Source organism: Micromonospora matsumotoense (assembly GCF_050951065.1).
GTDB classification, from domain to species: Bacteria; Actinomycetota; Actinomycetes; order Mycobacteriales; family Micromonosporaceae; genus Micromonospora; species Micromonospora matsumotoensis.
The window spans coordinates 5,494,080-6,408,530 of record NZ_CP192025.1 but is presented as its reverse complement, the minus strand read 5'-3'; the positions used below and the strand labels follow the sequence as shown (position 1 = coordinate 6,408,530).

At 73.1% G+C, this 914,451-nt stretch carries 795 protein-coding genes, 9 tRNA genes, 3 rRNA genes, 1 other RNA gene, 22 pseudogenes and 2 riboswitches (2 of these 832 running past the window's edge); of the genes and pseudogenes, 479 read left to right on the top strand and 351 right to left on the bottom strand.

Annotated features, from left to right (window positions below; genetic code table 11):
* The 9 genes and pseudogenes from valS to ACQP1S_RS27245 all read right to left on the bottom strand — a co-directional run.
* Positions 1-141: the 5' portion of a valine--tRNA ligase gene (gene valS, locus ACQP1S_RS27285; protein ID WP_432900514.1), read on the bottom strand. It extends 2,475 nt beyond the left edge of the window; only the first 141 of its 2,616 coding nucleotides appear in the window; its start codon is at positions 139-141; its stop codon lies off the left edge, out of view.
* A 227-nt stretch (positions 142-368) separates the two neighbouring features.
* Positions 369-1,943, bottom strand: coding sequence for a trypsin-like peptidase domain-containing protein (locus tag ACQP1S_RS27280; protein WP_432900512.1), 1,575 nt, complete (start codon positions 1,941-1,943; stop codon positions 369-371).
* A 146-nt stretch (positions 1,944-2,089) separates the two neighbouring features.
* Positions 2,090-3,982 (bottom strand): ABC transporter ATP-binding protein, encoded by a 1,893-nt coding sequence (locus ACQP1S_RS27275; RefSeq protein WP_432900510.1) that lies wholly within the window; start codon positions 3,980-3,982, stop codon positions 2,090-2,092.
* Positions 3,979-5,787 carry an ABC transporter ATP-binding protein gene (locus tag ACQP1S_RS27270; RefSeq protein WP_432900508.1) on the bottom strand — a complete coding sequence of 603 codons (1,809 nt, stop codon included), beginning with the start codon at positions 5,785-5,787 and terminating at the stop codon, positions 3,979-3,981. The genes ACQP1S_RS27275 and ACQP1S_RS27270 overlap by 4 nt, the downstream gene beginning before the upstream one ends.
* Before the next feature lie 37 nt (positions 5,788-5,824).
* Positions 5,825-6,337 carry a methylated-DNA--[protein]-cysteine S-methyltransferase gene (locus ACQP1S_RS27265; protein WP_432900506.1) on the bottom strand — a complete coding sequence of 171 codons (513 nt, stop codon included), beginning with the start codon at positions 6,335-6,337 and terminating at the stop codon, positions 5,825-5,827.
* Positions 6,334-6,702 (bottom strand): annotated as a pseudogene (locus ACQP1S_RS27260) (DNA-3-methyladenine glycosylase family protein); the annotation flags it as partial. The gene ACQP1S_RS27265 and the pseudogene ACQP1S_RS27260, both read right to left, overlap by 4 nt.
* Before the next feature lie 258 nt (positions 6,703-6,960).
* Positions 6,961-7,986 (bottom strand): annotated as a pseudogene (locus ACQP1S_RS27255) (bifunctional transcriptional activator/DNA repair enzyme AdaA); the annotation flags it as partial.
* An 8-nt stretch (positions 7,987-7,994) separates the two neighbouring features.
* Positions 7,995-8,747, bottom strand: a complete 753-nt coding sequence (locus ACQP1S_RS27250) for a hypothetical protein (RefSeq protein ID WP_432900504.1) — start codon at positions 8,745-8,747, stop codon at positions 7,995-7,997.
* Positions 8,744-9,253 carry a SigE family RNA polymerase sigma factor gene (locus ACQP1S_RS27245; RefSeq protein WP_432900502.1) on the bottom strand — a complete coding sequence of 170 codons (510 nt, stop codon included), beginning with the start codon at positions 9,251-9,253 and terminating at the stop codon, positions 8,744-8,746. Before ACQP1S_RS27245 ends, ACQP1S_RS27250 begins: the two co-directional genes overlap by 4 nt.
* 141 nt (positions 9,254-9,394) lie before the next feature.
* Between ACQP1S_RS27245 and ACQP1S_RS27240 the strand changes: the two genes are divergently transcribed.
* The 3 genes from ACQP1S_RS27240 (at position 9,395) to ychF (ending at position 11,911) form a co-directional block, all read left to right on the top strand.
* Positions 9,395-9,856 carry a hypothetical protein gene (locus ACQP1S_RS27240; protein ID WP_091241602.1) on the top strand — a complete coding sequence of 154 codons (462 nt, stop codon included), beginning with the start codon at positions 9,395-9,397 and terminating at the stop codon, positions 9,854-9,856.
* Between the two features lie 165 nt (positions 9,857-10,021).
* Positions 10,022-10,756 carry a peptidase E gene (locus ACQP1S_RS27235; RefSeq protein ID WP_357891363.1) on the top strand — a complete coding sequence of 245 codons (735 nt, stop codon included), beginning with the start codon at positions 10,022-10,024 and terminating at the stop codon, positions 10,754-10,756.
* Positions 10,757-10,825: 69 nt separating this feature from the next.
* Positions 10,826-11,911 (top strand): redox-regulated ATPase YchF, encoded by a 1,086-nt coding sequence (gene ychF / locus ACQP1S_RS27230; RefSeq protein ID WP_432900499.1) that lies wholly within the window; start codon positions 10,826-10,828, stop codon positions 11,909-11,911.
* 45 nt (positions 11,912-11,956) lie between these two features.
* Here the strand turns inward: ychF and ACQP1S_RS27225 are convergent, their stop codons facing one another.
* Together ACQP1S_RS27225 and ACQP1S_RS27220 are read right to left on the bottom strand one after the other, a co-directional pair.
* Positions 11,957-12,538 (bottom strand): Uma2 family endonuclease, encoded by a 582-nt coding sequence (locus ACQP1S_RS27225; RefSeq protein ID WP_432900497.1) that lies wholly within the window; start codon positions 12,536-12,538, stop codon positions 11,957-11,959.
* 114 nt (positions 12,539-12,652) lie between these two features.
* Positions 12,653-13,264: a nucleotidyltransferase domain-containing protein gene (locus ACQP1S_RS27220; protein WP_432900495.1), complete on the bottom strand. Its 612-nt coding sequence runs from the start codon at positions 13,262-13,264 to the stop codon at positions 12,653-12,655.
* Positions 13,265-13,433: 169 nt separating this feature from the next.
* Here ACQP1S_RS27220 and ACQP1S_RS27215 point away from each other — a divergent pair, with 169 nt between their 5' ends.
* Positions 13,434-13,904 carry a GNAT family N-acetyltransferase gene (locus tag ACQP1S_RS27215; RefSeq protein ID WP_432900491.1) on the top strand — a complete coding sequence of 157 codons (471 nt, stop codon included), beginning with the start codon at positions 13,434-13,436 and terminating at the stop codon, positions 13,902-13,904.
* Between the two features lie 102 nt (positions 13,905-14,006).
* On the opposite strand, the gene ACQP1S_RS27210 is transcribed toward ACQP1S_RS27215, so the two are convergent.
* From ACQP1S_RS27210 to ACQP1S_RS27200, 3 genes are read right to left on the bottom strand one after another with little or no spacing between them, the layout of a single operon-like run.
* Positions 14,007-14,393, bottom strand: a complete 387-nt coding sequence (locus ACQP1S_RS27210; protein WP_432900489.1) for a hypothetical protein — start codon at positions 14,391-14,393, stop codon at positions 14,007-14,009.
* A gap of 20 nt (positions 14,394-14,413) precedes the next feature.
* Positions 14,414-14,935, bottom strand: a complete 522-nt coding sequence (locus ACQP1S_RS27205; protein WP_432900487.1) for a GNAT family N-acetyltransferase — start codon at positions 14,933-14,935, stop codon at positions 14,414-14,416.
* A 50-nt stretch (positions 14,936-14,985) separates the two neighbouring features.
* The gene (locus ACQP1S_RS27200) at positions 14,986-15,909 is read right to left on the bottom strand and encodes an NAD(P)-dependent oxidoreductase (protein ID WP_432900485.1); all 924 of its coding nucleotides are present in this window, start codon (positions 15,907-15,909) and stop codon (positions 14,986-14,988) included.
* Between the two features lie 60 nt (positions 15,910-15,969).
* Between ACQP1S_RS27200 and ACQP1S_RS27195 the strand changes: the two genes are divergently transcribed.
* Positions 15,970-16,335, top strand: coding sequence for a MerR family transcriptional regulator (locus ACQP1S_RS27195; RefSeq protein WP_432900483.1), 366 nt, complete (start codon positions 15,970-15,972; stop codon positions 16,333-16,335).
* 56 nt (positions 16,336-16,391) lie between these two features.
* On the opposite strand, the gene ACQP1S_RS27190 is transcribed toward ACQP1S_RS27195, so the two are convergent.
* The gene (locus tag ACQP1S_RS27190; RefSeq protein WP_091241571.1) at positions 16,392-16,754 is read right to left on the bottom strand and encodes a PH domain-containing protein; all 363 of its coding nucleotides are present in this window, start codon (positions 16,752-16,754) and stop codon (positions 16,392-16,394) included.
* Between the two features lie 111 nt (positions 16,755-16,865).
* Between ACQP1S_RS27190 and ACQP1S_RS27185 the strand changes: the two genes are divergently transcribed.
* On the top strand, positions 16,866-17,990 hold the full coding sequence (locus tag ACQP1S_RS27185; RefSeq protein ID WP_432900481.1) for a septum formation family protein: 1,125 nt from the start codon (positions 16,866-16,868) through the stop codon (positions 17,988-17,990).
* Between the two features lie 183 nt (positions 17,991-18,173).
* Here the strand turns inward: ACQP1S_RS27185 and ACQP1S_RS27180 are convergent, their stop codons facing one another.
* Positions 18,174-18,482 carry a 4a-hydroxytetrahydrobiopterin dehydratase gene (locus ACQP1S_RS27180; protein ID WP_091241564.1) on the bottom strand — a complete coding sequence of 103 codons (309 nt, stop codon included), beginning with the start codon at positions 18,480-18,482 and terminating at the stop codon, positions 18,174-18,176.
* A gap of 182 nt (positions 18,483-18,664) precedes the next feature.
* On the opposite strand from ACQP1S_RS27180, the gene ACQP1S_RS27175 reads away from it, so the two are divergent.
* Positions 18,665-19,105: a (deoxy)nucleoside triphosphate pyrophosphohydrolase gene (locus tag ACQP1S_RS27175; RefSeq protein WP_091242658.1), complete on the top strand. Its 441-nt coding sequence runs from the start codon at positions 18,665-18,667 to the stop codon at positions 19,103-19,105.
* Between the two features lie 233 nt (positions 19,106-19,338).
* On the opposite strand, the gene ACQP1S_RS27170 is transcribed toward ACQP1S_RS27175, so the two are convergent.
* From ACQP1S_RS27170 to ACQP1S_RS27145, 6 genes are all read right to left on the bottom strand, one after another.
* Complete coding sequence (locus ACQP1S_RS27170; protein ID WP_357891387.1) at positions 19,339-20,427, bottom strand: succinate dehydrogenase/fumarate reductase iron-sulfur subunit; 1,089 nt, start codon at positions 20,425-20,427, stop codon at positions 19,339-19,341.
* Positions 20,427-22,340, bottom strand: a complete 1,914-nt coding sequence (locus ACQP1S_RS27165; RefSeq protein WP_363667888.1) for a fumarate reductase/succinate dehydrogenase flavoprotein subunit — start codon at positions 22,338-22,340, stop codon at positions 20,427-20,429. The genes ACQP1S_RS27170 and ACQP1S_RS27165 overlap by 1 nt, the downstream gene beginning before the upstream one ends.
* 13 nt (positions 22,341-22,353) lie before the next feature.
* Positions 22,354-23,160 (bottom strand): hypothetical protein, encoded by an 807-nt coding sequence (locus ACQP1S_RS27160; RefSeq protein ID WP_091241554.1) that lies wholly within the window; start codon positions 23,158-23,160, stop codon positions 22,354-22,356.
* A gap of 298 nt (positions 23,161-23,458) precedes the next feature.
* Positions 23,459-24,874: a TldD/PmbA family protein gene (locus ACQP1S_RS27155; protein ID WP_432908379.1), complete on the bottom strand. Its 1,416-nt coding sequence runs from the start codon at positions 24,872-24,874 to the stop codon at positions 23,459-23,461.
* A gap of 5 nt (positions 24,875-24,879) precedes the next feature.
* Positions 24,880-26,316, bottom strand: a complete 1,437-nt coding sequence (locus tag ACQP1S_RS27150) for a TldD/PmbA family protein (protein WP_432900477.1) — start codon at positions 26,314-26,316, stop codon at positions 24,880-24,882.
* Between the two features lie 32 nt (positions 26,317-26,348).
* Entirely contained in the window at positions 26,349-26,897 is a 549-nt protein-coding gene (locus ACQP1S_RS27145) for a Uma2 family endonuclease (RefSeq protein WP_432900475.1), read from the bottom strand.
* Positions 26,898-27,163: 266 nt separating this feature from the next.
* Between ACQP1S_RS27145 and ACQP1S_RS27140 the strand changes: the two genes are divergently transcribed.
* From ACQP1S_RS27140 to ACQP1S_RS27115, 6 genes are all read left to right on the top strand, one after another.
* Positions 27,164-28,270 (top strand): ABC transporter ATP-binding protein, encoded by a 1,107-nt coding sequence (locus ACQP1S_RS27140; RefSeq protein ID WP_432900473.1) that lies wholly within the window; start codon positions 27,164-27,166, stop codon positions 28,268-28,270.
* A gap of 53 nt (positions 28,271-28,323) precedes the next feature.
* The gene (locus tag ACQP1S_RS27135) at positions 28,324-29,424 is read left to right on the top strand and encodes an ABC transporter ATP-binding protein (RefSeq protein WP_432908376.1); all 1,101 of its coding nucleotides are present in this window, start codon (positions 28,324-28,326) and stop codon (positions 29,422-29,424) included.
* Positions 29,421-30,443, top strand: a complete 1,023-nt coding sequence (locus tag ACQP1S_RS27130; RefSeq protein WP_091241539.1) for an ABC transporter permease — start codon at positions 29,421-29,423, stop codon at positions 30,441-30,443. The genes ACQP1S_RS27135 and ACQP1S_RS27130 overlap by 4 nt, the downstream gene beginning before the upstream one ends.
* Positions 30,444-30,455: 12 nt before the next feature.
* On the top strand, positions 30,456-31,442 hold the full coding sequence (locus tag ACQP1S_RS27125; protein WP_432900471.1) for an ABC transporter permease: 987 nt from the start codon (positions 30,456-30,458) through the stop codon (positions 31,440-31,442).
* Between the two features lie 156 nt (positions 31,443-31,598).
* Positions 31,599-33,341, top strand: a complete 1,743-nt coding sequence (locus ACQP1S_RS27120) for an ABC transporter substrate-binding protein (RefSeq protein WP_432900469.1) — start codon at positions 31,599-31,601, stop codon at positions 33,339-33,341.
* 7 nt (positions 33,342-33,348) lie between these two features.
* The gene (locus ACQP1S_RS27115; RefSeq protein WP_432908373.1) at positions 33,349-33,594 is read left to right on the top strand and encodes a type II toxin-antitoxin system RelE family toxin; all 246 of its coding nucleotides are present in this window, start codon (positions 33,349-33,351) and stop codon (positions 33,592-33,594) included.
* 91 nt (positions 33,595-33,685) lie between these two features.
* On the opposite strand, the gene ACQP1S_RS27110 is transcribed toward ACQP1S_RS27115, so the two are convergent.
* Positions 33,686-34,054, bottom strand: a complete 369-nt coding sequence (locus ACQP1S_RS27110; RefSeq protein ID WP_432900467.1) for a peptidase inhibitor family I36 protein — start codon at positions 34,052-34,054, stop codon at positions 33,686-33,688.
* Between the two features lie 434 nt (positions 34,055-34,488).
* A pseudogene (locus ACQP1S_RS27105) lies at positions 34,489-34,955 on the bottom strand (XRE family transcriptional regulator); the annotation flags it as partial.
* 242 nt (positions 34,956-35,197) lie between these two features.
* Here ACQP1S_RS27105 and ACQP1S_RS27100 point away from each other — a divergent pair.
* The 3 genes from ACQP1S_RS27100 (at position 35,198) to ACQP1S_RS27090 (ending at position 37,974) form a co-directional block, all read left to right on the top strand.
* Positions 35,198-36,436, top strand: coding sequence for a helix-turn-helix domain-containing protein (locus ACQP1S_RS27100; protein ID WP_432908370.1), 1,239 nt, complete (start codon positions 35,198-35,200; stop codon positions 36,434-36,436).
* 190 nt (positions 36,437-36,626) lie between these two features.
* Positions 36,627-36,794 carry a hypothetical protein gene (locus tag ACQP1S_RS27095; protein WP_432900465.1) on the top strand — a complete coding sequence of 56 codons (168 nt, stop codon included), beginning with the start codon at positions 36,627-36,629 and terminating at the stop codon, positions 36,792-36,794.
* Complete coding sequence (locus ACQP1S_RS27090; RefSeq protein ID WP_432900463.1) at positions 36,784-37,974, top strand: helix-turn-helix domain-containing protein; 1,191 nt, start codon at positions 36,784-36,786, stop codon at positions 37,972-37,974. Before ACQP1S_RS27095 ends, ACQP1S_RS27090 begins: the two co-directional genes overlap by 11 nt.
* Positions 37,975-38,142: 168 nt before the next feature.
* Here ACQP1S_RS27090 and ACQP1S_RS27085 read toward each other — a convergent pair whose 3' ends face one another.
* The gene (locus ACQP1S_RS27085; RefSeq protein ID WP_432900461.1) at positions 38,143-38,577 is read right to left on the bottom strand and encodes a DUF5980 family protein; all 435 of its coding nucleotides are present in this window, start codon (positions 38,575-38,577) and stop codon (positions 38,143-38,145) included.
* A 149-nt stretch (positions 38,578-38,726) separates the two neighbouring features.
* On the opposite strand from ACQP1S_RS27085, the gene ACQP1S_RS27080 reads away from it, so the two are divergent.
* The gene (locus tag ACQP1S_RS27080) at positions 38,727-39,044 is read left to right on the top strand and encodes a hypothetical protein (RefSeq protein ID WP_432900459.1); all 318 of its coding nucleotides are present in this window, start codon (positions 38,727-38,729) and stop codon (positions 39,042-39,044) included.
* Between the two features lie 161 nt (positions 39,045-39,205).
* Here ACQP1S_RS27080 and ACQP1S_RS27075 read toward each other — a convergent pair whose 3' ends face one another.
* Positions 39,206-41,350, bottom strand: a complete 2,145-nt coding sequence (locus ACQP1S_RS27075) for a prolyl oligopeptidase family serine peptidase (RefSeq protein WP_432900457.1) — start codon at positions 41,348-41,350, stop codon at positions 39,206-39,208.
* 86 nt (positions 41,351-41,436) lie between these two features.
* Here ACQP1S_RS27075 and mshB point away from each other — a divergent pair, with 86 nt between their 5' ends.
* From mshB to ACQP1S_RS27060, 3 genes are all read left to right on the top strand, one after another.
* Complete coding sequence (gene mshB / locus ACQP1S_RS27070) at positions 41,437-42,360, top strand: N-acetyl-1-D-myo-inositol-2-amino-2-deoxy-alpha-D-glucopyranoside deacetylase (RefSeq protein ID WP_432900455.1); 924 nt, start codon at positions 41,437-41,439, stop codon at positions 42,358-42,360.
* A 17-nt stretch (positions 42,361-42,377) separates the two neighbouring features.
* Positions 42,378-42,821: a hypothetical protein gene (locus tag ACQP1S_RS27065; protein ID WP_432908367.1), complete on the top strand. Its 444-nt coding sequence runs from the start codon at positions 42,378-42,380 to the stop codon at positions 42,819-42,821.
* An 81-nt stretch (positions 42,822-42,902) separates the two neighbouring features.
* A complete protein-coding gene (locus tag ACQP1S_RS27060; protein WP_432900453.1) occupies positions 42,903-43,367 on the top strand; it encodes a hypothetical protein in 465 nt (154 codons plus the stop codon).
* A 375-nt stretch (positions 43,368-43,742) separates the two neighbouring features.
* On the opposite strand, the pseudogene ACQP1S_RS27055 reads toward ACQP1S_RS27060, so the two are convergent.
* A pseudogene (locus tag ACQP1S_RS27055) lies at positions 43,743-44,824 on the bottom strand (GNAT family N-acetyltransferase).
* 97 nt (positions 44,825-44,921) lie between these two features.
* Between ACQP1S_RS27055 and fdxA the strand changes: the two are divergent.
* The 5 genes from fdxA (at position 44,922) to ACQP1S_RS27030 (ending at position 48,833) form a co-directional block, all read left to right on the top strand.
* On the top strand, positions 44,922-45,248 hold the full coding sequence (gene fdxA / locus ACQP1S_RS27050) for a ferredoxin (protein WP_007072862.1): 327 nt from the start codon (positions 44,922-44,924) through the stop codon (positions 45,246-45,248).
* Positions 45,249-45,316: 68 nt separating this feature from the next.
* Complete coding sequence (gene dapC / locus ACQP1S_RS27045) at positions 45,317-46,480, top strand: succinyldiaminopimelate transaminase (RefSeq protein ID WP_432908364.1); 1,164 nt, start codon at positions 45,317-45,319, stop codon at positions 46,478-46,480.
* A 12-nt stretch (positions 46,481-46,492) separates the two neighbouring features.
* Positions 46,493-47,506 (top strand): prephenate dehydrogenase, encoded by a 1,014-nt coding sequence (locus ACQP1S_RS27040; RefSeq protein WP_432900450.1) that lies wholly within the window; start codon positions 46,493-46,495, stop codon positions 47,504-47,506.
* Positions 47,507-47,553: 47 nt separating this feature from the next.
* Positions 47,554-48,192, top strand: coding sequence for an SIMPL domain-containing protein (locus ACQP1S_RS27035; protein ID WP_357891441.1), 639 nt, complete (start codon positions 47,554-47,556; stop codon positions 48,190-48,192).
* Complete coding sequence (locus ACQP1S_RS27030; protein ID WP_432900448.1) at positions 48,192-48,833, top strand: nucleoside/nucleotide kinase family protein; 642 nt, start codon at positions 48,192-48,194, stop codon at positions 48,831-48,833. Before ACQP1S_RS27035 ends, ACQP1S_RS27030 begins: the two co-directional genes overlap by 1 nt.
* Here the strand turns inward: ACQP1S_RS27030 and ACQP1S_RS27025 are convergent.
* Both ACQP1S_RS27025 and ACQP1S_RS27020 read right to left on the bottom strand, forming a co-directional pair.
* Complete coding sequence (locus ACQP1S_RS27025) at positions 48,816-51,389, bottom strand: hypothetical protein (protein WP_432900447.1); 2,574 nt, start codon at positions 51,387-51,389, stop codon at positions 48,816-48,818. The genes ACQP1S_RS27030 and ACQP1S_RS27025 overlap by 18 nt on opposite strands.
* A gap of 92 nt (positions 51,390-51,481) precedes the next feature.
* On the bottom strand, positions 51,482-52,039 hold the full coding sequence (locus ACQP1S_RS27020) for a sugar O-acetyltransferase (RefSeq protein WP_432900445.1): 558 nt from the start codon (positions 52,037-52,039) through the stop codon (positions 51,482-51,484).
* Positions 52,040-52,178: 139 nt separating this feature from the next.
* Here ACQP1S_RS27020 and ACQP1S_RS27015 point away from each other — a divergent pair, with 139 nt between their 5' ends.
* Positions 52,179-55,541, top strand: coding sequence for a S8 family serine peptidase (locus ACQP1S_RS27015; RefSeq protein ID WP_432900443.1), 3,363 nt, complete (start codon positions 52,179-52,181; stop codon positions 55,539-55,541).
* A 130-nt stretch (positions 55,542-55,671) separates the two neighbouring features.
* Here the strand turns inward: ACQP1S_RS27015 and dapD are convergent, their stop codons facing one another.
* Positions 55,672-56,628 (bottom strand): 2,3,4,5-tetrahydropyridine-2,6-dicarboxylate N-succinyltransferase, encoded by a 957-nt coding sequence (gene dapD / locus ACQP1S_RS27010; RefSeq protein ID WP_091241486.1) that lies wholly within the window; start codon positions 56,626-56,628, stop codon positions 55,672-55,674.
* Between the two features lie 81 nt (positions 56,629-56,709).
* Here dapD and dapE point away from each other — a divergent pair, with 81 nt between their 5' ends.
* Positions 56,710-57,783, top strand: coding sequence for a succinyl-diaminopimelate desuccinylase (gene dapE / locus ACQP1S_RS27005; RefSeq protein WP_363667831.1), 1,074 nt, complete (start codon positions 56,710-56,712; stop codon positions 57,781-57,783).
* A 328-nt stretch (positions 57,784-58,111) separates the two neighbouring features.
* On the opposite strand, the gene ACQP1S_RS27000 is transcribed toward dapE, so the two are convergent.
* Positions 58,112-58,279, bottom strand: a complete 168-nt coding sequence (locus ACQP1S_RS27000; RefSeq protein WP_176738871.1) for a hypothetical protein — start codon at positions 58,277-58,279, stop codon at positions 58,112-58,114.
* Positions 58,280-58,434: 155 nt separating this feature from the next.
* On the opposite strand from ACQP1S_RS27000, the pseudogene ACQP1S_RS26995 reads away from it, so the two are divergent.
* From ACQP1S_RS26995 to ACQP1S_RS26965, 7 genes and pseudogenes are all read left to right on the top strand, one after another.
* A pseudogene (locus tag ACQP1S_RS26995) lies at positions 58,435-59,256 on the top strand (TIGR00730 family Rossman fold protein); the annotation flags it as partial.
* A 280-nt stretch (positions 59,257-59,536) separates the two neighbouring features.
* A complete protein-coding gene (locus ACQP1S_RS26990) occupies positions 59,537-60,082 on the top strand; it encodes a TIGR00730 family Rossman fold protein (protein WP_091241479.1) in 546 nt (181 codons plus the stop codon).
* A 145-nt stretch (positions 60,083-60,227) separates the two neighbouring features.
* Complete coding sequence (locus ACQP1S_RS26985) at positions 60,228-64,085, top strand: ATP-dependent helicase (RefSeq protein ID WP_432900439.1); 3,858 nt, start codon at positions 60,228-60,230, stop codon at positions 64,083-64,085.
* Positions 64,082-67,638 (top strand): annotated as a pseudogene (locus ACQP1S_RS26980) (ATP-dependent helicase). The gene ACQP1S_RS26985 and the pseudogene ACQP1S_RS26980 overlap by 4 nt, the downstream one beginning before the upstream one ends.
* 200 nt (positions 67,639-67,838) lie before the next feature.
* Positions 67,839-68,042, top strand: a complete 204-nt coding sequence (gene cspE / locus ACQP1S_RS26975; RefSeq protein WP_007464836.1) for a transcription antiterminator/RNA stability regulator CspE — start codon at positions 67,839-67,841, stop codon at positions 68,040-68,042.
* Between the two features lie 222 nt (positions 68,043-68,264).
* The gene (locus ACQP1S_RS26970; RefSeq protein ID WP_432900436.1) at positions 68,265-69,587 is read left to right on the top strand and encodes a DEAD/DEAH box helicase; all 1,323 of its coding nucleotides are present in this window, start codon (positions 68,265-68,267) and stop codon (positions 69,585-69,587) included.
* 376 nt (positions 69,588-69,963) lie between these two features.
* Positions 69,964-70,164: a hypothetical protein gene (locus ACQP1S_RS26965; protein ID WP_091242641.1), complete on the top strand. Its 201-nt coding sequence runs from the start codon at positions 69,964-69,966 to the stop codon at positions 70,162-70,164.
* 180 nt (positions 70,165-70,344) lie between these two features.
* On the opposite strand, the gene ACQP1S_RS26960 is transcribed toward ACQP1S_RS26965, so the two are convergent.
* The 4 genes from ACQP1S_RS26960 to ACQP1S_RS26945 are packed head-to-tail and all read right to left on the bottom strand — an operon-like array spanning position 70,345 to position 73,624.
* The gene (locus tag ACQP1S_RS26960) at positions 70,345-70,905 is read right to left on the bottom strand and encodes an RrF2 family transcriptional regulator (protein WP_432900433.1); all 561 of its coding nucleotides are present in this window, start codon (positions 70,903-70,905) and stop codon (positions 70,345-70,347) included.
* Position 70,906: 1 nt separating this feature from the next.
* On the bottom strand, positions 70,907-71,791 hold the full coding sequence (locus tag ACQP1S_RS26955; RefSeq protein ID WP_432900431.1) for an ABC transporter permease: 885 nt from the start codon (positions 71,789-71,791) through the stop codon (positions 70,907-70,909).
* Entirely contained in the window at positions 71,781-72,560 is a 780-nt protein-coding gene (locus tag ACQP1S_RS26950; protein WP_091241457.1) for an ABC transporter ATP-binding protein, read from the bottom strand. Before ACQP1S_RS26950 ends, ACQP1S_RS26955 begins: the two co-directional genes overlap by 11 nt.
* Entirely contained in the window at positions 72,557-73,624 is a 1,068-nt protein-coding gene (locus tag ACQP1S_RS26945) for an ABC transporter substrate-binding protein (protein ID WP_432900428.1), read from the bottom strand. Before ACQP1S_RS26945 ends, ACQP1S_RS26950 begins: the two co-directional genes overlap by 4 nt.
* A 188-nt stretch (positions 73,625-73,812) precedes the next feature.
* Here ACQP1S_RS26945 and ACQP1S_RS26940 point away from each other — a divergent pair, with 188 nt between their 5' ends.
* From ACQP1S_RS26940 to nudC, 4 genes are all read left to right on the top strand, one after another.
* A complete protein-coding gene (locus ACQP1S_RS26940) occupies positions 73,813-74,898 on the top strand; it encodes an LLM class flavin-dependent oxidoreductase (protein WP_091241449.1) in 1,086 nt (361 codons plus the stop codon).
* Positions 74,899-74,952: 54 nt separating this feature from the next.
* On the top strand, positions 74,953-76,263 hold the full coding sequence (locus ACQP1S_RS26935; RefSeq protein WP_091241446.1) for a M16 family metallopeptidase: 1,311 nt from the start codon (positions 74,953-74,955) through the stop codon (positions 76,261-76,263).
* A 115-nt stretch (positions 76,264-76,378) separates the two neighbouring features.
* A complete protein-coding gene (locus ACQP1S_RS26930) occupies positions 76,379-77,704 on the top strand; it encodes a M16 family metallopeptidase (protein ID WP_432900426.1) in 1,326 nt (441 codons plus the stop codon).
* Positions 77,701-78,648: an NAD(+) diphosphatase gene (gene nudC, locus ACQP1S_RS26925; RefSeq protein ID WP_432900424.1), complete on the top strand. Its 948-nt coding sequence runs from the start codon at positions 77,701-77,703 to the stop codon at positions 78,646-78,648. The genes ACQP1S_RS26930 and nudC overlap by 4 nt, the downstream gene beginning before the upstream one ends.
* A gap of 132 nt (positions 78,649-78,780) precedes the next feature.
* Here the strand turns inward: nudC and ACQP1S_RS26920 are convergent, their stop codons facing one another.
* The 3 genes from ACQP1S_RS26920 to ACQP1S_RS26910 form a co-directional block, all read right to left on the bottom strand.
* A complete protein-coding gene (locus ACQP1S_RS26920) occupies positions 78,781-79,050 on the bottom strand; it encodes a hypothetical protein (RefSeq protein ID WP_432900422.1) in 270 nt (89 codons plus the stop codon).
* Between the two features lie 235 nt (positions 79,051-79,285).
* A complete protein-coding gene (locus ACQP1S_RS26915; protein ID WP_432900420.1) occupies positions 79,286-79,504 on the bottom strand; it encodes a DUF397 domain-containing protein in 219 nt (72 codons plus the stop codon).
* Positions 79,505-79,580: 76 nt separating this feature from the next.
* Positions 79,581-80,555 carry a helix-turn-helix domain-containing protein gene (locus ACQP1S_RS26910; RefSeq protein WP_432900418.1) on the bottom strand — a complete coding sequence of 325 codons (975 nt, stop codon included), beginning with the start codon at positions 80,553-80,555 and terminating at the stop codon, positions 79,581-79,583.
* A 237-nt stretch (positions 80,556-80,792) separates the two neighbouring features.
* On the opposite strand from ACQP1S_RS26910, the gene ACQP1S_RS26905 reads away from it, so the two are divergent.
* Positions 80,793-82,070 (top strand): MFS transporter, encoded by a 1,278-nt coding sequence (locus tag ACQP1S_RS26905; RefSeq protein ID WP_432900416.1) that lies wholly within the window; start codon positions 80,793-80,795, stop codon positions 82,068-82,070.
* 72 nt (positions 82,071-82,142) lie between these two features.
* On the opposite strand, the gene ACQP1S_RS26900 is transcribed toward ACQP1S_RS26905, so the two are convergent.
* Complete coding sequence (locus ACQP1S_RS26900) at positions 82,143-82,385, bottom strand: mycoredoxin (RefSeq protein ID WP_091241421.1); 243 nt, start codon at positions 82,383-82,385, stop codon at positions 82,143-82,145.
* A gap of 89 nt (positions 82,386-82,474) precedes the next feature.
* On the opposite strand from ACQP1S_RS26900, the gene ACQP1S_RS26895 reads away from it, so the two are divergent.
* The 3 genes from ACQP1S_RS26895 to ACQP1S_RS26885 all read left to right on the top strand — a co-directional run bounded on the left by ACQP1S_RS26895 (position 82,475) and on the right by ACQP1S_RS26885 (position 85,533).
* The gene (locus ACQP1S_RS26895; RefSeq protein WP_432900414.1) at positions 82,475-84,655 is read left to right on the top strand and encodes an ATP-dependent DNA helicase UvrD2; all 2,181 of its coding nucleotides are present in this window, start codon (positions 82,475-82,477) and stop codon (positions 84,653-84,655) included.
* Positions 84,656-84,779: 124 nt separating this feature from the next.
* Entirely contained in the window at positions 84,780-85,037 is a 258-nt protein-coding gene (locus ACQP1S_RS26890) for a hypothetical protein (protein ID WP_432900412.1), read from the top strand.
* 130 nt (positions 85,038-85,167) lie between these two features.
* Entirely contained in the window at positions 85,168-85,533 is a 366-nt protein-coding gene (locus ACQP1S_RS26885) for a WhiB family transcriptional regulator (protein WP_091241415.1), read from the top strand.
* A gap of 301 nt (positions 85,534-85,834) precedes the next feature.
* Here the strand turns inward: ACQP1S_RS26885 and ACQP1S_RS26880 are convergent, their stop codons facing one another.
* The 3 genes from ACQP1S_RS26880 to ACQP1S_RS26870 all read right to left on the bottom strand — a co-directional run bounded on the left by ACQP1S_RS26880 (position 85,835) and on the right by ACQP1S_RS26870 (position 88,776).
* The gene (locus ACQP1S_RS26880; protein WP_091241412.1) at positions 85,835-87,166 is read right to left on the bottom strand and encodes an ABC1 kinase family protein; all 1,332 of its coding nucleotides are present in this window, start codon (positions 87,164-87,166) and stop codon (positions 85,835-85,837) included.
* A 108-nt stretch (positions 87,167-87,274) separates the two neighbouring features.
* Positions 87,275-88,354, bottom strand: a complete 1,080-nt coding sequence (locus ACQP1S_RS26875) for a TOMM precursor leader peptide-binding protein (protein ID WP_432900409.1) — start codon at positions 88,352-88,354, stop codon at positions 87,275-87,277.
* Positions 88,355-88,608: 254 nt separating this feature from the next.
* A complete protein-coding gene (locus ACQP1S_RS26870) occupies positions 88,609-88,776 on the bottom strand; it encodes a DUF5679 domain-containing protein (protein WP_007464795.1) in 168 nt (55 codons plus the stop codon).
* A 511-nt stretch (positions 88,777-89,287) separates the two neighbouring features.
* Here ACQP1S_RS26870 and ACQP1S_RS26865 point away from each other — a divergent pair.
* Together ACQP1S_RS26865 and ACQP1S_RS26860 are read left to right on the top strand one after the other, a co-directional pair.
* A complete protein-coding gene (locus tag ACQP1S_RS26865) occupies positions 89,288-89,818 on the top strand; it encodes a M48 metallopeptidase family protein (protein ID WP_091241402.1) in 531 nt (176 codons plus the stop codon).
* A 152-nt stretch (positions 89,819-89,970) separates the two neighbouring features.
* Positions 89,971-90,573, top strand: a complete 603-nt coding sequence (locus ACQP1S_RS26860; RefSeq protein WP_432900406.1) for a hypothetical protein — start codon at positions 89,971-89,973, stop codon at positions 90,571-90,573.
* Positions 90,574-90,986: 413 nt separating this feature from the next.
* Here the strand turns inward: ACQP1S_RS26860 and ACQP1S_RS26855 are convergent, their stop codons facing one another.
* The gene (locus ACQP1S_RS26855) at positions 90,987-92,285 is read right to left on the bottom strand and encodes a zinc-dependent metalloprotease (protein WP_432900404.1); all 1,299 of its coding nucleotides are present in this window, start codon (positions 92,283-92,285) and stop codon (positions 90,987-90,989) included.
* A gap of 113 nt (positions 92,286-92,398) precedes the next feature.
* Between ACQP1S_RS26855 and ACQP1S_RS26850 the strand changes: the two genes are divergently transcribed.
* The 6 genes from ACQP1S_RS26850 to ACQP1S_RS26825 all read left to right on the top strand — a co-directional run bounded on the left by ACQP1S_RS26850 (position 92,399) and on the right by ACQP1S_RS26825 (position 98,037).
* A complete protein-coding gene (locus ACQP1S_RS26850; protein WP_432900402.1) occupies positions 92,399-93,412 on the top strand; it encodes a YlbL family protein in 1,014 nt (337 codons plus the stop codon).
* Between the two features lie 116 nt (positions 93,413-93,528).
* Positions 93,529-96,525: a UPF0182 family membrane protein gene (locus ACQP1S_RS26845; RefSeq protein ID WP_432900400.1), complete on the top strand. Its 2,997-nt coding sequence runs from the start codon at positions 93,529-93,531 to the stop codon at positions 96,523-96,525.
* 147 nt (positions 96,526-96,672) lie between these two features.
* On the top strand, positions 96,673-97,119 hold the full coding sequence (locus ACQP1S_RS26840) for a sigma factor (protein WP_432900398.1): 447 nt from the start codon (positions 96,673-96,675) through the stop codon (positions 97,117-97,119).
* Between the two features lie 58 nt (positions 97,120-97,177).
* Positions 97,178-97,251, top strand: a tRNA-Met gene (locus ACQP1S_RS26835).
* Positions 97,252-97,557: 306 nt separating this feature from the next.
* Positions 97,558-97,631, top strand: a tRNA-Met gene (locus tag ACQP1S_RS26830).
* A 136-nt stretch (positions 97,632-97,767) separates the two neighbouring features.
* Entirely contained in the window at positions 97,768-98,037 is a 270-nt protein-coding gene (locus ACQP1S_RS26825) for a hypothetical protein (protein ID WP_432900396.1), read from the top strand.
* 4 nt (positions 98,038-98,041) lie between these two features.
* Here ACQP1S_RS26825 and ACQP1S_RS26820 read toward each other — a convergent pair whose 3' ends face one another.
* Positions 98,042-99,373, bottom strand: a complete 1,332-nt coding sequence (locus tag ACQP1S_RS26820; protein WP_432900394.1) for an ABC transporter substrate-binding protein — start codon at positions 99,371-99,373, stop codon at positions 98,042-98,044.
* Between the two features lie 146 nt (positions 99,374-99,519).
* On the opposite strand from ACQP1S_RS26820, the gene ACQP1S_RS26815 reads away from it, so the two are divergent.
* Complete coding sequence (locus tag ACQP1S_RS26815; protein ID WP_432900392.1) at positions 99,520-100,353, top strand: phosphoribosylaminoimidazolesuccinocarboxamide synthase; 834 nt, start codon at positions 99,520-99,522, stop codon at positions 100,351-100,353.
* A 49-nt stretch (positions 100,354-100,402) separates the two neighbouring features.
* Here the strand turns inward: ACQP1S_RS26815 and ACQP1S_RS26810 are convergent, their stop codons facing one another.
* A complete protein-coding gene (locus tag ACQP1S_RS26810) occupies positions 100,403-101,287 on the bottom strand; it encodes a hypothetical protein (protein WP_432900390.1) in 885 nt (294 codons plus the stop codon).
* A 264-nt stretch (positions 101,288-101,551) separates the two neighbouring features.
* Between ACQP1S_RS26810 and ACQP1S_RS26805 the strand changes: the two genes are divergently transcribed.
* Positions 101,552-101,713 carry a hypothetical protein gene (locus ACQP1S_RS26805; RefSeq protein ID WP_432900388.1) on the top strand — a complete coding sequence of 54 codons (162 nt, stop codon included), beginning with the start codon at positions 101,552-101,554 and terminating at the stop codon, positions 101,711-101,713.
* 737 nt (positions 101,714-102,450) lie between these two features.
* Here ACQP1S_RS26805 and ACQP1S_RS26800 read toward each other — a convergent pair.
* The gene (locus ACQP1S_RS26800) at positions 102,451-103,509 is read right to left on the bottom strand and encodes a WXG100 family type VII secretion target (protein WP_432900386.1); all 1,059 of its coding nucleotides are present in this window, start codon (positions 103,507-103,509) and stop codon (positions 102,451-102,453) included.
* A gap of 251 nt (positions 103,510-103,760) precedes the next feature.
* Between ACQP1S_RS26800 and ACQP1S_RS26795 the strand changes: the two genes are divergently transcribed.
* The 11 genes from ACQP1S_RS26795 to ACQP1S_RS26745 all read left to right on the top strand — a co-directional run bounded on the left by ACQP1S_RS26795 (position 103,761) and on the right by ACQP1S_RS26745 (position 119,059).
* Positions 103,761-104,120 carry a WXG100 family type VII secretion target gene (locus ACQP1S_RS26795; RefSeq protein WP_432900384.1) on the top strand — a complete coding sequence of 120 codons (360 nt, stop codon included), beginning with the start codon at positions 103,761-103,763 and terminating at the stop codon, positions 104,118-104,120.
* A gap of 100 nt (positions 104,121-104,220) precedes the next feature.
* Positions 104,221-104,511, top strand: a complete 291-nt coding sequence (locus ACQP1S_RS26790; protein WP_363667774.1) for a WXG100 family type VII secretion target — start codon at positions 104,221-104,223, stop codon at positions 104,509-104,511.
* 115 nt (positions 104,512-104,626) lie between these two features.
* Complete coding sequence (locus ACQP1S_RS26785) at positions 104,627-105,028, top strand: YbaB/EbfC family nucleoid-associated protein (protein WP_432900382.1); 402 nt, start codon at positions 104,627-104,629, stop codon at positions 105,026-105,028.
* Entirely contained in the window at positions 105,021-105,392 is a 372-nt protein-coding gene (locus ACQP1S_RS26780; protein ID WP_432900380.1) for a hypothetical protein, read from the top strand. Before ACQP1S_RS26785 ends, ACQP1S_RS26780 begins: the two co-directional genes overlap by 8 nt.
* Before the next feature lie 48 nt (positions 105,393-105,440).
* The gene (locus tag ACQP1S_RS26775) at positions 105,441-115,559 is read left to right on the top strand and encodes a hypothetical protein (protein WP_432900378.1); all 10,119 of its coding nucleotides are present in this window, start codon (positions 105,441-105,443) and stop codon (positions 115,557-115,559) included.
* Positions 115,556-116,326, top strand: coding sequence for a hypothetical protein (locus ACQP1S_RS26770; protein WP_432900376.1), 771 nt, complete (start codon positions 115,556-115,558; stop codon positions 116,324-116,326). The genes ACQP1S_RS26775 and ACQP1S_RS26770 overlap by 4 nt, the downstream gene beginning before the upstream one ends.
* 52 nt (positions 116,327-116,378) lie before the next feature.
* Complete coding sequence (locus ACQP1S_RS26765) at positions 116,379-116,888, top strand: hypothetical protein (RefSeq protein WP_432900374.1); 510 nt, start codon at positions 116,379-116,381, stop codon at positions 116,886-116,888.
* A 49-nt stretch (positions 116,889-116,937) separates the two neighbouring features.
* Positions 116,938-117,618: a hypothetical protein gene (locus ACQP1S_RS26760; RefSeq protein WP_432900372.1), complete on the top strand. Its 681-nt coding sequence runs from the start codon at positions 116,938-116,940 to the stop codon at positions 117,616-117,618.
* A 108-nt stretch (positions 117,619-117,726) separates the two neighbouring features.
* Entirely contained in the window at positions 117,727-117,957 is a 231-nt protein-coding gene (locus ACQP1S_RS26755) for a hypothetical protein (protein WP_363667760.1), read from the top strand.
* The gene (locus ACQP1S_RS26750) at positions 117,954-118,514 is read left to right on the top strand and encodes a hypothetical protein (protein WP_432900370.1); all 561 of its coding nucleotides are present in this window, start codon (positions 117,954-117,956) and stop codon (positions 118,512-118,514) included. Before ACQP1S_RS26755 ends, ACQP1S_RS26750 begins: the two co-directional genes overlap by 4 nt.
* Entirely contained in the window at positions 118,511-119,059 is a 549-nt protein-coding gene (locus ACQP1S_RS26745) for a hypothetical protein (protein ID WP_432900368.1), read from the top strand. The genes ACQP1S_RS26750 and ACQP1S_RS26745 overlap by 4 nt, the downstream gene beginning before the upstream one ends.
* 53 nt (positions 119,060-119,112) lie before the next feature.
* Here ACQP1S_RS26745 and ACQP1S_RS26740 read toward each other — a convergent pair whose 3' ends face one another.
* Positions 119,113-119,583, bottom strand: coding sequence for a lipoprotein (locus ACQP1S_RS26740; protein ID WP_432900366.1), 471 nt, complete (start codon positions 119,581-119,583; stop codon positions 119,113-119,115).
* Positions 119,584-119,711: 128 nt separating this feature from the next.
* On the opposite strand from ACQP1S_RS26740, the gene ACQP1S_RS26735 reads away from it, so the two are divergent.
* The 3 genes from ACQP1S_RS26735 to ACQP1S_RS26725 are packed head-to-tail and all read left to right on the top strand — an operon-like array spanning position 119,712 to position 123,203.
* On the top strand, positions 119,712-120,806 hold the full coding sequence (locus tag ACQP1S_RS26735) for an SseB family protein (protein ID WP_432900364.1): 1,095 nt from the start codon (positions 119,712-119,714) through the stop codon (positions 120,804-120,806).
* The gene (locus ACQP1S_RS26730; RefSeq protein ID WP_432900362.1) at positions 120,803-121,783 is read left to right on the top strand and encodes an SMI1/KNR4 family protein; all 981 of its coding nucleotides are present in this window, start codon (positions 120,803-120,805) and stop codon (positions 121,781-121,783) included. Before ACQP1S_RS26735 ends, ACQP1S_RS26730 begins: the two co-directional genes overlap by 4 nt.
* A gap of 19 nt (positions 121,784-121,802) precedes the next feature.
* Entirely contained in the window at positions 121,803-123,203 is a 1,401-nt protein-coding gene (locus ACQP1S_RS26725; protein WP_432900360.1) for a S8 family serine peptidase, read from the top strand.
* A gap of 134 nt (positions 123,204-123,337) precedes the next feature.
* Here ACQP1S_RS26725 and eccB read toward each other — a convergent pair whose 3' ends face one another.
* Both eccB and eccD read right to left on the bottom strand, forming a co-directional pair.
* Positions 123,338-124,732, bottom strand: coding sequence for a type VII secretion protein EccB (gene eccB / locus ACQP1S_RS26720; RefSeq protein ID WP_432900358.1), 1,395 nt, complete (start codon positions 124,730-124,732; stop codon positions 123,338-123,340).
* A gap of 7 nt (positions 124,733-124,739) precedes the next feature.
* Positions 124,740-126,149: a type VII secretion integral membrane protein EccD gene (eccD, locus tag ACQP1S_RS26715; protein WP_432900356.1), complete on the bottom strand. Its 1,410-nt coding sequence runs from the start codon at positions 126,147-126,149 to the stop codon at positions 124,740-124,742.
* A 185-nt stretch (positions 126,150-126,334) separates the two neighbouring features.
* Between eccD and eccCa the strand changes: the two genes are divergently transcribed.
* Entirely contained in the window at positions 126,335-130,282 is a 3,948-nt protein-coding gene (gene eccCa, locus ACQP1S_RS26710) for a type VII secretion protein EccCa (protein WP_432908360.1), read from the top strand.
* Between the two features lie 95 nt (positions 130,283-130,377).
* Here eccCa and ACQP1S_RS26705 read toward each other — a convergent pair whose 3' ends face one another.
* Positions 130,378-130,593, bottom strand: coding sequence for a hypothetical protein (locus tag ACQP1S_RS26705; RefSeq protein WP_432900354.1), 216 nt, complete (start codon positions 130,591-130,593; stop codon positions 130,378-130,380).
* Between the two features lie 202 nt (positions 130,594-130,795).
* On the opposite strand from ACQP1S_RS26705, the gene ACQP1S_RS26700 reads away from it, so the two are divergent.
* Both ACQP1S_RS26700 and ACQP1S_RS26695 read left to right on the top strand, forming a co-directional pair.
* Positions 130,796-132,022 carry an epoxide hydrolase family protein gene (locus tag ACQP1S_RS26700; protein WP_432900352.1) on the top strand — a complete coding sequence of 409 codons (1,227 nt, stop codon included), beginning with the start codon at positions 130,796-130,798 and terminating at the stop codon, positions 132,020-132,022.
* 70 nt (positions 132,023-132,092) lie between these two features.
* Entirely contained in the window at positions 132,093-132,848 is a 756-nt protein-coding gene (locus ACQP1S_RS26695) for a hypothetical protein (RefSeq protein WP_432900350.1), read from the top strand.
* Here ACQP1S_RS26695 and ACQP1S_RS26690 read toward each other — a convergent pair.
* From ACQP1S_RS26690 to glpK, 8 genes are all read right to left on the bottom strand, one after another.
* Positions 132,799-133,449 (bottom strand): hypothetical protein, encoded by a 651-nt coding sequence (locus ACQP1S_RS26690; protein ID WP_432900348.1) that lies wholly within the window; start codon positions 133,447-133,449, stop codon positions 132,799-132,801. The two genes, ACQP1S_RS26695 and ACQP1S_RS26690, sit on opposite strands and share 50 nt — an antisense overlap.
* 472 nt (positions 133,450-133,921) lie before the next feature.
* Complete coding sequence (locus tag ACQP1S_RS26685; RefSeq protein ID WP_432900346.1) at positions 133,922-135,157, bottom strand: type VII secretion protein EccE; 1,236 nt, start codon at positions 135,155-135,157, stop codon at positions 133,922-133,924.
* A gap of 276 nt (positions 135,158-135,433) precedes the next feature.
* Positions 135,434-136,432, bottom strand: a complete 999-nt coding sequence (locus tag ACQP1S_RS26680; RefSeq protein WP_432900344.1) for a glycoside hydrolase family 26 protein — start codon at positions 136,430-136,432, stop codon at positions 135,434-135,436.
* The gene (locus ACQP1S_RS26675) at positions 136,429-138,165 is read right to left on the bottom strand and encodes a glycosyltransferase family 2 protein (RefSeq protein WP_432900342.1); all 1,737 of its coding nucleotides are present in this window, start codon (positions 138,163-138,165) and stop codon (positions 136,429-136,431) included. The genes ACQP1S_RS26680 and ACQP1S_RS26675 overlap by 4 nt, the downstream gene beginning before the upstream one ends.
* A complete protein-coding gene (locus tag ACQP1S_RS26670) occupies positions 138,162-139,736 on the bottom strand; it encodes a glycosyltransferase family 39 protein (RefSeq protein WP_432900340.1) in 1,575 nt (524 codons plus the stop codon). Before ACQP1S_RS26670 ends, ACQP1S_RS26675 begins: the two co-directional genes overlap by 4 nt.
* Positions 139,737-139,741: 5 nt before the next feature.
* Positions 139,742-141,418 (bottom strand): right-handed parallel beta-helix repeat-containing protein, encoded by a 1,677-nt coding sequence (locus tag ACQP1S_RS26665; protein WP_432900338.1) that lies wholly within the window; start codon positions 141,416-141,418, stop codon positions 139,742-139,744.
* Between the two features lie 90 nt (positions 141,419-141,508).
* Positions 141,509-142,186: a hypothetical protein gene (locus ACQP1S_RS26660; RefSeq protein WP_432900336.1), complete on the bottom strand. Its 678-nt coding sequence runs from the start codon at positions 142,184-142,186 to the stop codon at positions 141,509-141,511.
* A gap of 807 nt (positions 142,187-142,993) precedes the next feature.
* Positions 142,994-144,478, bottom strand: coding sequence for a glycerol kinase GlpK (glpK, locus tag ACQP1S_RS26655; RefSeq protein WP_432900334.1), 1,485 nt, complete (start codon positions 144,476-144,478; stop codon positions 142,994-142,996).
* A 63-nt stretch (positions 144,479-144,541) separates the two neighbouring features.
* Between glpK and ACQP1S_RS26650 the strand changes: the two genes are divergently transcribed.
* A complete protein-coding gene (locus ACQP1S_RS26650; protein WP_091241297.1) occupies positions 144,542-145,480 on the top strand; it encodes a ribose-phosphate diphosphokinase in 939 nt (312 codons plus the stop codon).
* A gap of 91 nt (positions 145,481-145,571) precedes the next feature.
* Here the strand turns inward: ACQP1S_RS26650 and ACQP1S_RS26645 are convergent, their stop codons facing one another.
* On the bottom strand, positions 145,572-146,006 hold the full coding sequence (locus tag ACQP1S_RS26645) for an ATP-binding protein (RefSeq protein ID WP_363667716.1): 435 nt from the start codon (positions 146,004-146,006) through the stop codon (positions 145,572-145,574).
* A 122-nt stretch (positions 146,007-146,128) separates the two neighbouring features.
* Here ACQP1S_RS26645 and macS point away from each other — a divergent pair, with 122 nt between their 5' ends.
* The gene (macS, locus tag ACQP1S_RS26640) at positions 146,129-147,259 is read left to right on the top strand and encodes a MacS family sensor histidine kinase (RefSeq protein WP_432900331.1); all 1,131 of its coding nucleotides are present in this window, start codon (positions 146,129-146,131) and stop codon (positions 147,257-147,259) included.
* Positions 147,256-147,924: a response regulator gene (locus ACQP1S_RS26635; RefSeq protein WP_091241288.1), complete on the top strand. Its 669-nt coding sequence runs from the start codon at positions 147,256-147,258 to the stop codon at positions 147,922-147,924. The genes macS and ACQP1S_RS26635 overlap by 4 nt, the downstream gene beginning before the upstream one ends.
* A 19-nt stretch (positions 147,925-147,943) precedes the next feature.
* Here ACQP1S_RS26635 and ACQP1S_RS26630 read toward each other — a convergent pair whose 3' ends face one another.
* A complete protein-coding gene (locus ACQP1S_RS26630) occupies positions 147,944-148,516 on the bottom strand; it encodes a DUF5709 domain-containing protein (RefSeq protein WP_091241285.1) in 573 nt (190 codons plus the stop codon).
* A 73-nt stretch (positions 148,517-148,589) separates the two neighbouring features.
* Positions 148,590-149,297 carry an ATP-binding protein gene (locus ACQP1S_RS26625; protein WP_432900328.1) on the bottom strand — a complete coding sequence of 236 codons (708 nt, stop codon included), beginning with the start codon at positions 149,295-149,297 and terminating at the stop codon, positions 148,590-148,592.
* Between the two features lie 414 nt (positions 149,298-149,711).
* Between ACQP1S_RS26625 and ACQP1S_RS26620 the strand changes: the two genes are divergently transcribed.
* Entirely contained in the window at positions 149,712-151,031 is a 1,320-nt protein-coding gene (locus tag ACQP1S_RS26620; RefSeq protein ID WP_432900326.1) for a glycosyltransferase, read from the top strand.
* A 25-nt stretch (positions 151,032-151,056) separates the two neighbouring features.
* Here the strand turns inward: ACQP1S_RS26620 and ACQP1S_RS26615 are convergent, their stop codons facing one another.
* The 4 genes from ACQP1S_RS26615 to aroA all read right to left on the bottom strand — a co-directional run bounded on the left by ACQP1S_RS26615 (position 151,057) and on the right by aroA (position 155,409).
* Positions 151,057-151,911 carry a hypothetical protein gene (locus tag ACQP1S_RS26615; protein WP_245722389.1) on the bottom strand — a complete coding sequence of 285 codons (855 nt, stop codon included), beginning with the start codon at positions 151,909-151,911 and terminating at the stop codon, positions 151,057-151,059.
* A 59-nt stretch (positions 151,912-151,970) separates the two neighbouring features.
* Positions 151,971-152,789, bottom strand: a complete 819-nt coding sequence (gene hisN / locus ACQP1S_RS26610) for a histidinol-phosphatase (RefSeq protein WP_091241269.1) — start codon at positions 152,787-152,789, stop codon at positions 151,971-151,973.
* 217 nt (positions 152,790-153,006) lie between these two features.
* On the bottom strand, positions 153,007-153,942 hold the full coding sequence (rsgA, locus tag ACQP1S_RS26605) for a ribosome small subunit-dependent GTPase A (RefSeq protein WP_091242609.1): 936 nt from the start codon (positions 153,940-153,942) through the stop codon (positions 153,007-153,009).
* 165 nt (positions 153,943-154,107) lie between these two features.
* Entirely contained in the window at positions 154,108-155,409 is a 1,302-nt protein-coding gene (aroA, locus tag ACQP1S_RS26600) for a 3-phosphoshikimate 1-carboxyvinyltransferase (RefSeq protein ID WP_432900324.1), read from the bottom strand.
* 102 nt (positions 155,410-155,511) lie between these two features.
* Here aroA and ACQP1S_RS26595 point away from each other — a divergent pair, with 102 nt between their 5' ends.
* The 5 genes from ACQP1S_RS26595 to rsrA all read left to right on the top strand — a co-directional run bounded on the left by ACQP1S_RS26595 (position 155,512) and on the right by rsrA (position 158,832).
* Positions 155,512-156,210, top strand: a complete 699-nt coding sequence (locus tag ACQP1S_RS26595) for an SOS response-associated peptidase (protein WP_432900322.1) — start codon at positions 155,512-155,514, stop codon at positions 156,208-156,210.
* A gap of 200 nt (positions 156,211-156,410) precedes the next feature.
* On the top strand, positions 156,411-156,803 hold the full coding sequence (locus ACQP1S_RS26590; RefSeq protein ID WP_091242605.1) for a WhiB family transcriptional regulator: 393 nt from the start codon (positions 156,411-156,413) through the stop codon (positions 156,801-156,803).
* Between the two features lie 26 nt (positions 156,804-156,829).
* Positions 156,830-157,441, top strand: a complete 612-nt coding sequence (locus ACQP1S_RS26585; RefSeq protein WP_091241261.1) for an alpha/beta hydrolase family protein — start codon at positions 156,830-156,832, stop codon at positions 157,439-157,441.
* Positions 157,442-157,721: 280 nt separating this feature from the next.
* Positions 157,722-158,543 carry a sigma-70 family RNA polymerase sigma factor gene (locus ACQP1S_RS26580; RefSeq protein ID WP_432900319.1) on the top strand — a complete coding sequence of 274 codons (822 nt, stop codon included), beginning with the start codon at positions 157,722-157,724 and terminating at the stop codon, positions 158,541-158,543.
* Between the two features lies 1 nt (position 158,544).
* On the top strand, positions 158,545-158,832 hold the full coding sequence (rsrA, locus tag ACQP1S_RS26575; protein WP_091241255.1) for a mycothiol system anti-sigma-R factor: 288 nt from the start codon (positions 158,545-158,547) through the stop codon (positions 158,830-158,832).
* Positions 158,833-159,026: 194 nt separating this feature from the next.
* Here rsrA and ACQP1S_RS26570 read toward each other — a convergent pair whose 3' ends face one another.
* Positions 159,027-159,101 (bottom strand): 50S ribosomal protein bL37, encoded by a 75-nt coding sequence (locus ACQP1S_RS26570; protein WP_369752275.1) that lies wholly within the window; start codon positions 159,099-159,101, stop codon positions 159,027-159,029.
* A 250-nt stretch (positions 159,102-159,351) separates the two neighbouring features.
* Between ACQP1S_RS26570 and ACQP1S_RS26565 the strand changes: the two genes are divergently transcribed.
* Positions 159,352-159,567 (top strand): biotin/lipoyl-binding carrier protein, encoded by a 216-nt coding sequence (locus ACQP1S_RS26565; protein ID WP_091241253.1) that lies wholly within the window; start codon positions 159,352-159,354, stop codon positions 159,565-159,567.
* Positions 159,564-160,097, top strand: a complete 534-nt coding sequence (locus ACQP1S_RS26560) for a GNAT family N-acetyltransferase (protein ID WP_432900317.1) — start codon at positions 159,564-159,566, stop codon at positions 160,095-160,097. Before ACQP1S_RS26565 ends, ACQP1S_RS26560 begins: the two co-directional genes overlap by 4 nt.
* Positions 160,098-160,270: 173 nt before the next feature.
* On the opposite strand, the gene ACQP1S_RS26555 is transcribed toward ACQP1S_RS26560, so the two are convergent.
* On the bottom strand, positions 160,271-160,456 hold the full coding sequence (locus ACQP1S_RS26555) for a DUF397 domain-containing protein (protein ID WP_432908356.1): 186 nt from the start codon (positions 160,454-160,456) through the stop codon (positions 160,271-160,273).
* Positions 160,453-161,220 (bottom strand): DUF5753 domain-containing protein, encoded by a 768-nt coding sequence (locus tag ACQP1S_RS26550; protein ID WP_432900315.1) that lies wholly within the window; start codon positions 161,218-161,220, stop codon positions 160,453-160,455. The genes ACQP1S_RS26555 and ACQP1S_RS26550 overlap by 4 nt, the downstream gene beginning before the upstream one ends.
* A gap of 401 nt (positions 161,221-161,621) precedes the next feature.
* Between ACQP1S_RS26550 and ACQP1S_RS26545 the strand changes: the two genes are divergently transcribed.
* Positions 161,622-161,903, top strand: coding sequence for a hypothetical protein (locus ACQP1S_RS26545; RefSeq protein ID WP_432900313.1), 282 nt, complete (start codon positions 161,622-161,624; stop codon positions 161,901-161,903).
* Positions 161,900-162,154, top strand: coding sequence for a flavin reductase (locus tag ACQP1S_RS26540; protein ID WP_432900311.1), 255 nt, complete (start codon positions 161,900-161,902; stop codon positions 162,152-162,154). The genes ACQP1S_RS26545 and ACQP1S_RS26540 overlap by 4 nt, the downstream gene beginning before the upstream one ends.
* Positions 162,155-162,222: 68 nt before the next feature.
* Here ACQP1S_RS26540 and ACQP1S_RS26535 read toward each other — a convergent pair whose 3' ends face one another.
* A complete protein-coding gene (locus ACQP1S_RS26535) occupies positions 162,223-162,789 on the bottom strand; it encodes a TetR/AcrR family transcriptional regulator (RefSeq protein ID WP_432900309.1) in 567 nt (188 codons plus the stop codon).
* Positions 162,790-162,900: 111 nt separating this feature from the next.
* Between ACQP1S_RS26535 and ACQP1S_RS26530 the strand changes: the two genes are divergently transcribed.
* On the top strand, positions 162,901-164,490 hold the full coding sequence (locus tag ACQP1S_RS26530; RefSeq protein ID WP_091241245.1) for an MDR family MFS transporter: 1,590 nt from the start codon (positions 162,901-162,903) through the stop codon (positions 164,488-164,490).
* Positions 164,491-164,671: 181 nt separating this feature from the next.
* Here ACQP1S_RS26530 and ACQP1S_RS26525 read toward each other — a convergent pair whose 3' ends face one another.
* Positions 164,672-166,498 (bottom strand): tetratricopeptide repeat protein, encoded by a 1,827-nt coding sequence (locus ACQP1S_RS26525; protein WP_432900308.1) that lies wholly within the window; start codon positions 166,496-166,498, stop codon positions 164,672-164,674.
* A 189-nt stretch (positions 166,499-166,687) separates the two neighbouring features.
* Here ACQP1S_RS26525 and ACQP1S_RS26520 point away from each other — a divergent pair, with 189 nt between their 5' ends.
* The 5 genes from ACQP1S_RS26520 (at position 166,688) to ACQP1S_RS26500 (ending at position 173,732) form a co-directional block, all read left to right on the top strand.
* Positions 166,688-167,719, top strand: a complete 1,032-nt coding sequence (locus ACQP1S_RS26520; protein ID WP_432908353.1) for an SIS domain-containing protein — start codon at positions 166,688-166,690, stop codon at positions 167,717-167,719.
* Between the two features lie 52 nt (positions 167,720-167,771).
* Positions 167,772-169,295: a sensor histidine kinase gene (locus ACQP1S_RS26515; RefSeq protein ID WP_091241232.1), complete on the top strand. Its 1,524-nt coding sequence runs from the start codon at positions 167,772-167,774 to the stop codon at positions 169,293-169,295.
* A 257-nt stretch (positions 169,296-169,552) separates the two neighbouring features.
* Complete coding sequence (locus ACQP1S_RS26510; protein ID WP_432900305.1) at positions 169,553-171,205, top strand: glycosyltransferase family 2 protein; 1,653 nt, start codon at positions 169,553-169,555, stop codon at positions 171,203-171,205.
* Positions 171,202-172,200: a glycoside hydrolase family 26 protein gene (locus ACQP1S_RS26505; protein ID WP_432900303.1), complete on the top strand. Its 999-nt coding sequence runs from the start codon at positions 171,202-171,204 to the stop codon at positions 172,198-172,200. Before ACQP1S_RS26510 ends, ACQP1S_RS26505 begins: the two co-directional genes overlap by 4 nt.
* On the top strand, positions 172,197-173,732 hold the full coding sequence (locus ACQP1S_RS26500; protein ID WP_432900302.1) for a glycosyltransferase family 39 protein: 1,536 nt from the start codon (positions 172,197-172,199) through the stop codon (positions 173,730-173,732). Before ACQP1S_RS26505 ends, ACQP1S_RS26500 begins: the two co-directional genes overlap by 4 nt.
* An 18-nt stretch (positions 173,733-173,750) precedes the next feature.
* Here ACQP1S_RS26500 and ACQP1S_RS26495 read toward each other — a convergent pair whose 3' ends face one another.
* Positions 173,751-175,346, bottom strand: coding sequence for a glycosyltransferase family 39 protein (locus tag ACQP1S_RS26495; RefSeq protein WP_432908350.1), 1,596 nt, complete (start codon positions 175,344-175,346; stop codon positions 173,751-173,753).
* 607 nt (positions 175,347-175,953) lie between these two features.
* Between ACQP1S_RS26495 and ACQP1S_RS26490 the strand changes: the two genes are divergently transcribed.
* Genes ACQP1S_RS26490 through ACQP1S_RS26475 form a run of 4 tightly spaced genes read left to right on the top strand, consistent with a single transcriptional unit; the run spans position 175,954 to position 179,427 of the window.
* The gene (locus ACQP1S_RS26490; RefSeq protein ID WP_363667669.1) at positions 175,954-177,675 is read left to right on the top strand and encodes a nitrite/sulfite reductase; all 1,722 of its coding nucleotides are present in this window, start codon (positions 175,954-175,956) and stop codon (positions 177,673-177,675) included.
* Positions 177,672-177,830 (top strand): IS1 family transposase, encoded by a 159-nt coding sequence (locus ACQP1S_RS26485; protein ID WP_141723017.1) that lies wholly within the window; start codon positions 177,672-177,674, stop codon positions 177,828-177,830. Before ACQP1S_RS26490 ends, ACQP1S_RS26485 begins: the two co-directional genes overlap by 4 nt.
* Positions 177,827-178,606, top strand: a complete 780-nt coding sequence (locus tag ACQP1S_RS26480) for a phosphoadenylyl-sulfate reductase (protein ID WP_432900301.1) — start codon at positions 177,827-177,829, stop codon at positions 178,604-178,606. The genes ACQP1S_RS26485 and ACQP1S_RS26480 overlap by 4 nt, the downstream gene beginning before the upstream one ends.
* 56 nt (positions 178,607-178,662) lie before the next feature.
* Entirely contained in the window at positions 178,663-179,427 is a 765-nt protein-coding gene (locus ACQP1S_RS26475) for a sirohydrochlorin chelatase (RefSeq protein ID WP_432908347.1), read from the top strand.
* A gap of 138 nt (positions 179,428-179,565) precedes the next feature.
* Here ACQP1S_RS26475 and ACQP1S_RS26470 read toward each other — a convergent pair whose 3' ends face one another.
* Together ACQP1S_RS26470 and ACQP1S_RS26465 are read right to left on the bottom strand one after the other, a co-directional pair.
* A complete protein-coding gene (locus ACQP1S_RS26470) occupies positions 179,566-179,823 on the bottom strand; it encodes a WhiB family transcriptional regulator (RefSeq protein ID WP_067311984.1) in 258 nt (85 codons plus the stop codon).
* A gap of 441 nt (positions 179,824-180,264) precedes the next feature.
* The gene (locus ACQP1S_RS26465) at positions 180,265-181,215 is read right to left on the bottom strand and encodes a diacylglycerol/lipid kinase family protein (RefSeq protein WP_091241208.1); all 951 of its coding nucleotides are present in this window, start codon (positions 181,213-181,215) and stop codon (positions 180,265-180,267) included.
* 42 nt (positions 181,216-181,257) lie between these two features.
* Between ACQP1S_RS26465 and ACQP1S_RS26460 the strand changes: the two genes are divergently transcribed.
* Positions 181,258-181,647, top strand: coding sequence for a hypothetical protein (locus ACQP1S_RS26460; RefSeq protein ID WP_357891736.1), 390 nt, complete (start codon positions 181,258-181,260; stop codon positions 181,645-181,647).
* A gap of 83 nt (positions 181,648-181,730) precedes the next feature.
* Here ACQP1S_RS26460 and ACQP1S_RS26455 read toward each other — a convergent pair whose 3' ends face one another.
* Genes ACQP1S_RS26455 through sodN form a run of 3 tightly spaced genes read right to left on the bottom strand, consistent with a single transcriptional unit; the run spans position 181,731 to position 183,093 of the window.
* A complete protein-coding gene (locus ACQP1S_RS26455) occupies positions 181,731-182,135 on the bottom strand; it encodes an ATP-binding protein (RefSeq protein ID WP_363667661.1) in 405 nt (134 codons plus the stop codon).
* On the bottom strand, positions 182,132-182,692 hold the full coding sequence (locus ACQP1S_RS26450) for an N-acetyltransferase family protein (protein WP_432900300.1): 561 nt from the start codon (positions 182,690-182,692) through the stop codon (positions 182,132-182,134). The genes ACQP1S_RS26455 and ACQP1S_RS26450 overlap by 4 nt, the downstream gene beginning before the upstream one ends.
* Positions 182,689-183,093, bottom strand: a complete 405-nt coding sequence (gene sodN, locus ACQP1S_RS26445; RefSeq protein ID WP_088645999.1) for a superoxide dismutase, Ni — start codon at positions 183,091-183,093, stop codon at positions 182,689-182,691. The genes ACQP1S_RS26450 and sodN overlap by 4 nt, the downstream gene beginning before the upstream one ends.
* Positions 183,094-183,252: 159 nt before the next feature.
* Here sodN and ACQP1S_RS26440 point away from each other — a divergent pair, with 159 nt between their 5' ends.
* The 3 genes from ACQP1S_RS26440 (at position 183,253) to ACQP1S_RS26430 (ending at position 185,888) form a co-directional block, all read left to right on the top strand.
* Positions 183,253-183,528: a S26 family signal peptidase gene (locus ACQP1S_RS26440; RefSeq protein ID WP_091242575.1), complete on the top strand. Its 276-nt coding sequence runs from the start codon at positions 183,253-183,255 to the stop codon at positions 183,526-183,528.
* A 147-nt stretch (positions 183,529-183,675) separates the two neighbouring features.
* Positions 183,676-184,854, top strand: coding sequence for an NAD(P)-dependent malic enzyme (locus ACQP1S_RS26435; protein WP_432900298.1), 1,179 nt, complete (start codon positions 183,676-183,678; stop codon positions 184,852-184,854).
* 71 nt (positions 184,855-184,925) lie between these two features.
* Positions 184,926-185,888 (top strand): zinc-binding dehydrogenase, encoded by a 963-nt coding sequence (locus tag ACQP1S_RS26430; RefSeq protein WP_432900297.1) that lies wholly within the window; start codon positions 184,926-184,928, stop codon positions 185,886-185,888.
* Between the two features lie 91 nt (positions 185,889-185,979).
* On the opposite strand, the gene ACQP1S_RS26425 is transcribed toward ACQP1S_RS26430, so the two are convergent.
* The 4 genes from ACQP1S_RS26425 to pta form a co-directional block, all read right to left on the bottom strand.
* Positions 185,980-186,945: an alpha/beta hydrolase family protein gene (locus ACQP1S_RS26425; RefSeq protein WP_432900295.1), complete on the bottom strand. Its 966-nt coding sequence runs from the start codon at positions 186,943-186,945 to the stop codon at positions 185,980-185,982.
* Positions 186,946-187,084: 139 nt separating this feature from the next.
* The gene (locus tag ACQP1S_RS26420) at positions 187,085-187,969 is read right to left on the bottom strand and encodes an alpha/beta hydrolase family protein (protein ID WP_432900294.1); all 885 of its coding nucleotides are present in this window, start codon (positions 187,967-187,969) and stop codon (positions 187,085-187,087) included.
* Positions 187,970-188,057: 88 nt separating this feature from the next.
* Positions 188,058-189,179: an acetate/propionate family kinase gene (locus ACQP1S_RS26415; RefSeq protein ID WP_432900292.1), complete on the bottom strand. Its 1,122-nt coding sequence runs from the start codon at positions 189,177-189,179 to the stop codon at positions 188,058-188,060.
* Positions 189,176-191,251: a phosphate acetyltransferase gene (gene pta / locus ACQP1S_RS26410; protein ID WP_432900290.1), complete on the bottom strand. Its 2,076-nt coding sequence runs from the start codon at positions 191,249-191,251 to the stop codon at positions 189,176-189,178. Before pta ends, ACQP1S_RS26415 begins: the two co-directional genes overlap by 4 nt.
* 283 nt (positions 191,252-191,534) lie before the next feature.
* Between pta and ACQP1S_RS26405 the strand changes: the two genes are divergently transcribed.
* The gene (locus ACQP1S_RS26405; protein WP_432900289.1) at positions 191,535-192,122 is read left to right on the top strand and encodes a hypothetical protein; all 588 of its coding nucleotides are present in this window, start codon (positions 191,535-191,537) and stop codon (positions 192,120-192,122) included.
* On the top strand, positions 192,115-194,304 hold the full coding sequence (locus tag ACQP1S_RS26400; protein WP_432900287.1) for a bifunctional polysaccharide deacetylase/glycosyltransferase family 2 protein: 2,190 nt from the start codon (positions 192,115-192,117) through the stop codon (positions 194,302-194,304). The genes ACQP1S_RS26405 and ACQP1S_RS26400 overlap by 8 nt, the downstream gene beginning before the upstream one ends.
* 12 nt (positions 194,305-194,316) lie before the next feature.
* Here the strand turns inward: ACQP1S_RS26400 and ACQP1S_RS26395 are convergent, their stop codons facing one another.
* The 5 genes from ACQP1S_RS26395 to ACQP1S_RS26375 form a co-directional block, all read right to left on the bottom strand.
* Positions 194,317-194,496, bottom strand: a complete 180-nt coding sequence (locus tag ACQP1S_RS26395) for a DUF6104 family protein (RefSeq protein ID WP_091241170.1) — start codon at positions 194,494-194,496, stop codon at positions 194,317-194,319.
* Positions 194,497-194,572: 76 nt separating this feature from the next.
* On the bottom strand, positions 194,573-198,340 hold the full coding sequence (locus ACQP1S_RS26390; protein WP_432900285.1) for a multifunctional oxoglutarate decarboxylase/oxoglutarate dehydrogenase thiamine pyrophosphate-binding subunit/dihydrolipoyllysine-residue succinyltransferase subunit: 3,768 nt from the start codon (positions 198,338-198,340) through the stop codon (positions 194,573-194,575).
* A 288-nt stretch (positions 198,341-198,628) separates the two neighbouring features.
* Positions 198,629-199,453: an ABC transporter permease gene (locus tag ACQP1S_RS26385; protein WP_091241163.1), complete on the bottom strand. Its 825-nt coding sequence runs from the start codon at positions 199,451-199,453 to the stop codon at positions 198,629-198,631.
* Positions 199,450-200,382 carry an ABC transporter ATP-binding protein gene (locus ACQP1S_RS26380; protein ID WP_091241159.1) on the bottom strand — a complete coding sequence of 311 codons (933 nt, stop codon included), beginning with the start codon at positions 200,380-200,382 and terminating at the stop codon, positions 199,450-199,452. Before ACQP1S_RS26380 ends, ACQP1S_RS26385 begins: the two co-directional genes overlap by 4 nt.
* 151 nt (positions 200,383-200,533) lie before the next feature.
* The gene (locus ACQP1S_RS26375; protein WP_432900282.1) at positions 200,534-201,199 is read right to left on the bottom strand and encodes a hypothetical protein; all 666 of its coding nucleotides are present in this window, start codon (positions 201,197-201,199) and stop codon (positions 200,534-200,536) included.
* Between the two features lie 245 nt (positions 201,200-201,444).
* Between ACQP1S_RS26375 and ACQP1S_RS26370 the strand changes: the two genes are divergently transcribed.
* From ACQP1S_RS26370 to ACQP1S_RS26335, 8 genes are all read left to right on the top strand, one after another.
* A complete protein-coding gene (locus tag ACQP1S_RS26370; protein WP_432900280.1) occupies positions 201,445-202,224 on the top strand; it encodes a GNAT family N-acetyltransferase in 780 nt (259 codons plus the stop codon).
* Positions 202,221-203,147 carry a lysophospholipid acyltransferase family protein gene (locus ACQP1S_RS26365; protein WP_432900278.1) on the top strand — a complete coding sequence of 309 codons (927 nt, stop codon included), beginning with the start codon at positions 202,221-202,223 and terminating at the stop codon, positions 203,145-203,147. The genes ACQP1S_RS26370 and ACQP1S_RS26365 overlap by 4 nt, the downstream gene beginning before the upstream one ends.
* A gap of 669 nt (positions 203,148-203,816) precedes the next feature.
* Positions 203,817-204,650, top strand: coding sequence for a DUF4097 family beta strand repeat-containing protein (locus ACQP1S_RS26360; RefSeq protein WP_432900276.1), 834 nt, complete (start codon positions 203,817-203,819; stop codon positions 204,648-204,650).
* Entirely contained in the window at positions 204,647-205,264 is a 618-nt protein-coding gene (locus ACQP1S_RS26355) for a PadR family transcriptional regulator (protein ID WP_091241140.1), read from the top strand. Before ACQP1S_RS26360 ends, ACQP1S_RS26355 begins: the two co-directional genes overlap by 4 nt.
* A gap of 77 nt (positions 205,265-205,341) precedes the next feature.
* Complete coding sequence (locus tag ACQP1S_RS26350; protein WP_091068807.1) at positions 205,342-206,043, top strand: response regulator transcription factor; 702 nt, start codon at positions 205,342-205,344, stop codon at positions 206,041-206,043.
* Positions 206,040-207,599, top strand: a complete 1,560-nt coding sequence (locus ACQP1S_RS26345) for a sensor histidine kinase (RefSeq protein ID WP_432900273.1) — start codon at positions 206,040-206,042, stop codon at positions 207,597-207,599. Before ACQP1S_RS26350 ends, ACQP1S_RS26345 begins: the two co-directional genes overlap by 4 nt.
* Before the next feature lie 84 nt (positions 207,600-207,683).
* Positions 207,684-209,420 (top strand): trypsin-like peptidase domain-containing protein, encoded by a 1,737-nt coding sequence (locus tag ACQP1S_RS26340; RefSeq protein WP_432900272.1) that lies wholly within the window; start codon positions 207,684-207,686, stop codon positions 209,418-209,420.
* Between the two features lie 192 nt (positions 209,421-209,612).
* On the top strand, positions 209,613-210,722 hold the full coding sequence (locus ACQP1S_RS26335) for a glycosyltransferase family 4 protein (protein ID WP_432908343.1): 1,110 nt from the start codon (positions 209,613-209,615) through the stop codon (positions 210,720-210,722).
* A gap of 123 nt (positions 210,723-210,845) precedes the next feature.
* Here ACQP1S_RS26335 and ACQP1S_RS26330 read toward each other — a convergent pair whose 3' ends face one another.
* Positions 210,846-212,570: a serine/threonine-protein kinase gene (locus tag ACQP1S_RS26330; protein ID WP_432900270.1), complete on the bottom strand. Its 1,725-nt coding sequence runs from the start codon at positions 212,568-212,570 to the stop codon at positions 210,846-210,848.
* A 190-nt stretch (positions 212,571-212,760) separates the two neighbouring features.
* Here ACQP1S_RS26330 and ACQP1S_RS26325 point away from each other — a divergent pair, with 190 nt between their 5' ends.
* The 3 genes from ACQP1S_RS26325 to cutA are packed head-to-tail and all read left to right on the top strand — an operon-like array spanning position 212,761 to position 214,983.
* Positions 212,761-213,591 carry a patatin-like phospholipase family protein gene (locus ACQP1S_RS26325; RefSeq protein WP_091241126.1) on the top strand — a complete coding sequence of 277 codons (831 nt, stop codon included), beginning with the start codon at positions 212,761-212,763 and terminating at the stop codon, positions 213,589-213,591.
* Positions 213,591-214,610 (top strand): 1-acyl-sn-glycerol-3-phosphate acyltransferase, encoded by a 1,020-nt coding sequence (locus tag ACQP1S_RS26320; protein WP_432900268.1) that lies wholly within the window; start codon positions 213,591-213,593, stop codon positions 214,608-214,610. Before ACQP1S_RS26325 ends, ACQP1S_RS26320 begins: the two co-directional genes overlap by 1 nt.
* Positions 214,611-214,662: 52 nt before the next feature.
* Positions 214,663-214,983, top strand: coding sequence for a divalent-cation tolerance protein CutA (gene cutA, locus ACQP1S_RS26315; protein WP_091241121.1), 321 nt, complete (start codon positions 214,663-214,665; stop codon positions 214,981-214,983).
* 362 nt (positions 214,984-215,345) lie between these two features.
* On the opposite strand, the gene ACQP1S_RS26310 is transcribed toward cutA, so the two are convergent.
* Together ACQP1S_RS26310 and ACQP1S_RS26305 are read right to left on the bottom strand one after the other, a co-directional pair.
* Positions 215,346-215,789 carry a hypothetical protein gene (locus tag ACQP1S_RS26310; RefSeq protein WP_432900266.1) on the bottom strand — a complete coding sequence of 148 codons (444 nt, stop codon included), beginning with the start codon at positions 215,787-215,789 and terminating at the stop codon, positions 215,346-215,348.
* A gap of 48 nt (positions 215,790-215,837) precedes the next feature.
* On the bottom strand, positions 215,838-216,038 hold the full coding sequence (locus tag ACQP1S_RS26305) for a hypothetical protein (RefSeq protein ID WP_432900264.1): 201 nt from the start codon (positions 216,036-216,038) through the stop codon (positions 215,838-215,840).
* Between the two features lie 234 nt (positions 216,039-216,272).
* Between ACQP1S_RS26305 and ACQP1S_RS26300 the strand changes: the two genes are divergently transcribed.
* The 3 genes from ACQP1S_RS26300 (at position 216,273) to ACQP1S_RS26290 (ending at position 221,526) form a co-directional block, all read left to right on the top strand.
* Positions 216,273-218,975, top strand: coding sequence for an SCO7613 C-terminal domain-containing membrane protein (locus tag ACQP1S_RS26300; protein WP_432900262.1), 2,703 nt, complete (start codon positions 216,273-216,275; stop codon positions 218,973-218,975).
* 118 nt (positions 218,976-219,093) lie between these two features.
* Positions 219,094-220,245, top strand: a complete 1,152-nt coding sequence (locus tag ACQP1S_RS26295) for an FHA domain-containing protein (RefSeq protein ID WP_432900260.1) — start codon at positions 219,094-219,096, stop codon at positions 220,243-220,245.
* A 228-nt stretch (positions 220,246-220,473) separates the two neighbouring features.
* Positions 220,474-221,526, top strand: coding sequence for a fatty acid desaturase family protein (locus tag ACQP1S_RS26290; RefSeq protein WP_432900258.1), 1,053 nt, complete (start codon positions 220,474-220,476; stop codon positions 221,524-221,526).
* Between the two features lie 66 nt (positions 221,527-221,592).
* Here the strand turns inward: ACQP1S_RS26290 and rocD are convergent, their stop codons facing one another.
* The 3 genes from rocD to ACQP1S_RS26275 form a co-directional block, all read right to left on the bottom strand.
* Positions 221,593-222,807 (bottom strand): ornithine--oxo-acid transaminase, encoded by a 1,215-nt coding sequence (rocD, locus tag ACQP1S_RS26285; RefSeq protein ID WP_091241109.1) that lies wholly within the window; start codon positions 222,805-222,807, stop codon positions 221,593-221,595.
* Positions 222,804-223,619 carry a dimethylargininase gene (gene ddaH, locus ACQP1S_RS26280; protein ID WP_432908340.1) on the bottom strand — a complete coding sequence of 272 codons (816 nt, stop codon included), beginning with the start codon at positions 223,617-223,619 and terminating at the stop codon, positions 222,804-222,806. The genes rocD and ddaH overlap by 4 nt, the downstream gene beginning before the upstream one ends.
* 353 nt (positions 223,620-223,972) lie before the next feature.
* Positions 223,973-224,881 carry a thrombospondin gene (locus tag ACQP1S_RS26275; RefSeq protein ID WP_432900256.1) on the bottom strand — a complete coding sequence of 303 codons (909 nt, stop codon included), beginning with the start codon at positions 224,879-224,881 and terminating at the stop codon, positions 223,973-223,975.
* A gap of 161 nt (positions 224,882-225,042) precedes the next feature.
* Here ACQP1S_RS26275 and ACQP1S_RS26270 point away from each other — a divergent pair, with 161 nt between their 5' ends.
* The gene (locus tag ACQP1S_RS26270; RefSeq protein ID WP_432900254.1) at positions 225,043-225,849 is read left to right on the top strand and encodes an Fpg/Nei family DNA glycosylase; all 807 of its coding nucleotides are present in this window, start codon (positions 225,043-225,045) and stop codon (positions 225,847-225,849) included.
* A gap of 1 nt (position 225,850) precedes the next feature.
* Here the strand turns inward: ACQP1S_RS26270 and ACQP1S_RS26265 are convergent, their stop codons facing one another.
* From ACQP1S_RS26265 to ACQP1S_RS26255, 3 genes are all read right to left on the bottom strand, one after another.
* Positions 225,851-226,717, bottom strand: a complete 867-nt coding sequence (locus ACQP1S_RS26265; RefSeq protein WP_091241095.1) for an aminoglycoside phosphotransferase family protein — start codon at positions 226,715-226,717, stop codon at positions 225,851-225,853.
* Between the two features lie 73 nt (positions 226,718-226,790).
* Positions 226,791-228,161, bottom strand: a complete 1,371-nt coding sequence (locus tag ACQP1S_RS26260; RefSeq protein WP_432900252.1) for an FAD-dependent oxidoreductase — start codon at positions 228,159-228,161, stop codon at positions 226,791-226,793.
* Positions 228,162-228,305: 144 nt separating this feature from the next.
* Positions 228,306-229,445 carry a carboxylate-amine ligase gene (locus ACQP1S_RS26255; RefSeq protein WP_432900250.1) on the bottom strand — a complete coding sequence of 380 codons (1,140 nt, stop codon included), beginning with the start codon at positions 229,443-229,445 and terminating at the stop codon, positions 228,306-228,308.
* 209 nt (positions 229,446-229,654) lie between these two features.
* Here ACQP1S_RS26255 and lysX point away from each other — a divergent pair, with 209 nt between their 5' ends.
* The 6 genes and pseudogenes from lysX to ACQP1S_RS26225 all read left to right on the top strand — a co-directional run.
* Complete coding sequence (gene lysX / locus ACQP1S_RS26250) at positions 229,655-233,014, top strand: bifunctional lysylphosphatidylglycerol synthetase/lysine--tRNA ligase LysX (RefSeq protein ID WP_432900248.1); 3,360 nt, start codon at positions 229,655-229,657, stop codon at positions 233,012-233,014.
* Positions 233,011-233,799 (top strand): DUF998 domain-containing protein, encoded by a 789-nt coding sequence (locus tag ACQP1S_RS26245; RefSeq protein WP_432900246.1) that lies wholly within the window; start codon positions 233,011-233,013, stop codon positions 233,797-233,799. Before lysX ends, ACQP1S_RS26245 begins: the two co-directional genes overlap by 4 nt.
* Positions 233,800-233,924: 125 nt before the next feature.
* Positions 233,925-234,752: an alpha/beta fold hydrolase gene (locus tag ACQP1S_RS26240; RefSeq protein ID WP_432900244.1), complete on the top strand. Its 828-nt coding sequence runs from the start codon at positions 233,925-233,927 to the stop codon at positions 234,750-234,752.
* A 10-nt stretch (positions 234,753-234,762) separates the two neighbouring features.
* The gene (locus ACQP1S_RS26235; RefSeq protein ID WP_432900242.1) at positions 234,763-235,071 is read left to right on the top strand and encodes a DUF6412 domain-containing protein; all 309 of its coding nucleotides are present in this window, start codon (positions 234,763-234,765) and stop codon (positions 235,069-235,071) included.
* Between the two features lie 128 nt (positions 235,072-235,199).
* On the top strand, positions 235,200-235,940 hold the full coding sequence (locus tag ACQP1S_RS26230; RefSeq protein ID WP_432900240.1) for a YidC/Oxa1 family membrane protein insertase: 741 nt from the start codon (positions 235,200-235,202) through the stop codon (positions 235,938-235,940).
* 121 nt (positions 235,941-236,061) lie between these two features.
* Positions 236,062-236,493 (top strand): annotated as a pseudogene (locus ACQP1S_RS26225) (carbohydrate-binding protein); the annotation flags it as partial.
* Positions 236,494-236,512: 19 nt separating this feature from the next.
* Here the strand turns inward: ACQP1S_RS26225 and ACQP1S_RS26220 are convergent.
* The gene (locus tag ACQP1S_RS26220) at positions 236,513-237,184 is read right to left on the bottom strand and encodes a DedA family protein (protein ID WP_091241067.1); all 672 of its coding nucleotides are present in this window, start codon (positions 237,182-237,184) and stop codon (positions 236,513-236,515) included.
* Positions 237,185-237,288: 104 nt separating this feature from the next.
* Positions 237,289-237,903 (bottom strand): DUF1349 domain-containing protein, encoded by a 615-nt coding sequence (locus ACQP1S_RS26215; protein ID WP_091241065.1) that lies wholly within the window; start codon positions 237,901-237,903, stop codon positions 237,289-237,291.
* A gap of 76 nt (positions 237,904-237,979) precedes the next feature.
* Here ACQP1S_RS26215 and ACQP1S_RS26210 point away from each other — a divergent pair, with 76 nt between their 5' ends.
* Both ACQP1S_RS26210 and fabG read left to right on the top strand, forming a co-directional pair.
* Positions 237,980-239,632: an alpha-amylase family protein gene (locus ACQP1S_RS26210; RefSeq protein ID WP_432900238.1), complete on the top strand. Its 1,653-nt coding sequence runs from the start codon at positions 237,980-237,982 to the stop codon at positions 239,630-239,632.
* A gap of 109 nt (positions 239,633-239,741) precedes the next feature.
* Positions 239,742-240,500 (top strand): 3-oxoacyl-ACP reductase FabG, encoded by a 759-nt coding sequence (fabG, locus tag ACQP1S_RS26205; RefSeq protein WP_432900236.1) that lies wholly within the window; start codon positions 239,742-239,744, stop codon positions 240,498-240,500.
* 136 nt (positions 240,501-240,636) lie between these two features.
* On the opposite strand, the gene ACQP1S_RS26200 is transcribed toward fabG, so the two are convergent.
* Both ACQP1S_RS26200 and ACQP1S_RS26195 read right to left on the bottom strand, forming a co-directional pair.
* Entirely contained in the window at positions 240,637-241,128 is a 492-nt protein-coding gene (locus tag ACQP1S_RS26200) for a hypothetical protein (protein WP_432900234.1), read from the bottom strand.
* On the bottom strand, positions 241,121-241,516 hold the full coding sequence (locus tag ACQP1S_RS26195; protein WP_432900232.1) for a hypothetical protein: 396 nt from the start codon (positions 241,514-241,516) through the stop codon (positions 241,121-241,123). Before ACQP1S_RS26195 ends, ACQP1S_RS26200 begins: the two co-directional genes overlap by 8 nt.
* 302 nt (positions 241,517-241,818) lie before the next feature.
* Here ACQP1S_RS26195 and ACQP1S_RS26190 point away from each other — a divergent pair, with 302 nt between their 5' ends.
* Together ACQP1S_RS26190 and erm are read left to right on the top strand one after the other, a co-directional pair.
* Positions 241,819-242,721 carry a Gfo/Idh/MocA family protein gene (locus tag ACQP1S_RS26190; protein WP_432908337.1) on the top strand — a complete coding sequence of 301 codons (903 nt, stop codon included), beginning with the start codon at positions 241,819-241,821 and terminating at the stop codon, positions 242,719-242,721.
* A 1,342-nt stretch (positions 242,722-244,063) separates the two neighbouring features.
* Entirely contained in the window at positions 244,064-244,894 is an 831-nt protein-coding gene (erm, locus tag ACQP1S_RS26185) for an ErmE/ErmH/ErmO/ErmR family 23S rRNA (adenine(2058)-N(6))-methyltransferase (RefSeq protein ID WP_432900230.1), read from the top strand.
* A gap of 146 nt (positions 244,895-245,040) precedes the next feature.
* Here erm and ACQP1S_RS26180 read toward each other — a convergent pair whose 3' ends face one another.
* The gene (locus ACQP1S_RS26180; RefSeq protein WP_091241051.1) at positions 245,041-245,232 is read right to left on the bottom strand and encodes a DUF2795 domain-containing protein; all 192 of its coding nucleotides are present in this window, start codon (positions 245,230-245,232) and stop codon (positions 245,041-245,043) included.
* Positions 245,233-245,346: 114 nt separating this feature from the next.
* Between ACQP1S_RS26180 and ACQP1S_RS26175 the strand changes: the two genes are divergently transcribed.
* Positions 245,347-246,603 (top strand): erythromycin esterase family protein, encoded by a 1,257-nt coding sequence (locus ACQP1S_RS26175; RefSeq protein WP_432900228.1) that lies wholly within the window; start codon positions 245,347-245,349, stop codon positions 246,601-246,603.
* Positions 246,604-246,736: 133 nt separating this feature from the next.
* Here ACQP1S_RS26175 and ACQP1S_RS26170 read toward each other — a convergent pair whose 3' ends face one another.
* Both ACQP1S_RS26170 and ACQP1S_RS26165 read right to left on the bottom strand, forming a co-directional pair.
* Positions 246,737-248,941, bottom strand: coding sequence for an MMPL family transporter (locus tag ACQP1S_RS26170; protein WP_432900226.1), 2,205 nt, complete (start codon positions 248,939-248,941; stop codon positions 246,737-246,739).
* Positions 248,942-248,954: 13 nt separating this feature from the next.
* On the bottom strand, positions 248,955-249,542 hold the full coding sequence (locus ACQP1S_RS26165; protein ID WP_091242553.1) for a TetR/AcrR family transcriptional regulator: 588 nt from the start codon (positions 249,540-249,542) through the stop codon (positions 248,955-248,957).
* Positions 249,543-249,799: 257 nt separating this feature from the next.
* Here ACQP1S_RS26165 and ligD point away from each other — a divergent pair, with 257 nt between their 5' ends.
* Positions 249,800-250,759 (top strand): non-homologous end-joining DNA ligase, encoded by a 960-nt coding sequence (ligD, locus tag ACQP1S_RS26160; RefSeq protein WP_432900224.1) that lies wholly within the window; start codon positions 249,800-249,802, stop codon positions 250,757-250,759.
* Positions 250,760-251,303: 544 nt separating this feature from the next.
* Here ligD and ACQP1S_RS26155 read toward each other — a convergent pair.
* From ACQP1S_RS26155 to ACQP1S_RS26140, 4 genes are all read right to left on the bottom strand, one after another.
* Positions 251,304-251,375, bottom strand: a tRNA-Arg gene (locus ACQP1S_RS26155).
* 263 nt (positions 251,376-251,638) lie between these two features.
* Entirely contained in the window at positions 251,639-252,334 is a 696-nt protein-coding gene (locus ACQP1S_RS26150; RefSeq protein ID WP_432908334.1) for a winged helix-turn-helix domain-containing protein, read from the bottom strand.
* A gap of 243 nt (positions 252,335-252,577) precedes the next feature.
* Positions 252,578-253,246, bottom strand: coding sequence for a DUF305 domain-containing protein (locus ACQP1S_RS26145; protein ID WP_432900222.1), 669 nt, complete (start codon positions 253,244-253,246; stop codon positions 252,578-252,580).
* Between the two features lie 10 nt (positions 253,247-253,256).
* The gene (locus tag ACQP1S_RS26140; RefSeq protein ID WP_432900220.1) at positions 253,257-254,072 is read right to left on the bottom strand and encodes a DUF3105 domain-containing protein; all 816 of its coding nucleotides are present in this window, start codon (positions 254,070-254,072) and stop codon (positions 253,257-253,259) included.
* 97 nt (positions 254,073-254,169) lie between these two features.
* Between ACQP1S_RS26140 and argS the strand changes: the two genes are divergently transcribed.
* The 7 genes from argS (at position 254,170) to ACQP1S_RS26105 (ending at position 265,750) form a co-directional block, all read left to right on the top strand.
* Entirely contained in the window at positions 254,170-255,834 is a 1,665-nt protein-coding gene (gene argS, locus ACQP1S_RS26135; RefSeq protein WP_432900218.1) for an arginine--tRNA ligase, read from the top strand.
* An 88-nt stretch (positions 255,835-255,922) separates the two neighbouring features.
* On the top strand, positions 255,923-257,308 hold the full coding sequence (gene lysA, locus ACQP1S_RS26130; protein ID WP_091254304.1) for a diaminopimelate decarboxylase: 1,386 nt from the start codon (positions 255,923-255,925) through the stop codon (positions 257,306-257,308).
* An 8-nt stretch (positions 257,309-257,316) separates the two neighbouring features.
* Positions 257,317-258,630, top strand: a complete 1,314-nt coding sequence (locus ACQP1S_RS26125) for a homoserine dehydrogenase (RefSeq protein ID WP_176739259.1) — start codon at positions 257,317-257,319, stop codon at positions 258,628-258,630.
* Positions 258,631-258,744: 114 nt separating this feature from the next.
* On the top strand, positions 258,745-259,794 hold the full coding sequence (thrC, locus tag ACQP1S_RS26120; RefSeq protein ID WP_357891899.1) for a threonine synthase: 1,050 nt from the start codon (positions 258,745-258,747) through the stop codon (positions 259,792-259,794).
* Between the two features lie 211 nt (positions 259,795-260,005).
* Complete coding sequence (locus tag ACQP1S_RS26115) at positions 260,006-263,278, top strand: efflux RND transporter permease subunit (RefSeq protein ID WP_432900215.1); 3,273 nt, start codon at positions 260,006-260,008, stop codon at positions 263,276-263,278.
* Positions 263,279-263,648: 370 nt separating this feature from the next.
* On the top strand, positions 263,649-264,494 hold the full coding sequence (locus tag ACQP1S_RS26110; protein WP_432900213.1) for a polysaccharide deacetylase family protein: 846 nt from the start codon (positions 263,649-263,651) through the stop codon (positions 264,492-264,494).
* Between the two features lie 11 nt (positions 264,495-264,505).
* Positions 264,506-265,750 (top strand): MFS transporter, encoded by a 1,245-nt coding sequence (locus ACQP1S_RS26105; protein ID WP_091254319.1) that lies wholly within the window; start codon positions 264,506-264,508, stop codon positions 265,748-265,750.
* A gap of 47 nt (positions 265,751-265,797) precedes the next feature.
* Here the strand turns inward: ACQP1S_RS26105 and ACQP1S_RS26100 are convergent, their stop codons facing one another.
* Positions 265,798-266,337 (bottom strand): hypothetical protein, encoded by a 540-nt coding sequence (locus ACQP1S_RS26100; protein ID WP_432900211.1) that lies wholly within the window; start codon positions 266,335-266,337, stop codon positions 265,798-265,800.
* 108 nt (positions 266,338-266,445) lie between these two features.
* Here ACQP1S_RS26100 and thrB point away from each other — a divergent pair, with 108 nt between their 5' ends.
* The 4 genes from thrB (at position 266,446) to prfA (ending at position 271,827) form a co-directional block, all read left to right on the top strand.
* Positions 266,446-267,390: a homoserine kinase gene (gene thrB, locus ACQP1S_RS26095; protein ID WP_432900209.1), complete on the top strand. Its 945-nt coding sequence runs from the start codon at positions 266,446-266,448 to the stop codon at positions 267,388-267,390.
* Between the two features lie 296 nt (positions 267,391-267,686).
* Positions 267,687-269,849, top strand: a complete 2,163-nt coding sequence (rho, locus tag ACQP1S_RS26090; RefSeq protein WP_432900207.1) for a transcription termination factor Rho — start codon at positions 267,687-267,689, stop codon at positions 269,847-269,849.
* 549 nt (positions 269,850-270,398) lie between these two features.
* Complete coding sequence (rpmE, locus tag ACQP1S_RS26085; RefSeq protein WP_432900205.1) at positions 270,399-270,623, top strand: 50S ribosomal protein L31; 225 nt, start codon at positions 270,399-270,401, stop codon at positions 270,621-270,623.
* Positions 270,624-270,738: 115 nt separating this feature from the next.
* Entirely contained in the window at positions 270,739-271,827 is a 1,089-nt protein-coding gene (gene prfA, locus ACQP1S_RS26080; RefSeq protein ID WP_432900203.1) for a peptide chain release factor 1, read from the top strand.
* Between the two features lie 75 nt (positions 271,828-271,902).
* Here the strand turns inward: prfA and ACQP1S_RS26075 are convergent, their stop codons facing one another.
* On the bottom strand, positions 271,903-273,444 hold the full coding sequence (locus tag ACQP1S_RS26075; protein ID WP_432900201.1) for a GGDEF domain-containing protein: 1,542 nt from the start codon (positions 273,442-273,444) through the stop codon (positions 271,903-271,905).
* Between the two features lie 75 nt (positions 273,445-273,519).
* On the opposite strand from ACQP1S_RS26075, the gene prmC reads away from it, so the two are divergent.
* The 4 genes from prmC to ACQP1S_RS26055 all read left to right on the top strand — a co-directional run bounded on the left by prmC (position 273,520) and on the right by ACQP1S_RS26055 (position 278,026).
* The gene (prmC, locus tag ACQP1S_RS26070; RefSeq protein WP_432900199.1) at positions 273,520-274,467 is read left to right on the top strand and encodes a peptide chain release factor N(5)-glutamine methyltransferase; all 948 of its coding nucleotides are present in this window, start codon (positions 273,520-273,522) and stop codon (positions 274,465-274,467) included.
* Positions 274,467-275,111, top strand: a complete 645-nt coding sequence (locus ACQP1S_RS26065; protein ID WP_091254410.1) for an L-threonylcarbamoyladenylate synthase — start codon at positions 274,467-274,469, stop codon at positions 275,109-275,111. Before prmC ends, ACQP1S_RS26065 begins: the two co-directional genes overlap by 1 nt.
* Positions 275,112-275,723, top strand: a complete 612-nt coding sequence (locus ACQP1S_RS26060) for a phosphotyrosine protein phosphatase (protein ID WP_432900197.1) — start codon at positions 275,112-275,114, stop codon at positions 275,721-275,723.
* Positions 275,724-275,905: 182 nt separating this feature from the next.
* Positions 275,906-278,026 (top strand): transglycosylase domain-containing protein, encoded by a 2,121-nt coding sequence (locus tag ACQP1S_RS26055; protein WP_432900195.1) that lies wholly within the window; start codon positions 275,906-275,908, stop codon positions 278,024-278,026.
* 21 nt (positions 278,027-278,047) lie between these two features.
* On the opposite strand, the gene ACQP1S_RS26050 is transcribed toward ACQP1S_RS26055, so the two are convergent.
* Positions 278,048-279,508: an SDR family oxidoreductase gene (locus tag ACQP1S_RS26050; protein WP_091254413.1), complete on the bottom strand. Its 1,461-nt coding sequence runs from the start codon at positions 279,506-279,508 to the stop codon at positions 278,048-278,050.
* Between the two features lie 138 nt (positions 279,509-279,646).
* Between ACQP1S_RS26050 and ACQP1S_RS26045 the strand changes: the two genes are divergently transcribed.
* The 12 genes from ACQP1S_RS26045 to ACQP1S_RS25990 all read left to right on the top strand — a co-directional run bounded on the left by ACQP1S_RS26045 (position 279,647) and on the right by ACQP1S_RS25990 (position 289,416).
* A complete protein-coding gene (locus tag ACQP1S_RS26045) occupies positions 279,647-280,072 on the top strand; it encodes a hypothetical protein (protein WP_432900192.1) in 426 nt (141 codons plus the stop codon).
* Between the two features lie 178 nt (positions 280,073-280,250).
* A complete protein-coding gene (locus ACQP1S_RS26040) occupies positions 280,251-280,487 on the top strand; it encodes an AtpZ/AtpI family protein (RefSeq protein WP_208568404.1) in 237 nt (78 codons plus the stop codon).
* A gap of 11 nt (positions 280,488-280,498) precedes the next feature.
* Entirely contained in the window at positions 280,499-281,296 is a 798-nt protein-coding gene (gene atpB, locus ACQP1S_RS26035; RefSeq protein WP_091254360.1) for a F0F1 ATP synthase subunit A, read from the top strand.
* Positions 281,297-281,396: 100 nt separating this feature from the next.
* Complete coding sequence (locus ACQP1S_RS26030) at positions 281,397-281,630, top strand: ATP synthase F0 subunit C (protein WP_091254364.1); 234 nt, start codon at positions 281,397-281,399, stop codon at positions 281,628-281,630.
* 27 nt (positions 281,631-281,657) lie between these two features.
* Positions 281,658-282,197: a F0F1 ATP synthase subunit B gene (locus ACQP1S_RS26025; RefSeq protein WP_091254367.1), complete on the top strand. Its 540-nt coding sequence runs from the start codon at positions 281,658-281,660 to the stop codon at positions 282,195-282,197.
* Positions 282,197-283,018, top strand: coding sequence for a F0F1 ATP synthase subunit delta (locus ACQP1S_RS26020; RefSeq protein ID WP_432900189.1), 822 nt, complete (start codon positions 282,197-282,199; stop codon positions 283,016-283,018). The genes ACQP1S_RS26025 and ACQP1S_RS26020 overlap by 1 nt, the downstream gene beginning before the upstream one ends.
* 87 nt (positions 283,019-283,105) lie before the next feature.
* Positions 283,106-284,749, top strand: coding sequence for a F0F1 ATP synthase subunit alpha (gene atpA, locus ACQP1S_RS26015; RefSeq protein ID WP_363667530.1), 1,644 nt, complete (start codon positions 283,106-283,108; stop codon positions 284,747-284,749).
* A gap of 9 nt (positions 284,750-284,758) precedes the next feature.
* The gene (locus ACQP1S_RS26010) at positions 284,759-285,688 is read left to right on the top strand and encodes a F0F1 ATP synthase subunit gamma (protein ID WP_091254377.1); all 930 of its coding nucleotides are present in this window, start codon (positions 284,759-284,761) and stop codon (positions 285,686-285,688) included.
* Positions 285,688-287,145: a F0F1 ATP synthase subunit beta gene (gene atpD / locus ACQP1S_RS26005; protein WP_432900187.1), complete on the top strand. Its 1,458-nt coding sequence runs from the start codon at positions 285,688-285,690 to the stop codon at positions 287,143-287,145. The genes ACQP1S_RS26010 and atpD overlap by 1 nt, the downstream gene beginning before the upstream one ends.
* A gap of 247 nt (positions 287,146-287,392) precedes the next feature.
* On the top strand, positions 287,393-288,535 hold the full coding sequence (locus ACQP1S_RS26000; protein WP_432908330.1) for an LCP family protein: 1,143 nt from the start codon (positions 287,393-287,395) through the stop codon (positions 288,533-288,535).
* A gap of 134 nt (positions 288,536-288,669) precedes the next feature.
* Positions 288,670-288,948 carry a F0F1 ATP synthase subunit epsilon gene (locus tag ACQP1S_RS25995; RefSeq protein WP_067312863.1) on the top strand — a complete coding sequence of 93 codons (279 nt, stop codon included), beginning with the start codon at positions 288,670-288,672 and terminating at the stop codon, positions 288,946-288,948.
* A 12-nt stretch (positions 288,949-288,960) separates the two neighbouring features.
* Positions 288,961-289,416 (top strand): DUF2550 domain-containing protein, encoded by a 456-nt coding sequence (locus ACQP1S_RS25990; RefSeq protein ID WP_357771306.1) that lies wholly within the window; start codon positions 288,961-288,963, stop codon positions 289,414-289,416.
* A 64-nt stretch (positions 289,417-289,480) separates the two neighbouring features.
* On the opposite strand, the gene ACQP1S_RS25985 is transcribed toward ACQP1S_RS25990, so the two are convergent.
* Both ACQP1S_RS25985 and ACQP1S_RS25980 read right to left on the bottom strand, forming a co-directional pair.
* Positions 289,481-289,903 carry a VOC family protein gene (locus tag ACQP1S_RS25985; RefSeq protein ID WP_432900184.1) on the bottom strand — a complete coding sequence of 141 codons (423 nt, stop codon included), beginning with the start codon at positions 289,901-289,903 and terminating at the stop codon, positions 289,481-289,483.
* Positions 289,879-290,451, bottom strand: a complete 573-nt coding sequence (locus tag ACQP1S_RS25980; RefSeq protein WP_432900182.1) for a cob(I)yrinic acid a,c-diamide adenosyltransferase — start codon at positions 290,449-290,451, stop codon at positions 289,879-289,881. Before ACQP1S_RS25980 ends, ACQP1S_RS25985 begins: the two co-directional genes overlap by 25 nt.
* On the opposite strand from ACQP1S_RS25980, the gene murA (ACQP1S_RS25975) reads away from it, so the two are divergent.
* Both murA (ACQP1S_RS25975) and ACQP1S_RS25970 read left to right on the top strand, forming a co-directional pair.
* On the top strand, positions 290,450-291,889 hold the full coding sequence (gene murA, locus ACQP1S_RS25975) for a UDP-N-acetylglucosamine 1-carboxyvinyltransferase (RefSeq protein ID WP_432900180.1): 1,440 nt from the start codon (positions 290,450-290,452) through the stop codon (positions 291,887-291,889). The two genes, ACQP1S_RS25980 and murA (ACQP1S_RS25975), sit on opposite strands and share 2 nt — an antisense overlap.
* Positions 291,890-292,048: 159 nt before the next feature.
* Positions 292,049-292,897: a 3-hydroxyacyl-CoA dehydrogenase family protein gene (locus tag ACQP1S_RS25970; protein WP_091254400.1), complete on the top strand. Its 849-nt coding sequence runs from the start codon at positions 292,049-292,051 to the stop codon at positions 292,895-292,897.
* 195 nt (positions 292,898-293,092) lie between these two features.
* On the opposite strand, the gene ACQP1S_RS25965 is transcribed toward ACQP1S_RS25970, so the two are convergent.
* The gene (locus ACQP1S_RS25965; RefSeq protein WP_432900178.1) at positions 293,093-293,935 is read right to left on the bottom strand and encodes an ABC transporter permease; all 843 of its coding nucleotides are present in this window, start codon (positions 293,933-293,935) and stop codon (positions 293,093-293,095) included.
* Positions 293,935-294,837, bottom strand: coding sequence for an ABC transporter ATP-binding protein (locus ACQP1S_RS25960; RefSeq protein WP_091254403.1), 903 nt, complete (start codon positions 294,835-294,837; stop codon positions 293,935-293,937). The genes ACQP1S_RS25965 and ACQP1S_RS25960 overlap by 1 nt, the downstream gene beginning before the upstream one ends.
* A 58-nt stretch (positions 294,838-294,895) precedes the next feature.
* On the opposite strand from ACQP1S_RS25960, the pseudogene ACQP1S_RS25955 reads away from it, so the two are divergent.
* A pseudogene (locus ACQP1S_RS25955) lies at positions 294,896-295,121 on the top strand (protein meaA); the annotation flags it as partial.
* Between the two features lie 24 nt (positions 295,122-295,145).
* Here ACQP1S_RS25955 and ACQP1S_RS25950 read toward each other — a convergent pair.
* Positions 295,146-295,442: a DUF1540 domain-containing protein gene (locus ACQP1S_RS25950; RefSeq protein ID WP_091254407.1), complete on the bottom strand. Its 297-nt coding sequence runs from the start codon at positions 295,440-295,442 to the stop codon at positions 295,146-295,148.
* A gap of 542 nt (positions 295,443-295,984) precedes the next feature.
* Between ACQP1S_RS25950 and ACQP1S_RS25945 the strand changes: the two genes are divergently transcribed.
* On the top strand, positions 295,985-296,587 hold the full coding sequence (locus ACQP1S_RS25945; RefSeq protein WP_432900175.1) for a hypothetical protein: 603 nt from the start codon (positions 295,985-295,987) through the stop codon (positions 296,585-296,587).
* Between the two features lie 66 nt (positions 296,588-296,653).
* Here ACQP1S_RS25945 and ACQP1S_RS25940 read toward each other — a convergent pair whose 3' ends face one another.
* Positions 296,654-297,271, bottom strand: coding sequence for a DUF4126 domain-containing protein (locus ACQP1S_RS25940; protein WP_091250731.1), 618 nt, complete (start codon positions 297,269-297,271; stop codon positions 296,654-296,656).
* 71 nt (positions 297,272-297,342) lie between these two features.
* Here ACQP1S_RS25940 and nucS point away from each other — a divergent pair, with 71 nt between their 5' ends.
* Positions 297,343-298,002 (top strand): endonuclease NucS, encoded by a 660-nt coding sequence (gene nucS, locus ACQP1S_RS25935; protein ID WP_091250735.1) that lies wholly within the window; start codon positions 297,343-297,345, stop codon positions 298,000-298,002.
* Positions 298,003-298,192: 190 nt separating this feature from the next.
* On the opposite strand, the gene ACQP1S_RS25930 is transcribed toward nucS, so the two are convergent.
* Positions 298,193-299,692: an aldehyde dehydrogenase family protein gene (locus tag ACQP1S_RS25930; protein ID WP_432900173.1), complete on the bottom strand. Its 1,500-nt coding sequence runs from the start codon at positions 299,690-299,692 to the stop codon at positions 298,193-298,195.
* Positions 299,693-299,885: 193 nt separating this feature from the next.
* Between ACQP1S_RS25930 and ACQP1S_RS25925 the strand changes: the two genes are divergently transcribed.
* The 4 genes from ACQP1S_RS25925 to ACQP1S_RS25910 all read left to right on the top strand — a co-directional run bounded on the left by ACQP1S_RS25925 (position 299,886) and on the right by ACQP1S_RS25910 (position 303,796).
* Positions 299,886-300,353, top strand: a complete 468-nt coding sequence (locus ACQP1S_RS25925) for an FHA domain-containing protein (protein ID WP_432900171.1) — start codon at positions 299,886-299,888, stop codon at positions 300,351-300,353.
* A gap of 274 nt (positions 300,354-300,627) precedes the next feature.
* Positions 300,628-302,448: a 3-hydroxyacyl-CoA dehydrogenase family protein gene (locus ACQP1S_RS25920; RefSeq protein WP_432908327.1), complete on the top strand. Its 1,821-nt coding sequence runs from the start codon at positions 300,628-300,630 to the stop codon at positions 302,446-302,448.
* Positions 302,449-302,561: 113 nt separating this feature from the next.
* The gene (locus tag ACQP1S_RS25915; RefSeq protein ID WP_363667515.1) at positions 302,562-302,888 is read left to right on the top strand and encodes a hypothetical protein; all 327 of its coding nucleotides are present in this window, start codon (positions 302,562-302,564) and stop codon (positions 302,886-302,888) included.
* Between the two features lie 59 nt (positions 302,889-302,947).
* Positions 302,948-303,796, top strand: a complete 849-nt coding sequence (locus ACQP1S_RS25910; RefSeq protein WP_432900168.1) for an alpha/beta hydrolase — start codon at positions 302,948-302,950, stop codon at positions 303,794-303,796.
* A gap of 25 nt (positions 303,797-303,821) precedes the next feature.
* Here ACQP1S_RS25910 and ACQP1S_RS25905 read toward each other — a convergent pair whose 3' ends face one another.
* The 4 genes from ACQP1S_RS25905 to mce form a co-directional block, all read right to left on the bottom strand.
* Positions 303,822-305,093 (bottom strand): AI-2E family transporter, encoded by a 1,272-nt coding sequence (locus tag ACQP1S_RS25905; RefSeq protein WP_432900166.1) that lies wholly within the window; start codon positions 305,091-305,093, stop codon positions 303,822-303,824.
* A 160-nt stretch (positions 305,094-305,253) separates the two neighbouring features.
* A complete protein-coding gene (locus tag ACQP1S_RS25900; RefSeq protein WP_432900164.1) occupies positions 305,254-307,593 on the bottom strand; it encodes a hypothetical protein in 2,340 nt (779 codons plus the stop codon).
* A 177-nt stretch (positions 307,594-307,770) separates the two neighbouring features.
* Entirely contained in the window at positions 307,771-309,036 is a 1,266-nt protein-coding gene (locus tag ACQP1S_RS25895; protein WP_091250312.1) for a DivIVA domain-containing protein, read from the bottom strand.
* Positions 309,037-309,490: 454 nt separating this feature from the next.
* Entirely contained in the window at positions 309,491-309,967 is a 477-nt protein-coding gene (gene mce / locus ACQP1S_RS25890) for a methylmalonyl-CoA epimerase (protein ID WP_091250314.1), read from the bottom strand.
* A gap of 62 nt (positions 309,968-310,029) precedes the next feature.
* Here mce and ACQP1S_RS25885 point away from each other — a divergent pair, with 62 nt between their 5' ends.
* The 6 genes and pseudogenes from ACQP1S_RS25885 to ACQP1S_RS25860 form a co-directional block, all read left to right on the top strand.
* Positions 310,030-311,223, top strand: a complete 1,194-nt coding sequence (locus ACQP1S_RS25885) for an acetyl-CoA C-acetyltransferase (protein ID WP_432900162.1) — start codon at positions 310,030-310,032, stop codon at positions 311,221-311,223.
* A gap of 274 nt (positions 311,224-311,497) precedes the next feature.
* The gene (gene meaB, locus ACQP1S_RS25880; RefSeq protein ID WP_432908324.1) at positions 311,498-312,433 is read left to right on the top strand and encodes a methylmalonyl Co-A mutase-associated GTPase MeaB; all 936 of its coding nucleotides are present in this window, start codon (positions 311,498-311,500) and stop codon (positions 312,431-312,433) included.
* An 88-nt stretch (positions 312,434-312,521) separates the two neighbouring features.
* Entirely contained in the window at positions 312,522-312,923 is a 402-nt protein-coding gene (locus ACQP1S_RS25875; RefSeq protein WP_091250320.1) for an Asp23/Gls24 family envelope stress response protein, read from the top strand.
* Positions 312,924-313,176: 253 nt separating this feature from the next.
* Positions 313,177-314,865, top strand: a complete 1,689-nt coding sequence (locus ACQP1S_RS25870; protein WP_091250322.1) for an acyl-CoA mutase large subunit family protein — start codon at positions 313,177-313,179, stop codon at positions 314,863-314,865.
* Positions 314,866-314,966: 101 nt separating this feature from the next.
* Positions 314,967-315,890 (top strand): tetratricopeptide repeat protein, encoded by a 924-nt coding sequence (locus ACQP1S_RS25865; protein ID WP_357771248.1) that lies wholly within the window; start codon positions 314,967-314,969, stop codon positions 315,888-315,890.
* Between the two features lie 65 nt (positions 315,891-315,955).
* Positions 315,956-316,970: pseudogene (locus ACQP1S_RS25860) on the top strand (arginase family protein); the annotation flags it as partial.
* A 338-nt stretch (positions 316,971-317,308) separates the two neighbouring features.
* On the opposite strand, the gene ACQP1S_RS25855 reads toward ACQP1S_RS25860, so the two are convergent.
* Complete coding sequence (locus ACQP1S_RS25855) at positions 317,309-319,270, bottom strand: penicillin-binding transpeptidase domain-containing protein (RefSeq protein ID WP_432900159.1); 1,962 nt, start codon at positions 319,268-319,270, stop codon at positions 317,309-317,311.
* Positions 319,271-319,608: 338 nt separating this feature from the next.
* On the opposite strand from ACQP1S_RS25855, the gene ACQP1S_RS25850 reads away from it, so the two are divergent.
* Entirely contained in the window at positions 319,609-324,684 is a 5,076-nt protein-coding gene (locus tag ACQP1S_RS25850; RefSeq protein ID WP_432900157.1) for an NAD-glutamate dehydrogenase, read from the top strand.
* A 94-nt stretch (positions 324,685-324,778) separates the two neighbouring features.
* Here ACQP1S_RS25850 and ACQP1S_RS25845 read toward each other — a convergent pair whose 3' ends face one another.
* Together ACQP1S_RS25845 and ACQP1S_RS25840 are read right to left on the bottom strand one after the other, a co-directional pair.
* Positions 324,779-325,516 (bottom strand): class F sortase, encoded by a 738-nt coding sequence (locus tag ACQP1S_RS25845; RefSeq protein WP_432900155.1) that lies wholly within the window; start codon positions 325,514-325,516, stop codon positions 324,779-324,781.
* Entirely contained in the window at positions 325,503-326,543 is a 1,041-nt protein-coding gene (locus tag ACQP1S_RS25840) for a hypothetical protein (RefSeq protein ID WP_432900153.1), read from the bottom strand. Before ACQP1S_RS25840 ends, ACQP1S_RS25845 begins: the two co-directional genes overlap by 14 nt.
* Before the next feature lie 534 nt (positions 326,544-327,077).
* Here ACQP1S_RS25840 and ACQP1S_RS25835 point away from each other — a divergent pair.
* A complete protein-coding gene (locus ACQP1S_RS25835) occupies positions 327,078-328,880 on the top strand; it encodes a glycoside hydrolase family 6 protein (protein ID WP_432900151.1) in 1,803 nt (600 codons plus the stop codon).
* A gap of 215 nt (positions 328,881-329,095) precedes the next feature.
* Here ACQP1S_RS25835 and ACQP1S_RS25830 read toward each other — a convergent pair whose 3' ends face one another.
* The 5 genes from ACQP1S_RS25830 to ACQP1S_RS25810 all read right to left on the bottom strand — a co-directional run bounded on the left by ACQP1S_RS25830 (position 329,096) and on the right by ACQP1S_RS25810 (position 333,499).
* Positions 329,096-329,479: a hypothetical protein gene (locus tag ACQP1S_RS25830; RefSeq protein ID WP_091250341.1), complete on the bottom strand. Its 384-nt coding sequence runs from the start codon at positions 329,477-329,479 to the stop codon at positions 329,096-329,098.
* Positions 329,480-329,555: 76 nt separating this feature from the next.
* The gene (locus tag ACQP1S_RS25825; RefSeq protein ID WP_432900149.1) at positions 329,556-329,861 is read right to left on the bottom strand and encodes a hypothetical protein; all 306 of its coding nucleotides are present in this window, start codon (positions 329,859-329,861) and stop codon (positions 329,556-329,558) included.
* 32 nt (positions 329,862-329,893) lie between these two features.
* Positions 329,894-331,552, bottom strand: a complete 1,659-nt coding sequence (locus tag ACQP1S_RS25820) for a sodium:solute symporter family protein (RefSeq protein ID WP_432900147.1) — start codon at positions 331,550-331,552, stop codon at positions 329,894-329,896.
* A 287-nt stretch (positions 331,553-331,839) separates the two neighbouring features.
* Positions 331,840-332,892 (bottom strand): hypothetical protein, encoded by a 1,053-nt coding sequence (locus tag ACQP1S_RS25815; RefSeq protein ID WP_432900145.1) that lies wholly within the window; start codon positions 332,890-332,892, stop codon positions 331,840-331,842.
* A gap of 13 nt (positions 332,893-332,905) precedes the next feature.
* On the bottom strand, positions 332,906-333,499 hold the full coding sequence (locus ACQP1S_RS25810) for a hypothetical protein (protein WP_432900143.1): 594 nt from the start codon (positions 333,497-333,499) through the stop codon (positions 332,906-332,908).
* A gap of 423 nt (positions 333,500-333,922) precedes the next feature.
* Between ACQP1S_RS25810 and ACQP1S_RS25805 the strand changes: the two genes are divergently transcribed.
* The 7 genes from ACQP1S_RS25805 to ACQP1S_RS25775 all read left to right on the top strand — a co-directional run bounded on the left by ACQP1S_RS25805 (position 333,923) and on the right by ACQP1S_RS25775 (position 342,449).
* Positions 333,923-336,265: a nitrate- and nitrite sensing domain-containing protein gene (locus ACQP1S_RS25805; protein WP_432900141.1), complete on the top strand. Its 2,343-nt coding sequence runs from the start codon at positions 333,923-333,925 to the stop codon at positions 336,263-336,265.
* Positions 336,265-336,687 (top strand): roadblock/LC7 domain-containing protein, encoded by a 423-nt coding sequence (locus ACQP1S_RS25800; RefSeq protein WP_091250357.1) that lies wholly within the window; start codon positions 336,265-336,267, stop codon positions 336,685-336,687. Before ACQP1S_RS25805 ends, ACQP1S_RS25800 begins: the two co-directional genes overlap by 1 nt.
* Positions 336,677-337,066 (top strand): DUF742 domain-containing protein, encoded by a 390-nt coding sequence (locus ACQP1S_RS25795; protein ID WP_091250360.1) that lies wholly within the window; start codon positions 336,677-336,679, stop codon positions 337,064-337,066. Before ACQP1S_RS25800 ends, ACQP1S_RS25795 begins: the two co-directional genes overlap by 11 nt.
* Positions 337,047-337,649 (top strand): GTP-binding protein, encoded by a 603-nt coding sequence (locus ACQP1S_RS25790; RefSeq protein WP_091250362.1) that lies wholly within the window; start codon positions 337,047-337,049, stop codon positions 337,647-337,649. The genes ACQP1S_RS25795 and ACQP1S_RS25790 overlap by 20 nt, the downstream gene beginning before the upstream one ends.
* Positions 337,650-337,799: 150 nt before the next feature.
* A complete protein-coding gene (locus ACQP1S_RS25785; protein WP_432900136.1) occupies positions 337,800-338,831 on the top strand; it encodes a lactonase family protein in 1,032 nt (343 codons plus the stop codon).
* A gap of 169 nt (positions 338,832-339,000) precedes the next feature.
* The gene (locus tag ACQP1S_RS25780; RefSeq protein WP_091250367.1) at positions 339,001-340,743 is read left to right on the top strand and encodes a substrate-binding domain-containing protein; all 1,743 of its coding nucleotides are present in this window, start codon (positions 339,001-339,003) and stop codon (positions 340,741-340,743) included.
* A 218-nt stretch (positions 340,744-340,961) separates the two neighbouring features.
* Positions 340,962-342,449 (top strand): sugar transferase, encoded by a 1,488-nt coding sequence (locus ACQP1S_RS25775; protein ID WP_432900133.1) that lies wholly within the window; start codon positions 340,962-340,964, stop codon positions 342,447-342,449.
* Positions 342,450-342,523: 74 nt separating this feature from the next.
* Here the strand turns inward: ACQP1S_RS25775 and ACQP1S_RS25770 are convergent, their stop codons facing one another.
* Positions 342,524-343,657: a PP2C family protein-serine/threonine phosphatase gene (locus ACQP1S_RS25770; protein WP_432900131.1), complete on the bottom strand. Its 1,134-nt coding sequence runs from the start codon at positions 343,655-343,657 to the stop codon at positions 342,524-342,526.
* Positions 343,658-343,750: 93 nt separating this feature from the next.
* Between ACQP1S_RS25770 and ACQP1S_RS25765 the strand changes: the two genes are divergently transcribed.
* On the top strand, positions 343,751-344,263 hold the full coding sequence (locus ACQP1S_RS25765) for a MarR family winged helix-turn-helix transcriptional regulator (protein ID WP_432900129.1): 513 nt from the start codon (positions 343,751-343,753) through the stop codon (positions 344,261-344,263).
* Between the two features lie 95 nt (positions 344,264-344,358).
* On the opposite strand, the gene ACQP1S_RS25760 is transcribed toward ACQP1S_RS25765, so the two are convergent.
* Together ACQP1S_RS25760 and ACQP1S_RS25755 are read right to left on the bottom strand one after the other, a co-directional pair.
* Complete coding sequence (locus tag ACQP1S_RS25760) at positions 344,359-346,035, bottom strand: SpoIIE family protein phosphatase (RefSeq protein ID WP_432900127.1); 1,677 nt, start codon at positions 346,033-346,035, stop codon at positions 344,359-344,361.
* Between the two features lie 129 nt (positions 346,036-346,164).
* Positions 346,165-347,427: an ROK family protein gene (locus ACQP1S_RS25755; protein ID WP_432900125.1), complete on the bottom strand. Its 1,263-nt coding sequence runs from the start codon at positions 347,425-347,427 to the stop codon at positions 346,165-346,167.
* Positions 347,428-347,500: 73 nt separating this feature from the next.
* Here ACQP1S_RS25755 and xylA point away from each other — a divergent pair, with 73 nt between their 5' ends.
* The 3 genes and pseudogenes from xylA to ACQP1S_RS25740 all read left to right on the top strand — a co-directional run bounded on the left by xylA (position 347,501) and on the right by ACQP1S_RS25740 (position 351,761).
* Positions 347,501-348,688, top strand: coding sequence for a xylose isomerase (xylA, locus tag ACQP1S_RS25750; RefSeq protein WP_091250381.1), 1,188 nt, complete (start codon positions 347,501-347,503; stop codon positions 348,686-348,688).
* Positions 348,689-348,699: 11 nt separating this feature from the next.
* A pseudogene (xylB, locus tag ACQP1S_RS25745) lies at positions 348,700-350,195 on the top strand (xylulokinase).
* Between the two features lie 153 nt (positions 350,196-350,348).
* A complete protein-coding gene (locus tag ACQP1S_RS25740) occupies positions 350,349-351,761 on the top strand; it encodes an MFS transporter (protein WP_432900123.1) in 1,413 nt (470 codons plus the stop codon).
* A gap of 69 nt (positions 351,762-351,830) precedes the next feature.
* Here ACQP1S_RS25740 and ACQP1S_RS25735 read toward each other — a convergent pair whose 3' ends face one another.
* The 5 genes from ACQP1S_RS25735 to ACQP1S_RS25715 form a co-directional block, all read right to left on the bottom strand.
* The gene (locus ACQP1S_RS25735; RefSeq protein ID WP_432908322.1) at positions 351,831-353,501 is read right to left on the bottom strand and encodes a glycoside hydrolase family 13 protein; all 1,671 of its coding nucleotides are present in this window, start codon (positions 353,499-353,501) and stop codon (positions 351,831-351,833) included.
* A 47-nt stretch (positions 353,502-353,548) separates the two neighbouring features.
* Positions 353,549-354,622 carry a LacI family DNA-binding transcriptional regulator gene (locus ACQP1S_RS25730; RefSeq protein ID WP_432900121.1) on the bottom strand — a complete coding sequence of 358 codons (1,074 nt, stop codon included), beginning with the start codon at positions 354,620-354,622 and terminating at the stop codon, positions 353,549-353,551.
* A 69-nt stretch (positions 354,623-354,691) separates the two neighbouring features.
* Complete coding sequence (locus tag ACQP1S_RS25725) at positions 354,692-355,657, bottom strand: carbohydrate ABC transporter permease (protein ID WP_091250392.1); 966 nt, start codon at positions 355,655-355,657, stop codon at positions 354,692-354,694.
* A gap of 1 nt (position 355,658) precedes the next feature.
* Complete coding sequence (locus ACQP1S_RS25720; protein WP_432900118.1) at positions 355,659-356,708, bottom strand: carbohydrate ABC transporter permease; 1,050 nt, start codon at positions 356,706-356,708, stop codon at positions 355,659-355,661.
* Between the two features lie 74 nt (positions 356,709-356,782).
* Positions 356,783-358,123 (bottom strand): ABC transporter substrate-binding protein, encoded by a 1,341-nt coding sequence (locus tag ACQP1S_RS25715; RefSeq protein WP_432900115.1) that lies wholly within the window; start codon positions 358,121-358,123, stop codon positions 356,783-356,785.
* Positions 358,124-358,401: 278 nt separating this feature from the next.
* Here ACQP1S_RS25715 and ACQP1S_RS25710 point away from each other — a divergent pair, with 278 nt between their 5' ends.
* Positions 358,402-359,175 (top strand): M23 family metallopeptidase, encoded by a 774-nt coding sequence (locus ACQP1S_RS25710; RefSeq protein ID WP_091250402.1) that lies wholly within the window; start codon positions 358,402-358,404, stop codon positions 359,173-359,175.
* 76 nt (positions 359,176-359,251) lie between these two features.
* Here the strand turns inward: ACQP1S_RS25710 and ACQP1S_RS25705 are convergent, their stop codons facing one another.
* The 5 genes and pseudogenes from ACQP1S_RS25705 to ACQP1S_RS25685 form a co-directional block, all read right to left on the bottom strand.
* A complete protein-coding gene (locus tag ACQP1S_RS25705) occupies positions 359,252-359,746 on the bottom strand; it encodes a TspO/MBR family protein (protein WP_432900112.1) in 495 nt (164 codons plus the stop codon).
* 184 nt (positions 359,747-359,930) lie between these two features.
* The gene (locus tag ACQP1S_RS25700; RefSeq protein WP_007464364.1) at positions 359,931-360,074 is read right to left on the bottom strand and encodes a GPGG-motif small membrane protein; all 144 of its coding nucleotides are present in this window, start codon (positions 360,072-360,074) and stop codon (positions 359,931-359,933) included.
* Positions 360,065-360,839, bottom strand: a pseudogene (locus ACQP1S_RS25695) (metallophosphoesterase family protein). Before ACQP1S_RS25695 ends, ACQP1S_RS25700 begins: the two are co-directional and overlap by 10 nt.
* Before the next feature lie 10 nt (positions 360,840-360,849).
* Positions 360,850-361,116, bottom strand: coding sequence for a hypothetical protein (locus tag ACQP1S_RS25690; protein WP_091250410.1), 267 nt, complete (start codon positions 361,114-361,116; stop codon positions 360,850-360,852).
* A complete protein-coding gene (locus tag ACQP1S_RS25685; RefSeq protein ID WP_091250413.1) occupies positions 361,113-361,718 on the bottom strand; it encodes a nucleotidyltransferase in 606 nt (201 codons plus the stop codon). The genes ACQP1S_RS25690 and ACQP1S_RS25685 overlap by 4 nt, the downstream gene beginning before the upstream one ends.
* 156 nt (positions 361,719-361,874) lie before the next feature.
* Here ACQP1S_RS25685 and ACQP1S_RS25680 point away from each other — a divergent pair, with 156 nt between their 5' ends.
* From ACQP1S_RS25680 to ACQP1S_RS25665, 4 genes are all read left to right on the top strand, one after another.
* The gene (locus ACQP1S_RS25680; RefSeq protein WP_432900104.1) at positions 361,875-362,618 is read left to right on the top strand and encodes a dTMP kinase; all 744 of its coding nucleotides are present in this window, start codon (positions 361,875-361,877) and stop codon (positions 362,616-362,618) included.
* A 150-nt stretch (positions 362,619-362,768) separates the two neighbouring features.
* Positions 362,769-363,683 (top strand): MurR/RpiR family transcriptional regulator, encoded by a 915-nt coding sequence (locus tag ACQP1S_RS25675; protein WP_091250419.1) that lies wholly within the window; start codon positions 362,769-362,771, stop codon positions 363,681-363,683.
* Between the two features lie 71 nt (positions 363,684-363,754).
* Positions 363,755-364,654: an N-acetylmuramic acid 6-phosphate etherase gene (locus ACQP1S_RS25670; RefSeq protein ID WP_432908319.1), complete on the top strand. Its 900-nt coding sequence runs from the start codon at positions 363,755-363,757 to the stop codon at positions 364,652-364,654.
* A gap of 496 nt (positions 364,655-365,150) precedes the next feature.
* Positions 365,151-366,140: a sigma-70 family RNA polymerase sigma factor gene (locus tag ACQP1S_RS25665; RefSeq protein ID WP_176739103.1), complete on the top strand. Its 990-nt coding sequence runs from the start codon at positions 365,151-365,153 to the stop codon at positions 366,138-366,140.
* A gap of 140 nt (positions 366,141-366,280) precedes the next feature.
* Here ACQP1S_RS25665 and ACQP1S_RS25660 read toward each other — a convergent pair whose 3' ends face one another.
* A complete protein-coding gene (locus ACQP1S_RS25660) occupies positions 366,281-367,264 on the bottom strand; it encodes an NlpC/P60 family protein (RefSeq protein WP_432900099.1) in 984 nt (327 codons plus the stop codon).
* A 482-nt stretch (positions 367,265-367,746) separates the two neighbouring features.
* On the opposite strand from ACQP1S_RS25660, the gene ACQP1S_RS25655 reads away from it, so the two are divergent.
* Complete coding sequence (locus tag ACQP1S_RS25655; protein ID WP_432900097.1) at positions 367,747-368,262, top strand: DUF6232 family protein; 516 nt, start codon at positions 367,747-367,749, stop codon at positions 368,260-368,262.
* Positions 368,263-368,299: 37 nt separating this feature from the next.
* Here ACQP1S_RS25655 and ACQP1S_RS25650 read toward each other — a convergent pair whose 3' ends face one another.
* Positions 368,300-368,626: a DUF3817 domain-containing protein gene (locus ACQP1S_RS25650; protein ID WP_091250426.1), complete on the bottom strand. Its 327-nt coding sequence runs from the start codon at positions 368,624-368,626 to the stop codon at positions 368,300-368,302.
* Between the two features lie 24 nt (positions 368,627-368,650).
* Positions 368,651-369,082: a hypothetical protein gene (locus ACQP1S_RS25645; RefSeq protein WP_432900093.1), complete on the bottom strand. Its 432-nt coding sequence runs from the start codon at positions 369,080-369,082 to the stop codon at positions 368,651-368,653.
* Positions 369,083-369,211: 129 nt separating this feature from the next.
* On the opposite strand from ACQP1S_RS25645, the gene ACQP1S_RS25640 reads away from it, so the two are divergent.
* From ACQP1S_RS25640 to ACQP1S_RS25630, 3 genes are all read left to right on the top strand, one after another.
* A complete protein-coding gene (locus ACQP1S_RS25640) occupies positions 369,212-369,532 on the top strand; it encodes a DUF6158 family protein (protein WP_432900090.1) in 321 nt (106 codons plus the stop codon).
* Complete coding sequence (locus tag ACQP1S_RS25635; RefSeq protein WP_432900087.1) at positions 369,532-369,849, top strand: hypothetical protein; 318 nt, start codon at positions 369,532-369,534, stop codon at positions 369,847-369,849. The genes ACQP1S_RS25640 and ACQP1S_RS25635 overlap by 1 nt, the downstream gene beginning before the upstream one ends.
* Positions 369,850-369,913: 64 nt before the next feature.
* A complete protein-coding gene (locus ACQP1S_RS25630; protein ID WP_432900084.1) occupies positions 369,914-370,456 on the top strand; it encodes a DUF1360 domain-containing protein in 543 nt (180 codons plus the stop codon).
* A gap of 62 nt (positions 370,457-370,518) precedes the next feature.
* Here the strand turns inward: ACQP1S_RS25630 and ACQP1S_RS25625 are convergent, their stop codons facing one another.
* Genes ACQP1S_RS25625 through ACQP1S_RS25615 form a run of 3 tightly spaced genes read right to left on the bottom strand, consistent with a single transcriptional unit; the run spans position 370,519 to position 372,140 of the window.
* A complete protein-coding gene (locus ACQP1S_RS25625; RefSeq protein WP_432900081.1) occupies positions 370,519-370,728 on the bottom strand; it encodes a hypothetical protein in 210 nt (69 codons plus the stop codon).
* Between the two features lie 28 nt (positions 370,729-370,756).
* Positions 370,757-370,999 (bottom strand): hypothetical protein, encoded by a 243-nt coding sequence (locus ACQP1S_RS25620; RefSeq protein WP_432900078.1) that lies wholly within the window; start codon positions 370,997-370,999, stop codon positions 370,757-370,759.
* A 37-nt stretch (positions 371,000-371,036) separates the two neighbouring features.
* A complete protein-coding gene (locus tag ACQP1S_RS25615) occupies positions 371,037-372,140 on the bottom strand; it encodes a 3-deoxy-7-phosphoheptulonate synthase (protein ID WP_432900075.1) in 1,104 nt (367 codons plus the stop codon).
* Positions 372,141-372,453: 313 nt separating this feature from the next.
* Between ACQP1S_RS25615 and ACQP1S_RS25610 the strand changes: the two genes are divergently transcribed.
* The 9 genes from ACQP1S_RS25610 to ACQP1S_RS25570 all read left to right on the top strand — a co-directional run bounded on the left by ACQP1S_RS25610 (position 372,454) and on the right by ACQP1S_RS25570 (position 382,360).
* On the top strand, positions 372,454-373,611 hold the full coding sequence (locus tag ACQP1S_RS25610; protein ID WP_091250447.1) for an alkaline phosphatase PhoX: 1,158 nt from the start codon (positions 372,454-372,456) through the stop codon (positions 373,609-373,611).
* 231 nt (positions 373,612-373,842) lie between these two features.
* Positions 373,843-374,058, top strand: coding sequence for a hypothetical protein (locus tag ACQP1S_RS25605; protein ID WP_091250450.1), 216 nt, complete (start codon positions 373,843-373,845; stop codon positions 374,056-374,058).
* 319 nt (positions 374,059-374,377) lie between these two features.
* A complete protein-coding gene (locus ACQP1S_RS25600; protein ID WP_432900071.1) occupies positions 374,378-375,670 on the top strand; it encodes a M16 family metallopeptidase in 1,293 nt (430 codons plus the stop codon).
* Positions 375,667-377,013, top strand: coding sequence for a M16 family metallopeptidase (locus ACQP1S_RS25595; RefSeq protein ID WP_432900068.1), 1,347 nt, complete (start codon positions 375,667-375,669; stop codon positions 377,011-377,013). The genes ACQP1S_RS25600 and ACQP1S_RS25595 overlap by 4 nt, the downstream gene beginning before the upstream one ends.
* Before the next feature lie 353 nt (positions 377,014-377,366).
* Positions 377,367-378,392, top strand: coding sequence for an aspartate-semialdehyde dehydrogenase (locus ACQP1S_RS25590; protein ID WP_091250754.1), 1,026 nt, complete (start codon positions 377,367-377,369; stop codon positions 378,390-378,392).
* Between the two features lie 64 nt (positions 378,393-378,456).
* Positions 378,457-378,873 carry a CBS domain-containing protein gene (locus tag ACQP1S_RS25585; RefSeq protein WP_432900063.1) on the top strand — a complete coding sequence of 139 codons (417 nt, stop codon included), beginning with the start codon at positions 378,457-378,459 and terminating at the stop codon, positions 378,871-378,873.
* 210 nt (positions 378,874-379,083) lie between these two features.
* Entirely contained in the window at positions 379,084-379,455 is a 372-nt protein-coding gene (locus ACQP1S_RS25580) for an SCP2 sterol-binding domain-containing protein (protein WP_091250463.1), read from the top strand.
* Entirely contained in the window at positions 379,455-381,515 is a 2,061-nt protein-coding gene (locus ACQP1S_RS25575) for an amylo-alpha-1,6-glucosidase (RefSeq protein ID WP_432900060.1), read from the top strand. Before ACQP1S_RS25580 ends, ACQP1S_RS25575 begins: the two co-directional genes overlap by 1 nt.
* Before the next feature lie 95 nt (positions 381,516-381,610).
* On the top strand, positions 381,611-382,360 hold the full coding sequence (locus ACQP1S_RS25570; RefSeq protein ID WP_363667420.1) for a lysophospholipid acyltransferase family protein: 750 nt from the start codon (positions 381,611-381,613) through the stop codon (positions 382,358-382,360).
* A 49-nt stretch (positions 382,361-382,409) separates the two neighbouring features.
* On the opposite strand, the gene ACQP1S_RS25565 is transcribed toward ACQP1S_RS25570, so the two are convergent.
* The 8 genes from ACQP1S_RS25565 to ACQP1S_RS25530 all read right to left on the bottom strand — a co-directional run bounded on the left by ACQP1S_RS25565 (position 382,410) and on the right by ACQP1S_RS25530 (position 388,703).
* The gene (locus ACQP1S_RS25565) at positions 382,410-383,138 is read right to left on the bottom strand and encodes a hypothetical protein (RefSeq protein ID WP_432900057.1); all 729 of its coding nucleotides are present in this window, start codon (positions 383,136-383,138) and stop codon (positions 382,410-382,412) included.
* Positions 383,139-383,213: 75 nt separating this feature from the next.
* Positions 383,214-383,930, bottom strand: a complete 717-nt coding sequence (locus tag ACQP1S_RS25560; protein ID WP_091250478.1) for a response regulator — start codon at positions 383,928-383,930, stop codon at positions 383,214-383,216.
* Positions 383,900-385,093, bottom strand: coding sequence for a hypothetical protein (locus tag ACQP1S_RS25555; protein ID WP_432900054.1), 1,194 nt, complete (start codon positions 385,091-385,093; stop codon positions 383,900-383,902). The genes ACQP1S_RS25560 and ACQP1S_RS25555 overlap by 31 nt, the downstream gene beginning before the upstream one ends.
* Positions 385,083-386,282, bottom strand: a complete 1,200-nt coding sequence (locus ACQP1S_RS25550; protein WP_432900051.1) for a sensor histidine kinase — start codon at positions 386,280-386,282, stop codon at positions 385,083-385,085. The genes ACQP1S_RS25555 and ACQP1S_RS25550 overlap by 11 nt, the downstream gene beginning before the upstream one ends.
* A 240-nt stretch (positions 386,283-386,522) precedes the next feature.
* On the bottom strand, positions 386,523-387,356 hold the full coding sequence (locus ACQP1S_RS25545; protein ID WP_432900048.1) for an alpha/beta fold hydrolase: 834 nt from the start codon (positions 387,354-387,356) through the stop codon (positions 386,523-386,525).
* Positions 387,357-387,465: 109 nt separating this feature from the next.
* Positions 387,466-388,005, bottom strand: a complete 540-nt coding sequence (locus ACQP1S_RS25540) for a DUF4240 domain-containing protein (RefSeq protein ID WP_432900045.1) — start codon at positions 388,003-388,005, stop codon at positions 387,466-387,468.
* A 209-nt stretch (positions 388,006-388,214) separates the two neighbouring features.
* Positions 388,215-388,418, bottom strand: coding sequence for a DUF397 domain-containing protein (locus ACQP1S_RS25535; RefSeq protein ID WP_432900042.1), 204 nt, complete (start codon positions 388,416-388,418; stop codon positions 388,215-388,217).
* Between the two features lie 60 nt (positions 388,419-388,478).
* Positions 388,479-388,703 (bottom strand): GntR family transcriptional regulator, encoded by a 225-nt coding sequence (locus ACQP1S_RS25530; RefSeq protein WP_432900039.1) that lies wholly within the window; start codon positions 388,701-388,703, stop codon positions 388,479-388,481.
* A gap of 221 nt (positions 388,704-388,924) precedes the next feature.
* Here ACQP1S_RS25530 and ACQP1S_RS25525 point away from each other — a divergent pair, with 221 nt between their 5' ends.
* Both ACQP1S_RS25525 and ACQP1S_RS25520 read left to right on the top strand, forming a co-directional pair.
* The gene (locus ACQP1S_RS25525; RefSeq protein WP_432900036.1) at positions 388,925-389,263 is read left to right on the top strand and encodes a hypothetical protein; all 339 of its coding nucleotides are present in this window, start codon (positions 388,925-388,927) and stop codon (positions 389,261-389,263) included.
* An 8-nt stretch (positions 389,264-389,271) separates the two neighbouring features.
* The gene (locus ACQP1S_RS25520) at positions 389,272-389,613 is read left to right on the top strand and encodes a hypothetical protein (RefSeq protein ID WP_432908316.1); all 342 of its coding nucleotides are present in this window, start codon (positions 389,272-389,274) and stop codon (positions 389,611-389,613) included.
* A 7-nt stretch (positions 389,614-389,620) separates the two neighbouring features.
* On the opposite strand, the gene ACQP1S_RS25515 is transcribed toward ACQP1S_RS25520, so the two are convergent.
* Positions 389,621-390,574, bottom strand: coding sequence for a ketopantoate reductase family protein (locus ACQP1S_RS25515; RefSeq protein ID WP_432900033.1), 954 nt, complete (start codon positions 390,572-390,574; stop codon positions 389,621-389,623).
* Positions 390,575-390,650: 76 nt separating this feature from the next.
* On the opposite strand from ACQP1S_RS25515, the gene ACQP1S_RS25510 reads away from it, so the two are divergent.
* Positions 390,651-391,241 (top strand): TetR/AcrR family transcriptional regulator, encoded by a 591-nt coding sequence (locus tag ACQP1S_RS25510; RefSeq protein ID WP_432900030.1) that lies wholly within the window; start codon positions 390,651-390,653, stop codon positions 391,239-391,241.
* A gap of 99 nt (positions 391,242-391,340) precedes the next feature.
* Here ACQP1S_RS25510 and ACQP1S_RS25505 read toward each other — a convergent pair whose 3' ends face one another.
* The gene (locus ACQP1S_RS25505) at positions 391,341-392,762 is read right to left on the bottom strand and encodes a hypothetical protein (protein WP_432900027.1); all 1,422 of its coding nucleotides are present in this window, start codon (positions 392,760-392,762) and stop codon (positions 391,341-391,343) included.
* Positions 392,763-392,990: 228 nt separating this feature from the next.
* Positions 392,991-393,626, bottom strand: coding sequence for an NAD(P)-dependent oxidoreductase (locus ACQP1S_RS25500; RefSeq protein WP_432900024.1), 636 nt, complete (start codon positions 393,624-393,626; stop codon positions 392,991-392,993).
* 246 nt (positions 393,627-393,872) lie between these two features.
* Between ACQP1S_RS25500 and ACQP1S_RS25495 the strand changes: the two genes are divergently transcribed.
* On the top strand, positions 393,873-394,274 hold the full coding sequence (locus ACQP1S_RS25495) for an NUDIX domain-containing protein (RefSeq protein WP_432900021.1): 402 nt from the start codon (positions 393,873-393,875) through the stop codon (positions 394,272-394,274).
* 95 nt (positions 394,275-394,369) lie between these two features.
* Here ACQP1S_RS25495 and ACQP1S_RS25490 read toward each other — a convergent pair.
* A tRNA-Arg gene (locus ACQP1S_RS25490) sits at positions 394,370-394,442 on the bottom strand.
* Positions 394,443-394,592: 150 nt separating this feature from the next.
* On the opposite strand from ACQP1S_RS25490, the gene ACQP1S_RS25485 reads away from it, so the two are divergent.
* Positions 394,593-395,282 (top strand): hypothetical protein, encoded by a 690-nt coding sequence (locus tag ACQP1S_RS25485; RefSeq protein ID WP_141723172.1) that lies wholly within the window; start codon positions 394,593-394,595, stop codon positions 395,280-395,282.
* A gap of 289 nt (positions 395,283-395,571) precedes the next feature.
* Here ACQP1S_RS25485 and ACQP1S_RS25480 read toward each other — a convergent pair whose 3' ends face one another.
* Both ACQP1S_RS25480 and ACQP1S_RS25475 read right to left on the bottom strand, forming a co-directional pair.
* Complete coding sequence (locus tag ACQP1S_RS25480; protein ID WP_432900017.1) at positions 395,572-396,624, bottom strand: alpha/beta hydrolase; 1,053 nt, start codon at positions 396,622-396,624, stop codon at positions 395,572-395,574.
* Between the two features lie 137 nt (positions 396,625-396,761).
* Positions 396,762-397,190 carry an HPF/RaiA family ribosome-associated protein gene (locus ACQP1S_RS25475; protein ID WP_091250525.1) on the bottom strand — a complete coding sequence of 143 codons (429 nt, stop codon included), beginning with the start codon at positions 397,188-397,190 and terminating at the stop codon, positions 396,762-396,764.
* 441 nt (positions 397,191-397,631) lie between these two features.
* Here ACQP1S_RS25475 and ACQP1S_RS25470 point away from each other — a divergent pair, with 441 nt between their 5' ends.
* The 3 genes from ACQP1S_RS25470 to ACQP1S_RS25460 all read left to right on the top strand — a co-directional run bounded on the left by ACQP1S_RS25470 (position 397,632) and on the right by ACQP1S_RS25460 (position 401,211).
* On the top strand, positions 397,632-398,516 hold the full coding sequence (locus tag ACQP1S_RS25470; RefSeq protein ID WP_432900013.1) for a single-stranded DNA-binding protein: 885 nt from the start codon (positions 397,632-397,634) through the stop codon (positions 398,514-398,516).
* A 155-nt stretch (positions 398,517-398,671) separates the two neighbouring features.
* Entirely contained in the window at positions 398,672-399,673 is a 1,002-nt protein-coding gene (locus tag ACQP1S_RS25465) for a cobalamin biosynthesis protein (RefSeq protein ID WP_432908314.1), read from the top strand.
* Positions 399,670-401,211, top strand: coding sequence for a cobyric acid synthase (locus ACQP1S_RS25460; protein ID WP_432900010.1), 1,542 nt, complete (start codon positions 399,670-399,672; stop codon positions 401,209-401,211). Before ACQP1S_RS25465 ends, ACQP1S_RS25460 begins: the two co-directional genes overlap by 4 nt.
* A 119-nt stretch (positions 401,212-401,330) precedes the next feature.
* On the opposite strand, the gene ACQP1S_RS25455 is transcribed toward ACQP1S_RS25460, so the two are convergent.
* Positions 401,331-401,732 carry a rhodanese-like domain-containing protein gene (locus ACQP1S_RS25455; RefSeq protein ID WP_432900007.1) on the bottom strand — a complete coding sequence of 134 codons (402 nt, stop codon included), beginning with the start codon at positions 401,730-401,732 and terminating at the stop codon, positions 401,331-401,333.
* Between ACQP1S_RS25455 and ACQP1S_RS25450 the strand changes: the two are divergent.
* The 4 genes and pseudogenes from ACQP1S_RS25450 to ACQP1S_RS25435 form a co-directional block, all read left to right on the top strand.
* Positions 401,667-402,529: pseudogene (locus tag ACQP1S_RS25450) on the top strand (uridine kinase family protein); the annotation flags it as partial. The gene ACQP1S_RS25455 and the pseudogene ACQP1S_RS25450 sit on opposite strands and share 66 nt — an antisense overlap.
* Positions 402,522-403,874, top strand: coding sequence for a dipeptidase (locus tag ACQP1S_RS25445; protein WP_432908312.1), 1,353 nt, complete (start codon positions 402,522-402,524; stop codon positions 403,872-403,874). The pseudogene ACQP1S_RS25450 and the gene ACQP1S_RS25445, both read left to right, overlap by 8 nt.
* A gap of 77 nt (positions 403,875-403,951) precedes the next feature.
* Entirely contained in the window at positions 403,952-404,158 is a 207-nt protein-coding gene (locus tag ACQP1S_RS25440) for a hypothetical protein (protein ID WP_091250538.1), read from the top strand.
* Positions 404,159-404,357: 199 nt separating this feature from the next.
* Positions 404,358-405,980, top strand: a complete 1,623-nt coding sequence (locus tag ACQP1S_RS25435) for an ATP-dependent DNA ligase (RefSeq protein WP_432908309.1) — start codon at positions 404,358-404,360, stop codon at positions 405,978-405,980.
* A gap of 217 nt (positions 405,981-406,197) precedes the next feature.
* On the opposite strand, the gene ACQP1S_RS25430 is transcribed toward ACQP1S_RS25435, so the two are convergent.
* Both ACQP1S_RS25430 and ACQP1S_RS25425 read right to left on the bottom strand, forming a co-directional pair.
* Positions 406,198-407,025 (bottom strand): hypothetical protein, encoded by an 828-nt coding sequence (locus ACQP1S_RS25430; protein WP_432900004.1) that lies wholly within the window; start codon positions 407,023-407,025, stop codon positions 406,198-406,200.
* A gap of 144 nt (positions 407,026-407,169) precedes the next feature.
* Entirely contained in the window at positions 407,170-407,988 is an 819-nt protein-coding gene (locus ACQP1S_RS25425; protein WP_432900001.1) for an SURF1 family cytochrome oxidase biogenesis protein, read from the bottom strand.
* A 179-nt stretch (positions 407,989-408,167) separates the two neighbouring features.
* On the opposite strand from ACQP1S_RS25425, the gene ACQP1S_RS25420 reads away from it, so the two are divergent.
* Positions 408,168-409,544 carry a cobyrinate a,c-diamide synthase gene (locus ACQP1S_RS25420; protein ID WP_432908306.1) on the top strand — a complete coding sequence of 459 codons (1,377 nt, stop codon included), beginning with the start codon at positions 408,168-408,170 and terminating at the stop codon, positions 409,542-409,544.
* 123 nt (positions 409,545-409,667) lie between these two features.
* Here the strand turns inward: ACQP1S_RS25420 and ACQP1S_RS25415 are convergent, their stop codons facing one another.
* A complete protein-coding gene (locus ACQP1S_RS25415) occupies positions 409,668-411,800 on the bottom strand; it encodes a transglycosylase domain-containing protein (RefSeq protein ID WP_432899999.1) in 2,133 nt (710 codons plus the stop codon).
* A 136-nt stretch (positions 411,801-411,936) separates the two neighbouring features.
* On the opposite strand from ACQP1S_RS25415, the gene cobC reads away from it, so the two are divergent.
* Genes cobC through cobA form a run of 3 tightly spaced genes read left to right on the top strand, consistent with a single transcriptional unit; the run spans position 411,937 to position 415,636 of the window.
* Positions 411,937-413,163: an Rv2231c family pyridoxal phosphate-dependent protein CobC gene (gene cobC, locus ACQP1S_RS25410; RefSeq protein ID WP_432899996.1), complete on the top strand. Its 1,227-nt coding sequence runs from the start codon at positions 411,937-411,939 to the stop codon at positions 413,161-413,163.
* On the top strand, positions 413,163-414,350 hold the full coding sequence (locus ACQP1S_RS25405; RefSeq protein WP_432908304.1) for a nicotinate-nucleotide--dimethylbenzimidazole phosphoribosyltransferase: 1,188 nt from the start codon (positions 413,163-413,165) through the stop codon (positions 414,348-414,350). The genes cobC and ACQP1S_RS25405 overlap by 1 nt, the downstream gene beginning before the upstream one ends.
* A complete protein-coding gene (gene cobA, locus ACQP1S_RS25400; protein WP_432899993.1) occupies positions 414,347-415,636 on the top strand; it encodes a uroporphyrinogen-III C-methyltransferase in 1,290 nt (429 codons plus the stop codon). The genes ACQP1S_RS25405 and cobA overlap by 4 nt, the downstream gene beginning before the upstream one ends.
* Before the next feature lie 136 nt (positions 415,637-415,772).
* On the opposite strand, the gene otsB is transcribed toward cobA, so the two are convergent.
* The gene (otsB, locus tag ACQP1S_RS25395) at positions 415,773-418,334 is read right to left on the bottom strand and encodes a trehalose-phosphatase (RefSeq protein ID WP_432908301.1); all 2,562 of its coding nucleotides are present in this window, start codon (positions 418,332-418,334) and stop codon (positions 415,773-415,775) included.
* A gap of 41 nt (positions 418,335-418,375) precedes the next feature.
* Positions 418,376-419,776 (bottom strand): alpha,alpha-trehalose-phosphate synthase (UDP-forming), encoded by a 1,401-nt coding sequence (locus ACQP1S_RS25390; RefSeq protein WP_091250558.1) that lies wholly within the window; start codon positions 419,774-419,776, stop codon positions 418,376-418,378.
* Between the two features lie 326 nt (positions 419,777-420,102).
* Here ACQP1S_RS25390 and ettA point away from each other — a divergent pair, with 326 nt between their 5' ends.
* The 4 genes from ettA (at position 420,103) to ACQP1S_RS25370 (ending at position 423,633) form a co-directional block, all read left to right on the top strand.
* Positions 420,103-421,779 (top strand): energy-dependent translational throttle protein EttA, encoded by a 1,677-nt coding sequence (gene ettA, locus ACQP1S_RS25385; protein WP_091250561.1) that lies wholly within the window; start codon positions 420,103-420,105, stop codon positions 421,777-421,779.
* A 2-nt stretch (positions 421,780-421,781) separates the two neighbouring features.
* Positions 421,782-422,228, top strand: coding sequence for an acyl-CoA thioesterase (locus ACQP1S_RS25380; protein ID WP_091250566.1), 447 nt, complete (start codon positions 421,782-421,784; stop codon positions 422,226-422,228).
* A complete protein-coding gene (locus ACQP1S_RS25375) occupies positions 422,201-422,920 on the top strand; it encodes a hypothetical protein (protein ID WP_432899988.1) in 720 nt (239 codons plus the stop codon). Before ACQP1S_RS25380 ends, ACQP1S_RS25375 begins: the two co-directional genes overlap by 28 nt.
* A 131-nt stretch (positions 422,921-423,051) precedes the next feature.
* Positions 423,052-423,633, top strand: coding sequence for a YbjN domain-containing protein (locus tag ACQP1S_RS25370; RefSeq protein ID WP_091250570.1), 582 nt, complete (start codon positions 423,052-423,054; stop codon positions 423,631-423,633).
* A gap of 30 nt (positions 423,634-423,663) precedes the next feature.
* Here ACQP1S_RS25370 and ACQP1S_RS25365 read toward each other — a convergent pair whose 3' ends face one another.
* The 3 genes from ACQP1S_RS25365 to ACQP1S_RS25355 form a co-directional block, all read right to left on the bottom strand.
* On the bottom strand, positions 423,664-424,086 hold the full coding sequence (locus ACQP1S_RS25365; RefSeq protein WP_363675032.1) for a globin: 423 nt from the start codon (positions 424,084-424,086) through the stop codon (positions 423,664-423,666).
* Between the two features lie 51 nt (positions 424,087-424,137).
* Positions 424,138-425,505, bottom strand: a complete 1,368-nt coding sequence (locus ACQP1S_RS25360) for an MFS transporter (protein WP_091250576.1) — start codon at positions 425,503-425,505, stop codon at positions 424,138-424,140.
* Between the two features lie 510 nt (positions 425,506-426,015).
* Entirely contained in the window at positions 426,016-427,110 is a 1,095-nt protein-coding gene (locus tag ACQP1S_RS25355) for a mechanosensitive ion channel family protein (protein WP_432908298.1), read from the bottom strand.
* Positions 427,111-427,486: 376 nt separating this feature from the next.
* On the opposite strand from ACQP1S_RS25355, the gene ACQP1S_RS25350 reads away from it, so the two are divergent.
* Entirely contained in the window at positions 427,487-428,032 is a 546-nt protein-coding gene (locus ACQP1S_RS25350; RefSeq protein ID WP_091250588.1) for an HNH endonuclease, read from the top strand.
* Positions 428,033-428,110: 78 nt separating this feature from the next.
* On the opposite strand, the gene ACQP1S_RS25345 is transcribed toward ACQP1S_RS25350, so the two are convergent.
* From ACQP1S_RS25345 to ACQP1S_RS25335, 3 genes are all read right to left on the bottom strand, one after another.
* Entirely contained in the window at positions 428,111-428,980 is an 870-nt protein-coding gene (locus ACQP1S_RS25345; protein WP_432899983.1) for a class F sortase, read from the bottom strand.
* A 12-nt stretch (positions 428,981-428,992) separates the two neighbouring features.
* The gene (locus ACQP1S_RS25340) at positions 428,993-429,517 is read right to left on the bottom strand and encodes a hypothetical protein (protein WP_432899980.1); all 525 of its coding nucleotides are present in this window, start codon (positions 429,515-429,517) and stop codon (positions 428,993-428,995) included.
* 87 nt (positions 429,518-429,604) lie between these two features.
* A complete protein-coding gene (locus ACQP1S_RS25335) occupies positions 429,605-430,075 on the bottom strand; it encodes an Lrp/AsnC family transcriptional regulator (RefSeq protein WP_357771000.1) in 471 nt (156 codons plus the stop codon).
* Positions 430,076-430,219: 144 nt separating this feature from the next.
* Here ACQP1S_RS25335 and ACQP1S_RS25330 point away from each other — a divergent pair, with 144 nt between their 5' ends.
* Complete coding sequence (locus tag ACQP1S_RS25330; RefSeq protein ID WP_432899975.1) at positions 430,220-431,122, top strand: tryptophan 2,3-dioxygenase; 903 nt, start codon at positions 430,220-430,222, stop codon at positions 431,120-431,122.
* 51 nt (positions 431,123-431,173) lie between these two features.
* On the opposite strand, the gene ACQP1S_RS25325 is transcribed toward ACQP1S_RS25330, so the two are convergent.
* Entirely contained in the window at positions 431,174-432,121 is a 948-nt protein-coding gene (locus tag ACQP1S_RS25325) for an alpha/beta hydrolase (RefSeq protein ID WP_432899972.1), read from the bottom strand.
* A gap of 377 nt (positions 432,122-432,498) precedes the next feature.
* On the opposite strand from ACQP1S_RS25325, the gene ctaJ reads away from it, so the two are divergent.
* Complete coding sequence (gene ctaJ, locus ACQP1S_RS25320) at positions 432,499-432,798, top strand: aa3-type cytochrome oxidase subunit CtaJ (protein WP_432899969.1); 300 nt, start codon at positions 432,499-432,501, stop codon at positions 432,796-432,798.
* On the top strand, positions 432,785-433,198 hold the full coding sequence (locus ACQP1S_RS25315; RefSeq protein WP_357894446.1) for a DUF5130 family protein: 414 nt from the start codon (positions 432,785-432,787) through the stop codon (positions 433,196-433,198). The genes ctaJ and ACQP1S_RS25315 overlap by 14 nt, the downstream gene beginning before the upstream one ends.
* Before the next feature lie 145 nt (positions 433,199-433,343).
* Here ACQP1S_RS25315 and pepN (ACQP1S_RS25310) read toward each other — a convergent pair whose 3' ends face one another.
* Positions 433,344-435,890, bottom strand: a complete 2,547-nt coding sequence (gene pepN / locus ACQP1S_RS25310) for an aminopeptidase N (RefSeq protein WP_432908296.1) — start codon at positions 435,888-435,890, stop codon at positions 433,344-433,346.
* Between the two features lie 221 nt (positions 435,891-436,111).
* Between pepN (ACQP1S_RS25310) and ACQP1S_RS25305 the strand changes: the two genes are divergently transcribed.
* The 3 genes from ACQP1S_RS25305 (at position 436,112) to ACQP1S_RS25295 (ending at position 438,656) form a co-directional block, all read left to right on the top strand.
* Entirely contained in the window at positions 436,112-436,735 is a 624-nt protein-coding gene (locus ACQP1S_RS25305) for a mycothiol-dependent nitroreductase Rv2466c family protein (RefSeq protein ID WP_091250612.1), read from the top strand.
* Positions 436,736-436,850: 115 nt separating this feature from the next.
* Entirely contained in the window at positions 436,851-438,053 is a 1,203-nt protein-coding gene (locus tag ACQP1S_RS25300) for a DUF1015 family protein (protein WP_432899965.1), read from the top strand.
* A 117-nt stretch (positions 438,054-438,170) separates the two neighbouring features.
* On the top strand, positions 438,171-438,656 hold the full coding sequence (locus tag ACQP1S_RS25295; RefSeq protein ID WP_432899962.1) for a ribose-5-phosphate isomerase: 486 nt from the start codon (positions 438,171-438,173) through the stop codon (positions 438,654-438,656).
* A 50-nt stretch (positions 438,657-438,706) separates the two neighbouring features.
* Here the strand turns inward: ACQP1S_RS25295 and ACQP1S_RS25290 are convergent, their stop codons facing one another.
* Entirely contained in the window at positions 438,707-439,039 is a 333-nt protein-coding gene (locus ACQP1S_RS25290) for a hypothetical protein (RefSeq protein ID WP_091250622.1), read from the bottom strand.
* A gap of 121 nt (positions 439,040-439,160) precedes the next feature.
* Between ACQP1S_RS25290 and ACQP1S_RS25285 the strand changes: the two genes are divergently transcribed.
* Together ACQP1S_RS25285 and ACQP1S_RS25280 are read left to right on the top strand one after the other, a co-directional pair.
* The gene (locus ACQP1S_RS25285) at positions 439,161-439,700 is read left to right on the top strand and encodes a hypothetical protein (RefSeq protein ID WP_432899959.1); all 540 of its coding nucleotides are present in this window, start codon (positions 439,161-439,163) and stop codon (positions 439,698-439,700) included.
* 329 nt (positions 439,701-440,029) lie between these two features.
* Complete coding sequence (locus ACQP1S_RS25280; RefSeq protein ID WP_432899957.1) at positions 440,030-440,827, top strand: S1 family peptidase; 798 nt, start codon at positions 440,030-440,032, stop codon at positions 440,825-440,827.
* 241 nt (positions 440,828-441,068) lie between these two features.
* Here the strand turns inward: ACQP1S_RS25280 and ACQP1S_RS25275 are convergent, their stop codons facing one another.
* From ACQP1S_RS25275 to ACQP1S_RS25265, 3 genes are all read right to left on the bottom strand, one after another.
* Positions 441,069-442,295, bottom strand: a complete 1,227-nt coding sequence (locus ACQP1S_RS25275) for a PQQ-binding-like beta-propeller repeat protein (RefSeq protein WP_432899954.1) — start codon at positions 442,293-442,295, stop codon at positions 441,069-441,071.
* On the bottom strand, positions 442,193-443,863 hold the full coding sequence (locus ACQP1S_RS25270) for an Hsp70 family protein (protein ID WP_432899951.1): 1,671 nt from the start codon (positions 443,861-443,863) through the stop codon (positions 442,193-442,195). The genes ACQP1S_RS25275 and ACQP1S_RS25270 overlap by 103 nt, the downstream gene beginning before the upstream one ends.
* 128 nt (positions 443,864-443,991) lie before the next feature.
* Entirely contained in the window at positions 443,992-444,840 is an 849-nt protein-coding gene (locus ACQP1S_RS25265) for a DUF3152 domain-containing protein (RefSeq protein WP_432899948.1), read from the bottom strand.
* Positions 444,841-444,980: 140 nt separating this feature from the next.
* Here ACQP1S_RS25265 and ACQP1S_RS25260 point away from each other — a divergent pair, with 140 nt between their 5' ends.
* Positions 444,981-445,478: a SigE family RNA polymerase sigma factor gene (locus ACQP1S_RS25260; RefSeq protein WP_432899945.1), complete on the top strand. Its 498-nt coding sequence runs from the start codon at positions 444,981-444,983 to the stop codon at positions 445,476-445,478.
* Complete coding sequence (locus tag ACQP1S_RS25255) at positions 445,475-446,215, top strand: hypothetical protein (RefSeq protein ID WP_432899942.1); 741 nt, start codon at positions 445,475-445,477, stop codon at positions 446,213-446,215. The genes ACQP1S_RS25260 and ACQP1S_RS25255 overlap by 4 nt, the downstream gene beginning before the upstream one ends.
* A 207-nt stretch (positions 446,216-446,422) precedes the next feature.
* Here the strand turns inward: ACQP1S_RS25255 and ACQP1S_RS25250 are convergent, their stop codons facing one another.
* The 5 genes from ACQP1S_RS25250 to ACQP1S_RS25230 are packed head-to-tail and all read right to left on the bottom strand — an operon-like array spanning position 446,423 to position 450,810.
* Entirely contained in the window at positions 446,423-447,628 is a 1,206-nt protein-coding gene (locus tag ACQP1S_RS25250) for an OmpA family protein (RefSeq protein WP_432899939.1), read from the bottom strand.
* 2 nt (positions 447,629-447,630) lie between these two features.
* Entirely contained in the window at positions 447,631-448,689 is a 1,059-nt protein-coding gene (locus ACQP1S_RS25245; RefSeq protein WP_432899936.1) for a hypothetical protein, read from the bottom strand.
* Between the two features lies 1 nt (position 448,690).
* Entirely contained in the window at positions 448,691-449,170 is a 480-nt protein-coding gene (locus ACQP1S_RS25240; protein ID WP_091250642.1) for a hypothetical protein, read from the bottom strand.
* A 14-nt stretch (positions 449,171-449,184) separates the two neighbouring features.
* Complete coding sequence (locus ACQP1S_RS25235) at positions 449,185-449,958, bottom strand: hypothetical protein (protein ID WP_091250646.1); 774 nt, start codon at positions 449,956-449,958, stop codon at positions 449,185-449,187.
* 45 nt (positions 449,959-450,003) lie between these two features.
* Positions 450,004-450,810 (bottom strand): vWA domain-containing protein, encoded by an 807-nt coding sequence (locus tag ACQP1S_RS25230; RefSeq protein ID WP_432899931.1) that lies wholly within the window; start codon positions 450,808-450,810, stop codon positions 450,004-450,006.
* 471 nt (positions 450,811-451,281) lie between these two features.
* Between ACQP1S_RS25230 and ACQP1S_RS25225 the strand changes: the two genes are divergently transcribed.
* The gene (locus ACQP1S_RS25225) at positions 451,282-451,782 is read left to right on the top strand and encodes a Pycsar system effector family protein (protein WP_091250654.1); all 501 of its coding nucleotides are present in this window, start codon (positions 451,282-451,284) and stop codon (positions 451,780-451,782) included.
* 28 nt (positions 451,783-451,810) lie between these two features.
* Here the strand turns inward: ACQP1S_RS25225 and ACQP1S_RS25220 are convergent, their stop codons facing one another.
* Positions 451,811-452,497: a Crp/Fnr family transcriptional regulator gene (locus tag ACQP1S_RS25220; RefSeq protein WP_432899928.1), complete on the bottom strand. Its 687-nt coding sequence runs from the start codon at positions 452,495-452,497 to the stop codon at positions 451,811-451,813.
* Positions 452,498-452,762: 265 nt separating this feature from the next.
* On the opposite strand from ACQP1S_RS25220, the gene ACQP1S_RS25215 reads away from it, so the two are divergent.
* The gene (locus ACQP1S_RS25215; RefSeq protein ID WP_432899925.1) at positions 452,763-453,887 is read left to right on the top strand and encodes a hypothetical protein; all 1,125 of its coding nucleotides are present in this window, start codon (positions 452,763-452,765) and stop codon (positions 453,885-453,887) included.
* Positions 453,884-455,836, top strand: a complete 1,953-nt coding sequence (locus ACQP1S_RS25210; protein WP_432899922.1) for a hypothetical protein — start codon at positions 453,884-453,886, stop codon at positions 455,834-455,836. The genes ACQP1S_RS25215 and ACQP1S_RS25210 overlap by 4 nt, the downstream gene beginning before the upstream one ends.
* 45 nt (positions 455,837-455,881) lie before the next feature.
* Here the strand turns inward: ACQP1S_RS25210 and ACQP1S_RS25205 are convergent.
* Positions 455,882-455,955, bottom strand: a tRNA-Gly gene (locus ACQP1S_RS25205).
* Positions 455,956-456,191: 236 nt separating this feature from the next.
* Here ACQP1S_RS25205 and ACQP1S_RS25200 point away from each other — a divergent pair.
* The 6 genes from ACQP1S_RS25200 (at position 456,192) to ACQP1S_RS25175 (ending at position 462,201) form a co-directional block, all read left to right on the top strand.
* Positions 456,192-456,265, top strand: a tRNA-Pro gene (locus ACQP1S_RS25200).
* A 160-nt stretch (positions 456,266-456,425) separates the two neighbouring features.
* Complete coding sequence (gene tig / locus ACQP1S_RS25195; protein WP_091250711.1) at positions 456,426-457,778, top strand: trigger factor; 1,353 nt, start codon at positions 456,426-456,428, stop codon at positions 457,776-457,778.
* A gap of 172 nt (positions 457,779-457,950) precedes the next feature.
* Positions 457,951-458,592 carry an ATP-dependent Clp protease proteolytic subunit gene (locus ACQP1S_RS25190; protein WP_091250714.1) on the top strand — a complete coding sequence of 214 codons (642 nt, stop codon included), beginning with the start codon at positions 457,951-457,953 and terminating at the stop codon, positions 458,590-458,592.
* Between the two features lie 10 nt (positions 458,593-458,602).
* On the top strand, positions 458,603-459,265 hold the full coding sequence (locus tag ACQP1S_RS25185) for an ATP-dependent Clp protease proteolytic subunit (RefSeq protein ID WP_091250718.1): 663 nt from the start codon (positions 458,603-458,605) through the stop codon (positions 459,263-459,265).
* 213 nt (positions 459,266-459,478) lie between these two features.
* Positions 459,479-460,774 (top strand): ATP-dependent Clp protease ATP-binding subunit ClpX, encoded by a 1,296-nt coding sequence (clpX, locus tag ACQP1S_RS25180; protein ID WP_091250721.1) that lies wholly within the window; start codon positions 459,479-459,481, stop codon positions 460,772-460,774.
* A gap of 629 nt (positions 460,775-461,403) precedes the next feature.
* Positions 461,404-462,201 carry a carbon-nitrogen hydrolase family protein gene (locus ACQP1S_RS25175; RefSeq protein WP_432899916.1) on the top strand — a complete coding sequence of 266 codons (798 nt, stop codon included), beginning with the start codon at positions 461,404-461,406 and terminating at the stop codon, positions 462,199-462,201.
* 193 nt (positions 462,202-462,394) lie between these two features.
* On the opposite strand, the gene ACQP1S_RS25170 is transcribed toward ACQP1S_RS25175, so the two are convergent.
* Complete coding sequence (locus ACQP1S_RS25170; RefSeq protein ID WP_091250728.1) at positions 462,395-462,619, bottom strand: hypothetical protein; 225 nt, start codon at positions 462,617-462,619, stop codon at positions 462,395-462,397.
* Between the two features lie 682 nt (positions 462,620-463,301).
* Here ACQP1S_RS25170 and ACQP1S_RS25165 point away from each other — a divergent pair.
* The 3 genes from ACQP1S_RS25165 to rrf all read left to right on the top strand — a co-directional run bounded on the left by ACQP1S_RS25165 (position 463,302) and on the right by rrf (position 468,532).
* Positions 463,302-464,816: ribosomal RNA gene (locus ACQP1S_RS25165) — 16S ribosomal RNA — on the top strand.
* Between the two features lie 397 nt (positions 464,817-465,213).
* A 23S ribosomal RNA gene (locus tag ACQP1S_RS25160) occupies positions 465,214-468,322 on the top strand.
* A 93-nt stretch (positions 468,323-468,415) separates the two neighbouring features.
* A 5S ribosomal RNA gene (gene rrf / locus ACQP1S_RS25155) occupies positions 468,416-468,532 on the top strand.
* Together the 16S, 23S and 5S rRNA genes form the textbook arrangement of a ribosomal RNA operon.
* Positions 468,533-468,768: 236 nt before the next feature.
* On the opposite strand, the gene ACQP1S_RS25150 is transcribed toward rrf, so the two are convergent.
* On the bottom strand, positions 468,769-469,452 hold the full coding sequence (locus tag ACQP1S_RS25150) for a hypothetical protein (protein ID WP_357893593.1): 684 nt from the start codon (positions 469,450-469,452) through the stop codon (positions 468,769-468,771).
* A gap of 70 nt (positions 469,453-469,522) precedes the next feature.
* Here ACQP1S_RS25150 and ACQP1S_RS25145 point away from each other — a divergent pair, with 70 nt between their 5' ends.
* The 3 genes from ACQP1S_RS25145 to ACQP1S_RS25135 all read left to right on the top strand — a co-directional run bounded on the left by ACQP1S_RS25145 (position 469,523) and on the right by ACQP1S_RS25135 (position 474,020).
* Positions 469,523-472,138 carry a valine--tRNA ligase gene (locus ACQP1S_RS25145; protein ID WP_432899912.1) on the top strand — a complete coding sequence of 872 codons (2,616 nt, stop codon included), beginning with the start codon at positions 469,523-469,525 and terminating at the stop codon, positions 472,136-472,138.
* Between the two features lie 92 nt (positions 472,139-472,230).
* The gene (locus tag ACQP1S_RS25140; protein ID WP_432908293.1) at positions 472,231-473,502 is read left to right on the top strand and encodes a bifunctional folylpolyglutamate synthase/dihydrofolate synthase; all 1,272 of its coding nucleotides are present in this window, start codon (positions 472,231-472,233) and stop codon (positions 473,500-473,502) included.
* Positions 473,499-474,020, top strand: coding sequence for a DUF4233 domain-containing protein (locus tag ACQP1S_RS25135; protein WP_432899909.1), 522 nt, complete (start codon positions 473,499-473,501; stop codon positions 474,018-474,020). The genes ACQP1S_RS25140 and ACQP1S_RS25135 overlap by 4 nt, the downstream gene beginning before the upstream one ends.
* A gap of 6 nt (positions 474,021-474,026) precedes the next feature.
* On the opposite strand, the gene ACQP1S_RS25130 is transcribed toward ACQP1S_RS25135, so the two are convergent.
* Complete coding sequence (locus tag ACQP1S_RS25130; RefSeq protein ID WP_432899906.1) at positions 474,027-475,376, bottom strand: VOC family protein; 1,350 nt, start codon at positions 475,374-475,376, stop codon at positions 474,027-474,029.
* A 141-nt stretch (positions 475,377-475,517) separates the two neighbouring features.
* On the opposite strand from ACQP1S_RS25130, the gene ndk reads away from it, so the two are divergent.
* On the top strand, positions 475,518-475,943 hold the full coding sequence (gene ndk, locus ACQP1S_RS25125) for a nucleoside-diphosphate kinase (protein WP_432899903.1): 426 nt from the start codon (positions 475,518-475,520) through the stop codon (positions 475,941-475,943).
* A gap of 17 nt (positions 475,944-475,960) precedes the next feature.
* Here ndk and ACQP1S_RS25120 read toward each other — a convergent pair whose 3' ends face one another.
* A complete protein-coding gene (locus ACQP1S_RS25120; protein ID WP_432899900.1) occupies positions 475,961-478,453 on the bottom strand; it encodes a glycogen debranching N-terminal domain-containing protein in 2,493 nt (830 codons plus the stop codon).
* A 138-nt stretch (positions 478,454-478,591) separates the two neighbouring features.
* On the opposite strand from ACQP1S_RS25120, the gene ACQP1S_RS25115 reads away from it, so the two are divergent.
* On the top strand, positions 478,592-479,377 hold the full coding sequence (locus ACQP1S_RS25115) for an alpha/beta fold hydrolase (RefSeq protein WP_432899897.1): 786 nt from the start codon (positions 478,592-478,594) through the stop codon (positions 479,375-479,377).
* A 51-nt stretch (positions 479,378-479,428) separates the two neighbouring features.
* On the opposite strand, the gene ACQP1S_RS25110 is transcribed toward ACQP1S_RS25115, so the two are convergent.
* The 3 genes from ACQP1S_RS25110 to ACQP1S_RS25100 are packed head-to-tail and all read right to left on the bottom strand — an operon-like array spanning position 479,429 to position 482,045.
* Positions 479,429-480,217 carry an ABC transporter permease gene (locus ACQP1S_RS25110; RefSeq protein WP_091238671.1) on the bottom strand — a complete coding sequence of 263 codons (789 nt, stop codon included), beginning with the start codon at positions 480,215-480,217 and terminating at the stop codon, positions 479,429-479,431.
* A gap of 50 nt (positions 480,218-480,267) precedes the next feature.
* On the bottom strand, positions 480,268-481,038 hold the full coding sequence (locus tag ACQP1S_RS25105; RefSeq protein ID WP_245722271.1) for an ABC transporter permease: 771 nt from the start codon (positions 481,036-481,038) through the stop codon (positions 480,268-480,270).
* The gene (locus tag ACQP1S_RS25100; protein ID WP_432899892.1) at positions 481,035-482,045 is read right to left on the bottom strand and encodes an ABC transporter ATP-binding protein; all 1,011 of its coding nucleotides are present in this window, start codon (positions 482,043-482,045) and stop codon (positions 481,035-481,037) included. The genes ACQP1S_RS25105 and ACQP1S_RS25100 overlap by 4 nt, the downstream gene beginning before the upstream one ends.
* 319 nt (positions 482,046-482,364) lie before the next feature.
* On the opposite strand from ACQP1S_RS25100, the gene ileS reads away from it, so the two are divergent.
* Both ileS and ACQP1S_RS25090 read left to right on the top strand, forming a co-directional pair.
* Positions 482,365-485,508: an isoleucine--tRNA ligase gene (gene ileS, locus ACQP1S_RS25095; RefSeq protein WP_432899889.1), complete on the top strand. Its 3,144-nt coding sequence runs from the start codon at positions 482,365-482,367 to the stop codon at positions 485,506-485,508.
* A gap of 161 nt (positions 485,509-485,669) precedes the next feature.
* The gene (locus tag ACQP1S_RS25090) at positions 485,670-486,362 is read left to right on the top strand and encodes a lysophospholipid acyltransferase family protein (protein ID WP_091238659.1); all 693 of its coding nucleotides are present in this window, start codon (positions 485,670-485,672) and stop codon (positions 486,360-486,362) included.
* A 51-nt stretch (positions 486,363-486,413) separates the two neighbouring features.
* On the opposite strand, the gene ACQP1S_RS25085 is transcribed toward ACQP1S_RS25090, so the two are convergent.
* A complete protein-coding gene (locus ACQP1S_RS25085; protein WP_432899886.1) occupies positions 486,414-487,451 on the bottom strand; it encodes a hypothetical protein in 1,038 nt (345 codons plus the stop codon).
* A gap of 17 nt (positions 487,452-487,468) precedes the next feature.
* Between ACQP1S_RS25085 and ACQP1S_RS25080 the strand changes: the two genes are divergently transcribed.
* From ACQP1S_RS25080 to ACQP1S_RS25040, 9 genes are all read left to right on the top strand, one after another.
* Complete coding sequence (locus tag ACQP1S_RS25080; protein WP_432899883.1) at positions 487,469-487,840, top strand: hypothetical protein; 372 nt, start codon at positions 487,469-487,471, stop codon at positions 487,838-487,840.
* Between the two features lie 768 nt (positions 487,841-488,608).
* Positions 488,609-490,639 carry a TIGR03960 family B12-binding radical SAM protein gene (locus ACQP1S_RS25075; RefSeq protein ID WP_432899880.1) on the top strand — a complete coding sequence of 677 codons (2,031 nt, stop codon included), beginning with the start codon at positions 488,609-488,611 and terminating at the stop codon, positions 490,637-490,639.
* 225 nt (positions 490,640-490,864) lie between these two features.
* A complete protein-coding gene (locus tag ACQP1S_RS25070; protein ID WP_245722269.1) occupies positions 490,865-491,560 on the top strand; it encodes a TIGR03936 family radical SAM-associated protein in 696 nt (231 codons plus the stop codon).
* A gap of 131 nt (positions 491,561-491,691) precedes the next feature.
* Positions 491,692-494,817 (top strand): Rne/Rng family ribonuclease, encoded by a 3,126-nt coding sequence (locus tag ACQP1S_RS25065; protein WP_432899876.1) that lies wholly within the window; start codon positions 491,692-491,694, stop codon positions 494,815-494,817.
* Between the two features lie 116 nt (positions 494,818-494,933).
* Positions 494,934-495,428, top strand: coding sequence for a hypothetical protein (locus ACQP1S_RS25060; protein ID WP_432899874.1), 495 nt, complete (start codon positions 494,934-494,936; stop codon positions 495,426-495,428).
* A gap of 224 nt (positions 495,429-495,652) precedes the next feature.
* The gene (rplU, locus tag ACQP1S_RS25055) at positions 495,653-495,967 is read left to right on the top strand and encodes a 50S ribosomal protein L21 (protein ID WP_067312477.1); all 315 of its coding nucleotides are present in this window, start codon (positions 495,653-495,655) and stop codon (positions 495,965-495,967) included.
* Positions 495,968-495,978: 11 nt separating this feature from the next.
* Positions 495,979-496,230 carry a 50S ribosomal protein L27 gene (gene rpmA, locus ACQP1S_RS25050; RefSeq protein ID WP_088647594.1) on the top strand — a complete coding sequence of 84 codons (252 nt, stop codon included), beginning with the start codon at positions 495,979-495,981 and terminating at the stop codon, positions 496,228-496,230.
* Between the two features lie 154 nt (positions 496,231-496,384).
* Positions 496,385-497,860, top strand: coding sequence for a GTPase ObgE (obgE, locus tag ACQP1S_RS25045; protein ID WP_432899869.1), 1,476 nt, complete (start codon positions 496,385-496,387; stop codon positions 497,858-497,860).
* Between the two features lie 70 nt (positions 497,861-497,930).
* Entirely contained in the window at positions 497,931-498,380 is a 450-nt protein-coding gene (locus ACQP1S_RS25040; protein WP_091238632.1) for a GNAT family N-acetyltransferase, read from the top strand.
* A gap of 16 nt (positions 498,381-498,396) precedes the next feature.
* Here the strand turns inward: ACQP1S_RS25040 and ACQP1S_RS25035 are convergent, their stop codons facing one another.
* A complete protein-coding gene (locus tag ACQP1S_RS25035) occupies positions 498,397-499,056 on the bottom strand; it encodes a DUF6766 family protein (RefSeq protein WP_432899866.1) in 660 nt (219 codons plus the stop codon).
* 419 nt (positions 499,057-499,475) lie between these two features.
* Here ACQP1S_RS25035 and ACQP1S_RS25030 point away from each other — a divergent pair, with 419 nt between their 5' ends.
* The 3 genes from ACQP1S_RS25030 to ACQP1S_RS25020 are packed head-to-tail and all read left to right on the top strand — an operon-like array spanning position 499,476 to position 501,398.
* Positions 499,476-500,255 (top strand): hypothetical protein, encoded by a 780-nt coding sequence (locus ACQP1S_RS25030; RefSeq protein ID WP_432899863.1) that lies wholly within the window; start codon positions 499,476-499,478, stop codon positions 500,253-500,255.
* A 31-nt stretch (positions 500,256-500,286) separates the two neighbouring features.
* On the top strand, positions 500,287-500,751 hold the full coding sequence (locus ACQP1S_RS25025) for a phage holin family protein (RefSeq protein ID WP_432899860.1): 465 nt from the start codon (positions 500,287-500,289) through the stop codon (positions 500,749-500,751).
* A complete protein-coding gene (locus tag ACQP1S_RS25020; protein WP_432899857.1) occupies positions 500,748-501,398 on the top strand; it encodes a DUF3618 domain-containing protein in 651 nt (216 codons plus the stop codon). Before ACQP1S_RS25025 ends, ACQP1S_RS25020 begins: the two co-directional genes overlap by 4 nt.
* 137 nt (positions 501,399-501,535) lie before the next feature.
* Here the strand turns inward: ACQP1S_RS25020 and ACQP1S_RS25015 are convergent, their stop codons facing one another.
* Together ACQP1S_RS25015 and ACQP1S_RS25010 are read right to left on the bottom strand one after the other, a co-directional pair.
* Entirely contained in the window at positions 501,536-502,618 is a 1,083-nt protein-coding gene (locus ACQP1S_RS25015; RefSeq protein ID WP_432899854.1) for a glycosyltransferase, read from the bottom strand.
* A gap of 250 nt (positions 502,619-502,868) precedes the next feature.
* On the bottom strand, positions 502,869-504,116 hold the full coding sequence (locus tag ACQP1S_RS25010; protein ID WP_432899851.1) for a cytochrome P450: 1,248 nt from the start codon (positions 504,114-504,116) through the stop codon (positions 502,869-502,871).
* A 231-nt stretch (positions 504,117-504,347) separates the two neighbouring features.
* Here ACQP1S_RS25010 and ACQP1S_RS25005 point away from each other — a divergent pair, with 231 nt between their 5' ends.
* Positions 504,348-504,740 (top strand): hypothetical protein, encoded by a 393-nt coding sequence (locus ACQP1S_RS25005; protein WP_091238625.1) that lies wholly within the window; start codon positions 504,348-504,350, stop codon positions 504,738-504,740.
* A gap of 114 nt (positions 504,741-504,854) precedes the next feature.
* On the opposite strand, the gene ACQP1S_RS25000 is transcribed toward ACQP1S_RS25005, so the two are convergent.
* Positions 504,855-505,073, bottom strand: coding sequence for a DUF397 domain-containing protein (locus ACQP1S_RS25000; RefSeq protein ID WP_067312494.1), 219 nt, complete (start codon positions 505,071-505,073; stop codon positions 504,855-504,857).
* A gap of 66 nt (positions 505,074-505,139) precedes the next feature.
* Here ACQP1S_RS25000 and pepN (ACQP1S_RS24995) point away from each other — a divergent pair, with 66 nt between their 5' ends.
* The 9 genes from pepN (ACQP1S_RS24995) to ACQP1S_RS24955 all read left to right on the top strand — a co-directional run bounded on the left by pepN (ACQP1S_RS24995) (position 505,140) and on the right by ACQP1S_RS24955 (position 515,835).
* Positions 505,140-507,656: an aminopeptidase N gene (pepN, locus tag ACQP1S_RS24995; protein WP_432899846.1), complete on the top strand. Its 2,517-nt coding sequence runs from the start codon at positions 505,140-505,142 to the stop codon at positions 507,654-507,656.
* 57 nt (positions 507,657-507,713) lie between these two features.
* Positions 507,714-508,310, top strand: a complete 597-nt coding sequence (gene nadD, locus ACQP1S_RS24990; protein ID WP_091238619.1) for a nicotinate-nucleotide adenylyltransferase — start codon at positions 507,714-507,716, stop codon at positions 508,308-508,310.
* 110 nt (positions 508,311-508,420) lie between these two features.
* On the top strand, positions 508,421-508,825 hold the full coding sequence (rsfS, locus tag ACQP1S_RS24985) for a ribosome silencing factor (protein WP_091238615.1): 405 nt from the start codon (positions 508,421-508,423) through the stop codon (positions 508,823-508,825).
* A complete protein-coding gene (locus ACQP1S_RS24980) occupies positions 508,822-509,451 on the top strand; it encodes a histidine phosphatase family protein (protein ID WP_432899841.1) in 630 nt (209 codons plus the stop codon). The genes rsfS and ACQP1S_RS24980 overlap by 4 nt, the downstream gene beginning before the upstream one ends.
* A 48-nt stretch (positions 509,452-509,499) precedes the next feature.
* Positions 509,500-510,351: a DegV family protein gene (locus ACQP1S_RS24975; protein WP_432899838.1), complete on the top strand. Its 852-nt coding sequence runs from the start codon at positions 509,500-509,502 to the stop codon at positions 510,349-510,351.
* 280 nt (positions 510,352-510,631) lie between these two features.
* Positions 510,632-511,633, top strand: coding sequence for a helix-hairpin-helix domain-containing protein (locus tag ACQP1S_RS24970; protein WP_432899835.1), 1,002 nt, complete (start codon positions 510,632-510,634; stop codon positions 511,631-511,633).
* 101 nt (positions 511,634-511,734) lie between these two features.
* Positions 511,735-514,116, top strand: a complete 2,382-nt coding sequence (locus ACQP1S_RS24965) for a ComEC/Rec2 family competence protein (RefSeq protein WP_432899832.1) — start codon at positions 511,735-511,737, stop codon at positions 514,114-514,116.
* Between the two features lie 223 nt (positions 514,117-514,339).
* Positions 514,340-515,320 (top strand): DNA polymerase III subunit delta, encoded by a 981-nt coding sequence (gene holA, locus ACQP1S_RS24960; RefSeq protein WP_091238606.1) that lies wholly within the window; start codon positions 514,340-514,342, stop codon positions 515,318-515,320.
* Between the two features lie 77 nt (positions 515,321-515,397).
* The gene (locus ACQP1S_RS24955; protein ID WP_432908290.1) at positions 515,398-515,835 is read left to right on the top strand and encodes a hypothetical protein; all 438 of its coding nucleotides are present in this window, start codon (positions 515,398-515,400) and stop codon (positions 515,833-515,835) included.
* 244 nt (positions 515,836-516,079) lie between these two features.
* Here ACQP1S_RS24955 and rpsT read toward each other — a convergent pair whose 3' ends face one another.
* Together rpsT and ACQP1S_RS24945 are read right to left on the bottom strand one after the other, a co-directional pair.
* Entirely contained in the window at positions 516,080-516,346 is a 267-nt protein-coding gene (gene rpsT / locus ACQP1S_RS24950; protein WP_091238600.1) for a 30S ribosomal protein S20, read from the bottom strand.
* 163 nt (positions 516,347-516,509) lie between these two features.
* Positions 516,510-517,622 (bottom strand): phosphotransferase family protein, encoded by a 1,113-nt coding sequence (locus ACQP1S_RS24945; protein WP_432899828.1) that lies wholly within the window; start codon positions 517,620-517,622, stop codon positions 516,510-516,512.
* A 40-nt stretch (positions 517,623-517,662) separates the two neighbouring features.
* On the opposite strand from ACQP1S_RS24945, the gene ACQP1S_RS24940 reads away from it, so the two are divergent.
* The 8 genes from ACQP1S_RS24940 (at position 517,663) to ACQP1S_RS24905 (ending at position 525,394) form a co-directional block, all read left to right on the top strand.
* Positions 517,663-518,199 carry a DUF4240 domain-containing protein gene (locus tag ACQP1S_RS24940; RefSeq protein WP_432899825.1) on the top strand — a complete coding sequence of 179 codons (537 nt, stop codon included), beginning with the start codon at positions 517,663-517,665 and terminating at the stop codon, positions 518,197-518,199.
* 87 nt (positions 518,200-518,286) lie between these two features.
* Entirely contained in the window at positions 518,287-520,164 is a 1,878-nt protein-coding gene (gene lepA, locus ACQP1S_RS24935) for a translation elongation factor 4 (protein WP_432899822.1), read from the top strand.
* 340 nt (positions 520,165-520,504) lie between these two features.
* Positions 520,505-520,792, top strand: a complete 288-nt coding sequence (locus ACQP1S_RS24930; protein WP_091238591.1) for a GlsB/YeaQ/YmgE family stress response membrane protein — start codon at positions 520,505-520,507, stop codon at positions 520,790-520,792.
* Positions 520,793-521,015: 223 nt separating this feature from the next.
* Positions 521,016-521,303: a GlsB/YeaQ/YmgE family stress response membrane protein gene (locus tag ACQP1S_RS24925; RefSeq protein ID WP_091238589.1), complete on the top strand. Its 288-nt coding sequence runs from the start codon at positions 521,016-521,018 to the stop codon at positions 521,301-521,303.
* Positions 521,304-521,603: 300 nt separating this feature from the next.
* Positions 521,604-522,893 carry a sugar ABC transporter substrate-binding protein gene (locus tag ACQP1S_RS24920; RefSeq protein WP_432899817.1) on the top strand — a complete coding sequence of 430 codons (1,290 nt, stop codon included), beginning with the start codon at positions 521,604-521,606 and terminating at the stop codon, positions 522,891-522,893.
* Positions 522,890-523,876 (top strand): carbohydrate ABC transporter permease, encoded by a 987-nt coding sequence (locus tag ACQP1S_RS24915; protein WP_432899815.1) that lies wholly within the window; start codon positions 522,890-522,892, stop codon positions 523,874-523,876. Before ACQP1S_RS24920 ends, ACQP1S_RS24915 begins: the two co-directional genes overlap by 4 nt.
* Positions 523,873-524,703 carry a carbohydrate ABC transporter permease gene (locus ACQP1S_RS24910; protein ID WP_432899812.1) on the top strand — a complete coding sequence of 277 codons (831 nt, stop codon included), beginning with the start codon at positions 523,873-523,875 and terminating at the stop codon, positions 524,701-524,703. The genes ACQP1S_RS24915 and ACQP1S_RS24910 overlap by 4 nt, the downstream gene beginning before the upstream one ends.
* A 49-nt stretch (positions 524,704-524,752) precedes the next feature.
* Complete coding sequence (locus ACQP1S_RS24905; protein WP_432899809.1) at positions 524,753-525,394, top strand: MOSC domain-containing protein; 642 nt, start codon at positions 524,753-524,755, stop codon at positions 525,392-525,394.
* Positions 525,395-525,424: 30 nt separating this feature from the next.
* Here the strand turns inward: ACQP1S_RS24905 and ACQP1S_RS24900 are convergent, their stop codons facing one another.
* Together ACQP1S_RS24900 and ACQP1S_RS24895 are read right to left on the bottom strand one after the other, a co-directional pair.
* On the bottom strand, positions 525,425-526,288 hold the full coding sequence (locus ACQP1S_RS24900; RefSeq protein WP_432899806.1) for a hypothetical protein: 864 nt from the start codon (positions 526,286-526,288) through the stop codon (positions 525,425-525,427).
* Between the two features lie 208 nt (positions 526,289-526,496).
* Complete coding sequence (locus tag ACQP1S_RS24895) at positions 526,497-527,306, bottom strand: enoyl-CoA hydratase-related protein (RefSeq protein WP_432899803.1); 810 nt, start codon at positions 527,304-527,306, stop codon at positions 526,497-526,499.
* Between the two features lie 19 nt (positions 527,307-527,325).
* Here ACQP1S_RS24895 and hemW point away from each other — a divergent pair, with 19 nt between their 5' ends.
* The gene (hemW, locus tag ACQP1S_RS24890; RefSeq protein ID WP_432908287.1) at positions 527,326-528,549 is read left to right on the top strand and encodes a radical SAM family heme chaperone HemW; all 1,224 of its coding nucleotides are present in this window, start codon (positions 527,326-527,328) and stop codon (positions 528,547-528,549) included.
* A gap of 38 nt (positions 528,550-528,587) precedes the next feature.
* Here hemW and ACQP1S_RS24885 read toward each other — a convergent pair whose 3' ends face one another.
* Positions 528,588-529,190: a DUF4870 domain-containing protein gene (locus ACQP1S_RS24885; RefSeq protein WP_091238573.1), complete on the bottom strand. Its 603-nt coding sequence runs from the start codon at positions 529,188-529,190 to the stop codon at positions 528,588-528,590.
* A gap of 237 nt (positions 529,191-529,427) precedes the next feature.
* On the opposite strand from ACQP1S_RS24885, the gene hrcA reads away from it, so the two are divergent.
* The 13 genes and pseudogenes from hrcA to ACQP1S_RS24820 all read left to right on the top strand — a co-directional run bounded on the left by hrcA (position 529,428) and on the right by ACQP1S_RS24820 (position 541,355).
* A complete protein-coding gene (gene hrcA / locus ACQP1S_RS24880) occupies positions 529,428-530,450 on the top strand; it encodes a heat-inducible transcriptional repressor HrcA (protein ID WP_432899800.1) in 1,023 nt (340 codons plus the stop codon).
* Between the two features lie 73 nt (positions 530,451-530,523).
* On the top strand, positions 530,524-531,669 hold the full coding sequence (gene dnaJ, locus ACQP1S_RS24875) for a molecular chaperone DnaJ (protein WP_176738819.1): 1,146 nt from the start codon (positions 530,524-530,526) through the stop codon (positions 531,667-531,669).
* Positions 531,670-531,885: 216 nt separating this feature from the next.
* A complete protein-coding gene (locus tag ACQP1S_RS24870; protein ID WP_432899797.1) occupies positions 531,886-532,620 on the top strand; it encodes a 16S rRNA (uracil(1498)-N(3))-methyltransferase in 735 nt (244 codons plus the stop codon).
* Between the two features lie 317 nt (positions 532,621-532,937).
* Entirely contained in the window at positions 532,938-533,297 is a 360-nt protein-coding gene (locus ACQP1S_RS24865) for a histidine triad nucleotide-binding protein (protein ID WP_432899794.1), read from the top strand.
* Between the two features lie 98 nt (positions 533,298-533,395).
* Entirely contained in the window at positions 533,396-534,736 is a 1,341-nt protein-coding gene (locus ACQP1S_RS24860) for a serine hydrolase domain-containing protein (RefSeq protein ID WP_432908284.1), read from the top strand.
* 138 nt (positions 534,737-534,874) lie between these two features.
* A pseudogene (locus tag ACQP1S_RS24855) lies at positions 534,875-535,621 on the top strand (PhoH family protein); the annotation flags it as partial.
* A gap of 213 nt (positions 535,622-535,834) precedes the next feature.
* Positions 535,835-536,320, top strand: a pseudogene (locus tag ACQP1S_RS24850) (PhoH family protein); the annotation flags it as partial.
* Between the two features lie 327 nt (positions 536,321-536,647).
* Positions 536,648-537,007: pseudogene (locus ACQP1S_RS24845) on the top strand (PhoH family protein); the annotation flags it as partial.
* A gap of 18 nt (positions 537,008-537,025) precedes the next feature.
* Positions 537,026-537,499 (top strand): rRNA maturation RNase YbeY, encoded by a 474-nt coding sequence (ybeY, locus tag ACQP1S_RS24840; RefSeq protein WP_091238559.1) that lies wholly within the window; start codon positions 537,026-537,028, stop codon positions 537,497-537,499.
* Positions 537,475-538,857 carry a hemolysin family protein gene (locus ACQP1S_RS24835; RefSeq protein WP_176738798.1) on the top strand — a complete coding sequence of 461 codons (1,383 nt, stop codon included), beginning with the start codon at positions 537,475-537,477 and terminating at the stop codon, positions 538,855-538,857. Before ybeY ends, ACQP1S_RS24835 begins: the two co-directional genes overlap by 25 nt.
* A complete protein-coding gene (locus ACQP1S_RS24830) occupies positions 538,850-539,236 on the top strand; it encodes a cytidine deaminase (RefSeq protein WP_091238555.1) in 387 nt (128 codons plus the stop codon). Before ACQP1S_RS24835 ends, ACQP1S_RS24830 begins: the two co-directional genes overlap by 8 nt.
* The gene (era, locus tag ACQP1S_RS24825) at positions 539,233-540,129 is read left to right on the top strand and encodes a GTPase Era (RefSeq protein WP_432899789.1); all 897 of its coding nucleotides are present in this window, start codon (positions 539,233-539,235) and stop codon (positions 540,127-540,129) included. The genes ACQP1S_RS24830 and era overlap by 4 nt, the downstream gene beginning before the upstream one ends.
* 143 nt (positions 540,130-540,272) lie before the next feature.
* Entirely contained in the window at positions 540,273-541,355 is a 1,083-nt protein-coding gene (locus ACQP1S_RS24820) for an acyltransferase family protein (RefSeq protein WP_432899786.1), read from the top strand.
* A 14-nt stretch (positions 541,356-541,369) separates the two neighbouring features.
* On the opposite strand, the gene ACQP1S_RS24815 is transcribed toward ACQP1S_RS24820, so the two are convergent.
* On the bottom strand, positions 541,370-542,146 hold the full coding sequence (locus ACQP1S_RS24815; RefSeq protein ID WP_432899783.1) for a DUF4097 family beta strand repeat-containing protein: 777 nt from the start codon (positions 542,144-542,146) through the stop codon (positions 541,370-541,372).
* Between the two features lie 101 nt (positions 542,147-542,247).
* Here ACQP1S_RS24815 and recO point away from each other — a divergent pair, with 101 nt between their 5' ends.
* From recO to ACQP1S_RS24800, 3 genes are all read left to right on the top strand, one after another.
* Entirely contained in the window at positions 542,248-543,096 is an 849-nt protein-coding gene (gene recO, locus ACQP1S_RS24810; RefSeq protein WP_432899780.1) for a DNA repair protein RecO, read from the top strand.
* Positions 543,093-543,905 (top strand): isoprenyl transferase, encoded by an 813-nt coding sequence (locus ACQP1S_RS24805; RefSeq protein ID WP_091238538.1) that lies wholly within the window; start codon positions 543,093-543,095, stop codon positions 543,903-543,905. Before recO ends, ACQP1S_RS24805 begins: the two co-directional genes overlap by 4 nt.
* A gap of 78 nt (positions 543,906-543,983) precedes the next feature.
* A complete protein-coding gene (locus ACQP1S_RS24800; protein ID WP_091238535.1) occupies positions 543,984-544,172 on the top strand; it encodes a hypothetical protein in 189 nt (62 codons plus the stop codon).
* Between the two features lie 175 nt (positions 544,173-544,347).
* On the opposite strand, the gene gndA is transcribed toward ACQP1S_RS24800, so the two are convergent.
* The gene (gene gndA, locus ACQP1S_RS24795; RefSeq protein ID WP_091238532.1) at positions 544,348-545,793 is read right to left on the bottom strand and encodes an NADP-dependent phosphogluconate dehydrogenase; all 1,446 of its coding nucleotides are present in this window, start codon (positions 545,791-545,793) and stop codon (positions 544,348-544,350) included.
* 371 nt (positions 545,794-546,164) lie between these two features.
* Here gndA and ACQP1S_RS24790 point away from each other — a divergent pair, with 371 nt between their 5' ends.
* Entirely contained in the window at positions 546,165-546,416 is a 252-nt protein-coding gene (locus ACQP1S_RS24790) for a hypothetical protein (protein ID WP_432899774.1), read from the top strand.
* Between the two features lie 270 nt (positions 546,417-546,686).
* On the opposite strand, the gene ACQP1S_RS24785 is transcribed toward ACQP1S_RS24790, so the two are convergent.
* The 3 genes from ACQP1S_RS24785 to ACQP1S_RS24775 are packed head-to-tail and all read right to left on the bottom strand — an operon-like array spanning position 546,687 to position 549,541.
* Complete coding sequence (locus tag ACQP1S_RS24785) at positions 546,687-547,487, bottom strand: energy-coupling factor transporter transmembrane component T family protein (protein WP_432899771.1); 801 nt, start codon at positions 547,485-547,487, stop codon at positions 546,687-546,689.
* Positions 547,484-548,911, bottom strand: a complete 1,428-nt coding sequence (locus tag ACQP1S_RS24780) for an ABC transporter ATP-binding protein (protein ID WP_432899768.1) — start codon at positions 548,909-548,911, stop codon at positions 547,484-547,486. The genes ACQP1S_RS24785 and ACQP1S_RS24780 overlap by 4 nt, the downstream gene beginning before the upstream one ends.
* A 33-nt stretch (positions 548,912-548,944) precedes the next feature.
* Complete coding sequence (locus tag ACQP1S_RS24775; protein ID WP_091238991.1) at positions 548,945-549,541, bottom strand: ECF transporter S component; 597 nt, start codon at positions 549,539-549,541, stop codon at positions 548,945-548,947.
* Positions 549,542-549,616: 75 nt separating this feature from the next.
* A riboswitch (TPP riboswitch) is annotated at positions 549,617-549,722 on the bottom strand.
* 111 nt (positions 549,723-549,833) lie between these two features.
* Here ACQP1S_RS24775 and ACQP1S_RS24770 point away from each other — a divergent pair.
* Complete coding sequence (locus tag ACQP1S_RS24770; RefSeq protein ID WP_432899765.1) at positions 549,834-550,664, top strand: alpha/beta fold hydrolase; 831 nt, start codon at positions 549,834-549,836, stop codon at positions 550,662-550,664.
* A gap of 131 nt (positions 550,665-550,795) precedes the next feature.
* Positions 550,796-551,299, top strand: a complete 504-nt coding sequence (locus ACQP1S_RS24765; RefSeq protein ID WP_432899762.1) for a DUF6328 family protein — start codon at positions 550,796-550,798, stop codon at positions 551,297-551,299.
* 121 nt (positions 551,300-551,420) lie between these two features.
* Here ACQP1S_RS24765 and ACQP1S_RS24760 read toward each other — a convergent pair whose 3' ends face one another.
* Complete coding sequence (locus ACQP1S_RS24760; protein WP_432899759.1) at positions 551,421-551,588, bottom strand: hypothetical protein; 168 nt, start codon at positions 551,586-551,588, stop codon at positions 551,421-551,423.
* Positions 551,589-551,848: 260 nt separating this feature from the next.
* On the opposite strand from ACQP1S_RS24760, the gene ACQP1S_RS24755 reads away from it, so the two are divergent.
* On the top strand, positions 551,849-553,111 hold the full coding sequence (locus ACQP1S_RS24755; RefSeq protein WP_432899756.1) for a cellulose binding domain-containing protein: 1,263 nt from the start codon (positions 551,849-551,851) through the stop codon (positions 553,109-553,111).
* A gap of 121 nt (positions 553,112-553,232) precedes the next feature.
* On the opposite strand, the gene ACQP1S_RS24750 is transcribed toward ACQP1S_RS24755, so the two are convergent.
* The 7 genes and pseudogenes from ACQP1S_RS24750 to ACQP1S_RS24720 all read right to left on the bottom strand — a co-directional run bounded on the left by ACQP1S_RS24750 (position 553,233) and on the right by ACQP1S_RS24720 (position 558,783).
* Positions 553,233-554,723, bottom strand: a complete 1,491-nt coding sequence (locus ACQP1S_RS24750; protein WP_432899753.1) for a cellulose binding domain-containing protein — start codon at positions 554,721-554,723, stop codon at positions 553,233-553,235.
* Between the two features lie 147 nt (positions 554,724-554,870).
* Entirely contained in the window at positions 554,871-555,476 is a 606-nt protein-coding gene (locus tag ACQP1S_RS24745) for a hypothetical protein (RefSeq protein WP_363669583.1), read from the bottom strand.
* Between the two features lie 67 nt (positions 555,477-555,543).
* Positions 555,544-555,846: pseudogene (locus tag ACQP1S_RS24740) on the bottom strand (ArsR/SmtB family transcription factor); the annotation flags it as partial.
* Between the two features lie 43 nt (positions 555,847-555,889).
* Positions 555,890-556,756 (bottom strand): metal ABC transporter permease, encoded by an 867-nt coding sequence (locus tag ACQP1S_RS24735; RefSeq protein ID WP_091238500.1) that lies wholly within the window; start codon positions 556,754-556,756, stop codon positions 555,890-555,892.
* Between the two features lie 3 nt (positions 556,757-556,759).
* On the bottom strand, positions 556,760-557,521 hold the full coding sequence (locus ACQP1S_RS24730; RefSeq protein WP_432899748.1) for a metal ABC transporter ATP-binding protein: 762 nt from the start codon (positions 557,519-557,521) through the stop codon (positions 556,760-556,762).
* Positions 557,518-558,471, bottom strand: a complete 954-nt coding sequence (locus ACQP1S_RS24725) for a metal ABC transporter substrate-binding protein (RefSeq protein WP_432899745.1) — start codon at positions 558,469-558,471, stop codon at positions 557,518-557,520. Before ACQP1S_RS24725 ends, ACQP1S_RS24730 begins: the two co-directional genes overlap by 4 nt.
* Positions 558,472-558,525: 54 nt before the next feature.
* On the bottom strand, positions 558,526-558,783 hold the full coding sequence (locus tag ACQP1S_RS24720; protein ID WP_091238494.1) for a DUF6703 family protein: 258 nt from the start codon (positions 558,781-558,783) through the stop codon (positions 558,526-558,528).
* 27 nt (positions 558,784-558,810) lie between these two features.
* Here ACQP1S_RS24720 and ACQP1S_RS24715 point away from each other — a divergent pair, with 27 nt between their 5' ends.
* The 6 genes from ACQP1S_RS24715 to dusB all read left to right on the top strand — a co-directional run bounded on the left by ACQP1S_RS24715 (position 558,811) and on the right by dusB (position 565,235).
* On the top strand, positions 558,811-559,152 hold the full coding sequence (locus ACQP1S_RS24715) for an antibiotic biosynthesis monooxygenase family protein (RefSeq protein ID WP_091238490.1): 342 nt from the start codon (positions 558,811-558,813) through the stop codon (positions 559,150-559,152).
* A 171-nt stretch (positions 559,153-559,323) separates the two neighbouring features.
* Entirely contained in the window at positions 559,324-559,797 is a 474-nt protein-coding gene (locus ACQP1S_RS24710; RefSeq protein WP_091238983.1) for an Rv0361 family membrane protein, read from the top strand.
* A gap of 117 nt (positions 559,798-559,914) precedes the next feature.
* The gene (locus tag ACQP1S_RS24705; RefSeq protein ID WP_432899740.1) at positions 559,915-561,294 is read left to right on the top strand and encodes a glycine--tRNA ligase; all 1,380 of its coding nucleotides are present in this window, start codon (positions 559,915-559,917) and stop codon (positions 561,292-561,294) included.
* A 113-nt stretch (positions 561,295-561,407) separates the two neighbouring features.
* Positions 561,408-563,123: a hypothetical protein gene (locus ACQP1S_RS24700; protein ID WP_432899737.1), complete on the top strand. Its 1,716-nt coding sequence runs from the start codon at positions 561,408-561,410 to the stop codon at positions 563,121-563,123.
* 22 nt (positions 563,124-563,145) lie between these two features.
* Complete coding sequence (locus ACQP1S_RS24695) at positions 563,146-563,943, top strand: hypothetical protein (RefSeq protein WP_432899734.1); 798 nt, start codon at positions 563,146-563,148, stop codon at positions 563,941-563,943.
* Between the two features lie 200 nt (positions 563,944-564,143).
* Positions 564,144-565,235 (top strand): tRNA dihydrouridine synthase DusB, encoded by a 1,092-nt coding sequence (gene dusB, locus ACQP1S_RS24690; RefSeq protein ID WP_432908281.1) that lies wholly within the window; start codon positions 564,144-564,146, stop codon positions 565,233-565,235.
* 102 nt (positions 565,236-565,337) lie between these two features.
* On the opposite strand, the gene ACQP1S_RS24685 is transcribed toward dusB, so the two are convergent.
* Together ACQP1S_RS24685 and ACQP1S_RS24680 are read right to left on the bottom strand one after the other, a co-directional pair.
* Positions 565,338-565,991, bottom strand: a complete 654-nt coding sequence (locus tag ACQP1S_RS24685) for a C39 family peptidase (protein ID WP_432899731.1) — start codon at positions 565,989-565,991, stop codon at positions 565,338-565,340.
* A 1,052-nt stretch (positions 565,992-567,043) separates the two neighbouring features.
* Positions 567,044-568,858 (bottom strand): beta-N-acetylhexosaminidase, encoded by a 1,815-nt coding sequence (locus ACQP1S_RS24680; protein WP_432899728.1) that lies wholly within the window; start codon positions 568,856-568,858, stop codon positions 567,044-567,046.
* A gap of 312 nt (positions 568,859-569,170) precedes the next feature.
* On the opposite strand from ACQP1S_RS24680, the gene ppdK reads away from it, so the two are divergent.
* The 6 genes and pseudogenes from ppdK to ACQP1S_RS24650 form a co-directional block, all read left to right on the top strand.
* Positions 569,171-571,873, top strand: coding sequence for a pyruvate, phosphate dikinase (ppdK, locus tag ACQP1S_RS24675; RefSeq protein ID WP_432899725.1), 2,703 nt, complete (start codon positions 569,171-569,173; stop codon positions 571,871-571,873).
* A 240-nt stretch (positions 571,874-572,113) separates the two neighbouring features.
* Entirely contained in the window at positions 572,114-573,427 is a 1,314-nt protein-coding gene (locus tag ACQP1S_RS24670) for a deoxyguanosinetriphosphate triphosphohydrolase (RefSeq protein ID WP_432899722.1), read from the top strand.
* A 38-nt stretch (positions 573,428-573,465) separates the two neighbouring features.
* Positions 573,466-574,299, top strand: coding sequence for a siderophore-interacting protein (locus tag ACQP1S_RS24665; RefSeq protein WP_432899719.1), 834 nt, complete (start codon positions 573,466-573,468; stop codon positions 574,297-574,299).
* Between the two features lie 59 nt (positions 574,300-574,358).
* Entirely contained in the window at positions 574,359-575,999 is a 1,641-nt protein-coding gene (locus ACQP1S_RS24660; RefSeq protein ID WP_432899716.1) for a BCCT family transporter, read from the top strand.
* A 91-nt stretch (positions 576,000-576,090) separates the two neighbouring features.
* Positions 576,091-577,965 carry a DNA primase gene (gene dnaG, locus ACQP1S_RS24655; protein WP_432899714.1) on the top strand — a complete coding sequence of 625 codons (1,875 nt, stop codon included), beginning with the start codon at positions 576,091-576,093 and terminating at the stop codon, positions 577,963-577,965.
* A 377-nt stretch (positions 577,966-578,342) separates the two neighbouring features.
* A pseudogene (locus tag ACQP1S_RS24650) lies at positions 578,343-578,795 on the top strand (hypothetical protein); the annotation flags it as partial.
* Positions 578,796-579,008: 213 nt separating this feature from the next.
* Here ACQP1S_RS24650 and ACQP1S_RS24645 read toward each other — a convergent pair.
* The gene (locus ACQP1S_RS24645) at positions 579,009-579,203 is read right to left on the bottom strand and encodes a flavin reductase (protein WP_432899711.1); all 195 of its coding nucleotides are present in this window, start codon (positions 579,201-579,203) and stop codon (positions 579,009-579,011) included.
* A gap of 493 nt (positions 579,204-579,696) precedes the next feature.
* Here ACQP1S_RS24645 and ACQP1S_RS24640 point away from each other — a divergent pair, with 493 nt between their 5' ends.
* From ACQP1S_RS24640 to ACQP1S_RS24550, 19 genes are all read left to right on the top strand, one after another.
* Positions 579,697-580,500: a helix-turn-helix domain-containing protein gene (locus tag ACQP1S_RS24640; protein ID WP_432899709.1), complete on the top strand. Its 804-nt coding sequence runs from the start codon at positions 579,697-579,699 to the stop codon at positions 580,498-580,500.
* Positions 580,491-580,682, top strand: a complete 192-nt coding sequence (locus tag ACQP1S_RS24635) for a DUF397 domain-containing protein (protein WP_432899706.1) — start codon at positions 580,491-580,493, stop codon at positions 580,680-580,682. The genes ACQP1S_RS24640 and ACQP1S_RS24635 overlap by 10 nt, the downstream gene beginning before the upstream one ends.
* A 166-nt stretch (positions 580,683-580,848) precedes the next feature.
* A complete protein-coding gene (locus ACQP1S_RS24630; protein WP_432899703.1) occupies positions 580,849-581,943 on the top strand; it encodes a YihY/virulence factor BrkB family protein in 1,095 nt (364 codons plus the stop codon).
* A 362-nt stretch (positions 581,944-582,305) separates the two neighbouring features.
* Positions 582,306-583,484, top strand: a complete 1,179-nt coding sequence (locus tag ACQP1S_RS24625) for an ROK family transcriptional regulator (RefSeq protein ID WP_432899699.1) — start codon at positions 582,306-582,308, stop codon at positions 583,482-583,484.
* A gap of 55 nt (positions 583,485-583,539) precedes the next feature.
* Positions 583,540-585,123, top strand: a complete 1,584-nt coding sequence (locus ACQP1S_RS24620) for a sugar ABC transporter ATP-binding protein (protein ID WP_432899696.1) — start codon at positions 583,540-583,542, stop codon at positions 585,121-585,123.
* A gap of 31 nt (positions 585,124-585,154) precedes the next feature.
* Positions 585,155-586,276, top strand: a complete 1,122-nt coding sequence (locus ACQP1S_RS24615; RefSeq protein ID WP_091238440.1) for an ABC transporter permease — start codon at positions 585,155-585,157, stop codon at positions 586,274-586,276.
* Between the two features lie 126 nt (positions 586,277-586,402).
* Positions 586,403-587,458, top strand: coding sequence for a substrate-binding domain-containing protein (locus tag ACQP1S_RS24610; protein WP_091238437.1), 1,056 nt, complete (start codon positions 586,403-586,405; stop codon positions 587,456-587,458).
* 53 nt (positions 587,459-587,511) lie between these two features.
* Positions 587,512-588,687 (top strand): Gfo/Idh/MocA family protein, encoded by a 1,176-nt coding sequence (locus ACQP1S_RS24605; RefSeq protein ID WP_432908278.1) that lies wholly within the window; start codon positions 587,512-587,514, stop codon positions 588,685-588,687.
* Between the two features lie 470 nt (positions 588,688-589,157).
* Positions 589,158-590,306 carry an inositol-3-phosphate synthase gene (locus ACQP1S_RS24600; protein WP_432899691.1) on the top strand — a complete coding sequence of 383 codons (1,149 nt, stop codon included), beginning with the start codon at positions 589,158-589,160 and terminating at the stop codon, positions 590,304-590,306.
* A complete protein-coding gene (locus ACQP1S_RS24595) occupies positions 590,303-591,376 on the top strand; it encodes an SCO3242 family prenyltransferase (protein ID WP_432899688.1) in 1,074 nt (357 codons plus the stop codon). The genes ACQP1S_RS24600 and ACQP1S_RS24595 overlap by 4 nt, the downstream gene beginning before the upstream one ends.
* Positions 591,291-592,304, top strand: a complete 1,014-nt coding sequence (locus tag ACQP1S_RS24590) for a sugar phosphate isomerase/epimerase family protein (RefSeq protein WP_432899685.1) — start codon at positions 591,291-591,293, stop codon at positions 592,302-592,304. Before ACQP1S_RS24595 ends, ACQP1S_RS24590 begins: the two co-directional genes overlap by 86 nt.
* Before the next feature lie 37 nt (positions 592,305-592,341).
* Complete coding sequence (locus ACQP1S_RS24585; protein ID WP_432899682.1) at positions 592,342-592,944, top strand: EboA domain-containing protein; 603 nt, start codon at positions 592,342-592,344, stop codon at positions 592,942-592,944.
* 1 nt (position 592,945) lies between these two features.
* Complete coding sequence (locus ACQP1S_RS24580; RefSeq protein WP_357777731.1) at positions 592,946-593,800, top strand: TatD family hydrolase; 855 nt, start codon at positions 592,946-592,948, stop codon at positions 593,798-593,800.
* Entirely contained in the window at positions 593,800-595,038 is a 1,239-nt protein-coding gene (gene eboE / locus ACQP1S_RS24575) for a metabolite traffic protein EboE (RefSeq protein WP_432899679.1), read from the top strand. Before ACQP1S_RS24580 ends, eboE begins: the two co-directional genes overlap by 1 nt.
* A gap of 64 nt (positions 595,039-595,102) precedes the next feature.
* A complete protein-coding gene (locus ACQP1S_RS24570; protein WP_432899676.1) occupies positions 595,103-596,623 on the top strand; it encodes an alkaline phosphatase family protein in 1,521 nt (506 codons plus the stop codon).
* The gene (locus ACQP1S_RS24565) at positions 596,620-597,687 is read left to right on the top strand and encodes a polyprenyl synthetase family protein (protein ID WP_091238412.1); all 1,068 of its coding nucleotides are present in this window, start codon (positions 596,620-596,622) and stop codon (positions 597,685-597,687) included. Before ACQP1S_RS24570 ends, ACQP1S_RS24565 begins: the two co-directional genes overlap by 4 nt.
* Positions 597,688-598,363: 676 nt before the next feature.
* Positions 598,364-601,225, top strand: a complete 2,862-nt coding sequence (locus tag ACQP1S_RS24560; protein ID WP_432899673.1) for a carbohydrate-binding protein — start codon at positions 598,364-598,366, stop codon at positions 601,223-601,225.
* A gap of 60 nt (positions 601,226-601,285) precedes the next feature.
* Complete coding sequence (locus ACQP1S_RS24555; protein WP_091238406.1) at positions 601,286-602,998, top strand: ThuA domain-containing protein; 1,713 nt, start codon at positions 601,286-601,288, stop codon at positions 602,996-602,998.
* A gap of 395 nt (positions 602,999-603,393) precedes the next feature.
* The gene (locus ACQP1S_RS24550) at positions 603,394-604,404 is read left to right on the top strand and encodes a sugar phosphate isomerase/epimerase family protein (RefSeq protein WP_091238403.1); all 1,011 of its coding nucleotides are present in this window, start codon (positions 603,394-603,396) and stop codon (positions 604,402-604,404) included.
* A gap of 54 nt (positions 604,405-604,458) precedes the next feature.
* Here ACQP1S_RS24550 and ACQP1S_RS24545 read toward each other — a convergent pair whose 3' ends face one another.
* Entirely contained in the window at positions 604,459-604,842 is a 384-nt protein-coding gene (locus tag ACQP1S_RS24545; RefSeq protein WP_432899668.1) for a hypothetical protein, read from the bottom strand.
* 292 nt (positions 604,843-605,134) lie between these two features.
* Here ACQP1S_RS24545 and ACQP1S_RS24540 point away from each other — a divergent pair.
* The 5 genes and pseudogenes from ACQP1S_RS24540 to rox all read left to right on the top strand — a co-directional run bounded on the left by ACQP1S_RS24540 (position 605,135) and on the right by rox (position 610,777).
* A tRNA-Asn gene (locus tag ACQP1S_RS24540) sits at positions 605,135-605,207 on the top strand.
* A gap of 186 nt (positions 605,208-605,393) precedes the next feature.
* The gene (locus tag ACQP1S_RS24535) at positions 605,394-607,520 is read left to right on the top strand and encodes an MMPL family transporter (RefSeq protein ID WP_432899665.1); all 2,127 of its coding nucleotides are present in this window, start codon (positions 605,394-605,396) and stop codon (positions 607,518-607,520) included.
* Positions 607,510-608,752 (top strand): annotated as a pseudogene (locus tag ACQP1S_RS24530) (NAD(P)/FAD-dependent oxidoreductase). Before ACQP1S_RS24535 ends, ACQP1S_RS24530 begins: the two are co-directional and overlap by 11 nt.
* A gap of 154 nt (positions 608,753-608,906) precedes the next feature.
* Positions 608,907-608,980, top strand: a tRNA-Ile gene (locus ACQP1S_RS24525).
* Between the two features lie 363 nt (positions 608,981-609,343).
* Complete coding sequence (gene rox, locus ACQP1S_RS24520) at positions 609,344-610,777, top strand: rifampin monooxygenase (protein ID WP_432899662.1); 1,434 nt, start codon at positions 609,344-609,346, stop codon at positions 610,775-610,777.
* A 136-nt stretch (positions 610,778-610,913) separates the two neighbouring features.
* Here rox and ACQP1S_RS24515 read toward each other — a convergent pair whose 3' ends face one another.
* A complete protein-coding gene (locus tag ACQP1S_RS24515) occupies positions 610,914-612,302 on the bottom strand; it encodes an extracellular catalytic domain type 1 short-chain-length polyhydroxyalkanoate depolymerase (protein WP_432899659.1) in 1,389 nt (462 codons plus the stop codon).
* A gap of 301 nt (positions 612,303-612,603) precedes the next feature.
* Between ACQP1S_RS24515 and ACQP1S_RS24510 the strand changes: the two genes are divergently transcribed.
* Positions 612,604-613,596 (top strand): PaaX family transcriptional regulator, encoded by a 993-nt coding sequence (locus tag ACQP1S_RS24510; protein WP_432899656.1) that lies wholly within the window; start codon positions 612,604-612,606, stop codon positions 613,594-613,596.
* A gap of 29 nt (positions 613,597-613,625) precedes the next feature.
* Here the strand turns inward: ACQP1S_RS24510 and ACQP1S_RS24505 are convergent, their stop codons facing one another.
* From ACQP1S_RS24505 to ACQP1S_RS24480, 6 genes are all read right to left on the bottom strand, one after another.
* Positions 613,626-616,871 (bottom strand): ATP-binding protein, encoded by a 3,246-nt coding sequence (locus ACQP1S_RS24505; protein ID WP_432899653.1) that lies wholly within the window; start codon positions 616,869-616,871, stop codon positions 613,626-613,628.
* Positions 616,868-617,518 (bottom strand): hypothetical protein, encoded by a 651-nt coding sequence (locus ACQP1S_RS24500; RefSeq protein WP_432899650.1) that lies wholly within the window; start codon positions 617,516-617,518, stop codon positions 616,868-616,870. The genes ACQP1S_RS24505 and ACQP1S_RS24500 overlap by 4 nt, the downstream gene beginning before the upstream one ends.
* Positions 617,505-618,536: an endonuclease domain-containing protein gene (locus ACQP1S_RS24495; protein WP_432899647.1), complete on the bottom strand. Its 1,032-nt coding sequence runs from the start codon at positions 618,534-618,536 to the stop codon at positions 617,505-617,507. The genes ACQP1S_RS24500 and ACQP1S_RS24495 overlap by 14 nt, the downstream gene beginning before the upstream one ends.
* Before the next feature lie 205 nt (positions 618,537-618,741).
* Positions 618,742-619,707: a hypothetical protein gene (locus ACQP1S_RS24490; protein ID WP_432899644.1), complete on the bottom strand. Its 966-nt coding sequence runs from the start codon at positions 619,705-619,707 to the stop codon at positions 618,742-618,744.
* Positions 619,704-621,059 carry a hypothetical protein gene (locus tag ACQP1S_RS24485; protein ID WP_432899641.1) on the bottom strand — a complete coding sequence of 452 codons (1,356 nt, stop codon included), beginning with the start codon at positions 621,057-621,059 and terminating at the stop codon, positions 619,704-619,706. Before ACQP1S_RS24485 ends, ACQP1S_RS24490 begins: the two co-directional genes overlap by 4 nt.
* Complete coding sequence (locus ACQP1S_RS24480) at positions 621,056-621,361, bottom strand: DUF6403 family protein (protein ID WP_432899638.1); 306 nt, start codon at positions 621,359-621,361, stop codon at positions 621,056-621,058. Before ACQP1S_RS24480 ends, ACQP1S_RS24485 begins: the two co-directional genes overlap by 4 nt.
* 191 nt (positions 621,362-621,552) lie before the next feature.
* Here ACQP1S_RS24480 and ACQP1S_RS24475 point away from each other — a divergent pair, with 191 nt between their 5' ends.
* The 3 genes from ACQP1S_RS24475 (at position 621,553) to ACQP1S_RS24465 (ending at position 623,493) form a co-directional block, all read left to right on the top strand.
* A complete protein-coding gene (locus ACQP1S_RS24475) occupies positions 621,553-621,969 on the top strand; it encodes a hypothetical protein (RefSeq protein WP_432899635.1) in 417 nt (138 codons plus the stop codon).
* A 217-nt stretch (positions 621,970-622,186) separates the two neighbouring features.
* Entirely contained in the window at positions 622,187-622,456 is a 270-nt protein-coding gene (locus tag ACQP1S_RS24470) for a hypothetical protein (RefSeq protein ID WP_363669490.1), read from the top strand.
* Entirely contained in the window at positions 622,456-623,493 is a 1,038-nt protein-coding gene (locus ACQP1S_RS24465) for a hypothetical protein (protein ID WP_432899632.1), read from the top strand. The genes ACQP1S_RS24470 and ACQP1S_RS24465 overlap by 1 nt, the downstream gene beginning before the upstream one ends.
* 13 nt (positions 623,494-623,506) lie before the next feature.
* Here the strand turns inward: ACQP1S_RS24465 and ACQP1S_RS24460 are convergent, their stop codons facing one another.
* Complete coding sequence (locus ACQP1S_RS24460) at positions 623,507-624,037, bottom strand: SRPBCC family protein (RefSeq protein WP_432899630.1); 531 nt, start codon at positions 624,035-624,037, stop codon at positions 623,507-623,509.
* Between the two features lie 2 nt (positions 624,038-624,039).
* Positions 624,040-624,345 (bottom strand): ArsR/SmtB family transcription factor, encoded by a 306-nt coding sequence (locus ACQP1S_RS24455; RefSeq protein WP_432899627.1) that lies wholly within the window; start codon positions 624,343-624,345, stop codon positions 624,040-624,042.
* A 134-nt stretch (positions 624,346-624,479) separates the two neighbouring features.
* On the opposite strand from ACQP1S_RS24455, the gene ACQP1S_RS24450 reads away from it, so the two are divergent.
* Complete coding sequence (locus ACQP1S_RS24450; RefSeq protein ID WP_091238358.1) at positions 624,480-625,409, top strand: LLM class F420-dependent oxidoreductase; 930 nt, start codon at positions 624,480-624,482, stop codon at positions 625,407-625,409.
* Between the two features lie 75 nt (positions 625,410-625,484).
* On the opposite strand, the gene ACQP1S_RS24445 is transcribed toward ACQP1S_RS24450, so the two are convergent.
* On the bottom strand, positions 625,485-625,859 hold the full coding sequence (locus ACQP1S_RS24445; protein ID WP_432899623.1) for a hypothetical protein: 375 nt from the start codon (positions 625,857-625,859) through the stop codon (positions 625,485-625,487).
* Between the two features lie 81 nt (positions 625,860-625,940).
* Between ACQP1S_RS24445 and ACQP1S_RS24440 the strand changes: the two genes are divergently transcribed.
* The 3 genes from ACQP1S_RS24440 to ACQP1S_RS24430 all read left to right on the top strand — a co-directional run bounded on the left by ACQP1S_RS24440 (position 625,941) and on the right by ACQP1S_RS24430 (position 628,852).
* The gene (locus ACQP1S_RS24440; protein ID WP_432899620.1) at positions 625,941-626,660 is read left to right on the top strand and encodes a hypothetical protein; all 720 of its coding nucleotides are present in this window, start codon (positions 625,941-625,943) and stop codon (positions 626,658-626,660) included.
* Positions 626,657-627,904: an FAD-binding protein gene (locus ACQP1S_RS24435; protein ID WP_432899617.1), complete on the top strand. Its 1,248-nt coding sequence runs from the start codon at positions 626,657-626,659 to the stop codon at positions 627,902-627,904. Before ACQP1S_RS24440 ends, ACQP1S_RS24435 begins: the two co-directional genes overlap by 4 nt.
* Before the next feature lie 84 nt (positions 627,905-627,988).
* Positions 627,989-628,852 (top strand): AraC family transcriptional regulator, encoded by an 864-nt coding sequence (locus ACQP1S_RS24430; protein ID WP_432899614.1) that lies wholly within the window; start codon positions 627,989-627,991, stop codon positions 628,850-628,852.
* Between the two features lie 120 nt (positions 628,853-628,972).
* Here ACQP1S_RS24430 and ACQP1S_RS24425 read toward each other — a convergent pair whose 3' ends face one another.
* Positions 628,973-630,112: a site-2 protease family protein gene (locus ACQP1S_RS24425; protein ID WP_432899611.1), complete on the bottom strand. Its 1,140-nt coding sequence runs from the start codon at positions 630,110-630,112 to the stop codon at positions 628,973-628,975.
* Between the two features lie 201 nt (positions 630,113-630,313).
* Here ACQP1S_RS24425 and ACQP1S_RS24420 point away from each other — a divergent pair, with 201 nt between their 5' ends.
* The 8 genes from ACQP1S_RS24420 (at position 630,314) to ACQP1S_RS24385 (ending at position 637,973) form a co-directional block, all read left to right on the top strand.
* Entirely contained in the window at positions 630,314-632,419 is a 2,106-nt protein-coding gene (locus tag ACQP1S_RS24420) for a prolyl oligopeptidase family serine peptidase (RefSeq protein ID WP_432899609.1), read from the top strand.
* Positions 632,420-632,610: 191 nt separating this feature from the next.
* Positions 632,611-632,811: a hypothetical protein gene (locus ACQP1S_RS24415; RefSeq protein ID WP_432899606.1), complete on the top strand. Its 201-nt coding sequence runs from the start codon at positions 632,611-632,613 to the stop codon at positions 632,809-632,811.
* A 1-nt stretch (position 632,812) separates the two neighbouring features.
* On the top strand, positions 632,813-633,352 hold the full coding sequence (locus tag ACQP1S_RS24410; RefSeq protein WP_432899604.1) for a DUF6879 family protein: 540 nt from the start codon (positions 632,813-632,815) through the stop codon (positions 633,350-633,352).
* A 93-nt stretch (positions 633,353-633,445) separates the two neighbouring features.
* The gene (locus ACQP1S_RS24405) at positions 633,446-635,611 is read left to right on the top strand and encodes an ATP-binding protein (RefSeq protein WP_432899601.1); all 2,166 of its coding nucleotides are present in this window, start codon (positions 633,446-633,448) and stop codon (positions 635,609-635,611) included.
* Positions 635,604-636,008, top strand: coding sequence for a hypothetical protein (locus ACQP1S_RS24400; RefSeq protein ID WP_432899599.1), 405 nt, complete (start codon positions 635,604-635,606; stop codon positions 636,006-636,008). The genes ACQP1S_RS24405 and ACQP1S_RS24400 overlap by 8 nt, the downstream gene beginning before the upstream one ends.
* A 689-nt stretch (positions 636,009-636,697) precedes the next feature.
* Positions 636,698-637,180 carry a hypothetical protein gene (locus ACQP1S_RS24395; protein WP_432899596.1) on the top strand — a complete coding sequence of 161 codons (483 nt, stop codon included), beginning with the start codon at positions 636,698-636,700 and terminating at the stop codon, positions 637,178-637,180.
* Positions 637,181-637,527: 347 nt separating this feature from the next.
* Positions 637,528-637,809: a hypothetical protein gene (locus ACQP1S_RS24390; protein ID WP_432899593.1), complete on the top strand. Its 282-nt coding sequence runs from the start codon at positions 637,528-637,530 to the stop codon at positions 637,807-637,809.
* A complete protein-coding gene (locus tag ACQP1S_RS24385; RefSeq protein ID WP_432899590.1) occupies positions 637,806-637,973 on the top strand; it encodes a hypothetical protein in 168 nt (55 codons plus the stop codon). The genes ACQP1S_RS24390 and ACQP1S_RS24385 overlap by 4 nt, the downstream gene beginning before the upstream one ends.
* A 68-nt stretch (positions 637,974-638,041) precedes the next feature.
* Here ACQP1S_RS24385 and ACQP1S_RS24380 read toward each other — a convergent pair whose 3' ends face one another.
* Together ACQP1S_RS24380 and ACQP1S_RS24375 are read right to left on the bottom strand one after the other, a co-directional pair.
* Positions 638,042-638,242 carry a DUF397 domain-containing protein gene (locus ACQP1S_RS24380; RefSeq protein ID WP_432899587.1) on the bottom strand — a complete coding sequence of 67 codons (201 nt, stop codon included), beginning with the start codon at positions 638,240-638,242 and terminating at the stop codon, positions 638,042-638,044.
* Positions 638,235-639,113: a helix-turn-helix domain-containing protein gene (locus ACQP1S_RS24375; RefSeq protein ID WP_432908275.1), complete on the bottom strand. Its 879-nt coding sequence runs from the start codon at positions 639,111-639,113 to the stop codon at positions 638,235-638,237. Before ACQP1S_RS24375 ends, ACQP1S_RS24380 begins: the two co-directional genes overlap by 8 nt.
* Positions 639,114-639,475: 362 nt before the next feature.
* Here ACQP1S_RS24375 and ACQP1S_RS24370 point away from each other — a divergent pair, with 362 nt between their 5' ends.
* Both ACQP1S_RS24370 and ACQP1S_RS24365 read left to right on the top strand, forming a co-directional pair.
* Complete coding sequence (locus ACQP1S_RS24370) at positions 639,476-639,790, top strand: DivIVA domain-containing protein (protein ID WP_432899584.1); 315 nt, start codon at positions 639,476-639,478, stop codon at positions 639,788-639,790.
* Entirely contained in the window at positions 639,787-640,041 is a 255-nt protein-coding gene (locus ACQP1S_RS24365) for a hypothetical protein (RefSeq protein ID WP_091238959.1), read from the top strand. The genes ACQP1S_RS24370 and ACQP1S_RS24365 overlap by 4 nt, the downstream gene beginning before the upstream one ends.
* 69 nt (positions 640,042-640,110) lie before the next feature.
* On the opposite strand, the gene ACQP1S_RS24360 is transcribed toward ACQP1S_RS24365, so the two are convergent.
* Positions 640,111-640,956 carry an alpha/beta hydrolase gene (locus ACQP1S_RS24360; protein WP_432899581.1) on the bottom strand — a complete coding sequence of 282 codons (846 nt, stop codon included), beginning with the start codon at positions 640,954-640,956 and terminating at the stop codon, positions 640,111-640,113.
* 235 nt (positions 640,957-641,191) lie between these two features.
* Complete coding sequence (locus ACQP1S_RS24355; RefSeq protein WP_432899578.1) at positions 641,192-642,079, bottom strand: L,D-transpeptidase; 888 nt, start codon at positions 642,077-642,079, stop codon at positions 641,192-641,194.
* 277 nt (positions 642,080-642,356) lie between these two features.
* Here ACQP1S_RS24355 and ACQP1S_RS24350 point away from each other — a divergent pair, with 277 nt between their 5' ends.
* The 4 genes from ACQP1S_RS24350 to ACQP1S_RS24335 are packed head-to-tail and all read left to right on the top strand — an operon-like array spanning position 642,357 to position 647,168.
* The gene (locus tag ACQP1S_RS24350) at positions 642,357-644,162 is read left to right on the top strand and encodes a hypothetical protein (RefSeq protein ID WP_432899575.1); all 1,806 of its coding nucleotides are present in this window, start codon (positions 642,357-642,359) and stop codon (positions 644,160-644,162) included.
* On the top strand, positions 644,159-645,625 hold the full coding sequence (locus ACQP1S_RS24345) for an NADH-quinone oxidoreductase subunit NuoF family protein (protein WP_091238291.1): 1,467 nt from the start codon (positions 644,159-644,161) through the stop codon (positions 645,623-645,625). The genes ACQP1S_RS24350 and ACQP1S_RS24345 overlap by 4 nt, the downstream gene beginning before the upstream one ends.
* Positions 645,626-645,684: 59 nt before the next feature.
* Positions 645,685-646,314, top strand: coding sequence for a redoxin domain-containing protein (locus tag ACQP1S_RS24340; protein WP_432899571.1), 630 nt, complete (start codon positions 645,685-645,687; stop codon positions 646,312-646,314).
* The gene (locus ACQP1S_RS24335; RefSeq protein WP_432899568.1) at positions 646,314-647,168 is read left to right on the top strand and encodes a cytochrome c biogenesis CcdA family protein; all 855 of its coding nucleotides are present in this window, start codon (positions 646,314-646,316) and stop codon (positions 647,166-647,168) included. The genes ACQP1S_RS24340 and ACQP1S_RS24335 overlap by 1 nt, the downstream gene beginning before the upstream one ends.
* A gap of 181 nt (positions 647,169-647,349) precedes the next feature.
* On the opposite strand, the gene serS is transcribed toward ACQP1S_RS24335, so the two are convergent.
* The 6 genes from serS to ACQP1S_RS24305 all read right to left on the bottom strand — a co-directional run bounded on the left by serS (position 647,350) and on the right by ACQP1S_RS24305 (position 653,929).
* The gene (gene serS, locus ACQP1S_RS24330; protein ID WP_432899565.1) at positions 647,350-648,636 is read right to left on the bottom strand and encodes a serine--tRNA ligase; all 1,287 of its coding nucleotides are present in this window, start codon (positions 648,634-648,636) and stop codon (positions 647,350-647,352) included.
* Between the two features lie 710 nt (positions 648,637-649,346).
* A complete protein-coding gene (locus ACQP1S_RS24325) occupies positions 649,347-649,784 on the bottom strand; it encodes a pentapeptide repeat-containing protein (RefSeq protein WP_432899562.1) in 438 nt (145 codons plus the stop codon).
* A gap of 201 nt (positions 649,785-649,985) precedes the next feature.
* Complete coding sequence (locus tag ACQP1S_RS24320; protein ID WP_432899559.1) at positions 649,986-651,077, bottom strand: MerR family transcriptional regulator; 1,092 nt, start codon at positions 651,075-651,077, stop codon at positions 649,986-649,988.
* 55 nt (positions 651,078-651,132) lie between these two features.
* Positions 651,133-652,314, bottom strand: coding sequence for a saccharopine dehydrogenase family protein (locus tag ACQP1S_RS24315; protein ID WP_432899556.1), 1,182 nt, complete (start codon positions 652,312-652,314; stop codon positions 651,133-651,135).
* A 29-nt stretch (positions 652,315-652,343) separates the two neighbouring features.
* A complete protein-coding gene (locus ACQP1S_RS24310) occupies positions 652,344-653,516 on the bottom strand; it encodes a zinc-dependent alcohol dehydrogenase (RefSeq protein ID WP_432899553.1) in 1,173 nt (390 codons plus the stop codon).
* Entirely contained in the window at positions 653,513-653,929 is a 417-nt protein-coding gene (locus ACQP1S_RS24305) for a hypothetical protein (RefSeq protein ID WP_432899550.1), read from the bottom strand. The genes ACQP1S_RS24310 and ACQP1S_RS24305 overlap by 4 nt, the downstream gene beginning before the upstream one ends.
* Positions 653,930-654,155: 226 nt before the next feature.
* On the opposite strand from ACQP1S_RS24305, the gene ACQP1S_RS24300 reads away from it, so the two are divergent.
* Positions 654,156-657,182, top strand: a complete 3,027-nt coding sequence (locus tag ACQP1S_RS24300) for a LuxR C-terminal-related transcriptional regulator (protein ID WP_432899547.1) — start codon at positions 654,156-654,158, stop codon at positions 657,180-657,182.
* Positions 657,183-657,356: 174 nt separating this feature from the next.
* Here ACQP1S_RS24300 and ACQP1S_RS24295 read toward each other — a convergent pair whose 3' ends face one another.
* Positions 657,357-657,923 (bottom strand): DsbA family protein, encoded by a 567-nt coding sequence (locus tag ACQP1S_RS24295; protein ID WP_432899544.1) that lies wholly within the window; start codon positions 657,921-657,923, stop codon positions 657,357-657,359.
* Positions 657,920-658,417: a redoxin domain-containing protein gene (locus ACQP1S_RS24290; RefSeq protein WP_091238268.1), complete on the bottom strand. Its 498-nt coding sequence runs from the start codon at positions 658,415-658,417 to the stop codon at positions 657,920-657,922. The genes ACQP1S_RS24295 and ACQP1S_RS24290 overlap by 4 nt, the downstream gene beginning before the upstream one ends.
* Before the next feature lie 184 nt (positions 658,418-658,601).
* Here ACQP1S_RS24290 and ACQP1S_RS24285 point away from each other — a divergent pair, with 184 nt between their 5' ends.
* From ACQP1S_RS24285 to ACQP1S_RS24275, 3 genes are all read left to right on the top strand, one after another.
* Positions 658,602-660,368 carry a hypothetical protein gene (locus ACQP1S_RS24285; RefSeq protein WP_432899541.1) on the top strand — a complete coding sequence of 589 codons (1,767 nt, stop codon included), beginning with the start codon at positions 658,602-658,604 and terminating at the stop codon, positions 660,366-660,368.
* Entirely contained in the window at positions 660,290-660,685 is a 396-nt protein-coding gene (locus ACQP1S_RS24280) for a hypothetical protein (protein ID WP_432899538.1), read from the top strand. The genes ACQP1S_RS24285 and ACQP1S_RS24280 overlap by 79 nt, the downstream gene beginning before the upstream one ends.
* Before the next feature lie 176 nt (positions 660,686-660,861).
* Entirely contained in the window at positions 660,862-663,627 is a 2,766-nt protein-coding gene (locus tag ACQP1S_RS24275; RefSeq protein WP_432899535.1) for a cellulose binding domain-containing protein, read from the top strand.
* A 442-nt stretch (positions 663,628-664,069) separates the two neighbouring features.
* Here ACQP1S_RS24275 and ACQP1S_RS24270 read toward each other — a convergent pair whose 3' ends face one another.
* Entirely contained in the window at positions 664,070-664,468 is a 399-nt protein-coding gene (locus ACQP1S_RS24270; protein WP_091238261.1) for a hypothetical protein, read from the bottom strand.
* Between the two features lie 198 nt (positions 664,469-664,666).
* Positions 664,667-664,810 carry a hypothetical protein gene (locus ACQP1S_RS24265; RefSeq protein ID WP_357777625.1) on the bottom strand — a complete coding sequence of 48 codons (144 nt, stop codon included), beginning with the start codon at positions 664,808-664,810 and terminating at the stop codon, positions 664,667-664,669.
* 333 nt (positions 664,811-665,143) lie between these two features.
* Here ACQP1S_RS24265 and ACQP1S_RS24260 point away from each other — a divergent pair, with 333 nt between their 5' ends.
* Positions 665,144-665,506 carry an STAS domain-containing protein gene (locus ACQP1S_RS24260; RefSeq protein ID WP_091238258.1) on the top strand — a complete coding sequence of 121 codons (363 nt, stop codon included), beginning with the start codon at positions 665,144-665,146 and terminating at the stop codon, positions 665,504-665,506.
* A gap of 97 nt (positions 665,507-665,603) precedes the next feature.
* Entirely contained in the window at positions 665,604-666,071 is a 468-nt protein-coding gene (locus ACQP1S_RS24255; protein ID WP_432899530.1) for an SRPBCC family protein, read from the top strand.
* Between the two features lie 144 nt (positions 666,072-666,215).
* Here the strand turns inward: ACQP1S_RS24255 and ACQP1S_RS24250 are convergent, their stop codons facing one another.
* The 4 genes from ACQP1S_RS24250 to ACQP1S_RS24235 form a co-directional block, all read right to left on the bottom strand.
* Entirely contained in the window at positions 666,216-667,274 is a 1,059-nt protein-coding gene (locus tag ACQP1S_RS24250; protein WP_432899527.1) for a coiled-coil domain-containing protein, read from the bottom strand.
* A gap of 4 nt (positions 667,275-667,278) precedes the next feature.
* Positions 667,279-667,410: riboswitch (cyclic di-AMP (ydaO/yuaA leader) on the bottom strand.
* 196 nt (positions 667,411-667,606) lie between these two features.
* Positions 667,607-668,521 (bottom strand): cation diffusion facilitator family transporter, encoded by a 915-nt coding sequence (locus ACQP1S_RS24245; RefSeq protein WP_432899524.1) that lies wholly within the window; start codon positions 668,519-668,521, stop codon positions 667,607-667,609.
* 116 nt (positions 668,522-668,637) lie between these two features.
* Positions 668,638-670,755 (bottom strand): HelD family protein, encoded by a 2,118-nt coding sequence (locus ACQP1S_RS24240; RefSeq protein WP_432899521.1) that lies wholly within the window; start codon positions 670,753-670,755, stop codon positions 668,638-668,640.
* A 208-nt stretch (positions 670,756-670,963) separates the two neighbouring features.
* Entirely contained in the window at positions 670,964-671,944 is a 981-nt protein-coding gene (locus ACQP1S_RS24235) for an alpha/beta fold hydrolase (RefSeq protein ID WP_432899518.1), read from the bottom strand.
* Positions 671,945-672,312: 368 nt separating this feature from the next.
* On the opposite strand from ACQP1S_RS24235, the gene ACQP1S_RS24230 reads away from it, so the two are divergent.
* A complete protein-coding gene (locus ACQP1S_RS24230; RefSeq protein WP_432899515.1) occupies positions 672,313-672,879 on the top strand; it encodes a carbonic anhydrase in 567 nt (188 codons plus the stop codon).
* Between the two features lie 113 nt (positions 672,880-672,992).
* Here the strand turns inward: ACQP1S_RS24230 and ACQP1S_RS24225 are convergent, their stop codons facing one another.
* Entirely contained in the window at positions 672,993-673,322 is a 330-nt protein-coding gene (locus tag ACQP1S_RS24225; RefSeq protein WP_091238244.1) for a hypothetical protein, read from the bottom strand.
* Positions 673,323-673,661: 339 nt separating this feature from the next.
* Here ACQP1S_RS24225 and ACQP1S_RS24220 point away from each other — a divergent pair, with 339 nt between their 5' ends.
* The gene (locus tag ACQP1S_RS24220) at positions 673,662-674,150 is read left to right on the top strand and encodes a DUF3145 domain-containing protein (RefSeq protein WP_091238241.1); all 489 of its coding nucleotides are present in this window, start codon (positions 673,662-673,664) and stop codon (positions 674,148-674,150) included.
* Between the two features lie 921 nt (positions 674,151-675,071).
* Entirely contained in the window at positions 675,072-676,802 is a 1,731-nt protein-coding gene (locus ACQP1S_RS24215; RefSeq protein WP_432908272.1) for a glycoside hydrolase family 3 protein, read from the top strand.
* Between the two features lie 137 nt (positions 676,803-676,939).
* On the opposite strand, the gene ACQP1S_RS24210 is transcribed toward ACQP1S_RS24215, so the two are convergent.
* A complete protein-coding gene (locus tag ACQP1S_RS24210) occupies positions 676,940-679,633 on the bottom strand; it encodes a sugar-binding protein (RefSeq protein ID WP_432899510.1) in 2,694 nt (897 codons plus the stop codon).
* 416 nt (positions 679,634-680,049) lie between these two features.
* On the opposite strand from ACQP1S_RS24210, the gene ACQP1S_RS24205 reads away from it, so the two are divergent.
* From ACQP1S_RS24205 to ACQP1S_RS24170, 8 genes are all read left to right on the top strand, one after another.
* On the top strand, positions 680,050-681,213 hold the full coding sequence (locus ACQP1S_RS24205; RefSeq protein ID WP_091238233.1) for an ROK family protein: 1,164 nt from the start codon (positions 680,050-680,052) through the stop codon (positions 681,211-681,213).
* A gap of 48 nt (positions 681,214-681,261) precedes the next feature.
* On the top strand, positions 681,262-682,305 hold the full coding sequence (locus tag ACQP1S_RS24200; RefSeq protein ID WP_091238230.1) for an extracellular solute-binding protein: 1,044 nt from the start codon (positions 681,262-681,264) through the stop codon (positions 682,303-682,305).
* Between the two features lie 196 nt (positions 682,306-682,501).
* Positions 682,502-683,575, top strand: a complete 1,074-nt coding sequence (locus tag ACQP1S_RS24195; protein ID WP_432899505.1) for an ABC transporter ATP-binding protein — start codon at positions 682,502-682,504, stop codon at positions 683,573-683,575.
* Positions 683,572-685,353, top strand: coding sequence for an ABC transporter permease (locus ACQP1S_RS24190; protein WP_432899502.1), 1,782 nt, complete (start codon positions 683,572-683,574; stop codon positions 685,351-685,353). Before ACQP1S_RS24195 ends, ACQP1S_RS24190 begins: the two co-directional genes overlap by 4 nt.
* On the top strand, positions 685,341-686,363 hold the full coding sequence (locus tag ACQP1S_RS24185; protein ID WP_432899499.1) for a creatininase family protein: 1,023 nt from the start codon (positions 685,341-685,343) through the stop codon (positions 686,361-686,363). Before ACQP1S_RS24190 ends, ACQP1S_RS24185 begins: the two co-directional genes overlap by 13 nt.
* Complete coding sequence (locus ACQP1S_RS24180; RefSeq protein WP_432899496.1) at positions 686,360-687,370, top strand: amidohydrolase family protein; 1,011 nt, start codon at positions 686,360-686,362, stop codon at positions 687,368-687,370. Before ACQP1S_RS24185 ends, ACQP1S_RS24180 begins: the two co-directional genes overlap by 4 nt.
* A gap of 9 nt (positions 687,371-687,379) precedes the next feature.
* Positions 687,380-688,831 carry a lyase family protein gene (locus tag ACQP1S_RS24175; RefSeq protein ID WP_432899493.1) on the top strand — a complete coding sequence of 484 codons (1,452 nt, stop codon included), beginning with the start codon at positions 687,380-687,382 and terminating at the stop codon, positions 688,829-688,831.
* A gap of 100 nt (positions 688,832-688,931) precedes the next feature.
* The gene (locus tag ACQP1S_RS24170; RefSeq protein ID WP_432899489.1) at positions 688,932-689,852 is read left to right on the top strand and encodes an ROK family protein; all 921 of its coding nucleotides are present in this window, start codon (positions 688,932-688,934) and stop codon (positions 689,850-689,852) included.
* 88 nt (positions 689,853-689,940) lie between these two features.
* On the opposite strand, the gene ACQP1S_RS24165 is transcribed toward ACQP1S_RS24170, so the two are convergent.
* The 9 genes from ACQP1S_RS24165 to ACQP1S_RS24125 all read right to left on the bottom strand — a co-directional run bounded on the left by ACQP1S_RS24165 (position 689,941) and on the right by ACQP1S_RS24125 (position 698,936).
* On the bottom strand, positions 689,941-690,570 hold the full coding sequence (locus ACQP1S_RS24165) for a lipoprotein (protein WP_432899486.1): 630 nt from the start codon (positions 690,568-690,570) through the stop codon (positions 689,941-689,943).
* Positions 690,571-690,740: 170 nt separating this feature from the next.
* Positions 690,741-691,967, bottom strand: a complete 1,227-nt coding sequence (gene fabF, locus ACQP1S_RS24160) for a beta-ketoacyl-ACP synthase II (RefSeq protein ID WP_432899483.1) — start codon at positions 691,965-691,967, stop codon at positions 690,741-690,743.
* Between the two features lies 1 nt (position 691,968).
* The gene (locus tag ACQP1S_RS24155; protein ID WP_067313076.1) at positions 691,969-692,208 is read right to left on the bottom strand and encodes an acyl carrier protein; all 240 of its coding nucleotides are present in this window, start codon (positions 692,206-692,208) and stop codon (positions 691,969-691,971) included.
* Positions 692,209-692,284: 76 nt separating this feature from the next.
* On the bottom strand, positions 692,285-693,229 hold the full coding sequence (locus tag ACQP1S_RS24150; protein ID WP_432899479.1) for a beta-ketoacyl-ACP synthase III: 945 nt from the start codon (positions 693,227-693,229) through the stop codon (positions 692,285-692,287).
* Positions 693,226-694,395, bottom strand: coding sequence for an acyltransferase domain-containing protein (locus ACQP1S_RS24145; RefSeq protein ID WP_432899476.1), 1,170 nt, complete (start codon positions 694,393-694,395; stop codon positions 693,226-693,228). The genes ACQP1S_RS24150 and ACQP1S_RS24145 overlap by 4 nt, the downstream gene beginning before the upstream one ends.
* Before the next feature lie 135 nt (positions 694,396-694,530).
* A complete protein-coding gene (locus ACQP1S_RS24140; RefSeq protein WP_176738813.1) occupies positions 694,531-695,715 on the bottom strand; it encodes a PucR family transcriptional regulator in 1,185 nt (394 codons plus the stop codon).
* Between the two features lie 121 nt (positions 695,716-695,836).
* Positions 695,837-696,916: a cellulose binding domain-containing protein gene (locus ACQP1S_RS24135; RefSeq protein ID WP_432899473.1), complete on the bottom strand. Its 1,080-nt coding sequence runs from the start codon at positions 696,914-696,916 to the stop codon at positions 695,837-695,839.
* 158 nt (positions 696,917-697,074) lie between these two features.
* Positions 697,075-697,740, bottom strand: a complete 666-nt coding sequence (locus ACQP1S_RS24130; protein WP_176738789.1) for a response regulator — start codon at positions 697,738-697,740, stop codon at positions 697,075-697,077.
* Positions 697,737-698,936, bottom strand: coding sequence for a sensor histidine kinase (locus ACQP1S_RS24125; RefSeq protein WP_432899469.1), 1,200 nt, complete (start codon positions 698,934-698,936; stop codon positions 697,737-697,739). Before ACQP1S_RS24125 ends, ACQP1S_RS24130 begins: the two co-directional genes overlap by 4 nt.
* Positions 698,937-699,124: 188 nt before the next feature.
* On the opposite strand from ACQP1S_RS24125, the gene ACQP1S_RS24120 reads away from it, so the two are divergent.
* Together ACQP1S_RS24120 and ACQP1S_RS24115 are read left to right on the top strand one after the other, a co-directional pair.
* Complete coding sequence (locus tag ACQP1S_RS24120) at positions 699,125-699,664, top strand: hypothetical protein (RefSeq protein ID WP_432899466.1); 540 nt, start codon at positions 699,125-699,127, stop codon at positions 699,662-699,664.
* Positions 699,665-699,767: 103 nt separating this feature from the next.
* Complete coding sequence (locus ACQP1S_RS24115; protein WP_363669395.1) at positions 699,768-700,112, top strand: hypothetical protein; 345 nt, start codon at positions 699,768-699,770, stop codon at positions 700,110-700,112.
* A 120-nt stretch (positions 700,113-700,232) separates the two neighbouring features.
* Here ACQP1S_RS24115 and ACQP1S_RS24110 read toward each other — a convergent pair whose 3' ends face one another.
* The gene (locus tag ACQP1S_RS24110; RefSeq protein ID WP_091238190.1) at positions 700,233-700,895 is read right to left on the bottom strand and encodes a hypothetical protein; all 663 of its coding nucleotides are present in this window, start codon (positions 700,893-700,895) and stop codon (positions 700,233-700,235) included.
* 222 nt (positions 700,896-701,117) lie between these two features.
* On the opposite strand from ACQP1S_RS24110, the gene ACQP1S_RS24105 reads away from it, so the two are divergent.
* Positions 701,118-701,720 (top strand): copper resistance CopC family protein, encoded by a 603-nt coding sequence (locus ACQP1S_RS24105; RefSeq protein WP_432899461.1) that lies wholly within the window; start codon positions 701,118-701,120, stop codon positions 701,718-701,720.
* A gap of 60 nt (positions 701,721-701,780) precedes the next feature.
* Here ACQP1S_RS24105 and gltX read toward each other — a convergent pair whose 3' ends face one another.
* The 3 genes from gltX to ACQP1S_RS24090 all read right to left on the bottom strand — a co-directional run bounded on the left by gltX (position 701,781) and on the right by ACQP1S_RS24090 (position 705,934).
* Positions 701,781-703,190 (bottom strand): glutamate--tRNA ligase, encoded by a 1,410-nt coding sequence (gltX, locus tag ACQP1S_RS24100; protein WP_432899458.1) that lies wholly within the window; start codon positions 703,188-703,190, stop codon positions 701,781-701,783.
* A 144-nt stretch (positions 703,191-703,334) separates the two neighbouring features.
* Entirely contained in the window at positions 703,335-704,612 is a 1,278-nt protein-coding gene (locus ACQP1S_RS24095) for an MFS transporter (RefSeq protein WP_091238182.1), read from the bottom strand.
* Positions 704,609-705,934 (bottom strand): GH1 family beta-glucosidase, encoded by a 1,326-nt coding sequence (locus ACQP1S_RS24090; protein WP_432899454.1) that lies wholly within the window; start codon positions 705,932-705,934, stop codon positions 704,609-704,611. Before ACQP1S_RS24090 ends, ACQP1S_RS24095 begins: the two co-directional genes overlap by 4 nt.
* A 182-nt stretch (positions 705,935-706,116) precedes the next feature.
* Between ACQP1S_RS24090 and ACQP1S_RS24085 the strand changes: the two genes are divergently transcribed.
* A complete protein-coding gene (locus ACQP1S_RS24085) occupies positions 706,117-706,563 on the top strand; it encodes an SRPBCC family protein (protein WP_091238177.1) in 447 nt (148 codons plus the stop codon).
* Positions 706,564-706,706: 143 nt separating this feature from the next.
* Here the strand turns inward: ACQP1S_RS24085 and ACQP1S_RS24080 are convergent, their stop codons facing one another.
* The gene (locus tag ACQP1S_RS24080; RefSeq protein ID WP_432899450.1) at positions 706,707-707,327 is read right to left on the bottom strand and encodes a TetR/AcrR family transcriptional regulator; all 621 of its coding nucleotides are present in this window, start codon (positions 707,325-707,327) and stop codon (positions 706,707-706,709) included.
* 230 nt (positions 707,328-707,557) lie between these two features.
* Between ACQP1S_RS24080 and ACQP1S_RS24075 the strand changes: the two genes are divergently transcribed.
* Positions 707,558-709,174 (top strand): carboxylesterase/lipase family protein, encoded by a 1,617-nt coding sequence (locus tag ACQP1S_RS24075; protein ID WP_432899447.1) that lies wholly within the window; start codon positions 707,558-707,560, stop codon positions 709,172-709,174.
* Positions 709,175-709,239: 65 nt separating this feature from the next.
* Here ACQP1S_RS24075 and aceE read toward each other — a convergent pair whose 3' ends face one another.
* Positions 709,240-711,984 (bottom strand): pyruvate dehydrogenase (acetyl-transferring), homodimeric type, encoded by a 2,745-nt coding sequence (gene aceE / locus ACQP1S_RS24070; RefSeq protein ID WP_432899444.1) that lies wholly within the window; start codon positions 711,982-711,984, stop codon positions 709,240-709,242.
* A 253-nt stretch (positions 711,985-712,237) separates the two neighbouring features.
* Between aceE and ACQP1S_RS24065 the strand changes: the two genes are divergently transcribed.
* The gene (locus ACQP1S_RS24065; RefSeq protein WP_432899441.1) at positions 712,238-712,642 is read left to right on the top strand and encodes a YjbQ family protein; all 405 of its coding nucleotides are present in this window, start codon (positions 712,238-712,240) and stop codon (positions 712,640-712,642) included.
* Positions 712,643-712,752: 110 nt separating this feature from the next.
* Here the strand turns inward: ACQP1S_RS24065 and ACQP1S_RS24060 are convergent, their stop codons facing one another.
* Positions 712,753-714,420: an alkaline phosphatase D family protein gene (locus ACQP1S_RS24060; RefSeq protein ID WP_432899438.1), complete on the bottom strand. Its 1,668-nt coding sequence runs from the start codon at positions 714,418-714,420 to the stop codon at positions 712,753-712,755.
* Positions 714,421-714,598: 178 nt separating this feature from the next.
* Between ACQP1S_RS24060 and ACQP1S_RS24055 the strand changes: the two genes are divergently transcribed.
* From ACQP1S_RS24055 to ACQP1S_RS24030, 6 genes are all read left to right on the top strand, one after another.
* Positions 714,599-715,078 (top strand): MarR family winged helix-turn-helix transcriptional regulator, encoded by a 480-nt coding sequence (locus ACQP1S_RS24055; protein WP_432899435.1) that lies wholly within the window; start codon positions 714,599-714,601, stop codon positions 715,076-715,078.
* A gap of 64 nt (positions 715,079-715,142) precedes the next feature.
* The gene (locus ACQP1S_RS24050) at positions 715,143-718,322 is read left to right on the top strand and encodes a thiamine pyrophosphate-dependent enzyme (protein WP_432899432.1); all 3,180 of its coding nucleotides are present in this window, start codon (positions 715,143-715,145) and stop codon (positions 718,320-718,322) included.
* A 113-nt stretch (positions 718,323-718,435) separates the two neighbouring features.
* Entirely contained in the window at positions 718,436-718,873 is a 438-nt protein-coding gene (locus tag ACQP1S_RS24045; protein ID WP_091238156.1) for a DUF3052 domain-containing protein, read from the top strand.
* Between the two features lie 102 nt (positions 718,874-718,975).
* Positions 718,976-719,443: a peroxiredoxin gene (locus ACQP1S_RS24040; RefSeq protein ID WP_091238154.1), complete on the top strand. Its 468-nt coding sequence runs from the start codon at positions 718,976-718,978 to the stop codon at positions 719,441-719,443.
* Positions 719,444-719,580: 137 nt separating this feature from the next.
* A tRNA-Val gene (locus ACQP1S_RS24035) sits at positions 719,581-719,655 on the top strand.
* Positions 719,656-719,884: 229 nt separating this feature from the next.
* On the top strand, positions 719,885-720,679 hold the full coding sequence (locus ACQP1S_RS24030; RefSeq protein ID WP_432899427.1) for an alpha/beta fold hydrolase: 795 nt from the start codon (positions 719,885-719,887) through the stop codon (positions 720,677-720,679).
* A gap of 139 nt (positions 720,680-720,818) precedes the next feature.
* Here the strand turns inward: ACQP1S_RS24030 and ACQP1S_RS24025 are convergent, their stop codons facing one another.
* Positions 720,819-721,733, bottom strand: coding sequence for an aminoglycoside phosphotransferase family protein (locus tag ACQP1S_RS24025; protein ID WP_432899424.1), 915 nt, complete (start codon positions 721,731-721,733; stop codon positions 720,819-720,821).
* A 351-nt stretch (positions 721,734-722,084) separates the two neighbouring features.
* Between ACQP1S_RS24025 and ACQP1S_RS24020 the strand changes: the two genes are divergently transcribed.
* Positions 722,085-723,233, top strand: a complete 1,149-nt coding sequence (locus ACQP1S_RS24020) for a polysaccharide pyruvyl transferase family protein (RefSeq protein WP_208568804.1) — start codon at positions 722,085-722,087, stop codon at positions 723,231-723,233.
* A gap of 117 nt (positions 723,234-723,350) precedes the next feature.
* On the opposite strand, the gene ACQP1S_RS24015 is transcribed toward ACQP1S_RS24020, so the two are convergent.
* Entirely contained in the window at positions 723,351-723,548 is a 198-nt protein-coding gene (locus ACQP1S_RS24015; RefSeq protein ID WP_432899421.1) for a hypothetical protein, read from the bottom strand.
* Between the two features lie 119 nt (positions 723,549-723,667).
* Between ACQP1S_RS24015 and ACQP1S_RS24010 the strand changes: the two genes are divergently transcribed.
* The 3 genes from ACQP1S_RS24010 (at position 723,668) to ACQP1S_RS24000 (ending at position 728,677) form a co-directional block, all read left to right on the top strand.
* Entirely contained in the window at positions 723,668-724,153 is a 486-nt protein-coding gene (locus ACQP1S_RS24010; protein ID WP_432908267.1) for a DinB family protein, read from the top strand.
* Between the two features lie 160 nt (positions 724,154-724,313).
* Positions 724,314-727,556 (top strand): SNF2-related protein, encoded by a 3,243-nt coding sequence (locus ACQP1S_RS24005; RefSeq protein WP_432899418.1) that lies wholly within the window; start codon positions 724,314-724,316, stop codon positions 727,554-727,556.
* Positions 727,553-728,677 (top strand): SWIM zinc finger family protein, encoded by a 1,125-nt coding sequence (locus ACQP1S_RS24000; RefSeq protein ID WP_432899415.1) that lies wholly within the window; start codon positions 727,553-727,555, stop codon positions 728,675-728,677. Before ACQP1S_RS24005 ends, ACQP1S_RS24000 begins: the two co-directional genes overlap by 4 nt.
* Before the next feature lie 520 nt (positions 728,678-729,197).
* Here ACQP1S_RS24000 and ACQP1S_RS23995 read toward each other — a convergent pair.
* Complete coding sequence (locus ACQP1S_RS23995; protein ID WP_091238129.1) at positions 729,198-729,455, bottom strand: DUF3040 domain-containing protein; 258 nt, start codon at positions 729,453-729,455, stop codon at positions 729,198-729,200.
* Positions 729,456-729,979: 524 nt separating this feature from the next.
* Here ACQP1S_RS23995 and ACQP1S_RS23990 point away from each other — a divergent pair.
* From ACQP1S_RS23990 to ACQP1S_RS23970, 5 genes are read left to right on the top strand one after another with little or no spacing between them, the layout of a single operon-like run.
* Entirely contained in the window at positions 729,980-731,995 is a 2,016-nt protein-coding gene (locus ACQP1S_RS23990) for a DUF1800 domain-containing protein (protein WP_432899411.1), read from the top strand.
* 20 nt (positions 731,996-732,015) lie between these two features.
* Positions 732,016-733,407, top strand: a complete 1,392-nt coding sequence (locus ACQP1S_RS23985) for a DUF1501 domain-containing protein (protein ID WP_432899408.1) — start codon at positions 732,016-732,018, stop codon at positions 733,405-733,407.
* Entirely contained in the window at positions 733,404-734,825 is a 1,422-nt protein-coding gene (locus ACQP1S_RS23980) for a ferredoxin reductase family protein (RefSeq protein ID WP_432899405.1), read from the top strand. The genes ACQP1S_RS23985 and ACQP1S_RS23980 overlap by 4 nt, the downstream gene beginning before the upstream one ends.
* A 13-nt stretch (positions 734,826-734,838) precedes the next feature.
* The gene (locus ACQP1S_RS23975; RefSeq protein ID WP_432899402.1) at positions 734,839-735,435 is read left to right on the top strand and encodes an FMN-binding protein; all 597 of its coding nucleotides are present in this window, start codon (positions 734,839-734,841) and stop codon (positions 735,433-735,435) included.
* A gap of 47 nt (positions 735,436-735,482) precedes the next feature.
* Positions 735,483-736,205: an FAD:protein FMN transferase gene (locus tag ACQP1S_RS23970; protein ID WP_432908265.1), complete on the top strand. Its 723-nt coding sequence runs from the start codon at positions 735,483-735,485 to the stop codon at positions 736,203-736,205.
* A 419-nt stretch (positions 736,206-736,624) separates the two neighbouring features.
* On the opposite strand, the gene ACQP1S_RS23965 is transcribed toward ACQP1S_RS23970, so the two are convergent.
* Positions 736,625-737,296 (bottom strand): bifunctional DNA primase/polymerase, encoded by a 672-nt coding sequence (locus tag ACQP1S_RS23965; protein WP_432899399.1) that lies wholly within the window; start codon positions 737,294-737,296, stop codon positions 736,625-736,627.
* A 250-nt stretch (positions 737,297-737,546) separates the two neighbouring features.
* On the opposite strand from ACQP1S_RS23965, the gene ACQP1S_RS23960 reads away from it, so the two are divergent.
* The 7 genes from ACQP1S_RS23960 (at position 737,547) to mctP (ending at position 744,401) form a co-directional block, all read left to right on the top strand.
* Positions 737,547-738,773, top strand: coding sequence for a helix-turn-helix domain-containing protein (locus ACQP1S_RS23960; protein WP_091238111.1), 1,227 nt, complete (start codon positions 737,547-737,549; stop codon positions 738,771-738,773).
* Positions 738,774-738,789: 16 nt separating this feature from the next.
* Positions 738,790-739,371 (top strand): flavoprotein, encoded by a 582-nt coding sequence (locus tag ACQP1S_RS23955; protein ID WP_432899395.1) that lies wholly within the window; start codon positions 738,790-738,792, stop codon positions 739,369-739,371.
* A gap of 55 nt (positions 739,372-739,426) precedes the next feature.
* The gene (locus tag ACQP1S_RS23950) at positions 739,427-740,293 is read left to right on the top strand and encodes a Nif3-like dinuclear metal center hexameric protein (protein WP_432899392.1); all 867 of its coding nucleotides are present in this window, start codon (positions 739,427-739,429) and stop codon (positions 740,291-740,293) included.
* Positions 740,290-741,027: a zinc ribbon domain-containing protein gene (locus ACQP1S_RS23945; protein ID WP_432899389.1), complete on the top strand. Its 738-nt coding sequence runs from the start codon at positions 740,290-740,292 to the stop codon at positions 741,025-741,027. Before ACQP1S_RS23950 ends, ACQP1S_RS23945 begins: the two co-directional genes overlap by 4 nt.
* Positions 741,028-741,031: 4 nt before the next feature.
* Complete coding sequence (locus ACQP1S_RS23940; RefSeq protein WP_432899386.1) at positions 741,032-742,243, top strand: bifunctional RNase H/acid phosphatase; 1,212 nt, start codon at positions 741,032-741,034, stop codon at positions 742,241-742,243.
* Between the two features lie 198 nt (positions 742,244-742,441).
* On the top strand, positions 742,442-742,687 hold the full coding sequence (locus ACQP1S_RS23935) for a DUF3311 domain-containing protein (RefSeq protein WP_357776916.1): 246 nt from the start codon (positions 742,442-742,444) through the stop codon (positions 742,685-742,687).
* A 58-nt stretch (positions 742,688-742,745) separates the two neighbouring features.
* Positions 742,746-744,401, top strand: a complete 1,656-nt coding sequence (gene mctP, locus ACQP1S_RS23930; RefSeq protein ID WP_432899383.1) for a monocarboxylate uptake permease MctP — start codon at positions 742,746-742,748, stop codon at positions 744,399-744,401.
* Between the two features lie 249 nt (positions 744,402-744,650).
* On the opposite strand, the gene ACQP1S_RS23925 is transcribed toward mctP, so the two are convergent.
* Entirely contained in the window at positions 744,651-745,130 is a 480-nt protein-coding gene (locus ACQP1S_RS23925; RefSeq protein ID WP_432899380.1) for a MarR family winged helix-turn-helix transcriptional regulator, read from the bottom strand.
* A gap of 70 nt (positions 745,131-745,200) precedes the next feature.
* Here ACQP1S_RS23925 and ACQP1S_RS23920 point away from each other — a divergent pair, with 70 nt between their 5' ends.
* The gene (locus ACQP1S_RS23920) at positions 745,201-746,433 is read left to right on the top strand and encodes an MFS transporter (RefSeq protein ID WP_432899377.1); all 1,233 of its coding nucleotides are present in this window, start codon (positions 745,201-745,203) and stop codon (positions 746,431-746,433) included.
* A gap of 16 nt (positions 746,434-746,449) precedes the next feature.
* Here ACQP1S_RS23920 and ACQP1S_RS23915 read toward each other — a convergent pair whose 3' ends face one another.
* Positions 746,450-747,211 (bottom strand): sulfite exporter TauE/SafE family protein, encoded by a 762-nt coding sequence (locus ACQP1S_RS23915; RefSeq protein WP_432899374.1) that lies wholly within the window; start codon positions 747,209-747,211, stop codon positions 746,450-746,452.
* Positions 747,212-747,352: 141 nt separating this feature from the next.
* Here ACQP1S_RS23915 and rnpB point away from each other — a divergent pair.
* An RNA gene (gene rnpB, locus ACQP1S_RS23910) (RNase P RNA component class A) lies at positions 747,353-747,771 on the top strand.
* Positions 747,772-747,955: 184 nt separating this feature from the next.
* Here rnpB and ACQP1S_RS23905 read toward each other — a convergent pair.
* Positions 747,956-748,330 carry a hypothetical protein gene (locus tag ACQP1S_RS23905; RefSeq protein ID WP_432899371.1) on the bottom strand — a complete coding sequence of 125 codons (375 nt, stop codon included), beginning with the start codon at positions 748,328-748,330 and terminating at the stop codon, positions 747,956-747,958.
* A gap of 356 nt (positions 748,331-748,686) precedes the next feature.
* Here ACQP1S_RS23905 and ACQP1S_RS23900 point away from each other — a divergent pair, with 356 nt between their 5' ends.
* Positions 748,687-748,920 carry a hypothetical protein gene (locus tag ACQP1S_RS23900; RefSeq protein WP_432899368.1) on the top strand — a complete coding sequence of 78 codons (234 nt, stop codon included), beginning with the start codon at positions 748,687-748,689 and terminating at the stop codon, positions 748,918-748,920.
* Positions 748,921-749,063: 143 nt separating this feature from the next.
* Entirely contained in the window at positions 749,064-749,423 is a 360-nt protein-coding gene (locus ACQP1S_RS23895) for a tyrosine-type recombinase/integrase (protein ID WP_432899365.1), read from the top strand.
* Positions 749,424-749,610: 187 nt separating this feature from the next.
* Here the strand turns inward: ACQP1S_RS23895 and ACQP1S_RS23890 are convergent, their stop codons facing one another.
* On the bottom strand, positions 749,611-750,084 hold the full coding sequence (locus ACQP1S_RS23890) for a hypothetical protein (RefSeq protein ID WP_432899362.1): 474 nt from the start codon (positions 750,082-750,084) through the stop codon (positions 749,611-749,613).
* A 558-nt stretch (positions 750,085-750,642) separates the two neighbouring features.
* Entirely contained in the window at positions 750,643-751,929 is a 1,287-nt protein-coding gene (locus ACQP1S_RS23885; RefSeq protein ID WP_432899360.1) for a hypothetical protein, read from the bottom strand.
* 529 nt (positions 751,930-752,458) lie between these two features.
* Here ACQP1S_RS23885 and ACQP1S_RS23880 point away from each other — a divergent pair.
* Positions 752,459-753,646, top strand: a complete 1,188-nt coding sequence (locus tag ACQP1S_RS23880) for an L-histidine N(alpha)-methyltransferase (protein WP_432899357.1) — start codon at positions 752,459-752,461, stop codon at positions 753,644-753,646.
* A 38-nt stretch (positions 753,647-753,684) separates the two neighbouring features.
* Entirely contained in the window at positions 753,685-754,251 is a 567-nt protein-coding gene (locus tag ACQP1S_RS23875; protein WP_432899354.1) for a hypothetical protein, read from the top strand.
* A gap of 67 nt (positions 754,252-754,318) precedes the next feature.
* Here the strand turns inward: ACQP1S_RS23875 and ACQP1S_RS23870 are convergent, their stop codons facing one another.
* From ACQP1S_RS23870 to ACQP1S_RS23860, 3 genes are all read right to left on the bottom strand, one after another.
* A complete protein-coding gene (locus tag ACQP1S_RS23870; RefSeq protein ID WP_432899351.1) occupies positions 754,319-754,807 on the bottom strand; it encodes a roadblock/LC7 domain-containing protein in 489 nt (162 codons plus the stop codon).
* Positions 754,804-755,175, bottom strand: a complete 372-nt coding sequence (locus ACQP1S_RS23865) for a hypothetical protein (RefSeq protein WP_432899349.1) — start codon at positions 755,173-755,175, stop codon at positions 754,804-754,806. The genes ACQP1S_RS23870 and ACQP1S_RS23865 overlap by 4 nt, the downstream gene beginning before the upstream one ends.
* Positions 755,176-755,378: 203 nt before the next feature.
* A complete protein-coding gene (locus ACQP1S_RS23860) occupies positions 755,379-756,839 on the bottom strand; it encodes a hypothetical protein (RefSeq protein ID WP_432899346.1) in 1,461 nt (486 codons plus the stop codon).
* Between the two features lie 73 nt (positions 756,840-756,912).
* Here ACQP1S_RS23860 and ACQP1S_RS23855 point away from each other — a divergent pair, with 73 nt between their 5' ends.
* Both ACQP1S_RS23855 and npdG read left to right on the top strand, forming a co-directional pair.
* Complete coding sequence (locus tag ACQP1S_RS23855) at positions 756,913-758,343, top strand: RNB domain-containing ribonuclease (RefSeq protein ID WP_432899343.1); 1,431 nt, start codon at positions 756,913-756,915, stop codon at positions 758,341-758,343.
* Between the two features lie 135 nt (positions 758,344-758,478).
* Positions 758,479-759,177 (top strand): NADPH-dependent F420 reductase, encoded by a 699-nt coding sequence (npdG, locus tag ACQP1S_RS23850; protein ID WP_432899340.1) that lies wholly within the window; start codon positions 758,479-758,481, stop codon positions 759,175-759,177.
* Positions 759,178-759,462: 285 nt separating this feature from the next.
* Here npdG and ACQP1S_RS23845 read toward each other — a convergent pair whose 3' ends face one another.
* The 3 genes from ACQP1S_RS23845 to ACQP1S_RS23835 all read right to left on the bottom strand — a co-directional run bounded on the left by ACQP1S_RS23845 (position 759,463) and on the right by ACQP1S_RS23835 (position 763,164).
* A complete protein-coding gene (locus ACQP1S_RS23845; protein ID WP_432899337.1) occupies positions 759,463-759,966 on the bottom strand; it encodes a hypothetical protein in 504 nt (167 codons plus the stop codon).
* Between the two features lie 286 nt (positions 759,967-760,252).
* Positions 760,253-761,098, bottom strand: coding sequence for a 3-methyl-2-oxobutanoate hydroxymethyltransferase (gene panB / locus ACQP1S_RS23840; RefSeq protein WP_432899335.1), 846 nt, complete (start codon positions 761,096-761,098; stop codon positions 760,253-760,255).
* A gap of 305 nt (positions 761,099-761,403) precedes the next feature.
* Positions 761,404-763,164: an NAD+ synthase gene (locus ACQP1S_RS23835; protein WP_432899332.1), complete on the bottom strand. Its 1,761-nt coding sequence runs from the start codon at positions 763,162-763,164 to the stop codon at positions 761,404-761,406.
* A gap of 245 nt (positions 763,165-763,409) precedes the next feature.
* On the opposite strand from ACQP1S_RS23835, the gene glnA (ACQP1S_RS23830) reads away from it, so the two are divergent.
* From glnA (ACQP1S_RS23830) to ACQP1S_RS23815, 4 genes are all read left to right on the top strand, one after another.
* Entirely contained in the window at positions 763,410-764,759 is a 1,350-nt protein-coding gene (gene glnA, locus ACQP1S_RS23830; protein ID WP_067306034.1) for a type I glutamate--ammonia ligase, read from the top strand.
* A gap of 273 nt (positions 764,760-765,032) precedes the next feature.
* The gene (locus ACQP1S_RS23825) at positions 765,033-765,458 is read left to right on the top strand and encodes a DUF350 domain-containing protein (protein ID WP_091237879.1); all 426 of its coding nucleotides are present in this window, start codon (positions 765,033-765,035) and stop codon (positions 765,456-765,458) included.
* Between the two features lie 115 nt (positions 765,459-765,573).
* Positions 765,574-766,266, top strand: coding sequence for a helix-turn-helix transcriptional regulator (locus tag ACQP1S_RS23820; protein ID WP_432899327.1), 693 nt, complete (start codon positions 765,574-765,576; stop codon positions 766,264-766,266).
* A 202-nt stretch (positions 766,267-766,468) separates the two neighbouring features.
* A complete protein-coding gene (locus ACQP1S_RS23815; RefSeq protein ID WP_432899324.1) occupies positions 766,469-766,843 on the top strand; it encodes a VOC family protein in 375 nt (124 codons plus the stop codon).
* A 102-nt stretch (positions 766,844-766,945) separates the two neighbouring features.
* On the opposite strand, the gene ACQP1S_RS23810 is transcribed toward ACQP1S_RS23815, so the two are convergent.
* Positions 766,946-767,440, bottom strand: coding sequence for a hypothetical protein (locus ACQP1S_RS23810; RefSeq protein WP_432899321.1), 495 nt, complete (start codon positions 767,438-767,440; stop codon positions 766,946-766,948).
* A 248-nt stretch (positions 767,441-767,688) separates the two neighbouring features.
* Positions 767,689-768,564 (bottom strand): S66 peptidase family protein, encoded by an 876-nt coding sequence (locus ACQP1S_RS23805; RefSeq protein ID WP_432908262.1) that lies wholly within the window; start codon positions 768,562-768,564, stop codon positions 767,689-767,691.
* A 209-nt stretch (positions 768,565-768,773) separates the two neighbouring features.
* Between ACQP1S_RS23805 and ACQP1S_RS23800 the strand changes: the two genes are divergently transcribed.
* Positions 768,774-769,538, top strand: coding sequence for a type 1 glutamine amidotransferase (locus ACQP1S_RS23800; protein WP_357899509.1), 765 nt, complete (start codon positions 768,774-768,776; stop codon positions 769,536-769,538).
* A gap of 1 nt (position 769,539) precedes the next feature.
* A complete protein-coding gene (locus ACQP1S_RS23795; protein WP_432899318.1) occupies positions 769,540-772,659 on the top strand; it encodes a bifunctional [glutamine synthetase] adenylyltransferase/[glutamine synthetase]-adenylyl-L-tyrosine phosphorylase in 3,120 nt (1,039 codons plus the stop codon).
* Positions 772,660-772,691: 32 nt separating this feature from the next.
* Here ACQP1S_RS23795 and ACQP1S_RS23790 read toward each other — a convergent pair whose 3' ends face one another.
* Positions 772,692-773,312: a class I SAM-dependent methyltransferase gene (locus ACQP1S_RS23790; RefSeq protein ID WP_432908259.1), complete on the bottom strand. Its 621-nt coding sequence runs from the start codon at positions 773,310-773,312 to the stop codon at positions 772,692-772,694.
* Between the two features lie 72 nt (positions 773,313-773,384).
* Positions 773,385-774,551, bottom strand: a pseudogene (locus tag ACQP1S_RS23785) (NAD(P)/FAD-dependent oxidoreductase); the annotation flags it as partial.
* 290 nt (positions 774,552-774,841) lie between these two features.
* On the opposite strand from ACQP1S_RS23785, the gene ACQP1S_RS23780 reads away from it, so the two are divergent.
* Positions 774,842-775,465, top strand: a complete 624-nt coding sequence (locus ACQP1S_RS23780) for a helix-turn-helix domain-containing protein (protein WP_245722252.1) — start codon at positions 774,842-774,844, stop codon at positions 775,463-775,465.
* A 165-nt stretch (positions 775,466-775,630) separates the two neighbouring features.
* On the opposite strand, the gene ACQP1S_RS23775 is transcribed toward ACQP1S_RS23780, so the two are convergent.
* Positions 775,631-777,520, bottom strand: coding sequence for a hypothetical protein (locus tag ACQP1S_RS23775; RefSeq protein ID WP_432899315.1), 1,890 nt, complete (start codon positions 777,518-777,520; stop codon positions 775,631-775,633).
* Positions 777,521-777,564: 44 nt separating this feature from the next.
* Here ACQP1S_RS23775 and mptB (ACQP1S_RS23770) point away from each other — a divergent pair, with 44 nt between their 5' ends.
* Both mptB (ACQP1S_RS23770) and mptB (ACQP1S_RS23765) read left to right on the top strand, forming a co-directional pair.
* Positions 777,565-778,998, top strand: coding sequence for a polyprenol phosphomannose-dependent alpha 1,6 mannosyltransferase MptB (gene mptB / locus ACQP1S_RS23770; protein ID WP_432908256.1), 1,434 nt, complete (start codon positions 777,565-777,567; stop codon positions 778,996-778,998).
* 37 nt (positions 778,999-779,035) lie between these two features.
* Positions 779,036-780,535 carry a polyprenol phosphomannose-dependent alpha 1,6 mannosyltransferase MptB gene (gene mptB / locus ACQP1S_RS23765; protein WP_432899312.1) on the top strand — a complete coding sequence of 500 codons (1,500 nt, stop codon included), beginning with the start codon at positions 779,036-779,038 and terminating at the stop codon, positions 780,533-780,535.
* 15 nt (positions 780,536-780,550) lie between these two features.
* On the opposite strand, the gene glnA (ACQP1S_RS23760) is transcribed toward mptB (ACQP1S_RS23765), so the two are convergent.
* On the bottom strand, positions 780,551-781,975 hold the full coding sequence (gene glnA / locus ACQP1S_RS23760; RefSeq protein ID WP_091237847.1) for a type I glutamate--ammonia ligase: 1,425 nt from the start codon (positions 781,973-781,975) through the stop codon (positions 780,551-780,553).
* A gap of 320 nt (positions 781,976-782,295) precedes the next feature.
* Here glnA (ACQP1S_RS23760) and ACQP1S_RS23755 point away from each other — a divergent pair, with 320 nt between their 5' ends.
* Entirely contained in the window at positions 782,296-782,703 is a 408-nt protein-coding gene (locus ACQP1S_RS23755; protein ID WP_432899309.1) for an RDD family protein, read from the top strand.
* A gap of 120 nt (positions 782,704-782,823) precedes the next feature.
* On the opposite strand, the gene ACQP1S_RS23750 is transcribed toward ACQP1S_RS23755, so the two are convergent.
* The 3 genes from ACQP1S_RS23750 to lipA form a co-directional block, all read right to left on the bottom strand.
* A complete protein-coding gene (locus ACQP1S_RS23750) occupies positions 782,824-783,513 on the bottom strand; it encodes a DUF4191 domain-containing protein (RefSeq protein ID WP_091237844.1) in 690 nt (229 codons plus the stop codon).
* Between the two features lie 89 nt (positions 783,514-783,602).
* Positions 783,603-785,129: an NAD(P)/FAD-dependent oxidoreductase gene (locus ACQP1S_RS23745; protein ID WP_432899306.1), complete on the bottom strand. Its 1,527-nt coding sequence runs from the start codon at positions 785,127-785,129 to the stop codon at positions 783,603-783,605.
* Between the two features lie 215 nt (positions 785,130-785,344).
* Positions 785,345-786,394, bottom strand: a complete 1,050-nt coding sequence (gene lipA / locus ACQP1S_RS23740) for a lipoyl synthase (RefSeq protein WP_357776820.1) — start codon at positions 786,392-786,394, stop codon at positions 785,345-785,347.
* Positions 786,395-786,754: 360 nt separating this feature from the next.
* Between lipA and aspS the strand changes: the two genes are divergently transcribed.
* Positions 786,755-788,041 carry an aspartate--tRNA(Asn) ligase gene (gene aspS, locus ACQP1S_RS23735; RefSeq protein ID WP_432908254.1) on the top strand — a complete coding sequence of 429 codons (1,287 nt, stop codon included), beginning with the start codon at positions 786,755-786,757 and terminating at the stop codon, positions 788,039-788,041.
* Between the two features lie 632 nt (positions 788,042-788,673).
* On the opposite strand, the gene ACQP1S_RS23730 is transcribed toward aspS, so the two are convergent.
* The 10 genes and pseudogenes from ACQP1S_RS23730 to lpdA all read right to left on the bottom strand — a co-directional run bounded on the left by ACQP1S_RS23730 (position 788,674) and on the right by lpdA (position 798,407).
* Positions 788,674-789,066: a VOC family protein gene (locus ACQP1S_RS23730; protein WP_432899302.1), complete on the bottom strand. Its 393-nt coding sequence runs from the start codon at positions 789,064-789,066 to the stop codon at positions 788,674-788,676.
* A 4-nt stretch (positions 789,067-789,070) separates the two neighbouring features.
* Complete coding sequence (gene lipB, locus ACQP1S_RS23725) at positions 789,071-789,688, bottom strand: lipoyl(octanoyl) transferase LipB (RefSeq protein ID WP_432908251.1); 618 nt, start codon at positions 789,686-789,688, stop codon at positions 789,071-789,073.
* 114 nt (positions 789,689-789,802) lie between these two features.
* The gene (locus tag ACQP1S_RS23720) at positions 789,803-791,626 is read right to left on the bottom strand and encodes a DUF2079 domain-containing protein (RefSeq protein ID WP_432899299.1); all 1,824 of its coding nucleotides are present in this window, start codon (positions 791,624-791,626) and stop codon (positions 789,803-789,805) included.
* A gap of 151 nt (positions 791,627-791,777) precedes the next feature.
* The gene (locus ACQP1S_RS23715; RefSeq protein WP_091237825.1) at positions 791,778-792,677 is read right to left on the bottom strand and encodes a TIGR01777 family oxidoreductase; all 900 of its coding nucleotides are present in this window, start codon (positions 792,675-792,677) and stop codon (positions 791,778-791,780) included.
* A 94-nt stretch (positions 792,678-792,771) separates the two neighbouring features.
* Positions 792,772-793,047: pseudogene (locus ACQP1S_RS23710) on the bottom strand (aldo/keto reductase); the annotation flags it as partial.
* 28 nt (positions 793,048-793,075) lie between these two features.
* Positions 793,076-794,014, bottom strand: coding sequence for an LLM class flavin-dependent oxidoreductase (locus ACQP1S_RS23705; protein ID WP_432899296.1), 939 nt, complete (start codon positions 794,012-794,014; stop codon positions 793,076-793,078).
* 149 nt (positions 794,015-794,163) lie between these two features.
* Positions 794,164-794,757 carry a hemerythrin domain-containing protein gene (locus ACQP1S_RS23700; protein WP_432899293.1) on the bottom strand — a complete coding sequence of 198 codons (594 nt, stop codon included), beginning with the start codon at positions 794,755-794,757 and terminating at the stop codon, positions 794,164-794,166.
* A 77-nt stretch (positions 794,758-794,834) separates the two neighbouring features.
* Complete coding sequence (locus ACQP1S_RS23695) at positions 794,835-795,008, bottom strand: hypothetical protein (protein WP_432899290.1); 174 nt, start codon at positions 795,006-795,008, stop codon at positions 794,835-794,837.
* Between the two features lie 94 nt (positions 795,009-795,102).
* Positions 795,103-796,908 (bottom strand): 2-oxoglutarate dehydrogenase, E2 component, dihydrolipoamide succinyltransferase, encoded by a 1,806-nt coding sequence (gene sucB / locus ACQP1S_RS23690; RefSeq protein ID WP_432899287.1) that lies wholly within the window; start codon positions 796,906-796,908, stop codon positions 795,103-795,105.
* Between the two features lie 71 nt (positions 796,909-796,979).
* Entirely contained in the window at positions 796,980-798,407 is a 1,428-nt protein-coding gene (gene lpdA / locus ACQP1S_RS23685) for a dihydrolipoyl dehydrogenase (RefSeq protein WP_432899284.1), read from the bottom strand.
* A 142-nt stretch (positions 798,408-798,549) separates the two neighbouring features.
* Here lpdA and ACQP1S_RS23680 point away from each other — a divergent pair, with 142 nt between their 5' ends.
* Positions 798,550-798,879: a hypothetical protein gene (locus ACQP1S_RS23680; protein ID WP_091237814.1), complete on the top strand. Its 330-nt coding sequence runs from the start codon at positions 798,550-798,552 to the stop codon at positions 798,877-798,879.
* 86 nt (positions 798,880-798,965) lie between these two features.
* On the opposite strand, the gene ACQP1S_RS23675 is transcribed toward ACQP1S_RS23680, so the two are convergent.
* Positions 798,966-800,537, bottom strand: a complete 1,572-nt coding sequence (locus tag ACQP1S_RS23675) for a leucyl aminopeptidase (RefSeq protein ID WP_432899280.1) — start codon at positions 800,535-800,537, stop codon at positions 798,966-798,968.
* 161 nt (positions 800,538-800,698) lie between these two features.
* Here ACQP1S_RS23675 and gcvT point away from each other — a divergent pair, with 161 nt between their 5' ends.
* Positions 800,699-801,829, top strand: coding sequence for a glycine cleavage system aminomethyltransferase GcvT (gcvT, locus tag ACQP1S_RS23670; protein WP_432899277.1), 1,131 nt, complete (start codon positions 800,699-800,701; stop codon positions 801,827-801,829).
* A 156-nt stretch (positions 801,830-801,985) separates the two neighbouring features.
* Here gcvT and ACQP1S_RS23665 read toward each other — a convergent pair whose 3' ends face one another.
* From ACQP1S_RS23665 to ACQP1S_RS23655, 3 genes and pseudogenes are all read right to left on the bottom strand, one after another.
* On the bottom strand, positions 801,986-803,281 hold the full coding sequence (locus ACQP1S_RS23665) for a DUF2314 domain-containing protein (RefSeq protein ID WP_432899274.1): 1,296 nt from the start codon (positions 803,279-803,281) through the stop codon (positions 801,986-801,988).
* 65 nt (positions 803,282-803,346) lie between these two features.
* On the bottom strand, positions 803,347-804,120 hold the full coding sequence (gene cobS, locus ACQP1S_RS23660; RefSeq protein WP_432899271.1) for an adenosylcobinamide-GDP ribazoletransferase: 774 nt from the start codon (positions 804,118-804,120) through the stop codon (positions 803,347-803,349).
* Positions 804,110-806,217 (bottom strand): annotated as a pseudogene (locus ACQP1S_RS23655) (bifunctional adenosylcobinamide kinase/adenosylcobinamide-phosphate guanylyltransferase). The gene cobS and the pseudogene ACQP1S_RS23655 overlap by 11 nt, the downstream one beginning before the upstream one ends.
* A 171-nt stretch (positions 806,218-806,388) precedes the next feature.
* Between ACQP1S_RS23655 and ACQP1S_RS23650 the strand changes: the two are divergent.
* Positions 806,389-806,589 (top strand): hypothetical protein, encoded by a 201-nt coding sequence (locus ACQP1S_RS23650; protein ID WP_357776771.1) that lies wholly within the window; start codon positions 806,389-806,391, stop codon positions 806,587-806,589.
* On the top strand, positions 806,589-807,386 hold the full coding sequence (locus tag ACQP1S_RS23645) for a site-2 protease family protein (RefSeq protein WP_357891235.1): 798 nt from the start codon (positions 806,589-806,591) through the stop codon (positions 807,384-807,386). Before ACQP1S_RS23650 ends, ACQP1S_RS23645 begins: the two co-directional genes overlap by 1 nt.
* Before the next feature lie 48 nt (positions 807,387-807,434).
* On the opposite strand, the gene ACQP1S_RS23640 is transcribed toward ACQP1S_RS23645, so the two are convergent.
* Positions 807,435-808,433 (bottom strand): aldo/keto reductase family protein, encoded by a 999-nt coding sequence (locus ACQP1S_RS23640; RefSeq protein ID WP_363669223.1) that lies wholly within the window; start codon positions 808,431-808,433, stop codon positions 807,435-807,437.
* Positions 808,434-808,484: 51 nt separating this feature from the next.
* Positions 808,485-811,412 carry a WG repeat-containing protein gene (locus ACQP1S_RS23635; protein ID WP_432899266.1) on the bottom strand — a complete coding sequence of 976 codons (2,928 nt, stop codon included), beginning with the start codon at positions 811,410-811,412 and terminating at the stop codon, positions 808,485-808,487.
* A gap of 2,131 nt (positions 811,413-813,543) precedes the next feature.
* On the opposite strand from ACQP1S_RS23635, the gene ACQP1S_RS23630 reads away from it, so the two are divergent.
* Genes ACQP1S_RS23630 through ACQP1S_RS23620 form a run of 3 tightly spaced genes read left to right on the top strand, consistent with a single transcriptional unit; the run spans position 813,544 to position 816,213 of the window.
* Positions 813,544-814,392 carry an ABC transporter permease gene (locus tag ACQP1S_RS23630; RefSeq protein ID WP_432899263.1) on the top strand — a complete coding sequence of 283 codons (849 nt, stop codon included), beginning with the start codon at positions 813,544-813,546 and terminating at the stop codon, positions 814,390-814,392.
* Entirely contained in the window at positions 814,385-815,236 is an 852-nt protein-coding gene (locus tag ACQP1S_RS23625; RefSeq protein WP_432899260.1) for an ABC transporter permease, read from the top strand. Before ACQP1S_RS23630 ends, ACQP1S_RS23625 begins: the two co-directional genes overlap by 8 nt.
* The gene (locus ACQP1S_RS23620) at positions 815,233-816,213 is read left to right on the top strand and encodes an ABC transporter ATP-binding protein (protein WP_091237789.1); all 981 of its coding nucleotides are present in this window, start codon (positions 815,233-815,235) and stop codon (positions 816,211-816,213) included. Before ACQP1S_RS23625 ends, ACQP1S_RS23620 begins: the two co-directional genes overlap by 4 nt.
* A gap of 90 nt (positions 816,214-816,303) precedes the next feature.
* Here the strand turns inward: ACQP1S_RS23620 and ACQP1S_RS23615 are convergent, their stop codons facing one another.
* The 3 genes from ACQP1S_RS23615 to nadA form a co-directional block, all read right to left on the bottom strand.
* On the bottom strand, positions 816,304-816,948 hold the full coding sequence (locus ACQP1S_RS23615; RefSeq protein WP_091237786.1) for a DUF3043 domain-containing protein: 645 nt from the start codon (positions 816,946-816,948) through the stop codon (positions 816,304-816,306).
* A 134-nt stretch (positions 816,949-817,082) separates the two neighbouring features.
* On the bottom strand, positions 817,083-818,438 hold the full coding sequence (gene murA, locus ACQP1S_RS23610; RefSeq protein ID WP_432899255.1) for a UDP-N-acetylglucosamine 1-carboxyvinyltransferase: 1,356 nt from the start codon (positions 818,436-818,438) through the stop codon (positions 817,083-817,085).
* Positions 818,439-818,676: 238 nt separating this feature from the next.
* Complete coding sequence (nadA, locus tag ACQP1S_RS23605) at positions 818,677-819,876, bottom strand: quinolinate synthase NadA (RefSeq protein WP_432899252.1); 1,200 nt, start codon at positions 819,874-819,876, stop codon at positions 818,677-818,679.
* 94 nt (positions 819,877-819,970) lie between these two features.
* Here nadA and ACQP1S_RS23600 point away from each other — a divergent pair, with 94 nt between their 5' ends.
* The 4 genes from ACQP1S_RS23600 to ACQP1S_RS23585 all read left to right on the top strand — a co-directional run bounded on the left by ACQP1S_RS23600 (position 819,971) and on the right by ACQP1S_RS23585 (position 823,277).
* Positions 819,971-821,107: a glycerate kinase family protein gene (locus tag ACQP1S_RS23600; RefSeq protein WP_432899249.1), complete on the top strand. Its 1,137-nt coding sequence runs from the start codon at positions 819,971-819,973 to the stop codon at positions 821,105-821,107.
* 194 nt (positions 821,108-821,301) lie between these two features.
* Positions 821,302-821,670 carry an iron-sulfur cluster insertion protein ErpA gene (gene erpA / locus ACQP1S_RS23595; RefSeq protein WP_091237771.1) on the top strand — a complete coding sequence of 123 codons (369 nt, stop codon included), beginning with the start codon at positions 821,302-821,304 and terminating at the stop codon, positions 821,668-821,670.
* A 111-nt stretch (positions 821,671-821,781) separates the two neighbouring features.
* On the top strand, positions 821,782-822,759 hold the full coding sequence (locus ACQP1S_RS23590) for a carbohydrate kinase family protein (RefSeq protein WP_091237767.1): 978 nt from the start codon (positions 821,782-821,784) through the stop codon (positions 822,757-822,759).
* Positions 822,756-823,277 carry an AAA family ATPase gene (locus ACQP1S_RS23585; RefSeq protein WP_432899245.1) on the top strand — a complete coding sequence of 174 codons (522 nt, stop codon included), beginning with the start codon at positions 822,756-822,758 and terminating at the stop codon, positions 823,275-823,277. Before ACQP1S_RS23590 ends, ACQP1S_RS23585 begins: the two co-directional genes overlap by 4 nt.
* On the opposite strand, the gene ACQP1S_RS23580 is transcribed toward ACQP1S_RS23585, so the two are convergent.
* From ACQP1S_RS23580 to ACQP1S_RS23570, 3 genes are all read right to left on the bottom strand, one after another.
* A complete protein-coding gene (locus ACQP1S_RS23580; protein ID WP_432899242.1) occupies positions 823,265-823,444 on the bottom strand; it encodes a DUF397 domain-containing protein in 180 nt (59 codons plus the stop codon). The genes ACQP1S_RS23585 and ACQP1S_RS23580 overlap by 13 nt on opposite strands.
* A 62-nt stretch (positions 823,445-823,506) precedes the next feature.
* Entirely contained in the window at positions 823,507-823,722 is a 216-nt protein-coding gene (locus ACQP1S_RS23575; RefSeq protein ID WP_432908249.1) for a sulfurtransferase TusA family protein, read from the bottom strand.
* A gap of 140 nt (positions 823,723-823,862) precedes the next feature.
* The gene (locus ACQP1S_RS23570; protein ID WP_432899240.1) at positions 823,863-825,014 is read right to left on the bottom strand and encodes a cysteine desulfurase family protein; all 1,152 of its coding nucleotides are present in this window, start codon (positions 825,012-825,014) and stop codon (positions 823,863-823,865) included.
* A 171-nt stretch (positions 825,015-825,185) separates the two neighbouring features.
* Between ACQP1S_RS23570 and ctaC the strand changes: the two genes are divergently transcribed.
* Together ctaC and ACQP1S_RS23560 are read left to right on the top strand one after the other, a co-directional pair.
* Positions 825,186-826,157 (top strand): aa3-type cytochrome oxidase subunit II, encoded by a 972-nt coding sequence (gene ctaC, locus ACQP1S_RS23565; RefSeq protein ID WP_432899237.1) that lies wholly within the window; start codon positions 825,186-825,188, stop codon positions 826,155-826,157.
* 10 nt (positions 826,158-826,167) lie between these two features.
* Positions 826,168-826,596: a cytochrome c oxidase subunit 4 gene (locus ACQP1S_RS23560; RefSeq protein WP_357776734.1), complete on the top strand. Its 429-nt coding sequence runs from the start codon at positions 826,168-826,170 to the stop codon at positions 826,594-826,596.
* Between the two features lie 575 nt (positions 826,597-827,171).
* Here ACQP1S_RS23560 and ACQP1S_RS23555 read toward each other — a convergent pair.
* From ACQP1S_RS23555 to ACQP1S_RS23535, 5 genes are all read right to left on the bottom strand, one after another.
* Complete coding sequence (locus ACQP1S_RS23555; protein ID WP_432899232.1) at positions 827,172-827,609, bottom strand: VOC family protein; 438 nt, start codon at positions 827,607-827,609, stop codon at positions 827,172-827,174.
* A 131-nt stretch (positions 827,610-827,740) separates the two neighbouring features.
* Entirely contained in the window at positions 827,741-827,947 is a 207-nt protein-coding gene (locus tag ACQP1S_RS23550) for a hypothetical protein (RefSeq protein ID WP_091237743.1), read from the bottom strand.
* Positions 827,948-828,203: 256 nt separating this feature from the next.
* Entirely contained in the window at positions 828,204-829,250 is a 1,047-nt protein-coding gene (gene trpD, locus ACQP1S_RS23545; RefSeq protein WP_363669193.1) for an anthranilate phosphoribosyltransferase, read from the bottom strand.
* 85 nt (positions 829,251-829,335) lie between these two features.
* On the bottom strand, positions 829,336-829,731 hold the full coding sequence (locus tag ACQP1S_RS23540; protein WP_091237737.1) for a hypothetical protein: 396 nt from the start codon (positions 829,729-829,731) through the stop codon (positions 829,336-829,338).
* Positions 829,732-829,905: 174 nt separating this feature from the next.
* A complete protein-coding gene (locus tag ACQP1S_RS23535; protein WP_432899227.1) occupies positions 829,906-830,892 on the bottom strand; it encodes a cytochrome c oxidase assembly protein in 987 nt (328 codons plus the stop codon).
* Positions 830,893-831,000: 108 nt separating this feature from the next.
* Here ACQP1S_RS23535 and ctaE point away from each other — a divergent pair, with 108 nt between their 5' ends.
* The 5 genes from ctaE (at position 831,001) to ACQP1S_RS23510 (ending at position 836,181) form a co-directional block, all read left to right on the top strand.
* A complete protein-coding gene (ctaE, locus tag ACQP1S_RS23530) occupies positions 831,001-831,600 on the top strand; it encodes an aa3-type cytochrome oxidase subunit III (protein ID WP_067314692.1) in 600 nt (199 codons plus the stop codon).
* Between the two features lie 72 nt (positions 831,601-831,672).
* The gene (gene qcrC / locus ACQP1S_RS23525; RefSeq protein ID WP_091237731.1) at positions 831,673-832,506 is read left to right on the top strand and encodes a cytochrome bc1 complex diheme cytochrome c subunit; all 834 of its coding nucleotides are present in this window, start codon (positions 831,673-831,675) and stop codon (positions 832,504-832,506) included.
* A 67-nt stretch (positions 832,507-832,573) separates the two neighbouring features.
* On the top strand, positions 832,574-833,659 hold the full coding sequence (qcrA, locus tag ACQP1S_RS23520) for a cytochrome bc1 complex Rieske iron-sulfur subunit (protein WP_432899222.1): 1,086 nt from the start codon (positions 832,574-832,576) through the stop codon (positions 833,657-833,659).
* Positions 833,656-835,281: a cytochrome bc1 complex cytochrome b subunit gene (gene qcrB / locus ACQP1S_RS23515; protein WP_432899219.1), complete on the top strand. Its 1,626-nt coding sequence runs from the start codon at positions 833,656-833,658 to the stop codon at positions 835,279-835,281. Before qcrA ends, qcrB begins: the two co-directional genes overlap by 4 nt.
* 222 nt (positions 835,282-835,503) lie before the next feature.
* Positions 835,504-836,181 carry a DUF4142 domain-containing protein gene (locus ACQP1S_RS23510; protein ID WP_432899216.1) on the top strand — a complete coding sequence of 226 codons (678 nt, stop codon included), beginning with the start codon at positions 835,504-835,506 and terminating at the stop codon, positions 836,179-836,181.
* Between the two features lie 223 nt (positions 836,182-836,404).
* Here ACQP1S_RS23510 and ACQP1S_RS23505 read toward each other — a convergent pair whose 3' ends face one another.
* From ACQP1S_RS23505 to ACQP1S_RS23480, 6 genes are all read right to left on the bottom strand, one after another.
* The gene (locus ACQP1S_RS23505; protein ID WP_091237714.1) at positions 836,405-836,692 is read right to left on the bottom strand and encodes an Lrp/AsnC family transcriptional regulator; all 288 of its coding nucleotides are present in this window, start codon (positions 836,690-836,692) and stop codon (positions 836,405-836,407) included.
* A gap of 899 nt (positions 836,693-837,591) precedes the next feature.
* The gene (locus ACQP1S_RS23500) at positions 837,592-838,206 is read right to left on the bottom strand and encodes a hypothetical protein (RefSeq protein ID WP_432899213.1); all 615 of its coding nucleotides are present in this window, start codon (positions 838,204-838,206) and stop codon (positions 837,592-837,594) included.
* Positions 838,207-838,229: 23 nt separating this feature from the next.
* Complete coding sequence (locus ACQP1S_RS23495; RefSeq protein ID WP_432899210.1) at positions 838,230-839,087, bottom strand: sugar phosphate nucleotidyltransferase; 858 nt, start codon at positions 839,085-839,087, stop codon at positions 838,230-838,232.
* The gene (locus ACQP1S_RS23490; RefSeq protein ID WP_357776702.1) at positions 839,084-839,605 is read right to left on the bottom strand and encodes an NUDIX domain-containing protein; all 522 of its coding nucleotides are present in this window, start codon (positions 839,603-839,605) and stop codon (positions 839,084-839,086) included. The genes ACQP1S_RS23495 and ACQP1S_RS23490 overlap by 4 nt, the downstream gene beginning before the upstream one ends.
* A gap of 66 nt (positions 839,606-839,671) precedes the next feature.
* Positions 839,672-841,459: a RelA/SpoT family protein gene (locus ACQP1S_RS23485; RefSeq protein ID WP_432908246.1), complete on the bottom strand. Its 1,788-nt coding sequence runs from the start codon at positions 841,457-841,459 to the stop codon at positions 839,672-839,674.
* 128 nt (positions 841,460-841,587) lie between these two features.
* On the bottom strand, positions 841,588-843,345 hold the full coding sequence (locus ACQP1S_RS23480) for a DEDD exonuclease domain-containing protein (RefSeq protein WP_432899207.1): 1,758 nt from the start codon (positions 843,343-843,345) through the stop codon (positions 841,588-841,590).
* Positions 843,346-843,598: 253 nt separating this feature from the next.
* On the opposite strand from ACQP1S_RS23480, the gene ACQP1S_RS23475 reads away from it, so the two are divergent.
* Positions 843,599-844,954, top strand: a complete 1,356-nt coding sequence (locus ACQP1S_RS23475; RefSeq protein WP_432908243.1) for an NYN domain-containing protein — start codon at positions 843,599-843,601, stop codon at positions 844,952-844,954.
* 144 nt (positions 844,955-845,098) lie between these two features.
* Here ACQP1S_RS23475 and ACQP1S_RS23470 read toward each other — a convergent pair whose 3' ends face one another.
* Both ACQP1S_RS23470 and ACQP1S_RS23465 read right to left on the bottom strand, forming a co-directional pair.
* Positions 845,099-845,896: an FAD-binding oxidoreductase gene (locus tag ACQP1S_RS23470; RefSeq protein ID WP_432899204.1), complete on the bottom strand. Its 798-nt coding sequence runs from the start codon at positions 845,894-845,896 to the stop codon at positions 845,099-845,101.
* Positions 845,893-846,246 (bottom strand): hypothetical protein, encoded by a 354-nt coding sequence (locus ACQP1S_RS23465; RefSeq protein ID WP_432899201.1) that lies wholly within the window; start codon positions 846,244-846,246, stop codon positions 845,893-845,895. The genes ACQP1S_RS23470 and ACQP1S_RS23465 overlap by 4 nt, the downstream gene beginning before the upstream one ends.
* A gap of 437 nt (positions 846,247-846,683) precedes the next feature.
* On the opposite strand from ACQP1S_RS23465, the gene ACQP1S_RS23460 reads away from it, so the two are divergent.
* The 8 genes from ACQP1S_RS23460 (at position 846,684) to ACQP1S_RS23425 (ending at position 853,792) form a co-directional block, all read left to right on the top strand.
* Positions 846,684-847,928, top strand: a complete 1,245-nt coding sequence (locus tag ACQP1S_RS23460; protein WP_432899198.1) for an IS256 family transposase — start codon at positions 846,684-846,686, stop codon at positions 847,926-847,928.
* Between the two features lie 59 nt (positions 847,929-847,987).
* A complete protein-coding gene (locus ACQP1S_RS23455) occupies positions 847,988-849,175 on the top strand; it encodes a helix-turn-helix transcriptional regulator (RefSeq protein WP_432899195.1) in 1,188 nt (395 codons plus the stop codon).
* The gene (locus ACQP1S_RS23450) at positions 849,172-849,681 is read left to right on the top strand and encodes a flavoprotein (RefSeq protein ID WP_432899192.1); all 510 of its coding nucleotides are present in this window, start codon (positions 849,172-849,174) and stop codon (positions 849,679-849,681) included. The genes ACQP1S_RS23455 and ACQP1S_RS23450 overlap by 4 nt, the downstream gene beginning before the upstream one ends.
* 64 nt (positions 849,682-849,745) lie before the next feature.
* A complete protein-coding gene (locus ACQP1S_RS23445; protein ID WP_432899189.1) occupies positions 849,746-850,078 on the top strand; it encodes a hypothetical protein in 333 nt (110 codons plus the stop codon).
* Between the two features lie 137 nt (positions 850,079-850,215).
* Positions 850,216-850,596, top strand: coding sequence for a transposase (locus tag ACQP1S_RS23440; protein WP_432899186.1), 381 nt, complete (start codon positions 850,216-850,218; stop codon positions 850,594-850,596).
* Positions 850,597-850,983: 387 nt separating this feature from the next.
* Positions 850,984-851,193, top strand: coding sequence for a hypothetical protein (locus ACQP1S_RS23435; RefSeq protein WP_091237684.1), 210 nt, complete (start codon positions 850,984-850,986; stop codon positions 851,191-851,193).
* 203 nt (positions 851,194-851,396) lie between these two features.
* Positions 851,397-852,656: a M48 family metallopeptidase gene (locus ACQP1S_RS23430; RefSeq protein WP_432899183.1), complete on the top strand. Its 1,260-nt coding sequence runs from the start codon at positions 851,397-851,399 to the stop codon at positions 852,654-852,656.
* Entirely contained in the window at positions 852,653-853,792 is a 1,140-nt protein-coding gene (locus ACQP1S_RS23425) for a glycosyltransferase family 4 protein (protein WP_091237677.1), read from the top strand. The genes ACQP1S_RS23430 and ACQP1S_RS23425 overlap by 4 nt, the downstream gene beginning before the upstream one ends.
* 92 nt (positions 853,793-853,884) lie before the next feature.
* On the opposite strand, the gene ACQP1S_RS23420 is transcribed toward ACQP1S_RS23425, so the two are convergent.
* The 5 genes from ACQP1S_RS23420 to ACQP1S_RS23400 form a co-directional block, all read right to left on the bottom strand.
* Positions 853,885-855,645, bottom strand: a complete 1,761-nt coding sequence (locus ACQP1S_RS23420; protein ID WP_432899179.1) for a putative bifunctional diguanylate cyclase/phosphodiesterase — start codon at positions 855,643-855,645, stop codon at positions 853,885-853,887.
* Positions 855,638-856,447, bottom strand: coding sequence for an SAM-dependent methyltransferase (locus ACQP1S_RS23415; protein ID WP_432899176.1), 810 nt, complete (start codon positions 856,445-856,447; stop codon positions 855,638-855,640). The genes ACQP1S_RS23420 and ACQP1S_RS23415 overlap by 8 nt, the downstream gene beginning before the upstream one ends.
* A gap of 208 nt (positions 856,448-856,655) precedes the next feature.
* Positions 856,656-857,324, bottom strand: a complete 669-nt coding sequence (locus ACQP1S_RS23410) for a response regulator transcription factor (protein WP_007072219.1) — start codon at positions 857,322-857,324, stop codon at positions 856,656-856,658.
* Positions 857,325-857,331: 7 nt separating this feature from the next.
* On the bottom strand, positions 857,332-859,023 hold the full coding sequence (locus ACQP1S_RS23405; RefSeq protein WP_432899167.1) for a GAF domain-containing sensor histidine kinase: 1,692 nt from the start codon (positions 859,021-859,023) through the stop codon (positions 857,332-857,334).
* 14 nt (positions 859,024-859,037) lie between these two features.
* Entirely contained in the window at positions 859,038-860,837 is a 1,800-nt protein-coding gene (locus ACQP1S_RS23400; protein ID WP_432899164.1) for an AMP-dependent synthetase/ligase, read from the bottom strand.
* Between the two features lie 190 nt (positions 860,838-861,027).
* Between ACQP1S_RS23400 and ACQP1S_RS23395 the strand changes: the two genes are divergently transcribed.
* The 6 genes from ACQP1S_RS23395 (at position 861,028) to ACQP1S_RS23370 (ending at position 866,466) form a co-directional block, all read left to right on the top strand.
* Positions 861,028-861,480 (top strand): SRPBCC family protein, encoded by a 453-nt coding sequence (locus ACQP1S_RS23395; protein ID WP_091237664.1) that lies wholly within the window; start codon positions 861,028-861,030, stop codon positions 861,478-861,480.
* Positions 861,481-861,517: 37 nt separating this feature from the next.
* Positions 861,518-862,201 (top strand): hypothetical protein, encoded by a 684-nt coding sequence (locus tag ACQP1S_RS23390; protein ID WP_432899161.1) that lies wholly within the window; start codon positions 861,518-861,520, stop codon positions 862,199-862,201.
* Positions 862,202-862,274: 73 nt separating this feature from the next.
* Positions 862,275-863,222, top strand: a complete 948-nt coding sequence (locus ACQP1S_RS23385) for an ROK family glucokinase (RefSeq protein ID WP_091238868.1) — start codon at positions 862,275-862,277, stop codon at positions 863,220-863,222.
* A gap of 167 nt (positions 863,223-863,389) precedes the next feature.
* Positions 863,390-864,073 carry an endonuclease/exonuclease/phosphatase family protein gene (locus ACQP1S_RS23380; RefSeq protein WP_176738810.1) on the top strand — a complete coding sequence of 228 codons (684 nt, stop codon included), beginning with the start codon at positions 863,390-863,392 and terminating at the stop codon, positions 864,071-864,073.
* Between the two features lie 162 nt (positions 864,074-864,235).
* Positions 864,236-865,642, top strand: a complete 1,407-nt coding sequence (locus ACQP1S_RS23375; protein ID WP_091237654.1) for a flavin-containing monooxygenase — start codon at positions 864,236-864,238, stop codon at positions 865,640-865,642.
* On the top strand, positions 865,639-866,466 hold the full coding sequence (locus ACQP1S_RS23370; RefSeq protein ID WP_432899156.1) for an alpha/beta hydrolase: 828 nt from the start codon (positions 865,639-865,641) through the stop codon (positions 866,464-866,466). The genes ACQP1S_RS23375 and ACQP1S_RS23370 overlap by 4 nt, the downstream gene beginning before the upstream one ends.
* A gap of 81 nt (positions 866,467-866,547) precedes the next feature.
* Here ACQP1S_RS23370 and ACQP1S_RS23365 read toward each other — a convergent pair whose 3' ends face one another.
* The 3 genes from ACQP1S_RS23365 to ACQP1S_RS23355 form a co-directional block, all read right to left on the bottom strand.
* Positions 866,548-867,966, bottom strand: coding sequence for an alpha,alpha-trehalose-phosphate synthase (UDP-forming) (locus tag ACQP1S_RS23365; protein WP_091238864.1), 1,419 nt, complete (start codon positions 867,964-867,966; stop codon positions 866,548-866,550).
* A gap of 200 nt (positions 867,967-868,166) precedes the next feature.
* Positions 868,167-869,009, bottom strand: coding sequence for a DUF308 domain-containing protein (locus ACQP1S_RS23360; RefSeq protein ID WP_432899152.1), 843 nt, complete (start codon positions 869,007-869,009; stop codon positions 868,167-868,169).
* A 648-nt stretch (positions 869,010-869,657) separates the two neighbouring features.
* Positions 869,658-873,353, bottom strand: coding sequence for an AAA family ATPase (locus ACQP1S_RS23355; RefSeq protein ID WP_432908240.1), 3,696 nt, complete (start codon positions 873,351-873,353; stop codon positions 869,658-869,660).
* A 138-nt stretch (positions 873,354-873,491) separates the two neighbouring features.
* Here ACQP1S_RS23355 and ACQP1S_RS23350 point away from each other — a divergent pair, with 138 nt between their 5' ends.
* Complete coding sequence (locus ACQP1S_RS23350) at positions 873,492-873,758, top strand: hypothetical protein (protein WP_091237645.1); 267 nt, start codon at positions 873,492-873,494, stop codon at positions 873,756-873,758.
* Positions 873,759-873,883: 125 nt separating this feature from the next.
* Here ACQP1S_RS23350 and ACQP1S_RS23345 read toward each other — a convergent pair whose 3' ends face one another.
* Entirely contained in the window at positions 873,884-874,576 is a 693-nt protein-coding gene (locus ACQP1S_RS23345) for a Crp/Fnr family transcriptional regulator (protein ID WP_043967208.1), read from the bottom strand.
* A gap of 311 nt (positions 874,577-874,887) precedes the next feature.
* Here ACQP1S_RS23345 and ACQP1S_RS23340 point away from each other — a divergent pair, with 311 nt between their 5' ends.
* The 5 genes from ACQP1S_RS23340 to ACQP1S_RS23320 all read left to right on the top strand — a co-directional run bounded on the left by ACQP1S_RS23340 (position 874,888) and on the right by ACQP1S_RS23320 (position 879,172).
* Positions 874,888-875,391 (top strand): polyadenylate-specific 3'-exoribonuclease AS, encoded by a 504-nt coding sequence (locus ACQP1S_RS23340; protein ID WP_091237639.1) that lies wholly within the window; start codon positions 874,888-874,890, stop codon positions 875,389-875,391.
* A 204-nt stretch (positions 875,392-875,595) separates the two neighbouring features.
* Positions 875,596-876,099 carry a pyridoxamine 5'-phosphate oxidase family protein gene (locus ACQP1S_RS23335; protein WP_091237636.1) on the top strand — a complete coding sequence of 168 codons (504 nt, stop codon included), beginning with the start codon at positions 875,596-875,598 and terminating at the stop codon, positions 876,097-876,099.
* A gap of 178 nt (positions 876,100-876,277) precedes the next feature.
* On the top strand, positions 876,278-877,306 hold the full coding sequence (locus ACQP1S_RS23330) for a 6-phosphofructokinase (protein ID WP_091237634.1): 1,029 nt from the start codon (positions 876,278-876,280) through the stop codon (positions 877,304-877,306).
* 81 nt (positions 877,307-877,387) lie between these two features.
* Complete coding sequence (gene proC, locus ACQP1S_RS23325) at positions 877,388-878,206, top strand: pyrroline-5-carboxylate reductase (protein WP_091237632.1); 819 nt, start codon at positions 877,388-877,390, stop codon at positions 878,204-878,206.
* A gap of 12 nt (positions 878,207-878,218) precedes the next feature.
* Complete coding sequence (locus tag ACQP1S_RS23320; protein ID WP_432899145.1) at positions 878,219-879,172, top strand: aminoglycoside phosphotransferase family protein; 954 nt, start codon at positions 878,219-878,221, stop codon at positions 879,170-879,172.
* A 41-nt stretch (positions 879,173-879,213) separates the two neighbouring features.
* Here ACQP1S_RS23320 and ACQP1S_RS23315 read toward each other — a convergent pair whose 3' ends face one another.
* A complete protein-coding gene (locus ACQP1S_RS23315; protein WP_432899142.1) occupies positions 879,214-879,810 on the bottom strand; it encodes a 5-formyltetrahydrofolate cyclo-ligase in 597 nt (198 codons plus the stop codon).
* A 134-nt stretch (positions 879,811-879,944) separates the two neighbouring features.
* Here ACQP1S_RS23315 and ACQP1S_RS23310 point away from each other — a divergent pair, with 134 nt between their 5' ends.
* The 4 genes from ACQP1S_RS23310 (at position 879,945) to ACQP1S_RS23295 (ending at position 881,832) form a co-directional block, all read left to right on the top strand.
* Positions 879,945-880,190 (top strand): hypothetical protein, encoded by a 246-nt coding sequence (locus tag ACQP1S_RS23310; RefSeq protein ID WP_432899139.1) that lies wholly within the window; start codon positions 879,945-879,947, stop codon positions 880,188-880,190.
* Entirely contained in the window at positions 880,132-880,623 is a 492-nt protein-coding gene (locus ACQP1S_RS23305; protein WP_432899136.1) for a helix-turn-helix domain-containing protein, read from the top strand. Before ACQP1S_RS23310 ends, ACQP1S_RS23305 begins: the two co-directional genes overlap by 59 nt.
* Before the next feature lie 10 nt (positions 880,624-880,633).
* Positions 880,634-881,203, top strand: coding sequence for a PIN domain-containing protein (locus ACQP1S_RS23300; RefSeq protein WP_432899133.1), 570 nt, complete (start codon positions 880,634-880,636; stop codon positions 881,201-881,203).
* 275 nt (positions 881,204-881,478) lie between these two features.
* The gene (locus tag ACQP1S_RS23295; protein WP_091237621.1) at positions 881,479-881,832 is read left to right on the top strand and encodes a DUF2203 domain-containing protein; all 354 of its coding nucleotides are present in this window, start codon (positions 881,479-881,481) and stop codon (positions 881,830-881,832) included.
* Positions 881,833-881,965: 133 nt separating this feature from the next.
* Here the strand turns inward: ACQP1S_RS23295 and ACQP1S_RS23290 are convergent, their stop codons facing one another.
* Both ACQP1S_RS23290 and ACQP1S_RS23285 read right to left on the bottom strand, forming a co-directional pair.
* Positions 881,966-882,661 (bottom strand): class F sortase, encoded by a 696-nt coding sequence (locus ACQP1S_RS23290; protein WP_432899130.1) that lies wholly within the window; start codon positions 882,659-882,661, stop codon positions 881,966-881,968.
* A complete protein-coding gene (locus ACQP1S_RS23285; RefSeq protein ID WP_432899127.1) occupies positions 882,658-883,521 on the bottom strand; it encodes a DUF4397 domain-containing protein in 864 nt (287 codons plus the stop codon). The genes ACQP1S_RS23290 and ACQP1S_RS23285 overlap by 4 nt, the downstream gene beginning before the upstream one ends.
* A 147-nt stretch (positions 883,522-883,668) precedes the next feature.
* On the opposite strand from ACQP1S_RS23285, the gene ACQP1S_RS23280 reads away from it, so the two are divergent.
* Positions 883,669-884,163 carry a GNAT family N-acetyltransferase gene (locus ACQP1S_RS23280; RefSeq protein WP_091237616.1) on the top strand — a complete coding sequence of 165 codons (495 nt, stop codon included), beginning with the start codon at positions 883,669-883,671 and terminating at the stop codon, positions 884,161-884,163.
* Positions 884,164-884,166: 3 nt separating this feature from the next.
* Positions 884,167-884,715, top strand: coding sequence for a GNAT family N-acetyltransferase (locus ACQP1S_RS23275; protein WP_432899124.1), 549 nt, complete (start codon positions 884,167-884,169; stop codon positions 884,713-884,715).
* Between the two features lie 101 nt (positions 884,716-884,816).
* Here the strand turns inward: ACQP1S_RS23275 and ACQP1S_RS23270 are convergent, their stop codons facing one another.
* Entirely contained in the window at positions 884,817-885,509 is a 693-nt protein-coding gene (locus ACQP1S_RS23270; RefSeq protein WP_432899121.1) for an NADPH-dependent F420 reductase, read from the bottom strand.
* A gap of 227 nt (positions 885,510-885,736) precedes the next feature.
* On the opposite strand from ACQP1S_RS23270, the gene ACQP1S_RS23265 reads away from it, so the two are divergent.
* Both ACQP1S_RS23265 and ACQP1S_RS23260 read left to right on the top strand, forming a co-directional pair.
* Entirely contained in the window at positions 885,737-886,540 is an 804-nt protein-coding gene (locus ACQP1S_RS23265) for an SGNH/GDSL hydrolase family protein (protein WP_091237610.1), read from the top strand.
* Positions 886,541-886,744: 204 nt separating this feature from the next.
* Positions 886,745-889,018 (top strand): glycoside hydrolase family 44 protein, encoded by a 2,274-nt coding sequence (locus ACQP1S_RS23260; protein ID WP_432899117.1) that lies wholly within the window; start codon positions 886,745-886,747, stop codon positions 889,016-889,018.
* Positions 889,019-889,228: 210 nt separating this feature from the next.
* Here the strand turns inward: ACQP1S_RS23260 and ACQP1S_RS23255 are convergent, their stop codons facing one another.
* Complete coding sequence (locus ACQP1S_RS23255) at positions 889,229-889,717, bottom strand: glutathione peroxidase (protein WP_432899114.1); 489 nt, start codon at positions 889,715-889,717, stop codon at positions 889,229-889,231.
* A 181-nt stretch (positions 889,718-889,898) separates the two neighbouring features.
* Between ACQP1S_RS23255 and ACQP1S_RS23250 the strand changes: the two genes are divergently transcribed.
* From ACQP1S_RS23250 to ACQP1S_RS23235, 4 genes are all read left to right on the top strand, one after another.
* Positions 889,899-891,518 (top strand): glycosyl hydrolase family 18 protein, encoded by a 1,620-nt coding sequence (locus ACQP1S_RS23250; RefSeq protein WP_432899111.1) that lies wholly within the window; start codon positions 889,899-889,901, stop codon positions 891,516-891,518.
* Positions 891,519-891,740: 222 nt separating this feature from the next.
* Positions 891,741-892,217: a hypothetical protein gene (locus ACQP1S_RS23245; protein ID WP_432899108.1), complete on the top strand. Its 477-nt coding sequence runs from the start codon at positions 891,741-891,743 to the stop codon at positions 892,215-892,217.
* A gap of 67 nt (positions 892,218-892,284) precedes the next feature.
* Positions 892,285-893,691: a class II 3-deoxy-7-phosphoheptulonate synthase gene (locus ACQP1S_RS23240; protein WP_357776607.1), complete on the top strand. Its 1,407-nt coding sequence runs from the start codon at positions 892,285-892,287 to the stop codon at positions 893,689-893,691.
* Between the two features lie 166 nt (positions 893,692-893,857).
* Positions 893,858-894,832: a threonine aldolase family protein gene (locus ACQP1S_RS23235; RefSeq protein ID WP_432908238.1), complete on the top strand. Its 975-nt coding sequence runs from the start codon at positions 893,858-893,860 to the stop codon at positions 894,830-894,832.
* A 142-nt stretch (positions 894,833-894,974) separates the two neighbouring features.
* On the opposite strand, the gene ACQP1S_RS23230 is transcribed toward ACQP1S_RS23235, so the two are convergent.
* Positions 894,975-895,835, bottom strand: a complete 861-nt coding sequence (locus tag ACQP1S_RS23230; protein ID WP_432899104.1) for a deoxyribonuclease IV — start codon at positions 895,833-895,835, stop codon at positions 894,975-894,977.
* Complete coding sequence (gene pknB, locus ACQP1S_RS23225; protein ID WP_432899101.1) at positions 895,832-897,820, bottom strand: Stk1 family PASTA domain-containing Ser/Thr kinase; 1,989 nt, start codon at positions 897,818-897,820, stop codon at positions 895,832-895,834. The genes ACQP1S_RS23230 and pknB overlap by 4 nt, the downstream gene beginning before the upstream one ends.
* A gap of 143 nt (positions 897,821-897,963) precedes the next feature.
* Here pknB and ACQP1S_RS23220 point away from each other — a divergent pair, with 143 nt between their 5' ends.
* On the top strand, positions 897,964-898,353 hold the full coding sequence (locus ACQP1S_RS23220; protein ID WP_091237593.1) for an Rv2175c family DNA-binding protein: 390 nt from the start codon (positions 897,964-897,966) through the stop codon (positions 898,351-898,353).
* Between the two features lie 160 nt (positions 898,354-898,513).
* Here the strand turns inward: ACQP1S_RS23220 and ACQP1S_RS23215 are convergent, their stop codons facing one another.
* Positions 898,514-899,596 carry a polyprenyl synthetase family protein gene (locus tag ACQP1S_RS23215; protein ID WP_432899098.1) on the bottom strand — a complete coding sequence of 361 codons (1,083 nt, stop codon included), beginning with the start codon at positions 899,594-899,596 and terminating at the stop codon, positions 898,514-898,516.
* 34 nt (positions 899,597-899,630) lie between these two features.
* Entirely contained in the window at positions 899,631-900,185 is a 555-nt protein-coding gene (locus ACQP1S_RS23210) for a helix-turn-helix domain-containing protein (protein ID WP_432899095.1), read from the bottom strand.
* A 252-nt stretch (positions 900,186-900,437) separates the two neighbouring features.
* Here ACQP1S_RS23210 and metF point away from each other — a divergent pair, with 252 nt between their 5' ends.
* Both metF and ACQP1S_RS23200 read left to right on the top strand, forming a co-directional pair.
* Entirely contained in the window at positions 900,438-901,355 is a 918-nt protein-coding gene (metF, locus tag ACQP1S_RS23205) for a methylenetetrahydrofolate reductase [NAD(P)H] (RefSeq protein ID WP_432899092.1), read from the top strand.
* A 44-nt stretch (positions 901,356-901,399) separates the two neighbouring features.
* Positions 901,400-902,089, top strand: coding sequence for a CDP-alcohol phosphatidyltransferase family protein (locus tag ACQP1S_RS23200; RefSeq protein ID WP_091237585.1), 690 nt, complete (start codon positions 901,400-901,402; stop codon positions 902,087-902,089).
* 345 nt (positions 902,090-902,434) lie between these two features.
* On the opposite strand, the gene ACQP1S_RS23195 is transcribed toward ACQP1S_RS23200, so the two are convergent.
* From ACQP1S_RS23195 to ACQP1S_RS23170, 6 genes are read right to left on the bottom strand one after another with little or no spacing between them, the layout of a single operon-like run.
* A complete protein-coding gene (locus tag ACQP1S_RS23195) occupies positions 902,435-903,922 on the bottom strand; it encodes a phytoene desaturase family protein (protein WP_432899089.1) in 1,488 nt (495 codons plus the stop codon).
* Between the two features lie 12 nt (positions 903,923-903,934).
* The gene (locus tag ACQP1S_RS23190; RefSeq protein WP_432908235.1) at positions 903,935-905,059 is read right to left on the bottom strand and encodes a glycosyltransferase; all 1,125 of its coding nucleotides are present in this window, start codon (positions 905,057-905,059) and stop codon (positions 903,935-903,937) included.
* A gap of 34 nt (positions 905,060-905,093) precedes the next feature.
* Positions 905,094-905,960, bottom strand: a complete 867-nt coding sequence (locus ACQP1S_RS23185; RefSeq protein ID WP_425413122.1) for a carotenoid biosynthesis protein — start codon at positions 905,958-905,960, stop codon at positions 905,094-905,096.
* On the bottom strand, positions 905,957-906,526 hold the full coding sequence (locus tag ACQP1S_RS23180; RefSeq protein WP_357891010.1) for a GNAT family N-acetyltransferase: 570 nt from the start codon (positions 906,524-906,526) through the stop codon (positions 905,957-905,959). Before ACQP1S_RS23180 ends, ACQP1S_RS23185 begins: the two co-directional genes overlap by 4 nt.
* 10 nt (positions 906,527-906,536) lie before the next feature.
* Positions 906,537-907,256, bottom strand: coding sequence for a monooxygenase (locus ACQP1S_RS23175; protein ID WP_432899084.1), 720 nt, complete (start codon positions 907,254-907,256; stop codon positions 906,537-906,539).
* Positions 907,253-907,741, bottom strand: coding sequence for a YbaK/EbsC family protein (locus ACQP1S_RS23170; RefSeq protein ID WP_432899081.1), 489 nt, complete (start codon positions 907,739-907,741; stop codon positions 907,253-907,255). Before ACQP1S_RS23170 ends, ACQP1S_RS23175 begins: the two co-directional genes overlap by 4 nt.
* Positions 907,742-908,343: 602 nt before the next feature.
* Between ACQP1S_RS23170 and ACQP1S_RS23165 the strand changes: the two genes are divergently transcribed.
* The 3 genes from ACQP1S_RS23165 (at position 908,344) to ACQP1S_RS23155 (ending at position 911,437) form a co-directional block, all read left to right on the top strand.
* Complete coding sequence (locus tag ACQP1S_RS23165) at positions 908,344-908,793, top strand: SAV_6107 family HEPN domain-containing protein (RefSeq protein ID WP_432899078.1); 450 nt, start codon at positions 908,344-908,346, stop codon at positions 908,791-908,793.
* Positions 908,794-908,930: 137 nt separating this feature from the next.
* Positions 908,931-909,671, top strand: a complete 741-nt coding sequence (locus tag ACQP1S_RS23160; protein ID WP_432899075.1) for a hypothetical protein — start codon at positions 908,931-908,933, stop codon at positions 909,669-909,671.
* The gene (locus ACQP1S_RS23155) at positions 909,668-911,437 is read left to right on the top strand and encodes a DNA polymerase Y family protein (RefSeq protein ID WP_432899073.1); all 1,770 of its coding nucleotides are present in this window, start codon (positions 909,668-909,670) and stop codon (positions 911,435-911,437) included. Before ACQP1S_RS23160 ends, ACQP1S_RS23155 begins: the two co-directional genes overlap by 4 nt.
* A gap of 58 nt (positions 911,438-911,495) precedes the next feature.
* Here the strand turns inward: ACQP1S_RS23155 and ACQP1S_RS23150 are convergent.
* Positions 911,496-911,660 (bottom strand): annotated as a pseudogene (locus tag ACQP1S_RS23150) (pentapeptide repeat-containing protein); the annotation flags it as partial.
* A 52-nt stretch (positions 911,661-911,712) separates the two neighbouring features.
* The gene (locus tag ACQP1S_RS23145) at positions 911,713-911,889 is read right to left on the bottom strand and encodes a hypothetical protein (RefSeq protein ID WP_432899071.1); all 177 of its coding nucleotides are present in this window, start codon (positions 911,887-911,889) and stop codon (positions 911,713-911,715) included.
* 313 nt (positions 911,890-912,202) lie between these two features.
* Between ACQP1S_RS23145 and ACQP1S_RS23140 the strand changes: the two genes are divergently transcribed.
* A protein-coding gene (locus ACQP1S_RS23140; RefSeq protein WP_432899069.1) for an error-prone DNA polymerase crosses the window boundary here: on the top strand, positions 912,203-914,451 show its 5' portion. It continues 1,297 nt past the right edge of the window; the window shows 2,249 of its 3,546 coding nt (coding positions 1-2,249); its start codon is at positions 912,203-912,205; its stop codon lies off the right edge, out of view.

Below are 914,451 nucleotides of genomic sequence, written 5' to 3'. Positions count from 1 at the left end.
GCGACCCGCTACGGTCGCCTTCTCCCGGTCGAACGCGTACGTGCCCTCCTCCTGCCAGCGGTGCGCCCAGCGCTCCTCGATGCCGTCCAGGGTGGGACGTTCGGGAACACCGGCGCGGGCCGTCCTCGCCGTATCAGTCATCGGTCGATCGTAGGCAGCCACCGACCTCCCGACCACCGGCTTTACCCGGCGTGCCGGCTGCCTCGCGCCGGGTGCCCGGCACGTCCTGGGTCGTGGCGGGCCGGGTGTGCGGTGCGACGTGGGGCGGGCCGGGCGCGGTGACCGGCCGGGCCCGCCGACCTACCGCTTCGAGGAGCCGACCGGACCGGGCGACCTACCGGTTCGGGAAGCCGGCCGGACCCGGTGGGCTACCGGTTCGAGGAGCCGACCGGCGGGGTGAGCAGCGGCCCCTGGGTGGCGATCTGGAAGCCGAGCCCGGTGCGGCCGTTGACCCGGTCGAGGATCACCGAGACCGGCGCGTAGGTGTTCTTCTCGTCCGGGTTGGTGCAGGGACCCTCACCGGGGTCGCCGTTGTTCAGGATGCCCAGCGCCCGCCCGTCGGACTCGGTGAACAGCGGACCGCCGCTGTCACCCGGCCGGGCGCACACCCGCACGTCGATGCCGCCACTGGCCTTGCCGATGACCTCACCGCAGCGGGTGCCCGGCAGGTAACCGGCCCCGGCGCCCGAGTCGACGTACTGCTCGCCGGCCTTCGGGGTGTACGCCGAACCGGTGGCGCAGACCACCCAGCCGGCCTGCACCGCGCCGTACGGCGTGACGCCGGTGATCGGCACGTCGCGGCTGCCCTTGCTGGCGCAGGCCGGATTGTCCGCCACGCACCAGTAGTTGACCAGGCTCGGGGCGTTGCCCACGGTCCGCCTCGGGTACGCCCAGCGGGTCGTCGCGCCCTTCGCGTACGGCAGGACCGCGTAGTCGTTGGGGAAGGCGTTCTCGGCCAGCACCGGATTGGTCGACTCCAGGCCCACCGGCACCTTCGGCCCGAGGAACTGGTGCCAGGTGTCGTCGACGCGCTGGTGCCGGCCGCCGACCACGCAGTGCCCGGCGGTCAGCACGTAGTACTGCCCGGACTTCGCCCGGACGTTGAAGCCGGTGGTGCAGCCGCCGACGGTGCCGTCGTCGCGGGGCACGTCGAGCCGGATGCCGCCGCGCATCGGCGCCTTGGCGCAGTAGCGCGGGTCGCACGCCTTGGGGATCGCGGAGTCGTCGAGCCGGGCCCGGGCCCGCACCGGCACCCCGGCCGCGTCGAGCGTGCCGGCCAGCCGGGCGTCGTCGGCGGGCACCGCGTCGCCGGTGAGCACCAGCACCTCGTTGGCCCGCTCGTCGACCAGCACGTCCCGACCGGCGGTGACGCCCAGCGTCCCGGCCAGCCGGGCCGCCGCCGCGTCGAGGTCGCGCCGCGAGTGGCGGACCGGCACGACGGTGACGTGCCGGGCGTCCGGCAGGCCGGCGACCGCCTCGGTGACCGGTGCCGGATCGGTGGCGGCGATGGTGAGCATTCCGCCACCGGCCTGGTCCAGCCACATCCCGGCGTACGAGTCGGGGAAACGGGCGGCCAGGGTGTCGGCCAGCGGCGCGGACAGCTCCTGGAGGGCCAGCCGGCGGGCGGCCTCGCCCGGGGCGACCCGGTAACGGTCGCTCAGGTAGCTCACCGAGGCGGGGGCGGCCTGCGCGACCTGGGTCGCGGGGCGGGTCACCACCGGCGCCGGGCGCCGGGCGGCAGGTGCGGCGACCCGGCCGCCGGTGCCGGCTCCGGCCGCCGCGCGGACGTCCTCGGCGGCCGGGACCGCCCCGGCCGACCAGGCGCCGCCGGATGACCCGGTGGCCGGACCGGCGTCCCGGTCCACGGCCAACGCCACGCCCGTCGTCCCCACCGTGCTCAGCGCCAATGCCGCCGCCAGGACCACTCGTCCACGAATCCGCACGCCGTGCCCTCCCCCGTATGCCGGCGATGCGATCGACCCCGCCGCGCCCGCCCGACCGGTCGGAGCGGTCGGCGGGCGGCGGGGCCCATCAATGCGCAGAGAGTCTAGCCGTCCCGTGCACCACCGGCCGCCCCGGACGGCCGAGGTCAGATCAGCGAATCGCGCCACTGCCGGTGCAGTGCGGCGTACCGGCCGCCGGTGGTGGCGAGCCGGGCCGGTGAGCCGTCCTCGACGATCCGTCCGGAGTCGACGACCAGCACCCGGTCGGCGGTCTCCACGGTGGAGAGCCGGTGCGCGATCACCAGCGCGGTGCGGTCCCGCAGCACGGTGGCCAGCGCCCGCTGCACCAACCGCTCGGTCGGCACGTCCAGCGACGACGTCGCCTCGTCCAGGATCAGCACCCGGGGGTCGGCCAGGAACGCGCGGGCGAACGCGACGAGTTGCCGCTGCCCGGCGGAGAGCCGGCCGCCGCGCCGGTGCACCTCGGTGGCGTACCCGTCGGGCAGGGCGGCGATGAAGTCGTGCGCGCCGATCGCCCGCGCCGCCGCCTGCACCGCCGCGTCGGTGGCGTCCGGCCTGCCGAACCGGATGTTCTCCGCCACCGAGCCGCCGAACAGGTGGTTCTCCTGGGTCACCAGCACCACCGCGCGCCGCAGCTCCGCGTCGGACAGCGCCCGCAGATCGACGCCGTCCAGCTCGACCGTGCCGTCGTCCGGGTCGTGGAAGCGGGCGAGCAGCTTCGCCACCGTCGACTTGCCGGCACCGGTCGGGCCGATCAGGGCCACCGTCTGCCCGGCCGGCACGGCCAGGCTCAGCCCGGTCAGGATCGGTGTCTGCGGCCGGTAGCCGAAGGACACCGCACGGAACGTCACCGCACCCCGGCCCGGCCCGGCCGGCAACGGCACCGGCGACGCCGGCTCGGGCACCCCGGGCTGCTCGTCCAGCACCCCGGCGAGCTTCTCCAGGGCGGCGGTCGCCGACTGGAGGGAGTTGTAGAACTGGCTCAGCTCCTGCATCGGCTCGAAGAACCGGCGCAGGTAGAGCAGGAACGCGGCGAGCACCCCCACGTCGGTGTGGCCGCCCAGCACCCGCCAACCGCCGTACCCGAGCACCAGCGCCACGGTGACGTTGCCGATCACCTTGATCGCCGGCGAGTACGTGGCGATCAGCCGGAAGCCGTGCTGGCTGGTCCGCCGGTACTCGTCGTTGACCGTCACGAAGATCTGCTGGTTGCGCGGTTCGCGGCGGAACGCCTGCACCGCGCGGATGCCGCGCAGCGACTCCACGAAGTGGACGATCACCAGGGCCACCGCCTCCCGGCTGTGCCGGTAGGCCTGTGCCGAGGCGCGGGCGAACCAGCGGGACAGCCAGAACAGGAAGGGGAACGCCAGCAGGGTCACCGCCGCCAGCGGCAGGTCCAGCCAGAGCAGGATGGCGGCGACCGACAGCACCGACAACGCGGCGGCGGCCAGGGTGTCGATCCCCCCGTCGACCAGTTCGGCGATGGAGTCCACGTCGCTGGTGAGCCGGGACACCACCCGACCAGAGGTGTAGCGCTCGTGGAAACCGACCGAGAGGGTCAGCAGGTGGCCGTACACCCGCTGGCGGAGTTGGAGCAGGACGGCCTGGCCGATCCGGGTGGAGCGGGTGAGGTAGCTGCGCCGGGCGGCGTACTCGGTGACGGCCGCGACGGCGAACGCGCCCGCGACGGCCGCCAGCGGACCCGGGTCGCCGGCCCGCAGCGGCGGCACCGCCCGGTCGATGCCGAGCATGACCAGGTACGGCCCGGCCATCGCGGCGGTGTTCTGGACGAGCAGCAGGGCCACCGCCGCGCCGAGTGGCCTGCGGTGCGGGCGGAGCAGGTCCCGCAGCAGCACCCGGCTCCGCCCGCGCAGCCGGGCCACCGCCTCGGGCGAGTCGTCCTCGGCGCGGCTGCGGTCGGCGTCCGGGTCGGTGGCCAGTCCCCGCCAGTGGGACAGCTCGGCGGCGGGCCGGCCGTCGCCCCCGGTCGGGGGGTGCTGTCGGGGCGGGCGGCTCACGAGCGCACCAGGCCCGGCGTCGGCGAGGGTTCGGCGGCGAGCACCGCCCGGTACGCCGGCACCGTGGCCAGCAGTTCGGAGTGCCGGCCGACGGCGGTGATCCGACCCCCGTCGAGCAGGGCCACCCGGTCGGCCAGCGCGACGGTCGACGGCCGGTGCACCACCAGCAGCGCGGTGGTGTCCCGCAGCACCCGGCGTAACGCCGCCTCGACCAGCGCCTCGGTCTGTACGTCCAGGGCGGAGAGCGGGTCGTCGAGGACCAGCAGCTTCGGCCGGCCGAGCACCGCCCGGGCCAGCGCCAACCGTTGCCGCTGCCCGCCGGAGAGCGACAGGCCCTGCTCACCCACCCGGGTCGCCAACCCCCACGGCAGGTCGTACGCGAAGTCGGCCTGGGCCAGCGCCAACGCGGCCCGGACCTGGTCGGCGTCGGCGTCCGGGCAGCCCAGGGTGAGGTTCTCCCAGATCGACATGGAGAACAGGGTCGGCTCCTCGAAGGCCACCCCGACCAACCGGCGCAGCGCGTCCAGGCGTACCTCGCGCAGGTCGTGTCCGTCCAGGGTGATCCGGCCGCCGGTCACGTCGTAGAGCCGGGGGACCAGGGAGAGCAGGGTGCTCTTGCCGCAGCCGGTCGCCCCGACCAGGGCCAGCGTCTCGCCCGGCTCGACGGTCAGCTCGATCTCCCGCAGCACCGGTTCGGCGCTTCCCGGGTAGCGGAACGACACCGCCTCGAAGCGGAGCCGGCCGCGGACCGCCGACCGGGCCAACGGCACGGCACCCGGGGCATCCACGATGGACGGCGGGGTGTCCAGCACCTCCTGGATGCGGTCGGCGGCGGTCGCCGCCTCCTGCCCGTTGGCGATGATCCAGCCGAGCGACTGCACTGGCCAGATCAGCATGAGCTGGAGGCTGACGAACGCGACCAACTCGCCGATGGTCAACGCGTCCCGGGCGACCAGAGTCGCGCCGCCGACCAGCGTCACCCCCAGTGTCAGGTTGGGCACCAGGTCGAACAGCGCCGAGGCGCCGGCCAGCAGGACGCCCTTGCCGACGCCTGTGTCGTGCAGCGCGCGGGCCCGCCCGGCGAACCGGTCGGCCAACTCCGGCCCCCGCCCGTACGCCTTCATGGTGCGCAGCCCCTGCGCGGTCTCCTCGACCAGGGTGGCCACGTCGCCCTGCTGGTCCTGCATCCGGCGGGACGCGGCGTGGTAGTTCCGGCCGAACCGGCGGCTGATCAGGAACAGCGGCACCGCGCTGGCCGCCACCAGCAGCCCCAGCGGCCCGTGCAACCGGAGCAGGAGGATCACCACGGCGACGTAGGTGACCATGTTGAGCACCAGGAAGAGCAGCCCGAAGGAGAGGAACCGGCGCAGCACCGACAGGTCGCTGATGGCCCGGGACAGCAGTTGCCCGGACTGCCAGCGGTCGTGGAAGCCGGCCGGCAGGCGTTGCAGGTGGGCGTAGAGGTCGGCGCGGATGGTCGCCTCCATGCCGACCGAGGAGGAGGACTGGCTCCACCGCCGGATGAAGATCAGCACCGCCTCGACGAGCCCGAGCAGCAGGGCCAGCCCGCCGAGTCGGAGCAGCCCCGCCTCGTCGTGCCGGGCGATCGGCCCGTCCACCACCCGCTGCACCACCAGCGGTACGGCGAGACCGGCCCCGGTGGCGGCCAGCGCGGCCAGCAACAGCAGCACGTACGCGGCGGCGTACGGGCGCAGGTAGCGGCGCAGCCGCCAGAGGTTGCGCAGCGACCGGACCCGGCCGTCCGCCCTCGGGGTGGCCGGGTCGCCGTCGCACTGCGCAGGCACTACCCGACGGTAGCGTCGAACGGCGTCGATGCCGCTGTCAGGTTGCCGTCAGCCCGCGCTCATGACCGAGCAACCACTGCTTCACCGCCAACCCGTACCGGTAGCCGCCGAGGGTCCCGTCGGTGCGCAGCACCCGGTGGCAGGGGACGAAGAGGGCGACCGCGTTGCGGGCACAGGCGGCGGCGGCCGCCCGGACCGCGGCGGGCCGACCGGCCAGCGCGGCGTACCCGGTGTAGGTGATCGGCTCGCCGGGCTTGACGTCCCGCAGCACGATCCAGGCGTGGGTCTGGAACGTCCCACCGCTGTGCTGGGTCACCGGCACCTCGTCGATCGCGGTCAGCTCACCGGCGAGATAGGCGTGGACGGCGGCGGTCACCGGACCGAGGTCGGCGTGCTGCCGCAGCGGGCCGCGCAGGCTCGGGTGCACCAGCGGCAGCAGGCTCTCCGGGTCGGCGGTGAACCCGGCGGCCCGGATCGCGCCGTCCGGGCCGGCCAGCACGCTGAGCGGGCCGGTCGGGGTGTCCATGGTGGTGGTGTCGATGGTCGTCATGCCGCTCTCCAGAGTCTGATCGCCGCGTACGACCGCCAGGGCCGCCAGCGGTCCGCGTACGCGTCGAGGGTGGTGGGGGTGTGGGGCAGGCCGAGGGCGGCGGCGCCCCGGCGTACCGCGAGGTCGGTGGGGAGTAGCACGTCCGGGTCGCCGAGGGCGCGCATGGCCAGGTAGCCGGCCGTCCACGGGCCGATCCCGGGCAGCGCGGTCAACCGCCGTACGGTCTCCGTCCGGTCCCCGCCGGGTTCCAGGTCGACCTCCCCGGCGGCGACCGCCCGGGCCAGCGTCCGGATCGTCTCCCGCCGCGCGACCGGCATCCCGAACGCCGCATCCGGCAACCCCAACACCTCCTCCGCCCCCGGAAACCCCCGCACCACCCCCCACGCACCCCCCACCCCACCCCCCTCTCCACGCACGCCGCGCGCTCCGTGTCCGCCGCGCGCTCCGTGTCCGCCGCGCGCTCCGGGTTCGCCGTGCGCTCCGTGTCCGCCGCGGTGATCAAGAGGTTTGGGACGCCGGGAAGCGCTCTCCGTGACGCAAACCTCTTGATCACCGGAGCCGGGGCGGCCGGTGGGGGGAGGGCAGGGGGAGGGGGTGTGGGGAGGGGAGGGGGTGTGGGGGTGGTGGAGGAGGCGGGTGAGGGTGGTGGTGGCGGCGCGGAGGGAGATCTGTTGGCCGATGATCGCGCGCAGGGCCAGCTCGAAACCGTCGACCGCACGGGGGAGGCGGACGCCGGGTTCGGCGGCGACGATCCCGGCGAGGGCCGGGTCGGCGGCCAGCGTCTGGTCGACCGCCTCCGGGTCGGCGTCCAGGTCGAACAGGCGACGGCAGCGGGCCACCGCCGGGGCCAGGTCGCGCAGGTCGGCCAGCCTCAGCGTCGCCGCGACGTACCCGGCGACCGGGGTGAGCGCGATCTCCGCCGGGCCGTGCGGCAGCCGCAACCCCCGGCGGTACGTCCCGTCGACCACGTCCTCCACGCCGGGCAGCACCCGGGCGGCCAGGTAGTCCAGCAGCGCGGCGGCGTGCAACGGCGGCCGGTACGCCAACCGGAGCGTGATCGTGCCCGCCCCGTCCGGTGCCGGCCGGCCGCCCTGCGCGGTGCGCAGCTGGGACGGCACGGTCCCGTACACCTCGCGGACCGTGTCGTTGAACTGCCGCACGCTGCCGAAACCTGCCGCGAACGCCACCTCCGCCAGGCCCAGCCCGGTGGTCTCGATCAGCGTCCGGGCGGTCTGTGCGCGTTGCGCCCGGGCCAGCGCCAACGGGCCGGCCCCCAGCTCCGCCCGGAGCATCCGGTGCAGGTGCCGTTCGGTGTAGCCCAGTCGGGCGGCCAGCCCCGGCACGCCGTCCCGGTCGACCACCCCGTCGGCGATCAGCCGCATGGCCCGGCCCACCACGTCGGCGCGGACGTCCCACTGCGGTGAGCCGGGCGCGGCGTCCGGCCGGCACCGGCGACAGGCCCGCAGCCCGGCCCCCTGTGCGGCGGCTGCCGACGCGAAGAACCGGACGTTGCGTCGTTTCGGCGTCATCGCCGGGCAGGACGGCCGGCAGTAGATCCCGGTCGACGTGACGCCGGTGTAGAACCAGCCGTCGAACCGCTGGTCACGGCTGTCCACGGCCCGGTAGCACCGTTCGAAGTCCAACTCCACGCCACCGATCATGCCCGCAGCTCAGCGGCGGTGGCTCGCGGAAATCGGACCTCAGTGTGCCGCTTTCCGGGGCGACCCCCGGGGACCGGCAACCCGCCCGGACGCTGGCGACCGCCCCGGGCCGACAGGTCAGTGGTTGGCCCGATGGCTGCCCGCCCCCGGGCCGACAGGTCAGTGGCCGGCGCAGCGACCGCCCCCGGGCCGACAGTGCATGGCCGGCCCGGGGGCGGTCGCTGGGCGTCAGCGCCCGGGCGCTCCTGCCGGCGCCGCCGGTGCCGGTGCGGCGATCCTGCCGGTTCGGGGCTGGTCGACGGGGGTGCGGTGACGGCGGGGGCCGGTGCGGCCGGATTGCCGGTCCGGGGCTGGTCGAGGGGCGGCGCGGTCTGGGCCGGAACGGGTGCCCCGGGTGCCGCCGGAAGGGGCAGGACCGGTGGCTCGGGCGCGGCGGTCCGGCCGGTCAGGGGGGCCGGGTCGGCGGGCGGTGCGGTCCGGGCCGGCGCGGGGGCCGGCGCGGCCGGTGGGCCACTCGGCGTCGAGGCCGGCACGGCGGGCGGGGCGTCCCGGCCACCGCTGGCGGCCATCGCGATCGGGGCGGCGATCAGCACGGCGGCGAGGGCGCCCACCGCGCTCATCGTCACCGTGGCGCGGCGTCGGGTCCGGGCCCGGTGTTCGGCCCGGGGCAATTGGTCGTGCACTGTCGGTGCCTCCTCGGCAAGGTCGGTGAGGGTGGCGCGGATGAGGTTCTCGAAGGGCGTGGTCACCGCCGTACCTCCAGCAGTTCGATGTCCGGCAGGAGTTGCCGCAGCCGGGCCACGGCCCGGTGGGTGCGGCTGCGTACGGTGCCGACCGAGCAGCCGAGCGCGGCGGCCACCTGGGTCTCGGTCAGGTCCTCGTAGTAGCGCAGGACCACGACCGTGCGCTGGGCCGCCGGCAGCGCCCGCAGCGCGGTCCGCATCGCCAGCCGTACGTCGGTGCCGCCGCTCGGATCGGTACCGGCCCGTTCGTCGGCGCCGGTGAGCAACGTCTCCCGGTACCGGCGCAGTCGCCGCCACCAGCTCACCTGCTCCCGGTACATGACCGCGCGCAGGTAACCCTCCGGGTCGGTGTGCCGCAGTTCGCGCCACCTCGGAATGGTCCTGGCCAGCGCCGACTGGAACAGGTCCTCGGCGGTGTGCCGGTCCCCGGTGAGCAGGTACGCGACCCGCATCAGGGCCGGCGTCCGGCTGGCCACGAAATCGGCCAGTCGGGCCCGGTCGTCCTCGTCCACCCGCCCTCCCCGATGTTGGCTGTCACAGATACAGACGCCCCAGCTCGTCGCAGCTATCCCGGTGGCCGGACGGAGTTTCCCGCCGGAAAGTGTCGGTAGTGGTCGGTAGCGTCCCGGCACCAACTCCAGAAGGGTGCGGCGATGGCGAGCGTGACCGGGCGTGGGGACCCTCGGTCAGGGCGGACGCGGCTGGACGATGCTGTGGCGCAGGGCCTCTACGACCGGATGCGGGTGGTCGCGCCGGCCGCCTTCGGCGCGATCGAGCGGGACCGGGCCGACGACCCGGCGCGGCCGTTCGCCGACACCGCCTGTGGTCGGCTGGCCGGGTCCCTCGACGCGGCCGGCCTGCGGGCGCTGGGCATGTGGGCGCACCACTGGTGCATGCGGTTCTACGACGACGACACCCGGGTCGGTCGGCGGCTGGTCCGGGAGATCGCCGGCCGGCGGGGGCTGGGCTGGACGGTCGACGAGGTCCGCTGGATGCTCGGCGAGTCCGAGCGGGCCGGCCCGACCGCGCGGGACCGGTTCACCCTGCCGCTCGCGGCGGCCGGTGAGCTGCCCGGGGTGACCGACGGCGGGGCGGGCTGGCGGCTGGCCGGGTGACCCCGCCCGGCGGCCGGGGCGGGCCGGCGGTCGGGGCGACAGTGACCGGGACGACAGTGACCGGGGCGCGGTCCCGGTCGGGCGGGACACAGCCGGGGTGTGACGGTGGTCGGGGTGTGACGGTGGCGCAGGATGGGGGCGGAGCCAGCCGACGAGAGGACCAGCATGCCCGCCAGCGAACCGACGATCGTCGCCACCAGCATGGGTTTCACCAGCCGTGGCCGGGGGCCCTGGGACGCCGACCCCGGGCCGGTCTTCGACCTGATGGCCGGGTTGGCGCAGGCCGACGAGCCGAGGATCTGCTACCTCAACCAGGCCGTCGGCGACCAGCCCACCTCGCTGACGGTCTTCCACGGCGCGTTCGCCGGCACCCGTTACCGCCCCTCGCACCTGGCGTTGTTCCCGATGCCCAACGTCGAGGACGTCCGGGCCCACCTGCTCGGTCAGGACATCATCTGGGTCGGTGGCGGCAGCGTGGCCAACCTCTGCGCGGTGTGGCGGGTGCACGGCCTGCCGGAGATCCTGCGCGAGTGCTGGGAGGCCGGGGTGGTGCTCGGCGGGGTCTCCGCCGGCTCGATCTGCTGGCACGTCGGCGGCACCACCGACAGCTTCGGCCGGAAGTTGCGCGCCTACACCGACGGTCTGGGCTGGCTGCCGTACGGCAACGGGGTGCACTACGACAGCGAGGCCGAGCGCCGGCCGCTGCTGCACCGGCTGGTCGCCGACGGCACCCTGCCGGCCAGCCACTGCACCGACGACGGGGTGGGGCTGGTCTACCGGGGCACCCGGCTGGCCGAGGCGGTCGCCGACCGGCCCGGGGTGGCCGCGTACGAGGTGGTGCCGGACGGTGCGGGTGGGGTCCGGGAGACCCGGATCGAGCCCCGGCTGCTCACCGCCTGAGCTTTTCCGGTGACGCCGACGGGGGCTGCCTGCCGGGTACCGGGGGTCGACGGCGTAAGCTGGCCCGTCGTGAGTCTCACCATCGGCATCGTCGGCCTGCCCAACGTCGGCAAGAGCACCCTGTTCAACGCGCTGACCAAGAACGACGTGCTCGCGGCGAACTACCCGTTCGCCACCATCGAGCCCAACGTCGGGGTGGTGGGGCTGCCGGACGAACGGCTCGGCAAGCTTGCGGAGATCTTCTCGTCGCAGAAGGTGCTGCCCGCGCCGGTGTCGTTCGTCGACATCGCCGGCCTCGTCCGGGGCGCGTCGAAGGGGCAGGGCCGGGGCAACGCGTTCCTGGCGAACATCCGGGACGCCTCGGCGATCTGCCAAGTGGTGCGGGCCTTCTCCGACCCGAACGTGGTGCACGTCGACGGCAAGGTCTCGCCGGCCGACGACATCGAGACGATCAACACCGAGTTGATCCTGGCCGACCTGCAGACCCTGGAGAAGGCGCTGCCCCGGCTGGAGAAGGAGGCCAAGCTCCGTAAGGACCGGGCCGCCGCCGTCACCGCCGCGAAGCAGGCCGTCGAGGTGCTCGACGGTGGCATTACCCTGTACGCCGGGGCCGCCGCCGCCAAGATCGAGCTGGAGCACCTGCGGGAGCTGCACCTGCTCACCACCAAGCCGTTCCTCTACGTCTTCAACGTCGACGAGGCCGAGCTGGCCAACGCCGGTTTCCTCGACGAGCTGCGCGCGCTGGTGGCCCCCGCCGAGGCGGTCTTCATGGACGCCAAGATCGAATCCGAGCTGGTGGACCTGCCCGAGGACGAGGCCCGCGAGCTGCTGGAGTCCATCGGGCAGCACGAGCCGGGCCTGAACCAGCTCGTCCGGGTCGGCTTCCGCACGCTCGGGCTCCAGACGTACCTCACGGCGGGTCCGAAGGAGGCGCGGGCCTGGACCGTGCCGGTCGGCGCGACCGCCCCGGAGGCCGCCGGGGTGATCCACAGCGACTTCCAGCGCGGCTTCATCAAGGCCGAGGTGGTCTCCTACGGCGACCTGGTCACGGCCGGATCGATGGCGGCGGCGAAGGCCGCCGGCAAGGTCCGGATCGAGGGCAAGGAGTACGTCATGCAGGACGGCGACGTGGTCGAGTTCCGCTTCAACGTGTAGCGACGGACGGCCTCTGGCGAACATCGGCCGGGTGCCCTGCCCGGTCTAGCTGTTGCGGCCGGGCACCAGCCCATCCAGATCGATCCTGATCGCGAACGGCGTCGTGGTGAGCAGCTGGTGTCGATGGATTCCGGTCGGCGCGTACGACCGGGTGGGCTCGTCGAGTTCGTAGGCGTGGACCACAGGTGATCCGTCCTCGTCCTCGATACGCCAGTAGCTCGGGATGCCGGCTTCCGCGTACTTGCGCAGCTTGACGTTGCGGTCCCGGTGCGCCGACTCCGGCGAGACCACCTCCACGACCAGAAGGGTCTCTTCCGGCGTGTAGAAGGTACGGGACGGATCGTAAGGTGCCGTCGTGGCCAGGAGATCGGGCTCGGGACGATTCCACCTGTCGAGTCGGATCGTGATTTCCCGGTCCACCTCGATGCCTGCCGGGGCCTGGCCGCTCAGGGAGTTCACCAGCGCGGTGATCATCCTGGCGTGCCAGACCCGCTGGGGAGACATCATGAAGACGAGTGCTCCATCGATCAGCTCGGTGTGACGCGGCGCTTCGGAAAGGTGGTCGAGGTCGTCGGCGTACCACCCCTCGGGGCGGGGCGGCCGCATCCACTCGGGCACCGCAGTCATGCCGTCACCGTAGCATTCGGTAATGACCGCCTGGCCTGCTGCGCGCGGGCGTTCGGCTGTCGCACACCGACGGGTCGGGCTTCACCATCTCGCCGGTTCCGGCTCCGGAGCGGGTCAGTGCGGTGCCAGTCGAGGGTCGTCGGCCCACGGTGAGCGCGGGTGTGCACGGCGGACGGCCTCGCCCAGCCACCGGCGTTGCTCGGGACTCAGCAGACCATGGGCGATGTCCAGGTCGTGTTCGTCCCGAGGGCGCGGGTCTCGCGACTTCCACAGTAGTTGGGTGACCGGCGCCCCGGTCGGCACGGAGTCGATGGGCGTGACCGCCGAACCCCACGGGAGCGTGATTCGTGGATCGCGGCGGTAGCGCCAGCCTGCCCCGTCGCCGTCCTCCAGATTGATCTGGAGGACGAAGCGGTCCCGATCCGGGTCGTGTACCCAGATGTTGTGCAGCCGGTGGTCGCCGAGCTGCCCTGCCAGGGGGAGCAGGTGCCCGCTGATGGCCGCGTACGGCCGCAGCTGTGCCGGCAGGTCGTCGAGGAGGCCGGACAACGCCGGCCGGAGGGTGCTGACGTCGATGTCGCCGTGCGCCCGGCTCGGCCTGCCGAGCCAGTGGTCGATGGCCCACCCGCCGGAGAGCCACCAGCGCGCCGGGCCGCCGGTGAACAGCGAGCGCACCTCGGCGACGGAGAGCGCCGCCCAGATGTGCCGGTGGGGGTCGTACCGCACGGACCCAGCCTGACAGCGGTCCTTCTCGGGCACCAGTCGTTGCCCTCGTCTCGGGTGCGCCGCCTCGGGGGAGGGGCGTCCAGCAGCGGGCGGGCCGGGTGACCTGCGCGCTTCCCGGCCACGGGTGGCGGGGCAGCGGGCCGGGACGGTGCTGGCCTACCGTGGCGGCGTGGCGACCTTGAGGCTCGAACCGATGACCGACGAGCAGTACCTCCGCTACCGGGAACGCGCCGAGGAGGACTACGCGCAGAACATCGCCGCCTCCGGGGCGATGCCGCTGCCGGAGGCGCAGGAGAAGGCCCGCCAGCAGTACCAGGAGTTGCTGCCCGACGGGTTGGCCACCGAGGGCCACCGGCTCTGGACGGCGTACGACGACGCCGACGAGGTCGGCATGCTCTGGCTGCACCTGGAGCAGAAGTCCGACGGCCTGCACGCCTTCGGCTACGACTTCGAGGTACGCGAGGAGTTGCGCCGCCAGGGCTACGGCCGGGCGATCATCGAGGCCGCCGAGCGGCTCTGCCGGGAGTGGGGCGTGGTCGCCATCGGGCTGAGCGTCTTCGGGTTCAACTCCGGCGCGCGGGCGCTCTACGAGCAGATGGGTTTCGAGGTCACCGCCATCCGGATGGCCAAGCGGTTGTGACGTGCGGATGCCGGGCCTGAACGAGCGCCCCGGGAACGGGCGACGGCGTGCCGGCCCGGCCGGGGTCGGGACGCTCGCCCCGACCCCGGCCGGGCCACCGGGTCAGCGACGGTAGACCGAGATGGGCGATCGGCTGCCGTCGTCGAATGGTCGCCGGTGCCAGTCGGCGTACCGCGCGACGAGCCGTAGCCCGGCCCGCCCGGCCAACTCGTCGATCTGTTCCGGCCAGCAGTAGCGCATCGCGAAGGGCGCCAGGTGCACCCCGTCGCGGTCGAAGGTGATCGTCTGCCGGACGAAGGTCTGCGCGGCCCGGTCGTACTGGTGCAGCCGGATGGTGGCCGAGTCCTCGGTCACCGATCGCATGTGTACCTGCTCGTCCCGGTCGAAGTCGGCCGGGTCGGGCACGAACGCCTCGATGACGAACTCGCCACCGGGGGCCAGCACCCGGGCCACGTTGCGGAAGCAGTCCTGCTGCCGCTCCGCGTGCACCCAGCCAAGCAGCGGGCCCGTCAGCGGGGCAACCCGGTTTCCGGCCGTTCGGGTGGGCGGGCCAGCTCCAGCGTCCAGTGTCGGGTGCGGATGACCTGGTCGTTGAACTCGACGTCCTCCTCGCCGCGCAGGGTGAACCCGAGCGCCCGGCAGATCCCGTTGGACGGGCCGTTGGTGACCGCCGGGAACGCGTGCACGGTGTCCCCCCGTCCCGCGGCGCGGGCCTGGTCGAGCAGTGTCCGGACGCCCTGCTTGGCCAGGCCCCGGCCCTGGAACTCGGGCAGCACCATCCACCCGATCTCGGCGGCCGTCCCGTCGTCCGGTGCGGGCCGCCAGAGGGTGACGGTCCCGGCGACGGCGTCGTCCACCACGATCATCTTGATCAGCGCGGTGCCGTCGGCGGCCAGTTGGGCGTCCCGACGGACCTGTCGCGCCACGTGGGCGGCCGGCAGCGGCCCGCCCAGCTCGGCCATCATCACCGGGTCGCAGCGCATCCGCAGGTACGCCTCGACGTCGGTGGCCAGCACGTCACGCAGGAACACGCCGCACCTGCCCCCGTCGACCATGGTGGAGAGTCGTCCGCATGGCACGACTATTCCAGGGGTCGCCCCGATCCGGGGGGCCAGGCGGAGCGGGATGGGGTGAGGAACTGGGCCAGCCGGGCCAGGCCGTCCTCGCCGTGGCCGGCGGCGACGGTCCGCTCGATGACGGATCGGGCGGCGCGCAGCATCCCGGAGTCGATCCCGTGCGCGTCGGTGGCCTCGATGACGTGGCTGATGCTCGAGCCGACCGAGGCGACGGTGGAGTGGTCGCCGGGGAACCGGTCCTCGGCGATTTCGTCGGCGAAGCGGGCCGCCAACGCCGCGAGCGTCGGGGCGATTCCGGCGGCGTACCGGGCGAACGACCGGGGGTCGATGCCCTCGGCCGAGGCCAGCGCGAAGGAGTGGAGCAGGCCGGTGACCGAGGTGCCGAACAGATCGAACAGCGCCATTTCGTACGCCGCCGTCGCACCCGGCTCCGAGCCGAGGTAGGCGGGCGTGCCGCCGAAGGCCCCCAGGGTGGGCAGGACGGCCTCGACGGCGGACTGACTGCCGCACCAGAGCGTCACGGCGGCCGGTGTGCCGATCGTCGGCGTCGGGGTCAGGATGGCGCCCTTGACCAGGTCGACGCCGTTGCCGTCGGCCCAGTCCGCGAGCTTCCGCGCCTCGTCCGGTCGACCGGTGGTGACGTCGACGACGGTGTGACCGGCCCAGTCGTCGTGCGCGGCCAGCACGGAGTCGACCGCCGTCGGGTTTCTCAGGCAGGTGACCACGACGGTGGCGGCCCGGACCGCCGCGGTGACGGTGGGCGCGGCCGTCACGCCCCGGGCGACGAGGGATCCGGCCCGTTCCGGCGTACGGTTCCAGACGGTGGTCGGAATCCCGGCGGAGATCAGGGCGGTGGCGAGGGCCTGCCCCATCGGCCCCAGGCCGAGTACCGCCACCGGGTCGTGGTGCGTGAGTTGTCGGTCGCTCATGCCGGCGACGGTAGACGTTCACGTTGACGTGAAGGTCAAGTCCGCGTTCTCCTGTACCGCATGCGGATCGGTGAACTGGCCCGGCGGGCCGGGGTGAGCACCCGGGCCCTGCGCTACTACGAGGAACAGGGCCTGTTGCGCCCCGAGCGGCGGCCGAGCGGCTACCGCGACTACGGCGAGCAGGCGCTGACCACGGTGCGGCGCATCCAGCTGCTCCTCTCGGCCGGGCTCGGGACGACCGTGATCGCCGAGATCCTGCCCTGTGTGCCGGACGACACCACGGTGCTCGCCCCCACCTGCCCCGAGTTGCTCGACGCCCTCGCCGAGGAGCGGGCGCGGATCACCGCGTCCATGCAACGGCTCGCCGCGGCCCGGGACATCCTCGACGCCCTCATCGCCACCGGTGCCCCCACCCGCCTGCGGTGAGGCCGGGCGGCGGCGGTCGCCGCTGCGGGCCTGCGCGGCGGCGGGCGGGGCGGGGCTCAGGAGATGTAGTGCAGGATCACGTTGTGCACGTGGTGGCTCTTCTGCGCGCCCCGGAACTCCACCTCGTAGGTGTGGGTGCCGACGTGCACCGCGATGGAGCCGGTGGAGAAGAACTCCCCGCCCCACGACTTGTTGCTCACCACGCTCACGCTGGTGATCTTCGAGTACGGGATGCTGGTGATCGCGTACTTCTTTCCCACGAATGACCGGTCCTGGATGATCACCCGCCGGTCGGTCAGGCCGATGAACCCGGTGCCGGTGCCGACGGCGTCGTAGACGGCGATGATCTGTTCCCCGTCGAGCAGTCCACTCTGGATCTGCTGGAACTGCTCCTTGCGGTCGTACGTCGCATTTGCCATGGAATCCACGGTAGGAGGTGCCCGCCAGCGTCGGTGGTTCCCCGTCCGTCGGTCCGGTCGACTAGTCTCCCCATGCCTGGCCAGACGCGGGCGACGGGGGAGGGAAGCGGCGTGACCAGCGAACATTCCGAGACGCAACCCACCGATGAGGCCCGGCGTGAGCCGTCGTCGGCACCGACCGGTGGCGAGGACGCGGCCCCGTCCCGCCGAGCGGCCGGCACCGCCGTACCCGACTGGGAGCCGTGGCCGCAGCGGCCGGCCGTCCGGGGTCGACTGAACCGGCTGGCCGTCGTCACTTTCGTGTTCGGCCTGCTCGGCGGGGTGCTCGCGCCGGTCACCGCCGTGTTCGCGCTGCGCCGGATCAGGCGCAACGGCGAGCGGGGCAAGGGTCTGGTGACCGCCGGGCTGGTGCTCCTCGGCGGGTGGGTGCTGGCCGGCCTGGCGGTGTGGGGGTTCACGATGACCGGCGCCGACCCGGACACCGGGCTGCGCGGGTTGCGGGTGGGGGACTGCTTCCGGGTGCCCACCGACGCCACCGCCAGCCGTACCGCCCCCGAACAGGTCACCCGGGTGGCCTGTGACACGTCCCACAATGCCGAGTACGTCGACGACTTCCCCGCGTACGAACGCTCCGCCGACGAGCGTTACCCCGGCGCGGCGGTGCTCTCCCAGCGGGCGGAGACGCTCTGCCGGCAGCGGCAGCGCAGCTACGTGGTGGACCCGCTGGGGCTGCCCGCCGAGGTGCGGTTGAGCTGGTACCTGCCGACCCGGGTCGACTGGTCCACCGATCCCACCATCACCTGCTATCTGACCGCCCCGACCGCGCTGTCCCGACCGCTGCGGATGGACACCACGGTGCTCAGCCCGGCGCAGCTCGGCTACCTGCTGGCCAGCCGGGACTGGACCGAGGCGCGGGCCGCCCTGGTGGCCGGCGGGCCGACCAGCACCCCGGCGGGGCTGCGCGACGCGGTGCGGCGGGCCGAGGCCACCCACACCGACATGTGGTTCCGGTTGCGCCGGGAACCCTGGCCGGAGCCGGTCCGACCGGCGATGGAGCGGCTGCTCACCGAGATGGAGCAGGACGAACCGGCCTGGCGGGACGCCGACGGTGAGCCCGACCGGGGCAAGCTGCTCCAGGTCGTGGCGCAGGCCGGGCAGCACCCGGACCCGGCCACCGAGCTGGCCGTACGCCAGGCGCTGGGGTTGCCCACCGCGCAGGGCGAACCGATGCGCTGATCATCACCGACGGTGGTGTGCCGACCGCTCGGCGCGGACGGCTCGGACGTTCCGGGGATCAGGGCGGTTGCCGGCCGGCCCTAGGCTGGCGACGACGACGCGGTGGGGGACGAGGGGCCGACAAATGGCGGGGACGACCGCAGGCGTGCAGTCGCCGGGTGCGCGGTCCCTGCCGGGGCGCGTTCAGTCCGCCGTGACCGCGCGGTACGCGTCCTCGATCCGGGCGGCGAGCAGCACTTCACCCTCGGTGAGCGGTTCCCCGTCACCGTGCCCGACCCGGATGCGGGTCTCGGTGTCCCGGCGACTGATGTCCGGCCGCAACCGCAGCGCGTCCGCGACGACCTTGACCCGTTCGGTCAACGCCGCGTGCTGGGTGTCGTCCATCACCAGGGTGCGCCGGATCTGCTCACCGTCGCGGGTCCACCCGTGCAGGAGCGTGAGGGCGTCACTGAGATAGTCGTGCTTGGTTCGACTGGTGAACAGCGCGCGCATCACCGCACCTCCCAGGCGCCGTTGCCGGCTTGTGGCCAAATCGTCGCCATCCCGTGTCCTCGTGGTGTCACCAGTCTGTCGACCTGACGGCGGTGTGTCCACGCCCACACTTCCGTCTCTTATTGGCCTACCGGTCGAGCACGGTACCCAAACCGACGATTGATCTGGCACGCTGGATGCCCGTGCAGACCGAACGGTGTAGCGGTGACGGACAGGCCGACCGGCGTGAGCCGAGAGTGGTCGTGGGTGCGGCGATCATCTCCGCCGGGCGGGTGCTCGCCTGTGCGCGCACCGCGCCCCGCGAGGTCGCCGGCATGTTCGAGTTCCCCGGCGGCAAGGTCGAACCGGGGGAGAGCGAGACGGCCGCGCTGATCCGCGAGTGCGCCGAGGAGTTGGCCGTCCGGGTGGAGATCGGCGACCGGATCGGCCGGGACGTCCGGATGGCCCACGGCCGGTCGGTGCTGAAGGTGTACGCGGCCCGCCTGCTGCACAGCGACCAGCCGCGCGCGCTGGAGCACTCCGCGCTGCGCTGGCTCGCTGCCGGCGAGCTGCACACCGTCACCTGGCTCCCGGCCGATGTCCCCATCGTCGCCGCCCTCCGCCCGCTGTTGGCCGCCGACTGACGGAGCCGGCACCCGGCCCGGAACACGGACGGGGCCGACGGCTTGCGCCGCCGGCCCCGTCCGCCGTCGTGGTGCTCGCTCGGCGTGCATCGCGCCGGCTCGGTGCTGTCGTGCTGCGCGGGCCTGTCCGGTCCCGGCTCAATACCTGTCGTGCGGCAGTGCCTGTCGTGCGGCAGTGCGATCGGTCCCGGCCCGGTCGCCTGTCGTGCCGGCTCCGGGCCCGTCGCGCCGCGTCAGTGCTTGTCGCCCTCGCCTGCGGGCTTGTCGTCCTGGCTCGGGTGGGCGAAGTTGAGGTGCTCCGGCGGCAAGGGGAAGGTGACGTCGTCACCGAACGGCGACGGGGCCGCCGCCCGGTCGAAGGTCAGCTCCGTCAGCGGGAGCCGGCCCCGGTCGTCGACCGCCGGCATCGTCGGGTGCGGGACCTCGCGGTGCCAGTTCACGCCCTGCTGCGCCTGGGCCTCCGCAGCCGGATCGCCGGAGCCGCCGGCGTGCGAGTGGACCCCGGTCTGACGAGCGCCGCTGTGCACCACGGACCCCTTTCCCGCGCTGTTCGCGGTGCTCTGGGGCGTCTCGCCCCGACGGAAGATCTTGCTACCGAGCCATACCAGGGGATCGTACCTGCGGTCGACGACCCGTTCCTTCATGGGGATGATCCCGTTATCGGTGATCTTGATGTGCTCGGGGCAGACCTCGGTGCAGCACTTGGTGATGTTGCAGAAGCCGAGCCCCTGCTCCTCCTGCGCGTACTGCTTGCGGTCGGTCTTCGCGTCCAGCGGGTGCATGTCCAGCTCGGCGGCCCGGATGAAGAACCGGGGGCCGGAGAAGGCCGGCTTGTTCTCCTCGTGGTCGCGGATCACGTGACAGACGTTCTGGCACAGGAAGCACTCGATGCACTTGCGGAACTCCTGCGACCGCTCCACGTCGACCTGCTGCATCCGGTACTCGCCCGGCGCCAGGTCGGCCGGCGGGGCGAAGGCCGGCGTCTCCCGCGCCTTCTCGTAGTTGAACGAGACGTCCGTGACCAGGTCCCGGATCACCGGGAAGGTGCGCAGCGGGGTGACCGTGACGGTCTCCGCCTCCTCGAACGTCGACATCCGGGTCATGCAGCTCAGCCGGGGCTTGCCGTTGATCTCCATCGAGCAGGAGCCGCACTTGCCGGCCTTGCAGTTCCACCGGCAGGCCAGGTCCGGTGCCTCGGTGGCCTGGAGCCGGTGGATGACGTCGAGCACGACCTCACCCTCGTTCACCTCGACCGAGTAGTCCTGGAGGTCACCACCGGTCTCGTCGCCCCGCCAGATGCGGAACTCCCTCTTGCTTCCCATCAGTTCGCCTCCTCGGCGCGGGCGTCGAAGTCGGCCAGTTCCTCGTCGGTCAGGTACTTGGCCAGCTCGGTACGGTCGAAGAGGCCGATCAGCTCGGCCCGCATCTTCGGCAGCGGCTTGTGCTCCAGGCGTACGGCGTCGCCGTCCAACGCGCAGACCAGGTTGACCCGACGCCACCCGGGATCCATGGTCGGGAAGTCCTCCCGGGTGTGCCCGCCCCGCGACTCCTGCCGCTCCAGCGCCGCCTTCGCGGTGCACTCCGAGACGACCAGCATGTTGCGCAGGTCCAGGGCCAGGTGCCAGCCCGGGTTGTAGCGTCGGCCGCCGGCCGCGCTCACCTTCGCCACCCGCTCCCGCAGCTCGGCCAGCCGGGTCAGCGCGTCGACCAGCTCGCTCTCCCGCCGGATGATCCCGACCAGGTCCCCCATCACCGCCTGAAGGTCCTGCTGGAGGGTGTACGGGTTCTCCCCGGTGTCCCGCTGCAACGGCGCCAGCGCCGCTTCGAGAGCGGTCTCCACCGCGTCCACCGCCACCTTGGGCCGCGAGGCCAGCTGATCGGTGTACGACGCCGCGTGCCCGCCCGCCCGCTTGCCGAAGACCAGCAGGTCGGACAGGGAGTTGCCGCCCAACCGGTTGGAGCCGTGCATGCCACCGGAGACCTCACCGGCGGCGAACAGCCCCTGCACCGTGCCGAACGCCGCGCCGGAATCCGGGTCGACCTCGACGCCGCCCATCACGTAGTGACAGGTCGGCCCGACCTCCATCGGCTCGGCCGTGATGTCGACGTCGGCCAGCTCCTTGAACTGGTGGTACATCGACGGCAGCCGGCGACGGATCTCCTCGGCCGAACGCCGGGAGGCGATGTCCAGGTAGACGCCGCCGGCCGGCGTACCCCGGCCGGCCTTGACCTCGCTGTTGATCGCGCGGGCGACCTCGTCGCGGGGGAGCAGCTCCGGCGGCCGTCGGTTGTTGTCCGGGTCGGTGTACCAGCGGTCCGCCTCCTCCTCGGTCTCCGCGTACTGCTTGCGGAAGACGTCGGGGACGTAGTCGAACATGAACCGCTTGCCGTCGGAGTTCTTCAGCACCCCGCCGTCACCGCGCACCGACTCGGTGACCAGGATGCCCTTCACCGAGGGCGGCCAGACCATGCCGGTCGGGTGGAACTGGAGGAACTCCATGTTGATCAGCGTGGCCCCGGCCCGCAGGGCGAGCGCGTGCCCGTCCCCGGTGTATTCCCAGGAGTTCGAGGTGACCTTGTAGGAACGGCCGACGCCGCCGGTGGCCAGCACCACCGCCGGGGCCTCGAACAGGATGAACTCGCCGGACTCCCGGTAGTAGCCGAACGCGCCGGCCACCCGGTCCCCGTCGAGCAACAGCTCGGTGATGGTGGTCTCGGAGAACACCTTGATCCGGGCCTCGTAGTCGCCGAGGTCGCGCTTGTCCTCCTGCTGGAGGGAGACGATCTTCTGCTGGAGGGTGCGGATCAGCTCCAGGCCGGTCCGGTCACCGACGTGCGCCAGCCGCGGGTACTCGTGCCCGCCGAAGTTGCGCTGGGAGATCTTCCCGTCCTTGGTCCGGTCGAAGAGCGCCCCGTACGTCTCCAGCTCCCAGATCCGCTGCGGCGACTCCTTGGCGTGCAGCTCGGCCATCCGGAAGTTGTTGAGGAACTTGCCGCCGCGCATGGTGTCGCGGAAGTGCACCTGCCAGTTGTCCCGGCTGTTCACGTTCCCCATCGCGGCCGCCGCGCCGCCCTCGGCCATCACGGTGTGCGCCTTGCCGAAGAGCGACTTGGAGATGATCGCGGTCTTCTTGCCGGCGAGCCGGGCCTCGATCGCCGCGCGCAGGCCGGCGCCGCCGGCCCCGATCACGACGACGTCGTAGTGGTGTCGTTCGATGCGAGTGGTAGTGGTCATGTCGCCGCGCCCTCTAGTTGATGAACCGCAGGTCGTTGAACCAGCCGGCGGCGATGGCCATCACGTAGAAGTCGGTGAAGGCCAGCGTGCCGAGGGTGATCCAGGCGAGCTGCATGTGCCGGGTGTTCAGCTTGGACACGAACGTCCAGGCCCGGTACCGCACCGGGTGCGCGGAGAAGTGCTTGAGCCGGCCGCCGATGATGTGCCGGCAGGAGTGGCAGGAGATCGTGTACGCCCAGAGCATCACCACGTTGACCAGCAGGACGATGTTGCCCAGCCCGAAGCCGAAGCCCTGTGGGGAGTGGAAGGCCAGGACCGCGTCCCAGGTGTTGATCAGCGAGATGATCGCGGCGGCGTAGAAGAAGTAGCGGTGCAGGTTCTGCCCGAGCAGCGGGAACCGGGTCTCCCCGGAGTAGGATTTGTGCCCGTCCGGCACCGCGCAGGCCGGCGGCGACAACCAGAACGACCGGTAGTACGCCTTGCGGTAGTAGTAGCAGGTGAGCCGGAACAGCAGCAGGAACGGCAGGGTCAGCGCCGCGTCCGGGATGATCCACCAGCCGGGCAGGAAACTGCCGAAGTGCGAGGAGCCCTCGACACACCGGTCGGTCACACAGGGGGAGTAGAACGGGGTCAGGTAGTGGTACTGGTCCACCCAGTACCACTTGTGCATGAACACCCGGACGGTCGCGTACGCCACCCAGGCGCTGAGCCCGACGACGGTGATGAGGGGGGCGAACCACCAGCGGTCGGTCCGCAACGTCTTCGCCGCGATGGCGGCGCGCGCCCGCGCACCCCGCGGCTTCGTTGCCGTTGATGTCATTCGAGTCGTCTTCCTGACGGGACGGGCCCTCGCGGGCGGCGGTTCACGTTCCGTGCCGGTCAGTGGACCGGCCGGACCGTGTCCACTGCCGCGTCGTGCGCAAGCAGGCGGCCACGCCGGGACATCGGCGCAGCTAAGTGACACACGTTACGCCGATCATCACGGCCGGGCCGCGCAACGCAGTGTCCCGTGTGTCCCGCACCTTGGAAAGACCCGGGCCGTGATCAATCCTGACCGCTGCCGGGCTGCCGGGCTGCCGGGCCCCGCGCCCCGTGGCCCGTGGCCCGGCGGGAACCGGTCAACCCGAGGCGCCACCGGTGAAGTTCCACGAGGCCAGCCGCAACGACGGCCCCTCCCACCAGCCGCCGTCGGTCCGGTCCGGCTGGCGGACCGGCCGCCGGCCGAGGCCGAGCACCGCGCCCGGCCCCAACGCCCGGGGGTACGCCTCGGTGAAGCGCAGGTTACGCACCGCACGCACCGGCACGCCGTCCTCCACCAACCACACCCCGTTACGGGTCAACCCGGTGACCACCAGGCTCAACGGGTCGAGCACCCGGGTGTACCAGAAGTCGCTGACCAGCAGCCCCCGGGCCATCGGGGCGACCAGCGCGGCGGTGTCCGCATCCGCGACCGCCCCCGCGACCGCGCCGTCGGTCGGGGCCGGGCCGGTCGCCGGGTCGTCCGCGGCGGTGCTGCCGAGCAGGCGCACGTTGCGCGGGATCGGGCCGAAGGTGGACCCGTCGGGCGTCCCGTGACCGGTCGACGTGGTGCCCGCCCCGGCCGCGCTGCGCCGGTCGTGGGCCACCGCGCGGGTGGTGCCCGCCTCGACGAGGGTGAGCGCCCGGCACGGGGTGCCCTCCAGGTCGAACGGCATCGCGCCGCCGTACGTCGGGTCGTCGACCAGGGTCACCGCCGGGTCGAACTGGGCGGTGCCGGGGAGGGCGAACGACTGGCGTTCGGCGTGCCGCTTGCCGTTGAAGCCGTACCAGGCGAGGTTCTGCAAGAGGTCGGCCACGGCGGCCGGTTCGAGGACCACTTCGTACCGGCCCGGCGGCAGCTCGACCGGGTCGGCAGCGGCCCGTGCCTTGGCCGCGGCCCTGGTGCCCAGGGCCGCGCCGTCCAGTGCGTCGAGCCGGCCGGCGCAGAGCCGGGCCACCCCGTCCGCCCCACCGGCCCGGGCGATGCCGTCCATCGCCGCCTCGGTGGTCCGCCCCTGCGCCGACTGGCCGCGCGAGTTGACGAACGCCCCCGACCGGTACGAGGTGCGGCAGTAGCCGGCCGCCTCCAGCCCGCCCACCGCATCGACGAAGGCGCGAACCCGGTCGGCGCGGGCCGCCGGCTCGGCATAGGCGGTGGCCTCGTCGAGCAGGCCGTTGGAGTGCACCGACGACGGTGGGGTCAACCCCGGCCAGGCCGGGTCGGGCGGGCAGAGCCGCGCCGCGGCGAGGGTCCGGCCGACCAGGTCGCGCAACCCGTCCGGGCCGACCAGGCTGCCGCCACCGGCGGCCGTCCGACCGTCGACGTGCACCCGCAGCCGGACCGTCACCCCGGACTCGGCGACGTTCTGGTGGATGAACGAGTTGGCGAACCGGGTCAGCGCCAGGTCGTGCCGGACGACGGTGACCTCGGCCTCGGCGGCCGGACCGGCGATCTCCTGGACCAGCTCCACCACCCGGGCGGCGACGTCCAGCTCGGTCGCCCCGGCGTCCCGCAGGCCGGTCACGCGCGCACCCCTACCCGGACGCCCCGGAACCGGGCCGGCGCGGCCGGATGACCGGTGTGCCCGATCTGGCCGGGCTGGCCCTTGCCGCAGTTCGGGGTGCCCCACGGGACGATCTCGGAGGAGAGCATGTCCATCGACCGCCAGAACAGCGGCCCGATGCCGGTGTAGGTGGGGTTGCGCAGCATCCGGCCCCGCCGGCCGTTGCGCACCTCCCAGCCGATCTCACAGCCGAACTGGAAGTTGAGCCGTCGGTCGTCGATCGACCAGGACCGGTTGATGTCCATCAGCACCCCGTCGTCGGTGGCCGCGATGATCTCGTCGAGGGTGTGCGGGCCGGGCTCCAGACCCACGTTGGTCATCCGCACCATGGGCAGCCGGGCCCACCCGTCGGCCCGTACGCTGCCGCCGTGGTCCAGGCCGGCGACGGCGGCCGAGTCCCGGCCGGCGAGCACACCGACCCAGCGGCCCTCGCGTACCGCGTCGCGTCTGACCGCCGGGGAGCCCTCGTCGTCGAAGCCGAAGCTGCCCAGCGCGCCGGGGATGGTCGGGTCGATGGTGACGTTCATCAGCTCGGAGCCGTAGCGCAGCGACCCGAGCTGGGCCAGGTCGAGCCAGGAGGTGCCGGCGAAGGCCGCCTCCCAGCCGAGGATGCGGTCCAGCTCGATGGCGTGCCCGACCGACTCGTGGATCTGCAACGCGAGCTGCTCGTCACCGAGGATCAGGTCGGTCTCGCCGGCCGGGCACTCGGGCGCGGTCAGCAGCGCCCGGGACTCGTCCGCGATCCGGGCGGCGTGCCCGGCCAGGTCCAACGACTCGACCAGCTCCCACCCGGTGGTGCCGTACTGGCCCCGGTAGCTCGGCCAGGAGCGGCGCTGGGTCTCGTGCTCGCCGATCGAGGTGGCCGAGATCCCGCCACCGCACTCCCGGATGTGCTGGTCGATGCGGTGCCCCTCGCTGGAGACGAACCACTTGCGGGTGTCCCAGATCTGGTAGAGCCCCTGGGCCAGGTCGGCCCCGTGCCCCCGGGCCGTCTCGGTGGCCCGGACCAGCAGGTCGCCCTTGTCGGACAGCGCCACACCGAGCGGGTCGATCGCGCAGTCGGAGGCCCAGCTCGCCACCACCGGCTCGGCCGGGGTCAGCGTGATCGGTGGGCCGGGAACCCGGGCGCTCGCGGCGGCGACGGCCGCCGCCCGCCGGCCGGCTTCGCGCGCCGCCGCGTCGGACAGGTCGGGTACGGCGTGGAAGCCCCAGCCCGACCCGACCAGCGCGCGGACGCCCAGGCCGAGGCTCTCGTCCTGGGCCAGCTCCTCGATCTCGCCGTTGCGGGCGGACATCGACTCGGAGCGCAGGTGCATCACCCGGGCGTCGGCATACCGGGCGCCCGCGTCGAGGGCGGCCTGCACGGCGGCGGCCGCGGCGTCGAACTCGGTCATGGACCGACCCTAGGCCAGCCCACCGACATCCGTCAGGGCAGCAGCTCCTCGGGGCGAATGCGTACCCGGACCGGCGCGGTGAGGTCGAGCGTCTCCCCGACCTTGGCGACCGCCTGCTCCAGGTAGTGCCGACCGTGCCGCCGGTAGAGGTGCAGGTTGCCGTTCTGCTGCTCGATCAGTAGGTACCACTCGATCCCGGCGGCGGCGTAGTAGTGCATCTTGAGGACCTTGTCGGTCGCCGCGTTGCCGGGCGAGATGATCTCGCACACCAGGCGGACGTCGTGCGCCTCGATGTAGACCTCGTCGAAGTCGATCTCGCCGGTGACGACGAGATCGGGAATGGTGATCCGGCCCGGCTTGAGGCGGACGTTGACCGCCTCCAGGACCCGCAGGTGCGCACTGCGGGCCGGCTGCCGTAGCACGGCCCGGAGTTCGCCCGAGATGTTCTGGTGGCGGGGGGTGGGGGCTGGGGTCATGTGGAGGCTCCCGTCGAAGAGTTCGACGCGTTGGGACGTCTCATCGAGGGAGAGGTAATCCTCTTCGGTCCACGGTCCGTCGTGGCCGAACACCGCTGCGGTCATGGTCGGTCACCTCCACCTCGTGTCGCCGGGCATCCCCCACCGGGCACCATGGTCATGGTCGCACCCCGGGTGCGGCAGGCGGGTGACGACACCGCATGACGACGCGGAGCCGCGACGACGGCCGCGTCGGTTCGGGTCGGGCGGCGGGGGCGCGCGGCGGGGTCACCGGGTCGTTACGCTGTGGTCCGCTGTCAGCTCACGGTCCGTAGCTTATTTTCAGCCTCGACTCTTTGTTGTAGGTTCCCTACAACCCGAGGGAGGCGGTCGTGGACAGTCCGCAAGCAGCGCCGTCCGGCCCGCCGGACGCCGGCCCGGCCGTGCCGGGGCAGCGCGTCGACGACGAGCCGTACCTGCGGGTGGACGACCTGCGGGTGCGGTTCGACACCGCCGACGGCGTGGTGCGCGCGGTGGACGGGGTGTCGTTCACCGTGCGGCGCGGCCGGACGCTGGGCATCGTCGGTGAGTCGGGCTCCGGCAAGAGCGTCGCCTCGCTGGCCGTGCTCGGCCTGCACGACCCCCGGCGCAGCACCGTCAGCGGCACGATCACCCTCGGCGGCCGGCAACTCGTCGGCCTCCCCGAGAAGCAGGTACGCCGGCTGCGCGGCCGGGACGTGGCGATGATCTTCCAGGACCCGCTCTCCGCGCTGCACCCCTACTACCCGGTGGGGCGGCAGATCGCCGAGGCGTATCGGGTGCACCATCCCCGGGTGGGGCGGCGGGCGGCGCGGGCCCGGGCGGTGGAGCTGCTGGACCGGGTGGGCATCCCCCAGCCGGCCCGCCGTCACGACCAGTACCCGCACGAGTTCTCCGGCGGCATGCGGCAGCGGGCGATGATCGCGATGGCGCTGGTCAACGACCCGGCCCTGGTCATCGCGGACGAGCCGACCACCGCCCTGGACGTGACGGTGCAGGCGCAGATCCTCGACCTGCTCGCCGACCTCCAGGCCGAGTTCCGCACCGCGATCGTGCTGATCACCCACGACCTCGGGGTGGTCGCCCAGGTCGCCGACGACGTGCTGGTCATGTACGCCGGGCGGGTGGTCGAGCGGGGCAGCGTGGCGCAGGTGCTCCGCCGGCCGCAGCACCCGTACACCTGGGGGTTGCTCTCCAGCGTGCCGTCGCTGCACGGCGACCCGGACGCGGACCTGGTGCCGATCCCGGGCAACCCGCCCTCGCTGATCCACCTGCCGCCGGGCTGCGCGTTCCACCCCCGCTGCCGGTACGCCGACCACAACGGCGACCGCTCCCGCACCGAGATCCCGCAACTCGGCCCGGCCGGCGACGACGGCCACCTGGTCGCCTGCCACCTGGCTCGTGACGAGCGCACCCGCCTCTACCGCCAGCATGCCTCCCGGGCGGGGGTGACCCGGTGAGCGGGGAACGCGGCGCGGCGGAGTCCCACGGTTGGGAGCGGACGGCGGGCCCGGTGAGCGGCGAGCCGTTGTTGCGGGTGCGGGGGTTGACCAAGCACTTCCCGGTGCGGACGGGCTTCCGGTCCGCCGGGCTGGTCCGGGCGGTGGACGGGCTCGACTTCGAGGTGCGGCCCGGCGAGACGCTGGGGCTGGTCGGGGAGTCCGGCTGCGGCAAGACCACCACCGGCCGGATGCTGGTACGCCTGCTGGAGCCGACCGCCGGGACGATCGAGTTCGCCGGGCGGGACATCACCCACGCCCGCCGTCGTGCGCTGCGCCCGCTGCGGCAGGACCTTCAGATCATCTTCCAGGACCCGTACGCCTCGCTGAATCCCCGGCACACCGTCGGACGGATCGTGGCGATGCCGTTGCAGGTCAACGGGATCGACCCGCCCGGCGGGGTGAAACAGCGGGTACGGGAGCTGCTGGAGCTGGTCGGGCTCAACCCGGAGCACTACAACCGCTACCCGCACGAGTTCTCCGGCGGGCAGCGGCAGCGGATCGGGATCGCCCGCGCGCTGGCCCTGCGGCCGAAGCTGATCGTCGCCGACGAGCCGGTCTCCGCCCTCGACGTCTCGATCCAGGCGCAGGTGGTGAACCTGCTGCGGGACCTGCAACGCGACCTCGGCCTGGCGTTCGTGTTCATCGCCCACGACCTGGCCGTGGTGCGGCACTTCTGCCAGCGGGTGGCGGTGATGTACCTCGGTCGGATCGTGGAGATCGGCGACCGGGACGACATCTACCGGTCCCCCCGGCACCCGTACACCCGGGCGCTGCTGTCGGCGATCCCGGACGTCGGCACGCTCGGCCCGGCCGGGCGGATCAGGCTGACCGGGGAGGTGCCGACGCCGCTGGACCCGCCGTCGGGTTGCCGGTTCCGGACCCGGTGCCCGAAGGCACGGGAGGTCTGCGCCCGCGAGGAACCGGCGCTGGTGGTCCACGACGGCGGCCGGCAGGCCACCGCCTGCCACTTCCCGGAGACCGGACCGCTGACCCTGTCCCGCGCGGACGCGGTCGGACCGGGCGGTGCTGCGGTGGTGGGCGTGGCGGACGCGGCGCCTCCGGGCGACGGCGCGGATCGGGTGGACGGGAACGCCGGGGAGGTGGCGAGGTGAGTGTGTCCCCGGTCGATCCGGCGACGCTGGCCGAGGCGGAGGCCGAGGCCGAGACCCGGACGGGTGGTGACCGGCCCGGGACGGCGGGGCGGTTCGTCGGGCGCTCGCCCGGCCAGCTCGCCCGGGCCCGGCTGCGGCGCGACCGGACCGGCCTGGTCAGCGGCGGCATGTTGGTCTTCTTCGTGCTGGTGGCGCTCGCCGTCCCGCTGATCGAGTGGGCGTACGGGATCGGCCCCCGGGAGCAGTTCCAGTCCCGGCTGGACGGTTTCGGGATGCCGCTCGGGTATGCCGGCGGGGTGACCGGGGAGCACTGGTTCGGGCTGGAGCCGGGGCTGGGCCGGGACATCTTCATCCGGCTGGTGCACGGGCTGCGTACCTCGCTGTTCATCGCCGTGGCGGCGGCGGTGATCACGGCGGCGATCGGGGTCGTGCTGGGCACCGTCGCCGGCTACCTGGGCGGCTGGCTGGACGCGGTGGTCAACTGGGTCACCGACCTGACCCTGGCCATGCCGTTCCTGATCATCGCGCTGGCGTTGATCCCGACCCTCGCGCTGCGCTTCTACGGCCAGCGGGACGAGGTGCCGGCCGGGTTCCAGATCGGGGTGCTGATCGCGATCTTCGCGCTGTTCGGCTGGACGAGCACCGCCCGGCTGGTCCGGGGCCAGGTGATCGCGCTGCGCGAACGGGAGTTCGTGGACGCGGCGCGGGCCAGCGGCGCGGGGCTGGGACACATGCTGTTCCGGCAACTGCTGCCGAACCTCTGGGCGCCGATCCTGGTGTCCTTCTCGCTGGCCGTGCCGGCGTACATCACCAGTGAGGCGGCGTTGTCGTTCATCGGGGTCGGGCTGACCGACGCCACCCCCAGCTTCGGCCGGATGATCTACCGCAGCCTGGACTACCTCCAGACCGACCCGGCGTACGTCTTCTTCCCCGGCATCACGATCTTTGCGCTCGTGTTCGCCTTCAACCTCTTCGGTGACGCGTTGCGCGACGCGCTCGACCCGAAGTCGTCCCGGTAGGAGGGTGCGGCGGTGGCGCGGTTCCTGGTCAAGCGGCTCTTCTCGGCGACGTTGACGCTCTTCGCGGTCAGCGTGCTCAGCTTCCTGATGTTCTTCGCCCTGCCCCGGGACCCGGTCACCGGCATGTGCCCCAAGAACTGCGACCCGGAACGGTTGGAACGGGTCCGCCAGGAGTTGGGCCTGCGCGACCCGCTGATCAGCCAGTACGCCGGCTACATGAAAGGCATCGTCACCGGCCGGGATCTCGGCAGCGCCCAGGGCGGCCGGTGCGACGCGCCCTGCCTGGGCTGGTCGTACGTGTCCAACGAGGCGGTCTCGGACACCATCGCCCGGGTGCTGCCGGTGACGTTGAGCATCGTCGTCCCGGCGGCGGTGCTCTGGTTGCTGCTCGGGGTCGGCCTGGGCGTGGTCTCGGCGCTGCGCCGGGGCACCTGGCTGGACCGGGCGGCGATCGGCTTCTCGCTGGCCGGGGCGTCGTTGCAGCTCTACTTCGTGGGGGCGGTGCTGCTGCTGGTCTTCGTCTACACGCTGCGCTGGCTGCCGGTGCCGGGCTACACGCCGTTGCGGGACGACCCGGTGCGCTGGGCCAGTGGCCTGGTGCTGGCCTGGCTGGCGCTGGCGTTCCTGTTCTCGGCGATCTATGCCCGGCTGTCCCGGGCACAGATGCTGGAGACGCTGTCGGAGGACTTCGTCCGGACCGCACGGGCCAAGGGCCTCTCCCCACCCACGGTGTACGGCCGGCACGCGCTGCGCGCGGCGATCACCCCGGTGGTGACCATCGCCGGCCTGGACGTCGGCGGCGCGCTGGGCGGCACGGTGATCACCGAGACGACATTCGGCCTCAACGGCATGGGGCGGACGGCGGTCGACGCGGTCCGCTCCGGCGACCTGCCCACCATCATGGCGACCGTGTTGATCGCGGCGGTCTTCGTGGTGCTGGCGAACGTGCTGGTGGACCTGCTGTACGCGGCGATCGACCCCCGGGTACGGCTGCGCTGAGCCGCCGGTCTGCCGGTCGGTCCGGTGCCGCGGACGCCGGCCCGTCGGGCGACAAGAGTTGTCGATATCTGTTACACAGTCCGAAGTTTTTCTTCTTGACGATCCTCGCGACGTCGGCGTTCACCGCCCGACGGTGACGGGGTGGAGGAGGTAGGGATGCGACCACGCGCAGCAGCCGCCGTAGGCGGCGCGATCGCCCTGGTGGTGGCGTTGGGGGCCTGCTCGGAGAACACCGGCGAGGGCACCACCGTGGACACCGAACGGCAGCAGACCGGGGTGATTGCCACCGACCCGAAGGACTCGCAGGGCCCCGCCGCCGAGGTGGCCGGGGCGGTGAAGGGCGGCACCTTCACCGTCATCCGGGAGACGCCCATCTCGCACCTGGACCCGCAGCGGACGTACTCCTTCGCCGGTCTGATGGCCAACCCGCTCTTCGCCCGCTACCTGACCACCTGGAAGGACGACGGCAAGGGTGGTCTGGTCCTGGTCGGCGACCTGGCGCAGACCCCCGGCAACAACGTGAACAGCGACTGCCGGGTCTGGGAGTTCACCATCAAGGACGGGGTGAAGTTCGAGGACGGCAGCCCGATCACCGCGAAGGAGATCGCGTACGGCATCGCCCGCTCCTTCGACCCCGCCCTGACCGGCGGGCCGACCTATCTCCAGGAGTGGCTGGCCGACAGCCCGCAGTACGACACGAAGTGGGACTTCGCGAAGAACAAGACGTCGCTGCCGCCGGGGCTGACCGCACCGGACGCCAAGACGCTGCGGTTCGAGTTCGCCAAGCCCCGCTGTGACCTGCCGTTCGCGGTCTCGCTGCCGACGACCGCGCCGCTGCGGCCGGACCAGGACACCGGGGTCAACCTGGACCAGCGGCCGTTCTCCTCCGGGCCGTACAAGATCGCCAAGAACCAGGCCGGCGTGCAGCTCACCCTGGACCGCAACCCGCACTGGGACGCCGCCACCGACCCGGTCCGCCACCAGTACCCGGACCAGTTCGTCTGGACCTTCGGGCCGACCGCCGACGCGGCCGTCAACCGGGTGATCGCCGACAACGGCGCCGACCAGAGCGCGCTGGCCTGGAACTACGTGCCCGCCTCGCTGGTCGCCCGGGTCGCCCAGGACCAGGCGCTCAAGGCGCGGAGCATCCTGTCCCCGACGCCGAGCGCCAACCAGTTGGTGATCAACAACCAGCGGGTCACCGACCTCGCGATCCGGCGGGCGCTCAACTACGCCATCGACCGGGACGGCCTGGTCAAGGCGCTCGGCGGGCAGACCGTCGCCCAGCCGATGACCACCCTGATGCCGCCGTCCACCATCGGCTACCAGGCGTACGACGCCTATCCGGCCGGCGCCAACGGCGACATCGACAAGGCCAAGGAACTGCTCGGCGGGAAGACCCCGGAGCTGGTCCTCGGTGTCGCCGACAGCACCACCGAGCAGCAGATGGGCACCCAGCTCAAGGGCAACCTGGAGCGCGCCGGCTTCAAGATCACTCTGCGGAACATCCCGGACGACGCGAAGCTCGACGAGATCAAGAAGAAGAACAACCCGTGGGACCTCTACATCGGCAACTGGGCCGCCGACTGGCCCAGCGGCGCGTCGATCCTGCCGGTGCTCTACGACGGCCGCACCATCAAGGCCGAGGGCAACAGCAACCAGGCGTACTTCAACGACCCGGCGGTCAGCGCCGAGATCGACCGGATCCAGGCCATGCCCCCGGCCGACCAGGGGCCCGAGTGGGGCAAGCTCGACCAGCGGATCATGAAGGAGTACGCCCCGGTGGTGCCGCTCTTCGTGGACGTGGCCTACACGGTGCACGGGTCCAAGGCCGGCGGGGTCTTCATCTCCAGCGTCTTCGGCTACCCCTCCTTCGTCAACGCCCACGTCAGGCGGTGACCCCGTACTGAGCCGGACGAGGGCTCGCTCCCGGTCCTGGCGGGGAGCGAGCCCACCGGTTCTCACGTCGCCGCCAACGCCGCCCTGGCCTCCCAGGCCGCGCCCAGCCGAGGTCAGGGCGCTCGCCGGCCACCCCGGGCTGCTCCGCATCCGCGTCGGCAACCATCGGATCGTCTACACCGTCCGTGAGCAGGAGTTGATCGTCCCCGTGGTCCACCTCGGCCACCGCAGCGACGTCTGCGACACCCTCTGACGACGGAACGGCCCCCGTGGGGGCCGTTCCTGTGGCACGCGGCCGACCGTCGAGTGCACCCGGATGCGGCGATGCCGCATTCTGGCGCGGCTCAGGTGTCACGCAGTGAGGACACCTTGTTGGCCGCGGCGGCAATCACGTTGTTGTGGCCGACGTAGGGATCGGACTCCCACCTGGTCCCGGAGAATCCGATGCCGTCGAAGAGTTCCCAGGTGTGTCCGCTTCGATTCCAGATGCTCTCGATGTTGTTGTTCATCCCGGTCGGACCCGAGCTGTCCCCCAGGTTGCCGTCACCGGTCGAGAAATACGCAATGGCACCCGACCCATTCGTGCCGGTGAACACGCACATCTTGAAGTCCGGGCAGCGGTTGTACCCCGTCGCGGCGAATGCGGGTGATGCCGCGGTAACGACCATCGCCGCCCCGATCGCTGCGGAGACGAGCAGGCTCTTGATTCGCATAGGACTCCTCTTGAGCGTGGTGGGACTTGTGTACCCGTCAATCGGACACTATCAGGGTCGGGTTTGGCAGAACAGTCCGGCGACGGCGACCTGCGGCCAGTTCTGCGGCATTCGTTTGGTACTCGGAAGGCATGCAACTGCAATGACCTGGCGTTGATCGCCGATATTGACCGGCGGAATCCGCATCGAAGTTTGTGGTACCAGCGCAGCGCGTGAGCGCGACACATCACCAGTAATCGTCCGGCCGTTACGCTGGCGTGTCCGCTCGGTACACTCTCCGTAGTAGTAGGCTCTGACGGGCCGGTGATGGTGTGATGAGCGTCGATTCCCTGCCGATCGTTCGTTGGCAGACAAATCTGTGGAAACCGCAACAGCAGTCCTGCGCCGGCTGGCTGGCAGATTGGGCGGCCAGCGGGCGGGCGGGTCGAGCCGCTCTACGCGGGCGGCGTGTTGTACCGGTCGAGCGTCGCCTTGGATGTCGAGGCGTCCTGGAAGGTCAACTCCCACGGGCCGGTGTTGACGTCCATGTCCTTACCGAACCCGACCCACTTCCCGGCCATCCGGCGACCGGTCGGTTCCACCATCAACTGGATCGCGCCGTGGTAGCGGGCTCCCCGGTAGTGGCCGGCGGGGTCGGTCTGCTCCACCCAGGTCCGGTGACGACGGCACCGTCCACGCTGAGATCCAGCGACAGCGACGATGCCGCCGAGCCGGGCAGGCTGCGCACGGTCAACCGGTCGCCGTGCTGGAGCACGACCACGAAGTGCTGCCCGGCGAAGGACTCGCCCCGGCTGCTGGAGTGGTATTGATAGCGGCTCAGCCACACTCCCTCGTGGGAGCCGTGTACGGCCGCTGGTTTGGGCGTCGGGGTGGCCGGGTCGGACATGGGCGAGGCGAGGCCGTCGTCGCCGTGTTGCTCGTCGACGATGTGGCCATCGGGCATCTCGGCGATGTCGTCCCGCTTCATGCGCACCCGGTACGGACAGCCTGTAAGGCCGTGTTCGGGGCGGTCGTGCGCGCCACGCTGGCGCCGATGTCGCCGTGGTGTCGCCTCGGTCGCGACGGTTCGGTAGTTGTCTTGGCTCCGGCATCCGGCGACATTGCGACCTCATCGGGTAGACGGCGGCTGATGTTGCGACGGTGATGCTCAATGTACTGTGCGTAGTAAGGGGTCGAGATCCGGGTTGGTCCTGGCCGGAGGTTGGGGGCATCACCGTGCCGCAGGTCGATCCGCGTTTCGGTGCTCAACTGCGTGCGTTTCGGACCGAACGCGGCCTGTCCCTGCGTGCCCTCGGCCAGCTCGCCCACCGGGGCAAGAGCCACCTGCACGATCTGGAGACCGGCGCGAAGGCTCCCACCCCCGAAACGGCCCGGCACCTCGATGCCGTGCTGCAAGCCGGCGGGACACTCGCCCGGCTGGTGGAAGCGCCCGTCGACCACGACGCCGAGGCCGTCGAACTGTTGGCCCGGGTGCGTGCCAGCGACGTGAGCGCCGAAACGCTCGCGCGGATCGAGGCAGGCGTGGACGACCTGGCGAGCGCGTACGCGACGACCCGGCCGGTTGATCTGCTGCCGATGGTGCGGCGACAGTTGGCCCACGTGGGCCGGCTGCTCGACGGTCGGGGGACGTTGGCGCAGCGTCGGCGGCTCGTGGTCGCGGGTGGCTGGCTGGCGGTGTTGCGGGCCACGGTGCACATCGATCTGCGGCAACGGTCTGCGGCCGGCGCTCATCTGAGCACCGCCATGGCGCTTGCCGATCATGGCGGGCATCCGGAGATCCACGCCTGGTGCCTGGAAACGCAGGCATGGGAATGGTTGACCCGGGGCGACTACCGACGGGCTCTGGACCTCGCGCAACAGGCGCAGCGGGCGGCCCCTCGGGGAAGTTCGGCGCACATCCAGGCGACCGCCCAGGAAGCGCGGATATGGGCACGGCTGGCTGACGTGCGACGGACGCGGGCGGCCCTGGATCGTCTGGAGCGGTTGACGGCGAACCTGCCGGTGCCGGAGCGGGCCGAGCACCACTACCGGTACGACCCGACAAAGGCGTTGGCGTACACGGCGACGACGCTGTCATGGGCGGGCGACCCCGCCGCCGAGCAGCTCGCCCGGACCGCATTGGCCGAGTTGGATCCGCGTGGCGATGGCGGGGACCGGCCCCGGCGTTCCGCCTCCGCCCGGCTGGATCTCGCCATGGCACTACTGACCGCCGATCAACCGGAGGAAGCCAGTGTCGTCGCGACTGATGCGGTCCGATCGGGCCGGGTGGTGCCGTCGAACTGGTGGCGGGCGCGGGAGGTGCTTCGCCGGGTCGAGCTGACCGGGACAGCGGAAGCGGCAGCGTTCCGCGAGGCGTACGAGGCACATCGACCTGCTCGATAGCGGACAGCACACGCGACCAGCGGACACCAGTCAGCTTTCTGTCACCGTCTGTTCACCCGATGCTGTGAGCGAGGGGTAGGCGCAGCGCAATCAGCTCCACCGAGCGAGGCCGTCGCCTGCCCATGGCCCGGGTGTGGCGGTAGTGGTGCTTGGTCTGTACGGCCGTCGCACCCTGCCTGCGGAGGTGGGGATGAGCAGTCAGGACAACGCCGGTAAGCCCAGCAAGGGTGAGCAGGCCGACGCCGCCGAACGGGAGGCGGCGCGGCAGCGGATTCTGGCGCAGGCCGAGGCGGAGCGGATACCGGTGGAGGAGACGACCCGGGCGGTGCCGGATCGGCGGTGGCGTGGTGGGCGGTGACTCGCTGCCGATCGGCCGGCGGGTGGCGTACCTGCGGGTGCGACGGAAGCTGTCGCAGCAGTCGTTCGCCGACCGGTTGGGCAAGTCGAAGAGCTGGGTGGACAAGGTCGAGCGTGGAGTCCGCCCCCTGGAACGGATGTCGACCATCCGGGACGTCGCGGCGGCGCTGCGGGTGGACACCGCGACACTGCTCGGTCGGGACGTCCGACCCGCCGAAGTGGCCGAGCGCGACGCGGGCGTCGCCCGGATCAGCGCGGCGCTGTCGACGTACGAGATGGTTCTTGGTCGGGCGGCGGCGGGCCGGGAGGTGATGTCGGCGGATCGGTTGGCTCGGGACGTGGGGCATGCGTGGACGACGTACCAGCAGGCCCGGTATCCGCGCCTGGTGGAGCTGTTGCCGGGGTTGTTGACCGAGGTGCATCGTGCCCATGTGCGGGACCCGGAGGTGGGCCGGGCGGCGGTGGTGCAGGCGTACCGGGTGACGGCGGCGCTGCTGGTGAAGCTGGACGAGGGGAGTCTTGCCTGGCTGGCCGCTGATCGGGCGATGTCTGCCGCCGTCGGTGACCGGGTGTTCCTGGCGGGCGCGGCGGTGCAGCTCGGTCAGGTGTTGCGGGCGGCGGCGCGGGCACGGTCGGTGATGCTGGCCGTCGCGTACCAGATCGCCCCGACCGATCCCGACGGTGGTACGCCGCAGGAGTGGTCGCTGTGCGGGTCGTTGCTGGTGCAGGCCGCGCTGATCGCGGCGCGGGCGGGTGACGATCAGGTGGCCGGTGACCTGTTGGACGAGGCCACCGAGATGGCTGCCCGGGTGGGCGACGGTCACGACCACCACCGGACCGGGTTCGGGCCGGCAGCAGTCGAGGCGGGGCGGGTCACCGCCGCCGTGGAGTTGGGCGACGGCCCGCAGGCGGTCGCCCGGCACGAGGAGGTGATCGGGCGGGACGGCTGGCGGTGGCTGCCGATCGAACACCGCGCGGCGCACCTGGTCGACGCGGCGCGCGGGTACCTGCTGGCCGGCGATCCGGTGAGCGCGGCCCGGGTGCTGATCCGCGCCGACAGCATCGCGCCCGCCGAGGTCCGGCACCGCCCGGCGGTACGGGAGGTGGTCGCCCGGCTCGCCCGCGACCCGGACGCTCCCGCCACGATCACCCCGCTCGCCGTCAGCCTGGGGCTGCTTTGACGACGGCCGTCCCTGCCCGCCGGGTGGAACACCACTGACCGGGGGCGCCCGGCCGGCTTGATCCACTCCGTGGGGCCGATGTTGCGGTGTCCGAGCGACGGGACACCGCTAATTCGGCGACATTGAGTCGATCAAGCCGGGCGTGTCGATCGAGAACCCGTCCCGACCTCAGCAGGACGACCGGATGTCGAGGGTGACCGGGACGCTCTGCGTGACGGTGCCGTCCGTGGCCCGGAGTTGGGGGACGTAGTGGCCGAGCGGGGCACCGTGCAGCCGGAACGCGGCCAGGATCTGCACGACGTGGCCGTCCCCGGACCCGGGCGGGGTGCTCTGCGGGCTGTACACCTCGGTGCCGGCGGGCATCCCGGTGTAGCTGGCGGTGATCGTCGTCGACCACGTTCCGTCGAGGACGACGAAGTAGTACAGGGCGCGGGGGTCGTCGGGGGTGGCGCAGATCCGTTGCGGCAGGTCGACGAGGGTCCAGGCCGAGGTGGTGCCGGTGGCCGGCGCTGCCGATACCGGCGTGCCGCCGACGAGGGCGAGCAGCATCGTCGCCAGTACGGGGGCGGTGACCCGTCGGGCGGTACGGGAGAACTTCACCATCGACTCCTTACTCTCCGGCACTATTCAGTCACCGGCCACACTGGCAGGTCGATTTCAGAGGTCTCTGAGAAGACGGTCGGACAGTCGACCGCCGCAGCTCGCCGGTCCGCCCCGGAAGACCTGGCCGGTACACCTCGCACGGGGCCCACGTGGCGTGGACCAGGGGCGGGGCCAGGTCAGCACGAGGGGTCTGGGATCTGGATGAGCCACGCATCCGCCCCGACCGCAGCTACTTCGGCCGCTCGTTCGTCTGCGACGACGACAGCTTCCCGGCGCACGGGGCCGTCATGTGGCAATGGACGCTCGGGCGGATCGTCACCGCCGTGGTCGGTGCGGGCCTGGAGATCCGGCAGCTCGACGAGTACGCGGAGCCGTTCTGGCGGATGGGTGACATCGACGCGGCGGCCTTCCGTGGTCGCCTGCCGAACGCGTTCACCCTGGTGGCCCGCCGCCCCGCCGGGCGGTGAGCCGGCCACCCGCGCCGACCGGCCCGGCGCAAACGACCGGCAGTCCCGCGCCGACCGGCCCGAGGCGTCGACCGGCAGGCCCGCGGCTCCCGGCCCGACCGCGCCGGCCGGCAGGCCCGCAGCTCCCGGCAGGCCCGCGCCGGCCCGCAGGCCGCCACGGCTCAACCCAGGTGGGTACGGAGAAAGTCGAGTTCCAGGCGGAGCAGGCGTTCGGACAGCCCCCCGGCCGCCATGTGGGTGGCCCCGGGTAACGGCAGCACCGCGTGTGGCCGGCCGGTCGACAGCAGCGCCGCCGACAGCCGCAGGGTGTGCGCGGCCACCACGTTGTCGTCGACCATCCCGTGCACCAGCAGCAGCGGGCGGGTCGGCTCCCCGGGATAGAGCGGCTCCGCCGCCAGCTCCACCAGCGAGTGGTGGCCGTACACGTCGATGCCGTCGTCGGGCAGGCCCAGGTAACGCTCGGTGTAGGCGGTGTCGTACAACGCCCAGTCGGTGACCGGGGCGCCGGCGATGCCGCACCGGAACAGCTCCGGGTGGCGCAGCACCGCCAGGCCGGCCAGCCAGCCGCCGAACGACCAGCCCCGGATCGCCACCCGGTCCAGGTCCAGGTCGGGGTGTTTGCCGGCGAGCGCGGTCAGCGCGTCCACCTGGTCGGTCAGGATCACGTCGGCCACCCGCCGGTGGATCGCCTTCTCGAACGAGGGCGCGATGCCCGGCGTACCCCGGTTGTCGATGGTGACCACGGCGAACCCGCAGTCGGCCCACCACTGCCGTTCCAGCCAGGCCGACCGGGCGGCCACCACCTCCTGGTGGCCGGGGCCGCCGTAGATGTCCAGCAGCACCGGCAGCCGGGTGCCCTTGACGTGCTCGGTCGGGTACAGCACCGCCGACGGTAACCGGCGGTCGGTCACCCGGACCAGCATCGGCCGGGGCGCCGACGACGGCGTCGCCGCCAGCGACCGCAGCCGGGCCACCTCCCGGTCGCCGCGCCACACCGACCAGCTCGTCCCGGCCTCGTCCAGCGAGGCGGTGCCGACCACCAGGGTGTCCCCGCCGACCGCCGCCGTGTGCCAGCCCGGGGCGCTGCTCATCCGGCGGGCGTCCACCCCACCACCGATCACGGTACGGACCCGGTAGAGGTGCCGTTGGCTCGGTTCGCCCTCGCTCGCCTCCACCAGCAGGTCGGCCGGCCCGGGACCGGTGGGCAGCCGGCCCACCACCCGCCGCACGTACAGCGAGGGTGGGGTGAGCAGGGTGCCGTCGGCGAACAGGCAGCGGGCGTCGTACCCGTCGTGGGCCAGCTCGCCGCCGACCAGCACCCGGCCGTCCGGCAGGTGCGCCGGGGTGCCCGGGATCGGCTCCACCCAGCGCGGGTCGGCCAACTCGGCGTGCACCTGGGTCTCGCCGGTACGCGGGTCCACCGCCAGCACCAGGCCGTGCTGCTGCGACCGGCGCAGCACGGTGATCAGCGGGTTGCCGTCGGCCCAGTCGACCGACGCCAGGTACGGGTAGGTCTCCCGGTCCCAGTGCACGTCCACCCAGCCGTCGTCCAGGTCGAGCAGGTGCAGGCTGACCTCCGCGTTCGGCCCACCCGCCCGGGGGTACGCGACGGTGGTCGGCGGGGTCGCCGGGTCCGCCGGGTCGTGCAGGTGCCAGCGGGGCAGCCGGGAATCGTCGACCCGGGCGGCGAGCACCATCCGCCCGTCCGGGGCCCACCAGTAGCCCCGGAACCGGCCGAACTCCTCCGCCGCGACATGCTCGGCGAGACCCCAGGTCACCCCGCCGTCCTCGCCGGCCAGCACGGTGTCGGTGCCGTCCGGGGCGACCACCCGCAACTCGCCCCGGCGTACCCCGTCGGCGGTGTCGGTGACGTAGGCCACCCGCTGACCGGTCGGGTCGGGGCGCGGGTCGATCACCGGGCCGACGGTGGTCACCTCGATCACGTCGCCGTGCACCAGGTCGGCCCGGAACAGCCGACCCGCCAGCGCGAACACCGCCACCCGGCCCGCCCCGTCCAGGGCGTATGAGCCGATGCCGGCGGTGCTGAGCCGGCGTCGTTCGCGCAGCGCCCGCTCACCCGGGGCCAACACCACCGGATCGGCGTCGTCGCCGAGCAGCACGGCCGGGTCGGCGATCAGGCGTTCCTCGGCGGAGGCGGTCTCCAACGCCCAGAGCGCGTCGGCCGGGTCCTGCGGGCCACCCGAGCGGAGAAAGACCACCCGGGAACCGTCGTCGGTCACGGACACGGCACGCGGCGCCCCATGGCTGAACCGACGGGTACGGGCGGCCAGCTCGGGAAAGTCCACAACCCGGATCGTAGAGCGGTGCCGGGCGTGATGTGGCCGACCTGCGTGGACGCGTACGCCCCGGCGCGGACGGACCGCCGGTTAGAGTGACGGTCGTGACGACGCTGCCCGACCGACGCCTCCTACTGGTCCACGCGCACCCCGACGACGAGTCCATCGGCACCGGGTCGACGATGGCGCACTACGCCGCCGACGGCGCCCACGTCACGCTGGTGACCTGCACCCTCGGCGAGGAAGGCGAGATCCACCTGCCGGAGCTGGCGCAGCTCGCCGCCGCCGAGGCCGACCAGCTCGGCGGCTTCCGGATCGGCGAACTGGCCGCCGCCTGCGCCGCGCTCGGCGTCACCGACCACCGGTTCCTCGGCGGCGCGGGCCGCTACCGGGACTCGGGCATGATGGGGATGGCCACCAACGAGCACCCCCGGGCGTTCTGGGCGGCCGACCTCGACGAGGCGGCCGGTCAGCTGCTGGAGGTCATCCGGGAGGTCCGCCCACAGGTCGTCGTCACGTACGACCCGAACGGCTTCTACGGGCACCCGGACCACATCCAGGCACACCGGGTGACGATGCGGGCCCACGAACTGGCCGACGCGGAGGGCATCGCCCCGGACAAGGTCTACTGGACGGCGCTGCCGCGCAGCGTCCTGGACGCCGGCATGAGCCACTTCACCGAGTCGTCGGACAACCCGTTCGCGGGCATCGAGAGCGTCGACGACCTGCCCTTCGGCACCCCGGACGACCAGATCGCCGCCCGGATCGACGCCACCGAGCAGCACGCCGCCAAGGAGGCGGCGATGCGGGCGCACGGCACCCAGATCCCGGCCAACTCCTGGTTGTACGCGATCGCCGGCAACTTCGGCGCCGAGTTCATGGGGGTGGAGTACTTCACCCTGGCGGTGGGGGAGAAGGGCCCCGGCACCGGCCGGTACGGCTGGGAGGACGACCTCTTCGCCGGGATCGACACCGCCGCACCGACCCGGGTCGCCGCGGCGATGGCCGGACCCCGGTGACCCTGCCCGCCACGCCGATGCCGGTCGTCGAGGAGGAGGTCGCCGCCGTCCCACCGCCACCCAGTCGGACGGCACGCCTGTTCGACGTCGTGCTGCGGGTGGTCGGTGGGCTGGTCGCCGTGGCCGGTGGGGTGCTCACCGCCCTGATCGGCCTGCTGCTGTCCACCGTCCGGGCCGGCGGGCAGTTGATCGGCGTGTCGGTGGCGGTCACCATCCTGGGGGCGATCGCGGTGAGCTGGTTCGCGTACGCCACGGTCGGCCGGAAGTGGGCGGTGGCGCTGCCGGCGCTGCCGTGGTTCGTGCTGATGGCGGTGGCGGCGGTCCGTACCGCCGAAGGTGACCTGCTGGTCGCCGGGGACAACTGGGTCGGGCTGGCGATGATCACCGCTGGGGCGATGACCTTCGCGGTGATGGCGTTCCGGCAGATGCTCAGCCCGCAGCCACACCGCCACGACGGGTGATGACGACGCACCGCCGACGGTGGTAGATATTCCTGCCAGGAGACCCGTCGACGCGGCGGGCGGTACCGCAGGAGGCATGTGATGAGAGATCGGTGGCGGGCTGTCGGCGTACTCGCGGTGGCCCTGTTCGCGGTCAACGCGGTGGCCCGGGTGATCATCAAGCTCGGCTTCGACGGGAACGACACGGCCGCCGACCGGGTCTCGCTGGGCATGTTCATCGTGGTCGGGCTGGTCCTGGCCGGGGTGGTCTTCGCCTGGGGCCGGGTCGTGCCGGCCGCCCGGTGGGGGACCGACGTGGCTGCCGCGGTGACCGTGGCGCTGCTGCTGACCGTGCTCGTCGGCCCGTTGCTGGTCGGCAACAACCCGTTCGGCGGGGGCGTGGGGCTCTTCTTCGCCCAGATCTGGCTCTACCTCGCCGCCGCGGCAGCCGGCGTGGCGATCGGCTATCTGGTGCTCATCGCCCTCGGCCGCGACCACCGTTCCCGACAGCTCCAGCGGTACGCGGAGCGCAACGTGGGCAAGCCCCGCCGGGTCGTCCGCCGCTGACCCGACCCACCCACCCGCCTACCTGGCCTACCTGGCCCGCCCGTCCGGCCTGCCCGCCTGGCCTGGCCTGCCCGCCTGGCCTGGCCTGCCCGCCTGGCCTGCCCGCCTGGCCTGCCCGCCTGGCCTGGCCTGGCCTGGCCTGCCCGCCTGGCCTGCCCGCCTGGCCTGGCCTGCCCTGCCCGCCTGGCCTGGCCTGCCTGGCCCGCGCGCTCGCCCGCCACCGCCCCGTCCCGCCGCGTCGGGGCTTGATCAACTCATGGGGGCGCACATAGCGGTATCCGGACCGGTGGGATACCGCAACATCGGCCCACAAGAGTCGATCAAGGCGACCGGGCCGGGTCGGGCCGGGCCAGGTCGTGGGGTGGGTCAGGTGGGTCAGGTGGGAGGGGCGACACGGGTCAGGTAGGTGTGGTGGGTGGTGAAGCCGAGCTTGCGGTAGAGCGACACCGCCTCGGTGTTGCGCTGCTCCACCTGGAGGAAGGCGTGCGTCGCGCCCTCGGCCGCGCCCCAGTCGGCCAGCGCCCGGATAACCCGGGCGGCCAGGCCCTGCCGGCGTGCCGGCGGGGCCACCTCGATCAGGCTGAGCCCCAGCCAGCGGCCCTGCCCGGTGACCGTGCCCCGACCCGCCGCCACCAGCACGCCGTCGGCGTACACCTGGGCGAAGCGGACCTGGGACACGGCGGTCAGGATGTGTCGGGCGGAGTCCGGCAGGCCGCCCTTGCGGCCGGCGGCGACCGCGAGCCACTCCTCGGACGGTGCGACGGCGAGGACGACCGCCGGACCGCCGGCCGGGCCGTGTCGGCCCGCGTCGTGCGTCTGGGCAGCCGGACGGCCGGTCGGGCCGTGTCGGCCCGCATCATGGATCTCGGGCGGCGGGTCGCCGGCTGAACCGGCCCGGCCCGGCCGGGGGCTCGGTCCGCCGGCCCGGGGGGCGACGCCGCCGCTCGCAGGGTGGTCAGCGGAACGGTCTGGACCAGGGTGAGCGGCCGGGCGGTCCAGCCCCGGGCGTCCAGTTCGGCGCCGACCGGCACGGCCAGCGGCAGCGGCGTGTTGACCATGGCGGGTTGACCGCGTCCGGCGTACCAGCGTTCGATCGCGTCCACGGCTGCCGGCAGCGGGCGGTCCGGGTCGCCGACCGGCAGCGCCGAGTTGGCCCGTCCGGTCCAGCCGTCGGCGGAACGCAGCAGCCAGTCGCCGAGCCGACCGCGGACCGGCGCGGGCCACGCCTCGTCGGCGGCGAGTTCCAGTTCGACCACGGCGGAGGCGGTGGGCCGGCGGGTGGGGGGCACCCGCTTGGCCCGGTGCACCTCGGCCACCGGCACCCGGACCCGGCCCTGGGCGGTGGCGATGGTGAGATGGGTCTCGCTCAGCTCGACCAGCTCGCCGAGGGCGTCCGAAAAGAGGGGCCGGCCCTCGCGAATCCCCACAATGCGGCGAACCACGATCCGGTGTCCCACATCCTGCTGTCGGAGCACGATCGACCTCCTCCCCGGCGAGATACTAGGCTCTTAGCGTCGCGGGTGATCGCGACGAGTCTTTCGGAGGAGAAGACCGGTGACCTACATCATCGCCGAGCCGTGCGTGGATGTGCTCGACAAGGCATGCATCGAGGAATGCCCGGTCGACTGCATTTACGAGGGCAACCGGATGCTCTACATCCACCCCGACGAGTGCGTCGACTGTGGTGCCTGTGAGCCGGTCTGCCCGGTGGAGGCCATCTTCTACGAGGACGACGTCCCGGAGCAGTGGAAGGACTACACCGGGGCCAACTACGAGTTCTTCGAGGATCTGGGCTCGCCGGGTGGGGCGTCGAAGATCGGCAAGGTGGAGAAGGACGCGACGTTCGTCGCCGGCCAGCCGCCGCGCGGCGAGGGCCACTGAACCGGCCGGCAGCCGTGACACCGGGGTCGCCGGCCGGGCCGGACGTGGTGCCGGCCGGGTCGGCGACCGTGTCGGCCGGGCCGGCACCGGGGTCGCCGGCCGGGCTCGCACCGACGCCGGCCCGGCCGGTGCCGGTGTCGGCCCGGTTGCCCGAGTTCACCTGGGACACGCTGGACGCCGCGGCCACCCTGGCTGCGGCGCACCCGGACGGCCTGATCAACCTCTCCATGGGCACGCCGGTCGACCCGGTGCCCCCGGTGATCCGGCAGGCGCTGGCGGACGCCGCCGACGCGCCGGGCTACCCGCTGACTGCGGGCACCCCGGCGCTGCGCGACGCCATCGCCGGCTGGGTGGCCCGCGCCTGCGGTGCCGGTGTCGACGGACTCGGGGTGCTGCCGACGATCGGTTCCAAGGAACTGGTCGCCTGGCTGCCCACCCTGCTCGGGATCGGCCCCGGCGACGTGGTCGTGGTGCCCTCGGTCGCCTATCCGACATATGAGGACGGGGCCCGGCTGGCCGGTGCCACCACCGTCCGCGCCGACTCGCTGACCGCGGTCGGCCCCACCTCCCGGGTACGCCTGGTCTGGGTCAACTCGCCCGGCAACCCGACCGGTCGGGTGCTGCCCGCAGCCCACCTGCGCAAGGTGGTCGACTGGGCCCGGGAGCGCGGTGCCGTGGTGGCCAGCGACGAGTGCTACCTGCCGCTGGGCTGGACGGCCGACGCCGCGCCGGTGTCGGTGCTCGCACCGGAGGTCTGCGGCGGGTCGTACGACTCCGTGCTGGCGGTGCACTCGCTGTCCAAGCGGTCCAACCTGGCCGGCTACCGGGCCGGGTTCGTCGCCGGTGACCCGGCGCTCGTCGCCGAGTTGCTGAAGATCCGCAAGCACGCCGGCATGATCGTTCCGGCGCCGGTGCAGGCCGCGATGGTGGCCGCGCTCGGTGACCAGGCGCACGCCGACGCGCAGCGGGAACGCTACCGGGCCCGGCGGGAGACGCTGCTCGCCGCGTTCACCGGGGCGGGTTTCCGGGTGGACCACTCCGGGGCGGGCCTCTATCTCTGGCTCACCCGGGACGAGGACTGCTGGGACACCGTCGACTGGCTGGCCCGGCGGGGCATCCTGGTCGCCGCCGGGGCCTTCTACGGCCCGGTCGGGCAGCGGCACGTCCGGGTGGCGTTGACCGGGTCGGACGCGCACGTCGCGGCGGTCGCCCAGCGGCTCGCCCAGCCGTAGGGGGCGGGTGCGGTGGGTGACGAGGTGGGCCGGCCCCGGGTCGCCGTGGTCGGCACCGGCCTGATCGGCGGTTCGATCCTGCTGCGGCTGCACGAGGCCGGTGTGCCGGTGGCCGGTTGGGACCCGGACCCGGGCACCCGGGCCGAGGGCCGTCGCCGGGGCCTCACCTTTCCCGACGAGTTGGCCGACGCGGTCCAGGGCCGGGACGTGGTGTTCCTCGGTGGCCCGCTGCCGAGCCTGCCGCAGACCCTGCTCACCGTGGCCGGGCTGACCGACGACCGGTGTGTCGTCACCGACGTGGGCAGCACCAAGGCGGCCGTCGCCGAGTTCGCCGGGGCGCACGGGCTGACCGGCCGGTTCGTCCCCGGCCACCCGATGGCCGGTACCGAACGGGCCGGGTTGACGGCCGCGCTGGCCGGGCTGTTCGTCGACGCGGCCTGGGTGCTCTGCCCGAGCGCCGACGGGTTGGTGCCGTTCCGGTCGCTGGTCGGGCTGATCGTCGACGTCTTCGCCGCACACGTCGTACCGATGTCGCCGGGGGTGCACGACTCCGTGGTGGCGCTCTCCTCACACGTGCCGCATCTGCTGGCCGGCAGTCTGGCCGGGGCCGCCGCCGACTCGGCGGTGCGGGACGCGGTGGTCAGGCTCGCGGCGGGCAGCTTCCGCGACGGCACCCGGGTCGCGACGACCCCGGCCCGGCGCACCGCCGACATGCTGCTGGCCAACCGGGAGCAGGTGCTCCGGCAACTGGCCGAGGTGCGGGCCGCGCTCGACGGGCTGACCGAGGCGGTCCGCGCCGACGACCTGCCCGCGCTGGTGGCCCGGTACGAGCGGGCCCGGACGGTACGGCTGCCGTCGGACCACACCCGACCCGTCCGTCGGCGGTTCGACCTCGTCGGGGACCCCGCCGAGGAGTTGGCGTTCGTCCGGTCGGTCGGCGAGTCCGGTGGGCACCTCACCGGCTGCACGGTGACGGGGGAGACGGTGACGTACACCGGGCTGCGGCCCGCCGACGCCCCGGCCTGACCGCACGGAAACCGGCGGCGGGTCGGCTGCGCCGTTAGGGTGGGTGCGTGGCGGACGGACCGGTGGTGGCGGTACGCGGTGAGGCGTACCGGGAGGTGGCACCCGAGCTGGCCCGGTTCGAGGTGACCGCGACGGCCCGGGAACGGGACCGTCAGCTCGCCCTGACCCGGCTCGCCGAGCGGGCCGCCGCCGTCCGGGTGCTGCTCGACGAGCACGAACCGGCGGTGGACCGCCGGGAGGCCGGTGAGCTGCGGGTGCGACCCGAGACGAACCGGTCCGGTGAGCGGGTCGTCGGCTACCTGGGCAGCGTCTCCACCACGGTCACCGTCACCGACTTCGGCTCCCTCGCCGAGCTGATGCTGCGGCTGGCCGAGCTGGACCACGTCGAGGTGGCCGGCCCCTGGTGGTCGCTGCGCCCGGACAGCCCGGCCCACCGGGAGGCCCGGCACGAGGCGATCGCCGACGCGCTGCGCCGGGCCCGGGAGTATGCCGAGGCGCTCGGTGCCCGGGTGACCGCGCTGCTGGAGTTGGCCGACACCGACGAGGGGTTCGCCGGGGGTGGGGCGATGTACGCCCGCCAGGACCGAATGGCCGGCTCGCCGGAGCTGGAACTCGACCCCCGGCCGCAGTCGGTGCACGCGGTGGTGCGGGCCCGGTTCACCATCAGCGAGCCGGTCCTGACCTGATGCCCGAGGCGCGTCCGTTCTCCCTCGACGACCTGGTGGCCCGGGCCCGGTCGCTGGCCGACGCCGGCCCCCGGCAGTTGCTGGGCATCGCCGGTGCGCCCGGTGCGGGCAAGTCCACCCTGGCCGAGCGGATCGTCGCGGCGGTCGGCCCGACCGCCCGGCTGGTGCCGATGGACGGATTCCACCTCGCCCAGGCGGAGCTGGTCCGGCTGGGCCGGGCCGACCGCAAGGGCGCGGTCGACACCTTCGACGCCAACGGGTACGTGTCGTTGCTGCGCCGGTTGCGCCGGTTGGAGCCGACCGCCGTCTACGCGCCGCTGTTCCGCCGGGATCTGGAGGAGCCGGTGGCCGGGGCGGTGGAGGTGCCGCCCTCGGTCCGGTTGGTGGTGACCGAGGGCAACTACCTGCTGCTCGACGCTCCCCCCTGGGACGAGGTGCGGCAACTGCTGCACGAGGCGTGGTTCCTCGATCTGGACGCCGGGCTGCGGCTGCGCCGGTTGGTGGCGCGGCACCTGGCGTACGGGCGGTCGCCGGAGGCGGCGCAGGCCTGGGCGTACGGCAGCGACGAGGCGAACGCCGCGCTGGTGGCGGGCACCGCCGACCGGGCCGACCTGGTGATCCGGTCAACCGACCCGGGGTGACGGGACGCCACGCCGCAGCAGCCGGGCCACCACGGCCCGCTCCCGGTGGAACTCCAGCGCGTCCGGGTAGCCGCTGTGGTTGCGGATCGGCGGGTCGGCGACCTCACCCCCGCTGGGGTGCAGCGCCTCCGGATCGGTCACCGGCACGTCCCGTTCCCCGGCGCTGACCCGCCAGCCGAGGGGGTCGGTGTCGCGCCAGAAGTTGGTCCACGCGACGTGGCCGGAGGGCCAGGTCAGGTTGTCGGCGAGCACCCGGAGCCGGTCCGGTCCGAAGTAGGCGGGGAAGATCCGTCCGTAGAGCCGGGTGAGCTGGCAGCCGTACGACAGGAACCAGATCCGCCGCCGCCACCGGGCCGGGAGCTGGAGCAGCGTCGCCGCGCAGATCACCGTGCCCTGGCTGTGCCCGGAGAGGATCACCCCGTCCATCCGGCGTGGGTCCTGCTCGCTCAGCGCCAGGATTCCGGCGACCCGGGTCTGCAACTCGGGTACGGCCCGTTCCGCATAGCTGGGCGGGGCGAGCGGGTGCGCGGCGCGCGGCCAGAAGGTGCCGATGTCCCAGAGCACCCCGACGCTGCGCCGGACGGTGTCGTTGCGGTAGACGAGCAGGCCCAGGCCGGCGACCACCAGGGGGAGCCAGCCCAGCATGGTGTCGCCGAGGTCGGCGGCGGCGCGTACCAGACCCACCCAGCCCGACGCGCCGGCCGGTGCGGGGCGGGTACGGGTGAGCGCGGCCACGCAGGAGAAGGCCACCAGCACCGCCGCGACGGTGGCGTAGTAGCCGATCAGCCGTACCGCGTGTTCGCCGACCAGGCGGTGCAGCGCGCGGAAGGTGCTGACGTCCCGGCAGCGGCGCAGGTCGTGGGCGGAGAGGTCCCGCCGGCCGGCGGTGAGTCGGGTGTACTCGGCGCGACGCAGCCCGCCGAAGATCATTGCGGCGCGGATCAGCGTGCCGAGCAGGGCGGCGGTGGCGACGGTGAAGGCCAGGCCGGCCCAGATCACCGGCAACGGCGGCGCGATCGGGGAGAATCCGCTGGGTGAGGCGGGACCGTCGAGCCGGTCGGCGATCCAGTAGAGCAGGCCGGCGCAGTAGGCGATGGCCATCATCCAGCCGAAGCCGGCGATCACCGCCGCCCCCCGGCCGCCCCAGGCCACGTCGGTGTACGTGCCGAGCGGTTGCTGGTCGTCGTCGCTGCCGGTGCGCGGCAGCAGCAACCCGATGGCGGCGATCGCGATGGCCGGTGCGGCGAGCATCCAGATCAGCAGCCCGTCGGGGGCGGTGGGGAGGCCGGGCAGCCAGCCGTCGCGCCAGGCCATCCCGAGGGGCAGCAGCACGCCGACCGTGCCGGGGAGGAGCAGGGCGCGTCGTCCCGACCGGGCGACCGTGCCGATGGCGATCAGCAGCAGCACCTGGTAGGTGGCGAGCCAGGCGACGAGACCGTCGTAGCCGGGCAGGGAGTGGTCGGTGAGGCAGCCGGCGAGGCCCGGGTCACGGGCGCACCCGGCCGGCGGACGCCACTGCGCCAGCGGGGTGCCGGCGGGGCCGTCCGGCAGCAGCAGGAGGGTGAAGGTGCCGGCCAGGGCCAGGCCGGTGAGCACGCCGACGGCGAGGCTCCACCGGCCGAGCGGGGTGGACCCGCTGCGCCGGGTCAGCCAGGGCCGGCCCACCGCCACCACCGCGATCGCCACCACCACGACCAGGGCGGTGACGGTCGGGGCGGCGATCACGGCCCGTACGCCGCGGGCCGGGTCCATCACCAGCACCGCGCCGACGGGTACCGCGGCGGCGAGCGCCGCGCCGACGCACAGGTGCAGGACGGCGGCGCGGCGTAGTTGCCCCTCCCCGCTCCAGAAGGTGGGGTCCTGCAACGGGTTGGCCAGGCCGGGCCCGGCAGCGGCGGGTTGTCCCCCGTCGTCCGCCACCGGGGGGCGGGGGTCGGCGGGCATCTCGGCCTCGTACTGGTAGGTGCGCCAGGCGACGACGCCGAGCACCAGCAGCATGGACAACGGCACCAGCAGGCCGGCGGCGAGCGCGTGGGCGTCCGTACGCCACCAGCCCCGGCCGAGGAACTCCCACGAGCCGGGCAGTTGCCGCAGGCACTCCTGATCGATGCACTGCCAGGCGATCAGGTCGACCCCGATGCCGGCGGCGGCGAGCACCAGGGTGCCGGTGAGGCTCAGACAGAACAGCCGGATCAGCCAGGCGGTGATGCCGGAGCGGCTGCCCCAGCGTTCGGTGTCCGGGTCGGGCGGGATGCCGGGGCGGGCGTACAGGGCGACGTTGGCGAGGGTGAACGGCAGCAGCAGCGTCCACAGGGACCGCTCGACGTCGCGCGCGGTCCGCGCCCCCGACGTCAACTGCCCCCAGCTGTACGCCTCGACGACGACGGGGTCGTCCGCGGCGGAGTCGCTGGCGCGGTAGAAGCCGGTGACGTCGCCGCCGGAGACGAGCCGGGGTGGCGGACCGCCGCCGGTCGGGTCGGTGGGTAGGCCGAGGATCTGGTCGGGCGGGGTGTTGGACACGCCGTGCACCCGGAGTTCGAGTACCCGCTCGGCCATCGGTGCTCCCTGGTGACGTCGTCACTACCCAGAGTGCATCGGATTTCGTGATTCGCCCACCGATCTGGCTGACGTTTTCGCAGCTCAAGCTGTTATGGCAGGGTGCGGATCACTCGTGCGGGGTTACCCACGGCGACCACGTTGGGCGGCAGGTCGCGGGTCACCACCGCGCCGGCCCCGACCACCGTGTTCTCCCCGACGGTCACTCCGGCGAGGACGATCACCCCACCGCCGAGCCAGGCGTTGTCGCCGATGGTGATCGGCTGGGCGGCCTCCCACTTGGCCCGGCGTGGCTCCGCCTCGACGGGGTGGGTGGCGGTGAGCAGTTGCACGTTCGGTCCGATCTGGACGTCGGTGCCGATGGTGATCCTGGCGACGTCGAGCAGGACCGCGTTGAAGTTGACGAAGCTGCGGGCTCCGAGGTGTGTCTGCCAGCCGTAGTCGCAGTGCAGCGGTGGGCGTACCCAGGCGTCCTCGCCAACGGTGCCGAGCAGGTCGCGCAGGGCGGCGAGCCGGCCCTGCGGGTCGTCGGCGGGGCTGCGGTTGAAGCGCTCGGTGAGCTGCGCCGCGCGGTCCAGGTCGGCGTTGATCTCGGGATCGTTCGCGATGTACGGCTCGCCGGCGAGCATGCGTTCCCTCATGGACGTCACCAGCTGATGGTCGCCGATCGGGCGTCCCGACGCCGGGAACCGGGTCGGCCGTGTCTCAGCAATGTGTCCGGACGGTCACTATTCGGCCTTCTCTTTGCATACCGAGTATGTAATTCTGGGCGTCGATGTGACTCCAGTCATGAAGACGCTCCAGAAGGAGGATCCGTTGCACGGAAGCAGAAGAACCGCGGCCGGTGGGCTGGTGCTCGCCCTGGCCCTCGGCCTGCCGGCGACGAGCGCGGGTGCCGCGCCCGCCGCCCAGTCCACGCCCCGTCCCGCCGTGCCGGCCGTGGGTGCCACCACGGTCACCCTGATCACCGGGGACCAGGTCACCGTCACCCGCACCGGTGGCACCGCCGTGCGCCCCGGCGCCGGCCGTCAGCACCAGCAGTTCCTGGTACGCCGCGAACGCGGTCACCTCTCCGTGGTGCCCCGCGACGCGCTGCCGCTGCTCCGCTCGGGCCAGGTCGACCGGCGGCTGTTCGACGTCACCGGCCTGATCGCCGCCCGCTATGACGACGCCCACCGCGACAGTCTGCCGCTGCTGGTGTCGTACCGCTCGGGGCAGGCCCGGCGCGGCGCGGTCGCGTTGCCCGGCACCCGGGTGACCCGCGAGCTGCCGGCGATCCAGGGTGCGGCCCTGAGCGCCGGCAAGTCCTCGACCGGCGCGGTCTGGTCGACGCTCACCGACGGTGCCGGCAGTGCCCGACTCGACGCGGCAGGGGGCGTCGAGCGGATCTGGTTGGACGGTCGGCGCGCACTCTCCCTCGACCACAGCGTGCCCCAGATCGGCGCACCCGCCGCCTGGGCGGCCGGCTACACCGGTAAGGGGGTGACCGTCGCGGTGCTGGACACCGGCGTCGACGCCACCCACCCGGACCTGGCCGGCAAGGTGACCGAGGCGCGTAACTTCAGCGACGCGCCGGACCAGAAGGACGTCGTCGGGCACGGCACCCACGTCGCGTCCACCGTCGCCGGCAGCGGTGCCGCCTCCGGTGGCAAGTACCGGGGTGTCGCGCCGGACGCGAAGCTGCTCGACGGCAAGGTCTGCGAGGACTCCGGCTGCGCCGAGTCGGCGATCCTGGCCGGCATGCAGTGGGCCACGGTGGACAAGAAGGCCGCCGTGGTCAACCTGAGCCTCGGCGGCACGGACACCCCGGAGGTCGACCCGCTGGAGGAGGCCGTCCAGACGTTGACCGCCCAGACCGGCAGCCTCTTCGTCATCGCCGCCGGCAACGACGGCCGGGACGGCTCGGTCGGCTCACCGGGCACCGCCGACGCCGCGCTCACCGTGGGCGCGGTCGACCGGAACGACGAACTGGCCGAGTTCTCCAGCCGGGGTCCCCGGGTGGGTGACGACGCGCTCAAGCCCGACATCACCGCCCCCGGCGTCGACATCGTGGCCGCCCGCTCCGTCGACGGCCAGATCGGCGACCCGGTGGGGACGCGGTACGTCGCGCTCTCCGGCACCTCGATGGCCACCCCGCACGTCGCCGGCTCGGTGGCGTTGCTGGCCCAGCAGCATCCCGACTGGAAGGCCGGGCAGCTCAAGGCGACCCTGATGGCCGCGGCCAAGCCGCACCCCACGCAGACCGCGTACGAGCAGGGCGCCGGCCGGGTGGACCTGACCCGGGCGATCACCGAGCAGGTCACCACCGACCCGGTCAGCGTCTCGTTCGGCCGGGCCCTCTGGCCGCACGGCGACGACGCCCCGATCACCCGGACCGTCGCCTGGCACAACGGTGGGTCGGCCCCGGTCACCCTCGACCTGACCGTCGAGGTGAAGGGGTCGGGCGGGAAGGCCGCGCCGGCCGGCATGTTCACCCTCGGCGTCAACCGGATCACCGTCCCGGCCGGCGGCCGGGCCGAGACCACCGTCACCGCCGACACCCGGCTCGGCGTCGACGGCTACTGGACCGGTCGGGTGGTGGCCCGCTCGGGCAGCACGGTGGCGGTCACCCCGCTGGCGGTGCACCGGGAGGTGGAGAGCTACACCGTCACGCTCACCCACCTCGACCGCAGCGGCAAGCCCGGCGGCGACTACTCGACCGCCCTGGTCAACCTCACCGGGGGCGACCTGGTGGACGTCTCCGACTTCGACGGCGTCGCCGAGGTCCGGGTCCCCAAGGGCCGGTACGGGCTGAGCAGCGTCTTCTTCGAGCCGGGTCCGGACGAGGAGCCGGGCGGGCTGGCCCTGCTCGCCCAGCCGGAGCTGGTGGTCAACGGCGACACGGCGGTCACCATCGACCTGCGGAAGGCCAAGCCGGTGCGGATGACCGTCCCGCAGGCCGACGCGAAGGTCGTCCTGGTCGACGTCGCCGCCAACTTCCTCACCTCCGACGGCGGCAGCTTCGGCTTCGGCATCGTCTCCGACGCCTTCGAGGGGCTGTCCACCGGGCAGTTGGGCAAGGCGGTGTCGGACGAGCAGTTCGTCGCCACCGTCAACAGCCAGTGGGCCGACCGCGAAGCCGAGTACAGCCCGTACCTGTACGCGCTGGCCGAGACCGTACCGGGCAAGCTGCCCGGCGGATTCGTCCGCGACTACCGCCCGCGTGACCTGGCCACGGTGGTGCACAAGTTCCGTGACCCGTACCCGAAGATGGAAGCCGAGCGGCTGGTCTTCCCGAACAACGGCTACAACCTCGGCGGCTGGGCGGCCGGGCTCCGCACCGATGTGCCCGGCCAGCGGGTCGAGCACTACAGCACCAGGGGCGTGCGCTGGGAGTCCGAGCTGGACCTCGGCGTCCCCGACCCGGAGGGCTGGCTGGACGTGCAGGCGGTTCTCCAGAGCCTGCCCACCGCCTACCCGGCCGGCCGCCGGGTCACCGAGACCTGGGGGGCTGCGCCGCTCGGGCCGTCCCTGCCCGCTCCGCGCTGGCCGGAGGACGGTGTCACCCGGCTCGGGGACACCATCCTGGTGAGCGTGGCGCTGCACAGCGACGCGGCCGGGCACCCCGGCGGGTCGTTGACCGACAGCGCCCGTACCGCCCTGTGGCGCGACGGCAAGCTGGTGGAGGAGCTGGAAAACCCGGGGTACGGCGAGTTCACCGTGCCGAAGGGGGCCGCCGACTACCAGCTGACCGTCGGGGCCAAGCGGAACCTCACCGACCTCGGCACCGAGGTGGAGGCGAGCTGGACCTTCCGCTCGGGGCACGTGGCGGGTGACACGCCGAAGCAGCTGCCGCTGTCGGAGATCCGGTTCACCCCGCGGTTGAGCACCGACAACGCCGCGCCGGCCGGGCAGGTCTTCGCCGTGCCGGTGCAGGTGCGGCGGCAGGTGGGCGCCGGCACCGCCAAGCTGGCGAAGCTCAGCGTCGACGTGTCGTACGACGGCGGGAAGACCTGGCGGCGGGCGACCGTGGTGAAGGTGCCGGGCCAGGGCACGGTGGCGCTGGTCGACCACCCGGCCGGCGCCGGGTACGTGTCCCTGCGGGCCACCGCCCGGGACACCGACGGCAACACCGCGAGCACCCGGATCATCCAGGCGTACCGCCTGAAGTGACCCGACGTCCGGGCCCGCGACGGTGACGTCGCGGGCCCGGACCGGTGTTGTTCGGGATCGACCGACCGGGCCGGGCCGGGCGGTCGTGGGCGGGCCCGGTCGCCCTGCGGCGGGCCGGCGGCGGGCCGGTTCAGTCGTTGGCGTGCAGGGCGGCGTTCAGCACGATGCCCCGACCGGTGCGCGGCTTCGCCTCCAACGCTCCGGTCACCGAGTTGCGCCAGAACAGCAGCCCGTCGACACCGGACAGCTCACGGGCCTTGACCACCCGGCCGTCCGGCAGAGTGATCTTGGAGGCGGCGGTCAGGTAGCAGCCGGCCTCGACCACGCAGTCGTCGCCGAGCGAGATGCCGACGCCGGCGTTCGCGCCGACCAGGCTCCGCTCACCGATGCGGACCCGGTCGGTGCCGCCACCGGAGAGGGTGCCCATGATCGACGCGCCGCCGCCGATGTCGGAGCCGTCGCCGACCACCACACCCTGCACGATCCGCCCCTCGACCATCGAGGTGCCCAGCGTGCCGGCGTTGAAGTTGACGAAGCCCTCGTGCATCACGGTGGTGCCGGTGGCGAGGTGCGCGCCGAGCCGGACCCGGTCCGCGTCGGCGATCCGCACTCCCGACGGCACCACGTAGTCGGTCATCCGGGGGAACTTGTCCACCCCGTACACGGCCAGGTGGCGGCCGGCGGCCCGCTCGATCACCCGCAGCTCGTCGACCCGCTCCGGCGGGCACGGCCCGGCCGACGTCCAGGCCACGTTCGCCAGTTGGGCGAAGATGCCGTCGAGGTTCAGCTCGTTGGGCCGCACCAGGCGGTGGGAGAGCAGGTGCAGCCGCAGGTACGCGTCGGCGGCGTCCTTGATCGGTTCGTCCAGCGCGCCGATCACGGTGACCACCTGCACCGTACGCAGGCCGGGCAGGGCCCGCCCGCCGATCGCGCCGGGTGGCAGGTCGAGCACGTCGGCCTGGTCCTCGCCGGGGACCAGCGGCAGCTCGCCCAGGCCCAGCTTGCCGGTCGGGTACCAGGTGTCGAGCACCTGCTCGGCAGCGGTCACGGTGGCCAGGCCGATACCCCAGGCGGATTGGGACGTCACTGTTCTACCCTCTCGTTCGCGGCTGCGGGGGCGGTGGGCTCACCCCTCGCGCCCACCGTTCAGGACGGTACCGTGCGAACCATGGAGAACCCGCTCACCCCCGAGGTCCTGGCCGATCCGGTGGCGCTGACCCGTGCCCTGGTCGACATCGAGTCCGTCTCCCTCGACGAGAAGGCGATCGCCGACTGCGTCGAGGAGGTGCTGCGCCGGGTGCCGCACCTGAGCACCTTCCGGCACGGCAACACGGTGATGGCGCGGACCGACCTCGGCCGGGCCTCCCGGGTGGTGCTCGCCGGGCACCTGGACACGGTGCCGCTCAACGACAACTTCCCGTCGACCATGCGCGGCGACCTGATGTACGGCTGCGGCACCTCCGACATGAAGTCCGGGGTGGCCTTCGCGCTGCACCTGGCGGTGACCCTGCCCGACCCGCGCTACGACGTGACGTACTTCTTCTACGAGGCCGAGGAGATCGAGTCGCGGTACAACGGGCTCACCCTGGTCGCCGAGGCGCACCCCGAATGGCTCCAGGCCGACTTCGCGGTGCTGCTGGAGCCGACGTACGGCATCGTCGAGGTCGGCTGCCAGGGCACCATGCGGGCGGTCGTCACCCTGCCCGGCGAGCGGGCCCACGCGGCCCGGTCCTGGCTCGGGGTGAACGCCATCCACGGTGCGGGGGAGGTGCTGCGCCGGCTCTCGACGTACGAGGCGCGGCGGGTCACCATCGACGGCTGCGACTTCCGTGAGGGCCTGAACGCGGTACGGATCAGCGGCGGGGTGGCCGGCAACGTCGTCCCCGACCGCTGCGAGATCGAGATCAACTACCGGTACGCCCCGGATCGCGACCCGGCGGCGGCCGAGGCGCACCTGCGGGAGGTGCTCGCCGGCTACGAGTTGACGGTCACCGACGCGGCGGCCGGCGCACTCCCCGGGCTGAAGGCACCGGTGGCCCAGGAGTTCCTGGCGGCGGTGGGCGCGGCCCCGAGGGGCAAGCTGGGGTGGACGGACGTGGCCCGGTTCGCGGCGATGGGCATCCCGGCGTTGAACTTCGGCCCGGGTGACCCCAACCTGGCCCACCACAAGGACGAGCACGTCGAGCTGACCAAGATCCGCGACGGCGCCGCCACCCTCCACCGCTGGCTAACCCCCGCCTAACCCACCCCCACCCCGCCTCCCCCCACCCCGCCTCCCCCCACCCCGCCTCCCCCCGCCCCGCCCCACCCCGCCTCCCCCCGCCCCGCCCCGCCTCGGCCCGGCCCGGCCCGGTGATCAAGAGGTTTGCGTCACGGGGAGCGCTCTCCCGGCCCGCAAACCTCTTGATCACCAGCCGCAAACCTCTTGATCACCAATGCGGGGGAGGGGTGCGGGTGGGGTGTGGGCGCGGGGAGGGGTGGGGGATGCATGGTGGGGCCCCGGGATCGGGGACCGCCGGGGCCTTGGTGGGGCTGGGTGGGTGAGGCTCGGGTGGGGCGTTGGGTGGTCGTCAGACGGTGGTGAGGCGGGGATTGTCGGGTTCGGTGGGCTCGACGGGCTGGGCGGCGGGCTCCACCGGCACCTCCAGTTGTCGGGTGCGGCGGCGCTCGGCCACCACCTCGTTGATCCGTCGCTGCATCTGCCGGCGGATACGCATCCGCTCGTTGTTGCTGATCACGCTTGCTCCTCCCCCGAAGGCGCGCGCCGGGCCATACCCGGTATGTGAATAGTAAGACGTACGGGCGACAGAATTAGTTGCCCATGATCGCGAACTTTTTCTGCGACCCGTCGGCCGGCACCGCCCTGACGTGCGGCTCCACTACGGTGGCTGTCATGAGTCAGACGAACGGGCGGCAGCCGGGCCGCGATCCGGAGCGGCACCGGGGAGCGGTCACACTGCGTCGTGGCGCGATCCCCACCAGCACCGCTGACCAGCGGTTGTTGGATTCCCGGGGGCGCAGCGACTGGAAGACCAAGGACGCCTGGCGCGCGCTGCGGATCCTCTCCGAGTTCGTCGAGGGCTTCGACACGCTGGCCGACCTGCCGCCCGCGGTGAGCGTCTTCGGCTCCGCCCGTAGTAAACCCGACAGTCCGGAATGCCGGCTGGCCGAGGAGTTGGGTGCGGGCCTCGCCCGGGCCGGCTACGCGGTGATCACCGGCGGTGGCCCCGGCGTGATGGAGGCGGCCAACCGGGGTGCCAGAGAGGCCGGCGGTCTCTCCGTCGGGCTGGGCATCGAACTCCCCTTCGAGCAGGGGCTCAACGACTGGGTCGACCTGGCCATCGACTTCCGTTACTTCTTCGCCCGAAAGACCATGTTCGTCAAGTACGCCCAGGCCTTCGTCGTGTTGCCGGGCGGCTTCGGCACCATGGATGAGTTGTTCGAGGCGCTCACTCTGGTGCAGACCGGCAAGGTGACCCGCTTCCCGGTGGTGCTCATGGGCACCGCGTACTGGCGGGGGTTGCTCGACTGGTTGCGGGACAGCATGGCCGCCGAGGGCAAGATCGGCCCGGTGGACCTGGAGCTGATCTGCCTCACCGACGACGTTGACGCGGCGGTGCGGCACATCGTCGAGGCCGAGGCGGCGCTCGCCGCCGACCAGGAGGCGGTACGCGAGGAGGCGGTCGCCCGGACCGCCGCCGACCAGCAGGCCGCCCGCCGGGCCGCCGCCGTCGCAGACGCCGCCGACACGAAGTCCGGCAGCCCTGCGTCCGGCAGCCCCGCGTCGAGCCGCGCCGATTCCGGCAGCCCGCCGTCCGGCAGCTCCGCGTCCGGCAGCCCGGTGTCCGGTGAGACCAGGTCCGGTGAGACCAGGTCCGGTGAGACCAGGTCCGGTGAGACCAGGTCCGGTGAGACCAGGTCCGGTCAGGCCAGGTCCGGTGAGCCGGGGTCCGGTGCGGGCCGGGGCGTCATCGACGGTGGGGAGGGCTGAGACGGTGGCGGCGATCTGTGTCTTCTGCGCGTCCTCCCGTACCCTCGACCAGCGTTGGTTGGATCTGGCGGCCGAGACCGGGGCGGAGCTGGCCCGGCGCGGGCACACGCTGGTCAGCGGCGGTGGCTGCGTCGGCATGATGGGGGCCCTCGCCGACGGGGCGCGGTCGGCCGGCGGACGCACCGTCGGGGTGATCCCGCAGGCGTTGATGGACCTGGAGGTCTCCGACCTGGCCTCGGACGAGCTGCTCGTCACCGACAGCATGGCCAGCCGCAAGACCATCATGATCGAGAAGTCGGACGCCTTCCTGACCCTGCCCGGGGGCCTGGGCACGCTGGACGAGTTGTTCGAGGTCTGGACCACCGCCACCCTGGCCATGCACACCAAGCCGATGGTGCTGGTGGACACCGACGGCTTCTACCGCCCGCTGCTCGACTGGCTGGCCGCCATCACCGACCAGGCCTTCCTCAGGCCCGCCGGCCTGGAACTGCTCATGGTCAGCCCCACCGTCCCCACCGCGCTGGACGCCCTGGAATCTCGGCTGCCCTGATCCCGCACGCCCGGCTCTGGTCGGCACGCCCGGCTTCGGTCAGCACGCCAGGCTTCGGCCCGGTCCCTGGGGCTGGTCCTCGCGGCGGGCGACGGGCCGGGGTGGTGCGGTGGGTGGTGTCGTACCGGCGTGATGGGATATGGGGGTGCAGGGGTACCGGCTGGTGCGCCGACCTGCCGGATCGGGCCCGGAGAGCGGGCGGTCCGCCACGAGCGTCCGGGGGGACGGTCGGCACGGCGGGGCGACCGAGGGGCCAGATCGGGCCGGGTCAGGCGTCGAGGGGAGGCCGCGGCCCGGGGGGTCAGCGGGCGATGCTCCGTATCCCGAGGGGGGGCCACGACCCTGGGGGGCGACGGGCGATGCCACGCACCCGGGGGTGCGCCGGCACGATCCGCTCCAGGCGGAGGTCGTGGCGCATACCGACGGGCCGATGCTGGTCCTCGGCGGGCCGGGCACCGGCAAGACCGGCACCCTGGTCGAGGCGGTCGCCGCCCGGGTCGCCGAGGGGGTCGACCCGGAGCGCCTCCTGGTGCTCACCTTCAGCCGTCGGCAGGCCACCGAGCTGCGGCACCGGATCGAGGCCCGGATCGCCGCCGACGGCCACCGGGTGCTGCGCGAGCCGTTGGTACGCACCTTCCCGGCGTACGCCTTCGGCCTGTTGCGCCGGGCCGCCGCCGAGCGCGGGGAGCCGTCCCCCCGGCTGCTCACCGGCCCCGAACAGGATCTGATCATCCGGGAGCTGCTGGACGTCGTCGGCACCGAACCCGACGACGACCCGGTCGGCTGGCCGGACGACCTGCTCCCCGCCCTGCGTACCCGGGCGTTCGCCGCCCAACTGCGTGACCTGCTGATGCGCGCCGCCGAGCGGGGGGTCGGCCCGGTCGAGCTGGCCCGGCTGGGCGAGAAGCTGGGCCGCACCGACTGGCCGGCCGCCGCCCGGTTCCTCCGGGAGTACGTCGCGGTCCTCGCGCTGCGCGACGTCAGCAACCGGGGCTCCGTGGCGTACGACCCGGCGGAGCTGGTCCGCGCCGCCACCGGCATGCTCCTCGACGATCCGGAGCTGTTGGAGGCCGAGCGTCGCCGGCTGGCCCACGTCTACGTCGACGAGTTGGCCGACACCGATCCGGCCCAGCAGGACCTGCTGGCCGTCCTGGCCGACGGCGGCCGGTCCCTGGTGGCCTTCGCCGACCCGGACTCCTCCACGTACGCCTTCCGGGGTGCCGACCCGGCCGTGGTGACCGCCTTCCCGCACCGGTTCCGGACAGCCTCCGGGGCACCGGCGGCGCAGGTCACCCTCACCACCTCCTACCGGGCGGGCCCGGTGCTGCTCGGGGCCACCGGTCGACTGGCCCGGCGGTTGCGCGGTCCGGCCGGGCACCGACGGCTGCGGCCGCTGCCCGACGCGCCGCCCGGCAGTGTCGAGGTGCGGACCTTCCGCTCGGCCACCAGCGAGGCCGCCTGGCTGGCCCACGCGCTGCGCTCCGCCCACCTCCTCGACGGGGTGCCCTGGTCGGCGATGGCGGTGCTGGTCCGCTCGACCCACCTGCACCTGCCCTCGCTGCGCCGGGCGTTGCACACCGCCGGGGTGCCCACCGTCGTGCACGGCGAGGACCTGCCGCTGCACCTGCAACCCGCGGTCGCCCCGCTGCTGCTCCTGCTGCGCTGCGCACTCGAACCGGCCCGGCTGGACGAGGAGTCCGCGATCGCCCTGCTGCACTCGCCGCTGGGTGGGGCCGACCCGCTCGCCGAGCGGCGGTTGCGGCAGGGGCTACGGGCGCTCGCGCTGGCCCGGGGCGACCGGCGGCCCTCCGGTGAGCTGATCGTCGAGGCCCTGGCCGACCCGGCGGAGCTGGCCGGCATCGAGCGGCGCTGGATCGAACCGGCCCGTACGGTGGCGGAGTTGCTGGCCACCGCGCGGACGGCGGCGGCGGTTCCCGGCGCCACCGCCGAGGACGTGCTGTGGGCGGTGTGGAGCGCCAGCGGGCTCGCCGAACGGTGGGCGGGTTCGATCAACCGGGGGCGGGCGGCCACCGGCGAGCACGAGACCGCCCAGCGCTGGCGGGCCGAGGCCGCCGACCGGGATCTCGACGCGGTGCTGGTGCTCTTCGACGCGGCGGCCCGGTTCGTCGACCGGCTGCCCGGCGCGCGGACCGAGGTCTTCCTCGACCACGTCCTCGGCCAGGACCTGCCGGCCGACACCCTGGCGGCCAGCGCCGACCGAGGGGCGGCGGTCCGCCTGCTCACCGCGCACGCCGCCAAGGGCCTGGAGTGGGACCTGGTCGCGGTGGCCGGCGTGCAGGAGGGCGTCTGGCCCGACCTGCGGCTGCGGGGCAGTCTGCTCGGCTCCGAACGGCTGGTCGACGTGCTGGTCGGCCGGGCGGACGGCACCGGTGCCCGGGCCAGCCTGGTCGGGCAGACTTCCGCCCTGCTCGACGAGGAACGCCGGCTCTTCCACGTGGCGGTGACCCGGGCCCGGCGTCGGCTGCTGGTCACCGCCGTCGCCTCGGCGGCCGTCGGCGGCGACGACCACGAGGAACAGCCCAGTCGTTTCCTGCACGAGCTGGGGGTCCCCGGCCCGGCCGGGGAGGGGCCGGCCCCGGGCCCGTCCGACGGCGGCCCCGGCCCGTCCGCGCCGCCCTCCACCCCGCCCGGCCCCTCCACCCCGCCCGGCCCCTCCACCCCGCCCGGCCCCTCCACCCCGCCCGGCCCCTCCACCCCGCCCGGCCCCTCCACCCCGCCCGGCCCCTCCGTTCCCGCCTTACCGGGCCGGGCGGTTCCCGCCCCACCAGATCCGGGCAGGTCTGATCCCACCGCCACCGCCACCGCCACCGCCACCGCCACCGCCACCGCCACCGCCGGTGCCGGTGCCGGCGTGGCGGGTCAGGAGTCTCGGCCGGAACCGGCCCCCCAGGGGGCACGCTCCCGCCAGCAGCCGTCGGCCGGGCGGGGTGACGTGGAGGAGGCGGACGATGGCCTGCCCGGCGAGCTGCCGGTGGGCCGCCCGCCCCGGGCACTCACCCTGTCGGCGTTGGTGGCGGAGCTGCGTACCGCGGTCACGGATCCGGGGGCGTCGGTGGCCCGGCGGCGCGCGGCGGCGGCCGAGCTGGCCCGGTTGGCCGCCGCCGGCATCCCGGGCGCGCACCCGGACGACTGGTGGGGGCTGCGGGGCCTGTCCGACGACCGGCCGCTGGTGGACGAGGGTGAACCCGTCCGGGTCACCCCGTCGGCGATGGAGAGCGCGTTGCGGTGCAGCCTGCGCTGGCTGCTCGAACGGCACGGTGGCAGCGGCCCGGCCAGCTCCACCCAGGGGGTCGGCAACCTGGTGCACGCCGCCGCGATGCTGGCCGAGGACGCCAGCGCCGACCGGACCGCCCTGCTGGAGTACGTGGCCGCCCGGTTCGACGCGATCGAGCTGGCCGCCCGCTGGATGGTCGGCCCGGAACGGGAGCGCGCCGAGGCCATGGTGGACAAGCTGCTGCGCTGGCTGGCCGGCAACCCGCGCCGGCTGCTCGCCATCGAACACGAGTTCGCGGTCCGCCTCGACGACCCGGCACGTCCGATCGAGCTGACCGGCCGGGTGGACCGGCTGGAGGTGGACGCCGACGGCCGGCTCGTCGTGATCGACCTCAAGACCGGCAAGTCGACGGCGGTCACCGAGCGGGAGGTGGCCGAGCATCCGCAGCTCGGGGCGTACCAGGCGGCGGTGGAGGCGGGCGGCTTCGCCGAGTTCGGCGACGAGACCGGGGGAGCGGCGCTGGTGCAGCTCGGCACCGGAGCGAGGGACGCCCGCGAGCAGACCCAGGCCGCCGCCGGGCAGGGCCCTGAGGCCGGCTGGGCCACCGCCCTGGTCCGACGCACCGCCGATACGATGGCCGCCGCGACCTTCGCCGCTGTCGCCAACTCGAAGTGTCGGGTCTGCCCGGTGCGGACCAGTTGCCCGGTCTCCGGGCAGGGCCGTCAGGTCGTCGAGCCACCGGCTGTCGCGGACGAGGGGGAGCGGTGACCCAGCCGACCCTGTTCAGTGCCGCCACCCCCGTACCGCGGACCGCCGACGCCGGGCCGCGCTACACGCCGGTGGAGCTGGCCCGGTTGCTCCGGCTGCCCGCCCCCACCACCGAACAGGCCGCGATCATCTCGGCCCCGGTCGCGCCGCTGCTGGTGGTGGCGGGCGCCGGCTCGGGCAAGACCGAGACGATGGCCGCCCGGGTGGTCTGGCTGGTCGCCAACTCGTACGTCCGCCCGGAGCAGATCCTCGGGCTGACCTTCACCCGCAAGGCGGCCGGCGAGCTGGCGCACCGGGTGCGTACCCGGCTCGACCAGCTGGTCCGGCGGCTCGGGCGGCGGGCCCGCAACCCGCTGGACGATCCGCTGGCCGGCGAGCCCACCGTCTCCACCTACCACTCGTACGCCGGCCGGATCGTCACCGAACACGGGCTGCGGGCCGGCTACGAACCCACCACCCGGCTGCTCACCGAGGCGTCCCGGTGGCAGCTCGTCGACCTGCTGGTGCGCAACTACGACGGCGACATGTCCGAGGTCGACCGGATGCCCAGCACCATCACCGACGCCGTGCTCGCGCTGGCCGGCGAACTTGACGAGCACCTGGTCGACCCGGACGCGCTGGCCGCCTGGACGGGCCGGTTCTTCGCCGACGTGCAGTCCCACCCGGGGCGGGTCTACGCCGACGTCCGCAAGGCGCTCCAGCTCCAGCGGACCCGGCTGAAGCTGCTGCCGCTGGTGCGGGCGTACGCCCGGCGCAAGGACGACTTCGAGGCGATGGACTTCGCCGACCAGCTCGCCCGGGCCGCCCGGGTGGCCCGGGACCACCCGGCGGTCGGCGCGGTCGAGCGGGACCGCTTCCGGGTGGTGCTGCTCGACGAGTACCAGGACACCAGCCACGCCCAGGTGGTGCTGCTCAACCACCTCTTCGGCGGCGGCCACCCGGTCACCGCGGTCGGCGACCCCTGCCAGTCGATCTACGGGTGGCGGGGGGCCAGCGCCGGCACGCTGGACCGGTTCCCCACCGACTTCGCCCGCGCCGACGGTGCCCCCGCCGAAGCGATGAGCCTCACCACCAGCTGGCGCAACCGGCCGGAGATCCTCGGCGTGGCCAACGCGCTGTCGGTGCCGCTGCGGGCCGCCGGTGCCCGGGTGCCGGAGCTGCACGCCGCGCTGAGCGTCCGCGATCCGATCCCGCACCGCAGCCCGCGCGGCCTGGCCGCCGGCACCGTGCACTGCGCGCTGCTGCCCACGTACGTCGCCGAGGCGGACTGGATCGCCGGCAGCGTGCTCGCCGCCTGGCGGGGGGCGGCCCGGATGCCCGGCGCGCTGCCCGAGCACATCCCGGTGCCGCAGCGCCCCTCCACCGCCGTGCTGGTCCGGGTGCGCAGTCAGATCCCGGCGATCGAGGCGGCCCTGCGGGCCCGGGGGCTGCCGGTCGAGGTGGTCGGCCTGGGCGGTCTGCTGGACACCCCCGAGGTACGCGACGTGGTCTGCACCCTGCGGGTGCTCGCCGACCCGACCGACGGCGCGGCGCTGCTGCGCCTGCTCACCGGGGCGCGCTGGCGGATCGGGCCGCGTGACCTGGTGGCCCTGCACCGGCGGGCGCGGGTCATCGCCCGGGCCCGCCGGGAGCTGACCGGCGACGACGGGCCGGAGATCACCGTGGACGTGCTGGACGAGGCGACCCTGGTGGAGGCGTTGGCCGATCTGGGGCCGGCGCAGACGTACTCGGCGGAGGGGTACGCGCGGCTGCGGTCGTACGGGATGGAGTTGGCTCTGTTGCGGTACCGGCTGGACCAGACGCTGCCGGAGCTGATCGCGGACGTGGAACGCACCATCGGCCTGGACGTCGAGGTGGCGGTCCGGGCCGGCCGGGACGGCACCGGCGACGCCGGGCTGGCCCGGGGGCACCTGGACGCCCTCGGCGACGTGGCGGCCCGGTTCAGCGGCGAGACCCCGGCGGCGACGCTGGCCGGTTTCCTGGCCTACCTGGCCGCCGCCGAGGACGAGGAGCGGGGGCTCTCCCCGGGCGAGGTGGAGGTGGTGGAGGGCGCGGTGCAGGTGCTCACCGCGCACGCCGCCAAGGGGCTGGAGTGGGACGTCGTCGCGGTCGCCGGGCTGGTCCGGGGCGGCTGGCCCGGCCAGGTCCGCAACTCCGACCACTGGCTGGGCGGGCTCGGAGTGCTGCCCTTCCCGCTGCGCGGCGACGCCGACGGGCTGCCCGTGCTCGACCTCGCCGAGGTGACCGACCAGCGCGGGGTGGCCCGGGCGGCGGCCGACTTCACCGACGCCTGGCGGGCCCACGACGAGCGCGAGGAACGCCGGCTGGCGTACGTGGCGGTGACCCGGCCCCGGCGGCTGCTGCTCTGCTCCGGGTACTGGTGGGGGGAGGGGACCAAACGGTTCCGGGGCCCGTCGGTGCTGCTGCGCGAGGTCTACGACGCCTGCCTGGCCGGCGGGGACGGCCTGCTGGTCGACGAGTGGGCGCCCGAGCCGGCCGGTGACGCGGTCAATCCGACCACCGAGCTGGTGTTGCGGGCCGACTGGCCGGCCGACCCGCTCGGCCCGCGACGGCCGGCGCTGACCGAGGCGGCGGCGCTGGTCCGCCGCTTCCTCGCCGACCCCGACGCGGCGCGCCGCGAGCTGCTGCCCGACCCGCAGGCCGCCGCGCAGGCGTCGCACCGGCAGGCTGCCGCGCCCCGGCCGCCGCGCAGGCTGCCGCGCCCCTGGCCGCCGCGCAGGCGTCCGACCCGGAGGCTGCCGAGCAGGTGCCCGCCCTGCAGGCCGCCGAGCAGGTGCCGGGCCCGCAGGTCGCTGAGCCCGAGGCGGCGGAGTCGGAGGTGGTGCGCTGGCGGCGGGAGGCGGACCTGCTCCTGGCCGAGCGGGCGGAGCTGCTGCGGCAGGCCGAGGCGGTCGAGGTGGTGCTGCCCGGACACCTGTCGGTCACCCAGCTGGTGGCGTTGCGTCGGGACCCTGCGCAGCTGGCCCGGACGCTGCGCCGACCGATGCCCGCCCCACCCAGCCCGTACGCCCGGCGGGGCACCGCTTTCCACGCCTGGCTGGAGCAGCGCTTCGGGGCCGACCGGCTGCTCGACGTGGACGAGCTGCCGGGTGCGGCCGACGCGGATGCCGCGCCCGACGGGGCGCTGGCCGAGCTTCAGGAGCGCTTCCTGGCCAGCGAGTGGGCCGACCGGGTGCCGGTGGAGGTGGAGGTGCCGTTCGCCACGGTGCTGGCCGGTGTGGTGGTGCGGGGCCGGATGGACGCCGTCTTCTCCCGCCCCGGCGGCCGGTACGACGTGGTCGACTGGAAGACGGGCCGGCAGCCGACCGACGGCGAGGCCCAGGTGGTCGCGGTGCAACTCGCGGTCTACCGGCTGGCCTGGGCGGAGCTGGCCGGGGTGCCGGTGGACCGGGTGGGGGCCGCCTTCCACTACGTGCGGGACGGGGTGACGGTGCGGCCGGCGGACCTGCTGGACGCCGCCGGGCTGACCGAGATCATCGCCGGGTTGCCGGAAAATCCGGTGGGGGGTGGCGCGCTGGAAGATCCGTGGTAGGTTGTTCTTGTTGCAGTTTTGGTTTCCAGAGACTCTGTGTGCGCCTGGCGGATTGTAGCCCCAGGCGCTCTTTGTTGTGTCCGGAGCTCTCCGGGCGGGGCGACCAAAAACAACAGGCGATTCGCGCATCCCGCGCGGAGCGCTCCTCTTCGGGCCCGCAACAGGTGCGGGTTCGACGTTCCGTCAAGGAGACGAAACAGATGGCAATTGGCACCGTCAAGTGGTTCAACGCTGACAAGGGCTTCGGCTTCATCACCCCGGACGGCGGCGGCGCTGACGTCTTCGCCCACTTCTCGGCGATCCAGTCCTCCGGCTACCGGAGCCTGGACGAGAACCAGCGGGTCGAGTTCGAGGTGACCCAGGGCCAGAAGGGCCCGCAGGCGGAGAACATCCGCCCGCTCTGATCTTCGGATCGTCCCGGTAACACCCACCAGGTCCTCCGGACCCGGTGACGGACCGGTCCGCCGCGCCGCCCCCCGCTCCGGCGGGACGCGGCGTGCTGCGGCGGACCGGCCCGTACCCCATCGGTTCGTGCTTGTGAGTCCCCGACGGAGTGCTCCGTCGGAGACCGCGCCGACTCTCGGCGCCCTCCCTCGACACGTGCCGCGTCGAGGAAGGCATTTCGCATGACCATGACCATTCCCACCTTCGCCGCGACCGGCCTCGCGCCGGCACTGCTCGCCGAGCTGACCGAGCAGGGCATCACCGAGCCGTTCCCGATCCAGACGGCCACCCTGCCGGACTCGCTGGCCGGCCGGGACGTGCTCGGCCGGGGACGCACCGGCTCGGGCAAGACCCTCGCCTTCGGGCTCCCCCTGCTGCACCGCACCGCGGGCCACCGGGCCCGCCCGGGTCGCCCGCTCGCCCTGGTGCTGGTCCCCACCCGTGAGCTGGCCGCCCAGGTCACCACGGCGCTCACCCCGTACGCCCGGGCGCTGGGGCTGCGCTGCGCCACCGTGGTCGGGGGGCTCTCCCTCCAGCGGCAGGCGGACGCGCTGCGCGCCGGCACCGAGGTGCTGGTAGCCACGCCCGGCCGGTTGCACGACCTGATCAACCGGGGCGACGCCCGCCTCGACCAGGTCGCCATCACCGTGCTGGACGAGGCCGACCAGATGGCGGACATGGGCTTCCTGCCGCAGGTGACCAAGCTGCTGGAGCAGGTCGCCCCGAACGGCCAGCGGATGCTCTTCTCGGCCACCCTGGACGGTGGGGTGGACCGCCTGGTCCGCCGCTTCCTCAGCAACCCGGTGTCGCACTCGGTGGACCCGGGCACCGCCACGGTGACCGCGATGACCCACCACGTGCTGCACGTCGACGCGGCCGACAAGCCCACCGCGCTCACCCAGATCGCCGCCCGCGAGGGCCGCACCATCCTGTTCATGGCGACCAAGCACCGGGCCGACCGGATGGCCCGTCAGCTCCTCGCCAAGGGCGTCCGCGCCGCGGCGCTGCACGGTGGGAAGTCGCAGCCGCAGCGCACCCGGATCCTGGAGCAGTTCCGCACCGGCCAGGTGACCGCGCTGGTCGCCACCGACGTGGCGGCCCGGGGCATCCACGTCGACGGGCTGGACATGGTGGTCAACGTGGACCCGCCGACCGAGGCGAAGGACTACCTGCACCGCGGTGGTCGTACCGCCCGCGCCGGTGAGGCCGGTCAGGTGGTCACCCTGGTCCTGCCGGAGCAGCGCCGGGACGTCTCCCGGCTGATGAGCGTGGCCGGCATCAAGCCGCAGTCGACCCAGGTACGCCTCGACGACGGGGCGCTGGCCCGGGTGACCGGGGCCCGTGAGCCGTCCGGGGTGCCGGTGACGATCGTCGCCCCGACGCCCACCCCGGCCGCCCGGCCGCGTGCCGCCGTCGGTGGTGGCAACGGTGGCGGTGGGGAGGGTGGCCGGTCGCACCGGGCGTCGGGCCGGTCCCGTCGTCCGCGTCGCCCGCGTACCGCCTGACCGGCGGCCTGTCCGCCTGACCGGGCTGCTGTCCCGTCCGGGGGGCGGGAGTCCGTGGGGCGGACAGCGTGCTTGCCGTCGTGTTCGATCGAGATCGACTCAGTGGGGTCGATGTTGCGGTGTCATCGTGCCGAAGATGCCGCAACATCGGCCCACCTGAGTCGATCTTGTTTTGGGCGTGCGGTGATCGGGTCGCCGTCCCACTTGGTGGACGGTGTGGGGTCGGGTGTGAACTCTCAGTGATCATGCCGACGGGTGGGTCGGTTTGCCGGCTCTATTGCGTCCGATCGGTGACTGTTCCATCGGGCCCGGCTGGTCGAAGCTTGCTTCCGGGGGAAAGAGCCGGCCGGCACGGTCGGGCACGGGAGGGGTGACCATGGGGGGCGACGCTGAGTCGGGGGCGGGGCGCGAGCTGCTGGTGGTGTTAGCTGTGGCCGGCGCCGGGCTCCTGCTCGCCATGGTCGCGGCGTTCGCGCCCTGGCACCCGAGGCCGGGGCGGGCCGCCCCGGCCGGGCTGGTCGAGTTGCACAGTCCCGATGAGGGGCGTCCGCCGACGGTCGAGCTGACCGCCGGCTGAGTCGGCCCTGCGGGAGCCGGTGGGGGCGGCGGGTCCGGTCGTCCGTCCGACCGTCGAATCCTGGGGGGTCGACGGTCGGACGGACGTTACGGATCACCGGTCGGGTGCCGTCAGCAGGACGGTGCCGTCACCGCTCGGGCGCCGACAGTGGTCCGGTGGCCGTCACCGGTCGGGTGCCCGTCAGCAGGCGGGGGTCTGCTCCTGGTGGACCAGCAGGTCGGTGAGCGTGGTCCGGTCGACCACCACGGCGATCGCGCCGTCCACCGCGAGCCAGACGTCGCGCAGGCCGGTGGCCACCCCGTGGTAGCCGGCATCTCCGGCGGGCAGCCCGCGTACGGTGGTCAGTGATCCACCGACGGCGCGCAGCACGTCCCCGACGCTGATCCGCGACGCGGGCCGGGTCAGCGCGTAGCCGCCCTCGGTGCCCCGGTGACTGTGCAGCAGGCCCGCGCGGCGCAGGTCGAGCAGGATGCCCTGGAGGAAGCTCAGCGGGATGCCCTGCGCCTCCGCCAGGCGCGCGGCCTTGACCAGTTCTCCACCGCCACCGCCACCGCCACCGCCACCGCCACCGCCACCGCCACCGCCACCGCCACCGCCACCGCCACCGCCACCGCCACCGCCACCGCCACCGCCCTCGGGTCGGCCGTCCCCGCCGTCGGGTCGGGTGGGCTCGCCGTCGCCGGTCGCGGCGACGGCGAGCATGGCCCGGAGCGCGTAGTCGCTGCGCGCGGAGATGTACACGTCACTGACCAGCCTGGTCCAGTACGCCCCAGCGACGCCGGATGGTCCGGTCGGCAGCCCCGAAGGCAGCGTCTACCACCAGCCCGACGACCAGAATGACGATCATCGTGGCGAGCAGCCAGGGCGCGTCGGACAACTCCCGGGAATAGGTGAGTTGGGCCCCCAGCGAGGTCTGCGAGATGCCGACCACCAGCAGCTCACCGGCCATCAGGCTGCGCCAGGAGAAGGCCCAGCCCTGCTTGAGCCCGGCGACGATGGCGGGCAGGGCGGCCGGGGCGATGACGTACCGGTAGAGGTTCAGCCCGCGGGCGCCGAGGTTGCGGCCGGCCCGGACCAGCAGCGGTGGCACGTAGTCGACCCCACTGATCACCCCGTTGGCGATGGACGGCGCGGCGCCGAGCACCACCACGAAGAAGATCGCCTTCTCGCTCAGCTCGAACAGCAGGATGGCCAGCGGGAACCAGGCGATCGACGGCATCGTCTGCAACGCGGTGATCATCGAGCCGATCGCCGCCCGGAGCACCTTGGACCGGGCCACCGCCAGGCCGACCAGCAGGCCGACCGCGACGGAGAAGATGTAGCCGAGCGCGGCGCGTTGCAGCGTGGTGGCGAGCCCGTCCCAGAGTTGCCGTCCACCGGCCTGCCGGGCCAGCTCCTCGGCGACGGCGACCGGGCCGGGCAGCGAGTACGGCGGCTTCCAGCCACTCCAGACCACCACCTGCCAGAGCCCGATGGCGATGGCGAGCGCGGCGAGCTTGGGCCAGGTGGACGCCCAGAGCCGGGCCCCCCGGGAGACCTCCTTCTCGCGGCCGGCGATCTCCAGCGCGTCCAGCCCGGAGATCTCCGCGTCGGCGCGGGCCGCATCGGTCAGGGTGTCACTTGCCATGGCGGCCCACCTCCGTGCGCAGTCGGTCGGTGACCTCGGAGGCGATCGCGGACACCTCGGGGGAGTCGATGCGTCGGGGGCGGGACACGTTCACCTCGGTGGACCAGATGATCCGGCCGGGTCGGCTGCTGAGCAGGATGATCCGGTCGGCGAGCCGGGCGGCCTCGCGGACGTTGTGCGTCACGAACAGCACGGTGAGCTGCCGTTCCGTCCAGATCCGTTCCAGCTCGTCGTGCAGGATGTCCCGGGTCATCGCGTCGAGCGCGCCGAACGGCTCGTCCATGAGCAGCACCGGGGTGTCCAGGGCGAGGGTGCGGGCCAGGGCGACCCGCTGCCGCATGCCGCCGGACAGCTCGTGCGGACGCTTGCGGCCGAAGTCGGACAGGTGGACGGTGCGCAGCAGTTCCGCGACCCGTTCCCGGCGGGCCGCCCGGGGCAGCCCGCGCAGCTTCAACGGCACCTCCACGTTGGCCTCGACGGTCAGCCACGGGAAGAGCGCCGGCTCCTGGAACATCAGGCCGGGGTGGGCGTCGTCGGCCACCGTGATGGTGCCGCCCTGCGCGCGGTCCAACCCGGCGACGAGGTTGAGCAGTGTGCTCTTTCCGCAGCCGGACGCGCCGACGAGGCAGACGAACTCCCCGGGCCGGACGTCCAGGCTCACCCCGTCCAGGGCGAGGACGGCGTTCGTCCCGCGCCCGTACACCTTGGTCACGCCGGAGAGCGCGACTGCGGCGGTCGCACTCTCCGGCGTCGTCGTGGTCGACGTCACGGCTGGGTGACCTCGGCTTGACCCTGCGTCTTGAGCACCTCGTTGAGGTACTTCAGGTCGTACAGGCCGTCGAGGCTGACCGGCTGGGTCAGCTCGACTGCGACGGCGTGGTCCAGCCCGGTCTTGAGCGAGGACGCGATGGGGTCGTTGGTGAACAGCAGGCTCGGCCAGGCCTGCTTGATCAGCTTGAGGTCCAGCGGCTTGCCGGTGATCTTGCCGATGTGGTCGGAGATGGCCTGCTGGGCCTCGTCCGGCTTGGTGTTGACGAAGTCGTTCGCCGCGACCTGCCCCTCGACCAGCTTCTTCACCGCGTCGGGGTGGGCCTTGAGGAACTTGGTGGAGACGATCAGGTTGGTGATGACGAACTTCTTGTCCGGCCAGAGGTCCCGCTCGTCGACGAGGACCTTGCCACCGGCGTTGACCAGGCGGGAGACGAACGGCTCGGGCACCCACGCGCCGTCGATCGCGCCGCTGGTGAAGGTCTCCACGGTCTGGGCGTTCTCCTGCGGGACGATCTTGACGTCGCCGCCGCCCTCCTTGGTGGTCTTGAGGCCCTTCTCCTTGAGCCAGTAGCGGATGGCGACGTCCTGGGTGTTGCCGAGCTGCGGGGTGGAGATCTTCTTGCCGCGCAGCTGCTCGACCGAGGTGATCTCCGGCTTGACCACCAGGGCGACCCCGCCGGACGCGGCGCCGGAGATCACCCGGACGGCCTCGCCCTTGGACTTGGAGAAGGCGTTCACCGTCGGGTTCGGCCCGATGTACGTCGCGTCGAGCGCGCCGGAGAAGATCGCCTCGATGGCGGCCGGCCCGGCGTTGAAGGTCTTGGTCTCCAGCTTGATGTCGTTGCCGAGCTTGTCCTCGAAGATCTTCTTCTCCACCCCCACCACGGCCGGGGCGTGCGTGATGTTGGGGAAGTAGCCCAGCCGCAGGGTGACCGGGCCGGAGTCGCCGCCACCGGCGGCACTGTCGTCGTCACCGCACGCCGCGGTGGTCCCCAGCGTGGCCGCGCCGATGACGGCGAGGGTGGCGAGGGAGACCAACCGACGGAAGGGGAGCCGTCTCATCGTCTATCCAATCCGCAGTATTCCTATTTAGTTGGTAGGAAGAGTGGGCCAGGGGTCCGCCGGCGTCAAGCGCCGTCCGCATCATGGGATGCTCGGTCTCAGATATTCCTGGTTTTCCTACCTTCTTGATAGGTTTAACTGCCCCCGGCGACGTACACCGGGCGGGACACGGCGAGAGGGCTGCCGACATGACCTTCCACTGGTTCCTCCCCACCTCCGGCGACGGCGACCAGGTCGGCGCGGCCACCGTCGCCGCCGGCGCGGCCCGGCACGCGCGGGCCGCCACGATCGGATATCTGACCGAGGTGGCCCGGGCCGCCGAGGCGGGCGGGTTCCGCGCGTTGCTCACCCCGGTCGGCTCCGGCTGCCCCGACCCGTGGATCGTCTGCGCGGCGGTCACCCAGCACACCGAACGGATCGGCCTGCTGGTCGCCGTCCGCGCCGGTTTCGCCCTGCCCACCCTGGTCGCCCAGCAGGCCGAGGCGTTCCAGGCGGTCTCCGGCGGCCGGCTCGCGCTGAACATCGTCACCGGCGGCGACCCCACCGAGCAGCGGGCGTACGGCGACTTCCTCGACCACGACGCGCGCTACGCCCGTACCGGCGAATTCATCGAGGTGCTCCGGCGCTCCTGGCGCGGTGGGCCGTTCGACTTCACCGGCGCGCACTACCGGGTCGACGGCGGCGGGCTGGCCGCCCCGCTGGCCGATCCGCCGCCGGTCTACCTCGGCGGCGCGTCCCCGGCCGCCGAGGCGGTCGCCGCCCGGCAGGCCGACGCGTACCTGATGTGGGGCGAGCCGCCGGCGGCCATCGCCACCCGGGTGGCCCGGGTCCGGGCCCGCGCCGCCGAGCAGGGCCGCACCCTGCGCACCGGGCTGCGGCTGCACGTCATCGCCCGCCACACCGCCGCCGAGGCGTGGGCCGAGGCCGACCGGCTGCGGGCCGGGATGAGCCCGGACCGGATCGCCGCCGCCCAGGCCCGGTTCGGCCGGATGGACTCCGTCGGCCAGGCCCGGATGACCGCGCTGCACGGCGGCGGCAGCGGACGACTCGCCGTCGCGACGAACCTGTGGGCCGGCATCGGCCTGGTCCGCGAGGGCGCGGGCACCGCGCTGGTCGGCAGCTATGCCGAGGTCGCCGCCCGGCTCGACGAGTACGCCCGCAGCGGCGTCGACGAGTTCATCCTCTCCGGCTGGCCGCACCGGGAGGAGGCGGAGCGGGTCGGCGCCGAGGTGCTGCCCCGGGTCACCGCGCTGCCCGTCGCGGTGTCGCACTGAGACGCGGGCCGAGGACGCCCGTGTCCCGGGTGGCGACACGCTAGGGTCGATCACGTGCCGACCCGGAGAGCGAGAATCCCAGCGACGAAGTACCCGGTCGAGCGGTTCACCCTCGACAACGGCCTACGGGTGGTCCTCACCCCGGACCGCAGCGCCCCGGTGATCGGCGTCGCGGTCGTCTACGACGTCGGCATCCGCTCCGAGCCGGAGGGGCGCACCGGCTTCGCCCACCTCTTCGAGCACCTGATGTTCCAGGGCTCGGAGAACCTGGAGAAGCTGGCCCACTTCCGGCACGTGCAGGGTGCCGGCGGCACCTTCAACGGCTCCACCCACCTGGACTACACCGACTACTACGAGACGCTGCCCGGCAACGCCCTGGAGCGGGCGCTGTTCCTGGAGGCCGACCGGATGCGCGGCCCCCGGCTGACCGAGGAGAACCTGCGCAACCAGGTCGACGTGGTCAAGGAGGAGATCCGGGTCAACGTGCTCAACCGGCCGTACGGCGGGTTCCCCTGGCTGACCCTGCCGCCGGTCATGTTCGACACCTTCGCCAACGCGCACGACGGTTACGGCTCCTTCGACGACCTGGAGTCCGCCACCGTCGCCGACGCCGCCGACTTCTTCCGCCGCTACTACGCCAGCGGCAACGCCGTTCTCGCGGTCAGTGGGGACATCGACGTCACGGAGGCGACCGCCCTGGTCGAACGGCACTTCGGTGACGTGCCGGCCCGGCCCGCCCCGGAGCGCCCCGACTTCACCGAGCCGGACCTGACCACCGAGCGGCGCACCTCGTACACCGATCAGTTGGCGCCGTTGCCGGCGGTGGCCTCGGCGTGGCGGGTGCCCGACCCGGTCGGCGACTTCGCCGGCTACCTGCCCTACGTCGTCCTCGCCGAGGTGCTCACCGACGGGGACGCGTCCCGGCTGGTGGAGCGGATGGTCCAGCGCGACCGTAGCGTCACCGGCCTCGGCGGCTACCTCGGCTTCATGGGCGACCCGTTCGACGTCCGCGACCCCACCGCGCTGCTGCTCCAGGCGCACCTGCCGCCCGGTGGCGACGTGGACAAGGCGCTGCGCACCGTCGACGAGGAGTTGGAGCGGCTGGCCACCGACGGGCTGACCGACGGCGAGTTGGCGCGTACCCAGGCGCGGATGGCCACCCACCTGCTGCGGGACACCGACGCGGTGCTCGGCCGGGCGCTGCGGATGGCGGTCCTGGAACAGCAGCGCGGCGAGCCGGGCCTGCTCAACGACCTGCCCCGGTTGGTCGGCGAGGTCACCGAGGACCAGGTCCGCGCCGCCGCCGCCACCCTGCGCCCGGAACGCCGCGCCTCCATCGAGGTCATCCCCGGCGGTGCCCGGTGAGTGCGAGGAGTGAGCCGGGTTTGCGAGCCCCGCAGTCGCGAACGGAGGGCGGTTGGGTGAGTGCGAGGAGTGAGCCGGGTTTGCGAGCCCCGCAGTCGCGAACGGAGATGACGCAGTGACCGCCAACACCCGGGTGCTGCCACCGCTTGGTCCGACCCGGCGACTGAAGCTGCCCAAGCAGGCCGAGCGGCGACTTCCCAACGGACTCACCGTGCTCGCCGTACGTCGGCCCGCCGTCCCCCTGGTCGAGCTGCGGCTGTGGATGCCGTTCGGCCGTACCCACCTGGCCCGGGGGGCGATGCTCGCCGAGACGGTGCTGGCCGGCACCGGCGCCCTCACCGCCACCCAGATCGCCGCCGAGTTGCAGAAGGTCGGTGGTGGGCTCTCCGCCGGGGCCGACCCGGACCGGCTGATGCTCTCCGGCGCGGGCCTGGTCACCGGGCTGGACCGGATGCTGGAGATCCTGGCCGACGTGCTGACCGACGCCAGCTACCCGGCCGACTGGGTGCAGACCGAGCGGGACCGGCTGGTGGACCGGATCCAGGTGGCGCAGAGCCAGCCCGCCCATCTGGCCCGTACCGCGCTGCTGCGGCGGATCTACGGCCGGCACCCGTACGCGGTGCAGACCCCGGAGCCGGAGCAGGTCCGCGCGGTCCGTCCGGCGGCGCTGCGCCGGTTGCACGCCGAGCGGGTGCACCCGGCCGAGGCGGTGCTGGTGCTGGTCGGCGACGTGCAGCCGGAGCGCGCGTTGGACGCCGCGGAGAAGGCCCTGGCCGGCTGGACCGGGGACAGCCGGGGCGTCGACCTGCCGCCCGCGCCACCGCTGGAACCCGGCCCGCTGCTGCTGGTGGACCGGCCCGGTGCGGTGCAGTCGTCGCTGCGGATCGCGCTGCCGGCGGTGCCCCGCACCCACCCGGACCACGCCGCACTGCAACTGGCCAACCTGATCTTCGGCGGTTACTTCTCGTCCCGGTGGACGGAGAACATCCGCGAGGACAAGGGTTACACCTACGGCCCGCACTCGTCGGTCGAGCACTCCGTCGCCGGATCGGTGCTGGTCGCCGGCGCCGAGGTGGCCACCGAGGTGACCGGCCCGGCCCTGCTGGAGACGACGTACGAGCTGGGTCGGCTGGCCTCGGTGCCGCCCGGTGCGGACGAGTTGGCGCAGGCCCGCCAGTACGCCCTGGGCACCCTCCAGCTCGGCATCTCGACCCAGGCCGGGTTGGCCGCGTTGACCAGCGCGTACGCCGGCAACGGGCTGCGGTTGGACTTCCTCGCCGAGCACGCCGCCCGGCTGGCGAAGACCACCGTCGACGACATCGCCGAGGTCGGCGCCCGGTATTTCGCCCCGGCGCGGGCGGTCGTCGTGGTGCTCGGTGACGCCGAGCGGGTCGCCGGTCCGCTGGCCGCCCTCACCCCGGTCCGTACGGAGTCGGCGTGAGTGGTGAGACCGCGCCGCCGCTGGCCCGTTCCACGCTGGACCGGGCGGCGCACCGGCGTACCGATCCGCAGTGGTTGGCGCAGGCGTGGCAGCGGGCCCGGGTGCTGGTGCTGGATTCGACCCGGGACGGGCGGGCGCTGGTCCGCACGGAGGTGAATCCGCCGGTGCTGGTGCTGCGGGACGCCGCCGAGGTCGGCCCGCTGGGGGAGGCGTTCCCGCTCTTCCTGGGAGTGGAGCCCGACGGGGTGCCGGTCTTCGCGGTGGACGCCCCGCTGCCCGAGCTGCCGGGCACCCGGGAGGCCAACCTGCGGGAGATCGGCCACCTGCTCGACGATCGGGACGCCGGGATCTTCACCACGGCGCTCGCCCTGGTCAACTGGCACCTGGGGCACGGCTGGTCGCCCCGCACCGGGCACCGGACCGAGGTCGACGAGGGCGGCTGGTCGCGGGTGGACGGGGACGGCCGGCGGGCCTGGCCGCGTACCGACCCGGCGATGATCGTCCTGGTGCACGACGGGGTGGACGGCCCGGACGGTCGTTGCCTGCTCGGCAACAACGCCACCTGGCCGCGTACCCCGGGGCAGCGGCGTTTCTCCTGTCTCGCCGGTTACGTCGAGCCGGGGGAGTCGGCGGAGGCGGCCGTGCTGCGCGAGGTCCGCGAGGAGGTCGGCGTCGGGGTCGAGCGGATCATGTACGCGGGCAGCCAGGCATGGCCGTTCCCCGGCTCGCTGATGCTGGGCTACCTGGCCGAGGCGGACCCGGGGGAGCCGGTCCGGGTCGATCCGACGGAGATCGCGTACGCCCGGTGGTTCACCCGGCGGGAGATCGGCGCGGTGCTGGCCGGCCGGGCGGTGGACGCCGGGGACGGTGACCGGATGATCCTGCCCCCGCCGTCGTCGATCGCCCTCTTCCTGATCCACCGCTGGCTCGACGGGCACTGCTGACCGGTCGGGGGCGGCTACGGCCCCGGCCCGGACCGCCGTTGCCGCGACGGTCCCGGGCCGGGAACACGGGCCGTCGTGGGCGGGCGGCGGACGCACTCGGCGGGGAGCCGTTGCGGCCACGACGGACGTCGGTCAGCCGGGCGGGTGTTGCCCCCGGCGGCGTCGGCCGGGTTCGGCGAGCGGGAGCACCTTGACCCGCTGCCGGCCGGCGCGGACCGCGCCCACCGTGGACAGGGCACGGGCCAGCAGCAGGGCGGCGTCCCGGTCCTCGGCGTGCACGGTCTGTCGGCGGCACTCCGGGGTGGTGGTCTCGTTGCGCAGGCAACCACCGCCGGCCCAGGCGGCGGCGAGGTCGATGTCGGCGGCGGTGCGGATGTCGGTACGAACGATCAGGAAACGCATGGCTGTCTCCGGACGGACCGCGGGTGACCGGGTACGTTGTGGAACTTCCACGTCACTGAATCGTCATGTTACGCCCGCCCGGGGTCCCGGCAAGTGAAACGCGGCGATCGATCTGGTCCTGTCCGATCATCCGATGCCTGGTCAGACAGGTCGCCGTGCGGAGGTGACGGGTCCGGGGGCCCGTACGACGTGGGGCCGCCGGCAACCTGCCGACGGCCCCAACCCGGTCCCCGGATCAGTCCAGTGCGAACTGTCCGTTCTTCGTGCCCGCGAGGAAGCCGAGCCAACCGGCCCGCGGGAACAGCAGCACCGGGCCGTTCGGGTCCTTGCTGTCCCGCAGCGCCACCTCGGTCGTCGCGGTACGCAACTGGGCGACCTCCACACAGTTGGAGGTCTGGCTGCGGCTGCTCTTGTGCCAACGCGCGTCGGCGGGCACGGTCTGGATCTCGTTCATGGTTCTGCTCCTGCTTCCTGGAACTGCTTCGACGGAACGAGCGGCGGTCGCCCGGCCCCGACGGGGGCGGTGTGCGTCACCGTTCCGTCAGGCGCCCAGGTTGCCGGCGGCGTTGGGCCGGCGCTGCGGTCGGACCCGGAACCACCACGGACGAGGCCGCCGTGTCGGTCAGCCGTCCCGTCGCCGCGAAGAGCCAGGTAAGGGTGTCCGATGCGGAGAGCGCCGCCGAGCATAGCCACTCAAATACCACTTTATAGCGATTCACCGTGGATGCCTCGGTCGACATGACGTCGATGAAGCCTCCTTCGATCGCCAGCGTCTCCGGGTCCTGCGAATCGGCGAACCGGTAGAGCGAGAAGGCCGTCGGTGGCAGGTAGAACTCACCGATCCGGGTGTCCCGCAGCAACAGGTGCAGGGTCACGTTCGGCAGCATGGCCAGCTCGCAGAGGTGGGCGAGCTGCTCCCGCAGCACCTCCGGCGGGCAGGCCCGGCGGCCCAGCGCCGCCTCCTCCAGCACCGCCGTGTACCGGGGGCCGTCCGCCCGGTCCAGCAGGGACTGCCGGCCCAGCCGCGCCTTGACCTCGGTCTCCGGGTCGTCCCCGGACGGGTCGGCCGACTCCGCGGCGGCGGCCTCGGCGGAGAGGATCCGCAGCCGGGCGTATCCCTCGGTCTGCAGCAGCCCCGGCACCAGGACCGGGTTGTACTCGCGGATCTGGGCGCAGCCCGCCTCCAGCTCCGCCCACCCCAACTGCTGCTGGGTCATCACCGGGTACGACTTGCGCCAGGCACGCATGTCGCCGGCCTCGTCGGTGATGGCGAGCAGCTCGTCGCGCGTTGCGGGGGCGGCCCCGTAGAGGTCGAGCAGGACGCCGACGTCCTCCGGGTCGGGTCGGCTGCGGCCGTTCTCCAGCCGGGAGAGTTTCGAGGCCGACGCCCAGCCGATCCGGTCGATCACCTGGTCACCGGTGAGTCCCGCCGCCTCGCGCAGGCGACGCAGGTCATTGCCGAGCCTGCGCCGGCGCAGGATCGGACTCGGTACGGCTGGAGGCACGGTGTCCTCGATTCCGTCGACCGTCGCGAGACGCGACGGTAACTGTATGAAATTCGCCCCCCACGGTCAGTATGGACGTCGCGACCGGCGTCGGAGGTCCCGGCGAGGGCGTGTCTTGCGTCAAAAAGAGGACTGTGGAACGTGCCGGCCGAGCCTCGGGACGACGTCGTCCCTGCTGGCGGCAGTTCCTCCGTACGCGTCCAACCCGGGCGCCACCCCCCGCCGGAGGGAACCCCCATGCGCACCGTCCTGCGCCGCCCCGACTTCCGTCTGCTCTTCGTCGCGCTGCTGGCCAGCATGGCGGCCGAGTCGATGCTGCTGCTCGCCCTGGCCATCTGGGTCAAGGATCTGACCGGTTCCGACGGCATGGCCGGTGCCACGATCTTCGCGATCATCGCGCCGATGATCCTGGCCCCGCTGGTCGGCTGGGTCGTCGATCGCTACCGTCGTCGACCGTTCTTCGTGGTCGCCAACCTGGCCACCGCGCTGCTGCTCAGCCCGCTCTTCGTGGTCCGCGACCGGGCCGACGTCTGGATCATCTACGTGGTGGCCGCCTGCTACGGGCTGTCCTACCTGACGTTGCACGCCACCCTGAGCGGCCTGCTCCGCCAGCTCGTGCCGAGCGAACTGCTGGCCGATGCGAACGGGGCGTTGCAGACCGTGCGGCAGGGCCTGCGCCTGGGCGGCCCGCTGGCCGGGGCGGCCCTGTACGCGGCGGTCGGCGGCTGGCTGCTGACCAGTCTGGCGATGACCGGCTTCGTGGTCGCCGCCGCCGTGGTGGGGCTGCTCCGGGTGACCGAGCACGCACCGGCCACCGCGACCCTGCGCTGGCCCGCCGAGCTGGGCGCCGGACTGCGCCACCTCACCCGCGAGGCGGCCCTGCGCCGGGCCCTGCTCGGGTACGGGCTGGGCTCACTCGTGATGGGCTTCACCGAATCGTTGATCTTCGCGTACGTCGACCAGGGGCTGCGCCGGGACGCCGCCTTCGTCGGGGTGCTGATCACCGTGCAGGGGATCGGTGGCCTGGTGGGCGGGCTGCTCTCGCCGACAGTCGTGCGTCGGGTCGGTGAACTGGGGGCGCTCGCCGCCGGGGTGACCCTCTTCGGCCCGGCCGCACTGGCCCTGGCCTGGCCCGACCTGCGCCTCGGGGTGCTGGCCCTGCTGCTCGCCGGGCTGTCCCTGCCGCTGACCATGGTGGGGCTGACCACGCTGGTCCAGCGGCGTACCCCGCCGGGACTGCTCGGTCGGGTCACCGCGGCCTCGGAGGCACTGGTCAGCGGGCCGCAGGCGGTGTCCATCGGGACCGGGGCACTGCTCGTCGGGGTGTTCGACTACCGGCTGCTGTTCGTCCTCGTCGGGGTGGTCACCACGGTCGCCGGTCTCTGGCTCTGGCAGGGGCGTCGGCTCACCCCGCCGGGCCCGCGCACACCTCCCGCTTCGCCGCCCGCGGCCCGCATCCCGGCCCCCCGCCGTCCGCTCTCCGACCCCGCCGCCGACCGGCTCACCGGTCGATGACCGACGACCCGCCGACGACCCGCAGCGGCCGGCCCCGGTGGGGTCGGCCGCTGCGTCGGCGGGATGACCGGATCAGCCCGGGAGCGCGGCCAGGTGCTGCTTGACCTGGGTGATGGAGGGGTTGGTCAGGGCGCTGCCATCGGCGAAGCGCAGCGTCGGGACGGTCTGGTTGCCACCGTTGACCTTCATCACGAAGTCGGCGGCCTGCGGGTCCTGCTCGATGTCGACCACCTCGTACCCGATGCCTTCCCGGTCCAGCTGCGACTTCAGCCGGTGGCAGTAGCCGCACCACGGGGTGGAATACATGGTCAACATCGTCGGATCCTCCACGGTTCGCCGCGCCCGGCCCGGTCAGGCCAGGCTGACCGGTACAACGCCGGCCGGAGCTGAGATGATTCCTCGCTGTGGTGGTTCACTCAGCGGCGGAGTCGGTCCTCGCCGGGCTGGATCCGGAGCAGCGGTCGGCGGTGACCGCCCCGGCCGGCCCGGTCTGCATCCTGGCCGGCGCCGGCACCGGCAAGACCCGCGCGGTGACCTCCCGGATCGCCCACCGGGTGCTGACCGGGGGGATCGTCGGTCGACACGTGCTGGCGGTCACCTTCACCGCGCGGGCGGCCGCCGAGATGCGGGCCCGACTCACCGTGCTCGGGGTGCCGGGTGTGCAGGCGCGGACGTTCCATGCGGCGGCGCTGCGCCAGGTGCGCTACTTCGCGCCCCGGCTGCTGTCCGGCCGGGCCATGCCGGAGCTGCTGGACAGCAAGGTCCGGGTGGTCACCCTGGCCGCCGCCAAGGTCGGCCTGCGGGCCGACCGGGCCGCCGCCCGCGACCTGTCCGGGGAGATCGAGTGGGCCAAGTCGTCGCTGGTCGAGCCGGGGGAGTACGTGGTCGCCGCCGCCCGGGCGCTGCGCGAGACGCCGTACGAGCCGGCGAAGGTGGCCGAGGTCTTCACCGCGTACGAACGGCTGAAGCGTTCCTCCGGGGTGATCGACTTCGAGGACATGCTGCGGGCGGCGGTGTGGGGCATCGAGGAGCACCCGGACGTCGCCGAGCAGGTACGCGGCCAGTACCGGCACTTCGTCGTCGACGAGTACCAGGACGTCAACCCGCTCCAGCAGCGGCTGCTCGACGCCTGGCTGGGCGGCCGGGACGACGTGACCGTGGTCGGTGACGCCAGCCAGACGATCTACTCGTTCACCGGGGCCACCTCGGCGTACCTGATCGACTTCCCGCGTCGGCACCGGGCCGCGACCGTGGTCCGGCTGGTCCGCGACTACCGGTCCACCCCGCAGGTGGTCGGGTTGGCCAACGCGGTGATCGGGCAGGCCCGGGGCACCGAGGCGCGGCTGCGGCTGGAGCTGCACGGTCAGCGCCCACCCGGCCCCGAGCCGGAGCTGCGGATCTTCACCGACGAGCCGGCCGAGGCGGGCGCGGTGGCGGCCCGCTGCCGGACGCTGGTCGACGGGGGCACCCCGGCGAAGGAGATCGCCGTGCTGTTCCGCACCAACGCCCAGTCCGAGGCGTACGAGAAGGCGTTGACCGAGGTCGGCGTGCCGTACGTCGTGCAGGGGGCGGAGCGGTTCTTCGAGCGGTCCGAGGTACGCCAGGCGATGGTGGCGCTGCGGGCCGCCACCCGGTCGATCCCGGGCGACACCCCGCTGCCGATCGCCGTCCGGGAGGCGCTGACCGCGGTCGGTTGGGCCCCCGACGCCGCCCCGCCCGGCGGCGCCGCCCGGGAGCGCTGGGAGGCGCTCGCCGCCCTGGTCCAGCTCGCCGAGGAGTACGCGGCCACCCCCGAGGTGCTGCCGATCGGCGAGGCGGCGACCGTGGAGCGCCAGGCCACCCTGACGGACTTCAACGACGAGTTGGCCCGGCGGGCCGCCCAGCAGCACGTGCCGACGGTGGACGGGGTGACCCTGGCCTCCCTGCACTCGGCCAAGGGGCTGGAGTGGGACGCGGTCTTCCTGGTCGGGCTCTCCGAGGGCACCCTGCCCACCTCGTACGCCCGCACCCCGGAGCAGGTCGAGGAGGAACGGCGGCTGCTCTACGTCGGGATCACCCGGGCCCGGCAGTGGCTCTGGCTGTCGTACGCCTCGGCCCGCTCACCGGGTGGGCGGGCCCGGCGGCCGTCGCGGTTCCTGCCCCAACTGGACCGCAGCGGTGGCGGCGAGCGGGCCGGTGCGGGCCGGGTGGCCGGGCCGGGCGGTGCGAAACGGGCGGTGGAACGTCGGCGGACCCAGGTGGTCTCCTGCCGGATCTGCGGCGCGACCCTGCTGGCCGGGGCGGACCGCAAACTGGGCCGCTGCCCGACCTGCCCCTCGGACATCGACGAGAACCTGTACGAGCGGCTCTGCGACTGGCGGGCCCGGGTGGCCGGGACGCAGCGGGTCCCGGCGTACGTGGTCTTCACCGACGCCACCCTCGTCGCGCTGGCCGAACGGCGGCCGGGCCGGGTCGAGGAGTTGATCGCCATCGCCGGCATCGGCCCCCGCAAACTCGGCCTCTACGGCGAGGCGGTGCTGGCATTGGTGGCGGGCGCGACGGTGGACGAGATCGGCCCGGAGAAAACTCTCGAAATCTCGTCGTAAATTCGTTTGCCCTCGCCCCGTGGCGAGGAATAGCCTCAGGACGCACCTCGGGAGCAGCGCCATTACGGCTGCTCACGGGGGGTGAGTCCGAATCGGCACGAGGAACGTGAGGGAGGTGGCAACCGTGGAGATCATCACCTATGAGCGTCTGGCGGCGATGCCAGCTGCCTTCGCTCCGCTGTCGGCTGTCCGGGTGGCCCTTGCCGCTCCGCGACCGTCGAACCCGCAGGTGCACCAGGTCTCGGTTCAGGCCGAGCTGAACCTGACTGTTGCACCCACTGCGGGAGCCGAGGGGACCAGTGGCTTCACGGGTCTGGGCATTGATGTCGCCAAGAAGCGCATGGATGTCCGCGGCGTTCCACCTCGAGGTAGACCGGTCTGACACTCAGACCACCGGCTCACCTCGAGGCCGCGGAACCCGCTCACCGGGATCCGCGGCCTCAGTTTTTTGCCCGTCGAAGTACGTCGGAATGCGATCCAAGGGATCGAAGTGAGAGAGAGGTGACCGGGAGATGAGTCTGGCGTTGGCCCCCCTCGACGTGAGCGTCGAGCTGGAGGCGAACCTGCCCTGCCGGAAGTTCGACCCCGACCTGTGGTTCTCCGACTCGCCCACCGACCTGGAACTGGCCAAGACGCTCTGCGGGGACTGCCCGCTGCGCGTCGAGTGCCTGGCCGGCGCGGTCGAGCGGGCCGAGCCCTGGGGCGTCTGGGGCGGCGAGATCTTCGAGCGTGGCGCGGTCGTCCCGCGTAAGCGGCCCCGTGGCCGTCCGCGTAAGGAGGACCTCGCCCGCGACGCGGCCCTTCAGGTCGAGGCCGAGGCGCGGTTGGCGGCCAGTGGTGTGGCCACCTCGCGCAGTGCGGTCCGGCTGGCAGCCTGACCTACCCGATCCGTTCCACCCACCCGCCGATGATCATCGGCCGAGAGAGAGTTGACCCCGATGCTGCACCTGCCGAACGGAACCGAGATGCAACTACTCCACGAAGCGTTGTCCCGGGCTCGAATGCGCCGGCCTCAGGCCGGTCGTACCACCACGAGCACTGAGGCGCACCGTTCTGCCCGTACCGTCGCGATGAACAGCCGGAGCCAGTCGGCTCGCGACCTGGGCGTTCTCTGAGACCACCAGCGACACGTGGGGGCGGTGACCGGGTTCCGGTCACCGCCCCCACGTCGTGCGTCGGTCAGGCCACCGGCGCGAAACCGGGCAGCCACCGTTCCAGGATGCCCCGGTAGGGCGCCTTCGCCTCCAACTGGCAGAGCACCCCGATCGAGCCCAGCGTCACCCGGTGGATGAGCAGGTACGACGGCGGCAGGTTGAGCTGCCGGCTGAGCTGGAAGGCGGGCGACTTCGGGCTGGCCAGCCGGGTCGCCTCGGCGCGGAGCCAGGCCCGGGTGAACCGGAACTCCTCCTCGGCCACCGGGTCCAGCATGGGCCGGATGTAGTCCAGCAGCGCCTGGGCGTCGATCGGCTCGGTCGGGTTGACGAAGCCCTCCTCGCGCAGCCCGGCGACGACCGCGTCGGCGTCGCCGCGCAGCGACAGCCCGAGCAGCCGGCCGATCGGCTCCGGGGTGCCCTCGGGCATCCGGGCCACCGCGCCGAAGTCGATCACCCCGAGTCGGCCGTCGGGCAGCAACCGGAAGTTGCCCGGGTGCGGGTCGGCATGCAGCAGCCCGGCCCGGGGCGGGGCGGACAGGTGCAGGGTCGCCATCAACCGACCGGCGGCGTTGCGCTGCTCGTCGGTGCCCTCCCGGATGATGTCCGCCAGCGGTGTTCCCTCGATCCACTCGGTGACCAGCACCCGGGGCGAGGCGGAGAGCACCGCCGGGATGAAGATCTCCGGGTCGTCGGCGTACGCGGCGGCGAAGGCGCGCTGCGACTCCGCCTCCAGCTCGTAGTCCAACTCCTCGGTGATCCGTTCCCGCAGCTCGGCCAGGAGCGGCTTGACGTCCAGGCCGGGTTGGATGACCCGGAACATCCCGCCCAGCCGGGAGAGCTGCTTCAGGTCGGCGAGCAGCGCGTCCCCGGCACCCGGATACTGGATCTTGACGGCGGCGGTCCGGGACACCCCGGTCTCCGGGTCCCGCCACACGGCCCGGTGCACCTGGCCGATGCTGGCCGCCGCGGCGGGGGTGTCGTCGAACTCCACGAACCGGTCCCGCCAGTCCGGCCCGAGCTGCTCGGTCAGCACCTTGTGCACGCTCGCCACCGGCAGGGGCGGAGCGGCCTCCTGGAGCTTCGTCAACGCCTGCCGGTAGGGCGCGGCGATCTCGTCCGGCAGCGCCGCCTCGAACACCGACAACGCCTGGCCGAACTTCATCGCCCCGCCCTTGAGCTGCCCGAGGACGCTGAACAGCTGCTCGGCGGTGCGTTGCTGGATCTCGGCGGAGATGACGTCGGAGGCGATGCCGGTGACGCGCTTACCCATCCCGAGGACGGTCCGACCGGCGAAGCCGAGCGGCAGAGCGGCGAGCTTGGCGGTCCGGGACACGGCGCGGCGCGGGATGTCGGTCACCTGGCCATTGTTACCGACTTCCCGGCTCCGGTGCTGCGCCAAGCCGGGCTGGGTGGCCGCATACCCCTTCCGCGTGCCCCGCCCGGACTCCCACCGCGCTCCCGCACGTCACCCACGGCGACCGGTGCCGGAGCAGGAGCAGCCGGGGTGCGGGGCCCAGGCCCGACGTCGGAACCGACCGGCGGGCCCGATCTCCACCGCGCAGCCCACCGTTTCCGGGGTGCCGCCGTCGACCTGGGCCAGCGCCTCGGCGACCGCGTAGCCGACGGCGCTGAGCAGGGTGGCGGTGCCGCAGGACCGGCTGGCCGGGCCGGTGGCGAGCTGCGCGGCCAGTCCGGGCCAGCCCGGGTCGCGATCGGTGCGGTGCAGGTCGAGGCAGTGCAGGCAGGGGCCCACCGGCGGCCGGACCAGGGGACCCACCACCGGTGTCCCCTCCCGGAGGGTGACCAGCAGGTGCGGCTGGCGACGCCGGGCGTACCCGGTGGCGAGCAGGTCCGCCGGGCGGTCCGTGCCGAGGTGCACCACCAGTGCGGCCCGGCGGCGGCCGGCCGGGTGGGTCCGGGTGCCCGGGGCGGCGCGGGCGATGGCGGCCCGGACCGCCCCGGCCAGCGGTTGCCCCACGTCGGCTGCGGCCAGCCCGGTGCCGACCAGGTCGACCGGGTCCACCGGGCCGGCCAGCTCGGTGGCCACGTGCCCCACGCCGGCCTGGGCCAGGGCCACGGCGACGGGCGCGCCGAGCCGGCCCGCCCCGGCCACCACCACCCGGGCGACACGTCGGCGGCGGAGCACCTGGGCGGGAGTGCCGGGCAGGGCGGTGGAGGCCAGAGCGAGCGCACCGGCCTCCGCGGCGAGCCGGGCCCGGTCCGGGCCGGTCAGGTCCCGGGGAAGCAGGGTGTGCGCGGGTACGACCAGCCCGGCGGCGTGCAGCGTGTCGAGCAGCCCGCGCGCCTGGCCGGGGTCGACCCGGGCGTTCGCCGCGTCCGCCAGGATGCCGCGCACGCTCCGGGTGCCGTCGAGCAGGTCGAGCAGTCGGGTGACCCGTGAGTCGGTCACCTCCAGCAGCACGGCCCGGCCCGGACTCATCCCCAGTTGCAGGGTGTGCCGGTCGCGCCAGAGCCGGGTCAGGCCCGGTAACAGGGCGGGGCGGAGCAGCGGGGTGCGGGAGGGTGCGGGAGGGGATGGGGTCATGATGACGAATCGTGACCGAAACCCTGCGGTGCGTCGATCGTTGTCCACAGGTGCGCAGCGCCAGATCCAGCGTTGTCCACAGGACTTGGCGAGTTATCCACAGCTCACCGGGAGTCATGTCGGGCAGTTGACAGGGCGGGGCTGTCCGGCCACCCGACAGCGGCGACCGCCCGATCACCTGTCAGCGGCGACCGCCCGGACGTGCGGGAGGGGCGGCCCCACCGGCCGCCCCTCCCGCGTCGTACCCGGACGGGTCAGACCTTGGCCTTGCCCAGGATGCGGTTCACTGTTGTGCCGCACACCGGACACTTGCCCTTGGCCATGTTCATCCCGGTCTTCGAGACCTCGACGTGCCCCTCGAAGTCCCGCTTCTCCTTGCACTTCACGCAGTAACCGTTGTAGGTCTGGGCCTGGTCGGCCACGGTAGCCTCCTCGTCTCGTCCGCCGGGCACGTCGGCCCGGCGGTTCTCCCGGCGGCAGGCCACGCGGGGCACGGCGCCGGGTCCTTCTCCGCGGCCACCCACGTGACCGCCGGTTGGCGGACCCTACCCAGCTCTGGGCGGTTCCATGTCAGCTGTGCATCGACACTGTGAGCAAGTCGACGTCGAGAGTGTGCATCCCGAAATAGGCGGGATAAGTGAGTTTGCCGGGGACACGCCGTGTGGAGGCCTGTGGGAGGTCCCCCGGACGGGGGTGCGGCGGCGTCGGCGGGGCCGATCACCTACCGTGGAGATCGCGCCCGGCGTGGGCTGTCGGGGTCGCCACGAAGGGTGACGAGGGTCCAGCCTCATGGTCACCACCAGTTTTTTTCGGACTCCTTACTATCAACCACCATTTTCCGGGCGCGTGTCGGGGTGTTGACCCTTGCGGACCCCTGGTCAGTACGCATTAGCTTTCCCTCGTGGCAGGAAACCACGGCTGCGCGGCCCACTGATGGCGGCGGCGCGGAAGCCAGTCGTCGAGGTACGGCGCAGTCAGCGCCGGCGACGGACGGTGTCCGCCTACCGGGACGGCGAACGGGTCGTGGTGCTCATCCCGGACCAGTTCTCCCGGGCCGAGGAGAGCGAGTGGGTCGACCGGATGCTCGCCCGGCTCGCCGCCCGGGAGGGCCGGCTGGCCCGCAACGACAACGAGCTGCTCGACCGGGCCCTCCGATTGATCAACCTGTACCTGTCCGACCAGGGCGGCGAGACCCTGCCGGCCAGCGTCCGGTGGGTCACCAACCAGAACGGCCGATGGGGTTCCTGCACCCCCGCCGACCGGACCATCCGGATCTCGCACCGGCTCCAGGACATGCCCGACTGGGTGCTCGACTACGTGCTGCTGCACGAGTTGGCGCACCTCATCGTGCCGAGCCACAACACCCGCTTCTGGGCCCTGGTCGGCCGGTACGCCAAGACCGAACGGGCGCGGGGCTATCTGGAGGGGGTCGCCGCCGCCTCCGCCGTCCCGGTCCCCGGCTGAACCCCTCCCGCCGCCTCCGCCGCCCGGCTCCCCAGCCTGCCGAAGCTTGATCAACTCTTCTGGGCGCAGGTAGCGGGGTCCAGCGGGCGTCGATGGCACCATTTCGGCCCACGGGAGTCGATCACGGACGCCGCGCCCACTAGGGTCGGGGGATGGTCCGACGGGTGGTGGTGGCGTTGCTCGGTCCGGTTACCTGGTCGCCGCCCGGCGTCGAGCTGACGCAGTGGCGTACCGCGCTGGCCGAGGACGTGGTGGACCTGCTCGCCACCCTCGCCGAGGTGGAGACCGCGCTCGCGGTGACCCCGGCCGACCGCTGGCTGGCCGACGCGGTGCGCTGGCCCGACACCCCCGTGCACGAGGTGCCCGAGCCGACCGTGACCGCCGCGCTGGCCGCCCTCGACGGGTACGACCAGGCCGCCGTGGTCGCCGCCGACGCCCCCGACCTGCCGGGGCTGACCCTCGGCAAGCTGCTCCGACCGTTGACCAGCCGACCCGTCGCCGTCGCGCCGGTCGAGGGTAGCGGCGCGGGACTGCTCGGCGTGGCGTGCCGGTTACCCGTACCCGGCTGGCTGCCGGCGCTGGACCTGGACGTCGCCGGGCCGGCGGACCTGCGTCGCGCGGCACCCGCCCCGACCGACGTGGCGGTCACGCCCGGCTGGCACCGGCTGCGCGGCCCGGCCGACCTGGCCGCCCTGGACCCCGCGGTAGAGGGCTGGGAGGCCACCCGCGCCCTGCTCTCCGGCCACCGCCCCTGACCGGCCACCGCCCCTGACCGGCCACCGCCCCTGACCGGCCACCGCCCCTGACCGGCCACCGCCCCTGACCGGCCACCGCCCCTGACCGGCCACCGCCCCTGACCGGCCACCGCCCCTGACCGGCCACCGCCCCTGACCGGCCACCGCCCCTGACCGGCCACCGCCCCTGACCGGCCACCGCCCCTGACTGGCCACCGCCCCTGACTGGCCACCGCCCACCGCCCCTGGCGGCCATCGGCCACCGCCCCTGACCGGCGACCGGCCGCCCCTGACCGGCCGACAGCCGGGTTGCCGCCGCCCGACGTCGGCCTGACCGGTCACCGCGATCTACCGGCGACCGGCCAACGGCGACCGGCCGGACCTGCCCGGGGATCGGGCGGGTCCGGCCGGTGTCGCGGCTGGTCCGAAGCGGGTCAGGACCGGTCGGCGTCGCCGTCGGTGTCGTCGGGGCGGGGCCGGCTGCCCGGTGCCTGCTCCTCGGGGCCGCCGGGAGCGGTGAAGTCGAAGTTGGCCAGCTCGTCGTCGAGATCCGTCGAGGTGGTCGCGAAGGCCACCGGGTCGGCGAAGTCCGCGTCCGAGGGGAGCAGGTCGGGGTGGCCCCAGACCGCGTCCCGGCCGGCGATGCCCCGGTGCTCGGTCAGCGCCGCCCACAGCGCCGCCGCCTCCCGCAGCCGACGCGGACGCAGCTCCAGCCCGACCAGGGCGGCGAAGGTCTGCTCGGCCGGCCCACCGGCTGCCCGGCGACGACGGAACGCCTCACCGAGGCGGACCACGTTGGGCAGCCGATCCGTCGCGGCGCTGTCCACCACGTGGCAGACCCAGCCCTCGACCAGCGCGAGCACCGTCTCCAGCCGGGCCAGGGACGCCTTCTGCGCCGGGGTGTCCTCCGGGGTGAAGATCCCCTCCAGGGCGATCGCCTGCATCGACTCCGGGTCGGTCGGGTCGACCCGGCCCATCGCCTCCTCGATCGCCTCCCGGTTGACCCGGATGCCGGACGCGTAGTTCTCCACCGCGGCCAGCACGTGCCCGCGCAGCCACGGGACGTGCTCGAAGAGCCGCTGGTGGGCCGCCTCGCGCAGGGCGACGTAGAGGCGCACCTCGTCCTCGGGCAGCTCCAGACCCTCGCCGTACACCCGGATGTTGGCCGGGATCAGCGCGGCGGTGCCGGCCGGGCCGAGCGGCAGGCCGATGTCACCGGCGGAGAGCACCTCGGCGGCGAGCTGGCCGAGCGCCTGGCCGAGCTGGCCGCCGAAGAGCGCCCCGCCCAGGGTGGCGACCATCGACTGCATCGGACCGAGCTGGGCGCGGGCCTCCGGCGGGACCAGGTCGCCCATCGCGCCGACCATCCGGCTGGCCACCGGGTCGCAGAGCTTGCGCCAGACGTCCAGCGTCTTGTAGATCCACTCGTTGCGGTTCCACGCCACGGAGGTGCGGATGCCGGTCGGCCAGGCCGACGCCGGCTCCAACCAGAGGTCGGCCAGGCGCAGCGCCTCCTCCACCGCGTGCCGCTCGTACGGTGAGGCCATCGGGTCACCCGTGGCGGCGAGCTGGCTGGCGGCCACCTGGCGGGCCAGGTCCCAGTTGACCGGCCCGCTGCCCGGCGCGGAGAGCAGGTGCTGCAACTGCGACATGAACTGCTGCATCTGCGCGGGATCGTTGGGGTCTGGTGGTTGCCCACCCGGGAGCGCGAAACCGAACGGAATATCAGGCACGACGTCTACGGTACGCGCGCCGCGCCCCTGGTAGCCGCTGCCGGCGTTGCGCTGAGGGCGAAGTCCGCCGCAGCCTGCCGGTGTCGCCACCCCCGGTCGGTACGCTCTGCCGCATGAGACGTCGTGGCGTGACCGTCCTCCTCGGTGCTCTGCTCACCACCCTGCTGAGCATCGGCGTGCTCGGCGCGTCCATCCCGTACGTGGTGCTCGGTCCCGGGCCGACGGTGAACACCCTCGGCACCTCCGACGGCAGGGAGGTCATCCAGATCAGCGGCCGGGAGACGTCCACCTCCGCCGGTCAGCTCCGGATGACCACGGTCGGCGTGCAACCGACGGTGAAACTGCGCGCCGCGATCGTCGGCTGGCTGTCGAAGGACGAGGCGGTGGTGCCCCGGGAGCTGGTCTACCCGCCGGGCGAGTCGCAGGAGGAGGTCGAGAAGCGCAACGCCGAGGACTTCCAGAACTCGCAGAGCAGCGCCGAGACCGCCGCACTGGTCAAGCTCGGCTACCCGGTCGAGGTGGTGGCGAAGGAGGTGGCCGCGGACGGGCCGGCGGCCGGCGCGCTGAAGGCCGGTGACGTGGTCGCCACCGTCGACGGCGCGAAGGTCACCTCCGCGACCCGGCTGGTCGAGCTGGTCCGGGGCAAGCCCGCCGGCACCGCGCTGAGCATCGGGTACGTCCGCGACGGCACCCCCGGCACCGCCACCGTGACCAGCCGGGACCAGGACGGCCGGCCCCGCATCGGGGTGGTCCCCGACCAGCGGCAGCCGCACCCGTTCACCCTGAAGATCGACCTTAACGACATCGGCGGTCCGAGCGCCGGGCTGATGTTCGCCCTCGGCATCATCGACAAGCTCAAGCCGGAGGATCTCACCGGCGGGAAGGTCATCGCCGGCACCGGCACCATCGACGACGAGGGCCGGGTCGGCCCGATCGGCGGCATCGCCCAGAAGCTGGTCGGGGCGAAGAAGGCCGGTGCCAAGGTGTTCCTGGTCCCCGCCGACAACTGCGCCGAGGCGGTCCGCAACCCGCAGTCGGGCCTGCCCATGCTCAAGGTCGGTTCGCTGGACGACGCATTGACCGCCCTGGACGCGTTGCGCGCCGGTGGGGAGCCGATCCGCTGCTGAGGCGGGTGCCACCGGACCGACCCGCGCGACCTGACCCGAGACGTTCAGGAACACCCCGTACTCTGGGTGCCTGTCCGGAGCCGATCACATCGAGCGTGCGGAGCCAAACAGTGGCCATGCGTAGCAGCCCCCTGCCGAGGATGAGTCGGCGCGGACGCGTCACCATCGGGGTCCTGGTCGGGGTGTTCCTCCTGTTCACCCTGCTCGGCTGGGGGGTGCAGGCGTGGACCGACTGGCTCTGGTTCGACGAGGTCCGCTACACCCAGGTCTTCACCGGCGTGCTGCTGACCCAGGTGCTGCTCTTCCTCGCCGTCGGGCTGGGCCTGGCCGCGTTCGTGGGCGGCAACCTGTGGCTGGCCTACCGGCTGCGGCCGAAGCTGCGCCCGCACTCGCTGGAGCAGGCCACCCTGGAGCGGTACCGGATGCTGCTCGCCCCCCGGATCGGCACCTGGATCAGCCTGACCGCCGTGGTGCTCGGCCTGTTCGCCGGGCTCTCCGCGCAGGGCCGCTGGTCCCAGTGGTTGCTGTTCCGTAACGGCGGCGACTTCGGCGTCAAGGACCCGGAGTTCGGCATCGACGTCGGCTTCTACGTCTTCCAGCTGCCGTTCTGGCGCTACCTGCTCGGGGTCGGCTTCACCGCCGTGGTGCTGGCCCTGATCGGCGCGCTGGCGGTGCACTACATCTTCGGCGGGGTGCGCCTGCAGGGCGTCGGCGACCGGATGACCGGCGCCGCCCGGGCCCACCTGAGCACGCTGGTCGCGTTCTTCGTCCTGCTCAAGGCCATCGCGTACGTGCTGGACCGGCGGGCCATGCTGCTGGAGTACAACGAGGGCGCCAAGCTGTACGGCGCGGGCTACGCCGACGTCAACGCGCTGCTGCCGGCGAAGGAGATCCTGGCGTACATCTCGGTGGTGGTGGCGATCGCCATCATCGTCTTCTCCAACGCGGTGATGCGGAACCTGGTCTGGCCGGGCATCTCGCTGGCCCTGCTCGGGGTCTCCGCCGTCGCGATCGGTGGCATCTACCCGTGGGCGGTGCAGACCTTCGAGGTCAAGCCGAGCGCCCGGGACAAGGAGGCCCCGTACATCCAGCGCAGCATCGACGCCACCCGCGCCGCGTTCGACATATCCGAGGTGCAGGCCAAGGGTTACGCGGCCAGCAACCTGGTGCCACCGGCCAGCCTGGCCACCGACACCTCGGTGGTGCCGAACGTCCGGCTGCTCGACCCGCAGCTGGTCTCCGAGACGTACACCCAGCTCCAGCAGGTCCGCGGGTTCTACGACTTCGGCCCCAAGCTGGACATCGACCGGTACTCGGTGGAGAACAAGACCTCCGACTACGTGGTCGGGGTCCGGGAGATCAACTACGGCGAGCTGACCGACCAGCAGAACAACTGGATCAACCGGCACACCGTCTACACCCACGGCTACGGCCTGGTCGCGGCCCCGGCCAACCAGGTGGTCTGCGGCGGGCAGCCGTACTTCGTCTCCGGCTTCCTCGGCGAGAAGGCCCAGGAGGCGTGCTCCTCGCAGGCCGAGCAGATCCCGGCCAGCCAGCCGCGGATCTACTACGGCGAGCGGATGCAGGCCGACGACTACGCGATCGTCGGGCAGGCCGGCGAGGGCAAGAACGCCGAGTTCGACCGGCCCACCCCGACCACCGGCGGCGAGCAGTACTACACCTACACCGGTGAGGGTGGCGTCGAGATCGGCTCGTTCACCCGGCGGCTGCTCTACTCGATCAAGGAGCAGGAGACGAACTTCCTGCTCTCCGAGGCGGTCAACGACAACTCCAAGCTGCTGTACGTGCGTAACCCCCGGGACCGGGTGGAGAAGGTCGCCCCGTTCCTCACCCTGGACGGCGACCCGTACCCGGCGGTGGTGGGTGGCAAGGTCCAGTGGATCATCGACGGCTACACCACCTCGGCGACCTACCCGTACGCCGAGCGGATCAACCTCCAGCAGGAGACCACCGACGAGCTGACCAACCGGGGCACCTTCCAGCTGGCCCGGGAGAACGTCAACTACATGCGCAACTCGGTGAAGGCCACCGTCGACGCGTACGACGGCACGGTCCGGCTCTACGAGTTCGACGACGGCGACCCGGTGCTCAAGGCGTGGAACAAGGCGTTCGGTGGGGACCTGGTGCTACCCAAGAGCGCCATCCCGGCCGACCTGGCCGCGCACTTCCGCTACCCGGCCGACATGTTCAAGGTGCAGCGCAACCTGCTCACCAAGTTCCACGTCACCAACCCCGGCGACTTCTACTCCGGCCAGGACTTCTGGCAGGTGCCCAACGTGCCGGACGCGCCGGACAGCGGGCAGAAGCAGCCGCCGTACTACCTGTTCACCCAGTTCCCCAACCAGGACGCCCCGCGGTTCCAGCTCACCTCGGCGGTCACCCCGAACGGCCGGCAGAACCTCGCCGCGCTGATCTCCGGGTCGTACGTCGACGGGCGGCCGAAGCTGGAGGTGCTGGAGCTGCCGGACCAGACCCGGATCTCCGGGCCGGTGCAGGTGCACCAGCAGATGACCAACAACGCGACCATCCGGACCGAGCTGAACCTGCTCTCCTCCAACCAGGCGCAGGTGCAGTACGGCAACCTGCTGTCGCTGCCGTTCGGCAACGGGATGCTCTACGTCGAGCCGGTCTACGTCAAGAGCAACCAGCAGGACGCGTACCCGCTGTTGCAGAAGGTGCTCCTGTCGTACGGCGACGGCGGCTCGTACGTGGTGCTGGCCAACAACGTCAGCGACGGCATCAAGCAGCTCGTCGAGCAGGGCAAACGGGCCGGGCAGGGGAGCACCCCACCACCGAGCGGGGGAACGCCGCCCCCGCCGACCTCCCCCTCGGCCTCGCCCTCCGCCTCGCCCTCGGCGGGGGCGAGCAGCCCGCCGCCCAGCGGTGACCTGGCCGCCGCCGCGCAGCGGGTCCAGACGGCGATCGCCGAGGTCAAGGCCGCGCAGGCGTCCGGCGACTTCGAGCGGTACGGCCGGGCGTTGAAGGCGCTGGACGAGGCGATCACCGCCTTCCAGCAGGCTCAGCAGGGCAACCCGGCGGCCCCGTCCGGCGGCAACCCACCCGCCACGCCGTCACCGTCCTCCGGCGGCTGACCCACCCGCTCCCGCGCCGACGGAGCCCACGATCCGAGCCGGGATCGTGGGCTCCGTCGCTTCTCTGACCGGTTGTCCCGCAACCAGGCGGCCCCGCCCGCCGTCTCCAGTGCAGGTGGCACGGGACGGGGGAGACGTGGTGCGGACATGAGAGACGAGCAGAGTTTCGACGAGTTCTACCGGAGCACCTCGGCGCGAACGCTGCGTTACGGCCACGGCGTGGTGGGCGACCACGGTGAGGCGCAGGACCTGGTCCAGGAGGCGTACGCCCGGGCCTGGCGGCAGCGGGGCCGGCTGGCCGGTCACCCGGCCCCCGAGGCGTGGCTGCGCCTGGTGGTCAGCCGGCTGGCCGCCGACCGGTTCCGCCGGTTGCGGAGCTGGCGGACGGCGATCAGCCGGGCCGGCCCACCGCCGGACGTCCGGCAGGGTGACCCGGCCGGCGGGGGCGAGGTACGACTGGTCCGGGCGATCCGGCTCGGGGACGTGGTGACGGTGCTCTGGGAGCAGGGCTGGGAGGGTACGTCCAGTGATCGACCGCAGTTGGATGCCGACAGTCGGCGGGCGGTGGACGCGCTCCGCGAGTGGCTGCGCTGAGTGTCCCCGGGCCCGTTTTGCGGGCCCGGGGGTCGGTGCGCTACGGTTAACCAGGCGACGCGGGGTGGAGCAGCTCGGTAGCTCGCTGGGCTCATAACCCAGAGGTCGCAGGTTCAAATCCTGTCCCCGCTACTGTTCGAAAGGTCCCGGAGTTCATCTCCGGGGCCTTTCGCCGTTTCCCGCCCGGCCGCGACCGCGAGCGGCTGCGCTGATCCGGCCCGGCGAGGGTGGTCCCGCTCCGGCTGGCACGGTGGTCCCGAGTGGTCGGCGTGGTGGTCCCGCCCGGCCCGAGGCGGTGGTTTCCATTCCGGCCCGCCCGGACGGCTGTCGGGACGCTCCGTCGGCGGGGACCCGCACAGGTGGGCTGAGCTGGGCGGATGGTCGATCGGGGACCCCGCTGATCACCGTGGGGAGGATGGGTTAAGCTTATCGAGCCGACGCGGGGTGGAGCAGCTCGGTAGCTCGCTGGGCTCATAACCCAGAGGTCGCAGGTTCAAATCCTGTCCCCGCTACTGTTCGAAAGGTCCCGGAGTTCATCTCCGGGGCCTTTCGCCGTTTCCGGCCTCGGGCCGTCCGCCCCGGGCGGTGCGCGGCGCGCGGTGCGTGCTTCGGGATGCCGGACTTGCCGACCTCGGTCAGGATGAGGGCATGTCTAATGGGATCAACACGTCAACGAGGATCACATGGTGGGGCCGCCTGAGCGCGGTCCTCGGCGCGGTGGTTCTCTCGGTCTTCGTGCCCGTGGCCGCCTGGGCGTCCACCGGCACCGGTGAACTGGTGGTGGAGGCGGCCCGTCGGCGGTCGCGCGGTGGCGGGGTCGGCGTCTTCGGGCTGCTCTGCTGCCTGGTGGTGGTCGGCGGCATCGTCCTGCTGGTCGTCCTGCTGATGCGCAACCGGCGTAACCGCCCGCCCCGCTGACCCGTCACCTGGCCAGGGCCGCCTGGGCCCTGGCCATGAACTGTGTCGTCGCCGCCCGCGCCCCGGAGCGTCCCGCGCGGATGCTCCGGGCCGCCTCGGTGAGCAGGTCACGCACCTCGCCGTGCCCCTTCGGGGGCGGCGCGGGTGCCGGGCCGACCTGCTGGTGCAGCGCCTCACCGAGGGTGGCGACCTGCTCGGCCAGCGGATCGTCGAGGGTCTGGACGACCGCCTGGCGCACCGTCAGGCTGGCCGGCAGGCCCCGTTCCAGGCCGAGCAGCCGACCCACCTCGACGTTGCCGGTCAGGAAGTTGATCACGTTTGCGACCACTCCGGGATGACGGGTGCCCCGGAACCCGGCCCAGTACATCGACGCCCGGTCCCACTGGGCGGCCCGGGGGCCGGGGAAGCCGACCAGCGCCAACTCGTCCTCGGTATAGCGCTGGAGCTCGGGGAACTGGTGTGACCAGGCGAACGAGGCGGCGGTGTGCCCGGTGACCACCAGTTGCCGGGCCGGCTCGCCGCTGTCGGCCCGATCGACCAGCGCGGCGGCCGGGGTGGCCCGCTGGCTGCGGGCCCGTTCCCAGAACTCGAACCAGTCCAGCAGCGCCGCCGAGCCGAAACCCAACTGGCGTCCCTGGTAGAACTTGGTGCCCAACCCGCGCAGCCAGAGCCACAGCGCCCGGTGGTCACCCGACGGGTCCATCGAGCCGGCGACCCGGCCGCCGCTGGCCCGGGTCACCCGGGCAGCCCAGCTCAGGTAGTCGGCCCAGGTCATCGAGGTGGTCGGCTCGGGCACCCCGAGCCGGCGGAGCAGGGCCCGGTTGAACACCACGGCGGCGTGGGTCTGCGCGGCCGGTACGCCGTAGACCCCGTCGTCGATCTTTCCGTAGTCCACCAGGCCGGGCGGCAGGGTGTTCAGGTTGATCCGGCCGTCGTCGGCGTAGCCGCCGAGGTCGAGGACGATGCCGCGCTGGGCGTACTCGCCGAGCATCGAGTCGTCGATCTGGAACAGGTCGGGCACGTTGCCGCCCCCGGCCTGGGTGGCGAGCCGGTCGTAGTAGCCGCCCTGCCCCTGCCAGGTGATCCGGAAGGTGACCAGCGGATTGCGGGCCGAGTAGAGCCGCAGGGCCCGTTCGGTGGCCTCCGCCCGCTTCGTGCCGCCGTACCAGAAGACCGACAGTTCCACCGGGCCGTCCTGCGCCGGCGACTCCTCCTCCACGCCGCACCCGCTGAGCCCGCCGGTGGCCAGCACGGGCAGACCCAGTAGCGCACCGAGCAGCCGTCGCCGGGCCGGGTCGACGCCGGACCGGGACAGCGGGGGATGCGCAGGGGACAACGGGTGCTCCTGGGGACAGGCGGGCCGGTAGCCGGATCATTCACGCAGGTGGCGCGGGCGGGTGTCAACGGCCGGTCGGCCCGCCGTACGACGGCTGCCCGGGTGGGCGCGCCGGCCGGCGGCGCACCCGTGGTGTACTAGGGCGCGTGGAACTTCTGCACTCGGGCAAGGTCCGGGACGTCTACGCCGACGGCGACGACCTGATCCTGGTCGCCTCCGACCGGATCTCCGTCTACGACGTGGTGCTGCCCACCCCGATCCCGGACAAGGGTCGGCTGCTGACCGCCCTGTCGCTCTGGTGGTTCGGGCAGCTGGCCGACCTGGTGCCGCACCACGTCGTCTCGGCCACCGAGGTGCCCGCCGAGTTCGCCGGCCGGGCGATCCGCTGCCGCCGGCTGGACATGGTGCCCGTCGAGTGCGTCGCCCGTGGCTACCTCACCGGCGGTGGCCTCAAGGAGTACGAGCGCACCGGCGCGGTCTCCGGCGTACCGCTGCCGCGGGGCCTGGTCGAGGCGTCGATCCTGCCGGAGCCGATCTTCACCCCGTCGACCAAGGCGCCGGCCGGGGAGCACGACGAGCCGATCACCTTCGCCGAGGTGGTGGACAAGGTGGGGGCGGAGACCGCCGAGCGGCTGCGCCAGATCACCATCGACGTCTACCGGCGGGGTGCGGAACTCGCCGCCGACCGGGGCATCCTGGTCGCCGACACCAAGATCGAACTGGGCTGGGCGTCGGACGGCACCCTGGTCCTCGCCGACGAGGTGCTCACCTCCGACTCGTCCCGCTACTGGCCCGCCGAGTCGTACCAGCCGGGTCGCACCCAGTTCTCCTACGACAAGCAGTACGTCCGGGACTGGGCGACCAGCAGCGGCTGGGACAAGCAGGCCCCCGCGCCCGAGGTCCCGGCCGACGTGGTCGAGGCGACCCGGGCCCGCTACGTCGACGTCTACGAGCGGTTGACCGGCGAACGCTGGTCCTGACCCGCCGCTCCCCGGCCGGCGCGGTAGCGGGCCGGCCGGGGGAACAGGGTCAGTTGCCGCCCAGGGCGGTCTTCGGTTCGGCCCGGTAGGAGCGGTCCTCGGCCTGCTTGCCGAGGACGCCGCCGCCCGGGGTCTCCACGCTGAACGCCTGCTCGTCGGTGACGATCTCCGGGCCGTCGCGGCGCTCGTCCCGGTCGTCGCGCTTCGCGGCGGTGGTCCGTCGGGGGGCCAGCTCCGGTGGCACCGGTTGCCCACCACGGGCCGGCCGGGGTGCCGGCTCGGCCGACGGCCGGCCCCGCAACGAGGTCGGCACCTCCTCCAGCCGCGACACCCGCCCGCCGGACAGCAGCGGGGCCGGCGCGTCCAGCACCGGCGCGGTCGCCTCCGACCGGCCGTCGTCCAGCCACTCGCCGCCCGGCATCGCCGGGCGTGCCACGTCGGTCCGGTCGCGTCGCTTCGGCCGGGGCGTGCCGGGCGCACCGACGCCCCGGGCCGGGCTGCCCAGCACGGACGGGGCGGTGCCCGGCCGGCCCGGCGTCGCCGCGTCGCCGGCCCGCTCACCGGTCGCGCGGCTGCCGCCACCGGTCGCGCGTCGTCCGTCCGGGCGACGGCTCTGCAACACCGGTGCGGTGGTCTCGCCGGCCGGCCGGCCGAACAGGTCGAGGTCGCCGGCACCCGGGCGGACGGACCCGCGTCGCGCCTGGTCGTCCTGATCCTCGACGCCCGGCCGGCGGGTGCCCGGGGAGTGCGGCGCTCCCGTCGTCGAGGTGCCACCGGCACCCCGGCCCCCGGCGGCGACGCCGTCGACGAGGCGCCGGGGCCGCGCAGCCCGTTCGGTGGTGCGGCCCGGCCGCCGGTCGGTGGCGGGGTGGCGTTCGCGCCGGGGAACGCAGCGACGCCTGGGGTGGCTCGGCGACCCCGGGTGCGCCGGCACCGCCGCGCAGCACCCCGCTGCGCAGCCCACCGCGCTCGCCGGTGACCCCCTCCAGGCCCGGCGGACGGGCCAGCCCGGCCCGACCCGCCCCCGGCGCGGTGGCGTTCGCGCCGCCCAGGCCGGGGCGCCGGTGCGCAGCCCGGGGGTGGTGCGACCAGCGGTGGCGGCACCACCGGCGGCGGCGCCACGGCAGGACCCGCCGGGTTCCCGGTGCCGGGCGGCGGGGCCGGGGTGCCGGTCTCCGCCCCTGGTGGCGGCCGCAGGGTGTCCAGCACCTGCCGGGCCAACTGGTCCGGGTCGGTCGGCGTGGGCCGGGGCACCGCCCGGACCGACGCCGGGGGTTGGTTCGCGCCGGACCTCGGCGGGCGTACGCCGGGCGGCCCCACCGGCGGCGGCGTGCCCACCGGCCCGCGCCACGGCGGGTGACCGACCGGGTTGAGCACCGCGTCCATCGGGAAGAACGGCGGCCCGTGCCCGCCGCTGACCTTGCTCAACGTGCCGAAGTACTCGTTGGCGGTGCGTTCGGCCAGCTGCTGGGCCCGACGGTTGTACTCCTGCTGCTTCTGCTGCACCGCCTCGGCCTCGGCCGCCTGGATGCCCTTCTCGCCGTCGTACAGGCCCAGGGTGAAGCCCTGCTTGAAGCCCTCGGAGAACTGCGTCCAGCCGTCGGAGTTCTTCGCGTCGTCGATGGCGTCGCGGTATTCCGTCCAGAGGCGGTCCATCTCCGCCCGGGAGTCCCGCGCGATGCCGACCATCGCCCGCAGCGCGGTGACGTTGTGCTGGGCCGCGTCCATCCACTCGTCGAGGTACGCCAGCGTCTTGCCCGGCCCGGCCTTGAGGAACGCGTCGCGGGCCTGCGGCGACTTCCAGTGCTCGTCGTGCAGGGTCTGGCTGGCGGCCAGCAGTTGCTGGTGGATGCTCTGCAACAGGTGGTAGGCGTTCTGCCACTGGTCGGCCAGCGCCGAGATGTCCTCCGGATGCTGCCCCAGCACCTGTTGGCGGACCGCCTCGATGGTGGCCCCGCCCTCGTCACTCGGCGCCGGGGTGAACTTCAGGTCCGGGTTCTCCGGCGGCATGACGTACCGGGTGCCCTCGCCGCGCGGGCCACCGGACGGGTACGTCGCACGGGCGTCCCAGTAGTCGGCCATGGTGTCCTCCCCCGCTCAGATGCCGTAGTCGTGCCGCTTGATCTCGTCCAGCGCCTGCTTGGTGGGGGAGTCGGTCAGCTCGCTCGGGTCCACACCCTCGGTGTCCTGACCGATGTGCAGCTCCTGGGTGACGGTGCCCTTGCCGTCGGTCGTGGTGACCGTGCGCGTCCCGTCGGCGTGGTGCTCGTCGACCTTCTTCGAGGTCGGCTGCTCCTTGGCGTCGAGCTGCTCGCTGGTCACCGTGCGACCACCGTCGGCGGCGTACGACGTGGTCTCCCGGCTGCCGCCGGTGCGCCGGCCCTCGGCGTCGGTGGTCGTGGTGGTGACCACCGTCGAGTTGCCGGTGACGATCGTGCTGGTCCGGGTGGTGCTGCTGTCGAGCACCTTGCCGGTGGCGTCGGCGGTGGTGGTGACCGTCACGGTGCCCGTGCCGCCGGGCAGCGGCCGCTGGACCATGGTCCGGACCACGCCGCCGGGGCCGAGCGCGGTGTAGGTGATGCTGCCGTCCGGGGCGACCTGCGGCTTGCCCTGGTCGACGAACTGTTCGGGGGTCGGGGCGGTGCTGGTCTGCCCGCTCGACACCGTCTCGAAGTACTGGTCCCACCAGGTCTTGCCGGAGACGAACGGGGGTAGCCCGGCCGGTCGTGGCGCGTCGGTGTCGCCGAAGGCGAACCGGACCGCGTCCAGCGAGGCCGCCGACCAGCCGTCGGTGTTGGCGTAGGCGTCCGCCACCGTCTGCGCGGCCATGCCGATGTTGGTCAGCGCGACGCCGAGATAGGTGAGGTACTGCTGGAACTCGCCGTAGTTGAGGGTCAGCTGACCCCGGATGTAGGTGCCCTCCGGCAGCGCGTTGCCGTCCCAGGCGCTCTGCGGCAACTGGCCGAGCTGACTCAACCGGCCACTGTGGCCCTGTAGGTTTTCCTGGATGGTGACCATGTTCTTGCCGTAGTCGACCAGCCCGTCGGGATCGACGTCGACCGGCTTCTGGTCGGCGAGCCAGTCGGTGCGGGTGTTCTGGTCGGTCTCCTGCTGGTACGGGTTGGTGCCGCCCGTGCTGCCGTCGTCCTCCGCCACCGAGCCTCCCCTGGTGCGGCGGGCCCCCGCCCGAGTGTCGCCGAGAATCGCCCCGAGCCTAACGGCTCACGACCACCGCCGGGACCCGGTGTCCGCCGGTGCCGGCACCCCGACCAGCCACATCGGACATAGTGAGGTGGCCCGATTCGATGCGGGGCGCTACCGTCAGGACCGGCCACCACGGCCGCCACCACATCAAGGGGACGCTTCCCTGACCGGGGGGCGCAAGCAGAGGAGCGGGTGAGTCCACCTTGACCGACACTCCTGGACTGGGTCAGGTTCACGCCACCCAGGAACAGCTGAACCAGATGGCACAACGCTGCAACGACACCGGTGCGGGCCTCGCGCAGGGCATGGCACAGCTCATCGAGCGGGTGCAGACCCTGGGCGGCGGCGGCATGCGAGGCTCGGCGAACAACGCGCTTCAGGACGTCTCCATGCAGCTCAACGACGGCCTCAAGAAGATCATCTCGGCGCTCGACGAGCTGTCCGGCAAGATGACCAGCGCCGCCACCCAGTACGGCATGAACGACGACGACGCCGCGACCGAGATCCGCCAGGCCGCCGCCGAGACCGGCAACACCAGCGTGATGAGCATCCTGCGCGGCTGACGCCGGCATCCGGCGCGGCCCGCGCCGCCGCACGGGCGGCAGGCGCCGGCCGCATCCTGGGCGGCGCATGCCGCTGTGACCAGCGAAAGGTGACATTCCAGTGAGCAGTCCCATCACCTACAACTTCGGCCAGATCTCCGACGTGGCCACCGCGATCGGCACCTACCAGGGCCAGATGGACGGCAGCCTCCAGGAGCTCTACACCCAGTTCACCCAGCTCTTCGCCGAGGACTGGCAGGGCTCGGCGGGGCAGGCGTGCGACGAGGCCCGGCAGAAGTGGAACCAGGGCGCCACCGAGATCAAGGAGGCGCTGACCCGGGTCGGTGTGAAGCTCGGCGCGTCGGCCGAGCGGATGCAGCAGGTCGACCAGCAGATCGCCGCCGGCATGTGACGAGCCGGCCCGACGCCCCGGTGTCGAGGGTGTCGGGCCGGCCGCGCCGCCGGTGGGGCAGCCGGGGTCGTGACACCCCGGTTACGCTGCCGTCGGTGACCTCGGGGGAGGGACGATGGAGCAACGGCCGAACTTCGGCGCGCTGACCGCGATGATCGGTGACCTCAAGAAGGCCTGGTCCGGCATGGACGAGGTGCAGCGCCGGATGCTCCGGGTGACCGGCACGGCCTGGTCGGACGACCGCACCGTCAAGGCGGTCGTCGGCCCCCGGGGGCACCTGCTGGAGCTGGACATCGACCCACGGGTGTTCCGCAACCCCAACTCCAAGGCTCTCGCCGCCACCATCGTGGCGACCGTCCGTCTCGCCGTGGAGGACGCCGCCGAGCAGTCCAAGGAGATCCTCGACGGCAGCATCGCCCCCGACCTGCGGCGGATGGCACCCGGCGGGGCGCAGTTGGAGGATCTGCTGCACCGCCACGACGCCGACGTGCGGCTGAAGGGGGACGACGATGAGTAGCTTCGTCGAGATCAGGACGAGCGTCGCCGACATCCTCGGCATCGCCAACCGGCTGCGGTTCGCCGGGCAGTCGATGTCCACCACGATGGACGGCAAGCTCCAGGCGATCACCGCCCTGGAAACCGCCCCCGGGACGCTGCCGCCCGACGAGTTCACCGTGGAGTTCCTCAAGACGTACCACAAGTCGGTCGAGGTCTCCGGCGGCGGCGGGCAGCAGATGAACGAGGCCGTCAAGACCACCGTGCCCAAGCTCGGCGAGGCGATGGACAAGCTCGGCGCGTACGTGGCCGATGCGATGTGGAGCTACACCGGCACCGACGACGACAACGCCACCGACATCGACCGGGCCGGTGGCCGGCGCTGACCCGAGGGGGCCGACCGGGGATCCCGACGGTGCCGGGGAGGACTCCGCGTGAGCGAGAGTGACCACGCCCTGGCCGAGATCCTGGAGTGGTTCTCCGATCTCGAAGCCGCCATCCCGGGCGTCCGGTCCACCGTCGGTGAGATCCTCATCGGCAAGATCCCCGAGTCGGACATCGACGCCGTCTATGAACTCTCCGACGCCTGGGGTGCCGCCACCGAGGAACTCGCCGCCTTCTACCAGGAGGCGGTGCACGCCGCCGACGGCATCCTGGAGAACTGGTCCGGCGACGGCGCCGCCGAGGCGTTCACCCGGGAGTGGCTGTCCTATCTCCAGTCCCTCGCCGGCACGGTGGACACGCTCGCCTCCATGGAGGAGGCGGTACAGAGCTTCGGCCTGCAGATCGAGCTGATGAAGTTCATGGCCCTGATCGGCCTGATCATGCTTGCCGTCTCGCTGTTCATGCTGGTCGCCGCCGCCATCCCGTCACTCGGCCTGTCCACCGCCGGCATCCCGGGGGCATTCGCCGCCTGCCGGGCCGCGATCGGCGCCGCCGCCACCAACGCGGTACGCGCGATCGGCAGCATCTCCGTCCGCGCCGCCCTCGCCGAGGTGACCGCGCTGCTGACCCGTACCCTGCCGACCCTGGTCCGGACCCAGCTGCCGGCCATGGTGCGTACCCAGGTGCCGCGGCTGGTCACCACCCAGTTGCCGCGCTTCGCGCGTACCCAGGTCCCCGCCTTTGTCCGGCAGACCCTGCCGACGCTGGCCCGGCAGGGTGCCGGCAACCTGGCCCGGGGTGTGCTGCCGCGCAACGTCATCGCCCGGTCGGTCGCCGACCGGATGGCCGGTCAGTGGCTGCGCGGCGTCACCAACCGGGAGTTGCTGCGCCAGCTCGGCCGGGAGGCCGGGCTGGAGTCCCGGCGGCTGGCCGGGCGGAGCCTGCTCGCCGCCCGCAACCAGCTCGCCCGGGAGATCGAGGAACAGCTGCTGCACAAGTTCGGTGCCCGGGTCGGCACCGACCTGGCCGCCCGTGGTGGCGTCCGGATGGCCGGCACCGAGGCGTTCGAGCAGCTCAGCCGGGCCACCCTGAGCCAGTACGCGACCCGCGAGATCGCCGCCACCACCTTCGGCCGGGAGCTGACGAAGTACCTGGGCCAGCGGGTGGCGTTCGGGACGGCGTTCATGGGCGGCGGCAACCTGCTAGGCCAGCTGTACCAGATCGCCGGTGGCGAGCGGACCAGCCTCGACCTCGGCCAGCTCGGCATGTCCACCGTCCAGGGCGGGATCTTCGGCGCCTCGATGTTCGGTGGGATACCGGGCCACATCGTGGGCGGTGGGCTCGCCGGTGGGCTGGTGACCGGCGTGACCGACGCCGCCCAGGGCAAGTTCGACCTGCAGAACATGCTGCACGGCGGGGCGGAGGGCGCCAAGGCCGGCGCCGTCTTCGGCGCGCAGAACAGGCTGGACGCGGTCCGGGTCGGCGGGATGGACCTGCGGATCGGCCGGGACGTCATGGTGCTCCCCGAGGGGATGGCCGCCGTCGACCGCGCCGCCGGCCTGCGGGTCACCTACAGCGAACGCGGGGCGGTCTGGGCCCACGTCGACGGCGACGGCCAGCGGCTCGACGGCGGCGCGATCGCCGCCGACGGCAGCGTGCTCGCCCGTGACGGGGTGCGGTCGCCCGACCCCACGGTCGTCGACGGCGACGGCCCCACCCCCGGCGGCCCGCGTGACCCCCACCCGCCGCGACCCGAGCTGCCCCCGGCCGACCTGCCGCAACGCACCGACCTGGCCGGCGGCACCGGGGAGGGTGGCGGCGGTCCGCGCCAGCCCGCCCACCCCGCACCGGTGCGGACCCCGGAGGCGGGGACCCGCCTCGCCGACCCGGCCCGCCCGCCTGCCGACCCGGCCCGCCCGCCTGCCGACCCGGCCCGCCCGCCTGCCGACCCGGCCCGCCCGCCTGCCGACCCGGCCCGCCCGCCTGCCGACCCGGCCCGCCCGCCTGCCGAACCGGCCCGCCCGCCTGCCGACCCCGTCCGCCCCGACGTCGAGCCGGGACGCCGGGACGCCGAGCCGGGACGGCGGGACCCTGACGACGCGCCGCCCCCGTCGCCGGCCGGCCGCTCCGAAACACCGGTGACCACCCGGGACGACGCGACGGCCACCGGTGCCGACCGGACCGGGCCGGCCACCGACCCGACCGGGGTGACCCGGGCCGACCCCCGCCCGGACCACCTCCGGCCCGAGGACCGCCCGGCCGCCGACCGGCCCCCGCAGGACCCGCCCCCCGAGGATCGCGGGGCGGAGAACCGGGGGCCCGAGGACCGGGACGCCCAGACCGGCGTCTCGATCCGGCCCCGCGACGAGGTACGCGCCTGGGACTGGGCGGAACGGGCGTACGACCGCTTCCGGGCCGACGACCACGACCTGCCGGACATCGCCCGGCACCTCGCCGGAACCCCGCGCTCCAGCGGGGCGGTCGGCTTCTCGCCCACCGAGATCCGGCAGGTCAAACGGCACCTGATGGTGGACGAACACCTGCTCGACGACTACGAGGGTGGGCACCGGCGGGCGCGCTTCGACGCCAACCCGGACATCGCCGAGGCGTGGATCCGGCTCCGCGAGGGGCGGCACCTGCCCGAGGATCTCGTCCTGCTCGAACACGAGCTGACCGAGGCGGGCCACCTACGGGCGCACCCGGACGCCACGTACCGGGAGGCGCACGACGCGGCGAACGCCCGGTACAACTGGGAGAGCATCCGGCCGGGGCGGGTCGGCGAGGACCTGCACGCGTCGTGGGGCGAGGGGGCAAGGGATGGCGATCCTGCTGGACTTCGAACTGGTCCGGGAAGACAGACAGGAGGTGGAATACACCTTCGGTTACCCGACGATGGACCGCCGGCTGGTCATCCGGAAGGACACCGGCCAGGGCAGGCCGATCGACGGCCGGGAGGACGGGAACTACGCGGCGGTGTTCGTGAAGATCCTGCGGTTCCACCGCAGCGAGGCACGCTGGCCCCGCAAGGGCAGCTACGCGGCGTAGCGCCCGCCGAGGGGCACGTCCCGGTCGAGCTGGTGCCGGCCGGGTCGCACCCGATCGGGCCGTCGGTGCCGCTGCCCGAGGCGGTGCGGTCGACGTTCGACGGGCACATCGGGGAGCTGCTGGCGGGCCGGGAGGTCGGGCCGGTGGACCAGCCGCACCGGGCGAGCTGGGACGAGTCGCCCCGCCTACTCACCGTCGAGTACCCGGACGGGCTGCGGGTCGGGGTGGTGCTTCAGGTCAACTCGGCGCTGCCCCCCGGACAGCCGGTGGTGCTGCTGCCGGGGATGGCGGTCGAGCACGGGCAGTGGGTGCAGCGTGCGCCGGCCGGTGTCGTGCTGCCGGACCACCTGCCGGTCGACCCGACCGCGCGTACCGCCTTTGTCGGCCGGCAACTGGGCGACGCCTGGCGCACCCTGCACCGGGAGATCCACCAGGTGCTCGACCGCCCGGTCGAGCCCGCCCACCCCGTCGAGCCCGGTCGGTCCGTCGAGGCGGGACATCCGGCCGAGCCCGGTCGCGTGGCGGAGCCGGAGCGTACCGCCGAAGCCGCCGCGCCGGTCGGGTCCGGCCGGGCCGGGGTGCCGGCGGACGGCGTACCGGAGGCGGGGCGGGACGCGGTGGCGACGCCGGCCGGGCCGACGCGGCCCGCACCGGCGCGGGCGGAGCCGGAGCCGTCGCTGGCGGCGCTGGAGCAACCCGGGCGGCCCGACCCGCCGGTGCTCGACGTCGACGCGGTCGGCTTCCGGGACGCCACCGCGCCGCCACCGGTACCGCCCCGGCTGCTCACCCCGGACACCGTGCGTGGGCTGCTCACCGGCGACCCGGCGGCCCCCGGGCCGCTACGGGACTGGGCCCGGGAACACCTGGCGGTACGGCAGGAGGACGGCTCGTACCTGCCGCGCAGCCAGGCGGAGATCGACGCCGTGGTGGCCCGGCTGCGGGAGGAGACGACGGCGCTGGTCACGCAGCGGATACCGGCCGACCCGAACGCCGTGCCACCCGCGGCGCCGAAGCCCGCCGAGCCACCCGCCGCCACACCGCGGCCCGCCGAGCCGGACGCCGCCACACCGCGGCCGGTCGACCCGGACGCCGTCCCGCCCAGGCATGTCGACCCGGAGGCCGTTGACCCGGTGGTGCCGGCCGGGTCCGCACGGGCCGGCGACGAGTTGCCGATCAGCCAGGAACTCGCCCCCAGCAGCAACTTCCCCGCGCACCGGGCCAGGACCGGCGCGGAGCTGCCCGAGCAGGTGCACGAGCTGGTGGGCAGGGCGAAGGAGCACCTGCTCGCCCGGTACCCGGAGACGGCGGTGGCCGCCCGGCTCGCCGACCTCGACGCGGTCGGGCGGCAGGCCGACCGGTTGCAGTTGGCCGCCGACCGGGCCCGCGACGGCGGCCCGCTCGGTGACGTCGTGCGGGAGGTACGCGCGCTGAGCCGGGCGGTCGAGGGGTACGCCGACCGGTACCGCGACTGGCGGGACTTCTCCCGGGGCGGGGAACACGCCGACCCGGGCTGGCGGGACCTGGACGGGGTGGACCCGCTGCACTCCGTCGAGATGGCCCACCGGGTGGTCAGCGTGGACCCGGTCACCCACCGGTTCCACGTCATCGACCAGGCGATCGCGGTGGCGAAGATCGGCGACGTGCTCGGGCCGGCGTTCGAGCGGCACGCGGCCGGCACCTTCGAACGGCTGATCCCCAAGGACCCGGAGAGCGTCAAGGCGCTGCTCCCACCGGAGCTGCGCGACCCGGAGCTGAACGCCTGGATCGGCGGGCCGGCGCGCGGTGGCTTCGACACCCGGACCGAGATCCTCTATGTCGACCCCCGCGACGGCGCCACCAACCGACCGATCAGCGCGGTCGCCGCGACCGTCGTGCACGAGAGCATGCACCGGCTCCAGCCCAGCCCCGACGTGGTGGGCGACGTGCTGGCCCAGGGAGTCGCCGAGGGGCGCTACGGCGACGACATCTCCGCGCAGGTGCTGGTGCCGTTCCGGTTCGAAGGCGAGTTCCAGGCGTTCGCCGTCCAGCAGCACTTCCTCCGGGGGCTGGCCGGCTTCCGCGTCGCCGAGCACGGAGGCGACCCGCGCCTACCCCGCAGTGACGCCTACCAGGAGATGGCCGACTGGACCCCGCAGCAGATGCGGGACTACGTCCTCGACCGGTACGTGCTCGATCCGGCCGAGCGGGCCGTCCTGCCCCGGGAGTTGCTCGACCGGGCGGTCGACCAACCTGTCGCGCAGATCGTGGAACGCGCCCGACTGGCGATCGCCGAGGCGAACCACCCGATCCCCGGTGAGCGTCGTGGTGGCACCTTCCACGGCCCGCTGAGCCGGGAGATCGCCGCCCGGCACGGCCTCGACCTCGACGCGATCGGGCAGGAGCAGTCGGGACGGTCGCTGCCCGCGCTCCTCGACCGGCCGGCGGCCCCGGACGTGTCGGCCCCACCCCGCTCCGAGCCCGGTGCGCCACCGCTCGCCGAGTGGGGGCCACCACGCGACGGCGGACCGGCGGACCGGCCGGAGGTCCGACAGTCGGCACAGCCGGGGCCGGAGCGTCGCCCAGGGGTGCTGGGTCGGGCCCTGCACCGGATCACCGGTCTCCTCGGCGGTGCCGACCCGACCCCGGGCGCACCGGAGCGGGGAGCGGCACCCCGGCCGGTCACCCCTGAAGCGGGGACGCCGCGACCGGGCGAGGGGGCCGCCGGCCGGTGGGCGGCGCCGGAGCGGGCCGTGGACCACCAGGCGAGGACGCCGGAACCGGGCTGGCCTGCTCCGGAGCCGGACCGTTCCACGGGCCGGCCGGGTGCGGGGCGCGGGGCGATCGACGCGGTGGCTCCGGACGGCCGGACCCTGCTCGGGCTGACCGAGCGCCGGTGCGTCGTCGACGAACTGCGGGCGGCGACCGACCCGATCGACCAGGCCCGGCTCCGGGAAGACCTCCACCGGCTCGACGCCGACCTGGCCCGACGCGGCTACCCCGTGCACGAGCTGGAGCAGGTGCCGCAGGCGGGCGGGGCGGCACCGCCCGACGGGCGGGAGCATGCCCGCAACGACGAGTTCTGGTCCGACCCGCCGTGGCGGCAGGAAGACCGGCGTCCCTCACTCGACGAGCTGATCCCCGGCAGCCGGGAGGAGGCCGACGCCTGGGGCGGGGCCGTCCGCCGGGAGTTCGCCGACCAGTTGGACGGGCGCGAGTTCGCCGGGCTGCGGATCCGGGTGGACCTGGACGATCCGTACAGCGTCAGTGTGCACCGCAACGAGGTCGTCGTCCGCGCCGCCGTGCACGATCCGGACGGCGTGCACGTCGGTCGGGTGGTGCGGGCCTTCCACCGCGACCACGACGGCAGCCTCTTCGTCGAACACGTCTCGCTGAGGCTCAGCGAGCGGGTCCAGGGGCAGAGCTTCGCCCGGGAGTGGAACGGCCACCTCACCGACTGGTACCGGTACTCCGGCGTCGAGCGGGTCGAGGTGCACGCCGCCTCCACCGTCGGCGGGTACGCGTGGGCACGCGACGGGTTCGACTGGGCGCCGAACACCGGGCACCGGGCCGACGGCGTGCTCGACCGGCTCCGGGGTGAGCTGCGCGCGGTCGACGTCGACATCGCGCTGGCCCGCCGCGCGGCCGACGGCGACGGTTCCGTCGACGGAGATCGGCTCCGGGCACGCTACGACACCACCGATCCGGAGCAGGTGCTCAGCGAGGCGTACCGGCAGCGGGAGGCGGGACGGGAGATCCTGGACCGGGCCCGCAGCCACCCCTTCGGCAGCGGCCGGTACCCGACGCCGTTCGAGATCAGCCAGGCCGGCTGGGGGGAGCACCACCGGGGGCGGGACGCCTCCTGGATCGGCAAGCGGGCCCTGCTCGGCGCGGACTGGAAGGGCGTCAAGTCGATCAGCGACACCGGTCCGCTGCACCCCCGGTCGGCGTACACCGCCGGGCTGCCCCGGGTGCCCGACCCGTCGGCGATCCACGGCCTGCTCAGCGGAGGGGGCCATCCGCCGGTCACCGCCGCCCGGGTCCCCGACGCGCAGTTCCACGGGTACGGCCGGGAGGTGGCTGCGCCGGAGCTGGTACGCCAACTCGGCGACGAGGCGTTGCGCCGGCTCCTGGACCGGTTGCCGGCGGACAGCCCACTGCACGGCGTACGGCTGGACCTGACCGCCGTGCCGGCGGACGCCCTGCCCGACGGCGCGGTGGCCCGGTCGGTGCCGGTCGACCCGCACGGCCGGGACCTGCCGCACGGCACCGTCGCACCGGACGGGGGCGGTTGGCGGATCGAGCTGTCCGACCGGGCCGCCGACGTCGCCGTGGCGCGGGCCGTCGCCCACGAGGCGGCCGAGTTGGCGGCGATCAGGCAGCGGGTCGCCGGTGGGCTGGACCCGTTCACGCCGGACGCGCTCACCCCGGGCGCGTTGCCCGACGGCGTCGGTCCCAGCCCGCACGACCTGGGCCGGCTGGCCGAGGTGGAGGTGCTGGCCGACCTGTTGCGCGACCCGGCGCAGGCGACGTACGCCCGCGCCGAACTGCGGGCCCTGCGCGACCATCTCGGCCTGCACCCGGACGATCCCGGTGCGGCGGCCCGGCTGCGGCTGCTCGACGGGCGGCTCAGCGACGCCGGCCGGGACGCGCTGCTGGGCCGGGAGGGCCCACCGGGCGGGCGGGCCCGTCCACCGACCGACGGCCCGCCGGGGCGCGCCCGTGCCGACGGACCATCCGGCCGTACCCCCGCCGGCCTCGACCTGGCCGGACGTGGCCGGGAGGACGGGACGTCCCTGGCCGGGCGCGACCGCGAAGAGCCCGGTCCGGCCGCGACCGACCCGGCACCGACGCGCGCCGAGCGGGAACAGACGCGCGCCGAGCTGGCATCGGCGACCTGGCCGGCCCCGGTCAGCCGGGTGCCGTTCGAGTTCGCCAGGTTCCTGCACGACCCCCGCTGGTCGGCCGACGCGACCCTGTTCGAGCAGCGGCTCGGCGCGTACTACTTCCGCGACCCGCAGGTGCTGGACACGGTGCGCACGGCGCTGACCCGGATGCGGGACATCCTGGTCGAGTTGACCGGGCCGGCGCACCCGGGAGAGACCCGTGCCGAGGTGGTGGCCCGGGTGGAGGGCGCCTTCTTCCGCGACGACGAACCGGCCAGCGCCGGCCAGGTCGGCACCTCGGTCGGCTTCGACCGGCTGCTGGCCGAGGGAAACCTGCGCGAGACGATGACCGCCTTCTACAACGCGGCCTACTGCAACTGGAAGAACCCGCACACCCTGTCCCGCACCCTGCTGACGGTGCTCGACGAGGGCCGGTGGGAGCAGGCCCGGGAGGCGGGCCTCGACGTGGCGGCCGTCCGCCGGATGGGAGACCTGCTCGACGGCACGGTGAACCGGTTGATGCCGGACACCCTGCGGGACAGGCTGAAGTTCGGCCGGGACTTCTTCGCCACCGGCAACGTCGCGAGGAATTCGCCGCACGGCCTGCGGGACCTGACCGAGATGACGGCGAGCCAGTACGTCCGCCGCTCCCGCTCCGCCGAGGAACAGGCGGCACTGGCCAACACCCCCGACCACTACGCCCGGTGGGGTGCGCCGCTCGGTCGGCTCGAACGGGCCTACGTCGACCAGGTGACCAGGGAACGGGGCGATCCACTCGGCGACCACAGCCCGCTGCCGTGGCGGGAGGGGATCACCGCACACGACACCGACCACGGGCCGTGGGCCCGCTGGGTGGGTCGGGACGGCTTCCCGGTCGTCGACGGCGTCTCCGGCACCACGGCCCGGATGCTCACCGCTGCCCGGTTCGTCGGGCTCGACCGGTCCCAGGGTGAGCTGTTCCTCAGCGGACTGATGGGCTGGATGTTGCCCGCCCGGGACCACTCCCTCTTCGAGATCCTGCGCGGGGCGGAGATCGCCGGGATCCCCCGGGTGACGCTGCGCCCACCCGACGGCCACGTCACCGCGGTGGACCTCTACCGCAGCCTGCCCGACGTCGACCTGCCCACGCTGCGGGCCGAGGTGACGGTCGGCGGGCTGTTCCCGCACGAGGCCCGGTATCTGGAGCATGCCGTCGACCCGCACGGCTTCTCGGAGACCCAGCACAAGGTGCCGGCGATCGCGGACCGGCTCTGGCCCCAGTTGGCGAGCGGCCAGGTGCGCGACGTCGACCTCGCCAACTGGCTGCGGCGCAACGGCCTCGACCCGGCCGACGCCCCGGCGGTGCGGGAGCTGGGTCAGCGGCTGTCGAAGCCGCACGTGATGGCGCTGGCCGTCTACACCCGACACAGCCACTACCTGATCAACAACGTGATCCGTACCCACCTGTTCACCGGTGGGGTGGCGGAGCGGCCGACCCGGGAGGTCTTCGACCGTAAGGTCGCCGAACTGGTCCGGAACTACCTGGGCAACATCGCCGCCGGCACCAAGGCGTTGCCGTTGCCGCTGATGCTGCGTGCCGTGGTGCACGAGGGGCCGGGACACCTCACCGTCAAGGCGCCGCTCAGTGACCCGGCCGGGCGATGGGTGCAGGCGCAACGCCGCCTGGCGGCGGCCGAGGAGCAGGCGCGGCACAGCGACGGGGATCCCGTACGGCAGCGCCGCCCCGGCGGCGAGGTGCGAAGCGCCGATCGGGCGCGTGACGCCGCCTGGAGCGAGCTGACCAGCCTGCTCCGCGCGGTGTCACCCCGGCTCTTCGACGAGACCCGGTGGCATGCGGACATGGTCCACGACGCGATGATGCAACTGCCCGCCGTCGGCAGTCCGGACCGGCCGGTGCTCGCCTACCGGGGCGACTGGATCACCCCGGTGTACTCCCCGATCTATGGCAACTCGTGGTGGCCGACCGGCCGGGCGCGGGAGTTCCTCAGCGTGAGCCGCCGCCTCGACGTGGCGGTACGGTTCATGGCGGAGAACCCCGCCGCGGGCGGTAAAATCCTGGTGGTCTACCGGCTCACCGGGCAGCAGGCCCGCGACATCTCGGTGTTCTCGTCCTTCGCCGTGGACGAGGAGGCGGTCTTTCCGCCGCACTCGCGGATGCGACGCACCGCCGACCCCGGCCTCGCCGAACAGGTGCGGGCCCAGCTGCCCGCCGAGTTCCAGGACAACTGCGAGATCATCATCATGGAAGAGATGCGTCAGTGAACGAAGACCCGGTATGGGACGAGGCGGACGACCTGTTCGCCGCCGTGCACCGGATGCTGTTGCGGTTGGCGGGGCGGCTCCCGGACGAGGTGGTGGCCCAGCTACGGGAGTTCCTCGGCAACGGGGACCTGCGGCACCTTCCGGATGCGGTGTCGGTGGCGACCGTGCAGTACGCCGTGGCGGTGCCCGCCGCCGACAAGGAGTTGCTGGCGCGGATCCTGCTCACCCTGGGGGTGCCGGGCGGTGAGCCCGAGCGGTACGACGAGATACCGGTCGCCGACGAGGTGCCCCCGCTCGGTGCCTTCCGTTTCCTGCCGGTGCCGGCGGCGGTGGCCGAACGGGCCGGGGACCGGCTGCCGGTCCCGTTGGATCTGACCGGTGGCGGGGACCCGGAGGACCTCACCGTGCTGCCCGCCCGGCTCGGCCTTCTCGCCGATCTGGCGTACGAGTTGACCGACCGGATCGACGACCGGTGGATGGACAATGTCTCCCGCCATCCGGGTGTCCGGAGGATCTGGCGGGCTTGGCGGCTGGACGCCGGCAGTCCACCAGGGCAACGGCGGGTCTGTCTTGCGGAGTTGAGCCCCGGGGTGCGGGCCTGGGACATCACCCACGACGCGCAGCGTGCCCTTGCCGACAAGGGTGAGCAGGCGCCGCAGGTGGAGACGTTCTGGGCCGGTGAGCCGCTGCCGCCGTACCACCGGGCGGCGCTGGCGGGGGCGGCCCTGCTGTGGACACCCCCGGCGGCCGTACCCGAGCGGGGCTGACCGGTCAGGTGCCCGGTTGACGTGGTCGTCGTCCGGGGACGACAGTTGGCCGGTGGTCAGTGCCCGTCTGAAGAGCCTGGAGCGGTTACCCGATCCGGTGCGGTCCGACTACCTCCGGATCGTGGAGCGGACCATCGAAGAGGTGTCCACCCGCTGGTCGTCGGTGTTGTCGGTGCCGGTGCTCTGGTTGACCCTCGGTGCCGACGGCACCGACATCCGGGTGGAGCGGGTCGACCTCGACGGGTTGTACCGCGAGAACGGCTACGCCGAGCACTTCGACCACTGGGTGGAGTCGGCGGTGCGGCAGCGGATGGGTACGGGGCGCTGCGCCGCGCTGGCCTCGCACGACCGGATGGGCGGCCCCTGGCCCTATCCGACGGGTGCCCTGCTGCCGGGCCTGCCGGACGGGCACGTGCACCTGCACGCCGTGCACCGCGACGATCCTGGGGGATTCGCCGACACCTTCGCCGTCCGCAGTCGACCGTTGCGGCGCAAGCGGTTCGCACCCGAGGTGTACGAGCAGTTGGCGCAGGCCCGGGCGTACCCCGGCGCGGCCGGCTGATGCGGCGGCGGGGCGTCCCACTGTGGCAGGATGACGTGCGCTGACGGCCGTGACGGGGAGGTTGCTGGTGGACACGGAGCGGACGACCGAGGCGCTCCAGCGGTGTGTGCTGGACCCGGGCGAATCCACCGAGCGGGTGTGGATCGGTCCGGAGTCGGTGACCGTGCGGACCACCCGCCTGCGCTATCTGGCCCGCCCGGCGCAGTGGGCGGTGGCCGACGCGGAGTGGGTGGCCGACGCGGTCCGGGTGGTGGCGGCGCGGCAGCCGATGTTCGTCATCCACGGCCTGCTCCTCACCGCGTCGGGCGGGACGCTGCACCTCAACCGGCCCGAGGTGATGGCCGATCTGGGCCGTCGGGTGGGCGCCGGGCTGGACCCGCTGGCCTACGCGGAGCTGCTCGGTGAGCTGTACTCGGCGTGGGAGATCGACGGCCCGGTGGTACACCCCTTCTCGGTGACCGAGGGCGTCCGCGCCGGCTGGTTGGTCCACGATCCCGACCACTTCGCCCGGGTGCTGGCGGTGCCGGACGCTCCGGCGGTGACGCCCCCGACGTTCGTGCCGGGCCCGGACGGGGGTTGGACCCTGCGGTTCTTCTCGCACAACCACTACCTGTTGGAGATCCGCTCCGCGGTCGACGTGTACCGGTGGACGGTGACGGGCGGGCCGGACCGGGCGGCGACCTGGGTCCGGGAGACCGTCGCCGAGCGGGTGGAGCGTCCGCTGCCGTGACGGGTCGTGGTGTCGCACGCGCGGCGTACCGGCCAGGAGAGACCAGCCACGGTCGCCGGTCCGGGCGAGCGGTTCGCCCGTCGGCGGCCGGTGTCCGGAGGTGACCAGATGGCGATGAACGTCGATCCGGAGCGGCAACGCCGGCTGCGGGAGTTGGCCGAACTGCACGCCCGGTGGCAGGCCACGCACCAGGTGGACGACGTCGACTTCACCCCCGAGGGTGCCGACTCGACCCACCGCCGGTCGCCGTCGGCGCAGGCGCAGCGCGAATACATGCGCCGGGCCCGGGAGATCATGGGCCTCGACCCGGACACCGGCCACTACCGGGACGTCGAATGAGCCTGCTGCCCGCCGTCCGGACCCGGGACGAAGCCGATCTCTACCTGGAGCTGCACCCGTGCGGCCGGTGCGGGTCGATGGAGGCCACCTGGACCGGGACGGCGACGGCGCAGGGGAGCCGACCGGCCTACCGGTACTCCGGTCGGTGCGTCGAGTGCCAGGAGCAACGCGAGTTCGTCTTCGCGCTGCCCGACGGGCGGACGACGCCCGCCGATGCCGGCCCGCACCCCACCACCCGGTTCGGCGGTCCGCAGCCCTCCGCCCTGCTCGACCCCGGTGAGTGGTCGCTGGTCGCCGACTGGTGCGGGGAGGCGGCGGAGGTGGCCGAGCGGCAGGGTGACGACGCCGAGGCGGCGGGCCTGCGCTGGACCGCCGTGGCCGCGTGGGAGGAGATCGGCAAGTTCCTGCCCGATGGCGGCGACGCGGTGCCGGCGGCGGCGTTCTGGTCGACCCGGGGACGGGCGGTCTACGACCGTGAGCCGGGACGGTTCCGCCGCCGCCGCATCGAGGTCGTCCGGGACTTCCATCTGGACCACATGCCGTGGAGCCCGTCGTGACACCGCTGGTCGCCCGGTCCGCCCACGAGGCCCACCTCTACATGGACCTGCAACCGTGTGGCTGCGGGCAGGGGCGGTTCCCGCGCGGCGCGACGGTGCTCACCCTGCCCGACGGCGAGCTGGCCCGCCGCTACGCCGGCCCGTGCGAGGGGTGCGGCACGACCCGGGAGTTCCTGTTCCGGCTGCCCGCCGGGCCCGTCGAGGTCGAGCAGGGTTTCCGGTACGGCGGCACGGAGCCGTCCCGGCTGATCGACGCCGGCGAGTGGCTGTGGGTCGCCGAGAACCACGCCCGGGGGGTGCCGGCCGGGGTGGCGGGCCTGCCGGAGGCCGACCGCCGGCGCTGTCGGCTACGGCTGACGGCAGCGGTCGCCGCGCTGGACGAGGTGGTGAAGTTCGTGCCTGCGGGTGGTGCCCGGGTGCCGTTCACCGCCGTCTGGACGGCGCTGGGCCGTTCGGTCTACCAGCGTGAACCGGGCCGGTTCCGGGCCGGCCGCCTGGCGGCGGTGCGGTCCGCGTACGCCGGGGTGCTGCGTCGCCTGGACTGAGTGCCGATCGGCCGGCTCGCGCAGGACGAGGCACCTCAGCGGGACGGACGGGATCAGCCTGCGGTGCCGGTGGACGTCCGTGCGGGGGTGGGACTCTTCCCGACCGGTGGGGTGGCCGACAGGTTCGCGGTGCACGACGGTGAGGCGTTGGTCTGCTCCGCGACGATCCGGTCGTTGATCAGGACGGTGCAGTGCACCATCGGTGCGCCGTTGACGTACGCCAGCGATTCGGTCCCCGGCCGGGCCTCCGGTGCCGCCGACACCCACACCTGCGCGACGTCGGGGTAGCTGAGGGTCAGCGAGTGGGCCCAGGCCCAGGTCGGGCTCTTGGCCTGCTGATTCGCCAGCGCACTGTGCCCCCAGGAGACCGAGAGCCCGAAGAACCCTCCCCCGCCGCCGACCACCTCGACGGAGAACGTGACGACCTGCGCCACCGGCGTCGGCGTCGGCTCCGGCGCGGACGTGTCGGAGGAACAACCGGCCAGGGCCGCCACCAGGACGGCGATCGCGAGGACACGTCGCATGGAGCCTCCTCAGGGGACGTCGGCGGACGGCAACCGGCCCGTAGCGTAGCGTGCGGCGCTGCGGGGTCCCGCCCGTCGGCGGGGCATCGCTAGGCTCAGGTCGGCACCGGGCAGGGAGGAGACCCGTCGTGGACGAGTCGTGGCAGCCGGCCAACGACACCGAACGGGCACTGCTGCGTGCCGCGCGCGCCGACGACCGCCCGGAGTTCTTCCGGATCCTCACCCGGGCGGAGCTGTTCCTGCCGCAACTGCGCGACGACGACACCGATGACGGCAGTCAACGCTTCGTCACGATGGACCTCTTCGGACAGCCGTTCCTGCCGGTCTTCACCTCGCTGGAGGCGATGGTGCCGCAGGTCGCCGGGGTGGCCGACGCCTACACCGTGACCGGGTACGACGAGCTGTGTGCGCGGTGGCCGGTGGCCGGCTGGCGGCTGGCGGTCAACCCGGGCACCCCACTGGACGCGTACCTGCCGGTGGAGGCGGTGCGGTTGGCGGCGGACGGCACACTGGCCGTACCCGCCGGGGCGGAGTTGCTCACCGAGTTGGCCGAGGCGGCGGCTGACGACGAGATCGCCGCCGCGGCGGCCACCGGGCCTGCCGACCCGGCCGCAGGGCCCGCCGACCCGACCGACGGGTTCGCCGCTGCGCTGGCCCGAGCCGCTGCGCTGGCCCGGACCGCCGCCCCGGCCGGCGAGCCGGACACCGCCGCGCTGTTGCGGGACGCGGCCGAGCGGGGGGACTCCACCGGATACCTGGACGGGCTGCTCGACGCGCTGGTGGTGCTCCCCACCACCGGCCCGGTGGACGACCCGGCCCGGCTGGTCGACCCGGACTTCCCGTGGCGTGCGGTGGGGACGGGGGAGACCCCGGTGATCGAGGTGTTCACCTCCCCGGAACGCCTCGACCGGGCCTACCCGGACGGCACGCCGCGCCTGCGGGCGACGATGATCTCGCTGCTCATGGTCTGGCCGCCGGGGCACGCCCTGGCCGTCGACCCGGACTCGCCGGCCGGCATCACGCTCCCCGCCGACCAGGTACCGTTCCTCCTGCTCTGGCCCGCCCCCGGCGAGACCGCCCCCGGCGAGACCACCCCCGGAGAAAGCACCCCCGGAGAGACCACCTCCGGCGGGACCGCCCCCGGCGGGACCACGACCGGGAGGGTGGGTTCCGACCGGGAGGCGGACAGCGACCGGTCGGCCGGTGACCGGTGGGGCCGGTGAGCGGGGCAGCGCTGATCCCCGGTGCCCGGCACGCCTTCGGGGTGGTCCACCCGGTCGCGCCGATGCTGCGGGTCCGCTACCGGCAGGGTGTGCCGGTCGACCCGTACGGCTTTCCCGACTGGACGCCGTACGCGCGGGCGGTGGTCGCGCTGCCGCCGCTGCCGCCGGGGATCGGGGTGGATGAAGCCCGGGTGCTGGACGTGCTCACCGCCAACCTGGCCGTGCCCGACCCGACGGACCCGGACGCGTCGGGGCGTACCCCGGCGGGGTGGGTCTGGGCGCATCTGGCGCGGTGCCGGCGGGTCGCGCTGGTGCCGGCGGAGCTGCACGCGGCCCTGCGGCACCTCGGCGGGGTGAGCACCGGCGACGCCGACCCCCGGCGGCGCGGGCTGCCGGTGGACACCACCGCACCGCCGCCGCTGCGGTTCACCGAACGGCTCGCCCCGGCGGTGGTGTCCCGCATCGAGCAGCGGCTCGGCGCCGCGCTGCCGGCCGGCTACCGGGACTTTCTGGCCCGCACCAACGGCGGGTGGCCGGCCTGGCCGGCCGTCCACCCCCGGTTCGGCTTCGTGGTCGACCAGCCGCTGTTCGGGATGGCCCGCGCCGACTGGATGCAGGACCTGTGCCACGCCAACGCCTGGCTCACCGACCGGTTCACCACCGACTGGCTGGCCATCGGGCACGTGCAGGGCGGGCTGCTCGCCGTGCGGGTGGGCGGCGGCGACGAGGGGTCGGTCTGGTACTGGGACGACGACGACCCCCGGGCCCGCGACGACGACACCGCCGCCGACGTCGGTGACCGGCTCCTGCACCGCTGCGCCGACAGCTTCGGCGTCTTCTGGCACGACCTGCGGGCGGTGCCCGGGTCGCTGCGCGACCTGGCGGCGGGCGCGGTGGCCGGTGGCCGGGTCACCCGGGTCGAGGACGAGCGGACCGGGTCGGCGCTGCCGCCCGCCCGCCGGCAGCCGGCACCGTGAGGCCGGGACGGAGGAACACATGACGGGGTACGCGCCGGCGTGGCGACAGCGGGACGACCAGGTCGACCGGTTCGGTGTGGGTGGTCGCCCGGACCGTGCCGGGCCTGCCGCAGCGGCACCGACGATCGACGCGACCGGGCCGGACCGCCGCCGGATGACGGCGGGCGGCCGGACCAGGCCGGGTCGGCGTGCTGCGGCGGGCGGGCTCGTCGTCGGGCTCGTCGCCACCGCCCTGGTCTGCCCGGCGGTGCCCGCATCGGCGGCACCCGACTGCGCGCCGGCAGGTGGGCAGGTCAGCACGCCGTCCTGGGCCCAGCAGGTGCTCGCCCCGGAGCAGGTGTGGCCGTTCAGCCAGGGCGCCGGGGTCACCGTCGCGGTGCTCGGCTCCGGCGTGGACGGTCGCCATCCGCAGTTGCGGGGCCGGGTCGAGACCGGCTTCGACGCGGTCCGGGGCAGCGGCCCGGCCGACACCGACTGCACCGGTCAGGGCACCCGGGTGGCCGGGCTGATCGTCGCCCGGCAGACCGGCCCGTCCCCGTTCGCGGGGCTCGCGCCGAGCGCCCGGGTGCTGCCCGTGCGGGTGGTCGACGACCGGACGTTCGGTGACCGTCCGGTCGACCCCGGGGTGCTCGCCCGGGGCATCGACTGGGCGGTCGACCGGGGTGCCCGGGTGGTCGCGGTCACCGTCGCCGCCGACCGGGACACCGCGCCGTTGCGGACCGCGATCCGTCGGGCTGTCGACCGGGGCGTGCTGCTGGTGGCCGCCAGCGGTGACCGGGGTGGTGACGGCAACCCGGTCTCCTACCCGGCCGGCTACCCGGAGGTGCTCGCCGTCGGGGCGATCGGCCCGGACGGGCGGCGCTGGCCGAAGTCGCAGTACGGGCCGTACCTGGACCTGGTCGCGCCGGGCGTCGCCGTCACCACCACCCAGCGTGGCACCGGGCTGGTCGAGGCCGCCGACGGAACCGCCCTGGCGTGCGGCTTCGTCGCCGGTGCGGGCGCGCTCACCCTCGCCAAACGGGCCGGTGCGCCGCGCAGCGAGCTGGTCCGACTGTTGACGGTGACGGCGGTCCCCGGCGCCGACCGCGTCGAGTACGGCCACGGCACGGTCAACCCGTACGGGGCGATCAACGACCAGTTGCTGCCGCAGGCCCGACCGGCTCCGCTGCCCCGGTTCCGGCCGGCCGTCGACCGACCCGACCCGGCGCTGCGGGAGAGCCGGCGGATCGCACTGGCCGGTGCCGTGCTCGCCCTCGGCACCGTCCTGGTGATCTGTGCGGTCGCGCTGACCCTGCCCAGGTTGCGGCGTCGCCGCTGGCGGACCGCCGTGGCACCGGCACCCGCCCGGTCGGTGCAGCCGACCGAACCGGGCCCCCCGGTGCAGCTCTTCGACGATCCGGAGCCCGGCCCCGGGCGGTGAACCACCACCCTGACCGGTCGGCCCCCGCAGGCAGTCAAGGGACGGCCGGCCCGGTCGGGCTGCCCGGGACCGGCGGTCGGCTCGCCCGGGACCGGCGGTCTGCCTGGTCGGGTCCGGGGTCCGGTGCTGGCCGGTCAGTTGCCGGTGGTGATCGTGGCGGGTCGGACCGCGGCCCGGGGGTCCAGGGTCGGACCGGTCGGGATCAACATGGTCAGGCTCGGCGGGACCGCCAACGCCCCGTCCGCCGGGTAGCCGAGCAGACTCAGCGCCTCGGCGGACGGCACCGGGTAGCGGATGCCCAGGTCGGTGACGATGCTGAACGCGCCGGGACTGCCGAGCAGCCTCAGCACGGTGACCCGGCCGGCGGGGGCGGCGATCCGGTCGGCGAGCGGGATGCCGTCCGGGGAGACGGAACCGGTCGGCACGGCCCGGTCCGCGCCGGGCAGGGTGCCGCCCACGGTCAGCTCCGGCGGGGTGCCGGCATCGGTGGTGGCGGCGCAGATCTGCTGGCCCGGCTCCGGGCCGACCAGCTTCGGCGGGGTGGCGGGCGGCTGGCCCCGGTCCGGTGGGCGGGGGAGCCGCTGGCTCTTCGGCAGTGACGTGACGTCGGAGATGGCGACCGGCACCGGTTGCCGCCCCGACTGGCCGGCCTGGATAGCCTGCTGCACGGGGGTGATCGGGGCGATCCCGTCGGCGAGCACCAGGTAGTGCTGCGGACCGGAGGCGGTCTGGGTGACCAGCACGTCGCCGTTGCGCCGGCCGGACACCTCCCGGGACTGGCCGTTCCGGTCGGCGACGGGCAGGGCGGCGAGGTCCACCCCGGCCGGCAGCGCGTTCAGCCAGGCGGTGCCGACGGGAGTCGGGGTGACCGCCCCGAACAGGGCGGGGACGACCACCCGGGAACCCTGCACCAGGTGCCGGCGGCCGTGCCAGACCAGGTAGTTCATGCCCAGCGTGGCGTCCTTGACGAGCAGCCCGTCGTCGCCGACGCCCCGCCCGTCGACCGGCCGGGCGGCCAGCGCCAGGGTCACCGAGTCGACGGTGCGCCCGGTGTCGTCGAGGGCCGGGGTGGAACAGACCGTCCACGGCAGACCGACGCGCCGGTTCGCCGCCGGCAGCGAGGCGGGGGCGTTCGGGATGCCCATCGTCACGCCCCGGGGCACCGTGCCGAGGGTGCTGCCGGAGACTCGTACCACCGGGGTGCCGGGGCGGCCGGCGGCCAGCAGGGCGGAGGTGTAGTTGAGCGTGGGGTGCAGCCGACCGTCGAGATAGACGTAGGTGGCGCCGCTCTCCTTCTCGACCACCACCGAGCCGGGCTTGCGCCAACTGTCCCCGCCGACCTTGGTGAGCAGCCCGTAGATGCCCACCCCGGCGGCGACCAGGACGGCCACCATCAGGCCGCCGAACAGCGCGCCGATGCCCCGGCGCAGCGGTGACTGCTGCGGGTCGGTCTCGCGCATCACGAACGCGGACATCACCCGCTGGGTCATGAACTGGTAGGACTGGAGCTGGTCCCGCCGGGTCGTCATCCTCGCCTCACCCGCCGATCGAGGCGAACATTCCCCGGATCGCCCCGAACAGGCCGATGACCGCGCAGGCCAAGGGAATCAGCGCCATGATGGCGATCACGTCGGCGATGTCGGCGGCCCGGCCCAGATAGGGCGACGGCCGGCGACGGCTGTAGAGCAGGCCGGCGACCAGGGTCAGCGCCGCCGCGGCGACCACGCCGAGCCCGACCAGCATCCGGCCACCGCCCGGCGCGACGGCCAGCAGCGCGGCGACGGCCAGCGCCGACAGCCCCAGCAGGCCGCTGACCAGCAGTGGCACCCGTTGCGCGGCGGTGGGGAACAGCCGCCCGCGCAGCAGCAGCGCGCCGGCACCGCAGAGCGCCAGCAGCACCCCGGCCGGGGTGCGGTCCTCGGTCAGCAGGAACGCGATGGCGAGCGCGCCGCAGACCGCCGCGGACAGCAGCATGCCGGTGAGCAACTCGGTGGCCCGGGCCACGGTCACGAAGACCTTCGCCCGCTCGGGCACCGGCCGGTCCTTCAGGATCTCCTCCGGCCGGTCGGGCAGCTCCGGCACCGGCAGCTTGCCCAGCCAACCGGCGATCAGCGGGTAGCCGGGGAGCAGGCCGATCACGGTGGTCAACGTCGCCGCCGCCGACCCGGCCGGGGAGACCCCGCCGTAGCAGAGCAGCGCGGCGAGCACGCCGGTGAGGCCGGCGGACGACCCGGCCATGAACAGCCGCTGCACCCCGCCCACCGCCGCGTAGCCGACGATGCCGAAGACCAGCAGCGCAGCGGAGCCGAGCAGCAGGCTCGGCGCCCCCAGGTCGACGACCCGCGCGCCGTCCGGGGCGGCCAGCAGCGCGCCGCCGAGCAGGGCGTAGGGCAGGCCGGCGGCGGCCACCACGGCACCGGCGGTGGCGTCGGGCAGGGCCCGCGACAGCACCGGCCCGGCGACCGCCAGCAGCGCCGCGATCCCCAGCGCCAGCAGACCCGGGGTACGCCACGGCGAGCCGACCGCGAGCAACGCGACCAGCCCGAACCCGAGCAGCGCGGCGGTCACCGTCAACCCGGCCCGCCGGGTGGTGTCGTTGCTCCACGATCGACCGGTCCGGCGCGCGCCGCTGGCGATCACCTCGACCACGTCGTCGTACGCCAGCTCGGGCCACTCGTCGCGGCCCGGCGTGAGGTGCAGCAGTTCGCCGTCGCGGACGCCCTGCACGGCGAGGTTGCGGGTGGCTTCGAGCAGGGTGCCGGTGGCCCGTCGGAGCACCCAGCCGCCCTGCTGCTCGCCGACGTCGCCGAGGTCCTCCCCGGCGTGCCGGAGCAGGTGCGGCAGCAACTCCCCGACGAGCATGCCGTTGGGCAACGCCACGTCCATCCGCCGCTGGGGAGCGGCGATCGTCACCCTGGCCAGACTGAGACCGCCCGGGGCCGTCACGCTGGTCACCTCCCCGTGTGCCATGCGTCCGCGCGGTCGCCTCCTGGGCCCTCCGCGGCGGTCAAGGTAGCACGGTCGCGCCGCCTGTCGGGTGGCCGTCCGGCGGCGCAAGGCGGTCCCTGCCAGGGGTGACCGGTCGATAGAGTGGGCCGCCGGAGACCTATGTGGTGGGAGGTACGGGGGAGATGTCGTCGTTGGTGGTCGTCAAGCGTCCACCCCGCCGGCCGGCGCCCTCGCTGCCGACCGGGGAGGTGATCCTCGATCCGCCGCCGGAGGTGCCGGCGGCGGGCGGCCGGGGCTGGACCCGGATGCTGATGATCCTGCCGATGGCGGCCGGTGCCGCCGCGATGGGCCTGATGATGGGCATGCAGCGCGGCGGGGTGATGACCTATGTGGTCGGTGGCATGTACGGGGTCTCCATCCTCGGCATGATCGCGGTGATGGTGGTCAACCAGTCCGGGCCGGGCAAGCGCGAGATGATCGAGTCGCGCCGGCAGTACCTGCGCCGCCTCGCCCAGTTACGGGCCCAGGTCCGCAACACGGTCCGCCAGCAGCGGGAGGCCATCCACTACCGACACCCCGACCCGGACTCGCTGTGGTCCACGGTGACCAGTGGCCGGCTCTGGGAGCGCCGCCGGGGCGACGCCGACTTCAGCGTGGTGCGGATCGGGCTCGGCCCGCAGGAGGTCGCCACCCCGCTGATCCCGCCGCAGACCCGACCGGTGGACGAGCTGGAGCCGCTCTGCGCGCTGGCGCTGCGCCGGTTCGTCGCCACCTACTCGGTGGTGCCCGACCTGCCGGTGGCGATCGCGCTGCGCGACTTCTCCCACGTCCACCTGCGCGGCGCCGACGACGCCGTACGGGGGCTGGTCCGCGCGGTGGTGGCCCAGTTGACCACCTTCCACGCCCCCGACGACCTGCTGGTCGCGCTCTGCGTCGACCCCGACCGCCGGGCCGGGTGGGAGTGGGTGAAGTGGCTGCCGCACGCCCAGCACCCGACCAAACTGGACGCGGTCGGGCCGATCCGGCTCTTCGCCCCGACCGTGGTGGCCCTGGAGGCGATGCTCGTCGACGTGCTCGCCAACCGGCCGCGCTTCGACCCTACGGCGACGGCGACGGTCGCGCCGTACGTGCTGGTGGTGATCGACGGCGGGCAGGTCGCCGGCTCCGACCACCTGATGACCGAGGGCGGGGTCGCCGGGGTGACCCTGCTGGATCTCACCGGTCGCCCCCCGCGCCTGCTCGACGAGAGTTCGGTGGTGCTCGACGTCGCCGAGGACGGCACCATCTCGGGCACCACGATGGACGGCACCACCCGGGTCGGCCGGGCCGACACGCTCGACCCGGCACGGGCCGAGGTGCTGGCCCGGGAGCTGTCGCCGCTGCGGCTGTCCGCCGCGTCGTACGCCGACCAGCCGGCCGTCGCCACCGATCTGGGGCTGGCCGACCTGCTCGGCCTCGGTGACCCGTACGAGCTGGACCTGACCGACGCCTGGGGCAGCCGGCCCAACCGCAGCCGGCTGCGGGTGCCGATCGGGGTCAACGAGAACGGCCGGCCGATCGAGCTGGACCTCAAGGAGTCCGCCCAGGAGGGGATGGGCCCGCACGGGCTGCTCGTCGGTGCCACCGGCTCCGGCAAGAGCGAGCTGCTGCGCACGCTGGTGCTGGCGCTGACCGTCACGCACAGCCCGGAGATCCTCAACCTGGTGCTGGTCGACTTCAAGGGCGGCGCCACCTTCGCCGCGCTGGACCGGTTGCCGCACACCAGCGCCGTGATCACCAACCTGGCCGACGAGCTGTTCCTGGTGGACCGGATGCTCGGCGCGATCCAGGGCGAGATCACCCGCCGGCAGGAGCTGCTGCGCCGCGCCGGCAACTACGCCTCACAGCGCGACTACGAGCGGGCCCGCGCGGCCGGGGTGCCGCTGGCCCCGCTGCCCAGCCTGCTGATCGTGGTGGACGAGTTCAGCGAGCTGCTCAGCGCCCGGCCGGACTTCATCGACATGTTCGTGCAGATCGGCCGGGTGGGCCGGTCACTGGGCATGCACCTGCTGCTGGCCTCGCAGCGGCTGGAGGAGGGGCGGCTGCGTGGCCTGGAGACACACCTGTCCTACCGGCTGGGGCTGCGGACGTTCTCCTCGATGGAGTCGCGCGCGGTCCTCGGGGTGGCCGACGCCTACGAGTTGCCCCGCTCGCCGGGGCACGGCTACCTCAAGGCAGGCACCGAGGGCCTGATCCGGTTCAAGGCCGCGTACGTCTCGGGGGCGGTCCGGCAGCACGGCGGGGTGCCCACCGTCGGCGGCCGGCTGATCGACCCGGTACGCGACTACACCACCGACTACGTCCCGCTGGCCACCGACGACGCACCGGACGAGTCGACACCGGCTCCGGTGGACGAGCACGTCGGGGAGAGCCTGCTCGACGTGCTGGTGGCCCGGATGGAGGGGCGTGGGCCGGCGGCCCACCAGGTCTGGCTGCCGCCGCTGGAGGAGCCGCCGACGCTCGACGCGTTGCTGCCGCCGGTGCTGGTGTCCCCGCAGCGCGGCCTGACGATCGCCGCCGAGGACCGGCACGGCGCGCTGCACGGGGTGGCCGGCATCGTGGACAAGCCGTTGGAGCAGCGCCGCGACCCGCTCTGGCTGGACCTGGCCGGGGCGGCCGGCAACGTGATGGTGGTGGGCGCACCGCAGACCGGCAAGAGCAACCTGCTGCGCACCCTGGTCACCAGCCTGGCGCTGGGCAACACCCCGCGCGAGGCGCAGTTCTACTGCCTGGACTTCGGTGGCGGCACCCTGGCCGCGCTCGGTGGCCTGCCGCACGTCGGCGGGGTGGCCAGCCGGCGGGAGGTGGACAAGGTCCGGCGTACCGTCGCCGAGCTGCACGGGTTGATGCAGGCCCGGGACGCGTTGTTCAGCACGCACGCGGTGGAGGGTGTGGCGGCCTACCGGCGGGCCCGCCGGGACGGGCGGTTCCGGGAGGACCCGTTCGGTGACGTGTTCCTGGTGGTGGACGGTTGGGCGGCGCTGCGGGCCGAGTTCGAGGACCTGGAGCCCCTGGTCACCGAGCTGGCCAACCGGGGCCTGGGGTACGGCATCCACATCCTGGCCACGACCAACCGGTGGATGGACGTCCGGCCGGCGGTGCGGGACATGTTCGGCGCGAAGGTGGAGCTGCGCCTCGGCGAGCCGGCCGACTCGGTGATCAACCGGCGGGCCGCGGTGAACGTGCCCGAGCAGCACGGCCACGGGTTGACCCCGGACGGCCTGCACTTCCTCGCCGGCCTGCCCCGGCTGGACGGCCGGCCGGTGGTGGACGACCTGCCGGACGCGTTGGCCGACCTGGTCACGCGGGTGCAGCAGCACTGGACGTCGGCGGGTGCCCCGGCGGTCCGGCTGCTCCCCGCCGAGCTGCCCTACGAGGCGCTGCCCGCCGCGCAGGGTGGGCTGATCCCGATCGGCATCGCCGAGACCGACCTCCAGCCGGTACGCCTCGACTTCACCGCCGAGCCGCACCTGCTGCTCTTCGGGGACATCGAGTGCGGCAAGAGCACCTTCCTGCGTGGGCTGGCCCGCAGCATCGTCGAGGGCAACGACCCGGCGCAGGCCCGGATCATCCTGGTCGACTTCCGGCGCAGCCTGCTCGGCGCGGTGGAGTCCGAGCACCTGATCGGCTACGGCACCTCCCCGCAGGTCACCGCCGAACTGGTCACCCAGGTGGCGACGGTGATGAAGGAGCGGCTGCCCGGCCGGGACGTGACGGCCGAGCAGTTGCGCGACCGCAGTTGGTGGAAGGGCCCGGAGCTGTACCTGCTGGTGGACGACTACGACCTGGTGGCCGGGGCGGCGGTCAACCCGTTGGCGTCGCTGCTGGAGTTCCTGCCGCAGGCCCGCGACATCGGCCTGCACCTGGTGCTGACCCGGCGCATCGGTGGTGCCGGGCGGGCCATGTTCGACCCGGTGATCGGGCGGATCAGGGAGCTGGCCTCCCCGGGCATCATGATGTCCGGCCCGCGCGAGGAGGGCGCGCTGTTCGGCACCATCAAGCCGCAGCGGCTGCCCGCCGGCCGGGGCTGGCTCTTCACCCGCCGCCACGGCGCCCAACTCGTCCAACTCCCCCAGGTGCCACCCCACTGATTGCTACCACGGCAGTTGGCCTGCCTGGGGCGCGTCGAGGTTCATGATCGACTCAGTGGGGCCGATATGGCGGTGTCCGCGCCGCTCCGTTACCGCTACCTCGCCGCAATGGTTAGCCGTTCCACCGCCAACGGCCCCCGAGTCGGGCAGATGTCGACCCGGACCGGCCTGCCACCGCCCGGCAGGCGGCTGGCGACCACGTTTCCCCTGTCGTCCACCTGGTAGCCCCGCAGCCAGAGCCAGCCGTCACAGGTGTGCAGCTCGGTCAGCACCTTGATCACTTTGACGGCCACCGGCCGGATGAACTGCACGGATGCCGTCGTGCCGTCGACGGTCAATCGGGATGAACCGGCCGCCTGTCGAAGGCGTATCGCCGCGAGCGCCGGTCGGGGCGTTCTAGGCTGCGAGATGTGACGGCGGCGTGCCCAGGTCGACCCGGCACACCACTCGGCAGTCCCCTCACCTCATGATTCACCTCCGCGCGGCGTGAACTCAGGCAGAGAGGAAGCACCCATGGCGGTCAGGACCAGGACGCGACCCGGCACCACGGAGATCCGGCCGTTCTCGGTGGACATCCCCGAGGCGGACCTCGACGACCTGCGCCGACGTATCGGGGCGACCCGGTGGCCGGAGAAGGAGACCGTCGACGACCAGTCGCAGGGCGTTCCGCTGGCCACGATCCAGGCCGTCGCCCGCTACTGGGAGCGGGATTACGACTGGCGCAGGGTCGAGGCGCGGCTGAACACCCTGCCGCAGTTCGTGACGACCATTGACGGGGTGGACATCCACTTCATCCACGTCCGGTCGACGCACGAGGACGCGCTGCCGCTCATCGTCACGCACGGCTGGCCCGGATCGGTGATCGAACAGCTGAAGATCATCGAGCCGTTGACCGATCCCACGGCGCACGGCGCGAGCGCGTCGGACGCGTTCCACCTGGTGATCCCGTCGCTGCCGGGGCACGGCTTCTCGGGCAAGCCGACCGGGTCGGGCTGGAACCCGGAGAAGATCGCCACCGCCTGGACCGAGCTGATGACGCGCCTCGGCTACCAGCGGTTCGTGGCGCAGGGCGGCGACTGGGGTGCGGTCGTCGTGGACCAGATGGGTGTGCAGGCACCGCCTGAGCTGCTCGGCATCCACACCAACATGCCGGGCGCGGTGCCCCCCGAGATCGACAAGCTGTTCCAGGGCGACACGACCGGGGCGAACGACGCCCTGGGCTCGCTGCCGTCGGGCCTGTCCGACGACGAGATGCGCGCGGCCACCGAGCTGGACTACGTCTGGAAGCACGTCGCGTACGCCCTGATGATGGCGACCCGACCGCAGACGCTGACCGGCCTGGCGGATTCCCCGGTCGGCCTGGCGTCCTTCCTGCTCGACCACGACGCGCGCAGCCTGGAGCTGATCTCGCGGGTGTTCCAGGGTGCCACCGAGGGCCTCACCCGCGACGACGTGCTGGACAACATCTCGCTCTACTGGCTGACGAACACGGCGATCTCCGCCGCCCGGCTGTACGCGGAGAACAAGCTGTCCTTCTTCGCCGCCAAGGGGGTGTCCGTGCCCGTCGCGGTGAGCGTCTTTCCCGACGAGCTCTACGAGGCCCCGCAGAGCTGGGCCGAGCAGGCGTACCCCCACCTGATCTACTTCCATAAGCTCGACCAGGGTGGGCACTTCGCGGCCTGGGAACAGCCGATGGTGTTCGCCGATGAGTTGCGCGCCGCCTTCCGGTCGCTGCGCTAGTGCGGCGGCGACCGGGGCCGCCCGGGGCGGCCGGGCGACCCGCCGTGGGCGTCATCCGGGTTACGCTGCGATGGTGAACCGGCGTGACCAGTACCGGGTCGAGTTGCGGGGGTCCGATCCCGCGCGTTGGCCGGCCTTCCTGCGGGAGCACTCGGGGCTGCCGGGGCCACGGGCCAACCTTGAGCTGGCCCAGGCCGTCGCCGACGAGGGCGAGCCCGCCTCGTTCGATCGGCTGATCGCCACCGACGACGAGTATCTGGTGTTCTGCGGGGTGCTCGGTCTCGGCCGACTGCTGGCCGCAGGCGCGCGGACCCGGGCAGGCATCGAGGCACGCCTGCACGACCACGCAACCGACGCCCGCTGGCGGGTACGCGAGGCGGTGGCCCTGGCGTTGCAGCGTCTCGGCGACGCCGACCTGCCGCGTCTGCTCGACCTCGGCACGGCCTGGGTCGGGGACCCGCACCCGCTGGTCCGGCGGGCAGCCGTCGCGGCGGTGTGCGAACCGCGCCTGCTGGCCGTCCCGGAGGCCGCCGCCCGCGCCGTCGCACTGTGCGAACGGGCGACGGCGGGGCTGGCCGCCCTGCCGGCCGGCCGGCGTCGCGACGACGACGTCCGGGCGTTGCGTCAGGCGCTGGGCTACTGCTGGAGTGTCGCGGTGGCGGCCGATCCGACTGCCGGCCTGCCGCCGTTCCGGGCGCTGGCCGCCGCCGACGACAGCGACGTGGCCTGGATCGTCCGCGAGAACAGCCGGAAGAAGCGCCTGGCCGGCCTGCTCGTCAGCGGCGGGGTGCGCCCAGCAGGTGCTGCTCGACCGACGTCTGGCTGATCCACAGGTGCCGGTCCGTGCCGCCACCGACCAGGGTGAGCATGTCGTCGGCCATCACCTGCAGGAACCGGGCGCTGTCCGGAGGCAGCCGCAGCGCCTGCGCCGCCGCCACCGACTCGTCGGCGGAGAGCCGTTGCAGCACGCAGAGGTCGCTGTCGCGCAGGGCGGGCGCGGTGCCGGGGTCGAGCCGCCGCAGCACGGTCAGCTCGGTCTGCCACGCCCCGAGGGCCGCCGCCCCGACCGTGGCCGGGTCGTGAAGCGTCGATCCGGGCGTGGTCGATCCGGGTACGGCCGGGCGGGTCGCGCCGGGTGGTAGGTCGCGCACGATCAGGGTGGGCTGCTGCGCGGTCCCGGTGGCGGGCACCGGGCGGCCGTCGGCGCGTACCTCGACCTGGTCGGCAGCCCGGCCGAGCGCCGCCGGACCGAACCCGGCCCAGGTGGCGGGATCGGCGGTGAGCACGACGATCCGGGCCCCCAGGGCCAGCGCCCGGAAGGCGACGAGCTGACCCGCCCACACCCCGCCGACCAGGGTGACCCGGGTCGGCTCGGGGCGGAACAGCCGGATCGTGACCGCCGCCCGGCGGCGGTCCGCACCGAGCACCAGACCGGCCGGGAGCGGGGTGGGACTGAGCCGGGCGAGGGCCGCCGGGGAGACCGCGTGGGTGCCGATCCGCAGCCGGGGCAGCCGACCGGACGGCCCGCCACGACCGGGCGCGGCCTCGCCCCCGGGGCTGCGGGCCGGCGGTGGCGCGGGGGAGCGGGCGGGTGGCTCTCCGGGGCGGCCAGCGGACTGGCGAGGGCCCGGGTCAGCGGATCGGCGGTGGCCAGCGCGGTGGCGGTGGCGGTGCCGACCGCGTCGGCGTCGGCGTCGGTCCGGACGCCGGGCGCACCCCGCACCGGCGCGTCCGCACCGACCGGCGGCGCACCGACCGGCGGCGCACCGACCGACGGCGCGGTGACCGACGGCGCGGTGACCGGCGGCGCGGTGACCGGCGGCGCGGTGACCGGCGGTGGTACGGCGGCCGAGGCGACCGGTAGCGGCACCGCCGTGCGCCGCTCGTCACCCGGTCCGGTCATCCCGCGCCACCCCCCGTCGGCGTCGACGCGTACACCGCCGGGCCGTGTTCGCCGTCGAGCGGGAAGAGTTCCCCGCCCGCCTGTCGTACCCCGTCGACGGCCGGCCCGCACAGCTGCGGCAGCAGCTCCGCCGGCCCGGTGATCCGGACCAGGCCGCGCAGGTCGAGATCCTCCCCCGGCCCGTTCGAGGCCACCGTCAACGACACCGTCACCAACGAGGCCGGCAGGGTCTCCAGCCAACCGAGCATCGTCGCCGCCCGGTCGACCGGCGGCCAGCGGCGGATCCAGAACGAGCGGTGTGCGAGCGGGCCGCAGTGCCAGGCCGACCACTCCTCGCGCACGGGTGTCGCGTCGGCCGGGACGCCCGGGGTGAAGCCACAGGACCGACCGACGGCGGCGAGCAACTCGTGGGCGTCCAACAGCCGGTGCGCGACCCCGCACCGGCGCAGCGACTTGCCGACCTGGCGGGCCAGCGCGGCCACCACCGAGGGGGCGACCCCCAGGTCGACCGCGTAGTCGCCGATCGCCTCCGCCAGCGCGCGGGCGTCCAGCCGGACCGCCACCCAGGTCGCCCGCCCGGCCGGGACCGGGGTGCCGTCGAGGCCGGCCAGCAACTGCCGGTAGGACTCCCGGGCCGGGGCGGTCGGATCGTCGCCCGGCCCGCCGGCCGGGACGGTGCTGGTCACCACCTGGAGGACGGTGCCCGGCTGGCCGGAGTCGGCCAGCGCGGTGGCCAGCACGTCCAGCGGCAGGCCGGCCGGCGCGTCACCGGTCGGCCCGGACCCGCCGACGGCGGCCACCGCGAACCAGCCGGCGTCGTCGCGGGCCACCCCGATCCGGGTCCCGTCGGCCATCGCCACGGTGCCCACCGACAGGCCGGGGGCGAGTCGTTGCAGGGCGTCCAACCCCGCGTCGGCGGCGACCGGCACCGCCGCGGCGGCCCGCTGCCGCTGGTGCCGGGCCAGCGCCCGCTTCTCCAGCCACCAGCGGCCCCGCGAGCGCAGGAACACCACGGTCAGCAGGAGTACGCCGCAGAGCGCGGCGACGATCAGCACCGGCATCCCGAACAGTCCACTGGCGAGGACGCCGAGCAGCACCGCCTCCAACAGCAGCAGTTGCAGGATGTGCAGCTCACCGATCCGGCCGGGGCGTCGACGGGGGGCCAGGTGCAGGCGGGCGTCGGGATCGTCCGACCGGGATGCGACGCGTGCCGGTCGTGGTGCTCCGGTCATCTCCGGCTGCCCCCCAGACGCCTCGACCTGTGTGGCCCGTCCACGACGGACCGTCCTCATCATAGGAACCCGCCGCCGCCACCCGGGGCCCGTGGGGTCGGCGTGCCGGACGTCGCCAGGCCGCCGCCCACCCATCAACCGGCCCACCCGCCAACCGGCCCACCCGGCCCACCGCCAACCGGTTCGCCCATCAACCAGTTCACCCGCCAACCGGTTCGCCCGCAGGCCGGGTCGTGGAGCGCCCCGGGCCGGCGCGGTCGCCAGCCGGGACGGCTGTCAGTTCACCCGGAAGCCGAGCCGGCGGTCGGCGGCCGCCCCGGCCCGGTACGCGGCGACCGCCGGCCGGTCCGAGTCGATCACCCAGTCGCCGGAGCCCTTCTGGTTGAAGTAGACGAATCCGAGCAGGTCGGGCCGCTTGCGCATGGCGGTGAAGAGTTCCTCGACCGCGCGGCGGCGCATCGCGCCCGGCTCGGCCCCGGTCTCCACGATCAGCAGCGGCCGGGCGGTGAACTTCCGGATCTGGGTGATGGTGGGCGCGAACAGGGCGTCGAAGGTCTGCTCACCGCGCCGGGTGAAGTAGCCGTCGATGCCGACCCAGTCCACGTACGCGTCACCGGGGTAGAGCGGGGCGAGCTTCACCGACGGGACCGGGTTGATCACGTTCGGGGTCCAGGTCCAGATCACGTTCGTCGCGTCGGCGCGGGCGAAGACGGCGTGGATGTGCCGCCAGGCGGCGACGAAGTCCTTGGCGGTGTTGTCGTGCGCGCCCCAGGAGTACCAGTGGCCGTTCATCTCGTGCGCGATGGTGAGCGCGACCGGCAGGTTGAGCCGGCGCACCGCGACGGCGAACTCCACCAGGTAAGGGTCGTGCCGCCCGGCGGCGATGTCCTTCAGCTTCGCCTTGAACGGCTCCCAGCGCACGATCGGCAGCGCCCCGTACCGGTGGACCCGGCGGACCTCGGCGGCGGCGAACTCGTCGTCGAAGCTCTCGTAGATGGTGATGATGTTGGGCTTGCTGCCGACCAGGTCGGCGAACCGGTCGACCCGGCTCATGTCCTGCGGCGCACCGCTCAGCGCCACCCCGAGGTAGCGGCCCTGCGGTTGCGCCAACGGGCGGACGTCGTACGCCGGGGGCGGGCCGGTGGGCGAGGGGGAGGCGCTGGCCCCGGTGGCGAACCGGGCCGGGCGGCTGGCCGGGCTGGGCGCGAGCGCGGCGTAGCCGAACACCCCGAGCACGAACATCGTCACGATGGTGAACAGTTGGCGGGAGGTCACCGGGAACGCCCCGGCCGGATGTCCCGCGCCGGCTTCACCAGCAGCGCCTGCAACGCGACGGCCAGGTAGAACGCGCCCCCGAGGAAGGCGGGCGCGAAGGTCCACAGGTCGTCGCCGATCATCCGGTGCGCCGCCAGGCCGGTCCACAGTGCGCCACTGCCCGCGGTGCAGACGGCCATTCCCCACCACAGTCGACCCGTCCTGTTCTTCCGTCCCGTGCCGCCGGTGGGCTGCCAGCCCATGCTCTGCCCGCGCAGCAGGTCCCAGATCGCGAAGGCGTGCGACCAGCCGTAGACCATCTTGACTGTCCACGCCTCCACCCGGTAGGCGCACCGGTGCCAGAGCGGGAAGACCACCAGGTTGTAGATCAGGCTCGGCACGATCCACAGGTAGTTCGCCGGGGCCACCGACTGCGGGAACCAGGCCAGCAGCACGATCGGCACCAGCGGCCCGACGAAGGTGAACAGCGCCGTGTGCAGGTAGTAGCAGAACCCCGAGAGGTACGACAGCCGGGTGCGCAGCCGCATCCGGGTGTTCCAGAACTTCGTCGACCCGAGCAGGCTCATCGAGCCGGCGCACCAGCGGTACTGCTGGGTGAAGAACGAGCTGACGTCGGCCGGGCACAGGCCGGTGGCCAGCGGCACCGGCAGGTACCGCAGCCGCCAGCCGCGCCGCCGCATGTCGAACCCGGTGTGTACGTCCTCGGAGTGCTCGATCAGCGTGGAACCGCCGATCGCGTCGAGTGCCTCGCGCCGGTAGAGCGCGCAGCTGCCGACGCAGATCGCCGCCTCGTGGTGCTGCCGGGACACCTGCACCATCCGGTAGAACAGCTCCTGCACCGCCCCGGCGCCGCGCTCCAGCCAGCCCTGCCCGGCGTGCACCCGGAAGTACTGCGGGGACTGCACGATGCCGAGGTCGGGCTCGGCGGCCAGGTAGGGCACCATCTCGTCGAGCATGTCGTGCCGGGGGGTGAAGTCGGCGTCGAGCACCAGGATGTGCTCGCCCAACGTGCGCTGGTACGCGTACCGCATGTTGCCGGCCTTCTTGTACCAGCCCCGGTTGGGGCGGCGCTGGTAGACGAAGCCGAAGGCGAGCGCCATCGCCTCCCGCTCGTCGGTCGCCGAGTCGTCGAGCACGTAGACGTGCACCCGGCCCGGGTAGTGGTCGACCATCCGGCTGACGTGTTCCCAGGTGTTGCGGAGCACCTCGGTCGCCTCGCCGCACACCGGCAGGAAGACGTCGACCGACGGGTGGACGGGCGGCTGGAAGTCGCGGACCAGCCGCCGGTGCCGGTCCAGGTCGAACCCGGGCGTGCCGATGTTCACCGTCGCCGAGATCAGGTAGTAGAGGACGGTGAAGCCGAACAGCGGCAGCAGCACCAGCAGCCAGGGCGCCATCCGGACGAAGAGCAGCTGGCTGGTGAGCAGCCCGGTGAAGCTGACGAACGAGGCGATCATCAGCACCGGCAGCCGGCGGCGGCGGTAGGCGGCCTTCTCGTCGTCGTTCGGCGGCAACGGCAGCGACGGGTCGACGGTCGCCGGGCGGCCCAGCGTGGCCGGCGTCACCACCTGCCGCGCCGACGGTGCACGCGCAGTGGGCACCGCCGCCGGCTCGCGGGCCGCCGGCACCGCCACCGGTCGACGCGGAGTCGGCACCGCTGCCGGTGGGCCCGGTTCGCTCACCCGCCCCGGCCACGGCGGGGGTGCCGGGCCGCGCTGCGCCCGGGTGCTCACTTCGCCACCTCGGGCCTGCGCACCAGCAGCCCGATGCTGAAGCCCCGGACCCGCCAGGTGCGCTCGACCGCGTACGGCTTGAGCGCGGCCTCCTTCGCCGCGCCGATCCGCTGCACCGGGTTGTCGAACGCTCCCTTGCGGACGATCCACACCCGCGCCGGGCGACCCAGGCACACCGGGACGTCCCGGTCGGCGCACTCCCGCGCGCCCAGGGTGCCCTGCCGGCGGGCCGGAACGGTCATCAGCACGTCCCGGGGCCGCCAGCTCTCGTCGACGTACCGGTTCACCGCGTCCCGGCTGGTGCGCTGGTCACCGGCGTCGAACGGGCCGTACACGAGGATGTCGCCCGGGTTCGCGTGTGCCCGCAGCACCGCGGCGATCTCCTTGGTGCCCTGGCTGTGGCCGGTGACGCCGCGGATCTCCGTCTGCATCGGGATGCCGAGCAGCCCGATCGCCAGCATCGCGGCCGTGCCCCGCAGCAGCGAGCTGCGGCGCAGCGCCAGCGCGGCGACCAGCGCCCAGGCCGGCACCGTGAACAGCAGGTAGCGCGGCAGCCAGAGCGGGGTGAGCTGGGCGGCGGCCAGCAGGCCGAGGGCGGGCAGCACCAGCCAGGTGGTGGCCACCGCGGACCGCTCCCGCATCGACATGCCGAGGAAGGCCAGCGCGAGCACCGCGCCGGCGAGCAGCGGCCCACCGAAGAGCGCCTCCGGGGCATCGACCAGCCGGTCCAGGGTGACCGGCGGAATCCAGTTGATCTGCGTACCGGTCTGCTGACGACCGAACCAGAGCACCGGCAGGACGGGCAGCACGCCGGCCACCGCCGCGCCGAGCCAGCCGAGGAAGGTGCGCCGTCGGGCCGCCATCCGCCAGGCCACCACCGCGTGCGCGGCGAGCAGCAGCAACCCGACCAGGTGCAGCAGCCCGAGCAACGCCACCACGGCGGCGTAGCCCAGGTAGCGGACGAACCGGGGGCGTTCCAGCAGCCGGATCAGCAGCAGGGTGGCCAGCGCGGCGGCGCACACCGCGAACGCGTACGGCCGGGCCTCCTGGGCGTACCGGGAGGTGGTCGGCAGCACCGCGAACAGCACCCCGGCGACCAGCCCGACCCGCAGCCCGCCGATCCGCAGGCCGATCGCGGCGACCAGGCCGGCCGCCGCCGTCATGGCCAGCAGCGACGGCACCCGCAGCGCGACGTCGGAGCTGCCGGCCAGCGCCACCCAACCGCGCAGCAGCAGGTAGTACGGGCCGATGGAGGCGTCGACGTTGCGCAGCACCGCGACGAAGTCGTCGAACCCGACGGTGACCATGCCCCAGGTGGCCAGCTCGTCCTCCCACAGGCCGGGGCGGTTCAGCCCGATCGCGCCGAGGACGGCGACGACGGCCATCGGCAGCAGCCGGGCCAGCTGGCGCAGCCAGGGCGCGTCCAGCGGCTCCGGTGGGGCCGGCTGGTCGGCCTCGGTGGGCCGCCAGGGGGCGGTCGGGTCGGGCGGCACGTCCGGGACGCGGACGATCAGGGCGGTCGGCGCGTCGCTCCTGGCGCCGGTGCCGCCGGTGCCCCCGGTGGGCGACATCCCGGTCACCGGGTGGCGACGAGCAGGTCGTCCAGGACGAGGGTACGCAGGTCGTCCCGGCTCGGCATCCGGCCCAGCGCGCGCAGCCGCCCGGACTGCGCCTTGCGCATCCCCTCCAGCAGCTTGCGGGCCTCCCGGGCGTTGCCGAAGTTCTGGTCCCGTTCGATCTGGCCGAACCACTCGAGCAGACCGTCGGCTAGGCCGTCGGCGAGCAGGTACTCGTCGTTGCGGGCGATCCGCCCGACGATGTCGACCAACTGGACCGGGCTGTAGTTCTCGAACTCCAACGTCTTGGCGAACCGGGAGGCCAGCCCGGAGTTGGCGTCCAGGAAGGCGGCCATCTCGGTGGTGTACCCGGCGACGATCACCGCGACCTGGTCGCGGTGGTCCTCCATCAGCTTGACCAGGGTGTCGATCGCCTCCTGACCGAAGTCGCCGCCGGCGCCCCCGGCCCGGGACAGGGTGTACGCCTCGTCGATGAAGAGCACCCCGCCCAGCGCCTCGGTGAACACCGACGAGGTCTTCTCGGCGGTGTGTCCGATGTACTGGCCGACCAGGTCCCGCCGGGACACCTCGCGGAACTGGCCGTTGGGCAGCACCCCGAGGGCCTTGAGCAGCTGCCCGTAGACCCGGGCCACTGTCGTCTTGCCGGTGCCCGGCGCACCCGTGAAGATCAGGTGGTGGCTCACCGCGCCCACCGGCAGGCCGGCGTGGCGTCGCCACTCGTTGACCTGGATCTCGTCGATCAACGAGCGCACCTCGGCCTTCACCCCGGCCAGGCCGATCATCGAGTCCAGCTCGGCGAGGAGTTCCTCGACCTTCTGCGCGTCCTGCCCGACCGTGCCGCCGCCCCCGCTCACCCCGGCCAACGGCCGCCCGCCCGCCTCGGCCGCCCGGAACACGGTGGTCGACCCCTCGGCGAGCCGGACGCCCGGAGCGGCGGTCTGCTCGGTGTGGCTGCCCTCGATCGTCCCGCCGCAGCCCCGGCCGACGTCGATGCCGACGCCCCGGGTGTCGTGCACCCAGCAGTCCACGATGGTGGGGCTGCTCTGCAACGCCACCACGATCCCGGCGTCGCCGGTGCCGGAGACGTCACAGCGTTCGATGGTGGGCCGGGCCGCCTGGTAGACGTACACGCCCCGGAAGCCGGCGTTGCTGACGGTGCAGTTGCGGATGGTCGGATCGGCACCGAGCCGCACGATGATCCCGTCGTCGGTGACGTCACGGATTTCACACTGCTCGATCGTTCCGCCCGCGTCGGAGACGACCAGCCCGTGCTGTCCACCGGTGACGGTCACCTCGACGGCCTCGACCCGGGCACCGTCGCGTACCGACACGGCCGCCGCGTAGCCGGCGCTGACCTGGCACCTCTCCATCCGGAGCCGGCCGCCGGCCGCGTCCACGGCCGGGTGGTCGGCGGACTGGAGGACCAACCCCTGCAACAGCACCTCGCCGCCGGCGCAGGCCACCGTCGGCCGGCCGGTGGCCCGACCGTCCACGGTGACCGAACCGGCCTCGCCGGCGGCCACCAACCGGACCCGCCGACCGTCCAGCCGGAGCGCCTCGGCATAGACGCCGGGCTCGATCGAGACGACCGCGTCGTCCGGCGCGATCTCCAGTGCGTCCGTGATGGTCGGACAGGCACCGGCTCGGTCAGGGGAGACAGTCAGCATGCGCACCATGGTCCCGCTCGGTCGTGGAAGGACGGACCGGTTCGTCGTCGACGTCCGGTCGAAGGGTACCGGTCGACGGGGGGGCGACTCGCCCCCGCGTCAGATGGTGAAGGTGGCCGCGCGCACCGAGGCGGCCACCTTGCGTACCTCGTCCGCCCGGTCCAGGGGCGCGGTCATCCGGAGCACCAACTGCCGGTCGATCGCGTCCTCCGGCACGCTGCGCCAGTAGGAGAGGTAGACCAGCCCGTAGCGGGGCGCACCGTCCACCCGGGCGGTCTCGGCCCAGGTGGTGAACTCGCCGCTGCGTACCCACTGCAACCCCCATGCCTCCTCCTGCCGACGCAGCGCGGTGCGGCGCTCGTCGGTGCAGAGCCGGGGGCACTGCCGGACGACCAGGTCGCCACCGATGATCGACCCGTCGGCGGCCGGGATGCCGCACCGGTAGTGCGCCGAACCGCTGGTGCGGCCGGCCTCGGTGCAGCTCCAGCCGATGGGCACCCGGAAGCTGAAGTCGACCCCGGCCAGGCCGGTGATCTCCCGGGTCGGATCGGTGCCGGCGAAGGTGGGCGCGGCGGCCGGCCAGCCGCCGCCGATCGGTGGTTCCACCCCCGGCTGGCGCGGCGGGGTGCCCGGCAGCCCCAGGTCGGCGCTCGGGGTCGGCGTGGCCGTGCCGGCGACGACACCGGTCCGGCCGCCGTCGGACCGACCCGCGAGGCCGAACCCGCCGACCGCGCCGACCGCCGCCGCGACCAGGGCGACCACCGCGACCAGCGCCAACCACCATCCGGTATGACTCCGGCCGCGCGCCGTGACCGGCGGGTACGCCGGGTACCCGGCCGGCGCGGGTCGGGGCGTGACCGGTGGATGCGGGTACGGCACCACCTGGTGCGGGGCTGCCTGCGGCAGGGCCGGCAGCGCCTGCTGCGGCGTCGACGCCGCCCGGGGCGGGGCCGGCGGTTGCGGGGCGGGGAGGTCGGCCCCGACGGGCGGGGCGCACCGGTCGGTGGGGCGCTGCCGTCGGTGGCCGGCCCGGCGGAGAGGGCCGCAGCCATGGGCCCGCGCGATCCGTCCGCCGGGGCAGGTGACGCGCCACCGCCGGGCCGCCCGGTCGGGTGGTCGGTCGCCGGCCCCACGCCGGCCGCCCGGGTCGCCGGGGCGGGACCGGCGGGCGGGCCGACCCCCTGCGGTCCGGCCCCGGTCGGGGGCTCCCCGACCGGGGTGAGCCGCTGGCCGAGGGCGAGGAAGACGTGCGCGGCACCTGCGCCCTGCTCGGCGGCGCAGGCCACCCAGGGGACCGGGCCGGTGTGGTTGGCCCCGGTGATGGGCAGGCCGTCCGAGCGGGCCAGTGTGTTGGCCGCCGCGGCGAACGCCTCCCGCCAGCCACCCTCGGCGGCGGCGGGCGCGAGCACGGCCACGGTGAACGGCCGCTCCGCGCTGTCCCGCGCGGCCCACACCTCTCCCAGCTCGCACGTACTGATCCTGCGGTGCAGCGCGTACGGACCGACTGTCTGCATGTGGCATCCCCCCGGCCGATCGTATCGGTCGGGCGTCGGGAACCGATCGACCGGCGGGTCGCCGCCGGAGTCAGTCGACCCAGTCGAGCGTGCGGGTGACCGCCTTGCGCCACCGGCCCAGTTCCCGCTGCCGGTCCGCCGGGTCCATCCGGGACTCCCACTGCGCGTCGGAGCGCCACTGGGCCCGCAGGGTCGCCAGGTCCGGCCAGAAACCGACCGCCAGCCCGGCCGCGTACGCCGCGCCGAGGCAGGTGGTCTCGGTGATCCGGGAGCGGACCACCGGCACCTCCAGCACGTCGGCGAGGAACTGCATCAGCAGCCCGTTGGCGGTCATCCCACCGTCCACCCGCAACCGGCGCAGCGCCACGTCGGAGTCGGCGTTCATCGCGTCGACCACCTCCCGGGTCTGCCAGGCGGACGCCTCCAGCGCCGCCCGCGCCAGGTGCCCCTTGGTGATGTAACCGGTCAGCCCGGCGATCACCCCCCGGGCGTCCGGACGCCAGTGCGGCGCGAACAGCCCGGAGAAGGCGGGCACCACATAGCAGCCCCCGTTGTCGTCCACGCTGGCGGCCAACTCCTCGATCTCGGCGGCCGAGGAGATCAACCCGAGGTTGTCCCGCAACCACTGCACCAGCGAACCGGTCACCGCGATCGCCCCCTCCAGGGCGTACGCGGCCGGCTGGCCGTCGATCCGGTAGGCCACCGTGGTCAGCAGCCCGTGGGTGGACGGCACCGGACTGGCCCCGGTGTTGAGCAGCAGGAAGCTGCCGGTGCCGTAGGTGCACTTCGCCTCGCCGGGTTGGAAGCAGGTCTGCCCGAACAGGGCGGCCTGCTGGTCGCCGAGCGCGCTGGCCACCGGCACCCCGGCGAGCACCCCGTGGGCGGTCCCGTAGACCTCCGCCGAGCTGCGGATCTGCGGCAGCATCCCGGCCGGGACGCCCAGCGCGTCGAGCAGCTCCGGGTCCCAGTCGAGGGTCTCCAGGTCCATCAGCATGGTCCGGCTGGCGTTGGTCACGTCGGTGACGTGCCGACCGGTCAGCTTCCAGATCAGCCAGCTGTCCATGGTGCCGAAGAGGACCTCGCCCCGCTCGGCACGCCCGCGCAGCCCGTCGACGTGGTCCAGCAGCCAGCGCAGCTTCGGGCCGGCGAAGTAGGTGGCCAGGGTGAGGCCGGTCCGGGCCCGCAGCTTCTCCTCGCCGTACGACCCGGCCAGCTCGCGCAGCAGCGGACCGGTCCGGGTGTCCTGCCAGACGATCGCGGGGGCGACCGGCCGGCCGGTCGCCCGGTCCCAGACCACGGTGGTCTCCCGCTGGTTGGTGATGCCGACGGCGGCCAACCCGTCCGGGCCGGTGCCGGCGGCGGCCAGCGCGTCGCGGACCACCCGTTCGACGTTGGCCCAGATCTCCTCGGCGTCGTGCTCCACCCAGCCGGGCCGGGGGAAGATCTGCCGGTGCTCGCGTTGGGCGACGGCGACGATCCCACCGGCCCGGTCGAAGACGATGCAGCGCGACGAGGTGGTGCCCTGGTCGATGGCGGCGACGTGCTCTCCGGTCATTTCGGCACCGTACCGGCCGGCCGCGCTCCGGAGAACCGCGGTGGCTCCGTACGATCTCCAGACGTGCGCGACATCGCCGTGTTCAGTGGAACCGCCCATCCCGACCTCGCCGCCGAGATCTGTGCCCACCTGGGGGTGCCGCTGCACCCGGTGCGGGTGTCCCGGTTCGCCAACGACTGCCTGGAGGTGCAGTTGCAGGCGAACTGCCGGGAGCGGGACGTCTTCCTGATCCAGCCCCTGGTGCCGCCCGTCCAGGAGAACCTGGTCGAGCTGCTGCTCATGATCGACGCCGCCCGGGGCGCGTCGGCCGGGCGGATCACCGTGGTCCTGCCGCACTACGCGTACGCCCGGTCGGACAAGAAGGACGCCCCGCGCATCTCCATCGGGGCCCGGCTGGTGGCCGACCTGCTCACCTCGGCCGGCGCCCAGCGGGTGCTGGCGATGACGCTGCACTCGCCGCAGGTGCACGGCTTCTTCAGCGTCCCGGTCGACCACCTGCACGCCCTGCGGGAGTTGGCCGCCCACTTCCGGGGGTACGACCTGGGCAACACGGTGGTGGTCTCGCCGGACCTGGGCAACGCCAAGGAGGCGGCGGCGTTCGCCCGGATGCTCGGCACCCCCGTCGCGGCGGGGGCCAAGCAGCGGTTCAGCGACGACCGGGTCACCATCAGCACGGTGATCGGCGAGGTGGCCGACCGGGACGTGATCGTGCTGGACGACGAGATCGCCAAGGGCAGCACGGTGATCGAGCTGATGGCCCACCTGCGGGAGCGCAACGTCCGGTCGATCCGGCTGGCCTGCACCCACGGCCTGTTCTCCAGCGGCGCGTTGGCGCGGCTCAGCGCCACCGAGGGGGTACGCGAGATCGTCTGCACCAACACGGTGCCGATCCCACAGGAGAAGCGGGTGCCGGAGCTGACGGTGCTGTCGGTGGCCCCGGCGCTGGCCGAGGCGATGCGCCGGATCCACAACGGCGAGTCGGTCAGCGCCCTGTTCGGCTGACTCGGCCGCCGGCCGGCCCCGGTGCGGCGCCCCGGCTTCACCCGGTGCGGGCTGGCCGGGCCGGGCGGTCGGGCGGGGGACCGTCCGGTGGTCAGTCGGCGGCGGCGCTGATCCGGACGGTGGTGCCCGCCGGGCCGCTCTCGACCTGCATCGCGTCGCTGAGCTCCCGGGCCAACCAGAGCCCCCAGCCGCCGGCCGTGTCCGGGGCCGGCCGGCTGCGGTCGTCGAGCTGCTGCTCGCTCATGCCGTTGCCGTGGTCGGAGACCTCGCAGACCAGCTGGCCGGGGCGTCGCCAGAGCCGCAGCCAGCCCTGACCGCCGCCGTGCCGGACGGCGTTGGTGATCAGCTCGTTGACGGCCAGCACGAAGTCGTCGAGCCGCTGACCGGTCAGCCCGGCCGAGTGCGCGCAGGAGCTGACCGAGTGTCTCAGCTCGGTCACCTGTGCCTGGTCGAACGCCTCGGCGATGAGAAGGGAAGGTTCGATGGGCACCACCGTACGCGGTGTGGGAAGTTCTGCGTTCGTCATGGGGCCCTGTCCCGGCAGCGATCTCGGAGTCTTTCGCGCTGTTTCTACCGTACGTCAGGGTTGTCCGTGCCGCACCGGCCGGCCCGGCGGGTGACCGGGGCGGCTGTGGCATGGTGACGCCCATGCCGTCGTCCCCGCCGGGTGGTTTCGAGGTCCCGCTCTGGCGCTCCGTCGCGGTCTTCCGCTTCGCCTCCCTGGCGTACGTCGGGCTGCTGGTCCTGCGCGACGCCGACCGGTACGCCCACCCGCTCGCCGCCGGGGGCGTACTGCTGGTGATGCTGGCCTGGTCCGGGGTGACCGCGGCCGGCTACGCCCGGCCGGCCAACCGGGGCTGGCCGCTGCTCCTGGCCGACCTCGGCGTGGTCCTGCTGATCCTGGCCGTCACGCCGTGGGTGGTGGGCCGTCCGGCGCTGGCAGCCGGGGTGCCGGCCCTGGCCGTGGCCTGGCTGGCCGGGCCGGTGCTGGCCTGGGCGGTCTCCGGCGGGCGGCGGCGCGGCACGGTGGCCGCGTTGCTGGTCGGCGGCACGGACCTGGCCACCCGGGGCCGGATCGGCCCGTCCTCGCTGACCGGGGTGATCCTGCTGCTGCTCGCCGGGGTGGTGGTGGGGCACGTGGCCCGGTTGGCGGTGACCGCCGAGGAGCGGTTGCAGCGGGCGGTGGAGCTGGAGGCGGCGACCCGGGAACGGGAGCGGCTGGCCCGGGACATCCACGACTCGGTGCTCCAGGTGCTGGCGCTGGTCCAGCGGCGCGGGGCACACCTGGACGGGGAGGCCGGTGAGCTGGCCCGACTCGCCGGCCAGCAGGAGGTGGCGCTCCGCGCGTTGATCTCCGGGGCCCCGCCGGCGTCCCCCGCCGACCCGGTGGGGGAGGTGGACCTGCGTTCCCTGCTGGCCGGGTACGCCTCGGCGGCGGTGCAGGTCTCCGCCCCGGCCACGCCGGTGCCGCTGCCCACCCTGGTGGCCCGGGAGGTGGCCGCCGCGACGGCGGCGGCGCTGGACAACGTGCGGCGGCACGCCGACGGGCGGGCCTGGGTGCTGGTCGAGGACGAGGGGGAGACGGTGACCGTGTCGGTCCGCGACGCTGGTCCGGGTATTGCGGAGGGCCGGCTGGTCGAGGCGGCCCGGCAGGGGCGGCTGGGGGTGGCCCAGGCCATCCGCGGTCGGATAGCCGACCTCGGCGGCGAGACGCGGATCGTCTCGACACCGGGGGAGGGCACCGAACTCGAACTGATGGTGCCGAGGAGGAAGCGATGACCGGGATGCGGGTGATGGTGGTCGACGACCACCCGATGTGGCGGGAGGGGGTGGCCCGGGATCTCACCGAGGCCGGCCACCTGGTGGTGGCGACCAGCGGCGAGGGCCGCCAGGCGGTCCGGGTGGCCGCCGCCGCCCGACCCGACCTGGTGGTGCTCGACCTCCAGTTGCCGGACATCTCCGGGGTGGAGGTGATCCACGGGCTGCGCGCCGCGCTGCCCCGGGTCCGGGTGCTGATGCTGTCGGCCAGCGGCGAGCAACAGGGCGTCCTGGACGCGGTGAAGGCCGGCGCCACCGGCTACCTGTTGAAGTCGGCGGGCCCGGCGGAGTTCCTGGACGCGGTGCGCCGGACCGCGGCCGGTGAGCCGGTCTTCACCCCCGGCCTGGCCGGTCTGGTGCTGGGCGAGTACCGGCGGCTCGCCGCGGACCCCCCGGCCGGCGGGACGGCCGACGGCGGACACGACGCGGCACCCCGGCTCACCGAACGGGAGACCGAGGTGCTGCGGCTGGTGGCGAAGGGGCTGTCCTACAAGCAGATCGCCGGGCGGCTCGGGCTGTCGCACCGCACCGTGCAGAACCACGTGCAGAACACGCTGGGCAAGCTCCAACTGCACAACCGGGTGGAGCTGACCCGCTATGCGATCGAGCGGGGCCTGGACGACTGACGGGCCCGGGCGACCGGGGTCAGTGCGCCTCGGGCGGCCTGGTCTCGTGGATGGCCAGCTCCTCGGCGCTCGCGCCGCCGCCGGCCGCGCCCGCGTCGTACGCGACGTTGTCGGTCTCCTGGTCGGTGCGGGCGCCCTCGTCCGGTTCGACCAGGCGGCCCACCTGGGCGTCGGCGACCGTGCCGAGCTGACCGTGGTCATAGAGCGAGACCGGCGAGTTCGGGTCCGAGGTCGGGCCCGGGTCCAGCACGTCGGCGTCGAGCTGGGCCTGCGCGGCGGCCTCCTCGTTCTCCGCCTCGGCGGCGATGTCCGGGTCGACCGGGCCGGCCAGCGGGTCGTCGGCCCGCCGCTCGTACTGCTCGCGGGCGAGCTTGTAGTCCAGCGACTCGCCGTCGAGTTGCTCGTCGGCGGTGGTGCCGAAGCGGTCGACCGCCACCGGGGTCCGGTCGCCGGGCAGCTGGGCCGGGTCCGGGCCGTCGGCCTCCCGGCCGGTCAGCACGTCGTCGTTGGCGGTCGAGTCGTCGTCGGCGGTGTCGGGCAGGCCGAGCGCCTCGGGGTCGGACACGGGGGTCGGGAACTCGTCGTCGCGCATGGCTGAGCACTACCCACTGGCAGGGGTCGGGTAACCGGGTCCCGCTCCCCGGATCGGGATGAAAGAGCAGGAATCAGTCGTGGTGCCAGTGCGACTCCTCCTCGGTGTGCAACACGCACCAGATCACCTTGCCGTCCGGCAGCAGGGTGCTGCCCCAGCGGCGGGCCACCGTGTCGATCAGCAACAGACCCCGACCGCCGGCCGAGGTGAGCGGGGCCAGCCCCGCGTACCTCGGCTGCTGCCGGGAGTGGTCCCGGACGGCCAGGTGCAGGGTGTCGCCCCCCGGGGCCAACCGCAGCGTCATCGGGGTCGCCGCGTGCGCCACCACGTTGTTGACCAGCTCGGTGACCGCGATGCAGGCCGGTTCCGTCAGCTCCGGCATGCCCCACCGGTCGCAACCGTCGGTCACCAGCTCCCGGGCCCGCCGGGCCGCCCCGACCACCGGCGTCAGCTCCTCGGTCAGCACCGCCGCCATCGGCGTACGGGCCAGCGCGGCCGTCGCGTCGTCCGGGTGGGGATGGACCGCCAACTCCCCGGTGACCGCCCCGGCCGGGTCGACCACCAGCAGGTCTGCCGCCGGCCAGTCGCGCACCACCCGCCGCACCTCGGCCAGCAGCCGGCCGACGGTGGGCCTGTCGGACCGCAGCCCGCCCAGGTCGACCACGATCGGGCCGGGCCGTTCACCGAGCCGGGCGAGCAGGGCGTCCCGGACCCGGTCGTGCTCGGCCGGCTCCAGCACCCCACTGAGCCACACCAGCGCCGAGGATTCGTCGGCCGCCACCCGGCAACCCGCCTGCGAGGGGCGGACCGTCCCGGGGGAACCCGCCCCGGGACGCGTCGGGGGCAGTTCGGCGCGGCTCATCGTCGTGCCGCCCGTCCGGATCGGGAGGCGGGGTACGCCATGCCGGCGTCGATCCCGCCGGAGGCGTCGGTGACCACCATGGTGGCCTCGGCGAGGATGCAGGTCATCGGCATCCCTGGTCGGTACCCCCGGGCCGGCCGGGTCATGCCGAGCCGCGGCGACTGATCGTGGGGATCCGGCCGGCGGCGGTCCGGCTGGTGGCGGTTGCCGCCCCACGACCGCTCCGACCAGCCGCTGACCGCTTCCGATCTGCGAGGTTTCGGCTCGTGGAGCCCCGGTTAATGGGACGCTCTGACCGGATACCATCCCTCGCAGATCGCATGGAGGTGCACCATGCGCGTCGGCCTCGTCTGCGCGCACGCCGGGCCGTCCCGGTCCGCGGAAGGACCACCCGTCGGTACCCACGAACACGTCGCCCGGGTCGCCGGTGAGCTGGCCGGGCGAGGCCACGACGTCCGGGTCTACGAGCGCCGCGACGACCCGGCCCTGGCGGCCAACGTCGAGATCGACGGCTACCGGGTGGAACGGGTGCCCGTCGGCCCGGCCCAGCCCACCGCCACCGCCGAACTGGTCCCGTACGTCCCGGAGCTGGGCCGCTGGTTGGCCGAGCGCTGGGCCGGGGAGTGGACGCCCGAGGTGGTGCACGGGCACTACTGGATCGGGGGCCTGGCCGCCGCGCACGCGGTCCGCGAAACGAACATTCCGGTGGTGCAGACCTTCCACTCGCTCGGCGTCGAACAACGCCGCCACCTCGGCCGCCAGTACGCTGGACCGGGCGAGCGGATTCCGCTGGAGCGGGCGCTTCTGCGGGCGGTGGACGTCGCCGTGGCCCAGTGCAACGACGAGGTCGACGAGCTGACCCGGATGGGGCTGCGACGGACCTCGGTGGCGATGGTGCCGACCGGCGTGGACGTCGAGCGGTTCCACCCCGACGGTGAGGCCGCCCCCCGGGACCGACGGGCCCGCATCCTCTCCGTCGGCGGGCTCTCCCCGGGGCACGGGCAGGACGACCTGATCCGGGCGATGCGGCTGGTCGGCGACGCGGAGCTGGTGATCGCCGGTGGGCCGCCGGCCGACCAGTTGGCCACCCACGCGGAGGCCCGGCGGCTGCGGGAGTTGGCCGAGCGCACCGGGGTCGCCGACCAGGTCACGCTGGTCGGCGCGGTGCCGCACGACCAACTGGCGACCTGGTACCGCTCCGCCGACGTGGTGGCCTGTACCCCGCACTACTCCTGTGCGGGGCGGGTGTCGCTGGAGGCGATGGCGTGCGGCGTGCCGGTGGTCGGCTACGCCATGGGCGGGATCGCCGACGCGGTGGTCGACGAGGTCACCGGCCGGCTGGTGCCCCCCGGCGACGTCCGCACGCTGGGCATGACGCTGCGCCGGCTGCTCGCCGACAACGCGGGCCGGTTCGCGTACGGGCACGCCGCGGTGGACCGGGTCCGGTGCAGTTACACCTGGGAGCGGACGGCCGGCGCGCTGGAGCGGCTCTACGAGCGGGTGGTGGGTCGGCGTACGCCGGTCGAGGTGCCCGACGTGGTGCCGGTCGACGTCGATGCCGACCAGTTGGTCGAGGACGACGCCGCCACGGTGGCCGAGGCCGACACCGACGCCCCGGTCAAGGGCACGACCGCCGGCCCGGTCGGAGTCTGACCGCCCGGGTCGACGCCCGGCGCGCTCAGGCGCGCGGGACCGCGCCCACCATGGCGCGTTCCCGGGGCCGGGTCACCGCGTGGTGGTGCTGGGGTGCGGCGTACCTGGTGAGCCCGATCACCGAGGCGAGGGTGATCAGGAAACCGACGGCGGCCAGCCACTCCCGGCCCGGCCAGATCTTGTCGTTGAGCAGCAGCAGCCCGACGATCGCGGCGGGCACCGCACCGGCGGCGTCCATCGCGGCGACGGCGGCCGTCGTGGAGCCCCGCTGCATCGCCAGCCCGAGCAGCAGCTGACCCACCAGCGAGTGGGCGATCAGCAGATAGAGCAGCGGGTCGCGGACGAACGCCTCGGCCGACGGGGCGGAGGCCAGCGGTCGGGCGGCCACCGCGGCGGCGGAGAAGGCCATCCCGGCCAGGGAGCCGAGCACCACCGAACCGGGCGCCCCGTGCAGGCGTACCGCGAAGAAGCCGAGCAGCCCGATCCCGCCGAGCGCCACCGCCAGGCCGACCAGACCGGCGGTGCCGAGCCCCTTCGAGGGGGCCGGCTGGGCGGAGAGCACCAGCGCGGTGATCCCGGCGAAGAGCAGCACCAGCAGCGCCACCTCGGCGACGGGCAGTCGCCACTTGAGCACCACCACCCCCAGCAGGGCGGTCACCCCCAGCCCCGCCGCCACGCTGGCCTGGACCAGGAACAACGGCAGGTCGCGGCGGGCCAGGAAGGCCAGCACGAAGCCGGTCACCTGGCAGAGCAGCCCGATCAGGTACGTCCGGTGCCCGGCCAGCCGGAGCAGCAGACCCGGGTCGAAGGTGTGGTGCACGGTCGTCCGGGCGGCGGCGACCGACTGGAGCATGTTGGCGAAGCCGTACGCGACGATCATCGCCGCGAGGAAGCACCAGCCGGAGGAGACCACCAGGCGAGAATAGAGTGCCGATGGCCTCAGCGCGCGGTCGGCCGACCCAGCCGGGAGAGGACGTCGGCGTGCAGCGGCCCGTTGGTGGCGATCGCGCTGATCTCCCCGGACACCGTCCCACCAGGGGCGGGAGTGCCCTCCAGGGTGGTGATGGTGCCCCCGGCGGCGGTCACGATCGGCACCAGCGCGGCAATGTCCCAGAGCGACAATTCCGGCTCCACCATCACGTCCAGTGCCCCCTCGGCCAGCAACATGTAGCCGTAGAAGTCGCCGTACGCGCGACTGCGCCAGGTGTCCCGCATCAACTGGAGCACCGGGTCCAGCCGGCCGGCCGCCTCCCAGCCGGACAGCGACGAGTAGCAGAAGCTGGCGTCGGCGAGGTCGCGTACCCCGGAGACCTGGATCGGCTCGCCGGAGGCGGCGTCCGGGCCGGCGTACGCGCCCAGGCCGGGCGCGCCCCACCAGCGGCGGCCCAGCGCCGGGGCGGAGACCAGGCCGGCCACCGGGCGGTCGCCCTCCAGCAGTGCGATCAGGGTGGCCCAGACCGGGACGCCGCGGACGAAGTTCTTGGTGCCGTCGATGGGGTCGATCACCCACCGTCGGTCGTGCGGGCCGGTCGGCGGCTGCTCGCCGTACTCCTCGCCGAGCAGTCCGTCGCCCGGCCGGTGCGCGGTCAGCAACGCCCGGATCTCCCGCTCCACCGAGGTGTCCGCGTCGGAGACGGGAGTCAGGTCCGGCTTGGCCGTGACCCGCAGATCCATCGCCCGGAACCGGCTCATCGAAATGGCATCGGCGGCATCCGCGAGCCGATGAGCAAACTCCAGATCCCCCACAAACCCCGTCACCCCAAAACCCTAACCCCACCCACCCCCACCACCCCCAGACCCTACCCCCAACCGCCCCGCCCCTGCCCGCCCCCGCCCCGCCCCGCCCGCCCCCGCCCGCCCCCGCCCCGGTGATCAAGAGGTTTGGGTCATGGTGGGCGTTCACAGTGACGCAAACCTCTTGATCACCGGGGCCAGCCAGCCAGGGTGAGGGAGGGAGGGGGTGGGAAGGGTGGGGTTAGGAGGAGCCGGCGAGGGGGTCGCCGGGGTTGCGTTCGGGGTCGCGGGGGTCGACGTCGCCGGCCCGGGAGGCCAGCAGTCGGCGGTACGAGGCCAGTCGGCGCGGGTCGGCCTTGCCGGCGGTGACCCAGGCGTCCAGTGCGCACTCCGCCTCGTCCGGGGTGTGTGGGCAGTTCGGCGGGCAGTCCACCGTCCCCTCCACCAGGTCGGGGAAGCCGTGCAGCAGGCTCTCCGCCGAGACGTGGGCCAGCCCGAAGCTGCGGATTCCCGGGGTGTCCACGATCCAGCCCGGGTCGCCGTCGGCGTCCGGGGTGCGCGGCAGCCGCAACGCCACCGCGCTGGTCGAGGTGTGCCGGCCCCGGCCGATCGCGCTGACCACGCCGACCGCCCGCAACGCCTCCGGCACCAGCCGGTTGACCAGCGTCGACTTGCCCACCCCGGAGTGCCCCACCAGGACCGACACCCGGCCGGCGAGCAGGGCGCGCAGCGCGTTCAGGTCGGAGTCGGGCCGGACCAGCACGTACGGCAGTTCCAGTTCGGTGTAGTAGCCGACCACCTGTTCCGGACCGGCCAGGTCGGCCTTGGTCAGGCAGAGCAGCGGCTCGATGCCGGCGTCGTACGCGGCGACCAGGCAACGGTCGATGAACCCGGTGCGGGGTGGCGGATCGGCCAGCGCGCTGACGATCACCAGTTGGTCGGCGTTGGCGACCACCACCCGTTCCAGTCGCCCCTCGGCGGTGTTCTCGTCGTCGTCGGCGGTGCGCCGCAGCACCGAGCGCCGTTCGGCGATCCGGACGATCCGGGCCAGCACCCCGTCCGCGCCGGAGACGTCGCCGACCAGGTTCACCCGGTCACCGACCACCACCGACTTGCGGCCCAGCTCACGGGCCCGCATGGCGGTGATCGCCGCACCGTCCGGGGCGTCGGGGAGCACGCAGGTGTACCGGCCCCGGTCGACGGCGATCACGAAGCCGTCCACCGCGTCGTCGTGTCGGGGGCGGGTTCGGGTACGCGGACGCGAGGACCGGCCGGGCCGGACCCGTACGTCGTCCTCGTCGTACTCCCGTCGCTTGGTCGTCAGGACCTGCCCCCTCTGCCGTCAGCTCTTGCCGGTCACCATCGCCGACCATAGTGCCGGGAACTCCGGCATGGTCTTGGAGGTGCACGCCACGTCGTCCAGTTCGATGCCGGGGACGGCCAGCCCGACCACGGCGGCGGCGTGCGCCATCCGGTGGTCGGCGTACGTGCGGAAGGTGCCCCCGTGCAGTGGCCGGGGTCGGATCTCCAGCCCGTCGGCGGTCTCGGTCAGGTCGGCGCCGAGCCCGGTGAACTCCCGGGCCAGGGCGGCGATCCGGTCGGTCTCGTGCCCCCGGATGTGTCCGACCCCGGTGAAGGTCGACGGCGAGTCGGCCAGCATGGCCAGCGCCGTCAGCGCCGGGGTCAGCTCGCTGACGTCGGACAGGTCGGCGGACAGGCCGCGCACCGTGCCGGTGCCCCGGACGGTCAGCCCGGCGGTGGTCAGGGTCACCGCAGCGCCCATCCGCTGTAGCAGCGAGCGGAGCTGCTCGACCGGCTGGAGGCTGTTGTGCGGCCAGCCCTGCAACGTCACCTCGCCGCCGGTGACCAGGGCGGCGGCGAAGAAGGGGACCGCGCCGGAGAGGTCGGGTTCGATCTCCCAGCTCCGGCCGGCGAGCGGCCCGGGCGCGACCACCCAGATGTCGGGGACGCTGTCGTCGACGGCCGCCCCGGCGGCCCGCAGCATCTGCACCGTCATCCGCAGGTGTGGCGCGGACGGCACCGGCGGGCCCTCGTGCCGGACCACCACGCCCCGGTCGAAGCGCGCTCCGGCGAGCAGCAGGCCGGAGACGAGCTGACTGGAGGCGGAGGCGTCGATCACCACCTCGCCGCCGGCGACCGCACCGGTGCCCTGCACCACCAGGGGCAGGGAGCCGGTCTCCGGCGCGTCGATCCGGACGCCGAGCGAGCGCAGCGCGCCGATCAACGGGCCGAGCGGCCGGACCCGGGCGTGCGGGTCGCCGTCGAAGGTGACCCGCCCGTCGGTGAGGCCGGCGACCGGCGGGACGAACCGCATCACCGTGCCGGCGAGGCCCACGTCGACGTGGGCCGGGCCGACCAGCGGGTGCGGCCGGACCAGCCAGCGTTCGTCGTCGGAGACCGAGACGTGCGCGCCCATCGCGCGCAGCCCGCCCGCCATCAGTTCGGTGTCCCGGGCGCGCAGTGGCCCGTGCAGCGTGGACGGGCCGCCGGCCAGCGCGCTGAGCACCAGGGCACGGGCGGTCATCGACTTGGAGCCGGGCAGACGCAGCGTCGCCGTGACCGGGTCGCTGGCGGTCGGCGCGGCCCAGGGCTGTTGCGGACGGGTGGCGGTCAGGTTTCCCACGGTCACATTCTGCCAACCCGGCGACGACTTCGAGTCGACCGTCGGGCCGACTCCCGGTTGGCGGGACAGCCGTCAACGGTGCGGGGCGTTAGCGTGTGTGCCATGTGCGGCAGGTACGCGACGACCCGGAGCGCCGGGGACCTGAGCGCCGTCTTCGAGTCGTACGACGACACCGACGGCCGGCTCGGGCCCGACCACAACGTCGCGCCGACCGATCCGGTGCCGGTGGTCCGGGTCGACCCCGAGCAGGGCCGGGTGCTCTCGGTCGGCCGCTGGGGGCTGGTGCCGCACTGGGCGAAGTCGGCCACCGGGGCGGCCCGCATGATCAACGCGCGGGCCGAGACGGTCGCCACCAGCCGGGCGTACGCCGTGCCGTTCGCCCGTCGGCGCTGCCTGGTCCCGGCCGACGGCTGGTACGAGTGGGTGCGTCGGGCCGGTGGCGGCAAGCAGCCCTACTTCATGACCCCGCGCGACGGCTCGGTGCTGGCGTTGGCCGGCATCTGGTCCCGCTGGGAGACGTCGCTCACGTTCAGCGTGCTGACCACGGCGGCGGTGGGTGAGCTGGCCGAGGTGCACGACCGGATGCCGCTGCTGCTGCCCGCCGACCGGTGGGCGGACTGGCTGGCACCGGCCGACGATCCGGCGGCGCTGCTGGTCGCGCCGACACCGCAGTGGCTCGCCGGGCTGGAGATCCGTCCGGTCGGGCCGGCGGTGGGCAATGTCCGCAACAACGGCCCGGATCTGGTCGCGCGGGTGCCGGTGGACCGGGAACGCTCCCACGGGGAGAGCGCCCTGTTCTGAACGCGATAGGCGACATTGTCGCGTACGAATTGCCAGAGTTCCGGGCGAAACGTCGCTCGGACCTTTAGCCATCTTTCCGGCACACCCCTTGTCCCCGTAGCCAACAGTGCGATAGAACACAGCGCTGGCACTGGGAGCGTCTTCGCGCAGTGTGAACGACGCCCGTCGATCTTGCCGGTCCCACGGGGGAGGTGGGTGTGATGACCCGGGCGCGTATGCCCCGACCGCACGAGGTGGCCGCCGCACGACGCGATCCGCGACTGCTACGGGCGTTGCGGGACCGCCGTTCCGACGATGCCTGGCGGACCAGAGGAACCTGTCAGAGCGTGGATCCGGAGACGTTCTTTCCGGCACCCAACGAACCGGCCGACGCGGCGGTGGCGCTCTGCCGCAGCTGTGACGTCCAGGGCTCCTGCCTTGCCTGGGCCCTGGAGGTGGGCGACACCCACGGGGTGTGGGGTGGCACCACGCCGCGCGAGCGCCGGGCCATGCTGGTCGCCTGGCGCGGCGAGGTCGAGTCCGATCCCGATGCGGCCGACGACGCCGGCCCACCGGTGCGGGACCGGCTGCTCACCCTGGTGCCGCTGAGCTGACCCGCCGGGCGGCGCAGAATGACCGGGTGCCGCACCTCACGCCACTCGACACCCCCCGGGGTCCGGCCCGGGTCGACACCGACCTGCCGGCCGGTCCGCCGACGTCGCTGCTCGTCCTCGGACACGGCGCCGGTGGTGCGGTGGACGCGCCGGACCTGCTCGCCCTGCGCGACGCCGCCCGCGGTGCGGGGATGGTGGTCGCCCGGGTGACCCAGCCCTACCGGGTGGCGGGTCGCCGGGCTCCGGCTCCGGCCGGTCACCTGGACGAGGCGTGGACGACGGTGCTGGCCGTGCTGCGCCGTCGGCATCCCGAGGTGCCGCTGCTGGTCGGCGGGCGGTCCAGTGGCGCCCGGGTGGCCTGCCGGACGGCCCGCGCGGTGGGTGCGGCCGGGGTGGTCGCGTTGGCGTTTCCGCTGCACCCGCCCGGCCGGCCGGAGCGCTCCCGGGCCGCCGAACTGGCCACCGGGCTGCCGACGCTGGTCGTCAACGGTGACCGGGACCCGTTCGGGACGCCCGCCGCCGGTGGCCCGGTCGAGGTGGTGGTGCGCCGTGGCGAACGTCACGACCTGCGCCAGGACCCGGCCGGCACGGCCGAGGCGGTGCTCACCTGGCTGCGTGCCCACGGGTGGGCCCGCTGACCCGCCCGGCGGCGGTCCACCGGTCGCCCGCCGGCCGGCGGGCCGGCTCCGGACCAACGCGCTGACCACCCGTTTCCGCCCCGGCGGAGCCGTCGTTGCAACCGATGGTGTCGACCTCCGGTTCGGGTGGTCGGGACCGTCCCTCCCAGGCCCTTCCTGGTCCCAGTCCGCCGGTAGCCGACCGGTTGGCCGGGACCAGGAGCGGGAGGCCGGTGGAATGCCCGGCCCGCGACCGGGCGTTACGACTCCCGGACGAGGAATCTGGCGAGGGGGGTGACCGGTGCCGACCGAGACACGGAACCGGGAGCGGGACGAGCGGGACGCACGGCAGCTCAGACAGCTGCTGGACGGCCCGGACTGGCCGGCGGTGGGGGCTGGCCCCGGGGCGGTGAGCACCAGCACACCCGGCGGAACCCGAGCTGCGGACGGGTTCGTCCGCGTATCCTCGGCGGGACAGCATCCGACGCGAGGGGATGTGCGGTTGACCACCGAGAAGACGGACGAGCGCAGGGCCCGCTTCGAGCGGGACGCGATGCCCTTCGTCGATCAGCTCTACGCCGCCGGGCTGCGGATGACGCGCAACCCGGCCGACGCCGAGGATCTGGTCCAGGAGACGTACCTGAAGGCGTACGCCGCCTTCCACCAGTTCGAGCAGGGCACGAACCTGAAGGCCTGGCTCTACCGGATCCTGACCAACACCTACATCAACTCCTACCGCAAGCGGCAGCGCCAGCCCATCCAGGCGCCCACCGAGGAGATCACCGACTGGCAGCTCGCCGAGGCCGAGTCGCACACCTCCAGCGGGTTGCGGTCGGCCGAGACCGAGGCGTTGGACCGGCTGCCGGACAGCGACGTCAAGGAGGCCCTCCAGCAGTTGCCGGAGGAGTTCCGGCTGGCGGTCTACCTGACCGATGTCGAAGGCTTCTCGTACAAGGAGGTCGCCGACATCATGGGCACGCCGATCGGCACCGTGATGTCCCGGCTGCACCGCGGGCGTCGCAATCTGCGCAAGCTGCTGGAGCGGTACGCCGCGGAGCGTGGCTTCAGCACCGCGCAGCCCGCGAAGGGCTCGACCACCGCCGCTGCCAGTCGGGAGGTGTGACGTGAGCTGTGGGAAGCCGCACGAGACGGACTGCCGGGAAGTGCTCGCGGAGGTCTACCTCTACCTGGACCTGGAGTGCGCCGAGGAGCGCCGCTCGCTGATCCGTTACCACCTGGACGAGTGTGGGCCCTGCCTGCGGGAGTACGGCATCGAGCAGGAGGTGCGGGCGCTGGTGGCCCGCTGCTGCGGCAACGAGACCGCCCCCGACGAGCTGCGGAAGCGGCTGCGGGTACGCCTCACCGAGTTGGTGGTCTTCGAGGCCAGCGAGTCCCGCGAACTCGCCGAGTGACACCACCGGCGGCAGGCTGACGCCCCGGACCCGCCCGGCGGGCCGGCGTCGGCACCCACCTCGGCCGGACACCCGGCCCGTTACGGCCGGATGACGCACGCAGACCGGTGGCCCGGGTCGACTCGACCCGGGCCACCGGTCTGTCCGGCTCCGGGCCGGACCTGGCGTCGCGGCGGGATGCCCGCCGGGACGACTCAGGAGTTGGGACGCTTGCCGTGGTTCGCGCTGCTCTTCTTGCGGGCCTTCTTCTTGCGGGCCTTCTTCGCCATGCTGACCTCCTCGTGATGGGTCCGACCCCTGCTGCGGCGACCGTCGACGCCGGTGCACGCCACCGGTCCTCCCGGCGTCGGGGTCCGACCTGATGATGCTAGTGCGGCCGGCACCCGCCGTCGTGCGCCGGGGCGGCAGCGGTACGTCGGCGGGGTGTGGCCTGGTCGGTGTCGGCGCTCGCCGCCCGCCCGAGGTCGGTCCGTGATTGGATACCGACGCAGACACACCCGGTGGAGAGGGAGGGCCGTGATGGCCGAGGAGATCCGCGCCGAGATGGTGGCCAACGTGTGGAAGGTCGTGGCGTCGACCGGGGACACCGTCTCCGAGGGGGACACGCTGGTGATCCTGGAGTCGATGAAGATGGAGATCCCGGTCGTCGCCGAGTCCGACGGCGTGGTCGAGCAACTCGTGGTCAACGAGGGCGACGTGGTGCAGGACGGTGACCTGATCGCGGTGATCGGGTGAGTCCCGGCGACCGGTCGACCGGGCTGCTGGTCCGGCGGGCCGCGCCGGCCGAGTTTCCGGCGGTGGCCCGGCTGACCGTCGCCGCCTACGAGGCCGACGGTCAGCTCAAGGGCGAGAACGGCTACGGCGGGGTGCTGGCCGACGTGGCCGGTCGGGCGGAGCACGGTGAGATCCTGGTCGCCGTCGACGAGGCGACCGGTGCGGTGCTGGGCTCGGTCACCTTCGTGCTGCCCGGCAGCCCGTACGCGGAGGTGTCCGGGCCGGGTGAGGCGGAGTTCCGGATGTTGGCGGTGGACCCGGCCGCCCAGGGGCGGGGGGTGGGCGTGACGCTGGTCCGGGCCTGCCTGTCCCGGGCCGTGGCCCAGGGCTGCGCGGCGATGGTCATCTGCGTCCGTAGCGGGCTCGCCGACGCCGCCCACCGGTTGTACGCGGGGCTGGGCTTCGTGCGTACCCCGGAGCGGGACTGGTCGCCGCTGCCGGGCGTCGACCTGCTCGCCCTGCGGATGGCCCTGCCCGCCGCAGCGGCCTGACCGGGTCGCACCGGTCTGCCCGCCGCTGCGGCCTGAACTGCCCGCCGCCCGGCCCGCAGACGGCATCGCACCCTCGTGACGCCGGGCAGGGCCGCCGGGGTCGCCGCGTCACTGCGGCCCCGGACAGCAGGCGGCCCCCGGCCGCCGTCCGGCCGGGGGCCCCACCGCCCTGTTTAGCGGGATGCCTTCGCGAAGCTCACGAACCCACGCCACGCGCTGGGAGCGAACGTCAGCGTTGCGCCGTCGCGGTCCTTGGTGTCCCGCACGAGGACGACGCCGGGCAGATTGTCGGCAACCTCGACACACGCCCCGCCGTTGTCCCCGCTCCTCGTGCTCTTGCGCCACTGCGCACCGGTCATGTCCATGTCGCTGCCACTTTCCTCACGAGGTCGAGAGACTGTGCCCGGGGTAGGGCCTCGCCGACAATGCGAGCCCACCTACGTTCGAGGCTAGCAATTTCTGTCGCGTCGTCGGTGATGTGTGCCCTGGCCGGGCTGTCCTGGTGCGCCACCCGCGTGCCGTCCGGCAACTCGGCCAGGATGAACGGCCCGCCCATACCCAGGTAGATCGGCGTGTCGAGGGGTACGACGTGCACCTGCACGCACGGCAGTTCGGCGCAGGCCGCGATGTGCTCGCACTGCTCGCGCATCAGCTTGCCGTCGCGTCCTGCGCGCCGCCGGAGGGCCGCTTCGTCGATCACCGCGACGACGAGCGGCGGCTGTGGCCAGTGGAGAATCGCCTGCCGCTGCATGCGCGCCGTCACCAACTCGTCAACCTCATCGGTGGTGGGCGTCGCCAGAGCCAGCGTCGCCCGCGCGTACGCCTCGGTCTGCAGGAGACCCGGCACCCACGCCAGCTCGAACCATCGCAGCTCGACCGCCTCGCGCTCGATGTCCGCCCACCGCCGGAACCACGCCGGTTCGCGGCGCTTCAGCGCGTCCGGCCAGAGGTCGAGCACGTCCCGCCCGAGGATCGCAGCGACCCGCACCCGGTGCCGGGCGCGCGGGATGCGTCCGTGACTCACCCACCGCGCCGCTGTCTTCGGGTCGACGTCCACCTGAGCTGCCAGGCTTTCGGCGGTCTCGCCTGCTTCGAGCATCGCGACCTTCACCGCGTGGTTCATCCGCGTTACCCCTCTGTAGCGCACCCGAGACGTCCCGATGGTCCCGTTGCCATGATCTAACGCTGTGTACCCGTCCCGCAACTGCCTGCGAGAGTCGTACGCAGAGCGACGCCGCCGGCCGGAGAGGACACCGCCGGTCGCGTCTGCTGCGGGGGCCGTCTCCTTCGAGGGGTGGGAGGCGGCCCCCTTTCCACGCCACGACGTCAGAGGAGCACCGTGCCCGACAAGCCGAAGCCCACCGATCCGCCACCAGCGCCGGACCCGAAGCCGGCCGCCGACCCGCCGCCCGCGCGCCCGTACCTGCCGGGTCCGATCGGCCCGGTCATCCCGCCGTGGCGGGGTCCCGGACGCTTGGCGAACGTCACTCCCGAGCACCGTTGGCGGGAGCGGAGGCCCGCGCGGTGACCCCGCCGCTGGTTCGCTCCGGCGACGTGCTGCGGCTGTCCCGCGCCGCCAGCGTGCAGTTCGTCCGGCCGATCACGGTACGGGTCATCCGGGTGCTGACCGACTGGCACACGTACGACGGGTGGGTGTGGATCGACGCGTACGTGCTCGACGCCGCCGGCGACGCGGTCTCCCGGCGGACCCTGTTCCTCCAGCCCTCCGGCGCTCGGCGCCTGAAGGCCCCGGTCCGCAGGCCGGTGGCCCGCAGGCCGGTCGCGCGAAAGGTGTCGACCTCGTGACCGGTGTGATCCCGGGCTGGCACACGCCCCTACCCCCGACCTGGCTGTGCCGGGTGGACGCGCACCCGTGGCCCTGCGGGGAGGCGAAACTCGCACTGCTCGCGAAGTACGCCGACAACCGGCCCCGGCTGCTGACGCTGCTCGCGGGCTGGAAAGCGGAAGCGGAAGACCACCTCGCGTCTCTCGACAGCGGTCGCCCGGTCGACGTGACCGACCGCTTCCTCACCTGGGCCCGCCCGCCCACCGACTGACCCTTCTCCTCCCCGGGCCCGCCCCGGCGTCGCCGGCCGTCCGTGCGCCCCGGGTCTCGTCCGACCGGTCAGCTCTCGTCGATGCCGGTCAGCAACTCGTCGGCCACCTCAAGGGCGATCTTCTTGCGTTCGTCGTCGCTGATGTCCGGTGTCCGCACGGCGAACCAACTGCTGTGCACGGCGAACAGGACGAGCGTCGCCCGTAGCTGGGCCCGGGGTGAGTCGTCACCCTGGCAGATCGCGTCGGCCAGGCGGAACATCCGCTCGCGCATCTGCTGGCCGGCGACGAGGCTCTTGAGCACGGTCTGGTTCTGTTCGAAGAAGCGCATCACGACGGACTGCCCGGGGGCGAACATCGTGTCGGCGTACTGGCTGACCAGGGCCTGCCGGGTGGCCCGGGTGGCGGGTTGGTCGCGGGCCCAGTCGATCAGCTCGTCCATCCGGTGCAACCGGTCCTCGACGTAGCTGTTGACGATCTCGTCCTTGCTCTTGAAGTGGTAGTAGAGGGCGGCCTTGGTCACCCCGAGCCGCTCGGCGATCTCGCGGAGCGAGGTCTTCTCGTAGCCCTGCTCGGTGAAGAGCTCCAGCGCGACGGCCTGGATGCGCTCCCGCGTGCCGCCTGTGCTCTGACTCACCCTTACCACCCAATTCGCTTGACGGGTCCCGCTGTCCAACTTACCGTGCGGCTAGTAAGGTGACTAGCCGGGCGGCAAGTAAGTGCGACAGATCTCCGGGGGAGCTTACCCATGACTCAGGAAACCCAGGCGACGGTGAAACCCAACATCCGGGTGGTGCTGTTCGGTCTGATGATCGCGATGATGCTCGCGATGCTCGACAACATGATCGTCAGCACGGCGCTGCCGAGGATCGTCAGCGAGTTCGGCGGCGTCAACCACTTCACCTGGGTGGTGACCGCGTACGTGCTGGGCACCACCGTCTCCACCCCGATCTGGGGCAAGCTCGGCGACCTGTACGGCCGCAAGGCGATCTTCCTGACCTCGGTGGTCATCTTCCTGATCGGGTCGGCGCTCTGCGGGATGTCCGGTTCGGAGGTGCTGGGGGGCAGCGGCAACGGGATGGTCGAGCTGATCGCGTTCCGGGCCGTGCAGGGTCTCGGTGCCGGCGGTCTGATGGTCGGCGTGATGGCGATCATCGGTGACCTGGTGCCGCCCCGTGAGCGGGGCCGCTACCAGGGCATGATCGCCGGCATCATGGCGATCGCCATGGTCGCCGGCCCGCTGGTCGGCGGCTTCATCACCGACAACCTTTCCTGGCGCTGGGCGTTCTACGTCAACCTGCCGCTCGGTGGGCTGGCGCTGCTGATCCTGGCCACCCGCATGCACCTGCCGAAGTACCGCACCGAGCACCGGATCGACTGGCTGGGCGCGGCGCTGCTCTCCGTCGGCATCACCGCGATCGTCCTGGTCACCACCTGGGGCGGCAACGAGTACGACTGGGCATCCCCGCAGATCTTCGGCCTCGCCGTGCTGGCGCTGGTGAGCCTGGTGGCCTTCGGCCTCGTCGAGCGTCGGGTCGCCGAGCCGATCCTGCCGCTCGGCCTCTTCGCCAACCGCAACTTCGCGCTGATCTCGATGATCGGCTTCCTGCTCGGCTTCGCGATGTTCGGCGCGATGAACTTCCTGCCGCTCTACCAGCAGACCGTGCAGGGCGCCTCGGCCACCAACAGTGGGCTGCTCCTGCTCCCGCTGATGTTCGGCATGCTGGTGGTGTCGCTGGTGGTCGGCCGGACCATCACCAAGACCGGGCGCTACCGGATGTTCCCGATCGTCGGCGGCGTGGTGATGGCCGTCGGCATGGCGTTGCTGTCCCGGCTGGAGGTCGACACCGGCAAGCTCGCGTCGTCGCTCTACATGCTGGTCCTCGGTGCCGGCATGGGCTTCCTGATGCAGACCTCGATGCTGATCGCGCAGAACAGCGTGGAGCAGAAGGACCTCGGCGCGGCCAGCGGCGCGGCCACCTTCTTCCGCTCCATCGGCGGCTCGTTCGGCATCTCGCTCTTCGGTGCGATCTTCGCCAACCGGCTCGCCGGCTCGGCGGCCGGCAGCGCCTTCGAGGGTGGCACCGGCGAGGGCCAGGGGATGGACCTGACGAAGCTCAAGGAGTTGCCGACGCAGGCCCGTGAGGTGGTGCTCGGCGGCCTCTCCGACGCCATCTCGCACGTCTTCTTCTGGGCGATGATCATCACGATCGCGGTGCCGGTGCTCGCCTGGTTCATCAGGGAGATCCCGCTCCGCACGGCGAACGACGTCCCGCCGCCGGACGCCACGCCCGAGGAGCAGGCCGAGGTCGCCCTCGGCAAGGCCCCGATCTCCTGACCCCACCCGCGCGTCGCGGCCGGTCCGTCCCCATCCGGGGGTACGGGTCGGCCGCGCGCCGTTCCGCCTCTCCGCGCGCCATTTCCGCCTCTCCGCGCGCATGATCGACTCTCCTGGGCCGAAGTAGCGGTATCCGTCCGCACGGATCCGCTACTTCGCCACAAGGGAGTGGATCTTGCCGTCAGGGGCGGCGGTGGAGCCGGGCGGTGAGGCGACGCCAGGCGCGGGCCAGGCGACCGGTCCGGTGGGTCCGGACCGGGGTGGCGAGCAGCCGGTGGGCCAGCGCGGTGGTGTCCTGGTCCACGCTCGGGGTGGCCAGCGCCAGGTGCGCCAGGGAGATGGCGATCGGCACCGGTCGACCCTGCGCGACGGTCGCCACGTCGGCGAGGCGCTCGGCCACCAGCCCGGCCACGTCGGGGCGCACCTGCGGGTCCACCCAGGCGGCGGTGACCAGGGCGAACAGCGCCGCCTCGGTGATCCAGTCCTCGACGCCCCAGATGAGTTCCACCAGCACCCGACGGCGGGTCGAGGTGGCCCACGGTTCGTCGGTGCGGTGGTGCAGCAGGCCGAGGCAGGCCCAGACCTGGACGCAGCGCACCCACAGTGACGGGTCCTGGCCGGTGAGCACCCGGCCCAGTGCGGTCGGCGGTGCCTCGGGCGGGTGTACCAGCAGGCCGAGCAGGTCGGCCAGTTCCAGGGTGGCCAGCCCGACCGCCGCGTCGTAGGCGGCCGGCGGGTGGGGCCAGGCCGGGTGGGCGAGCTGGCGTACCCGGTCGGCGGCGACGGTGGACGGGGCCGGCAGGGTGGGCGCGGCCGTGCTGCCCTCGTAGTGCCAGAGCTGGTACTCGGTGGCCCGGCGCGGCTCGCGTGGGTCCGGGTCGGCGACCCCGGTGACCTCGACGTAGAGGCCGGGCACGGCGGCGGTGACGGTACGCATCGCGCTCGGCGGTTCGACCGTGTCGAGGCGTACCGCCGCGTCGGGGAGGCCGTCGGCGGCGAGCGCGCGGCGCAGCGCGTCGACCATCGCGCCGACGGCGGGGGTGACCTGCCCCAGCCAGGGGCGTCCCCGGCAGGACTCGGCGAGGTCGGTGTGCTCGTGGGTGTCGTCGGGGTGGTCCCGGGTGAAGTCGGCGAGGGCGACCAGGTGCCCGACGTCGCCGTCGCGCAGGAACCGCAGCCGGTGCGCGGTGTGCACCGCGCAGTCGAAGGTCGGGTCGCGGGCCAGCGCCCGGTCGGTCCAGCCGAGGGCCTCGTCGAGCTGACCGTGGTCGGCCAGGGTGCCGGCGATGTCCGCATAGACGGCGAGGTCGTCGGGGTCGTGCGCGACGGCCCGTTCCAGGGCGGCCAGGGCCTCCCGGGTGCGGCCGGCGCTGCGGTAGGCGTACCCGAGCCAGACCTCGCCGAGTTTGGACGGCGTCACGCGTACCCCCCGGCTGGCCCAGGTGACCGCGAGGGTGGCCTCGCCGAGCCGCCGGGCCAGCGCGGACGCCGCGCCGAGCAGCAGGGCGTGCCGGGGGTGCGCGGTGACCGCGTGTTGGGCCAGGGTGAGGTACGGCCGCAGGGGCGCCCGGCCGATCCGGGGCACCGGGTCGGGCACCGCGGCGCAGACCTGCATCAGGATCCGGGCGCAGCGGTCCGGGTCGAGCCGTTCGGCCAGCTCGGGGTCGGTCACCCAGGGCACCCCGGCCCAGTCGACGCCGGGGGCGTGGCCGGTGGCGGCGACGAGCAGGTCCAGTCCTTCGGCCGGGCGGCCGGCGGCGGCGAGCAGGTGGGCGCGGGCGACGACGGCCCCGACGTGTGCGCGGTGGCCGAGCGGGAAGAGGTCGAGATCGCCGCCGGCCGCGGTGGCGATCCGGGTGAGCGTCTCGTGGGTGTCGGGCAGGGTCGGTGCCAGCACCAGCGCGGCGGCGAGGTGGTCGGCGGCGTGGGCCAGGTCGCCCTCGGCGAGTGCGAGCCGGGCGAGGGCGAGTTCCTCCGCCGCGGTCAGCGCGGGTGGCTCCTCCGACACGTCGGCCTCTCGCTCGCAGGGGGGTTGCCAGGGCTGGGCAAGCGTAGGGGATGCCGGCAACAAGTGTGGATCTCCTGCGCGTTAGTGCTCGCAGCGTTGGTGAGAACGGCTCGATCGTGCAAGACTGAACATGAAACGCGCGCCAAACGCGCAGGGAGGGGGGTCTCCGTGACCCAGCCAGGGGCCGGAATGGCCGCCGACATCGCCGAGCAGCCCGCCGGTTACGCCCGGTTGCTCTCCGCCGAGCACACCGGGGCGATCGCCCGGGTCGCGGCGGCCGTCGCGCAACGCCGCCCCCGGCACGTCGTCTTCACCGCCCGGGGCACCTCCGACCACGCCGCCCTCTACGGGGCGTACCTCACCGAGATCCGGCTCGGGCTGCCCGCCGGGCTCGCCTCGCCGAGCGCGGTCACCGTCTACGGGGCCCGCCCCGACCTCTCCGACGCGCTGGTCGTCGGGGTCAGCCAGAGCGGCGGCTCACCCGACCTGACCGAGGTGCTGCGCACCGCCCGTGCCTCCGGCGCGCTCACCCTGGCGGTCACCAACAACCCCGACTCGCCGCTGGCGCAGACCGCCGAGCTGGGCCTCGACATCGCCGCCGGGCACGAGCGGGCGGTCGCCGCGACGAAGACGTACACCGCCGAACTGCTCGCCCTGCTGCTGCTGGTGGAGGGCGTCCGGGCCGGCGACGGCGGGCTGCCGGCCGACCAGCGGGCCGCCCTGGAACGCCTCCCCGAGCTGGCCGAGCGCACCCTCGCCGACCCCACCCCGGCCCAGCTCGCCCCGCGCTACCGGTTCGCCGGCCAACTCGTCACCACCGGCCGGGGGTACGCGTACCCGACCGCCCGCGAGGCGGCGCTGAAGCTGATGGAGACGTCGTACCTGCCGGCGCTGGCCTTCTCCGGCGCGGACCTGCTGCACGGCCCGCTCGCGATGACCGACCCGGACGTGCCGGTGCTGGCCGTGGTCGGCTCCGGCCCCGGCGGCCGGTCCATGGGCGAGGTGCTGCCCCGGCTCGGCGAGCGCCGCGCCGACGTGGTGGTGGTCGGCTCGGCCGAGGTCGAGGGGGCCACCCGGATGGCCGTGCCCGAGGTCGACGAGCGGTACGCCCCGCTGCTGGACATCCTGCCGTTGCAGCGCCTCGCGCTCGCCCTGGCGCTGGCCCGGGGTGAGGACCCGGACGCCCCGCGCGGCCTGAAGAAGGTCACCGCGACGATGTGAGCCGGGCCGGCCAGCGGGACGGGGCCGGGGTGGGCGTGGCACGCTGTGTCTCGTGTCCACGCTGCGCGACCTCGCCGAGGAGCACACCCAGCTCCGCCCGGCCGACATCGACCACCTGCACCGGATCGCCGGGGACTGGCAGTTGCTGTCCGACCTGTCCTTCGCCGACCTGCTGCTGTGGGTGCCGGTGGACGACGACGGCACGTTCCTCTGCGTCGCCCAGGTCCGCCCGACGACCGCCCCGACCGCCTACCTGGACGATCAGGTGGGGCGGATCGTGGGCGGGCCGGAGGTGGCCCACCTGGAGGTGGCCTACCGGCAGGGCCGGATCTGGCGGGAGGGCGACCCGGTCTGGTACGGCGACGTGCCCGCCCGGCACGAGGCGATCCCGGTCCGGTTGCGCACCGCCGACGGCGAGGCCGGCGAGGTGATCGCGGTGGTGGGTCGGGACACCAACCTCTCCACCGCCCGCACCCCCAGCCAGTTGGAGCTGAACTACCTCACCACCGCCGACGACCTGGCCCAGATGATCGCCGACGGCACCTTCCCGCCGCCCCGGCACCCGGGCGAGACCACCTCGGCGCCCCGGGTGGGCGACGGGCTGGTCCGTCTCGACGCGGGCGGCAAGGTCACCTACGCCAGCCCGAACGCGCAGTCGGCGTACCGCCGGTTGGGTTACGCCTCCCATCTGGTGGGCGAGGATCTGGCCAAGCTGCACCGTCGGCTGGCCACTGACCCGCTGGACGGCACCGAGGCGTCGAACGGCATCCTCGCCGCGCTGCGCGGCGAGGGCCCGCCCCGCCGGGAGATCGACGCCCGGGGGGCGACGATGCTCACCCGGGCCCTGCCGCTGATGCCCGCCGGGGTGCCGATCGGCGCGCTGGTCCTGGTCCGCGACATCACCGAGGTACGCCGCCGCGACCGGGCCCTGATCACCAAGGACGCCACCATCCGGGAGATCCACCACCGGGTGAAGAACAATCTGCAGACCGTCGCCGCGCTGCTGCGCCTGCAGGCCCGCCGGGTGTCGATGCCGGAGGCCCGGGTCGCCCTGGAGGAGTCGGTACGCCGGGTCGCCTCCATCGCCCTGGTACACGAGACGCTCTCCATGTCCAGCGACGAGGCGGTCGAGTTCGACGGCATCGTCGACCGGGTGGCCAGCGCGGCGACCGAGGTGGCCGCGACCGAGGTGAGCGTCGGGATGCGGCGCACCGGCAGCTTCGGGGTGTTGCCCGCCGAGATCGCCACCTCGCTGGTGATGGTGCTCAACGAGTTACTGCTCAACGCCGTCGAACACGGCTTTCCCCCGGCCGAGGAGGGGGTCGACGCACCGGAGCCGGAGGACCGGCCGGAGGTGGTCGTCACGGCGCACCGGCACCGCAAGCAGTTGCACGTCTCGGTGGCGGACAACGGGCGCGGACTGCCGGCCGACTTCGACGCCGCCCGGGGCGGGCGGCTCGGGTTGCAGATCGTCCGGGCGCTGGTCACCGGGGAGTTGCGCGGCAGCATCGAGCTGCGTCCCGGTCCGACCGGCGGCACCGAGGCGGTGCTGGTGCTTCCGCTGGCCAAGGTCTGAGGGTGGTCCACGCGGAACGGTTGCCTACCGGTGACGGCGGGATGAATGTGAGTAGAGCGACGTACGATCTGCGATCTGATGAGGCTTTCGGCTGATTCGGGGGCATTGACACCTTGCGGCCGACTGAATAGTTTTCTAGCTTCACCACCAAGCAGACACGGCCAGTTCACCGTGCCCGGCTTCCTGGACGCGTCCGGCGACATCCTGCTCGCCCTGTCGGGGAGTGCGTGCGGCCGGCGAACGGGGGAGACGAAGCGATGACCTCACCGCCTGCGGTCGATCCGGCTGCGGTGCTGTCGCCGACCGCGGAGTTCCGGGTGCCGCGTCAGGTGTCGAAGTGGACCCCCCGCAAGCCCCCCGACGTGGCGCACCGGCCCGCGTACGCCCCGGTGCCGTTGCCGCCGACGGACGCCGAGCTGGTCTCCTACCGCAAGCGGCGGCTGGCCGCGCTGATGGTGCCGTCGCTGGTCAGCTTCGGCTGCCTGATCACCAGTCAGCTGCTCTTCGTCCGGCTCACCCCGTGGCTCTGGCTGCTCGCCCCGCTGCTGTTCTTCACGGTCGTCTACTACCTCATCTCGCTGGCGGTGAACCTCTTCACTCCGGGCTTCGACATGGCCCGCCACCAGGAGCTGGTCCGCACCTGGCGGCCGGCCCGCTATCCGAGCGTCGACGTCTTCCTGCCGGTCTGCGGTGAGCCCCCGCACGTGCTGCGCAACACCTGGGAGCACGTCCGGACGATGGGCGGCCACTACCGGGGCGAGGTCACCGTCTATGTGCTCGACGACTCGCCCAACGAGGTGATGGAGCGGATGGCGCTCGCCTTCGGCTTCGTCTACCAGCGCCGACCCAACCGGGGCTGGTTCAAGAAGGCCGGCAACATGCGGTACGCCTTCGAGCGCACCATGAGCGACTTCATCCTGGTGCTCGACGCCGACTTCGTCCCGCGCCGGGACATGCTCGACCAGATGCTGCCCTGGTTCGACGCCGAGCCCAGGGCGGGCATCGTGCAGTCGCCGCAGTACTTCCGGGTGCACCTGGGGCAGACCTGGGTGGAGCGGGGCGCCGGGGCGGTGCAGGAGCTGTTCTACCGCTCGGTGCAGGTCTCCCGGCAGGCCCACGACTCGGCGATCTGCGTGGGCAGCTGCGCGATCTACCGCCGTGACGCGCTCTTCTCCATCGGCGGGTCCACCCTCATCGAGCACTCCGAGGACGTGCACACCGGCTTCGACCTGCGGATGCAGGGGTGGAACCTGCGCTACATCCCGGTCGTGCTGGCCGCCGGGCTCTGCCCGTCGGACGTGGACTCGTTCTTCACCCAGCAATATCGTTGGTGCGCCGGCTCGATGAGCCTGCTCGGGTCGAGGAAGTTCTGGTCGACGAAGCTGCGGCTGCGGTCCCGGCTCAGCTACATCTCCGGCTTCTGCTACTACCTGCACACCGGGCTGTTCACCTTTGTCGCGCCGATCATCCCGGTGCTGATGCTGAGCGCGTTCGCGCACCAGATCGCGCTCGCCAACTACCTGCTGATCCTGCCCAGCGTGGTCTACAACATGATCATCTTTCCGTTCTGGCACCGCAACCGCTACAGCCTGGAGAGCTGGACGGTCAAGATGATCTACGGCTGGGCGCACGCCTTCGCCATCATCGACATCATCCGGGGCCGGCGGATGGGCTGGCAGCCCACCGGCGGCACCGCCAAGAAGAGCAAGACCAGACGGCTGTGGACCGGGATGAAGGTCTGGACCGCCGGCACCGGCCTGGTCTGGGCCGGCGTCGCCGGCTGGCGCATGCTCGTCGAGCCGGCCCCGTGGATCTTCGTGCCGGCCCTGCTCAGCGCCGTGTTCTATCTGGCCGTCGTCGGGCAGGCGCTGCTGGTCGACCCGGAGAAGGACGTCGAGGTCGTCCGGTGAGGACGAAATACCTGATCACCTTCCTGGTGGTGCTCGCGCTGGCCTTCACCGAGGTCGCCGTGCTGCGCAGGGTCGACATCAAGGTCACCGGGTCCGGCGGCGGACCGGGCGGGGTCGCCGCCGCCCAGGAACAGATCCCGGCGTACGACGTCACCGCGCTGAAGTCGCCGAAGGGCAAGTACCTCGGCGTCACCGTGACCGGCGGCGCGGAGATGGGCCGGGTCCGGACGTTCGCCGAGGAGACCGGCAAGACCCCGAACCTGGTGGCGATCTTCGAGAGCTTCGACGACAGGTTCGCCGCCAGCAAGGTCCGTGAGCTGCACCAGTACGGTGCGCTGGCGGTGATCCGCTGGGAGCCGTACGACGTGCCGCTGCGGGACATCGCCGCCGGCAGGCACGACGCGTACATCAAGGAGTTCGCGACCGCCGTGCGCACCCTCAACCTGCCGATCGCCCTCACCTTCGCCCACGAGATGAACGGGCACTGGTACTCCTGGGGCACCCGGCAGACCAAGACTGCCGAGTACGTCGCCGCCTGGCGGCACCTGCACGACATCTTCACCCAGCAGGGCGCCACCAACGTGATCTGGACCTGGACCCCGAACGTCGTCAACTACCTGCGCAAGGTCAGCATCAGGGCGCTCTATCCCGGTGACGCCTACGTCGACTGGGTCGGTATGGACGGCTACTACACCAACCGGGGGCCGAAGACCTTCCAGGACCTCTTCGTCCCCACGATCACCCAGATCCGGACCTTCACCAGACGGCCGTTGCTGATCGTGGAGACCGGTGCCGAACCGAGCAGCCGACGGCCGGCCCAGATCACCGACCTGCTCACCAACGTGGCCCGACGCAAGGACTTCCTGGGGGTGGCGTACTTCAACATCAACGGCTCCGGGAAGTGGAACATCGACCGGGACGACGCCGCGCTGCGTGCGTTCCGCCGGTCCGCCGCGAAGGACACCTTCGGCTTCGACATCAGGACCGTCAGGTGACCGCGCCGGCGATCCAGTGGACCGGGCAGGCCGACCCGGCGGAGGTCGCCGGCCCGGCCGTACCGGTGCGGGCCGGGGGCCGGGGCGGCTGGTGGGCGCTGCTGCCGACCGTCGTCGCGCTCGGCCTCGGCTGGTGGCGGCTGGACGCCCGGGACCTGTGGAACGACGAGCTGGTCACCTGGCACGTCACGTCGCTCTCCGCCGAGCAGTTCCGGATGCTGGTCGGCAACATCGACCTGGTGCACGCCGGCTACTACGTGATCATGTCGGTGCTGACCACGGTGACCGGGGACTCGACGACCGCCCTGCGGCTGCCCTCGGTGATCGCGATCGGGCTCACCGCCGGGCTGGTCACCCTGATCGGGCGGCGACTCTTCGACACCCCGGTCGGGGTGCTGGCCGGCCTGGTCTTCGCCCTGCTGCCCACCGTCTCCCGGTACGCCCAGGAGGCCCGCTCGTACGCCCTGGTCACCCTGGCGGCGGTGGCGGCCACCTGGCTCTTCCTGCGCGCGGTGGACCGACCGACCCGGGGCCGCTGGTGGGCGTACGGCGTGCTGCTGGTGCTGGTCGGCTGGCTGCACTTCGTCGCGTTGCTGGTGGTGGTCGCGCACCTGTTCCACCTGTGGCGGTCGGTCCCCGGCGAGGAGCCGAGGTGGCGGTGGGCGGCGTCCACCGGCATCGCCGGGCTGTTCATCCTCCCGGTGCTGATCCTGGGCAGCCGACAGTCCGGGCAGATCTCCTGGGTGGAGAACGACGCCGACGCGGTGCTCCGCTTCCTGGCCAACCTGACCGGCACGACGGCCGCGTTGGCGCTGGTCGCGGCGCTCGCCGTCCTCGCGCTGGCGGTGGCCGGCCCACGCCGGCGGGCCACGGTGCTGATGCTGCTGATCTGGGCCGTGCTGCCCCCGGTCGCCGGTTACCTGACGTTCAGCGTGGTGCACCTCTTCCTGGCCCGGTACTTCCTGTTCACCGTCCCGGCGTGGGCGCTGCTCGCCGCGTTCGCGGTCTGCCGCACCGCCCGGCTGCTGACCCGGGACCGGTTGCCGGCGGCCTGGCTGGCCGGCGCGCTGGTGCTGCTGCCGATGCTGGCCTGGCAGACCCTGCCGGCCCAGGAGCGGGTGCGCTCCAACGAGGCCGACGGGCAGCCCCGCTACCTCGACGCGGTCCGCTACCTGGGGAAGCAGGTCAAGCCGGGCGACGGGGTCGCGTACAACGACGGGTTCGGGGGCTCCAGCGACGTGGCCCGCAAGGCCACCGACTACGGCCTGCGCGACCGGCTGCACCCCCGGGACGTCTTCGTGGCCGTCCCGGCCCGGCAGACCGGCTGGCTGACCGCCCGCGAGTGCCGGGAGCCGCTGCCCTGCCTCGGGGACACCCGGCGGATCTGGCTGGTGGAGACCGGCCACCTCGACGATCCGCTGGCCGGGCTGCCGCCGGCCCGGGAGGCCCTGCTGCGGCAGCGCTTCCTGATCCGGCACGTCGAGCGCTTCGACCGGGTCCGGGTGGTCCTGCTGGAGCGCAAACCGGCCTGACCGGTCTGGTGGCGCCGCTCATCCCCTGCGTACGAGCAACGCCACGGTGACCCCCGGCCGGGGCCGGACCTGGTCGACGGCGAACCCGGCCCGCAGCGCGTCGCCCTTGGCCCCGGGCACCGCGGCGAGCGGATCGTCGTGCCGCCCGGCGACCACCAGCCAGACCCGGTCCACGCCGGCCAGGCACTCGGCGGGCCGGGGGCACTCGTCGACCCACAGGTCGGCCCGGTCCCGCCGGCCCCTGGTGACCAGCACGTCCCGGGGTCGCATCCCGGCGGCGGACCCGCCGGCTGCCCGGTCCCCGGGCGTCCGGTCCTCGGTTGCCCGCTCCTCGGTTGTCCGGCCCTCGGCTGCCCGGGACAGGTGGTAGTCGATCCCGAGGTCGAGGAAGAGCCAACCGTCGCGGGGCGCGTAGACCACCGCGTCGCCGGGCCGTTGTCCGGCGGCGATCACCGCCGCCGCCCCCCGGTAGTCGACGGTCGCGCTGCGCGGCCAGCCGTGACTGTGCCGTACCGCCGCCTGGTCCGGCAGCCCGAGCAGCGCGGCCAGCACCATCACCACCGCTCCCGCCCGGGCCGTGGGCGGCGGCGCGGCGAGGGCGGCACCGGCGAGCAGGCAGGCGAAGGGCACCGTGAAGAACAGGTACCGCGGCACCCAGAGGGGCACGGCCAGCGCGGCGACGAAGACCAGGAGCACCGGCAGCAGTACGCAGAGACCCGGCAGCAGGCCCCGCCACCCCGAGCGGGTCGCCCCGAGCGCGGCGAGCCCGACGAGCACGCCACCCACCACGCCGCTCTGCGCCAGCGCACCCGGCAGGGCCGCCAGATCCGCCAGCCGGGCAGCGGCGACCCAGTCGAGCTGGTGGGACCGCTGCCGCTGCGCCGTGACCAGCAACGGCGCCAGCACCACCACGGCGGCCGACACGGCCAGCACCCACCCCTGCAGCCGTCGTCCCCACCACCTTCCGTCGCCCGGTCCGTCGGCACCCGGCCGGAGGCCGGCGGCTGCCTCGCGGGTGGAGCCGCTGGTGGGCGGGCCCCAGGCCGCGAAGGTCAGCACCGCCACGGCGTGCGCGGCGAGCAGGCTCAGGGCGAGCAGGTGGGCCAGGCCGAGCCCGGCGACGGCCGCCGCGTAGCCGGCCCAGCGCAGCCGGCCGGGACGGTCCAGGGCGCGGACCAGCAGCACGGTGGCCAGCATGGCGAGCAGGGTCACCAGCGCGTACGGCCGGGCCTCCTGCGCGTACCGGGAGGTGCCGGGCAGGACCGCGAAGAGCAGGCCGGCGAGCAGCCCGGCGGGTGCCCCGAACAACCGCCGCCCGAGTACGCCCGTGAGGCCGGCCGCCCCCGCCATCGCCAGCACCGAGGGCAGTCGCAACGCCGCCACGGAGTCGCCGAACACCCCGGTCCACCCGTGCACCACCAGGTAGTACGGCCCCGTCGCCGCGTCGACGGTGCGGGTGAGCCGGAGTAGGTCCCCGACCGGTCGGGTGGCCGCGCTCCAGGTGGCCAGCTCGTCCCGCCAGGGTTGGGCCCGGCTGATCCCCCAGCAACCGGCGATCAGGGTGACCAGCAGCGGAACCGCCCAGACCACCGACCCCGCCGTCGGCCCCGGCATCCGTCCCACGCGCGACCCTGCCGCTGCCGCCGGCCCAGCGTTCGGGCCCGTCGGTGCTGGCTCATGGAAACGCGGGTGCGCATCTGAATGCCCACCCGAATGCCCTTTTCCGGACATCGCACCCACGAGTCGAGGGTCCCACACCGGCTCCGGCGATACGGCCGGAGTCGGAGGTCACCAGGCGGCCCGCGGGCCGCTGGGCGGGCCGGTCGCCCTTGATCAACTCATGTGGGCCGATGTTGCGGTCATCGCCCGGTCGGATGCCGCAACATCGGCTCACTGGTCGCCGCACGACCCCGGTGACGGTGGGGATGCGGCCCGTGATGTGGGATGCCGCACGTGGTCATTGGCCGACCTCCGCAGGGTGTGCGAGCATGGCTGCATGACCGCCGCTGTCGTCCGCCGCTTCGTGGCCCGTCGCCACGTCGACTACGGCCGCGTGCGCAGCGCGATCTGTCCGGCCCACTGACGACGCCCGACCCATCCGTCTCGGGCGCGTGTTCCGCGCCGGCCGTTCCGACACCGTTGTCCTCGGCCCTTCCAGGGCCGGCCGCCGCCGCGTCCGCGCTCTCACCGAGGCACCGCAGAGACAACGGAGGACGCCGCGATGGCGGTCAGCAGCACCCCGGCCCGTCCCGGGACCCCGACGGCCACCGCCGTTCCCGCCACCCGCGCTCCCCGTCGTCCCCGTGGAGAGGGACAGTGGGCCCTCGGTCACCGTGAGCCGCTCAACCCCAACGAGCGGATCAAGAAGGACGACGACCCGCTGAACGTCCGGGCCCGGATCGAGAACATCTACGCCCACGGCGGTTTCGCCTCCATCGACCCGCAGGACCTGCGCGGCCGGTTCCGCTGGTGGGGCCTCTACACCCAGCGCAAGGCCGGCATCGACGGCGGACGCACCGCCGTGCTGGAGCCGCACGAGCTGGAGGACGAGTTCTTCATGCTCCGGGTCCGGGTCGACGGCGGTCAGCTCTCCCTGGCCCAGTTGCGCGTCATCGCCGACATCTCCCGGGAGTTCGCCCGGGACACCGCCGACATCACCGACCGGCAGAACATCCAGTACCACTGGATCCGGGTCGAGGACATGCCCGAGATCTGGCGTCGGCTGGAGTCGGTCGGCCTGCAGACCACCGAGGCGTGCGGTGACTGCCCCCGCATCGTGCTGGGCAGCCCGGTCGCCGGGGTGGCCGAGGACGAGGTGCTCGACCCGACCCCGGCACTCGACGAGATCGTCCGCCGGTACGTCGGCGACAAGGCCTACTCGAACCTGCCCCGGAAGTTCAAGACCACGATCTCCTGGCTGGTCGACACCCCGTACGAGGCGAACGACATCGCCTTCCTCGGGGTCGATCACCCGGAGCACGGCCCCGGCTTCGACGTCTGGGTCGGTGGCGGCCTCTCCACCAACCCGATGCTGGCCAAGCGGCTCGGTGTCTGGGTGCCGCTGGCCGAGGTGCCGGACGTCTGGGCGGGAGTGGTCGGCATCTTCCGCGACTACGGCTACCGCCGGCTGCGCAACCGGGCCCGGCTGAAGTTCCTGGTCGCCGACTGGGGCGTGGAGAAGTTCCGCGAGGTGCTGGAGAAGGACTACCTGGGGCGTACCCTGCTCGACGGTCCGGCCCCGCAACTGCCCGACAAGCCGGTCGACCACATCGGCGTGCACCGGCAGCGCGACGGGCGCAACTACGTCGGGGCCGCCCCGGTGGTCGGGCGGGTCTCCGGCGGGCAGTTGACCAAGCTCGCCGACGTGGTCGAGGCGCACGGCAGCGACCGGGTGCGGCTCACCCCGTACCAGAAGCTGCTGGTGCTCGACGTGCCGCCGGCGCGGACCGAGTCCCTGGTCGACGAGCTGCGCGGGATCGGCCTGGAGGCTAGGCCGTCGGCCTGGCGGCGGGGCACCATGGCCTGCACCGGGATCGAGTTCTGCAAGCTGGCCATCGTCGAGACCAAGGCGCGCGGCGAGGAGCTGGTGGCCCGGCTGGAGGAGCGGCTGCGCGACTTCGACGCGGACATCTCCATCCACATCAACGGCTGCCCGAACGCCTGCGCACGCACCCAGGTCGCCGACATCGGCCTCAAGGGTCAGCTGGTGGTCGGCCCCGACGGCCAGCAGGTGGAGGGCTTCCAGGTGCACCTCGGCGGCGGGTTGGGGATGGCCCAGGGCCAGACCGCCGGGTTCGGCCGCAAGCTGCGCGGCCTGAAGACCACCGCCGACGAGCTTCCCGAGTACGTGGAACGACTGGCCCGCCGCTACCTGGCCGGCCGGACCGAGGGCGAGACGTTCGCCAACTGGGTGATCAGGGTCGACGAGGAGGAACTCCGATGAGCGAAACCCGATCCGCGCCGCTGCACTGCCCGTACTGCGGCGAAGAGGACCTGCGGCCGAACGAGGCCGGACACGGCGCCTGGGAGTGCCACGCCTGCGCCCGGGTCTTCACCGTGAAGTTCAACGGCCTGCTCAGCCGGGCGGTGACCCGGTGACCGGCCTGCTGTCCGCCACGGGCCTGGGGCTGGTCGGCCCCGGCGGCCCGAAGCTGGCCGACCCGGCCCGCCGCGATCCCACCCGCCGCGACCCCGCCGAGCTGCGGGCGCTGGCCGAGCGGGCCGGCCGTGAGCTGGAGGGCGCCCCGGCGCTGGAGATCGCCCGCTGGGCGGCCGACACCTTCGGGGACCGGGTCTGCGTGACCAGCTCGATGGCCGACGCCGTGCTCGCCCACCTGGTGTCCCGGGTCGCCCCCGGGGTGGACGTGGTCTTCCTCGACACCGGCCTGCACTTCCCGGAGACGCTGCGGGTCCGCGACGAGGTGGCCCGCCGGTTGCCGGTGAACGTCCGGTCGATCCGCCCCCGGCAGACCGTCGGCCAGCAGGACGGCGAGTACGGGCCCCGGCTGTTCAACCGCTCGCCGGACGACTGCTGCCAGCTGCGCAAGGTCGAGCCGTTGGAACGGGCCCTGTCCGGCTACGACGCCTGGGCCGCCGGGCTGCGCCGGGACGAGTCGCCGACCCGGGCGAACACGCCGGTGGTGACGTTCGACCCCCGACGCGGCAAGGTCAAGGTGAACCCGATCGCCGCCTGGTCCCAGGCCGACGTGGACTCCTACATCTCCCGTTACGACATCCCGGTCAACGAGCTGCTCGGCCGGGGCTACGGCTCGATCGGCTGCTGGCCCTGCACCCGCCGGACCAAGGCGGGGGAGGACCCCCGGTCCGGCCGGTGGGCCATGTTCGAGAAGACCGAGTGCGGTCTGCACCTCTGACCGGGCCGGAGCGCGTTCCGGTGGCCGGCGTGGGAGTCACCACGCCGGCCATTGGTCTGTCAGGTGCCGCCGAGGTGGCGCGGCCCGGCTCCGGTGTGCCGGTGGTGCTGGTGGCGCACGGCAGCCGGGACCTGCGGGCGGCGGCGGCGACCCGGGCGCTGGCCGGTGCCGTCGAGGCCGCCCGGCCCGGCACCCGGGTGCTGCCCAGTTGGCTGGACCACACCGCACCGGGGCCGACGGAGGTGCTGCGCGGGCTGGCCGCCGCCGGTCACCGCGCGGCGGTGGTGGTGCCGCTGCTGCTCACCGCCGCCTACCACCGCCGGGTGGATGTTCCCGCTGCGGTCACGGCGGCCCGACAGGACGCGCCGGAGCTGACGGTACGGGTGACCGACGTGCTCGGGCCGGCCGACGGGACGGTGGACGCGGGGCTGCTGGCCGGGCTGGCCGGGCGGTTGGCCGAGACGCAACCGGGGCCGGTGGACGCGCTGGTGCTGGCGGCGGCGGGCACCCGGGACGCGCGGGCCCGGGGTTCGGTGGGGCGGGTCGCCGCCGCCCTGGCCGACGGCTTCGGGGTGCCCTGCACCGTGTCGTACGCCTCGGCGGCCCCGCCGACCACCGACGTGGCGGTGACCCGGCTGCGGGCGGCTGGCGCCGGCCGGGTGGCGGTGGTGGCGTACTTCCTGGCGCCGGGGCTGTTTCACGACTCGGTGGTGGTGGCGGCCGACCGGGCGGGCGCGGTGGCCGTCAGCGGACCGCTGAACGACTCGCCGGACCTGGTCGACCTGGTGCTGCGCCGGGTCGATGCGACGGGCGACAGGTGACGTGCGTCACCGCATCGTCATTACTCTCCGTTATTGCGCCGACACCGAGATTTTGGCCGCTTCGGTTACGGAGAGTGTGTAATGCAGAACGCCCCGGCGGGATTGAATCCGGCCGGGGCGAACAGCGTGTGATGGGATTCAGGCGGAGTGAGCGCGCAGCACCCGGAGGCCGCCACGGCGCTTGACCGCGCGGCGCTCCTCCTCGCTCATCCCGCCCCAGACGCCGGCGTCCTGACCGGACTCCAGTGCCCACTGGAGGCACTGGTCGGTCACGGAGCAGCGTCGGCAGACGGCCTTGGCCTGCTCGACCTGAAGAACCGCCGGGCCGGACGTCCCGATGGGGAAGAACAGCTCCGGGTCCTCGTCGCGGCAGACGGCATTGTGACGCCAGTCCATGGCGGCAACACTCCTCATTCTGGATGGATGGCAGATAACGCTGGTGCTTTTCTTATTTGCGTCCGCAGTGCCGGTCGTCACGGTTCGCGTACGACTATTCGGCATTGCGTGAGCAGACTCGTTCAGCGCCTGGGCCTGCTGGAAATGCTCTACCAGTCGAGTATCTCCAGGCAATGTCCCGGTAACTCAAGTTCGCTTGTGAATACTTTCACGAACGAACGCGATGTCAAGGGGTGACGCTCGGAAAAACTCCGCTCGGTGAGCAAGCTCACGACCCTTTTGTCGGGTTTTCAGGCTTCCCTGTTACCCGGCGTACCACAGTCGAGGATCAATATAGTACAGTCCGCGTGACATTGCTGACATTTCCGGCACTCCTCCTCGGTGTGGCGGCCTCCGGTCGTGCGGCGTCCCGACCGCTCGACCTATGGCGTTACCCGAGACCTAGCAGATTACTCTCAGTGCGCCGGAAACGGAGGTGAATCTGACTTTGTGTCGCTCGCCGAGGTAGTCCCCGTCCAGCTGGAAGGCCTGTGGACGGGCCGAGACCAGGGTGAACTCATCCAGATCGTGCAGCCGGAGCACCTGCTTGCCGCGCGGATCGGGGTGTCGGGACAGGAGCTGGGTCACCGTCCGTGTGGTGCTGGCGACGCGGAGCTGACGAAGCGCCATCACGTCCAGCCCGAGATCGAACGACGCCTCCGGGTTCGGGTTGACCTCCCGGTCGCCCAGGTACGTCCACGGCGCGGTGTTCTGGATGATCACCGTGCCCAGCTCGCCCTCGGCCGGCTCGCCGGGCCGCTCCAGGCTGATCGCCGGATGCCGGCGGTGCGAACCGAGGAAGTAGTGACTCAGGGTGGAACGGAAGTAGAGCGACGGTGAGGACACCCGTCCCCGTCGTCGGGCCTGCTCCACCCGGTTGATCACCGCCGCGTCCAGGCCGAAGCCGGCGCAGAAGGTGAAGTAGCGGTCGTCGGCCCGGCCCAGCCCGATCGTGCGGGACCGGCCCAGCCGTAGCCCCTCCAGGATCATGCTGGTGCCGTCCGCCCACTCCCGGGGCAACCCGAGCGCGCGGGCGAAGACGTTGGTCGAGCCACCCGGCACGGTGGCCAGCGCCGGCAACCGCTCCGCCGGGGAGCCGCCGGTGCGGATCGTCGGCGGATCGGCGGTCATCAGGCCGTTGACCACCTCGTTGACCGTGCCGTCACCACCGAGCGTGACCACCAGGTCGACGCCCTCCTGGGCGGCCTCCCGGGCCAGGTCGGTGGCATGGCCCCGGCGGCGGGTGTACCGCACCGACAGGTCTACTTGGCTGCGCAGCGCGCGGACCAGCACGTCCCGGCTGCGCTCGCTGGTGGTGGTGGCCTTCGGATTGACCACCAGGACGGCCCGCATGGGCGGCACTTTACGTGATCGGGCGGGGGTATCGTGGCCCGCGTGACGATCGACTCCGCGCCGGTTCCCGACACCCTGCGCTGGGCGGTACGCCTGCTGCGGGCCGAGGCCGTCGCGCTCGCGGTGCTCGCCGGCTGGTTGGTCTGGGCCGACCTCACCGCCACCCGGACCGACCTGGTCTCGGCACTCTTCGTGACCGGGTTCGCCATCGCCGGCGCGGTGGCGCTCTGGGCGTTGGGCGGCGCGCTGTCGCGCCGTCGGGCCGGTGCCCGCGCCCCGGCGATGGTGCTGGAGTTGATGCTGCTGCCGGTCGGCTGGTTCATGATCTCCGGCGGGCTGGGCTGGCTCGGCGTACCGCTGATGGTGCTCGGTCTCGGCGTCTGCGCGTTGCTGGTCAGCCCACCCACCACGAAGGCCCTGGGCTTCGGCTGATCCACCGGGGGGCGCCGACCGCCACCGCCCCGGGCGAGGTCACCGCGCGGGGCCGGGGGACACCCTCGTGCCCGGCGGCGGGTTCAGTAGCCGGAGCGGCGGGTCAACAGCGAGATGGTGGCCCGGCCGTCGGCCGACTCGGCCGCCGCCGCCGTGGTCAGCGCGGTGAGCACCTTCCAGGCGAACGAGGACTCGCCCGGAAGGGTGGCACCCCGCACGATCGGCACCGTCACCTCGACGGTCAGCGCGTCCTCGGTGACCGCGAAGCGGCACTCCAACTCGGCGTCGCGGGTGGCGATGGCGAGCAGCATCGCGCACGCCTCGTCCACCGCGATGCGTAGGTCTTCGATCTCGTCGAGGGCGAACTGGAGGCGGGCCGCGAGCCCCGCCGTGGCGGTGCGCAGCACGCCGAGATAGCCGCCGTCGGCGGGCACGGTGAGGTGCACCACGTCGTCGTCGGTCGCTGGCTGGCCGGTCAGTTGAGTCACGCCTCATCCCCCCGGTCCGGGACTCTACCCGGCCGGGCGTCCGGATGCGTGGTCGACGTCACCCCGGTGGCCGCGAGAGCCTCCAGGGCCGCCCCGCTGAGCCGGTACGGGACCCACTCGGTCATCGGCTCGGCCCCGATCGAGGCGTAGAAGTGGGCGGCCGGATTCCAGTCGATCATCCACCAGTCGAGCCGCCGGTAACCGCGCCGCACACAGAGTGCGGCGAGGGTGGCGAGCAGCGCCCGGCCGGCCCCGGTGCCCCGGTGGGCCGGGCGGACGTACAGGTCCTCCAGGTAGATGCCGTGCACGCCGGCCCAGGTGGAGAAGTTGAGGAACCACAGCGCGAAGCCGACGGGTAGGTCGTCGTCGTCCACCGCGACGTGCCCGAACAGGGCCGGGGCGGGGCCGAACAGGGCGGTGTCCAGCTGCGCCCCGGTGAGCCGGCACTGGTCGGCGGCCCGTTCGTAGTCGGCCAACTCGTGCACCATCGCGACGACGGCCGGCACGTCCCCAGGACGTGCCGGCCGGATCGTCGGTGCCGTGGCGGGCAGGGTCACGCCTGCTTGGTCTCCCAGAAGATCTTGGAGATCTCGTCGATCTTCTGGAGCAGCTCGTCGGCCTTGGCCGGGTCGGTCGCACCCTTGGCGCCGGCCGCGCCGGCCGCCTTGGTGGCCTCGTTGAAGAGCTGGTGCAGGTGCGGGTACTTCTCGAAGTGCGGCGGCTTGAAGTAGTCGGTCCAGAGCACCCACAGGTGGTGCTTGACCAGGTCCGCGCGCTGCTCCTTGATCAGGATCGCCCGGGTGCGGAACTCGGGGTCGGTGTTCGCCTGGTACTTCTCGCAGATCATTTTGACCGATTCGGCCTCGATCCGGGCCTGCGCCGGGTCGTACACGCCGCACGGCAGGTCGCAGTGCGCGCTGGCGGTCACACGGGGTGAAAGGATGCGGGGAAGTCGCATCAGGGTCCTCCATGGGATGTTTGCGATGATCCGAGCCGACACTACTCCTGAGGACGTCCCCGGCAGGGGCGGAGGGGAAACCTCGTGACGGTCGGCGGGTCCGGTTGCCCACCACGGTTGCCCGCCCCGCTCACCGCCGTGGGGGTGACCGGGCCGTCCATGTCACCGACCCTGCGCCACGGCGACGCCGTCCTGGTCCGCCGGGGCGGTCGGCCGGTCCGCCCCGGCGACGTGGTGGTGGCCGTCTTCCGGAGCCGCCCGGAACTGCTGGTGGTCAAGCGCGCCGTCCGCCCGCAGGACGACGGCTGGTGGTTGCGTGGCGACAACGCGCTGGTCACCGACGACTCCCGGGCGTACGGGGTGGCCGATGTGCTGGGCCGGGTGGTGTTCCGCTACTGGCCGCGCCCCGGCCGGTTGACGCCCGCGCCGATATGACCCTCCTCACAACCGGGTGCCGGCGGTCTGACTATGCTCGGGAGGTGCCCGGGTGACCCCCGAACCGCGTACCGCGTGTCGCCGCTCCGCCTCACCTCGCGCCCTCGCGCCGGCCGCTCCATCTGCTCGACAGATCCTGGAGTCACCATGTCTGCGTCCACCGTGGATCCCGCTGATCCCGTTTTCCGACTGCATCGTGGCGGCAAGCTCGCCGTCGCCTCGACGGTCCCGCTGACCAGCCGCGAGGACCTCTCTCTCGCGTACACCCCGGGGGTGGCCCGGGTGTGCGAGGCGATCGCCGCCGACCCGGCCCTGGCCGACGACTACACCTGGGTGTCGCACGCCGTCGCGGTGGTCACCGACGGCTCCGCCGTGCTCGGGCTCGGCAACATCGGCGCGCGCGCCGCGTTGCCGGTGATGGAGGGCAAGGCGGTGCTGTTCAAGCAGTTCGCCGATGTCGACGCGGTGCCGATCTGCCTGGACACCCAGGACGTCGACGAGATCGTGGCGACGGTGCGCGCCCTCGCCCCCTCGTTCGGCGGAATCAACCTGGAGGACATCAGCGCCCCGCGCTGCTTCGAGGTGGAACGGCGGCTCGACGAGATGCTGCCCATCCCGGTCTTCCACGACGACCAGCACGGCACCGCGATCGTGGTGCTGGCCGCGTTGCGCAACGCGGCGACCCTGCTGCACCGCAAGCTCGGCGACCTGCGGGTGACCGTCAGCGGGGCCGGTGCCGCCGGGGTCGCGGTCACCCACATGCTGGTCGCCGGGGGAGTGGACCCCGACCGGGTGGTGGTCTGCGACTCCCGGGGCGTCATCGGCCGGCACCGCACCGACCTGACCGAGACCAAGGCGCACCTTGCCGAGACCACCAACGCCGAGGGTCGTCGCGGTGACGTCGCCGAGGCACTGCGCGGCGCGGACGTGTTGATCGGCGTCTCCGGCGGGCGTATCCCCGAGGCTGCGGTCGCCGGGATGGCCCCCGGCGGCATCGTCTTCGCGCTGGCCAACCCGACCCCCGAGGTGGACCCCGAGGTGGCCGCCCGGTACGCCGCGGTGGTCGCCACCGGGCGCAGCGACTACCCCAACCAGATCAACAACGTGCTCGCCTTCCCCGGGGTGTTCCGGGGCGCGCTGGACGCCCGGGCCACCCGGATCACCGACGGGATGAAGGTGGCCGCCGCCGACGCGATCGCCGGGGTGGTCGACGGGTCGCTCAGCGCGGACGCCATCGTGCCGTCCCCGCTCGACCCCCGGGTCGCCCCGGCCGTGGCGGCGGCGGTCGCCGAGGCGGCCCGCCACGACGGCGTCGCCCGCGCCTGAGCCGACGGGCGGGTGGGAAGGGTCCGGGCCGACGGCCCGGACCCTTCTTGAACGATCGTTCCGCTGTTACGGTGCGGATCATGCGTGCCGCCTATGCCTCCCGGTTCGACGCCGACAACCCGCTCGCCGCGCTCACCGTCGGCGACCGTCCCGAGCCCGCCCACCCGGACGACGACTGGGTGACCGTGCAGGTCCGGGCCAGCTCGCTCAACCACCACGACCTGTGGTCGCTCAAGGGGGTGGGGCTCGCCGACGGTCAACTCCCGATGATCCTCGGCTGCGACGCGGCCGGCACCGACCCGGACGGCAACGAGGTGGTCATCTACCCGGTGCTGCCCACCCCCGGCGACCCGCGCGGCGTCTCCATCCTCTCCGAGCACTACCAGGGCACCCTCGCCGAGCGGGTGGCCGTGCCCCGGATGAACCTGCTGCCGCTGCCGACCGGCCTGTCGATGACCGACGCGGCCTGCCTGCCGACCGCCTGGCTCACCGCCTGGCGGATGCTCACCACCCGGGGCCGGGCTGCCGACGGCGAGTCGGTGCTGGTGCAGGGGGCCGGCGGCGGTGTCGCCACCGCGGCGGTCGCGCTCGGCCTGGCCCTCGGCAAGCGGGTGTACGCCACCAGCCGCGACGCCGCCAAGCGGGAGCGGATCGCCGCGCTGGGGGCGACCGCGGTGGAGCCCGGTGCCCGGCTGCCGGAGCGGGTCGACGTGGTGGTCGAGACGGTCGGCGCGGCGACCTTCGACCACTCGTTGAAGTCGGCCGCCCCGATGGCCCGGATCGTGGTCGCCGGCGCGACCTCGGGCCACCTGCCGGCGGTGAACCTGCGCCGGGTCTTCGCCATGCAGCTGGAGATCCTCGGCACCTCGATGGGCACCCCGGAGGAGCTGACCGAGCTGCTCGCCTTCTGCGCCGAGCGCGAGGTACACCCGGTGGTGGACAGCGTGGTCCCGTTCAGCCGGGTGACCGACGCCTTCGCCCGGCTGCACTCCGGCGAGGTCTTCGGCAAGATCGTCGTCGACCACACCGCCTGATCCGACGACGGCCGGCCACGCTGTCGGCCCGGCGGCCCCGACCGTGGCTGCCGGACCGGTGGCGGGTCGGCCGGCCCGACGGCCAATGCTGTCAGAGACGGTCGTCGAGGGTGGCAAGGCCGCTCCGGGCGGCCTCGGCCGGGAGCCGGTCCTTGGCGGCCTCGTCGCCGTAGAGGGCCCAACGGAGGAACTCGACGGTGGTGTCCGAGACCACCCGCAGGGCCGCGCCGTCGCCGAGCAGGGCCCGGCCGTGGTCGCCCTTGGGGAGGCTGAGCATGGCCTTCGGCCAGGGCACTGCGTCGTAGACGGCCTTGCCGGCGGCGTAGTCGACCACCTTGTCGGCTTGACCGTGCACGATGAGCTGTGGGGCGGCGGCCCCGGCGAAGGCGGTGCCCACCCCCACCCCGGTCCCGGCGAAGACCACCCCGGCGGCCAACCGCTTGTCGCGCCAGGTGGTGAACAGGCCGATGGTGGTCGCCCCGCCCGCCGAGTGCCCGGCTGCGGCCACCCGGTCGGTGGCCAACCGCCCGCGCAGCGGGTCACCGGCCTTCGCGTCCAGCGCCAGCACCTTGTCGAGCACGTACGACACGTCGGCGGGCTGGTTGAGCACGTCCAGGACGTTGCCGTCGGTGCCCTTGCCGGTGTGCGGGAAGGCTGGCGCGGCGACCACGAAGCCGGCCGCCGCCCAGCGGGTCAGCAGCGCCTGGTAGTCGGCCGGCCGACCGCTCAGGCCGTGGCTGAACGCCACCACCGGGAACCGCCCGGTCGCCGCCGTCGCGTTGCGCTGGGTCGCCTCGCCGGCGGTGCCCCGGGCCGGGTACCAGAGGGTCACCGGCAGCGGGCGGTCGCCGCCCCGGTTGAGCTTCAGCTGTCGTACGCCGACCGCGAACGCCTCGGCCGGCGCGGTGCCGGCGGGGACGCGCGGTGCCGGCGTGGCGACCTTCGGTGGCTCCGGCGGCGTGGTGGTGCCTGGGCTGGGGCCCTGCGTCGAACAGCCGGCAAGGCCGGTGGCGAGCAGCGCGGCGGTCAGCAGGACCGGGGTGCGGCGACGGAACATGAACTCGATTGTGCCCCGCCCCGGCAGGCCGCCCGCCCCGGGTTGGACGCGGAGTGGCCGGCAGCGGACAGCCGGTCGACCTGGCGGCATCCCCGGCGGGACCCACCGGCCGGTCGGCTCGCTCGGCCGGCGAAGGCGGTCAGCCGGTCAGGTGGTCGTCGAGGCTGGTGACGCCGGGGCGGGTGGCGTCGGTGCGCAGGCGGCGGCCGGCGTCCCGGTCGTCATAGAGGGTCCAGCGAAGAAAGTCGGTGGTGGTGGCGACGACCTCGTCGAAGCCGGGCCGGCCCGGGGTGAGGTATTCGCCGTGGCCCTGCCCGAGCACGCTGAGGAACGCCTTCGGGCCGGTCGCCCGCTGGTAACCGGCCTGGCCGACGGTCAACGGCACCACCGGGTCGGCGGTGCCGTGCACGAAGAGCAGCGGGGCGGTCGGCCCGGCGAAGGCGCCGGCCAGTCCGCCCCCGGCGATGATCACACCGGAGCGCAGCCGGGCCGAGTGGCCGGAGGTGAACATGCCGGCGGTGGTGAAACCGCCCGCCGAGTGGCCGGTCGCGGCGAACCGGCCGACGTCCAGGTGCCCGGCCAGCGGGTCACCGGCGCGGGCGTCCAGCCGGACCAGGTGGCGGATCACCCGCCACGCGTCGGCGGGCTGGTTGCGCACGTCGGCGCGGCTGAACCGGGCCGCCCGCCGGCTGGTGTACGGGTAGGTCGGCGCCACCACCACGAAACCGGCGGCGGCCCACCGGGTGGCCAGCGCGGCGTGCAGCTCGGGCAGGCTGCGCAGGCCGTGGCTGTGCACCACCACCGGGAACCGGCCGGGGGCGACCCGGCCGTGCGCGGTCGGGTACCAGAGCGTCACCGGCAGCGGGCGTGGCCCGGACGGGTCGACGATGAGGGTGCGGACCGCGACCGGTCGGACCTCGGTCGGGGCGTGCCGGGCCGGCGGCGCCTCGGTGGCGGCGGTGGCCGGGCCACAACCGGCGAGCAGCGCGGCCAGCACCACGGCGCACAGCCGTCTCGCCCCCATCCCTGCACGGTAGGTGTTCCGCTGCCCGGTCCGGCCCGGCTGTCCGGACCGATGCTGCTCACCACCCCGGTCGGTACGCCTCCACCGGTCAGTCCCCGTCGGCCAGCACCGCGCGGGTCTCCCGGGCGATCTCCCGCTCCTCGTCGGTGCCGACCACACAGACGCTGACCTGCGCGCCGGCCGGTGAGATCACCCGGTCCCCGGCACCGGCGTTGCGCTCCGGGTCGACGGCGATACCGAGCCGCTCCAGCCCGGCCAGGGCGGCGGCCCGCACCTCGGGGGAGTGCTCGCCGACCCCGGCGGTGAAGGTGACCGCGTCCGCCCCGCCCAGCAGCGCGTGGTACGCCCCGACGTACCCGGTGATCCGCCGGCAGTAGACGTCGAAGGCGAGGGTGGCGGCGGCGTCCCCGTCGGCCCGACGGGACAGCACCTCCCGCATGTCGTTGGCCCCGGTCAGCCCGAGCAGGCCGCTGCGGTGGTTGAGCAGGTCGTCGATCTCGTCGACGGTCAGCCCGCCCTCGCGGCGCAGGTGGAAGATGACCGTCGGGTCGAGATCGCCGCTGCGGGTGCCCATCACCAGCCCCTCCAACGGCGACATCCCCATCGAGGTGGCCACGCTGCGTCCGCCGTCCACGGCGCAGGCGCTCGCCCCGTTGCCCAGGTGCAGGCTGATCGTGCGCAGCCGGTCGTACGGCCGGTCGAGCAGTTCGGCGGTGCGCTGCGACACGTACGCGTGGGAGGTGCCGTGGAAGCCGTACCGCCGGATGTCGTGGCGGCGGGCGGTGTCCAGGTCGATGGCGTACGTGGCGGCGGCCTCGGGCAGGGTGTGGTGGAACGCGGTGTCGAAGACCGCCACCTGCCCGACGTCCGGCAGCAGCTCCCGGGTGACCTCGATGCCGGCCAGGTTGGCCGGGTTGTGCAGCGGGGCCAGCGGCACCAGCTCCCCGATCGCGGCGAAGACCGCGTCGTCGATCCGCACCGGCGCGCTGAACCGCCGCCCACCGTGCACCACCCGGTGCCCCACCGCGCTCAGCCCGGTCAGGTCGAGCCGGCCGAGGATGTCCCGCACGGCGGCGGCGTGGTCGGCCGGTCCGCCGCCCGGCTCGCCGACCCGCTCGACGGTGCCGGAGTCGACCACCGACTCTCCGTCGTAGAGCCGGTACTTCACCGACGACGACCCGCAGTTGAGCACCAGCACCCGGTCGGTCACGAACCCTCCTCCGGCGATCCGGCCGCCTGGATGGCGGTGATCGCCACCGTGTTGACGATGTCGGCGACCTTCGCGCCCCGGGACAGGTCGTTGACCGGTCGACGCAGGCCCTGCATCACCGGCCCGACGGCCACCGCCCCCGCCGACCGCTGCACCGCCTTGTAGGTGTTGTTGCCGGTGTTGAGGTCCGGGAAGATGAACACGGTGGCCCGCCCGGCGACCGTGCTCTGCGGCAGCTTGGTCGCCGCGACCTGCGGGTCGATCGCCGCGTCGTACTGGATCGGCCCCTCGACCAGCAGGTCGGGCCGGCGCTCGCGGACCAGCCTGGTGGCGGCGGCGACCTTCTCCACGTCGGCCCCCGCGCCGGAGTCCCCGGTCGAGTACGACAGCATCGCCACCCTCGGCTCGATGCCGAACCGGGCCGCGGTGTCGGCCGAGGAGATGGCGATGTCGGCGAGTTGGGCGGCGTCCGGGTCGGGGTTGACCGCGCAGTCGCCGTAGACCAGCACCCGGTCGGCGAGCAGCATGAAGAAGACGCTCGACGCCACCGAGACGCCCGGCACGGTCCGGATGATCTCGAAGGCGGGGCGGATGGTGGCGGCCGTGGTGTGGGTGGCCCCGGAGACCATTCCGTCGGCGTGCCCGGTGGCCACCATCATGGTGCCGAAGTAGTTGGGCTGCGCCACGATGTCGTGCGCCACCTCGACGGTGACGCCCCGGTGGGCGCGCAGTTGCGCGTACCGGGTGGCGAACTCGTCCCGCCAGGCGCTGCCGGCCGGGTCGACCACCTCCGCGCCGGTGAGGTCGATGCCCAGCTCGCGGGTGCGGCGGGCCACGTCGTCCGGGCGGCCGAGCAGGGTCAGCTCGGCGACCCCCCGGCGGAGCAGGATCTCGGTCGCCCGCAGGATGCGCTCGTCGGTGCCCTCCGGCAGCACCAGCCGGCGACGGTCGGCGCGGGCCCGGTCGATCAGGTCGTACTCGAACATCAGCGGGGTGACCCGGTCGGAGCGGCTGACCCGCAGCCGGCGGGCCAGGTCGACGGTGTCGACGTGCCCCTCGAACGCGCCGAGCGCGGCCTCCACCTTGCGCGGGTTGGCCGGGCCGGGCCGGCCCTCGATCCGGCTGGACGCCTCGACCGTGTCGTAGCTGTCGCTGGTCACCGAGAGCACGGCGAAGCCGGTGCTGAGCCGTTCGACCAGGCGCATGACCCGGGGGTCGGGCTGCTCGCCGAGGGTGAGCACCACGCCGGCCAGCGAGACCTGCCCGGCGACGTGCGCGGCGCTCGCCGCGACCAGCAGGTCGGCCCGGTCACCAGGGGTGATCACCAGGGCCCCCTCGGTCAGGTGGTCGAGCAGGATCGGCACGTGCGCCGCGCCGACCACGTAGTCGAGCACGTCCCGGCCGAGGGCGGCGTCGTCGCCGGCCAGCAGGGTGGCGTCGAGCGCCGCCGCCACCTCGGCCACCGTCGGCGCCGACACGCTCGGCACCTCCGGGATGGCGTACGCGGGCACCGGCAGCTCCGGCAGGGTCATCGTCCCGGTCACCCGGTTGGCGATCACCGCCAGCACCGTCGCGCCCAGGTCCGCCAGATCGTGGTACGCCCCGCGCGCCGCCGCCGTGATCGCCTCGGGTTGCTGCCCGAAGCCGTCCACCACCGGCACCACCACGCTGCCGAACTCGGTGGCCAGCCGGGCGTTGAAGGCCAGCTCACGGGGGCCGGCCCCGTCCCCGCCGTCGGCGAAGTCGCTGCCCACCACGATCACCGCCGGGCAGCGTCGTTCCACCGCCCGGTAGCGCTCGACGATCCGGGAGATCAGCTCCTCCCGCCGCCCGTCGGCGACCAGGGCCGCCGCCTCGGCGTACGTCGTGCCGGTCAGGTCGGCCTCGGGCAGGTCGATCCGGTAGCGGTCGTGCAGCAGGGCGAGGATCGGGTCGGTGCCGGCGTCGGAGACCAGCGGCCGGAACACGCCGATCCGTTCGACCTGCCGGGAGAGGAGTTCCGCGAGGCCGAGGGCGATGGTCGACTTACCCCCGCCGGACCCCACGCTGGTCAGGTAGACGCTGCGGGCCACGCCCCCACCCTAGGAGATCATGTCGTCCCCCGCCCGGGACCTTCGCCCTGAACCGGTGCCGCCCCACGGTGCCGGCCGGTGTCCGCCAGCGGCCGCCCGACGTCCACCGGTGCGACCCGAGTCTCATTCGTGGGACGCGCTGGGAGCTGAGTGATCCTCGTGCCTAGACTCGCATCCCATGACTGCCGACCGTCTGAGCAGGAAGAATGCGCCATCCGAGAGGTCGAAGCCTGCAGGCGCAATCGGCGGTCGGTCGGCTGCTGGTCCACATCGTACCGAGAGTGTGACGGGGCTCGATGGGCCGACCGTGGTGATCAGCCGCGCCGACGGGCCCACCGCGTCGATCGCCGCCGTGCCCCCACTGACCCCCGTCTTCGTCGACCCCAGCGGCCGACGACACTCCCGGCTGCGCTGGCTGGCGTACACCCTCGGGTTGGTGGGTCTGATCTACGCCGGGTTGGTGGGCGTCAGCTTCGCGGGCGGCATCGCGCCGCACGCGGTGCTGCCCTTCGTCGACGAGGTCGCCCAGCCCGAGCGGTCGCCGTCGCCGTCCTCGTCGCCGTCGCCGTCGCCCGAGGTGACCACCGGCGCTCCCGTCGCCACCGGTGCCGTGCCGCCGACCGTCGCCTCCCGCATGCCGGGGGCGACCGGACCCGTCGTCGTCCCGGGCACCCCGTCCGCGACGCCCTCCACCGCCACCCCCTCGCCGTCTCCGAGCGCCACCCGTTCGCCGAGCCGCAGCCCGGCCACCGCGTCGACGTCACCCCGGCCGACCCGCCCCGTCCCGGAGACCACGACGCCCCACCCGCCGGAGCCGACCGACGAGCCGCCGGCCCTGCCCGACCCGGTGCCCGGCGCGGTCGATGGCTGAGCCGACCCTCCGGGCGGGACGTCGTCGCGTCGTCGGGTCGGCCCGGCGTCGCCGGGCGGTGCCGCCGCCGAGCTGGATCCTGCTGAGCACGGTGCTTGCCCTGCTGGCCGGCGTGCTGCTCGTCGGGGCGTACGCCAACGCGTCCTTCGCCCCGGACCGACGACAGAACACCGACGGGCAGCGTGAGGTGCCCACCTCGGTGGTGACCGGTGGGCCGATCATCAGCGCGAGCAGCGAGACGGTCCGCTCCTACCGGCTGCCACCGCGCACCATCGCGTTGACCTTCGACGACGGCCCCGACCCGGTCTGGACCCGGGAGGTGCTGCGGGTGCTGGGCACCCACCAGGTCAAGGGCACGTTCTTCGTGCTGGGATCGCAGGTCGCCCGGCACCCCGGGGTGGCCCGGGAACTGACCGACGGCGGTCACCAGCTCGGTGTGCACACCTTCACCCACCCCGATCTCGCCGAGCTGCCGACCTGGCGGCAACGCCTGGAGTACGCCCAGACCCAGCTCGCCGTGGCCGGCGCCACCGGCCTGCGGACCTCGCTGGTCCGGTTCCCGTACTCCTCCCACCCGGGCGCGATCGACAACCGGGACTGGCCGGTGGTCACCACCGCCGGTGACCTGGGCTACCTGACGTTCCTCAACGACACCGACAGTCAGGACTGGTCGCTGCCCGGGGCCGACAGGATCATCGAGAACGCCGCCCCGGACGGCGACGCCGGTGCCGTCACCCTCTGGCACGACGCCGGCGGTGACCGGTCGCAGACCGTCGCCGCCCTCGACCGGTTCATCCCGATGATGAAGGAGCGGGGGTACCGGTTCGTCACCGCGACCGAGGGATTGAACCTCGCCTTCGCCGCCGCCGGGGTGGACCACCGGGTGGACGCCGCCGTACCCGCCACCGCCGCCGACCGGTGGCGCGGTCGGATGCTGATCTGGGCGGTGCAGGGGGCCGACACCGTGCTGACCGTGTTCGGTGGGCTCTTCGTGGTCGTCGGCCTGCTCACGGTGGGTCGTACCCTGGTGCTGTTCGTGCTGGCCGGGCGGCACGCCCGCCGCCGACGGGCCAAGGGGTGGAGCTGGGGGCCACCGGTCACCGCGCCGGTGTCGGTGATCGTCCCGGCGTACAACGAGAAGGAGGGGATCGCCGCGGCGGTCCGGTCCCTGGCCGGTGGCGACCACCCCGGCGGGATCGAGGTGGTGGTCGTCGACGACGGCTCCACCGACGGCACCGCGGACATCGTCGACGCGCTCGGCCTGCCCAACGTCCGGGTCGTCCGCAAGCCCAACGGCGGTAAGCCCAGCGCCCTGAACACCGGCCTGGCGCTGGCCCGGCACGACCTGATCGTGATGGTCGACGGGGACACCGTGTTCGAGCCCGACGCGGTCCGCCGGCTGGTGCAACCCTTCGCCGATCCCCAGGTGGGCGCGGTGGCCGGCAACGTCAAGGTCGGCAACCGGCGCAGCCTGATCGCCAAGTGGCAGCACATCGAGTACGTCATCGGGTTCAACCTGGACCGGCGGCTCTACGAGACCCTGCGCTGCATGTCCACGGTGCCGGGCGCGATCGGCGGGTTCCGGCGGGAAGCGCTGCGTTATGCCGGGGGGATGACCGACGACACCCTGGCCGAGGACACCGACATCACCATCGCCCTGGGCCGGGCCGGCTGGAAGGTGGTCTACGAGGAGACCGCCCGCGCCTGGACGGAGGCACCGGCGACCATCGGCCAACTCTGGAAGCAGCGCTACCGGTGGAGCTACGGCACCATGCAGGCGATGTGGAAGCACCGTCGCTCGGTGTGGGACCGGGGGGCGTCGGGTCGGTTCACCCGCCGGTGCCTGTTCTTCCTCAGCCTCTTCGGGGTGCTGCTGCCGCTGCTCGCGCCGGTGATCGACCTGTTGGCCCTGTACGGCCTGTTCTTCCTCGACCGCAAGGCCACGGCGGTGGCCTGGCTGGTGATGCTCGGGGTGCAGACCGCCACCGCCGTGGTGGCGTTCCGGCTGGACCGGGAGAAGCTGGGGGTGCTGTGGGTGCTGCCCCTCCAACAGTTCGTCTACCGGCAGCTGATGTACCTGGTGATGGTCCAGGCGGTGGTCACCGCGGTGACCGGCGGCCGGCTGGGTTGGCAGAAGCTGCGCCGCACCGGCCTGGAGCCCGCCGTCCGCAACGGCGGCTGACCACCACCGGGGTCAGTCCTCGTCGAGGTCGTCGAGGCGGGCCAGCCAGGTGGCGAAGCGTTCGATCGGCGTCTCGAACTCGGGATTGAGGTCGACGAAGTCGCGCAGCCGCTCCCCGAGCCACTCCAGGGTCACCTGCTCGTCGCCCCGCCGCTGCACCAGCTCCTCGATGCCACGATCGGTGAAGTACACCGGGCTCCTCGTTCCTTGCTGACGGGCCCGGCCCGCCCCCTGACAGGGGCGGGCCGGATGGGTCGGGATGGTCGGGTCAGGGGCGGGGGAGAGCGGCGTCGATCAGTCCGGTCTGCTCCACCTCGTGCATCTTGGCCGAGCCGACCGCCGGTGCGGCGGCGGCGGGGCGGGAGATGCGGCGCAGCCGGACGTCGGCCAGGTGCTCCAGCAGGTTGAGCGCGACGAAGCTCCACGCCCCCTGGTTGGCCGGCTCCTCCTGCACCCAGGCGAAGTCCTCCGCGTTCGGGTACGCCGCGAGCGCGTCGCGGATCTCCTGGACCGGCAGCGGGTAGAGCTGCTCGATCCGGATGATCGCGGTGTCGGTGACGCCCCGCTCGGCGCGGGCGGAGAACAGGTCGTAGTAGACCTTGCCCGAGCAGAGCAGCACCCGCTTGACCTGCTCCGGCGCGGGCGCGGCGGTGTCGGCCAGCACCGGGGCGAAGGTGCCGGTGGTGAAGTCCTCCACCGGGCTGACGCAGAGCTTGTGCCGCAGCAGCGACTTGGGCGTGAACACCACCAGCGGCTTGCGCTTGGGCGACAGCGCCTGCCGACGCAGCAGGTGGAAGTAGTTCGCCGGGGTGGTCGGGATGGCCACCCGCATGTTGTCCTCGGCGCACATCTGGAGGAACCGCTCCGGACGCCCGGAGGTGTGGTCCGGGCCCTGCCCCTCGTGGCCGTGCGGCAGCAGCAGGGTGACCGCGGAGCGCTGGCCCCACTTCACCTCGCCGGAGGAGATGAACTCGTCGATCACCGACTGGGCGCCGTTGACGAAGTCACCGAACTGCGCCTCCCAGGCGACCAGCGCGTTGACGTTCTCCACCGAGTAGCCGTACTCGAAGCCCATCGCGGCGTACTCGCTCAGCAGGGAGTCGTGCACGAAGAACCGGGACCGCTCGCCGTCGGCGGTGAGCGTCTTGAGCGGCAGGTAGTCGTCGCCGGTCTTCGCGTCGACGATCGAGGCGTGCCGCTGGACGAAGGTGCCCCGACGGGAGTCCTGCCCGGCGAGCCGGACGGTGACCCCGTCGTGCAGCAGCGAGCCGAACGCGATGATCTCGCCGTACCCCCAGTCGATGTTGCCCTCGGCGGACATCCGGGCCCGCCGGTCGAGCAACTGCTGGATGCGCTTGTGCGGGGTGAAGCCCTCCGGCAGGTTGACGTGCGCCTCGCCGATGGCCTTGACCACGGCGGCATCGGTGGCGGTCGCCACCTGCGGCTCCTGCTCGTCCTCCCGGCGCGGCCGACCGGCCTGGCGGGGGGTGGTGGCGGCGTCGCGGGTGGCCTTGAAGACCCGCTCCAGCTGCGACTGGTAGTCGCGCAGCAGCTCCTCGGCGTCCTCGACGGTGATGTCGCCCCGGCCGATCAGCTCCTCGGTGTAGAGCTTGCGGACCGAGCGCTTCGAGTCGATGATCTTGTACATCTGCGGGTTGGACATCGACGGGTCGTCGCCCTCGTTGTGTCCACGCCGGCGGTAGCAGACCATGTCGATCACGACGTCCTTGTTGAACGCCTGCCGGTACTCGAAGGCCAGCCGGGCGACCCGGACCACCGTCTCCGGGTCGTCGCCGTTGACGTGGAAGATCGGCGCCTGGATCATCCGGGCCACGTCGGTGCTGTAGAGGCTGGACCGGCTGTACTCCGGGGCGGTGGTGAAACCGACCTGGTTGTTGACCACCACGTGCACGGTGCCGCCGGTGCGGTAACCGCGCAGCTGGGACAGGTTGAGCGTCTCGGCGACCACGCCCTGCCCGGCGAAGGCGGCGTCACCGTGCACCGCCAGCGGCAGCACGGTGTAGCCCTCCAGCTTGAGGTCGATCCGGTCCTGCTTGGCCCGGACGATGCCCTCCAGCACCGGGTCCACCGCCTCCAGGTGCGACGGGTTCGCCACCAGGGAGACCTTGACCGAGTGGTCGCCGCCCGGGGTGGTGAACTTGCCGTTCTGCCCCAGGTGGTACTTCACGTCGCCGGAGCCCTGGGTGGAGCGCGGGTCCAGGTGACCCTCGAACTCCGAGAAGATCTTCTCGTACGGCTTGCCGACGATGTTGGCGAGCACGTTGAGCCGGCCCCGGTGGGCCATGCCGATCACGACCTCGTCCAGCCCGTCCTCGGCGGACGCCTCCAGCACCTCGCCGAGCAGGGGGATCAGCGACTCGCCGCCCTCCAGCGAGAACCGCTTCTGGCCGACGTACTTGGTCTGCAGGAAGGTCTCGAACGCCTCGGCGGCGTTGAGCCGGTTGAGCACGTGCTTCTGCTCGTCGGCGGCCGGCTTCTCGTAGCGCCGCTCGATCCGCTCCTGGATCCAGCGCCGCTCCTCCGGGTCCTGGATGTGCATGTACTCGATGCCGAGCCGACGGCAGTACGAGTCGCGCAGCACCCCGAGGATCTCGCGCAGCTTCATCCGCTGCTTGCCGGCGAAGCCGTTGACCGGGAAGGTCCGGTCCAGGTCCCACAGGGTCAGCCCGTGCTGGAGGACGTCCAGGTCGGGGTGCTTGCGGATGGTGAATTCCAGCGGGTCGGTGTCGGCCATCAGGTGGCCCCGCACCCGGTAGGCGTGGATCAGCTCGTGCACCCGCGCGGTCTTGTTGATCTGGCCTTCGGAGTCGACGGCCACGTCCCGCATCCAGCGCACCGGCTCGTACGGGATGCGCAGCGAGGTGAAGACCTCGTCGTAGAAGCCGTGCTCGCCGAGCAGCAGCTCGTGCATCACCTTGAGGAACTCGCCGGACTGCGCGCCCTGGATGATCCGGTGGTCGTACGTGCTGGTCAGCGTGATGATCTTACTGACCGCCAGCTCGGCCAGGGTCGCCTCGCTCATCCCCTGGTACGGCGCCGGGTACTCCATCGCGCCGACCCCGATGATCGCGCTCTGCCCCTGCATCAGCCGGGGGATCGAGTGGACCGTGCCGATGCCGCCCGGGTTGGTCAGCGAAATGGTCGTACCGCCGTGGTCCTCCATGGTCAGCTCGTTGCGGCGGGCCCGCCGGACCACGTCCTCGTACGCCTGCCAGAACTGCCGGAAGTCCATCTGCTCGCAGCCCTTGATGGACGGCACCACCAGGTTGCGGGAGCCGTCGGGCTTGGTCAGGTCGATGGCGATGCCCAGGTTGACGTGCTCCGGGCGGACCATCGCCGGCTTGCCGTCGACCTCGGCGAAGGAGTTGTTCAGCTCCGGGTGCTCGACCACGGCGCGGACCAGCGCGTACCCGATCAGGTGGGTGAAGCTGACCTTGCCACCACGCCCCCGGGCGAGGTGGTTGTTGATCACGATGCGGTTGTCCACCAGCAGCTTGGCCGGCACCGCGCGCACGCTGGTGGCGGTCGGCACGGACAGCGAGGCGTCCATGTTCTGCACGATCCGGGCGGCCACCCCGCGCAGCGGCGTGGTGCCCGCGCCGCTGGCCGTCGGCGCCTTCGCCGCCGGCTTGGCCGGGGCGGCCTTGTCGGTCGCCGCCGGCTTGGCGGTCGACTTGGTGGCGGGCTTCGCAGCGGTGGCCGGCTTCGCGGTGGCGGTCGGCTTGGCGTCGGCCGTCGGGGCCTTCGCGGGCGTCGGCGTCTTCGCGGCCGGGGCGGCCTTCGCGGCGGTGGCCGGCTCCCGGGGCGCGGCCGGTTCCGGTGTCGCGGCCTTGCCGTCGGCCGGGCGCGGGGTCGCGGCACCCGGGGCGGGTCGATAGTCGGTGAAGAAGTCGTGCCAGGCCGAGTCGACGCTTGATGGGTCGGCGAGGTAGCGCTGGTACATCTCCTCGACGATCCACTCGTTCGGGCCGAAACCCGCCAGTGGGTTCTCCTGCGAAGTCTGCTGGGTCGACACGGCCGGTAATCGCCTCTTTCACGCGGGTTTGTGTGTCACGCGGTGTCCGCCGTCGTTCGGAAGTGTGGAGGGACGGGAGACGGCTTCCAGGCTACGCCGTGAGAATACGATAGGCATTTCCACCTCGGATGGGTGGCCTGTTTCACAAACCATGCAGTTAGTCAATCAGCTCTTCGTGTTCCGTCGGCTCCGGAGCGGAGCGGTCGGGGCGACGGCACCCCTCCGAGAGCCGGAACGGCCCGGCGCGACAGTCGTCACGCCGGGCCGGGCCCGCCGGAGAGCGGTCGGTCAGGAGATGTCCCGCCGCCGCATGGTGAGCGTGCCGATCGCGCCGGCGACCACCGCGTACCCGATCAGGACCACCGCGCCCGCCCAGCGGGGCGGGTTGCCCGGGATCTCGGCCCCGCTGACCATCAGCGACGACGCCAGCGACGGCACCAGCACCTGCAGGTCGTTGATCCAGTCGCCCCACCGGGCGGCCAGGATGCTGATCGCGATGGCCGCGCCGACCGCGCCGCCCAGGTAGAGCAGGATGCCGGTGACCGTGGCGCCGATCTGGCTGCGGATCAGCACCCCGATCCCGACCCCGAGCACCGACCAGAGCAGGTACGCCAGGCCGTTGAGCGCGGTGGCCCGCCAGACCGCGCCGCTGCCGAGCTGGGAGCCCAGGTCGACGCTGCTCATCACCAGTGCCCCGAGGATCAGGTTGAACACGGTGGTGACCAGCCAGAACAGCACGGCCAGAATGGCCGCGGCGGCCAGCTTGGCCAGCATCACCGCCGTCCGGTGCGGCACGGTGAGGAAGGTGGTGGTGACCGTCTGGTGGAAGAACTCGCTGGTCACCACGATGATGCCGAGCAGCATCACGATCATCAGCCCGAAGAACTGCCCGTTGGTGTAGACGTTGGCGGCCAGGCTGTCCACCGACTGCACGGCCTGGATCTGGTCGGCCTGGTCGGCCGGCACGTCGCCGAAGTTGTTGTTGGCCAGCGCGTCGGTCTGCAACCAGTTGATCAGGGCGGTGAGCGCCCACAACGGCAGGGTGATCAGCCCGAAGATCCACCAGGTGCTGGTGGTACGGATCTTCAACAGCTCGGATCGGACCAGGTTCATCGGATGCCCGCCTTCCCGGCCGTCAGCTCCAGGAAGACCCGTTCCAGGTCGGGTCGTTCCGGGGTCAGTTCGTGCAGCTCGACCTTTGCCGCCAGCGCGACCCGGCCGATCGCCGGCGCGTCCACCCCGCTGACCAGCAGCACGCCGTGCTCGTCGGTCTCCACCGTCGCGGACTGCTCGCGCAGCGCCACGGTCAACTCCTCGGCCTGCGGGGTGCGCACCCGCACCCGGCCGCCCTGCGACATCGAGCCGAGCACCTGCTCGACCGGACCCTGCCGGATCAACTTGCCGGCTGCGATGATCACCACGTCGTCGGCGAGCAGCTGCATCTCGGACAGCAGGTGGCTGGAGACCAGCACGGTGCGCCCCTCGTGGGCCAGGCCCTTGAGGAAGCCACGCATCCAGCGGATGCCCTCCGGGTCGAGACCGTTAGCCGGCTCGTCGAGGATCAGCACCCGGGGGTCACCCAGCATCGCGGCGGCGATACCGAGCCGCTGCTTCATGCCCAGCGAGTAACCCTTGAACTTGCGCTTCGCCGCCGGGGTGAGCCCGACCAGGGCCAACGCCTCGTCGGCGCGGCTCTTCGGCAGGCCGGCCGCCGCACAGATCACCCGCAGGTGGTTGATGCCGGTGCGGCCCTTGTGCGCGCTGGAAGCCTCCAGCACCGCGCCCACGTGCCGCAGCGGGTCGGTCAGGTCGGCGTACCGCTGGCCGCCGATGGTCGCCGTGCCACCGGTCGGGGTGACCAGGTTCAGCAGCATCCGCAGGGTGGTCGTCTTACCCGCGCCGTTCGGGCCGAGGAAGCCGGTCACCCGACCCGCCTCGACCGTGAAGGACAGGTTGTCGACCGCCCGTACGTTCTTGTACTGCTTGGTCAGTCCGGACACGACGATCTGGCCGGTGCTGGGGCTCCACTGCCCGTCGGACATCGTTCTCCTCCCGTGCGGCGGCGCGTCGCGCGCCGCATTCTGCGGCGCCGTTGCGGAATGCGCCGCTGACCAGCCTGGCAAGCCTGGTCAAGATATGCCATCAGCCCGGGTCGGTAAGTCGTACTCCGTCTCAGGCAGGAGGCGGTCGTCCTCAGGGACGAGACTCGGGCGGCAACGCCACCCAGGTGGCGCGGGCCCGGCCGAGCAGTCCACCGGCGCTGCCGTAGAAACTGGTGTGCACCACCGCCAGACGCCCCTCCGCGGTGATCACCCTACCGGTGACCACGCACTCCTCACCCGGCTCGGGCAGCGCGTCGAGCGCCACGGCGATCCGGCCCAGCACGTACGGCCGGCCGGGAGCGATCACCGCCCAACCCCCGGGGCAGTCCAGCGCCGCCCAGGCGGTCGGCGCGGTCACCCGCTGCGGTGCCCGCCACGACGCGGCGGTCCGGCCGTCGGGCAGCCGGCCGGGAAAGATCCGCAGCCCGTCCGGGTGGTCCGGGCCGCAGACGTAACAGCCGGGAAAGGGGTGGTCCACCAGACCCGGGTAGCCGGCCGAGGCGGCACGCGCGGTCGCCGGGTCGACCGGGGGGACCGGGGCGGGCAGGTCGCCGGCCGGGCGTACCTCGGCGACCAGGTGCCCGTCGGGGTCGTACACGTCGCCGGCGGTGAGGGTGAGCGGGGTGTCCAGCGGCGGCGGGCGGCGCAGCGTCACCTCGACCGGCCGGTCCACGCCGTACGCCCCGGCGAAGACCCCGGCGCTCCAGCCGCCGTTGCCCGAGCCGGGCGGGCCGTTGTACCGGGATTCGATGATCATCGCCGCTCCGCCGCTTCGTCCGTCCGGCCCGGGTGGCCGGGTGCCCGCAGGCAGCCTCGCACGCCCCGCCCGCCCCACGAAACGCGGTGGCGGCCCACCCGTACCCCGCGGCCCGGTGGCCCCTGCCGGCCCGGCGGTCGCGTCCGTCCCGCAGGTCACGGTGGGGGACCGCCCGCCGACCGGCGTTCACCGGATCGACACCCGTCTCCGGGGGGCCGGCAACCCGGGCCCCCTACACAGGTCCCATGGCTGTTCTGCATGCCGCTGGCGCATCCCTGACGACCAGTGGATACACCCTGCTGATCGCCGACGACCCGACCCAGGTCGCGGCAGCGCAACGCCTGCGCCACGAGGTGTTCGCCACCGAACTCGGCGCGACCCTGCGTCCCGGCGTCGCCGGACTGGACGCCGACGACCTCGACGTCCACTGCGACCACCTGATCGTCCGCGAGGAGCGGACCGGCGAGGTGGTCGGCACCTACCGGCTGCTGCCACCGGGCCGCACCGACCGCCGGTACGCCGCCGGCGAGTTCGACCTGACCGCGCTGGACCCCCTGCGTGACCTGCTGGTCGAGACCGGCCGCTCCTGCGTCCACCCGGACCACCGCTCCGGCGCGGTGATCAATCTGATGTGGGCGGGGCTGACCCGCTACCTGCACCTGCGCGGCTCCAACTGGCTGGGCGGCTGCGCCTCCGTACCGGTCGACGACGGCGGTCGGGCCGCCGCCGAGGCGTGGGCGCTGAGCCGGGCCGGTCACCTGGCGCCCCCGCGGCTGCGGGTCCGCCCGTTGCGGCCCTGGTTCGCCGAGCCGGGTGCGGTGACGCCGGAGGTCGCCACCGGTGGCCCGGCCGGGCGGGCGGTGGTCCCGCCACTGCTGCGCGGCTACCTGCGGCTCGGCGCGTGGATCGCCGGTGAGCCGGCCTACGATCCGGAGTTCCGCTGCGCCGACTTCTACGTCCTCTTCTCGCTGGACCGGATGAACCCGCGCTACCTGCGGCACTTCCTGGGCGGGGTGGCACAGTGAGCGCCGAGTTGTGGCGGCCGACCGCCGGCTGTGGCCCGGACTGCCTGCCGGGAGCGCGGCGGGCGGAGGTGTCCCTCGGCCGGCGGGCGGCCCGGCTGCTGGGCCTGCTCGGCATGATGCTGGTCGGGGCCGGTCTGGTCGTACTGCTGCCGGTGTTGCCGGCGGCGGAGCGGGCGGCGGTGGTCCGGGGCTGGGCCCGGGGGACCGCCGGGGCGCTCGGGGTGCGGCTGGCGGTCCGCGGGCGGCCGCCCCGACGGCGGGCGTTGCTGGTCGCCAACCACGTCTCCTGGCTGGACGTCCTCGCGGTGCTGGCGGTCGCGCCGGCCCGACTGCTGGCCAAGCGGGAGGTGCGGAACTGGCCGGTGCTCGGGCTGCTGGCCCGCGCCGGGGGTGCGCTGTTCGTGGACCGGTCGCGACCCCGGGACCTGCCCCGCACGGTGGGCCGGCTCGCGACCACCCTGCGGGCCGGTCACCCGGTCGCGGTCTTCCCCGAGGGTACGACCTGGTGCGGCGTCGCCCCCTCGGCCGGTTGCCGGCCGCGCCGGGGATTCCGGCCGGCGGCCTTCCAGGCGGCGATCGACGCCGGGGCGCCGGTGGTGCCGCTCCGGATCAGCTACCGCTCTGCTGCCACCGGGGCGACGACCACCACCGCTGCCTTCCTCGGCGACGAGACCCTGTGGCGCTCGGTGTGCCGGGTGCTGGCCGCCCGGGACCTGGTGGTGGACGTCGTGGTGACCGCCGCCCTGCACCCGGCGCCCGGCGCGGACCGCCGGCTGCTGGCCCGGGCCGCCGAGTCGGCCGTGCACCTGCTCCCGCCCCGCCCGGTCGCCGGCCGTCCCACCCTGGCCGCCGTGCCCGTGGTGGCCCCGCCCGGGTCCGCGTCCGCGCCGGCCGTCGGGACGGGCCTCGGCCTGGCCGCCTGACCCGTCTCACCCGAGGGCCGCTTCGACGGCAGGATCGACTCGGGTGGGCCGTTGTTGCGGTGTCCTGGCGGCCGGGTTACCGCAACATCGACCCAGGTGAGTGGATCACGTCATCGAGGCGGCGATCTGGTGGTGGTGGTGTGCCCGTGGGCGGGACGGCAGGTCCGCCCGTTGTCGGGCGTGGGCAGGGCGGCCCGTTCTGGGGTGGGTGGTATGACGCTGCGGCATGAATATGACGGACAGGAATACTCGTCCGCCGGAGTGGGGGACGCCTCGGCTGACTGTGGGTCAGGTCGCCCGGCAGATACACCAGAGGACCGCTCGGCATCGCGCCGAGGGGTCCGCTGAGCGTTGGTCGGTCAGGACCGCCTGGCGAACTCCACCCGGACCACCCGCCGACCGGGATGACCGAACCCCCGGCCGGCGTGGTCGCCAGCCTGATCCACTCAGTGGGGCCGATGTTGCGCTATCCCGGGTGACCGGCTACCGCAAGATCGGCCCAAGTGAGTGGATCAAGGTGGGGCGTGGCGTCGGGCGAGTGGATCACGACGCCGGCGCGCGGGACGGTTCCGCGACACGCGACAGTCTTGTTCTATCGCGATGTATCGCGTTACGCTTCCTCCGTGAAGTGGCACGGCTGCCGGCCGTGACCCACCGGAGGGAGACGTCATGACCACCTGGACGGTCGACAGGCCACAGCAACTCACCATCGAGGAGCCGGTCACCCGGCTCGACGTCCGGCTGATCACCGGACGGCTCAACGTGGTCGGCACCGACGGACCGGTCCGGGTCGACGTCACCCGGATCAGCAGCCGGCCGGTCATCGTCGAACACCACGACGGCGTGCTCCGGGTCGGGCACGAGCGCCAACCGCGCTGGCCCGGGGTCCTGTGGTGGCTCGGGCAGCTCGGTCGCCGGTTCCGCGCCGAGGTGTCCATTGCCGTCCCGGCCGACGTCCTGGCCAACCTGCACCTGGTCAGCGGGTCGCTGGTCGCCTCCGGGCTGGTCAACGACACCACCGTGAACGTCACCTCCGGGCAGGTCACCCTGATGGGCCTGGCCGGGCGCACCAACGCGCGGATCGTCTCCGGTCCGGTCGAGGCGCTCGGGGTCGCCGGTGAACTCACCCTGGACACGGTCTCCGGCGAGGTGACCCTCGCCGACAGCGCGGCCGGCCGGGTGCACGCCAACACCGTCTCCGGGGCGATCACCTGCGACCTGGACAACCCCCGGCGCAGCGAGATCCGACTCACCACCATCTCCGGGCCGATCACCGTCCGGGTCCGCGAGGACAGCGACCTCTCCGTCCACCTGCACACCACCTCCGGCCGGATCACCAGCGGATTCCCCCAGGTCGGCAGCGGCGGCGTCGGATTCGGGCCGGTGAAGGACAGTCACGGGGTGCTCGGCGCGGGCGAGGGTAAGCTCTGGGCGTCCGCGACCTCCGGCAGCATCGCGCTGCTCGCCCGGCCGGTGGACGCCGACCAGGAGGAGCAGCCGTGACCGCCGTGTTCAGTCACGGGCGGCTGCGGCTCTATCTGCTCCGGCTGCTCGACGACGGGCCCAAGCACGGCTACGAGCTGATCCGACTGCTGGAGGAGCGTTTCCTCGGCCTGTACGCGCCCAGCGCCGGCACCATCTATCCCCGGCTGCAACGGCTGGAGGCCGACGGCCTGGTCACCCACACCGCCGCCGGTGGCCGCAAGGTCTACGAGATCACCGAGGCCGGCCGGGCCGAGCTGCGCCAGCGCGCCGACGAGGTGACCACCCTGGAATCCGACATCACCGCCTCGGTGGAGGATCTGTCCGCGCTGGCCGGCGAGATCCAGACCGAGGTACGCGGCTCGGTGCGCGACCTCAAGCGCGAACTGCGCGAGGCCACCCGGCAGACCCGGCAGACCCGCTGGGACCGGCCGGCACCCGCCCCGACGCCCCGCCCGGCGGCCCCCGCTCCGGGCGGGTCCCCCCTGCTGGCCGAGTTCGACCAGCGGCTGGCCGAGTTCACCGTCGAGGTCGGCGCGTTGGTCCGGGCCGGGCGGCTCAGCGACGTTCAGCTGCGTACCGCGATCCGGGTCCTCGACGGTGCGCTGGACGGGCTGCGCCGGCTGCTGCGCTGACAGCCGGACCCGGCTTCACAGGGATTTTGCAGGAACCATCCAGCGCTGGCGCAGCGACATCACGGATGATGGCCAGCATGGCCGCTACCCAGACTGAGGCGCGACTGCTCGTCGTCGAGGACGATCCCAACATCCTCGAACTGCTCTCCGCCAGCCTCCGCTTCGCGGGGTTCGACGTGGCGACCGCCACCAGCGGCAGCGCGGCCCTGCACGCGGCCAAGGACCACCGCCCCGATCTGGTCGTGCTCGACGTGATGCTGCCCGATCTGGACGGCTTCGAGGTCATCCGGATGCTCCGCGAGGGCGGCACGCGTACCCCGGTGGTGTTCCTGACCGCCCGGGACGCCACCGACGACAAGATCCGTGGGCTCACCCTGGGCGGCGACGACTACGTCACCAAGCCGTTCAGCCTGGAGGAGTTGACCGCCCGCATCCGGGCGGTGCTGCGACGCACCGCGACCGGCGAGCAGGCCCCGTCCCGGCTCACCTTCGCCGACCTGGAGCTGGACGAGGAGACCCATGAGGTGCACCGCGCCGGCCAGCGGGTGCAGCTCTCGCCGACCGAGTTCAAGCTGCTGCGTTACCTGATGCTCAACGCCAACCGGGTGCTGTCCAAGGCGCAGATCCTCGACCACGTCTGGAACTACGACTTCCGGGGCGACGACAACATCGTCGAGTCCTACATCTCCTACCTGCGCCGCAAGGTGGACAACACCCAGCCCCGTCTGATCCACACCCTGCGCGGCGTGGGCTACGTCCTGCGCAAGCCGGCGGCGTGAGCCCGCTCGACGAGGCGAAAGGGCGGATCCGAAGCATCCCGCTGCGGGTCAAGCTGGTTGCGGCGGTCCTCACCCTGGTCGCCGTCGCCCTCGTGGTGATCAGTTCGCTGACCACCTATTTCCTGCGTGAGTATCTGATCGGGCAGGTCGACGGCGAGTTGCAGTCGGCCAGCGTCCAGGTCGGCCGGGTGCTGCCGGACCTGGAGAGCGGACGGGCCAAGGCCGCCCTGCCCACCGACTACGTCGTCGCGCTCGCCGGGGAGGACTCCACCCGTTTCATCGGATACGACCGGGCGCTCGAACCGGACGACCTTCCCCCGGTCCCGGCGGACCTGCCCGGTTTCCGGGCCGAGGAGGGCGAGCCGTTCACGGTCCGCTCCCAGGACGGCCGGGAACGGTGGCGGATGCTCTATCGGGAACTGTCCGACGGTCGGGTGCTCGCCGTCGGGCAGCACCTCACCGACGTCGACCTGGCCGTCAAGCGGTTGATCTGGATAGACATGCTGGTCGGCGGGGCGGTGCTGATCCTGCTCGCCTCGGTCGGCGCGGCCATCGTGCGGACCAGCCTGAAACCACTGATGGAGATCGAACGCACCGCCGCCGCGATCGCTGGCGGCGACCTGACCCGCCGGGTGCCCGACCCGGAGGACGGGCAGGAGTGCGCCACCTCCGAGCTGGGCCGGCTCTCCCGGGCGTTGAACGCGATGCTGGCCCAGATCGAGACCGCCTTCACCGCTCGCGCGGCGTCGGAGATGGCCGCCCGTACGGCGGAGGCCGGCGCCCGGGACGCGGCGCACGCCGCCTTGGAGTCCGAGGCCCGCGCCCGACGGTCGGAGGAGCGGATGCGGCAGTTCGTCGCGGACGCCTCCCACGAGCTACGCACCCCGTTGACCACCATCCGGGGCTTCGCCGAGCTGTACCGGCAGGGTGCCGCCCGTGCCCCGGAGCAGACCGCCGACCTGCTGCGTCGCATCGAGGACGAGGCGGCCCGGATGGGCCTGCTGGTGGAGGACCTGCTGCTGCTCGCCCGGCTGGACCGGGAGCGCCCGCTGTCGCTGGCCCCCGTGGAGCTGCCGGTGCTCGCCTCCGAGGCGGTCGAGGCGGCCCGGGTGGTCGCTCCGGAACGGCGCATCGAACTGGAGATCGCGCCGGGCTCCGGCCCGCTGGTGGTGCACGCCGACGATGCCCGGCTGCGGCAGGTGATCGGCAACCTGATGACCAACGCGTTGACCCACACCCCGGCAGAGGCGTCGGTGACCCTGCGGCTGCGCTCCGAGGCCGGGAACCTGGCCGTGGTGGAGGTCGCCGACAGCGGGCCGGGACTCGCGCCGGAGCAGGCCGAGCGGGTCTTCGAGCGCTTCTACCGGGCCGATGCGGCCCGGACCCGCCGGGCCAGCGGGATCACCAGCACCGGGCTGGGACTGGCCATCGTCGCCGCGCTGGTCACCGCGCACCAGGGCACGGTGGAGGTGGACGAGACGCCCGGCGGTGGGGCGACCTTCCGGGTCCGGCTGCCGCTGCTGCCCGAGTCCGACGGTGACGGCGACGGCGAGTGATCCACCACCGGCCCCGGAGTGACTTTCAGAAAACTTCCAGGGGGGTTCCAGGCTGGTGACAGTGGCACGGGGAAAACTAGGGGCATGACCGAGTTCGAGACCGACCCGCAGCGTCGGCCGGCTGCCACCGACGCCGAGCCGTCGCACCCCTCCGCCGAGCCGTCCCGCGTCGAGCGCGGCGAGTCCGACACCACCGCCTCTCCGGGCGACCCCGCCGGCACCGCGGGGGCGCCGGCCGGCGCGTCCCACCCCGGATCGTCGTACGCGTCGCCGTCGTCGTCGTACGCACCGCCGTCCTCGTCGTACGCCCCGCCCTCTGCCAGCCCGTACCCGCAGTCGCCGTACCAGCCCGGCGCGGCCTCCGGAGACCAGGGCTACCGGCCCGGGTATCCGGCGTCCACCGGCTATCCGGGTCACCCGCAGGCGGGCCAGTACCCGTCGGCCGGTTACCAGCAGCCCGGCCAGCAGCAGTCCGGTTGGGCCGGCGGTCACCCCGGCCAGCACCGCCCCGGCACCCCGGGCCAGCCCGGCGCGGGTGCCCAGCCTGCGGGCTACCCCGGTCAGCCCGGCTCCGCCGTCGGTGGTCAGCCCGGTGGCGCCGGTTACCCCGGCCAGCACGGCACGGCCCTCGCGGGACAGCCGTCCGGCGGTTATCCGGGGCAGTCGTCCGCCAGCTACCCGGGGTCGGCCGGCCCCGGTGGTCCGGGCGGGCCGCAGCAGCCCGGCCAGCCGGTCCCGCCGTGGGCGTCCGGCCCGGCGCCGCAGGCCGGCAAGGTGGCCAAGTTCGTCGGCGCGGGGGTGGCGGTCTTCGCCCTGATGCTCGGCTCCGGCGTGGCCGGCGGGGCGCTCGCCCTGGCGGTCGACGGCGACCGGGGCGGCATCACCCGCAACTACTCGTCCGCGCCGGTGATCAACAGCGCCGACCTACCGAAGATCGCGGCGTCGGTGCAGGACAGCGTGGTCTCGATCATGACCGACAACGGCGAGGGGTCGGGCGTGATCCTCAGCGCCGACGGCTTCGTGCTGACCAACAACCACGTGGTCGCGTCCGCCTCCGGCGACACCGTCCGGGTGGTCTTCGCCAACGGCAAGTCCGCCCCCGCCAAGATCATCGGAACCGACCCGAAGACCGATCTCGCGGTGGTCCAGACCAGCGGTCTCGACAACCTCAAGGCGGCGAAGTTCGGCGACAGCGACGCCATGCAGGTGGGCGACCAGGTGCTCGCCCTGGGCAGCCCGCTCGGTCTGCAGGGTTCGGTGACGGCCGGCATCCTCAGCGCCCGGGACCGCACCATCCAGGCCGGCAGTGGCAACAGCCCGCAGCAGGCCCCGCAGGGTGGCGCCAGTTCGATCTCCGGCCTGCTCCAGACCGACGCCCCGATCAACCCGGGCAACTCCGGTGGCGCGCTGGTCAACACCCGCGGTGAGGTGATCGGCATCAACACCGCCATCGCCACCGCCGGGCAGGGCAGCACCGGCAACATCGGGGTCGGCTTCGCCATCCCGAGCAACAAGGCCAAGAACGTCGCCGAGAAGCTCCAGCGGCGCGAGAAGATCAGCCACCCGTCCCTCGGTGTCAGCGTCAACGCGGCCGAGGACGGCGGGGCCCTGGTGGCCGCCGTCACCGGAGGCAGCGCCGCCGAGAAGGCCGGCATCCAGCGGGGCGACGTGATCACCAAGTTCGGGGACAAGGTGATCAACGACTCCAACGATCTGGTCGGCGCGGTGCAGGCCGGCAAGGTCGGTGACCGGGTCCAGGTGACCTACAAGCGAAATGGTGTCGAGGCGACGGCAACCGTGACGCTCGCCGAGACGTCATAGTTCCCAGACCTACCTCCTCCGGGCGGCGGGCGGTGGGGCCAAGGGGGTTGGCTCCGCCGCCCGCCGCCGTACGCACCCCGGACGGGCCCACCCGACCGGGGTGCGTTTGACCGTCCGGCCAGCGGGAAACCGCCACCGATCCCGGGTCGGGACGAGGTTCCGTATCGGGACAACGGGGGAGGATTCGTGGCAGTGACCCACCGCTCGTCGGAACGCCCACCGTCCGGGCCGCCACTGCGGATCGCGATGCTCGTTCCGCCCTGGCTGTCGGTGCCGCCGCCCGGCTACGGCGGGCTGGAGCAGGTGGTGCACGGGCTGGTGGACACGCTGGCCGGGCACGGCCACGAGGTGACGCTCTTCGGCGCGGGCCGGCAGCACGGCACCGCCGCCGACTTCGTCTCCACCATCGACGAGGTGCAGTACGACCGGCTCGGTGAGTCGCTGCCGGAGCTGGCCCATCTGGCGCGGGCCAACCAGTTGATCTCCGCTGCCGACTTCGACGTGATCCACGACCACACCACGATCGGGCCGCTGGTCGCCGGCCGGCGTGCGGTGCCCACCGTGGCCACCGTGCACGGCAACCCGGTCGGCGAGTACGGCGCGGTGCTCAGCGACACCGACCACGGGGTGGGCCTGGTGGCGATCTCCCACGCCCAACGGCGGGCCAACCCCGGACTGCCCTGGGTGGGTACGGTGCACAACGCCCTCAACAGCCGGGACGTGCCGGCCAAGCGGGGACCCGGGCGGGGCCCGGTGCTCTGGCTGGCCCGGTTCAGCCCGGACAAGGGCCCCGACACGGCGATCCGGGCCTGCCGGGCGGCCGGCCTGCCGCTCACCCTGGCCGGCAAGTGCAACGAGCCCGCCGAGCACCACTACTTCGCCGAGGTGGTCCAGCCGATGCTGGGCGACGACGTCAACGTGATCATGAATGCCGACCGGGAGGCGACCCTGCGGTTGCTGGTCGACGCCCGCTGTCTGATCATGCCGATCCAGTGGGAGGAGCCGTTCGGCATGGTGATGGTGGAGGCCATGGCGACCGGCACACCGGTGGTGGCGCTGCGCCGGGGCGCGGTGCCGGAGGTGGTGGTCGACGGGGTGACCGGGCTGGTCCGCGACCGTGCCGAGGAGCTGCCCGCGGCGCTGCGCGAGGTGGTCCGGCTCGACCCGGCGGCCTGCATCACCCACGTGGCCGACAACTTCTCCACCGAGCGGATGGCGCGCGGCTACGAGGCGATCTATCGCGCCGTCGCGCTCGGGGTGGCCCCGCCCGTGCGTCGGCCGGTTCCACTGCACACCCGCTGAACCGTGCGTCGGCCGGTTCCACTGCACACCCGCCGGACCGGGCGGCGGCCCGTTCCGCTGCGTGGCCGCTGGAGCGGGCGGCGGGTCTGCGCGGCGGGCGGCGGTCCGTGCCGGCTCAGGCCGTCAGGTGGTGGCCGCGGCCAGTTCCCGGGCGGCGGTGTCGAGCTGTCGGCCGTACGCCGTGGTGATCCCGCCCTCGTCGATCCGGCGGGTGACTTTGTCGCGGAGCGCGGCGGCCTGCGCGGGCACGTCGGACCGGCCCTCGGCGGCGGCCCGGGTCAGGTTGGCGAGCACGTTGCGCAGGTCCAGGCCGACGTCCTCGCGGACCTCGCCGGTGCGGACCCCGTCGTCGATCAGCTGGCGCATCCGGTCGGCCGCCTCGGTCAGCCCGCCACCGCCCTGCCCACCGCCCGGGGAGGTGGGGGTGGGCTGTGGGCGGGGCGGTGTGGGCGTCGTGGTGGCCCTCCTGGGGGCCGGTGCCGAGGTGGGGTCCGCCGGCGGCTGGGTGCGCGGCGGCGACGGCTCGGTCGCCGGGGCCTCGGTCTGCCGGGCGCTCGGCGGGGTGTGGGTCCCCGGCTCCAGAAGTGGCGCGAGCAGGAGGACCGCCGCGACGGTGAACACCACCAGGGCGCCCACCGCCACCAGCGGCCGGCGCGACGGCGGCAGCTGCGGCTCGTCGGGTCCGCCGCCTGCGCCGTCACTTCCGGCGCCGCCGTTCGCTGCGGGCCGGTCCGTTGCCGGTCTGCCGCCTGCCGTGCCGTCGCCCGTCTTCGCGCCTCCCGCGGTGCCGACGGCACCGACCCGGCCGGCGCCGGTGCCGTCGCCGGCCGCGCCGCCGGGGACCGCTGCGGTGCCGGACGCCGTGCCGACGCCGGTCGCCGGGCCGGTCCCGGCGTCCGCCGTGACCCGGCCGGTGGCGGTGGTCCGGGCACCCGTGCCGGTGGCGTCGGCTCCCGCTGTGGCGAGCGCGGGCAGGGTGACCGTCGGGGCGAGCATGGTGGCCGCCTGCGGATCACCCGGCAGCAACTGGTCCCGCAGCGCGGTGGCGACCTGGTGCGCGGTCGGCCGCTCGTGCGGGTCCCGGGCCAGGCAGCGCAGGCAGACGTCCACCACCACCGGGGGCAGCCCCGGTACGCCGTCCAGCGACGGCGGTGTCTCGTCGACGATCGCGTCGGCGAGCTGTTCCCAGGTCTCCGCCGGGTACGGCGGCTGGCCGGTCAACGTCTCGAAGAGCAGCACGCCCAGGGAGTAGACGTCGGTCGACGGCTGGGCCGGCGCCCCGTCCAGCCGTTCCGGGGCCACGTACGCCGGGGTGCCGAAGGTGCCCCCGTCCTCGTCGTCGTCGGGGGTGCCGATCTGGGTGGCGATGCCGAAGTCGAGCACCTTCGCGCCGGTCCGGGTCATCATCACGTTCGCCGGGGTGATGTCGCGGTGCACGATGCCGAGCCGGTGCGCCGCCGCCAGCGCCTCGGCCACCTGGGCGCCCACCTCGACCGCCTCCGGCCAGGGCAGCGGTCCCTCGGACAGCCGGTGTTCCAGCTCCTCGCCGGTGAGCAGCTCCATCACCACGAATGAGGTGATCTCGCCGTCCGGGGCGAGCGCCTCGCCGTAGTCGTGCACCGCGGTCACGTGCGGGTGGACCAGCTGGGCGGCGGAACGGGCCTCCTCGCGGACCATGTCCCGGAAGCGGGCGTCGGCCGCCAGTGACGGCGCGAGCACCTTGATTGCGACGACCCGGTCCAGCACCTCGTCGCGGGCCCGCCAGATCACCGACATCCCGCCGGCCCCGATCCTGTCGAGTAGCCGGTACCTGCGGGCCAGCAACCTACCGGCGTTCAGGGCTGCCATCAGTGTTCGCACCTGCCTGGGGTTCGGGGTGGTGTCAGGTTGCGGGAATGTGTCCCCCCTGTCAACGGTTGTCCAGTTGCCCACTCACCCTCCGCAGTGGTGGTTTCGCCCGCCGCCACCGGTGCGGGTCGCCGCCGGTGACCAGCGGCTGCGCCGCAGGCACGGGCGGCGGCGTGCCAGGATGAACGACATGAGTGGCGGTCCGGTGGCGTTCGTGCTCGGCGGCGGGGGAGTGCTCGGCGCGGTCGAGGTGGGCATGCTGCGTGCCCTGTTCCGGGCCCGGATCCGCCCCGACGTCGTGCTCGGCACCTCGATCGGCGCGGTCAACGGCGCACTGGTCGCCGCCGACCCGTCCGAGGCGGTCACCGACCGGCTGGTACGCCTGTGGGCCTCACCGGAGGCGAGCGAGGTGTACGGCGACTCGGTCGCCCGGCAACTGCGCCGGTTCGCCGCCCGCACCCACCTGCACTCGCCCCGGCCGCTGCGCAAGCTGCTGGAGGGGGAGTTGGGGGCGCAGACCACCTTCGCCGACCTGAAGGTCCCGTTCCGCTGCTGCGCGGCCAACATCGAGCGGGCCGCCGAACACTGGTTCCACACCGGACCGCTGGTGCCGGCGGTGCTCGCCTCCGCCTCCGTGCCGGGGCTGCTGCCACCGGCGCAGATCGACGGTCAGCACTACATCGACGGCGGGATCGTCAACTCGATCCCGATCGGCGAGGCGGTCGCGGTCGGCGCGACGCAGATCTTCGTCCTCCAGGTGGGGCGGATCGAGCGGGAGTTGACGCCGCCCCGACGGCCCTGGGAGATCGCCCAGGTCGCGTTCGAGATCGCCCGCCGGCACCGGTTCGCCCGGGAGATGGCCGCCCTGCCCGAGGGGGTACGGGTGCACGTGTTGCCGACGGGTGGGTCGGAGCCGCGCGACGACAGCCCCTGGGCCTACCGGGACATGGCGGCGGTGGGGCGGCGGATCAGCCGCGCCTACACCGCCTCCCGGCACTACCTGGCGACCCTGGACCGCTGATGCCGTTACCCCCACGGTGGGTGCGCCGGCTGCTGTTCGCGCCCGGGGTGATCCTGCTCGCGGTCACGGTGCTGACCACCGTGCCGGCCTGGGCGCTGCTCGCGCTGGCCGTGTCGCCGTTCGTGCCGGGCCGGCTGCGCCCGTTGCGGCTGCTCTGGATCGGCTGCGTCTATCTGCTGTGGGACGCCGCCGCGCTGATCGCCCTCTTCGTGCTCTGGCTGGCCTCGGGGTTCGGCCGGTGGAAGCGGTCGCCGGCCTTCCAACGGGCGCACTACGTGCTCGCCGGCTGGTTCCTCCGGGCACTGTTCTGGCAGGCCCGGTGGACGCTGCGGCTGAGCATCGACGTGGTCGGCACCGACCCGGACACCGCGCTGCCCGGCCGGCCGGAGCTGGTGCTCTGTCGGCACGCCGGCCCGGGTGACTCGTTCATCCTGATCCACTCCCTGGTCAACTGGTTCCAGCGGGAGCCCCGGATCGTGCTCAAGGAGGCGCTCCAGTGGGACCCGGCGATCGACGTCCTGCTCAACCGCCTGCCCAACCGCTTCGTCGCCGCCGGTGACGGCCGGGACTCGGCGGTCCGGCAGATCGGCCACCTCGCCACCGGCCTGGACGACGACGACGCCTTCGTGATCTTCCCGGAGGGTGGCAACTTCACCCCCGGCCGACGCCTGCGGGCCATCGACCGGCTTCGCTCGCTCGGGCTGGAGCGGATGGCGCTGCGCGCCGAGCGGATGCAGCACGTGCTCGCCCCGCAGCCCGGCGGGGTGCTCGCCGCCCTGGAGGCCGCCCCCGAGGCCGGAGTGATCTTCGTGGCGCACACCGGCCTGGACCGGATGCTCACCGTCGCCGACGTCTGGCGGGAACTGCCGATGGACAAACGGATCGTGATGCGGTTCTGGTCGGTGCCCCCGGAGGACGTCCCGACCGGCCGCCAGGAGCGCATCGACTGGCTCTTCGACTGGTGGGACCGGATCGACCGGTGGATCGCCGCCAACCGCGACGGCGTAGCCGCTGAGTGAACGTAGCGTGACGGTCGACCGCTGCGACGCCATTCCCACGTAGGGTGCGCAGGTGGACCAGATCTGCGTGGTGACGACGGTGGTGGACTCGCGGTCCGTCGCGGACCTGATGGCGGCCGCCGCGGTGGCCGGACGGCTGGCGGCCTGCGCCCAGGTCGGCGGCCAGGTCGACAGCACCTACTGGTGGCGGGCCGGGGTGGAGACCAGCACCGAGTGGTCGGTGCAGTTCAAGACCGCGCCGGACCGGGCGACGGCGCTGGTCGGCCAGATCCGGGCCAACCATCCCTACGAGATACCGGAGATCCTGGTCACCCTGGTGGACAGCGGCGACCCGGCGTACGCGATCTGGGTGCACGAGACCACCCGTACCTAGGTACGGGCACTCTGGCCAGGGGTTGCCGCCCACCGGCAGGATGGCCGGGTGGAGAACACCGGTTACCCCTGCCCCCGCTGCGGTGCGCCCGCCGAGCTGACCCGCGGGTGCGTCGGTTGCGGGCTCGGGCCGTACCCGCCCGCCGCGCAGGTGGTCCGGCTGGACCGGGAGATCGTCTCGCTCGGCCGGGAGGTGGAGCGGGCCCGGGAGGCGTACCAGGGGCTCGGCACCCGACTGCTCGCGGCGCAGCGCCAGCGGGCGGAACTGGCGGCCCGGATCCGCCGCGAGATCCCCGCGCCGACCCCGGTCGGTGCGGTGGCCCGCCCGGTCCCACCCGCGGTCCGCCCGGTCGCGCCGGGTGCTCATCCGGTCGCGCCGGCCGCCCGCCCGGTGGTCCCGTCCGCGCGCCCGGCGACGCCGGTGCGCCCCGGCGGCGTCGTCCCGTCCGGCGGGTCCGTGCCGCCGGCCGGGTTCGGCACCCCATCGGCAGCGGAGGGTACGCCGGGCCGCCCGGAGACCTCGACCCGGACGATCCAGTGGCTGCTGTTCGTCCTCGGTGGCCTTCTGCTCGGTACGGCGGCGGTGGTCTTCACGGCGGTCGCCTGGTCGGCGGTGGGGGTGGCCGGCCGGGCGCTGATCCTGGCCGCGTTCACCGCGCTCGCCCTGGCGGTGCCGCTGGTGGCGAAGTGGCGCGGACTGCGCGGCACCGCCGAGACGTTCGCCGCGGTGGGCCTGCTGCTGGTGGTCCTCGACGGGTACGCCGCCTGGTCGGTGAACCTGCTCGGCACCGCCGACTGGCCGGGCACCCGGTACGCCGCCCTGGTCGCCGGGGTCAGCGCGGCGGTCGCGACCGGTTACGCCCTGCTCAGCCGGCTCACCGTGCCGTGGTTCGCGGCGCTGCTCGTCGTCCAACCGGTGCTGCCGCTGGCGGCGGCGGAGTCCCGGCCCGGTGCCACCGGTGGGACGCTGGTCTTCCTCGGGGTGGCCCTGATCGACCTCGCGGTGGTGGCGGTGCTGCGCCACCGGTCGCCCGCCCCGGTCGCTCCGGCGGCCACCGGCCCGACCGGCCCGGTGCCGGCCGGGCCGGAACAGACCCGCCCGGTGCCGGCCGGGCCGAATCCCGCTGCTCCGGTGCGGGCCGGAGCGGTGCCACCCGGGTGGGCTCCGGCCGTTGCGGGTCCGGGGGAGGGTGGTGGTGCCCGCCGGGGGTCGGGCGCCACCACCGTCCCGGCGGACGGGGGACCGGCGGTCGGCGGGGGCCGGTCGCCGGTCCGGCCGGCGTCACCGCCGTGCTCGCCGGCCGGGTGCTCGGCTGGCTCGGCTTCGGTGCCGCGTCGACGGTCGCCGCGAGCTGCGCGCTGGTGCCGCTGGCCCTGGGCCGGGCCGGTGGTCAGCCCCTGCTCGCCGGCCTGCCGCTGCTGCTCGTCGGCCTGGTCCTGGCCGGTGCGGCCCGGGTCTCGGGTGTCCGGGTGTTCCGCCAGCTCACCGCGGGGCTGCTGGTGCCGCTGCTGGCCACTGCCGCGCTGCGGCCGGTGGCCGAGCTGCGGGCCGGTTTCCTGCTGCTCGCCGCCGGTCTGGTCACGGCCGGCCTGGCCGGTGCCGTCCGGCTGCTGCCGCAGCGGCACCGCACCGGCCCCCGGGTCGGCGCGTTGCTGGTCGCGGCCGGGTCGGCCCAGGTGGCCGTGCTCGCCACCGGAGCCCTCGCGGTGCTCGCGGTGGGCCGGTCACTGCCCGCCTGGCAGGGGGCCGATGCCGGTCCTGATCTCGCCTGGGGCTGGCAACTCCCGTTCGTCGCCCTGCTCACCACCGGGGCCGGCCTGCTGTTGCTGCCGAGGGCGGCCCGTCCGGTGACCGTGCTGCTGGGGGTGGTGGTCACCGCCGCCGCGCTGCCGGCGGTGACGGTCACCCCGTGGCCGGCCACCCTCGCGGTCGACCTGGTCGTCGGGGCCGCGCTGCTGCCGCTCGCGGTGCTGCGGTGCCGTCGCACCTCGACCGTGCTGGTCGGTGCGTCGGGTGCCGCCGTGCTGCTCGGGCACGGGCTGCTGGTGGCGGCGGCGGACCCGGTGGGGATGCTGGCGGCGCTCGGGGTGGTGCTGCTCGTCGGGCTGGCGGTGGCGCTGCCCGCCCGCCCGGCGAACGCCGTCGCGGGCCGGGTCGCCGGGGTCGCGCTGTCGGTCGCCCTGCTCACCGCGCCGGCCGGCACGGCGGTCGCGCTGCGGGCCGCCGGGTCGCCGGCCTGGTGGCAGTTGCGGGCCGGGTTCGCCGCCGCCGCGCTGCTGCTGGTCCCGCTCCTCGTGCTGCGTCGCCGCCGCCCCGACCTCGACGGGTACGCCGGCACCGCGCTCGCCGTGGCGCTCGCCGCCGTGGTCACGCCGACTGTCGTACCCGGTGGGGAGTCGTTGGCGCTCTATGCCGCATTGGCGGTCGGGGTGCTGGTGCTGGCCGACCGGCGTACCGCGGCGGTGACGCCCAGCCGGGTGGCCGGCGTCGGGCTGGCCGGCCTGGCCCTGGTCGCCGCCGCTGCGGTGACCCTCGCCGCGCTGGTCGCCCCCTACGGTGGGCCGGTCCGGCCGTGGTCCGGGGTGCCGACGGGGGACGGTCCGGCCGGTGCCCTGGTGGTCGGGGTGGCGCTGCTGGTCCTGGCCCTCACCGCCGCGCTGCTCGGCCACCGGCACATTGGCCGGCGGTCCGGGGCGGCCGTGGGCGCGCTGCCGTTCGGGGCGGCGGCGCTGCCCGTGCTGCTGCTCGCCGGCCCCGCGCCCTGGCCGGTGGTGCCGGCGGTGGTCCTGCTCATCGGCAGTGCGGCGCTGCTCACCGCCGCCCTCGCCGGCTCCGGCGGGACCGGGCCGGCCGTGATCGATCCACGCGTGACCGCCCCGCCCGTCGCCGGGCACACCGCCCCGGGCGGGCACACCGTGCCGGCGGCCCCCGCCGCGCCTTCCGGTCCGGCTGCTCCCGGGGCTGGGGCCGCACCGGTCGCCGGTGGGGCGATGCCGGGTCGGACGGGTGGCGGGGCGCTGCTGGTGCCGGTCACCACCCCGATCGGTCTGCTGTGGACCGTCTTCGGTCTGGTCGGGCTGCTCGCCACCCGGGCCGGCACGTTGGCCGGGCTGGCGCTGCTGGTGATCGTGACGGCGGTGATCGGCACGGTCGGCCGGCGGCCCGGGGTACGGCTGCTCGGCTGCCTGACCACGGTCGCGGCGGCCACCTGCTTCGCGCTCACCGCACCCCTGGCCGCCGGCCTGCCGACCCGGACGGCCGGTTTCCCGGTGCTCGTGGTGGCGGTGGCGGTGTTGCTCGGCGCACCCCTGCTGGCCCGGCGCGGCTCACTCACCGTACGGGCGTTGGAGGCTGCCGCGCAGGCGGTGGCGGTGCTCGCCCTGCTGCTCACCGTCGGTGCGATCCGACACGCGGCGGTGATCTGCGTGCTCTGGGGGGCCGCCGCCGCGCTGCGGGTGCTGTACCCGGGTCAGTCGGCCGGCCGGCGGTGGGCCTTCGGGGCGGTGGCCGGTGGCAGTGAACTGCTCGGGGCGTGGCTGCTGCTGATCAGCGGCGAGGTCGTGCTGCTGGAGGCGTACACCCTGCCGGCGGCCGGGCTGACGCTGGTGGCCGGCCTGCTGGCGCTGCGCACCCGGCCCGGGTTGACCAGTTGGCTGGCGCTCGGTCCCGGGCTCGCCGCCGGGCTGCTGCCCAGCCTGGTGTCGGTGCTGGTGGCCCCGGACCCGCAGCCCTGGCGGCGACTGCTGCTGGGCGGTGCCGCGCTGGGCGTGGTGCTGGTCGGGGCGGTCCGCCGCTGGCAGGCGCCGGTGGTGCTCGGTGGTGGCAGCCTCGTCCTGCTCGCGCTGCACGAACTCGTCCGGGGCTGGGACCTGCTGCCCCGCTGGATCTACCTGGCCGTCGGCGGGCTGACGTTGATCACGCTCGCGGCCACCTACGAGCGGCGTCGACGTGACGTGACCCGGCTGCGGGCGGCGGTGGGCCGGATGGGCTGAGCCGTCCACCGGTAGGGTCGTGCCAAGGCAGCGCCTGCCCACCGCCGACCGGCGCGCAGGTGCTGGTCGGGCCGGCGGTGGCGGCCCGGCAGAGCGACGAGATCCTCCGGAGCGCGCGATGAGATTCGAGATCAGCAAGGTGCTGGACGCCATCGAGGGGCGGGTCTGCACCGACCCGTCCCTGGCCCGAGCGGTGCTGGACCTGGCCGAGGTGATCCGCTACCAGGATCTCGACGGTGGCCGTCCGGCCAGTCTGCTGCGGCTCGGCATGGTGATCGACGCCCTCTCCCGCGAGCTGGCCGAGGACAGCGTCCCGGTCTATGCGATCGTGCACCGGGCGCTGCTCTCCGACGCCGACCTCACCTCCAACGAACGGATGGTGGTCCGCCGGTGGGCCGACGACGGACTGGTCGAGGTGCTCGACCACCCGGGTGACCGGATGCTGGAGGTGGCCGACCTGCTCGGCCTGCCGGTGGTCAGCCGGGTCCGGTTCGACGGCTTGCGTGGTCGGTTCCCGTGGCTGGTGGAGCAGCCGGGGCGGGTGGTCGCCCCGGTGCCCGGTGCCGGCGGCCCGGCCTTCGTCGCGCACGTCGGTGGCGGGCACACCCCGGTCGAGGGGGACCGCTCCCCGGTCGGTGGGCAGCTGCTCGCCCGGCAGTGGCGGTGCCCGGAGCCGGGTTGCGCGCTCTTCGGCGGTGGTGGGGGCGGCGGGGCGTTCGCCGACCTGGCCCGGGTGGACCGCGCCCCGGCCGGCCAGCCGCCACCGGCCCTGCGGCAGGGGGTGCCGACCTGCCCCCGGCACGGTGCCCGGCTCTCCGACGCCGGGCCGCGCCCGCGTAGCGAGGTGCTGGCGGTCCGGATCGGTGGCCTGATCCGCCGCCGCTTCGTGCTCACCGAGGACCAGCCGGTGGTGGTCGGCCGGGCGCCCGAGGAGCCCGGCGGCGTGATGCTCGGCCAGTGGCTCAACGACGAGACGCGGCGCTGGATCAGCCGGGCTCACGTCCGGTTCGAGCTGCGGGTCGGCGAGGTGATCGTCACCGACGTGAGCACCAACGGCTCCGGTATCCGGCCGAACGGCTCGATGGCCGAGGCGGAGCGCGTCCCGCTGGCCCCGGACCAGTCCCGGGTGCTCGGCGGCGCGGACATGGTGGAGCTCTACCCCGGGGTGCAGGTCGGCCGGGCCCGGGAACTGCCCACCGGCGCGGCGTTCACCCCGACCTCGGTGATGGCCGAGGCCCCCACCATGGCGATGCGACTGCCCCGCAACTGATCCGGCCACCGCTGCGGGCGTGGCCAGCACGGCGGGCGTCAGGACGACGGTCCCGACGTCCGCCGTCGTGCCTGCGCCCGGCGGTGTTCCGTCGATCCCGGTCCCGTAGGGGTATCACCACCCCGGAATCGGGGTCTGGCAGGATCGCCCCGTGACACCAATGCCGCCAGGATGGTGACGGAGGGGTCGCACACCGCGTGTGGCCCACGACGCCGGAGGCGACATCACATGAGCTCATCGACGTTGGCAGCGTCGACCACCGGGCGGGGCAGCGACTACGCGCGCCTGTCCCGCCGGGTCGCTGAAGCGGGACTGTTGGATCGACGACCCAGCCGGTACGCGGTCCGAATCGTCGGCACCCTGGGTGCCTTCCTGGCCGGTTGGGTGCTGGTGGCGGTGGTCGGTGACTCCTGGTGGCAGCTGCCGCTGGCGGTCGCGATGGCGGTGGCCACCACCCAGGTGGCGTTCCTCGGGCACGACGCCGGGCACCGGCAGATGTTCCGCCGACGCGGGCCCAGCGAGGCGGCCGGCCTGATCGCCGGCAATCTCGCCGTGGGGCTCAGCTACGGCTGGTGGGTGGACAAGCACAACCGGCACCACGCCAACCCCAACCACGCCGACGAGGATCCCGACGTCGGCGCGGGCGCGCTGGTCTGGACGCACGAGCAGGTGATGGCGACCCGGGGCCTGGGCCGGTGGATGGCCCGCTGGCAGGCGTGGCTGTTCTTCCCGCTGCTCCTGCTGGAAGGGCTGGCGCTGCACGTGGCGAGCATCCAGGCGATCACCGGCCGGGAGTCCGACGGCAGGTGGCGGGTGCCGATGCGACACCGGGCGATAGAGGCATCGCTGCTCGTGGTGCACGCCGTCAGCTATGTCGGTCTGCTGTTGGCGGTGATGTCGCCGGTGAAGGCGCTGCTCTTCGCCGCCGTACACCAGGGGCTCTGGGGTTTCTACATGGGGTGCGCGTTCGCCCCCAACCACAAGGGCATGCTGATGCCCACCGGCGAGGACGACCTCGACTACCTGCGTAAGCAGGTGCTCACGTCGCGCAACGTGTCCGGCAGCTGGTTGGTCGACCTGGCGCTGGGCGGTCTGAACTACCAGATCGAGCACCACCTGTTCCCGAACATGCCCCGGGGCAACCTGCGCCGGGCCCAGCCGCTGGTCAAGGCGTACTGTGCCGAGCAGGGCATCTCGTACACGGAGACCGGGCTGATCGAGTCGTACCGGCAGGGGTTGGCGCATCTGCACGAGGTGGGCCGACCGCTGCGCGCGGGCTGAGAGCGACGCACCGGCGCAAGGGTGCCGGGACCATCGTGGTCCCGGCACCCTGCTCGTGGTACGGGGTCAGCCGGCCAGCACGGCGGCGAGCTGAGCCACCGCGTGGTCGATCTCGTCGGGGGTGATCACCAGTGGCGGGGCCAGCCGGATGGTCGAGCCGTGGGTGTCCTTGGCCAGCACCCCACGGGCCATCAGCCGCTCGCACGCCTGGCGTCCGGTCATCAGCGCCGGGTCGATGTCCACCCCGGCCCACAGCCCGCGCACCCGCACCGCCACCAGACCCTTGCCGAGCAGCCCCTCCAGCCCGGCCCGCAGCCGTTCGCCCAGCTCGGCGGAGCGGCGCTGGAAGTCGCCGGTGGCCAGCAGCCGGACCACCTCGGTGGCGACCGCGCACGCGAGCGGGTTGCCGCCGAAGGTCGAGCCGTGCTGGCCCGGCCGGAGCACGCCGAGCACGTCCGCGTCCGCGGCCACGGCGGAGACCGGCACGATGCCGCCGCCGAGCGCCTTGCCCAGCAGGTACAGGTCCGGCACGACGTCCTCGTGCTCGCAGGCGAAGGTACGCCCGGTCCGGCCCAGCCCGGACTGGATCTCGTCGGCGATGAACAGCACGTCGTTCTCGGTGCAGACCCGGCGTACGCCCGGCAGGTAACCCGCCGGCGGCAGCACCACGCCCTGCTCGCCCTGGATCGGCTCCAACAGCACGGCGACGGTGTTCCCGTCGATCGCCGCCTCCAGCGCCGCCAGGTCGCCGTAGGGCACCACGGTGAACCCCGGCGTGTACGGCCCGAAGTCGGCGCGGGCGTCGGAGTCGGTGGAGAAGCTGACGATGGTGGTGGTGCGGCCGTGGAAGTTACCGTCGGCCACGATGATGTTGGCCTGCCCCGGGGCGACCCCCTTGACCTGGTAGCCCCACTTGCGGGCCACCTTGATGCCGGTCTCCACCGCCTCGGCGCCGGTGTTCATCGGCAGCACCAGATCCTTGCCGCAGAGCGCCGCCAGCTCCCGGCAGAAGTCGGCGAACTGGTCGTGGATGAACGCCCGGCTGGTGAGGGTGAGCCGGTCGAGCTGCTCGTGGGCGGCCCGGACCAGGGTGGGGTGCCGGTGGCCGAAGTTCAGCGCCGAGTAGCCGGCCAGGCAGTCGAGGTAGCGACGGCCGTCCACGTCGGTGAGCCAGGCGCCCTCGGCGGAGGAGATCACCACCGGTAGCGGGTGGTAGTTGTGCGCGGTGTACCGCTCCGCGTCCCGGACGGCGGACGGGGTCCGCAACATGTCCTCGATCATTGGCTCGCCTCTCCCTGACGGAGTCGCAACGTGCAGCACTTCGGTCCGCCGCCGGCCTTGCGCAGCTCGGACAGGTCGACACCGATGGTCTGGTAACCCCGGTCGCGCAGTTTGGCGGCCAGCCCGGTGGCCTGCGCGGGCAGCACCACGTGCCGGCCGTCGCTGACCGCGTTGAGGCCGAGCACCTCGGCGTCGGCCATGGTGGCGTGGACCGCGTCCGGGTAGAGCCGGCGCAGCACCGCCCGGCTGCCGGGGGAGAACGCCTCCGGCAGGTACGCCACGGTCCGCTCGTCGAGGACGGTCAGCGCGGTGTCCAGGTGGTAGAAGCGCGGGTCGACCAGCTGCATGGTGAGCACCGGGTGACCGAACACCTCCTGCAACTGGGCGTGCGAGGCGTGCGCGGTGCGGAACCCGGTGCCGGCGAGCAGGTGGTCACCGACCAGCAGGACGTCGCCCTCGCCCTCGTTGACGTGCTTCGGGTCGTACACCTCGAAGCCGGCGGTCTCGAACCAGGCCCGGTAGGCGGGGGCCTCGTCGGCGCGCTGCGGGTCGCGGAACTGCACCGCCATCGCGCGGTCCCCGATGACCGTGCCGCCGTTGGCGGCGAAGACCATGTCCGGCAGGCCGGCGACCGGGTCGATCAGCTCGACGGTGTGGCCGAGGTCGAGGTAGGTGCGGCGCAGCTGCTCCCACTGCCGGATCGCCAGCGCGGTGTCGACCGGTGCGGTCGGGTCCATCCACGGGTTGATGGCGTAGTCGACGGCGAAGTACGTCGGCCGGCACATCAGGAAGCGCTGGCTGGTGGCGTCCATCGTCATTGTCCTGCTCCTGGGGTCGGGCGCGCCCGGCCTCCGTGGCCCACGGGCTGGCGCCGTGGGTCAACGGTATGCGGCCCGGGTGTGCGACAACCACCACCGAGACTTGCGTACGACAGTGGTTCGTTGCGTGTGGTCCGAGCGCGGCGGCGATCCGTTGCGTGGCTGCGCACAGCGAAGGGGCCGTCACCTCGGCGGAGGTGACGGCCCCTGTGCGCATCGGTGGCGGCGAACCGCTGCCACCGAACGATGGGGTGCCCGGCTGGTGAACCACCAGACTGGTCGGGCGGTGCCGGCGAACCGGCTGGTCCAACGTCGCCGGCGAACCGCCGGCGGGATCAAATGTGCCCTCAGAACCGGTCCACAAACTGTGAGTCAAGCCACTCCCGGAGCCGGCCCACCCAGTCGCCGTCGGTGGTCGGCCAGTCGAACTGCCCGGTGAAGGCGAGCACGCCCAGCACCACCGCGGCCAGGCCGACCAGCACGCCGATCAGCGCGTCCGTCGTGCCGGCCACGTGCCGACGCCGGGTCGCCATCAGGCCCAGCACCGAGAAGACCGCGCCGAGCGCGCCGAGCGCGATGCCGTACCCGGCCAGGGAGCCGGTGAGCACGAACGCCGCGCCCACCACCGAGACGATCAGGCCGAGGGTGGCGAGCAGGCTGGCCCTCGGCTTCGGACCGGCCACCACCGGCGGTTCCGGGCGGGCCTCGTCGGCGGCCACCCGGTCCCGGTCGGCGGGGCGGGTGGCGACGCCGGCGGTGGGCGTCGTCGGGTCGACGGGCGTCCTCTGGTCCCGGTCGGTCGGGCGGTCGGCGTCCACCGGGCGCGGTGCGGTGCGGACCGGGCCGGCGTCGGCGACCCGGATCGGGTCGGTCGGCGTGCGCGGCTCGTCGTCGACGGTCGAGGGCCGGGCGGCAGCGGCGCTCCGCGTGCCGTCGACGGCGCTGCGGGCGGTCGCCGCCCGCGCCAGCGCGCCGCGCTCCGCCGCCCGCCGCTCGGCGTCGGCGTCAGGCCCGGCGTCCACGGTGCGTTCGCCGGTCGGTCGGCCGCCGACCCCGCCCGCGTCGGCGTCGCGCTCGGCGGTGCGTCGCACCGCGTCGGCGTCGCGCTCGTCGTCGGTGGCCAGCGACCCGCTGCGGTACGTCGCCCGGTCGGCGTCCCGGTCGGTCACCACCGGCTGCCCGTCGCGCGCGTCGACCACCCCGTCACCGTTGCTGTCCTGCGCCGTACGGCGTCGCAGGAGCGAAGGAACGTTCACCACTACACCTCCTTGTCGATGCGTGGAGCCCTCGGAAGGGTCGGTGGCCGCCACGCGGGAACGACCGGTATGTACCCCGCGCGTCGATCGACCACACTCCGATCGGCAGGCCGTGGCACCGGCGTCGGTGGGGCCCGGCCGCCTGACTACCCTTGGCACCCGTGCCAGAGGGACACACCATCCACCGGCTGGCGGCCCGGCACGCCGAGCTGTTCGCCGGCGACAAGGTCACCGCCAGCAGCCCGCAGGGCCGCTTCACCGAGGGCGCCGCCCTGATCTCCGGCACCGTCCTCGACCGCACCGAGGCGTACGGCAAGCATCTGCTGCACCACCACGCCGACGAGCGGACCCTGCACGTCCACCTGGGCCTGTACGGCAGGTTCACCGACGGGGACGGTGAGCCGCCGGTGCCGGTGGGGCAGATCCGGTTACGGCTGGCCAGTGACCGGCACTGGCTCGAACTGCGCGGACCCACCGCCTGTGAACTGCTCACCCCGCCCGAGGTGGCGGCGCTGCGCGGCCGGCTCGGCCCGGACCCACTGCGCGCCGACGCCGACCCCGACCGTGCGTACGCCCGGATCCGGCGCAGTGCCACCCCGCTCGCCGCGCTGCTGCTGGACCAGTCGGTGGTCGCGGGCACCGGCCTGATCTTCGTGACCGAGGCCCTGTTCCGGGCCGGCCTGCGGCCGACGGTGCCCGGCCGGCAGCTCACCCCGGCCGGCTGGGCGGCGCTCTGGGCCGACCTGGTGGCGCTGATGACCCTGGCGGTGGCGCGCGGCCGGATCGACACCGTCCGCGACGCCCACCTGCCCGAGGCGATGGGCCGCCCGGCGCGGGTCGACCGGCACGGCGGCGAGGTGTACGTCTACCGCCGCGACGGTGCCCCGTGCCACGTCTGCGGCAGCCCGGTCAGCCGGGGTGGGCTGGCCGGCCGCAACCTCTACTGGTGCCCCACCTGCCAACCCTGACTCAGTGGCCGTCGACCAGCCAGCGGGCCACCTCGACCTGGGGGGTGAAGACCGTGTCGCCGTCCAGGCTCCAGGCGAGGCAGTGCGCGACCGTCCAGCCGGCCACCCGCTCCCGGTCCAGCCCGAGCGCGCCGCTGATCCGGTCGAGCCGCCGCCGTACCGCCTCGGGGGAGTGCCCCAGCTCGACGCCGCGCACGATCGGCACCACCGCGAACTCCCGCTCGCCCAGCAGTGGCTTCGGGTCGATCACCAGCCACGGTTCGCGGGTCGCCCGCAGCACGTTGCCGGCGTGCAGGTCCTGGTTGACCAGCACCTGCTCGCCCTGACTGTCGATCAACCAGGCGAGCCGGTCGAGGGCCGCGTCGACCAGCCGTCGCTCGTAGGGCCGGCCGGCCCGTTCCCACTTCTCGGGCAGCCGGTGCCGCCAGCCGGTGGCCTCCTCGGCGAGCGGGATGAACGGCCCGGGCGCCCGCCGCCAGAGCCGGGGCAGCAGGTCGGCCACCACGTCCACCGCCTCGTCGCAGGCGAGCTCGTGCAGGGGTGAACCGGGTCGGCACCGCTCCACCAGCAGCGCCCGCCGCTGCGGGTCGTGGGCGAGCAGCCGGACCGCCGCCTCGCCGTCCCAGTGCGCCAACGCGTCGGCCTCGTGCCGGCTGTCCGGGTCCGGGTACTGCAACTTCAGCACCGCCGGGGTGCCGTCGGGCAGGTCGGCCGGCATGGCCAGTGAGGCGAACGCATCCGGGAAGGGTGGACCGAGCCGCAGCGACCACTGCTGTGCGCACTCGTCCCGCCATCGGGGCAACGCCGCCAGCCACTCCCGCCCGTCCGGCCGCTGCCGCACCCACGACAACCCCGCCGGAAGCTCCACCCGCCCATTGTGGCGATCGTGGAGAGTTCTTGCCGCCCCGGCGACAAGAACTCTCCACAGAGGAGGTGGTGGGTCAGCGACCGAGGGCGTCGACGGCCTTGCGGGCGGCGATCAGCACCGGGTCCCAGACCGGCGCGAACGGCGGCGCGTAGCCCAGGTCGAGGGCGGTCATCTCGTCCACCGTCATCTCGTTCCACAACGCCACGGCCAGCGCGTCGATCCGCTTTGCCGCCTCGGAGCGGCCGACGATCTGTGCGCCGAGCAGCCGCCCGGTGGGTCGCTCGGCGATCAGCTTCACCGTCATCGGCTCGGCCCCCGGGTAGTAGCCGGCCCGGTTCGTCGACTCGGCGATCACCGAGACGAACTCGAATCCGGCCGCCGTGGCGTCCCGCTCCCGCAGCCCGGTACGCCCCACCTCCAGGTCGCAGACCTTCGTCACGGCGGTGCCGATCACCCCGGGGAAGGTGGCGTACCCGCCGCCGATGTTGATCCCGGCGACCCGGCCCTGCTTGTTGGCGTGGGTGCCGAGGGGGATGTGCACCGACATGCCGGTGACCCGGTGCAGGGTCTCCACGCAGTCGCCGGCCGCCCAGACGCCGGGCACCCCGGCCACCCGCATCCGCCGGTCCACCCGTACCCCGCCGGTGGGGCCGAGCGGGAAGCCGGCGGCGGCGGCGAGCGCGGTGTTGGGGCGTACGCCCAGGCCGAGGACCACGACGTCGGCCGGCACCGGGCCGGCCGGGGTGAGCACCGCGGACACCCGGCCGTCGCGCTGCGCGACCCCGCTCACCGTGGTGCCGGTACGGATCTCGACGCCCAGCCCGCGAATAGCCTCGGCGGCCAGGCCGGCCATGTCCTCGTCGACCGTGGCCATCGGCTGCTCGCCCCGCTCGACCAGGGTGACCGCGAGCCCGCGCTGGATCAGCGCCTCGGCCATCTCCACCCCGATATAGCCGCCGCCGACCACCACGGCGCGGCAGGGGGCGGGGGTGGCGTCCAGCCAGCCGCGCAGTCCCGCCGCGTCGTCCAGCGTCTGGATGCCGAAGATGCCGTCGACGTCACCGGTCGCCCAGTCCGGCAGGTTGGGGACGGAGCCGGTGGCGTACATCAGGGTGTCGAACCGTTCGCGCACCTCGCCGCCGTCGTCGAGCCGGCGGGCGGTGACCTCCCGGCGGTCGAGGTCGATGCCGGTGACCTCGGTACGCAGCCGCACGTCGATGGCGAAGTCGTCGCGGAAGGTGGCCGGGTCGCGGGCGATCAGCGCGTCCCGCTCCTCGACCAGCCCGCTGATCCAGTACGGGATGCCGCACGCCGAGTACGACGTGAAGTGCCCCCGCTCGAACGCCACGATCTCCAGGTCGTCGACGCCCCGGCGGCGACGGGCCTGGGAGGCCGCCGCCATCCCGGCGGCGTCCCCGCCGACCACGATCAGCCGCTCGGTCACGACGCCCAGTCTTCCACGCACCGGCCGTCCACGGGCCGTCCCCCGACACGCCGGCAACCCCCGGACCGGCCACCGACGGGCCGCCGGGCGGCACGCCGTTCACGCACGGTCCGGTCGTCCACGCGCCGGCCGTCGCCTCGGCGGTCAGCCACGGGTCTGCCGGGCCACCTCGGCGACCACGTCCTCCAGCCGGCCCGACCGGGCGAACACGGCCCGCTGCCGGGCCGCCCCGGTGCCGTGCCGACGCAACCCGGCCAGCAGGTCGGTGACCTCGGCCAGGTCGTCGTGCGCCTCCAGCGCCGGGCGGACCCGCTCGACCAGTTGGTCGACCAACTCCCAGGCCGGCCGCAGCTCGCCGGTGGCCAGGTCGACACCGTCGCCCTCCAACCCGTCGTGGGCGGCCCGCCAGTGGGCGGCGACCAGCAGGTGGTGGTCGGTGTTCACCGGCGGGCGGCCGGCGGCCACGTCGGCCATGGCGGTGGCGACCAGCGCCCGGACCAGCCCCGCCACCAGCACCGCGTCGTCCACGGACGGGCAGACGTCACCGATGCGGACCTCCACCGTCGGGTACTTCGCCGACAGCCGGGCGTACCAGTAGAGCATCCCCTCGTCGAGCATCACCCCGCTGGCGATCAACTGCCGGATCAGCCGCTCGTAGTGCGCGTACGACTCCAGGTAGGGGGTGGGGGCCACCGACGGCCAGCGCTCCCACTCGACCGACCGCCAGCTCGCGTAGCCGGTGTCGACGCCCGCGGAGAACGGGGAGTTGGTGGTCATCGCGTGCAGCACCGGCAGCCACGGCCGGATGTGGTTGAGCACCCGTACCCCGGTGTCCGGGTCCGGGACACCCACGTGCACGTGCATGCCGTTGTTGCCGGGGCCGGGCACCAGCAGCCGGAACCGTGCGATCATCCGGTCGAAGCGGGGCTTGTCCACCACCGGCGGCACCGGTCCCGCCACCGGGCCGGTGCCGATGGCCAGCACCCGTACGCCGGCCCGCTCGGCGGCGTCGGCCAACGCGCCGCGCAGCACGCCCAGCGAGTGCCGGATCGAGCTCAGCTCCAACCCGGGCGGGCTGCCGATCTCGATCTGGCTGGTCTGGAACTCCCGCTCCACCTGACCGCGCAGCTCGGCCGGCACCTGGGCCATGACCAGGTCGATGGCGGGCACCGCGGCACCGGTGTGCGGGTCGACCAGGAGGAACTCCTCCTCCACGCCCACCGTGAGCCGGTCGGGCCCGGTCCGCTCCGGAGCCATCGCCCCGGCCGCCACCCCACTGGTCATCGCCATCACCGTCCGTCCCGTCCCGTCCCGTCGCGGCGGTTCCGCCGCGGTGTTGTCCGGCGCATTACCCAGAGTGTCCGGCGGAGAAAACGCGACACGGCGTGCCATCGCGCCGGATGCTTACCATGACCCGGTCCTGCCGACCGGTGCGCTGCCGCACCCCCGCCCCGACCTGGGGTGGGTCGGGGCAGGGAGGTGAGGGAGGTCAGGTGACCCCGACGACGGTGCCCCGGGTGGCGCCCCCGACCCCGGCGCGGCGGCCCGGCGACGCCCGGCGGGTCGGCGCGGACTGGCGGCGGCAGGTGCCCCGGATGTTCGCGGCGCTGCTGTGGTTCATCGCCGCGATCTGCGCGCTGGCAGCGGTGAGCGGCGCGGCCAACGCCGAGTTCCAGCCGGTCCGGACCATCATCGACACGCTGCTGGTGCCCGCCCCCGCCAACCTGGCGTACGCGGTGTTCCTCGGCACCCTCGCCGCGGCGGTGTTGCGCCGCAAGCGGCTTGCGTACTGGGTGCTCGTCGTCTACTTCACCCTGAGCCTGGTCGTCGGCGCGCTGGCCGGCCTGCTGCTGGTGACCGTCGGCGTGGACCGGCTCACCGACGACGCCGGCCGGCGACTGTTCACCCTGATCGACACCGTCGGTGTCTGGGTGGGCATCGGCTTCGCCGCCGCCGCCCTGGCCCTGCTGCTGACCGCCCGGCGGGAGTTCTACGCTCGGGTCCGCAGCGGCAGCACCCGCCGCGCCCTCGGGGTGTTCTTCGGCCTCGCCGCGGCGGCCGTCGGGCTCGGCTACCTGCTGCTCACCGCCGTGCCCGGCAGCCTGCGCAGCTGGCTGGACCGGTTCGGGTACGGCATCGAGAAGGTCTTCGGCGGGGCGATCACCCTGGACGTCACCCGGCACGGCCAGGCCCCCGGCTGGGTCAACCTGCTGCTCGGCGGGATGGGTGCGGTCGCCTTCCTGGCCGGCCTGTTCACCCTGCTGCGCTCGCAGCGCGCCGCCGCCGTGCTGCACCCCGACGAGGAGCAGCGGATCCGGGAGTTGCTGGCCCGCTACGGCGACCGGGACTCGCTCGGCTATTTCGCCACCCGGCGGGACAAGGCGGCGATCTTCTCGGCCAGCGGCAAGGCGGCGCTGACCTACCGGGTGGTCAACGGGGTGAGTCTGGCCAGCGGCGACCCGGTTGGCGATCCGGAGGCGTGGGGGCCGGCCATCACCGCCTGGCTGGAGCAGGCCCGGGAGTACGCCTGGACCCCGGCGGTGATGGGGGCCAGCGAGGTCGGCGCGCGGGCCTACCACCGGCACGGGCTGAAGGTGCTGCAACTGGGCGACGAGGCGATCCTGCTGGCCCGGGAGTTCGACCTGGGCGGGCGGGACATGCGTCCGGTCCGGCAGGCGGTGCACCGGGTCGAGCGGGCCGGGCACACCGCGCTGGTCCGTCGGCACCACGAGATCCCGCCGGACGAGCTGGCCGACCTCGCCGCGCTGGCCACCCGCTGGCGGGACACCGAGCACGAGCGGGGTTTCTCGATGGCGCTGGGCCGGCTCGGCGACCCGGCCGACGGCGACTGTGTGCTGGTCGAGGCCCGGGACGGCACCGGCCGGGTGCGGGCGCTGCTGTCGCTGAGCCCGTGGGGCACCGACGGGTTGTCGCTGGACCTGATGCGTCGGGACCGCACCGCCGACAACGGGGTCACCGAGTTCATGGTGGCCGCGCTGCTCGGTGCGGCGCCCCGGCTGGGCGTCGAGCGGGTGTCGCTGAACTTCGCCGTGTTCCGGTCGGTCTTCGAGCAGGGCGCGCGGATCGGCGCCGGCCCGGTGATCCGGCTGTGGCGGCGTACCCTGCTGTTCTTCTCCCGCTGGTGGCAGTTGGAGTCGCTGTACCTGTCCAACGCCAAGTACCAGCCGCACTGGACGCCCCGCTACCTGTGCTTCGGGGAGCGGCGGGAGTTGGCCCGGGTGGGGTTGGCCGCCGCCGTCGCGGAGGGCTTCCTGGCGTTGCCCGGTGGCCGACCGTCCCCGCTGCACGGGGTGCCGCCGGCCGGTGGCGGGGTGGGGTTCGTGCCGCCGGAGGCGGGAGCGGTGCACGCGGTCAGCCCCGAACCGGTCCGCGAGCAGCTTCCCGAGCAGGTCCGGGTCCGCCGGGCGAAACTGGACCGGCTGCGGGCGCAGGGCGTCGAGGCGTACCCGGTGGGGTGGCCGCGTACCGACGGCTGCGCGGCGGTGCGACAGCGGCACGCCGGGCTGGCCCCGGACACCGGCACCGGGGAGACGGTGTCGGTGGCGGGCCGGGTGCTGCTGGTCCGCGACCACGGCCGGGTCTGCTTCGTCACCGTCCGCGACGGCAGTGGCGACCTGCAACTGATGGTGGAGAAGGAGTTGGACCGGTGGCGGGCCACCGTCGACATCGGCGACCACGTCGGCGCGACCGGCGAGGTGTACGCCACCCGGCGCGGCGAGGTGTCGGTCCGGGTGGCCGACTGGCGGCTCACCGCCAAGTGTCTGCGCCCGCTGCCGGACAAGCACCATGGCCTGGCCGATCCGGAGGCGCGGGTCCGCCGCCGCTACCTGGACCTGGCGACCAGCACCGAGGCGCGGGACCTGCTGCGGGCCCGCAGCGCCACTCTGACCAGCCTGCGCCACACCCTGGTGACCCGGGATTTCCTGGAGGTGGAGACGCCGATCCTGCAACGGGTGCACGGCGGTGCCAACGCCCGCCCGTTCGTCACCCACAGCAACGCCTACGACCTGCGGCTGACCCTGCGGATCGCCCCCGAGCTGTATCTGAAGCGGCTCGCCGTGGGCGGCGTCGAGCGGGTGTACGAGCTGGGCCGGGTGTTCCGCAACGAGGGTGTCGACTTCAGCCACAACCCGGAGTTCACCGTGCTGGAGGCGTACCAGGCGTACGCCGACTACCACGACATGCGGGAGCTGGCCCGGGAGTTGATCGTGGCGGCGGCGGTGGCGGTGCACGGTGCGCCGCTGGCCCGTCGACCGGGCACCGGTGAGCTGGTGGACATCGGTGGGCCGTGGCCGGCGCGTACGGTGCACGAGGCGGTCTCCGACGCGCTGGGCGAGGAGGTCACCGTCGACACCGACACCGTCGCGCTGCGCCGCCTCGCCGACGCGGCCAAGGTGCCGTACTCCCCGGGTTGGGAGCGCGCCGAGCTGCTGCTGGAGCTGTACGAGCGACTGGTCGAGGCGCGTACCGACGTGCCCACGTTCTATCTGGACTTCCCGACCGACGTCTCGCCGCTGACCCGTCAGCACCGGGCCGACCCCCGGCTGGCGGAGCGGTGGGACCTGGTGGCGTTCGGGATGGAGCTGGGCACCGCGTACTCGGAGCTGGTCGATCCGACCGAGCAGCGGCGGCGGTTGACCGCCCAGTCGCTGAAGGCGGCCGGTGGCGACCCGGAGGCGATGGAGCTGGACGAGGACTTCCTCACCGCGCTGGAGTACGCGATGCCGCCGACGGGTGGGTTGGGGCTGGGCGTGGACCGGCTGGTGATGCTGCTGACCGGCCGGTCCATCCGGGAGACGTTGCCGTTCCCGATGGTCCGCGAGTCCTCGTGAACCGCCCCGGCCCGGCCCGCCGGCCGCACCGGCCGGCCCGGCACCCGTCGGCCGGGACGCCAGGTGCGGCGGCGTCCGGCCCGGCCGCCCGGGGGGACGACCGCCACGGCGACGGGCGTCGGGCCGGTGCGGGCTCTCCGGCCGCCCGGACCGGGGCGGCGGTGGCGCTGGTGCTGGCCGCGGTCTGCTACGCCTCCTGGCTGCTCGGCCCGGTGCTCAACCCGGGGCTGCGGCCGGTCGAGAGCTACCTGAGCGAGCTGGCCGCCCGGGACCAGCCGTACCACCTGGTGTTCCAGTTCGGCGACCTGACGACCGGGCTCTGCGCGGCGGTCGCCGGGCTGCTGCTGGCCCGGTGGGCCCGGGACGTGCCCCGGCCGGCCTGGTGGGGGCTGCTGGTCTTCGGCGTGGCCACCGCCGTGGACGGCGGCTGGACCTCGATGGACTGCGCCCCCTCGGTGGACGCCCGCTGCGCGCGGCTGGAGGAGCTGGGCGACCTGTCCTGGCGGCACCAGGCGCACACCGTCACCTCGTCGGTGGCGGTGGCCGGCGCGCTGCTCTCCCTGGTGGTGATCCTCGCCGTGCTGCGTGGCCCGGCCCGCCGTCGGGCCGGGCTGGTGGTGGCGGTGGTGGTGGCGGTCGGCACGGTGGGGACGTTGGTCGCCGCGGTGCGCCCCGAGCTGGGCCTGGGCCTGTGGCAGCGGACCCAGCTGACCGGGCTGTCCGGTTGGCTGCTGCTCGCCGCCGTCGTCGCCCGCCGGGGCCCCCGCCCGGAGCAGCCCCGGTGACCGGCCGACCCGCCCACCGGCCCGCTGCCACCGACCGGCCCGCTGCCACCGACCAAGCAGCGCATAGTGATCAAGCGGCGTGCACCGGCCAAGCGACGCGCAGCGACCAGGCGGCGTGCAGCGACGTGGTCGGTCGGTCGGGCGGGGCCGGCGGGCCGGGGGTGCTGCTCTGCCCGGGGATGGGGGAGGGGGCGGAGACCTGGGACCGGCTGGTCCCCCTGCTGCGGGCCGCCGGGCATCGGGTGGGCCGGTTGGACCGGCCGGGGTCGGCGGACGGTCGCGCGCCCACCCTGACCGACGAGGTGGCCCGGATCGACGCCGGGGTGGCCGGGCTGGGGCGGCCGGTGCTGGTGGCGCACTCGGCGGCGGCGCTGCCCGCCGAGGCGTACGCCCGGCGGCACCCGGGGCGGCTCGCCGGGCTGGTGCTGGTGGACCCGAGCCTGGTGGACCCGGGCGGGACCCGGGCGGTCGGTTGGGCGCGCTGGTCGGCGTGGTCGGCGGGTGCGGTGACCACCGTCGCCCCGGTGCTGGTGGGAGTGCTCGACCGCTCCGGCCTGGCCCGTCGGTGCGGCCCGTGGGCCTGGCGTCGGGCGGTACGCCGGATGAGCGTCCGGCCACCCGACCCGGCGTCGGCGGTGCCGTACGGCTCGGGGACGGTGCTGGTAGGCGCGTTGGTGCAGTGGCTGGCGCATCCTGCGGTGGCGGCGGAGCTGGTGGCGTGGCGTGCCGTGACGCCCGCGCCGACGCTCCCGGTGCGGGTGCTGACCGTGCTCGGCGATGTGCCCACCGCGGCAGGCCGGGCGGCGTGGCGGGTCGGGCACGCCCGGCTGGCGGCGAGCTTCCCCGCCGGGCGGCAGGAGGTGTTCCGGGACGCCCGGCACCTGCTGCACGTGGACCGGCCGGCGGTGGTGGCCGACGCCGTCGCGGCGGTCGGACGTGACAGCGGGTCCTAGGCTGACGCGCATGTCGGGTCTGCGGTTGGTGACGGGTCTGTGGGCGTACGCGCTCATCGGGCTGACGTTGCTCGCGGACCGGCCGGGTGACCTGCTGGCCGGTGCGGCGGTGGCGGCGTTGCTGCTCGTCGTCGCGCTGGCGGCCCGGCCCCGACCGACGACCGGCCCGGGATGCGGGCGGCGGCGGGCGGTCGGGTTGCGGGACCGGGCCCGGCGTCGGCGCGTGCCCCGTCAGGTCGATCCGGACGCGGCGGGTCGACCCCGTCCCCGGGCACCCGGGGGTTCCCCTCCGGTCGGGTGGTCCCCGGTCGCGGGCTGAGTCCGCGCGCCGCCGGCCCCGACCGGTTCCGTCGTCATCCGTCCCATGGTGGACCACCGGCAGCCCCTGACGGGGGCCGCCGGCACCCGTCCCGTGCGGACTTCCGGAATCGGACCGAGGGGTTCCCCATGCTCGCCTTCTCACCTGTGCACGACGCGGCTGCCGCCGCGGGTTCCGTCGTCGGCTGGCTCGCCGAGTTGCTGACGCCGCTCGGCGGCGGGGTCGCCACCGCCGCCGCGATCGTGCTGTTCACCATCGCCGTCCGACTGTTGATCTCGCCGCTCACCGTCGCCCAGGTCCGCGCGGAGCGGCGTCGCGCGGCCCTCGCCCCGCAACTGCGTCAGCTCCAGCAGCGGTACGCGGGCGACCCGGCGACGTTGCAGTCGGAGATGTTCGCGCTCTACCGCCGGGCCGGGGCGTCGCCGGTGGCGGGGTGTCTGCCGGCGCTGCTCCAGGCGCCCTTCTTCCTGGTCATGTACCGCCTGTTCGGCACCGGTGACGGTGCCGGCGGGCTGCTCGACGCGCGGTTGGCCGGGGTGCCGCTGGGTTGGCACCTGGGCGACGGGTTGTCGCCGTCGGTGCTGGTGGTCTTCGGGGTGCTGCTGGCGGCCCTGCTCGGCCTGGCCCGGTTCCTGTCCCGGCGCGCGCAGCGGACGGCGGCGTCGGCGGGCGCCCCGACGGACCAGCCGGGGGCGGCGCTGCTGGCCCGGGTGATCCCGCTGCTGCCGTACGGCACGGTGCTGCTGGCGTTGGTGGTGCCGTTGGCGGCGGTGCTCTATCTGGTCACCACCACCGGGTGGACGGCCGCGGAGCACGCGTTGCTGCGTCGGCCGCAACCGGTGCCGGCCGGAGCCATCGACGAGCGTTGACAACTGGTGGGGCGGGGGCGTAGGAAAACCGCTCAGAGAGCGCTCTCTTGCTCCCGTCCCCCCAGAGAGGCATCCCGATGAACGCTGTCCCGGCGGCTCCGGTCGCCCCCACCGCCCCGCGCCGGCCCCGCCGCCGCCGTCCGGCACCGTGGACGCCTACGGCACGATCCAGGCCGAGGCGTTCTCCGGGCAGAACGGGGTGGCCGTCGAGACGTGCGCCGAGGGCGGTCAGAACATCGCCGCGCTGCGCAACGGCGACTGGGCCCGCTACGACAACGTGGACTTCGGCACCGGTGGGCCACGCGACTTCCTGACCCGGGTGGCCTCCGGGGCGGCGGGCGGGGTGAGCGGCCTGGTCGAGGTCCGGCTGGACAGCCCGACCGGGACCCCGATCGGCAGCTTCGCCCTCGCCGACACCGGCGGCTGGCAGAGCTGGCGGTCGGTGCCGGGCAACGTGTCGGCGGTGACCGGCCGGCACCGCGTCTATCTCGCCTTCAGCAGTGGCCAGCCGGCCGACTTCGTCAACGTCAACTGGTTCACCTTCCGCCGCTGAGGCGGTCCGGCGTACCCGGTCAGCGGCCGGCGGTCACCGACTGCCGGTCGCCCCGGTCCCGCCGGGTGCGGACCTTCTTCACCACCCAGCCCCCGACCATGACGGCGAAGACCGCGAAGATCGCATAGTTGAACCAGTCGCTGTACTTCTCCACGTCCTGCCAGCGCGAGCCCAGCGTGTAGCCGAGACCGACGATCAGTGCGTTCCACACCCCGCTGCCCAGCGTGGTGAGCAGGACGAATTCGCCCATCGGCATCCGGTTCGCGCCGGCCGGGACGGAGACCAGGCTGCGGACCACCGGCACCAGCCGGCCGATCAGCACCGCCCAGCGGCCGTGCCGTTCGAACCACCGGTCGGCCTTCTCCAGGTCCTCCCGGTCGACTAGCGGGATGTGGTCCAGCCAGCGCTTGAGCCGCTCCTCGCCGAGCGCGGCGCCGAGCCAGTAGAGCACCAGCGCGCCGACCAGCGAGCCGACCGTGGCGGCCAGCACGATCACCGCCAGGTGGAACCGGCCCTCGGCGGCGAGGTAGCCCGCCATCGCCAGCACGATCTCACTGGGGATCGGCGGGACGATGCTCTCCAGCGCCACCAGGCAGGCGACGCCGACCGCGCCGAGGGAGTCGATGACGCCGGCCACCCAGCCGGTCAGCCCGGTGAACCGGTTCGGGTCGACGTTCTGGGCGAGAGCCATGGGCGTCCTTCCACGAGCCGGGCGGGATCGGACAGTGGTACCCGCCCGGCCGCCACTTACACCTGTCGGTGAGCCGGGCCACCGCCTGCGGCCTGATCCGGGGCTCAGTCCGTCGGGTGCAGTTCCCGGTCCGCCGGCCCCTGCCGCCAGCCGGTGAACCGGACGGTCAGCCCGCCCCGCGAGGGTGAGCAGCAGAACGGCCCGGCCAGCGCGACCGCGTCCGGGGCGAGCGGGGCCAGCCGGACCAACCGCCACGCCTCGCCGTCGGCCCGGGCCCGGACCGTCAACGCGTCGCCGTCCCGGCTGACCCGCACGGTCACCTCGCGCCCGCGCCACTGTGGCACCGGCGCCACCGACCAGTCGGAGAACTCCCGGGTGACCACCGCGCCCACCTGCGGCAGCCCGTCACTGATCTCCACCCCGGCCTTCACCCAGTTCCGCTCGTCCACCCGGACCAGCACCCCGGCCTGGTCGAACTGTGCCGGATAGTCCAGCACGAAGCTCACCTCGACCGCGCCGGTGGCGGGCAGCGCGGCGAGCAGCGCCGGGGCGTCGTCGTGGACGAAGCCGTAGCTGGTGTGCCGCCACAGGTCGCTCTCCGCCCCGGGCTCCACCAGCAGGTCACCGTCGTCGGTCCGGTCCACCCGCACCGGGGGGTGCAGCCACCGGCCCTCGTTCCAGTCGACCGCGCGGGAGCCGTCCGTCGGATGATCAGCCATGTCGGCACCGTACCCCGGACCCGTCGGAGGAGGGCTCGCGTTTGCGGCGGCGGTGGATCGGAGACATTAGGCCGGCATGGGTGACAGGTGGTACTCCGAGGCGGTCGTCTACTGCCTCGACGTCGACACGTACGCGGACTCCGACGGCGACGGGGTCGGTGACTTCCGTGGCCTCATCGGCCGGCTCGACTACCTGGCGCGACTGGGGGTGACCTGCCTCTGGCTCAACCCGATCCACCCCTCGCCCAACCAGGACGACGGCTACGACGCGACTGACTTCTACAACGTCGACCCCCGGCTGGGGACCCTCGGCGACTTCGCCGAACTGCTGCACCAGGCGCAGAACCGGGGCATCCGGGTGATCATCGACCTGGTGGTCAACCACACCTCCGACCAGCACCCGTGGTTCCAGTCGGCCCGGTCCTCGCCCGACTCGCCGTACCGTGACTGGTATGTCTGGGCCGACCACGAGCCGGCGGACCGGCACCAGGGCATGGTGTTCCCGGGCGAGCAGCACGAGACATGGAGCTACGACCGGACCGCCAAGGCGTGGTTCTACCACCGCTTCTACACGTTCCAGCCGGACCTCAACATCGAGAACCCGAAGGTCCGCGCCGAGATCAAGAAGATCACCTCGTTCTGGCTCCAGCTCGGCGTCTCCGGGTTCCGGATGGACGCCGTGCCGTTCATCATCGAACAGACCGAACCGGGCAACCCGAACGCGTCCAAGGACTTCGACTTCCTCACCGACCTGCGCCAGCACGTGCAGTGGCGACGCGGCGACGCGGTGCTGCTGGCCGAGGCGAACGTCGAACCGGACCAGCTGCCGGTCTTCTTCGGCGACGGCAGCGGCTCGGGCAACCGGATCCACATGCTCTTCGACTTCATGCTCAACGGCCGGCTCATGCTCGCCCTCGCCCGGGAGGACCCGGAGGCGATCATCGACGCGCTGCGCGACACCCCGAAGCTGCCCACCGGCGGCCAGTGGGCGACCTTCCTGCGCAACCACGACGAGATCGACCTGTCCCGGCTCACCGCCGACCAGCGCAACGACGTGCTGGCGAAGTTCGGCCCGGACGAGAACATGCAGCTCTACGGTCGGGGCATCCGACGCCGGCTCGCCCCGATGCTCGGCAACGACCGCCGGCACATCGAGCTGGCGTACGCGCTCCAGTTCTCGCTGCGCGGCACGCCGGTGCTGCGCTACGGCGAGGAGATCGGGATGGGGGAGAACCTCGCGCTGGACGGGCGGGACGCGATCCGTACCCCGATGCAGTGGTCGTACAAGGAGAACGCCGGCTTCTCCACGGCGGACCCGGAGAAGCTGATCCGCCCGGTGATCGACCAGGGTGACTTCGGCTACCAGCAGGTCAACGTCACCGCCCAACGGGGCGACACGACGTCGCTGCTGGCCTGGTTCGAGCGGATGATCCGGACGCTGCGGGAGGCCCCGGAGATCGGCTCCGGCTCGACCTCGCACATCGATGTGCCGATGCCGGCCGGGGTGCTCGCGCACCGTGCCGACGGACCCACCGGCACCATGGTCTTCCTGCACAATCTCGGCACCGAGGACGTCGAGGTGGATCTGAGCACCCTGGCCGCCGAGGCGGACCTGCCGACAGACGTCCTGACCGACCGGGGTTACGGCGATGTCGGCAAGCTGGACAGCCTGAAGCTGAGCGGCCACGGCTACCGCTGGATCCGGCTCTGCCGCTCCACCGCCTACTGACCGTCGTACCCGCCGCCGGCCGGCCGTGGTGCCGGCCGGCGACCGGGTCGTCCGGCCTGCCGCTGGGTTAAGCTCCTCCGATCGAGCCACAAGTTACCGGGAGGTAATCGTGTCGGAGGAGCCCCGCGTCGCCATCGTGACCGGAGCCGCGCGCGGCATCGGCGCGGCCACCGCCCGTCGGCTGGCCGCCGACGGGATGGCCGTCGCCGTGGTCGACATCGACGAGGCGGCGACCGGACAGACCGTGGACGCGATCACCGCCGCCGGCGGCCGGGCCCTCGCCATCGGCGCGGACGTCGCCGACCGGGCCCAGGTGGAGGCCGCCGTCGCGCGGGTCGCCACCGAGCTGGGCGGGCCGACCGTGCTGGTCAACAACGCCGGGGTGCTGCGGGACAACCTGCTGTTCAAGATGACCGACGCTGACTGGGACACCGTGCTGGGGGTGCACCTGCGCGGCGCGTTCCTGTTCAGCCAGGCCGCTCAGCAGCACATGGTCGAGCGGAAGTACGGCCGGATCGTCAACCTCTCCAGCACCTCGGCGCTGGGCAACCGGGGCCAGGCCAACTACGCGGCGGCGAAGGCCGGTCTCCAGGGCTTCACCAAGACCCTCGCCATCGAGCTGGGGCCGTTCGGGGTGACGGTCAACGCGGTCGCCCCCGGCTTCATCGTCACCGACATGACCGCCGCCACCGCCGCCCGGATGAAGGTCGACTTCGACGACCTCCAGAAGCACGCCGCCGCCGAGATCCCGGTCCGCCGTCCCGGCCGGCCGGAGGATGTCGCGCACACCATCTCGTTCCTGGTCAGCGAGGGCGCGTCGTTCGTCTCCGGCCAGGTCATCTACGTCGCGGGCGGCCCGAAGGACTGACCGGTACGACCCGACACCGCCGTCCGGTCCGCACCGGGCGGTGGTGCCGGTCAGGCGGCCGGTCGGACGGCGGTGCCGGTCGGGCGGCCGGCCAGATGGTGGTGCCGGTCAGGCGGCCGTGCGGTGTCGGCGGCGGTCAGGCGGCGATGGGGGCGTCGGTGCCGGAACCGGTGCGGGTGCGGGTGCGCCAGAGCCAGAGCAGCCCCAGCACCGGCAGCACCAGCGGGATGTAGCCGTACCCGCTGCCGAAGCCGGACCAGACCGTCTCGTCGGGGAAGAGTTCGGCGTCGACCAGGCTGAGCACGCCGACACCGACCACCCCGGCCAACTCCACCGAGCAGCAGGCCAGCGCGACCCGGCGGCCGGTGTGCCCGGCCCGGGCCAGCCCGACCGCCGCCACGATGTAGATCAGCGCGGCCACCGCCGAGAGCAGGTAGGCCACCGGCGCCTCGTCGAACTTCGTGGCGATCTGGAGCCCGGCCCGCGAGGTGGCGGCGATGGCGAACAGGATGTAGACGGCGATCAGCAGCCGCCCCGGCCCGGCGTTGGTGGCGCGTGCCGGCCCGGCGTCGGTGGCGTGCGTCGGCTTGGCGTCGGGGGCGCGCCTCGACGGTTGGGGATCAACCACCGACGACCTCCCAGGTCTGCTGGAGCCGGACCACGACCACCGGGACGACCAGGCAGACCGCGCAGACGATCGCCGACCCCCAGCGGGTCGGCTCCATCCGGGCCAGCACCCAGGCCAGCGGGGGCAGGCAGACCAACGTCACCAGGTACCCGAAGAACGCGCCGGGCTCGCCGGCCCGTTCACCGCCAGCGACGGCGACCAGTGCCAGCACGGTCAGCGCGAGCAGCGCCACCTCCAGCAGGCCCAGGCCGATGAACTGCGCCAGGTTCGGCGGCCGGTGCCGGACCGCCGCCACCAGGCTCCACAGCGCGAGTACGAGCGACAGCCCGATCGTCACCGTGGCGAGTAGTCCGTCCACCGGCGAGCCGGCCGACGTCGCGCCGGTCATCGCGGGCATCCGATGGGTGTCTCGGTCACCGGCACAGCCTACTAACCGGCGTAGTAATCGCTGCCGTCCCGGTCCCCGGTCTGCCGTCGTTTCGGTTCCCGGCCTGCGGCCTGCCGTCGTTCCGGTTCCCGGCCTGCGGCCTGCCGTCCCTGGTCTCCGGGGGCTGCGGTCTGTGGCCCGTCGGCGTTCGCGGTGCTGGGGGGCGACGTCCGGCGGTGCGGGCTGCGGCGGTGCGGATGGGCGACTAGCGTGGATTACGGCCACGATCGGGCGTGGCCCGACGAGACCGGGGGTACCCCGTGCTGCGGTTCGGCCTGTTCGGCACCGGCCACTGGGCGGCGCAGACGCACGGCGCCGGGCTGGACGCGCATCCGCGCGCCGAACTGGTCGGTGTCTGGGGACGTCACCCTGACCGGGCCGCCGCGTTGGCCGCCCGGCACGGCGTACCGGCGTTCGACGACGTCGACGCGCTGCTCGACGCCTGTGACGCGGTGGCCGTGGCGCTGCCCCCGGACGTGCAGGCCGAGATCGCCGTACGGGCCGCCACCGCCGGCCGGCACCTGCTGCTGGACAAGCCCCTCGCGCTGAGCGTCGCCGAGGCCGATCGGGTGGTCGCCGCCGTGCAGGCCGCCGGGGTCGCCTCGGTGGTGTTCTTCACCCAACGGTTCCACCCCAACGTCAACGGCTTTCTCGCCGCCACCGCTGCGGCCGGCGGGTGGCAGCACGCCCGGGCCACCCAGTTCGCCTCGATCTACCAGCCCGGCAGCCCGTACGGCGACTCCCGCTGGCGACGGGAGCAGGGGGCGCTGTGGGACATCGGCCCGCACGCGCTGTCGATCGTCATGCCGGTGCTCGGCCGGGTCACCCGGGTCGCCGCGCTGGACGGCCCCGGGGGGATGGTGCACCTGCTGCTCACCCACGACGGGGGTGCGACCAGTGCGCTGTCGCTGACCCTGGACTCGCCGCCGACCGCAGTGACCCGGGACTTCGTCTTCTACGGCGAGAACGGCGTCGAGTCCGTCCCGCCCGGCGACGGCAACGCGCTGACCGCCTTCGGCACGGCCGTCGACCAACTGCTGGCGGAGATCGACTCGGGTGGCCGGGACCACCGGTGTGACGTCCGTTTCGGCCGTGAGGTGGTGGCCGTCCTGGCGGCGGCGGAGACCGCCCGCACCGAGGCCCGCACCGTCGACCTCCACTGCTGACCCCCCGACCCTTCCGGCATGTCGTGGGTCGGCCTTGCTGTGGCGTTGGGCCATCGTGTGCCGGAGCCCAGCGTTGGTAGGGCATGTCATTGGGCCCATCGTGCGTCGGCCCATCGTGCGTCGGCCCATCGTGCGTCGGCCCATCGTGCGTCGGGCCTATCGTGCGTCGGGCCTATCGTGCGTCGGGCATGCCGCCGGTCGGTCGGTGTCGTGTCGGGCGACCTTGTTGGTCGGGCATGCCGCTGGTTCGGCGTGGTCGCTGATCGGGCACGCGCTGTTGGCGTGGTCGCTGATCGGGCACGCGCTGTTGGCGCGGTCGCTGGTCGGGCATGCCGCTGGTCGGGCATGCGGCTGGTCGGGCGTGTGGTGTGTCGGGCACGCATTGGTCGGGCACAGTCGTTGGTCGCGCGCGCCGTTCAGTTGGGCTTGTCGTGTGTCGTGTCGTGTGCCGAGCGCGGTCGTCGGTCGGGTGTGTCGGCGGTGGGTCACTTGTGCGACGACGAACGTCATGCCTGGGTGGCATAAATATGCCCCCGCGTCATATTGATATGTGGGCAATGGGTGTCCTGTCGGGGTCACGCTGGGTAGTTGGCAGCCCCATGGTGCGCACTTGCCTGACGGCGGCGCTGGCCGGCACCGTCCTGCCCAGCACCGTCAGCGCGGCCGATCGTGCCGGGCCGGCGGGTAGTGGCACGGGTGCTTACCCGGTCAGGTGACGCGGGCCGGCGGGAACGTGGGCCGGGAGGTTGTAGGCCGGTGGGTTGTGGGCCGGCGGGAACGTGGGCCGGTGGGTTGTGGGCCGGCGGGATCGTGGGCTGGTGGGTTGTGGGCCGGCGGGATCGTGGGCCGGGAGGTTGTGGGCCGGTGGGGTTGTGGGCCGGTGGGGTCGTGGGGAACCGGTGTGGAAATGCCTTGCGGAACGTGGGGAGTGCGTTAGCGTGGCGGCCATGTGCATGCACGCCCTGATCACCGTGGCCGTCACGTCGGCCGCGCGGGGCCCCCTCCTGGTGGCCCGCCCGCGAGTCCGGCGTCCGGCCCTGGCCGGCCGGGACGCCCACCGCGCCTGACCTGATGACCGCCTCGGTCTGATGACCGCCTCGGTCTGATGACCGCCTCGGTCTGATGACCGCCTCGGTCTGATCACGCCCGCCCCTGCTCACGGCTTGACTGAGCAGGTCTACCGCCTGATCACCGCCTCGGTCTCATCGCCGCCTGCACCGTCACCGCGTCGCGTCCCCCGCCGATCTCCAGGGTCGTCCGAGTCCCGATCCACTCGGACAGGCCCGGCGTCGTGCTGCGCCTGTCCGTACCGTCGCCGAGCGGCGACAGACAGGACGAACCCGTGGCGCCCCGCCGAGACCGCACCACCGCACGCGACCGGTCCCGTCGCGTACTGTCCCAGAATTTCCTCGCCGACCCGGCCACCGTGACGCGGATGGTCCGGGCGGCCCGCACCGGCCCGGACGACCTGCTGCTGGAGGTCGGCGCCGGACGAGGTCAGCTGACCCGGCCGCTGGCCGGACGGTGTGGCCGGCTGATCGCCTACGAGGTCGACCCGACCGTCGCCCCCGAGCTGGCGGCGGTGTGCGCGGCGCTGCCGCACGTCGAGCGCCGGCAGGCCGACTTCCTGACCGCCGCGCCGCCCGACGAGCCGTTCGCCGTGGTCGGCAACATCCCGTGGTCGTTGACCGCGGCGGTGGTCCGCTGGTGCCTGGCCGCGCCCCGGCTGCGCGCGGCCACCCTGCTCACCCAGTGGGAGTACGCCCGCAAGCGCACCGGTGACCTCGGCCGGTGGAGCCGGCTGACCGTGTTGACCTGGCCGGAGTACGAATGGCGGCTCGCCGGCCGGGTGTCCCGCACCGCCTTCCGTCCGGTGCCCGCCGTCGACGGGGGCATCCTGCGGATCGACCGTCGGCCGGAGCCGCTGCTGGCCGTGGCCGGGCTCCCCGCGTACCGGCGGATGGTGGAGCTGGGGTTCGGCGGGGCGGGCGGGTCGCTCGCGGCCTCGCTGCGGGCGACCCATCCCGGTCGGCGGGTCGACGGTGCGCTGCGGGCGGCGCGGATCGACCCGGCCACTCCGGTCGGGCTGGTCTGGCCGGAACAGTGGCTGGTGCTGTTCCGGCTGCTGCACGCCCCCACGGCACCGGGCCGGTCCGGCGGTCGCCGCCGATGAGCGGTCCCGGGGCGGTGGGGGCAGGTCACCGGCCGCCGGTGAGCGTTCCCCGGGTGGTGGGCTCAGGTCCCCAGGCGGCGGGATCAGCCCATCGGGCGTGGGGGTCAGCTCACCAGGCAGCGGGCTCAGGTTCCCGGGCGGCGGGGTCAGGCGAGGGTGGTGAGGGCCTCGTTCAGGTCGGCCGGGTCGTTGAACTGCTCGGCGGGCAGAGCCCGCAGCAGTTGGAGCAACTCGGTGCTCGCCCCGTTCTCCTGACCCCACCGGACCAGATCCTCGCGGGAGACCGGGTAGTCGAGCCCGGCCAGGTACTCCTGCAACTGCAGCCCGGTGACGCTCATGCCGCCGGCTACCCGTTCCGTCCGCCGCCACACCGGCCGGCCGCCCCCGCCGCCGCCCGGCCCTGCCACCCCCATCGGCGGTTTGTCCGCCGACTCTGCCGGGTAGCCCTGCCCATGCTGGTACAGCGGCTCGGTACGCCGAGCGACTTCGACCCGCTGCTGGAGCGCGTCCGGGACGCCCGCGTGGTCATGATCGGTGAGGCGACGCACGGCAGTTACGACTACTACCGGTTGCGTGAGCAGCTCACCCGGCGGCTCATCGCCGAGCAGGGGTTCGACTTCGTGGCGGTGGAGGGGGACTGGCCGGACTGCGACCGGGTGCACCGGTCGGTGGTCGGCGCCCCCGGTGGCGCCCAGGACCCGCGGACCGCGCTGGGGCGGTTCACCCGCTGGCCGACCTGGATGTGGGCGAACGCCGAGGTGGACCGGTTCTGTCGCTGGCTGCGGGCGTGGAACCTGGAGCGTCCGGAGCGGGAACGGGCCGGCTTCCACGGGCTGGACGTCTACAGCCTGTGGGAGTCCATGCAGGCGATCTTCGACTATCTCGGCGAGGAGGACCCGAAGTCGATGGATGCCGCGCAGGACGCGTACCGGTGTTTCGAGCCGTACGGCGGGCGGGTGGAGGAGTACGGCGCGGCCAGCCGGTTCGTCTCGGCGCGCTGCGAGGAGGAGGTGATCCGGCTGTTGGCGCGTACCCGGGCGCATGTCGTCTCGGACGGCCCGGACGCCTTCGCGGCCTGGCAGAACGCGGAGGTGGTGGCCGGTGCGGAGCGGTACTACCGGGCGATGGTGCACGGCGGCCCGGATTCCTGGAACGTGCGCGACATCCACATGGCCGACACCCTGGACCGGTTGCTGACCCGCTACGGTCCGGGATCGCGCGGGATCGTCTGGGCGCACAACACCCACATCGGGGACGCCCGTGCCACCGACATGGCCGGCGACGGGATGGTCAACATCGGCCAGTTGGCCCGGGATCGGTGGGGCCGGGACGCGGTGGCGCTGATCGGTCTCGGCGGCTACCAGGGGACGGTGGTGGCCGCCCCGCACTGGGGCTCACCGGCCGAGGTGATGACGGTGCCGCCGGCCCGGGAGGGTTCGGTGGAGTGGCGGCTGCACGAGCTGCTGCCGGAGCGGGCGGTGCTCGTCTTCGGTGGCCCCGACCAGCCCGACTGGGTCACCGGGGTGGCCGACCACCGGGCCATCGGGGTGGTCTACGACCCGACCTTCGAGCGCTGGGGCAACTACGTCCCGAGCCGGCTGGCCGACCGCTACGACGCCTTCATCTGGTGCGACGACTCCACCGCCCTGCACCCGCTGCCCGCCCTGACCACCTTCGGTGAGTTGGCGACCTACCCCGCCGGCGTCTGACCGGTGTGCGGCCGGCCCTGGCCGTCATCGTCGCTGGTGGCCTGCGGTGGGGCGATGGATCACGGAGTGGTGGTGCCGGGCCGGGCGGCTGTCGCCATCCCTGCCCGGCACCACAATCCCACGATCGGCGGGGTCAGACCTTGACCGGCTGCTTGTCGAGGTGGGCGCGCAGGCCCTCGCCCTCGATGTCGACGTTGGGCAGCGCCCGGTCGAGCCAGCGGGGGAGCCACCAGGCCCTGGCGTTCAGCAGCGACATCACGGCGGGCACGATGGTCATCCGGACCACGAAGGCGTCGATGGCGACACCGACCGCGAGCGCGAAGCCCATCGACTTGATGACCGGGTCGTCGAGGAAGACGAAGCCCCCGAAGACCGACATCATGATCAGCGCGGCGGCGGTCACCACCCGGGCCCCGTGGCCCATCCCGTTGATGGTGGCCTGCCGGGCGGTGTCACCGTGCACGAAGTCCTCCCGCATCCGGGAGACCAGGAAGACCTCGTAGTCCATGGCCAGGCCGAACAGGATGCCGATCAGCAGGATCGGCAGGAAGCTGATCAGCGGGGCGGGGCTGTCCAGACCGACCAGGCTGGCGAGGTGACCCTGCTGGAACACCGCGACGGTGATGCCGAAGGTGGCGGCCACCGTGAGCAGGAAGCCCAACGCGGCCTTCACCGGCACCAGGATCGACCGGAAGACCAGCATCAGCAGCAGGATCGACAACCCCACCACCAGCAGCAGATAGACCGGCATCGCGGCGGAGAGCTTCTCGGACACGTCGATGCCGATCGCGGTCACCCCGGTCAGCAGCACCTCGGCGTTGCCGACCGAGCCGACCCGGTCCCGGATGTCGTGGACCAGCGTCTCGGTGGCGGCGTCGGTCGGCCCGCTCTTCGGGATCACCCCGAGCAGCGCCGTCCGACCGGACGGGTCGAGCTGCGGCGGGGCCACCGCCAACACCCCGTCGGTACGCTGGATCAGCGCCGCGACCTGCGGCACGGCGGTCGCGGTGTCCTGCGGGGAGTCCGAGGTGACCACCACGGCGAGTCGGCCGGTGAAGCCCGGACCGAAGCCCTCCCGGATCAGGTCGGCGCTGGTGCGGGCCGGGCTGCCCACGGCCGCGGTGCTGGCGTCCGGCAGGGCGATCCGCATGTCCTGGGCCGGCAGGGCGAGCAGCCCGAGGCCGAGCAGGCCGACCAGGATGACCGGGATGCGCAGCCGGGTCACCCACTGCGCCCAGCGGAACCCGAAACCGGAGCGGTCCTCGGCGGCCTCGGTGGCCGGGGTGCCCTCGGGGGCCGCCTCGGTGGCCGGTGCGGCCTCGACCTTGCGCAGCTTGCGGGGGAGGACCCGGCGGCCGGCGAAACCGAGCAGCGCCGGGGCGAGGGTGATCGCCACCAGCACCGCCACGCTGACCGTGCCGGCGGCGGCCAGACCCATCACGGTCAGGAACGGGATGCCGACGACGGCGAGGCCGGCGAGCGCGATGACCACTGTCGCGCCGGCGAACAGCACGGCGGAACCGGCGGTGCCGACGGCCCGGCCGACCGCCTCCTCCGGGGTGAGCCCTTCGAGCAGATGCTGCCGGTGCCGGGAGGTGATGAACAGCGAGTAGTCGATGCCGACCGCCAGGCCCAGCATCAGGGCCAGAATGGGTGCGGTGCTGGTCAGCTCGACCGTGCCGCTGAGGGCGAACAGGCCGGCCATTCCGACCCCGACGCCGATCAGCGCGTTCAGCATGGTCATCCCGGCCGCGACCAGCGAGCCGAAGGTGACGATCAGGACGATCGCGGCGACCAGTACGCCCAGCGCCTCGGTCGAGCCGACCTCCGGCTCGGAGTTGAGCACCTCACCACCGGGGGCGATCTGCCAACCCTGCGCCTCGGCCTGCGCGCCGACCTTCTCGTACGCCTCGCGCTGCTCGGGGGTGACGTCGTCCCCGCCGGTGGCGAACTGCACCTGGATCAGGGCGTACCGGCCGTTGGGGGTGATCGCCTGGGACTGGTACGGGTCGACCGCGCCGACCACGCCGGGCAGGGTCGCCGCCTCCTGGACGACCCCCTTGACCACGGACTGCCCCTCGGGGGTGGTCAACTGGCCGTCGCCGGGCGCCTTCACCGCGATGGTGCCGGTGGCGCCGCTGGCCGCCGGGAACCGCTCGGCGAGCAGGTCCAACGCCTGCTGCGATTCGGTGCCGGGCATGGTGAAGTTGCTGGCCGTCGGGCCCTTCAGGGTGGCTGCGGCGATGCCGAGGCCGACGAGTACGACGAGCCAGACGACGACGACGAGTCGCCGGCGGCGCAACGATGCCCGGCCTAGCCGGTACAGCAGGGTCGCCATCAGATCCTTGTCCTCAATCCTGGTGTTGGTGGTCGAGAGTTGGCCGTGGTGGCGGCGGTGCGGCAGTCACGAGCACCCGCTGGGCGACGGCCAGCAGGGCGGGACGCAGTTCCTCGTCGGGGATGTCGGCGAACGCGCCGCACCCCTCGGCGATGCCGGCGAGCAGCACCAGCGCGGCGACCCGCGCGTCCTGCCCGCCGTCGGGGCCGGTCATCGCCTCGATCAGCCGTTCCGAGATGCGCTGGATGTGGGCGAAGGCCGGTTGGGCGAGCAGTTCCGGGAACTCCCCGCGTAGCAGCGCGATCTCGCCCCGGAACCGCACCGCGAGGTCGACGAAGCCCTCCGCCGCCACCCGCTGCGCCGCTGCCCCGGTCAGCGCGGAGATCCGCTCGTCCAGCTCGCAGAGCACCGAGATCGGCCCGGCCATCAGCTCGGCGAGCAGGGCCTCCTTGCCGGCGAAGTGGTAGAGCACCGCCGCCTTGGAACAGCCCACCTCGCGGGCGATGTCCTGCAACGAGGTGCCCTTGTAACCGGTCACCGCGAACCGTCGGGCCGCCGCGGCGAGGATCTCGCCATGGGTGCGAGGGGTGCGACGGATCATGCGTTCCAGCATGCCTGACCGATCGGTCAGATCCTGACCGATCGGTCAGAGAAAGGCGGTGGCGTTCACCACAGGCCCGCCCGGCCCCGGGTCGGGCACCGACCTCGCCCACCCGGTCCAGCGCCTCGCGCAGCGTGCAGCCGCTGTCCCGCCTCCCGCCGGCACACCCGTCGCCGTCCCACCCCTCGCCGACCGGTTCCGTACCGGCCGCCCGTGTCGGGGTTGCGCCGGGCCGGCGAGGCCGGGAGGGTGGGTGGATGGCGGGGGCGCAGGAGACGCGGGACGGGGTCGGCCTGACCAACCTGGAGCAGTTGCTGCTCGCCGGTGACGAGGTGACCAAGCGGGACCTGGTCGACTACCTGGACACCGTGCACGACCGCATCCTGCCCGGCCTGCGCGACCGGCCGCTGTCGGTGGTCCGGCTGCTGCGCGGGCAGGAGCCGTTCATGCAGAAGAACCTGCCGAAATACACCCCGGAATGGGTACGCCGCACCGCGATCTGGGCCGAGACCTCCCACCGTCAGGTGTCGTACGCGCTCTGCGACGACCGACGTACCCTGCTCTGGTTCGCCAACCAGCGGGCGATCGAATACCACCCGGCGCTGGTCACCGCGACCCGTCCGGAGCAGCCCACCCATCTCGTGCTCGACCTCGACCCACCCGAGGGGGACGCCTTCGCGGCGGTGACCCGGGTCGCCGGGGCGGTCCGTCGGGCGCTGGCCGCCGTGGGGCTGGCCGGCGCGGTGAAGACCAGTGGCGCCAAAGGGCTGCACATCTTCGTCCCGGTGCACCCGGACACCACCGCCGAGGAGGTGGCCGCCGCCACCCGGGCGCTCGCGGTGCACACCGCACGCCTCGATCCGGAGACCGCCACCACCGCCTTCATCCGCGAGGACCGGGGCGGTCGGGTCTTCGTCGACCCGACCCGGGCCGGTGGGGCGACCGTGGTGGCCGCGTACAGCCCCCGGCTGCGTCCCGGGCTGCCGGTGTCGTTCCCGGTGGCCTGGGACGACCTCGACGGGATCACCCCCGGCGACTTCACCGTGCGGACGGTCCCCGCGCTGCTCGGTGACCGGGACCCGTGGGCCGAAGCGATGCCCGCACCGCAGCGGCTCCCGGCCGACCTGGTGGCCGAGGGGCGCACCATCCCGGTGCCCCGGGTACAGGCGATGCACGAGGGAAAACGCCGCGCCATGGCCCGCCGCGAAACCCCCTGACCCCCTGACCCCCTGACCCCAGCCTCCTGCCCCTCCGCCCTCCTGGCCCCCCTGTCCCGCCTCGCCCTGCCCTGCCCCGCCCCGCCCTGCCCCACCCCGCCTCGTCCTGCCCCACCCCGCCTCGTCCTGCCCCACCTCGCCCTGCCCCGTCCTTCCCTGCCCCGCCCCGTCCTGCCTCGCCCTGCCCCGTCCTGCCCTGCGCCGCCCGGCCCGCCGGCACTGCCCCACGATGATCCACTCCCGTGGGTCGAAATCGCGGTATCCCAGGGCCGCGACAGCGCCATTGGGGCGATATTGAGTTGATCATCGCCTCGCGTCAGCGCGCATTCGGCACGGCCGCCGCCAGGGCCGCTGGCGGCGTGACGCTGGTGGCGCGACCATTGGTGGCCTGGCCTGGATGCTGGTGGCGCGACCATTGGCGGCCTGACGACTGGGCGGCCTGGACGCTGGTGGCGGAACCGGGGTGCTGGAACGACGAAGGCCGCCGATCGGGTTTCCCCTGGTCAGCGGCCTTCGTGTGCGGGTCTTGGCTTCCTAGCAAGTGTGCCCCCGGCAGGATTCGAACCTGCGCCACCGCCTCCGGAGGGCGGTGCTCTATCCCCTGAGCTACGGGGGCTCAGCGACCCGAGAAGAGTAGCAAACCCCTCCGGGATCACCGAATCGCCACCCGGCCCCCACCGGCGCATCCCGCTGACCTGCGTGATCATGGTGACGGGGCGGGCCGGGGTCGACCGCGACGCCCGTCGGCGGCGGAACGTCACCGGCGGCCGGACCGGGCGGATCGGTCACCGGCCGGGCCGGGCGGGACGCCACCGCCACCGCCACCGCCACCGCCACCGGTCGGGCCGGTCGGATCGCTACCGGTGGCCGGATGGGCGGTCAGGCGGCGGCCAGGGTGCGGCCGCAGCTCGGCAGCGGGTGCAGGGCGATGCGCCGGGGGAGCCGGCGGGGCCATTCGTTGCGGGGCCAGGAGCCGTCCACGATCAGGTGCACCGGGTGCTGGTCGGCGCCGCTGAGCCGGAACACGAAGTCGCGGGGCAGTGGTGGGTCCACGCTGGGCGTGGTCACCATGAACCGGACCCGGCCCCGGGACGACACCGCCGAGATGACCTCGGCGGCCGGCATGGTGCCCCGCAGGCGTATCCGGCCGATCCAGTAGACCTCCGCGTCGTGCTCCTGGGCGGCCCGGGTGATGGCCGGGTACTCGCCGCGTACCCAGTGCTCGACCGCGCCGACGCAGAGCCCGCAGGCCCGCTCGCGCGGCTCCCGCGGACCCAACCCCCAGGCCCGCAGGTACGCCCCGACGGTGCCGGCGTCGATCGCCAGGTTGAAGTGGCGCTGGATCAGCGCGGCGAGGCTCTGCCGCGTCCACAACTCCTCGTCCAGCCCGAACTCGTCGGGGTGGACGCCCCGTAGTACGTCGATCAGTTCGAGTTCCTGTTCCCGGCTGAGCGCTCCCGACTCGCCCTGCCGGTGTCCGCGACGGGCGGCTGCCACCGCTCCGTCACCGCCGATGGTGTGGCGTCGGCACCAACTGGTGACCGAGCGCCGCGCGTCTCTGAGTGCAACCCCCACGTCCTGCGCAACGAGCACGAATCGCAACTGGTCACGATATGTGGGTAGAAAACTCTCGTAGACCCTCAAAGGTGCGGACCGCGCTAAAAATACAAATCGCCCATAACCTCCGTTACGGGTCTTCGCGCTCCATGTCGCCGCGTGCCGCCGGGTCCGCACCCGCGCCGGCGAGGGAGGCGGTGACGCGCGGAGGCCCGCGTCCGCCGGGGCGGGACGCGGGCCTCTCGACGCGCGGGGGCGGGGTCAGCCGCCCAGGCGCTTCAGGGCGTTCTGCAGGTTGGTCAGGTCCGTCTGCTGGGTGTTCTTCATGGTCTGGGCGACCTTGAGGACGTCGTCGTCGCCACCGGCGTCGAGGATGCCCTGGATCATGTGGATGCCGCCGAGGTGGTGCTTGATCATCATCTGGAGGAAGAGGACGTCCAGCTCGCGCCCCTGGGCGACGCGCAGCTTCGCCATCTCCTCCGGGGTCGCCATGCCCGGCATCAGACCGTTTTCGATCTTGCCGGTGCCGTCCGGCATCCAGGCCATCCGGGGCTGGTCACCGGTCGGGTCGAGCCCCCACGACCGCAGCCAGGTCTGCATGGTGCCGATCTCGCCCTGCTGGCCGGTGGCGATGTCGCCGCCGATCTGACGTACCTCCGGGTCGGTGCCCCGGTCGAAGGCGATCAGCCCCATCTCCACCGCCTGGGCGTGGTGGGTGGTCATGTCCCGGGCGAAGCCCGCCTCCGCCGAACTGTCGCCCGGTCGGGTCAACGTCGGGGTCAGCAGACCACCGGCGTACCCGAGGAGGAGACCGACCACGACGGCGGCGGCCAGGGCGAGCACGCCGTAGCGGCCGGCGGGCCGCCGGTCACCGGAGGTGGTGACCGAGGGCTCGACGGGCGGCGTGTCGGTCGTCGCGGGGGCGGTCATCGCCACGTCCTCACTGGGTCGGCTGCTGCTGTTGCTGCGGGACGTTGTCGCGCGGGGCGGTGCCGGTGGCCGTGATGCCCTGGTTGCACAGCGCCGTCGGACCCTCGACCGAGGCGTTCACCCGCAGCGTCTTGATGAACTCGTCGATCCGGCTGTCGTCGGCGTTGTCGACCTTGAGCTGGTAACCCCACGCCTGGAGCGAGATCGGCTTGTCCAGCCCCTCGAACGGGCTGAGCATGACCTTCTCCACGCCCTGCGTCTTGCTGCGGAGCTTGCTGACCTGGTCGGCCGGCAGGTCGGGGCGGTAGGTGATCCAGACCGTGCCGTGCTCCAGGCTGTGCACCGCGTGCTCGTTGGCGATCGGGGCGTCGTAGACGTCACCCATGCAGTTCTGCCAGGCCGGGTTGTGCGGGCCGGCCACCGGCGGGAGGACGTCGTACTTGATCGCCCCCTGCTGGTGCTGGCCACCCTGGACGAGTTTCTTGTCCTTGTCCCGGAAGTCGACGATGCCGTCGATGTCGGCGGCCCGCTGCTCCCACGACTTGGAACCCTGGAAGGCCGCGTACGCGCCGTAGCCGATGATCGAGACGGCGAGCACGCCGACGGCGACGAACAGGGCGATCGGGCCCCAGGACCGGCCCTGGCTCACCTTCACCGGCGTGATCGGCTTGCGGGGGCCCTTACCGCCCGACGTCTGCCGGGGCGCGGCCGCGGACTTGCCGGCCCCGGGCTTGGCGCCGGACGCGGGCCGGCCTGCCGCCGGCTTCTTGCCGGTGCTGACCACGGTCGGACGGCGCTCAGGGCCGCCCGGGGTGCTGATGCTCATCGTGCCTCGTCAGGTCGGTCGGTCAGGGGATGGGCGGGCCGGGTGACGCTCAGGGTCGCCGCCGAGTGCCCGAGTCTACCCCCGATAACATGGTTCGGTGACTCCCGCAGAACTCGCCGAGGTCGTCCTCTCCGCAGCCCACGCCGTTTTCACCGCGCGTGGGCTCGACCCCGCCGCGCTTCCGGCGCGTACGGCGGTGGAGCGACCGCGCAATCCCGACCACGGCGACTACGCCTCGACGCTGGCCCTCCAGCTCAGCAAGAAGGTGGGTGTCCCGCCCCGGGAGCTGGCCGCTGCGCTGGCCGAACAGCTCGGGCGGGCGGCCGGGGTCAAGTCGGTGGAGATCGCCGGCCCCGGGTTCCTCAACATCCGGCTCGACGCCGCCGCCGCCGGCCAGCTCGCCCGGGTGATCGTCGAGGCCGGCCCGGAGTACGGCCGCAGCGACCGGCTCGCCGGCCAACGGATCAACCTGGAGTTCGTCTCGGCCAACCCGACCGGCCCGGTGCACATCGGCGGGGTCCGCTGGGCCGCCGTCGGTGACGCGCTCAGCCGGTTGCTGCGGGCCACCGGCGCCGAGGTGGGCACCGAGTACTACTTCAACGACGCCGGGTCGCAGATCGACCGGTTCGCCCGGTCGCTGCGGTGCGCCGCGAAGGGCGAGCCGGCCCCCGAGGACGGCTACGGCGGGGCGTACATCGCCGAGATCGCCGCGCAGGTCCGGGCGATCCGGCCGGACGTGCTGGACCTGGCCGACGCCGAGGCCCAGGAGGTGTTCCGGGTCGAGGGCGTGACGTTGATGTTCGCCGAGATCAAGTCCTCGCTGCGCGGCTTCGGGGTGGAGTTCGACACCTACTTCAACGAGAAGGACCTGCACGACCGGGGCGAGCTGGAGCTGGCCCTGGACCGGCTGGGCGCACAGGGCCACCTGTATGAGGCCGACGGGGCGACCTGGCTGCGCACCACCGACTTCGGTGACGACAAGGACCGGGTGCTGCGCAAGTCCAACGGCGAGTGGACGTACTTCGCCGCCGACTGCGCCTACTACCTGGACAAGCGGGAGCGCGGCTTCGAACGGGTCGTGATCATGCTGGGCGCCGACCACCACGGCTACCTCGGGCGGATGAAGGCGATGTCCGCCTGCTTCGGCGACGACCCGGCGGTCAACCTGGAGATCCTCATCGGCCAGCTGGTCAACCTGGTCCGCGACGGCGTACCGGTGCGGATGAGCAAGCGGGCCGGCACCGTGGTCACCCTGGAGGACCTGGTCGACGCGATCGGGGTGGACGCCTCCCGGTACGCGCTGGCCCGCTACTCCAGCGACTCGCCGATCGACATCGACGTGGAGCTGTGGACCCGGGCCACCCGCGACAACCCGGTCTACTACGTGCAGTACGTCGCCGCGCGGACGGCCAGCGTCGGCCGCAACGCGGCCGAGGTCGGCCTGAGTCGGGGCGACGGGGCCGCGTTCCACCCCGAACTGCTCGACCACGACAAGGAGAACGAGCTGCTCAAGGCGCTCGCCGAGTTCCCCGCCGTGGTCGCCGCCGCCGCCGAGCTGCGCGAGCCGCACCGGGTGGCCCGCTACCTGGAGGACCTGGCCGGGGCGTACCACCGGTTCTACGACAACTGCCGGATCCTGCCGCGCGGCGACGAGGAGGTCACCGACCTGCACCGGGCCCGGCTCTGGCTCAACGACGCCACCCGCACGGTGATCGCCAACGGGCTGCGCCTGCTCGGCGTCTCCGCCCCGGAGAGGATGTAGCCGTGATGCGTACCCGAGGAACGGGCCTGCGTCCGCAGGTCGGCGGAGCGGGCCGGCGGTCGCCGCGGCCCCGGGGCGGAGGTCGCTGATGCGTGCCCACGAAGCCGGTGCGATGCACGGCGACATCGGTGACCGGGGGCCGGGCTGGCTGCGTCCGCCGGCCGACATCAACGCCCTGGTCCCGCAGCTCTGGCCCCGCCGGGTCGCGCGCGGCGCGGGCGGCGCGCTGACCGTCGCGGGCCTCGACGTCCGCGAGCTGGCCGCCGAGTACGGCACCCCGGCGTACGTCCTCGACGAGGACGACCTGCGCTCGCGCGCCCGGGACTTCCGGGCCGCCTTCCCCGACGCGGACGTCTACTACGCCGGCAAGGCGTTCCTCTGCCGGGCGGTGGTCCGCATGATCGCCGAGGAGGGCCTGCACCTGGACGTCTGCTCCGGGGGCGAGTTGGCCACCGCGCTGTCGGCCGGGATGCCGGCGGAGCGGATCGGCTTCCACGGCAACAACAAGTCGGTTTCCGAGCTGACCCGGGCGCTGGACGCCGGGGTGGGCCGGGTCATCCTCGACTCGTTCACCGAGATCGACCGGCTCACCGCGCTGGCCCGGGAGCGCGGGGTCCGCCCCGCCGTGCTGATCCGGGTCACCGTCGGGGTGGAGGCGCACACCCACGAGTTCATCGCCACCGCCCACGAGGACCAGAAGTTCGGTTTCTCGCTGGCCGGTGGGGCCGCCGCCGCAGCCGCCTTCAAGGTCATCGACGAGGGTGTGCTGGACCTGCGCGGGCTGCACTCGCACATCGGCTCGCAGATCTTCGACACCAGCGGCTTCGAGGTCTCCGCCCGCCGGGTGCTCGCCCTCCAGGCGCAGATCCGCGACGCGCGCGGGGTGGAGCTGCCCGAGCTGGACCTGGGCGGCGGCTTCGGCATCGCGTACACCACCCAGGACGACCCGGCCACGCCGGACGAGCTGGCCAAGCGGCTCCGCAAGATCGTCGACTTGGAGTGCGCCGCGGAGAACCTGGCCGTGCCGCGGCTGTCGATCGAGCCGGGCCGGGCCATCGTCGGGCCCGCCGTCTTCACCCTCTACGAGGTCGGCACCGTCAAGGACGTGGACGGGCTGCGGACGTACGTGAGCGTGGACGGCGGGATGAGCGACAACATCCGGACCGCGCTCTACGACGCCTCGTACTCGGCCACGCTGGCCGGGCGGGCCTCGACCGCCGAGCCGTTGTTGGCCCGCGTGGTGGGAAAGCATTGTGAGTCCGGGGACATCGTGGTGAAGGATGAATTCCTGCCCGCCGACGTGCAGCCCGGAGATCTTGTCGCCGTACCCGGCACGGGGGCGTACTGCCGGAGCATGGCCAGCAACTACAACCATGTGCCCCGACCCCCGGTGGTCGCGGTGCGTGACGGCCGAGCCCGGCTGATCGTGCGGCGGGAGACCGAAGAAGACCTGCTCGCTTTGGATGTGGGATGACGTCACCTGTGCGCTTGGCCCTGCTCGGCTGCGGAACGGTCGGTAGCGAGGTGGTCCGGCTGCTGCACACGCAGGCCGCCGACCTGGCCGCCCGGATCGGTGCTCCGCTGGAGATCGCCGGCATCGCCGTACGGCGGGTCGGCCGGGATCGGGGCGACCTCCCCGTCGACCCGGCGCTGTTCACCACCGACCCGCTCGGCCTGATCAAACGCGACGACGTGGACGTGGTCGTCGAGGTGGTCGGCGGCATCGAACCGGCGCGGAGCTGGCTGGTGGAGGCGCTGCGCGCCGGCAAGAGCGTGGTCACCGCCAACAAGGCGCTGCTCGCCGAGGACGGCGCGGCCCTGCACGACGCGGCGGCCGAGGGCGGAGCCGACCTCTACTACGAGGCGTCCGTCGCCGGGGCGATCCCGCTGCTGCGTCCGCTGCGCGAGTCGCTGCACGGCGACCGGATCAACCGGGTCACCGGCATCGTCAACGGCACCACCAACTTCATCCTCTCCGCGATGGACGCCACCGGCGCCGGCTTCGCCGAGGCGCTGGACGAGGCGACCGAACTGGGATATGCCGAGGCCGACCCGACCGCCGACGTGGAGGGCTTCGACGCCGCCGCGAAGGCGGCCATCCTGGCCTCGCTCGCCTTCCACACCCGGGTCACCGCCGCCGACGTGCACCGCGAGGGCATCACCGAGGTCACCGTTGCCGACATGGCCAGCGCCAAGGCGATGGGCTGCACCATCAAGCTGCTCTGCATCGCCGCCCGGGGCACCGACGAGGCCGGCCGGGAGACGGTCAGCGTCCGGGTGCACCCCGCGATGATCCCGCTGACCCACCCGCTGGCCAGCGTCGGCGACGCGTTCAACGCGGTCTTCGTCGAGGCCGAGGCGGCCGGGCAGTTGATGTTCTACGGCCGGGGGGCGGGCGGGGCGCCGACCGCCAGCGCGGTCCTCGGTGACGTCGTGGCGGTGGCCCGCAACCGGCTCGCCGGGGCGTACGCGGCCAGCGAGTCCGCGTACGCCGACCTGGCGGTCCGGCCGATGGGCGAGGCGCTGACCCGCTACCACATCAGCCTCGACGTGGTCGACCGGCCGGGTGTGCTCCAGGGGGTGGCCGGGGTGTTCGCCCGGCACGACGTCTCCATCGCCACCGTCCGGCAGGGGCCGGCCGGCGGCGGCCCGGCGGGTCGTGGCGAGGACGCCGACCTGGTCATCGTCACCCACGTCGCCCCGGACGCCGCGCTCGCCGCGACGGTACGGGAGCTGCGCGGGCTGGACATCGTCCGCTCGGTGGCGAGCGTGCTGCGGGTCGAGGGCGGCGCGTGACCCGGCGTCTCGCCTGATGGTTATCAGTGGGTGTGCCGGGGACCGGTCGGCGAGGCTGGTCCAGGCTGGCAGGGGCTCCGGCACGACCGGGGCGGCAGAGGCGAGGAGAGCGACATGTGGCGGGGTCTGATCGAGACGTACCGGGACCGGCTGCCGGTCACCGACGCCACGCCCGTGGTCACCCTGCACGAGGGGAACACCCCGCTGCTGCCCGCGCCGGCGCTCTCCGCCCGGCTCGGTGCCGACGTCTATCTGAAGGTCGAGGGGGCCAACCCCACCGGCTCGTTCAAGGACCGGGGCATGACGGTCGCCGTCTCCAAGGCGGTCGAGGCCGGCGACAAGGCGATCATCTGCGCCTCCACCGGCAACACCAGCGCCTCCGCCGCCGCGTACGCGGCCCGGGCCGGGATCACCTGCGCGGTGCTGGTGCCGCAGGGCAAGATCGCGCTGGGCAAGCTGGCCCAGGCGCTGGTGCACGGGGCCAAGCTGCTCCAGGTGCAGGGCAACTTCGACGACTGTCTCGCGCTGGCCTCGAAGCTCGCCCAGGACTTCCCGGTGGCCCTGGTCAACTCGGTCAACCCGGACCGCCTGCACGGCCAGAAGACGGCCGCGTTCGAGATCGTCGAGGCGCTCGGTGACGCCCCCGACATCCACTGCCTGCCGGTCGGCAACGCCGGCAACATCTCCGCCTACTGGATGGGTTACTCGGAGGACCTGCGGGCCGGCAACGCCACCCGCGCTCCGAAGATGTACGGCTTCCAGGCCGCCGGCGCGGCCCCGATCGTCAGCGGTCAGGTGGTGCCGGAGCCGTCGACCATCGCCACCGCCATCCGGATCGGCAACCCGGCGAGCTGGACCAAGGCGCTCGACGCCCGGGACGCCTCGCAGGGGCTGATCGCCGCCGTGACCGACCGGGAGATCCTCGCGGCCTACCGGCTGCTCGCCCGGGAGGTGGGGGTCTTCGTCGAGCTGGGCAGCGCGGCCAGCGTGGCGGGGCTGCTCCAGCAGGGCGCGGCGGGTCAGGTCCCGGCCGGCGCCACCGTGGTCTGCACGGTCACCGGCCACGGCCTCAAGGACCCGGAGTGGGCGATCTCCACCGCGCCCGCGCCGATCACCATCGCCAACGACGCCCTGACCGCCGCCCGCTCCCTCGACCTGGCCTGATCCCACCCCTGTCCGCCGCCCCGGCGACCGGTGCGGTGGCCACCCACCGCCTGACCGGCGCGGCCCCCGCCGCCCGGTCGATCCGACCGGCGGCGGTTTCCTGCGGTCGTCGGCCCCGACCGGGAGGCGGTGACCCCGTGCGGGGCAGGGGAGACCGGGTCGGGCAGACTTCGTAGACGCCTGTCCCCTCTCCCAGGAGTGAGCCACGCCGATGTCGCTGCTCGCCAGATCCAGCCTCGCCAACCGGGGGCTCGTCGCCCTGATCGCGGTGGTGACCGCGGCGTTCGGGGCGTTCGCCGTCCCCTCGCTCAAGCAGCAGCTGCTGCCGTCGCTGGAGTTCCCCGGCGCGTTCGTCGTCGCGGTCTACCCGGGCGCTTCGCCGGAGATCGTCGAGGCGCAGGTCACCGAGCCGATCGAGAACAGCCTCCAGAGCATCCCCGGGCTGGAGAAGGTCACCTCCACCTCGCGGGAGGGGTCGGCGACGATCGCTGTGGAGTTCGTCTTCGGCACCGACATCGACGACGTGGCCAACAAGATGCAGACCGCGCTGAGCCGGGTCGACGCGCAGCTGCCCGACGACGTGGACCCGCAGGTCATCACCGGCAGCACCGACGACCTGCCGGCCGTGGTGCTGGCCGCCACCGGCGGCGGTGACGAGCAGGCGCTCGCCGCGAAGCTGCGCGACACCGTGGTGCCCGAGCTGGAGGGGATCGAGGGCGTCCGGACGGTCGCCGTGACCGGCACCCGCGACCAGGTCGTGACGATCGTGCCCGACCCGGCGAAGTTCGCCGCCGCGAAGCTGAATCCGACCGCCATCGCCACCGCGCTGAAGACCAACGGCATCGCCGTGCCGGCCGGTGCGGTCGTCGACGGCACCAGCGCGCTGCCGGTGCAGGTGGGCGCCCCGGTCACCACCCTCGACGAGTTACGCGGCATCGCGCTCACCCCGACCGCGCCGAAGGCCGTCCCGGTCCGTCTCGGTGACGTGGCGACCGTCGAGCAGCAGCTCGCCCCGGCCACCGCGATCACCCGGACCAACGGCAAGGAGAGCATCGGCGTCCAGGTCACGGCGGCCCAGGACGGCAACGCCGTCCGCATCTCGCACGACATCCGGGACCGGCTGGACGACCTCAGGTCGGCCTCCGGCACCGAGCTGACCATCGTGTTCGACCAGGCCCCGTTCGTGGAGAAGTCGATCGAGAGTCTGACCACCGAGGGGCTGCTCGGCCTGCTGATGGCGGTCGTGGTGATCCTGGTCTTCCTGCTCTCGATCCGGTCCACCCTGGTCACCGCGGTCTCCATCCCGCTGTCGGTGGTGGTGGCGCTGCTCGCCCTCTGGGTCGGCGACTACTCGCTCAACCTGCTCACCCTGGGCGCGCTCACCATCGCGGTCGGCCGGGTGGTCGACGACTCGATCGTGGTGCTGGAGAACATCAAACGCCATCTGGAGTACGGCGAACCGAAACGGGACGCGATCGTCGCCGCCGTCCGCGAGGTGGCCGGGGCGGTCACCGCGTCGACGCTCACCACGGTCGCGGTGTTCGCGCCGATCGCCCTGGTGGGTGGCTTCGTCGGGCAGCTCTTCGCGCCGTTCGCGATCACCGTCACAGTGGCCCTGCTCGCCTCGCTGCTGGTGTCGCTGACGGTGGTCCCGGTGCTGGCGTACTGGTTCCTCAAGCCGCCGCGCGACGGCGCGGACGAGGCGGTCCGCCGGGCTGCCGAGGCCAAGGAGCTGCGCAGCCCGTTGCAGCGGGCGTACCTGCCGGTGATCGGGTTCGCCACCCGGACCCGCCGGACCCGGTGGATCACCGTGGCGGTGGGCGTCCTGCTGCTGTTCGGCACCTTCGGGCTGGCCCAGAAGCTGGAGACCAACTTCCTCGACGACTCCGGCCAGGACACCCTGAGCATCAGCCAGAAGCTGCCGGCCGGGTCGGGGCTGGCCGCCACCGACCAGGCGGCCCGCCTGGTGGAGGGGGTGCTGGGGCGTACCGACGGGGTCGAGACCTACCAGGTGAGCGTGGGCGGCAACGACCAGCCGTGGCTGGCGGGGGGTGGCAACAACACCGCCCGCTGGTCGGTGGCGCTCGGCGGTGACACCGACGCCAAGGAGATGAAGCAGGTCCTGCGCCGGGAGTTCGACAGGCTCGGCGCCGGGGCCGGTGAGCTGAGCTTCGACAACGGGCAGGGGGGCACCTCGGGCAACCAGTTGGAGGTGGTCGTCCAGGCCGCCGACACCGACACCCTGAACCGGGCCGCCGACCAGGTCCGGGGCGCGATGGCCGGCCTCTCCGGTGTCGAGGACGTCGCCACCAGCCTGGCCGACCGGGTGCCCCGGGTCGACGTCACCGTCGACCGGCTGGCCGCGGCCCGGGTGGGGCTGAGCGAGGCGGCGGTCGGGCAGTTGGTGTCGCAGGCGTACCGGGGCAGTCCGCTGGGCCGGGTGACGCTCGACGGTGGCCAGCAGGACGTGGTGCTGCGGACCACGGCCACCCCGCCGGCGACCGAGGAGCAGTTGCGGGCGTTGCCGGTGGGCCCGGTGAAGCTGGACGACATCGCCGACGTCACCCGGGGCGAGGGACCGCAGCAGGTCACCCGGATCGACGGTGAGCGCAGCGTGTCGGTGACCGGCACGGCCACCGGCTCCAACCTGGGCGCGACCACGACCGCGCTCAAGCAGCGGCTGGACGACCTGGACGTGCCGGGGGCGACGATCACCGTGGGCGGGGCGAGCGCCCAGCAGGAGGACGCCTTCGGCGACCTGGGCCTGGCCGTGCTGGCCGCGATCGCGATCGTCTTCCTGATCATGGTGGCGACGTTCCGGAGCATCATCCAGGCGCTGATCCTGCTGATCTCCATCCCGTTCGCGGCGACCGGCGCGATCGCCCTGCTGCTGGTCACCGGGACCCCGCTGGGCGTGCCGGCGTTGATCGGCGTGCTCATGCTGGTCGGCATCGTGGTGACCAACGCGATCGTGCTGCTGGACCTGGTCAACCAGTACCGGGCGCAGGGGATGAGCGTCAGCGAGGCGGTGGTCGAGGGTGGTCGACGCCGGCTGCGGCCGATCCTGATGACCGCGGTGGCCACCATCTTCGCGTTGCTGCCGATGGCCTTCGGGCTCACCGGGGAGGGTGGCTTCATCTCCCAGCCGCTCGCCGTGGTGGTGATCGGTGGCCTGCTCAGCTCCACCCTGCTCACCCTGGTCCTGGTGCCGACCCTCTACACGATGGTGGAGCACACCAAGGAGTCGCTGCGTGGGTGGCGGGCCGGCCGGCGGGGGAGGACCTCCGACGTCGACGCTCCGACCGGGACGCCCGCCGACCGGGACGCCGAGGTCCCGGCCCCGGTGGGTGCCCCGGCCGCCGAGGCGGCGACCGAACCGCCGGCCCGGCCGACCCCGTCGGCGGCCCTGGTGGACGGCACGGACCAGTTCGAGGTGCTGCGGCTGCCGAAGAGCCGCCGGTCACCGCTGCCACCGGCCGAGTAACTCCGCCCACGGGCGACTGCGCCCACCGAGTAGCTCCGTCGAGGGGTTAGCTCCGTCGATCGGTTCGGGCCGGCGACCGAGTGGCTCCGTCGACCGAACTGGCCGTCGACCGAATTGGGCCGTCGACCGAACTGGGCCGTCGACCGCGCCGCGACCGTCAGTCGGGTCGCGGCGCGGTCGACGCGCCAGGGCGTACCACGACCGCGACCGCGCCGGGCCAGGCCCGGCGCGGTCGTCGCCGTCCGACGCCCCCCCGGCCGGGACCACCTGCCGGGGGCGCGTCGTGCCGGGCCCGGGACATCGCGTCGACCGGGGGGTACGGTCACCCTGTGGTCATCTACCGTCGGTCATCGTCCATCCACCCTGGGTGATGGCGCGGGGTGAGGCAGAGACGACCGACCCGGACGGCGGGCGGTGGGGCCGACGGCGGGTGCTGGGCGGCGGGGCGCTGCTGGCCGGGGGCATCACGCTGGGCGCCGTCGGCATGTCGCAGGGGGCGGGGCTCGCCGACCGGCACCTGCCGCTCTCCGGCGGCCCGGCCAGCGCCACCGTCGGCAATCGGCGACAGGACGTCGGTGCGGGTGGACTCCAGGTGGTGTGGCACGTCCCGACCACCGAACGGCTGTTCGCGCTGACCTTCGACGACGGCCCGCTGCCGCAGTGGACGCCGACCGTGCTGGACATCCTGGACCGGCACGCGGTGCCGGCGACCTTCTTCCTGGTCGGCGCGCGGGTCCGCCGGCACGCCGGGCTGATCCGGGGGCGGCTGACCCGACACGAGGTGGGCAACCACAGTTGGCGGCACCGGGACCTGGCGAGGCTGGCCGCCACCGAGGTGCACGACGACCTGCGCCGGTCGCACGAGGCCATCACCGAGGTCACCGGGGTGCCGCCCCGGCTGGTCCGGCCGCCGTACGGGCACCTGGGCGGCGGGGTGCTGCACGCTGCCGTACGCCTCGACTACCGCGTCGTGCTCTGGTCGTTGCAGATGGTGGAGGGCGAGTTCCCGGACGACCCGGCCGGACACGCCCGACGGATCGTGGCCGACGTCGTGCCGGGCACCATCCTGCTCGCCCACGACGCGGGTTCGGAGAACCGGCAGGTGGCGGTGCGGGGCCTGGACGCGATGATCACCGGCCTGCGGGCCCGCGGCTACACCTTCGTCACGGTCTCCCAGTTGCTGAGCCGGACGAGCGGACCGCGCGTCGGCGGGTAGGGTCCGGGCACGTGTCCTCTCCGCTCTCCGTTCTCGTCCGCAACCGGGACTTCCGCAACCTCTTCCTGGCCGAGTTGGTGGTCTTCGGCGCCGACTGGTTCGTCATGGTGCCGCTGCTGGTGCTGCTGCCGCAGTTGACCGGCAGCGGCGTGTGGGGCGCACTGGTGCTGGCCCTGGACACCGGCGTGTTGGCGCTGCTGCTGCCGTACACCGGGACCATCGCCGACCGGTTCGACCGCCGGAAGGTCATGATGGCCGCGAACGGCGTGACCCTGCTCGGCGTGCTGCTGCTGCTCGGTGTGCGCGACGCCGGTACGGCCTGGCTGGCCATGGTGGCGATCGCGGCGGTGGCGGTCGGCAAGGCGTTCTACTCGCCGGCCGCGCAGGCCGCCCTGCCCAACGTGGTCGACCCGGCCGACCTGGCCGCCGGCAACGCCATCGCCGGGTCCGCCTGGGGGACGATGACGGTGGTCGGCGCGTCCCTCGGCGGCGTGTTGAGCGCGGTGGTGGGGCCGTACGCCTGCTTCTGGGTGGGGGCGGTCGGCCTGGTGCTGGCGGCGGGCCTGGCGGCGCTGATCCGCCGGCCGTTGCAGGCGGCCCGGGAGGTCGGCCGGCCGACGCCGCGCACCTGGCCGGCGATCCGTGAGGCGCTGGGGCACATCCGGCACCGGCCCCGGGTGCTGGCGCTGGTCACCGTCAAGTCGGCGGTGGGCCTGGGCAACGGCGTGCTGACCGTGTTCCCCCTGCTGGCCGCCGTGTACGGGGTCGGGCCGGTGGGCACCGGTCTGCTCTTCGCGGCGCGGGGGGCGGGGGCGCTGGTCGGGCCGATCCTGATGAGCCGGGTGCTGACCAACCGGGCCTGGCTGCTGCCCGGCCTGGCCCTGTCGATGTCGCTGTACGGGCTGGCCTACCTGGGCGCGGCGGTGGCGAGCTGGTTCCCGCTGGTGCTGCTGCTGGTCTTCGTGGCCCACTTCGGCGGCGGCAGCAACTGGGTGCTGTCGAACTTCGCGCTGCAGGGCGAGGTGCCCGACCGGCTGCGGGGCCGGGTCTTCGCCACCGACATGATGCTGGCGACCCTGGCGATCTCGGTCAGTCAGCTGGTGGTGGCCGGCGTGGTCGACCTGGTGGACGAGCGGGTGGTGCTGGCCGGCTGCGGCCTGGTCACCGTCGTCTACGCGGTGGGCTGGCGGATCGCCACCCGCCGGCTCTCGCTCACCGACCCGGCCACCGGCACGGACCCGCTGCCCGCCCGCTGACCGTCGCACCTGGCCCGGTCGGCGTGGTCCCACCGCGGCGGGGCGGCTCAGTTGGTGGGGTCGGCCTGCGGCGGGGCGGCCGGCGGCCGGTCGCTCCCGCCCCACGGCCCGGCGGCCTGGTGCGGCGTCACCGGGCCGACGCCCGGGTGGCCGGCGGCGAATCCCGGTGGGAGGCCACCGGTGGCGAGCCCGGTGGACGCGGCGCCGGTCGGAGGCGTCCAGGCGCCCCACGGCTGGCCCGGCGCGGGGGTCGCGGCACGGCCGGTGAACACGGCGGCGACGATGAGGCCCAGCCCGATCGGGTAGCCGATCCAGCCGACCGCGCTGGCGGCGAGGTTCATCAGCTCGAACTGCCGCATCCCGCCGGAGAGGGCACGGGACCGGATCAGCTCGGGCAGGGCCGCCAGCCAGGCGGTGCTGAACAGCTCCACCAGCAGCAGGACAGCGGCCCCGGCGAGCAGCAACGACCGGGCCCGGCCGGGCAGCCGGCGGCGGGCGGTGGCGGCGAGCACCAGGACGGTGAGCAGCGTGAGCAGTACGGGCAGGTGTCCCACCAACTGCGTGACCCGGTAACCGAACATTCCCACGTCGCCTCCTGAGCGGCTGATAGATGGGCGTCAGGCTAACCGAGGTGATCCAGTCCCACCGGCCGGGCGAGCGGGTGCCAGGTCAGCCCCGGGCCCTAGCATGAGCCGGTGCCGACGACTTTCGCCTCCGGGCCGGTGCGGGTGCGGGTGCCCGCGACCAGTGCCAACCTGGGCCCCGGGTTCGACGCCCTCGGGCTCGCCCTCGCCCTGCACGACGACGTGGCCGCCGAGGTGACCTCGGCCGACGTCCGGGTGGTGGTGACCGGTGAGGGGGCCGGTGAGCTGCCGCAGGACGACCGGCACCTGGTGGTGGTCGCCATGCGGGCCGCCTTCGACCTGCTCGGTGGGCAGCCGCCGGGGCTGGCGCTGGAGTGCGTCAACCGGATCCCGCAGGCGCGCGGCCTGGGGTCCTCCTCGGCGGCGATCGTGGCCGGGGTGCTGCTGGCCCGGGGCCTGGTCACCGGCGGCGCGCAGCGGCTCGACGACGACGCGGTGCTGCGGCTGGCCGCCGAGATCGAGGGTCATCCGGACAATGTCGCACCCTGCCTGCGCGGCGGGTTCACCATCGCCTGGACCGAGCCGGGCGGCGGCCGGGCGGTCTCGTTGCCGGTGGCGGCCGGGGTGCGCCCCACGGTCTTCGTGCCGGGGGAGCGGGGACTGACGGCCACCGCGCGGGCGGCCCTGCCGTCGACCGTGCCGCACGGGGACGCGGCGCTGAACGCGGGCCGGTCGGCGTTGCTGGTGCACGCGTTGACCGCCGAGCCGGCGTTGCTGCTGCCGGCCACCGTCGACCGGTTGCACCAGGATTACCGCGCGCCGGGAATGCCGCAGACGGCTGCCCTGGTCAGCGCGTTGCGTGCGGCGGGTGTGGCGGCCGTGGTCAGTGGGGCGGGCCCGACCGTGCTGGCGTTCACCGAGCTACCCGAGGGGTTCACCCCGGGAACAGAATGGGAAGTCTGGCGGTTGCCGGTAGAGGTGCGCGGAGCGACGGTCGCACGGGGTAGACTGGGACACGCCGAGCGGGACCCTGTTGCCGCAGGTCGGAAGAGTTGATTACGCTCTAGACTCAGCACAGCCGCGAAAGCACGCGATCTCTCTGCGGGTCGGCGCACCCCGAAGCTCTCGGCGGTCAGCCCGTCACCCCTGCCAAAGGCTCACGCCGCACCGCAGTTTCCGCAGGTCGCCGCAGACGGCGAGACCTGCTCACCGACGTTGGTGAGTTGGGAAACCGCCCGGCTGCTGTGCCACAGACTCCCGCGACGCGTCATGCGAGGCGGGTGCACCGAGGCCGCCCGGCCACCTTGCTTGTCGATCCCGGGCAGTCCCGGCCTATCGAGGGAAGGAATCCATTGAGCGACACCACCGACGTGACGTCGGATGTTTCCAACGTCGCTGGCGATGCCACCACCGCCGCCCCCGCCCGCCGTCGGCGCAGCGGTACCGGTCTGTCGGCGATGCTGCTGCCGGAGCTGCAGAGCCTGGCCGCGTCGCTCGGCATCTCCGGGACCGCCCGCATGCGTAAGGGCGAGCTGATCAGCGCGATCTCCGAGCGGCAGCAGGGCGGCGTCGCCACCGGCACCCCTCGACCGCGGGCCGAGGTGGCTGCTGCGGCTGCCCCCGTCCGGGAGGAGGTGCACGCCGAGGTGACCCCGGAGCGGACCACCGAGCCGGCGTCGGCGACCCCTGCCGCCACCGGTGAGACCGAGGGCCGGACCCGGACCCGGCGCACTCGGGCCAGCACCGCCGAAGCGCGGCCGGCCACCGAGCGGCCGGCCACCGAGCCGCCGATCGTCGAGACCCGTACCGAGGAGGCGTCGGTCGAGGCCGGCGACCGTCCCGAGCGGGCCGAGGGACGCGGCGGTCGGGACCGGGCCGAGCGGGCCGGCACCGACCGTGCCGAGCGGGGCGGCAACGACCGTGCCGAGCGGGCCGGTAACGACCGGGCCGGCGCTGACCGGGCCGGCAACGACCGGGCCGAGCGCGCTGACCGGGCCGGCAACGACCGGACCGACAACGACCGGGCCGGCCGTGCCGGCAACGACCGTGGCGAGCGGGCCGGCAACGACCGGGCCGAGCGGACGGGCGGTGACCGGGCCGAGCGCAGCGGCAACGACCGGGCGGAGCGGGGTGACCGCAATGACCGGGGCGAGCGGGCCGACCGTAGCGACCGGGGTGACCGCTCCGGCGAGCGTGGTCAGCGCGACAACCGCGACAACCGCGATGACTCGGACGACGACGAGGCTGGCGGCCGGCGGGGCCGGCGCAGCCGGTTCCGGGACCGTCGGCGTGGCCGGGGTGACCGGGTCGAGGGCAGCAACGACAGCGGTGGCAGTGGCAACGGCGGTCGCGAACCGCAGGTCGGCGAGGACGACGTGCTGGTCCCGGTGGCCGGCATCATCGACGTGCTCGACAATTACGCCTTCGTGCGGACCACCGGCTACCTGGCCGGCCCGAACGACGTGTACGTCTCGATGTCGCAGATCAAGAAGCACGGTCTGCGCCGGGGTGACGCGATCACCGGCGCCGTCCGGGCCGCCCGGGACAGCAGCGGCACCGGCGACCAGCGGCGGGACAAGTACAACCCGCTGGTCCGGTTGGACACCATCAACGGCATGGAGCCGGACGAGGCCCGACGTCGTCCCGAGTTCTACAAGCTGACCCCGCTCTACCCGCAGGAGCGACTGCGGCTGGAGACCGAACCGCACATCCTGACCACCCGGGTCATCGACCTGGTCATGCCGATCGGCAAGGGCCAGCGGGCACTCATCCAGTCGCCGCCCAAGGCGGGTAAGACCATGGTGCTGCAGGCGATCGCCAACGCGATCACCCACAACAACCCGGAGTGCCACCTGATGGTGGTGCTGGTCGACGAGCGGCCCGAAGAGGTCACCGACATGCAGCGGTCGATCAAGGGCGAGGTCATCGCGGCCACGTTCGACCGTCCGCCGCAGGACCACACCACGGTGGCGGAGTTGGCGATCGAGCGGGCCAAGCGCCTGGTCGAGCTGGGGCACGACGTGGTCGTGCTGCTCGACTCGGTGACCCGGCTCGGCCGGTCGTACAACCTGGCGGCGCCGGCCTCCGGCCGGATCATGTCGGGCGGTATCGACTCCACCGCGCTCTACCCGCCGAAGCGTTTCCTGGGTGCGGCGCGCAACATCGAGAACGGTGGCTCGCTGACCATCATCGCCACGGCGCTGGTGGAGACCGGGTCGATGGCGGACACGGTCATCTTCGAGGAGTTCAAGGGCACCGGTAACGCGGAGCTGAAGCTGGACCGGAAGATCGCCGACAAGCGCACCTTCCCGGCCATCGACATCAACCCGTCCGGTACGCGTAAGGAAGAGGTCCTGCTCGCGCCGGAGGAGCTGGCCATCATCCACAAGCTCCGCAAGGTGCTGCACTCGCTGGATTCGCAGGCGGCGATGGACCTGCTCCTCGACCGGCTCAAGCAGTCCCGCACCAACATCGAGTTCCTGATGCAGATCGCGAAGTCGACACCGGGGGAGTGACCCCTCCCGGGTGAGACCGCCACGTTGGGCACGGCCGCTCCGGCCGTGCCCAACGTCGTATCCGCCGTGCCGTGGTGGTCGGCGGCGGCTACATCCGGGAGTTTGTAGCTGGGAATCGCCGTTGATGGAATTTTCTTTCGGTGGGCTCGACAGCTCTTGAAAATTGTGTGCGCCGCCGGGTTGACTGGGAGCGCGGGTCACCGGTCGATCCGGCCGTGACCCGGCCACCGGAGGGCGGCGGAAGAAACCTGGGGAGGCGTCCGCCGCCCGGCGGCCCGGCCGGGCGGGCTCCTGAACCTGGGGGAGGAGCCCGCCCGGCCGGTCGGCGCGTCGGGAGGAATGGTGGGCGGGAGCGGCGGGAATGCGGTGCGGTGGGCCGGCGTTACCACTGCCGGACCGATCGTGCGGCCCGCCCGTCGGGTCGGCTCACGCCCATGGCACACTGGTCAATCGGCCACCGGTTCCGGTTCACGCCCGAGTCCGTCGCGCACCAGGCGGCGGGGGATCAGCGGCGACCCGGCGACCACCTGACGAAAGGACCGAGGCGACATGAAGCCCAACATTCACCCGCAGTACGCGACCACCGAGGTCAAGTGCTCCTGCGGCAGCTCCTTCACGACCCGCAGCACCGCCAAGGGCGGTTCGATCTCGGTCGAGACCTGCAGCGCCTGCCACCCGTTCTACACCGGCAAGCAGCGCGTCCTCGACACCGCCGGCCGGGTCGCCAAGTTCCAGCAGAAGTACGCCAAGGTTCAGGCGAAGAAGGCCAAGTAGCTTCACCGACGACGCCCGTGTCCGGCCCTGTGCCGGACACGGGCGTCGTCCGTTACGCCTACTTTCCCCCTCTGCGTACCGTCTCTGCACCGGACCCGTCGAAGGAGCATCCCCCATGAGCAGCGAGCGCCTGGCCGCCCTCCTCGACGAGTACGCCGAGCTGGAGAAGCGGCTGGCCGACCCGGCCATCCACGCCGACCAGAACACCGCCCGCCGGGTCGGTCGCCGCTACGCCGAGCTGGTGCCGCTGCACAAGGCCGCCGACGAGCTGGAGCAGGCCCGCGCCGACCTGGTCGCGGCCCGGGAGTTGGCGGCCGAGGACCCGGCGTTCGCCGAGGAGGCGGACTCGATCGCGGCGACCCTGCCGGCGCTGGAGGAGCGGCTGGCGGAGCTGCTGATCCCGCGGGACCCGCACGACGCCAAGGACGTGATCATCGAGATCAAGGCCGGCGAGGGTGGCGAGGAGTCCGCGCTCTTCGCCGGGGACCTGCTGCGGATGTACACCCGGTACGCCGAGCGGCACGGTTGGCTGACCGAGGTGATCGACGCGCAGGACTCCGACCTCGGCGGGGTCAAGGACGTCTCGTTGGCGATCAAGACCAAGGGGGTCCCGGACGGCGGCAACGGCGTCTGGTCCCGGCTGAAGTGGGAGGGTGGCGTGCACCGGGTCCAGCGGGTCCCGGTCACCGAGTCGCAGGGCCGCATCCACACCAGCGCGGCCGGGGTGCTGGTGCTGCCCGAGGCCGAGGACGTCGACGTCACCGTCGACCCGAACGAGCTGCGGATCGACGTGTTCCGCTCGTCCGGGCCGGGCGGCCAGTCGGTGAACACCACCGACTCGGCGGTACGGATCACCCACCTGCCGACCGGTGTGGTGGTCTCCTGCCAGAACGAGAAGTCCCAGTTGCAGAACCGGGAGCAGGCGATGCGCATCCTGCGGGCCCGGTTGCTGGCGGTGGCCCAGGAGCAGGCCGACGCCGCCGCCTCGGACGCCCGCCGGGCGCAGGTGCGTACCGTGGACCGTTCGGAGCGGATCCGCACCTACAACTACCCGCAGAACCGGATCACCGACCACCGGATCGGCTACACGGCGTACAACCTCGATCTGGCGCTCGCCGGGGAGTTGGACGGCGTCCTCGACGCCCTCGCCGGGGCCGACCGGACCGCCCGGCTGGCCGGCGACACCGAGCTGACCCGCCGCTGACCGTGCGGCGTCAGCACCGGTGACACCGGGACCGCCCCGGCCCCCGTCGATCCCGGGTCGCCGACCCGGGTGCGGTCAGGAGGCGCGGGTGCGGTTCTTGGCCCGCAGCATCTCCCGGTCGGCAAGCTCGAACGCGGTGCCGAGGGCGTCGCGCAGCGCCGTGCCGGTGCCGCTGACCTCGGCGAAACCGATGCTCACCCCGACCGGCGTGCCGGGCACCAGCGACTCCCAGTCCTCGGTGCGCACGGCCGCGTCGATCCGGCGGGCCACCTCGGCGGCTTCGGCCATGCCGGCCCCGGAGAGCACCACCACGAACTCGTCGCCGCCGTAGCGGGCCACGAAGTCGCCCCGTCGCATCACCCGGTTGATCACCCCGGCGATGCGTTGCAGCACCAGGTCGCCGGAGTGGTGGCCGTGGTGGGTGTTGACCGCCTTGAAGCCGTCCAGGTCGCAGACGCCGATCACCACCCGCTCGCCCTGGGACACCACCGAGGCGATGTGCCGCTCCAACTGACGCCGGTTGGGCAGCCCGGTCAGCGGGTCGGTCAGCGCCTCGCCCTCGTAGCGGGCCGCCTCCCGGCGCATCTCCTCGTGGTCGATGCGGGCCGCGATGCCGTCGATGTAGACGTCCCGCAGCCGGTCGTTGCGCTGCCCGGCCAGCCGGAACGCCATCCGGTCGGCGCGGTGGGCGGCGGCGTGGTCGCCGGCCCGGGAGAAGGCGATGCTGCGCAGCCGGGACGGCTCCGCCGCGCCGAGCGTCTCGGCCGACACCCGGGCCGAGTCCAGTCGGGTGATCGCCTCGATCGGGCGTCCGTCGGCGACCGCCAGGCAGACGTGGCCGAGTTGCCGCATGTCCCGGGCCCGGGCGCTGTCCCCGCTGTGGTCGAGCAGCCGGGCCGGCTCCGGGCCGTCCGGCGGATCGCCGAGCGCCGTCCGGCGGGCCGCCGCGTAGCCGTAGGCGGCGAGGCTGCTCGGCCGTAGCCGCTCGGCCCGGCCGTCGGCGACGAAACGGGCCAGGTCGGCGGCGATGTCGCGGAGCACCCGCAGGCAGCCGTCGCTGTCGCCGTTGTGGTCCAGGGCGACGGCGTTGCGCAGCCGGATGCCCGGGGCGGCGAAGGTCTCCTCGGGGATGCCGGCGGCGGCGCCGTGCTGGCGGGCTCGCTCGATCGCGCCCAGCGCATGCCCGTGGAAGCTGAGGTAGGAGTAGGCCATCGCCAGGTCGTGCCAGCCCCAGGCGGTGTCCCGGTCCCGGTCCTCCGCCGCCTTGAGCGCCCGCGAGGCCCGGACCAGGTGCATGACGCAGCGGTCCAGCGCGCCCTGGTGGTGCGCGGCGAGCGCGGCCAGCGCGTTGAGGTGCCCGTGCAGGTAGGGCTCGGGGAGGTCCCGGACGGCCCCGGAGGCCTCCTCGATGGCCCGGGTGAACTCGGCCGTCCGACCGAGGTTGATCAGCGCGCAGAGCCGCTGCACCAGCGCGTCGGCCTTCGTGTACGGGTCGGCGGTGGTGCGCAGCACCCGGTCGAGGACCCCGACCGCCTCGGCCGAGCGGCTGGCCTCCTGGAGGTCGCGGGCATGCGTCAGGGCGTCAACCTGGTCATCGACCCGGTCGAGCCACCCCACCTGGCGAACCTCCCGTCGGTGTGCGCCCGGACGCACCCACTCGTGGCGCGGCCGGCGACGCCTCATGATTATGGCGTGACCTCACTCCCGTGCCACCCGTCCGAAGGGACAGAACGCGAGCGGCCTTCTCCCGTGGTGGCCCGCGCCGCCCGTACCCTCGCCGCCGCCGGGGTGGCGTCGGCCCGGTCCGAGGCGGAGCAGCTCGCCGCGTATGTGCTGGAGGTGCCCCGGGGCCGGCTCGCCCTGGCCGACGGCTTCACCCGCGCCCAGCGGACCCGGTTCGACGCGCTGGTGGCCCGCCGGGCCGACCGCGAGCCGTTGCAGCATCTGACCGGCCGGGCCGGCTTCCGGCACCTGGAGTTGGTGGTCGGGCCGGGGGTCTTCGTGCCCCGCCCGGAGACGGAGCTGCTGGCCGGCTGGGGGATCGCGCGGGCGTTGACCCGGGACGCCCCGGTGGTGGTCGACCTGTGCAGCGGCTCGGGGGCGATCGCGCTGGCGGTGGCGCAGGAGGTGCCGGCGGCCCGGGTGGTGGCGGTGGAGCGGTCCCCGGCCGCGTTGACCTGGCTGCGGCGCAACGCCGCCGAGCGGGCCGCCGCCGGGGACCGGCCGGTCGAGGTGGTGGTCGCCGACGTCACCGACCCGGGGTTGCTCGCCGACCTGGTCGGCGCGGTGGACGTGCTGCTGTGCAACCCGCCGTACGTGCCGCGTGCGGTGGCGGTCCCGCCGGAGGTCGCCGGGTACGACCCGGACGAGGCGGTCTTCGCCGGGACGGACGGTCTGGCGGTGCTGCGGCCAGTCCTGCGCCGGGCGGCCGCGCTGCTGCGACCCGACGGTGAGCTGGGCGTCGAGCACGACGACACGCACGGCGCGGCGGTGCCGGCGTTGCTCGCCGCCGACGGTCGGTACGCGGCGGTGCGGGCCCACCGGGACCTGGCCGGCCGGCCCCGATTCGCCACCGCGTCCCGCCGGTCGGACGGCCCGCACGCCGTCCGGGCGTCGGCGTGGCAGACTGGCTCCTCGTGATGCTCTACGACTGTCGGTCGCCCGCCGACCGGGACCGCGGTGTCGCTGCGGCGATCGAGGCGGTCAAGAACGGCGAGCTGGTCGTTCTGCCCACCGACACGGTCTACGGGATCGGCGCGGACGCGTTCACCCCGTACGCGGTGAAGGCCCTCTCCGATGCCCGAGGTGGCAGCCAGCAGGCGCCGCCGGTGTTGATCGGTTCCCGGCACACCCTCGACGGCCTGGTCTTCTCGCTGCCCAAGGCGGCCCGTGACCTGGTGGAGGCGTTCTGGCCGGGGGCGTTGACCATCGTGGTGGAGCACTCGCCCAGCCTCGCCTGGGACCTGGGCGACGCCAGCGGGACGGTCGCGGTGCGGATGCCGCTGCACCCGGTGGCGCTGGAGGTGCTGCGGGAGACCGGCCCGATGGCGGTGGCCTCGGCCAACAAGGTGGGCCAGCCGGCGGCGCTGACCGCCGAGCAGGCCCGCGACCAGCTCAGCTACTCGGTGCGGGTCTATCTGGAGGCCGGGGCGTGCCCCGATCCGGTGCCGAGCACCATCGTCGACCTGACCGCTGAGGTGCCCCGGTTGCTCCGGGTCGGCGCGATCGACCTGGACCAGCTGCGTGAGGTGGCGCCGGACATCCTCGACGAGCGGGGAGCCTGAGTGCCGCCGTTCACCGTCCTGCACGTCTGCATGGGCAACATCTGCCGGTCCCCGATGGCCGAGCGGCTGTTGGTGCTCGCCGTCCGCGAGCGGCTGGGGCGGCTCGGCGTCGACCCGGCCGGCTCGGACGCGCTGCTGCACACCCACAGCGCCGGCACCGGCGGCTGGCACGCGGGGGAGGAGATGAACCCGCCCGCGGCCCGGCAGGTGCTGGGCCGCGGCGGCGACGTGGACGGGTTCGCCGCGCGCAAGCTCCGTTCCGACCTGATCGACGCCGCCGACCTCGTCCTCACCGCCACCGCCGACCAGCAGGAGTACGTGGTGGCGTTGCGCCCGGACGCGGCCGGGCGCACCTTCGTGCTGGGTGAGTTCGGTCGGCTGCTCGTTGCGGTGGACGCCGCCGCCCTGCCGCCGGCCCAGGCCACCCCGGACGCCGTGTACGACCGGGGGGTGGCCCTGGTGGCGGCGGTCGACGCGGCCCGGCAGGGGGCGACCCCGCTGCACTCCGACGACCTGGACGATCCGTGGGGCCGGGGTGACCAGTGCTTCAGCCGGGTGGCCGACGAGATCGAGGAGACGGTGCACCCGCTCACCTCGGCGCTGCTGCCCTGATCCTCAGGGTGCCCCGGGGTCTGCCGGCTGCCCGGTCTCCTGCGGGTGACCGGCACGGCGTGTCCCGCGCTGCGCGCCGTGTCCGCCCCACGAGCTTTCGCCGGTTTTGGGGAAAGATGAGAGTTCGGGCGGTTTTGCGGGTCATGCTGAGCGGGTCCTGACGACTCCTGCGGGGAGTACTGATGATCCGGACCCACCTCGACAAGGCGTTCACCGTGTTGATCGCCGGCGTGCTCGCCGGTCTGGTGCTGGCGGCGGCGGCCCTGCCGCTCGCCCTGGTGTTCGGCATCGGCTTCGGCGGGCTCGCGTCCTCCTATGCCGAGCTGCCCAACACGCTGCGCACCCCACCCACCGCCCAACGCTCCACCCTGTACGCGGCCGACGGCGTCACCCTGATCACCTCGTTCTACACCGAGGACCGGGTGGACGTGCCGCTGGCCAAGGTGGCCCCGGTGATGCGGCAGGCCATCGTGGCCGCCGAGGACGCCCGGTTCTACCAGCACCGGGGCGTCGACCTGCGGGGGGTGGTCCGGGCGTTCACCGTCAACCAGCGCGACGGCCGGGCCCGGCAGGGCGCCTCCACGCTGACCATGCAGTACGTCCGCAACGTGCTCAGCAACGACCCCCGGCTGACCAAGGAGCAGCGGAAGAGGGCCACCGAGATCAGCACCGCCCGCAAGCTCCAGGAGATGCGGTACGCCCTGGCGTTGGAGCGCGAGCTGACCAAGGACGAGATCCTCACCCGCTACCTCAACATCGCGTACTTCGGCGCCGGGGCGTACGGCATCGCCGCCGCGACCAAGCGGTACTTCTCCACCACCCCGGCCCGGCTGACCCTGGCCCAGGCGTCGCTGCTGGCCGGCCTGGTCCGCTCCCCGGACACCGACGATCCGATCAACGGCGACGCCGACGCGGCACTGACCCGCCGGTCGTACGTGCTGGACCGGATGGTGGCGCTGGCCCAGATCCCGGCGGCCGACGCGGCGGTGGCCCGGGACGCCCCGCTGACGTTGCGCCCCAGCCGGACGCCGAACGACTGCACCGCCGTGCCCGAGCAGCGCAACGACTGGGGGTTCTTCTGCGACTGGTTCACCCAGTGGTGGAGCGACCAGCCCGCCTTCGGCGCCACCGCCGCCGAGCGGCAGGACAACCTGCGCCGGGGTGGCTTCCGGATCGTCTCCTCGCTCGACCCGGCCGTGCAGCGGGCCGCCGTACGCCAGTCGACCGACATCTACGCCGTCGACGATCCCCGGGCGGCGCCGGTGGCGGTGGTCCAGCCGGGCACCGGGCGGGTGCTCGCCCTGGCGGTGAACCGGCACTACAGCGTCACCCCCAACCCGGCCGGGCAGCGGAACTATCCGAACACGGTCAACCAGCTGATCGCCGGTGGCAACGGCATCGAGGGATACCAGGCCGGCTCGACGTTCAAGCTGTTCACCCTGCTGGCCGCCCTGGAGTCCGGGCGGCCACTGGAGACGGGCTTCGTCGCGCCCAGCCGGATCGTGACCCGGTTCCCGACCGACGACGCCCGGGCCAGCTGCGGCGGCCGGTGGTGCCCGGTCAACGCCACCCCCGAGTGGATGGACGGTTACCGCACCATGTGGACCGCCTTCGGCCGCTCGGTGAACACCTATTTCGCCTGGCTGACCGAGCAGATCGGCGCGGACCGGGTGGTGGAGATGGCCGAACGGCTGGGCATCCGGTTCCGCGCCCCCGACGACGCCGAACTGGCCCGGTCCGGGGCCCGCGACTGGGGGGCGTTCACCCTGGGGGTGTCCTCCACCACCCCGCTCGACCTGGCCAACGCGTACGCCACGGTGGCCGCCGAGGGGACCTGGTGCGCGCCGCTGCCGGTCGTGTCGATCAGGGACAACGCCGGGAAGGAGGTGGCCGCCGGCCGGCCGGACTGCCGGCAGGTGGTCGACACCGAGGTGGCCCGGGCCGCCGCCGACGCGGCCCGCTGCCCGGTCGGCGACCAGTCGATGTACCGCCGCTGCGACGGCGGCACGGCGGAGAAGCTCCGCCCGGGGCTGGGTCGCCCGGTGGCCGGCAAGACCGGCAGCTCGGAGCGGAACGAGACCGAGTCGGTGGTGGCCTTCACCCCGCAGCTCGCGGTCGCCCAGATCGCCGCCAACCCGGACGATCCCCGCGACGCCGTCGGCGCGGCGGTCCAGTCCCGGATGGTCGACGCGGTGGGCCGCATCCTGGCCGAGGCCCTGGCCGACGCCCCGGTCCGGGACTTCGTCCCGCCCAACGAGTCGATCACCTACCGTCCCGTCCCCACCCCCCGCGACGGCAACTGACCCCGCCCCGGGGGCGGGGGATCAGCGGGTCGGGGCGTGGCCGGCGATGTTGCGGGCCATGCCGCCGAAGATGACGGCGTGGAAGGGCGCCACCGAGTGCCAGTAGAGGTGGCCGGGGAGGCCGCGGGGGAGGAAGACGGCGCGTTGGACGTACCGGCTGCGGCCCTCGCCGGCCGGCTCGGCGCGTAGCTCCAGCCAGGCGCGACCGGGCAGCCGCATCTCGGCGCGCAGCCGCAGCAGTTCGCCGGGGACGATCTCCTCCACCCGCCAGAAGTCCAGCGCCTCGCCGACCTGGAGGTGGTGCGGGTCGCGCCGGCCCCGACGTAGCCCCACCCCGCCGACCAGCCGGTCCAGCCAGCCGCGTACCGACCAGGCGAGCGGGAACGAGTACCAGCCGTGCTCGCCGCCGACGCCCTCGATGACCCGCCAGAGCGCACCCGGCGGAGCGTCGACCTCACGTTCCCGCACGTCGGTGTAGACAGTGCCGCCGGACCAGTCCGGATCCGACGGCAGCGGCTCGGCCGGCGCGTCCGGGCCGCTCGCGTTCGACCAGCGGGTCTCCACCTGGGCGTCGCGCACCTTGGTCAGGGCCAGCGCGACGGCGTCGTCGAAGCCGGTCAGCCCACCCGGCGGGTCGGGCAGCCAGCGGGCGACGTCGTGCTCGTGCGCCACCGCCTCGTGGATCAGGCTCTCCACCAGCGGGCGGGCGATCGCGTTCGGCACCGGGGTGATCAACCCCACCCAGTGCGAGGAGAGCGCCGGGGTCAGCGGGCGGACCGGCACGATGATCCGGCGGCGCAGCCCGGCGACCTGCGCGTAGCGCTGCATCATCTCCCGGAAGGTCAGCACGTCCGGGCCGCCGATGTCGAAGGCCCGGTCCACCTCGGGCGGCAGGGTGGCGCAGCCGACCAGATAGCGCAGCACGTCCCGGACGGCGATCGGCTGGATCCGGTTGCGGACCCACCGGGGGGTGACCATGGCCGGCAGCCGTTCGGTGAGGTAACGCAGCATCTCGAACGAGGCCGACCCGGACCCGATGATCACGGCGGCCCGCAGCACCACCGTGGGCACCTCGCCGGCCAGCAGGATCCGGGCCACCTCGGCCCGGGACCGCAGGTGCGGCGACGGCACCCCGCCGCCGGCCGCCGGCTCCGGCCCACCCAGGTAGACGATCCGGCGTACGCCGGCGGCCGCCGCGGCCGCGGCGAAGTGGGTGGCGGCCTCCCGGTCGGCGGCCTCGAAGTCGCCCTGCCCGAGCGAGTGCACCAGGTAGTACGCGACGTCGACGTCGGCGAACGCGGCCGGCAGCGTCTCGGGTTTGCGCAGGTCCCCCTCGGCCACCTCGGCGCGGGCCGCCCAGGGCACGTCGCGCAGCCGACCCGCCTTGCGGGCCAGACAGCGCACCTGGTGCCCCTCGGCCAGCAGCCGGGGCGCGAGTCGTCCACCGATGTAGCCGGTGGCGCCGGTGACGAGGCATCTCACGGTCACCAGTGTGCGGCTCCGTAGACTCTTTCGCTGTGGAGAACGTGAAGCAGACCTTGTGGGGGCCGGCCCTCGACCGGCTCGACGCCACTGGTCCGGGGCTGGTCCGGCTGGTCGTCGGCGGTCCGGTGGACCCGCGTGGCTGAGCCGGGGGTGCGCGCGCCGGTGGTGGCCGACGACCGGGGCTGGCGGTTGCGCCACCTGCCGGTGCTGCTGGCCGCCTCGGCGGCGTTGGGGGCGGTCGCGGCGGTGGTCGGCGGGCTGACCGGCGGCGGGGCCGCGGCGGCGGGCGCGGCGGCCGGGGTGGCGGTGACCGTGCTCAGCTACACCCTGACGACGGTGGTGCTGGCCTGGGCCGACGCGATCAACCCGCAGCTGGTGCTGCCGCTCGGGCTGGGCCTGTACGTCGCCAAGTTCACCCTGCTGGGGGTGGTCATGGTGGCGGTGGCGTCGACCGGGTGGGACGGGCTGGTTCCGCTCTGTGCCGGCATCGCCGCCGGCGTGGCGGTCTGGACCGGAGTGCACATCTGGTGGCTGACCAGCGGGTCTTCTCGCCGACCATGAGTCCGGCGTCCCACCTGGTGGACGGGTATGCGACTGTCGGCGTGCGGTCATTCTCTCACTGGCCTAAGGGGAGTAGCGTGCCCCCAGACGATGGAGCCCGCCCGACGCCCACACAACGACGGTTGTGCGGGGGGTGAGGCACAGCCTCGTCTCCCCGGCTGATATCGTTCGCCCCGTCATGGCTGGTGACCAAACCCCCCAACCCACCGGCGGTCCGGACGACGTTCCGACCGGCGCCGGTCAGGGCTGGACCGCGCTCTCGTACCTCATCGGGGGCATGCTCGTCTGGGGTTTCATCGGCTGGCTGGTCGACCAGTGGCTCGACTCCGGCGGCATCGCCACCGGGATCGGTGTCGTGCTCGGCATGGCCGGGGGGATCATCCTGGTCGTCCGCCGGCTCGGCACGCCTACATAGGAAGGGACGCGGTGTTCGGACAGGCGAACGTCCTGGCAGCGGGCCAGGCGGCATTCCCACCCAGCGTGGAGGACTTCTACCTGCCCAGCATCCTGCCCTGGGGTGCGCACGACTCGTACTGGTTCACCAAGATCACGGCGATGGTCTGGGTCGCCGTCGGCATCCTGATCATCTTCTTCCTGGCGACCTACCGGAAGCCGCAGCTGGTCCCGACCAAGAAGCAGTGGCTCGCCGAGTCGATCTACGGCTTCGTGCGCAACAACATCGCGGTCGACATGCTCGGGCACCGGGGGGTGCGGTTCGCGCCGTACTTCACCACGCTGTTCTGCTTCGTGCTGCTGACCAACCTCTTCGCGATCGTGCCGCTGTTCCAGATCTCGCCGAACTCGCACATCGCCTTCCCGGCGATCCTCGCGGTGATCAGCTACGTGCTGTTCAACTACATCGGCATCCGGCAACACGGCTTCGTGAAATACTTCAAGAACTCTCTGGTTCCGCCGGCGCCCTGGTTCATCCTGCCGCTGCTGATCCCGATCGAGATCTTCTCGACCTTCATCGTCCGGCCGTTCTCGCTGGCCGTTCGTCTGTTCGCCAACATGTTCGCCGGGCACATGCTGCTGCTGGTCTTCACGCTCGGTGGCTTCGCGATGCTCAGCGCCAACGCCTGGCTCGCACCGGTCTCGGTGCTGTCCTGGGTGATGACCATCGCGCTCACCTTCCTCGAGTTCCTGGTCATCTGCCTGCAGGCCTACGTCTTCACCGTCCTCACCGCAAGCTACGTGCAGGGCGCGCTCGCCGACGAGCACTGATCCACCGGGCGGGGGCTCGCCAGCGAGCACTGACCAGTCGCGTACCAACAGTTGTCGTACCGCGTGAGAGTCACGCGTGATAACCAGGAGGAACCCACTAATGGACATCTACGCCGCGGTAGAGGGCAGCACCGCCGCCATCGGCTACGGCCTCGCCGCCATCGGCCCGGGCATCGGCGTCGGCCTGGTCTTCGCCGCCTACATCCAGTCGACCGCCCGCCAGCCCGAGTCGTCCCGGATGACCCTGCCGTACGTCTGGATCGGCTTCGCCGTCATCGAGGCGCTCGCGCTGCTGGGCATCGCCTTCGGCTTCATCTGGGCCGGCGACATCTGATCCAGCCCCTCTGACCGGAGGTCTCTCATGTTTCTCCTCGCCGCTGAGGGTGGTGAGTCGACGCACAACCCGATCCTCCCGATCTGGCAGGAGATCGTGGTGGGAAGCGTCGCCTTCGCCGTACTCTGCTTCGTGCTGATGAAGTTCGTCTTCCCCCGTATGGAACAGACGTTCCAGGCTCGGGTCGACGCGATCGAGGGCGGTATCAAGCGCGCCGAGGCCGCCCAGGCCGAGGCCAACCAGCTCCTCGAGCAATACCGCGCGCAGCTCGCCGAGGCGCGCACCGACGCCGCGAAGATCCGGGACGACGCCCGGGCCGACGCGGAGGGCATCCGGCAGGACATCCTCGGCAAGGCACGTGAGGAGTCCGACCGGATCATCGCGGCCGGCAAGGAGCAACTCGCCGCCGAGCGGGCCACCATCGTGCGTGAGCTGCGCACCGAGGTCGGCACCATCGCGGTCGACCTGGCCAGCAAGATCGTCGGGGAGTCGCTGGCCGACGAGGCGCGCCGCAAGGGCACCGTGGACCGGTTCCTGAGCAACCTTGAGAGCACGGGGGCCCGCTGATGCAGGCCGCCAGCCGGGAGTCGTACGGGATCGCGGCCGAGCGCCTCGACGCGTACGTCCGCGGTGCGGAGCCGTCGGCGGTGGCCACCACCGCCGACGACATCCTCTCCGTCGCCGCCCTGTTGCGGGGCGAGCCGCGGCTGCGCCGGGCGCTGTCCGACCCGGCCCGCACCGGCGACGACCGCGCCGGGCTGCTCAACGGCATCCTGGCCGGCAAGATCGGCGCGGACGCGCTCGACCTGCTGACCGGCCTGGTCGCCGGCCGTTGGTCGACGCCGTCGGAGCTGCTCGACGGCACCGAGCGGCTCGGGGTGGAGGCGCTGCTGGCCAGCGCCGACTCCGCCGGCGACCTCGGTGAGGTCGAGGACGAGCTGTTCCGCTTCGGCCAGGTGGTCACCGGTCAGTCCGCGCTCTCCGCGGCGCTGGCCGACCCGATCGCCCCGGCCGGGCAGCGGGCCGCGTTGGCCCGGGAGCTGCTCGAGGGCAAGGCCCGACCGGTCACCGTCCGCCTCGTCGAGGTGGCCCTCGGCGGGTTCGGGGGACGCTCCTTCACCGGGGCGCTCACCCGGCTGGTCGAGCTGGCCGCCGATCGGCGGGACCGTCAGGTCGCGTACGTGACCGTGGCCGCCCCGTTGAGCGAGTCCGACGAGCGACGGCTCGGTGCCCGCCTCTCCGCGATGTACGGTCGAGAGGTTTCCGTCAAGCAGACGGTCGACCCGGAGGTGCTCGGTGGGGTGAGCGTGCGGGTCGGTTCCGACCTGTACGACGGCACCGTCCTGCGCCGCCTCAACGAGACCCGCAACGCGCTCGTGAAGCGCTGACCAGCGGCCTCGCCGCCCTTTGATCGACGCCATTCGGACCGGTCGGTACTAGGTATCCCGGGCCCCTGAATTTTAAGGAAGCAGAGGATGGCCGAGCTGACCATCTCGACGGAGGAGATCCGCGGCGCCCTGGAGCGCTACGTCTCCTCCTACTCGACCGACGTCTCCCGCGAGGAGGTCGGCACCGTCGCCGACACCGGTGACGGCATCGCCCACGTCGAGGGCCTGCCCTCGACCATGACCAACGAGCTCCTGGAGTTCGAGGACGGCACGCTCGGCGTGGCGTTGAACCTCGACGTCCGGGAGATCGGCGTCGTCGTTCTCGGTGACTCCGCCAAGCTGGAGGAGGGGCAGCGCGTCAAGCGCACCGGCCGGGTGCTCTCCGTCCCGGTCGGCGACGCCTTCCTCGGCCGCGTGGTCAACGCGCTCGGCCAGCCGATCGACGGCCTCGGCGACATCGCCGACGAGGGCTTCCGCGAGCTGGAGCTCCAGGCCCCGAACGTGATGTCCCGGCAGTCGGTCGACGAGCCGCTGCAGACCGGCATCAAGGCGATCGACGCGATGACCCCGATCGGTCGGGGCCAGCGGCAGCTGATCATCGGCGACCGGAAGACCGGCAAGACCACCGTCGCGCTGGACACCATCCTCAACCAGCGGGACAACTGGCGTTCCGGCGACCCCAAGAAGCAGGTTCGCTGCATCTACGTCGCCATCGGCCAGAAGGCCTCCACGATCGCCTCGATCAAGGGCATCCTGGAGGACGCGGGCGCGCTGGAGTACACCACCATCGTGGCCTCCCCGGCGTCCGACCCGGCCGGCTTCAAGTACCTCGCCCCCTACACCGGCTCGTCCATCGGGCAGCACTGGATGTACGGCGGCAAGCACGTCCTGATCGTCTTCGACGACCTGAGCAAGCAGGCCGAGGCGTACCGGGCCGTGTCGCTGCTGCTGCGTCGCCCGCCGGGCCGTGAGGCGTACCCGGGTGACGTCTTCTACCTGCACTCCCGCCTGCTGGAGCGCTGCGCGAAGCTCTCCGACGCGCTGGGTGGCGGCTCGATGACCGGACTGCCGATCATCGAGACGAAGGCCAACGACATCTCGGCCTTCATCCCGACCAACGTCATCTCGATCACCGACGGCCAGATCTTCCTGGAGTCCGACCTGTTCAACCAGGGCGTCCGGCCGGCCATCAACGTCGGCACCTCGGTCTCCCGGGTCGGCGGCGCCGCCCAGATGAAGCCGATGAAGAAGGTCTCCGGCTCGCTGCGGCTCAACCTGGCCCAGTTCCGTGAGCTGGAGGCGTTCGCCGCCTTCGCCTCCGACCTGGACAAGGCCTCGCAGGCCCAGCTGAACCGGGGTTCCCGGCTGGTCGAGCTGCTCAAGCAGCCGAACTACTCGCCGTACCCGGTGCAGGAGCAGGTCGTCTCGGTCTGGTCCGGCGTCGAGGGCAAGCTGGACGACATCCCGGTCGGCGAGGTCCGTCGCTTCGAGTCGGAGTTCCTCCAGTACCTGCGGCACAAGCACGAGGGCGTGCTGGCCTCGATCGCGGGCGGCAAGTGGGGCGACGACATCGCGGCCTCGCTCGACTCGGCCATCGCCGAGTTCAAGCAGGTCTTCCTCGGCAAGGCCGACGAGCGTCGGGTCAACGACGCGCCCGCCAAGCCGCTGGAGGGCGAGGCGGACCGGGAGACGGTCACCCGTTACGCCGGCGGCGACGCCGAGAAGCAGTAGGGCTGACTCATGGCGGCCCAGGTACGCGTTCTTCGTCAACGGATCCGTTCGGCGAAGGGGATGAAGAAGATCACCAAGGCGATGGAGCTCGTGGCGACGAGCCGCATCGCCAAGGCCCAGGCCCGGGTGACGGCGTCCCTGCCGTACGCCCAGGCGATCACCGGCGTGCTCACGGCGCTGGCCTCGAACGCCCGGATCGACCACCCGCTGCTCACCCCGCGCGAGCAGGTGCGGCGGGCGGGCGTCCTGCTGGTCACCTCCGACCGGGGCCTGGCCGGTGGGTACAGCTCCAACGCGATCAGGACCGCCGAGTCGCTGATCGCCCGGCTCACCGCCGACGGCAAGGAGCCGGTGCTCTACGTCATCGGGCGTAAGGGTCTGACGTTCTACCGGTTCCGCAACCGGGAGATCGCGGCGAACTGGACCGGCTTCTCGGAGCAGCCCACCTTCGCCGACGCCCGGGAGGTCGGTGAGACGCTGATCTCGGCGTTCACCGCCGGTGCGGACGACACCGACGGTGACGCCGGACCGGACGGCGTGCTCGGCATCGACGAGTTGCACATCGTCTACACCGAGTTCCACAGCCTGATGACGCAGAACCCGGTTACCAAGATCATTGGGCCGATGCAGGTCGAGGACCGGCCGCGCTCCGAGGGGCTGCTGCCGGCGTACGAGTTCGAGCCGGAGGCGGAGTCGCTGCTCGACGCGCTGTTGCCGAGGTACATCAACACGCGGATCTACGCGGCGTTGCTGGAGTCGGCGGCGAGCGAGTCGGCGGCCCGTCGGCGGGCGATGAAGAGCGCCACCGACAACGCCGAAGACATGATCGAGAAGTACACGCGTGAGATGAACTCGGCCCGCCAGGCCGGGATCACCCAGGAGATCAGTGAGATCGTCGGCGGCGCGAACGCGCTGGCCGCGTCGGGAAGTGAAGTGTGATGACTGTATCCGCAGTTGCCGGGGGACCGGCAGAGACCAGGACGGCCACCGGTCGCGTGGTTCGGGTCATCGGCCCGGTCGTCGACGCCGAGTTCCCGCGCGACGCCATGCCGGCCCTGTTCAACGCCCTGCACGTCGAGGTGAAGCTCTCCGGTGGTGAGAAGACGCTGACCCTGGAGGTCGCCCAGCACCTGGGTGACAACCTGATCCGCGCCATCTCCATGCAGCCGACCGACGGTCTGGTCCGGGGCGCCGAGGTGACCGACACCGGTTCGCCGATCACCGTACCGGTGGGCGACGCGGTCAAGGGCCACGTCTTCAACGCCATCGGCGAGTGCCTCAACCTCACCGAGGGCGAGACGCTCGACGCGGACGACCGGTGGGGCATCCACCGCAAGGCCCCGGCCTTCGCGGACCTGGAGCCGAAGACCGAGATGCTGGAGACCGGCATCAAGGTCATCGACCTGCTCGCCCCGTACGTCAAGGGCGGCAAGATCGGCCTGTTCGGCGGCGCGGGCGTGGGCAAGACGGTGCTCATCCAGGAGATGATCACCCGGGTGGCCCGGAACTTCGGTGGCACCTCGGTCTTCGCCGGCGTGGGTGAGCGCACCCGCGAGGGCAACGACCTCATCGCCGAGATGACCGAGTCCGGCGTCATCGACAAGACCGCGTTGGTCTACGGCCAGATGGACGAGCCGCCGGGCACCCGGCTGCGGGTGGCGCTGTCCGCGCTGACCATGGCGGAGTACTTCCGCGACGTGAAGAAGCAGGAGGTGCTGCTCTTCATCGACAACATCTTCCGCTTCACCCAGGCCGGTTCCGAGGTCTCCACCCTGCTCGGCCGGATGCCGAGCGCGGTGGGTTACCAGCCGACCCTGGCCGACGAGATGGGCGAGCTCCAGGAGCGGATCACCTCCGTCCGGGGCCAGGCCATCACCTCGCTCCAGGCGATCTACGTGCCCGCCGACGACTACACCGACCCGGCGCCGGCGACCACCTTCGCCCACCTGGACGCGACCACCAACCTGGAGCGGTCGATCTCCGACAAGGGCATCTACCCGGCCGTGGACCCGCTGGCGTCCTCGTCCCGGATCCTCGCCCCGGAGTTCGTCGGCGAGGAGCACTTCATGGTGGCGACCGAGGTCAAGCGCATCCTCCAGCGCTACAAGGACCTCCAGGACATCATCGCGATCCTCGGCATCGAGGAGCTGTCCGAAGAGGACAAGCTCACCGTCGGCCGGGCCCGCCGGATCGAGCGTTTCCTCTCGCAGAACACCTACGCCGCCGAGCAGTTCACCGGCGTGCCGGGCTCGACGGTCGCGATCGCCGAGACCATCGAGGCGTTCAAGAAGATCAGCGAGGGCGAGTACGACCACTTCCCCGAGCAGGCATTCTTCATGTGCGGTGGTCTGGAGGACCTGGAGCGCAAGGCGAAGGAGCTGATGTCGGAGGGCTGAGCCCCTCGACAGTCGTCCCACGAAGGCCACCCCGGTGCACCGGGGTGGCCTTCGGCCGTTGTCGTGGCTGGTCGCAGCCGGTGTCCGGTTGCCGGGTAAGCGGTTCCCAGGCGGGCGAGGTACCGTTTCGAGCGCGACGCCGGGAACGAGCGTCGATTCGGTGCAACTTTTCGACGGTGTCCGACCGTCTTCTGTTCGTGGACGTGACGAGTTTTCGTGACGCATCCTCGTGGCGCGACGAATGGAGCTGCTCGTGGGTAAGTCCGGCAAGGGCGGCGGCAAGTCGTCCATCTGGTCGGGGGTGCCGCGCTGGGCCCGGGTGTGCACCGCCTTCGGGGCGGTGCTGATGCTGCTCAGCGGCGCGGTCCTGGTGGGCTACGAGACCCTGCTGTCGCGTTACGAGGGCTCGGTGGGCAAGGCCGACCTCTTCGGTGACAAGGCGGCCGGGGCGCAGGAGCGCAAGAGCAACGTCAAGGGGCCGCTGAACATCCTGCTCGTGGGGATCGACCCACGGGACGCGAAGACCCCGCCACTGGCCGACTCGATCATGGTGCTGCACGTGCCCGAGTCGCTGGAGCAGGCGTACATCTTCTCCATTCCACGCGATCTCTACGTGGACATCCCCAAGTTCGACAAGGCCGGCTACCGGGGCGGCTCCGGCAAGATCAACGGAGCGATGTCGCACGGCAGCATCGTCGAGGGCAAGAACCCCAGCGCCCCGCAGGGCTTCGAACTGCTCGCCAAGACCGTGCAGAAGGCGACCGGGATCGAACGGTTCGACGCCGGCGCGATCATCAACTTCACCGGCTTCCAGAAGATCGTCGACGCGATGGGCGGCGTCGACATGTACATCGAGCGGGAGGTCAAGTCCGAGCACCGGGAGCCGAACGGCAAGCACCGCAAGGGCAACCCGTACGGCGAGGGCTACATCGGGCCGCAGGCGGTCTACAAGAAGGGCAACCAGCACCTCAGCGGCTGGCAGGCGCTGGACTACGTGCGGCAGCGCTACCCGAAGAACGGCGTCCCGGACGCCGACTACGGTCGGCAGCGGCACCAGCAGCAGTTCATCAAGGCGATGGTCACCCAGGCGTTCAGCGCCGACGTGGTGACCAACCCGATCAAGCTGGACCGGGTGATCCGGGCCGCCGGTCAGTCGTTGACCTTCAACGGCCGGGGCAGCAGCGTGGTCGACTTCGCCATCGCGCTCAAGGGCATCCGCTCGGAGAACGTCGAGCTGATCAAGCTGCCGGGGGAGGGGATCGGCACCGGCAACGGCTACCGGGGCGAGCGGCTGCTGCCCGCCGCCGACGACTTCTTCACCGCCCTCGGCAACGAGCAGTTGGACGCCTTCCTGCTGGAGCACCCGGAGTTCCGCAACAAGACCAGGTGATCCGCCCGGTGCCGACACCACCTCCCGGCCAGCCGACACGCCGGGTGGTGGTGCACGTCTCGGCACCCGCGTTGGGGTGTCCACCGCGCTCAGACTAGACTTTCGGCAATCCGTCGCCGCAGCAAGGAGACAGCGTGGCACAGCAGCTTCACGTCGACCTCGTAGCCGTCGAGGAGAAGGTCTGGTCCGGCGAGGCCGAGATGGTCGTCGCCCGCACGACCGAGGGTGAGCTGGGTGTGCTGCCGGGGCACGCGCCGTTGCTCGGCCAGCTCGCCGAGCCCAGCCAGGTCCGGATCAAGCAGGCCGGCGGCCAGCAGGTCGCCTACGACATCACCGGCGGGTTCCTGTCGGTCGGCGCGGAGAGCGTGACAGTGCTCGCCGAGAGCGCCACCCCGGCAACTCCGGCCCGCTGAGTCCACCCGCCGATGCAGATCGTCGAAGGGATCGGAATCGGCATCGCGGTGATTCTGGTCGCGGTCCTGATCCTCTTCGTCCGGCGCGCGTTGGTGACCCGTAGCGGTGGCATCATCCGGCTGAGCGTCCGGGTCACCACCGTCCTGGACGGCCGGGGCTGGTCCCCGGGCTTCGCACGGTTCGTCGGCGACCAGCTCCGCTGGTACCGGATGTTCAGCTTCGCTCTGCGGCCCAAGCGGGTGCTTTCCCGCAAGGAGCTGGTGGTGGAGCGACGGCGGCTTCCCGAGGGGCAGGAACGGCTCTCCATGCCGTCCGACTGGGTGATCCTCCGCTGTACCAGTCAACACGCACCGGTCGAGATCGCCATGGCCCGCTCCACGGTGACCGGTTTCTCCTCCTGGCTCGAGGCCGCCCCGCCCGGGGCGGCCTCGCCACGTATGGCGTCCCAGGACTGGCCGGCCGCCTGACCTGTGGCCTGCGGTGCCGGCCGGCACCGCGTCGGACGTGGGAGCCCCCGCCCGACCGGTGTTCCTACGGATCCGCAGCGGCGACCAGTTCGACCTCGTAACCCTGCCCGTCGGTGAGGTAGCCGGCGTAGCTGTCCGGGCCGCCGGCGTGCGGGTGACGGTCGGCGAACAGCAGTGTCCAGCCGTGGGCCGGCGCGGCGGCCACCAGCCGGTCCACCGCGTACGGCGGACCGGCGTGGAAGGCCAGGTGGTTGAGGCCCGGGGCGAGCCGGTCGTGGACCCGCCCGGCCAGCGCCGGGGACTCCTCCAGCACCAGGTACGTCGTGCCGTGCCGCCAGGACCGGCCGGCCGGCCAGTCCTGGTACGGCGTCCAGCCGAGTGCACCGAGCAGCCAGCCCCAGCTCCGCTTCGCGGCGGCCAGGTCGGGTACCCAGACCTCGACGTGGTGCAGCCCGCCCGTGCTCAGCGCTTGCCGCCCGGCACCCATAGCACATCGCCGCCCGGATTGGCCGTTCTTGACAGGATGAACAGCAGGTCGGAGAGGCGGTTGAGATACTTGGCCGGAAGGGAGCCGGTGCGATCCGGATCGTGGGTGACCAACGCCCAGGCCGCCCGTTCGGCGCGCCGGGCGGTAGTCCGGGCCACGTGCAGCAGCGCCGCGCCCGGGGTGCCGCCGGGGAGGATGAAGGAGTCGAGCTTGCTCAGACGTCCGTTGTACTCGTCGCACCAGCCTTCGAGGCGTTCGACGTACTCCTCGGTGACCCGCAGCGGCGGGTACGCCGGCTCCGGCTCGACGGGGGTGGCCAGGTCGGCGCCGACGTCGAACATGTCGTTCTGGATCGCCTCCAGCACGGCCCGCAGCTCGTCGTCGAGCTGGCCCAGGGCGAGCGCGACGCCGATCGCGGCGTTGCACTCGTCGACATCCGCGTACGCGGCGATCCGTGGATCGGTCTTCGGCACCTGCTCGTTGTTGCTCAGCCTGGTCATGCCGGCGTCGCCGGCCTTGGTGTAGATGCGCGTGAGGTGGACGGCCATGACGCACAGCCTACGGATACCGGACCTGACGATCCCGGCACGGCCGGACCCGACCGGCTGGCCGGTGGGGGTGGGGCCGGGTGACGCCGGTGCCCCGGCGGTCGACGACATCGATGTCATCCGGGTCGGCGGGGACGCCCGGCTGGCCGGCACCGTGCACGTCGTCGGGGCGAAGAACTCGGCCCTGAAGCTGATGGCGGCGGCCCTGCTGGCACCGGGGCGGACGGTGATCACGAACGTGCCCCGGATCACCGACATCGCCATCATGGGCGAGGTGCTGCGCCGGCTGGGCTGCGTGGTGCGCTTCGAGGCGGACGACCCGGTGGACCCGATGGTCGGCTACGGCGGGCAGGCCCGGTCCCGGTCGGTCGTCATCGACGTACCCGAGCAGCCCGGTGCGGACGCCGACTACGACCTGGTCCGCCGGCTGCGGGCCTCGATCTGCGTGCTGGGCCCGCTGCTGGCCCGCCGGGGGTACGTGCGGGTGGCGCATCCGGGTGGGGACGCCATCGGCTCCCGGGGTCTGGACATGCACATCGCCGGGCTGACCCGGATGGGCGCGGACGTCTCCGGCGAGCACGGCTTCGTCATCGCCGCCGCCCCGGACGGGTTGCGGGGCGCCGAGATCGTGCTGGACTTCCCCAGCGTGGGTGCCACCGAGAACCTGGTGATGGCGGCGGTGCTGGCCCGGGGCGTCACCGTGATCGACAACGCGGCCCGGGAGCCGGAGATCGTCGACCTCTGCACCATGCTCCACCGGATGGGCGCCCGGATCTCCGGCAGTGGCAGCTCCACCCTGCGCATCGTCGGGGTGCCCGCGCTGCGCCCGGTGCGGCACGCCACGGTGGGGGACCGGATCGTGGCCGGCACCTGGGCGTTCGGCGCGGCGATGACCCGGGGGGACGTGACGGTCACCGGGATCGATCCGGCCTACCTGGAGGTCGCGCTGGACAAGCTGGTGTCGGCCGGCGCGCTGGTGGAGACCCGGGGCGACGCCTTCCGGGTACGCGCCGACGAGCGGCCCGCCGCCGTCGACGTGGTCACCCTGCCGTACCCGGGTTTCGCCACCGATCTGCTGCCGATGGCGATCGGGTTGGCGGCGGTCAGCGACGGGGCGTCGCTGATCACCGAGAACATCTTCGACGGCCGGTTCATGTTCGCCAACGAGATGACACGGCTCGGCGCGGACATCAAGACCGACGGCCACCACGCGGTGGTACGGGGTCGGGACCGGCTCTCCGGTGCCCCGGTACGCGCCACCGACATCCGGGCCGGCGCCGGGCTGATCATCGCGGGACTCTGCGCGGACGGCTTCACCGAGGTCTCGCACGTGCACCACGTGGACCGGGGCTACCCGGACTTCGTCGCCGATCTGCGGGCGCTCGGCGTGGAGGTGGAACGCGGCACCGCCCCGGAGGCCCCCGAGCTGACCATCTGACCCGCGCCAGCCGACCCTGCCCCCACCGGTCCCGGGCCAGCCGACCCGCGCTGACTTCACCGCCCGACCTCGCCCGGCCGGGCGTCCGGGGCTTAGCGGTCGTTCAGGCTCGCCGACTAGGGTGCTGGCAGACACTCAATCGCAGCGAGGGAGAAGCAGATGGCGGGTCGACTCGCGGTCGTCGGGGCCGGGCTGATGGGTTCCGGCATCGCCCAGGTGGCAGCACAGGCGGGCTGGCAGGTGTCCCTGCGGGACGTCGACGACGCGGCCACCACCCGGGGGTTGGACGGCATCCGGAAGTCGCTGGCGAAGTTCGCCGAGAAGGGGAAGATCGACCCGTCCGAGGTCGAGGCGACCCTGGCCCGGATCACCCCGACCACCGAGCTGGAGGCGGCGGCCGACGCGGACGTGGTGGTGGAGGCGGTCTTCGAGAAGATCGAGATCAAGCACGAGGTGTTCCGCGCGCTGGACAAGATCTGCCGGGCCGACGCGGTGCTCGCGACCAACACCTCGGCCATCCCGGTGACCCAGATCGCCACGGTGACCGAGCGGCCGGAGTCGGTCGTGGGCACCCACTTCTTCTCCCCGGTGCCGATGATGAAGCTCTGCGAGCTGGTCCGCGGCTACAAGACCAGCGACGCGACCATCGCCACCGCGAAGGCGTTCGCCGAGGAGATCGGCAAGACGGTGGTGGTGGTCAACCGGGACATCGCCGGCTTCGTCACCACCCGGCTGATCTGCGCGCTGGCCATGGAGGCGGTCAAGCTGGTCGAGTCCGGGGTGATGTCGGCCGAGGACCTGGACACCGCCTGCAAGCTGGGCTTCGGTCACGCGATGGGCCCGCTGGCCACGGTCGACCTGACCGGCGTGGACGTCCTGCTGAACGCCACGAAGAACATCTACACCGACACCGCCGACGAGAAGTTCTTCCCGCCGGAGCTGCTCCAGCGGATGGCCACCGCCGGTGACCTGGGCCGCAAGACCGGCCAGGGCTTCTACTCGTACTGAGCCCGCCTGGCCTGCCCCGGTGGGTCGGTTCGCCATGTCGCCGATACTGCGGTATCCGCTGGTGGGGATACCGCAGTATCGGCACAACTGAGTCGATCATGGCTGGCCCGGGCGTGACCCGGGCCGGGCCGGCGTGACCCGGGCCGGGCCGGCGTGACCCGGGCCGGGCCGGCCGGCGGGACGCCGGGGCGGGGGTCAGCCGTCGCGCTTGGTGGTCCAGCGGAAGGTGGTCAGGCAGAGGGCCAGGCCGATCACGCACCACAGGGCGAGGACCAGGGCGACCCGGCCCAGCTCGAAGGAGCCGCCGGGCTCCTGGGCGCCGAAACTCTCCGGCAGGAAGACCGCGCGCAGGCCCTGGCACATCCACTTGAGCGGGAAGAGCGCAGCCAGCTGCTGCATCCAGGTGGGCAGGTCGGTGAAGACGAAGAACACCCCGGAGATGAACTGGAGCACCAGGGAGACCGGGGTGACCACGGCGGAGCCGCTGCGCGCGGTGCGGGCCAGCGACGAGATGGCGATCCCGCACAGGGTGCAGGCGGTCACCCCGAGCGTGGCGACCCAGCCGAAGGTGAACCACTTCGCGGCGGTGGCCGGCAGGTCGAGGTCGAACAGCGCCACGGCGACGGCCAGCAGCAGCGCGGTCTCGGCGATGCCGATCGCCACCACCATGATCACTTTGCCGGCGAACCAGACCCACTTCGGCATCGGGGTGCCCCGGTAGCGCTTGAGTACGCCCCGGTCCCGCTCGATCGGAATCCAGATGCCGAGGTTCTGGAAGCTCACCGTCATCAGGCCGGTGGCGATCATGCCGGTGATGAAGTACTGGGTGAACTTCACCCCGCCCCCGATCGTCCCGTCGAAGATCGACGCGAAGATCAGGATCATGATGATCGGGAAACCCATCGTGAAGACGACGGACTCCCGGCTGCGCAGGAACTGGGTGATCTCCAGCCGGCCCTGGCGCAGGGCGAGCGCGCCCGGCCCGATCCGTCGGCTGCCGGCGGCGGCAGGGGTCCCCGGCCTCGTGGTGGTCGTCATCAGTGTCCGATCATGCTCAGGTAGATGTCTTCCAGGGTCGGCCGGGTCACCGTCAGGCCGGGCACCTCGCCGCCGAAGCGCGCGGCCAACTCCGCCACCAGCGCCGTCGGCGTCGCGCTCTGCGCCGTCTCCGGTGTCCCGTCCGGGGTACGCCAGGAGACCGTCGCCAGGGCGTCCTGGCGGTTGCCGAGCAGGTTCGGTGGGGCCACCTCGATCACCCGGCCGGCGGCGATCACCCCGACCCGGTCGGCGAGCGACTCGGCCTCGTCCAGGTAGTGGGTGGTGAGCACGATGGTGGTGCCGGCGGCGGCGAGGTCCCGGATCAGCTCCCAGAATTCGCGCCGCGCCTCGGGATCGAAGCCGGTGGTGGGCTCGTCGAGGAAGAGCAGCTCGGGGCGGCCGATGATGCCCAGCGCCACGTCGAGCCGGCGTTTCTGCCCGCCGGAGAGGGTGTGCGTCCGGGCGTTGGCTTTCGCCCCCAGCCCGACCCGCTCGACGACCTTGTCCGGGTCGTCCGCGCCGGGATAGAACCCGGAGAAGTGCCGCACCACCTCGGCGACGGTCAGTTCGTCGAATTCGCCGGTGCCCTGGAGCACGATGCCGACCCGGGAACGCCAGTCGGCCGTCTGGCGTCGGGAGGTGGGTGCGGAGCCCGCCCGGGAGCCGCGCAGGCGCGACCCGAAGACCAGCCCGGGGTCGCTGCCGAGCACGTTCACCTGGCCGGCGTCGCGCTGCCGGTAGCCCTCCAGGATCTCCACCGTGGTGGTCTTGCCCGCGCCGTTCGGGCCGAGCAGGGCGAACACCTCACCCCGGTGGACGTCGAGGTCCACCCCCGCCACCGCGACATTGTCGCCGTACGCCTTGCGCAGTCCCCGTACGGAGATCGCGAGCTCGTCTTCCATGACGTCAAGTGTGCGACCAGCCCGACCAGGGCGGCGGCCGGGGGTGTGCCGGTGTCGTGCCGTGCGGGAGGACGACGACCTGGTCGACCCGTCGGTGCTCTCCGGGTCGCGCCTGGCGGCCGTGCCGGTGGTGCTGGCCGGGCCGCGCCGCCGGCCGGGGGTGCCCTGCCGGTGGTGGTCGGCGGCATCATCCCCCGGGCGACGCCGACGCTCTGTGGGCCGTCGGGGTGGCCCGGGTCTTCGCACCGAGGGACCTCGCCCCCACCGGCATCGTCGACGACCTGCCGAGCGGCCGGCGGCGGCGAGGGTCAGCGTCTCTGGTAGGTCATGCAGTCGGCCAGGTCGCTGTCGGGGCCGACCGTGATCGCCGGGGCCCGGCACTCCAGTTCCGCGTTGTGCCGGCAGTCCGCCCGGCTGCACGCGCCGACCTGGGCGATGAGCCGGTCGAGACCGCCGCGTACCGGCAGCTCGACGAAGGTGTGGCAGTGGGCGTGGTCGGCGCTGCCGATCGTGATGGCGAACGCGTGACAGTCGTTCGTGTGGTTGTAGGCGCAGGACGAGGCCGCGCACTCCTGAACCCGGGGCATTTCCATCGCTGTGGTCATGACAACCTCACTTTCGGTAGATATGCCACAAACGATAGGCATCTGGGGAGCGGGCGCGGGCCGTTCTGCCGCCGATCACCCTGTCGGGAAGCCCGGCCCCGCGTCCCCGGCCCCGCGTCTCGGGCGGGGTGGGCGGGCAGTGCAGGTCGTTCCCCCTGTCACCGGTTTCCCGGGTGTCCGCAGGTGTCCGGATCCGGCGGAACGGGCCCGTCACGGGTGTCCCGGTGGGGGTGGTCTCCGGTGGTGTGTCCGGTGACCGGCGGCACACCGACGGCGGAATCCCGGCCGGCCCGCAGTCGTTACACCCTCTGTACGACCGCAGCAGCACCCCGCCCGGCCAACCCGGAGGCGGGCAACGCCCCGGAATGATGCGGGGCCCCCGGTCGTTACCTCTGGTTCCGGCGTGAGCGGCAGGGCCCGCCGGACGGATCCCCCTCATGAGCGCCTCGTCGTGGTGCTTACGCCCCCGCCGCCGGCTACGGCCGGTGGTCCGGTCCCCCGACCGGCCGGGTGGCGTCGACCCCCTCGAAGGAGCATCCCCCATGAACACCACCATTCTGCGTAAGAGCGTTCTCGGTATCGCCGGTCTGGCCGTCGCCGGTGGTCTGGCCGCCGGCCCGCTGAACCACGGCGCCCCCGACACCACCACCCTCGACGCCCGTCCCGTCGCCGCCACCGTCCAGGCCGACAAGCCGGCCGTGGACAAGGGCAAGCTGATCCCGCACGGCGTGCAGGGCGACCAGTCCCGCATCGACCTGAACGACGAGCAGACCGGCAACGTCAAGGCGATCATCGCCGCGACCAAGAAGTCGGGCCTGGACGAGCGCGCCGCCGTCATCTCCATCGCCACCGCGTTGCAGGAGTCCAAGCTGGAGAACCTCGGCCACCTGGGCGACCGTAACGACCACGACTCGCAGGGCCTGTTCCAGCAGCGCCCGTCGTCCGGTTGGGGCACCGTGGAGCAGATCACCGACCCCGAGTACGCCACCACCGCGTTCCTCAAGGGCCTCAAGCAGGTCGACGGCTGGCAGGACATGCCCCTGACCAAGGCCGCCCAGACCGTCCAGGTCTCGGCGTACCCCGACCACTACGCCCAGTGGGAGCAGCAGGCCGCCGACCTCGTCGCCAAGCACTGGAACAGCTGACCCGTACGACAGCGATGGCCGGCACCCCCGGGTGGGGTGCCGGCCATCGGCGTCCGTGGCGGTGGGTCAGACCCGGTAGCCGGCGGCGCGGGCCGCCTCGCGTTCCTGGCGGCGGCCCCGGCGTCGACGCAGGAACCAGACCACGAATGCCGCCATGCCCAGCAGGAATGCCAGCACCAGCACCGGCAGGATGATCGCCACCAGGGACATCAACACGCTGGTCGCGTCCTCGGCGGTGCTGGCGACGGGTGCGCCGAAGCCTGCCGTGGTCGCGTTGACCACCGGCCGGGCTGCCGCCTTGAACAGGTGCACCCCGAGCGCGATGGCGACACCGGCGGCCACCGGCACCCACTGGTGGGAGGTGAAGAACCCGCCCGGGTCGCTGACCGTCACCGTCTCCGAGCCCGAACCCGCGCCGAAGGCGAGGCCACCGGCGGTGGGGCGGACCACCGTCTGCACGACGTCGTTGACGTGGTCGACCACGGGCACCTTGTCGGCGACGACCTCGACCGCGAGCAGCGCCGCGAGGATCGCCAGCACCCACCCGTTGCCGAGCCACTGCCAGCCGCTCGGCAGGTCGATCAGGCTGGTGTAGCGGGCGAGCAGACCCATGGTGAGCAGGGGAATGTAGGCGTTGAGGCCCGCCGAGGCGGCGAGACCGGTGCCGGTGAGGACTTCGAACACCATCTCAGCATCGCACCGGCACGCCAGTGCCGCTCGACGGTGACCGACCGGTCCTCGGCTACCCTCGTCGGGTGCGTCTGGTGATTGCGAAGTGCTCGGTGGACTACGTCGGACGGCTCTCGGCGCACCTGCCGCTGGCCACCCGCCTGCTCATGGTGAAGGCGGACGGGTCGGTGTCGATCCACGCCGACGACCGGGCGTACAAGCCGTTGAACTGGATGAGTCCGCCCTGTCGGCTGGAGGAGGCCCCCGGCGTGTGGCGGGTGGTCAACAAGGCCGGCGAGGAGTTGCGGATCAACCTGACGGAGATCTTCCAGGACACCTCGTACGAGCTGGGGGTCGATCCGGGGCTGCGCAAGGACGGCGTCGAGGCGCACCTGCAGGAGTTGCTGGCCGCCAACCCGGAAACCCTGGGGGAGGGCTTCACCCTGGTCCGGCGGGAGTACATGACCGCGATCGGTCCGGTCGACCTGCTCTGCCGGGACGCCAACTCCGGCGCGGTCGCCGTCGAGGTCAAGCGGCGGGGCGACATCGACGGCGTCGAGCAGCTCACCCGCTACCTCGAACTGATGAACCGGGACCCGCTGCTCGCCCCGGTGGCCGGTGTGTTCGCCGCTCAGGAGATCAAGCCGCAGGCCCGGGTCCTCGCCACCGACCGGGGCATCCGCTGCGTGGTCGTCGACTACGACCGGCTGCGGGGCATCGTGCGCGACGAGCTGACCCTGTTCTGACCCGCCCACCGGCGCGCTGCGGGCACCCCGCCCCGCCGGGCACCCCGCCCCGCCGGGCACCCCGGCATCGCGGCCCGCCCGGCATCGCGGCCCGCCGGGCACCGCGGCCCGGTGGTCGGCACCGCGCACCTGTGCGGCCCGGCACCGTCCCGCCGGCCGGTGCGGCCGACGTTCCGCGGTGCGGCCGGGGTCAGCGGCGGCCGTACAGCGCCTTGGTGACCTTGATGATGCGGGCCACGTCGGTCGGGGTCCGCTCGAAGGTCATCGAGGGCAGCAGCGACCGGGCCCGTCGCCTGGTGACCGACTTGGCCCGGCCGAACTCGCGCAGCCCGTCCTCGCCGTGGATCCGGCCGAAGCCGGAGTCGCCCACCCCGCCGAACGGCAGCGTGGACATCCCGGCAAAGGTGAGCGCCGAGTTGATCGACGCCATCCCCGACCGCAGCCGCCGGGCGATCGACACCGCGTCGCGCCGACCGAACACCGAACCCCCCAGGCCGTACGGCAGGGCGTTGGCCCGGCGTACGGCCTCGTCGGCGTCGGCGACCCGGCTGATGGTCACGGTCGGGCCGAACGTCTCCTCGCGGATGGCCGAGGCGGACTCGGGGACGTCCACCAGCACCGTCGGGTGCACGTACGGCGGCTGTACGGCGGCGGGGCCGCCCAGCACCGCCCGGCCCCCGGCGGCGATGGCCTCGTCGATGTGCCGACGGATCACGTCGAGCTGGCTCGGCATGGTGATCGGGCCGAGGTCGGCCCCGTCGGGGCCGACGGTCAGGCGTTCGGCGCGGGCGACCACCTTGCCGACGAACTCGTCGTAGACCGGTGCCACCGCGTAGACCCGTTCGATGCCGATGCAGGTCTGGCCGGCGTTGGTGAGCGCGCCCCAGACGCAGGCCTCGGCGGCGGCGTCCAGGTCGGCATCCGCGTCCACGATCATCGCGTCCTTGCCGCCAGCCTCCACCAGCACCGGCGTCAGCGACTCGGCGCAGGCCGCCATGACCTTGCGGGCGGTCGCCGTGGAACCGGTGAACGCCAGCTTGTCCACGCCCGAGCGGCACAGTGCCGCGCCGACGTCGCCCAGGCCGTGCACCGCCGTGAACACCGGCTGCTCCGGCACCACCTCGGCGAACGCGTCGACCAGCCACTGACCGACCACCGGGGTGTACTCGCTGGGCTTGAGGACGACCGCGTTACCGGCGGCCAGCGCGTACGCGGCGGAGCCGATCGGCGTGAAGACCGGGTAGTTCCACGGGCCGATCACCCCGACCACGCCGTGCGGCTGGTATTCCAGGTGGCCGGAGAACTCGGCCAGGATCAACCGGGACCGGACCCGGCGGGGCCCGAGCACCCGGCGGGCGTTGCGGGCCGCCCAGTCGATGTGCTCGATGGCGGTGAGGATCTCGACGACCGCGTCGCCGACCGGTTTGCCGCCCTCGACGTGGATCAGCTCGGCCAGTTCCTCGATCCGCTGGGCGAGCACGGCCCGCCAGCGCAGCAGCCGCGCCCGGCGGCCGTCGAAGCCGAGCCCGGCCCACCAGTGCCCGGCCGTCCGGGCGCGGGCGACCGCGCGCTCCACCTCCTCGACGGTGGCGACCGGCAGCCGGCCGGCTTCGGCGCCGGTGGCCGGGCTGGTCGAAACCAGCCGACCGTCGGCGATGACCGGGGTACCCGGGACCTGCACAGCCGTCATGGCGGAAGTCTAGACCCGGAAGCTACCCGCTGGTAGTTGTGAATACTGCTCGTCCATGGCTTCCGCCCGCCGCCTGTTCGGTGGACGCTGGGTGTCCGCCAGGGGTCGCGGAGGTGACCGGGTGGGTGGTGAGCTGGTCACGCAGAGCTGGCAGGCTGGGCGCGGGCCACGGTGGGTGGGGAGCTGACTGTCCATGCAGGATCATCCGGAACTGATGCCGCTGTTGACGGTGGCCGGCGGGCCGATGCGGGGGGCGAGTTTCCGCGTCCGGCCCCAACCGCAGGTGATCGGCCGGGCGCCGACCGCCGACATCCCGGTGGCGGATGCGCACCTGAGCCGGCGGCACGCCGAGGTGCGGCTGACCGAGGACGGGGTGGTCCTGGTCGACCTGGGGTCGACCAACGGGACCTGGCTCAACGACCGGCGGATCAGCGACGCCGAGCCGCTCACCGACGGCGACGTGATCCGGCTGGGCCGCACCGAGCTGCGCTACTTCGACCCCGGGCTGGCCACCACCGACCCGGTCGGCCTGCGGTTCACCGGGGGCACCGGCGGTCGCCGGGACTACCGGCCGACGCTGCCGCTGCCGCCGCGTGCCCCCGGCCCGACCGATGCCCCTGCCGGCCGCCCCACCGCCCCGGTGAGTGGCGTCGACGCCTGACAGTGGGGGACGGGCGGGGTCGCCCGGTCTGCTTCCAACCGGCGCAAGCTGCGGCCTGGCCGAGGTGATCGACACGAGCTGCGGGCCCGCCGAGGTGATCGGCACGCCCTGAACGGGCCGGCGGGGCAGTCCGGACCGGCGGCGCGGCCCCGGCGGGGTGCGGGAAATCTCCCAGGGCGTCGCGTCGTCGCGTCGGCGCGTGGCAGACTCCGACGGACAACCTTAGCGTTCGTTCATGTCCGCCACGGCGGAGTCAACCACGGGGAGGCCGGTCGTGGCGCGGGAGTTCACCAGGGTGGGCGTGGTGGGTCTGGGCACCATGGGTGCCGGCATCGTCGAGGTGTTCGCCCGCAACGGTGTCGACGTCGTCGCGGTGGAGATCTCCGAGGCCGCACTGGCGCGGGGGCGGGCCACCCTGACGCGGTCGACCGACCGGGCGGTGGCGAAGGGCAAACTGGCCGAGGACGACCGGGACGCCCTGCACTCCCGGGTCGACTTCCAGGTCGGGCTGGACGCGCTGCACGCGGTGGACCTGGTGATCGAGGCGGTCCCCGAGCGCCTCGACCTGAAGCGCCGGATCTTCGCCGAGTTGGACCGGGTCTGCCGGCCCGACACCATCCTGGCCACCAACACCTCGTCGCTGAGCGTCACCGACATCTCGGTCGCCACCCAACGGCCGCAGCAGGTCGTCGGCCTGCACTTCTTCAACCCGGCGCCGGTGATGAAGCTGGTCGAGGTGGTCCGCACCGTGGTCACCGCCGCCGACGTGGTCGACGACGTCGAGGCGCTCTGCGCCCGGCTCGGCAAGGTCGACGTCACGATCGACGACCGGGCCGGCTTCATCGCCAACGCCCTGCTGTTCGGCTATCTCAACCACGCGGTGAGCATGTTCGAGACCCGGTACGCCACCCGGGAGGACATCGACGTGGCGATGAAGCTCGGTGGCGGGCTGCCGATGGGCCCGCTCGCCCTGCTGGACCTGATCGGCCTGGACACCTCGTACGAGATCCTGAACACCATGTACCGGCACGGCGGGCGGGACCGTCGACACGCCCCGACCCCGCTGATCCGGCAGATGGTCACCGCCGGGCTGCTCGGTCGCAAATCCGGACGCGGCTTCTACACCTACGAGAAGCCGGGCTCACCGAAGGTCGTACCCGATGAGCAGACGCCGGCCGCGACGCAGCCGGCACCCGAGAGCACCGGCGGGAGCGCGGGAAGTGAGCTGGCGGGCCCGGCGGCCGTGACCACGGTCGGCCTGGTCGGGGTCGGTGCGATCGCGACCGGTCTCGTCGAGGTCTTCGCCAGGGCCGGCTACGAGGTGCTCTCGGTGGACGGCGGCACCGAGCCGTCCGCCGGGATCTCCGAGGCGGTCCGGGCCTCGCTCGACGAGGGCGTGGCCCGGGGCGATCTCAGCGCGGCCGACCGGGACGCCACCCTGGCCCGGATCACCTGGTCGGCCACCCTGAAGCAGTTGGCCGACGTCGACCTGGTGGTCGAGGCGGTGGCCGAGGAGGTGGGCGGCAAGCAGGCGTTGTTCGCCCGCCTCGACGAGATCTGTAAGCCGGGCGTGCTGCTCGCCACCACCACCTCCTCGCTGCCGGTGATCGAGGTGGCGATGACCACCCAGCGCCCCGCCGACGTGCTCGGCCTGCACTTCCCCGACCCGACGGCGAGGCGACCGCTGGTCGAGGTGGTACGCACCGTCCATACCTCGGCGGAGGCCACCGCCACCGCCCAGGCGGTCTGCGCCGCGCTCGGCCGGACCACGGTGGTCTGCGGCGACCGGGCCGGCTTCGTGGTCAACGCGCTGCTCTTCCCGTACCTGAACGACGCGGTGCGGATGCTGGAGGCCGGTTACGCCTCCGTCGACGACATCGACCACGCGATGAAGCTCGGCTGCGGTTACCCGGTGGGCCCGTTCGCGTTGCTCGACGCGGTCGGTCTGGACGTGTCGCTGGCCATCCAGCGGAGCGTGTACCGGGAGCAGCGTGAGCCGGGCCTGGCCCCCGCGCCGCTGCTCGAACACCTGGTCACCGCCGGTCACCTGGGCCGCCGGACCGGCCGGGGCTTCCGGGACCACACCGGGCGCTGACCGGGGCGACGGACGGCACCCCCGCCGGTCCGGGTGACCGGCCGCACCGGCGTCGGTCGGGGCGACGGACCTCACCCGGCCGGCGACCTGGCACTGACCGTAACCTTGGCAAGGTGAGCCCTCGTCGCAACCGTCCCCGCCGCGAGGACACCACCCAGTTGGACGCCGACCGGGCCCGCCACGGCGTGGAATCGGTGCAGCAGTGGCGCGACGGCGAGTGGCAGGTACGCGGGATCAGCGGCGGCGCGTCGGTCAAGACGTACCGCTGTCCCGGGTGTGACCAGGAGATCCGACCCGGGGTGGCGCACCTGGTGGCCTGGCCGGCCGACGGCGCGGGCGACCTGACCGACCGGCGGCACTGGCACAGCGGCTGCTGGCGGGCCCGGGACCGCCGGGGGCCCAACCTGATGCGCGGCCGGGGCGCGCCCCGCTACGGCTGACCGGTCCGGCGTGCGCTCCCGGCGGACCGGCTGCTGATCGAGCGATCTGGGCCGCCCGGTTGCGCCCCGGGCGCGCGAGCGCGACGACCTCGCGTCAGACTTGGGCGGTGAGCACACCGATCCGCGCGTCGTCGATCCTGCCCGGCCACCGGGAGGACATCGCGCTGCACACCGCCGACGGCCTGCGGCTCGTCGGCGAGCTGGCCCGGCCGGCCGACCGGGACCCGGTGGGCACCCTGGTCTGCCTGCACCCGCTGCCCACCCACGGCGGGATGATGGACAGCCACGTCTTCCGCAAGGCGGCCTGGCGGTTGCCCGCCCTGGCCGACCTGGCGGTGCTCCGGTTCAACACCCGGGGCACCAGCAGCATCCGGGGCACCAGCGAGGGGGCCTTCGACAACGCGGTGGGCGAGCGCTTCGACGTCGCCGCCGCGATCGAGTACGCCGAGTTCCACGAGCTGCCGAACATCTGGCTGGTCGGCTGGTCGTTCGGCACCGACCTGACCCTCAAGTTCGGCTGTGACCCGGCGGTGGCCGGGGCGATCCTGCTCTCCCCGCCGTTGCGGTTCTCGAAACCTGAGGACCTGGCCGTCTGGGCGGAGTCGGGTCGGCCGCTGACCGCGCTGGTGCCCGAGTTCGACGACTACCTGCGCCCCGACGAGGCCCGGGAACGCTTCGCGGCGGTGCCGCAGGCCGAGGTGGTCGGGGTGCCGGGGGCCAAGCACCTCTGGGTGGGCGACGCCGAACGGGTGCTCGACGAGATCGTCCGGCGGGTGAACCCGGCGGTGCCGCTGCCGCTGCCGACCAGCTGGGACGGCCCGATGGAGACCGGCGACGTCAGCGCTTACGCCGACCGTACGGTGGCTGCTTTCGCCGACAACCCGGTGCCGGGTCCCGCCGCCGGCTGAACCCCGCCGCCGTCCCCGCCGGCCCTCAGCGGCGTTCCTGGCGGGGGAGCACCACCTCGCGCAGGATCAACTGGAAGGCGGCGACCACCGGGATGGCGATCAGCGCGCCGACCACGCCCATCAGCGCCACCCCGAGCAGGGCGGCGAGCAGTGCGGCCACCTCGTTGACCTCCACCGACCTCCGCATGATCTTGGGGTAGATGAGGTAGTTCTCCACCTGCTGGTAGAGCACGAAGAAGACCACGCAGGCGATGCCGACCGGCAGCCCGGTGGCGAATCCGACCAGGCTGACGATCACCGCGCCGAGGGTGGCCCCGATCTGCGGGATCAGGTCGGTCACCGCCACCACCACGGCCAGCGCGAACGGGTAGGGCAGCTCGACGACCAGGGCGAAGACGAAGGTGGTCGCGCCGGCCAGCACGGCGATGCTCAGCGCCCCCACCATGTACGCGCCGACCTTGGTCAGGATCTCGTCGCCGATCAGGCTGACCCGTTGCCGGCGGGACCTCGGCACCAGCGCGTAGCCGAGGTCGCGCAGCTTGTCGAAGTAGGCCAGGAAGTAGATCGTCAGCACCAGCACGGTGAGCACCCGGAAGATGGTGCCGAAGATCAACTGGGCGCCGCCGAGCACCCCGCCGAGCGCCCGACCGACGGTGTCCGCGTTCGCGAACTCCTGCACCCGCTGCATCACGTCGTACCGCACCACCAGGTCGTTGACGGTGCGGTTGCGGCGCAGCTCCTCGACATAGCTGGGCAGTTGGTCGATGAACTGCCCGGTCTGGGTCACCACCGGCGGCACCAGTGCCACCAGCCCGGCGATGATCAGCAGCAGCAGGGTCAGCACCACCACCGTCACGGCCAGGCCGTGCGGCAGCCCCCAACGGCGCAGCCGGACCACCGCCGGGTTGAGCCCCACCGCCAGGAAGAGCGCGATCACCACCAGGACCAGGATGCCGCCGGCATTGCGAATCCCCAGGAACACGGTGTACGCCAGCAGCACGCCGAGCGCACCGGTGAAGCCGACCAGGAAGCTGCTGCGGCGCAGGGGCCGACCGGGCCGGCCGAACCGCCCCGAGCCGGTGGTGGCGGTGCTGTTGTCGGTGCCCTTGCCGGGGCCGGGGCCGGTGGGGGTGTCCGGTCCGGTGGGCGGACTCGCCGCAGCGGCCGCCCCGCCCGTGAGCCGGTCCGTCGCAACGGTGCGGTCCGCGGCCGCTCCCTGCCCGGAGCGGGTCACCGGTACGCCGGCAGGGGCCTCGTCCCCGGTCGCGTCGTCGCGTGCCGGGCCGTGCTGTGCCACCGAGCCTCCCCAGTCCGGCTCCGGCGTTACTCACACCGGAGTGGATCACACCATGCCCGTCCGGTGAACACCTACCGTACGGACCTCCGCCCGCAGGGTAGTGGGGCCCGACGTCGCCGGCCACCCCGGGCCACCCGGCACCGCACCCTCGGGTGCGGGGTCACTCGGACTCGACGGTCACCGTGCTGGGTGTGGCGCTGCGCTCGTCGGTGGTCGGCTTGGTGGGTCGCTTGCCGTTCTCACCGGTACTGGTGATCTTTGTCGGGGTGGCCCCCCGGCCGGCGGCACCGGGGACCGCGGCGACGGTCGGTTCCCCGTCCACCCCGGCGCTGGCCGTTCCGCCGTCCACCGTGGTCACCGGTTCCGCCTTGGGCTTCGCGCCGGTGCCGTCCGGGCGCTCCGTCGGTCGGGTGCCGTTGGCGGCCGGCCGGCCCGCCGGCTTGGTGACGGCCACGACCGAGTCCGACCTGGCCCCGGTGGCGGCGGACTTCGCCGTGGCCCCGGCAACGGCCGGGTCCTTCCGGCCGGCGTCAGCCGGGTTCACCGTGGGGCGGGTGTCAGCCGGATTCACCGTGGGGCCGGTGTCTGTCGGGTTCACCGCGGGGCCGGTGCCCGCCGGGCCCGGTCCGGCACCGGCCAGGGTCGGTGTCGGCCTACCGCCGGTGCCCACCGACTCCGCCGCCGGGCCGTCGGTGCCGCGGGTCGGCTTCGGCTTCGTGCCGTTGCCCCGCGGGCCCGCCCCGGGGCGGTCGCCGTCCGGTGTCGGTGCCACCGCGTCGAGGCCCACCGGTGCCGTGGCGCGCATCCGGAGTTCGGTGACCTCCCGCTGGACCTCGTCGTGCTCCTGCCGCGCCTGCCAGGTCTCCTGACGCAGGTCGGCGAGCTGCTGCTGGGCCTGGGCGATCTCCAGCATCACCCGGGCGAGCTGCTGCCGACCGGCCGCCGCCTCCTGCTGGGTGGCGGCGAGGTGCTGCTGGGTGGTCGCCAGGTGCTGCTGGGTGGTGGCCGCGTACTCGTCGAACTGCCGGCGCGAGGCGGCGACGTGCTCGTCGGCCTGGCGACGCTTGTCGGCGGTCTCCCGTTCGGCCCGGTCCAGCAGTTCGGCGGTCTCCTGTTCGACCCGCCGACGCAACTCGCCGGTCTCCTGCTCGGCCTGCCGGCGCAGCGTCGACGCGTCCGCCTCGGCGGAGCGGCGGATCTCCGCCGCGCCCTGCTCGATCTCGTCCCGCCGGGCGGCCCACTCCCGTTCCAGCTCGTCCTGCCGGGTCCGGTGCTGCTGCTCCAGCTCGTTGTGCCGGGTCTGGTGCTTGCGGTCCAACTCGTCGCGGTGCTTGGCGAACTCCTGCTCGGCGGCGGCGCGACGCTGGGCCAGCTCCCGGTCGGCGGCCTCCCGTCGGCCGTTGACCTCCTGCTCCACCCCCGCGCGCCAGGCCCCCAGCTCCTGCTGCGTCTGGGCGCGGGACTGCTGCACGTACGCCTCGGTCTCGGTGCGCATCCGCTGCGCGTACGCCTCGGCCTCGGCCCGGCTGCGTTGGGCCGCCTCGGTCGCCTCGGTGGTCAGCCGGTGCGCCTCCTGTTGGGAGCGGGTCCGGGTCGCCTTCGCCGCCCCCTCGGCGTCGTCGGTGACCTGCTTGGCCTCTTGGAGCGCCTTGGCGCGGGTGGCCCGGCTGGCCTCGGTCGCCGACTCGGTGAGCCGCCGCGCCTCCTGCTGCGCCTTGGTGTGCACCTCCTTGGCGGCCTCGCGCAGGTCGGTGGCCTCCTTCTGGGCCGTGGCCAGCGCCGCCTTGGCCGCCTCCCGGAGCTTCGCGGCCTCCTGCTGGGCCCGGGTGTGGATCTCCCGGGCGGTGTCGCGCAGCTGGGTGGCCTCCTGCTGGGCCCGGCTCAGGGCCTCCTGGGCGGTGGCCCGCAGCCGGTTCGACTCGTCCTCGGCGGTGGCCCGCAGCAGGGTCGACTCGTCCTTGGCGGTGGCGCGCAGCCGGGCGGCCTCCTCCTTCGCCGTACGCACGGCGGCGTCCGCCTCGGCCTTGCGGGCCGTGGTGTGCCGTTCCTCCTCGGCACGCCGGGCGGCGAGCGCGATCTCGAAGTCCTTGAGCGCCCTGGCGGCCTGCTCGCGGGCCTCGTCGATGATGTGCTCGGCGGCGGCCCGGCGGGCCTCGATCTCCTCGTTGGCGGCGGCCAGGATGGCGTCCGCCTGCTCCTCGGCGAGGGCGAGAATCTGCTCGACCCGGGGGCCGAGGTGCTTGAAGGAGGCCCGGTCCACCACGCCGATCTGCTTGCGCACCTGGGCGAGATCCCGCTGGAGGTGCTCGACCTGGCCGGCCAGCTTGTGGATCTGGGTGTACGCCTGTTCCCGCTCACCCGTCAGGGTGGTGATCTCGTGCTCCGCACGAGTGACGTACCGGTCGACCTGTCGTTTGTCGTATCCCCGCAGGGCGGACTCGAAGCTGGGCTCCGTCGTCACATCCCCGCCGAGAGCGAACAGTTCCTCGCCGTGCGACATGCCCCCATCCTCACACGCATCCTGCCCTCCGGGGGCGATACGGACGCCGCTGTGGGGAGCTGTTTCACTGTGGTCGCGCGACAGGGTGTCACAGGGCGGGAACGCGTACGGCGCGGGGGTCCACCGGCTACCCGGTGTCACCCCGCGCCGCGACACATGCCCCGTCTGCGCAGTCGGTCAGCTGGCGGTCTCCGCGGTGGCCCGCGACTCGGCGTCGGCCTTGGCCGGCTCCGCCTTGGCCGGCGCGGCGGCCGGCTGCTGGGCCGGTACGCCCGGCACGATCCCGGCCAGGCCGGACAGCATCTGCCCGAGCTGGGAGGTGACCGCGTCCTTCTGGCGGGTGAGGTCCTCCACCTCGCGGCGGGCCGCCTGGGTGGTCAGGTCCGCCTCGGTGCGCGCCTCGGTGAGCAGCCGCTTCGCCTCGGCCTTGGCCTCGTTGAGGGTCTTCTCGGACAGCGCCTTGGCCTTGTCGACGGTCTCGTTGGCGGTGCGCTCGGACTCGACCCGGCGGGCCTCGGCGCGCTGCTCGATCTCCTTGGCCCGCTCCTGGGCGGCCCGGGCCCGCTGCTCGGCCTCGCCGACCAGCTTCTGGGTCTGCGTCACCTGGGCGGCGTGCCGCTCCGACTCCTCGCGCTCGGCCTTCTCCCGGCGCTCGGCGAGCTGGAGTTCCAGGGCCTGGAGGTCCTTGTCCCGCTTGTCGCGGGCGTCGGTGAGCAGCTTGGTCGCCTCGGCGCGCTTCTCCTCGGCCTCCCGGGCCGCCTTCGCCCGCTGCTGGGTGATCTCCCGCTCGGCGGTGGCGCGCAGGGTGGCGACCTCCCGCTCGACGGTCGACTTCAGCTCGGCCACCTCGTGCGCGGTGACCGTACGCAGCTGCTTGGTCTCCCGGTCGGCGTCGGCGCGCAGCGTGTCGGCCTCCCGGCGGGCCTGCACCCGGGCCTCGGCGGCCTCCCGCTCGGCGGCGGTACGGACGGTGCCGGCCTCCCGCTCGGCGGTGGCCTTCATCGCGGCGGCCTCGGCGCGCGCCTTGTCGGTGATCTCCCGCGCCTCCAGCCGGGCAGCGGAGAGAATCCCTTCCGACTCGCGCTTGGCCTCGTTGCGGTGGTCGTTGGCCTGCTCCTCGGCCAGCCGGAGGATCTGCTCGACCCGGGTGCCGAGACCGGAAAGGGTCGGCCGGCTGTTCTCCTCGAGCTGCTTGTTGGTGTCGGTGAGCTTCTGCTCAAGCGCAGCCTGCCGCTGCTCGGCCTGGCGGAGCCGACGCTGGGCGTCGTTCATCCGCTGCTCGGCCTCGGCGCGCGCCTGCTCCGACTGGGTCAGCGCGGCCGTCATCCGGCCGAGGAAGTCGTCGACCTGGTGGGTGTTGTACCCGCGTAGGCCGACCGTGAAGTCCGGCTGCGAGTTCGCGTTATCGAAGAACGCGAGAGGGGAGGACTGCTGCTGGGGCATTGGGACATACTTGCAGACCCCCCGGGGTCGTTCGCAAGAGCGGTGCCGAGCTTTCGTGTCCTCTTTACGGGGTCCACCGGGTCGTCCCGCCGGTCCCGACCAAACGGCGATCTTGGCAGGTCCGGGCGGCCCCGCCGTCACCCGAAGTAACGAAAACCAGGCCCCCGCCACCCCTCCGTGTGTCTTTCCCCGACCACCCCCGAATGGCTGCCCCGCAATCCCCCACCACCCCTCAAAAACCCAATCCCCTCCCCTCCCACCCTCCACCCCGCCCACCCTCCCGCGCCCCTCCTCCGTCCGCCCCTCCTCCGCCCGCCCCGCCCGCCCCGCCCCGGTGATCAAGAGGTTTACGTCAGATCTGAAGATCAAAATGACGCAAACCTCTTGATCAACCTTGGAGAGCGGAGGGGAGGGGAGGGCCGGCGGGGAGGGGGAGGGTGGGAAGGGGTGGGGGTCAGTGGGGGGTGGGGGCGGGTTCCACGAGTTCGATGAGGACGCCGCCGGCGGCCTTGGGGTGGACGAAGTTGACCCGGGAGTTGGCGGTGCCACGCTTCGGGGTGTCGTAGAGCAGTCGTACGCCGCGTTCGCGCAGGGTCGCGCAGGCCGCGTCGATGTCGGCGACCGTGTACGCCACCTGCTGCACCCCGGGCCCGTTGCGGTCGAGGAACTTGGCGATGGTCGACTCCGGCGACAACGGGGCGAGCAGTTGCACGCAGCCCCCCTCGGCGGTCGGGCCGACGGCCAGCATCGCCTCGCGTACGCCCTGCTCGGTGTTGGTCTCCTGGTGTATGCAGCGCATACCGAAGGTGCGCTGGTAGAAGTCGATCGCGGCGTCCAGGTCGGCGACCGCGACCCCGACGTGATCGATACGGCGCAGCCCGATGTCTGTGATGTAGTCGGCAGCGGGCTCGACGGAGGAGTTTTCAGCCATGCCGTTAGTCTTGCCGAACAGGCGTTAAGGCGTACAGGCTGGTACCCCCCCGGAGGCAGGCAGTGGCATCGGTGATCGTCAGCGGCGCGCGGACCCCGATGGGCCGGCTGCTGGGCAACCTCAAGGACCTCCCGGCGACGAAGCTCGGCGGCATCGCGATCGAGGCGGCCCTGGAGCGCGCCGGGGTGGCCCCCGGCCAGGTGCAGTACGTGATCATGGGCCAGGTGCTCCAGGCCGGCACCGGGCAGATCCCGGCCCGTCAGGCGGCCGTGGCGGCGGGCATCCCGATGTCGGTGCCGGCGCTGACCATCAACAAGGTGTGCCTCTCCGGCCTCGACGCGATCGCCCTGGCCGACCAGCTCATCCGGGCCGGTGAGTTCGACATCGTGGTGGCCGGTGGCATGGAGTCGATGACCAACGCCCCGCACCTGCTGCTCGGCCAGCGCGCCGGTTACAAGTACGGCGACGTGACCGTGAAGGACCACATGGCCCATGACGGGCTCAGCGACGCCTGGGACTGCTGCTCGATGGGAGAGTCCACCGAGCGGCTCGGCGCCCGGCACGGCATCACCCGGGCGGAGCAGGACGCGTTCGCGGCGGCCAGCCACCAGCGGGCCGCCGCTGCGCAGAAGAACGGTCACTTCGCCGACGAGATCACCCCGGTGGTCATCCCGCAGCGCAAGGGCGACCCGCTGGTGATCAGCGAGGACGAGGGCATCCGGCCGGACACCACCGCCGAGTCGCTGGCCAAGCTGCGCCCGGCGTTCGCCAAGGACGGCACGATCACCGCCGGCACCTCGTCGCCGATCTCGGACGGCGCGGCGGCCGTGGTCGTGATGAGCAAGGCCAAGGCCAACGAACTGGGCCTGACCTGGCTGGCCGAGATCGGCGCGCACGGCAACGTGGCCGGCCCGGACAACTCCCTGCACTCGCAGCCGTCGAACGCCATCCAGCACGCCCTGAAGAAGGGTGGCCTGAGCGTCGAGGACCTCGACCTGATCGAGATCAACGAGGCGTTCGCCCAGGTCGGCATCCAGTCCGCGCGGGACCTCGGGATCAGCACCGACAAGATCAACGTCAACGGTGGGGCCATCGCGCTCGGCCACCCGATCGGCATGTCCGGCGCCCGGCTGGTGCTCACCCTCGCGCTGGAACTCCAGCGGCGCGGCGGCGGCACCGGCGCGGCGGCGCTCTGCGGTGGCGGCGGCCAGGGCGACGCCCTGATCATCCACGTACCGGCCGACGCCCAGAACTGACCGGCCACGTCGGCCCCGCTCCCCGCGCCTGGTGGGCGCGGGGAGCGGGGCCGGGTTCACACCCCGCAGTCGTGGTGCGGGGGTGGCGGATGTGAGCGCGAGGAGTGAGCCGGTTTTGCGAGCCCCGCAGTCGTGGTGCGGGGGTGGCGGATGTGAGCGCGAGGAGTGAGCCGGTTTTGCGAGCCCCGCAGTCGTGAGCGAAGGTGGCCCTGTGAGTGTCGAGAACGCCCCGGCTCCCGCCGCTGTCCCGGTTCGCCGCAGTCGGGACGTACCGATGCTGGTGGAAAGGGCGCGCGAGGGTGACCCACGGGCGGTGGCCCGGCTGATCACGCTGGTCGAGTCCGGTGACGAAATGCTGCCGCAGGTGGCGGCGGCGCTCGCACCGTACGCCGGGCAGGCCCAGGTGGTCGGGTTGACCGGCTCCCCGGGGGTGGGCAAGTCGACCACCACCAACGAGCTGGTCCGGGCGCTGCGGGCGGGCGGGCACCGGGTCGGGGTGCTGGCCATCGACCCGTCCAGCCCGTTCACCGGCGGGGCGATCCTCGGCGACCGGGTCCGGATGCAGGACCATGCGACCGACCCGGGTGTCTACATCCGGTCGATGTCCAGCCGGGGGCACCTCGGTGGGCTCTCCGCGGCGACCCCGCAGGCGGTCCGGGTGCTGGAGGGCGCCGGCTGCGACGTGGTCCTGGTGGAGACCGTCGGCGTCGGCCAGGCCGAGGTGGAGGTGGCCTCCCTCGCCGACACCACGCTGGTGCTGCTCGCCCCGGGCATGGGCGACGCGATCCAGGCGGTCAAGGCAGGCATCCTGGAGATCGCCGACGTCTTCGTGGTCAACAAGGCCGACCGGGACGGCGCGGACAACACCGTCCGCGACATCCAGGGCATGATCGCGTTGGGCGAGCGGGGGCCGGGGGAGTGGCGGCCGCAGGTGGTCCGGTCGATCGCCGCGCGCGGCGAGGGGATCGACGACATCGCCGCCGCGATCGACAAGCACCGTGCCTGGCTGGAGCAGCACGACCAGCTGCGCCGCCGCCGCGAGAAGCGGGCCGCCGCCGAGATCGAGGCGATCGCGCTGGGCACCCTGCGCGCCCGGATCGGTTCCCTGCGCGACGGTACGGAGTTGCCGGCGCTCGCCGCGAAGGTGGCCGAGGGTGCCCTCGACCCGTACGCGGCAGCAGACGAACTGCTCGCCCAGATCGGCACCTGATCCGTCCACAACGGAGCACTATCGGCTAGTACGCTCGCACCGCGCCACGGACCCGTGGGGCGGTGCGACGGCTTTCCGGGGGGCGACCATGGACCACGAGGCGACGCAGGAGTTGTCGGTGACGCCGGATGCGGTGGCGGGCGGGACGACACAGGTCTCCGACGAGGTGGTGGAGAAGATCGCGGTTGCCGCCGCGAAGTCCGTGCCCGGGGTGGCCGAGCTGGGTGGCGACGTGGCCCGGTTCTTCAACGCCGTCCTCGACAAGGTCGGGCTGGACCGGGTGGGCGATGCCCGGCGGGGCTGCTCGGCGCACGTCACCAACGGCGCGGCCGTGGTCAACCTGGTCCTGGTGATCTCCGCCGGCCACCCGGTTCCCCAGGTCACCGACGCGGTCCGGGCCGCCGTCACGGCAGCCGTCGAGTCCTACGGCCTCCGCGCTGACGAGATCAACATCCGCGTCGACGACGTAGCAGAACTCCCCACCCCCTGATCCCCCACCCCCACCCACACCCCGGCGCCCCCGATGGTCGCCGCGCCCGGTGATCAAGAGGTTTGCGTCAATTTCCGGGTTCGGGCTGACGTAAACCTCTTGATCACCGCCGTGGTTGGCGGCGCGGTGGCGCGGTGGCGCGGCGGGTTGTTGCCGTGGGTGGGTTACCGGTGGGTACGGGTTTCCTTAGCGATCGTTCAGGCTTCGTTCTACACTCGGGGTTCGGTCGAGGACTCGAGGAGGAGCCCCGCGGATGAACGCCGACGAGATCGCCGCCGGACGGGCACGCTGGCAGGCCCGGTACGACGCCGCGCGCAAGCGGGACGCGGACTTCACCACCCTGTCCGGCGCCACGGTGCAGCCGGTGTACGGGCCACCCGAGGGGACCGGCTACCCCGGGTTCGAACGGATCGGCTGGCCGGGCGAGTTCCCGTACACCCGGGGGTTGCATCCGACCGGTTACCGGGGGCGGGCCTGGACGATCCGGCAGTTCGCCGGGTTCGGCAACGCCCAGCAGACCAACGAGCGCTACAAGATGATCCTCGGCGCGGGCGGCGGCGGGCTCTCCGTGGCGTTCGACATGCCGACCCTGATGGGGCGCGACTCCGACGACCCGCAGGCGCTCGGCGAGGTCGGGCACTGCGGGGTGGCGGTGGACACGGCCGCCGACATGGAGGTGCTCTTCGACGGCATCGACCTGGCCGGCGTCACCACCTCGATGACCATCTCCGGCCCGGCGGTGCCGGTCTTCTGCATGTACCTGGTCGCCGCCGAGCGGCAGGGCGTCGAGCTGTCCAGGCTGGACGGCACGTTGCAGACCGACATCTTCAAGGAGTACATCGCGCAGAAGGAGTGGCTCTTCGACCCCGAGCCGCACCTGCGCCTGATCGGCGACCTGATGGAATACTGCGCCGCCGAGATCCCGCGCTACAAGCCGCTGTCGGTCTCCGGCTACCACATCCGCGAGGCCGGCTCGACCGCCGCGCAGGAGTTGGCGTACACCCTGGCCGACGGGTTCGGCTACGTGGAGCTGGGGCTCTCGCGCGGGTTGGACGTCAACGTCTTCGCCCCCGGGCTGAGCTTCTTCTTCGACGCGCACCTGGACTTCTTCGAGGAGATCGCCAAGTTCCGCGCCGCCCGCCGGATCTGGGCCCGCTGGCTGCGCGACGTCTACGGCGCCACCAGCGAGAAGGCCCTCTGGCTGCGGTTCCACACCCAGACCGCCGGGGTGTCACTGACCGCCCAACAGCCGGTCAACAACGTGGTACGCACCGCCGTGGAGGCCCTCGCCGCGGTGCTCGGCGGCACCAACTCGCTGCACACCAACGCCCTCGACGAGACCCTCGCCCTGCCCACCGACGAGTCGGCCGAGATCGCCCTGCGTACCCAGCAGGTGCTGATGGAGGAGATCGGGGTGACCAACGTGGCCGACCCGCTCGGTGGTTCCTGGTACGTCGAGGCGCTCACCGACGCCATCGAGGCCGAGGCGGAGGAGATCTTCGCCCGGATCCGGCAGCTCGGCGGCGAGGGCCCGCACGAGATCGGCCCGATGACCTCCGGCATCCTGCGGGGCATCGAGGACGGCTGGTTCACCGGCCACATCGCCGAGTCGGCCTTCGTCTACCAGCAGGCGCTGGAGAAGGGCGACAAGAAGATCGTCGGGGTCAACTGCCACACCAGCACGACCGCCAAGGAGTTGGAGATCCTGCGCATCTCGCACGAGGTGGAGCTGGAGCAGCGCCGGGTGCTCGCCGAACGCAAGGTCGCCCGCGACGACGCGGCGGTGACGGCGGCGGTGCAGCGCATGATCGAGGTCAGCCGCACCGGCGGGAACATGATCCCGCCGATGCTCGACGCCGTCCGCGCCGAGGCCACGCTCGGTGAGATCTGTGACGCCCTGCGCGCCGAATGGGGCACCTACCGCGAACCCGCCCGCTTCTGAACAGCACTGGCCAACCGGGCAATGAGCGGGAGGTGAGAGTGGCAACTGTGGGCGTTGCGGCGGAGCCGACAACGGTGGGGATCGTGCGAGACTAGGTAACCATGAGCGACCCACGGATCACCTCGTCGATCTTCACCCGCGGCGCGGTCGACCTCAGCGCGCTGCGCGGCACCGCCCCGGCCAGTTCCCGTCCCGCCACACCGAGCCAGACCGGCGCACCCACCGGTCTACCGGGCGGTCCCGCCACAGGTGGCGCCGCTGCCGCGCTCGACGTGACCGAGGCGAACATCCAGTCCGAGGTGCTCGAACGCTCGATGACCACACCCGTGGTGGTCTTCTTCGGCGCGGCCGGCTACCCGGACAGCGACCAGTTCGCCCCGGTGCTGGAGCGGTTGGCGGCCGAGGGCGCCGGCCAGTGGGTCCTCGCCCGGGTCGACGTCCAGGAAAACCCGCGGATCGCGCAGATGTTCCAGATCCAGGCGATCCCCACCGTTTACGCGGTCGTCGGCGGGCGACCGATCGACGCCTTCCCCGGCGTGATCCCCGAGCCGCAGCTGCGCCAGTGGCTCGCCGCCGTCCTCAAGGCCGGTGGCGTCAGCGTGGCCGAGCCGGAGGACCCGCGCCTCGACGAGGCCGACGACGCCCTGATGAGCGGCGACCTGGACGCCGCCGAGCAGGCGTACCGCAAGATCCTCGCCGAGTCTCCGGCGGACGCCGCGGCCGAGGCCGGGCTGGCCCAGGTCGGGGTGGCCCGGCGGGTCGCCGGCGCGGACCCGCAGGCCGCGCTCGCCACCGCGCAGGCCAACCCCGACGATGTCGACGCCCAACTGCTCGCCGCCGACATCGAGGTGCTCAGCGGGATGGCCGAGCAGGCGTACGCGCGGCTGGTCGGGCTGGTCCGGCGGACCGCCGGTGACGACCGGGACAAGGCCCGCCAACACCTGATCGCCCTGTTCAGCATCGCCGGCCCGGACGACCCTGCCGTGGCCTCCGCCCGACGCGCCCTGGCCAGCGCCCTGTTCTGAACCCCTGACACGCCCGCGCGGGCCGGCCCCCCGGCCGGCCCGCCACCCATCGAGGACGGGAGCCTGTGATGCGCCGAATCGCCGTCCTCGACGCGCCGACCAACCTGGGTCTGCGCCCACCCACCTCCACCTCGGTCCCCGGCTGCGGCAAGGCCCCCGGTGCGCTGCGCGACCACGGGCTGCTGGCCCGGCTGGGTGCCCGGGACGCCGGCTGCCTGACCGCCCCCCGGTACGACCCGGGCGACTGGCGGCCCGGCGACGGGGTCTGCCACGCGCGGGAGATCTCCGGCTATTCGACGGGCCTCGCCGATCGGATCGGCGCGATCATCGACCGGGGCGAGTTTCCCCTGGTCCTCGGCGGGGACTGCTCGGTGCTGCTCGGCTCGGCGCTGGCCATGCACCGGCTCGGCGAGGCGGTCGGTGGGCGGATCGGGCTGGTCTTCGTCGACGGCCACTCCGACTTCCGGCACCCCGGCAACGCCTCGTACGTCGGTGCGGCAGCCGGGGAGGACCTCGCCCTGGTGACCGGGCGCGGCCAGGCCGACCTGGCTGCCATCGAGGGGCGTCGACCGTACTTCCGGGACATCGACGTGGTGGTGCTCGGCATCCGGGCGCAGGACGAGTACCGGCTCGACCTCCAGGCCGCCGGGATCACCACCCGACCGGTGCCGGCCCTGCGCGCCGAGGGCGCCGCCCGCAGTGCCCAGTGGGCGCACGAGCAGTTGGCCGACTGCGCCGGTTACTGGGTGCACATCGACGTGGACGTGCTCGATCCGGCGGTGATGCCGGCCGTGGACGCCCCCGACCCCGGCGGGATCGCCTTCGCCGAGCTGGAGATCCTGCTCGCCGGGCTGGTGGACACCCCGCACTGCCTCGGCGTCGAGCTGACCGTCTTCGACCCCGACTACGACCCGGACGGTGCGTACGCCGCCGAGATCGTCAACACGATCGTCGCCGGACTGGCCCCGGTCGTCGCCCCGGACGCCCTCCCGCCCCGACTGCTGCCACCCAAGCCGCTCCCCGCTGACCCCGGATCGTCCACCTTCGGAGGAAACGTCCCCGGGACCTCCGTCTCCGGGGCCGCTGTCCCCAGACTGTCCGGCTTCGATACCTCCGCTTCTGGGGCGTCCGTCTCCGGGTCGTCCGTCCCCGGGACCTCCGTTCCTGGGTCGTCCGGTTTCGGGACCTCCGATTCCGGGTCGGCTGACGCACCTGGCCGCGCCGAGGAGCCGGTCGCCTGAGCATGATCCCCTCAATGGGGCCGATGTTGCGGTGTTCCGTCGCATGATCAACTCATCTGGGCCGATGTTGCACTATCCGTTGGACGGGATGCCGCAACATCGGCCCAAATGAGCGCGCCGGTCAGGGCGGGGCCGGCCAGGGCGGGCGGCGTGGCGGGCTGGGTGGTGGGCGACGGGTCAGGAGCGGGCGCGGAGGAAGCGCTCGACGATCGGGACGGCACTGGCCGTGCTCGATCCGCCCTGCTCGACGAAGACGGCGAACGCGACGTCCCCCCGCCAACCGACGAACCAGGCATGGGTGTGCGTCGGGTCGTTGTCGTACTCGGCGGTGCCGGTCTTGCCGTACACCGGGCCACCCGGCACGTCGGCCAGTGCCTTGCCGGTGCCGGCGGTGACCACCTCGCGCATCATCGTCCTGAGCCCCGCCACCGACTCGGCCTTCAGCGGCGGGCCGGCCTCGGCGGGCGCGGCCGGGGCCGGGTCGAGCACCAGCTTCGGCTGCTCCCAGCGGCCCCGGGCGACGGCGGCGGTGGCCCCGGCCATGGCCAGCGGGCTGACCACGGTGGTGCCCTGGCCGATCGCCGCGGCGGCCTGCTCGGTGGGGGCGCCACCGGTGGAGACCTTGCCGGTGAAGACGTCCGCGCCGAGATCCCAGTTGCCCTCCAGGCCCAGGGTACGGCCGGCGCCGGCGAGCCCGTCCGGGCCGAGTTGCGGGGCCAGCGCGACGAACGCGGTGTTGCAGGACTTGGCGAAGTCGGTCCGGAACGGCACCTTGCCCAGGACGAAGTCGTCGGAGTTCTTGAACGACCGACCGTCCACCGCGCGGGTCTTGGGACAGTCGACGATGGTCTGCGGGGTCACCGCGCCCTTGTCCAGCAGGCCGAGGGCGCTGACCATCTTGAAGGTGGAGCCCGGCGGCACCTGGGCGGTGAAGGCCAGGTTCTCCCCGGCCGCACCGGGACCGTTGGCGGCGGCGAGCACCGCGCCGTCGCTGATCCGCACCGCGACCAGGGCCGACCGCCGCTTCTCCGCCCGCAACGCGCCGTCGGCGGCGTTCTGGGTGGCCACGTCGAGGCTGGTGCGGACCGGCTGGCCGGCGGCCGGCTCCTGCCGGAACGCCTCGGTGACGACGGTGGTGCCGCCCTCGGGGGTGGGCCGGCGGATCTCCACGGTCGTGCCGGGAGCGCCGCGCAGCCGCTCGTCGTAGCGGCCCTGGAGGCCACCGTGGCCGACCAGGTCGCCCTTGGCGTACCGGTCGGGGTGGGCGGCCAGGTCGTCGGCCTGCGCCTGGTCGACCGTGCCGAGCAGGGCGCGGGCGAACTCTCGGGTGGGGGCCAGGTCGAGCTTCTCGGCCCGGAACTTCGTCCCCGGCAGGGTGTAGATCCGGGACCGGATCTGCCGGTACGCCTCGTCGCGCAACGTCACCACCTCGACGAAGGCGCCCGGATCGGCGTCGTTGAGCCGTCGCGGCAGGTCGCTGAGGTCGACCGGCGGGCTGATCGGCGGCGTGACCGCCTTGAACGCCGCGTCGAGCCGCGCCACCAGGGCCTTGGCGTCGGTGACCTCGCCCGGTTGCACCCCGATCCGGACCACCGGGCGGGGCGTCACGATCGGTTGCCCCGCGCCGTCCAGCACCCCGGCCCGGGGCGCGGCGGTCCGCCGCAGCGTCAGCCGGTCACCCTTCTCCAGTTGCTCGTGCAGCACCTGGGGCTCCCAGATCACCTGCCACTGGTCGTCGCCGCCGTTCTGCCGCAGCCGGACCGGCCGCTGGTAGGCCCAGGTCGCCCCGCCCGGCAACGCCCACGTGATGTCGACCTTCGTGGTGGCCAGGTTCTTGGTGACCTCGGCGTCCCCGGCGCGACGCAGGGTGGGCATGGTGGCGGCGAGGTCGCCGGAGAGGGCCTTGATCTCCTCGGTGACGTCTGCGGCGGGCACTCTCGCCCCGGTCGGGTCGACAAAGCCCACCTTGTCCAGGTTGCCGGTGCGCCAGCCGGCGAGGAACGCGTCCACGCTGCCCGCCAGTTCGTCGTCGCCGGAGCAACCGACGAGGGCCCCGGCCGCCAGCACCGAGGCGGCCAGGGCCGCGAGAGCCCGCCGTAGGGGAGTGCCGGGACGGTGGTACGGGTACGACAGGGGCATGGAGCTGGCACCTTCCGGGTGGCGGGCTGCCCTGCACGCTAGTACGGGGCGGCTGCCCGTACCGCCCCGCGTGGCCGGGCCGGGCCGCCGGGCTGGTGCGGTCGACGGCCGTACCGCCCTCGTGGGCAGCGCGAAGAGGTGGGCCCGCAGGTGTGATGAACATCCCGAGGCGGGGTACTCGGCAGCCGGCCGACGTGGATCTGCAACAGGTGAGAGGCCAGAGTCCCGAACCGGACGTCCGGCCGGTGGTCCGCCGACCGATGACCGAAACGGCAGGGCCTAAGGTGGGGCGGCAGAGTGACCCACAACGCGGTGGGTCGTCGAGGGGAGTGGCACCCATGGACCGGCGTCCGGCGATCAAACCGGGACCCGACCTCCGGCAGACTGAGACCGGCCGGGACGACAGCTTCGATTCGGCGACCGACGGGGACAGCCCGCCGATCGACGGGGACGGCTACGGTCGACTCGACACAGGAGTGACCGGGTTGACCGGTTCGAGCATCGACACCCTCTACGACCTGGGGCTTCCGATGGAAGCGCTCGGCGACGACGTGGAGGACGCCGAACTCGACGAGCCGGTGCCCAACGCGGAGCGCCTGGTGGCCCAGGCGGTGGCGTTGGCCGGTGACGACCACGACGCGGCGACCCTGGTGGGTCGGTTCTGGCGGTTCGCGCCGGACGAGGAACTGATCGGCTTCACCGCCGAGGAGATGCTCGATGCCGCCCGGGCGCACCGCGACCTGGCCCAGCAGCGGGTGCCGGGCGAGCTGAAGCTGCGCATCCACTCACCCGACGCCGACCAGCACCACACCGTCGTCGAGATCGTCACCGACGACATGCCCTTCCTGGTCGACTCGGTGACCGCCCTGCTCAACGCCCACCACCTCGACGTACACCTGCTGGTGCACCCGTTGGTGGTGGTCCGGCGGGAGCCGCTGGGCCGGCTGACCGAGGTCTCCGCCGACGTGGAGCCGGACGACGCGATCGCCGGTGACCTGGTCGAGAGCTGGATGCGGATCGAGATCGACCCGGTCCGCGACGCCGACCAGCGGGACAGGCTGCGCCGCGAGTTGCAGCGGGTGCTCACCGATGTGCGGGAGGCCGTCGAGGACTGGCCCAAGATGCGTCAGCGGGCCCTGGCGCTCGCCGACGAGTTGTCCGCCGCCCGGACGGCGGACGACCGCCCACCGGTGCCGGAGAAGGACATCACCGACTCGGTGGAGTTGCTGCGTTGGCTGGCCCACGACCACTTCACCTTCCTCGGCTACCGGGAGTACCGGCTGGTCGACTCCGACGGGCAGGACGGCCCGGCGCTGGAGGCGGTGCTCGGCACCGGCCTGGGCATCCTGCGGTCGGACTCGCCCGAGGCGCGCGCGCTGTCGTCGATGACGCCGGAGGCGCACGAGAAGGTGATGGAGAAGCGGCTGCTGATCATCACCAAGGCGAACTCCCGGGCCACCGTGCACCGCTCGGCCTACCTGGACTACATCGGCTTCAAGATCTTTGACGAGGCCGGCCGGGTGGTCGGCGAGCGGCGGTTCCTGGGCCTGTTCTCCACCGCCGCCTACCGGACCAGCGTGCGGGAGTTGCCGGTGGTCCGCCGCAAGGTGGCCGAGGTGCTGGACCGCTCCGGGCTGAGCCAGCGCAGCCACTCCGGCAAGGACCTGCTCCAGATCCTGGAGACCTACCCGCGCGACGAGCTGTTCCAGATCAAGACCGACGATCTTTACCACGCGGTGGTCGGCGTGCTGCGGATGGCCGGCCGCCGGCAGCTGCGGGTGTTCCTGCGCCGCGACGCGTACGGGCGGTTCATCTCCTGCCTGATCTACCTGCCCCGGGACCGGTTCACCACCCAGAACCGGCTGCGCATGCAGGACATCCTGCTGCGTGAGCTGAACGGGATCGGGGTGGACTACACCACCCGGGTCACCGAGTCGATGCTGGCCCGGGTGCACTTCATCGTCCGGACCGACCCCCACCGGCCGCCCGGGGAGATCGACGCCGACCTGCTCGCCGAGGAGTTGGCCGACGCCACCCGGCTCTGGGACGACGACTACCGGTTGGTGCTGGAACGCAAGCTCGGCGACGAGCAGTCCAAGCACCTGTTCATCCGGTATGCCGACGCGTTCCCGGAGGGCTACAAGGACGGGCACACGCCGTACGAGGCGATGAAGGACCTGGCCAAGCTGGAACTCCTGGAGGAGCCCGGCCAGCTGGAGATGCACCTGTTCCGCAAGCAGTGGGCGCCCCGGCCGGGGCAGCGCGACGTCGGCGCCGACGAGGCGATGGACGTCCGGTTCAAGGTCTACCGGTACGGCGAGCCGATGATGCTCTCCGCCGTGCTGCCGGTGCTGCACTCGCTCGGCGTCCGGGTGGTCGACGAGCACCCGTACGAGGTGGACCGGATCGACGGCCGGGTCTTCCTCTACGACTTCGGGCTGCGGCTGCCCGAGGGGCACCAGGAGCTGGCCGAGGTGCGCCCGCACGTGGAGAACGCCTTCGCCGCCGCCTGGCGGGGCGAGGCCGAGGTGGACGGCTTCAACGAGCTGGTCCTGCGCGGCGGGCTGACCTGGCGGCAGGTGGTGGTGCTGCGGGCGTACGCGAAGTACCTGCGGCAGACCGGTGCGGTCTTCTCCCAGGAGTACATGGAGCAGACCTTCATCGCCTACCCCAAGATCGCCGCGCTGCTGGTGGAACTCTTCGAGGTGCGGTTCGCCCCGGACGGGCGGAGCACCGCGCAGCGGCAGGAGCGCAGCGGCGAGCTGGTCGACGCGATCGGTGTCGCGCTGGACGACGTGGCCAGCCTCGACCAGGACCGCATCCTGCGCGCCTACCTGACGTTGATGCAGGCCACCCTGCGGACCAGCTTCTACCAGAAGCGCGCCGACGGGCGACCCAAGCCGTACGTGGCGTTCAAGCTGGACCCGCAGGCCATTCCGGACCTGCCGGCGCCCCGGCCCAAGTTCGAGATCTTCGTCTACTCGCCCCGGTTCGAGGGCGTGCACCTGCGGTACGGGCCGGTGGCCCGGGGCGGGCTGCGCTGGTCCGACCGGCGGGAGGACTTCCGTACCGAGGTGCTCGGCCTGGTCAAGGCGCAGATGGTGAAGAACGCGGTGATCGTGCCGGTCGGTGCCAAGGGCGGCTTCGTGCTGAAGCAGAAGCCGGGGGACCGGGACGAGGCGGTCGCCTGCTACCAGGAGTTCATCGGCGCGATGCTCGACGTCACCGACAACATCGTCTCGGGGGAGATCGTGCCGCCGGTGGACGTGGTGCGGCACGACCCCGACGACCCCTACCTGGTGGTCGCGGCGGACAAGGGCACCGCGACGTTCTCCGACATCGCCAACCAGATCTCGGCGGCGCACGGCTTCTGGCTGGGCGACGCGTTCGCCTCCGGCGGCTCCGCCGGCTATGACCACAAGAAGATGGGCATCACCGCCCGGGGCGCCTGGGAGTCGGTCAAGCGGCACTTCCGCGAGCTGGGCCACGACACCCAGACGGCCGACTTCACCGTGGTCGGCGTCGGCGACATGTCCGGCGACGTGTTCGGCAACGGGATGCTGCTCTCCGAGCACATCCGGTTGGTGGCCGCGTTCGACCACCGGCACATCTTCCTCGACCCGGACCCGGACGCCGCCGCCTCCTTCCGGGAACGCCAGCGGCTGTTCGACCTGCCCCGCTCGTCCTGGGAGGACTACGACCCGAAGCTGATCTCCGAGGGCGGCGGGATCTTCCCGCGGGGTGCGAAGTCCATCCCGATCACCCCGCAGGTGCGGGCGGCCATCGGCCTGGCCGACGACGTCACCCAGCTCAGCCCGCCGGAGCTGATGAAGGCGATCCTCACCGCGCCGGTGGACCTGTTCTGGAACGGCGGCATCGGCACCTACGTGAAGGCGTCCAGCCAGACCAACGCCGAGGTGGGCGACAAGTCCAACGACGCGATCCGGGTGGACGGCAGGAGCCTGCGCTGCCGGGTCGTCGGCGAGGGCGGCAACCTGGGCTGCACCCAGCACGGCCGGATCGAGTACGCGCAGACCGGTGGCCGGATCTACACCGACTTCATCGACAACGCGGCCGGGGTGGACTGCTCCGACCACGAGGTGAACATCAAGATCCTGCTCAACACGGCGGTCGCCGACGGGGCGCTGGACGTCCCCGCCCGCGACGAGCTGCTCGCCCAGATGACCGACGAGGTCGCCGAGCTGGTGCTGCGGGACAACTACGACCAGGCGCGGGCGATCAACAACTCGCAGGCCCAGGCCGCCTCGCTGCTGCCGGTGCACCGCCGGATGATCAGCGGGCTGGAGCGGGCCGGCCAGCTCGACCGGGCGCTGGAGGCGCTGCCCCCGGACGAGGAGCTGGCGGTACGCACCGAGTCCGGGCTGACCGCGCCGGAGTTCGCGGTGCTGCTCGCGTACGTGAAGATCTCGCTGGAGCGGGAGATCCTCGCCGAGGGCCTCGCGGACGAGGAGTGGACGACCGACGTCCTGGTCAAGTACTTCCCGACGCCGATGCGCGAGCGGTTCGCCGACCGGATGGCCCAGCACCGGCTGCGCCGGGACATCGTCACCACGGTGCTGGTCAACGAGGCGATCAACCGGGGTGGCATCTCGTTCGTCTTCCGGGTCGTCGAGGAGACGGCCGCGTCGGCGGCCGACGTGATCCGGGCGTACGTGGTGGTCCGGGAGGTCTTCGGGCTGCGGGAGCTGTGGGCCGCGGTCGAGGCGCTGGACAACCAGGTCTCGCCGGAGTTGCAGACCAGCGTCTACCTGGACACCCGGCGGCTGCTCGACCGGGCGGTGCGCTGGCTGGTGACCAACCGGCGCTCGCCGATCGACGTGCCGGCCGAGATCGAGCGGCTCCGCGACGGGGTGGCCCGGCTGCTGCCCGACCTGCAGGACCGGTTCCACGGCAGCGAGCGGGAGTCGCTGCGGGCGCACATCGACGCGATGACCGCCCGAGGGCTGCCGGCCGGCCTGGCCGAGCAGGCGACCCGGCTGATGTACAGCTTCGGGCTGCTGGACGTGGTGGAGACGGCGCGCACCAGCGGGCGGGACGTCGGCGAGGTGGCCTCGGTCTACTTCGTGCTCTCCGACCGGTTCCGGGTGGACTCGCTGCTGTCGAAGATCTCCCTGCTGCCGCGGGAGGACCGCTGGCAGACGCTGGCCCGGATGGCGTTGCGCTACGACCTGTACGCCGCGCTGGCCGCGCTCACCGGGGAGGTGCTCGAATCCACCTCGGGCGACCTGCCGCCACAGGAGCGGGTGCTCCAGTGGGAACAGTCGAACGCCACCTCGATCCACCGGGCGCACCGGGCGATGGGGGAGTTCGACGAGTCACGGGCGGACCTCGCCTCGCTGTCGGTGCTGCTGCGGCAGATCCGCACCCTGGTCCGGACGTCCGGCGCCGCCTGACCGTACGCCGACCGCGCCTGCGGCGGGACCGTCGTCCCGCCGCAGGCGCGGCACCGGTGCGGCCGGCAGCGGGGCACCGCCGGGCGCGGTCGGGTCAGGGTGTCAGCGAGGCGAAGACGATCACGTTGTCCTGGTAGCTGCCGACGCCCTGGTCGAACTGGCCGCCGCAGGTCACCACCCGCAGGCCGGGCCGGTCGTTCGGTCCGTACACCTGCTCGGTGGGGAACTGCGCCTTCGGGTACGCCTTCACCTCGTCGACGGTGAAGATGGCGACGACGCCGTCGGCCCGGGACACCGTGATGGTGTCGCCCGGCAGGAGCGCGCCGAGTTGGAAGAAGACCGCCGGCCCGAGCTTCGCCGAGTCGACGTGCCCGACGACCACCGCGTTGCCGGTCTCACCGGGGCTGACGCCCGGCTCGTACCAGCCGGCGCGCTGGGCCTGGTCCAGTGGGGGCACCTGCACCGTGCCGTCCGGGTTGGTGCCCAGCGGCATGATCTCCGCGTTGACCGCGATCCGGGGGATCGCGATGGTGGTGGGGGCGGACCGGGGCAGCGGATCGGGGCCCGGCGGCACGCTCGCGTCGGCGGGGACCTGGGCGTCCGGGTCGTCGACCGGCCCGGTGTCCTCGGCGGGGGTGGTCGCCGGGGCGGTCTGCGGCGCGGCCTGGGCCGCCGGTTGTGGGGGACGCGGCGGGGGCGTGGTGCGCAGGGACGCGCCGACCATGCCGGAGCCGGCCATGGCGAGCAGGACGACGACGGCCGCGCCGGCGGCACGCCACGGTCTCCCGTGACGGCCGCCGGCCCGTGTCGCCGTCGGGTCAGCCGAGCTCATCGGCCCGACGCCGACGCATCAGCACGATGCCGCCGAGGGCTGCCGCGCCGATCATGCCCGCCCCACCGGCGACCATGCTCCGGTCGGCACCGGTGGTGGTCATCCCACCGTCGCCGCCGTCGACGTGCCCCTTCGGCAGGACGACCAGTTCGCCCTCGCCGCACGAGCCCTCCAACTCGTACTTGCCCGGACGGGCGTCCTCGGAGACCTTGGCCTCGCCGTAGTAGACGAAGTCCTTCTTGTGCTCCCAGCCACCCTCGTCCTTGCCGTAGCCGGACTCCTCGTCCTGGCCGTACTCGTCGTGGCCCAGCCAGTCGCCCTCGTCGGACTCCTCGCCGTAGCCCGGCTTGCCGTGCTCTTCTTCCGCGCCGGGCTTGCCGTGTTCGCCGGACTCTTCGCCCGCGCCGGGCTTGCCGTGCTCTTCTTCCGCGCCGGGCTTGCCGTGTTCGCCGGACTCTTCGCCCGCGCCGGGCTTGCCGTGTTCACCGGGCTTGCCGTGCTCCTCGCCCTTGCCCTCCTCGCCCTTGCCGCCGTGGTCCGGGCCCTGGTCGGCGGCCATGAAGCCACCGCCCTGACCGTCGGCCGGCGGCTGTCCACCCTCGGCCGGCGGCTGCGGCTTGGGGCCGTCATCGTCGGGGCCCTTGCCGTCGGGGCCCTTGCCGTGGTCTTCGCCCTTGCCGTGCTCCTCGCCCTTGCCTTCTTCGCCCTTGCCTTCTTCGCCCTTGCCTTCTTCGCCCTTGCCGTGCTCCTCGCCCTTACCCTCGGCGGGCTTGAGCTTGACCTTGCCGGTGACCTTGGACCAGACGAAGGCGTGTTCCTGCGGTTCCGGGCAGATGGCGATGAGTTTGACCTCTTCGCCGGGCTTGACGACGTGCGGCTTGGCGATGACCTTGCCGTCCCGGCTCTCGCCGTCGTGGTGACCATCCGCGAACGCGATCCCCGGCGTGAACACCAGAAGGGACGCGCCACCGAGAGCGGCACCCGCGACAACCTTCCCGAGCATCTTGTTAGCCATGACCTGCGTCACTCCATCCCCTGTTGTCCTGAGCCCGACGACAGTCGAGCTATGACCGACGTTAGACGGTTTCATGACTTATTCGGGGAAAGATTCGTGTTTTCGGCTTTACCGATCATCCGGGGCTTAAGAGAGCTAGAGCGCTTGTGTCGGCATTGCCGCCTCGACGCGCGGTTGGAGTGCTGCCGGCCGAGCTGGGCGGGGATAGGCTCGTCAGGGCCTGAGTGTCGGTCCGGGCGTTGCGGCCAGGTTGCCGCGAGGTATCGAGCCATTGCCATGGAAGCGCTCCCATGCAAGAATCGCTGCACGCGGTTCGGGGAGCCACACCGCGCACGGCAGATGTCGAGGGCAACCGGTGCACCGGGCGACGTCGCCGCCGATCGGTCCCACGGGGCCGGTGCAGCTCACCACCACCACGCCCGTCCTCCGGGTCGGGCACCCCCCGAGATGTCCCGTTGGCGCCGGGGTCGTCCGTACCCCAGGACGCTCACGCGCCACTTGCCGGTCCCCACGCGGTGCCGGTCTCGCCCAAGGAGTGCAAAAGGCATGAATCTGTGGAGAAGTCTGTCCGCCCGACGCCGGGCGTTCGCCATCACCGGGGCGAGCGTGCTGGTCGCGGGCGGGCTCGTGACCATCCCGGTCACCGCGGCGCAGGCCGCCACCCAGTGCAGCATCGACTACACCACCAACGACTGGTCCAGCGGCTTCACCGGGAGCATCACCATCCGGAACGTCGGTGACCCGATCAGCTCCTGGAACCTCGGCTTCACCTTCCCCAACAGCAGCCAGCGAGTGGTGCAGGGCTGGTCGGCCAAGTGGTCGCAGAGCGGTCAGAACGTGACCGTCACCAACGAGTCGTACAACGGCTCGCTCGCTAGTGGGGGCAGCGCCACCATCGGCTTCAACGGCTCGTGGAGCGGCAGCAACCCGAAGCCCACCTCGTTCACGCTGAACGGGGTGGTCTGCAACGGTGGCGTCACGCCCACCACGCCGCCGCCGACCACGCCTCCGCCGACGACCCCGCCGCCGACCACGCCTCCGCCCACCACCCCGCCGCCCACCACGCCTCCGCCCACCACGCCTCCTCCGGGGCAGAAGGTGGACAACCCGTACGTCGGGGTCAAGGGCTACGTGAACCCGGAGTGGAAGGCCAAGGCGGACGCCGAGGCTGGTGGCAGCCGGGTCTCCAACAACCCGACCGCCGTGTGGCTGGACCGGATCGCCGCGATCAACGGCACCACCGACAGCAGCTCCAACGGTGCGATGGGCGTCAAGGACCACCTGGACGCCGCCCTCGCCCAGGGTGCCGGCTACATCCAGTTCGTGATCTACAACCTGCCCGGCCGGGACTGCTCGGCGCTCGCCTCCAACGGTGAGCTGGCGGCCGACGAACTGCCGCGCTACAAGGCGGAGTACATCGACCCGATCGCCGCGATCCAGAGCAACCCGAAGTACGCCAGCCTGCGGATCATCAACATCATCGAGATCGACTCGCTGCCGAACCTGGTCACCAACACCTCCGGCAACGCCGGTGGCACCGTGCAGTGTGACGTGGTGAAGGCCAACGGCGCGTACGTCAACGGCGTCGGCTACGCCCTGTCCAAGCTGGGCCCGATCGGCAGCGTCTACAACTACATCGACGCCGGCCACCACGGCTGGCTGGGCTGGGACACCAACTTCGGCCCGACCGCCGACGTCCTGAAGACCGCCGCCGTCGCCTCCGGCAGCAACGTGAACTACGTGCACGGCTTCATCACCAACACGGCGAACTACTCCGCCCTGAAGGAGCCGTACATCAAGATCACCGACACGGTGAACGGCCAGACCGTCCGCCAGTCCAAGTGGATCGACTGGAACTTCTACGTCGACGAGCTGACCTTCGCCCAGGCGTTCCGCACCAAGCTGGTCTCGGTCGGCTTCAACAGCAACATCGGCATGCTGATCGACACCTCCCGTAACGGCTGGGGCGGCACCGCCCGGCCCACCGGTCCGGGTGCGTCGACCAGTGTCGACACCTACGTCAACGGTGGTCGTGTCGACCGTCGCTTCCACGCCGGCAACTGGTGCAACCAGGTCGGTGCGGGTCTCGGCGAGCGGCCGAAGGCCAGCCCCGAGCCGGGCATCGACGCCTACGTCTGGGTGAAGCCCCCGGGTGAGTCCGACGGCTCCAGCTCCCTCATCCCGAACAACGAGGGCAAGGGCTTCGACCGGATGTGCGACCCGACCTACACCGGTAACGCCCGCAACGGCAACAGCATGAGCGGTGCCCTGCCGAACGCGCCGATCTCCGGCGCCTGGTTCTCCGCCCAGTTCCAGGAGCTCATGAAGAACGCCTACCCGGCGCTCTGACGAACCAGCCCGCCGCGGCTGGAGTGAGGCACTGACGCGGCGGGCGCACCCGGGCCCCCGGTCCGACCGAAAGGTCGGGCCGGGGGCCCACCCGTGTCCCGGGCCCGTGCTCACGGCCGCTCGGGCAGGAGCGCAGGGCGCAAATGCGCAACCCGCAGGGCCAGGGCTCAGAGCAGCAGAGCAGCAGAGCGGCAGGGCTCAGAGCGCAGCAGGGCTCAGGGAACGGTGCGCTCCACCGCGGCCCGGCCCAGCTCGGCCAGGTCCCGGCGGGCCCGCTCCAGGTTCGCCGGGGTCAGGTCCTGCCCGCGCGCCATGACCAGGTCCTCCGGCTCCCAGGGCTGCTCGGCCCCGGTCCGGATGTTGTCCCCACCGGCTCCGGTGCCGGTCCCGGTGGCTCCGGTGCCGGCCCCGTACGGGTCACCGATCAGCTCCTCGGTCTGGCCACCGGTGGCTGACCGCCCGGCCGGCTCGACGAACGACGGGTTGGCCGGGTCGGTGCCACCCGCCCGGGCCAACTGCGGCACGGTGGTGTCGTCGGCCACCGCGTCGGCCACCTCCGGGCGCTCCTCCAACGGTCGGTTCCGGTCACGATCGGTCATGGTGCCGCCCTCCTGTCCCCAGACGCGTTCCCACGCCCCGGGTACCCCGTCCGGGCGACGCCATGCCGGGGGCCGATCAGACCTCCCGGGCCTCCTCGGTGGTGGGCGGCACCACCGGACGCAGCCACTGCCAGGCCAGCATGAACAGCCCGAACAGCAGCATCGCCAGCCCGGCCCACAGGTTGATCCGGACGCCCTGCGCCTTGTCGATCTCGGCAGCCGAGTCGAAGAGACCGACCAGGCCGACGATCACCCCGTACGCGACGAAGAGGCCACCGATCACCCGTCGGATGTCGAACAGCCGGGCGGCGGCGGACCGCTTCCGCTCGTTCTCGGTCTCCTTGATCTGCGGATCGTGCGCCCGCTCGCTGTGCTGGTCCATGTCCTGGGCCTCCCTCTCGTGACGGACCGGGCTCAGAAGACCGGGATGTAGAAGAGCACGGCCAGCACCAGCGCGAGGGCGCCGAGCAGCACCGGGGACCGCCACCAGACCTGGTCCCCGGCGAGCACGTCGCCCCTGAGGTCGATCCCGCCCATGCCGTAGACCAGGCCCTCCAACTCCTCGGCCCGCTTGGGCCGGGTCAGCGGGGTGACCACCGCCGCCACCACGGCGACCGTGACGAACGCGATGCCCGCCCCCCAGAAGCTCTCCTCCAGGTCGGAGTTGAAGTGCACCACGCCGGCCTTGTAGAGCAGGTAGGTCGCCAGCGCGGCCAGGGTGCCCGCCAGCAGCGACCAGAACCCGGCCAGCGCGCTCATCCGTTTCCAGAACATGCCGATGATGAAGGTGGCGAAGAGCGGGGCGTTGAACAGGGAGAAGAGCGCCTGGATGTAGTTCATGATGTTGCTGAAGCCGGCGGCGATGAACGCCGTGCCGATGCCCACCAGCACCCCGGCCACGGTCGCGATCCGACCGACCCGGAGGTAGTACTCGTCGGGCCGCTCCTTGCGGACGTACGCCTGCCAGATGTCGTAGGTGAAGACGGTGTTGAAGCCGCTGACGTTGGCCGCCATCCCGGCCATGAACGAGGCGACCAGGCCGGTGACCGCGATCCCGAGCACCCCGTTGGGCAGCAGGTCCCGCATCAGCAGCGGAATGGCGTTGTTGTAGACCAGGTCACCGGACTCGGCGCCCAGCCCCTTGACGGTGACCAGCGCGATCAGGCCGGGGACCACGGTGACCACCGGGATGACCAGCTTCGGGTACGCCGCGATGATCGGCGTACGCCGGGCGGCGCTCATGTTCTTGGCCGACAGCGCCCGCTGCACCTCGGCGAAGTTGGTGGTCCAGTAGCCGAAGGAGAGCACGAAACCGAGCCCGAACACGATGCCCAGCCAGTGCGCGCCGAGCGGGTTGGCGGTGCTGCCGGTGCCCTCCCAGGCGTGCAGCCCGGCCTCGCCCAGCTTGGAGTCGCGGACCGAGTCCATCAGGCCGGACCAGCCGCCGACCTTCACCAGGCCGATGACGGTGATCGGCACCAGACCGGCCACGATGACGAAGAACTGGAGCACCTCGTTGTAGATCGCGCCGGTGAGCCCGCCGACGGTGATGTACGCCAGCACGATCGCCGCGCCGATGACGATCGCCAGCCAGAGCGGCCAACCGAGCAGCGCCTGCATGATCAGCGCCAGCGCGTACAGGTTGACCCCGGCGATCAGCACCTGGGCCACCGCGAAGCTGATCGCGTTCAGCAGGTGGGTCGGGCGGTTGAACCGCAGCCGCAGGTACTCGGGGACGCTGCGGACCCGGGAGCCGTAGTAGAACGGCATCATCACGATGCCCAGGAAGATCATCGCCGGCACGGCGCCGATCCAGTAGTAGTGGACGGTCATGATGCCGTACTGCGCGCCGTTGGCGGCCATCCCGATGATCTCCAGGGCGCCCAGGTTGGCCGAGACGAAGGCCAGGCCGGTCACCCAGGCGGGCAGCGAGCGCCCGGAGAGGAAGAAGTCGACGCTGGTGCGGATCGCCCGGCGGGCGGCGAAGCCGACCCCCAGCACGGTGACGAAGTAGAGCGCCAGGATCCCGTAGTCCAGCACGTTCATGTTCAGTCTGAGCCCGGCACCGTCCATCGCCCGCCACCCTTCCGATGCGCTGTCGGCACTCGCCTGCGCTGTCGGCACTCGCCGGGTGCGCTATTACCCCTCGTGCGACCTTTCACGCCGCCCGTCCGGGTCCCATCGGCGGTGATCCGACGACGCCCCGGCGGGAGGGGCTCCGGCCGGGGCGTCGAGTGGTGCAGCGGTGGTCGTCGGATCTGGTGCGGGTTGTCGGGTGGCCGGTCAGCGGCGGCACCCCGGACCGGGACCGGGGTGCCGGTCCGGTGCCGCGCGGCGGTGGCCGGCCGTCCGGTGCCGGCTCAGCGACCCAGCACCCGGTCCAGGAAGTCGCGGTACTGGCGGACCGCCACCCGGAGCTGCTCGGTGTCGGCCTCACCGGCACCCTGCCAGCCGCCCAGCTTCTCCTTCTGCGCGGCGAGCGCCTCGGACAGGGCCCGGATCGCCTCCTCGACGAGTGACTGCGCCTCACCGACGGCGGCCCGGGGGTCGTCGACGAACCGCAGCTGGACGTCACGCCACCGGTCCCGGAAGCCCTGCGCGGCGTCCGCCTCGAACAGGCTGGCGGCGTCGCTGGGCACGTTTCCGGCGGCCGGTCGACCGGCGTCCGCCGCAGCCACCGCGCCGGCCGCTCCGCCGGCTGCCGCCGTCGCGATGCCGCCGCCGGCCGTGGTGTCCGGGTCGACGGTGGTGTCCGGGCCGGTCGCGATGCCGTCGTCGGCGGTGGTGTGCGGGCCGGTCGTGACGTCCGGATCGGTGGTGCTCTCCGGCAGGTCGGTGTCCTGCGTGGTGGGGTGCGGGTCGGTGGCCCCGGACGACCAGCGGTCCCGGTCGTGCAGCCGGTCGGCCGCGGTCGGGTCGGCCCGCTCGTCGTCGAACGGCCCGGTCTGCCCTGGCGCCCCGTCGCCGGGCGCGACGGTGTCCTCGTCCCGGGCGTCCCGCTCGTCCTGCGGTCGCCCGCCGGCCAGGGCCGACGCGGCCACCGCGTCGCCCACGCTGGTCGCCCCGAAGGCGGTCGGCAGGGGAGCCGGCTCGTGGAACTCCGGCCGACGGTCACCGTCGTGGTCGGCCACGCCGTCCCGGTCGGCTGCGAGGTCCCGGTCGGCCACGCCGTCCCGGTCGGCGTCGTCCAGGGGGTACGGACGGGTGCTGTGCGGGTCGTCGGCGGCCGTCGGCTCGTCGAAGGTGCCCCGGTCGTCGAGCGCGTCCTCCGGCGTCCCGGCGTGCCGGTCCCTGCCGTGCCGGCCGGCGGTGTCGGTGTCGGTGTCCAGAGCGTCCGGGGGCGGCACCGCCACCGGAGTGGACCGGACGACCTCCGGGTGGTCGTTGTTGAGCTGCTGCTCGTCCTGGCGCATGGTGGGGTTCTCCTCAGCGGGTGGTGGCGTCCTGCGGGCTGTCCGGGTGCTGCTGCTCCGCCGGGCGGTGCCCGACCGGTTCCTCGCCGAGCAGGTCGGCGAAGAGGGCCCGGTAGTGGACGACGGCCTGGCGGAGGTCCTCGGTGCCGGCCTCACCGCGCTCGTTGCGCAGCCGGATCTCGTGCGCCTCCCGGTAGTGGGTCAGGGTGCGGGCGTGCTCGACGGAGAGGTGGGCGACCTGCTCGGTGAACTCCCCGGTCGGGTAGCCCCGGTCGGCGATCAGCCGGCTGACCAGTTCGTCGGCGTCGCCGACGGTCTCGGCCGGCGAGTCGACGAAGCGGACCTGGAGCTCCTCCCAGGCGGCGGCGTAACGGGCCCGGTCCTGCGGGCTGAGCGGGGTGAGCGCCAGCTCCGCGTGCCGGCGCTCCCGTTCGCGCAGTTCCCGCTCGGCGGCGCCGCGGCTGTCCTGCTCCGCGACCACCCGGTCGTACTCCGGGCCGAACCGGGACCTGAGGGCACGCCGGCGGTTGGCCACCACGGCCACGGCGACCAGCGCCGCCACCACCAGTACGACGAGAACCAGTAGGACTATCTGCGTGGGCGACATGGCTCCTCCTTCGCCCTGCGGTATTCCCTCCCCGCACTGATCACCAATCCCGATCCGGCGAATTTCCTCCGCCGGAGCCGGACGCGATAGTGACGAAACGGTCACGTCGTCCGCGCGGGATCGATCGGGGCGGTAGCGCCGCGCACGTTTTTTCCGCTGGTTCCCGGTGCCGGCCGATGGGTCGCCGGGTGCTGCGCCGGGTGTCGTCGATGCCTGATCAACCCGGTTGCGGGCCGATCCGCCGGAGCGCATCGGCCAATTCGGGGGCGACGACGCAGTGGTGACGCCGGGAGACGCACGGTAGTGCTGAGCGTCAGGATTACGTATCCTGCCCAAGGTGCCGTGCCGGTGCCCGGCGCCGATGCCGGAACCGCCCGGCCGGTGCCGGCGTCACCGCCGACACTCCCGCCCGGGCGAGGACTCATGGACACCCGCGACTGGCCGATCCGCGCCAAGCTGACCGCCCTGGTCGTCACCCCCGTGGCCGCCCTGCTGGCGCTCTGGATCTTCGCCACGACGCTGACCTTCGGGCCGGCTCTCGACCTGCTCGCCGCCCGGACCCTGCTGTCGGACTTCGGTCGGCCCGGCGAACGGGTGGTGGCCGAGCTGCAACGGGAGCGTCGGGCCTCGGTGATCCATCTGGCCGGCACCGAGACCCTGCCCGCCCTGGCCGTACAGCGGCGACGCACCGACGAGGCGATCGTCGAACTGCGGCGGTTGATGGCCGGGCAGCAACTGCGGGATGCCGCCGGCGACCTGCTCGACGCCCGGCTGGACGCGCTCGGCGCCGCCCTGGAGGCGCTGCCGGCCGGTCGGGGGTTCATCGACCGGCGGCAGGTCGACCGGGCCGGCGCGATCGGGCTCTACAGCGGCATGATCTCCTCGGCGTTCCAGGCGTTCGCCGCGACGGCGGCGCTGCCCGACGCGGAGCTGAACCGGCAGGCACTCGCCCTGACCGCGCTCGGTCGTTCCCGCGAGCTGCTCGGCCAGACCGACGCGGTGCTGGCCGGTGCGTTCGTCACCGGCCGGTTCACCGAGGACGAGCACTTACGCCTGGTGCAGACCATCGCCAACGAGCGGTTCGTCGCCGAGTCGTCCGTGGCGGACCTGCCGGCCGCCGACCGGGCCGCCTACCAGCGGCTGATGGAGGGGGAGGCGTTCGTCCGGCTGCGCACCATGCAGGAGCAGCTGCTGACCGCCGGGCCGGCCGCCGTCCCGCCGGTCGACGCCCGGACCTGGCAGGCCAGTCAGGAAGCGGTCCAGCAGGAGCTACGCGACTTCGAACTGCGCCAGGCCGACGGGCTGGCCGAACGTTCCGTGCCGGTCGCCGTCAAGATCCTGGTCCGGCTCGGTGTGGCCGGGGTGCTGGGGCTCGTGGCGATCGTGGCGTCGCTGCTGGTCGCCGTCCGGGTCGGCCGGACGCTGGCCCGCCGGTTGTCCGCCGTACGCAGCGCCGCGCTGGAGCTGGCCGAGCACCGGCTGCCCGACGTGGTCGCCCGGTTGCGCCGGGGCGAGCCGGTCGACGTGGCCCGGGAGGCTCCACCGCTGTCCTACGGCGCAGACGAGATCGGCGACGTCGGCCGGGCGTTCACCGAGGTCAGCAGGGTGGCGGTCCGGTCGGCGATCGACGAGGTGACGCTGCGGCGGGGGTTGAACGAGGTCTTCCTCAACCTCGCCCGGCGCAGCCAGGGGTTGGTGCACCGGCAACTCGCCGTGCTCGACCGGATGGAGCGCCGCGCCGAGGACCCGGACGAGCTGGCCGAGCTGTTCCGCGTCGACCACCTGGCGACCCGGCTGCGCCGGCACGCCGAGGACCTGGTCATTCTGGCCGGGGCGGCACCGGGGCGGGGCTGGCGACAGCCGGTCGCCCTGCTGGACGTGCTGCGCGGCGCGATCTCCGAGGTCGAGGCGTACGACCGGGTGGACATCGGCCGGGTCGGGTCGGCCGGCCTGCTCGGTCGGGCCGTCGCCGACGTCATCCACCTGCTCGCCGAGCTGATCGAGAACGCCACCGCGTTCTCCCCGCCCGAGCGACGGGTCGAGGTGACCGGGACGCCGGTCGTCGACGGCTACCTCGTCGAGATCACCGACCACGGGCTCGGGATGTCCCCCCAGGCGATCGAGGACGCCAACCGCAGGCTGGCGACCCCGCCGGAATTCGATCCGGCCGACAGTGCCCGACTCGGCCTGTTCGTGGTGTCCCGGCTGGCCGCCCGGCACGACGTCCGGGTCGTCCTGCGGGCCGGAACCCCGGTCGGGCTCACCGCGCTGGTGCGCGTCCCCGCCGACCTGATCACCGAGGAACCGCCGATCGCGCCGCCGGCCCGGGACCGTCCGGCGGCGTCGGTGTCCCGGCTGACCACCCTGCCCCGACCGCGGACCGTCCGGACCACCCGGGAACGGCCGGAACAGACGGTGCCGCCGTTCGCTCCGGCCCGTACCTCGTCGGTGGAGGCTGCCTCCGACGGCGACGGCCTGCCCCGCCGGGTCCGCCGCCGGGGGCCGGTCGCCCACCCGCACCCCCCGGCCGGCCAGGACGCGCCCGCCGCACGCTCGCCCGAGGAGGTACGCCGGCAGATGTCGGCTCTCCAGGCCGGTACCGCCCGGGGACGCCTGGACAGCAGCGGTGTCCACCCGGTGTCGCCGGCCCGCCCCGCCCCGACCGTCGGCGACGAGCCGGGACGGCCCGACGGTGTCGGTGCGCCACCGTCGTCGGCCGGCCCGGCGGCGACGCCCGATTCGACCGCGACTGAGAGGGACGCCTAGTGGTGCACACGACAAGGCAGAACGCCGATCTCGGCTGGTTGCTCGACGAGCTGGTGGAGCGGGTGCCGGCGGCCCGGCAGGCGGTGATCCTCTCCGCCGACGGCCTGTTGCTCGGCGCCTCCGCCGAGCTGGACCGCTCCGACGCCGAGCACCTCTGCGCGCTGGCATCGGGCTTCTCCAGCCTGGCGAAGGGTGCCAGCCGGCAACTGGCCGCCGGTGGCGTCCGGCAGACCGTGGTGGAGATGGAGGACGCCTACCTCTTCGTGACCGCCGCCGGGCAGGGCGCCTGTCTGGCGGTGGCCTGCGCAGCGGACGCGGACATCGGGCTGGTGGCGTACGAGATGGCGATGCTGGTCGTCCGGGTCGGCGAGAACCTGACCGCGCCGGCCCGGGCGGCGGCGGGGATCGCCGATGCGGGCTGAGCAGCCGGGTCACCAGCACGAGTGGTTGGACGGCGCGGCCGGGCCGGTCGTGCGTCCGTACACCCTCACCGGCGGTCGGGTGCGGCCCGCCGTCGGTGGCTTCGACCTGGTGGCCTTCGTGTTGGCTGCGGCGGGCGTCGACCCGTACGGCCAGCCGGGGCTCCAACCCGAGCACCGTCGGTTGGTGGAGTACGCCCGGCAACCGGTGGCGATCGTGGATCTCGCCGCCGACCTGGATCTCGCCCTCGGGGTGGTCCAGGTCCTCCTCGGTGACCTGCTCGCCCGTGGGCTGGTCACCGTGCACGAACCGCCGGCCGCCGCCGGCCTTCCCGACAACGACATTCTCAAGGCGGTGGTCAGTGGACTACGTGCGCTCTGAGCGCGACCCCTCACCGGCCCGGTTGCCCCTGGCCCTCAAGATCCTCATTGCCGGCGGTTTCGGTGCCGGCAAGACGACGCTGGTGAGCGCGCTCAGTGAGGTCCGGCCGTTGCAGACCGAGGAGGTGTTGACCGACGCCGGCGTCGGCACCGACGACCTCTCCGGGGTGGAGGGCAAGTCGACCACCACGGTGGCGATGGACTTCGGTCGGATCACCATCACCGACGATCTCCAGGTCTATCTGTTCGGCACCCCCGGGCAGGACCGGTTCTGGTTCCTCTGGGACGAGCTGGCCTTCGGCGCGCTCGGCGCGGTGGTGCTGGCCGACACCCGCCGACTGCCCGACTGCTTCCCGTCGATCGACTACTTCGAGCAGCGCGGCATCCCGTTCGTGGTGGGGGTCAACTGCTTCGAGGACACCCGTCGGTTCGGTGCCGACGCGGTGCGGCAGGCGCTGGACATCGAGCCGGAGGTGCCCGTGGTGCTCTGTGACGCGCGGGACCGGCAGTCCGGCAAGCTGGTGCTGATCTCGCTGGTCGAGCACGTGGCCCGGCAGCGGGGGGAACCGGTGCCGGTGGGCTGACCGGCCCGGTCGGCCCGGCGACCACATGGTGGTCGACCTGGCACCCGGGTCACCCGCGTCGGGGTGAGGAAAACCGGGAAATCAGGGGTGACAGCCGGTGATTCCGGGAAGCCTGGAGATCGACGGCAGGATTCGGCGGAGGGTGGTTCGGTGACGGGCACGATCGTCCACATCGGCGGTTACACGGCACAGACGGGTGGGCGCGGGGAGGGCATCGTCGCCGCCCGGCGTGACCCGGAGTCGGGGCAGTTGACCCTGCTCGGCACGGTCGCGGCGACCCCGGCGCCGTCCTTCCTCGTCCGCCACCCCTCCCGACCGGTGCTCTATGCGGTCAACGAGTTGCCCGAGGGGCAGATCAGCGCCTTCGATGTCGCCCCGGACGGCGGGCTGGCCCCGCTGGGGGTGTGGTCGACCGGGGGTGCCGAGCCGGCACACCTGGCAATCGCCCCCGACGGCGGGCACCTCTTCGTCGCCAACTACGGCGGGGGCAGCGTCGCCGTCCTGCCGCTGGACGAGCGGGGGGTGCCCGGGGAGCGTACCGACCTGGTGGTCCACCAGGGGCACGGCCCGGACCCGGAGCGTCAGGAGCAGGCGCACTGTCACATGGTGTCACCCGATCCGGGCGCCGGCCCGCTGCTCGCCGTCGACCTGGGCACCGACTCGATCTACCGGTACGACCTGGACGCCGCGTCGGGCCGGCTGACGCCGCGCGCCCCCCGGGTGCGGACGGTCCCCGGCACCGGTCCCCGGCATCTGGCCCGGCACCCCGACGGGCGGCGCTGCTGGCTCGCCGGCGAGCTGGACGCGACGGTGACCGCCTACGAGGTGACCGCCGAGGGGGTCCTGCACCAGCGGGGTCGGGTGGACGCCAGCGCGCGGGCCGGCCACGTCCAACCGTCGGAGATCACCGTCGGGCCGGACGGCCGGTTCCTCTACGTGGGCAATCGCGGGGTGGGCACGGTGGCGGTCTTCGCCCTCGACGGGGACCTGCCCCGGCTGGTCGAGGAGGTGGACACCGGTGGGGAGTGGCCCCGGCACTTCGCGTTGAGTGGGCGGCACCTCTATGTGGCCGACGAGCGGGCCGACATGATTCGGGTGTTTTGGGTCGACCCCGACTCGGGCGTGCCGTCGCCGGTGGGCGAGCCGGTGCCCACCCCCAGCCCGACCTGCGTGCTGCCCTGACGAAACCCCGGTTATCCAGGGTGGACCAGCGCCACGTCACGAGACGACCCGATTACGCAGAGTGCGAAAATAGTGATCAACTGTTTCTCCTGCGTAACTTTCGTCCGAACGGTTGTGGCAGTAAGCGCACGAGATACGCAAGATGGTCAGCGTGTCAGGCCGCCATCGCATGCGTTCAAGTATCCGTGGAGCGGGCGCCGCCGCAGCGGCGACCGCGCTCGTCGTCGTGGTCGGCGGCTCCTGGGTCGGTTACCAGCAGCTGGCCGGCTCGTCCTGCTCAGGGGAGATCCAACTCGGCGTGGCCGCCGCGCCCGAGGTCGCGCCGGCCGTCGAGGCGGCGGCGACCCAGTGGGTGGCCGACGGCGCGGCGGTCGGTGGCACCTGCATCAAGGTGAACGTCACCGCCTCCGAGCCGGTGGAGGTGGCCGCCGCGGTGGCCAGCAAGCACGGGGCCAGCCTCGCCGGGGTGGGGCAGGCGAGCGGCACCGCGGTCACCCCCGACGTCTGGATCCCGGACTCGTCGACCTGGCTGTTGCGCCTCAAGAGCGGGGGCGCCACCGCGTTCGCGCCCGGCAACGGCGCCTCGATCGCCCGCAGCCCGGTCGTGGTGGCCATGCCGCAGCCGGTGGCCGCCACCAAGTTCGGCTGGCCGGACAAGAAGCTCACCTGGAACGACATGCTGCGCGCCGTGCGCAGCGACAAGCCCTTGCGGGCCGGCATCGTGGAGCCGACCCAGGACGCCGCCGGGCTCTCCGGCCTGCTCTCCCTGACCGCGGCGGCCAGCGGTGGGGGCGGCGACGCCCAGCAGGCGACCACGGCCGCCCTGCGGGCACTGGCCACCGGTCGCTCGGCGCTGCGGCAGGACCTGCTGGCCCGGTTCCCGCGCTCCAACGACCCGACGTCCATCGCCAGCGCGCTCGGGGCTGCCGCGCTCTCCGAGGAAGACGTCATCGCGTACAACAACACCAAGCCGCCGATTCCGCTGGCCGCGCTCTACCTGGAGCCGTCGCCGATGCCGCTGGACTACCCGTACGCGGTGCTCCCCGGGATCGACCAGACCAAGGCGTCGGCCGCGAAGGTGCTCTTCGAACTGCTCACCACGCAGGGCTTCAAGAACCGGCTGGCCGTCCAGTCGCTGCGTGCCCCGGACGGCAACTGGGGTGACGGCTTCAAGGCGCCGCAGGGCGCGCCGAGCCCGGCCGGTGGTGGCACGGCGGTGCCGCCGGCCGGTGGGACCGCCGCGGGTGGCCTGGACCCGGTGGCCATAGACCGTGCGGTCTCCGGCTGGTCGATCGCCACCCAGTCGGGACGGATGCTCTGCGTCATCGACGTCTCCGGCTCGATGAAGGCCCCCGTCCCGTCGGCCAACAACGCCAGCCGGGAACAGGTGACCGTGGCGGCGGCCAGCCGGGGCCTGAACCTCTTCGACGACTCCTGGTCGATCGGGCTGTGGACGTTCTCCACCGAGCTGGTCGGTTCCCGGGACTGGCGGGAGATCGAGCCGATCAACCCGCTCTCCGGCAACCGGGGCAAGCTGGAGCAGGGGCTCGCCGGCATCCGCCCGTCCAGCGGCGACACCGGCCTGTACGACACCATGCTGGCGGCGTACAAGACGGTCCAGGACGGTTGGGAACCCGGCCGGGTCAACTCGGTGGTGCTCTTCACCGACGGTAAGAACGAGGACAAGAACGGCATTTCCCAGAGCGCGCTGATCAACCGGCTCAAGCAGCTCAACGACCCGGAGCGTCCGGTGCAGGTGGTCGTCATCGGCATCGGCAGCGAGGTCTCCAAGACCGAACTCCAGTCGATCACCAACGTCACGGGGGGTGGCGCGTTCGTCACCGAGGACCCCTCCAAGATCGGTGACATCTTCCTGAAGGCCATCGCGTTGCGCCCGAATGCCCCGCGTTGAGCCCTCGCACAGTGCACATAAGCCACTGCATCCGGTGAGAATCGGTGCGGTGGTGGGATTTCTCCGCCCCGGCGGCGAAGGAAAGCTGACAGTAATGCGTCCGAAGCAATAGGTGAGCATCATTGTGGGGCAGGATGTCGGGAGCGCTCCGACCGGCTCGCCTCTCCAGAGGTGAGCATCGGGCTCGGAGCCGACCAGTGTGATGTGGGGGAGGTTGGGTGACCTCGGCGACGCTGTCCACGCCCGTCCGTACCCCGTCGTCGGCGCCCGATGGCCGGTCGGCGGGTACTCGATCCAAGACCAACCAGCGGGGCTACGTCCGCACCCTCGTGGTGCTGGACACCGCCGTGCTGTCGCTGGCGGTCCTCGCCGGCTACGCCACCCGCTTCGGCGACGCGGTGCCGCGCGGCTCCGAGATCCCGTACGTGGTGGTGGCGCCGGCCCTGGTGCTGGTCTGGCTGGTCTCGCTCAAGGCGCTGCGCTGCTACGACGACCGGGTGCTCGGCTACGGGGCGGACGAGTACCGGCGGGTCAGCGGGGCCAGCCTGCGCCTGGCCGGCGGGGTCGCGATCGCCGGTTACATCTTCGACGTCGGGGTCTCCCGGGGTTTTCTCGGCATCTCCTTCGCCGTCGGCACGGTGGGGCTGGTGGTCACCCGGTTCGCCGCCCGCAAGGCGCTGCACCGGGCCCGCTGCCGGGGCGACGGCTGGTCCCGTCGGGTCCTCGTCGTCGGGGACACCGCGCACGTGCTGGAGTTGGTGCACACCCTGCGCCGGGAGCCGTACGCCGGCTATCACGTGGTCGGCGCGTGCATCCCCGACGCGCTGCTCGCCCCGGTGCCGCAGCGGCTCAGCGACGTGCCCGTGGTGGGCTCCCTGCGGGGCATCCCGGAGGCGGCCGGGGCGATCGGCGCGGACACCGTGGCGGTCACCGCGTCGGGGGAGTTGACCGCGACCCGGCTGCGCCGGCTGGGCTGGCAGTTGGAGGGCACCGGAATCGACCTGGTCGTCGCCCCGGCGCTCACCGACGTGGCCGGCCCGCGCATCCACACCCGGCCGGTGGCCGGGCTGCCGCTGATCCACGTCGAGGCACCCGAGTTCCGGGGGGCCCGCAAGCTGGTCAAGGAGCTCGTCGACCGGTCGGCCGCGGCGGTGGCACTGCTGCTGCTCCTGCCGCTGGTGGCGCTGATCGCGCTGGCCGTCAAGCTGGACAGCCGGGGCCCGGTGCTGTTCCGGCAGACCCGGGTCGGGCAGGGCGGCCAGGAGTTCGGGGTGCTGAAGTTCCGCACCATGGTGGTCAACGCCGACGCCCTCCTCGCCGAGCTGGCCGCCCGCAACGAGACCAACGGGCTGATGTTCAAGATGCGGGACGACCCGAGGGTCACCCGGATCGGCCGGCTGCTGCGCAAGTGGTCGCTCGACGAACTGCCCCAACTGGTCAACGTGCTGTTCGGCCAGATGAGCCTGGTCGGTCCCCGCCCACCGCTGCCCTCCGAGGTGGCCCGCTACGACGGCGACGTGGCCCGTCGCCTGCTGGTCAAGCCGGGTATGACCGGCCTCTGGCAGGTCAGTGGCCGGTCCGACCTGAGCTGGGAGGACGGCATCCGGCTGGACCTCTACTACGTGGAGAACTGGTCGCTGGCCGCCGATCTGACCATCCTGTGGAAGACCTTCGGCGCGGTGCTGCGCGGGCGCGGGGCCTACTGACCCCGGGCCCTCGCCCCGCACCTGCACCCCGGACCGTCCCCGCCGGGGCCCCGGACCGGCTCCGGGCCCCCGGTTCAGGGCTGCGGGCCGGTCCAGTCCAGGCAGACGACCACCGCGTCGTCGATCAGGTCACCGGCGACGAAGGCGCGCAGGTCGCCGATGAGCGAACGGACCGCGTCCAGGGGCGTCATCGGCCCGGTACGCCGCAGGAAGCGGTCCAGCGCCGTCTCCCCGTACCGGACGTGCTGGTCGGTCGCGTCGAGCACGCCGTCGCTGAGGACGAAGAGCCGGTCGTCGCGGCGTAACTCGAAGCGCTGGTGCTGGTAGTCGGTGCCCTCGAACATGCCCAACGGGAACTGCTTGTCCAGTACCTGCTCGGTGACCTCGCCGTCGCGCAGCCGCATCAACCGGGGTGACCCGGCGTCCACCACGGTCAGCACGCCGGAGGCCAGGTCCAGCTCCATCACCAGGGCGGAGAGGTGCTGCTCGCCCCGGTGCAGGGCATAGATCGCCTGGTCGGCGAGGGCGGCCTGGTCGGCGAGGTCCAGCCCGCCCCGGCGGGCGTTGCGCAGCGCGTGGGTGGCCAGCGCGGTGAGCATCGAGGCGGCCACCCCCTCACCCGTCCCGTTGATGGTCGACAGCCACAGCCGGTCGCCGTCGTCGGACCAGTCGAAACTGTCCCCACGCACCGCGTACGCCGGTTCGAGCTGGCCGGCGAGGCGGAACGAGGGCCGGTCCCGGCTGCGCCCCGGCAGCAGCTCCCACTGCATCTCGGCGGCCAGGGTGAGCCGGCGGGCCCGGCGGGAGGCCCGGTAGACGTCGGTGCCGGCGGTGACGGCGGCCAACTCGTGCCCCAGGGCGGTGCCGATGCGGGTCAGCTCCTCGACGGTGGCCCGGTCGTCGGGCACCGGAGCCAACCGCAGCACCCCGCGCCGCTCGCCCCGCATCCCGACGGGGAACCAGCCGACGCCTTCGGCGAGCACCGGCTGCTGATGGTCGAAGCAGCGCCAGGCCGGGTGCCCGGGGCCCGTCAACGGCTCCCCGGCACCCAGCGGCAGCAGCACCGACAACCGGTAGTCGACCTGGAACAGCTCCACGTCGGTGATCCGGTAGGCCCGCACCAGCTCCCCGGCGAGCCGGTCCAGCAGCAGGTCCGCCGGCGCTTCGGTCAGCACCTGCCGGGCCCGGGCCTCGGGTCCGCTCGTCATCACGCCTCCTGAGAGCGCAGATTCCCTGGTACGGGGGGTATTCTCGGGCCCACCATGGCCGAGGAAAGCGGTCCTCGCGGACCAGATGTGAGTATGGCCGCCGAGCTGGACGGTGCGACGGCGGCCCTGCTGTCTCTGTGGGAGGCAGCCCGGGAGAACACCACCAGCCGGCTGTCCAGCGCGCAGTTACGCGCCGTCATGGTGGTCGAACGGTACGACGGAATCAATCTGCGCCGGCTCGCCGCCCTGCTGAACATGCTGCTCTCCTCGGCGAGTCGGCTCTGCGACCGGTTGGTCGCCGCCGGCATGCTGGAGCGGGAGCCGGGCCGGTCGGACCGGCGGGAGATCGCCCTGCACCTGACCCCGGAGTCAGCCCGCCTCCTCGCTGAGCTGCGCCGGGACCGCCGGCAGCGGCTCGCCGACGTGCTGGCCGGGATGAGCGGCGAGGGTCGGCAGGCGTTGCTGCGCGGTCTCGTGGAGTTCGACCGGGTGGCCCGGGCCCGGGAGGGGGAGACCCGGCCGGCGGTCGAGTTCCGGTCGGCGCCGCCCCCACCCGTCCGGCCCCGGACGGCCCCGGACGGTCCGCCGGCGGTCCGCTCGGCCTGACCGGGACCCGCCAGCCGGTCGGCGCGGACCGTCCGGTTCCTCGCCGACCGCCCGGTCCGGTTCCTCCCGGGCGGGATCGTCCGGGGCCGGTCGGGTCACCCGGGGCCCGCCGCGCAGACGGCCAGCATCGCGAGGTCGTCGTGGCTCTCGCCGTCCAGCCACTCGTCGACGAGTTGGAGCAGCCGGTCGATCACGGCGGCCGGTGGCAGCCCGGCCACCGAGGCGAGCGCCTGCCGCAGTCGGTGCTCGCCGAACATCTCGACGGCCGCCGAGGCACCGCGCGCCTCGGTCACCCCGTCGGTGTACGCCAGCAGCAGCTCGCCCGGCGCGAGCCGGACCTCCACCTCGACGAAGGTCGCCGAGGCGAACGCCCCGATCGGCATCCCGCCCACCCGCACCGCGACGATGCTCCCGTCGGCGCGTACCACCAGGGGGGACGGGTGCCCGCCGCCGGCGATCCGGACCCGTACCCCGCCGTCGGTCCCCGGCCCGGTGGTGCCCAGCAGCAGGGTGGTGAACTGGCTGCGCCCGGCGGCGTCGGGGGAGTCGAACAGCGCCCGGTTGAGCAGTTCGACGAGTTCCCGGGGGCGCTGCTCGACCAGCCGCAGGGTCTGCAACGACTGGCGTACCCGGCCGGTGAGCACGGCCGCGCCGACCCCCTTGCCGCAGACGTCGCCGAGGGCGAACAGGGACCCGGTGGCGGTGGGGAAGACCTCGTAGAAGTCGCCGCCGATGCGCAGGCTGTCCCCTGCGGCGCGGTAACCGCCGGCGAGGGTGACACCGGGTACCGGGGGCAACGCCGGGGGAAGCAGGCTGTGCTGGAGGACCCGGGCCAGGTGGGCCTGCTCGCCGTACAGGTCGGCGGCGGCGATCGCGGACCCGGCACGGGCGGCGAACTCCCGGGCCAGTTCGATGTCGCGCGGGTCGAAGCCGGCCCGCCCGTGCCGCCGGACCAGGATCAACGCGCCGGCCGGCCCGCCCGCGCTGAGCATCGGGCTGATCAGCACGATGCCGGGGCGGCCGAAGGTCTCCGGCAGCATGCCGGCCAGGCCGGCCAGCTCGGCGTCGAGCCACGGGCTGGGGTCGGTGGACTCGCCGTGCAGCGCCTCGGTGAGCCCGGGGACCGAGCCGGCGAGCTGCCAGCTGCCGACCCCGCCGACCGGGCCGGATTCGCCGTCGGCGTACCGGAGCCAGTGTGGGAGGTGCTCGCCGGGCTGCGGTGGCCGGTGCACGACCAGCGCGACGTCGGCCAGGTAGGGCACCGGCAGGGTGACGGTGGCCCGCAGGGTCTGCTCGCGGTGCAGGGACAGGCCGAGCCGGCTGCCCGCCCGGGCCAGGAACGCGGTGCGGGAGCGCTCGGCGAGCAGGGCGTCGGTGCGGGTCTGTTCGTCGGTGACGTCCCGGACATACCAGGCGCAGCCGCCGGCGGCGAGGGGACGGCAGACGCCCCGCAGCCGGCGGCCGTGATGCTCGGCGTCGAACGTCCCGGTGCCCTCGGCGACCGCGCGGGCCAGCGCCGGCACGGTGTGTGCGGTCAGGTCGGTGCCGGGGGTCAGCTCCGGCAGGAGTTGCCCGGCCATCGCGTTGGCCAGGGTGACCCGGCCGGTGCGATCGGTGGTGACCACCGCCTCGGCGAGACCGTCGAGCAACTCCCGGGCCAACTGCGGGTCGGCCGGCAACGACTCGCCCGACGACGGGTGGGCGGGCGCGCGGGACGCCTCTCCACCCCCGCTCACCGGGCCGACGTGCCCGTCCCGGTGGGTCGTCGTCACCGCCGGTCGCCGGGCGCGTCGGCCTGTCGACCTCTGCGCATGCTGGGAGTGCTCTCCTCGGTAGAAAATCCTTGCCTCAGGGAAAGCGTACCGAGGCGGGTCGGCGATCGGCCAGCCAGCAACCGTGGGTCACTGCGGGCGGGACAGCCAGCCGGACGGACGGGCGATGATCCGGCGGACCACCGAACCGGCCCCGCCGACGGCGGCGGATTCGGCCCCGAGCGCCGCCGGACGGACCGTCACCGGGGACCAGCCGCTGGTGAGCACCCGGTCGTCGAGTTCGGCCAGCACCGGCGGGCACAGCCACTGCGCGAGGATCGCGTATCCGCCGCCGAGCACGACGGTGTCCAGGTCGAGCAGGTTCACCACCCCGGCGACGGCGACCCCGAGGGCGGTGCCGGCGGCCCGCAGCGCGGCGAGTGCGGCCGGATCGCCGGACCCGGCCAGGTCGGCCAGTCGGCGGGCGGCGGTGTCGGCCGGCAGGTCCGCCCCGGCCAGCCCGGCCGCCGCCAGCACGGCCTCCTGCCCGGCGTACGTCTCCAGGCAGCCCCGGGCGCCGCAGCGGCAGGTGGGACCACCCGGATCGACCGGTACGTGACCGAGTTCGCCGCTCCAACCCCGGGAGCCCCGGAACAGCGCCCCGTCGAGCACGATCCCGGCACCGATGCCGATCTCGCCGGAGACGTGCAGGAAGCTCTCCGGGCCGCCGGGGCGGGCGTGCAGTTCGCCCAGCGCGGCGAGGTTCGCCTCGTTCTCCACCACCAGGGGCGGCACCCCGTCGACCGGGTCGGTCAGGGCGGGGTGGCCGGCGAGCAGGCCCGGCACGTCCACGTCCCGCCAGCCGAGGTTGGGGGCGAGCCGGACCAGCCCACGGGCGTCGACCAGGCCGGGCACGGCCAGGGCCGCCCCGGCGAGGGTGAGCCCGGCGTCGTCGGCGGCGGCACGGGCCCGGCCGGCCAGGTCGACCAGGCCGGTGAGCGCGTCGGCGGGGGAGAGGGGGCGCAGGTCGATCCGGCGTACCTCGTGGTGCCGGACGGCGCCGGTGAGGTCGACCACGCAGGCTGCGAGATAGTCGACGTTGACCTCCAGGCCGAGCCCGGCCGGGCCGGTGTCGCCGAGCAGCAGCCCCCGGGCGGGCCGGCCGGCGCCGGTGCGGGGCGCGGGATCGGCCTCGGTGACCAGCCGGCCGGCGATCAGGTCGTCGACGACCGCCGACACGGTGGCCCGGGTCAGGCCGGTGTCGGCGGCGATCTCGGCCCGGGAGGGCGGCCGGGTGGTGCTGGCGATCCGCCGCAGCACCACGGCGAGGTTGAGTTCGCGCAGGCTTCCCTGGCGGACCGCGCCGACGGTCCGGGTCTCGGTCACCTCTTGACAGTGCCACAGCACGGCCATTTAATTCAACCACTGAACAAATTGCGGGTAACACACCCACCGCCACCACCATCATCGCTTCCGGAGGTCTGCCATGGCACCCCGTCCCACCCCTGCCGACAAGTTCTCCTTCGGGCTCTGGACGGTGGGCTGGCAGGCCCGTGACCCGTTCGGCGACGCCACCCGCCCTGAGCTGGACGCCGTCGAGGCCGTACACCGGCTCGCCGAGTTGGGCGCGTACGGCATCACCTTCCACGACGACGACCTGATCCCGTTCGGCGCGGACAACGCCGCCCGGGAGGCCCAGCTCGCCCGGTTCCGCAAGGCGCTGGACGAGACCGGGCTGGTCGTGCCGATGGTCACCACCAACCTCTTCACCCACCCGGTGTTCAAGGACGGCGGTTTCACCAGCAACGACCGCGACGTCCGGCGCTACGCGCTGCGCAAGGTGCTGCGCAACGTCGACCTCGCCGCCGACCTGGGTGCCAAGACCTTCGTGATGTGGGGCGGCCGGGAGGGCTCCGAGTACGACGTGGCCAAGGACATCCGGGCCGCGCTGGACCGCTACCGCGAGGCCGTCGACGTGCTCTGCCAGTACGTCGTCGACCAGGGCTACGACCTGCGGTTCGCCATCGAGCCCAAGCCGAACGAGCCGCGCGGCGACATCCTGCTCCCCACCGTCGGGCACGCGCTGGCGTTCATCTCCGAGCTGGCCCGGCCCGAGATGGTCGGCCTCAACCCGGAGGTCGGGCACGAGCAGATGGCCGGCCTCAACTACGCCCACGGCATCGCCCAGGCGCTCTGGCAGGGCAAGCTGTTCCACCTCGACCTCAACGGTCAGCGGGGCATCAAGTACGACCAGGACCTGGTCTTCGGCCACGGCGACCTGATGAACGCGTTCGCCCTGGTCGACCTGCTGGAGAACGGCGGCCCCAACGGTGGCCCGGCGTACGACGGCCCGCGCCACTTCGACTACAAGCCCTCCCGCACCGAGGACATCGCCGGGGTGTGGGCGTCGGCCGAGGCCAACATGGCGACCTACCTGCTGCTCAAGGAGCGGGCGGCGGCGTTCCGGGCCGACCCGGAGGTGGTGGAGGCGCTCGCCGCCAGCAAGGTCGACGAGCTGGCCAGCCCGACGCTGAGCGCGGGCGAGGGCTACGCCGACCTGCTCGCCGACCGGTCCGCGTTCGAGGAGTTCGACGTGGACGCGACGGCCGCGAAGGGCTTCGGCTTCGTACGGCTCAACCAGCTCGCCGTCGAGCACCTGCTCGGCGCGCGCTGAGGCGGCCCGACATGCCGCTCGTCGCCGGGGTGGACTCGTCCACCCAGTCCTGCAAGGTGGTGATCCGGGACGCGGAGACCGGCGCGCTGGTCCGTCAGGGCCGCGCGCCGCACCCGGACGGCACCGAGGTCGACCCACGGGCCTGGTGGGATGCCCTGCTGGCCGCCGTCGAGGCGGCCGGCGGGCTGGCCGACGTGGCGGCCGTGTCGGTCGCCGGCCAGCAGCACGGGATGGTCTGCCTGGACGGGTCGGGTGAGGTGGTCCGGCCGGCGCTGCTGTGGAACGACACCCGGTCGGCCGACGCCGCCCGGGACCTGATCACCGAGGCCGGCGGCGGGGAGACCGGCCGCCGGTTCTGGGCCGACGCGGTCGGTCTGGTCCCGGTGGCCAGCTTCACCGCCACCAAGCTGCGCTGGCTGGCCCGGCACGAGCCGGCGCAGGCCGCCAGGGTCGCCGCCGTCTGCCTGCCGCACGACTGGCTGACCTGGCGGTTGGCGGGTGCCCCCGGCCTGGCGGCGCTACGCACCGACCGGGGCGACGCCAGTGGCACCGGCTACTGGTCGCCGTCGACCGGGCAGTACCGCCCTGACCTGCTGGAACGGGCGTTCGGCCGGGTCGTCGAGGTGCCCACGGTACTCGGCCCGGCCGCGCAGGCGGGGGTGCTGGACCCGACGGTGCTGGGCGACGGTCGGTCGGTGCCGGCCGACCCGACGGCGCTGCGGGCCCGCCGGTGCCGGGCGGGGACATCCTGCTCGGCCCCGGCACCGGGGACAACGCCGCCGCCGCGCTGGGGGTCGGGGCCGGCCCGGGCGACGTGGTCGTCTCGATCGGCACCTCCGGCACGGTCTTCGCGGTGGCGGACAGCCCGGCCGCCGACGCCGGTGGCGCGGTGGCCGGCTTCGCCGACGCCACCGGCCGGTTCCTGCCGCTGGTCTGCACGCTCAACGCGGCCCGGGTGCTCGACTCGGCGGCGGCGCTGCTCGGCGTCGACCTCGACGAGCTGTCCGAGTTGGCGTTGAGCGCCCCGCCCGGGGCGGACGGCCTGGTCATGGTGCCGTACCTGGAGGGGGAGCGGACTCCGGACCGCCCCACCGCCACCGGCTCGGTGCACGGTCTCACCCTGCGCACCGCCACCCCGGCCCACCTGGCCCGGGCGGCGGTGGAGGGGATGCTCTGCGCGCTGGCCGACGGCCTCGACGCGCTGGTGGCCCAGGGCGCGACGGTCGGGCGGGTGATCCTGGTCGGCGGCGGGGCCCGCTCGGCGGCGGTGCGCCGGATCGCGCCGCAGGTCTTCGGTCGTCCGGTGGTGGTGCCCCCACCCGGGGAGTACGTCGCCGACGGCGCGGCCCGCCAGGCCGCCTGGGTCGCCCTGGGTGGGGCGGCACCGCCCACCTGGGCGCTGAAGGACACCGAGGAGTACGCGGCGGAGCCCGTCCCCGCCATCCGGCAGCGGTACGCCGAGGCCCGCGACCACACGCTCGACCGGGTGGCCGCGACCGGGGAGTGACACACCCGACCGACATCGTCGGCCGGTGACCGACGCACGGGGGTCGGTCACCGGCCGACGACCGGTTCCGCCCCGGTGGGCCGGGCCGCCGGTGGTGCCGGGCCGGCGGGGGTGCCCGTCGGGCCGGGAGCCGCACCTGGTTGGCTGCCGGACATGACCGGCAGCAGAATCTCCCGGCGCGGAAACGCGGCGCACCGCCTCTACAGCGTCGTGGTGTTCGTGGTGCTCGCCTCGCTGGACAACGTGGCGATCGGCCTGGTGCCCCCGTTGTACGGGCCGATCTCCGGGTCGCTGGGGGTGCCGCAGCGGATGCTCGGCCTGGTCACGGCCGTGAGCTTCCTGGTCAGCGCGGTCGCGGCGGTGGCCTGGGCGTACGTCGGTGACCGGACCAACCGCAAGCCGCTGCTGATGGTGGGCACGCTGGTCTGGGCGGCCGGCACCGGCGGCAGCGCGCTCGCCACCGGCTTCCCGACGTTCCTCGCCGCGCAGCTGGTCGCCGCGGTCGGGTTGGGCGCGGTCGGCTCGGTCGGGTTCTCCGTGGTCACCGACCTGATCTCGCCGCGCCGCCGGGGCCTGGTGATGAGCTTCTGGGGGTTGTCCCAGGGGGTCGGCACCCTGGCCGGCACGCTCACCGGCGGGCTGCTCGGGGCCACCGACTGGCGACGCCCGTTCCTGCTGCTCACCGTGGTCGGCCTGGCCGCCACGGTGGCCTACCTGCTGACGTACGACATCCGGCGCGGGCAGAGCGAGCCGGAGCTGGCCGAGGCGATCGACGCCGGCGTCGAGTACGACTACCGGATCACCCGGGCCGACCTGCCGCGCATCCTGGACCGACGGACCAACCGGTGGTTGATCCTCCAGGGCCTCACCGCGCAGGCGGCGTTCGGCTCGCTGGTGTGGCTGCCGGTGCTGTTCGCCGAGCGGGCCCAGGCCCAGGGCTACTCGGCGGCCACGGCGGTCGTGGTGGGCAGCGTCTTCGCCACCCTGTTCCAGCTCGGTGGGGTGTTCTCCATCGTGGGTGGGCTGGTCGGGGACGCGCGGCAACGGCGTAACCCCCGGGGGCGGGCCCAGGTCGCGGCGGTCGGCATCCTCGCGGCACTGCCGTTCTACCTGGTGTTGTTCTTCGTGCCGATCCGGATCGACGTGCCCGACGGGGGCGGCACCGGCGCGGTGGTGGGTGCCGTGCTGGCCAGCGTGGTGACCGAACCGACGGTCGGGCTGAGCCTGCTCACCGCCCTGGTGGCGTTGGCGCTGACCTCGGCGAACTCGCCGAACTGGTTCGCCCTGATCGCCGACGTCAACCCGCCGGAACACCGGGGCACCGTCTACAGCCTGGGCAACCTGGTCAACGGGGTCGGGCGGGCGGCCGGCAACGGGCTGGTCGGAGCGGTCTTCCACGCCCTGCGGGCGGCCTTCCCGCCGCCGTTGAACTACGCCGTCGGGCTCGCCGCCTTCCAGCTCTTCTTCATCCCCACCGGGCTGATGTACTGGCTGGCCTCGCGCACCTCGCCCCGTGACATCGAGGCGGTACGCGAACTGCTGCACCAGCGCGCCGACCGCCGCTGACCGGCCGTCCGCCGCGGGCACCGCGGCCCGGCACCGGCACCGAAGCCGGTGCCGGGCCGGGCCGGTGGGTCAGTGGCGGACCCAGACCGTCACGTCGGTGGGGACCCGGCCGTCGGCGTCCAGGGGCGCGCTGCTGTGCAGCAGTTCCCCGGCCGGCGGCGGCACGGCGGCGGCCCCGAAGTTGGTCAGCACGGTCAGCCCGGCGTTGCGGAAGCTCAGCACCTCGTCGCCGGAGGAGAGCCACCCCAGGGTGCCCCGGCCCAGGCCGTGCTCGCGGCGCAGCCGCAACGCGGTCCGGTACGTCTCGTACGTCGAGCCGGCCACCCCCTGCTGGCGGTCCAGGGCGTACTCGGCCCAGAGCGGCGGCTGCGGCAGCCAGCTGGCGTCGGTCGGGCCGAAGCCGTACGACGGGGCGTCGGCCTCCCACGGGATCGGCACCCGGCAGCCGTCCCGGCCGCGTTGGGTGTGGCCGCTGCGCTCCCAGGTCGGGTCCTGCCGGGACTCGTCGGGCAGCGTGGTGTGCTCCGGCAGCCCCAACTCCTCGCCCTGGTAGAGGTAGGCCGAGCCGGGCAGGGCCAGCATCAGCAGGGTGGCCGCCCGGGCCCGGCGCAGGCCCAGCGCGGCGTCCGGCTGGGGGTCGCCGATGCCGATGCCGTTGGGCCGGCCGCCCTTGGCCGACAGGCCCATCCGGGAGGCGTGCCGGATGACGTCGTGGTTGGAGAGCACCCAGGTGGTGGGGGCGCCGACGGCGTCGGTGGCCTCCAGGGAGCGGGTGATCACCGCGTACTGGGCGGGGGCCGTCCAGGCGGCGAGCAGGTACTCGAAGTTGAACGCCTGGTGCATCTCGTCGGGGCGGACGTAGCGGGCGATCCGTTCGGCCGGCTCCACCCACGCCTCGGCGACCAGGATCCGTGCGCCGTCGTAGGAGTCCAGCACCCGTCGCCAGTCCCGGTAGATCTCGTGTACGCCGTCCTGGTCCCACATCGGCGGGCGCGGCTTGTCCACCTCGTTGCCGGAGAGGATCTCCTGCGGCTCCTCCCAGTTGGCCAGGTCGGCCTGCTTGATCAGGCCGTGCGCCACGTCCACCCGGAAGCCGTCGACGCCCCGGTCCAGCCAGAACCGGAGCACGTCCAGGAACTCGGCGCGGATCTCCGGGTTGTCCCAGTTGAGATCCGGCTGGGCGGGGTCGAACAGGTGCAGGTACCACTGGCCGGGCCGGCCGTCGGGCTCGACCAGCCGGGTCCAGGCGGGGCCGCCGAAGACGCTCTGCCAGTCGTTCGGCGGCTCCGCGCCGTCGGGGCCGAGGCCGTCGCGGAAGACGTACCGGGCCCGCTCGGGGCTGCCGGGTGCGGCGGTGACGGCGGCCCGGAACCACCGGTGCGCCGACGAGGTGTGGTTGGGCACCAGGTCGACGATGACCTTCAGGCCCTTCGCGCGGGCCTCGGCGATCAGCGCGTCGGCGTCCGCGAGGCTGCCGAAGAGCGGGTCGACGTCCCGGTAGTCGGCGACGTCGTACCCGGCGTCGGCCTGCGGCGACGGGTAGAACGGCGACAACCAGACGGCGTCGACACCCAGCTCGGCCAGGTGCCCCAGCCGGGCGGTGATGCCGGGCAGGTCACCGATGCCGTCGCCGTCGGAGTCGGCGAAGGAGCGCGGGTAGATCTGGTAGATGACGGCTTCGGTCCACCATCCGTGGGCCACGCCCAGGGACTGTTCCTGCTGCCTCGCGTCGGTGTTCAGAGCCTTCTCCCTGTGTCGAGCCTGCCGTGCCGTGCGGTCGAATCCGTTCAGTGTGCCCGGGGAGGCGCGGTCGACTCCCGTACCACCAGGCGAGTGGGCAGGATCACCGGTGGGCTGGGCGCGGTGCCGTCGACGCCGACCCCGCGCGGGGCCGGCACCCGGCCGGCGTACGGCTCGACGGTGCCGGTGCCCAGCGGATCGAGCAGCAGCCGGGCGGCGAGCCGGCCCTGCTCGGCGGCGGGCTGGGCGATGGTGCTCAGCCCCAGCACGCCGGACAGATCGTGGTCGTCCACGCCGATCACGCTGACGTCCTGCGGGACCCGCAACCCGGCGTCGCGCAGCGCGGTCATCGCGCCCATCGCGATCTCGTCGCAGGCGGCGAAGATCGCCGTCGGTGGTTCGCCCCGGGCCAGCAGCTCGACGGTGGCCTGGTTGCCGCCGTCGATGGTGAACTGCGACTCCATGTCCAGACCGGGGTCGGGGCGCAGGCCCGCGTGGCGCAGCGCCTCCCGGTAGCCCCGGCGACGGTCGGTGTGGGTGGTGAAGGCCAACTCGTCGTTCGGGTCGCCGGAGATGTGAGCGATCCGCCGGTGGCCCAGGTCGAGCAGGTGTCGGGTGGCGGTCCGGGCCGCCGCGACGTCGTCGATCCGGACGCAGGGCCAACCCGGCACCGTGCTGCCGGAGCTGATCGTGATGCCGGGCAGGTCCAGCTCGGCCAGGGCGGTCAGGTCGGCCGGCCGCAGCGGGGTGGCGACCAGCATGATCGCGTCGACCCGCTTGTGCAGGTTGGCGTTGCGCAGCACCCGTTGCCGGACCTGCTCGCGCCCGCCGAGGTTATAGAGCAGCAGGTCGTAGCCGGACTGGTGGAGGAACTCCTCGACGGCCTCCACGACGGTGCCGAAGAACCAGCGGGTGATCCGGGGGACCACCACGGCGACCGTGCCGGTCCGGCCGCCGGCGAGCCGGGAGGCGCTCGGCGAGACCGCGTACTGGAGCTGTTCGGCGGCGGCGAGCACCCGGCGGCGCGTCGCGGCCGACACCGTCGGCAGGCCGCGCAACGCCCGGGAGACGGTGGCGGTGGAGACCCCGGCGAGCCGGGCCACGTCGTCGATCCTGGTCACGCTGTGGTTCCCCCGCTCCGCGCCGCCGCCCGCCGCCGCCCGGTGCTGCCGGGCGGCGGCGGGCGGACCTCAACCCTTGACGCTGCCGGCGAGCAGACCGCGCACGAAGAACCGCTGCAACGACAGGAACACGACCAGCGGTACGACGATCGAGACGAACGCGCCGGCCGTGAGCCGCTGCCACTCGTTGCCCCGGGTGCCGGCCATCTCGGCCAGCCGGACGGTGAGCGGGGCGGTCTCGTTGCCGCCCCCGGCGAAGATCAGCGCGACCAGCAGGTCGTTCCAGACCCAGAGGAACTGGAAGATCGCGAAGGCCGCCAGCGCCGGGGTGATCAGCGGCAGCACGATGGTGCGGAAGATCTTGGGGTGGGTGGCCCCGTCGACCCGGGCCGCCTCCATCAGGTCCCGGGGGAGCTGCGAGACGAAGTTGTGCAGCAGGAACACCGCGAACGGCAGGGCGAAGCAGGTGTGCGCGAACCACACCTGGGCGAACTTCTGTTCGTCCACCAGGTCCCAGGCGGGCATCACCTGCACGCCGGCCACGGTGACCCCGGTGGAGAAGAACTTCAGCAGCGGCACCAGGGCCATCTGCAACGGCACGATCTGCATCGCGAAGATCGCGATGTAGAGCCAGTCGCGCCCCCGGAAGTTGATCCAGGCCAGCGCGTACGCGGCCAGCGAGGCGAAGGCCAGCGGGAAGAGCACCGACGGGATGGTGATGGCCAGCGAGTTGATGAAGTAGCTGGCCAGCTGCCCCGACGACGAGGAGGACCCGAAGAGCACGTCCTGGTAGTTCTCCAGGGTGAACTGCGGGTCGGTGAAGAAGGTCCACCAACCGGTGGACTTGATGTCGGCCTCGGGGCGGAACGAGGAGACGAACAGGCCGAACGTCGGGATCGTCCAGAGCAGCGCGATGACGAGCGAGACCAGGGTGGCGGTCCGGCTGTTGAGCCGGTTACGGACCCGGCCGGCCGTGGTGGTCGGCTTCCCGGCGGCCTGGGCGCCGGCTCCGACGGTGGGCGTGGCGGTGGTCATCTCAGCCCTCCCGCTGTTGACGCAGGTTGCGGATCTGGTAGATCACGATCGGGATGACCAGGATGAAGAGGAAGACCGCCAGGGCGGAGCCCTGCCCGGCCTCGCCGTACCGGAACGCCTGGTTGTACATCTCGTTGGCGATCACGCTGGTGTCGTAGTTGCCGTTGGTGGCCGTCCGGACGATGTCGAAGACCTTGAGCGTGGCGATCGACAGGGTCACCACCACCACGATCAGCGCCGGTCGGATGCTCGGCATGGTGATCTGCCAGAACATCTGCCACGGCGTGACCCCGTCGAGGCGGGCCGCCTCCACGATGTCGCCGGGGATCGCCTTGATCGCGGCGGCCAGCACCACCATGGCGAAACCGGCTTGGATCCAGACCATGATGACGATGAGCAGGAAGGTGTTCAGCGGTGAGTCGAGCAGCCACTGCCGGGGTTCGCCGCCGAGGGTGACCACGATCTGGTTGAGCAGGCCGATCTGGTCCTGGTCCTCGCTGCGGTAGGCGTAGACGAACTTCCAGATGATGCTGGCCCCGACGAACGAGATGGCCATCGGCAGGAAGATCAGTGACTTGGCGATGGACTCGAACCGGGCCTTGTCCACCATGACGGCGTAGAGCAGGCCGAAGGTGGTGGCCACCAGCGGCACCAGCAGCACCCAGATCAGGGTGTTGAGCAGGACCCGGACGATCGAGTCCTCGGAGAACATCCAGCTGTAGTTGCGCAGCCCCACCCACTCGTCGCTGCCGGCGTCCATGAAGGAGAGCAGCACGGTCCGCAGCGCCGGCACCACCAGCCCGATGGTGAGCAGCAGCAGCGTCGGCAGCAGGAAGAAGAGCGCGAACAGCCCTTCCCGCGGCTTGCGTCGGCGGGGCAGCGGGGCACCGCCGGTCGAGGCGGCGATCAACTGCGCCTCCCGACGGCGGGCGAACCAGGCCGGCACCACGTCGAGGAGCAGGAGCAGACCGCCCACCACCGCGACGAAAGCGATCAGCCCGTACATCAGCATGAGGAACTTCGGCTGTTCCTCAGCGAAGTCGAACTCCATCGACCCTCCCTCTCAAGGGCTCGGTATCAGACGGTGGCCCGGCCCGTGGGTACGGACCGGGCCACCGTCTCAGCTCACTTCCAGGTGCTCTCGATGCCGTTCAGCACCGAGGCGGTGTCCTTGCCGTTGATCCACTGGACCATGCCCTTCCAGAAGGTGCCGTTGCCGACGGCGGCCGGCATCAGGTCGGAACCGTCGAAGCGGAACACGGTCTTCGGGTCCTGGAGGATGCCCACGGAGAGCTTGTCCACCGGGTTCGGGACGTTGGCCAGGTCGAGCTTCTTGTTCGCCGACACCCAGTCGCCGATCTTGGCGCGGCTGTTGGCGTACTCGCCGGAGGCGAGGTAGGTCTGCACCGCCTGGACCTCGGGGCGGTCGGTGAAGGCCGCGACGAACTCGCCGCCACCCAGCACCGGCTTGCCCTTGGCCGGGTCGATGGACGGGAAGTAGAACGCGAAGACGTCGCCGTCCTCGGCCACCTTGGTGCCCTCGGGCCACTGGTTGGCATAGAAGGACGCCTGCCGGTGCAGGGCGCACTTACCGGTGGTGATCGGGACGCCGGCCTCCTGGAAGGAGGTGGTGGCGATGCTCTTCACGCCGCCGAAGCCGCCGTTGACGTACTTCTCGTTCTTGAGGATCGTGCCGGCCCGGTTGAGCGCGTCGACGACCTGCGGGTCGTTGAACGGGATGCCGTGGGTGGTCCACTTGTCGTAGGCCTCGGGTCCGGCCGTACGCAGCAGCACGTCCTCGATCCAGTCGGTGGCCGGCCAGCCGGTGGCGTCACCGGACTCGATGCCGGCGCACCACGGCTTGGTGCCGCTGGCCGCGATGGTGTCGGAGAGCTTGATCAGCTCGTCCCAGGTGGTCGGGGGCGCCCAGCCCTTCTCCTTGAAGGTCTTCGGCGAGTACCAGACGAAGGACTTGACGTTCGAGCCCAGCGGGGCGCCGTAGAACTGGCCGTTGATGGTGGTGTACTTCAGCCAGTCGGGGGAGTAGTTCGCCTCGGCCTCGGTCTTGGTGGCGGCGGCGACCGGCTTGAGGTTGTTGCCGTCGACGAACCGCTTGATCAGGCCCGGCTGCGGGATGAAGGCGAGGTCGGGCGCGTTGCCACCCTGCACCCGGACCGGGAGCTGGGCCTCGAACTCGCCGGAGCCCTCGTGGTCGATCTCGATGCCGGTGCAGTCCTCGAACTGCTTCCAGGACTGGGCCAGCCGGTCGGCCTCGATGTCCCGGATCGACGAGTAGGCGGTGACCTTCTTGCCGTCGTGGTCGCCGTACTTCTCATATGCGGCGCACTCGGCCGAGCCCGCGTTGCTGCTCTTCTTGTCGTTGCCGGTGCCGCAGGCGGCGGCGCCGAGGGCCAGCCCCAGCACGCCGGCGATCGCGAGAGCCTGGCGTGATCTGGCAAACGCCATGCCGTTCTCCTTCCTTGCCGGCGCGCCCACAGGTGGGGGAACCCGACGCCGGTCCGATGAGTCGTCCCCACATGTAAGCGCTTGCATCCCGATCGGTCCACCCCCCTGGTGGACACGGCCCGGTAACAATCACGAAACCCTCCCACCGCAGGTGGGCGCGCTCCCACCCGTGCTCACCGGGCTAGGGGTGGACAGGGGGTGCGGTGGCTTCCCATTGATGTCGATATCTGCCACGATCGAGGCAAGGTATTGAAGATTCTCGACATCGGAGGTGCTGGATGCGTAGACGGTGGTGGAGCCTGGTGGCGGCCTCCCTGCTGGTCACCGGGGTCCTGGTCCCGGCGGCCCCGGCATGGGCCGCGCCCACCTTCAAGGTGCCGTTCCCGTGCAACCAGTCCTGGTCCGGCCAGACCCGCTCGGACCACAGCCCGGCCTACGCGGTCGACTTCAACCGCACCGACGACCTCGGCGACCCGGTGGTCGCCAGCGCCCCCGGCACCGTCGACCGGGTCACCGACCTCGGCGGCACCAGCTACGGCAAGTACGTCCGCATCGACCACGGCGGCGGTTACACGACCTACTACGCCCACCTCAACGGCTTCAACGTCTCGGTCGGGCAGAGCGTCGGCTACGGCAAGGTGATCGGCTGGGTCGGTAGCACCGGTGGCTCCACCGGCCCGCACCTGCACTACGAGCAGCGCCTCAACGGCGACGACATCAAGGTCCGGTTCAACGGCACGCTCGCGCTGTACTGGGGCACCAAGACGTACACCAGCGGCAACAACTGCACCAGCGGCACCGGGTCGGGCACGGTCGACACCGCCGGCACCCCGCTGACCGTCCGGTCCGGGCCGGGCACCGGCTACTCGTCGGTCGGCACGGTCGCCGACGGGGCCAAGGTCACCATCGGTTGCCAGACCAGCGGCACCACGGTCACCGGCACCTACGGCACCAGCGCGATCTGGGACCGGATCGGCTCCGGCCGGTTCATCGCCGACGCCTACGTCTACACCGGCCACGACGGCTACATCCCGAACGTGCCCCGCTGCTGAGACCGGATTCGTCGGGCCGGGGGCGGACCCGCCCCCGGCCCGACGACGACCCCGGGTCGACCCGGGGCGGCGACCGTCAGCTGTTGAGCTGCCAGATCGAGAAGTTCAGCGCGGCGGCGAAGGTGACCCAGGCCCAGTAGGGCAGCAGCAGGGCCGCCGCCGGGCGGGAGATCCGCCGGAAGGCGACCACCGTCATGGCGATCGCCAGCCACATCAGCACGATCTCGGCGAAGGCCAGCCCGTACCGGCCGGCGCCGAAGAAGAGCGGGGTCCAGATCGCGTTCAGCACCAGCTGCACCGACCAGGCCCAGAGCGCGGGGCCGAAGCCGACCCGCCGCCACACCAGCCAACCGGCGACCGCGATCATCGCGTAGAGCAGGGTCCAGACCGGGCCGAACAGCCACGAGGGCGGGGCCCAGGCCGGCTGCCGCAGGGCGGCGTACTCGTCGCTGGTGCCGGACACCCCCAGCCCGCCGATCGCGGCGGCGACCGTGACGGCCGCGCCGAAGCCGAGCAACATCCACCAGGTCCGCGCGGTGCCGGTCCGTCGACCGCTCCGGGTTGTCTCCATAATCAAGATATTTCCCCGGTACGTCCCGGCAAACCCGCCCTCCGCACCGGGCCCGACCGCGTCCCCCTCCCCGGGCCGTTCCCGGACAGCAGGACGCCGGGGTCGTCGGTGCCGGAGGCCCCTGTCTGGGAGGACGGGGCTTCCGGGGGCGACGACCCCGGCGGGTCAGGTGCGGGTTCCGGCGTCAATTGAAGATGCTGACACCACCCGGGCCGACCAGGAGGCCGACCACGATGAGGACGATGCCCCACAGGATCTGCCGGCGGAACAGCGCGAGGATGCCGGCGACCACGAGTACGACTGCGAGAATCCAGAGAATCAGCTCCATGGCTGCTGAATACCCGGCGGCCCGATTCCGAAAACCTGCTTCTCAGTCGATTTGATCTCCCAGGTGGAAGACGCTGTACGCCTGCTTGATCACCGGGTGGGCGACGTTGCGTACCCGGACCCCGCCGGGGGTGACACCGCGTTCGGTGCCGGCGTGCGCGTGCCCGTGCAGGGCGAGCGCCGTCGGCGCCGAGTCGATCGCCTGACCGAGCTGGTACGACCCGAGGAACGGGTAGATCTCCAGCGGCTCACCGGCCAGGGTGTCCGGCACCGGGGCGTAGTGGGTCAGCGCGACGAGCAGGTCGCAGTCCAGCCCGCGCAGCGCCTCGCCCAACGCCGCCGCGCTCTCGTTGCCGGTGCGGACGAAGGACTTCATCTCCGGCTCGCCGAAGTCGCTGGCGCACCGGCCGGCGAACCCGCCGCCGAAGCCCTTGACCCCGGCCACCCCGAGCCGGCCACCGGGGCACTCCAGCACCGTGCCGGTCCCCTCCAGCACGGTGATCCCGACATCCTCCAGCACCTTGACCACCTGCGGCACCTGGTCGCACTGGTGGTCGTGGTTGCCCAGCACGGTGATCACCGGCACCCCGAGCCCGCCGAACTCCTGGGCGACGCAGCGGGCCTCGGCCTCGGTCCCGTGCCGGGTCAGGTCGCCGGCGAGCAGCAGCACGTCGGCGCAGTCGGGCAGCTCCTCCAGGGCCGGGCGGAACCGGCCCAGCACATCGGCGTCCAGGTGGACGTCGCCGACGGCGGCGATCCGGATCATCGGGTCCTCCTCACGGCAGCTCCTCGACCTGGACCGGCGCCTGGGCGCGGATCACCCCGATGTCGCTGGTGATCGCCTCGTCCGGGAACCGCTCGGCCACCCGACGCAGGATCTCCGCCCGTCGGTGCGGGCTCTCGACCTCGCCGGTGAGGACCAGGCCGCGCTCCCGGCGGACCACGGTGATGCCCTGCTCGGCGACGTCGGGGTCCTCGGTCAGCAGCCGTTGGATCTCCGCCTCGACGTACTCGTCCGGCGGGCCGGCGCTGTGCTCGGTCACGGGGTCTCCCTCTCCTCGGGGATACGGGCGTACGGCACCGGCGTGCCCCCGTACGGGACGACGTCGAGCCGGTCCAGCAACATCAGGAACGCTTCGGCGTACGGCGAGTGCCGGGTCTCCTTGCGGACCCGCTCCCAGTCGATCTGTTCGCGCAGGGACCGGGCCAGCGGCAGGCCCCGGGCGAAGTCGCAGTAGTGCTGGGAGAAGCTGAGCAGCTTGTGCACCATCAGCCGGGTCGCCGACAGCACCGGCATGCGGATGGCGTCCACCGGGCGGACCACGGTGTCGGCGAGGGTCTCGTGGGTCACCGGGGTCTCCACCGGCCGGTGGATCAGGTCCACCATCCGCCCGTCGTCGTAGACCTTCACCAGCCAGTCCTCCGGCGGGCGCTCGGCGGTGAAGCCCTCGTCGGTCAGCGCCTCAAGCGCCCGCTCGACATGCTCCTCGGGGAGCAGGAAGTCCACGTCGTGCTCGCTGGAGTGACCGCCGTGCGCATAGACGGCGAAGCTGCCGCCGAGCGCGAAGGGGATCTCGTTCTGCTTGAGCACGGCGGCGACCCGCTTGAGGGTGTGCAGGAGGCTGACGTCCCCGCGCTCGGCCATCTGGTCTCTCCGATCGGTGGATGGTCGGTGGGAAATGACGTTGCGTACCCGGCTGTCGGCCCGCCCACACCTGGGTCGGCGCACCGATCCGGTCATCACCCTCGCCAGGGGATCAATCGGGCAGGGGGCAAGCGTGGGTCGGATAGTCTGTGGAAGGTGGTCAGATCACGGCGCGGGACCGACGGCGGGGCCCGACTGCGTCGCGTCGCGTTGATCGGCATCGACGGTTCGGGCAAGACCACCCAGGCCTACCGGCTCGCCGCCGCGCTCACCTCGGCCGGCCGGCCGGCGACCTACCACCGCAACGCGAGCGGTCGGCGCTGGCTCGGCCGGGTCGCCCACCGGTTCGGCCGCACCGACCCGCAGTTGCTGGTGGGCCGCACCGGGATGCTCGCCGTGGAGTCCGTGCTGCGCTGGCTGGCCATCGCCGCCGCGCTGCTCAGCTGCCTGGTGACCGGTCGCACCGCGGTGATGGACCGCTACTCCGCCTGCCAGTACGCCAGCATCCGGGCGCACGGTGGGCAGCGGTGGGAGCGGCTGACCCGGGCCGGCTACCGGGTCTTCCCCGCCCCACAGGTCACCTTCCTGTTGGCCGTCGACCCGGCCGAGGCGTACCGGCGGATCGAGCTGCGGGGCGAGGACCACGAGACGATGGGCTGGTTGACCGCCGCCGACGCGGCCTACCGGTCGTTGCCCGAGTACCCGGGCTTCGTGGTGGTCGACGCGGGTGGCGGGCCGGACGAGGTGTCCCGGCGGATCCGGGCGCACCTGGCGCGTTGGCTGCCGCCGGAGGAGGGGGTCGGGCCGGTGGTCGACGATCCGCCGGACGACACCGGGCCGTCCGCCCCGGCGACCGACGGCGTCGCCCGGGAGCCGGTCGCCGCGCAGGCCCGACCGTAGACCGAGGCGATTCCACCGGACCGGCGGAGGCGCGTCAGGCTGCGCAAATGGGAGTCTGTGCCGGAACGCCTCCCCGGTCGGGGGGATACTTCCTGTCGAATACGCGCGGTCGTGGTTGACGCTCGCGGCTCATGAAAGTAAGTTTCATCCGTGGCGAAGAGTCCGAAGATTTCTGCGAGTCACGAGCCGGGTGGGCTGATCGTCCACATCAGTGGCCTGCTCCCGTCGCTGTCCCCCGCCGAGCAGCGGGTCGCCCGACTGGTCGTCGCCAACCCGGCCGATGCCGCCCGACGGACCATCACCGACCTCGCCACCGCCGCCGAGACCTCCGAGGCCACCGTCATCCGGTTCTGTCGGTCGGTCGGCATGGACGGCTACCCGCAGCTGCGGATCCGGCTGGCCGCCGAGGCCGCCCGCCGGATCGAGCCGCCGGACGCCCGGGTGGTCGGCGGGGACATCCCGCCCGGCGCCGACCTGGCCCAGATCATCGCCACCATCGCCTTCAACGACGCACGGGCCGTCGAGGAGACCGCCGAGCAGCTCGACCCGGCCGTCTGCGAGCAGGTCGTGGAGGCGATCGTCGGCGCGGGCCGGATCGAGGTCTACGGTGCCGGCGCGAGCGGATTCGTCGCCTCCGACTTCCAGCAGAAGCTGCACCGGATCGGCCGGATCGCGTTCTACTTCCCGGACGTGCACACCGCGCTGACCTCCGCCGCGCTGCTCGGCAAGGGCGACGTGGCGGTCGGCATCTCGCACACCGGCACCACCTCGGACGTGATCGAGGTGCTCGAACAGGCCCGCGCCCGGGGCGCGGTCACCGTCGCGCTGACCAACTTCCCCCGCTCGCCGATCACCGAGATCGCCGACTACGTCCTCACCACCGCCGCCCGCGAGACGACGTACCGCTCGGGCGCGATGGCGAGCCGGCTGGCCCAGCTCACCGTGGTGGACTGCCTCTTCGTCGGGGTGGCCGCCCGGAACCGGGCGCGGGCCCGCCGGGCGCTGGAGGTCACCGCCGAGGCGGTGCGAACACGCCGGGTGGGCGGCAGTCGGAGGCGCTCGTGACCACCGGCCGGACCGGGCCGGACGACAGGGTGGCGCAGCAGGGCAACGAGGGCGTGGTCGACCTGCGGCCGGTGGTCCGGGTCGGTGCACCTACCGAACGGCGCAACCCGTACAGCACCGACCTCGACCTGATGTCGACGCGGGACGTGCTCACCGTCATCAACGACGCCGACCGGCGGGTGCCGGCCGCGGTGGCCGCCGTGCTGGACGAGATCGCGATGACCGTCGATCTCGCGGTGACCGCGCTGCGCGGCGGGCACCGGGTGCACTACTTCGGCGCCGGCACCTCCGGCCGGCTTGGGGTGATCGACGCCGCCGAGCTGGCCCCCACCTTCAACTCGCCGCGCAGTTGGTTCTGCGCGCACCTGGCCGGCGGTCCGGACGCGATGTGGCAGGCCGTGGAGGACGCCGAGGACGACCTGCGTGGTGGCGCCGCGGAGGCCGCCAACTGCGTGGCCGCCGGGGACCTGGTGGTCGGGCTGGCGGCCAGTGGACGCACACCGTACGTCCTCGGTGCGCTCGGTGCGGCCCGGGAGCGGAGTGCCTCGACCGTGCTGCTCTGCGCCAATCCGGAGATCCGGGCGGCAGCCGAGGTCGACGTGGTCATCGGGGTCGACACCGGTCCGGAGGTGGTGACCGGGTCGACCCGGATGAAGGCGGGCACCGCGCAGAAGTTGGTGCTGAACACCTTCTCCACGGCGGTGATGGTGCGCCTGGGTCGGGTCTACTCCAATCTGATGATCGACATGGTGGCCAGCAACGCCAAGCTGCGGGGTCGCATGATCTCCATCCTGGTCGAGGCGACCGGGTGCACCGAGGAGGTCTCCCGGCGTGCCCTGCACGAGGCCGACGGTGATCTGAAGACCGCTCTCGTCTCGCTGCTGTCCGGCGCCGAGGTCGACGTGGCACGGGCTGCGCTGGCGAGCGCCGCGCACCAGGTCCGCGGCGCGATCGCCCTGCTCGCCTCCTGACCCGTGCCGTCCCCGCCCCTGACGACCCGCCCGGTGCCGCTCCTGACCCCTTCCGTGGTGTCCCACCGGCGCGGACGCCGGACCGGGGTGATGGAGAACACCGTGCCGCCGGGACGTCCGCCACAGCGCGGATTGTTGTTCCGGGCGTGGGGTAATCCAGGAGTGCCGGATGAACCGACCGGTCCACCGGCCCGTATCTGGCAGTGACCGGGATCGCAGCCGGATGGTGACGAGGGTCGCTCCGTGGCGGAGTGTCGCAATGGTGCGACACTCCGGAGACGGACGATGACACCGCGTCCCGCCAGTGGTGATCCGGGTCCGTCAGCTGCCCTCGGGGGGCCGCTGACAGCAAACGTGGACCGGGCTTTCAGCTGGGACTCAGGCATTCGTGACACTTTCGACTCACGACATGGAATCCCCGACCCGTCTGAACTGTTGTGCAGGTGTCAGCACCGGTGAGCAGCGCGGGCGTTGCGGGGATGGCTGATGGACGTGGATGGCAAGGAACCGGGCAACCGGCGCGAGCGAGGGGACCGTGGACACCGTGGACAAGAACATCGGCATGCGAACCGACGAGGTCGCCGAGGAGCGTGACCTGGTCGGCGTCTACCTTCACGAGATCTCCCGGACGCCACTGCTGGACGCCGCCAAGGAGGTCGATCTCTCCAAGGCGATCGAGGCCGGGCTCTACGCCGAGCACCTGCTCGGCGAGGACCGGGTTCCCGACGGGATCGACCGGGACGACCTGGAGCGGCTGGTCGTCGAGGGGGAACGGGCCAAGGATCTCTTCATCCGGGCCAACCTGCGGCTGGTCGTGTCGATCGCCCGCCGGTACGTGCGGTCCGGGATGCCCATGCTGGATCTGATCCAGGAGGGCAACACCGGTCTGGTGCGCGCGGTCGAGAAGTTCGACTACGAGCGCGGCTACAAGTTCTCCACCTACGCCACCTGGTGGATCCGTCAGGCGATCAGCCGGGCGATCGCCCAGCAGGAGCGGACGGTGCGACTGCCCGTGCACCTGGTCGAGGACGTCAACCGGATGCGTAACGTGGCCCGTCAGCTCACCCGTGAGCTGGGCAGCGACCCGGAGCCGGAGCAGATCGCGGCGTCGCTGGGCGTCACCGTCGAACGGGTCAACGAGCTGCGCCGCTGGTCGCAGGACACCGTCTCGCTGGACACCCCGGTCGGCGACGACGGCGACACCAACCTCGGTGACCTGGTCGCGGACAGCGACGCCCCGTCACCGGAGGACATCGTCCTCACCGGGTTGGAGCGGCAACGCATCGAGGGTCTGCTCAACCACCTCGACGACCGGTCCGCCGGCATCATGCGGGCCCGGTACGGCCTGGAGGACGGGCGGGAGCACTCGCTGACCGAGGTCGCGTCGCGCTTCTCGCTCTCCCGGGAGCGGATCCGCCAGTTGGAGATCCAGGCGCTCGGCCGGCTGCGCGAGCTGGCCCGCGCCGAGGGCCTCCAGGCGGCCTGACCGGCCCTCGTCGGGTGCGGCACCGATCCGTCGGTCCGGTGGCGTCGAAGCGGCTCGTCAGCTTCCTGAGCTGGTAGTAATGACGGCGAACGGCCGGCGTCCGATAGGGGGACGCCGGCCGTTCGCCGTTGCCGTGCCGATCAGCCGACCCGGCCGTAGCCGGCGATGCTCATCATGTTCATCTTCCGTTTGAGCACGTTGCGCCCTGCGCTCGGCGCGTCGATCACCTGACCGCCGCCCACATAGAGCGCGACGTGCCCCAACCCCGAGTAGAAGACCAGGTCACCGGGGCGCAGCTCGCCACGGCTGACCCGGGAGGTGGCGTTCCACTGCATCGCCGCGTTGTGCGGCAGCCGCTTGCCGGCGGACCGCCAGGCGGCGAGGGTCAGGCCCGAGCAGTCGTACCCGTGGGGACCCTCGGCGCCCCAGACGTACGGCTTGCCGATCGCCCCGTAGGCGTACCGCACCGCCGCGCCGGCGCTGCCGGAGACGGCCGGTGCGTCGGGTGCGTCGGGGGCAGCGGAACTCTTCGGCTTCTTCGCCGGGGCCTCGGTCGCCCGGCCGTACGCGGCCTGGCGCATCTCGTAGAGCTTCGCCAGGTCCTGTTCGATGCGCTTCTTGGTCTTGACGATCGCCCGGGACTGGGCGGCCTGCCGGGCCAGGGTGCTGTCGAGCCGGGCCTTCTGGTCGAGCAACGCCCGCTGATCGGCGGTGTACCCGTCGATCTGCTGCTGGCGGTGCCGGGTGAGCTGGTCGAGGGTGCCGAGCCGGTCGACCAGGGAGCCGCCGGCCGGGTCGAGGACCGCCTCGGCCGTGCGCAGCCCACCGGTCTTGTAGGCGGTGGCGGCGATCTGCCCCACCGCGGCCCGGCTCTGGGCGGCCTGGGCCTCCAGCGGGCCGATCCGCGCGTGCAGACCGGCCGCGGTGGCCTGGTTCGTCTTGATCTCCTCGTTGAGCTTGTTGTACGACTCGACGATCCGTTCCAGATCCGCCGAGGACCTTTCGATCCTGGCGGTGAGGTCGGCGACCGATGGTTCGGCCCGGACCGGCGCCGACGGGGCGATCAACGCGGCCGACAGGCCGGCGACCGCCAGGGTTCGCAGCAGCATCCGTAAGGACGACAAGAGCGGAAGACTCCTCTCCCACCGGTCACCGGAGGATGCTGACGCCCCCGGTGACACCGGCCGGGCCCGTCCGGATGGACGGCCGTTTACCGTGCCGGCCCGATCAACCTAACCTGTGGCGGGAGTGACGCGCAGACAAAGCCGCGGCGAATGTTGGCGGAGCGGTGCGGCGGGTCGTTGTGGCAGGTGACGCCGGTGGTGCCCGGCGGACCGTCGGAGCCGGGTTCTGGGCGGTTGGCGAGGAACGTCTTATTCGTCGTTCCAGGCGGATACCGGTGCGGATCGGGCGGGTAAAGCCGGATAAAACCGAATTGGTGGTCAGATGCCGGCGACGGTGCAGGTGGCACCCGCCGGAACTGTCGGAAATCGGGGAGCGGGTCGGGCGTGCCGGCAACAGAATGGAGCCCCGGCCGGGAATCCCGCCGTGCGCAGGTGGCGTCGCGGTGGGACCCACCGGCCCCGTCGGCCCCTGGGAGGACGCCGTGCAGGCAGACCGCGCCAGCACCCGACCGCCACGCTGGTCCCGACCGACCACCCTGCTGTACGCCCGGCCCGGGATCGTGGTGACCACGGAACGGTTCACCGCGGGCCGGAGCAGCTACGCCGTGGCCGACCTCACCCACCTGCGTACCGGCCGGGGGCCGCACGACCGGCTCGCCGCCCGGGTCGTCACGCTCGCCGCCGTCGGCGCGGGCACGGCCGGCGTGCTGCTCGGTTTCACCGGTGGGTTGGAACGGCTCACCGCCGGGGCGTACCTGGGGCTGGGTGCGGTGTGCCTGCTGCCCGTGCTGCTGGTGCTGCTCGGGGACCGCTGGCGGCCACCGGCCCACGAACTGCACGGCCACTGCCTCGGCACCGAGCTGCTGCTGTTCAGCAGCGACGACCGGGAACAGTTCGACCAGGTGGTCGAGGCCCTGCACCAGGCCCGGGAACAGCACCGTTACCCCGACGCCGACGACCCGGCACCCACCGCCACCTACTGGCGACCCACCCGCTGACGCCGTCCCACGCGGAGGACGCCCCGCCGGTGCGCGGTCAGAGGACGGCGGGCTCCGGGGTGCGGGGTCGCGCGGCGGTCAACTCGCGGGTCACCTTCCGCTCCGCCACGAACGACACGAACGGCACCGTGCCGGCGAGCATCACCAGCAGCATCCGCTTCAACGGCCAGTCCACCCGACGCCCCAGATCGAAGGTGGCGGCCAGATAGAGCAGATAGAGCCAGCCGTGCGCGGTGCCGACGACCGCCACCACGATCGGCTCGTCGAACACGTACTTCAGTGGCATGCCGATCAGCACCAGCACGGCCAGCGCCACGCCCACGATCCAGGCGATCACGCGGTACCGGGTAAGGGCTCCGCCCACCGTCGTCCGTCCTTCCGACCGGCCTCAGCCGGGATAGTCGCCGGGCCTCGCGCCCGGATTGGCGTTCAACCAGGTCAGATAGCGGTTGTACGCGGCCAGGTCGGCGTCGTCCGCACCGTCGACCGGGGCGGCCGGCACCCGGGCGACCCGCACCGGACGGCGTACCGCCGGGGTGGTCGGTCCGGGGGTGGTCGCACCGGTCGGGGTCGGCCCGGCCGGTGCGGCGGCCGGCGGCGACCCGGCGCGCGGACCGCGCAGCGTGTGCCGGACCTCACGCCACCAGACGAAGACCACGAAGCCGGCGAAGATCGGCCACTCCACCGCGTACGCCCAGCTCAGGGTGTTGCCGGAAGCGGCCCGGCTGATCTGCCACCAGCCCAGCGCCAGGAAGCCCGTCACCAGGACGACCAGGGCCACGTGGCGGAGGATCCACGCCGGTGTCCAGAGCCGCTTCATGCCGTCGAGGGTACCGGGACGGCACGGTGTCTCCGACGCGGCGTCGTAGCCAGCGCGCCGGTGGGTTTGGTGACACCCCCGCTGGGCAACCGTCTAGACACCAGCCCGGTCGAACCCGAGGGGGACGACATGACCGAATCAGCACACCGGTCCGGCGACAGCAGCCCGGAACAGCGCATGCCCGAGTGGGACGGCGACCACGTCCACCGCACCGCCACCGTGATCTCCGAGGCCGACGGCGAACTGCTCGGGGTGGACCCGGCGGAGCTCGGCGACGACGACCTGATCCGCGAGTTGCAGAGCCTGCACCGCACCCGGCTCGACACGCTCCGGCACGCCGCCGACTCGGCGCTCGCCAACCACCTGCGGCGCACCGCCGAGTTGGAGACCGAGTACCTGGCCCGGCACCCCGGCCGCGAGGTGGACCCGCACCGGCTGCGGGGCGCGTGATGACCGCTACCGCCGAGCGCGGCATGTCCGCGCCGCCCGAGGTGGTGTTCAGCACCGCCACCGACCCCGACCGGATCGATGCCTGGTTGCCCGAGCCGCTGCGGGTCGACGGCGCGGCCCCGACCCGCCGGTACGACCACGAGTTGCGGGCCCGCTGGGACGGCCCGGACGGGGCGGCCGAACTGGAGGTCACGCCGGGCGACGCCGGCGGTGCCCGGGTCCGGCTGGAACTGCCCGCCGGGTCGGCCGCCGGACTGGCCGACGAGTCCCTGGCCAACCTCGAACGCGAGGTCGCCGAGAACCTGACAGCGGGTTGACCCGGCTCGTGCCCGATCGCACGACGAACCGCCCACTGACGCGAGCGACGAACGAGGAGCCCCGGTGACCGATGGTGGTCTGAAGCAGAAGGTGGCGCAGCTGCGCCAGGCGTACGCGCCGCACGAGCACCGGCCGCTGGGTGGTTACCTGGCGGCGATGGGCACCTACGCCGGGGTGACCGCGTCGATCGCGGCGCTGGTCAAGGCGACCGGCCGGCCGGTGCCCGAACGCCCCGCCCCGGGTGACGTGGTGCTGCTCGCCGTCGCCACCCACAAGCTGAGCCGGCTGCTCTCCAAGGACGCGGTGACCAGCCCGCTGCGGGCCCCGTTCACCCGCTACGACCGCCCGATCGGCAGCGGCGAGGTGATGGAGCAGGTTCGTGACCAGGGCAGCTCCACCCGGCACGCGATCGGCGAGCTGCTCAGCTGCCCGTTCTGCCTGGCCGTCTGGGTGGCCACCGGGCTCACCGGCGGCCTGGTGCTGGCCCCCCGGTTGACCCGGCTGGTGGCGACCGCGCTGACCGCCGTCGCCGCGTCCGACTTCCTCCAGATGGGGTACGCGGTGGCGCAGCAGGCCGCCGAGGGCAGACGACCCGACGAGAAGTGACCCGTACACCCGGAAGGGGCCGGCGGATCGTGTCCGCCGGCCCCTTTCCGTCATCCACCCGCTCAGGTGGGGGTGGTGCCGTGGTCCTCACCCGCCCAGCCGCGCGACGTCTCCGGTTCCCGCTCGTCGGCGTCCGCGCCGGTGATCACGTCACGGTCGACGGCGGTCCGGTCGTGCTCGTTGGCGAAATCCGGCTCCGGCAGGGTGTCCTGTCCCTCGGGGGGTTGGCCGAGGGCGGGCATCCGGTCGTGGTGTTCCTCGTGGTCGGACATCTCGATCTCCTCTCGCCGGCGACGGCGGTCAGCCCGCCGACCCACCCAGCAGGTCGGCCACCTCGTCCACCGCGTACTCCCCCTCGGGGAGGGCGGCGACCCGGGTGAGCAGCTCCGCCGGCAGGTCCGCGCTGACCGCCGAGTGGTAGATGTCGGCCTGGCTGAGCCGAACCTGGCCGTGGTAGATCTCGTCCAGCAACTCGTCGAGCTGCCGGATGTCCGGCTGGTCGGTCCCGGGCAGGTCGTCGGTCACGGGTGCGTCGTCGGTCACCCCGCCCTGCTACCCGGGGTCGAAACGGTCAAACCCGTCAGGCCGGGGTGGGCAGGGTGGCCCGCCGGGCCCGGACGGCCGCCCCGAGGCGCTCCAGCACCTCCGCGGTGGTGTCCCAGCCGATGCAGGCGTCGGTGACCGACTGGCCGTAGGTCAGCTCCCGGGTCGGGTCCAGCTCCTGCCGGCCCGCCAGCAGGAAACTCTCCAGCATGATGCCGACGATGCCGCGCTGCCCGGCGGCGAGCTGGGCGGCCACGTCGGCGGCCACCTTCGGCTGGTTGCGGTGGTCCTTGCCGCTGTTGGCGTGGCTGGCGTCGACCACCAGCCGCTCCGGCAGCCCGGCCGCCCGGAGCAGGTCCAGGGCCCCGGCCACCGACTCGGCGTCGTAGTTCGGGCGGCCCCCGCCGCCGCGCAGCACCAGGTGCCCGTCGGCGTTGCCCCGGGTGTGCATGATCGCCGGGGTGCCGGAGACGTCGATGCCGGGGAAGACGTGCGGCACCTCGGCGGCCCGGATCGCGTCCACGGCGGTGGCGATGCTGCCGTCCGGGCGGTTCTTCATGCCGATCGGCATGGACAGGCCGGAGGCGAGCTGCCGGTGCACCTGGCTCTCCACCGTCCGGGCCCCGATCGCACCCCAGGCCACCGTGTCGGCGATGTATTGCGGGGTGATCGGGTCGAGGAACTCGCACCCCACCGGCAGCCCCAGCCGGACCACGTCACGCAGCAGCGCCCGCGCGGTGCGCAGGCCGGTGTTCACGTCGCCGGAGCCGTCCAGCGCCGGATCGTTGATCAGGCCCTTCCAGCCGACCGTGGAACGCGGCTTCTCGAAGTAGACCCGCATCACCACCAGCAGGTCGTCGGCGTGCCGGTCGGCGGCCTCGCGCAGCAGGTGCGCGTACTCCAGCGCCGCCGCCGGGTCGTGCACCGAGCACGGACCGACGACCACCAGCAGCCGGTCGTCGGCGCGGTCCAGCACCCGGCCGACCGCACGTCGGCCGGCCAGCACGGCCGAGGCGAGCGGCGGGTCCAGGGGCAGCTCGTGCAGGAGCAGGGCGGGGGTGGTCAGCGGCACGACGCGGTCGATCCGCTGGTCGATGACCGCGCCGTTGTCCGGGGTCGGCCCGTTGTCCGGGGTCGTCACGGTGGGAGTCCTTCCGCCGACCGTGCCCGGGGCCGGTGCCCGGGTCGAGCCGGCTGCTCGTAAACAGAAGGGCAGGAAGCTCAAGGCTCCTGCCCGGCCGGCTCGAAACGCGGTGACGTCAGCTCATGGTGAGGTCACCGGCTCCGCAGCCGGCTGCCTAAACCATCGATACGCACGCGTCACGCCGGCAAGCGTACCCGAGGCGGCGGGAAGGGCTCATCCGGTCGTCGGCCGGCCCTCGTCTGACGTTCACCTCCGGCACGGCAACCGTCGGTAACTTCGGCGGCACCGCTCGCATCCCCCGGAGGTTCCGATGGACCGTCGTACCGTCCTGCGCGCCACCGTCGCCGGTGGGGCCGCCGCCTTCGCCGGCAGCCTCTGGTCCGGTGCCGCGCTGGCCGCACCCGCCCAGCCCGGCACCGGCCCCTACGGGCCGCTCGGCACCGCCGACGGCAACGGCATCCAACTGCCCGCCGGTTTCACCAGCCGGGTGATCGCCCGCTCCCGGCAGGCGGTGCCCGGCACCTCGTACACCTGGCACAACGCTCCCGACGGCGGGGCCTGCTTCGCCGCCGGCACCGGGTGGATCTACGTCTCCAACTCGGAGATCACCCCCAGCGGTGGCGCGTCGGCGGTGCGGTTTGCCGCCGACGGCACGATCGTCTCGGCGTACCGCATCCTGTCCGGCACCCGCCAGAACTGCGCCGGTGGCGCGACCCCGTGGGGGACCTGGCTCTCCTGCGAGGAGACCAGCCGGGGCTTCGTCTACGAGACCTACCCGCAGGGCGGCACCGCCGCGGTGCAGCGGCCGGCGCTGGGCCGGTTCACGCACGAGGCGGCGGCGGCCGACCCGGACCGCCAGGTGATCTACCTGACCGAGGACGAGACCGACGGCTGCTTCTACCGGTTCCGCCCCACCGTCTGGGGCGACCTCTCCGCGGGCACCCTGGAGGTGCTGGTCGCCGGCACCGCCACCAGCGGCCCGGTGAGCTGGGCCCGGGTCCCCGACCCGGACGGCGCGCCGACGGCGACCCGCAACCAGGTCGCCGGGGCGAAGCGGTTCACCGGCGGCGAGGGCTGCTGGTACGCCGACGGCACCTGCTGGTTCACCACCAAGGGCGACAACCGGGTCTGGGCGTACGACGTGGTCGGCCAGCGCATCGACCTGGCGTACGACGACTCGCTGGTGACCGGCGGCACCGCCCCGCTGACCGGGGTGGACAACATCACCGGTAGCCGCTCCGGTGACCTCTACGTCGCCGAGGACGGCGGCAACCTGGAGATCAACCTGATCACCCCGACCGGGGTGGTGACGCCGTTCCTGCGGGTCACCGGGCAGTCCTCGTCGGAGATCACCGGTCCGGCGTTCTCCCCGGACGGCAGCCGGCTCTACTTCTCGTCCCAGCGCGGCACGGCCGGCGTCTCGGCCGGTGGCATCACCTACGAGGTGCGCGGCCCGTTCCGGTCCTGACCACGCCCACTCCCGTCTCGCCCCATGATCGTGCTCCCGCCGTCCCGTCCCGCTCCGTGATCATCGTGCTCGACCTGCGTCGATGATCGTGCTCGATCCAAGATGTAGTGGCCTCGGGTTGGTGAGCGGCCACTACATCCCGGATCGAGGGTGGCCTTGGACGGTGGGTCCCGGTCCGGGGCGGGGGATCTTGTGGCGTGGCGGGGGCGTCGACGGGGTATCGACAACCGCATGACCCACGAGCAGAGCGACCAGGAACGGGTGGAGTCCCGGGCCCACCTGCTGCCCGAGGAGGCAGCGGTGGGCAGCGACGACCCGCAGGCCCAGGCCGAGGCGATCCTCGCCGAATCGGATCGCCGTACGGCCGACCAGGGGGCCGCCCCCGACACGGTGCTGGAGCACCGGACCTCCGAGCAGACCGTCACCCCGATCGAACCCCCCGACTGAGAGCCCCCGACTGACCCACCCCCCGACTGACCCGCCCCGCGCGACTGACCCGCCCCGCGACTGGGCCCGCCCCCTTGATCGACTCAATGTGGCCGAAATGGCGGTGTCGATGCCCGGTTGATACCGCACTATCGGCACCATTGAGTCGATCAAGAGGCGGGCCCTCTCAACCCGGGGCGACGTGTGGGCGGTCCGGGCGACGTGTGGGCGGTCCGGGGGGCGGTCCCGGTGGGCCGGTCCCGGAGGGCTGGTTGCTGCCTGGCGTGGCCGGGTGATGACACGTCGCCACCGCGACCTGGAGATCGGATAGCGTCGGGTCATGCCCGACAGCGGTTACCCCTGGCCCATCGAGACGACCCGACTGGACAACGGCCTGCGCGTGGTGGTGAGCGAGGACCGCACCGCCCCGGCGGTCGCGGTCAACCTCTGGTACGACGTGGGCTCCCGCCACGAGCCGGCGGGCCAGACCGGCTTCGCCCACCTCTTCGAGCACCTGATGTTCGAGGGCTCGGTCAACGTCGCCAAGACCGAACACATGAAACTGATCCAGGGCTCCGGTGGCTCGCTCAACGCCACCACCAACCCGGACCGGACGAACTACTTCGAGACCGTCCCGGCCGAACACCTGGAACTGGCCCTCTGGCTGGAGGCCGACCGGATGGGCGGGCTGGTCCCCGCGCTGACCCAGCACACCCTGGACAACCAGCGGGACGTGGTCAAGAACGAGCGTCGACAGCGCTACGAGAACGTCCCGTACGGCGACGCCTGGCTGCGGCTGCTTCCGCTGCTCTATCCGCCGGGGCACCCCTACCACCACGCGACGATCGGGTCGATGGCCGACCTGAACGCCGCCGACCTGGCCACCTTCCAGGCGTTCCACCAGACCTACTACGCGCCGGACAACGCCGTACTCACCGTGGTCGGCGACGCCACCGCCGCCGAGGTGTTCGCGCTGGCGCAGCGGTACTTCGGGGCGATCCCGGCCCGTGGGGACATCCCCGCCGCGCCGGACGGCCACACCGTCGCCCGCACCGACCGGCCCGCCGTCGAGACGGTCACCGCCGACGTGCCCGCCGCCCGGGTCTACGTCGCGCACCGCACCCACCCGTTCGGCAGCCCCGGCTACGACGTGGCCACGGTGGCCGTCACCGTGCTCGGCAGCGGCCGGGGCAGCCGGCTCTACCAGCGGCTCGCCGACGGCGAACGGCTCGCCCAACCGGACCTGGTCGGCGCGTACGGGGTGGATCTGGCGCACGCCCCGGCGCCGATGATCGCCACCGCCACCGCCCGCCCCGGGGTGAGCGCCGAACGGCTCGCCGAAGGGGTCGCCGAGGTGGTCGACGAACTCGCCACCGTGCCGGTCACCGCCGCCGAGCTGGACCGGGCCAAGGCGCTGCTCAGCACCGCCTGGTGGCGGCAGATGGCCACGGTGGACGGTCGGGCCGACGCGCTCGGCCGGTACGCCACCCAGTTCGGCGACCCGGCGAAGACCGCCGACCGGCTGCCCGGCTGGCTGTCGGTGACCGCCACGCAGATCGCCGAGTTGGCCGCCGACGTGCTCACCCCCGCCGACCGGGTGACCCTGACCTACCTGCCGGAGGAGACCTCATGACGCTGATCACCACCCGTCCGGGTCCGGGCACCGCCCGCCCGTACCGGTTCCCGACGGTGGTCCGCCGGGACGTCGCCGGTGGCCGGGTGGTCGCCGCGCACCTGCCCGGGCAGAACCTCGCCGTCGCGCTGCTGCTGCTCGACGCGGGTGCCGGGCGGGAACCGGTGGGCAAGGAGGGGCTCGGCGCGGTGCTGGCCAAGGCGCTGGAGGAGGGCACCGCGCAGCGCGACGCCACCACCTTCGCGCTGGCCGTCGAGGGCCTCGGCACCGAACTGGCCACCGGGCTGGACTGGGACACCTTCCAGGTCAGCGTCCAGGTGCCGGTGGACCGGCTCGGCGCGGCCGTGGAGTTGCTCGCCGAGGCGGTGCGGACGCCCCGGCTCGACCCGGACGACGTGCGCCGGGTCCGCGACGACGAGGCGACCGCGCTGCGGATGGACTGGGCCAACCCCGGCCCGCGCGCCGACGCGGCGCTGCGTGCCGACCTGTTCGGTGCGCAGAACCGGTGGGGCCGCCCGCTGTACGGCGATCCCGACTCGGTCGCCGGGCTGGACGTGGAGGACGTCACCGTCTTCCACTCCGAGTGGTTCCTGCGCCCCGGCACCCTGGTCGTCGCCGGTGACCTGGACCGGATCGACCTGGACGCGCTGGGCGCGGCGGCCTTCGCCGGCACCGGCGGCGGTCCCGTCGAGCGGGGCGGCCCGATCGAGGTGCCGCTGCCCGCCGGCCGGCGGATCATCCTGGTGGACCGGCCCGGCTCGGTGCAGTCCACGCTGCGGCTGGGTCACCCGTCACCGCACCGCGCCCACCCCGACCACGTGCCGATGGCGCTCGCCGGCACGGTGCTGGGCGGGGCGTTCACCTCCCGGCTCAACCACCTGATCCGTGAGGTACGCGGCTACACGTACGGCATCCGGGGCGACTTCGCCTCGTCCCGCCGGTTCGGCCGGTTCGCGGTCAGCGCCGGGGTGCAGACGGCGGTGACCGCGCCGGCCCTGGTCGAGGCGGTCGGCGAGATCACCCGTACCCGGACCGGCGGGGTGACCGAGGACGAGTTGGCGGTCGCCCGGTCCTGGCGGGCCGGCCAGCTCTCGGTCGAGTTGCAGAGCCCCCGGGCGATCGCCTCGGCGTTGACCACCCTGGTCGTGCACGACCTGCCCGACGACTACCACGCCCGGTTGCGGGAGGCGCTGCTCGCCGCCGACGTGGCGCAGGTCTCCGCGGCTGCCGCCACCCACCTGCACCCGGAGGCGCTGACCCTGGTCATCGAGGGCGACGCGGCGCTGATCCGCGACGAGTTGGTCGCCTCCGGGCTCGGCGAGGTGACCGACCACGCCGGCTGACCGGCGTTCGGCGAGGTGACCGACCACGCCGGCTGACCGGCGTTCGGCGAGGTGACCGACCACGCCGGCTGACCGGTGCTCGGCGAGGTGACCGACAACGCCGGCTGACCGGCTGGTCGGGCCCGGGGCGGTGTGATTCCGGTCGCGCCGCCCCGGGACCGCCGGGCCGGGGGCGGTGCGGATGCTGCGGCCGGACGGCCTGGTCACGGCCGATCCTGCGGGGATTCGGGGCGTACCGTCGGGTGGTTTGCGGTCCGGGGGCCGACCGGGGCGGTGGCCCGGCGGGCGGGCGGCGACCCGGGCGGTGGGAAACGTTTCCCCCCGTGGGCCTGCGGCTGGGTAGCCTCGCGGGCATGAGGATCGGCATTGTGGGAGCCACCGGCCAGGTCGGTGGCGTCATGCGGCAGGTGCTGGCGGAACGCGAGTTCCCGGCGGAGCAGGTGCGGTTGTTCGCCTCGGCCCGGTCGGCCGGGCGCACCCTGCCCTGGCGGGACGGCGAGGTCACCGTGGAGGACGCGGCGACCGCCGACTACTCCGGGCTGGACATCGTGCTCTTCTCCGCCGGTAAGGGCACGGCGATGGAGCTGGCCCCCCGGGTCGCCGCGACCGGCGCAGTGGTGATCGACAACTCGTCGGGGTTCCGCACCGACCCGCAGGTGCCGCTGGTCGTCGCCGAGGTCAACCCGCACGCGATCGCCGACCGGCCGAAGGGCATCATCGCCAACCCGAACTGCACCACCATGGCCGCGATGCCGGTGCTGCGCCCGCTGCACGCCGAGGCCGGGCTGATCAGCCTGGTCGTCGCGACCTACCAGGCGGTCTCCGGGGCCGGGCTGGCCGGCGTGGCCGAGCTGGACGAGCAGGTCCGCAAGGTCGTCGAGGGGGCCACCGCGCTGACCCACGACGGGTCGGCCGTCGAGTTCCCCGCGCCGCGCTCGTTCGCCCGGCCGATCGCCTTCAACGTGCTCCCGCTGGCCGGCTCGATCGTCGACGACGGCTCCTTCGAGACCGACGAGGAGCAGAAGCTGCGCCACGAGAGCCGCAAGATCCTGGAGATCCCCGGCCTGCTGGTCTCCGGCACCTGCGTCCGGGTGCCCGTGTTCACCGGCCACTCGTTGCAGATCAACGCCCGGTTCGCCCGGCCGATCACCCCGCAGCGGGCCCGGGAGCTGCTCGACGGTGCGCCCGGGGTGGCCCTGTCGGACGTGCCGACGCCGTTGCAGGCAGCCGGTCAGGACCCGACCTACGTCGGCCGGCTGCGGGCAGACGAGACCGTGGAGCACGGCCTGGCGCTGTTCTGCGCCAACGACAACCTGCGCAAGGGCGCCGCGCTGAACGCGGTGCAGCTCGCCGAGCTGGTCGCGGCCGAACTGCGCTGACCGGAGCGTTACCTGCTCGGGGGCGGTGGGTAGACCGCCGTGCCGACACCGAGAGGGGAGCACCATGACAACGGTCGGAGAGTTCATGACGACCCGGTTGGTGACGATGGACGGCAACGACACCCTCGCCGCCGCGGCGCAGGAGATGCGGGACAGCGCCATCGGCGACGTGGTGGTGACCAACGGCGACGACGTGGTGGGGATCGTGACGGACCGGGACATCACGGTCCGGGGGGTGGCCGCGGATCTCGATCCGAACCGCGCCCGCCTCCACGAGATCTCCAGCCGGGACGTGATCACGGTCAGCCAGCACGACGACGCGGTCGCCGCCGCGGACCTGATGCGCACCTACGCCGTACGCCGGCTGCCGGTGATCGACGACGGTCGGCTGGTGGGCCTGGTGTCGATGGGTGACCTCGCGGTGGAGCGGGAACCCCAGTCGGTGCTCGCGGACATCAGCGCCGACGATCCCAACAACTGACCTCCGCCACGGACGACGACGCCGGCCCCCGGGAAGCCCCCGGGGGCCGGCGTCGTCCTGTCTGCGGGATGCCGGTGTCCGCTGCCTGCGGGGGCCCGGGTCGGCCGCCGGGCGGGGACCTCACCCGATCCGGGCGAGGTTGGCGGCGGGCCGGGCGGGCACCCGGTGCGGGTATCGGCAGGCGGATGGGACGACGGGGGAGAGGGCCCGATGGCGGACGCGACCACGAGGTTCTTCGAGAGCCTGGACCGGCGGGGTTACGAACCGCTGCTGAACAAGGCGGCCGGGACGCTGCGCTTCGATCTGCACGAGGGGCCGCAGACCACCCACTGGCTGCTCCGGGTGGACCGGGGAAACGTGGAGGTCAGCCAGGAGGACCGGGAGGCGGACACCGTCATCGGGACGACGCCGGCGTTGTTCGAGGAGCTGGCCGCAGGCCGGGAGAACGGCCTGGCGGCGCTGCTGCGCGGCGACATGACGGTGACCGGTGACGCCCGGCTGGTGGTCCAGATCGAGCGGATCTTCCCCGGCTCCCCGGACGCCCAGGGGCCGCGCCGGCTCCACCAGCGGGAGGTGCGGTGATGGGACAGAGCAACACGATCCGGATCCTGGACGGCAACACGTTCGTCGTCTCGGAGGAGACCGGTGACATCGAGGCGACGCCGAGCGAGCCGACCGGCCTGTTCTCCCTCGACATGCGCTTCCTGTCCCGGTGGGTGCTGACCATCAACGGGGAGCGGCTCAACGCGCTGTCCTACGACGACCTCCAGTACTACGAGGCGCGGTTCTTCCTGGTGCCCGGGATGGCCACCCACTACGTCGACGCCAAGCTGTCGATCATCCGGGAACGCGCCGTCGGCGGCAGCTTCCGCGAACAGTTGACCATCCTGAACCACGACGAGAAGGCGGTCGACCTGGAGGTCCGGATGGACGCCGGGGCCGACTTCGCCGACCTCTTCCAGGTCAAGGACGAGATCCTCAACAAGAAGGGCGAGTTGTACGCCGAGGCCGAATCCGACCGGCTGCGGCTGGGCTACCGGCGGGGCAACTTCCGGCGGGAGACGGTCATCTCGTCGTCCCGGCCGGCCCGCTACGACCGCAACGGCTTCGCGTACTCGGTGCACCTGGAGCCCAACGAGCAGTGGGACGCGGAGATCGACGTGCAGACCTTCGCGGTCGGCCCCGGGGGCCGGGACCTGCGGCTGGGGGTGACGGTGCACGGCCACGAGCGGCTCGCCCTCCAGCACGACCTGGAGGAGTGGATGGCCAAGGCACCCAAGGTCAACAGCGAGCACGACAAGTTGGCCGCCATCTACCGGCGCAGCCTGATCGACCTGGCGGCGCTGCGGTTCGCCCCGTTGTCGCTGGGCGGCCAGACCCTGCCCGCCGCCGGCCTGCCCTGGTTCATGACCATGTTCGGTCGGGACAGCATCCTGACCTGTCTGCAGGTGCTGCCGTTCGCCCCGGAGCTGTCCAAGACCACGCTGCGCATCCTGGCGTCCCTACAGGGCAGCCGGTTCGACGACTTCCGCGACGAGGACCCGGGCCGCATCCTGCACGAGATGCGCTACGGCGAGACGGCCGCGTTCGAGGAGCAGCCGCACTCGCCCTACTACGGCTCGGTGGACGCCACCCCGCTGTTCGTGGTGCTGCTCGACGAGTACGAGCGGTGGAGCGGGGACGTCGCGCTGGTCAAGGAGTTGGAACGGGAGTGCCGGGCCGCGCTGAAGTGGATCGACGACTACGCCGACCTGGCCGGCAACGGCTACATCTGGTACGAGCGGCGCAACACCGAGACCGGCCTGGAGAACCAGTGCTGGAAGGACTCCTGGGACTCCATCTCGTACGCCGACGGCAGCCTGCCGCCGTTCCCCCGGGCCACCTGTGAGGTGCAGGGCTACGCGTACGACGCGAAGGTGCGGGCGGCCCGGATGGCCCGGGAGTTCTGGGACGACCCGGCGTTCGCCGACCGGCTGGAGCGGGAGGCCGCGGCACTGAAGGAACGCTTCAACCGGGACTGGTGGGTGGCCGACGGGGAGTACTACGCGCTGGCCCTCGACCCGGACGGCCGGCAGTGCGACGTGCTCAGCTCCAACATCGGGCACCTGCTGTGGAGCGGGATCGTCGACCACGACCGGGCCGAGAAGATCGCCCGGCACATGGTCGGACCCCGTCTGTTCACCGGCTGGGGCGTGCGGACCCTCGCCGAGGGGGAGGTGCGGTACAACCCGATCGGCTACCACAACGGCACGATCTGGCCGTTCGACAACTCCTTCATCGCCTGGGGACTGCGCCGGTACGGCTTCGCCGACGAGGCCGCCACCATCGCCAGCGGCATCCTGGACGCGGCCACCTACTTCGACGGGCGGCTGCCCGAGGCGTTCGGCGGCTATCCCCGGGAGCAGACCAAGTTCCCGGTCGAGTACCCGACGGCGTGCAGCCCGCAGGCCTGGTCGACGGGGGCCCCGCTGCTGCTGTTGCGCACCATGCTCGGGTTGGAGCCGCACGAGGGGCACCTGGCGGTGGAGCCGGTGCTGCCGGTCGGGATGGGCCGGATCGAGGTGTTGGACATCCCGGGTCGCTGGGGGCGGGTGGACGCCTTCGCCCGGGGCCGCCTCGATCTGGACAAGCTGGCCGACTGACCGGCGGTTCCCGCTGATCGCGGGCGTCGGCCGCGCGCCTCGGCGGGTCGGCTCCGTCCTGCGGTCGTCCCACCCACGCGGGGTAAGGTCACCGGATGCCGGAACTCGTGTACCCGCCCGTGATCACCGCTGCCAAGACGTTGTTCCGGGTCCTCGACCTGCGCCTGACCGTCGACGGGAACCACCACGTCCCCCGGACCGGTGGGGTGGTGCTGGCCAGCAACCACGTCAGCTACCTCGACTTCATCTTCTGCGGGTACGGGGCGCACGAGTCCCGGCGACTGGTGCGGTTCATGGCCAAGCACGAGGTCTTCGCGCACAAGGTCTCCGGCCCGCTGATGCGTGGCATGAAGCACATCCCGGTGAACCGGTCGGCGGGGGTCGGTTCGTACAACACGGCGGTGGACGCGCTGCGCCGTGGCGAGGCGGTCGGTCTGTTCCCGGAGGGGACGATCAGCCGCTCGTTCACCGTGAAGGAGCTGAAGAGCGGGGCGGCCCGGATGGCGCAGGCGGCGGAGGTGCCGCTGGTGCCGGTGGCGCTGTGGGGCACCCAGCGGCTCTGGACCAAGGGCCGGCCGAAGACCCTGACCCGGCGGCACACCCCGATCACGATCCTGCTCGGTGAGCCGATGGACCCGGGCGCGTACCCGGACGCCAACACGATGACGGCCGAGCTGAAGATCCGGCTGACCGCGCTGGTCGACCGGGCCCAGCAGGAGTACCCGGACAAGCCGGCCGGCCCGGACGACACCTGGTGGCAGCCGGTCCACCTGGGCGGTACCGCGCCCAACCTCCAGGAGGCCGCCGAGCTGGACCGCCGTCCCCGCCGCTCGGCCACCTCCTGATCGGCTGCTCCCCGCGCGGAGCCGGTCGCGGCGCGGCCGAGGTGCCGGCTCAGCTGCCGACGGCGTCCTTGCCAGCCCGCTCCGGAACGCGGTAGTAGTCCTCGCGGGACAGGAACTCCACCGGCAGTGAACCCGGCAGCGTCACCCGCCCCTCACCGGTCATCGGCGCGGCGGTGGCCCGTCGGATCAGCACGTCCCGCTCCGGCGGGGCCAACTCCACCAGCTCGGGTCGGGTCACCCGGAAACAGGCCACCGTCCGGCGGATCAGCCGGGCCAGTTCGGTCACCGTGCCCACCGCGCCGCCCAGCGCCAGGGCCGGCTGTTGGATCGTCCGCAGCGCGTCGCAGACCACCAGCAGCTCCGCCTCCGTAGCGGTGCCCTGCGCGGTGGACGGGCCGGTCGGCCGAAGCTCCAGTCGGGACGGCCACTGCCAGCGGATCTGCCCGCTGACCAGCCGTGGCAGCCGAACGTTGCGCCGGTGCCGGACACCCGTCGAGTCGATCTTTCCGGCGACCAGGGCCAGGTCACCGGCGAGGCAGACGTACGCGAGCCGTCGGTCGGTGACGGTGACCGTGGCGGGTGCCGGCAGCACCCAGTGCCGACGGGCTCCGGTCGGGCTGATCAGGCAGCCGGCCACCGACGTCGGATACCGGCCGAGCATCCGCTCACCGGGTTCCGGGACCAGTTCGTAGCGGCGATCGAGCACCGGGGCGAGATCGTCCTCCGGCGCGTCGAACCGATGTGGTGCGATGAAGAACGGGGACTTGTCCTCGCGCATCGTCACGACCTCCCCCGCGCATTGGTCTCCTGGCGTTCAGCCTCGCGGACCCCCGGTGCGCTGTCATGACACCCGTTAGGGGGTCGGCCGGTCGTACGACGCCTGTGACCGGTAGATGCCGATCTCCTCCGGCCGGATGAGGCCGTCCTCGATCGCCCGGGCCAGTAACGCGGCCTTCGTGGCGGCCGGTCGACCCGCCCGGGTGTACTTGATTCGGGCCCGGTCCACATATTGTTTGACGGTGTGCTCGCTGATCTGCATCCGGCGGGCCACCGACGCCTTCGACATCGACTGGAACCACAGCAGCAGCGCTTCCCGCTCCTTGTCCGACAGGGCCGGCCGGTCCGGGCGCGGATCACCCACCATCGCCCCGGCCAGCGCCGGCGGCACGTACGGGCGGTCGCTGGCAGCGGCCAGCACCGTCGCCACGCAGTGTTCCCGCCCCTCGTGCTTGGCCAGGAACGCGGTCGCCCCGGCGTCGAGCGCGGCCAGCATGGTCGCCGGGTCGGTGTGCTCGGAGTAGACCACCACCCGCCGGCCGGCGGCGCTCAGCTCGGCCAGCTTGTCGAGCATCATCCGCCCGTGCAGCCGCAGATCCAGCAGGATCACGTCGGCCTCCGGTGCGGTCCGCAGCACCAGGTCCGGGTCGTCGCCGGTGGCGAGCACCCGCAGCCGGGGCTCGGTGGCCAGCCAGGCCCGTACCCCGTCGATCACCACCGGATGGTCGTCGACGATCGACACCCCGACCGGGCGATCCCCGCTCACGGCCGACGCCATCGGGTCTGCGTCCACCTGATCTCCCCGTCCCGTTCGAGTACGTGTTCCACCTGGTCGTCGTTGCCCACCGGGGTGGCCGGCGGATCGGTGGCCCCCGGACCGTCCACGTCGGGTGCCACCAGGCTGATCACCACCTCGTCCGGGCCGGCCACCACCGTCAGTCGGGCCCAGCCGGTGGCGTCCGCCAGCGCGGCAGCCAGTGGGTCGGCCAGCCGTCGGCGGACCTCCACCGGCAGGGGTGGTGGCGTGCCGATGGCGATCAGCTCGATCGGCAGCCCGTTGCGTTCGGCCAGGTCGGCGGCGGCCCGCAACTCGTGCAGCAGTGGGTCCGGCACGTCGTCGGACTCGGCGATCAACCGACGTAACCGGGTCGCCGCCAGCACGCACCGGCGCTGCACGAACGGGTCGGTCGGGTCGGCGCGACCATCGGCCAGCTCCGCCAGCACCTGCTCGGCGGCGCTGCCGACCAGCGCCAGTCGGGCCCGCCGGTCCGCCCAGGCCCGTTCGGCGGCGTCCCGTTCGGCGCGGACGGCGAGGGTGGCTGCGGCGGTGTCGGCCCGCTGCCGGGCGAGGGTGGCGATCACCGCGGCCCCGGTGAAGACCGCCACCGGCAGCGACGAGGTGCCATAGACGTACATCGCGTAGCGGGTCAGGTCGGCGGGGGCGGTCGCGCCGTCGCCGATCAGCGCGGCGAGCGCGATCACCGAGTGGCCGGCCAGCAGGATGATCATCCAGCGGATCGGGCGGCCCCAGAGCACCACCACGAAGAACCAGGCCAGCCCGGTCCACGCCCAGTTCCCGGCGGCGAAGAGCTGCCGTTCGCCGGCCGCCGCGAAGACCGCCGCGTCCACGGCCAGCAGGATCGCCGCCAGTGGCACCACCGGCGGCAGCCCGCCGTGCAGCAGCCGGTGTCCGGCCCACCCGCCGACGGCGAGGGCGGCCAGCCAGCCCGCCGCGACCACCGTCGGGGCGGCCAGTTCGGGCCACCCGCCGAGCAACGCCGGCAGCCCGATCGCGAGGTGCCAGACCAGCGCGATGGCCACCGCCGCGATCCGGGCGCCCCGGTCCGAGACCCGGGCCACGTCCACCATCGCGCCGTCGGTGCCCGCCGGGTCCTCCGCGCGCACCACCGGCCGGGGTACGCGGACCGACGTGGTCGCGCCGAGGTCAGTCGACATGCGGCCACTCCAGCCTGATCCGGGTGCCGTCGCCAGGGGCGGAGGTCACCTCCGCCCGTCCACCGATCTCGGTCAGCCGGCCCTGGATCGACTCGCGCAGCCCGTACCGGTGGACCGGGACGGTGGTGGGGTCGAAACCGGGGCCGTCGTCGATCACCTCGATCACGACGCTGCCGCCGCCCCGCCCCAGCCGCACGACCACGTCGGCGTCGGGCGCGTGCCGGGCCACGTTGTCCAGCGCGGCGGCGGTGGCGTCGACGAGCGCGGCGGTCACCCCCGTCGGTGCCGCGCAGGGCGGCAGGGTGGCGGTCACGGTCAGCTCGGGGCGGCTGGTGAGCAGCACGCGCAGGCCGGCGTCGAGGTCCACCGGGCCGGTGTCGGCGTCGGCCTGCCCGGCCACCGGCGTCGATCGGGCGTGCGCGAGCCCGACCAGGGTCCGCAGGTCCGCCCCGGCCCGGTCGCGCAACGCCGCCGAGCCGGCCGGCAGGGCACCCAGCCCGACCATGGTGAGCGTGGCCAGGACCGTGTCGTGCAGGTCCCGGTTCTGCCGCCGTTCCACTTCCTGGGCCGTCCGGGCCAGCACCATGTCCCGGCGCAGCCGCTGGAAGTCGGCGAAGGCGGCGTCGGCCCGCCCGATCCAGCGGCGCATCACCGCCGTCATCATCGCCGCGCAGGCCGTCTGCACCAGCAGGGTCGCCGCGTGTGCGGACGCCTCGACGGTGTTGCCGGCGGCCGAGGTGCCGGCCGCGTAGCCGGCGGTGACCAGCAGTCCCGCCGGCACCGACCAGCGGGCCGGGGCGGTGGCCTGCGCGTTGATCACGGTGGTGCTGGCCAGCACGGCGAGCCAGCTACCCTCGCCGGGCAGCACCTCGGGGGCGACCAGCAGCGGGGCCAGCAGGCTCGCCGCGACGGTGAACGCGACGTCCCCGGCGACCAGCCCGGGGCCGATGCCGACCCGCAGGGCCCGCACGGCGTACCACACCGACCAGCCGGTCAGCGCGGCCACGGCGGCCAGCAGCAGCGACACCCGCACCGGTGGGGTACGCACCGCCAGCGCGGTCACCGCACCGAACAGCCCGCAGGTCAACCGCAGCAGCGCCGGCAGGGTGGTCAAGATGAGTTGGAACGCGCCACCGGCCGGCCGATCCAGCAACGACGGTGACGAGGTCGGAGCGGAGAGGGCCGACATCAGGGGGCGGGCGTCCTTCGGGCGGTGACCTGTCCGGGTCTGCTCGGCGGTGCATCGACGCCGGAGAATAACATGAGCTGTTAACTGTTCACCTTTGGTGCGCGCCGTGTCGCGTTGCGTTTCGCGTGCCGGTCCGGTACCCGGAGCGCGTGCCGCCCCGGGCCCGCCCGCCCCGTGCCCGCCCCATGCCCGCCTTGTGCCCGCCCGCCCCGTGCCCGCTCCGTGCCCGCCCGGTGCGGGTCAGCGGGAGAGCCACTCCAGGGCGGCCGGTGCGCCGCCGAGCACCGAGAGGTGCCCGTCGTCGGCGGTGATCCGCAGCTCGGCCGCCGGGCAGACGTCGGCCAGCCAGCGGCTGTGGTCGGCGGGCACCACCCGGTCCCGCTCCCCGTGCAGCAGCAGCACCGGGACCGGCACCCGGGCCGGGGCGAAGCCCCACGGGGTGACGTACGCGAGGTCGTCGTCGATCAACCCACCCGGGCCGCCGCGCACCGCCGGGCCGACCACCTCGTGGAGCCAGGCCCACGGCCCGGCCAGGGCGGCGAGGTCGGCCGGGGTGAACTCCGGGTCGTAGTCGGCGTCGGACGCCTCGTGCCGTTCCTTGGCCGCCCGGCCCTGCGCGGCGGCCCGCAGCGACGCCTCCCCGGACGCCGTCATCCCGGCGAACCAGTCCAGCCCGGCCGCGTCGTAGGGGGCCAGGCCGGCGACGGCCACCACGGCGACGACCCGGTCGGGCAGCAACGCGCCGCTGGCCAGCGCGTGCGGTGCGCCACCGGAGTGGCCCATCGTGGCGAACCGGCCCAGGCCCAGCGCGTCGGCGACCCGGGCGACGTCGCCGGCCGCCGAGGCGACGTCCCGCCCGGGGCGGGGGGTGGAGCCGCCGTAACCGGGCCGGTCGTACGACACCCAGCGCAGGCCGAGCCGGTCGGCTGCGGCGAACAGCGGGGCCGGTGGGGCGCCGATGTTGGGGGTGCCGTGGTGCCAGACGACCGGCAGCCGGCCGGTGCCGTCGTCGCCGGTGTCGTAGACGTGCAGGGTGCCGCCGTCCGGCAGCGCCACGTCGCGCTCGCTCAGCACGGCAGTGCCCCGGTCGGCCGCGTGCAGCGCAGAAGGAGCGGCAGGGAGCGGACCCCCGGTCGCTGGCCCGTCGGCGGCCCGCTGCCCGGACGCGGGGCCGGCGGGCGGCTCACTGGTGGGCCCAGCCGGTCGGGTTCGTGCACGACTCCCGGGAGATGCCGGAGCCGGTCCGGGGCGACTCACCGAAGCGCTGCCGGTGCAGGCGGGCGAAGAAGTAGCCCATGCCCTGGAGGTAGCCGTCGGGCAACGCCCAGGTCGGGTCGGCCCGGACCGCCTCGTAGAACTCCCGCCCCAGCGCCACCACGTGGCCCCGGCCATAGAGGAAGCCGTCGTCGGAACCGTCGATCACCGCGTGCACGTCGGCCCGGTCGACGTCGTAGAGCTTGCGCTCGGCCACCCGGTCCAGGTCGGTCAGCTCGGGGCCGGACAGGTCGGCGCAGAGCTGGCCCAACTGGTCGAGGAAGGCGTCCAGCCAGCCGTCGATCGCATACCCGCTGTCGTCGTCGGCGGCCCGGTCACGGGTGAGCAGCGCCCGGCGCAGCGCGGCCGGCTCGGGGCCGAGCCGCTCCCAGGCGGCCTCCAGCAGGCCCCAGAACCGGGCCTCCTCCTCGGCCGTGGGCAGCCGGTTCGCGGTCTCCGTCTCACTCATACGCCGCACGGTAGCGGCCCGCCCCGACGTTTTCCGGGTATCCGCTTCCGGTGTGGGACCGTCGCACCACAGCACGCCGTGGTCGCGCAGCGCGCCCAGGGCGTGCGACTCCTGGTCGGGAGCGCGCCCAGGGCGTTCGCCGGGTGACCGGGAGGGCGGCGCTGCGGCGTCGGGGCCGCCCTCCCGGTGGTGGGCGGCCCCGATGACGGTCAGCGCAGCCCGCTCCCGCTGCGTACCGCGTGGACGAAGGTGGCCCAGGTGGTCGGGTGGAAACGCAGCGCCGGACCGGACTGGTCCTTGCTGTCGCGTACGCCGATCAGGCCGGGCAGGTTGTCGGCCACCTCGACGCAGTTGCCGCCGCTCCCGCCGCTGCGGGTGCTCTTGCGCCAGACGGCCCCGGCCAGGTCAGTCATGCTCGCTCCTCGATGATCATCCCCGGCAACGGCAGGGGTACGCGCTCGCATAGCTGGGGCCTACTTGCCCCCTGCCACGTAGACGCCACGCCCGGGTTGCCCCACGACCAGGTCACGGTCGTGCAGGAGTGAGACGGCGCGGTACGCGGTGGCCACGCTGACGTCGAACTGTTCGGCAAGCTCGCTGGTGCTGGGCAGCTTCGTCCCCGGTGTGAGCTCGCCGCTCTTGATCTTCGTGGTCAGGGTATCGGCAATGCGTCGGTATTCGGCAGGTGCAGAGGGCATGGTTTCGGTCCCTTGGTTCGGCCCTGCCATCTGACCACGAGCCGACCAACGTCAGCAAGTGATGCAAGACAGTCACGCCTTGTGTCTTTACCTACGTCAACTAGTGACGTAGATTCTTCGTGGCTGCCCTTGGTTCGGCAAACGAAGGCCAGTCCCCGTCAGGGCGGCGCGGATCCCGTCGCCCTGACGGTCCACTCTGTCCTGAGAGCCGGGGAGCATCGATGGGTCGGATCCACCGTGACGACTACCTGTTGACCGCCGCACTGACGTTGGCCAGCCGGCACCGACCGGTCTGGAGTTGGCGTCGCTGGCGCAGGGTGTGCCAATGCGGCGCGGAACTGTCCTGCCGAGCGTGGCACCACACTCCGATCAGCCGGGCGAGCCGGCCTACTGTCGGTGAGTTGCCGTTGCTGATCCGGGCGGCGTGGGAGTGCCTGGACCAGCACCGGCGCGGGCGCTGCGGGAAGTGCGCCGAGACCGGGTTCTGCCCGCTGGTGGAGGCCGCCCGGGGCCGGATCAGGCAGTGGCGCAGGTTCCGGCACGTCTGGGGGTGGCGGTGAGGACGCCGCTGCCGAAGGCGGGTGACCTGGTGGTGGTCGGCCGGGCGGCCAGCGTGCAGTTCGTCAGGCCGATCACGTGCCGGGTCATCCGGGTGCTCGACTGGATCACCTACGACGGGTGGTGCTGGCTCGACGTCTACCAACTGGACGCCAAGGGGGACGCGGTGGCCCGGCGGTCGATCTTCGTACAGCCGGCGGGGTTGGCGGTGTCGTCGCCTGCGCCGGTGCCGCGCGCGCCGAGCCGCCAGGTACGCCGGGGGCCTTCTCCGGTCGGGGTGCCGCCGGTGCCGCGCCGGGCGGACCCTGGGCGTCGGGCGGCCGGCGGGCGCGGTACGGCCGGTGGTGGGTGACGGAACGTCAGGGGGTCGTCGTGGCGGCGAAGTAGGGCTCGGCCGCCTCCAGCCGGGGCACCCGCACACCCAGCCGGCGTGCCTCCGCCAGGGTGTCGCGGCAGACCGCGCGCAACTCCTCGGGGTTGGCGTGCGCCTGCGTCACCGTGCGCATCGGCGGGAAATGCCCCATCAGCCAGGACATGGCCGGTGCCGCCAGCCAGAGAGGCGCGGTGAAGGGCAGCAACTCGCCGCGGTGCCGCCGCAGATCGACGCCCCGGGCCTCGACGAGCGGCAGCAGCTCGCGGGTGGCGAGGATCGCCTCGCGGATGTCCCCCGTGGTCAGACCGGACAGTGAGCCCCGCCGCAGGCTCTGCGTGTGCAGGCCGGCGTTCTGGACGAAGTGGACCGACAGCCAGCCGCGGAAGTCGGAATTCTCCCGGACCCTGAACCCGGCCGCGCGGAACACCCGGCGCACGGCCTGCTCGCGCGCGGTCGGCGGCCGGTCGAGAGTGCCGAGGAAGACCACGGGCAGCAGCGCCGCACGCAGCACACCGTCGTCGCCGAAACCGCCACCGGCCCCGGGGAAGCCCCAGGCCACCTGGTCGGCGGGAAGGTGCGCGGTCGCGGCCAGCGGCTCCGCCCACAGGTTGTTGAAGACGAGCACCGTGGCCCCGCCCACCCGGGGCCCGAGGAAGGCCGCCGCCTCGGCGAAGCCGTAGTGCTGCACGCTCAGCACGATCAGGTCGAAGTCGTGGTCCGGCTCCAGCGACTCCCGGTAGCGTGCCGGCCACCGCTCGGCGACCCGCTTGCCCCACGGCCGCCGCCGCGCGTCGCGCAGATCGAGGTCGATCGCCTCCCCGTACGCCGCCGCCCGTCCCGGCCGGACGTAGAACTCGACGTGGTGCCCGGCCCGTTCCAGGGCCCATCCGTAGGTCGCGCTGATGACGCCCCGGCCGAACATCAGGATCTTCACGCGCACCTCGGGGATATAATTGGAGACCATCTCCACTTTCAAAATATGGAGACAGTCTCCACTTGTCAACACGAGGTCCCGCATGACCGACGCCAAACCGCTGCGCGCGGACGCTAAGCCGCTGCGTGCCGATGCCCGCCGCAACCGCGACGCCCTGATCGCCAGGGCCCGCGCCCTCTTCGCCGAGGGCTGCTTCGACCTGCGCTTCGACGACTTCGCCAAGCTGGCCGGGGTCGGCACCGGCACGCTCTACCGGCACTTCCCCACCCGGGAAGCCCTGGCCGAAGCGGTCTACCGGGAGGAACTCGGCGCGCTGTGCGACCGGGCCCGGGAGTTGCAGGCCACCCTCCCCGCCGACGAGGCGTTGGCGTCCTTCCTGCGGGGTTTCGTGGCGCACCTGCACGCCCACGAGGGCCTCGCCCGTACCCTCTCCACGCTGATGGCCACCCACTCGGGAGTGCTGGCCGAGGGTGCCGAGGCCCTGGGCCAGGCCGTCGCCGACCTGCTGGCCGCCGCCGTCCGGGCCGGAACCGTCCGCGATGACGTGGGGGTCGGCGCGATCATGATGGCCCTCCAGGGCATCTGCGCGGCGTACGGCCACCCCGCCTACCGACCCGACGCGGACGGCGTGGTCACCCTCGTCCTCGCCGGCCTCCGCCCACCGGCGCGATGAAGTGCGGCCCGCGCCCGTACCGCTGGTGGCGGGGGAACGCGGGCCGCACAGGAGGCCGGGCGTGGTGCGGGCGGGTGTCGCCCGCACCACGCCGGTGCCTCAGGTGTCGTAGCGGCAGGTGCCGCTGGTGTTCGCGGTGCAGTCGTTGAGCTGGAGGCTGTCCAGGTTGATGGCCTGGTTGCCGGTGGTGGACTGCGCCGGCACGTTGACCGTGAGCCGCACGCTGGCGGCGTTCGCCGGGGCGGTGGCGGTCGTCCGGTACTCCAGCCAGTTGCTGGCGAGCGTGTCGGTGGCGCCGGTGCTGGTCGACAGCAGGGTGCCGCCCGAGTTGTACCAGGCGAGCTGGAGTTGCGTGTTGACCGCCGTGCCGCTGCGCAACCGGGTGAACAACTTGTAGGTCCGGCCGGCGGTGACCGTTGCCCGGTTCGTCAGCGAGATCGACGACGTGTTGGACGGCCCGGTGTAGGTGTTGAACTGGACCGACCGGCGGCCGTCGAAGTAGGTGCAGGAGTTCCCCGAGATGCCGCAGGCGGGCGTCACCTGGTGCCACCCGCCGGACGAGGTGAACGTCGACGTGCTGCTGCCCGGGGTGGTGGCCTCGACGGTGCGCTGCTCGGCGGTGAGCAGGTCGTTGTTCGCGCCGACGTCGCAGCAGACCGGTGCGGTCAGCATCGGGTGGTTCGCCACGTTCACCTTCGCGGTGGACGGGCTCGGGTCGATGTAGAAGCTGGCCGACAGCTCACTCGGGTCGTAGTAGGTGCGGAACCCCGGATCGGTGTTCCAGTTGTCCCACCAGCCGTACATGATGTCGGGGACGTAGGAGGCGCCCGTCTCGGCCATCCAGGCGTGCCCCGCGCCGAGGACGTGCAACAGTTCGTGCCCGGCGACGCCGGTGGTCCACGATTCGGTGACCGCCGAGCAGTGCACGCCGCTGGAGTTGCCGCCGGTCGGGCACTGGTAGGCGTCGGAGTTCGACGCGAAGTCGGTGAAGACCAGGTAGATCCGGTTGCTGTCCTGGTATCCGGCGGAGACCAGGTCGCTGCGGACGGTGCTGGCGGGGGTGCTCGGATTCGCCCCGGCGTCGATCTTCTCGGGGACGATCAGGGAGCGGGCGTAACCGGCGTACGTGCTGGTGTCGTACCCGGTGCGGCAGCTGAAGTTGTAGTGCTGGTCGTAGTTGGTCGACTCGTCGAGCGCCCAGTCGATCCGGTCCACCACCTTGGCGATGTACTCGACGTTGGCCTCGTAGTTGTTGCCGACGCCGTCGTGCCACGCGTAGATCACCTGGACGGCGGGGGTCGCCCCGGTCGGCGCGGCCGGGTTGGCGACTGTGGACTGGCAGCCGCGCTTGGGCACGGTGGGCATGGACGGCTGCGCGTACGGCTGGGCCGGCTCGGTGCCCGGCCCCCAGGCCAGGGCGGGGGTCGGGGCGGAGACCACCGCGAGAGCGGTGGCCAGGGCAGCGGCGACGACGGCGGTGAGGGTGCGGGGCCGTCGGGTCCGGAACGGGGACCGGGGCAAGGGCGCTCCTCGAATGGTGGTGGACACTGCCGGTGGGCAGCGCACTCCATACAACCGATTCGAGTGACATGCATCAATCTTCATCGATGGTGAGTAAGGTCATTCCCAATTCCCGGGCGAATGCTTGTCCTATCGCCAATAACGTGCAGTGACCGTATCGTCACCATGCGCATGCGCGGCTCGGGCGGCTCGCCCCGGTCCGCCGCCGCTCCCTGACCCTCCACCACGTCAGGCGGTCTCGACGCCCACCTGGGTCCGGTGGTGCACCGGGGCGTCGATCTCGTCGATCAGTGCGACGGCGAGATCCGGGTACGAGATGCGGCTGGCCAGGTCGGCGGTCGTCGCGCGGTACCGCCCGGTGCGCCCGCCGCCGTGGTCGAAATCGCCGGCCGGGCTGACGACCAGCCAGTCCACCCCGGCGGGCGCGGCCCGCAGCACCTGCACGCCGGCGGCGTGGGCGAGGGCAAACCCCCGGTACTCCTGCGGATAGCCGGGCGAGTCCATCAGCGCCACCCCCTGCGCGGTCGTCAACGCCGCCGCCAGGCCGACCACCAGCAACCGGCCCACCTCAGCGGCGGCCAGCCCGTCGAGCAGGGCACGGGCGACGCCGGGATAGAACGCGTCGGGCCGCGCCGAGGCGTCGTAGACGGCGCTGATGGCGGCATCGTGTCCAGCGGCGACCTTGGCGACACTGTCCAGGTCGGTCGCATCACCGACCACCAGGCGTACGCCATCCGTCGGCAGGCTGCCGTGCGCGCCTGGATCGCGGACCACCGCAGTGACCTGATGACCCCGTCGGCGCGCTTCGGCGACCGCCGCCCGACCGGCCCGGCCGCCCGCACCGAACACCACCACCCTGCTCATAGCGACACCTCGCTTCCCCCATGTCGGCCCGGTTGCCGACACCGCCGCCGACCGTAACGGGGAAGCTGGTTACCACCGGGAAACCGACCAGCGTGAGACCGTGGCCCGCTCCCTCGGCGTGCCCGGCCCGGTCCGCTCCCGCCGCCCCGCCGCCCCGCCGCCGCCCGGAGCGGTGCCGGGGTGGTCGGGTCGGCCGTCCCCGCCGGGTGGAACGGGATCGTCCTACCCCTGTGCTCGAATCCCGTCATGCATGTCGTCGTCGTGGGCGCCCTCGTGGACAACGGTGCGGTCCTGCTGGTGCACCGCAGCCCGACCCGCCGGGCATACCCGGACCGCTGGGATCTGCCCGGCGGACACGTCGAAGCGGGGGAGTCGGCACCGCAGGCCCTCGCGCGTGAGCTGCACGAGGAACTCGGCGTCCACATCGTGGCGGAGTCCGTCACCCGGCTGGGCGACCTGCGTGCCGGCAGTGGTGAGGATGCCGTTCACCTGGTGGTCTGGCACGTCGGCGACTGGATCGGCGCGCCGACCAACTGCGCACCCGACGAGCACGACGACATCGCCTGGGTCGGGATCGACGAATTGGACGGCCTTCCCCTCGTGCACGGCGGTCTGCCGGCACTGCTGCGTTCGCTGCCTGAGACCTGAACGGCTGCCTCGTCGCGACGAAGCCCGGACAGTCGTGTCGTCGAGATGATCGACGGCGTCGGGCCTGTCGGGCTTGCCGACCTGCGGTAGGAGTGTGCGCCCGGCAGGATTCGAACCTGCGGCCTTGGGATTAGAAGTCCCCTGCTCTATCCGCTGAGCTACGGGCGCGCGGCGTACGTGTCGCGCCAAGAGGGTACCGCCGACCCCCTGCCGTACGGGGGAACGGGTCGCGTCCGGACACGCGTGATCAGCGTCGCACGACACCCCCGATCCGGGCACCTGGCTTCCGTCGGCGCGTCGGCCCGTACCCTCGGGTCCGTGCTGTTGGAACCGGACGCCGAGAACGAGGTCGCCTCCGAGCTGTGCCAGCTCCTGGGCCGGGCCATCCTGCCGGTCCACGCGGCGGGCGGCCCCGGTACCGCCTTCTTCCTCAGCCACCCGGGCGGCGAGTTCCTGCTGACCGCCGAGGGGGTCGCCGCACAGGCGCAACGGCTCGGCCTGCGGCCCAGCATCACCGAGCCGGCCGGCGTGGCCGGTGAGTCGCTGGCGCTGGCGGATCTGCCGGCGCAGTGGATACGCGATGCGCGGCTCGGGGTGGCCGCCCTGCCGACCGGCGAACTCCACGGGTTCGCCGCCGGGCAGGGTTGGCGGTGGCGGGTGCAGCCGGTGCCGGCCACGATCGCCGTCCGGGCGGACGACCTCGCCGGGTTCGGCGTCGGGCCGGTCACCGCGATCGTGCTGGCCCTCGGCGTCGACGTCGACGGCGGTCGCCCGTTGGAGGTCGCCGTCGAGCGTGCCGTCCGCGACGGCGACTCGCTGCGGATCGACGCCGCGCTCCCCGCCGGCTACGTCGGCGCTCCCGTCTTCGGGGTACGCCCCGACGACGTCGGGGAGATCAGCCTGCGCTGCCTCGGCGTGGTCCTGCCCGGCGGGCACGACGACGATCTCGGACCCGGCCACCCGGTGGCCACCCTCGACCGCGCGCTCGCTGTCCTACCCGCCCCCTGATCCGCAGCCTGCTGGTCCCCCGGCCCTCTGCCCGCCCTCCGCCTTTGAGTGAGGCGTCTTGATCGACTCGCTTGGGCCGATGTGGCGGTATCCCGCTCTGCTCGTTACCGCCACATCGGCCCCAGTGAGTCGATCATGCTGGCGTTACCGCCACATCGGCCCAGAAGGGTCGATCACGTGGGCGTGGGCGGGTGATCATTGCCGCGAAGGCTCGGGGCGGCGGGCCTCGACGTGGTGACCCCGGCGCTCGGCCCCCCGGCGCTCGGCCCTCGGCGGCCGGTGTGACTGGTCAGGTGGTCGGGAGAGCGGTGGGGGTCGGGGATTCCGAGTCGGTCGGGGTGCCTGTGACAGGCGCCTGGACTTCGGTCGGTTCGGCGGCGGCGGGGCGGGTCGGGCCGGCGCCGAGGAAGGCTTCGGCCCACCGGCCGACCTCGGTGAAGACCTGCTCGCGTACGGCCGGGCCGGAGAGGACCAGGTCGTGCTTGCCGCCGTCGAAGCGGGCCACGGTGACGTGCCGGCCGAGCCGGGGCGCCCAGCGGACCATGTGCTCCACGTCCAGCACCGCGTCGGCCAGGGCTGCCGAGTCGTGCCACCGGGTGCCCCGGAAACTCCGGGTCGAGCAGGCCAGCAGCACCGGCACGGGGATGTCCAGCCCGGCGCGGAGCTGCCGTTGGGCGGTGCGGATCGCGGCCAGCCAGCCGGCCCGCACGGGGAACCCGGCGAGCGGCTTCCACGCCAGGTCGTACGTCCACTCGCCGCGATGGTCGGCGTGCAGGCTTTCGCCGTACACGGTGCCCAGGCCGAAGGGGAGGATGCGGTGCGGCGCGCGGCGGCCCAGTCGGGAGACGGCCGCCGCGAGGGGTCGACGGATCAGCCAGGGGGCGTTGATGTCGAAGAAGGGGCTGTTCAGGACGAGCCCGTCGACTCCACCGGCGTCGCGGCGGGCGTGTGCCCAGAGCGAGATGATCAGGCCGCCGGTGGAGTGGCCCATGGCGAGCAGGGTGTCGTGCCCGTCCTCGTCGCGGATGATCTTGGTGGCGGCGTCCAGCTCGGGGAAGTAGTCGCTCAGGTCGCGGCAGAAGTTCGGAGTCTGGTGGGGCAGCAGGCTGCGGCCGTACTTGCGCAGGTCGAGGGCGTAGAAGTCCCAGCCACGCTCGGCATAGAAGTCGGCCAGGTGGGTCTGGAAGAAGTAGTCGACGAAGCCGTGCACATAGAGCACCGCCCGGCCGGTCGGGTGCTCGGCACGCCGCCGGACCAGCGTTGCCACCACCGGCCCCTCGTCGTCGGTCCCGAGGTCGATGGTCTGCCGCTCGTACGGGGGCCCCAGCACGTCCTGTTCCACAGCCGCGACGCTACGCCCGCCGGCTACCCGACGGTAGCCCCTCAGCCGGGATGACCGACACCCCCGTCACCCGGATGGGAGACGGGTCGCCCCGCCCGGCGTGGCGCGCGGACGGGGCGAAACCGATGGTCGGCCGGTCAGGCGGTCTCGGCGTCCACCCGGTCGGCGTCGTTGTCGGAGTCGAGGTCCGGCAGCGGCGCGGGGACGGGCTGGGCCATCTCCCGGATGTGCTTGTTGTGCCGGGGCTCCTGCCGGGTCTTGGCGTCGTTGAGCTTGCGGCGCAGGTCGTCCCGGGCGTCGTTGAGAGCGGCCCGCAGGTCCTCCTCGCTCGACGTGGTGACGATCTTCTGGCGGCCGGCGATCCAGCACTCCAGGGTGACCTTCTGCCCACGCGCCTCCCGGTCCTTGACCGACACCTCCAGCTCGGTGGCGTCGGCGTGGAAGGCGGCCAGCCGGGCGTCCAGGGTGCCGAACTGCTCGACGATCCAGTTCCGGTCGCCCTGGGAGAAGCCCGCGCCCATCCGCAGGCACTCGGCCACGGTCGCCGGGTTCGCCACCGCGCTCATCGCCGCACCTCCCGCTCGGTGCGGACGGAACCGGTGGTACGCAGCGGGGTCCGAATCATCAGCACTGCCTTTCTCGTCTGACGTCGTGCCTGGTGGTGCCTGGTTGATCAACTCATTACCCAGTCGGGGGCGACCTCACTCCGGGTAACGCCGTCTTCTCGGTGTCGCTGTCGTTCGATGCCGGCTCCCCCTCCCGGTTCCGGTCGTCCCTTCGACCCGGCGGCGGCCCCGATCCGGGTCTGGTTTCATCCTGGCCCGGCCGGTGGGGCCTCCTCCAGGGCCGGTCGGCCTAGCACACCGGGACCTTGATCAGGTTGTTGTCCACAGGCGCTCCGGTTGTCCACAGGACGAGGTCATGCAGTCGCGCCGGCCGTCCGGGCCGGCCAGGCTCGGTCCCGAGTCGACTCGCTGTCACATCCGCAGGACCCCTGGGAGGGGACCATGTTCGACACCTACGTCACGATCGTGGGCAACGTGCTCACCGCGCCGGAGTGGCGCCGTACCGCGCAGAGCAACACCCTGGTCGCCAACTTCAAGGTGGCCTCCACCGCCCGCCGCCTCAACCGGGACAGCGGCCGGTGGGTGGACGGCAACAGCCTCCGTGTCCGGGTCAACTGCTGGCGCAAGCTGGCCGAGGGGGTGGCCGCCTCGGTCATGGTCGGCGATCCGGTGGTGGTCGCCGGGCGGCTCTACACCCGCGACTGGACCGACGACGCCGGCAACCACCGGGTCCTCTACGAGTTGGAGGCGGTCGCGGTCGGCCACGACCTGTCCCGGGGCCGGTCCCGCTTCCTGCGCAACCGGCCGAGCATGGCCACCAGCGCGGTGGAGGACGACGAGGCCGCCCAGCGGGTGCAGGGCGAGCCGACCGAGCCGGTGCCGGTCGGGCAGGCCCCCGCCGGGCCGGACGACCGCCCGCTCGACGACGACTTCGAGTTGTCCGGCTTCGGTTTCCCCCGCGCCGGCCACGACCTCTCCGGCGGTGGGTACGCCCCGCCGGCCGACCCGTTCGACGACGACCCCGACGACGACCTGACCCCGCTGCCCGACGACGGGCCCGACACCGGTGACGAGCCGACGGCCCGGTCCGGCGACGGGACCGAGCCCGGCGACCAGGACCGGCCTGGCGACCAGGATGAGCCCGGTGGCGCAGGTGAGCCGGGCGGCGCAGGTGAGCCCGGCGATGAGGGCCAGTCCGGTGGTGCCGGTCGGTCGAGTGGTGCCGGTCGGTCGGGTGGTGCGGTCGCCGCGACGCCGGGCGAGGTGGCTCTCGGCCCGGCGGGCCGGGCCCGACGTGGCCGGGGCCGGGTGCCGGTCCCGGCCTGAGACCCCGGCCCGCGCCGGGGAAGGGGCGCGGGCCGCGGTGCGTACGGACGGGGGCGGGGTGGCGACGGCGACGTGGTCACCCCGCGTACGACTAGGCTGGCCGGCCGGAGGTGGTGCGGGTGGGGCGGCGCACAGCGGCGGCGGACGCGGTCGGCATGGTGGCCGGGTATGCGCTGGACAGCCTGCTCGGCGATCCCCGGCGCTGGCATCCGGTGGCCGGCTTCGGTCGGGCCGCCGGTGCCCTGGAACGCCGGGTCTACCGCGCCGATCGTCGGGCCGGAGCGGTCTTCACCGCCGTGGCCGTGGGTGCGCCGGTGCTGCTCGGGGTGACCGTCAGCCGGGTCACCCGGCGACACCCGGCGGCGCGGGTCCTGGTCGTGGCCGCCGGCACCTGGACCGTGCTCGGCGGCCGGACCCTGCGCCACGAGGCGAAGGTGATGGGCAGCGCCCTGCGCGCCGGTGACCTGCCGGCGGCCCGGCACCGGCTCGGGCATCTCTGCGGTCGGGACCCGTCCGGGCTCGACGAGGGTGAACTGGCCCGCGCCACCGTCGAGTCGGTCGCCGAGAACACCTCCGACGCCGTGGTCGCCCCGCTGGTCTGGGGTGCCCTCGCCGGCCTGCCCGGCCTGCTCGGCTACCGGGCGGCGAACACCCTCGACGCGATGGTCGGGCACCGCTCACCCCGCTACGCCCGGTTCGGCACCCCGGCCGCCCGGCTCGACGATCTACTCAACCTGGTGCCGGCCCGACTGACCGGGCTGCTCACCGTCGCCGCCGCACCCACCGTGCACGGCGACCGGGAGCGGGCCCGGCAGGTCTGGCGACGGGACCGCCACGACCATCCCAGCCCCAACGCCGGGCAGTGCGAGGCGGCCATGGCCGGCGCGCTGGGCGTCCGGCTCGGCGGCCGGAACGTCTACTTCGGGCGCTGCGAGGTGCGGCCCTTCCTGGGCGACGGCCCCCGCCCCGAGGCCCGGCACCTGAAGCGGGCCGCCCGGCTCTCCGGGACGGTCGGCCTGGCCGCCCTCACCCTCGCCGCCGTCTGGCCGCTGACCGGCGGCCGGCTGGTCGCCGCCACTGGTCGCGCGTTGCTGCGGCACCCGTCCCGACAGTTCGCCGCCCGCCTCGGCTCCCTCGGCCGGGGGAGCGGTCGGTGAGCGGAGGGCTGCTCGTCGCGGGCACCACCTCCGACGCGGGCAAGAGCGTGCTGACCGCCGGCATCTGCCGGTGGTTGCACCGGCGCGGGGTCGCCGTCGCGCCGTTCAAGGCCCAGAACATGTCCAACAACTCCGCCGTGGTGGTCGGCCCGGACGGGCGCGGCGGCGAGATCGGCCGGGCCCAGGCGATGCAGGCCGCCGCCTGCGGGATCGCCCCCGACCTGCGGTTCAACCCGGTGCTGCTCAAGCCGGGCAGCGACCTGGCCAGTCAGGTGGTGCTGCTCGGCGAAGCCGTCGACACCGTCACCGCCGGCAACTTCCGCACCCTGCGGCCCACACTGGCCGAGACCGCGTACGCGGCCCTGGCCGAGTTGCGGGCGGCGTACGACGTGGTGATCTGTGAGGGGGCCGGCAGCCCTGCCGAGATCAACCTGCGGGCCGGGGACTACGTCAACATGGGGCTCGCCCGGCACGCCGGTCTGCCCACCATCGTGGTCGGCGACATCGACCGGGGTGGCGTGTTCGCCTCCATGTTCGGCACGGTCGCCCTGCTCGACCCCGCCGACCAGGCGCTGATCGCCGGCTTCGTGATCAACAAGTTCCGGGGCGATCTCGGTCTGCTCCGCCCGGGGCTGGACATGCTGCACCGGGTGACCGGGCGTCCCACCTACGGGGTGCTGCCCTGGCAGCTCGACCTCTGGCTCGACGCCGAGGACTCGCTCGCCTACGGGCGGGTGCTCGGCCGGCCCGCCGCCCCGTACGGCACCGAATGGCTCGACGTCGCGGTGGTCCGGCTGCCCCGGATCAGCAACGCCACCGACGTGGAGGCCCTCGCCACCGAACCGGGGGTCCGGGTCCGGCTCACCGTCGAACCCGCCGAGCTTGCCGCCGCCGACCTGGTCGTCCTGCCCGGCTCCAAGTCCACCGTCGCCGACCTGGCGTGGCTGCGGGAAACCGGGCTCGCCGAGGCGGTCACCGCCCACGCCGCCGCCGGCCGGCCGTTGCTCGGCATCTGCGGCGGCTTCCAGATGCTGGCCACGGCCATCCACGACCCGGTGGAGAGCCGGCGGGGCAGCGTCCCCGGCCTGGGCCTGCTGCCCATCGAGATCACCTTCGAGCCGGGCAAGACCGTCCGCCCCGCCGTCGGCACCGCCGCCGACGTCCCGGTGCGCGGCTACGAGATCCACCACGGGTACGTCTCCGCCGCCGATCCGGAGCTGCCACCGTTGCTGCACCACGCCGACGGTCGCCCCGAAGGCGCTCGGCTCGGCGCGGTGCACGGCACCCACTGGCACGGTGCGTTCGAGTCCGACGGGTTCCGCCGCCGGTTCCTCACCGAGGTGGCCCGGTCGGCCGGCCGGCACGGCTTCACCGTCGCACCGGACACCCGCTTCGCCGCCGCCCGCGAACGCTCCCTCGACCTGCTCGGCGACCTGGTCGAGGAGCACCTGGACACGGCCGCGCTGTGGCGGCTCGTCGAGACCGGCGCCCCCGCCGGCCTCCCGTTCATCCCGCCCGGCGCCCCGCCCACCGGCTGACCGTCAGCGCCGGTGCGTCCGTCCGGGGCCCGTCGACCAACCTCGGTGACCCGGTCAGCGGCACCACCGCCACCGGCTCACCGCCAGCGCTGCCCGGGGCCGCAACCACCGGCTGGTCGTCAGGGTCGGACGTCGGCGGGCCGGTCGGACAGGGGTAGCCCGGCCTCCCGCCACGCCTGCACGCCGCCGATCAGGTCGGTGGCGTTGCGCAGGCCCAACGCCTGCAGGCTGGCCGCCGCCAGGCTGGAGCTGTAGCCGTGCCGGCACACCACCACGATCTCCCGGTCGTAGCGGGTCGACTCGGGGATGCGCCAGTCGCTGGCCGGGTCCAACCGCCACTCCAGCACCGTCCGGTCGATGACGATCGCGCCGGGCAGCTCCCCCTGCTCGCGGCGTTGACCCTCGGTCCGCGTGTCGACCAGCAGCGCACCCGCCCGTACCGCCTCGACCGTCTGCTGAGGACTCAACCGCCGCAGCCCGGCTCGGGCCTGTTCCAGCAGGGCGTCCACGCCCGGACTCATCACGTCATTGAGCACGTCCAGATCATGCCCCGCGCCCCGGACCCCCGCCCGACGAACAGCACTCCCCCCGGCGGAACCAGGCTGACGGGGGACACCCACTAGCGTCACCGGGGTGACGGTGGCCCTGGTCGAGGCGTACGCGACGCTGGCCCGGCGGGTGCTCGGCCGGCCGGCCCGGTTGGGGCGTACCCGACTGGTGGCCGTCGACGGGCCGAGCGGCGCGGGCAAGAGCGTCTTCACCGCGCGTCTCGCGGACGCCCTGGCCGGCCTGCCCGACGGCGGGCGACCACCGGTGGTGCACACCGACGATCTGCTCGACGGCTGGGACGACCAGCTCACCTTCTGGGACCGGCTGGAGGAGCAGGTGCTCGCCCCGCTGCGGGCCGGCCGGGCAGGGTCCCACCAGCGGTACAGCTGGGTGCGGCGGGCGTTCCTGCCCCGCGAGGTGCCGGTGCCGGTCGCGCCGGTGCTGCTGCTGGAGGGGATGAGCGCGGCGCGGGCGGCGATCCGGCCGGAGCTGACCCTGTCGGTGCAGGTCACCGCGCCGGCCGGGCTGCGGCTGCGTCGCGCGTTGGAGCGGGACGGGCCGCAGATGCTGCCGGAGCTGCGGCGCTGGCACGCCGGGGAGGAGGCCCACTTCGCGGCCGACCGGACCGCCGCCGCCGTCGACCTGGTGGTCGACGGCGCGCCGACGCTGCCGCACGACCGGGAGCACTACTACGTGCGCCGCCCGGGTCCGGGTGCCCCCGGTAAGGCCGGCATACGATGCCGGTCATGACCTCACCGATCATGTCCGAGTCCGAGGTACGGGCCGCCGTCGCGCGGGAACTGCCCGGTGTCCGTGCCGACCTGGAACGCCTCGTCCGCATCCCCGGCATCGCGTTCGAGGGCTTCGACCACTCGCACGTCGAGCGTTCCGCCGAGGCGGTCGCCGAGTTGCTGCGGGGCTGCGGTCTGGACGTCCGCATCGTGCGGTCGGGCGGTCAGCCCGCCGTGATCGGGACGAGGGCCGCCCCGCCCGGCGCACCCACCGTGCTGCTGTACGCCCACCACGACGTCCAGCCCGTCGGTGACCTGTCGCTGTGGGAGTCCGCGCCGTTCGAGCCGGTCGAGCGGGACGGTCGCCTCTACGGGCGCGGCGCCGCCGACGACAAGGCCGGGATCATGGCGCACGTCGCCGCCCTGCGCGCCTTCGGCGACCAGCTCCCGGTCGGCGTGGTGCTGTTCATCGAGGGCGAGGAGGAGTACGGCTCCGACTCGCTGGAGCGGCTCCTCGCCGAGCACCGGGAGGAGATCGCCTCCGACGTCATCGTGATCGCCGACTCCACCAACTGGGACGTGGGCGTACCGGCCCTGACCACCTCGCTGCGCGGTGTCGTCAACCTGTTCGTCGAGCTGCGCACCCTGGACCACGCGGTGCACAGCGGCATGTTCGGCGGTGCCGTGCCGGATGCGCTGACCGCGCTGGTCCGCCTGCTGGCGACCCTGCACGACGACGCCGGCGACGTGGCCGTCGCGGGGCTGACCGGCCGGACCGGTGCCGCCGTCGACTACCCGGAGGACCGGTTCCGGGCCGAGGCCGGGCTGGTCGAGGGGGTGTCGCTGATCGGTAGCGGCCGGATCACCGACCGGCTCTGGACCAGGCCGGCGGTGGCGGTGCTCGGCATCGACGCCCCGGCCACCGGCGAGGCGCCGAACGCGCTGGTCCCGGCCGCGAAGGCCAAGCTGAGCGTACGGCTGGCGCCGGGTGACGACCCGAAGCGGGCGTACGACGCGGTCCGTACCCATCTGGAGAAGCACGCGCCGTGGGGCGCCCGGGTGGCGGTGACCCTGGAGCACGACGGCGACCCGTGTGTGATCGACGCGTCGGGGCCGATGTTCGACGCCGCCCGCGCCGCGTTCCGGGCCGCCTGGGACGGCACCGAGCCGGTGGACATCGGCGTCGGCGGGTCGATCCCGTTCATCGCCACCTTCCAGGAGATGTTCCCGCAGGCGGCGATCCTGGTCACCGGGGTGGAGGACCCGCACGCCCGGGCGCACGGCCCGAACGAGAGCCTGCATCTCGGCGAGTTCGCCCGGGTCTGCCTGGCCGAGGCGTTGCTGCTGGCCGGGGTGGCCGAGCAGGGGCGGCAGGCCGGTTAGGTCGCGGAACCATAACTTCGGGGTCGATGTCGGAGTTTGCGGCGTGTCGGACGATGCCCTGGTATAGCCTTTCGAACATGCGTACGAACGACGTGATGACGCGGCTGGAAGCCGCCGTGAGCGCTCTGGGAGACGTCGACGTCTCCGCGTGGCCCGAGGACACGCTCAAGGAACAGCTCGGCGAGCTCTCGGCCGTGCTGGTCGCCCTGGACGGCGTGCTGTCCCGGGTCGCCGACGGGGTCCGCGCCCGTGGCCTGCGAGTCGAGGAGCCCGTCCCGGCCTGACCCGGGACGCGGGGCGTCGCGCCTCCGGCGCGGCCGGAGGGCGGCCCGACCGGGTCGACCGGGTCGGCCGGGCCCGGACAGGGGACGGTCGGGTGCTTCGCCTCCCGGACGGCTGACGGGTGCGGGCCGACCGCGCCCGCACAGAGATAGGCGGCCCGGGTACGGCAATACCCGGGTGGTGTCGGGGGTGGCTGGCAGGATGAGGTGCGTGCGGTTCCTCGACCTGGCAGCCACCTCCGCGGCCGTCTCGGCCACCTCCGGCCGACGCGCCAAGGTGGAGTTGCTGGCCGGCGCGCTCCGGGCGTTCGACCCGGCCGAGGTGGCGGTCGGCTCCGGCTACCTCGCCGGTGAGCTGCGCCAGCGGCAGACCGGGGTGGGCTGGGCCAGCCTGCGTGAGCTGCCGCCCCCGGCCACCGAGCCGACCCTCACCGTGACCGCCGTCGACGCGGCGATCGACGAGATCGCCGCCGTGCACGGCCCGGGTTCCCAGGCCCGACGTCGGCAACTGCTCGCCGCCCTCTTCGGCGTCGCCACCGCCGACGAGCAACGGTTGCTGGTCGACCTGTTCCGAGGCGAGCTGCGCCAGGGTGCCCAGGCCGGCCTGCTCGCCGACGCCATCGCCCGAGCCGCCGAGGTGCCGGTGACGGCGGTGCGCCGGGCCCTGCTGCTCGCCGGTGATCTGCGGGCCGTCGCAGTGGCCGCCCGCACCGGCGGGGCCGCCGCGCTGGCCGGGTTCGGGTTGCAGGTGGGCCGTCCGCTCGCGCCGATGCTGGCCCAGAGCGCGCCCTCGGTCGACGCCGCGCTCCAGGCCACCGGGGTTCCGGCGGTGGTCGACGTCAAACTCGACGGCATCCGCATCCAGGTGCACCGCTCCGGCGACGACATCGCGGTCTTCACCCGCAGCCTCGACGAGATCACCGCCCGGGTGCCCGAGGTGGTGGCCGCCGTGCGCGCGTTGCCGGCTCGGGAGTTGGTGCTCGACGGTGAGGCGATCGGGTTGGACACCGCCGGCCGACCGTTGCCGTTTCCCCAGACCTCCAGCCGGGCCGCCCGACGAGCCACCACCGCCACCGGCGTGACGGCGGCGACCGCCGGGACCGGAACGGACGCGGCGACCGGTGCGACTGCGGCGGCGGATGCCGCTGCGGCGGCCGATGCGACGGCGCTCACGCCGTACTTCTTCGATCTGCTGCATCTCGACGGCGACGACCTGATCGATCTGCCCGGCCGGCAGCGGTGGGCCCGGCTCGCCGACGTGGTCGACGGGTCGATGCTGGTCGGTCGGGTGGAGGTCGACGACCCCGAGCAGGCCGGCGCGGCGTTCGCCGCCGCGCTCGACGCCGGCCAGGAAGGGGTGGTGGTCAAGTCGCCGGACGCCCCCTACGACGCCGGTCGACGGGGCACGGCCTGGGTCAAGGTCAAGCCCCGGCATACCCTCGACCTGGTCGTGCTGGCGGTGGAGTGGGGCAGCGGCCGGCGGGAGGGCTGGCTGTCCAACCTCCATCTCGGTGCCCGGGACCCGCGCACCGGCGAGTTCGTCATGCTCGGCAAGACCTTCAAGGGGCTCACCGACGAGCTGCTGCGCTGGCAGACCGAACGCTTCCTCGGGCTGGCCGTGGAGCGCGGCGACTGGGTGGTGCGGGTCCGTCCCGAGCAGGTGGTCGAGATCGCCTTCGACGGGGTGCTCACCAGCACCCGCTACCCGGGCGGGGTCGCCCTCCGGTTCGCCCGGGTGCTGCGCTACCGCGACGACAAGTCGGCCGCCGAGGCCGACACCATCGACACGGTCCGGGCACTGCACGCCGGGCGGCCCGCCGGCTGAACCGTCCCGGGAAGGGTCGTCGTCGAGATGAGGGCCGCCGGCGGAGCGGGCCGGGCCGTCGCCGGGTGGAAGGCCGTCGACCTGTCTCGGGCCGGGATGTCGTCGGCTGGAGGGTCGTCGGGTGAGCTGCCTCGGGCCGCGACGTCGTCGGGGTGGAGGGCCCGTCGGGCGTGGCGGGCCACCGTTGGTGAGGGACGCGGAGGCGTGTCGATCCGGGTCAGACCGTCGACAGCGACCGGGCGTAGTTGACCTGGTTGTTGATCTGCTGCACCTGCCCCTGGTCGACGACCGGGATGCGGGCCACGTACTGGTGGCCGCCGCTGGTCACCGTCACCTGCACGGTGCCGTAGTGCCGCGTCTCCTTGATCAGCAGGAAGAGCAGGCTGAAGATGGTCAGGCAGAAGAAGCCGAGAATGGCGCAGACGATCGCCCAGCTGGCGATCTTCTCCTCGCGCTGCCAGTAGTCGGTCACGTACCAGTTGGCGCCGGCCAGGGGCATCACCCCGGCCGGGGTGCGGATCACCGGCGGGCTGACCAGGATCTCGCCGATCTGCACCGCCGTCGGCTGCTGACCGATGCCCGGCACCGGCGGAGCGAACAACGGCGGGTACGGGCCCGGCTGACCCGCTGGTGACGCCAGGTAGGGGTCGGCCCCGGGCGGCGCGCCGTAGGCCCCGGATGCTCCGGTGACCGGCCCGAACGATCCGGTGACCGGCGCGGCAGGTGCGGGGAACTGTGCAGGCGGTCCGGAGAACTGGGCGGGTGGCGCGGAGAACTGGGCGGGTGGTCCGGAGAACTGGGCGGGCGGCCCCGAGTAGTGGGCGGGTGGTGCGGAGTGCGGCCCGGCCACTGGCGGGGCGGGGTGCTCGACCGGGACCGCCGGGGCGGGTGCTGCCGGGGACTGGGCGGTGGCGTGCGGGGGCGGGGATGCCGGGAACGCCGTCGGGTCCGGCGGTACGTCCGGTGACGGCGCCCACGGGTCATAGGCGGGAGTCGCCTGCGTGGGCGGACCGGACGGGTACGACGGGGCGGGATCGGAGGTCACTGCGACACCTCACGCGCGTTGAACACGTTGCGGACCATACCGCGTCCCGCGTCGTGCCGCGTTCCGCGGTGGTGCCGGGTCACGGGGCCGCTGAGGGCTGAGCTGATGGCGTCAACGAATCACCACCGGGGCCCCGCGCGCCGCTCAGGCGGTGGGTGTGGCGGGCTCGGCCGCCCGGTCGACGGGCGGCTTCGGCGCGTCCAGGCCGGCGGCACGGCGGGCCTCCCGTCGGGCCACCCAGCCGTAGCCGAAGAGCGTCATCGCGGCGAACAACCACCACTGGACCACGTAGCCGAAGTTCTGCCAGTTGTTCGTGTGCCCGATCGGCACCGACCGGAACGCCGGGTCGTTCGCCGGGGTCTGCTCGTCGAGCAGCAGGTACGCCCCGTGCAGCGGGTACGGCAGTTCCCGGGCCAGCTTGTCCACGGTCACCCGCCGGGTCTCCAACCGGCCGTCGCGCCGGCCGACGCCGTTGCCGCCGGTCTCGGTGGGGTGCACCCGGCCGATGACGGTCACCTGGCCGGTCGGCAGCGCGGGCACCTGCGGCATGGCCAGCGCGCCGCCGGCCGCCGGGGGCACCCAGCCCCGGTCGACCAGCACCGCCGTGCCGTCGTCGAGCACCAGCGGGACGAGCACCTCGAAGCCGACCTTGCTCTCCACCGTCCGGCCCCGGACCAGGACGATGTTCGCGGCGTCGTACCGGCCGCTGGCGGTGACCCGGCTCCACTCGGCCTGCTCGGCGGGGGGTGGGCCGACCGTGCCCGCGCCTCCGGTCGGGGCGGGCAGCGTCGCCCGCAGCGGGGCGGGGGTGCCCGCGGTGCCGGCGTCGATGCGCTCGTTGACGGCGGTGCGTTCCCGGTAGCGGTCCAGCTGCCAGTTGCCGAGCAGCACCATGACGGCGGCGGCGACCAGGGTCAACGCGAGGATGCCCAGCCAGCGTGGGGTCAGCAGGAACCGGTACACAGCACGAGGCTACCCGTATGACGGGGGCCACCCTCCGCGACGGTCCGTGACCGGCCGTGCAGTGCCGGATCGGCCGTCTCCACCCCTTGGTGCGGGCGGGTATGGTCACGCGAGCGGATCGCCGCCGGTGTTCTTCGCGGCCGTTCCTGTCACCACCCGTCACCACCGAGGAGTCGATGATGACCGCCGTGCCGCGCCTCGTGTTCAGCGCGCCGTCCTCCGGTCACGGCACCAACGCGCTCTCCGTCGGCCTGCTCGCGGCACTGGTCGACCGGGGGCTCGACGTCGCCGGTTTCAAGGTTGGCCCGGACCACGTGGACGCCGCGTACCTCGGCCTGGCCGCCGGTCGTCCCGGCCGCAACCTCGACCCCCGGTTGATCGGTGCCGACCGCCTCGGGCCGCTCTTCGCGCACGGCGCGCAGGGTGCCGCGCTGGCCCTGGTCCAGGGCACCATGGGGCTGTACGACTCGGTCGCCGGCCGTCCCGAGGCGGAGTCCACCGCCGCCGTCGCGACCGCGCTGCGCAGCCCCGTCGTGCTGGTGATCGACGTGGCGGCGATGGGGCAGTCGGTGGCCGCCCTGGTGCACGGCTTCCGCTCGTACGACGAGCAGCTCTGGTTGGGTGGGGTGATCCTCACCCAGGTCGCCTCCGGCCGGCACGAGTCCATGCTCCGGGAGGCGCTCGACGACGTCGGGATGCCGGTCTACGGCGCGCTGCGCCGCCACGAGCTGCCCCCGGTGCTGCCCGCGCGCCGGCACGGCGTGGTGCCGGTCCTCGCCCGGGACGCCGAAGCGTCCCGGGCGGTGCGCCGGCTCGGTGAGGCGGTCGCCGGCACGGTCGACCTGGAGCGCCTGCTCGCGCTGGCCCGCTCGGCTCCGGCGCTCTCCGTCCCGGCCTGGTCGCCGGCCACCGGGACCCCGGTGGGGGAGACGCCGGTGGTGGCGCTCGCCGGGGGCCCCGGCGGCAGCTACGGCCACCCGGAGACCGCCGAGCTGCTACGGGCCGCCGGGGCGCAGGTGGTCACCGTCGACCCGCTGCGCGACGAGGCGCTGCCCGCCGGCACCCGCGCGCTGGTCGTCGGGGGCGCGCTGCCCGAGTCGTACGCGCGGGACCTGTCCGCCAACCGGCGGCTCTGCATCGCGGTGGCGGAATTGGCCCGCACCGGACGTCCGGTCCTCGCCGAGGGCACCGGCCTGCTGTGGCTGGCCCGCGAGCTGGACGGGTTGCCGATGTGCGGGGTGCTGGACGCGATCGGTGTGAGCCGGGACGGCCTGGTGGTGGGCTACCGGGAGGCGATCGCCCAGTCCGACAGCGTGGTCGCCGGCACGGGTGCGACGGTGGTGGGCTACAAGCAGCACGGCGCGGTGCTCACCCCCCGGTCGGGGCAGCGGGCCGCCTGGAGTTGGGAGGGCGGCACGCCGGAGGGTTTCGTCTGGCGGGGGGTGCACGCCTCCCAGCTCGGCCTGCACTGGGCGGCGTACCCCGAGATCGCGACCCGGTTGGTGACGGCGGCGGCGCTCCCGTCGCCGGTCGAGGGTGTCGCCGCCCCGGCCTGACCGCCGCCCCCGGCCTGACCGCCGCCTCGGGCCTGACCAGCGCCGCGCGGCCCGGCCTGACCGCCGTCCGGCCGATACCGGGGCTCGCCGGACTCGCGCGGCCCGCCCGCCGTGGCCCCGGGGTCAGCCGACGATGGCGTCCGATGGTGGGGTGAACTGGCGGGTCGGGGTGCCCTTGAGGCCGTCCCGCAGGGTCTGGGCGACCGCGTTGACCGGGACCTGGGACTGCCCGTCGCCGACGGCGTTGAACGGATTGTCCGGGTCGGCGATGAAGCTAGCCGCCGCCAACTCCGGGGTGTAGCCGACGAACCAGGCGGACCGGGTGCTGTCCGTGGTGCCGGTCTTGCCGGCGACCGGGCGTCCCACCGTGCGACGGACGCTGTCCGCCGTCGACCAGCCACCGCAGGTGCCCTTGGCCGGGGTGTCGCCGGTGGGGCAGCGCGCCGCGTCGGTGGCGGCCCGCGCCGCGTCGGCGTTCACCACCTGCCGGCAGCGGGGCTTGGCGACCTCCCGTTCGATGCCCCCGGCGGTCTTGTAGGTGGCCGGGGTGCCGTCCCGGTTGGTGATCGAGTTGACCGGCATCGGCTCGCAGTACCGGCCGTCGGCGGCGATCGCGGCGTACGCGTTGGCCATCTCCAGCGGGGTCGCGTCGGAGACGCCCAGGGTGAACGCGCCCCACTTCTTCGCCTTGCTGGGCGACGCCTGTTCCTTGTCGACGTCGGTACGCCAGCGCAGGCCCAACTGCTCGGCGAGGTGCACCCCCCGATCCGCGCCGATCTTCTCCTCCAGCTGCACGAAGTAGGTGTTGACCGACTTGCCGAACCCGGACCACATGGTCTGCCGGCCGGTCATCGCCCCGCTGGCGTTGGACGGGGACCACCCGTCGTAGACGGCCGACCGGTAGGTGTGCGGCGAGTTGAACGCGGTGGACAGCGGCATCCCGGCGTCCAGGGCGGCCAGCATCGGGAACATCTTGAACGTCGAGCCGGCCTGGTAACCGGGGAGGGTGCCGCCACCGAGCAGCGGGGCGACCGTGTTCGGATAGTTGGCCTTCGTCTTCGGATCGGCCTCGGGGTTCGAGCTGGATCCGTTCTCGCCGACGTCCAGGGAGTAGATCCGGTTCACCGCCATCGCCTTGATCCGTCCGGTGCCCGGTTCGGCGACTACGATCCCGTTGGCGAAGGGGCTGCCGACGCGGTCCTTCGCGCCGACGTTCTTCTCGGCGGCGGCCTGGACCCTGGGGTCGAGGCTCAACACGATCCGGTAGCCGCCCCGGCGCAACTTGTCCATCCGTTCCAGCCGGTTCTCCCCGAACGCGGGCTGCGCGCTCCACCAGTTCTTCACGTAGTCACAGGCGAAGCCCCAGGCGTTGTACGTGCTGGTGATGGAGGCGCAGTCGTTGGCCGGGGTGGTGGGCCGGGTCCGGATCGGTTCGCTCTTCGCCACCGCGGCGGCGTCCGGGGACAGGTAGCCGAGCTGGGTCATCTTGTCGAGGACGTAGTTGCGCCGGCCGGTGGCCTCCTTCTGGTCCGAGCTGAGCGGGTCGTACTCGGAGGGGGACTTCACCAGCCCGGCGAGGGTGGCCGCCTCGGCGGGGGTCAGGGTGGCCGGGGTCTTGGAGAAGAAGATCTGCGCCGCCGCGTAGATGCCGTACGCCCGGTGGCCGAAGTACGCCGAGTTGAGGTAGCGCTCCAGGATCTGGTCCTTGGTCAGCTCCTTCTCGATGTCCAGCGCCATCCGCATCTCCTTGACCTTGCGCAGGCTGGTCTGCTGGATGGCCTCCTGGACCTCCTGTGGCGTCTGCGCGCTGTCCCGCAACGCCATCCGGACGTACTGCATGGTCAGCGTGGAGGCGCCCTGGGAGACGCCGCTGGACCGGGCGTTGGCCACGAAGGCGCGGGCGACGCCCTTGGGGTCGACGCCCTGGTGCTGGTAGAAGCGGTTGTCCTCGGCGGCGACGATGGCCTGCTGGATGTTCGGCGACATGTCCGACAACTTGGTGTACTGCCGGTACTCCTCGTAGAACATCGTCAGGATCGTCTTGCCGTCCGGGGCATAGAGGTAGGACGTCTCGGCGGGCAGGGCGGTGCGCAGGATGTTCGTCTTGTGCTCCACGGCGTGCGCGGTGGCCTTGGCGCCCAGGCCGGTCACGGCGGCCACCGGGTACACCACGGCGGCCAGCACGACACCGGCGATCAGCCCGGCGCGCAGGAGAGGAACGGAACGAACTGCGGTAGCAAGGGGTCGATTGCTCACCTGGTCAAGTTATGACATTTCCGATTCATCCATGAGAAGAATTCATGAACGCCCCCGGAGTTCGGACCCCGGCCGTGATGTGGCCCACGCCGGGATCGGCTGTCCCCCGCGCCGGCTTCCCGGCAGGATCGCGGTCATGCGTGGGCAACTGACCGGCACCGAGCCGCCGACCGGCCCGGAAGCCGCCGTTGCCGGGCCGCCGGCGACTTCCGGGCCGCCGGCGACTTCCGGGCCGTCGACGACTTCCGGGCCGTCGACGACTTCCGGGCCGTCGACGGCATCCGAGCCGTCGGCCGCTCCCGGGCCTACCGTCGGCATCGCGCCGGATCTCGCCCACCACGGGGACGCCGAGGCCACCCCCGGCCTGGTCGACCTGGCCGTGAACGTCCGCCGGGACCCGATGCCGGACTGGCTGGCCGACCCGCTCACCGCCGCCCTCGCCGACCTGGCCGGCTACCCCGACCCCCGGCCGGCCCGGGCCGCCGTCGCCGCCCGGCACGGTCGCCCGCCGGCGGAGGTGCTGCTCACCGCCGGTGCCGCCGAGGGCTTCGTGCTGCTCGCCCGCGCCCTGGGCGGGGTACGCCGGCCGGTGGTGGTGCACCCGCAGTTCACCGAGCCGGAGGCCGCGCTGCGGGCCGCCGGTCACCGGGTCGAGCGGGTGCTCCTCGACCCGGACGACGACTTCCGGCTCGACCCGGCCCGGGTGCCGGCCGACGCCGACCTGGTCATGATCGGCAACCCGACCAACCCGACCTCCGTGCTGCACCCGGCCGCCGATCTTGCCGCGCTGGCCCGACCCGGCCGGGTGCTCGTCATCGACGAGGCGTTCGCCGACACCACCGGCGTACCCGGCGTCGAGGGTGAACCGGAGTCGCTCGCCGGTCGCCGCGACCTGCCCGGCCTGGTGGTGGTGCGCAGCCTCACCAAGACCTGGGGCCTGGCCGGCCTGCGGATCGGCTACCTGCTGGGCGAGGCCGCGCTGCTGGACCGGCTCGCCGCCGTCCAGCCGCTCTGGGCCGTCTCCACCCCGGCGCTGGCCGCCGCCACCGCCGTCGCGTCGCCGACCGCCGTCGCCGCCGAGCGCGCCATCGCCGCCCGGCTCGCCGCCGACCGCGACCACCTGGTGAGCCGCCTGTCGGCCCTGCCCGGGGTACGCGTCGCGGGCCGCCCGGCCAGCGCCTTCGTCCTGATCCACCGCCCCGGCGCCGACCGGGTACGCCAGGCGCTGCGCGAGCGCGGCTGGGCCGTCCGACGCGGCGACACCTTCCCCGGGCTGGGACCGGACTGGCTGCGGATCGCCGTCCGCGACCCGGCGACCACCGACGCGTTCATCGAGGTACTGACGGAGATCCTGGAGGCATGATGCTGGAGACGACGATCGCGGCGATCGGTCCGCTCGACGAGTCGGCGATGACCGCCGCCCGGGACCTCCAGGCCCGGCTCACCAAGCCAGCCGGCTCGCTCGGTGCCCTGGAGGACCTGTCCGTACGCCTGGCCGGCCTGGCCGGAGCCTGTCCGCCCCCGCTGCCCGAGCCGGCGGCGGTGGCGATCTTCGCCGGCGACCACGGTGTGCACGCCCAGCGGGTCACCCCGTGGCCGCAGGAGGTCACCGCCCAGATGATCGGGAACTTCCTGGCCGGTGGGGCGGTCGTCAACGCGTTCGCCCGACAGGCCGGCGCCTCGGTCACCGTGGTCGACGTCGGCGTCGCCACCCCGCTGTCATTCCCACCCGAGGAGTCCGCCGGCACTGCCCCGGCCGCCGGCGCTGAGGTGAGCGGCGGGGCTGAGGCGGCCGGCGGTCGGGCGGTCCCGACCGGTGGGGCTGCCGGCGCGACGGGTGGTCCGGCCGGTGCCGCGCCGGCGTCGCCGCGCCTGGTCGACGCGAACGTGCGGCGGGGCACCCGGGACATGACCGTCGCCGCCGCGCTCACCCCGGACGAGGTGCGGGCGGCGATCGGGGTCGGCATCCGGATCGCCGGCGAGCTGATCGACGCCGGGGCGGGCGTGCTGCTCACCGGGGACATGGGGATCGCCAACACCACGCCGTCCGCCGCGCTGATCGCCGCGTTCACCGGGGTCGACCCGGCCGAGGCGACCGGCCGGGGGACCGGGATCGACGACGAGACGTACCGGCGCAAGATCGGTGCGGTGCGGACGGCGCTGGACCGGCACCGGCCCGACCCGGCCGACCCGCTGGGGGTGCTGGCGGCCGTCGGCGGCCTGGAGCACGCGGCGCTGGCCGGCCTGATCCTCGGCGCGGCCGCCCGCCGGGTGCCGGTGCTGCTCGACGGGGTGATCGCGGTCAGCGCCGCGCTCGCCGCCGCCGCCTTCGCCCCCGACGCGGTCGGTGCGATGATCGCCGGGCACCGCTCCGCCGAGCCGGGCGCCACCGTGGCGCTGCGTCACCTCGGGCTCGACCCGCTGGTCGACCTCGGCCTGCGCCTCGGCGAGGGCACCGGCGCGTTGCTGGCGTTGCCGGTGGTCACCGGTGCCGTCCGGGTGCTGCACGAGGTGGCGACGTTCGACGCGGCGGGGGTTTCCGAGAAGTGAGCACCAACCCGTACCCCCTCGGCCTGCGGCTCGCCGGTCGGCGGGTGGTCGTGGTGGGCGGCGGCGCCGTGGCCAGCCGCCGGGTCCCCGCCCTGTTGGACGCCGGCGCCGACGTCCTGCTGGTCGCCCCCGAGGTGACCCCGGCCCTGCGCGCGCACGTCGACGCCGGAAGGCTGCACTGGCGGCCCCGCCGGTTCGCCCCCGACGACCTCGACGGGGCGTGGCTGGTGCAGGTCGCGGTGGACGATCCGCTCGCCGCCGCCTCGGTCAGCGACGTCGCCGACGAACGGCGGATCTTCTGCGTCCGGGCCGACGATCGGACGGCGGCCACCGCGTGGACGCCGGCGGTCACCCGGCACGGGCCGGTCACCGTCGCGGTGCTCGGCGGGGGCGACCCGCACCGGGCGATGGGCGTCCGCGACGCCGTCCGGGAACTGCTCAACGCCCGGACCGGGCTGCTCGTCGACCCGGGGGAGCCGGTGGCGGCCGGGGCCGACGCGGGCCCGCCGGGTCCGGCACCGGCCGGGCTCGGCAGCGGGGCGGCCCTCCCCGCTGCTCCGGTCGGGCGGGTGTCGCTGGTCGGCGCGGGACCGGGCGACCCGGAACTGATCACCGTGAAGGGGTGGCGGCTGCTCACCGAGGCGGACGTGGTGGTCGCCGACCGGTTGGTGCCCGGACTGCTCCTGGACGAGCTGCGCCCCGACGTCGAACTGGTCGACGCCGCCAAGATCCCCTACGGACCGTCCCGCACCCAGGAGGAGATCAACCGGATCCTGGTCGACCGGGCGCTCGCCGGCAAGGTCGTGGTCCGGCTCAAGGGCGGCGACCCGTACGTCTTCGGGCGTGGCGGGGAGGAGTTGCTGGCCTGCGCGGCGGCCGGCGTACCGGTGACCGTGGTGCCGGGGGTGACCAGCGCGATCGCCGTGCCGGCGGCGGCGGGTGTCCCGGTGACCCACCGGGCGGTGGCGCACGAGTTCACGGTGGTGTCCGGGCACGTCGCCCCGGACTCGCCGGTCTCCCTGGTGCGCTGGGAAGCCCTCGCCGGGCTGCGCGGCACCCTGGTGGTGCTGATGGGGCTGAAGAACCTGGCCGCCATCACCGCCACCCTGACCCGGCACGGCCGGGACGCGGCCACCCCGGTCGCGGTGATCCAGGAGGGCACCACGGGTGACCAGCGCAGCCTGCGGTCGACGCTCGGCGCGGTGGCGGCGGACGTGGTCGAGGCGGGCCTGCGTCCACCGGCCATCGTGGTGATCGGCGACGTGGTCGACGCCCTCACCACCTGACCCCGCCGGCCCGATCGCGACCGCCTGCCTCGGCCGGCCGTCCCGCCCGGCCGAGCGCCGGTTGATCGACTCTTGTTCGCCGATGTAGCGGTATCCCGAGGTGGGGATACCGCTACATCGGCGCAGGTGAGTCGATCTACTGCTTGAGCATGTTGTCCAGCAGCAGGGCACAGCGGATCAGCCCGAGGTGGCTGTACGCCTGCGGGTGGTTGCCCAGCCCGCGCTCGGCCAGCGGGTCGTACTGCTCGGGGAGCAGCCCGGTCGGGCCGGCGGTGTCGACCATCTGGGCGAACAGCTCCTCCGCGTCGGTGCGCCGACCGGTGCGCAGGTACGCCTCGATCAGCCACGCCGTGCAGATGTGGAAGCCACCCTCCCGGCCGGGCAGGCCGTCGTCCCAGTGGTACCGGTAGACGACCGGTCCGCTGCGCAGATCCGCCTCGATCTTGAGCACGGTGGAGAGGAAGCGCGGGTCGTCACCCGGGAGCAGGCCGGACAGCCCGATCCAGAGCGAGGAGGCGTCCATGTCCTCGTCGCCGTACGCGACGCTGTACGCCTCGACCTCCTCGTGCCAGCCGTTCTCCAGCACGTTGGCGCCGATCCGGTCCCGCAGCTCGACCCACTCCGGCCGGTCCTCGCCGTCGTGCTGACGCACCACGTGCAGGGCCCGGTCGACGGTCATCCAGCACATCACCTTGGAGAAGATGTGGTGCCGGGGTGGGAGGCGGGCCTCCCAGATGCCGTGGTCGGGCTCGTGCCAGCGGCGGCGGACCGCCTCGACCATGTTGTCCAGCACCCGCCACTCGTCGTCGCGGACCGAGCCCCGGGCGTCGGCGACGGCCGCGATCAGGTCGGCGATCGGGCCGAAGACGTCCAGTTGGAGCTGGTGGTTGGCCAGGTTGCCGACCCGGACCGGCCGGGAGCCGGCATATCCGGGCAGGGTGTCGATGACCGCCTCGGCGCCCAGCTCGTAACCGTCCACCGTGTAGAGCGGGTGCAGCCGCTCGGGGTGCCCGCCGGTGCGCTCGATGCAGCCGTCCACCCAGCGCAGCAGCGCCTCGGCCTCCTCGATCGAGCCGAGGTCGACCAGGGCCCGCGCGGTCATCGCCGCGTCGCGTAGCCAGCAGTACCGGTAGTCCCAGTTGCGGACGCCGCCCAGCTCCTCCGGCAGCGAGGTGGTCGCCGCCGCCAGGATCGAGCCGGTCGCCTCGTGGCAGAGCCCACGCAGGGTGAGCGCGCTGCGGGCGACCAGGTCCCGGGCGGTGGCGGGCAGCCGTAGCGAGGCCACCCAGTCCTTCCAGGGCTGCTCGGCCTTGGCCTGCCGGTCGTGGATGGCGACCGCGTGGTTCTCCAGGCTGTGCGTGCCGAAGCGCAGCTCCAGCACCACCTGGCCGCCGGTGGCGGAGAGGTCGACCACGGCGTGCGCGGTCTGGTACCCGCCGTCGTTGCGGACCTGCCAGGTCACCCCGGGGGAGTAGAGCGCGACGGGTTCGTTGGAGCCGAGCACCAGCAGGCCGTCGTCCATCGGCTGGAGCTGGGTGGCGACCTGGCCGAACTCGGGGCGCGGGGCGAACTCGATGCGGGCCCGGCCGGAGCCGGTGAGCACCCGGACCAGGGTGGAGTCACCGGTGATGACGGCCGGGCCGTCCGGGGTGGTCTCCCGGGCCGGCAGGTCCAGCCAGTCGGTGACGGTGAGCCCCGACCAGCGGGTCTCCACGGTCATCGTGCCGTTGCGGTAGCGCTGGCCCAGCGGGATGCCGCCGCGCTCCGGCCCGACGGTGAAGTGCCCGGCCGGGCTGCCGCCGACCAGGTCGGCGAAGATCGCCGCCGAGTCGGGCTTGGGGTGGCAGAGCCAGCTGACCTTGGCCTCGGGGGTGAGCAGCGCGACGGTACGGCCGTTGGCGAGCATCGAGTGCCGTTCGATCGGCACCGCCCGCTCGCCGAAGAGCCAGTGCCGGCGGGTCTCCAGCAGCAGGCCGAGTGCCCGGGCCGCCTCGATCGGCTCGGCCACCCGGTAGTGCGCCTGGGTGTCGCCGGGGCCGATCTTGATGCCCAGGTCGGGGCCGTGCAGGTTGCCGAAGGCGTTCTCGTCGGTGACGTCGTCGCCGATGAAGAGCACCGCGCTGGCCGAGAGCTGGGTGCGCAGCTGGTCGACCGCGGTGCCCTTGTGGGTGGCGACCACCGACAGCTCGATGACCTCCTTGCCCTGGGTGACGGTGACGTCGTCCCACTTCGCGGGCCCGTTGCGGACGGCTTCGACGGCGGCGGCGGCGACCTGGGGGTCGACCCCGCGGGTGTGCACCGCGACGCTGGCCGGCTTGCGTTCCAGCCGTACCCCCGGGTGGGCGAGGGCGATCTCGCGCAGCGCGTCGCGCAGCCGGGTGCGGACCGCGACCAGTTCGGGGGAGAGCCGCTCGACGAAGCCGATGTCGAACTCGGAGCCGTGGCTGCCGACGAGGTGGATCTCGTTGGGCAGCCGGGACAACGCGGCCAGGTCGCGCAGCGCGCGCCCGGAGACCACCGCGACGGTGGTCTGCGGCAGCGCGGCCAGCGCCCGGACGGCGGCGACCGACTCGGGCAGCGGCACCGCCTTGCTCGGGTCCTCGACGATCGGCGCGAGGGTGCCGTCGTAGTCGCAGGCGACCAGGAGCTGTGGTACGCGGGCGATCCGTCCGATCGCCGCGAGCAGCTCCGGGTCCATGGTCCCGGCGGCGGGGGTGATGATCTCGGCGGTGGGGGCGTTCACTCGGCCTCCGTCCCCGGTGCGCCCAACTCGGTCAAAAAGGAATTCGCCCAGTGCCCCACATCGTGGGTGCGCAGATGACGTTGCATGATCCGCATGCGTCTGCGGGCCTCCGGCTTCTCTACGTGTACAGCCCGCAGGAGGGCGTCCTTGACGGCGTCGGGGTCGTGCGGATTGCACAGGAACGCCTGACGCAGCTCGGTGGCCGCGCCGGCGAATTCGCTGAGCACGAGCGCACCGCCCTGGTCGGCGCGCGATGCGACGTACTCCTTGGCCACCAGGTTCATTCCGTCTCGCAGCGGGGTCACCATCATCACGTCGGCCGCGACGTACATCGCGGCCAGTTCGGAGCGACTGTACGACTGATGCAGATAATGCACCGCCGGCACGCCGACCCTGCCGAATTCGCCATTAATCCGACCAACCTCGCGTTCTACCTTGACACGAAGTGCCTGGTAGTGCTCCACGCGCTCGCGACTGGGCGTGGCGACCTGCACCATAACCGCGTCCGGAACTGTCAACTTTCCGTCAGAGAGGAGTTCCCGGAAAGCCTTGAGGCGGAGTTCGATCCCCTTGGTGTAGTCGAGCCGGTCGACGCCCAGGATGATCGTCTTCGGGTTGCCCAGCTCCTCGCGGATCTGCTTGGCCCGGGCCTGGATCGCCGGGTCCTCGGCGAGCCGCTCCATCTCCCTGGTCTCGATGGAGATCGGGAACGCGCCGGCCTTCACCTGCCGCCCGTCGACCTGGATCATCTGACCCTCGTAGCGCAGCCCGAGCAGGTGCCGGGCCAGCCGGACGAAGTTCTGCGCGGCCAACCGCTGCTGGAAACCGACCAGATCGCTGCCGAGCAGACCGCGTAGGATCTCGGTGCGGAACGGCATCTGCATGAACAGCTCGATCGGCGGGAACGGGATGTGCAGGAAGAAGCCGATCTTGAGATCCGGCCGCAGCTCGCGCAGCATCGCCGGGACCAGCTGGAGCTGGTAGTCCTGCACCCAGACCGTCGCGCCCTCGGCCGCGACGTCCGCCGCCGCCTCCGCGAACCGGGCGTTCACCAGCCGGTACGCCTCCCGCCAGCGGCGCTTGTAGGCGGGTGTCTCGACGGCGTCGTGATAGAGCGGCCAGATGGTCGCGTTGGACTGGCCCTCGTAGTAGCGTTCCAACTCCTCGGCACTCAACGGCACCGGGTGCAGGCGGATGCCCTCCAGGTCGAACGGCTCCGGGGCGGCGCCGGTGCCACCGGCCCAGCCGACCCAGGTGCCCCGGTGCTCGGCCAGGACGGGGTGCAGCGCGGTGACCAGCCCACCGGGGCTGCGCCGCCACTGCCGTCCCTCGGGTGTGCTCACCTCGTCGACCGGCAGTCGGTTGGCCACAACGACAAAGGAGCTACGGACGGTCACGATCGGCCACCTCCGGGTGCTGACGGGTCCACCGCGATGAGCGTACTGAGCGTAGCTGCGGCGTCTGGGACCCCGTGCCGGAGTTACCTACCCGTCCCACGGCCGCTGAACCCGCACCGTGATCTTGTCAACATCGCCAGCTCAGCGGTAGCGGTAGTGACGCGGACGATGCCGGGCGGGGTGATGTGGGCGCGGTGGGCCGTACCTGTCAGGATTGACGGCGGCGTGCGCGTGGCCGGCTCCCGGCCGGCGGCGGCGGGCGAAGGTCGCAGCCCGCGCCGCGCCGCCGCCCAAGGCGACAGCAATCGACGGAGGTAGCCCGCACCGTGGCCCAGTACATCTACGTCCTGGAAAAGGCGCGCAAGGCGCACGGCGACAAGGTCGTGCTCGACAACGTGACGCTGAGCTTCCTGCCGGGGGCCAAGATCGGTGTGGTCGGTCCGAACGGCGCCGGTAAGTCCAGCCTCCTCAAGATCATGGCAGGGCTGGACAAGCCGAGCAACGGCGAGGCCCGGCTGATGCCCGGCTACACCGTCGGCATGCTCGCCCAGGAGCCCCCGCTCAACGACAGCAAGACCGTGCTCGGCAACGTCGAGGAGGCGGTCGCCGAGACCAAGGCCAAGCTGGAGCGGTTCAACGCCATCGCCGAGCAGATGGCCACCGACTACTCCGACGAGCTGATGGAGGAGATGGGCCGGCTCCAGGAGGAGCTGGACCACGCCGACGCGTGGGACATCGACTCCAAGCTCGAACTCGCCATGGACGCGCTGCGCTGCCCACCGCCGGACGCCGACGTGACCCAGCTCTCCGGTGGTGAGCGCCGCCGGGTCGCGCTGTGCAAGCTGCTGCTGGAGGCCCCCGACCTGCTGCTGCTCGACGAGCCCACCAACCACCTGGACGCGGAGAGCGTCTCCTGGCTGGAGCAGCACCTGGCCAAGTACGCCGGCACCGTCATGGCGATCACCCACGACCGGTACTTCCTCGACAAGGTGGCCGGCTGGATCCTGGAACTGGACCGGGGCCGGGCCATCGGCTACGAGGGCAACTACTCCACCTACCTGGAGAAGAAGGCCGCCCGGCTGGCCGTCGAGGGTCGCCGCGACGCCAAGATGAAGAAGCGGCTCACCGAGGAACTGGAGTGGGTCCGCTCCAACGCCAAGGCCCGCCAGACCAAGTCCAAGGCCCGTCTGGACCGCTACGACGAGATGGCCACCGAGGCGGAGAAGACCCGCAAGCTGGACTTCGAGGAGATCCAGATCCCGCCGGGCCCGCGCCTGGGCAGCACGGTGATCGAGGCCAACCAGCTCAGCAAGGGCTTCGGCGACCGGCTGCTGATCGACGACCTGTCCTTCTCGCTGCCGCGCAACGGCATCGTCGGCATCATCGGCCCGAACGGCGTCGGCAAGACCACCCTGTTCAAGACCATCGTCGGGCTGGAGCAGCCGACCAGCGGCGAGGTCCGGGTGGGCCCCACCGTCTCGCTGTCGTACGTCGACCAGAACCGGCAGGGCCTCGACGGCGACAAGACGGTCTGGGAGGTCGTCTCCGACGGGCTCGACTACCTGATGGTGGGCAAGGTCGAGATGCCGTCCCGGGCGTACATCGCCGCCTTCGGGTTCAAGGGGCCTGACCAGCAGAAGCCGACCAAGGTGCTCTCCGGTGGCGAGCGCAACCGGCTCAACCTGGCGTTGACCCTCAAGATCGGCGGCAACGTCATCCTGCTCGACGAGCCGACCAACGACCTGGACGTCGAGACGCTGTCCAGCCTGGAGAACGCGCTGCTGGAGTTCCCCGGGTGCGCCGTGGTCATCTCCCACGACCGGATGTTCCTCGACCGGGTCGCCACCCACATCCTGGCCTGGGAGGGCGACGACGAGAACCCGTCGAAGTGGTTCTGGTTCGAGGGCAACTTCGACGCGTACGAGAAGAACAAGATCGACCGGCTCGGCGCCGAGGCGGCCCGCCCGCACCGGGTGACCTACCGCAAGCTGACCCGCGACTGAGCATGGCGGACCGTTTCGTCTACCACTGCACCCTGCGCTGGTCCGACCTGGACGCGTACGGCCACATCAACAACTCGCGCTTCCTCACCCTGTACGAGGAGGCGCGGGTGGCGTTGATGTTCGCCGGCGGCAAGGCGTGGGGGGTCGGCTCGTTCGCCGACGGGGTCGTCATCCGTCGGCACGAGGTCGACTACCTGCGCCCGGTCGACTACGCGCTCGGCCGGGCCACCGCCCAGGCCGCGCCGACCGTCCGGATCGAGCTGTGGGTGGAGCGCATCCGGGCCGCCTCGTTCACCGTCGCCTACGAGTTGTACGACGGTGAGGTGCTGGCCAGCACCGCCCGTTCGGTGCTGGTCCCGTTCGACCTGGTCGAGAAGCGACCCCGGCGGATCAGCGACGACGAACGGGCCTTCCTGGAGTCGTGGGCGCTGACCGACGGGGCGGCGTGAACGGCGGGTCCACCGGCCGGCCCGGGCACGGGCTGGCCGGTGCCGACGACGCGGGGGCCTTCCTCGCCCGGCTGGTGCGCCTCGACCCGGCCACGGTGGTCCGGCTGCGCCCGCTGCCCGACGTCGGCCGTACCGCGCTCTGGGCCCGGTTGCCGTGGGACGTGCTGGTGGTCCGGACGGTGGCCGGCCCGGCTCCCGCCGACGTGACCGTGGTGGCGGCCGAGTTGCTGGCCCGGTTGGCGGCCGCCGACACCACGCTGCCCCCCGGCCGGGACGACCGGTGGCGCTGGCCGCTGCCGCCGGTGGCGAGTCGACCGGTCGAGGTGCTGCCCGCGGCCGGGCTGCGGCGGATCGCCGAGGCCGCGGCCGGCACCCTGCGCACGGCCGCCGCCGAAGGGGTACGCGGACGCCCGGTGGGGCAGCGGGTGCTGCGGGACGCGCTGCTCGACCACGTGGCGGTGACCGTCACTCCGGACGCCGACCCCGGCGCGCCGGTGGAGATCACCCAACGGCTGGTGCAGGGCCTGGTCCGGATGGGCTTCCTCGGCCCGGCCGAGGTCACCGGGGCCCAGGAGGTCCAGGTCCGGGTGGCCGGCCGGTGGGTCGGCCTGGTGGGACCATACGGAGCCGCCTGGTCGCGGAAAGTCTCCGATCTCGCAATTCGTCCGGCGCGGGATCAGCCGAAAGTATGACCCCGGCTCATTCTTCCGGGTTGGTGCTGCCGTTGGGGGGGTGCCTCAACCCGGCTGTCCGGGTACCGTCCATCCTCGGATCCAACGCACCGTAGGCGATTGGATCCGCTGGGGAGTGAGGTGCGCGAGCGATGCCGTGGTGGTCATGGCGCCCTGGTCCCGCCGGTGGCGGCGACACGGAAACTCGAAGCGGGATCTCGGTGGACAGCGTCCGGGTGGGGCCACCGGCTCCCCGCCAACCGGCGGAGGACTGCCCAGGCACCGAGCGGCCCGTGGTGACCGACCGGCCAGTCTCTGTGGCACCGGTCACCCTGGCCCGGGTGTGCGACGCACTCGACCTGCTCGACGTGCGTTACCTGGCAGACGGCGACGGCAACCTGCTGGCCATGTGGGAGCGGCACGCCGTGCTGGTCACCCTCGAAGGCCCGGAGGACGAGATCCTGGTGATGCGGGCCCGTCCGCACGCGACCGTCCCGCCGGACTGGGCCGACCGGGCCTACCGGGTGGTCAACGAGTGGAACCACACCCGCCGGTTCTGCAAGGCCTACATCGGTGACCCGACCGAGCGCGGTCAGTTGCCGATCTACGCCGAGTTGCAGGTGCCGCTCGGTGCCGGGGCGCACGACGCGCTGCTGGTGGAGATGTTGGACTGCGGGGCGGCCGTGGCGACCACCTTCGTCGACTGGTTGCACGACGAGGGCGCCCTGCTCTGAGCGGGCGGCTGGGGACCCGCGTCCGCCGGATCAACCGGCGGCCGGGTCCTCCATCACGTTGACCATGAAGTAGGCCGCCCGTTCCAGATAGTCCCAGAGGGCGGCGTCGATCTCCGGCGGCAGCGCCAGCTCGTCCACCGCCCGGCGCATGTGGCGCAACCACGCGTCCCGCTCGGCCGGTCCGATCCGGAACGGCGCGTGCCGCATCCGCAGCCGGGGATGCCCCCGCTGGGCGGAGTAGGTGTTCGGGCCGCCCCAGTACTGCATCAGGAAGAGCGTCATCCGTTCGGCGGCCGGCCCGAGGTCGTCCTCCGGGTACATGGGCCGCAGCAGCGGGTCGGTGGCGATACCTGCGTAGAACCTGTCGACCAGCCTGCGGAAGGTCGGCTCACCACCGACCGCTTCGAAGAGGGTCGTCGACGGAACGGGCCGGGGGTCGCCTGCGGAGGTCACCCACTCATCCTGCCAGGTGTGCCGGTGCCGCGACCGCCGCCCGCCGGCCGATCACGTCACAGCGTGCCGCTGGTGGGCCCGCTCGCCGGGCCGCGTGGCCGAGGTGTCGGGCTGGTCGTCCGGGGGTGGCCCGGTGCCGGCGTTGGCCCGGTCGGCGGCGTTCACGGCGGCGTCGACCGTCGCCCGATCCGGCCAGTGCAACGCGGTGAACAGCATCAGCACCACCCCTGCGGCGCTCCACACCCCGACCACCACCGGCACCGAGAAGCGGTCGGCGAGCAGGCCGGTGGCCAGCACCGCGCTGCCCTGGATCACCTGGATACCGGTCGCCATCACGCCGAAGGCGCGGGCCCGGTAACCGTTGGGCAGGGCCCGGACGAAGAGGCCGTTCGCGGTCGGGATCAGCCCGGCGACCGCGAAGCCACAGGCCGCCGCGAGCAGGGCGACCACCACCGGTGGGGGATTCAGCAGGGCGGGCACCAGCGCCAGCGGGGCGAGCACCGCCAGCGGTCGCATCAGGGCGAGCCGGCCGGCGGGTGACACCAGCCGGCCGACCAGCAGCCCGCCGACGATGTAACCGACCGGGTTGGCCGCCATGATGACGGCCTGGGCGGCGCCGGAGTCCAGGCCGTTGCCGGAGCGTTCCCCGGCCCAGGCCGCAGCCAGCCCCTCCGGCACGATCGAGAAGAGCATGGCGCTGAACACCAGCAGGCTGATCGCCCGCAGGACCGGGGTGCCGAAGACGATCCGGAAGCCCTCGCCGGTCTCCCGCAGCAGATGGGTACGGTGCTCCGCGCTCAGCGTCGGCTCGCGGTCCTGCACGCCGAACTGGACGATCAGGGCGGAGAGGCCGAACGTGGCCGCGTTGAGCAGCAGCGCCGCCGTCGGGCTGACCGCGGCGACCGCCGCGCCGGCCAGGTAGCCGACCACCTGCGCGGCCTGGCCGGCGCTGGCGTTGAGCGACAGTCCGAGCACCAGCCGGTCGCCGGTGAGGATCGCCGGTAGCAGCGCGGACCGGGCCGCCTGACCGGGTGGATTGGCGAGGGTGGCGGTGAAGAGCAGGGCCAGGATCGCCCAGACCGGCAGGCCGGGCAGCACGATCAGGGTGGTGAGCACCATCCGGATCACGTCACAGGTCACCATCACCTGGCGGTGCCGGTAGCGCTCGGCGAGGGCGGCGAGCAGCGGACCGCCGACCAGCCACGGCAGGTAGCTGACCGCGAACGCGGCGGCGGAGAGCGCGACGGACCGGCTCTCCTGGTAGACCAGCACGGTGACCGCGGCCTTGGCGACGTAGTCGCCGACCCAGGACAGGACGCTGGCGGCGAAGACCGCCCGGAACTCGGCCCTCCCGAACACCTCACGAAAGGTGGCCGGTTGGTCCGGGGCGGGTCGCTCGTCGGACACCGTCGCCTCCATCGGGCCCCGACACCGGCCACTTGTGATGGCCCGGCGGGGCCCCGTCGTCAGATTCGCGGATCAGCGATGACGTGATCACGCTCCCGGGAACGCGTGCACCGGATTCTGCCCGATCGTCTGACAACTGACTAGGGCGAACGGATTGATCGTCGCATCCCCGACTGAACGAACGGACGATACCCGAGGGGCCAGCCGGTATGCGAGCCCCGACTTTCGGGTCGGTGCGCAGGTGGTGACGGCACTGTGGAGGTGGTCCCACCGGGTGCGGAGCGACCCGGTCCGGGCCCGGCCGGAAAGGCCGGGCGGGACAGGGCCGGGCGGGGACCTGCCTGGCCGGGCGGGCGGCACTGTGGACCCGGCCGGGCCCGAAGCAGCCCGGCCCGACTCGGCCCGGCGCGATTCAGCCGGCCCGGCCCGACTTGGTCTGGCGCGACTCGGTCCGGCCCGGTCCGACTTGGTCTGGCGCGACCGGCCCGGCTCAGCTGAGCCGGGTGGGTGCCGCGGTGGGCGTCAGGTGGTCCCGCCGGACCCGGTGCCGCCCGGGCCGCCCGGGCCGGTGCCGGCGGGGGCTGCCGGGCCGGTGGCGGTGGGGCCGGCGGGGGCGGTGGAAGTGGGGTCGGCCGGGGCGGTGGTGGTGGGGGCCGCCAGGAAGGTGGTCGTGCCGATCGGCGGCAGTCCCGGATAGAGCCGGGCCGCCGCGATCCGCGCGGTGATGCCCGAGTTCTCCAGCGCCTCGGCGAGTCGGCGGCGCAGCTCCCGGCCGACCGCGAACTGCCCCTCCGCCGTGGTCTTGACCACCGTGCGGAGCACCGCGCCGTCGACCGTCATCTGTTCCACCCCGAGCACCTCGGGCGGCTCGACGATCTCCGGGGCCAGCTCCGGGTCCATCGCCACCGAGGCGGCGGCCGTCCGCAGCACCGCGTTGGCCTCCTCGGTGCCGGCGAACCCGATCGGCAGGTCGATCACGACCAGCGCCCAGCCCTGGCTCTTGTTGCCCACCCGGATGATCTCGCCGTTGCGGATGTACCAGAGCACCCCGCGACCGTCACGGACCGTGGTGACCCGCAGTCCCACCGACTCGACCACCCCGGTCGCCTCGCCCAGGTCGACCGTGTCCCCGACCCCGTACTGGTCCTCGATGAGCATGAACAGCCCGGCGATCAGGTCCTTCACCAGGCTCTGCGCGCCGAAGCCGAGGGCCACCCCGGCGATCCCGGCGCTGGCCAGCAGCGGGGCCAGGTCGAAGCTGAACTCGCGCAGGATCATCAGCAGGGCGATGCCGAAGACGAAGGCGGTGACCATGCTGCGCAGCACCGAACCGATCGCCTCGGCCCGTTGGCGACGCCGCTCGGGGACGAACTCGGTCGGGTCGAGCGCGGCGGTGGGCACCCGCTCGCGCAGTGGACGCAGCAGCGTGGGCACCGCCCCGTGCGCGGTGGTACGGACCAGCCGGTTGATCGTCCGGTGCAGCGCCCAGCGGGCCACGAACGCCAGCAGCAGGATCAGCGCCACCCGCAGCGGCTTGAGCAGGATCCAGTAGCTGCCCTCGGCGAACCAGGCCGATCCGGTCACCCGGAACAGGTACTCGCAGGAGGTGCTGCCCAGACAGTCGGCACCCGAGCCGCTGCCGGCACCCGGGCTGCTGCTCGGTGCCGGGCTCGGGGTGGTGGGCAGGACGGTGGACAACAGGCTGACGACGTTCACCCCGTCTTCGTACCGCAGCGGGCCGGACGGCCGACGGCCGGCCCGCCGGGAGCGTCCCGGCCCATGATCGTACGACGCCGAACCGGAAATCTTCCTACACCGTGCGGAGGGTTCTGCGGGTGCCCCGGATTAGTACGTGCAAAACGGGGTCCGATCAGGGACGATTGGCGTCAACGGACGACGGTGATCCCGCCGGAGTCGGTCGTGGCCCTCCGCTGCCCGGGGGTCGACCGGCGCAGCCAGCGGTGGGAGCGGCTGGACCGGGAGGGTGAGCACGATGCCTGACATACGACCCACGGTGGGCTCCGGCGCGCTGGTTCTCAACGCCACCTACGAGCCGCTGTGTGTCGTGTCCGTGCGTCGGGCCGCGATCCTGGTGCTCACCGCCAAGGCCGTCTGCGTCGCCGACGGCGACGGCATCCTGCACAGCGCCCACGACGCGCTCCCGGTCCCCTCGGTGGTGCGGTTGACCCGCTTCGTCCGGGTGCCCTACCGCACCCACGTCGGGCTGTCCCGCCGGGCCATCTTCGCCCGGGACGGTGGCCGGTGCGCCTACTGCCGGGGGCCGGCCGAGACCATCGACCACGTCTTCCCGCGCAGTCGGGGTGGCCGGCACGCCTGGGAGAACGTGGTCGCCGCGTGCGCCCGGTGCAACCACACCAAGGGCGACAAGACCCCGGCCGAGCTGGGCTGGCGGCTGCACAGCCTGCCGGCAGCCCCGAAGGGCACCGCCTGGCGGGTGCTCGGCCACCGCGCACCGGACCCACGCTGGGCGGACTGGCTGGACCTGCGGGACCCGCTCCGCGAGGCCGAGGCCGCCTGACCGGGACCGCCGCCGAGTAGCGCCGCCGGTCGGGGTGCCGCCGTCGTGCCCCGGTGCAGGCCGTCCGGCCGGGGCGGGTCAGCGGGCCCGGACCAGGGTGGCGTACACCACGACGTTGTCGGCGTAGCCGGTCTCGCCGCCGACCCAGCGCCCGCCGCAGGTGATCAGCCGCAGGTTGGGGCGGCTGAAGTCGCCGAAGATCTGGTCGGCCGGCAACCGTTCCTTGCCGTACCGCTGCACCTCGTCGACCTCGAAGACGGCTACCTGATGATCGGCACGGGTCACCTCGATCTCGTCACCGTCGCGCAGTTCCTTCAGCCCGTGGAAGACCGCCGGCCCGGTGGTGGTGTCCACGTGCCCGACGATCACCGCCGGGCCGTACTGGCCCGGGGTGGGGCCCTGGTCGTACCAGCCGGCCTCCTGGGCGCGGGCGACGTCGGGGACGGCGATGCTGCCGTCCGGCGCGATGCCGACCCGGTGCACCGGGGCCCGCAGGTCGAGCCGGGAGATCGCGATCCGGGTCGGCGGGCTCGCCGAGAGCACGGGGAACTTCTTCGGCGGTGGGCGCAGGCCGGCGATGAACCGGTCCGGCAGCACGCTCAACCCGGTGACCCGTTCCACCCCGAGCATCGTCACGATCAGCAGCATCACGGCGGCGATCGCCAGCACCGGAAGGCCCGGCCCGGCTCCGGAGAACCGCCCGCCGAATGCCGGTTGCCGGGGCACCGGGCGTACCGGACGGGCCTGGGTGACCGGGTCGGCGGTGGTCACGCTGGCGGAGAACGCCTGGCCGGCCACCCGGCGGAAGCGACCGGCGACCCGGCGGAGTCGGCGGTGGGCCCGGCCGGCAGCCCCACGGCAGCGCGCGGCGGCCCGGACGGTCCGCCGGGCCGCCGCCCGCATCCGGTGGCCGGTCGGCCGGGGCCGACGGTGGCGGGTACGGGCCATGGTGGCGGGCGGTCAGGAACCGGGCCGGGTCCGCCGACGGTTGCCGCCGAAGACGCCGAGCCCGGCGACCACGGCGACCACGGTCAGGCCGCCGACCAGCAGCAGTGAACCGGCGCCCCGGTCGCCCGCGGTGCCACCGCCGCCGGTCGCCGGACCCTTGCTCGGCTGGGCCATGTTCAGCACGGTCAGCATGGCCGAGGCGGTGTTGCCGTTGGCGCACCGCAGGTCCACCGGATAGTCACCGGCCTGCTTGTTGCCCGGGATGGTGACCGCGCCGGTGAGGAACCCGTTGTCGGGCCGCAGCACCACCCGCCCGAAGGCGTCCGAGTGCACGGTGGCCTGCTGGTTGTTGGCGTTGTCGCAGTTGGCCCGGACGGTGACCCGGGTGCCGGCCTGCGCGCTGTTCGGCGTGACCTCGACGAAGGTGTTCTCGCCGGCCCGCGCCGGTGGGGCCGTCATCAGGACGAACGCCCCGATCAGGGCGAACATCGCGAGTACGGCGTGGATGGCACGACGGTGCAGAGTGAGCCCCCGCATGATTCCCCCCTCCCGGCGACGATTCGCCGGAATCCTGCGACGGGTGTGCGGGCCTGCATTCCCGCTGGCCCGGGGGCAAACCCGGACTCAGCGGTGCCGGGCACCCGGGGCGGGCGGCCCGGTCGGCAACGGGGTGACCGGATGCCACTGCAACGGGCTGGAGAGCACCATCGTGCTGGACGGCTGCCCGTACGGGGCGAGTCGGTCGATGACCGCCTCGAACTGCCCGATCGAGCCGGCGGCGACCTTGAGCATGCTGCACGCGTCCCCGGTGATCCGGTGGATCTCCCGGATCTCCGGCCAGTCGACGACCTGCGGGTCGTGCAGGATGCAGCGCGCGCCGTAACAGGACATCCGGATCAGCGCCACCACCGGATGGCCGGCGCGGGCCAGGTCGACGTGCGCGTGGTAGCCGGTGATCACCCCGGACTCCTCCAGTCGCCGGACCCGCTCGGCGACCGCCGGTGGGGACAGGTGCACCCGCCGGGACAGCTCGCTGTACGACAGCCGCGCGTCGGCCTGCAACTCCCGCAGCAGCGCCCAGTCCATCTCGTCCACGCGGTGACCTTACCTTCGGCAGGTCATATCGGTGAAGTACCTTTCACGTTGAAGGTGATCGGTAGGAGTGCCGTCGAAACGGCATTCCGTCACCGGCATTCGCCGAGAGATCATGTCGGACAGACATCCCGAGGAGGCGAGACGGTGGAACAGACGGACCTGCGGACGCGCGCCGCGACCCCGGCGGTGCGCCCGGTCACCCCGCAGCAGCGCAGCGCCCGGGCCGCCCGCAACGGTGGTGAGCCGACGCTGGAGTTCGCCGACCGGGTGCCCTACGACGCGTACGTGCACGCCAGCACCCTGCACACCCTCCAGCAGCCGCTCAGCGCCGACCCGGGGGAGATGTCCTTCCTGATGGTCAGCCAGATCATGGAGCTGTACTTCGGGCTGACCTGCCACGAGCTGCGCCAGGCCCGGGACGACCTGCGGGCCGACCGGGTCTGGGCGGCGCTCGCCCCGCTGCGCCGGGCCACCCTGCACCTGGAGGGGCTCAACGCCGCCTGGCGTGGGCTGCGCTGGATGACCCCGGCCGACTTCAACCGGTTCCGCAACCTGCTCGGTGAGGGCTCCGGTTTCCAGTCCGCGATGTACCGGCAGTTGGAGTTCCTGCTCGGGCTGCGCGAACCGGCGCTGATCCGCCCCTTCCGCAGGCAGACCCAGGTGTACGACGAGCTGCACGCCGCGCTGGCCGTACCGAGCCTCTGGGACGAGGTGGTCGCCCTGCTCGGCCGGCACGGTCACGACCTGCCCGCCGAGTTGCTTACCCGGGACGTCGCCGTCGAGCATCTGCCGCACCCCCGGGTCGAGGCGGCCTGGGTGACGGTCTACGACGACGACGGGCCGGACAACCACCTGCGGCAGCTCGGCGACGCGCTGGCCGACGTGGCCGAGCAGTTCGGCGACTGGCGCTGGAACCATGTGAAGGCCGTCCAGCGCACCATGGGCGCCAAGGTCGGCAGCGGGGGCTCGGCCGGGCTGGCCTGGTTGCAGCGCAGCATGTCCCGGGTGGTCTTCCCGGAGCTGTGGTCGGCCCGTACCGCGATGTGACCTGCCGGGTCCCCGCCGCCGTGCGGGGCGACGGGGCCGGCCGGGGTGCGGTCAGGAGTGCGGGCAGGTGTCCCGGTACTCCTCGATCGCGGAGCCCCGGGGTGCGGGGCAGAGGAACTGGTCGTAGCGGGTGTCGTCGTCGACGAACCGCTTCAGCCAGGAGATGCTGTACTTCGCGACCGTGACGTTCGCCGAGGTGGGGGCCGAGTGGCCGGCCGCGTTCAACTCCAGGTACGCCTTGTCCAGGCTGGCCGGCAGGCTGGTGTAGAACGGCTCCGAGTGCGACGACACCGGTGCGGTGCTGTCGTTCTCCGCGCCGATCACCAGCGTCGGCACCCGTACCGACGACCAGTTCTTGACGGTGTGCCAGCCGGTCAGCGGGATGGCCGCCTGCAACGCCGGCCGGGTGTTGGCGGCCGACAGGCTGCCGCCGCCGCCCATCGAGTGCCCCATCACCGCGAGCCGGCTCCGGTCGATCCGGGTACGCACCGCGCTGCTGCCGGTCAGGTAGTCCAGGGCGGCCAGCAGTTGGGTGCCCCGGGAGGCCGGCTGGTCGTACACGGAGAGGGTGTCGATGGTGATCACCACGAAGCCCTGCGAGGCCAGCCGGGGGCCGAGCCAGGCGACGCTGGACTGGCTGGCGGTGTAGCCGGGGGAGATGGCCACCGCGCCGAAGGTGCCCTCGGCGGTGCTGGTGGGGTAGTAGACGGTGCCGCCCCGGAAGCCGCTCACGGCGGACGCGGCGACGGTGCTCTGGGCGATGGCGAACGGGCCACGGCTGGCCTCGATGCTGGTCACCGTGGGGGCGGGACCGCGTTCGTAGGGGCTGGCGGCGACCGCTGCGGCGGTCCGGCCATCGATGGTCGCGGCCGTCGCGCTCGGCGCGGCGACCGCGCCGCCGCCGACCAGGGCCAGCGCGAGCAGCGGCCGGGCGACCAGCCGGGGCCAGGGCCGACGGGGCCGGGCGGGGTGGGGGTGGAGGGCGGGCACGGGTGGCACGGGGACTCCCTGGGGGTGGTGGACCGAATCCGATCGAGACTGGCCGATCGGTACGGGCCATCCTCTGCGCCCCGGCGCGCGGGCCGGCAATCCCGGCCGGGTCATGTCAGCGGGATATGGGGCGGACGCCACACCCGCGCGGGCCGTGTCGCCCCGGCACACCGGGCGTCGAACCGGCAGGATGGGGACGTCCGACCCGACTCGCCGCCGCCGTGAGGCCACTGGAACACTGGAGTGACAGGTGGGATCGGCACCCCGCAGGCTCGCGGGGCGTCGGCTCCGCTAACGTGAATGGCAGCGGAGTCGGGAGTTCGGCGCCATGATCGTCCACCCGACCCGGAAGCTCTGGTCTCTCTTACCGCCTGGGGGCGTTGGGATTGTCTGTCACTGACACGTTGCTGATCTTCGTCGGCATCCCGGCGGCGGTGGTGCTGGTGATCGTCGGGCTGGTCTACGCCGCCAGCCACGGCAGCGGCGGCGGCGCCAAGCGCTACCGGCCCGGCCGACGCTTCGACTTCACGCCGGTCTGGTTCCTGGGCCGCCCGGAGCAGCTGGCCGACTCGGCCGGCACCGCCCTGGCCGCCGGAGCCCAGGCCCCGGCGCTGACCCACAAGCAGCAGCAGGCCGGCATCGAGGCGCCGGCCGGTGGAACCGGAGGCGCAAGTGACCGTTGGTGAGAAGGCGGCCGAGGCCGGGACGGGCACCCCACCCGAGGTGCTGGACGGCCCGTTCTCGACCCGTCAGCTGCTGCGCATCGACGAGGCGCTGCGCCTGGCCGACCAGGGCAGTGGCCTGGTCTTCTCGGTCTACGTCGGCGGCCTCGACGAGCCGGTCCGCGAGCACGTCGCGCGGCTGCACCGCCAGCTCGCCGAGCCGGACCGGTCGGTGCTGATCGCCGTGTCGCCCAACCAGCGCCAGCTGGAGATCGTCACCGGCAGGTACGCCCGCAAGCGCATCCCCGACACGTACGCCAAGCTGGCCGCGCTGTCCATGGTGGCGTCGTTCGGCGTCGGTGACCTGGCCGGCGGCATCATCCAGGGCCTCGACCAGCTCGCCAGCCACGCCGGCCGGGGCTGAGCCCGCCCGCACGTCCTGACGTATTCCGGAGCCCGGCCCGCACCACGCGGACCGGGCTCCGGCACATCCGCGGGCGGCCCGGCGGACCGGACCGGTTCCGGGGCCGGCGCGGGCTTACACCCGTGCCGGCCCCGGGCCGCTCGACTCAGCCGGCGTGCGCGTCCCGGGCGCGGGCCTTCAGCGCGCGGACCACCCCGTCGCGTCCCTCGGCCACCAACCGGCGCAGCGACGCCGGGTGACCGTCGCCGGCCAACCACGCGTCGGTGGCCGCCACCGTCTCCTCCTCGACCAGGTAGGCCGGGTACGCCAACTGCACGAACTCCTGTGCCGGCTCGCTGTCGCGCTGCGCCCACACCTGCGCCACCGTGGCGAAGTAGCGCTCCCGGTACGGCGCGACCAGCGCGACCTGCGTCGGGTGGGTCAGCCCCTGCAACAACGCCCGGTTACGCCAGTTCGGCAGCGCGTCGGGGCCGGTCAGCAGGGACCACACCGTCGCCTTGTTCGCCTCGGTCGCCACCAGCGCGTGCGCGTACGCGGCCTCCCGCTCACCGGAGGCCGTCCGGTCGCCGGCCAGCTCCGCCTCGATCTCGGTCGTGCCGGCCGCCCCGTTGGCCACCAGCGACTGCAGGACCGTCCAGCGCAGCTCGGTGTCGATGGTCAGGCCGGCGGGCACGTCGGCACCGGCCAGCCACCCGCGCAGCGTCGCCAGGTCCTCGTCGGCGCGGGCCGCCGAGGCGTACGCGCGGGCCCAGGCGAGTTGGAAGCCGCTGCCCGGCTCGGCCGCCGCCAGCGCGTCCTTCGCCGCCCGGGACAGCCCGGCCCAGCCGGTCGGCGCCCAGGCCGGGTCGGCATAGAAGATCAGCGCGGTGCTGGCCTGTCGCAGGGTGGCGGTGACCAGGTTGATGTCGGTCTCGGCGGGCAGCCCGGCCAGCACCAGCGCCACGTAGTCGCGGGCGGACAGCTCGGCGTCGCGGACCATGTCCCAGGCGGCCGTCCAGCACAGCGCCCGGGCCAGCGACGACTCGAAGCCGGCGATGTGCTGCACCACGGTCGCCATCGACCGCTCGTCGAGCCGCAGCTTGGTGTAGGTCAGGTCGTCGTCGTTGAGCAGCAGCACGTCGGCGGCCGGTCGGCCGTGCAGCACCGACAACTCGGTCGCCTCGCCGGTGACGTCCACCTCGACCCGTTCCCGGCGGACCAGCCGGCCGTCGGTCAGGTCGTAGAGACCCACCCCGATCCGGTGGGTACGCAGCGTCGGGTGACCGGCCGGTGCCTCCTGCCGGACCAGCACCCGCTCGTACGAGCCGTCGGCGCCGACGGTCACCTCGGGAAGCAGGGTGTTGACCTGGGCGGTCTCCAGCCACTGGGCGGCGAACTTGCGCAACTCCCGGCCGGAGGCCGTCTCCAGTTCCGACAGCAGGTCGTCGAAGGTGGCGTTGCCCCAGGCGTGCTTGCCGAAGTACGCCCGCAGCCCGGCCAGGAACGGCTCCTCACCGACGTACGCGACGAGCTGCTTGAGCACGCTGGCGCCCTTGGCGTACGTGATGCCGTCGAAGTTGACCTCGACGGCCTCCAGGTCGGGCATCTCGCAGTAGACCGGGTGGGTGGAGGAGAGCTGGTCCTGCCGGTAACCCCAGTTCTTGCGGATCGACAGGAAGGTCGTCCACGCCTCGGAGAACCGGGTGGCGTGGGTGTTGCACCAGTGGCTGGCCCACTCGGCGAACGACTCGTTGAGCCACAGGTCGTTCCACCAGCGCATGGTGACCAGGTCGCCGAACCACATGTGGGCCAGCTCGTGCAGGATCGTGTTGGCCCGCTGCTCGTACTCGAAGTCGGTGACCTGCGAGCGGAACAGGTAGTGCGACTCGGCGTGGGTGACGCAGCCGAAGTTCTCCATCGCGCCGGCGTTGAAGTCGGGCACCCAGAGCTGGTCGTACTTGGGCAGCGGGTAGCGCACCCCGAACTGCTCGTGGAAGAAATCGAAGCCCTGCTTGGTGATCAGGAACAGGTCGTCGGCCTCCAGGTGCGGCGCCATCGACGCCCGGCAGAAGACCCCCAGGTCGATGCCGTCGTGGCTGTCCCGCACCTCGTGGTACGGCCCGGCGCAGAGCGCGGTGACGTAGGTGCTCATCCGCGCCGAGGTGGTGAAGTGGACGGTCTTGAGCCCCTCGCCGGCCGGGTCCTCCCGCTCGACGGGCATGTTGGACACCACCCGCCAGTGCGCCGGGACGGTGGCGTGCCAGGTGTAGACGCTCTTCAGGTCGGGCTGGTCGAAGCACGCGAAGACCTTCTGCGCGTCGGCCGTCTCGAACTGGCTGTAGAGGTAGGTCTCGCCGTCCACCGGGTCGACCGTGCGGTGCAGGCCCTGCCCGCTGTTGGAGTAGCCGAAGTCGGCCTCCACCACGAGCACGTTCTCGGCGGCCAGCCCGGTCAACGCCAGGCCCTTCTCGGCCGACCAGCCGGTGAGGTCCACCGGGTCGCCGTTGAGCGTGGCCGCGCGCACCGACTCGGCCGCGGTCTCGATGAAGGTGCCGGCACCGGGTTCGGCGCAACGGAACCTGACCTCGGTCACCGACCGGAAGGTGCGGCCCTCGGCCTGCACCGCGGTGGACAGGTCGAGGTTGATGTCGTACCCGGTGACCTCCAGCAGGCGGGCCCGCTCGGTGGCCTCGACCTGGGTCAGGTTGCGCACTCCTGGCACTTTCGTCTCCATCCCACTCTCGCCGCCTTCCGGCTGCGCCAGCCCCTGCCGGCCGCTCGTGGCGGCGACCCGAGCCGAGTCTTCCATGCACCGACCCTGCGGTGGTCGACGTCACGCTCTCATTCCGCTACCGATCGATGCCGTTCGGGGTGAGGATCGAATCAGCCACGTCGGGTCCGCCGACGTGCCTGACGTCACGAAGGGACTCCACCGTGACCGAACGTGTCGCCGTCGACATGTGGTTCGACCCGCTGTGCCCGTGGGCCTGGATCACCTCCCGTTGGCTCCTGGAGGTCGAACAGGTCCGGGAGGTGGACATCAGCTACCACGTGATGAGCCTGTCCGTGCTCAACGAGGGCCGGGAGCTGCCCGAGCAGTACCAGGAGATGATGCAGCTGGGCTGGGGGCCGGTGCGGGTCTGCATCGCCGTCGAGCAGGCGCACGGCGGCGCGACGCTGGCGAAGCTCTACACCGCGATGGGCACCCGGATCCACCTCGGCAAGGAGCCGCTCGGCCGGGAGATGATCACCGCCGCGCTCGCCGACGTCGGGCTGGACCCGGCGTTCGCCGACGCCGCCGACTCCACGGAATACGACGAGGCGCTGCGGGCCAGCCACGAGGCCGGGATGCGGCCGGTCGGCACCGATGTCGGCACCCCCGTGGTGCACGCCCCCGGTCCGGACGGCGAGAAGGTCGCCTTCTTCGGCCCGGTCATCACCCCGTCGCCCAAGGGTGAGGCCGCGGGCCGGCTCTGGGACGGCGTCCTGCTGGTCGCCGGCACCCCCGGCTTCTACGAGCTGAAGCGCTCCCGCGAGCTGGGCCCGATCTTCGACTGATCCCCACCCCGGCGGGGCCCGGCCCGGTCGGGCCCCGCCGGGGGACGGTTCATCTGGTGGACCCGGCGCGGGGTCGGCGTCGCCCGGGCCGTCGTCGCCGGTAGCGTCAACCCCCATGACGGTCGTGCATCCGATCGCCCGGGCCTGGATCACCACTGGCGGCACCGGCGCGCAGAACTACGACGAGTTCGCCGACGACGCGGAGATCACCGCGATCATCGAGGCGAACCCGCACAGTGCCCTCGGCATCGAGATGCCCCACCGGGCGCCGGAGAGCCTGGGGAAGTCCTTCCTCGACTCGCTCGGCGACGCGGTGGCCCGGCTCACCGAGGCGAAGGCCGACGGCAGCTACACCCCCGCCGAGCAGGTGGTGGTCCTCTACCGGATCAGCGCCCCGGGGGAGGAGTCGGCGTACGGGTTGTTCGCCATGGTCGACACCGACCAGATCTCCACCAGCGCCGACGAGCCCGGCCTGGTGATCCGCAACGAGGACGTCTTCATCGCCAAGGTGCGGGAGCGGGTCGCCCTGGCCGAGGCGCTGGGTCACCTGCTCTCCCCCGTACTGCTGCTGCAGACCGGGCGCGGCGACGAGCTGCACGCCGCGCTCGCGTCGGCCACCGACCAGGCCGGTGTGCCGGCCGCCACCGACACCGACCAGGCCGGTCGGACGCACGCCATCTGGCTGGTCGGCCCCGGCCCGGAGCAGGACGCGTTGACCGCCCTGGCCGGCGGCGGCGAGCTGGTGGTCGCCGACGGCAACCACCGCAGCCTGGCCGCGCAGACCGGCGGCTTCCCGCGCTTCCTCTCGGTGATCACCACCCCGGCCTCGGTCGCCATCCAGCCCTACAACCGGCTGGTCAGCGAGCTGACCAGCACCCCCGACGAGCTGCTCGACCGGCTCCGCGCGGCCGGCGCGCAGATCGACGCGATCGACGGCCCGGTCGAGGTCCCGGCGGCCGGCGGCACCGTGCATCTCCGGCTCGCCGGCCAGGGGTACGCGGTGACCCTGCCGCACGACGCGGCCGCCGCCCGGCTGGAGAACCTCGACCACGCCCTGGTCGAACGGCTGCTGCTGCGCGACGCGCTCGGCCTCGACCCGGGCGACAAGCGGATCACCTACGTCGGCGGTGACTACCCGGCGAGCTGGCTCACCGGCGAGGTCGACGCCGGCCGGGCGGAGCTTGCCGTGCTGGTCGCCCCGGTGACCGTGGACGACTTCGTCGCGGTGAACCTGGCCCGGGAGAAGATGCCCCGCAAGAGCACCTGGTTCACCCCGAAGGCGCGTGGCGGTCTGGTCGTCGCCGAGCTGCCCCGCTGATCCCGGCCCCACCGGTGGTCGCCGTCCCGGCGTACCGCCGCTTCCGGTTGTGACGAATCCGCCCCGGCACGCCGCCCCCACGGCGGGCCGGGGCGCGGTCCTGACAGACTGCCCGGTATGCGCGTCTACCTGGGATCCGATCACGCCGGCTTCGAGTTGAAGGTGCACCTGGCCAATCACCTGGCCAAGCAGGGATACGAGCTGGTCGACGTCGGCCCGCCCGCCTTCGACCCCGACGACGACTACCCGACCTTCTGCCTGCACACCGGTGACCGGGTGGTGGCCGACCCGGGCAGCCTGGGCGTGGTCATCGGCGGCTCCGGCAACGGCGAGCAGATCGCCGCCAACAAGGTCGTCGGCGTCCGGGCGGCGCTGGCCTGGAGCGTCGAGACCGCCCAGCTCGGCCGGCAGCACAACGACGCCAACGTGGTGGCCGTCGGCGCCCGCCAGCACACCCTGGACGAGGCCGCGGCCATCGTCGAGGCGTTCCTCACCACCCCGTTCTCCGGCAACGAGCGGCACGCCCGGCGGATCGCCCAGGTGGCCGAGTACGAGCGCACCCGCGAACTGCCCGACCTGCCCGCACCCGCCGAGCTGCCCTGACCCCCGACTCGTCCTGACCTCTCGACCGGGTCGGCCGCCGGCCGGCCCGGTCACCGCCCGGGGCGGGGCAGGTCCTCCCGGGGCACCCAGTTCCGTCGGATGATCACCAGCCGTTCCTCGGCCTCGGCCAGGTCCTGCCCGGTGGGGCGGGCCGCGTCCCGGGCCCGTAACGCGGCACCCACCCCGACCTGGGACGAACCGGAGCCGACCAGCCCGCGCAGGCCCCGCTCGCTGTCCTCGATCCCCGGTCCACCGCGTCGGGTCCGTGGGGCCGGCGTCCCGTCGTGCACCTCGGCCGTCGCCGCCGTCGGAGGCTCGCCGCCGCCGTCCGTCGCCTCCGGCTGGTGCCGTAACCGGCGTCGCCGCCGCTCCGCATCCGCCATCTACCGACCGTACCGCCCGGCAGCCCTGCGGGCCGGGCCGGGCGAGGCAGTTTGTCCGCTCGCTACCCTCGGAGGTGGTGGACCGGTCGACGGCCGGCACCGGTCATGGGGAGGAAACGAGATGGCAGACCAGACACAGCCGTGGGCCGAGCGGACCGTCGAGGTGCCGCCCCAGCCCGGTGTCGGGGTGCCGCCGCAGCGGGAGCCGTTCCGCCGGGGCGTCGCCTCGGTGGGGCAGTCCCGGGCTCCGCGCACCGAGCCGTTCCCGGTGGTCGACCACGACACGTCCGGCTGGTCCGAGCCGGCGGCACCGCGTCGGCCGATGAGCTGGCACGTGGAGCAGTTGCGTAGGGGCGGCGAGTGGAGCGCGGCCGGCGCGCTCTTCGCCTTCGTCTGCTGGGGGATCTGGGCCATCTCCGGCCGGGGCGACCTGGGCGCCCCGCTGCTCACCTTCCTGCTCAGCCTGCTGGTGGCGGCCGGCCTCTTCGCGCTCTCCCGGCTGCTCGGCCGGGTGATCCTGGAGCGCCAACTGGGCCGGGTACGACGCAGCGCCCGCGGCGCCCACCTGGTGACCGGGGTGTTCCTGGCCGGGGTCGGTATCGCCTACCTCCAGCAGACCCAGTGGGTGATGGACGCCTGGAACTTCCTCACCGGCAACTGAGCCCTTCAGACGCGCCGGGCGGGGCCGCGGGCACCCGGGCGGGGCGCAGGGCGCCCGGTGCGGCGCCGCGGGCGGGCCGGGTGGTGACCCGGTCCGCCCGCGTCCGGTCGCGGACTCGCCCGCGACACCGGTCGACACTCCTCCAGGCCGGGCGCTGTCTTACCCCGCCGCGCCGCCTTCATCCCCGTCCGGTCGGGTGACCCCCCCCGTGCGGTGGCACACGATCGTATGACTCCATCGGTATGTTGAACTGCATCAATCTTTCGCTCTAGGCTCCCGCCATCGAACCGGCGCCCCCACAAGGCGCGCCGCCGAGGGTTGGAGGCCCTGTGAACCGTTGGCGCAGTCTCACCGGCCGGATGGCCGCCACGCTGGTGGCGATCATGGCCGGGTCGCTCGTCCTGACCGCCCCGGCCACCGCCGCGCCCATCCCCGACGCCGCCCCGTCCGTCGTCGGCGGCACCCGGGCGGCGCAGGGCGAGTTCCCGTTCATGGTCCGGCTCTCCATGGGCTGCGGCGGGGCGCTCTACAGCCCCCGGTTGGTGCTCACCGCCGCCCACTGCGTGAACCGCACCGGCACGAACACCAGCATCACCGCGACCCTCGGCGCGGTCGACCTCCAGGCGAGCAGCCGGATCCAGGTCAAGTCGAACTACGTCTACCGGGCCCCCGGCTACAACGGCAGCGGCAAGGACTGGGCGCTCATCCGGCTCGCCACCCCGGTCACCTCGCAGGCGACCCTGCCCATCGCCACCAGCACCGCGTACGACAGCGGCACCTTCACCATCGCCGGCTGGGGTGCGGCTCGTGAGGGCGGTGCGCAGCAGCGTTACCTGCTCAAGGCCACGGTGCCCTTCGTCACTGACGCCAGCTGCTCCGCCTCCTACCCCGGTGATCTGGTCGCCGCCGAGGAGATCTGCGCCGGCTACGCCAGCGGTGGCACCGACACCTGCCAGGGCGACTCCGGCGGCCCGATGTTCCGCCGCGACGCCTCGAACGCCTGGATCCAGGTGGGCATCGTCAGCTGGGGCGACGGCTGCGCCCGGCCCAACGCCCCCGGCGTCTACACCCAGGTGAGCACGTTCGCCTCGTCGATCGCCTCCGCCGCCGCCAGCCTCGGCGGCTGACCCGACCCGGTCCGCACCCGGGAGCAACCGCGTCCGGTCCGCAACCGCCTGCCCGGTCCGCGACAGCCCTGCCCGGTCCGTCCCCGGGACCAGCGCGCCACCGACAGCCCCCGTGGTCGTCGGTGGCGCGATGGTGTCCGACGGGCCGGGGCTGCCCGGTGGCCCGATGGCCCGGTGGCCCTGTGGCGCGATGGCGCGATGGCGACCGACGGCGGCGTGAACCCCGCCGGGGCGGTGGCCCTCAGCCGTCCCCGGCGAACCGGTAGAGCACGAAGTCCCGCTCCGCCCCGCAGACGATCACCGAGGTGTTCCACGCACACGACTCGCTGCGGACACCCTGAAGTTCCCCCATCTCGGTCAGGTCGCCGGCCTTCGACACCCCGGCGAGGCTGCGGTCGTCCTCGACGCTGCTCGGCGTCTCGGCGAAGACCAGCAGGTTGCCGGCGTCGACCCGGACCGCCGTCCCCTTCCGGTCGGTCAGCACCGCCTTACCGGCCGGGTCGAACAGGCTCACCGTGCTCTTCGGCGACTCCCGCCGGACGAGCAGGTGCTCACCCACCGGCACCAGGTCCGCCCCGCCCGGCGTCGCCCAGCGCCGGCTGCCCTTGCCCTCGGTGGCCGCGACCACCTCGGTCCGGTCGGCGTCGCCCTCCGGCACCTCCAGCAGGCAGGCCCGGTGCTCACCGCAGGCCACCAACCCGGTGACCCGCCGCTGCTGGCCCGCGCTGTAGAGCACCGTCGGCTCGGCGAAGCTGCCCAGGTCGTACCCGAGCAGCTTGTATCCCTGGTCCTCCGCCACGACGTAGAACCGGTCGCCGTACGCGACCATCCGGTCGCTGACGTCGGCCACCCCGTCGCGGTGGCGCAACACCTTCCCGCTGTCCATGTCGAGCACCCGGACCGACCGGTCGGCACCCACCTGCACCAGCCGGTCGGCGTCGCCGAGCCAGGGGGCGTGGGCGGCGCCGTCGAACCCGGCGGGGCCGCCCACGGCCTGCTCGGTGCCGACGGGCAGCACCGTGGTCCGGGTGTCGCCGTACTCGCTGCGGGGGTTGGCCTGCGCCCACTCCTGCCGGCCGTCGCGCAGCCGCAGCCCGACCAGGCGGCTGCCGGCGCGGTCCACCCACACCAGGGTCTCCCGGGTGACGTGCACCGCGTCGTCCCCGTGCACCGGCAGCCGCCACCGTTCCCGGCCGCTGCCGGCGTCGAGCACCACCACGTCCCGTGGGGTGCTGTCGCCGACCGCGTCCGCGACGGCCAGCACCGCCCCCGGCACCGCCCGGACACCGGTCCACCGCTGGGTGCCCGCCGAGATCGTGCTCCGCCACGCCTGCTTCCCCGTGCCGGCGTCGACCGCCACCACCGTCAGCCGGTCGTCGGGCAGCTGATAGGCCAGGTAGGCGCGATCATCGACCACGCTGGTGAACATCGCCGTCGGCCGGTCCCCGTCGGCGGCGGGCCGGGCCACCTGGGTGAGGGTGTGGAACTCCAGCGCCGGATAGCGGTCCCGGGTGAACCAGAGCGCCGCCGCGCCGAGCACGCCGAGCAGCGCCAGGCCCGCGCCGAGCCCGATCCACCAGCCCCGACGCCCGCGCCGCGCCGGCAGGTGGCCCGCGGCGGGATGACCGACGCCGCCGGACGCCACCACCGGGGGATGACCGCTCTGACCTGGTGCACCGGCCGGGACGGGGCGGAAAGGTGCCGTGCCGGCCAGCGTCCCGCCCGCCTCCGTGGCCGGCAGGGTGCCGGGTGGTCCGACGGGCCCGGGCGTCCACCCGGCCGGTGCGGGTGCGGTGCGGGTGTGTCCGCCGGCCCGGCGGTGGCGTGCGCGGCGACCGGCGACGGAGGTGCCGCAGCGGGGGCCGCCACGACGGCCGGACCGGGGCGGTTGCCCGGACGGGGCAGCGGCAGGTCGGTGAGCGCGCCCTCGGCCACCGGCAACTCGGGCTGCTCCAGCACGGTCGGCGCGACGCCCAACTCGGCGTGGAGCAGCCGGGCGACCAGCGGGACCCGGGACGATCCGCCGACGAGGAAGAGCCCGGCGAGCCGGTCCGGGGTGAGCCCCGCCTCGGCGACCACCTCCCGGGTACGGGCGACGGCCCGCCGCAGCAGGGGAGTGGCGAGTCGTTCCAGGTCCTCGCGGGTGAGCGGGACGGCGGTCTCCAGGCCGGGCACCGCGACCGGTGCCACCGCGACCCGGGACAGCATCTCCTTCGCCCCGCGGACGTTGTCCCACAGCTGCTGCCGGTCCCGCCACTGCCCGGTCGTCTCCGGCCGGGTCAGCCGGGCCCACAGCGCCGCCTGCGCGTCGCCGAGCAGCTCACCGAGCCGGGCGAGCAGGGCGGCGTCGAGGTCCAGCCCGCCGAGGTCGGCCATCCCGCCGGTGGCGATCACCGCGAAGCCCGAGTCACCCCACGGGTCGGCGCCCTCGTTACGGACGACCGCCACGTCCAGGGTGCCGCCGCCGAAGTCGAACACCGCGACCGACTCGCCCACCGGCACCGGTCGCCGTAGCACCTCGGTGTAGTAGCGGGCCGCCGCGACCGGCTCCCGCAGCAGCCGGGTGCCGACCGGCACCGGGTCGGACAGGGTGTGCTCGGCGGCCGACGGCCAGCCGGCCAGGGTCAACGCGTCGTGCAACACCTGCCGCCGGGGGGCCTCCCAGGCGGCGGGGTAGGTGAGCACCGCCGGGGGCAGGAACCCCACCGTCGCCACCGCCTGCGCGGCGACCGCCCACAGGGTCGCGGCCAGCAGCTCCGCCGGGGCGTACGACCGGTCACCCAGGGGAACCGTCGAGTCGTCCACCCGACGTTTCGGGTTCGGCTCGTAGCGCGTCGGGTCCGCCTGGGCCAGGCGCTGGGCATCCCGGCCGACGTGCAGCCGGCCGTCGGTGTCGGCGTAGACCCCGGAGGGGAGGATCGGCTGACCGTCGACGAGCAACGGCCGGGTCCGCCCGTCCGGCCAGCGCAGCACGGCCACGGTGTTGGAGGTGCCCAGGTCGATGCCGAGGGCGTATCCGTCCTGCTGGCCTGTCATCCGTCGCTACCTCCACCGGGACGAGGGGATGCCCGGTCCCGCATGGTACGCAGCCCGTGCCGCCCCGGCGTCGGCCGAGTTCCCTGACGTCGTGGCCCCGGCCACGACCGCCGGTTCGCCCGGCCCGCTCAGCCCTGACGGCCCGGCTCGGGAGGCGGGATCTCGTCGGTGTACGCGCCGGCCGGCCCCGCGTAACGCACCCCGTCGCGGTACGGCGAGGCGTTCGCGGTGCACCCGTGCAGGCCCAGCGTCTGCTGCTGCATCACCGGTGCGGGTCGGCCCCGCCCCGGGCACCGCTCGTGGCCGTGGCCGAGCCGGTGCCCGACCTCGTGGTTGACCACGTACCGTCGGTAGGTGGTCAGGCTCGCGCCGTAGCGGGGCACCCCCTTCACCCAGCGCGCCACGTTGATCACCACCCGGTCGCCGTTGCGGCACGAGGTGTAGCCGTCCGCCGCGTCCCCGCACAGGTCGTCCCGGGTGCCCGGGGTGGCCAGGTGGACGGTGAAGTCGGCGGGCCCGCCGGGGCCGACCCGCCACAGCCGCAGCGTCCCGCCCGTGGTCCATCCCTGCGGGGCCGTCAACGTCGCGCTGACCTCGGCCGCGAACTCCGCCACCGGCAGTCCCCGGATGTCGCGCTCGACGGCGACCCGGTACCGCAGCAGCCGGCCGGTTCCCGCCGGGGCCGCCGACTCACCGGCCGCCACCTGCCAGCGGTTGCCCCCGGCCGCCGGATAGCTGATCGGGGCCGGCCCGGATACGAGCGGCGTCGACCCGGCCGCCATGCCGGGCCCGGGAGGCGCGGCCGACGGGGTGGTCGGACCCGCCGTGGCCCGGTCGGTGCCGCCCGCCCGGCCCGTGGTGCCCCGGTCTGCGGTGGCCGGCGCCCCGCAGCCGGGCAGCAATCCCGCCACCAGCAGTGCCATCGCCGATCGACCGATCAGGGCGCGGCCCGAGCGGGCGGTAGCCTTCCTTGTCATGGTGTCCCCTCCGCCCCGCGCCGGTCGGCGCTGGGCAGCGGGAAGGACGAGCGGCCCGGCAGAACAGTTGACGCCCGTCGGACTCAACCTTTCGGCCGCCCCGCCCGTCCTGTCCGTCGTGGGAAGCGGGAAGAGTGGGCATGGCCCGGGGTGACGCCGAGTTCGTCGAGTTCGCCCGGTCCGCCTCGGGGCGGCTGACGCACGCCGCGTTCCTGATGACCGGCAACCACCACCAGGCCGAGGACGCCGCGCAGACCGCCCTGGTCCGCACGTACGCCTCCTGGTCCCGGATCCGCGACGAGGACGCCTACGGGTACGCCCGGACGGTGCTGGTCAACCACCTGGTCGACGGCTGGCGGCGGCCGATCCGGGAGTACCCCACCGACGACCTGCCCGAGCAGCGGCGCGGCGACGTCGCCGACGAGGTGGCCACCCGCCGCTGGCTGCTCGACATCCTCGGCGCGCTCAGCCCCCGCGAGCGGGCCATCGTCGTGCTCCGCCACTACTTCGACCTCCCGGAGGCACAGGTGGCCCGCGAACTGGGCGTCTCGCTCGGCACGGTGAAGAGCACCGGTTCCCGGGCGTTGCAGAAGCTGCGCGCCACCGGGACCCCGCAGGCCCAGGGGACCTGCCGATGAACGAGCTGGAGCAACTCCGCCGGGCGATGCGGGCGACCGAACGGCCGTACCACGACGATCTCGACCTGGCCGTGATCATGCGTGACGGCCGGCGGCTGCGCCGACGCCGCCGGCTCGCCGGGGCGGGCACGGCGGCGCTGGTCTCCGTGCTGCTGGTCGGCGGCATCGGGCTCGGCGTGCGGTGGACCCGGCCGTCGACGCCGGCCCCGCCGCCCGGCTCCGCCGTCACCGGCCCCGCCGCCCCGCCCTCGGCCACTCCACCGTCCACCCGGCTGATTACCCCACCCCCGAGGGAGTTCCTCGGTGCCGTGGTGGGCACCGGCATCCGGTACGGCACCGACGAGCGGGTGTTCTACGTCGTCGCGATCGACCTGCCGAAGGTGCCCGGGGTGGCGATCGGGTTGATGGCCGGTCGCCGCACCCCGGCCGGCGAGCTGGTCGACGACATCGTGATCAACGACGTGCGGGGCACCGATCGGAGGCCGGGCTTCCACGAGATCGGCTACGACGACGCGGCCCCCTCGGACCCCCGCCCGGCGGTGCCCACCTTCGGATACTTCGTCGGGCCGGCGACCCGGATCGTCGGCACCGCCGGCGGGCGGCAGGTCGAGGCCCGGTTGGCCCGTTGGAGCACGGACCCGGACCTGGTGATCTTCTGGTTCGACCCGGTCGACCTGGCCCCCGGCGTACGACTCGACGGCATCGTCGCCCGCGACGCCGAGGGCCGGCTGCTCTGATCGGGTCGAGAACCGGCGGGGTCAGCCGGTGGTGACGGTCGCCCGGTTGATGACGATCCTCTTCTTCGGGTGCCCGCCGCCGTTGCCCCGGCCGAGATCTTCGTCGCGGTCGAGTTGGGGGCACCCTCTCGCTGTCGTCTAGCCACTCGACCACCCGTAGCAACCGGCTGGCTCCGCTCGGCCGTAAGAAGTGGCGGCCCCGATGGCTCAACCGCACAGGATCCGGACGACCACCGTGCGGTTCTGCGCCGCCGGGCCGGGCAGGAGTTCACCGTTCGGTCCCCGGTCCGGTCGCCGGTTCGGCCAGTGGTCGCCCACCCCCTTGCTGGAGACCCGCCCCGGCGGCACGCCGAGGTCCCGCAGGACCGCCTCGACCGCCCTGGCCCGGTCCCGGGACAGCGACAGCCGGCCCGGTTCGGTGCCGGCCGAGGAGGTGGTGCCGATTAGCTCCACAGTGGATTTGCGCTGCGCGAGCAGCGCGGCGAGCTTGGTCAGGGCGGTGCGGGCCGCCTTCGGGTCCCGGAACCTCGCCGAGTCGGGGACGAAGCCGACTGCACCCTCATCGGGCAGGACGGTGTCGCCGCACGGGGCGAAGGGCGGGATCGCGGCGACCGGCACCACGCTGACCGGTGGCGAGTCGATGCCGCTGCGGGTGCCGTTGGGCGACTCCCGCAGTTCCACGCAGCGGGCGCCGCCGGCCTTGGCGACGGCGGTCCAGAGCTCGACCACGTGCCGTCGCCGGGCCACGTCCAACTCCGCCTGCGGCGGCGCGGTGTCGCCCACCCCGACCAGCAGGACGTGCCGGTCGGTGAGGTCCGGCAGCGAGTCGGACCGGCGGAGGAACTCGACCACCTCGGTGGGATCGGCGTCCAGCGTTCCCCTGGTGCGGAAGTCCAACGGTGCGGTGGTCTGTAGCCCGGAGTCCACCAGGACGACCGTGTCACCGGGCCCCACCTGCGCGGCGGCGACGTCCAGCGCCTTCAGCACGTCGGCCTCTGGCTCGTCGGCCCGCATCTTGGCGACGTACTGACGCAGCCCGTCGAGCCACCCGGCCAGGTCCTTCTCGTACTTGTTGTCGTTCTCCGCCTTGCTGTCGAAGACCTGCGGCCCCAGGTCCACGTCGGCGCGTCCGTCGACCTGGACCACGGACACCCCCTTGTGCTTGCGGGCGGCGCTGCGGGCGAGATCCTCGACCAGTTCGGGGAGGGCGGGCGTCGGGCTGTTCGCCCGGGCCCCGATGGCGAGGGACATGGCCACGCCCGACGGCAGGCAACCGGCCTCGACCAGCTTCTTTTTGGGGGGGTCGTCGCACCCGGTGAGGACGGCGGCGGCGAGCAGCAGGCCCGCGGCGAGGGCCACCCGGCGCGGCCGGACGGTTCGGGACCGGCTGTGCGGCGAGAGAAGAAAAGCCATGGTCAGCTCCGGTGCTGGTAGGAGTTGTGGGGTGCGCCGTCCGGGGGAGCGGCGCTGTCCGAGGGGGAGGCGCCCGTCGGGGGCGGCCCGCTCCGAGCGGTCGGCTGTCCGGCGGCACCGGTCGCGCCGGCCTTCGGGCCACCGCCGGACGGGTCCGGGGTGCGTCGTGGAACAGCGATGTGCTGCGGAACCGGGGTGCGTTGCGGGTCCGGGTCGACCGGCCGGAGATAGCGGTACGGCGACGGCACCGGGTCGGGGTGCCGGTCCGGCGCGAAGAGCCCGTCGGTGGTGGCCGGGTCCTGGCCGGCGGCTGCCATCCGCTGCCGGGCCAGTTGCTTGAGTTCCTCGGCCAGGGCCAGCCGCTTCGCGCGGGCCGCCGCGTGGGCGGCTTCGGTGCGTGCCCACTCGTGGTAGCGCTGCCGGTGCTGGGAGACGAGCTTCTCGTGCGCCTCCACCCGCCGTTCGGCGAGCTTGCGGGCCCGGGCCAGTCGCCGGCTGCTGCGGTGGTAGGCGTGGGCGGGCGAGTTGTGGTTCCAGTAGGCGATCACCGCTGCCGCCGCCCCGGTGCCGAAGTACAGCGCGAGGAAGAGCAACGCCAGCATCTGCGCCGTCCGGGAGCCCTCCCCGCCGCCGCCGGACCCGCCGAAGGTGGCGCCGCTGTCCTCGTCGGCCAGCAGCAGCCGGGAGACGAAGGCGGCGATGCCCAGCAGGGCCCATCCGGCCAGGCAGACGTACAGCGCCAGCGAACGGGCGCCGGACGCCCGCTGGTCGAGGTCGCGGTAGATCCGCCCGCAGCCGTGCGCGAGCAGCAGCGCCACGGCGGTGAACCCGGCGACCAGCATGTACAGCAGGTAGGGCTGGTCGTTGAGCCCGGCGGACAGGGCGTTGTAGAAGGCTGCGACGTCGGCGCCGGCGGCCAGCACCAGGACGCCCACCTCGGCCAGGCCGCCGAGTGCGGTACCCGGGCGGCCGGTGAACAACGCCGTGTCGACGTACCGGCCGCCGGGCATGCTGCTGCGGGGCGGCGGGTCGCCGGCGCCGGTGGTGATCGTGCTGGTCATGTCATCCCTCCCTGACGCGTCGGTCGACGGGACCGGGCTCGCCGGCCAGCAGGGTGCGGGCCAGCTCGTGGTTCTCCCGGGCCAGTCGGAGCTGGTCGAGCGCGCCCTCGCAGGCCACCCGCAGCCGTTCCTGCCTCGGCATGACCTCGCCGACCAGGGCGTCCACCACCGTGAGGGCGTTGAGGCGCTCGGTCTCGATGTCGGCGAGCCAACCGTCGGCCCAGTAATTGATCATGTTGTCGAGTGCTGCCCCGGTGCCCTCGTCGGTGCCGCGCGGGGCCAGCTCCGCGACGAGCCGGGACACCCGCTCACGGGCCGCCGCGGCGTCGCGTTCGTGCTGCGGGTCCGGGTCCAGCGGTTTCGGGGCGTCGATGCGCAGCGGACCGGTCGTGGGGTCGGTGGGCCGGCGCGGGGTCGTGGAGCGGCGACGCGACAGCATCGCGCGGATCGCCCGATCGGTACGGTTCCACAGCGTCTTCATGGGGTTCTCGCTCCTCACGTCGGTTCCGGTCGTGCCCCGGCGGCGGTGCCGGCGGTCACTCGCTCGCCCGCCGGGTCGATCCAGCCCGGCACCTCGGGTCCGCCCGGTCGTAGCGTGCGATTGAGCTGCTCACCGGCGGGGTGCTTGCGGACCAGCCGCTGCCAGTAGCTGCCGATGCGCCGCCAGGAGTGCTCGTGGATGCGGCGGGCCCGGGCCGCCGCGACGCTCTGGCTCCGGGCGATCCGCTCCTGCAGCTCCGCCCGCGTCTGCCGGAGCCGCACCAGTGCCTCCTCGGCCTCCTGGCGGTGCGCCTCCAACCTGGCCCGCCGCTCCAGGTACGGGGCCAGCCGGCGCTTGCGGACGACCGACTCGTCGGTGTCGGTCTCGCCGACCCGTCGTGCCCTCAGCTCGTCCTCGGTCGGTGCCTTCAGGTCTCTCAGCGCCTCCTGTGCCCGGGTCAGGGCACGCTCCGCCTCCACGAGCTGCGCCCCGGCCCGCGCGAGCTGGTACGCCGGTTCGGCGACCTCCTGCTGGAGGTGCACCAGCTCGTGGTGCATGGCGTCGTTCGCCATTCGGCGAAGCTTCTCCAGGTGCGGCGTGAAGGCGGCGGACCGGCCGTGGGGCGGCTCGGTGGGGTCGGGGTCCGGTGCCACGGCGGGCAGTCCGGCGCGGGCGTCCTGGCGGCCGTTCCACCAGTCGGCGATCCGGGCCGTGATGCGGTAGCGGATCGGGTCCGCCGGTCTGCGGTCCCAATGCGGGTGGGACAGGGCTGCTGTCTGACGTGCCATGGGAGCGTCTCCTTCGGGTGTGCGGTGGGCTCGCCGGGTGTCCGCTCAGGGGCGATCGGTCTCGATCTTGCGGTGGCGCAGTTCGACGCCGAGGAGTTCGGCGAAGACCTGGCCGAAGATGACGCCGAGGCGACGGGCGTCGGTGAACCGGCGCACCACCACCCCGTCCAGGACGTCACCGGTGAACGCGCCGGGCCGGCCACCCGCCAGGCCGGGCACCACCAGGTACATCCGGGTGTAGGCGCCGTCGACCAGCGCGTTGCGCAGCTCGGCCGGATCGTCGTGGACCTCGCCGTCGGTGATGGCGACGAGGGCCCGCGCGGCACAGGTGCGGTCGGCCTGCCGGTCCGCGGCGGTCAGGGCCCGGATCGCGGGCGCCATCAACGTGCCGTCGCCGGGTGCGGGCGCGGGCCGGCGGGCCGGTAGCGCGTGCAACGACGTCGGCGGCATGGTCACCCCGGTGGTGCCGCTGAACACCGCCTCGGCCAGTTGGTCGCTGGCCTCCAGTTCCCGTTGGGCGAACTGGAAGAGCTGGTCGACCGCCTGCTCGCGTAACGCCGTGTACTGGGTCATCGAACCGGACACATCCTGGATCTCGTCGATGCAGACCGGTCCGGCGACCTTCCGGGCCCCCTCCAGGACCGCCTGGTCGAGGCTGGCCGGTGGGCCCAGCCAGTCGTGGATGCGCACCGCGCAGAAAGCCAGCAACGCCAGGACCAGCAGGGTGGTCAGCAGCGGACGGATCAACCGACGCCACCACGGCGGCCGGGTCGGCACCGCAACGTCGTCGAGTACGGCCCGACCGGGTACCGCCCGGCCGTCGGCAACGGCTGGTGTGCTCGTGAAACGCATGGGCGATGCCTTTCGGAATGTCAGTCGGAATTGCGACAGAGTTCCGCTGGTGGGTGAATGGGGAAACGATGTCGAATGACCCTAGAGGCATGACCACCTCGACTGTCTACACCGGACGCCCGCTTTCGGGTAACCGGTGCTGATGACTGGTCGAAGGTGACCCGGGAATCGATGTTCGGTGGAATTCGGATGTCCGGTCGGGGAGGGTGTCCGGCGGGAACGCGCGAACCCGGGGGAACTGACTCGGCAGCATCGCCGGGTCGGACGACCGACTACTGTTCGCGGCTGACGGAAATCTGTCTCTGGGCCGGGCCGCTGCGGTGTGCCGGCGCCCCGGCCGTGGGCGTACGGCATCGATGGCGCATGGATTCATGCTCGTGCCCGGCGGCGGCTGATGGTGCGTCAACTGACACATTCGGACCGTGTATTTCGACGCGGACGCGTACGGGAGTTGGCGGCACGCTGGGTGACATGGCTGGTACGGATGGACATGACGGCGGTCGACCGGATGACGAGCGGACCCTGCGCTACGCGCGCCAACTGCTCACCGACAACCGGCACGAGCTGCGCCGGGCCGACACGAAGGCGACCCAGACGCTCGGCGTCGCCGGGACCGTCGCGGCGGCCGCGCTGGCCGCGGTGCCCGGCAGCGGGCTGGCCGTCGTGCGACCCGGCGGATGGTGGTTGGCGGCCTGCCTGCTCTGGGGCACGGCGGTGCTGATGTCCGCGCTCGCGCTGCTGCCCCGGCTCGGTGGCGCCTCACCCGAGAGGCACGTCTCCTACTTCGGCGACGTCCTGCGCCAGGACGACCTCGTCGAGGCGCTCCGGCAGACCGCGACGCAGCCGCTGGGTGCCGCCCTCGCCGAGCTGCGCTGGACCAGCGCCCGGGTCGCCACCAAGTACTGGCTGGTGCGCAGCGCGATCGTCAGTCTCGCCGCGAGCGGCGTCTGTCTGGTCGGGACGGTGCTGTGAGCAGGGGCGCGGGTGCCGGTGCCGCCGCTCAGTCGCGGTGCGGGGCCTCCGGGATCGACTGGTGCAGGGCGCGCAGCACCTCCGGCGCGACGATCAGGATCTCCCGTCGACCGGTGCGGACGATGTCGCGTTCCCGTAGCGCGCGCATGGCCCGGGCGACCGCCTCCCGGGACGTCGCGGCGGCGGTGGCCAGCTCCCGTTGGGACAGGGGAAGGTCGATGACGATCCCCTCGGGGGTCCGTCGACCGTGCGCGTCGGCGAGGTCCGACAGCAGGCCGGCCAGCCGGCCGAAGCTGCTGGCGGAGACGTACTCCAGTCGCTTGATGTCCGACTGCCGCAGCCCGCGGGTGAGGTGCCGCAACAGGCCGAGGGCAAGTCCGGCCTGGTTGACCACCAGGTCCACGAACTGCGGACCATCGATGACGTACGCCCGCAGGGCGGTCAGGGTGGTCACCGTGCCGGAGCGGACCCCACCGTCGATCGCGGCCAGGTCGCCGATGATGTCGCCGGGTCCACGCAGGGCGAGCAGTGCCTCCTGGCCGTCCCGGGACACCGAGGTGACCTTGATCCAGCCGCTGAGCAGCACCAGCACGTACTGCGAGGGATCGCCCTGGTGGAACAGGTCGACCCGGGCGGCGTGCCGGCGGGTCGTCGCGATGGCGGCGAGCCGGCCCCGGTCGGCCGGTGACAGGTGGGCGAGAAACGTACCCGGCACGGGCGACGGACGGTCGGCGGGATTCCGGCCGCCCGGTGGGGTGGGCCTCGTCCGGCCGGTCGAGGATGCCTCTCGATGCGTCAAGTCGGTCTCCTCATGTAGTTGTTCCCGTCATTTTCCGGCACAGTTACCGGATGTGCCGACGCCCGGAAGTCTGGCCCAGTGTGGATCGGATGCGTAACTGACGATGGATACCTTTCAGGTCAACCGAACGTATGACAGTGCATTTCTGATCTTTGTTGATGCGGCTGGTCATTCGAACGTCGTGGCGCACAATCCGCGCGATCGGGCCGGGCAGGCATTCGACCTGTTGCACCGCAAGGTGACCGAACGGCTCGCCACGATAGCCGAACAGCGCCGGGTCGGCTACGCGCGGCCATGGCGGTGGGCCGGCGACGGCGGATTCCTCATCGTCCACGACGACGACGAGAGCGTGGCCCGCGACGTCACCCTCGAATACGTCCACCGCCTGCTCACCCTCGACCTGCCGCATCTGCGCGACGAGTTCGCCCGACTCGGCATCGAGGGCTCCCTGCGGCTGCGGGTGGCCGTGCACAAGGGCGCGATCCGCTACCGGGGCGAGGGCAACGAGGGCACCATCTACTCACCCGACATCAACTTCGTGGCGCACCTGGAGAAGGCCGCCCCGCCGGACACCGTGGCGGTCTCCTCCGACGTGGTCCGGGTGGCTGGCCCGTACGCCGAACTGTTCACGCCGGTCGGCGAGTTCGAGGGCCGGCAGATCCACCTGTTCGCGGCCGACACCCGCGCCGGGGGTGCCGCCGCGATCTGGCTGGCCGCCCGGGGGCTCGCCGGCGGCGTGCCGGTGCACGGTCACGTCGAGCGCCCCAGCCAACTGGAGAAGACCCGGATGGTCCGGGCCGCGACCACCGAGGTCGTGGATCTGGGCACCTCGCTGCGGACCGCGTCGCGCTACCTGGTCACCACCGAGCGGCCGGCGCACTTCCGCGACGCGGTCCTCGACTTCCTCGACCGGGGCGGCAGCTACCGCTGCGTGCTGATGGACCCGACCTCCGAGGCGACCCGGCTGCTGTCCGCGCAGCGCGGCGAGGACCTGGCCGGCAAGACCCGGGAAGCCCTCACCGACCTGCGCCGGTTCAAGCAGCGGCACGGCGCGGCGGCCGACCGGTTGGAGGTGCTCCAGACCCCCGGCTATCCCGGCATGGCCTGCCTCGCCACCGACCTCGACGACCCGTACGCCCTCATCCTGACCTCGCCGTACCTGATGGCGCCGCCCGGGCCCCGGGACCAGTTGGAACGCGGCGACCTGCCGCACTACCTGGTCGCCCGGGACGCGGGGCCGCTCTTCGACCGGTTGCGTTCGCTGGTCCGCGGCTTCGCCACGTCGGCCGTGGAGCGGGTGCTGTGAACGCTGCCGGAGATGCGGACCCCCGACACCTGTCGTTCGCGTCCGCCCTGGCGGCGGCCCGCGCGGTACGCCGGGCCGAACACGGGCGGCAGGCGTACCGGACGGTGCGTCCCGAGGGCACGATGGGCTGGTTCCGGGCCCGTGGCCCGCTGAGCGTGCTGCTCGTCGTCGCCGCCCGCGAGGGTCGACTCGTCTGGCGGGGCCCGGAATCGTTCGCCCTGCTGAAGCCACCGATGACGATGGACGAGCCGTACACCGCGGGTGGGCTGCGGTTCCTGCTGCTGCGGATCGTGGACCGCCGGTGGGAGACGCTCTGCTTCGCCGGGCCGGCGGGCCTGGCGGTGCTGGCGGCCCTCGGCTGCGTGCCGCTGCACCTCTGGCGGACGGCGATCGTGCTCGTGCTGCTGGGCCTGCTGCACGTCACGGTCTGCATGACGGGTCTCGTCGCCACCGGGCTACGCGGCCTGCTCCGGACCTTCCGCCGCCGCCGCGACGGTGAACTCGCCGCCGAGTCGTTGCCGGCCCGACAGTGGTCGATGCCGCTGTGCCACGAGCTGGACGCCGGGCGGGCGGGCGAACTGATGCGGGAGGTGTCCGACCGGCTCAGTCGACTCGTCGACCGGCGGGTGCGCGCCGCCAGCGAGTCGCAGGGCGGCCAGCCGAACGGGGTGTTCGTCACCGAGGTGCTGCTCTGCCTGGTCACCGGCATCACCACCGACGCCATGCGGGAGTCCGTGCCACGTCAGCAGCGGGTCGGCCTGCCGTTCGGGGTCGGCACCGACGTGGTCGTCCTCGAACCGCGCGACCAGGTGCCCGGCCGCCCGCCGAGGACCTTCAACACCGCCAACTTCTTCCTCTGGTACGTCATCGGCTGCGCCGGCGTACTGCTGATGCTGGCCTATCTGGTGGCCGACCAGGAGCGGCGCTCCTGTGCCGACCGGTGCGCGGGCCGCCCGACCGGGTACGGCGACGCGCTGCGCTGGCTCGGCCAGCGACTGCTGCTGTCCGACCCGCCGGACCTGCGTCCCCAGAGCCCCGGCATGGCGCTGCTGGGCTGGCTGGTGAGCATCATGGCGCTGATGGCGATCCCGGTGGCGGCGGTGGCGTTGCAGCAGGTGTGGCGGGCGGCCGACCGGATGAACAGACGTTTCGACAAGGAGGCCGATGCCGTGTTGGCACGTCGGAAGATCCTGCTCCTGGTCGCCACCCTGGACGAGCAGCGGGCCACCCTCGACGTGTTCCGCAGACACGGGTCGGAGCCGTACCCGGAGCGCCGGCCACCGCACACCGTCCACCGGCTCGGCACCGTGGCTGGCGCGGAACTGATGCTCGCCAGCGCGGTCGGCGACCCCAGCTCCCCGGCCGGGGTGGCCCAGGTCGCCACCAGCATCATCGGGCAGTGGCGACCGCACTACCTGGTGCTCGTCGGCACCTGTTTCGGGCTCCGCCCCCGCGAGCGGACGCTCGGTGGGCTCCACTCCGGCGAGCAGGCGCTCGGCGACATCGTGGTCTCGCGTCAGGCCCGTGATGTGGCCCACCAGGCCGTCACCGACGCCGACGGCGGGCCGCACCGGCTGGACCGGGGACCCCGGCCCAGCCCGTCCGCGGAGCTGCTCGGCGTGCTGACCGCGGCGGCCGACAGCTGGTCCGGGTCGGGCCTGCACATCGGTCCGATCGTCGGTGCCACCACTCTCTACCGCTCCGACGAGGCGATCGCGGAGCTGCGGCGGCGGCACCCGGACGCGATCGCCGGTGACATGGAGTCACACCTGCTCAACGGCGTCGCCGCCGAGCACAAGGTGGACTGGATCGCGGTCCGGGGCATCTCCGACTGGGGCACCGCCGACAAGTCGGATGCCCACCGGCACCAGGCGGCGGTCAACGCGACGGAGTTCGTCCTGCACACGATCGAGTTGGGCCTGCTGAGCCACGCCACCGGCACCGGGTGACGGCATCGACGGAGCACGGGCCGGGACTGGTGGGGTCGGAAGGTCTGGAGCGGGCGACGGGAATCGAACCCGCACCGTCAGTTTGGAAGACTGAAGCTCTACCATTGAGCTACGCCCGCGTGCGCCCCGCACACCAGGACGCGCCCACACCCTACCCGCTCCCCCCACCCCCCGCGCACCCGGCATTCCCCCTCGCCTCGCCCCGGTGATCAAGAGGTTTGCGCCAAGTTGATCGCCGCAGGTGACGCAAACCTCTTGATCACCGGGGCGGCTGGCCTTCCGGGGCCGGGCGGAGGGTGGGTGGGGATGCCCCGGCACCTGTGGGTGGGTGGGACGGCTTACACTTCTCTCGCCACGGGGTGTGGCGCAGCTTGGTAGCGCACTCGCTTTGGGAGCGAGGGGCCGTGGGTTCAAATCCCGCCACCCCGACTGCGTGTGCGCCCGGGTCACCCCGGGGGCGACGCCGATTCTGTGCGGTATGCCGGGCGCTGCCGGAGCAGCGTCCCGGCTCGCCTACACTCGATGCGCACAATCACGCCCAGATCCAACACGCCCAGACCCAAACTGAGATCCGTCAAGGAGTACGCCTGTGAAGAGCACCGTCGAGACTCTGAGCCCGACGCGCGTGCGGCTCGCCATCGAGGTGCCGTTCGTCGAGCTCGAGCCGAGCCTCAAGAAGGCGTACCGGGAGATCGGCCAGCAGGTCCAGGTTCCCGGCTTCCGTCGGGGCAAGATCCCGGCCGCCGTGATCGACCAGCGGGTGGGCCGGGGCACCGTGCTCAACGAGGCGGTGCAGGAGGCGATCCCGCAGAACATCCTCGCCGCGGTCCGCGAGCACGACCTCAAGACGCTCGGTCGTCCGGAGGTCGAGATCACCGAGTTCAACGACGGTGACTCGCTCAACTTCACCGCCGAGGTCGACGTCCGGCCGGAGCTGACCCTGCCGGACCCGGCCACCGTCGAGGTGACGGTCGACGAGCTCCAGATCGACGAGAGCGAGGTCGACGAGCAGGTCAAGAACCTGCGCGAGCGGTTCGCCACCCTGAAGACCGTCGAGCGGGCCGCCGCCGAGGGCGACTACGTGCAGATCGACCTGAACGCGACCGTCGACGGCGAGGACGTGCCGGGCGGCTCGGCGAGCAACATCTCGCACGAGGTCGGCAGCAAGCAGCTCCTGCCGGGGCTGGACGAGGCCCTGGTCGGTCTCGCGGCCGGTGACGACACCACCTTCACCACCCAGCTGGTGGGCGGCGACTTCGCCGGCCGCGACGCCGAGGTGGCGGTGACCGTCCGCACGGTCAAGGAGAAGGAGCTGCCGGAGCTGGACGACGACTTCGCCCAGATGGCCAGCGAGTTCGACAGCATCGACGAGCTGCGCGCCGACCTGCGGGAGAAGGTCAGCCGGGGCAAGCGGGTGGAGCAGATCTACGCCGCCCGGGACAAGGCCCTGGAGCAGCTGGTCGCCGCCGCCGAGGTGCCGGCGCCGGAGGGTGTCGTCCGCGAGGAGGTCGAGAGCCGCAAGCAGGCCATGGTCGACCAGCTGGAGCGGATCGGCGCGTCGATGGAGGAGTACCTCGCCGCCGAGGAGAAGACCGAGGAGCAGATCGACGCCGAGCTGGCCGAGGCGGCGACCGAGGGTGTCAAGATCCAGCTGCTGCTGGACACCCTGGCCGACGCCGAGGACACCCAGGTCTCCGACGACGAGTTCGGGCACGAGATCGTCCATCGGGCGCAGCGCGCCGGGATGGCCCCCCAGCAGTACTACGACCAGCTGGTCCGCTCCGGCGCCGCCGGCGCCGTCTTCGGCGACGTGCGGCGCGGCAAGGCGCTCGCCTCCGTGATGGAGAAGATCAAGATCAAGGATTCGGCCGGCAACGAGGTCACCCTCGACGCGCTGCGGGCCGAGAGCGAGCAGGCGCACGACCACGACCACGAGCACTGATCCGACCCGGTCGGCCGCCGTCCGCCCGTTGCGGCAGACGGCGGCCGAACCACTTCTCCGGGTACGGTCCCGAGCCAGCTGCGCTGAGAGCGAACAGTGCCGCGACCGGGAGTCGATCACCCGGTCGAGCGGTTAATGTCGGGTACGACGGTACGGAGAGCGAAGGGCTGCCATGACCGACATGCACATCCCAGCGAAGCCGCTCCGGGCGATCGAAGCCCGAGGTGGCGACACCATTGGCAACCTCGACGACTCGGTCTACAACCGGTTGCTCAAGGAGCGCATCATCTTCCTCGGCAGCGAGGTGAACGACCAGGTCGCCAACCGCATCTGCGCCCAGCTGCTGCTGCTCGCGGCGGAGGACCCGGACCGCGACATCTTCCTGTGGATCAACTCGCCGGGTGGCTCGGTCTACTCGGGCATGGCGATCTACGACACCATGCAGTACATCGACAACGACGTGTCGACCGTGGCGATGGGCATGGCCGCCTCGATGGGGCAGCTCCTGCTCTGCGCGGGCACCAAGGGCAAGCGGTACGCCCTGCCGCACGCGCGGATCATGATGCACCAGCCGTCCGGTGGCCTCGGCGGCACCGCGTCGGACATCGCGATCCAGGCCGAGCAGATGCTCTACACCAAGCGGATGTTCCAGGAGCGGGTCGCCCACCACACCGGCCAGAGCCAGGCGCAGATCGAGGCCGACTCGGACCGGGACCGCTGGTTCACCGCCCAGGAGGCCAAGGACTACGGCTTCATCGACAAGGTGATCATCGGGGCCACGCAGGTTCCGGATGGCGCCGGGACCCTGAGCTGAGGAGCTGACGATGACCGATCTGAGCCTGCCGCCCCAGTTCGCGGCCGTGCACAACCGTTACGTCCTGCCGTCGTTCGTCGAGCGCACCTCGTACGGGGTCAAGGAGTCCAACCCGTACAACAAGCTCTTCGAGGACCGGATCATCTTCCTCGGCGTCCAGGTCGACGACGCGTCGGCCAACGACGTGATGGCGCAGCTGCTGACGCTCGAGGGCACCGACCCGGACCGCGACATCATCATGTACATCAACTCGCCCGGTGGTTCGTTCACCGCCATGACGGCGATCTACGACACCATGCAGTACGTCCGGCCGGACATCTCCACGGTCTGCCTGGGCCAGGCGGCCAGCGCGGCGGCGGTGCTGCTGTCGGCGGGCACGCCGGGCAAGCGGATGGCGCTGCCCAACTCGCGGATCATCATCCACCAGCCGGCCACCGAGGGCGGCTACGGGCAGGGCTCGGACATCGAGATCCAGGCCCGGGAGATCCTGCGGATGCGCACCCAGCTGGAGGACATGCTCTCCCGGCACTGCAACCGGCCGATCGAGCAGGTGCGCAAGGACATCGACCGTGACAAGATCATGACGGCCGAGGAGTCCAAGGAGTACGGGCTGGTCGACACGATCCTGACCAGCCGCAAGAAGGGCCTGCTGGCCTCCAACGCGGCCCGCTGAGCAGCACTGGTCGGAGGTCGGTCGGGGCGACACGTTCCCGGCCGGCCTCTGACACACCCGTTTTGGGGGTCGGAGAAACCCCCGCCAGCGGGTAACGTCGGGTCCGTACGGCGTGGCCGGGTCGGACCGGCGGAACGGATTCACCACGGACGGGCGCCCCGGCGCCCGCGGTTCAGGGCCGGGTTCCGGTCGACGAGTGCAGGGAGAACGTAGGTGGCACGGATCGGTGACGGCGGCGACCTACTGAAGTGCTCGTTCTGCGGCAAGTCGCAGAAGCAGGTCAAGAAACTCATCGCGGGCCCAGGTGTCTACATCTGTGACGAATGCATCGACCTCTGTAACGAGATCATCGAAGAGGAGCTGGCCGAGTCCGGCGAGGTGAAGTGGGAAGAGCTTCCCAAGCCGATGGAGATCTGCCAGTTCCTCGACAACTACGTCATCGGCCAGGACCAGGCCAAGAAGGCGCTCGCGGTCGCGGTCTACAACCACTACAAGCGGATCCAGGCCGAGGCGGCCAACGCGCCGGGCTCCGGCAACGACGCGGTGGAGCTGGCCAAGTCCAACATCCTGCTGCTCGGCCCGACCGGCTGCGGCAAGACGCACCTCGCGCAGACCCTGGCCCGGATGCTGAACGTCCCCTTCGCGATCGCGGACGCCACGGCGCTGACCGAGGCGGGCTACGTCGGCGAGGACGTGGAGAACATCCTCCTCAAGCTGATCCAGGCCGCCGACTACGACATCAAGCGCGCCGAGACCGGCATCATCTACATCGACGAGGTCGACAAGATCGCCCGTAAGTCGGAGAACCCGTCGATCACCCGGGACGTCTCCGGCGAAGGGGTGCAGCAGGCGCTGCTCAAGATGCTGGAGGGCACGGTGTCGAACGTGCCGCCGCAGGGCGGACGCAAGCACCCGCACCAGGAGTTCATCCAGATCGACACCACCAACGTGCTGTTCATCTGCGGTGGGGCCTTCGCCGGTCTCGATCAGATCATCGAGTCCCGCACCGGTTCCGGCGGCACCGGCTTCGGCGCCCGGCTCCGGTCGGTGTCCGAGCGTTCCACCGACGACATCTTCAGCCAGGTGATGCCGGAGGACATGCTCAAGTTCGGGCTGATCCCCGAGTTCATCGGCCGGTTGCCGGTGATCACCAACGTGCGCAGCCTGGACCGCTCGGCCCTGGTGCGCATCCTCACCGAGCCGCGCAACGCCCTGGTCCGGCAATATCAGCGGCTCTTCGAGTTGGACGGCGTCGAGCTGGAGTTCGAGCCGCCGGCCTTGGAGGCGATCGCCGACCAGGCCATGCTCCGGGGCACCGGTGCCCGTGGCCTGCGCGCCATCATGGAAGAGGTCCTCCTCTCCGTGATGTACGAGGTGCCGAGCAACCCGGACGCCGCCCGGGTGCTGATCAGCCGCGAGGCGGTCCTGGAGAACGTCAACCCGACCATCGTGCCGCGGGAGTTCACCGGCCGTCGGGCCCGCCGCGACCGCGAGGAGAAGTCGGCCTGACCGACCCCTCCCCGAACACCGTCAGAAGCACGGCCCCCGACCGGGCCGTGCTTCTGCGTTTGCCGGATTCGACACGCCGTCACCAGCACGGTCCCCGACCGGGCCGTGCCGCTGCGCGGACCGGATTCGACCAGCCCCCGGCGAGATGGCCCGGCACTGCCGTGCAACGGACCGTGTCCTGTTGGGTGCAGTGTCGGCGCTCGCCTTCCGGCGGTCGAGGCCCGCACCGGTGGGCCGTCGTGGCTGGACGGCCGAATGCTCGGCGAGGTGGCTGCGGCGGTCCTGCTGGACAGCGTCGCGAACGGGCTGTACCCGGCCGCTGCCGGCCGGGGACGGCGGGGTGTGAGGTCGGGGAACCAACGCCGCGCGTTGCCCGGCCAGCGCCGTGCTGCTGGTGCTCCCCGCAACCCCGGCAACCCCGGCAACCGGTGCCACCGGTGCAGTAGGCCCCCCGGAGGCGGGTTCGCCGCCCCCGCTACCCGCCGCCCCCGCTACCCGCCGCCCCCCGGCTACCCGCCGCTGCTGCCACCAGCCGCCCCCCGCCGCTGCCCACCGTCGGCACCCGGTGCCGCTGGCCGGTGCCCGCTGTCTGCTGTCCCGGGTCGGCGTCCGGCCGTACCCTGGGCACCATGCGCGTCGCCGTCTGCCAGCTCAACGCCCGCGATGACCGGGCGGCCAACCTGGCCGCCGCCGAGGACCTGCTGGTCAGGGCAGCGGCGGCCGGCGCCGATCTGGCGGTTCTTCCCGAGTACGTCGACTATCTGGGTGGGTCTGACGGAATGCCGGCCGCGGAGGGGGTCGACGGCGCGGTGGGGACCTTCTTCGCCGAGGTGGCCCGCCGGTTGGGGATCTGGCTGGTCGCCGGCTCGTTCCACGAGGTCGGGCCGGACCCGGCCCGTACCTGGAACACCTCGCTGGTCTTCGACCGGTCCGGCCGGTTGGCCGCCAGCTATCGGAAGATCCACCTGTACGACGTGGAGATCCCCGGTCGGGTGTCCTACCGGGAGTCCGCCACGGTCGCCCCGGGCCGGGAACCGGTGGTGGTGGAGGTGGAGGGCCTGCGGGTCGGCCTCTCCATCTGCTATGACCTGCGCTTCCCGGAGCTGTACCGCCGGCTCGCCGTCGAGGGGGGCGCACAGCTGCTGGTCGTTCCGGCGGCGTTCATGATGCACACCGGGCGGGACCACTGGGAGGTTCTGCTGCGGGCGCGGGCGATCGAGAACCAGTGCTTCGTGGCGGCGGCCGGACAGACCGGTGACCACGATCCGGGGCGGACCTGCTTCGGGCGCAGCATGGTGATCGATCCATGGGGCACGGTGCTCGGTCAGGTGCCGGACGGACCGGGTTTGACCGTGGTCGACCTGGACCTGGACCGGTTGCGGACGATCCGGACCGAGCTGCCCAGCCTGGCGAACCGTCGCCTCTGACCGCCCCGGCCGGCGTCCCTCATGCCTGGCTCCGTCCACACGCCTGGCTCCGTCCTCACGCCTGGCTCCGTCCACACGCCTGGCTCCGTCCTCACGCCTGGCTCCGTCCCCATGCCTGGCTCCGTCCTCGCCTCCCCTGCCTGGTCCGGCGACACCGGCTCGTGCCCTGGTCCGGCGGGGGCCGAGCGCCGGGTCAGCTCAGCAGCACCCCCGCGACGGCCAGGCCGATGATCGCCGCCGCCGTCACCAGCAGCGCCGTTCCCATCCTGGACGGTCCGCGCCGGGCCAGTCGAACGACCGAGAGCACGACGACGACGAGCACGACCGCCGCGATCACGAGCTGCCAGAAGGGCAGCAGGAGCCCGAGCAGCGCGTCGTCGGCGAGGGTGACCGTGGGGGATCGGGACGCCTCATCCATGGCAGCCACTCTGGCACGGATCGGCCATCTCGTCGTCGGTTCGGATGCGTACCCGCAGGAGCCGGTCCGACCCGGACGGGTGGCGCTCAGCCGGACGATGCGGTCCCGTCGATCACAGAAAGTGACGATCATTGATTTGCCTTCCGGTCGCCGGCCGCGTAACTTTCTCTCTGCACACGGCAGGCCGGACAAACTGGCCGAAAGTGAGCACCAGGATCGTGGCGGGAACGCCGAGCGATACTGAGGACGGGCAGTGCGAGCGGTTCCCTGAAAGTTGGGGTTGCGAACGCCAAGCTGGCCGGGTAGAGTTCTGAAGCCGGCAGGGAGCCGGGCGGGCGCCGCGAAAGCGGGTGCCGGCCGGTCTGCCGATTCCCACGACAGCAACGACCGCCGGCAACGGCGTGCGTCAGCGTGGATACGGCTGAGTGAAGCTGATGGATCGCGCAAGCGAATTTGACAGCGAATTTCGGTCCGAGTAAGTTAAGCGAGTTGCCCCGGAAGGGAAGCCGCAAAAACGGCGACCGGATGGTGTGTGGTTGTTCTTTGAGAACTCAACAGGGTGCTTGATAAGCCAGTGCCAATGATGATTTATACCCCGCACTGGGCGAACTTTCGGGTTTGTTTGGTGGGGATTCCTTTGGCAACATTTGTTTGTTGCCGGGATGGATTGTTCAACAGGTTTTTGTTGGAGAGTTTGATCCTGGCTCAGGACGAACGCTGGCGGCGTGCTTAACACATGCAAGTCGAGCGGAAAGGCCCTTCGGGGTACTCGAGCGGCGAACGGGTGAGTAACACGTGAGCAACCTGCCCTAGGCTTTGGGATAACCCTCGGAAACGGGGGCTAATACCGAATATTACTTGACCTCGCATGGGGTTGGGTGGAAAGTTTTTCGGCCTGGGATGGGCTCGCGGCCTATCAGCTTGTTGGTGGGGTGATGGCCTACCAAGGCGACGACGGGTAGCCGGCCTGAGAGGGCGACCGGCCACACTGGGACTGAGACACGGCCCAGACTCCTACGGGAGGCAGCAGTGGGGAATATTGCACAATGGGCGGAAGCCTGATGCAGCGACGCCGCGTGAGGGATGACGGCCTTCGGGTTGTAAACCTCTTTCAGCAGGGACGAAGCGTAAGTGACGGTACCTGCAGAAGAAGCACCGGCCAACTACGTGCCAGCAGCCGCGGTAAGACGTAGGGTGCGAGCGTTGTCCGGATTTATTGGGCGTAAAGAGCTCGTAGGCGGCTTGTCGCGTCGACCGTGAAAACTTGGGGCTCAACCCCAAGCCTGCGGTCGATACGGGCAGGCTAGAGTTCGGTAGGGGAGACTGGAATTCCTGGTGTAGCGGTGAAATGCGCAGATATCAGGAGGAACACCGGTGGCGAAGGCGGGTCTCTGGGCCGATACTGACGCTGAGGAGCGAAAGCGTGGGGAGCGAACAGGATTAGATACCCTGGTAGTCCACGCTGTAAACGTTGGGCGCTAGGTGTGGGGGGCCTCTCCGGTTTCCTGTGCCGCAGCTAACGCATTAAGCGCCCCGCCTGGGGAGTACGGCCGCAAGGCTAAAACTCAAAGGAATTGACGGGGGCCCGCACAAGCGGCGGAGCATGCGGATTAATTCGATGCAACGCGAAGAACCTTACCTGGGTTTGACATGGCCGCAAAACTTGCAGAGATGTAAGGTCCTTCGGGGGCGGTCACAGGTGGTGCATGGCTGTCGTCAGCTCGTGTCGTGAGATGTTGGGTTAAGTCCCGCAACGAGCGCAACCCTCGTTCGATGTTGCCAGCGCGTTATGGCGGGGACTCATCGAAGACTGCCGGGGTCAACTCGGAGGAAGGTGGGGATGACGTCAAGTCATCATGCCCCTTATGTCCAGGGCTTCACGCATGCTACAATGGCCGGTACAATGGGTTGCGATACCGTGAGGTGGAGCGAATCCCAAAAAGCCGGTCTCAGTTCGGATCGGGGTCTGCAACTCGACCCCGTGAAGTCGGAGTCGCTAGTAATCGCAGATCAGCAACGCTGCGGTGAATACGTTCCCGGGCCTTGTACACACCGCCCGTCACGTCACGAAAGTCGGCAACACCCGAAGCCGGTGGCCCAACCCTTGTGGAGGGAGCCGTCGAAGGTGGGGCTGGCGATTGGGACGAAGTCGTAACAAGGTAGCCGTACCGGAAGGTGCGGCTGGATCACCTCCTTTCTAAGGAGCACCATCCAGCGAAGGCTGGTATGGAGCCCGCGGTCCGCGTCTGTCGGGTCGGGGTGCTCAGATGGCGGAGACACTGGTTAGTCTTTTCCTGGCAACGGCCATGATGATCTAGTACAGCTGCTCTTTGGGGTGGTGGGAACGGTCGGGTTGGTGCGGCTGGGGGAAGGCGGTGAGCACCCTGTTGGGTCCTGAAGGAACAACCCTGTGGGGTTGTTGTTTCAGAGACTTGCCTGAGGCGTGTGCCTCGGTGGGTTTTCCAGGCACGGCCTGGTCTTGCATACCGGATTCTGTTCCTGCCGTGTGGTGGGGGTGGGGTTGCTGGTGTGGGGTCGAGGGTTGTGGGTTGGTCGTTTGTTGAGAATTGCACAGTGGACGCGAGCATCTTTGTGGTCAAGTTGTCAAGGGCGAACGGTGGATGCCTTGGCACCAGGAGCCGATGAAGGACGTGGGAGGCCGCGATAGGCCTGGGGGAGCTGTCAACCAAGCTGTGATCCCAGGGTGTCCGAATGGGGAAACCTGGCACCAGTCATGTGGTGTCACCTGCACCTGAACACATAGGGTGTATGGGGGGAACGCGGGGAAGTGAAACATCTCAGTACCCGTAGGAAGAGAAAACAATTTAGTGATTCCGTGAGTAGTGGCGAGCGAAAGCGGATTGAGGCTAAACCGGTTGCGTGTGATACCTGTCAGGGGTTGCGTGGTCGGGGTTGTGGGACCCTGCTGAACAAGCTGACACTTGTTCGAGAAGTTATCAAGTTAGTGGCTAGTCGAACAGTCTGGAATGGCTGACCGTAGACGGTGAGAGTCCGGTAGGTGAAAGTTGCTGACCTTCTGTGGGTGTTCCCGAGTAGCGGCGGACCCCTGAAATCTGCCGTGAATCTGCCAGGACCACCTGGTAAGCCTAAATACTTCCTGGTGACCGATAGCGGACGAGTACCGTGAGGGAATGGTGAAAAGTACCCCGGGAGGGGAGTGAAATAGTACCTGAAACCGTTCGCCTACAATCCGTCGGAGCCTTGCGGGGTGACGGCGTGCCTTTTGAAGAATGAGCCTGCGAGTTAGTGGCATGTGGCGAGGTTAACCCGTGTGGGGGAGCCGTAGCGAAAGCGAGTCTGAATAGGGCGTCGTAGTCGCATGTTCTAGACCCGAAGCGGAGTGATCTAGCCATGGGCAGGCTGAAGCGCGGGTAAGACCGCGTGGAGGGCCGAACCCACCAACGTTGAAAAGTTGGGGGATGACCTGTGGTTAGGGGTGAAAGGCCAATCAAACTCCGTGATAGCTGGTTCTCCCCGAAATGCATTTAGGTGCAGCGTCGCGTGTTTCTTGCCGGAGGTAGAGCACTGGATGGTCTAGGGGGCCCACAAGCTTACCGAAATCAGCCAAACTCCGAATGCCGGTAAGTGAGAGCGCGGCAGTGAGACTGCGGGGGATAAGCTTCGTAGTCGAGAGGGAAACAGCCCAGATCACCAGCTAAGGCCCCTAAGCGTGTGCTAAGTGGAAAAGGATGTGGGGTCGCATAGACAACCAGGAGGTTGGCTTAGAAGCAGCCACCCTTTAAAGAGTGCGTAATAGCTCACTGGTCAAGTGGTTCCGCGCCGACAATGTAGCGGGGCTCAAGCACACCGCCGAAGCTGTGGCACTCACATTTTACTTCGCATCTCCTTGATGGGGTGTGCAGGTGTGTGGGTGGGTAGGGGAGCGTCGTGCCGGGGGTGAAGCAGCGGGGTGACCCAGTTGTGGACGCGGCACGAGTGAGAATGCAGGCATGAGTAGCGAAAGAAGGGTGAGAAACCCTTCCGCCGGATGACCAAGGGTTCCAGGGCCAGGCTAATCCGCCCTGGGTGAGTCGGGACCTAAGGCGAGGCCGAGAGGCGTAGTCGATGGACAACGGGTTGATATTCCCGTACCCGCGAAAGAGCGCCCGTGATGAACCTTATTGTGCTAACTGCCCGATCTGTTGGCGGTCTTCGGACCAAGAACGGGGAGCGCAGGAACCTGGTGGGTAGTAGTCAAGCGATGGGGTGACGCAGGAAGGTAGCTGAGCCCGGCCGGTGGTTGTGCCGGGGTAAGCGTGTAGGCCGTGTTGTAGGCAAATCCGCAACACATGGGGCTGAGACGTGATGCCGAGCCGATTCAGGTGAAGTCAGTGATCCTATGCTGCCGAGAAAAGCCTCTAGCGAGTTCTTAGCGGCCCGTACCCCAAACCGACACAGGTGGTCAGGTAGAGAATACCGAGGCGATCGGGCGAACTGTGGTTAAGGAACTCGGCAAATTGCCCCCGTAACTTAGGGAGAAGGGGGGCCGGAGACGTGAAGCCCCATGCGGGTGGAGCGTTGTATGGCCGCAGAGAGCAGGGGGAAGCGACTGTTTACTAAAAACACAGGTCCATGCGAAGAAGTAATTCGATGTATATGGACTGACGCCTGCCCGGTGCTGGAACGTTAAGGGGACCTGTTAGCTCTTCGGGGCGAAGCGGAGAACTTAAGCGCCAGTAAACGGCGGTGGTAACTATAACCATCCTAAGGTAGCGAAATTCCTTGTCGGGTAAGTTCCGACCTGCACGAATGGCGTAACGACTTCCCCACTGTCTCAACCACAGGCCCGGCGAAATTGCATTACGAGTAAAGATGCTCGTTACGCGCGGCAGGACGGAAAGACCCCGGGACCTTTACTATAGCTTGACATTGGTATCTGAATGGGCTTGTGTAGGATAGGTGGGAGCCGGTGAAACCTGTACGCCAGTATAGGTGGAGGCAATCTTGAAATACCACTCTGGTTGATTTGGGTATCTAACTTCGGACCGTTATCCGGTTCAGGGACAGTGTCTGGTGGGTAGTTTAACTGGGGCGGTTGCCTCCTAAAAGGTAACGGAGGCGCCCAAAGGTTCCCTCAGCCTGGTTGGCAATCAGGTGTTGAGTGCAAGTACACAAGGGAGCTTGACTGTGAGACTGACAGGTCGAGCAGGGACGAAAGTCGGGACTAGTGATCCGGCACTTGCGAGTGGAAGCGGTGTCGCTCAACGGATAAAAGGTACCCCGGGGATAACAGGCTGATCTTCCCCAAGAGTCCATATCGACGGGATGGTTTGGCACCTCGATGTCGGCTCGTCGCATCCTGGGGCTGTAGCAGGTCCCAAGGGTTGGGCTGTTCGCCCATTAAAGCGGTACGCGAGCTGGGTTTAGAACGTCGTGAGACAGTTCGGTCCCTATCCGCCGTGCGCGTAGGATACTTGAGAAGGGCTGTCCCTAGTACGAGAGGACCGGGACGGACGAACCTCTGGTGTGCCAGTTGTCCCGCCAGGGGCACGGCTGGTTAGCTACGTTCGGAAGGGATAACCGCTGAAAGCATCTAAGCGGGAAGCCTGCTTCAAGATGAGGTATCCCACCCCACTTTGTGGGGGTAAGGCCCCCAGCTAGACGACTGGGTTGATAGGCCGGAAATGTAAGCCCGGTAACGGGTTCAGTTGACCGGTACTAATAGGCCGAGGACTTGACTACAAAGCTGCTACGCGTCCACTGTGCAACTCTGAACAACCGAACAACCCCCCACACGTGTGTGGGTGCGTGTGTTGTTTGATATGTTCATAGTGTTACGGCGGTCATGGCGGAGGGGAAACGCCCGGTCACATTCCGAACCCGGAAGCTAAGCCCTCCAGCGCCGATGGTACTGCACTCGGGAGGGTGTGGGAGAGTAGGACACCGCCGGAAGTTGAGGCCGACCCCTGACGGGGTCGGCCTCAACTGCATTCCAGCTCTGAACCGCATTCCTGGCTGCGGGCCAGCTGGCCGCGACATAGCGGTATTGGAACGCCGGGACACCCCTACCTCACCACCATTGCGTGGATCAGCGCCGGCCCCGGGGGGCCAGGCCCAGCGCGGCGAGCCGGTCGGCCTCCGGCGGGGACGGGCCGTGCGGAGGAGGGGTCGACGGGCGGGCCGGGCTGTCAGCCCCGGGTCTGGACGACGTCGCGGAGCTGGCGGAACAGGCCGGCCGACTCGTCGACGGGGCGGTTGGCGAACATGCCCATCGCCACGCTGCCGTGATCCGCCCACCCGCAGATCGCGAAGTCACCCCCGTCGCCGCTGGTCTTGCCGCACTTCATCACCCCGCCGTACCTCCCCGCCGGCACCGCACGGACGTCGGTCACCCGGCCGGTCTCGTCGGCCATCAGCCGGAAGAGGCTGTCCAGGTCACGTTCCGGCTGCCAGAGCAGGGTGGTGCCACCGAAGAACAGCACCGCCCGCTTCTCGTCGGCCGGGTCGCGGTAGACCGTACCGATGCTGCGGTCCAGTTCGATGTCGGCGGCGAATCCGCTGCGCAGGTAGTCGGCGGTGCTGCGGGCCCGGTCCGAGTCGTCGCGGGTGAGACCGGCGACCTGGTCGGGCGTGCCGAGGCGGGTGTCCTTCTCCCGGGCGATGCGCCAGCCGGCGGTGCCCAGCGCGGCGGCGCCGGCCAGGCCGACCACGAGGGCGACGGTCAGCGCGATCCGTCGGCGTCGGGACACCCGACCCCGCGCCTGGGTGCTCTGCTCCGGGTCGTGGTTGCTCAACCGGATCGGCTCCTCGGTCAGCTCGACCGGCTCGGGACCCTCGATGAGCTGACGCTCGGTGAGATGTGCGTCGGACATGTTCGCCACCGTACGCGAATGACCGGTGGCGCACGTCGGGTCCGCAGAAGCGCTCCGTAGACTTTCACAGGTGACCGAGAGACTGGATGCCCGACGCCCCGACGCCCCGACCCTTGCCGGCCAGTACCAGCCCGGCGAGGTAGAGCAGCGACGGTATGCGCAGTGGGTAGCCGCCGGCCACTTCCGGGCGTCGGCGCAGAGCGACAAGCCCCCCTTCACGATCGTCATCCCGCCACCGAACGTCACCGGCGTGCTGCACATGGGCCACGCCCTGGACCACACCGTCCAGGACTCCCTGGTGCGCCGCAAGCGGATGCAGGGGTACGAGGCGCTGTGGCTGCCCGGCATGGACCACGCCGGCATCGCCACCCAGAACGTGGTGGAGCGGCAGCTCGCCGGTCAGGGGCTGTCCCGGCACGACCTCGGCCGGGAGAAGTTCGTCGAGCGGGTCTGGCAGTGGAAGGCCGAGTCCGGCGGCGCGATCCTCGGCCAGATGCGCCGGCTCGGCGACTCGGTCGACTGGGACCGGGAACGCTTCACCATGGACGAGGGCCTGTCCCGGGCCGTGCAGACCATGTTCAAGAAGCTCTACGACGACGGGCTGATCTACCGGGCCAACCGGATCATCAACTGGTGCCCGCGCTGCCTGACCGCGCTGTCCGACATCGAGGTGGAGCACACCGACGACGAAGGTGAGCTGGTCTCGGTCCGGTACAGCGACGACGTGGTGGTCGCCACCACCCGGGCCGAGACCATGCTCGGCGACACCGCCGTGGCCGTGCACCCCGACGACGAGCGGTACCGGCACCTGATCGGCACCGCGGTGGAGGTGCCGCTGACCGGCCGGCACATCCCGATCGTCGCCGACGAGCACGTCGACCCGGCGTTCGGCACCGGCATGGTCAAGGTGACCCCGGCGCACGACCCGAACGACTTCGAGATCGGCCAGCGGCACGACCTGCCCGCCCTGACGATCATGGATGAGCGGGGCGTCATCACCGCGCCCGGCCCGTTCCAGGGCCTGGACCGGTACGAGGCCCGCCCGGCGATCGTCGCCGCCCTGCGCGAGCAGGGTCGGATCGTGGCCGAGAAGCGGCCGTACCTGCACGCGGTGGGGCACTGCTCCCGGTGTCGTACCACCGTCGAGCCCCGGCTGTCGTTGCAGTGGTTCGTCAACACCACCCCGCTGGCCAAGGCGGCCGGCGACGCGGTGCGCGACGGCCGGGTGAAGATCGAGCCGGCCGAGCTGGCCAAGCGCTACTTCGCCTGGGTCGACAACATGCACGACTGGTGCATCTCCCGGCAGCTCTGGTGGGGCCACCGCATCCCGGTCTGGTACGGCCCGGCGGGCGAGATCGTCTGCGTCGGCCCGGACGAGACGCCGCCCGGCGAGGGCTGGGTCCAGGACGAGGACGTCCTGGACACCTGGTTCTCCAGCGGCCTGTGGCCGTTCTCCACCCTCGGCTGGCCGGAGCAGACCCCGGACCTGGCGAAGTTCTACCCGACGAACGTGCTGGTCACCGGCTACGACATCCTGTTCTTCTGGGTCGCCCGGATGATGATGTTCGGCCTGTACGCGATGGACGGCCGGCAGCCGTTCGACACGGTCGCCCTGCACGGCATGGTCCGCGACCAGCACGGCAAGAAGATGTCGAAGTCGTTCGGCAACGTGGTCGACCCGCTGGACTGGGTCGACCGGTACGGCGCCGACGCGACCCGGTTCACCCTGGCCCGGGGGGCGAACCCCGGCGGGGACGTGCCGGTCAGCGAGGAGTGGTGCCAGGGCTCCCGCAACTTCTGCAACAAGCTCTGGAACGCCACCCGGTTCGCGCTGCTCAACGGCGCGCACACCACCGGCCCGCTGCCGGCCGCCGACCAGCTCTCCACCGTCGACCGGTGGATCCTGTCCCGGCTGGCGCACGTCACCGCCGAGGTCGACGAGCAGTTCGAGGCGTACGAGTTCGCGAAGGTGTGCGACCTGCTCTACCACTTCGCCTGGGACGACGTCTGCGACTGGTACGTGGAGCTGGGCAAGCCGGTGCTCGCCGAGGGTGGGCCGGCGGCCGACGCCACCCGCCGGGTGCTCGGACACGTGCTGGACCAGTTGCTGCGGCTGCTGCACCCGGTGATCCCGTTCGTCACCGAGGAGCTGTGGACCGCGCTGACCGGTGGCGAGACGGTCATGACGGCGGCCTGGCCGGTGGCCGACCGTACGCTTATGGACGACGCCGCGGAACGCGAGGTCGGCACCGTCCAGCGGGTGGTGACCGAGATCCGGCGGTTCCGCTCCGACCAGGGGCTGCGGCCGACCCAGCGGGTGGCCGCCCGGCTGGACGGGCTCGGCGGGGCGGGCATCGCCGCGCACGAGCCGCTGATCCGTTCGCTGGTCCGGCTGGACGCCCCGGCCGACGACTTCCAGGCCAGCGCCACCCTCGCCATGCCCGGTGAGGTCAGCGTGGAGTTGGACACCCGGGGGTCGATCGACGTGGCCGCCGAGCGGGCCCGGCTCACCAAGGACCGGGCGACGGCCGAGAAGGAGGTCGCGCAGGCCCGCGCGAAGCTGGACAACCCGGCGTTCGTCGGGAAGGCGCCCGAGCCGGTGGTTGCCAAGATCCGTGACCGGCTGGCGGTGGCCGAGGCCGACCTGATCCGCATCGACGCCGCTCTGGAGGCGCTTCCCTCGTGACCGACCGCACCGATCAGACCAGCCGGCCCGGGTCCGGGCGCGGCGAGTTCGCCGCCGTCGACGCCGAGCTGGCCGCGCGCGGGTTCACCCGGATGCACTTCGAGCTGGACCGCATCGAGATGCTGCTCGACCTGCTGGGCAGCCCGCAGCGGGCGTACCCGTCGATCCATCTCACCGGGACCAACGGCAAGACGTCCACGGCCCGGATGATCGACTCGTTGCTGCGGGCCTTCGGCCTGCACACCGGCCGCTACACCAGCCCGCACCTGGAGACCGTCCGGGAGCGGATCAGCCTGGACGGGGAAGCGGTCGACGAGGACCGCTTCGTCGCCATGTACCGCGAGGTGAAGCCGCTGGCCGACCTGGTCGATCAGCGGTCGGCCGAGCCGCTGACCTACTTCGACCTGACCACCGCGCTGGCGTTCGCCACGTTCGCCGACGCGCCGGTCGACGTGGCGGTGGTGGAGGTGGGGTTGGGCGGCGCCGAGGACGCCACCAACGTGCTCCAAGCCGGGGTGGCCGTGCTCACCCCGATCGGGCTGGACCACACCGAATGGCTGGGCGACACCCTGGAGGACATCGCCCTGCACAAGGCCGGCATCATCCACTCCGGCGCGACGGTCATCGCCGCCGCGCAGGAGGAGGAGGCGGCCCGGCCGATCCTGGAACGGTGCGCCGAGGTCGGCGCGACCGTCGCCCGGGAGGGCGCGGAGTTCGGGGTGCTGCGCCGGGCGGTCGCCGTCGGTGGTCAGGTGCTGACCCTCCAGGGCCTCGGCGGCGTGTACGACGAGGTGTTCCTCCCGCTGCACGGGGCGCACCAGGCGCAGAACGCGGCGGTGGCGCTCGCCGCCGTCGAGGCGTTCCTCGGGGCCGGGGCGAAGCGGCAACTGGACATCGAGGCGGTCCGGGAGGGCTTCGCCTCGACCAGTTCCCCGGGCCGGCTGGAGAAGGTCCGCAACGCCCCGACGGTGCTGCTGGACGGGGCGCACAACCCGCATGGAATGGCCGCCACGGTCACCGCGCTCCAGGAGGAGTTCGCGTTCAGCAAGCTGGTCGGGGTGCTCGCCGTACTCGGCGACAAGGACGCCGCCGGCCTGCTGGAGTTGCTGGAACCGGTGCTCGACTCGCTCGTCGTCACCCGGAACAGCTCGCCCCGGGCGATGGCCGCCGACGAGTTGGCCGAACTGGCCCGGGAGGTCTTCGGCCCGGACCGGGTGCAGGTGGCCGACGAGATGCCGGACGCCATCGAGGCTGCCGTCGCCGAGGCCGAGTACGACGTTCCCGGTGAGTTGTCCGGGGTGGGGGTGCTGGTCACCGGGTCGGTGGTGACGGTGGCCGACGCCCGACGGCTGCTCAAGCGATGACCGGGCCCACCCCGGACCGCCCGGACCCGGTCAGCCCCGCCGACCGCCCGGACCCGACCCACGCCACCCCGCCCGGGGACGCCGGACCGGCGGGGGGCGCGGGACCGACCGGGAGCGCCGGACCGCCGAAGGATGCCGGACCGGCGGGGGACACGGGACCGGCGGGGGCGCCACCCGGGCGGCGCTCCGGGTTGCGTAACCCCGAGGCGGCCGTCCGGGGTCTCGGTGCCGGGACGCTCGGGCTGGAGGCGCTGGTCCTGCTGCTCGCCATCCAGCCGATCCGGGTGGTCGGTGGGCACTTCGGCGGGGCGGCGATCGCGGCCACCGTGGCGCTGGCCGTGGCGGCGGTGCTGCTGGCCGGCCTGATGCGCCGCCGGTGGGCCTGGTCGGCGGGCACCGTGCTCCAGGGGCTGCTGCTGCTCGCCGGCCTGCTGCACTGGTCGCTGTTCGGTCTCGGGGTCATCTTCGTCCTGGTGTGGGCGTACGCGTTGCACGTGCGGCGGGTCATCCTCGGCTGAGCGGGGTCACGCGTCGGCGCGTTCCCGCCACTGGGTCAGCGCGATGCCGTGACCGTCCGGGTCACGGAACGCCGCGGCCCACACCTCCACCCTGGTGCCCCGGTTGACCACCCGGGGCGCGTAGGTGAACCGCAGGCCGGTGTCCTTGAGCCGCCGGTAGGCCGCCTCGATGTCGTCCACCTCCAGGTTGACGTGGACCAGCCGGCGGCTCATGGGTGCCGCCCCGGTCACCTCGCGCAGCACCAGGCGGGTCGCCCCGGAGGCGAGCACCGCGTTGCCGGAGCCCCGGTCGAACTCCTCGAAGCCGAGCACGTCACGGTAGAACTCCAGCGACCGGGACAGGTCGGTGACCAGCAGGGTCAGCCCGACGCCGCTGATCGGGGCGGCCAGTTCCTCCGGCTCGGCGGGCGCGGCCGTCGGGTCGTACCCGAAGATCGCCTCGTCCAGCTCCGGGTCGAGGCGGCCCTCGGTGGCGGCGGGGGCGTCCAGCGGCACGTCGACCGGGTCGAGGATCGGTTCGTCGAACCGCTCCTCGGCGGGCGGGCGGGGAGCGGGCGCGGCCGCGGCCGTGGCCCGACGGGGCAGCTGGCCGGTCGACGGCTGCTCGACCACGGTGCCCTCCAGCACCACCGGGCCCCCGGGCCGCTGGTGCATCACCACCGGCGTCCGCTCGTCGGTCAGCACCTCGACGTCGTCGCGCAGCGGCTCGCTTCCGACCGGCTCCGGGTGCTGCTCCCCCCGCGGGGGGTCGGCCCGCAGGGGGCCGGCGGACGGCGGGTCGCGCAGGTCGTCCCGGAACTCGTCGCGGAAGTCGTCGTCGGCCGTCCGGCCGGCCCACGGCGGGGCCTCCTGGTGGATGAGCATGTCGTCGAGCGGCTCGGCACCGGCATACTCCGGTGGCAGGTCGGCCATGGTCATCGCCGACTCGGTGTGGGTCGGCACCTCGTCCCAGAGGACCCGGATGTGCCGCTGGTCGTCCAGGGCCACCCGGATCGGCAGGGTCTGCCCCAGCGAGGGCCACTTCGCCACCGGCACCCGGGGCTCGATGAGCTTCTTGGACCGGGGCGGCAGGCCCGGCGCGTCGATCACCAGCTGGAGTTCGCAGCGGCCGAAGGCGTACTGGGTCGGTGGTTCGGAGGCGCTGTGCACGTGGCCGACCCCGACCACCCAGGTGCGCCCGCCGCCGCGCACGGTGCCCAGGGCGACGGCGAGCACCACCTGGGCCACGCCCAGCGCGACGATGGCCCAGCTGGTCATGCCCAGCCCGAACAGGACGACGAAGGTGGCCACGGTGCCGAGCACCGCAGCGATCAGCTTGCGTACCGGCGCGATGGTGCGGTTCCCGCCATTCGCCACAGTGGACCTCCCAGGGGTCAGAGCCAGGCTAGGCCCGACGGCGACTGAGGGAAAGAGCAGCCGCCGCGCCGGGACCGGTACCGGGTCGCTAGGCTGACCGTACCGAGCCGAACCGCCTTGTGCGCACAGGAGGAACCCAGCGTGTCCAGCAGCAGCCCGGATGAGCGCAGCCTCGTACTGATCAAGCCCGACGCGGTGCGCCGTGGCCTGGTCGGCGAGATCATCTCCCGCTTCGAGCGCAAGGGCCTGCGGATCGACGCGCTGGAGATCCGGACCCTGGACGGTGGGTTCGCCGACCAGCACTACGCCGAGCACGTGGACAAGCCGTTCTACCCGCCGCTGAAGACGTTCATGACCAGCGGGCCGCTGGTGTCGCTGGTGCTCTCCGGCGACCAGGTGATCGAGGTGGTCCGCGCGATGATCGGCAGCACCGACGGCCGCAGGGCCGCCGCCGGCACGATCCGTGGTGACCTGTCGCTGTCCAACCGGGAGAACCTGGTGCACGCCTCGGACTCCACCGACAGCGCCAAGCGCGAGATCGCCCTCTGGTTCCCCACCCTGGGCTGATCCAGCGCTGACGGGGGTCACCCGGCGGGTGGCCCCGGCCGTCGCGGGCCGGCGGCCCCGGACCGCCAGGGCGTGGGGCGGTCGCGGAAGGGGCGGCCCCGGCCGAGGGCGTCGGCATACCCCCAGCGGCCCCTGATGTCGAGCAGTTCGATCTGGCCCAACTCCTCCGGCATCGCGGCGTCGACGGCGAGATGGTCCTCGTACGGTTCGAGTCCGAGCAGCGTGCGCAGCAGCAGCAGGGGCGCCCCGGCCGAGGGCGCGTACGGGCTGTCGGTGAAGCCGTGCGGCACGGGCACGTGGGTGGTGGCCCGGTCGTAGCCGGTGAGATATGCCGGCAGCCGGCCCTGGAAGTGCCGGGCGGCGTCGAGCAGCCCGGTGGCGATCCGGGCGGCCTGCGCCCGGAAACCGGCCCGGCGCAGCCCCCAGGCGATCAGTGAGTTCTCCCAGGGCCAGACCGCGCCGGTGTGGTGGCCGAGCGGGTTGTAGTCGGCCGCCGTGCTGGCCAGGGTGCGGATGCCCCAGCCGGAGTAGAGCGCCGGGGAGAACAGGTGCGCCACCACCTGCTCGGCGCGGTGGGCGGCGACGATGCCGGTGCAGAGCAACTGGCCCATGTTGGACGTGAGGGAGTCCAGCGGGGTGCCGTCGAGCTGCACCGCCACCGCGTAGTGGCCGTGCTCGGGCAGCCAGAAATCCCGGTCGAACTGTTCCCGCAGCCGGGCGGCGTCGCGTTCCCGTTGGTCGGCCCAGCCCGGATCGCCCCAGAACCGGCGGGCCATCCGGGCGGCCCGTCGGCGGGCCTCGTAGGCGTACCCCTGGATCTCGCAGATCGCCAGCGGGAAGGTGGGCGGGCGGCCGTCGGCGAAGCAGATCGCGTCGGCGGAGTTGCGCCAGCTCTCGTTCTGCGGACCGGTCCGGGTCGGGTGCCGGGTGGACCAGACGTAGCCGCTGCCGGTCGGGTCCGCGTCGGAGTCGAGCCAGCCGATGGCGGCCCGGACCTCGAACTCGAACCGGCGGACCAGCTCCGCGTCGCCGGTCCAGCGTTCGTACTCGTCGAGCAGGATGACGAACAGGGCGGTGGTGTCGACCGCGCTGAAGTTGGCGGCCTCCGGGGTGTCGTTGAACGCGCCGGAGTCGCCGTACCGGCTCTCCTGGACGATCTTGCCGGGTTGCTCGCCCCGGAACGGGTCCTGCCGGACGCCCTGGCTCAGCGCCAGGATGCGCAGCGTGTTGACCGTCCGTTCGGGCATGAAGGGCAGCGCCTGGAAGCTGCTGATCAGGCTCTCCCGGCCGAGCAGCGCCATCGACCAGGGCAGCCCGGTGGCGGGCAGCGCGGCCTGGAAGTTCAGCCCGGGGTAGTGCAGCGCGGCCAGGTCCCGGATGCCGTACTCGTACGCCTGCTGCAACGGCTTGTGGTCGGTGCGCAGCCGGGGCACCCCGGCGGTCCGGGCGGCGATGTCCCGGCCCCGTTGGTGCTGGCCGCGGCCGACCGAGCTGGTCAGCCGTTCCCGCAGGTCGCGGCGGCGCAGGTCGCGCAGCAGGGCGAGCACCCGCAGCCGGGTGGACCAGGTGCCGTGCGGGACGACGGTGAACGTCCAGGTCAGCCCGTGTTCGTCCAGCTCGGCCGGTGTGCTGGAGGTGATCACCGTCTCGCGGTGCAGGCTGCCCCGCTTGTAGTGCAGCCGGAGCGCGTCATCGGCGATGGTGGCCGTCACCGGCCGGGCCCGACGGAAGCCGTCGCGGACCTCCAGCACCTCGGCGAAGTCCGCGCCCACCTCGAGCCGGACGACGTACCGCACCGGTTCCGGCGCGTAGTTGAACAGGACGATCTCCTCTTCGAACTCCGGCCCCACCCAGCGGTGGCGCAGCACGGACGTGGTGGCGTTGACGTAGTGGGTGGGTTCCCCGGGGACCAGCCCGAACTTGGCCTCGTAGGTGGCGACGTCATCGACGGAGAGCACCGAGAGGCTTTCCGCGTTGACCGTCAGCCGCCAGGTCGACAGGAACCGGGTGTCGAAGGAGAAGAGCCCCAGCGGGGTGGTCGGGGCGCTCAGCACGTCCCCGTTCTGGGCGCTGATCATGAAGATGTTGCCGGAGAAGACGCTGGTGACCTCGTGTAGCCCGATGAAGCTTGGGGCGGTGTGCCGGACCATCTCGGCGGCCGACCCGGCTCCGGTGCTGTCGGCGTCGACCGGCAGCAGCCGCCGGAAGGTGAACAGCAGTGCCAGGTCGCCGGCGACCGAGACGTCGCCGCGCAGCAGCATCGCCACCAGGTTGTCCCGGCCGGCCAGCAGCCGGGCGAACGCCTCCGGTCGGACCTCCACCGTGCAGTCGGGGTCGTCCCCGGTCCGGCTGACCCGGCTGTGCCCGTCGGCGAGCTGAACGAACCAGAAGGCGGTCTCGCCGTCCTCGACGCTGACCTCGAAGCGGAGCAGCCCGGTGGGAGCGGCGGGCAACCGCCCCCGGCCGTTCGCGGCCAGGTCGGCGAAGAACTCCGCGATCCGCCCGTCCACCGCCCGCTCCCGTCCCCGCTGGCACGCCCACGAAAAGGTCTAGGTGTGCCAAAAGGAACAATACGCCGCGCCGGATCCGGGTGGGCGCGCTTAAGTGGAAGAACGCCACTACGCTGCGCAAACGCCGGGGAGGACTCGATGATGGACGGGCAGACGGCCGCCGGGATGCGGTACTGGACGTACGGGCACGGTCGGCGCGACACCTTCCTGCTGGTGCACGGCTGGTGCTGCGATCACGATTTCATGGCACCCCTGGCCCGGCACCTGGCCGACCGGCAGGCCCGGGTGATCGCCGTCGACATGCCCGGCCACGGGGCCAGCCCACCCCCGGCCGACGGCTACGGCGTGCCCGAGATGGCCGGCCACCTGCGGGCCTTCGCCCACGCGCTCGACCTGCGCCGGGTCTTCGTGATCGGGCACAGCCTGGGTGGTGTCTGGTCACTGGTGGCCGCCGCCGGCGACCGGGACCGGTTCACCGGGTTGGGGCTGCTCGACTCCGCGGTGGCCGGCCCGCCCGGCGCCCCCGCCGCGATCGCCCAGGTGGCGGCCTCGCTGCGGGACGACACCTCGGGTGCGGTCCGGGAGTCGATCGTCCGGTCGTACTTCCCGCCGTACTCCGACCCGCGCCTGGTGGAGCGGGTGGTGGCGGCCACCGCCCGCCCCTCGACCGAGGTGGCGTACGCGCCGATCGCCGGGCTGGCCGAGTGGAGCGCCGCCGAGGGGGACGTGGCGGCCCTGCACCGCTGGGACCGCCCGCTGCTCTTCGTGGGCAGCAACGCCCCGTTCGCCGACTACGCCCGGCTGGCCGAACTCGCGCCGCAGGCGTTCATCGGACAGACCGTGGGCTCCGGGCACTTCGTCCAGCTCCAGGTGCCGGCCCAGGTCGACGCGATGCTCGACCGCTATCTGGAGGTCACCGGCTGAGCCGTGACCCCGGGGATGGGCCGGTGGGCGGGACCCGCCGGGCCCACCGGTTCAGAGGGTGTCCAGCGAGGCGCGGCGACGGGACTCCGCCTCGAACACCGTCAACAGCCCGGCCGCCAGCACGGCGTAGCCGACCCCGACGGCCAGCTCGACGCCGATCGCCGGCAGGGCGTCGCCCAGGGTGGCCCCGCCGGCCAGCCGCCGGGCCGCGTCGGCGGCATGGGTGATCGGGAGCACCGCGCCGACCGCGCGGATGCCGGCCGGCAGGCTGTCGGCCGGCACGTTCACCCCGGTGAACAACAGCAGCAGCGCCACCGCCACGTTCGAGATCAGGAAGACGTCCCGGAAGCGCAGCCCCAACGCGCCCAGGGTCAACCCGAAGAACCCGCAGGTGAGCGAGGCCGCCGCCAGCGCCAGCAGCAGGCCGGGCAGGGCGGTGGCCGGAATCCTCAGACCGAGCAGGAGCGCGGCCACGGTGAGCGTGCTCGCCGCGATCAGCAGGCCGTTGCCGGCGTACGGCAGCACCCGGCCGAGGAAGATGGCGGTGCGGCTGCGCGGGGAGAGCAGCACGTGCCCGAGGGTGCCGAAGCGCCGCTCGTTGGCCACCGCCATGGTGCCGCCGTAGACGCAGGCCAGTGCGGCGGTGAGCACCGCGTTGCCGACGATGTAGAACCGGTCGTCGGCGACCCCGAACTCCCGCCCCAGGTAGGCGAAGAAGAAGAGCTGGAACAGCGGGCCCACCAGCAGGGTGCCCACGAAGATCGACGGGGTGGTCCAGTTGAACAGGGCCCGGTAGGCGATCACCCCACCCACGCCGACCAGCCGGAACAGCGCGCTCATCGGGGACCTCCGTCGACCGGTCGGGATCGGACGTGCACCGGTGTGCCCCCTCAGGCCAGGGCCAGGGTCGCGGCGACCCGGGCCCGGCGCTCGACGTACGTCATCAACACCCAGCCGACGGCCAGACACGCCAGGCTGATCGCCAGGCAGCCACCGAGCGCCGGCCAGACCGGCCCGCCGGCGGCGGCCTCGTGCACCGCGCGGGCCCCCCAGGTGGTCGGGAGCACCGCGGCGACCGGCCCGGTCCAGCCGGGCAGCGCGGTGACCGGCACGAGCATCCCGGAGACCAGCCAGATCGGGTACTCCAGCATGTTGGCCAGGGCGTTGGCGTGCCGCAGCAGCACGAAGCTGGACGCCAGCAGCAGCCCGAACATGCCCAGCCCGGCGATGCAGCCGGCGACGGCCACCGGAAACGCCACCGGGTGGGCGAAGTCGAGCGGGATGCCGTAGAGCAACCGTCCCCAGGCCAGGGTGGCGAGCATCGCGTACGTGCCGGTGATGCCGGTGGCCAGGGTGACCGGCAGCAGCACCAGCGCCGGCGACCGGGGCGCCAACATGATCATCTCCAGGGTGCCCTGCCAACGCTGGGACTGGATCGCCCCGCCGGAGCCGAACAACACCGTCGACCAGACCCCCATCAGGCCCGCGCCCACCGCCGCCTCCAGCAACCGGTCCGGCTCGCCGCCGGCCCGGAACAGATAGACCGCCAGGGTCGCCTGCACCACCGGGACGAACAGCGCGATGGCGATCTCGAAGGGGGAGCGGCTGAGCTGCTTGACGTGCAGCAGCGCGCCGACCGCGATCATCCGCAGGGTGCTCACGCCGGCACCCCACCGACCAGCGGCGTCGGCTCCGCCGCCCGGTTGACGATCGCCACGTACGCGTCCTCCAGGGTGGGCTGCCGGGCGGTCACCCGGCCCAGCCGCACCCCGCTCAGCTCCCGCAGCACGTCGGCCTGCACGTCCACCCCCGCGTCGGACTGCACCCCGAGCAACTGCGCCGCACCGTGCACCGCCAGGCTCACCTCGCGTACGCCGGGCCGGGCCCGGATGGCGGCCACCTGCCCGTCGGTCACCCCGTACGCCTGCACCTCCAGCACCCGCCGGCCGTCGGCGTGGTGGCGCAGCTCGGCGGGGGTGCCCAGCGCCTGGATCCGGCCGCCCGCGATCACCGCGATCCGGCCGCACAACTCGTCGGCCTCGGCCATGTAGTGCGTGGTCAGCAGCACGGTGGTGCCGGTGGCGGCCAGTTCGGCGACGGTCTGCCGCAGCTCCCGGGCGGCCACCGGGTCGACCCCGATCGACGGCTCGTCGAGGAACAGCACCCGGGGCCGGTGCAGCAGCCCCCGGGCGATGTGCAGCCGCTGCCGCATGCCCCGGGAGTAGCCCTCGACCCGGTCGTCCTCCCGGCCGGTCAGCCGGACCAGCGCGAACAACTCGGCGATCCGGCGCTTCTGCTCCCGGCCCGGTACGCCGTACAACTCGGCGAAGTAGCGCAGGTTGTCCCGGGCGGAGAGCCGGTCGTAGAGACCCCGGTCGCCGCCGAAGACGTACCCGATCCGGCGGCGCACCTCCCGGGTCTGCCGGACCACGTCGAAGCCGCAGATCCGGGCCTCGCCCCCGGTCGGGATGAGCAGGGTGTTGAGCAGCTTGATGGTGGTGGTCTTGCCGGCGCCGTTCGGGCCGAGCAGGCCGAACAGTTCACCGTGGCGCACCGCGAGGTCGACCCCGGCGACGGCGTGCACCTCCCGGCGCTGTGGTCGTAACCAGCCGGTCCGGCTGCGGTAGCTGCGGTGCAGCCCCACCGCCTCGATCGCGTGTTCACCCATGGCCGCGAATCTATGGGTGGACCAGCCGGACCGCCCACCCCTTTACTCGGCGGCGGTGACCCGCACAGGTCGAGTACCCTGACGGGTACAGGCGACGACCCGGCCATCACCGGTGAGCCTCCGGAAGAAAAGGCCCTCGGGCCCGACTAGAACCGGACGGGGCGGCCCGTCACAGCCGACCAACGAGCGGGCGGTCGATCCTGACCGCCAAGCGGGGTGGTACCGCGGGCCCGGCCCGGGGCGTCGACGACGGCGTACCGGACAGGCTCGTCCTCGCAGACCACGAGATCAGTGAGCTGCCAGAGGAGAGCGACCCCCGATGGGCTATCCGTTGCACGACCCGGCCGCCGGCGTCCCGGCGAGCCCGGACCTGCCCGCGGTCGAACGCCGCGTCCTGGAGCACTGGACCGCCGACCGGACCTTCGAGGCCTCGGTGGCGGCCCGGCCGGCCGGCGACGACGGCAAGAACGAGTACGTCTTCTACGACGGCCCGCCGTTCGCCAACGGCCTGCCGCACTACGGCCACCTGTTCACCGGGTACGTCAAGGACGTGGTGCCGCGTTACCAGACCATGCGCGGTCGGCACGTCGAGCGGCGCTTCGGCTGGGACTGTCACGGCCTGCCCGCCGAGGTGGTGGCCGAGAAGCAGCTCGGCATCACCAGCAAGGCGGAGATCCTCGACCTCGGGGTGGCCCGGTTCAACGAGGCGTGCCGCTCCTCGGTGCTGGAGTTCACCCAGGACTGGGAGCGGTACATCAACCGGCAGGCCCGCTGGGTCGACTTCGCCAACGACTACAAGACCCTCGACCTGGACTACATGGAAAGCGTCATGTGGGCCTTCAAGACCCTGCACGACAAGGGCCTGATCTACGAGGGTTTCCGGGTGCTGGCGTACTGCTGGCGGTGCGAGACGCCGCTGTCGAACACCGAGACCCGGATGGACGACGTCTACCGCGACCGGCACGACCCGACGCTGACCGTGTGGTTCGGGCTGACCGGCGACGAGTCCGCCCCGGAGCTGCTGCGCGGGCCGGTGAAGCTGGGCGTCTGGACCACCACCCCGTGGACGCTGCCGTCGAACCTGGCGCTCGCCGTCGGCCCCGACATCGAGTACGCGGTGCTCGACCGCGACGGGGAACGGTTCGTCGTCGGCGCGGCCCGGCTCGGCGCGTACGCCAAGGAGCTGGAGGGTTACCAGCTCCTCGGCACGGTGTACGGCCGGGACCTGGTCGGGCGGCGCTACACCCCGCTGTTCGACTTCCTCGTCGAGCAGGCCGGCCCGAACGCCTACCAGGTGCTCGGCGCGGAGTTCGTCACCACCGAGGACGGCACCGGGATCGTGCACCTCGCCCCGGCCTTCGGCGAGGACGACCAGAACGTCTGCAACGCCGCCGGCATCCCCACCGTCGTCACCGTCGACGACCACACCCGGTTCACCGCACTGGTCCCGCCCTACCAGGGTGAGCAGGTCTTCGACGTCAACAAGCCGGTGATCCGGGAGCTGAAGGAGCGGGGGGTGGTGCTGCGGCAGGACACCTACACCCACTCGTACCCGCACTGCTGGCGCTGCGACACCCCGCTGGTCTACAAGGCGGTGTCGTCGTGGTTCGTCGCGGTGACCACGTTCCGGGACCGGATGGTCGAGCTGAACCAGCAGATCAACTGGACCCCCGGGCACATCAAGGACGGCTCGTTCGGCAAGTGGCTGGCCAACGCCCGGGACTGGTCGATCAGCCGCAACCGGTTCTGGGGTTCGCCGATCCCGGCCTGGAAGTCCGACGACCCCACCTATCCCCGGCTGGACGTCTACGGCTCGCTGGCCGAGATCGAACGGGACTTCGGCGTACGCCTGACCGACCTGCACCGGCCGGCCGTCGACGACCTGGTCCGCCCCAACCCGGACGACCCGACCGGCAAGTCGATGATGCGTCGGGTGCCGGAGGTGCTGGACTGCTGGTTCGAGTCCGGCGCGATGCCGTTCGCCCAGGTGCACTACCCGTTCGAGAACGCCGACTGGTTCGAGCACCACTACCCGGGCGACTTCATCGTCGAGTACATCGGGCAGACCCGGGGCTGGTTCTACACCATGCACGTGCTGGCCACCGCGCTGTTCGACCGGCCGGCGTTCCGCAACTGCCTCAGCCACGGCATCCTGCTCGGCTCCGACGGGCGCAAGATGTCCAAGAGCCTGCGCAACTACCCCGACGTCTACCACGTCTTCGACGCGTACGGCTCGGACGCGATGCGCTGGATGCTGATGTCCTCGCCGGTACTGCGCGGCGGCGACATGGCGGTCACCGAGCCGGCGATCCGCGACGCCGTCCGGCAGGTGCTGCTGCCGCTGTGGAACGTCTGGTACTTCTTCTCGCTCTACGCCAACGCCGACGGGCACACCGCCCGGCGGCGGGTGGACAGCACGCACCTGCTCGACCGGTACGTGCTGGCCAAGACCCGGGAACTGGTGGAGACGGTCGGTGCGCAGATGGACGCGTACGACATCTCCGGGGCCTGCGGCACCGTCCGGTCCTACCTGGACGCGCTGACCAACTGGTACGTGCGGCGCTCCCGGGACCGGTTCTGGTCGGGTGACGCCGACGCGTTCGACACCCTGTGGACCGTGCTGGAGACGCTCTGCCGGGTGGTGGCGCCGCTGGCCCCGCTGACCGCCGAGGAGATCTGGCGTGGGCTCACCGGGGAGCGGTCGGTGCACCTGACCGACTGGCCGTCGGCGCAGGAGTTCCCGGCCGACCACGACCTGGTCGCGTCGATGGACGCCACCCGGGACGTCTGCTCGGCGGCGCTGTCGCTGCGCAAGGCCAAGGGGCTGCGGGTCCGGCTGCCGCTGCCCCGGCTGACCGTGGCCTCCCCGGTCGCGGACCAGCTGCGGCCCTTCGCCGACCTGGTCGCCGACGAGGTCAACGTCAAGACGGTGGAGTTCTCGGCGGAGGTCGCCAGCTACTGCCAGCAGGTGCTGACCGTGGTGCCCCGGGCGCTCGGCCCCCGGGTCGGCAAGCAGGTGCAGCAGGTGATCAGGGCGGTCAAGGCAGGGGAGTGGGAGCTGCACGACGGCGCTCCCGTCGCCGCCGGGGTCACCCTCGCCGAGGGTGAGTACGAGTTGCGCCTGGTCGCCGCCGACGCCGAGCACTCCGCGCCGCTGCCCGGCGGCGAGGGCGTCGTCGTGCTCGACACCGAGGTCACCCCGGAGTTGGCCGCCGAGGGGCTGGCCCGGGACGTGGTCCGGGTCGTGCAGCAGGCCCGACGGGACGCCGACCTGGACATCTCCGACCGGATCGTGGTGTCGGTGTCGGCCTCCGAGCAGGTGCGGGTGGCGGTGTCGGCGTACACCGGTTTCGTGGCCCGGGAGGTGCTCGCCGACACGGTGGACTTCGCCGACGGCCTGGCCGGCTTCACCGGTGAGGTCGGCGACGGCGAGCGGGTGACGGTGGCCGTCCGACCGGTGTGAGGAGTGCGCAGGGGCCCCTACCATCGCGTGATACGCGGGGGTGGGGGCCCTTCCCCGGGCCCGCGATCCAGTAGGCGGACGCGCGTGTACCCGTTGGGTCGCGCGGGCGTCTGTCCGCTACCGTGACACCGCCTGTTCAACGCACGATCGCCGGAGGACCAGTGCCGCTGCTCTACACCATCGGCAAGCTCACCGTGGGACCCGCGATGCGGCTGGCCTTCCGCCCGACCGTCGAGGGGCTGGAGCACATCCCGGCGACCGGCGGCGCGATCTTCGCGGGCAACCACCTCTCCGTCGCCGACGAACTGCTGCTCGGCACCGTCGTCCCCCGGCACCTCGCCTTCTGGGCCAAGTCGGAGTACTTCACCGGCACCGGTGCGCGGGGTGCGCTGTCCAAGTTCGTCCTCACCGGCCTGGGGGCCATTCCGGTCGAGCGGGCCGGTGGCCGGGCCGCGCTGTCCGCGTTCGACGCGGCCATCCCCGCGCTGCGCGGTGGCGACCTGGTCGCCGTCTACCCCGAGGGGACCCGCTCGCCCGACGGCCGGCTCTACCGGGGACGGACCGGCACCGCCCGGCTGGCGGTGGCGGCCGGGGTGCCGGTGATCCCGGTCGGGGTGACCGGCACCGACAAGGTGCAGCCGATCGGCACCCGGATTCCCCGCCCCGGCAAGGCGAAGATCGTCATCCGGTTCGGCAAGCCGTTGGACTTCACCGGCCGCTCCGACGACCGCACCTCGCTGCGGGAGATGACCGACGAGCTGATGGCCGAGATCCAGAAGCTCACCGGCCAGGAGTACGTCCCCCGCTACGCCCCCCGCCGGGCCGAGCCCACCCCGGGCGGGACCCCGGCCTGACCGGTCCGCCCGGCTCCGGCCTGACCGGGCGTGGGTGGCGCCGGCCCGCGCTCAGCCCTGCTTGGGGGTGACGATCTGGGCGCGCATCCTGGCGAGCAGTTGGGCGCTGTCGTCCACCGAGAGCCGGGTGAAGACTCCGGTGGCGCTGCTGCCGTGGTCCACTGACGTGCAGACCACCACGTCGGCGCCGTCGGAGACACCGGTCGCGCAGCGCTCGTACCGGCCCCGCACGCCGCTGTCCACCGGTTGGGGCGTACCCAGCTTGTAGGTGCCGGTCAGCTGCACCATCGCGTCGTCCGCATCGGACTCCGGCCGGAACCGGAAACCGGTGTCACCGAAGACTGCCACCCGCTTGCCGTCGGAGGTGATGTACACCCCGGCGTAGACGTCCTCGGCCAGCATGTTCGCCTTGCGTGCCTCGGTCTTGAGCTTGTCGACCTCACTGCCCGAGTCGTCGCGCAGGGTCAGGTCGGCCACCTGGGCCGGCAGCGCCGCGTCGGCCGGGTACTGCTGCCAGACCGGCTTGCCGAACCAGGCGGGGCAGCCACAGCAGCAGGCCAGGCTGAGCAGCAGCACCCAGGGCCAGCGCCGCCGCTTGCGGCGGACGTACCCCTTGGGAGGGCTGGCGGGGTTCGGCGGCGGGGCGACCGGTTGCGGGCGGACCCGCCGCTGCTTGGGCGGCCGGGGCGGCGCGGGCGGCGGCGGGGTGGCAGCGCCGGGCGGGCCGGCGGCGGGGACGCCGGCCGCGCGGCGGGCACCGGCGCGACCGGGTACGGCCGGGTCGGCGACGGCGAGGCCGGACCGGCCGACGACGCCGACGGGTACGCCGGAGCCGGCGAGTGCGGGTGGGGCGTCGACGGGGCCGGCGGGGTCGGCGGCCTCGGGGTCTGCTGGTAGGGCGGGGCCGGTGGGGTCGGGGTGTGCTGGTAGGGCGGCGTCGACGGGGCCGGCGGGGTGGCGTGGGCCCGTTGGGGTGGGGTCGGGTCGGCGACCGGTGGGTAGGGGCGGGTCGGCGGGGACGCGGGGTAGGGCGGCGGAGCCAGTTCCGGGTGGTGCAGGTCCCAGCCACCGGTGTCCGCGCCCGCCCACGGGTCCACCGGGGCGCGGTGTTCGGGCAGCTCCGGTGGGAGCGGCGGTGGCGGTGGCGGCGGTACCGGAGAGAACTCGACCGACTCACCCCAGCCGCGGCGGCGCGGCGGCGGCGCGGGTACGGCGGCGGAACCACTCCACCGGGGCACCGCCGGCTCCTCCAGCGTCGCGTCGGGGCGCTGCTCCAGGCGGGTGGCGTCGGGGCGCTGTTCCAGCCGGGTGGCGTCGAGGCGAGGGGCGTCGGGGTGCGGGGCCTCGGGGTGCGGGTCCAGTCGGGTCGGGTCGGGTCGGCCGGGCGTCGGCGGCTCGGGGGCGTGTTCCCGGCCGGAACGGCGGCCGATCCCCGCGCCGGGGCGGCCGGGCCGGGGGCGACCCCCGCGCCGGGGTGACCGGGCCGGGGGCGACTCCCCGCGCCGGGGCGGCCGCCTCCACCGGACGGCTCTGCGCGTCCGGCCCGACGGGCTCCGGCGGGCTGGTCTGCGCGTCCGGGTCAGCCTGCGCGTCCGGGTCAGCCTGCTCGTCCGGGTCAGCCTGCTCGTCCGGGTTGGTTTGCTCGTCCGGGGCGGCCGGCTCCGGCGGGCCGGTCCCGGTCGGGGCGGCCGGCTCCGGCGGGTGGGACGACCCGGTCGGGCTGGTGGACTCCGGTGCGGTGGTGGGCCCGGTCGGGGTGGGAGGCTCCGCCAGGGTGGGACGCTCCGGGCCGGTGGTGGCGTCGACGGGCGCGGTCGGCGGGGAATCCTCACCGGTCGGATGCGCGAGGTCGCCTTGCGTGACCGGAGTGGGTTCGTCGGCCGGCGCTGCGGTGTCGACAGGGTCGTGGGGTGGCGGTACGGGGAGGTCGACCGATCCGGCGGTGACCACCGGATCCTGCTGCCGACCCGGGAGCGGGTCGCCCCCATCGGCCAGCCGGTCTGCTCCCGGCTGCGGCTCCGGCATCGCGGCAATCTCCTCTCGCACCGGTTGCGAGGTTAGTACCGGGGCGCCACCTCGACCAATCGGCGCCCCCGCGACCGCCCACCCCGGCACCCGAGGAGCCCCGGCCGCGCGCGGGGCGTCAGCCGGGGTGTGGGGAGCCCGACGGGAGGGGGCGGCAGTGCGGCGGGGGAGGTCGGCGGTGCGGCGTGCCGTCCGCCGGTGGACGCGTACCCTTGGGCTCCATGAGTGCTCCGTCCACGACCCCGCGCCCCGCCGCGGCCATGACCGACGACGCGGTGGGTCTGCCGCCGCACCGCGACTCCGAGTTGTCGGTGTGGCCCCGGCTGGAGGCGCTGCTGCCCCAGGTGACCAAGCCCATCCAGTACGTCGGTGGCGAGTTGGGCGCGGTGGTCAAGGACTGGGACGCGGCGACCGTCCGCTGGGCGCTGATGTACCCCGACGCGTACGAGGTGGGCCTGCCCAACCAGGGCGTGCAGATCCTCTACGAGGTGCTCAACGAGCTGCCCGACGTGCTGGCCGAGCGGACGTACGCGGTCTGGCCGGACCTGGAACAGCTGATGCGCACCCACGGCGTGCCGCAGTTCACCGTCGACGCGCACCGGTCGGTGCGCCGCTTCGACGTGTTCGGGATCTCGTTCTCCACCGAGCTGGGCTACACCAACCTGCTCACCGCGATCGACCTCGCCGGCATCCCGATGCGCGCCGCCGACCGCACCGAGGCCGACCCGGTGATCGTGGCCGGTGGGCACGCCGCGTTCAACCCGGAGCCGATCGCCGACTTCATCGACGCCGCGGTGCTCGGCGACGGCGAGGAGGCGGTCCTGGAGATCACCACGATCGTCCGGGAGTGGAAGGCGGAGGGCTCCCCGGGCGGCCGGGACGAGCTGCTGCTGCGGCTGGCCCGCACCGAGAGCGTCTACGTGCCGCGCTTCTACGACGTGGACTACCTGCCCGACGGTCGCATCCAGCGGGTGGTGCCGAACCGCCCGGACGTGCCGTTCCGGGTGCACAAGCGCACGACCATGGACCTGGACGCCTGGCCGTACCCGAAGAAGCCGCTCGTGCCGCTGGCCGAGACGGTGCACGAGCGGTACGCGGTGGAGATCTTCCGGGGCTGCACCCGGGGTTGCCGGTTCTGCCAGGCCGGCATGATCACCCGTCCGGTCCGGGAGCGTTCGATCACCACCGTCGGGCAGATGGTCCAGCAGGGGCTGGAGTTCTCCGGCTTCCACGAGGTGGGGCTGCTGTCGCTGTCCTCGGCCGACCACTCCGAGATCGGCGACATGTGCTCCGGCCTGGCCGAGCAGTACGCCGGCACCAACGTGTCGCTGTCGCTGCCGTCGACCCGGGTGGACGCGTTCAACATCGACCTGGCGCAGGAGCTGTCCCGCAACGGCCGGCGGACCGGGCTGACCTTCGCCCCGGAGGGCGGGTCGGAGCGGATCCGCAAGGTCATCAACAAGATGGTGTCGAAGGAAGACCTGATCCGCACCGTGGTCACCGCGTACACCAACGGCTGGCGGCAGGTGAAGCTCTACTTCATGTGCGGCCTGCCCACCGAGACCGACGAGGACGTCCTCGAGATCGCCGACATGGCGCACGAGGTGATCCGGGCCGGGCGGGCCGCCACCGGATCGAAGGACATCCGCTGCACCGTGTCCATCGGCGGGTTCGTGCCCAAGCCGCACACCCCGTTCCAGTGGGCGTCGATGTCCGCCCCGGAGGTCATCGACGGCCGGCTCAAGCTGCTCAAGCAGGCGATCAACGCGGACCGGTCGCTCGGTCGGGCGATCGGCTTCCGCTACCACGACGGCGAGCCTTCGCTGATCGAGGGGCTGCTCAGCCGGGGTGACCGCCGGGTCGGCGCGGTGATCCACCAGGTGTGGCGCGACGGCGGCCGGTTCGACGGTTGGAGCGAGCACTTCTCGTACCAGCGCTGGGTGGACGCCGCCGCCGAGACGCTGCCCGCCTTTGGTGTCGACCTGGACTGGTACACCACCCGCGAGCGCGACGAGCTGGAGGTGCTGCCCTGGGACCACCTCGACTCGGGCCTGGACAAGGACTGGCTCTGGCAGGACTGGCAGGATTCGCTGAGCCAGTACGAGCAGGACGACTGCCGGTGGACCCCGTGCTTCGACTGCGGCGTCTGCCCGTCGATGGACACCGAGATCCAGATCGGTCCCACCGGCCGCAAGCTCCTGCCGCTCACCCCGGTCACCGCGCTGAAGGTGCCCACCGCCGCCCAGCAGTGACCGTCGACGGGGCGGGCCCGGCGTGCTCCGGCGGGCCACCCGTCCCGCGCCGACGATCGTGAAGCTATCGTCACCGGCAGTCCGCGCCACGGGTTGATCCGGGGCGCGGGATGACCGGCCGGCGTCAGACCGAGGAGTACGACGATCAGCAGGAAACCACAGCCGGAGGGCGGGCAGGCGCCGGTCGTCCAGCGTGTCCGGATCCGGTACGCCAAGCGCGGGCCGTTGCGGTTCACCTCCCACCGGGACTTCGCCCGCGCCTTCGAGCGCGCCCTGCGCCGGGCCGCCGTGCCGGTGGCCTTCTCCCAGGGCTTCACCCCGCACCCGAAGATCTCCTACGCCAGCGCCGCCCCCACCGGCGTCGCCAGCGAGGCGGAGTACCTGGAGGTCGGCCTCCAGGCGACGGTCGACCCGGAGCAACTGCGGGTCGCCCTCGACGCGGCGCTCTCACCCGGCCTCGACGTGCTGGAGGTGGTGGTCGCCGCCGGGGGGAGCCTGGCCGAGCGGATGGAGGCGTCGTACTGGCGCATCGAGCTGCCCGACGTCGACCCGGAAGTGGCGCAACGGGCGGTTTCCGCCTTCGTGGCCGCCGACGAGGTGCAGGTCGAGCGGATGACCAAGCAGGGCCGACGGACGTTCGACGCCCGTGGCGCGGTGACCCGCATCGATGTGTTGCCCCCGGTGGAGACGCCTTCCGGGGCAGCGGACTCGTCGTGTGCGATACTCGAACTGGTCGTTCGGCAGGTCACCCCGTCCGTGCGACCCGATGACGTCCTTTCCGGCCTCCGCGTGGTGGCCGCCCTGGAGCCGCCGGTCTCCCCGAGGGTGATCCGGCTGGCACAGGGCATGTTGACCGCGCAGGGCGCGATCGTGGATCCGTTGGACGCGGACCGCGACGGGGCAGCCATCGGAGAACACTGACCGTCGGTCAGGGTTCTGGCAGGCAGACTTCGGCGGTCACGCACGTCGCGTGCCCGGCGGAAACACTTTTGCGGCGATCCTGCGTGGCAGCGCTCACCCGCGCCCGGGGCCGCCAGAACTGGAGAACCTCCATGCTCGAGAACGAGCCCGAGGGCGGCGAACGGACCGGTTCCCAGCCGGCCGGCGACACCGCCGACAGCACCGTCGCCGACGGCACGGGAGCCGCCGCCACCGACGGCACACCACCGGACGGCGCTGTGGCGTCGCCGGACGGTGCGGCGGCGGCACCGACCCGGCGGCGGACCACCCGACGGCGGGCCGCGCCGCTGAGTCAGCCGGAGCTGACCGGGGCGCCCGCCGAGGCGTCCGCCAGCGCCGCCTCGGCCACCGACGAGTCGCAGCAGGCCGAGGTGATCGTCCCGGTCGCCGGTGAGCTGGACTCCGCGCCGAAGACCACCCGACGCCGCCGCAAGGCCACCCCGGCCAAGGCAGCCGAGGAGCCGGTCGTCGCCGACGGCGTGGAAGAGGGCAGCGCGGAACTGGCGCCGCCGGCGAAGGTGACCCGTACCCGGCGGAAGAAGGCCGTCGCCCCGGCGGCGACCGAGCCACCCGCCGAGACCCCGACCGCGCCGCTGCCGGCCGCCGGGACCCCGGCCTCCCCGACGGCGACGGCTCAGGTTTCCGCAGTTGAGGAAGCGGTGGTCGAGGAGGAGGAGCCTGCCGTCGAGGCGGCTGCCCCGACCGAGCCGACCGTCGCCGACGAGCCCGCTGCGGCGGCGCCCGTCGGTCAGCCGTCCACCGCGGCGACGCCGCCGTTCGGGTCCGCTGCCGGGGAGGTGCCGCCCGGTGTCGCCGTGTCGGCGGCCGACGAGCCGGTGGAGCCGGCCGAGCCGCAGCCGCGTACCCGTCGGCGGCGGGCCGCGATCGCCGCGCCGACGGTCCTGTTCATGGCCCCGCAGCCGGAGGAACTGCCCACCTTCCGGGTGGTCGAGCCCGGCCCGGTCGCCGAGGAGCCCGTCGAGGAACCGGTCGACGAACCGGTCGAGACGGGTCGGCGGCGTCGCCGTGGCCGTCGCGAGGTCGAGCCGGTCGAGGCCGTCGAGCCGGTCGAGGCCGTCGCGGAGGAGCCCACCGGCGAGGCTGAGGAGGGCGACGACGAGGACGAGGACGAGGACGACGACGAGTCGGCTGCCGCGCGCCGCCGTCGGCGCCGTGGCCGCCGTGGCCGGGGCCGGGGCAAGGGCGGCGCGGACGACGCCGACGAGGACGAGACCGAGGAGCCGGCCCAGGCCGAGGCCGAGCCGGAGGGCGACGACGCCGAGGACGACGGCGACGGGGACGGCGACGGACTGACCCGTCGGCGTCGGCGGCGACGCCGTCGGGGTGCCGGGGACGTCGAGGCGGGCGCCGACGACGGCGTACCCACGGTGGTGAAGATCCGGGAACCCCGCAAGGCCGTCGACGAGGTGCAGGGGGTCTCCGGCTCGACCCGGCTGGAGGCCAAGCGCCAGCGCCGCCGGGACGGCCGGGAGCAGCGGCGGACCCGCCCGCCGATCCTGAGCGAGTCGGAGTTCCTGGCCCGCCGGGAGGCGGTCGACCGGGTGATGGCGGTCCGCCAGCGGGGCGACCGTACCCAGATCGCGGTCCTCGAGGACGGCGTCCTGGTGGAGCACTACGTCACCCGGAACTCCTCCGGCACCATGGCCGGCAACGTCTACCTGGGCAAGGTGCAGAACGTCCTGCCCAGCATGGAGGCGGCCTTCGTCGACGTCGGGCGGGGTCGCAACGCCGTCCTGTACGCCGGTGAGGTCAACTGGGACAGCAGCGGCCTGGAAGGGCGCTCCCGCTCGATCGAGCAGGCGCTGCGTTCCGGCGACTCGGTGCTGGTGCAGGTCACCAAGGACCCGATCGGGCACAAGGGCGCCCGGCTGACCAGCCACGTCGCGCTCTCCGGTCGGCACCTGGTCTACGTGCCCAACGGCAACGCCTCCGGGATCAGCCGCAAGCTGCCCGACACCGAGCGCAAGCGGCTGCGCGACGTGCTCAAGAAGCTGGTTCCCGACGGCGCGGGCGTGATCGTCCGGACCGCCGCCGAGGGGGCCAGCGAGGACGAGCTGGCCCGGGACGTCACGCGGCTGCAGGCCCAGTGGGAGGACATCCAGGCCAAGGCGACCGCGGGTGGCGCCCCGGTGCTGCTCTACGAGGAGCCCGACCTGGTCATCCGGGTGGTCCGGGACCTGTTCAACGAGGACTTCCGCGAGCTGGTCATCGAGGGCGAGCAGTCGTACGGCATGGTCGAGTCGTACCTGTCGCACGTCTCGCCGGACCTGGTCGACCGGGTGCGCCGGTACGTCGGCACCGCCGACGTGTTCACCGAGTACCGGATCGACGAGCAGATCATCAAGGGGCTGGACCGCAAGGTCTTCCTCCCCTCCGGTGGTTCGCTGGTGATCGACCGCACCGAGGCGATGACCGTCATCGACGTCAACACCGGCAAGTACACCGGCTCCGGGGGCAACCTGGAGGAGACGGTCACCCGCAACAACCTGGAGGCGGCCGAGGAGATCGTCCGCCAGCTGCGGCTGCGTGACATCGGCGGCATCGTGGTGATCGACTTCATCGACATGGTGCTCGAGTCCAACCGGGAGCTGGTGCTGCGCCGGCTCACCGAGTGCCTGGGCCGGGACCGGACCAAGCACCAGGTGACCGAGATCACCTCGCTCGGCCTGGTGCAGATGACCCGCAAGCGGATCGCCGCCGGCCTGCTGGAGGCGTTCAGCGAGCCCTGCGAGTGCTGCAAGGGTCGGGGCCTGGTGATCCACACCGAGCCGGTGCCGGAGAAGCCGCGTGCCGTCAACGGCGGCGCGGGCGACCGGGTCAAGGCCGTCGCCTCGGCGGTCGCCGCACCGGCGGCCGAGCCGCCGGCCAGCGCGTCGTCGCGGCGGCGGGCCCGTAAGGCCGCCACGGCGGAGCGGACCGTGGTCGAGACCACCGAGGCCCCCGACGTCGAGGTCGCCGCACCGGCGGCCGACAACGGCTACGACGACACCATGGGCTACGACCTGTCCCGGTACGAGACGCAGAGCCCGGCCGCGTCGGCCGTGGTCGACGCCCAGACCGGCGAGTCGGCCCGGCTCGCGGGGGCGGACGACCCGGACGCGCTCGGCGAGGCCGACGGCGACGACGACGGTGGGGAGGCCGGCACTGGCCGGCGTCGCTCCCGCCGGGGCGGCACCCGTCGCCGTACCCGACCGTGACGGGCTGACCTGCACCAGGCGTCACCGGACCCCTTCCTCGGCGTACCGTCGGTGGGAGGGGTCCTGCCGTGCCGGTGGCCGACGATACGATCGGTCACCCCCGGCTAGGAGAAGACATGCGCCGCCTGCTCGCCGCCATCGTGGTGACCACCGTCCTGCTGACCGGCGTCGGGTGTTCCGGCGACCGGTCCGACGCGCCGGCCACCTCCGGCCCGTCGTCCGGTGCCGCGACCCCCGCCACCGTGGTCCCGTCCGCCGTGGTCAGCGGCTCTCCGGCGGGTGGCAACGGGCCGCAGGTGTGCGCCGACGCCGAGGCCGCGTCGACCACGGCGGTGCGCACCTACGTCGAGGAACTGGGCAAGATGATCGCGGCGGTCGGCGCGAACGACAGCACGGCGGCGGACACCGCCCGGAAGCGGGCGGAGGCGGCCCTGTCCACCTGGCGGACCGGGTTGCGGCAGCAGTCCGGCCGGGCCACCGATCCGCAGTTGAAGACCCTGCTCACCGACCTGGCCGCCGAGATCGGCCGGCTCGGCACCGACGTCGACTCGATCGACGAGACCGAGCTGGACCGGCTCCAGCAGCGGCTGGACCAGCTCTGCGCCCGCTGAGGGCGGACGGCTGCGGCGCGGTCGGCCGACCGGTGTGGGGCCGCCGGGAGGCCGGTCGACAGGGGGGCCGGTTTGGGGGGCGGGTGGGTGATGGCGTACTCTTTCCTGCGGCGCACTTTGGTGTGCCGAGTTCCCGCGTGCCCGCGCTGCCGGTGTCACAGCTACCCGGCGAGTTGCCATGGGAACGACCGCCAGCAGCCTCAACGACAGGGAGTCCGCCTCCGATGTACGCGATCGTCAAGACCGGCGGCAAGCAGTACAAGGTCGCCGAGGGCGACGTGATCGAGGTCGAGAAGCTCACCGGTGCCCCCGGTGACGCGGTGAAGCTCACCGCGGTGCTCCTCGTCGACGGTGACGACCTGGTGACCGACGCGGCGAAGCTTGCCAAGGTCGCGGTGTCCGGCGAGATCGCCGCGCACACCAAGGGCCCGAAGATCCGGATCCACAAGTTCAAGAACAAGACCGGCTACCACAAGCGCCAGGGTCACCGCCAGCCGTTGACCCAGGTCAAGGTGACCGGCATCTCCAGCGGGAAGTAGGTCGTCCTCCAATGGCTCACAAAAAGGGTGCGTCCAGCTCGCGTAACGGTCGTGACTCCGCGGCCCAGCGACTCGGCGTGAAGCGCTTCGGTGGTCAGGTCGTCAGCGCGGGTGAGATCCTCATCCGTCAGCGTGGCACCAAGTTCCACCCCGGTGACCTGGTCGGCCGCGGTGGCGACGACACGCTCTTCGCGCTGGCCGCCGGCTCGGTCCTGTTCGGCACCAAGCGGGGTCGCAAGACCGTCAGCATCGTGCCGCAGTAGCTCGAAGGCGAAGCGGGCCGCGGACCTCGGGTCCCGGCCCGCTTCGCCGTTTCAGGTGCGGGATCTCCCGCCGCCGGGTGCCCACTGCCTGTGGGGCCGGCCCGGGGGTGTGTTTTCAGGTGCGGGGCCGGACCCCGCTGGAAGGATTGGCGTCGTGACGACGTTCGTTGACCGGGTCGTCCTGCACATGCAGGCCGGCGACGGCGGGCACGGCTGTGTCTCCATCCACCGGGAGAAGTTCAAGCCCTTCGGCGGCCCGGACGGGGGCAACGGCGGGCACGGCGGCAGTGTCTCGCTGGTCGTCGACCCGCAGGTGACCACGCTGCTGGACTTCCACTTCCGCCCGCACATGAAGGCGGACAACGGCAAGGGCGGGGCGGGCTCGAACCGGGACGGCGCCAACGGCCACGACCTGCTGATCAAGGTGCCGAACGGCACCGTCGTGCAGACCCTCGACGGCACGGTGCTGGCCGACCTGGTCGGCGCGGGCACCACCTTCGAGGCGGCCCGGGGCGGGCGGGGCGGACGGGGCAACGCCTCGCTGGCCAACGCCCGACGCAAGGCGCCCGGCTTCGCCGAACTGGGCGAGCCCGGTGACCAGCTCGACGTGGTGCTGGAACTCAAGAGCGTCGCCGACGTCGGCCTGGTCGGTTTCCCGTCGGCGGGCAAGTCGTCGCTGATCTCGGTGATCTCCGCCGCCAAGCCGAAGATCGCCGACTACCCGTTCACCACCCTGGTGCCCAACCTGGGCGTGGTGCGGGTGGACAACCACACCTTCACCGTCGCCGACGTGCCGGGCCTGATTCCGGGTGCGGCCACCGGCAAGGGACTGGGCCTGGAGTTCCTCCGCCACGTCGAGCGGTGCGCCGTGCTGGTGCACGTGGTCGACACGGCGACCCTGGAACCGGGTCGGGACCCGCTGGCCGACATCGACACCATCGAGGCGGAGCTGGCCGAGTACGGCGGGTTGACCGACCGGCCCCGGCTGGTGGCGCTGAACAAGGTCGACGTGCCGGACGGGCAGGACCTCGCCGACATCGTCCGACCCGACCTCCAGGCGCGGGGTTTCCAGGTGTTCGACGTCTCCGCGGCCACCCGGGAGGGGCTCAAGGAGCTGATGTACGCGATGGCGGAGCTGGTCGACCAGGCCCGCCGTGCCGCGCCGCCGGCCGAGCCGACCCGGGCCGTGATCCGTCCCAAGGCGGTCGACGACGCCGGCTTCACCATCGAGGCGGCGGCCGACGGCTCGTTCACGGTCCGGGGTGTCCGACCCGAGCGCTGGGTACGCCAGACGAACTTCGACAACGACGAGGCGGTCGGTTTCCTCGCCGACCGGCTGGCCCGGCTGGGGGTGGAGGACAAGCTGGCCAAGGCCGGCGCGAGCCCCGGTGACCTGGTCCGGATCGGCGAGCGGGAGTTCGACTGGCAACCGACCCTGTACGCCGGCGTCGACTTCGTCCCCGGCAACCGGGGCACCGACGTACGGCTGGAGGACAAGTCGTCGCGCCCCGCGGCGGCGGAGCGGCTGGCCGCCCGCAAGGCCCGTCGGCAGCGCCCCGAGGACGAACTGTCCACCGCCTCGGAGGACCTGGCGGACGACGACGAGGACAGCGACGAGGACGAGGAGTAGCCCCGTACCGGTCGGGTCCGGGTCGTTTTCCGGAAACCTCCGGGAAACGGACCCGGCCTAGCGTGGGGTGATGCTGATCGAGTCCCGTCCCGCCACCGACCCGGAGGTCGACGCGCTGGTCGCGGCCCAGCAGCGGGAGCTGCGCGTGGCCGACGGCGGGCTGGACGGGCAGGCCACGGTGGTCCACGACGGCATCCGCTACCTGGTGGTGGTGGACGGCGGCCGGGTGGTCGCCTGCGGTGGCGTCCAGCCCCTCGACGCGGACACCGGTGAGCTGAAGCGGATGTACGTCCGCCCGGCCTACCGGGGGCGCGGGATCGCCCGGCAGTTGCTCAGCGCGCTGGAGGAGTTGGCGTTCCAACAGGGCCACTCGGTGCTCTGCCTGGAGACGGGCAGCTACCTGCCGGCCGCGATCGGCCTCTACACCTCCGGCGGCTACCAACCGATCCCGGTCTACGGCGAGTACGTCGACAACCCGTACAGCGTGTGCTTCGCCAAGCGGCTGCCGGTGGCGGCCTGACAGCCGGCGGGCCCGGTCAGGCGCCGGTCTGGGCGTGGGCGGCGGTCACCGGCTTGGACTCCGGTGAGGACGCCTGGCGCAGGACGATGCTCAGCAGGATCAGCGCCCCCACGGCGAGGAACTCGCTCTGCCAGTTCTGCATCGACTGGAACCAGAAGTCGCTGGTGCGGAGGAACTGCCAGACGCTGATCGGGGCGGCGCCGCTCTGGAGCGCCTGCTCCTCGTTGTAGGCGGCCGCCCCGCCGAACAGGTGCCCGACGAAGGACCCCGCGAAGATCAGCAGCAGGGCCAACGGGAGGCTGTGCCGGTATACGGCGAGCGGGAACCCGCCGACCCGGACCGGCCACGGCGCGTCCGGCCCGGCCTCCCGTTCGTCGTCGGCGGGCCGGTCGGTGGTGTCGTCGGTCTTCGACTCGGCCGAGCCCTTCTGCACCAGGTACGCGGTGAGCAGGACGTAGCCGCCCATCTGGAGGAACTCCGACTCCCAGTTCTCGAAGACGGACTCGGCGAAGTGCCCGCTGCCGAGATAGGCCCACCAGCTCAGCGTGGGTACGCCGTACTCGGTCAGCTCCTCGTTGTGGGTCTGCCAGCCGGTGATGCTCTGCAACGTCAGAAAGACGGCGAACGCGCCCAGCATGGTCAGGCTCAGGGCGTTGTGGCGTAGCCAGCGCGTCATGGTGACCTCCTTGTCCGTCGACCCCCCTGCCCCGGGGGCGCAGCGGGAAAACGCCGTCGGGGCGCGTCGGGGCGCGCAATCACCCGCCCGGGTGACGGGAGGTCAACTCCGGTCGAGGGGGACGTCCCGCCGGCCACCCGTGCCGGCGTCGGTGGAGAGCGGCAGGCCGACGAAGGCCGACTCCTCGTAACCGGTGGTGACGTGGGGACGAAGCGGCGTGGGCCGTCGCTGTCACCCCCACGGCGAGCCCCTGCGCGGTCGGACGATCCTCGCATTCGGGTCGACCGCCGCCCCCGGGCGGGAAGGGCGCGACTTGTGCATGGACCGGAAAAGCGGGGGTAGGTCAGAAAGTACCGGCCGACGAGACCGGCCCATTCCCCCGCAATCACCGCGACGAGCAGCCGACCGGAAGGACCCTCATGATGCACGATCTTTCCTCCACCACGTCATACGGAGAGCAGCGCAACGGCACCGGCGTCCGGGAACAGGCCCACCAGGTCGGCACGGACGCCGCCCACGCCGGCGGGGCGGTCGCCCAGACCGCCCGGGAACAGGGCCACGAGGTGGTCGGCGAGGCCCGACGCCAGGTGCGCAACCTCTACGGCGAGGCCCGTGACCAGCTCACCGCCCAGGGTGGCGAGCAGCAGCGCAAGGCGGCCGGTGGCCTGCGGTCGCTGGCCGAGGAGATGCGCGCGATGGCGCAGCACGGCGGGCAGGGCGGCCCGGTCACCGAACTCGCCCACCAGGCCGCCGACCGCGTCCACGGGGTGGCCGGTTGGCTGGAGGAGCGCGAGCCGGGCGACCTGCTCAACGAGGTGAAGACGTACGCCCGCCGCAACCCCGGCACGTTCCTGGTCGGCGCGGCCCTGCTCGGTGTGGTCGCCGGTCGGCTCGCCAAGGGCCTCACCGCTGACCCGGGTTCCCGCAACCCCGGCCCGCCCCGCGGCTACGACCCGGAGCAGACCGCCGTCATCCCCACCCAGGCCACCCCGACCCCGCCGGTCGGGTACCTCGACCCGACCCCCGGCACCTACGCCGAGCCCGACCCGGGCTACTCCGGTCAGGGCGCGGCCTACCCCGACAGCGGGACCGGCACCACCTACGCCGACCCGGCCGGCGGCATCGGCCAGCCGCTGCCGCCGGTGACCCAGACCGACCCGCTGCCCGGCGTGCCGGCCAGCGGCGTGACCCGCCCGTGAGCCGCGCGACCAGCCGAAGGGAGGCGACGGCATGACCATGCCCACGCAGGGGTCCGGCCTGGACTCCGGATACCACCCCGCGGGTGCGCCGCACTCCGCGGACGAGGTCCGGGGCAGCTCGTTGGGTGACCTGATGAGGTCGGTCACCACCGACCTGTCCACCCTGATGCGTCAGGAGGTGGAGCTGGCCAAGGCCGAGATCCGTCAGGAGGGCAGAAAGGCGGGCAAGGCCGCCGGGCTCTACGGCGGAGCCGGCTTCGGCGGCTACATGGTCGCGCTGTTCCTCTCCATCGCGCTCTGGGCCGGGCTGTCCAACGTGCTGGACGCCGGTTGGGCGGGCCTGATCGTCGCCGTCGTCTGGGCGGGCATCGCCGCCGTCCTCTACTCGATGGCCAAGAAGAACGCCGCGCACGTGCGGGGCCTCACGCAGACCAACGACAGCGTGCAGCGCATCCCGGATGCGCTCAGGCCGCACCCGGAGGGAGTCACCCGATGAGCACCGATCCCGACCAGATCCGCCGGGAGATCGAGGCGACCCGCAACAGCCTCAGCTCCGACGTGGACGCGCTGGCGTACAAGGTCAGCCCCGGCCGCATCGTCGACGACCGTAAGCAGCGGGCGCGCAACGCGCTACAGAATGTGAGGGACAGGGTTATGGGCACCGTTTCCGACCTCGGCCACGGCACGAGCCACGCCGCCCACTCGGTCGGTGACCGCGCCTCCTCGGCGGCCTCCGCCGTCGGGGGGAGCGCCCACGCGGCGGCCTCGACCGTCGGTGACGCCGCCCAGCGGGCTCCGCAGGTGGTCCGGCAGAAGTCCGAGGGCAACCCGATCGCCGCCGGCCTGATCGCCTTCGGCGTCGGCATGCTGGTCTCCTCGCTGATCCCGGCCAGCCGGCGCGAACAGGAGCTGGCCGCCCAGGTCAAGGAGAAGGCCGGTGAGCACAGCGGCGTCGTGAAGGAGAAGCTGGGCCAGGTGGCCGGCGAGCTGAAGGAGGAGCTGCGCGAGCCCGCCCAGCACGCCACCGAGTCGCTGCGCAGCACCGCCCAGGACGCCGTGCACGCGGTCAGGGACGACACCCGGTCCGCCGCCCAGGACGTGAGGGACTCCGCGCAGCAGTCCCGCGAACAGGTACGCCACTGAGGGATCGCGGTGTCGCAGGACTCGCGGCCACCTCCGGCACCGCCGGTGGTGGCCGCGAGCCGCGTCCGGTCGGCGGTGCCCGGGCCGGTGGTGGTGCGCGCCGGTCCGCCGCCCCGGGCCGGGGGTGTGCTTACCGGTCAGCGGCCCCGGGTGGTCGGGTCGGCCCGGATCCACCTGCTCAGGTCGCTGGGCTCGGCCGGGGTCAGCCGGCGACGCAGCGACCGGACCGAGTGGGCCGGTCGACGGACCCGCCGACCGGCGTAGCGGACCCCGCCGCGACCCACCCGACGGGCCAGTGCGAGCCAGCCGCAGACCCCGCGTTCGAGCAGCCAGAACGGTGCGGCCAGCGCGGTGGCCGGGGGGAACACCGCCGGTCCGCCGGCCCGTCGCCGGCCGACCTCCGCCACGGCCACCGCGCCGGCCGCGCCGACGGCCAGCAGTCCCGGCCGGCGGGCCACCACCGCGGCCAACACCCCGGGCAGCACCGCCAGCGCGACCAGCAGCCGCGCAGGCTGGGCCAGGTCGTCGTACGCCTGCCGGACCCGCTGGCCCCGGAAGTGCGCCACGCTGGGCGGCAACCGTCGTACGTAGAGCCAGGCGGGGCTCGCCTCGGTCCCGCCGTACGCCCGGACGGTGCGCACCAGTTCCAGGTTCTCGAAGAGCACGTCCGGGTCGTAGCCGCCCATCGCCCGGAAGGTGCTGCGCCGCACCGCCAGGGTGCCCGGCCAGTCCGCGCCGAACGCCCGGTTGAGCAGGGTCCGGCCGGTGTCCCACCAGGCGTGCCAGGGCAGCGGGTCGAAGTAGTTCTGCGGGCGGACCAGGTCGGCGGTGTCCAGCAACCGGTGCACCGCCCGCAACCCCGCCTCGTCGTACCGGACGTCGTCGTCGGCGATCACTACGTGTTCGTGCCGCGCCGCCGCCACCCCGGTCAGCACCCCGCGTACCTTGCCGTTGACCCCGTGCACCGTCGGATCGGGTGGCAGGTGGCGCAGCAGGCCGTGCCAGCGGGCGGCGTGCCGGGCGTACACCTGCGGCGGTGAGCCGTCGACCACGGTCACGTCGACCAGCCGGCACAGCGTGCGCAGGTAGCCGGTCAGCTCGTCCAGGCCGTCGTCGTCGGCCCGGCACAGCGGCAGGACGTACTCGACGGGGAATCGGGGCGGGGCGCCGGGGCGGGACCCGGCCGGGGCCGGTCGCGCGGACCCGGCGGGGGCGCTCACCCGCGCTCCGTCCGGCGGGCGACGGCACGACGGTCGCGACGGCGGACGGCACGGTGGTCCCGGCCGGTGGTGGTGTCGGGCAAGGGTCCTCCCGGTGATGATGGTTCCCGAACATCCCCCGCCGCCGCCCGACCAAACCGCGCAGTTTCCGGCCCTCGACGCGGGTGGCAGAGTGCCCGTCCCCGGGCTGACCGGTCAGGGCGGCGGCCCGTCGGACGCCGACGCCCGGTGGCCCCGGTGCGGGGACGGGTCAGCCGGCCCGGCGCACGCCGGTGAGCACGAAGCCGCTGGGCGGCAGGGTCGGCACCCGGGACAGGTTCAGGGCCAGATCCTGCGGGGGCACCTGGTAGTCCATCGCCCCGGCCAGCAGGCCGACCGCCTGCTTCATCAGCTCGATGGTGATCCACTCCCCGGCGCAGCGGTGACCGCCCAGGTGGCTGCCCCCGCCCTGCGGCACGAAACCGTACGGGTCGTCGCGCCAACCGGCGAACCGCTCCGGGTGGAACTGCTCCGGCTCGGCCCAGAGCCGCGGGTGGTGGTTGGTGCCGTACAGGTCGAGCAGCACCCGGCGGTCCTTCGGGAAGTGGTGCCCCTGCCACTCGAAGGGGTGCCGCACCCGGGCGAAGGCGACCGGGAAGAACGGGTAGTAGCGGCGCACCTCCTGGACGAACCACTCGGTCGGTTCGTCGCCGGTGCGGACCCGGTCCCGCCAGGCCGGGTGGTCGTGCAGGGCCAGGGCGGCGAAGACCACGTACCGGTCGACGGCCACGGTGGGGCGCAGCACGTTGATCAGTTCCACCGCGGCGACCCGGCGGGGGAGCAGCCGCCCCTCGGCGTCCCGGTGCTCGGCGATGACCGCGAGCGCGCTTCCGGCGGGTGCGGGCAGGGTGCCGGTCCGGACCCGCTCCACCACGTCGGCGATCCAGCGCTCGGCCCGCAGGCGTCCGCGCAGACCACGCCAGTGCCGGGGCCCCAGCGCGGCCGGTCCGTCGATCATGGCCTGCATCTGGGCGTTGCGCCGGACGACCTCACTCTCCGGCAGCGGCACTCCCGCCCAGGCGCAGACGGCCCGTAGCAGCAGCGGGCCGACCTCGTCGCGCAGCACCACCGGGCCGGTCCCGCCCCAGCCCGCCAGTCGGCTGCGCCACTGGTCGGCGAAGAGCTGGCCGAGTCGCGCGACAGCCGAGGGGGTCATGATCGACATGAACATGGCCTTGCGGTCGGCGTGGGCCGCGCCGTCCAACCCCTGCACCCCGCCCTGCCCGGTCAGCGTCCGCTGGCCCCGCTTGGGTGCCGCGCCGGCCCGCCGGAACCGTTCGGTGTCATAGAAGAGCTCCGCCGCCTCCCGCCCGCGCAGGAAGATCGTTTGTTCCAGCAGCAGCCGCGCGGTGAAGATGTCGGTGTCGTAGCGCTCGCACCGGGTGCTGATGAACCGGTAGCCCTCGCGGAAGAACGCCAGCGTGCTCTCCGGGCTGCGGTCGGCCGGGGTGGTGGCCATCTGGCTTCTCCTGACGCAGTGACGGTGGGCGGATCCGGCTGGTCGGCCGTGGGGGTTCTACCCGGTTTTGGGGCATTGAATCCCCCTGCGCGGGCCCGGTGCCGGGGGCGGTCGGCCGGATGTGGGCCAGCAGTCAGGCGGCCGCTGGCCCCTCCCGGGACGCCGGAAACCTGGTTGGCTCGTCGGCAGGACCACCGCGGGTGGTCGTGCGTCGACGACGGGGAGGACCGGATGCGGGAGAACACACCGCCGTACTGGCGTCAGCGACGGATGGCCGACCCGCCCGGTGGGTCGGTCGGGGTCCGTCCGCCGGAGCAACCGCTGATCCTGCGACCCCGCCGGCCACCCCGACACTTCACCGTTCACCTGGGCTTCGCCGCCGACGGCCCGGAGCAGGCCCGTGAGCTGGCGGTAGCGTACGCGGAGGCGCTGAGCCTGCTCCGTCCGGAGCTGGTGCTGGCCTCGGTCGCCCTGTCCCCGGCCGATTCCTGGCGGGCCGCGGAGCGGCTCTTCTGTGCCGCCGTCGGCCCGGACGACGAGCGCTGCGCCGACGTCGCCGGCCACCCGGGGTTCCACCACGCACCCGGGCCGGGCGGGTTGGGCTGGGGCGAGGGGGACGGGTGAGTCGTCGTCCCGGGGCCGGTCGACCCGGCCGGCGCGGTGGCCGTCGGCCGGCCTGGTGTCCCCCGGGGGGTAGGGCGTCTCGCCGCGTACCGCCCGGGGGTCGACGTCCGGCGCTCAGTCCAGGTCGAACTCGCCGTCTTGGGCGCCCGCGACGAACGCGTCCCACTCGGCCTGGGTGAAGACCAGCACCGGACCGTCCGGCTCGGCCGAGTTGCGCATCCCGATCAGGTCGTCCACGAAGGCCACCTCGACCGCGCTGTCGGAGGTGTCTCCCTCGGCTCGCTGCCAGACCGCCCGGGACAGGTCGAAGTCGCCCTTGGGGTGCTGACCCATTGTTGATCCTCCATTGCCGCGCGTACAGGGAAGCCCGACCGGCTCCCCGTCGGGCAGGATAAGCGGATGCCGAGCCTGACCCGTGTAGAGGCGACCGCGCGTCGCGCACTGATCGATGTCGAGTCCTATCAGGTGGACCTCGATCTGACCGGCGGCGAGGAACGCTTCCGGTCGACGACCATCATCCGGTTCCGGGCCACCGCCGGTGCCGAGACCTTTGTCGAGGTCAAGCCCGCGACCCTGGAGGCGGTCCGCCTCAACGACCGGGAGCTGGACCCGGCAGCCCTCACCGACGGCCGTTTCCCACTCACCGGACTGGCGGTGGAGAACATCCTCACGGTCACCGCCGAGATGGCGTACTCCAACACCGGTGAGGGGATGCACCGTTTCGTCGACCCGGCCGACGGGGCGACATACCTCTACGCGATGTCGTTCCTGGACGAGGCGCCGCGCATCTTCGCCGCCTTCGACCAGCCCGACCTCAAGGCCCCGGTGACCCTCGCGGTGACCGCGCCACCGCAGTGGACGGTCGCCGCCAACGGCCCGCTCGCCGCCAACCCGGCCCCGGGCCGTTGGGAGTTCGCCCCCACCGCGCCGCTGGCCAGCTATTTCGTCACGCTGATCGCCGGCCCCTGGCACGTACGCCGGGACAGCCACGACGGCATCCCGCTCGGCGTCTACTGCCGGCAGTCGTTGGCCACCCACCTCGACGCCGACCTGGACGAGATCCTCACCGTCACCAGGCAGTGCCTGGACCGCTTCCACCAGCTCTTCGCCGAGCCCTACCCGTTCGTCAAGTACGACCAGGCGTTCGTGCCGGAGTTCAACGCCGGGGCGATGGAGAACCCGGGCCTGGTGACCATCCGCGACGACGACGTCTTCCGGTCGGCGGTCACCGACAGCGAGCGGGAGCAGCGGGCCACCACCATCGCCCACGAGATGGCCCACATGTGGTTCGGTGACCTGGTCACCATGCGCTGGTGGGACGACCTGTGGCTGAACGAGTCCTTCGCCGAGTACCTGGGCACCCGGGTCACCGCCGAGGCGACCCGGTTCGACGGGGCCTGGACGACCTTCGCGATCCGCCGCAAGGCCTGGGGGTACGCCGCCGACCAGCGCCCGTCCACCCATCCGGTCGCCCCGGAGGAGGTCGCCGACGCCGCCCAGGCCCTGCTCAACTTCGACGGCATCTCGTACGCCAAGGGCGCCAGCGTGCTCCGCCAGCTCGTCGCCTGGCTCGGCGACGACGCCTTCCTGGCCGGGCTCAACCGGCACTTCGCCGCCCACCGCTTCGGCAACGCCACCCTGGCCGACCTGCTCGCCAATCTCAGCGCCGCCAGCGGGCGCGACCTCACCGACTGGGCCGCCCGCTGGTTGCGCCAACCGCAGGTCAACACGCTGCGCACGGAGACCTCGGTGGACGCCGACGGCCGGTGGGCCTCGGCGGCGGTGGTGCAGACCGCGCCGCAGGAGTACCCGGTGCTGCGTCCGCACCGGATCGCCGTCGCCCGGTACCTGCCCGACGGCCCGGCCGAACGGATCGAGGTCGATCTCGACCCGGCCGCCGACCGGGGGCGCACCGCGCTGCCCGCGCTGACCGGACGGGTCGCCGAGGGTCTGCTCCTGCCCAACGACGGCGACCTCACCTTCGCCAAGATCCGGCTCGACCCGGCGTCGGCGGACGCGGTCGGCACCGTGCTGCCCGGACTCACCGACCCGTTGGCCCGCGCCCTGCTCTGGGAGGAGTCGCTGGACGCCGCGACCGACGGCGAGCGGCCGGTGTCGGCGGTGGTGTCGTTGTTGACGGTGGCCCTGCCCACCGAGACCGAGGTGGCCGTCGCGGAGAGCGTGCTCGCCCGCAGCCGCAACCTGGTCGACCGCTATCTCGACCCGCTCGCCCGGGACGCCGCGCTGCTGCGGACGGCCGAGGCCTGCGCCACGTTGCTCGCCGCCGCCCCGGCCGGCGGTTCGCTGCAACTGGCCGCCGCGCGTGGGCTGCTCTCGGCCACCGCCGACGCCGACCTGCTGGCCGGATGGCTCGTCGGCCGGGAGGTGCCCGACGGGCTGGCGGTCGACGCCGAGCTGCGCTGGGCGCTGCTGCGCCGGCTGGTGGTGCTGGGCGCGGCCGGCGAGACCGAGATCGCCGCCGAGGCGTCGGCCGATCCCAGCGCCACCGGTGCCGAGCGGGCGGCCCGGTGCCGGGCGGCCCGGCCCGAGGTGGCCGCGAAGGACGCCGCCTGGGAGATCATCACCCGGGACACCACCCGCTCCAACCGGCTCGTCGAGGCGGCGGCCGAAGGGTTCTGGCAACCGGAGCAGGCCGAGCTGACCGGCATCTACGTCGACCGGTACTTCACCGAGATGCCGGCGGCGGCACGGCGGCGTACCGCCTGGGTGGCCGAACGGGTCGCCCGGCTGGCCTTCCCCCGGTACGCCGTGGCCCAGCCCACCCTGGACTCGGCCGCGGCCCTGCTCGCCCGCGACGACCTCACCCCCGGGCTGCGCCGGACCGTCGTCGACGCCGCCGACGACCTGCGTCGGGCCCTGGTCGCCCGGACGGCGGTCGCGGCTGCCGCCGCCTGACGGTCGGTCCGCGGCGGGCCCCGGCGGGCCCGGCGCGGGGCGGCCTACGATCATCGGGTGGAGGAAGACATCCGGCGGATCGGCATCATGGGCGGCACCTTCGACCCGATCCATCACGGCCACCTCGTGGCGGCCAGCGAGGTGGCGGACCGGTTCGGCCTGGACGAGGTGGTCTTCGTGCCGACCGGTGAGCCGTGGCAGAAGGCGGACACCCCGGTCAGCCCGGCCGAGGATCGTTACCTGATGACGGTCATCGCCACCGCGTCCAACCCGCGCTTCCAGGTCAGCCGGGTCGACATCGACCGTGGGGGCCCCACCTACACCGTCGACACCCTCCGTGACCTGCACCACGAGTACGGCCCGAAGGCGCAGCTGCACTTCATCACCGGCGCGGACGCGTTGGAGCGCATCCTCTCCTGGAAGGACCTGGACGAGATCTTCGCGCTGGCCCACTTCATCGGGGTCACCCGGCCCGGCTTCGCGCTGACCGACGAGCACCTGCCCGCCGACACGGTCAGCCTGGTGCAGGTGCCCGCGATGGCGATCTCCTCGACCAACTGCCGCGACCGGGTCGGTCGGGGCGAGCCGGTCTGGTATCTGGTGCCCGACGGTGTGGTGCAGTACATCGCGAAACGGCGGCTCTACCAGCAGTGATCCCGTCCGGTAACAGCCAGTTCGTCCCGGTAACCGGCCAGAACTGACAAGTCGTCGCTGCGCCAGGTGTGAGACGCTTGGTGGGTCGCACGGTTGATCGAAGGAGAACGGTGACAGTTTCCGAACGCGCTCACGAGCTGGCGATGGCCGCCGCCCAGGCTGCGGCCGACAAGAAGGCGCAGGACATCGTCCTCATCGACGTGGGTGAGCAGCTCGCCATCACCGACGTGTTCCTGGTCGCCTCCGCGCCCAACGAGCGCCAGGTGATGGCCATCGTCGATGCCATCGAGGAGCGTCTGTTGGAGCTGCCCGAGAAGGCCAAGCCGCTCCGCCGCGAGGGCGAGCGCGGTGGCCGCTGGGTGCTGCTCGACTTCGTCGACATGGTGGTCCACGTCCAGCACACCGAGGAGCGCGAGTTCTACGCCCTCGACCGGCTCTGGAAGGACTGCCCGCAGCTGCCGTTCGTCGACCGTGACCTGGTCGACGCCGACGCCGCCGGTTCCGCCGCCGAATGACCCGCCTGATCGTCTGGCGGCACGGCAACACCGACTGGAACGCTGCCGGCCGGGTTCAGGGGCAGGTCGACGTACCGCTCAACGAGCTCGGCCGGGACCAGGCCCGGACCGCCGCGCCGCTGCTCGCGGCGCTGCGTCCGGACGTCGTCGTCGCCTCCGACCTGCGCCGGGCCGCCGACACCGCCGCCGCGCTCGCCCAGCTGACCGGCCAGCCGGTACGCCCCGACACCCGGCTGCGGGAACGACACTTCGGCCAGTGGCAGGGGCTCGCCCTGACCGACGCCGCCGCACGGTTCCCCACCGAGCACGCCCGCTGGCGGGCCGGCGAGCCGGACCCGGGCGCGGGCATCGAATCCCTCGACGACCTCGGCAAGCGCGTCGGTGAGGCGCTGCTGGCCGCCGCCGAGCTGGTCGACGGTGGCACCGTCGTGGTCGCCACCCACGGCGGTGCGGCCCGGCAGGGCGTCGGTCACCTGCTCGGCTGGGACCACTCGGTGCTGCGCAGCGTCGGCTCACTGGCCAACTGCCACTGGACCGAGCTGCGGCACAACGACGTCCGGGGCTGGCACCTGCGCGCCCACAACGTCGGCCCGATCACCCGACCGGCGCAACCCGAGCCGGTCTGAGCCGGCCGGCCCGGGCGGTCGGCCCCGGCATCGGCTAGCGTGCCGGGCATGTCCGTCGCGGTCGTCACCGACTCCACCGCCTACCTGCCCCCCGAACCGGTGCGGGCGCACCGGTTGACCGTGGTGCCGTTGACCGTCGTGCTCAACGGAGCCGAGGGGCTGGAGGGGGTGGAGACCTTCCCCGCCGACGCCACCCGGGTGCTCGGTGGCCGACGGGTCTCGGTGAGCACGTCCCGCCCCTCCCCGGCACAGTTCGTCACGACCTACCGGCGGTTGCTGGCCGACGGCGCGGACGGGGTGCTGTCGGTGCACCTGTCGGCCGAGCTGTCCGGCACGGTGGCGGCGGCCCGGCTCGCCGCCGCCGAGGTCGGTGACCGCGTCGAGGTGGTCGACAGCCGGGCCGCCGGCATGGGCCTCGGCTTCCCGGTGCTCGCCGCCGCCACTGCCGCCGAGACCGGTGCCGACCTGGCCGGGGTACGCGCCGCAGCGCTGGCCGCCGTCGACCGGACCACCATCTTCTTCTATGTCGACACGCTGGAGTTCCTGCGTCGGGGCGGCCGGATCAACGCGGCCGAGGCGCTGTTCGGCACCGCCCTGTCGGTGAAGCCGATCATGCACATGCCGGACGGCGCGATCGTGGTACGCGACAAGGTGCGTACCGCCAGCCGGGGGGTGGCCCGCCTGATCGACCTGGCGGTCGAGGCCGCCGCCGACGCCGACGTGGATCTCGGCGTGCACCACCTCGCCGCTCCGCAACGCGCCCAGCAGTTGGTCGAGGCGCTCACCGCCCGGTTCGGCGACCGCCTGCACGACACCTACGTCTCCGAGGCCGGTGCGGTGGTCGCCGCCCACGCCGGACCGGGCCTGGCCAGCGTGGTGGTCCACCGCCGGCCGACCTGAGCCGGGACGGGTGCCGGCAGCTGCCCCGTTGACTGCTCGGGTCGGCGACGCGACGCCTTCCGAGCGCCGGGTGGATCTCGGCATGCACCGCCTGTGGCGGCGCGGCGGCGGCACCGGGCACGCGGCGGGGACGAACCCCTGACCCGGCAACCGTCCGCTGTGCGCTGTGCGCTGTAGCAGATCTGACCATGATCAGGCGGTTGTCCACAGCCGGTACCGTCGTCCACAGCCGACCTCCGACGAGCGGAGCAGGTGCCCTCCGCCGGCCTAATCTCGCGCCGTGTCGGAGGATGAGGAAACCAGGGTGCGGCGGCGGCTGTACCGGCTGACCGACGGGGTGTCGGCAGGGCCGCCGCAGTCACCGCCCCGCCCGTACGGGCCGCTGGGGCTGCGCGTACCGCCGGGTGACGGCGTGGGTGGGGCGTCGGCCCGCCGTCGGTCCGGGCCGGCCGCCGACACCAGCCCCCGCGACGCCGGGCCGGCCGGTGGACCCCTCGAGGTCGGTCCTTTCGATGCCGACTGGGCGCGTCACACCGAAGTGCACGATCCGGTCCGGGACGGCGGTTCCGTCCGGTCCGCCGACCTCGACCGGGCGCACCACGCCGCCGGTGACGACGGGATCTCCGCCGGTCGGCTGCCCGGGCCCGGCGTCTTCGACCCCGGCCGGCGCGGGGTCCGGGCGTTGGCTGCCGTGGCAGTGGTCGTGGTGCTCGGCGCGGGGTTCTGGGCCTGGCGCTCCCGCCCCCAGGCGCAACCGGTCCCGGCGGCGACTGCGGTGGCGGGGCCGGAGTCCTCGGCCGGGGCCGCGTCGGGCCCGGCCCCGAAACCGACCGGCGACCTGGTGGTGGCGGTGGCCGGCAAGGTACGCCGCCCCGGGCTCGTCCGGGTGCCGGCCGGGGCGCGGGTCGCCGACGCGGTCGAGGCGGCCGGTGGTGCCCTGCCCGGCGTCGACGTGGCGTTGCTCAACCCGGCGCGGAAGCTGACCGACGGGGAACTGATCCTGGTCGGCGTCACCGCACCACCCGGTGGAACCGGCCCGGACGGTGCTGCGGCCGGCCCCGCCGCAGCGCCGCCCGGGGGAGTTCCGGGCGGTCGGGTCAACCTCAACACGGCCACGTTGGCGCAGCTCGACGCGCTGCCCGGGGTCGGCCCGGTGCTCGCCCAACGCATCCTCACCCACCGCGACCAGCAGGGCGGCTTCCGTAGCGTGGGCGACCTGCGCCAGGTCGACGGCATCGGCGACGCCCGGTACGAGCAGCTCAAGGACCTGGTGACGGTGTGACCGGCCGTCCCGAGCCGGTGCAGGACCGGCGGAGCAGCGCTGCCGGCCGGTGGCCCGGGATAGGCGGCCAAGGTGCCGGCGGCCCCGCACCCGCCGGCGCGATGACCGCTGCATCCGGCGACCCCGCCACCGGCGACCGGCTTCCCGACCTGCGCCTGGCCGGGCTGGCGGTGGCGGCCTGGTTGGCGGCGCTGGCCTGCCTGCACCTCACCGCCCGGACGGCGGTCCTGCTGGCGGCCGCCGCCGCTGTCCTCGCCGCCCTGCTCGCCGGGCACCTGTGCGGCGTGCTGGGCACCCCGGCCGCCCCCGTCCGCCGGTACGGCTGGATCGCCGTCGCCGTGCTGCTCGGTGTGGTCTGCGGCAGCACCGCCACCGGGGCCCGGCTACACGTCCGGGACGCCGCTCCGGTGCGTGCCCTGGTCGACGGCCGGGCCCGGGTCACCGCCGAGCTGGTGCTCCGCGACGATCCCCGCCCGGTCCGGGGCGCGCCGGGCCGTCCGGCGACCCTGCTCGTCACCGCGCAGTCGACCGTCCTCACCGACCCCCAGGGCCATCGCCTGCGGGCCCCCGTGCGGGTGCTCGTGCTCGCCACCGACCCGGCCTGGCGGGGTCTGCTGCCCGGACAGCGGCTGACCGCCCAGGGGCGGTTGGCCGCACCCCGGGGCGGCGATCTCACCGCTGCCGTGCTGACCGTGCCGGGTCCTCCCGTCCGGCACGGGCCACCGCCGTGGCTCCAGCGTGCCGCCGGCACCCTGCGGGCCGGTCTGCAGCGGGCCTGCACACCGCTCCCACCCGATCAGGGTGGTCTGTTGCCCGGCCTGGTCGTCGGCGACACCAGCCGGTTGCCGGCCACCGTGGAGGAGGACTTCCGGGCCACCGGGATGACCCATCTCAACGCGGTGTCCGGGTCGAACGTGGCGATCGTGGTCGGCGCGGTGCTGCTGCTGGCCCGCTGGGGCCGGGCCGGTCCCCGGCTGGCGGCGATCCTCTGTGGCCTCGCCCTGATCGGCTTCGTCGTCCTGGTCCGTCCCTCGCCCAGTGTGGTCCGGGCGGCCACCATGGGGGCGATCGGGCTGGCCGCGTTGGCCGTCGGACGTCCCCGGGCCACCCTGCCGGCGTTGGCCGCGGCGGTGGCCGTGCTGGTGCTGGTCGACCCGGAGTTGGCCGGTGACGCCGGTTTCGCGCTGTCCGTCCTGGCCACCGGTGGGTTGCTGCTGCTCGCCCCGGGCTGGCGGGACGGGCTGCGACGCCGGGGCGTGCCGGCGGGGTTCGCGGAGGCGCTCGCCGTCCCGGCGGCGGCCCAACTCGCCTGCGGGCCGGTGGTGGCGGGCATCTCCGGCACGGTGAGCCTGGTGGCGGTGCCGGCCAACCTGCTGGTGGTGCCGGCGATCGCCCCGGCCACGGTGTTGGGGGTGGCGGCGGCGGTCGTCTCCCCGGTGTGGCCGGCCGGCGCGGAGTTCAGCGCCTGGTTGGCGAGCTGGCCGGCCTGGTGGCTGGTCACCGTGGCCCGGGTCGGGGCCCGCCTGCCGGCCGGGACCCTGCCCTGGCCGGGTGGGCTGCCGGGCGCGTTGCTGCTCGCCGGGCTGACCCTGGGGTTGCTGCTGGCCGTCCGCCGACCGCTGATCCGCCGGCTGGTGGCCGTCGGCGCGGTGGCGGTGGTGCTGGGCACCCTCCCGGTCCGGCTGGTCGCCAGCGGGTGGCCGCCGGACGGTTGGGTGGTGGCGGCGTGCGCCGTCGGACAGGGGGACGCCATCGTGCTGCCGGTGACGCCCGGGCGGGCGGTGGTGGTGGACGCCGGTCCGGAGCCGTCGGCGGTGGACGCCTGCCTGCGCCGGCTCGGGGTGCGTGAGGTGTCGTTGCTGGTGGTCAGCCACTTCCACGCCGACCATGTCGGTGGCGTGGCCGGGGTGTCCCGGGGTCGACGGGTGGCCATGGTGCTCGCTCCGGCACTGGCCGAGCCGGCGGCGGGACGGGACCTGGTGACGGCCGCCGTAGGTGCTGCGCGGCAGGTGGTGCCGGCGGCGGGTTGGTCGTACCGGTCGGGTGGGGTGGAGGTGGTCGCGCTCGGGCCGCCCTACCCGATGCGGGGCACCCGGTCCGACCCGAACAACAACTCACTGGTGTTGCGGGCCACCGTGGCCGGCGTTCGTATCGTGCTGCCCGGGGACGCGGAGACGGAGGAGCAGCGGGCACTGCTGGACCGGACGCCGCCGCAGGAATTGCGGGCCGAGGTGCTCAAGGTGGCCCACCACGGCAGCGCGTACCAGGACCCGGCCTTCCTCGACGCGGTCCGGCCGATGGTGGCGTTGGTGCCGGTGGGAGTCGACAACGACTACGGCCACCCGAGCCCGGTGATCCTGGATCGGCTGGTCCGCTCCGGTGCGCGGGTGCTGCGTACCGACACCGACGGGGACGTGGCGGTGGTAGTGCGGTCCGGCCGGCTCGCAGTGGTCGGTCGAGGGCTGTCCCCGGGCCGCCGCTGACCGGGACAGCTCAGAACTGTGCTCCCGAGTCCTCCCCGGCCGATGGGGTGGGAGGCCGAGCAGCCCGCACCCGCCGGCGGAAGGTGAAAGGCAATCCGAAGTCGAGGGGGTATCTTTGCTATTACCCGACAATCGAGGTAAATGTCTATATTTGCACTGAGTGCGGGGTGGGCCGTCGCAGCCGTTGATGAGCAGGCACGATCCTCCGCCGGGCCGTGCCAAGATGAGCGACGTGACCGGCGTCGACATTGCTCCTATTCTGCTCGTCCTCGGCGACGAGGAGCTGCTCGCCACGCGCGCGGTGACCGACGCCGTGGCGAAAGCCCGTAGCGTCGACCCGGAGGTGGACGTCCGGGAGTACCAGGCCGGGGCGTTGGCGGTCGGCGAGATCGCCGAGATGCTCAGCCCGTCGTTGTTCGGGGGGCGGCGGGTGCTGGTGCTCCGGTCCGCCCAGGACGCCCGGAAAGACCTGGTTGCCGCACTGCTCGACTACGCGAAGAATCCCGACCCGGACGTCCAGCTGGTGGCGCTGCACCTGGGCGGGGGCAAGGGCAAGGCCTTCGCCGACGGCCTGCGCGCCGCCGGTGCGACGGTCGTCCCGGCAGCGAAGCTCAAGGGGCACCGCGAGCGGGTGGCCTTCGTCCGCGACGAGATCCGCCGGGGTGGCGGCAAGTGCACCGACGACGCGGCCGATGCGTTGATCGCCGCCGTCGGCACCGACCTGCGGGAACTGGCCGCCGCCTGTTCCCAGCTGATCGCCGACACGGATGGGCGGATCGGCGCGGAGACGGTCTCCCGCTACTACCGCGGCCGGGTCGAGGTGAGCGGCTTCACCGTCGCCGACGCCACCATGGTGGGCGATGTCCCTGCCGCCCTGGAGGCGCTGCGCTGGGCGTTGCACGTCGGGGTCGACCCGGTGCCGATCGCCGATGCCCTCGCCGACGGAGTCCGCACGGTGGCCCGGGTAGCCGCCGCCGGCCGAGGTGATCCGTACCAGCTGGCGAGCACCCTCGGCATGCCTGCCTGGAAGATCAAGAATGCCCAGCAGCGGGCCCGGGGCTGGACGCCGGAAGGGCTGGTCGAGGCGATGCGGGCGGCGGCCGAGTGCAACGCGGCGGTCAAGGGCGGTGCCGACGACCGGGGGTACGCCCTGGAAAAGGCGGTCTTCTCGGTCGCCGCCGCCCGACGAGGCAGTGCCCGGTGACCGGCCCGATCCGCCCGGTGACGGGTCACCTTCGCCCGGTGGATGGCGGTCATGGCCTGCCTGCTCCCACCCGCCCGGTGGCGGGGCACAGCCGGACCGGATGGTCCGCCGTGCCGGTGGATGATCAACGCTACCGACCGCTCTACGCCCGGCTGCTCGGCCTGCGCTTCGTCAACCCCGGCGGGGTGCTCTGCTTCCTCTTCTTCGAGGGGGCGGTGGCGCTTGCGGTGCTTCTCGCTCTGGCCGAGTTGGTGAACTGGTGGGCGGTGCCGGTGCTGCCGATGGCGGTGGCGGTCATGGTGAAACTCAACGACGAGGTCGCCGAGCGGGTGGTCCACTCGGCGGCGCTGGTGCCGGAGCAGGAACGGGACCGGTTTCGACGGCAGGTCGAGCCGGTGGTCGGACGAGCCCGGGTGCCGCACACCCTGCCCGGCGCGATGGTCACCACCGCGCCCGCCCGGTGGGAGCAGGCCGACGCGCCGTCGCCACGCGCAGGTAGGCCGGCCAGGTCGTGATCAGCCACCGGTGGCCTAGCAGGCCCTGGTCAGCCACCGGCGGCCGGCCAGGCCGTGATCAGCCCGCCGCGCGGAGCGGACGACGGGCCGACACCTGAGCCGACGACGGGCCGACGTCGGAGCGGACGCCAGGCCGCCACCCGGAAACAGCGCGGAGGGCTAGGGCCGGCACCCGGCAACAGTGCGAAGCCGTAGGCCCCGGAGCACTGCTCCGGGGCCTACGGTCAGGTCTGGGGTCGCTCGGTCAGGCCGAGAGCGAGCCGACGCGCTTCGAGATGGCCGACTTCCGGTTGGCCGCCTGGTTGGCGTGGATGACGCCCTTGCTGGCGGCCTTGTCGAGCTTGCGGGCGGCGTCACGCATCAGGACGGTGGCCTTCTCGGCGTCACCGGCCTCCGCAGCCTCGTGGAACTTCCGGATGGCGGTCTTCAGCGACGACTTGACCGACTTGTTACGCAGCCGGCGCTTCTCGTTCTGCCGGTTGCGCTTGATCTGGGACTTGATGTTCGCCACGCGACAGCCTCGTCTTGATAGCTCGGTTTGGTCTGCATTACCGCGCGCGACGAGCATGCGTCATCGCCACGCGAAAGGCCAGGCTACCAGGTCCGGCCGGACGAGCCAAAACGCCCCACCCCCACCCGGACCGACCAGCCCCCGACGGCTGCCGGCGGCGGGTTCAGTGCCAGCCCTGCCGGGCGGCGAGCCAGCGCAGGGCCTGCTCCCCGCTGAACCGCCGGTGCGCCCCCAGCAGCGGAGACGTTCCTGCGGCATCCGGACCGGCGCCCCCCTCGGCCGTCGTGGAGAGGTCAGCGGTCGGCGGGACGCCGGCAACCGCTGAGGAGCCGGCGGCCGGGGAGGCTCCCCCACCCGCCGGGGAGCCAGCGGGTGGGGGAGCGGCGGCCGGTGGTGGGCCGGCGGCGGTGAGGTAGTAGCCGGAGAGGGCGGCCAGCGTCACGTCCAGGGCGTCGGGTGGGGCGTCGGCCGCCGCCGGATGACCGGCGAAGATCGCGTCCAGGTCCACCCCGCCGGCGTACCCGGTGATCAGGAGGCCGGCCAGGTCGAACCAGGCGGGGCCGTGGCAGAGCCAGTTCCAGTCGCAGAACCAGGCCCGCCCGGCGGGGTCCAGCAGCACGTTGTCCACCCGCAGGTCACCATGGGCCAGGCCGACCGAGGCGGCCGCGTACCCGGGCAGTCGGGACTCCAGCGCGACGAGTTCGGGCAGCCGGTCGTGGGCCGCCGGGGGCAGCGGGGGCGTCGGCTCCCGGCCGGCGGCCACCTCGCCCCACCAGAGGATGTCGGCGCGGGCCAGGTCGGCCAGCCGGGGCAGGCCGAGGGTGGTCAGTGCGGTCGGCGGGTCGGCCAGCGCGGCGGCCACCTCGGCGTATCCGGCGAGCACGGCGGTCAGCTCGGCCGGGTTCCAGGGCAGTCGGGGCGTGCGCCCGTCCAGGGCGTCGAGGCCGACCGCGTACCAGCCGGCGGCGTCGAGCGCCCAGTGCGGGCGGGGGACCGGCAGGCCTTCCGGCAGCCGGGCGAGGACGGCCAGTTCCCGGGCGTACCAGTCGGCCAGGTGGCGTTGCCGGGTCAGGTCGGCGGCCTTGACGAAGACCCGGCCGCCGGCCGCCGTCTCCAGCACGGCGGCGAAGCCGCCGGTGAAGCCCGCGGTCGCGGTCCGGGCCGCGACCACCGGCGCGCCGAGCCGGGCGGTCACCGCGTCCCGCAGGCCGGCGGGCAGGTCGCGCCAGTCGGGCCGCACGGCGGTGCGGTGGTACGGCGGCAGCGTCGTGGACACCCCACCATCGTGCCCGGTCGACTCTGGGAGACTCCAGGCCATGAGGACCGACGAGTTCTGGCAGTTGATCGACCAGGCCCGGGCCGGGGCCGGGGGCGAGGCCGACGCGGTCGCCGCCCGGGCGGTCGCGCTGCTCGCCGAGCGCACCCCGGAGGACATCGTCGGGTACGCGCACCACCAGCAGCGGGTGCTCGCCGCCTCCTACCGGGTCGACCTGTGGGGTGCGGCGTACCTGATCAACGGGGGTGCGTCCGACGATGGGTTCGAGTATTTCCGGGGCTGGCTGATGACCCAGGGGCGGGCGGTCTTCGCCGCCGCGGTGGCCGCCCCGGATTCGCTGGCCGAGGTGCCGCGGGTCCGGTCGGCCGCGCTCAGCGGCGAGGAGTTCGAGTGTGCGGACATGCTGGCGGTGCCGTGGGACGCCTACCGGAAGGCGACCGCCGCCGACCTGCCGGCGGAGCGTGACAAGGTGCCGGTGCCGGACCTGAACGACTTCTGGGACTTCGACGACGAGGAGGAGGCCCGCCGCCGGCTGCCGAAGCTCGCCGCCCTCTTCGTGGAGCCACCCGAGGAGTGATCGGACCGGGTTCGGAGCGACGTGGGAGCATAGAGGGGGCCGGCGGTGCGCCGGCCCGCTCACGTCAGCCGATCAGAACGGACCGCTGTGCCACCGACGCTCGATCCCGGCGCGAACGCTCCTGGTGCCACCGACCCGGCGCGCATCCGGAACTTCTGCATCATCGCCCACATCGACCACGGGAAGTCGACCCTGGCCGACCGGATGTTGCAGCTCACCGGCGTGGTCGACCCCCGGCAGATGCGCGCGCAGTACCTCGACCGGATGGACATCGAGCGCGAGCGCGGCATCACCATCAAGAGCCAGGCCGTCCGGATGCCGTGGACCATCCGGGAGGGCGAGCGGACCGGTGAGCAGGCAGTCCTCAACATGATCGACACCCCGGGCCACGTGGACTTCACCTATGAGGTGTCCCGGTCGCTGGCCGCCTGCGAGGGGGCGCTGCTGCTGGTCGACGCCGCCCAGGGCATCGAGGCGCAGACCCTGGCCAACCTCTACCTGGCCCTGGAGAACGATCTCAAGATCATTCCGGTGCTCAACAAGATCGACCTGCCGGCCGCCCAGCCGGAGAAGTACGCCGAGGAGCTGGCCCACCTGATCGGCGGCGACCCGGCCGACTGCATCCGGGTCTCCGGCAAGACCGGGGACGGGGTGCCCTACCTGCTCGACGAGATCGTCCGGCAGTTCGTCCCGCCGGTCGGCGACGCCGACGCGCCGGCCCGCGCGATGATCTTCGACTCGGTCTACGACGTCTACCGGGGCGTGGTCACCTACGTCCGGGTGATCGACGGCCGGATCAGCGCCCGGGACCGGATCAAGATGATGTCCACCGCCGCCGTGCACGAGTTGCTGGAGATCGGCGTCATCTCGCCCGAGATGGTCAAGGCCGACGCGCTCGGCGTCGGCGAGGTGGGCTACCTGATCACCGGTGTGAAGGACGTCCGGCAGTCCCGGGTCGGTGACACCGTCACGATCAACTCCCGGCCGGCCACCGAGGCGCTCGGCGGCTACAAGGACCCGAAGCCGATGGTCTACTCCGGCCTCTATCCGATCGACGGCTCGGACTACCCCAACCTGCGCGAGGCGCTGGACAAGCTCAAGCTCAACGACGCCGCGCTCGACTACGAGCCGGAGACGTCCGGGGCGCTCGGCTTCGGCTTCCGCTGCGGCTTCCTCGGCCTGCTGCACCTGGAGATCATCCGGGAGCGGCTGGAACGGGAGTACAACCTCGACCTGATCTCCACCGCGCCGAACGTGGTCTACCGGGCCATCACCGACGACGGTGAGGAGATCGTGGTGACCAACCCGAGCGAGTACCCGACCGGCCGGATCGCCGAGGTGTACGAGCCGGTCGTGCGGGCCAGCGTGCTCACCCCGAACGACTACGTCGGTGCGGTGATGGAGCTGTGCCAGGGGCGGCGCGGCAGCCTGCTCGGCATGGAGTACCTCTCCGCCGACCGGGTGGAGCTGCGCTACACCCTTCCGCTCGCCGAGATCATCTATGACTTCTTCGACCAGTTGAAGAGCCGCACCAAGGGTTACGCCTCGCTGGACTACGAACCCTCCGACGAGCAGGCGTCCGACCTGGTCAAGGTGGACATCCTGCTGCACGGTGAGCCGGTGGACGCGTTCAGCGCGATCGTGCACAAGGACAAGGCGTACCACTACGGCACGTCGATCGCGGCCAAGCTGCGCAACCTGATCCCGCGCCAGCAGTTCGAGGTGCCGATCCAGGCGGCCATCGGCAGCCGGGTGATCGCCCGGGAGACCATCCGCGCCATCCGCAAGGACGTGCTCGCCAAGTGCTACGGCGGTGACATCAGCCGTAAGCGCAAGCTGCTGGAGAAGCAGAAGGAGGGCAAGAAGCGGATGAAGATGGTGGGCCGGGTGGAGGTGCCCCAGGAGGCCTTCATCGCGGCACTCTCCTCGGACTCCGGCGACGTCAAGTCGGCCGGCAAGAAATAGCGGGACCGGGCGCACCGGCCGAGCCCGGAAGCCCCCGCCCTGCGGTCCACGGTGGCCGGTACCCGGTGTTTCCCGCCGGGTGCCGGCCACCGTCGGCTGGGCGCCCCACCTGTCGTACGGAAAAAATCCCTCGCCCTCCGGGACGCGCGCGACGCCCCACCGGATGCCTGTTGACCTGCCCAGATATCGACCGCTGGCAAAACGACGCACCGTCGTCGTATCGACGTGCGGCGACTCGCCTGGTGGTGAGTCGGTTTGGGTTTCCGGCCGGTCGGGAATCTAACTGTCACGACAGGAACCACACATACCGTGTGACTCAACTTTGAGGAGGAGGGCGACCATGGAGTTCACCGTCTGGGGCATCATCACTGCGCTCGTTGTTGGTCTCATCATCGGCGCGCTGGGCCGCCTGGTCGTGCCGGGCCGCCAGAACATGCCGATCTGGATGCACATGCTGATCGGCGTGGGCGCCGCGCTGCTGGGCACCGTGCTGGCCCGGGCGATGGGCATCGCCACGGAGACCGCCGGCATCGACTGGACCGAGCTGCTGGTGCAGGTCGTCCTCGCCGCCATCGCCGTGGCCCTGGTGGCCGGTGTGGGTCGCCGCCGCGGCGTCACCCACCGGTAGTCAGCCGTACCGCTCAGCGGGCGCCCGCACCCTTCGGGGTCGGGCGCCCGCTCGCGTCCGCCCTGAGCTGCCGCTCCCGTGGGAAGCGGATCGATCGCGGTGGCGGGCGATCTAGACCGGATCGTTACCGGAGCCGGTTTGGAAATTCTCCGCTCCGGGAACCTATCGATCACCACAGCAACAACAACTCACCTGATGACATATCAACAGAAGGAGGACGGTCGTGGAGTTCACCGTCTGGGGCATCATCACCGCGCTCGTCGTCGGCCTCATCGTCGGCGCGCTGGGCCGCCTGGTCGTGCCGGGCCGCCAGAACATGCCGATCTGGCTGCACCTGCTGATCGGTGTCGGTGCCGCGCTGCTGGGCACCGTGCTGGCGCGGGCGTTGGGTATCGCGACCGCCACCGCCGGGATCGACTGGGCCGAGCTGCTGGTGCAGGTCGTCCTCGCCGCCATCGCCGTGGCCCTGGTGGCCGGTGTGGGTCGGCGTCGGGGCGTCAGCCACCGGTGACCCCGCCCGCCGGTCGGTGACCGGCCGGCACGTACCACTCAGCGGATGCCCGCCCCCCGGTTCGGGGGGCGGGCATCCGCTCGTCCGGGTGTCGACGGTCGAGCCGACCGGCCCTCGCGGGGCCTGCCTGAGCGACCCCGGCTGCGATACGGTCGCCTCGCCGGACGCCCCCCGGTGGGCGTCGCCGACGTCGGCAACGGTCCGCAGCCGGGGCGGGCGCCACCCCCTGTCGTAAAGGAAATTTTCCTACTAGGGTGCGGCTGAGAAGGTTAGTGCCGGACGGCGCGAGGGAGAAGTGGCGTGAACAGGTGGAAACGGCTGGCTCCGGTCACCGCCGTTGTGGCCTCGGCCGCGATGGTGCTCGCCGGTTGCGGCGGTTCCGGCGATGACGAAGCCGCCGACGACAGCAAGCTGACGGTCTGGATGATGGGCGAGGGGAGCGCAGCCCAGACGACGTTCCTCGACGGCGTCGAGACCGAGTTCCGGCAGCAGCACCCCGACACGGACGTGGTGGTCCAGTACCTCCCCTGGCTGGAGGCGCCGAAGAAGTTCCAGGCGGCGCTCGCCGGTGGCGAGGGCCCGGACGTCACCGAACTCGGCAACACCGAGACCCAGGGCTGGGCGGCGCAGGAGGCGCTCGCCGATGTCTCCGGCAGGTTCGGCAGCTGGGCCGACGGCAAGGACGTCCTGCCCGACCTGGTGCGCAACGCCCAGCTCGACGGCAAGCAGTACGGCGTCCCCTGGTATGCCGGCGTGCGCGCCATCTACTACCGCACCGACTGGTTCGCCGAGGCCGGCGTGCAGCCGCCGAAGAACTGGGACGAGCTGGTCTCGGTCGCCAAGGCGGTGCAGGCCAAGAAGCCCGGCACCTACGGCATCGCCCTGCCCGGCAACTCCGAGCTGCCGTTCTACTCCTTCCTCTGGGGTGCCGGCGGCGAGATCGCCACCGACCAGGGCGGCAGCTGGAAGTCCGGTTACACCAGCCCGGCGGCGCAGCAGGCGGTGAAGTTCTGGACCGACCTGGTGACCGTGCACAAGGTCGCCCCGCCCGCCGCCGCCGGGTGGAACGAGATCGACGCCCGTACCCAGTTCGCCACCGGCAAGGCGGCGATGGCCTTCGCCGGAAGCTGGCAGGCCGGCGCGATCAAGAAGGACAACCCCGAGATCGAGAAGGTCTGGGGCACGTTCCCGATCCCCGGCCCGGACGGCCGGCCGGCCCCCGCGTTCGCCGGTGGCTCGGACCTCGCCCTCTGGCGCGACAGCAAGAAACAGGACCTGGCCTGGGACTACCTGACCGTGCTGCTCAACAAGAAGAACGCGCGGGCCTTCGCCGGCAGCCTCGGCTTCTTCCCGGTCTATTCCGACCTGGTCAGCGGCGGGGAGTACGCCAACGACAAGCTGATGGCGGCGTTCGCCACCACCATGCAGAAGACCAGGATCACCCCCCTCACGCCGAAGTGGGTCGAGGTCAGCCGGACCAGGACGGTGACCCAGGCGATGAACAGCTCGGTGATGAAGGGGCAGAAGACCGTCGAGCAGGCCACCGCCGCCGCGGCCGCCGAGATGGAAAGCATCCTCAACGCCAAGTGAGCACGCTGACCGAGGACACCGGGACGGCCGCCGCGCGGGAGACCCCCGTACGGCGGCGGTCCCGGGTGGACCGCCTGCCGTACCTGCTCCTGCTGCCCTGCCTGGTGGTCATCGGGGTGCTGCTGCTCTGGCCGTTGGGCCAGGTGGTGGCGATGTCGTTCTTCAAACTGGACAACGTCCGGCAGTTGCGCGGCGACCGTGGCTGGCCGTTCGTCGGATGGGCCAACTACACCCAGATCCTCGGCGACCCGTTCTTCCGGACGGTGCTGCGCAACACGGTGCTCTTCGCGGCGGCGAACGTGCTGCTGACGATGGTGCTGGGCACCCTGGTCGGGCTGCTGCTGCACCGGCTCGGCCGCCGGATGGCCACCTTCGTGGCCAGTTGCGTGATGCTGGCCTGGGCGACCCCGGCGCTGACCGGCACGATCGTCTGGAAGTGGATCTTCGACGACACCTCCGGCCTGGTCACCTGGGCGTTCAACGCCCTGCCGGACGGGCTGTCCCAGGCGGTCTTCGGGCGTACCGACTGGTCCGGTTACGGCTGGTTCAACTCGCCGCTGCTGTTCTTCGCGATCCTGACCCTGGTGGTGGTCTGGCACTCGTTCCCGTTCATCGCGGTGAGCGTGCTCGCCGGGCTCAAGAGCGTGCCGAGCGAGTTGCCCGAGGCGGCCCGGGTCGACGGGGCCGGCCCGTGGCAGGTGTTCTGGAAGATCACCTTCCCGGTGCTGCGGCCGGTCTTCGGCATCCTGGTGGTGCTCTCCACCATCTGGGACTTCAAGGTCTTCACCCAGCAGTTCGTGCTGGCCGGCGGCACCCAGGACCGACCCACGTACATGCTGGCCATCTACTCGTACGCCGAGGCGTTCTCGCCGCCGCCCAAGTACGGGGTGGGTTCGGCCGTCGCGGTCATCCTCACGCTGATCCTGCTGCTGGTGACCGGCCTGTACGTCCGGATGGTGCTCAGACAGGAGGACGAGTCGTGAAGAAGGTCGCCCTCAACGGCGCGGGCCTGCTGGTGGCGCTCTTCGCCGCGTTCCCGGTCTACTGGATGGTCGCCACCTCGCTGAAGCCCAACCGGGAGATCTTCTCGGCCACCCCCCGGCCGGTGCCGGCGCACCCCACCCTGGAGCACTACCGGGAGATCCTCACCGGCAACCTGATCCCGGGCGTCACCTTCGGCGACTTCTTCCTCAACAGCGTGCTGGTGGCGGTGAGCACGGTCGTGCTCAGCGGCCTGGTGGCGCTGCTGGCCGCGACGGCGGTGGCCCGGTTCCGGTTCCGACTGCGGACCACCTTCCTGATCATGCTGCTGGTGGTCCAGATGATCCCGCTGGAGGCGCTGGTCATCCCGTTGTTCCTGATGATCCAGCGGCTCGGCCTCTACAACACCCTGCCCAGCCTGATCCTGACCTACCTGGGCTTCTCGCTGCCGTTCGCGGTGTGGATGCTGCGCGGTTTCGTCGCGGCGGTGCCGAAGGAGTTGGAGGAGGCCGCCGCGATCGACGGGGCGAGCCGGTCGCAGACCTTCCGGAAGGTCCTCTTCCCGCTGGTCGCACCGGGCCTGGTGGCGACCAGCATCTTCTCCTTCATCACCGCCTGGAACGAGCTGATCTTCGCGCTGACCTTCGTCAACGACCAGAGCCGGTACACCCTGCCGGTGGCGATGACCTTCTTCTTCGGCCGGGACGACACCGCCTGGGGTTCGGTCATGGCCGCCTCCACGCTGTTCACCCTGCCGGTGATCGTCTTCTTCCTGTTGGTGCAGCGGCGGATGGTCTCCGGCCTGGTCGCCGGTGCGGTCAAGGGCTGAGCGACGACGGGGGACGGCAGCCGCCCGCACGCGGTCGTAGGCTGGGGCCATGACAGGCAGGGTGGCGGCGATGAACCTGGGCGTGGTGACCGAGGCGCAGTGGGCGGGCGACGCCAGCGGGCGCAGCGGCATCGACAAGCGGCCGGTCGACGGCCCGGTGCTGCTGCGCGCCGACGGGGTGACCGGTGACTTCATCGGTGAGCGGGCCCACCACGGCGGCCCCGACCAGGCGGTCTACGCCTACGCGCAGGAGGACGCCGGCTGGTGGTCGGCCGAGTTGGGCCGCGACATCCGCCCCGGCGGGTTCGGTGAGAACCTGACCACCTGGGCGGTGGACGTCACCGGCGCGGTGATCGGCGAACGCTGGTCCGTCGGGTCGGCGCTGCTCCAGGTCACCAAGCCGCGCACCCCGTGCCTGACCTTCGCCGGCTTCTGGGGGGTGCCCGACCTGATCAAGCGGTTCACCGTCCGGGCCACGCCCGGGGCGTACCTGCGGGTGCTGCGCGACGGTGAGGTCGGCGCGGGCGACCCGGTCGAGGTGGTGGACCGGCCGGCGCACGGGGTCACCATCGGTGAGGTGTTCCGGGCCACGAGCCTGGAGCCGGAGCTGCTGCCCCGACTGCTCGACGTCCCCGAGTTGCCCGCCTCGACCATGGAGAAGGTGCGTCGCCGGCTGAACGTCGCCGGCTGACCGCACCGGCCCGCCGATCCGGCAACCCCGTCAGGCGTTGTCGGCGAAGACCTCGGCCAGCACCCGGGCCTCGGTCGGCCGGCCGTCGGAGACCTTCGCCCACCGACCGTTGTCGGCGCTCCACTCCAGGCCACCGAAGCGGACCCGCTTCACCCCGTGGTCGGGGGCGTGCGAGACCAGCCAGTGCGCGTACCGCCAGCCGTCGCGGGCGTCCGTGGCGGGCACCGTCACGTCGGTCAGCTCGGCCACCGCACCGGCGTCGGGCAACCCCCAGTCCAGGGTCAGGCCGCGGGTCAGCTCGGCCACCGCCGCCTGCCCGCGCATCACCGGGGTACGCCCGACCGTGCAGGCCACCGCGCCGGTCGCCTCACCGAGCAGGGCCCGCGCCAGCACCTGGGACTCGTCCGCCCACTTCTGGTACGCCGTCGGGTACGCCGACCGCTGCACCGCCTGGGCGGCGTCGGTGACCTCCATCCGCTCCCAGCCGCGTACCTTCTTCAACGCCTTGTAGAACCGGTTCGCCGCGTACCGCTGGTCGCGGATCTGCTCCGGGGTGCCCCAACCCTGGCTGGGGCGCTGCTGGAACAGGCCGAGCGAGTCCCGGTCGCCGTGGGCGAGGTTACGCAGCCCCGACTCCTGGTAGGCGGTGGCCAGGGCGACCACCACGGCCTGCTCCGGCATCTGCCGCTGCATGCCGATCGCGGCGATGGTGGCCGCGTTGGCCATCTGGTCGGCGTCCAGCTTCACGGTGCCGTCGGCCTGCACGGTGCAGTTGCGGCCGGCGGTCGGGAGCCGAAGCTCCCCGTCGAGCTGACGGACTCCCCAGCCCCCGACGATGGCGAACAACGCCACCACGACACCGGCTGCCACGAATGTCCGTGTTCGCACCCGCACCTCCCGTTTCAGCGTTCGCCAAGCGTACGTCGTCGACCGGCGGCACCGGGTCGGTCGACCGGTTCACGTTCCCGCAGCACCGTCCAGAAAACCCCGCCCCCGCCCGTGCCCCTCGCTCTCACCCCGCCCCGCCCGTGCCCTCGCTCTCACCCCGCACCCCGCCCGTGCCCTCGCTCTCACCCCGCACCCCCGCCCGTGCCCCTCGCTCTCACCCCGCACCCTCACCGTCCCCACCGTCCACCGCCACCACCCATCGAGCTAACCGGTTCTCGCGGAACGCCGCGACACCCTCGCGGCCCTCGGCGGACAGGAAGTAGCCGGTGGACCGGGCGGACAGGTCGGCGATCTCCGCACGCAGGTCGGTGGCCGCCGGCCGGCGCAGCAACTCCTTCGTCCCGGCCAACGCCCCCGGCGCTCCCCGGACCAGTGAGGCGCAGTACCGCGCCACCGCCGCGTCCAGCTCACCGGCCGGCACGGCGGCGGTCACCAGCCCCACCTCGGCGGCCCGCCGACCGTCGAAGGTGTCGCCGGTCAGATACAGCTCGGCGGCGGCCCGGGGGTGTAGCCGGGGCAGCACGGTCGCCGAGATCACCGCCGGGATCACCCCGATCCGCACCTCGGTGAAGGCGAACGTCGCCTCCTGCGCACAGACCGCCAGATCGGCCGCCGCGATCAGGCCGAGGCCGCCGGCCCGGGCCGGCCCGGCCACCTTCGCCAGCACCGGCTTCGGGCACTCCCGGACCGCCACCAGCACGTCACCGAGCATCCCGGCCGGCACCGACCCGCTGGCGTACGCCGCCGCCGTCTCCTTCAGGTCCGCCCCGGAGCAGAAGACCGGGCCGGTGTGGTCCAGCACGACCACCCGGACCGCGTCGTCGGCCACCGCCGCGACGATCCCGGCCAGCAGCTCGGTCATCAGCGCGGTGGAGAGCGCGTTGCGGTTGTGCGGGCTGTCCAGGGTGAGCGTCGTCACCCCACGGGCCGTGGCGACCCGCACGAGTCGGTCGGGAGAGGTCATGCCGGGCACACTAGTGGCCATGCCCGGCGTCCTTCCAGATGGTGAGACCGTTCCCGTCGACGGTGCGCTGCCCACCACCGCCCTGCGGGAGGTCGGCGCGCGCGGTTTCGGCGTCTACCTGCACGTGCCGTTCTGCGCCAGCCGCTGCGGCTACTGCGACTTCAACACCTACACCGCCGCCGAGCTGGGCGGGGGGGCCGACCGCGGGTCGTACGCCGACACGGTGCTCGCCGAGTTGGCGCTCGCCGCCCGGGTGCTCGGCGACGCCCCGCCGCCGAGGGTCGACACGGTCTTCGTCGGCGGCGGCACCCCCACCCTGCTGCCCGCCGACGACCTGGCCCGCCTGCTGGACGGCATCGACCGCACCTGGGGGCTGGCCGCCGACGCCGAGGTGACCACCGAGGCCAACCCCGAATCGGTCACCCCGGAGTCGCTGAAGAGCCTGCGGGCCGCCGGCTACACCCGGATCTCGCTGGGGATGCAGTCCGCCGCCCCCGGGGTGCTGGCGATCCTGGACCGTACCCACCGCCCGGGACGGGCCGCCGAGGCCGCCCGGGAGGCCCGTGACGCCGGGTTCGACCACGTCAACCTGGACCTGATCTACGGCACCCCGGGGGAGCGCGCCGAGGACTTCGCCGCCTCGCTGGACCAGGTGGTCGCCGCCGGGGTCGACCACGTCAGCGCGTACGCCCTGATCGTGGAGGACGGCACCCGGTTGGCCGCCCGGATGCGGCGCGGCGAGCTGCCGTACCCCTCCGACGACGTGGCGGCGGACCGTTACCTGGCGGCGGAGGCCGCCCTCGACGCGGCCGGTTTCTCCTGGTACGAGGTCTCCAACTGGGCCCGCACCGAGGCGGGCCGGTGCCGGCACAACCTGCTCTACTGGACCGGTGCCGACTGGTGGGGCCTCGGCCCGGGGGCGCACAGCCACGTCGGCGGGGTGCGCTGGTGGAACGTCAAACACCCCACGACGTACGCGCAGCGGCTCGCCGCCGGGCACTCGCCCGGCCTGGCCCGGGAGGTCCTCACCCCGGCCGAGGCGCACATGGAGGACGTGATGCTGCGGCTGCGGCTCGCCTCCGGGCTGCCGCTGACCGCGCTGGACGACGCCGGCCGGGCCGGTGCCGCCCGGGCGCTCGCCGACGGGCTGCTGGACCCGGTGGCGTACCCGCAGGGGCGGGCGGTGCTCACCCTGCGGGGCCGGCTGCTGGCCGACGCCGTGGTCCGCGACCTGCTGCCCTGAGTGGTGCCCGGCCGGCCGGGGGAGCGGCCGGCCGAGGTTCACTTGATGAAGCTGGTGGACATCGGGTAGCGGTAGGCCTGACCCTCGTTCGCCTTCATGCCGGCGATGATCCCGAACAGGATCTGGATCACCACGACCGCGATGCTGGGCAGGAAGAACAGGCACCAGCTCACGAAGAGCAGCACGAACGCGATGATCGACCAGAGGATCTGGAAGTTCAGCGCGGCCAGCGCCTGCGCCCGGACGGCCGGCGACTGCTGACCGCGCACCAGGTAGGCGATCAGCGGGGCGACGAAGCCGAGCGGGCCGAAGCTGATCAGCGCGCCGGCGGCACCGCCGAAGTGCGCAACCAGCGTCCAGGTCTTGTCCTCGCTGTTGGCGTAACCACCGGCCGGGGCGCCGTACGCGCCCCCGGTCGGATATCCGCCACCGGCCGGAGGATAGCCGCCGGGCGGGCCGTAGCCACCCGACGGCGGCTGGTCGCCGGTGGGCGGCGGATACCCGCCGGGCGGGGGATATCCGCCTGCCCCCGGTGCCCCGGACAGTGGTGCGGTGGGTGGCTCGTATGGCGAGCCCTGGCCAGCGTTCGGGTCCGGCGGGTAGCCGTCCCCCGCGCCGGGCGGGCGAGGTGGTTCAGTCATGCCCGTCACGGTAGGGGCTGCCGGCAAGGGTGCACCAGAGCGACACTGGTGAGGTTGGCCTCGACGTTCGGTCAGCGACCACGCCGGCTGTCCGCCGGGGCGGACGCACCGACGGTCCGTCGTTGATCATCGCGGCGGCGGTGCTGCCGACGTAGACTGGCACTCGCTACAGTCGAGTGCCAGAGCGCCTGCCGGACGCGGCAGGTGTCCGGGCCGACGTGCGTCAGGAGGTGGGAGATGGGTCTCGACGACCGCAAGCTGGCCGTGCTGCGGGCCATCGTCGAGGACTACGTCGCCACGCAGGAGCCCGTCGGCAGCAGGGCGCTGGTCGAGCGGCACCAGCTCGGGGTCTCCCCGGCGACCGTCCGCAATGACATGGCGGTGCTGGAGGAGGAGGGCTACATCCGGCAGCCGCACACCAGCGCCGGCCGGGTGCCCACCGACCGGGGCTACCGCCTCTTCGTCGACCGGCTCTCCCGGGTCAAGCCGCTCAGCCCCGCCGAGCGTCGGGCCATCGAGCGTTTCCTGGTCGGCGCGGTCGACCTGGACGACGTGGTGCACCGCACCGTACGACTGCTGGCGCAGCTCACCCGGCAGGTCGCCGTGGTGCAGTACCCGTCACTGGCCCGTTCGTCGGTGCGCCACCTGGAGCTGGTGCCGATCTCCACCACCCGGCTGATGCTGGTCATGATCGCCGATACCGGACGGGTCGAGCAGCGGCTGGTCGAACTGCCTACGCCGGTTTCCGCCGACGACGTCACCGACCTGCGTCGGCTGGTCAACGAGAAGCTGGTGGGCAGTCGGCTGTCCGACACTCCACCGCTGGTCCAGGCGCTGGTCGAGGAGTCTGCGACGCACCTGCGCGGCGCTATGACCACCCTGTCCACCGTGCTGCTGGAGACCCTCGTCGAACGCACCGAGGAGCGGCTGGCGTTGGCCGGCACCGCCAACCTCACCCGGGGTGGCCTGCTCGACTTCCAGGGCTCGCTCCGACCCATCCTGGAGGCGCTCGAAGAGGAGGTCGTCCTGCTCAAGCTGATCGGCGAGGCCGAGCCGAGCACCACCCGGGTACTGATCGGCGACGAGAACGAGGTCGACAACCTCCGCGCCGCCTCGGTGGTCAGCACCGGATACGGCCCCGGCAGCACCATCGTCGGCGGGATGGGCGTGCTCGGCCCGACCCGGATGGACTACCCCGGCACCATCGCCACGGTGCGGGCCGTGGCACGCTACGTGGGCGAGCTGCTGGCCCAGAACTGACCAGTCAGGGCCGACGGCCGGCTCCGGCCGCCGACCGGCGCAACGCGAGACGAACATGAGGACACGGAACGCAGTGGCCAGGGACTACTACGGCATTCTCGGCGTGGGCCGGGAAGCCTCCGATGACGAGATCAAGCGCGCCTACCGCAAGCTGGCGCGGCAGTTCCACCCGGACGTGAATCCGGACCCGGAGGCACAGGAGAAGTTCAAGGACATCAACGCCGCGTACGAGGTCCTCTCGGACGATCGGAAGCGGCAGATCGTCGACCTGGGCGGCGACCCGCTCGCCCCGGGCGGCGGGGGCGCCGGTGGCCCGGGTGGCCCCGCCGGGGCGGGCCCGTTCGTCGGCTTCCAGGACATCATGGACGCCTTCTTCGGCGGTGCGGCCGGTGGCGCGCGTGGTCCACGCCCGCGTACCCGGCCGGGGGCCGACGCGATCCTGCGGCTGGAGCTGGACCTGCACGAGACGGCCTTCGGCGTCGAGGCCCCGATCACCGTCGACACCGCCGTGCTCTGCACCACCTGCTCCGGTGCGGGCACCGCGGCCGGCACCCACCTGGCGACCTGCGAGGCGTGCGGGGGCCGGGGCGAGGTGCAGTCGGTGCAACGGACCTTCCTCGGTCAGGTGGTGTCGGCCCGACCGTGCACCGTCTGCCAGGGGTACGGCACCACCATCCCGCACCCCTGCCCGACCTGCGCCGGCGACGGCCGGGTGCGGACCCGCCGCTCGCTGACCGTGAAGATCCCGGCCGGGGTCGAGGACGGCATGCGGATCCGGCTGGCCCAGCAGGGCGAGGTCGGCCCGGGTGGTGGCACCGCCGGTGACCTCTACGTCGAGATCCACGAGCGCCCGCACGACGTCTACTCCCGCAAGGGCGACGACCTGCACTGCCGGGTCACCGTCCCGATGACCGCCGCCGCGCTGGGCACCCGGCTGACCATCAAGACGCTGGACAGCGAGGAGACCGTCGACGTCAAGGCCGGCACCCAGCCCGGGAGCACGCTGCGGTTGCGCGCCCGGGGCGTACCCCACCTGCGCGGCACCGGCCGGGGTGACCTCTACGTCCACCTCGACGTGCGCACCCCCACCAAGCTCGACGTCGACCAGGAGAAGATGCTGCGGGACTTCGCCAAGACCCGGGGCGAGGAGGTCGCCGAACTGAGCAAGCAGGGCGGCTTCTTCTCCCGGATGCGCGACGCCTTCAACGGCCACGCCTGACCCGGGGCCGGCCCGGTCCGGCCCCGTTCGGCCGCGTTCCCTCCTGCCGTCGCCGTCGCCGTCGCCGGTGTGGTGTCGGCCGGGCGGCTCGGCGTGGTGGTGAGGCGGGCGGGTTCCGGCCAGCCGGCCCCGGTCGAGGGTGCCCGGCCCGACTCCCCTCGGACGCCCCGGGCCCGGCCCGGGGCGGCGGGGTCCCGGGCGGCTAGCCTGATCGTCGTGTCCGCGCCGCTGTTCCTGGTCGAGTCGCTGCCCACCGCCGACCAGCTCACCCTGGACGGCCCCGAGGGGCACCACGCCGCCACCGTGCAACGGCTGCGCGTCGGCGAGGAACTGCTGCTCGCCGACGGGCGGGGTGGCACCGCCGCCGCCGTGGTCACCGCCGTCGGCCGGGGCACCCTCGACCTCACCGTCACCTCCCGGGGGTACGTCGACGCGGACGTCCCCCGGCTGGTCGTGGTGCAGGGCATCGCCAAGGGCGACCGGGGTGAACTGGCCGTGCAGGCGATGACCGAGGTCGGGGTGGACGAGATCGTGCCCTGGGCGGCGTCCCGTTCGGTGGTGCAGTGGCGCGGCGACCGGGGCGTACGGGCCCGGGAGAAGTGGGCGGCGACCGCCCGGGAGGCGGCCAAGCAGGCCCGCCGGGCCTGGTTGCCGGTGGTGGCCGGAGCACCGGACGAGTCCACCGCCGCGGTGGCCCGCCGGATCGCCGGGGCCGGCGCGGCGTTCGTCCTGCACGAGGAGGCCGACGAGCGGCTGACCACGGTCGAGCTGCCGACCACCGGTGAGATCGTCCTCGTGGTCGGACCCGAGGGTGGCATCGCTCCGACCGAGCTGACCGTCTTCACCGAGGCGGGTGCCCGCCCGGTACGGCTGGGCCCCTCGGTCCTGCGCACCTCCACCGCCGGCGTGGCCGCCCTCTCCGTCCTGGCCACCCGTCTACCCCGCTGGTAACCCCCGCTCCCCTCCTCCCTCCGGCTCCGTTCTTCCCTCCCCGCCCGCCTCCGCCTCTCCCCGGTGATCAAGAGGTTTACGTCATCCGCGAGTCCAATCCCGCCCCAAACTTCTTGATCACCGGGCCCACCACCCAGCCCTTGGCGTTGGTGGCTGGTGATCAAGAAGTTTGGGTCATTTGGAGGCTTGAAGTTGGCGTAAAGCTCTTGATCACCGGGGCGGGGCGGAGGCGGGGCGGGGCTGGCCGGGGCTGGCGGGGTCGGCGGGTCGGGGTGGGGGCGGGTCGGGGTGGTGGGGGTGGTCTTTAGAGTGGGGGGATGGGAGCCGACTGTCTGTTCTGCCGCATCGTCGCCGGGGAGATTCCGGCCACCATCGTCAAGGAGACCGCCACCACCCTGGCCTTCCGCGACATCGGGCCGAAGGCGCCGGTGCACGTGCTCGTCATCCCCAAGGAGCACTACGCCGACGTGGCGACGCTCGGCCAGGGCGACCCGGGGCTGGCCGGTGAGGTGCTGGCCACGGCTGCCGTGGTGGCCGAGGACGAGGGGCTGACCGGCGACGGCTTCCGGCTGATGTTCAACACCGGGCCGTACGGCGGGCAGGAGGTCTTCCACGTACACGCCCACCTGCTCGGCGGCGCGCCGCTGGGGCCCATGTTGGCCCGGGACCTGGTATGACGTCCGAAGCCGACCCGGAGGCCGGCCTGGAGCCCGACCCGAAGCCAGGCCCGTCGTCCGATCCGGACCGGGGCGGCTCGGGCCATCGGCTGGAGCGGATGGTCCGGCAGGTCCAGGCACAGGCCCGGGTGCCCGCGCTGGCGGTGGCGCTGCACCGGGCCGACCGTCCGCTCTGGACCTGCCAGGTCGGCGGCACCGGCAACGACACCGCGCTCGGCCCGCGCAGCCGGTTCCGGATCGGCTCGGTCACCAAGACCTTCACCTCGGTGCTGGTGTTGCAGTGCCGCGACGACGGGCTGCTCGACCTGGACGATCCGCTGGGCCGGCACCTGGGGTTGCCGGCGCACGGCGAGCTGACCGTACGCCGGTTGCTGTCGCACACCGCCGGGCTGCAACGGGAGCCGTACGGGGACGTCTGGGACACGCTGCGCGCGCCGCAGGTGGACGAGTTGATCGCCGACCTGGCCCGGGTCGAGCAGGTGCTGCCCCCCGGGCGCCGTTACCACTACTCCAACCTGGGCATGTCGCTGCTCGGCCGGCTGGTCGGCACGCTCCGGGGCGGCACCTGGGCCGAGGTGCTGGCCGACCGGGTGCTCACCCCGCTGGGGCTGGCCGACACCTCGGTCGACCCGGGGCCGCAGGCGGTGACCGGGTTCCTGGTCGACGCGTACTCCGACGAGGCGCATCCGGAGCCGCCGACCGACTTCGGGGCGGTCGGGCCGGCCGGCCAGTTGTGGAGCACGGCGACGGACATGGCCCGGTGGGCGGCGTTCCTGGCCGACCCGGGGGCCCTCGACCCGGCCGGGGCAGTGCTCGCCCCGGCCACCCTGGACGAGATGCGCTGGCCGGTGACGACCACCGACGAGACGGTCTGGAGGGCCGGCTTCGGGCTCGGCCTGATCCTGGTGCCGTACCCGGACCGGGTGGTGCACGTGGGGCACGACGGTGCCATGCCGGGCTTTCTGGCCGGGGTCTACGGCCGGCGCGGGGGTGACGGCACGGCCGGTGCGATGGGCTGCGCGGTGCTCGCCTCCTCGGGCACGGCGGCGCAGGTGCTGGAGCTGCCGCACCGCTTGCTGGCCGCCGCCGCCGAGCACGACCCGGCGGACATCCCGCCGTGGCGTCCGGGCCCGGGCGCGCCGGGGCCGCTGCGCGCGGTGCTGGGCCGCTGGTGGGGCGAGGGCTTCGAGTACGTCTTCAGTTGGCACGAGGGGGCGCTGCGGGCCCGGGGCGCGGACGATCCGGTGGGCCGGCCGCCGGCGGTCTTCGCGCCGACCCCGCAGTCGCCGGACGTGTTCCGGACCGTCGCCGGGCGGGAGGTCGGGGAGTTGCTGCGGCTCACCCGGGGCACCGACGGGACGGTGGTCGCGTTGCACTGGGCCACCTACCGCTTCACCCGCCACCAGGAGACCTTCGACCGGTACGACTTCCGGGCCTGACCGGGCCGACCGGGCCGGGAAAAGTGACGCGGTGCCGCAGGTGCGGAGCGGATACGATGGGAGTATCGTCCGCACGCCGCGCCAGCAGGGCACGGCGCGAGATGGAAGCAGGTGGCGCAGGGCCCCACGGCCCGATCTATGACCGGCACCCCACCTCCCGGCCCGCCCCGGGCGCAGACCAGGATCACGGTTCCCGATGCCAAGATCATGGTCAACCTGCTCGGCGCGGGCGACGAGATCCTGCGACTCGTCGAACGTTCGGTCACCAGTGACGTGCACGTCCGCGGCAACGAGATCACCATCACCGGTGCGCCTGCGGACAACGCTCTCGCCGAGCGCCTCTTCAACGAGCTGCTCGAACTGATCGAGAAAGGCGAGACCCTGACCACTGATGCTGTCCGGCGTACCGTCGGCATGCTCGAACAGGGCGGCACCGAGCGGCCCGCCGAGGTGCTCACCCTCAACATCCTCTCCCGGCGCGGGCGCACCATCCGCCCCAAGACGCTGGGCCAGAAGACCTACGTCGACTCGATCGACGCCAACACGATCGTGTTCGGCATCGGCCCGGCCGGCACCGGCAAGACCTACCTGGCGATGGCGAAGGCCGTCCAGGCGCTCCAGGCCAAGCAGGTCAGCCGGATCATCCTGACCCGGCCGGCGGTCGAGGCGGGTGAGCGGCTGGGCTTCCTGCCGGGCACCCTGAACGAGAAGATCGACCCCTACCTGCGCCCGCTCTACGACGCGCTGCACGACATGCTCGACCCGGAGTCCATCCCGAAGCTGATGGCGGCCGGCACCATCGAGGTCGCGCCGCTGGCGTACATGCGGGGTCGCGCACAGCCGTACGACGCACAGGTGCTCACTCCGGAAGGTTTCCGGCCGTTCGGGTCATTGCGGGTCGGTGACCTGGTTATCGGCTCGAAGGGGACACCTACGCCGGTGATCGGCATCTATCCGCAGGGGCCCAAGCAGGTCTACCGGGTCACCACCCAGGACGGCGCCTCCACCCTCTGCTGCGGTGAACACCTCTGGACCGTGGCCACCCCGGAGGACAAGCGGCGCGGCGGTCGGCGTCGGCGCACCCTCGAGACGCGCGAGATGATCGGCAAGGAGCGGCGGGGCGACATCCGCCGGTACGAGCTTCCGGTCGTGGCACCGGTGCAGCTCGAGTCGCAGGAGGTGCCGCTCGACCCGTACGCCCTCGGTCTGCTGCTCGGCGACGGCTCCATCTCATCGCGGGCCACCCCGGCCTTCAGCACCGCCGACCCGGAGCTGGCCGACGCGCTCGATGCAGCGCTGCCCGACATCGAGCTGGTGCGCAAGAGCGACTACGACTACGTGCTCCGGCACGTCAACGGTCACCGGGGCGGGGTGATCGTCGCCAATCCGGTGACGCTCGCCCTTCGTGAGCTGGGCCTTGCCGGTGCGAAGTCGGCGACCAAATTCGTGCCCGACGTCTACCGGCAGAACAGCCTCGACGTCAGGTTGGCCGTCCTGCAGGGGCTGCTGGACACCGACGGGGGGCCGGTCGTCCAGGTGGGGCGGACCTGCCGCGTGCAGTACTCGACGACGTCGGCGCGGTTGCGAGACGACGTCGTCTACCTGGTGCAGTCGCTCGGTGGGGTCGCAACCTGGCGGGTGCGGGAGGCCGAAGGGCGGTTGCCCGATCTGGCCAACGGGCATCCGGTCCCGCACCGGGCCGATGCCTACGTGATGGAGATCCGGCTGCCGGCCGAAGTCCCGCCGTTCCGACTGGCCCGCAAGCGTCAGCGGTACGACGAGCACGGCGGCGGGCGGCCGATGCGGTTCATCGACTCGGTCATCCCGGCCGGGGTTCAGGAGACGATGTGCATCCAGGTCGCGGCGGAGGACTCGCTGTATGTCACCGACGACTTCCTGGTCACCCACAACACCCTCAATGACGCGTTCATCATCCTGGACGAGGCGCAGAACACCACGCCCGAGCAGATGAAGATGTTCCTCACCCGGCTCGGCTTCGGTTCCAAGATCGTGGTGACCGGTGACGTCACCCAGGTGGACCTTCCCGGTGGGACGGCCAGCGGGCTGCGGGTGGTCCGGGAGATCCTGGTGAACGTCGAGGACGTGCACTTCGCCCAGCTCTCCAGCGCGGACGTGGTCCGGCACCGGCTGGTCGGGGAGATCGTCGACGCGTACGCCCGCTGGGACGAGCGGGAGAACCAGCAGGAGCAGGGCGTGCACGCCGTGCCGGGGCGGACCGCCCAGGGCGGCCGGGCCGGCCGGCGCCGCTAACCAATCAGAGGAAGACAGTTGTCCATCGAGATCGCCAACGAGTCCGGTGCCGAGGTCGACACCGACTCCGTGCTCGCCGTGGCCCGGCACGCCCTCGACGAGATGGGGGTCAACCCGCTCGCCGAGCTGTCCGTGCTGCTGGTCGACATCGGCTACATGACCGAGCTGAACCATCGCTGGATGGGCGGCGACGGCCCCACCGACGTGCTCGCCTTCCCCATGGACGAGGGCAGCGTCGACCACGGCCCGGGGGAGAGCGCCCCGGCCAGCGGTGAGCCGGCCCTGCTCGGCGACATCGTGCTCTGCCCGGAGGTGGCGGCCAAGCAGGCGGCCACCGCCGGGCACACCGCCGCCGACGAGCTGCACCTGCTCACCGTGCACGGCGTGCTGCACCTGCTCGGCTACGACCACGCCGAGCCGGAGGAGGAGCGGGAGATGTTCGCCCTCCAGGCCCGGTTGCTGGCCAGTTGGCGGTCGACCCGGTCCCGGTGATGGACATATTCGCGGCCGGTCCGACCGCCGGCCTTCCCGATCTTCAGCTGATCTTCTTCGCGGCTGGGCTGGTGGTGCTCGCCGGTCTGATCGCGATGACCGAGGCGGCGCTGGCCGCGGTCTCCCCGGCCCGCGCCGCCGAGCTGGCCCGCGACGGGGCGCGCGGCGCGCGTACCCTCCAGGCCGTCGCCGGTGACGTGGTTCGCCACCTCAACCTTCTGCTGCTGCTCCGGCTGCTCGCGGAGTTGACCGCGACCACCCTGGTCGCCCTGGTGGCGGTGGACAGCTTCGGCGCGGGCTGGCGGGCGGCGTTGGTGACCGCCGGGGCGATGACCGTGGTCAGCTTCGTGGTGGTCGGCGTGGCCCCGCGCACCCTGGGCCGGCAGCACGCGTACGCGGTGGGTCGGGCGGTGGCGCCGCTGGTCCGTTGGCTGGGCCGGGCGCTCAACCCGCTCGCCTCGCTGCTGATCCTGATCGGCAACGCGGTCACCCCGGGGCGCGGTTTCCGGGAGGGTCCGTTCGCCACCCAGGTGGAGCTGCGTGAGCTGGTCGACCTGGCCGAGCAGCGGGGGGTGGTGGAGCACGGCGAGCGCCAGATGATCCACTCGGTCTTCGCGCTCGGCGACACCATCGCCCGGGAGGTGATGGTGCCGCGTACCGAGATGGTGTGGATCGAGGAGGGCAAGGCGCTCTCCCAGGCGCTGGCGCTCTTCCTGCGGTCCGGCTTCTCCCGCATCCCGGTGATCGGTGAGAGCGTCGACGATGTGCTCGGCGTGCTCTATCTCAAGGACCTCATCCGGCATACCCGGGGTGGCGACCTGCGGGCGCACCAGACCCCGGTAGCCGAGCTGATGCGCCCGGCCACCTTCGTGCCGGAGTCCAAGCCGGTCGACGACCTGCTGTCGGAGATGCAGGCCGCCCGCAACCACCTGGTCATCGTCGTCGACGAGTACGGCGGCACCGGCGGCCTGGTCACCATCGAGGACATCCTGGAGGAGATCGTCGGCGAGATCACCGACGAGTACGATGTCGAGCGCCCGCCGGTGGAGCACCTGGCCGACGGCGCGGTCCGGGTCACCGCCCGGTTGCCGGTGGAGAACCTGGGTGAGTTGTTCGACACCGAGTTGCCCACCGACGAGGTGGAGACGGTCGGTGGGCTGTTGGCGCAGGCTCTGGGTCGGGTCCCGATCCCGGGTGCCGACGCCGAGGTGGCCGGCCTGAAGCTGGTCGCCGAGGGCACCACCGGCCGGCGCAACCGGATAGACAGTGTGCTGGTCAGCCGGGCGCCGTCGACCGGCGGCCCCGATTCCCGTGACCATCAGAACAGCGCCGAGGAGAGGCAACCCGCCGATGCCTGAGACACCCGCCGTGCCGGCTGCCCGGCCCACCCCGTCCGATCCGGCCGAGTTGAGCGCCGAGGACGGCAAGCTGGTCGTGCTGGCCCGAGGCGCCCGGGCCCGGGTGGCTGCCGTGGAGGGCGCGGCGGTCCGCGACCAGGACGGCCGGACGTACGCTGCGGCGAGCGTCTCGCTGCCCTCGCTGACCGTCACGGCGCTCCAGTTGGCGGTCGCCTCGGCGGCAGCGGCCGGGGCGAGCCGGTTGGAGGCGGCGGCGGTGGTGACCGAGGCGTCGACGCTGGACGGGGCGGGGCACGCCGCGGTGCGGGACCTGGCCGCCGACGCGCCGATCCACGTGGCCGCGCCGGACGGGACCGTCCTGGGCACGGTGATCGAGTGACCGGCGGGGAGCAGCGGCCGTACCGGGCGGGGTTCGGGTGTTTCGTCGGGCGGCCGAACGCCGGTAAGTCGACGCTGACCAATGCCATCGTCGGCACCAAGATCGCGATCACCTCGAACAAGCCGCAGACCACCCGGCACGTGATCCGGGCGGTGCTGCACCGGCCGGAGTCGCAGCTGGTCCTGGTCGACACCCCCGGCCTGCACCGGCCCCGGACGCTGCTCGGCGAGCGCCTCAACGACCTGGTCCGCACCACCTGGACGGAGGTCGACGTGATCGGCCTCTGCATCCCGGCGGACGAGCCGGTGGGCCGGGGCGACCGGTTCATCAGTGGCGAGTTGAGCGAGCTGAAGGCCACCGTGCTCGCGGTGGTCACCAAGACCGACCTGGTCGACAAGCGGCGGCTGGCCGAGCAGTTGCTCGCGGTCAGCGAGCTGACCGACTTCGCCGCCGTGGTGCCGGTCAGCGCGGTCTCCGGGCACCAGGTGGACACCCTGGTCGAGGTGATGACCGGTTACCTGCCGCCGTCACCGCAGCTCTATCCGGACGACATGCTCACCGACGAGCCGGAGCAGGTGCTGGTCGCCGAGCTGATCCGGGAGGCGGCCCTGGAGGGGGTCCGCGACGAGCTGCCGCACTCCATCGCCGTGGTGGTGGAGGAGATGATCCCCGAGGGTCAGCTCATGAAGATCTATGCCGACCTCTACGTCGAGCGGCCCAGCCAGAAGGCGATCGTGCTCGGTCACCGGGCCAGCCGGCTCAAGGAGGTCGGCACCACCGCCCGCAAGCAGATCGAGGAGTTGCTCGGCACCCGGGTCTATCTGGACCTGCACGTCCGGGTGGCGAAGGAGTGGCAGCGGGACCCGAAGCAGCTGCGCAAGCTGGGTTTCTGAGCCCGGTTTCCCGGGGGTCCGTCGCTGCGACATTTGGGGGCTGATATGGGAATTTTCACTTCTAGCCCGAATTAGCAGCGGTTTCACAGGCTGGGGTCGCAGGGTAGGGGACGTTCAATCGCCCCCGACATAGATGCAGCCTGATGCGTAACCGATATCTGGACCTGCTCCGTCTCCTGGCCATCGTCCGCGTCGTGGTCTATCACGTCACCGGGCTGGCCACGCTGACGCTGATCTTCCCGGCCATGTCGATCATGTTCGCCCTGGCCGGGTCGTTGATGGCCGCGTCGCTGGACCGGTCCGGCGTGCCCGCCGTGGGACGTCGGCTGCGCCGCCTGCTGCCCTCGCTCTGGGTGGTGGTGGTGATCTTCGTGCCGGCCATGCTGCTCACCGGGCTGACGTTCACCCCCCAGGTGGTGATCTGGCTGTTCCCGATCGCCGACCCGCCGGCCAACTACTGGGGTGCGCTCGCGCTCAGCCCGATCTGGTACCTGCGGGACTACCTGTGGTTCGTGCTCGCCTCACCGGTGGCGCTCTGGCTCTTCCGCCGGGCCCCGCTGCCCACCCTGACCACCCCCTACCTGCTGCTGGGCGCGATCGAGGTGGGCATCCTGCCGACCACCTCTGCGGTGCTGCGCGACTTCGGCCTCTACTTCGGGGCCTGGCTGCTCGGCTTCGCCCACCACGACGGCATGCTGCGCCGGCTGGCCGACCGGGTGCTGGTGCCGGTGGCGGTGCTGCTGGCCGGGGCCGGCGGGGCATGGGTCCTCACCCATCCCGGGCCGCGCGGTTACGACCTCAACGACATCCCGCTGGGCAACGCCCTGTGGTCGGCGGCGTTCATCCTGGTGGTCATCGGCCGGGGCCCGGCGGCCGCCGCCTGGGTGGACCGTAACCGGATCTTCGGTCGGCTGGTGACGGTGGCGAACCGGCGTGCGTTGACCATCTATCTGTGGCACATGCCCTTCGTGGTGGCGCTCACCCCGCTGGTGGGCCTGGTCGGCTGGTCACCCCGGGACCCGTGGGGCCTGGCGATCCGGGTGGTGCTGGTCTTCCTCCTGGTCGGGGTGGTGACCCTGCTGGTCGGCTGGGTGGAGGACATGGCGGCCCGCCGTCGCCCCGAGCTGATCCCCGGCCGCCCGCACCCCCGCCCGGCGACGGCGTCGCCCGGCGTCCCGGCTCCCCGGACACCCGAGGTCGACCCCGTCGAGATCAGGGCCCGCTGAGGTACGCCCCCCGCTCAGCGCTGCACGACCGTCACGTTCCCGCTGCCAGCCTCCAGGTCCAGCACCAGCGATGCGCCCGGGTCGTTGGTGACCCCGATTTCGGTGTCCCCCGAGTCGACGTTCGACTTCACCCGGTACCGGCCGGCCGGCACCGTCAACTCGACGTCCCCGCTGCCGGCATGGGCCCGCGCCGAGGCCGGCCTGATCAGGGTGAGTGTGATGTTGCCGGAACCGGTCTCGGCGGAGACGTCGCCACCGAGCCGGGTGCCGGTGACGTCGCCGGAGGACGCCCGCACGTCGACCGGGCCGGTGACGTTGAGCACCTCGATGTTGCCCGACCCGGTCTCGGCCCGCACCGGGCCGGCCGCCTCGATGATCCGGATGTTGCCCGAGCCGAGGTTGAAGTCGACCGACCCGATCCTGGCCAGCTCCACGTCACCCGAGCCGGTCTCACCCTGCACCCGCACCCCGGGCGGGGCGGTCACCTCGTACGACACCGAGCAGCGGGAACCGCACTCGGTGTCCAGCACCAACTCGTCACCGGTGATCTCGTACGTGGTGTCCGGCTGGTCACCCTGGTAACGGAGCACCCGCTTGACGCGTACGCCGGTGGCCGGGCCGGTCGCCCGGACCACCACGTCCCCGGAACCGGGCCGTACGGTGATCCGGGCGATCTTCGCCGCCTCGGTGGTGTCGAAGTCCAGCCGCCGGAACGAGAGCGTGTCGCACCCGGTGGCGAGGATGAGGGCGGCGGTCGCACCCAGGGCGACCGCGCTGCGGGGAAGAGCCATGCCAGCAACCTACGACCGCCGCCACCTGCGGCACATCCGGGGCGAAGCGCGGGCCCACCCCGATCCGACCCTGATTTCCCACCCCGAGGGAGAATGACCGGATGGCCGGGTACCGCCGACAGCTCTACCGCGACGACGCGGTGGTGCTGCGCGTGCAGAAGCTCGGCGAGTCCGACCGGATCATCACCCTGCTGACCCGCCGGCACGGCCGGTTGCGGGCGGTGGCCCGGGGGGTACGCCGCACCACCAGCAAGTTCGGCGCCCGGCTGGAGCCGTTCGGCCACGTCGACGTCCAGCTCGCCGGTGACCCGAAGGGCAACACCGGCAGCTCGCTGCACAGCGTCAGCCAGGTCGAGGGCATCGACCTGTACGGCAAACGTTTCCTCGGGGACTACCCCCGGTACACGGCGGCCAGCGCGATCGCGGAGACCGCCGAACGCCTCACCCCCGTCGAGCGGGAGCCGTCGCTGCGGCTGTTCCAGCTCACCCTCGGCGCGCTCAAGGCGCTGTCCCGGGGCGAGCACGCCACCACGCTGGTGCTCGACGCGTACCTGCTGCGCGGGATGAGCCTGGCCGGTTGGGCGCCGGCGCTGACCGCCTGCGCGGTCTGCGGCACCCCGGGGCGGCACCGGGCGTTCTCCGTACCGGCCGGGGGCGCGGTCTGCCCGGACTGCCGGCCGCCCGGCGCGGCCCACCCCGCACCGGCCACCATCGACCTGATGTCCGCCCTCACCAGCGGTGACTGGCAGGTCGCCGACGCCACCGCGACCGGGGTACGCCGGGAGTGCAGCGGCCTGGTCGCGGCGCACCTGCAGTGGCACCTGGAACGCGCGCTACGCTCGCTGCCGCTGGTCGACCGGGGCGGTGGTCCGACGGCCGGCGAGGGGAGCGGTCCGGCGCTATCGCCCCGGGTCGGTGTGGAGGGTGGGGACAAGGAGATGACCGAGTGATCCGATCGTTGAGGGCCGGCCGGCGGGAGCCGACGCCGCCGACTCCGCACCCGTCGGGCGCCCGACCGCCGGCACTGCCCGCCGAGGCGCTGCCCAAGCACATCGCCGTGGTGATGGACGGCAACGGCCGGTGGGCCAAGGAACGCGGTCTGCCCCGTACCAAGGGCCACGAGCAGGGAGAGCACAGCCTCTTCGACACCGTCGAGGGGGCGATCGAGCTGGGCGTGCCCTACCTGTCGGCGTACGCCTTCTCCACCGAGAACTGGCGGCGCTCGCCGGACGAGGTCCGGTTCCTGATGGGCTTCAACCGGGACGTCATCCGTCGCCGCCGCGACCAGTTGGTCGACCTGGGGGTGCGGGTGGTCTGGTCGGGGCGGGCCGGCCGGCTCTGGAAGAGCGTCATCTCCGAGTTGCAGACCGCCGAGGAGATGTCCCGGGGCAACTCGACGCTGACCCTCCAGTTCTGCGTCAACTACGGCGGCCAGGCCGAGATCGCCGACGCCGCCGCCGCGATCGCCCGGGAGGTGGCCGCGGGCCGGCTCGACCCGGCCAAGGTCACCGAGAAGACCGTGGCGAAGTACCTCTACCACCCGGAGGTCCCCGAGGTCGACCTCTTCCTGCGTCCCTCCGGCGAGGAACGGATCTCCAACTTCATGCTCTGGCAGGCGGCGTACGCGGAGCTGGTGTTCCTGGACACCCTCTGGCCGGACTTCGACCGCCGCCACCTCTGGTACGCCTGCGAGCTGTACGCCCAGCGGGACCGCCGCTTCGGTGGCGCGCTGCCCAACCCGGTGGCCCCGCCGCGCTGACCGTCGCCCCGGTCACGATTGGTGATCCCACCTGCGGGGTACCACCACTCCAGCAGCCAATCGCGGAGGTGAGCACACATGATTCAGAAGCGGATCGCGCAGTGGGCGGTCATGGCGGTCGCCGTGCCGCTGGCCGCGGCCGGTGCCCGCCAGCTGAGCCACACCCTGGAGTCCCGTCGGGGGCCCAGCGGAGTGAGCCGGATGCTGTCCAAGGGCGCCGACGTGTTGCGCCCCCAGAAGGCCGCCCGGCGTCGTCGGTTCTGGTGACCATCCGGCGCCGGCATTCCCGGTGACCAGCGGTCACCACTGAGCTCACGGCGAACGCCCCGCCACCCCGGTACTCATCGGGACGGCGGGGCGTTCGTGTAGCACTGGTGCCGGTCCGGTGAGCGCGGTGCCCCCGCTGGGGGACACCGTCGCACACCCGGCGATGGCGGGCTGGTCAGCCGGCCACTTCGGAGCGGTCGGCGGTCGCCCACAGGGTGTGGAACGCACCCTCCCGGTCGACCCGGTGGTAGGTGTGCGCCCCGAAGTTGTCCCGCAGGCCCTGGATCAGGGCCGCCGGCAGCCGCTCCGCGCGCAGCGCGTCGAAGTAGGCGAGCGACGAGGAGAAGGCCGGGGTGGGCACGCCGGCCCGTGCCGAGTCCGCCACCACCCGACGCCAGCTCGGCACGCCGTCGCTCACCGCGTCGGCGAAGTACGGCGCGACCAGCAGGGTCGGCAGCTCCGGCTGCGAGTCGTACGCCTCCCGGATGCGGTCCAGGAAGCGGGCCCGGATGATGCAGCCGCCCCGCCAGATGGTGGCGGTGCCACCCAGGTCGATGTCCCAGTGGTACTCGCGGCTGCCGGCCCGGATCTGGTCGAAGCCCTGCGCGTACGCGACGATCTTGCTGGCCAGCAGCGCCCGGCGGACGTCCTCGACGAACGCGTCCCGGTCCTCGACCTGCCACTTCTCGCCCGCGTCGCCGAAGGTGCGGCGGGCGGCCTCCCGCTGACCGGCGTGCCCGGACAGCGACCGGGCGAAGGTCGCCTCGGCGATGCCGGTGATCGGGATGCCCAGGTCGAGGGCGATCTGCACCGTCCAGCGGCCGGTGCCCTTCTGCTCCGCCTGGTCGAGCACCACGTCGACGAAGGGCTTGCCGCTGGCCGCGTCGGTGTGGGCCAGCACGTCGGCGGTGATCTCGATGAGGAACGACTCCAGCTCGCCGGTGTTCCACTCCCGGAAGATCTCCGCGATCTCACCCGGGGTCGCCCCCAGCCCGGCCCGCAGCAGGTCGTACGCCTCGGCGATGAGCTGCATGTCGGCGTACTCGATGCCGTTGTGGACCATCTTGACGAAGTGGCCGGCGCCGTCGGGGCCGACGTGCTGGCAGCACGCGACGCCGTCCACCTGCGCGGCGATCTTCTCGAAGATCGGCCCGAGCTTCTGGTAGGACTCCGCCGAACCGCCCGGCATGATGCTCGGCCCGAGCAGCGCGCCCTCCTCACCGCCGGAGACGCCGGTGCCGACGAAGTGCAGCCCGTGCTCGCGCAGCGTCTCCTCCCGCCGGCGGGTGTCGGCGAAGTGTGCGTTGCCGGCGTCGACGACGATGTCACCCTCCTCCAGTAGCGGCACCAGCTCGTCGATGACCGCGTCGGTGGGGGCGCCCGCCTTGACCATGACGATCACCGCGCGGGGCCGCTCCAGCGAGCCGACGAAGTCCGCCAGGGACTCCGACGGCACGAAGGTGCCCTCGTCACCGTGGTCGGCGACCAGGCTGCGGGTGCGCTCCGGGGAGCGGTTGTGCACCGCCACGGTGAACCCGTTCCGGGCCAGGTTCCGGGCCAGGTTGCGACCCATCACCGCCAGCCCGGTCACGCCGATCTGCGCCGTCGCCTGTTGCGTCATCCGTACCCGCCCTCTCACGTCACCTGTGTGCTGCGACCGTATCGCGCGCCCGCGACGGTCGGCAGCCGCCGTCCACCCAGTGTCACAGGGTGGTCGCGTGCGTGCGGCAGCGGGCGGGATGGCCGTCGGGAAAAGCGGGTGCGTCGGGCGCGGGGGTCGGCTACCGTGACGGCATGCGCATCTGACGCCCTAGCTGAGAGCCGACCCGCCGCCGTGGCCGCGGGTCCGCGTGCTCGGGCGTCCGCGTCTCCCACCCCTCCTGGCAGGGGATGACTCGTGGCCGGTCGTCCGGGGCCGATTCCCCGTCCGTCGACCGCCCGCCCGCCGTTCAAGGCTGCGGTGTGGTCCTCCGTACGTACAGGAGGCAGCGTATGCCCGCCAAGCGCAGTCCGAAGAAGTCCCGTCGTCCGGTGCCGTCCCCGATGGAGGTGGACCCGGCGGCGCTCGCGGCACTCGCCGTGACGCCCGCGCACCCGGTCCCCCTCGCCGTCGCGTCGGCCCATCCGGACGCCGTCGTCCGGTCGAGCCCGCCCCCGCCGCCGTCGCGGTCGGGCCGGCCGGTCCGGGCCGGCTCCACCACCGCCCAGGGCCAGAGCCGCCGGTACGCCTTCCGGCGGAGCTGATCCGCCCCGGCGGAGCTGATCCGCCCCGGCGGAGACGTCCCACACCAGATCGCCGAAACAGCGGTATCCGGGGGACCGGATACCGCTGTTTCGGCCCAGTGGTGCCGGCGTGCCTGGGTGGCCTGGCGTGCCCGGGTGGTGCCGGCGTGCCTGGGTGGTCCGGCGTGGCCTGGGTGGCCCGGCGTGCCCGGGTGGCCCGGCGTGCCCGGGTGGCCTGGCGTGCCTGGTGGCAGGCGTGCCCGGTGGGCCGATGGCCCGGTGGGGCGCTGGTCAGCCGATCAGGGGGCGGAAGGTGCCGAGGGCGACGCTGACCGCGAGTGCGCCGCCGGCCAGTGCGGCGGCGCCGACGATCAGCAGCCAGTCGGCCGGGCCGAACACCTGCCGGCGGGCCACCGTGCGGGGGATGCCGGCGTCGAAGCCCCGGGCGTCCATCGCCACCGCCAGCCGGGTGCCGCGTCGGATCGCGCCCACCAGCAGGGCGAATGCCGTGGAGACGAAGAGCCTCAACCGGGCCAGCGGGTTGCGGCCGGCGTCCACGCCCCGGGCGCGGCGGGCCATGGTGAGCATCTGCCAATCCTGGCCGAGCAGCGGCACCAACCGGAACGCGGCCAGCGCGCCGATGGCGAACCGGGCCGGGGCCTTCGCGTTCTGGACCAGCGCGTCGGCCAGGTCGGTCGGGTCGGTGGTGGCGAACACGATCACCCCGGGCAGGGCGACCGCGAGCATCCGCAGCACCAGCCCGAGCGCGGTGACCAGCACCCCGGAGGTCACCAGCAGCGGCCCGGCCTCCCACAGCACCCGACCGGTCCGGTCGGCGGCGAACAGCAGCAGCGTGACCAGGATGCCGACGGCACCGGCCAGCAAGGGCAGGGCCCGCCGGGCCAGCACCCGGTAGCGGATGCCGAACAGCGGCAGCAACGCCAGCTCGACGGCGATCGCGATCGCCGGTGCGACCGGGTCGAGGCTGGCCACCAGCAGGAACGAGAAGATCAGCCCGGCCGCCAGCTTGGCCACCGGGTTGCGCCGGGCCAGCGGCGCGCCGGGCACCGCGACGGGTTCCAGGCTGATCACGGCTCATCCCGGGCGGGGTGCAGGGTGACCGTCCGGTCGGCGAGCGCGGCGACGAAGTCCCCGTCGTGGGTGACGGTCACCACGCCGTGCCCGGCGTCGCGCAGGTCGGCGAAGAGGTCGACCAGCTCACCCCAGGTCCGGCGGTCCTGACCGAAGGTGGGTTCGTCGCAGATCAGCAGCCGGGGCGCGGTGGCCAGGGCGGTCGCCACGCTGAGCCGCCGGGCCTCCCCACCGGAGAGGGTGTACGGGTTGGCCCCGGCGAGCCGGGTCAGCCGCAGCCGGTCCAGCAACTCGTCCACGGTGGCCCGGACGGCGGACTCCGGGCGGCCGGTCCGGCGCGGGCCGAGGGCCAGTTCGTCGCGGACGGTGCCCGTGACGAACTGGTGCTCCGGGTCCTGGAAGACCGAACCGATCCGGCCGGCCAGGGCGGGGGCCCGCCACCGGTGCGGCGGCGTGCGGGTGTCTCCGTCGGCCAGGGCGGCGGTGCCGGTCAGCCGCCCGACGCCGGGGCGGAGCAGGCCGCCGAGCAGCAGGGCCAGGGTGGACTTGCCGACCCCGTTGGGACCGAGGACGGCGAGCGCCTCGCCGGCGCGTACCGTCAGGTCGGTGGGGGCCAGCCGGGGTGGCAGGCCGAGCCGGTCGGCGGTGAGCAACCCCGCGCCGGGCGGCCCGACGGCCGGGCGGGACCCGGTGGGGTGGCCGGGCACCCAGACGCCCTCGGCGGCGAGCGCGGCACCGTGCGCGGCGAAGACAGCCTCCGGTGGCCCGTCGGCCCGGACCCCGCCACCGGGGGTCAGCACCACCACCCGGTCGACCAGGGCGAGGGCGTCGGCGACCCGGTGTTCGACCAGGACCAGGGTGGTGTCCGGGTCCAGCGCGCCGGCCACCGCCGCGCGCACCAGCTCCGCGCCGGCCGGGTCGAGGTTGGCGGTCGGCTCGTCGAGCAGCAACAACCCGGGCCGCAGCGCCAGGACCCCGGCCAGCGCGAGCCGCTGCTGCTCGCCGCCGGACAGCGCCGCGGTGGGCCGGTCCCGGTGGTACGGGAAGCCCACCCGGCGCAGCGCCTCGTCCACCCGGGGCCAGATCTCGTCGCCGGGCACCCCCCGGTTCTCCAGGCCGAACGCGACGTCGTCACCGCAGCGGGCCATCACCAGCTGGGACTGCGGGTCCTGGAAGACGGTGCCGACCCGTTCGCGGGCCTTGGTCGGGTCGAGGCCGTCGATCTCGACGGTGCCCTCCTGCTCGCCGGAGTCCGCCGGCAGCAGCCCGGCCAGCGCGGCCAGCAGGGTGCTCTTGCCGGCCCCGGACGGCCCCAGCAGCAGCACCCGTTCCCCGTGGTCGATGCGCAGGTCCACCCCGCGTACCGCCCAGGCCCGCCGCCCGGCGTGCCGCCAGCCGAAACCGGCCAGCCTCACACTCGCCACGTCGCCGGCACCTCCATGATCGCCAGGGGAGGGTCAGACCAGGGTGCGGTCACGGCCGGCGGGGAACCGGTCCAGCACCCCGGTCTCGGCCAGCGCGCGGGTCAGGTACCAACCGCCGACCCCGGCGACGACGGCAGCGCTGAGCACGGTCAGCGCCGCGTACGGCAGGCGGTAGCTGACCAGGTCGTACTCGGCGTTCCAGGCGAAGAAGTCGAACACGGCGGCGCTCAGCCCGGTCAGCGCGCCGGCCAGCACCGCCACCGGCAGCCGGAATGACCGGTAGCGGAACGCGGCGAAGGCCAGCTCCGCGCCGAGACCCTGGATCAGCCCCTGTACGATGGTGATCCCGCCCCACTCCGCGCCGAGCAGCGCGGAGACGGTGGCGGCGACGGCCTCGCAGAACAGGGCCGCCCCGGGCTTGCGGATCACCAGGCCGCCGAGGACGGCCGGGACCAGCCAGACGCCGTACATCACGGCCTGACTGGCCGGTGCGGCGGCGAACGCCGGGTCGGCGGCCTTCCAGACCAGGCCCCAGGCCCAGAAGATGACGCCGAAGGCCACGGCGATCACGGCGGCGACCACGATGTCGATCGTGCGCCACCGGTTGCTGTTGGTGGTGGTGTGCGGCATGTCGGTGCTCCCAGTCCAGAGATCGAACCAGGAGAAGACGCACGCCGCGCCCGGCGGCTGCCGGACGGCGGCGCGGCTGGAGGTCGACCGAACTCCCTGCGCTGGCATTACCCAGATCAGGTTCGAGGGTCTGCGGGCGGTGCCCGCACTCTCAGCGCTGTGCGCTCCCCTGTCGGATGTGAAGTTGTCTCGGCAGACGCTAGCACCGACCTGCGCCAACAGCCCAGCAGGTCACGGTTCCCGGCATTCGACGCCCGAGCGGGGCCCCGGGTCGCTGGGTAGGCTGCCGATCATGCGGGTAGCGGCGCGGGGACTGACGTTCGACGTACGGGTCGGTGGGCCCGAGGACGGCGCGGTCGTGCTGCTGCTGCACGGGTTCCCCCAGCACGGCGGGGAGTGGGACGAGGTGGTGCCCGCCCTGCACGCCGCCGGGTTGCGCACCTACGCCCCCGACCAGCGGGGTTACTCGCCCGGGGCCCGGCCCGCCGAGGTGGCCGGCTACCGGCTGCCGGAACTGGTCGCCGACGCGGTGGCGGTGCTGGACGCGCTGGGCGTCGAGGCCGCGCACGTGGTGGGGCACGACTGGGGCGCGATCGTCGCCTGGGCGTTGGCTGCCCGGCACCCGGAGCGGGTACGCACCCTCACCGCGGTCTCGGTGCCCCATCCGGCCGCCTTCGGCCACGCGTTGGCCACCGACCGGCGGCAGCGGGCGCGCTCGTCGTACATGACGTTGTTCCGTCGGGCGGGCCTGGCGGAGCGGGTGCTGCTGGCCTGGCGGGGGGCGGTCCTGCGCCGGCTGCTGGCCGGCGTCGGCGACTCCGCCCGGGTGGCCCGGTATGCCGAGCCGATGCGCCGGCCGGGCGCGTTGACCGGCGGGTTGAACTGGTACCGGGCGATGTCGGGGCGGGACATGAAGGTGGTCGGTCCGGTGACCGTGCCGACCACCTATGTCTGGAGCGACCGGGACTTCGCGATCGGGCGTACCGCCGCGCAGGCATGTGCCCGGCACGTCTCGGGGGACTACCGGTTCGTGGTGCTGGCCGGGGTCACCCACTGGATTCCCGACCGTGCGCCGGGCCCACTGGCCGAGGCGATCCTGGCCCGGGTGCGCGGGACGGCCTGAGCCGATCCGCCGGCCGATCGGCTTGATCGGCGATCATGAGTCGGTTTCGCGCGGTTCCGGATCGGGCACAGGCGTTGCTGCCGACGGGGAGGTGTCCCCGTCGGTCGTACCGTCTTATCCGGAGGTAGCGCGTGTCGAAGGAATCCGAGAAGCAGCGCTGGCAGCGCAACTTCGCCGATCTGCTCCAGGAGCTGCGGGTCGCCCAGACCGGCGTGCAGATCCTCTTCGCCTTCCTGTTGACCCTGCCGTTCAGCAACGGTTTCACCCGGACGAGCGAGTTCCAGCGGGACGTCTACATTCTCGCGTTGCTGTCCGCCGCCGCGGCCACCGCGATGATCATCTCGCCGGTCGCCTTCCACCGGGCGCTGTTCCGCCAGGGCCGCAAGCCGGAGCTGGTCCGCTTCGCCCACCGGATGGCCACCGGCGGCCTGGCCTTCATGCTGGTCGCCATGGTGAGCGCGGTCCTGCTGATCGCTGACTTCGTGCTGGACACCGGGATCGCCGTGGTGCTCACCGTGCTCACCGGCCTGTGGTTCCTGACGTTCTGGGTGATCCTGCCGTTCGTCCGGCGTAACTGGGGTGAGGACGACGTCGACGACGATGATGACGACCCGGTGGTGTTGGCCGGCGACTGACCTCGCCCGTCGGGCGGTGGGGAACGGAGTGGGCCGGGGCCTGCCCGGGCCGACGGTGGTCGGGGTGGGCCCCGCTTCGTGGTGGCCGGGGTCGGGTCTGCGGCCCCTGGCGGCCGGGTCGTCAGCGGGCGATCGCCCAGGCCAGCACGGCCGCCAGGATGAGCCCGTTGAGCAGCGCCAGCACCAGGTACGCCTGCGGCGGGATCTTGCGGCCGCGCCGGACGAAGCTGACCAGCACGGCGGCGTACGCCAGCAGCAGCGCGGCGATGACGATCAGGAAGTAGAGCACCGCACCACCCTAGACGAGGGGGTTCGGCTGCCCGGGGACCGCTCATGATCAGCTACGGCCCGTAGGTGCGTACCCCGGCGTGTCGCGCTGGCGAGCCGTAGCTGATCGACGGCGAACGGGAGAGTCTAGCATCGAGTAATATCGATTGTTGTCTCCTTCCGTCCGGGTGCGCGGCCGGCTCCGCCTTCGTTGCGGGGATCGGGCCGCCGTCCAGGTGGGGGCGGGCGACGCCGGCCCGGCACCACGGACGAGGAGTGGACATGAGAGCAGCGCGACGACGTACCGCCGGACTGGGCGCGATCACGCTGGCGGTCCTCGCGGGCGGGGTGGCGGTCGCGGCCGGGGCCGGGGCCGCGGTGGCGACCGGCTGCCGGGTCGACTACAAGGTCAGCAGCGAGTGGCAGGGCGGCTTCGGCGCGGACGTCACCATCACCAACCTCGGCGACCCGGTCTCCGGCTGGACGCTCACCTGGGCCTTCGCCAGCGGGCAGCGGGTCAGCCAGGCGTGGAACGCCACCGTCACCCAGAACGGGACGGCGGTCAGCGCGAAGGACGCCGGTTACAACGCCGCCATCGCGACCGGGGCCGGCGTCAGCTTCGGCTTCAACGGCGGGTGGACCACCGCCAACCCGGTCCCCACCGCGTTCGCGCTCAACGGGGTGTCGTGCACCGGCGCGACGCCGACCGCCACCCCCTGCCCGCCGCCGTCCACCCCGCCGACCCAGACCCCGACGCCCACCCCGACCCCGACCCGGACGCCCACGCCCACTCCGACGCCCAGCCCGACCCCCTCGGCGCAGCGGCCGGTCACCGTGTGGCTGGCCGGCGACTCCACGGTCGCCAACCCGTCCTCCGGCACCGTCTGCCCGGTCGGCTGGGGCAACCAGTTCGGCCAGTACCTCAACGGCAACGCCACGGTGGTCAACAGCGCGGTCGGCGGGCGCAGCATCCAGACCTGGCTGTACGACCCCAACGTCACCACCACGATGAACGCGGCCGGCGAGTGCGTGATCAACCCGCAGACCTACTCGACCCGCTGGCAGGCCATGCTGAACGCCAGCGGTGGGATGAAGGCCGGCGACTACCTGTTCATCCAGTTCGGCATCAACGACGGCAGCGCCACCTGCAACCGGCACGTCGGGTCGGCCCGCTACAAGGAACTGCTCGGCGTGATGGCCCGCGCGGCCCAGCAGCGCGGCGCGTACCCGGTCTTCCTCACCCCGGCCGCCGCGATCACCTGCTCGGGCAGCACCGCCGTCGGCAACCGGGGCTTCCTCACCGAGACGTTCGACGCGGGGCGGGCCAACAACGTCCCCGTCATCGACCTGCACAAGCTGAGCTACACGGTCTACAACACGCTGCGGCTCTGCCCGAACAACGGCGACTACAACTCGGGCGCGGTGGGGGCGTTCTTCTGCGCCGACCACACCCACTTCGAGACGGCCGGGGCCCGGCAGATCGCCGGTGTGGTCGCCACCGCCCTCCGCAACCAGCAGATCGGCCTCTCGGCCTACCTGCGGTGAGGCGTCCGCCCCGGCCGGGCGGGTGGGAGCGGCTCAGGCCGGGCGGGTGGGACCACCCCGGCCCGGCTGGTGGGAACTGCCCCGGCCGGGCTGCGGTCGGCGCTGCGCAGCGGGCGGCCCGTCAGGAGACCGCGCAGGCGGTGCCGTTGAGGGCGAACCCGGCGGGTCGGCTGTTCGCGCCGGTGGCGTCGGCCAGGAAGCCGAAGCTCACCGTCGCCCCGGCCGCGATCGCGCCGTTCCAGCTGACGTTGGTCACGCGGACGGTGCCGCCGCTCTGCGTGTAGCTGGCGTTCCACGCCTGGCTGACCCGTTGGCCGTCGGCGAACGTCCACTGGAGCGTCCACCCGTCGATCGGGGTGGCGCCGGTGTTGCGGATCGTCACCTCGCCCTGGAAGCCGCCCTGCCACTGCCCGGTGACCGCGTAACCGACGCCGCACCCGGTCCCGCCGGCCGGCGGCGTGGTCACGGGCGGGGTGGTGGGCGGCGCGGTGGTGACCGGTGGCGTGGTGGTGGGCGGCGTGGTGGTGGGGGGTGCGGTGGTGGTCGGTGGGGTGGTGGGGGTCGGCGTCGGGGTGGTGGTCAGCTTCGCGGCGACGATCGGGGCGAGCCGGGCCGTGATCGCCCGGTGGCCGGTGTCGTTCGGGTGCACCGAGTCGCTCAGCCCGTCGGCGGGCAGCCAGCCGGTGGTGTCCACGTAGAACACGTTGCGGTCCCCGCCGCCGGTGACCGCCGTGACGGCGGCGGCGGTCTCCGCGGCGTACCGGCCGCTGAAGGTGCGCAGCGCGAAGATCGCCGCGCGCGGGTACTTGCTCCGCACGGTACGGATGAACGTGGCGTACTGGTTCTGGAAGTCCGCGCCGCTCACCCCGTGGCTGCGGTCGTTGGTGCCCAGGTTGATCACCACGGCGTCCGCCTGGTAACGGGTGAAGTCCCAGGTGGGGCTGGTGGCCGAGTATCCGGTGCGGAGGAACTGGCTGGCCACGCTGACGCAGCCGTCGGCGGTGGCCACCAGGCAACCCCCGCCGTAGCCGAGCTGGGTGTGCTCGGTGCCGAGCTGCTCCCCGGTCAGCCAGCCGTACGCGGTCAGCGCCGTGCGGGACGAGGTGGTGCCGAGGGTGATGGAGTCGCCGACGAACTCGATCAGCCGGGGCCGCACCGCCGCCGGCAGGGTACGCGCGCCCGAGTCGAGGGTCAGCCCCTGGAACACCGCGTCCCCGGTGTACGAGCCGGCGACCACCCGGTACGACACCACCAGCGTGTGGTTGCCGGCGCGCAGCGGGGTCGGGGTCAGGTTCACCGTGCCGCTGACGTTGGTCAGGTACCTGAAGTCAGCCCCGTCGATGCTGTAGTAGAGGTCGATGGCGCGACGTTGCCGCAGCTTGACCGTGGTGCCGGTGAATCCGGTCCGCAGATAGGCGCCGGCCCAGTTCGGCACGTACGCGGTGCTGTTGCTGCGGTCCCAGCGGCCGACGAAGGCGATGTTCGCGTCGGTGGGGGAGCCGTCACCGGTGGCGGCCTGCGCCGACGGTAGGGCGATGAGTGCGGCGGCCAGCATCGCCACCAGGCAGGCTGCCCCGGCCGTGACGATCGACCGACTGCGGGACACGGACATGGATCGCTTCCCTTCCGGGCCGTCCACGCCGACGGCTTCCAGGCTTAAGACATTTATCGTCATCTAAGCCTCTCCGGTGCGGAGGCACAACCGGCGGCGGGCCGGCCCGCCGGTCGCGCCCCGGGCCGGTCGCCGCCCGGCCCGGGCCTAGCGGCCGGTCCGGAGGCCGAGCCGGCGCAGCTCCAGGGCGGCGAGCGCGTCGACGGTGGCGTCGTCGCCGCGCCGCCACGCCTGGGCCACGTCCGGATCGATCCTGGTCAGCCGGCGCAGCGGCTGGCTGGTCAGCGCACGCAGGGCCAGCAGGTCCCTCCCGGCCGGGCCGGCGGCGAGGGCCTTCGCCGAGGCGGCCCGGCGCATCCAGCGCAGCCGCAGCGGCAGCCAGCCGAACAGCACCAGCCCGAGCGGGAACACCAGCACGGCGATGCTCAGTGCCCAGGCGAGCTGGCCGACCAGTTCCTGCTCGTCGCGGCCGACCTCGGCCATCGCCCGGGCGGCGTCGGCGGCCTTGGCGAACGGGCCGGTCAGCTCGTCGCCGACCAGCGGCAGCTGACCGACCTTGCCGCCGGCCTCGGCCAGGTTGTCGGCGAGGCCACCGCCGGCCCCCTCCAGCTTCTGCCCGGGTACGGCGAGCTTCTCCACCAGGTCGTACAGCCACATCGCGAAGCGGATCGCCCCGTAGACCCAGGCGACGACGAGCAGGTCGGTGACGACCTGACGGAGGAGGACCGGAAGCCGGTCAGCGTAGACCTTCACGGCCGACAGCGTGCCACGACGCGGGGCGGCCGGCACCCTCCGGTCGCCCGTGAGCCGGCTCGGCGGGGGACGACGGCCCCTCCCCGGCGTGGCTGACCGCGTCGGCCACGATGTGCGCGACGTGCTCGTCGACCAGGGCGTACGCGATCTCCCGACCGCGCCGGGAGCCCCGCACCACCCCGGCGCCGCGCAGCACCCGCAGGTGCTGGGAGACCAGCGGCTGCGGGGCACCGAGCTGCTCGACCAGCTCGTGCACGCACCGCTCACCCTGGGCGAGCTCGCTGACGATGGCCAGCCGGATCGGGGCGGACAGCGCCCGGAGCAGCTCGCCCGCGCCCTCGAACGCGTCGTAGCCCTGGGTGCCGGTCACCCCGTAACGGTAACCAATACCGGTGGCGGTTCGTCGGTCGGCGTCACCGGAGCACCACCTCGTGCGGTTCCGGGGTGGTGGCGACGGCCGGGGTGGCCCGGCGGCGCAGCACCCGCCAGCCGGCGGCGGCCAGCGCCACCACGAGGAAGGACCCGATCGCCAGCAGCACCACCGAGGCGCCGGGGGCGGTGTCGGCGGTGGCTGCCACCCAGACCCCCGCCCCGGCGGCGAACAGGCCGAGCGCCATGGCCGCCGTCATGGTGCTGCGGAAGCCCCGGGTGACCTGCTGCGCGGTGGCCACCGGCACCACCATCAGGGCGCTGATCAGCAACACGCCGACGGCCCGCATGGCGATCGTGACGGTGACCGCGGTGGCGACCGCCAGCAGCAGGTTCAGCGCCCGGACGGGCAGCCCGGCGACCCGGGCGTACTCCTCGTCGTGGCAGACCGCGAAGAGCGCCGGGCGCAGCGCCAGCATGAGCACCGCGATGGTCGCGCCGAGCACCGCGATGGTGGTCAGGTCGGCGGGCGAGGTGGTGGTGAGCGAGCCGAACAGGTAGGCGTTGAGGTTGGCGCTGCTGGCGTCGGAGAGGCCGACCAGCATCACGCCACCGGCGATGCCGCCGTAGAACAGCAGCGCCAGCGCCAGGTCGCCGGAGGTGCGGCCCCGGGCCCGGACCAGCTCGATGGTGACCGCGCCGAGGATCGCCGCGACCACCGCCACCAGCACCGGTGACCGGTTGAGCAGCAGGCCGGCACCGACGCCGGTGAGCGCGACGTGACCGATGCCGTCACCGATCAGGGCCAGCCGCCGCTGCACCAGATAGATCCCGAGGGCCGGGGCGGTCAACCCGATCACCAGGGCGCCGAGCAGCGCCCGCTGCATGAAGTCGTACTGGAAGAGGTCCATTGCTCAGCTGCTCCACAGCCCGGCGGGCTCCTCGGGACCGTGCGGGTGCACGTGGTCGTGGTCGGGCTCGGCGTGGTGCCCGGCCGGTTCCGGCACCGCGCCGTCATGGCAGACGCCGCCCTGGTGCACCACCACGGCCCGGCTGATCAGCGGGCGCAGCGCCCCCAGCTCGTGGGCGACCAGCAGCACCGTGCCGCCGGTGCCGACGAACTCGTGCAGCGCCCCGGCGAACGCCTCCTGGCTGGCCGCGTCGACCCCGGCGGTCGGCTCGTCGAGCACCAGCAGCTCCGGCTCGCCGGCCAGGGCGCGGGCGATCAGGGTGCGCTGCTGCTGGCCGCCGGAGAGGGTGGCCACCGGGTCCCGGGCCCGGTCGGCGAGCCCGACCGCGCGCAGCGCCGCCTCGACCGCGGTCCGGTCGGCCCGGCCGGGTGGGCGCAGCACCCCCCGGCGGGCCAGCCGCCCGGAGGCCACCACCTCGCGGACGGTGGCCGGTACGCCGCTGCCCGCGCCGAGCCGCTGCGGGACGTAGCCGATCCGGTGCCACTGCCGGAACCGGCGCTGCGGGACGCCGAACAGCGTGACCGTGCCGGTGCCGAGCGGGACCAGCCCGAGCACGGCGCGGATCAGGGTGGACTTGCCGGAGCCGTTGGCCCCGAGCACGGCCACCACCTCGCCGGCGGTGACGGTCAGCGAGACGTCCCGCAGCACCGGGCGGCCGTCGTAGCCGACCGAGGCGTGCCCGACCTGGATCACGGGTGTGGTCACGAGCACCCCAGGGCGGTACGGAGCGAGGTCAGGTTGGTGCGCATCACCGAAAGGTAGTCCCCACCCCCGTCAGCGGAGAGCCCTTCGATCGGGTCCAGCACCGCGGTCTTCGCGCCGACCTCGGCGGCGATGGTCTCGGCCACCTTCGGGCTGACCAGCGTCTCGAAGAAAATCGTGGTGGCGCCGTGCTCGCGGGCCTCGCGGGCGACCTCGGCCAGCCGCTGCGGGGCGGGCTCGGTGTCCGGGGTGAGCCCGGTGAGGCCGATCTGCTCCAGCCGGTAACGCTCGGCGAGGTAGCCGAAGGCGGCGTGGCTGACCACGATCTCCCGCCGCTGGCAGGTCTTCAGGCCGGCGGCGTACTCGGTGTCGAGCTTCTCCAACTCGCCGCGCAGCGTCCGGGCCCGGGTGGTGAAGTCGGCGGCCCGGTCCGGGTCGACGGTGCCGAGCCGTTCGGCCAGCTTGTCGGCGACGGTGGCCAGCCGGGTCGGGTCCAGCCAGAGGTGCGGGTCCTTGCCGCCGCCCTCCTCCTCGGCGTGATCGGACTCACCCTCGTGTTCGTGCTCGTGTCCGCCGGCTGTCGCGTCGAGTAGCGGCGCGACTCCTGTCACGTCGAAGGCCCGGTCGGCGGCGTTCTGCGCGACGGCCTCGTCCACCGCCGGCTGGAAGCCCTTGAGATAGAAGACCAGCTCGGCCTGGCTGACCTGGCCGACCTGCCGGGGGTTGAGTTCCAGGTCGTGCGGCTCCGCGCCCGGCTTGGCGAGGTTGGTGACGGTGACCGCGTCCCCACCGACCCGTTCGGCGACGAACTGGAGGGGATAGAAGGCGGCGACCACGTCCACCCGGTCCGGATCGGCCCCGGCCACGTCGGTCGAGCAGGCGGTGCCACCGGCCAGGACGAGCAGGGCGGTGGCGGCGGCGGTCAGGACGCGGGGCAGGGTGCGGGCGGTCATGTCGGCAACTGTCCGTGAAAACGAGAATGATTGTCAAAAACGCATGAGTGCATGTCAGAAGAGCTTGACCAGGGCCACCGTGACCAGCAACGTCAACATCACCAACCGGAGCAGCCGGGTCTGCGGCGCCTGCACCGGCCAGGTGGTGGCCAGCAGGTAGGCCAGCCCGGCGGCCAGCGCCAACAACAGCAACCCGCCGACCGGGCCGGGCGCGAAGAGCGCCACCAGCACCAGCGCCAGGGCGGCGAGGAACACCGACGTCGGGTTCGCCCGGGCCAACCGGGCCAGCAGGGGGCGCTGCGTAGGCTGCATCCCACAGACTCTACGAGGAGGAACCCGGTGCTGGTCACCAACCGGTTCGTGGTCGCCGTCGAGGCGTCGGACGACTTCACCGCCCGGGCGCACGCCGCGCTGGCCGCGCTCGCCGCCCGCCCCGGCTACCTGCGCGGTGAACTCCTGCGCGCCCTCGACGACCCCCGGCACTGGTGCCTGCTCACCGAGTGGGAGTCGGTCGGGACCTACCGACGGGCGCTGGGCGGGTTCGACGTCAAGATCACCGCCGTGCCGTTGCTCGCCGAGTCGGTCGACGAGCCCTCGGCGTACGAGAGGCTGGCCGGTGCCGCCCCCGACGGCGAGGTGGTGGTGGTCGACAGCGATCGGGCCGCGCGTCCGCACCGCTGAGCCGGGGGGCACTACCCTGCTCCTATGACCGCTCCCGGCCCGGCAGCCCCACCGCCGTACCCCGCGACACCCGGCCCGGACGGCACCCCGCCGTCGGTCGCCCCGGGTGCCCCGGGCGTGCCCGCCCCGCCGGGTGCCCCGGGGGTGCCCACCGCCCCGGGTGATCCGGGTGTGCCCGCTCCGCCCCCCGGGCCCGGGGTGGCCCCGCCGTTCGCCGCCCCGCCCACCGAGGGTCGCCGCAAGCGGCTCTGGCTGGGGCTCGGCGTCGGGGCGATCGCCCTGCTGATCTGCTGCGGAGGCGGCGGCGCAGCGGCCGTCGGGCTGGTGGTCAGCAACGTGCAGGCGATCGAGGAACAGGGTCAGGCGGTCACCGACGACTACTACCGTGCCCTGGTCGACAAGCAGTACGGCAAGGCGTACGAGAAGCTCTGCGACGACGCGCGACGGCGGGAGTCCCGGGGCGAGTTCACCCGCCGGATCGCCGAGGAGCCGGCCGTCGCCAGCTACCGGGTCGGTGACGTCGACCCGCAGACCCTGACCGTGCCGGTCGACGTCACCTTCAACGGTGGCGGGCGGGGCACCCAGCAGGTCACCCTCGCCGCCGACCAGCAGACCGGTGGCATGGAGGTCTGCGGGGTCAGCTGAGCCGGCAGCGGTATTCTGCTGGGCCCGGGGCGCTGCTGGTCGTACCGTTGTCCCGAACCGTTCGGTCCCATTCACCTCACGTCCCCGCCGACCGCCAGCCGGCGTAGGAGGAAACCCATGCCAGCCGACCGTATCGACGCCGTCGTCAGCCTCGCCAAGCGCCGAGGCTTCGTCTTCCCCTCCAGCGAGATCTACGGAGGCACCCGATCGGCGTGGGACTACGGCCCGCTCGGCGTGGAGCTGAAGGAGAACGTCCGCCGGCAGTGGTGGAAGGCCATGGTCCAGCAGCGCGACGACGTCGTCGGCCTCGACTCGGCGGTCATCCTGGCCCGCAAGGTCTGGGAGGCCAGCGGCCACCTCGCCGAATTCGTCGACCCGCTGACCGAGTGCCAGTCCTGCCACAAGCGGTTCCGCGCCGACCACCTCGAAGAGGCGTACGTCGAGAAGCACGGCAAGCCGCTGACCTCGTTGCAGGAGCTGAACTGCCCCAACTGCGGCAACAAGGGCACCTTCACCGAGCCCAAGATGTTCAACGGTCTGATGAAGACCCACCTCGGCCCGGTGGAGAGCGACGAGGGCCTGCACTACCTGCGCCCGGAGACCGCCCAGGGCATCTTCGTCAACTACAACAACGTGGCGACGGCCGCCCGCAAGAAGCCGCCGTTCGGCATCGCGCAGACCGGCAAGTCGTTCCGCAACGAGATCACCCCGGGCAACTTCATCTTCCGGACCCGGGAGTTCGAGCAGATGGAGATGGAGTTCTTCGTCGAGCCCGGCTCCGACGAGCAGTGGCACGAATACTGGCTTCAGGAGCGCTGGAACTGGTACCTCGACCTGGGCCTGTCCGAGGAGAACCTGCGCTTCTACGAGCACCCCAAGGAGAAGCTCTCGCACTACTCGAAGCGCACCGTCGACATCGAGTACCGGTTCCGGTTCGGCGGCACGGAGTTCGCCGAGCTGGAGGGTGTGGCCAACCGCACCGACTTCGACCTGTCCACGCACAGCAAGCACTCCGGCGTGGACCTGTCGTACTTCGACCAGACCAAGAACGAGCGGTGGGTGCCGTACGTCATCGAGCCGGCCGCCGGCCTCACCCGCGCGGTGCTGGCGTTCCTGCTGGAGGCGTACGACGAGGACGAGGCGCCGAACACCAAGGGTGGCGTCGACAAGCGCACCGTGATGCGCTTCGACCCCCGGCTGGCCCCGGTCAAGGTGGCGGTGCTGCCGCTGTCGCGTAACGAGGCGCTCTCCCCGAAGGCCAAGGGGCTCGCCGCCCAGCTCCGCAAGCGCTGGGTGGTCGAGTTCGACGACTCGCAGGCGATCGGCCGCCGCTACCGTCGGCAGGACGAGATCGGCACCCCGTTCTGCGTCACCGTCGACTTCGACACCCTCGACGACGACGCGGTGACCGTGCGGAACCGGGACACCATGACCCAGGAGCGGGTGGCCCTGGACCAGGTCGAGCGCTACCTGATCGAGCGGCTGCCCGGCTGCTGACCACGCCCGCCGTCGTACCGGCCCCGCCCCACCGACCCGGGGCGGGGCCGGTACGCGTTTGCGGCATCGGTCGAGTTCTCTGGCCGTCCGGTCCTTGAGCGGGTGGGTGGGCCGTGCCAGCATTCCCGGTGCTGAATCTCTACACGGGGGTGGGAATGGCGCGCGCGTCGCAACCTGACCATGATCCGGACCGCCGCCGCCTGCTGCGTCGGTCCGCCACGGTCGCCGTCACCACCGCCGGGGCCGGGGTCGCCGCCACGGTCGGCCTGCCCGGCACCGCCCAGGCCGCCCCGGGCGACCACCTCACCATGGGTACGACCAACGACGCCGGCCCGGCGACCACCACGCTCAGCCTCGGCTACGCCGGGCTCACCCTGCGGAACACCGCCGGTGCGCCGCTGCGGCTGGTGCCCGGCGAGAAGATCTATCCGCAGATGCTGGACTCGGCGTCCGGCACCGTCGCGGTGGACCCGTCGGGCGACCTGTTCGTGCAGGCCGGCCCCTCGGGCAACGAGGTCAACAGCTGGGTGTGGACGAGCGAGTGGGCGACCACCTCGGTCCCGGTGCGGCCGACCCGGGTGCTGGACAGCCGGGACCCGGACCTGCGCCGCACCATCGTCTCGGGCGCCTCGACGCTCGACCCGACGGGCCGGCTCACCCCCGGCAACCCGATCGTGTTGAGCCTGGACCATCTCGTCCGGGACGGCTACGCCCTCAAGGGCAACGTGACCGTGGTGGGGATGACCGGTCCGGGCTTCCTGACGGCGTGGGGCAGCGGCACCAGGCCGACCGCGTCCACGGTGAACTGGTCGGCCGCCGGTCAGATCCTGTCGAACTTCCTCTTCGCCGAGCTGGGTGCCGTCGGCGGGTACCGCAGCGTGCTCACGGTGCAGGTCTCCGCACCTACCCACGTGATCGTCGACCTGACCAGCCTGCTGGTCGGCCACCCGAGCCAGGTCGTCGCGGGCAGCGGCGGTGCCGCCCCCGCCGCGACCCCGGTGGACCCTGCCCCGGCGGCGGCCGCCCCGGGCGAGCCGATCGTCATCGGCCTGCCGAACAGCCCCGGTGTCACGACGGTGACCAGCGCCGCCCCGGACGGTGCCGCCACCCTGGCGCTGCGGAACGCGACCGGGGCGACCCTGGAGCTGACCCGGGGCGACAGCCACCAGCTCAGCACCATCGACGTGGGTGCCATCGCCGTCGACCCGGGCGGGCTGTACGTCGGCAACGGCAGCTCCGTGGGCCACCCCACGTACGCCGCGTTCAGCACGGCGAACGCGACCATGCTGGTGCCCGTCTCGCCCACCCGGATCCTCGACACCCGCAGCGCCGCCGGCCGGGCCCGACTGCTGGAGGGTGCCGGCCGGATCGACGCCCGGGGCCGGGTGCTGGCCGAGACGCTGCTGATCGTGCACCTGCGCGACATCGTCGAGTACGGCGACGGGATGCTGGGCAACATCACCGTGGCCGACACCACCCAGGGTGGCTTCGCCACGGTGTGGGGCACCGGCAGCCTGCCCACCGCCTCCACCATCAACTGGGCGGCCCCCGGCCAGCTGTTGTCCAACGGGGTGATCACGCAGCTCGGCGGCTACGAGACGGTCGGCGGCGACTACCACCCGGACGTGGTCGGCATCTATCTGCAGAAGAGCGCGGCGGCGGTGATCCTCGACGTGACCGGCCTGCTGGTCCACCACCCGGAGTCCGCCGTCATCAACATCCCGACGTCGGTCCGTACCGCCGCCGGGTCCGACGGCCGCCGGGCGCGGGCCCGGGCGATCAGGCAGGCCGCCGAGCGCGGCGACCGGGCGGTGCGGGCCGATGCGTGACCACGGAACCGGGGAGAGCGCCATGAGCACCGACGAGACGTCGTCCACCACCCGCCGGGTGGTCCTGCGGACCGGCGTCGCCGCCGGCGTCGGCGTCGGCGCGGCGGCGCTGGTCGGCACGCCGGCCGATGCCGCGCCGGGTGCCGCGGTGATCGGCGGCCAGGTCAACGACGCGGGTACGGCCGAGACGCTACTGGTCGGTGGCGCGTCGGCGAACCCGACGCTGGCGCTGGGCGGCACCAGCCCGATGCTGCGGCTGTCCCCGACGCCGGAGAACGCCATCCCGGCGGAGCTGCCGACCGGGTCACTCGCCGTGACTCCGGTAGCCGACCTGGTGATCGGTGGCCGGAGCGGCCGGCGGGCCTACGTCAACACGTCGCGCTGGGCCAACCGCACCGTCGCCGTACCCCCGGTGCGGCTGGTGGACACCCGGGCGCTGGCCAGCTACTCCGCCAACGTCCTCGCCGGCGCCGACGGGGTGGTGTCGGGCAGGTTGCAGGCGGGTCGGACCCTGCACCTGACCGTGGGGCGGGTCCCGGGGGCGTCCGACGGCATGGCGGTCGGCGCCTACCTCAACGTCACCGTGGCGAACACGGTCTCCGGGGGAGTGCTCACCGCCTTCCAGGCCGGGGTGACCATGCCGGAGACCTCCTCGCTGAACTGGTGGGGGCCGAACCAGATCCTGTCCAACCTGGTGGAGGTGCCGCTGGGTCCCTACGACCGTGACCCGGCCGCGTTCGCCGTCCATGTCCGCGCCGCGACCGCGGTGATCGTGGACGTCTCGGCCCTGATCCTGACCCGTCCGGCCCGGGGCTACTGACCGACGGGTCGCCGTCGCGGTGCGAGTTCGCTCACCGTCGTGGTGCGAGTTCGCTCACCGTCGCGGCGGCGACCGGCCACCGGCGGTGGGCGGGCCACCGCGGGCATGGGATTCTGGGGTACGTGACCCGTCCCGCTCCGGTTCTGCGCCCGCTCACCATCGGCCCCCACCAGGTGTGGCCGCCGGTGGTGCTCGCGCCGATGGCCGGCATCACCAACGTCGGTTTCCGGCAGCTCTGCCGGGAGCAGGGCGGTGGAATCTACGTCTGCGAGATGATCACCACGATCGCGCTGGTCCAGCGGAACCCGAAGACCCTGCGCATGATCGCCTTCGGAGCCGACGAGCGGCCGCGCAGCCTCCAGCTCTATGGCACCGACCCGGAGGTGACCGCCGCCGCGGTGCGGATCGTGGTGGAACGGGACCTCGCCGACCACATCGACCTCAACTTCGGGTGCCCGGTGCCGAAGGTGACCCGCCGGGGCGGCGGCTCGGCCCTGCCCTGGCGGCGGCGGCTCTTCGCCCGGCTGGTGCGGGCCGCCGTGGACGCCGCGTCACCCGCGGGGGTGCCGGTCACCGTCAAGATGCGCAAGGGCATCGACGACGACCACCTGACGTACGTCGAAGCGGGGCTGGCCGCCCAGGACGCCGGGGTCGCGGCAGTGGCCCTGCACGGGCGGACGGCCGCGCAGCGGTATTCCGGCACCGCCGACTGGGACGCCATCGCCACCCTCAAGCAGGCGCTCGACGTGCCGGTGCTCGGCAACGGCGACATCTGGGAGGCCGACGACGCGCTGTGGATGGTGGCCCACACCGGGGTGGACGGGGTGGTGGTCGGCCGTGGCTGCCTGGGGCGGCCGTGGTTCTTCGCCGACCTGGAGGCCGCGTTCGACGGCCGTTCGGAGCGCCGGTTGCCCACCCTGGGCGAGGTCGCCGTGACCATGCGCCGGCATGCCGAACTGCTGGTGGACCAGTTCACCGCCGGCTCGCGCACCCCTTCCCGGGGCGAGCGGGACGGCTGCACCGACTTCCGCAAGCATGTCGCCTGGTATCTGAAGGGCTTCCCGGTGGGCAGTGACCTGCGTCGGGAGCTGGCCATGATCGAGAGCCTGGCCCAGCTGGACGACCTGCTCGGCAAGCTCGATGCGGCCGAACCCTTCCCGGTGGCCGCCCTCGGCCAGCCGCGCGGCCGGACGAACTCTCCCGGCAAGGTCTTCCTGCCGGAGGGCTGGCTGGCCAGCCGGGACGACGACACCGTTCCCGAGGGCGCCGAGCTGGACGACTCGGGCGGCTGAGCAGCGCCACGACGTCCCCGTTCGTGCCGGCGTCCGTTCGTGTTGACAGCGAAAAGGCCGACCCCTGTGGGGGTCGGCCCTTTCGGCGATCGGTGGGACAGGTCAGGAGGCGTAGCCGCGGCTGGCGATCCAGTGGGCCAGCTCGTCGACGTCGATCCGGTAGGAGGCGGTGTCCGGGTTGGCGGAGTCGGCGATCGTCGCGACCCGCCCACCGTCGCGGTAGCCGACGACGCTGATGTAGTGGCCACCCTCGAAGGCGTGGGTGTTGCCGTCGGTGTCGGTGGCGGTGCCGGCGATGTTGGCGACCACGGCCCGGCCGTCGTCCACGGCCCGGACGATGTCGGCACGCAGCTGCGCGATCCGCTTGTCGTCGACCTTGTCGGCCGGGATCTCGGTGCTGCGGTACGCGTTGCGGCCGATCTCCTTGTTCAGCACCGGGGTGATGTCGTTGATGCTGTCGGTGCCACTCTCGGTGGTGCCCATCTCCTTGGCCATGGCGTCGACGTCGATCTTCTTGCCCTGGACGCTCAGGGCGTTGCGGGTGGCGGCGGGGCCGCAGTAGTAGAAGTTGGGCTGGGCGGCATAGTCGACCTTCAGCTCACGCTCGCCGGCGGGCTTGCGGTCGGCCTGGACGGCGGCGGCGGGTCGGGTGGTCTCGGCGGCCTGGGCGGCCAACGCGGGGCCGGCGATACCACCGGCGGTGGCGGCCAGGCCGGCAGCGGTCAGCACGGTCTTACGCAGGATGTCGGTACGCATGATGTCGTGCTCCTCTGCATCTCGGGGGTCCCCGCACGGTCCGCAGGGGGTGCGGGACGGCGAGGTCGTGCCGCGTCGCAGGTGCGCCGCATCGGCAGGTGCGGTCGTGCCGCATCGGCAGGTGAAGAGGAAGATCGGACGGCGATCGTGGGGATGCCGACCCGAGGATGTGCAACCGACCCGGTGGATCAGGCATTCCGCGGCCCGCTTTCGGACCGGGCGGCCGTCAGGGTGACGTGCGTGTTGGGTGACGTGCAGGTAGCCCGACCAGCCGACCAGCCGAGCGGGCTGTGCGGACCGAGCGGCCCGGGCGGCCCGGGCGGGCTGCGCCGGCCGGGCGGCGGGGCGCTACTGGCCGGGCTGACGGCGTTGGCGGGATGGCGGGATGGCGCCAGGCTGCCCGCCGGGGCGGACCCGGGTCGTGTCGGCGGACCGGCCGGGGCGATCGCGGATACCGGATGTAACGACCCCGGCCGGCCGACGATTCCACCCTGCGGGTGGTCCCCGTCACCCCCTGTGGGCCGATCCGTCATCGGATCGTCGCCACTGACGACACCCATCGGCACCCCCCCGAATCCGGTCACCCAGCGTCATAGCAAGCCGCCCCCACCATCGCCCCTTCACTCCCTTTGCTCTGCTGCTTTCCGCGCGACGGTCACCTGGCGTGTCTGTTGCGTATGCGGCAGCAGAGCAAAGGATGCGAGGGAGGTATGTGGTGGGTGCCGGGGAGCGATGAGAATGGGCAGCTCAGGGCGTTTTCATGGGTGAGGGGCGGCGGTGGTCCCCGATTGACGCCGGAGAGCGGTCACTCTGGGTGATCTGTGGGCCTTTTGTGCCCGAAGTGACTGGCTGTGGTCGACAGGTCGGAGAGCCGCCAGGTCGGACGTCGGTGCGGAGGTCGGCCGGTCGACCTCCGGCCGGTCGACCTCCGGCCGGTCGACCTCCGGCCGGTCGACCTCCGGCAGGTCGGGGAGCCCGCCGTGACGGGGAGCCCGCCGGGCCGGAGAGCTGGCAGGGCGGAGCTGGGCGGCGGGTTCGGGAGTGCAGGGTCGTCAGCGGGTGTCGGGTGCGGTGAGGTCTCGGCCGGGTGAGGGCTGGCGGGGGGTGGGATTGCGGTACGTACCTGCGGTGCCGGGGAGATGCCCGCCGGCTGACGTGGCGGGCCAGGGGATCTCCGGGGACGGGTGGAAGGTGATGCCGGCGGCGTGCCAGCGCGGGCCCTGGCCGGCCAGCCGCTCCCGGAATCCCGTCCAGCTCCGGGTCGACGGCGCGGACCAGGCCAGCTCGGCGAGGGCGGGCAGGCGCGGGAAGAACAGGAACTCGATCTCGGCCAACGAGGTCACCGACTCGGTCCAGAGCGGGGCCTCCACGCCGAGCACCGCCTCCGCCGGGACGTCGGCGAGGTGGGTCGCCGGGTCCCAGTGGTACGCCCGGTGCACGTCGATCAGGCCCGCCCAGTCGTGTCCGAGCGGAGTGTCCGGCGCGTACTTCATGTCCAGGTATGCGTGGTTGCCGGGGGAGAGGATCAGCCGGGCGCCCCGCCGTACCGCCTCGGCCACGGTCGGGTCGTCGCCGTTCGTGCCCCACCACTGGAGCACCCGTCCGTCGACCTGCCCGGCGGGGGCGATCTGGTGCCACCCGACCACGGTCCGGCCGAGCCCGGCGACGATCCGCTGCACCCGCTCCACGAAACCGGTGTACGCCGCACCCTTGACCTTGAACGCCTCGTCACCACCGATGTGCAGCCACGGCCCGGGAGTCAGCGCGGCCACCTCACCGAGCACGTCGGCGACGAAGTCGTACGTCCGCTCGTCGGTGGGGTCGACGTAGCTGAAGCCGACCTCGGTGCCGGTGTACGGCGGCGGCGCGACCTTGTCCGGCGCCAGCTCCGGGTAGGCCACCAGCGCCGCGTTGGTGTGGCCGGGCAGGTCCACCTCGGGTACGACGGTGACGTGTCGACGGGCGGCGTACCCGACGATGCGCCGGTAGTCGGCGGCGGTGTACCAGCCACCGGGGCCACCACCCACCCCGGTGCTCCCGCCGACGGCGGCCAGCCGGGGCCAGGAGTCGACGGCGATCCGCCAGCCCTGGTCGTCGGTGAGGTGCAGGTGCAGGTGGTTGAGCTTGTACCGGGCCAGGTGGTCGATCACCCGGCACACGTCGTCGACGGTGAAGAAGTGCCGCGCCACGTCGAGCATCGCGCCCCGGTAGGGGAAGCGGGGCCGGTCGACGATCGTGCCGCCGGGCACCACCCAACGCTCGGCCACCGGGGTCCGGCTCTCCACGGCCGTCGGCAGCAGTTGCCGCAGCGTCTGTACGCCGTGGAAGAGGCCGTTCGCGGTGCCGGCGGTGATGCGTACCCCGTCGACGTCGACGTCGAGCCGGTACTCCTCCTCCGCCCACTCCCGCACCGCCGTCGACCCGCGCGGCGCGGTCGCGGCCAGGGTCAGCATCAGCGCGCCCGGGGCGGCGGGCAGGTCGGTGACCGGCAGCGGAAGGCCGGTGGCGGGGCGCAGCAGCTCCGCGAGCTGTGCGGCGACGTCCTGGGCGGCCGGGTCGGCGCTCACCCGTACCGCCGCGTCGGCCGGGATGACGAAGTTCGCGGCCGGGCGCGGCGTGACCGACGCGGGCGCCGGCACCACGTCGCCCAGCCCGATCGTCGGCCGGGTGAGCAGCCGGTCGGCGGCCTCGGCGGCGCTGCCCGCCAGCACTGCTGCGGCCGGCTCCTCCGCCGTGACCAGCACGCTCGCGGCCAGGTCGGGCGTGGCCGGCTCGCTGGGGGTCAGGTCGGCCGTGGTCGGGACGTCGGCGGCCGGGTCCGGCTGCTCGGGGACGGGGGTGACGCCGGCATGTGAGGTGAGCGACACGGGGCAGCTCCCGGGGTGTATTCGCGAGGGATATGGCAAAGGTCAGGTTTGACGGAACCGGTGACGTCAAGGGTACGGGGAGGAAGCGGAATTGCGTGATCATGCGCATGGAAGCGTTCCCAGAAACCGTCGCGAACGCGGATAGTCGTGATGGCTGTGCCTATTGTCACCGAACGGTCCCAGGCCGCCCGATGTTCGCTTAACCTTCGCCCACCGAACGCTGACCAGGCCGGATTGCCGGAGGTTGGCCCGGGGTAGGTCAGAACTGAACCTTCGTTAAGTGTCAATTCCGGCGCGCGTGGGAGGCTTCTGGTGACAGCGCACGAGACGGATAAGTACGTCTACGACTTCGCCGAGGGAAACAGGGATCTCAAGGACCTGCTCGGTGGAAAGGGTGCCAATCTCGCCGAGATGACCAATCTCGGTCTGCCGGTGCCACCCGGGTTCACCATCACCACCGAGGCCTGCAAGGCGTACCTGGCGACCGGGCGGGAGCCGGACGGGCTGGCCGGGCAGATCGAGGCCCACCTGGAGGCTCTGGAACGCGAGATGGGCCGCCGCCTCGGTGACCCGGACGACCCGCTGCTGGTCTCGGTACGCTCCGGCGCCCGGTTCTCGATGCCCGGCATGATGGAGACCGTCCTCAACGTGGGCCTCAACGACCACAGCGTCGTCGGCCTGAGCAGCCAGGCCGGGGGGAACGACCGGTTCGCCTGGGACTCCTACCGGCGGCTGATCCAGATGTTCGGCAAGACCGTGTGCGAGGTGCCGGGCGAGGAGTTCGCGCACGCCCTCGACGAGGCCAAGCGCGCCAAGGGCAGCACCGACGACCTGGACCTGGACGCCGACGACCTGCGCGGGCTGGTCGAGGCGTACAAGAAGATCTTTGCCGGGCACACCGGGCGGGAGTTCCCGCAGGAGCCACGTGAGCAGCTCGACCTGGCCATCCGGGCGGTGTTCGAGTCGTGGAACGCCGAGCGGGCGATCCTCTACCGCCGCCAGGAGCGCATCCCGGCCGACCTGGGCACCGCGGTCAACGTGGTGACGATGGTCTTCGGCAACCTCGGTCCCGACTCCGGCACCGGGGTCGCCTTCACCCGCGACCCGGGCAGCGGCGCGCAGGGCATCTACGGCGACTACCTGGCCAACGCCCAGGGTGAGGACGTCGTCGCCGGCATCCGCAACACCGTGCCGTTGCAGGAGCTGGAGCAGCTCGACCCGAAGTCCTACCACCAGCTGCTCGACATCATGGCCCGGCTGGAGGGGCACTACCAGGATCTCTGCGACATCGAGTTCACCATCGAACGGGGCAAGCTCTGGATGCTCCAGACCCGGGTGGGCAAGCGCACCGCCGCCGCCGCGTTCGTCATCGCCGGACAGCTCGTCGACGAGGGCCTGATCGACCTGGACGAGGCGCTGCACCGGGTCAACGGGGCGCAGCTCGCCCAGTTGATGTTCCCCCGCTTCCAGCTCGACCACGACTTCGTGCCGGTCGCCCGGGGCATCGGCGCCTCCCCGGGGGCCGCCTCCGGCACGGTGGTCTTCACCTCCGCCCGCGCGGTCGAGCTGGCCGCCGAGGGCCGGTCGGTGATCCTGGTCCGTCGGGAGACCAACCCCGACGACCTCAACGGCATGATCGCCGCCCAGGGCATCCTCACCTCGCGCGGCGGCAAGACCAGCCACGCCGCCGTGGTGGCCCGGGGGATGGGCAAGACCTGCGTCTCCGGGGCCGACGAGATCGAGGTGAACGTGCCGGCGAAGCGGTTCACCGTCGGCGGGCACACCGTCGGTGAGGGTGACGTCATCTCCATCGACGGCACCACCGGCAGGGTCTACCTGGGCGAGGTGCCGGTCATGCCGTCCGAGGTGGTGCAGTACTTCGAGGGCAGCCTCGACCCGGCGCACGTCGACAACGCGCTGGTCCGGGCCGTACACCGGATCATGACGCACGCCGACGACCGGCGGCGGCTGGCCGTGCGGACGAACGCCGACACCGGGGCGGACGCGGCCCGGGCCCGGCGGTTCGGCGCCGAGGGCATCGGCCTGTGCCGCACCGAGCACATGTTCCTCGGCGACCGGCGGGAGCTGGTCGAACGACTGATCCTCGCGGCCACCGACACCGACCGCACCGACGCCCTCGCCGCTCTGCTGCCCCTGCAGCGCCAGGACTTCGTGGAGATCTTCCGCGAGATGGACGGCCTGCCCGTCACCGTCCGGCTGATCGACCCGCCGCTACACGAGTTCCTGCCCCCGCTGGAACAACTCGCGGTCAACGTCGCGGTCGCCCAGGAACGCGGCGAGGACGTCGCCAAGGAGGAGGCGCTGCTCGCCGCCGTCCGACGGATGCACGAGGAGAACCCGATGCTCGGCCTGCGCGGTGTGCGCCTCGGCCTGGTCATCCCCGGCCTGTTCGCGATGCAGGTCCGGGCGATCGCCGAGGCCGCCGTCGCGGTCACCCGCGACGGCGGCGCGGCCCGCCCGGAGATCATGGTCCCGCTGGTCGGCGCGGTCCAGGAGCTGGAGACGGTACGCGCCGAAGCCGAAAAGATCATCGCCGAGGTGGTCGGGGACAGCGGGGTCGAGGTGCTGATCGGCACCATGATCGAGGTGCCCCGGGCGGCGCTGACCGCCGGGCAGATCGCCGAGGCGGCGCAGTTCTTCTCCTTCGGCACCAACGACCTCACCCAGATGGCCTGGGGCTTCTCCCGCGACGACGTCGAGGGGGCGTTCTTCTGGCGCTACCTGGAGCTGGGCATCTTCGGCATCTCCCCGTTCGAGTCGATCGACCGCGACGGGGTCGGCCGGCTGATCCGGATCGCCGCCGAGGAGGGCCGGGCCGCCCGCCCCGGGCTGAAGCTCGGCATCTGCGGCGAACACGGCGGCGACCCCGACTCGGTGCACTTCTTCCACGAGGTGGGGCTGGACTACGTCTCCTGCTCGCCGTTCCGGGTGCCGGTCGCCCGGCTGGAAGCCGGCCGGGCCGCCATCGAGACCACCGGCTCGGACAGCCGCTGACCACCCGCCACGGTCACCCGGCGGCGGCCCCACCGGCCGCCGCCGGTGCGTGCGCTGTCCGGCCCGGTGCGGCGTAACCTGGGCTCTCCCGCGACCATGGGGTACGACGGTGAAGGGGTGGCCGGATGACCAGCGGCTGGGTGAGCGTGACCGTCGATGCCGGCCGGCCCGGAACCGGCACGATCATGCTGGCCGGACCCGGGGGCGACGAGTTCCCCGTGCTGCGGCGGCGGGGCTGAGATGCCCGCCGAACCCGCTGCCGGGGGGCGCTTCACTGCCGGGGGGCGCTCCACCGCCGGGGAGCCCTCCGATGCGCGACGGTGGGTCGCGGAGACGCCGAAGGACACCGGCCACGGCCGGTCCCCGTACGAGCGGGACCGGGCCCGGGTGCTGCACTCGGCGGCCTTCCGCCGGCTCGCCGCGAAGACCCAGGTGCACGTGGCCGGCACCGACGACTTCCTGCGTACCCGGTTGACCCACTCGCTGGAGGTGGCTCAGATCGCCCGGGAGATGGGTGCCCGGCTCGGCTGCGACCCGGATCTGGTGGACACCGCCGGGCTGGCCCACGACCTCGGGCACCCGCCCTTCGGGCACAACGGCGAGGACACCCTGGACGGGCTCGCCGCGTCCTGCGGCGGCTTCGAGGGCAACGCGCAGACGCTGCGGGTGCTGACCCGGCTGGAGGCCAAGGTGCTCGCCCCGGACGGCAGCTCCGCCGGGCTCAACCTCACCCGGGCCGCGCTCGACGCGGTGAGCAAGTACCCGTGGCCGCGCCGCCCCGGGCTGCGCAAGTTCGGCGTGTACGGCGACGACCGCCCGGTCTTCGACTGGCTACGCGCCGGCAGCCCCGCCGCTCCCGACCTGCCTGCCGTCGACCCGTTCGGTGGGGCCCGCCGGTGCCTGGAGGCGCAGGTGATGGACTGGGCCGACGACGTGGCGTACTCGGTGCACGACGTCGAGGACGGCATCCACGGCGGCTACGTCTCGCTGCGCCCACTCCTCGACGACCCGGCCGAGCGGGCGGCGCTCTGCGTCGACGTGGCCGCCGTCTACTCCGGGGAGTCCCCGGCCGACCTCGAAGGGGTGCTGGTCGAACTGCTCGCCGATCCGGCACTCACCCCGCTGGCCGGGTACGACGGCAGCCACCGGGCGCAGGTCGCGCTCAAGACCACCACCAGCGTGCTCACCGGCCGGTTCGTGGCGACCGTGGTGGGGGCGACCCGGGAGCGCTTCGGCCCCGGCCCGCACCACCGGTACGCCGCCGACCTGGTGGTGCCGCGCCGGATCAGGGCGCAGTGTGCGCTGCTCAAGGGCATCGCCTGGCGGTACGTGATGTGCCGTCCGGACGCCCGCACCCGCTACCAACGTCAGCGGGAAGTCCTCACCGAACTGGTCACCGCGCTCACCGACCGCGCCCCGCAAGCCCTGGACCCAATCTTCGCCCCCCTGTGGCGAGAGGCCGAGGACGACCCCGCCCGCCTCCGCGTGATCATCGACCAGGTCGCCTCCCTCACCGACCCCGCCGCCCTGCGCTGGCACACCCAGCTGACCTGAATCCACCCGCAGCAGAAAGTTAGGCTAACCTTAGTGCCATGGCGGAGCGGTCAAGAACGGTTACTTCGGCTCGGGTGGTGCGGACGGGACGACCCACGCCGCATCTGATCCGACTCGTTCTCGGTGGGGAGGAGCTGGTCGGGCTGCCCGTGGGGGAGTTCACCGACCACTACATCAAGCTGGTCTTTCCGCCGCCCGGCGTGGACCTGCCGAGGCCGCTGGACCTGGCGGCGATCAAGCGGGACCTGCCCCGCGAGCAGTGGCCCCGGTTGCGGGCGTACACCGTGCGGGCCTGGGACGCGGCGGCCGGGGAGATGACCGTGGACGTGGTGCACCACGGGGACGTGGGGCTGGCCGGTCCCTGGGCGGCCCGGCTGCGCCCCGGCGACGAGGTGCTGTTCGTCGGGCCTGGTGGGGCGTACGCGCCGGATCCGACGGCGGACTGGCACCTGCTGGTGGGCGACGAGAGTGCGCTGCCGGCGATCGGCGCTGCGGTGGAGCGGCTGCCCGAGGGCGCCCTCGCTGTCGTCCTGGTCGAGGTCACCGACCGGGCCGAGGAGCAGCCGCTGCGCAGTCCCGGTGCGATGACGCTGACCTGGCTGCACCGGGGCGACCGGCCGGTCGGCGAGGCCCTGGTCGCGGCGGTGCGTGAGCTGGAGTTCCCGCCCGGTCGGGTGCACGCCTTCGTGCACGGCGAGGCCACCTTCGTCAAGGAGCTGCGGCGGCTGTTGCGGGTGGAGCGGTCGGTGCCCCGGGAGGCGCTGTCCATCTCCGGCTACTGGCGGCAGGGCATGGACGACGAGGGCTGGCGTTCCACCAAGCAGGACTGGAACCAGCAGGTCGAGGCCGAGGAAGCCGCCACCGTCGGCTGACTCCGCAGCGGTGAGAAGTGGCGATATCCGTCGCGCCTGCCGGGTGGGGGCCAGACGATGTGACCATGGGAAGACAGGAACGGACGGCGGCGACCCGCAGACCCGATCCGGTGGTGCTCGCGCTGAGCCTGGGTGGCGTGCTGGCCGTGGTGGTCTGGGGGGTGACCGCCCGCGACTCGCTCGCCTCCTTCGGTGAGTCCGGACTCGCCTGGGTGATCGGCACCTTCGGCTGGTTCTTCGTCGTCGCGGCCGATGCCTTCCTGGTGCTCGCGGTGGTGATCGCGGCCTCCCGCTACGGCCGGATCCGGCTGGGCGCCGACGACGACGAGCCCGAGTTCAGCACGTTGGCCTGGGTGGCCATGATGTTCAGTGCCGGGATGGGGATCGGCCTGGTCTTCTTCGCGGTGGCCGAGCCGATCCAGCACTACGCCACCCCGCCGCCGGGCACCGGCATCGAGGCGCAGACATCGGCCGCCGGGGCGGCGGCGATGCGGTACACGCTCTTCCACTGGACGCTGCACCCGTGGGGGATCTATGCGATCGCCGCGCTCGCCATGGCCTACTCGACCTTCCGCAAGGGGCGCGACAACCGCATCTCGGCCGCCTTCCATCCGCTGCTCGGGGCACGGGCCGACGGCCTGGCAGGGCGGTGCGTGGATCTGCTGGCGGTCTTCGCCACCGTGTTCGGTTCGGCGACCAGTCTGGGGCTCGGTGCCCTCCAGGTGGCCGCCGGCCTGAACCTGGTGGCAGGCGTACGGGAGACCAGGGCGGTGGAGCTGATCGTGATCGGCGCGCTCACCCTGGCCTTCGTCCTGTCCGCCTTCTCCGGCCTGCACCGGGGGGTGAAGTGGCTCTCCACCGTCAACGTGGTGCTGGCCGTACTGCTGATGGCGTTCGTGTTCGTGGTCGGCCCGACCATCTACACGCTGGAGGTGCTGCCGGCCTCCGTCGGGGACTATCTGAGCAGCCTGATCTTCATGTCCACCCGGACCGGTGCCTTCTCCGACCCGTCCTGGCTGGCTGCCTGGACGATCTTCTACTGGGCGTGGTGGATCTCCTGGGCCCCGTTCGTGGGCACCTTCATCGCCCGGATCTCCCTGGGCCGCACCATCCGACAGTTCCTGGTGGGGGTGCTGCTCGTGCCCAGCGGGGCCAGCGCGGTCTGGTTCGCGGTGCTGGGCGGCAGCGCGCTGCGGGCCCAGGCCACCGGCGCCCGGGATCTGGTCGGGGACGTGGGCAGGGGAAGCGAGCGGGCGCTGTTCGGTCTGCTGGAGGTGTTGCCGCTGACGACCTTGACCAGTGTGCTCGCCATGATCCTCATCGGGCTCTACTTCGTGACCAGCGCCGACTCGGCCTCCCTGGTGCTCGGCTCGCTGACCTCCGGCGGCGCGTTGCGCCCGCATCGGCTGCTGGTGGTGACCTGGGGTGTGCTGATCGGCGCGGTGGCCGGCGCGCTGCTGCTCGCCGGCGGGCTGTCCGCCCTGCAACAGGCGACGATCATGGTGGCGCTGCCGTTCGTGGTGGTGATGCTCGGCCTGGCCGTGGCGCTGCTGCGTGACCTGGCCCGGGACCCGGCCGTCAGCCCGCAGATGGGTCGGGGGCGGCGGTCCGGGCTGGCCGCCGCCGTGCGGGCCGCCCGGTCGTACGAGGAGGAGAACCCGCCGCCGGTGACGCGGTGGCTGCATCGGCGTACCCCGTGAGCGGGAGCCGGCAGGGTGGGCCACCCGGCGTCCCCCCGACGGCGGATCGTCGGTGCGGCAGGGCAGGATGTAGCCCGAGGAGGTGGCGTCGGTGGCTGGCCGGATCAGGGACGAGGACATCGCGTTGGTCCGCGAGCGGACCTCCATCGCGGAGGTCATCTCGGACACGGTGACCCTCAAGTCGGCCGGTGGTGGCAACCTCAAGGGCCTCTGCCCGTTCCACGACGAGAAGAGCCCGTCGTTCAACGTCTCGCCGGCCCGCAACGTCTTCTACTGCTTCGGCTGCGGGGTCGGCGGCGACGCGATCAAGTTCCTGATGGACGCGGAGCATCTCACCTTCATCGAGTCCGTCGAGCGGCTCGCCGACCGGGTCGGCATCCAGCTGCGCTACGTCGAGGGTGACCAGGCCGCGCCCCGGGCCCGACCGCAGCAGGGGCAGAAGCAGCGGCTGGTGGCCGCGCACGCCGCCGCCGTGGAGTTCTACCAGTCGCAGCTCACCACGGCCGGGGCCCGCCCGGCCCGGGAGTTCCTGGCCCGTCGCGGCTTCGACCGGGCCGCCGCGCAGCGGTACGGCTGCGGCTTCGCCCCGGACGCGTGGGACCTGCTCACCAAGCACCTGCGCCAGCAGGGGTTCAGCCACGACGAGTTGGTCACCGGCGGGCTGTCCCGCCCGTCCCGCTCGGGCACCCTGATCGACCGGTTCCGGCGTCGGCTGATGTGGCCGATCCGGGACATCGCCGGGGACGTGATCGGCTTCGGGGCGCGGAAACTCTTCGACGACGACGACGGCCCGAAATACCTGAACACCCCCGAGACGCCGATCTACAAGAAGTCGCACGTCCTCTACGGCATCGACCAGGCCAAGCGGGAGATCGCCAAGCAGGGCCGGGTGGTCGTCGTCGAGGGCTACACCGACGTGATGGCCTGCCACCTGGCCGGGGTCCCCACCGCCGTGGCGACCTGCGGCACCGCCTTCGGCGCCGATCACATCGCCGTGCTGCGTCGGCTGTTGCTCGACACCGACGCGGTGGCCGGTGAGGTCATCTTCACCTTCGACGGGGACGCCGCCGGGCAGAAGGCCGCGCTGCGCGCCTTCGAGGACGACCAGCGCTTCGTCGGGCGTACCTTCATCGCGGTCAGCCCGGACAACATGGACCCGTGCGACCTGCGGTTGGCAAAGGGCGACCTGGCGATCCGCGACCTGGTGGCCCGCCGCGAGCCGCTTGTCGACTTCGCCCTCCGGCACGTGATCAACCGCTACGACCTGGACACCGTGGACGGCCGGGTGGAGGCGATGCGCCGGGCTGCGCCCCTGGTCGCCAAGATCAAGGACCGGGAGAAGCGTCCCGAGTACGTCCGCAAGCTCGCCGGTGACCTCGGCATGGAGATCGAGCCGGTGCAGCGGGCGGTGCTGGCCGCCGCCCACGCTCCCGGGGAGCGGGAGGCCGCCGCCCCGCCCCGGGGCCGGACCCGCCCGGCCACGCCCGCCGTGGACAGCCCGGAGTCGATGGTCGAGCGGGAGGCGTTGAAGCTCGCCCTCCAGGAGCCGGTCCTCGCCGGGCCGATGTTCGACGCGGTCGAGGCCGTGGAATACCGGCACCCGGTGCACGTGGCGGTCCGTACGGCGATCGCGGCGGCCGGCGGGGTGGCGGTGGCGGCCGGCGGCGCGGTGTGGATCGAGGCGGTCCGCGACGCCTGCGAGGATCTGGCCGCCCAGGCGCTCGTCGGTGAGCTGGCCGTGGAGCCCCTGCGGCTCGACGGCGAACCCGACCCGAGGTACGTCTCCAGCACCCTCGCCCAGTTGCAGTGGGGCTCGGTGACCGCCCGGATCCGGGACCTCAAGTCCAAGATCCAGCGGATCAACCCGGTCACCCAGAAGGACGAGTACTTCGCCCTCTTCGGGGAACTGCTCTCGCTGGAACAGCACGCGCGGGCCCTGCGCGAGCAGGCCGCAGGAGGACTCTGATGGGACTGTTCGGCCGCAAACCCAAGCTGCCACCCGCCGCCCGCCCCGTGCTGGCCGCCGGTGAACGGGTGCTGGCCTGGGCCGCCGCCGGCAGCGCCGGCACACCGACCGCCGCTCCTGCCCGCGCGTCGGCAGGGGGCGACGACGAGGGTACGGCCACCCGTGCCGGCGCGGCGGCAGCTGCCAGCAGCGGCGAGGACGCCCCGGACGCTGTCGGCGACGGTGCCTCGGCAGGCGTCGGGGACGGTGCCTCGGCAGGCGTCGGGGACGGTGCCTCGGCAGGCGTCGGGGACGGTGCCTCGGCAGGCGTCGGGGACGGTGCCTCGGCAGGCGTGGGCGACGGTGCCTCGGCAGGCGTCGACGGCGGGGGGAGCACCTCAGCGCCGGCGGGTGCCGGTGGCGGGGTGCTGGTGGCCACCAACCTCGGGCTCTGGCTGCCCGGCCGGGGGGAGCGGCTGGGCTGGCACGACATCCTCAAGGCCGTCTGGTCCGGGCGGGAGCTGACCGTCACGGTGGCGGAGACGGTCGCCGAGCGGGACGGCTACCAGGTGGTCGCCGACCGTCCCGTCGAGACGTACCTGCTGCTCGATCCGGGGGACCTGCCGCATCAGGTGCGCGCGCGGGTGACCCGCTCGGTGGCGTACACCCAGCAGCACCCGGTGCCCGGCGGCTCAGGCCGGATCGCGGCCCGGCGGGTGGCCGGGGCGGACGGTCTGACCTGGACGGTCCGCTACGACCCCGGCACCCCGGTCGACGCCGACGGGGTACGCGCCGAAACCGACCAGTTGGTCGCCGCCGCCCGCGCCGCCACCGCCCCCGCCGACCTCTGACCCGGAACGGGTGCCGCCCCGCGCGGTCACTGGACACGTTCGCACCTGCGACGACAGGGCGGGTACCAAAGCGAAGCCGACACCGCTCCACCGACCCCACTGAGTTGATCACGGGGCTGCGAACCCGGACCCGGGTAGATCTTGGTGGCAAACGGCCCCCAGAGGGGCCGAAATCCTCCAAGATCTCAGTCGCTCGGCCTCGAACCGGTCAGGTCATCGGGCTCGCGCCCAGGTGACGATGCGTGCGGTCAGGTCGGGTGGCGTGACGCCGTCGTGCAGGGTGGCGAGGTCGCTCATCGCCTCGCCTAGCAGGGTGCCCAGGTAGAACAACAGGGCGGTGCGATCCTCGCGGTACTCCCCGAGCAGCGCCAGTCGGGCCGGCGAGCACGGCCAGGCTGCCCCGCACACCCGGCAACGCCAGGAGGGGCGGGCAGCCACATGCGGGCGGTACCGGGGCATCAGCGCAGCCCTGACCCGTGACCGCCCGACCCGTGACCGCCCGACCCGCCGTGCCCTGGTCCACCCTGGTCAGCTCTGCCGTGGGCCGCTCTGCGGTGGTCCGGTCCGCTGTGGCTGGTTCCGTCGTGGCTCGGTCTGGCGTGGGCCGGTCTATTGTGGGCCGGTCCGCCGGGTCGCGGGCTGTGGCACCGCGAGAGTGCGTAGCGCGGCCGGAGCGTCAGTCGCATGGTCGAGCCTCCGTCGAGAGTGGAGGGGAGCGCCCGCCGACGTCGTCACCGGCGGACGCTCCCGGCCTGGTTCCGCCCGCCGTCCGATCCCGGGAGCGGTCCCGCTGAGTGACAGTCTGTAGATGTCTCGGCTACGGTGGGGGATTCGCCGTGCCGACGGCCGGGGCGTGGGCCGGCCGGCTCCGGGTGGTACGAGGATGTACGGAGGCTGTCTGGTGGAGCACTCGTCGATGCTGGACCACTTCGCGGAGGAGATGCGGCTCGCGCGGGCCGCCCACGGCATGTCCCAGGCGACGCTGGCCGAGGCGCTGAGCTATTCGGGTGCCCTGGTCGCCAAGGTGGAGACCAGTGAGCGCCGGCCGAGCCTGGACTTCGCGCGTCGCTGCGACACGGTGTTCACCACCGACGGCCGGTTCGAGCGCATCCAGAAGCGGATCAGCCGGGAAACCGTGGTGCCCTGGTTTCGCGACTGGGCGGGCATCGAGCAGGAAGCCACTGCGCTGCGCACATTCGAACCGCTCTGCGTGCCGGGGCTGTTGCAGACCGAGGCTTATGCTCACGCGCTACTCTCCGGCGGCGGACTGTTCGCCCCTGACGAGATCGAGCACCACGTGACGACCCGTCTGGATCGCCAGGCGATACTCCACCGGGAGCGGCCACCTCTATTCACCGCCGTAATCGACGAGCACGTGCTGCATCGCTGCATCGGAGGGCCGGAACTGATGCGCGAGCAATTGCTTCATCTGGTGAAGGTTGGCTCGACGCTACCTCGGGTTCGAATCCAGGTGGTGCCGATGGCGGCTGGGGCATACGTGGGGCTCGGCGGACCCTTCGTGCTTGCCTCGTCACAGCACGCAGAGGACCTTGTCTACCTCGCGGGACAGCGTCATGGGCAGGTGATCGACCGGACCGACTACGTGCGGCAGATGGTCGAGGTGTGGGAGTCGATCCGTGGTGAGGCACTATCGCAGCAGCAGTCCCTCGAACTGATGGCGGAAGTGGCAGAGACATGGACCTGAGCGACGCCCGATGGCGTAAGAGCACTCGTAGCGGCCCGGATGGCGGAAACTGCGTCGAGGTGGCGGACAACCTGTCCGGCGTGGTGATCGTGCGGGATTCCAAGGACCCGAGTGGGCCGGTACTGGCCTTTGATCCGTACTCCTGGCGCGCATTCGTCGCCGGAATGACCAGGAGGTCATAGCGGGGTCACCTGAGCCCCGGAGCGATCGAGTGGCTTCGTCACCGCAGCCCTCCCGGCCGTAGGGAGGCGCTATCCCATCGCCGCCCCTGTTGTTGGTCGGGGGTTAGTCGGCGGCTTCGGCGGGGCATGTCGGAGGGCGACATCCGCAGATCCCCGAGGAGGGGCGATGGCCTCCGACGAGACCCACGCCGACCGCGACGACGCGGGCACCGTGACCGCAGCCCGGCACGACCGGGACCGGTCCGGTGAACGGCGCTCCGGTGAGCGGCGGGAGGCGGACGCGCGTACCCGGCCGGTCGGTCCCGACGACGGCCCGGACAGCCCCACCGACCTGCCCCGCGCGGACTGGAAGGCGGCGCTCAAGCGCACCGGCCGGGAGTTCCAGGACGACAGCCTGACCGACTGGGCCGCCGCGCTGACCTACTACGGGGTGCTGTCGATCTTCCCCGGGATGCTGGTGCTGATCTCGATCCTCGGTCTGCTCGGCGAGCGGGCCACCAGCGGGGTCCGGGACACGGTCGGCCAGGTGGTGCCGGAGGAGAACATCCGCACCATCATCGAGACCGCGATCGACCAGGCGGGTTCGTCGGGTGGGCTGGCCAGCGTCGCCGCGATCATCGGTCTGGTCGCCGCCTTCTGGTCGGCCTCCGGCTACGTGGGCGCGTTCATGCGTGCCTCGAACAGCATCTACGACGTGCCGGAGGGGCGGCCGGTGTGGAAGACGCTGCCGATCCGGCTCGGGGTGACCGCCCTGGTCGGTGTGCTGCTGCTCGCCGCCGCGGTGATCGTGGTCTTCACCGGCGGCCTCGCCGAGCAGGTCGGCAGCGCGATCGGGCTCGGCTCCACGGCGGTGACGGTGTGGAACATCGCCAAGTGGCCGGTGCTGCTGGTGCTGGTCAGCCTGATGTTCGCCATCCTCTACTGGGCGTCGCCCAACGCCCGGCACGGCGGTTTCCGCTGGGTCAGCCCGGGGGGCGTGCTGGCGGTGCTGCTGTGGCTGCTCGTCTCCGGCCTCTTCGCCCTGTACATGAGCAACTTCGGGTCCTACAACAAGACCTACGGCGCGCTGGCCGGCGTGATCATCTTCCTGATCTGGCTCTGGCTGAGCAACCTCGCGATCCTGCTGGGTGCCGAGTTCGACGCCGAGCTGGAGCGGGGCCGGGCGATCTCCGCCGGCCACGACCCCGACGAGGAGCCGTACGTCGAGCTGCGCGACGACCGTAAGCTGCGCAAGAAGCGCAACGCCGCCCCCGGCCGCTGAGGCGTCCGGCCGCGTTACCGCGCTGCGGGTCCCTGACTCGCCGCCCGCCATGCCGCACCCGCCCCGCCACGTGCCCCGTGGCGGGGCGGTGGCTTGTCACGATCCCACCTGATGCGGTAACGGTTCTCTCGCCCGGCGTGGGGCCGGTGTGCGAGGGTCACCCGGTGGCGGTAGCAGGTCGTTGCGGCGGTTTTCCGGTCTGTCAACCTTTTCTTGATCCACTAGTAGCTTTTGTTCTTTCGGACAAAAGTTGCCGACGGAACGACTGAAGGTATGGACATGCCCCTCGGAAGTCTCCTACTGTGTCGACCACAACACATCGGCGTGACGTCAATGTGAACCGTGAGACGGAGGTGAGTCCCGTGCGGGCGGCAGATCCCCTGCATGTGCAGCTGTTGCGGCTGCTCCGCGACGAGGGGCCCGCGTCTCGGGCAGAGCTGGGCGACCGGTTGCAGATGCCCCGACCCCGGCTCCTCACCGAGTTGGAGCGCCTGGTCGGGCTGGGCCTGGTGGCCGAGGCCGGACTGGCCGCCTCCCGGGGCGGTCGTCGCTCCACCCTGGTCGAGTTGAACCCCGACCTCCGGTTCGCCGCCGTCGACCTGGGCGCCAGCTCGATCGACGTCGAGGTGGTCAACGGGCGGCTGGAGCCGGTCGCCGCGTACGCCGAGGTCGCCGACATCCGCTCCGGCCCGAAGGCCATCCTGCACCGGGTCAACGACCTGCTGCACAAGGCCCGGGTGGACGGGGCGTACGAGCGGCTCAACGGCGTCGGCGTCGGCGTACCCGGGCCGGTGAGCTTCCGCGACGGGCTGCCGGTGTCACCGCCGATCATGCCCGGCTGGGACCGCTACCCGGTGCGCGAGCTGCTCAGCCGGGAGCACGGCTGCCCGGCGGTGGTCGACAACGACGTCAACATCATGGCGATCGGTGAGCGGCACGGGGGGGTGGCGCACTCGGTCGACGACTTCCTCTTCATCAAGATCGGCACCGGAATAGGGTGTGGGATCTACCTCAGCGGCGACGTCTACCGGGGCACCGACGGCTGTGCCGGGGACATCGGCCACATCCAGGCCGACGCCGGCGGTCCGACCTGCTCCTGCGGCAACACCGGTTGCCTGGAGGCCGTGTTCAGCGGAGCGGCCCTGGCCCGGGAGGCCGGCGTCGCCGCCCGTACCGGCACCTCGCCCGCGCTGGCCGAGCGGCTCGCCGAGCGGGGCGCGGTCTCCGCCCGCGACGTCGCGGAGGCGGCGATCGAGGGCGACGTCGTCTGCATCCAGCTCATCCGTGACGGGGGCCGCCGGGTCGGGCAGGTGCTGGCCGGGCTGGTCAGCTTCACCAACCCGTCGATGATCGTCATTGGCGGCGGGCTGGCCCACCTCGGGCACATCCTGCTCGCCGAGATCCGCAGCGTGGTGTACCGCCGCTCGCTGCCGCTGGCCACCGGCAACCTGCCGGTCGTCCTGTCCGAGCTGGGACCGCGCGCCGGAGTGGCCGGTGCGGCCGTCCTCGCCAGCGACGTCGCCTTCGGGGAGGCATCGTGAGCGCGAGGAGTGAGCCGGTTTTGCGAGCCCCGCAGTCGCGAACGGAGTATCCGCGATGAGCACCGAATCGACCCCCTCCGGGGACAGCCCGCTGGTCGAGGCGCCCGCCGACACCGTCGCCGGTGAGGTCGTGCTGCGGCTGACCGACGTGGTCAAAACCTTCCCCGGGGTACGCGCCCTCGACGGTGTGCAGCTGGAGGTGCGGGCCGGTGAGGTGCACTGCCTGCTCGGGCAGAACGGCGCCGGCAAGTCCACCCTGATCAAGGTGCTCGCCGGGGTGCACCGGCCGGACTCCGGTCAGGTGCAGTGGCGCGGCGAACCGGCGCACTTCGCCAACCCGCAGGCCGCCATGCGCGCCGGCATCGCCACCATCTACCAGGAACTCGACCTGGTCGAGGACCTGTCGGTCGCGGAGAACGCCTTCCTCGGCCACGAGCCGAAGGTCGCCGGGTTCGTCCGACGCGGCCACATGGCCCGGCGTACCCGGGAGATCCTGAGCCGGCTCGGCCACGGCGAGATCCCGCCCGGCCGGATGGTGCGGGCCCTGCCTGCCGCCGGCAAGCAGGTGGTCAGCATGGCCCGCGCGCTGTCCCACGAGGCCCGACTGATCATCATGGACGAGCCGAGCGCGGTGCTGGCCCACGACGAGGTCGACAACCTGTTCCGGATCATCCGGGAACTCACCGCCCAGGGCATCGCGGTCATCTACATCTCGCACCGGATGGAGGAGATCCGCGAGATCGGCGACCGGGTCACCGTACTCAAGGACGGTCGGACCACCGCGGCGAACCTGCCGGCCCGGGAGACCCCGACCCGCGACCTGGTGGCCCGGATGACCGGCCGCAACATCGAGTACGTCTTCCCGGACCGTCCCACCGCGCCGGCCGCCGTAGAGGACCTGCTGCGGGTCGAGGGGTTGAGCCGGACCGGCGAGTTCGCCGACGTCTCGCTCAGCGTCCGCCCCGGTGAGATCGTGGGCATCGCCGGGCTGGTCGGCTCCGGCCGCTCGGAGCTGCTGGAGACGATCTACGGGGCCCGCCGCGCCGAGTCCGGCACCGTCCGGATGGGCGGTCGGACCCTGCGGCCGGGCAGCGTCGGCGCGGCCGTACGGGCCGGCATGGGGATGGCCCCGGAGGAGCGCAAGAGTCAGGCGCTGCTGCTCGGCGAGCCGATCCACCGCAACGTCACCCTGGCGACCTTCACCCGGTACGCCCGCCTCGGCTTCACCAACGCCGGGCGGGAACGGGCCGAGGCGGAACGGATCGCCGACGAACTCCAGCTCCGGCCCAACGACGTGCGCCGGGCGGTACGCACCCTGTCCGGCGGCAACCAGCAGAAGGTGGTGGTCGGGCGCTGGCTGCTCGGCGACACCCGGCTGCTGCTGCTCGACGAGCCGACCCGGGGGGTGGACGTGGGGGCCCGTGCCGAGCTGTACCGGGTGATCCGCGGCCTGGCCGCCCAGGGGGTCGGCGTACTGCTGGTCTCCAGCGAGGTACCCGAGGTGCTCGGCCTGGCCGACCGGGTGCTGGTGATGCGCGAGGGCCGGATGGTGCGCGAGGCGCCCGCCGGCGAACTGGACGAGAACACCGTGCTCGACCTCGTCATGGCGGGGTCTCTGATGGAAGGCGCGCCGGCATGAGCGAGCGCAGTGAGCATAACGAGGTGACGGTATGAGTGAGTCGACCGGGACCGCGACACCGGACCGGCCGGCCGACCTGCCGGCGCAGTCCCCGCCGGTCGACCCGGCGGTGACGGCGTCGCTCAAGGAGAAGCCCCGGGCGGGCGGGTTGTCCTTCTGGCAGGGCGACGGGGGCGAGGGCGCGAAGCGTAACCTCGGCCTGATCGGCGTGCTGGTGGTGCTGGTCGTGATCGGCGCCGCCACCCGCTGGGACCTCTACTCCAACCCGGACTGGGTGTGGGGCAACACGCTGACCATCCTCAAGCTCGCCTCGGTGGTCGGGGTGGTCACCGTCGGGATGACCTTCGTGATCATCGGCGGTGGCATCGACCTGTCGGTCGGCGCGATCGTCGCCCTCGCCGGAGTGTGGGCGACCACGCTCGCCACCCAGAGCTACGGCGCCGGCGGCATGATCTTCACCGCGATCGTGGTCGGCACGGCGGTCGGAGTGGTCAACGGGGTGCTCATCTCCTACGGGCGGTTGGTGGCGTTCATCGCCACACTGGCCATGATGGTCGCCGCCCGGGGCTTGGCCGCGCAGATCTCCGGTAAGCAGACCCAGGTGTCGAACAACTCCTTCATCAACGGCATCGCCAGCACCGACGTGCTCGGCATCCCGCTGCTGGTCTACATCCTGGCCGCCGTGGTCGCCGCCGGTTGGGTGCTGCTCAACCGGACCACCTTCGGTCGGCGTACGGTCGCCGTCGGCGGCAACCCCGAGGCGGCCCGGCTCGCCGGGATCAACGTCCGGCGGCACACCCTGCTGCTCTACGCGCTCTCCGGACTCTGCTGCGGCATCGCCGCGATCATGCTGACCGCGCAGGCCAACTCCGCCCAGGCGGCCATGGCCAACCTGTACGAGCTGGACGCGATCGCCGCGGCCATCATCGGCGGCACGCTGCTCAGCGGCGGCCGGGGCACCATCGTCGGCTCCCTGCTCGGGGTGCTGATCTTCTCCACCATCACCAACCTCTTCGCCATCAACGGCCTGTCCACCGAGGCGCAGAACATGGTCAAGGGCGGCATCATCGTCGGCGCCGTCCTGATCCAGCAGGTGCAGTTCCGCAGCGTCACCCAGTTCTTCGGCCGCCAGAAGGCCACCACCTCCGGCTGACCGGCCGCGCCGCCCCCACCGGGCGCGTCCCTACCCTCCGCACCATCGCATTCCGGCGGCCACCGACGGTGGCCGGGATCAGCACCACCTTTTTCACCCCACCATCCGTCATTTCAGGAGGTCGTCATGACCCAGCCCCGTGACCTGTCCCGTCGCCGGATGCTCTTCGGCAGCGCGGCGGTCGGCGCCGGTGTGCTCCTCGCCGGCTGCACCAGCAACGAGTCCACACCGACCGCGGCGCAGACCAAGGCGGCCGACAACTCCGGTGGTGGCAACGCCGCCCCCGGCAAGAAGGTCACCGTCGGCTTCTCCGCCCCCGCCGCCGACCACGGCTGGATCGCCGCCATCACCAACAACGCCAAGGCACAGGCCGGCGCGTACTCCGACGTGGACTTCAAGACCGTCGAGGCGGGCGCGGACGCGGCGGCCCAGCGGGCCGCGCTGTCCACCCTGGTCGCCCAGAAGCCGGACGTCATCGTGGTGCTGCCGCACGACGGCAAGGAGCTCAACGCCTTCGGCCTGGAGGCGATGAAGGCCGGTATCCCGGTGGTCAACCTGGACCGTGCCTTCCCGGACGCGCTGGCCTACCGCCTCCAGATCTCGGGCGACAACTACGGCATGGGTGTGGCCGCCGCGAACTACATCGTGGCGCAGCTCAAGGCCAAGGGCGTCAGCGCCCCGATCATCGGCGAGATCCCGGGCATCGACTCGCTGGAGCTGACCCAGCAGCGCTCCAAGGGCTTCGCCGACACGCTGGCCGCAGCCGGTTTCAAGGTGGCCAACCGGCGGCCGGCGGAGTTCACCGCCGACTCCGGCCAGCAGGCCGCCACCGGCCTGTTCCAGGCGCTGCCGAAGATCGACGCGGTCTGGAACCACGACGACGACCAGGGCATCGGTGTCCTGGCCGCGGTGAACCAGGCCAACCGCAAGGAGTTCTTCATGGTCGGCGGCGCCGGCTCGAAGAAGGCCATGGAGGACATCCAGGCCGACAACACGGTGCTCAAGGCGACCGTGACCTACAGCCCGTCGATGGCCTCCTCGGCCATCTCCCTGGCCCGTCTGATCGCCCAGGGTAAGGGCATGTCCGACCTGGTGGAACTCCAGGTGCCCAAGGTGATCGTCCTCGCCTCGGAGACGATCACCAAGGAGAACGCGAGCAGCTACCTCAAGCTCGGGTTCTGATACACGGGGGGAGACCCACCTTGTCCACTCATCACCGCGAACTCCGGGTCGGCATGATCGGCTACTCGTTCATGGGCGCCGCGCACTCACAGGCGTGGCGGACCGTGAACCGGGTGTACGACCTGCCTGCCCGGGTTCGGATGACGCAGATCTGCGGCCGGGACGCCGCGAAGGTCGCCGAGGCAGCCGACCGGCTGGGCTGGGACGCGCACACCACAGACTGGCGTGCCCTGGTCGCCTCGGACGACATCGACGTGGTCGACATCTGCACCCCAGGTGACAGCCACGCCGAGATCGCCCTTGCCGCGCTCGCCGCCGGCAAGCATGTGATCTGCGAGAAACCGCTGGCCAACACGGTGGCCGAGGCGCGGGCGATGACCGCCGCCGCAGCCACCGCCGGGGCCGCCGGGGTCCGGTCCATGTGCGGGTTCAACTACCGCCGGGTGCCCGCCGTCGCGCTGATGCGACAGTTGGTCGACGAAGGCCGGCTCGGGACGATCCGGCACGTCCGCGCGACGTATCTCCAGGACTGGATCGTCGATCCGCAGTTCCCCCTGGTCTGGAGGCTGGACAAGGACAAGGCGGGTTCCGGTGCCCTCGGCGACATCGGGGCGCACATCATCGACCTGACCCAGTTCGTGACCGGCCAACGGATCACCGGGGTCAGCGCGGTGACCGAGACGTTCGTCAAGGAGCGCCCGTTGCCGGGCGCGTCGAGCGGCCTGGCCGCCGAGGTGGACGGCACCGCGACGGCGACCGGCACGGTCACCGTCGACGACGCCGCGATCTTCGTGGCCCGGCTCGACGACGGCGCACTGGCCACGTACGAGGCGACCCGGTTCGCCACCGGCCGCAAGAACGCGCTCCGGGTGGAGATCAACGGTTCGCTCGGCTCGGTGGTGTTCGACCTGGAACGCCTCAACGAGCTGGAGTTCTATGACGCCACCCGGCCGGCGACCGAGCAGGGATTCGCCCGGATCCTGGTCACCGAGGCCGAGCACCCGTACATGGCGGCGTGGTGGCCACCGGGTCACATCATCGGCTACGAGCACTCCTTCACGCACGAGATGCGGGACTTCGTCGAGGCGGTCGCCAACGGCGTCGACCCGACCCCGTCGTTCGCCGACGCGTTGCAGGTCCAGCTGGTGCTGGACGCGGTGACCCGGTCGGCGGAACTCGGTTCCCAGTGGACCGACGTCGAGCAGGCCCTGGCCGCGCTCGCCGTCTGACCAGGCACTCCGCCGTCGACCGGCGAGGGACCGGCCGCGGTTGCGCCCCGCGGCCGGGCCGGGGTCGGCAGTGGAGGGCGCGCACCCGGGCCACCCGGCCCGGGACACGCGCACGATGGCCGTCCGGTGCGGCCGGACCGGGATTCCCCGGTCGCACCGGAGGGCCGATAGCAGGAATATAGATGAGTGTGATTGGGTATCCCCCTGGGGAGTCCGGATCACCACCACCATTCGTCCGGCCGAGGGCGCGCCGCCGCCGTCGGCCGGATGCGGGGAGGCAGGGCCGAGACGCCGAACCGGCCCTGCCTGCCAGCCCCGCCCGCACGCCGTACGGGAACCGGGTGTGGCGTCGACGCCGCCGACGTCTGCGCCGTGCCCGGTGCCACCCCGGACGACCGGGCGGGCGGGGCCACCCCGCGCCCCGACAGCACGACCGGACCGACAGCACGTTTCCATCCGGAAGGAGCACCATGCGTACGGGTGTCTGGCTGGTGGGAGCGCGCGGTTCCGTCGCGACCACCGGCATCGTCGGAGGGCTCGCCCTGCGGGCCGGCCTCACCGCCCCCACCGGCTGCGTCACCGAACTGCCCGACCTGCGCGGGCCCGCCCTGCCCACCTTCGCCGACCTGGTCTTCGGCGGCCACGACGTGGCCACCACCCCGCTGACGAAGCGGGCCGACGCGCTCGCCGCCGCCGGAGTGCTGCCCGGCCGGCTGGCCACCGCCCTCGCCGCCGACCTGACCGCCGTCGAGGACGACCTGCGGCCCGCACCGACCGGCGGCAGCCAGGCCGACCGGGCCGCCGCGATCACCGCCGACCTGACCGCGTTCCGCGACCGGCACCAGCTCGACCGGGTGGTGGTGGTCAACGTCTCCGCCACCGAACCGGCCCCGTCGCCGCACCCCGGCCACGCCGATCCGGACGCCCTGCGGGCCGCGCTCGCCGGCCCCGACGAGGTGCTGCCGCCTAGCTCGCTGTACGCGTACGCGGCCGTCGAGGCGGGCTGCCCCTACGTCGACTTCACCCCGTCCACCGGGCTGCGCCTGCCGGCGCTCGCGGCGCTGGCCGCCCAGCGTGGCCTGCCGTACGCCGGGCACGACGGCAAGACCGGGGAGACCCTGGTCAAGTCGGTGCTCGCCCCGATGTTCGCGATGCGTCACCTGGCGGTGCGCTCCTGGTCCGGGGTCAACCTGCTCGGTGGCGGCGACGGGGCGACCCTGGCCGAGCCGGGCGCCAACGCCGCCAAGGTGGACAGCAAGCAGCGGGTCCTCGGCGAGACGCTGGGCTACGTGCCGCAGGGGGGCACCCGGATCGAGTACGTCGAGGACCTGGGCGACTTCAAGACCGCCTGGGACCTGATCACCTTTGCCGGGTTCCTCGGCACCGGGATGCGGATGGAGTTCACCTGGCACGGCTGCGACTCCGCGCTGGCCGCCCCGCTGGTGCTGGACCTGGCCCGACTCACCGCCGCCGCGCACGCCGCCGGCCGGGTCGGCCCCCTGCCCGAGCTGGCCTTCTTCTTCAAGGACCCGATCGACGCCCCCACCCACTCGCTGAGTGAGCAGTGGCAGCGGCTGGTCGACTTCACCCGGGACCTGCACGCCGGGGGTGCCGGGTGACCAGCGTGGCCGACCTGGCCGAGCTGGTCCGGGCGCCGGCCGCGCTCTCCGTACCGGGGGATCTGGTGGCCGGGGCGGCGGCCGCCGGGGTGCTCGGCCCACGTACCGCCGGGCTGGCCGGCGCGTCGGTCCTGCTCTACTGGGCCGGGATGGCCGCCAACGACTGGGCGGACCGCCGGCTGGACGCCGAGGAACGCCCGGAACGGCCGATCCCGAGTGGCCGGATCAGCCCGACCGCCGCCGCCGGGGTCGCCGTCGGACTGACCGCCGCCGGCCTGGGCCTGGCCGCCGCCGTGGGCGGCCGACGGGCCACCGCCATCGCGCTCCCGCTCGCCGCCACCATCTGGGGGTACGACCTGGCAGCGAAGAACACCGCCGCCGGTCCCGCCGTGATGGCCGCCTGCCGGGGGCTGGACGTGCTGCTCGGCGCGTCGTCCGGCCGACCGGTCCGGGCGCTGCCGGCGGCGCTGACCGTCGCCGCGCACACCTGGACGGTCACCGCCCTGTCCCGGCGTGAGGTCAGCGGGGCCGACGTCGCCCTGCCCCGGCGTACCCTCGCCGGCACCGCCCTGGTCGCGCTGGCCGCCACCACCCTGCCCCGCCCCACCCACCGGCCGACCCCGGGCACCCACCGGCCGACCCCGGGGACGACGCGGTGCCGGCGGCGACCGGCGCGGCCGGTGACCCCGGTCGCCGCACCGCACCGGGCGTCCGCGCCGGTGCCGCCGGTGTCGGCCGGTCGCTCGCCGCCGCGCTGCCGGTCGGACTGGCGGGCTGGTACGTCGCCCGGTACGGCGGCGCGCAGGTCCAGGTGGCCGCCGACCCCACCGCCGGTCGGGTCCGGGCGGCCGTCGGGGCCGGCATCACCGGGCTGCCCTCGTTGCAGGGCGCGCTCACCGCACGGGCCGGCGCCGGCCTGCTCGGTGCGCTGGTCGCGCTCGCCGCGCCGCTGGGCGGCCGGCTGGCCCGGAAGCTCTCCCCGACATGACCACCCCGCACGCCGTCCCGCCGGCCGCTGCGGGCGCTGCCGACACGTCGCGCCGCCGCCCGGCCCCGGACCGCCCGGCTGACCCCACCGCCGGCCCGTCGGCCGGCGAGGTGGACCGGCTCCGGTTCGGCTACGGCACCAACGGCTTCGCCAACCACCGGCTCGACGACGCCCTGACGGTGCTGGCCGACCTCGGCTACGAGGGGATCGCGCTCACCCTGGACCACGACCACCTCGACCCGTACGCGCCGGGGCTGGCCCGTCGGGTCGACGCGGTGGCGCACCGGCTGGCCGCGCTCGGTCTCGGCGTGGTGGTGGAGACCGGCGCCCGCTTCCTGCTCGACCCGTGGCGCAAACACGCCCCGACGCTGCTGCACGACGACCCGGCCGGCCGGATCGACTTCCTGGAACGGGCCGTGCGGGTCGGCGCGGACCTCGGCGCGGAGGCGGTCTCCTGCTGGGCCGGCATCCGGCCCGGCCACGTCGCCCCCGAGGTCGCGTGGGACCGGCTGGTCGCCGGGTGCGCCACGGTGGTGGCCGCCGCCGACCGGGCCGGGGTGCGGCTGGGCTTCGAACCGGAGCCCGGAATGCTGGTCGAGGACATCGCCGGCTGGCGTCGGCTGCACCGGGCCCTCGGTGAGCCGGCCTGCTTCGGGATCACCCTCGACATCGGACACTGCCGTTGCCTGGAGTCGTCGAGCGTGCCGGACTGCGTGCACCAGGTGGCCGAGCACCTGGTCAACGTGCAGATCGACGACATGCGCCGGGGGGTGCACGAGCACCTGGAGTTCGGCACCGGCGAGATCGACTTCCCACCGGTGCTGCGGGCCCTGGCCGACGCCGGCTACCGGGGACTGGTCGCCGTGGAGCTGCCCCGGCACTCGCACGCCGCGCCCACCGTGGCGGCCCGGTCGCTGGACTTCCTGCGTACCGCCGCCCGGCACGCCGGCCTCGACCCGGGCGCACCACCCGCGCCCGTCGGGGCCGACCGCACCACCGGGGTGGACTGACCACCGCCGAGCGCACACACCTGGGGAGGGGAGACGGATGACACCGGATCGACTGCGGACCGCGCTGGAGGGCGTACCCGATCCCGACTGGCTGGAGACCGCGCTGCGCCGCGCCGCGGCCGAGCCCGGCACGGTGGCGCGGTCGTTCCCGGCCGCCGCCCGGCGGTGCGGCCGCCACGACCTGCCCGGCGCCCCCGGCTGGACCGCCGACGAGGCGGCGCGGGCGCTGCTGCTGGCCGCGCTCCCCGCCGACCAGGCCGCCGGGCAGGCCGAGGAGGTCTACCGGCACGGCGACGCCGCCGAGAAGCGGGCCGTGCTCAAGGCCCTGCCCCTGCTGCCGATCGACGACGCCGGGGTGCCGCTGCTGCACGACGCGATCCGCACCAACGACACCCGGCTGGTCGCCGCCGCACTCGGCCCGTACGCCCGGCACCTGACGGCGGACGCCTGGCGGCAGGCGGTGCTCAAGTGCGTGTTCATCGGGGTGCCGCTGGCCGCCGTCGCCGACCTGGACGACCGGGCCGACGCCGAGCTGGCCGCCATGCTCGCCGCGCTCGCCGCGGAACGGCACGCCGCCGGCCGGCAGCTCCCCGCCGACGCCACCGCACTGCTCGACCGGCTCACCATCAGGGAGGCGTGACATGCGCATCTTCGACCCGCACATCCACATGACGTCGCGGACCACCGACGACTACGAGCGGATGGCCGCCGCCGGGGTCCGCGCCGTGGTCGAGCCGGCCTTCTGGCTGGGGCAGCCGCGCACCAGCGCCGCCTCCTTCGCCGACTACTTCGACTCGCTGATCGGCTGGGAGCCGTTCCGGGCCGGGCAGTTCGGGGTCCGGCACCACGCGACCGTGGCGCTGAACCCCAAGGAGGCCAACGACCCGCGCTGCCGCCCGGTGCTCGACCTGCTGCCCCGCTACCTGGAGAAGGACGCGGTGGTCGCGGTCGGCGAGATCGGCTACGACGACATGACGCCGGCCGAGGACGAGGCGTTCGCCACCCAGCTCGCCCTGGCCGTCGACCACGACCTGCCCGCCCTCGTGCACACCCCGCACCGGGACAAGGCGCGTGGCGTCGAACGCAGCCTCGCGGTGGTCGCCGAGAGCGGCATCGCCCCCGGCCGGGTGGCGCTGGACCACCTCAACGAGGTGACCGTGAAGCTGGCCCGGGACAGCGGCTGCTGGCTGGGTTTCTCCATCTATCCGGACACCAAGATGTCGCCGCCGCGGATGGTGGAGCTGCTGCGCACGTACGGCACCGAGCGGATGCTGGTCAACTCGGCCGCCGACTGGGGCCGCTCCGACCCGCTGCTGACCCGGGCCACCGGCGAGGCGATGCTGGCCGCCGGGTTCACCGACGACGACGTCGACCGGGTGCTCTGGCGCAACCCGGTGGAGTTCTACGGGCAGTCCGGTCGGCTCGACCTGACCGACCTGGACGCTCCGGCCACCGGCACCTTCGAGGGCAACTCCATCCTGCGCGGCGGCGACTGATGCGGCTGCGGCACGCCGACGGCAGCACCGTCCACCTCGGCTACTGCACCAACGTGCACCCCGCCGAGGACACCGCCGGCATCCTCGCCCAGCTCGACACGTACGCCCTGCCGGTGCGCGAGGCGCTCGGCACCGACCTGCTCGGCCTGGGGCTGTGGCTGGCCGCCCCGGTCGCCGCCGAGCTGGCCGCCGACCCGGCCGCCCGCCGCCGGCTGCGCGCCGAGCTGACCCACCGGGGGCTGGAGGTGGTCACCCTCAACGGCTTCCCGTACGCGGCCTTCCAGGCCCCGGTGGTCAAGGGCGCGGTCTACCACCCGGACTGGACCACCGGGCAGCGGCTGCGCTACACCCTCGACCTGGCCCGGGTGCTGGCCGACCTGCTCCCCGACGACGCCGCCCGGGGATCGATCTCCACCCTGCCGCTGGCCTGGCGGCAGCCCTGGGACGCGGCGCACGCCGAGGCGGCCCGCCACCGGCTCGACGCGCTCACCGCCGGGCTGGCCGAGGTGGAACGCGACACCGGCCGCCCGGTGCGGGTGGGTTTCGAACCGGAGCCGGGGTGCGTGGTGGAGAGCAGCGGGCAGGCCGCCGCGCTGCTGGCCGGCCTCGACCCGGAGCGGCTCGGGATCTGTCTCGACCTGGCCCACCTCGCCTGCGCCTGGGAGGAGCCCGTCGAGGCGCTGGCCCGGCTGCGCGCCGCCGGCCTGCCGGTGGTCAAGGTGCAGGTCTCCGCCGCGCTGGAGGCGGCCGACCCGGTCGCCGACGCCGAGGCGCTGGGCCGCTGGGTGGAGCCCCGCTTCCTGCACCAGACCCGCACCGCCGGCTGCGCCCATGTCGCCGACCCGGCCGACCCGGCGTACGCGGCCGACGACCTGGACGCCGCGCTGGCCGCGCGGCTGCCCGGGGCGTGGCGGGTGCACTACCACGTGCCGCTGCACGCCCCGCCCGAGCCGCCGCTGACCTCCACCCTGCCGGTGCTGCGCACCGCGCTGGGCGCGCTGCTCGCCGGCCCGACCGCCGGCTGCGACCACCTGGACGTCGAGACGTACACCTGGGGGGTGCTGCCGGCGGCGCGGCGGCCGCGCACCGATGCGGAGCTGGCCCTCGGGATCGCCGCCGAGCTGGCCTTCGCCCGCGACGAACTGGTCACCCTCGGCCTGACTCCGGCCGACCGGGCCGTCCCCGGCCCGACTCCGGCCGATCGAGCCGTCCCGACAACCCTGGGGGTACGACGATGAGCGAGCACCACCGACCGGGCACCGTGCGGTGCCACCGCCGCGCCGGACGCAGCGGGGTGTCGGCATGAGCCGCCGCCTGGTGGTGCTGGACGTGGTCGGCCTGACCCCCCGGCTGCTGGCCCACATGCCCCGGTTGCGTGCCGTCGCCGAGCAGGGGTTCTCCGCCGAGCTGGGCACCGTGCTGCCGGCGGTGACCTGCTCGGCGCAGGCCACCCTGCTGACCGGTGAACCGCCGGCCGGGCACGGCATCGTCGGCAACGGCTGGTATTTCCGCGACCTCGGTGAGGTGCTGCTGTGGCGGCAGCACCACGCGCTGGTCGGCGGGGAGAAGGTGTGGCAGGCGGCCCGCCGGGTCGAGCCCGGCTACACGGTGGCCAACGTCTGCTGGTGGTACGCGATGGGCGCGGACGTCAACTGGACCGTCACGCCCCGCCCGATCTACTACGCCGACGGGCGTAAGGAACCGGACTGCTGGACCGATCCGCCGGAGCTGCACGACACGCTCACCGACGCCCTCGGCACCTTCCCGCTGTTCACCTACTGGGGGCCGGGCGCCGGGCTGCCCTCGTCCCGGTGGATCTGTCAGGCGGCCGAGCGGATCCTCGCCGACCAGGCCCCCGACCTGACCCTGGTCTACGTCCCGCACCTCGACTACGACCTGCAACGCTTCGGCCCGTCCTCGCCCCGGGCCGCCGCCGCGGCGGCCGAGCTGGACGCGGTGCTCGCGCCGCTGCTGGACGCCGCACGGGCCGCCGACGCGACAGTGGTGGCGCTCTCCGAGTACGGCATCACCGACGTCTCCCGGCCGGTGGACGTCAACCGGCTGCTGCGTGCCGAGGGGCTGCTGCGGGTCTACACCCAGGACGGCATGGAGTACCTGGACCCGTGGACGTCCCGGGCGTTCGCCGTGGCCGACCACCAGATCGCCCACGTCTACGTGAAGGACCCGGCGGACGTGGCGGCGGTGGCGAAGCTCTGCGCCGGTCTGCCCGGGGTGGCCGAGGTGCTCGACGCCGAGGGCAAGGCGGCGGCCGGGCTGGACCACGAGCGGGCCGGGGAACTGGTGCTGGTGGCCGAGCCGGACTCCTGGTTCACCTACTACTACTGGTTGGACGACGACCGCGCCCCGGACTTCGCCCGCAACGTCGAGATCCACCGCAAGCCCGGGTACGACCCGGCGGAGCTGTTCTTCGACCCGGCGGGGCCGGGGGCGGCGAAGCGTCGGGCGGGGGTGGCCCTGGCCCGCAAGAAGCTGGGCATGCGCTACCTGATGAGCGTGGTCGGCCTGGACGCGGGAGCGCGGGCGGTACGCGGTTCGCACGGCCGGTTGCCGGCCGACCCGGCGGACGGCCCGGTGCTGCTCTGCTCCGACCCGTCCGCGGCCCGGGACTCCTTCGCCGCCACCGAGGTCAAGGCGTTGCTGCTGGACCTGGCCGGCCTGGTGCCGGCCACCGCGCCGACCGGGGCGGAACCGGCTGCGGGTGCCGTGCCGACGGCTGCGGCGGGTGGGACGCCGACCGGGTCGGCTGCCGGTGGACCGCCCTCGGCCCCGACCGGTCCGCCGGGTACGGGGGAGCGGCGGTGACGGTCACCGCCGCCCCGACCGATGCCAGTGACCTGCGGACCCGCTTCGACGCCGAGTTGGGGGCGTTTCTCGACCGGCAGGGCCCGGACTGGCCGGACGGCGCGCCGCGGGGCATCTTCACCGCGCTGCACCGGTTCGTGCTGGCCGGCGGGAAGCGGCTGCGCCCGCTGTTCTGCTACTGGGGTTGGCGGGGTGCCGGGGGCGCGGACGACCGCCCGATCGTGGTGGCTGCGGCGGCGTTGGAGCTGTTCCACGCGTTCGCGCTGATCCACGACGACATCCTGGACGGCAGCGACCACCGACGGGGGGCCCCGTCGGTGCACCGGGTCTTCGCCGAGCTGCACACCCGGTCGGCGTGGCGGGGCGACCCGGAGACCTATGGCCGGAACACCGCGCTGCTCTGCGGTGATCTCTGTGCGGCCTGGTCGGATCAGATGTTCCACGAGTGCGGGATGACCTCCGCGCAGATCTGGCAGGGCTACCGGGTCTTTGCCCGGATGCGCACCGAGGTGATCGCGGGGGAGTACCTGGATCTGGTCTCCGGGGTCGGGGACGGCTCGGTGGCCAGCGCGCTCACCGTGATCCGGATGAAGGCGGCCCGGTACACGGTGACCCGGCCGTTGCAGATCGGCGCGGCGCTGGCCGGCGCCCCGGCGGAGCTGATCGCGGCGCTCGTCGACTTCGGTGACCCGCTGGGGGATGCGTTCCAGCTCCGCGACGACGTGCTGGGCGTCTTCGGTGATCCGGCGGTGACCGGGAAGTCGATCCTGGACGACCTGCGGGAGGGCAAGCCGACGGTGATGATGGCGTTGGCCCGCGACGCCGCCGACCGGGCGCAGGCCACCCGGCTGCGGGAGCTGTTCGGCAATCCCGAGCTGGACGCGGCGGGCGCCGCCGACCTGCGGGCGATCATCGAGGCGACCGGGGCGCGGGAGAAGATCGAGCGGCTGATCCGGGTCCGGGCCGACGCGGCCCGGGTGGCGCTCGCCCAGGTGCCGCTGGCGGAGCCGGCCCGTACCGCCCTGGCCGGTCTGGCCGACCAGGCCGTGCACCGGCGGCACTGACCCGCGTCGGCCCGCGCCCCTCGTCGGGCCGGGGCGCGGACGACCGAGCACCTGTTCGCGTTGCCCGTGCTGCTGGCCTCCTCGGTGTGGTGCGCGGAGGTTCGCGGTGCGCCGGCCGGCAGGAGCGCCTGTCCGTCCGGTGCGGCGGCTGACTTTCATCAGATGAATGTGGATTCCCGCACGGGCGGGTCGTCCCCACGTCGCGGGCGGGCGTCCCCACGTGGCGGGCGCGCGTCGCCAGGTGGCGGCACGTCCCTGCGCCCGGGGTGAACCCTGGGCGTTACTGCCCGGCACCGTGCGGTGACCCGCAGGTCGTCAAGCAGGCCGACCGGCCCGCTGCCGCGCGGCGTGGAACCGGGATGGCGGCTGGTGCGCAGGCTTCATCTGACGAAACCCACAACGGTGGGTGCAAGGTATGGACATTGACATAGGTCACCATTAATGTTTGTGGCATCACGGGCATGTTTCGTCAAGGTGAACCGGCGGCGCGGTAACCCCTTGGCGAGCAACTCTCCGCTGGGCGGTTCGCGCTCCGGCCGAGGGTTCGGACGGCCGACCGGGCACTCCCGGCCGTCCGGCCTGCCCTGCCACACCCCACCACTCCACCACCCGGCATCCGGCGCGGCGGCACGCGTCCCGCCCTGGCCGTGATCCGTCAGGAAGGGACAGCCCTCCAATGTCCATAAAGGACCCAACCGGTCGCCGTTCCCGACGGTGGCTACCCTCCGCCGCAGCGCTACTGCTGGCCGTCACGGCCGGCACGGTCGCCGCCACCACCGGCCCGACCGCCCCGGCCGCCGCCCACACCATCAATGCCAGCGACTTCCAGCAGGTCGAACTGGCCCGGGGCGTCAACGAGATGGGCGAGCCGATGTCGCTCGCCGTGCTGCCGGACCGCTCCGTGCTGCACACCGCCCGCAACGGCACGGTGCGTCGCACCGACTCCGCCGGCGTCACCCGGGTGGTCGGCACCATCCCCGTCTACACCCACGACGAGGAGGGGTTGCAGAGCCTCGGGGTCGACCCGGGCTTCGCCACCAACCGGTTCATCTACCTCTACTACGCGCCGCCGCTGTCCACCCCCGGCGGTGACGCGCCCGCCACCGGCAGCAACTGGTCGGCCTGGCAGGGCGTGAACCGGCTGTCCCGCTTCACCCTGAACAGCGACTTCACCCTCAACCAGGCCAGCAAGGTCGACGTGCTGGACGTCGCGACCGACCGGGGCATCTGCTGCCACGTCGGCAGCGACATGGACTTCGACGCCGCCGGGAACCTCTACCTGTCCACCGGCGACGACAGCAACCCGTTCGACTCCGCCGGCTACTCGCCGCTGGACGAGCGGACCAACCGCAACCCGGCGTACGACTCCCAGCGCGGTGCCGGCAACACCAACGACCTGCGGGGCAAGCTCCTGCGGATCAAGGTGAACGCCGACGGGTCGTACTCCATCCCGAGTGGGAACCTGTTCCCCCCGGGCACCGCGAAGACCCGTCCCGAGATCTACGCGATGGGCTTCCGCAACCCGTTCCGGATCAGCGTCGACAAGCCCACCGGCATCGTCTACGTCGGTGACTACGGGCCGGACGCCGGCAGCACCAACGCCAACCGGGGCCCCGCCGGCCAGGTCGAGTTCAACCGGGTCACCGGCCCGGGCAACTACGGCTGGCCGTACTGCACCGGCACCAACACCACGACCGAGACGTACAACGAGTGGAACTTCGCCAACAACTCCACCGGCCCCAAGTACAACTGCACCGGCGGGCCGACCAACAACTCGTTCCGCAACACCGGCCTGAGCACCCTCCCGCCGGCCAAGCCCTCCTGGATCCGGTACGGCGGCGACGCCGGCAGCCCGGCGGCGTTCGGCGGCGGCTCCGAGTCCCCGGCCGCCGGCCCGGTCTACCGGTACGACCCGAACAACCCCTCGGCGACGAAGTTCCCGCAGACCTTCGACGGGCAGTTCTTCGCCACCGAGTTCGGCCGGGGCTGGGTCAAGCCGATCCACCTCAACGCCGACGGGTCGCCCGGCACCATCGACAGCTTCCCCTGGGTGGGCAAGCAGGTGATGGACTCCGCGTTCGGCCCCGACGGGGCGTACTACCTGCTGGACTACGGCACCGGCTACTACAACGGTGACGCCAACTCGGCCCTGTACCGCTTCGACTACGTCGGCGTCGGCAACCGGGCGCCGGCCGCCCGGGCGAGCGCCGACCGGACCTCCGGTCCCGCGCCGCTGACCGTGAACTTCTCCTCGGCCGGCTCCGCCGACCCCGAGGGCGGGGCGCTGACCTACTCGTGGGCGTTCGGCGACGGCACCACCTCCACGGCGGCCAACCCGACCAAGACGTACACCGCGGACGGGTCGTACACCGCGACGCTCACCGTGCGGGACGCGCAGGGGGCGACCGGCACCAACAGCGTGACGGTCAACGTCGGCAACACCGCCCCGACGGTCACGATCAACAGCCCGGGCGACGGTTCGCTGTTCTCCTTCGGTGACAGCGTGCCGTTCAGCATCACCGTCACCGACCCCGAGGACGGCACGGTCGACTGCGCCAAGGTCAAGATGACCTACGTGCTCGGCCACGACCAGCACGGCCACCAGATCACCTCGGTCAACGGCTGCTCCGGCACGATCACCATCCCGGTCGACGGCGAGCACGACGACGCGGCGAACATCTTCGCCATCTTCGACGCCGAGTACACCGACGCCGGTGGGCTCACCACGCACACCCAGTACACCCTCCAGCCCCGGCACCGGCAGGCCGAGCACTACAAGACCTCGTCCGGCATCGCCACCTTCGACAAGGCCCCCGCCGAGGGTGGGAAGACCGTCGGGAACATCGAGAACGGGGACTGGATCGGGTTCACGCCGTACCGGGTGGGCAACGTCACCTCGTTCACCGCCCGGGTCTCCTCGGCCGGTGCCGGCGGCACCGTCCAGATCCGCGCCGGCTCGCCCACCGGCACCGTGCTCGGGCAGGCCACCGTGCCGGTCACCGGCGGCTGGGACGTCTTCACCACGGTCACCGGCACGGTGTCCGGCGCACCCACCGGCACCACCACGCTCTACCTGACCTTCGCCGGTGGCACCGGGTTGCTCTACGACCTGGACGCGTTCACCCTGAACACCGGCACCGTCACGCCGGGCAACGGCACCGGGCCGATCAAGGGCCTGGGCGGCAAGTGTCTGGACGTGCGCAACGGCGCCACCGCCGACGGCACCCAGGTCCAGATCCTCACCTGCAACGGTGGGACCGCACAGACCTGGGCGGTGACCCCGAACGGCCCGATCAAGGCGTTGGGCAAGTGCCTGGACGTCTCCGGCGGTGGCACCGCCAACGGTACGAAGATCCAGCTCTGGACCTGCACCGGTGGCACCCCGCAGGTCTGGTCGGCGCAGACCGACGGCACCCTGCGCAACCCGGCCTCGGGCAAGTGCCTGGACGTCTCCGGCAACAGCTCCGCCGACGGCACGGTGGTCCTGCTGTGGACCTGCAACTCCTCCGCCGCCAACCAGAAGTGGACCCTGCCCTGACCTGACGGGCGCGGGACCGGGCTCGCCCGGCCCCGCGCCCCCGGCGTACTGGAGCACTACATGAGACTCTTCCGACCCATCCTCGGCGCGGCCGCTGCCGTCCTCGCCGCCATCGCGTGCACCACCCCGGCCACCTCCGCGTCGGCCGCCGACGTCGCCTACGACGTGCTCGTCTTCTCCAAGACCGCCGGGTTCCGGCACGACTCCATCGCGGTCGGCACCCAGGCCATCCGGGACCTGGGCGCGGCGAACAACTTCACCGTCACCGCCACCGAGGACGGCAACCAGTTCACCACCGCCAACCTCGCCCGGTTCGAGGCGGTGATCTTCCTCAACACCACCGGTGACGTGCTCAACGCCAGCCAGCAGACGGCCTTCGAGTCCTACATCGGCGCCGGTGGCGGGTACGTCGGCGTGCACTCCGCCGCCGACACCGAGTACGACTGGCCGTTCTACGGCAACCTGGTCGGGGCGTGGTTCGCCTCCCACCCGGCGATCCAGCAGGCCACCGTACGGGTGGAGGACCGCGCGCACGCGGCCACCGCCCACCTCGGCCCGACCTGGCAGCGCACCGACGAGTGGTACAACTTCCGCACCAACGCCCGCTCCACCGCGCACGTGCTGGCCAACCTCGACGAGTCGTCGTACTCGGGGGGCGGGATGGGGGCCGACCACCCGCACGTCTGGTGCAAGACCTACAGCGGCGGCCGGTCCTTCTACACCGGCGCCGGGCACAACCAGTCGGCGTACTCCGAGCCGGCCTTCCGGTCCCACCTGCTCGGCGGCATCCGGTACGCGGCCGGCCGGACGAAGGCCGACTGCCGGCCGGAGACCGGCTACACCGCCCTGTACAACGGGTCCACCAACGGCTGGTCGCAGGCCGGGCCGGGCAGCTTCACCAACTCCAACGCCACCCTCAGTTCGGTCGGCGGGCTGGGCATGCTCTGGTACAGCGCGAAGCAGTTCACCAACTACTCGCTGAAGCTGGACTGGAAGGTGGACGGGGACGACAACTCCGGGGTCCTCGTCGGCTTCCCGCCGTCGAGCGACCCGAACTCGGCGATGAACAACGGCTACGAGGTGCAGATCGACGCCACCGACGCCGTCGACCGGACCACCGGCTCGATCTACTCGTTCAAGGCTGCCGACCAGGCCGCCCGGGACGCGGCGCTGAACCCGCCGGGGGAGTGGAACACCTACGAGCTGCTGGTCGAGGGGGAACGCCTCCAGGTCTTCCTCAACGGGGCGAAGATCAACGACTTCACCAACACCGACCCGGTCCGCTCGCTCGCCGGCCACATCGGCATCCAGAACCACGGCACCGGTGACGACGCCTCGTTCCGCAACATCCGGATCAAGGAGCTGGGCGGCACCACGCCGACCAACGGCACCGGCCCGATCAAGGGCCTGGCCGGTAAGTGCCTGGACGTCCGCAACGGCGCCACCGCCGACGGCACCCAGGTCCAGATCTTCACCTGTAACGGCAGTGCCCGCCAGACCTGGACGGTCACCCCGAACAGCACCATCAAGGCGCTCGGCAAGTGCCTGGACGTCTCCGGTGGCGGCACCGCCAACGGTACGAAGATCCAGCTCTGGACCTGCACCGGCGGCACCCCGCAGAACTGGTCGGCCCAGTCCGACGGCACCCTGCGCAACCCCGCCTCCGGCAAGTGCCTCGACGTCTCCGGCAACAGCTCCGCCGACAGCACCGTGGTCCTGCTGTGGACCTGCAACTCCTCCGCCGCCAACCAGAAGTGGACCCTCCCCCAGTAACCCACCCACCCCCCACCCACCCCGGGCCACGCCCGTGGGGTTCACATCGGTGATCAAGAGGTTTGCGTCACGCGGGCTGCCCGTCGTGACGCAAACCTCTTGATCGTTGGGGCGCATCAGGCGGGGGCGCGCAGGGTGGGGTGGGGGGTGGGGGTGGGGTGTGGGGTAGAGGGTGGGGGTGTGGGAGCGGGGTTTCGTGGGGGGTGGGGTGGGTTTAGAGTGGGGGGCGGCGACCTGCGGGTGGCCGGTGACCCGACGGGAGGCGCAACCCGTTGGGCCCAGGTGCGTGTGCACCCACCGGTGATCCGGCACGGCCGCCGACGTACCGGCCCGGCCCGGTCCCCTCGCCCCGGTTCCGCCCAGGAATCCCCACCACAACAGGGGAGAGACAGACGATGGCGCGACCGATCACGCTCTTCACCGGCCAGTGGGCCGATCTGCCGTTCGAGGAGGTCTGTCGGCTCGCCTCCGAATGGGGCTACGACGGCCTGGAGATCGCCTGCTGGGGCGACCACTTCGAGGTCGACAAGGCGCTCGCCGACGACTCGTACGTCGAGCGCAAGCGGGAGACGCTGGCCAAGTACAACCTGAAGGTCTTCACGATCTCCAACCACCTGGTGGGCCAGGCCGTCTGCGACCACCCGATCGACGAGCGGCACCAGGACATCCTGCCCGCCCGGATCTGGGGCGACGGCGAAGCCGAGGGGGTACGCCAGCGGGCCGCCGAGGAGATCAAGGACACCGCCCGGGCGGCGGCGAAGCTCGGGGTGGACACGGTGGTCGGCTTCACCGGGTCGTCCATCTGGCACACCCTGGCGATGTTCCCGCCGGTGCCGCCGGCCATGATCGAACGCGGCTACCAGGACTTCGCCGACCGCTGGAACCCGATCCTCGACGTCTTCGACGAGGTGGGGGTGCGGTTCGCCCACGAGGTGCACCCGAGCGAGATCGCGTACGACTACTGGACCACCAAGCGGACCCTGGAGGCGATCGGCCACCGGCCCGCATTCGGGCTCAACTGGGACCCGTCGCACTTCGTGTGGCAGGAGCTGGACCCGGTGAACTTCATCTTCGACTTCGCCGACCGGATCTACCACGTCGACTGCAAGGACGCGAAGGTACGCACCGGGGACGGTCGGCGCGGCCGGCTCGCCTCCCACCTGCCCTGGGCCGACCTGCGGCGCGGCTGGGACTTCGTCTCCACCGGCCACGGTGACGTCCCCTGGGAGGACTGCTTCCGGGCGTTGAACGCCATCGGCTACACCGGGCCGATCTCCGTCGAGTGGGAGGACGCCGGGATGGACCGGCTGGTCGGCGCGCCGGAGGCGCTGGAGTTCGTCCGTCGGCTCGCCTTCGACGCCCCGACTGCGGCGTTCGACGCGGCGTTCAGCAGCGGCAAGGACTGAGACGTACTTCGGGCCGGTCGCCACCTGGCGACCGGCCCGACGACGTACGGACGATCAGAGGGTGCTGCCGTTGGCGCCGGTGCCCGGCGCCTTGGGCTTCGGGGTGGTCACCGACGAGTTGGTCGGGCTGACGCCCGACTTGGCGCCGACAGTGGCGGGGGTGCCCGCGAAGGCGTCATCCGCCGGGGTCAGCTCCGGCTTGCCGCCGTTGCCGGTGTTGAGCTTCTCGCCGAGCTTGGACTGGCCGAGCTTGTCCTTGCCCTCGCTGTACAGGCGGTTGGCCTGGGCCTGCGCGACCCCGGCCGCCTCCTGGACGGTCGGGTGGTCGAGCACCTTACGGCCCCGCACGACCAGCTCCTCGTACTTCTCCCGGCCGGCACGGGCGCCCAGGACGAAGCCCGCAGCCAGCCCGCCAAGAAACATGATCTTTCCGCGCATAGCGGCTCCTTCCGTACCTGACGCTCCCGTCGCTCCCGCCCGGTGTGCCCGGTCGGGAGCGACCATCGTCGCGCCCCACATTTTCTCGGTCGACAGCTAACTACCCATCCTGCTCCGCAGTCATACCTGGTGGTGCGGGGATGGCGATTTGTCCGCATTGTTGGTGTCGATCGTCCCACCCCGTGGCGCAGTGGTCGATTGCGGTAACCCCCTGGACCGAACCCCCCCGAAGTCCTGTACTCTTGTGCCGTCGCCGAGCGCCGGAGAGATCCGGTTCACCGCGACGCAGCAGTCCCCCGTAGCTCAATTGGCAGAGCAGCCGGCTGTTAACCGGCAGGTTTTTGGTTCGAGTCCAAACGGGGGAGCCCAGTCTCCAGCTCACGCCCGTCGGCCCTGCCGGCGGGCGTTTCCGCATGCCGGGCCAGGAATGAGGTGCCCGGTGCGGATGGGCGGTTTCGGCTCCGGAGGGCGTACCCGGGCGGCAGGATGACAGCTGTCGACCTGGACTCCTGCGGTGTCGATTGGCGTCGATTCGAGGGGTGGACCGGAAGATGGCCGGTGGACGGGGCCGGGGCAGGGCCACGCTGCTCGCGGTGGCGGTCGTCCTGGCCTGGCTCGTCGTCGGCGGGATCGCCGGGCCGTACGCGGGAAAGCTGGGCGACGTCGCCACCAACGACAACGCCTCCTTCCTGCCCGCCGACGCCGAGGCGACCCGGGCCCAGGACCTGGCCGCCGGCTTCGTCGCCGAGCCGACCACCCCGGCCCTGGTGGTGTACGCGCGCACCAGCGGGATCACCGCCGCCGACACGCAGCGGGCCGTTGCCGACAGCGCCCGGTTCGCCCAGGTCGAAGGCGTGCTGGGGCCGCTGCCCCCGCCGATCGCCAGCCAGGACGGCCAGGCCCTGCAGGTGGTGGTGCCGATCGACGACTCCGAGGGGGAGCGGATCGGCCAGGTGGTCGACGAGCTGCGGACCATCGCCGGAGGCGAGCGGGACGGGCTCACCGTGGACGTCGCCGGCCCGGCCGGTCTGCTCGCCGACCTGATCGAGGTGTTCTCCGCGATCGACGGACCCCTGCTGCTGGTGACCCTGGTGGTGGTGCTGGTCATCCTGCTGATCATCTACCGCAGCCCGGTGCTCTGGATCTTTCCGCTGCTGGCGGCCGGGATGTCGTACGCGCTGGCGTCGGTCTTCGTCTACCACCTGGCGAAGAGCGACGTGATCAAGCTGAACGGGCAGGCGCAGGGCATCCTCACCGTGCTCGTCTTCGGCGCCGGGACCGACTACGCGTTGCTGCTGATCGCCCGGTACCGGGAGGAGCTGCACCGGCACGAGCGCCCCTGGGATGCCATGCGCGCCGCCTGGCGGGGTGCCGCCCCGGCCATCGCCGCCTCCGGCGCGACAGTCATCGTCGGTCTGCTCTGCCTGCTGTTGTCCAGCCTGAACTCCAACCGGGCGCTCGGCCCGGTGGCCGCCGTCGGCATCGCCGCCACCCTCCTGGTGATGCTGACCTTCCTGCCCGCCCTGCTGGTGCTCGGCGGCCGGCGGGCGTTCTGGCCGCGTACCCCCGGAGTGGACCTTGCGGACCCGCAGGCCGAACACGGGCTGTGGGCCCGGATCGCCCGCTTCGTCGCCCGGCGGGCCCGGGTGGTCTGGTTGACCACCGCCGTGGTGCTGGCCCTGCTCACCCTCGGCCTCACCCAGCTCGGTGCCACCACCCTCGGCCAGTCCGAGCTGTTCACCGACCGCACCGACTCGGTCGCCGGGCAGGAGATGATCGCCCGGCACTACCCGGCCGGCACCGGCAGCCCGGCGACCATCTTCACCCGCCAGCAGACCGCCCCGCAGGTCGCCCAGGTGGCCCAGGGCGTCGCCGGGGTGGCCGCCGTCCGGCCGGTGACCCGCCGGGACCAGGCCGGCCCGCCGGACCCGAACGCCCCGCCCCTGGTGGTCGACGGACAGGTGCAGCTGGAGGCGACCCTGGCCGATCCGCCGGACAGCGACGCCGCCGAGCGGACCATCCGCGCCCTGCGCGAGGCGGTGCACCGGGTGCCGGCCGCCGATGCCGTGGTCGGCGGGTTCACCGCGATCGACGTGGACACCTCCGACGCGTCCACCCGGGACCGCAACGTGATCATCCCGGTCGTCCTGGTGGTGATCGCGGTGATCCTGGCCCTGCTGCTGCGGGCCCTGGTCGCGCCGGTGCTGCTGATCGCGACGGTGGTGCTGTCGTTCCTGGCCACCCTCGGACTCTGCGCGTTGATCTTCCGGTACCTGCTGGACTTTCCCGGGATCGACGCGTCGTTCCCGCTGTTCGCCTTCGTCTTCCTGGTCGCCCTGGGCATCGACTACAACATCTTCCTGATGAGCCGGGTACGCGAGGAGTCGACCCGCCGGGGCACCCGGGCCGGCGTGCTGGCCGGGCTGACCGTCACCGGCGGGGTGATCACCTCCGCCGGTATCGTGCTCGCCGCCACCTTCTCCGCGCTGGCCGTACTCCCGCTGGTGGTGCTGGTGGAGTTGGGCGTGGCGGTCGCGGTCGGCGTACTACTGGACACCATCGTGGTCCGCTCGCTGCTGGTGCCCGCCCTGTCGTACGACATCGGGCCCGGGGTGTGGTGGCCGAGCCGGTTGTCCCGACCGTCGCGCAACGACACGGAGGTGGAACGTGCCCACTGAGACGGACGTGGTGATCGTCGGTGGTGGCCTCGCCGGGCTGGCCGCCGCCCGCCGGTTGCACCGGGCCGGCGTGCCCTGGCGGCTGCTGGAGGCCGGCGACCGGCTCGGTGGCCGGGTCGCCACCGATGCCGTCGACGGGTACCTGCTCGACCGGGGATTCCAGGTGCTCAACACCGCGTACCCGAGGCTCGGCACCCTGCTCGACCTGGGCATCCTCGACCTGGGCTGGTTCACCTCCGGGGTCCTGGTCCGGCGGGGCGACCGCCTCGACCGGCTGGTCCATCCGATCCGCGAACCCGGCGGCGCACCGGCCACCGCGCTCGCCGGGATCGGCTCGTTGGGCGACCGGCTGCGCTTCGCCGCCCTCGCCACCGGCTGTGCGACCCTGCCGGCGCACCGGCTGCTCACCGCGCCGGAGACCACCAGCGAGGCGGCCCTGCGCCGGGCCGGGCTCTCCGACACCATCATCGAGGAGTTGATCCGGCCGTTCCTGTCCGGCGTGCTCATCGACCGGGAGCTGGAGACCTCCAGCCACGTGCTGGCGATGATCCTGCGCTCCTTCGCCCGGGGGGCGGATCGGCCTGCCCGCCCGAGGGATGGCCGCGCTGCCGCAGGCCGTGGCTGCCCCGCTGCCCGCCGACCTGATCACCTGCGACACCCCGGTCACCTCGGTCGCCCCCGGCCGGGTCCGCACCCCGGCCGGCGAGATCGACTGCCGCGCCGTCGTGGTCGCGGTCGACCCGCTGGCGGCGACCACGCTGCTGCCGACCCTGGCCCGGGTACGCACCCACAGCTACACGACCTACTACCACAGCGCGCCCGAAGCGCCGCTCGACGAACCGATCCTGCTCGTCGACGGTGACCGGCGGGAACTCGTCGCCAACACGGTGGTGGTCAGCCGGGCCGTGCCGTCGTACGCCCCGCCCGGCCGGCACCTGGTGGCGACCTCCGTGGTCGGCCCCGGCGCCCCGCCCGAGCCGACGATCCGGGCCGAACTGGACCGGTTGTACGGACGCTCCACCGCGGACTGGGACCACCTGACCACGGTGTCGGTGCCGCACGCCCTGCCCGCCGCGCCACCGCCACAGGGACGGCTGCGCAAGCCGGTGGCCCTCGGCGACGGGCTCTTCGTCGCCGGTGACCACCGGGACAGTCCGTCCATCCAGGGGGCCCTGGCCAGCGGTTGGCGTACGGCCGGGGCGGTGCTCGCGGAACTCCGCGCGGTGGGCTGATCCGGGTGCGCGCGGAACTCCGGTTCGGGTGCGTCCGGAGTGACTGCTGACTGTTATTCTCGCGTAGCCCATCGTGCCGGCGACGCCTGTCGTCGTACCGGTTCGGGTGCTGGCAGGTGGTCCGTCGGGCGGGTTACGATCCGGCGCGGTATCGGGGGCGGTAGCTCAGCGGGTTAGAGCAGGGGACTCATAATCCCTCGGTCGCGGGTTCGAACCCCGCCCGCCCCACCCTTGTCCAGCAGCGACGACGGCCCCCGGCGTGGCTCTCCGAGGGGTCGCTGCCCACGGCGTGGGAACGCCCTGGGCAGCGTGGTCAGCGGCCCAGGGCACGGCGCACTGCGGCAAACCGGTCTCCCGCCCGCACCATGCCCCCATGGGATTTCGACATTCTTGGCTGCGGCAAAAACAAAGGCAGGGAGTCATAGTTCCCCCTGCCACTTCTAACGTATATCGCACCCCGGGGCTTGTGGCAAGACCCCGGTGCGGGTGCAGAATCTGCACTCGACGCCAGAACCTGGCGAAATACGAGATTCGCGAAGCATGCATCGGTATCGACGCATCAGGCGGCGCGAGCAATCGAACGGGGATTCCATGATCGACGTCATTGTCGTGGGCGGCGGACCGACCGGCCTGATGCTGGCCGCCGAGCTGCGACTGCACGACGTACGGGTGGTGGTGCTGGAGCGCGACGCCGAGCCGACCCGTGTGGTGCGCTCGCTCGGCATGCACGTACGCAGCATCGAGGTGTTGGACCAGCGGGGCCTGCTGGAGCTGTTCCTCGCGCACGGCAGGCAGTTCCGGATCGGCGGCTACTTCGCCGGGATCTCCAAGGCGTGGCCGGAACGGATGGACACCGCGCACGGGTACGTCCTGGGCATCCCCCAGCCCGTCACCGAGCAGCTGCTGACCGCGCACGCCATCGACGTCGGCGTCGAGATCCGGCGCGGCAGTGAACTGGTCGGGCTGCGCCAGGACGAGGATGCGGTGACCGCCGAGCTGGCCGACGGCACCCACCTGCGGACGCGCTATCTCGTCGGCTGCGACGGCGGTCGCAGCACGGTGCGCAAGCTGCTGGGTGTCGGCTTTCCCGGCGAGCCCACCAGGAACGAGACGCTGCTGGGCGTGATGGAGTTGACCGCGCCGCAGGACGAGGTGGTCGAGGTGATGACCCGGGTCCGCCGGACGCAGCTGCGGTTCGGGGTCGGGCCGGTCGGCGACGGTGACGGGTTGTACCGGGTCGTCGTACCCGCCGCGGGGGTGGCCGAGGACCGCGCGGTCGCACCGACCATCGAGGATTTCCGGCAGCAGTTGCGGGCGACGGCCGGCACGGACTTCGGGGTGCACTCGCCACGCTGGCTGTCCCGCTTCGGCGACGCCACCCGCCTCGCCGAGCGGTACCGGGTCGGTCGGGTGCTGCTGGCCGGTGACGCGGCGCACGTACATCCGCCGTTGGGCGGGCAGGGGCTCAACCTCGGTATCCAGGACGCGTTCAACCTGGGTTGGAAGCTGGCAGCGCAGGTCGCCGGGTGGGCGCCGGAGGGCCTGCTGGACACCTACCAGGCGGAGCGGCGGCCGGTGGCGGCGGACGTGCTGGACAACACCCGCGCGCAGACGGAGCTGATGTCGCTGGAGGCGGGTCCGCAGGCCGTGCGCAAGCTGGTGGCGGAGCTGATGGACTTCGAGGAGGTGAACCGGTACCTGATCGAGAAGATCACCGCGGTCTCGGTCCGCTACGACCTCGGTGCGGGCCACGACCTGCGTGGCCGGCGGTTGCGCGACGTGGAGCTGAAGCGGGGACGCCTCTACGGGCTGATGCACCAGGGGCGGGGTCTGCTGCTGGATCAGACCGGCGGACTCTCGGTGGCGGGTTGGACGGACCGGGTCGACCGCGTCGTCGACGTCAGCGAGGAGCTGGACGTGCCGGCGCTGCTGCTGCGACCGGACGGACACGTGGCGTGGGTCGGCGACGATCAGCAGGAGTTGCGCGCCGAGCTGTCCCGGTGGTTCGGCACCGCCCTGGGGTGACCGTGGCCGTGCTCCCCCGCCCCTGACCGGGCGGGGAGCAGGCAGCCGGGGCCGGTGGCGTCGTCCGGCACGGCGACGCCGTGCCCGGCCGCCCATGACAGGGCGGCCGGGACGAACCGGAGTCGGGCCGGGTCGGTCAGGCGACCGTGCAGGCCGCGCCGTTGAGCGTGAACGAGGTGGGCTTGGCGGTGTTGCCGGCGTGGGTGGCCTGGAAGCCGATGTCGATCGACCCGCCGGCCGGGATGGTGGCGTTGTAGCTGGCGTTACGGGCCGTCACCTGCCCCGACGAGGGGGAGTAGGCGGCGTTCCACCCGGAGGTGATGGTCTGCCCGCCGGGCAGCGTGAAGGCCAGCGACCAGCCGTTGACGGCACTGGAACCGGTGTTGGTGATGGTCAGGTTCTCGGTCAGGCCGCTGTTCCAGGCGTTGACGCTGGCGGTGACCCGGCAGGCCCCGGAGCTGGGCGGCGTGGTCGGCGGCGGGGTGGTGGGAGCGGGCGGGGTGGTCGGCGGCGGGGTGGTCACCGGCGGGGTGGTCGGCACCGGCGGGGTGGTGACCGGCGGCGTGGTCGGGGTCGGGTTGGTCAGGCCGAAGAACCCGAGGGCGACGGCGGCCATCCCGGCGGAGGGCAGGCTGTGCCCCGCCCCCTGGACGCTGTACGCCTCGACCAGGACGTTGCCGCTGGCGTCGGCGTACCGACGGCGGTTCCAGTTGGTCTGGGGGGTGTCGGTGGAGGTGGGCGTCTGGCTGAGCCCGAACACGTTGGTCCACTGCTCGATGGTCTCCTGGAGCAGCGAGTACGGCACCAGGGTGTCGGCGGTGCCGTGCCACAGCTGCACCTTCGGGCGGGGACCGGAGTAACCGGGGTACGCCTGTTGGCGGACCGCGTCGCCCCACTGCTGCGGGGTGCGGTTCATGCTGCCGTTGGTGCACTTGCTGGCGCCGGGCGGGTAGTCGGCGGCGTTGGCGAAGCAGTTGTAGGGCACCCCCATGAAGGCGGCCCCGGCGGCGAACACGTCGGGGTAGAGCGCCAGCATGTGGTTGGTCATCATGCCGCCGGAGGAGCTGCCGGTGGCGAACACCCGGCGGGGGTCACCGCCGTACTGCCGCTGGGCGTAGTTGATCATCGAGACGATCGACACCGGGTCGCTGCCGCCGCCCCGGCGCTTCGCGGCGTCCGACCAGGTGTCGAAGCAGTTGCCGAAGCCGGCCTGCTGGGTCGCGGACGGGTAGATCACGATGTATCCGTACCGGTCGGCCAGCGAGGCGAACTCGCTGCCGGAGTAGAAGCCCGGTCCGGTGCCGCCGCAGCCGTGCATGGCGACCACGACCGCCGGGTTGGTCGGGCGGGTGTCCGGTACGTAGATGTGCATCCGCATCCGGCCGGGGTTGTCGCCGAAGTTGGTCACCTCGACCAACGACGCGGCGTACGCCGGTGGGAGCGTCGGTACCACCAGTGCTGCTGCCGTCAGCGTGGCCACCAGTGGCGCCGCCAGGGCGAGCAGCATTCTCCGTCTGATTCTCATGGGCGTGACTCCCTCACAGGTTGAGATCGGCCGCGCGGTCGTGCGGCACGGGTACGCCCGGTTGCCCGTGTCGTCCGCGCCGGCCCCTTGCATCCGGCATGCCCTGCCCCGGCCCGAGGTGGCATTGCATGGCACTTAGTGTTCTCCTCGGTCCGACAAGTGTCAATCGAATGGTCTCGATACACTGGTCGGTCACCGATGCACGCCCGGGTCCACCCCGGACCCGCGCCCGGTAGGCGGGCACGGGTGCGCCGTCTACAGTCGGTGCCACCGTCACCGAGCCGAGCCCGGAGCGTCCCCTGTGCCACACCCGTTCGACATCGAGGAGATATTTCCCGACGACGGGGACCACCCGGTACGGCTGCCCCGGCGGCAGGCCGGCAACTCGCCGCAGGGCGTCGCGGTGACCCTGCTGGCCGACTACACCCTGCGTACCCGTGCCTGGTTGCCGTCCGCCGCCATCGTCGCGCTGCTCGCCGAGTCGCACGTGAGCCTCGCCGGCGCGCGGACCGTGATCAGCCGACTGGCCCGGCGGGGGGTCCTGGAGGGCAGCCGGCAGGGGCGGCGCAGCTCGTACCGGCTCAGCCGGTCCGCCGCCGTCAGCCTCTCCGTCGGCGGCAGCTGGGTCATGGCCGCCACCACCACGACCCAACCGTGGGACGAGTGCTGGACGCTCGTCGCCTTCTCCCTGCCCCAGGAGCGCAGCGCGCAACGGCGGGCCCTGCGCGGCCGGCTCCGCTGGCTGGGATACGCGCCGCTGTACGACGGATTGTGGATCTCCCCGCACGAGTTGACCCCGAAGGCGCGGGCCCAGCTCACCCAGCTCCACCTCGGCACGGTCACCGTGTTCCGGGGCCCTCGGGTCGACCTCGACGCGGTCGTCGGCCGTGACCCGCTCGACGCCTGGGACGTCGCCGCCGTGGCCATACAGTACGAGAGTTTCCTGCGGCGCTGGCGGCCCCTCCTGCCGCGGATCACCGCCGGCCAGGTCGACGGCGCCGAGGCGGTACGGGCCCGGACCGAGGTGATGGACACCTTCCGGCGTTTCCCCACCCTCGACCCGCAGCTACCGCTGCGGCTGCTGCCCGCCGGGTGGCTGCGCGGCCCGGCCCGGGAGACGTTTGCCGCCGTCTACGACGGACTGGCCGACACCGCCGAGCGGCACGTCCGGGCCGTCGTGGCGCGGTTCACCGACGGGACGTACGCCGACGTCCGCGCGCACACCACCGCCGACCTGCTCGCCGGCGTCTGCTCCGCCGCCGAGGCGGCGGACCCGGCGTCCGCCCGCCGGTGACCGCCGTACCGGGCTGCGCCAGGTGACCGTCACCGGCGGCGGGCCCGGTCCAGCACCTCCTCGGCGGTGAGCGGGCTGCGCGGATGATGGCTGAGCGACAGCGGGGTACGGATCTTCACCGGTGGGGCGCCCTCCGCAGCGAGGTAGAACTCACCGGTGGTGAGGCGGGAGATGTCGGCGACGTCGCCGCCCTTCGCCTTCGCCATCTCCCGGGCGGCCTCCATCTGGATCGGGCTGTTCAGCCGGCCGTAGAGCTGGGTCGCCGCGTTGCCCGGAATCCGGTTGTGCAGCCCCTTCGGCGCCTGGGTGGCGAAGATCAGACCCAGGCCGTACTTGCGGGCCTGGGCCGCCAGCGCCAGCGTGCTCTGGGTGCACGCGGTCATCGCGCCGGAGGGGGCGAACGTCTGCGCCTCGTCCATCACCAGCAGGCCAAGCAGTGGCCGGTCGTTCGCCGGGTGCTGCTTGATCCAGGCGAAGAGCGCCATCTGCAACTGGTTGACGAAGCCCTGCCGGGCCTCGTCGGATTGCAGCCCGACGAGGCTGATGACGGAGATCCGGGCCCGCCTGCCCGGCTCGGGGGTGAGCAGCAGCCCCGGGTCCATCGGGCTGCCCTCGCCGCCGAACAGCGGATCGTTGACCATCGCCGCCGCCAACGACTGCGCGATCCCCACGCCGATCTTGTCCGCCCCGTCGATGTCCAGCAGCCCGTCCGGCAGGTCGGCGAGGGTGTCGATCAACCCCTGCACCCGGCTGCCGCCCCGTCGGCCGTAGTGCTCGACTGCCTTGCGCAGCACGGCGAGACCCAGGTGGACCTTGTTGGTCCGGCCGGTCAGTTGGGCGCGGGGTGCGAGCGACGCGACAGCCGCCTCGACGGCCTCGTGGAACTCGTCGGGGTCGTCGCGCACGCTGCGGAAATCCGGTAGCGGCTGGAAGCTCAGCGGGCGTCCCGACGACCGGCGCGGCGTCCACACCCGCACGTCGGTTCCGGCGAGGTAGTCCCGGGCCTTCTCCGCGTCCCCGGCCCGCCAGTCCGGCGGTGGCTCCGGCCACTCGTCACCGAGCCGGGCCAGGTCGTTGTTGGGGTCGAGGACGATGGCGGAGACCCCGGCGAGGGCACACTCCTCCAGGATCCGCCGGATCAGCACGGTCTTGCCGGATCCGGAGCCGGCGAAGATGGTGGTGTGCTTGCGGAGGGCCTCCAGAGAGAGCGGCACGGGTGCACCGGTGCGGTGGTCGTACCCCACGGTGAGATGCGGGCCGGACTCCCCCCCGTCGACCGGCTGTGGATCGACCTGCCCGGGGTGCGGCCGCCCGCCGGGCGTCCCCGCGCTCACCGGTGGCGTCTCGGCCGGTCCCGTCTCGGCCGGTCCTGAGGTGACCGGGCCGGTGTGGTCCGGTCGTACCGCTGAATCGGTCGGGTCGTCGCCGGGAGCGGCGGGGAGCCAGTCGGCGGCGGAGCCGAGGGCCTGCTGCAACACGGCGAGGTCCCGGGTCGGTTGACGGGCGGTCAGCCAACCCCGGATGTCGACGGGTGACTCCGCGAGCATGACCTTGAGGGCCCCGAGGATGCGGAGATCCTCGTGGTCCAGCGGCAGGATCGTCCCGCCGGCCTGGGTGAAGGCCGTGACCGCCTGCCGGGTCTTGGCACCGCTCGACCAGGTGCCGTTGCGGAGCAGGAAGAGCTTGCGGCGGGTCACCCGCGCGTCGAGCCCCGCCACCGTGCAGGCCTTGCGGAGCCGGGCGAGCGCGGCGATGGCGTGGTGCTCCTCGCTGATCGCCCGGAAACACCAGTGGACCTGGTCCTCGGTGGCCTCGTCCAGGGTGAGCCGGAGCCGGGCGTGCAGCGGCGGCTGGGCGCTCGGGGGCGGGTCCACGCTGAACGATCCGCCCTGTTCGCCGCGCGCCATCACCCAGGCGGTCAGACCCGCCGCGAGCAGCGCGGGGACGGTGCTGTCCTCGCTGTCCCGGGTCAGTGGGCCGGACACGTCGGCCGCGCTCTTGAGCTGGGCGAATCTCGTGTCGAAGCGCTCGAGATCGTCGACCAGGGCGGTACGTGGGCTGCGGCGTTGCGGCTCCGTCTGGTCACCGAGCCGGGTCAGCTCCCGTACCTCGCCGACGGTGAGACAGGCCCGGATGTGCCGGTCGATGTCGATCAGCAACTGCCGGGGGGTCATCCCCTCGGCCTGCGCGAAGGCGTCGGGACGCACCGGCCACGACGGATACGGCGGTGTGAAGCCGACCTCGGTGAACCGGGCGGCGAACCGACGCTCGACGATCTGCCGGGCCAGGGCGGCGTCGTGGATGGTGGTGAGCCGGGGCGCCATCCGGAACCGGTCGCTCACCGTGTCCACCGTCCGGCTCCGGATGATCGTCCATGAGTTCGGCAGGCAGGCGACCAGGGTGAGCGTGCGGCGGGTGAGCTGGCGCAGCGACATCAGCCCATCGGCGATCCGGGCGTGCACCGCAGCCTGTTCCGGATCGTCCTGCCCGCCCGACCGGTGGTGCAGGGCGTCGCCGGCGGCCACGGACTGCGCGATGAGTGTGTCGATCTGGTCGACGGCGATCACGGACGGTCCGGTCAGGGCCAGCAGCCAGGAGATCTCCTGGACGATCTGCTGCGCGCTGCGGGGGGCCCGCCGCATGCCCCAGGCACCGCGTTCCCCCGGCTCCCCCTCCTCGCCGGAGGTGAAGTAGTTCTCCGCGACGTCCCGGTGGGCCACATCCTCCGAGGCGCTCAGCGCGAGCGCCCGCGCCGTCTCCCGGCAGCGGGCCACGTCGGGCGCGTACCCGACGAGCCCTTCGATGAAGGCGTCCAGGGCAGCCCGGGTCAGCTCGGTGTCACCCATCACCGCCCGGCGGGCCGACCGGGGCGCCCCGACCATCGAGGAGAGTCGACGCAGCAGCAACCGGAGCTGGCTCTCGCTGCCGGGCACCGATCGGGCGAGCCCGTCGAGCACGCAGGCGAGCACGCTGTCCCAGAACCCGCGTGCGTCGAGCAGGCCGACCAGGAAGAAGTAGCCGCCCTGCTGCTGGACCTGCTGACGGACCCAACCCAGCAGGTGGGTCTTGCCCGAGCCGCGCTGCCCCTGGAGCACCAGCCCGATCGGGCTGCCATCGGCGCTGTTGCGGGCATCGGCCGCCCCGTCGAGGATGTCGCGGACCACGGCGGTGTGCAGGCCCTCCACATGGAACGGCGAGGGCCGCCAGACGTCGTCGGGCACCGGCGCCCAGTCGAACCGGAGCGCCGCGAGGGCCGCGTGTTCCGCCTCGGTCATCCCACCCCGATCGCCAGCAGGTGCTTGTCCTGACCACCCAGCCGCAGCGCCGCCGCGACGTCCGCCGGGGTCAGCACCTTCTGGTTGGACTCCGGGACGATGTCCACGTCCGGCTCGCGCTCCAGCACCCGCAGCGCCTCGTCGAGGTCGGCGGTGTCGACGTCGCCGAAGAAGGGTCGCAGCCGGGTCAGGCTGACCCAGGCTCCCGGCTCGGCGGCCAACGCGGCGTACGCCTGCCGGATGCGGAGATCGAGGGTGCGCTGCTGCCCCGGCTGCGCCGTGCCGGCCCGCACGTCGGTCAGCGCGAACATCTCGCCGAACGTGCGGTAGTCGCTGCGTCCCATGACCCGGTCCCGCAGGTTCACCTGCAACGCCGTCAGCGCCCCGCCGAGAATCCGGCCCTGCGACGACTGGAAGTTCAGATCCTCCTGCACCCGGACCCAGCCCTTGTCGGCGAGCTGGTGCAGGAAGGTGTTGCCCTCCCGACGGCTGTCCACGAAACCGAGGCGGTTGAGCTTGTCCCGGTAGGACTTCCGGACGTCGACGCCGTAGCGCTTGCGCAGCTCGGTGTTGGGCACCTCCCGGGCCTCAGCCATCAGGACGAACAGGATCGCGGCCTCAGAGGGGGTGAGGTCATCGCCGGGCATGGGGTCTTCCTTCCGCAAGGTCGCGTCGCCGGGCCCGGATCAAGGTGCCGATCTGGTGCACCACCGCGCCGACGTCGTGGTTGATTCGGGCATTGGTGAAGCGCAGGACGGCGTAACCGTCCAACTGCAACTGCACGTCGCGCTGCCGGTCTGCCTCGAACCGGGCCGGCCGGCAGTGCTCCGGGCCGTCGATCTCGACGACACACCGCTCGTCGGGCCAGAGCAGATCGAGGCAGACCGGAGGCGAGAGGGGATGGGACTGGTGGTACTGGTTCCAGCGTCGGCCCACCGCCCAGCCCTCGCCGGCCAGGGCGGCCTCCAGCGCCGCCTCGGTCGCGCTGCCGGGGTGGGGTCGGCCGATCTCCTGCGGGAGGGTCGTCGCCACCGGTCCGGCAGGATGGCCGGCCGGGCGGGCGGGCGGAACGGTGACCGTGACCACCCGGTCCTCGTGCCGTAACGGTGTGCCGACCAGCCACACGCCGACCCGGCCGTGGTGGCACAGCCATTCCGCTCCCGCGACGAGAGCCCGTTCCCCCGCCGGGTCGAGGTCGGCGGGCACCTGGATCAGCAGGATCGCCCGGGGCCGACCGAAACCCTCCGCCACCACCCGGATCAGGCCGGAGCAGCGGACTTCCACGGAGAACGGGTCGACCGGCGGTCGCCGGCCGGACAGCGCCACGGCGGCGAGGTGCGCCAGGAACGGTGCGAAGTGCGCGGAGCCCCGCGCCCGGCCGACCGCGGCGGCCCGGACGGCGGCCAGTCCGTACGGGTCGGCGCGGGGGATGTCCGCGGCCTCGGGCAGCCAACCCGGCAGCAGCGCCACCGCCACCCGCTCCAGTTCGTCCAGGGCGGAGTGGACGAAGGCACCGGCGGTGCGGGCGGGACCGGGTCGCAGCACGACGGCGGCTGGGCCGACCGGTGCCCCGGCGACGGTGGCCGCGATCGTGCCGGCGGGCACCCCTCGGATCTGCACGACGCGATCCGTCGGCAGCGCGGCGAGCTGGCGGACGAGACTCATGGCAGGTCACCGGCGCGGACCGCGACCGCCTTCTCCCGAGGGAGCGCGGATCGGGCGGAACTCAGCGGTCTTCATCCTCCCCGTGTGGCCATCGGACGAACCCGAACACACTACGAAGCGGTTCACCGCCAGCGCCATAGCCGCCCCCGGTCAGTCGTCCTTCGGACACCTGACCGCGCGAGGGAAGACCGAGAAGCGCCGGCGGTCACTTCTCCCGCTGCGGCGGGTCGTTCGGGGCCGGGTGTCCGTCGGCGAGCGCCTGCGCCTGCCGACTCAGCGACTCGACCCGCCGGATCAGCTTCCGCACCGCCGCCTCGTCGGCGTCGTCCAGGGCGGCCAACCGGTCGAGCAGCGCGGCATGGTCGGAGGTCAACTGTCGGTAGCGCTGGCCGAAGCTGCTGTCGTCGCCGCCCCGACGGCCGTACACCAGGGCGTACTGCGGATCGAGGTCGATGATCTGCTGGGCCAGGCCGGCGGTGGCGGCGCCGAGCGCGCTGCGGCTGTCGGTCAGCTCGTCGCGGCGGACCCGCCGGGCCGCCGCCAGCCGCCCCGCCCGCCGGCCGCCGAGGTAGAGCGCCGTCGCGGCGGCGACGACGCCCAGCACGGCGGCGGCGGCGAGCAGGAAGCGGGGCAGCGACGGGCTGATCGTGCGGGCCCCGTCGGGTACGGTGCCGGCCTTGACCAGCCGGTCGTAGTTGACGGCGATGACCTTCACGGCTTCCAGTGGACGGTCGGCGAAGGTGTCGATGCCCCGGCCGATGACCATCTCGGCGGCGGCGGCCTTGCCCAGGTTCTTCTTGTCGTAGCCGGGCACCAGGGCGCAGCCGTAGGTGTCGTAGTCGTCCCCGTCGCGGCTGAGCACCAGCACGACGGTCCCGTCGGCGGCCTGCTTCACCTGCTTACAGGTGCCCCGCAGGTCGGCGTCGGGGGAGCGCAGCACCACCACCAGCCGCCGGTTGCCGATGATCCGTTCGGCCGCCGCCCGGTCCACGTCGAGCCCCGGGTCGGCATAGAACGACGTGGTGCGCACCTGCCGGGCGATCGGGCCGTCCAGCGCCCCACCGCTCCACGCCGCCCAGCCGGCCAGCACCAGGCAAGCCAGGACGGCGAGGCCGAACGGGGTGCCGAGCAGAGCGGTGACGCGTTGCCGCCGGGATTCGGGACGGGTCATGAGAGTCTGCCCCGCAGGTAGTTGTCCGGGCGGTAGCTGGCGATGCCGACCTGGCGGGCGGTGTCGTCCAACTCGGCCGCCGCCTCGTCGAGCAGCGTGCGGACGTGCCGGGCGGGCAGCTTCTCCTCCCAGGCCGACCGGGCGGCCTGGAGCGTGACGATGCCCCGGGTCAGCGCCGGGTTGCTGCCGGCGTCGGTCAGCAGGGACATCTCGACGGCCAGCGCGGTCAACCCGGCCAGCCGGACCGGGGCGGTGTCCCGTCGGCGTCCCAGCCCCCGGTCGGGGCGGCGCAGCGACCGGGCCGACAGGATCAGGAACGCCGCCACGCAGCCCGCGAAGAGCCACGGCAGCGCCGGCAGCGCCACCCGCAGCGGATCGGCCGGCCGGTACGGCAACGGCCGCTCGAACAGACCGGCGTAGCGGATGTCGGTGACCCGGTGGAGGTAGACGCCGAGCACGTTGCGCTGCGGGTAGTCGGCGCGGCTGAGCACGCCGGCGAACTGGCCGTAGAAGCTCGCCCCGGCCAACTCCGCGAAGTCGGCCGCCCCGGGCCCGTGGTATTCGATCCAGAGGCCGTACATCACCACGACCGGCTGGTCGGGGAAGCGCGCGCTCAGGGCCGGTCCGTACCGGGGCAGGGGTTCGCCGAAGCGGTGCGGGGGCAGCGCGACGTACCACGCGCCGTCGGGGAAGGCGTTGCGGGCGGCGGTCTCGGGGATGTCGGTGAGGGTGGCGCCGGGGGCGACGTGCCGCCCCGTGGCCCGCAGGTCGGTCAGGACGGCGGTCAGCTCCGGCCCGCTCGGCTCGCGCCAGCGCAACTCGTCCCGGTCGGCCGGGGCGGGCTCCTTGCGCAGCGCGGTGATCAGGGTGAGCAACAGGTCGGTCACGTCACCGGTGGCGAACTGGGCGCGCCAGCCGGGCAGCGTGTCGGCGCTGGCCTGGTAGAGGCCGCCGGAGACCTCGGTGCCGACCACCCGGATGGTGGCGTTCTCCACGTCCCGGACCCGGGCGCGTTCGTCCTTGTCGAGTCCGGGCGGGGCGACCAGGATCCGGGTGTCGCCGGCCACCGCCCGGACCCGCTCCTCGTTCCAGGACGCCACCGCGCCCGGCAGGCGTACCACCGGCGCGGCGGCGACCAGCGCGGTCATCTCGGTCACCGACGGCACGGTGGCCTGGTCGGAGGCGCCGGCGGTGTCCGTGTCGACCCCCGACGACGACGCCGGTGACCGGCCGTAGCTGACGTCGATGCTCTGCCGCTGGGCGACCAGGAACACCACCAGCACGAGCACGGCGACCCCGAGCACCGTCCAGCGCAACGGCTCGGCCCAGCGGCGGTACCCCCGGGCGCTCACCGGTGCTCCCGCCACAACCGGTCGGCCTGCCGGGCGTGCCCGGCCGCCGCCCGCGCCGCGTCCGCCCCGCCGCGCCCGCCCACGAGCGACTCGGCGCGGGTCAGCAGCCGCTCCGCCTCGGGCACCCGGCCCCGGGCCGCGTCCCGGCTGACGGCCGCGCTGTCGATCGCCGCCCGGGCGGCCGACCGGGCGGTCCGTCGCTGCTCCTCCCGCGCCCGTCGGTGCGGCAGCAGCGCGGTCAGCACGCCCGCACCCACCAGCAGCGCCGCGCCGGCCAGCCAGAACAGGTAGGGGTGTGCCATGGGCTCCAACCGTCCGCCGGGTCCGGGGGACCGCCCCGGGATGGTCCGACCGAGTCTCGCTGATCAGGTCAACCCCGCCCGCACCGGCCCCGACCAGGGCCGCAGTGGCTGCGCCGGGTGTTCCCACGGTGATCGTGAGTACGGGTGCTCATCCGGTGGCCGACCCGGCGGGCGATGATCGGGGTGTGCAGATGACGCGTACCCGTACCCTCCTCGGCGGTGTGGCCCTCGCGGCCGTGACGATCGGCACGTGGGCGGCCTGGCTGGGCTGGGAGAGCGGCTACCGGACGGACCCGCGGACCGGCGCGACCAGCGGGCCGTACGCGGTCTGGCAGGTGGTCGGCGCGGTGCTCACCCTGGTCGTGGTCGCCGCCGTCGCCGGGTGGCTGCTGAGCCCGGTGCTGGTGGCCCCGGTGATGACGGTGGCGTTCACCGCGGCCTGGTCGGGGCACGCGGCGGCGACCGACGACTCCGGGCTCTGGGTGGTGGGGGCGGTCCTGGTGCTGCTCGGCACCGGGGCCGGCAGCACCCTGGTCAGTCTCGGCAGCCACCTCGTCCGCCGCCACCGCGCCCGCCGACCGCACACCGCCGGCCCGGGTGGCGGATAGCCGACAGGACGCCGAGGGGTAGCAGGGGGCATTGTTTACGCAGGTGGATGAGGGTATGGCCGGGGAGGCGCGGCCCACCCGTCCGGCCGGTCGGGCGACATCCGTGCCGCCGCCGGCCGCCATCGCCCGGCCCGGACAACGACGTCACCATCGCCGGTCGGAGCGTGCCGTTACCGTCGCGCGTGTCGACCGGGTGAACCAGAGAGGAGGGGCCGGAATGGCCGCTCCCACCGTGACCGCCAGCCTCGACGCGTCGACCTACTCCCCGGGTGACCCGATCACCCTCACCGTCGGCTATGCCGACCCGGACACCCGCCCCGTGACCCTCACCATCGTGCTGACCGACTCCCAGGGCAACAGCAGCGCCCCGGTGCGGGTCACCGCGGTCATCGACCCGCTCACCGTCGGCGTCGCCGACGACTCCGGCCGGGCCTGGACGAAGGTCTCGGACACCGGGACGACCGCCGTGTACCGGGCGGTGGCCTGATGCCCCGGGTCACCGTGACGGTGCGCGACTTCGGTGGGCACACCGCCAGCGCGACGGCCGACTACACCGTCGCCCCGCCGGTCCGGGGCGGCTACTACCTCTCCGGCAACGCCGACCCGACAGCGGACCTGGTGGGCGGGAACTTCCGCTCGCTGACCCAGTACCGCAGCCTCGCCGACGGGTACGTCTTCCCCGGCTACGGGATGACCTGGCTGCGTGACCTCGGGCGGGCCGGGGTCGCGCTGAACATGGTGCTGGAGCTGAAGCACTACGGCACCGGCAACCCCGGCGCGCAGACGTTCACCGTCGACGGGGTGACCTGGACCGTGCCGGCACCGGCGATGACCATCCAGCAGCGCCCCGGCACCACCTGGCCCAGGGCGTACGGGTACGGGCAGGTGCTCGCCGGTCAGTGCGACGGGCTGCTCGCCCGCGCCCTGTCGCAGTACCGGACGATGGGCGTCCCGGTGAACCTGCAACTCGCCTCGGAGCTGGACACCGATCACGAGTTCGGCACCACCGAGTCCGGGGTGTCGTACCCCTGGGCCGAGTCGGACGCCCGCGCGGTGCAGGCGCTGACGTACGTGGTGACCTGGTTGCGGGCCCGCGGTCTGCCGGCCGGCACCACCTTCTCGGTCGGTGCGGGCGGCTTCGACCGGGCGGGTTTCCGGCGTACCCATCCGGAGGCGTTGATGTCTCTGCTGGACTTCCTCCAGTGGAACGTCTACGCGACCGACCCCACCCACACCGCGCTGGGGCGGTTCCGCCGCACCAGGGACTGGGCGGTGGCCGACCTCGGGCCGGTGGCGCTCTCCCGACCGGTGATCGTCGCCGAGTGGGGGGTGCAGGTCGCCGCCTTCCCCGACCAGGCGGCCTGGATCGCCACCGTGCCACCGGCCCTGGCCCGGCTCAATGCGGAGCGGGGACCCCGGATCGTGCGGACGAACTACTTCAACTCGGGTTGGGGCACCCTGTCGCCGAAGGAGGCGGGGGTGGCCGCGCTACGCGCCGCGTACGCGGCCAGGCCGTTCGTCTGACGGGCCCGCCGGGTCAGGCGTCACCGAGCCGGCGGGCATAGGTGTCGCGCAGTTCGGTCCAGCCGAACCCGATGGCCTCGGCACCCCGGATCGGGCCGATCGGGTCGCCAGCGAGCAGCCGTTCGGCGACGTCGACACAGAGGTGCCAGCCGGCGGCCACCATCGGCAGCAGCCCCCGGTCGGCCACGGTGTGCCACAGGGTGAGGCGGGTGCCGTCGGCGGTGCGGGTCAGCTCCCACCGGAGCAGGTCCTCGTCCCAGGTGTACTCCAGCAGGCGTGGCGGTTCGGCCCGGCGTACGGTGGCCGGCTGCGCGACGACCGCGTCGCCGTCGACCAGGGTGAGTACCGCGTCGCCGGGGGTGCTGAGGTCGCGGTCGGCCAGGAACGGCGCCCACTCGCGGAGGCGGGCCGGATCGGTCAGCGCCGCCCAGACCCGCTCCGGTGGGTGCCGCAGGTCGCGGACGAATCGCAGGGTCCACCTGTCGCCGGCGGGGGTCGCGGTGACCTCGGCCGGTGGGCCGGGGTGGAACGGGGCACGGTCCATGGTCACTCCTTGTCGAGGTGACGCTCCAGGGCGTCGAGATGGGTCTCCCACATCCGTCGGTACGGTGCCAGCCAGCTGTCCACCGCCCGCAGTTGGCGCAGGTCGAGCCGGTAGATACGGTGCTGGGCGACCGTCCGGCAGGTGACGAAGCCGGCCTCGCGGAGCACCCGCAGGTGCTTGGAGACGGCCGGCTGGCTCATCCCCAGCGTGTCGACCAGTTCCCCGACGCTGCACTCGGCCTGCCGGAGCGTGTCGAGGATGCGGCGGCGGTGTGGTTCGGCCAGGACGGCGAAGGCGTCGACGGACACCCGGACAATATGCCTTCACAGCTATATGTCTGTCAAGGCATATAGCCGGCCGGAGCCGGCAGTGCACCGCACTGCACCGGCGCTGCGCCGGCCGAGCCTGAGCGGCCGACCGCCCGGCTCCCTATGCTCGGGGAATGGAACTGCGGATCTTCACCGAGCCCCAGCAGGGCGCCACCTACGACCAGCTGCTCACCGTGGCCCGCGCCGCCGAGGACGCCGGCTACGGTGCGTTCTTCCGGTCCGACCACTACGTGGCGATGGGTTCGTCCACCGGTGAACCCGGCCCCACCGACGCCTGGACCACCCTGGCCGGGTTAGCCCGGGACACCTCCCGGATCCGGCTCGGCACGCTGGTGACGGCGGCCACCTTCCGGCTGCCCGGCCCGCTCGCCATCACCGTCGCCCAGGTCGACCAGATGAGCGGCGGCCGGGTCGAGCTGGGCATCGGCGCCGGCTGGTTCGCCGAGGAGCACACCGCGTACGGCATCCCGTTCCCGCCGGTGGGGGAGCGCTTCGACCGGCTGGAGGAGCAGCTCGCCGTCATCACCGGACTGTGGGCGACCCCGGCCGGCGAGACGTTCGACTTCGCCGGCAGGTACTACCCGGTCGGCAACTCCCCGGCGCTGCCCAAGCCGGTGCAGCAACCCCGCCCGCCGATCCTGCTCGGCGGCAAGGGACCCAAGCGCACCCCACGCCTGGCCGCCCGGTACGCCGACGAGTTCAACCTGCCCTTCGTCTCGGTCGACGAGACCGTGGCCCAGTTCGGCCGGGTCCGCGCCGCCTGCGCCGAGGTGGGCCGCGACCCGGGCACCCTGCGCTGGTCCAACGCGTTGGTGCTCTGCTGCGGCCGGGACGACGCCGAGGTGGCCCGGCGGGCCGCCGTGCTCGACCGGGAACCGGCCGAGCTGCGGCAGAACGGGGTCGCCGGCACCCCCGCCGAGGTGGTCGACACGATCGGCCGCTACGCCGAGGCGGGCAGCGAACGGATCTACCTCCAGGTGCTCGACCTGGCCGACCTGGACCAGCTGGAACTGGTCGCCGCCGAGGTGATGCCGCAGCTGTGACCCTGAGGGGCCCTACCGGCCCGCCCGTCCGGTGGGCGGGCGGGAGGCCGGGCGACCGGTGGGCGCGGCAGGCGGTCAGCGGTGGCGGGTGATCCCGCCCGGCTCGCGCAGCACCGTGTCCAACCGGCCGTCCCGGTCGCTGTCCAGGTAGGTGATGTCCGGTACGCCGTCGCCGTCCAGGTCGAACTGGACCACGTCGGCGATCCCGTCCCCGTCCAGGTCGGTCACCACCTGTGTCGACCCGTCCAGGTGGTGGGTGACGATCGAGTGCGCCCCGGTCCCCGTCACCGGGGGTGCCGGCGCGGGTCGCGGCTCGGGTGCCGGCGAGGACCGCTGCGGGTACGCCGCCGGCGGGTCGCTCGCCGGGTCCAGGCCGACCCCGGTCGGGTCGATCTCCTCCTCCGACGGATAGACGTCGCCGTGCAGGATGGGGTCGCGGTAGCTGCTCATCGCGCCATGGTTCCCCGTGGACGCCACCGACAACCGTGCCGGATGATGCAGCGGAGCGCGCTCACGGACGGGGGAGACGACGTGGAGCTGCACCGGGAACCGGGCCGACAGGTGCTGCCGGCGGTCTGCGTACTGGCCGGGACGGTGTTGTTGACCACCGGTGGCGGCTTGCTGCGGACGGTGACCGCGCTCGGTGGCGTCGCGTTGGGCGGGGCGGGGCTGGCCGCCACCCTGCGACCGTTCCGCTTCGTCATCGACGCCGACGGGCTGACCGTACGGCGGCGGGGCCTGCGCCGTCAGCTCCGCTGGGCCGAGCTGGCCCTGGTCGTGCTGGACCGTCCGGCGGCGGGCGTCGGTGGGTTGCGGCTGCTGGTCGTGCCCGTCGACGGTGCCGTCGGGTTGCCGCCCGACGCCCGGGTCGACGGTCGGCCGGCCACCGAACTGCTCGACCTGGCCCACGTCCGGGAGGGGCCGGACGAGATCGCGACGGCGTTGGCCCGGCACGCCGGCGACCGGTTCCGCGATGACCGGGGCACACCGGTCCGGTCCGCTCCTGACTTCTCCGTCAGTCTGCGCGGGTACAGTGCCGACGTGGTCGACATACTGGTGGGACACGCCCGGACGGCGCTCGACTCGGACGACCCGGCACGTCGGCGGGCGGTGCGCGACGAGCTGGCCGAGGCGATGGCGAACGGCCTGCCGATCGGCCTGCGCGGCTATGACGTGCGCCAGGTGGACGAGGCGTTGGACGCCCTGCACGTGGCGCTGACCGCCACCCCGACCGACGGCGTCGACGCGTGAGCGGGGTCGCGCGTCGCAACTGGGCCGGCAACGTCCACTACGCCGCCCGTGCCTTCCACGAGCCGACCACGCTGGACGAGCTGCGCCGGCTGGTGGCCGGCAGCGACCGGCTCCGGGCGGTCGGCAGCGGCCACTCGTTCAACCGGATCGGCGACACCACCGGCGACCTGGTCTCGCTGGCCGGTCTGCCGCCCACCGTCGAGGTCGACCGGGAACGCGGCACGGTGACCGTGGCTGCCGGGCTGCGTTACGGGGACGTGGCGACCCGGCTGCACGAGCAGGGGCTGGCCCTGGCCAACCTCGCCTCGCTGCCGCACATCTCGGTGGCCGGCGCGATCGCCACCGGCACCCACGGCTCCGGCGACGGCAACCGCAACCTGGCCGCCGCCGTGGCCGGGCTGGAAATCGTCACCGCCGACGGGGACGTGCTCACCGTCGACCGGTCCGCCGGCGACCGGTTCGCCGGCATGGTGGTCTCGCTCGGCGCGCTGGGCGTCGTCACCCGGGTCACCCTGGACGTGCTGCCCACCTTCGACATCCGCCAGTACGTCCACGAGGGCCTGCCCGTCGAGGCGCTGGACGCGGCGTTCGCCTCGGCGTACAGCGTCAGCGGGTTCACCTCCTGGCGGTCGGCGGAGATCGACCAGGTCTGGCGCAAGCAGCTCGCCGACGCCCCACCGCCGGAGCCGGACTGGCTCGGCACCACCCCGGCCGACCGGCCGGCGCACCCGGTGCCCGGGATGGACCCGGTCAGCTGTACCCCGCAGTTCGGTGAGCCCGGCCCGTGGCACGAGCGGCTGCCGCACTTCCGGCTGGGCTTCATGCCGAGCAGCGGCGACGAGCTGCAGTCCGAATACCACCTGCCCCGGTCGGCCGGGGCCGGGGCGCTGGCCGCGCTGGGCGGGATGCGGGACCGGATCGCCCCCGTACTGCAGATCTGCGAGCTGCGCACCATCGCCGCCGACGAGCTGTGGCTCAGCCCCCACCAGGGGCGCGACACCCTGGCCGTGCACTTCACCTGGGTCGACGACGCGGCGGCGGTGCAGCCGGTGCTGGCCGAGATCGAGGCCCGGCTGGCCCCGTTCGACCCCCGCCCGCACTGGGGCAAGGTGTTTGACCTCGATCCGGCCGTGGTCGCCGCCACCCTCCCCCGGTACGCCGACTTCGCCGCCCTGCTCACCGAGCTGGACCCGGCCGGGGTGTTCCGCACCGACCAACTCGACCACTACTTCCCCCGCCCCTGACCACCCGACCGCAGCGGGCACCGGAAGTCGGGTCCGGCCGTTCCCGGCTGCCTAGCGTGGACCAGGTAAGCGGAAGGAGAACAGGTGCTGGAGCGGCTGAACGAGGCCCTGGCGCACGTGGAACGGCACCTCGACGAACCGATCGAGGTGGCCGACCTGGCGCGGATCACCCTCACCTCGGAGTACCACTTCCGGCGGATGTTCTCGGCGCTGGCCGGGATGCCCCTGTCGGAGTACGTCCGCCGGCGGCGGCTCACCCTCGCGGCGGCCGAGGTGCTGGCGGGGGACCGGACGTTGCTCGACGTCGCGGTCCGCCACGGGTACGGCTCGACCGAGGCGTTCACCCGGGCGTTCCGGGCGATGCACGGGATCGGGCCGGGTGAGGCACGGCGTACGGGGGCCACGTTGCACTCCCAGCAGCGGTTGTCCTTCCGACTCGTCGTCGAAGGGAGTGGCAGCATGCGATATCGGATGGTGGAGAAGCCGGCGTTCCGGCTGGTGGGTCGCCGGGCCCGGGTGCCCCTGGTCCATCAGGGGATGAACCCGGCGATCGTGGCGTTCGTCCGGGGCATCCCGGCGGACACGACGGCCCGGATCAAGGCCCTGTCCGACCAGGAGCCCGCCGGCATCGTCAACGTCAGCGACCTGCTCGGCGAGGACCGTTCCGAGGGCGTCGAGCTGGACTACTGGTACGGCGCGGTGACCGGCGCGGACGTGCCGGACGACCTGGAGGCGCTCGACGTGCCGGCCGGGACCTGGGCGGTCTTCGAGACCTCGGGCGAGTTCCCGGCCGCCGTGCAGAACCTGTGGCGGGACGTGTTCACCCAGTGGTTCCCGTCCAACCCGTACCGGAGCCGGCCGGGGCCGGAGATCTCCAGCATCCGCATCTCGGCCGACGGCGCCCACGCCGACGCCGAGCTGTGGATCCCGGTCGAGCGGGTCGGCTAGGGGTTCCGGACGGGCGTCCGACCCGCTTGATCGACTCATCGGAGGCGATGTTGCGGTATCCGGACGCTCCGGACACCGCAACATCGACGATATTGCGCGCCATACGCGGGGCGGGGCAGGTCAGCGGCGTGCGGCGGGGTGGGCGCGCAGGGTGCTGCGTTGGACGGCGCGGCTGATGTCGCTGGGGGAGACGATGCCGACGAGCTGGTCGCCGGTCACCACCAGGGCCCGGCCGTCGGCGCACTCGTTGAGCTGGGGGAGCAGGTCGTTGAGCTGCTCCTCCGGTCGGGCCAGCACCAGGTCGTCGGCCCGGCAGGCCACCTCGGCCAGCGTGGTGGCGGACCGCCGGTCGGCGGGGATGCCGCGTACCCGGGCCAGGGTGACCAGGCCGACCGGCCGACCGTCCTCGGTCAGCGGCAACGCCGTGTGTCGGTAGGCGAAGAGGTAGTGGTCGACGAAGTCGGCGACCGTCATCTCCGCCGAGGCGGTCTGCGGCTGCGGGGTCATCACTTCACCGACCCGGACGCCGGACAGGGCGCTGCCCAGCCGGGCCTGCCGCTCCTCCACCCCGGCCGCCCCGATCAGGAACCAGCCGATCAGCGCCAACCAGATCCCGCCCACCCCGTAGCCGGCCAGGAACTGCCAGATGCCCAGGCCGATCAGCAGCACGCCGAGCACCCAGCCGGCGCGGGCGGCCACCACCGACGCCCTGGCCCGGTCGCCGGTGGCCTTCCAGACGGCGGCGCGCAGCAGCCGGCCACCGTCCAGCGGGGCGGCCGGCAGAATGTTGAAGACCGCCAGCAGCACGTTGATCCCGGCCAGCCAGGACAGCGAGCCGAGCAGCAGCCCCTCCTGCCCGGCCAACGCCAGCAGCACCGCGATCGCACCGAAGAAGACCCCGAGGAGCAGGCTGACCAGCGGGCCGATCCCGGCGATGCGCAGCTCCGCGCCCGGGTCGGGGGCCTCGCCGCGCAGCTCGGCGACGCCGCCGAAGAGCCACAGCGTGATCCCCTCCACCTGGAGGCCGTTGCGCTTCGCCACCACCGCGTGGGACACCTCGTGGGCCAGCAGACCGACGAAGAAGACCACCGCCGCCGCCAGCCCGGCCAGCAGGTACGCCCAGCCGGGCCGGTCGGGGTACGCGCCGGGGAACTGGTTTGCCGACAGCAACCACGCGATCAGCACGAAGATGACCAGGACGCTCCAGTTGACCCCGACGGGTACCCCCGCGATCCGGCCAAGCCGGAAGCTCGCCCTCATGCCCGGGTCATACCCGGTGTTGCCGGGCCCATGCCAGGGCGGAAGGTCGCCCTGAGGACGACCGGCCGGGCCTGGTCAGTCCGCCGTACCGGCCGGAGCCACCCAGGTGGTGGGCTGGTCGGTGCTGGCGGTGATCATGTCGTGGCGGCGCGGTTGGTACCGGTCCGGTGTGGGTTGACCGGTCGGGGAATAGTGGCAGGGGTGACGCTGATCGATGAGGGCGACGACCCGTACCGCTGGCTGGAGGAGCTGGACGGGGCGGACGCCGCCGGCTGGGTCCGCGAGCGCAACGCGGCGACCGTCGCGGCGCTGACCGGCGACGACGCGTTCGACGCTTGGCAGGCGGAGATCCGGCAGGTGCTCGACGCCGACGATCGCATCCCGTACCCGGGCTGGCGTGGCGACGGGTTCTACTACGGCTTCTGGCGGGACGCGGCGCACCCCCGAGGGCTGTGGCGGCGTACCACGCTGGCGGAGTACCGGCGGCCCGAGCCGGCCTGGGACGTCCTGCTCGACCTCGACGCGTTGGCCGCCGCCGAGGACGAGAACTGGGTCTGGGGCGGGGTGGCGGTGCTCAAACCCGGCCACCGACGCTGCCTGGTCAGCCTGTCCCGGGGCGGCACGGACGCGGTGGTGGTCCGCGAGTACGACCTGGACACCCGCGCCTTCGTCGCCGACGGGTTCACCCTCGACGAGGCCAAGAGCGACGTGGCCTGGATCGACGCCGACCGGATCTACGTCGGCACCGACCTCGGTCCCGGCTCGCTGACCACCTCCGGCTACCCGAGGGTGATCCGTCGGTGGCGGCGGGGCACCCCGCTGGCCGAGGCCGAGATCGTGTACGAGGGACAGGTCGACGACGTCTCCGCGTACGCCTCGCACGACCCGACGCCCGGATTCGTGCGCGACTTCGTCGGCCGCAGCCTGGACTTCTACCGGACCCGCAGCTTCCTGCTGACCCCCGACGGCGGGCAGGTCCCGATCCCGGTGCCCGACGACGCCCGGTGGAACGTGCACCGGGAGTGGCTGCTGATCCGGCCGCGCACACCGTGGGAGGTCGCCGGGGTCACCCATCCGGCCGGGGCCCTGCTGGTGGCCCGGTTCGACGACTTCCTCGCCGGGGACCGCGACCTCACCGTGCTGTTCGAGCCCGACGAGCGGACCGCGCTGAGCTACCACGTCTGGACCCGGCACCACCTGATCCTGGCCACCCTGGTCGACGTACGCCGGCGGCTGGAGGTGTTGACCCCCGACGGCCCGGAGCCTCTCGACGGCCCGGAGTCACCCGGTGGTCCGGGGCCCGGCGACGACGCCGGGTCGTCCGGGGGTGTCCGGTGGCGGCGGGAGCCGTTGGCCGGGGTGCCGGAGGAGGACGACAACTGGATCGTGGACACCGATCCCGACGTCGGCGACGACTACCTGATCGCCTCGACCGGCTACCTGCGGCCGGCGACGCTGCGGCTGGGTCGGATCGGCGGCGCGGTCGAGATCCTCAAGCGGGAGCCGGCGTTCTTCGACGCCACCGGCCTGACCGTGCGCCAGTTCTTCGCCACCTCCGCCGACGGGACCCGGGTGCCGTACTCCGTGGTGGGCGACCCGACGGCGTCCGCCGGGCCGACCCTGCTCACCGGGTACGGCGGGTTCGAGATCTCGCTGACGCCCCGCTACGACGGGGTGCTCGGCCGGGCCTGGCTGACCCGGGGCGGCAGCTACGTGGTGGCGAACATCCGGGGCGGCGGGGAGTACGGCCCGCAATGGCACCGGGCGGCGCTGCGCGAGAACCGCCCCCGGGCGTACGAGGACTTCGCCGCCGTCGCCGCCGACCTGGTGGCGCGGGGGATCACCACGCCGCAGCGGCTCGGCATCGAGGGCGGCAGCAATGGTGGACTGCTGATGGGGGCGATGCTGACCCGCTACCCGACGCTGGTCGGCGCGGTGGTGGCGAACGTGCCGTTGCTGGACATGCGCCGCTACCACCAGCTGCTCGCCGGGGCCTCCTGGATGGCCGAGTACGGCGACCCGGACGATCCGGCCGACTGGGCCTACCTGCGGGACTATTCGCCGTACCACAACGTGCGGCCCGGGGTGACGTACCCGCCGGTCCTGTTCGTCACCTCGACCCGCGACGACCGGGTGCATCCGGGACATGCCCGCAAGATGGCCGCCCTGCTGCGCGCGCACGGCCACGACGTGGCGTACTACGAGAACGTCGAGGGCGGGCACGGCGCGGCGAGCAACAACGCGCAGCGGGCGTTCCTGTCGGCGTTGACGTGGCGCTTCCTGTGGCAGCGGTTGGGCGGTCGGTGACGGCAGGAGGATTGCTCCCGGAGTCGCCCGGGAATGGATGCTCCGAACATAGATGAGAACGGGATTCTCAAGGCGACGTGAATGCTGAGGCAATATCTTCACGTATGTCGGCGTCGTGACAGCGGCGCTTTCCTCTTGAACGATGGTATCCGGCTGACTACTATCTGTAGTTACCGACTTCGGGGGGAATCATGGAACTCCGCTTTCTCGCCACCTCCAGCAACTCTGGATCATGCCCGAGCCTGTATGAGGCCGACAACGGTGACATCGTGGTGCAGGGCTACCGGTTGACCGACCCGGAAGCGCTCGCCCAACTGCGGGACGTGCTGCCCGGCGAGACATTCGTCGTGGTGCCCCGCGAACTGATGTCCTGGTTCGAGCAGAAAGACTGACATGGGGTCGCTCGTTACCGACCCCGCCACTTTCCAGCGCCTCTTCGAGGACTTCCACCACGCCGCCTTCAAGCTGGAGGTGCGCCGGTCGTACGGCGTGCCGTCCGAGGACGAGCCGTTCCAGGTCTTTCTCGCCGGGGGAGACCCGGGCGTCGACTGGCTCCGGTCCTGGCTCGACCTGATGCGGGTCGAGACCGCGAAGGGCAAGAGGGTGGAGCGGGTCCGGGTCGTCGACGAGCCACCGAGCGACTACCTGCGTTTCGAGATGTCGGTGACGCCCCACAACATCGCGGCGGGCGAGGACATCCGCTACCTCGACCGCCGCCGGGCCACCGAGCTGGCGCTGCCGCGGTACGACTTCTGGTTGTTCGACTCGCAGCTCGTCGCGTTCCTGCACTTCACCGACGATGACCAGTTCGTCGGTTTCAGCACCACCGAGGATCCGGCCGAGGTGTTGAAGCACTGCCAGTGCCGCGACCGGGCCTGGACGAGGGCCACCCCCTTCTCGGCGCCGCCGACCACCGTCGCGGCAGCGGCCTGATCGGCACCACGATGTTGCGGGGTCGACACGGACTGTCGGGCATCAATGCGATCGGCGCCCTCCCGGCCCGTCGACTCCTGAGTAGACGGTGTCATGAGTGACGACCGGGGCCGGGTGGACAACGATTTTTCCGGCCGCAGTGGGGCGGTGATCCAGGCCGGGCTCATTCAGGGAAACGTGAACCTGCGGACGATCACGGAGACGCCATTGCCGTCGCCCCGGCAGTTGCCCCCCGCGACCAAGGGGTTCATCGACCGCGAGGTGCACATTCAGCAGCTTGATTCGCTGCTCGACGAGGTCGAACTGATCACCGACAAGTCGCAGTTGCCCGTCGTCACCATCTCCACGATCTCGGGCAGCGCCGGGGTGGGAAAGACGGCGCTGGCCGTGCACTGGGCGCACCGGGTACGGCAACGCTTTCCCGACGGCGACCTCTACATCAACCTGCGCGGCTACGACGCCGTTCCGCCGCTGACCCCGCACGAGGCCCTCGACGGTTTTCTCCGGGCGATGGACGTGCCCGCCGAGAAGGTGCCGCGCGACCTGCACGACCGCACCGCGCTCTACCGGTCGTTGACCACCGGTCGGCGGATGCTGATCCTGCTCGACAACGCCGCCACCGCCGAGCAGGTGCGGCCACTGCTCCCCGCCGCACCGAGCTGCATGGTGATCATCACGAGCCGCAGCCGGCTGTCGGGGCTGACCGTCCGTGACGGCGCCATCAGGGCGGTGCTGGAGGTGTTGTCGCGCCAGGACGCGATCCGGCTGCTCGGGGTGACGATCGGCACCGAGCGGGTCGACCGGCAACCCGACGTGGTGGTCCGGCTGATCGAACTCTGTTCGTACCTGCCACTCGCCCTGCGCATCGTCGCCGACCGTGCCCGGCTCGACGAGGAACGGCCGCTCGCGGAGTTGGTGGAGGAGTTGACCGCCGAGGAGAGCCGCCTCGACGCGCTGGCCGTCGAGGAGGACGACCTGTCGGCCGTCCGGACGGTCTTCTCCTGGTCCTACCAGGCGCTGGCCGCCGAGACGGCGCGGATGTTCCGGCTGGTCGGCCTGCACCCCGGAGCCGACATCGCGCTCGACGCGGCAGCCCGCCTCACCGGGTTCGCCCCCTCGGTCGCGCGCCGCCACCTCGATTCGCTGGTCGGACTGCACCTGCTCACCCGCAGCGGACCGCACCGGTTCCGTCTGCACGATCTGCTGAGGCTGTACGCGATGGAGCGAGCGACCTTCGACGAGAGCCCGGAGGCCGTCCACGCCGCCCGGGAGCGACTGCTGCGAAGGTATCTGCACCACACCTACGCGGCCTACCGGGCGATCCTTCCGCAGGGCCGCCCCCTGCCCGACGTCGACATCCCACCCGACGCGACGCTCGACGATGCGCTGCGGTGGTGCGAACACGAACGGCTCAACCTGCTCGACGTCGTCCGTGCCGCGCCGGAGTGGGGTCATCACCGGCTCGGGTGGCAGATCGCGCTCGCCAGCATGGCCTTCTTCGAGCGCAGGTCCTACTGGAAGGCATGGATCGACAGCCACCTGGCGGGCCTGGTCTGCGCCCGTCACCTGGGTGACCGTCGTGCCGAAGGGTGGTTGCTGCTCAGCCTCGGCGACGCCTGGTGGGACCGGGGAGACCTCGACGAGGCCGGGCGCTGCTACGCCGGTTCGCTGCACGCGGCACGGGAGGTCGGAGACGCGTGGACCACCGGGTACGCCCTGCGCGGATGCGGCCTGGTGGACGAGGACCGGGGAGACTTTCCCGAGGCGACCCGCTACGCCCAGGAGGCGCTGCGGACCTTCCGGCAGTGGGGCGAGGAACGCGGCACCGGCCTGGCCCTGATGAGTCTCGGCAACGCGCAACGCGGTGCCGGTCGCTTCGCTGAGGCCCTTGTCTCGTACGACGACGCGACGACGGTGTTCGCGCGGCTGGGCAACCGGTGGAGCCAGGGGCTCGTCGCACTCCACCGTGGGCAGACGCTGCTGCACACCGGTGAGCCCGAGCAGGCGTTGGCGGCGGTGACCTCGGCCGCCGCGTTGTTCCGCGAACTCGGTGACCGCCGGCACGCCGCTCTGGCCCGCGCGTACGAGGGTGACGCCCACCTCCAGCTCCGCCAGCCGCACGCTGCCCGCGAAGCCCTGGCCGATGCGCTGCTGACGCTGCTGGAACTCGACGACCCCCTCGCGGCGGACGTGCAACGACGCCTGGCGGCCGTCGACCACGACGACACCTCAACCGACCAGGGGGAGCGGGATGGATGACCCGATTCTCACGGCGATCGCCGTGGCACTGTCGACCCGTGCCGTCGAGGGCCTGACCGATGCGGGAAGGGAGGCCCTCGCGTCGCTGATGCATCTCGTTCGCCGTAAGGCGACCGGCCACCGAGAGCTTCGGGCCTCGCTCGTCGCCGAGCCCACATCTCCCGAGGGCGACGACCGGGCCGTGGAGTTGCGCCGGGCACTGGGCGACGCCGCCGCCCGTGATCCGAGCTTCGACCAGGAGCTACGCCGCCGCTGGGAGACCTTCCAGCAGACGACCGTACGGGCCGACGCGGTGACCAACACGGTGTCGGGCCAGGTCACCGGCCCGGTGGTGCAGGCGCGCGACATCTCCGGCGGGGTGCACGTGGGCCTGCCCCCACAGCAGCACCGGCCCTGAAATCACCAAGGGTCGGTCGGCAGGTGCCCGATGATGGCCTGCACGATTCGCGAGTGAAGGTGAGCGGCCGGTTAGCGCCCGCAAGCGGTAAGCAACGCCTTGCCGAAAGCGACGCGGGTCACGTTGACCCGAGAGCTAGTGTGGGTTCCGTCCGATGCGGCAGAATTTCGGCTGTGCGAGTTCTTTGTGGTCGGGCATACATGACATGGCCTGTACGGACGTGCAGCCAGCTCCACATGCCTATAACGCGGTTCGTGTCCTTGGTGAGTGCGGGAACTCCGTGCTCATGTTGACCTTCAAAGCACAACGTAAAGCAAGCCCGTTTCCGGGAGTTTCCGCCGCGGATGCCGCTGCCGCCTGGGTCCTGCTTGACCGACGTGCCCCGCGATGCGGTCGTCCATCGCAATGAGCTGTCACTGGGACTGGCTCAGTGGCTGTCAGAAGCCCGACACTAATTAGTGATGTTGTGTGGCGCTAAACTACATTGCTCCGCGGCGGCCATCGCGAAGGATGGTTAGATACTGCCTTTTGGGCGGTTCGCAATACACTCTTTGTGGTAACTGGCGTCTTGGCGGACGCTGGTCAGGCCGTTTAGTGTGGCCATACTAGAAGGACGATAAATGAATCCCGGCCCTCCGCATCCTGAGCAGTCCGGCGACCGATACCCGACCGATGCTGAAATTAGTTCGATGAGTTCCGAAGAGTTGAGTGCCCTTGCTGAGTCGCTAGGTTCTCCGCCCCCTCGGAAGCCCGCGCGTCTGGGCCGGGTGTGGAAACCCTTACTTGTGGTCGGGGGAGGCATTCTTCTGTTTGCCGCTGGGCTTGGCGTGGGCGCGTTGGTGTTCAATTCCTCTGATGCTGCCGGTGCGGAGCAGGGCAAGTCCAAGCTGGTCCTGGCAACTGATAAGTGTTCAGTTGCATCAGTGGACGCACGCATCGGAGACGGGGGTAATTCGCTGACCTTGAATGGTGGAGGTAAGGAGGATTCCGGTCTAGCCTACACGGATATTGTATGCATCCTAAATGAGCTGGGCACGCCCGATCACGTTCTTTCTGAGATGGATTCAACTCGTGCTCTGGACGGCAAGCAGTCGGCTCAGTGGGGAGAGGTTCGCGCCTCTTGGACTTATCACCCGGATCAAGGGCTCGACCTGATTCTGGTACTGAATTAGCTTGCCGGATTTCAGAACACCAATGCAGCCCGGCGGCCACTCGGCCGCTACGTAGCGGCACTCGCAACGCGCCTCCGACCCGGGCTGCGATTCATCAGAATGGTCTGTCGATCGAGTTCCCAGAGATGGGCGGCGTGACGTCCGGAAAGTCCAGCTTCGCCATGATGCGCAAGTCGCGGCCACCTACGAGCACGCCGAGGGTAGGCGCGGGCAGCGGGCAACTACGGGCAGCGGGCGTTCCTGTGGGCGTTGACTCTGCGCTTCCTGTGGCAGCGGTTGGGCGGCGGTGACGGCGCGTCCTGACGTGATGGGGTCGATCGTCAGTATGCGGCACTCATGCTAAGCGTATGACTCGCAGTATCACGATCAGCTTGCCCGACGACGTGGCCGCCTACGTCGAACGCGCCCAGGGCAACAGGCCCGGTTTCATCGCGGGACTCCTCCGTCGGAGAATGCGGGCGGACGGCCTCCGGGTGCGCCGGGCGCAGCTCGGTTGCATCGTCACCGATGACGACGTTGAGTCGACGAGGAGTCGACTGGCAGCTCTGCCACCGATCAGTGAAGAGCAGCATGCCCGGAATCTCGAATGGCTTCGCCAGTTCGACGAGGACGGAAGCGCTTCGGCGTGAACAGCCTGCTCCTCGACGCCTCTGCGCTGCTCGCTTCCGGTTCGGGAACCAGTGTCGAATACGGTGCCATGCTCACGCGCGTCGAGGAGGACTCGGAGCAGCAGTTGTGGGTACTCGCGTTCGGGCCGGCGGTGACAGTGCGTGCCGGCCTGCCCGGTGGGTAGGCCGACACGGTCGAACGGTCAGGCAGGCTTTACCTGCGCTGGTGCAGCCGGGACGGTTCCGGTCTCCTTCAGCCCTGGGGCGGCTGCTGCTTGACGCTGGTCAGGAATCGCGTCCATGCCCGGGGTGCGAAGGCGAGAGCGGGACCAGCCGGGTCCTTGCTGTCGCGCAGTCCGACGACGGCGGGGAGGTTGGCGGCGACCTCGACACATTCGCCGCCGTTGTTGCTGCGGGTGGACTTGCGCCAGACAGCGCCGGTCAGGTCAGGCACGGTCGTACTCCTCTGCGGCTTGCTGGATCAGGCTGATGGATCGGGATTCGTTGAGAGCGCGGTTCATCATGTCCGCCCAGATGGCGTTGTAGGCGGCCGTCTCGTGTGACTTGTCGAGATAGATCGCTCCGGTGGCCGTCTCCAGGTACGTCACTGGTGGCTCCACCTCCTGACCACTGCCGTCGTGCGGGAATTCCAGGATCGAGAAGGCTCCCGTCATTGCTCCGGCGTGTAGCCCAGCAGAAAAAGTTAGCACTCGCACGGTTACGTTAGGTAGCTCTGATGCCTTGATGATCTGGCGAAGCTGCTCCGCCATGATCGTGGCGTTGCCGACCTGCCGCCGCAACACGGCTTCGTTGATTATCACGCAGAGTTGTGGAGCGGAGAACCGGGTAAGGAGGGACTGCCGATCGATCCTGAGTTGCACGGCACGTTGCTGATCCTCGATGGACTCAGAGTTGATTGCCCCGCCGGGCATTCGGAAGAGTTGCTCGGCGTAGGCTCGCGTCTGGAGCAGCCCTGGGACCAGCTCGGCCTGGTACTGCCGAAGACTGATCGCGGCCGATTCAAGTCCGATGTAGAGCTGGAACCAGCGGGGTAAGCCGGAGCCGACGTAGTCGTGCCACCAGTTCTTGTTCTCCCGGGTGGCCGCCGTCATGGCCAGGAGCAACTCGCTGTCCCCGGCGGAGGCCCCGTAGAGGTCGAGCATCTGCTGCACGTCGGCCTGCCGGTAGCGGACGTGCTCGGCACCGTTCTCGATCCGGTGCAGGGTGGCCCGTGCCCGGTCCAGGCGTTCGGCCGCCTGCTCCATCGTCAGCCCGGCCGCCCTGCGCAACGACTCGAACTTCCGCCCGATCTGGCGTCGGAGCATCGTCGTCCCGGTCACGGATTGTGACACCATCGTCCTCCCGGCTCGGCTGACCTGAACGCCCTCCCGTCCATTTTCGACGGCCCCGCGTCTCCGCAGTAATGGACACATTACACAGGGTGCCTATCTGTAGCTAGCGGTGCCGTCGCGCAGTGCAATTGAGACGTTGCAATCAGTGGCTTCCGGTGTTTGACTGCTTCGGCGGTCGTTGGGAAGTTCCCGCTGCTCAGCGACCATCTGAGCCCCGTTGTCGGGTAGTTGGTGAGTGCTGCGACGGCGGGTGCGCGGGGTGGGTCCGCCGGTGCGCGGCGGGCCGGTGGATCCACCCCAGCCCGGGTCGATCTTCAGGAGAGGCAGGTTCCGTCATGCGTGACTTCTTCCGCCGGATGCCGGAGGGCCGACGACCGTTGCCGGCGTCGGTGGGGCGTCGTCCGGCCGTACCCCCTCGGTTGTTGCCGTGGCAGGTGCGGGAGCGGCGGTTCCGGCCGGCGCGGTTCGGGCGGCGCGGGCTCGACCCGCAGGAGGTGCGGGAGTTCCTCGACCAGGTCGCCGGGGAACTGGCCGCCGTCTACGACGCGCTGCGGCAGAGCCGGCGGGAGGCCGGCCGGGTCAGGATCGCGCTGTGCCAGCTGCAAGCCGAGCGGGCGCACGGCCGCAACGAGCGGGAGTGGGACCGGTGACCGGGCGCTTCGTCATCCACCTGCCGGTGGTCGCCAACGACCTGCTTTCCGCACAACGGCTGGCCCGGGTGGTGGCGCACTGGACGCACGTCCTGCCGCAGACCGACCCGGGCGGCACCACCGTCTCCGCCGAGGACGACCAGAACGCCCGCCACTGGGTGTTCTGTGACCGGCTGCTCTCCGGTGGTCGGCGCTGTCTGCTCCGCCCCGACCACGACGGCGAGTGCTCCCGGCGGCGCGGGTGGCGGTGAGCGGGCATCCGGTGAGGGCGGCGCCGCGCGTCCGGGCCGACCGACCGTGACGCTACGGTGCCGTCCGGCTCACCGGCGGGGGGCGTTGCCCGCCGTCGCCGGGGCCTGCGTCATCCGCACCGCCCAGTCCAGGGCGTAGTCGGCGACCGCCTCCCAGCCCGGCTCACCCACAGTGAAGTGGGAGCGGCCGGGAAACTCGTGGTACGCGGTCACCGCCCGCGACTTCTGATAGAGCCCGGCGTTCGCCTTGACCAGCGACGGCGGGGACACGTGGTCCTCGCCGCCGGCGATCAGCAGCAACGGCGGCCGGTCGTCGCGGCCGGTGTCGACGGTCGCGGCGGAGTGCGGGTCGAGGTTGGCGAACGCCCCCTCGAAGAGCACGTGACCGGCGGCGGGGACGGCGTAGCGCCGCCAGGCCCGGTCGGAGTCGTCCGGCTGGAGGGTGTTGCCGAAGGCGTAGCGGAACTCGTCCGGGCTGATCTGTACCCCCCGGTGCCGGTTGACCGGGCTGTGCAACACCGGGTACGACGCCCGCAGCGTGCTGATCGGCAGCCGGAGCACCCCCTTGACCGGCGCGGACGCGACCGCCACGGTGGCCGCGCCGAGACCCCGGTCGGCCAGCACCTGGGCGACCAGCCCGCCGAACGAGTGGCCGATCACGATCGGTGGGCCGGGCAGTTCGCGGAGCACCGCCGCGTAGTGGTCGATCACCTGCCGCAGGGTCGTTCCCGCGATCGTGCCCGGGTCGGCCCGCAGCGCGGTCACCTCCCGGTCGAAGCCCGGCCAGGCCGGGGCGAGCACCCGGAACCCGCGTGCGGCGTACCGCTCGGCCCACCCCTCCCAGCTGCGCGGTGTCATCCACAGCCCGTGCACGAACACCACCGTGTCGACCCGCCCGCCCGACGTGTTCCCCATGCCGTCCTCCCCGACCTCACCCACCCCCAACCCCGGCCGCATACCCACCTTCCACCCCCCGATGCCCCCGCCGACCAGCCACACCCCACCCCGATCGGCCGCTGTCACCTCATGCGGATGCACCCGGTGATCAAGAGGTTTGCGTCATCCGCCGGCCGGATTTTGTCGCAAACCTCTTGATCACCGGGGTGGCTGGGGCCGGCCGGGGTGGCCTGGGCGGGGGAGGGGGCGGGGGTCAGGAGGTGGGGAGGGTGTCGACGACGACCAGTTCGGTGCCGGGGCGGACCTCGTCGAGGAGGGTCTGCTGGGCGGTGCGGGTCAGCCGGATGCAGCCGTTGGTGACGTTCTCGCCGAGGGTGTCGTCGTCCTGCCAGGTGTGCAGGCCGATGTGTGCGCCCTTGAGGCCGGTGGGCACCGCGTCCAGGTCGTCGGGGATCGCGCCGAGGGCGAAGACGTCCACCCCGCCGTAGACCGGCTCGGGCGGGGGCGTGGTGCCGAGGATGAAGGTCCGGCCGAGCGGGGTCTCCTGGCCGGGCAGGCCGAGGCTGACCGGCCAGGTGTGCTGCGGGCTGCCGTGCCGGTACCAGGTGAGCCGGTGGGTCCGCCGCTGCACCACGAGCTGGTCACGCAGGGCCACCGGGGTCCAGCCGCCCGCCGGGAGCCAGGCCAGTCGGCGGCTCGCCGAGGGCAGCAGGACCGCCGTCCAGCCGGTCCGGCGTTCCACCACCGGCATGGTCAGCTCGACACCGTTGATGGTGGGGGCGAGCAGGGCGCGGGGTCGTCCGCCGGGTGCGTCGTACGCGGCGATGTTCCGGGTCGGGGTGAGCCCCTCGGTCAACGGGGTCACGTCGAGCGGACGCGGGTCGGCCGGGAAGCCGGCGGGTGCCGGGTCGTAGTCGATCACCGGCAGCCCGGCGGGGGCCGGTGCGGCGGGCGGCACGGTCTCGTCCTCGGCCGGGGCGGCGGTCGCGGTCGGTGGCGGGGCGGCCCGGCGGGTCGGTGCGGGTGCGTCGTACCGCAGCGCCGCGCCGACCAGCAGGGTCAGCACCAGCAGCGCCGGTACGCCGACGACGGCGGCGAGCGGACCACGCCCCCACCGGTCAATCATTCGGTCAAACAGCACAAAGCAAGACTAACGGGTGCAGAGCTTCCGGTTGGCGTGAATCGTCCGGACGCGGGTTCCCGAGGGGCGGTGCCGGTCAGCGGATGGACGGCCGTCGCTGCGCCGGGCGCTGTCGACGCGGTGCGCCGGGGGCTACACGTGCGCCGGGCCGGGGTGGTTCGACAATCCACCGAGAATTTTCACCACCCGCACTGATCCGTACGCGCCGGAGGTCCGTACTGGAGGTGGGAGCAAGGTCGGCCGGTGGTGGCGCCGCCGTTAGACGATCGAGGAGCAGATGGCCCGGGCAAAGCAGAACGAGAAGGCCGCGACCGTCCGGACCTCCACCAGTAGCCGTGGTGTCCGGACCGTGTCGAAATCCGTGCTGGCACTGATGGTGGCGTCCGCGCTGGGCCTGCTCTGGGCGGGCGTGGAGATGACCGGCAACGGTGCGGTGATGTACGCGTACGGGTTCTTCTTCACCGAGTTCTTCGCCGGGGTGGTCACCCTGGTGGCGCTCAGCCTCACCGTGATGATGGGCCTGCTCGCCACCGACCGGCTGGTTCTCATGATCCGGCACCGGGTGCTGCTCCAGTCCGCGCACCGGGCCACCGGTGTCCTCGCCGTCGCCGGCCTGGTGTTCCACGTCATCACCAAGATCGCGATCGGCCGGGCCGGGCCCAGCGACGCCGTGGTCCCGTTCATCGGCGGCAGCGGGCTCTACGTCGGCTTCGGCACGGTGGCCGCGTTCCTCATGGTGAGCGTCTTCTGGACCGGCATCGTCCGGGTCCGCTTCGCCGGCGTCGGCCCCAAGTGGTTCTGGCGCAGCCTGCACTCCCTGGCCTACCTCTCCTGGCCGTTCGCCCTGTTCCACGGCCTCAACGCCGGCCGCGCCGCCAAGTCCTGGGTGGTGCTCAGCTACCTGGCCTGCGTCCTGCTGGTGGTGGTGGCGCTGATGGTGCGGCTGTCGGTCTACCTCGGCAAGCGCACCCGCGAGCAGCAGCAGGCCGCCGCGCTGAACAAGGCGATGACCGCCAAGGCGACCGAGGAGGGCAAGGGTCGGACGCTGCTCAGTGGGCTCGGCCGTAAGAAGGAGGAGGAGACCAGGGAGAGCCGGACGGGTTGGGCCGAGGTCGCCCTGGCCCCGTCGTGGAACGCGCCGACCGGCGCCGCCCGGCGTCGTGACCCCGAGCGGTTCACCGTTCCGGTGGTGCCCGAGCCCGGCACCCTGCGGGAACCCGTCCGCGGTGGCCGACCCGCCCGGGAGACGCCGCCGGCCCCCCGCCGCGAGCGCGACCTGGAACCGGCCGCCCGCCGCCGGACCGTCGAACGCGAAGAGCGCGACGAACGGCCCCGCCGCCGCGACGAGGACGTCGCCCCGGTGTCGGGCACCCGCCGGTCCCGCTACGAGGAGGACGTCGCCCCGGTGTCGGGCACCCGCGGGTCCCGCTATGAGGAGGACGTGGCCCCGGTGTCGGGCACCCGTCGCGTCCGCTACGAGGAGGATGTGGCCCCGGTCTCCGGCAGTCGCCGGTCCCGGTACGAGGAGGACGTGGCCCCGGTGTCGGGCACCCGTCGCTCCCGGTACGAGGAGGAGGTCGCCCCGGTCTCCGGTGGCCGCCGCGCCCGGTACGAGGAGGACGTGGCCCCGGTGTCGGGCACCCGTCGCTCCCGGTACGAAGAGGACATCGCCCCGGTCTCCACCGGTCGCCGGGCCCGACGCGACGACGACGACCTGGCCGCCCGCTACTCGGCACCGCCCCGGCGGCGCACCGAGGAGCCCGAGGAGCCGTGGGACAGCCCGAGCCGGTGGTCGGAGTCCAACCGCCCCGTCTCGGCCGAACCGATCTCCGCCGCCCCGCGCAGCGGCTCCGGCCGGCACAGCGTCGAGCCGGACGTGCCCGAGGAGCCGGACTACTGGCGTCCGCCGGCCCGCTACGTCGCCGACGACATCCCGGTCGACGACACCCCGACCCTGGTCGACCTGGCCTCCCGGCGGGCCCGCAAGGCCACCGGCGACGGCCGGAGCCGGCGCAAGGGCAAGGCCAACGCGGACGCCGTCGACGGGGCGTACTGGGCCGGGCTGCGCGGTGAAGCCAAGTGATGCGTACCAAGGTGCCCCCGGTCGCCTGCATCGGCGAGCCCCGGCTCACCGCCGGCTTCGCCGAGTACGGCCGGCTCGACCTGATGGCACACGAGATGGAGCACGGCCCGATCGGCCCGATGGAACCCGCCAACCTGCTCCGGCTGGCCGAGGCCATCCAGCTCAAGGGCAAGGGCGGGGCCGGCTTCCCGTTCTACCGCAAGTTCAAGGCGGTGCTGGAGTCCTGTGAACGGCAGGACCTGCCCGCCGTGGTGGTGGTCAACGCCACCGAGGGGGAACCGGCCAGTTGGAAGGACAAGGTGCTGCTCACCCGGGCCCCGCACCTGATCCTCGACGGCGCCGCGCTGTCCGCCTACGCGCTGGACGCCGAGGAGATCGTGCTCTGCGTCGCCGACGACCTGATCGGCCGGGAATCGCTCACCGAGGCCCTCGCCGAACGCCGGATGCCGGTGCCCACCACCATCGTCACCGTGCCGCACCGGTTCATCTCCGGCGAGGGCGGCGCGCTGGTCAACGGGATCAACGGACTGCCGCACATCCCGCCGGGCACCAAGAAGCGGTCCAGCGACTCGGGCGTACGCAACCTGCCCACCCTGCTGTCCAACGCCGAGACGTACGCCCAGGTGGCGATCGCCGCCCGGCTCGGCCCGTACGAGTACGCGGCGCTCGGCACCGACGACGAGCCGGGCACCGTGCTGCTCACCGTGACCGGCCAGGCCAAGCGCGCCGCCGTGGTGGAGTGCGCCGCCGGCACCCCGCTACGGGACATCCTCGAACTGTGCGAGGTGCCGGAGGGGCCGGGCATCCTGATGGGCGGCTACCACGGTCGCTGGATCACCTGGGAGGCGGCGCAGCGGGCCGAGCTCACCCGCAAGAGCCTCACCAGCGTGGGCGGCACCCTCGGCGCCGGCATCATCATCCCGCTCGGCCGGGACACCTGCCCGCTCGGCGAGGCCGCCCAGGTGGTCCGCTACCTGGCCGGGGAGTCCGCCGGCCAGTGCGGGCCGTGCAAGCGGGGCCTGCCCGACCTGGCCCGCGCCGTCGACCTGGCGGTCTCCGGCAGCGCCCCGGTGGAGGTCGTCCGGGCCGCCGCCGGCGACGTGAAGGGCCGGGGCGCGTGCAGCCACCCCGACGGCACCTCCCGCTTCGCGCTCTCCGCGATGGAGGTGTTCGCCGACGACCTGCGGCAGCACACCACCGGTGAGGGGTGCGGCAAACGGGTCAAGGGCGTGATGGGGTTGCCCGGCGCCCCCGACGCCAACCCCAAGATGCTCACCCTGGACTGGTCCCGTTGCGACGGGCACGGGCTCTGCGCCCACGTCGTACCGGACTTCATCCGGCTCGACGCCAACGGCTACCCCGCCTTCCCGCCCACCCCCGTGCCGACCTGGCTGAAGGAGGGGGCGATGAAGGCCGTCAAGGTCTGCCCCGAACTCGCGCTGCGGCTGGTCGAGGTCAAGTAGCACCGTCGAGGTCACCCGGCACCGTCCAGGTCACGTAGCACCACCGAGAGGAGATTCGGATGCGGTCGTCGTACCCCAGGACTCGGCCGGGTGGCCGCCCGGCCGCCCGGCTCGCCGTCGCCGCCACCCTGGCCGGCACCCTGCTGGCCGCCTCGGCGTGCGCCGTCGGGCCGACGTCGGCGCAACCCGCCGCCGAGGTCGCCGTGCCGATCGCCACCTCGTCGCCGTTGTCCGCCGGGCCGACCCCGACCGGCGCACCCACCGCGACCGGCGCACCCGCCCCGGTGCCCGACGCGTTGCGCTTCACCGCAAAGACCCTCGACGGTACGGCCTTCTCCGCCGCCGCCCTGGCCGGCCGGCCGGTGGTGCTCTGGTTCTGGGCGCCGTGGTGCGCCACCTGCGCCAGCCAGGCGTGGACGGTCGCCGAGATCGCCCCGAAGTACCGGGACACCGTGCCGATCGTCGGGGTGGCCGGCCTCGGCGAGCAGAAGGCGATGCGCAGCTTCGTCACCGAGTTCGAACTCGGCGGCACCACGCAGATCGACGACCGGGCGGGCGCGCTGTGGCGTCGCTTCGAGATCGTCGAACAGAGCACCTTCCTGATCATCGATCGGGACGGGAAGGTCGTCCACCAGGGCTTCCTCGACGGTGAGGACCTGACCCGCCGGGTCGCCGCCCTGGCCGGCTGATGACCGGCCCGCTGCTGCTCGCGCTGACCGCCGGGATGCTCGGCGCGGTCAACCCGTGCGGCTTCGCGATGCTGCCGGCGTACCTGTCGCTGCTGGTCGCCGGGCCGCCGGACGGCCGGGGCGCGATCGGCCGGGCGCTCACCGCGGCGGCCGGCCTGACCTGCGGGTACGTCGTGGTGTTCGGCGCCTTCGGACTGGCCGTCGCGCCCCTGGCCGACTGGCTGCGCCCCCGGCTGCCGTGGCTGACCGTGACACTGGGGCTGGGCCTGCTGGCGCTCGGGTTGTGGCTGCTCGCCGGCCGCCGGCTGCCCACCCCGCGTCCGTCGGCCCGCGCGCCCCGGCTGACCCGCTCGCTGCCGTCCATGGCGCTGTTCGGCATGGCGTACGCGCTGGCGTCGCTGAGCTGCTCGATCGCGCCGTTCCTGGCGATCGTGGTGACCAGCCTCCAGGCCGGCTCGACCCTGCGCGGCCTGGCGCTGTTCGTCGCGTACGCGATCGGGATGGGTCTGGTGGTGGCGGTGGCGGCGCTCGGCGTGGCCCTGCTCCGTGGCCGGGTGGTACGCGGGCTGCGCGGGGCCGGTGCCTGGGTGCCCCGCCTCAGCGGCCTGGTGCTGCTCGTCGCCGGCGGCTACGTCGCCTGGTACGGCTGGTACGAGGTCCGGCTCGCCCGGGGTCGGCACGACGCCTTCGGCGACCCGGTGGTCGTCGGCGCGGCCCGGGTCCAACGAATGCTGGTGACGACCCTGGATGCGGCCGGGCCGGTGGTGCTCGCCGGGCTGCTGGTCGGGCTGCTCGCGGTGGCGGCACTGCTGCACCGCAGCCGCACCCGGGCCGGTGACACCGAACGGGTGTGAACGCGGCGGGTCGGTCGTCGCCGCAGTGGCGTGCGCGGCCGGTCGACCAGGTGGCGTGCGCGGCGGGTCGGTGGTCGCCGGGATGGTCTGCCCGGCCGCGCGCCGGGGTGGTGCGTGCGGTGGTCGGCAGTGCGTGCGGTGAGGGGCGGGAGCCCGGAGGCCCCGCCCCTCACCGGAAGCCTCAGCGCAGCGGGGTGAGGCGGTCGGTGCCGAGCCGGTCGCGGAGCACCTCGGGCACCAGCACCGAGCCGTCGGGCTGCTGGAACTGCTCCAGGATGGCCGGGAAGAGCCGGCTGGTGGCCAGCGCCGACCCGTTGAGCGTGTGCACGAAGCGGGTCTGCTTGCCGCCCGGCTCGCGGTATCGGATGGCCGCGCGGCGGGCCTGGTAGTCACCGGCCCAGGAGACCGACGACACCTCCTTGTACTTGCCGGTGCTCGGCATCCACACCTCGATGTCGAGGGTCTTCTTCATCGATGCGCTGGCGTCACCGGCGGAGAGCAGGCTGCGCTGGTAGTGCAGGCCCAGCTTCTCGACCAGGCTCTCCGCGTGGCCGAGCATCTCCTCCAGCGCCGCGTCGGCCTGCTCCGGCAGGGTGAACTGGAAGATCTCCACCTTGTTGAACTGGTGCCCGCGCACGGTGCCGCGCTCATCCGAGTGCGAACCGGCCGCCTCCCGCCGGTAGCAGGGGGTGTACGCGAACGCCTTCAGCGGCAGCTTCGGCGTCTCCAGGATCTCGTTCTGGTAGGCGCCGAGGATGGCGGTCTCGGAGGTGGGCAGCAGGAACTGCCCGCGCGGGGCGGACTCCCGGTCCAGGTGGTAGACGTCGTCATAGAACTTCGGGAACTGGCCGGCGGCGAAACCGGCGGTGTCCAGCAGCAGGTGCGGCGGGAGCAGGAACTCGTAGCCGGCCCGCACGTGCTCGTCGATGAACCAGTTGATCAGCGCCCACTCCAGCCGGGCGCCCAGGCCGGTGTACATCCAGAAGCCCGAACCACCGAGCTTGACGCCCCGCTCGTGGTCGACCAGGCCGAGCGCGCGGCTCAGCTCCACATGGTCGCGGATCTTCTCGATGACCGGGGGCTCGCCGAAGGTCTTCACCACCCGGTTGGCCTCCTTGCCGCCCGGCACGACGTCGTCGGCGGGCAGGTTGGGCAGCTCGCTCATCGTGCCGCGCAGCCGGGACTGCACCTCGTCCAGCTGGGACTCCAGCTCGGCGAGCTGCTTACGCTCGGCCTCCGGCGCGACGGACTCCGGCGTGGTGCCGGCCCGCTTCGCCTGCGCGTACGCCCGGGCCTCGGCCTTGCGGCGCTGCCGCTCGGCGTCGATCTCCGTGATCAGGGCGCGACGCTCCTGGTCGAGTCGCTGGATGTCGTCCAGGACCCGATTGACCTCGGCGGGATCCAGCCGCTTCGCCAGCGCGGTCGCCACCGCCTCGCGATCCTTCCGGATCAACTCCATGTCGAGCATGCTGCTCCGTACGCTCCGTCCAGGCGGTCGGGGTGGGACCCTCCGATGCTACCGTCGCGCCCGCCGGCCCCCGGCCCCGGCCGGACGCCCCGGCCGGACGCCCCCGCCGGACGCCCCCGCGCCGCCGACGCTGCGTGCGCGCCGATATCTGTGCCGGCACCTGGCCTGTACCTGGTCTTTGCTGGCGCCTGGGCCGCGCGTGGCCGGTCCTGAGCTGGATGGCCCGTGCGCTGGTGTTGGCCCTAGGCTCCCCCTGCCTGCCTGCCTGCCTGCCTGCCCTGCCTGGTCGTGGTGCGCTTACCGCTGCCGACCGGCGTTTCGTCGGGCAGCCCGCACCCCCCAGTCGCCATCGTTTCGGCCGTGCTGGCCGCTCATTGCCGGCCTGCGAGGTCGGAGGAAACAAAGCCCGTCCGATCTCGACACATGCCACCGCCAAATCCTGCCGTAACCCACAGTGATAAGAGGGTAAATAACCTGGCAATATCACTCTAAGTGATTGCCGAAGCGGCGCTCGACCGCGCACTGGCAGTTTTTTGGGACCCAGACCGCGGCTGAACAGGTCATATCCCGCACCGCCTCGACACCCCTCACCACCCTCACTCACCCACTTTGCTCTGCTGCCGTCGACGCGACGGTCACCCCTCGTGGCTGTCGCGTCCGTGGCAGCAGAGCAAAGTGTGCGCAGGAGAGTAGGTAGGGAGGGTCGCTTGTTACCTTCCGTAATCGTCAGTGGGTACTGTCGTCCGCTGGTGGCTCCCGCAGTTGGCCCCTTGTCGATGCGGGTCACCCGATGGCCGGCCGCCACCCGGTCGGGCCACTGCCGGGGTGTGGGCCGCCGGAGTCGGGCTCCGGGAGCAGGGCGTCCGCAGCCGGTCACCCCGTTCGCAGCGCGTCCTGTCCGCAGCGCTGGTCCCGCCCGCCAGCGCTGGCCGGCAGGCCCCGAGCCGACCCGCCCGCCAGCGCTGGCCGGCAGGCCCGAGCCGACCCGCGCGGAAGTAGGCCGCCCGGAAGTAGGCCGCCCGGAAGTAGGCCGCGCGGAAGTAGGCCGCGCGGAAGTAGGCCGCGCGGAAGTAGGCCGCCCGGAAGTAGGCCGCCCGGAAGTAGGCCGCCCGGAAGTAGGCCGCGTGATGCTGGGGCTCTCGGCGCATTGGCTCCGGTCACCGTCATCACCGGCGGCAGCCGAGGCATCGGCGCCGCCAGCGGCCGGCCGGGGGTGGTGCCGGTGGAGCCCGGACTCGGTCGGGCAGGGCGGGTCGCGGAGGCGTGGGGGAGGCGGGGTGCGGCCGGTCGGCCCGGGTCTGCTGGCGGAGGCCGATGCAGAGGACAGGACAGCCGGCTGATCCGCGCGGTCAGAGGCGAATCGGCATCAGGATCGAGAAGGTGTCGTCGTCTCCGGGCCGGCGGACGGCCAACGGGGCGATCGGGCCGTCGAGTTCCAGCACCAGTTGCGGGCCACCGGCGGCCTCCAGGGCGTCGAGCAGGAAGTCCCCGTTCACTCCGACCAGCAGGTCGGCTCGGTCCGGCCCGGCCAGCTCGGTGGCGTCGACGAGGCGTAGCCCGTTGCGGTCGTCCACCCCGAGCACGGTCACCGGCAGCGGCACCCCCTCGTGTTCCCGGGTGACCGTGGGAGTGTTGGCCCGCAGTGCGGCGCGCAGGGTCGCCACGTCGACCGGGACCTGCCGGGCCGGTGCGCCCGCCGGCCGGTGCAGCAGCCGCCGGTAGTCGGTGAACTCGTACGGCAGGACCGTCGAGCTGGCCTCGGCACCGGCGACGGTGACGCTGACCCGGCCATCGGCGATCGTCAGATGTGCCTGCGCCTGCGTGGCAGCGCCCAGCAGCGCCCGGAACTCGTCAACGGCCGCCGCCGGGAGCAGCGCCCGGACCGGCGGGCCGTCCACCTGGCCGCCGGCGCGGGCCAGCGCCATCCGGTACCGGTCGGTGGCGACCAGCCGCAGGCCGTCGGACTCCACGTCCAGCAGCACACCGGTGAGCACCGGCAGTTCGGGGTCGTTGCCGACGGCGAACCGGACGGCGTCGACGGCAGCGGCCAGCTCGGCGCGGGACAGCACGATTCTGGTGGTCATCGGATACTCCTCGGGATAGATCAGGGCGCGGACCCGGGAGAGTTCGCGGCGGGCGTCGGCGAGACCGTCCTCCAACCGGCGCAGGTGCGCGTCGAGTAGCCGCCCGACCTGCGCAGGTTCCTGTCGCAGTCGCAGCGCGGCGGTGATCTCGGCCAACGGCATGCCGACCCGACGTAGCCCGGCCACCAGCCGGGCCGGCGCCACCTGCGCGCCGGTGTACCAGCGGTAACCGTTCACCGGGTCGACCAGCGTCGGGGGCAGCACCCCGCACCGGTCATAGAACCGCAGCGCGCTGACCGTCAGGCCGCTGGCCCGGGCCAGCTCGCCGATACTCAGCAGCTCGCTCTCCACGCCCATGATGCTGTGGCCTCCACCAGGTCGAGGGTCAAGCCGCCGACCGCCACCGCTGCGGTCAGCCCTGCGCCGGGAGGACCCGGAACGTCATGCCGGCCTTCACCAACCGGTCCAGCAGCGCGTCGCCCATCGCCGTCACCGGGGTCACCTGCCCGCAGGTGGCGGGCAGTTCGTCGTACGCCAGGCAGAGGGCCGACTCGGCGAGCATCTTGGCGGTCTCGTCGTAGCCGGGATCGCCGCCGGAGACCTCGGTGCGGACGGTGCGGCCACCGCCCTCGCCGACGAACCGCACCCGGAACCACGACCTGGCCCGCTGCGCCGCGCTCGGGCCCTGCCCGGAGGCGAGCCGGCCGAGCAGCCAGCGCCGGGCCGGCGGCAGCTTCACCAGCCCGACGAGGCCGGCCATCCCTGCCCCGGCCAGCAGCACCGTCGGCAGCCGCTTGACGGCGGCGAAATGGCGGTAGCGGAAGTCCGGGCCGTACTCCGGGCGGGCGGCGGCGGACCGGCGGACCACCTGCGGGTCGATGGTGGGCAGCGGCACCGCCCACATGCCGGTCGCCGCCGACCGGCCCACCTTGCCGGGCACCGCGCGGACCCGGCGTCCGTCCGGTCGGGGCTCGACCGCCCGGCGGGCCCGCGCCGCCCGCGTCGCCTCCGCGGTACGGGAGAACGCGGTGAGCGCCGAGTGGTAGGTGCCGGCGGAGAACTTCCCCCCGGCCCGGACGAACCCGTCCACCGTGATCGGCCCGTCCGACGGCAACTGCCGGACCGTGTACCAGGCGCCCAGGTCGTGCGGGATCGAGTCGAAGCCGCAGGCGTGCACCAACCGTGCCCCGGTGCGCACCGCCTCGGCATGGTGCCGCACGTACATCAGGTCCACGAACTCCGGCTCACCGGTGATGTCGAGATAGTCGGTGCCGACGGCGGCACACGCGGCGACCAGCGGCTCCCCGTGGTGCACGTACGGGCCGACGGTGGTGGCGAGCACCCGGGTGGACTCCACCACCGGGCGCAGCGACCCGGCGTCGGTGACGTCGGCGGTGAGCAGCGGCAACCCGGCCAGCCCCGGGTCGATGGCGGCGAGCCGGCCCCGGACCACTGCCAGCTTCGCCGGGTTGCGGCCGGCCAGCGCCCAGCGCAGCCCGGCCGGGGCATGCCGGGCCAGGTACTCGGCGGTCAGCCCGCCGGTGAAGCCGGTCGCGCCGAACAGGACGATGTCGTACGGGCGGTCGTGGGACATCCGCCGAGTGTGCCACCCACCCCCGGCCGTCACCCGTGTGGTGTGAAGACCGTCCGGACACAGCCGTCGGCGCGGTCCCGGAACAGGGCGTAACCGGCCGGACCCTGGTCCAGGTCGAACCGGTGCGTCGCCAGGTGCTCGGTCCGTAGCTCGTCGCGGGCCATCCGGTCCAGCAGCATCGGAATCCACCGCTGACCGTGCTGCCGGGCGCTCCGCAGGGTCAGACCCTTGTTCATCACCGCCCCCAGCGGAAAGGCGTCCACGAAACCGGTGAAGGTGCCCGAGACGAAGACCGTGCCACCCTTGCGGCAGGCGTGCACCGCCTCCCGGACGGCCAGCGGGTCCTCGGCCGGGCCGCCCCGGCCGGTGAACCGGTCGGCGAGCGAGGCGGGCCGGCCACCGCCGTCGGCCACCCCGACCGCCTCCACACAGACGTCGGGACCCCGGCCACCACTGCGTTCCCGCAGCTCGGCGGGGACATCAGTGTGCTCGTAGTGCAGTGTTTCGGCACCGGTGTGCCGTTCGGCCATCCGCAGCCGTTCCGGGTAACGGTCGATCACGATCACCCGGTCCGCGCCGAGCACCGTCGCCGCCTGCGCGGTGAGCTGCCCCACCGCACCCGCGCCCCAGACCGCGACCACGTCACCGGGGCGGACCGCACCCAGCTCGGCACCCATCCAGCCCGCCGGGGCGGCGTCCGAGGCGAAGACCGCCCGGTCGTCGCTGACCGGGTCGGGCACGGTGAACGCCCCGACGTCGGCGTACGGCACCCGGACGTACTCGGCGTGGCTGCCGGCGAAGCCGCCCGTGGTCCGGGGACGGCCGTAACAGCCGCCGGTGGGCTGCCCCCAGGCCGCCTCGCCGACCGTCCCCGGGGCCGCGCCGTTGTCGCAGCAGGAGTGGAGCCCCTGCCGGCAGTACCAGCAGTGCCCGCAGGCCACGGTGGCGCAGACCACCACTCGGTCACCGACGCGGTGCCGGCGTACCGCCGGGCCGACCTCGGCCACCTCGCCGAGGAACTCGTGCCCGAGCACGTCCCCGGCGGCGAGCCCCGGCACCCGACCGGCGAGCAGCGGCAGGTCGGCCCCGCAGGTGGCGCTGCGCCGGACCCGGACGATCATGTCGTGGGCGTTGCGCAACTCGGGGTCGGGCACCTGGCGTACCGCGAGCTGGTCGACGCCCTCCCAGCACAGCGCCCTCATCCGGGCACCACCGGGTCGTCGGCCCCGGGCCGGCGGCCGACCGGCCGCTCGGTGACCGGCCGGTCGGCGCGCAACACCTCACCGGTCTCGGCGAGCTGCCGGACCGCGCGCAACACCTGACGCAGGTAGCGGTCGGGATCGTCGCCGACCAGATGGGCAGCCATCCCCGGCAGGGTGGCCACCCCGCCGAGCGACCGGATCGCCAGCTCGGTGCCCCGCCCGCCAGGGGCCGGCCGCAGGTGCAGCTCCACCGCGTCGGCCAGCGGGCGCAGCGGCTCCGGCCACCGCCCGTCGGGCAGCAGCTCCGCCGCCGACACCCCGACCGTGACCACCTGCCAGCGGCCTGACCGGGCGTCGGTCCCCACCCTCCGCGTCCGCTGGAGGGTGAACCCGTCGCGGATCAGTCGTCCCATCCGTACCACCCGCCTCTTCCGCCGGGACCGGTGCGCTCCGGCCGGTCACCCGGCACCGGCTGCCCGATCCGCCCATGGTCGGTGGGGACCGGGTGAACCGGGCTCGTCCCGAAGGGGTGAACCGCCCCGGGTCGGGTAACCGCCGCCGACCGGAGGCGGAGCGCGGTGAGCCGGTTCGGGTGGCCGCCGCCGACCGGGGAGGCCCGCGCCGACGGGGGGAGGGCGGATGCCGCAGCAGCGCAACAGCACCGGGAGCGCCGAGGTGCCCGCCGACCCGCCGCTGCTCGCGTCCCGGCTGACCGCGCCCGCCCCACCGCAGCCGATGTTGTGGCGGCCCCGGCTGCTGGGCCGCCTCGACGCCGGGGCCGCCGGTGCCCTCACCCTGGTCCGGGCCCCCGCAGGCTGGGGCAAGACGACGCTGCTCACCGCCTGGGCGCGGGCGGCGGCCGAGGACCCCCCGGCGTGGGTGCAGGTCGAGGCGGGCGACAGCGGGGAGCGGCTCTGGGCGTACCTCGTGGCGGCCCTGCGGGGCGTGGTCGAGCGGCCACCGGACGGACCGGCCGCCCTGCCGCCGGTCGTCCCGTTGCGGCCCGACCAACTGGAGGTGCTCGCCGCGGCCCTGGCCGCCCGGGAGCGTCCGGTCCGGCTCGTCGTCGACGACCTGCACCGGGTCACCGACCCGGCCGTGCTCACCGGTCTGGAGTTCCTGCTGCGGCACGCCGACGGGCGGCTGGGCCTGATCGCCGCCGCCCGGACCGACCTGCCGCCGGCCCTGCACCGGCTGCGGCTGGCCGGTGAGCTGACCGAGATCGGCCCCGACGAGCTGGCCTTCACCACCGACGAGGTGGCCGACCTGCTGGTGGCGCACGGGGTGCCGTTGCCGGCGGTGGCGGTCGCCGCGCTGCGGGACCGTACCGGTGGCTGGCCGGCGGGTCTGCGGTTCGCCGCGCTCGCCGCCCGGGGGCAGTCCGATCCGCAGCGGTGGGCGGCGCGGTTCGGGGGTGACCACCCGGACGTGGCGGCGTACCTGCGGGCCGAGGTGCTGGCGCAGTTGCCGACGCCGGCCCGGGAACTGCTGCGGCGCTGCGCCGTCGGCCCGGCGGTCCGCGCCGACCTGGCCGACGCGTTGACCGGTCGGACCGATGCCGGGCCACTGCTGGCCGGGCTGGCCCGTGACAGCGGATTCCTGCACCGCGACGACAGCGACCCGCCCTGGTACCGGCCGCACCCGTTGCTGGCCGATCTGCTCCGCGAGGAACTGGCCGACCTCGCCGACGGGGAGCGCGCCGCGCTGCACGGGCGGGCCGCCGACTGGCACACCGACCACGACCGACCGGCCGAGGCGCTGCGTCATGCGCTCACCGCCGGGCAGTGGGACCGGGCCACCGGGCTGCTGCTGACCCACTGGCCGGAGCTGGTGCCGTACGACCGGGAGTCACCGGACGTACCCCCACTTGCGCCGCCGCCCGCCGAGGCGGTGCGCCGGGACCCGGAGCTGGCGCTGGCCGCCGGTGCCGAGCGGGCGTACGCGGGCGACCGGGAGGCGGCGGCCGCCCGGTTGCGGGACGCGGTGGCGGCGGCCCGCGCGCTGCCGGCCCCGCGCCGGGACCGGTTCCGTCGGCTGGCCCTGGCGCTGGAACTCACCCTGGCCCGGCTGGCCGGCGACCACCCGGAGGTACGCCGGGCCGCCGCCCGACTGCTCGCCACCGCCACCGCCACCGCCACCGCCGCCACCGGACCCGGCCTCCCCGGGGTGCCCGCCGCTGCCGGCCTGGCGGAGACACCCGCCGGTGTCGATCTCCCGGGGATGCCGACGGGCGCCAGCCCGCCCGGGGCGGTGGCGCCGACCGATGACGACCCCCGGACCGGGGAGGACGCGGACGTACGGGCGGTGGCCGGCACCGCGCTCGGCCTGATCGAGCTGGCCGAGGGGGAGCTGGTGGTGGCCGGGGCGTGGTTCGGTCGGGCGCTGGCGGCGGCCCGCCGGGCCGGGCGGCCGCGGACGGAACTGGTCGACGCGACCCGGACGGCACTGCTGCTCGCCCTCGCCGGCGAGCTGTCGCCGGCTGAGGAGACCGCCCGCGCGGCGCTGGTCATGCCTCCCTGCCAGGGATGGTCGAGTCGGGCCGACTGTGGCTACGCGCACCTGACGCTGGCCCTGGTGGCGTTGCACCGGGACCAGCCCACGGAGGCCGTCGCCGAACTGGCGGCGGCCGGCACGGCCATGGTCGGGGCGGCCATGGTCGGGGCGGCCATGGTCGGGGCGGCCATGGTCAGGGTGGTGTCCGGCGCGGCGGCGGTCGGGGGGGTGTCGGGGGTGGTGGCGGTGGGCCCGGCCATGGCCGGGGTGGCGACGGTCGGGGTGGTCGCCGGTGGGGGCGTGGTCGGGGCGGTGATGGCGCTGTGCCGGGCGGCGTTGCTGCGCGACGCCGGTGAGCCGGCGGTGGCCATCGAGGTGGTACGCCGGGCCCGGGACGAGCTGACCGGCACGCGCGCCACACCTGGTGGGGAGCCGGCCGGGGAGGGAGATCGTGCCGGGGGTGGGGAACTGGCCGATCGGCTGCTCGCCCTGGAGGCGGACCTGCGTGGCGAGCAGGGAGACCTGGACACCGCCCGTCGGTTGCTCGCCGAGCGGGCCCGGGAGCGGGACCCGGTGCCGGTGCTGGGGTTGGCGCTGGCCCGGGTGGAGCTGCGGGCCGGTGACGTCCGGGCCGCCGGTCACGCGCTACCCGACTGGGAGGCCCCGGGTGCCGCCGACTGGCCGCTGTCGGTACGACTCGCCACCGGTGTCCTGGACGCGGTGCTGGCCCGCCGGGGCGGTGACGAGCGCCGGGCCGGTCGGCTGTTGGAGCGGGTGCTGGACCTGTCCGGCCGACACGGTTACCGGCGGGTCTTCACCCGGGCCGAACCGGAGGTCCGCGACCTGCTCGCCGCCCACCTCGATTCCGGCACCGCCCACTGGCCGGCGGTCAGCGACCTGGTACGCGACGCCGAACAGCCAGCCGAGCACGGGCCGGGTGAACCGCAGCGGGGGCCGGGCGGTCCGGAACGGGCGCTGACCGAGCCGCTCACCGAACGGGAGCTGACCGTTCTGCGCTACCTCCAGAGCATCCTGTCCAACGTGGAGATCGCCGCTGAGCTGTCCCTGTCGGTCAACACCGTCAAGACCCACGTACGCAACATCTACCGCAAGCTCGACGCCACCCGCCGCCGCGAAGCCGTCCGCCGAGCCCGAGCCCTCCACCTCCTCTAACCCCCCACCCACCCTCACTCCCGCCCCCGCCCCCGCCGCCCGCCTCCCCCGCCCCGCGGTTTTCCCCGGTGATCAAGAGGTTTGCGTCAACTTTGATCTTCAATCTGCCGTAAACCTCTTGATCACCGGGGGCCAGCGCGGACGGGGCGGCGCGGGGGCGGCGCGGCGCGGGGGTTAGGGGGTGGGGGTGGGGGTGGGGGTGGGGGTGGCGTCTACTGCGGTGAGGAGGTCGGGTAGGTCGACGCCGCCCTCGTGGCGGTGGTCGCCGATGAAGAGGGTGGGGGTGCCGTTCACCCCGCTGCGGATGCCGCCGGTGAAGTCGTGCCGGACCCGGTCGCCGTACGTGTGCCGGTCGACCTCCGCGTCGATCTCGTCCGGCAGGAGACCCAGCTGCTCCACGCCGAGCGAGAGGTGAACGGGATCGAGTTGGTCCTGGTGCTCGTAGAGCCAGTCGTGCATCTCCCAGAACCGGCCCCGGCGGCCGGCGGCCTCGGCCACCTCGGCGGCCCGTTCGGCGTACGGGTGGAGGTTGGTGATCGGGAAGTGCCGGTAGACCAACCGGACGGTGTCCCGGCGCTGCCGCAGCAACTCCGCCAGGTTGGGGTGCGCCGCTCCGCAGAACGGGCACTGGAAGTCGCCGTACTGCACGATGGTGACCGGTGCGTCCAGTGGCCCACGAATATGGTCGATTTCGGTCACGGGTACCCGGAGTCGGGCGGTGACCTGCAACGGGGTTCTCATCGGGCCGTCACCTGCCGCCCGGTGCCGAGCTGGTCCAACGCGTCGAGGATGCCGTCGGCGCCCGGGTTCACCTCGGCGGGGGACAGGTAGCTCCAGGCCACCGCCCCGGCCGGGTCGACCACCACCAGGGCCCGGCCGGCCTGCCCCTGCGGGGTGTACACCCCGTAGCCGCGGGTCACCTCGCCCTTGGGTTCGAAGTCGGCCAGCAGCGGGAACCGGACGCCCCGGGCCTCGGCGAAGGCCCGGTGCGACCAGAGGCTGTCCACCGAGATGCCCAGCACCACTGCGTCGTACCGCGCGAACTCCGGCATCGCGGCCTGGTAGAGCGCCATCTGGTCGCCGCAGACCGGGGACCAGTCGGCGGGATAGAAGGCCAGCACCACCGGCCGGCCACGGAACTGCCCGGGTCCGGTCCGTCGCCCGTCCGGGGTGGCCGGCAGGGTGAAGTCGGGGGCCGGCGTCCCGGGTCGGATCAGCCCGTCGGGTCCAGTCATGTCTCCACCTTCCGGCGCGTCGGGTGAGGGCGGCTCACCCGACCCGGGTGGTCCTCGGTCGCTGCCCCTCAGATCGGATTCGGACGTCGAAGGGGACCCCTGGTCGAAATTCGGGCGGGTTGCGGTGTCGACAACCGGATCGGACTCGGGCAGTCTGACGGACGGCAAAGGACGGGGTGGAGAGATGAACGTCGATCAGGTGCGGATCTTCGGTCGCCGGCTGGCGGGCGTGTCGTGGCGGCTGGCCCGGCACGAGTGGACCCTGGCGGCGCTCGCCGCACTGTTGCTGGCCGTGGTGCTGACCTGGCCGACCCTGCGGGACCCGGCGAGCACCATCCCGCAGGACACCGGCGACCCGACGCTCCAGGCGTGGCAGGTGGCCTGGGGCGGACACGCCCTGCTCACCAACCCGTTCCAGGTCTGGCACTCGAACACGTTCTATCCGGAGCCGTACACCTACGCCTACTCCGACACCCTGCTCGGGTACGCCCCGTTCGGGATGATCGGGGACGGTCCGGTGGCCGCCGTGGTCCGTTACAACCTGCTCTACCTGCTGACCCACGCCCTCGCCCTGTTCGGGGCGTACGCGCTGGCCCGGCAGGTGGGGGCCGGTCGGGCCGGTGCGGCGGTGGCCGGGGTGTCGTTCGCCTACGCCCCGTGGAAGCTCGCCCAGGCCGGTCACCTGCACGTGCTCAGCATCGGGGGGATCGCCCTCGCGTTGGCCATGCTGGCCCGGGGGCACGGCTGGTCACTGCGGCACGGCCACCGGCCCGACCGGGTCCGCCCCGGCTGGGTGGTCGCCGGGTGGGCGGTCGCCGCCTGGCAGGTCACCCTCGGCTTCGGCATCGGCCTGCCCTTCGCGTACGCGCTGGGAGTGCTCTGCCTCGGCAGTGCGGTGACGTACGGCGTGGTCTGGCGGCGGCGGCGGGCCCGGCCGGCGGTGCCGCGCCGCCTGCTCCTGGCCGACCTGGCCGGCGGGATCGGATTCGCCGGGGTGACCCTGGCGATGGCCGCGCCGTACTTCGAGGTGGTGGCCCGCAACCCGTCCGGCCGGCGCACGGTGGCCCAGATCGAGATGTTCTCCCCGCCGTGGCGGGGGTTCGTCACCGCGCCGCCGGAGTCCTGGCTGTGGGGGGAGCGGCACGAGGCGGCCCGCGCCACGCTCGGCTTCCCGGGGGAGATGACCCTGCTGCCCGGGGTGGTGCTGCTGTCGCTGGCGATGGCCGGGATCTTCTTCTCCGTGTGGCGGTTGCGGCACCGGCTGATGCTGGCCGGCGCGGCACTGGTCAGCATGGCGCTCGCGGCGGGCACCACGTTCGGTGGTGACGGCAACCCGGGCTACGTGACGCTGGTCGAGCACGCCCCGGGCTGGGACGGGGTGCGCACCCCGGGTCGGCTGGTGCTGTGGACGACCCTGCTGCTCGGCCTGCTCGCCGCCGGTGCGTTGACGGTGCGTGAGCCGGCGTCCCGGGCCGCCCGGGACCCGCAACCGGCACCGGGGTCGACGGGGGAACAGCCGGCGGAACCAGGCGCGGAGGCGGAGCTGGCGGTGGGGCCGGGGGCGCAGCCGGCGCTGCGACCGGCGGCATCGGCCGTGCCGGTGGAGGCGGAACGGGAAGCGCAGGCCGCGCTGCGGCCGGCCGGGTCGACCGTCCCGGCGGCGTCGGCTGCGAAGGTGGAATCGGCCGTCTCAGCCGGGTCTGCCGTGCCGGGGAGTCGGCCGTTGCGGCGCAGGCGCAACCGGCGCGGCCGTTGCTGCGGTCGGCGGCGTGGTCCGGGTCGCCGGCCGAGCAGGCGGCCACCCGGGAGCCGGCCCCGAAGCGGGACGGTCAGCGGTGGCGGCTGGCCCGGTTGGCGTTGGTGGTGCCGTTGGTGCTGGTCCTGCTGGAGGGGGTCAACCGCACCCCGCACGTGCCGGTGCCGGAGCAACCGGCCGCGCTGCGCGGGCTGACCGGCCCGGCGTTGGTGCTGCCCAGCGACGGCATCCGGGAACTGCACGTGATGCTCTGGTCCACCGACGGGTTCCCCAAGGTGGTCAACGGGCTCGCCTCGTTCACCCCGCAGGCCCAGGAGCGGATCCGGGCGGTGAGCATGACCTTCCCGGACGCCACCTCGGTGGCGTACCTGCGGCAGGTCGGGCTGCGCACGGTGGTGCTGCTGCCCGGCTGGGCCGCCGGCACCCCGTGGGCCGACGTGGCCACCCGGCCGGTGGACGGGCTGGGCATCAGTCGCGAGATCGTCGGTGAGGACGTCATCTACCGGCTCTGATGGCCGAGTTAGTTGGGAGCGCTTCCTAATTCGGCGGCGCAGCGGTTACTGTTGACTTCTTCTTCGGCAGCGGGAGCCAAGCGTGCCGGCGGGGAGCCAGGGCAGCTCTTCGCACCCGTCGACGTCCCTCCTGGGGCGTCGCACCCTCACCCTGGCATTCCCGAGAGGAACCGCAGATGCGGAGAAGTCTCGTCGGCGCGGTCACCACCGTGCTGGCCGCTGCCACGGCCGTCGTGGCCGTCCAGTTCACCATCGCACCCTCCACCCAGGCCGCCGCCGCGGCGGCCGAGCCGTACAGCTGGAAGAACGTCCGGATCGACGGCGGTGGCTTCGTCCCCGGCATCGTCTTCAACCCGACCGAGAAGAACCTGATCTACGCGCGCACCGACATCGGCGGCGCGTACCGGTGGGAGCAGGCCAGCCAGTCCTGGACACCGCTGCTCGACTGGGTCGGCGCGGACAAGTGGGGCTACAACGGGGTGGTCAGCCTGGCCACCGACCCGGTGCAGACCAACCGGGTGTACGCCGCCGTCGGCATGTACACCAACGACTGGGACCCGAACAACGGCGCGATCCTGCGCTCGGCCGACAAGGGCGCCACCTGGCAGGCCACCGCGTTGCCGTTCAAGAACGGCGGCAACATGCCCGGCCGGGGCATGGGGGAGCGGCTCGCCGTCGACCCTAACAAGAACAGCGTGCTCTACTACGGCGCCGAAGGCGGCAACGGCCTGTGGCGCAGCACCGACTTCGGGGCCACCTGGGCCAAGGTGGCCAACTTCCCGAACGTCGGCAACTACCGGGCCGACCCCAACGACACCACCGGCTACCAGAGCCAGAACCAGGGTCTGACCTGGGTCACCTTCGACAAGAGCACCGGTACGGCCGGCAACGCCACCCAGACCATCTACGTCGGGGTGGCGGACAAGGCCAACCCGGTGTACCGCTCGACCAACGGTGGCACCACGTGGGAGCGGATCGCCGGTCAACCCACCGGCTACCTGGCCCACAAGGGCGTGGTCGACCCGGTCGGCGGCTTCCTCTACATCGCCACCAGCGACACCGGCGGCCCGTACGACGGGGGCAAGGGTGACGTGTGGAAGTTCAACCGGGCCACCGGCGCGTGGACGCAGATCAGCCCGATCCCGTCGTCCAGCAGTGACGCCTACTTCGGCTACTCGGGTCTGACCATCGACCGGCAGCATCCGAACACCCTGATGGTCGCCACCCAGATCTCCTGGTGGCCGGACGCGATCTTCTTCCGCAGCACCGACGGCGGCGCGACCTGGACCCGGATCTGGGAGTTCGCCAGCTACCCGGAGCGCACCAAGAAGTTCAAGATGGACATCAGCTCGGTGCCGTGGCTGACCTTCGGCACCAACCCGGCGCCCCCGGAGGAGACCCCGAAGCTGGGCTGGATGAACGAGTCGGTGGAGATCGACCCGTTCGACTCGAACCGCTTCATGTACGGCACCGGCGCGACCATCTACGGCAGCACCGACCTCACCAAGTGGGACACCGGCGGCCAGTTCACCATCAAGCCGATGGTGAAGGGCCTGGAGGAGACCGCCGTACAGGACCTGATCAGCCCGCCCACCGGGGCGCCGCTGATCAGCGGGCTCGGGGACATCGGCGGCTTCCGGCACACCGACCTGGACGCGGTGCCGCCGATGCTGTTCACCCAGCCGGTCTTCACCACCACCACCAGCCTCGACTACGCCGAGGCCAACCCGGCGACGATGGTCCGGGCCGGGAACTTCACCGACGCCGACCGCCCCAACGACAGCCACATCGCGTTCTCCACCGACGGTGGGGCGAACTGGTTCCAGGGCAGCGAGCCGGGCGGGGTCAACAACGGCGGCACGGTCGCCGCCGCCGCCGACGGCAGCCAGTTCGTCTGGGCCCCCGGTGACGCCGGGCAGCAGGTGATCCGCTCGGTCGGGTTCGGCAACTCGTGGACCGCCGCCACCGGCATCCCGGCCAACGCGGTGGTCGAGTCCGACCGGGTCAACAAGAACAAGTTCTACGGCTTCAGCGGTGGCAAGTTCTATGTCAGCACCAACGGCGGGGCCAGCTTCACCGCCTCCGCCGCCACCGGCCTGCCCACCACCGGCAACGTCAAGTTCAAGGCGGTGCCCGGCAAGGAGGGCGACATCTGGCTGGCCGGCGAGGGTGGGCTGTGGCGCTCCACCGACTCCGGGGCCACCTTCACCACGCTGGCCGGGGTGTCGGCGGCGGTGAACGTCGGCTTCGGCAAGGCCGCCCCCGGGCAGACGTACCCGGCGGTGTTCACCTTCGGCACCGTCGACGGCAAGGCCGGTGTCTACCGCTCCGACAACACCGGCGGGGCCTGGGTGCGGATCAACGACGACCAGCACCAGTACGGCAACGCGGGCGATGCGCTGACCGGCGACCCGAGGGTCTACGGCCGGGTCTACCTGGGCACCAACGGCCGGGGCATCCTGGTCGCCGACCGGCTCGGCGGCACCCCCACCCCGACGCCGACGACCCCCAACCCGACCACGCCGCCGCCCACCACCCCGCCGCCCACCACCCCGCCACCGACCACGCCGCCGCCGACGACCCCGCCGCCCACCACGCCGCCGCCCACCACCCCGCCACCGACGACCCCGCCGCCGACCGGTGGCTGCGCGGCGACGTACAAGGTGACCGGTTCGTGGCCGGGTGGCTTCCAGGGTGAGGTGACGGTGCGGAACGCGGGCACCGCGCCGATCGCCGGTTGGACGCTCGGCTGGACGTTCGCCAACGGCCAGACGATCAACTCGCTCTGGGGCGGAACGCTGACCCAGACCGGGGCGACCGTCGCGGTGCGTGACGCCGGATGGAACGGCGGGCTCGGTGCCGGTGCCACCACCAGCATCGGCTTCACCGCCAACGTGACCGGCAGCAACACCGTCCCGGCGGTCACCTGCACCAGTCGCTGACAACTATCCGACACCCGCCGGCTCCCCCGATCCACCTGGGGGAGCCGGCGGCCTGTCCGGCCCCGTGCGGACCACGTTGATCCACTCATTGGGGGCGATGTAGCGGCATCAACTCGTGGTTGGTGCCGCTACATCGGCCCAACAGAGTGGATCATGGGCGGGCCTGCTCGCCTGCCCCGCAGGGAGGGGAGTCCGGCGGCGGCCCTGCGGGTGGGTGAGGCGGTTCGGATCGGCGGGTGGGATCAGCGGGTCGGGGTGGCGGGTCGGGCCTGTGGGTCGGGGTGGCAGGTCGGGGTGGCAGGTCGGACCTGCGGGTCGGGGTGGCAGGTCGGGGTGGCGGGTCGGACCTGTGGGTCGGGGTGGCGGGGGGCGGAACGGCGCAGGCCCCGGTCGACGCCGAGGGGCGCGACCGGGGCCTGCCGTGCAACGGGGCGGGGGCGGGTCAGTCGTCCAGGCCGACCGGGGAGTTGGGCCGGTCCACGTCGACGAACTCGATGTCGTCGGCGGCCCGGTCGCCTCCGCTGCCGGCGGCCCGTGCGGCGGTGCCGGCGGCCCAGCCGATCGCCGCGCCGACCAGCGCGGCGCTGATCAGCAGGGTCCAGGGCAGCGCCTGACGGCGGCCGGCGAGCGCGTCGAAGGCGAGCGTCGCGCGGCGGCGTGCCTCGTCGGCCGTCGAGCCGACCAGGTCGCCGGCGTCGGACAACCCGGAGTCCCGGACCGACCTGGCGGCGTCACGGACGCTGTCACCGGCGGAGTCGACCGCCGAGAGCAGGTGGTGCCAGGCCTGGTCGGCGATCCGCTCGGGCCTGCTGCGGCGCTCCAGAAGGTTGCTGCCGAACATCGTGATTACCTCCTCGGGTGCCGAAGTCTGCGGCCACTTCGGACTTCGTCGTCTCTGCGGCGTGTGACGGTTCTCGCACCGACCGTACCCGGCCGGTCGCCGAGCACCCGGCGGTCACCGAGTGCCAGGCCGCTCATCGAGCAGTGCCCCGCCCGGTCGGACCGCAAACCCGCTTCGGGCAGATCGCAGATCCGGGTTCTAGCGCACCATGACCACGGACGTCGCACGGGCGAAATCGTCGTCGTCGTCATCGTCGTCGTCTCCGCCGCCGCCGAAGCCGCAGGCCAGTACGAGGGCGAGCAGCGCGCCGACCCCGGCCAGCCCGAGCAGTCTTTTGATCATCGATCCGTCTCCTCGATCGTGGTGACCCATCTCTCGCCCACGTTAGGCACCGGGCACAACCTGCGCCGGGAGATCGGGCAGGGCTCGCCCGACCTTCCGGTTCCGGCTGCGGGTGGACCCGGACCGCTACTCTGGGACGGTTGGAACGGCCGAGCTGAGTGGTTCGTCGGATAGAGCAGGACCAGCAACGGGACGGTGAGGGACGGTCCGGTCCGTCCGGATCCGCGAATTGCTCATCCCGAGGGGTGGCGACCGAGGCCATCGGAGGAATACTCTCGGTCGCGGCCCGCGTACTGATGAGGCGCCCGGAGACGGGCGAGTGGAGGTGCTCGCGTGAGCCTGTCGATCGTGAAGTCGGTTCTGCCGGCCGGTGTCATCGAGATCGCCCCCCGTGGGGAGATCGACGTCGACACCGCATACGAGGTACGTGAGGCGATCGCCGACGTGCTGGCCAAGGGCCGGCCCGCTCGGATCGAGCTCAACATGCGACTGGTCACCTTCATCGACTCCGTCGGGATCAGCGCGATGGTCGCCGGGTTCCAGACCGCCGAGGTCAGCGGGGTAAAGCTGATCGTCACCGAACCGAGCCGGTTCGTGCACCGGCAGCTCTGGGTGACCGGCCTGCTCGGTCTCTTCGGTGCGCCGGAGCCGTACTTCGCCGGTGCTGCTACGCCCGAGGTGCTGCCGGGCGCCTGACCGTCCCACCGTCGACGTCCGTGCCGTCCGGCCGGGACGTTGCCAGTGCGTCTCCGGTACGGCACGATCGTGCGACCGATGACGGTCAGGAGGCCCGGTGGTCCGGCGGGAGAGCTTCAGCTACACGGTGCAGGCGCGCTGCTCACAGGCGGACGCGGTGGCGCTGCTGAGCGACCTGTCCCGGCAGGAGGAGCTGCATCCCCTGATCGTCCGGGTACGGCGGTTGCCGGCCCGGCCGGGTGCCCTGGCCAGCTATGCGATCACCGATCGGCTGGAGTTGGGGCCGCTGCGGTTCCCCGTCACCTATCAGGCGGATGTGCTGCTGGCCGGCGACGACGAGGTCGTGACGGTGGCCCGGCAGCAGCCGGGCACCACGGTCCGCAACCACACCCGGCTCCGGGTGGAGGGTGACCTGCTGCGGATCGACGTGGAGATCACCCTCACCGCGCCGGCACCGTTGTTCGGCTATGCCTTCCGTCAGGCCCGGGCCGCCCACCTGGGGCTGGCCAGCCGGCTCGGTGCGGTGCTGGACGGCCGGGCCGGCGACCCCCCATCCACGGACTGACCGACCCCGCGACGCCCCGTGCCCTGAGCGGTGATCTCGCGCCCAAGGACTGACCGGGCGGTGACCTCGCCACGGCCGACGGGCGTGGCCCCGGCCGGGCCCACGCCCGTCGGCCCGCCGTCGTGGGCGGGCCACCGGACCGGCTCAGATCATCGACAGGTGCACGTGGTTGGTGTGGTCGCTGGACGGGTCACCGTTGCCCCCGCTGTAGGACTTCCACCCGCTGCTCGGCAGCCAGATCCGCTTGAACCAGATCACGTAGAGCACGCCGAGCCGGTCGGCGTTGCGGATGAAGTACGCGGCGAGGTTGTTGCCGTACGTCCGGTCGCCGCCACTGGCCACCCCACCGAAGCCGTTCTTCTGGGCGGCGAAGTCGCACGCCCGGCCCTTGGGGTGCTCACCGGAACCGCTGGGCCGGTGGCAGGAGACGTACCGGGTGAAACCGGCCGCCTTGGCCTGCTGGAGGGCGTTGAGGGTGCGGGGGGTGATGCAGCCGTTGGCCGGGGTCGGGTCGTTGACGCTGCACGACTCGGACGGCCAGGAACCGTCAGAGTTGCGGGGCGACCCCTTGGCGTTGCTGCTGGACGTGCCGTCCGAGCTGCCGGAGTCGGTGGAGGCGGGGGTCGGCTTGTCGGCGGCGGCCACCGCCAGTGCGCGTTCGGCCTGATCCTTGCGCTTGCCCATGGTGGCGACCTGCTTGCGCTGTTCGGTGATCTCCCGGCTCACGGCGGCCCGGGTCCGGGTGGCCTGGTCCCGGGTGTCGATCATCTTGCGCAGTTCCTGGTCCTCCCGGGCCGCGACCGTCTCCAGCGCCGACGCGCGGTCCATGAAGCCGCCGGGGCTGCTGCTGTTGAGCAGGGCGGACATCGGTCCGAGGCGGCCGGTGCGGTAGGCCGCACCGGCGATCTCGCCGACCTTGCCGGTCTGCACGACCAACTCTGCCTCGATGGTCTTGAGCTGGCCGTCCAACTCCTGCTGGCGCTTGGTGGAACGCTCCAGGGCGGCCTTCGCGCCGATCCACCCCTTGCTGGCCGCGTCGAGCTGGTCGCGCAGCGCCGGGGTACCGCCCTCCTCGTCGTCGCCGGGGGCGACGAGCCGGGTGGTGGGCGCGGCGACGGCCGGTGTGAACGGCGCGGACGACACGCCCAGGGCGAGCGCCGTGACGACTGCGGCCAGTAGTCGCGTGGTGGTGCGTACGTGCATGCGAATGTCCTTCCGTCAGCCGCCGACCGGGTTAGCTGACGGGTTCGGGACGGAAGATCCCTACCGCTGACGCGGATGCACCCCAGGAACATGGTTCCCCGGTTCGCCCTGGTGGGCGATTAGGCGGCGGCCACTGCCGGCGCCGGTGGGCGCCGCCTGGCGGAGGCCGGAGCCGAGCCTACCGGTACGCGTGGGACAGCTGCCTACCTCGTGACTGAGGGTACGAGAGTGAATACTACTAAAAGGGCCAAACGGCACAAATTGCTAACGATCTTCGGTCCGGTGTCCCGGGAAGTGAGCGCGTTCCGGTCTCCGCCGGGACGCGACCGGGGTCACCAGTGGGCCGGGCCGCAGGTGCCGGGGCTGGCTCCGGGCTCGATCTGAAGGGTGGCGTGCTCGATGTGGAAGTCGTCCCGCAGGGCCCCCCGGGCGGCGGCGAGCACGGTGCCGACCTCGGCGTCGCCGGCCAGGGTGAGGTGGGCCGAGGCGACGTCCATGCCGGAGGTGAGCGTCCAGACGTGCAGGTCGTGCACCTCGGCGACGCCGGGCACGGCGGTCAACCGGTCGTGTACGGCGGTCACCGGGAGATGCTCCGGGGCGGCCTGGACCAGGATGCGCACCGCCGCCCGCCCGAGTCGCCAGGTGCGGGGCAGGATGAACATGCCGATCGCCACGGCGACCACCGGGTCGGCCCACCACCAGCCGGTGCCGGCGATCAGCAGCGCCGCCACGATCACGCCGAGGGAGCCGAGCAGGTCGCCGACCACCTCCAGGTACGCCCCGCGCAGGTTGATGCTCTCCTTGGCGCCCTCGCGCAGCAGGCCGAACGCGACGAGGTTGGCGAGCAGGCCGAGCACCGCCACCACCAGCATCGGGCCGGCCAGCACCTCGGGTGGCTCACCGAAGCGGCGGACCGCCTCGATCAGCACGTAGACCGCCACCCCGCTGAGCAGGACGGCGTTGGCGAGTGCGGCGAGCACCTCCAGCCGGTAGAGGCCGAAGGTGCGCTGCGGGTCCCGGGCGGCCCGCTGGGTGGCGGTGATCGCCGCCAGGGCCATTCCGATGCCGAGGACGTCGGTGAACATGTGCCCGGCGTCGGAGAGCAGGGCCAGTGAGCCGGTGCCGAACGCGGCCACCGCCTCGACCGCCATGAACACGGTGAGCAGCCCGAACGCCGCCCAGAGTCGGCCGCGGTGCCGGTGCGCGGCGTTGCTGATCGTCGCGCTGTGGTCATGACCTGCGCCCACGTCCACACCTTCCGTCGCCGCTGCGAACCCGGTCCAATCTATGCTCACATCGCTATGTATGCAACTGACGGTCGGGCCTTCGGCCAGGTCGGTCGGGTCGGTCGGATGTCGGCGGGTCAGCCCGTGGGTTCGACGGTGGTGAGACGCTGGGTGGCCCGGGACAACGCCACATAGAGCGTCCGCACCCCGGAGCCCGGATCGGCCCGGATCTCGCCGGGGCAGACCAGCACCACCCCGTCGTACTCCATGCCCTTGGCCTGGAGACTGGTCACCACCTGGAGGCGCGCCCCGCCCCGGTCGCCCAACCAGCCGGCGACCTCGTCCCGGCGGGGCACCGGCGTGATCACGCCGACCGTCCCCGCCACCTCGGCCAGCAACGCGTCCACCGCGTCCACCGTCGCCGGGACCAGCTCCGCCACCGGCACGTGCAGCGCCACCGGGTCCACCCCGGTGGACCGGACCGCGCTCGGCAGCGTCAGGTCGGGATAGATCCGGCGGATCTCCGCCGCCGCCACCGCGAAGATCTCCGCCGAGTTGCGGTAGTTGGTGGAGAGCGTGAAGCGGTGCCGACGCCGCCGGCCCAGCGCCTGGTCCCGGGCCCGGTCCAGCTCCTCCTGGTCACCCGTCCAGGCGGTCTGCGCCGGATCGCCCACCACCGTCCAGGAGGCGAGCCGACCGCGCCGGCCGACCATCCGCCACTGCATCGGCGAGACGTCCTGCGACTCGTCCACCACCACGTGCGCGTAGTCCCGGTAGTCGTCCGGCCGCTCCCGGGCCGCCGCGCGGGCGGCGCGCTGCCGCTCACCCAGGGTGCTCAGCTCGCGTACCCCGCCGGCGAGCTGGAACGGGTCCCGGTTCGCCTTCTTCGGTCGTACCGGCTTGCCCAGCAGGGCGTCCAACTCGTCGAGGAGGGCGATGTCGGCCACCGTCAGCCCCTCGGCGTCCAACGACCGGTACGCCCCGGCCAGCAACCCGACCTCCGCCCGGGAGAGGATTCCGGCCGCGTACCGGTGCAGTCGATCCGGGCGGGCCAGCCAGCCCAGCACGTGCCGGGGATGCAGCCGCGGCCACCACGCCTTGAGGAACTCCCGGAACTCCGGCCGCTCGATGATCTCGTCCTCGAAGGCGCGCTGCTCGGGCAGCCCGGTGACGGCCAACCGGCGGGCCTGCGCATAGAGCGCGGCGAGCACCCCGTCGAAGCCGGCCCGGCGGACCTCGTTACGGCGGGCCCCGCGGTGCAACACCCGGTCCCGGATGCCGTCCAGCTCACGTCGCTCCAGCCGCAGCAGTGCCCCCCGGTAGAGCAGCCGCAGCTCCTGCGGGCCGTCCGGCACCGCGTCCCGGGCCGCGCGCTCCAGCACCCGACGCATCCGCAGCGAGCCCTTCACCGCCGCCACCTCCGGCCCGTCCGTGCGGGTGGCCGACATGCCGGGGAACAGCGAACCCAGCGAGTGCAGGGTGGCGGTCTCCTCACCCAGCGACGGCAGCACCGAGGCGATGTACTCCACGAAGACCGCCGACGGACCGACCACCAGGATGCCGCCGCCGGCGTACCGGCTGCGGTCGGCATAGAGCAGGTACGCCGCCCGGTGCAGCGCCACCGCCGTCTTTCCGGTGCCCGGCCCGCCGGAGACGATGGTGACCCCCGAACCGGGGGAGCGGATCGCCTCGTCCTGCTCCCGCTGGATGGTCGCGATGATGTCCCGCATCCCCCGCCCGGTCGCCCGGGACAGGGTCGCCAGCAGCGCACCGTCGCCGACCACCGGCATGTCCGGCGGGGCGGCCTCCGGGTCGAGCAGGTCGTCCTCGATCCGGGTGACCTTCTCGTCCGACGAGCTGATCGTGCGCCGCCGCACCACCCCCAGCGGCTCCGCCGGAGTGGCCCGGTAGAAGGCGGCGGCGGCCGGCGCCCGCCAGTCGACCACCAGCGTCTCGGCGTCGTCGCCACGCACCCCGAGCCGCCCGACGTGCAGCACCTGCCGGTCGCGCAGGTCCAGCCGGCCGAAGACCAGCCCCTCGTGCTCGGCGTCCAACAGGTGCCGGCGCTGGGCGGCGTGGAAGACCATGGCGTCCCGCTCCACCAGCGCGCCGAAGGTGCCGACTCCGGCGAGCCGGTAGCCGTCCCGCTCGGCGCGGGCGGCCGCGCGACGCAGTTCGGCGAGCCGGGCGTACACCCGGTCGAGATGCCGTTGTTCGGCGGCGATCTCCTGTTCCAGGGTGGTCTGGTCGGTCAACGTACCGGCTCCTGTGCGACGGCGACGCCGGGCACGGGTGCATGCCAGGCGGAATGAGGGTACGGGCAGCCGCCCACCCGCGTCGGGGCGATACCCGTCCGGCGACCTCCGCCACTTCCGGGGACCTGCCCGACCCGACGCCCCGACGCGCGATGCGCCGGGGCGCCCCGCCGGTGGGTGGGGCGGCACGGGGCACCGGTGGGGTGGTTCAGCCCGCCGTCGCCCCGGCGGGTGCGGGGCGGCCCGGAGTGCCGGTGGGGCGCCGGGGGCCGGGCGGCGGACCTGCGGGAACGGTGGCCAGCACCCGGTGGAGCACCCCGGCGAGGGCGGCGTTCACCTCGTCCGGACGCTCCATCATCAGCATGTGCCCGGCCCCGGGGCAGACGGTCAGCTCGGTGGCGGGCAGCGCCGCCGCGATCGACTCCGCACACGGCGGCGGGGTCAACCGGTCCCGGTCGCCGACCAGCGCCGCCGCCGGCAGGTGCGCCAACGCGGTCAGGGTGGCCAACCGGTGCTGGCCGCCGATCGAGGCGCGGAAACCACCGATCGAGCGCAGCGACGCGCGGGCCACCGCCGAGGTGACCAGGCGGATGTCGGAGGCGGAGCAATGGTCGCCGAAGAGCATCCAGCGGATGCTGGGAGCCAGGGCGCGCAGCAGCGGGCGGGGCGGCCGCCAGGAGCCGCACCGGGCCAGCACCCCTGCCCCGGTGGTCTCGGCGAGCCGGATCAACCGGGCGATCCGGGGCGACAGGCCGTACGCGGTGTGGGTGTGCCCCTCGGCCGTGGTGGAGACGAAAACGAGCCCGGCCGTCCGGGCGGCGAAGTGGGCCGGGTGCCGGTGGGCGTACTCCATCACCGTCATTCCGCCCATCGAGTGCCCGACGAGAACCACCGGCCCGGCCGGGGCCACCTCGTCCAGCACCGCCGCGAGGTCGTCGCCGAGCTGGGCCAGGGTCGCCGTGCGCAGTGCCATACAGCTCGACCGGCCGTGCCCCCGGGCGTCGTAGCTGACCACCCGGACCCGGTCGCCGAACCGGCTCCGCAGGTCGGTGAGCTGCTGGTGCCAGGCCCGACCGTCCAGGGTCCAGCCGTGCAGTAGGACCACGGTGACCTCGGCATCGGCCGGGCCACTCACCTCGACGTGCAGCCGTACCTCGTCGGGTAGCCGCAACTCCCGCTGATCCGGCATCGCCACCTCCCCAGGCCACCGGGACACATTCACCGGTGTAACCCGGCGATGACACCGGCTACCCGACATGAGAGCACGCCAACCGTGGTGGTGAGAAGATTCCCGACCCGCCCGCGCGGGGGCGGCCCGGCGACCAGTCTGGAGACATGCCGAGTCCGCCCGCCGGAGCTGCCCGGACCCCCCGACCGGGACCCCTGGGCGCTGCCGACCCGCCTCCCGTGCTGCCCGTGGTGCCCCTGTTGCCTGCCGGGCCTGCCGCGACTGACGCGCGCGGGTCTCTCGGGTCTGACGCGCGCGGGCCTGCCGGGCCTGAGGCGCCTGACGGGTGGCCCCGGGCCGCCCGCCGGCCCGGGGCGGCGCTGGCGGAGTTGCTCGCCGGCAACCGGCGCTTCGTCAGTGGCCGGCCCCTCCACGGGCACGACGTCACCGCCGCCGCGGCTGTCGCCTCCGGTGACCAGCAGCCGTACGCGGTGCTGCTCGGCTGCATCGACTCGCGGGTGCCGCTGGAGGCGATCTTCGACCAGACCTTCGGCTCGATCTGCGTGATCCGCACCGGGGGCCACGTGCTGGACCGGGCCGTCCGGGGCTCGATCGAGTACGTGGTGGACCAGCTCGGGGTGACGCTGGTGATGGTGCTCGGGCACGAGCGGTGCGGTGCGGTGGCCTCGACGGTGCAGAGCCTGCGCACGGGGCAGCGGCCGGGCGGGGACCTGGGCTACCTCGTCGACCGGATCGCCCCGGCGGTGGTCGAGGTGGGTGCGCACCACCCGGCCGTCCACCCGCTGGCGGTACGTCGGCACGTACGGCGTACGGTGCGGGCGCTGCGCACCGAGGACCTGCTGGCCGGCCCGGTGACCACCGGTGATGTCGACGTTGTCGGCGCCCTGTACGCCCTGGATACCGGCGAGGTCACCCTGCTCGACGACGGACGTTGACGACCGCCGGCCCCGGGACCGAGCTGCCGTGCCGGCGGCCCGGCGACCGGGAGACGCGGAACCGCCCGTCGGGTGACCCGACGGGCGGTTCCAGGTGTGGTGCGGGGGAGGGCTCAGCCCTCGAAGACGCCGGCCTCGACGAGACGCTTCTCGGTCTTGTCCCAGCCGTCGCCCGGGTGGGCGGCGGCGAGGTTGTTGATTTCGGCGCGGATCTTGGTGGCGTGGCCGGCGGTGGCCAGCGTGCGGATCTCCTCCACGAAGGCGTCGGAGTCGGTACGCAGGTGCGCGGTCTTGCCGTTGGTCAGGTTGCGCACGTAGGCGTGCTTGCCGCCGTTGAGCGGGATGAGGTACTTGAACTCGCCCAGCACGCTGAGGGCGCCACCCTGGCCAGCCTGGCCGGCCCGGACTGACGCGCGCGCGGTCTTAGAGGTGTTGCTCGCCACGGAGATGCTCCTTGCAAGACGTACGGGAGGACGGGGAACGTCCGGGGGCTGTAGCGGGTGACGCCCGGGTTGGCCATCTGACGCCCGAGTGATTCATCGGCCCGCGAAGTGGTACGACGGCACAGAACCGCCCAGGGAAATATACACGACCACGGTGTCTGGCAGCTCACCGTGCCCGTCGGAGAGCACAACCGCGGTCACCGGTCCGGGTATTTCCGGCCGGCCAATTTTCCGATTCTCTGGCGCACCATCCGTCACAGCAGTCATCATGTGTGGCAACAGCCACTCGGGTGGTCGAGGTCGTAGGGGAAGACGCACCTCGCTCTCCGGGAGGTCACCGTGCCAACGCGTGGCGTCGTATACGTCCACTCGACCCCGCTCGCCGTGTGTTCACACGTCGAGTGGGCGATCGCGCGCGTCCTCGCCGCGCCGGTCAACCTGCACTGGACGGCCCAGCCCGTCGATCCCGGCGCCCGCCGGGCGGAGTGCGGATGGACCGGTCGGTCGGGGACGGGTGCCGAGCTGGCTGCTGCCCTGAGGCAGTGGCCCATGATCCGTTTCGAGGTGACCGAGGAACCCAGCGCGGGCGCGGACGGCGAGCGTTTCATGCACGTGCCGGGCCGTGGCCTGTTCCGGGCGGCGGTGGGCGCGGCCGGCGACATCCAGCTCGGCGAGGACCGGCTGCGCAGCATCATGGCGTCGGTACGCCCCGAGGCTCTGGCGCACGCCCTGGACAAGGCGATGGGCACCGCCTGGGACGCGGAGCTGGAGCCCTACCGGTATGCCGGCGACGGCGCACCGGTGACCCTGCTCACCCGGGTCGGCTGACCACAGCGGCGCCGGTGGCCGTGCTGACCGGTCGCCGGCGGCGCGGCCCTCCCCGCCCCGTTCTCGCGTCTCCACCCACACCCACCGCCCCGTCTCCCGCTTGCCGTGCGCCCCGCGTCCACCGGCGTGCCCTCACTCGTGTCGTGTGCCCGCGCCCTCCCGCCCCGTCTCCCGCTTGCCGTGCGCCCACCGGCGTGACCCCACTCGCGTCGTGCGCCCGCGCCCTCCGCTCCGTCTTCCGCGCCCTCCGCTCTGTCTCCCACTCGCGCGCCCCGCACGTTCCGGCTCGACTCCCGATCCTGCCGTGCTCCTGCGCCCACCGGCGCGCCTCCACATCTATGACCCTGCGAGGTCTATGCCTGTCAGTCATATTCATGACCGCCAGGCATAGACCTCGCAGGGAAGTGGTACTCACCTGCGGCGCATGCCTGGCCGTTCGGCCGACGGGCGTGCTCGATGGGGTCTGCGCGCACGCCTGTCCGACTCGGCCGGCGGTGGCACTCGATGGAACCCGAGGCGAGAGACACGGGCCACGCCGCGTCCCCGACGACAGGGGCAGGAAGCCACCGGGCCGGGCGACCGAGTGTCCCGACCGGGACGATCACCCAGGTCAAACGATCACCCAGGTATTGGGCCAGGCGCGAGGTAATGGACCAGGCGCGCGATGGTCACTGGTGATGGGCCACGCGCGAGGGGTCAGCCGCTCACCCGGGCCGGTGGTTGCCCCGGCACTGCGCGACCGGCTGCGGAGACCTTCGCGCTGCGCTCGGTCGGTGTCCCGGAGTTGGGTGAGCCTGCTCACCCGGACCGGCCATCCAGCGGCCAGGAGGGCCGGGTCAGCCGGACACCCGGTCGGGGACGGGCACCCTCCGCCCATGGCGTGACCTGGTCGGGTTGCCGCTGATCTTCGGCGCGGGTTGGATGGGCCGGGTGCCGATCTCCCCGCGACGTGCCGGCGTCGCCGTCGCCGCCCTGACCGCGCTGCTCACCTCCGGATGTGCGGGGGAGGGGCAGGCTCCTGCGCCGGCCCTGTCCGGGGCCGTCCCGAGAGCCAGCCCGACCGTTGCCGCGTCCACCGCCGACGACCCGGCCCGCCGGGCCGCCGCGCTGGCCGGCACGCTCGCCGACGAGGACCTGGTCGGCCAGGTGCTGATGCCCTACGCGTACGGCAGTTCGGCGACGACGGTGACGCCCGGCTCGGCCGCCGGCAACCAGGCCCTCGGCGGGGTCGACACCCCCGCCGAGATGATCGCGAAGTACCGGCTCGGTGGGTTGATCCTGGTCGGCTTCAGCGCCGACGACCCCACCTCCGGCAACCAGTCCACCACCAACGTCGACAACCCGGCGCAGGTGCGGAAGCTGACCGCCGGGCTGCGCGAGGCCGCCGGGAAGCTGACCGCCGGCCCGGCACCGTTCCTGGTCGGCACCGACCAGGAGTACGGGGTGGTCACCCGGATCACCGAGGGGGTGACCACGCTGCCCAGTGCGCTCGCCGCCGGGGCGGCCGACGACCCGGCCCGGACCGAGGCCGCCTGGAAGGCCGCCGGCACCGAGCTGGCGGCGATGGGGGTGAACCTGGACTTCGCCCCGGTCGCCGACGTCCTCGCCACCCGCAGCACGGTGATCGGCTCACGTTCCTTCGGCGCCGACCCGAAACGGGCCGCCGCGCAGGTCGCGGGCGCGGTCCAGGGATTGCAGAGCGCCGGGGTGGCGGCCAGCGTCAAGCACTTCCCCGGGCACGGGCTCAGCGCCGCCGACTCCCACCAGGAGGTCCCGGTGGTCGGCCAGCCCCGGGCCGAGCTGGACGCCACCGCCTTCCCGCCGTTCCGGGCCGGCATCGACGCCGGGGCGATGGCGGTGATGTCCGCCCACCTCGACGTCACCGCGGTCGACCCGGGCACCCCGGCCACCTTCTCCCGCAAGCTGCTCACCGACGTGCTGCGGGGCGAACTGGGATTCCAGGGCGTGGTGATCACCGACGGGATGAACATGCCGCCGGCCAAGCGCTACCCGCCGGGCGAGGCGGCGGTGAAGGCCCTGCTCGCCGGCAACGACCTGATCCTGATGACCCCGAACGTCGGCCAGGCGTACGACGGGCTGCTGGCTGCGCTGCGCGACGGCTCGCTGCCCCGCGACCGGCTGGTGGCGTCGGTCACCCGGGTGTTGACCATGAAGTTCCGGCTCGCCGACCGACCGACGCCGGCGATGTCCACGCTCGACAGCGCCCCGCACCGGGCCGCCGCGGCCGCGCTGGCCGCCGCAGCGGTCACCCAGCTGCGGGGCAAGTGTGGCGTGCAGGTGTCCGGCCCGGTCACCGTCACCACCTCCGCCGGTCGGGACCGGACCCGGACGGCGCTCACCGAGGCGCTGACCAAGGCGGGCGTGCGGGTGGTGCCGAAGGGCGGCACCCGGGTGCATCTGGTCGGCTACGGCGACGGACCGAAGGACCTCGCCACCGACGCGGCGGTCACGGTGGCGATGGACACCCCGTACGTGCTGGAGAAGGCGACCTCGAAGACCCTGCTGGCCACCTACTCGTCCAGCCGGGCCTCGATGACCGCGCTCGCCGAGGTGCTGGCCGGCACGGCCCATCCGACCGGGCGCTCCCCGGTGCCGCTGACCGGGCTGCCCGCCACCAGCTGCACCGGCTGAGCCCGTCGTGACCCCGGGCGGGGGTAGCTGCTGACAGGGCCGGGCGACCGGCGGATGCCGGCGGCGACGGGGCCGACGCCAGTGTGGCCGGCCGCCGATGGAGGTCGACGGCCGGCCACAGGTCATGTGGTGGCGGGTCAGCCCAGCGCGACCTGCTGGGCCACGGCGGCGCCGCCGCCCTCGAAGGCGGCCAGCAGTGAGGTCGGGGTGCCCCCGCTGACCGGGACCGTCACGGTGACCCGGTCACCGGCGGCCATCCGTACGGTGCGCTCACCCTGGGCCGTGTCGCCGTCCCAGGCGTACAGGTAGGCGGTGCCGGCCCGGTCGGCGCGCAGGGTGACCTGTACCCCGTCGGTGACCCGGTGGGCCGAGGTCAGCCGCAGCGCCGAGTTCTTCAGCCGGGGCACGGCGGCCGGGGCCACCCCGTCCACGGCCGACTGGGCGATGGTCTGCGGGCTGAGCACGCTGCGGGCGGAGGTGTCCGGGAAGACCGGCGCGCTGGGCTGCCGGGCCGCCGGCTGGTAGCCGGGCAGGGTGGCCAGACCGTAGCGGTACGGGTCGGCCCGGACGCCGGTGAAGGTGGACCAGCCCAGCCGGGACTGCGAGCTGAGGTCCTGGGTGTCCGAGTCGTAGACCAGCACGTTGAGGCCCATCCGGGCCGGGTCCACCGCGTCGGGCAGCACCGCGAACGGGATGCTCGTCTCGATGGTGTACCCGGTGTAGGGGGAGCTGACCTTGCTGACCACGGTCATTCCGGGTGCGGTGGTCGCCCCCGGGCCCTGCCGGTTGTCGGCGTCGCGCTGCCAGCAGGGCGGGTTGCCGTTGGCCGGGTCGTCGGTGATCGGGAAGATGCCCGCCTTGAACGCCGTGGAGGTGTCCGCCGAGTTCCCCTTCGGGTCGACGATGATCTCCACACTGTCGGTGCGGCGCTGCCGCTTACAGTCCTGCGGCACCACCTTCTTGCCGAGCACGTCGTCGGTGACCTGGACGAACACCTTCAACGCGTCGGGGGTCCAGGCGATCCGGCCGGTGGCCGAGGCGTCCTGCGGCGTGGTGGCCTGCCCCTCCCAGATACGGGAGAGGTCCAGCTCCGGGCCGGGGTACTCGCCGGGCGAGGCGACCCCGTCGACGGTGCCGTTGCCGGCGGCCGGGACCTCGGTGGTCGGCACGATCTCCAGCGCGCCGTTCTCCACGGTGCTGCCGGCGGCGCTGGTGGTGGTGATGGTGATGCCGTAGTCACCGTCCGTGCCGCCCTCGTTGGCGGTCGGCAGGGTGGCGTCGGTGTTGGTGACGGTGAAGGTGACCGCACCGGTCGCGCCGGGGGCCAACGCGGGGTAGCTCTTGGTGGTCGCGTCGGCGGTGAAGCCGGCCGGCAGGCCGAGGGTGACGGTGCCGTCGCGGCTGACCCGGCCGTGGTTGCGCAGGTCGATGCGGACCGTGCGCTGCTTACCGGAGCCGATGGTGAGCACCGGCTTGATCAGGGTGTCCAGCTGCGGGTACCCGCCGTCGCCGGCCCAGTCGCGGAAGATGCCCACCTCGGGCAGCGGCTCCAGGGTGCCCCGGACGTCGGCGACCACCCGGACGGCCCGGTCGGTGCGCCCGACACCCTGGCGGGTGGTCAGGGTGGCCCCGATGAGCTGCTGCTCGTTGGTGGCGGCGTCGGCCGGGACGGTGACGGTGAACGTCCTGGTCCGCTCCTTGCCCGCCGGCACGTCGTTGTTCAGCACGCCGGAGCCCTTGGCCTTCCAGCCCGCCGGCAGCCGCAGGTCGATCCGGGGCTTGGCCAGGGGCCGGTTGTGCGGGGCGCGCAGGTGCGCGGTGACCTCGACGGTCGCGCCGGGGGCGAGGTCGAACCGGTCGGTGGTGAGGTACAGCTCGCTGTCCTTGGGCAGGCCACCGGTCGCCGGCGGCAGCACCGAGCCGCGCAGGATCGCCTCCGGGGAGGTGTCCGCCGGGTCGTACGGGACGCGGCTGTCGATCAGGGTGTAGAAGTCACAGCGGATCTTCGTCGGGTCGGTGGGGGCGGCGGCGGTGCCGGCCCAGCCCTGGGTGACGTACTCCCGGCGGGCGTCGACCTCGATCTCGGCCCAGGTCTTCCCGCTGGCGCTGGGGGTGCCCTCCCAGACGCCGAAGACCTGGTCGGTGGGGACGGTCGGGGTGAAGCTGGTCGCGCACTGCGGCCCGGCGGCGGAGGTGCCGGTGCCGCCGCTACGCAGGAACTTCGCGGCCCGGAACGGGGTGAGACCCTCGGCGCTGAGCTGCTCGGGGAAGGCCTTCGGGTCGGCGGCGGCGGCGAACGCCTCGGCGGCGAACCGGGCGGCCTGCTGGTGGTTGCCGTGGTTGCCCGGGGTCGGCGACGGGTTCATCGTCATGATGATCTCGGGCCGGGTGGTCCGGATGACCCGGACGATCTGGCCCAGGGTGTCGTCGTGTCCCCAGATCTGCTCGGACAGCGGGGCGGACGCGGTGTACCAGAAGTCGACCCGGTCGAGGTTGTAGAGGTTCTCCACGCCGGCCTTGCCGATCGCGGTGCGTTCCTCGCGTTCGCGGATGATGCCCAGCGGCGGGCCCTCTTCGAGACCGACGGCGTTACCGCCGCCCTCGCCGCGGGTGATGGTGACGACGCCGGCCTTGGCGCCGTACTTCTCCTTCCACTGGCCGAGGGTGGCGAGGCTGCCGGCCTCGTCGTCGGGGTGGGCGCTGACGAAGAGGACGTCGAGGTCGACGGCCTTGGCGGGGCGGACGTCGGCCGGGGCGGCGACGGCGGTGGCAGGCGCCCCGGCCACGGCCAGGGCGAGTGCGGTGGGTAGCAGGAAACCCTTGATGCGCATGCAGATCCTTCCGGAACCACGACGTCCGGACAGCGACCGTCATCGTCGGACGCGGGGCGTCCGACGCGGGGTCGTCAGTGGACGGTGAGGCGGTGGGAACGGGGAACGGTGGGCGTCGTCGGACGCGGTGCACCGGATATGGCAGCGGTACGGGTTCCGTACACACTGGAAGGCCTTCGCTCGGTGACGCTAGGGACCGGCGTGGTGGTGCGTCAATGCTTTGGAAGGTATTTCTTTCTTTGCAGAAGAAAGAAATGGGCGGTGTCCGGGATGTCCGGCGTGGCGACGCAACGGTGACCCGAACCCGCCCACTGCCCCCAATTGCGGACGTTTTCGCTGCTCCGACGGCTACCGGTGACCGGGTTGAGACGGACTCGTTACTTGACTCTTTAATTCGTTCGCCGTAGGAAGGAAGTGTGACAGACGTGGTGACGCCACCAACGAGCCCGGTGAGCCGGGAGCGGTCGAAGGAGATCAAGCGGTTATCCGTGATCTCCACCGCCCGCCAGGTCCGGCTGCTCTCCCGGGCCGAGCTGACCGAGCTCACCGGCCTGAGCCCCGCGACGCTCACCCCGCTCGTGCGTGACCTGATCGCCGAGGGATACCTGATCGAACGCGGTCCGGGTGCCTCCCGGGCCGGCCGCCCCCGGGCGATGCTGGAGTTCAACCCCCGGGCCGAGCTGGTCGCCGCCGTCTCCCTGGAGCCGTCCCGGATCAGCTGCGAGATCGCCGACAGCGACGGTGCGGTGGTCGCCCACCGCGCGGTCCGGCTGACCGGCGACATCGTCGACACCATCTGCCGGTCGGTGCCCGAGCTGGCCGGGGACGGCCTGCCGGCGCTGCGCGGGGTGGCCATCGCCGCGCCCGGCGTCATCTCCGGCGGCGCGGTCCGGCTGGCCCCCTCGGTCGGCCTGATCGAGGGCCGTCCGATAGGGGAGTCGGTCCAGCGGGCGCTGGGCGTGCCCGTGGTGGTGGACAACGACGTCAACCTGATGGCGGCCGGCGAACACGCCGCCGGGGCCGGCATGGACGTCGCCGACCTGCTGCTGCTGCACGTCGCCGACGGCATCGGCGCGGGCCTGGTGCTCGACGGCCAGGTCCGGCGGGGTGCCCGGGGCGCGGCCGGCGAGGTGGGTTTCCTGCCGTTGGACCCGGCCGGCCGGGGACACGACGGGATCGGCCCGTTCGAGGCCCGCTGGTCGGAGAACGCGATCGCCGAGCGGGTGGTCGCGCTGGCCCCGGGCCGTCGCCCCGACTCGCCGGTCCGCGCGCTGGTCGCCCTGGCCGCCACCGACCCGCGCGCCGCCGGCTACCTCGACGAGGTGCTGCACGCCTGGTCCCGGCTGATCGTCTCCTGCGTCTGCGTCATCGACCCCGGCCGGGTGCTGCTCAGCGGCGCCGCCGCCGACCTCGACGACGCCGCCGTCGACCGGCTCCAGGGCCTGGTCACCGCCGCCGTACCCAGCACCACCGAGGTACGCCGGGCCGTGCTCGGCGACCGGGCCGTGCTGCACGGCGCGGTCAGCTACGCCCTCTCCGCCGCCGCCGCCGGACTGCCCACCCTGTTGCCGGCCCCCTGACCTGACCGCACCGCTGAGCTCCTCTCCCCAACACCTCGGAGGTACCCCATGAGACGTCGACTTCTACTCGCCGGAGCGCTCGCCACCGTCCTCGCCGCCGGCACCGCCTGCGGCGGCGGCTCGGACGACACGGCTGCGGGTGAGACGGAGAAGCTGACGATCTACACCGCCCGCGACAAGAAGGTCTCCACCTTCGTCGTGGACAAGTTCACCGCCAAGTACCCCGAGTACAAGGGGAAGGTGGAGATCCTCAACCTGGGCGCCCAGGAGATCCTGGAGCGGGTCCGGGCCGAGAAGGCCAACCCGCAGGCCGACGTCTGGTGGGGCGGCACCCAGCAGGGGCTGTCCGCCGGTGCCGGCGAGGACCTGCTGACCGCCTGGCAGCCCGCGTTCGCCGGCAAGATGGACGCCAAGTACAAGGACGCCGAGGGGCGCTGGTTCGGTGAGATCCTGCTGCCCGAGGTCATCATGTACAACAACAAGGCGCTGACCGCGGAGCAGGCCCCGAAGGACTGGGACGACCTGCTGAAGCCGGAGTGGAAAGACAAGATCATCATCCGGGACGTGGCCGCCTCGGGCACCATGCGGTCGATCTACGCCGCGATGATCATGCGGCAGTCGCCGGACGGCAGCAACCCGCAGCCGGGTTACGACTGGCTCAAGAAGCTGGACGCCAACACCGGCGCGTACGCGGCCAACCCGGCCGACCTCTATCTCAAGCTCTCCCGCCAGCAGGGCACCCTCAGCGCCTGGAACCTCCAGGACATCCTGCTCCAGGCCAACCAGTCCAACATGCCGTTCGGCTACGTGATGCCGGCCTCCGGCGCCCCGGTGCTGGTCGACGGGCTGGCCGCGGTCAAGGGCGGCAACAGCGCCGGCGCGCAGAAGTTCATCGAGTTCCTCTTCGACGACACGCTCCGCGCCGACCTGGCCAAGGACTACTTCCAGATCCCGGCCGTGGAGATCGCCCAGCAGCCGGAGTGGCTGGCCCAGCTCAACCTCAAGCCGCTCGACGTCAACTGGGACATCATCGGCAAGAACGAGACCGAGTGGATCAACAACTGGAACAGCCAGATCAAGAACAAGGGCTGACCGCACGGGTGCCGGGGGCACGTCCCGCCCCCGGCACCGCCCGCCCTCGCCGCGACGGCCCGACCGGAACTCGCTCCCATCGCTGCGGCGACGGCCCGACGGCGTCCCCCCGTGATCCGTACCCCGTGCCCACCGGCCCGGTCCCCGCACCCCCGCCCGCCCGGCCAGGCCGGTACCGCATGAAGGAGAGGACATCATGATCGATGTCACGCTGGAGTCGGTGAGCAAGCGCTTCGCGCGTGCCGGCGACACCGCTGCCGTCGACGACGTCGACATCAGCATCGCCGCCGGGGAGTTCTTCACCCTGCTCGGTCCGAGCGGCTGCGGCAAGACCACCACCCTGCGGATGGTGGCCGGGTTCTACTTCCCCACCTCGGGGCGGATCCGGTTCGGCACCGAGGACGTCACCCACCGGCCGCCGAACAAGCGCGACACCGGGATGGTGTTCCAGAACTACGCCCTCTTCCCGCACATGTCCGTCGCGCAGAACGTCGCGTACGGGCTGAAGATCCGCAAGGTGGGGCGGGCCGAGTCCGCCCGGCGGATCGACGAGGCGCTCGGCCAGGTCCACCTCGCCGGCTACGGCGACCGCCGGATCGACCAGCTCTCCGGTGGCCAGCAGCAGCGGGTGGCGCTGGCCCGCGCGCTGGTCATCCGGCCGCGTACCCTGCTGCTGGACGAGCCGCTGTCCAACCTCGACGCCAAGCTGCGCGAGGAGACCCGGGTGGAGATCCGGCGCATCCAGCAGGAGGCCGGCACCACCGCCATCTACGTCACCCACGACCAGGCCGAGGCGATGGCGATGTCCGACCGGATCGCCGTGATGGAATCCGGTCGGGTCCGGCAGATCGGCGCCCCGCAGGAGATCTACCACCGGCCGGCGACCGCCTTCGTGGCCCGGTTCATCGGCCGCAGCAACGTGCTCGACCTGCCGGTGGTCACCGCCGCCGCCGAGACGGTCACCGTGGGGCTGCCCGACGGCAGCGAGACCGCCGTCACCGCCCCCGCCGACCACGGCCTGCGCGCCGGGGACACCGCCCTGGTCTCGGTACGCCCCGAGCACCTCGGGCTCACCTCGCCCACCGAGGCCGGCGCGCTCACCGGCCGGGTGACCGAGGTGGAGTTCACCGGCATGGCCACCAACCTCGTGGTCGAGGTGGCCGGCGAGCCGGTGCAGGTCGCCGCGATCGACGTCCCGGCCGGGACCGCCGTCGGTGACCAGGTCGGGCTGCGGCTGAACCGGGAACGGATGTGGGTGGTGCGCCCATGAGTACCATTCCCGCCACGCCGAGCCCGGCCACCGTGCCGCCGGTCACCACGGACCCCGCCCCGCCGAAGGCCGGCCGGCCCCGGCGCGGCCTCAACGCCAACTCGCCCTGGTTCCCGTACCTGCTGGTCTTCCCGCTGGTGCTGATCCTCTTCGGCTACGTGGTGCAGCCGATGTTCGCCACCTTCGCCGAGAGCGTCGGGGTGGACGGGGTGGCCAACTACTCCGAGTTCGTCACCGGCACCGGGGTGGCCCGGTCGGCGCTGCTCACCTCACTGATGATCTCGGCGGCCAGCGTGCTGCTCTGCGGGATCGTCGGGGTGGCGATGGCCTTCCTGCTCAAGCGCTTCTCCTTCCCCGGCCGGCGGCTGATCGAGGCGATCATCCTGGTGCCGGCGGCGCTGCCGCCGCTGATCGGGGCGATCTCGTTCCAGCTGCTCTACAGCGAGACCGGCATCCTGCCGCGCGGCCTGCAACACCTGCTCGGCACCGAGAACCCGGTGCTCCCGTTCACCGGCATCGGCGGGGTGCTGGTGGTGCACACCTTCACCATGTACCCGTTCTTCTACCTCGCCGCGTCCGCCGCGCTGACCGGGATGGACCCGTCGGTGGAGGAGGCGGCCTACAACCTGGGTGCCAGCCGGGTCCGGGTCTGGCGCACCGTGCTGCTGCCGATGCTCACCCCGGCCCTGGTCTCCGCGTCGCTGCTGGTCTTCATGACGTCGCTGGCGTCGTACACCGCGCCGTTGCTGTTCGGGGTGGACCGGACGATGACCATGCAGATCTACATCAACCGCACCAACGGCGACCTGCCGATGGCCTCCACCTACGCCTCGGTGCTCGCGGTGGCCTCGGTGCTGTTCCTGCTCGGCATGCGCTGGTACGAGGGGCGGCGCAGTTACCGCTCCCAGTCCAAGGGCGTCGCCTCGCACCGCCGCGAGATCACCAACCCGTTGGGCAAGTGGCTGGCGCTGACCGCCTCGGTGCTGGCCACCCTGGTGCTGCTCGCCCCGGTGGCGACCATCGCGCTGGTCGCCTTCTCCCGGGACGGTTCGTGGACCACCGAGGTGATCCCGTCGGAGTACACCATGCAGAACTTCGTCACGATCTTCTCCGACCCGGGCGCGTACCGGCCGATCCTCAACTCGTTGCGGATGAGCGTGCTCGCCACGGTGGGCTGCGTGGTGGTCGGCGTGCTGATCGCGTACGCGGTGCGCCGGCTCGACTTCCGGGGGCGCGGGCTGCTCGACGTGGCGGTCATGCTGGCCTGGGCGCTGCCCGGCACGGTGGTGGCGATCAACCTGATCTCGGCGTTCAGCACCGGCAACGCGTTCAGCTTCGGCCAGGTGCTGATCGGCACCTTCTGGATCATGCCGCTGGCGTACTTCGTGCGGTTCCTGCCGCTGGTGTTCCGGTCCAGCTCGGCGACGCTGGCCCAGCTGGACCCGTCGCTGGAGGAGGCCGCCCGCAACCTCGGGGCCCCCTGGTGGCGGGCGTTCGGCACGGTCACCCTGCGGCTGATGCTGCCCGGTGTGCTGGCCGGCGCGCTGCTCGCCTTCGTCAACGGGGTCGGCGAGTTCGTCGCCTCGGTGCTGATCTACACCTCGGAGACGGCACCCATCTCGGTCGAGATCAACAACCGGATGTACTCGTTCGAGGTCGGCACCGCCGCCGCGTACGGCATGCTCCAGGTGGTGTTGATCTTCATCGTGATGGTGTTCTCCGGCCGCTTGCAGAACGGCGGCCGGGCCGCCCGGGAGGCAGTGAAGTGGACGGCGTGACCTGGCCGGCCGGCGGTGGGCTGCTGCCCGCCACCCGGATCCCCGGCGGTGAGCTGGCCGCCGTCGCGGCGGCGGCGGACTACGCGGTGCTGCCCGTCGGCGCCGTCGAGTGGCACGGTCCGCACCTGCCGCTGGGCACCGACCTGATCCTCGCCGAAGGCTTCGCCGCCGAGGCCGGCGGCGGGTCCGGCCCGACCGCCGGGGCCGGTGGCACATCCGATCCGACCGCCGGGGCCGGTGGCGCTGCCGCGTCGGCCGGCGGCTCCTCCGGGGATGCGGCCACCGGCTTCCCCGGGCCGCGCGGGGTGCTCTTCCCGGCGGTGCCGTACGCGGCCTGCCCGGGGCAGACCCGACCCTGGCCGGGGACGGTGTCGATCCGGCCGGAGATCGCCGTCGGCTACCTCGCCGACGTGATCGAGGGGATCGTCGCCGCCGGCTTCCCCCGGCTGCTGATCGTCAACGGCCACGACGCCAACATGTCCACCGTGCGGGCCGCGATGGAATGGGTCTCCGGCCGGCGCACCGCCAGCCTGCTGCTGGTCAACTGGTTCCAACTGGTCACCCCGGCGGAGACCACCGACCTGTACGGGCCGCTGACCGCCCGTGGGCACGGCGGCGCGTACGAGACCTCCGGGGTGCTCGGGTTCGATCCCGGCGCGGTCCGCCTCGACGCCGTGGCCGACCTGCCGCCGAAGCCGAAGCTGCCGGTCGGCCACCCGTACGTGCTGGTCGAGTCCCGTCCCGACCCCTGGCAGGGCTGGTCCGGGCACATCTCGCTGGCCTCCGAGGCGGCCGGCCGTCAGGTCCGCGCCACGGCCGGCGCGCGGCTGCGGGAGATCGTCGCCGCCTGGGTGGCCGCCCCACCGCCGGCCCCACCCACCACCGACCCGCTCCCGGGCGCGACGGCCGACGGCCCGGCCCCGACCACGGACCGCCCGGCCCCGACGGCGGACGGCCCGGCGCCGAGCGGTGCCGCGGCGGCGGACGGATCGACCGGGGGAGTGCGATGAGCGTGGACCGGGGACTCGACATCGTCGACTTCCACCTGCACTTCCGGATCGGCACCGACGAGACGATCCACGCCTGTGAGGACGCCGCCGGGATGCACCCGGGCGGGGAGCACGAACGGGCCGTCCGGGCCGCTGGCTCCGCCCCGTACGCGCGGGCGTGGCGGCAGGCGTGGAGCTTCCCCGACCCCGAGCCGCCCGCCCCGCGCTGGCAGGACGAGGCCGACCGGTGGGCCGAGGAGCTGCGCGCGGTGCAGGTGCGGCGGGCCGTCTTCGTCACCGGCGGCGGCAACGACACCGTCGCCGACGTGGTCGACCGCCACCCGGACCTGCTGCTCGGCTTCGCCCACCACGACCCGTACTCGCCGGGGGCCGCCGACGAGCTGGAACGCGCGGTGACCGAACGGGGCCTGCGCGGGTTGAAGCTGTTCGCCCCGCTGCTGCGCGGCCCGCTGGACCACACCGACCTGGACCCGCTCTGGTCCACCGCCCAGCGCCTCGGCGTGCCGGTGCTGATCCACATCGGCCACTACGGCAGCGCCGGTGGCCTCTCCTTCGGCCGGTACGGCAACCCCGACGAGCTGGCCCGGATGGCCCGCCGCTTCCCCGAGCTGCACGTGGTGGTGCCGCACTTCGGCGTCCAGCACGTGCAGGATCTGCTCTTCGCCGCCTGGGGCTGCCCCAACATCCACGTCGACACCTCCGGCTCCAACCAGTGGGTGCGCTGGATGCCGTACAAGCTGACGCTGGAGGACCTGTTCCGCCGTTGCTACGAGACGATCGGCCCGCAGCGCATCGTGTACGGCAGCGACTCGTCGTGGTTCCCGCGCGGCTACGTCACCCGCTACCTCGACGACCAGCTGCGGGTCTGCCGCGAGCTGGGGATGCCCGACGACCACCTCCGCGCGATCTTCGCCGGCAACGCCGAACGGCTGCTGGGCCTGACCGACCGACCAGCCGAGAACCCGGGACCCGGCCCACGCGCCGCGTCCCGGCCCGGAAGGAAGTAAGGAACCGCCATGAGCGAGCTGACCACCTACCAGCGGCACCACCTGGCCCCGACCTACGACCACCACGTCGGCCAGCTCTACCCGGCGATGGTGCGCGCCAGCCAGGCACACGTGGTGATGCTGACCGAGCAGGGGCTCGTCCCCGCCGAGCGGGGTGCCCGGCTGCTGCGCGGGCTGGCCGCCCTGCGCGCCGACACCACCCCCGCCCCGGCGTTCGACGGCAGCTTCGAGGACACCTACTACCTGCTCGAGAAGAAGCTCGCCGAGGCGTGCGGCGTGCCCCCGTCCGAACTGGACGTGCAGATGGCCCGCAGCCGCAACGACCTGGACGCCGGGGTGTTCCGGATGCTCCTGCGCGGCCAACTGCTCGATGTGCTGGACCGGGTGCTGACCACCGGCCGGACCGCGCTGGACGCCGCCGACCGGTACGCCGACGTGGTGATCACCGGCTACACCCACCGCCGGCCGGCCCAGCCCACCACCATCGGGCACGCCCTGGCCGGTTACGCCGAGGCGCTGGCCGGTGAGGCTGCCGCGTACGCCGACCTGATCGACCAGCTCAACGTCTCGCCGTTGGGCTCCTGCGCGTTCGCCGGCACCGACCTGGCCATCGCCCCGGCCCGGGTGGCCGAACTGCTCGGCTTCGACGGCCTGGTCACCAACTCGTACGAGGCGGTCGCCGGGGCCGATCACCTGGTCCGGGTGGGCACCCTCAACGCCCAGGCCCTGGCCACCGGCGCCCGGTTGGCCCGCACCCTGATGGACTGGCTGACCTGGCAGTGGGTGGCCACCCCCGGCGACTTCACCCAGGGCAGCAGCATCATGCCGCAGAAGCGCAACCCGGTCGTGCTGGAGCACCTGGTGTCGATGGCCGGTGCGAGCGCCGCCGACGCCGCGTCGGTGCTCAACAACGTCGGGGCGGCCTGGTGGGAGGACTCCAACAACGCCACCACCGACGTGCAGGTCCGGCTCTGGGACAGCAACGACCGGGCGGACCGGTTCTTCGCCCTGGTCGGCGGCTTCCTCGCCGAGTTGGAGCCGTTGAACCCGCCCAGCCGCGAGGAGATCGTCGCGTCCGGGGCCACCACCACCGCGGCGGCCGACGCGTTGACCCGGCACGGGGTGCCGTTCCGGGCCGCCCACTCGGTCGTCGGGCGGCTGGTCCGGGCCGGTGCGCCGGACAGTTGGACCGCCGACGGGGTCCGGGCCGCCGCCGAGGGGCTCACCGACCGGCTGACCGACGATGCCGTCGCCGACCTGATCGCCGCCGCCGTCCGCCCCGACCTGGTGCTGGACCGGGTGCAGGTGGACGGGCCGGGAGCCGCCGCCGTCCGCGCCCAGGTCGGCACCCTGCGGGTCGCGTTCACCGGTGTCGCCGACCGCCTCGCCGCGATCCGCGACCGGCTGGCCCGCGCCGACGAGGCGCTGGACACGGTCGCCGCCGAGGTGGCCGGCCGATGAGCGCGTCGAGTGGGCGATCCGAAGTCCGTCCGCCTGCCCGACCGGGGACACCGTCGCGGACGCGACCGGCGAACCGGGTGCGGCGGCGACGGTGGACCAGGTGACCGTGCGGCTGGCCGGCCGGGCCGACGCCGGGACCCGCACCGCCGAACTGCTGCTCGGCATCGACTTCGGCGGGACCAAGATGGCGGTCGGGGTGGCCGACGGCACCGGTCGGCTGCTGGCCCACAAGCGGATCGCCACGCACGCCGAGCGGGGTGCCCCGCAGGCGTTGGACCGGGCCCTGGAGTTGGCCGCCGCGCTGGTCGCCGAGGTCGGCGGGCCGCTCGTGGCGGCCGGCGTGGCTTCACCGGGGGTGGTGCGCCCCGACGGCATCGACCTGGCCCCCAACGTGCCCGGCTGGGAACGGCTGCGACTGGCCGACGCCGTCTCCGACGCCCTCGGGGTGTCCCGGGTGGCGGTGGACAACGACCTGAACGCCGCCGCCCTGGCCGAGCTGCGGCTCGGTGCCCTGCGCGACGCCGACCCCGGCCTGGTGGTGGGGATCGGCACCGGTGTGGCGGCGGCCGTCACCGTGGGCGGCGCGGTGCTCGCCGGTCACCGGGGCGCGGCCGGCGAGATCGGGTATGCGGTGGCCGGTGGCCCGTGGCCCGGCACCATGCTGGAGCTGGACTTCTCCGGCCGGGCGCTGGACCGGTTGGCCGACGAACTGGGGGTGGCCGGGCAGGCGGCCGGGCTGGCCGCCGCCGCCGAGTTGCCCGGCGCGGCCCGGGACGCGCTCACCGCCCGGGTCGACGAGCTGGCCCGGCACCTGGTCACCTGCTGCCTGCTGCTCGATCCGCAGCGGGTGGTGCTGGTCGGCGGGGTCGCCGGCAGCACCCTGATCCGGGGGCTGCTCGTCGACCGGTTGGCCGAGGTGCTGCCGCACCGCCCCGACGTGGTGCTGTCCCGGTTCGCCGACGACGCGGCGTTGCTCGGCGCGGTCACCCTGGCCCGGGAAGCGGTGCCGGCGACCCGCTGACCGGCCAGCTGTGCGTCCGGCCGCGAGGGGCGGACCGGTCGGCCGGGGCGTCCGGCCCGCGAAGGGGGCGGGCCGGACGCCCCGGTGTTCACTTCGGCAGGTTGGCGCTCGACTTGACCAACTGGTACGCCGGCAGCATCGCCTCGAACTCCTCGGTGTCCAGGCCGCCGAGGGTGATCATCAGCTTGCCGTACAGGGTGGACACCAGGATCGCCCGCTTGCGTTCGCCGTCCTCGGTCCAGGTGGCCTCGAAGGCGTCCAGCGGGCCGGCCTTCGTCCGCCGGTACTGCTGCTCCTTCGGAGTGTCGAACGCGGCGAGGTACTTGTCCACCGTGTCCTGCGGGTTCAGCGGCGTGGCCCCGGTGATCTGCCAGACCCGCAGGAAACCGATGTTCCCGGCGGGCTTCGCGTCGATCTCGCAGAGCGGCACGGCCGGGCCGAGGGTGAACTCGGCCCCACCCTTCACCGCCTTGGCCTTCCATTTCGCCGGCACCGAGAACGTCATCGACAGCGTGCAGGCGCTGCCCTCGGGGCCGACCGTGGTGGCGGCGGTGGCCGGGGCGACGTCGTCGTACCAGGGTGGGCCGGCGACGACCGGCGAGGCGGTCGGGCTGGCCGACGGCGCGGGCGAGGCCTTCTGGTCCTCCGTGCTGGCCCGGGCGCAGCCGGCGGTCAGGGTGAGGGTGAGTGCGGCCAGCGCGGCCGTACGTCGGATCATCGGTCTGGGGTCCCCGTTCACATCTCGCCGCCGGTGTGACGGCCGGTGGATGCTAGCGAACGGAGATCCCGCCGTGCTGCCCCGCCGCCGCGCCCGGCCCGGGAACGGCCGACCGCGTCGCGGCTCGCCGGCCCGTCGCGGCGCGACACGCGCCGCGACGGGGACCGAGGTCAGGGGCGGGTGAAGACCAGGGCGACGTTGTGGCCGCCGAAGCCGAACGAGTTGTTCAGCGCCGCCGGCACGTCCAGGTGGCGGACCTTGTTCGCGGCGACGTCCATGTCGAGGCCGTCGTCCGGGTCGTCCAGGTTGATCGTCGGCGGGATGACACCATCGCGGATGGTCAGGATGGTGGCGATCGACTCCAACGCGCCGGCCGCGCCGAGCAGGTGCCCGGTCATCGACTTGGTGGCGGTCAGCACCGGATGGTCACCGAGCGCCCGGTGCAGCGCCTTGATCTCGGCCAGGTCGCCCACCGGGGTCGAGGTGGCGTGCGCGTTGACGTGCACGATGTCGGCCTTCGCCACGTCGGCGTCGGCGATCGCCTTGGCGATGGCCCGGATCGCGCCGGCCCCCTCGGGGTGCGGCTGGACGATGTCGTACCCGTCGGAGGTGATGCCCGCACCGGCGAGCCGGGCGTAGATGTGCGCGCCCCGGGCGGCGGCGTGGTCGGCCCGCTCCAGCACCACGATCCCGGCACCCTCGCCGAGGACGAAGCCGTCCCGGCTCTTGTCCCACGGGCGGGAGGCCAGCTCCGGCTCGTCGTTGCGGGTCGACATGGCCCGCATGGAGCTGAACCCGGCGATCGGCAGCGGGTGGATGACCGCCTCGGTGCCGCCGGCCACCACCACGTCGGCCCGGCCGGAGCGGATCATGTCCAGGCCGAGCGCGATCGCCTCCGCGCCGGTCGCACAGGCGCTCGCCACCGAGTGCACCCCGGCCTGCGCGCCCAGCTCCAGCCCCACCCAGGCGGCGGGACCGTTCGGCATCAGCATCGGGATGGTGTGCGGGGAGACCCGGCGCGGGCCGGACGCCTCCAGGATGTCGTCCTGCGCGAGCAGGGTCAGGGCACCGCCGATGCCCGAGCCCACGCTGGCGCCCAACCGCTCCGGGTCCAGCCCGGAGTCGGCGAGCCCGGAGTCCGCCCAGGCCTGCTGCGCCGCGATGAGCGCGATCGCCTCCGAGCGGTCCAGCCGGCGCAGCTTCACCCGGTCCAGCACCTCGGTCGGCTCCACCGCGAGCTGGGCGGCGATCCGGACCGGGAGCTGGCCGGCCCACTCCTGGGTGAGCGGACTCACCCCGGAGCGGCCGGCGAGCATGGCGTCCCAGGTCGACGCGACGTCCCCGCCCAGCGGGGTGGTCGCGCCGAGCCCGGTGACGACGACGTCGACGCGACTCATATCAGGACTGCGCCTCGATGAAGCTGACGGCGTCCCCGACGGTCTTCAGGTTCTGCACCTCGTTGTCCGGGATCTTGACGCCGAACTTCTCCTCGGCGGCGACCACGACCTCCACCATGGAGAGCGAGTCGACGTCGAGGTCGTCGGTGAAGGACTTCCCCTCGGCCACGTCGTCCGGGTTCACCCCGGCGACCTCTTCGAGGATCTCGGCGAGGCCGGAGGTGATCTCGTCACGGGTCATTGCGGTGGGTTCCTCTCATCGGGGTTTGTTCTCCGCCGGATGGCGGTGCGCCGCGGTCGCCGACCGCGGCGGGTCTTCAGGGGCAGCGGATGACCTGACCGGCGTAGGTCAGGCCGCCGCCGAAGCCGAACAGCAGCACCGGGGCGCCCGAGGGCACCTCCCGCCGCTCGACCAGCTTGGACAGGGCCAGCGGCACGCTCGCCGCCGAGGTGTTGCCGGACTCGACGATGTCCTTGGCGATGATCGCCTGCGGGATGTTCAGCCGCTTGGCGATGCCGTCGATGATCCGCGAGTTGGCCTGGTGCGGCACGAACGCGGCCAGTTCGGACGGGTCGACGCCGGCCTTCTCGCACGCCTGGAGGGCCAGCGGGGCCAGCGCGGTGGTGGCCCAGCGGAACACCGACTGCCCCTCCTGGGCGATGTACGGCCGCCAGCCCTCGATGCGTACCGCGTCGCTCTTGTCCGGCGCGGAGCCCCACACCACCGGCCCGATTCCGGCCGGCTCGTCGCCGGTGGTGGCGGTGACCACCGCCGCGCCGGCGCCGTCGGCGAAGATGATGCAGGTGGAGCGGTCCGTCCAGTCGGTGACGTCGGAGAGCTTCTCGGCGCCGATGACGAGGGCGTTGCGGGACGCGCCGGCCCGGATGGCGTGGTCGACGGTGCCCAGCGCGTAGGCGAAGCCGGAGCAGGCGGTGTTGAGGTCGAACGCGCCGGGGGCGGTGATGCCCAGCTTGGCGGCGACCCGGCAGGCCACGTTGGGGCTGCGGTCGATCGACGTACAGGTGGCGACGACCACCAGGTCGATGTCGGCGGCGGTGAGGCCCGAGTTGGCCAGCGCCTTGTCGGCGGCGGCGGCGGCCATGTCGGCCACCGTCTCGCCGTCGGCGATCCGCCGGCTGACGATGCCGACCCGGTCCCTGATCCACTCGTCGTTGGTGTCGACGAACTGGGCGATGTCGTTGTTGGTCACCACCCGGGAGGGTTGGTAGTGCCCGAGGGCGACGATCCGACTGCCGCTCATGCCTGGCCTCCGATGCGGGCGATGGGTCGGCCCGGCGCGACCGGGTCGTCCTGGTGGGCGAGCCACTCGGTGAGCGGGCCGCTGTCGTGGGCGGTCACCTCGACCAGCCCCTGCCGGGTGGCGACCTGCCCGAGCACCTGACCGGTGCTCAGCTCGGTGCCCTCGGTGAGGCCCTCCGCCGGGGCGAAGGTGCCCACGGCGGGGGCGACGACCACCCGGGAGCGGGACGTCGGCCGGCGACCGGGCGGGCCGCTGTGCCGGGCGATCAGGTCCCGGGCGGCGGGCAGGTCGGCGGGGGTGTTCAGGGTGACGATCTCCGGTGCGCCGGTGGCCTTGAGCTCCCGCTTGACCAGCCCGGCGAGGGTGCCGGCCGGGGGGAGTTCGAGTACGCCGGTGACCCCCAGGTCGGCCAGCGTACGCATGCACAGGTCCCAGCGCACCGGCGCGGTGACCTGCCGGACCAGCCGGTGGACCAGTTCCCGGCCGTGCGGGACGGGAGCCCCGTCGAGGTCGGAGAGCAGGATGCGGGCCGGGTCCGACGGGGTGATCCCGGCGGCGACGGCGGCCAGCGCCGCTTCGGCGGGGGCCATGTGCGGGGTGTGGAACGCCCCGGCGACCTTGAGCCGGATGATCCGGGTCTTCGTCGGGGGCTCGGCGGCGAGCTTGTCCAGGGCGTCGAGCGTGCCGGCGGCGACCACCTGGCCGCCACCGTTGCGGTTGGCCGGGTGCAGGCCGTGGGTGGCGAGAGCGGCGAGCACCTCGTCCGGGTCGCCACCGAGCACGGCGGCCATCCCGGTCGGTGCCAGCGCGCAGGCGGCGGCCATCTCCCGGCCGCGTACCCCGGCCAGGGTGATCGCCGTCTCGGCGGAGAACACCCCGGCCAGTGCGGCGGCGGCCAGCTCGCCGACGCTGTGCCCGGCGACCAGGTTCACGTCGTGCAGGGGCAGGTGCTCGGCCGCCAGTAGCGCGGAGGCCACCAGCAGCGGCTGGGTGCGGGCGGTGTCCCGGATCTCGTCGGCGTCCGCCTCGGTGCCGAGCCGCACCAGGTCGACCCCGGCCGGCACCGACCACCAGCGCAGCCGTGACTCGGCGCCACGCAGCGCGAGCCAGGGGGTCAGGAAGCCGGGCTTCTGGGAACCCTGGCCGGGAGAGAGGACGGCGAGCACGTCTATGACTCTTCCCGATACCCCGGGGTATCCGCTGTGCGGGCAGACACCAAACCGCACTAGAACTCTTGGAGGTTTCCTACAAACATCGGCGATGATCGTCGCCGTTCGGTGCTGCTCAGCGGCCAGCCGGGGTCATTTCTGGCTCGGCGCCCCGGGCGGGACGATCGGATCCAACCGGCCCACCGTCAGCGCCACCTGGAGGGCGAAGGCGTCCCGGGGGGTCAGGGGGGAGAACCCGGTCACCTCGGCGATCCGGCGCAGCCGGTAACGCACCGTGTTGGGGTGGACGAAGAGCGCCCGGGCCGCGCTCTCCAGCGTCCCGCCGGCGGCGAAGAAGGCGTCCAACGTCTCCAACAGCTCGCCGCCGGCGCGTACCAGGGTGGCGTACACGTCGTGGCGCAGCCGGCGGCGGGCCTCGGCGTCACCGGCGAGGGCCCGCTCGGGCAGCAGGTCGGCCGCCGGCACCGGCCGGGGCGCGGTCGGCCAGGCCGGCGCCGCCCGGTAGCCGGCCAGCGCGGCCCGCGCCGAGTCCGTCGCCTCGTCCAGACTGGGTACGGCGGGACCGACCACCACCGGACCCTCGCCGAACGCGGGAAGCAGCTTCTCGGTGGCGGCCATCGGGTCGGCCGCGCCACCGAGCACGATCACCAGCCGGTCGCCGTGTACGCCGCCGATCACCTCCACCCCGATCCGGCGGGCGTGCCGGTAGACGGTGTGCAGCACGGCGGTCACCTCCCCGCCGGGGGACCGGCCCACCGCCACCGCGACCGGTGGCGCGTCGGCCCAGCCCAGCGCGGCGGCCCGGCTGGCCAGCACGTCGGGGGAGTCCCCGCGCAGCAGGGCGTCGACCAGCAGCGCCTGCAACCGGGCGTCCCAGGAGCCCCGGGACTCGGCGGCGCGGGCGTAGACCCGGGCGGCGGCGAAGGCGATCTCCCGGGAGAAGCGCAGCACCGCCTCCCGTAGCTGCTGCTCCTCGCCGGGTGCGGCCAGGTGCGACACCTGCTCCTCGACCACGTCGATGGTCACCTTGATCAGCGCCACCGTCTGCTGGAGGCTGATCGACCGGGCCAGGGCCAGCGGCGCGGTGGCGAACACCTCGTCCGACACCTCCTGGGTGCTGTCCGTGGTGCCGCCGCCGGAGCCCAGCCACTCGACCAGGGACCGGGCGCCGGCCTGCGCCACCAGCATCACCCAGGAGCGCTGGTCGGCCGGCAGCTCGCGGAACCAGGGCAGGCTCTCGTCCATCCGGGTGACGCTGGCCGTGGCCAGCGCCCCCGCCGCCCGTTCGATCCGGCGCAGGGTGGCCGTCAGTCCCATCCCGCCCGACTCGCTCACCGCTCCAGCGTGACATGCCCTGAGCAGGGACTCGACGCCGGCTCCGGGGCAGCCCGCACGGGACGGTCCCGCAGGCGCTGGGGCGCAGGTCGGCGGCGTGCGGTCAGGTCGTGACGGTGACGTGCACCACCCAGCGCACCTGGGGGGACGGGCAGGGGGTCGGCTGGTGCCGGCAGAGGTTGTCGGTGATGGTGGCGACGTCGACCTGCCCGGGGGCGGCGGCCACGTAGCGGGCGACGAGCGGCTGGCCGGTCGGGTAGCCGCCGGTCACGTCGTGCGGCACGACGACCCCGGCGGGGGTGACCGTCGGGGGCAGGTAGTTGCTGGCCAGGCTCACCACGAGCGTGTCACCGACGCGCAGCCTGAGGTCGCGCTGGTTGTCGGGTGCGGTGACGACGACGGTCTGCCCGGCGTCGGTCGGCGGCAGATCGACGACCGTGATGCGCACCGTCCACAGCACGGTCGGCAGGGCGCACGGCGGGGTGGCGTGCAGGCAGGCGTGGTCGGTGCGGGTGGTCAGCTCGGCAGTGCCCGGCGTCACGGCACGCAACGTCGCCAGGAGGGGCTGCCCGGTCGGGTAGCCGCCGCTGGTCGAGACGGGGGTGAGTGCGCCCCCGGTGGCCGTGACCGGCAGGTAGTCGGCTGCCAGGGCCACGCCCAGCGTCTGCCCGACGAACAGGGTGACGGTGCGCTGGTTGTCGGCCTCCCGGACCGTGACGTCGGCCCCGCTCGGCGGGCTGGCGGTGGTCGGTGGGGCGGCGTCGTTGGCGCAGCCCGGCGTCGGCGCCGAGGTGGGGCCGGCGAGCTGGACACCGAAGGTGGTCAACGCGCCCGACGTCAGCACCCCGTTGTACGACGTGTTGGTCGCGGTCGCGGTGCCGCCGGCCGCGCCGATCGAGGTGTTCCACGACGACACGATCCGCTGGCCGTCGGCGAGCGGCCAGGTGACCGTCCACCGGCTGGCGGTCGACGACGAGGTGTTCGCGACGGTGAAGGTGACGACCTGGCCGCCGCTGGCGCCGCTGCCCCATTGGGAGTCGACCCGGACCGTCGCGGTGCACCCGCCGACCGTGGTGGCCGTGGCGGGCGTGCCACCGGCGACCGTGGTCATGCCGAGGGCGACGATGGTGGTGGCGGCGAGGATGCCGCTCGCCGTGAGAACGGACCGCCTGGACGCGATCATGGCCATTCCTCCGATCGGCGGACCTCCGGCCGGTCACGGCGTCGGACGACAGGCGTCGACTGGAAGCCCACGGTTCTGCACCGCACCCTACGACCGCCCTGGCGGGCCGTCAATAGATGATGATCGATGTTAGCGGATGGGGGGCAGTCGGTCCGGGATCATGGCGGTGGCACGGGCAGGGCCAACTCCTGGGCCAGGATCGCCGCCTGCACCCGGCTGCGCAGCGCCAACTTCGCCAGGATCCGGCTGACATGGGTCTTGGCGGTGCTCTCCGCCACCGCCAGCCGGTCCGCGATCTCCTGGTTGGACAGGCCGACGCCCAGACAGGCCAGCACGTCGCGTTCCCGGGGCGTCAACGCGGCCACGGCGGCCCGGTCCGCCCCGCCGACGCCCGGCGCGGTCGCCGCGAAGGCAGTGATCAGTCGCCGGGTCAGGGTCGGGGCGATCACCCCCTCACCCCGGGCCACCGTGCGCACCGCCGCCACCAGACCGGCCGCGTCGGTGTCCTTGAGCAGGAAGCCGGCTGCCCCGGCGCGCAGCGCGCCGAAGACGTACTCGTCGAGGTCGAAGGTGGTCAGCACCAGCACCTCGGCGGTGCCGGCGGCGACGATCTCCCGGGTCGCGGACACCCCGTCCAGCCGGGGCATCCGGATGTCCAGCACCGCGACGTCGGGGCGCAGCTCCCGGCAGAGCCGGACCGCCGCCGCGCCGTCGGCCGCCTCACCCACCACCTCGATCTCCGGCGCCCCGGCCAGGATCAGCACCAGACCGGCGCGCACCGCGTCCTGGTCGTCGGCCAGCACCACCCGCACCGGGGCGGTCACGGCGACGTCCCGGTGGGCAGCGTCGCCCGCACCCGCCAGCACCCGTCCCGCAGGCCGCCGGTGAACTCCCCGTCGAGCAGGATGGCCCGCTCCCGCATCCCGACCAGCCCCGCGCCACCGCCCGGCAGCCCCGCCCCGCCCGCCGTCGGGCCGGCACCGTCCCCACCGTCGGGGACCGGGTTCTCCACCGTCACCACCACCTCCGTCGGCCGGTACGCCACGGTCAGCTCCGCCGTGCCCCCGCCGTGGCGCAGCGCGTTGGTCAACGACTCCTGCACGATCCGGTACGCCGCCAGGTCGACCCCGACCGGCAGTGGTCGGGGCCGGCCCTCGACCGTCGCCCGGACCCGCAGGCCGGCCCCGGTCATCCGGGCCAGCAACCGGTCCAGCTCGTCCAGGCGCACCCGGGTGGCCTCCTCCACCGGATCGACGGTCGGCTCCCGCAGCAGCCCGATGAGCTGCCGCATCTCGGCCAGTCCCTGCACGCTGCTCTCCCGGATCACCCGCAGCGCCGCGTCGACCCGGGGCCGGTCCAGCCCGGGGGCGGACAGCACGGCGGTGGCGTGCAGGGCCACCGCGCTGAGGTGGTTGGCCACCACGTCGTGCAGCTCCCGGGCCATCCGGGCCCGCTCGGCCAGCACCGCCTGCCGCCGGTCCAGCTCGACCAGCCGGGCGGTCTGCTCGGCACGGGCCCGTTCGGCCGCCGCCTGGTCCCGGTACTGCCGCACGCTGACCCCGGTGACCACCGGCAGCACCCCGAGCAGCGCGAACGGCACCCCGACGGCGGCACCCCGCCAACCCCAGGCCAGCAGGCCGAGGGCGGTGCTGCCGATACTCAGCCCGACGGTGACCCGCAGCAGCCAGCGCCGCAACCGGGGCGGGCCGTACACGCACGAGTCGTACAGGACCTGGGTGTAGATCACGGTGCTGCCCACCGAGACGCCGAGCGCGGCGTCGGCCAGCACCGCCACGGTGCCCACCGCCAGACCGGTCCGGGTCGCCACCCGGCGCAGCCCGACGGCCCCGCTCACCGCCAGCAGCGGCAGCAGGAACCACGCCCTCGACACCTGCGGCGCCCAGGGGAACTGGGGTTGCAGGCCGACGCCCCAGACCGCCAGGCCGCCGACGAGGGACGCCCCGGCCAGGGCCAGGTCGCGTCCCGGCCGGCCGGAGCCGGCCCAGCCCGGCATCCGCATGGTCCCGATCCCATCACACCCCGGGGCCGGTCCCCTCCGACCTGCGCAGGAGACCGTCCGCCCGGCCGTCCGTCAAAGGGGGTACGCCGGGCCACCGGTCCGTCGAACGATGGACCCGCAACTCGTCCCCGCCGGTGAGGTGGGCGTCGGTCCGCCCCGGCACGCTGGAACCGAACGGGGAGGTGGGCATGCTGCTGGCCGTCATCATCGGCTGCGAGATCGGGTTCTGGGTGCTGCTCGTCGCCGGGCTGGTCGCCCGGTACCCGCTGCGGCGACCCCGGTGGGGCGCGGCGCTGCTGGTCTGCGTCCCGCTGGTCGACCTGGTACTGCTGGTCGCGGCGGCGGTGGACCTGCGCCGGGGGGCCGTCGCGGACGCCACCCACGGGCTGGCCGCCATCTATCTCGGCTTCTCGGTGGCGTTCGGGCACTCCCTGATCCGGTGGACGGACCAGCGGTTCGCCCACCGCTTCGCGGGCGGGCCGCCGCCGGTGAAGCCACCCCGGTACGGCTGGGCGCGGGCCCGGCACGAGTGGCGGGAGTGGGGGAAGGCCCTGCTCGGCTGGGCCGTCGCGTGCGCCCTGCTCGCCACCGCGATCGTCGTCGTCGGCGACGCCGAGCGCACCCGGGAGCTGTCGAACTGGATCCGCAGCCTCACCGTCGGGCTGCTGATCTGGCTGGTCGCGTTCCCGGTCTGGGAGACGATCTTCCCGCGTCGACCGAAGTCCTGAGACCGGGGTACGCGCTGCACGACGCGTCGGTGCCGGCCAGTACGGTGGCACTGCCGCGCCGGGGTGTCGTCCCGGCGCGCGACGCGAGTGTGAGGAGACCGGGATGGCGCACGGGGAGGCCGAACACGGCTGCGCCCAGGGTGAGCCCTGCCGGCCGGGCCACCACGACCAGCCGGGGGCGGCACGCCCGCACCGCCGGGTGGCGACGGAGCAGGTCTGTCGGGCGGCGGAGCGGGCTGACGACGAGTCGGCGCTGCCCCGCCAGCGCAGCGCCGAGACCACCGAGGGGCCGGCTGCCGGGGAACCGGGCCCGACCGGGCAACCGGACGCGCCGATCCGGGCCTGCCGCAGCGACCTGGCGGGTTGGGCCGGTGCCCACCGGCACGGCCCGGTGCGGCCCGGCCGGCGCCCCCAGCGCCTCCAGCGCCCGCCACACCGCTGGTGCTGACCCGCTGACTCCCCGCCGGCACCTGCGGTCACCGGTCGGGCCGACTGCGGTCACCGGCCCGGCCATCTGCGGTCACCGGCGTGACCAGGTCCGCTGCGTGGCCCTGCCGGCGACGTGACCTCAGCGGGTGCGGCGGCGCACCAGCAGGGCGATGCCTGCCAGGCCGACGGTGATCACCAGCATCACGCCGACGTTGAGCAGCAGCAACCGCTGGAGTTCGGCGATCGCGTCGTCGAGGTCGCGGCCCGGGTTCAGGCCGTCCTCCGGGAGGGTCCGGTCGCCGCCGCCGACGCCGCCGGTGACCGTGTCGAGCCGTCGCTCCAGCGGCACCCCGGCGGCGCGCAGCGTCTCGGACATGGTGAGCCGGCCCAGGAACCAGCCGGCGGTGGTCTTACGCAGGTCGGGCTGCTTGGCCGGGCGGAAGGCCCGGGGACCGCCCTTGGCCAGCGGGTAGAGGTCGTACGTCTGCTTGGGCACGTCCCCGGCGAGCACCACGATGGTGTACTTCGGACCGAGGTCGGCCGGCTTGGGCCCCTTGGCCTCACCGGTGCGACCGAACCAGCTGACCTGGTCGATGACCGCGACCACCTGGGTCGGGGCGGTGTCGGCGCGTAGTCGCAACGGCTCCGTCAGCCCGACGCCGGTGATGTCCACCCCGGCGGGCGGCGTCTTCGGCGCCGCCCGGTGCGCCCCGGCCGCCTGCGCGGTCGGGGCGGTGGTGAGTACCGCCGCCGCCACGACCATGGCAACCACTGCGAGTAGTCGCCTCACCCTTTCGACCATCGCCGCCTCCTCGCCCCGTTCGATGGATGGCTGTGCTGCGGGTCACGTGCGGGTCGGTCGACATCGGTGATCGACCGGGTGTCGCCGGCCCACCTCATAGACTCCCTGGAACATCGCGCGGATGCAGCTCTGGGAACAATATGTGGAACTATCTGCGATCCTGGAACGACCAATGGGCAGCCGCGTGATCAGCGGGCGGATCGTACCTTTGCGGAGGGCTTCATGGGGGGCAGGGTCCCACGGTTGGCGCGGGCGGTGCCAGTGCTCGTCGGCGTGGCGCTCGGCGTGGCGTTGCTGCCGGCGACGCCAGCGTTCGCACACAACTCGCTCACCGGGAGCAACCCGGTCAACGGGGCCAAGGTGGCCACCGCGCCGGCCAAGGTCGAGCTGCGCTTTCTGGCCAAACTGGATCCGGGCCGGACGAAGATCACAGTGGTCGGACCGGACAACATCCCGGCAGCCGGTGGCGCGCCGGCCTTCTCCGGCAGCCGGGTCAGCGTGCCGTTCTCGCCCGGTGCGGCCGGCCTCTACATCGTCGGTTACCAACTGCCCTCCAGTGACGGGCATCCGATCAAGGGGGAGGTGCGGTTCACCCTCACCACCGGCACCGCCGCCGCGCCCCCGTCGGCCACCCCGTCGGCCAGCACCGCCCCGACAACGACGCCGCCGAGCAGCCCGGCACCCGCCTCCCCGTCGGCCACCCCGGTCGCCGCCGCCGACACCGGGGACACCGGCCGGGGCTGGCTCTGGGCGGTCGGCGGCCTGGTGCTGCTCGCGGCGCTCGCCACCGGCCTGGTCCTGCGCCGCCGCTCCGCCCGCCCCTGACCGGGGTACGGCGAGGGGCCCGCCGGTGACCGGCGGGCCCTGACGCGAGGCGTGGTGCCCCTAGACCAGCCGGAGCCGGGCGGCGCGCAGCCGGGTCAGGCTGCGCTCCCGACCGAGCACCTCCAGCGACTCGAACAGCGGCAGCCCGACGGTGCGGCCGGTGACCGCCACCCGGACGGGTGCCTGCGCCTTGCCCAGCTTCAGGCCGCGTTCCGCGCCGACCGCCTCCAGCGTCGACTTCAGCGACTCCGCGTCCCAGGAGTCGAGAGCTGCGTACCCGGCGATCGCCGCGTCGAGCAGTTCGGCCGCCCCGGCCTTCATCGCCTTCGCCCAGGCCGCCTCGTCGATCAGCGGCTCGGCGAGGAAGAGGAAGTCGACGTTCGGCACGATCTCGCTGAGCACCGCGAGCCGGGTCTGCGCCAGCGGGGCCACCGCGGCGAACGCGTCGGCGTCGAACTCCGCCGGCTGCCACGGCGGCGGCGCGATGGTGTCGGTGCCGGTCAGCCAGGGCTGGCAGGCGGCCACGAACTCGTCGACCGGCAGGGCCCGGATGTACCCGCCGTTGAACGCGCGCAGCTTCTTCTCGTCGAAGAAGGCGGGGGAGGGGTTGACCTCGGCCAACCGGAACTCCTCCTCGATCACCGACCAGGGCACGATCTCCCGGTCGCCCGACGGCGCCCAGCCGAGCAGCATCAGGTAGTTGCGCATCGCGGCGGCGAGATAACCCTCGTCCCGGTACGCCTCCAGGGCCACCTTGTCGCGCCGCTTGGAGAGCTTCTGCCGCTTCTCGTTGACCACCACCGGCACGTGGGCCCAGATCGGCGGCTTGACGCCCAGGGCGTCCCAGAGCAGCTGCTGCTTCGGGGTGTTGGGCAGGTGCTCCTCGGCCCGGATCACGTGGGTGATCCCCATCGTCATGTCGTCCACGACGTTGGCGAGCAGGAACACCGGCGAGCCGTCGCCCCGGGCGATGACGAAGTCCTCGATCAGCTTGTTCTCGAAGGTCGGCTCGCCCCGGATCAGGTCGACCACCACGGTCGTACCCTCGTCGGGGGTGCGGAAGCGCAGCGCCCGCCCCTCGCCCGGGGTCAGCCCCCGGTCCCGGCAGAAGCCGTCGTAGCCCTGGTACTGCGAGCCGGTGCGGGCCTGCACCGCCTCCCGGGTGCAGTCGCAGTAGTAGGCCCGGCCGGCGTCGTGCAGCCGCTGGGCGGCGGCCCGGTGCTCACCGGCGTACGCCGACTGGAAGTAGGGGCCCTCGTAGCTGCCCCGGGCGATGCCGATCCAGTCCAACGCGGAGAGGATGCCCTCGGTCCACTCGGGCCGGTTGCGGGCGGCGTCGGTGTCCTCGACGCGCAGCACGAACACCCCGCCCTGCTGCTTGGCGTAGATCCAGTTCTGCAGCGCCGAGCGGGCACCGCCGACGTGGAACATACCGGTCGGGGAAGGGGCGAATCGCACGCGTACCGTCACGCCGCCCAGCCTACGGCCGGGCGCGACCCGGTTTCCCCAGGGGGCCGGACGCCGGTGCCGGGCGCGCGGCGGCAGCGGGCCGGCCCGCCGCTGCCACGCGCCCGGCCCGGTGCCGCCGGCCCCGGCCCGCCACCGGACCGGTGCTCAGCGGACCCCGCGGATCTTGAGGACCAGGGCGCTGCCGAGCAGGGTCACCACGGCGGTCACCGCGTAGAGCGTCGGGTAGCCGCCGAGGTGCACCACGATCGGGGCGGAGAGCGCCGGGCCGAGCACCTGGGGCGCGGAGTTGGCGATGTTGATCACGCCGAGGTCCTTGGCCCGGTCGGTGGCGCGCGGCAGCACCTCGGTGATCAGCGCCGCGTCGACCGAGAGGTAGACGCCGTAGCCGGCACCGAGCAGCACGGCGGCGACCAGCGCCATCGACCAGGTCGGCGCGACCGCCAGCAGCACCGCGGCCACCGCCATCACCACCCCGGAGACGATCACGTAGACCTTGCGCCGGCCGGACCGGTCGGACAGCACCCCGGCCACCACGGCGGTGAGCATCATGCCGACGGTGTAGAGCAGGATCAGCACCAGCAGGCCACCCTCGGGGTCGGGGTAGCGCACCCCGTCGGTGAGGAAGTACAGCAGGTAGAGGGTGCCCAGGGCGTTGCCGATCTGGACCAGGAACCGGGTGATCCAGGCCCAGGCGAAGTCGGGGTGCCGGCGCGGGTCGATCCACATCGAGGCGACCAGCGTGCGCAGCCGCAGCGGCGGGCGGTGTGCCCGGGGCAGCGGGTCGTCGCGGGTGAGCAGCGCGAACGGCAGCGACAGCAGCACCACCACCAGCGCCATCGCCGTGTAGCCCGGCACGGTGCCGCTGACCAGGGCGGTGACCAGCACCGCGCCGAGCACCAGGCCGAGCGCCTGCGGGATGCCCACCCAGCCGGAGACGCCGCCGCGCTGGACGACCGGCACCCGGTCGGGGATGGCGGCGGTGAGGCTGGCCAGCATCGCGTTGAAGCAGACCTGGGCGGCGACCCAGCCCAGCGCCACCCCGGCGATGGTCTGCTGCCGGGCCAGCAGCAGCAGCGCCAGCGCGCCGAGCACCGCGCCGCCGGCGGTCCAGACGTGCCGGCGGCCGAACTCCCGTCCGCCGATGCGCAGGCAGGTGCGGTCCGACAGGGCCCCGGCGAGCGGGTTGGCCAGCACCGCGGCGAGCGCGCCCAGCCCGGTGACGACGGCCAGCATCGCCTCCTTGTGGTCCGGGGCGATCCGTTCCACCTGCTGGGGCAGCAACACCTGGATGGGGGTGAAGAAGGCCATCCATACCCCGAGGTTGGCCGCGAAGATCAACGCGATCCAGCTCCGCCGCACCGGCACGACCGGGTCGGCGAGCGCCGCCGGCAGCGAGGCCGGCGTGGGGTCGACGGTGGTCACTCCCGGCCGACCTGGGATCGGTACCAGGCGTACGAGGACTTGGGCGTGCGGGTCCCGGTGGCGAAGTCGACGTGCACCAGGCCGAAGCGCTTGGTGAAGCCCTCCGCCCACTCCCAGTTGTCCAGCAGCGACCAGACGAAGTACCCGGTCACGTCGACGCCCTCGTCGATCGCCGCCCGGACGGCGCGCAGGTGCCCGTCGAGGTAGGCGATCCGGTCCGGGTCGGACACCCGGCCGTCGGCGTCCGGGACGTCGTCGTAGGCGCAGCCGCCCTCGGTGACCTGGATCGGCGGCAGCGCGTCGCCGTACCGGTCGCGCAGCCCGACGAGCAGGTCGCGCAGGCCGTCCGGGACCACCGGCCAGTCGAACGCGGTACGCGGGTACCCCTCCAGCGGGACCAGCTCGAACGGCAGCGGCGAGCCGGCCTCGGGGGCGCGTACCCCGGTGGGGTTGTAGTAGTTGACCCCGAGCACGTCGAGCGGCGCGGCGATCACCGCCAGGTCGCCGTCGCGGACCACGCCCGGGTCGAAGCCGTCCGGGTAGCCCCGGCCCAGCAACGGGTCGGTGAACAGGTGGTTGTGCAGGGCGTCGTACGCCGCCGCGGCGGCGTGGTCGGCGTCGGTGTCGCCGTGCCGGACCACCGGCGAGTAGTTGTTGGCGATGGCCACCGGCGCGGTGCTGTGGGCGCGCAGCGCGGCGACCGCCAGCCCGTGCCCGAGCAGTTGGTGGTGGGCGGCCGGGAAGGAGTCGAAGAGCAGGGTCCGGCCGGGGGCGTGCTCCCCGGTGCCGTGGCCGAGGCTCAGGTGGATGAACGGCTCGTTGAGGGTGATCCAGAGCTTCACCCGGTCGCCGAGGCGGGCGGCGGTCAGGTCGGCGTACTCGGCGAAGTGGCCGGCGGTGTCCCGGTTGAGCCAGCCGCCGGTGTCCTCCAGGGGCTGCGGCAGGTCCCAGTGGAACAGGGTGGCGACCGGGTCGATGCCGGCGGCCAGCAGGTCGTCGACGAGCCGGTCGTAGAAGTCCAGGCCGGCGGCGTTGACCGGGCCGGTCCCGCCGGGTCGCACCCGGGGCCAGGCGATCGAGAACCGGTAGGCCGAGACCCCGAGCCCGGCCAGCAGCGCGACGTCCTCCCGGTGCCGGTGGTAGTGGTCGCAGGCCACGTCGCCGGTGCTCCCGTCGATGATCCGGCCGGGCGTGTGGGCGAAGGTGTCCCAGATGGATGGTCCCCGGCCGTCGGCGTCGGCGCCCCCCTCGATCTGGTACGCGGAGGTGGACACCCCCCAACGGAAGCCGGCGGGGAAACCGGGGATCGGTGCGGTCGTCATCCACCCTCCAAAACGCGAAACGTGCTCGCACTCTAGGGCGCGAAGTCCGCGAGCGCTATAGGTGCGAAGCAATGCGGGCGCAAGGGCTCTCGGCGTGTCTTTTTCCAAACACGTCCCAGTAAGTCCGATTTAGCGCATAGAGTGCGGAATATCGCGGATGTCCTCAGTGGGGGAAGAAAAGAATGATCCTCGTCGAACGCAGTGCGCACGTGACGGCGCCGGTGGAAGCGGTCTGGGAAGTCGTCCAGCGGGCCGAGCAGCTGCCCGCCTGGCTGGCCGGGGTCCGGGCCGCCGAGGTCCTCTCGGGGGAGGGCTTCGGCCGCCGACAACTCGTCCAGGCCGGGCGCGGCTCGGCGCACGAGGCCGAGGTGATCGCCTACCAGGAACCCACCCTGATCGGCTGGCGGGAACGCGCCAGGGGGGCCGGTGCCCGGGCCGAGGCGCGCACCGAGATCTACGTGCAGCTCACCGCCGACGAGGAGGAGGGTGGCACGATCGTCCGGCTGATCGTGGTCCGTTGGCCGGCCGGCCCGGTCAAGGGCGCCCTACTGCGCCTCGGGCTGCGTCGGGTCGGCGCCGACCTGGAGGACTCGCTGGCCCGCCTCACCGACCTGGCCGCCGTCGGCTGACCGGCCGCCTTCCCGCGTCACCCGCACCCGGCGGTGGCCGGCCTCCCTGCCAGGGACGCCGGCCACCGCCGTCCTCGTGCTCCGTCGTCGCCGGCCGTGGGCTCCTTCGGACGGCTGCTGGTCGTCGGCGTGCCGGCGGTCGCCTACGGCGCGGTGTGGCCCGCCGAGGGGACGAACAGGCGGTCGAGGTGGTAGGTGAGGATGCGCAGGGCGGCCTCGGCGTCGCGTTGACCGCCGAGGACGCTGGAACCGAGGCCGTTGGTCAGGGCGAGCAGGCCGGCGGCGGTGAGCCCGGGGTCCAGTTCGGCGTGCGCGTCGCCGGCCTGCTGGGCGGCGCGGAGTTGGTGGGCGAGCAGGCGTTCGAGCAGGTCGGGGTGGGGTGCTCCGTGCCTGGTCAGGTCCGGTTCGGCGAGGACCAGGCTGTAGAAGGCGGCGTAGGTGCGGGTCAGCCGGACGCTCTCCGGATCGGTCGGCAGGATCGCCGTCAGGGTGCCGGACACGACGTCGCGCGGGGTGGGCGGCGATCCGAGCGCGGCGATCCGCCGGGCGACCCGGGCCCCGAGTTCCTCCGCGAGGTAGCCGAGCGAGGCCAGGAGCAGTTCGTCCTTGGTGTGGAAGTAGTACTGCACCAGTCGTACCGACACCTCGGCCGCCGCCGCGACCTCACGCATGCTGGCGTGCTGCAGCCCGCGCTGTTCGGCGATCCGCAACAGCGCGCCGGCGATGTGCCGGCGTCGCTGGTCGTGGTCGACGCGTTTGGGCATGGGCACCGTCCAGTTCGGAGACACTTTTCTGATACGGTCGTATCATGAAACCGCCGGCACGGATCGGCGATTCCACCAGCGACCGCGCCCGGAGACGATTCCACACCCTCCGGCGCCAGGCCCCGGCACGTCGCCGCCGGGTCGGGAGCCTCCCGACACCCTGCGCCGGGGCGGCACCGCCGACCCCGCCGCGCCCCAGGACGACACCGTCCCGCCGAAGGAGGAAGTGCATGCGACGACGCGCACGACAGGCGGTGGTCGTGGCGACCATGACGGCCGCGCTGCTCGGCACGATCACGGCCGTCCCCGCCACCGCGGCCACCCCGGGTCTGGTCCGCACCGGTGCCGGCTGGCTGCGGGGCACCGTCGACGACCAGGTACGCAGCTATCAGGCCATCCCCTACGCGGCGCCGCCGGTCGGCGAGCTGCGCTGGCGGGCGCCCCAACCGGTCCCCGGCTGGGCCGGGGTACGGGACGCCACCGAGCCGGGCAGCTCCTGCCCCCAGCCGGACCCGTTTCAACCCGGCGCGGTGTGGGGTGACGAGGACTGCCTGTTCGTGAACGTGACGACGCCCACCCGGCCGGCCCGGCCACGTCCGGTGCTGGTGTGGCTGCACGGCGGCAGCTTCACCGGTGGCGCCGGCGCCGACTACGACCCCCGGCGGCTGGCCGCCGATGGTGGGATCGTGGTCGTCACCGTCAACTACCGGCTGGGGGTGCTGGGCTACCTCGGGCTACCCGGGCTGGCCGGCTCCGGCACGTTCGGCCTCCAGGACCAGCAGGCCGCCCTGCGCTGGGTACGCCGCAACGCGGCGGCGTTCGGCGGCGACCCGCACGACGTCACCGTCGCCGGGCAGTCGGCAGGCGGGATGAGTGTCTGCTCCCAGCTCACCTCGCCCTCGTCCGCCGGACTGTTCGACAGGGCGATCATCCAAAGTGGTTCCTGCCTGACCAGCTGGCCCGACAAGCTGTTCGGGTTCGGCCTTCCCGCGGGCTCCCCCTGGTCACCCCTGGCGCAGGTGCAGCAGGCCGGCGAGGAGGCCGCCGCGGCGCTCGACGCCGGCCGGCCCGGCCCCGAGCGGTGCGCCCCCGGGACGGCGCCGGTGACCTGCCTGCGCGGCATGACGCCGCAGACCCTGCTCACCGCCACCGTCGGCGACCAGGGCACCGTCAACTCGATGTTCGACACCCTGGCCTACGGCACGCCCACGCTGCCCCTCCTGCCCGCCGAGGCCCTGCGGCGGGGAGCGTTCCACCGGGTGCCGGTGTTGTCCGGCAGCACCCGCGACGAGCACCGCAGCTTCCTCGCCTTCAGCCCCCCGATCGACGCCCTTGCATACCGGCAGCTCCTGGACGCGGCCTTCGGCGCACCGGCGGGCCGGGTCGCCGACCGGTATCCGGTCACCGACTTCGACTCGCCGACCGCCGCCTGGGCGGCGGTCGCCACCGACCGGATCTGGGCCTGCCCCACCCTGGCCGGCGACCGCCTCCTGGCCCGCCACACGCCGGTGTACGGCTACGAGTTCACCGACCGCGACGCCCCGCCACCCGCGCCCTGGATCACCGAACCGCTCGGCGCCTACCACGGCAGCGAGCTGCCGTACCTGTTCGACATGGCGGACCGCAGCCTGGGCGACGGACACCGCCAGCTGGCCGCCGACATGATCGACTCCTGGGCTGCCTTCGCGGCGACCGGTAGGCCCGCCGCTCCCGGCGCCGCACCCTGGCCCCGGTTCCGCAGCGCCACCGCCGAGGTCCGCACGCTGGCGCCCGGCAGCGGGGGCCAGCGCACCGACTTCGGCGCCGAGCACCACTGCGACCTGTGGGCGGATCTGGCAACGGGGTGAGGTGGCCCGACAGCGACGCAGCGAGGCCCGGCGCGGTGGCGCCGGGCCTCGCTGGGTGGTGCAGGTCAGCTGTCGCCGCCGGTCTCGCCGACCGGGGCGGCGTTGACGTCGTCGATGGCGTACTTCTTGGCCGCCTCGGCGGGGATGGTGGCCGGCACCGTCCCGCGCAGGGCGAGCTGTCGCAGCGTCGCGACCGCCACCGACTCGGCATCGACATGGAAGTGCCGGCGCAGCGCGTGCCGGGTGTCCGACATGCCGAAGCCGTCGGTGCCGAGCGAGGTGTAGTCACCCGGTACCCAACGGGCGATCAGGTCCGGTACCGCGCGCATCCAGTCGCTGACCGCGACCTTCGGCCCGTCGGCGTCGGCCAGCTTCTCCTGGATGTACGGCACCCGCTGCTCCGCGCCCGGGTTGAGCAGGTTGTGCTCCTCGCAGATCACCGCGTCGCGGCGCAGCTCGGTCCAGGAGGTCACCGACCAGACGTCGGCGGCCACCCCCCAGTCCTGGGCGAGTAGCTGCTGGGCCTTGAGCGCCCACTGCATGCCGGTGCCGGAGGCCAGGATGTTCGCCTTCGGCGCGTCCCCGTCGACCTGCGGGGCGGCCGCATAGCGGTAGATGCCCCGGAGCAGCCCCTCGACGTCCAGCTCGGACGGCTCGACCGGCTGGTGGATCGGCTCGTTGTAGACGGTGAGGTAGTAGAAGATGTTCTCCTGGTCCTCGCCGTACATCCGGTGCAGGCCGCGCTCCACGATGTGCGCCAGCTCGAACCCGAACGCCGCGTCGTAGGCGACCACCGCCGGGTTGGTGGCGGCCAGCAGCAGCGAGTGGCCGTCCTCGTGCTGCAGGCCCTCACCGTTGAGCGTGGTCCGACCGGCGGTGGCACCGAGGACGAAGCCCCGGGCCATCTGGTCGGCCGCCGCCCAGAAGCCGTCACCGGTGCGCTGGAACCCGAACATCGAGTAGAACATGTACATCGGGATCATCGGTTCGTCGTGGGTGGCGTACGCCGTGCCGGCGGCGGTGAACGAGGCGACCGAGCCGGCCTCGTTGATCCCCTCGTGCAGGATCTGCCCGGTGGTCGACTCCTTGTACGACAGGAACAGCTCCCGGTCGACCGAGGTGTACCGCTGGCCGTGCGGCGAGTAGATCTTCGCGGTCGGGAAGATCGAGTCCAGGCCGAAGGTGCGCGCCTCGTCCGGGATGATCGGCACCCAGCGCTTGCCGAACTCCTTGTCCTTCATGATGTCCTTGAGCAGGCGGACGAAGGCCATCGTGGTGGCCACCTTCTGCTTGCCCGAGCCGCGCTTGACGTCGGCGAACCGCTCCGGCCCCGGGATCGTCAGCTTCTTGTGGCTGGTCCGCCGGGACGGCAGGTAACCGCCGAGCTGCTCGCGCCGCTCCCGCAGGTACGCCAGCTCGTCCGAGGACTCACCCGGGGTGTAGTACGGCGGCAGGTAGGGGTTGTCCTCCAGAACCTTGTCCGGGATGTCCAGGAAGAGCCGGTCGCGGAACAGCTTGAGGTCGTCCAGCGTCAGCTTCTTCATCTGGTGCGTGGCGTTGCGGCCCTCGAAGTGCGAGCCCAGCGTCCAGCCCTTGATGGTCTTGGCCAGGATGACGGTCGGCTGCCCGGTGTGCTCGGTGGCCGCCTTGTAGGCCGCGTAGAGCTTGCGGTAGTCGTGCCCGCCCCGCTTGAGGTTCCAGATCTCGTCGTCGGACAGGTGCTCGACCATCTTGCGGGTCCGCTGGTCACGACCGAAGAAGTGCTCCCGGACGTACGCCCCGGACTCCGCCTTGTAGGTCTGGTAGTCGCCGTCGGGGGTGGTGTTCATCAGGTTGACCAGCGCGCCGTCGGTGTCCGCGGCGAGCAGCGGGTCCCACTCCCGGCCCCAGACCACCTTGATGACGTTCCAGCCGGCGCCCCGGAAGAACGCCTCCAGCTCCTGCATCACCTTGCCGTTGCCCCGGACCGGGCCGTCCAGCCGCTGGAGGTTGCAGTTGATCACGAAGGTGAGGTTGTCCAGCTCCTCGCGGGCGGCCACGCCGATCGCGCCGAGCGACTCCACCTCGTCCATCTCGCCGTCGCCGAGGAACGCCCAGACGTGCTGCTGGGAGGTGTCCTTGATGCCCCGGTGCTGGAGGTAGCGGTTGAACCGGGCCTGGTAGATCGCGTTCAGCGGGCCCAGACCCATGGAGACCGTGGGGAACTCCCAGAAGTCCGGCATCAGCCGCGGGTGCGGGTACGACGGCAGCCCGCCGCTCGGGTGGGACAGCTCCTGGCGGAACCCGTCGAGCTGGTCCTCCGAGAGTCGACCCTCCAGGAACGCCCGCCCGTACATGCCGGGGGAGGCGTGCCCCTGGTAGAAGATGTGGTCGCCGCCGCCCGGGTGGTTCTTGCCCCGGAAGAAGTGGTTGAAGCCCACCTCGTAGAGGGAGGCGGAGCTGGCGAAGGTGGAGATGTGCCCACCGACGCCGATCTCCGGCCGCTGTGCCCGGTGCACCAGCATCGCCGCGTTCCACCGGACGTACGCCCGGATCCGCCGCTCGACGTGCTCGTCACCCGGGAACCAGGGTTCCTGCTCCGGGGTGATGGTGTTGATGTAGTCGGTGGTGGTCAGGGACGGCACCCCGACCTGCCGCTCGCGGGCCCGCTCCAGCAGGCTCAGCATGACGTACCGGGCGCGTTTGGTTCCGCGCTCGTCGATGACACCGTCGAGCGACTCGACCCACTCGCTGGTCTCTTCGGGGTCGATGTCCGGAAGCTGGCTCGGCAGACCAGCGGTGATCACCGGGCGCTTGCGTTCCGTAGCCACAGGCGTTCCCTCGGTTGTGTGTGGGATAGGTCTCTAGCGCCATCCTGCCCTCTGGTGGCACCCGTCGTCACCTCTTGCTCCCCCAGACGCGACGCTGAACACAGGTACCCGCCGGTAACTTTGCCGCTCGACCGCGCCGGAGCCGGCCCCGGTCGCCCCGCGGGCCGTTCCGTTCCCGCCCGTCGGGTCGTCCCACCAACCGGTCGGCACGGGACGGCGGCGACGATGGGGCCGGTGCGGCAGAATGCGCCGTATGCGCAGCGAGGTGATCACCGTCCGGACCGGTTCCCGACCCACCGTCGTCGACCTCACGGCCGAGGCCGAACGGTTCGTCACCGGGCAGGGTGACGGCCTGCTGCACGTCTTCGTGCCGCACGCCACCGCCGGGGTGGCGATCATCGAGACCGGTGCCGGCTCCGACGACGACCTGCTGCGGGCGCTCGACGACCTGCTGCCCACCGACGACCGCTGGCGGCACCGGCACGGCTCGCCGGGGCACGGTCGCGACCACGTGCTGCCCGCCTTCGTGCCGCCGTACGCGACGCTGCCGGTGCTCGGCGGGCGGCTCCAGCTCGGCACCTGGCAGTCGGTCTGCCTGGTCGACCCCAACGGCGACAACCCGTCGCGCCAGGTCCGTTTCTCCTTCCTCCCCGGCTGACCCGGCCCGCACTCCCCTCCCGCAGGCGCCCGGTCCGCCCCGGCGCGGTGCACCGTCCCGCCCGGCCGCCCCGGCGCCGCGCCGCGTCCCGGCCGCCGCGTCGGGCTGGCTCAGCGCAGCCCGGTCTCCGTCTCGACGGTGTACCGGTCCCGGTCCACGCCCGGCGGCAGCGCGCGGGCCGTCGTCGGCGGCCGGTCGCCCGTCTGGTGCAGGCCGGGCACCCGGTCCTCGACCACGAACGACGCCCGGGGGTACGCCGGGGCGCCCGCCCGGCTCACGTACGGCAGCACCATGAAGTCCGCACTGAGCTGCGCCGGGGTGATCGTGGTCCGGACGAAACCGCGCAGGTCGTTCTGGAACCGCAGGTGTGGATTGGTGCGCAACCAGGGGTGCGAGCCGCTGGCCGAGTCGAAGCCGTCCCCGCCCGAGGTGACCGAGGAGCAGACCAGCTCGACGCCGACGGCCCGCGCCCCCGGGTCGGTGTAGTCCAGCTTCAGGTCGGCTGCCCAGTGCGCGTGCACGTCCCCGGTGAGCACCACCGGGTTGCGCACCCCGGCGTTCACCCAGCCCCGGGTGATCCGGTCCCGGGAGGCCAGGTAGCCGTCCCAGGCGTCCATGCTGGTCAGCCTGGCGGGCCCGGGGTCGCGGTCCCGGGCGGCGAAGAACACCTGCTGGGCGAGGAGGTCCCAGCGGGTGTCGGAGCGGCGGAACCCGTCGAGCAGCCACGCCTCCTGCGCCGCGCCGGTGATGGTGCGGCCCGGGTCGGCCGCCGCCGGGCAGTCCCGGTAGCCGTCCCCGCACGCCTGGTCGTCGCGGAACTGCCGGGTGTCGAGCAGGTGGAAGGTGGCCAGCCGACCCCAGCGCAACCGCCGGTGCAGCGCCAGGTCCGGACCGCGCGGCACCGAGGCCCGCCGCAACGGCATGTTCTCGTGGTACGCCTGGAAGGCGGCGGCCCGCCGGGCCAGGAAGTGCGGATCAGGCTCCTCCGGCACCGCGCCGGCCCAGTTGTTCTCCACCTCGTGGTCGTCGAAGACCACCGCCCAGGGAGCCACCGCGTGCGCCGCCTGGAGATCCGGGTCGGTCTTGTACTGGGCGTGCCGCTGCCGGTAGCCGGCCAGTGTCCGGGTCTCCGGACCCTCGTGCCCGCGCGGCCGGTCCGGGCCGTACTCCCGGGCGTACTCGTACTGGTAGTCGCCGAGGTGCAGGATCAGCTCCGGGGCGCTCTCGGCCAGCCGCCGGTAGGCGGTGAAGTACCCCTGCTCGTAGTGGGAGCAGGAGACGAAGCCCATCGCCAGCGCGGCGGGCAGGGCCGCCGGGTCGGGCGCGGTGCGGGTCCGCGCGGTGGGGGAGAGGTGCCCCTCGGCCCGGAACCGGTAGAAGTACTCCCGCCCCGGCAGCAGCCCGGTCAGCTCGACGTGCACGCTGTGCGCCGACTCGGGCCGGGCGGTCGCCGTGCCCCGCTGGACGACGTGCCGGAACAACTCGTCGGCGGCCACCTCCCACTGCACCTCGACCATCCGGTCGGGCATGCCGCCCAACCCGTCCCCGGCCAGCGGCTGCGGGGCCAGCCGGGTCCACAGCACCACGCCCTCGTGGTCCGGGTCGCCGGAGGCCACCCCGAGGGTGAACGGCCAGATCAACGGTCGGTGGTGGGCGGTGCCCACCGGGCGGGCGGGACGCCCGTCGGCGGCGTCGGCGGGCGTCGACAGACCGCCGGTCGCGCCGGCCGCGCCGAGCGCCGCGCCGGAGAGCAGGACGGTACGGCGGGACAGTGCCATGGGAACCTCCCGGGGTGCGGTGTGTACCTGACCCCGGCAGCGTCGCGACCCCTGGTGACCGTCAGGTGACGGCGGGAGACCATCGTCGTCTCCGCCAGCCGAACAACGGCAGGCGATCGGGGCCGGGCGGCCGGCCCGGTGGCGCGGTGGGCGGTCGACACGGACGTAGAGTCGGGGGATGACGCAGGGGGCCGGCCCCACGGAAGCCGACTGGGCCGACCGCGCCGGGCTGACCGGCGAGACGGTGCGCCGGTTCCTGCACGTCGCCGGCGCGATCCGGCAGGACCAGGAGGCGGCGCTCGCCGCCCTGCGACTCACCCCGGCGGTGGCCCGTGCGCTGTACGAGCTGGACCCGGACCGGCCGTCACCGGCGCGTGACCTCGCCGCGCGGTTGGCGTGTGACCGGTCCAATGTGACCGCCCTGGTCGACCGGCTGGAACAGGCCGGGCTGGTCACCCGCCGGGTCGACCCGACCGACCGGCGACAGAAGGCGCTGCTGGTCACCGACGAGGGCCGCCGGGTACGGGAGCAGGTCCGCGAGGCGCTGTCGGGTTCCCGGCTGCTCGTCGGGTTGACCATCGAGGAGCTGTCCACTTTGCGGGAACTGGTGGGAAAGGTATCCGACGGGGGCTGGCCGCAGCGGTGTGCGGAGGACTGACTCACCCCCCGGTCGGATCGTGTCTGAGTGGGCGACCGTGGCCTCCGTCGGTAATGCTGATCGCGTGACCACCCCGCAAGATCTCGACGACCGGTTCCGGGAGACCCTGGGCGCGTTACCCGAGCCCGAGCGGCGGCGTGACCCCGCGCAACCGGTACGGCCGGCCGCCGCGCTGACCGGCCGACAGTTGCTCGCCCTCTTCGACGCGCAGGTGACCAGCCGCCAGCTCGACCTGGCCGGCCGCTGGCTGCGCAGCTTCGACGAGGGCTTCTACACGATCGGCTCGGCCGGGCACGAGGCGAATGCGGCGGTGGCCGCCGCGCTGCGCCCCACCGATCCCGCCCTGCTGCACTACCGCTCCGGCGCCTTCTACTGCCTGCGCGCCGCCCAGGCGGCCGGCAGCTTCCCGGACGGGGACGGCGCGGTCGTCGGCCTTTCCGGCGGGGACGGCGCGGCCGGCAGCTTCCCGGACGGGGACGGCGCGGTTGGTGGCTTCCCCGATGGGGACGGCGCGGTTGTCGGCCCTCCCGGCGGGGACGGCGCGGCGGCGCTCGGTCACCCGGACGGCGAACGTGACCTCGATGACGGCACCGACCCGTCGGCCGGTGATCGCGACGGCACCCGCCTGACTGTCGCCCCGCATTCCGCCGGCTCCACCGCCGGGGACCCGGACGCCAGGCCCCTGCTGCTCAGCAGCCCGGACGTCGCCACCTCGCCGCTCGCCACCTCGCCGGCCGACGACCCGCGTGCCGCCGCTCCGCTGGTGGAGGAGCCCACCGTCGCCGGCTCGTCGGCCGGGCAGGGGGACCTCCCCGGCCCGCCGGTCGGTGGAGCGGAATCCCCCCACCCGGCCGGGGCAGCGGATCTCACCTCTGCGTCGTCGGCCGGCGTGACCGGTCAGGCCGGATCGGCACCGGGAGACGGCCCGGAGGTTGCCGTCGAGGACGCACGCCCCGCGCCGTCGGGCACGACGGACGTGCGTCCCGCGCCGTCGGGCACGACGGACGCGGTCGACGGTGACGCCGGGCCGTCCTTGCCGGTCGGCCCGGTGGCCTACCGGGTGGGCAGCGACGGCACCACCGAACCGGTGCCCCGGAGCCGGCCCGCCGCCCCCGAGTCCACCCCCGCCGACCCCGCCACCCCTGCTGGGTCCGCGCCGATGGCTGCCGCGCCCAGCCCCGACCCGGGCAGTCCCCCCGTCCCCGCCGGTCCCGGGCTGCCGGGGTCCGTGGTCGGGGCGTCGTCGGTATCGGCGGTCGGGTCGGGACCGGACGACGACGGATGGCAGGAGGCGTACGCCGTGGCGGCCCGGGACGTGCTGCGCGGGATGGTCGCCTCGACCCTCGACCCGATCGCCGGGGGCCGGCACAAGGTCTTCGGCCGGGTCGACCTGGCCGTGGTGCCGACCACCTCCACCATCGCCTCGCACCTGCCCCGGGCGGTCGGCCTGGGACTGGCCGTGGAGCGGCTGCGCCGGATCGACACCGCCGGCCGGCGCGACGAACCGGCCGGTCCGCTGCGTTCACCGTGGCCCCGGGACGCCATCGTGGTCTGCTCGTTCGGCGACGCCTCGGTCAACCACGCCAGCGCCACCGCCGCGTTCAACACCGCCGGCTGGTACGACCACACCGGCCTGCGGATTCCGGTGCTCTTCGTCTGTGAGGACAACGGCCTGGGCATCAGCGTCCGGTCGCCGGACGGCTGGGTGGAGCGGACGCTGCGGGCCCGGCCCGGGGTGCGCTACTTCACCGCCGACGGCACCGACCCGGTGGCCGTGCACGCGGTGGCCGCCGAGGCCGCCGGCTGGGTGCGGCGGCACCGTCGTCCGGCGGTGCTGCACCTGCGGACGGTGCGGCTGTTGGGGCACGCCGGGGCGGACGCCGAGCGGGCGTACCGCAGCACCGCCGAGATCGCCGCCGACGAGGCGCGCGATCCGGTGCTGGCCACCGCCCGGCTGCTCGTCGAGTCGGGGGTGGCCACCGGCGAGGAGTTGCTGGCCCGCTACGACGAGCGGGGCTGGCAGGTACGCCGTACCGCCGAGGAGGTGCTCGACGAGCCGAAGCTGGCCGCCCCGGCCGACGTGGTGGCCCCGCTGTCGCCCCGCCGGCCCAAGCGGGTCGCCATGACGGTGGCGCAGGCGGCGGAGCGGGCGGCCGGGCCGGACGCGGCCGACCGGATGGCGGCGTTCGGTGGCAAACCTCCGGAGCTGGCCGGCCCGCTGACCCTGGCGCAGAGCATCAACGCCGCCCTCGCCGACGGGATGCTCAGCCACCCGCAGTTGGCGGTCTTCGGCGAGGACGTCGCCGCCAAGGGCGGGGTGTACGGGGTGACGAAGGGGCTGCGGGACAGGTTCGGCGCGGCCCGGGTCTTCGACACCCTGCTGGACGAGACGTCGGTGCTGGGGCTGGGGTTGGGCGCCGGGTTGGCCGGGATGCTGCCGGTGCCGGAGATCCAGTATCTGGCGTACCTGCACAACGCCGAGGACCAGTTGCGGGGCGAGGCGGCCACCATGCAGTTCTTCTCACAGGGGGCGTTCCGCAACCCGATGGTGGTGCGGGTGCCGGGGCTGGCCTACCAGGAGGGGTTCGGCGGGCACTTCCACAACGACAACTCGGTGGCCGTACTGCGGGACGTGCCGGGTCTGGTGGTCGCGGTGCCGGCGCGGCCGGACGACGCCGCGCCGCTGCTGCGGACCTGCCTGGCCGCCGCCGTGGTGGACGGCACCGTCTCGGTGTTCCTGGAGCCGATCGCGCTCTACCACACCCGGGACCTGTACGAGCCGGGTGACGGGGAGTGGCTGGGGTCCTACGCCGAGCCGGCCGACTGGGCGGCCGGTCACGCGCCGATCGGCCGGGCCCGGGTGTACGGCGTCGGTTCGGCCGAGGACATCACCATCGTCACTTTCGGTAACGGGGTGCGGATGTCGCTGCGGGCGGCGTCGACCCTGGCCGACGAGGGGATCGGCAGCCGGGTGGTGGATCTGCGCTGGCTGGCCCCGCTGCCGGTGGCGGACCTGATCCGGGAGGCGTCCGCGACCGGCCGGGTGCTGGTGGTGGACGAGACCCGGCGCTCCGGCGGGGTCGGTGAGGGCATCCTCGCGGCGCTGGTCGACGCCGGATTCGTGGGTGCGGCGCGGCGGGTGGCAGCAGTTGACTCGTTTGTACCATTAGGTCCGGCTGCCCGTCACGTGCTGGTCTCCGAGGATGCCATTACCCAGGGTGCCCGTACGCTGCTGGCACGGTAAATTCCGTTCCACCCGGTGCGCCACTTGCGCGACGGACCACAACTGTGTGGACTCTGCCTGACGGCGTCGCCACGACGCCGCCGGGCAGGGACGAGATGAGGAGGCACGCGACAGTGAGCGCGACCGCTGGTCAGGCCGCCGACGGGGTACGTCTCCTGGCGGACCGGTTCGGGATCGAACCGGGGATGGTCGTCATGGAGATGGGGTACGACGAGGACGTCGACCAGGATCTCCGGGACGCCCTGACCGACCGCTGTGGAGAACTGGTCGACGAGGACACCGACGAGGTGGTCGACGCGGTGCTCGTCTGGTACCGCGACGGCGACGGCGACCTCTTCGAGCTTCTCGTCGACGCCCTCGGTCCGCTGGCCGACGCCGGAGTCGTGTGGCTGTTGACCCCGAAGGCCGGGCGGGACGGGCACGTCGAGCCGAGCGAGGTCGCCGAGTCGGCGCAGACCGCCGGCCTCCAGCAGACCTCGACCCTCAACGCCGGCCTGGACTGGAGCGCCGCCCGGCTCGTGCTGCGTCGTGGCTCCAAGGGCCGCAAGTAGGGTCCCGGCCGGGCCGTACCCAACTGAGCAATCCCGCATCCGGGGCGTCGCCGCCGGGTGTGGCAGGCTGGACCCACCTCAGAGTCGACCCAAGGAGTTCGCATGCCGATCGAGGTTGGTGCCGAGGCGCCCGACTTCCTGTTGAAGGACCAGAACAACCAGGAGGTGCGGCTCTCGGACTTCCGGGGCAACCGCACCGTGCTGCTGGTCTTCTACCCGCTCGCCTTCACCGGCATCTGCCAGGGTGAGCTGTGCGAGGTGCGGGACAACCTCAACGACTACGTCAACGACGACGTGCAGGTGCTCACCGTCAGCGTCGACTCGATCTACGCCCACAAGATCTGGGCCGAGAAGGAGAGCTACCAGTTCCCGCTGCTGGCCGACTTCTGGCCGCACGGGGCGGTCGCCCAGGCGTACGGCGTCTTCAACGACCTCGCCGGCATCGCCAACCGGGGCACCTTCGTCATCGACAAGGCCGGCATCGTCCGGTTCGCCGAGATGAACATGCCGGGCGAGGCGCGTGACCAGCAGGGCTGGCGCAAGGCCCTCGCCGACACGGTCGCCGCCTGACCTTCGCGCCGACCGCGCGCCGCCGCACCGGGTCCGCCGGTGCGGCGGGCGCACCGTTCGACCGGGCACACCGTTGCGACGGGCCGGCGGCCGGCAGGTAAGCTTGCCAGCCTCCGGCCCGCTCGTACGGGCGTTCCGGGCGCGTAGCTCAGTGGGAGAGCACCCGCCTTACAAGCGGGGGGTCGCAGGTTCGAAACCTGCCGCGCCCACCACCCTTCACCAGCACCGCAGCGGTCCCCGTTCCGTCCGCTGACGGCAGCATTCCGCTCACCTCCCGGCCTGACGGTGGCCGGATCGTCGAGCGGTGGGTTCTGTCCACCAGGCCGCAGCCCGTTCCCACCCATCCCGCACCCCGTTCCCACCCCCGCCGTAGGTCTGAGGGACCACCGTGCGGACGTCCGCTCCGGCCCCGAAGACCGGCGCAGGTCGAAGGAGACACCGGTGAGCTACGCGGACGTCAACGGGTTGCGGCTCTGGTACGAGGAGCACGGCGAGGGACGGCCGTTGGTGCTGTTGCACGGCGGCTACGGCGCGGTGGAGACGTTCGGGCCGATCCTGCCGGCCCTGGCGCGACGTCGCCGGGTGATCGCGGTGGACCTCCAGGGTCATGGCCGGACCGCCGACGTGGACCGACCGCTGCGGTACGAGTCGATGGCCGACGACGTCGCCGCGCTGCTGCGCCATCTCGACCTGCCCGGGGCGGAGGTGCTGGGCTACTCCCTCGGCGGCGGGGTGGCGCTGCGGACCGCGATCCAGCACCCGGAACTGGTGCGTCGGCTGGTGCTGGTCTCCACCCCGTGCCGGCGGCAGGGCTGGTATCCCGAGGTGCTGGCCGCGCTGGCCGGCCAGGACGAGCAGGCCGGCGAGCAGATGCGCGGCACGCCCACGTACCAGCTCTATGAACGGATCGCCCCCCGACCGCAGGACTGGCCGCAGCTGTGGGCCAAGTCCGGCGCCCTGCTGCGCCGCGAGTACGACTGGTCGCCGGAGGTGGCCGCCCTCGCCGTACCGACCCTGCTGGTCTTCGCCGACGCCGACTCGATCCCGGTCAGCCACATGGCCGAGTTCTACGGGCTGCTCGGCGGCGGCCACCGCCCCCCGGGCGCAGCCGGCACCGCCCACCTCCGCCCCCTCTCCCGCCTGGCCATCCTCCCCGGCCTCACCCACCAGGAAATCCCCACCACCCCCCTGCTACCCCGCCTGGCCCTCCCCTTCCTCACCCACCAACTCCGCTGACCCCCCGCCCTCCCCGCCCCCACCCCCCTCCCCTCCCCGCCCCCCGCCCCCCGCCCCGCCCCCGCCCCCGCCCCGCCCCGCGGCGGTGATCAAGAGGTTCGCGTCACGAAACCGCGCCGCGATGACGCAGACCTCTTGATCACCGGGCTGTCTGCGGGTGGGTGAGGCGGTGGCGGAGCCAGGGGAGGAGGGCGTCGGCCTGGGCCTGTTGGAACGGGCGGACGGTGGGGATGCCGGGGGGTGGTGGGCGGCGGGCGCTGTCGGCGAAGAAGCCGGCCAGGCCCGCGTAGACGCCGGTCAGGGCGGCGGGGTCGACGCCGGCGGTGAGCGGCAACCGGCGCAGCAGCGCCTCGGTGTCGTGCCCGCCGTGCAACCGGACGTTGACCAGCAGCATCGCGGTGTCCAACCAGGCGGGGCCCCGGCAGGCCCACGGCCAGTCCACCACGGTGACCGCCCCGTCCGGGCCGATCAGCAGGTTGTCAGCCCGGACGTCGAGGTGGCACAGGGTGTCGCCGGTCAGGCAGGCCAGTCCCCGGTCGGCTGCCGCGCACAACTCGGTCAGGTGCGCGGCGACCCACGGGTCGAGCCGGGGCGGTGGGTCGGCGGCGATCCGCTGCCAGCCGGCGAAGTCGTGGGCCAGCCGTGCGGCGGCGGTCGGCGTACCCGGCACCGGGTTCGGCGTGAGCGTGTCGGCCAAGGCTTCCAGCGTACGCAGCACCGGGTCGAGGTCGGTGTCCCGCCAGGGCGTGTGCGGGTGCCGGCCGTCGATGTCGGTGAGCACGAGTGCCACCCACTCGCCGTCGTCGTGGCAGCCGAGCAGCCGGGGTGTCGGCGCGGACAGGGGCAGGGCGGCGGTGTGCCGGGCCTCGGCGCGGTGCAACCGGGGGCTGTCCGGGTTCTGCGCCGGGCTGACCGCCTTGACGAACGCCCGCCGGCCGTCGGCCGTACGGACCCGGTCGGCGGTGCCGGGGGAGTACCCGCCGGGCTGGGAGACCGCCTCGACCACCCGGTCACCGACGATCCGCTCCACCGCCTGCCGCACCTGCCCAGGCAACTCGTTCCATCCTATTCTGCCGCCCCCCGCGCTCACACCCGTCACTCCCCCACCCTGGCCAGCACCCCCGACCCCAGGCAACCCGATTACCCCACCCACCCCAGGCGCGACCCACACTGCCTCCCACTCCCGCCCCCTAGCGGGCGCGGTGGAGTGCCCCGTCGCGGGCCGGTGATCAAGAGGTTTACGTCAAGAGCGCGGCCCGACCCGACGCAAACCTCTTGATCACCCCTACATCCCCGTGGATGTCCCGTCCGCGGGGGCGGAGGCAGGGGGATGGGAGAGCGGGGAGGGGCATGGGTGGGGTGGGAGGGGGAATGCGGGCGGGACGGTTCTGGGGAGGAGTGACGGATGAGAGGTCCCACCGGCTTGACCATCGGTGTGCTCGGCTCGTACGGCGGTCGGAACCTGGGGGACGAGGCGATCCTCACCGGGCTGCTGGCCGATCTGCGTGAGCAGGAGCCGAACGCCCGGATCATCGTGTTCTCCCGCAATCCGGCGCATACCGCGCTGGCCCATCCCGATGTCGAGGCGGTGCCCTGGGAGGGTGTCAGCCGGGTCGACTCGGCCGAGGTGCTGGCCCAGCTCGACCTGCTCATCCTCGGCGGTGGCGGCATCCTGTACGACAAGGAGGCCCGCCGCTACCTGCGGGTCGTCCGGGTCGCCCAGGAACGCGGGCTGCCCCTGCTGACGTACGCGGTGGGGGTCGGGCCGCTCAACGACGGGGTGGACACCGGCATGGTCCGGGAGACGCTGGCCGGCGCGACCGAGGTGACCGTGCGGGATCAGGAGTCCCGGATGGTGCTGGAGGAGGCCGGGCTGCTCAACCCGATCACGGTCACCGCAGATCCGGCGTTCCTGCTGGAGCCGGAGGACTTCCCCGCCCGGCTGCTGCGCGAGGAGGGGGTGCCCGCCGGCAAGCGCCTGGTCGGGCTGAGCGTCCGGGAGCCGGGGCGGGCCGCGGAACGGCTCGACGTCGACGGGTACCACCGGTTGCTCGCCCAGATCGGTGACTTCCTGGTGCAGCGGATCGACGCGCACGTGCTGTTCGTCCCGATGGAACGCGACGACATCCGGCACTCACACGGGGTGCTGTCCCACATGATCGCCGCGGACCGGGGGCGGATCCTGCACGGCGACTACTCGCCCCGGCAGGTGCTCGGCCTGATGAAGCACTTCGACCTGGCGGTCGGCATGCGGCTGCACTTCCTGATCTTCGCGGCGATGGTCGGCACCCCGTTCCTGCCCCTGCCGTACGCGGGCAAGGTCTTCGACCTGGCCCAGCGGCTCGGGGTGCCGGCGCTGCGCGGCGTGGAACGCGAGGTGGAGGGTCCGTTGCTGGCGGAGGTCGACCGGCTCTGGGACGAGCGGGACTCCCGCCGGGAGGCCACCGCCCGCCGGGTCGCCGAGGTGTGCGACCAGGCCCGGGGCACCTCCCAGGTCACCCGGGCGGTGCTGGACGGCCTGCGCTCGCGCACCCTGGCCCGGATGGCCGCCTGACCAGGCGGGTGCCGCGCCGGCCCACGACGGGTCGCCGGTGACCGTCACCGCCCCGGCCGTCCGGCCGCAAGCCGACCGGCGACCGGGGCGTGGCCGCCGGCTCGGCGGTCGGCGGGGTCAGAGCGCCGGGCCGCGCCAGCGGTAGCGCCACTGGTCGCCGGCCGACTCCAACTCGTAGATCTGGGCGTCGACCAGCCCCTGCGGGCCGAGGTGGTGATGGGTCAGCGGGGGACGGTCGTTGCTGTCCAGCTCGACGTCGACCGCCTCGCCGTCAGCCGGGCCGTCCGCCAGGGGAACACGTACCGTCGATGCCATGCGCCCATCCTGCCAAGCCGGCCGCCGGACCGCAGGGTTTGCCGGGACAGCGGGACGGCCCCGCCCCCGGTTATCGTCCGCAGGTGGCGGACATTCAGATCGACCCGACGCTCGCTCCGGTGCTGGCCCGCACCGGTGACGAACGGGCCGTGCTCGACGCGTTCCTCGACTTCCACCGCGCGACCGTGCTGCGCAAGGCGCGGGGCCTGACCGACGCCGAGGCGTCCCGTCGGCTGGTGCCGTCGGCGACCACCCTGGCGGGCCTCCTGCGGCACCTCACCCTGGTCGAGCGGAACTGGTTCCCCTTCCTGCTCGACCCGGCCCCCGGCGACGTCTTCCCGACCTCCGAGGAGGACGCGGCGGCCAGCTTCGCCCTGGCCGAGGGGGAGACGCTCGACCAGCTCGCCGAGGCCTACGAACGTGCCTGCGCCCGCTCCCGGGAGCTGGCCGCCCGGTTCCCGCTGGACCATGTCGTCGCGCAGCCGCAGCTCGGCGAGGTGTCGCTGCGCTGGGTCATGGTGCACATGATCGAGGAGACCGCCCGGCACGCCGGGCACGCCGACATCCTCCGTGAGCTGACCGACGGCAGCACCGGCGCGGTCTGACCCCCGCCACCGGCCGGCACGATCGGGGCGCAGGTCGGCCGCCCCGGGCCGTCAGGTGCGTCGCCGGGTCGGGCGCGCTGTCGACGACGCGCGGCACCGGCGGGGTCGGCACGGTCGCCGCCGCCTATCCTGGCCTCCGGGTGTCGACGAGGGGGATTCTGTGCTGGTCGTCCACGGATCGTGGCTGGTCGGGGCCGGTCTGGCGGTCTGGGCGGAGGATTCCACCCGGCCGACGCAGGTGCCCCGACGGCCTGGTCGGGCCCCCCGGGAGCGCCCGCACCCCTTCGCCGCCGAACCGGCCGCGCTGTCCGCGTTGCTCGGTGACCGCCCGGCCGGCACCGTGCTGCTCACCCTTCCCACTCGGGCCGGTGCGCCGCTGCACTCCCCGGAGCTGGTCCCGGCCACCGTCGCGGAACCGGTCCGCGGCCCGGTCACCCTCGCCGGTTGGCGCACCCCCGCCCTCCGGTACGCCCCGGACGACGCGTTCGACCTGCTGCGTACCCTCGACGGGCTCGACGCCGTGGTCGGGGCCGGCCTGCGTCACCTCGCGGAGCTGGCCGGCTTCGCGGCCGACCTGGTGTCCCGGGGCCGGTTGCTGCCCGGCGTGGCCGACCGCCCCCCGGGGCACGTGCCCCGGTCACCGGCGGGTCGACGGGCGGGCGGCCGTGCGGTGCGGTCCGCCGGGCCGGCGGTCGGCTGGGCGGTGTGGCGACCCCTGCTCACCGGCGCGGACGCCGCCTGGGCCCGGTCGCTGGCCCTCGCCCTGCCCCCGGCCGTCCGGGCCGCCGTCGGCATCCCGGCCACCACCTCCCGTTCCCGTCCCGCCGAGGGCCGGCCGGCCGGGCGGCGAACCGGCCCCGACGAGGTACCGCCCGGTGCTGGTGCCACCGACGCCGGTGCCGGGTCCGGTCCCGACGGGGTCGGTGGGCTGGTCGCCGAGGTGCTGGACCTGCTCACCGATGCCGCCGCCCGCCGGGTGCTGGCCGACACCGACATGGTCCGGGGCGGCCGGCGCGACGGCGTGACGGCCGGTTGGCTGGCGGCGCTGACCGGCCCGCAGCGGCGGTTCACCGCCGAACCCGCCGCGCTGGCCACCCTCCGCGCGGAGCTGGACGCCTGGCAGCGCGACGCCGTGGGCGGCCCGGTGCGGGCCAGTTTCCGACTGGTCGAGCCGGCCGACGACGAGATCGTCGACACCCTGACCGTGGTGCCGGCCGACCCGTCGACCGTGATCGGGCAGGGCGGACGGTGGCGCATCGAGTTCGGCCTGCAGGCCGCCGACGAGCCGGGCCTGCACGTCGCCGCCGGTGACATCTGGCGGACGCCGGAGCGGTTGCCGGCGCTGGCCGGCCGGTGGCACGACCCGCAGGAGACCCTGCTGGCCGAGCTGGGCCGGGCCGGGCGGCTCTGGCCGGAGCTGGACGAGGCGCTGCGTACCCCCGCCCCGGAGCAGCTGGAGCTGGACGTCGAGGGAGCCCACCGGTTCCTGCGTGACGGCGCACCGGTGCTGCACGCCGCCGGTTTCGGGGTGCTGCTGCCGTCGTGGTGGCGGCGGCCGTCGGCGCGGCTCGGCACCCGGTTGCGGGCCAGCAGCAGGACCGCCCCGGGCACCGTCGCCGCCACCTCCGGTGGGCTGGGGCTGGACGCGCTGGTCGACTACCGCTGGGAGGTGGCGCTCGGTGACGAGGCGGTGGACGCCGACGAGCTGGCCGCCCTGGCCGCGTTGAAGACCCCGCTGGTGCGGCTGCGCGGCCGGTGGGTGGAGTTGGACCCGAAGCGGCTGGCCGCCGGACTGCGGCTGCTGCGGTCCCCCGGTGAGCTGACCGTGGCCGACCTGCTCAAGATGGGGTTGGCCGGGGCGGACAACCCGGACGCGCTGCCGGTGTTGGCGGTGACCGCCGACGGGCCGCTCGGTGACCTGCTGGCCGGGCAGGCCGAGCGGCGGCTCGTCCCGCTGGACCCGCCGCCGGCCTTCAAGGGCACCCTGCGGCCGTACCAGCGGCGCGGGTTGGCCTGGCTGGCCTTCCTCCAGTCGCTGGGGCTCGGCGGGGTGCTCGCCGACGACATGGGGCTGGGCAAGACCGTGCAACTGCTCGCCCTGCTCGCCGGGGACCGCCCGGACGCCGGGCCGACCCTGCTGGTCTGTCCGATGTCGCTGGTCGGCAACTGGCAGCGGGAGGCGGCCCGGTTCACCCCCGGGCTGCGCGTACACGTGCACCACGGCGCGGACCGGGCCCGGGGTACGGAGTTCGAGGCGGCGGTGCACGCCGCCGACCTGGTGCTCACCACCTACTCGGTGGCCGCCCGGGACGCGGTGGCGCTGGCGTCGGTGGGCTGGCACCGGGTGGTGGTCGACGAGGCCCAGGCGATCAAGAACGCGGCCACCCGGCAGGCCGAGGCGGTCCGGTCGCTGCCCGCCCGGCACCGGATCGCCGTCACCGGCACGCCGGTGGAGAACCGGCTGGCCGACCTCTGGTCGATCATGCAGTTCGCCAATCCCGGCCTGCTCGGGCCGGCCAGTAGTTTCCGGCAGTCGTACGCGGTGCCGATCGAACGGCACGGGGACGCCGACGCGGCGGCCCGGCTGCGCCGGGTCACCGGCCCGTTCGTGCTGCGTCGACTCAAGACCGACTCCTCGATCATCTCCGACCTGCCGGAGAAGCTGGAGATGGAGGTGGTGTGCAACCTCACCGCCGAGCAGGCCTCGCTCTACCGGGCGATCGTCGACGAGATGCTGGCCCGGATCGAGTCCAGTGCCGGGATGGAACGGCGGGGCCTGGTGCTGGCTACCATGACCCGGCTCAAACAGGTCTGCAACCACCCCGCCCAACTGCTGCACGACGGTTCGCCGCTGGCCGCCCGCTCGGGCAAGCTGCAACGGTTGGAGGAGATCGTCGACGAGGTGCTCGCGGCCGGCGAGAAGGCCCTGCTGTTCACCCAGTACGCCGAGTTCGGCGCGATGCTGCGCGGCCACCTGTCGGCCCGCTTCGGCCGGGAGGTGCTCTACCTGCACGGCGGGGTCGGCAAGGCCGACCGGGACGACCTGGTCACCCGGTTCCAGTCCCCGGACGGCCCGGCCCTGTTCGTGCTCTCCCTCAAGGCCGGCGGCACCGGGCTCACCCTGACCGCCGCCAACCACGTCGTGCACGTCGACCGGTGGTGGAACCCGGCGGTGGAGGACCAGGCCACCGACCGGGCGTTCCGGATCGGCCAGCGGCGACGGGTGCAGGTCCGCAAGTTCGTCTGTGCCGGCACCGTCGAGGAGAAGGTGGCCGCGATGATCGCCGACAAGCGGGGCCTGGCCGCATCGGTGGTGGGCAGCGGCGAACAGTGGGTCACCGAGCTGTCCACCGGGCAGCTGCGGGAGCTGTTCGCGCTGGACGCCGGGGCGGTGGTCGAATGACCCCCCGGCGTGCCGGAGCGGGCACCGACGACCCCGGGCCGACCGGTCCGTTCGCCGACTTCGGCCCGGCCCGGCGGGTCGACGGCGGGTTGCGGGCGCGCAGCACCCGGGGCGCGATCGGGGTCTCCTGGTGGTCCCGGCGCTTCCTGGAGGTGCTGGAGTCGTTCGCGCTCGGCACCCGGCTCACCCGGGGCCGGGCGTACGCCCGCCGGGGGCAGGTGCTCCGGCTCGACGTGTCACCCGGGCGGGTCGAGGCGAGCGTGCAGGGTTCCCGGCCCCGGCCGTACCCGGTGGTCATCGCCCTGCCGCCCTTTCCCGCCGCGCTCTGGGAGCGGGTCGAGCGGGAGCTGGCCGGGCAGGCGTTCTTCAGCGCCCGGCTGCTCGCCGGTGACCTGCCGGCGGAGTTGGAGGAGCTGTTCGCCGCGGCCGGTGCGCCGTTGTTCCCCGGGTCGGTGGGTGAGCTGACCCAACGCTGCGGCTGCCCCGACTTCGCGGTGCCGTGCAAACATCTCGCGGCGACGTTCTACCTGCTCGCCGAGGCGTTCGACGCCGACCCGTTCCAGTTGCTGCACTGGCGGGGTCGCAGTCGCGACGACCTGCTGGGCCGGCTCCGTGCCCTGCGCGCCGAGGCGGTCGGGTCGTCCCTGCCCGCCGGTGTCGACCCCGCCGACGGGTCCCCGGGGTCGGCGGCGCTCTCCCCGGCCGGGGTGCGGGCTCCCGCCACCCGGGCCGGGTCGCGGCGTCCCGCGTCGGAGAGCGCGCCGGCCGGTGGTTGCACGCCGGGCGCAACGGTCGGTGGTTCGTCGGATGGTGTGCAGGATGCCGGTACGCCCGATGGGCCGCCGGTGTCCGTACCGTCCGTGGTGGACGGGGTGGCACCCGGGCCGCCGAGCGCTGTGGCGGGGGCGGCCCGGGTGCTCGCCGACCTGCCCGACGCGCCACTCACCGAGGCGCTGGACCGGTTCTGGCTGTCGCCGGTGCCGCTGCCGGAGCGCCCGCCCATCCTGGTCACCGGCCCGGAACTGCTGCTGCGGCAGCTCGGCTCGCCTGCTCCGGCGATCGGCGGCCCCGGCCTGCTGGAACGCCTGCGCCGGGCCTACCAGGCCCTAGACCCGAGCTGACCGGCGTCCCGTCCCGGCTCGCGGTGTCCCGTCCCGGCTCGCGGTGTCCCGTCCCGGCCTCGGGTGTCCCGTCCCGGCCTCGGGTGTCCCGCCCCGGCTCGGGTGTCCCGCCCCGGCTCGGGGTATCGCGCCGTGTCCCGGGATAGGGTGCCCAGGGTCCCGGCACCGCGCCCGGTGCCCCCGGACGGTCCATGATCGACACCAGTGAGGCGCTATTGGGGTGTCCCCGTCGCTCCGACCCCACAACATCGCCCCACTGGTGTCGATCATGACGCAACCCGGGCGGCCGGGCGCGGCGAGCGCGCCGTCGGGATCGACGGGTGGTCCCATCACCCACGGGCGTGCGTGGCCTGAGCCACCCACGGGCCCGCGAGGCTTGAGCCACCCACGGGCGTGCGAGGCTTGAGCCACCCACGGGCCCGCGAGGCTTGAGCCGACCCCGGCGGAGACGTCGTCGGCACCCGGGCCGGGCACGGGCCAAGGCCGTGGCCGACCGGGCCGGCGTGGTCGGACTGACGGGTCAGCGCCAGCGGTGCCGGAAGTGCCACATCAGGCCGGTGTTGGCGGCCACGAGCACGACGCACGCCGCGCCGGCCGTCCGTCCGGCCACGACGGTCATCGCGGGCAGTGACGCCCACAGGATGACGGTCAGCAACAACAGCCAGCGTCCGCGCCGGGCCCGGACCCGATGGTCGAGTCTCGCGAAGAACTTCGGGTCGCTCTCCCGGAGCTGCCGGGTGATCTGTTCGAATCTGCGCTGATCCTCTTTGCTGAGCATGGCGGCGCCTTCCCCTCACGGCTTCAGCGGTTCGGCGGCTTACCCGCTCTGGAGGCGGGTCACGCCCTTCTGCTGCTGCTACTTTCGATCCCCGCCACCAGCCGGCGGGGACGGGCCGATCGACGGCGGGCACAGGTCGGCCGACGGCGGGGGACGGGCCGGCCGAAACCGGGCCGCGAGGGCGCTCGGGCGACCTCAGCGCAGGCTTACGGGTGGCTTAAGTTTCGCTGTGCCGGTGAACGTCGCGCGCGGTGACGCGTACGGCCAAAACGTTACGGCGGTGTTGTCGGCGGACGCGTCGTCCCTGCTGGGGACGCCGCCACCCGGCCGGGGCGCAACCACCCGGCCGGGCAGGGTGCTGAGCTGCGGCTTAAGTGCCCGGCAGGGCCGCCGCGACCAGCCTTGATGGCATTCCACCCCTTGGCTACTTTCCCGTAGCAACTCCTCCGGCAGCCGCCGCCGTACCCTCCGCCCCGCCCCCGGTCGCAGTGGTCCGGCGCATCAAAAGAAAACGGGACTGGTACATGGCCGACCAGAACGTGCCACCGCACCGACCGCACGCCACCCCCGACGGACGCCCCCCGACGTCGTACGACGCCCCCGGTCACCCGTACGGCGACCCGCACGCCGGGTACGCGCCCGCCGGCTCGCCGGTGTCCCGGGGCCCGCAGTGGGTGGGCCCCGAGGGCCTGGGCCGGCAGGCGTTCCACCAGCCGGCCGGCACCGGACTGCCCACCCTGGACGACGACGGTGACGGCGACCGGGGCCGGGTCGGCCGGCGGCGCGCGCTGGTCGCGCTGGGTGGCACCGCCGCCGTGGTGGCCGGTGGCGCGGCGCTGGCGATGAGCCCCCAGGTGCGGAGCCTGTTCGGTGCCGACGCCGTCGCCGGGGACGCCACCGGCGCCACCGTCACCGACGGCACCCCGGCCCGACCCAGCGGCCAGCAGCCGAGCACGGTACGCACCTACACCGAGCAGAACGAGAGCTACATGGGCTCCCGGGCCGGTGCGGCGCTGAAGAAGAACTCGCCCAACGGCGGGCGGACCTTCTCCGGCCCTGCCGCCGCGGCGGCGGAGACCCCGGTGACGGTGAAGACCGTGCTGGCCAAGGACCCGATCCGGCACCTGGCCAGCCGGGCCACCTTCGGGGCCACCCCGAAGGTGCTCGCCGACATCAGGCGGATGGGCATCGACGCCTGGGTGCGCCAACAGCTCGACCCGGAGAAGATCGCGCCCAGCGCCGCCGAGCTGAAGCTCACCGAGCTGCCCACCCTCAAGCTGACCAGCCAGCAGCTGCGCGACCAGCGCGACCAGCTCAACGCGCGGGGGGCGCAGCCGGAGCGGGAGATGGTCGACGGCACGCTGGCCCGGCAGATCTGGTCGGAACGGCAGCTGTACGAGGTGATGGTCGACTTCTGGAACGACTTCCTGCACGTCGCCGCGGACTTCGACGGCGGTGAGGCGTACCGCAACTCGTTCGACCGGGACGTGGTCCGCAAGCACGCCATGGGCAGCTATCCGGAGATGCTGGTGGCGGCGAACAGGCACCCGGCGCTGCTGCTCTACCTCAACCAGAACGACTCCCGGGCGGACGCGGTCAACGAGAACCTGGCCCGGGAGAACCTGGAGCTGTATTCGGTCGGGGTCGACGGCGGCTACACCGAGAAGGACGTCCGCCAGGCCGCCCTGCTCCAGACCGGCCGGGGCGTCGACGACGGGAAGTACGTCTTCCGTAACGAGCGGCACTACCGGGGCAAGGTGAAGATCCTGGGCTTCAGCCACCCCAACGACTCGGCCGACCCGAAGAAGGCCGACCAGGTCATCGACGCGTACCTCACGTACATCGCGCTGCACCCGTCGACCGCCCGGTACGTGGCGCGCAGCCTGGCCACCCGCTTCGTCTCGGACACCCCGCCGAAGTCCCTGGTGGACCGGCTCACCAAGATCTACACGGTCAACAAGGGCTCGGTGAAGCCGCTGCTGATGTCGCTGTTCAGCTCCTCGGAGTTCTGGGCGGCGGTGGGCCAGAAGGTGCGCCGGCCGATGGAGTACCTGGTCGCCACCTACCGGACCCTGGGCGTCGGGCCGCAGGCCGGGCCGGGCTTCCGGCAGGGCGACAGCACGCGCACCGCGTTCGCCCAGGGGCTGCGCCAGATCCACGACAAGCTGCGCGAGCTGGGCCAGTACCCGATGGGCCAGCCCACCCCCGACGGCTACCCGGACGTCTACGTCGCCTGGACGTCGGCCGGGACGATGGTCAACGGGTGGAACGAGGCCGCCGACCTGATCGCCGGCCGTCGCACCCAGTTCACGTACACCAGACCCGAGAAGCTGGTGGCGAAGCCGCCGACGACCGCCGGGGCGTACGTGGACGCGCTGGCCCAGCGGCTGGTGCACCAGAAGCTGTCCCCGCGGGAGAAGAACCTGATCCTCGGGGTGGCCGGCGTGTCCGCCACCGCCAAGGTCGACGCCACGTTCAACGGGGCCGTCGCCGCCGTCGCGCGGGCGATCCTCGCGTCCCCCCAGCACCACCTGCGGTGAGGCAGTCGATGGACAACCCGGTGACGCACCCGATGGAGAAGACCGTGCCCTCGTTCCCCCTGCACCCCGAATGCCCCGATCTGCGCCGGCTCGCCGACAACCCGGCCGAGGCGGTGCTGCGGGCCGAGGCGGACGTCGTCGCCGCCGAGAACGCCGCCGAGGCCGACCGCTACCGCCGGTTGGAGGACCAGGAGGAGGCCCAGCAGGACGGGCGCGGGGTGACCCGGCGGACCTTCGTCGCCGGGGCCGCCGCCACCGCCACCACGCTGGCCACCGCCCAGTTCGTCACCACCTCGGCGTCGTTCGCGGCGACGAAGACCGGCACCCTGATCCACGTCTTCCTCTACGGCGGGCTGGACGGGCTCAGCCTGGTCGCCCCGGCCGACGACCCGGTGCTGGCCAAGGCCCGCCCCGACCTGCTGCTCGGCGACGACTCGCTGGCCCTGGGCCGGGGCTTCAAGCTGACCAGCGCCTTCGCCCCGCTGGAGAAGTGGCTCAAGGCCGGCCAGCTCGGTTTCGTCCCGGCGGTCTCCGACGAGCGGCTGTCCCGCAGCCACTTCCAGGCCGCCGACGCCTGCAACCTGGGCGGCCTGCCCCACGAGACCGGTGGCCGGGGCTGGCTGGACAGCCTGGTCGACTCCCTCGGCAAGGGCACCGCGTTCCGCAGCGTCGGCATCGGCAGCACGCTGCCCCGCTCGCTGGTCGGCACCAACGGCGCGCTGTCGCTCAACAGCGTCGGCTCGCTGCGGCTCAACGGCGACGACCGCTACCGGGCGGCCACCGAGAAGGCGATCCGGGGCCTGTTCACCGGGATCAACCACCCGGTCGAGGAGGCGGTGATCGAGGGGATGGGCGCGTTGTCGACCGCCCAGCAGCTCGCCGCGAAGCCGTACCAGCCGGCGGAGGGCGTGACGTACCAGGGCGTCGGGTACGCCTTCCAGCAGCTCGCCCAGCTGATCAAGGGCGGGGCGAACGTCCGGGTCGCCACGGTCGGCATGGGCGGCTACGACACCCACGAGAACCAGGGCACCCGTTCCGGTGGCCAACTGCACCGGCGGCTCGGCGAGCTGGCGGGCGCGATGGCGGCCTTCTTCACCGATCTGGGCGACCGGGCCGCCGACGTCACGGTCATGGTGTCCAGCGAGTTCGGCCGCCGGGTCGCCTCCAACGGCGGCGGCACCGACCACGGCCACGGCGGGGTGGTCACCATCCTGTCCGGGCGCAAGCTCGCCGGTTCGCTGCTCGGCACCTGGGACGGATTGAGCGATCTGGACTCGGGAGACGTACCCGAGTACAACAACATGTTCAACGTCTACGGCGCGGTGGCGCAGGGCCGGTTCGGGCTGACCACCGCCCAGGTCGACAAGATCTTCCCGAGGAAGAAGTTCACCCCGATGAAGCTCTACGCGTGACCTATCAGGACATGCACGCCGCCGGCCGTCGTACCGGGGACCCGCCCCGGTACGGCGGCCGGTCGGCTGCGTCCGTACGCCCGCCGCCGGCCCTGCCGCGGCGGGGGTCGGTCGGCCGACGGGTGGTGTCCGGGCTGTTCTGGGTCGGCCTGGTGGTCGCGGTGCTGCCGTGGTGGCTCGACACCCCGGCCGGTTCGCTGGCCGGCACCGCCGACGTGCTCACCGCCGCCGGGCGGGTCACCGGTCTGATCGCCGGCTACCTGCTGCTGGTGCAGGTGCTGATGATGAGCCGGCTCGGGGTGCTGGAACGCGGGGTCGGCGGCGAGCGGCTGTCCCGGGTGCACCGGGACCTGGGCGCGACCCTGCTGGTGGCGGTGCTGGCCCACCTGTCGCTGCTGGTGGTCGGCTACGCCCGCACCCAGGACAACTCGGTCACCGCCCAGGTGGGGGCGCTGCTGCGCGACTTCGACGACATGGTGTCCGCGTTCGTCGCGGCCGGCATCCTGGTGCTGGTCGGCGGCACCGGCGTCCGGGCGGTCCGCCGGGCGATGCCCTACGAACTCTGGTACCACCTGCACCTGACCAGCTACCTGGTGCTGCTGCTCGGCTTCGGCCACCAGTTCAGCAACGGCGCGCAGCTCTTCCCGCCCGGCCCGGTGCGCACCGGCTGGATCGCCGGTTACCTGCTGGTCGCCGCCGCCCTGCTCTGGGGTCGGCTGGTCGCGCCGCTGCTGCTCAACCTGCGGCACCGGCTGCGGGTGGCCGACGTGGTGGCGGAGAGCCCGGACACCATCTCGATCTATCTGACCGGCCGTCGGCTCCACCAGCTCGACCTGCTCGGCGGGCAGTACCTGCGCTGGCGGTTCCTGACCCGGGGGTGCTGGTGGCAGTCACACCCGTTCTCGCTCTCCGCCGCCGCGAACGGCCGCTGGCTGCGGCTGACCGTCAAGGTGGTCGGCCGGCACACCGGCGACCTGCGCGACCTCGACCCGGGCACCCGGGTCTGGGTGGAGGGCCCCTCCGGCACCTTCACCGCCGCGCACCGGACCCGGGACCGGGCCCTGCTGATCGCCGGTGGCAGCGGCATCGGCCCGCTGCGGGCGATGCTGGAGGAGTTGCCGCCCGGCGCGGCCCTGATCTACCGGGCCCGTACCCCGGCCGACGTGCTGCTGCACCACGAGCTGGACTGGCTGGCCCAGGCCCGGCAGACCTCGATCTGGTATGTCATCGGCTCCCGCGACGACCCCGGCCCCCGGCAGGTGATGAGCCCGGACGGGCTGCGCCGACTGGTGCCCGACCTGATCCGGCGCGACGTCTACCTGTGCGGGCCGGAGGGGTTGGTCGAGTCCTCGGTGCGGGCGCTCCGCCAGGCCGGTGTGCCCCGCCGGCAGATCCACCTCGCCCCGTTCGAGCTGTAGAAAGGCACCTGACATGCGTCGCGCGCTTCTGGCGATCACCGGGTTGGCCGCCGGCACCACCGCCCTGGTGGTGCTCAAGGGCGCACCGGGCGCCAGCCAGGTCGCCCAGGAACTGCCGGCCGGCGTGCCGGTCGGAACGCCCGGCCGGACCGACCCGGCCGCCCCCGGCGCGGCGTCGGAGCGGGCCGCCGCGCCGACCCGGCCGACCGGCCGGCCCGACGCCACCGCGAGCCGCACCCCGGGCGCGGGCCGGACCACCACCGGTGGCGGCACCGGTACGCGGAGCACCCCGGCCGCCCCGCGGACCAGCACCGCCGCGCCCAAGTCGACCAACCGCAAGATCACCGGGCCGGTGGTCGTCACGGAGTTCGGCAACGTGCAGGTGCAGATCACCGTCTCCGGCAGCAGGATCGTCAACGCGGTGGCCCTGGAGCTGCCCCAGGGCGGCCAGTCCGACCTGCGCAGCAACCGGGTGGACGACGCCTACAGCGGCACCTCCGGCACGGTGGTGCGCCAGCAGGACGCCAACCTGGACACCGTCTCCCAGGCGACCGCCACCAGCAACGGCTACCGGCAGTCGTTGCAGGCCGCCCTCGACCAGGTGCGCTGATGACCGTGCCGGCGACCCGGCCCGGCCTGCGCCGGGTCGAGCAGGTGATGGGCACGGCGATCAGCCTGGACCTCGCCGACGACCTGCCCGCCGCCACCCTGCGGGAGTTGGCCGACGACACGTTCCACTGGCTGCGCGAGGTCGACGCCCGGTTCACCACCTACCGCGAGGACAGCGAGGTGCGCCGCGTCGACCGGGGGGAGCTACCGCTGTCCGAGGCGTCGGCGGACCTGCGGGCGGTGCTGGCCCGCTGCGCCGACCTGTGGGGCGACACCGACGGCTACTTCGACGCGTACGCCACCGGTCGGCTGGACCCCTCCGGCTACGTGAAGGGCTGGTCGGCGCAGGTCGCCTCGGACCGTCTGCTGGCCGCCGGGGTGGTCGACCACTGCCTCAACGCCGGCGGTGACGTCCGGGTACGCGGGCACTCGTCGTCCGGGCAGCCGTGGCGGATCGGCGTCCGGCATCCCTGGGACGCGTACGCCACCTGCCTGGTGCTCACCGGCACCGATCTGGCGGTCGCCACCTCGGGCGTCTACGAGCGGGGCCACCACGTCCTCGACCCCCGGCGGGGCGAGCCGGCCCGGGGGCTGCGCTCGGTCACCGTGGTCGGCCCCGACCTGGGCGTCGCCGACGCGTACGCCACGGCGGCGGTGGCGATGGGCGTGGCCGGCGTCGGCTGGCTCGACCGGCTGCCCGGCCACCTGCACGCGGTGGTCACCGACGACGGCCGGCTGTTGCGCTCCACCGCCCTGCCGCTGGCCGACTGACCGCCCGTGCCGAGTCGAGGCGGGTCGGTGGACGGCGCATGCCGACGGACAGGGCGGTGGTCCGTCGGCCGGGGTGGCCCGCGACGGTGCCGGTGGGGGCGCGCACGTGCCGCGTCACCTCCGGGGCGAGCGCGGCGTCGCTCACCTGGCCGTGCGGTGGGTGCCCGCCGGGCGGGAGCCGGTCGGCCGGGGGCGGCCCGGTCGGGAACCGGCCGGCCGCGTGTCCGACCAGTGGCGGGGCCGCCGCCGGTGGGGTGGTTCGGTGCCGTCGGTGTGCCGCATCTCGTCGTCCCTGGCCATGTCCTACCCCCGCTCCGGTGGCGCGTCCGCGCCGTCGTGGTGTGCAACGAGTCCGGCGTCGGCGGGGACGCTGGCGGGAACCCGACCCCGCCGGGCTCCGACCCGCTGCCGCACCGTGGTCAGTGACCGCGCCGGGGGAGCGGGAGCTGGCCCGGCAGCAGCTCCGGGGTCAGCGTCACCCCGCCGGCCCGCAACGCCTCGATCAGGGTGTTCTGCAGCAGGTAGGAGTCGGGCAACCGCCAGCGGGCCTGTTCCGGGGCGACCGCCCAGCGCACCGTGCCCTCGGGCAGTCGGGTGGGCGGTGCCGGTATCCACGACCCGGGGCCGTGTCGGACCACGTGGAAGCAGTGCTCCAACTCGGGGCGCAGCGGGTCGCCGGGGCGGACCAGGAACATCCAGCGTCCGGTCGGGGTCACCACCACCGGACCCCGGGCACCCGGGCCGACCGGGTGGCCGGGGACCGCGTCGAGCAGTCGGCGGCCCAGGTGCGCCGCCACCTCCAGCACGTCGAAGGCGCGGCCGGTGGGCAGCAGCACCCCGTGCGGGCGGCTGCGCCACCAGGTGGCGACCCGGGCCGGGTCGGTGCTCGCCCCGCGCTCCCAGTTCTCCAGCGCGGGATGGCAGCCGACGGTGGGGCACCCGGCCCGGCCGCACACGAAGCGGCTGCGTGCCAGGCAGGCGCCGGGGGTCACCTCCCAGCCGTGCACCGCGTATCGGACCGCGATCCGGCGCAGCCGGACCCGTTCGATCGGTGACAGCTGGGCGACCCGTGGCCCGACGTTCCCCCACATGTCCTGCGCTCTCCTCTGACTTCGACCGTTCACCGCCACCCCTCACGTCGAGCGCCGTCACTGTCCCGAACCGGGCTCGTTGACCTGACGAACGGCTCATGCAACTTGCACGAAGGTACGAAGACTGGCTGTACGAAAGACGTACACCCTGTGCGACCAGCGAATACCTGGGACGGACGGATCGGCGGCGCCCTGCGTGGGCCGTCCGGAGCCCGGCCGGACGGCCCAGGAGGGGGAGGAACGGGAAAAGATGGACGAGCTTCCGATAGGGCGACGGGTGGCCTATTGGCGCGGGCGGCGCAAGATGTCCCAGCAGGTCTTCGCCGACCGGCTCGGCAAGTCCAAGAGCTGGGTCGACAAGGTCGAGCGCGGGGTCCGTCGGCTGGACAAGTTCTCCGTGCTCTACGAGATCGCCGTGATCCTCCGGATCGACGTGCAACTGCTGCTCGGCAAGGACCCGGAACGGCGTACCGACGCGTTCAGCTGCATCGACCAGGTCGAGGTGCAGGAGATCCGGGCCGCCCTGGAGCAGTACGCCTCGATGACCGTGTACTTCGACGCCGTGTCGTACCCGCCGCCCCTGTCCGACATGCGTAAGGCGGTCACCCACGCCTGGCTCACCTACCAGTACGGCCGCTACGGGATGCTCACCCGGGCGCTGCCGAAGCTGCTGCGGGAGGCCCAGGCGGCCGACGCCGGTTACGGCGGGGAGCAGGGCAAGGAGGCCGCCCACCTGCTCGGGCAGGTCTACCAGATCGCCTCCTCGGTGCTGCGCAAGCTGGGCGAGTGCGAGCTGGCCTGGTTGGCGGCGGACCGGTCGATGGCGGTCGCCCAGCGCGCCGACGACCAACTGCTGGCCGGCGTCGCCACCGCCCGGGTCTGCAACGCCCTGGTGGCGATGGGCCGGGCCCGGCCGGCGCTGGAGCTGAACGTCAGCATCGCCAACCGGCTCGCCCCCGGCGGCATGAACGACAGCGCGCCGGACCGGCTCTCCGTCTACGGCATGCTGCTGTTGCAGGGTGCGATGGCGGCGGCCCGGTTCGGCGACTCGGACACCGTCGAGGACCTGCTCCACGGGGCCCACGAGGCGGCCCTCATGCTCGGCAGCGACCAGAACCACTACTGGACCTCGTTCGGCCCGACCAACCTGGAGCTGCACCGGGCCGCCGCCGCCGTCGAGTTGGGCGACGGCGGGCGGGCGGTGGAGATCCACCAGGGCATCCCCGAGCCGAGCTTCAACGGCCTGCTGCCCGAGCGCCGGGCCCACCACCTGCTCGACATCGCCCGGGGCTACGCCCAACTCGGTGACATCGCCAAGGCGGGGGAGATGCTGCTGCGCGGCGACCGGCTCGCCCCGTCCGAGATCCGCTGCCGACCCATCGCCCACGAAGTGATGTCCGACGTGCTGCGTCGCACACGGGGTGCGTTGCCCGCGCCGATAGCGGAGTTGGCTGAGCAGATGGGAGTCGGAGTATGAACACGGTGGCGGCCGGATGAGCGGCGGCCCACACCCGAGCAAGGAGCGCCGCGCGGTGCTCTACGTCATCGCCTGCGGTTCGCCGCTGGCCCGTCACCTCGACCGGCTCGTCGGCCTCGCCCAGGACGACGGCTGGGAGGTCTGCGTCATCACCACCCCCGACGGGGCGAAGTTCGTGGACCGGGCCGCGCTGGCCCGGCAGACCGGGCACCCGGTGCGCACCCACTACAAGCACCCGGGCGACCCGGACCTGCTGCCCCCGGCCGACGCGATGGTGGTCTGCCCGGCAACCGTCAACACGGTCAACAAGTGGGCGGCCGGGATCACCGACACCCTGGCGCTGGGCCTGCTGGTCGAGGGGCAGGGCCGGGGGGTGCCGGTGGTGGTGGTGCCGTTCACCAACGCGGCGATGGCCGGGCACCCGGCCTTCCAGACCGGCCTGCAACGGCTCCGCGAGTGGGGCGCCACGGTGGTCTTCGGCGACCACGTCTACCCGCTGCACCCGCCCGGTACGGGGGAACGGCACCTGCACGCCTTTCCGTGGGAGGCGGCGGTGGCGGCCCTGCCGGACCGGTCCCGGGCCGCCTCGGCCGCCTGACCCGGCCGACGGGCATGGGCGTGGCCGCCACCACGCGCCGGTAAGCTGACCGGCCGTGAGCACAACCGCGTCCCCGCCGTCCGTCGCCGACGTCGTCACCGAGCTGGATCGGCGTTATCCGCCGGCCTGGGCCGAGGAGTGGGACCGGGTCGGTCTGGTGCTCGGCGAGCCCACCGACCCGGTCCGCCGCGTCTACGGCACGGTGGACGTCGTCCCCGAGACGGTCGCCGAGGCCCTCGCCGCCGGGGCCGACCTGATCGTCGCGCACCACCCGCTGCTGCTGCGCGGCGTCTCCTCGGTCGCCCCGACCACCTGGAAGGGGCGGATCGTGCACGACCTGATCCGCGCCGGGGTGGCCCTGTACGTGGCGCACACCAACGCCGACACCGCCGCGCCGGGCGTCTCCGACGCGCTGGCCGCCCGGTTCGGGCTGACCGGTCTGCGTCCCCTCGCACCGTCCGCGCCGGGCTCTCCGGCGGCCGGCGGTGGCCGGGGCATCGGCCGGATCGGTGAGCTGCCCGCCCCGATGACGCTGGCCGAGCTGACCCGGCACGCCGCCGCCGCTCTGCCCGCCACGGTCTGGGGGGTTCGCGCCGGGGGCGATCCCGGGCGTATCGTGCGTACCCTCGCGGTCAGCGGCGGCTCGGGTGAAGGTTTCCTGGCCACCGCGACCGCCGCCGGGGTGGACGCGTTCCTCAGCTCCGACCTGCGGCACCACCCCTCCGGTGAGCACCTCGCCGCCGGTGGGCCCGCCCTGCTGGAGGCCGCGCACTGGGCGACCGAACGACCCTGGCTGGACGACGTGGCCGCCCACCTGCGGGCCGACTTCGGCGTCGAGACCGTGGTGTCCGATCTGGACACCGACCCGTGGACCGTGCACGCCGCCGCACCCGCGATGGACGACAAGGAGCCCCGACCGTGAAGGCTGAACCCCAGGTCCAGCGCCGCCTGCTCGATCTTCAGGCGATCGACACCACCCTCGCCCAGCTCGCCCACCGCCGCCGGTCGCTGCCCGAGCGGGCCGAGCTGGAGGGGCTCGCCCGGGAGCTGTCCGCGCTGGAGGACGAGCGGGTCCGCGCCCAGGTCGCCGTCGACGACCTGGACCGGGACATCGCCCGGCTGGAGAAGGACATCGACCAGGTCCGGGCCCGCAAGAGCAAGGACGAGGCCCGGCTGGCCAGCGGCAGTGGGCCGGCCCGCGAGCTGGAGGCGCTCCAGCACGAGCTGGTCTCCCTCAACCGCCGCCAGGGTGACCTGGAGGACGCCGAGCTGGAGCTGATGGAGCAGCGCGAGACGGCGCAGGCCACCCTCGACGGGATCGAGTCCCGGATCGCCGAGACCCGGGACCGGCGGGCCGCCGCCGAGCAGCGCCGCGACGAGAGCCTGGCCGCCATCGCCAAGGAGGAGGAGTTCAAGCAGGGCGCGCGCAAGCCGCTCGCCGCGGACCTCCCCACCGACCTGGTGACCCTCTACGACAAGATCCGCGCGGACACCGGGCTCGGCGCGGCGCTGCTCACCGCCGGCCGCTGCGGTGGCTGCCGGCTGGAGCTGTCCGGCGCGGACCTGGCCCGGATCCGCAGTTCGGACCCGGGCGAGGTGGTCCGGTGCGAGGACTGCCGGCGGATCATGGTGCGTACCAACGAGTCGGGGCTGTAGCCCGGTGGCGGTGCGCGCGGTCGTCATCGAGGCCGACGGCGGGTCGCGGGGCAACCCCGGGCCGGCCGGTTACGGTGCCGTGGTCCGGGACCCGGCCTCCGGTGAGGTGCTGCTGGAACGTGCCGAGGCGATCGGGACGGCCACCAACAACGTCGCCGAGTACCGGGGGCTGATCGCCGGCTTGGAGGCCGCCGCCGAGCTGGGCGCGGTCGAGGTCGACGCCCGGATGGACTCGAAGCTGGTGGTCGAGCAGATGTGCGGCCGGTGGCAGATCAAACACCCCGGGCTGCGTCCGCTCGCCGCGCGGGCCGCCGCGCTGGTCGACCGCTTCGACACCGTCCGGTTCAGTTGGATCCCCCGGGAGCGCAACCGGCACGCCGACGCCCTGGCGAACGCGGCGATGGACGCCGCCGCCGGCAAGCCGCCCCGGCCGGTGGCCGCATCGGTCGACGTCGCGCCGTCCCGGCCGGTGGCGGCGGCCGACTCACCGGCCCGGGCCCAGGCCCGCGAGGTGGCCGCCCGTGCCGCCACCCGGACCGCCGGCTCCGACCCGGCGACCGCCAAGGCGTCCTGGGAGCCGAGGCCGACCTTCACCGCCACCCGGCTGATCCTGGTCCGGCACGGTGAGACCGAGTGGACCGTGCAGCACCGCTACGCGGGCCGCGCCGACGTGCCGCTGTCCGAGTCCGGCCAGGCCCAGGCCCGGGCCACCGCCACCCGGGTGGCCGCGCTGGCCCCGTCCGTCGCGGCCGTGCTCAGCTCCCCGCTGTCCCGGTGTACGGCCACCGCCGAGGCGATCGCCGGGGCGCTCGGCGATCTGCCGGTACGCCCGCAGGACGACTGGATCGAGTGCGACTTCGGCGACTGGGACGGCCACACCTTCGCCGAGGTACGCGACCGTTGGCCCGGCGAACTGGACGCCTGGCTCGCCTCCACCCGGATCGCCCCGCCGGGCGGTGAGTCGTTCACCGAGGTCGGGCAGCGGGTCGACCGGGCGATGGTGGCGCTGCGGGAGGCGTACCCCGGGGAGACCGTGGTGGTCGTCTCGCACGTCTCCCCGATCAAGCTGGCGTTGCGCGTCGCCCTCGCGGCCGGCGACGCCTTCCTGCACCGGCTCTATCTGGACGCGGCCGGCATCTCGGTGCTCGACATGTGGCCCGACGGCGGGGTGGCCGTCCGCTCGGTCAACGACACCGCCCACCTTCCGGCCCGCTGATCCCGGGTCTCCGTCGACCGGCCCGGGATGTCCCGGGCCGGTACGTCGTCTGTCGATGTGTCGGGCGGTGCGTCGCGCCGTTCGGCGCAGACTGGCAGCCGTTAGGCGCATCGTCGCGCGCCGATTGAACGTGATCGGGTTCACCGGGTCGTAGCGTCCGGCCGTTACTGGCCGGAACGACTACCGGAGGTGGGTCAGATGACCGCTGCCGAACCGGAGACGCCGCGTACGGCGTCGTCCAGGGCGAAGGACCACAGCCCCTGGAACTGGTTGCTCTTCATCCCGATCGTGGTACCGCTGATCCCGGTGTTCTTCAATGCGGACTCGCCCCGGCTGTTCGGCTTTCCGCGCTTCTACTGGCTGCAACTGGTCTGGATCCTGCTCGGGGTGGCCACCACCACGCTGGTCTACCAGATGACCAAGAAGCGGGGGGAGCGCCGGTGAGCGCGAGGAGTGAGCCGGTTCTGCGAGCCCCGCAGTCGCGAACGAAGGGGGAGCACTGATGTGGCGCGATCATCTGACCGAGATCATCGTCTTCTCGGCACTCTTTCTGCTGGTCAGCGGGATGGGTTTCGTGGCGGCCCGGTGGCGGGCGCCGAAGGACATGGCCCACCTCGACGAGTGGGGGCTGGGCGGGCGCAGTTTCGGCGGCTGGATCACCTGGTTCCTGGTCGGCGGTGACCTCTACACGGCGTACACGTTCGTGGCGGTGCCGGCGTTGATGTTCGGGGCGGGCGCGGCCGGGTTCTTCGCCGTGCCGTACACGATCGTCATCTATCCGCTGGTGTTCCTGGTGCTCTGCCGGCTCTGGTCGGTGTCGCACCGGCACGGCTTCGTCACCCCGGCCGACTTCGTGCGCCGCCGGTTCGACTCGCCGGTGCTGGCCCTGCTGATCGCCATCACCGGCATCGTCGCGACCATGCCCTACATCGCGTTGCAGCTGGTCGGCATCGAGGCGGTACTCAAGACGATGGGGGTCACCGGGGACAGCGCGGTGGCGCGGCACCTGCCGATCATCATCGCCTTCGCGATCCTGGCCGCCTACACCTACCAGTCCGGGTTGCGCGCCCCGGCGCTGATCGCGTTCGTCAAGGACACCCTGATCTACATCGTCATCCTGGTGGCGGTGATCTATCTGCCGTACAAGCTGGGGGGTTGGGGGTCGATCTTCGACGCCGCGGATGCGAAGTTCGCCGCCTCACCGAACCCGAACGACGGCATCCTGCTCAACGCCAACAACCAGCTCCAGTACGTCACCCTGGCGTTCGGTTCGGCACTGGCGCTGTTCCTCTACCCGCACAGCATCACCGGTGTGCTGGCCAGCCGGAACCGGGACGTGATCAAGCGGAACATGTCGGCGCTGCCGGCGTACAGCCTGCTGCTCGGGTTGATCGCGCTGCTCGGCTTCATGGCCATCGCGGCCGGGGTGAAGCCGCTGCCCGGGGCGAAGGAGGGCACCGTCGACAGCAACACGGTGGTGCCGGTGCTGTTCGACCAGCAGTTCCCGGACTGGTTCGCCGGGGTGGCGTACGCGGCGATCGGCATCGGCGCGCTGGTGCCGGCGGCCATCATGTCGATCGCGGCGGCGAACCTGTTCACCCGCAACATCTACAAGGAGTACCTCAGGCGGGACGCCAGCCCGGCCCAGGAGGCGAACGTCTCGAAGATCACCTCGCTGGTGGTGAAGGTCGGCGCGGTGGCCTGCATCGTCTTCCTCGACCCGCAGTTCTCCATCGACCTCCAGCTGATCGGCGGCGTGATCATCCTGCAGACGCTGCCGGCGGTGGCGCTGGGCCTCTACACCCGCTGGTTCCACCGGGGCGCGCTGATCGCCGGCTGGGTGGCGGGCATGGGGCTGGGCATGTGGATGCTCTACCAGATCCCCAACCCGGCCTCCAAGCGCGCGCACTTCGGCGGGTCGGCGTTCCCGCTGTCCGAGTTCGGCTTCGACACCAAGAAGACGATCTACGTCGGCATCGTCGCCGTCCTGGTGAACCTGGTGGTGGCGGCGCTGGTCACGCTGGCGCTGCGGGCGGCGAAGGTGGCCGAGGGAGTGGACGGCACCACCCCCGACGACTACTTCGCCGACGAGGGCGACCCCCGCGTCACTCCCGGCCCCGACCGGGACGCCGACTCGGCCCGCGAACCAGTCGCCTAACCCCTAACCCCTGCCCTCCCGCCCCTCCTGCCACCCCCCTCCGGCCCCGGTTGATCAAGAGCTTTACGTCAACATCCCGCCGAGAACTGACCCAAACCTCTTGATCACGCGACCGACTCGGCCGTCGGGCCGACTTCCGGCCCGGTGGGGTCGGTGATCAAGAGGTTTGGGTCAACTTTCGGTGTGGGGGTGACGTAAACCTCTTGATCAACGGGGCCGGACGGGGGGAGGGGTGGGGGTGGGTGGGGGTTAGCGGTGGCGGGTGCGGGAGTCGAGGGCCTGGTTGAGGCGGCTCAGCAGGGTGGCCAGGGTGTCCCGGTCGGTGGGGGTCCAGTCGGCGAGGATGTCGCCGTAGAGCCGGGTCCGGGCGGCCTGGACGGCGGCCATCCGGTGCAGGCCGGCGGGGGTGGGGGAGATCACCGTGCCCCGGCCGTCGGCGGGGTCGGGGGCGCGGGCGATCAGGCCGTCGCGTTGCAGCGCCGACACCTGGCGGGTGACCGTGGAGCCGTCCAGGTTGAGCCGGGCGGCCAGCGCCGAGACGTTCTGCGGGCCGGTGGCGTCCAGGTGCCGCAGGATCACGTACGCCGCCCGGTCGAGGACCCGGTGCTCGGCGCTGCCGGTGGCCCGGCGGGTGGCCTCGCCCAGCCGCATCAACAGGGCCACCTCGGTCTCGATCCGGCCGAGGCTGCTGTCGCCCGGAGCTGCTCCCGTCGCGTGGTCGTCACTCATAACTGTATGATACAACAGATTTATCTGTACGATACAGCTATCTGCGACTTCGGCCGGACAGGAGAGCGGAGTGGACCGGCATACCGAGCCCCACCGCAGTGCCATCTACGCCACCACGCTGGTGGCCTTCCTCGCCATCGCCGGCATCGCCGTGGTGGACCCCATCCTGCCCGCCATCGGCACCGCGATCGGGGTCACCGCCTGGCAGGTCGAGTTGCTCTTCACCGCGTACATCGCGGTGATGGCGGTCGGGATGATCCCGGCGACGCTGGCCAGCGGGCGGTTCGGCTTCAAGCCGGTGCTCGTCACCGGCGTCTCGGTGGTCGGGCTGGCCGCCATCGCCGCCTCGTTCAGCAACGACATCGTGCAACTGTCGGTGCTGCGCGGCGTCTGGGGGCTGGGCAACGCGATGTTCTTCGCCACCGCCATGGTGGTGCTGGTCAACCTCGCCAACGACCGGGAGTGGGTGGTCGGCCTCTTCGAAACCGCGCTCGGCCTCGGATTCGCCGTCGGCCCGCTGATCGGCGGCCTGCTCGGCGAGGTCAGTTGGCGACTGCCGTTCTTCGTCTGCGGCATGTTCATGGTGTTCGCCCTGCTGGTGGCCGCCCGCAGGCTCCGTGAGCCGACCCACCGGCAGCCGCCCGTACGGCTGGGGCAGATCTTCGCCACCTACCGCCGGCCGGCGTTCCTCATCCTCTGCGTGGTCACCGCCGCGTACAACTTCGTCTTCTTCGTGGTGCTCGGCTACACGCCGCTCTTCCTCGGTCTCGACGTCATCCCCCTCGGCCTCGCCTTCACCGGCTGGGGCCTCGGCCTGGCCGCCGGCATCCTGCTGATCGGCCACCGGCTGGCCCACCGGATCGGCGCGGTGCAGACCGTCGGGGTGGCCCTCGTCGGGCTGCTGGCCTGCATGGCCCTCTTCGCCACCTCGACCAGCACCGCCGAGTCGCTGGTGGTGCTGGTCCTCGCCGGCCTGTGCATGGGCCTGGCCAACGCCAACCTCACCGACCTGGCCCTCGGCCTCGGCTCCGCCGACCGCCGGGTCGCCACCGGCGCGTTCAACCTGGTGCGCTGGGGGGCCGCCGCGCCCGCCCCGATCCTGTCCGGCAAGCTCGCCGAACACAGCCTGGCGCTGCCGTTCTGGGTCGGCTTCGGGGTGCTCGCCGTCGGCCTGCTCGTCTACCTGGCCTTCGCCCACCTGATGGCCGCCGGCTACGGCGAACGGCTGCGCTGGTCCCGCGGGAACCAGGCCGCCCGACAGGCCGAGCACGCCCCCGAGGGACCGGTCGGCGAGGCGTACTGAGCCGTCCCGTGGCTGTTCAGCCCAGCGCCCGCCAGAGCAGGTAGAGGCCGATCGCCGTGCCGAAGCAGACGATCAGCGTCCGGAGCAACGCCGGCGGCAACCGGCGGGTCACCCGGGCGCCCACGTACCCACCGAGCATGCTGGCCGGCGCGACCACCGCGACCGCCGCCCAGTTGACCGGCCCGAACAGGGCGAACACCACCAGGGTGGTGAACCCCACCACCGCGGAGAGCAGGTTCTTCACCGCCGACACCCGGGCCAGCGTCGCGTCCAGCACCAGGGCCAGGCCGGCGACCAGCATCACCCCGAGCGCCGCGCCGAAGTAGCCGCCGTACACCGTGCCGACCGCGACCATCGCCTGCACCGTGAGGGTACGGCGGCGCGGGCCCAACTCGGCCGGGTGACCGACCAGCCGGCGCAGCGGCCCCTGGAAGGCCAGCACCGCGGTGGCCCCGAGCACCAGGAACGGCACCACCAGGTCGAACGCCCGCGCCGGGGTGGCCAGCAGCAGCACGCAACCGACACCCGTGCCGAGCACCGCCGTCGGCAGCAACGGCCACAGCGTCCGCCGGGGCGGCAGGTCCATCCGGCTGCCCGCCACACTCGCCACGTAGCCGGGGAAGACCGACACCGAGTTGCTGACGTTGGCCGCGACGGGCGGCAGGCCCACCGCGATCATCGCCGGAAAGGTGATCAGGGAACCACCGCCGGCTGCCGCGTTCACCGTGCCCGCAGCGAGACCGGCGACGAGCAGTAGTATGGCGTCGGAGAGGTCCATGGTGCCCAGAGGCTAGTACGCCCTGATCAGAGGCCCTCCACCGGATCAACTGTCTACCATCTTCACCTCCTGCGCGGTGCGGACCGGGGTGGGGTGGAATCGGGGTTGGCCGCTGCGTCGTTAGGATGAGAGCGCGACGGACGAGTCGACCGGGCGGTCGCGTCGGCGGGCTGCGGCCCGCCGCCGAGGAACGTCCGGACTCCACAGGGCAGGGTGGTTGTTAACGGCAACCCGGGGCGACCCGCGGGACAGTGCCACAGAAAACAGACCGCCGACCCCACTCGGGGACGGTAAGGGTGAAACGGTGGGGTAAGAGCCCACCAGCACCCCGGGTGACCGGGGTGGCTAGGTAAACCCCACCCGGAGCAAGGCCAAGCAAGGGCCGTCACCGCAAGCTGACGACCCGGCGCAGACGCTTGAGGGCTGCCCGCCCGATGTCTGCGGGTAGGCCGCAGGAGCCTGCCGGCGACGGTAGGCCGAGATGGATGGCCGCCGCCGGTGCGGGCCCCGCGAGGGGTACGCGCCGCGCACAGAATCCGGCGTACAGGTCGACTCGTCCGTCGCCCACCAGCTCAGAGCCGTGATCATGGCTCTGAGCTGGTTCTATGTCCGGGCGTCTATGGCCGTTGTTGGTCAACTTTGGTCGGCGTTTGACGCCCTGACGACGCCCTGACGCCCTGGAGACGCCCTGAGCGAGGGCTCAGCGGGACTCGGTCTGGCCTGAGCCCTGCCTCGTCGCGCCAGCTACTGACCGAAGGTATATCGCAGGTCGGCGTTGATGAGTTGGTTGAGCCGCTTGCGCAGGTGGCCGAGGAGCGAGGCGTCGGGCAGTGGCTCGGTGACCAGCAGCCGCCAGCGCACCATGCTGCCGGACCGGCCATCGGAGGCCAGCTCGAACCGCACCTGGACGTCCGGCCGGCGGGGCCAGAGTGACGACCAGACGACCAGATCCGGGTACGCGGCCTCCAGCACCCGGGGCGGCTGCTCGTCGTCGAGCAGCAGGAGCCAGGGGCGGGTGGGGTTCCGGTCGGGGTGGGTGAGTGCCTCGAACACGATCGCGGGCGGCGGCGGCTGTGCACGCTCGCGGCTGCCCACCTCATGCCGCGTCAGCTCGGTCACGACGGCTGTCTCCCTGTCCCGATGTCTGCGCCATCATTGGACCATGCAATCCGTGGGCGGGCGTTGGGGACAGGGTGCCGTGGCATGCTCGCGAAACGACTCAGGCGCCGTCATGCGCGGAGTGGAGCGCGGCGATTCCTTCGTCTTGAGGGTCTTTCGGTGGCGTGTGGGCTCGGTGCTGTGCCGCCGGTTGTCGCGGATGTCCGGCACGTCCTGGCTGTGGAGCTGCTGGCGTGACCCGGTGACTCGGTGGCAAGCCAGTCCCGGGGTTGGACTGGCGCGGCAGCCGGAAGCCCCGACCTCGACGGTGGCCGGGGCGACGGCTTCCGTACCGGTCTTCGTGGTCCAATCCCGGGATGGGGTGGGATGAGCGGGTGCCGGAGTTGCTGGAACGCCTGGGGGAACTGGGCCTGGTCGGCATCGTCAAGATTGACGGGGAGCGGGAGCACAAACCCTGGACGGTGGTGATCTCGGGCCAGCGGCTCGGCGCGGCGGCGATCAGGTGCGACGGCAACAGTCTTGACTACTGCCTGCGCCGTGCCGTCGCTGCGCTTCGTGAGCGCTACCCGGACGAACTCGCCCTGGACTGATCTGCGTCCCGTGTCGGGGCGGTGTCCCGGCGGCTGTCGGCGGCTTACCGCCCCGGTGCCGTAGGCGTCCGGGGCGGCTTGCCGCCGGCCGGGCTTGCCGCCCCGCACCGCGCGGAGCGCGGTGCCTTGACGACTTCGCCCCGGTGTCGCTCACCCTGCCGTGGGAGAACCCGGCCGATGACGAGCGGGTAACGGTGCCGCTGCTGTTCACTACCACCCGGCGGGGTGCGATCAACCGGCGCACCTTCGACAATAAGAGTTGGCGACCGGCTGTCGTGGCGGCCGGCATCACGCCGACCAGAGCCACCGGGATGCACGCGCTACGCCACTTCTACGCCTCGTCGCTGCTCGACGCGGGGGAGAGCATCAAGGCCCTCGCCTCGTACCTCGGCCACGCCGACGCCGGCTTCACCCTCCGGGTCTACACGCACCTGATGCCGGCCAGCGAGGAACGCACCCGAAACGCGATCGACGATCTGTTCAACCCGCCCGAGAAGCCCTGACGCCCTGGCGACGCCCTGAGCGGGCTTCAGCCGAACAAAACGCCTGGTCAGAGCACGAATCAGCTTCGGAATCCGGCGTACAGGTCGACTCGTCCGTCGCCCACCAGCTCAGAGCCGCGATCATGGCTCTGAGCTGGCCATTTTGAGCGACCCCGTCGGCTTTCGTGCCGCCGTGCGTCGGCTGCGGTCAGCGTAGGTAGGCCCGTTCGTCGATGCTCTGGTGTGGTTCGGTCAGGAAGACGTCGATGGGTACGGGGCCGTGGGCGATGTTCAGCGTGTCCGAGCGGTAGAGCCAGTTCCCGGTGCAGTGGTGGGTGAAGCGGTAGTTGATCTGCCAGCGCAGCCATTGGCCTTGGGGGAGGCGTACGGCTGGCGGGCGGCGGTGTCGGCGGGGCATGCCCCAAGCTGTCGGGATCAGCGCGACGCGGACCTGGTCCTCGGTGTGGCGGAGTTGGACGGCGTCGCAGGATGGTGTGCCGTCGTGTAGGGAGATGGCTGGTGGGAAGCCGTCGTGCTCGTGCATCGTGATTTCGTGGGTGAGGGGCGCATGGTGCTGCGGCAGTGTGAACGCCGTGGGCAGGGCGTTGCGGCGGGCGGCGTGGTGGCCTCCGCGTGACTGCTTGGTCCAGGAGACGCGGACCCACTGAGCGACGATGTCCACCCGGTGGATGGTTCAGGCTTCCTGGTCACCTGGCAATCCGATACCGAGCCTCCTGGGGCGGTGTCCCGGCGGCTGTCGGTGGCTCACCGCCCCGGTGCCGGAGGCGTCCGGGGCGGCTTGCCGCCGGCCGGGCTTGCCGCCCGCACCGCGCGGAGCGCGATACCTTGATCACCCTGCCGTGGGAAGACCCGTTCAGCGACGAGCGCGTGACGGTGCCGCTGATCTTTACCACTACCCGACGGGGTGCGATCAAGCGGGCGACCTTCGACGGCAAGAGTTGGCGTCCAGCGGTGGCGGCGGCCGGCATCGTTCCGACCCGGGCGACCGGGATGCACGCGCTTCGCTACTTCTACGCTGCTCGACGCGGGGAAGAGCATCAAGACCCTCGCCTCGTACGTACCTCGGGCACTCGACGGGTCTGCTGCTGCACCTCGACGGACGCACGAGAAACGCCCCCCAGAGGGGCGGCCTCGATGTCGCCGGCCGGGGCCGGAAGGGGCACCCGCAGTGGTACGGCGTGGGCCGCGCCGGCCCACGCCACACCGTCCAGCGCTCAGGTCAGGTGGTGCACCTGCGTGGCCCGTCGGCCGCGAGACCGGTCAGGGAGCAGACCTTCAGCAGCGGGTAGTACGGCCCCATGACGGTCGCGGCGGTCTCCGCCGGGCTGTCCACCGGCACGTTCTTGGTGGCGTGGGCGAAATCGGCGTCCGGCAGCAGGTTCCGGAGCAGGATCATGTGCTGGGCCGCCGGGTAGGAAGCGGAGAAGGGCAGGAAGGTGGCGTTGTCGACGGCTTCGATCGCCGTCCGTTGCTGCTCCTTGCCGAGGACGTAGGTGTAGTAGCCGAAACGGTCGAGGCGGGTGTTGTCGTCGTAGCGGCATCCGTAGCTCGACGGCGCGTCGGGAAACCGGTTGATCACGACGGGTTTGAGCTGGCCGCCGAGGTTGGTGCACATCGACCAGTAGCGCATGTCGGCGAGGGGGCGGGGCCAGAAGGCCGGGTGGACGCCGGTGACCGCCCGGGGTGCGCGGCCTCGGATCACCACGACCTGGTCCGCCGCCGGCGGGGTGACCCAGGTGCCGAGATAGGTGTTGTCCGCGTTCGGCGCGAGGTTGTCCACCTCGGACGTGCGGGTGAAGACCTTCTGGCCCGTCTCGCCGGGGAGACCGGGGACGCCCGGGAGCACGGGGACCTCGGACCCGCCCGTGGTGGAGGGCCCCGGGTCCTGCGCTGCCGGCACTGCCGCCGCCGGGGTGGGGGCGGCAACCCCGGAGGTGCAGAGGGGCAGGGTCTGCGAAACCCCGTCCCGGGTGAGGGTCACGGTGGGCAGGACCACTGTCGACTCACCGCCGGCGGGCAGGTAGACCCGGAAGATCACCGACGCCTTCGCGCCCGTCAGGGCGTCCTCCCGGGCCAGTGGCAGCCGGTTGGCCTGGCCGACGGCCACGTCGTGGGTGAGTGTGAGAGTGAACCGGCCACCCGGCCGGGCGGGAGAGCGCCACGGATTGAAGCTGCCTTCGTCCGGGGTTATCAGGTAGTCGGGCAGATTGGACGTCACGCCGTTACGGGTGAAGTGGGTGGGCTTGTCGTCGTACACGTTGAAAGACGCGTATCGGGCGTCCGGGAAAACCCCGGAAATGGTGATTTCCAGGCCCGGGGTGACCGGGTAGACCGTCGACCAGTAGGTGGCGGCGGTATCCGGCCAGTAGGCGTTCATACTCGTCGCCCCGTATTTCGACGACCAAGCGCACTGCGGCATGCTGGTCACTGCGGACGCCGCAGGCGCTGCCTGGGCGGGGTGCGCGGCCAGGGGAACGGTCAGCGCGATCAGTGCGGACGTCAGCAAGAGGCCATGGTGGGCGCGCTGCGGCATCTTCTGCGAAATGGAAGCTGTCATCCGCTGACTTGATCAGGGCTGCATGTCGGGCCAGTAACATTCTTGGGTCAAATGTTAACGCGTTCTCGTGCTCTTGGCCCGTTTGTTATGGCTATTTCCCGGCAGTGGTGGTTATTCCGGAAAAGCCGGTTCGGGGATGCCCGGCCGGACGGCGGGTAGAGCGTTCGCAAGGTCGAGATTAACCCGGTTGAGGTCGTCTCGTAACTGGGTGGCGGCATTTTTCGGGGCCGCCACCTCCCGCCTGCGGTCGCACCGGGCAGCCGGGCAGGTCGGCGTACCCGATGGTGGTGAGCGCCTGGCCGCGAGGCGGACGCTCCGGCCGGTCGGGCACCCTCGGCCGTGCCGGCCACACCGTCGGCGTGGTCGCGACCGGCGGGAAACCGGGTCGGGTGGAGGGCTGTGTCGACGCAGCCATGACGCTCGATCGCTCTGATAGGTTGGCACGACGGCAGTGTCGGGTCGTCACCCCGGGGGGGCCATGGTCGAGCATCTTCAGCTCCTGCGGCGGCTCGAGAAAATCATCGAGGAAACCGAGTTCGCGTGGTCGCTCTGCATCATCGGTGAGGACCAGTCGGACAAGTTGGCCGAGTTGACCGGCGACCTGAAACGCCCATACTCCGCCGACGGCAACGGCAAGGAGATCCTCTCCGGCTATTCCTACTGGGGAATCGAGCCGACGATCGCCTGGCGGCACGCCTGCCAGGATCCGTACTACCCGGTGATGAAGGAGGGCCTGGCCTCGTTCAACCGTGGCTGGCGCAACATCTTCGGCCAGTTGACCGACGAGCGCTACCACTACGTCAGCCTCGGCCCCGGCACCGGCGAGAAGGACCGCGCCGTTCTGGGTGACCTGCAACCGCGCTACAACGGCATGTTCTATGTGCCGGTCGACATGAGCGGCGAGATGCTCCGGGTGTGCATGGAGCCGGTCCGCACGCTCCCCTTCATGCGCGGTTTCCGCAGCCAGGTGCTGCCGGTGCAACTCGACTTCAACGACGAGCAGAACGTGAAGGAACTCGACGGCCTGCGGCAGCGGCTGATCGGCGACGAGCCGGTGCTGTTCTCCCTGCTGGGAAACACGATGGCGAATTTCGACTACGATTTCGACCTGCTCGCCATGCTGTCGGAACGGCTGCTGCACCCGCAGGACAGGCTGATGCTGGAGGTCGCCACCACCCCGGACCTCAGCGAGAACGCGGCGCGGGCCGCCGCCCAGGAATACGAACGCAGCAAGGCGTTCCGCGAGTTCGTCACCAGCGCCCTGCACCAGAGCACCGACCTGTCGATCGACATGAACAGCGTCGTCTTTCTCGGCTCGGTGGAGCAGGAACGGTCACTGCTGGTCAAGGTGATCTATCAGAACCAGAGCGGGCAGGACGTCGTCATGACGGTGCCGGACCGCACCGAGGTGACGTTCGCCGCCGGCGACACCATCCGGCTGCTCATCACCCGCAAGTACGCCCGGCCCGCGCTGCACACCTTCCTGGCCAGCGCCGGCCTGAACATCGAGAACGAGGCGTACGCCGCCTTCTCGTCGCGTCGTCAGGCGCACCGGTTCGGGATGAGCCTGATGCTGCTGTCCCGCGGGGATCGCCCTGACGGGCCGACCTCCGTCGCCCAGCAGGTGTTCCGGACCCGACGTCCGCGAGAGTCCGCGCCCGCGTGAGTGGCCCGGCCCGACGGACGCCGGCCACGCGTACGTGGGTGAAACCGCGGCTGCTCGTCACGGCGGTCACCTCGGCGAGCCTGGGGCTGTCCGGTGTGCTCAGCGTGGTCTGGTTCCTCACCTCCGAGGGTGACTCCCGCTTCGAGCCGGCGGTGCAGGGCCTCGGCCTGGTGGCCGGCCTCACCGGCCTGGTGCTGGAGCGCCGGGCGGGCGCGGTGGAGCGGCGTCAGCAGACCCTGGGCGCGATCACCCGGGAGCTGGAAAGTAACCGCACACTCCTGCACCGGCCGCCGTTCACCGACGCGGGCCGACCGGCGCTCACCTGGACCGTCTTCCCCCGGCTGCACATCTCGGCGGTGGACGCGGCGCTCACGTCCGACGTGTTGTCGCAGCGGGGCGACCGGGCGCTGGTGGACCGGCTGCACGGGTGGCGCGACGAGGTCCGCACCTTCAACCAGCAGCTCAGCCTGGCCGAGATCCTGGCGTTCACCGACGGCTCCGCAGAGACCCTGCGCGACCTGCGCCACGGTCTGCACGCCCCGGACGGGCCACTCGTGGTGATCGAGGACCTGCTCGACGACCTGCTCGCCACCCTCGCCAGCTGACCCACCGACAGTCGGACGCGCACCTGACCCGTCGGTCGGCCCCGCCGCCGGGCGCGCACCGGCCCGGTCAGTCGGCCTCGCCGTCGGCCAGCAACGCGGCGAGCCGTCCGGCCACCGCCGGGGCGTGCAGGTGCAGCCGGGCGACGTTGATGCTGTCCTCGCCTACGACGGCGAGCAGGGCCTGCTGGCTGACCGCGTAGACGCTCAGGTAACCGCCGTCGTTGCGTACCGTGGATTGTCGGAAGTCGCCCTGCCCCAGCCGCAGGCCGACCTGCCGGCCCAGGCCGAAGGTGGTCGCGGCGAGCGCGGCCAGGTCGTCGGGGTCGACGTCGGTCTGCAGGTTGTGGGTGATGAGCAGGCCGTCGACGCCGCCCAGCACGCACCCGTGCACACCGGGGATCTCGTGTCGCAGCGCGGCCAGCTCGCGGCCGATCGCCGGATAGGGCAGCGACGGGTCGCCGGCCAGCGACGGCGGGTATGACCGGGCCGCCGGTGCGCCGGCCCTGCCGGCCGAGCGGCGGGGGAGTGTGGTTGCCGTGCTGTCTGCCGCGCTCACAGTTCCAGGTGCTCCTCGATGGTGCGCAACTGGTGGCGGGCCATCGCCAGGTTGGCCCGACTCTTGCTCACCATCAGATAGAGGAACAACCCCTTGCCGGTACGGCTGCTCAGCGGCCGGATCAGGTGGTACTGACTGCCGAGGGTGATGAGAATGTCCTCGATCTCATCGTCGATGTCGAGCATTTCGAGGGTACGCATCTTGGCGCGGACGACGTCGGTGTTGCCGGCGGCGGCCACGGTCAGGTCGATTTCACCGGTGCCACCGGCCACGCCGAGGGTCATCCCGCTGTTGTAGTCGACGAGCGCCGCCCCGATCGCTCCGTCGATGCCCATCGCGTTCTTCAGGGCGACGTCAAGGCTTGCCACTGTTGTCTTCTCCCAGGTTGGCAGGGTGGTGCCGCTGCCGCACCCGGTGGTCCCGTCCGGATGGCGGGCGATGGGGCACCGCGAGGGTTCAGACGAGGCTTGCACACCCTCGACCCGGGCGCATCCGGGGCCGACGCATCGGGCTGTCCGGCCCATCCGCGCCGTCCGGCAGCCCCGTCAAGAGGGCCGCGCCGACGGATGGTTCATACCGGGGAGAGCTGATAGCGGATACCCGTCCGGATGGCGTGGACGGCGATTCTGCGGTTCTGCCTCCGGGCCGTCCGCGCACCTCTACTGTGGAGGTGGTCGCCACCAATTGTGGCGATCCGGTGGCGGTCGGGCTGCGCCCGGTGCACAGTGATCTCATGAACGACAGCGGAAGTGGTGGGCACTACTACTGGTGCACCCGACACCACCGGGTCGAGACCGATGCCGACGTGTGCCCTGCCAAGCACGTTCTCGGACCGTATCCCTCGGCTGCCGACGCGGAGAACGCCCTGCAGAAGGTGCAGGAGCGTAACGAGGCGTGGGAGGCCGAAGATGCCCGCTGGGCCGGGGAGGGCAACTGAACGGCGCGGGACGGCCCGCGTCGAGGACTCCGTGCCTCCGTGAGGAGGCACGCGGGAGCATGTCCCCAAGGAGGGAACCGAGATGGCCGAAGCAACAAAGGCCACCACCCGCCCGGCCGCGACGAAGACCGCCGCGGCGGCGCGGACCGCAGGCGCGACCCGGAGCACTGCGGCCCGCCGCTCCACCACCACCACGGCTGCGGCCCGCAAGACGTCGGCCGGCCGGGCGACGGCGAACGCGGCGGGCGCCGGCTCGGGCCGGACCCCGGCTGCCGGCACGGCCACGGCCAGGAAGACGGCGGCCGGCATGACCGGTACGGCGAAGAAGACCCCGGCCGCCAGGAGCACCGCAAAGACGGCTCCCGCATCGAAGTCGACGGCAAAGAAGGCCCCGGCGGCCAGGAGCACCGCGTCGAAGTCGACCGCGCGGAAGGCCCCGGCCAAGAAGGCCGCCAGCAAGACCATCGCCGCCGCCCGGAAGACCGTCGGGGCAGCGAAGAAGACCACGGCGACCGCCCGGACCACGGCGGCGAAGAAGACCACCGCGGCGAAGCGGACGACTGCGGCAGCGGCGAAGAAGACCACCGCGACCGCCCGGACCGCCGCCAGGAAGACCACCGCGGCGAAGAAGACCACGCCCGCGAAGAAGACAGCCGCCACGAAGACCACGGCCGCGAAGCAGACCACGCCCGCGAAGACCACGGCCGCCCGTAGGACGACGGCCGCGAAGCAGACCACGCCCGCGAAGACCACGGCCGCCCGTAGGACGACGGCCGCGAAGACGACGACGGCTGCGAAGAGCACGGCGGCCCGCAAGAGCACGGCGGCGAAGACGACGATGCCCGCCAAGAAGGCCGCTGCAGCCAAGAAGTCGCCGGCCAGGAAGTCGACCGCGAAGACGGCACCCGCGTCGAAGTCGACCGCGAAGAAGGCCCCGGCCCGGAAGGCGAGCGCGACGGCCACCCGCACGGCGGCGGCGAAGGCGACCGCCACGAAGACGCCCGCCAAGAAGGTCACCGCCCGCAAGGCCCCCGGCCGTACGGCGGCGCGCGCCACCGCGCCGGCCAGCGTCCGCTCCCGCGCCCGGAAGGCCACCGGCTGACCGTACGACAGACCGCCGCCCGCCTGCCGGAGAGCGGATCGCGCGGCACGCTGCCAGGATTGACCCGTGGTCATCCGACGTGTGCTCGCGCCCCGCATCGACTTCGGCGCGCTGCGCCGCGAGCTGGGACTGCCCGACAGCTTCCCGGCCGCAGCGCAGCGCGAGGCGGACGAGGCGGCCGACGCCCCGCCGCCCGCCGTGGCCGACCGTACCGACATCCCGTTCGTCACGGTCGACCCGGCCGCCTCCCGCGACCTGGACCAGGCGATGCACCTCAGCGTCCGCCCCGGCGGCTACCGGGTGCGGTACGCCATCGCCGACGTCGCCGCCCACGTGCGCCCCGGCGGGCCGTTGGAGGAGGAGACCTGGCGGCGCGGGCAGACCGTCTACCTGCCCGACGGCAACGTGCCGTTGCACCCGCACACCCTCAGCGAGGGGGCGGCCAGCCTGCTGCCCGACGTCGACCGGGCGGCGGTGCTCTGGACCATCGACCTCGACACCGACGGGGCCACCGTCGCCGTCGGGCTGGAACGTGCCCTGGTCCGCAGCCGCGCCAAACTGGACTATTCGGGCGTGCAGGTGGCCGCGGACGCCGGTCGGCTCCCCGAACCGATCGCCCTGCTGCCCGAGATCGGCACCCTGCTCACCGCCCGTGGCCTGCGCCGGGGCGCGGTCAACCTGCCGTTGCCCGAGCAGGACGTCGAGCCCGACGGGGACGGGTGGCGGCTGGTGCTGCGCGGCCCCGGCCCGATGGAGGACCACAACGCCCAGATCTCCCTGCTCACCGGGATGGCGGCGGCGGACATCATGCTCGCCGGTCGGATCGGGCTGCTGCGCACCATGCCGGCACCGAAGCCGGAGGCGGTGGCCCGGCTGCGCGCGGCGGCAGCCCCGCTGGGCGTGCACTGGCCGGACGGGGTACGGGTGGGGGAGGTGCTGGCCGGGTTGGACGCCTCGCAGCCCCGGGCCGCCGCCTTCGTCGACCAGGCGGCGGAGCTGATGCGCGGTGCGGCGTACACGGCGTTCGACGGCGAGCTGCCCGAACAACCGGAGCACGGCGGGGTCGCCGCCGCGTACGCCCATGTCACCGCCCCGCTACGTCGGCTGGCCGACCGGTACGCCACGGAGGTCTGCCTGGCCCTGCACGAGGGCCGTGAGGTGCCGGAGTGGGCCCGCACCGCGCTGCCCCGGCTGCCGGAGGTGATGGCCTCGACCGACCGGACGGCCGGCACCGCCACCCGGGGTGCGATCGAGCTGGCCGAGGCGGTGCTGCTGGAGCACCGGGTGGGGGAGACGTTCTCCGCGGCGGTGCTGGACGTGGATGCGCCCCCGAACAGTCAGTCGAAGCCCGGTCGGGTCCCGGGCGGGACGGTGGCGTTGGACGATCCGCCGGTGCGGGCCCGCTGCACCGGGGAGCTGCCCCTGGGCGAGCGGGTCACCGTACGCCTGGTCACCGCCGACCCGGTCGGCCGCAAGATCCTCTTCGAGCGCGCCTGAATCCCGCCCCCACGCTCGGCGGGCGGTGTGACCGTGCCGTGCGCGGCCAGCGTGAGTGCCGTGCGCGGGCGGTGTGAGTGCCGTGCGCGGCGGGTGTGACCGTGCCGTGCGCGGGCGGTTTGCGAGGATGGCGGCATGGCATACGACGCGAGCACCCTCCCCGACGTGTCCGGGCTGACCGTCGGCATCATCGGCGGCACCGGTGACCAGGGGCGGGGGCTGGCCTACCGGTTCGCCCGGGCCGGCCAGCAGGTGCTGATCGGGTCCCGTTCCGCCGAGCGGGCCGCCGAGGCGGCGGCGGAGGTCGCCGCGTCGCCCCGGATGCCGGCGGGGGTCGACGTGACCGGCGCCGGCAACGACGAGGTGGCCCGTCGCAGTGACGTGGTGGTGATCGCGGTGCCGTGGGACGGGCACGCGGCCACCGTCGCCGCACTGGCCGGGCCACTGGCTGGCAAGATCGTCGTCGACTGCGTCAATCCGCTCGGCTTCGACAAGCAGGGCCCGTACGCCCTGCCGGTCGCCGAGGGCAGCGCCGCGCAGCAGGCGGCGGCCCTGCTGCCCGACTCCCGGGTCTGCGCGGCGTTCCACCACGTCAGCGCGCCGCTGCTGGCCGACCCGGAGATCGACCGGATCGACCTCGACGTGCTGATCTGCACCGAGGAGCGGGAACTGGTCGACATCGTCGGCGCGCTGGCCGCCCGGATTCCCGGCATGCGCGGCATCTATGCCGGGCGGCTGCGCAACGCCCACCAGATCGAGGCGTTCACCGCCAACCTGATCGCCATCAACAAGCGCTACAAGGCGCACGCCGGCATCCGGGTCACCGACCTCTGACCGGGCGGATGTGGGAGCGGGTCGCCCCCGGCTGGTCTGACTGCCGCTGACCGTCACCCGCCCCGCTGACCGTCACCCGCCCCGCTGACCGTCACCCGCCCCGCTGACCGTCACCCCGCCCCGCTGGCTGACGCCTCTCGCCGAGATCTTGGAAGAAAACCGCCCCCGGAGGGGCCGGGATCTTCCAAGATCTCGGCGGAAGACGGGTGTGGTCGTGGCGGGTGCCTGCGGGAGGCCGGTGGGGCGGGTGACTCCTTGTCGACCTGGCCCCGCGGAAGGTACGGGTCAGAAGTTGATGTCGACGCCGGCCTTCTTGCAGGCGGCGTTCGCCATCGCGCTGGTCTTCTGGAACTCGGGGCCACTGGCCGCGGCATCCATGTCCGGGGCGGTCGCCACCCTGCCGGCGGCGGCACCGAACGCGCCCAGCGCGGTGACCGCCTCGCTGGCGGGGCTGTCGGCGGTGGCCTTGGCCAGTCCCGTCGCCATCTCGGTGTAGGCCTTCTTGATCGCCGGGTTCGGGTCACCACCCGACATCGCGGCCTTCATGACGTCGGTCTTCGTCGTCGTGGCGATCTTCTTCGCCGCCGTGCAGAGCTTCTTGTCGGCCGCCGGGTCGGCGGCCGCGGCCGGGCCGGTGGTGGCGGGGCCGGTGGTGGCCGGGGAGTCCGCCGCGGAGGCGGACGGCGCAGCGCTGGCGGAGGTCGGCGGCGCGGCCGTCGGCACCGGCTCCGCTTTGCTGCACGCCGCGAGGGCCAGCACGGAGACACAGGTCAGGACGACAGTTGGCAAGCGAGCATGATCCACGAGCGGAACCCTAGCGGCTTTCGACGATCCACGATGACCCGTTTCCCCGGGGCGGGGCATCGCCGCCGGGCGGCCGCGCCGGGAGGGTCGCCCGGCAGGCCGGCCGACAGCGGCCGGGACCGGCAGACCGGGCCGCCGTGCGGGCCGGACGGATATGCCGCCGTGCGGGGCCGGACGGAGGGGACGGCAGCAGCGGCTACCCGGCGGGCCGGGCAGCGGCGCGTTCCGGGAAGGTGGGACGGCGGGCATCGCCCACCGCCCCACCCCGGTCTCAGAACGTGTGCTCGGCGGCGGGGAACTCCCCGCCGCGTACCTCGTCGGCGAACTGGCGGGTCGCCCCGGTCAGCGCCCCGGCCAGGTCGGCGTAACGCTTGACGAACCGGGGCGCCTTTCCGGTGCGCAGCCCGGCCATGTCCTGCCAGACCAGCACCTGGGCGTCGGTGTCCGGGCCGGCGCCGATGCCGACGGTGGGGATGGTCAGTTCGGCGGTGACCCGCTTGGCGACCTCGCCCGGCACCATCTCCAGCACCACCGCGAACGCGCCCGCCCCGGCCACCGCCCGCGCGTCGGCGAGCACCTCGTCGGCGGTGTCGCCGCGCCCCTGCACCCGGTAGCCGCCCAGGGTGTGCTCGCTCTGCGGGGTGAACCCGATGTGCGCCATCACCGGGATGCCCGCCCCGGTGATCGCCGCGATCTGGTCGGCGCAGCGCCGGCCACCCTCCAGCTTCACCGCGTGGCAGCCGCCCTCCTTCATGAACCGCACCGCCGTGCGCAGCGCCTGCGTCGGCCCCTCCTCGTACGAGCCGAACGGCAGGTCACCGACGACCAGCGTGTGCCGGGTCGCCCGGACCACGGCGCGGACCAACGGCAACAATTCGTCGACGGTCACCGGCAGGGTGGTCTCGTAACCGAACACGTTGTTCGCCGCCGAGTCGCCGACCAGCAGCACCGGGATCCCCGCCTGGTCGAAGATCGCGGCGGTGTACTGGTCGTACGAGGTGAGCATCGCCCACCGGTCGCCGCGCTCCTTGGCGGCGATCAGGTCACGGGTACGGACCCGGCGGGTGGCCGGCCCGCCGTACAGGGCGGTCACCTCGGTCGGGGTGGACTCCACCATGGCTGTCTCCTTTCCTCGAGGCCGCTGTCGCGGTCCCCGGGCTCCGTCGCGATCGTCGCATTACACGACCCGTCGACGGCAGGCGACAGTGCAGGATTTCACTCCGTCGGGCCGACACCCGACCGGCCGACACCCGACCGGCCGACACCCGACCGGCCGACACCCGACCGGCCGACACCCGACCGGCCGGCGGCCGACCGGCCGACACCCGACCGGCCGGCGGCCGACCGGCGGCCGACCGGGCGACGCCCGGACGGGTCGGGTGGTCAGCCGGCGACCGGGCGACGCTCCGACGGGCCGGGTGGTCAGCCGTCCTCGCGCCACCGGTTGGTGATCGGCAGGCGGCGGTCCCGGCCGAACGCCTTCATCGAGATCTTCGTGCCGGGCGCGGACTGCCGGCGCTTGTACTCGGCGGTGTCCACCAGCCGCAGCACCCGGTCGACCACCGCCGGGTCGTGGCCGGACTCCACCAGACCGGCCCGGCCCAGGTCGCCGTCGACGTAGCCGATCAGGATCGGGTCCAGCACGTCGTAGTCGGGCAGGCTGTCGCTGTCGAGCTGGCCGGGGCTCAGCTCGGCCGACGGGGGCTTGCCGATGGAGTTCTCGGGGATCGGCGGGGTCTCGCCCCGGCGGGCCGCGTCGGCGTTGCGCCACTTCGCCAACCGCCAGATCAGCGTCTTCCAGACGTCCTTGACCGGGTTGAAACCGCCGACCGAGTCGCCGTACAGGGTCGAGTAGCCGACCGCCAGCTCGCTCTTGTTGCCGGTGGTGAGGACCAGGTGCCCCTCCTGGTTGGACAGTGCCATCAGGATCACCCCGCGCACCCGGGCCTGGAGGTTCTCCACCGCCACCCCGGACAGCGAGAGGTTCGCCAGGAAGGTGTCCACCATCGGCTGGATCGGCTCGACCCGGTAGTCCAGACCGGTCCGCTTGGCCAGGTCCTCCGCGTCGGCCCGGGAGTGCTCCGAGGAGTGCTGGCTGGGCAGCGAGACGCCGACCACCCGCCGGGGCCCGAGCGCGTCGACGGCCAGCGCGGCCACCACCGCCGAGTCGATCCCGCCGGACAGGCCCAGCACCACCGAGGGGAAGCGGTTCTTGTTGACGTAGTCGCGCAGGCCCAGCACCAGCGCCTGCCACACCTCGGCCTCGTCGGCGACCGGCGCCAGCAGGCCACCGTGGGCCGTCGGCCCGGTCGGGGCCGGCGGGACCACCTCGACGGTACGACGTACCACCCGCATCCCGTCGGCGAGGTCCTCGGTGTCGGCGGCGTGCGGGCCCGCCCCGGCCAGCTCCACGTCGTGTACGAGCAGGTGCTCGACGAACTGCGGTGCCCGGGTGAGCAGGTCCCCGTCGGGGGTGACGATCATCGAGTCGCCCTCGAAGACCAGCTCGTCCTGGCCGCCGACCATGTTGACGTACGCGATCGGGGCACCGGCCTCGGCGGCCCGGCGGCCCACCAGCGGCAGCCGGACGTCGTCCTTGTTCAGCTCGTACGGCGAGCCGTTGATGTTGACCACCAGGCCGACGCCGGCCTGCCGGGCGACCGCGAACGGGCCGCCGGCCTGCCACAGGTCCTCGCAGATGGTCAGCGCCACGTCCACCCCGCCGATGCGCACCACGGTCAGGGTGTCCCCGGGCACGAAGTAGCGGTCCTCGTCGAAGACGCCGTAGTTGGGCAGGTGGTGCTTGAAGTAGCGGGCCGCCACCTCGCCCCGGTGCAGCAGCGCGGCGGCGTTGCGGGCCCCCCGGCCCGGCTGGGCGTCCCCGCTGACCTGGGGCGGGCCGTCGGCGTCCAGGTAGCCGACCACGACCGGCAGGTCACCGAGGCCGTCGGCGGCCAGGTCGGCGGCGAGCTGCCGCACCGCAGCCTGTGAGGCGGCGACGAAGGAACGGCGGAAGACCAGGTCCTCGACCGGGTAGCCGGTGAGCGTCATCTCCGGGAAGGCGACGAGCTGGGCGCCGGCGTCGGCGGCCCGACGGGTCCAGGCCCGGATCAGCTCGGCGTTGCCGACGGTGTCGCCGACGGTCGGGTTGACCTGGCACAGGGCCAGACGCAGGGTGGGCATGTCCTCATCTTGCCCCAGCGGCAGTCGGTCAATCCGGCGGCTCCGACGAGACGCCGGCCACCCTTTCGCGACGCCCGGCCGACCCGCTGCTGGTGGCGGGGCCGCCCGTCGATCCGGCGGTCGGGACACCGCAGGACGAGCGGCGGCAGGTCGCGTAACGTCTGCTTAACCAGGCCGGTGAAGACTGGGCGGTCAGGACGGACCGGCCGACCGGTGCCGGACGTACGTGGCGAGGGGTTGGGGAAGTGGACCGTCAGCAGGAGTTCGTCCTCCGTACGCTGGAAGAGCGGGACATCCGGTTCGTCCGGCTGTGGTTCACCGACGTGCTGGGCACGCTCAAGAGCGTCTCAGTCGCTCCGGCGGAGCTGGAGGCGGCCTTCGAGGAGGGCATCGGGTTCGACGGCTCGGCCATCGAGGGCTTCGCCCGGGTCTTCGAGTCCGACATGGTCGCCATGCCGGACCCGACCACCTTCCAGGTGTTCCCGTTCGAGGGTGGGGTCAGCGGCGAGAGCGCCCGGATGTTCTGCGACATCCTGCTGCCCGACGGCGGCCCGTCCTGGGCCGACCCGCGGCACGTGCTGCGCCGGATGCTGTCCAAGGCGGCCGAGAAGGGCTTCACCTTCTACACCCACCCGGAGATCGAGTTCTTCCTGTTGGAGAACGGCCCGCAGGACGGCTCGGTGCCCACCGCCGTGGACAGCGGCGGCTACTTCGAGCACACCACGCACGCGGTGGCGCGGGACTTCCGCCGGCAGGCCGTGCTGGCGCTGGAGCGGATCGGCATCTCGGTGGAGTTCAGCCACCACGAGGTCGCCCCCGGCCAGCAGGAGATCGACCTGCGGTACGCCGACGCGCTGACCACCGCCGACAACATCATGACCTTCCGGCACGTGGTCAAGGAGGTGGCGCTCTCCACCGGCGTGCAGGCCAGCTTCATGCCGAAGCCCTTCACCGACCAGCCGGGCAGCGGCATGCACACCCACCTGTCGCTGTTCGAGGGGGAGCGCAACGCGTTCCACGACTCCGGTGACCCGATGAAGCTGTCGAAGGTGGCGAAGTCGTTCATCGCCGGCCTGCTGATGCACGCCCGGGAGTACACCGCGGTCACCAACCAGTGGGTCAACTCGTACAAGCGGCTGTTCCCGCAGGCGTTGCCGGACCGGATCACCGAGAGCCCGGCGTACGTCTGCTGGGGGCACCTGAACCGGTCCGCGCTGGTCCGCGTCCCCGCGTACGGCAAGCCGAACTCGGCCCGGGTGGAGGTCCGTTCGCTGGACTCGGCGACCAACCCCTACCTGGCGTTCGCCGTCATGCTCGGCGCGGGCCTCAAGGGCATCGAGGAGGGCTACGAGCTGCCGCCCGGCGCGGAGGACGACGTCTGGTCGCTGACCAGCGCCGAGCGCCGCGCGATGGGCTACGAGGCGCTGCCGGAGAACCTGTCCGAGGCGATCGACGTGATGGCCGGCTCCGAGCTGGTCGCCGAGGTGCTCGGCGAGCACGTCTTCGACTTCTTCCTGCGCAACAAGCGGGCCGAGTGGGAGCAGTACCGCCGCGAGGTCACCCCGTACGAGCGGCAGCGTTACCTGTCGTTGTAACCGGCTGCCGTCGAGGGCCCGGGGCCGTGCGGCCCCGGGTCCTCGACGTCCCGGGTCCGGCGGGGCTCCGGGCGTTCGACGGTCCCGGGTCTGCCGACGGTGCGGTCCCTGGCCGGTGCCGGTGTCTGCCGACGGTCCGGGTGTTCGATGATCCGGGCGTTCAATGGTCCGGGCGTTCAATGGTCCGGGGGTGTCGAGGGTGGCGCGGTGCCGCTATCGTCTCGATCACCGTGCCGGCACCCGCGCCGGACGCAGGAGGTCGGGAGGCCGTCGGTGCTGGAGGATCTGCTCACCGGAGCATGGCAGAGCGTCGTGTTCGGTGTCGTCGGGGTGGCGCTGATGGCGGCCGGCTTCGTGCTGGTCGACGTGCTCACCCCGGGCAAGCTGCGCGAGCTGATCTGGGTGCAGCGCAACGGCAACGCCGGGCTGCTGCTGGCCGCCAACCAGCTGGGTGTCGCCGGCATCGTCTTCACCGCGATCGTGACCAGCTATGACGACTTCGCCAAGGGGCTCGCCTCGACGGTGCTCTTCGGGCTGATCGGGCTGGCCGTCATGGCGTTGGCCTTCGGGGTCCTGGACCTGCTGACCCCGGGTCGACTCGGTGAGGTCATCTGCTCGGACGAGCCGCACCCGGCGGCCCGGGTCAGCGCCGCCACCCACTTCGGCGCGGCCCTGATCGTCTGCGCCTGCATCGCCTGACCGGGCTCGCGTCCCACCCGTGCTCCTCGGCTGACCGGGCTCGCCTCCGACTCGCCCGCCCCGGGGGTCGACGGTGCCGGGTCGGTGCGTCGTACCCCCGTCGTAGCGTGCGGGGGTGAACCGGACCGCGCGTCTCTATGCCCTGGTGGAAGAGTTGCGGGCGGTGTCGCCCCGGCCGCGCAGCGCCCGCTGGCTGGCCGCCCGGTTCGAGGTGAGCACCCGCACCGTCGAACGGGACATCCTCGCCCTCCAGGGTTCGGGTGTGCCGATCTGGGCCGAGTCCGGCCGCACCGGCGGTTACGTGGTCGACCGTTCGCACACCCTGCCGCCGGTCAACCTGACCGCCGCGGAGGCGGTGGCGATGGCGGTGGCCCTGCACCGGCTCGCCGGCACCCCGTTCGCCGCGGCGGGCGGCACCGCGCTGCGCAAACTGCTCGCGGTGCTGCCGGCCGCCGACGCCGCCGACGCCCGCCTGCTCGCCGGCCGGGTGCTGCTGATCGGCACCGGGCCGGCCACGTCCCTCCCGGCTGTCGTCGCCGACGCGGTCTCCGCCCGTCGGGTGCTCCGCCTGGGGTACGCCGACCGCTGCGGCGTGGCCTCGTCACGCGAGGTCGAGCCGTTGGGCTACCTGGGCAACAGCCGGCACTGGTACCTGCTCGCCTGGTGCCGGCTCCGCGGCGGGCCGCGCTGCTTCCGTACCGACCGGATCTGCGACGTCGAGGTGTTGCCGGAGCGGGTGACCCGGGAGTTCTCCCCGGCCGACCTGGACGTCCCACCCGAGCGGGTGCACCGACTGGCCCTGGTGTGAGCGGCCGACCGGTGAGTCCCGGGGCGGAGGCGGGCTGACCGCCGGGAGTGACCCGTCGACGGGGTGCCCGGCCTGGCGTCCGGTGCCGACGACCCGCGGGCTTTTTCCGTAAACACCGACAGGACGCTGTCGCGGACGCCCGGGAGGCTGGCTGCCGAACCCACCGGCCGCCCGGCCGGCAGGGGAACAGGAGGCGACGCGCGTGACCAGCACACCCATCACCTGGTTCGAGATCGGCACCGACCGGCCGGACGAGGTGCAAGGCTTCTACACGGAGTTGTTCGGCTGGGCCTTCACCGAGGAGGGCACGGCCGGGGGCGGTTCCTACCGGACGACCGGCGCGGGGCAGCCGGCCGGCATCGGCGGAGGCGTCCGGGCCATCGCCGAGGGCGCACCCGGCTACGCGATCCTCTACGCCGAGGTGTCCGACGTGGCGCAGACGTGCCGGCGGGCCGAGGCGGCGGGCGGCACGGTGCTGACGTCACCGAGGAGCACGCCGGGCGGGTTGACCCTCGCCCTGCTGCGCGACCCGTCGGGCAACCAGCTCGGCGTCTTCTCCCCGCCGGTCACCGCCTGAGGCGAGGGGCCGAAGGTGCGGTGTCCCAGTGCGTCGGACACCGCGCCTCCGGCCCGCCCGTGTTGATCTTCGGCCCGCCGGGTCGGGCGGGCCGAAGGTGGGTCACTTGTCGGGCGTACCCGCCGGACCGCCGTGGCGTCCGGGGCCACCCGGACCCGGGCCCGGGAACACCCCGGCCTCGACGGCCTTGGTGATCGCGTCGGCCTGCTCCTGGGTGAGCTTGCCGTCCTTGACCGCCTGGGTCAGCCGCTCCGCCAGCTTCTCCTGCCGGTCCTCGGCCGACGGGCGCTCCGGCCGGTCGCCCTTGTCCGGGCCCTTGCCCGGGCCCTTGTGCTGCGCGCGCACCTTCTCCAGGGCGGCGGTCACCTTGTCGGTGTCCACGCCCAGCTCCGTGGCCAGCGCCTCGGCGAACTCGTGCTGCCGGTCGGCGCGCTGCTGCTGCCGGTCGGTGCCCTGCTCAGCCTCGCTGCTGGCGCTCGGCGTCGGGGTGGCCCCGTGCTGGGCGAAGGCCACCGTGGGAGCGGCGATCCCCACCCCGAGCACGCCGGCGGCGGCGAAGCCGACCAGCAGGTGCTTCTTCGACATCGTGCGGGACATCAGTCCTCCAGTACGTCGGTGGTGATGCGTTGACGTCACCCACAGTGACCATCGAACCTGAAAGCCCCCCGTCCCGACCCTGTCCCCCAGCTGAAAATCCCACCCGCCTGCCCCCGGTGATCAAGAGGTTTCGGTCAGGAACGCGCTTTCTGCCCCCGCAAACCTCTTGATCACCGGGGCGGGTCGGGGCGGGCGGGGCGGGCGGTGGGCGGTCGGGCGGTGGGCGGTCGGGCGGTGGGGGAGGGGGGTTACTGGACGGCGGGGGTGGTGGTGAGGGTGCCGGTCTCGGTGTCGAGGGTGGCGCGGGTGCCTACGGGGACGGTGAGTTGGTGGGGGCCGTGGCCGATCGGCAGGCCGCCGAGGACCGGCACGCCGAGGTCGCCCAGGCGGTCGGTGAGGACGTCCACGACGGTGGTGTCCCAGCCGTCGACGCAGTCGGTGAACTGGCCCACCGCCACCCCGGCCAGGCCGTCCAGCGCCCCGGCGCGGCGCAGGTGGGTGAGCATCCGGTCGACCTTGTACGGGGGTTCCTGCACCTCCTCGACGAGCAGCACCGCCCCGCTCAGGTCCGGCATGTCCGGGGTGCCGAGGGTGGCGGTGATCAGGCAGAGGTTCCCGCCGAGCAGTCGACCGACCGCCCGACCGGGGACCCGGACCGGATACGTCGTCTCCCCGGGCACCGCCGCGACGGTCACCGGCGCGGTGGTCATCAGCGCCGCGTGCAGCGACTCCGCCGAGCGCAGCGGGGTCCGCTCGTCGACCCAGGCCGCCCCGGGACCGTGCACACCGGCCAGCCGGGCGCCCCGCCAGAGCGCGAACTGCAGGGCGGTGATGTCGGAGAACCCGGCCACCACCTTCGGGTCCCGCCGGACGGCGGCCATGTCGATCAGGTCGACCACCCGTTGGGCGCCGTAACCACCCCGGGTGCAGATCACCCCGCGTACCTGCGGGTCGGCGAAGGCGGCGTTCAGGTCGGCGGCGCGCAACGCGTCGTCCCCGGCGAGGTAACCCCGTCGGGCGTACGCGTGGGGCGCCACCACCGGCCGCAGCCCCCAGCCGGTCAGCAGTTCGATGCCGCGCGCCACCCGCTCCGGGCGGGTCGGCCCGGACGGCGAGACCAGCATCACCGTGTCGCCCTCGCACAGCACGGGCGGGCGCAGGACGGACGGGTCGTCGACGATCACAGCGGCCGAGCATAGCCGTCCCGCCGCGCGGGCCGAGGCGATCCGGGGCAGCGCCGACGTCGGGGCGGCACGGCCTCGGGGCAGCGCCACCGTCGGGTCGACACGAGGCGTTACGGGTGGCGGTCGACGTACCCGCTAGCCTCGACGGCGTGGGAACCGCACTGGTGATCGAGAACGACCCGACCGACGACCCCCGACGGCTGGGGGAGTGGCTGGCGGAGGGGGGCCTGGAGCTGCGGGTGCTGCGCCCGCACGCCGGCGACGACCTCCCCGACGACCTGGCCGGCTACGTGGCGCTGGTGGTGCTCGGCGGCGACCAGCGGGCCTACCCGGCACCGGACGGCACCCCCGGGGCTCCCTGGTTCCCCAAGCTGGAGGGCCTGCTGCGCAAGGCCGTCCGACACCGGGTGCCGACCCTCGGCGTCTGCCTCGGCGCGCAGTTGCTGGCCACCGCGCACGCCGGCCTGGTCGAGCGCAGCCCGTCCGGCCCCGAGGTGGGCCCGGGGGTGGTCGGCCGGCGTGACGCCGCCGAGAGCGACCTGTTGTTCCGCTACGTGCCGCTGATCCCGGACGTGCTCCAGTGGCACTCCGACGAGATCACCGAGCTGCCCCGGGCCGCCACCCTGCTGGCCGCCTCGACCCGCTACCCGCACCAGGCGTTCCGGCTCGGCGACCGGGCCTGGGGTCTCCAGTTCCACATCGAGTGCGACACCGCGATGATCGCCGACTGGGCCCGGGACTCCGCCCTGCTCGCCGAACTGGGCTACGACGAGGAACTGGTGGTGGCCGCCTGCGACCGGGTGATGGCCGACGTCGAGGAGGTGTGGCAGCCGTTCGCCGTCCGGTTTGCCGCCCTCGCCCTCGGCGAGCTGGACGACGACACCCGCCGCAGCCTGCCCCTGCTCGGCCACTGAGATGAGCAGACCGACCAGGGGACGGCTGGCCCGCTACGGCTTCGCCGAGGGTGACGGCGGGGTCCGCGCCGCCGACCTGCTCGGCGCGGACGGGCTCGGGCTGTGGCAGGCCGACGAGCAGGAGCCCACCGACCGGGCGGCGGCCGACCTGCTGGCCGCGCTCTCCCGGGCTGCCGACCCGGACCTGGCGCTGCGCCAACTGCACCGGATGGTGGAGACCGAGCGCCGGGCCGCGCGTACCGGCGGGACCGGGCCGGGTCCCGGCAACTCGACGTCGGGCGGCCCGGGTCCCGGCGATCGGACGTCGGCGGTGCCGGCGTCCGACGGCGTGGGCGCGGTCGCGCCGGCCGGTGGGTCGGCGGTGCTGACCGCGCTCGCCGCCGACCCCGGTCTGCGTCGTCGGCTGGTCGCCGTGCTCGGTGCCTCCGCCGCCATGGGTGATCACCTGGTCGCCAACCCCGGGCAGTGGACGGTGCTCGACACCGCCCCGGACGGGCTGGCCCCCACCGCCGACGGGCGGCTCGACCTGGTCCTCGCCGCCCGGCTGACCGCCGCCACCGCGCCGGTGGCGGTGCTGCGGCAGGCGTACCGGCTGGCGTTGCTGCGGATCGCGGCGGCCGACCTGACCGGTGGGCGGGGCCTGGAGCAGGTGATGGCGGCGCTCTCCGCGCTGGCCGACGCCACCCTCGCGGCGGCGTACGAGATCGCGGTGGCCGAGCTGCCGGCGGGGACCATCCGGCCCCGGCTGGCCGTGGTGGCGATGGGCAAGTGCGGTGGCGACGAGCTGAACTACGTCTCCGACGTCGACGTGATCTTCGTGGCCGCGACCGACGAGGACCTGCCCGCCGCGACCACCGTCGCCGCCCGGCTGATCCACATCTGCGGGCTGGTCGCCTGGCCGGTGGACGCCGCGCTGCGCCCGGAGGGCAACCGGGGGCCGCTGGTGCGCACCCTGGCCAGCCACCTCGCCTACTACCAGCGGTGGGCCCGCACCTGGGAGTTCCAGGCGCTGCTCAAGGCCCGCCCGGCCGCCGGTGACCTGGCGCTGGCCGGGGAGTGGGTCGACGCCCTCGCGCCGCTGGTCTGGCGGGCGTCCGAGCGGCCCGAGGCGGTCTCCGACGTGCGTGCCATGCGCCGCCGGATCATCGACAACATCCCGCCGAAGGAGCTGGACCGCGAGATCAAACGGGGTCCCGGCGGGCTGCGGGACATCGAGTTCGCCGTCCAACTGCTGCAACTGGTGCACGGCCGGGGCGACGAGTCGCTGCGGGTGCGGGGCACCGTGCCGGCGCTGCGTGCGCTGGTGGCGGGCGGCTACGTCGGGCGGGCCGACGGCGAGGCGCTGCTGCGCGGGTACCGCTTCCTGCGCGGCGTCGAGCACCGGCTCCAGCTCCAGGCGCTGCGGCGTACCCACACCGTGCCGACCGAGCCGACCGCGCTGCGCTGGCTGGCCGCCGCGCTCGGCTACGCCGCCATCCCGGGCCGCAGCGCCGTGGAGAGCTTCCGCGCCGACTGGGTCGCCCACGCCACCGAGGTACGCCGGCTGCACGCCAAGCTGCTCTACCGGCCGCTGCTGGAGTCGGTGGCCCGGGTGCCCGCCGACGGGTTGCGACTCACCCCGGAGGCGGCCCGGCACCGGCTGGAGATCCTCGGTTTCGCCGATCCGGCCGGGGCGCTGCGTCACCTCCAGGCCCTCACCGGCGGGGTGAGCCGCACCGCCGCCATCCAGCGGACCCTGCTGCCGGTGCTGCTCAGCGAGTTCGCCGACGCGCCCGAACCGGACCGGGGACTGCTCAACTACCGGCAGGTCTCCGACTCTCTCGGCAGCACCCCGTGGTATCTGCGGCTGCTGCGCGACTCCGGCCCGGTGGCCCGCCGGCTGGCCCGGGTGCTGTCGTCGTCCCGCTACGCGGCCGACCTGCTGGCCCGGGAGCCGGAAGCGCTGCGGCTGCTGGCCGAGGAGACCGAGTTGACGCCCCGCCCCCGGGAGGTGCTCTGCGACGGGTTCGCCGCCGCGGCGGCCCGGCACGCCGACCCGGTCGAGGCGACCCGGGCGGTACGCGCGCTGCGCCGCCGGGAACTGGTCCGGATCGCCTGCGCCGACGTGCTCAGCCGGGCCGGCGGGCTGGCCCCGCGCCCCGAACGCGGCGTGCCGGCCGGTCCCCTGGCCGACGTCACCCGGGTCGGCACCGGGCTGTCCTACGTCACCGACGCCACCCTGTCCGCCGCGCTGCGCGCCGTCCGGGCCGCCCAACCGGAACTGCCCGGCCTGCGGTTCGCGGTGATCGGCCTCGGCCGGCTCGGCGGGTACGAGTCGAACTACCTCTCCGACGCCGACGTGCTCTTCGTCTACGACCCACCGGCCGGGTCGGCGGAGAGCACCGCCAGCGCCACCGCGCACGCGATCGCCGAGGAGCTGCGCCGGCTGCTCGCCGCCCCGGCCCCCGACCCGGCGCTCGGCGTCGACGCCGACCTGCGCCCGGAGGGTCGGCAGGGCCCGCTGGTGCGCAGCCTCGCCGCGTACGCCCAGTACTACGCCCGTTGGTCGCGGGTCTGGGAGGCGCAGGCGCTGCTGCGGGCCCGGTTCGTCTGCGGCGACGCCGACCTGGGCACCGAGTTCGAGACCATGGTCGACCCGGTCCGCTACCCGGCCGACGGGTTGACCCGCGAGCAGGTCGTCGAGATCCGCCGGATCAAGGCCCGGGTGGAGAACGAACGGCTGCCCCGGGGCGCCGACCCCGCCACCCACACCAAGCTCGGCCGGGGCGGCCTGGCCGACGTCGAGTGGGCGGTGCAGCTGCTCCAGCTCCGCAACGCCGGTGCGCACCCGCAGCTGCGCGGCACGCGTACCCTCGATGCCCTTGCGGCGGCCCGGGACGCCAAGCTGGTCGACCCGGCGGACGCCGCCGCGATGGTCGCCGGGTGGACCCTCGCCGCGCAGGTCCGCAACGCGCTGATGCTGGTCCGGGGTCGCGCCGGCGACCAGCTCCCCCGGCACGGGGTGGAGTTGGCCGGCGTGGCGCGGCTGCTCGGCGCGGACGACCCGGGGGAGTTCCTGGACGACTACCTGCGCACCGCCCGGCGCTCCCGGGCCGCCATGCAGCGGGTCCTGGAGAGCTGAGCCCGCCGCCGGGGCGTTCCCGGCCGGGCCGGTCAGCGGCGGCTGACCAGCACCAGGTGGTCGATCAGGGTGCCGGTCTCGCCGTTCGGGCCGGTAGCCTGCCGCTGCGGCGCGTCCAGCCGCTCGACGTGCCACCCGTCCGGGTCGAGATCGAGGTCGGCCAGGGTCTCCTGCGGGGTGGGGAACCGCACGTGGTGGTGCTCGGCGTTGCCCCACGGCGGCACCGCGCCGTGCTCGACCACCAGCAGCCGCCCACCGGGGGCGACCGCCCGGACCGCCGCCCGCAGCACCTCGGCCCGGGGAAAGTCCAGCGGCGACTGGAGGAACTGCGCCGAGACCAGGTCGAACACGCCGGCCGGGAAGGTCCGGGCCAGGTCGTGCCGCTGGAAGTCGACCAGGGCCGCCACCCCGGCGGCCGTCACCGCGGCGGCCGACCGCGCCAACGCGGTGGTGGAGACGTCGACCGCGGTCACCCGCCAACCCTGCCGGGCCAGCCACACCGCGTCGCCGCCCTCGCCGCAACCCAGGTCGAGGGCGGTGCCCGGCGGCAGCGCCCCGACCACGTCGACCAGGTGCGGATTGGGCCGCCCGCTCCAGTGCCGCTCCCGGCCCTGGTACAGCTCGTCCCAGTGTCGGGCGGTCTCCTCGTCCACGGCCGCGTCGTCGCCGGTCCCGTACCCGCCGTCGACCTGCCCGCCGTCGGTCCCGGGCCCGCCGTCGGTCCCGCGGTCACCGCTGACCTGCCTGCCGGCCCCGTCGCCGGTCCGCCCGGCGGTGGCCCGGCGCGCGGCCACCGCCCGCTCGGTGTCCTCGGCGATCAGGTCGGCGTTGAGCGCGGCGGCGGCCTTCAAGCCCGCCGCTGCGGCGGCGATCACGGTGGCCTGCGGGTCGGTGACGTTGCCGGCCACCCACACGCCGGGCACCCCGGTCGCACCGGTGGCGTCCGCGGTGACCCGGTCACCGAAGGCGTGCCCGCCGACGACGAAGTCCTCGGTGGTCAACCCGAGCCCGGTGAGGAACGCGGCCCGCGCCTCGAACCGGGGGGCCACCACCAGCGCCGCCCGGGGGACCACCACGCCGGAACGCAGCCGTACGCCGGTGAGCCGGTCGGCGGTGACCTCCAACTGCGCCACCTCACCGTCGACCACGGTGACGCCCCGGGCGGCCAGCTTCTCCGCCTCGTCGGCGGGCAACGGCCCGGCGGTGTGCGTGAAGACCACCACGTCGTCGGTGAGCTGGCGGAACAGCAGCGCCTGGTGGGCGGCCATCGGGCCGGTGGCGAGCACCCCGACGGCCTGGTCGCGCACCTCCCAGCCGTGGCAGTAGGGGCAGTGCAGCACGTCGCGACCCCACCGGTCGGCCAGGCCCGGCACGTCGGGCAGCTCGTCGACCAGCCCGGTGGTGACCAGCAACCGCCGGGTGTGCAGGGTACGGCCCTCGGCGAGGGTCACCGCGAACCGCGCCGGCCCGGCCTCGTCGCCCGGTCGTGCGGGGTCAGCCGGCTGTGCGGTGTCGTCGTGCGGCATCGCGGTGTCGTGCGGTGATGCGGTGTCGTCGTGCGGGCGGGCGGCGGTCGCCGGGCGGGCGGCGGTCGCCGGGTGGGCGGGGCCGGTGAGGTGGGCGGGGTCGATCGGGTGGGCGGCGGTGACGGTGCCGTCGAGCAGGGTCACGCCGTACCGGGCCACCTCGGCCCGGCCGGTCGCGTACAGGGTCGCGGGTGGGACACCCTCGTTGGTCAGGAAGTTGTGCACGTGGTCGGCCGGGGCGTTGCGGGGGGCGCCGCCGTCGACCACCACCACGTCGCGGCGGAACCGGCCCAGGGCGAGCGCCCCGCTGAGTCCCGCCGCGCCGCCGCCGACCACCACCACGTCGTGCACCACCGGGTACGTCATGGTCTCTGCCTCCTTGCGGGCGGGGCCGTCCCGCCGATGCTCCGGATCGTCCACCCGAATCGCCAGGCTGCCAAACATCGTTGCCGGAATGGCAAACTGGCACGGTGACCGACGATCGCAGGAACCCCGAAGTCGAGCCTGGCCCGCCCGGCGTACCCGACCTGGACCGCGCGACCCGGGTAGGCCACGAGCACAGGCCGGACGGCGCGGGGTCCCGGGCGGGTGGTGAGCCCGGGCCGGACCGTGAGCACGGGCCGGATCGGGGGGAGGGGTCGGGCCCGGGGCGGTGGGTGGCCCCGGACGACCCGGGGGCCATCACCTCGGAGGAGGTGCTGACCACCGTCGGGCCTCGGCTGCGGGCACTGCGTCAGCAGCGTGGCGTGACCCTGAGCCAGCTCGGCACGGCGACCGGGATCTCGGTCAGCACGCTGTCCCGGCTGGAGTCCGGCGGCCGGCGGCCCACCCTGGAACTCCTGCTCGCCCTGGCCCGCTTCCACCGGGTGCCGTTGGACGACCTCGTCGGTACGCCGCAGACCCGCGACCCCCGGGTGCACCGCCGGCCGGTGCTCCGCAACGGCGTCACCATCGTGCCGCTGACCCGCCGCCCGGGAGGGGTCCAGGCGTACAAGATGATCTATCCGCCCGGGGTGCCGGTGGGGGAGCCGACCCAGCAGGTGCACGAGGGGTACGAGTGGCTCTACGTGCTCTCCGGTCGGGTCCGGCTGCTGCTCGGCGGCCACGATCTCACCCTCGACGCCGGTGAGGTCGCCGAGTTCGACACCCGTACCCCGCACTGGTTCGGCAACCCGTACGACGCCCCGGCGGAGATCCTCAGCCTCTTCGGCCCCCAGGGCGAGCGCCTGCACGTCCGCGCCCGCCCCTCCCCCACCAAACAAAACCACCCCCCCAACTGACCCCCACCCCCACCCCACCCCTATCCCGGCCCCCGCCCCCGCCCCCGGCGGATTTTCTGGTTGATCAAGAGGTTCTGGTCAGGAATCCCGAGCAGGATGACGTAAACCTCTTGATCAACCCGGTCGGGGCGGGGTGCGGGGACCGGGAGGGGAGGGTGGGAGGGGTTAGTGGAGGGTCCAGGTGCCGGGGGTGGGGACGGTCACCAGGGTCCAGGGGCCGTCGGCGGTGACGGTGGCGGGGGCTGAGGCGGTCAGCCAGGGGGAGTGGCGGATACGGATGAGGATCCGACCGGGGGCGGTGGTGCGGAAGGTCAGGCTGGCGCCGTCGTGTCGCACCAGTTCCCCGGGCGCGGCCACCAGCGGGGTCGGGTCGGTCACCGCGTACAACCGCCAGTGCCGGTCCGACCAGACCTCGGTCAGGTACGGCAACCCCGCGCCGACCAGTTCCGCCTCGGCCCGGCCCACCCAGGACAGCGGCGCGTCGGGTACGGCGACGTACTGCACGGCGTACTCGTCCAGCCAGGCCCGGTAGGTGTCGGCGGTCAACGGCACCCCGGTGCCGGTGGCCCCCGGGACGGTGGTGAAGAACAGCGGGTTACGGCCGATGTCGACCTGGCGCAGCCAGCCCCGGGCCAGCGGGACCTCGCCGAGCTGCGCGGCCTCCCAGTAGTTGCGGGTCGGCGGCACCTCCACCCGGCCGGTGAGCCCACGCCGGCCCAGCTCGGCGGCGAGCGGGTCGAAGTAGCCCCGGTCGGCGGTCGGATCGTCGGCGCTGCGCAGGTCGGCCGCGACCACCGGCGGCAACCACCAGCACACCAGCGCCAGTAGCCCCGCCAGGACCGCCCGCCCGATCCGTCCGCCCGATCCGCCCCGCCCCGCCCCGCCGATCTCCAGGCCCGATCCGTCCCGCCCCGCCCCGCCGGACTGCGCCACCGAACCGTGTCGCGCCATCGCGCCGGTTTCCATGACCTTCCCGGCCCCGGACCCGCCGGCCGGGGCGAGGACCGGAGGGCGGGGTGCGGTGGGCAGCCGGGCGGTCAGCCAGCCGGGTGGGCGGGCGGCGGCGGCCAGCACCGGCAGCGCGAACATCGTCACCAGCCGGGTCGCGTTCAGGCCGACCGGGGTGTGCACCAGTGCGGCAGCCAGCACCCCGCCCGCCGCCAGCAACGCCCCCACCCGCACCGGCCGGTACGCCACCAACCCGGCCACCAGCAGGCTGACGGTGACCGACCGTAGGGTGTCCGTGCGACTGATGTTCATCCAGCCGCCCTCGCCGAACAGCAGCCCGGTGACCGCCAGCGGCACCGCCGCCGCGACGCCGAGCAGCAGGCCGTCGGCCCACCGGCGGGTGACCAGCAGCGCGACCCCGACCAGGCCGACGAACAGACCCGCCACCGGGCTGGTCGCCGATGCCAGCACCGCGCCGGCCACCACCAGGACCGGCCTGACCCAGCGCCCGCCGGTCGGCCCGTCCCGGCCGTCCCGGGGAGCGCCCGCCCGACCCGGGGCAGCCGGTCGGGTGGCGGTTGCGCCCCGGTCGGTCGGTGCGGCAGCGGGGTCGACGGTGGCGGTCGGCTCGCCGTCGGTGTCGTCACGGCCCGTCCGGGCGGCAACGGGTCCGGTGGTGGCGGTCGGCAGGGTCAGGGCGAGCAGGGCGGCCAGCCCGAACGCCACCCCGAGGGCGTAGGTGACCCGGCCGGAGACCAGGTTGCCGGTGATCGTCAGCACCCCGACCAGGCTGCCGAGCAGTGGCCTGGGCACACCGGTACGCACCAGCAGGGCGGCGAACGCGGCGGCCGAGACGACCAAGGCCAGCGCCCCCGTGGGACGTACCCCGAGGGTCGCCATCAGCGGCGGCGAGACCAGGCTGTAGCCGAGCGGCTGGATGCCGGCGTACCAGCGCAGGTCGACCAGGGCGAAACCGTGCGCGGCGAAGAAGTCGGCCCGTGCCACCTGGGCGGACAGGTCCGAGCCCAGCCGGGGTAGCGCCAACCACACCCCGGCGAGCGCGGCGGCGAAACCGGTGGCCGACCCCACCACCCTGTTGCCCCGCATGCCCACCTCCGGTCCGCGATCACGGTACTGGCAGCATGACGGACGTGCCTCACCACCTGTCCCGCTGGCTCGGTCTGTCCGGTTCGGTGCTGCTCGCCATCGCCGCGTACCTCGGGGGCGCGCTGCCGGGTGGGGAACTGCGGCCCACCCCGGTCAGCATCTGGCAGAGCCGGCACGGGCCGCTGATCCTGGCCCTCTGGCTGGTCGGCACCGGGCTGCTGGCATGGGCGTGGTGGACCCTGCGCGACCGGGTGCCGTCGGCCCGGTGGGCGCTGGTCACCGCCGGGCTCTGGGCGCTGCCGCTGCTGTTCGCGCCGCCGCTGGGCAGCCGGGACGTGTACGCGTACTCCTGCCAGGGCGCCAGCTACGCGGCCGGGATCAACCCGTACGAGCAGGGGGTGTCGGCGCTGCCCTGCCCCTGGATCGACACCATCTCCTACATCTGGCGGGACACCCCGGCGCCCTACGGGCCGCTCTTCGTGATGATCGCAGGGGCGATCGTCCGGGCCACCGGGTCACTCGACACCGACACCGCGCTGACCGTGAACATCGCCCTGTTCCGGTTGCTCGCGGTGCTCGGGGTGGCGTTGGCCGCCGCCTGCCTGCCGGTGCTGGCCCGACGCTGCGGGGTGCCGGTGGGGCGGGCGCTCTGGCTGGCGCTGGCCTCCCCGCTGGTCGGCGTACACCTGATCTCGGGGGCGCACAACGACGCGCTGATGATCGGCCTGCTGGCCGCCGGCCTGGCCGTGGTGGCGGCCAACCCCGGGCGGCGCTGGCCGCTGCTGGCCGGTGGGGTGCTGCTCGGCCTGGCCGGCGCGGTGAAGGTGACCGCGCTGGTGGTGGTGCCGTTCGCGGTGCTGGCCGCGCTGGTCGGGCCGTACCGGATCAGGGCGCTGCTGCGCGACGGCCTGCCGGTCGCCGGCGGCGCGCTGCTCGCGGTGGCCGGCGCGACCCTGGCGGCGGGCCTGGACTTCGGGTGGATCGCCGGCCTGGAACAGGGTGGCCTGGCGATCGCCTGGACCTCGCCGCCGACCGCGGTCGGGCAGACCGCGGGCTATGTCGCGGCGTTGTTCGGCGCGGACATCGACGCCCTGCCGGTGACCCGGGCGATCGGCATGGGGGTGCTGGCGGTGCTGCTGGTCTGGTTGTGGTGGCGGGCCCGCACCCGCGACCCGCTCTGGCACGCCGGCCTGGCCCTGGCCGCGACGGTGGCCCTCGCGCCGATGTTCCACCCCTGGTACTGGCTGTGGCCGATGGCGGTGCTCGCCGCGACGACCCACCGGACGAGCCGGTGGTTCGCGCTGGTGGCGTTGATCTCGTCGTTCCTGGTGCTGCCCGACGGCACCGGGCTGCCCCGGTTCACCAAGATGCCCGGCGCCCCGCTGATGACGCTGTTGGTGATCGTGGTGGCCGTCTGGTTGGTACGGTCGGCGCGGGCGGGCCGGCGGTCCACCACCGTCGACCCGACCGCCGACTGAACCGCCGATTCGACCGCCGACTGAGGAGAGATGGCCGGTGACCGGACCGGGCGTGCCGACCGAGGGGCGGGCCCGTTCGGCGCGCCATGTCGGGTTGATTGGAGCGGTGCTGCTCGCCGTGGCCGGCTGGCAGGGCGGGGTGCTGTCCGAGGTGCCGCCGACCGGCCCGTGGCGCGCGCCGCACGGTCCCGCCGCGATCCTGTGCTGGCTGGCCGGGACGGCGCTGATGGTGGGTGCCTGGTGGGCGCTGCGCGCCGGCGCGCCATCGACCCGGTGGGCGTACGTCACCGCCGGGCTGTGGGCGCTGCCGCTGTTGGCCACCCCGCCGCTGGCCAGCCGGGACGTCTACTCGTACGCCTGCCAGGGCTGGTCCTACGCGGCAGGGCACGACCCGTACCGGGTGGGGGTGGCGGCGGCCGGCTGCCCGTGGGTCGACTCGGTGGCCTCGATCTGGCGGGACACCCCGGCCCCGTACGGCCCGGTCTTCGTGCTGCTGGCCGCGCTGGCCGCCGTGCTCGGCGGCACCCTGGTCGGCACCCTGGCCGTGCTGCGGCTGTACGCCGTGGTCGGGGTGCTGCTGGCAGCGCTCTGCCTGCCCGGCCTGGCCCGCGCCGCCGGGGTGCCCACCCGCCGGGCTGCCTGGCTGGGGTTGGCCTCCCCGCTGGTCGGGGTGCACCTGGTGGCCGGCGCGCACAACGACGCGGTGATGCTCGGCCTGCTCCTGCTGGGCCTGCTGGTGCTGGTGCGGTCGTCCGGGCGGACGGGGGCGCTGCTCGCGGCCGGGGTGCTGTTCGGGTTGGCGGTGGCGGTGAAGGCGACCGCGGTGGTGGTGCTGCCCTTCGCGGCGTTGGCGGCGGTGCACGGCCGCTACACCCTCCGGGCCCTGCTGCGCGACGGCGGTCGGCTGGCCGGGGCGGTCCTGGTCACCCTGGCGGCCGCCTCGGCGCTGTCCGGGCTGGGGTTGGGCTGGCTGAACGGGCTGGCCCGCAGCGGTGACTCGGAGCAGTGGACGTCGGCGCCGACGGCGGTCGGTTTCGTGGTCGACTACGTCGGCAGGCTGGCCGGACGGCACCCGGGCGCGGTGCCGGTGACCCGGGCGGTGGGCCTGCTGGTGCTGGCGGTGCTGCTGGCGGTGCTCTGGTGGCGGGCGTGGACGGCGCTGCGCCGGCTCAACGACGTCCGGCAGCGGGTGCACCGGCTGGCGGCGGCCCGGCCCCGGGTCACCCTGCTGGCGGCGGGCACGGCGCTGGCCGCGACGGTGCTGCTCGCCCCGGTCCTGCACCCGTGGTACGTGACCTGGCCGCTGCTGCTGCTCGCGGTGTCGGCGACCCGGACGACCTGGTTCGTGCTGCCTGCGGCGGTGGCGGCCTTCCTCACCCTGCCGGACGGCACCACGGTCGCCCGGTACAGCAAGGCGCCCGGCGCGATCCTGATGACCGCCCTGGTGGTGGCGGTACTGGTGGGCGCGGCGCGGAGCCGGCGCAACGGAACGGGCCGGCCCCGCGGAAGCGGAGCCGGCCCGGCCGGTGGAACGTGACCGTCGAGGGGAGCCTCAGCAGTCGAAGTACATCGCGAACTCGTGCGGGGTCGGGCGCAGACGCACCGGGTCGACCTCGTTGGCCCGCTTCCAGCCGACCCAGGTGGAGATCAGGTCGGGCGTGAAGACGCCACCGTCGAGCAGGTAGTCGTGGTCGGCCTCCAGGGCGTCGAGCACCTCGGGCAGCGAGCCCGGCACCTGCTTGACGTCGCCCCACTCCTCCGGCGGGAGGTCGTAGAGGTCCTTGTCGATCGGGGCCGGCGGCTCCATCTTGCTCTTGATGCCGTCCAGGCCGGCCATCATCATCGCCGAGAAGGCGAGGTACGGGTTGCTGGACGGGTCCGGCACCCGGAACTCGACCCGCTTGGCCTTGGCGTTGCTGCCGGTGACCGGGATGCGGGTGCAGGCGGACCGGTTGCGCTGCGAGTAGACCAGGTTGACCGGGGCCTCGTAGCCGGGCACCAGCCGACGGTACGAGTTGACCGTCGGGTTGGTGAACGCCAGCAGCGACGGGGCGTGGTGCAGCAGGCCACCGATGTACCAGCGGGCCATGTCCGACAGGCCGGCGTAGCCGGTCTCGTCGTAGAACAGCGGCTCGCCGTTGAGCCAGAGGCTCTGGTGGGTGTGCATGCCGGAGCCGTTGTCGCCGAAGAGCGGCTTCGGCATGAAGGTGGCCGTCTTGCCGTTGGCCCAGGCCTCGTTCTTCACGATGTACTTGAAGAGCTGGAGCTGGTCACCGGCGTGCAGCAGGGTGGAGAACCGGTAGTTGATCTCCGACTGGCCGGCGGTGCCGACCTCGTGGTGCGAGCGCTCCACGCTGAAACCGCCGTCGACCAGGCGACGCACGATCGAGTCGCGCAGGTCGGCGTAGTGGTCCACCGGCGGCACCGGGAAGTAGCCGCCCTTGTACGCGGTCTTGTAGCCGCGGTTGCCGCCGACCTCCTCACGTCCGGTGTTCCACGCGCCCTCGACCGAGTCGATGTAGTAGAACGACTGGTGCGCGGAGGTCTCGTGGCGGATCGAGTCGAAGATGTAGAACTCGGCCTCGGCACCGAAGTACGCGGTGTCGGCGATGCCGCTGGCGGCGAGGTATGCCTCGGCCTTCTTGGCCACGTTGCGCGGGTCCCGGGAGTATGCCTCCCGGGTGAACGGGTCGTGGATGAAGAAGTTCAGCGCGAGGGTCTTCTGGGTGCGGAACGGGTCGATGAAGGCGGTCGCGACGTCCGGGAGCAGGAGCATGTCCGACTCGTGGATCGCCTGGAAACCGCGGATCGACGAACCGTCGAACGCGAGACCGTCGGTGAAGACGCTGTCGTCGAAGGACTCCACCGGCAGATTGAAGTGCTGCATCACGCCGGGCAGGTCACAAAAACGTACGTCGACGAACTTTACGTCCTCGTTCTTGAGGTATCGCAGGAGTTCCTCGGGATTGGCAAACACACGTCCTCCTGGCACGTCCACTCCGGTGGCTGGGCTCTGGCGACGCTATGACCGTGGGGTTGCTCGCCCGTGTCTCCAATGTTTCTGCCGTGTTACGCCGCTCGCGGAGCGTCATCTGCGCCGCTCAGTACCCGCCGGGTTGTCCGTTCGGACGATACCGGGTGCGGCGCTGTGCTGCCATTCGTAGTGATTAGACCGAATTTGCATAGACTGCAGGAATACCCTGCCTGTCCACCTGGTGACCGGCCGATCGGGCGGCAGCGGCACCCGGTGACCGCCCCTGACCGCCGCCGGGCCGGTGCTGACTACCCTTGACCACCGTGACGAGTCCGCCTGCGGCACCGGTGCCGCCCGCCACCGATCCCGCCTTCCTCCCGCCGAGCCTCGGTCGACGGTTCGGCGCCCTGGTGATCGACTGGGTGCTCTGCCTGCTGGTGTCGAACTTCTTCGCCGACCCGGTCCGCGACGGCTGGGCCCCGGTGGCGGTGCTCATCGTCGAGTACGGCCTCTTCCTCGGCCTCTTCGCCCAGACCCCCGGCATGTGGATCACCCGGCTGCGCTGCCTCGACTGGTCCGACGGCGGGCGGATCGGGATCCCCCGGGCGCTCCTGCGCGGCCTGCTGCTGGCCATGGTCGTGCCGCCCCTGATCATGGACGAGCAACGCCGTGGCCTGCACGACCGGCTCACCGGCGCGGTCATCGCCGACGCACCGCGCCCCGCCCGCTGACCAGCCCCGCCCCGCCCTGGCCGGACCGTTGACCCGGGCGTCGCGGCGGTGATCCGGCCCCGGACGCGGTGCGAGCCGGGCCCGACGGACGGGCCCGGCTCCCGGCGTACCAGGGAAGGGTCAGCGGCCCCGCGTCTGGCGGAACGCGCGGCCCGGGGGCCGCATGTTCTTCGGGATCGCGCCCTTGGGCATCTGCGGGCGAGCGGTGAGCGCCTTGAGCCGCTTGTCGAGCGAGTTGACGTCCTTGCCGTTCAGGGTGCGCGGCAGCCGCATCAGGGTCATCCGCAGCTTGCGGATCGGCAGTTCACCCTCGCCCTGGCCGATCACGTAGTCGTGCAACGGCGCGGAGCCGATCACCTTGGCCAGCCGGCGCTTCTCCTGGCCCAGCAGGCCCCGGACCCGCTGCGGGTGCCCCTCGGCCAGCAGGATCACGCCGGGCCGGCCGATCACCAGGTGCACCATGTCCATCTGGGTGGTGGAGCTGACCGCCGGGGTGACCCGCCAGTCGCCGCGCATGCTCTCCATGATCTGCGCCGCCGCGCCGGGCTGCCCCTCGGCCGCGTTCATCATCGCCTTGTTGGACCGCAGGTTGAGCACGATCAGCACGGCGAGCAGGGCGAACAGGATGCCGATCGGCAGCCAGAGCCAGCCCCAGAGGATCACCGCGACCACGGTGAGCGCGAGCGGGATCAGCACCGCCCCGGCGGCCAGCGGCGCGAACCACCGGTCCTGCTTGGCGGTGAACTGGAACACCATCCCGATCTGCTTCAGCCGCTGGCCGAACGAGACCTTCTCCTGGGGCTTTGCCATGCCGCCGAGTCTAGTGGTCCCCGCCAGGACGGATGATCCCCGGCCGGTGGCCGGCGGGCAGGTGCGGTCCCGACCGGTGCCGACGGTGGTCAGCCGGTGGGCGAACGGTCCCCGGCCGGCGGCGCGGTGCGGGGGCGCGGCATGACCGGGGCGGCGCGGCCGGTGCCGCTCTGACCCGTGCCGCTGTGGCCGGCGCCGTCGCTGCCGCCCTCCTCGTGGTAGTCCTCCTCGACGTTGACCGACCAGACGTCGTGGTCGGCGCCGTCCAGGATGTTCTCGGCGGCCAGCATCGCGGTGAGCATGGAGTGGTCCTGGTTGTTGTACCGGTGCATGCCGTTGCGACCCACCGGGTGCACGTTCGGCACCGCCTCGGCCAGCCAGCGGCGGATCACCTCGACGGCCTCGGCGTAGCCCTCGTCGTAGACCGGGTAGGCCTTCGGCATCCGCACCACGTAGCCGGTGGTGACCGAGTCGGGGCGGACCAGGCCGAGCCGCTCCAACTCGGCGGTGCCGAAGGAGACCAGCTCCGGGTCGGGGGTCGACCACAGTTCGTCACCCTCGTTGACGAAGTACTCCAGGCCGAGGCAGGTGCCGCCGTCGCGGACCATCTCCGGCGACCAGGCGCCGTAGTTCTGGATCCGCCCGACCTGCACCCCGGGGGTGTGCACATAGATCCAGTTGTCGGGGAAACCGGCCTCGGTCGGCACCACCAGCGCCACGGTCAGGAAATCCCGGTGCCGCAGCGCGTCGGCCGCCTCGCGGACCGCCTGCGGCGCGGGCGGGTCCATCGCCCGGACCAGGGCCGAGATCGGCATGGTGGAGACCACATGGTCGGCGGCGATCCGCCGCTCGCCGGTCGGGCCGGCGACGGTCACCGCGACCGCCCGACCGTCCTCGCGGTGCACGGTGCGTACCGGCGTCTCCAGCTCGACCGTCCCACCGGCCTTGACCACCAGCTCGGCGCAGCGCTCCCACATCATCCCCGGGCCGAGTCGCGGATAGCGGAACTCCTCGATCAGGCTGGTCACCTCGGTGCCGCCCCGCTGGGGCAGCAGCGCGCCGCGGATCGCCGCGCCGAGGGAGAGGTTGCGGATCCGCTGGGCCGCCCAGTCCGCCTGCAGCTCCGTCGCGGGAATGCCCCAGACCTTCTCGGTGTACGTCTTGAAGAACATCCGGTACAGCCGGGCCCCGAACCGGGCCGACACCCAGCCCTCGAAGTGGCTCTGGTCGGCCGGCGGGCGCACCCGCGCCCACAGGTACGACCCGACACAGCGGCACGCCTCCCACACGCCCAGGTTGCGCAGCGCGTTGCCGGCCCGCAGGGGGTAGTCGAACAGCCGCCCCTGGTAGTGGATGCGGCTCATCCGGGGGCGCAGCAGGAAGTCGTCGTCGGAGAGCAGCTCGTGCCAGAACGCCTCGACCCGGGACACCTTCGTGAAGAACCGGTGCCCGCCGATGTCGAACCGCCAGCCCTCCCGCTCCACGGTGCGGCTGATCCCGCCGACCACGTCGTCGGCCTCGACCACCTCGACGGGGGCGTGCCGTCGGGTCAACTCGTACGCGGCGGTGAGTCCGGCGGGGCCGGCGCCGATGACAACCGTGTGCGGCTGCGCCATCAAAGACACCACCATCGATGAGTTAGGGGTCGGGGCTGGCGGAATCTAACACGATCTCGCCCTGCTCGGGGAGCACCGTCGAATCGACGCCGAGCTGCGGCCGTCACCCCCTTGCGGGGGCAGTCGAGGTCTGGGAAGATCGACACTCTCGAATGCCCGGCGGTCGTTGCCGTGGCCGGCGCCCTCGTGCGGGCGTACCCCGGTGGCGTCCCGGGTCAGCCGACGGTGACCGACGTGTCCTGACGGGCCGTCAGGGCCTGCTGGTAGAGCCGCCCCGCCCGGTACGACGAGCGCACCAGCGGCCCGCTCATCACCCCGGCGAAGCCGATCTCCTCGGCCTCCGCGCGCAGCTCGACGAACTCCTCCGGCTTGACCCACCGGGTCACCGGGTGGTGCCGGGGGGTGGGGCGGAGGTACTGGGTGATGGTGATCAGCTCGCAGCCGGCCTCGTGCAGGTCGCGCAGCGCCTGGGAGACCTCGGCCCGCTCCTCGCCCATGCCCAGGATCAGATTGCTCTTGGTGACCAGGCCGTCGGCGCGGGCCTGCCGGATCACGTCGAGCGAGCGCTCGTAGCGGAACGCCGGGCGGATCCGCTTGAAGATCCGTGGCACCGTCTCGACGTTGTGCGCCAGCACCTCCGGCCGGGCGCCGAACACCTCGGCGAGCTGCTCGGGGACCGCGTTGAAGTCGGGGATCAGCAGCTCGACGCCGCAGCCGGAACGCAACGCGTGGATCTGCCGGACGGTCTCGGCGTACAACCACGCGCCGCCGTCGGGCAGGTCGTCCCGCGCCACGCCGGTGATGGTGGCGTACCGCAGGCCCATCGTCGCGACCGACTCGGCGACCCGGCGGGGCTCGTCGGCGTCGAACTCGGCCGGCTTGCCGGTGTCGATCTGGCAGAAGTCACAGCGTCGGGTGCACTGGTCGCCGCCGATGAGGAAGGTGGCCTCGCGGTCCTCCCAGCACTCGTAGATGTTGGGGCAGCCGGCCTCCTGGCAGACGGTGTGCAGCCCCTCGCGGGAGACCAGCCCGCGCAGCTCGGTGTACTCCGGCCCCATCTTGGCCTTGACCTTGATCCACGGCGGTTTGCGCTCGATCGGCGTCTCGGCGTTGCGCGCCTCGATCCGCAGCATCCGTCGCCCCTCGGGGGCGACCGTCGCGGAGCGCGCTGCCTGCTGGGTCGTCGGCGCGGAGTGCTCGATCGTCACAAAACCGAGCCTACGCCCGACGGCGGCGATCGATGCACGTCGGGCGACCGGCGTCACGTCACCGGTCTTGTGACACCGGACACCGGAGGGCCGGAAAAGCCCGTTACACGCTGCCGGGGCGGGTGCTAGCGTGCCCGGCAGAGCTGTGACGGAGCCGAGTACCGCCCCGATCCGCCAGTGCAGAGAGCCGCCGGTTTGCTGGAAGGCGGTCTGACGCCGGGGCGCGAAGACCCTCCCGAGCCGCGGGAAGAACGGCGCGTCCGCGTGCCCAGTAGAGCCCGCCCGGCTGGCCCCGGTGAAAAGGCGACGAATGAGGCCCCCGCCGTGGCGGGGGCGAAGGTGTGGTGGCACCGCGAGGTTCCCGCTCGCCCACACCTCCCGGGGATCGCGTTGCGATTGATCGAGGAGGTAACCGCCGTGCAACGCATCCTGTCCTCCCACCTGCCCACCCGTGTCGGCGAGACCGTGCGGATCGCCGGTTGGGTGCACCGCCGCCGACTGCTGAAGTCGGTGGCCTTCCTGATCGTCCGGGACGCCGCCGGCCTGACCCAGGTGGTGGTGGCCGACCCGGCCGTCCGGGCCGACGTGACGGCCCTGCCCGAGGAGACCGTGGTCGAGGTGGTCGGCACGGTCACCGCGAACGGCACCGCGCCCGCCGGGGTCGAGCTGACCGGCCCGACGGTACGACCACTCGGCCCGCCCGCCGTGCCGCCCCCGTTCGACCTGTACCGGCCGGCGCTCACCGCGGCCCTGCCCACCCAGCTCGACCACGCGTCGGTGGCGCTGCGGCACCCGACCCGCTCGGCCGCCCTGCGGATCTCGGCGGCGGCGGTGGCCGGCTTCCGGGCCGCCCTGGACGCCCGCGACTTCGTGGAGGTGCACACCCCGAAGGTGGTCGCCACGTCCACCGAGAGCGGGGCGAACGTCTTCACCCTCGACTGGTTCGGTCGACCCGCCTACCTGGCCCAGTCACCGCAGTTCTACAAGCAGCTGATGGTGGGGGTGTTCGAGCGGGTCTACGAGGTGGGGCCGGTGTTCCGGGCCGAACCGCACGACACCGTCCGGCACCTGGCCCAGTACACCTCACTCGACGTCGAGCTGGGCTTCGTCGTCGACCACCGGGACGTGATGGTGGTGCTGCGGGACACCCTCGCCGGGATGCTCGCCGAGGTGGCCCGGCGGGCCGGCGACGCGGTGGCGACCCTGGGCCTGATCCTGCCCGAGGTGCCGGTCGAGATCCCGGCCGTGCACTTCACCGAGGCGCTGCGGATCGCCGGCGCGCCCCCCGACGAGCCGGACCTGGCCCCCGCCCACGAGCGGACGCTGGGGGAGTGGGCCCGCACCGCCCACGGCTCGGACTTCCTTTTCGTCACCGGGTACCCGATGGCGAAGCGGCCGTTCTACACCCATCCCGACCCGGCCCGGCCCGCGTACTCCAACGGTTTCGACCTGCTCTTTCGCGGGCTGGAGCTGGTCACCGGCGGGCAGCGGCTGCACCGCCACGCGGACTACCTGGCGGCGCTGGCGGCCCGCGGCGAGCCGGTCGAGCCCTACGCCGGGTACGTCGACGCCTTCCGGCACGGGATGCCACCGCACGGCGGCTTCGCGATCGGCCTGGAGCGGTTCGTGGCCCGGCTGGTCGGTGCGGCCAACGTCCGGGAGGTGACCGCCTTCCCGCGCGACCTGCACCGGCTGACCCCCTGAGTCGCCGAGCACCCGCGCGACCGGTTGAGTCGGGCCGTGCCGGGTCGGGCCGTGCCGGTGCGAGCCGTGGTGGGTTGGGCCGTGCCGGTTCGAGCCGTGGTGGGTTGGGCCGTGGTGGGTCGGGGCGTGCCGGTTCGGGGCGTGGTGGGCCTGCACTCTGGGTAATGGTGCCGCAAATGCCACCTCTCGTTGCTCTCCGTGATCGGTGCGGGGTGAGGGTAGCGCGTCTTCTTTTCTGGATTCTGCCCGCACCTCGCTGAACAGGAGTTTTGCTGCCCCCGCCTCCCACCCCGCTTACCTACCCATCCGCACTTTGCTCTGCTGCCATCGACGCGACGGTCACTTTTCGTGTTTGGTGCGTTCGGGGCAGCAGAGCAAAGTGGGTGAGAGAGGTAGGTGGCAACCGGCGGGGTCTTGACGCTGCGTAGTGGACTGAGAGGTGGGGTTGCGGCGGAGAATGTCTGCGCCGACCGTTCGAGAACGAACCTCACACCCGCAGACGCCCCGGTCAGGCGAGCGGCCTGACCGGGGCGTCTGCGGGTGTGCGAGTGGGGGGCGAGGGGGCAGCAGCCTGGCGGATGCCGGTCGCGGTGGATCTGCGACGGCTCGACGGGGCAACAGGGCCAGCGGGGTCAGGCCGTGCCGAGCAGGTCCCAGCGGTTGCCGGCGATGTCCCGGAACACCGCCACCCGACCGTACGGCTCGGTGCGCGGCGGCTTCACGAACTCCACGCCGGCCTCGACCAACCGCCTGTGGACGGTGTCGAAATCGTCCACCTGAAGGAAGAAGCCGACCCGGCCGGCCACCTGGTCGCCGACCGTCGCCTCCTGCCGCTCGCCGTCGGCGCGGGCCAGCAGGATGCCGGTCTGCGCGCCGGGCGGGCGGACCACCACCCATCGCTTCGGGCGACCGTCGTTGGTCAGCGAGGGCTCGTCCTCGACCAGTTCGAAGCCGAGAATCCCGGTGAAGAACGCGATGGCCGGGTCGTAGTCGGCGACGACGAGGGTGACGAGGTCGATCCGCACCGGCTCAGCCGAGCAGGGTGGGCAGGTGCCGCTCCACCACCGGGAGGACGTCGGCCACCGGGACCGGGCGGCCCAGTTCGGCGGTGAGCGACGTGGTGCCGGCATCGGCGATGCCGCAGGGCACGATCCGGTCATAGTACGACAGGTCGCAGTCGCAGTTGATCGAGAAGCCGTGCTGGGTGACCCCGCGGGCGACCCGGATGCCGATGGCGGCCACCTTGCGGGCCGGGCCCCGGTCGTCATCGGGCACCCAGACCCCGCTGCGCCCCTCGACCCGGCCGGCGGTCAGCCCGAACTCGGCGCAGACGTCGATCAGCAGTTGCTCGGTGCGGCGGACGTAGGCGACCACGTCCACCGGGTCGGGCAGTCGGACGATCGGGTAGCCTACGAGCTGCCCCGGCCCGTGCCAGGTGATCTTGCCGCCCCGGTCGACGTCGACCACGGGGGTCCCGTCCATCGGCCGGTCCCACGGCTCGGTGCGCTTGCCGGCGGTGTAGACGCTCGGGTGCTCCAGCAGCAGCACGGTGTCGCCACGCTCACCGGCCACCACCTCCGCGTGCAGCCGTCGTTGCTCGTCCCATGCGGCCGGATAGTCGACCACACCGGCCCGGACGGTGGTCATCCCGGAAGTCGTCACGCTCACCCCACCACCCTAGCCCCGCCCGCACCTGACCCGACCCGTGAGCCTCGTCGCGTCGGCCAGGAGGGTGGGACCGGCCAGGAGGGCGGGGACGGGTCAGGAGGCGGGGACGGTCCAGAGCCAGACGTCGTCCACCCGGCGGGGCTCGCCGAGCAGCGCGGTGGCGGTGCGGCGCAGGGCGTCCTCGTCGAGGTCGTACTTGGCCCCGTGCACCTCGTCGGGGAGGACGACCGCCTCGACCCCCCAGTAGCGCAGGTCGGCCCGGGAGAGGCGGATGCTGCCCTCGGTGACGATCGGCACCAACCCGGTGCGGCCGGCCTGGTCCATCAGGGTGTCGAAGGTGCGCGGCGGCGGGCCGATCCGACCCCGCCCGTCGGGACCGCCGGGTCCGAGGAAGAACCCGGCGGGCAGCCGGAACTCACCCTGCCGATGGGCCAGGGCGTACGCCTGCCAGCGCTGGCCGTCGGGCGTGACGTCCAGGGTCAGCGGGATCGGGGTGAGCACGCCGCCCGGTGAGACGTACTGCCGCCAGGTGCCGGCGGTGACGAACGCCGGCACCGGCGGGCGGACGCTGGTCAACAGCGGGGTGGGCAGCAGCGGCAGCAACGCCACGACGAAACCCACCCCCCACGCCCAGGCCGCCGTCCGGCCCGGCGGCGTCGCCCGCAACCGGTCGACCGTGTACGCCAGCAGCACCCCGATCACCGGGGCGACCACCAGGGCCAGCCGGGACGGCAGGGCGGCGTTGACCACCGGCAGGTTGTCCAGCACCCCGAAGGGCAGCAGTTGGCCGGTGCGCCGCCCGTTCCACTTCGCCAGCGGCCCCCAGGAGAGCACCGCGAAGACCACGGCGGTCACCCCGAGCGCGGTCAGCGTGGCCCGCCGGCCGGGGCTGGCCCGTCGCCACAGCAGCCCGAAGCAGGCCACGGTGAGCAGCAGCAGCGGCAGCCCGAAGAAGCTGTTCTCCTCGGTCGGGTTGGGCGCCAGCGAGGTGTCCAGCCCGGCCGCCCCGGCCAGCGACCGGCTCGGGTACGCGCCGAACGCGGCGATGTCCTCGGCGTGGATGACCGGGTCGAAGCCGGTGCCGTGGAACCGCTGCGGCCCGGCGAAGTGCAGCCACAGCGGATACGCCAGCAGCACCCCGGCGACCAGCGCGGTCACCGCCAGCCCGCGCAGGAAGTCCGGCAGTGCGGCGCGGGCCTGGGCCCGGCGGGCCGGGTGCACCGCCCAGACGCCGAGGAAGACGGCGACCGCCAGGGCGGTGAAGAACAGCCCCTCGGCGGCGATCGAGAAGGCCACCGCGACCAGCACGCCGAGCACCAGCCCGCCCCGCCACCAGCGCCCGGGGCGGCGCAGCGCGAACACCGCCGCCACCAGCAGCGGCACCAGCCAACCGGCGGTCCAGTTCAGGTGGGCGTTGGCGTGCGAGACCATGCCGGGGGAGAAGGCGATGAACAGCGCCCCGACCCCCGCCGCGAGCCGGCTGCCGACCAGACGCCGGGAGAGCAGCCAATACCAGGCCAGCGCGGTGGCGGCCAGGTTGAGGGTGAGGATCACCAGGAACGTCGCCGGTGGCCCGATCAGGTACGTCAGCGGCGCGAAGACCACCGCGTACACGGTGATCGAGGTGTTGACGGCGAGGTTCACCCCGTCCGGCACGTTGAGCAGGTGGGTGAAGAGCGGATTCTCCCCATGGGTGACCGCGTGCCCGCCGAAGGCGAGCAGCCACTCGAAGAGCGCCTGGTCGCTGGAGTTCACGGTGATGGCCCGCTGGTTCGGGTCGCGCCACAGGCCGCTGGTCACCCAGACCGCCAGCACCACCGCGACGATCACCACGATCAGGTCGGCCCGCCGTCCCCGGCCGGTGTCCGGCGCGGCGGTGGGCGGCTGGTCGGCGGCCAGGGTGGGGGAAGACGGCACGGAGCGGACGTTACCAACCGGAACTGGACCGACCGGGTGGACCCGCAACTCGACGCCGGGCGGGAATCGGACCGGCGGACCGTCACATCGTCGGTGCTGGATGCGTGGGCGGCGACCAGTGGCTACCCCGCAGGCCGGCCGCTGATCGCCCTCACTCGGTCAGGGCGGCGTGCAGGGCGGCGGGGAGAGCGGGGTGGGTCCAGGGGAAGTCAGCCCGGGTGAGGACACCGGGCAGGACCCGGGTGCTGGTCAGCGCCTCCTGGGCAAAGCCGCCCAGGGCGACCTTCAGGGCGAGCGCGGGAATCGGGACGATCGCCGGGCGGTGCAGTTGGCGGGCCAGCTCCCGGGTGAACTCGGCATTGGTGACCGGGTGCGGGCCGACGACGTTGACCGGCCCGGCGATCTCCTCGGCGGTCAGCAGGAACACCGTGGCGTCCAGCCAGTCCCGTAGCGAGATCCACGGCAGCCACTGCCGTCCGCTGCCCAGTTTGCCGGCGATGCCCAGCTTGAACGGCAACAGTTGTGGTTTGAGCAACCCGCCGTCACGGTGCAACGGCAGACCGGTCCGCAGCCGCACCACCCGTACCCCGGCATCCTCGGCCGGCCGGGTCGCCGCCTCCCAGACCCGGCACACGTCGGCGAGGAACCCCTCGCCCGCCGGGGCGTCCTCCTCGACGACCCGGTCGCCGGTGTTGCCGTACCAGCCGACCGCCGAGGAGTTCAGCAGCACCCGGGGCCGGTCGGCCGCCGGCAACCCGGCGATGGTGACGGCCAGCGTGGTGGTGCTGTCCACCCGGCTGGACCGGATCACCCGGCGGTAGTCGTCGGTCCACCGCTTGTCGCCGACCCCGGCCCCGGCCAGGTTGACCACCGCCTCGGCCCCGGCCACCACGGCCGGGTCGAGCTGCCCGGCGGCCGGGTCCCACCGCTGTTCGTCGGGGTTCCGCGGCGACCGCCGGACCAGCCGGGTGACCTGGTGCCCGTCGCCGGTGAGCCGATCGACCAGCCGGGTGCCGAGGAAGCCGGACACGCCGGCCATGAGGATCCGCATACCCCCATCTTCGGGTACGCGGGCCCGATCGGATGCGCCGACCGCCGGCCGGCCCGGCGAACGGAGCACGACCGGGCCGGCCCGTGGCGCGGGACTACCGGTGCCCGGCGTCGCCGGCGGGGACCGGACGCAGGTCGGCGAGAAGCCGCTCCACCTCGGTGAACGCCTCCGTCGGCAGTGGGCCGAGGGCGAGGGTGGCGAAATTCTCCCGGGCCTGCGCCACCGTCCGGCACCCGGGGATCGGCACCGTCCGGGGGCTGCGGGCCAGCAGCCAGCCCAGCGCCCCCTGGGCGAGGGTACGGCCGTCGGAGGTCAACGCCGCCCGGACCGCCTCCACCCGAGCCGACCACTCGGGGCGGGCCGGCCGGCCCCGGCCCGCTGACCGCCCGGCTGGGGACTCACTCGGCCCGCACTGATGAGGTGCCGGGCAGGCGGGCCAGGACCGGGAGGAGCGGTGCGAGGGCGTCCCGGCGTACCACGAAGCGGGTGACGCCCCAGCGACGCCGGTGGGCCGCGACCGCCGCGACGATCTCGTCCACCGTGCCGATCAACACGAACGGAGTGGCCAGCAGTTCGGCGACGGACAGACCGAGCCGACCGGCCTGCTCGGCGGCGGCGGCCTCGGCGTCGTCGGTGACCGCCACCGTCTGCACCAGGGCCTCCAGGGCGGGCGGTGTGTCCCGGCCGGCCGCGCCGGCCGCCACGTGCGCGAGCTGCGCCTCGATCTGGTCGGTCCGCCAGCGCGCCTCGTGCCGGTGACCGTCAGCGAGGGTACGCCCGAAACCGGTCAACCCGACCACGTCGGCGTGCGCGCCGGCCCAGCGCAGCAGCGTCGAGTTGGCGGTGCCCATGGTCAACGGGATGTGCTCCTGCACCGGCCGGGGCGAGGTCAGCCGGGCTTCCCGGGCGACCAGGTCGGGGGAGTCGACCGTCACCGGGGAACCGTCGAGCAGGGCGCGGACCGCCTCGGCGACGGCCACGCAGCGGCGTACCCGGCCGGCCACGTCGGGACGTACCCGGCCGACGGCGGCCCACTCGGCGGGGGTGTGGCCGGCCCCGACGCCGAGCCGGGCCCGCCCGCCGGAGACCAGGTCGAGGGTGGCCACGTCGGCGGCGAGCAGGATCGGTTCCCGCACACCCAGGTTCGACACGTACGAGCCGAGGCCGATCGTGGTGGTCACCGCGGCGGCGGCGGCGAGCGCGACGAACGGCGACGTCACGTCACCCGGATGGTCGGCGGCGAGCAGGGCGTCGAAGCCGGCGGCCTCGACCCGGCGGGCGAGGTCGAGCCAGCTCGCCGCGTCGGTCGGGGTGGCCTGGAGCGAGAAGACGGTCACCGGGCCAGCTTTGCCGTCGCGGGCCGTCCCGGCCATCCCGTACGCCCGGATTCTGCCAACCGGAGAATCGCACGCGCTCCCGGTCGTGCCGTCCACCCGTGTTTCCGCCGGGCCCGGTACTGCACGACCTGGTCGCCATCAACACGGGCTCACCAGTCCGGTGGTGGGGCCACGCCGAGCAGTTCCTCGGTCCCGCCGGCCCGGTCGCCGAGCGTGTCGAGCGCGGCGGTCAGGGTGCGCTCCTCGTAGCGGAAGTGCGATTCGAGGATGGCGGAGAGGCCGTTCAGCTCGACGCGTACCCGGTCCAGGGCCGCCGGGTCGTCGGCCGGTGGGTCGGCGACCAGCGCCTCGATCCGCCGCACGATCCAGTCGACCATGCGGTGGTCCCGGCTGAGCTTGTCGAGCACCGGCCGCAGCTCGGGTGCCTCGTCGGCGAGCACCCGGAACGCCCCGGCGTCCTCGCCGGTGTGGTGCCGGGTCAGCGCCGCACAGAAGCTGAGACAGTGGGTACGCAGGTTGCGCAGCCGGCCGCCGGCGGACGACCGTTCGTCATCGGGACCGGCAGCGCGTCGACCCGGGTCGGCCGACGGCCCGTCGTCGACGGGCCGGCCCGTGCCGGCGGGTGGCTCGACGTCGAGGGCGGCCCGGATCTGGTCGAGCTGGTCGAGCAGCCAGAGATGGATCTCTACCAGTTGGTGGCCGAGCGCGGTCAGGCGGTCGGCCGGGGTGAAATCGGGGTGCACATGTGTCCCATGCTGTCCCGCGCCTCCATGCCCTCGGCGGTCTCCTTGCCGGGTACACCGCGACGCTGGCACCGATTCTAGGACGTACCCGGCGCGCTGTCCGGCCCCGACGGCGTCGCACCAGGCGCGCCGTCCGGCCGCTGATCGGGGGTCTCCTCGTGCCAGCGGGCCCGCCAGGCGGCCCCGTGCGCCTCGTGGTCGATCCGCTCGGCGTGCACGACCCGGCGCAGGGCCTGCCGGGAGCCACCCATGGTCACCACCCCCACCACGATCAACCCGACGCGGGCGCGGTGACGACGAAGGCGCCCCGGTCGATGACCGGGGCGCCTTCGTCGAACGCGGGTGTTACAGGCCCAACTCGGCCTCGAAGTTGCCGCCCTCCAGCCGCTCCTTGACCGCGACCAGGAAACGGGCCGCGTCGGCGCCGTCGATCAGCCGGTGGTCGTAGGACAGGGCCAGGTAGACCATCGAACGGACCGCGACGACCTCACCCAGGTCCGGGTCGTTCACCACGACCGGACGCTTCACCACGGCACCGGTGCCGAGCATCGCCGACTGCGGCGACGGCACGATCGGGGTGTCGAAGAGCGCGCCCCGGCTGCCGGTGTTGGTCAGCGTGAAGGTCGCCCCGGCGATCTCGTCCGGGCTGATCTTGTTGGTCCGGGTGCGCTCGGCCAGGTCGGCGATCCGCTTGGCGATGCCGCCCAGGTTGAGGTCACCGGCACCGTGGATGACCGGCACCATCAGGCCGCGCTCGGTGTCCACCGCGATGCCCAGGTGCTCGGCGTCGGGGTAGGTGATCGTGCCCGCGTCGAGATCCATGCTCGCGTTGACGATCGGGTACGTCTGCAACGCCTCGATGGCCGCCAGGGCGAAGAACGGCAGGAACGACAGCTTCACGCCGTGCCGCTGCTGGAACGGCTCCTTGGCCTGGGTGCGCAGCTTGGCGATCCGGGTGACGTCCACCTCGATCACCGTGGTCAACTGCGCCATCTCGTGCAGCGACTGCTGCATCCGCTTGGCGATGGTCGCCCGGATCCGGGGCAGCTTCTCGGTGCTGCCGCGCTTGGCGCTCGGCTGCGCCTTGGCCGCCGGCTTCGCCGGGGCCGCCGCGGCCGGCTGCGGGGTGGGGGCCGGGGCGGCCTTGGCCGCCTTCGCCTTCTCCGCCGCCTCCAGCACGTCCTGCTTGCGGATCCGGCCACCGACCCCGGTGCCGTTGACCGACGCCAGGTCGACGCCGTGCTCGCCGGCCAGCTTGCGGACCAGCGGGGTCACGTAACCGGCGGCCTCCTCGCCGCCGCCCTGGGCGGGGGCCGACGACCGGGCCGGCGTGGCGGTGGGAGCGGCCGGCTGGGCGGTCTGCTCCGCCTTCGCCGGCTGGGCCGCCGACTCGGCCTCGGCGGCCGGCTCGTTGTATCCCGCACCCGGGGTCGGCTCGGCGACCTTGGGCTCCGGCTTCGGCTCGGCCTTCGGCGCGGGCTTGGCCTCCGCCTTCGGGGCGGGCTCCGGCTCCGGTGCCGACTCGGCCGGGGCGGCGTCCGCCGTACCGATGATCGCCAGGTCCGCGCCGACCGCGGCGGTCTCGTCCTCGGGGACCTTGATCTCCAGGACGGTGCCGGCGACCGGCGACGGGATCTCGGTGTCGACCTTGTCGGTGGAGACCTCCAGCAGCGGCTCGTCGACCTCGACGGTCTCGCCGACCTGCTTGAGCCAGCGGGTGACGGTGCCCTCGGTGACGCTCTCGCCCAGGGCCGGCATCTTCACCGGGGTGCCCTCGCCCGAGGACGCCGGAGCGGCCTGCGCCTTCGGCTGCTCCGGCTCGGGCTCCGGGCCGGTGCCCTCGGCGGCCGGCTCGGCCTGCTCCGGCTCGGCGGCCTCGTCGTCCGGCGCGGCGTCCGAGCCGGCCGACTCGCCCTCGCCGGAGATGACGGCCAGCTCGCTGCCCACCTCGGCGGTCTCGTCCTCGGCGACCACGATCCGGCTCAGCACCCCCGCCGCGGGGGACGGGATCTCGGTGTCGACCTTGTCGGTGGAGACCTCCAGCAGCGGCTCGTCGACCTCGACGGTCTCGCCCTCCTGCTTGAGCCAGCGGGTGACGGTGCCCTCGGTGACGCTCTCGCCGAGCCGAGGCATGGTGACCGATACCGGCATGTTATGAAACTCCTTCGTGGCCTGGTGCGATCCTCGCCCGCTTGCCGCCGGCGTCGCGGAATGAGTGTGGGTCAGGCGTGCGCGTGCAGCGGCTTGCCGGCCAGGGCCAGGTGTGCCTCGCCCAGGGCCTCGTTCTGGGTCGGGTGGGCGTGCACGAGCTGCGCCACCTCCGCCGGGTAGGCCTCCCAGTTGTAGATGAGCTGCGCCTCGCCGATCAGCTCACCGACCCGGGCACCCACCATGTGTACGCCGACCACCGGGCCGTCCTCGACCCGTACCAGCTTCACGAAGCCGGCGGTCTTGAGGATCTGGCTCTTGCCGTTGCCGCCCAGGTTGTAGTTGTAGGTCTTGACCTTGTCGCCGTACTGCTCCTTGGCCTTCGCCTCGGTCAGGCCCACCGACGCCAGCTCGGGGTCGGAGTAGGTGACCCGTGGGATGCCGACCTCGTCGATCACGGCCGGGTTCAGGCCGGCGATCTCCTCGGCGACGAAGATGCCCTGGGCGAAGCCGCGGTGGGCCAGCTGGAGGCCGGGCACGATGTCGCCGACCGCGTAGACGTTCGGCACCCCGGTGCGCAGCCGCTCGTCGGTCAGCACGTAGCCGCGGTCGAGCTTGACGCCCTGCTCGGCGTAGCCGAGGTCGGCGGTGTTCGGGCCCCGGCCGACGGCGACCAGCAGCAGCTCGGCCTCGACGGTCTCGCCACCGGAGATGGTCAGCTTGACGCCCTTCTCGGTCTTCTCGACCTTCTCGAAGGGCTTGCCGACCTTGAAGTTGATCTTCCGCTTGCGGAACGCCCGCTCCAGCGCCTTCGACGACTCCTCGTCCTCGGCGGCCACCAGCCGGGGCAGCGCCTCGACGATGGTCACGTCCACCCCGAAGGACCTCCACACGCTGGCGAACTCGACGCCGATCACGCCGCCACCCAGCACGATCACCGACGCCGGGACCCGGTCCAGGGTCAGCGCGTGGTCGCTGGTGATGATCCGCTCGCCGTCGACCTCCAGGCCGGGCAGGCTCTTCGCGTACGAGCCGGAGGCCAGGATCAGGTTGCGGCCGGTGTAGCGCTTGCCGTCCACCTCGACGACGTTCTTGCCGACCAGCTTGCCGGCACCCGCCACGAAGGTGATGTTCTTGCTGCCGCCGACCAGCCCCTGGAGGCCCTTGTACAGCCGGGAGACCACCCCGTCCTTGTACGAGTTGACCCCGGCCATGTCGATGCCGACCAGCTCGGCCTTGACGCCGAACTGCGCCGACTCGCGGGTCTGGTCGGCGATCTCGGCCGCGTGCAGCAGCGCCTTGGTCGGGATGCAGCCGTTGTGCAGGCAGGTGCCGCCGAGCTTGCCCTTCTCGATCAGCGCGACGGAGAGGTCAAGCTGGGCGGCACGCAGCGCCGCCGCGTAGCCGCCGCTGCCACCTCCGAGAATGACGATGTCGAAGGTTGCGTCGTTCGGCTCGCTCACGTCCAACTCCCTGGTCGCTTCGCTGCATCGGGGGGTCACGGCGGGGCGGCACGGGCAGACCCCACCTCGGTCATCTTGTCACTTGCCCGTCCGCAGCGCGTACCGAGGTGCCCAACGACACGTCACCGACACGTACTCTTGGCACCGTCCTCGACGACGGACGGGGGAGAGGAGACGCCCGGTGGCGCTGTTCCGGCGACGCAAACCGCCGACCGCGGCCAACCGTGACCGGCCGGCCGACCGGGCCGACCTGGATCATCTGGCCAACTTCGTCCGGACCCGCCGGGGTGTCGAGGCGTTCGTCGAACCCCGGACCACGATGACCGACACCACCGTCATCATGATCGCCGACGACGGCGAGTGGACCCGGCGACGCATCGACGGCCCGGACGGCGCCCGCCGCTTCGCGCACGCCCTGGGCATCCCGATCTACGACGTCCGGCTGATGGGCTACCCGCAGCGCATGCGCGACTACAACGAACGCCGCAAGCGTCGGCCCGAGCTGTTCTGAGCGCGCGCGGGTCGACCCGGGAAACGCGGACGGGACGCCCGTGGACGTCCCGTCGTGGTGTCGCGAATCCGTGTGTCGCGAATCCGTCAGCCGTTGGCGGCGACGTCCTCGACCAGCTGCAGCAGGGTACGCACCGGCACCCCGGTGCCGCCCTTGGTCCAGTAGCCGGTCGGCTCACCCGAGTGGTAACCGGGACCGGCGATGTCGATGTGCGCCCAGGCGACCTCGTCGGTGACGAACTCGCGCAGGAACACGCCGCCCTGCAGCATGTGACCGGCCCGGTCCATGCCCGCGTTGACCTGCGAGATGTCCGCCACGTCCGAGTCCATACCCTTGCGGACGTCGTCCGGCAGCGGCATCGGCCAGGCCGGCTCGCCGACCGCGTCGCCGGCCACCTTCACCCGCTCGCACAGCTCGGGGGTGCCCATCACCCCGGCGATCCGCTTGCCCAGCGCGATCACCTGGCCGCCGGTGAGGGTGGAGGTCTCGAACAGGTAGTCGGTCCCGTCGGCGCAGGCGCGGGCCATCGCGTCGCCGAGGATCATCCGGCCCTCGGCGTCGGTGTTGAGCACCTCGACCCGCTTGCCGTTGAACATGGTGACCACGTCACCCGGCCGGTAGCTGGTGCCCGACGGCATGTTCTCGGCCATCGGCAGGTAACCGGTCACCGTCACGGGCGGCTTGAGCGCGGCGATCGCCAGCATCGCCGCGCCGACGGCCGCCGCGCCGGCCATGTCGGACTTCATCTCCCACATGCCCTGCGCCGGCTTGATCGAGATGCCGCCGGTGTCGAAGGTGATGCCCTTGCCGACCAGCGCCACCCGCTTGCCGTTGGTCTCGCCCACCGGGGTCCAGGTCAGCTTGACCAGGCGCGGCGGGGCCTCCGAGCCCTGCCCGACGGCGGTGATGCCGCCGTACCCGCCGGCCCGCAGCTCCTGCTCGTCGAGCACCTCGACGTCGAGCCCGGCGGCCCGGGCGGCGGTGGCGACGGCGTCGGCGAAGGCCGGCGGACGCAGCTCGTTCGGCGCGGTGTTGACCCAGTCCCGGCTGATCCGCACCGCACCGGCCACCGCGGTGGCCCGGTCGATCTCGGCCCGGGCGGTCGCGTCGGCGGCGTCCGGCACGGCGATCAGCACCTCGGCCACCGGCTCCCGCCGGGACGGCTGCGGCGTGGTCTTGTAGCCGGCGAACCGGTAGCCGCCGAGCAGCGCGCCCTCGGCGACCGCGCGCAGCACGGCCGGGGCCTCGGCGTTGTCGGGCAGCGGCAGGCTCAGCGCCACCCGCGGCGCCCCGGCCAGCGCCCGGACCGCCGCGCCGGTGGCCCGGCGCAGGGTCTCCGGGGCGGGGGCGGCCCCGGTCGGCTCCGGACCCAGCCCGACCGCCAGGACCAGCGGGGCGGTGACGGTGCCCAGCGTGGCCAGCTTGATCACCTCGCCCGGGCCGCCGGTCGCGCCGAGCAGGGCCAGCGTCGCGGTCAGCTTGCCGTCGAAGGCGGCGGCGATGCTCTCCGCGCCGTCGGCCAGCAGCAGGGTGCCGGCGGGACCGCTCGTGGCGTCCGGGCCGGTGGTCTGACTGTGTACGCCGATCACGATCGCGTCGACCGCGAGCTCGGCGGGGTCGGTGTCGACCAGGCTGAGGGTGGTGCTGGACGATGTCACTGAAGCTACTCCGGGCGGGCCGGGCCGGCCGCGTCGTCGCGTACCGGCGGTGATGGTCTCCGGCGGCAACCTACCCGCCGGAGCGCGGGTGCGTCCCGCCGATGTGCCGACGGGTCCCGCCGATGCTAACCAGCGGCGCACCCACCGGTAAGTTGCCACCCATGACGGACGTGACCTCCGACGCCGCCGCGACCCGGCTGCGTCGTTCCCCGCTGCACGCGCGGCACACCGCGCTCGGTGCCAAGTTCGCCCCCTTCGGGGGCTGGGAGATGCCCCTGGAGTACGCCGGCGGCGGCGTCCTCAAGGAACACGCGGCGGTCCGGACGGCGGTCGGGGTCTTCGACGTCTCACACCTGGGCAAGGCGCGGGTCACCGGCCCCGGCGCGGCGCGGTTCGTCAACTCCTGCCTGACCAACGACCTGGACCGGATCGGGGCGGGGAAGGCGCAGTACACGCTCTGCTGCGACGACACCACCGGCGGGGTTGTCGACGACATCATCGCCTACCGGTACGCCGACGACCACGTCTTCCTCATCCCCAACGCGGCCAACACCGCCGAGGTGGTACGCCGGCTGCGCGCCGCCGCCCCGGCCGACGTCGAGGTCACCGACGAGCACGACCGGTACGCGGTGCTGGCCGTGCAGGGCCCCCGCTCGGTCGCACTGCTCGACGCGCTGGCCCTGCCCACCGGGCACGACTACATGAGCTTCTCCCCGGCGACGCTGGCCGGTGCCGAGCTGACCGTCTGCCGTACCGGTTACACCGGTGAGCTGGGCTACGAGCTGGTCGTGCCGGCCGAACACGCCGTCGCCGTCTGGGATGCGCTCTTCGCCGCCGGAGCGCAGGTCGAGCTGCGCGCCTGCGGGCTGGGAGCCCGCGACACCCTGCGTACCGAGATGGGCTACCCGCTGCACGGGCAGGACCTCTCCCTGGACATCACCCCCGTGCAGGGGCGTTCCGGCTGGGCGGTGGGCTGGGACAAGCCGGCCTTCTGGGGCCGCGACGCGCTGCGCGCCGAGAAGGCCGCCGGCCCCCGCCGTACGCTGCGCGGCCTGGAAGCCGTCGACCGGGCCATCCCGCGCGCCGGGATGACCGTGCACGTCGGCGACACCCCGGTCGGCACGATCACCAGCGGCACCTTCAGCCCGACCCGCAAGCAGGGCATCGCCCTGGCCCTGCTGGACACCGACCCGAAACTCGCCGACGGCGACCTCGTCGAGGTCGACATCCGGGGCCGCCGCGCCCAGATGCGCCTGACCCGCCCCCCCTTCGTCACCCCCTCGGTCCGCTAACCCCACCCCACCGGTTCTGGCCTCGCCCCGGGCTGGCCTCCGCGCCCCGACCGGCCTCGGTGATCAAGAGGTTTACGTCATGTCAGGCCGGGATTTTGACCTGAACCTCTTGATCACCGAGTCGAGCCGGGTGGAGCCGGGCCGGGCCGGGTGGGGTTAGTGGGTGGGGTGGGGGCGTTCGCCGGCGTCGAGGACTGCCTGGGTCCAACCGCCCTCGATGACGCCGGTGCCGTCGAGGACCGCCCAGTCGACGACCTCGGTGACTGCCACCTCGACCGGCGAGCCGATCCGGACGGTGGGGTCGGTGTTGGCGTCGCTGGCGCTCGCGCCGACGATCCGCTCCGGGGCGTCCCACGAGTTCACCCCGGCCCAGACGTACTCGGGGCCGTCGTCGCCGGCCAGGCCGTACTTGACCACCAGCTGTGCCTCCGGCGGCAGCCCGTCGGCGAGGAACCGGGCCCGGATGTCGTCCAGCCCGGCACGGGCGGTGGTGACGGCCCGGCTCATCGCGTCGCCCGAGCGGGCGTACCGGACGTCCGGTTCGATGCCGGAGAAGAGGGTCGCGCAGGCCGCCGCGTAGTAGCGGCCGTCCGGCCCGGGGTGACCGGGCGGGGGACGCAGGCTGAGGAACGAGTCGGCCTCGGGGTCGGTGGCCGGGTCCAGTTCCAGCCGCAGCAGCACCGGGGCCGTCGCCCCGTGCTGCTCCGGATTGCCGTACGCGACCGCGATGTCGTGCCCGGTCACCGTGGCCAGCACCGGAAGCTGCACGAACGCCGGCACCTCCTCGCCGGCCAGCCCGTCGGTCCAGTCCCGCAGCAGTCGACGGGCGGCACCGGTCAGCACCGCGCCCCAGGCCCGGGTGAGATGGTCGGGCACCCCCTGGGTCTGCAACTCCAACAGCCCGAAGCGGCGCAGCCCCTTGGTGGTGAACCACAACCCCTCGGTGTCCGAGGAATAGGGGACCAGCACCCAGTCGACCAGCCGGATCCGGCCCTGCGCGTCCGGCAGCGACTTCAGCGCCGTCGCCGGGTCGAGGAACTGCAACCCGAACACGTCCACCACGTCGCCGTCGACGGATTCGGCGACGGCGGCGGCCACCGCCCGGGCCGCCCACTCGTGCGCCGGTGGCCAGCCCGGCCGGTACTCGGCCTGCACCACCACCAGGTGGCTGGCGGCGGCGAGCCGGCCCAACTGGGCCTCGGTGGCACCGAACGCGGTGAGCAGGTCCGGCGGCAGTTGCGGGAACTCGTCGATCGAGCGGGTGTCCACCGACATCAGCGGGCTGTCCAGCATCTGCGTGGCCAGACCGTAGACCGGGTCGGCGAGCCGGCCCGCGAGCGCTCGTACCGCGGTCTTCGGGCTCACCGGTGGCAACCCCGCCATCGGCACCAGGTAGGTCGCGCTGAGCGACTCCGGGACCGGTACGGGCAGGAAGTCGTCCGTGATGAGCAAGTCGTCCCCCGGAAGGCCGTGCCGGTGCTGTCGGGGCAAACGCTACCCGGCGCGCCGCGTCGTCCTCAGCCGGACAGGACGAAGCCCAGGTAGACCAGCGTGGTCACCACCTCCACCATGGCCCCGAGGACGTCACCGGTGATGCCGCCGAGCCGGCGTACCAGGTGCCGGAGCAGTCCGGTGGCGACGACGAGGGCGGCCAGCACGGCCAGCGGCCCCTGCCACGGGCGGCCCGGCACGGCCGGCGCCGCCGCCAGCGCGACGGCGAGCGTGCCGACGACCGGCGCGACCGGCCCGACCGTCCCGGCGACCAGCGCGCCCATCCCGTCGGGGCGGGCCGCCGGCACCCTCCGGCGGCAGGCCAGGGTGACCCCGAGCCGACCGGCGGCGGTGCCGGCCACCACGGCCGCGAGCGTCGCCGGCCAGGACCGTCCGGCCAACTCGGCGAGGGCCGCCGTCTGGAGCAGCAGGACGACCACCAGCGCGACCACCCCGAACGGGCCCACGTCCGGCTTCTTCATGATCTCCAGCGCCGCCGAGCCCCGCCGGTACGACCCCAGCGCGTCCACGGTGTCGGCCAACCCGTCCAGGTGCAGCCCCCGGGTGACCAGGGCCGCCACCCCGACGGTCAGTCCGGCGGCGACCAGGGGTGGGGCGAGCGCGGCCAGGCCCAGCAGCACCGCACCGAGTACCGCCCCGAGCAGCACCCCGACCAGCGGGGCGAGCGCCATCGCGGTGCCCGCCGTCGCCCGGTCGATCCGGCCGGGGCGGACCGGGACGGTGGTGAAGGTGGTCAGCGCCAGCCGGAACCCGTCGCCGCGTCCCGACTCAGCCGGCACGCCGAACGGACGGGTCGTGCTCCGGCCCGACGTCGGTGGTGGTCGGACCCGGGCCGGCCGGCTCGGGCTCGGCGAACTCCGGGGCAACGTCGGGCTCAGCTGCCTCGCCGGTCGCCGTCGCGGCGGTTGCCCCCGCGGAGGGCTCCGCCGTGGCACCGACCGACGTGGTGGCCGAGGTGTCGTCGGCCGGTGCGGAAGCCGAGGCGTTACCGGCCGGTGCGGTGGCCGAGGTGTCGTCGGCCGGTGTGGTGACGGCGGGGGCGTCGCCGCCGGGCGTGATGCTGGTCCCGGTCGGGTCGCCGGCCGGCTCGTCGTCGACGCCACCGTGCTGCGGGTGCACGGGCAGCGACCCCGCCAGCGCCAGCACCGAGCGCAACAGCGGCAGGGCGGCCAGCGCGTTCGCCCCCTCACCGAGGTCGAGCCGCAGGTCCAGCAGCGGGGTCAGGCCGAGCACGTCGGCGGCGAGCCGGACCGCCGGATGGCCGCCGTGGTCGACCAGCAGGCACCAGTGCCGGGTCTGTCCGGCCAGGTCCCGGCTGATCATGCCGGCGGCCAGCCCGACCGGCCCGTCGAGCAGCACCGGCACCCGGCGGGCGGTCGCACCGAGCAGCACGCCGGTGGCCACCGCCACGTCACCGCCGCCCAGCTCGGCCAGCACGTCCTTGGCGTCGCGGGGGGAACGGCGGGTGCGGTGCAGCGCGTCCCGGACGGTGGCGCAGCGCACCATCCAGGCGGCGTCGTCGATCTCGCCGTCGGCGGTGTGCACCCGGCCGAGCACGGTCGGGGCCTCCGCGCCCGCGGTAGCGACCAGCACCGCGGCGGCGGCGGCCTCGGCACCGGCCCCGCACGCGCCGAGCACCAGCAGTCGTACGCCCGCCCCGGCGGCCTCCTCGGCCAACCGCCAGCCGTAGCGCAGGGCCGACTCGACGGCGTCGGTGTCCAGCGCCGGCCCGTGCTCGATCGGCGCGGACGGCGGCGCGTCCACCACCTGGAGGCTGGCACCGCTTTCGGCGGCCAGCCGGGCCAACGCCCCCGGCCGGCGCGGGCCTGCCCGGCCAACCGGGCCGACTCCCCGGGCACCGCCCCGGCCGCCGTGCCCCCGGCGTGGTCGCCGTGCAGCAGCAGCACCCGGACGTCGGTCCACGGCGTCGGGGTCGGGGTGCCCTGGGTGGCGGCGGCGAACTCGACCACCCGCTCCAGCACGCCCAGTCCGGCTCCCGGCAGGTCCAGGGTGCCGAGTCGCTGCACCGCCTGCGGGCCGGCGTACTCGTGGGGCATCGGCAGTTCCATGCCGGGCTGGATGACCAGCCCGGTGGCGACCACCGGCAACGCCATGGTCGGCGCCGCCCAGGCGGTGCCGTCGGCAGCCGCTGCGGCCGGGGCCGCCGGCACGGTGGGGGTCAGCACCTCCGGCAGCGACGGGGGTGGCCCGTCGGCCGGGTCCGCCGCCCCGCCGGCCGTGGCCGTCGTGCTGCCCGTGCCGCCGGTCGGGACGGTCGTACCGCCGGTCGGGACGGCCTGGGCGGGTACGCCGACCGGCCGGGCCGGGGTGGACGGCTTGAGCCAGGCCGGCTGACCGGCGACCACCAGCGCGACGGCGTCGCAGGCGTCCGCGACGGCCCGGTTGGCGGCGCCCAGCGCATCGGTGAACGCCCGCCCCAACGGGGTGGTCGGCACCAGCGACAGCCCCACCTCCGGGCTGACCAGCACGATCCGTGCCTCGCTGGCCCGCACCGCCTCGGCCAGTTCGGCGATCGTGGCCACGTCGTCGGCCGGCTGGTGGGCCGGGTCGAGCAGCACGGTCACCCAGCCGCCCAGGTCGTCCACGAGCAGGGTCTCGTTCGGCCCGGCCGAGGCGAGCACGTCGGCCAGCCGGCGCGGGTCCCCGGCGGTCTCCTCGGTGGTCCAGCTGCCCGGCCGGCGGGCCCGGTGGGCGGCCAGTCGGGTGGCCCACTCGGTGTCGTCCGGGTCGGCGGCGGCCGAGGTCGCCACGTACCGCACCGTGGGGGCGTCGACCACCAGGGCCTCGGCGAACTCCGACTTGCCCGAACGGATACCGCCGAGCACCAGGACCGTGTTCCACCCGTCAACGGACATGCCCCGTACCTTAAGGCCGCCCGGCCTGGCCCCGCCCGCCGGCCCGGACCGGTCACGCTGCGCGGAACCCGGCCACCGGCAGGCGTGCGTCCGGTGCGCTCCGGCAACGGCCGACTACGCTTGCGGGGGTCCGTCCCCCGGGGACGGCAAAGCGGCGAGGGGAGACGCGGCATGGCGTGGAGCTGGCGGTACGAGGGCACGGACGGCGCAGCGGTCGACGGGCCGGCGGAGACGTTCAGCAGCCAGGCGGACGCCGAGTCCTGGATCGGTCAGGCCTGGCGGGAGCTCGCGGCGTCCGGCGTCACCTCGGTCACGCTCGTCGAGGACGACCGGGTGGACTACCGGATGAGCCTGCTGCCGACGGCGGAGTGATGGCGTACGACCGCCCGGGGGGCGAGCCGTTGGTGCTCGGTGTGCCCCGGGCGGCGTTCCGGCCCAGCCCGATCTTCCTGGCCCTGGTGGCGCTCTTCGTGACCAGTGGCGTGCTGATCTGGAACGGGGTCGGCAACGTCCGGTTCGACGTGTTCCTCTTCGTCGTCTCCGGCTGGCTGGTCTCGCTGTGCCTGCACGAGTACGCCCACGCGGTGGTCGCCTACCGGGCCGGTGACCGGGACATCGCCCACCGGGGCTACCTGACGTTGAACCCGCTCAAGTACACCCACCCGCTGCTGTCGATCGTGTTGCCGGTGGTGGTGGTGCTGCTCGGCGGCATCGGCCTGCCCGGTGGGGCGGTCTGGGTGGACCGGCACGCCATCCCGGGGCGGCTGCGGCACACCCTGGTCAGCCTCGCCGGCCCGGCCACCAACGTGCTGTTCACCCTGCTGCTGGTGGTGGTGCTGCGGGTGGGGATCGACGCCGGCGGCCCGCTGGAGTTCTGGGCCGGGGTGGCGCTGCTGGCGTTCCTCCAGCTCACCGCCAGCGTGCTGAACCTGCTCCCGGTGCCCGGTCTGGACGGCGGCAACATGATCCAGCCGTGGCTCAACCCGCAGTGGCGCCGGATGTACGACATGTTCGCGCCGTTCGGCTTCATCCTGCTCTTCGCCCTGCTGTGGAACCCGCGCATCGGCAACTGGTTCTTCACCGCCGTCTTCTGGCTCAGCGACCTGCTGGGCCTGCCGCCGTGGCTCTACAGCACCGCGCTGTCCCTGATCCGCTTCTGGCAGACCTGACCGCACCCCACCCGGCAACCGTCCGGGATGGGGTGCGGTCGGTGCCGGTCAGGGGCGCTGGGCCGGGCTCTCGGTCTTGGCCGGGTCCCGCTCGGTGACCGGGGCGACGATGTCGTCGATGGCCTTGAGCAGGTCGGCCTCCAGGGTCACCCCGGCCGCCTTGACGTTGTCGTGCACCTGGTCGGGGCGGGACGCGCCGATGATCGCCGAGGCGACGTTCGGGTTCTGGAGCACCCAGGCGACGGCGAGCTGCGGCATGGTCAGCCCGGCCTGCTCGGCGAGCGGCTTGAGCTGCTGCACCCGGGTCAGCACCTCGTCGCCCAGCCACTGGGCGATGAAGTTGGCACCCGACTTCTCGTCGGTGGCCCGGGAACCGGCCGGCGGCGGCTGGCCCGGCAGGTACTTGCCGGACAGCACGCCCTGGGCCATCGGCGACCAGACGATCTGGGAGATGCCCAGCTCCTCGCTGGCGGGCACCACCTCGGTCTCGATGACCCGCCACAGCATCGAATACTGCGGCTGGTTGGAGACCAGCGGGATGCGCAGTTCCCGGGCGAGGGCGTGCGCCTCGCGCAGCTGCGACGCCTTCCACTCCGAGACGCCGATGTAGTGCGCCTTGCCGGCGCGCACGACGTCGGCGAAGGCCTCCATCGTCTCCTCCAGCGGCGTGCTGTAGTCGTACCGGTGGGCCTGGTAGAGGTCCACGTGGTCGGTCTGGAGGCGGCGCAGCGAGCCGTTGATCGACTCCATGATGTGCTTGCGGGACAGGCCACGGTCGTTGCGGCCGGGGCCGGTCGGCCAGAAGACCTTGGTGAAGATCTCCAGCCCCTCCCGGCGCTCCCCGGCGAGGGCCTTGCCGAGCACCGTCTCGGCGCGGGTGCCGGCGTAGACGTCGGCGGTGTCGAAGGTGGTGATGCCGCTGTCCAGGGCGGCCCGGACACACGCCAGCGCCGCCTCCTCCTCGACCTGGGAACCGTGGGTGATCCAGTTGCCGTACGAGATCTCACTGACCATGAGGCCCGAACGGCCAAGGTGTCGGAATTCCATCCTGCGACCCTAGCCCCGCCCGGCCCCGGGCACCCGGCGGCGCGGTTGGCGTCAGAGCACGGGGTGGGCGTCGGCGAGCAGCCGGTCGATCTCGGCCACCACCGCGTCCCAGTCGGCGTGCACCGGGGGGATCAGCGGCTCGCCCCGCCGGTCCAACGCCCCCCAGTGGCTCATCCCGTCGCCGACCAGGAACGCCACCGGGTGGATCACCAACGCCGGGTGCACCGGCCGGACCAGCACCGCGCCGGTGCGGTCGAGCACGCCCCGCCGGCCGGCCAGCTCCACCACGGCCAGCCCCTCGTCGGTGAAGCCGTCGAGCCGACGACCGTCGGACAGCATCGTGGCGATCCCGTGGTAGCGCGGCGCGACGACCAGTCGACCGTGCCGGTCCACCGCCCCCCAGCCGCCCCGCCGCACGGCGGCCACCCCGGCCCGGAACGGTCGCACCTCCTCGAAGCCGCCCGGCACCAGCACGGTCCCGTCGGGTTCGATCGCCGACCAGTCCGCGTCGCCGCCCTGCGACACCCAGGCCAGGCCGTCGGAGAAGGGCAGCACCCGGGCGTACGCGGGGCCGAGCAGGGTGGTGCCGGCCTCGTCGATCAACTCCCAGCCGGCCTGGTCGGGGCGGCGTACCCAGGCCAGCTGCTCGTGGAACGGCTGCGCCTCGGCGTACCGGTAGTCGACGACGAGGTCACCGTCGGTGTCCGCGTACCCCCAGCGGTCCTGGCCGTCGTGGGTGGGCAGCGGCGAGCGGCGGCCGTGCCGCATCTCCTCCTGGCTGCGCGGGTACGGCCCGAACCCCTCCCGCGCCACCGCTCGGGCGTGCACCGCGTCCAGCGCCACCCCGATCCGGTCGGTCAGCTCCGGATCGTCGGCCCGGTGCAGGTCCAGGGCCCGTTCGAAGTGCCCGCACGCCTCGATCAACCGGCCCTGGTCGTAGCAGCACCGGCCGGCGTGCTCGTGCAGCGCCGACCGGAGCAGGTCCGGCAGTTCCGTCGAGTTGGCCTCGGTGAAGAGCCGGTCGGCCTCGGCGAACTCCCCCTTCCAGCGCAGCGCCTCGGCCAGCCGCGCCCGGGCCAGCGCGGTACGCCGCAGTTCGCCGGTCGCCTCGGCGTAGGTCAGTGCGAGCCGGCCGTCGGCCACCGCGTCGTCCAGGTCGTCGACCAGCCGGGAGACCACCGCCCGCAGGCTGAGCAGCCGGGCCCGGGCCCGGTTGTCCAGCGACGAGGCGAGCTTCTCGGTCAGCCGGCCCCGGATGATCCGCAGCTCGGCCGGGTCGTCGACCACCTCGCGCAGGGTCTGCGGGTCCAGTCGCCACCGGTAGCCGGCCAGCATCTGCTCCGGGTCGCCCTGGAGCAGGTGCGTGGGCGCGGCCTCCTGCGCAGCCGGGGCGGCGTCCGGGGACACGGTCCGGTCCGCGGTCGCGGCCCGACCGGGAGACGCCTCCCGGTCCGCGGTCGCGGCCTCGTCGGGAGTCTCGTCCAGGTCGGGAGTGGCGTCCCGGTCGGGAGTGGCGTCCCGGTCGGGAGTGGCGTCCCGGTCCGGCGTCTCGTCCCGGTCGGGAGCGGCGGCCCGGTCGGGAGACGCGGTCCGGTCCGGGGCCGGCGTCCGGTCCTGCTCACCGACGACCGTCGCCACCGGGCCGGCGTCGTCCGGACGGGTTCCGGTGACGGCCCGCTCCGGTGTGCCGCCGGCCGGATCGCCGGCACCGGCGGCCGCTCCGGTAGCGGCGTTGGTGGTCGCCGGTGCGCCGTCCTCCGCTGCGGTGCCGGTGGCGCCGGTCAGCGTTCCGGTGGCGGCGGTCGCCCCGGCGTCGGGGGCTGCGGGTGCGCTGGTCGCCGCTACGGCAGCCGTTCCGTCGGTGGCGCTGCCGGCGGTGGTGGTCGCCGGACCGTCGCCGGCCGGGTCGGTGCCTCGTGGACCGGTGGCGGTGGGTCGGGTCCCGGTGCCGCGGGGTGCGGGCGTTGCCGGGAGGGTGCTGCCCGGGAGAGTGCTGCCCGGAACGGCCGTCGGGACGGCGTCGCCGGCCGGGGGTGCGTCGAGCCCGGCGAGGTCGATCGGGGCGGTGTCGCGCGCCGGGCCGGAATCGTCGGCCGGAACCGCCACTGCGGGTCGGCGCGGTGGCAGGTTCCCGTCGTGGACGTCCGCCGGCACGGCCAGGGGGCTGGCGGGCGTGCCGGGGTCGGCCGACGGAGGTAGCCCGGTCCCACCGGGGGCGTCGGTCGCGGCGGGCGGGGTGCCCCGGCCGGTGGTCGGCAGGGAGTCGCGGTCGGAACCGGGTCGGGCGGCGGAGGGGCCGGCGCTGGCCGCCCGGTCCACGAATCCCGTTTCACGGTCGGCGGCGGCAGGCCGCCCATCGGCGTCGGCGATGCCGGTGGGCGGGGTCGCCGACCGGTCCTCGTCGGAGGTGCCGGTGGGTGGGGCCGGCCGGGGACCGGCGTCGGGAGCCGGTGGAGGTGCCGGCGACCGGGGCACCGGGACTTCCGTCCGCGACACGTCCGACGGGAGCGGGGTGGAGGTCGGGCGACCCGCGCGGGGTGGCACCGGCTCGGTCGTGGCCGCCGAAGCGCCGGTCGACGCCGTCCCCGCGGGTGCCGTGCTCGGGGTGGGTGGCGTGCTCGGGGTGGGTGGTGTGGCCGGTGTGGAGGTGGACCGGCCGGGTCGGAACCATGCCGCCGAGCCTCCCGACGGCGTACGGGCAACGGTGTCCCGGTGGTCGGTGGCGTCGGGCTCCGGCGTCGGTGGGACGTACCGGCGTGGCTTGTCCGGGGTGATCTCCAGCGCGGTCCGGTCGGTTCCGGAGCCGCCCGTGGTTGCCGCCGGGGGTGGCCCGGCGGCGGCCCGGTCGGTGCTCGGTCCGGCAGCGGCCCGGTCGGTGCTGGGCCCGGCGGCGGGCCGATCGACCGGCGGGGCGGCCTCGGTGGGCCGGCGGAACTCGATGTGCAACCGGGCGGCCGGTGGTGCCGAGACCGGGGCCACCTCGTCCGGGTCGGGGGCGGACGACCACCGGTCGGTGTGGCGCTCCCGGGTCGGCAGGTCGGCGGGCGGCGCGGGGTGCCTGGCGGCACCGGGCCGGGCCGGCGGGCGACCGGGGTGGTGGCGACGTCACCCGGACGGGCACCGGCGGGGCGGTCGCCGGGCTGTGGCGGGGGCGGGCCGGGGCGGGGGCCCCAGGGACCGGTCACGGGCGGGGCGGCCGGCGGGGCGGCGGATGCCGACGACACCGGAGCCGGGGAGACCGGCGATCCGGAGACCGGGACCCCGGACACCGGGTGGCCGGGTGGCCTGCCGTAGAACGGCGTACCGGAGACCGGACCCCCCGGAGTCCGACGGTCCCCGAGGTGGTCCGGGGCGGTCCGGGCCGCCGGGCGGTCGTCGTGGCGGGCGGGCGGGGCGACCGGCCGGGCCGGCTCGGCCGGGTGGCGCTCCGGTCGGGGGTACGGCTGCCGGCCGTCGCGGCCGTGCTCCGGTTCGCGGTCAGGGCGCAGCCTTTCCGCCCGGTCCGTGCCGGAGCGGCTCCACGGCTCGGACGGCCCAGCGGTCTCGCGGGAACGCAGGTGGGGGTACGCCTCGCTGCGCGCCGCCGCCTCGCGCGGGTCCGGTGGCCGGCGCTCGTCGCGCCCGCGCGGGTGCTGCCACCGCTCCTCGGGAATGGGCGACATCGCCCCCCGGTCGTCGTCGAGCGGGCGGCGGCGATGGTCGTCGTGGCCCCGTGCGGCGGGCCGTTCGTCAACCTCCCGACGGCTCGACCGGAGCGGTTCGTCCTCCCGGAACCGGGTCGGCTGGTCCCGCTCGGGCCGGGCCGGAAACGGGTCGTACCCGCCGGTGGCGCGGCGATACGGGTCCTCGGCGGCCCGACGGCCGGGGCCGGCGAAGTCGGCGGTGTAGCGGTCGTAGCCGGGGGAGTCGTCGGCGGTCCGCCGGGTGTGGCCGTCCTCGGTGCCCCTGCGGCCGTGATCGTCGTGACGGGCGGCCGGGCGCTGGTATCCGGCTTCGGCAGCGCCCCGTCGGTAGCCGTCCTCGGGGCGGGCAGAGCGGTCGTGACCGCCGTCGGCGCTGATCCGACGATCGGGACCGAGGCCGTCGGCGTCCCGCCGGGCACGACCGTCACCGTCGGCGGCACGCCGGTCGCGGCTGCCGTCGTCGGCGGCGGGGCGGTCGGTGGCGGGGCGGTCGGTGGTGCGGTGGTCGGCGGCGGGACGGTCGGCGGCGGGCCGTTCGCCGGTGCTGCGTCGGCGGGGCGGGGCCTGCGCTGGCTCGGACGTCCAGCCGGGTTCGGCGAACCGGCCGGACCGCCCGCCGAGGGGCGGCTCATGGCGGGGCGGCTCGTGGTGTGGGGCGGGGGAGACGGGCGGCCGACCGGGGGAGACCGGCGTGACGCCGGGGGCGGTGCGGTCCTGGCGGGGCGGGGTGTCGTAGCGGCCGGTCCGGTGCCGGTCGGTGCCGGACCGGTCCTGGTGCCACCCGGTCGGGGCCGGCTCGGCGCTGCTGCGCCGCCGGTCGGACCAACTGGTCCGACCGGCCTGCCGGTCCGCGTCCGGTCGGTCGTCGTACCGGTCGGGTACGGTCCGGTCGTCGTGCCGGTCCGTCGCGGGCTGACGGCGTTCCCGCTGCCAGATCGGCCCGTCGGAGGGCCGTCGGTACGCCTCGTCGACCGGTCGGCGGTACGCGTCGTGATCGGTGTGCGGGTCGTCCCGGCGGGTCGTCTCGTCGTCCTGCTGGTCGGCCCAGGACCGGCCGAGGTAGGTGCCGTCGGGGCGGGTCGGGGCGAGCGGGGGCACCTCGGCACGGCCGGAGGTGGTGGCCCGTCCCCGGGGGTCGGCATACTGGCTGCCGATGTCGCCGGGGTAGCGCTGGCCGGGGAACTGCGGGTCCCATTCGCTGGTCGGCTCGATCACCCAGGCGGGTTCCGGCGGGGCGTCCCAACGGTCGGCCCAACCGCCCGTCATCGGAGGGCTCCGTGGCCACGCGTGCGGCGCGGTCCGATGCCCGGCTCGCGTCGCTCGCTCACGGCGGTGTCACCTCGTTGCAAATTGTCGTGCCGGGCGCTCCGGGATGCCGGTAGAGTCCCCCGTCCGGCACGGCGGGGCTGCGGAAGGAGGGTAGCGGCGTGGGCTCGGTCACCGCCACTGTGGCACCGTCCACGAGCGCAAACGTTACCCGATGGTTCCGGACATTCGGGGCTTTATCCCGGGCCGGCTTCCGCCGGTACGCCACCTATCGGCAGGCCGCCCTCGCCGGTGTCGTGACCAACACCGTCTTCGGTTTCCTGCGCTGCTCGGTGCTGCTGGCCGCCGCCGGTTCCGGGGCGGTCGGCGGGTACGGCCGGGACCAGCTCGCGACCTTCGTCTGGGTGGGGCAGGGGCTGCTCGCCGTGGTGCTGCTCTGGGGCTGGAGCGACCTGGCCGACCGGATCCGGACCGGCGACGTGGCCAGCGACCTGCTCCGCCCGGTGCACCCGGTGACCAGCTACCTCGCCACCGACCTGGGCCGGGCCGGCTACGCGGCACTGTCCCGGCTGCTCCCGCCGGTCCTGGTGGGGCCGCTCTTCTTCGACGTCTACCTGCCGTCCCGGTGGCCCACCGTCGGGCTCTTCGCGGTCTCCGTGGTGACCGCCGTGGTGCTCAGCTTCGGCTGCCGGTTCCTGGTCAACGCCACCGCGTACTGGTGGCAGGACGCCCGGGGTCCGCTGCTGCTGTGGACGCTGGGCTCGGGGGTGCTGGCCGGGCTCTACTTCCCGCTGCGGTTCCTGCCGGAGTGGCTGCAACTGGCGCTGTGGTGCGCCACCCCGTTCCCGAGCCTGTTGCAGACCCCGCTCGACGTGCTGGTCGAGCGGGACCCGCCGGCCACCCAGGTCGGCCTGGTCGCGCTCCAGCTCGGCTGGGCGGTGCTGGTGCTGGGGGCCTGCCGGCTGGTGCAGCGCCGGGCCGAGCGTCGGCTGGTGGTGCAGGGTGGTTGAGCGGCCGGCGTTCGTCGACGCAGCCGCCCGGCGCAGCGGACCGGGTGGGACGCTGCGGGCGTACCGGGCGCTGCTCGGGGCGCAGGCCCGGTCGCAGACGGCGTACCGGGCGTCGTTCCTGCTGGACCTGCTGGGCAACGTGGGGGCGACCGTCTTCGACGTGGTCACCGTCCTGGTGATCTACGGGGTGACCCGTGAGCTGGGCGGGTTCACGCTGCGCGAGACGCTGGTGATGGTGGGGCTGTCGTCCAGCGCCTTCGCCGTGGCGGATCTGCTGGTCGGCAACATCGAGCGGCTGCCCGGCCTGGTGCGCACCGGCCTGTTCGACGCGGTGCTGGTCCGACCACTCGGCACGCTTCCCCAGTTGCTGCTGATGAACCTGCCGCTGCGCAAGGTCTCCCGGGGGGTGTTCGGGGTGGGGGTGCTGGTGGTGGCGCTGGGCTCGGCGGGGATCGACTGGACCCCGGCCCGGGTGGCGCTGGCGGTGGTGGCGCCCCTGGCCGGGGTGGTCTTCTTCGGGTCGATCTTCGTGGCCACCGCCACCGTGTCGTTCTGGTGGGTGGACTCCGGCGAGCTGGCCAACTCGGTCACCTACGGCGGACGGGACTTCACCTCGTACCCGGTGACCGTCTTCGAGGGGTGGTTCCGGGCCGCCTTCGCGTACGGCCTGGGGTTCGCCTTCGTCAGTTACCAGCCGGCGCTGGTGCTGCTGGGCCGCGCCGACCCGCTCGGCCTGCCACCGTGGGCCGGCTGGGCCGCCCCGGCGGTGGCGCTGGTCGCCGCCGCGCTCGCGACGGCGGCCTGGCGCACGGGTGTCCGCCACTACCGGAGTACGGGGTCATGAGCGTCATCGAGCTGGACGGGCTGCGCAAGGAGTTCACGGTACGGGTGAAGGCGGGCCGGCTGCGCCGTGAGAAGCGGACGGTCACCGCCGTGGACGGCATCGACCTGCGGGTGGAGCGGGGGGAGTTGCTCGGCTACATCGGCCCGAACGGGGCGGGGAAGTCGACCACGCTGAAGATGCTCACCGGGGTGCTGAGCCCGTCGGCGGGTCAGGCCCGGGTCTGCGGCCTGCGACCGGTCGCCGACCGGACCCGGCTGGCGCTGCGGATCGGGGTGGTCTTCGGCCAGCGGTCCCAGCTGTGGTGGGATCTGCCGCTGGCCGACTCGTTCGACCTGCTGCGCCACCTCTACCGGGTGCCCGCCGCCGACCATGCCGCCCGGCTGCGCCGCTGCCGCGACCTGCTCGACCTGGACGCCTTCCTGGACACCCCGGTACGGCAGCTGTCGCTGGGGCAGCGGATGCGCGGCGAGTTGACCGCCGCGCTGCTGCACGGCCCGCAGGTGCTCTTCCTCGACGAGCCGACCATCGGGCTGGACGTGGTGAGCAAGCAGGCGGTCCGGGGCTTCCTGGCGGAGCTGGGCCGGGCCGGCGACACCACGCTGGTGCTCACCACCCACGACCTGGCCGACATCGAGCGGCTCTGCGCCCGGCTGGTGGTGATCGACCACGGCCGGGTGGTGCACGACGGCTCGATCGCCGCCCTGCACGCCCGGTACGGCTCCCGCCGGCTGGTCGTCGCCGAGCTGGACGCCCCGCTGCCGACGCCGCCGCAGCCGGTGGGTGCGCCGCTGCACCGGGTCGAGGCGGACGGCCGCCGGTTGGTCTACACGCTGGAGTCGGCGGGGGTGGCGGAGGTGGTGTCGGCGTTGGCCGGGGTGGCCGCGCTGCGCGACGTCTCGATCGTCGAACCGGACATCGAGGACGTGGTGGCCCGGCTCTACCGGACCCCCGCCCCCGACCCGCGTCGCCCGGCCTGACCGGTTGCTCGCCCCGCCCGGCCCGGGGCCGGGATCACCGGGGTACGACGACAGCCCCGCCACCGGGCGGGGCCGTCGGGAGGACGTCGGTCAGATCGCTTCGCCGATCTTGACCCGGGGGGCCGGGGCGCGCATCCGGCGGAAGGTGATCGACCGCATGATCGCGTAGAGGTAGAGCGAGCCCATCCGCTCACCGCTGTGGGGGTGGCGCTTGCGCACCAGCTTCTTGATCCGGCGGGAGATCAGCACCGAGTCGATCACCACGCCGAGCGCGAGCGCGCCCCACACCACGTTGGAGGCGAGCCGGATCGCCGGCGGCATCGCGGCGTTCGACCCGATCAGCACGATCAACGCGCCGCCGAAGAACCAGGTGCCGATCGTCCGCCGGGAGTCGACCACGTTGCGGGCCAGCAGCCGTTCCGGCCCCCGGTCCCGGGGGCCGCCCTCGCGGCGGAACTCGGCGGCGGCCTCGGTGCGCGCCTTGCGGCGCTGCTCCCGGGCCTCCTCCTTGGTCAACGGCCGGGTCGGACCGGCCGGCCGGCGACCGGCGACCGGCCGTTTCGGGGTTTCGACGCCCAGTTCCTTCTTGCTCGGGGTGTAGCCCCGGGGGCGCGCGGCGGATGGCTCCTCGGTCACCACCGTGGCGGTGGCGGAGGAGTCGGAGTCGGCGGACTTGCGGCGAAACAACGACGGCACGAGGTGAAGGGTAGCCACACGACGGCGCCCGGTGCACATCACGGGTGCACCGGGCGCTCGGTGGAGCGGGTCGAACGGGGTCACGGCCGCCCGGTGGGGCGGGGCGAGCAGCCCTCCGGCCGCCGGACGGAGCGGGCCGAGTGGGGCACGGCCGCCCGGCGGGGCGGGGCGGGCTACGGGCGCTCGGCGTGCGCGCCGAGGCTGGCCAGCTTGGCCTCGAAGTCCTCGTAGCCCCGGTTGATCAGGTCGACGCCGTACACCCGGGAGGTGCCCTCGGCGGCGAGCGCCGCGATCAGGTGGCTGAACCCGGCCCGCAGGTCCGGGATGACCAGGTCGGCGGCGTGCAGCTTGCTCGGGCCGGCGATCACCGCGGAGTGCTTGAAGTTGCGCCGGCCGAACCGGCACGGGGTGCCGCCGAGGCAGTCCCGGTAGACCTGGATGTTGGCGCCCATCGTGTTCAGCGCCTCGGTGTAGCCCAACCGCTGCTCGTAGACCGTCTCGTGGACGATCGACAGGCCCCGGGCCTGGGTCAGCGCCACCACCAGCGGCTGCTGCCAGTCGGTCATGAAGCCGGGGTGCACGTCGGTCTCCAGCGCCACCGCGTGCAGCTCACCGCCGGGGTGCCAGAACCGGATGCCGCCCTCCTGGCCCGGGTCGCTGAGCTTCGGCGGCCGGGCGTCGGTGACCTCGTACTCGCCGCCGACGGAGCGGAAGATGTTCAGGAAGGTCATCATGTCGGCCTGCTGCGCGCCGAGCACCTCGACGTGCCCCCGGGTGGCCAGCGCCGCCGCCGCCCAGCTCGCCGCCTCGATCCGGTCCGGGATCGGGCGGTGGCTGTAGCCGTGCAGCCGCTTGACGCCCTGGATCTCGATCACCCGGTCGGTGTGCACCTTGATGATCGCGCCCATCTTCTGCAGGATGCAGATCAGGTCGATGATCTCGGGCTCGACGGCGGCGTTGCGCAGCTCGGTGACGCCCTCGGCCATCACCGCGGTCAGCAGCACCTGCTCGGTCGCGCCGACGCTCGGGTAGGGCAGGGCGAACTTGGTGCCGTGCAGCCCGTTGGGCGCGGACAGGTGCAGACCCTCGGGGGTCTTCTCCACCGTCGCGCCGAACTCGCGCAGCGCCTGCAGGTGGAAGTCGATCGGGCGGGGGCCGATGTGGCAGCCGCCCAGGTCGGGGATGAAGGCGTGGCCGAGCCGGTGCAGCAGCGGGCCGCAGAACAGGATCGGGATCCGGCTGGACCCGGCGTGCACGTTGATCTGGTCGGTGCTGGCGCTCTCGACGTTGGACGGGTCGAAGACCAGCTCGCCGTCCTCGGTGCCGTCGGTCACCTTCACCCCGTGCAGGCCGAGCAGCCCGCGGACCACCTCGACGTCACGGATCTTGGGGACGTCGAACAGCCGGCTGGGCGAGTCGCCCAGCAGTGCCGCGACCATCGCCTTGGAGACCAGGTTCTTCGCGCCGCGAACGCGGATCCGCCCTTCGAGCGGAGTACCTCCGTGTACGACCAGGACGTCGTCCGTCAACGCAACCTCCAGCGCGTGTCGGGTGGTGCCAGGTGAGTCGATGATGGGGCATGCTGTCCAGCTGTCCGGTACGAGCTGTCCAGCTACCCGGAACGGGGCCGGCTCAAAACGGTCCCCGTGGTACGTCGCCCCGGCAGCATAGCCCTCCGTGACGAAATAGGAATCGGTCAGCGTGCGGTTCAGGGAACGAACCGGCGAATCCGGTACGTTCCCGTACTTCGGTGGTGACCGTAGGTGATCAGGTGGCGGCGGGCGGCGGGGTGTCGGCAGCCGGCAGCGCGAGCATCTGGTCCAGCGCCACCCGGGCGTGGTGGGCGGTGTCCGCGTCGACGGTGATCTGGTTGACCACCCGGCCGGCGACCAGCTCCTCCAGCGCCCACACCAGGTGCGGCAGGTCGATCCGGTTCATCGTGGAGCAGTAGCAGACCGCCTTGTCCAGGAACGTGATCTGCTTGTCGGGGTGGGCCAGCGCCAGCCGGCGGACCAGGTTCAGCTCGGTGCCGACCGCCCACGCCGAGCCGGCCGGTGCCGCCTCGATGGCCTTGATGATGTACTCCGTCGAGCCGACCTGGTCGGCGGCGGTGACCACCTCGTGCCGGCACTCCGGGTGCACCAGCACGTTGACCCCGGGCACCCGGGCCCGGACGTCGGTGACGCTGTCCAGGGTGAACCGGCCGTGCACCGAGCAGTGCCCGCGCCACAGGATCATCTTCGCGTCCCGCACCTGCGCGGCGGTGAGCCCACCGTTCGGCTTGTGCGGGTCGTAGAGCACGCAGTCGTCCAGCGAGTAGCCCATCTCCAGCACCGCCGTGTTGCGACCCAGGTGCTGGTCGGGCAGGAACAGCACCTTCGCACCCTGCGCGTACGCCCAGTCCAGCGCCTGCTTCGCGTTCGACGAGGTGCAGACCACGCCGCCGTTACGGCCGACGAAGCCCTTGATGTCCGCCGAGGAGTTCATGTACGTCACCGGCACGGTGTCCGCCGCGACGCCCAGGTCGGTCAGCACCTCCCAGGCCCGCTCGACCTGCGACAACACCGCCATGTCGGCCATCGAGCAGCCGGCCGCCAGGTCGGGCAGGATCACCCGCTGCGCGTCGGTGGTGAGGATGTCCGCGCTCTCGGCCATGAAGTGCACACCGCAGAAGACGATGTACTCCGCGTCGGGCCGGGCCGCCGCCTCCCGGGCCAGCTTGAACGAGTCGCCGGTGACGTCGGCGAACTGGATCACCTCGTCGCGCTGGTAGTGGTGGCCGAGAACGAACACCTTGGTGCCCAGCGCGGCCTTCGCCGCCGCCGCCCGGGCCACCAGGTCCGGGTCGCTCGGCGCCGGCAGGTCTCCCGGACACTCCACGCCACGCTCGGTGGCGGGGTCGCCGCCGCGGCCGAGGAGCAGCAGCGCGGTCGCCGTGTTGGAGGGTTCCACCCAGGTCGAAGTCACGTCCTCATGGTCCCACAACGGGGCGTTCGTACGACCGCTGCCGGTGTGGGCTGCCACACTGCCCCGCGCCGATGTGGCCTGCCACACTCGGGGCATGCGCGTGCTGCTCTGCCCGGACAAGTTCGCCGGCACCCTGGAGGCCCCGGAGGTGGCGGCCGCCGTCGCCGCCGGCTGGCGCGAGGTGGACGACGCGGACGAGCTGCTCATCCGTCCCCTCGCCGACGGCGGGCCGGGCTTCGTCACGGTGCTCGCCGGGGCGCTCGCCGGCCGCCGGGTGCCGGTGCCGACGGTCGACCCGCTGGGCCGGCCCGTCACCGGTGAGATCCTGCTCACCGCCGACGGCGTCGGCTACCTGGAGAGCGCCCAGGCGTGCGGGCTGCACCTGCTGGCCGCCGCCGAGCGGGACCCGAAGGCCACCACCTCGTACGGTCTCGGCGCGCTGGTCGCCGCCGCCGTGGAGCACGGGGCTCGGACGGTGGTGATCGGGCTGGGCGGCTCCGGGACCAACGACGGTGGGGCCGGCCTGTTCGCCGCGCTCGGCGCGACCCCGCTCGACGACGCCGGCCGGGCCCTGCCGTACGGGGGCGCGGCGCTGACCGCCGTCGCCGCCCTCGACGGCGTCCCCCGACTGCGCGGGGCGACCCTGGTCGCCGCCACCGACGTGGACAACCCGCTGCTGGGCCTGCACGGCGCGAGCAACGTCTACGGGCCGCAGAAGGGCGCGGACCGGGCCGACGTGCTGTTGCTCGACGCCGCGCTGGAGCGCTGGGCGGCGGTGCTGGAGCAGGACCTGCCCGGCTGCCCGCCCGGCCTGGCCGCGCTGCCCGGCGGCGGCGCGGCCGGCGGCCTCGGCGCGGCGATCCTGGCCCTCGGCGGGCGCTGCGAATCGGGCATCGACCTCGTCGGCCGGGCGATCGGGCTGGACGCCGCGCTGGACGACTGCGATCTGGTGATCACCGGGGAGGGGTCGTTCGACCACCAGTCGCTGCGCGGCAAGGTGGTCGCCGGGGTGGCCGGGGCGGCCCGTGACCGGGGGGTGCCCTGCGTGGTGCTGGCGGGGCGGGTGAGCACCGGCCGGCGGGAGGCCGCCTCGGCGGGGGTGACCGAGGCGTACAGCCTGGTGGAGCACTTCGGCGGCGAGGAACGCGGCGGGGTGGCGGCGGCGATGGGCCGGCCCGCCGAGGGGCTGCGGGCGCTCGGTGCCCGGCTGGCCCGCCAGTGGAGCCGCTGACCGCGCAGCCGGGCCGGGCAGCCGGGGCGGGGGCGGCCGGGCGTGGTGCAGGTGGCCCGGGGCGGCGATCACGCCGGCCGGGTGGGGTCGGCCGGAGCGGCGTACCATCGGAACTGGACCACACCGGGAATCACTGGGCGACGCGCACTGTTGGCCAGGGTGTCCGGACCCATACCGCGCAGGGAGATTTCCACGTGACCACGCCAGCGCAGACCGACTCGACCGAGGCCCAGGCCCCTACTTCCGTCGTCCTCACCGACGTCGCGGCGCAGAAGGTCAAGGCCCTGATCGAGCAGGAGGGCCGCGACGACCTGCGGCTCCGGGTCGCGGTGCAGCCGGGTGGCTGCTCCGGCCTGCGGTACCAGCTCTTCTTCGACGAGCGTTCGCTCGACGGTGACGTCGTCACCGACTTCGACGGGGTCGGCGTCGTCGTCGACCGGATGAGCGCCCCCTACCTGTCCGGGGCGACCATCGACTTCGCCGACCGGATCGACGCCCAGGGCTTCACCATCGACAACCCCAACGCGGGCAGCTCCTGCGCCTGCGGCGACTCGTTCAGCTGAGTCGCGATCCGTCGCGTCCGAGGGGGCCGTCCCGCCATGGGACGGCCCCCTCGTCGTCGGGGCGGGACCGGTAGGCTGACCCGCGCCGTGCTCCCGACCCCGAGGGTTGACATGAAGATCGCCGTAACCGGCTCGATCGCGACCGACCACCTGATGAGCTTCCCGGGTCGCTTCGCCGACCAGCTCATCGCCGACCAACTGCACAAGGTGTCGCTCTCCTTCCTGGTGGACGACCTGGTGCTGCGTCGGGGCGGGGTGGCCGCCAACATCGCCTTCGGCATGGGGCAGCTCGGGCTGAGCCCGGTCCTGCTCGGCGCGGTGGGTGCCGACTTCGCCGACTACCGCTCGTGGCTGGAGCGGCACGGGGTGGACTGTGACTCGGTGCACGTCAGTGAGGTGGCGCACACCGCCCGTTTCGTCTGCACCACCGACACCGACATGTGCCAGATCGCCTCGTTCTATGCCGGCGCGATGAGTGAGGCCCGCAACATCGAGCTGGGTCCCGTCGCGGACCGGCTGGGCGGCCTGGACCTGGTCCTGGTCAGCGCGAACGACCCGGCGGCGATGATCCGGCACTCGGCCGAGTGCCGGGACCGGGGATACGCCTTCGTCGCCGACCCGTCCCAGCAGCTCGCCCGGATGGACGGCGCGGACGTGGTCTCGCTGATCGACGGCGCCGAGTACCTGATGACCAACGACTACGAGAAGTCGCTGCTCCAGAGCAAGGCCGGCCTCACCGACGCCCAGCTCCTGGAGCGGGTGAAGGTCCGGGTCACCACCCTCGGCAAGGACGGCGTCGAGATCGCCACCCGGGACGCGGAGCCGTTCCGGGTGCCGATCGCCCGGGAGATCCGGGCCATCGACCCGACCGGGGTCGGCGACGGCTTCCGGGCCGGTTTCTTCGCCGCCCTGTCCTGGGGGCTCGGCCTGGAACGCGCCGCCCAGGTCGGCTCGCTGCTGGCCACCCTGGTGCTGGAGACCGTCGGCACCCAGGAGTACGACGTGCGCCGCGACCTGTTCGTCAAGCGGCTGGCCGAGTCGTACGGGGACGCCGCCGCCGAGGACGTACGGCCGCACCTGGCGCCATGATGCAGCTCCTGGTCGTCTTCGCCGGCCTGCCGGGGGTGGGCAAGAGCACCCTCGCCGGGCAGGTCGGCGTGGCGCTGGGCGCCCCGGTGCTGCCGGTCGACCCGATCGAGCGGGCGCTGGCCCGGCACGGGCTGACCGGCCCCGGGGCAGGGCTGGCCAGCCACGGTTCGGGCCTGGTCGGCTATGACGCGTTGGCCGGGCTGGCGGAGGTGCAGCTCGGGCTGGGGACCAGCGTGGTGGTCGACGCGGTGAACCCGGTGGCCGGCGCGCGGGGGCTCTGGCTCGACCTGGCCGCGCGGGCCGGGGTGCCGCTGCGGCTGATCGAGGTCTACTGCGGTGACGAGGCGGAGCTGCGCCGCCGGGTCGAGGCCCGGCACGCCGCCGACCCGCTCGCCCCGACCTGGGAGCAGGTCCGACGGCGCGGCGCGGAGTACGAGCCGCTGATCGGCCCCCGGCTGGTGGTCGACACCACCATCGCGATCGACCCGCTCCCGGCGATCCTGCGTTACCTGGCCTGACCGGGGGAGCGGGCCGGGAGCGCGGCGACGAACGCCGACCACTGGTGCCCGGGGAAGATCAGCGCCGGGCCGGACCGGTCCTTGCTGTCGCGTACCGCCATCAGGTCGGGCAGGACAGCGCACTCGACGCAGTCGCCGTTGTTGGTGCTGCGGCTCCTCAGCCGCACCGGTCGCCGCCTCCGGCTGATCTGGATCGACGCGAGGCCGGTCGACACCTGCGTCTGACGGGTCAGCGGGCGCGGCGTACCTCGTAGCCCGGTCCGTCCGGGACGGCGGCGACGAACTCCTGGCCGCGCATCCGGCACCAGGCGGGGATGTCCACGGCGGCGGCCGGATCGTCGGCGAGCACCCGCAGCACCGCGCCGACCGGCAGCTCCGGCAGCCGACGGGCCAGCGCGATCACCGGCAGCGGGCACCGCTGCCCCCGACAGTCCAGCACCTCCACCGCCCCGGCCCCGCCGCCCGCGCCGGCCCCGCCGCCGCCCGCGCCGGCCGGGCGGTCATCCGCCCCGGCCCTGTCGCCGCCCGCGCCAGCCGGGGAGTTGTCCGGCCTGGTCGGGGCGTCGTCCGGCCCGGTGGGGGTGGTCACAGGCCCACCACGCCGGCGTCGGCGCGCAGGTCGGCGACGATCCCGGGCAGCTCGGCGAGGAACCGCTCGACGTCCGCCCCGGTGGTGTCCCGGTGCAGGGAGACCCGGACGTTGCCGTGCGACAGCACCCCCATCGCCTCCAGCACGTGCGACGGGCGCAGCGTCGAGGAGGTGCAGGAGGAGCCGGAGGAGACGGCGAAGCCGCGCCGGTCCAACGCGTGCAGCAGCACCTCGCCGTCGACGTACAGGCAGGAGAAGGTCACCAGGTGGGGGAGCCGGTCGACCGGGTCGCCGACGACCTCCACGTCCGGCACCTCGGCGGCGACCCGGGCCCGGATCAGGTCCACCAGCGGGGTCAGCCGGGCCGACTCGGCCGCCGCGTCGGCCGCCGCCGCGCGCAGGCTCGCCGCCGCCGCCACCACCGCCGGCAGGTTCACCACCCCGGGGGTACGCCCGAACTCCCGCTCGTCGGCCGGCCACGGCGACTCCCAGCGGGTGCCCTTGCGGACCACCAGCAACCCGACGCCGGGCGGCCCACCCCACTTGTGCGCGCTGGCGGTCAACACCGACCACCCGTCCGGCACCGGCACCCGGCCGACCAACTGGGCCGCGTCCACGTGGAGCGGCACCCCGGCGGCGGCGCAGGCGGCGGCGGCCCCGGTGACCGGCTGGACGGTGCCGACCTCGTGACTGGCCGCGATCAGTGCCGCCCATGCCACGCCCGGTGCGCGTACCGCCGCTGACCAGGCGGGCAGGTCGAGCCGGCCGAGCCGGTCCACCGGTACGGAGGTCGCGGTGCCACCGGTCGCCACGTGCTGCTCGGCGGCGTGCAGCACCGCCGAGTGTTCGATCGCCGAGTGCACCAGGGCGCTGCCGGCCCGCCGCCGGCCGGCGAGGCCGCCGAGCACGGCGGAGTGCGCGGCGTGCGTACCGCTGGGGGTGAAGGAGACCTCGTCGGGGCGGACGCCGAGGGTGGCGGCGGTGGCCTCGCGGGCGGCGTCGAGGAGTTGGGCGGCCCGGCGGGCCCGGCTGTAGAGGCGGGCGGGGTCGGCCCAGCCGTCGTCGAGGGCCGCCAGCAACGCCTGCCGGGCGACCGGGTGCAGCGGCGCGGCGGTGGCCGCGTCCAGGTAGACCGGGTGGGCACTCACGACTGGTCACGCTATCGCGTCGGTATCCGCACGATCCCCCCGATGGGGTCGGACAGCGACCCCAAGACGGTCGAGCCCGCCATGGTCGAGTAATCTGCGACCGTCGGTGACGCCTTTGCCGTCGGTGCTGATGGAAAGCCCCACCGCGGCGCGCTAGGGAGGCAGGACCAGGTGGTCGCAAGGAGTTCGGAGGTACGGCCGTCGGCCGTACGGCACAGCGCTTCCCCCGGAGCCGGTGAGCGTCGGCGGCGTGGTGCTGGCCGGCTCGCCGGGCTCGGTCTCGGCGGAGCTGCGCTGCTGGTTCTGCTCACCGGGTGTGACGTCGGCCGCTCGGTCGGCGGCTTCGGCTGGCCGCAGGGCGGCATCACCCCCGAAGCGCACCGGATGTACGACCTGTGGATCGCCTCCTGCATCGCCGCCCTGGCGGTCGGGGTCTTCGTCTGGGGCCTGATCTTCTGGTGCGTGGTGCGGTACCGCAAGCGCGGCAACGAGCTGCCGGTGCAGACCCGTTACAACCTGCCGATGGAGTTCCTCTACACCATCGCGCCGATCCTGATCGTCTCGGTGCTCTTCTACTACACGGCCGTGGTCCAGACCGACGTGGTGCGGACGACCAAGAACCCCGACGTCACCGTCGAGGTCGTCGCCTTCAAGTGGAACTGGCAGTTCAACTACCGCGACGGCCAGGGCACCGAGGCCAACACCGTGGCGTCGGTGCTGGGCACCAGCGAGGTCATCCCGGTGCTGGTGCTGCCGACCAACCGGTCCATCCGGTTCGAGGAGACCAGCCGCGACGTCATCCACTCCTTCTGGGTGCCGGAGCTGCTGTTCAAGCGCGACGTGATGCCCGGCAAGATCCGTAACGTGTTCGAGGTCTCCAAGCTGGAGTCCGAGGGCGCGTACGTGGGCCGCTGCGCCGAGCTGTGCGGCAGCTACCACGCCTTCATGAACTTCGAGCTGCGGGTGGTCTCCCCGGAGCAGTACGACCAGTTCCTGGCGGCCAAGCGGGACGGCAAGTCCACGCAGGAGGCCCTCACCGCCATCGGTCAGGACCCGTACGCGAAGACCACCCAGCCGTTCGACACCCGGCGGGCCAAGGACAACTTCAACCCGGACGACGCGTCCGCGGGCGCGGGAAACTGAGGTATCCGGCATGAAGACCGAGTGGCGTATCTTCCTCATCATCGCCGGGTTCCTCCTCGGCGCGACGGTCCTCTACGGCGCCTGGACGTACGGCGACTCCGGCGGCCAGGTCGAGTGGGTCGGCACGGTGGCCCTGCTGCTGTCGTTCCTGCTCTGCGCGATGTGCGGCGGCTTCTTCTGGTTCGTCTCCCGCCGCATCGACCTGCGCCCCGAGGACCGGCCGGACGGCGAGATCGCCGACGGCGCGGGCGAGATCGGCTTCTTCAGCCCCGGCAGCTACTGGCCGTTCGGCATCGCGCTGGCCGCCGCGATCGCCGGCCTGGGCCTGGTGTTCTGGCAGTTCTGGCTGCTCGGCCTCGGCCTGGTGCTGGTCATCGTCACCGCCTGCGGCCTGCTCTTCGAGTACTACTCCGGCACCCGCCGCACCGCCGAGCACTGATCCCGCTCGCACCGCCGAGCACTGGTCCCGCTCGCACCGCCGAGCACTGATCCCGCTCGCCTCGTCGAGCATTGGTCCGGCTCGCTTGGTCGACCCCTGGTCCGAACCGCGGACAGGCCCGCCTCCCACCCGGGAAGCGGGCCTGTCCGCTTTTCTGCCGCCGGCCACCGCATCGCCGATCAGGCTTCCGCGTCTCGCGCCGCCCCGCGAGTGTGTTCCTGCCCGCCGCCGCCCCGCCGCCCCGCCGCCCCGCCGCCCCGCCGACCGAGCCTCTGCCGAGGCAACCCTGGCTTCCGGCGCGGGGTCGGGACATCGAGTTGATCGACTCCGGGGGGCCGAAGTAGCGGTATCCTCCTCGACTTGATACCGCTATATCGGCTCACCTGAGTGGATCTACCAGGCAGGGCGGGCCGGTGGTGGTCGGCAGGTGGCGTCGACTGTCGGCGGAGTTGCCTCGCCCCTGCGCGCAGGTGATGCGTTCTCGATCGCCGTGGTCGGGTAGGCGGAAGCCGAGCGAGACCGGGCAGTCGATGCGCACTTCGGAGCCAGCGGCCAACTGCCCGGCCTGAACGGGCCTAAAGGACGTCGAACTCGTTGCCCTCTGGGTCGGCCATCGTCACGGGGTCAGGCGTACCGTCCGCTTCGTCCACCCGGAGCACTGTCCCACCTGCCGCCACCAGTTTGTCGACGACCGCCTGGACTTGCGGCCAGCGCACCTCGAACGGCTCCTGCCGGCCGCCGCCGACATGGATGTCGAAGTGCATGCGGTTCTTGACCACCTTGGGCTCTGGCACCTTCAGGAAGGAAACACCGGGCCGGACGCCCTCAGGGTCCTCGATGAAGGCGCCGTCGTCCCACTCGTCCTCGGGGACATTGAAATGGATCAGCCAGGCGTTCCAGCTGGCGAACCCTTCCGGTGGTGCGGCCAGGACGTACCCCAGCGCGAGGCACCAGAACGCAGCCAGTTCGCGCGGGCGCGCGCAGTCGACGGTCAACGACCACCGCTCGGGCATCGCCCCACCATAGATCGCCACCTGTCACACCGGGGGCGGGGGAGTAGGGCCCGGCTACGCACACTACTCACGGTCAGCTGAGCAGAGAGCCGGGACAGGGTGCGCCGGTGGCGGCTGACATCAGAGAAAAGTCAGGCCGCGTGGCGGCCGGGTGACGGCCGGCGGCGGCGGTCGGCCAGCCGGGTGGGCTGGAAGGCGAAGGTCGCGATCAGCACCGCCGTGCCGCAGCCGGTGCAGAGCAGTTCGGGGCAGTCGACGCCGTGACCGTCGGGGCACGGCGGCACCTCGAACGGCTGGACGCCCTCGCAGGTGTCGCAGTAGAGCTCGCGGTCCGACACGGGCGTCTCCTCTCGCTCCGGAACCCGCCGATGGACATCGCCGCCATCACCTGGAAACGGAAAATTACTCCCATGTAGTTTCCCACGCCCCTACGACACTTCCCTGCCACCCTGCCACCCCGCCACCCCGCCACCCCGCCACCCCGCCACCCCGCCACCGTGGCACCGGGCTTGTGCGCCACTGGTCATCCCGCCATGCCGCACCCCCGGCGCTGGGCGCGCGGGGTGGGGGCAGGTGGGTGGGCGGAGGAGTGGGTCAGAGAGAGCGGGCGACGTCGACCCAGCGGTCCAGGACCGCCGCTGCCGCCCCCGAGTCGACGGACTCCGCCGCCCGGGCCATGCCGGCGCGTACCGCCTCGGTGAGGTCCCCGTCCAGCGGGGTCTGGGTGGCCAGCGCGACGGCCGCGTTGACCAGGACAGCGTCGCGTACCGGACCGGTCTCGCCGGCCAGCAGCCGGCGGGCCACGGCGGCGTTGTGCGCGGCGTCACCGCCCCGCAGGTCGGCCAGGGTGGCCCGGGGCACCCCGAGGTCGGCAGCGTCCAGCACGGCCTCCCGGACGGTGCCCTGCTGGGCCACCCAGACCCGGGTGGGCGCGGCGGTGGTGAACTCGTCCAGGCCGTCCTCGCCGCGCATCACGATCACCGAGTCGCCCCGGCCGGCGAAGACCTCGGCCATCACCGGGGCCATCCGGGCGTCGAAGCAGCCGACCGCCCCGGCGTGCGGCCGGGCCGGGTTGGTCAGCGGGCCGAGGAAGTTGAACGCGGTCGGCACGCCGATCTCCCGCCGGACCGGGCCGGTGTGCCGCATGCTGGGGTGGAACCGGGCCGCGAAGCAGAAGCCGATCCCGACCTCGGCCACACACCGGGCCACCTGCTCAGGGCCCAGATCCAGCGGTACGCCGAAGAACTCCAGCAGGTCGGCGGTGCCGCACAGCGACGAGGCGGCCCGGTTGCCGTGCTTCACCACCCGGACCCCGGCGCCGGCCACCACCAGCGCCGTCATCGTCGAGATGTTGACCGTGTGGGCGAGGTCACCACCGGTGCCCACCACGTCGACCGCCGTCCGGCGCAGCTCCTCCGGCAGGGTCACCCGGACCGAGTTGTCGAACATCGCCTCGACCAGACCGGCCAGCTCGGCGGGGGTCTCCCCCTTGGCGCGCAGCGCGACCGCGAAACCGGCGATCTGCGCCGGGCTGGCGGCACCGGCCATGATCTCGTTCATCGCCCAGGCGGTGTCGGCGGTGGACAGCTCGTCGCCGCGCAGCAGCGCGTTGAGCAGGTGCGGCCAGGTCCGTTCGCCCATGATGGGCCTCCCGAGCGGGCGTGGGGTGTGGTGGACGGATGCGCCCGTCACCCCGGGCGCCTGGGCGCCGCCGTGTACTTCTGACTCAGGCGGCGGCGTGCGTACGCAGCAGCTCGGCGACCGTGGTGCCGGTGGCCACCGGGTCGAGCGGGTACATCAGTACGCCGTCGACCTGTGCGTACGAGGCGAGCCATCGGTCGGCGGCACGGGCGATGACCACGCAGGTGGGCGGGGCGTCGTCCCGGTCGTCCTTGATCTGGCGGGCGATGCCGAGGCCGCCGCCGGGGCTGGCCTCGCCGTCGAGCAGCATCAGGTCGATCTCGTAGTCGTCGACCAGCCGGATGCAGCCGAAGTAGTCGGACGCCTCGACGAACTCAATCTTGAGCCCGGGGGCGGGACGGGTGCCGATGGCCAGCCGCATCCGGTCCCGGACCTGGGCGTCGTCGCTGTAGAGCAGGACGGTGCAGAGACGCTCGCTCATGCCGACACTCCGCTTCGCTCCGTGCCGTGATGAGGCACCGTCGCACTGAGCCTGACTCGCTCGCTGCGCTCACTCATGGGCTGTACTCCTCGTTGCTGCCGTTGATCGTACCGGGCGGTGTGGCGTACCCGACATCCGCCTGCCGACCCCGGGCGGACCGGGTGTCGCGGCAGCTCAGGCCGGGGTGCCGGGGGCCGCGGCCGGGGTGGCGGCGGCCTCGGCGGCGCGGTCGCGGGCCTCCTGGCGGTCCAGCTCGCGGTCCACCCGGCGGGCCTCCCGCTCGGACTGCTTGACCCACTGCACCACCAGCACCGCGAGCATCGTCACGCTGACGAACTCGCCACCCGCCCAGAGGATGCCGCCGGCGACCACCTGGTCGTTCCACGGGTCCGACCAGGCCAGGCCCAGCGACGGGTACCAGTCGCCGCCGAACAGCGTGGTGCTCTGCATGATGGTGAGCCCGAGCACGGTGTGGAACGGCACCGACAGCAGCATCAGCAGCGCCCGCGCCGGGTACGGCCAGCGGCCCGGCAGCGGGTCCAGCCCGAGCAGCGGCCAGAAGAACACGCAGCCGGTCATGATGAAGTGCGCGTGCACCAGCTCGTGCGCCCAGGCGTGTTCGAGGGTGTAGCGGTAGAGGTCGGTGAAGTAGAGCGCGAACGGGTTGACCACGAAGATGGTGAACGCCACCAGCGGGAAGCTGTAGATCCGGGCGATCCGGCTGTGCACCACCGCCAGCAGCCGGCGGCGCGGGCCGACCGGCAGGGTGCGCAGCGCCAGGGTGATCGGCGCGCCCAGGGCCAGGAAGATCGGGGAGATCATCGACAGCACCATGTGCTGCACCATGTGCACCGAGAGCAGGGCGGTGTCGTAGGCGTGCAGTCCGCTGACCGTGACCGCGGCGATGCCGCCCAGGCCCGGTCCGAGGAAGCAGACGGTACGGACCACCGGCCAGCGGTCGCCGCGCAGCCGGAGCCGGTAGACCCCGTAGAGGTAGAGGCCGGCGGCGAGCACCAGGCCCAGGGCCAGCCAGCTGTCCAGCCGGGTCTCGGTGAAGACCCGGGTGATGTCGAACGGCGGCGGTACCTCGACGCCGCCCGCCGCGAGGCTGGTGGGCGGGGTCGTCGAGGTGGCGGCGAAGATCGAATCGACGTGCAGCACGCTTTTCAGGCTAGGCCAGGCGAACCGGACCACCACGATCGGGCCATCCCTCACCCGGGTTTGGCCCCCCGCTGATCGCCCGCCCCGGTCAAGGGCAATAATGACCGCGTGACTGCGGCCCCAGCCATTGACAAGAGCCGGATCCACTCTCTGACACGGCCCAACATGGTCAGCGTCGGGACGATCGTGTGGCTCTCCAGCGAACTCATGTTCTTCGCGGCGCTGTTCGCGATGTACTTCTCGATCCGTGCGGCGGCGCCGGAGCAGTGGGAGAAGCACACCGAGGTACTCAACATCCCCTATGCGACCACCTTCACGGTGATCCTGGTGCTGTCCTCGGTGACCTGCCAGCTCGGTGTCTTCGCGGCCGAGAAGGGTGACGTCCACGCCCTGCGGCGCTGGTTCACGCTCACCTTCGTGATGGGCCTGATCTTCGTGCTCGGCCAGGCGAACGAGTACCTGACCCTGGTGCACGAGGGCGTGAAGATCAACGAAGACGGTTACGGGTCGATGTTCTACCTCACCACCGGCTTCCACGGCCTGCACGTGACCGGCGGTCTCATCGCCTTCATCATCTTCATGATCCGCACGACCATGGGCCGGTTCACTCCGGCCCAGGCCACGTCGGCGATCGTCGTGTCGTACTACTGGCACTTCGTCGACGTCGTGTGGATCGGGCTCTACGCCATGATCTACTGGCTTCAGTGATCTTGGCGTGTCACGTTCCGCGCCGCTGCTCCGTCCCCTGAGACAAGGTCCAACCGGTTAAGGACACAGGTCATGACTTCTGACAACGACCGCCGACGCGGTCTGCTCGCGCGCCTGCGCGGGCGGCCCGCGGCGCGCAGCAGGGGCCGCCGCCGGCTGGGCGCGGCGTTCCGGCTGATCGCCGCGTTGACGCTGGCCGGCGGCGCCTACACCGTCTTCGCCCCCGGCGTGCAGGCGCAGGAAAACCCGCCGCTGACCGGCGCCGCGGCCGAGGGCCGGGCGCTGTTCGACGTGAGCTGCGTGACCTGCCACGGCCGTAACGCCCAGGGCGTCGAGGGTCGTGGCCCGAGCCTGATCGGTGTCGGCTCCGCCTCGGTGGAGTTCCAGGTCAGCAGCGGTCGGATGCCGATGGCCCGGCAGGAGGCGCAGGCCATGCGCAAGCCGCCGGTCTTCACCGACGAGCAGGTACGCCAGCTCGGCCAGTACATCCAGGAACTCGGCGGCGGCCCGCAGGTCCCGCAGGGCAACCTCCGCGAGGGTGCCAACCTGTCCACCGGTGGCGAGCTGTTCCGGATCAACTGCTCGCAGTGCCACGCCTTCGGTGGTGGCGGCGGCGCGCTCTCCTCGGGCAAGTACGCCCCGAGCCTCGCGCCGGCCAGCGACGCGCAGATCTACGCCGCGATGCTCAGCGGCCCGCAGAACATGCCGGTGTTCGGCGACAACCAGATCACCCCGGAGCAGAAGGCGGACATCATCGCCTACATCCAGGAGTCCCTGAAGGCCGACCAGGACCAGGGCGGCTTCAACCTCGGCCGGTACGGCCCGTCCACCGAGGGCCTGGCGATCTTCCTGGTGGGCATCGTCGCGCTGGTCTTCGCGAGCCTGTGGATTGCGGGCAAGTCGTGACCGGGCGGATAGTCAACAGCATTGCCGTGGTGCCGTGCGCCGGCACCGCCCGTAGCGAGGTGACGGCATGAGCACCCAGACCGAGCAGCACGCCCCGCAGGGTCGGGAGCCGCTCGACGTCCACGACCCCCGGCTCTCCCGGTTCGACATCGTCACCGAGGGCGCCCGCCGGGACGACATCGAGATCGTCCACTACGAGGAGCAGGTCGTCCCGGGCAGCAAGGCCGAGCGCCGGCTGACCCGTACGGTCGCGGCGATGTTCCTGCTCACCGGCCTGGCCGCCACGGCGTTCCTGGTCGTCTACATCTGGTGGCCCTGGGAGTACGAGCCGGGTCGCGGCGGTGACAAGTGGTACACCCCGCTGCTCGGCCTCACCTTGGGCGTCGCTCTGCTCGGCATCGGCTTCGGCATCCTCACCTGGGGCAAGAAGTTGCTGCCCAAGGAGGTCTCGATCCAGGACCGGCACGACGGTCCCGGGTCGGCGGAGGACCGGAAGATCACCGGCGAGACCATGCTCTACCTGGCCGACGAGATGGGGGTGCGGCGTCGTCCGCTGCTCGGTGTCTCGCTGGTCGCCGGTCTGCTGCCGGTCGGTGCGGTCGCCGCGGCCCCGCTGATCGGTGGCCTGATCTCCAACCCGCACAAGAACAACCAGATGTTCACCACCGGGTTCGCGCCGGCCGAGGGCAAGAAGATCCGGCTGGTCCGCGAGGACGGCCGGCCGATCCGCCCCGCCGACGTCAGCGCCGGTGGCCAGCTGACCGTCTTCCCCGGCATCGAGCACGGCGTGAGCAACAAGCACGCCGACTCGCCGACGCTGCTGATCCACCTGCGGGAGACCGACGCGGAGAAGTCCCGGCAGGCCAACTCGCGGGTCGGCCACGGTGACTACATGTGGGGCAACTACGCGGCGTACTCCAAGATCTGCACGCACGCCGGCTGCCCGGCGAGCCTGTACGAGCAGCAGACCAACCGGCTGCTCTGCCCGTGTCACCAGAGCCAGTTCCTGATCACCGACAACGCCCGTCCGGTCTTCGGCCCGGCGAGCCGGCGGCTGCCCCAGCTGCCGATCGAGGTGGACGAGGAAGGCTTCTTCGTGGCGAAGTCCGACTACACCGAAACCGTCGGCCCCGACTTCTGGGAGCGGCCATGAAGCGCCGAAAGTTTGACGTAGCAGCGGTGCCGGGCAAGGCCGCCGGGGGAGTGGACGACCGCTTCCAGGTCGCCACCCCGCTGCGCAAGCTGCTCAACAAGGTCTTCCCGGACCACTGGTCGTTCCTGCTCGGCGAGATCGCGCTCTTCTCGTTCGTCGTGCTGCTGCTGACCGGTGTCTTCCTGACCTTCTTCTACGAGCCGGCGATGACCGAGGTGGTCTACAACGGCAGTTACGCCCCGCTGCGGGGCACCCCGATGTCCGCCGCGTACGCCTCCAGCCTGGACATCTCGTTCGATGTCCGGGGTGGCCTGATCATGCGGCAGATGCACCACTGGTCGGCGCTGCTGTTCATGGCCGCGATCGTGGTGCACATGATGCGGGTCTTCTTCACCGGCGCGTTCCGCAAGCCGCGGGAGACCAACTGGATCATCGGCTCGCTGCTGTTCTGGGTCGGCTTCCTGGCCGGCTTCTCCGGCTACTCGCTGCCGGACGACGGTCTGTCCGGCACGGGTCTGCGGATCGCCTCCGGCATCATGCTGTCGATCCCGGTGATCGGCTCCTGGGTCACCTCGTCGATCTTCGGGGGCGAGTTCCCCGGTGAGATCATCATCAGCCGGTTCTTCATCGCCCACGTGCTGCTGATCCCGGGTCTGCTGGTCGCCCTGATCAGCGCCCACCTGGGCCTGGTGTTCAAGCAGAAGCACACCCAGTGGCCCGGCCCCGGCCGGACCAACGAGAACGTGGTCGGCGAGCGGATGTTCCCGCGCTACGCGCTCAAGCAGGGCGGCTTCTTCATGGTCGTCTTCGGCGTGATCGCCCTGATGGGTGGTCTGTTCCAGATCAACCCGATCTGGTATTTCGGCCCGTACGAGGCGTGGGTGGTCTCGGCCGCCAGCCAGCCCGACTGGTACGTCATGTTCCTCGACGGCTCGACCCGACTGATGCCCGCCTGGGAGATCAACATCCCGATCGGCAACGGGTACGTCATCCCGCCGCTGTTCTGGCCGACGGTCGTGCTGCCGGGCATCCTGGTCGGGCTCTCCACGCTCTACCCGTTCGTGGAGGCCCGGCAGCTCAAGGACTACCGGCACCACAACCTGCTGCAGCGGCCCCGGGACGTCCCGGCCCGGACCGCGGTGGGCGCGATGGCCGTCGCCTTCTACATCGTGCTGACGCTCTCCGGCGCCAACGACGTGATCGCCGACAAGTTCCACATCAGCCTGAACGCGATGACCTGGGCGGGCCGGATCGGCCTGCTGATCGTCCCGCCGTTGGCGTACTACGTCGCGTACCGGATCTGCCTCGGTCTGCAGCAGCACGACCGGGAGGTGCTGGCCCACGGTGTGGAGACCGGCATCATCCGTCGCCTGCCCGACGGCCGGTTCGAGGAGATCCACCAGCCGCTCAGCGCTGTCGACGGTCACGGGCACGCCGAGCTGGACTACGTCGGCTGGGTGGTACCCAAGAAGATGAACCGGCTCGGGGCGCTCGGCCCGGCGATCCGGGGCTTCTTCTACCCGATCGAGAAGCCGGTCGAGGCGCCGGTCTCGCCGGGGCACCCGCCGGTGGAACCCCGCCCGGAGCGGGCGGAGATCGGCAGCGGCGAGTCCCGCCGCTGACCTCCCCGATCCACTCGACCGAGGCGCCCGCCGGAGGATTCCGGCGGGCGCCTCGTCCGTTGCCCGGCCTGCCTCGTCCGTCTCCGGTCCGGCGGGGGTCCGGTGCGGTGTCCGTTTCCCGGCCCGGTGGGCCGGCGCGACCGGACCCCAACGGGTGGAAAGCACAGGATTAACCCTCGCCAGCCGGGTATCCGTGCGGTCCAACGAAAACGGGGAGGAAACATGTTGGGTATCAAACGCCTGGGACTGCTGGCCACGCTGGCGGTGGTCGGCCTGGCACCCGCGGCTGCCGCGCAGGCCGCCGCGCAGCCGTCGGCGCAGGACACCCAGTACCTGCAGGCGGTGCACCAGGTGAACCTGGCGGAGATCGTCACCGGGAACCTGGCCCAGAAGAAGGGGCAGAACGAGCAGGTCAAGCAGTTGGGCCAGCAGTTCGTCACGGATCACACCCAGCTCGACCAGACGGTGCAGAGCACCGCGCAGCAGCTGAACGTGACCCTGCCGAACGCGCCGACGGCCGATCAGCAGAAGGTGATCGACAAGCTCAACGGCCTCAACGGAGCTGCCTTCGACAAGGCGTGGGTGACCGCTGAGCTGGCCGGTCACGTGCAGGCCATCCAGGCCACCCAGACGGAGATCTCGCAGGGCTCCGAGCAGTCGGTGGTCCAGTTGGCGCAGGACGCGCTGCCGGTGTTGCAGGCGCACTACGACGCGCTGGTGGCCCTGGCCCAGGAGTTGGGCATCCCGGTCCCGCAGACCAGTGCCAGCGGCACCGCGAGCCCCGGTGGCAGCGGTACGCCGGCACCGGGCGCCACGACCGAGTCCCCGGCCCCGGGTGGCACCACGGAGTCACCCCAACCGGGTGGCATCACCGAGACGCCCGCCCCGGACAACAGCTGACGTCTCGTACCACCTGATGGTGGCCGGTCCCCCGGGGCCGGCCACCGTCGTGCCTGCCGGTGCCCGCGACCGATGGCATCGGTCGGTGCTGGTCGGTGCCGGGTCGGGCGGTGCGGCGGTGCCGGTCGGCGTCGGGTCGGGCCGGTGTGGGGTCGGGCCGGTGTGGGGTCGGGCGGTCGGCCCGGCGGTGCGCCGGCGTTGGCCGCCGTGCCGGTGACGTCGGTCAGTCGGCGCTGGCCAGGCCGATGGCGAACGCCTCCTCCAGGTCGTGCTGGGAGTAGGCGCGGAAGGCGATGTGCGACTCGGTGTTGAGCACCCCGGGCATCTTGGAGATGCTGCCGGCGATGACCTCGGCGGTCTGCTCGAACTCCCGGACCCGGACGATGGCGATCAGGTCGACGTGCCCGGCCACCGAGTAGACCTCGCTGACGCCGGGCAGATTGGCCAGGTTCTCGGCCACCTCGGGGATCGAGTCGGTGGCGCAGTCGATCAGGACGATCGCGGTGATCACTGGACGATTCTCCGTTCGTCGTGCCCGGCGCGACGCCGGCCTGGTGTCGTTGACCATGCTAGTGCCGCACCCAGCTGCCTCTCCCGGTTGTCCCCGTCCCTCGCCCCTGCCCCCTGCTCCTCGCCCTGTCCCTCTGCCCTCTGCTCCTCGCCCTGCCCTCTGCTCCTCGCCTCTGCTCCTCGCCTCTGGCCCTTGCCCCTGCCGTCTGCTCCTGACCTCGCATCTACTGGTTGCTCGACGTGTGGCGGAGGCGGGCGAATTGGCTGGTCGGGCTCCCCAGGTAGGGCTGGCGAGTGTTCGGGTGACGGCCGGTGAGCAATCCGGTAGGGGTCTGCTGCGAGCGCGCCAGCCCTCGGCGTGAACATCGGACGGAAGGGTGTATGCCTGCCGGGCATATTTATGCCAGCCAGGCATACACGTCGCGCCACATAGTGTGGGTGGTGAAGGCTCGCCTATCCGCATGGCCCGCCGCCCGGACGAACCGCTGGCCTGCCTGGCCCGCGAAGCCCGAGGTCCGGAGGCGGTCTGCTGGCCTGCCTGGCCCGCGACGTCGTTGCCGAGGACTCACTGAACCCGGCAGCGGCGGGCTCGCCGACACCGTCGCGAGCCCGCCGCGAACGGCTGCTGTTGTGGCGCCCGAACGCGTGGCCTGTCGGAGCACCGATGGCCGGACCGTCGCAATGTCGCTGTTCCAGCGTTATCCGACCGATTAGATACCGCAAGACCGGCGATCTTGAGTCGACCAAGACCGGGTTGGCGGCGGGACGAACCCGGGCGGGCCGCAGTGGTGGAGGGCCGCAGTGGTGGAGGCAGGGCGGCGGGCTGATCGGGGCGGTGGGTTGCGGGCGTGCCGGGCCCGGGTCAGAGCAGTTGCGGGCGTGCCGGGCCCGGAGTGCGGGTCAGAGCAGCATGGTGCGCGGGTCGGCGGCCATGGCGCGCAGCCAACCGGCCGCCTCCGCCGCCCCCGGGCAGCGGGCGGTGTCCAGCGCGGCGGCCAGGGCGTACATCTCGGGGGGTGGGATGAGCAGGCTCTCCTTGCTGCGCAGCCCCAGCTTGACGGTGCCGGTGTCGGTGCTGACGGTGAGCACCGGGGTCCGGGTGACCGCGCCGGTGGCGACCAGCCCGCCGTCGCTGGAGACGCCGGTCTGCGCGATGGCCGTAGCGCGCAACGACACCGACCGGGCGGCCCGCAGGTCGACGGTCTTGGAGGCGAGCCTGACCACGGTGAGCCGGGTGCCCTCCAGCCAGGCGCCGGCCCGCACGACGCTCGTCACCAGCAGGCCGATGAGGAGCATGACGAGCGCGGCCGACAGGAGCGCGACGAGCGCCGGCACCGCCGTGCTGCCCGAGGTGTTGTTGCCGGCCGCCGCGTTCAGGCCGGTCCCGATGAAGGCGCCGACACAGCCGCAACCGACCGTCAGGATGGCACCCAGCACCAGCAACGACACGATGCGACCGGTACGGCCCGACCGGTAGCCGACCGACAGGGTGATCCGGGGGGCGGAAGGCTGCATGCTGGTGATTCTGACACCGGCGATCAAGGCCCGCCCGGTACGGCGGCCACGGTGAGGCCGTCGGCCCGGATCACGTCGCGCAGCCGTTCGTCCGGGCCGACCGTCGCGCCGGGCCAGACCACCACCCGCTCCACGTCGCCGCGCACCACCGCGCCCGCACCGACCACCGCGCGCCGGGCCCGGCCGGTCACGGTGGCGTCCGGGGCGATCAGGGCATCGTCGCCGGCGGCATGCAGGTTGGCCGCCAGGTAGTCGGCCGGGGTGCCGGTGTCGAAGAACGTGCCGGGGTACGGCACCACGGTCAGCTCACCGACCGCCTCGGCCGGCCGCCACACCGTGCGGACCAGGTCGCCGAAGCGGGCCGGCAGTTCCCGCACCCGGTGCCAGGGCAGCAGTGAGAAGCCGGTGAAGACGTGCCCGTCGAAGGTGCCGGGAGCGGTCGGGTCCGGGGCCGGCCGACCGAGCAGCCGTACGGACCGGTGGTCCCAGCCGGCCAGCAGCGCCGCGATGTCCGGGCCGGGGGCGACCCGGGGATCGGCCAGGTAGGCGTCGGCGTTGCCGACCAGCACCCCCCGGCCGGCGATCCAGTCCCGCAGGTTGCCCAGGCCCCCCGCGGTGCCCAGCGGATCGCCCGGCTCCACCGACAGGTGCGCCCGGTCGCCGACGTGCGCCACCACCTGGTCGGCGAGGTAGCAGGCGTTCACCGCGACCCGGTCCGGTCCGGTCAGGCCCAGGCCGGCGAGCCGTGCCAGGGCCCGGTCCAGCAGTGGCACGTTGCCGACCGGGCAGAGCGCCTTGGGCACCCGGGCGGTGAGCGGGCGCAGCCGGGTGCCCTCACCGGCGGCGAGCACCACCGCGCACAGGCCGTCCGGGGCGGTCACGTCGTCGGTTGGCCGGCCTGCGGCCCGATGCCGTAGTGGCCGAGCAGGTTGGCGGTGGCCCGGCTCAGCCGGGGGAGGTCGTCCAGCGGGTGCCAGGCCGCCTCGAAGACCTCCGCGCCGTCCACCTTCAGCGTGGTGGTGGCGGCGGGCACCTCCACCTCGAAGACCATGTCCACCCAGCCCCGGGCGTGCACCAGGGCGTTCGGCACGGCCGGGCGGAGCTGCTCCGGGGCGAGCCGCACCCCGGACTCCTCGTGCAGCTCGCGGGCCGCCCCGACGACCGGGGCCTCACCGCGTTGGAGCAGCCCGGCGGGCAACGTCCAGCTGTGCCCGGGGGGTTGGCGCAGCAGCAGGAGCCGGCCGGCCCCGCCGGCCTCGCTGTCCCGGACCAGGGTCACCGCGCCGACGACGTACTTGGGCCCGGCGAGCCGGACCAGGCGACGCCGCACCGAGACCGGCAGCCGGTAGAAGACCTTGTACGCGACGGCCCGGCCGGTGGCGCGGGAACGGAGGATCATGGCTCCAGGCTAGGCCGTCGGTGCGCTGTCGTGGGGTGCGGGGCGACCGGTCACCCGGCCAGGGATTCACTGTCGATGGTCGACAAGGTCGATGAGCTGACGGACCACGGTGTCCGGCTCGACCGCCCGGTCGAAGACCGCGACCAGCAGGGTCTCCAGGTCGGGGTAGCCGAGTTCCTCCGACAGCCGCAGCAACGGCAGGTCGCTGGCCAGCCCTCGGTGGTGCGTGCGCAGCGCCAGGCCGATGGTGGCCCGCCCCAGGCGGACCTTGTCGGCGATCGAGATGCCGGGCTCGACGTGCTCGGTGAACCAGCGGCTGATCTGCATCTGCGCGTGCGGCGACTTGACGAAGTCGAGCCACTCGCGACGGGGGCCCCGGGGGGCGACGTCCGCCGCGAAACCGCTCTCCGCGTCGTTCTCCGAGTAGATCTCCACGACGTCGCCCTCGTCCAGTTCGGACGCCAGCGGGGCGAGCCGGCCGTTGATCCGCGCGGCGAGGCAGTGGTCGCCCCGCTCGGTGCCCAGCTCGTACGCCAGGTCGACCGGGGTGGCCCCGGCCGGGAGCACCACCTGCCGGCCGTCGGCGACCACCTGGATCTGCGCCTCGGCCAGGTCGCACCGCAACGACTGGAGGAACTGGACCGGGTCGGGCGCCTCCTGTTCCCAGTCGAGCACCCGGCGCAGCCAGGAGAGCTGGTCGGTCTGGCTGCCCCCCGTGGCGGCGCGGGGGAAGCGGAAGTCGGCAGCCACCCCGTACTCGGCACAGCGGTGCATCTCCCGGGTGCGGATCAGCACCTCGACCGTGCGGTCCTGCGGGCCGCAGACGCTGGTGTGCAGGGACCGGTAGAGGTTGTTCTTGGGGGAGGCGATGAAGTCCTTGAACCGGCCGGGGATCGGCCGCCAGCGCCCGTGCACCGCGCCGAGGGCGGCGTAACAGTCGGTTGCCGGGCCGTCCACCACGATCACGATCCGGGGCAGGTCGTACGGGATGGCGTGCCCGCCGGCCACGGTGTCCTTCCAGATCGAGTAGAGGTGCCGGGGGCGGACGCTCACCTCGGCGTCGACCCGGCTGCGGCGGAGCGACACCTTGGCCTGGGCCACCACGTCGTCGAGGTAGGCGTCCCAGCCGGGCCGGTCGTGCACGTGCCGGGCCAGCCGGGCGTGCTCGTCGGGCTCCAGGTGCAGCAGCACCACGTCGTCCAGGTCGCGCTTGAGGGTCTGGATGCCGAGCCGGTCGCAGAGCGGGACCAGCACCTCCTGGGTCTTGCGGGCGATCCGCTCCCGGGAGGCGGCCGAGCGGACCCCGAGGGTGCGCATGTTGTGCAGCCGGTCGGCCAGCTTGATGATCAGCACCCGGACGTCCTTGCCGGCCGCGATGATCATCTTGCGGATCGTCTCCGCCTCGGCGGCCTTGCCGTAGAACGCCTTGTCGAACTTGGTCACCCCGTCGACCAGGTGCGCCACCTCGTGCCCGAAGTCCTCGCTGAGCGCCTGGAGGGTGTAGCGGGTGTCCTCCACCGTGTCGTGCAGCAGCGCCGCGACCAGGGTGGTGGTGTCCATCCCGAGGTCGGCGCAGATCTGGGCGACCGCCAGCGGATGGGTGATGTACGGCTCGCCGCTCTTGCGGAACTGACCACGGTGCATGTTCTCGGCGATCGTGTACGCCCGGCGTAGCACCGAGGCGTCCGCGCTGGAATGGATGCCGCGGTGGGTGCGGACGAGCTGGGTCACCGGGTCGGCGTCGTTGGCCGGCCAACTCAACAGGGACCGGAGCCGCCGGGTCAGGGGCAACTCACCCGGCTGGGCCGGGAGCGCACCCCCCAGGGCGGCGCCGTGTCCGGCGTCGACGTCCACGAGGGACACCTCCTCACCCCGGCTCCACGGTCACCGTCCCCGGTAACCGGAAGCAGGCCCACGAAACGGGCAGGACTGCACTCCCTTAACAGACTAAGCGAGGCGAGGTCGTCCGATCGGTCACTTGCTCATGGGCGTTCGGTCGAGAGTTGGTGGGACCCCCCGCCCTCGGCCTTCGCCAGCAGGTCACGGAACCGCCCCGCGCCGGCCACCGGGGACGACCAAACGGAGGTCATCTCGACCAGCCGGGTCTCCGGTCGCTCCAACCAGGACAGGATCCGCTCGGTCTCCTCGGCGGTGGCCCGGGGCACCGGACCGTGCCCGCCCGGCTCCACCGTCTCGGCGGTGGCCCGGATCGCGGTGATCGTCGGTCGCGGATGGACGCCCGGCGGGGACACCCCGGCGCCGGCGAGCCGCCCGTGCCGGACCAGCGCCAACTCCCAGCCACCCCCGGCGGCGGGCCGGGCGGCGGCCAGCTCGGCGATCCGGGTCAACGCGGCCAGCCGCTGCATCCGGACAGCGGCCCGCAGCACCGCCGCCAGCCGGGACCGCACCACCGCCGCCTCCTCGTAGCGCTGCGTGGTCGCCAGCGCCTCGATCCGGGCCAGCAGGGCGTCCACCACCACCTGCGGGTCGCTGGTGGTGGCGGTGCGGAACGGGGCGACCGCGCGGTCGTCGTACTCCTGCGGGGTGATCCGGTGCTCGCAGGGTGCCGGGCAGCGGCCCAGCTCGGCCAGCGCGCAGGCCGGCGTGACCGTGCGCAGCGACAGCCGGTGGGTGCACTGCCGCAGCGGCACCGCGTCGTGGAACCCGGCGGCGGCCAGCTCGGCGGCCTGTTTGGAGCGGAACGGGCCCAGGTAGGCGGTGTCACCGGGGGCCAGGCCACGCACCACCGACAGCCGGGGGTACGGCCCGTCGGTCAGCTTGAGCCACACCATCCGCTCCGGATACTTCGACCGGCGGTTGTACGGCGGCGCGTGCGCGGCGATCAACCGCAGCTCGCGTACCTCCGCCTCCAGCGGGTGGGCGCACTCCACCGCTTCCACCCGCTCGGCGGCGGCCAGCATCTCCGACATCCGGGCCCGCTTCTCGGCGGCGGTGAAGTAGCTGCGGACCCGGGTGGCGATGTCGCCGGAGGTGCCCACGTAGAGCGGCCGGTCGTCGGCGGCCCGGAAGATGTAGACCCCGGGTGCCTTGGGCAGCCCGTCGGCCAGGTGCCGCTTGCGCCGCTGGGTGGGGGAGACCGCCCGGGCGAACTCGATCGCCTCGCCGACCGTGTCGACCCGGTGCCCGCCGAGGCGGGCGATCAGCCCGTGCAGCACGTCCACCGTCGCCTTGGCATCGTCCAGCGCCCGGTGGGTGGGTTGGGTGGTGGTGCGGAAGTAGGCGGCCAGGGTGCCCAGCTTGCGGTTGGGCACCTCGTCGCGGCTGAGCACCCGGCGGGCCAGCGCCGCCGTGTCCAGCACCCGGGGGTTGGGCCAGCGGTAGCCGTGCTTCGCGCAGGCGGCCTTGAGGAACCCGACATCGTAGGGCGCGTTGTGGGCCACCAGCACGGCGTCGGCGATGAACTCCAGGAAACTCGGCAGCACCTCCTCGATCGGCGGGGCGGGGATCAGCATGGCCTGGGTGATCCCGGTCAGCACGGTGATGAACGGCGGGATCGGCACCCCCGGGTTGACCAGGGTGGCGAGCACCCCCAGCTCCTCGCCGCCGCGCACCTTGACCGCGCCGATCTCGGTGATCCCCCCGCCGTCGGGTGAGCCGCCGGTGGTCTCCAGGTCGACCACCACGAACGTCGTTGCATACAACGGCAGGGCCGGATCGACGCCGCCGGCCGACTGGTCCAGGCCGGCCAGGGTCTGCTGGACGTACTCCCCAGGTGCCACGGGCGGCAGGTTAACCGTTCGGTGCGACACTCCCGTCACCGCAGCCCCAAGGGCCCCTGCCGGCATAGGATGAGAGATCGGCTCACTCATCCGGCGGTGGGCCCGGTCGCGGTGGGAGACTTGCCCCATGCCCCTCACCGAGCCGTACGACGACCACCTCCCGGAGGAGGGGTCGTCCGTCGCCGCGCCCGAGGCCGGCGGGGACTCGGGTGCGGGGGCGCCCGAGCCCGAGCCCACCCTGCCCGAGCCCACCCTGCCCGAGTCCGAGGCTGGCCTGCCCGAGTCCGAGGCTGGTCTGCCGGAGCCGGAGCCCACCCTGCCCGAGTCGGTCCGGCAGCGGATCGTGGCGCTCACCGCCGCCGTCCTGCCCGGTCTGCCCGCCGACGAGGTGCCGGTGCCGCTGCGCCGGGTGGCGAAGTTCGCCCCGAACCGCCGGGCCCGGCTCGGAGGTTCGGTCATCGCCGCCCAGCTCACCGCCGACCCGCTGTTCCGGCAGCGGGTCACCGCCCGGGTGCTGGCCGACGCCGGTGACCTCGGCGCGGCCGTGGTCGAGGGCACCGCGCCGGCCGCCGCCGACCCGGTCGAGGTGGCCGCCCTGGCCTACCTGGTCCGACCCCGGGGCTGGCGGGAGCTGATCGACGCCAGCGGCGCGGCGGTCCGCGCCGAGGCGGACAGCGCGGTCGTCGCCGAGCTGGTCCGGGAGGCCGAGCAACGGGCCACCCGGGCCGAGCACGACCGGGCGGTGGCCCGGGTCGAGGCGGAGAAGCTCCGCGACGAACTGGCCCGGGTCCGCGAGGAGTTGGGCCAGCTCCGGGAGGAGTCCCGGCAGCTCCAGCGCAGCCTGCGGGAGACCCAGACCCGGGAACGCCGGGCCAACGAACTGCTCGCCACCGAACGCGGCCGGGCCACCCGGGCCGCCGCCGACAGCGACGCCGAACTGCGCCGGGCGCGGGCCCGGCTGGCCGAGGCCGAGGCGGCGGCCGGGGTGGCCAAGGCCAGCGCCAAGGAGGCCCGCTCGGTCGACGACGCCCGGCTGTGGCTGCTGCTGGAGACGATCGGCCAGGCCGCCGTGGGGCTGCGCCGGGAACTGGCCCTGGACCCGGTGGACAAGCTCCCCGCCGACTTCGTGGCCGACGCCTTCACCGACGCCCCGGTCACCGCCCAGAGCGGGCCGGCCACCCGCGCCCGGGACACCGACGACCCGGCCCGCCTGGACCAACTGCTCGCCCTGCCCCGGGCGCACCTGGTCGTCGACGGCTACAACGTCACCAAGCGCGGGTTCGGTGAGATGTCCCTGGAGCAGCAGCGCAAACGGCTGATCACCGGGCTCGGCGGGATCGCCGCGCAGACCGGTGACGAGGTGACGGTGGTCTTCGACGGGGCGGAGCGGATGCACGGCCTGCCGCCCACCCCGCGCGGGGTGCGGGTGCTCTTCTCCCGCAAGGGCGAGACCGCCGACGAGCTGATCCGTCGGCTGGTCCGGGCCGAGCCGCCCGGCCGCCCGGTGGTGGTGGTCTCCTCCGACCGGGAGGTCGCCGACGGGGTACGCCGGCACGGGGCGTACCCGCTGGGCGCGGACTCGCTGCTGCGCCGGCTCGCCCGCTCCTGAGCGGCGCGGACGGCGTCGGCGCGGTGGCCGTCGACCAGGGTGTGCGGGCACCGTCTCGGCGACGAGCGCGCCGAACCGGGCGGGCGCGCTGCAGTACCCCGTGAGGAGGACCGGGCGGACGTCCGGTCCGGGCTGGCCACAGTGTCAGCGGGGGATCTCCGGGGCCATCGGGTGGGGCAGGTGGAGGCGGTCCTCGGGCACTCCCGCCAGGGGGAGCCGGTGGCGGGCGTCGTCCAGAAGCGCTGGTGGGCCGCAGACGTACACCTGGTGGTGGGGTCGGTGGTGGCGCAGGGCGAGGGTGAGCGCGTCGCCGTGCTCGGCGGGTGCGGCGTGCGGGTCGTGGGAGAAGGCGGGCACGATGGTCAGCCAGTCGTGGGCCTGCTGGAGCCTGTCCAGGGTGATCGGGTCGTACAGGTCGGCGAAGGTGCGGGTGGCGGCGATCAGGGTGACCCGGCGGCCGTCAGGGGCGGCGGCGACCTGTTCGACCAGGGCGCGCAGTGGGGCCAGGCCGGTGCCGCCCGCGACCAGCAGCAGGTCACCGTCGCGCAGGTACAGGCCGGTGTCGTGAGGTGGGCCGAGGTGCAGCAGGTCGCCGGGGCGTACCTCGTTGACGAGGCTGGCCGAGACGGTGCCGGCGGGCACCGCGCGGACATGTAGCTCGATGGTGCCGTCGGGGCGTGGGGCGTTGGCGGGGGAGTACCAGCGCCACCGGCCGGGGTGGTGTGCGGTGTGCACGGGGACGGCCTGGCCGGGGCGGTAGGCCAGCCGGGACCAGGGGCGGACGGTCAGGATGGCGGTGCCGGGGCAGGGCCGGTCGTGCTCGGTCACCCGGGCCGGCACGCTGTCGCCGGCCCACCCTGCCGGCTCGGCGGTGTCGTCGGCCCGCGTCGACTGCGGCAGTGCGGCGGACCGCTCCGACGGCGGGTGGTGGGTGGCGCTCATCGGGCCACCGCCCGGCGCACCTGGGCGATCCGTTTGTCGGGCAGGTCGGCCGCCCAGCACACCCCGACCAGGTAGTCACCGACGCGCCGATGCTGCTCCTCGGACAGGCCGAGCCCACCCCAGGCGTCCGCCGGCTCCCCGGCGAGCGCGGCGGCGACGCTCGCCGTCAGGTGCGCGGCCAGCCGAACCCGGTCCACCCCCACGAGGTACGGGGACAGCTCCGCGTCCGCCGTCACCAGCCGCAGCCAGCGGCGGACGATCTCGGCCGGTGTCATGCCGCAGACGTCCTGCCCCGGCTGGTCGTCACCGGGTGCCCGCTCCCCGTCGGGGATGTCTGTCCTGGTGGTCATCGTGTCTGCGCCCCTGTGCGTCGCGGAAGGTGGACGGACACCGGGGCGGGCGGGGACGAGGTCGTGTCGTTCGGGTCGACACCACCCCGGAGCCCGGCACCCGCCCCGGGCCATGCATCCCAGCGTCGAGGGGAGCCGGACCAGCAACCACAGCACCCAAGGAGCCGAATTGACGCATCAATGTGGCATCTGCGTACCCGCGACATCGACAGATGGTTACTACAGTGACGGCAGGCGAAGGGAGTTCGTGGGGTGGCTCTGAAGCGACATCGGCTCTGCCAGCGACGTAAGGCGCTTGGCCTCAGTCAGGAGCGGTTGGGGTTGCGTCCACGGGAGTGGTGTACGACTTGCCCGTGATGGGCGTGTTGCGTAGATGAGAGACGGCCATCGCGTCGATCCTTCAAGACGACCAAGTCAGAGAAGGAAGAGAGACCGCGATGGCCGCATCTGAGAGTGTGAACCCTGTTGAGCTGCTGCGCGAGCAGATCGAGGGCGCGTCGCCGGACGTGTTGCAGGCGATGATCAGAACGTTCGCGCAGGCGGTGATGTCCGCCGAAGCCGACGCGATCTGCGGTGCCGGGTATGGGCAGCGCAGCGACGAGCGGGTCAACTCCCGCAACGGATACCGGGTGCGGGAGTGGGACACCCGTGCCGGAACGATCGACCTGGCGGTGCCGAAGCTGCGCACTGGTTCGTACTTTCCGGACTGGCTGCTGACGCACCGCCGGCGAGCCGAACAAGCTCTCGTCTCGGTGGTGGCAACCTCCTATCTGCTCGGCGTCTCGACTCGTCGGGTGGAGAAACTGGTCGAGCAGCTCGGCGTCCGGCAGCTGTCCAAGTCGCAGGTGTCAGAGATGGCCGCGCACCTCGACGCGCAGGTCGAGGCGTTTCGCAACCGGCCTCTCGACGCCGCGCATTACACCTTCGTGTGGATGGACGCCCTGACGATGAAGGTCCGCGAGCACGGGCGCACGGTCAACGTCCACGCGCTTATCGCTGTCGGCGTCAACGCCGACGGACAACGTGAAGTCCTCGGCCTGGACGTCGCCTCCGACGAGGACGGCGCCGGATGGCTGGCGTTCCTACGGTCGCTGACCGCCCGGGGCCTGTCCGGCGTCCAACTGGTCATCTCCGACGCCCACCGCGGCCTCGTCGCCGCGATCGGCGCCGCCCTGCCCGGCGCGGCTTGGCAGCGCTGCCGCACCCACTACCTGCGCAACCTGCTCACCAAGGTCCCCAAGTCGGCCCAGCCGTGGATCGCCACCCTGGTCCGCACGATCTTCGACCAGCCCGACGCCGACGCCGTCCACGCCCAGTACGGGCGGGTCGTGACCACGATCGAGGCGAAGTTCCCCGCCGCCGCCGAACACCTCGACCACGCCCGCGACGACCTCCTGGCTTTCGCCGGCTTCCCCCGCGAGATCTGGCGCCAAATCTGGTCGAACAACCCTCAGGAACGGCTGAACAAGGAGATCCGCCGCCGCACCGACGTCGTCGGGATCTTCCCCAACCGGGCGGCGATCATCCGCCTCGTCGGCGCCGTCCTCGCCGAACAGACCGACGAATGGACCGAAGGACGCCGCTACATGGGCCTGGAACTCCTCACCAAAGCCCGCCCCGTCATCGTCGAGCCAGACCAACACGACACCGACCACGCCGATCCCAGCCCGATCGCCGCCTAACATCAAACCGGATCCCGCGATGGCCGTCTCTTACACCACCAGCGCGGACGTGACCGCGGTTGGCCGAGCTGCTGGGCGTGGAGCGGTCCACCGTTGTCCGTTGGGAGAGCGCTGAGACGGACCCGCAGCCTTGGCATCGAAGTCGGATCGCTGCGGCAATGCGGGTTACGCTCGAACAGCTCGACGAGATGCTCGTCGACGTCTCGGTAGCGCCCCCGCGAGGTCAGATCATGGGAAACGGAAACCCGGCTCCATCCCCCGAAACGGCCCGAACGGAACTCCTGACCGGCCTACGGGCGTTTCTCGGCAACTACGTTCCGGTACACCAGACAGAGCAGGTGCGTGCCGTCGCCGAGGTACGGCGGGACGTCGGCAGAGTCCACCATCTTTACCAGCGCGCAAGCTACAGCTCGGCAGCTCGGCTCCTGCCGGAGCTGCTCGGCCAGGCCACCGAGCTGGCGACTCACGCGCCCGGGGGTGATCGCGCCCACGCGCTCCGATTGCTCGCGGCTGCCTACCTCGCTGCCTCGAAGCTTGCCGTCAAGGTCGGAGATGGCCATGCTGCCTTGCTGGCCGCCGATCGCGCCTCCACCGCTGCCGGCCTCGGGGGTGATCGTCCATTGGCAGCAGTCGCCGCCTATCAGGCAGCGTGCGCACTTCTTCGTCTGCCCGGACGGACGGGTGATGCGGAGCAGGTTGTGCAGACCACCGTTGACAAGCTCTGCACACAACAGACGAACGTCAGTCCGGACCTCCTTTCCGCGCATGGCGCGCTGCTCCTCCTAGCCGCCGTGATGGCTGCCGGCCGCCGGGACACGAAGGCGGCCGGGTGTCATCTCAGCGAGGCGGCAGAGCTTGCGACGCAACTCGGGTCAGACGGCAACCGCCTCTGGACCGGGTTCGGGCCGACGAATGTCACCATTCACGCCGTCTCGGCTGCGGTCCGCGCAGAAATGCCGGAGCGGGCTGTGGAAATCGGAACCCGGCTGGAGACCTCCCGCCTTCCTGTGGTGCTGGTCGGCCGGCGAGCCCAGGTGCATGTCGACCTCGCCGTCGCTGCCACGATGGGCACGGCAGACAGGTCGGACGCGACACTCCACCTCCTCGAAGCAGAACGGGTCGCCCCCGAGACCGTTCACACCAACATCCAGGCGCGCATGCTGTTGGTCGACCTGCTGTCGAAGGAGCGGAAAACTGCGACACCAGGGCTTCGACCGCTGGCGGAACGGGCGGGAGTGCTGGTGTGAGTGACAAGCCAGTCTTGGCCCTCATCGTCGCTGCGGCACCACCCGCCCTGCGGATCGCTGAACTCATCGACCTACTTATCAGTGACGGGTGGACGGTGTGTGTCACCGCCACGCCCACCGCCGCAACCTGGATCGACCGGGAGGCCCTGGCGCGACAGACCGGGTACCCCGTCCGGGTCGAGTGGCGGCAGCCCGGTGACCCGGAGCCTCATCCAGCGGCCGACGTGGTCGTGGTCGCGCCAGCCACTTTCAATGTCATGAACAAGTGGGCACTCGGGCTCAACGACAATGTTGCCCTCGGCATCCTCAATCAGGCGCTCGGTGCAGGGCTGCCGATCTATGCCTTTCCGAATGTCAAACCCGAACTTGCCGCTCATCCGGCCTACGCGGCGAGCCTCCAACAACTCGCGGATGCTGGCACGCACATCACGGCTCTCACTCAAGATGCAACCTGGTCGTCCTCTGTCACCCACATCAAGAACCCAGGCGACGCCACTTTCTCCTAGTACTCCAGCAGGGGATCGTGATCACGGCTCGGCAGCATGAGCACACCGTCAGTACCATGCGGGGATGGGTAAGTTCCTTGCGCTCTTCAACGGCGCGGCTGATGAGGTCGGCAAGACCGAACTCACCGAACAGCAGCAAACTGAGTTCATCCACGCCTGGGCGTCATGGGCGCAGGCCAACGAGAGAGCTCTCATCGACCCCGGCGCTCCATTGAACGCGAAAAAGCTGGTCACGGCGCGGGGGGTCGAGGACTTCACTGACACCACGACCGGCTACACCATCGTGGAAGCGGACTCGCACGACGAGGCAGTTCAGATCTTCTCCGAGCACCCACACCTGAGGCTGTTCGCCGGAAACTCGATCGCAGTCCTGGAGTGTCCGCCTCCGCCCGGCTGATACTCCGGCCGACGAGTTGATCGGGCTGAACTCGGGCTCGATGTGATGGCAGCCACCGTCGATCATGGACGGTTGTTTGGGCCAGTCATGACGCAGCGGTGGCTGCCGGATACCGGGTAGACGCCCGACGATGGCAGATGCTGTTCGACGAGCTGATGATGACCGTCGGGCAGCGATTTTGCAGGTCAGAACCCCGGCATCGGGTGCGGGATTTCGCGCGCGGGCTGTTGGCGCCGCCATCGATCAAGAATCGTTGGAGTATCGCCGAGCATGCCGGCGACGCCTGCCCGGACGGGATGCAGGACCTACTTGAGAACTGCCAGTTCGCCGTGCACCTGGTCTACGCCACCGACACAGCTCACGCGACGCTGGACACGGCGCTCTACCTGCCGAAGTCCTGGTGCGACGGCCCGCAGCGCCGCGTCGAGGCCGGTATCCCGGAGCAGGTGCGCTTCGCGACCAAGCCGCAGCTGGCGGCCCGGATGATCGAGGCTGCGGTCACCGGCGGGCTGCCGTGACGTTGGGTGGCCGGCGACGAGGCGTACGGCAACGACCCGCGCCTGGCCGCCCGGCTGCGGGCGCTGCGTCTGGGCTACGTCCTAGCCGTGGCCCGCTCGCATCAGGTGAGCACCGGCCTCGGCGTCTACCGCCTCGACGCGCTGGCCGCAGAGCTTCCCGCCGCCGCGTGGCAGCGTATGTCCGCCGGCCGAGCCCGAAGGGTTACCCCTACTACGACTGGTCCTTCACCGCCCTGCCCCACGCCACCGACAGCCACCGGCTCGGCCCTGGTTGATCACCGGTTGTCCGATTGTGTCGTACCCGATGGCTAGTGTCCGACCTGACCGACGGTGCTCGGGTGGTGACGATGGTCCTCCGCCCGACGCCGCACTGCGTCAGGAGGCACGATGCTCATCGACTGCGACGGTTGCCGGGTCCGGGGCGCGGGCTGCGCCGGCTGCCTGGTGACGGCCCTGCTCGACACCGACTCGCCGGCCGCCGGCCTGGGTGCCGCAGAGCACCGGGCGATCGAGGTGCTCACCCGCTCCGGCTTCGAGGTGGAGGTGCTGGCCCACGAGACCCGCCGGGCCCGGTCCACCCGCCGCCGGGTCGCCTGACCGCCGCCGCCCCGCCGGAGCAGGCCCGCCGGGCCAGCGATGTCCGTGGCTGACGGTTGCTCCGCGCGGGCCGGGTGGGGCCGGGGCACACACCGCGCCGGGCCCGCCTCGGTGGGCCATAGGATGGGCGCTCACGGCGGGAGGAGCGGCGGCATGACACGGGTACGACGCCACACCCGCAGGTCCGTCCTCGGGGCGTCGAGGTGACCCCGCGCGGCTGGGCGGTGCTCACCCTGGCGGCGTTGGTGCTGGCCCTGCTCGTGGTCGGTGTCCTGCTGGTCCCGTGGAGCCGGCCCCCGGCCCCCCGGTCCGACCAGCTCGCCGCGTTGCGTGACCTGCCCGCCGATCAGGTGGCCCGGGGGCGGGCGTTGCAGGCGGCCCTGCGCCCCGGCCGCTACACCGGGCTGGCCGTCGGGCTCGTCGTGGCGCTGCTGCTCGGGCTGACCCCGCTCGGGGCGAGACTGGTCGAGTTGGCCGGGCGGCCCTTCGGTGACCACTGGATCGCCCGCGCCGTGCTCGGCGGGATCGCCGTGGTGCTCGTCGCCGACCTGCTCACCCTGCCCTTCGCCGCCTGGCGGCAGTCGGTGCTGACCCGCTACGGGCTGAGCACCCAGGGCTGGGGCGGCTGGACGGTCGACCTGCTCAAGTCGTACGCGCTCAGCGCGGTGGTCGCCGCGGTCGTGCTGCTCGGCTTCTACACCGTCACCCGACTCGCCCCGCGCTGGTGGTGGGCATTCGGAGCGGCCGGCGCGGCAGGGCTGGTCGTGCTGCTCTCCTTCGTGCTGCCGGTGCTGGTGGAGCCGGTGTTCAACCGGTTCACCCCGATGGCGCAGGGGCCGCTGCGCACCGAGCTGACCGCGCTGGCTGCCCGCGACGGTGTACCGGTGCGGGACGTGCTGGTCGCGGACGCCTCCCGGCGGACCACGGCGGTCAACGCGTACGTCTCCGGTCTGGGGCCGACCCGGCGGGTGGTGGTCTACGACACCCTGCTGCGCGAGGCCACCCCCGCCGAGGTGACCAGCGTCGTCGCGCACGAGCTGGGTCACGCCAAGGACCGGGACGTCTGGACCGGCACGGTGACCGGCGCGCTCGGGGCCGCCGCCGCAGTCGTCGCGCTCTATCTGCTCGGTTCCTGGACGCCGCTGCTGCGCCGGGCCGGCGTCGACTCGATCGCCGAGCCGCGCGCGTTCGCGCTGCTGGTCGCCCTGGTGACGGTCGTCGGGCTGATCGCCGGCCCGGTGCAGGCGCTGATCTCGCGCCGGGTCGAGGCGCGGGCCGACGCGCACGCGATGGCGCTCACCGGTGACCCGGCCACCTTCGAGGCGATGCAACGCCGGCTCGCCGGGGTCAACCTGGCCGACCCGGACCCGCCCCGCTGGGCGTACCTCTGGTCGGCGTCGCATCCGTCCACGGTGGAGCGGATGGCCGCCGCCCGCGCCTACGCCCGGGAGGTCGGCCGATGAGTCGCACCCTGCTGATCACCAACGACTTCCCGCCCCGCCCCGGCGGCATCCAGTCGTTCGTGCACCACCTGGCGGTCCGCCAGCCGCCCGGCTCGGTGGTGGTCTACGCCTCCAGTTGGCGGGACACCGCCGAGTTCGACGCCGCGCAGCCCTTCCCGGTGATCCGGGACGCCACCCGGGTGCTGCTGCCCACCCCACGGGTCGCCCGCCGGGCCGCTCGGCTGGCCCGCGAGCACGGCTGCGACACCGTCTGGTTCGGTGCCGCGGCCCCGCTGGGCCTGCTCGCCGGTGGGCTGCGCCGACGTGCCGGCATCCGGCGGGCGGTCGCGTTGACCCACGGCCACGAGGCCGGCTGGGCGACCCTGCCCGGAACCCGCACCGCGCTGCGTCGGATCGGCCGGGACACCGACGTGGTCACCTACCTCGGCGACTACACCCGGGTACGGCTGGAACGCGCCCTGCACGGCGTCACCGCGCTGCACCGGCTGGCCCCCGGGGTCGACGTGGACACCTACCACCCGGGGGTGGACGGCGCACCGGTGCGGGCCCGGCTCGGGCTGACCGACCGGCCGGTGGTGGTCTGCGTCTCCCGGCTGGTCGCGCGCAAGGGCCAGGACATGCTGATCCGGGCCCTGCCGGCGATCCGCCGTCGGGTGCCCGACGCGGCGCTGCTGGTGGTCGGCGGTGGCCCCTACCGGGCGACGCTGGAGAAGCTGGCCCGATCCACCGGCGTCGAGCAGGACGTGGTGTTCACCGGTTCGGTCCCGTGGGACGAGCTGCCCGCCCACTATGCGGCCGGCGACGTCTACGCGATGCCCTGCCGGACCCGCAACCGGGGCCTGGACGTCGAGGGGCTGGGCATCGTCTATCTGGAGGCGTCGGCGACCGGGCTGCCGGTGGTGGCCGGTGACTCCGGCGGCGCACCCGACGCGGTCCGCGAGGGCGAGACCGGATACGTCGTCCCGGGCCGCGACGTCGCCCAGCTCGCCGACCGGGTGGCCACCCTGCTCGCCGACCGGGACCTGGCCCGCCAGCTCGGCGCGGCCGGCCGGGCCTGGGTGGAGAAGGAGTGGCGCTGGGAGAGCCAGGCGCGTCGACTGACCGACCTGCTCGCCGGCACCACCTCACCCGGCTGAGCCGCCGCCGACCGCCCCGCCGGTCGGCCCGGCCCGGCCCGGTGCGCGTCACTTCAGCGGCCGGTGCCGTGCCGGTCGGCCCGGCCGGCGGCTCAGCGGATCTGTTCGAGGATGCGGGCGGCGGGAGCGGGCCGGCCGAAGTGCCAGCCCTGGCCGGCGTCGCAGCCGATGGCACGCAGCAGGTCGGCCTGGTCCGCGGTCTCCACCCCCTCGGCGGTGACGGTCAGGTCCAGCGCGTGGGCCAACGACACCAACGAGGCCAGGATCCGCTCGTCGGTACGGCTGGCCGGGTCGACCTGCGGGGCACGCAGCCCGGTCACGAACTCACCGGCCATCTTCAGCTCGGTCACCGGCAGGTCCCGCAGGTAGGCCAGGTTGCTGTAGCCGGTGCCGAAGTCGTCGATGGCGATCCGGACGCCCAGGTCGTTGAGCGCCCGCAGGGCCCGGACCGGGTCCTCGGCACCTGCGCTCATCATGGTGCTCTCGGTGATCTCCAGCTGGAGCCGCTCCGGTGGCAGGCCGGTCTGCGCCAGCAGCCCGCGTACCTCCTGCACCAGATCCGGACGGTTGACCTGCCGGACGGCGAGGTTGACGCTGACGAACGGCGCCGGTCCGCCGCCGGCCGCCCAGCTCTCCGCCTCCCGGCACGCCTCGGCGAGCACCCAGCCGCCGAGCCGGACGATCAGCCCGGTCTCCTCGGCCAGCCCGATGAAGCTGCCGGGGCCCAACACCCCCAGCTCGGGGTGCCGCCAGCGGACCAACGCCTCCACCCCGAGCAGGGTGCCGTCGCGCAGTGACGTCAGCGGCTGGTAGTCCAGGAAGAACTCGCCCCGGTCCAGGGCGGCGGGGATCGCCGCCGACAGGGCGTACCGGGCCAGCTCGGTGCGGTGCCGGGCCGGGTCGAACAGCGCCCACCGGGCGCCGCCGGCCGCCTTGGCCCAGTGCAGGGTGCTGTCGGCGGCCCGCATCAACTCACCGGGGGTGGTGCCGGCCACCGGCCGCTCCACGATGCCGACGCTGGCCGTGACGCTCAGCTCGTGCCCGTCGACCAGGGCCGGCTCGCTGACCGCCGCCAGCGCCGCCTCGGCCGCCTCGACCACGTCGTCGGTGCCGCCGGTCCGCTCGACCAGGATGACGAACTCGTCACCGCCGAGCCGGGCCACCAGGTGGTCGCCGAGCGCCCGACGCAGCCGCTGCGCCATCTGCACCAGCAGCGCGTCACCGACCTGGTGTCCGAGCGAGTCGTTGACCACCTTGAACCGGTCGAGGTCGAGGAAACAGACCCCGACCCGGTCGGCACCCCGCCCCGGCACGGCGATGGCGGCGGCGAGCCGGTCGGTGAACAGGGTGCGGTTGGGCAGGTCGGTGAGCGGGTCGTGGGTGGCCTGGTGGCGGAACCGGGATTCGCTGTCGCGCAGCGCCCGTTCGGCCTGCGCCCGGGCCACCATCGCGGCCCGCCGGATCGACTCCTGCTCGTCGAGCGTCCGGTCGCGCAGCGCGCGGGCGTACCCGGTGGTGACGGTGGCCAGCAGCCGGGCCAGCCGGTCGGAGATGTCGTCGCCGACGAGGCCGAGGTCCCGCAGCAGGCGGAGCTGGATGACCTCGACGGTACGCCCCAGCCCCTCGGCCGAGGCGATGTGCGCGGCCACCAGCTCCGCGCCCACCTGGTGACCGACGCGCGGGTCGAACGGCTCGGCCCGCAGCGCGGCGGCCAACCGGTGGGTGAGCCGTTGCAGCAACGCCTCCAGCTGGGCCTGGGTCATCGGCAGGTAGCTGGTGCCGGAGACCGCCTTGGCCCAGGCGCGGGCGAAGGTGCCCGGGTAGGACGCCCCGGGGGTCACCGGCTCACCCATCGAGACGCCCGACGCCGCCCAGGAAGCCGGCCCGCTCGGCGTCCTCGGCGCTCTCCGGTGTCTCGGGTCGCCACTGCGGCACCCAGACCACCCCGGGATCGACCAGCGTGAAGCCGTCGAAGAACGCGGTCAGCTCGGCCCGGCTGCGGATGCACAGCGGATTGTCGGTGCGGCGGTAGACCCGTTCCGCCTCGACCTGCTCCGCCCTGCGGCGACCGTCCTCGCCGGCCTGGGAGAGGACCAGGTGACTGCCCGGGGCCAGCGCCGCGCGCAACGTGCGCAGGGTCTCCTCGGGATGGTCTGCGTGCGGGATGAAGTGCAGCACCGCCACGACCATCACGGCCACCGGCTGGGAGAAGTCGATCAGCCGGGTCACCTCGGGGTGCCGCAGGATCGCCGCCGGCCGGCGCAGGTCCTCCTGGACGACGGCGGCGTTGCGGTTGCCGGCGAGGATCTCCTGGCTGTGCGCCACGGCGACCGGGTCGACGTCGACGTAGACCACCCGGGCGTCCGGGGCGGCCCGCTGGGCGATCTCGTGCACGTTGCCGACGGTGGGGATGCCGGAGCCGATGTCGAGGAACTGGCGGATGCCGGAGTCGCCCAGGTATTGCACCACCCGGCGCAGGAACGCCCGGTTGGCCTGGGCCATCAGCGGCGCGTCGGGGACCGCCTCGACCATCGCCCGGGCGGCGACCCGGTCGGCGGCGAAGTTGTGCGAGCCGCCGAGGTAGTAGTCGTACATGCGGGCGACGCTGGGGCGTTCGACGTCGATGTCGTCGGGTGCCCAGTCCGGTCGCTGCATCCCCAACCCCTTTGTCGAGTACCGCCGCGAGCGCCCTCGTCCGTGCGGTTCACCCGGGTATTCTGCCCGTCAGCTGTGCCGGTGCAAAGACCGTGATCCGTGCGCGACCGTCCCCTTACCGGGAGCGATCGCCACCGGCAGGTCGGTCGGCGACCGGCCCGGGTCCGGCGGGGACCCGGGCCGGTCGGCCCGGCGGGCGGGGCCCGCCTCAGAACTTCGGTGCGTCCGGCGCCTCGAGCAGGCCCAACCGCAGGGCGGTCATCAACGCCTGCGCGCGGTTGGCCGCGCCCAGCTTCTCGTAGAGCTTGGAGATGTGGGTCTTGGCGGTGGACTCGCTGACGAAGAGCTGCTTGGCGATGCCGGCCACGCTCATGCCGTCGGCGAGCAGCCGCAGCACCTGACCCTCACGGGGGGAGAGCTGCGGGCCGGACGGGGCCAGCCGACGCTTCATCGCCTCGGCCAGGTCGGCCGCGGTGAACGCGCTGGGCGAGGAGGCGGCGTGCCGGGCGGCGGCGACCACCTCGTCGGCCGGCGCGGTCTTCGGCACGAAGGCGCTCGCCCCCGCCTCCAGCGCGCCGAAGAGCTGGTCGTCACCGGCGTACATGGTGAGCACCACGATGCCCATCGAGGCGCTGGACTTGCGCAGCGCCCGGGTGGCCTCCAGGCCGCTGCCGTCGGGGAGCCGCAGGTCCATGATCACGACGTCCGGTTGCAGCGCGCCGGCCTGGCGCACGCCCTCCGCCGCCGTGGCGGCCTCGCCGACGACCTCGAACTGACGGTCACGCTCGAAGGCGTGCCGCAGCCCCTTGCGGATCAGGTCGTGATCGTCGACAAGGAGGACCTTGGTACGGGTGGCCGGTGTCGGGCTTGTGGTCATCCTCGAGTTACTCCACTTCTGCTGCTGCGCTGCCACGCACGTTATCGCGCCGGGGCGACGAACCCACCACCACCGCCACGGTCGTTCCGCTGGGGTGCCGGGGACTGATCTCCAACCGGCCCCGGATACGTTCCGCCCTCTCCGCCATGATCGCAAGGCCGTAGTGACCGTCGGTGCGCTGGTCACCGATGCCGTGACCGTCATCCGACACTTCAATTTGCGCGTACGGGGGGTCCACTTCACAGGTGACCCAGAGATTCGACGCCCCGGCGTGCTTGCGGGCGTTGGTCACCGCCTCCTGCGCGATGCGCAGCAACTCGGCCTCGGTGGCGGCCGGTAGCCGGGCGGTCGACTCGTCGAGCGACAGGTGCACCCGCAACCCGCCGGCCGAGCCCACGGTGCGGGCGTACTCGGCGATCGCCGCCGCCAGGCCGCCGTGCCGGTCCACCTCGCTGCGCAGCTCGAACAGGCTCAGCCGCAGCTCGGTGATCACCCGGGTCACCTCACCGCGCAGGGTGCGCAGCGCCTCGGCCGTCTCCTTCGGGTCCTCGTCGACGTAGGCCAGCGCGTTGTCGATGCCGTAGCCGACCATCACCAGCTCCTGCGCCACCCCGTCGTGGATCTCCCGGGCCAGCCGCTGCCGCTCCTCGTTGGTGGCCAGCGAGCGTACGTCGTCGAAGAGCAGCGCCGCCTCCAGCCGCAGCGCGGCCGGGCCGGTCAGCGCGGTCACCCGGGACACCACCGGCGGTGGGTAGGCGTGCGCCGCGTCCGCCTCCAGCACCACCAGGCCGACCGTACGGACCCCGGCGACCAGCGGCACGATCAGCGACGAGACGTCCCCGCCGGCGTGCGAGCGGGCCTGCGACCGGGCCGCGGTCTGCGGCTGCTGGCTGGCCCAGGCGTCGGCGATCGCCGAGTCGGAGTCCAGCGTCGTCTCCCAGTCGACCCGGTCCACGCCGACCTGGGCGAGCACCACCAGTCGTCCGCCGCCGCTGGCCGACAGCACCGCGCCCCGGTTGCCGGGGGCGACGGTACGCAGCTCCTCCAGCAGGTGCTCGGAGATGCCGCCCGGGTCGAGGGTGGCCCCGGGCAGCTGCCGGGCGACCGTACGCAGCTGGGTCAGCAGCCGGGTCGCCTCGGCGTACGGCTGGGGCTTGCCCTCGGCGCGGACCCGCATCACCTGGTGCAGCGTGCCGGCGGCGTAGAGGCCGAGCCCGGCGAGGATCAGCCACTGCGCGCAGACCGCCAGGTAGCCCGGCTGGCCCAGCTGCCGACCGCCGTCGACCTCGGTGAAACCGCCGGCCACCAGCAGGGTGGCCGCGGTGACCCCGAGCAGCACCGCTCCCTCGCGGAACTGCCGGCGCAGCGCGGTGACGGTCACCGGCACCGCCAGGTAGGGCAGCACGGCCGAGGCGCCCAGCCCGCCGACCGACGAGCCGAGGGCGGAGGAGACGGCGACCTGGCTGGCGGCCAGCCCGATCACCACCGCCTCGGCGAGCCGGCTCAACGGGCCGATCAACCGGTGTTCGGGGGCCAGCAGGGCGGGCGCCCCGGCGACCGCCAACAGGGCGATCCACCAGAGCTGGGCGGGATCGCGAGTGGCGATCAGGGTCAGGGCGCCGACCAGCGCGAGCATCACCGCGCGCGCGGCGGCGGCGACGGGTCGCGTCTGGGGGCGGGCGGCTGTGGAGGCGGGCACGTGACGGATCGTAGTCAGCCTTGGTAGATGTCCGCGATCTCGGCCGCGTACGTCTTGTGGACGACCTGCCGCTTGACCTTGAGCGAGGGGGTCAACTCGCCGGTCGCCTCGGTGAAGTCGCGGGGCAGGATGCGGAACACCTTGATCGCCTCCGCCTTGGAGACCGCCAGGTTGGCGGTGTCCACCGCGCCCTGGATCTCGGCCCGCAGCCCGTCGTGCGTCAGCAGTCGGGCGACCGGGGTGTCCTCGGGCAGCCCGTGCCCGGCCAGCCACTTCGGCAGCGCCTCCTCGTCGACGGTGACCAGGGCGGCGATGAACGGCTGCCGGTCACCGACCACCACGCACTGGCTGACCAGCGGGTGCGACCGGACCTGGTCCTCCAGCACGGCCGGGGCGACGTTCTTGCCGGCGGCCGTCACGATGATCTCCTTCTTGCGGCCGGTGATGCTGAGGAAGCCGTCGTCGTCGAGGTGTCCCAGGTCGCCGGTGCGGAACCAGCCGTCGGCGAGTGCCTCGGCGGTGGCCGACTCGTTCTTCCAGTAGCCCTGGAATATCAGGTCACCGGCGATCAGGATCTCGCCGTCGTCGGCGATCCGGATGGTCACGCCGGGCAGCGGCCGGCCGACGGTGCCGATCTTCGTGCCGGTGGGCAGGTTGGCCGCGGCGGCGGGCGAGGTCTCGGTGAGGCCGTACCCCTCGCAGATGGTCACCCCGATGCCCCGGAAGAAGTGCCCGAGCCGGGCGCCGAGCGGTGCGCCGCCGGAGATCGCATCCCGGCAGCGGCCACCGAGCGCGGCCCGCAGCTTGCGGTAGACCAGCCGGTCGAAGAGGGCGTGCTGGGCGCGCAGCGCCAACCCGGGACCCTGCGGGGTCTCCTGCGCCTCACTCCAGGCGATGGCGACCTTCTCCGCCCGGTCGAAGATCGCGCCCTTGCCGTCGGCCTGGGCCTTCTGCCGCGCGCCGTTGTAGACCTTCTCGAAGACCCGGGGTACGGAGAGCACGAAGGTCGGCTGGAACTCCTGGAGCTGGGCGACCAGGTCCCGGGTGTCGGCGCAGTGCGCCATGGTGGCCCGGGCCTGCACGACGCCGATCTGGATGAGCCGGGCGAAGGCGTGCGCCAGGGGGAGGAAGAGCAGGGTCGAGGCCCCCGGCCGGAACAGGTTCGGCAGCACCGGCACGGCGTTGGCGATGTCGGCGTACATGTTGCGGTGGGTCAGCACGCAGCCCTTGGGGCGGCCGGTGGTGCCGCTGGTGTAGATGATCGTGGCGACGTCGGCGGCGCGGACCGAGGTGCGGCGGCGCTCGATCTCGTCCGGGTCGACCGACGCGCCGGCGGCCACGATCTCGTCCACCCCGCCCAGCTCGATCTGCCACACGTCGCGCAGCTCGGGGAGCCGGTCCCGGACCCCGGCGACCAGGGTGGCGTGGCTGTTGGTCTCCACCACCACCGCGACCGCACCGGAGTCGGCGAGGATCCAGGCGGCCTGTTCGGCGCTGGACGTCTCGTAGATCGGGACGGTGACCGCGCCGGCCGCCCAGATGGCGTAGTCGAGCAGGGTCCACTCGTAGCGGGTGCGGCTCATCAGGGCGACCCGGTCACCGGGGGCGATACCCGCCCCGGCCAGGCCCCGGGCGACCGTCACGACCTCGTCGCGGAACTGCCGGCAGGTGACGTCGACCCGGGCGCGGCCGTCCGCGGCGGGCCGGACGAACTGCACCGCGTCCGGCGCGGCGTCGGCGTTGTCCCAGACCGGGTCGGTCAGGTTTGCCGCGTCGCCGATGCTGACGATCGGCGGAACGGAGAACTCGCGCACCTGCACTCCCTCGTGCTCGCACTGGCCGGGCCGAACCCGGGCCGGCATGGTCGAAACCTACCCGGCCGCCCCGGCGAACGCGCCAGGCAGGTTGCCCGCCCACCGGCCCGGACCCCGCCCGGGGGTGGCCCGGACCGCGCTTCGGGGGTGGAGCGGGGCGTCCGGCGGGCACGCCGGGTAGCCTCCCCCCATGGCGGACTCCTCCACCCAGTCGATCATCGTCGGCGCGTCACCGGACCGGGTGGCGGCGGTCATCTGCGACTTCGCGAGTTACCCGGAGTGGACCGAGGCGGTGCGTCGGACCGAGGTCGTCGAGGAGTACGAGGACGGTTACGCCAGCCAGGTCCGGTTCACCATCGACGCCGGGGTGATGGCCGACGAGTACGTGCTGGCCTACGAGTACGCCGAGGACCTGTCCCGCGTCGAGTGGCACCTGGTGGCGCCCTCGAAGATGCAGAAGACCCAGCGTGGCTCGTACGACCTGGTCGGCAATCCGGACGGCACCTGCACGGTGACCTACACGCTGGAGGTCGAACTGTCGGTGGGCATGCTCGGCATGTTTCGCCGCAAGGCCGAAAAAATGATCATGGATACGGCGTTGAAGCAGCTCAAGCGCCGGGTAGAAGCACCCGGTGCGGCGTAGCGACACAACGGCCGGCGACACGGCGGAGGAGCCGACCATGGGCGCAACGGAACCGGGCTCGGCCCGGGAGGAAGCGGAACGGCTGGTCGCCACGCTGATCGCGACGGCCCGGTTGGCGTCCGCCGGCACCGGCTCGGGGGCGGGACCGTGGGGTCCGCTCGGTGGGATCGTCTCGGGTGTCCTCGGTCACAGTGCCGGCCCGTCCCGCCCGGCCGGCGGCAGCCACCGGGCCGACGGTTTCAGCACCGGATCGACGGAATGCTGCATCTGTCCGATCTGCCGGGCTATCGCCGCCTTGCGCGATCCGAGCCCCGAGTTCGCCGAACGGCTCGCCACCGGCGCGGGTGATCTGGCGGCCGGCGTCGCCAGCCTGATGCGCGCCTTCAGCCCGCCCACAGGCGGGGAAGCATCCCACGGGACGCCCGGTGACGCCAGCGCGACGACCGGTCGGGCCGGCCCTTCCGATTCCGAGGCCGATCATGTGTGGCGCGAGGCCACCCGCACCGGGCATGATTCTGCGTCGGCGCCCGAGCGGGACGTCTGGTCCGCCGCCACCCGGGCGGAGGACACGGTCGCACCGGCCGTCCCCACACCGCCCGTCGACGACGCCGGGCCGGCCGTGCCGGCCCGGCAGGTCCGGCCCACGGCCGACGGCGGCGTGGTGCCCGCCTCGCGCGCGCCGGCCGGCGTGGACGGGGACGCACCAGGCGACGGGGCCTGACCACCGGACATCCCGGCAGCGTACGGCCGGTTTCGGTCGATGCCGGGCAGCACAGCAGAGGGGAGTGGCCGCGGTGACGCTGACCATCGGAGTCGACGTCGGTGGCACGAAGGTGGCCGGCGGTGTCGTGGACGACACCGGCCGGGTTCTCGTGCAGGCCCGGCGGGACACCCCCGCGGACGATGTCGGCAAGACCCGCGACGTCATCATCGAGCTGGTCACCGAGCTGGCCGTCGGTTACCAGGTCGACGCGGTGGGGATCGGCGCGGCCGGCTGGATCGACGCCTCCCGCTCCACCGTGCTCTTCGCCCCCAACCTGGCCTGGCGCGACGAACCGCTGCGCGACTACGTCAGCACCGCCACCGGGCTGCCGGTGATCGTCGAGAACGACGGCAACGTGGCGGCCTGGGCCGAGTTCCGGCACGGCGCGGCCCGGGACGCCGACGACTCCATGGTCATGTTCACCATCGGCACCGGTGTCGGCGGCGGCATCGTGCTCGGCGGTGAGCTGGTCCGCGGCGCCCACGGCATCGCCGCCGAGCTGGGGCACATGCTCACCGTCCCCGACGGCCACCAGTGCGGCTGCGGCCGGCTCGGCTGCATCGAGCAGTACGCCAGCGGCAGCGCCCTGGTCCGGTTCGCCCGGGCCGGTGCCCGGCAGGAGCCGCAGCGGGCCACCGCCCTGCTGGAGTTGGCCGGTGGCGAGGCCGAGGCGATCACCGGCCCGATGGTGACCGCCGCCGCGCAGGCCGGTGACCCGATCTCGGCCGAGGCGTTCGCCCAGATCGGCCGCTGGCTCGGCACCAGCCTCGCCGACATGGCCCAGATCCTCGACCCGCAGGTGCTGGTGGTCGGCGGTGGCGTGGTGGACGCCGGTGACCTGCTGCTCGGCCCGACCCGGCGGTCCTTCGCCGACGCGCTGGCCCAGCGCAGCCGGCTCCCGGTGGCCGAGGTACGCCCCGCCGAGCTGGGCAACACCGCCGGTGTCATCGGTGCCGCCGACCTGGCCCGCCGCCGATGAGCACCGGCCCGACCTGCCCCCGCCCGCCCGCCGCCACCGCGCCCGCCGAGGCCGCGCCTGCCGTCACCGCGCCGGCCGACGCCGACGCGGGGAGCAACGCCCCGCCGGCGACACCGGCCTCAGCGGCGGCGGGTGCCGGCGGGCCCGCCCCGGCCGACGCCGCACGGGTGCCGCTGCGGGTGGTGTCGTACAACATCCACAGCCAGCGCGACGACGCGGCGGCGCTGGCCAGCGTGGTCCGCGAGGCCGCCCCGGACGTGGTGATCGTGCAGGAGGCGCCGCGCCGGTTCCGGTGGCGGCAGAAATCCGCCCTGCTGGCCGACTCGTTCGGCCTGGTGGTGGCCGCCGGGGGCCTGCCCTCGCTGGGCAACCTGCTGCTGACCAGCCTGCGGGTCCGGGTGACCGGGACGCACTGTCAACGGTTCCCGCTCACCCCGGGCCGGCACCTGCGCGGCGCGGCGTACGCCCGCTGTCAGGTGGGCGGGGCCCGGTTCCTGCTGGCCGGCTCGCACCTGGCCACCGACCCGGTCGAACGCCCCGGCCAGGCCGCCCTGCTCAAGCGGGAGCTGGCCGCGAGCGACCTGCCGGTGGTCTTCGGGGCCGACCTCAACGAGGGCCCGGACGGCGCGGCCTGGGGCACCGTCGCGGCCGGGCTGACCGACGCCGCGATCGCCGCCGACGCGGCCGACCGGCACACCTACTCGTGCACCAACCCGCGCCGGCGCATCGACGCCCTCTTCGTGGACCCGCGCGTCGAGGTGGTCGGCTACGACGTGGTGGACACCCCGACGACCCGCCGGGCCAGCGACCACTTCCCGGTCCTGGTCGACCTGCTGTTGCCCGCCGGCTGACCGGCCGGGGCGGAGGGCATCCCCGGCAGGCCGTCGCGGCCGGTCGGGGACCAGCCGCCGTCGTGCCCGCACGCCCCCGCGAGCCGGGCTGGACAAGGGCTGCGGGTACGGGGAGGATGCCCGTCGAACCGGCGTACCTGGCCGCACAAAAGGAGATTCCCGGTGTCCCCCTCCACCGAGCACGGCCGGCCCGATCCGGAGACCACGACGCTCGCCCCGAGCCGGGACGGCCGGCCGGTCTCCGACCGGGGCGACACGGTCTGCGTGATCGGTGCCGGGGCCAGCGGCCTCACCGCCGTCAAGAACCTCACCGAGCACGGGTTCGGCGTCGACTGCTACGAACGGGAGACCGGCGTCGGCGGCGGCTGGAACTGGCGGCACGACCGCAGCCCGGTGTACGCCAGCACCCACCTGATCTCGTCGCGGCCGTTCACCCAGTTCCCCGACTTCCCGATGCCGGACTCCTGGCCGGACTACCCGCACCACAGCCAGCTGTTGTCCTACTTCGAGCGGTACGCCGACCACTTCGACCTGCGCCGGCACATCTGGTTCGGCACCGAGGTGGTCCGGGTGGAGCCGGTCGACGGCGACCGGTGGGACGTCACCACCCGCAGCACCGGCGGATACGGCCCCGAGCGCACCTCCCGGTACGCCGCCGTGCTGGTCGCCAACGGGCACAACTGGTCGCCGAAACTGCCCCGCTACGAGGGGCTGGAGGAGTTCCGGGGCGAGGTCATGCACGCCTCGTCCTACAAGGACCCGGCCCAACTGCGCGGCAAGCGGGTGCTGGTGGTCGGGGCCGGAAACACCGGCTGTGACCTGGCGGTCGAGGCGGCCCAACAGGCGTCCCGCTGCTGGCACTCCACCCGCCGCGGCTACTGGTACGCCCCGAAGTACGTCCTCGGCCGCCCCGCCGACCAGGTCAACGACGCGCTGCTGTCGTGGCGGGTGCCGCTGCGGCTGCGGCAGTGGCTCTACCACCGGACCCTGCGGCTGACCGTCGGCGACCTGACCCGGTTCGGGCTGCCGAAGCCGGACCACCGGGTCTACGAGACGCACCCGATCGCCAACAGCCAACTGGTCTACTACGTCGGCCACGGCGAGATCACCCCGGTCCCGGAGGTGGCCCGGTTCCATCCCGGCGGGGTGACCCTCACCGACGGTCGGGAGATCGACCCGGAGCTGGTCGTCTTCGCCACCGGCTACCTGCCCCGCTTCGAGTTCCTCGACCCGGGGATCCTCGGCGACGCCGACGGCTCCGGCCGGCCCCGGCTCTGGCTGCACGCCTTCCCGCCGGGCCACCCGACCCTGGCGGTGGCCGGGTTGTTGCAGCCCGACTCGGGGTTGTTCACCCTGGCGCACTGGCAGACCGTGCTCTTCGCCCGGTCGCTGCGGCTGCGTCGGGAGCAGCCGCAGCGGGCCGCCGCGTTCGCCTCCCGGGCGGCGGCCGGCGCGGGGGAGCGGTACGCGGGGAAGGTCAAGGACAGCAGTCGGCACTGGTTCGAGGTGGGCCACGTCGACTACCTGCGCGCGGTGCAGCGCGCCCTCGACGAACTGGAGGGCAAGTGAGCGGCACGACCGATGAGCGGGTCCGGATCCTGCGGGGTCGGGAGTGGGCGCACCCGGTCCGCCCGGCCCGCCGGGAGGTGCTCAGCGCCGTCCCCGAAGTGGACGAGGGGCGTCCGCCGCTGCTGTTCGTGCCGGGGTTCGGGCACGGGGCCTGGGCGTTCGCCGAGCACTGGCTGGAGCACACCGCGTCGCGCGGTTTCCCCGCCTACGCGGTGAGCCTGCGCGGGCACGGCGGCAGTGAGCCGGCGTCGGGGGCGACGCTGCGGGCGTACACCCATGACGTGGTCCAGGCGGCGGCGGGGCTGCCGCAGCAGGCGGTGCTGGTGGGGCACGGCGCCGGGGCGCTGGTGGTGTCGCACGCGTTGGCGCGTTACCCGGCCCGGGCCGCGGTGCTGGTGGCGCCGGTGCTCGGCGGCCCCGCCACGGCCGGCGCGGCGCTGCGCGCCAACCCGCTCGGCACGCTGCCCGCCCTGTTCGGCGGGGCGCTGCGGCTGCACCGTCGGCAACTGTTCAGCCGGGACCTGCCCGACGAGGACGCCCGGCGGCACCTGGCCCGGCTGGGCCGGGCCGGCCGCCGCGCCCAGTGGCAGCTGCTCGCCGGTCGGCCGGCCGAGCCGGCGGTGGGCCGCCCGCCGGTGCTGGTGCTGGGCAGCCCCGATGACCGGGTCGTCCCGCCGGCCGCACTGACCCGGGCGGCCGGCCGGTACGGCGCGGCCCCGCTGCTGTTCCCCGGCATGGGGCACGACCTGATGCTGGACACCCGGTGGCAAGAGCCGCTGGACGCCCTCCTCGACTGGCTGGTCAAGGACCCGGGCCGGCGCTGACCGCCCGTCCCGGTGGCCCGCCGGCCCGGCGGACGCCAGCCGACCGGTGTGGTCAGGCCGCCGGGCCGTGGTCGGGGCGGGTCAGCCGGTGCTGCTGAGCCGGGTGAGCAGCGAGCCGGTGTCGTCCAGGGCGCTCAGGTAGGAGCGGGCCCAGGCCCGGATGTCGTGCCGGTGCAGATGGTCGCGCATCGCCCGCATCCGGTCGCCGGAGTCGCCCGGCGCGGCCCGCAGCGCCGACAACAACCCCTGCTTGAGCCCCTCCAGGTCGTGCGGATTGACCAGGTACGCCTGGTCCAGCTCGGCCGCCGCGCCGGCGAACTCGCTGAGCAGCAGCGCGCCGGTGTCGTCGACCCGGGCGGCCACGTACTCCTTGGCGACCAGGTTCATCCCGTCGCGCAGCGGGGTGACCGCCATGACGTCGGCGACCCGGTAGAGCGCCGCCAGCTCGGCCCGGTCGAAGGGCTGGGTGAGGTAGTGGATGGCCGGCTCGCCGACCCGGCCGAACTCGCCGTTGATCCGGCCCACCTCGCGTTCGATCCGCTCCCGCAGGATCTGGTATTGGCCGACGCGCTCCCGGCTCGGCATGGCGACCTGCACCAGCACCGTGTCGCGGACCTTGACGTCACCGCTGGCCAGCAGCTCGCTGTAGGCCTTCAGCCGCTGCTCGATGCCCTTGGTGTAGTCCATCCGGTCGAGGCTGAGGATGACCCGCTCGGGATCGCCCAGGTCGTGCCGGAGCCGGCGGGCCCGCGCGGTGACGTCCGGTCGGCCGGCCAGCGCCGCCATCTCGGCGGTGTCGATCGAGACCGGGTACGCCCCGATCCGCACCACCCGGTCCTGCACGCCGATCCGCCGGTCGGTGGCCGGCAGGCCGAGCACCTTGGTGGCCAGTTGGGCGAAGTTGTGGGCCGCCTGGGCCCGCTGGAAGCCGATCAGGTCGGCGCCGAGCATCCCGCGCAGCAGCTCCGCCCGGCGGGGCAGCTGCATGAACAGCTCCGGCGGCGGGAACGGCACGTGCAGGAAGAAGCCGATCCGCAGGTCGGGCCGCAGCTCGCGGAGCAGCCCGGGGACCAGTTGCAGGTGGTAGTCCTGCACCCAGACCACCGCGCCCGGGTCGGCCACCTCGGCGGTCGCCTCGGCGAACCGCTGGTTGACCCGCTGGTAGGCCTCCCACCAGCGGCGGTGGTACTCGGGTTGCTCGACCGCGTCGTGATAGAGCGGCCAGAGGGTCGCGTTGGCGAAGCCCTCGTAGTGGTCGCGCAGGTCGTCGGCGGTGAGCGGGACGGTCTGCATGTGCACGCCGTCCACGTCGGGCAGCACGGGCGCGGGCCCGGTGCCGCCGGCCCAGCCGACCCAGGTAGCGGGGGTCTGTCGGAGTAGTGGGTGCAGCGCGCTGACCAGCCCGCCGGGGCTGCGGCGCCACTCGCAGGCGCCGTCGGGCGCCACGCTGTCGTCGATGGGGAGCCGGTTGGCGACCACCACCAGGGAACTCTGTCGCATCTCGGGCATTCCGATCGGCAGTGGACCGACCACGCGAGCAAGGAACAACCGGGCAGTCGGTGGGGGAAGTGACCTACAGCGGTATTCCTACTGACCGTAAGTTACACCACTGTTACGCCCGGCGTGGGGGTCGACGGTGTCCCGGGATGCGGGCGACGGTGGACGGCGGGGGTGGGGATGTGCGGGTGGGGGAGAGGGACTCAGACGACCGCGCCGTCGTCGGGGTCATGGTCGTCCTCGTCGCCGGGACGCAGTCGCCAGATCAACGTGACGAATCCGGCGAGGATGCCGGTGAAACCGAGCAGGGTGACCAGCGAGGCGTCCACCGGCAGCAACGAGGGGTTGAGGAAGAGGACGAAACCGATCACGATCCCCAGCACGCCGACCACCGCGTACTTCGAGATCCGGGGCAGCGGCGGTGGCGGTGGCGGGGTGTAGCCCTCCTCCGGGTCGTCCGGCAGGTCGGCCCCGAAGGTGTCCAGGCCGTCCAGCAGCGACGGCTCGTCCTGCCGGCCCCGGGGGGTCACCGAGATGCCGGAGATGTCGGCCGCGTACGGCAGCCGTCGTACGTCGGTCGCGGTCGGGCCGGTCGGCTCGTCGGCCCGGGTCGCCGGGCCACCGGACCGGGTGGTCGGGTCGGTCGGCCCGTCGTCGACGTCCTCCGAGGCCGGCCAGGGGTGACTGCCGGCCGCCGGTGCGGTGTGGAAGGCGGCGACGAGGCGTTCCCACTCGGCGTCGACGTCCGGCTCGGCGCGGGAGGGCTCCGGTGTCGCCTCGTCGGCGAGCTGGGTCAGGTAGTCGCGGGCGGTGGTCAGGTGCGAGCGGTCCACGTAGAGCCGGTCGACCGGCCGGGACGGCACCGTGGTCGTCCGGGTGATCGGGTTCAGGTCGGCGGAGGGCTGGAGGTAGGCGGCGATCCCGCCCGCGGCGAGCACGTCGAGCAGGTGCTCACCGACGCGCGGATCGACGTCGCCCGCGACGGCGTACTCGCTCGCGTCGAGCCCGTTGTCCCGCCGTCCCCGGCGGGCGCCACCCGCTGACACCGGACATCCTCCTCCGCGCACCTCCCGGTGCGGTCGTGTCGGCGCCCCGTACGCCGTGCTCTGAATCGTGACACGTCGGCACCCGGTTCCGGGAGTGCGTTGTGGCGTGCCGCTCGTGGTTCGTCGGCTCCGGGTCGGCGGGCGTCCCCGTCGGCCACCTTCCCGCAGGCCCGTTCGACCCTCCCCGCGACCTGCCCGGACGGCCCGCTGCGGAGGTCGTCGGCCCCGGGCCGGGGCGGACACCCGCGCCGTACCGGCTGGTAGCGCACCTGCTTGGCGTTCCGTCCAGCGGGGTGGGACCGTCCGCTGCGGGGCGAGGGGCGGCCGACCTGCCCGCCGGGGAGCCGGTGCCCGTCGTCGGCGACGGATTCCGCTGCTTCCTGCCGGACCGTACCCGGGCAGTGGCCTGCAAGAAGTCACATTCGACGCGAAAGCGAAATACCTCGCCTAGAAGCGCGACGATCTACCCGCCCGCCCGCCCGCCCGCCCGCCCGCCCGCCCGCCCGCCCGCCCGCCCTGCGGCTGATGATCGACTCTCGGGGGCCGAAACAGCGGGGTCGAATCCCGCCTGACACCGCAACCTCGGCCCAAGCGAGTTGATCTGTAAGCCCGCCCGGGCCCGGAGGGATGGTCCGGGTCAGGGCCGGGTCAGGTCTGGGCGGCCGTTGTCGAGGTGGCCAGCCGGAGCAGGCCGGGCATGTCGTTGCGGTCGGCGAAGTCGCGTACCCGGTCGAGGGTGGCTGCTGCCTGCGCGGGGTCGGCGACGGTCAGCGCCCGCACCGACAGCGCGGTGGTCAGCACGTGGTCCGTGGCGTCGGTCATCCGGGCGTAGCTCTGCGCGGCCGCCCGGAACAGCCGGGCGGACTGATCGGCGTCCCCGTCGGCCAGCGCCAGGGTGGCGTCGGCGACCTGCCCGGCGGCCTCCGCCCAGGGGGTCATCCGGGGGGACCGGTCGAGCATGTCGTGCACCAGCCGGGCGGCGTCCGGGCCGAGCACCGCGGCGACGTGGCCCACCGCCGGCACCCACTCGGCGAACGGGATCATCCGGGTCCGGCCCCAGTCCTCGTCCAGCTCCACCAGCAGCCGCATCGCCTCGTCCCGGCGACCCCGGACCGCCCGGCAGAGCGCGGCGTGCGCCAGCGTCGACTGCAACACCCGGTGGAAACCACTGCGCCGGGCGGCGACCAGGGCCCACGACACCAGATCATGGTCCTCGGCCCCGGCGTCGACTGTGCGGGTGCCGCCTGCCCCGGCGTCGACTGGGTGGGTGCTGCCCGCCCCGGCGTCGACTGCGCGGACATCGGCCGCTGCGGCGTCGACTGCGCCGGTGTCGGTCGTTGCGGTGTCGGTCGGCGCGCGGCGCGCGGTGGGCGACAGCCGCGAACCCTCGTCGGCCGGGCCGGGCTGGGTCGGCACCGGCGGCCGGGCCGCCGGATCGACCGCCGGGCGGTCCGCCCGCAGGGCGCGCATCCACCCCGAGATCGCGACGATGTGCAGGTCCCACTCGGCGGTCGGCCGACGGGTCGACTCGGTGCCCAGCTCCAGCGTCGACACCCAGTCGCCGGCGTAGTACGCCCGGGCCCACTGGGCGGCGAAGCTGGTCGCCAGGCTGTGCCCGCCACCCAGGTCGAGGGTGCGCTGCTCGTCGACCAGCTCGGCCGACCGGGCCAGGTCGCCCTCCTCCTGCGCCGCCCAGGCCAGGTTCTGCACCGCCCGGCGTCGGCTGGCCAACCGGTCCACCCGGCACTGTTCGGCCACCTCGGCCAGCTCCGCGTACGCCTGCTGCTCGCCGGCCATGTACCGGGCCACCGCCAGGGTGATCCGGGCGTTGGCCCGTACCTCGGGCAGCAGCAGGCGCTCGGCCAGCTCGGCCGCCGCACTGGCCGCCGCGCAGGCCTGGTCGGTCTCGGCGTTGAGCATCCGGGCCCGGGCCAGCTCCAGCAGCGCCTCCGCCTTCTCCTCGGACTCCGGCAGCTCGGCATAGATCCCGTTGGCCCGGTCCAGGCAGCGCAACGTCTCGGAGCGGTCGGCCCGGCTCCACGCGGCGGTGGCGAGCCGGGTCCAGGCGCGGGCCGCGCCGGAGCGGTCCCCGACGGCGGCCAACCGCTCGGTGAGCCCGGTCAACACCTCGGTTCCCCCGTCGACCAGGAACGCGTCCCCGTCCCGGAAGAAGGCCAGCTCGGCGGCGAACAGCTCCAGCCCCGGGTCGGGGTCGCCGCCGACGGCCAGCGCCCGGCCGACCAGCGTCGCGGCGTTCTCCAACGCGTGCAGCTCGTACGCCCGACGGGCGGCCTGGTGCAGTGCGGTCCGGGCCGCCACCGCGTACGGGGCCGGGTCCAGTCCGACCGTCCGGGCGATCTCGTGGGCGGTCCAGCGGTGGTTGGCCAGCACCTCGGCCAGGTCCTGCTGTCCGGCGTCGGTGAGCTGGGCGAGCCAGTCCGCGGTGCGCTGGTGACGCAGCACCCGTTCCGCCCGGGGCAGCCGCTGGTAGCACACGTCGCGGACCAGGATGTGCCGGAACCGGTACTCCGGCTGACCGGCCATCGTGGAGGTGGGCAGCTCGAAGACCATGTCCCGGCGCTGCAACCGGTCCAGTGCCCGCTCCACCCACTCCACCGTCCGGCCCAGGGCGGTGGCCACCGGCACCGGCCAGAACTGCACCCCGACCACGGCGGCGGCCTGGAGCACCGACCGGTCCGCCGGGTCGAGCAGGTCGAGCCGGTTGGCGATGACCGCCTGGACGGTGCGTGGCATGTCGGTGGAGCCGGCCGGGTCGAACCGGGCGGCCGGCTCCAGCAGCCCGCCGTCCAACAGCATCCGGGCGTACTCCTGGGCGTAGAGCGGATTGCCGTCGGCGAACTCGATCAGCGGCTCGCGGGCCGCCGCCGGCAGCGCGGCCTGCCCGAGCAGCAACGAGTAGAGGGTGTCGATGTCCGCGTCGTGCATCGGCGGGACCGAGATCGACATCGCCCCGCTGATCGTGCCGGTCCAGGCCGGCTGCCGCTCCCGCAGCTCCGGCCGCGCGGTCGCCACCACCAGCAGCGGTACGCCCCGGGCCGCCGCCCCGAGCTGCTCGACGAAGGTGAGCATCGCCTGGTCGGCCCAGTGCATGTCCTCGAAGACCAGCACCGTCGGGCCCTGCCGGGCCAGGGCGAGCAGGAACCGCCGCCAGGCCGCCTCGGTCTCGCCCGAGTGGAGCCGGGCGCCGGCCGCCACCCCCAGCAGCGGCCCCAGGGCGCTGGCCAACCGGGCGGCGTGCGGGTCGCCGAGTTGGCCCAGCCGCTGGCGCAGCCGAGCGTGCAGCGGCTCCGGGTCGTCGGTCTCCGGCACCCCCAGCCAACCCTTGACGATGTCCGCCAGCGCGGCGTAGGTGACGTTCTCGCCGAACGGCGGGCACTGCCCGACCAGCCAGGTGACCCGGTGGCCGGGCAGGTTGGCGGCGTGCCGGGACAGCTCGCGCAGCAGCCGGCTCTTGCCCACCCCGGCCGGCCCGAAGACGGTCACCAGCTGGGAGGTGCGCTCGTTGACCGTGCGGTGCAGGGCGCTGACCAGCAGGCCGCGCTCGTGCTCCCGGGCGACCATCGGGGTCAGCTCGACGGCCTGCGGGCCGGTGCGCGGCCGGGCCCGGACGGCGAGCCAGATCCGGCTCACCGCCGAGCGCCCCCGCAGGGTGACCGGCGGCCGGTCGACGTACTCCAACTCGTGCCGGGTGGCCGACCAGGTGCTCTCGTCGACGACCACCCCACCGGTGGGGGCGAGCGCCTGCAACCGGGAGGCGGTGTTCACCACGTCGCCGGTGACGAACGCCTGGCCACCGTCGCGGGTGGCGGAGAGGTCCACCAGCGCCTCCCCGGTGGCCACGCCGACCCGGAAGCCCAGCGGCGGTTGCGGCCCGGCGGTCTGCCGGGCCAGGCTGCGTTGCAGCTCCAGACCGGCCCGTACGCAGCGCAACGCGTCGTTGTCGGTGGCGACCGGGGCGCCGAACAACGCCATCACCGCGTCGCCGATGTACTTCTCCACCACCCCGCCGTACTGGTGGACCAGCTTGCGGACGGTGGCGAAGTACGCCTGCTGGAGGCTGCGCGCCTGCTCCGGGTCGGCCCGTTCGGCGTACGTGGTGAAGTCGACGATGTCGATGAAGAGCACGCTGACCTGACGGCGGTCCTCCTGCACGGTGACCCCGTGGTCGCGCAGCGGCTGCCCGCAGTTGGTGCAGAAGTTGACCTCGGGGCTGTTGCCGTGCCCGCAGGAGGCACAGTCGAGCGACAGCGCCTGTCCGCAGCCGCCGCAGAAGCGGTCGTCCGGTCCCGCCGCCCGAGAGCAGTGCCCACACTTGAGGTCGATGACGAACTCCGTACGTGAGGAGATCCCATTATCCCGCTGCGGCGGGCCAGTCGGGTACCCGACGTGCGGGCGGACCCTGCCGCTGGTCGGCCGCCACTAGTGTTCCTCACGAGGAAAACTCACTGTCAGGAGAGTGCCGTGCAGGTGCGATTGTCCGCCTACTGGACCGACCCGAACGGTACAGTCCGGTCTCCCGGGGAGACGGTCGACGTCGACGCGGTCACTCTCGCCAGAATGGAGGAGCAGGGCATGGTGGAGAATCCCGACAGCAAGACGTCCTCGGACACTGGCACGACCACGACCTCGCCGTCCAAGCCGCAGAAGATCGGGCCCGGACCAGGCACACCGCCGGACGAGATCGGACCCGGGCCGGGTGCCCCGCCGGCGGACGACGACGGCAAGTGAGTGAACCGGCGCGGCCGACGGACCAGGTCCGCCGGCCGCGCCGTCGTCGTCGCGTGGTCACTCACCGTGGCCCGGGGTGCCCGCCGTCCGTCGTCACGGTGCGGGCGTCCGCCGGGGAGCGTCGGTCAGCGGTCGCTCATGCCGGCGCGTCGGCGCAGCGCCGCCACGTCGGTGACCACGATCCGTCGCCCCTCGGTACGCAGCCAACCCCGACTGGCGAAGGAACCGATCGCCTGGTTGACGCTCTGCCGGGAGCCACCGGCCATCTCGGCGAGCTGGCTCTGGTTGAGCTCGATGGTGATCATCGGGGCCTGGCTCTCGCCGGCCAACCGGACCAGCGTCTTGGCCACCCGGCCGGGCAGGTCGAGGAAGACGTGGTCGGCGTTCTGCTCGGTGAGCCGCCGGATCAGGCCGCCCAGCGAGCGCATCACCGCGTCCAGGATGCGGGGGTTGGAGTGCACCAGTTCCATGAAGGCCGGACGGGACAGGGCGAGCGCCGCGCAGTCCTCGATCGCCTCGGCCGAGGCCGATCGGGTGGAGGCGTCCAGCAGGGAGACCTCACCCAGCACGTCCGGTGGTCGGATGACCGACAGCACGGCGCGTTCCCCGGTCGGCGCGGTACGGAACACCGCCACCGCCCCACGGCGCAGCACGATCAGCGACTCGCCGGGATCGTTCTCGACGAAGAGCAGCTGACCCTTACGGTAGGTGCGCGGCACGGCCGCGGCGATCACCCGCTGGCGTACCTCGGGTTCCAAACCGGCGAACATCTCCACCCCCGTGAGGGCGTCACCCGGCTCCGGCAGGCGCATCTCCACCGCCCCACCCCTCCCCCGGTCACGGACCACAAATTTCGCTCACCGGGTGAACCCTGACGGCCCCTGCGGAGGTGAACTGACACCGGTTCGGCGTCCGGTAGCGGTACACATCAGATCATGACGGCCCAGTCGCTTGCTGTACACCCCTGTAAACCTTTCCGTGACACTCCCGAGCTGCGGCGGACGGCCTGAGGACGCCGAGGCGGCCCCGGATGCGGACCCGACGGGGGGGGGGGGGGGGGGGTCCGGCACTGTCCGCCCGCCGCCCCCGCCCGTCGGCGGTCACCGGCGGTGGGCGAGGATGGACGGCGATGGTCTACCGCTATTTCTACGACTGCGAATTCATCGAGGACGGCCGGAGCGTCGACCTCGTCTCGATCGGTGTCGTCGACGAGTACGGCCGCGAGTTCTACGCGGTCTCCACCGAGTTCGACGACTCCCGCGCCGTGCCCTGGGTCCGCCGTAACGTGCTGGACAAGCTCCCCTCGCCGGCCGACCGGGCCTGGCGCTCGCGGGCCCGCATCCGCGACGACCTGCACGAGTTCCTGCTGGAGCCGATCCGGGACCGGCCGGGCGAGCAGTTGGAGCTGTGGGCCTGGTACGCCGCGTACGACCACGTGGTGCTGGCCCAGCTCTGGGGGGCGATGCCGGCCCTGCCCCGGGAGATCCCCCGGTTCACCAAGGAGCTGCGGCAGCTCTGGGACGACGTCGGCAGGCCCCGGCTGCCGGAGGCGGCAGCCGACCGGCACGACGCCCTGGTCGACGCCCGGCACAACCTGGACCGCTGGCGGACCATGACGGCCCGTCCGGCCTGATCCGGCGCCGCGCTGCCGGCCAGCGTCTTGTTCTCGGTGCCGCGCTGCCGGCCAGTGGCTGCCCTCGGAACCGCCCTGCCGGAATGGTTGACCCTCGGCGTCGCCCGGCCTGCTGGGCGGATGATGACAGCCCGTGATGACCGGCAGGTTTGACCGGTGCCGTCGGGGGCACCGGATCGGCGAGCCGATCCGAGGGAGTGCGCCATGGCCGACGACGCGACCACCATCACCGACGCCCGGCGGAGGGTGACCGAGCTGATCCGGGACGCCCGGATCTGCATGTTGACCACGATCGGCGTGGACGGTCGGATGCTCAGCCGGCCGATGGCGCTCCAGGAGGCCGAGTTCGACGGCGACCTGTGGTTCTTCGCGTACACCGACTCCGCCAAGATGCGCCAGCTCCGGGTCAACCCGGAGGTCAACGTCGCCTTCTCCGACCAGCGCCACCACGCCTGGGTCTCGGTCTCCGGCACCGCCCAGGAGGCGTACGACCGGGCGCGGGCCGAGCAGCTGTGGAACCCGCTGTACAAGGCGTGGTTCCCCGACGGTCTGGACACCCCGGGGCTGACCCTGCTCAAGGTGCACGCCAGCTCGGCCGAGTACTGGGACTCGCCGGGTGGCACGGTGGTCAACCTGCTCGGGTTCGCCAAGGCGGCGGTGACCGGGAAGCCGCCGGAGGCGGGGGAGAACCACGAGGTCAGCTACTGACCGGTAGCCACCGGGACGGGTGGGAGCGGCCGGGGCGCGGTGTCGGCGTACACCTACGGCGACTACAGTGCGCACTGACGGCCCGCCCCGGGCCGGCAACGGCGCCGATGGTCTGATCTGACACATATCCTGGGGCTTATCCGGGCTTCACCTGACGTTCCAGGAGGATGAGCAGATCATGCGTATCGGCGTGCTCACCGGCGGCGGCGACTGCCCAGGTCTCAACGCGGTCATTCGGGCGGTGGTCCGTAAGGGCGTGGCTACTTACGGTCACGAGTTCGTGGGTTTCCGGGACGGGTGGAAGGGTCCGCTGGAGGGCCTGTCCAAGCCGCTCGGCATCCCCGAGGTGCGGGGCATCCTGCCGCGTGGCGGCACCATCCTCGGCTCGTCCCGCACCAACCCGTTCAAGATCGAGAACGGCGTGGAGCGGATCAAGGAGAACCTCGCCGCGCAGGGCGTCGACGCGCTGATCGCCATCGGTGGCGAGGACACCCTGGGTGTCGCGACCAAGCTGCACGAGCTGGGCGTCAACGTGGTCGGCGTACCGAAGACGATCGACAACGACCTGGGCGCCACCGACTACACCTTCGGCTTCGACACCGCCGTCAACATCGCCATGGAGGCGATCGACCGGCTGCACACCACCGCGGAGAGCCACCACCGCACCCTGGTCGTCGAGGTGATGGGCCGGCACGCCGGCTGGATCGCCCTGCACGCCGGCCTGGCCGGTGGCGCCAACGTGATCCTGCTGCCGGAGCGCAAGTTCGACGTCGAGCAGGTCGCCGGCTACGTCGAGAAGCGCTTCCAGCACCAGTACGCCCCGATCGTCGTGGTCGCCGAGGGCGCCCAGCCGCTCGACGGCCAGATGGTCCTGCACAACCAGGAGCTGGACGCCTTCGGGCACGTCCGCCTCGGTGGCATCGGCCAGTGGCTCGCCGAGCAGTTGGAGGCCAAGACCGGCAAGGAGGCCCGTACCGTCGTGCTCGGGCACATCCAGCGCGGTGGCACCCCGACCGCCTTCGACCGGGTGCTCGCCACCCGGCTCGGCCTCCAGGCCATCGACGCCGCCCACGAGGGTGACTGGGGCAAGATGGTCGCGATGCAGAGCACGGACATCGTCCGGGTGCCGCTGGCCGAGGCCACCCGCGAGCTGAAGACCGTCCCCGTCGAGCGCTACGACGAGGCCGAGGTCTTCTTCGGCAGCTGACCCGCCCCGCCCTTCCCCTCCGCCGTTGCGCGCCGGAGGGGAAGGGCGCACGGGACGGGGTGGACCGGACGGAAGGTGGAGATGGGGTCGGCGAAGCACACCGTCGCGGTGATCGGGGCGGGAAAGATCGGCGAGCTGGTGCTCTCCGGGCTGTTGCGGTCCGGGTGGCCGGCGCAGCGCCTGCTGGCGACCGCCCGCCGTCCCGTCCGGGCCGAGGAACTGGCCACCCGGTACGGCGTACGGGTGGTCGACAACCTGACCGCCGTGACCGAGGCGGCGGTGCTGGCGATCGCGGTGAAACCCCAGGACGCGGGCGTCCTGCTGGACGAGATCGGCCCGAAGGTGCCGGCCGACAAGCTGGTCGTCTCGCTCTGTGCCGGGCTGCCCACCAGCTTCTTCAGCCGCCGGTTGCCCGAGGGCACCCCGGTGGTCCGGGTGATGACCAACACCCCCGCCCTGGTCGACCAGGCGATGAGCGCGATCTCGGCCGGCGCGCACGCCACCGGGGAGCACCTGGCCCTGGCCGAGGAGATGTTCGCCCCGCTCGGCGCGACCCTGCGGGTGCCCGAGTCGCAGCAGGACGCGGTGACCGCGCTCTCCGGCTCCGGGCCGGCCTACTTCTACCTGCTGGTCGAGGCCATGATCGACGCGGGCATCCTGCTCGGCCTGCCCCGGCAGGTGGCGCACGAGCTGATCGTGCAGACCGCGATCGGCTCGGCGGTGATGCTGCGCGACTCCGGCGAACACCCGGTCAAGCTCCGCGAGGCCGTCACCTCCCCGGCCGGCACCACCATCTCCGCCATCCGCGAGTTGGAGAAGCACGGGGTACGCGCGGCGCTGCTCGCCGCGTTGGAAGCGGCCCGGGACCGTGCCCGCGAACTGGCCGCCCAGGCCGACTGAGGTCACTGGCCGATGTCGGACGGGGGATCGAACGACATTCCCGATCTCGGTCCGCTGCCGACACGCATCGCGGTCGACGTGGACCAGGTGCGCCGGCTCGTCGCCAGCCAGTTCCCGCACTGGGCCGACCTCCCGGTCGAGCGGGTCGCCAACGGCGGCTGGGACAACTGGACCTTCCACCTCGGTCCGGGGATGTCGGTACGCCTGCCGAGCGCGTGGGAGTACACCCAGGCGGTCGACAAGGAACACACGTGGCTTCCCGTGCTCGCCCCCCGTCTCCCGCTGCCCATACCCACCCCGCTGGCGAGAGGCGACCCCGGCGAGGGCTATCCGTACCCGTGGTCGGTCTACCGGTGGCTCGACGGCGAAACGGCGAGGGTGGATCGCATCGCCGACCCGGTCCGGTTCGCGCTCGACCTGGCCGAGTTCATCGTGGCCCTGCAAGCCGTCGATGCTGCTGACGGCCCCCGCCCGGGCCAACACAACTGGTACCGGGGCGGCACCCTGCGCACCTACGACGGGCAGGCCGGCCGGGGGCTCATCGCTCTCGACGGCCGTGTCGATGTCGATCTCGCCAGCGAGATCTGGAAGTGCGCCCTGGATGCGCCCTGGGACGGTACGGAGCGCTGGTTCCACGGTGACATCGCCCCGGGGAATCTCCTGCTCGACAATGGGCAACTCGCGGCGATCATCGACTTCGGGACGTGCGGCGTCGGCGATCCTTCCGGTGACCTGGCGGTCGCTTGGACACTGCTGACCGCCGACGGCCGGCGGGTGTTTCGGGAGCGGCTGTCCGTCGATGACGCGACATGGGCGCGCGGGCGCGGCTGGGCGCTCTGGAAGACGCTGGTCAACTACGCCAACGCGCCGGACGAGAGCGAGGCGGCGGCGATCTCACGGAGGATCCTCGACGAGATCTTCGCCGAGTACACCACCGGCGGCAGATCGAAGGGGCTGCCCGGGTAGTTGTGGCGGTGGGACGACGACCAAGGCTGACCGCGTACGGTTCATGCCGATCTCATCCGGGACGCCGCTGACGCCTTGAGGAATGGAATGGCGTCGATCTTCTGGGCGCTGAGGCTTTCCCAGTAGATGCCGGTCGGGCGCGGCCGCCGTCGGCACTCGATCACCTCATCCGGAGTGACGATCAGGTCCATGCCGAAGTCGTGCGACGACTCGGGGAGCGGCCCGTCAACCATCTGCAACGGATGGACCGTCGTCGCGAGGATGGTGGAGGGACCGACCAGGCCGGCTTCGGTGAGCAGGGCAACCTCGATATCCGAGTAGCCCGCGCCCTTTCCGAGCCGCATTCCGTCACGGTTGACCGCGACGCTGCCACACACCACCAGGTCCACGGGAAGCATCTCGCTGATGCCGACTTTCGGCGCGTGGTTCGCTGCTCCACTGCCGGCCGCGGCGTCGGCTGGCGCTGCGCGGAGGGTCGTGGGATCGAGCAGGTAGAAGGGGCGGATGTCGGCGATCTTCGGAACCGCCATGTAGAGGAGTTTGCCGTCGGCAAGTGCCCGCAGCCGCACCGGCAGTTGGGCCTTGTCCGGGTTGGACTTGATGACGCTGGCGCTTCGCCAAGCGTCATGCTGCGGCATCACGGGGTCCCGACCCTCCTTCACTGCCCGCTGGATGTGCCGAGCTCCAGTGCGCCCACGACTGGCTGACCCTGGTGCCGGCGTTCTCGCACGACCCGTTCGCCGACGTGGGGGAGCGGGGCGACGCACTGACCGTGGCGCTGGACCACCATCGGCCCGGCCAGGAGGTCTACCTGTGCGGGCCGCCGTTGATGGTGGCCGGGTCACGGCTGCGGCTGCTCGCCGCCGGGGTGCCGGCCGAGCGCATCCACCTGCCGACCGAGCATGTCGCCTCACCCTATCGTTTTTTTCGTTTTGGCGGGTATCGTGGTGACGGGATCGATGACGTCGGAGGATCTTGTGACGGTGGTACCCGCAGGCGGATCGGCGCCCAACGGTGACGAGCTGCGGCGCTTCGCCCGGCGGTCGCTGCGGGGGCGGCGGCTGCAACTGATCGTCGACGGCGGAGAACCGGTCGACGTGCCGTCCGTGGTGGGCGAGGCACTCGCCGAAGTCGTGTCGATCCTCGGTCGTGGGCGGCCGGTGCGGGTGATGGCGGAGAATGTCGAACTGTCGACCGGGGAGGCCGCCGCGATCCTGGGCGTGACCCGCCCGACGGTGGTCAAGCTGATGACCGAGGGCGTCCTGCCCTACACCCGCCCCAACTCCAGCCGCCGGGTCGCATTGCACGATGTGCTGGCCTACAAGGAGCGCCGGTCGAGAGCGCGCCGTGAGGCCCTGGACGAGCTGACAACGGACGCGATCGACATGGGCGTCTACGACGAAGCGATCCGGCGCGGCCGCAGGCCGTCGGGCGACCAGCCGGACGAGTGACCGCCCACTGATGACCGTTGCCGTGCTGGACGCCTGCGTCCTCGTGCCCAGCGTCCTCGCCGATACCCTGCTGCGCTGCGCCGAGCAGGACCTGTACCGCCCGCTCTGGACGCGGGCGATCCTCGACGAGGTTCGCCGGAACCTGCCGCCGTCGGTGCTCGGTGCCAAGGCCGAACGCAGGGTCGAGGTCATGCGAGAGCACTTTCCCACCGCGATGGTCTCGGGCTATGAGCATCTCATCGCCGAGATGACCAACGACCCCAAGGACCACCATGTGCTCGCCGCTGCCGTTGCCGCCGACGCGGAGGTGATCGTCACCGCCAACCTCCGTGACTTCCCGGACCACGCGCTCGCGCCGTACGCCATCGAGGCGTTGCACCCGGACGACTTCCTCCGCCTGCTGCTGGAGGACGACCCGGAACGAATCGCCGACATCGTCGTACAGCAGGCGGAGGCCACCGGCAGAGGCGGACGGCCGAAACTCAGTGTGGATGACGTCCTGAGCGGCCTGGCCGGTTGCCGGGCGATCCGGTTCGCGCACCGGGTCTCTCTCCAACTGGCCGAAGGTCGTTGGCCCTGACGTCTACCAGATGCTCGCCTGCTGCGTCGCCTACCGGCTATCTCGCGGGCACCTGGTCTACGCCCTCGGTGCGCGCCCACCGACCCGGCACGTCGTACGCAACGCCGGGGTCGAGATCGTCTGCCACGCACTCGACCTGGCCGCCGACCCATCGGCGCTCCTGGCTCACATCCGGGTCCTGGCTGACGAGGTCACCCGGGAAAGCTCCGGCTCGGAAGTCGACTGAAGCCGGCGACGGGTCGGTACGCAGGACGTGAGTGCCCCATACTGGCCCGGTGTTCACTCTCGCCCAGGCGCGGTACCTGGTCGCCACCCTGCAGCCCCGCATCGACGAGCTGATCGGCATCCGGGCCGACCTGGCCGAGTTACAGGCCGACCTGGCCGGCCCCGGGATGTCGGCGCTGGGTGGCCGGGCCGAGGTCAAGGCCCTGGAGGCCCGGTTGCACGGCGTGCTGGAGGATTTGAACTCGCACGACATCCAGGTCAAGGGGATCGCCCCGGTGCTGCTCGACTTCCCCGGCGAGCGCGAGGGTCGGGCGGTGCTCTGGTGCTGGCTGGAGGGCGACTCCGACGTGCGCTGGTACCACCGGGTCGAGTGCGGCTTCGCCGGCCGTCGTCCGGTCCGCTGACCCCGCCGTCGGTGCGCCGCGCGGGGCCGACGCCGGCGTCGAACCGGCCGCCGGGCTGAGCGCCACCGCCACCGGGCTGAGCGCCACCGCCACCGGGCTGAGCGCCACCGCCGCCGGGGCGGCCGTGGCCGGGTCAGTCGGCGGCGGAGCGGGGGAGGGGGTCGGCCGGCGGGTCGGTGACGGCGAAGACCACCACGTTGTCCCGGTAGTGGCCGACGCGTCGGTCGAAGTCGCCGCCGCAGGTGATCAGGCGCAGCTCGGGGACGGGCGTCGGGCCGTACACGGTGGCGGTGGGGAAGGCGTCCTTGGGGGTGCGCAGCGCGCCGGTGACCCGGAACCTCACCCGGCGGTCGCCCCGCCACACCTCGATCCGGTCGCCGGGCCGTAGTTCGCCGAGGCGGGCGAAGACGGCCGGGCCGCGCCGCGAGTCCAGGTGCCCGGCGATCACCGCCGGTCCCGGGTCACCCGGTGCGGGGCCGCCGCCGTACCAGCCCGCCCGGGTGAAGTCCGCCGGGGGGACCAGGGTGCCGGCCCGGTCCAGCCCGAGCGCGGTGAGCGCGGAGTCGACGCCGATCCGCGCCACGCGTACCCGGGTGGGGGGCGTCGGGGTGGCGCGGGGGGTGCCGGCCCCGCAACCGGCCACGCAGCCGGGCTGCCAGCTGCCGGCCGCGCTGGCCGGCCGGGCGGAGTCGGTGGTCGGGCCGCTGTCGGTGGCCGCCAGGCCGACACCGGTGCCGGCGGCCAGGCAGAGCGCCGCACCGGCCGCGACCAGGGCGGCGGCGGGCGTCCGGGCGCGGTGCCGACGGATCGCGAAGCCGGGCCCGGTCACCAGACCGGTCGCCGCCGACGCCGCACCAGCACCGTCGTGCCCACCACCACGGCCCCCGCGAGCAGCCCGCCGGCCGCCATCGGGTACGCCCCGAGCCCGCCCCCGGCGAGCCCACCGGCGCCCGCCGGCACGCCACCGGCCGGGGCGACCCCGCCACCCCGGGCGTCCTCGCGCAGCTCGGTGGTGAGCCCGCCCCGCTTGCCGTCGAGCACCAGCAGCGAGTAGACCCGACCGCCGGTGAGGGTCACCTCGGCATCGGCGGTCGGTCCGTTGCCGCCGCCGAGGCGCAGCCGCCAGCGACCCGGCTCGACCTGCCGGTATTTGGTGGTGGTGGCGAACCGGACGGCGTCGGCGATGGTGGGGCCGTCATCGGCTTTCACGTCGACCACCGGGGCGCGGACGGAGGCATGGACGACCCGTACCTTCGCCTGGCCGGCCGTCGGGGCGGTCAGGTCGTCGGTGAGCACCCGCAGGCCGAGGTCGGCATAGCGACCCACCCCGGCCACCGTGTACGCCTCGCCCGCGTCGACCGCCACCTCGGTGGTGAGCACCGGCGGTTCGCTGGCCGGGGCGCCGGCCTGCCGCATCGCCACCGCGTACCGGCCGACGGCCAGGGGCAGGTAGCGGGAGACGACGCCGTAGCCGACGGCGGGGAAGACCTGCGGCGCGTCGTTGCCGGGGGCGGAGAGGTAGACGTCCACGGCGGGGGTGTCGGGGGACAGGTGGGCCAGCCGGACGTAGCCGACGTCGCCGGCCGCCGCACTGGCCGGCGCGACGCCGGTGGTGGCCAGCGCGCTGCCGAGCAGGAGCGTGCCGGCGGCGGCGAGCAGTCGGCGTGGCGCGGTGGGGAGCTGGGGCATCTCGCCTCCGAGGGTGGTGTCGGTCCCGGCCCCCAGCGTCCCGTGAGCGGGACCCGATGGCAAGTTGACCGGCCGTCGTGTCCCGCCGTTTCCGATCAGCGTGGTTCGGGTCCACGGTCCGCCCGGCGCATCCGGTACCGTCCGTTCGTGATCAACGTTCGACGGGCCGTCGTCGCCGACGCCGGTGAGATCGTCCGCCTGCGCGGGGTGATGCTGGCCGACATCGACCAGATGGCCCCCGCGCCGGGGCCCTGGCAGCAGGCGGCCCGGGAGGTGTTGCACCGGCGGTTGGCCGAGCCCGCCGACCTGATGGCGGTCTTCGTCGTGGACGACCCGGACCGGCCGGGCGTCCTGGCGGCCTGTGCCACCGGCACCATCGAGCAGCGTCTCGGCGGCCCCGGCAACCCCGACGGCCTGGCCGGATACGTCTTCAACGTGGTCACCGAGCCGGTGCACCGTCGGCGCGGCTACTCCCGGGCCTGTCTGGAGGCGCTGCTCGACTGGTACCGGCAGCGCGGGGTCGGCAAGGTCGACCTGCGGGCTTCGCCCGACGGTGAACCGCTCTACCGGTCGCTGGGTTTCGGGCCCACTTTCGGGCCCACGTTGCGGCTGAGCCTGCCCGTCGCGCACCGGAGGAACTGACGGATGTTCGCGTTACCGCTGACCGAGGACGCCGAGCTGCGTCCGCTCTCACCGTGGCACGCGGAGGAGTTCCTGACCCACCTGGACCGGGCCCGGGAACACATCGCCCCCTGGGTGGGTGCGTCCTTCGTGGCCACCGACCTGGAGTCGGCCCGCCGGGTGCTGCGTCGGTCCGCCGACAAGTGGGCCGACGACGCCGGGGGCATCTGGGGAATCTGGCACGACGGCGTCCTGGTCGGCGGGGTGCTGTTCGTGTCGTTCAGCACGGCGACCGGGGTGGCCGAGGCGGGTTGCTGGCTGGAGCCGGCCGCCGAGGGCCGGGGCCTGGTGACCCGCGCGGCGACCCGGATCGTGGACTGGGCGATCCGGGAACGCGGCATCCACCGGGTCGAGTGGCGGACCAGCGCCGGTAACGTCCGCAGCATCGCGGTGGCCCGGCGGCTCGGCATGCGGCACGAGGGAACCCTGCGGCAGGGCGCCCCGGGGCCCGCGGGCCGGGTGGACATGGAACTCTGGGCGGTGCTGGCCGACGAGTGGCAAGCCGGACGCTGACCGCGCGGGGTGCGACGCCGCCGAGAGTGCGCGCGGCCCGTCGGGGCGGTCATGTCGGGGGCGGGACGACGGTCCCGCCCCCGTGGCGGTGGCGGCGTCGGTCAGGCGTCGGCGTAGCGGCGAGCGGCGGCCAGGGCGTCCCGGAGCCGCTGCGCGTCGGTGGGCAGTCCCGGCTGCTCGAAGCCGGCGGCCGGGTCGGCCGTGTAGATGACGCCGTACGCGGCGGTGTCCCGCTGGAACCGCCAGCCCTCGGCGAGCGGCCCGACGTCGACCGTGTCGTACCCGATGGAGTCGATGAACGCGGTGACCTCGGCCTTGGCCGTGGCGTCGTCCCCGGCGACCGGCAGCGAGGTGCGGTCGGCGGCCCCCGCCGGGCGGGCCAGGGCGAGCAGGTGCTTGAAGTAGATGTTGTTGAAGCCCTTGACCACCCGCGACTGCGGCAGGTGCCGCTGGAGCAGCTCGCTGGTGGTGGTCGACTCGTCGTCCAGCTCCGGGAAGCTGTCGTCGCGCTCCGGGTAGTAGTTGTTGGTGTCGATGACGGTCTTGCCGGCGAGCGGCGCGACGGGCACCTCCCGGTAGGCCCGGAGCGGGATGGTGACCACCACCAGGTCACCCGCTGCCGCCGCCTCGGCCGGGGTGGTCGCCCGGGCCCGGATGCCCAGCTCGTCGACCAGGTCCTTGAGCGTCTCCGGGCCGCGTGAGTTGCTGAGCACCACGTCGTGGCCGGCGGTGACCGCCAGCCGGGCCAGGGTGCTGCCGATGTTGCCGCTGCCGATGAGTCCCACAGTTGTCATGCCGGTGACCAACCGGCCCGGCCGGGTGGGTATTCCCGACTTGGTCGATGGGTTATGCGGCGGATGTCGACCGTCCACAGCGGTCCGCCGAGTCGACCGTCCGACGGCGACGTCACGCGCGGATGAACCCCTAGTCACCCCTGTTACCCATCGATGACCTTCCCTAAACATGCAATTGAGTGGTATCTATCTCCCACCACCACTTCCCCACCCCCCAGGAGTGCGACGTGCGGAGATCCCGACTCGTGACCCTCGCCGTGAGTCTCGCGGCATCCATCGGCGTGACCCTCGGCGCGGCGGTGCCCGTCCAGGCCGCACCCAGCGACCGGTACGTGGCCCTCGGTGACTCGTACGCCTCGGGCGTCGGCGCCGACAGCTACACCTCCGAGAGCGGTGCCTGCCAGCGCAGCACCAACGCCTACCCGGCGCTGTACAACACGAACGTCAAGCCCGCCTCGTACAAGTCGGTGGCCTGCTCCGGGGCGACGACCACCGACGTGGTCAACAGTCAGCTCTCCGCGCTGACCTCGACCACCACGCTGGTCAGCGTCACCATCGGCGGCAACGACGTCGGCTTCACGTCGATCATGTCGACCTGCGTGCTCCAGGGGGAGACCCAGTGCGTCGCGGCCGTGCAGGCCGCCGAGAACAAGGCCCGCGCGGAACTGCCCGCCAAGCTGGCGACCGTCTACAACGGGATCAGGTCCCGCGCGCCGTCGGCCCGGGTGGTGGTGGTCGGTTACCCGGTCTTCTACCAGCTCGGCACGGTCTGCGTGGGGCTCAGCGCGAACTCCCGCGCGAAGATCAACGAGGGCATCAACCTGGTGGACGACATCACCCGTACCGCCGCCACCTCGGCCGGCTTCACGTTCGCCGACGTGCGGTCCATCTTCGTCGGTCACCAGCTGTGCAGCTACGGCGAGAAGTGGCTGCACGCGCTGAACTTCGTCAACCTGGGCGTCTCCTACCACCCGACGGCGGCCGGCCAGTCCGGCGGCTACTACCCGGTCTTCCGCTCCGCCGCGGGCTGAGCCCGGGCGGGCCACCGCGCGCCAGGCCGCGCCGACCCCTCCGGGTGGTCGGCGCGGCCTGGTCGGTGGTGGGCGGCCGGATGGGTGCGCAGGGGTGCCGGAGGACCGGCGGGCGCGGTCCCGGGTTGACTCGGGACAAGGGAAAGCGTGATCCTTGGCCTGCGCTCCCATCGTCGAGCATCGATTCCTTAGGAAGGAACGCTCGTGCGTATCACTACCGCACTGCTCCCGGCGGCCCTTGCCGTGGCCCTCGGCGGGCTGGCCCTGCCCCAACCGGCCCGGGCCGCGACCGGCCCCGCCCTGGCCGTCGACGCCACCGCCGGCCGGCATCCGATCAGCCCGTACGTCTACGGGATGAACTTCGCCGACGCCGCGCTGGCCCGCGACATCCGACTGCCGGTGAACCGCTACGGCGGCAACGCCACGACCCGCTACAACTTCCGCGCCGACACCACCAACCGGGCGGCGGACTGGTACTTCGAGAACATCCCGAACGACAACGCCGATCCGGAGAGCCTGCCGAAGGGCTCCGAGTCCGACCGGTTCATCGCCGGGGACAAGGCCACCGGGGCCGAGACCGTGCTGACCCTGCCGATGCTCGGCTGGATCGCGAAGGAACGGGCCAGGGCCTGCGCGTTCAGCGTCGCCAAGTACGGCCCGCAGGAGTCCACCGACCCGTGGGCCCCGGACTGCGGCAACGGGAAGAAGCCCGACGGCACGAACATCACCGGCAACGACCCCCGGGACACCAGCGTCGCGGTCGGCCCCGAGTACGTCACCGACTGGATCACCCACCTCAAGACGGAGTTCGGTGCCGCCGGCGACGGCGGGGTCCGGTTCTACAACCTGGACAACGAACCCGACCTGTGGCACAGCACCCACCGCGACGTCCGGTCCGCCGGGCTCGGCTACGACGAACTACGCGACCGGACCTACGAGTACGCCGCCGCGGTGAAGGCCGCCGACCCGGGCGCGAAGGTCCTCGGGCCGGTCGGCTGGGGGCTGAACTCGATCACCTACTCCGGGCTCGACCAGGACACCTGTAGCCGTACCGGTTGCTGGTCGAACCCGCCGGACAAGGCCGCGCACGGGGGTCAGGACCTCGGCCCCTGGTACCTGGACCAGATGCGCGCCTACGAGCAGCAGCACGGCACCCGGCTGCTCGACTACTTCGACATCCACCTGTACCCGCAGCAGTCCGGGGTGTTCAGCCAGGAGCCCGGCAACGACACGACCAAGGCCCTGCGGCTGCGCTCCACCCGCCAGCTCTGGGACCCCACGTACGTCGACGAGAGCTGGATCAACCAGCCGGTCCGGTTCATCCCCCGGATGCGGGACCTGGTGGACCTGCACTACCCGGGCACCAAGGTCGCGATGACCGAGTACAGCTGGGGCGCGTACGGGGACATCAACGGTGCGCTCGCCCAGGCCGACCTGCTCGGCATCTTCGGCCGCGAGGGCCTGGACATGGCCAACCTGTGGACCGCGCCGACGACCGACCAGCCGGTGGCGCACGCCTTCCGGATCTTCCGCAACTACGACGGCGACGGCGGCGCCTTCGGCGAGACGTCGGTCCGGGCCACCAGCGCCGATCAGGACAAGCTCGCGGTCTACGCGGCCGAGCGGTCCGCCGACAAGGCGCTCACCCTGGTCGTGGTGAACAAGTCCGGCGACGAGCTGACCGCCCCGGTCGCCCTGACCGGCGTCGGGGCCGGCACCGCCGAGGTCTACCGGTACAGCGGGGCGAACCTCGCCGGTGTCGTCCGGGCGGCCGACCAGCCGGTCGGCGCGACCGGTTTCACCGCCACCTTCCCGGCCAACTCCATCACCCACCTGGTGCTGCCGGGCGGTGACGACGCCGACACCGAGGCGCCCACCGCGCCCGGTCGGCCCGTCGCCGGTGCCGTCACCACCGACAGTGTGGCGCTGAGCTGGGCACCGGCCACCGACCGGGTCGGCGTCACCGGCTACGACGTGCACCGGGTCGAGGGCACCGGCACGGAGAAGCTGGGGAGCGCCACCGGCACCTCGTTCACCGCGACCGGGCTGACCGCGGACACCGCGTACACCTTCGTGGTGACCGCGCGGGACGCGGCGGGCAACGTCTCGGCAGCCTCACCCGGGCTGACCGTGCGGACCGCCCCGGTGTCCACCCCGACCGGCGGCTGCCAGGTCAGCTACGCGGTGCTGAGCAGCTGGCCCGGCGGGTTCACCGGCCAGCTGACGATCGCCAACACCGGCGCTGCGGCGCTCGACGGATGGCAGCTCGACTTCGACTTCCCGGCCGCCGGGCAGCAGGTCGGGCACGGCTGGTCGGCGACCTGGAAGCAGACCGGGGCCTCGGTGACCGCCGAGAGCCTGAGCTGGAACGGCAGGCTCGCGCCCGGAGCCTCCGCCGCCATCGGCTTCAACGGCACCTGGACCGGGTCCAACCCGGTGCCGGCCGCCTTCACCCTCAACGGGCAGCGGTGCGCCTGAGCTGACCACGGGGCCCGGGACGGTACGCCGTCCCGGGCCCTTCCGTATCTGTCCCGGCGGGTGGCAGCGGTCCGTCCCCCGGGTGGCGGCGGTCCGTGCCGGAGCGACGGCGGTCCAATCCCGGGTGGCGGCGGTCCGTCCCGGCGGGTGGGCGGCGGCGTGGCGTACCCGGTCACGAAGGATGCCGGGACCGTGCGGACGTGCGGCTGGTCAGTGGGGGAGGACCTTGTCGATCGCGGCGCGCAGCTCGGCGGAGTCCGGGGTGACCGTGGGGGCGAACCGGGCGGCGACCGTGCCGTCCGGAGCGACCAGGAACTTCTCGAAGTTCCACCGGACGTCCCCGGTGTGTCCCTCGGCGTCGGGGGTGTCGACCAGCGCCGCGTAGAGCGGGTGCCGGGCCGGGCCGTTCACGTCGACCTTCTCGGTCAGCGGGAAGGTGACGCCATAGTTGACCTGGCAGAACTCGTCGATCTCGGTGGCCGTGCCGGGCTCCTGGCCGGCGAACTGGTTGCACGGCACGCCGAGCACCACCAGGCCCCGGTCGGCGTACCCGGTGGCCAGCTCCTGGAGGCCGGCGTACTGCGGGGTGAGGCCGCAGCGGGAGGCCACGTTCACCACCAGCAGCGCCCGGCCCCGGTAGCCGGTCAGGTCGGCGGATCCGCCGGTCAGCGCGTCGATCTCGATGTCGAAGACGGTCATGTCGTGAGGCTACGCGGCGACGCCGGCCCCGGGCGGCGGACGCCTCACCGTCCCGGCGGCGGACGCCTCGCGGTCCCCGGGTGATGAATCGACGGATGCGCATCTTGACGAAGTGATGACGGTGTGAGTAGCGTCTCCCCATCGATTTGGAAAGTTTCCTAACTGTTTGAGGAGGCGCCTCATGAAGAGATCGCTCCGCCGCGCCCTCTGGGCCGGCGCCGTCGTGGCGCTGACCGTGGCGGCGGTACCGGTGACCTCGGCGTTCGGCGCCGGAAGCGTCACCGCGACATTCGCCTCGGCCCAGGACTGGGGGACCGGCCACGAGGGCCGGGTCACCGTCGCCAACGGCTCCAGCGCCAGCATCAGCACCTGGCGCATCGAGTTCGACCTGCCGTCCGGCACCACCATCAGCAGCTTCTGGGACGCCGACGTCACCAGCAGCGGCAACCACTACGTGGCGGTGAAGAAGAGCTGGGCCGGGCCGCTCGGCCCGGGGGCCAGCTTCAGCTGGGGCTACAACGGCACCGGGCCGTACAAGGCGCCGCTGAACTGCACGATCAACGGCGCGTCGTGCGGCGGGGGCACCCCGCCCACCACGAAGCCGCCGACCACCCCGCCGCCCACCACGGCCCCGCCCACGACCGCCCCGCCGACGACCCCGCCGCCCACGACCGCCCCGCCCAGCGGGGACAAGAAGGTCGTCGGCTACTTCGCCGAGTGGGGCGTCTACGGCCGCAACTACCACGTCAAGAACATCGCCACCAGCGGCTCCGCCGCCAAGCTCACCCACATCCTGTACGCCTTCGGCAACACCACCGGCGGCCGGTGCACGATCGGGGACAGCTACGCCGACTACGACAAGGCGTACACCGCGGCGGACAGCGTGGACGGCGTCGCCGACACCTGGGACCAGCCGCTGCGCGGCAGCTTCAACCAGCTGCGCAAGCTCAAGAAGATGTACCCGCACCTGAAGGTGATCTGGTCCTTCGGCGGTTGGACCTGGTCGGGCGGCTTCACCCAGGCCGCGCAGAACCCGGCCGCGTTCGCCGACAGCTGCTACAGCCTGGTCGAGGACCCCCGCTGGGCGGACGTCTTCGACGGCATCGACGTCGACTGGGAGTACCCCAACGCCTGCGGCCTGACCTGTGACACCAGCGGCCCGAACGCCTTCAAGAGCGTGATCGGCGCGCTGCGTTCCAAGTTCGGCTCGTCTGCCCTGGTCACCGCCGCGATCACCGCCGACGGCAGCAACGGTGGCAAGATCGACGCCACCGACTACGCCGGTGCGGTGGGCAACCTCAACTGGTTGATGCCGATGACCTACGACTACTTCGGCGCGTTCAACGCGCAGGGCCCCACCGCCCCGCACTCGCCGCTCACCTCCTACACCGGGATTCCGCAGCAGGGCTTCCACTCCGACGCGGCGATCCAGAAGCTCAAGTCCAAGGGGGTCCCGGCCAACAAACTGCTGCTCGGCGTCGGCTTCTACGGTCGGGGCTGGACCGGGGTGACCCAGGCCGCCCCGGGGGGCAGCGCCACCGGCGCCGCCCCCGGCACCTACGAGGCGGGCATCGAGGACTACAAGGTCCTCAAGAACACCTGCCCGGCCACCGGCACGATCGCCGGGACGGCGTACGCCAAGTGCGGCAGCAACTGGTGGAGCTACGACACGCCGGCCACCATCGGCGGGAAGATGACCTACGCCAAGAACCAGGGTCTCGGCGGCGCGTTCTTCTGGGAACTCTCCGGTGACACCGGCAACGGCGAGCTGATCGGCGCCATCAAGGGCGGCCTCGGCTGAGCCGAGCGCCACGACACACCACCCGCGCGGGGAGGGACCGGTCAGGTCCCTCCCCGCCCGGCTGTCCGGCCCGGTCAACGGCGGTCCCGCCGGGCGAAACACCGGCCGGTCGGGGCGGCACGGCCGTGACGGGTTGCCACCCGAGGGGTGCGGTGTGGCAGACTCGCCGGTCGGCATCCGGCCGACATCCGCACCATCGACATCCGCACCCGGGGAGGACGCATGGGCCGCAGGCTCCGCACCGCCGGCGTCGTACCGCTGGCACTGCTGCCGTTCACCCTGCTCGGCTGCGGTCTCGGTGGGGACGACAAGGCCGACGGCGGGCCCACCCGGGTCCCCGTCCAGGAGGCGTCCACCAAGGCCCGCGAGCGGGTCCAGGCGTACCTCGACGCGATGGCGGCCAAGGACCCGGCCGCCGGTCGCCACCAGCTCTGCGCGACGATGCAGGCGGGCTTCGACGCCGCCGCGACCGGGCCGAACGGTGATTTCGCCGACCATTTCAAGGTGCCCGCCGCGACGATCACCGACATCCGGACCGGTGCCAAGGGTCAGGAGGTCAGCACCACGGTGACCGTTTCGGTGGGGACGAAGAAGGCCACCCGGTCGCTGCTGTTCACCGTCACCAGGGACGGCGCGGACTGGTGCATCGCGGGCGAGGAGCCCGGCGGACACACCCCCGCGCCGTCGGTCACCCCCTGACTCCCAACTACCGGAACCCCGCCCCTCGGGGCCGCAGCGTCCGGACCGTCGCCGTACGCTTTCTCCCATGCGCCATGAGTGGCATCAGCTGAGCTACCCCGCCGTGAGCAGCCCCGGGCTGCAGACCAGCCGCCCCACCGTCGACTCGGCCGAGGACGCCGCTCTCGGCCTCGACCGGTGGCGTGACCTGCCCCGTCAGCAGATCCCGCCGTGGTCCGACCCGGCCCAGGTCGCCGAGGTGTGCAAGGTGCTCGACACCGTGCCGTCGGTGGTCGCCCCCTACGAGGTCGACCAGCTCCGACGCAAGCTCGCCCTGGTCTGCGAGGGCAAGGCGTTCCTGCTCCAGGGGGGTGACTGCGCCGAGACCTTCGCCGACAACACCGAGAGCCACCTGCTGGCCAACGCCCGCACCCTGCTCCAGATGGCGATCGTGCTCACCTACGGCGCGTCCCTGCCGGTGGTGAAGGTGGCCCGGGTCGCCGGCCAGTACACCAAGCCCCGGTCGCTGCCGACCGACGCCCGGGGCCTGCCCGCCTACCGGGGCGACATGATCAACGCGCTGGAGGCCGACCCGGCCGCCCGGGTCGCCGACCCGCAGCGCATGATCCGGGCGTACGCGAACTCGGCCGCCGCGATGAACATGCTCCGCGCCTACCTGGCGGGTGGGCTGGCCGACCTGCACGCGGTGCACGACTGGAACAAGGGCTTCGTGAAGAACTCCGCGGCGGGGGAGCGCTACGAGGCGATCGCCCGGGAGATCGACCGGGCCATCGCGTTCATCCGGGCCTGCGGGATGACCGAGGACGACGCGCTGCGTACCGTCACCCTCTACTGCTCCCACGAGGCGCTGGCCCTGGAGTACGACCGGGCGCTCACCCGGGTCTCCGACCGCCGGGCGTACGGGCTGTCCGGGCACTTCCTCTGGGTCGGCGAGCGGACCCGGCAGCTCGACGGCGCGCACATCGACTACATCTCCCGCATCGCCAACCCGATCGGCGTGAAGCTCGGCCCGACCACCAGCCCGGACGAGGCGATCGAGCTGTGCGAGAAGCTCAACCCGGAGAACATCCCGGGCCGGCTCACCCTGATCAGCCGGATGGGCAACCACAAGGTCCGCGACGCCCTGCCGCCGATCGTCGCCAAGGTCACCGCCGCCGGGGCCAAGGTGGTGTGGCAGTGCGACCCGATGCACGGCAACACCCACGAGTCCTCCAACGGCTACAAGACCCGGCACTTCGACCGGATCGTCGACGAGGTGCTCGGCTACTTCGAGGTGCACCGGGGGCTGGAGACCCACCCCGGCGGCATCCACGTCGAGCTGACCGGTGAGGACGTCACCGAGTGCCTCGGCGGTGCCCAGGGCATCGAGGACCTCGACCTGCCCGGCCGGTACGAGACCGCCTGCGACCCGCGCCTGAACACGCAGCAGTCACTGGAGCTGGCCTTCCTGGTGGCAGAGATGCTCCGTGGCTGACCAGCCGACCGGCCTGGCCGGTGACCGGACGGACGGACGGGACACGACGGGCACGACGGACGGACGGGGCGCCAGGGGTGCCGGCCGGCGGGCGGAGGGGCACCCCGGCGACCCGGGCCCGGTGGTGGACCTGCGCTCCGACACGGTGAGCCGGCCCACCGCCGGGATGCGGGAGGCGATGGCCGCCGCCGAGGTCGGCGACGACGTCTACGGCGAGGACCCGACGGTCAACGCGCTGGAGGCCGAGGTCGCCGCGCTCTTCGGGCACGAGGCGGCGCTCTTCGCCCCGACCGGCTCGATGGCCAACCAGATCGCCCTGCAACTGGTCGTCCCACCGGGCGACGAGTTGCTCTGCGACGCCGACGCGCACGTGGTCACGTACGAGGTCGGTGCGGCGGCGGCGTACGGCGCGATCTCCACGCGGACCTGGCCGGCCCTCGGCGCGGACCTCGACCCGGGCGTGGTGGAGGCGATGATCCGGCCGGACGGCTACTTCGCGGTGCCGACCCGGGCCATCGCCGTGGAGCAGACCCACAACCGGGGTGGTGGCGGGGTGATCCCGCTGGCGACCCTGCGGGAGTTGCGCCGGGTCGCCGACACCGCCGGCCTCGCCCTGCACTGCGACGGTGCCCGGATCTGGCACGCGCATGTCGCCGACGGGGTGCCGTTGCACGAGTACGGCGCGCTCTTCGACACCCTGTCGGTCTGCCTCTCCAAGGGTCTCGGCGCACCGGTCGGCTCACTGGTCATCGGCAACGCCGCGCAGATCACCCGGGCCCGGTTCCTGCGCAAGCGGATGGGTGGCGGGATGCGGCAGGTCGGGGTGCTCGCCGCCGCCGGCCGGTACGCCCTGGCCCACCACCTCGGCCGGCTCGCCGACGACCACGCCCGCGCGGCCCGGCTCGCCGAGGCGGTCGCCCCGTTCGGAGTGCTCGCCGGGCCGGTGCGCACGAACATCGTCCCGTTGGACCTGACCGGGCACCGGCTCGACGCGCGGGCCCTGGCGACCGCCGCCCGCGCGGAAGGGGTGCTGCTGTCGGTGCTCGGCCCCCGCACCGCCCGCCTGGTCACCCACCTCGACCTCGACGACGCCGCCATCGACCACGCCACCAAGATCCTCCCCCACCTCCTAACCCCCTAACCCCACCCCACCCCTCCCCTCCTCACGCCGCCCCGCACCACCCGCGCCTTCCGGTGTTGATCAAGAGGTTTACGTCAGCCTGAAGATCAAGTTGACGTAAACCTCTTGATCACCGGAGGCGTCGGGTGGGGTGGGGGTGGGGTTAGGGGTGGAGGCGGGTGAGGGTGGCTATGTCGGTGGCGTGGCCCTCGTGTTTGTCCGACGGGGTCTCCACCACGACGGGGATGCCGTCGGTCGCCGGGTGGGCCATCAACTCGGCGAAGGCCGGCTCACCGATGCTGCCCTTGCCGATGTTCTCGTGCCGGTCCCGGGTGGAGCCGCACAGGTCCTTGGAGTCGTTGGCGTGGATCAGCTTCAGCCGGTCCGCCCCGACCGTGGCGACCAGGGTGTCCAGGGTCGCCGTCATGCCGCCCTCGGCGGCCAGGTCGTGCCCGGCCGCCCAGGCGTGGCAGGTGTCGAAGCAGACCCCCAGCCCCGGGTGCCGGTCGACCGCGTCCAGGTAGGGGCCGAGGTGCTCGACCCGGGAGGCCAACGACCGGCCGCCACCGGCGCTCGGCTCCACCAGCAGCAGCGGACCGCCGCTGGCCGTGGTCTCGTCGAGCAGCGGCAGCAGTGACTCGCGTACCTGCCGCAGGGCGGTCTCGGCGTAACCGGCGTCGACGGCGCTGCCGGCGTGGAACACCACGCCGCGGGCCCCGATCGCCCGCCCCCGGCGCAGCGCGTGCGCCAGCGTCTGCGTCGACTTCTCCACCGTCGCCGGGGTGGGCGAACCGAGGTTCACCAGCAGCGACGCGTGGATGTAGACCGGCACGCCACGGGTGGCGCAGCCGTCGGCGAAGAGCGCGTCCTGGGCCGGGTCGCCGGGCGGCAACGCCCAACCCCGCGAGTTGGAGACGTAGACCTGCACCACCTGGGAGCCGGCCGCGTCCACGTACGGCAGGGCCGTCCTGGCCAACCCGCCCGAGGTGGGCGTGTGCGAGCCGACCGGTCGGCGGGTGCTCACAGGCAGCCCAGGGTGACCGGGGTGCCCGGCGGCACCTGGGAGTTCTCACCCGGGTTCTGGAACCGGACGATGCCGTTGGGGTTGAACTGGACGCTCACCGTGAACCCGGCCCCCTCCAGCTGCTGTTTGGCCTGTTGGCAGGGCAGGTCGACCACCCGGGGGACGGTCACCTGCGGCGGGCCCTTGCTGACGTCCAGCTTGACCTTGGTGCCCTTCTCCACGCCCGCGCCGTCGGCCGGGCTCTGCCCGAGCACCTCGTCGCGCGGCTTGTCGGAGTCCTTGTAGGTCTCGACCGGCACCAGCCCGAGCCGGGACAGGGCGCTGCGGGCGTCGTTGAGGCTCTTGCCGACCAGGTCGGGCACGGTGATCGGGGCCCGGCCCCGGCTCAGGATGACGGTCACCTTGGTGCCCGGTTTGACCTCGGTGCCCACCTTGGGGTTGGTGTCCACCACCACCCCGGCCGGCAGGTTGTCGTCATAGCGGGGACTGCCCTTGGCGACCACCAGCTTCGCGCCGGTCAGGTCGGCCTCGGCCAGGTCGAACTCCTTGCCGACCACGTCCGGCAGCGGGAACCGCTCCGGGCCGAGGGAGAGGGTCAACGTGATGGTGCCGCCCTTGAGGATCTTGGCGGCCGAGCCGGGGTCCTGGGCGACGACACCGTCGCGGGGGATCTTCTCGTCGTAGCGCGGCGCGGCGAAGGCGAGGCGGAACCCCGCCCGGTCCGCCTGGGCCTGCGCGTCGGCCCGGCTGAGGTTCACCAGTTGTGGAGCGACCGTGTAGCGGCCCACCCCCACCCACCAGCCACCCATCGCGGCGAGCAGGCCGACCACCACCACGGCCGCCGCCACCGACAGCCGGCCGCGCGGGCTGCCCATCACCCGGGTACGCAGCTCCGCCAGGCGGGACCCCAGGCCGGTGCTCTCGGTGGCCCGGCGTCGGTGCGGGCGTTGCTGCGGGGTGGCCGGCTCGGGCAGCCGGGCCCAGGTCGGCCGGGTCACCGGGGTGACCGCCGCGACCACCATCGTGGGCTGGGCCACCGCCGGCAGATCCTCGGCCACCCGGCCCAGCACGGCGGTGTGCGCGTTCGGGTTGCCCAGGTCGTCCCGGGCCACCTGCACCTCGGCCAACAGGGCGCCCGCGTCGGCCGGGCGGGCACCCGGGTCCCGTCGGGTCGCCCGGGCGACCAGCTCGTCGAGCACCCGGGGCAGCCCCGGCACCAGGATCGACGGGGCCGGGACGTCCCGGTCGACGTGCTGCCAGGCCACGTCGACCGGGCGGTCCCCGTCGTACGGCACCCGGCCGGTGAGCATCTCGAACAGCACGATGCCGGCCGAGTAGACGTCGGTACGGGTGTCGGCCCGCCCGTCGGTGACCAGCTCCGGTGCCACGTACGCGACGGTTGCCATCAGCTGGTTGCCGTCGCCCTCCTCGGCGCTGGCCTCCACGGCGCGGGCCAGGCCGAAGTCGGCGACCTTGACCACGCTGTCGACCAGGTTGGCGACCCCGCCGGTGGGTGCCTCGGCGACCAGCACGTTCTCCGGCTTGACGTCACGGTGGACCAGCCCGGCCCGGTGCGCGGCGGCGATCGCGGCGAGCATCTGCTCCATGATCGCCAGCGCCTCGTCGGGGTTGAGCCGGTGGCGTTCGGCGAGCACCTCGCGCAGGGTGCGACCCCGGACGTACTCCATCACCAGGTAGGGCAGCCCCTGGTGGGTGCCCTGGTCATAGACGGCGACCACGTTGGGGTGGGTCAGCCGGGCGATGGCCTTGGCCTCGTCGGTGAACCGGTCCGGAAAGCCCGCCAGCCGGGATCGCGCCTCGGCGGCCTGGGACGGGTGAATGATCTTCACCGCGACGGTACGCTCCAGGCGCTCGTCGGTGGCGGTGTACACGGTCGCCATGCCACCACGGGCCACGCGACCGCGGATGCGGTAGCGCCCGTCGAGCAGCGAGCCCAGCAACGTGTCGGCGACCTGAATGTCCATCGGCAGGGAGTCTATGTGTCCTGAGGGTGAAGGTTGAACAGGATGCTACAGCCGGGGTCCGCACCGGTCCGTCCCGCCGCGCTCACCCAGGCGCGACGGGGTGCCGCTGCACGTGCGGCGGGGCGACGTGGCAGGGTGGTCCGGTGACCGATTCCGTACCCGCCGACCAGTCCACCGGAAGCGACCTCGGCGGCCCCCGCGACCCGGCCGACTGGCTGAGCCTCCCCGACGTGGCCGAGCGGCTCGACCTGTCGATCAGCAAGGTCCACCAGATGATCCGGGACCGCGAGCTGATCGCCGTCCGGCGGGACGGCATCCGCCGGATCCCGGCCGATCTGGTGGCCAACGCGACGGTGCTCAAGCACCTGCCCGGTGTGCTCAACCTGCTCGCCGACGCCGGCTACGACGACGAGGCCGTGCTGCGCTGGCTCTACGAGCCCGACGACACCCTCTCCGGTGGCACGGGCGCGGTCACCCTCGGCGGCGACCACGCCCGCGAGGTGAAACGCCGCGCCCAAGCCCTCGGCTTCTGACCCCGCTTCTCCCCTCTCCCCACGTTGATCAAGAGATTTGGGTCAGTTGATCAAGAGGTTTGGGTCATCTGCTGAGGCATTCGTGACCGAAACCTCTTGATCAACGCGATCCGGCGCGGGGTGGTTCGGTGCGGGGTGGCGCGTTCAGCGTGGGGAGGGGTCAGTCGGCGCGGCGGGTGGCGGCGATGGCCAGGTCCACCAGGGCCTGGCGGGCCTCGGTGTCGAGGTCGACGCCGGCCAGGGCGGCCAGGGCGGTGTCGGTCAGGGTGACGATGCGCTGCTCGGTCCGGGCCAACGCGCCGGTGCCGCTGATCAGCTCGCGGAGCCGGGCCACCCCGTCCTCGTCCAGGTCCGGATCGCCGAGCCGGCCGAGCAGCAGGTCCCGGCCGGCCTCGTCAGCGGCCTCCGCCGCCGCCGCCACCAGGTAGGTGCGTTTGCCCTCGCGCAGGTCGTCCCCGGCCGGCTTACCGGTCTGCGCCGGGTCGCCGAACACCCCCAGCACGTCGTCGCGGAGCTGGAACGCCTCACCGAGCGGCAACCCGTACGCCGAGTAGGCGGTGCACACGTCGGCCGACGCGTCGGCGAGCGCGCCACCGAGCAGCAACGGCCGCTCGACGGTGTACTTGGCCGACTTGTACCGGGCCACCTTGCCGGCCCGTTCCAGCGAGACCTCCCCGGTGGCCTGGGTCAGCACGTCGAGGTACTGCCCGACGGTGACCTCGCCGCGCATCTCGTCGAAGACCGGCCGGGCCCGGGCCACCGTGTGCGGGTCGAGCCCGGCGGAGTGCAGCAGCTCGTCGGACCAGACCAGGCAGAGGTCACCGAGCAGGATCGCCGCCGCGTCGCCGAAGCCGTCCGGATCACCGTGCCAACCGGACGCCCGGTGTCGGGTGGCGAACCGTCGATGCACCGCCGGCTCACCGCGCCGGGTGTCCGACCGGTCCATCAGGTCGTCGTGGATCAGCGCGCTGGCCTGGAAGAACTCCAGTGCCGCCAAGGCGGTCACCACCTGGTCGGCGTCCACCCCTCCGGCGCCCCGGAATCCCCAGTACGCGAAGGCCGGGCGCAGCCGCTTGCCGCCACCGAGCACGAACCCCTCGATCGCCTCGGCGACCGGTGTCAGAGCGTCGTCGATGCCGGCCATCCAGCTGCGCCGGCCGAACAGGAACTCGGTCAGCGCCTTGTCGACGCGCTGCCGCAGGCCGGCACGGTCGACAGGGGAGACGGGAGCAGCGTGGGTCACGCCACGACGCTAGCCGGTCGCCACCGCCGCCGCCTCACCAGCGGCTCGGCGCGTCATCCCGGTCGCCGCCCCGACCTCGCCCGACCGGGCGGCCGGGCCGTCCCGCCGGACGGGACGGCCCGTTGCCCGACACCGGCCCGTTGCCCGACACCGGCCCGTTGCCCGACACCGGCCCGTTGCCCGACACCGGCCCGGTCCGGCGTCGCTCCGGTGTCGGCCTGCCCGGACCCGGCTCGACCCATCGGTCCGGTGCGGCGTTGCTGGCCCGGGTCGGCTTCTGGGCGGCTCGTCGGGTCGCGTCGGCCCGTCGGGTGGGGTCGGTCCGTCGGGTCGGGTCGGCCCGTGGGACACGGGTCGGCCGGTCGGCCAGCGACCCGATCGGCGCGTCGAGGACGACGGCGAGCTGCCGCCGCCAGCGGTCGCCCGGCACCCGTACCGCCCGCTCCCACCGGGACACCTCGTGCCGGGTCAGCGTGGGTGTGCCGGCGGCAGCGCACAGTTTGTCGGCGAGCCGCTGCTGGCTCCACCCACGGGCCAGCCGCAGTTGCCTGATCAGCGGCCCGAGCAGGCTCGGGTCGGACGGGGCCATCGGTCCTCCGGCGGGATGTCGACGCGGCTCCGCCCACCCGCCCCGCAGGGCGGCCGACGTGCCGCCGGTCACTGCGGCCGACCCCCGCGCGTGACCCCGGGCATCGGCCCCGACCGACGCCACCCGCGCCCGTTCGTTCTACCCCCGGGGTACGACGTTTGCCGTGGGGCTGGTCGGCCGGGTTTCGGTGGATGTCGATGCTCTGGTGGGAAGTGCGTGGGGTCGGGCGGCGACGCCCGCTAGAGTCGTCTCGTGGCGCTCGGTCTTCCCTCCGTCCTTCCCAATCCCCAGCCGGCGATCGGGGAGCTGATCCGCGCCCGCCAGCCGACGTTCTCGTTCGAGTTCTTCCCGCCCAAGACGGCACAGGGTGAGCGGCTGCTCTGGCAGGCCATCCGCGAGCTGGAGTCGTTGCGCCCGTCGTTCGTGTCGATCACCTACGGGGCCGGCGGCTCGACCCGGGACACCACCGTCGCGGTGACCGAACGGATCGCCACCGAGACCACGCTCCTGCCGATGGCGCACCTGACCGCCGTCAACCACTCCGTCGCCGAGTTGCGCAACGTGATCGGGCGGCTGGCCGGCGTCGGCGTCCGCAACGTGCTCGCCGTACGCGGTGACCCGCCCGGCGACCCGGGCGGCGAGTGGATCCGTCATCCGGAGGGCGTCGACTACGCCGAGGACCTGGTCCGGCTGGTGCGCGAGGCCGGTGACTTCAGCGTCGGGGTGGCCGCATTCCCGTACAAGCATCCCCGCTCGGTCGACGTGGACAGCGACACCGCGCACTTCGTCCGCAAGTGTCGGGCCGGCGCGGAGTTCGCCATCACCCAGATGTTCTTCGACGCCGACGACTACCTGCGGCTGCGCGACCGGGTGGCGGCGGCCGGCTGTGACACGCCGATCCTGGCCGGGGTGATGCCGGTGACCCAGATCGGCACCATCGAACGCTCGGTGCAGTTGTCCGGCGCGCCCTTCCCGCCCGCGCTGGCCGAGCGATTCGCCCGGGTCGCCGACGACCCGGAGGCGGTCCGTCGGCTCGGCATCGACCAGGCCAGCCAGATGTGTGCCCGGCTGCTCGACGAGGGGGTGCCCGGCATCCACTTCATCACCCTCAACCGTTCGCCCGCGACCCGGGAGGTGTGGCGCAGCCTGCGGGCCGACGCCCGGGTGTGAACGCGTCGACCCCGACACCTCGACCGCGCCGCGACGGTTGACCGATGGTGGGCACACAGCTGAAATGGGACGAGTACGCGACCGCGTGGGCGCGGTTGCACGGCGGCTTCGACCCCCGGGTCGCGGCGCCGGTGGTCCGGGCCTGGCTGCGCTTCGCGTACCACGTCGGTTATGTGCTGGGCCGGCTGCGGGTGACCCCGACCGCGGTGACCGTCGCCGGGGTGCTGCTCTGCCTGTGCGTGCCGCTGTTCAGCGTCCGGTCGGTCCAGGGGCCGATCGTCGGCGCGCTGTTCGTGCTGTTGGCCTCGGTCGCCGACAGCGTCGACGGGGCGGTCGCGGTCGCCACCGGCCGGACCACCCGGCTCGGCTACGTCTACGACTCGGTCGCCGACCGGCTCGGTGAGATCGCCTGGCTGGCGGCGTTCTGGCTGGTCGGAGCGCCCGGTGCGCTGGTGGTCGCGGCCGGCGCGCTGTCCTGGCTGCACGAGTACGTCCGGGCCCGCGCGGTCGCCGCCGGGATGCGGGAGATCGGCGCGGTCACCGTGGGGGAGCGGCCCACCCGGGTCTGCGTCGCCCTGGTCGGGCTGCTGCTGGCCGGGCTGACCGGGCTGATCGACCTCGACCTGGCCGCCGGCACCATCACCATGGCCACCGCCGTCTGGGTGCTGCTGGCCGGCTTCGGCCTGGGCCAGCTCCTCTCCACCGTCCGCCGCGCCCTCGTCGACGCCGGCTGACGGTCTGCCCGCTGCCGCCCGGTCGGCGGCGCGGCCGGCGATGATCGACTCAAGATCGGCCAGGTAGCGGTATCCCCCGCGTCGGATACCCCTCTTTCGCCCCCGTAGCGCCGTGCCCGCCCCCGTAGTGCCGTGCCCGCCCCGTAGTGCCGTGCCCGCCCCGTAGTGCCGTGCCCGCCCCGTAGTGCCGTGCCCGCCCCGTAGTGCCGTGCCCGCCCCGTAGTGCCGTGCCCGCCCCGTAGTGCCGTGCCCGCCCCGTAGTGCCGTGCCCGCCCCGTAGTGCCGTGCCCGCCCCGTAGTGCCGTGCCCCGGCCCGCAGCCCCGGTGGGGCTGCGGGCCGGGGCGTCACCAGGCGGGGCCGATCTCGTCGGCGACGATCTGGGCGGACAGGGTGACCATGGGCAGGCCGCCGCCGGGGTGGCTGGAGCCACCCACCAGCCACAACCCGTGCACCGGACCCCGGTTGGCGGGGCGGAGCAGCCCACCGGCCGTGCCGTAGATCGACCCGCCGGGTGCGGCGGTCGCGGCGTCCAGGTCGGCGGGGGTACGGGTCTCGCGGAACACCAGCCGGTCCCGGACGTCGACCCCCCGCTCGGCGAGCACGTCGAGGATCCGATCGGCGTACACGTCGGCGAGCCCCGGCCGACGCCAGTCGACGGCGTCCGGGGCGGTGCCGTGGCGGGCGGCGTTGACCAGCACGAACCACGCCTCGTGCCCGGCCGGGCGGGCGGTCGGGTCGTCGGCGACGGTGACGAAGACCGTCGGGTCGGTCGCCGGCCGGGCCCGGACCCCCCGGCCGGGGTCACCGAAGACGGCGTCGAACTCGGCGTCGTAGTCGCCGGGGAAGAAGACATTGTGGTGGGCCAGCCCGGAGTCGCCGCGGACCCCGAGCAGCAGCACGAAACCGGCCAGGCTGCGGTGGGTCAGCGCGGCCAGCCGGCCCGGGTGCGGCAGCAGGTCCCGGTAGACGGTGAGCGCGTCGGCGTTCGCGACCACCACGTCGGCGGGGACGGGCGCGTGGACCCCGGCGAGGCGTACCCCGTGCACCCGGCCACCGGCGGCGTCGATCCGGGTGACCGTCTCCCCGGTGCGCACCGTCACGCCCAGGTCCAGGCAGCGCGACAGCAGCGCGTCGGCCAGGGTGCCCAGCCCGCCGCGCAGATACCAGCCACCGAAGGTCAGCTCGGCGTAGGGGACGGCGACCAGCGCGGCCGGGGCGCGGCGCGGGTCCGCGCCGGTGTAGGTGGCGTACCGGTCGAGCAGCATCCGCAGCCGGGGGTCGGACAGGTGGCTGCGGCCCAGTCCGCGCAGGGTGCGACCGGGCCCGATGGCGGCCAGGTCGCCCAACCGCCAGGCCAGCGCGGCCAGGTCGCGGGGCGAGTCGACGGTACGCCGCAGGATGTCGCGGTGCGACGCGGTCCAGACCCGGGCGGCCCGTCGCCACAACCGCCGCCAGTCGGCGGCGGCCCGGTCGCCCAGGGTGACGCCGATCCGGGCGGCGAACTCGTCCGGGTCGGCGCACGAGTCGAGGGCGGGTCCACCGCCGGGGAAGACGTGCCGCACGATCGGGTCCAACGGGACCAGGTCGAGGTACTCGTCGAGTTTCGCGCCGGTCGCCTCGAACAGTTCGTGGAAGACCTGCGGCAGGGTGAGCAGGCTCGGCCCGGTGTCGAAGTGGAAGCTGCCCGCCGGGGTGTCGTGGACGTACCGGCCGAGTTTGCCGCCGACGGTGTCGGACCGTTCGAAGACGGTCACCTCGTGCCCGCTGACGGCGAGCCGGGCGGCGGTGGCCAGCCCGCCCACGCCGGCGCCGATGACCACGATCCGCGCCATAGCCGCGTCCTCCTAGCTGACCGGACGGCCCCGCCAGGACAGGCGACGCCGCTTCCGCAGATGGTACGACCGCAGCGTCAGCCAACCGAGCACCACGACCGACACGGGGTGGGCCAGCGCGTCGGGCCAGGCCCGGCCGCCGGTGGCGTGGGCGCTGCGCACCCGGCCGGCGACTCCCGCCGCGTACCCGAGCAGGGCCAGGCCGGCGACCGGTGCCGAACCCGCCGCCAGCGCCGCCACCGCCAGCAGCGGCGGCGCGGTGTAGAGCAGGAGCAGCGCGGCGACCACGGCCGTGGCGGCCCCCGGGTGGCCGAAGGTGGCCCAGAGCGACTTGGTGTAGCCGTCGCGCAGTTGGGGCCAGGTCTCGTACATCCGGCAGGCGGCCAGCCGGGAGCCGTCGGCCAGCGCGATCCGCCCGCCGGAGCGCTTCACCGCCCGCGCCAGCTCGATGTCCTCCAGCACCCGGTCGGCGACGGCGGCGTGCCCGCCGGCCCGGTCGTAGCCGGCCCGGTCCACCAGCAGGAACTGCCCACCGGCCGCGGCCAGCGACGGTCGCGCCGAGCGTTCCATCGCGCGCAGCGGCAGGAAGGTCAACCACAACCACTGCAACAGCGGCTGCACCAACCGGTCACCCACCGTCCGCACCAGAATCCTCGGGTACGCCGACAGCAGCGTCGCCCGTGCCGCGCGCAGCTCGGTCACCGCCGCCGCGACCGCGTACGGGGTGAGCACCACGTCCGCGTCGACGAAGGCGAGCACGGTGGCGGCCGGGTCGGTGTGCCCGGCGAGCTGGTGGCAGGCGTACGGCTTGCCCAGCCAGCCCGGTGGCGGGGCGACCCCGGTGCGCAGGGTGACCCGGGGGTCGTCGCCGACCACCGCGCGGACCACCTCGGCGGTGCCGTCGGTCGAGCCGTCGTCGAGCACCTCGATCCGTAAGCCGGGCACCCCCTGCTGGGCGAGCAGCGCGCGCAGGCACGGGGTGACCCGGTCGGCCTCGTCGCGCAGCGGCAGCAGCACCGCCACGGTCTCGCCGACCTCGACCGGCCCGTCGACGGGCCGGCGCAGCCAGTACCCGGCGTTGACCCAGGTGTGCCCGGTCAGCGCGGTCACCGCGACGGCCAGCACGAGCGCGACCACGGTCACCGCCGACCCCCCGCCGGCCCGCGCCCGCTCATGCCGGGGTGTCGACGCCGGTGCGCTGCGGTGCCGGCCGGTCGACGGGCCGTCGGCGGGCGCGCAGCAGGGTCACCGCCAGCGGCACCGCCACGACCGCCATGCCGACCGCGCCCCAGATCGCCGAGGCGGGCAGCCGGAGGAAGACGGCGTGCGCGAGCACGCTGGAGAAGTACGTCCACAGGTAGAGCGCGAACATCGGGTCGTCGCGGGAGTCGGTGACCGCGACGGCGGGCCCGGCCAGCGGGCGCAGCGCGCTCATCAGCAGCACGGCGAAGAGCAGCCAGCCCAGGTAGTTGCTGATCGGGATGCCCGGCAGTCCGGGCAGCGCCGGGGTGGCGTCGCGCCACACCCAGTAGCCCTCGGCCACCATCTGCGGGTCGAGGAAGAGGTCCCAACCGGCCAGCCCGACGGTGGCCAACGCCACCCGCCCGACGTGCCCCGCCCATCCGGGCGTCCCCGTGCCGGCCGTCGCGGTGCCGGCTGCCCGTCCGGCGGGCGTGGTCAGCCGGACGGCGGCCAGCCAGGCGGGCCAGGCCATCCAGGTCCAGGCCAGCGGGATGATCAACGGCACCCCGGCCAGCTTCGGCCCCAACTCGCCGGAGTAGTCGTAGCTGCCGAACGGAAAACCGGTGGCCACCCCCAGCGCCTCGATCGCGAACCCGCCGCCGGTGGCCACCGCGACCAGCGCCAGCGCCGCCCGGGGACCCCGGCGCAGCAGCGCGTGCCCCACCGACAGCAGGTAGCCGAGGACGACCGTGGCGACGGTGAGCCGGGCCCGGGTGACCCCGGTGGTGAGCGGATAGCAGATCTGGGTCAGGACCAGGACGGCCAGCAGCAGCCAGGGGACGTGCCGGCGGATCACGGCGCAGCCGGGCCGGACGTGTCGGGTCGGGGCAGCGGCAGGTCCCGGCCGAGCACCCCGAACGGCCGTTCGTCGCCGGGGAACCGGAAGTGCCGCAGCACGTCGACGAAGCCGAACCGCCGGTAGAGCCGCCAGGCCCGGGACGTCCGTTCGTCGGCCTCCGGGGTGGACAGCAGGGTGGTGCCGCCCTCGGCCAGGCTGAGCAGGGCGGTGAGCTGCCGGGCGCCCAGGCCGTGCCCCTGCGCGGGCGGTCGGACGTGCAGCTCGACCACCTCGAAGCAGTGGGTCAGCCAGCGCTGTCGGGCGTCCGGGTGCAGCGCCCGGTAGACCTGGTCGTGCCACCACTGGCCACCCGCGCCGAGATAGCCGTACCCGAAGCCGGCCAGGTGGCCCTCGCTGGTGAGGCTGGCGACGGCGCGGAACCCGGGTCGGCGGGCGTGGGTGGCGATGTAACCGCGTCGGGCCTCCAGCAGGTCGCTGCGGTAGCCCATCGCCTCCCCGTACACCGCGACCACGTCGTCGAGTCGCCGGACGAGATCCTCCGGCGTCCACCGCACCAACCTCATGCGCGTCCTCTCACGGTTGCGGATCACCGTCGGCGACCCATCCCAGCACCGACCGGTCACCGACCACTGCGCGCACCTCGAAGCGCGCGAACAACTCCTCCGCGTACCACCCCTCGGTGGGGGTGCGGGTGATCGCCGCGCGGTGCTCCGGGTGACGGTACGCGAACGCCACGAGGTCCGTCGGATCGCGCCACACGCTGACCGTGCCCTGCCAGCCCAGCGGCGCCTCACCGACGCCGAACCGGGCGAGCAGCCCCGGCGCGGCGTGCAGCGCGGCGGCGACCGGCGGGACGGCCTTCCAGAAGGTGAGCGCACGGCGGGGACGCAACCGGGCCCGGGTCAGCGCCAGCACCGGCCCGTCGACCCGGCCGCCCGCCGGATCGCCGAACGGACGCCGGCCCGACCACTCGCCCCGGCTGGTCACCGGGCGCAGCTCCAGCCGGGCCGAGGAGCGGGCGATCCGGGCCCAGGAACGGCCCACCGGGGAGGCGTCGAAGCCGGCCGCCGCGGCGGGGGAGTCCCACACCACCAGCGCGGCCCACCGGGTCAGGTCGGCGTCCCCGGGGCCGAAGCCGGTGCCGCTCCCGGTGCCGAGCAGCTTGCCGAACCGTACGCCGGGGGTGCGTCGCAACCGGCCAGGGTGCCGGGCCATCCGGCCCAACGCCTGACCGAGGGCGGCCCGGGGTACCCGCCACACGTGCAGGGTGACCAGCTCCGGGGTGGTGTTCACGCCACCTCGGCGGGGGTGCCGCCGGTGACCCGCAGCAGCTCCGGGTAGGTGGTGGGGAAGACCGCCTGCGGCACGCCACCGGCGGCCCACACCTCGGCGTGCCCGGCCAGGGCGGTGTCGACCAGGGTGCGCAGCGGTCCGGGGTGGCCGACCGGGGCGACCCCGCCGATCACCTGGCCGGTGTGCTCCCGGACGAAGTCGGGGGTGGCCCGGCGCAGGTGGGTCACCCCGAGTCGGGCGGCCAGGCCGGCGGTGTCCACCCGGTGCGCACCGGAGGTGAGCACCAGCAGCGGCGTGCCGTCGGCGTCGAAGACCAGCGAGTTGGCGATCGCGCCGACGTCGATGCCGAGCGCGTCGGCCGCCGCGGCGGCGGTGTGCGCCGCCCCGGGCAGCAGACGGATCTGGCTGGCCGCGCCGGAACCGTCGCGTGCGTCCGCGTCGTCGAGCGCCCGCTGCACCGCCTGCACGTTCGGGTGTGACTGCATACGGTCCATTCTCCCCGGTACGCCCCGACGTCCCGCAGCCGGCCACACCGGCGTCCCCGCCCGGCCGTTTACCGGACCACCCCGGCCGTTGCCGGACCCTGGTGCCGCCGGCGTGGTCCCTGCCCCGGCCCGAGCCGTCGATCCGGCCCTGATCCCCGGGCCCGGCTGTGTCGGGACTCCCCGTGGGCTGGGAATCACCGGTTGCCACGCGTACGCCACACGTTGCGTTTTCGTCGGGGGCAGGGTGTACTGTCAAAGCAGTTAGAACGAGTGTTCGATTCACTCGCACACCCGTTCCAACGCCCCCGGGAGTGGCGTTTCGCGGCGCCGACCCGGGCAGGTGCGGTTTCGCGAACCGCACCGGGTTCCGGGCAGTCGCGAGCCCGGTCCCGTCAAGGCAGGTCGTCGCCCGCCGCCCACGACCCCCGGGCGGCGGGCGACGAACCCGCCGGTTCGCCGGCCGGGTGTGGTGTGGGGAAGCATCCACACCCGGCCGGCCCCCATCGGTGCGTCTTCCTCCGCACCACCCGCCCCGGGCGTCGCGCCGGTGGATCTCCTCCACCGTGCGTCCCGCCCGACCCGGTCACGCGGAGGAGACAGTCATGCCGACCAACTCGGCCCAGGCGCCGTCGGTGCCCGCGCACGTGCTGCCGCACCGCACCCCCACCCAACTCCTCGCGGTGGCCCGGCGCGGGCTGGCCGAGGCCGCCCAGACCCGCCCCGACGGGCTGCGCTACGCCGCCGCCCACCTGGCCGCGCTGCGTGCCGCCGCCGCCCTGCTCGCCGCCCGGGCCCGGCCCGCGCCCGCCCGGCGAGGCCGGATCACCAGCGTCTGGGTGCTGCTCGCCACCGTCGCCCCCGAGCTGGACGAGTGGTCCCGCCACTTCGCCGCCGCCGCCGGCAAGCGGGCCGCCGCCGAGGCTGGCATACCCCGGGTGGTGAGCGCCCGGGAGGCCGATGACCTGCTCCGGGCCGCCGAGCAGTTCGTGGCGGTGGTGGAGGACGCGCTCGGACTGACCCACCAACCCGCCCTCGACGGCCTCGCCGCCTGATCCGCCCCAGCGGCCCGCCCGGGTCCCCGCCGGGCCGCCGCCCACCGGGCAGCTGATCCGGCCAGGCCCGGGTCCCCGCCGGGCGACCGCCCACCGAGCATCTGATCCACGCAACGACACGACGGGGGGCTGGTCCGATGGCGGGCCGCATGGTGGGCGGTTCCGCCGCACTGGCCGCTCTGGTACGCCCGGCGAGCGCCCCGGACCCGGCCGCCGGTCACCGGCTGCTCCCGGTGGCACCCGAGTTGACCGGCCTGCTGCCGCACCGGGGGCTGCGCCGGGGCAGCACGGTCGCCGTCACCGTCGGCCAGCCCCGGCACAGCGGCGGCACCTCCCTGGTGCTGGCGCTGCTCGCCGAGGCGTCCCGGGCCGGGTCGTGGTGTGCGGTGGTCGGGGTGCCCACCCTCGGTGCCGGAGCCGCCGCCGAGGTCGGCATCGCCCTGGACCGGCTGGCGCTGGTGCCCCATCCCGGCCCGGAGTGGCCCACCGTGGTCGCCGCCCTGATCGACGGGGTCGACGTGGTGGTGACCGCCGTACCGCACAGCGTCGCCGCCTCGGTCGCCGACCGGCTGGCCGCCCGGGCCCGGCAACGCGGCTGCGTGCTCGTCCCGTACGGCCGGTGGGCCGGTGCGGACGTCACGCTCCAGGTGGTCCGGGGGGTCTGGGAGGGGCTCGGGGCGGGGCGGGGCCGGCTGCGCCGTCGGGAGGTCACCGTGTCGGCCCGCGGACGCGGAGCGGCGGCCCGCCCCAAGGAGATCACGATGTGGTTGCCCGGCGACGGGCTCACCCGGATCATCCACCGCACCGCACCGGCCGGCCCACCCGCGTCCGCCGTCGGGTCCCGGCCGGGCGGATTCACCGTGGTCGGGCCGGTGTGACCGGCACGCCGGTACGCACCCTGCTGCTCTGGTGTCCGGACTGGCCGGTGCTCGCCGCCGAGATCGTGGACGGGGTGCCCGCCACCGGCGCGGTGGCCGTGCTGCACGCCAACCGGGTGGTGGCCTGCTCCGCGTCGGCCCGTGCCGCCGGGGTGCGCCGGGGCCTGCGTCGCCGCGAGGCGCAGGGTCGCTGCCCTTCGCTGACCGTCGTCGAGCACGATCCCGGTCGGGACGCCCGCGCCTTCGAGCCGGTCGTCGCCACCGTCGAGGAGGTCGTCGCCGGGGTCGAGGTGGTCCGTCCCGGCGTCTGCGCGCTCGCTGCCCGGGGCCCCGCCCGCTACCTCGGCGGCGAGGAGGCAGCCGCCGAACGGATCGTCGAACAGGTGGCCCAGTCCTGTGCGGTGGAGAGCCAGATCGGCATCGCCGACGGGGTCTTCGCCGCCGGCCTCGCCGCGCGTACCGGGCAGGTGGTGCCGCCGGGTGGGACGCCCGGTTTCCTGGCCGGGCTGCCCGTCGAGGCGATCGGCCGGCCGGCCCTGGCCGATCTGCTACGCCGCCTCGGGGTGCGGACGCTGGGTGACTTCGCCGCGCTGCCCGCCGGTGACGTGTTGGCCCGGTTCGGCTTCGACGGGGCACTCGCCCACCGGCTTGCCGCCGGGCGCGACCACCGGCCGCTGGCCGTTCGGCAGCCGCCGGTCGACCTGACGGTCGCCGCCCACCACGACGAGCCGCTCGACCGGGTCGACGCGGCGGCCTTCGCCGCCCGGGTGCTCGCCGAGCGCCTGCACGACCGGCTGGCCGGGTACGGGCTGGCCTGCACCCGGCTCGGCATCGAGGCGGTCACCGCCCACGGCCAGGAACTGCACCGGGTATGGCGGCACGACGGGTTGCTCACCGCCGCCGCCATCGCCGACCGGGTGCGCTGGCAGCTCGACGGCTGGCTCTCCGGCAGCACCGGCCGGGCCGGTGCCCGACCACCCCGACCGACCGCCGGGATCATCCGGTTGCGGCTGGTCCCCGACGGGCTGCTGACCCGAGGCGGGCTGCAACCCGGCCTGTGGGGGGAGGCCGGCGAGGAACGGGACCGGGCACACCGGGCGTTGAGCCGGGTGCAGGGCATCCTCGGCCCGGAGGCGGTGGTCACCGCCGTGCTGGGTGGTGGTCGGTCCCCGGCCGACCAGACGCGGCTGGTCCCGTGGGGGGACGAGCGGCTTCCCACCCGTCCCGGCCCGCCCCCACCGCCAGGCGTGCCCGCCGACCCACCGGTGGGTGGGCGTCCCGTCGTGCCGCCGGTGGGTGGGTCTCCTGTGGTGCCGCCGGTGGGCGGGCCTGCCGTCGTGCCGCCGGTGGGTGGGCCCTCTGCCGTGCCGCCGGTGGGTGGGCCTGTGCCGGTCGGGCAGGGGCGGGGCGGGGCCGGGAAGCGGCGGGGGAGTTCCGTGCCGCCCTGGCCGGGGCGACTGCCGCCACCCTCGCCGGCCGTGGTGCTGCCTGCCCCCCTCACCGCGACCGTGCACGATGCCGCCGGGGAACCGGTGCTGGTCAGCGCCCGGCTGGCAGTCAGCGCCGCCCCGGCCCGGCTGGTCGTCGGCGGTGCCGCGCCGACGGAGATCGTCGGCTGGGCCGGCCCGTGGCCGGTGGACGAGCGGTGGTGGGCCCCCGCCGAGGCCCGCCGCCGGGCCCGGTTCCAGGTCTGTCTGGCCGACGGTGCCGCCCTGCTGCTGGCCGTCGAGGCGGGGCGATGGCTGGTGGAGGCGATCTATGACTGACCGGTGGCCCGTGCCGGCCCGTCAGACGGCGGTCCGGTTGGTACAGGTCGATTCCGTGCAGGTTGACTCCGTGCAGGTTGACTCCGTGCAGGTTGACTCCGTGCAGGTCGATTCCGTGCAGGTCGATTCCGTGCTGGCCAGGCCCGTTCGGCTCGCCGACGGCGGGGCCCGGGGACACCGACAACGGCCGTGGTTTCCCGGTCGACCTGCCCCCGAAGCTCATGGCGGTGCCGCCCTGGTGGGCTCGCCGTCGCCCTGGTTCGTGCTGATCTGGCTCAGTGGCCGGCAGTCTTGTGGCCGAGCGGTGAGGTGCTCTGTGCCGGGATGGGCCGCACCTGCTGGGCATGCCGCACCTGCTGGACCTGCCAGGTCTGCCGGGTCTGCCGGACCTGCTGGACCTGCCGCACCTGCCGGGTCTGTTGGGCATGCCGGGCTCGCCGCTCCGCAGACATGTTTCCTCCCGAGCGGTATGCCGCTGGGTCATGAATATGACCCAGCGGCATACCGCTCACCAGGCGCATCATCCCTGTCCGTAGCGGCCCTGCCCCGCTGTGCCTCCAGCGGCGTAGGGGTGTCCGGCAGGGCAGAGGCGGCAGGCGGCGTAGGGGCGGTGGGCTGCGCGGGGATAGGCGGCCATGCGGGGGCGGGGGTGGTGGGCTGCGCGGGGGCGGGTGGCGGCGTGGAGATGTCCGGCTGTGCGGAGACGTCCGGCCGCATGGAGACAGTCTGCCGAGTGTGGGTGCCCGGCCGCGTGCGGGTGGCCGGATGAGTTTCCACAATCCGAAGCTCCCCTGGTCGGAGCTGGAGCGGGTGCTGTCCGGGCGACCCGCCCACGGCCGCGCGGATGACCGCATCCGAGGCAGCGACTCCCCGGCCGACCGCTACCCCACCGACCGTTCTCCGGGCGACCGTTCCCCGGCTGACCGCTCCCGAGGTGGCGGGGATCAGGGTGACGGGCATCGAGGTGACGGTTCCCGGGGGGAGGGGTCTCGGGGTGGGCGGCGGGGTGGGGAACGGCACCTGCACGTGGTGGACCCGCTCGCCGACGCCGACGGCGGGGACTCGCCGGCCTGGACCCGGCACCGCGAGCGGTACGCGCCCCCCGAGCTGACCCGCCCGGACGGTGCGGTGCCCTACGCCGAACTGCACGCGCACACCAACTTCAGTTTCCTCGACGGGGCGAGCCACCCGGAGGAGTTGGCCGAGGAGGCCGCCCGGCTGGGGTTGACGGCGCTCGCCGTGACCGACCACGACGGGTTCTACGGCGTGGTCCGGTTCGCTGAGGCGGCCCGTACGCTGCGCCTGCCGACGGTCTTCGGCGCGGAGCTGTCGTTGGGGCTGCCCGGCCCGCAGCAGGGCGAACCGGACCCGCTGGGCCGGCACCTGCTGGTGCTCGCCCACGGCCACGAGGGGTACGCCCGACTCGCGTCGGTCATCTCCCGGGCCCAGTTGCGCGGCGGGGAGAAGGGCCGCCCGGTCTACGGGGAGCTGGAGCAGGTCGCCGCCGAACTCCGGGACCACGTGCTGGTGCTGACCGGCTGCCGCAAGGGGCACGTGCCGGCGGCGCTGCTCACCGAGGGGGTCGACGCGGCGGCCCGGGAGCTGGACCGGCTCACCGCGCTGTTCGGCGCGGAGACGGTGGCGGTGGAGCTGACCGACCACGGGCACCCGGTCGACGCCGACCGTAACGACGCCCTCGCCGAGCTGGCCGCCACCGCCGGGCTGCCCACGGTGGCCAGCAACAACGTGCACTACGCCAGCCCGGGTCGGCGGCGGTTGGCGACCACCCTGGCCGCTGTCCGGGCCCGCCGCAGCCTGGATGAGATCGACGGTTGGCTGCCCGCCGCCGCCACCGCCCACCTGCGCAGCGGCGCGGAGATGGCGGCCCGGTTCGCCGGGTACCCGGGGGCGGTGGCGCGGGCCGCCGAGTTCGGCGCGGAACTCGCCTTCGACCTGCAGCTCGTCGCGCCCCGGCTGCCGGCGTACCCGGTGCCGGCGGGGCACACCGAGATGAGCTGGTTGCGCCGGTTGACCCTGGACGGCGCCCGGGAACGCTACGGCCCGCCCGAGGCGCACCCGGAGGCGTACGCGCAGTTGGCGCACGAGCTGCGGATGATCGACGAGCTGGGCTTCCCCGGCTACTTCCTGGTGGTCTACGACATCGTGGCGTTCTGCCGGGCGCAGGACATCTACTGCCAGGGTCGGGGTTCGGCGGCCAACTCGGCGGTCTGCTACGCGCTGCGGATCACCAACGTGGACGCCGTCCGGCACCGGCTGCTCTTCGAACGGTTCCTCGCCCCGGAACGCGACGGGCCGCCCGACATCGATGTGGACATCGAGTCCGACCGGCGGGAGGAGGTGATCCAGCACGTCTACGCCCGGTACGGCCGGGAGCACACCGCCCAGGTCGCCAACGTGATCTCGTACCGGCCCCGGTCGGCGGTGCGGGACGTGGCGAAGGCGCTCGGCTTCTCGCCCGGCCAGCAGGACGCCTGGAGCAAGCAGATCGACCGGTGGGGCTCGGTCGCGGCGGTGGACGTCGAGGGCATCCCCGAGCAGGTGGTGGCGTACGCCAACGAGTTGACCGGCAACTCGGGGCGGTGGGCGGGGTTCCCCCGGCACCTGGGCATCCACTCCGGCGGCATGGTGATCTGCGACCGGCCGGTGATCGAGGTGTGCCCGGTGGAGTGGGGGCGGATGCCCGGCCGCAGCGTGCTGCAGTGGGACAAGGACGACTGCGCCGCCGTCGGGCTGGTCAAGTTCGACCTGCTCGGCCTGGGCATGCTCTCCGCCCTGCACTACGGCTACGACCTCATCGGCCAGACCCTCGACCTGGGGGACATGACGTTGGACGACCCCGAGGTCTACGACATGCTCTGCCGGGCCGACTCGGTCGGGGTGTTCCAGGTGGAGAGCCGCGCCCAGATGGCCACCCTGCCCCGGCTGAAACCGCGCGAGTTCTACGACCTGGTGGTGGAGGTGGCGCTGATCCGGCCCGGCCCGATCCAGGGCGG

Excerpts from the sequence above, each read along its gene's own strand:
- ACQP1S_RS26635 (WP_091241288.1), top strand. The coding sequence starts at position 147,256 with ATGACCGGGATGCGGGTGATGGTGGTCGACGACCACCCGATGTGGCGG.
- ACQP1S_RS24395 (WP_432899596.1), top strand. The coding sequence starts at position 636,698 with ATGAGTTCCGAAGAGTTGAGTGCCCTTGCTGAGTCGCTAGGTTCTCCG.
- ACQP1S_RS26055 (WP_432900195.1), top strand. The coding sequence starts at position 275,906 with ATGATCCGGACCCACCTCGACAAGGCGTTCACCGTGTTGATCGCCGGC.
- ACQP1S_RS26375 (WP_432900282.1), bottom strand. The coding sequence starts at position 201,199 with ATGATCATCGAATCCCGGTACAACGGCCCGCCCGGCTCGGGCAACGGC.
- ACQP1S_RS25855 (WP_432900159.1), bottom strand. The coding sequence starts at position 319,270 with ATGCCCCTGTCGTACCCGTACCACCGTCCCGGCACTCCCCTACGGCGG.
- ACQP1S_RS23470 (WP_432899204.1), bottom strand. The coding sequence starts at position 845,896 with ATGAGCGCCACCCACCACCCGCCGTCGGAGCGGTCCGCCGCACTGCCG.
- ACQP1S_RS24210 (WP_432899510.1), bottom strand. The coding sequence starts at position 679,633 with ATGCGCATCAAGGGTTTCCTGCTACCCACCGCACTCGCCCTGGCCGTG.
- ACQP1S_RS26555 (WP_432908356.1), bottom strand. The coding sequence starts at position 160,456 with ATGACCGGTGCGCAGTGGCGCAAGAGCACGAGGAGCGGGGACAACGGC.
- ddaH (WP_432908340.1), bottom strand. The coding sequence starts at position 223,619 with ATGGACGCCACCAGCCAGCGCTTCCTGATGTGCCGGCCGACGTACTTC.
- ACQP1S_RS24410 (WP_432899604.1), top strand. The coding sequence starts at position 632,813 with ATGGGGTCGCTCGTTACCGACCCCGCCACTTTCCAGCGCCTCTTCGAG.
- ACQP1S_RS25725 (WP_091250392.1), bottom strand. The coding sequence starts at position 355,657 with ATGACCACCGCCACGCCCACCGTCGGAGCCGGCGCCCAGGCCGCCGGG.
- ACQP1S_RS26495 (WP_432908350.1), bottom strand. The coding sequence starts at position 175,346 with ATGCCGGGGCCGACGGCGGGGTCGGTGGTCTGGGCGGTTCCGCTGCTG.
- ACQP1S_RS26175 (WP_432900228.1), top strand. The coding sequence starts at position 245,347 with ATGCTGGTACAGCGGCTCGGTACGCCGAGCGACTTCGACCCGCTGCTG.
- ACQP1S_RS23165 (WP_432899078.1), top strand. The coding sequence starts at position 908,344 with ATGCCGACCAACTCGGCCCAGGCGCCGTCGGTGCCCGCGCACGTGCTG.
- ACQP1S_RS25865 (WP_357771248.1), top strand. The coding sequence starts at position 314,967 with ATGAGCGACCCACGGATCACCTCGTCGATCTTCACCCGCGGCGCGGTC.
- ACQP1S_RS24775 (WP_091238991.1), bottom strand. The coding sequence starts at position 549,541 with ATGCCGCACACCACCACCAACAGCAACCGGTGGCGCACGATCGACATC.
- ACQP1S_RS26115 (WP_432900215.1), top strand. The coding sequence starts at position 260,006 with ATGTCGCTGCTCGCCAGATCCAGCCTCGCCAACCGGGGGCTCGTCGCC.
- ACQP1S_RS25835 (WP_432900151.1), top strand. The coding sequence starts at position 327,078 with ATGAATCTGTGGAGAAGTCTGTCCGCCCGACGCCGGGCGTTCGCCATC.
- ACQP1S_RS23915 (WP_432899374.1), bottom strand. The coding sequence starts at position 747,211 with ATGGACCTCTCCGACGCCATACTACTGCTCGTCGCCGGTCTCGCTGCG.
- hemW (WP_432908287.1), top strand. The coding sequence starts at position 527,326 with ATGCCCGGCGTCCTTCCAGATGGTGAGACCGTTCCCGTCGACGGTGCG.
- ACQP1S_RS26170 (WP_432900226.1), bottom strand. The coding sequence starts at position 248,941 with ATGGCGACCCTGCTGTACCGGCTAGGCCGGGCATCGTTGCGCCGCCGG.
- ACQP1S_RS24630 (WP_432899703.1), top strand. The coding sequence starts at position 580,849 with ATGGCCTCCGACGAGACCCACGCCGACCGCGACGACGCGGGCACCGTG.
- ACQP1S_RS25380 (WP_091250566.1), top strand. The coding sequence starts at position 421,782 with ATGGCGGACCGTTTCGTCTACCACTGCACCCTGCGCTGGTCCGACCTG.
- ACQP1S_RS24305 (WP_432899550.1), bottom strand. The coding sequence starts at position 653,929 with ATGGGACGACTGATCCGCGACGGGTTCACCCTCCAGCGGACGCGGAGG.
- ACQP1S_RS24390 (WP_432899593.1), top strand. The coding sequence starts at position 637,528 with ATGACTCGCAGTATCACGATCAGCTTGCCCGACGACGTGGCCGCCTAC.
- ACQP1S_RS23410 (WP_007072219.1), bottom strand. The coding sequence starts at position 857,324 with ATGACCACAAGCCCGACACCGGCCACCCGTACCAAGGTCCTCCTTGTC.
- ACQP1S_RS24465 (WP_432899632.1), top strand. The coding sequence starts at position 622,456 with ATGCCCCGGGTCACCGTGACGGTGCGCGACTTCGGTGGGCACACCGCC.
- ACQP1S_RS24475 (WP_432899635.1), top strand. The coding sequence starts at position 621,553 with ATGACGCGTACCCGTACCCTCCTCGGCGGTGTGGCCCTCGCGGCCGTG.
- ACQP1S_RS26520 (WP_432908353.1), top strand. The coding sequence starts at position 166,688 with ATGGCCGCCGACATCGCCGAGCAGCCCGCCGGTTACGCCCGGTTGCTC.
- ACQP1S_RS26665 (WP_432900338.1), bottom strand. The coding sequence starts at position 141,418 with ATGGTGCGCATGCTGACTGTCTCCCCTGACCGAGCCGGTGCCTGTCCG.
- ACQP1S_RS26740 (WP_432900366.1), bottom strand. The coding sequence starts at position 119,583 with ATGCGACGTGTCCTCGCGATCGCCGTCCTGGTGGCGGCCCTGGCCGGT.
- eccB (WP_432900358.1), bottom strand. The coding sequence starts at position 124,732 with ATGACGACCCGGCGGGACCAGCTCCAGTCCTACCAGTTCATGACCCAG.
- ACQP1S_RS25270 (WP_432899951.1), bottom strand. The coding sequence starts at position 443,863 with ATGACAGGCCAGCAGGACGGATACGCCCTCGGCATCGACCTGGGCACC.
- ACQP1S_RS23200 (WP_091237585.1), top strand. The coding sequence starts at position 901,400 with ATGGTGGGCACACAGCTGAAATGGGACGAGTACGCGACCGCGTGGGCG.
- ACQP1S_RS23340 (WP_091237639.1), top strand. The coding sequence starts at position 874,888 with ATGGTCTACCGCTATTTCTACGACTGCGAATTCATCGAGGACGGCCGG.
- ACQP1S_RS26900 (WP_091241421.1), bottom strand. The coding sequence starts at position 82,385 with ATGTTGACCATGTATTCCACCCCGTGGTGCGGCTACTGCCACCGGCTG.
- ACQP1S_RS25290 (WP_091250622.1), bottom strand. The coding sequence starts at position 439,039 with ATGGCGGATGCGGAGCGGCGGCGACGCCGGTTACGGCACCAGCCGGAG.
- ACQP1S_RS25565 (WP_432900057.1), bottom strand. The coding sequence starts at position 383,138 with ATGCGCGAGGACAAGTCCCCGTTCTTCATCGCACCACATCGGTTCGAC.
- ACQP1S_RS25455 (WP_432900007.1), bottom strand. The coding sequence starts at position 401,732 with ATGAGTCCGGGCGTGGACGCCCTGCTGGAACAGGCCCGAGCCGGGCTG.
- ACQP1S_RS27015 (WP_432900443.1), top strand. The coding sequence starts at position 52,179 with ATGAAGACGCTCCAGAAGGAGGATCCGTTGCACGGAAGCAGAAGAACC.
- ACQP1S_RS26180 (WP_091241051.1), bottom strand. The coding sequence starts at position 245,232 with ATGAGCGTCACCGGGCTGCAGTTGCAGGAGTACCTGGCCGGGCTCGAC.
- rplU (WP_067312477.1), top strand. The coding sequence starts at position 495,653 with ATGTACGCGATCGTCAAGACCGGCGGCAAGCAGTACAAGGTCGCCGAG.
- ACQP1S_RS26645 (WP_363667716.1), bottom strand. The coding sequence starts at position 146,006 with ATGACGAACGCAGAACTTCCCACACCGCGTACGGTGGTGCCCATCGAA.
- ACQP1S_RS24360 (WP_432899581.1), bottom strand. The coding sequence starts at position 640,956 with ATGGGGAACACGTCGGGCGGGCGGGTCGACACGGTGGTGTTCGTGCAC.
- ACQP1S_RS24610 (WP_091238437.1), top strand. The coding sequence starts at position 586,403 with ATGACCCAGCCCCGTGACCTGTCCCGTCGCCGGATGCTCTTCGGCAGC.
- ACQP1S_RS26840 (WP_432900398.1), top strand. The coding sequence starts at position 96,673 with ATGAGAGACGAGCAGAGTTTCGACGAGTTCTACCGGAGCACCTCGGCG.
- ACQP1S_RS26145 (WP_432900222.1), bottom strand. The coding sequence starts at position 253,246 with ATGACCGCCCCCGCGACGACCGACACGCCGCCCGTCGAGCCCTCGGTC.
- ACQP1S_RS24800 (WP_091238535.1), top strand. The coding sequence starts at position 543,984 with ATGATTCAGAAGCGGATCGCGCAGTGGGCGGTCATGGCGGTCGCCGTG.
- ACQP1S_RS24720 (WP_091238494.1), bottom strand. The coding sequence starts at position 558,783 with ATGCAGCCTACGCAGCGCCCCCTGCTGGCCCGGTTGGCCCGGGCGAAC.
- ACQP1S_RS25600 (WP_432900071.1), top strand. The coding sequence starts at position 374,378 with ATGCCCGACAGCGGTTACCCCTGGCCCATCGAGACGACCCGACTGGAC.
- ACQP1S_RS24020 (WP_208568804.1), top strand. The coding sequence starts at position 722,085 with ATGAGAGGTCCCACCGGCTTGACCATCGGTGTGCTCGGCTCGTACGGC.
- ACQP1S_RS25000 (WP_067312494.1), bottom strand. The coding sequence starts at position 505,073 with ATGGGTCAGCACCCCAAGGGCGACTTCGACCTGTCCCGGGCGGTCTGG.
- ACQP1S_RS25900 (WP_432900164.1), bottom strand. The coding sequence starts at position 307,593 with ATGTCGCACGGCGAGGAACTGTTCGCTCTCGGCGGGGATGTGACGACG.
- ACQP1S_RS24705 (WP_432899740.1), top strand. The coding sequence starts at position 559,915 with ATGCCAGCCGACCGTATCGACGCCGTCGTCAGCCTCGCCAAGCGCCGA.
- ACQP1S_RS26965 (WP_091242641.1), top strand. The coding sequence starts at position 69,964 with ATGGGGGGCGACGCTGAGTCGGGGGCGGGGCGCGAGCTGCTGGTGGTG.
- ACQP1S_RS26420 (WP_432900294.1), bottom strand. The coding sequence starts at position 187,969 with ATGGGGGCGAGACGGCTGTGCGCCGTGGTGCTGGCCGCGCTGCTCGCC.
- panB (WP_432899335.1), bottom strand. The coding sequence starts at position 761,098 with ATGGTGGAGTCCACCCCGACCGAGGTGACCGCCCTGTACGGCGGGCCG.
- rpmA (WP_088647594.1), top strand. The coding sequence starts at position 495,979 with ATGGCTCACAAAAAGGGTGCGTCCAGCTCGCGTAACGGTCGTGACTCC.
- ACQP1S_RS24370 (WP_432899584.1), top strand. The coding sequence starts at position 639,476 with ATGCGTGACTTCTTCCGCCGGATGCCGGAGGGCCGACGACCGTTGCCG.
- ACQP1S_RS26685 (WP_432900346.1), bottom strand. The coding sequence starts at position 135,157 with ATGACCGGAGCACCACGACCGGCACGCGTCGCATCCCGGTCGGACGAT.
- ACQP1S_RS25005 (WP_091238625.1), top strand. The coding sequence starts at position 504,348 with ATGCGGGAGAACACACCGCCGTACTGGCGTCAGCGACGGATGGCCGAC.
- ACQP1S_RS26920 (WP_432900422.1), bottom strand. The coding sequence starts at position 79,050 with ATGCGTTTCCTGATCGTTCGTACCGACATCCGCACCGCCGCCGACATC.
- cspE (WP_007464836.1), top strand. The coding sequence starts at position 67,839 with ATGGCAATTGGCACCGTCAAGTGGTTCAACGCTGACAAGGGCTTCGGC.
- ACQP1S_RS26850 (WP_432900402.1), top strand. The coding sequence starts at position 92,399 with ATGAGACGTCGTGGCGTGACCGTCCTCCTCGGTGCTCTGCTCACCACC.
- serS (WP_432899565.1), bottom strand. The coding sequence starts at position 648,636 with ATGCTCGACATGGAGTTGATCCGGAAGGATCGCGAGGCGGTGGCGACC.
- ACQP1S_RS23650 (WP_357776771.1), top strand. The coding sequence starts at position 806,389 with ATGGCGTGGAGCTGGCGGTACGAGGGCACGGACGGCGCAGCGGTCGAC.
- ACQP1S_RS25710 (WP_091250402.1), top strand. The coding sequence starts at position 358,402 with ATGCGTAGACGGTGGTGGAGCCTGGTGGCGGCCTCCCTGCTGGTCACC.
- ACQP1S_RS23795 (WP_432899318.1), top strand. The coding sequence starts at position 769,540 with ATGAGCAGACCGACCAGGGGACGGCTGGCCCGCTACGGCTTCGCCGAG.
- ACQP1S_RS24980 (WP_432899841.1), top strand. The coding sequence starts at position 508,822 with ATGACCCGCCTGATCGTCTGGCGGCACGGCAACACCGACTGGAACGCT.
- ACQP1S_RS24965 (WP_432899832.1), top strand. The coding sequence starts at position 511,735 with ATGACCGCTGCATCCGGCGACCCCGCCACCGGCGACCGGCTTCCCGAC.
- ACQP1S_RS23745 (WP_432899306.1), bottom strand. The coding sequence starts at position 785,129 with ATGGCGCAGCCGCACACGGTTGTCATCGGCGCCGGCCCCGCCGGACTC.
- ACQP1S_RS26440 (WP_091242575.1), top strand. The coding sequence starts at position 183,253 with ATGTCACCGACCCTGCGCCACGGCGACGCCGTCCTGGTCCGCCGGGGC.
- ACQP1S_RS26385 (WP_091241163.1), bottom strand. The coding sequence starts at position 199,453 with ATGAACCTGGTCCGATCCGAGCTGTTGAAGATCCGTACCACCAGCACC.
- ACQP1S_RS25700 (WP_007464364.1), bottom strand. The coding sequence starts at position 360,074 with ATGGAGCTGATTCTCTGGATTCTCGCAGTCGTACTCGTGGTCGCCGGC.
- ACQP1S_RS24790 (WP_432899774.1), top strand. The coding sequence starts at position 546,165 with ATGCCCGCCAAGCGCAGTCCGAAGAAGTCCCGTCGTCCGGTGCCGTCC.
- ACQP1S_RS25945 (WP_432900175.1), top strand. The coding sequence starts at position 295,985 with ATGAACACCACCATTCTGCGTAAGAGCGTTCTCGGTATCGCCGGTCTG.
- ACQP1S_RS25830 (WP_091250341.1), bottom strand. The coding sequence starts at position 329,479 with ATGACCGATCGTGACCGGAACCGACCGTTGGAGGAGCGCCCGGAGGTG.
- ACQP1S_RS25585 (WP_432900063.1), top strand. The coding sequence starts at position 378,457 with ATGACAACGGTCGGAGAGTTCATGACGACCCGGTTGGTGACGATGGAC.
- ACQP1S_RS25645 (WP_432900093.1), bottom strand. The coding sequence starts at position 369,082 with ATGAAGCGGCTCTGGACACCGGCGTGGATCCTCCGCCACGTGGCCCTG.
- ACQP1S_RS25715 (WP_432900115.1), bottom strand. The coding sequence starts at position 358,123 with ATGGCGTTTGCCAGATCACGCCAGGCTCTCGCGATCGCCGGCGTGCTG.
- ACQP1S_RS23395 (WP_091237664.1), top strand. The coding sequence starts at position 861,028 with ATGGCGGACTCCTCCACCCAGTCGATCATCGTCGGCGCGTCACCGGAC.
- pepN (WP_432899846.1), top strand. The coding sequence starts at position 505,140 with ATGCCGAGCCTGACCCGTGTAGAGGCGACCGCGCGTCGCGCACTGATC.
- ACQP1S_RS24325 (WP_432899562.1), bottom strand. The coding sequence starts at position 649,784 with ATGCGCCGAGAGCCCCAGCATCACGCGGCCTACTTCCGGGCGGCCTAC.
- gndA (WP_091238532.1), bottom strand. The coding sequence starts at position 545,793 with ATGACGCAACAGGCGACGGCGCAGATCGGCGTGACCGGGCTGGCGGTG.
- fabF (WP_432899483.1), bottom strand. The coding sequence starts at position 691,967 with ATGAGTCGCGTCGACGTCGTCGTCACCGGGCTCGGCGCGACCACCCCG.
- eccCa (WP_432908360.1), top strand. The coding sequence starts at position 126,335 with ATGTCGTCGTTGGTGGTCGTCAAGCGTCCACCCCGCCGGCCGGCGCCC.
- ACQP1S_RS24060 (WP_432899438.1), bottom strand. The coding sequence starts at position 714,420 with ATGGCACTGTCCCGCCGTACCGTCCTGCTCTCCGGCGCGGCGCTCGGC.
- ACQP1S_RS23440 (WP_432899186.1), top strand. The coding sequence starts at position 850,216 with ATGCTGTTCGACGAGCTGATGATGACCGTCGGGCAGCGATTTTGCAGG.
- otsB (WP_432908301.1), bottom strand. The coding sequence starts at position 418,334 with ATGGACCCGGAGCTGCTCGCGGCGATCGGACGGATCGCCCGCGTACCA.
- ACQP1S_RS25020 (WP_432899857.1), top strand. The coding sequence starts at position 500,748 with ATGAGCACCGATCCCGACCAGATCCGCCGGGAGATCGAGGCGACCCGC.
- ACQP1S_RS26615 (WP_245722389.1), bottom strand. The coding sequence starts at position 151,911 with ATGATCGTCGCGTACGGCTTCGCCAACATGCTCCAGTCGGTCGCCGCC.
- ACQP1S_RS26295 (WP_432900260.1), top strand. The coding sequence starts at position 219,094 with ATGAGATTCGAGATCAGCAAGGTGCTGGACGCCATCGAGGGGCGGGTC.
- ACQP1S_RS27190 (WP_091241571.1), bottom strand. The coding sequence starts at position 16,754 with ATGGCAAATGCGACGTACGACCGCAAGGAGCAGTTCCAGCAGATCCAG.
- ligD (WP_432900224.1), top strand. The coding sequence starts at position 249,800 with ATGGCGGGGGCGCAGGAGACGCGGGACGGGGTCGGCCTGACCAACCTG.
- ACQP1S_RS24470 (WP_363669490.1), top strand. The coding sequence starts at position 622,187 with ATGGCCGCTCCCACCGTGACCGCCAGCCTCGACGCGTCGACCTACTCC.
- ACQP1S_RS25100 (WP_432899892.1), bottom strand. The coding sequence starts at position 482,045 with ATGGGTGAACACGCGATCGAGGCGGTGGGGCTGCACCGCAGCTACCGC.
- ACQP1S_RS24445 (WP_432899623.1), bottom strand. The coding sequence starts at position 625,859 with ATGAGCAGCTACCGCGACCCCATCCTGCACGGCGACGTCTATCCGTCG.
- ACQP1S_RS25475 (WP_091250525.1), bottom strand. The coding sequence starts at position 397,190 with ATGAGCGCGGTGGCGAACCCGGCGACCGTGGCCGAGTGCCTGCGGATG.
- ACQP1S_RS26040 (WP_208568404.1), top strand. The coding sequence starts at position 280,251 with ATGGCTGGTGACCAAACCCCCCAACCCACCGGCGGTCCGGACGACGTT.
- ACQP1S_RS24515 (WP_432899659.1), bottom strand. The coding sequence starts at position 612,302 with ATGAGAATCAGACGGAGAATGCTGCTCGCCCTGGCGGCGCCACTGGTG.
- ACQP1S_RS23935 (WP_357776916.1), top strand. The coding sequence starts at position 742,442 with ATGACCGCTGCCGAACCGGAGACGCCGCGTACGGCGTCGTCCAGGGCG.
- ACQP1S_RS24860 (WP_432908284.1), top strand. The coding sequence starts at position 533,396 with ATGGTCCGGCAGGTCCAGGCACAGGCCCGGGTGCCCGCGCTGGCGGTG.
- ACQP1S_RS25610 (WP_091250447.1), top strand. The coding sequence starts at position 372,454 with ATGGACCGTCGTACCGTCCTGCGCGCCACCGTCGCCGGTGGGGCCGCC.
- ACQP1S_RS25420 (WP_432908306.1), top strand. The coding sequence starts at position 408,168 with ATGACCGCCGTGCCGCGCCTCGTGTTCAGCGCGCCGTCCTCCGGTCAC.
- ACQP1S_RS26215 (WP_091241065.1), bottom strand. The coding sequence starts at position 237,903 with ATGGCTGATCATCCGACGGACGGCTCCCGCGCGGTCGACTGGAACGAG.
- ACQP1S_RS26195 (WP_432900232.1), bottom strand. The coding sequence starts at position 241,516 with ATGACCGGCGCGACGTCGGCCGGCTCGCCGGTGGACGGACTACTCGCC.
- ACQP1S_RS26565 (WP_091241253.1), top strand. The coding sequence starts at position 159,352 with ATGGCCGAGGAGATCCGCGCCGAGATGGTGGCCAACGTGTGGAAGGTC.
- ACQP1S_RS25185 (WP_091250718.1), top strand. The coding sequence starts at position 458,603 with ATGACCGATCTGAGCCTGCCGCCCCAGTTCGCGGCCGTGCACAACCGT.
- ACQP1S_RS27235 (WP_357891363.1), top strand. The coding sequence starts at position 10,022 with ATGCCCGCCAGCGAACCGACGATCGTCGCCACCAGCATGGGTTTCACC.
- ACQP1S_RS24140 (WP_176738813.1), bottom strand. The coding sequence starts at position 695,715 with ATGGGACTGACGGCCACCCTGCGCCGGATCGAACGGGCGGCGGGGGCG.
- ACQP1S_RS24930 (WP_091238591.1), top strand. The coding sequence starts at position 520,505 with ATGGAGTTCACCGTCTGGGGCATCATCACTGCGCTCGTTGTTGGTCTC.
- ACQP1S_RS23510 (WP_432899216.1), top strand. The coding sequence starts at position 835,504 with ATGTTGGGTATCAAACGCCTGGGACTGCTGGCCACGCTGGCGGTGGTC.
- ACQP1S_RS26290 (WP_432900258.1), top strand. The coding sequence starts at position 220,474 with ATGAGCTCATCGACGTTGGCAGCGTCGACCACCGGGCGGGGCAGCGAC.
- ACQP1S_RS24535 (WP_432899665.1), top strand. The coding sequence starts at position 605,394 with ATGGCCGGTGGACGGGGCCGGGGCAGGGCCACGCTGCTCGCGGTGGCG.
- ACQP1S_RS24250 (WP_432899527.1), bottom strand. The coding sequence starts at position 667,274 with ATGCACGTACGCACCACCACGCGACTACTGGCCGCAGTCGTCACGGCG.
- ACQP1S_RS26065 (WP_091254410.1), top strand. The coding sequence starts at position 274,467 with ATGCTCTACGACTGTCGGTCGCCCGCCGACCGGGACCGCGGTGTCGCT.
- ACQP1S_RS27120 (WP_432900469.1), top strand. The coding sequence starts at position 31,599 with ATGCGACCACGCGCAGCAGCCGCCGTAGGCGGCGCGATCGCCCTGGTG.
- ACQP1S_RS23460 (WP_432899198.1), top strand. The coding sequence starts at position 846,684 with ATGGCCGCATCTGAGAGTGTGAACCCTGTTGAGCTGCTGCGCGAGCAG.
- ACQP1S_RS26140 (WP_432900220.1), bottom strand. The coding sequence starts at position 254,072 with ATGAGCATCAGCACCCCGGGCGGCCCTGAGCGCCGTCCGACCGTGGTC.
- ACQP1S_RS24590 (WP_432899685.1), top strand. The coding sequence starts at position 591,291 with ATGACCACCCCGCACGCCGTCCCGCCGGCCGCTGCGGGCGCTGCCGAC.
- ACQP1S_RS25980 (WP_432900182.1), bottom strand. The coding sequence starts at position 290,451 with ATGGCCGTCCACCTCACGCGCATCTACACCAAGGCCGGCGACGCCGGC.
- ACQP1S_RS25175 (WP_432899916.1), top strand. The coding sequence starts at position 461,404 with ATGCGCGTCGCCGTCTGCCAGCTCAACGCCCGCGATGACCGGGCGGCC.
- ACQP1S_RS26210 (WP_432900238.1), top strand. The coding sequence starts at position 237,980 with ATGGGTGACAGGTGGTACTCCGAGGCGGTCGTCTACTGCCTCGACGTC.
- ACQP1S_RS23615 (WP_091237786.1), bottom strand. The coding sequence starts at position 816,948 with ATGTGCACCGGGCGCCGTCGTGTGGCTACCCTTCACCTCGTGCCGTCG.
- ACQP1S_RS25140 (WP_432908293.1), top strand. The coding sequence starts at position 472,231 with ATGCACTTCGAGCTGGACCGCATCGAGATGCTGCTCGACCTGCTGGGC.
- ACQP1S_RS25190 (WP_091250714.1), top strand. The coding sequence starts at position 457,951 with ATGACCGACATGCACATCCCAGCGAAGCCGCTCCGGGCGATCGAAGCC.
- ACQP1S_RS24200 (WP_091238230.1), top strand. The coding sequence starts at position 681,262 with ATGAGACGTCGACTTCTACTCGCCGGAGCGCTCGCCACCGTCCTCGCC.
- ACQP1S_RS26360 (WP_432900276.1), top strand. The coding sequence starts at position 203,817 with ATGACCACCTGGACGGTCGACAGGCCACAGCAACTCACCATCGAGGAG.
- ACQP1S_RS25815 (WP_432900145.1), bottom strand. The coding sequence starts at position 332,892 with ATGCGCCAGGACGAGCAGCAGCTCAACAACGACCACCCGGAGGTCGTC.
- ACQP1S_RS23715 (WP_091237825.1), bottom strand. The coding sequence starts at position 792,677 with ATGCGGATCCTCATGGCCGGCGTGTCCGGCTTCCTCGGCACCCGGCTG.
- ACQP1S_RS25720 (WP_432900118.1), bottom strand. The coding sequence starts at position 356,708 with ATGGAGTTCGACTTCGCTGAGGAACAGCCGAAGTTCCTCATGCTGATG.
- ACQP1S_RS26780 (WP_432900380.1), top strand. The coding sequence starts at position 105,021 with ATGAGTAGCTTCGTCGAGATCAGGACGAGCGTCGCCGACATCCTCGGC.
- ACQP1S_RS23235 (WP_432908238.1), top strand. The coding sequence starts at position 893,858 with ATGCGGGAGGCGATGGCCGCCGCCGAGGTCGGCGACGACGTCTACGGC.
- ACQP1S_RS23925 (WP_432899380.1), bottom strand. The coding sequence starts at position 745,130 with ATGAGTGACGACCACGCGACGGGAGCAGCTCCGGGCGACAGCAGCCTC.
- ACQP1S_RS24940 (WP_432899825.1), top strand. The coding sequence starts at position 517,663 with ATGAGGACCGACGAGTTCTGGCAGTTGATCGACCAGGCCCGGGCCGGG.
- trpD (WP_363669193.1), bottom strand. The coding sequence starts at position 829,250 with ATGGGCGAACGGACCTGGCCGCACCTGCTCAACGCGCTGCTGCGCGGC.
- ACQP1S_RS23305 (WP_432899136.1), top strand. The coding sequence starts at position 880,132 with ATGACGTCGGAGGATCTTGTGACGGTGGTACCCGCAGGCGGATCGGCG.
- ACQP1S_RS24310 (WP_432899553.1), bottom strand. The coding sequence starts at position 653,516 with ATGAGGGCGCTGTGCTGGGAGGGCGTCGACCAGCTCGCGGTACGCCAG.
- ACQP1S_RS25550 (WP_432900051.1), bottom strand. The coding sequence starts at position 386,282 with ATGTCGGCCCTCTCCGCTCCGACCTCGTCACCGTCGTTGCTGGATCGG.
- ACQP1S_RS24820 (WP_432899786.1), top strand. The coding sequence starts at position 540,273 with ATGCGTAACCGATATCTGGACCTGCTCCGTCTCCTGGCCATCGTCCGC.
- ACQP1S_RS26755 (WP_363667760.1), top strand. The coding sequence starts at position 117,727 with ATGGCGATGAACGTCGATCCGGAGCGGCAACGCCGGCTGCGGGAGTTG.
- ACQP1S_RS23145 (WP_432899071.1), bottom strand. The coding sequence starts at position 911,889 with ATGTCTGCGGAGCGGCGAGCCCGGCATGCCCAACAGACCCGGCAGGTG.
- ACQP1S_RS23900 (WP_432899368.1), top strand. The coding sequence starts at position 748,687 with ATGGGGTGGGATGAGCGGGTGCCGGAGTTGCTGGAACGCCTGGGGGAA.
- ACQP1S_RS23835 (WP_432899332.1), bottom strand. The coding sequence starts at position 763,164 with ATGCCCACCCTGCGTCTGGCCCTGTGCCAGGTCAACCCGACCGTCGGC.
- ACQP1S_RS25445 (WP_432908312.1), top strand. The coding sequence starts at position 402,522 with ATGTCCGAGTCCGAGGTACGGGCCGCCGTCGCGCGGGAACTGCCCGGT.
- ACQP1S_RS26465 (WP_091241208.1), bottom strand. The coding sequence starts at position 181,215 with ATGCGGGCCGTCCTGGTGGTCAATCCGAAGGCCACCACCACCAGCGAG.
- ACQP1S_RS25060 (WP_432899874.1), top strand. The coding sequence starts at position 494,934 with ATGCGCCGCCTGCTCGCCGCCATCGTGGTGACCACCGTCCTGCTGACC.
- ACQP1S_RS23210 (WP_432899095.1), bottom strand. The coding sequence starts at position 900,185 with ATGGCCCCGTCCGACCCGAGCCTGCTCGGGCCGCTGATCAGGCAACTG.
- ACQP1S_RS26905 (WP_432900416.1), top strand. The coding sequence starts at position 80,793 with ATGCGCACCGTCCTGCGCCGCCCCGACTTCCGTCTGCTCTTCGTCGCG.
- ACQP1S_RS25540 (WP_432900045.1), bottom strand. The coding sequence starts at position 388,005 with ATGAGTGAGACGGAGACCGCGAACCGGCTGCCCACGGCCGAGGAGGAG.
- ACQP1S_RS23975 (WP_432899402.1), top strand. The coding sequence starts at position 734,839 with ATGCGTCGCGCGCTTCTGGCGATCACCGGGTTGGCCGCCGGCACCACC.
- ACQP1S_RS25075 (WP_432899880.1), top strand. The coding sequence starts at position 488,609 with ATGAGTGCTCCGTCCACGACCCCGCGCCCCGCCGCGGCCATGACCGAC.
- ACQP1S_RS24905 (WP_432899809.1), top strand. The coding sequence starts at position 524,753 with ATGACAGGCAGGGTGGCGGCGATGAACCTGGGCGTGGTGACCGAGGCG.
- ACQP1S_RS25810 (WP_432900143.1), bottom strand. The coding sequence starts at position 333,499 with ATGTCGCCCACGCAGATAGTCCTACTGGTTCTCGTCGTACTGGTGGTG.
- ACQP1S_RS24000 (WP_432899415.1), top strand. The coding sequence starts at position 727,553 with ATGACCCCCCGGCGTGCCGGAGCGGGCACCGACGACCCCGGGCCGACC.
- ACQP1S_RS23590 (WP_091237767.1), top strand. The coding sequence starts at position 821,782 with ATGAAGATCGCCGTAACCGGCTCGATCGCGACCGACCACCTGATGAGC.
- ACQP1S_RS23335 (WP_091237636.1), top strand. The coding sequence starts at position 875,596 with ATGGCCGACGACGCGACCACCATCACCGACGCCCGGCGGAGGGTGACC.
- ACQP1S_RS26785 (WP_432900382.1), top strand. The coding sequence starts at position 104,627 with ATGGAGCAACGGCCGAACTTCGGCGCGCTGACCGCGATGATCGGTGAC.
- ACQP1S_RS23960 (WP_091238111.1), top strand. The coding sequence starts at position 737,547 with ATGGACGAGCTTCCGATAGGGCGACGGGTGGCCTATTGGCGCGGGCGG.
- ACQP1S_RS26350 (WP_091068807.1), top strand. The coding sequence starts at position 205,342 with ATGGCCGCTACCCAGACTGAGGCGCGACTGCTCGTCGTCGAGGACGAT.
- ACQP1S_RS25245 (WP_432899936.1), bottom strand. The coding sequence starts at position 448,689 with ATGACCAGCACGATCACCACCGGCGCCGGCGACCCGCCGCCCCGCAGC.
- ACQP1S_RS26970 (WP_432900436.1), top strand. The coding sequence starts at position 68,265 with ATGACCATGACCATTCCCACCTTCGCCGCGACCGGCCTCGCGCCGGCA.
- ACQP1S_RS25595 (WP_432900068.1), top strand. The coding sequence starts at position 375,667 with ATGACGCTGATCACCACCCGTCCGGGTCCGGGCACCGCCCGCCCGTAC.
- ACQP1S_RS27225 (WP_432900497.1), bottom strand. The coding sequence starts at position 12,538 with ATGACTGCGGTGCCCGAGTGGATGCGGCCGCCCCGCCCCGAGGGGTGG.
- ACQP1S_RS24080 (WP_432899450.1), bottom strand. The coding sequence starts at position 707,327 with ATGCCCAAACGCGTCGACCACGACCAGCGACGCCGGCACATCGCCGGC.
- ACQP1S_RS23420 (WP_432899179.1), bottom strand. The coding sequence starts at position 855,645 with ATGGGTGAGCCGGTGACCCCCGGGGCGTCCTACCCGGGCACCTTCGCC.
- ACQP1S_RS23990 (WP_432899411.1), top strand. The coding sequence starts at position 729,980 with ATGGCCGACCAGAACGTGCCACCGCACCGACCGCACGCCACCCCCGAC.
- ACQP1S_RS25150 (WP_357893593.1), bottom strand. The coding sequence starts at position 469,452 with ATGTCCGACGCACATCTCACCGAGCGTCAGCTCATCGAGGGTCCCGAG.
- ACQP1S_RS24605 (WP_432908278.1), top strand. The coding sequence starts at position 587,512 with ATGATCGGCTACTCGTTCATGGGCGCCGCGCACTCACAGGCGTGGCGG.
- mce (WP_091250314.1), bottom strand. The coding sequence starts at position 309,967 with ATGGCTGAAAACTCCTCCGTCGAGCCCGCTGCCGACTACATCACAGAC.
- ACQP1S_RS25845 (WP_432900155.1), bottom strand. The coding sequence starts at position 325,516 with ATGAGCTCGGCTGACCCGACGGCGACACGGGCCGGCGGCCGTCACGGG.
- ACQP1S_RS24735 (WP_091238500.1), bottom strand. The coding sequence starts at position 556,756 with ATGGACCTCTTCCAGTACGACTTCATGCAGCGGGCGCTGCTCGGCGCC.
- ACQP1S_RS24180 (WP_432899496.1), top strand. The coding sequence starts at position 686,360 with ATGAGCGTGGACCGGGGACTCGACATCGTCGACTTCCACCTGCACTTC.
- ACQP1S_RS24150 (WP_432899479.1), bottom strand. The coding sequence starts at position 693,229 with ATGAGCGGCAGTCGGATCGTCGCCCTCGGGCACTACCAACCCTCCCGG.
- ACQP1S_RS25875 (WP_091250320.1), top strand. The coding sequence starts at position 312,522 with ATGGACCACGAGGCGACGCAGGAGTTGTCGGTGACGCCGGATGCGGTG.
- ACQP1S_RS23330 (WP_091237634.1), top strand. The coding sequence starts at position 876,278 with ATGCGTATCGGCGTGCTCACCGGCGGCGGCGACTGCCCAGGTCTCAAC.
- ACQP1S_RS23955 (WP_432899395.1), top strand. The coding sequence starts at position 738,790 with ATGAGCGGCGGCCCACACCCGAGCAAGGAGCGCCGCGCGGTGCTCTAC.
- ACQP1S_RS24190 (WP_432899502.1), top strand. The coding sequence starts at position 683,572 with ATGAGTACCATTCCCGCCACGCCGAGCCCGGCCACCGTGCCGCCGGTC.
- ACQP1S_RS26865 (WP_091241402.1), top strand. The coding sequence starts at position 89,288 with ATGGCGGCGGCGCGGAAGCCAGTCGTCGAGGTACGGCGCAGTCAGCGC.
- ACQP1S_RS23195 (WP_432899089.1), bottom strand. The coding sequence starts at position 903,922 with ATGGCGCGGATCGTGGTCATCGGCGCCGGCGTGGGCGGGCTGGCCACC.
- ACQP1S_RS26380 (WP_091241159.1), bottom strand. The coding sequence starts at position 200,382 with ATGTCCGACGGGCAGTGGAGCCCCAGCACCGGCCAGATCGTCGTGTCC.
- ACQP1S_RS23645 (WP_357891235.1), top strand. The coding sequence starts at position 806,589 with ATGGCGTACGACCGCCCGGGGGGCGAGCCGTTGGTGCTCGGTGTGCCC.
- ACQP1S_RS26945 (WP_432900428.1), bottom strand. The coding sequence starts at position 73,624 with ATGAGACGGCTCCCCTTCCGTCGGTTGGTCTCCCTCGCCACCCTCGCC.
- atpA (WP_363667530.1), top strand. The coding sequence starts at position 283,106 with ATGGCCGAGCTGACCATCTCGACGGAGGAGATCCGCGGCGCCCTGGAG.
- ACQP1S_RS23250 (WP_432899111.1), top strand. The coding sequence starts at position 889,899 with ATGAAGAGATCGCTCCGCCGCGCCCTCTGGGCCGGCGCCGTCGTGGCG.
- ACQP1S_RS27150 (WP_432900477.1), bottom strand. The coding sequence starts at position 26,316 with ATGACCGAGTTCGACGCCGCGGCCGCCGCCGTGCAGGCCGCCCTCGAC.
- ACQP1S_RS24295 (WP_432899544.1), bottom strand. The coding sequence starts at position 657,923 with ATGAGAACCCCGTTGCAGGTCACCGCCCGACTCCGGGTACCCGTGACC.
- ACQP1S_RS26320 (WP_432900268.1), top strand. The coding sequence starts at position 213,591 with ATGCCGTTACCCCCACGGTGGGTGCGCCGGCTGCTGTTCGCGCCCGGG.
- ACQP1S_RS27030 (WP_432900448.1), top strand. The coding sequence starts at position 48,192 with ATGCCCGAGGCGCGTCCGTTCTCCCTCGACGACCTGGTGGCCCGGGCC.
- ACQP1S_RS24105 (WP_432899461.1), top strand. The coding sequence starts at position 701,118 with ATGGGGGGCAGGGTCCCACGGTTGGCGCGGGCGGTGCCAGTGCTCGTC.
- ACQP1S_RS26695 (WP_432900350.1), top strand. The coding sequence starts at position 132,093 with ATGGTGAACCGGCGTGACCAGTACCGGGTCGAGTTGCGGGGGTCCGAT.
- ACQP1S_RS23445 (WP_432899189.1), top strand. The coding sequence starts at position 849,746 with ATGGGTAAGTTCCTTGCGCTCTTCAACGGCGCGGCTGATGAGGTCGGC.
- rox (WP_432899662.1), top strand. The coding sequence starts at position 609,344 with ATGATCGACGTCATTGTCGTGGGCGGCGGACCGACCGGCCTGATGCTG.
- ACQP1S_RS26435 (WP_432900298.1), top strand. The coding sequence starts at position 183,676 with ATGTCTGCGTCCACCGTGGATCCCGCTGATCCCGTTTTCCGACTGCAT.
- ACQP1S_RS26620 (WP_432900326.1), top strand. The coding sequence starts at position 149,712 with ATGCGCGTCGGCCTCGTCTGCGCGCACGCCGGGCCGTCCCGGTCCGCG.
- ACQP1S_RS26220 (WP_091241067.1), bottom strand. The coding sequence starts at position 237,184 with ATGGCTCTCGCCCAGAACGTCGACCCGAACCGGTTCACCGGGCTGACC.
- ACQP1S_RS23970 (WP_432908265.1), top strand. The coding sequence starts at position 735,483 with ATGGGCACGGCGATCAGCCTGGACCTCGCCGACGACCTGCCCGCCGCC.
- gcvT (WP_432899277.1), top strand. The coding sequence starts at position 800,699 with ATGACGGACGTGACCTCCGACGCCGCCGCGACCCGGCTGCGTCGTTCC.
- ACQP1S_RS24490 (WP_432899644.1), bottom strand. The coding sequence starts at position 619,707 with ATGACCCGTCCCGAATCCCGGCGGCAACGCGTCACCGCTCTGCTCGGC.
- ACQP1S_RS25960 (WP_091254403.1), bottom strand. The coding sequence starts at position 294,837 with ATGGAAGACGAGCTCGCGATCTCCGTACGGGGACTGCGCAAGGCGTAC.
- lysA (WP_091254304.1), top strand. The coding sequence starts at position 255,923 with ATGCGTGCCCACGAAGCCGGTGCGATGCACGGCGACATCGGTGACCGG.
- ACQP1S_RS25740 (WP_432900123.1), top strand. The coding sequence starts at position 350,349 with ATGACCGGCAGCAGAATCTCCCGGCGCGGAAACGCGGCGCACCGCCTC.
- ACQP1S_RS26860 (WP_432900406.1), top strand. The coding sequence starts at position 89,971 with ATGGTCCGACGGGTGGTGGTGGCGTTGCTCGGTCCGGTTACCTGGTCG.
- ACQP1S_RS25025 (WP_432899860.1), top strand. The coding sequence starts at position 500,287 with ATGACCATGCCCACGCAGGGGTCCGGCCTGGACTCCGGATACCACCCC.
- ACQP1S_RS26490 (WP_363667669.1), top strand. The coding sequence starts at position 175,954 with ATGGCGGTCAGCAGCACCCCGGCCCGTCCCGGGACCCCGACGGCCACC.
- ACQP1S_RS24570 (WP_432899676.1), top strand. The coding sequence starts at position 595,103 with ATGAGCCGCCGCCTGGTGGTGCTGGACGTGGTCGGCCTGACCCCCCGG.
- proC (WP_091237632.1), top strand. The coding sequence starts at position 877,388 with ATGGGGTCGGCGAAGCACACCGTCGCGGTGATCGGGGCGGGAAAGATC.
- ACQP1S_RS25250 (WP_432899939.1), bottom strand. The coding sequence starts at position 447,628 with ATGGCTTTTCTTCTCTCGCCGCACAGCCGGTCCCGAACCGTCCGGCCG.
- ACQP1S_RS24585 (WP_432899682.1), top strand. The coding sequence starts at position 592,342 with ATGACACCGGATCGACTGCGGACCGCGCTGGAGGGCGTACCCGATCCC.
- ACQP1S_RS26230 (WP_432900240.1), top strand. The coding sequence starts at position 235,200 with ATGCTCGCCTTCTCACCTGTGCACGACGCGGCTGCCGCCGCGGGTTCC.
- qcrC (WP_091237731.1), top strand. The coding sequence starts at position 831,673 with ATGACTTCTGACAACGACCGCCGACGCGGTCTGCTCGCGCGCCTGCGC.
- ACQP1S_RS23585 (WP_432899245.1), top strand. The coding sequence starts at position 822,756 with ATGATGCAGCTCCTGGTCGTCTTCGCCGGCCTGCCGGGGGTGGGCAAG.
- macS (WP_432900331.1), top strand. The coding sequence starts at position 146,129 with ATGCCGTCGTCCCCGCCGGGTGGTTTCGAGGTCCCGCTCTGGCGCTCC.
- ACQP1S_RS25225 (WP_091250654.1), top strand. The coding sequence starts at position 451,282 with ATGGCTGGTACGGATGGACATGACGGCGGTCGACCGGATGACGAGCGG.
- ACQP1S_RS27100 (WP_432908370.1), top strand. The coding sequence starts at position 35,198 with ATGCTCAATGTACTGTGCGTAGTAAGGGGTCGAGATCCGGGTTGGTCC.
- ACQP1S_RS25780 (WP_091250367.1), top strand. The coding sequence starts at position 339,001 with ATGCGTTCAAGTATCCGTGGAGCGGGCGCCGCCGCAGCGGCGACCGCG.
- ACQP1S_RS24315 (WP_432899556.1), bottom strand. The coding sequence starts at position 652,314 with ATGTCCCACGACCGCCCGTACGACATCGTCCTGTTCGGCGCGACCGGC.
- ACQP1S_RS26030 (WP_091254364.1), top strand. The coding sequence starts at position 281,397 with ATGGACATCTACGCCGCGGTAGAGGGCAGCACCGCCGCCATCGGCTAC.
- ACQP1S_RS23240 (WP_357776607.1), top strand. The coding sequence starts at position 892,285 with ATGCGCCATGAGTGGCATCAGCTGAGCTACCCCGCCGTGAGCAGCCCC.
- ACQP1S_RS25010 (WP_432899851.1), bottom strand. The coding sequence starts at position 504,116 with ATGGCCACCACCCCGGCCGACCGCAGCCCGGAGAGCACGCTGGCGTTC.
- ACQP1S_RS26825 (WP_432900396.1), top strand. The coding sequence starts at position 97,768 with ATGTCTAATGGGATCAACACGTCAACGAGGATCACATGGTGGGGCCGC.
- ACQP1S_RS24075 (WP_432899447.1), top strand. The coding sequence starts at position 707,558 with ATGCGACGACGCGCACGACAGGCGGTGGTCGTGGCGACCATGACGGCC.
- murA (WP_432900180.1), top strand. The coding sequence starts at position 290,450 with ATGACGCACAGCCTACGGATACCGGACCTGACGATCCCGGCACGGCCG.
- ACQP1S_RS24885 (WP_091238573.1), bottom strand. The coding sequence starts at position 529,190 with ATGACTGAACCACCTCGCCCGCCCGGCGCGGGGGACGGCTACCCGCCG.
- ACQP1S_RS25530 (WP_432900039.1), bottom strand. The coding sequence starts at position 388,703 with ATGCCCTCTGCACCTGCCGAATACCGACGCATTGCCGATACCCTGACC.
- ACQP1S_RS24600 (WP_432899691.1), top strand. The coding sequence starts at position 589,158 with ATGCGTACGGGTGTCTGGCTGGTGGGAGCGCGCGGTTCCGTCGCGACC.
- ACQP1S_RS25345 (WP_432899983.1), bottom strand. The coding sequence starts at position 428,980 with ATGGCCCGTACCCGCCACCGTCGGCCCCGGCCGACCGGCCACCGGATG.
- ACQP1S_RS26915 (WP_432900420.1), bottom strand. The coding sequence starts at position 79,504 with ATGAACGAGATCCAGACCGTGCCCGCCGACGCGCGTTGGCACAAGAGC.
- ACQP1S_RS24635 (WP_432899706.1), top strand. The coding sequence starts at position 580,491 with ATGGACCTGAGCGACGCCCGATGGCGTAAGAGCACTCGTAGCGGCCCG.
- ACQP1S_RS27085 (WP_432900461.1), bottom strand. The coding sequence starts at position 38,577 with ATGGTGAAGTTCTCCCGTACCGCCCGACGGGTCACCGCCCCCGTACTG.
- ACQP1S_RS23180 (WP_357891010.1), bottom strand. The coding sequence starts at position 906,526 with ATGAGGTTGGTGCGGTGGACGCCGGAGGATCTCGTCCGGCGACTCGAC.
- ACQP1S_RS23555 (WP_432899232.1), bottom strand. The coding sequence starts at position 827,609 with ATGCCCGAGCGGTGGTCGTTGACCGTCGACTGCGCGCGCCCGCGCGAA.
- ACQP1S_RS25260 (WP_432899945.1), top strand. The coding sequence starts at position 444,981 with ATGGCCCGGGGTGACGCCGAGTTCGTCGAGTTCGCCCGGTCCGCCTCG.
- ACQP1S_RS24055 (WP_432899435.1), top strand. The coding sequence starts at position 714,599 with ATGACGCAGGGGGCCGGCCCCACGGAAGCCGACTGGGCCGACCGCGCC.
- ACQP1S_RS24040 (WP_091238154.1), top strand. The coding sequence starts at position 718,976 with ATGCCGATCGAGGTTGGTGCCGAGGCGCCCGACTTCCTGTTGAAGGAC.
- ACQP1S_RS27240 (WP_091241602.1), top strand. The coding sequence starts at position 9,395 with ATGGCGAGCGTGACCGGGCGTGGGGACCCTCGGTCAGGGCGGACGCGG.
- ACQP1S_RS24400 (WP_432899599.1), top strand. The coding sequence starts at position 635,604 with ATGGATGACCCGATTCTCACGGCGATCGCCGTGGCACTGTCGACCCGT.
- ACQP1S_RS23255 (WP_432899114.1), bottom strand. The coding sequence starts at position 889,717 with ATGACCGTCTTCGACATCGAGATCGACGCGCTGACCGGCGGATCCGCC.
- ACQP1S_RS25950 (WP_091254407.1), bottom strand. The coding sequence starts at position 295,442 with ATGACCACAGCGATGGAAATGCCCCGGGTTCAGGAGTGCGCGGCCTCG.
- ACQP1S_RS27165 (WP_363667888.1), bottom strand. The coding sequence starts at position 22,340 with ATGACCACTACCACTCGCATCGAACGACACCACTACGACGTCGTCGTG.
- ACQP1S_RS24695 (WP_432899734.1), top strand. The coding sequence starts at position 563,146 with ATGAGCACCGACGAGACGTCGTCCACCACCCGCCGGGTGGTCCTGCGG.
- ACQP1S_RS25635 (WP_432900087.1), top strand. The coding sequence starts at position 369,532 with ATGACCGCTACCGCCGAGCGCGGCATGTCCGCGCCGCCCGAGGTGGTG.
- meaB (WP_432908324.1), top strand. The coding sequence starts at position 311,498 with ATGCTGGTGGAAAGGGCGCGCGAGGGTGACCCACGGGCGGTGGCCCGG.
- ACQP1S_RS25510 (WP_432900030.1), top strand. The coding sequence starts at position 390,651 with ATGACCGACGCCAAACCGCTGCGCGCGGACGCTAAGCCGCTGCGTGCC.
- ACQP1S_RS23320 (WP_432899145.1), top strand. The coding sequence starts at position 878,219 with ATGTCGGACGGGGGATCGAACGACATTCCCGATCTCGGTCCGCTGCCG.
- ACQP1S_RS25625 (WP_432900081.1), bottom strand. The coding sequence starts at position 370,728 with ATGTCCGACCACGAGGAACACCACGACCGGATGCCCGCCCTCGGCCAA.
- ACQP1S_RS24550 (WP_091238403.1), top strand. The coding sequence starts at position 603,394 with ATGGCGCGACCGATCACGCTCTTCACCGGCCAGTGGGCCGATCTGCCG.
- hrcA (WP_432899800.1), top strand. The coding sequence starts at position 529,428 with ATGGGTCTCGACGACCGCAAGCTGGCCGTGCTGCGGGCCATCGTCGAG.
- ACQP1S_RS25035 (WP_432899866.1), bottom strand. The coding sequence starts at position 499,056 with ATGACGCGCTGGCTACGCCACAACGCCCTGAGCCTGACCATGCTGGGC.
- ACQP1S_RS24340 (WP_432899571.1), top strand. The coding sequence starts at position 645,685 with ATGCGGTCGTCGTACCCCAGGACTCGGCCGGGTGGCCGCCCGGCCGCC.
- rpmE (WP_432900205.1), top strand. The coding sequence starts at position 270,399 with ATGAAGCCCAACATTCACCCGCAGTACGCGACCACCGAGGTCAAGTGC.
- ACQP1S_RS26630 (WP_091241285.1), bottom strand. The coding sequence starts at position 148,516 with ATGCGCGACGACGAGTTCCCGACCCCCGTGTCCGACCCCGAGGCGCTC.
- ACQP1S_RS24195 (WP_432899505.1), top strand. The coding sequence starts at position 682,502 with ATGATCGATGTCACGCTGGAGTCGGTGAGCAAGCGCTTCGCGCGTGCC.
- ACQP1S_RS26340 (WP_432900272.1), top strand. The coding sequence starts at position 207,684 with ATGACCGAGTTCGAGACCGACCCGCAGCGTCGGCCGGCTGCCACCGAC.
- ACQP1S_RS24670 (WP_432899722.1), top strand. The coding sequence starts at position 572,114 with ATGCCCGCCGAACCCGCTGCCGGGGGGCGCTTCACTGCCGGGGGGCGC.
- mctP (WP_432899383.1), top strand. The coding sequence starts at position 742,746 with ATGTGGCGCGATCATCTGACCGAGATCATCGTCTTCTCGGCACTCTTT.
- ACQP1S_RS27265 (WP_432900506.1), bottom strand. The coding sequence starts at position 6,337 with ATGACGACCATCGACACCACCACCATGGACACCCCGACCGGCCCGCTC.
- xylA (WP_091250381.1), top strand. The coding sequence starts at position 347,501 with ATGGCACCCCGTCCCACCCCTGCCGACAAGTTCTCCTTCGGGCTCTGG.
- ACQP1S_RS25495 (WP_432900021.1), top strand. The coding sequence starts at position 393,873 with ATGCATGTCGTCGTCGTGGGCGCCCTCGTGGACAACGGTGCGGTCCTG.
- ACQP1S_RS26510 (WP_432900305.1), top strand. The coding sequence starts at position 169,553 with ATGACCTCACCGCCTGCGGTCGATCCGGCTGCGGTGCTGTCGCCGACC.
- ACQP1S_RS26530 (WP_091241245.1), top strand. The coding sequence starts at position 162,901 with ATGACTCAGGAAACCCAGGCGACGGTGAAACCCAACATCCGGGTGGTG.
- ACQP1S_RS26010 (WP_091254377.1), top strand. The coding sequence starts at position 284,759 with ATGGCGGCCCAGGTACGCGTTCTTCGTCAACGGATCCGTTCGGCGAAG.
- ACQP1S_RS26235 (WP_432900242.1), top strand. The coding sequence starts at position 234,763 with ATGTCGGGTCTGCGGTTGGTGACGGGTCTGTGGGCGTACGCGCTCATC.
- ACQP1S_RS24285 (WP_432899541.1), top strand. The coding sequence starts at position 658,602 with ATGAACGTCGATCAGGTGCGGATCTTCGGTCGCCGGCTGGCGGGCGTG.
- dapE (WP_363667831.1), top strand. The coding sequence starts at position 56,710 with ATGGAGAACCCGCTCACCCCCGAGGTCCTGGCCGATCCGGTGGCGCTG.
- ACQP1S_RS25265 (WP_432899948.1), bottom strand. The coding sequence starts at position 444,840 with ATGACAAGGAAGGCTACCGCCCGCTCGGGCCGCGCCCTGATCGGTCGA.
- glpK (WP_432900334.1), bottom strand. The coding sequence starts at position 144,478 with ATGACCGGAGAGCACGTCGCCGCCATCGACCAGGGCACCACCTCGTCG.
- ACQP1S_RS23775 (WP_432899315.1), bottom strand. The coding sequence starts at position 777,520 with ATGCGGGGCAACAGGGTGGTGGGGTCGGCCACCGGTTTCGCCGCCGCG.
- ACQP1S_RS24895 (WP_432899803.1), bottom strand. The coding sequence starts at position 527,306 with ATGACCTCTCCCGACCGACTCGTGCGGGTCGCCACGGCCCGTGGGGTG.
- ACQP1S_RS24415 (WP_432899606.1), top strand. The coding sequence starts at position 632,611 with ATGGAACTCCGCTTTCTCGCCACCTCCAGCAACTCTGGATCATGCCCG.
- ACQP1S_RS25895 (WP_091250312.1), bottom strand. The coding sequence starts at position 309,036 with ATGCCCCAGCAGCAGTCCTCCCCTCTCGCGTTCTTCGATAACGCGAAC.
- ACQP1S_RS27195 (WP_432900483.1), top strand. The coding sequence starts at position 15,970 with ATGCGGATCGGTGAACTGGCCCGGCGGGCCGGGGTGAGCACCCGGGCC.
- ACQP1S_RS24275 (WP_432899535.1), top strand. The coding sequence starts at position 660,862 with ATGCGGAGAAGTCTCGTCGGCGCGGTCACCACCGTGCTGGCCGCTGCC.
- ACQP1S_RS26955 (WP_432900431.1), bottom strand. The coding sequence starts at position 71,791 with ATGGCAAGTGACACCCTGACCGATGCGGCCCGCGCCGACGCGGAGATC.
- ACQP1S_RS25340 (WP_432899980.1), bottom strand. The coding sequence starts at position 429,517 with ATGCGGGGGCTCACTCTGCACCGTCGTGCCATCCACGCCGTACTCGCG.
- ACQP1S_RS23315 (WP_432899142.1), bottom strand. The coding sequence starts at position 879,810 with ATGCCGCAGCATGACGCTTGGCGAAGCGCCAGCGTCATCAAGTCCAAC.
- ACQP1S_RS26885 (WP_091241415.1), top strand. The coding sequence starts at position 85,168 with ATGAGTCTGGCGTTGGCCCCCCTCGACGTGAGCGTCGAGCTGGAGGCG.
- ACQP1S_RS26370 (WP_432900280.1), top strand. The coding sequence starts at position 201,445 with ATGGCTGTTCTGCATGCCGCTGGCGCATCCCTGACGACCAGTGGATAC.
- ACQP1S_RS23500 (WP_432899213.1), bottom strand. The coding sequence starts at position 838,206 with ATGCAGCCTTCCGCCCCCCGGATCACCCTGTCGGTCGGCTACCGGTCG.
- ACQP1S_RS25805 (WP_432900141.1), top strand. The coding sequence starts at position 333,923 with ATGGACACCCGCGACTGGCCGATCCGCGCCAAGCTGACCGCCCTGGTC.
- ACQP1S_RS26550 (WP_432900315.1), bottom strand. The coding sequence starts at position 161,220 with ATGAACCACGCGGTGAAGGTCGCGATGCTCGAAGCAGGCGAGACCGCC.
- ACQP1S_RS25930 (WP_432900173.1), bottom strand. The coding sequence starts at position 299,692 with ATGACGGCTGTGCAGGTCCCGGGTACCCCGGTCATCGCCGACGGTCGG.
- ACQP1S_RS25925 (WP_432900171.1), top strand. The coding sequence starts at position 299,886 with ATGCAGGATCATCCGGAACTGATGCCGCTGTTGACGGTGGCCGGCGGG.
- ACQP1S_RS25535 (WP_432900042.1), bottom strand. The coding sequence starts at position 388,418 with ATGACTGACCTGGCCGGGGCCGTCTGGCGCAAGAGCACCCGCAGCGGC.
- ACQP1S_RS23880 (WP_432899357.1), top strand. The coding sequence starts at position 752,459 with ATGGTCGAGCATCTTCAGCTCCTGCGGCGGCTCGAGAAAATCATCGAG.
- ACQP1S_RS25360 (WP_091250576.1), bottom strand. The coding sequence starts at position 425,505 with ATGGAGGCGACGGTGTCCGACGAGCGACCCGCCCCGGACCAACCGGCC.
- ACQP1S_RS23160 (WP_432899075.1), top strand. The coding sequence starts at position 908,931 with ATGGCGGGCCGCATGGTGGGCGGTTCCGCCGCACTGGCCGCTCTGGTA.
- ACQP1S_RS24545 (WP_432899668.1), bottom strand. The coding sequence starts at position 604,842 with ATGCGCGGAAAGATCATGTTTCTTGGCGGGCTGGCTGCGGGCTTCGTC.
- ACQP1S_RS25065 (WP_432899876.1), top strand. The coding sequence starts at position 491,692 with ATGCTCGAGAACGAGCCCGAGGGCGGCGAACGGACCGGTTCCCAGCCG.
- ACQP1S_RS26025 (WP_091254367.1), top strand. The coding sequence starts at position 281,658 with ATGTTTCTCCTCGCCGCTGAGGGTGGTGAGTCGACGCACAACCCGATC.
- ACQP1S_RS27200 (WP_432900485.1), bottom strand. The coding sequence starts at position 15,909 with ATGAGCGACCGACAACTCACGCACCACGACCCGGTGGCGGTACTCGGC.
- ACQP1S_RS24115 (WP_363669395.1), top strand. The coding sequence starts at position 699,768 with ATGGCGCACGGGGAGGCCGAACACGGCTGCGCCCAGGGTGAGCCCTGC.
- ACQP1S_RS24665 (WP_432899719.1), top strand. The coding sequence starts at position 573,466 with ATGGCGGAGCGGTCAAGAACGGTTACTTCGGCTCGGGTGGTGCGGACG.
- ACQP1S_RS27065 (WP_432908367.1), top strand. The coding sequence starts at position 42,378 with ATGCCGGTCGTCGAGGAGGAGGTCGCCGCCGTCCCACCGCCACCCAGT.
- ACQP1S_RS24335 (WP_432899568.1), top strand. The coding sequence starts at position 646,314 with ATGACCGGCCCGCTGCTGCTCGCGCTGACCGCCGGGATGCTCGGCGCG.
- ACQP1S_RS24560 (WP_432899673.1), top strand. The coding sequence starts at position 598,364 with ATGTCCATAAAGGACCCAACCGGTCGCCGTTCCCGACGGTGGCTACCC.
- dusB (WP_432908281.1), top strand. The coding sequence starts at position 564,144 with ATGGCCGGCATCACCAACGTCGGTTTCCGGCAGCTCTGCCGGGAGCAG.
- ACQP1S_RS24505 (WP_432899653.1), bottom strand. The coding sequence starts at position 616,871 with ATGACCGAGGCGGAACACGCGGCCCTCGCGGCGCTCCGGTTCGACTGG.
- ACQP1S_RS27110 (WP_432900467.1), bottom strand. The coding sequence starts at position 34,054 with ATGCGAATCAAGAGCCTGCTCGTCTCCGCAGCGATCGGGGCGGCGATG.
- ACQP1S_RS26595 (WP_432900322.1), top strand. The coding sequence starts at position 155,512 with ATGTGCGGCAGGTACGCGACGACCCGGAGCGCCGGGGACCTGAGCGCC.
- ACQP1S_RS24580 (WP_357777731.1), top strand. The coding sequence starts at position 592,946 with ATGCGCATCTTCGACCCGCACATCCACATGACGTCGCGGACCACCGAC.
- ACQP1S_RS25705 (WP_432900112.1), bottom strand. The coding sequence starts at position 359,746 with ATGGAGACAACCCGGAGCGGTCGACGGACCGGCACCGCGCGGACCTGG.
- ACQP1S_RS23465 (WP_432899201.1), bottom strand. The coding sequence starts at position 846,246 with ATGACCACCAGGACAGACATCCCCGACGGGGAGCGGGCACCCGGTGAC.
- qcrA (WP_432899222.1), top strand. The coding sequence starts at position 832,574 with ATGAGCACCCAGACCGAGCAGCACGCCCCGCAGGGTCGGGAGCCGCTC.
- ACQP1S_RS24375 (WP_432908275.1), bottom strand. The coding sequence starts at position 639,113 with ATGCTCCGACGCCAGATCGGGCGGAAGTTCGAGTCGTTGCGCAGGGCG.
- prfA (WP_432900203.1), top strand. The coding sequence starts at position 270,739 with ATGAGCAGCGAGCGCCTGGCCGCCCTCCTCGACGAGTACGCCGAGCTG.
- ACQP1S_RS24480 (WP_432899638.1), bottom strand. The coding sequence starts at position 621,361 with ATGGCACACCCCTACCTGTTCTGGCTGGCCGGCGCGGCGCTGCTGGTG.
- qcrB (WP_432899219.1), top strand. The coding sequence starts at position 833,656 with ATGAAGCGCCGAAAGTTTGACGTAGCAGCGGTGCCGGGCAAGGCCGCC.
- ACQP1S_RS23285 (WP_432899127.1), bottom strand. The coding sequence starts at position 883,521 with ATGCCCCAGCTCCCCACCGCGCCACGCCGACTGCTCGCCGCCGCCGGC.
- ACQP1S_RS25590 (WP_091250754.1), top strand. The coding sequence starts at position 377,367 with ATGAGGATCGGCATTGTGGGAGCCACCGGCCAGGTCGGTGGCGTCATG.
- ACQP1S_RS23620 (WP_091237789.1), top strand. The coding sequence starts at position 815,233 with ATGAGCGTCATCGAGCTGGACGGGCTGCGCAAGGAGTTCACGGTACGG.
- ACQP1S_RS25870 (WP_091250322.1), top strand. The coding sequence starts at position 313,177 with ATGAACGCCGACGAGATCGCCGCCGGACGGGCACGCTGGCAGGCCCGG.
- ACQP1S_RS26940 (WP_091241449.1), top strand. The coding sequence starts at position 73,813 with ATGACCTTCCACTGGTTCCTCCCCACCTCCGGCGACGGCGACCAGGTC.
- ACQP1S_RS25575 (WP_432900060.1), top strand. The coding sequence starts at position 379,455 with ATGGGACAGAGCAACACGATCCGGATCCTGGACGGCAACACGTTCGTC.
- ACQP1S_RS25240 (WP_091250642.1), bottom strand. The coding sequence starts at position 449,170 with ATGAAGACGCTGTGGAACCGTACCGATCGGGCGATCCGCGCGATGCTG.
- ACQP1S_RS25170 (WP_091250728.1), bottom strand. The coding sequence starts at position 462,619 with ATGGATGAGGCGTCCCGATCCCCCACGGTCACCCTCGCCGACGACGCG.
- npdG (WP_432899340.1), top strand. The coding sequence starts at position 758,479 with ATGGCATACGACGCGAGCACCCTCCCCGACGTGTCCGGGCTGACCGTC.
- ACQP1S_RS24615 (WP_091238440.1), top strand. The coding sequence starts at position 585,155 with ATGAGTGAGTCGACCGGGACCGCGACACCGGACCGGCCGGCCGACCTG.
- ACQP1S_RS24975 (WP_432899838.1), top strand. The coding sequence starts at position 509,500 with ATGTCCGTCGCGGTCGTCACCGACTCCACCGCCTACCTGCCCCCCGAA.
- ACQP1S_RS25255 (WP_432899942.1), top strand. The coding sequence starts at position 445,475 with ATGAACGAGCTGGAGCAACTCCGCCGGGCGATGCGGGCGACCGAACGG.
- ACQP1S_RS23490 (WP_357776702.1), bottom strand. The coding sequence starts at position 839,605 with ATGATCCTCCGTTCCCGCGCCACCGGCCGGGCCGTCGCGTACAAGGTC.
- ACQP1S_RS24500 (WP_432899650.1), bottom strand. The coding sequence starts at position 617,518 with ATGCCCGGCGATGACCTCACCCCCTCTGAGGCCGCGATCCTGTTCGTC.
- ACQP1S_RS26875 (WP_432900409.1), bottom strand. The coding sequence starts at position 88,354 with ATGACCCCATCCCCTCCCGCACCCTCCCGCACCCCGCTGCTCCGCCCC.
- ACQP1S_RS25435 (WP_432908309.1), top strand. The coding sequence starts at position 404,358 with ATGAGGTGCGTGCGGTTCCTCGACCTGGCAGCCACCTCCGCGGCCGTC.
- sodN (WP_088645999.1), bottom strand. The coding sequence starts at position 183,093 with ATGCGACTTCCCCGCATCCTTTCACCCCGTGTGACCGCCAGCGCGCAC.
- ACQP1S_RS24300 (WP_432899547.1), top strand. The coding sequence starts at position 654,156 with ATGCCGCAGCAGCGCAACAGCACCGGGAGCGCCGAGGTGCCCGCCGAC.
- ACQP1S_RS25525 (WP_432900036.1), top strand. The coding sequence starts at position 388,925 with ATGGGTCGGATCCACCGTGACGACTACCTGTTGACCGCCGCACTGACG.
- ACQP1S_RS27060 (WP_432900453.1), top strand. The coding sequence starts at position 42,903 with ATGAGAGATCGGTGGCGGGCTGTCGGCGTACTCGCGGTGGCCCTGTTC.
- ACQP1S_RS25970 (WP_091254400.1), top strand. The coding sequence starts at position 292,049 with ATGGCGGGTCGACTCGCGGTCGTCGGGGCCGGGCTGATGGGTTCCGGC.
- ACQP1S_RS24065 (WP_432899441.1), top strand. The coding sequence starts at position 712,238 with ATGCGCAGCGAGGTGATCACCGTCCGGACCGGTTCCCGACCCACCGTC.
- lipB (WP_432908251.1), bottom strand. The coding sequence starts at position 789,688 with ATGACCACCGTCCGGGCCGGTGTGGTCGACTATCCGGCCGCATGGGAC.
- ACQP1S_RS23600 (WP_432899249.1), top strand. The coding sequence starts at position 819,971 with ATGCGCGTGCTGCTCTGCCCGGACAAGTTCGCCGGCACCCTGGAGGCC.
- ACQP1S_RS26470 (WP_067311984.1), bottom strand. The coding sequence starts at position 179,823 with ATGGACTGGCGTCACAATGCCGTCTGCCGCGACGAGGACCCGGAGCTG.
- ACQP1S_RS24120 (WP_432899466.1), top strand. The coding sequence starts at position 699,125 with ATGCTGCTGGCCGTCATCATCGGCTGCGAGATCGGGTTCTGGGTGCTG.
- ACQP1S_RS25115 (WP_432899897.1), top strand. The coding sequence starts at position 478,592 with ATGATGGACGGGCAGACGGCCGCCGGGATGCGGTACTGGACGTACGGG.
- ACQP1S_RS26020 (WP_432900189.1), top strand. The coding sequence starts at position 282,197 with ATGCAGGCCGCCAGCCGGGAGTCGTACGGGATCGCGGCCGAGCGCCTC.
- ACQP1S_RS25295 (WP_432899962.1), top strand. The coding sequence starts at position 438,171 with ATGCGCGTCTACCTGGGATCCGATCACGCCGGCTTCGAGTTGAAGGTG.
- ACQP1S_RS24405 (WP_432899601.1), top strand. The coding sequence starts at position 633,446 with ATGAGTGACGACCGGGGCCGGGTGGACAACGATTTTTCCGGCCGCAGT.
- ACQP1S_RS24270 (WP_091238261.1), bottom strand. The coding sequence starts at position 664,468 with ATGTTCGGCAGCAACCTTCTGGAGCGCCGCAGCAGGCCCGAGCGGATC.
- eboE (WP_432899679.1), top strand. The coding sequence starts at position 593,800 with ATGCGGCTGCGGCACGCCGACGGCAGCACCGTCCACCTCGGCTACTGC.
- ACQP1S_RS25665 (WP_176739103.1), top strand. The coding sequence starts at position 365,151 with ATGGCAAGGAACCGGGCAACCGGCGCGAGCGAGGGGACCGTGGACACC.
- ACQP1S_RS26590 (WP_091242605.1), top strand. The coding sequence starts at position 156,411 with ATGACCCGGGCGCGTATGCCCCGACCGCACGAGGTGGCCGCCGCACGA.
- ACQP1S_RS23275 (WP_432899124.1), top strand. The coding sequence starts at position 884,167 with ATGTTCGCGTTACCGCTGACCGAGGACGCCGAGCTGCGTCCGCTCTCA.
- ACQP1S_RS26110 (WP_432900213.1), top strand. The coding sequence starts at position 263,649 with ATGGCGCGGGGTGAGGCAGAGACGACCGACCCGGACGGCGGGCGGTGG.
- ACQP1S_RS23695 (WP_432899290.1), bottom strand. The coding sequence starts at position 795,008 with ATGGGTGGCTCCCGGCAGGCCCTGCGCCGGGTCGTGCACGCCGAGCGG.
- ACQP1S_RS24110 (WP_091238190.1), bottom strand. The coding sequence starts at position 700,895 with ATGGTCGAAAGGGTGAGGCGACTACTCGCAGTGGTTGCCATGGTCGTG.
- ACQP1S_RS26845 (WP_432900400.1), top strand. The coding sequence starts at position 93,529 with ATGCGTAGCAGCCCCCTGCCGAGGATGAGTCGGCGCGGACGCGTCACC.
- ACQP1S_RS23805 (WP_432908262.1), bottom strand. The coding sequence starts at position 768,564 with ATGCTGGTCTCGCCGTCCGGGCCGACCCGCCCGGAGCGGGTGGCGCGC.
- atpD (WP_432900187.1), top strand. The coding sequence starts at position 285,688 with ATGACTGTATCCGCAGTTGCCGGGGGACCGGCAGAGACCAGGACGGCC.
- ACQP1S_RS24750 (WP_432899753.1), bottom strand. The coding sequence starts at position 554,723 with ATGTCCGTGTCCCGCAGTCGGTCGATCGTCACGGCCGGGGCAGCCTGC.
- ACQP1S_RS25640 (WP_432900090.1), top strand. The coding sequence starts at position 369,212 with ATGACCGAATCAGCACACCGGTCCGGCGACAGCAGCCCGGAACAGCGC.
- holA (WP_091238606.1), top strand. The coding sequence starts at position 514,340 with ATGAGCGACGTGACCGGCGTCGACATTGCTCCTATTCTGCTCGTCCTC.
- ACQP1S_RS25285 (WP_432899959.1), top strand. The coding sequence starts at position 439,161 with ATGGCAGACCAGACACAGCCGTGGGCCGAGCGGACCGTCGAGGTGCCG.
- ACQP1S_RS26425 (WP_432900295.1), bottom strand. The coding sequence starts at position 186,945 with ATGTTCCGTCGCCGCACCCCGGTCCTGCTGACCGCCGCGCTGCTCGCC.
- ACQP1S_RS24235 (WP_432899518.1), bottom strand. The coding sequence starts at position 671,944 with ATGCCGGATCAGCGGGAGTTGCGGCTACCCGACGAGGTACGGCTGCAC.
- ACQP1S_RS25230 (WP_432899931.1), bottom strand. The coding sequence starts at position 450,810 with ATGCGTTTCACGAGCACACCAGCCGTTGCCGACGGCCGGGCGGTACCC.
- recO (WP_432899780.1), top strand. The coding sequence starts at position 542,248 with ATGGCCGGGTACCGCCGACAGCTCTACCGCGACGACGCGGTGGTGCTG.
- ACQP1S_RS24320 (WP_432899559.1), bottom strand. The coding sequence starts at position 651,077 with ATGGGCGTGGAGAGCGAGCTGCTGAGTATCGGCGAGCTGGCCCGGGCC.
- ACQP1S_RS23300 (WP_432899133.1), top strand. The coding sequence starts at position 880,634 with ATGACCGTTGCCGTGCTGGACGCCTGCGTCCTCGTGCCCAGCGTCCTC.
- ACQP1S_RS23425 (WP_091237677.1), top strand. The coding sequence starts at position 852,653 with ATGAGTCGCACCCTGCTGATCACCAACGACTTCCCGCCCCGCCCCGGC.
- ACQP1S_RS24495 (WP_432899647.1), bottom strand. The coding sequence starts at position 618,536 with ATGAGTCTCGTCCGCCAGCTCGCCGCGCTGCCGACGGATCGCGTCGTG.
- ACQP1S_RS25770 (WP_432900131.1), bottom strand. The coding sequence starts at position 343,657 with ATGACGAGCGGACCCGAGGCCCGGGCCCGGCAGGTGCTGACCGAAGCG.
- ACQP1S_RS24815 (WP_432899783.1), bottom strand. The coding sequence starts at position 542,146 with ATGGCTCTTCCCCGCAGCGCGGTCGCCCTGGGTGCGACCGCCGCCCTC.
- ACQP1S_RS27170 (WP_357891387.1), bottom strand. The coding sequence starts at position 20,427 with ATGGGAAGCAAGAGGGAGTTCCGCATCTGGCGGGGCGACGAGACCGGT.
- ACQP1S_RS23170 (WP_432899081.1), bottom strand. The coding sequence starts at position 907,741 with ATGCAGTCACACCCGAACGTGCAGGCGGTGCAGCGGGCGCTCGACGAC.
- ACQP1S_RS25135 (WP_432899909.1), top strand. The coding sequence starts at position 473,499 with ATGACCGGGCCCACCCCGGACCGCCCGGACCCGGTCAGCCCCGCCGAC.
- ACQP1S_RS25440 (WP_091250538.1), top strand. The coding sequence starts at position 403,952 with ATGCGTACGAACGACGTGATGACGCGGCTGGAAGCCGCCGTGAGCGCT.
- ACQP1S_RS24155 (WP_067313076.1), bottom strand. The coding sequence starts at position 692,208 with ATGACCCGTGACGAGATCACCTCCGGCCTCGCCGAGATCCTCGAAGAG.
- sucB (WP_432899287.1), bottom strand. The coding sequence starts at position 796,908 with ATGCCGGTATCGGTCACCATGCCTCGGCTCGGCGAGAGCGTCACCGAG.
- ACQP1S_RS23245 (WP_432899108.1), top strand. The coding sequence starts at position 891,741 with ATGGGCCGCAGGCTCCGCACCGCCGGCGTCGTACCGCTGGCACTGCTG.
- ACQP1S_RS24425 (WP_432899611.1), bottom strand. The coding sequence starts at position 630,112 with ATGAGGGCGAGCTTCCGGCTTGGCCGGATCGCGGGGGTACCCGTCGGG.
- ACQP1S_RS24685 (WP_432899731.1), bottom strand. The coding sequence starts at position 565,991 with ATGCGTACCGACATCCTGCGTAAGACCGTGCTGACCGCTGCCGGCCTG.
- ACQP1S_RS23560 (WP_357776734.1), top strand. The coding sequence starts at position 826,168 with ATGAAGACCGAGTGGCGTATCTTCCTCATCATCGCCGGGTTCCTCCTC.
- ACQP1S_RS24450 (WP_091238358.1), top strand. The coding sequence starts at position 624,480 with ATGGAACTGCGGATCTTCACCGAGCCCCAGCAGGGCGCCACCTACGAC.
- ACQP1S_RS26330 (WP_432900270.1), bottom strand. The coding sequence starts at position 212,570 with ATGGCAGCCCTGAACGCCGGTAGGTTGCTGGCCCGCAGGTACCGGCTA.
- ACQP1S_RS24725 (WP_432899745.1), bottom strand. The coding sequence starts at position 558,471 with ATGACCGCCCGCACCCTGCCCCGCGTCCTGACCGCCGCCGCCACCGCC.
- ACQP1S_RS23270 (WP_432899121.1), bottom strand. The coding sequence starts at position 885,509 with ATGACAACTGTGGGACTCATCGGCAGCGGCAACATCGGCAGCACCCTG.
- ACQP1S_RS24215 (WP_432908272.1), top strand. The coding sequence starts at position 675,072 with ATGGGCCGGGTGCCGATCTCCCCGCGACGTGCCGGCGTCGCCGTCGCC.
- ileS (WP_432899889.1), top strand. The coding sequence starts at position 482,365 with ATGGGCTATCCGTTGCACGACCCGGCCGCCGGCGTCCCGGCGAGCCCG.
- ACQP1S_RS25985 (WP_432900184.1), bottom strand. The coding sequence starts at position 289,903 with ATGGGTGCCGGGCGGCAAGCGCTGAGCACGGGCGGGCTGCACCACGTC.
- ACQP1S_RS24755 (WP_432899756.1), top strand. The coding sequence starts at position 551,849 with ATGAGAGCAGCGCGACGACGTACCGCCGGACTGGGCGCGATCACGCTG.
- ACQP1S_RS25465 (WP_432908314.1), top strand. The coding sequence starts at position 398,672 with ATGGTGGCCGGGTATGCGCTGGACAGCCTGCTCGGCGATCCCCGGCGC.
- ACQP1S_RS24165 (WP_432899486.1), bottom strand. The coding sequence starts at position 690,570 with ATGATCCGACGTACGGCCGCGCTGGCCGCACTCACCCTCACCCTGACC.
- ACQP1S_RS24770 (WP_432899765.1), top strand. The coding sequence starts at position 549,834 with ATGCGGGTAGCGGCGCGGGGACTGACGTTCGACGTACGGGTCGGTGGG.
- ACQP1S_RS26165 (WP_091242553.1), bottom strand. The coding sequence starts at position 249,542 with ATGATCCGTCGCACCCCTCGCACCCATGGCGAGATCCTCGCCGCGGCG.
- ACQP1S_RS25555 (WP_432900054.1), bottom strand. The coding sequence starts at position 385,093 with ATGTCGACTGACCTCGGCGCGACCACGTCGGTCCGCGTACCCCGGCCG.
- ACQP1S_RS25300 (WP_432899965.1), top strand. The coding sequence starts at position 436,851 with ATGACGGTCGTGCATCCGATCGCCCGGGCCTGGATCACCACTGGCGGC.
- ACQP1S_RS24830 (WP_091238555.1), top strand. The coding sequence starts at position 538,850 with ATGCCTGAGACACCCGCCGTGCCGGCTGCCCGGCCCACCCCGTCCGAT.
- ACQP1S_RS24350 (WP_432899575.1), top strand. The coding sequence starts at position 642,357 with ATGGCCCGGGCAAAGCAGAACGAGAAGGCCGCGACCGTCCGGACCTCC.
- ACQP1S_RS24085 (WP_091238177.1), top strand. The coding sequence starts at position 706,117 with ATGATCCTCGTCGAACGCAGTGCGCACGTGACGGCGCCGGTGGAAGCG.
- ACQP1S_RS23995 (WP_091238129.1), bottom strand. The coding sequence starts at position 729,455 with ATGCTCAGCAAAGAGGATCAGCGCAGATTCGAACAGATCACCCGGCAG.
- ACQP1S_RS23415 (WP_432899176.1), bottom strand. The coding sequence starts at position 856,447 with ATGCAGCGACCGGACTGGGCACCCGACGACATCGACGTCGAACGCCCC.
- ACQP1S_RS27025 (WP_432900447.1), bottom strand. The coding sequence starts at position 51,389 with ATGGCCGAGCGGGTACTCGAACTCCGGGTGCACGGCGTGTCCAACACC.
- ACQP1S_RS25765 (WP_432900129.1), top strand. The coding sequence starts at position 343,751 with ATGGCCGCCGAGCTGGACGGTGCGACGGCGGCCCTGCTGTCTCTGTGG.
- ACQP1S_RS25110 (WP_091238671.1), bottom strand. The coding sequence starts at position 480,217 with ATGAGCGCGCTGTTCCGGCTGGTCGGCGTGGGTGGGGTGATCGCCTAC.
- ACQP1S_RS24125 (WP_432899469.1), bottom strand. The coding sequence starts at position 698,936 with ATGCGGATGCCGGGCTGGGCCGGCTCCGGCCGGCCGGGACGCGACCTG.
- ACQP1S_RS24265 (WP_357777625.1), bottom strand. The coding sequence starts at position 664,810 with ATGATCAAAAGACTGCTCGGGCTGGCCGGGGTCGGCGCGCTGCTCGCC.
- ACQP1S_RS25605 (WP_091250450.1), top strand. The coding sequence starts at position 373,843 with ATGACCCACGAGCAGAGCGACCAGGAACGGGTGGAGTCCCGGGCCCAC.
- ACQP1S_RS24090 (WP_432899454.1), bottom strand. The coding sequence starts at position 705,934 with ATGACGACCGCACCGATCCCCGGTTTCCCCGCCGGCTTCCGTTGGGGG.
- ACQP1S_RS26750 (WP_432900370.1), top strand. The coding sequence starts at position 117,954 with ATGAGCCTGCTGCCCGCCGTCCGGACCCGGGACGAAGCCGATCTCTAC.
- ACQP1S_RS25820 (WP_432900147.1), bottom strand. The coding sequence starts at position 331,552 with ATGGACGGTGCCGGGCTCAGACTGAACATGAACGTGCTGGACTACGGG.
- ACQP1S_RS25990 (WP_357771306.1), top strand. The coding sequence starts at position 288,961 with ATGCAGATCGTCGAAGGGATCGGAATCGGCATCGCGGTGATTCTGGTC.
- ACQP1S_RS26255 (WP_432900250.1), bottom strand. The coding sequence starts at position 229,445 with ATGACCAGTGGGGTGGCGGCCGGGGCGATGGCTCCGGAGCGGACCGGG.
- ACQP1S_RS27145 (WP_432900475.1), bottom strand. The coding sequence starts at position 26,897 with ATGACCGCAGCGGTGTTCGGCCACGACGGACCGTGGACCGAAGAGGAT.
- ACQP1S_RS25755 (WP_432900125.1), bottom strand. The coding sequence starts at position 347,427 with ATGGCCGTGCTGTGGCACTGTCAAGAGGTGACCGAGACCCGGACCGTC.
- ACQP1S_RS26725 (WP_432900360.1), top strand. The coding sequence starts at position 121,803 with ATGACGGGGTACGCGCCGGCGTGGCGACAGCGGGACGACCAGGTCGAC.
- ACQP1S_RS23540 (WP_091237737.1), bottom strand. The coding sequence starts at position 829,731 with ATGAGCGAGCGTCTCTGCACCGTCCTGCTCTACAGCGACGACGCCCAG.
- ACQP1S_RS23390 (WP_432899161.1), top strand. The coding sequence starts at position 861,518 with ATGGGCGCAACGGAACCGGGCTCGGCCCGGGAGGAAGCGGAACGGCTG.
- ACQP1S_RS25470 (WP_432900013.1), top strand. The coding sequence starts at position 397,632 with ATGTTCGACACCTACGTCACGATCGTGGGCAACGTGCTCACCGCGCCG.
- ACQP1S_RS23640 (WP_363669223.1), bottom strand. The coding sequence starts at position 808,433 with ATGGAATTCCGACACCTTGGCCGTTCGGGCCTCATGGTCAGTGAGATC.
- ACQP1S_RS25850 (WP_432900157.1), top strand. The coding sequence starts at position 319,609 with ATGGACCGGCGTCCGGCGATCAAACCGGGACCCGACCTCCGGCAGACT.
- ACQP1S_RS23365 (WP_091238864.1), bottom strand. The coding sequence starts at position 867,966 with ATGCGACAGAGTTCCCTGGTGGTGGTCGCCAACCGGCTCCCCATCGAC.
- ACQP1S_RS27180 (WP_091241564.1), bottom strand. The coding sequence starts at position 18,482 with ATGCGCGCGCTGTTCACCAGTCGAACCAAGCACGACTATCTCAGTGAC.
- ACQP1S_RS25235 (WP_091250646.1), bottom strand. The coding sequence starts at position 449,958 with ATGGCACGTCAGACAGCAGCCCTGTCCCACCCGCATTGGGACCGCAGA.
- ACQP1S_RS26400 (WP_432900287.1), top strand. The coding sequence starts at position 192,115 with ATGGCTGAGCCGACCCTCCGGGCGGGACGTCGTCGCGTCGTCGGGTCG.
- ACQP1S_RS27160 (WP_091241554.1), bottom strand. The coding sequence starts at position 23,160 with ATGACATCAACGGCAACGAAGCCGCGGGGTGCGCGGGCGCGCGCCGCC.
- ACQP1S_RS24460 (WP_432899630.1), bottom strand. The coding sequence starts at position 624,037 with ATGGACCGTGCCCCGTTCCACCCCGGCCCACCGGCCGAGGTCACCGCG.
- ACQP1S_RS23435 (WP_091237684.1), top strand. The coding sequence starts at position 850,984 with ATGCTCATCGACTGCGACGGTTGCCGGGTCCGGGGCGCGGGCTGCGCC.
- ACQP1S_RS24865 (WP_432899794.1), top strand. The coding sequence starts at position 532,938 with ATGGGAGCCGACTGTCTGTTCTGCCGCATCGTCGCCGGGGAGATTCCG.
- ACQP1S_RS26485 (WP_141723017.1), top strand. The coding sequence starts at position 177,672 with ATGAGCGAAACCCGATCCGCGCCGCTGCACTGCCCGTACTGCGGCGAA.
- ACQP1S_RS23965 (WP_432899399.1), bottom strand. The coding sequence starts at position 737,296 with ATGTGGGGGAACGTCGGGCCACGGGTCGCCCAGCTGTCACCGATCGAA.
- thrC (WP_357891899.1), top strand. The coding sequence starts at position 258,745 with ATGTGGCGGGGTCTGATCGAGACGTACCGGGACCGGCTGCCGGTCACC.
- ACQP1S_RS25965 (WP_432900178.1), bottom strand. The coding sequence starts at position 293,935 with ATGACGACCACCACGAGGCCGGGGACCCCTGCCGCCGCCGGCAGCCGA.
- ACQP1S_RS24620 (WP_432899696.1), top strand. The coding sequence starts at position 583,540 with ATGAGCACCGAATCGACCCCCTCCGGGGACAGCCCGCTGGTCGAGGCG.
- ACQP1S_RS24175 (WP_432899493.1), top strand. The coding sequence starts at position 687,380 with ATGAGCGAGCTGACCACCTACCAGCGGCACCACCTGGCCCCGACCTAC.
- ACQP1S_RS25825 (WP_432900149.1), bottom strand. The coding sequence starts at position 329,861 with ATGGACCAGCACAGCGAGCGGGCGCACGATCCGCAGATCAAGGAGACC.
- ACQP1S_RS26670 (WP_432900340.1), bottom strand. The coding sequence starts at position 139,736 with ATGTCGCCCACCGGGGGCACCGGCGGCACCGGCGCCAGGAGCGACGCG.
- ACQP1S_RS25030 (WP_432899863.1), top strand. The coding sequence starts at position 499,476 with ATGATGCACGATCTTTCCTCCACCACGTCATACGGAGAGCAGCGCAAC.
- ACQP1S_RS25040 (WP_091238632.1), top strand. The coding sequence starts at position 497,931 with ATGCTGATCGAGTCCCGTCCCGCCACCGACCCGGAGGTCGACGCGCTG.
- ACQP1S_RS24555 (WP_091238406.1), top strand. The coding sequence starts at position 601,286 with ATGAGACTCTTCCGACCCATCCTCGGCGCGGCCGCTGCCGTCCTCGCC.
- ACQP1S_RS24015 (WP_432899421.1), bottom strand. The coding sequence starts at position 723,548 with ATGGCATCGACGGTACGTGTTCCCCTGGCGGACGGCCCGGCTGACGGC.
- ACQP1S_RS25580 (WP_091250463.1), top strand. The coding sequence starts at position 379,084 with ATGGCGGACGCGACCACGAGGTTCTTCGAGAGCCTGGACCGGCGGGGT.
- ACQP1S_RS24135 (WP_432899473.1), bottom strand. The coding sequence starts at position 696,916 with ATGATCGCGTCCAGGCGGTCCGTTCTCACGGCGAGCGGCATCCTCGCC.
- ACQP1S_RS25350 (WP_091250588.1), top strand. The coding sequence starts at position 427,487 with ATGCCTGACATACGACCCACGGTGGGCTCCGGCGCGCTGGTTCTCAAC.
- ACQP1S_RS25370 (WP_091250570.1), top strand. The coding sequence starts at position 423,052 with ATGCCGTGGTGGTCATGGCGCCCTGGTCCCGCCGGTGGCGGCGACACG.
- ACQP1S_RS25685 (WP_091250413.1), bottom strand. The coding sequence starts at position 361,718 with ATGGCCGAGCGCGGGGACGTCAGCCTCCTGCACACCCTCAAGCGGGTC.
- ACQP1S_RS23810 (WP_432899321.1), bottom strand. The coding sequence starts at position 767,440 with ATGTCCCGCACGATGTCGAAGAAGCACCTGCTGGTCGGCTTCGCCGCC.
- ACQP1S_RS25405 (WP_432908304.1), top strand. The coding sequence starts at position 413,163 with ATGCTGGAGACGACGATCGCGGCGATCGGTCCGCTCGACGAGTCGGCG.
- ACQP1S_RS27095 (WP_432900465.1), top strand. The coding sequence starts at position 36,627 with ATGAGCAGTCAGGACAACGCCGGTAAGCCCAGCAAGGGTGAGCAGGCC.
- ACQP1S_RS25500 (WP_432900024.1), bottom strand. The coding sequence starts at position 393,626 with ATGAGCAGGGTGGTGGTGTTCGGTGCGGGCGGCCGGGCCGGTCGGGCG.
- ACQP1S_RS24290 (WP_091238268.1), bottom strand. The coding sequence starts at position 658,417 with ATGACTGGACCCGACGGGCTGATCCGACCCGGGACGCCGGCCCCCGAC.
- ACQP1S_RS26700 (WP_432900352.1), top strand. The coding sequence starts at position 130,796 with ATGGCGGTCAGGACCAGGACGCGACCCGGCACCACGGAGATCCGGCCG.
- ACQP1S_RS25570 (WP_363667420.1), top strand. The coding sequence starts at position 381,611 with ATGCCGGAACTCGTGTACCCGCCCGTGATCACCGCTGCCAAGACGTTG.
- pknB (WP_432899101.1), bottom strand. The coding sequence starts at position 897,820 with ATGGACATTCAGGTCGCCGACACGTTGCTGGGCTCGCTGCTCGACGGG.
- ACQP1S_RS25795 (WP_091250360.1), top strand. The coding sequence starts at position 336,677 with ATGCGGGCTGAGCAGCCGGGTCACCAGCACGAGTGGTTGGACGGCGCG.
- ACQP1S_RS26325 (WP_091241126.1), top strand. The coding sequence starts at position 212,761 with ATGAGTGGCGGTCCGGTGGCGTTCGTGCTCGGCGGCGGGGGAGTGCTC.
- ACQP1S_RS23750 (WP_091237844.1), bottom strand. The coding sequence starts at position 783,513 with ATGGCAAAGCCCCAGGAGAAGGTCTCGTTCGGCCAGCGGCTGAAGCAG.
- cobC (WP_432899996.1), top strand. The coding sequence starts at position 411,937 with ATGCGTGGGCAACTGACCGGCACCGAGCCGCCGACCGGCCCGGAAGCC.
- rocD (WP_091241109.1), bottom strand. The coding sequence starts at position 222,807 with ATGATCGAGGACATGTTGCGGACCCCGTCCGCCGTCCGGGACGCGGAG.